The organism is Jannaschia sp. L-14R (assembly GCF_056857695.1).
Map to the genome: position 1 here is coordinate 166,061 of NZ_JBSXNP010000011.1, position 808,940 is coordinate 975,000.

Below are 808,940 nucleotides of genomic sequence, written 5' to 3' on the forward strand. Positions count from 1 at the left end.
GTGACCGCGTCACCGACACGGCGGCGGAGTCCGTGCAAGACGCCGACCTGGTCGTGCTCTGCGTGCCTGTCGGCGCAATGGAGGATGTCGCCCGCGAGATCGGCCCGCACCTGAAACCGGGCGCGACCGTCAGCGATGTCGGCTCAGTCAAGCGCGCCGTGACCGAGGCGATTGGTCCACACCTGCCGGACGGTGTCGATTTCATTCCGGCACACCCGCTGGCCGGCACTGAACATTCCGGCCCGGAATCGGGCTTCCCGGAGCTGTTCGACAACCGTTGGTGCCTGCTGACGCCGGTGACTGACTCGCCCGACGCGGTGGAACGTCTGACCCGATTCTGGCGCGCCATGGGCTCGAACGTCGAGACGATGGACGCCGATCACCATGACCTCGTGTTGGCCGTCACCAGCCACGCGCCGCATCTGATCGCCTATACGATGGTTGGCGTGGCCGACGATCTGCGCCGAGTGACCGACAGCGAAGTCATCAAATATTCCGCCGCCGGTTTTCGCGATTTCACCCGCATCGCGGCCAGCGACCCGGTGATGTGGCGCGATGTTTTTCTGAACAACAAGGACGCGACGCTGGAAATTCTCGGGCGCTTCACCGAAGAGCTGTTTTCGCTTCAGCGTGCCATTCGCAAGGGCGACGGCGAGATGCTGCACGAGTATTTTACCCGCACCCGTGCCATCCGGCGCGGCGTCATCGAAGCGGGTCAGGACACCGACAAGCCGGATTTCGGACGGGGGACAAAACCATGAAATGGATCGTATTCGCCGCTGCCATTCTCGCTTCCGGAGCGCAGGCCGACATTCATCCGACGCCGCGACCTGCGCCACAGGATGACGTCGTGTCGTCGCGGGGAGCGACCGCGATCCAGACTTCGACACGCCCGGTCGAACGGATGATGCCGCAGGACCGGCAGGCCGTGACAAGCACCGAGGCCAGCCGCACGCAAGTGCCGCGCAACGACAGCGGCGGCACCGTACAGATGTCGGACCGGCCGCGATTCCGGCCCGATACGTTGATCCCTGCCGCCAGCCGCACGCCGCGCCGGTCACGCGACGGCGGTGGCGGACTATGCGGGCGCAGTTCGATTCAGGGAACGGCAATAGCGCCGGTTACCGGCCCGGGTGCCTGCGGCATCCCGGACGCTGTGAGCGTCAGCCGCGTTTCGGGTGTCCAGTTGACCCGGCCTGCCCGGATGGATTGCGACACCGCGACTGCACTGGACGATTGGGTGCGAACGGGCCTGCTGCCGACCATCGGGCGCACCGGCGGTGGGGCGGTCGGGCTGCAGGTCGCGGCGGGGTATGCCTGTCGGTCACGGAACAGCCAGGCAGGGGCCAGGGTCAGCGAACACGCCAAGGGCCGCGCCATCGACATCTCGGCGATCCAGCTTGCGAACGGGTCGCGGATCACCGTGCTGACCGATTGGAACCGGGGCGCCAATGGTCGGATGCTACGGACTCTTTGGCGGGCGGCCTGCGGTCCGTTCGGCACGGTACTGGGGCCGGATTCGGACCGATATCACCTCGATCATTTCCACCTGGATACCGCCGACTATCGTTCGGGCAGTTACTGTCGCTAACGCTCGGTCAGCTTCATTTCGATACGCCGGTTGCGGGCGCGGGCCGCCTCTGTATTCGCGGGATCGACGGGCCGGAACTCACCGAATCCGGTGGGGGCCAGCCGCTTGGGCGGCACGCCCAGTTCTTCGATCATGAACAACGCGACCGACAAAGCGCGCGCCTGACTCAACTCCCAGTTGTTGGCGTATTTTCCAAAACCAGACAGCGGCACGTTGTCGGTATGACCATCGACGCGCAGCACCCAGTCAATGCCTTCGGGAATCTGGTCAGCGACGTCGAGGATCACTTCCGCGACTTGCTCGATCTGGCGGCGACCCTCTGCCCCAAGGTCCGCCTGACCTTGCGCGAACAGGACTTCGGACGAAAAGACAAAGCGGTCACCGACGATCTCGACTCCCTCGCGCCCTGCCAGTACATCGCGCAACTGACCGAAAAATTCAGACCGGAATTTCTCGAGGTTCTCGGCCTCGGCCGCCAGACGTTCGGCGCGGGCCCGTTCTTCTGCCGCGACCTTGGCCAGCGCGGCATTCAGACGATTGCCCAGACTGTCGAGCTGGACGCGGGCTTCGGCTTCGCTTGCCTCCGACGCGTTGAGAAGACCCTGCAAGCCGCTCAGTTGAGTCCGAAGCTCCGCGACCTGCTGGTTCAGCGCTGCTGCTTCACGCTGGGCGGCAATCCTGTCGTCTTCCACGGCGGCCAGTTCTGTTCGCGCCTGATCCAGCAGGACGGCCATCCGGTCCGCGTCGGTCATCGCGTCTTGCGCGGCGTCTTCGGCGGCCAGACGGTTGGCAAGCGCTATGGCCAGCTTGTCCTGCACCTCGGCCTCGGACGCGCGGGCCGCATCCTGCGCTGCAAGGGCCTCGGTCAGGCGGCGCTCCAGCTCGGCACGACGGACTTCAGCTTCGGCCACCGTGTCGCCCCGTGCTTGCAGCTCCGCCTGCAGCCGGGCCAACTGGGCCTGTAAATCTGCTTCAGACGTGTCGCGAAGTTCAAGCGCGGCCAGCGCCGCCGCAAGCCGGTCCTCCATCGTCGTCGTCGCATCCTGACTTGCGCTCAGATCGGCGACGGCCTGCGCCAGACGGGCGGTCAGGTCGTCGCGCGTCGCCTCGGTGGCGGCCAGCAGCGTCAGCGTATCCTCGGCCTTCTGCCGCTGTTCTTCCAACGCAAGCGTCATTGCGGTCAGTTCGGCATCGGAATTGGCAAGGCGTTCGCGCAGGGCTTCGGCCGCGGCCTGTTCCGCCAGACGCGCGGCTTCGGCATCCGTCAGCGTCGTTTCTGCATCCGCAAGTCGCGCGCGCAGTGCTTCGGCAGCGGCCAGTTCGGCCAGCCGCGCGGCCTCCTCCGCATCCAGGTCGGCCTGCAAATCCGTGATCTGTGTTTGAAGGGTTTCCACAGTGGCCTGCTGTCCCTCCAGCGCCGCGAGCGTCTGGGCCAGCGTCGCCGCCTGCGTTTCCGATTGTGCGCGCAGATCGGCCAGAAGCTCCTCCACCGCCTCACGCTGGGCGGCGGCCAATCGCGCAGCCTCGACGCCTTCGTCGATTTCCTCCCGGGCAGAGGCCAGTGCAAGTTGCAACGCCTCGCGTTCGTCGATGATGCGTGTCAATTCACCCTGCGTCGTCTCCAGCTGACCGGCCAGCGCGCTGCGTTCGCCTTCGGTTGTCTCAAGTGCGGTCGTCAGACGATTGCGCGTCGCGATCAGGGAGGCGACCTGCTCCTCGAAGCTGCTGACACGGGCGGTCAGATCGTCACGCTGCGCCGACAATGTAGCGATCAGCGCGGCCTGCGTGTCGCGCTCCGCTCCAAGGCTTGCGACCTGATTTTCAAGGTTGGCGGCGCGCTGATTTTCAAGCCCCAGCGCCTGCGCCAGCGATGCCAGTTGCTCGCCCAGAGCATCCAGTTCCTGACCCTGCCCCTCGATCGTTTCGGACAGGACGAACTGGACGATCATGAAGATCGACAACACGAACATCAGAACCAGCAGAAGCGCCGTCATCGCGTCGACGAAACCGGGCCAGACGTTGGCCGTGAACCGTTGACCGCTGCGCCGCTGGAATGCCATGTCAGCTGTCCCCTTCGGACGCCTGATCCTGTCCCTGCGATGCCTGCACCTGACGGTTCAACTGCCGCAGGGTGCGGGTCAGGGACCCGATATCGCCGCGCAGGTCGTCAATGGCGGCCTGACGCCCCTGCTGCAACTCTTCGAACACCTTCAGAAGCTGCACGTCGATCGACCTGATCCGCATCCGGCTTTCGGCATCCAGACCGTCATTTACCCCCGACGATCCGCGCAGAACCTCGACGATGTTTTCCTGACCCTCGGCCACGCGGTTCAGCGCATCGGTAGTACCGCCGCCGCTGTCCATTCTATGTGCCATGACGGCGACTGCATCGGCCAGACCGCCCATCTTGGCGTCGGCGGCCAGACGTCCCGCCTCAGCCTTCTGGAACATGTCCTGAAGGCTCTCCATCTGATAATTCATGTGGTCCAGAACGGCGGCCAGCGAATATTGGTCGATGGTTTCCTCGCCCGAGTCGCCGACCAGGCCGACGCGGGTAATCGACGACAGCCAGTTCTCCATCTCCCGGTAAAACCGGTTCTGGCCGTGGCCCGCGAACAACTCCAGCAAGCCGACGACCAGCGATCCGGCCAAGCCAAGCAGCGACGAGGCGAAGGCCGTGCCCATGCCGGCAAGCTGCGATTCCAGACCGCCGATCAGGCGCCCGAAGACTGCGACACCGCCCTCGCCGTTTTCAGGATTCAGGTTACGGATCGTATCGACCACCGCCGGAACGGTCGTGGCCAGGCCCCAGAAAGTGCCCAGAAGACCAAGAAATATCAGCGTATTGACGATATAACGCGTAATGTCCCGCGCCTCCTCCATCCGGGCGCCGACCGAATCGAGGATCGAGCGCGAGGAAGAGGCAGAAATCTGGCTTCGCGGGGACCGCGACCGCAGTAACGACGCCAAAGGGGCCAGCAGGCCGGGCGGACGCGAGATGTCGTGACCAAGTCGGGTTTCGGCAAAACCCTCGATCCACGACACCGAGGAGAACAGTTGGAACACCTGCGCGAAACAGGCCAGCACGCCAAGGAAGAACACGAGGATGATCGTGCCGTTCAGCCAGGGGTTCGTGACGAAGATCGGCGCGACCTGCGGATAGGCAAGAAACACGCCCACACCGACAGCCCCGAGGACCGCCAGCATCTGCACGATCTGCCGGATCGGCTGCGAAAATTGCGTGCCGTGCTCTAGCGGTTCGCGTGCCATCTGCCCCCGGCCCTTTTCGGGCCCCTGTGTATCCGCGGAGCCTAGCTTTCGCCCGACCCGTCCACAAGCGCCGCGCAGGCGCCTTCCCTGATCTGTTGCACCCGCGTGACCAACCAGTCCAGATCTGCATCCCCGATCTCCAGATCGTGAAGTCCGGCGGCCGTCCGGGTCAGATATTCATGGTTCGGTCCGCGCCCGCCGATGGCCCGCGCTATGACCTCGGCCTGGCGTTCCAGCGGCAACTCGCCCGTGTACTGCGCGTGGTCGGTGCGAATAACGTAGGTCGTTGCCCGGATCGCCAGGTCATCTTCACCCAGCAAGGTAACATTTTCCTCGACGTAAGCCGCCGATACCAGTTCCCGTTCGCGCAGGGTCTCGAGTGCTGCAGCCGGGTCGGCGGCCCGGATGGCAAGGCCGGAACAGGTCGCACCCGCCGCCGGTTCCAGGGCCAGAACCAGACCGGGGTTCTCTTCCGAACCGCGATGATGGATCGACCACATGCAGAACCGGCGGCGGAAATCGACCAGAGTGGCGCGACGCGTCTCGGCTACGTCGATGCCGGGATTCCAGACGAGGGAGCCATAGGCAAAGACCCAGAGCTCGTCGTCACCGCCGATCACGTTCGCCATGCGTCCTTGTCCTTTCGCGTTCCCTCTCTCCCGGATAGAGGGAGTGGAACGGATCGGAAAGAGGCGCGACATGGTGAAATGGCTGACGATTCTGGTTCTTGTGGCCGCCACCCTGTGGGGCGGATGGTGGTTTGTCGGCGCGTCCGCGGTGGACAGGGGCGCTCGAACGGCCATCGACAGCGCGCGGGCGCAGGGCTGGGGCATCGAGTACGGCGACCTGACAGTAGCAGGATTTCCGAACCGGTTCGACGTGACGCTGGACGCGCCGCGGGTGATGTCCCCGGACGGTGTGATGCGGTGGTCGGCCCCCTTCGTGCAGGTCCTGGCGCTGTCCTATCGTCTGAACCACGTCATCGCCGTCGCACCGCGCGAGATGACGATCGAAGTGCCGGGCGAAACGATCGACATCACATCGACCGACTTGCGGGCTTCGGCGGTGGTGACCCCGTCACGGCAGCCCGACCTTCGGCGCGCGACCATCACGGCCAGCGACCTGACGATCCGCGCCACCGATCTGGGGGCGACCTTCGCCACCGCAGTTCTGGCCGCGCGACAGAACGGGTCGGACGCGATCTACGATGTCGCAATCGCCCTGACCGGCGTATCGGCCAGCGATGGACTGCGTGCCAAGCTGGACCCGACCGGCACATTGCCGGAGGTGATCGACACGCTGGATATCGACACGATGATGGTCCTGTCCGACCCCATCGGCATAACCCGTGATCCGGTCTTGTCAGAGCTGACGATCCGGCGCGCGACGGTGAATTGGGGAGACGCGCGGGTAATCCTGTCGGGCGACCTAACCGTGGCTGCGGATGGCACACCAGACGGCGACCTGACGTTGCGCGCGCGCGGGTGGTATGACCTGTTAGCTTTCGTCGTGGCGCAGGAATGGCTTACCGCCGCGCAGGCATCGCTGATCGGCAGCGGACTGTCCGGGTTGGAGGACGCAGAGGGGTTCGCGGAAATTCCGGTATCGCTGTCGGGCGGTCAAATCATCGTCATGGGCCTGCCTGTCGGCCCCGCTCCCCGGCTCTGACGTCAGTGACTTCGCTCCGACAGAGGCGTGCGAAGGCGGGAACGGAATTTTCACCCTTGGCGCAGTGCAATAACCTGCATCCAGGCGAACCATGCCCCGGATGGCGGGCCAACCCTTTATGAACGCCAGGACAGCACCAGTCTGGTTTAGCCGTCGAGGCGAATCCGTGCGTTGGTGGGGTCGTAGGGGCTGTCCTCGGTGACCTCCGCATCCCAAAGCTGACGCTGCATCCGCACACGCAGCCTGGTTCCCGGCTGCGCCAGATCGGGCCGAACATAACCCATGCCGATCGACTTTTCGAATGCCACCGAATAGCCACCAGATGTCAGTCGTCCGACCTTGTCGTCTCCTACATACAGCGCCTCGCGCCCCCAGGGATCGGCATCTGACGGCCCGTCAATCAGCACAGTCACGCATTTCGAACGGATACCCTGCGCCTGCATCGCGTCCTTACCGTGGAAGTCCTTCGACAGATCGACGAAGCGGTCCAGCCCGGCCTCCAGCGGCGTGGCATCGCGACCCAATTCAGTGCCGAAAGCGCGATAGGACTTTTCCTGCCGGAGCCAGTTCTGCGCCCGCGCGCCGACCAGTTTCAGCCCGTGACCTTCGCCCGCATCCATCAGCCTGTCGAACAGATAGTTCTGCATTTCCATCGGATGATGCAATTCCCACCCCAATTCGCCGGTATAAGCCACGCGGATCGCATTCGTCGGGCACATCAGCAACTCAAGCCGCCGGGCCGTCAGCCACGGAAAGCGCTTGTTTGACAGCACTGTCGCAGGATCGGCATCGCGCACGATCCCGGACAGGATGGCGCGCGAATTCGGCCCGGCCAATGCGAAGACACCGTGCTGGCCGGTGCAATCATCCAGACACATCGGGCCAAAACGGTCCATGTTGTCTTTGACCGCCTGCACCAGAAAGTCGCTGTCGTAGCTTTGCCATGCGCCCGCCGACACGAGGTAGAACGTATCTTCGGCCAGCCGGACGATGGTGTATTCCGTGCGCGTGGTCCCTGCCTCGGTCAGCGCATAGGTCAGGTTGATCCGCCCGACCTTCGGCAGCTTATTGGTCGTGAACCAATCGAGGAATCCCGCCGCGCCCGGTCCGCGCAACTTGTGCTTGGTAAAGGCGGTCGCATCAATCAGGCCCGCCGTCTCGCGGATGGCCCTGGCTTCCTCGACCGCGTGCGCCCACCACGCACCCCGCCGGAAACTGCGGCTGTCGTGATCGAAGCTGTCGGGCGCATCCAGCGGTCCGAAATAGTTGGGGCGTTCCCACCCGTTGACGCAACCGAACTGTGCGCCGCGTGCTTTCATGCGGTCGTAACACGGCGCGGTTTTCAGCGGGCGGCAGGCGGGGCGTTCTTCGTCAGGGTGATGCAGGATGAAGACGTGATCGTAGGCTTCCTCGTTCTTGCGGGCGGCATATTCCGTCGTCATCCAGTGCCCGAAACGTCGCGGATCGAGCGAGGCCATGTCGATCTCGGCTTCGCCCTCGACCATCATCTGGGCAAGGTAATGCCCGACGCCACCCGCCGCCGTGATGCCAAAGCTGAACCCTTCGGCCAGCCACATGTTGCGCAGGCCCGGCACAGGCCCGACCAGCGGGTTGCCGTCGGGCGTATAACAGATCGGGCCGTTGTAATCGTCCTTGAGACCCGCGGTTTCCGACGATGGAATCCGGTGGATGAACGACATGTATTCCTCCTCGATCCGCTCCAGATCGAGGGGGAACAGATCGGCGCGGAAACTGTCGGGCACGCCATATTCAAATCGCGCAGGCGCGTTCTTTTCATATGGCCCGAGGATCCAGCCGCCCCGCTCCTCACGCACATACCATTTGGCATCGGCGTCGCGCAGGACGGGGTGCTGCGGGTTGGTCTTGCGATATTCGACCAGCACCGGGTCAGGCTCGGTCACGATATACTGGTGTTCGACTACCACGGCCGGAATTTTGATGCCCAGCAATTGCGCTGTGCGTTGCGCATGGTTGCCGGTGGCTGTGACAACGTGTTCGGCGTGGATCACGACCTGTTCGTCCGATGCGATCAGATTGCCGCCCTTTTCGACCATCCTGGTCGCGGTGACATCCCAATGCTCGCCGGTCCATTTGTATTCATCCACCTGCCAGCGCCGTTCGATCCTGACACCCCGGTCGCGGGCGCCCTTGGCCATCGCCATCGTGACGTCGGCGGGGTTGATATAGCCGTCGGTCGGATGGAAAATCGCGCCCTCAAGGTCTTCTGTCCGCACCAGCGGCCAACGCTCCCTGATCTGTTTGGGCGTCATCCACTCGTACGGAATGCCGACTGTCTCTGCGATGGAAGCATACAGTTCGTACTCATCCATCCGCGCCTGCGTCTGCGCCATACGCAGATTGCCCACGACCGAGAAGCCGGGGTTCAGCCCGGTTTCCTCCTCCAGCTGTTTGTACATTTTGACGGAGTGGTCGTGAATATGGCTGGTGGCGTATCCCATGTTGAACAATGGCAGAAGTCCCGCCGCATGCCACGTCGACCCCGCCGTCAGCTCGTCTCGTTCCAGCAGAACGATGTCCTGCCAGCCGGCCTTTGACAGCGCATAGGCAATTCCAGTCCCCACGGCTCCGCCGCCGACGATCAATGCTTTGACATGGGTTTTCATCGGACGTCCCCTCGCTACGCATGGGCCTTTCTGCCTGACTTCGGGGGACGGGGTAAATCAGGCGCGACGATCCCCACGCCGATTGCGACTTCGTGTCCTATCGGCGTGGCGGGACATCACTGCTGGATCGAGATCAGATATGCCGCAAGCGCGATCAGGTCGGATGGAATCGGCGTGCCGATGCCCTCCTCCTCCTCGACCACGACCGCCGGACCCAGATCGCCTGCCCCGAATTCGGGCATGACCGCGTCCGGGTCGCCGTGACGACCTAATCCGTCGATCTGCGCCAGTATCCGGTCGCGCGGAAAGGACCCTCCGTTCCGCTTCGACAGCGTCGTCAGATCGGGGGCGAGTCCGGGCGTGCCCATCGCGTTGGCCCCATGACAGTCGGCGCAGCTCTGCTGGAACAGGCTGGCACCATAGGCCGCTTCGGTGCGCAGTTCGGGCATCGGATTGCAGGCGGTCAGCAACGCGGGCAGCGCCACAACCAGCAGTGCATGACAGGAGATGTGGGCGGGCATCGGAATCTCCGGCTCGGGAATATCGCTGGCATCTGCCTAAGGGACCGGCGCGGACACTGGCTTGACCTGCATCAATCGCTTTCGACCTTTGGAGCGTATGCCGACCGGTCTGCGGCACGGCACGATTGGGCGACTCAGACAGGGCGGCAATCGTGGGACGTGCAGGCGATCTGGTCGCAGGGCGAGTGGTCTAAAGGACGCCGATTTCCGCCAAAGCAACCGACAGTTCGGTCGGCAGCCGCGCCTCAGACGCCCGTGCGGGGTCCATATCCATCGGCGCATCCTCGGACGGCAGATACCGCCATCCCTGAAACGGACGGCGCGGCGTCGGAATGACCGGAATCAATCCGGGCTTCAGCACGATTCCGCACCGCCGGATGCCATCGGCGCGCACCACCTCGTCAAGTCGCAGGATCGGCTGACGACATAGCAAAACGCCCTTCACGACCCAGTAAATCGATCCACCGTTCAGCAATTCCGCTTCGCGCCGGGGCCACATCCGGGTAACATGACGGGGCTGGCCATCCGGCCCCTTGGCGCGCGCGCTTGTCTGCCATCTGGTCATCGACTCGATCGACTCGGACCCGACGCTGAGCTTGATAAGGTTGATGGACATGACGTGACTCGCCCCCGGAAAGTAGGGTATATCTAGACCTCCCGCGCGCGCGCGCAACCATCCCTAGCGAAACGTGACCGCCATGCCCGATACCGCGACCGATTCGTCCTCGTCCTTCGCCGCCCCCATCGCGCGGCAGATCTGGGACATGAAATACCGGCTCAAGGCCGCTGACGGCACGCCATTGGACGCCGATATCGACGCGACATGGGACCGCATCGCATCCGCGCTGGCCGCACCCGAGGCAGATCCGGCGCACTGGACGCCCAGGTTTCGGTCCGCCCTGCAGGATTTTCGCTTCCTGCCCGCCGGTCGCATCATCGCGGGTGCCGGCACCGACCGCAGCGTCACGCTGTTCAACTGCTTCGTCATGGGCACCATCGAAGACAGTATGTCGGGTATCTTCTCCGCCCTGCGCGAAGCGGCCCTGACCCTGCAACAGGGGGGCGGCATCGGCTATGACTTCTCGACCATCCGGCCCCGGGGCGCGAGCGTGACCGGCGTGGCCGCCGATGCCTCCGGCCCGCTGTCGTTCATGGACGTGTGGGACGCCATGTGCCGCACGATCATGTCCGCCGGGTCGCGGCGCGGCGCGATGATGGCGACCCTGCGCTGCGATCATCCCGACGTGCTGGATTTCGTGGCGGCGAAATCCGACCCGACCCGGTTGCGGATGTTCAACCTGTCGGTGCTGGTGACCGACCCGTTCATGGAAGCGGTGGATGCCGACGGCGACTGGCCGCTGGTGTTCGGCGGCGTGACCTATCGCACCCTGCGTGCCCGCGATTTATGGAACGCGATCATGCAGGCGACGTATGACTATGCCGAACCGGGCGTGATCTTCATCGACCGCATCAACGCCGCCAATAACCTGTCCTACGTAGAAACCATTGCCGCGACCAACCCCTGCGGCGAGCAGCCCTTGCCGCCCTATGGTGCCTGCCTTCTGGGGTCGGTCAATCTGGCGCAACTTGTGGACAATCCGTTCACCGACCGGGCCAGTGTGAACCTCGATGCACTGGCCGACCTGACGGCCACGGCCATTCGCATGATGGACAATGTCGTCGACGCCAGCCGCTTTCCCCTGCCCGCGCAGGCGGACGAAGCCCGCGCCAAGCGCCGCATAGGGCTGGGCGTGACCGGGCTGGCCGATGCCCTGGCGATGTGCGGGCTGCGCTATGGCGCGCCCGAAGCGGTTGACGCCACGGCCAATTGGCTGAGCACGATTGCGAACAGGGCCTATCTGACCTCGGCCGAACTGGCGGCGGAAAAGGGCACCTTCCCGCTTTATGACCGCGAAGCGATCCTTGCGGCCCCCATGGTCCAACGGCTCGATACGGATACGCGCGACGCGATCGCCGAACATGGCCTGCGGAACGCGCTGCTGACCTCCATCGCACCGACCGGCACGATCAGCCTGCTGGCGGGGAACGTGTCCTCGGGAATCGAGCCGATCTTCGCGCAGGAATACACCCGCAAGGTGCTGCAACCCGACGGCACCCGCACCGAAGAGACGGTCGCGGATTTCGCCGTCGCCAAGTGGCGCGAACTGCATGGGGATACACCCCTGCCCGACCATATGGTCAGCGTCGCGGACCTGACGCCCGGCGATCACATCGCCATGCAGGCCGCCGCGCAGCTATGGACCGACAGTAGCATTTCCAAGACGATCAACGTGCCCGCCGACATAACGTTCGATGCTTTCAAGGACGTCTATCTTCAAGCATGGGCGACTGGCTGCAAGGGTTGCACGACCTATAGACCGAACGCGATCACCGGATCGGTCCTTTCGACAGAGATGCCCGCAGCGCCCATCGCGGAAACCCCCAAGATCGTCCACCTGTTCGCGCCGCTGGACCGGCCTCAACGGCTGACCGGCGAGACCTACAAGATCAAATGGCCCGCGTCGGAACATGCGCTCTATATCACGATCAACGATATCGACATTGACGGTCAGAAACGCCCTTTCGAGATCTTCGTGAACTCCAAGAACATGGAGCATTTCGCCTGGACCGTCGCGCTGACCCGGATGATTTCGGCGGTGTTCCGGCGCGGCGGCGATGTGTCTTTCGTGGTCGAGGAGCTGAAGGCCGTCTTCGATCCGCGCGGCGGGGCCTGGGTGCAGGGCAAATACGTGCCCTCGATCCTTGCGGCCATCGGCGGCGTGATCGAACGGCATATGATCGCCACCGGATTTCTGGCCGGAGAAGGCTTGGGCCTCAAGGTCGACCCTGCCCATCGCGATACCGCGCCCGCGCCCCCCGGACCCGCTTGCCCGAATTGCGGCAGCTTCGCCGTTCACATGGCTGAAGGATGCGCGACCTGCGCCAACTGCGGATTTTCGAAATGCAGTTGATCGCATAGAAAAAAGCCGCCCTGAGTCAGGACGGGCGTAGTTAGGTGTTAAGTCCACGCGATTACAATGAATACGAGGGCGAGAGCGGCGAGGTATCTGGCCGCCAACCGGTCGTATCTGCTGGCGATCCGTCGCCAGTTCCTGAGTTTGCAGAACATGCCTTCGATGACGTTGCGCCGACGGTGGGCTTCACGATCCAGCGGATAGGGGTGCGACGGCTGGCGGTGGAAGGGGTGACTGCCTTGATCTGTCGGTTGCACAACCAGTTACGCAGGTTGTCCGCGTCGCAGGCCTTGCCCGCAAGCAGCCGCCGGGGCGACATCCGCCAGCAAGAGTAGCGCCATCGAGATGCCGACGATGTTTCCAGGCATCAGGGCATAGGCGACAGCCAAGGGGGGGGACGTTAAGCAATTGATGCAATCGATGGCGCAGGAGCTGGCCTGTGAGAAAATACGCGTCAACGCCATCGTCCCGGGGGCCATTAAAACGCCCAAAGCCCGTGCGCGTTGGCAATGCTGCGGCGGATCGCCGCGACGCATCGGGGAGACGACCCGCATCGCCAAAAGGAAGCCTATCATGAGCAAGACGTTTCACGTCCTGAGGAGAAACCATGATCAAACGGGCAGGGAAAGCCTTATGGAATCCGCACAGTGGGCGACTTCCTCTAATAGATGATGCCTGCTGCGCTGCATTGTTCCGCAGTCACCTGTGAAAAGTCCGGCGCCTCCCCGTCCTCATCTCCGGAAGCAAGTTGGTCGACTGAAATCCCAAGTTTCTCAACGGAAAATGACGCAGGCCCAATGTCCGTTTCGCGCCTGTCTTCCTCGTCTCTTTCCACCCCAAAAACACGCGTAGCTTCTGCTTTCTCGGCGTCCGCCTGTAACCCAACGCAATGCTCTATGATAGCAGCCATGACGCTGCGGTCGTCAGTGCTGTATTCTTCCTCGCCAAGATAAAGCGGTTCCGCCCCCGCCGTCTTCGTGAGGCACAAACCCAGTATCAGACCTATCGTCGCGGCATTGAAAGAGTGGGTTTGGCTCATCGGATTACCTTCAATATTCTTCGGCAAGATATTCGCGCATCTCGGCCACCGCTTCCGCCGAAACCGCGCCGCTCCGGCGGTCTCCGGTATTGCGCAGGAAGGTCAGCAGGTCAGCGATCTGCGTATCGGTGAGTTTCCAAGCGAAGGGTGGCATTGCCAGCATGCTGGGGACCGTCTCGGTCGGCTGGGCGCGGGCGCCGCCGAGGATGATGCGGATCACGGTCGACGGATCCTTGGCGTGCAGCTTGTTCGACGTGCCAAGTGGTGCGAAGAAATAGGGCACGCCCGAAGCATCGGTCGCATGGCAGGCGGCGCAGTTGTCGAAATAAATCCCCTCGCCCGCCTCAAGCCGAGCTGTTTCGGGCGCTTCTTCCGGCTCGCGCGACGTATCGTCGAGGCTCTTGAGATAGGTGGCGACGGCCCGCAGGTCCTCCTCTTGCAGGAACTGGGTGGAAATCGCAACGACCTCGCCCATGCGCTGCATTGGCGCGCTATGCTCAGCCCGGCCGTATTTCAGAAATTCGAAAATATCGTCCTCGTCCCAATGAGCAATACCGCCATTCTCACCGCCGCGGATATTAGGCGCGAACCAGTTCTGTAGCGTTCCCCCGCGCAGGTACTCGTCATCCTTGCTGGCGCCGAGCAGGTTCTTGCCCGAGTGGCAGGCGCCGCAGTGCAAAGGCCCGTCCACAAGAAAACGGCCACGGTTCCATTCCTCAGAGCGATCCGGATTGATCACGAATTCCTCGTCATCGAAGAACAACAGCTTCCAGCCGCTCACTGACATGCGGATGTTGAGGGGGAACGGCAGATCGTTCTCCTGTTCCTCCACTTGCACCGGCTCGAGCGACTGTAGATAGGCAAAGATCGCATCGGTCTGCTGCCGCGTCATCAGGGTGAAATAGGGATAGGGCATCGCCGGGTAGAGGTGGCGGCCCTCGTCATCGATACCCTCGTTCAGTGCATTGTAGAAATCTTCGCGCGTCCAGCGGCCCAGTCCAGTCTCGTCATCGGGGGTGAGGTTGGCCGAATAAATCGTGCCAAAAGGCGTCATCAGCGCCCGCCCCCCGGCGAATGGAATGCCGTCGTTCTCAATATCAGTGTGGCAGGCTTTGCAATCGCCGGCCTGCGTCAGATAGCGGCCGCGCTCAACTTCTGAGGAGGAGAGCTCCTGCGCCTGTCCTTCACCAAGGGCAAAGCTCGCGCCGCAGAAGGCGGTTATCAGGGCCAGCCGTCTCACGCCTGCACCAGCGAGCCGGGATCGGCCATATATTGATCGATGATCGCCGCGACCGTCCAATAGGCCAGCGCCGCAACGGTTCCGGTCGGGTTGTAGCCCGCGTTTTGAGGAAAAAGCCCTGCCCCGGCTACGAAGAGATTATGCAGATCCCAGCTTTGACAATAGCGGTTGCAGACACTTGTCTGCGGGTCGTTCCCCATGATCGTGCCGCCGGTGTTATGGGTTGTCTGGTACGGCATCGAGTCATAGGACCCCTTGCGCTCGGCCACATTGACCTCGCGTCCCCCCATGCCCCGGGCAATCTCTTCGGCAACGGGGGTGATATGAGCAGTCAGGCGACGGTCGTTGAGAGTGAAATCATAGGTCATGCGCAAGAGCGGCCGACCGTGTCGGTCTGTATATGTCGGATCCAGGTCAAGGTAATTGCTGCGATGCGCCATCGAAGCGCCGTGCACGCCAACCGTGGTGGTCTTGAGGAAATTTGCCCGGACCGACTGTTTCCATTCGCTCCCCCACCCCGGCACGCCGTCTGGCACCGGATGGCTTTCGATCGGGCGGGCGTTGGTAGTGTAGCAGGCGATATACCCGCCCCCGATAAAGCCCAGCCCGGAATGGTCGAAGTTATCACCGTTATATTCATCCACCGCCATGCCGAGCGCGCCCGCGCCGACAAAGCCGTTGGTATATTCTTCGTCGAAGAAAACCGTCGCGCCGGACATTACCTGATAGCAGTAGTTCTTGCCCACTACCCCCTCGCCGGTCTGCGGATCATAGGGCGTGCCGATCTCGGACAAGAGCATCAGCCGCGTGTTCTCCAGAGGGTAAGCACAGAGCACCACCACTTCGGCGGGCTGGAAGAAGCGTTCGCCACTGGTATCCACGTAAGTGACGCCCGTGGCCCGCGTGCCGTCGGCGGATTTCTCGACCGAAAGCACTTCGGAATCCGTGCGCAGAGTGAAATTCGGCCGTTGCATCAAGACCGGAATGATCGTGGTCTGCGGCGAGGATTTGGCATAATTGCCGCAGCCATATTTCTCGCAAAAGCCGCAATAGGTGCAGGGGGCCAACTGCAGCCCAAGCGGATTGACATAGGCGCGCGACATATTTGCCGAGGGCACCGGGAAGGGGTTCAAACCCATTTCTCGCGCTGCGGCCTCGAAACGGTCCTGCGAGAAAGTCATCTCCATCGGCGGATTGGGGTATTCGTCGCTGCGCGGACCCTCAAAAGGATTGCCGCCCTTTTGGATATCGCCGCGCAGGTTGCCCGCCGTGCCGCAGATGCCGCAGATTTTCTCGAAATAGTCAAAATGCGGCTCCAACTCCTCGTAGGTGACGCCGTAGTCTTGGATCGTCATGTTCTCAGGCAGCGGGCCATAGCGTTCCGCGTTATGGCTCTTGGCCACGAAATCCGAAGGTAGAAAGCGGTAGGTCTGGCCGTTCCAATGCACGCCCGATCCGCCTACGCCATTGCCGGGCAGGAAGGACCCCCAGTGCCGCATCGGCAAAGCCGTCTGCGCGCCGTTGTTGCGAAACGTGACGGTGGACTGCGATGTCTCCTGGAACATTCCGTGGCGCCAGTAATAGCGCAACTCGTCCTGCGCGAATGTAGTCGCGAAATCTTTGGGCGTATCGCGCCACGGCCCGCGTTCCAGCGCCAGCACCTCCATCCCGGCGGCGGTCAGCTTCTCGGCGTAGATCGCCCCGGTCCAGCCAAAACCGACCAGAACCACGTCAACCTTTGGAAGATGATTCGTCATGCGTTCACCTCGTGTTTCACTCAAGGCTGTTCCATCCGGGGCGGCCCATCAGGCTGACCGGCGGCAGATCAATACGCGCCCCATTGTGCTTCACGAAATCGCGGTAATCATAGCGGGTGCCTGGAAATCTCACATATTGCCAAGCCACCATGTCGCGGTTGCCGCCATAGATCGGATCGGCGAAATAGCCCTCGATTGTGTTCTTCAGGATCAGATCGAAAAACGCCTTGGCCGAGACCCCTTCGAAAGTGATCTCTTCTTCGTCCATTCCTTTCAGGATCTCGTCCTGCTGCGCCTCTGACAAACCGGCAAAAGCGGCGTCATGCCGGTCGCGGCAGTAGTTGTCCAATTCGGCAAGCGCATAGCGGTAAAGCTGCGCGGGAGGGTGTTCGCTCTGGTAGCCTTGGGTTGCCGTGCCTTCAGCAAAGGGGCCCTCCATATACCAATGCTGCCCGCGGCCATAGAATCCGGCCATCTGCCGATCAAGAAAGGAGATGACATCCGCCTCGGTCGCGCCCGGTCCGTCCTCATCCGACGGAATCAACCGCGCGCAGATCACCGCAGTGGTCGCCCGTTCTTCGGCTGTGAAAAAGTTGTCCTCTTGTGTGCCGTAATAGGGCGGCTGGCCTTTCATTGGCTCCCACGGCATCCCTTCGCCCCGGCCATAAAGCGCGCCGAACACGGCTGAAGGGGCGGCCATGGCGGAGCCGCCCAACAGCAGGGATTTCAGAATTTTGCGACGCGTCGGAAAAGACAAGTGACCCCTCCAAATGTTGCTTGTGACCGGGCGCGCAATGCGCCGTCTGGTAAAAAGCTGGATCGGTTTAGTTGCGGGTCAAGAAAATTGATCGCGGAATTGATCGACGGTATGAAAACCAACCGTGTCTCATTTCGTGTGGAACGAACCACGCGCGCGCGGCGTTCCAGTAAGGGAACGACGGATGGGAAAAGAAGGCCTTGCTCAGCGATTCTTGGATCCGAACCTATTGTGGACCGGCACCGGGGCCGGAGGATTTTTGGGTTCGCTGGAACTTCGATCCGCTCCTTCTGACCGCATTGCTCCTGCTCTCCATGATCGTCATATGCGCCCGCAGCCACCAGGGGATGTTAGCCGTGGGCGTTCTGGTTCTGGCTTTCGTTTCACCGCTCTGCGCGCTCTCCTCGGCCCTGTTCTCGGCGCGGGTGGTGCATCATGTGCTACTGGTCGCCGTCGCCGCGCCGCTGCTGGCCTGCGCATGGCCCGCACGGCGGGCCGGTGGGGCGATGGGGGCCTTCGTGGTCTCTACGGCTGTGCTCTGGGGTTGGCATCTTCCAGCGGCCTATGATCTCGCGCTTTCGCACGTTGGCGTTTACTGGCTCATGCAGGTCACGCTCTTGGGGTCCTTCCTGTGGTTCTGGCGTGCCGTCCTTGCGCCCTGGCGCACGCCGGTGGAAGGCATCATGCTGCTTGTCGCCGGTTTTGCGCAGATGGGGATGCTGGGCGCGATACTGACTTTCGCGCCAGAGGCGCTTTACGCCGCACATGCCATAGCCCCCTTCGACTGGGGATTTACGCCGCTGACGGACCAGCAGCTTGGCGGCATCCTGATGTGGGTGCCCGCGGGCCTGCCCTATGCGGTCGTCGCAGGGGCCGTGGCCCGGCGCGGATGGTCGACGCTGCGGGTCGGCACCAAGTGAACGGCTGGTTGCCGGTACTGATCACACTCTTCAAGGGGGTGCATATTGCCGCGCTCATCCTGTGGTGCGCCGGTCTGCTGGCCCTGCCGCTGATGCTGTCGCGCCATGATCCTGACGCCACGTCGGAAGACTACGGCCGCATCCGCCGGGCCACCCATATGACCTATGCCATCCTCACCACCCCCGCGGCCATTGTCGCGGTGGTGGCGGGCACTTGGCTTATTTTCTTTCGCGAAGTCTTTGTCCCCTGGCTCTATGCCAAGCTGCTTTTTGTCGCGGCCCTTGCCGCCGCTCATGCCTGGATCGGGCATCTGGTGGTGCAGGTGGCCGAGAAGCCTGAAAAATACCGCCCGCCCCGGTCCTACCTTCCGGTCACCGCCGTGGGCATTCCCGTCATCGCCATCCTCATGCTGGTCCTCGGAAAGCCCGAACTGGGAGAGATCCCTCTACCCGACTGGCTGCGGGAGCCGCGCGGCGGTCAGTTGCCCTTCGACGTGCCCAAACGATAGTCAAAGACCAGTTTGCCCCCATGCCAACCCGTAAACCCCACCATCATCGCACCGAGCCCCGACAGGAGGATGCCATAGGGCAGCACCCCCGCCTCGTAGCCATAAAGCCTGTGGCCCCAGTTCGCCCCCAACACTGCCAGCAGGGTGACGGCGATGATCGCATGTGTCCATGCCGCAGCACGAGAGCGGATGCCGGTCACCAGCAAAAGCTCGGCGGTGCCGGAAACCCCTGCCAGCACGCCAAGGAAGAAGGCGGTACCCGCCGCCCAGAGTGCAGCGCGTGCCCAGAAGGCATCGCCGGTCCACCAATAGAACAGATCCGCACCCAGGAGACAGAAGGACAGCGCGATGGGAAAGGCCACGCTCATGGCATGGATCGGGTGCCCCTCGAGCGCGACGCGGGTCTCGGTCTCTTGGTAGCCGGGTTGGGAAGCGATCGGGTCGGTCAGCCGCTCCTCGGCCGTTTCGCTATTCTGCTCGCTCATCGGGGCAGGCTCCTTCGCGGGATGATTGCAGGGACAACGTTGAGCCTATTGATTGGTTGCAGCGGCGATCTGTCGGTGGTCGATCCGGCGGGCCCAGCGGCGCGCGTCATCGCAACGCTCTGGTGGGTGATGTTCATCGGTGCCGGGCTGATCCTTGCACTGGTGGTTGCACTGGTGATCGGCGCCTTCAGGGTACGCCGGACCGAAGGGGACGCAGCGCGGGATGAAAAGGTCTGGATCATCGGTCTGGGCCTGTGTTTTTCCATTGCGGTCCTCACAGCCCTGTTGGCCTATGGTCTGGTCGCCGGCGAGCGGCTGATGCCCCGCGTCGCGGCGGATGTCGTGCGGGTCCAGGCCGAGGCCCGGCAATGGGCCTGGCGTTTTTCCTATGACGACCGCCCCGGCTATATCACCGAGAACCTGCTGCACATCCCCGCCGGGCGGCCTATCGATGTTGCGATCACCAGCCGGGATGTGGTGCACAGTTTCTGGGTGCCGCGGCTGGCTGGAAAGCTGGACGCCATTCCCGGCCATGTGAATGTGCTACGGATCGAGGCCGATGCTCCCGGGACCTACCGTGGCCTTACCGCCGAGTACAACGGCGAAGGCTATCGCCGGCACGTCTTCTCGGTCAAGGCCCATGACCCGGCCGGCTGGGCCGCCTTTGTCGCGGAGGGGACACCATGAACGCGCTGCGCCGTCACCGTAAACTGCAGGCGATCTGGGCTTCCGATCCGGGCTGGAAAGGCTGGACCAGCAGCGTGAACCATTCCGACCTTGGTCGGATGTTCCTCTTTACCGCCTTCTTCTTCTTCCTTGTCGGCGGCGTGTTGGCCATGCTGATCCGCGCCCAACTGGCCACGCCCGACTCCGCCTTTGTCGATGCCGGTGCCTTTGCACAGTTCTTTACGATGCATGGCACGATCATGATGTTCCTCTTTGCCATTCCCGCCTTCGAGGGGCTGGCAATCTACTTGCTGCCGAAAATGCTGGGCACCCGCGATCTCGCCTTTCCGCGGCTCACCGCCTATGGCTACTGGTGTTATGCTTTCGGCGGTGCATTGCTGCTGGTGGCGATGTTGTTCGGCATCGCACCAAATGGCGGCTGGTTCATGTATCCGCCGCTTACCGGGCCGTTGTATTCGCCAGGGATTAACACTGATGTCTGGCTGATCGGCATCACCTTTGTCGAAATCTCGGCGATCTGCGCGGCGGTGGAATTCACCGTCTCGATCCTGAAATACCGCGCGCCGGGCATGTCGCTGGACAAGATGCCGATCTTTGCATGGTACGCGCTGGTCACCTCGCTGATGATCCTCACAGGTTTCCCGCCGCTCATCCTCGGCTCGGTGTTGCTGGAGGTTGAACGCGCCTTCGGCCTGCCGTTTTTTCAGGCCGATTTGGGGGGTGACAGCCTTCTCTGGCAGCACCTGTTCTGGCTTTTCGGACATCCTGAGGTCTATATCATCTTCCTGCCCGCCGCCGGAGTAATTTCGACCGTGATCCCGGTGATGGCCCGTACCACGCTGCTGGGCTACGGCTGGATCGTCGCCTCGATTATGGCACTGGCGTTCCTCAGCTTCGGGCTTTGGGTGCACCACATGTTCACCACCGGCATCCCGCTTATGGGGTTGGCGTTCTTCTCTGCTGCCTCGACACTGGTGGCGGTGCCGACCGGCGTGCAGATCTTTGCCTGGATCGGCACAATGTGGAAGGGTCGGCCAGAGTTGCACATGCCGATGCTGCACATCCTCGGCTTCTTCGTAACCTTTGTGATCGGCGGACTGACCGGCGTGATGGTTGCCGTGGTGCCTTTCGACTGGCAGGCCCATGACACCGCTTTCATCACCGCCCATCTTCACTACGTTCTGTTCGGTGGTTTTGTTTTCCCCATGCTGGCCGGTATCTATTACTGGTTACCGCTGGTGAGTGGGCGCAAACGCCTTTTCCGGCTGGGCGAATTGGCCTTCGCGCTGATTTTCCTCGGCTTTCACAGCACCTTTCTGGCGATGCATTGGGTCGGCCTGCTGGGCCAGCGCCGGAGGATTGAGACCTATGATGCCGAGTCCGGCTGGGGGACGATCAACTTCATCTCCTCCGTCAGCAGTTTCGTCATGGCGATCGGCCTCGCGTTGGTGCTGGTCGATATCATTATCCATGCCTTCGTAGCCGAGCGCAGCAGGCGCAACCCGTGGCAGGCCGGCACGCTGGAATGGGCCGGCATGTCGCCGCCAGCATCCTATAATTTCGCCAGCCTGCCCGAGGTGAGCGACCGCACCCCGCTCTATAACACCCCGGACCTGGCCAACCGGCTGGCCATGGGCGACGGCTATCTGGGCGCGCCCAAGGCGGCCCGACGCGAGACCTTGATGGTCGATGCTGCCAGCGGCCGCCCCGAGGCGCTTGTCATCTACCCCGGCAATACCCGGCTGCCGATCCTGATGGCGGCGATGACGGGCGGATTCTTCCTGTCGATCCTGCTCAAGCTCTTCTGGTTCACACCGCTGGCACTTGCGGGTGTTGCAGCGCTGGCGTTGGTCTGGGTCTGGCAATTGGGCGCGCGGGCCGATCAGGGGCTACAAGAGGCGGGGCGCGGCGAGCCACTGCCGCTGGCGAGCGAAGGCGACAGATCGCCGGGCTGGTGGGGCTCGATCTTCCTACTGGTGGCCAATGCCACCTTCTTCGGCTCCCTGCTCTTTGGCTATGCTTTCCTCTGGACGGTCGCGCCGGGCTGGCCGCCTGCCCAATGGTTTGTTCCCTCCTGGGCCGAACTTGGCCTCGGCACCGGTGCAGCGCTCACAGGCGCCATAGCCCAGCACCTGAGCGCCCGCCGCAACCGCGCGGGTGCCGCCCTTATGACCGCCCTCGTTCCGGCGCTGCTGGCAACAGCGGCCACGGTTGTGGTTTTCGGCCTGATGCTGTTCCGCCTGCCGCCCCCGGACGGCCATGCCTATGCCGCGACCCTGCTGATCCTCGGCGCTTACGGGCTGGCCCATGCCCTGCTCGTCATGCTGATGCAAAGCTTTTTGATCCTGCAAGTCCGGCGTGGCTACACCTCACCCCGGCGTCGAGCGGCATTCGCAGTGGTGGCGCTCTGGACTGACTATCTGGCGGCGATCACGGTGCTGATCCTGCTCGCGGTCCATCTGCCGGGGATGATCATGTGAAAGAGTTGCTGCGCGTCCTGTTGCCCCTGTTGGTCTGGCTGGCCAGTTTCAGCGCGATCTATGGGCTGCATGGTCTCGGCTGCGCCTCAGGCTGGACCGAAGTGGCCTTGCCCGTCATGTCCCTTTTTCGCTGGGTGCTGTTTCTGGCTTGGTCCGCTACCATCTTTTTCCAACTGCTCTTGTTGCTCGCACTGCGCACACAACGCTTCGACACAACTTCAAGCTTCATTCGCAGGTTGAGTATTACCAACTCCTGGACAGCTCTAATTGCGACGTTCTGGACTTTATACCCAATCGCTGTCTCCTCGACCTGCGGGTAAATCAGGGTAATTCCGGAGGTGTTCGATCCCAAGGTTTGCTTCGCCGCGATCTCCGGCACGGTCTTGTCACCACGTAGCGCTTCCAACGCCACCTTGGCAGACTGATCTGTGAAATTCCGGCGCCTCGCCATTCTCGTATCCTCCAAAGGTCTGGGACGCACCGCAAGACGGCCTTTCATCACTGTGCCGCCTGACCGTGCGTCAGGCGAACTTGCGGATTTCTCCCGAGTCGAGGCGCGCCATGTAGCTGTTCAGCTCGCGTTTGACGATCGGCATCAGCAGATAGAGACCGATGATGTTCACGATCGCCATCGAGAAGATCGCCGCATCCGAGAAGTCGATCACCGGCCCAAGACTGGCCGCCGCGCCGATCACGATGAAGACGCAGAACAGCAGCTTGAACACCAGCTCCGTCGTCTGTCCTTCGCCGAACAGGAAGGTCCAGGCCTTGAGACCATAGTAGGACCAGCTGATCATCGTCGAGAAGGCGAACAGGATCACGGCAACCGCCAGGACGTATTGGAACCCTCCGAAGGATGCCGAGAAGGCCGCCGACGTCAGCGCCACGCCCTTGTTGCCGTCGACCGTCTGAATGGTGCTCGCACCCTCATCCAGCAGGTAACGCCCCGTTTCGGCATCGACCACCAATTGCCCGGTGATGATAATGACCAGCGCCGTCATGGTGCAGATGATCACCGTATCGATCAGCGGCTCCAACAGCGAGACGAAGCCTTCGGTGATCGGCTCTTTGGTGCGCACCGCCGAGTGGGCGATGGCCGCCGAACCGACCCCTGCTTCGTTGGAAAATGCCGCCCGCTTGAAGCCCTGGATCAGCGCGCCAACCGCACCGCCCGCGATGCCCGTATTGGTGAACGCCCCGTCGAATATCTCGCCGAAGGCCCAGCCGATACGATCATAGTTCATCAACAGTATGATCAGCGCGGTCACGACATAAAGGATGCCCATGAACGGCACGATCTTCTCCGTGACCGAGGCGATGGACTTCAGTCCGCCGACGATCACCGAAAACACGATCACCGCGAAGACGATCCCAGTGATCCAGCCCGGATAATCACCGACCACGTTCGTGATCTGCGCATGTGCCTGGTTGGCCTGAAACATGTTGCCGCCGCCGAAGGCACCGAGAATACAGAAGATCGAGAACAGGACCGCAAGGATCTTGCCCATGGGCAGACCACGCTCCTCGAATCCCTTGGTGAGATAATACATCGGCCCGCCCGAGACGGTCCCGTCCGGATATTCGTTCCGGTATTTCACACCCAACGTGCATTCGGTGAATTTCGATGCCATCCCCAGAAGCCCAGCAAGGATCAACCAGAAGGTCGCCCCCGGACCGCCGATGCCGATGGCAACCGCAACACCGGCGATATTGCCAAGGCCCACCGTGCCCGACAGCGCTGTCGCCAGCGCCTGGAAGTGGCTGACCTCGCCCGCGTCGTCGGGGTCGGAATAATCGCCTTTCACCAGTGCGATGGCATGACCGAAGGCGCGAAACTGAATGAACCCGAAATAAATGGTAAAGATGGTCGCCGCGACGACCAGCCAACCGACGATCCAAGGGAAACTGGTTCCGGGAAACGACGAGAAGATCAGGTTCACGAACCATCCGGTCGAAGATGCGAAGACCGCATTGACCTGTTCGTCGATGCTCTGCGCCATGACCGGCACTGCCGAGACCGCCGCGCCAAGTGCCGCCAGTCCCAGTATCTTGACTTGGGTATTCATGATGTCACTCCTTCGGGGATTACGGAACGATCGTGACGGCGACCGGCGCCGCCTGTGCCAGCGAACCGGCAACCGATCCGAACAGTCGCGACGTCAGCCCGGAATGACCGGTTCGACCGACGATGATCTGTTCTGCTTTCTGGTCCCTTGCGATCTTGGCGAGGACTTCTGCGATGTTTCCGAACCGCGAAACGGTCTCGACGGTAACCCCCTTGGCGCCCAGGCCCGTTACGGCAGGCTTCAGAATCGCCTCCTCCGCGCGGGCGAGTTCCATATTGCGCCGGGCATGCCGTTCCTCAATCTCTTCCTTGGTCAGGAATGTATAGGGCGACCACTCGAGTACATGGGCCACGATCAGCCCGCTGCCGTTCGCGAGGGCGGCATCCAGCGCGAAGTCGAGCGCGCGTTTGGCGCTCGGACTCGCGTCGTAGCCAACCACGATTTTTCCCGTCATCAGTGTCTCCTCGTTCAGAACAGCGCGTCGCGTTGTTTGAAAAAGTCCAAATCCGACCCCATGCCGCGACGTCATTCACATTATCGTTATACCCCATGCCATCGACAGGGCGACAAATTATTAGACGCGCACTTAACCCACTGAATGTAATACTATTATATGGATAACCCTGCTTTTCCTGCTCGGCCTTAATCTTCCAGAACGGGCCAGCGGGTCGACCAGTCCTTCAGGAAGGCCAGAAATGTCTGAACCTTGGCCGTGCGGTGCAGGTCGACGTGGGTGACCAGCCACAACTGGCTGTTCCATTCAGGGCGCGGCGGGAAGATCATCTCTGTCTCGCCACAGTCGCGCTCGGCCCAGGTCGTCGAGAAGCCGATGCCCAGACCGGCCAGAACGGCAGGCCGCGCCGCCGTGATCTGATTGACGCGATAGCCGATGTTCCGCTCGGGGATGTGCTTTTTGAGCCATGCAAAGAAAGGCGCGCGCGGCACATCCTCGGCCGACCCGATAAACATGTGATCGCCAACCTCTTCCAACGTATCCGGGCGACCGTGCTTGGCAATGTAGTCCTTCGACGCATAAAGCGCGAAACCCTGATGATAGAACTTCTGGACTACGTTATCGGGCTGATCGGGCGGGTTTCCCGCGCGGATCGCGACATGCGCCTCGCCGTATTCCAGTCGGAACACACGTTCGTCCGTCAGGAACTTGATCGTCAGTTCAGGATGTTCCTCGCGGAAGGCAGCCAGCGCAGGCGACAGCAGCGGTGCCAGGATGGCCAGCGACGTGATGATCAATTCGCCCGTCATTTCGTTGCCGCGCCCCCGGATGCGGTTGGCCAGCTGCGCCAACTGATCGTCGGTCGACTGCGCCACAGTCAGCAGGTCCAGCCCCGCCTCGGTTGGGGTGTAACCACGGGCGTGCCGTTGAAACAGCTTGGCCCCCAGTTTACCCTCAAGACTGTCGATATGACGGATCACCGTCGCATGATGGACCCCCAGCACCTGTGCCGCGCCCGATACCGTGCCCAGCCGCGCCACCTGAAAAGCCGTGCGGACCTCGTCCCAGTCATTGAATGCCATCCGTGCGGTTCTCCACCATTCGACGCGATCCCGGTTCGGTCACAGTAACAGGCGCGTTTGGCCCTGTCGGTAAGGAACAAGGCAGATCCATGCCGTCCTTATCCATCATCCTATGCGATAAGCGCAATAACGCACAGTCAATCTGCGGCGATGCCTGTTTAATTGCCCGTTCGCACAGATATCTGTGACGCAAGACCAAAGCATCGCCAACACCTCCTCCATCCACTTCGCAAGGAACATTTTCATGAATATTCTACGTATCGACAGCTCCGCCAAGGCCTCCGGTTCGACCACCCAAGCCCTGCTCGACCGGATCGAGGAAAAAGTCGGTCGTGCCACTACGCGCCGCGACCTGGGGGCCAAGGCCGTACCGCAGATCGACGGAACCTGGGTTTCTGCGAACTTCACGGAAGCGCAGGCCCGCGACGATGCACAGAAATCCGCGCTTTCCCTGTCGGATGAGCTCGTCTCCGAACTTCAGGATGCTGATCTCATCCTGATCGCGCTGCCGATCTATAACTTCACCGTGCCCGGCGCGCTCAAGGCATGGATCGACCTCGTCTGTCGCGCAGGCGTGACGTTCAAATACACGGAGACCGGTCCGGTCGGCCTTTTGGAAGGCAAGCGCGCCATCGTGGCCGTCGCCTCCGGCGGCACGCCAGTCGGGTCCGAGATCGACTTCGCCACCGGATACATGCGCCACATCCTCGGCTTCATCGGCATCACGGACGTGTCTTTCGTTTCCGCCGATCAGCAAGGGTCGAAAGGTGAGGCCGCCGTGAACGAGGCGCAGCAGGAAATCGACGCGCTGGCCGCCTGATCCGCAGGTCTCTGAGCGTTTGTAAAAAAGGGCGTCGGCAGGTTTCTGCACGGCGCCCTTATTATACGGAACCGTCCCGACTGTCTGCGGCGTTGGACTGTGCATTTGCCCTCCAACATGAGGATAGCCCCATGACCCCCAACTTTCAGAAACTGTCCGCTTTATACTTTCTGCCCGTCGCAATGCTGGCCGAGGTTTCGGCGCATGCCGCGTCGCTCTGGGCGCATAACATCTCTGCAATCCTTGATGGAACCGGCCAGGATGATGTCGAACGCGTCGCCCTGTCCGTTCCGTACGACACTGCGCTTGAGGTGAACCAGATCGCCGGTCCTGTCGGCACTCTGCCCGGCTGATCCTTTGGCGTTGACCTAACACCGCTGCCTCTGCCTGCCTTGACAGGCGGGGGCACCCCGCGTATCCGCCCGCCAACCCGGAAGCGTTCAGACTTCCGGTCCCCGTGATCATGGGGATCGACCTCCGCCAGCGTTGTACGCCCGCGGGGGCGTTTGTGCATTTCGCCGGGGCTTCCCACATGTGGGAGGACCCAAATAGGAGAGAGCGATGTTCGAGAGCCTGTCAGACCGCCTTGGCGGCGTCTTCGACCGCCTGACGAAACAGGGCGCACTGTCCGAGGATGACGTCCGCACCGCGATGCGCGAAGTCCGCGTGGCCCTGCTGGAAGCCGACGTCTCGCTGCCCGTGGCCCGCGATTTCGTCAAGCGCGTCACCGCCAAGGCCACCGGCGCCGCCGTCACCAAGTCGATCACACCCGGCCAGCAGGTCGTGAAGATCGTCCATGACGAATTGCAACAGGTGCTTGCGGGCGAAGACGGCATCCCGCCCCTGAAAATCGACAACCCGCCCGCGCCGATCCTGATGGTCGGCCTGCAGGGCTCGGGCAAGACCACCACCACCGGCAAGCTGGCCAAGCGGCTCAAGGATCGCGATGGCAAACGTGTGCTGATGGCGTCCCTCGACGTGAACCGACCGGCGGCCATGGAGCAACTTGCCATCCTCGGCGGCCAGATCGGCGTCGATACCCTGCCGATCGTGCCGGGCCAGACCCCCGTCGACATCGCCAGACGCGCCAAGCAGCAGGCCGCGCTTGGCGGCTACGACGTCTACATGCTCGACACCGCCGGTCGCCTTCAGATCGACCAGGTGCTGATGGACGAGGTGGCCGCCGTCCACGCCGCTGTCCAGCCGCGCGAAACCCTGCTGGTCGTTGATGGCCTGACCGGTCAGGTCGCCGTCGAGGTGGCGCAGGAATTCGACGCCAAGGTCGGCGTCACCGGCGTCGTCCTGACCCGGATGGATGGCGACGGGCGCGGTGGCGCGGCGCTCTCGATGCGCGCCGTCACCGGCAAGCCGATCCGCTTCGTCGGCATGGGCGAGAAGATGGACGCGCTGGAAACCTTCGAGCCCTCGCGCATCGCCGGTCGCATCCTCGGCATGGGCGACATCGTGGCCCTGGTCGAAAAGGCCCAGGAAGTCATGGAGGTCGAGGCCCAGGAACGCATGATGAAGCGCTTCCAGAAGGGTCTGTTCAACATGAACGATCTCAAGGGCCAGCTGACCCAGATGCAGAAAATGGGCGGTATGGAAGGCGTGATGGGCATGATGCCCGGCATGGGCAAGATGGCCAAGCAGATGGACAAGGCGGGCCTGGACGACAACGTGCTCAAGCGTCAGATCGCGCTGATCGATTCCATGACGAAGAAGGAACGCGCCAACCCCGCATTGTTGCAGGCCAGCCGCAAGAAGCGCATCGCCAAGGGCGCGGGGCTGGAAGTGCCCGAGCTGAACCAGCTTCTCAAGATGCACCGTCAGATGGCGGACATGATGAAGAAAATGGGCAAGGGCGGCATGCTGAAGAAGGCAATGGGCATGATGGGCAAAGGCGGCGGCGCGCCCGACCCGTCGCAGATGGACCCGGCCGCCATGCAGGCTGCCGCCAAGCAGTTGGGTAACATGCCCGGACAAAACCCTTTTGGCGGTGGCGGACTGCCCGGCGGCGGTATGTTGCCCCCCGGACTGTCGGGCTTCGGCAAGAAGAAGTGACCCCACGTCCCGCCGATACCCCGGCGCTCGCGGCCGAGCGCCTGACCCTCCATCCGCCACAGGTGGTGGACTGGTCGGCCTGCGCTGATTTCATGCAGACCGATGCCGCAGGCTTCTTTGCGGGCCACGGCAATCCGACCGCCGCATGGCGCAGCTTCGGGTCGCTCATCTGGAACTGGCGCCATCCTGCCGCGAAAATCGCCGCATGATAACTCCGCTCACCATTCCCGTCACACCGCCCGCCGCTGCCCGCGCCTCTGCGCTCGAGGCCATCGTGCCGGTCCTGCATACGTCGCGCTGCACGCTGCGCGCGCCGCATCTGGCGGACTACGATGTGCTGCATTCCATTACCGGAAGCGACCGTGCCGTCTTCGAAGGCGGGCCATCGTCGCCGTCGGAAAGCTGGGCCGATTTCTGTGCGATGACGGCCACATGGCTTCTGCGTGGCCATGGCATGTGGACGATTGAACTGGCTGACCGGGCCATTGCAGGGTTCATCCTCATCGGAACCGAGCCGGGCGATGAGGAACACGAACTGGGCTGGCTTCTGACTGCCGAACACGAAGGTCGCGGCCTGGCATACGAAGCCGCGCGCATCGTTCACGAGTTCGCGTGGACCGCGCTCGGGCTGCCATCGCTGGTCAGCTACATCGCCCCTGGAAACACGCGGTCGGAAAATCTCGCCCGCCGATTGGGGGCCTATCCCGACGGCCTGTTGCTCAATGGCCAGGTCACCGTCTGGCGACACCAGCGGGGCACCGCATGATCACCTGTACCGTCATCTACGACTGCACCTTCACCCGCCCCGTCCTCGACGGCGCGTCCGATGTGGATCTCGGGCTATGATCATTGGCGCACCGCTCCACCAATCGCGCGTCGCGACCGTGCGCCAGCAAGGTATGACACGTATAATACCCGCGTATGCACTGCCGTATGCACGTCCCGCACAACAGATCGGAAGGCCAATATGACCGATGCTACAACCCGCGCCGCTGCCATTCTGGCGGATCACCGCGCCAGCATCGACCGTCTGGATGCGGTGCTGGTCTACACTCTCGCCGAGCGCTTCGCCCACACGCAGGCGGTCGGTGTCCTCAAGGCCGAACACGCCCTTCCGCCGTCCGATCCGGAACGGGAGGCCACACAGATCGCCCGGCTTGAAAAGCTGGCGTCAGAGGCGGGGTTGGACCCCGACTTCGCCAAGAAATTCCTTGCTTTCATTATCGAGGAAGTCATCCACCACCATCAGAAACATCAATCGTAAATTACGGAAAACAAGGAACAATATCATGGCAATGAAGATCCGGCTCGCCCGCGGCGGCTCCAAGAAGCGCCCGCATTACTCCATCGTCGCAGCCGACAGCCGCATGGCCCGTGACGGCCGCTTCATCGAGAAGCTGGGCACTTACAATCCGCTGCTCTCCAAGGACTCGGAAGACCGCATCAAGATGAACATGGAGCGGGTGCAGTACTGGCTCGGCGAAGGCGCCCAGCCCACCGATCGCGTGTCCCGCTTCCTCGAGGCCGCCGACGTGCTGCCGAAGAAAGAGCGTGCGAACCTCAAGAAGGGCGAGCCCGGCAAGCAGGCCGTCGCCCGCGCCGAGGAAAAGGCCGCGAAAGCCACCGCTGCCGAGGCCGCCGCTGAAGAGGCAAAAAACGCGCCCGCAGAAGAAGTTGCGGAGGAAGCCCCGGCTGATGAGGCTCCCGAAGCCGCCGCTGAAGAAAAGTCCGAGTAACCGGGCAAACGGGGCGTGGGCCACGTGCCTGCGCCCCATCCTCGGGCGAACGGAATTGACTCGCCCGGCGCTCACCCCGAAAGTCCGGTCCAATCGCATGGCACATTGGCATTTCAGTATCTCGATCCTGATGCCCGAAGCGACCGCTGGCATCGTCCCGCTTCATTTCCTGCGGGTCGCGGCGTCATCCGGCGCATCCGGGCCGCACTCTTGACCGTTGATGCATTGACAACCGGCTTCGCGGGACTGTCGCCCAGGCTCTAAGGATACACTATCCATGAAAGATCACGTCTGCCTCGGGGCCGTCATGGGCAGCTACGGTGTGCGCGGCGAATGCCGTGTCAAAAGCTTTTGCTCCGATCCCAGCGCCATCGGCGACTATGGTCCCCTGACTCTCGACAACGGGACGACATCCAAACTGACCGTGATCCGACCGATCAAGGGCGGCTATGCCGTTCACCTGTCCGGGATATCCCAGAAAGAAGCCGCCGATGCTCTCAAGGGGCAGCGTTTATGGGCTCATCGCGACGCCCTGCCCGAATTACCCGACGACGAATATTACTACTCCGACCTGATCGGACTGACCGCCTTCGATACCGGCGGAGTCGAGATGGGAAAGATTCACGCGGTCCACGACCACGGCGCGGGCGACCTTCTGGAATTACGCCCCAAAGGCGGCGCGACGGTGCTGCTTCCCTTTACACGGGCCGTCGCGCCGACCGTCGATCTGGCGTCGGGCCGAATTGTTCTTGATCCGCCGAAGGGTCTTATGCCCGGCGATGACGAAGATGCAGACAGCGACACCACCGATTGACGGTCGGCCAGTCCCCGCACGATGCTCTCCTGCCCGGTGGGCGGGTCGCGCCCCTGGCCAGTGCCGATAAACCGCGAGTTGTTTGGGGCGCGCACCCACTTCCGATGTCTTTGATGCGCATGGCTTGGGAACCACCTAGCCCCACTGCACGTTAGCAATGACATTTATTAACATCAGGAGACCGCTATGCTCGGTTGGATTCTCGCACTTCTCGCCATCGCCGCAATCGCGGCATTTCTCGGCATGGGCCGCGTTTCGGGGGCCGCTCTGACTGGAGCGAAAATCCTGATCGTCGTTGCGCTGATTATCTTCCTGCTGGCTGCGCTCGGCATTTTCGCCATCGCCTGATGCTTCCTCATGCCCCATCCCTTCGCTAAGGGACGGGGCATGACCTTTCCAACCCGATCCCACGGCCAGAAATCGATTCGCGCGTCTCGTGAGCCGCGTGACCTGATGGCCGAAACTCCGGTTCGCCCGAACAGTTGGCGTGCCAGTGTCGTGACATTGTTCCCCGAAGCCTTTCCCGGTGTGCTGGGCCACAGCCTGACCGGCACCGCATTGAAAAGCGGTATCTGGTCGCTGCGCACCGTCGATCTGCGCCGCTTCGGCCTGACCAGACATCGCAACGTCGATGACGCGCCTGCTGGGGGTGGTGCAGGGCTTGTATTGCGGCCTGACGTCGTGGGCGCCGCACTGGCCGAGACCAGGGGCTCCGATGGCAAGGGCGGCCCAATGATCTACCTCAGCCCGCGCGGTCGTCCGTTTACACAGGCCATGGCGCGCGATCTGGCGGCTGGTCCGGGTGTGACGCTGCTGTGTGGGAGATTTGAAGGTGTCGATGAACGAGTCATCGAACATTTCGACATGATCGAAGTCAGTATCGGTGATTTCGTCCTGACCGGCGGCGAGATTGCGGCGCAGGCCCTGCTGGATGCGACCGTGCGTCTGCTGCCTGGCGTGCTGGGAAATTCAGCATCGACCGAGGAGGAGAGCTTCTCCCACGGCCTTCTTGAACATCCGCAATATACCAAGCCGAATGAATGGATGGGCCGTAAAATACCCGAAGTCCTGACCTCGGGCCACCACGGCAATGTGGCAGACTGGCGGCGCGAACAATCCGAGCGTTTGACGCAGGACCGCCGTCCCGATCTCTGGGCGAAGTATCTGGAGAAGGACTGACCCACGCTTTCTGCTCAGAAACTGTTCCAGCGAACGCGAGGGAAGCCCCCCGCTCGCCGTCTGCAGCAGGCCCCGAGACCTCTTGCACCACCTCCGGCTCCGATGTAGGACGCGCGGACGTATCGCCCCGGTCTGCCGGGACGCTCTGCGTGCGCCGGACCGCCATGCGGCCGGAGAACAAAAAACAGCCGCGTCGCAAAGACGCAGGACATCATCCGCGGGCAAACCGCGTCGTAACCATAGGAGGGTCCGATGGACCTGATTGCACAGATCGAAGCGGAACAAGTCGCCGCGCTCGGACACGAGCTTCCCGACTTCAAGGCCGGCGACACCGTTCGCGTCGGCTTCAAGGTGACCGAAGGCACGCGTACGCGTGTGCAGAATTACGAAGGCGTCTGCATCAGCCGCAAGAATGGCAAGGGCATCGCCGGGTCGTTCACGGTTCGCAAGATCAGCTTTGGCGAAGGCGTCGAGCGGGTCTTCCCGCTGCATTCGACCAATATCGACAGCATCACCGTGGTTCGCCGTGGTCGCGTGCGTCGGTCCAAGCTGTATTACCTGCGCACCCGTCGCGGCAAATCGGCCCGTATCGTCGAGCAGACGAACTACCGCGCCCCCAAAGCCAGCTAAGGAGAGACGTGATGAAAAAGGATCTGCATCCCGAATACCACGTCATCGACGTGAAGATGGTCGACGGTTCGGTCGTCCAGATGAAATCGACCTGGGGCAAGGAAGGCGACCAGATGTCGCTGGATATCGACCCCAGCGTGCACCCGGCCTGGACCGGCGGCAACTCGCGCCTGCTGGATACCGGTGGTCGCGTGTCCAAGTTCAAGAACAAATACGCTGGTCTCGGCTTCTAAGCCTTCTGCAGCGACAATCGGAAACGCCGTCCTTCGGGGCGGCGTTTCACGTTTCCGGCGACGCGATGCGCAAATTCGCGCTGTTTTTGCCATCCCTGTGGATTTTCATTGGCCCACCGATTCGCTGATTCTGGGCATCCACGGTTTCTGCCCTTAAGGAAGGTCGGGACACAGAGTGGGGCAGCGGCCAATGGCGCACATCATCGTCTTCGGCAACGAAAAGGGTGGATCGGGAAAATCGACCACCTGCATGCACACCGCGACCGCGCTGGTCCGGTCCGGCCTGCGGGTCGGTGCGCTGGATCTGGACCTGCGGCAGCGGACGTTCACCCGCTATCTGGAAAACCGGATCGAATACGGCGCGCGCCATGACACGACGCTGCCGACACCTGTTGTCATGGGTTTGCCCAAGGTCGATCGCACCGATCTGGCCGAAGGCGAGAACCCGTTCGATAAATCCCTCGGCCTCGCCGTCGCTGAACTGGAGGAGACCTGTGATTTCATCGTCATCGACTGCCCCGGCAGCCACACCCGGCTGAGCCAGGTCGCGCACAGCCTGGCCGATACGCTGGTCACACCCCTGAACGACAGCTTCGTGGACTTTGACCTGCTGGCCCGCGTCGACGCCGATACCGGCAAGATCATCGGGCCATCGGTCTATTCCGAAATGGTCTGGCATGCGCGGCAGCTGCGGGCCAAGGCGGGCTTGAAGCCGATTGACTGGATCGTCCTGCGGAACCGTCTTGGCGCGCAGGAAATGCACAACAAGCGCAAGATGGGTCAGGCACTGGAAGACCTGTCGAAACGCATCGGCTTCCGCGTTGCCCCCGGTTTTACCGAACGGGTGATCTTCCGCGAACTGTTCCCTCGCGGAATGACGCTTCTGGACCTCAAGGACATCGGAATCGCCAACCTGAATTTGTCGAATATTGCTGCCCGTCAAGAGGTTCGCGATCTGATCCGGGCACTGAACCTGCCGGACGTGGATGTCGCAATCTGACCAGGTGCGTCGTAAAAGCTGGTTGACCTCCACCGCTGCGCTTGCAACCTTCTCTGCCAGACCCGTTCAGCGTAAATCCGGGTTTGCATTGCGCGACCCATACTCTGGGTCAGCCCCGTCGACTGGGTAGTCGATGGAATAATCTTACCACTGGGAGATGTGGATATATGAAGAAGTTTCTTATCACGACGGCCTTTGCCGCTGCGTCCGTCGGCGCTTTCGGCGGCGCTTTCGGCGGTGCCGCTGCCGCTCAGGAAGCCTGCGAAGGCGAGATCGTCATCACCGAGATGAACTGGGCCTCGGCTGCTGTCGTCACCGGCGTCGCCACGTTCCTGATGGAACAGGGCTACGGCTGCGACGTCAAGGTCATCCCGTCCTCGACCACGCCGGCGCTGGCCTCGGTCGCCGAGACCGGCAAGCCCGACATCGTGACCGAACTCTGGATCAACGGCACGCCCGCCTACGGCAAGCTGTCCGAAGCCGGTACGATCACCACGTTGACCGACGTGTTGTTGCCCGGCGGTGTGGAGGGCTGGTGGATCCCCACCTATCTGGCCGAAGAATATCCGGAACTGACCACCATTGAAGGCCTGCTGGCCAACCCCGAACTGGTCGGCGGTCGTTTCAATCAGTGCCCGGAAGGCTGGGGCTGCAAGAACACCAACGCGGGCATCATCCGCGCTCTTGATCTGGAAGGTAACGGCTTCGAGGTGTTCCAGCACGGTTCCGGCGAGACGATGGCAACCTCCATCGCCTCTGCCTACGAGAACAAGGAGCCTTGGCTCGGTTACTACTGGGGTCCGACGAGCATCCTTGGCAAGTATGACATGACGCAGGTCGATCTCGGGCCATACAACGAGAAGAACCATATGTGTAATGCCGACCCGGACTGCCTCGACGTAGGCATGTCCTCCTATCCGGTTGGGCCGGTAAAGACGGTCGTCACGACCGACTTCGAAGGGAAGTATCCCGCCATTGCGGAAATGCTGACCAACCTGACTTTCACCAACGATCAGATGAACGAGGTTCTGGCCTGGCAGGAGAGCAACAACGCCTCCGGCGAGGAAACCACGGTCTATTTCCTGACGAACTACTCCGACGTCTGGAGCGACTGGGTCAGCGATGCAGCCCGCGAGAAGCTTGCAGGCTTTATCCAGTAAGATGACATCCGGATCGAGCCCTTCGGGGCTCGATCCATTTCCGGCGAACGGCGACAGACCATAGCCGAAACAACAAGACGACGGGGAACTTCATGGCTGTATACGATGGATTGTTCAGGGTCACCGGCCTTGAAGGCTGGTGCAGCTCAGGCGGCCCGAACGAAGGCCCGCTGACCATGGCCGAGTTGATAGCACGCGCCAATGGTACACAGGTCGAAGGCGCACCCGTCCCGTCGGTACCTTTGATGGAAACGCCGTTTCCCTCGCTCGACACGCTCAACAAGTCCTGCAGTTCGATCCCCCGTTCCCGCGATATGACCCAGGCGGTCGAGGAAGGCTTCCTTGCCATCAAGGACCCGCTCAAGGTGATTCTGGACCCCTTGACGCAGCCACTCAGCTGGATGCTGGACTGGTCGCTGGACGGTTTTCAGGCGACGCCCTGGTTCATCATGATCCCGCTGCTGGTGGTCATCGCATGGTTCTCGACAAGAAAAATTGGCGTCACCGTCCTGGTGGCTTTGTCATTCCTGTTCATGGCCTTCATCGATTTCTACGACGACGCGATCAGCACCCTGTCGATCATCTTCGTGTGCACGATCATATCGGTGCTTCTGGGCGTGCCCATCGGCATCGCCATGTCACGGTCAGACACCATGCAGCGCATGACGATTCCGGTTCTGGACATGCTTCAGACCCTGCCGACCTTCGTCTATCTGATCCCGCTGATCTTCCTGTTCTCGGTCACCGAATCCAAGCTCTACGGCATCGCGATTATCCTTTATGCCATCGTGCCGGTGATCCGCCTGACCGATCTGGGCATACGACTTGTCGACAAGGATGTGATCGAGGCGGCAGACGCCTTCGGCATGTCAAATCGGCAGAAACTCTGGGGCGTTCAGGTGCCACTGGCGCTGCCCAACATCATGGCCGGCATCAACCAGACCATCATGATGTCGCTGGCCATGGTCGTGATCGCCTCGCTGGTATCGGCACCGGGTCTGGGTGTGAAAGTCCTGGCCGGTATCCGGAACCTTGAACTGGGCGTCGGCCTCGTCGCGGGTTTCTCCATCGTTCTTCTCGCGGTTATTCTGGACCGCTCCACCAAGGCCGCGCTTGGCCGCATCGACTCGAGTGTGCGCCAATGACCGACGATACAGACATCAAGATTTCGATCCGAAATCTCTACAAGATCTTCGGAACCAATCCGCAGGCAATGATGGAACATGTCCGGAACGGCATAGGCAAACCCGATCTGTTGGATGAGTACGGCCATGTGCTGGGCCTGCAGAATATCAATGTAGATATCCGGGCCGGTCAGATCACCGTCATCATGGGATTGTCCGGGTCAGGTAAATCCACTCTCATCCGCCATCTCAACCGTCTGATCGACCCTACGGCGGGCGAGGTCATCGTGAACGGCGAGGATGTGCTAGCCTATGGCGAGGCGCGTCTGGCTGAACTGCGGCAGAATACAATGTCGATGGTGTTCCAGAAGTTTGCTTTGTTCCCGCATCACACTGTCCTGAACAATGCGGGCATGTCCCGGCGCGTTCGGGGCGAGTCGGCCCAGATCGCCGACCGCGAGGGTCAGAAGTGGCTCGAACGGGTCGGTCTGGCCGGTTACGAAGAACATTATCCCGGTCAGCTTTCGGGTGGCATGCAGCAGCGCGTCGGCATCGCACGCGCCCTGTCGTCGGATTCGGAAATCATGCTGATGGACGAAGCTTTCAGCGCGCTTGACCCGCTGATCCGGACCGACATGCAAGATCTGCTTCTGGAGTTGCAGCGCGAGTTGCACAAGACCATCGTCTTCATCACTCATGATCTGGACGAGGCGCTCAAGCTGGCGGACCACCTGGTCATCCTGAAGGACGGTGCCGTCATCCAGCAGGGTGAGCCGCAGGACATCCTGCTGCATCCGAACGACGACTACATCATCGACTTCATTTCCGATATCAACCGCGCCCGCGTCCTGCGCGTAGGATCGGTCATGGAGAAAACCGACCGGCCTGGCGATGGACTGTCGGGCGAAGTCGATGTGGCGCAAAATCTGGAATCGGTTATCGCCGTTTCAGGCGGCGATACAAATCTGCACTATCGCGTCATGCAGGATGGCCAGCAGGTGGGCCTGCTGCATATGCGGGACCTGGTCCGCGCGTTGGTTCCCGTAGAAGCCGCAGACCCGGCACGCCGCGTCGCCTGATAGTCAGTGTCAAAAGGACCGACCTCTATTTATGGACTTTGCCTAGCTTCCGCTCCAATTTGCGCAATCCGAGCGACAACAGGATCGTCATCGTCAGATAGATCAGCGCAACGACATTGTAGGTCTCGAAATATCGAAAGTTTCCTGCGGCCGTCAGCTTTCCCAGCTGCGCGATGTCAAGAACGCCGACCACCGACACCAGCGACGAATCCTTGACCATTGCCACGAAGTCGTTGCCCAGAGGCGGCAGGATCGTACGGATCGCCTGCGGCAGCACGATATGGCGAAAGACGCGAAACCTTTTCAGGCCCAATGCTCTGGCGGCCTCGATCTGACCTTTGTCGACCGATTGCAGCCCGGCGCGAAAAACCTCGGCAATGAATGCGGAATAGGCAATCACAAGCGCCAGAACCGCGCGCCAGAGTAACGGAAAATCCCGCGTTCGCGCATCTGGCAGGCCCATCCAGTTCCACAATGCGACCAATCCGGGTGCCAGCACGAACGCGACATAGAGCAACATCACCAGGATCGGGATTCCGCGAATTATCTCAACATAAAAGCGCGCGGCCTGCCGCGCGACCAACGACCCAGATAGCAACATCAGGGCAAGCCCCAGACCAACCAGCGATGCTGCGGAAAACCCGGTAACGGTTACGAGGATCGTGATCCAGATGCCTTTGCGCAAGGTCAGCAGAACCTGCCGCGTCGCATCGTCCGTCAATACCATGACATAGGCCGCCCCGAGCAGGACAACCACGGCCAGAAGCCACCACGGAAAATCGCGGTCAGGGTCAGGGCGCGCGCGCAAAAGCCTGCTACAACGGAGTTTGCGGTGGGTTTCGAGACAAACCCGTCATTCGCCCAGCTTGAAATCGAGGAACCATTTCCTGTTCAGCGCCTCGATGGTTCCATCCGCCTTCATGTCCGCAATGGCTGCGTTCATCGATTCGACGAGATCCGAACCCTTGGGGAAGATGAAGCCGAAATCCTCGGTCCCCAGAGTCTCGCCGACGATCTTCAACCCGCCGTCCGACGCAGCGACATAACCGTTCCCGGCAGTGCCATCCGTCAGCACCAGATCAACATCGCCCGCACGCAGGGCCTGAACCGTTGCGCCGAAAGTCTCGAACAGTTTGATGCGGGTATTCGCCTCGTCGCCGTCGAGCACGTCATAGACACCGACGTAGAACGGAGTCGTGCCCGGCTGTGCGGCCATCAAAAGATCTTCATCGGCGGCGAATCCGGCGGCATCGGCGAACCGGTCCTCGTCGCCGCGGACCATCATCACCATCTCGGATCGCATGTAGGGATCGGAAAAATCGACGGTCTCCTTGCGATCGTCGCGGATCGTGATGCCCGTCATACCCATGTCCATCTGACCTTCGGATACGGCGGGGATCATCGCGTCCCAACTGATTTTTTCGTAGTCGGGCGTAAAATTGAGGCGTTCTGCGATTTCCGCCATCGCATCGTATTCCCAGCCGATGGCATCCCCGGACGCGGGGTCCTTGAACTGCAACGGAGGATAGGCATCTTCGGTCGCGATCGCGACGGTGCGTCCGCCCAGATCGGGCAGATGCCCGTCAGCCAGCGCAGGAGAGGCAACGGCCAGGGCGGCAAGAACAGCGAGGGTTTTCATGGGGAATCCTCCTGGGATTAGGACAAGGTGCGCTGCGATGATGCAGTACGGGCGCCGCGGAACCAAGAGCTCAGATACTGCCGCAGGTGGGGCAATCCGGTCGTTTGGCAACCGAAATACGCCGAGCGTCCGCGTCCAGCCCGTCCCAAAGCAGCAGAATTCCACGCAGCGTAGTGCCGGCACCGGTGATTTCCTTGATCGTTTCCAGCGCCATGATCGATCCGATGATGCCGGGAAGCGCGCCGATTACCCCCGCTTCGGCACAGGACGGCGCGAGTCCGGCGGCAGGGGCCTTGGGGAACAGACAGGTCAGGCAGGGCGCACCGGCGGCGGGATCATAGATTGTAACCTGTCCTTCCCACTGGGTGATCGCCCCTGCTATCAAAGGCTTGCTGGCAGCTACAGCAGCGTCATTCACCATCTGGCGGGTGACAAACGTGTCCGTGCCATCAACGACCAGGTCGTAGTCAGCGAAAATCTCGGGCGCGATTTCGGGCGTCAGGCGCTGATTGTAGGCGCGCACCGAGACATGCGGATTGATCGCCCGGATGCGCTTGGCTGCACTGTGGACCTTGGGACTGCCGAAATCGGCATCGGCATGGATGATCTGCCGTTGCAGGTTCGAGGTGGAGACCGTGTCGTCGTCGATCACCCCAATCGTCCCGACGCCCGCCGCCCCAAGATACAGAAGAACCGGCGCGCCAAGGCCCCCGGCCCCGACCACCAGAACCTTTGCATCCTTCAGGCGCTTCTGGCCGGGACCACCGACCTCGCGCAGGACGATGTGGCGCGCATAGCGTTCCAGTTCGTCATCGCTGAAGGGGCCTGTCCGACTGGCGGTGTCGTCGGCCCGATCTGCCTCGAGCACCCGTGCGCGGGCGCGCATGCGGGTCAATCCGGCGCGATACACTGCGATCAGCGCGACGAGACCACCCAGAACCAGCCAGGACCCCAACCCGCCCCCCAGCATCTGACGCAAGGGATGACCGTCAGGCAGGATCAAGTGAGCAAACAGGACCGCCACATAAAGCAGCCCAAGCATCAGAAAACGCGCCTTGACGGGCGTCTTCATCACTATGCCAAGCCCCCAGATCACGGCCCCGAGGATCAGGACCAGCGTCATGTCCCGGTTGACCCGAAGCCATTGCTCCCGCGGTTCGTGCGATCCAGTTCGGGCGCAAGATCATAGCGCGCCTGCACCACCGGAGCGACCACCGCCTGTGCGATCCGCATACCGTGCGTCACATCGAACGGGGCATCGCCCAGATTGATCAGGATCACGCCCAACGGCCCTCTGTAATCGCTGTCGACCGTGCCCGGAGCGTTAGCCAGCGTAACTCCGTGTTTGAGGGCAAGGCCGGATCGGGGACGGATCTGCATCTCGAATCCCTTGGGGATTGCGACCTGCAGGCCGGTGCCGATCAGCGACCGACCACCGGGCGAAAGCGTGATCGTCTGTCCTCCCGTATCGGCGCGCAGGTCCGCACCGGCAGCCCCCGGCGTCTCATAGCTGGGCAGGGGCAGATCGGGGTCCGAGCCGTCCGTGCGGGTGACGTGGATCTGAACGCTCATGTCAGGTGCCGAGCGATGCGGTCCGCCAACCGGCGCGCGGTTTCGGTTTTGGTCAGTCGGGGCCAGTCTTCGGCACCAGTGTCAGTAATCAGGGTCACGGCATTTTCGGTGCCGCCCATGATGCCGGTGCCGGGAGAGACGTCGTTGGCGACGATCCAGTCGCAGCCTTTGCGCAGGCGCTTGGCGGTCGCATTGGCAATTACGTCGTCGGTTTCTGCGGCAAATCCGACGACCAGCTTCGGGCGGGTCGCAGCCTTGGATACCGTCGCCAGAATGTCGGGATTTTCGGCGAAGGTCAGCGCCGGGGCAGTCGCGCTGCCGTCCTTTTTCATCTTGCGGTCTCCGGCATTCTCAACCCGCCAATCGGCAACCGCGGCGGCCATGACCGCGACGTCGGCCGGCAGGGCAGCAGTGACGGCATTCAGCATCTGCTGCGCCGTTTCGACCCGCACGACATCGATTCCGGCGGGCGGCGATGTGTCGGCGGGACCGGTGACAAATGTAACCCGCGCCCCCAAATCGCGCAGGGCTGCGGCGATGGCCGTTCCCTGGGTGCCTGATGACCGGTTGGCGATGTAGCGCACCGGGTCGATGGGTTCATGCGTCGGGCCGGATGTAACAAGGGCATGCCTGCCCTTCAGCGGCCCGTCGCTGAAATGCGCATCAATCGCACCGATGATATCCGGCACTTCCGTCAGACGGCCGGGGCCGAACTCACCGCAGGCCATCGCGCCGTTGACCGGACCGACGACCGCGATGCCGTCTCCTGTCAGGGTCGCCAGATTGCGCTGCGTTGCCGGATGCTGCCACATGCGGACATTCATCGCGGGAACGATCATCACCGGCGTGTCGGTTGCCAGCAGAAGGGTCGTCGCCAGATCGTCGGCAAGGCCCTGCGCCATCCGGGCCATCAGGTTGGCCGTGGCGGGACAGACAACAATAAGATCGGCGGCGCGGCTGAGTTCGATGTGGCCCATCTCGGCCTCGTCGGTCAGATCGAACAGATCGCGGTAGACTTTCGAAGCCGCGAGAGCCGAGACCGAAAGCGGCGTGACGAAATGTTCCGCTGCCGGTGTCAGAACCGGTGTGACGGATGCCCCCCGCTCGCGCAGTCTGCGCATCAGGTCGAGCGACCGGAAGGCCGCGATGCCGCCGCCGATGATGAGCAGGATTTTCTTGTCCGTCAGCATATCGCGCCTTCCCTGAATTCCACCCTGTCTAGGACAGGCCCGTCGCCAGCGGAAGGCCACGCTGGGATCGTCGCTGGGGCACCATTGTCTGTAGGGTGATGCTGCCGCGCCGGGTATTGCTGCCTTATACCGCATCATCGAAATGACATGCCGCTGCGGCCCGGTCGGTTCGGGCATTGCCGGTCAGGTGTTCGAAACGATTGGGGGTGCGCACTGAAACGCGTCTGCGTGATGAGAGGCACGGGATTGTAGAAATCTGTGCCCAAAATCCAGACACCAACCGGTGGCAATGTCTGCGCGCCGGCCGACGTAGCAAGCGTCGGACAGAAATCGCGTCTTACCCGAGGAAGCCGAGAACCTCCTGATTTTCCGCTTCAAGGGATTTACGCATCTTCGCGAAAGCCGCCGCTTCCAGTTGGCGGACACGTTCCTTGGACAACGACAATTCATTGCCGAGCGATTCCAGCGTCCTGGGATCTTCCCGCAGTTTGCGTTCCCGGACAATGAACCGTTCGCGATCGTTCAGCGACGAAAGGGCCAGCAGGAGCCATTCGCGAAGCATGTCATTGTCATGCCTGAGGGCCACGGTCTCATCGGCCTGGGCGCTGTCGTCTTCCAGTGCGTCAATCCATTCGCGACCTTCCTCGTCCGACGACTGGGTCGCGTTTAGGCTGAAGTCGGAACCGCCGAGACGACCCTCCATCATCTCGACATCGCGCAAGGGCACACCAACATCGGTCGCGATCCTTTCGCGCATTGTCTGACGGTCCAGAACGATACCCTCTGCGGCAGCCTCCCGCTCCAGCCGGGCCTGAACGCGGCGCAGATTGAAGAAAAGCGATTTCTGACTGCTGGTCGATCCGGTGCGAACCATCGACCAGTTGCGCATGACATAATCTTGGATCGACGCCTTGATCCACCACACGGCATAGGTTGAAAATCGAACACCGCGATCGGGGTCGAACTTTTCGGCCGCCTTCATCAGGCCCAATCCAGCCTCTTGGATAAGATCGTTCATAGGCGCGCCATAGCGGCGGAATTTAGATGCCATCGATATGGCGAGACGCATGTAAGCGGTGATCAGGCGATGCAGGCTCGCCTCACAACGATCGTCGCGCCACGCGTAAGCCAGGCGCAGTTCCGTCTCGGCATCCAGAAGCTCGGCCTTCATGGCGCGCCGGGACAGGGACGTGTCGCTGTTGAAATCGAGTGCCATTTGAATATCCCCCGAGGATAACATAGCCGCAAACCGGACACCCGGTTTCTGAAATATAACTCCGGGTGAAATACTCTTTTGCATGGCAGAAAGTTCCATCACGTGTCGGGAATCATGAACACCACGCTCGCTCTGGGTCACGCGGCATCCGGCAAATCAAACTGGGCTGAAACCGAAATCATGCAGTTGGAGGGACGCGCGGTCTATGTCGCTACGGCACGCGTTCTGGACGGAGAGATGCGCGCCAAAGTCGAACTGCATGCTACGCGACGAGGGGCTGAATGGTCGTTGATCGAGGAAGCGCTGGATCTGCCCGGGGTCTGCGCGGACCGGCGGAGAGGTGAGGTCGTCCTCATTGACTGTGCGACAATGTGGCTCACAAATCTGATGCTGGACGGTATGGACTGGGAAGAGCCGACCGAGGCATGGATCTCGGCCATGAAGTCGTCGCCAGCGCATTTCATAGTCGTATCGAACGATGTGGGTGGAGGCATCACGCCCGACAATGCCACGGCGCGGCAATTCCAAAGGGATCAGGGCGCGCTGAACCAGCGGTTGGCCGCAGCCCTGGATCGGGTGGTGCTGGTAACGGCGGGCATGCCGCAGCGTTTGAAATGACGCGGCTCTGGCTGATCCGTCATGGGCCGACCCACAGCCGCAGAATGGTCGGCTGGACGGATCTGCCCGCCGACCTTTCGGATACTGCGGCATTGGCGCGCTTGTCGGCAGCTTTGCCACAGGCCCCAGTTGTCAGCAGCGATTTGATCCGCGCCGTTGATACGGCGACCGCAATTCTGGGCGAGAGGCCGCGCCTGCCGCACGATCCGGCCTTGCGGGAGTTCGATTACGGCGCGTGGGACAACCAGCCTTTCGACGCGATAGACAGTCCCGAACTGCGATGTTTCTTCGATACCCCCGGCACCCCGAGCGCGCCGGGCGGCGAGTCCTGGAACGACCTGTCACACCGTGTCGAAACGGCCATGAACCGGCTGGTCGCCGATACGAACCCAAGTGACCTTATTGTCGTCGCGCATATGGGTGTCATTCTGACTCTCTGGGCGCGCGCGGCGGATCTGAGACCGTTCGACGCCCTGAGGCAGAAGATCGATAATCTCAGCCTGACACGCATCAATCTGACCCCGGCAGGTCCGGTGGCCATATCCGCCAATCACAAACCGTAATGCTGCCATCAGGGATTGCTGTTATGCCGAACTGAAAAGGCGATGCTAGGCAAGCGATATGACCTATGACCTTTTGATCGGCGACCGATCCTATTCTTCGTGGAGCTTACGCGGCTGGCTCCTGTTTGCGGCTTTCGATCTGCCGGTGCGTGTCCATATGAACGAGATGTATTGCAGCAGCTTCATATCGACTCTCGAAGACTGGGCACCTGCGCGCACCGTGCCCGTGGCGCGCGCCCAGGATGGGGCGCAATGGTCCGACACCATAGCCATAGCCGAAGGGCTGGCGGAGCGGCACCCCGAGGCTGGCCTCTGGCCTGACGACCCGAAGGCCCGTGCGCTGGCGCGGTCACTGGTAGCGGAAATGCATTGCGGCTTCAGCGCAGTGCGTGAGGCATGCCCGATGAACCTGCGTGTGAAATGGGAAAACTTTGTTCCATCGGACGGCGTTCGGGCTGACCTCTCGCGACTGGACAGGGTCTGGTCCGCCGCGCGGGGTATAGCCGGAGATGGTCCATGGCTGTTCGGCGTGTATTCCGCCGCGGACGCGTTCTTCGCGCCGGTCGCCATGCGGATCGCAGGTTACGGCCTGCCGGTCTCCGACCTGGTGCAGACCTATGTCGATGCGCATCTGAACCATGACCTCTTGCAGATCTGGCGGGCCGAGGGTGAGGCGCGGAATCGAACGCTGGCAAATTATGACATGGGCCTGCCGACATCGCCTTTTCCGATGGCCAAACCGCATTAACCATTCTTAAACCACTCGCCCGTTAACCTTTTCTCAAAGATGAGGAACGGACATGCTGGCACGCACCACCACGGTCGCCTTCGAGGGGCTGGAGGCGCGTCCCGTTGACGTCCAGTGCGCCGTCTCGCCGGGCTTGCCGGGCTTTTCGATTGTCGGTCTGCCCGACAAGGCCGTGTCCGAGGCCAGGGACCGCATCCGCACCGCCCTGTCGGAACTTGGCATCGCGCTGCCATCCAAGAAAGTCACCATCAACCTGTCCCCAGCCGACGTACCAAAGGAGGGCGCGCATTTCGACCTGCCGATTGCACTGGCCGTGCTGGCAGCGCTGGAACTGGTGCCGCTGGACAAGGTCGCCCGGTCCCTCAGTATCGGTGAGATGTCTCTTGATGGCGGATTGATCGCCGTAGCGGGCGCCTTGCCCGCGGCGATGACGGCGGCCGCGCTGGATGCCGTGCTGTTCTGTCCCGAAGCCTGCGGACCCGAGGCGGCCTGGGTTGGCGCGGCGGCGGTCTATGCGGCGCCTTCGATCAAGGCCCTGATGGACCATCTGACCGGTGCGTCCCCTTTGCCGGAGGCGACGGCAGGACACGTCCCGACGCCCTCCGGCGGCCCCTGCCTGCGCGACGTTCGGGGACAGGAACGCGCCAAGCGAGCGCTGGAAATTGCTGCTGCCGGACGGCACCACCTGTTCATGGTCGGCCCCCCGGGTGCTGGGAAATCGATGCTTGCGGCGCGCCTCCCCGGCCTCTTGCCGCCGCTTTCGGCGATGGAGTCGCTGGAAACCTCGATGATCCATTCACTGGCCGGAACTCTGGACGAAGGCGGCATCCTGTACAGACGCCCCTTTCAGGAACCGCATCATACCGCCTCGGTCGCGGCTATCGCAGGGGGCGGCAAACGGGCCGGGCCGGGTCAGATCAGCCTTGCGCACAACGGCGTTCTATTCATGGACGAGTTTCCCGAGTTTCCGCGTGCCGTCCTCGAAACCCTGCGTCAACCGATCGAAACGGGCGAAGTCACCATCGCGCGCGCAAATGCCCACGTCCGCTATCCCTGCCGATTCCTTCTGGTCGCCGCCGCCAATCCCTGTCGCTGCGGAATGCTGTTCGACCCCGGACTGGCCTGCTCCCGTGCGCCCAATTGCGGCGAGGATTACATGGGCAAGATCAGTGGCCCCCTGATGGACCGCTTCGATCTGAGACTGGAAATACCGGCGGTTGAAGTTTCGGACCTGGCCCAGCCGCCCGCGGGCGATACATCGAAAGAGGTCGCCCTGCGCGTCGCTGCCGCGCGCAATGTTCAGGCTGCGCGCTACGCCGATCGCGATGAAATCACGGTCAACGCGGACGTGTCGGGCGACCTTTTGATGGAAGTGGCCACAACCGATCCAGAAGGACAGGACATCCTGCTGAAAGCCACCGATCGTTTCCGCCTGTCGGCGCGCGGATACCACCGCGTGCTGAAAGTCGCACGAACGATTGCCGATCTCGATGGATCGGAACTCGTGCGGCGCGTGCATATCGCAGAAGCATTGTCTTATAGACTGGTGTCGGGTGCCTAGGATCGGGACTCACCGATCAGCAATCAATTGCCTGGAACCAGTGCCGACAACATGGAGCGTCATATAAGCTGTATGGGGGTCAGATGCCCCACCTTCGCCCCGTCAGTCTTCATCCTGCTTTCTGTCTTACTTGGCCTTAAGGGACATGGTAGGGTCAATCAGCGCCGTTTTTCGATCGCTTCCCAGATCAGTGCGCTGGCATTGATGCCATCAAACTTCTCCAATTCCTGCAGACCAGTCGGAGACGTTACGTTGATTTCGGTCAGCCAATCGCCGATCACGTCTATCCCGACGAAAATCTGGCCAGCATCGCGCAGACGCGGCCCGATCGCCGCGCAGATCTCGAGATCGCGTTCGGTCAGATCGTCTTTTTCCGGGCGTCCCCCGACATGCATGTTCGACCGGACTTCACCCTTCGCCGGCACGCGGTTGATTGCGCCAACGGGTTCGCCATCGATCAGGATGACCCGCTTGTCTCCCTTTGAGACGGCAGGCAGGAATTTCTGCATGATCAGCGGCTCACTGTTGATCGAACTGAAAAGCTCGTGCAGCGAAGCGAGATTCCGGTCCTCGGCGGTCAGGCGGAACACGCCCGCGCCACCATTCCCGTAGAGCGGCTTGAGAACGACGTCGCCGTGCCGGGCTTTGAACGTCTTCAGTGTCTCCAGGTCGCGGGCGACCACAGTGGGCGGTGTCAGGTCCGGAAAGTCCAGCACCATCAGTTTTTCAGGCCAGCCGCGCACCCAGGTCGGATCGTTGACCACCAGAGTATCCGGGTGGACGCGGTCCAGAAGATGCGTCGTCGTGATATATCCCATGTCGAAGGGCGGATCCTGCCGCAGCCAGACGACATCCAGATCGGCAAGATTGTAGTCCCGCAGCTCGCCCAATGTAACGTGGTTGCCTTTTTCGCGCCGGACTTCCATCGATTGACCGCGCGCGATGACCCGGCCTTCGATGTACGCCAGACGCTGCGGCGTCCAATAGATCAGGGAATGGCCCCGCGCCTGCGCCTCGAGGGCAATGCGAAATGTGCTGTCGGCGTCGATGTTGACGCCTTCCATCGGATCCATCTGGAAGCCGACCCTGAGCGATTTTGCAGTTGGCATGACGACATCCCCGAACATCTGAAGTTGCCCTTAGATGGCGCAGCTATCCGCCCCTGACAATGCGCCGCGGCGCAGATTGCGCCTGCCTTTCGGGCCGCATCAGGCGGCCAGAGCATTTTCGATGATTTCGATACGCCCGGCGGCATCAACAAGCGCCACATCGAAGCGAACCGAACTGAGCATGCCGTCCGGCAATCCGCCCATATATTCGCCCGCGCAATCGAACAGGCGGCGGACCTGACGGTCGCTTACCCGCAACGCGGCAGCGGCGTGGCTGTCGCTTTTCTTGACCTCGATGAAGATCGTATCGCCGCCGAACTGCGCGATGACATCAATTTCGCCACCCTTGCCACGCCAGCGACGTTCGACGACGCGGTGCCCGCTGCGGCTGTAATGGCGCGCGACACTGTCTTCGGCGGCAAGGCCCGCGTGGTAGGAAACCGATCCACTCATGTCTCGTCCTTTATAGCCAATGCCATCTGATACGCCATGTTACGGGCAATCCCGTAAGAATCGGAAACATCCTTTGCAGCGGATTTTAACGATCCTTCGCGAAGTGCGATCCGCAGGGCTGCGCGAATCGTGTCTTCGTCGATCGCTTGGGTCGCGGCGCGATCAATCAGGACGACGATTTCCCCTTTGGGGTCATTCGCAGCATAGCTTTCGGCAAGTGCATCCAGCGGTGCCTTGCGGACCTCCTCGAATTTTTTGGTCAATTCGCGACAGACGGCGGCATCCCGTGGACCCAGAACCTCGGCCGCATCGCGCAGCATCGCCTGCAGCCGTTTAGGCGATTCGTAGAAGATCAATGTGCCAGGCACTGTCGACAGGTCGCGCAGCGCAGCCTTGCGCGCCACAGATTTGGGCGGAAGGAAGCCGTTGAAGAAGAAGCGGTCCGTTGGCAATCCGGCGACGCAGAGCGCGGCAAGGACGGCGCTGGCCCCCGGCGCGGCGCGCACGGGCAGGCCGGCCGCGCGCACCTCGACGCCCAGTTGGAACCCCGGATCGGCAATCAGCGGCGTGCCTGCCTCGGATGCATAGGCAACCGACTTGCCCTGGCGCAGTGCCGCCATCAGACGGGGGCGCGCCGTCGGTCCATTGTGGTCGTGATAGGGGATGAGCGGGCGATCGCCCAGGGCGATGCCGTGAATATCCATCAATCGACGCAGAGACCGGGTATCTTCGGCAGCCAGAACATCCGCGACCGTCAATACATCCAGTGCCCGCAACGTAATGTCGCGCGCCGCGCCGATCGGAACGGCGATCAGATGCAATCCCCCCTCGATCCTGCCGATCTCTGCCATTTCGCGCCTCCTGTGGTTCAGTCGTTTACTCGCCCGACATGGCATATTAACCGTTGTGGGAAATCACGTGGCCGTGAAGGCCGACGCTGGGGAGATCGAGATCATGTTCATGCAATGGCCAACAGGGCCTTTCGTTTCATTCGCGCGCGCGACGCGCAAGCTCGCTGCGCTTGCGGCCGTCACTGTTGGACTTGCAGCCTGTAACGTCACAGGCGCCGGACCGAATTTGGAAACCGGATCCGGCGGGGGCGGCGTGAGCGGCAGCGGGCCGATGGTCGTGGCCCTTCTGGTCCCATATGGATCGTCGCGCGGAACCGATGCAGCCGTTGCCAAAGGCCTTGAAAATGCGGCCCGTCTTGCCGCCAGCGATCTTGGCGAAGGCGCCGTGAAGATAAACGTCTACCCGACGCAAGGCACCACCGGGGGGGCCTCCGCCGCCGCGACGCAGGCCATTGCGGCGGGTGCCCAGGTTATTCTCGGGCCGCTCTATGCAGACAATGCCGCCGCGGCAGGTGTCGCCGCTTCCGGGTCGGGCATTCCGGTGCTGAGCTTCTCGAACAACACTTCGGTCGCAGGTGGGAACGTCTGGGTTCTGGGTAATACCTTCGAAAACACCGCCCGCCGGGTGCTGGGCTTTGCCGCCGCACAGGGCCGCAATCGGGTTCTGGTAACGCATTCCAACGATGCCAGCGGCCAGATCGCCAATGCCGCCATCACCCGTGCTGCTTCTGAAACCCGCGCTCAGATCACCGGGTCGGTCCCTTACGAGTTGAACCAACAGGGCATCATGAACGCAGTGCCGGGAATCGCGGCGAAAGCCCGCTCGACGAATTCGAACGCAATCTTTCTGACCGGCAATACATCGGGCGATCTGCCGGTGATTTCGCAGTTTCTGACCGAGGCCGGTATCGGCGGAGAGGACTTTCGTTTTCTGGGGCTGACCCGATGGGATATCCCGTCCGAAGCGTTGCAGCTTCCCGGACTTCAGGGCGGCTATTTTACCTTGCCGGACCCCGGACCGCTATCACAGTTCCGCAGCCGATATGCCGCCGCCTATGGAGCTCAGCCTCACCCCCTGGCCAGCCTTGGTTATGACGGGATGGCTGCAATCGGCGCGATCGCCCGCAACGGCAAGACCGTCGGACGCGCTACATTGACGACACGGGCTGGATTTGCCGGCACGGGCGGGGTATTCCGCCTGCGTGGCGACGGCACCAACGACAGGGCGCTGGCCGTCGCGCAAATCGTGAACCGTCAGATACAGGTGGTCAGCCCTGCCCCCAACAGCTTCGGCGGCGCCGGGTCGTAAGACTCCGGCCCCGGTCTTCACCGCAAACGACCTGCCCGCCGCTACCGGCGCGCCGCTTATCGCCACGCCGGTCGAAATCTTCGACGAGGTGGCGACGGTCGGCGCGCTGCTGGCGGAAATCGACGGCACGTCCGACGCGATGGCGATCCGGCGCGCAACGGTGGACGTCCTGTCGACGGCGCAGGATCGGGGTCGCGCCGCGATCCGGTTGGGGTTCGAAGCCGATCCGACGCGTGCCCGACGGGTCACGAAGTCCTATGCCCATCTGACGGACCGGCTGGTCCAATGCGCGTGGCTGGTTGCCACCCGCATCCTGCATCCCTGCCCCAACCCGACCGAAGGCGAGCATTTCGCCGTCCTGGGAGTCGGCGGTTATGGCCGGGGCGAGATGGCGCCGCATTCCGATGTGGACCTGTTGTTTCTGACCCCGTGGAAGGTCACGCCATGGGTCGAAAGCGTCGTGGAATCGATGCTCTATATCCTTTGGGATCTGAAGCTGAAGGTGGGGCATTCCACACGCACCGTGAAAGACTGCATCCGACTGGGGGCCGAAGATTTCACCATCCGCACCGCCTTGCTGGAGCGTCGCCTGATCTGCGGCGAACAGACCCTGGCCGATACGCTGCAAAAGCGACTCTGGGAGGATCTGTTCCGCAAGACCGTCGCCGATTTCATCGAGGCGAAATTGGCAGAACGGTCCGAGCGTCATCGCAAGCAGGGCGGACAGCGTTATATCCTGGAGCCGAACGTCAAGGAGGCGAAGGGTGGTCTGCGCGACCTTCAGGCCCTGTATTGGATCGCCAAGTATCGCTACCGGGTTCATGACACCGCCGAGCTGGTGCCACTGGGTGTCTTTACCGAAGCCGAGTTCGACGCCTTCGAATCGGCCGAACGGTTCCTCTGGTGTGTGCGCTGTCACCTGCACCTTATTGCGGGACGTGCCGCAGACCATCTGACTTTCGACATGCAGGTCGATGTGGCTAATGCGATGGGATATCGCGATCATGCCGGGCGTCGGGCGGTCGAGCACTTCATGCAGGATTACTTTCGCCACGCCACACGCGTCGGCGAGCTGACCCGGATTCTTCTGGTCGCGCTGGAGGCCGACAATACCAAGCAGGAACCGGCTCTTCTGGGACTTTTCAAACGCCGCCGTCGGGTCCGCGCGCCTTATACCGAGCGTCAGGGTCGTCTGGACGTTGCCAACGAGGACGCGTTTCTCGGGACGCCGCTGAACCTGCTGGGCATCTTCGAGGAAGCCCTGCGGACGGGTCTGCTGCTGCATCCGCATGCGATGCGCCTTCTGGCGGCGAACCGGCACCTGATCGACCGCAATCTGCGCGAAAACCCCGAGGCGGCGAAACTGTTCATGGGTCTGCTGCTGAAACACGGCAACCCCGAAAGGGCGCTGCGGCGCATGAACGAGCTGGAAGTCCTGTCCGCCTTCATTCCCGAATTCGCACCCATCGTCGCGATGATGCAGTTCAACATGTATCATTCCTACACTGTCGATGAGCATACGATTCAGGTCATCTCCCATCTCGCCCAGATCGAACGGGGGGAGCTTGTCGAGGAGTTGCCTCTGGCCTCCGCCATCCTGCGGAAAGGCATCAACCGGCGTGTCCTCTATGTCGCGTTGCTGCTCCACGATATCGGCAAGGGGCGTCCCGAGGATCATTCGGTTCTGGGCGCGCGCATCGCCCGCGTCGTCGCCCCGCGCCTAGGCCTGAAACCCAAGGACGCCGAGACCGTAGAATGGCTGGTGCGGCATCATCTTCTGATGTCGGACATGGCGCAGAAGCGCGATATTTCCGATCCGCGCACGGTCCGCGATTTCGCCAAGGCAGTAAAAACGCGCGAACGGCTGGACATGCTGACCCTGGTGACGGTCTGCGATATTCGAGGCGTGGGACCGAACGTCTGGAACAACTGGAAGGCGCAGATGTTTCGTGCCCTGCACCGCGCAACCGCCGCCGCGCTGGAAAACGGGCTGGAGGACGTAAACCGGGAGACGCGTGAAAAACGGGCCAAGCAACTGTTCCGCGATGCGATGGCCGACTGGCCCGAGGGTCAGTTGCGGGCCGAAATGGCGCGGCATTACGGCCCCTATTGGCAAGGCATTCCGACGGCGGCGCACGTGCGGTTTGCGCATATGGTGCGCGACCTGCCGGAAGGCGATGTGCGCGTCGAATTGCAGGCGGATGAAGACCGCGACGCAACCCGCGCCATGATGGCCTGTCAGGATCACCCCGGTATCTTCTCGCGTCTGGCCGGTGCGCTCAGCCTTGTTGGGGCGAATATCGTCGATGCGCGGACCTACACATCGAAAGACGGATTCGCGACCAGCGTGTTCTGGCTTCAGGACGGCGAGGGCCACCCCTACGAACCGTCCCGCCTGCCCCGGCTGCAGACCATGATCGAGAAGATCCTGCGCGGCGAAGTGGCCACCCGGCGCGCGCTGGAAGGCCACGAAATCAAGAAGCGCGAGCGCCGGTTTCAGGTGCCGACGAATATCAGTTTCGATAACGACGGATCGGACATCTATACCATTATCGAGGTCGATACCCGCGACCGCCCCGGCCTGCTGTATGACCTGACGCAGGTGATGTCGCAGTCGAACATATATATCTCGCATGCCGTCATCGCGACCTATGGCGCGCAGGTCGTGGACGTCTTCTACGTCAAGGACCTGTTCGGCCTGAAGCTGTGGTCGAAACCCAAGCAGGATGCACTGGCGGCCAAGCTGCGCGAAGCTGTCAGCCGCGCGGCGGCACGGGCCGGAGCCTGACATGCCCACCCGTCTGATCAAGGGATTTCTGACCGTCGGCGGTTGGACCCTCCTGTCCCGCATCCTGGGCTTCGTCCGCGACATTCTGATTGCACGGTTCCTTGGCACCGGGGCGGCCGCCGAAGCGTTTTTCGTAGCCTTCAGCCTGCCCAACATGTTCCGACGGTTCTTTGCCGAAGGCGCGTTCAATATGGCGTTTGTCCCGCTCTATGCCAAAAAGCTCGAGGCCGGGGGACCCGATGAGGCCGATGCCTTCGCGCGCGATGCCGTGGCGGGGATGGTGATTATACTGACGCTGTTTTCGGTTCTGGGAATCCTGTTCATGCCGGGCCTTGTGCTGGCGATGGCGAGCGGCTTTGCCGAAGACGAACGGTTCACGCTGGCCGTAATATACGGGCGGATCGCTTTCCCCTACATCCTGTTGATCTCGCTGGCCGCGCTGGTGTCGGGCGTCCTCAATTCCAACGGCAGATTCCTTGCCGCCGCCGCAGCGCCCGTGCTTCTGAATGTCGTATTCATCGCGGCGATGACTGTGGTCTGGGTGCGCCCCGACCTCTGGGACTGGCTGGAGGCACCGACGCAGGCCCGTTTGGTCGGACAGACGCTCACATGGTCGGTGCCCCTCGGCGGGCTGGTGCAACTGGGCCTGGTCTGGGGGGCCGCCGCGCGGGCCGGGCATCGCCTGTGGCCCCGCCATCGTCCGCGCATGACACCGGACCTGAAACGCCTTCTGGTAATCGCCGCGCCCGCGGCACTCGCCGGGGGCGTGGTGCAGGTCAACCTGCTGGTGGGACGGCAGGTGGCCTCCTATTTCGACGGAGCCGTGGCATGGCTGAACTATGCGGATCGGCTGTATCAATTGCCGCTGGGGGTGGTCGGCATTGCCATTGGCGTCGTCCTGCTGCCCGATCTGGCGCGCCGGGTTCGCGCCGACGACCGCGCCGGGCAACGGGACGCCTATTCCCGCGCGTTCGAGTTCAGCTGGCTGCTGACGATTCCGTCGGCAGTCGCTTTGCTCGTGGTGCCAAGCCTGCTCGTATACGTCCTGTTCGAGCGGGGCGCCTTCGACGCCGATGACACCGCTCGCACAGCCATCGCCCTGATGATCTATGCGTTGGGCCTGCCCGCCTTCGTGCTGCAGAAAGTGTTGCAACCGCTGTATTTCGCGCGTGAAGACACGCGTCGCCCGCTGAACTATGCGATGGTGTCTCTTGTGGTGAACGCCGTGGCCGCCGTGGGTCTGGCACCGGTTATCGGCTGGCCGGCGGCAGCGCTGGGCACGACCTTTGCGGCCTGGGCAATGGTTGTCCTGCTGTGGCGCGGTGCCAGAACCTTGGGCGACGTGGCAAAGCTGGATCCGCGTGCGCGCAGCCGGGGATGGCGGATCATCCTGGCCGCCGTATTGATGGGTGCCGTGCTGTGGATCACCGCGCAGATCCTGAACCCGATGTTCGGCGGCAGCTGGCGCGGCCTGGCACTGGCGCTTCTGGTCGGAACGGGAATGCTCAGCTACTTCGGGTTCGCGCAGATGCTGGGCGCAGTGAAGATGTCGGAACTGCGGGGCGCACTTCGCCGTCAGCGTTGACGCATTCGGTCGCGTAACCGCGCGAGAGCACCGGGAAACATCAGTGCGGCCAGACCGTAGCCGGATGCGGCACCCCCCAGATCGGCGGACCAGTCCGGCAGCCATGCAAGGTTGCGCATCGTGATCAGGCCGAAGACCGGCTGGATCGCCAGCAGAAACCCGATCAGAAGAAAGGCGTTTTTGGGATCGCCGCGCGTCAGGCCTCGCTGCGTCAGATAGGTGAACGCGCCGATCAGACCATAGACCGCAGGATAGCCGCCCAGGAGCGGCGCCTGAGTATCGAAAACAATCAGATAGACAAATGCGCCGCCAATGGCCGCGCCGAAGAACAGCACCAGAATGCGCAGGTTCGGATACACGGGTGCCACGGCATTCCCCAGCGCCAGCGTGAAGACCGCGACGAAGGCCGCGTGGGTGAAACTGCCATGAAGAAACGGATAGGCGATGATGCGTGCGACCTGGCGCAGGGGCCATTCACCGCGGTCGATCATCCAGGCCCAGACGGACTCCGCCACAGCCCAGTCGCGCAGCGCACCAAGCCGCCAGCCCACTGCCTCTCGTCCACCGATCAAACCTGCGGTTCCGGCCTGAAACATCAATTCGATGCCGATGATTACGACGGCCAGTGCCACGACGACGGGTGGCAAGCTGTGAAAAGGACTTTGGTTGCGGGGGTCAAGCATGGCGGCCTCGTTGACGGGGTGTGTCCCGGTGGCTAAGCGATGACCCCATCCAAGGCCACCCCTGCCGGAGCGTTTCGATGCCTGAGACCAAGAACCAGTTCACCCCCCGCGTGTTTTCAGGAATTCAGCCGTCGGGTGGGCTGACGCTGGGCAACTATCTGGGTGCCATCACAAAATTCACAGACTGGCAGAACCGGGGCACGCATCAGACGGTGTTCTGCATGGTCGACCTGCATGCCATTACCGTCCCGCAAGCGCCCGAGACGTTGCGCCACAATACGCGCGAATTATGTGCGGGTTTCCTGGCATCGGGGATCGACCCGGAGCGGAGCATCCTGATCAATCAGAGCCAGGTGCCTGAACATGCGCAACTGGCGTGGATCTTCAACTGTGTCGCCCGCATGGGGTGGATGGGTCGGATGACGCAGTGGAAGGACAAATCCGGCAAGAACGCCGAAGCCGCGTCGCTGGGGCTTTTTGCCTATCCGGCACTGATGGCAGCAGACATCCTGATCTATCATGCGACGCATGTGCCGGTGGGTGAGGATCAGAAGCAACACATTGAATTGACGCGGGATATCGCGGCCAAGTTCAACCATGATTATGGCGTGGATTTCTTCCCGATGACCGAGCCGGTGATCGAGGGGGCGGCAACGCGGATCATGTCGTTGAAGGACGGCACGAAAAAGATGTCGAAGTCCGATCCGGTGGAGGCGAGCCGGATCAATCTGACGGACGATGCCGATGCGATTGCGAAGAAGATAAAGAAGGCCAAGACCGATCCCGCCCCCCTGCCCGGCACCGTCGAAGGGCTGGAAGGACGGCCGGATGCGCGGAACCTGGTGAATATTTATGCTGCCTTGTCAGAGAGTTCCGTGGCTGACGTGCTGGCCGCGAATGACGGCAAGATGTTCGGATACTTCAAACAGGACCTGGCGGATCTGGCGGTGACAAAGCTGGCGCCGGTGTCGTCGGAAATGGCGCGGCTGATGCAGGACCCGGCAGAGATCGACCGTATCCTGGCGCGAGGAGCGGAGCGGGCGCGGGAAATCACGGTGCCGATCCTGGAGCGGACCTATGACATTGTCGGGATGGTGCGCTGAGGGCCGGATTTCGGATTTTCCTGCCGTATTGCGGGTCGGGGGGCGACGGCACCCTGCCCTTATTTTCCGGCATATAACGGGTGTCACCCCCCGTGCACCCCCTGTGCACCCCCCGTTCATACCATCTTGCAGTCGCTTGCGAACGGTCGGGTCGACATGCGCAACACGCTGCGTTCCGGTTTACGCGCAAGGGGATTCGGATGCCGGACGAGAAGCCGCTTGACGGCCATTCCCCGACCCGACTAGAGCCGCGTCCTTCGGTGCGGTTCAGAGGGGACCGAACATGGCACGATACAGCCCCGCCCTGGGTGTCGATTTCGGCACATCCAATTCGGCCGCCGGGTATCTTCACGACGGTAAGCCCCGGCTGATCGAGATGGGGTCCGGCCAGGCCAGCCTGCCGACCACGTTCTTCTTCGACTTCGAGACCCGGCAGACCCTGACCGGGGAGGCGGCAAACCGCGCGCTGCTGGAGGGGGCCGAGGGGCGGTTCATGCGGGCGCTCAAGCGTGTGCTGGGCACCGCGCTGATGCACGAAAAACGCCAGATCCTGAACGAGCGTGTCACCTTCGTCGAGATCATCGCGCGGTTCCTGAACCAGATCAAAACCCGCGCCGAGACTGACACCGGGTTGACCTTCGACCGCGTTCTATCGGGCCGTCCGGTGGTTTTTCACGGAACGGGCGATGCGCGCGAGGCACAGGCCGAGGCGGACCTGCGGGCCTGTTATCTGGCGGCGGGGTTCACATCGGTGGACTTCATGTTCGAACCTGTTGCCGCGGCCATTGCCAGCGGCGCGACCGAGCAATCGGGCGAGGTCGGGCTGATCGTCGATATCGGTGGTGGCACGTCGGATTTCTCGCTGTTCCGGTCGGGTGGGGCGGATGTCGAAATTCTGGCGAGCCATGGCGTTCGCATCGGCGGCACCGATTTCGATCGTGCCATCAGCATCGAGCGGGTGATGCCACTTCTGGGCAAGGGAACGCAGCTGCGCAAGGTGATCGGTCCGGGCCTGCTGACCGCGCCCAACGCGATCTTCAATGATCTGGCAACATGGGAGAAAATACCCTTCCTCTATAACGCGCAGACCCGTCGCGCCGTCGATGAGATGACGCGCCTGTCAGAGGAGCCGGAGAAGCTGGACCGTCTGATTGCCGTTCTCAGGGATGAGCTGGGGCACGATCTGGCCTTCGCGGTGGAACGCGGCAAGATCGACGCGAATGGCGGGATGCAACAGGCGGGTATTGCGCTGGATCAGATCGAACGGGGGCTTGGGGCACCATTGTCGGCGGATACATTGAGTAAAATTCTGACACCCTGTGCCAGTGAGCTTTGGGCCGGCGCGCAGGAGACGCTGCAACTGGCCGGTCTGGACCCGTCGAGAGTCGACCGGGTGATCTATGTCGGCGGGTCCAGCCTGATGTCGATCGTGTCGGACACGATGAAAGCGCTGTTCCCGAACGCATCGCATTCGTTCAGCGATGTGTTTACCGCCGTGACAGACGGCCTTGCGCGGGCGGCCGGGCGTCCCTGATCGACAGGCCTGCGTCCGCCTCAGAGTTTCAGATGACGCGCCCTTGCACCGCGTTCGATGGCGGCGGCATGAAGCGGGTCGATCTCGAACTCGTAGCGAATTTCGCGCAAAAGCTCCAACTCGGTCTGGAATACCGTGCCGTCGGCGGCCGCGACGTCGCAGGCCAGTGCATATGCCGTCTCGAAGTGGGTGTCGGGCAGGGCGTCGCGGATCAGGCCGAAGATCGCGTCGAGGCCATCTTCCTCTTCCAGCAGATCGAAAACGGTTTGCGCGATGGCTTCCATCCGGTCCTCATCGAAGCCCGCGAAAATCGGCAGATGGTTGACGATGGATTGAATCGTCAGAAGCTCGGACGTGCGGATCGTCGCATCGGACGCGGAGACCGTGATCATCAGCGCCACCAAGGCATCCTGACCGGACATGGAGGGTGAAGATGTGTCTTGAGCGGGCATTGGCGTCTCCTTCCTCCAAGGATTTATTGACGACGCCGCACTGCCGCAATAGGTCGGATCGGCTTAAACCCATAGGATGACCCCATGACACGCCTGCGCGACGCCGCAATGACATCGAAGGCCTGGCCATTCGAAGAGGCCCGCAAGCTGGTCAAACGGTATGAAAAAGCCCCTCCCGACAAGGGATATGTCTTGTTCGAGACCGGCTATGGCCCGTCGGGCCTGCCGCATATCGGAACCTTCGGCGAGGTCGCACGCACGACGATGGTGCGGCGTGCGTTCGAGATGATTTCGGACATTCCGACGCGACTGATCTGTTTTTCGGACGATCTGGATGGAATGCGCAAGGTGCCCGAGAACGTGCCGGACCCCAAGGCGCTGGCCGGGTATCTGCAGATGCCGCTGACGAAAGTGCCCGATCCGTTCGGAACGCACGACAGTTTCGGCGGGCACAACAACGCGATGCTGCGGCGGTTTCTGGACACCTTCGGCTTTCAGTATGACTTCATCAGCGCGACGGAATTCTATGGCAGCGGGCAGTTCGACGCCGTGCTGTTGCGCGCGGCGGAGCGGTATGACGACGTGATGGCGATCATGCTGAAGTCGCTGCGTGAGGAGCGGCGGCAGACCTATTCGATCTTTCTGCCGATCCATCCCGAGACCGGACGGGTGTTGTATGTGCCGATGAAGCATGTGGACGCTGCAAACGGCACGGTGACGTTCGATGACGAGGACGGGCGGGAATGGACGCTGCCGGTCACCGGCGGGAAGGTGAAGTTTCAATGGAAGCCGGATTTCGGGGCGCGCTGGGCGGCCCTGGGCGTCGATTTCGAGATGTATGGCAAGGATCACGCCGCGAACACGCCGATCTATGGCGGCATCTGTCGGGCGCTGGGGGGCCGCGCGCCCGAGAACTTCACCTATGAGCTGTTCCTCGACGCGGAGGGGCACAAGATTTCGAAGTCGTCCGGCAACGGTCTGAGCATCGATGAATGGCTGACCTATGCGGCGACGGAGTCGCTGTCGTATTTCATGTACCAGAAGCCGAAGACCGCCAAGCGGATGCATTTCGACGTGATCCCCAAGGCGGTCGATGAATACCATCAGCAATTGCGCGCCTATCCGGGACAGGACCTGGTGCAGCAGCTGAACAATCCGGTGTTTCACCTCCACGGCGGGCAGGTGCCCGCGTCGGATATGATCGTGCCGTTTTCGATGTTGCTGAACCTGGCATCGGTTGCCGGGGCGGAAGACAAGGACGCACTATGGGGGTTCATCCGGCGGTATGCGCCCGATGCCGACCCCCAGACACATCCGCAGATGGATCGCGCCGCCGAAGGAGCGGTGCGGTATTACAACGATTTCGTGGCACCTGCGAAGGTATACCGCCTGCCGACCGATGCCGAACGCGCGGCATTGGAAGAGCTGCGCGACAAGTTGCGGGCCTGGGACGGGGCGGTGGACGATGAGGCGTTGCAGGGGGCGGTTTATGACGTCGGGCGCGAGCGGTTCGATCCGATGCGCGACTGGTTCAAGGCGCTGTATCAGGTGCTTCTGGGGGCCGACCAGGGACCGCGCTTTGGCGGGTTCATCGCGCTGTATGGCGTGGCGGAAACGGCCGATCTGATTGACCGCGCGCTGGCCGGAGAACTTGTCGGAAACTAATCCCGCGATTGATTCGTGCCTTCCGTGGTCTAGTTTCAGACATGCAATTCGGGAGGATACGGCGTGAAGGGATTGATTGCAGCAGTGTTGCTGGCAGCCGGTATGGCGCAAGCCGACGAGGGTGCGATCCGGGGCGCGATCGGCGGCCAGATCGAGGCGTTCAAGGCCGACGACTTCGACACAGCCTTTACCTTCGCCGCGCCGAACATCCGGGGCATGTTCGGGAATGCGGACAATTTCGGCCTGATGGTCCGGCAGGGCTATCCGATGGTCTGGCAACCCGGAACGGTCGAGTTTCTGGGCAGCGAGGACAATGGCGGCGTCTGGACGCAGGAAATCCTGATCACCGACGGGTTCGGGCGTCTGCACAGACTGGAATACACGATGGTCGAGACGCCTGACGGCTGGAAAATCGCCGGCGTCCAGATTCTGACGGCCCCGGAAGTCGGCGCCTGACACAAATCAGAACAGAGGCACGTGCGTTAACTCTTCTTTAACCGTTCGTCGTCAGTTTGGCCGTTGTTGAACCGGCTGAAATCGTGTTTGGCACGGAAAACCCTTCTTTTTCGAAGGCCGCTTTCCAGGGTGAAGGGCGACTTTCATCACATTACTCACAGATGAGGACTGTCCCGGCTGAACGCCGCTGGGGCGGTCCTTTTTCATTTTGCGCGACCTGCGGAAGGGGACAGGAATGAACAAGTCGATCACCGAGGGGCTCGTCCTCGCGCCCCCGGCCTTTGCGGCAGGGCTGAATGTCTGGTCCCGGCAGGACGGGCTGTCCGGATCGGATACCTATGACAATTCAGGCAACGCTGTGCTTGTGGCGGCCGATCAGGATTTCGGCGGCTGCCTGGAAATGGTCAAGACCGACAGCGTGCAGAAGCTGCGCTGGATGGGCAATACGCCGATCTTTCCGGGATGTTATTACCGGGTCACGATCCGGGTGAAGGCCATCTCGGGCAATCTGGCCCGCGTCCGTGCCGCCGCCACGCCGGTCAAGGCGAATGGCGACCTGGTGTTTGGCGCGACGACCGCAGGCCCCGAGGTGGCGCTGAGCGCCTATGGCCGGGTCGAAACCGTCAGCGTCATCCTGGGCACGGGTAACCGGGGCGGCGTGAACCTGACGTTTGGCCAGGACGTGGCCTTTACCCATGTCGGCCTTGACCTGGTCGGGCCCAACGGCGGCACGGTGCGTATCGACGACATCGAGGTCGAGGACATCACCAGCGCCTTCCTGCGGACGATGATGGACTGGGTCGACGTGCGCGATTATGGCGCGAAGGGCGATGGCGTGACCGACGATTCCTCGGCCTTCGAGCGGGCGGACGCCGATGCGAACGGACGGGCGGTTCTGGTGTCGTCGGGCACCTATCTGCTGAACAATCACGTGACGTTCAATAGCCCGGTGCGGTTCGAGGGCCGGTGCGAGATGCCCCGATCGAAGCGGCTGAGCCTTGTGCGGAACTTCGAGATCAACAGCTATATCGACGCCTTCGACGATGAGGAGGAGGGTTTTCGCCGGGCCATCCAGGCGCTCTTCAACTTCACCGACCACGACACGCTGGATCTGATGGGTCGCCGTATCGAGCTGACCGAACCGTTGGATGTGCAGGCGGCGGTCTATGACAAGACAACCTACGCCAATCAGCGGTCGATCAAGAACGGTCAGATCGACGTGCAGAACACCGCCAGTTTCGACACGACGACAGTAACAGCGAGCGGTGACTTCGACCCGTCCAGCCCGCGCGAATTGACCAATGTGCCGAACATTTCGTCCATCGCGGTCGGATCGCTGGTGCAGGGCCCCGTCGGGGTCGGGCGCGAAGTCTATGTCAAATCGACGAACGTCTCGACCGGGGTCATCACGCTGAGCGCCGCGCTCTGGGGCGCGCCGTCGCAGCAGGCCTACACCTTCAGGCGCTTCAAATATGCGCTGGACTTCAGTGGCTTCGACCAGTTGCAACGCTTTGTTCTGGAGGATGTAGAGTTGCTGATGGCGGGACGGTCGTCCGGTATCCTGTTGCCGCCCGCAGGTCTGATTTTCCACATCAAGGATTGTTTCATCAACGGGCCGCGCGACCGTGGCGTGACCAGTCATGGGCTGGGATGTCAGGGCATGCTGATCGACCGCTGCCAGTTCCTGTCGACCGAACAACAGAAGGACGTGTCGGCCCGGCAGACCATCGGTTTCAACGTCAATGCCAACGATACCAAGATCCGCAACAACAGGGCCGTCAAATTCCGCCACTTCGCTGTGCTGGGGGGATCGGGGCACATCGTGACCGGCAACCACTTCTTCCAGGGCGACAACGATACCCTGGGCGAACGCACCGCCGGGATCGTCTTTGCCGACGCACAGGCCAAGACGGTCTTCGTCGGAAATTATGTCGACAACGCCTATCTGGAGTGGACGAACGAGCATGACGGCGCGCCCGATTTCCAGTCCGAATTCTCGTTCGGGGGGCTGCAAATTCTGGGCAACATCATTTTCTCGTCAAACGTGCCCAGCAGTTATCGTCCGATCCACATCAAGCCGTTCGGTCAGGGTCACTACATCAACGGGATGACGGTCACCGGCAATAACTTCAAGACGATCCGGGGGCAGTCTCTGGAGCGGGTGGATATGGTCGATACCACCTATGCCGAACTGGACTATGGCCGGTTCACCGATGTGAACGTCCATTCCAACACCTTTCAGGCGGTCGCCAAGCAGTTCCAGAATCCGGTCACGGTGCCTGTGGTCGTAAACACGGCGGCGGCGACATGGGAAACCGACCTTGCGGATTACATGCCCTTCAAGGGTCGGGCCAAGGTGGTAACGGCGGTCCTTCCCGACGGGGCGATCCGCACCGGCAGTAACGCTGCGGTCTGGACGATGCCCTATGCCAGCGGCAGCATCGGCGCAAACGGTCAGTCGGCGCGGGTCGTCTGGTCCGAAGCGGTGAAGGGAAAGGTCTTCGTCACCGCCCGGTGCGACGCGCCCACCTGACGGCACGAAAGACGGAGACCGGCGTGGCGGCGACCTCTCTCAGGGTTGACGTCACGCTGCGTTTCAGCGTGGCGGTTCCGCGAATACCCGAAGGTTCGGCTTGCAGGCCCAGAAGCCCTGCAATCATCAGCGCGCGCGGCAGATGCCAGCGGTTGGACACGATCAGGACCGTGACGTCGTCCGGAAGCAGAGCCTTGGCGAACGCAATATTCTCGAACGTATTGGTGGACCGGTCTTCGACCAGGATCGCCCTTTGCGGCAGGCCGAGCGCCAGCGCGACATTGTGGGCCACTTGGCCTTCGGGCGGACCGAAACGGCCGCGTCCGCCGGTGGTGCAGATTGCGGATACGCGCCCCGTCCGCCACAGGTCTACAGCGCGTCGAATGCGCAGATCGAAGGTCGGCGACGGGGTGCCGTCGGACGACACGGCCGCCCCGAGGATCAGGGCGACGGTCTTGGGCGCCACAGGATGCGGCGGGCCATCGGGGGCAGGTCGGAATGGTGTCATTGGTCCTTCATGTCGGCAAGCTTTGCATCTGCGCAAGGGTCGCTGGACGCGGTGATGCCGCACCCCTATCGTCGATGCGACCAAGGGTACGATACAGACTGGGAATGACATGGCTTTCGGCAAGGTGATCCGCACGTATTTCGATGGCACATGGCATGACGGCGATGTCCCGGTGATGCGGGCCGCCGATCATGGCATGTGGCAGGGATCGTCGGTCTTCGACGGCGCCCGCAGGTTCGAAGGCGTGACCCCCGATCTGGACCGTCACTGCGCCCGCGTGAACCGCTCCGCCGAGGCGCTGATGCTGACCCCGACGCAGACGCAGGACGCGATGGTCGAGGCGATCCGCGAAGGGCTGGAGGGTTTCGCCCCCGATGCCGCGATTTACATTCGTCCGATGTACTGGGGCATCCACGGAAGCGAGCTGGGGCTGGTGCCGTCGGGCGAGGAAACCGGTTTCGCCATCTGTCTGGAGGAAGTGCCGATGCACGCGCCCGACAGGACCACGACCCTGACCACGACGCGTTTTCGCCGTCCGGTGCTGGAGGATGCGGTCTGCGATGCCAAAGCGGGGTGTCTGTATCCCAACAACGCCCGCATGCTGGCCGAAGCGCAGCGCGCCGGGTTCGGCAACGCGCTGGTCGCGGATGCGCTGGGCAACGTGGCGGAATCGGCCACGTCGAACGTCTTCATGGTGCGCGACGGCGAAGTTTTCACCCCCATCGCCAACGGCACGTTCCTTGCCGGGATCACCCGCGCACGTCACATCGCCAATCTGGCCCGCGACGGGGTCACCGTGCATGAAGACGTGCTGACCTTCGACGACATCCGGAACGCGGATGAAGTGTTCCTGTCTGGGAACCTGACCAAGGTCACGCCGGTCACGGCCTTCGATGACTGCCAGTATCAGGTCGGCCCCGTCACGCGTCGGGTGCGGGACATGTATTGGGACTGGGCGCTCTCGGCGGCATGATCCTGCGATTGCTCCGTGTGTTGCCGTTGATCGTTACGGTGACGGCAACTGTCTGGGCGCTTTCGACAAATCCGCTGGCACGGCCTTTCGTGGATCGGACCGCAAACGACCTGCGCATCGCGTTGGAGCGAAAGGTCAGTCGCGCGGCAACGTCGGATTGGATCGAGGGCGCGCTGGCCGATGCCGTTACGACCCGAGACGTCGACCGGGCACGGATGCTGATGGATCTGAGTGCCGATCTGAACCGGCCCGTCGATACCCGTTCGGCCGAAGCCATGATCGACGCACGTTCGGGTTGGATCACCATGGCCGCCGATTGCGCGGCCTGTATGGCGGACGTATCGACCTGTCCCACACTGACCCAGGTCGCCGCATGCGCCGTCCCGTTCGAGATGTCGCCGCTGGGCGATCTGAATGCGCTGCGTCGCGCCGGCGTCGCATGGGTTGGCGACAGGCCGGTGGACGAGTTGGATGCGGGTCTGGCGCTGGTCGGCCTGGCGGCGACGGGGGCCATTGTGGTTTCCGGCGGATCGTCGGTCACGATCAAGGCGGGCACAGGCCTTTTGCGACTGGCGCGCCGAATGGGATCGGTCACACCGGATCTTGCCCGGATGCTGCGGCTGCCCGTTCGCTGGTCGCGGGTGGACGAGGTGATGACGGGCGTCGCCCGCCTGGAGGACGCGATTGACGCGCCTGCACTGGCGCGTATCCAGTCGCTGGCGGGCGATCTGGGCCGGGTGGCCACCGCCACATCGCCCGCCGAAGCGTTGCGTCTGGCGCGCTTCGTGGACACGCCGGAAGATGCGGCGAAACTGGCCCGCGTGGCCGAGGCCGCCGGCCCCCGCACCACGCGCAGTTTTGCGGTATTGGGCAAGACCCGCGTATTTCGCGCGACCGTCAGGCTTGGCCGGATGGCGGCGGGAACGTTGCTTCTGATCTGGCTGACGGCCGCGCAGATCGCGGTCATCATCGGCACGCGGCTCAGCGGTATTGTCCTTCGGGGCCTGTTGCGCCCTGTGATTGTCGCACCAACCCGGTGGACAGAACCGCCCGCGCAAGGCAATGCTGAAAGCCATTGAAACGACGACCGGGGCACCCATGCGCAAGTTTCTCGTCATCCTGGATGACAGTCGAGAATGTCTGAACGCGATGCGTTTCGCATCGCTGCGGGCAGAACATACTAGCGGCGGCATCGAGGTCCTTTCGGTGATCCCGCCGGACGAATTCAACCACTGGATCGGCGTCGGCGACATCATGCGCGAGGAAGCCCGCGAACGCATCGTCGCCCACTTCGAGGTTTTCGCAAAGTGGATGCGCGACAAGCACGGGCTGGAACCTCATCTGGTGATCCGCGAGGGGGAACCGGTGACCGAAATTCTGGCACAGGTCACGGAAGATCCGGAGATTGGCGTGCTGGTTCTGGGCGCGTCAGCGGAAGGCAAGGGTCCGGGCCCACTTGTGACGCAACTTGCACGATCGGCGGGCAGTCTTCCGGTACCGATCACCATCGTGCCAGGCACATTGTCCAAGGAGCAGCTGGAAGATATCGCGTGACAGCCCGCCCGAGACCCTGATGCTTCGCTGATCCAGTTTAGAACGGTTCCAGATCGTTGACATCGGGGGATCGGAGGCTCACATTAGAGTCCAACCCGGAGGCACCCTCATGTTCATCCAGACCGAAACCACACCGAACCCCGCAACCCTGAAATTCCTGCCGGGTCAATCCGTGCTGGACTCGGGCACTGCCGATTTCCCGACCGCCGAAGCCGGGGAAAAGTCGCCGCTTGCACGTCGCATTTTCGCCATCGGCGGTGTGACCGGCGTGTTCTTCGGCAATGATTTCGTCACCGTGACCAAGGACGACGGAACCGAATGGGACCATGTGAAGCCTTCCATTCTGGGCGCCATCATGGAGCATTTCCAGTCGGGTGATCCGATCATGGAGGGCGAGGCCGAGGCTGCGCACGGTGCCAATCACGCCGAAGAAGACAGCGCCATCGTCGGCCAGATCACCGAGCTGCTGGACACCCGCGTCCGTCCCGCCGTGGCCCAGGATGGGGGTGACATCACCTTCCACGGGTTCGAGCGGGGGGTGGTCTATCTGCAGATGAAGGGGGCCTGCGCGGGTTGCCCTTCGTCGACCATGACCCTGAAGATGGGGATCGAGAACCTGCTGCGGCACTATATTCCCGAAGTGCTGGAGGTTCGCCCCGTTGGTCTGTGACCATGGCGAGCGTTGACCGGCTGACCCTGGGGTTCGATACTTCGGCCGCGCATTGCGCGGCCGCTTTGGTGTCGGGCGACAGGGTTCTGGCGCATCGGATCGAGGAAATGCGCAAGGGTCAGGCGGAACGCCTTATGGTCCTTCTGCAAGAGGTTCTGGCCGAGGCAGGTGTCGACTGGGCCGAACTCGCAGCGTTGGGTGTCGGTACCGGGCCGGGCAATTTCACCGGAACGCGGATTTCGGTTGCCGCCGGGCGTGGCCTTTCGCTGGGGCTGGATATTCCCTGTGAGGGGGTGAGCCTGCCGGATGCTTATGCCGACGGGCGCGACGTGGTCGTCTGCCTGCCTGCGCCGCGCGATCTGGTCCATCTGGCATATCGCGGAGAGGTCATCGTCATGCCGCCCACGGGCCTTCCGGCCGATTGGTTGGCTCCGCTGACCGGACCGGCTGCGGAAAGGGTGGCGACGGCGACCGGACGCGCTGTCCTCCCTACACCCGACCTTGCCCCGCAGATCGCACGCCTTGCCGCTTGCCGCGCCGGGCGGGACCGTCCGCGCGCCGCACCGGTCTATCTGCGACCCGCCGATGCCGCGCCCGCGTCCGACCTGCCGCCGGTCATCCTGCCGTGACGCCAAAGAAGATGGCCGCCCTGCACGCGCAGGCCTTCGACGGGTCGGCGCGCTGGTCCGCCGAAAGCTTCACCGCGATGCTCGACAGGTCCGACACGATCATCGTGAGCGGGAACGATGGCTTCGCGCTGGGCCGTGTCGTGGCCGATGAGGCGGAGCTTCTGACGATCGTGGTCGCATTGGCACAACGGGGTCAGGGCACCGCCCGCACCCTGTTGAGTGGTTTCGATCGCGAGGCGCGCAAACTGGGGGCGACGCAGGCGTTTCTGGAAGTCGCCGCCGACAATGCCCCCGCCCGCGCGCTTTATGCCGCGACCGGCTGGATACAGGTCGGCTTGCGGCCCGGTTATTATAACGGCACAGACGCCCATCTGCTGCGCAAGACCCTTTGACCACAGGTCATAGCCGCCAGACTCAGGTTGACCTTCCGCCGTCCCTGCGGCCTTATCCCATGCATCAATGGTGACGTGGCCCCTTCGGGGTGCAAACAATAACGTCCGTTCGACGGGAGAGACCAATGACCATCAACAAGACCCTCATGGGTGCCGTGGCAACCATAGCGCTGACGGCCGGAACGGCCTTCGCCGAGCCCGGCCTGATCATCGACCTTGGCGGCAAGTTCGATAAATCTTTCAATGAATCCGCTTACAACGGCGCACAACGCTGGGTCGAGGAGACCGGGGGCGACTACTCCGAGACCGAACTGGCCAACGAAGCCCAGCGCGAACAGACCATGCGCCGCATGGCCGAACGCGGTGCGAACCCCGTCGTCGTTCTGGGCTTCGCCAATGCCTCGACCCTCGAAGTCGTCGCGCCCGACTATCCGGACACCGAGTTCGTGATCGTTGATATGGTCGTCGATCAGCCCAACGTGAAATCGGTCGTCTTTGCCGAACATCAGGGCAGCTATCTGGTCGGCATGATGGCCGCCATGGCGTCCGAGACGGGCACCGTGTCCTTCATCGGCGGCATGGACGTCCCCCTGATTTCCAAGTTTGCCTGTGGCTATGCCCAGGGTGCCAAGGCCGCAGACCCGGATGCCAATGTCATCGTCAATATGACCGGCACGACACCCACCGCATGGAATGACCCGGTCAAGGGTGCCGAACTGACCCGCAGCCAGATCAGCCAGGGTTCCGACGTGGTGTTCGCCGCCGCCGGTGGCACCGGGATCGGTGTGCTTCAGGCCGCTGCAGATGCCGGTATCCTTTCGATCGGTGTCGACAGCAACCAGAACTACCTGCACCCGGGCCAGGTTCTGACATCGATGGTCAAGCGCGTGGACAACGCCGTCTATGACGCCTTCACCAAGGGCGCCGCGGGTGAGCTGGAGACCGGCATTTCGGTCATGGGACTCGATAACAACGGCGTTGGCTTCGCGATGGACGACAACAACGCGGATCTGGTCACCCCGGAAATGGTCGCGGCCGTCGAAGAGGCCAAGGCCAAGATCATCGCAGGCGAAATCGAAGTCCACGACTTCACAACGGACGGCAGCTGCCCCGCCTACTGAGGCAGCGACACCGACAAGACCGGACGGGGCCCTTCGGGGCCTCGTTCCCGTATCACGACCGGCCGGGGGATGGGCATGGACGAGACACTTGCGATCGAACTGCGCGGCATTTCCAAGGCGTTCGGGCCGGTGCAGGCGAACAAGGACATCTCAATCCAGGTCAAACGCGGAACCATTCATGGCATCATCGGCGAGAATGGCGCGGGCAAGTCGACGCTCATGTCGATCCTTTACGGATTTTACAGGGCCGACTCGGGTGAGGTATTCATCGGCGGCAAGAAAACCGAAATTCCCGATAGTCAGGCCGCCATCGACGCTGGCATCGGCATGGTGTTCCAGCATTTCAAATTGGTCGAGAACTTCACCGTTCTGGAGAATGTCATTCTGGGCGCCGAAGACGGCAGGCTGCTGAAGCCGTCGCTGGCGAAGGCCCGCAAGCTGCTGAAGAAGCTGGCAGACGATTACGAGATGGACGTCGACCCCGACGCCATCATCGAGGACCTGGGCGTCGGTCAGCAGCAGCGCGTCGAGATCCTGAAGGCGCTGTATCGCGAAGCCGATATTCTGATCCTGGATGAACCGACGGGTGTGCTGACTCCCGCTGAAGCCGACCACCTGTTCCGTATTCTGAAAGGTCTGCGCGACGAGGGGAAAACGATCATCCTGATCACCCACAAACTACGCGAGATCATGGAGATCACCGACACCGTGTCCGTGATGCGGCGCGGCGAGATGACCGCGACCGTCAAGACCGCCGAGACCTCGCCCGAACAGCTGGCCGAGCTGATGGTCGGCCGCAAGGTCTTGCTGCGGGTGGACAAGACGCCTGCCACACCCGGCGCTGTCGTGCTGGAGGTCGAGAACCTGCGGGTGGTCGACGACCGAAACGTCGAGCGTCTGCGCGGCATCGACCTGACCATCCGGGCGGGCGAAGTGCTGGGCATCGCGGGCGTATCCGGCAACGGACAGTCGGAATTGCTGGAGATTCTGGGCGGCTATGCCAAGGGCACCGGCGTGATCCGTGTGAACGGCCAGCAGATCGACATCACCGGGTCCGCGTCCGACGCGCGCACCCGTCGCGCGCGTGGCATCGCCCATGTGCCCGAAGATCGGCAGCGCGAAGGTCTGATCATGGATTACCGGGCGTGGGAAAATATCGGCTTCGGGTATCATGATGACCCGAAATTCAACTCGGGCCTGCTGATGGATAATTCGGCGCTCAAGGCCGACTGTGTCGACAAGATGGAGCGGTTCGACGTCCGCCCGCCGGACCCGAATCTTGCCGCCAAGAACTTCTCGGGCGGCAATCAACAGAAGATCGTGCTGGCCCGCGAAATCGAGCGAAACCCCGACCTGCTGCTGATCGGCCAGCCCACCCGCGGCGTCGATATCGGCGCCATCGAGTTCATCCACCAGCAGATCGTCGCCCTGCGCGATCAGGGCAAGGCGATCCTTCTGGTCAGCGTTGAACTGGACGAGATCATGGCTCTGTCCGACCGCATCGCCGTCATGTTCGACGGCCGGATCATGGGAGAACGTCTGCCGTCCGAGACAAATCAGGGCGAGCTTGGACTGTTGATGGCGGGCATCACGGAGGATGCGGCATGAACGACGCCATGCCGAAATGGGCCGACATCGTCCTGATCCCACTTATCAATCTGGCTCTGGCACTGCTCGTTTCGGGGCTTGTCGTGGCGCTGATCGGCAAGAACCCGTTCGAGGCATTGTATATCCTCGTGAACGGGTCGGTCGGATCGGCCTATGGCTGGGGTTACACGCTGTTCTATGCCACCAATTTCATTTTTACCGGCCTGAGCGTCGCGGTCGCGTTCCACGCGCGTCTGTTCAATATCGGCGGCGAAGGTCAGGCGGCATTGGGCGGGCTGGGCGTGGCCCTGGTCGCGCTCTCCATCGACTGGCCGCACTGGGCAGTGGCCCTGCCCGCCGCCGTGATCGGGGGAATGATCTTCGGCGCGCTCTGGGCTGCCGTACCAGCCTACCTTCAGGTCCGGCGGGGCAGCCACATCGTCATTACGACGATCATGTTCAACTACATCGCCGCCGCGCTGATGGTCTATCTGCTGGCCAATGTGCTGAAAGTGCCGGGCAGCGCCTCGCCCGAAACCGCGCGTTTCATCGAAGGCGCGCGCCTTCCCAATGCGGCGGATATTCTGCCGTGGGTCGGCTTTTCCAGGTCAACGCCGCTGAACGTCAGCTTTCTGGTCGCGGTTCTGGCCTGTATCGGGGTCTATTTCCTGATCTGGCGGACCCGCCTGGGCTATGAAATCCGCGCTTTCGGCCATTCGGAACCCGCTGCGCTCTATGCCGGTATCTCTCCTGTCAGGATCACCATGCTCGCGATGCTTATTTCGGGCGGTCTGAGCGGGTTGATGGCGATCAATGCCGTCATGGGCGAGGCGGAACGTCTGGTGCTGGACCCGGTTCAGGGCGCGGGATTCGTCGGCATTGCGGTCGCGCTGATGGGTCGGTCGCATCCACTGGGCGTGTTCATCGCGGCGCTGCTGTTCGGGGCGTTGTATCAGGGAGGAGCCGAACTGACGTTCGAGATGAACGGCATGACGCGCGAAATGATCCTGGTGATTCAGGCGCTCGTGATCCTGTTTACCGGCGCGCTGGATAACATGGTGCGATCGCCGGTTGAACGAATGTTCCTGTCGCGGAGACGTCAGCCCGAGGCGCCGCTGCCGACCACACCGTTGCAACCGGGCGGCCATCCAGACGATGCGAAGATCGAGCCATGAGCGGCCCTTTGCACGTCCTTTCCGGTTTGCTGCCGCATCCAGGCATGCACCAACCATCTGCGGCCTTCCGCCTCGCCACCGACAGGAGCTGACATGGACTTCCTCGGCGTCATTCAACTGCTCGACTCCTCGCTGCGTCTTGCGACACCGCTTCTTCTGGCCTGTCTGGCAGGCCTGTTCAGTGAGCGGGCAGGAATTTTCGACATCGGGTTGGAAGGCAAGATGCTGGCCTCGGCGTTCTTTTCGGCGGCGGTCGCCAGTTATACCGGCAGCGTCTGGATCGGTCTGATGGCGGGTATCGGCGCGTCATTGGTGCTGGCGGCGATCCACGGTGTTGCGTCCATAACTTTCCGCGGCAACCAACTGATTTCGGGCGTGGCGATCAACTTTCTGGCGTCCGGCCTGACCGTCGTGATCGGCGAAGCATGGTTTTCGCTGGGCGGACGGACCCCGCAACTGGAAGGCGCGGCACGGTTCCAGGAAATCACCCTGCCCTTTGCCAATGCGGTTCGCGATGTCCCCTATCTGGGGCCGATCTACGCGGACTTTCTGTCGGGCCATTCGATCCTCGTCTATGTCGCGCTGGCCCTTGTCCCGATCACTTGGTGGGTATTGTTCCGCACCCGGTTCGGCCTGCGCCTGCGCGCGGTTGGCGAAAATCCTGCAGCGGTGGATACTGCGGGCGTCAGCGTCGTGGGCTTGCGATATGCCGCGGTGATGATCTGCGGTGTGCTCACCGGCATCGCCGGGGCCTATCTGGCGACCGCCCTGTCGGCAGGCTTCGTCAAGGAGATGTCGGCCGGACGCGGGTTCATCGCGCTGGCCGCGCTGATCTTTGCCAAGTGGCGGCCCTGGTATGCTTTGGGGGCGACGCTGCTGTTCGGCTTGCTGGAGGCCCTGGGCAACCGGTTCCAGTCGCTGGACCTGTTCGGCATCCCGATCCCGACGCAGTTCATGCAGGCCCTGCCCTATATTCTTACTGTCGTGATCCTGGCCGGGTTCGTCGGTCGGGCCATCCCGCCGCGCGCCGGGGGGGAGCCCTATGTCAAGGAACGCTGAAACCCTGACCACCCTGATCCGCGACCGGGCCGGGGTCGAGGCACCGCGTCTGGGTCTGATCCTCGGGTCCGGCCTGGGTCATCTGGCGGAGCAGGTCGAGGGCGTCGCCATCGACTATGCCGACCTGCCCGGTTTCCCGCATGCGGGCGTCTCGGGGCACAATCCCAGGCTGGTGATCGGCGATCTGGGCGGGACGCGCGTTGCCGTCTTCGGCGGGCGGACGCATTATTACGAACAGGGACGTGCCGATGCGATGCGCCTGCCGCTGGAGGTCCTGGCAAAATTGGGCGCCGAGGGTATGATCGCCACCAACGCCGCAGGCAGTCTGCGCCCGGACATGCCGACCGGATCTCTGATGCTTCTGTCGGACCACATCAATTTTTCGGGACTGAACCCCCTGATCGGAGAGCCGACCGATCGCAGGTTTGTCCCGATGGGCGATGCCCACGATCCTGCCTTGCGTGCCGCGCTGCGCAATGCGGCACAGGCCGAAGCGGTCGAGATGCACGAAGGAGTCTATGCCTGGTATTCCGGCCCGTCTTTCGAGACGCCCGCCGAAATTCGCGCGATCCGCGTTCTGGGTGCCGATGCCGTGGGCATGTCCACGGTGCCGGAAATCATACTGGCCCGGTTCCTGGGGATGAAGGCAGCTGCGATCTCGACCATCACCAACATGGCGGCGGGACTGAGCGACGAAGCGATCAGCCACGACCACACCAAGGCCATGGCCCCTATCGGAGCGGCCAAGCTGGAGCGGGTGCTTCATCGGTTTCTGAGTGAACCGGACTAGCCGGACAATGTGGCCAGTCGCACCTTTGGCTTAGGTCCAGAAGGGGAAGTTTACGCCGTCTCGGGGTTTTCAATCCGGCAGGGGGTTTGACCGCCTGCCCCCAATCTTGTTTAGGGGTGATATCCACCGCATGAGGTGCCCCTTGCAGATATATCTTCCGATTGCCGAAGTTTCGGTCAATGCCTTCCTTCTTTTAGGATTGGGTGGACTGGTAGGCATCTTGTCCGGCATGTTCGGCGTGGGTGGCGGTTTTCTGATGACGCCACTCCTTTTCATGATCGGCATCCCCCCCGCCGTCGCCGTCGCGACCGAGGCGAACCAGATTGTCGCCTCGTCCTTTTCCGGCGTTCTGGCGCATTTCAAGCGAAAGACGGTGGATTTCCGAATGGGGCTGGTCCTGCTCGTCGGGGGTCTGATCGGGGCCGCGGTCGGCGTTCAGGTCTTCGCCATACTGCGCGAACTCGGGCAGGTCGATCTGCTGGTCAAGCTGTCCTACGTGCTCTTTCTGGGTGTGATCGGCGGACTGATGTTCCTCGAGTCCCTGAACTCCATTCGCAGGGCCCGCAGCGCAGGCCCTGCGCCCAGAACGGTGCGCCGTCAGCGAAGCTGGATTCACGCACTTCCGTTCAAGATGAAGTTTCGCACGTCCGGCCTTTATATCAGCGTGATCCCCCCGGTTATCGTCGGCTTGCTGGTCGGTGTTCTGGCCGCGATCATGGGCGTCGGCGGAGGGTTCATCATGGTGCCCGCGATGATCTATCTGCTGGGAATGCCCACCAAGGTCGTCGTCGGCACATCGTTGTTCCAGATCATTTTCGTCACCGCTTTCGCGACGATGCTGCATGCCACGACCAACTATACCGTCGATATGGTGCTGGCCGTCCTGCTGCTGCTGGGCGGCGTCGTGGGTGCACAGATCGGAACGCGAATCGGCGTCAAAATGAAAGCCGAGCAGCTTCGCATCCTGCTGGCTATCCTGGTTCTGGTGGTCTCCGGCAAGCTGGCGCTGGACCTTCTGATCGAGCCGGCCGAACTGTATTCGGTCGGTTTCGGAGGTCAGGAATGATCCGCCTTCTGCTGATCCTGCTGGTCGCGGGCCTGCCGCTTCGCGCCGAAGAAATCGTGGCTGACCTGAGTCAGGATCGCATTTCGATATCGACCAACTTCGATGGCTCCGAAATTCTCGTGTTCGGCGCCATCAAGCGCAATGCGCCACAGCCGGTCGGGACCGACATGGCCGTCATCATTACCGTAACCGGCCCGCGCGAGAACATCACGGTCCGACGCAAGGCGCGGCGGTTCGGCATCTGGGTCAACACAGACTCGCGCGAAGTGAATGGTGCACCGAGCTTCTATTCCGTGTCGTCGTCGATTCCGCTGTCCCGTGCGCTGACCCCCGCGGAAGATGACCGCTGGCGCATCACCACGGCCAGCGCCCTGACCGCGCCGGACATGACCACGATGACGGATAACGACCCGGAATTCCTCGAGGCGCTGATCCGTGTCAACACGGCGGCGGGCACCTATGGAACCGCCGAAGAATCGGTGCAGGTCCGGGACTCGACGCTCTTTTCCGCGGATATCGCACTGCCTGCGGACCTGACCGAAGGCAATTACAACACCCGCATCTTTCTGACCCGCAACGGCGAGGTCGTGGACAGCTATGCGACGTCGATCTACGTCCAGAAGGTCGGGCTGGAACGCTGGATCTATGCGCTCGCCAATGAAGAACCGATCCTCTATGGGCTTCTGTCGCTGTTCATCGCCATCGTCGCCGGCTGGGGGGCCAGCGCGGTCTTCCGCCTGTTCAAGAACTAGCACACGTCAGCCGCGCCCGGCCCCATAGGGCGTCGCGCTCGCCACGATCGTCATGGTCAGCACGTTCGTTTCTTCGGGCACCGACGCCATGTGCAGGACGGCCAGAAAGAGTTTCGTCGTGGCCGCCCCGATGCCCGATGATGCACCGGTGATGAGGATGCTTTTCAGGCGTCGTCGCTTTGCCGTTCCAGGGTCAGGGCCACAGGCTCCACCCGCAGGTCCGATGTATCCAGCGGCACCCTGGGCATCGCCAGCGCGTAACGTTTCACCCAGATCAACCGGGTGACTGCGCGGGTGATGGCGACATAGGCCAGACGTTTCCAGAGCTGCTGCCCCGCCTCCATCCGACCGGCCCGGCTCGCGGCATAAAGATCGGGCGCGAAAACCTGCACGCTGTCCCACTGGGACCCCTGCGCCTTGTGGGTCGTGACGGCCGCCCCGTGCAGAAACGCCGCTCCCATGCGAGCGGCAAAGGGCAGGAAAGGCTCTTCTTCGTCGGGGTGTTCGATCTTGACGATACTGCTGACCGAAATTTCCGGGTCGGGCGCGCCGACAACGTGCAGTTTGGAAAACCCCGGCTTGCGACCCGGCCCCAGATAGACGACCTGCGCCCCCTTGATCAGGCCCCGCGCTTCAAGGTCGATCCGGCGCTTGCGATGTTTCAGGGGCAGTTCCAAACCGTCGCAGATCAACGGCTCACCCGGCAGCAAGTGGGTATCGTCGGCCCCGTGCGCCTGCCGGAAAGCGCGGATCAGGCGGATGCGGGTTGCATTGCGCCAGACCAGAACAGGCGACCGCGCCATCAGATCACTGTCGACCCGGCCTGCGACGACGACGCGATCGTCCCTGGCCGCCGCCGCTTCTATCATCTGTTCGAAGCTGTGGAAATCGAGAGCCGGGTCGCCCAGCGCGTGTGCCAGGTCGAGGATCGGGTTGTCGGCCTCTTGTCGATGCACCCGCTCCAGATGCAGATGATCGGTGCCTGAAAAGCGGTCGAAGACCATCCGCCCGGACTGGTTCACCGGGGCCAGCTGCGCCGGGTCGCCGAACAGCACGAGGGTCGGGAATATCTCTTTCAGATCTTCGTACTGCTTGTCGTCCAGCATCGAGGATTCGTCGACAAATCCGATGTCCAGCGGGGCTTCGCGGCGTTTCCAGCCGGTTATGAAATCCGACCCGCGCAACCCGGCGGAGGCCAGAGCACCGGGCACCGATGACGTCTCGTCATAGACCCGTTTGGCGCGGTCGAGCATTTCGTCGCTGATTCCCTCGACCTCGGGCCGGTCGGCGTCGCCCGCCAGCCACTCGGCGATCCGCTCGTACTGTGGGTCATAGACCGGGGTATAGAGGATGCGATGGATCGTCGTGGCGGGCACACCCCGCGTGCGCAGGACTGACGCCGCCTTGTTGGTGGGGGCCAACACCGCCAGCGTGCGCTTGTCCTTGCGCTTGCGTTCATAGTCACCCGACACCAGATCAAGGCCCGCTTCGCGCATCGACTTGACCAATTCGGCAAGCAGCAGCGTCTTGCCCGACCCGGCCCGACCCGTCACCGCCAAAACGCGGCTGTCTTCATCGGGCCGCTCCGATGCCCAGCCGTCGGCCAGGGAAATACCGCTGTCGGACAGTATGTCGGCAATGCGGTCCCAGGCTTCGGCCTGATCGCTGGAGAGTTGGGGGGCGGGATCGCTCATCGCCCCCTTCTATAGCCTCAGGCGCGGACGGGAAGGGGCAGGACGTCGCCCAGTTGCGCCTCGTACCAATCGCGCGAGGCCCGCGCGGAAATGCCGGTCGCCCCGCAAAGCATGTCGTGCGTCTGATCCGAGAACGTCCATATCCCGGCGGAGATGCCATCGGCACTTCTCAAGACTTCGGGCGGCCAGCCAAGGCGTCGATAGATGCGCACCATCGGAAAGTCGAAAACGCCGACGGCATGGGACAACCCCATGCCCAGCCCCAGTTCGCTCGCCGCCAGCAAGAGCCGTCGCGCCACGGTGCCATCAGAGCTGGGCGACAAGCAGAAGCGGGTGCATTCCCAGATCAGCCGGTCGCGGATCGCCCGCCCGCCGGTCAGATGCGGAAATACGTCGCGCAGCATCGTCGGACCTGTTGTCGGCAGAAACCGCAGCGACCCGGCATGGCCGCCCGTGGCGTCTTCGGCGATGACATACAGCGGATCGAGGGCGTCGAATTCATCCGTTTCCCAGCCCAGCGGGTCGACAATGACATCCCAACCCATTCGATCGCGAAACTGGGCCGTCCTGTCGCGGAACATCGCGGATGACAGATCGCAGTGCTCGTCCAGTTGCGAGCCAAAGAGATAACGGATCATCGTGCGGTCCTTCCGGTCGTTGATGACGGAAGGGATTCAGCCCGAGCAGGTTAAAAGACGGTAAGCGGTCGGCAGCTCGGATAATACGGAACGGCCCCGCGTACGGTATCACGGGTCACAGGCCGATCAGGCCGCGCGACAGGGCACTGGCGACAGCATGCGTGGTATTGAGCGCGCCCAGTTTGAACCGGGCGCTTTCGATATAGACCCGCAAGGTATGTTCGCTGATCTTCAGGCGCTCCGCCGCCTGTGCGCGCGATCGCCCGGCGGCCAGAAGGGTCAACGCATCGGTTTCGCGTGGCGACAGCGACTGATGGGGGGCATGACCCTCGCCCTCCAGCGCCAGCGCGCGTTCGTTGATGTAATGTGCGGCCAGCAACAGGTCGTGCATGTTCTGGCGGATGAACCGCGCCCAACTGTCATCCCCGGCCTTGTGATTGACGGTAAACAGCGCGAACTGCCCCGACGGCCCCCGTATGGGCAGACTGACCCCCTGATTTCCAAGGCCGTTCGCCAACCCTTCGCCCAGAAGCGTCCGGGCCGGGCGACCCGACCAGTCGAGAGTCTTCCAGTCGATCGGCCTGAACCCGCGAAAGCAGGACAGGACGACGGGGTCTATGGTCTGGAAATTCTCGGCGACATAGGTATCGACCCATTCGGGCGCATAGGTCAGTGCGGCCCACTGCGCACCGCTGGATTTTACCGAATGGTAGACGAGATGTTCGACCTCATAGGCGTCGCGCAGGTCGAAAACGGTTTTTTGAAGATCGCAAAGACTGGTGGTTTTACCCAACCGCTCCAGCATGTCGTCCAGTTTCCGCGCCATCCGGCCCCGCCTGCGTTCCGGGCGACGGAGCGATTTCGAGGGCGGCCACGACGAGCGCCTCCTCCAGCTGATCTGCCAGAACAGGCATGGCATTGGCCCGAGCGAAACCGCGAAGATCGCCCAATACGTCGATGATCCATTCCTTCGACATCCGACATTCCTTTCACGGAGGTTAATGAATGATTAACCACAGCTTAGTCGGGGCAGATGACGTGGGGATATTCGCGGATTCCTCCTCCCCCGATCTGGTGGGGTGCCGGAGTGCAACACTCTGACCCTGCAAGCGCTCCGGAACGAAATGCGAACATTTTGGACCTTGTCATGGTGGTATCCGACAGAATCGGTTCGGTCAGTTGGACGGGCCTGCCTCGATCACGTCTTCCAGGGTTCGCAAACCTGTCACCGGAGCCTGAACCAGCACCGCCATGTTGCCGGGCTTATGCTCGTTGCGCCGCATTTTCATGTGAGCCTCGGGCAAATCCGACCATTCGAAACATTCGGACATGCAAGGGTCCAGCCGACGCTCCACCATCAGCTTGTTGGCCGCCGCCGCCTGTTTCAGGTGTGCGAAATGGCTGCCCTGTAACCGCTTCTGGTGCATCCACATGTAACGGACATCGAACGTCAGGTTATATCCGGTCGTCCCGGCGCAGATCACGACCATTCCGCCTTTCTTGCAGACGAACGTCGATACCGGGAACGTCGCCTCACCGGGATGTTCGAACACCATATCGACGTTGTTGCCCTTGCCGGTGATGTCCCAGATCGCCTTACCGAACTTTCGCGCCTCGGTGAACCAGGTGTTGTATTCGGGCGTATTGACAGTGGGCATCTGGCCCCAGCAACTGAAATCGTTGCGGTTCAGCACGCCCTTGGCACCCAGTCCCATGACGAAATCGCGCTTGCCCTCGTCGCTGATGACACCGATGGCATTGGCCCCGGCGGTATTGATCAGCTGAATGGCATAGCTGCCAAGCCCGCCCGACGCGCCCCAGACCAGAACGTTCTGGCCGGGCTTCAGGTCATGCGGTTCGTGCCCGAACAGCATCCGGTACGCGGTGGCCAGCGTCAGGGTGTAACAGGCCGATTCCTCCCACGTCAGGTGTTTGGGACGGGGCATGAGCTGCTGAGACTGGACGCGGGTGAACTGGCTGAAGCTGCCGTCCGGCGTCTCGTATCCCCAGATCCGCTGCGAGGTCGAGAACATCGGGTCACCGCCGTTGCATTCCTCGTCGTCGCCGTCGTCCTGATTGCAGTGAACGACGACCTCGTCCCCGACCTTCCAGCGTTTCACTTTGTCACCGACCGCCCAGACGATGCCCGATGCGTCGGACCCGGCGATATGATAAGGGGCCTTGTGGCCATCAAACGGACTGATCGGGACACCGAGCGCGGCCCAGACACCGTTGTAATTCACGCCCGCAGCCATCACGAGGACCAGCACATCGTGGCTGTCCAAGGCGGGAACGTCCACGATTTCCTGTTGCATCGCCGTGTCGGGTTCGCCGTGACGTTCCTTGCGAATGGCCCAAGCATACATCTGCCTTGGCACATGGCCCATAGGGGGCATCTCGCCCATTTCGTAAAGATCCTTGGCCACCGCGTCATAGGTCGGCGGTGTGGGGTATGTATCCAGAGCCATTTCGGTCATCTCCATCATGCCGCGGCGCGGAATTCTTCGCGCTGCATTGCAGTGAAAATAACAAGGTGCGCGTAACTTTCCAACCCCGAAAAGTTCATACACGTAATTTTATGTCTCGTCAGATTTCTGCGTCGGCAAAGTATTCGCATAGTAGGCAATCACCGGCAGCCAGTCCTCGGCGACGACAATCCGATCCCCATCGAGTCGCAAAGCCTTTCTAACCCCGAGCATTCGCAGCGCTACCATTGCCGTATCGCGGGCCTCGCGTTGGGCATAGTAGACGGCGCGGCCTTCTTCGCGCCAGTCTTCTGCCCGCGTCTCCAGGTGCGCGGCCACCACGGCAACATCGCGGGCCCCTTTGTTCAATGCCTCGCAGACCAAGGCCATCGGAAGCACCGGCAAAACTTCCCCGATCCGGTCAATCAGCGCATTGCCCAGGGCCGCAGCCGGGTCGGCGTGGCCCTGCCAAAGAAAGCGGTGCAACGAGAGCGGCCGCCCGAAGACGACGGCAGCATAGCCGAACCGCGTGAAACGCCCCGTCAGGCGCAACTGCAGATGCCGCCACAGGTAACGCGCCACCATCCACCAACGCAGGCGGAAACTGTGCGCCGTCTCGCCTCCGGCCACAATCAGGACGCGGTCTTCCAGAACACGTTCGTAGTTCACCGCAACCGGAACGAAGACGACATCCCGCGTATCTTGCGGATCATGATCCGCAAGGATGTAGCTGAGAATGCCCAGTTTCGGCGCCTGCAACGCCCCGTCCCGCGACAATCGACCTTCCGGGAAAACCGCCTGCGTCACGCCGTTGGCCGTGGCAAGCTGGACATACCGAGCCAGAACGCGACGATAGAGCGGGTTCAGATTGCGCCGCCGCACGAAATACCCCCCCATTGCACGGATCAGCGGGCCCAGGGGCCAGCGTCGGGCCCATTCGCCAACGGCGTAGGCCAGTGCGGCCTGGTGCGCGGCAAGCCATGTGACCAGCACATAATCCATGTTGGACCGATGGTTCAGGACATAGATGACCGTCGCTTTCGGATCGATGCCCGCCAAGGCTTCGGCCTCGCCCGTGACACGCACGCGGTAGAGTGACCGGGACAACCATCGGGCCAATCGGGTTGCCACGCCGAAATACAGCAGCGCCGAAAATCCCGGCACGATCTCGCGCGCATAGCGGCGCGCGGTTTCATAGGCGACGTCTTCGGGCATGTCCTGTTCGCGGGCGTGATCGACGATCGCTTGCGCGACCTCGGGGTCATGGATGAGCCGGTTGATCGTATCCATCCGCCGCGCCAGCTTGAACGGCTGAATCGGGCGATTCAACTTGGTGTTCAACTGCGCGATCAGACGTTCCGCCCGCTTGCGGAAGTACCATCGGACAGATGGAAACAGGAAATGGGATGCGAAAGTTACGGCCGCGAAGATGACCAGAAGGATGACGGTCCACAGTGGCAGCTCGACGGTGCGAAACATATGCGAACGGTCAGCCGAAACAGAAAATAATGGCGATCATATCACGGTGCATACCATGGTATTACCCGGGTCATACAGATTTGCGCACATAATATTGCCGCAGCGCGGCGAATTGACACTTGTCTGATCTTCCCCATAATCGACCTGACAAGAAATAATATTACCCATGAGGTCGCCGTGTCGCAGAAAGATCGCCCCTGGCTGTTCCGTACCTATGCAGGTCATTCAACGGCGGAAAAATCGAACGCGCTGTACCGGTCGAACCTCGCACGCGGGCAGACCGGATTGTCGGTGGCTTTCGATCTGCCCACGCAGACCGGATATGACAGCGACCATATTCTGGCGCGGGGCGAAGTCGGCAAGGTCGGCGTTCCGGTCGGTCATCTGGGCGACATGCGAGCGCTGTTCGCGGATATTCCGCTGGAACAGATGAATACCTCGATGACGATCAACGCGACGGCTCCTTGGTTGCTGGCGCTGTATGTCGCGGTGGCCGAGGAACAGGGCGCGGATATCGCCACGTTGCAGGGAACGGTCCAGAACGACATCGTTAAGGAATACCTGTCGCGGGGCACTTACGTCTTGCCGCCAAAACCCTCGATGAAATTGATCTCGGACGTTGCGGAATATTGTTATTCCGAAATTCCGAAATGGAATCCGATGAATGTCTGTTCCTATCACCTGCAGGAAGCAGGGGCGACTCCGCAGCAGGAACTGGCTTTCGCACTTGCGACGGCGACGGCGGTTCTGGATGAATTGCAGGGCAAGGTTCCGGCCGAGGATTTCCCGAGACTGGTCGGGCGCATTTCATTCTTCGTGAATGCCGGCATCCGGTTTGTGACCGAGATGTGCAAGATGCGCGCCTTCGTCGAATTGTGGGACGAGATTTGTCGCGAGCGTTACGGAGTCGAGGACGCGAGATACCGGCGGTTCCGCTATGGCGTTCAGGTCAATTCGCTGGGCCTGACGGAACAGCAACCGGAAAACAACGTTTATCGCATCCTGTTGGAAATGCTTGCCGTCACGCTATCGAAATCGGCACGGGCCCGCGCCGTTCAATTGCCCGCATGGAACGAAGCGCTGGGATTGCCGCGTCCCTGGGATCAGCAGTGGTCGCTGCGAATGCAGCAGGTTCTGGCCTATGAAACGGATCTTCTGGAATACGGAGACCTGTTCGACGGATCACCGGTCGTGGCGGCAAAGGTCGAAGCCCTGAAAACCGAGGCGCGGGCGGAATTGGCCATTCTGGATGGAATGGGCGGTGCGGTCGCGGCCATCGAATACATGAAATCGCGGCTGGTGGAATCGAATGCCGCGCGTCTGGGCGGCATCGAACGCGGCGAAACCACCGTGGTCGGCGTCAACGCCTGGACCGAAGGCGAGCCATCGCCGCTGGTGGGGGAGGACGGCGGCATCATGACCGTCGACCCGGCGGTCGAGGCCGATCAGATCGGGCGGCTGGACGCCTGGCGCGAGGCACGCGATGCCCATGCAGTCGAGGAGGCATTGGTCGCCCTGAGACAGGCTGCGCGGGACGGCACGAACATCATGCCGCCATCGGTCGCGGCGGCGAAGGCGGGCGTGACGACCGGCGAATGGGCGGGCGTGATGCGCGCCGTTCATGGTGAATACAGGGGGCCAACGGGCGTATCGGCGTCGCCATCGAATGCGGTCGAAGGACTGGACGAGTTGCGCGCGGCGGTCGATGCGGTCTCGGACCGGCTGGGCCGGCGTTTGACCTTCATGATGGGAAAACCGGGTTTGGATGGTCATTCCAACGGTGCCGAACAGATTGCCGTGCGAGCCCGCGATTGTGGAATGGAGATCCGCTATGAAGGCATTCGCCTGACGCCCGAAGCAATTGTCAGCGCAGCAATCGATAATGGTGCGCATGTCGTCGGATTATCGATCCTGTCGGGAAGCCATCTGCCGCTGGTCGAGGAATTAATGACACGAATGCGGGATGCCGACCTGGCCCACGTTCCCGTCATAGTGGGAGGCATCATTCCCGAGGAAGATGCAGATCGATTGCGCAGCCTTGGCGTATCCGCCGTCTATACCCCCAAGGATTTCGAGTTGAACCGGATCATGGCCGATATCGTCGCACTGGCAGACCCGTCGGGAATGGCGGCCGAATAGCAGTCATTGCAAATGAAATTGACAGCGGCTATTGCGGATTGGTGTCTGTGATAAAAAGGGGGAAATCATGAAGCTCGACAACATGAGCCGCGAAGAACTGCAGAGTCTTCAGAAGCAGGTTACTTTGGCGCTCAAGAATTATGACGAACGCAAGAAGCGGGAAGCCCAGTCCAAGCTGGAGGCGATGGCCAAGGAAATGGGCTATTCGCTGAACGACTTCGCTGGCGGGAAAAAGGGCAAGTCCGGGGGAGCCGCTCCGAAATACGTCCATCCGGAAAATCCGGGAAAGACCTGGTCGGGCCGCGGGCGTCAGCCGCAGTGGTTCAAGGATGCGCTTTCTAGCGGCAAGTCCGCCGAAGATATGGCGATCTAGACTTTCACTTCGGAATTCTGGGAAAAGGGACGCCGATCCGCGTCCCTTTTTCATATCCGAGGCCCCGTCATGACCCCCCACATTCGCGCCGGACGCGGACAGATTGCCGAAACCGTACTGATGCCGGGAGACCCGCTGCGCGCCAAATGGGCAGCGGAGACGTTTCTGGATGGTCCCGAACTGGTTAACGACGTGCGTGGGATGTTGGGGTTCACGGGGATGTGGCGCGGCAACAGGGTCACGATCCACGGCTCCGGGATGGGAATGCCCAGCCTGTCGATTTATGCCAATGAGCTGATCACGAAATACGGGGCCAGAACGCTGATCCGGATCGGGTCGGCCGGCGCGATGCAGCCATATGTCAAGATCCGCGATGTCGTGCTGGCGCAGACCGCCAGCAGCCTCTCGACCCCGTCGCGCGGCATCCTGCGCGATATCAACTTTGCCCCCTGTGCCGACTTCGGCCTGCTGATGGCAGCGTATGCGGCAGCGCAGACCAAGGCGAACGATGTTCACGTGGGTGGCATCTATTCGTCGGACGTCTTTTATGACGAGCGGCCGGATCTGAACGAACAGATGACGCGACACGGTATTCTGGCCGTCGAGATGGAAGCGGCGGAACTGTATACTCTTGCGGCCCGGCATGGATGCCGCGCCCTGGCCGTTCTAACGGTCAGCGATCACCTGCTCACGCAGGAGGCCCTGCCCGCGTCGGACCGCCAGTCATCCTTCGGAGACATGGTGGAGATCGCCCTGGAAGCGGCATTTGCCTGAACGGATCTGCGAAGCGGGTTGAAGATGGCCTCGGGCCAGTCGCGGGTCGCGGGGGACCATGGCGGCGGTGTGCAGGCGATGCGCACAGACATGCAGGACAGTGCAGACGTGAAAATGCCCCCGCCGGGACAGGCAGGGGCATATGACGGTCCGATACGATGGCCTGCCTCAGATGACGATCTGATCCAGCGGCGGGAAGCCGTTGAAGCCGACAGACGAATAGGTCGTCGTGTAGGCGCCGCAGTTGCGGATGATGATCTTGTCCCCTGCTCTGAGGGTCACGGGCAACTGTATCGGGCGCTTTTCATAGAGCACGTCGGCGCTGTCGCAGGACGGGCCGGCCAGAACGCAGGCGCCGGTCTCGTCGCCATCGCGGGATGTGACGAACTGATAGCGGATCGCTTCGTCCATGGTTTCGGCCAGACCCGAGAACTTGCCGATGTCCAGATAGACCCAGCGGTGCAGGTCGTCCTCGGACTTCTTCGACACAAGGATGACTTCGGCGGCAATGGCACCGCAATCGGCGACCATGCTGCGGCCCGGCTCGGCCATGATCTGGGGGACGTCGCCGAAGCGGTCGGCAATCAGACCCATCACCTCGGCGGCATAGGAAGTGGGGTGCTGGATATCTTCGCCATAGAAGGCAGGAAAACCGCCGCCGATGTTCAGCAGTTGCAGGCCAAAACCGGCCTCATTGGCGCGGTGCCAGATGGCGGCGACCTGATCGAGCGTGCCGGTCCACATGCGGGCCTGTCGGGTCTGCGATCCGACGTGGAACGACAGGCCGAAGGGGATCAGGCCCAGGTCGCGGGCGCGGCCCAGCAGCGTCATGACCTTGTCGGCGGCGCAACCGAACTTGCGCGACAGCGGCCAGTCCGCCTCGTCGTTGTCGACGATGACGCGGATGTAGACACGGGTGCCGGGCGCATTTTCGGCGATCTTGTCCAGCTCTTCCTCGGCATCGGCGGCGAACAGGGTGACGCCGGCGTGATGGGCGAAACGGATGTCAGACGCCTTCTTGATGGTATTGCCGAAGGAGACGTGATCGACGTCGGCACCCTGACCCAGAACCAGCTCGATCTCGCCACGGGAGGCGGCATCGAAGCCCGAGCCAAGCCCGACCAGACGCTCGATGATGGCGGGATGGGGATTGGCCTTGACGGCGTAATGGATGTGGGCACGACCGGTGCGGGTCATCAGGCCGTCAGAGAGAGCGTTGAACTGACGCTCGACCGCATCGACGTCCATGACCAGCGTCGGATGCGCGAAATCATGGGCGGCAATGTAGGACGCGACGCGCGAGGAGGCGAATTCGACGGCGGGTGTCGCGACGAAGGGCGGACGGCCAAAGCCGGTTACTGCGTTCATGGTCATCTCCAATAGACCCGGCCATTTTGGGGATTCCCCAACTAAGACCGCTCACTTCCAAGGAGACGTTACCGTCGCTACGTAACCGTGCGTTAAGCCGTGCCAGAGGCGCGTGCGTTGGCGTCTATGCGGGCCATGTGGGGCCAAACCGGATTCGGGTCAATACGGAAAATTCAGAAAATACGCTCTGTGCTTCCGCGATATCCTGCCTCACCGCGAAGATGCGGAACATTCGACCCAACCGCGAGGTTTACCCGAAGACTGAAACGGAGAAAGACCCTATGTCCAGGACCGTGAAGCTGAGCCTTGCCCTTCCCTTGATGGCACTGGTTGCAGGTTGCCAGACCGCTGCCAACAACCGCGTCGACACCACCGCCGAAATCGAAGCGACGACCGATACCGCCATTTCGGGCGGTACGGTCACAAGCTCGACCGGGGCACAGGTTCAACCGTAAATTCCCTGAGCTTGTCGAAAGGGCCCCGGTCATCCGAGGCCCCGTTCGGGGCGGGTCAGGCCGTGCCGCGCGCCGGATAGTCATTGTCGACGATGAAGCCGACCCCGGAGATCAGGTCGCCCATGCCCGGTCGGGCAAAGGGCACGGATTGCTGCCAATGGGCAAAGACGCTGCCGTCGGCACGCACCAGCGTCATGCCGGGTTCGCAGAAAATCTCGGGTTCGGTGCTGCCATTGCGGGCGCTGGAAATATATAGCCCCCATTCGCGCGCCGTGGCTTCCGTCAGGGCGTATCCTACGCGCAGGTCACCGAAATTCCACTCCGCTTCCTGCTTGCGGGCGCGCTCCTCCTCGTCCATCGAAACTGCGACGACATCTACGCCCTTTTCAGCCAGTGCTTTCAGGTTCGGGACTACATCCGTTTCGATCTGCTTGCGGCAAATCGGGCAGTGCAGACCGCGATAGAAAATCACCAAGGTGAAGTTTTCGGGCGTTTCCCCGGTGAGGTTGAACCTGTCGCCGGTCAGCAGCGGAAAACCAAGGGCGGGTGCCGGGGCGTTGATCCTGAGCATAGGGGGGCCTTTCAATTGTGTTCCTGATCTCGTTTGTTCAGGCAATAGAGCGCCGCCGCCCATCCTTCACTCCCGCATACCGGCCAAGGGGAGGCTTCGCAGATGCACGCAGATCACGGAACAGTCAGACACCAGAATGGCCCGGCTTGCGCCGGGAGCCGTTTCAGTGCGGTTCAGGTTCAGAGCTGTCGCTCGACCATCATCTTCTTGATGTTCTGGATCGCGCGCGCCGGGTTCAGACCCTTGGGGCAGGTCTTGGCGCAGTTCATGATTGTATGGCAGCGATACAGTTTGAACGGATCTTCCAGATCGTCCAGCCGCTCCCCGGTGGCCTCGTCGCGACTGTCGATGATCCAGCGATAGGCATGCAGAAGCGCTGCCGGTCCCAGATAGCGATCGCCGTTCCACCAATAAGACGGACAGGCGGTCGAACAGGATGCGCACATGATGCATTCATACAGCCCGTCCAGCTTTTCACGATCTTCGATGGATTGGCGCCATTCCTTGGCAGGTGCATTCGACTTGGTTTCCAACCACGGCATGACGCTGGCATGCTGCGCATAGAAATGCGTCAGGTCGGGAATAAGGTCCTTGATGACCGGCAGGTGCGGCAGCGGATAGATTTTCACGTCGCCCTTCACCTCGTCGATGCCCCAGGTGCAGGCGAGGGTGTTCACGCCGTCGATATTCATCGCGCAGGACCCGCAGATGCCTTCGCGGCAGGAGCGGCGGAAGGTCAGCGTCGGATCGACCTCGTTCTTGATCTTGATCAGCGCGTCCAGAACCATCGGTCCGCAGGTATCAAGGTCCACCCAATAGGTGTCGAGCCGCGGGTTTTTCCCATCCTCCGGGTTCCAGCGATAGATCTGGAACCTGCGCAGGTTGTCCGCGCCTTCGGGCTTGGGCCAGGTCTTGCCGACGGTGATCTTCGAGTTCTTGGGAAGGGTGAATTGGACCATGTCTCGGACCTCCTAGAGGGTGTTCAGCAACACCGGCAGACCTTCGGTCGCGATGCACCGGATCGTGTCGGGACGCTGGGCGATATCCAGCACGATGCGCGTGGCGGCGTCATTCGCGCCTGAACCGGCCAGGGTCGCCAGTTGCACGATTTCACCGGCCGAGGCGTTGTCGATAATGCAGTTCGTCGCCGGTTCCAGCGGAATGCCGGGAAAGCGCGCCGCGATCACGGGGTTCACCGCAGATTTGGCCGCATCCCGCGCCAACGTATCGGCGATGGGCGACGTGCAGGCCGCCAAGAGCAAGGGAAGCGTCAGAAGCAGGTCAGGCCGCATTGCGAACCTCCGTTAGCCAGTTGGTCGGATGGGTTTCATAACCGAGGGTCATCAGTGCGTCACCGTGCCGCGCGGCATAGGCCTGTGCCACGTCGCCCGGCAGCGCGTCGCGCCAGCCGGAACCGGAACCCCCGGTGACATGTGCCTTGACCCGGTCGGCCCGCGCCTCGGGTGCGGCCAGCCCGCCGAACAGGGCGCTGTCCCAGAAAATACGCGCGCCTTGGGCCACCTCGACCTCGGGAAGACCCAGATTGCGCAGATGATCGCTGAAGCCACGGGTGTCATGGTCCTGCATCAGATCCTCGAACCGGGCTTCGATCGTATTGTCACGGGCGTAGTCCCACGCGGTCATCGCGGTCAGGGTCTCCGCATGTTTTTCGCCCATCTCGAACATCAGGCGGGCGCTGTCGTGGGGCAGTGCGTTCAGATGCTGCTGATAGGTCAATCCGTCCAGATCGGCGCGGGGGGTATGCAGGAATTCCTCGCCGCCCGCAGGCGCGGTGCGATGATATCGCATGCCGGACAACAGCACGTCGCGCGGGTCGCGGATCACATGCAGGATGCGCGCGTCGGGGCGGTCGAGGATGACCGGCGGAAATGCCGACGACCACTGGAACAGAAACACCCGGTCGGCGGCAGGGACCATGCCGTCACCACTGCCCGCAAAGACCTGATGCGACTCGATACCCAGCGCCTGCGCCAGTTTGCGGAACACGGTCCGCATCCACAGCGTCCCGGTCTTGTGGTGCGTGCCGATGCACAGGACGCGGGGGGCGATAAGGTCCATCAGCGACCTGCCCTGTCGGCGGTGCAGGTCAGCAGCGCCTCGATCTCGGCATCGCTCATGTCGGCGTCGGGGTCGGCGGCAACATCGGAACGCCCGATGGCCGTCAGGCAGGATGCCAGCCCGGGCTGGACCGACCCGTCGGCCACGGTGACCGGAGCTCCGCCCGTCGCGGCGTTACAGCCGGTCAAAACGATGCCGACCAGAAGGATCGCGGCGCGCGTCATGTCCGGCCTCCGATGGAAACGCCGAAAGTCGTCGGCTCCGGGCGGCCTTCCATACGGCGGGCGATGCAGTCGGCGACGAACTCGGCTTCGGTCTGCGGGTTGAAGACACGGTTGGTGATCGTGATCGAACCAGTCCCGAAGGACCCCCGGTTGCTGACCCCCGCGCCCACGCTGCCCGAGATGCCGTCGGCCTGCGAAGCCTCGGCGCGGCACTGGCGGGCAGCCCGTTCCGGCGTCATCGGAACCGGTGCACAGGCTGTCGCGACCAGAGGCAGAAGAAAGAGCATGTGCCGGATCATCGGGGCAACGCCTCGCAGGCATCCAACCGCGATAGATCCGCGCTGGACGTGCGGATCGTATCGTTCTCCACGACCAACCCCTGATCGCGGGCGCAGTCGAGATAAGCCGCGCGCCTCGCCTCGGGCGTGTTGGGGACGCAGGCTGCAACGCTGGTCAAAGCGAAGGCCGCCGCGATGTGCCCTACGGTTGCCAATGGGCTTCGATCAATAAACACGGGCTTTCGGCGCGATCTTCTTGAGGTCGATGCCGCCGTCGTTGTGACTGGTGAGTGGGTTTACGTGGACACCGCGATATCCCAGATCGGCCTTCATCGCGTCGCCCCTGAACCAGGTCAGCGAGTGCTTCCGCCAGTTTTCATCGTCGCGATCGGGGAAATCCTCGTGCGCGTGGGCACCCCGGCTTTCCTTGCGGGCTTCGGCGGCGACCACGGTGGCCACGGCATTGGGCATCAGGTTGGCCAGTTCCAGTGTCTCCATCAGGTCGGAGTTCCAGATCAGCGTGTTGTCCGTGACGGCGACATCCGACAGTTTGCCTGCGATATCCTCCATCTTGTCCTTGCCCTGGGCCAGGGTTTCGGAGGTGCGGAAGACGGCGGCGTCGTCCTGCATCGTCTTCTGCATTTCCAGACGCAGCTCGGCGGTGGCGACCTGACCGCGCGCGTGGCGCAGACCGTCGAAGCGGGCCAGTGCCATCTCGACCGAGCGCATGTTCGGCTCGGGAACGCGGGTCGATGGGTCGACGATTTCGCCAGCCCGGATCGCGGCGGCGCGGCCGAAGACCACGAGGTCAATCAGGGAGTTCGAACCCAGACGGTTCGCACCGTGAACGGAGGCACAGCCCGCCTCGCCCACTGCCATCAGACCGGGCGCTACGTTATCGTCCTTGCCGTCAGACGGGGCCAGCACTTCGCCCCAGTAATTCGTCGGGATGCCACCCATATTGTAGTGGACCGTAGGCAGAACCGGCACAGGTTCCTTGGTGACATCGACGCCGGCGAAGATGCGCGCGCTCTCCGAAATGCCCGGCAGCCGCAAGGCCAGCGTTTCCGGCGGCAGGTGGCTGAGGTTCAGGTGAATATGGTCGCTGTCCTTGCCGACACCGCGCCCCTCGCGGATTTCCAGCGTCATGCAGCGCGATACCACGTCGCGCGACGCCAGATCCTTGTAGGTCGGGGCATAGCGTTCCATGAACCGCTCGCCCTCGGAATTGGTCAGGTATCCCCCCTCGCCGCGCGCGCCCTCGGTAATCAGGCAACCGGCGCCGTAAATGCCGGTCGGGTGGAACTGCACGAACTCCATGTCCTGCAACGGCAGGCCCGCACGCGCGACCATACCTCCGCCGTCGCCGGTGCAGGTATGGGCCGAGGTGGCCGAGAAATAGGCACGGCCATAACCGCCGGTTGCCAGCACCGTCATCTTGGCGCTGAACAGGTGCAGGGTGCCGTCGTCCAGCTTCCAGCAAAGCACGCCCTGACAGGTGCCGTCCTCCGACATGATCAGGTCGATCGCGAAATATTCGATGAAAAACTCGGCCTTCTGCTTCAGGCTTTGACCGTAGAGCGTGTGCAGGATCGCGTGGCCGGTACGGTCGGCGGCGGCGCAGGTGCGCTGCACCGGGGGGCCTTCGCCGAATTCGGTGGTGTGGCCGCCGAAGGGACGCTGGTAGATCTTGCCCTCTTCGGTGCGGGAGAACGGCACGCCGTAATGTTCCAGCTCATAAACCGCCTTGGGCGCTTCGCGGGCGAGGTATTCCATCGCATCGGTATCGCCCAGCCAGTCCGACCCCTTGACGGTGTCATACATGTGCCATTGCCAACTGTCGGGGCCCATGTTGCCAAGGCTGGCCGCGATGCCGCCCTGCGCGGCAACGGTGTGCGACCGGGTCGGGAATACCTTGGTCACGCAGGCGGTGCGCAGGCCCTGTTCGGCCATGCCGAGCGTCGCGCGCAGGCCGGCACCGCCGGCCCCCACCACGACCACATCATATTCATGCGTCTCGTATTCGTAAGCAGCCATCTGTCGTTCTCCTTACAGCGCCAGGCGGGCGATGGCGTAAACGCCCGCCAGCGCAGCAGCATAGCTGACACAGTTGGTCGCGACGATCATGAACTTGCGGGTCGAACCGGACACATAGTCCTCGATCAGAACCTGAACACCCTTGGCGAAGTGAACCCAACCCACAACCAGCGTCAACAGCGCAATCAATGCCGGAACGGGGCGGGAGTAATAAGCGACAATCTCTTCGTAGGTGCCGCCAAGAACCGTGCCGAACGTGAAAATGAACAAGGGGATCAGAACGACCAGCGCGATGGAAAGGATCGTCTGCTGCCAGTGATGCGTCGTGCCGGAGCCTGCGGCGCCAAGACCTTCGACGCGCTTGCGATCGGTGAGATATGACATGTGTGCAGGCCCCTTACAGGATAGCGATGGTGATGAGTGTCAGCAGGATCGACCCGCCGACCATGCCCCATCCCATCATTTCAGCGGTCGCAACGTCCAGCGCGCGGCCGGTGTCCCAGATCAGATGGCGGATCCCGCCCAGCAGATGATACCAGATCGCCCAGATAGAGCCGATGAACACCAGTTTACCGAACCACGACGTGACGAAGGCGTCGGCGGTCGCAAAGGCATCCGGCCCTGCGGCGGCAGCCACGAACCACCATGTGATCATCAGGGCCGCCACGATCAGCGCATTCCCCGATATCCGCATGAGGATCGAGGATATCGACGTCATCTGCGGGCGATAGATTTGCAGGTGCGGACTGAGCGGGCGATTGCCCCGGTTCACGTCGGCCATCGCGGACCTCCTTGGCTGCTGCGACCGGGACCGATGGAGTCGCCCAAGTCGTCGGATTGTTCTCGTTCGCCGTAGTCCTAGCGGATTTCACGGCGGAGTCACGGGGGCGCACGGTCGCAGACGCCGGAAATATCCCGAATACCTGCAATCCGTGATCACAGGTTGGTTGCCGTGATCACAAGAATTGCCGGAACCGTGGTCCGGATGCGCAGGTTTGAAGCCTGAAGGTGCAAAACCGGGGAAAGTCATGTCGAAGTCACGCGAAACCGTCTGGGACGAATGGAGAGATCTGGTCAACATAGCCCCGAAGGAGCTGGAAGACTGGCTGGAAACGGAAGAAAGCAAATCGGTCGGTGCCGGCGAAGGCGAGTCCAAAGGTCACCGCTCGGGTCGTCGCATCGTCGAGATCCGACGCGCCACCAAGGACGACCTGACCGACGCCGACTGGGATCACATGGCCAAGGTCGTGGGCTTTATCAAACGGCATCTGGCACAGGGCGGCCCCGATAGCGGTGTCCGGACATCAGCATGGCGTTATTCGCTGATGAACTGGGGACATGACCCGCTGAAATCCTGACGCTGGGGTCCGGCGCATCGGTTCCGTCAGTCACGTTTCCGACTTTTGTCCGGCGTCTGTTACCACGGTCAGCGCAGGGCATCCCGACGCAGCCCGGTGACCAGTTCGGCACAGATAACGATTCGATCATCGTACTGATAATAATAGGCATTGTCCTCTCCGCAGTTTTCGATGGTTACCGGCGTTGGACGCGGCAGTGCGATCTCCTTGTTCAGACGCGCGATGTCCGGGGCCAGCAGGCGCAGCGCCTTGCCGGTGGCGGCAACCCGCAGGCTGACGCCGCCTGTCCCGTCGGGTCGAAGATCATCAAGGATCGGTGTCCACGCGGAGCGCAGGGCGCGGGCATTCTCGATGCAGGCCCACTCTTCCTGGGGGGGCATTCCCAATGCGCGGGCATGATCGCCGCGCTCCGTCGGTTTCAGGCCGAACCACAGACAGATCGCGCGCGACATCCGCTGTGCGCCGGGCATGTATTCGGACCAGGGGTCGAATATTTCCCGCGCCGCCTCGGTCCGGCCAAGACGCGTCATATCGGTGATGATCTCGCGCATCTCGGTTTCGGAGTGCAGGCGGTCGGCGACCATCAGGCCAAAGCCGTCCGCCGCCGTCTCCCCGGACCCGAACAGCGGCACACGCATCTGGTCTATCACGGCATGCCCGACCTCGTGATACAGTGTGAACCGCAGGTTGCTCAGCACGAAATCCGCTGCGGCGGGCGTGGCGGCCATCAGGCCCAGAAGCAGGGCAGCCGCTCGGATCATACGACGATCAGACCGCATTTCGCCCCGTCGAACAAGCCTCAGGCCGGTATCAGTGCCCAATAGTCGAGGTCCAGCAGGACGTCGGGCAGATATTTGCCGTCCTCGCCCCGCAATGCGAACGCCGCCCCCCGCGTCGCCACCAGCCGCAGGCGCAGCGCCGCAATGCCGGGCGCGACCTGAGCCCGGTCCAGCACCTCGGACCAGGCCCGCACGGTGTCGCCCGCAAAGCACGGGTTCGCATGAGAGCCGCCGTTGATCGCCGCGATCATCTGCGCGTTGGCCAACCCGTTGAACGACAGGGCACGCGCAAGACTGATGATATGGCCGCCATAGATCAGACGCCTGCCATCCTCGCGATGCGTGGCATCGAAATGCACCTTGGCCGTGTTCTGCCACAGGCGCGTGGCGAACATATGCTCCGCCTCCTCGATGGTAACGCCGTCGACGTGGTCGATGCGCTCGCCGATCTCGTAATCGGCAGCGCGATGCGGCTCTCCGGCCAAGGCGAAATCGTAGCTGTCGAAGGTCAGCCCCTCGGGCACGATCAGGGCCTCGGGCGGAACGACGTCGGCCAGATCCGGGATCACCGTCTCCGGCGCGGGGGCATCCACGTCGCGCTTGCGGACCATGACCCAGCGCACATAGCTCAGCACCGGCTCATCCGACTGGTTCAGACCGGTGGTTCGAACCCAGACCACTCCGGATTTGCCGTTCGAATTCTGCTTGAGCCCGATCACCTCGGATTCCGACCGCAGCGTATCGCCCGGAAACACGGATTGCAGGAACCGGCCTTCGGCGTATCCAAGATTGGCCACGGCGTTCAGCGAAATGTCGGGGACGGTCTTGCCGAAAACCGTGTGGAACGTAATCAGATCGTCCATCGGACTGCCGTCCAGCCCGCACTCCAGCGCGAAGGCGTCCGACGACGCGACGGCGAATCGCTGAGGATAGAGCGCGGTGTATAGCGCCCGTTCCCCTTCCGCGACGGTCCGGGGGACGGCGTGACGAATGGTCTGGCCGATCGTGTAGTCTTCGAAGAAGCGGCCCGGATTGGTCTTGGTCATTGCGCTCCCAGCTTCATGTCGGGTGTGTACTCCGCATCGATGTTCTTGGTCACCGCCTGCGCGCACCGCATGACGTTCGTCGCCGGGTCGAAAGCATAGCAGGGGGATCCATGCAGAACCCATCCCTTGGCCAGTGCATCCGTGATCTTGTGACAGAATGCCGATGAATCCTCGGCAGTCAGCAGACGGTAGAGCGTGGACATATCAGCCTCCGAACGGGTTGACGCCAAGCCAGATATGGATGGCGATGGCGATGGACATGACAATCAGACCGATCACGAGAGCTTTCGCATCGCCCTTGATCGACACGTCGGCAGGACGGACCCATGTGGTGGTTCGGTTCAGCACGATCACTTCGGCAATTGCCCAGACGAGCAGCCCGCCAAACAGGACGATGGCCGACAGATCGCCGTTCACCAGCAGGTGCGCGACGGCCCAGACAATCACGGCAGACAGTTGCGGATGGCGCAGCCAGCCTGCGGTCGTGCCCTTGGCCGCGCCGACACCGAACAGGTAGAATGCCACCACCATCAAAAGGTAGTTGAGATGCCGCATGCCCGCTGGCGGTTCCCAGATCACAACGAAATCGGTCGCCCGGTATCCCATCACCATCAGCACGATGGCCAGGACGGACAGCGCCGCCACCAGCGCCTTGCCCGAAGCGCTCATCTTTGCGCGGACGGCAGGGGCCAGGCGTTTGAAGAAATGGGCCCCGGCCCAAAGGGCAAGTCCGAGAATCAGAAGATACATGGTTCAGCTCTCCAATGCGGCAATCGCGGCCAGCTTTGCCAGTGTCCGGCGGGCCGTGTCCACATGAAGGTTCTCGATAATGCGCCCATCCAGCACGGCAACGCCCTTCCCTTCGGCGATCGCGGCGTCAAAAGCTGCGATCTGGCGCCAGGCCAGTTCGGCCTCGGCATCGGTCGGACCGAAGGCGGCATTGGCGATGGCGATCTGTGCGGGGTGAATCAGCGTCTTGCCGTCCATCCCCAGGTCGCGGCCCTGTTCGCATTCGGTGCGCAGACCGTCGTCATCCCTGAACGCGTTGAAGACGCCGTCGACGCAGGGGATCCCCGTCGCCCGCGCCGCCAGCAGACAGGTCTGAAGCGCCGTCATCAGGGGCAGACGATCCGCCCGATCCCGGCAATTCAGGTCCTTGGCCAGGTCGTTCGTGCCCATCACGAATCCCCCCATGCGCGGTGCACGGGCAATGGCGGCGGCGTTCAGAATACCCTCCGGTGTCTCCATCATCGCCCAGATTAGCGTCTCGCCGGTCAACTCTTTCGCAGCCGCAGCAACGTCCTCGGACGTGTTCACCTTGGGCAGCAGGATCGCGTCGGGTGCCAGTGGCGCGAACATCGCCAGGTCGTCGGCACCCCATTGGGTATCGGTCCCGTTAATGCGCACGATGCACTGACGCGGCGCGAAACCACCTGCTTTCAGGGCATCCGCCAAAGTATTGCGGGCGCTTACCTTTTCGTCCGGTGCGACGGCGTCCTCCAGATCGAAAATGATTGCATCGACCGGCAGCGTGCGGGCCTTTTCCAGCGCCCGCAGCTTGGAGCCGGGAATATAAAGGACGGAGCGGACAGGACGGTCTGATTGGCGCATGACAAGGCCTCCTTGGCGTCGCTTCGAAGCACCATGCGCAACGAATGGCAAGAGTTTTTGCCCCCAGCCGCACGAATCGTTCGCCTGTGCCTGCTGCTTCGCGGCGTGGCGGGGCGTCCGATCGTTAACCGTTTATTCGCAGGTTTCAGGCAGCTTCCCTGACATCACTTCGGGCCAAACGACCTGGCTGCCAACGGATGAGACGGCCCAGCAGCTTTCTCGTTCCTGTCGCGGCCGGTCATCGCCACGAAAGGAATGCGATATGACGAAGACCCAGTTGATGATGTCCCTCTACGCCACACTGATCGGCGCGGCCCTGGCCCTGTTCGCCCTGCCCGCGCATGCCCAACAGGCCGCCTGCGGGCCGCGCGGTGATATGGTCGCGAAACTCTCCAGTCAGTTCGGTGAAACCCGTCGCGGCATCGGCATCGGGAAGAAAAACCGCGTCCTCGAGGTTTTCGCGTCCGAGGCGACGGGCACGTGGACGATCACCGTGACACTGCCCGACGGGCGCATGTGCCTTGTCGCGTCCGGTCAGGCCTGGGAAGACCGGATGGACGATCTGGCATATCTGGCCGACGCCGAAACCTGATCGCGGGCGCACAGACCCCTGGCCTGACCGGCAAGCGTCGGGCCGTTCGCCGCCGCGCCAACATGTCAGCGGTGATCACAACATCCGCACACCCTTGCGCTTGGGGGCGCGCATCCGCTACGCCTCCGCCGGATTCATGCGGACATATCGGAGACAGACATGGCCCGACCCAAGATCGCTCTCATCGGCGCCGGACAGATCGGCGGCACGCTCGCCCATCTGGTCGCCCTCAAGGAACTGGGGGACGTCGTCCTCTTCGACATCAGCGAAGGCACGCCGCAGGGCAAGGCCCTCGACCTCGCCGAGTCCGGCCCGGTCGAGAAGTTCGACGTCAAACTGCGCGGCACCAACGATTATGCCGATATCGCGGGTGCAGACGTCTGCATCGTCACCGCTGGCGTGCCTCGCAAGCCGGGCATGTCGCGCGACGACCTGCTGGGCATCAACCTCAAGGTCATGAAGGCCGTGGGTGAAGGCATCCGCGACAACGCCCCCGACGCCTTCGTCATCTGCATCACCAACCCGCTCGACGCGATGGTCTGGGCGTTGCGCGAATTCTCCGGACTGCCGCATGAAAAGGTGGTCGGCATGGCCGGGGTCCTCGATTCGGCCCGTTTCCGTCACTTCCTGGCGGAAGAATTCGACGTCTCGATGCGTGATGTCACCGCCTTCGTTCTGGGCGGACATGGCGACACGATGGTGCCGCTGGCGCGCTATTCCACGGTCGGCGGCATTCCCCTGCCCGATCTGGTCGAGATGGGCTGGACGAGCCAGGAGAAACTCGACGCCATCATTCAGCGCACCCGTGACGGCGGCGCGGAAATCGTCGGTCTGCTCAAGACCGGCTCGGCGTTCTATGCCCCGGCGTCCTCCGCAATCGAGATGGCAGAAGCCTATCTCAAGGATCAGAAGCGCCTGTTGCCCTGTGCGGCCTATGTCGATGGCGCGCTCGGGTTGAACGGCATGTACGTCGGCGTTCCGACGGTCATCGGGGCCGGTGGAATCGAGCGCGTCGTCGATATCAAGATGACCCGCGACGAGCAGGCGATGTTCGACAAATCGGTAGATGCCGTGCGGGGTCTGGTCGAGGCCTGCAAGGCAATAGACCCCAGCCTGACCTGAAGGTTTCATACCGTGTAGAACAAAGGGCGACGTCGAAAGGCGTCGCCCTTATTCGTTTGCCGATCGCCATACCTGACTGCGGCAGAACTGGGGGCAGCGGATGCAGAACAGACCGTCGATGCTGTGAAAATCGCAGGATGAAGTCGGACTCAGCTTCTTGTGATCACAGACCCTTATCATGTGATCACAAATGTACATTATGCGGCTGAAATCCGCACAATTGCCGATATACCCGTTTTATTGCCAACCGGGGCATGGCAAGGCGATGCCCAAGCTTCATTGACCCAGCGGGGGCGCATCCCATGAATATCCACGAATATCAGGCCAAGGCGCTGCTGCGCGAATACGGGGCCCCCGTCAGCGAAGGTGTGCCGGTCACCAAGGCGGCGGATGCCAAGGACGCGGCAAGTCAGCTCGATGGGCCGCTCTGGGTTGTGAAGGCGCAGATCCATGCCGGTGGACGCGGCAAGGGCAAGTTCAAGGAGGCCGATGCCGGCGAGAAAGGCGGCGTTCGCCTGACCAGATCCGTTCAGGAAGCCGCCGAGGAAGCCAAGAAAATGCTGGGCCGCACCCTGGTCACTCATCAGACCGGCCCGGCAGGCAAGCAGGTCAACCGCATCTATATCGAAGACGGGTCCGACATCGCGCGCGAACTGTATCTGGCGCTGCTGGTCGATCGTCAGACCAGCCGAATCGGTTTCGTCTGTTCCACCGAGGGTGGCATGGATATCGAGGAAGTCGCCGCCAACACGCCTGACAAGATCGTCAGCTTCAGCGTCGATCCGGCCACCGGCTATCAGCCCTTTCACGGCCGTCGTATCGCCTTTTCGCTGGGGCTGGAGGGCGCGCAGGTCAAGCAGTGCGTGCAGTTGATGGGCAACCTCTACAAAGCCTTCACCGAGAAGGACATGGAGATGCTGGAGATCAACCCGTTGATCGTGACCGACACCGGCACGCTCAAGGTGCTGGACGCCAAGGTCAGCTTCGACGGCAACGCGATGTACCGTCACAAGGACATCGCCGAGTTGCGCGATGAAACCGAGGAGGACCCCAAGGAACTCGCCGCCTCCAAATACGACCTGAACTATATCGCGCTGGACGGTGAAATCGGTTGCATGGTCAATGGTGCAGGCCTTGCCATGGCGACGATGGACATCATCAAGCTGTATGGCGCGGAGCCCGCCAACTTTCTCGACGTGGGCGGCGGCGCGACCAAGGAAAAGGTGACCGAGGCGTTCAAGATCATCACCTCCGATCCGCAGGTGAAGGGCATTCTGGTCAATATCTTCGGCGGCATCATGCGCTGCGACGTCATCGCCGAAGGCGTGGTCGCCGCCGTCAAGGAAGTCGGCCTCAAGGTGCCGCTGGTCGTCCGGCTGGAAGGCACCAACGTCAAGGAAGGCAAGGCGATCATCAACGAGTCCGGTCTGGACGTCGTGGCCGCCGACGACCTGAAGAACGGGGCCCAGAAGATCGTGAAGGCGGTCAAGGGTTAGGAAAGACCGGGTGCCGCTCCTCCGCTCCCTCGTGGTTGCCACTATGATGGCTGCGCCCGTTACAGCTTCTGCGCAGGCTGGTGACGATACGATATTCGCCGCCTTCGCAGCGAACTGTCTGTCGCCTTATCTGACAGCGGATCAGGCCGTCGACAGGATTGGCAGGACCGGTGCGCGCCTCGATTACTACGACCGCGCGCCCGCTTCGGACGTCGCCCCGTCGCAAGTCGCGCGCGGCACCGATCAACGCCCCGTCACCCCCGGCACCGACCGCCGCTGTGACGTCGCATTCGATGGCGACCATGGCATGGCGGCGGCAGAGGCGGCGATCCGAACACTGGCGTCCGAGGGCATCCGGACGCTGGCCCCCCTGCCCGAAACCCATGCGGCCGCCGCGCTGCCCGGCACGACCCTGCTGGCGGCCCGCGCCCTTAACCCGGCGCGCGTCGCGGTCGTCCACACCGGCACGCGCCCCGGCCCCACCGGTCCCGAGACGTTCCTGTCGGTCGAACGCCTGACCCCGGACGCCAGCCGCGAGGCGATGAAATGAAACGCGCGCTGCTTCTCCTGCTGACATTGGCCGGGTGCGCTTCCACGGGGCCGAACGGCTTCGGTCCCGGCGTGTCTGACATCGCGGCACAGCGCGTGCGCTTCGCCGCCGAAGCCGTCTGTCTGAACAACCGGACCCTCCGCACGCAGGACGCTGCGGCGCGGGCGCTGAATTTTCCGGTCCGCGAACGCGACGGCGACTCCATCGTCTATGCCAACCCCGGAACGCTGACGTTCATCCGCATCGGCCCGGCACCGGATCAGAGCTTTACCGACGATCAGGGCCAGCGCCAGATCGTGAGCGGCACCGGCTGTTCCGTCGGGTCGCCCGCCGTCGGCACCGCGACAGCCAATCGTCTGGCCGGGGAAATACTGGCGCCGCGCCTGGTCGACGGCAGCGACACCTTGCTGGCCCCGCGCGGGGCGGGCCGCAATCCGGACGGCGGCGTCGGATTCTTCTTCGATAACCTGTCGGTGACCCTGCCGCTTGCGCGCACCACGTTTGTCGACCCCGAAACGGGCGAAGGCGTCGCCTTCGACCACCCCGTCATCCTTATCGTTCATAACTGACCAGCCGGAGGCCCCATGGCCATTCTCATCGACAAAGACACCAAGGTGATCTGCCAGGGCCTGACCGGCTCGCAGGGGACATTCCACACCGAACAGGCAATTGCCTATGGCACGAAAATGGTCGGCGGCGTGACACCCGGCAAAGGGGGGCAGACGCATCTGGGCCTGCCGGTCTTCGACAGCTCCCACGAAGCGGTCGCCCGCACCGGCGCGACGGCCAGCGTGATCTACGTCCCGCCCCCCTTCGCCGCCGATTCCATCCTCGAGGCCATCGACGCCGAAATTCCGCTGGTCGTCTGCATCACCGAAGGCATTCCGGTGCTAGACATGACGCGCGTCAAACGCGCGCTGGACGGCTCGAAAACCCGGCTGATCGGGCCGAACTGCCCCGGTGTCATCACGCCCGGCGAATGCAAGATCGGCATCATGCCGGGTCACATCCACAAACGCGGGTCGGTCGGGGTCGTATCCCGCTCCGGCACGCTGACCTATGAGGCAGTCAAACAGACGACCGACATGGGGCTGGGCCAGTCGACCGCCGTGGGCATCGGTGGCGACCCGATCAAGGGGACCGAGCACATCGATGTGCTGGAAATGTTCCTCGCTGATCCAGAAACGCACTCGATCATCATGATCGGCGAGATCGGCGGAACGGCGGAAGAGGAAGCCGCGCAGTTTCTGGCCGACGAACGCAGGGCCGGCCGCTGGAAGCCGACCGCCGGTTTCATCGCCGGGCGCACCGCCCCTCCGGGTCGCCGCATGGGCCACGCCGGCGCCATCGTCGCGGGCGGCAAGGGTGACGCGGAATCGAAGATCGAGGCCATGAAATCGGCTGGCATCGTCGTCGCCGACAGCCCGGCGACGCTGGGCGAAGCGGTGAAGGACGCGATCGGGTGACGTGATCCATCGACCCCGACTGGAGTGACGGCATGAGAACCGCCGAACAAAGCGAAAAAGGCTGCGCGCGCCCCGGCGGGATCGTTCGGACCCGGCGCAATGGCGGGCATCGTGCGATCGCGTTCGGCGTCTTCGCTTCGATGCTTTTCATCACGCCCGCTGCCGCCGACATCGCGACGGCCTGCGCCGGGACGAGCACATTCCCCGACGCCGTCACCCAGCTTGAATCCGAGGGCTGGACCGTCCTGACCCGCGATTCCGACCTGACAGAGGCGCAGGTCGATGCCCTCGCCTGGACCCTGATGACCGGCTATCTGGCCGGGGATGACGGTGGCGAGGACATTGCCACCCTGCTCGATCTGCAACGCCGGTCCGCGCCCGGCCTGCTGGCCCGGCGGGATACCGATACGACGAAATCTCGCGTTCTGACCGACGACGATGGCGTCCTGACCATCGTCCAGACCCGCACCCTCCCCGGACGGGTCGAGCGGATCTGCCGATTTGCCACGACAGGGAACGCGGCTGCGGATGCGCCCGTTGGTCTGACGATAATCAACACCACCGAGGTCGACGGCGCGCCCGAAACCCTTGCCGAAATCACAACCGTCCTCACCGAGGAAACGAAGCCATGACCGACCAATCCGACAACGACGTCTTCCGCTCCACCAGTTTCATGCAGGGGCATAACGCGGAATACCTCGAACAGATGTATGCCCGCTACGCCAATGATCCGACCGCCGTGGACGAGACGTGGAAGCAGTTCTTCGCCGCCATGGGCGACGAGGGCAAGGTCGCGCAGGCCGAGGCCGCCGGGCCAAGCTGGGCGCGCACCGACTGGCCGCCGGTGCCGGGCGACGATCTGACCGCGGCGCTGACCGGCGAATGGCCGGCGGAACCAGAGGGCAAGGCGGCTGGCGACAAGATCAAGGCCAAGGCGGCGCAGGCCGGCGCGGCCCCCTCCGACGATCAGATCAAGCGCGCCGTGCTGGACTCCATCCGCGCCATCATGCTGATCCGGGCCTATCGCATTCGTGGCCATCTGGCCGCCGACCTGGACCCGCTGGGCATGCGCAACGACGTGCCCCACCCCGAACTGGACCCACGGTCCTACGGCTTCACCGATGCCGACATGGACCGCCCGATCTTCATCGACAACGTGTTGGGGCTGGAGGTCGCGACCCTCAACCAGATCATCGCGATCCTGAAGCGGACGTATTGTGGCACCTTCGCGCTGCAATACATGCACATTTCCGACCCCGAACAGTCCGGTTGGCTGAAGGAACGCATTGAGGGTCTGGGCAAGGAGATCGAGTTCACCCAGAACGGCAGGCGCGCCATCCTCAACAAGCTGGTCGAGGCCGAGGGCTTCGAGAAATACCTGCACGTCAAATACATGGGAACCAAGCGCTTCGGCCTGGACGGGGGCGAGGCACTGATCCCCGCGATGGAACAGATCATCAAGCGCGGTGGGCAATTGGGCCTGTCGGATATCGTGATCGGAATGCCGCACCGGGGTCGCCTGTCGGTCCTCGCGAACGTGATGAACAAGCCCTACAAGGCGATCTTCAACGAGTTTCAGGGCGGCAGCTTCAAACCCGAGGACGTCGACGGATCGGGCGACGTGAAATACCACCTCGGCGCGTCGTCGGACCGCGAATTCGACGGCAATACCGTGCATCTGTCGCTGACCGCGAACCCCTCCCACCTCGAAGCGGTCAACCCTGTCGTTCTGGGCAAGGTCCGCGCCAAACAGGATCAGATCGGAGACACCAGCCGCAAGAAGGTCGCGGGCCTTTTGCTGCACGGCGATGCGGCCTTTGCCGGTCAGGGCGTGGTGGCGGAATGTTTCGCTCTCTCGGGCGTGCGTGGTCATCGGACCGGCGGCACCATCCATATCGTCGTGAACAACCAGATCGGGTTCACGACCGCGCCGCACTTCTCGCGCTCCAGTCCCTATCCCACCGACAACGCGCTGGTGGTCGAGGCGCCGATCTTCCACGTCAACGGCGACGATCCCGAAGCCGTGGTTCACGCCGCCCGCGTCGCCATCGAGTTCCGGCAGAAGTTCGGCAAGGACGTCGTGCTCGACATCTTCTGCTATCGCCGCTTCGGCCATAACGAGGGGGACGAGCCGATGTTCACCAACCCCCTGATGTACAAGCAGATCAAACAGCAGAAAACGACGCTGACGCTCTATACCGAGCGGCTGGTCAAGGACGGACTGATCCCCGAGGGCGAAATCGAGGACATGAAATCCGCCTTCCAGGACAAGCTGGCCGAGGAATTCGAGGCCGGGCGCGACTACAAGCCCAACAAGGCCGACTGGCTGGACGGGCGCTGGTCGCATCTGGATCGCCGGAAAGAGGACGATTACATCCGCGGTGAAACCGCGATCCCAGAAGCGACCTACACGGAGGTCGGTGCGGCCGTGTCGGCGGCACCCGATGGCTTTCCGCTGCACAGGACCATCGGTCGCCTGCTGGATGCCAAGGCCGAGATGTTCAAGACCGGCGCGAACTTCGACTGGGCTACCGCCGAAGCGCTGGCGTTCGGGTCGCTGCTGACCGAGGGCTACAGGGTTCGTCTGTCGGGGCAGGACAGCACGCGCGGCACCTTCAGCCAGCGTCATTCGTCCTTCGTCAACCAGCAGACCGAGGAACGCTATTACCCCCTCAACCACATCCGCGAAGGGCAGGCGCACTTCGAAGTCATCGATTCCGCCCTGTCGGAATACGCGGTGCTGGGGTTTGAGTATGGCTACTCGCTGGCCGAACCCAACGCCCTGACCATGTGGGAAGCGCAGTTCGGCGACTTCGCCAACGGTGCGCAGATCATGTTCGATCAGTTCATCAGTTCCGGCGAGTCCAAATGGCTCCGCATGTCGGGCCTCGTCTGCCTTCTGCCGCACGGCTACGAAGGTCAGGGGCCGGAGCATTCGTCGGCGCGCCTGGAACGCTTCCTGCAGCAATGCGGCTCCGACAACTGGATCGTGGCAAACTGCACCACGCCCGCCAACTACTTCCACATCCTGCGTCGTCAGCTGCACCGCGACTTCCGCAAGCCGCTGATCCTGATGACCCCGAAATCGCTGTTGCGCCACAAGATGGCGGTCTCGAAGAAGGAGGAATTCACCCTCGGCTCCTCCTTCCACCGCGTCCTCTGGGACGATGCGCAGCACGGCAATTCGGACACGGAACTGGTCGCCGACGACAAGATCAAGCGCGTCATCGTCTGTTCGGGCAAGGTCTACTTCGACCTGCTGGAAGAGCGCGATGCGCGTGGCATCACCGATGTCTATATCCTGCGGCTGGAGCAGTTCTATCCGTTCCCGGCCCTGTCGATGGTCAACGAGCTGCAACGCTTCCTGAAGGCCGAAATCGTCTGGTGTCAGGAAGAGCCCAAGAACCAGGGCGGCTGGACATTCGTCGAGCCGAACATCGAATGGGTGCTGACCCGTATCGGCGCCAGCCATACCCGCCCCCGTTATGTCGGTCGCGCCGCCAGCGCGTCGCCCGCAACGGGCCTCGCCAGTCAGCATAAATCCCAACAGGCAGCGCTCGTCGACGAAGCGCTGAGCACGGAGTAACCCGCCATGACCATCGAAGTTAAAGTCCCCACCCTGGGAGAATCCGTGAGCGAGGCCACCGTGGCCACCTGGTTCAAGCAGCCCGGCGATACCGTCGCCGTCGACGAAATGCTCTGCGAGCTGGAGACCGACAAGGTCACCGTCGAAGTGCCATCGCCCGCCGCCGGAACGCTGGGCGAGATCGTCGCCGCCGAGGGCGAGACCGTCGGCGTCGACGCCCTGCTGGCGACCATATCGGAAGGTGAAGGCGAAGCCCCGGCACCCAAGGCCGAAAAGTCCGCCCCCAAGGCCGAGCCAGTCGAAAAGGCCGAACCGGTCGAGGTCAAACCCGACGTCAATACCGACCCCGGCAATGCCCCCGCCGATACCGGCGGCGAGGCGATCGACATCATGGTGCCTGCCCTGGGCGAGAGCGTGACCGAGGCCACCGTCGCCACCTGGTTCAAGCAACCGGGCGAGACCGTCTCCGTCGACGAAATGCTCTGCGAGCTGGAGACCGACAAGGTCTCGGTCGAGGTGCCCAGCCCTGCCGCAGGCACCCTGACCGAAATCCTGGCGCAGGAGGGCGAGACCGTCGCCGCCGGCAGCAAGCTGGCCCTTCTGACCACCGGGGCCGGGGCGATCGCCACGCCAAAGCCTGCCAGTCCTGAACCCGGCTCCGATGCGGGCAAGCCCGAAGCCAAGGCCGGTGACGCGGCCAGGGGCGACGTCGAGAACGCGCCCTCGGCCAAGAAGATGATGGCTGAAATGGGCCTGTCCGACGCGCAGGTCAAAGGCACCGGCCGCGACGGTCGGGTGATGAAGGAAGACGTGCTCAAGGCCGGCTCCGCCGCGAAATCGACCGCGCCTGACGCGAAACAGGCCCCGCGCGCGCCCACCCCCGCCGGGGACGATGCGCGGGAGGAGCGGGTGAAGATGACCCGCTTGCGCCAGACCATCGCCAAGCGTCTGAAAGACAGCCAGAACACCGCCGCCATGCTGACCACCTATAACGAGGTGGACATGGGCGCAGTCATGGACTTACGAAGCGAATACAAGGACCTGTTCCAGAAGAAGCACGGCGTGAAGCTGGGTTTCATGTCCTTCTTCACCAAGGCCTGCGTCCACGCCCTGCGCGAAGTGCCCGAAGTTAATGCCGAGATCGATGGCACCGACGTCGTCTACAAGCACTTCGTCCACATGGGCATCGCGGCAGGCACGCCGCAGGGCCTCGTCGTCCCGGTGATCCACGACGCCGACCAGATGTCGTTTGCCGAAATCGAGAAGGCCATCGCCGAAAAGGGCGCCGCCGCGCGCGACGGTAAACTGTCCATGGCCGACATGCAGGGCGGCACCTTCACCATCTCGAACGGCGGCGTCTACGGCTCGCTCATGTCCTCGCCCATCCTGAACCCGCCGCAATCGGGCATCCTCGGCATGCACAAGATCCAGGACCGGCCCATGGTCGTCGGCGGCGAAATCGTCATCCGCCCGATGATGTATCTGGCGCTGAGCTACGACCACCGGATTGTTGATGGGAAGGGGGCGGTGACGTTCCTCGTGCGGGTGAAAGAAGCGCTGGAAGATCCACGACGGTTGTTGATGGATTTGTAAATGATTGACAATTGAAGGCATAAAAGAGTGGCAAAACCAAAGCTAATGTTTGATCGGCTTTATTCTGGTGATGTAAGCTTCGATGATATCCTATCGGAGCTAAGCGATCGAGACCATGCTTTTTGGAACAGCATCGAAGAAGAAAGTGATCGCGGATTTGCTATTTGCGCCTCATGTCACTTCGAGAATCTTCTGGAACGATGCCTTTCGTGCTACTTTCGAGACAGGAAGAGGTCAAAAGATATTTTGGGAGGGGTTGCGACAGCAGCGACGGCGCGAGCAAAACTGTCTAATGTTCTAGGCATCCTAGATGATTTTCATTACTCGCAGATGATAAGGTTATTTGAGATAAGAAACGCTTTCGCTCACGATATCATGACGGATTTCCTAAACCCCAAAATAGCAGGGCTGGTTGATCGATTTGTCAGTTTAAGGTTCGAAGGAAATACGGATTTTATATTAGAAATGCCTACCGAAAATCCACAAAGCGCGCATCGTCAAAAATTCTCATTTATATGCATGACCATGTCAATTGAGCTTCAGTGGCGAGAGATCGACGTACTTAAATATTCCCAAAACCTTGAATCTTTACAGGACGATGGAGGCACCATTCCGTTTCTTGACTATAATGAGAACGCCTCTAGCTAAAACAAATAGTTTTTGGCTAATTCGGAGCCACCCCATGAACCTCCTCACCCACCACACCCCCGCCTCCTACGACGCCTGGAAACAGGACTTCGATGCCCATGCCGAAACCCGCCGCAACGCGGGCCTGACCCTCCTGCAACTCTGGCGCAACGTGGACGGCAACGGCGTCACCGCCCTCTTCGAAGTCAACGACCGCAAGAAGGCGCAAGCCTGGGTCGACCGCGAAGACCAGACCAACGGCCCCGTCACCGCCCGCTTCATGCGCACCGCATGACCCCCGAACTCACTGTTCTCGCCCTTGCCGCCCTGCTGCAGGCCGCGCAATTCATCGCCTTCGCGATTCCCGCCAACCGGGAGATCGGGCCGGGCTACACCATGTCGGCCCGCGACCGTCCACCCAGCCGCGCCATGTCGCAGCGCACGCTGCGCCTGCAGCGCGCATTGAACAACCATGTCGAATGGCTGCTGTTCTTCACCATAGCCGTTGTCGTCGTCACCCTGTCAGATCAGGCCTCGGCCTTCACCGCGCTCTGCGCCTGGGTCTATCTGGGCGCACGCGTTCTGTATGTCCCGGCCTATGCCTTGGGCTGGCGGCCGGGTCGGTCGATCATCTGGGCCGTGGGGTTCACGGCGACCGTTCTGATGGTTATCTCAACCCTTATCTGATTTCCGATCCACGTCCGACGCAGATCACCCGTGGATCACCCGTTCATCACCCACGCCCCGGAGGCACCATGGCCCAATACGACGTCATCATCATCGGCAGCGGCCCCGGCGGCTATGTCTGCGCCATCCGCTGCGCACAGCTCGGTCTGAAAACCGCTGTGGTCGAGGGCCGCGACACGCTGGGCGGTACCTGCCTGAACATCGGCTGCATCCCGTCCAAAGCCATGTTGCACGCGTCGCACATGCTGCACGAAGCCGAGCATAATTTCGGCAAGATGGGCCTGAAGGGCAAGTCACCCTCGGTCGATTGGAATGGAATGCTGGACTACAAGCAGAGCACTGTCGACCAAAACACCAAGGGCATCGAGTTCCTGTTCAAGAAGAACAAGATAGACTGGATCAAAGGCTGGGGTTCGATCCCCGAGGCAGGCAAGGTCAAGGTCGGCGACGACACCCACGACGCCAAACATATCATCATCGCGTCCGGCTCTGAATCGGCCAACGTGCCGGGCGCGGACGTCGAGATCGACGAGAAGGTCATCGTCACCTCCACCGGCGCGCTGGAATTGTCGTCCATCCCGAAAACCATGGTCGTGGTCGGCGGCGGTGTCATCGGACTGGAGCTGGGGTCGGTCTATGCCCGCCTCGGCGCCGAAGTGACGGTTGTGGAATACCTCGACGCCATCACCCCCGGACAGGACGCCGAAGTTGCCAAGGCATTCCAACGGCTTCTGCAAAAGCAGGGTCTGAAATTCATCACCGGCGCAGGTGTGTCGAAGGTCGAGGTCAAGGGCGGCAAGGCGCATGTATCCTATGCGCTGCGCAAGGACGACAGCGCGCATGAGTTGAAAGCCGATGTCGTCCTGGTCGCCACGGGCCGCAAACCCTATGTCGAGGGGCTTGGCCTTGACGCGCTGAACATGAAGATGACGAAGCGCGGGCAGATCGCAGTCGACGACGGATATGCGACCAGCGTCAAAGGGATATACGCCATCGGCGACGTGATCGAAGGTCCGATGCTGGCCCATAAGGCCGAGGACGAGGGCATGGCGATTGCCGAGATCCTGGCCGGTCAGGCGGGTCACGTGAATTACGACGTCATTCCCGGCGTGATCTACACCCATCCCGAAGTGGCCAGCGTCGGCATGACCGAGGAGCAGCTGAAGGAGGAGGGCCGCGCTTACAAGGTCGGCAAATTCAGCTTCATGGGCAACGCACGGGCCAAGGCCAACTTCTCGGGTGACGGCTTCGTAAAAATGCTGGCGGACGCCAAGACCGACCGAATTCTGGGTTGCCACGTCATCGGCCCGATGGCTGGCGATCTGATACACGAAGTCTGCGTCGCGATGGAATTCGGAGCGGCCGCCGAAGATCTGGCGCGTACCTGCCATGCGCACCCCACCTACAGCGAAGCGATGCGAGAGGCCGCCCTTGCCTGTGGCGACGGCGCGATCCATTCCTGACCCGCGTTTCGACAAAGGGGACAAGAAAGGCACATTCAGAAACAGCGGACACAATTGAGCCGAAGGGTATCAAAGTTCTGCCGCGTTCCAATGATTTAAGGGTGTTAACTATTCTGCCCTTGGTGTCTGCTAATGCCTCGCTCTCTTGCCCGCTTTCCGCGGCTTCTAACCGGATTCGCCTTCCCTCAAACCGCCATTGCGGGCGAGGGCTGGCATACCTCTTTTCTGGGTCCGCTTTCCGAACCCATTTGGCGCTGGCTGGACAGTCCGGCGATGCTGCCTGCGATCGCGATTGCAGTGGCCGTCATCGGGCTGTGCGTTTTGGTCGCCGGGAATTTGCGGATGCGACGTCGTCATGCCCGGCTGGCGATTTCCGGCTTGCGGAACGGCGCGCGGTTCCGCGTCGTCGACGCGATGTGCCACGCCGTCTGGGACGGTCGCACGATCAACACGGTTCGTGTAAAACGCGCATTGCAGATCGCGCGCGATACCACCGGGATGGATTTCACATCGAGTCATATACAGGAAATGGCTCAGCGCGCCGATCGCATTATCATTCCGACAAATTTCAATTGGATGCGCGAAGACCTGAACCGCGAAGAAAAGCTGCTGATTTTCAATGCCACGCTGTCCGTGCTGCTGGCGGACGGACCCATGGGTCGATCGGATCGCGTGTTTTTGCGGACGCTGGCGCGGGGGCTGCGACTGGGACGTACGGATTTACGCGCCCTTGCCCGATTGATCACCACGTCCTGAAGAAGGCGGAATGCCGGTCGGTCTGGTCAAGCCCTGCCTGAACGGCGACAGTGGGTGCGGAAACAGCCGCAGCGAAAGACCCGCCATGCAGATTGACCTTCTTTACGGACGCGATGGCCTGACGCTGGATATGCCCGACGGGGCCGAAACGCATCTGATCGAAAAGCCCGCCTTTCCGGCCTGCGATCCGCCCGCCAAACAGATCGCCCGCGCCCTGCGTGACCCGCACGGCGCCGCCCCCTTGGCCGAATTATGTCATGGCAAATCCTCGGCCTGCATCCTGATCTGCGACATCACCCGACCCGTACCCAACTACCTGTTCCTGCGCCCGATGATTGAGATCATGACCGCGGGCGGCATCCCCCTCGACCGCATCACGGTCCTCATCGCGACGGGTCTGCACCGCCCGAATGAAGGCGCGGAGATGGATGAGCTGGTCGGCGACCCCTGGGTGCTGGAGAACGTGCGGGTCGAGAACCATTTTGCCCTGAATGACGCGGATCACGTCGATCTGGGCGTGACCGAGGGACGCGGCGTTCCGATCAAGCTGGATCGTCGTTTTGTCGAAGCCGAGTTAAAGATCGCGACCGGACTGGTGGAACCGCATTTCATGGCCGGATTTTCGGGCGGGCGCAAAGTCGTGGCCCCCGGCGTAGCCCATCACGAAACGATCCGCACCTTCCATTCCGCCCGCTTCATGGAAGACCCCGCCGCGCGCGAATGCAACCTGACCGGCAACCCCCTGCACGAGGAACAGTTGGAGATCGTGCGGCGACTGGGTGACGTCTACGCCCTGAATACGGTGATCGACGACAAGCGAAATCTGGTGTTCTGCAGCTTCGGCGAAATCATCGAAAGCCATCTGTCCGCCGTCGATTTCGTGCGCGGCTATACCGAAATCCCTGTGGGGCGGAAATTCCGCACGGTCGTCACATCATCGGCGGGCTATCCGCTGGACCAGACGTATTATCAGACGGTCAAGGGCATGGTGACGCCTCTGGACATTCTGGAAGACGGCGGCACCTTGATCGTCGCATCGCAATGCGCCGAGGGCATCGGGTCTGATCATTTCCGCGCCGCACAGGAACGGCTGGTGCGGCTGGGGCCGAAGGCGTTTCTGAAGACGCTGCTGGCCAAGGACTTTGCCGACGTCGATGAATGGCAGACCGAGATGCAGCTCAAACCGATGCGCGTGGGGCGCATTCAGCTCTATTCCGGCACTCTGTCGGATTCTGATCATGCCGTGACGGGGGTGGACCGCATTACCGACCTGCACGACGCCATTGCCGCCAGTATCGCACATCACGGCGATGCTGCGGTCGCGGTCATTCCCGAAGGGCCGTATGTCGTGCCCAAAGCCGCCGCCGGGCCAGGCTGATCCATGGCAAAACATCTGCATCTGGACGTGACGGGCGGGATTGCGGGCGACATGTTCCTGTCGGCCATGCTGTCGGCCTGTCCCGAATTGCGCGGGGCGATGCTTGACGATCTGCGCGCCGCCGGAGTTCTGGAGCATGTCACGCTGTCCATTGATACGGTGCGCGAAAAGGGTTTCGCGGCAGTGCGGGTCAAGGTCACCACGGCGTCCGACGCGCCACCGACATCGCAGTGGCGCGATATTCGCGCGTTCATCGACGGCAGCGGGCTGGACGCACCGGTGAAGGCCCGTGCCTTGGCAATTTTCGCCTTGCTGGCAGAGGCCGAGGCAAACTGCCACGGGGTCGCCCCGGACGACGTGCATTTCCACGAGATCGCGGACTGGGACTCGCTGGCCGACATCATCGGCGCGGCTTCGGTCATTGATCGGGCCGGGGTCGAAGGGTGGTCGGTCAGCGCCCTGCCGGTGGGCAGTGGTCGCGTGAAGACAAGGCATGGCATCGTTCCGGTACCGGCCCCCGCGACCGCCGAGTTGCTGATCGGGTTCGAAATGTTCACCGACGCGGGTAAGGGAGAGCGGATCACCCCGACCGGGGCAGCAATCCTGCGGCACCTCGCCCCCGTCCAACATCTTGTCGGGCCTCGCGGTCGCCTGAGCGCGACCGGCACAGGGGCGGGGCAACGACAGATGGAGGGAATCGCGAATATACTGAGGGTTCTGGTCTTCGAGGATGGCACGCGCGCACCGGAAACCGTCAGCCTGATCCGGTTCGAGGTGGACGATATGACGCCCGAGGAAATCGCCGTCTCACTCGACCGGCTGCGCTTGACCGATGGTGTCCTTGACGCCGGATACGCGACCGCATTCGGCAAAAAGGGTCGGGCGCAGTTTGCCGTGACGATCACAGTGCGAACCGATGCAACGGCCGCTCTGATCGAAGCCTGTTTCGCGGAAACCAGCACAATTGGGTTGCGGGTTCAGACTGTCGCGCGACACGTTCTGCCGCGTCGGGCGGACGTCGGACTGACCCGCACCAAGACGGTCGAACGCCCCAAGGGCGCGACGCGCAAAGCCGAAAGCGACGACCTGACAGGCGTCCCGACCCTTCAGGCCCGTCGAAATCTTGCCCGTGCCGCCGAGGCCGAGCATGACTGATCCCCTCGCCCGATTGCAGGCGGAGTTGCAGCGCCTGCCGAAACTGGCCGTTGCCGTCAGCGGTGGCGTCGACAGCCTGACGCTTGCCCATGTCGCATCGGGCATCGTGCCGGATTTCCACGCCATTCACGCCATATCTCCTGCCGTGCCGCCCGCCGCGACCGATCGGGTGCGGCAGCAGGCCAAAGCGCACGGCTGGAGGTTGCGCCTTGTGGACAGCGGCGAATTCGCGGACCCGCACTATCGCGCGAACCCGCACAACCGATGCTATTTCTGCAAGTCCAATCTCTATGGCACGATGCGGCGGGTGTTCGACGGGCCGATTGCCGTAGGAACCAATACGGACGATCTTGGCGAATATCGCCCTGGCCTGGTCGCCGCCGATGACTACGATGTCCTGCATCCCTACGTCGCGGCCGATATTGCCAAGGATGACATCCGGGCCATCGCGCGGGCCTGCGGCCTGGATGAAATCGCCGACCTGCCCGCGCAGCCCTGCCTGGCCAGCCGCGTCACCACCGGCATTGCCATCCGTCGCGACGATCTGGATTTCATCGACATGGTCGAGACGCTCGTGCGGGCGGACACTCCGGGAATAGATATCCGTTGCCGCATCACCGGGGACGGCGTCGTGCTGGAGACCGGCACCCCGATGCCTGATGCCATCGTGGCATCCGTCGCCGACCTGTGCCGTCGGGCGAACCGGCCCTTCGCAGGCAGCCGCACCTATGTGCGCGGCAGTGCTTTCGTCATTCCCGGGGATTGAGCGTTGGAGCGGCACACGATCTTCGACTGGTCCCGCAAGGCGCGGACGGGCATCCCCGAGGCGGTATTCGCTGAAGGCAAGGCGCTGTCGCATCTGCATGATGTGATCCGTGAGCACATCGACCGAAATGCGCCACTGTTGATTACGCGTTTGACCCCGGCGCAGATCGACGGGCTGCGTGACCTGCCATTGTCGGTTGACGATCTGGCGCGCACTGCCACCCTGGACGCCCCGGAACCGGATCATGACGCGCCCGTAGTCGCCATCGTCACGGCGGGCACCTCCGACCTGTCCGTCGCGCGCGAGGCCGAAGTCGCGGCAAATTTCATGGGATTGCGAACCGAATTGATCGCTGACGTCGGTGTCGCAGGTCTCTGGCGGCTGGAAGCGCATTTGCCGGCGCTGACCGCGCACCGCCTGATCATCGCCGTCGCCGGAATGGAAGGCGCGTTGTTCTCGGTGCTGGCCGGGCTTGTCACCGCGCCGATCATCGCTGTTCCGACATCGGTGGGATATGGCGTGGCGAAGGACGGGTCGGTGGCCTTGGGATCGGCGTTGGGCGGCTGTGCGCCGGGCGTGGTCTGTGTGAATATCGACAACGGATTCGGTGCAGCCGCCGCAGCGGCCAAGATTTTGAACATCGCTCAGGCGCTATAAATATTAACTTTTTCAATTACCTGAACGCCAGAAATTCTGAATTCCTGAAAAAGATTGACGTTCATCATTCTAGCGACGATCTAGGCGCAGGAGAGAGATATGCCGCGACCGACGATTCATGATGTGGCCGATGCAGCACGGCTCAGCCTTGCGACTGTGGATCGCGTCCTGAACAACAGGGGCGGCGTTGCCGAAAAATCGGTTCGCAAGGTGACCAAGGCCGTGGCCGAAACTGGCTATGTCCGGGATATCGCGGCGGCCAACCTGTCCCGCAAAAGGCGGTATCGCTTTGCTTTCATCCTGCCTGGCATCGCGACCGGATTTGTCGCTTTGCTGCGCGCCGAACTGGCAAAAGAGCAGATTCGCCTGCGCCCGGACAAGATCGAGCTGGAGATCATCGAAACCGCCCCTTTCGATACCCCGTCGCAGCTGGCCGCATTGCGCAGCTTGTCTGGCGACACAACGAACGGGGTTGCCGTTTTTGCCACTGAGGCGCCAGAAATACATGACGAAATTGCGCGTCTGGCCCATCAGGACGTTCACGTCCTGACCCTGGTTTCTGATTTACCCCGGTCGCAGCGGGACGCCTATGTCGGCCCTGACAATGTCGCCGCCGGGCGGACGGCTGCGGCCTTCATGGGGCGATTCAGCGCGGGCCGGTCTGGCACGATCCTGATGGTTACCGGAAGCTTTGCGTCGCGCGATCACATGGAGCGGGTCATGGGGTTTCGCATGGTTATGGCCGAACGGTTTCCCAATCTGACGTTGCTGCCTGCCGCGCAGGGGTTCGATAGCGCGGAGACCGTCCGCAAGCTGATCTCAGATACGCTGAAGACCACGCCATTGGCCGGAATTTATGCCGTAGGTGCTGGCAATCGCGGACTGCTGGAAGGTCTGCGCGACACCTCCCCGCGCCCGGTGACGATCGTACATGAATTAACCGATATTTCGCGCGCGGCGCTGCTGTCCGGCGAGATCGACCTGGTGATCGACCAGAACCCCGTCGCAGAGGTGCGGGCGGCGATATCCATCATGCGTGACCTGAGCGATAATCGCGATGTGACCACCGCTCGGGGTGCGATCCCCCTCAACATTTTCATCCGGGAGAACATCTAGGTGTCTCAATATTTTGCCGACCTCCAGCCTATCACTTTCGAAGGCAGGGACAGCACGAACCCACTGGCCTTTCGTCATTATGACGCCACCGCGATGCTGGGCGACAGGACGATGGCCGAACATCTGCGCTTTGCAGTCTGTTACTGGCATAATTTCGTCTGGGACGGCAGCGACCCGTTCGGCGGGCAGACCTTTGACCGCCCATGGTTTCCGGCGGATACAATGGATCAGGCGCGTCAGAAGGCCGACGCCGCGTTCGAGATGTTCCGCATTCTGGGCGTGCCGTATTTCTGCTTCCACGACCATGACGTCAGGCCCGAGGGCGATACGCTCGCCGAAAGCCACGATCGTCTGAACGAGATCGCCGATTACTTCGAGCAGAAGATGGAAGACGGAGGACAAAAGCTGCTCTGGGGCACGGCCAACATGTTCTCGAACCGGCGGTATATGTCGGGTGCAGCGACGAACCCCGACCCGGATGTGTTCGCATATTGTGCGTCTACCGTGAAAGCCTGCATGGATGTGACGCACCGATTGCAAGGGGAAAACTATGTTCTCTGGGGCGGACGCGAAGGCTACGAGTCCCTTCTGAACACTGATCTGGACCGCGAGTTGGAGCAGATGGGCCGATTTCTGTCGATGGTGGTCGAGTACAAGCACAAGATCGGTTTCAAGGGTGCCATCCTGATCGAACCGAAGCCGCAGGAACCGACCAAGCATCAGTACGATTACGATGTTGCGACCGTTTATGGCTTCCTCAAGCGGTTTGGGCTGGAGGATGAGGTCAAGGTCAATGTCGAGCAGGGGCACGCCATTCTTGCCGGTCATTCCTTCGAGCATGAACTGGCGATGGCGCGCACGCTGGGCATCTTCGGGTCCATCGACATGAACCGGAACGATTACCAGTCAGGGTGGGATACCGACCAGTTTCCGAACTCGCCCGGTGAGGCGGCGCTGGCCTATTACGAAGTGCTGCGCGCGGGCGGGTTCACCACCGGCGGCACCAATTTCGATGCCAAGCTGCGGCGGCAATCGCTGGATGCTGAGGACCTGATCGCCGCGCACGTCGGAGGTATGGATATCTGCGCGCGCGGCCTGATCTCGGCCCACGCCATGATCGAGGACGACGCGCTGGAAGGGCCGCGCCGTGTCCGTTACGCCGGTTGGGAGGGCGAGGCCGCACAGGCGATGCTGGCCAAAGGTGCTACGCTGGACGGAATTGCGGCGGACGCCGAGGCGCGCGATGTGAACCCGCAGCCGGTGTCGGGCGCGCAGGAGAAGCTGGAGAATATCGTCAACCGCTATCTCTGAGGGGGGTAGACGGTCGGGCCCCATCCGGCCCGACAACTCACCATGGTTCTGCCGCGGTGACACCCCTTCTGACCCTATGCTGCTGGCCGGAAAGGCGGTGCCTTCCGGTCAGTTGGCCTGTCAGGCCATCCCGCGCGCAGGCCGGTCGTGGGCGATGTTGAACTTCATGCCATCCAGCAGTTCGACCAGATCGGGCCGCGCCGCAGGGCCGTTGGACAGACACGCAATCTGAATGATGCCATCGGGACGGACGCAGAATACGGCGGGTTCGGCAAAACGGCGGTCGGTTTCCTGCGGGGACAGCGGGTCCGAGATATAGACGCCCAAATCGCGCATCTGCGCCTCCGACAGGTCGTAGCCTATCGGGAACCGCCAGCCATATTCGTCCAGATCGGCCTGCGCCTTTTCCAGCGGGTCCGCAGACACGGTCACGATATCGAAGCCTGCGGCTTCCCAATCGCCCGCCATGCCATCAAGCGATGTCAGGTATTTCTTGCAACGCCCGCAGTGCTTTCCGCGGTAGACAACCAGCAGCATATGACGTCCCCGTGCGCCGCCAATATCGATGGTGCCACCACCCAGCTTCGGGAGGGATATGAGGGGCAGTGGCATGCCGACGGCTGGTTTAGAATGGGTCATTAGGATCCTTTACGAGGTCGGCTTCGCAGCCCGCACTCACCACAATTTATATGTTGTATGATGAATAATGAGTTGCTAGCAAGCAAGGCATAATGTTGGAAGCGGAGTGTGAAAGATGGGAGGGAGCAATGGCATTCGCGCCCTCGGTGTGCGTCCGAAACTGAGCGAGAATGTCGCGACGCAGCTTCGTGAGTTGATCCAGCAAGGCGATCTGGAGCCCGGTGCCCAGTTGCCGACCGAAAGTGCCATGGTCGAACAATTCGGGGTCAGCCGCACGGTCATCCGCGAAGCCGTATCCGCCCTCAGCGTTGATGGCTTGGTCAACGCACAGCAGGGCCGCGGCGTATTCGTGTCCGACGACCCGAGCCAGCAGCCCTTCCGTTTGGGCCGTAACGGATTGAGTGAAGCCGATCACATCGTGCAGATGATGGAATTGCGCCTGAGCCTTGAAGTCGAGAGCGCGAGCCTTGCCGCCGTACGCCGCGATCAATCCGATTTGCGGGCGATCAATGTGGCCTGGCAGAACCATTCCGATGCAATGATGGCGGGCCAGACCGGGCACAAGGAAGACTTCGGCCTGCATCTGGCCATCGCCGAGGCGACCAAGAATGCCTACATTGCCGGATTCCTGCGTTACCTCGGCCCATTCATCATTCCGCGTCCCGCGATGACGCAATTCACCGGCGAGGAGCGCGCCACCTATCAGCGCGTACTGGAACACGAGCATCGCGACATCCTGACCGCGATCACTGACCGAGATGCGTTGTCCGCCGCCGATCTGATGCGGGGGCACCTTGCCCGCGGCCTCGACCTGAACCGACGTCTGCTGCGCCAAGGCGACGCGACCTGACCCACCCAGCAAAGCGAACTGATGGATATCCGACAATCCTGCAGCCCCGGCGAAACACGCGGCTTCGACACCACACAACTGCGCACGAATTACCTGATCGAGGATCTGTTCCGCGCGGGCGAAGTTTCGATGACCTACAGCCATCTGGACCGCACCGTCGTGGGAGGCGTGGTGCCGCAGGTGCAGCCGCTTTTGCTGAAGTCGGAAAAGCAGATCGGCTCGCCCGGCTTTCTGGACCGCCGCGAGATTGGCGTCGTCAATATCGGCGGCGAAGGGCGGGTAACGGCGGACGGCACAGATTACGATCTGGCGTGGACGGACGCGCTCTACCTGCCCATGGGCACGGCGGATGTAGCGTTTAGCAGCACCGATGCGGCCAACCCGGCGCGGTTCTATTTCGTCTCGACCCCCGCCCACGCCACGCACAAGGCGCAGAAGATCACCGCCGACGATGCCATTCTGTTAGACTTGGGCACCCAGTCCGACGCCAACGTCCGCAAACTGCGCCAGTACATCCATCCCGAGGTCTGTGCGTCTTGCCAACTGGTCATGGGCGTCACCCTGATCGAGGACGGCAGCGTCTGGAATACCATGCCCTGCCACACCCATGACCGCCGATCCGAAGCCTATCTGTATTTCGACATGCAGCCCAAGACGCGAGTCATCCACCTGATGGGCGAGCCGCAGGAAACGCGGCATCTGGTCGTCGGCAATGAACAGGCCATCCTGTCGCCGGGCTGGTCGATCCATTCGGGCTGCGGCACCGGGCGGTACGGGTTCGTCTGGTCGATGGCGGGGGACAATCAGGATTTCACCGATATGGACTTCGTCGACATGGGCGACCTGCGATGACCTTGTTCGACCTTACCGGCAAAACGGCCATCGTGACCGGCGCGAATACCGGCCTTGGTCAAGCGTTCGCCATCGATCTGGCGCGTGCCGGGGTGCGGGTCGCCTGCGTCGGACGGTCGTCGATGAACGATACGCTGGCGAAGATCGGCGACCCGGATCGTGCGCTGGCGGTTCAAGCCGACATCGGATCGCTTGAACCGATCGGGCGGATCGTTTCGGAGGTGACGGAGTGGGCCGGGGACATCGATATTCTGGTGAACAACGCCGGTATCATCCGTCGGGCCGACGCGCTGGATTTCACCGAGGACGACTGGGATGCGGTGATGGACGTGAACCTGAAATCTCTGTTTTTCCTGAGCCAGGCCGTTGCGCGCCAGATGGTGCCGCGCGGATCGGGCAAGATCATCAACATCGCTTCGTTGCTGTCGTTTCAAGGCGGCATCCGCATTCCGTCCTATACCGCCAGCAAAAGCGGCGTGGCCGGTCTGACCAAGCTGCTGGCCTGCGAATGGGGTCCGAGGGGCGTCAATGTCAACGCGGTCGCCCCCGGATATATCGAGACCAACAACACCCAGGCGCTGCGCGATGATCCCGCGCGGAACAAGGCCATTCTCGACCGGATACCGGCGGGACACTGGGGGCAGCCATCCGATATTTCGGGTGCGGTGATGTTTCTGGCCTCCAAAGCGTCGGACTACGTGCACGGTATCACATTGCCGGTCGACGGAGGATGGCTTGCCCGATGAGGGGCACACGGAATGGCAAATATGCGATTCCGCACGAATTAGACTTCACGCCGGAAACTGGTATGCTAGTATACTTACCGACACGTTCCGGGAGAAGAGTGTGTCGAACGACACTTTATGGGAGGACGAAAATGAACATGATCTTGAAAACCGCTCGGACGACAGCCATTGGTGCTGCGCTGGGTGCCAGCCTTCTGGCCACCACGGTCAGCGCGCAGGAATTGCGTGGCTGGAACATTCACGTCGAGGATTACCCCGTCTCCATCGGGATGGAGAGCTTCGTAGCCGAGGTTTCGGAAAAAACCGACGGTCGCGTGACCGGCAAGGTTTTCCATAACGGCGTGCTGGGCGATCAGCCCGATGCCATCGAACAGGCCCGACTTGGCGCGATCGATTTCGGTGTCTTCAGCCTTGGGCCGATGGGCCAGGTGGTGCCGGAAACGAACGTCGTCTCGCTGCCGTTTATCTTCAAATCCACTGATCAGATGTACCGCCTGATGGACGGTGACGTCGGCGATGAAATCGGCAAGGGTCTTGAAGCCAAGGGGCTGGTCGCACTTGGCTGGTATGACGCGGGCGCCCGATCCTTTTATAACTCGATCAAACCGATCAACACGCCGGAAGATGTTGTCGGCATGAAGGTCCGCGTGATGAACAACGACCTGTTTGTCGGCATGGTCGAGAGCATGGGCGGCAACGCCACTCCGATGGCATTTGGCGAAGTCTATCAGTCGCTGCGCACGGGCGTCGTGGACGGGGCCGAGAACAACCCGCCGTCGTATGAATCGACCAATCACTATGAGGTCGCCAAATACTACTCCCTGTCCGAGCACCTGATAATCCCGGAGTGCCTGTGCATGTCCAAAGCCACGTGGGACCGTTTCTCCCCCGAAGATAAGGAGATCGTCATGGCCGCAGGTCGCGCCAGTGCCGATCTGCAACGTGGTCTGTGGCAGGAACGCGAAGCCGCGTCGATGGCCAAGGTCGAAGCGGCCGGTACCATCGTCAACAGGGTCGAGAACAAGGTCCCGTTCCAGGAAGCGATGGCGGGTGTCTATGCCAGTTTCCTTGAGGACAACCCGGACCTTGAAGGTCTGGTGAAGATGATTCGCGACGCCGAGTGACGCGTCCCGTGGTGTGACACGACCCTGGGGCTCGACCGGATCATCCGGTCGGGTCCCATTCCATCCAGCGCCGTCAGAGCGTTTGTCCGGGGACAGCCATGACCGAACTCTTCGCCCGTCTTGACCGCCTGTCCGGCTGGGTCAGGACGCTCCTCATTCTCGTATGCAGCCTGATGATGGTGACGCTGATCGTTATCTTCGGATGGCTTGTCTTTGGGCGATATGTCCTGAACGCGACGCCGACCTGGGTCGAGCAGCTGGCGCTTCTGCTGGTGGTCTATATCTCGTTTCTCGGTGCGGCGGCGGGTGTCTATGAAGACACGCATCTGGGCGTGACCTTCATCCGGGAGTCGATGCCGAGCAAAATTCGCCGTCCCCTGCGCCTTCTGTCCGATCTGGGTCTGTCGGCATTCGGTCTGGCGATGGCCTTCTACGGGGCCAAGCTGGTGCAATTCGGCTGGGATACGAACCTAGCGATGCTCAACATTCCCGAAGGTGTCCGCACTCTGGCTGCTGCCGTCAGTGGCGGACTGATCTTCCTGTTCGCGGGACTGCGGTTCCTGTCGCGAACGCATGAATACTACTTCAACGGGTCGGGCCGGCAGGGGGCACTCTGATATGGGTCTCGCACTTCTTCTGGGCGTCTTCGCCATCGCCGTCGCCATCGGCATGCCCGTGGCCTTCGCCATGGGTGTCGCATCGGTCATCGTTTTCTTCTACGAAGGTTTCCCCCTTCTGATCCCGTTCCAGCGGATCATCTCCGGCATGTCGATCTTTTCGCTGATGGCGATCCCGTTCTTCATCTTCGCGGGCGAGATCATGTTGCACGGGGGTATCGCCATCCGCCTCGTCCGCTTCGCTTCGTCTGTGGTGGGTCATGTCCGGGGCGGGTTGGCATCGGTCAACATCTTCTCGTCGATGCTGTTCGGCGGCATCTCCGGGTCGGCCATCGCCGACATCTCGGCACTCGGCTCCATCCTGATCCCGGTGATGAAGGAAAAGGGCTATGACGGCGATTATGCTGTCAATGTCACGGTCACGTCGTCCATCGCGGGCGTCGTCATTCCGCCCAGCCATAACATGATCATCTTCGCCATCGCGGCGGGGGGCGGCATTTCGATCTCCAAGCTATTTCTTGCGGGCGTCGTGCCAGGCATCCTGATGTGCATCTGTCTGGCCATCGCCGCCTATGTCATTGCCATCAAGAAGAACTACCCATCCGAGCCATTCCCGGGCATTCGCGTCGTCATGCTGACTGCGGCGCAGGCTCTGCCGGGGTTCGTCACGGCCGTGATCATTGTCGGCGGCGTATTGTCCGGCGTATTCACGGTGACCGAATCCGGTGCGTTCGGTGCAATCTATGCGGTGCTGCTGACCGCTTTCGTCTATCGTTCGCTCAGCTGGGAGGGGTTCAAGCTCTCGGTCACCAATTCGGTTCGCACGACATCCATGGTGATGATCCTGATCGGCTGCGCAGGGGCCTTCGGGTATCTGCTGGCCTTCTACCAGGTGCCGGGCCTGCTCAGCACGTTCCTTCTGGCGATCTCGGATAATCCGATCATGATCCTGCTCATGATCAACGTGATGCTGCTGCTTCTGGGCATGATCATGGACATGGCAGCCCTGATCCTGATCTGCACACCGATCTTCCTGCCCATCGCGCGCGACATCGGGATGGATCCGACGCAATTCGGCATCATGCTTCTGATGAACCTTGGGCTGGGCCTTTGCACGCCGCCGGTCGGGTCCTGCCTCTTCGTGGGCTGTGCCGTGGGCAAGGTGCCGATCGAACAGGCCATTCGTACGATCTGGCCGTTCTATCTGGCCATTCTGGCGGCCTTGCTGCTGGTAACTTTCGTGCCGGCGGTATCGCTGACGTTGCCCGCCTTGCTGGAGTAAGGGCGCGCGGTCCTGCGCCCCGAACAGGAGGGCCGGATCAGTCCTGAAAGTACTCGCTGTGGGATCGGTGGATCGCTTCGATCGTCGGGCTCAACCGATCCAGATGCCGCCGGATCGACCGGTCCAGCTTGGTACCGTCACCCGCGCGCAAAGCGGCAAGGATATCGGTATGGTCGCCGTAGAGCGCCTCCATCCCGTCCTTGCCGGTCAGGCTCAGGATGCACAGCCGGTCGACCTGCGCCTTGTTGGCAGCGATGGTCTCGAATGCAAAGTCAGCCCCGGCGGATTCGCACAGCAGACGGTGGAAATCATAATCGATCCTGTGGAAGCTTTCCGGATCGTTCGCATCTATCGCAATCCGCTGTTCGGCCAGGTTGTCGTCCAGCGCGTCGTCGAAGTCGCCGGTCCAGTTCAGGCAGGCACGGCGCAAAACCTCGACTTCGACGGCTGTGCGAATAAAGCGCGCATTCTGGATGCCTTGCAGGGAAAAATGGCGAACGACCGTCGCCTTCTGCGGGCGGATCACAAGCAGGCCAAGGTTGCCCAAGCGGCTGAATGCGTCGCGCACCGGCTGTCGCGATACGCCGAAACGCTTGGCGACTTCGACCTCGGACATCTTGGCACCTGGCAACAGGTCCAGCGCGACGATTTCCTCGAACAGACTTTCGAAGACCACATCGGCGCTTGTACGGCGTTCGTTGATTTCGTGTACGAAGACCATGTCGGCTTCCCTCTGTTCTGGATCATGGTATACTAGAATACCAATAGTTGCCAACCAGAGCCGGATGATGCGTCTGGACCCGTCATATGTTTGGTCAAGACGGTTCAGGCAAAGGACGAAATATAACGGACCGTCTACATATGACTGAATCGAAAATCGGACAATGGGTCGTCATCGGAGAAGGGGCGCGTCGCAAGGTTCTGTCTGATGCGCCCGATCTGATGATCGTGGAGTTCGCGTTCGACAAGGGGGCTGTCGGTGCAATGCATAATCATCCGCACATTCAGGGCACTTATGTCGCATCGGGCCGCTTCGCGTTCACCATGGATGACGAGACGTTTGAAATCGGACCGGGCGACAGCATGGTCATCCCGAAGATGGTGATGCACGGCTGCACCGCGCTGGAATCCGGCAGCCTGATCGACAGCTTTACTCCCCGTCGCGATGATTTCCTGTAACGCCACATCCTATCTGCGCAGCATCATGCGATCATCACCAAGCCGATGCGGTGTCGCATGGCCATCCTCCAAGCTGCGTTGCGGGCAACTGGATGACCTGTCCAGAATTTCCGGCAACCGGATTTCGATATGTCGCGTTTTTATGCCGCCCCCGGTGCCGACGGAATGATTAACGACAATCTTCAGACGTAGGCCAAGGCGCCCTGCAATTGCCGCGAGATCCCGATGACTGGCCGGGCTATCAGTCCTTGGGGTCGTTCTGGCTGGAGGTGATGAAATCATATGCCAAAAGCGCCATGGTGATCAGGATCACGATCACCAGGTCCGGGCTCGGCACCTCGAAGGCGAGGATGCCGACGAAGATCGCGAAGACGACGAAGGCAAAGAGGGCGAGGAAGCGGTTCATGCGGTGTCCTTTCGAGACATCATTGGTCGGCCCATTCATAAAGCCAGCGCGCCGTGCGCAGCAGTCGCGCGTCGTTGCCATCTGCGCCCACCAGCTGCACGCCCATGGGCATCCCGTTGGAAGCCGTCAGCAAGGGCAGCGTGATGGCCGGCAGGCCGCAGAACGTCCAGAGGCCGTTGAAGACCGGATCGCCGGTGGTCTGGACGTCGCGAGGCGCGGGTCCGGGTGCCGCAGGACAGAGGATCGCATCGCAACGCTCGAAGATTTCCTCCAATGCAGCGTTCAGGACGGGTTTCCAGTCCAGTGCGGCAAGGTAATCGCGGGCGAGAACGGCCTCGCCCTCTGCCATCGCCTCGCGCACTTCGGGGCCCAGCGTATCGGCGGCATCGCGCCCGTATCGGAAGTAATACCGCGCCATCTCTGCGAAATTGATGCGCTTGCGCTCATGTGCGGCGGCCTCGAAGGGGGCGGGCAGGTCGAGCTCCACCACCTTGTCTCCCAACGCCGCGACCAGTTCGTGCAGCGCATCCCTGGTGTCGGGCTCTGCCTCCTCCCAGCCCGGCAGACGGAGGAAAACGAAATCGGGCTTCACTGGCGGTTTCGACAGCGCGGTCTGCGACAGGCGCGGAAAGGGCGCGGGGGTGGTTGCCGGATCAGAGGCGTCATGGCCGAAAAGCACCTCGGCCAGAAGTGCCGTACCGGTCGGGTCGGCGGCGAAGACGCCGATGGTATCGAGGCTAGGCGACTGCATCAGAACGCCGCGCCGGGGAATCGCGCCGAATGTCGGCTTGAACCCCGTCACGCCACAGAAGGCGGCGGGCCGGATCACCGAGCCGCCCGTCTGCGTGCCCACTGCGAGCGGGATCATTCCGGCGGCCACGGCGGCGGCGGATCCGGCGGAGGACCCGCCCGCAGTGTGCGCGGGGTCATGCGGGTTGCGCGTCTTCGATGGGCGCATGTAGGCCAGCTCGGTGCTGACCGTCTTGCCCATGATGATGGCACCCGCCGCTTTCAGGCGCTCGACGACATAAGCGTCCTTTTTCGGCACCCGGCCCCGGTCTAGCTCGCAGCCATATTCAGTGGGTATCTTCGCCGTGTCGATGATATCCTTGAGGCCAACCGGCAAGCCGTGCAGCGGACCGATGGGACGCCCGGTGACGCGCAGCGCGTCCAGCGCGCGCGCCTGCTCCAGCGCGTAATCACTTTCGAACCAGGCCCAAGCCTGCACCTCCGGTTCGCGCGCCGCGATGCGGGCGATGCAGGCCTGCACCAGTTCGACCGCCGACAAGGCGCCCGAAGCCAGTCTGTCCCGCAACTCAAGAACCGGAAGCGCCAGAATGGCCTCTGCCCGTTTCATGTCAGCGCCCATAGAACAATTCCGGCAGATAGAAGACGATTTGCGGGAAGGTGTACATCAGCACCATTGACACGATCACGCAGAACAGGAACGGCATGACACCCGAAAAGATCTGCGTCAGGCGAATTTCCGGCGGCGCGATCCCCTTGAGATAATAGGCCGACATCGCCATCGGCGGGGTCAGGAAACTGGTCTGCAGGTTCAGCGCCACCAGGATGCCGAAGAACAGCGGGTCGATCTCGAAGATCGCCAGCAGTGGCAGGAAGATTGGCACGAAGATGATGATGATCTCGGACCATTCCAGCGGCCAGCCCAGCAGGAAGATGATGAGCTGTGCAAGGATCAGGAACATGATTGGCGACAGATCAAGCGATTGCACGAACTCCGAGATCACTTGTTCACCGCCGAGGTAGGAGAAGACCGCAGAGAAAGTATAGGAGCCGACGAAGAGCCAGCTGACCATCGCTGTGGTGCGCACGGTCAGGTAGACGCTTTCGCGCATCCGCTGCCAGGTCATCGCGCGGTAGACGAAGGCCAGAAGTATGCCGCCCAATGCGCCGATCGAGGCGGCCTCGGTCGGGGTTGCCAGCCCAAAAAGAATCGACCCCAGGACCGCGAGGATCAGGAAAGCCAGCGGCAGGAAAGATGTCAGGATCATCATGAACAGCTTGGACTTCGATACATCCGGCACCTCGTCCGGGCCGGGCCGTGGGGCCGAGGACGGCTGCAGGATCGAGCGCCCGATGATGTAGACGAGATACAGCCCCACCAGCGTCAGCCCTGGAAAGAGCGCCGCCGCGTACAACCGCACGATGGAGACGTTCGTGGCCGCCGCATAGACGATCAGCATGATCGACGGCGGGATCAGGATACCCAGCGTACCGCCCGCACAGATGATGCCGGAGGCGAAGGACGGGTTGTAGCGTGCCTTGAGCATCGCGGGCAGGGCCAGCAGACCCATAAGTGTCACGACCGCGCCGACGATTCCGGTCGCGGTTGCAAAGAGTGCGCAGGTAATGAGCGCGGCGACACCCATCGAGCCGGGAATGTTCTTCGACGCAATATTGAGCGTGACAAACAGCCGGTCGACGATATTCGACCGCTCCACGATGTATCCCATGAACAGAAACAGCGGCACGGCCGTCAGCACTTCGTTCGACATCACTGTGAAGGTCTGGTTGATGAAGAGATCGAAGATGCGGTTGTTGTAGAACCCCTCGAACCAGAGAGACCAACTCTCCCAATTGCCGACGGTCTCGTCCAGCCGATTAAAGCCGCGCCATTGTCGGTTCGGGTCGAAATAAGCATAGTAGCCGAAGCCGATACCCATGGCCATCAGGGTGAAGGCAATGGGAAAGCCGAGGAAGACGAAGATGATAAAAAGCCCCAGCATCATCAGGGCGACTTGAGGGTCCGTCATGGATGGGCGTCCTTTTCGGCCTTGTTGGCCTGTTGCATCATCAGGTCTTCGGTTTCAAAGACATCCTCGCGCGCGGGCACCCACCTGTTGGTGCGCATCGCGATGATGCAGCGACAGACCTGGGCGATGCCCTGAATGAACAGCAGGATGCCCGCGGCGACGATGACCATCTTGAATTGATAGATCGGCACGCCCGCGGGCGAATTTACCGACACCTCGCCGTACCCCCAGGAGCGCGAGGCGTATTTCCACCCCGACAGGATCAGGGCGGTAACGCCGGGAAAGTAGAAGATGAGGTAGAGTACGAAGTCGACCTTGGCCTGCGTGCGCGGTTGCCAGAGCCGGTAGAGGAAGTCCCCGCGCACATGCCCTCCGCGCGACAGGGTATAGGCACCGCCCATCATGAAGAGCGTGCCGTACATGATGAAGGATACGTCGAGCGCCCATGCGGTCGGGCTGTTGAGCACGTATCGGACAAATACTTCGTAACCTGTGCCAATCGCCATGAGTACGATCAGCCAGGCAAAAGCCTTGCCGAACCAAGCCGACAGGTTGTCGGCGAAATGGATAAATCCAAGCATCGTTTCCCACCTCCCTATAAGAGCCCCCCGGCACGTATCGTGCCGGGGGGCGCCATTCAGGCCGCAATACGGCCGGTCGTCAGAGAGACAGCTTGCCGGGGAAATAATGCTCGAACGCGAGTGCGTAGTCCGGCGAGTTCATCAGTTCGTAATAGCTGACCCGCTCCACCCATTCACGCTGGCTGTCGAGGGTTTTTTTCATGAAATCGTCCGCTTCCAGTTCCGGGATAAGCTCGTCCCAGGCGCCCAGCTGTGCTTGCAGGATCTCGGACGAGGTGCGGCGCACCGTCACGCCGTCTTCGTTGGCCAGCGTTTGCAGGTCAGCCGAGTAACGGTCCATCGCCTTGGCGGTGTTTGCCGTCGATACGGCTTCGACACCGTATTTCAGGATCGCCTGAAGATCAGGATCGAGGTCCTCGAGGAACGACTTGGAGAACAGGAACTCGAAGCTTTCTGATGCCTGGTGGTAGGACGACAGGTAGTAGTTCTTGGCCACGTCCTGTGCGCCAAAGTCGCGATCCGACGAGGGGTTATTGAATTCGAACGCATCGATCACACCGCGCTCCATCGCCGGCACGATCTCGCCGCCCGGAAGCTGTGCGACGGACATGCCGAGCTTGGCCATAAGGTCGGCCGCAAGTCCCACCGTCCGGTATTTGAAGCCCTGAAGGTCGGCGACAGTGTTAACCTCTTCCTTAAACCAGCCGAAAGGCTGCGCGAACATCGGGAAACCCAAATAGCCCTGAATATCCAGGCCCATGATATTCTGAGTCAACTCGTCATACAGCGCCTGCCCTCCGCCGGCATAGAACCAGCTGAGCATGGTTGTGGCGGAACCGCCAAAGACCGGGCCGGTTCCGAAGAGCGAGGCGGCCTTGTTCTTACCATACCAGTAGACTGGCACCGAGTGGGCCGCATCGAGCACACCGTCATTGACGGCATCAAGCACCTGAAACGCCGCGACGACGGCGCCCGCCGGCAGCACGTCGACCTGAAGGCGGCCCCCGGACATCTCGCCTACGCGAGTGGCGTAATCCTTGGCGAATTCGTCCCAGATATTGGCCGCTCCCCACGACGTCTGCATCTTGATGACGATGGGCGCCTGCGCCAGTACGGCCGGCGCCGCAAGGGCTCCACCCGCAAGCGCACCTCCTGCAAGGGCCGATTTGCGCAGAAAGGATCTACGGTCGATAGTTTGTTTGACAGTCATTAATCTTGGCCTCCCAGTGCGCTCAGTTCAGAGCGTTTCATGCGCCGACACTTGAGCCTCCCGCTCTGCCGACCTGCCGAGCCTTGTGAAGAGGCACGACACTGCACAAAATCCTAGCAGGCCTGCGGAAGAACGCAAACACAGTTCAAGGCGGCTCAAGCGGAGTACCTTTCTGGATCAAATCACTGACGCCGTTAGACGGTTTGGGATGGATGGCAGGCAGGCATGAGCGCGTCCGATCTGTGTCGGAAGCACGGGATTTGGCCTGCTGCTGTGTCGCTGGCAACGCCCTTCCGAACTGTCCCATCGCTATTGCGATTGTAGCCACTTAATTACAGAAGCGCGCTTTGCTTCCATATGCTTGAGCAGAGTGATAGCAAGTTGCTTACCATCCCGTGCGACAAGGTACTGCAGAATTTTCTCGTGTTCCTGTACGGCATCGAACCAACGGCCATCCGTCATATTTGCCAGGTAACGTGCGCGTTGCATGCGCAAGGACAGCGCCTGACAGGAGGTGGCCAATGTCCCGTTGCGCGCCGCGGTCAGGATGGCCCGGTGGATCTTTTGGTTGATGCTGAAATAGGCATCCAGGTCCCGGCGTTCATAGCTTTCGATCATATCCGCGTGCAATGCGCGAACCTCTTCAATTTCGGCGTCCGTAATGTGTTTGCACGCCAATTCACCAGACAAGGCTTCAAGCGCGCCAAGCACGGGAAAAACCTCTTCCACTTCCTCCTCGGTGACCTGCGTGACCCACGCCCCGCGGTTCGGTTCCAGCCGAACCAATCCATCCGATGCAAGCACTTTCAATGCTTCGCGCAGCGGCGTACGTGACACACCAAACTGATCACACAGTTCCTTTTCCGGCACTCTGCCACCGGGTTTCAGTTCTGAATTGATGATCAAGGTCTGCAACCTGTCCACCAGCTCGTGATGCAGAGATTTCCGAATGATCGTTTGTGAAGTGTGAAGGGTCATCGCGTTGCCTTATTGCTTCAAAGCACGTTCAAGCAGACGCGCAATATGGATAGGTTTCCGATCGGTCAGGTCGGCAATTTGATGACGGCAAGACGTGCCATCCGCAACAATGATTGTGTCCTGTGCCGCATCACGCACCGCCGGGACAAGATCAATCTCAGCCATCTTGCGTGATACGTCGTGCGTTTCCACGCCATAGCCAAAGGCACCCGCCATGCCGCAACAACTCGTCTCCACCACCTCGACTTCAGTGTCGGGCAGGCGCGCAAGGGTCTTTTCGATTGAGGACATCACGCCCATCGCCTTTTGGTGGCAATGGCCATGCAGCAGCACTTTGGGCGCCGGTGAGGTCAGGGGGAGCGCAAAATCAGGATTGTCGCCCTGGTCAGCAATGAATTCTTCCAGCATCCGGGCATGTTTGGCCAAGAGTTTCGTATCCTCGCCGGGCAAGAGGTCCGGAATTTCATCGCGCAGGGTCAGCAGGCAGCTGGGCTCCAGACCGATGACAGGGATGCCTTGTTCGGCAAAAGGCAACAGTGCATCGACAAGGCGTTGAGCCTCTTGCTTTGCCTCATCCACCAGACCGGCGGACAGAAATGTGCGGCCGCAGCACAGGGGTCGTTCGCCCTTGGGGGCCGATGCCACTTGCACGGCAACATCAGCGGCAGCCAACACATTTGCTGCAGCGCGTAGATTCTCCGGCTCAAAATGGCGGCTGAACGTGTCCGCAAACAGAACCGCTTCGGGCGTCCGTGTCGCCGCAACCTCGGTATCCTTAAAGGGCCGCGCATGCCACTTGGGTAGATCGCGGGTCGCCGTGAAGCCGGTCAATCTTTCCGTCAGCTTGGCAAGACCCGGCAAGCTGTTGCGCAGGTTCATCAGGAACCGTACCCGCGCAGCCCAGAAAGCATAGCGCGGCAGATAAGCGACCAGACGGTCATGTCGGCTGAGCCCGTCCTTCCTGATGCGTGCGGATTGCACTTCGATCTTCATCCGGGCCATATCAACCCCTGTGGGACATTCCCGCTTGCAGCCCTTGCAGGACACACAGAGCTTCATAGTCTCGGCCATCTGATCCGCTGTGAGCGCCTCTGGTCCAAGCTGCCCCGAGATCGCCAGGCGCAACGTGTTTGCGCGGCCCCTCGTCAGATCCTGTTCCTTGCGCGTCACCCGGAAGGAGGGGCACATCACGCCGCCCTTCAGCTTTCGGCACGCCCCGTTGTTGTTGCACATCTCAACAGCGCCCTGAAATCCGCCGCCGCTGCCGGTCCATTCGGACCAGTCAAACTCGGTCTGAAATTCTGGCACCTTGTAGTCTGGCCCATAGCGAAAGAGGGATCGGTCATCCATCTTGGGTGCATCTACAATCTTGCCGGGGTTGAAGAGGCCATTGGGGTCAAACCGCCGCTTAACTTCGGCGAAATTTGCAACCATCCGGGGGCCGAACATCTTCTCGTGAAACTCCGACCGGACCAGCCCATCACCATGCTCACCCGAATGCGAGCCCTTGTAGCGCGCAACCAGATCGAAACATTCCTCCGCGATCGCGCGCATCTTTTTGACGTCCTGATCCAGTTTCAGGTTCAAAACGGGGCGTACATGCAGACACCCAACCGAGGCATGGGCGTACCAGGTGCCCCGCGTGCCGTGTTTTTCGAAAATCTCGGTCAGGCCCGCCGTATAATCAGCAAGGTCCGGCAACTCCACCGCGCAATCCTCGACAAAGGATACCGGTTTACCGTCCGTTTTCATCGACATCATGATGTTCAGACCAGAGCTTCGCAGGTCTGCTATGCGGGCTTGCATCCTGGGGTCTGCAACTGCGGTGACTCCGCCCCGGTTCTTGCCGCTCTTGTCCCAGGAAAAACCAAGATCGCCCATGACCTCTTCAAGCTCTTTCAGCTTTTTGGGATGCTTGCTGGTGTCTTCCTCCGCAAACTCCACCAGCAGCAAGGCATCTGGTTTGCCGGTCACGAACTCTTCGATGGTATCGCGGAACATGGGAATGTCGCGGGCCAGTGCGATCATTGTGGCGTCGACAAGTTCGACCCCCTGCGGGTTCAGTTTGACCAGATGCTGTGCGGCGTCCATAGCCTGATGGAAGGTGGGGAAATGACAGACACCCAGCACCTTTTCCGACAGGATCGGCCAGAGTTTCAGTTCAACCGCCATTGAATAAGCGAGTGTTCCTTCCGAGCCGACCAGAAGATGGGCAAGATTGTTGGGCGTGTCCTTAGGCACCAGCGCGTCGATGTTATAGCCGCCCACCCGGCGCATCACATTGGGGAATCGGGCGTCAATCTCAGCGGCTTCGCGTGCGCCCAGCCTCAACAGATCGTCGCGCAACGCGACGAAATTAGCTGCGCCGTTATTACCGACAGGACCAAAGCGGTGCTTGCTGCCATCCGCCAAAAGCCCTTCTATCGACAAGACATTGTCGCGCATCATGCCATAGCGCAACGACTTGCCTCCGCAGGAATTGTTGCCGGACATCCCGCCAATGGTCGCACGGGACGCAGTCGAGACATCGACCGGGAACCACAGGCCATGGGGCTTCAGCGCGCGGTTCAATTCGTCAAGTACGATGCCGGGGCGCACGACACAGCGCATGCCCTCCACGTCCATTTCAATAATATCGTTGAAATACTGTGTGTTATCCAGAACCAAAGCGTTGCTTACAGTCTGCCCACATTGTGAGGTTCCGCCGCCACGGGCAAGGACGGGAACGCCTTGTTCACGCGCAATGTCGATGGCTGCACATATGTCATCTTCGGATTTCGGAGACATGACCCCATGTGGCATCATCTGATAGAACGACGCATCCGTCGCATACCGCCCGCGCGAAAATCTGTCGAACATCACATCACCCTCCACACGGTTTCTCAGGGCGTCGGCGAGCTGCGGCATGATGTGTCCACTGTGGTTGGAAGTTTCTTTTTGTTTGACATAATTATGAATTCAAAATTACGCTGATACAACAAAATTCAAATCTTCCGGGCGAAGGTGCTGCGCCGAACCCACATAAACACCCGATTGTGAGACCTCCCATCATGAGAAAAGCCGGCCGCCATTTTCTGCAGATCCCTGGGCCAAGCGCCGTGCCGGATCGGATCCTAAGTGCCATCGGCCAACAGACCATCGACCATCGCGGTCCCGATTTTGCCAAGGTAGGTTTGCGCGCACTCGACGGCATGAAATCGATTTTCAAGACCGAAGAGCATGTATTCATCTACCCCGCGTCAGGCACTGGGGCCTGGGAGGCTGCACTGGTTAATACCTTGTCGCCCGGTGAACGGGTCCTGATGTTCGAAACCGGCCACTTTGCGACCTTATGGAAGAAACTGGCCGAGAAATTGGGGTTAAAAGCCGAGTTCATCGAAGGCGACTGGCGCGGCGGGGCTGATCCTGAACAGATCGAAGCCTATCTCGCCGAAGACAAGACCCATGAGATCAAGGCGGTCTGTGTTGTGCATAACGAGACCTCAACCGGATCAGTCTCTCCGATTGCCGAGGTGCGCAAGGCAATTGACCGTGCGGGGCATCCGGCGTTGTTCATGGTTGATACTATTTCCGGCCTGGCCTCGATCGACTACCGCCATGACGAATGGGGTGTGGATGTTACGGTATCGGGTTCGCAGAAAGGGCTGATGTTGCCGCCGGGTCTATCGTTCAATGCGGCGAGTGCCAGGGCGATGGCAGCCAACAATACCGCCAAACTGCAGCGTTCCTACTGGGACTGGGAGGATATGGTTGGGCCGAACAAGGCAGGGTATTTCCCCTACACGCCGGGAACAAACTTGCTTTACGGCCTGAATGAAGCCATCGACATGCTGCACGAAGAGGGATTGGACAATGTCTTTGCCCGCCATGCACGCCACGGCGCTGCGACACGTGCGGCTGTGCGCAGATGGGGGCTTGAGGTACTCTGTGCCACGCAAGGTCAGGAAAGCGGCGTTCTTACAGCCGTTAAATTGCCGGAAGGCCATAGCGCGGATGCCTTCCGTGCCACCACGCTTGAGCACTACGACATTTCCCTGGGCAATGGTCTGTCCAAGGTCGCCGACAAAGTATTCCGCATCGGACATCTTGGGGACTTTAACGATCTGATGCTGATTGCGACCCTTGCCGGGGTCGAAATGGGGCTGAAACAAGCCAATGTCCCGCATGCGACAGGCGGTGTGCAGGAAGCCATGGCCCACCTCAGCTAATTCAATCGCCCGAAAAAATTGGGCCAAGACCAAAAAACATGAACTGAAGCTCTCTGGGAGGAGAATATCATGAAAGTAATCTTTAGAATCCTCGCTGCAACCACAGCGATTGGCATGGCCACGGGCGCCTTTGCTCAGAACGTAACAATGAAATTCGGCCATGTCGGCAATCCCGGCTCATTGTTCGAGGCCACGGTCGACAACTTTGCCGCATGTGTGAATGATTCCATGGGCGACAAGGTCGAAGTCCAGACTTTCGGGTCATCGCAGTTGGGCAAAGACAAGGAACTGCTGCAAAAGCTCAAACTGGGCCAGGTCGATTTCGCTCTGCCTTCTTCTGTGATGTCCTCTGTGGACGACACATTTGGTATCTTTGAAATGCCCTACATCATCTCTGATCGCGATCACATGCGTCGCGTGCAGGCCGAATTGATGGATGTGTTCCAAAGTGCGGCCAACGACAATGGATATCAGATCGTGGGTCTGGCCGAAAACGGGTTCCGCAACATCACCAACAACACGCGTCCCATCAATGTGCCTGCTGACCTTGAAGGGATCAAACTGCGCACACCGAACGGTGTCTGGCGTCTCAAGATGTTCCAGGAATATGGTGCCAACCCGACGCCGATGGCATTCTCTGACGTGTTCACCGCATTGCAAACCGGCGTCATCGACGGTCAGGAAAACCCCTATGCGCAGATTGCATCGGCCAAATTCCAGGAAGTGCAGAAATACCTGTCGATAACAGAGCACGTTTACACGCCCGCATATATTCTAATGTCCAAAAAGAAATTCGACAGCCTGGATGCGGATATTCAGGCAGGCCTGACCGATTGTGCGAACAAGACGCAGGATTTCACCTATGAAAAAGCGGCTGAGCTGGAAACCAGCCTGTTGAAGGTGATCGAAGATGCGGGTGTTGAGGTGAACACCGCCGACAAGGCAGCGTTCATCGAGGCCTCTGCGCCGATCTATCAACAGTTCGCGGATGAAGTCGAAGGCGGTCAGGCCATGATCGACAAGGTTCTCGGCCTCGGCACTCCGGGCTGATCCACCTGCGTACGGCAGTATACATCTGCCGCACGACTTACGGCCATATGCACGCAGCTCTTTCGCCTGCAGCAAGCGGGCGAAAGAGATTTGATGGACTTCCAACAGGTTTGCCGGCATGGAAAATGAAGCTTACCCAACCTTGTCGCGGTTAAATCGGGCGCTCAGCAAGGTTTTGGAGTGGGCGACGATCGGCCTGATGATCCTGCTGACCCTCGTCGTCTCCGCCGCGGTTCTGGCGCGCCTGATGGGGCAGAGCTTTTCCTGGTATGACGAAGTTGCCGCAATCATGTTGGCATGGATTACTTACTACGGGTCGGCCCTTGCTGCCTTGCACCGTCGCCACATCGGCTTTGATACGGTGCTTTTGAGTCTGCCGCAGAACCTGCGAATTGCAACTGTTCTGATTGGCGAAGCTATTGTTCTGATTTTCTTTTTCCTGATGGCGCGCGCCGGACTGCAAGTGCTTGAGGTGCTCGCAGGCGACACTTTGATTTCGCTGACATGGATGCCCATCCAGTTCACGCAATCGGTCATTCCGATTGGGGCGATCCTCTTCATGCTCTGCCAGCTGTTGAGCCTGCCGGGTTACATGCGGCTCACGGCTGCCGGCATCTCGCTCGAACATGCGGAAATCGAGGAAGAGGTCGAAACCGAACTCGAAAAGAACAAGGATCGCTTCTGATGTTGATGGCCGGTATTTTCATAGCGATGCTGATCATGATTTGCATCAATATTCCCATCGCCGTGGCATTGGCCATGAGCGGAGTACTTGGACTATTGCTGACTGAAGGCACGGACAGCCTGGTGACCATCGCGCTGGATATGTACGATGGGTCCACCAAGTTTTCGCTGATCGCCATCCCGATGTTCGTACTCGCGGGCGCCATTATGAATGCAGGCGGGATCACGGATCGGTTGATTAATTTCGTCGGTGCCATCATCGGCTTTATTCGTGGCGGCCTTGCCATGGTCAACATTGGCGTGTCGTTGTTTTTTGCCGAAATTTCAGGCTCGGCGGTGGCAGACGTGGCAGCTATGGGCTCCATCCTGATCCCGCAGATGAAAAAGCGCGGCTACAGCAAGGAATTTTCCGCGGCTGTCACTTCATCTTCGGCATCCCTTGCCATCATCATCCCGCCGTCGATCCCGATGATCCTTTATGCCGCGTCTGCCAACACATCGGTTGAGCAATTGTTTGTCGCGGGCATCGTGCCGGGCCTTTTGGGGGCTGGAGGCCTGATGACCGTCGCCTACATTTTCGCCAAACGCTACAACTTTCCGACCGAGGATGCCTTTCGGCTCTCGCGCCTGCGGGCGACTTTCATCGACGCGCTGCCTGCCTTCACCCTGCCGGTGATCATTCTGGGCGGCATCTTTGGCGGCTATGTCACCGCAACCGAGGCCGCCGGGCTGGCGGTTCTGGCCGCACTTGTGGTCTCTGCCTGGTATGGCAGCCTTGACCTCTTGCACCTGCGCCGCGCGATGCTGGATGGGGGCATTCAGACCGCCGTGGTGATGCTGCTGGTCGCGGCTTCCGTACTTATGGGCGGGTTCCTCACACGCGCACAAATCCCGCAACAACTTGCCGAGGGCATCCTGTCCATCACCGAACAGCAATGGGCGATTCTGCTGATCCTGAACTTCTTTTTCCTGATTGTGGGGTTCTTCCTGCACTCTGCCGCCGCGATCATTCTGGTGATCCCGATTGTCATTCCGCTGATCACCGCTGCGGGCATTGATCCGGTCCATTTCGGGCTGGTGGTCACACTGAACCTTGCCATCGGACAACAAACCCCGCCGGTTGCCTCGGTACTGGTCACCGCCTGTTCGGTGGCGCGGGCCAACATCTGGGAAGTTTCCAAGGTCAACATCTGGTTCATTGGCGTTCTGCTGTTTGTTCTGATGCTCAGCACCTATGTCCCCTCGGTTCCAATGTTTCTTGTGGAGTATTTTTACAGATGAGCGCGGAAATCACCGATGAGCTGTGCGATGGGATCCTCTGGGTGACATTCAACCGGCCACAGGCGCGCAATGCGCTGACCTTTGAGATGTACAAACGGCTGGCAGAGTTGTGCAGGCAGATGCCCACCGATGGCTCCGTTCGGGCCATGGTCCTTTCAGGGGCGGGCGGCAAGGCCTTTGCCGCCGGGACCGATATGACCCAGTTTCGCGCCTTTGAAACCCCCCATGATGCGCTGAACTATGAACAGCAGATTGATGACGTGCTGGAGGCCGTGGAACGCTGCCCCGTACCCACCATCGCCGCAATTCATGGTGCCTGCACCGGCGGTGGTGGATCCATCGCAGCGGCGTGCGATATACGAATTGCGTCGGAAAGCCTGAAGTTCGGCTTTCCCATTGCCCGTACCCTGGGCAATTGCCTGGCAGCAGGCAACCTTGCGCGCCTGTCTGAGCTGATCGGCGCAGGGCGGGTGCGGGAGATCATCTTTACCGCCCGACTGATCGAAGCGCAGGAAGCCTTGCAAACGGGGCTGGTCAGTGAACTTCTGCCCGACGAGACCGCATTATTGTCCCGTGCATCAGAGCTTGCGGACAAGGTTGGCGGCATGGCACCGCTCACGCTGCGCGCCACCAAGGAGGCGCTGCGCCGCAACCGCGCCGCCTTGCAGGTAGACGATTCCGATCTCATCGTCTCATGCTACATGAGCGATGATTTCCGCACTGGAATGGAAGCTTTCCTCGCCAAGAAGAAACCCGAATGGAAAGGCAGATGAGCGCTAGGACCGGCCCGTTGAGCGGTATGCGCGTAATTGAGCTGGCGCATATCATGGCCGGGCCTGTCTGTGGATTGATGCTGGCGGACATGGGGGCTGACGTCATCAAGGTTGAAAAGCCAACCGGCGATGACAGCCGTCGTTTCGTGCCACCCGATATTGGTGGCGAGGCGGCGGCCTATATGATGATGAACCGCAACAAGCGCGGTATATCGTTAAATCTCAAGGATCAGGGGGCGGTCGAAGTCTTGCGCAAGCTGCTGGCCGAAGCGGACGTGGTGGTTGAGAACTATCGCTTGGGCACGATGGAGAAACTGGGTCTGTCCTATGAAGATCTTGCGGCGGCAAACCCCCGCTTGATCTATTGCGAGATATCCGGCTTTGGCCGCACGGGTCCTTACGCCGAACGCGGTGGGTTCGACCTGATCGCACAAGGCATTTCAGGCCTGATGTCGATTACCGGCGAGGGGCCGGGCCGACCGCCGGTGAAAGTGGCCGCCCCAATCTCGGACATCAACGCGGGTATCCTGGGGGCGATGGGCGTATCGGCGGCCTATGCGAACATGTTGCAAACGGGGAAGGGCCAAAAGGTAGATACATCCCTGTTTGAAGCTGCCATCGTGCAAACCTACTGGCAGTCGGCGATTGCCTTTGCGACGGGGATGAAACCGGAACCGCTCGGCTCAGCGCATCCGCTCAACGCGCCCTATCAAGCTTTCCGGACAAGCGATGGCTGGATCAATGTTGGTGCTGCGAACCAAAGCAACTGGTTGCGGTTTCTTGATGTCATATCGGCGCCAGAACTGGACGAGGACCCACGGTTTAATTCAAACGCCGCCCGCATTCAGAACCTTCCAGCCCTGATCGAGATTTTGAACGGCTATCTGGCGCGGGACACTACTGAAAACTGGCTGGCGCGCATGGAAAAGGCACAGCTTCCCGCCGGGCCCGTCAACGATATTCTGCAAATGCACAATGACCCCCAGGCGATTGCGCGCGATATGATTATTGACGTGGATCATGCCTCGGTCGGCATGGTCAGAACCATCGGGCATCCGGTCAAATTCAGCCGCACACCTGCGAAAGTTGATCATGCAGCCCCTGTATTGGGCCAGCACAGTCGAGAAGTTCTGGCCGAGATCGGATATGAGACCGAGAAGATTGACGCATTGATCAGGTCGAATGCCGTGATCGCCGCATAAACCATAAATTTTCTTAATTTCCACTTTAATATCAAAGTGTCATTTGTAGAAACCGGACCTGCGAAAGGAAACCACCGTGCCACTGACGCTGAAACAGGCTCAAAGTATCATCAACGATTGTCTGGAATGGCGCACGGCGAACGGCCTGAAGCCTCTCACCGTCGCAGTGCTGGACAGCGCGGGGTGCCTTTTGGCATTGGCGCGCGAGGATGGTGCCAGCAACCTGCGACCAGAGATTGCACAAGGGAAGGCGCGCGGTGCCATTGGCATGGGTTTGGGTTCAAGGGCCCTGTTCGAGAGAGCAAAGGTTGAACCATTCTTCATTCAGGCGATGAACGCCTTGGCGGAAGGCTCGCTTGTTCCGGTTGCGGGCGGGGTTCTGATCAAGCAAAAAGGTGCGATCATAGGCGCTGTCGGTATCACGGGTGACAGTTCCGACAATGACGAGGCTTGTGCAATCGCAGCAATCGAGAAGGCCGGCTTTGTCGCCGAAGGGGGATAGCCGTCAGGTCATCTGAAGGTCTAACATCCATTGATTGGCTCTTCCTGGCAACTTGCAAGGCGGGGTTATTCCGGAATGTCGGGAATCCCGTATAGAACTGCAGGATTATCCACCAGGATCTGCTTGCACAGTGGCGCGCCGCACCCCCAATCGCCCATCAGATCGAGCCATGCACCATCGTTTGGCATAAAGGCGGGATGACGGACATGGGGCCAGTCCGATCCCTAAATCAAGCGGAACGGTTTGCACCCATCAATGCGTGCGCCATGCCAGCAATGTCGGGATAGGGCGGCCCGTCGATGTTACTGATCCGGTAAGGGCCAGTCAATTTTACCCAAGCCTGACCTCCTTTGAAGGCCCAACCGGCCCGAACGTGCATATATCGACGTCTTGGTGACCGTTTTGTGAAGGGGTCCCTGATGCGCAGAGATGCATGGCGACGTTTTCGGCTGTCAATTTGAACCCGCGTGCGCCGGCGACACTTTGTCTGAACGTTTACCGCATCGCTCCGGCAGGAAACGGGGTTTCCCGACCACGCACAAGTTGTGGGTCTGCAAATTGGCTGCTACGATTTGATCGAATCCGTTGGGGTGCCCTTTCCGGGGCTGAGAGGCGAAAGCCAACCCATCGAACCTGATCCGGGCAATACCGGCGTAGGAAACGGAGTGCGATCTGGCGGGGCTGAAGTTTGCCGCCTTGTCTTCCTCCTTCCTTGGCCGGGGAGAGGAAGCGATGACGCCGCACCCATCCGCACTAACGATAGCTGGCTCCGACAGTGGCGGAGGTGCGGGCATCCAGGCCGATCTGAAGACGTTCTCGGCGCTCGGGGTCTACGGCACCAGCGCGATCACAGCGATCACCGCACAGAACACGCGCGGCGTACTGGCCGTAGAGACGGTTTCGCCCGGCGTGGTCTCTGCGCAGATCGCTGCCGTGCTCGACGACATCACGCCGCAGGCAATCAAGATCGGGATGCTGGCCTCGCCAGAGATCGTCGCCGCGGTCGCCGAGGCGATCAAGGGCTATCGTGGTCCCGTCGTTCTCGATCCGGTGATGGTTGCGAAGTCAGGGGACAGGTTGCTGACCGAAGCGGCCGAGGTGGCGCTGATCCAGAGGCTGCTGCCCTTTGCCGACGTCCTAACTCCGAACCTGCCCGAGGCCGCGCGCCTGCTGGGCCGCGGCGAGGCCTGCAACGCTGAGGAGACCGTGGCGCAGGGCCAGGCGCTGCTGGCGCTTGGTGCCCGAGCGGTGGTGATGAAGGGCGGCCACGCGGAAGGGGCGATCTGTATCGACCGGCTGGTGACGCCCTCCGCCGTAACGGCGATGGAGCAGCCGCGGCTGACAACCCGCAACACCCACGGGACGGGATGCAGTCTTTCCTCGGCGATCGCGGCTGAACTGGCCAAGGGAGCCGGGTTTGAGGCTGCGGTTCGCCGGGCGCAGGCTTGGCTACACGGCGCGATCCGTGCGGCGGACGGGCTGGGCGTCGGCAGCGGTCATGGTCCGGTTCATCATTTTCACGAGGTGTGGCGATGAGGCGGGCGACCGTCATGGGGGGCGGCGTCGCCGGGCTTTGCGTGGCGACCGAACTGGTCGCGCGGGGCTGCGAGGTAACGGTCTTCGACCCCGCAGCCCGGCCAGGCCCGCACAGCTGCTCGTGGTGGGCCGGTGGGATGCTGGCGCCGTTCTGCGAGGGCGAGACGGCAGAGGAACCGGTCGTCCGGCTGGGCAAGGAGGCGGCCGACTGGTGGGCGCAGCAAGGCGTTGCAGTCGCGCATCGGGGAACGATCGTGGTGACGCTCGGTCGCGACCGGCGGGAACTGGATCGCTTCGCACGACGCACCGATGGACATGAAACGCTTGACGCCGCGGCGCTTGCCCGGCTGGAGCCGGATCTTGGCAGCCGCTTCGACCGCGCCCTGCACGTTTCTGCCGAAGGCCATCTCGACCCACGCGCGGCGCTGATCCACCTGCGCGAAAGGCTGGACCGGGCCGGTGTCGCTTTCGTCGCGGAGCCCGGCCGTCCCGATGGCCTGACCTTCGACTGCCGGGGGCTTGTGGCACGCGACAAACTGCCGGATCTGCGCGGCGTGAAAGGAGAGATGGCGGTGCTGCACTGTCCCGACATCCGCCTGAGCCGACCCGTGCGCCTCCTTCATCCGCGGTTTCCGCTTTACGTCGTCCCGCGCGCGGGCGGTTTGTTCATGCTGGGCGCGACGCAGATCGAAAGCGATGACCGCAGGCCCAGCGTCCGTTCCGTCCTCGAACTGCTCTCCGCGGCCTACGCGTTGAATCCTGCCTTCGGCGAAGCGGAGCTGGTGGAAATCGGTGTCGACGCGCGACCCGCCTTCCCCGACAACCTGCCCCGCCTGCGACGGCAGGGCAACACGATCCACGTCAACGGCCTGTTCCGCCACGGCTTCCTGCTCGCGCCGTCGCTGGCGCGGATGGCGGTGGAGGCGGCCTGCGACGGCACCAAACCGGAGTTTTGGCATGAAGATCACGATTAACGGTACTTCGACAGATGTGCAGGCCGACACGCTCGCGATGGTTCTCGAAGAACTTGGCTATGGCGCGGCGAAGGTCGCCACCGCCGTCAACGAAAGTTTCGTGCCGATGGCCCTGCGCGGCCTGACGGCGCTCGCCCACGGCGACCGGATCGAGATCGTCACCCCCCGGCAAGGAGGCTGAGATGCGGTTTTACGGAACCGAGATCGACTCGCGCCTGATGCTTGGCACGGCGCAGTATCCGTCGCCGCGCGTGCTGGCAGATGCCTTTCGCCGCTCCGGCGCGGGCATTGCGACAGTCTCCGTCCGCCGCGAGGCGGGGGGCGAGCGGGCCGGTTCGGCCTTCTGGGATATCGTCAGCGACCTCGGCGTGGCAGTTCTGCCCAACACCGCAGGCTGCCACTCCGTCCGCGAGGCCGTAACCACAGCGCAGATGGCGCGAGAGCTTTTTGACACGAATTGGATCAAGCTCGAGGTCATAGGCCATGCCGATACGCTCCAGCCGGACCCCTTCGGGCTGGTGGAGGCCGCGCGCTACCTGACTGAGGACGGCTTCAAGGTCTTTCCCTACACGACCGAAGATGTGGTGCTTGCGGGCCGCCTTCTGGATGCGGGCTGCGAAGTGCTGATGCCCTGGGGGGCACCGATCGGCACCGGGCTCGGGCTGACCAACATCTACGGATTGCGCACGCTACGCGCCCAGTTTCCCGATGTGCCGATGGTCGTGGATGCCGGGCTTGGCCTGCCCAGCCAGGCGGCGATGGCGATGGAAATGGGGTATGATGCCGTCCTGCTCAACACCGCCGTCGCCAGGGCAGGCGATCCGGCGGCGATGGCCGAGGGGTTCGCTCGAGCGGTCGAAGCGGGGCGACTGGCGTTCGAGGCCGACCCGATGGAGCCGCGCGATATGGCCGCGCCATCGACCCCCGTCATTGGCAAGGCGTTCCTGACATGAGCCTCGACCGTTTCTATCCGATCTTCGGCGGGCCGGATTGGCTGAAGCGGATGCTGCCGCTGGGGGTGAAGCTGGTGCAGCTGCGCATGAAGGATCTGCCCGAGGACGGCCTGCGACAGTTCATCGCGCAGGCACAGGCGCTGTGCCGGGCATATGGCGCGGTGCTGGTGGTGAACGACCACTGGCGCATCGCAATTGACGCGGAATGTGACTGGGTGCATCTAGGGCAGGAGGATCTGGACACCGCCGACCTGCCCGCGATCCGCCGCGCCGGTCTGAAACTCGGCATCAGCACCCACGACCACGCCGAGCTTGACCGGGCGCTGTCGATTTCCCCGGATTACGTGGCGCTTGGCCCGGTCTATCCGACGATCCTCAAGAAGATGAAGTGGAAGCGGCAGGGCCTCGATCGCGTGACCGAGTGGAAGCGGCTGGTGGGCGACATGCCCCTTGTCGCCATCGGCGGGATGAGTGTCGAACGGGCGGAGGGCGCGCTCGAAGCCGGGGCTGATATCGTCTCTGCCGTGACCGACATTACCCTGAACGACGACCCCGAGGATCGCGTGCGCCAGTGGATCGAGGTGACGCGATGAGCCGTTACGCCCGTCAGATCGCCGTCCCCGAACTCGGGCTGGATCGTCAGGCGCGCCTACGGGACGCACATGTGCTGCTCGTGGGCGCGGGTGGGCTTGCCGCTCCGGTGTTGCAATATCTTGGCGGCGCGGGCGTCGGCCGCATCCGGCTGGTCGATCCCGACCGGGTGGAGGTGACGAACCTGCACCGCCAGACGCTCTTTCGCGAGACTGACATCGGCGTCCACAAGGCCGAGGCGGCCGCCGCCGCCGTCACCGCTCTCAACCCGGACTGCCACGTCGCACCTGTCATCGCGGCCCTCGATCCAGCCAATGTCAAGGCGCTCTGCGAGGGTGTGGATCTGGTGCTCGACTGCGCCGACAGTTTCGCGGCGAGTTACATCCTGTCCGATACCTGTCACTCAGTCCGCAGGCCGCTGGTCAGCGCCTCAGTAATTGGAATGGAGGGATATGCCGGTGCCTTCTGCGGCGGTATGCCAAGTCTGCGGGCCGTCTTTCCGGACCTGCCACAACGTGCGGGGTCCTGCGCCGATGACGGGGTCCTGGGGCCGGTCGTGGGCGTGGTCGGGGCGCTACAGGCGCAGATGGCGGTGGCACTGCTGGCGGTAATGGACCCGTCGCCGCTGGGCCAGCTCGTCACTTTCGATGGGCGAGGTTTCCGCTTCGGAGGCTTCCGATTCATCGATGCGCCAGAGCCTCCTCGACAGCACCGATTTCTTGCACCGTCGGACATCGCAGACACAGATTTCATCGTGGACCTTCGGACCGAGCAGGAGGCACCGTTAGTGCGTCCCACCGCCCGCCGCCTCCCCGTTGCGGCCATCGGCCCCGGCGAACCCGTCCCCGCCCCCGGCCAGCGCGCTGTGCTCTGCTGCCGCTCGGGCCTGCGCTCGTGGCAAGCCGCCGAACGGCTCGCCACCATCTGGGACGGAGATATTTACCTCGTCGCTCTCGGCAACCCAAAAGGAGAAACCTGATGATCGCAAGACTGACCGCCTTCGCCCTTCTCGCAGCTACGCCCGCCGCAGCACAGGACGCGATGACCGTCGTGCTCGACTGGTTCGTGAACCCCGATCATGGTCCCATCATCATCGCGCAGGAGCAGGGCTACTTCGCTGACGCTGGGCTGGAGGTTGAGGTGATCGCCCCCGCCGACCCCGCCGATCCGCCCAAGATGGCCGCCGCGGGGCGCGCCGATCTTGCAATCTCCTACCAGCCGCAGCTGCATCTTCAGGTGGCCGAAGGGATGCCGCTCATTCGCGTGGGCACACTGGTCGCGACGCCGCTCAACTGCTTGCTGGTGCTGAAAGACGGCCCCATTGAGGAGATTGCGGATCTCGCTGGCCTCAAGGTCGGCTTTTCCGTGGCGGGGGTCGAAGAGGCTTTGCTGTCTGCGATGCTTGAGACCAACGGCCTTACCATGGACGAGATCGAACTCGTCAACGTCAACTGGTCGCTCTCGCCCGCGCTCATGTCGGGACAGGTCGATGCGGTTATCGGGGCCTTCCGCAACTTCGAGCTCAACCAGATGGAGATCGAAGGTCTCCCGGGCCGGTGCTTTTACCCCGAGGAGGAAGGTGTTCCGACCTATGACGAGCTGATCTACGTCGCCAATCCCGAGACGATGAACGGCGATATGATCCGCCGCTTCCTTGCCGCGACGGAGAAGGCAACGCAGTTCATCGTCAACTACCCACAGGAAAGCTGGAAGATCTTCTCAGACACCTCGACCGAATTGCAGGACGAACTGAATGAACAGGCCTGGGCCGACACGATCCCACGCTTTGCCCTGCGCCCCGAGGCGCTGGACCAGGGCCGCTACGCCCGTTTCGAGCTTTTCCTGAGCGAAGCCGGACTGATCGAGGGGGTTCGCCCCGTCTCTGACCTCGCCGTCGACCTGGGGACACAATGAGTTACGGTACCACATTCGCGCTATGGCGTATCGCGGCGGGCGGCATCTGGCGGGACTACACCCACCATGCCTTCGTCGAGGGCATGCGGGACGGCACTCTCCCGCGCGACGCCTTTCTGCGCTATCTGGTGCAGGATTACCTCTTCCTCGTCCACTTCTCTCGCGCCTGGGCACTGGCCGTGACCAAGGCTGAGACTCTTGAGGAGATGCGGGTCTGCGCCGCCACGGTTCATGCGCTGCTGAACGAGGAAATGCGCCTGCATGTGGAGACCTGCGCCGCTGAGGGCATTTCCGAGGCGGAGCTGTTTGCGGCGCGCGAGGCTTCGCAGAACCTTGCCTACACCCGCTATGTCCTCGACGCCGGTCATTCCGGCGACTTCCTCGACCTGATGGCCGCCCTCGCCCCCTGCGTGCTGGGCTACGGCGAAATCGGCGCACGACTGGCGAGCGAGGCCGAGCAGACCCCATACGCAGAATGGATCGCGACGTACTCCGGCGCGGACTACCAGCGCAGCTGCCGCGAGGTGGGCGCGCTGATCGACGCGGCGGTCGTCCGCCGTCTGGGCGCAGCTTCCGAAGACAGCCCCCGCTGGCCCGGTCTTTGCGCCCGCTTCCAGACGGCGACGCGGCTCGAGGTGGACTTCTGGAGCATGGGCCTGTCCGGATGAACGCCGTGCCTGCCCTGCACTTGTCGGGGCGTGCGACCATTGACGGCGTGTCGATCTTCGGTCCCCTCTCCCTCAACGCTCCGGCCGGGAAATGGACCTGCCTGCTCGGCCCCTCAGGCGTGGGCAAGTCGACGATCCTGCGTCTGCTCGCAGGCCTTGGCGACGAGATCGTCTTCGACGGCGGGGTGGCGACGGGCGACGGCGCGTCCCTTGACGGACGCGTGGCCCTGATGGCGCAAAGCGACCTGCTGATGCCCTGGCTGGATGTGAACGCCAACGTTACCCTTGGCGCGCGCCTTCGGGGCGAGGTGCCGGACCGGGACCGGGCGCGTGCGATGCTGGAACGTGTTGGCCTTACCGAGCATGCCACAAAACGGCCGCATGCCCTGTCGGGCGGGCAACGGCAACGGGCGGCGCTGGCCAGGACACTGGTGGAAGACCGGCCGGTCGTGCTGCTGGACGAACCCTTTTCTGCCCTCGACGCGAGATCGCGGGCGCTCATGCAGGATCTGGCGGCCGAGTTGCTGGCCGGGTGCACCGTCCTGCACGTAACCCATGACGCCGCCGAGGCCGCGCGGTTGGGCGACAAGGTGCTGCTGATGAGGCGGGATCGCATCACCGCCGTCACCCCGCCCGAGGGGCCGACGCCTCGTGTCTACGATGCGTCCGACACGCTCGCCTTCCAGGGTCGCCTGCTGCGACTGCTCATGGCGGCCCAATGAGACGAGACTTTCACATCGCCGCGGTCGCGTTTCTGGGTCTTCTGGTCTGGCAAGCGATCATCACCCTCGCCGACCTGCCCCGTTTTATCCTGCCCGGCCCGTATCTGGTCTTCGCGACCCTTTGGAATAGCCGAATGCTTATAGCCGAGCACGCGCTGGTTACCGGCGTCGAGGTCCTGCTCGGTCTCATCCTAGGCGCGGCCTTGGGCTTCACCTCGGCGATCCTGATGGTCGCTTCTGCGCTGGCGCGCTCTGTGCTGCGCCCCATGCTCGTCTTCAGCCAGGCGGTCCCGGTCTTCGCCCTGGCACCGATCCTGACGCTCTGGCTGGGCTACGGGCTCTGGTCCAAGGTCGCGATGGCGCTTCTGATCATCTACTTCCCGGTGACCTCCGCCTTCTTCGACGCCCTGATGCGCACCCCGTCGGGCTGGCTGGAACTCTCCCGGGTGATGGCCGGGACGCCGCTCCGCGTTATGTGGCGCATCCGCGTTCCGGCCGCGATGCCCGGCTTCGCCTCGGGACTGCGGCTTGCCGCCGTCTACGCCCCGATCGGCGCGATCATCGGCGAATGGGTCGGGGCGTCACGGGGACTCGGCTACCTCATGCTTCTGGCGAACGGCCGCGCGAAAATCGACCTGATGTTCGCCGCTCTGATCGTTCTGGCCGTCCTGACGCTCATCCTCCATACTGCCGTCGACGCGCTCTGTCGGCGGCTTTGGGAGACCTGACGTTCCTCCATGCAGGTCTATTTCCCTGACGCCGCACGCAACAGTGGTGAATGCGCAAGGTCGGGATGGTCATCGGAAAGGGTGCGTCACGCGATCATAGCGTGATTCTGCCACGAGGCGTCCGCCGGAGCCAGAATCAATAAAGCCTCTGGGTCGCTGGAAGACTCGTCAAACGATGAGGTGGCGTTGATGTAAACCGGACGTAAGCGTCCGGTCTGACCGCCCTACGGGGTAGTTTTCATGGCAGCAGATCGTCAACGCGGTTGATCTTGTAGTCTGAGATGCAGGCGAGTGTGTCGGCCAGCCAGGCTTGCGGATCGACGCCGTTCAGTTTGGCGGTTTCGATCAGGGTGTAGGCGATGGCGGCAGCCTTGCCGCCGGTCTGTGATCCAACGAACTGTTAGTTCTTGCGCCCGACGGCGACGGACCGTATCGCTTTTTCTGATGTGTTATTATCAACTCCAAGATGCCGTCGTCGAGGGACGGCCTGGGCCGTGACATGCGCGTCAGGGCATAACGTATTGCTCACTCCAGCGGCGATTTACCGGTGATACTGGGGAGTTGGGCGTGCAACCGGCTTCCAGATCAGCAAAGATTGGCTTTGCCTTTTTCTGTAGGAGTTCGACCCGCCGATCTGGTGGCGCCTCTCGCGCGTCCATATCGTGGATCACGCAGCCATTTTAGATCATGTTCGCGTTCATTGCGTAATGACGTGCAACCTGTGCCAGAAACGTCCGGAGCCGTCGTCTGAAAAGCAGCACCGGGAAGCCAAGGGTCTCTCGCAGGAGCAGCTTGCGTTTTGAGGCCGACCTGCACCGCACATATGTCAGCGGCGTTGAGCGCGGTATACGAAACCCAACAGTCCTCATCGTCGCTAAGCTCGCGAACGCGCTGGGCGTCGAGCCGTCGAAACTACTGGAATTAAATGATTAATTTGAGAAGAATGGTGCCGGTGATAGGACTCGAACCTACGACCCCATCATTACGAATGATGTGCTCTACCAGCTGAGCTACACCGGCATCCTTCTCTTGTTCGGCCCTACTATGGCCCTACCAGAACCTCAACCCACCGTCTAACCCGCTGGCCTCAAACGTCAATTGCGGGTGGACACGCGCATTACGAAGGACCTGCTCTATCAGCTGAGCTATTGAGACAAGCGACGGCCCGTTTAAACGCAACGAGCGGCCCGTTCAAGCCAGATTCAGAACGGAATGTCAGCGTCAGTCGGAGCGTCACTCTCCGCAGTCTGCGATGAAGAACCAATCACCACGGTCACGGTTCATCTTCCGTGGGATGGCGCAAGATTCCAAGGCACATGCAATCCGCAGATAACCTGCTCGCCCGCCTTGTTCTTGCCAACGAGCTGCACGATATGATCGACCTCGTGCGGTAGCTTTGTAGCCGAAAAACATAGTTCGGTTTTCGAGATGGGTAGTTTTCTGGTAGCCAAGTGCGAGTGCAATCGCGCGATCAGCATGATGGCCCTTGCCCCTGCCCTCGAGGATCAGATTACCAGCAGACGTCGAGGTCAGCTCAAAAGACCCGATTTCTCGATCTAGCAAGGCCCGGTCGGGTAGGTCTGACGCGATGGTCAGGTCGCCTGTCTCAAGGCCCGGTGCCAAATTCTCCAGAAGCACGTTCTTGGAGCAGTTGACTGCCTTGCCGTTGATGTTGATCGAAGACCCGGCAGTCATCGTTACGGCCCAGTGATCAACACCGGCCTGAGACAACGTGCTGCTGAAAGGCCCGCCAGGGGCAAAAACGCGGCCAGAGTCGAGACGATGCCTAGCGTCGCCGCAGATTGAGCCATTCGGGCGATAAGCTGGGTTGGTAATGGCGACGCGTTGGATCAAAGAAATTGCGTCACCATTGCTGACACATATCGTTGTATCTTGAAACAGTCTTGAAAACACCGGCGCAATGGCAGTCGCCTGAAAGCAACCGATTGCTCTACCAGCTGAGCTACAGCGGCACCGTAGCGCGGTCCTAGCAGGGGTCCGGGGCCGTTTCCAGCCCCGAAATGATGCTAGATCCGGGGCGACGAAACCGTCTCGTCCTGATCGCGCGTGGTCCCGACAACGGCGGGATTCACGACATGTGGGGGCGTCGGTTCGACCTCAGAAGAAGACGGTGGAACCTCTTCCGCCTCTGGCACGTCTTCGTCGGCAGGGACGGAGGGCACAGGATCGCTCGATTCCACATCTGGCACAGCGGGGCCCATCAGCAGAGGCAGCATATCCGAAGACACCGCCGCCGGTGTGCCGCCGGTCGGTGGCTCTTTCCATGACAGGCTGTCGAAGGCTTCGCAATTCGTGCAGACCGGAAGCCAGTCAGCATGGATCGTGCCACAGGTGTCACAAACCCATTGCGCGCCGCGCGGTGCACTCAACGCCTTTGCCAGCCAGCCGCGGACTACCGCCTCGGATCCGCCTTCGCCGCGTTCTATGGCCGCCATAAGGGACAGGGATCGCGACGTGGGATGCGTTTCGTACAGCTTGCCAAGAACACGACGTGCGCCGGGAAAATCCTCGGCGGCCAGATACAGTTCGGCCTCCAGCATCTTGGTCTCGGGCGCATCGGGCGCAACTTTAAGGAAGGGCTGGAAGCGTTTGATGCGCGCTTCAGGCGTCTCGTCAGGCTCGATCTCAGCGAAAGCGGCGGCCAGATCGGGATGCGCTGTCTTGGCGCGCGCGATCTTCAGAACCTTGGCGGCGCGCCGCTTTTCTCCCGCTTCGATATGAGCACGCGCCGCAAGGACGGCTGCGGGTACCAGTTCAGGCGACAACCGGTTCGCTTCGAGCATTTCAGCACGGGCCTTGTCGACATTGCCACGCCGCAACTGATCGCGCGCGTCGGCCAGCGACAGAACCGCCTCGCGGCGCTTGTACACATCCTTGGGCAACGACCCGGATTTCAACTTGGCAGACAAGACACGACGCGCCCCGTCCCAGTTTTCGTCCCGCGCCTGCAAGCGCAACAGGGTATCTTGCGTCTCGACATGCCGCGGCTTCAGCGCAAAGGCCTTTTCGGCCAGCTTCATCGCCGTTTCCGTATCGCCTTCTTCCAGTTTCTGACGCATCAGACCACGCACACCGACGAACCGGGTCTTGTCGTGCGCCACAAGGGTTTTCCAAGCCTCGGTCGCCCGCTGCGTCTCGCCCGCTGCTTCGGCAGCCTGCGCCACGACCAACGTCGTGACTTCGGGACGCTGAAGATACTTTTCGGCCTTCTGCGCTTTGGCAGCCGCTTCCCGCGGCTCGCCCGAGGCAAGTGCGATCAGGCTGTCGGACAGGGCGGCATAACCCTTACGTTCCCGGTTACGATCGAAATATGCGCCCAGCGCGGTATCGTCGCCATTGATGAACCGCAACGTGGCAATCAACAGGCCGGCCAGCTTGAAAACGACCCAGAGCACCAACATCAGAACAAGGATACCCAGCACAACCACCAGCGGCGGCAACAGGTATTCCGACCCGTTGAACGTTATCAGCACCTCGCCCGAGACGGCCAGGAGCCACTGAACACCAAACGCCAGAGCCGCGACCAGCGCGACGAAGAGGAGGATCTTGAAAAGCGACCAGAGCATCTAAATCCTCATCCGTCCTGAAGGTAATCGTCGGCTGCGGCCAATGCCGCAGCACGGGCACGGGCGCGTGTCGTCCAGTCTTGCAGGACAGCCTGAACCTCGGCTGGCAGCGCCTCGATCTCGGTCAGCGCTGTTTCCAGGTCGCCCTCGCGAACGGCGGCCTCGGCGCGGCTGAGAACGGCATCGGGGTCGCTACCCTGCTGCGGTTCAAGACTGCGCGGGTTGAAAGCGTTGCGGAACAACGAACCCACACCCGCCGCCTCGGTCGTACGCGCGGTGCGCAAGGCGGCGCGCGACAGATCGGGGAATTCGGCGATCAGATCAGATTGCGACGGCACGCCGGTTTCGGCATTCTCGGCCAATGCGGCGGGCGGATCGCCCAGCACGGCCAGCGGCTCGGCAAAGGGTGCGCCTGACTGCAGGGCCAGCCTGATCTGGTTGCGCGCCGCTTCGCGGGCCAGCGCGCTGGCCTGGTCCTCAACAGATGCGGCAAGGCTATTGGCTTCGGCCAATCCTGCTTCGACGGCGGCGATGCGCGGCTCCAGACCGGTGCGAAGCGCCTCGACGTCGCCGCGCAGCGTTTGGATATCCTCGCCAAGGGCCTGATTTGTGCCGGTCAACTGGCCGATCTCTGCACGCAGCGCGTCAATTTCGGCTGTCGACGCATCGACTGCCTCGTCCGGGGCAACAGCAACCGTGGAAGGATCGCGCGTTTCAAGACTGTCGAGACGTGCCGTCAGCGTGTCGAGTCGCGCAGTCAAATCGTCCTGCGCCCTCTCGATGGGTGTAAGGTCGGTGATCGGCGGGGCATCAGCAGCCTTGAGGGCTTCCACTTCGGCAGCCAGCGCATCAATGCGTTCGGTCTCCAGGATTGGCGGGCCGGATGCGGGCACCAGAAAAAAAGCGGCTGCGAATCCGATGGCCCCGGCCAAGACACCTCCCAGCAACAGCGGGACAAATCCCGACCCCCGTACGGTTTCGGGCGCCGGAACGACGGCGATAGCGGTTTCGGCCTCCGTGTCCTGCGGCGTCTCGATCCGCGATGTAGCGCTGGCGTCGGATGTTCCGTCATCGCCATTGGTTTCCGTATCGGTCACCGGCGGAATTGTGCCCTCGGGCTCAATGTCGTGCGGGGTCTCAGTGTCTTTCGCGGATACATCTTGGGGCTTCTCTCCATCAGCCGAGGCGTCATTGCCCGTCGCAGAATCATTGCCGAGGATGATTGCATCTTCGACCTTCGCTGCTTTGGCTGTCGCGCGTTTGGCCGTCTCGGCCCCCTTGGCGGAGGCCCCTTCGGTCGTATCCGTCACGTCTGCGGCAGCCGGGGTATCTTCGGCTGTGACATCGGTCACCTGCGTCTCGGACGGTGAGGCGTCCTTTGATTTTCTCGTGCTGCGCGCCAAGACATCCCCTCCGGCTGGCTTAGCAAGTCATTGAGTCACTTCTACCTGCTAACGTGCATACCTAGTCCGTCCGACTGGACCTCTCAACCGTCCATCGTCGTGAAATATCGAAGCACTGCCCGCAACATGGCCGAACCATCGGGTGTTTCCGCCTGTTCAACGGGTGGAACCGGGCTGGCGGAGGCCACTGCGGGGCTAAGCGCAATGATCCGCAGGTTTCCATATGCGGTATGGGGGCAGGCCTGAAAGAACAATTCAGCACTGCGGGGGGAATACAACGGCACCACCACGGGACCAGTCCGCAACAGGTCGGCTGCGGCAGCGGTCAGGGCGATACCATCCTGCCGGTAGATGACGGCCTCGTCTGCCGTAAGGCCCCTTGCCCGCAATGCCACGGCCAGATCACCGCGCGCCACGGCACCGCGCAGATGCATTAAAGGCGGTGCGGTTTCGGGGATCGCCTGCCCCAAAGCCTCGGCATCCGGGGCGGTGCCTTGAACGTCCAGCCCTGCGGCACGGGCGCGATCCGCCGTGCGCGGCCCAACAGTCCATGTCGGCAGACCTTTTGGCCCCTTCAGTTCAACGTAGGTATCGACGGCATTGCCCGACGTCAAAATTATGCCGCCCGGCAATTCGGGCAGCGGCCCGGTCGCGACAATCCGCATGAGCGGCGACACTTCGATACGTTGTACGCCTGCTGCACGCAGCTCATCGGCAAGGCGCAGGGCATCGGCGCGCGGGCGGGTCAGCAGGACGGGCAGCGTGCGCATTGTTCCCCCTCGGCGCAGGCGATAGACGGGGCCTGAGACTGGACCCGGACCCACCATGGCACAAGAGCAGACGATACTGGGCTTGGAAAGCTCCTGCGACGACACTGCCGCTGCCGTGGTCCGCCGCTCCGCCGACCGGGGCACGATCCTGTCGAACGTTGTCATGCGACAGGATGATCTGCACGCGGCTTTCGGCGGCGTCGTTCCCGAAATCGCCGCCCGCGCCCATGCCGAAAAGATCGACCTGGCCGTCGAAGCGGCGCTGGACCGCGCGGGCCTGACGCTTCGCGAGATCGACGGCATTGCCGTGACCGCAGGTCCGGGCCTGATCGGCGGCGTGCTGGCGGGCGTGATGTGCGCCAAGGGGCTGTCGGCTGCGACGGGTTTGCCGCTGATCGGGGTGAACCATCTCGCCGGCCATGCCCTGACACCGCGCCTGACCGACGGTCTGGCCTTTCCATACCTTATGTTGCTGGTATCGGGCGGTCATTGCCTGTTTCTGCGGGTCGACGGGGCCGACACCTTTACCCGTCTGGGTGGCACGATCGACGATGCGCCGGGCGAGGCCTTCGACAAGGTTGCCCGTTTGCTGGGCCTGCCTCAACCCGGTGGCCCGGCGGTGGAAATCTGCGCTCAAGGGGTCACGCCGACGATTGCCCTGCCCCGCCCCCTGCTCGACCGCCCGGACTGCGACGTGTCGTTTTCGGGTCTCAAGACCGCCGTCCTGCGCGCGCGGGATGCAGCGGTGGCCGACCATGGTGGGCTGCCGGAAGGAATACGCGCCGACATCTGCGCCAGTTTTCAGGCCGCCGTACGCGCCGTTCTTGCCGAAAAGTCGCGTCGCGCGCTGGCGCTTGGGCCAGTCAGCGCCTTTGCCGTTGCCGGTGGCGTCGCTGCGAACACTGCGCTGCGGGTTGCGTTGCAGGATGTCGCGGCGCAGGCGGATGTGCCCTTCGTCGCGCCTCCGCAGGCTTTGTGCACCGACAATGCCGCGATGATCGCCTGGGCCGGGGCCGAGCGTCTTGCCCTGGGCCTGACCGACGGTTTGTCGCTGGCCGCCCGACCACGCTGGCCTCTGGATGAAGGCGCGGCGCCGATGCTCGGGTCCGGCAAACGCGGGGCCAAGGCATGATTGGCGTTCTGGGTGCCGGAGCCTTCGGCACAGCGCTTGCCATCACGCTGGCCCAGACCGGTCGCCTTGTCTGCCTCTGGGGCCGCGACAAGGACATGATGGAACGGATTGCTGCCTTCCGGACATCGCCCCGTCTGCCCGGTGTCACCCTTCCGGACAGCATCGCGCCGACCGGCGATGCGGCCATGCTTGCAGATTGTGAAACCCTGATCCTGGCTGTGCCGATGCAACAGCTTGCGGCGGCGCTGGCCGATTTGGCGCTGTCCCCGCGCCATGCTGTCGCCGCCTGCAAAGGCGTGGATCTGATCACCCTGCACGGCCCGACCGCGATCATCGAATGCGCTTTGCCGATGGCGCAGGCCTCCATCCTGTCGGGCCCCAGCTTTGCCGCCGACATCGCGCGGGGCCTGCCGACGGCCCTCTCGCTGGGGTGCGCCGACGATGCGGTTGGCGTAACTCTGCAGGATCAACTGTCGACCGCGACCCTGCGGATTTACCGGACGACCGATGTCGTCGGCGTCGAATTGGGCGGGGCGTTGAAGAACGTCATCGCCATTGCCTGCGGCGCGGCCATCGGTGCGGGCCTTGGCGATTCGGCCGGTGCGGCGCTGATGACACGCGGCATGGCCGAAATGTTGCGCCTTGCCACCGCCATGGGTGCCCGGCCCGAGACATTGATGGGCCTGTCCGGGCTGGGTGACCTGGCGTTGACATGCGCCTCACCGCAGTCACGCAACTTTGCCCTGGGCCACGCCATCGGGGCTGGAACAGATGCCCCGACTGCCCTCAGCGAAGGCGCGGCAACGGCGCAGGCAGCACTTGCACTGGCCAACGACAGGGGTGTCGATTTACCGATTACCCGTGTGACGGCGGCCCTTGTTAAGGGCGATCTGACCGTCAAGGATGCAATGCGCGACCTTCTGGACCGCGATCTGACCAAGGAATGACCATGCTCCACGCCCTTATCTGCACCGACAAGCCCGGCCACCTCGAGGTCCGCAAGGCAAACCGCGAAGCGCATCTTGCCCACCTGAGGTCAGATGCGACCGTCGTGCAGGCCGGGCCTTTCGTGAATGCCGCTGGTGAAATGAGCGGCTCGCTCATCGTTTTCGACACAGACAGCCGGGAACACGTCGAAGCTTTCGCCGCCGCCGACCCCTATGCCAGGGCCGGTCTGTTCGAGGATGTGCGCATCGAAGGCTGGAACCGCGTCATCGACGCCTGACAGGAGGCAGCGCCATGAAATACTGGCTGTTCAAATCCGAACCTTCCACATGGTCGTGGGACGATCAGGTCGCCAGGGGCGATGCGGGCGAGGAATGGGACGGGGTGCGCAACTACCAGGCGCGCAACTTCATGCGGGACATGGCTATCGGCGACCGCGCCTTCTTCTATCACAGCCAATCGGAAAAGGCGGTTGTCGGAACTGTCGAAATCTGCGCCGCCGCACACCCCGATTCCACGACCGATGACGACCGGTGGGAATGTGTGGATATCCGCGCCCTGATACCGCTCAAGACACCTGTGTCTCTGGCTGATATCAAGGCCCGGTCGGACTTGGCCGACATGGCACTGGTGCGCAGTTCCCGCCTTTCGGTTCAACCGGTGACGCCGACGGAATGGTCGATTGTCTGTCGTATGGGTGGGATTGACCCGTAACATCAGCGCGCCACCACCCGAGCCCTTGCAGCACAGGCCGACCCAAAGCTCCGATCTGGACAGAGCGCGTGTCGTCGCCTAGGCCCCGAACCGACCGAATAAATGACAGGCCTGCCCCATGTCCGATGACCGCCTTATCGTCGCCCTTGACCTGCCCGACGCGCTGAGCGGGTTGCAGATGGCCGAACGGCTGGGCGATGCGGTGTCGTTTTACAAGATCGGTCTGGGCATGTTGACCGGCGGTGGTCTGGCCTTGGCCAATGAGCTGAAATGCGAACATGGCAAACGCATCTTCCTCGACATGAAGCTTTTCGATATCGGCGCGACAGTCGAAGCGGCGGTTCGCGGCCTGGCGCAGTTCGATCTGGACTTCCTGACGGTCCATGGCGATCCGCATGTCGTCCGCGCTGCGGCGCAGGCCAAGGGTGATATGAAAATCCTCGCCGTCACGATCCTGACCTCGCTCGACCGTGCCGATCTGGACGCGGGGCTGATCGTTCCCGGCAATATCGCCGATCTGGTTCAGACGCGGGCCGCCCGCGCCTTTGAGGCCGGGGCCGATGGCGTCATCGCCTCGCCACAGGAAGCCGCGTTGATCCGCGCGCTGCCCGAAGCGCACGGAAAGCTGATCGTGACACCTGGCGTCCGGCCCGCTGGCGCGGCGCTTGGCGATCAGAAGCGGGTTGCGACACCGGGTCAGGCAATCGCCGCCGGGGCGGATCATATCGTCGTCGGTCGTCCGATCCACACAGCTGACGATCCCCGCGCTATGGCGCAGGCGATATTGTCACAATTGGCTTGATTCAGGTCGACGTGGCGGCGGGGTCAGGTTCGTCGAATATGACCTTCTCTCCGCTCTGAATCTTGATATTTTCGGTGCCGAATGAACCCCGCCCGAAATGCCCCGGTTCCACCCTCAGTCGTTGATATCTTTCTCGAAGGTCTGGACGGTGCCTCCGGGCTTGCCGAAAACTGCCCTCAGCACCAACCATGCGATCAGCGACAGGATGGCAAAGGTCACGATAAGCCATGCAACCCCATAGGCAGTCGCGGCCATTCCGCCCAGAAGGCCGGTCAACAGGCCTAGGGACACAATGCCCGCGCCAATGGCGAAACCCAGCAGAATATAGGTCGGGGCGACCACCTCAAGAATGGCAAGCACCAGTCCCGCCAGCGCCCAGACCCACCATGCTGTGAACATCAGCCGCGTCCTTTCAGCATCTTGAAGGCTTCGCCAAACGCATCCATCGCCGAGGCGGGAACGACGATCGTCTGCGTGCCACCGCCTTTACCAAGGCTCGACAATGCCTCCACCTGCTTTAGGGCGACCTGGTATTGCGCGGCCTCCAGCCCGTTTTCCGCAATGGCCTGCGCCACAACGCCTGTGGCATACGCTTCGGCGTCGGCGGCGATACGGCGGGCCTTGGCGGTCTGCTCGGCAGCATACAGTTCCGCATCGGCGGCCAGTTCGACAGCGCGGCGCTTGCCTTCGGCCTCGGTCACCTGCGCACGACGGGCGCGTTCGGCATTCAGTTGCTGCATCATCGCTTCGCGGGTCTGCGCATCCAGATCGACATCCAGAATTTCGGCGCGCGTCACCTCGATGCCCCAGTCGTTCACGGCATCCGCCACTTGTGACTTGATCTTGGCGATCACTTCGGATCGGTTGGACTGCACTTCATCCAGTTCCATCATGCCAATCTCGGCGCGGACGATGCCAGCCACGGTCGTCGAGATTGCGGCATCGACATCGCGAATCCGGTAAACCGTCTTTTCAGGCTGAAGAATGCGATAAAAGACGCTTGTTTCGATCTGCACCAGTACGTTGTCGCGGGTGATGGCATCCTGATTGGCATTGGGAAGCTGGCGCTCCAAAATGCTGATCTTATGAGCCACCTTGTCCAGAAACGGGACAATGAGGTTGATGCCCGGCCCCAGCACGCTGCGCAAACGACCAAACCGTTCGACGACGAATTTCTCCGACTGCGGCACGATCCGGACACCCAGCAGGATGGATACGATTACAAACAGGGCGACCGCGATGATGACGGCGTTCTCGCCCGCGAAGGTCAGCAGTTCTTGTTGAATGTCCATGGACCAGATCTCCGGTAGTTCCAGATCCAGCTATAGAGAAGTCTGTCGGACCACCGATGTCTCATCGTCAAATTGAATGAACATGTGGCCCACATGCCGCATTGCAGAACGCGAAAAGGGGTACCCGGCTGGGCACCCCCTTCAACTCTTTGCGACGGGACTTTTGATCAGTTGCCGGTCGCGGCCTCATTTGTCGCGTCGGCTGCGCCTTCAGCGGCATCGCCGATTGCGCCAGTAGCACCTTCGACCGCGGTTCCAACGGCTGCCGCACCTTCTGCCGCGTCGTTGTCGTTGGACACATCCGCCCCTCCGGCGAAAATGAAGAACAATACGAGTGCCACCAGTACCCCGCCCAAGATCAGCCAAAGCGCGGAATTGCCGCCGCCCGATCTTGCAGTTTCGACGTGCGTGACGGTGCTTTTGGGAGTTTCCGTCGTAGTCGTATGATTAGGGTCTGCCATATTGTCCTCCGAGTGTGGTTGCGTGTGGTCCTGCCAAACACCGCGTCACAGCACCCGGTTCCATAATCACATCAGAATAAGTAGAATTCCGCTCATGCCATCGATGTGCCGCCAATGCCTGACCACCTTTGACGACGGGGCACGTTGCCCTGCGTGCCGGTCTCCGCGCATCACGTCCCACCCGGAACTGTTCGATCTGTCCATCGCACACATGGATTGCGACGCCTTCTACGCCAGCGTCGAAAAGCGGGATCGCCCGGAGTTGGCTGAAAAGCCGGTTATCATCGGCGGCGGGCGACGCGGTGTTGTATCGACTGCGTGCTATGTTGCACGTATTCGCGGCGTCCGGTCCGCGATGCCAATGTTCAGGGCGTTGCAACTTTGCCCCGATGCCGTTGTCCTGAAAGGCCGGATGGGCCTGTATGTAGACGTCAGCCGACAGATCCGCGCAATGATGACGGATCTGACACCCGCTATCGAACCCCTGTCATTGGACGAGGCATTTCTGGACCTGTCCGGCACAACGCGACTGCACGGCGCGCCTCCCGCTGTGATGCTGGCGCGGCTGACGCAGCGAATGCAGTCCGAAATCGGCATCACTGGCTCTATCGGTCTGTCGCACAACAAGTTTCTCGCCAAGATCGCCTCGGACCTTGACAAGCCGCGCGGCTTTTCGGTGATCGGCCGGGCCGAAACCGAGGCGTTCCTCGCGCCCAAACCCGTTGGCATAATCTCCGGTATCGGCCTTGTCGGGCAAGAGACGCTGAAGAAAGCCGGCATCAACACTATCGCCGATCTGAAACGCTGGGACAGGCATGACCTGATACGGCGGTTCGGAACGATGGGCGAACGCCTTTGGCATCTGGCGCGGGGCGAAGATACGCGAAGGGTCAAACCTGAACGCGCCGTCAAGTCGATCTCCAAGGAGACCACGTTCCACGACAATACCGATGATACCGACATCCTGGACGGTCATCTCTGGCGGCTGTCGGAACAGGTGTCCGCCCGCGCCAAGGCCCGCGATCTGGCCGGACGGGTCGTGACGATGAAGGTCAAGCGCGCCGATTTCAAAACGCTGACGCGCCGCCACGCCCTGTCCGATCCGACACAGATGGCCGACCGCATTTACCGCGAGGCGCGGGCATTGCTCGACGCGACCGACCGCTTGGGGTCGGTCCGGTTGATCGGCGTCGGCATCTCGGATCTGGTGTCAGGCGACGGGGCTGACCGGGGTGGCGATTTGCTGGACCCCGGCGCGACCCGACGGATGAACGCGGAACGGGCGACTGACGCGATCCGCGCGCGGTATGGACAGGACGCCATCCGCAAGGGGCGTGCCCTGCGCTGAGGTTATTCTGCGGCGAGGTTCCGGGCCGGGCGTGCGCAGTCGCAGAACCGGGAAACCGCCTCGGTGATCGTGTTCTGAAGTACATCGAACTGCGTATTCGGGCGGATCGAACCCTCGTCCAGATAGAGCGATCGATCGATTTCGATCTGGATCGCGTGCCAGCCGCGCTCGGGGTGGCCATAGGCCTGCGTGATATAAGCACCGGCAAATGGCGCGTTGCGCGCAACCCGAAAGCCGAGATCGGTCAGGGTTTCCTCCAGAATGTCGACCAGAACGGCATTGGCGGACGACCCGAACCTGTCGCCCAGCACAATCTGCGCAGGCGCACCGCTTACGACGGTGCCCTCGATCGCCTCATGCGGCATGGAATGGAAATCCAGCAGGATCGCCTGTCCGAACCGGTCCCGCGCATTCGACATCAGGACATCCAGCTGCCGGTGATAGGGGCGCCAGAAGGTGTCGATGCGATGTTGCGCCTCGGCATGGGATATCTTGCCGCTATAGATCGCGCGGCCCTGCGCCACGACACGGGGAATCACACCCAATCCCGAGGCGACACGCGGGTTCATCGCCCCACGCGGCACATCGTCTATGACTGCCGGGTCCAACTCCTCGGGCGCGCGGTTCAGATCAAGGAAGGCGCGCGGCATCTGCGCTGAAAGCACCGGCACGCCCAGGGTCGGGATCCGGTCCAGCAGCACGTCGACATAGGCGTCCTCGGACGACCGAATCCTGGCGGCATCAAGAACCGTGGACGCCATGAAATCCGCATCGTAGATACGGCCAGAGTGGGGGCTGGCCACCACCACCGGGCTTTCAATCGCCGCAGGCAGCATCAGCTTGAACGGGGGTCGGGACATGGAAACGGACGCTCCTTCAAGAGCAAGATAGGGGTTCGTCGAAACTCTAGAAAGCCCCCTTGCACGCCATCGTGAAAGACACTATCCACCGCCCACCAATCGACGGAGGAACGGTTTTGTTCCGCTTCTTCGAAGAGACGGGTGATTAGCTCAGCGGTAGAGCACTTCGTTGACATCGAAGGGGTCACTGGTTCGATCCCAGTATCGCCCACCATTCACCGTTCCCCATATCCGGGAACACGCACGCAACCCCGGGGTGTCGCCCCGCAGGCATCAGGAGAGCTTACCCATGAAGGTTCGCAATTCCCTCCGGTCGCTGAAGAACCGTCACCGCGACTGCCGTGTGGTGCGCCGCAAAGGCCGGGTCTACGTGATCAACAAGACGCAGCGCCGGTTCAAGGCCCGCCAGGGCTGAAGACTGCCGCGCCGTCACGATATGACAAGGCCGTGCCGCTTGGCGCGGCCTTTTCCTTTGGCGATAGGTCACACATCCTTCATCCACCCAGATACCTGAAAAAGTGGCTGGATCGTCAACGTGTTGACCTTCCGTAAGGCTGACAACGTGAAAGCCGCCCGTGCGGCGCGCACGGGCGGCTTGTCTTTCTTGTTCGAAGATGTGCCATTTGGGCGCGTGGTCGAGACACTGCTCGACCGGCTGGGTTAGGCCGAAGGGTCCTTGGTCATACGCAGATAGGGGAAGTGCGTCTTGAAGTCGCCGAACTTTGCCTTGGCATCCGCATCGGAAACCGTAGCGGGAATGACGACGTCGCGCCCCTGTTCCCAGTTCGCTGGCAAGGCAACGCCATGTTTCGCTGCGGTTTGCAGCGCATCGACGGCGCGCAGGATCTCGGCGAAGTTGCGGCCGACGTTCATCGGGTAGGTCATTGACAGCTTCAACTGCTTGTCCGGCCCGATGATATAGACCGACCGCACCGTCGCCGTGTCGTTCGGTGTGCGCCCATCGGGGAGGTAGGCATCTGCGGGAAGCATGTCGTAGGCCTTTGATATATCAAGGCTTTCGTCTGCGATAATCGGAAAATTCGCCTCGGTCCCCGCGAAAGTGCCGATGTCGCCCTTCCATTTCCGGTGATCCTCGACCCCGTCGACCGAGATGCCGATGACCTTGACGCCGCGTTTCTTCCACTCGGCGTCCAACTGTGCAACGGCACCGAACTCGGTCGTGCAAACGGGCGTGAAGTCCTTGGGATGGCTGAATAAAACTGTCCAGCTATCACCGATCCAATCATGGAAGCTGATCGGGCCTTCGCTGGTGTCGGCCTTGAAATCAGGGACGGTCTGGTTGATGCGCAGGCTCATGATGGCTCTCCTTTTCGAGAATATAAACGAAACATAGGTGCGCCCGGCAAACGATACCAGAGACCGGGATCGGGGTATGAATCTGACGTATTGCGACGGTGCATACCAGGGTATTACGCCGGTATGACGTTCCTCAGAAGGGGCAGGACGCTTCCAGTCGCATCATCTGCCCCGAAACCGGGTGTTCGAATTTCAGCCCTTCGGCGTGCAGCATCATCCGGGGAAACGCTTCGGCATCGTCGGAATAGAAAGGGTCGCCAAGGATCGGGTGGCCCAGCGACAGCATATGAACGCGCAACTGATGGCTACGCCCGGTGCGCGGCATCAGGCGCATTCGGGTGGCGCCGTCCGCGACCCCGATCCGTTGCCAGTCAGTCACGGCTTTCTTGCCAGTCTCGTGGTTCACATGCTGCAAGGGGCGGTTCGGCCAGTCGACGATCAGCGGCAGGTCGATCACGCCCGTCGGCTCTGACACCTCTCCGTGAACCTGTGCGATGTAGCGTTTCTTGACCCGTTTGACTTCGAACATGCGGCCCATCTTGCGCTGTCCTTCCTTGGTCAGCGCAAAGACCATGATGCCGGAGGTATCGCGGTCCAGCCGGTGGCAGAGCAGAACCTCGGGATGCGTCTCGGCCAGCCGCGACAGCAGGCAATCGGCCAGATGAGGTCCGCGACCTGGCACCGACAGCAGGCCCTCGGGCTTGTCGACCACCAGAAGATGTTCGTCCTGGTGGATTACAGGGATCGGGCCGGAAGGCGGATCGTAAGGAGTCGAGGGACCGGACATGCCCCGCGATTAACGTGACCGCCCGCCCAAGGCCAGCCGCATCATATCGTCATCAGGATCACCACAGTCACGACACCGCAGACCACAAGCGCGGCTGTCAGCCCCAGCCAGAGCAGACGCCGGAAGCGGGTCAACGGATCGCGGAGATAGCTTTCCATGGCGTTGGTCCCGACGTCCGCCGCAGAACCGGTTTCGCGCCGCGAAATGGCCCGCAGGGCCATGCCGATCAGGATGGCGAGAGACAGAACGACCCAAGCTGCAAAGATCACGCTTTGCAGACCGAAGAATATCAAAAGGGCAGGTTCAATCATGGGCGGATCATCGGCAACCCGCCCCGGTTTCGCAAGTCAGACAAGATAAAAGTCAGGCAAGATAGACGCGGAACCAGGCGATCGTCTTTTCCCACGCGGCTTCGGCAGCCTCCGCATCGTAGCGGGGCGTGGTGTCGTTGTGGAAACCGTGGTTCACATCGGGCCAGATTTCCGCCTGATAGACCTTGTCGTTCTCCTCCAGCGCCTTCTGCATCGCGGGCCAGCCTGCATTGATACGGTTATCGAGCGCAGCGTAGTGGAACAGCAGCGGCGTTTCGATCCTGGGCACATCTTCCACCGCGGCCTGCCTGCCGTAGAACGGCACGCCCGCCGACAACTCGGGATAGGCGACCGCAAGTGCGTTCACCACGCCGCCACCGTAACAGAAGCCGGTCGCCCCGACCTTGCCGTTGATGCCGTCCAGCGCGGCCAGGTATTCGTAGCCCGCGAAAAAGTCGTTCATCAGTTTTTCGCCGTCGACGCCACGCTGCAATTCGCGCCCTTCGTCGTCGTTGCCGGGGTAGCCGCCGACGCTGCTCAGCCCGTCGGGGGCCAGGGCGATGAATCCGGCCTTGGCGACCCGGCGCGCAACATCGCGGATATAGGGATTCAGGCCCCTGTTTTCGTGGACGACCAATACGGCGGCAGGCGGGGTTTCGGTTGTCGCGGGTCGCACGAGGTAGCCGTTGACGCCGCCGTGACCGTTCGGACTGTCGTAAGTGATGTCTTTGCCCGAGATGTCCGGGTCATCCTCGGCCACTTGCTGCGCCAGTGCATAGTTCGGCGACAGTGTCGTCAGGATGGCCGCGGCGGTCAGTCCGCCGACGGCCCATTTTCCGGCGCGGTCCAGAAACTCGCGCTTGGTGATCTTGCCATGGGCGTAGAAGTCATAGAGGTCCAGCAAGTCCTGATCGAAGTCCTTGGCCGTCATGCGTGTCATGATCGTCTCTCCGTATTGGCATCTGCGTTATATCACGTGGCGGCATGATAGCGTGTCCCGGCGATCGTGTAACGGAACGAAATCGCGGTCCGGAACGTTCGCACAGATGATACGAACAAGCTTTGCCGCACTGGCCTCCGCCCTGATCCTGACCCCCGCCGCCACAACCGCCCAGCAAGTCGGCGAGGTCGGCGTCGATTGGGTCGGGAACGACATTATAATCGAAGCCATTCCGGACCCGAAAGTCCAAGGCGTGACCTGCCACATCGCCTATTTCGACCGCTCGCTGATCGACCGCCTGTCGAATGGCAACTGGTTCGAGGACCCGTCGAATGCCTCGATCGCCTGTCGCCAGACCGGGCCGATCAGCGTCGGCGACATCGACCTGTCGGAAGACGGCGAGGACGTGTTTCGTGAAAGCCGGTCGATCATCCTTAAATCGCTGCGAATCAAGCGTATTTTCGACGAGGCGAACCAGACCCTGATCTATCTGGCGCATGCGCAGGAACTGACGGAAGGGTCGGCGAAGATGTCGATCTCGACCGTGCCGCTTTATGGTGCGACGCTGACGGCTGACGAATAACGCCTGCGCATTTCGGACCGAACGCGAGGTCGCCGCGGATCATCGTCACCGGCCTGATCATGGCACATATCGGGCCATGGTCCGTCGCGCCCAGGGACTTCAAATTTACGTATTGCCCTGTTGCCCTGATCGTTTTTCGTGTCATGTCCATGACCAGAAAACGGGATGCGCAACCGCTCGCATCGCGCACCGGTCGCTGACATGCAGACCCAAGAAACGACGAGCAGGATACCGTTTGCCTTTTCCAAATTCGACGACCCCGCCCCGGCGCATTGCCGTCATCGGCGGCGGTATCAGCGGACTGGCTGCCGCGCATGCGCTGGCCCCGAACCATGCCGTTACCCTGATCGAAGCCGCGCCGCGTCTGGGCGGTCATGCCCGCACCGTTCTGGCGGGCAGGCGCGGGGATCAGCCGGTGGATACCGGCTTCATCGTCTATAACAAGGTGAACTATCCCAACCTTGTCCGGCTGTTCGACGATCTGGATGTGCCGATTGCCGACAGCGACATGTCTTTCGCGGCTTCGCTGGAGGGCGGGCGGATCGAGTATTCGCTTCAGTCGCCCGATACGGTCTTCGCCCAGCGCCGCAACCTGCTGTCGCCGCGCTTCGTGCGAATGGTACGCGACATCTTCCGGTTCAACGCCCGCGCCGCCGAGGCCGCCATCGACCCGACTTTGCCGTTGCGTGATTTTCTGGACCGGCTCGGTATGGGGCAGACCTTCCGGGACTGGTATCTGGGGCCGATTTCCGGCGCGATCTGGTCGACGCCCAGCCGGAACGTGATGGACTTTCCGGCGCAGGCGATGATCCAGTTCTTCCAGAACCACAACCTGCTGAGCCACACGGGCCAGCACAAATGGTATACGGTTCAGGGCGGGTCGATTGAATACGTCCGCCGGTTGCAGGCGCATCTGCAACGGCAACATGTGACTTTGCGCATGGGTGCGCCGGTGCAGGGCATCCGCCGCATACCGGGCGGAGCCGAAGTGCGGACACATGGCGGAGAATGGGAGGTGTTCGACGATGTGATCCTTGCGACCCATTCCGATGACAGCCTTGCCCTTCTGTCCGATGCCACACCCGGTGAGATCGCCATGTTATCGCGCATCCGGTATCACGATAACGACGCGGTCCTGCATGCCGATGCATCCGTCATGCCGAAACGCCGGAAGGTCTGGGCCTCGTGGAATTATGCCGAGCAGGCCAAGCGCCCCGACCGCATCGGCCTGACCTACTGGATGAACCGCCTGCAGCCCATTCCGCAGGACGATCCGATGTTTTCCACCCTGAATTCCCAGCAGGAAATTCGCGAGGAACTGATCTACGACCGCACCACTTTCCGCCATCCGATCTATGATCTGGCGATGATGAAAGCGGTCGAAGGTATCCGCGCCCGCAACGGCACCGACCACACGTGGTTTTGCGGTGCATGGATGAAGAACGGCTTCCACGAGGACGGTTTCGCAAGCGCGCTCGACGTTGTGGAAGCCATGGGACGGCGGCAACGTCCGGCCATCGCGGCCGCGTGAGACGGGTTCTCGACCATATTCCAGGCATGACCTTTCACGGTCGCAATGCCGAGGGGGTCGAGAACCGCTTCAGCTACGGTGTCGATTATATTCTGCTGGACCCGACCGACGATGGCCCCCTGCCCGGTCTGTTTTCACGCAAGCGCCGCACCTTCGCGCAAATCCGCGACCGCGATCACGGCGGTCCGCCGGGGCAGGGACGCGGTGTCGGATGGGTGCGCGACGTGCTGGCCGATGCCCTGCCCGAACTGACGATCGGGCGTATCCTGCTTCTGGCACAACCCCGCGTGCTGGGGCATGTCTTCAACCCGGTCAGTTTCTGGCTGATCGAGGGGGCGGAGGGCGAATTGCGGGCCGTTATCTCCGAAGTGACGAATACCTATGGCGACCGTCATTCGTATCTGTCGCACGCTGACGATCTGGCCCCGATCACGCCGGACATGAAGCTGTCGTCGGTCAAGGTGCTGCACGTCTCGCCGTTTCAGCCTGTCGCGGGTGGATACACGTTCAACTTCGACATCCAGCCGGAGCGGATTTCGATCCGCATCGATTACCGGCAGGGTAACGGGCGTCTTCTGGCAACGCTGACCGGCCCGCGCCAGCCGCTGACCAATCGCGCGTTGATCCGCGCGGCGCTGCGCCGGCCGTTCGGCACGCGGCGGGTTCTGGGACTGATCCACTGGCAGGCGCTGAAGCTGTGGTGGAAAGGCGGAACGTTCCGGGGCCGCCCGACGCCGCCTTCGCCTGAGGTTTCGCGGCCCGCATCCCGATCCGAAACGCATTCATGACGCCTGGTCGCGGGCTTGTCCGCTATGCCGGTTTTGCCGCAGTGCTGTCCGCGGCGGGGCTGCCGATTTATATTCACGCGCCCAAGTTCTACGTCGACACACAAGGCGTCACCCTGGCACAACTGTCCATCGCTCTGTTCGCTCTGCGGCTGTTCGACGTGGTGCAGGACCCGCTATTGGGCCGTTTGTCCGAGCGGACGCGGGAGTTTCGCGGGTCGATGGTCGCGGGGGCAGGCGCAATCATGGCCACAGCGATGGCGATGCTGTTTGCAATTCCACCGATGCTGCCACCGATCTGGTGGTTCGCCCTGTCGCTGGCCCTGCTGTTCTCGGCGTTCTCGTTCCTGACGATCTGTTTCTATGCCCAGGGTGTCGCCCGCGCCGCGGGAACCGATGGCAACCATGTGCGTCTGGCCGCCTGGCGTGAGACCGGCGCGTTGATCGGTGTCTGCATAGCTGCCGTATTGCCCACGGTGCTGACGGGAACCGGTGCGCCGTTCCTGTGGTATGCACTCGCATTTGCTGCCGCGACCGCGCTGGCCCTGCTGCTGATGGCCCCCGAATGGTCATCGCGCGGCACAGCGCCCACGTCCACGGGCCTGCGAGCCGTCCTGTCCGATGCTGTTGCGCGACGCCTGTTGCTGATCGCGCTGGTGAACGCGGCTCCGGTGGCGGTCACATCCACCCTGTTCCTGTTCTTCGTTGCCGACCGCCTTGGGGCGGCCGGACAGGAAGGCTGGCTTTTGCTGCTGTTCTTTCTGTCAGCGGCGGCCGCCGTCCCGGCCTGGGGCAAGGCGGCGGCGCGGTTCGGCGCGCGACATACCCTGATGGCCGCAATGACCCTGGCCATCGTGGCGTTTGCCTTCGCCCTGCCGCTGGGAACGGGAGACCTTTGGGCCTTCGCCGCTGTCTGCATCGCATCGGGCGCAGCCGTGGGTGCGGACCTGAGCCTTCTTCCGGCGCTGTTCGCGCGGCGAATGGCCGTGATCGCGCCATCCGCGGCGGACGGATTCGGGCTGTGGTCCTTTGTGAACAAGGCGACCCTGGCCCTTGCCGCGATCGCATTGTTTCCTGTTCTTAAAGCCTCGGGCTTCGTTTCGGGGGAACTGAACGGGGGTCTCGCGCTTTGGTCTCTGACACTGCTTTATGCGGGCGTACCGCTTGGCTTGAAAGCGTTGGCGCTGGCCCTGCTGGCACGAACCGGGAAAGGTATTGATGTATGACCGCATTCATCTTGGGCATCGTGATCGGTCTACTGCTGATCTGGGCGATGCGCCACTTCACCGGGTTCACGTCGCAGAAGGCCGATGAATATGTAGGAAACCTGCCGACTTTTGATATGCATCGGCATCTGACCGGAGAGCTTCTGTGCGAGGGGATGATCTTCGGCCCGACCGGACGCGTCACCTCGCGGTTTCGCGCCACGATGAAAATGCAGTGGGAAGGGCCACGCGGCACGATGGACGAACACTTCATCTACGATGACGGCAGCACGCAGGACCGGGAATGGCGGCTTACGCTGGACGACGATGGCACTGTCCGGGCCGAAGCCGACGACGTGGTCGGTACAGGTCGCGGCACTCTGGCGGGCAATACATTGGGTCTGCGATATCGCATCCGTCTGCCTGAATCGAATGGCGGGCATGTGCTGGATGCCGTCGACTGGATGTATGTTCAGCCCGATGGCGTCATCCTGAACCGCAGTCAGTTCCGCAAGTTCGGGATCAAGGTGGCGGAGCTGTTCTGCACGATCCGCCCGATGGGTGCACAGCATGCGTGAGTGGCGCGGCAAACGGTACTGGCTGATCGGCGCATCCGAAGGTCTGGGCGCGGCACTGGCCGAGACGCTGTCACGTGCCGGGGCCGAAGTGATCCTGTCGGCCCGTTCGGAAGACAAACTGCAGACGCTTGCCGATCGGCTGCCCGGCAAATCGCGGGTGATTGTCTGCGACGTGTCCGACCGCACATCGGTCGAAGCGGCGGCGGCGAAGGCCGGACATATCGACGGGCTGGTCTTTCTGGCCGGGGTCTATTGGCCGCAAAAAGCGCAGGAATGGAACCCCGAACAGGTTGAGGCGATGTGCGATGTAAACTTCACCGGTGCGGCCCGTGCGGTCGGCGCGGTGATCGGCGACATGGTCGCACGCGACGCCGGACATATCGTGCTGACCGGGTCTTTATCGGGGTTTCGCGGGCTGCCCGGTGCCACCGGATACGGCGCGTCCAAGGCGGGGGTGATGTGGCTGGCCGAGGGGTTGCATGCCGATCTGCGAAAGACCGGTGTGACGGTGCAGGTCGCCAATCCGGGCTTCATCAAGACGCGCCTGACCGAGAAGAACGATTTCGACATGCCTTTCCTGATGGAGCCGGAAGACGCCGCCCGCCAGATGTTCGAGCTGATGTGCACCGACGATTTCAAGAAGAGCTTCCCGAGGGTCTTTTCGTGGATGTTTCGCGGCGGGCAGTTTTTGCCCGACTGGCTCTGGTACGGATTGTTTGCGCACAACCGCTGAGGCGGGGGCGAGGGGCCAGCCCCTCGCGCTCCCCGGAATATTTTTTCCAAGAGGAAGACACAGGTTCACGATCGGAAACCGGCATCGTCGTTTCAGGGGGACACGGTGTCGTGCATGGGCTTTCGGGTTTGGCGCGGCGCTTCTAGGGTTGGCCCCGAGGGAGGGCCGCGCCCATGTCCAACACCATTCGCTTCACGCTTGACGGTCAGCCGGTCGAGGCCGTTCCCGGTGATACCATCTGGGAGGTGGCGCATGGGCGGGGACTTGTGATCCCGCATTTGTGCCACAAGCCTGCACCGGGCTATCGACCTGACGGCAACTGCCGCGCCTGCATGGTCGAGATCGAGGGCGAGCGGGTCCTGGCGGCGTCCTGTATACGCGAACCGTCCGAGGGCATGGTGGTGGTGACCGACAGTGCGCGGGCCAGGGGAGCACGCAGGATGGTCGTCGAGATGCTGCTGGCCGATCAGCCGGAACAGGAAGTGGCGCACGACAGGTCCTCGCATCTGTGGGACGTGGCCGATGCGCAGGGCCTGCAGGAGAGCCGTCTGCCGACGATGGAAGTCGAGCGCATTCCCCTGCTCGACGACAGCCACGTCGCGATGCGCGTCAATCTGGACGCCTGTATCCAGTGTGGTTTGTGTGTGCGGGCCTGCCGCGAAGTGCAGGTGAACGACGTGATCGGCATGGCCGGGCGCGGGCACGACACCTGGCCGGTGTTCGATTTCGACGATCCGATGGGGGACAGTACCTGCGTGGCCTGCGGCGAATGCGTCCAGGCCTGTCCGACCGGGGCGCTGATGCCCGCGACGATGGTGGCGACGGATCAGGTCGGCGACAGTCGCGATTTCGATACGGAAACCAAGTCGATCTGTCCGTTCTGCGGTGTCGGCTGCCAGGTCTCGCTGAAGGCCAGGGCGGGCCGCATCGTCAAGGTCGACGGCATCAATGGCCCCGCCAATGAAGGGCGGCTCTGCGTCAAGGGACGGTTCGGCTTCGACTATATCCATCACGAACATCGACTGACCAAACCGCTGATCCGCCGCGACGACGCGCCGGCCAAGGGTCTGAACGTCGATCCGGGCGATTTCGGCGCGGTATTCCGCGAGGCGACCTGGGAGGAGGCGCTGGACGTCGCAGCGAACGGTCTTAAGGGGCGCGGGCGCGAAGTCGCGGGCTTCGGCTCGGCCAAGTGTTCGAACGAGGAAGCCTATCTGTTCCAGAAATTCATCCGCCAGGGCTTCGGCCATAACAACGTCGATCACTGCACCCGGCTGTGCCACGCGTCCTCCGTCGCCGCCCTGATAGAGAATGTCGGGTCGGGCGCCGTCACCGCCACCTTCAACGAGATCGAGAACGCCGACGTCGCCATCGTCATCGGCGCCAACCCGGTCGAGAACCATCCGGTTGCTGCGACCTATTTCAAGCAGTTCGCCAAGCGCGGTGGCAAGCTGATCGTGATGGACCCGCGGGGTGTGGGCCTGCGACGTCACGCATCGCACATGCTGCAATTCCGTCCGGGTGCGGATGTGGCGCTGCTCAATTCGATCATGCACGTCATCGCCGAAGAAGGATTGGTGGATCGCCAGTATATCGAGGCGATGACCGAGGGCTGGGACGCGGAGCGGGAGCATCTGAAAGGCTTCGCGCCCGAGAAGATGGCCGACCTGACCGGCATCGATGCGGACATGATCCGCGAGGTGGCGCGCATATTCGCGGGCGCAAAGTCGGCGATGATCTTCTGGGGCATGGGCATCAGCCAGCACATCCACGGAACCGATAATTCGCGCTGCCTGATTTCGCTGGCCCTGATGTGCGGCCAGATCGGGCGACCGGGCGCGGGGCTGCATCCGCTGCGCGGGCAGAACAACGTGCAGGGCGCGTCGGACGCGGGCCTGATTCCGATGTTCCTGCCGGACTACGCCAGCGTGTTGTCCGACGATGTGCGGGCAAAATATGCGGCGCTCTGGGGCGATGACGGCGGCTTTGGCGGCGAGATCCTTGCCGAAAAGGGTCTGACCGTCACCGAGATCCTCGATGCGGTCCACGCGGGCGATATCAGGGCGATGTATATTCTGGGCGAAAACCCGGCAATGTCCGACCCCGACGTGGCCCATGCGCGCGACGCGCTGGCGGCGCTGGATTGTCTTGTGGTGCAGGACATCTTCATGACCGAGACGGCAAATTATGCCGACGTCATCCTGCCCGCTGCGGCCTTTGCCGAAAAGACCGGCACCGTCACCAACACCAACCGGCAGGTCCAGATGGGGCGTCCCGCAGTCTCTCCACCGGGTTCGGCAAAGGAAGATTGGTGGATCACGACCGAGCTGGCGCGGCGCTGCGGGCTGGATTGGCACTATAGCCATCCGTCCGAGGTTTTCGCCGAGATGGGTCAGGTCATGGATTCGCTTTCGAACATCACATGGGACCGGCTGGAGACCGAAGGGGCCGTCACATATCCGTCGCTCTCGCCCACTGATCCCGGACAGGCGATCGTGTTTGGCGACGGCTTCCCGCGCCCCGAGGGACGGGCAAAATTCACACCCGCGTCTGTCATTCCGCCCGACGAGGTGCCGGATGCGGACTACCCGATGATCCTGACGACGGGACGGCAACTGGAGCATTGGCACACCGGCTCGATGACGCGCCGGTCGAAGGTTCTGGACGCGGTGGAGCCTGAGGCGAATTGCTCGCTGCATCCGTCCACCCTGCGCAGACTGGGCATCGTGCCCGGTGGCCAGATCCGTCTGACGACCCGTCGCGGCACGGTTACCCTTCTGGCCCGCGCCGACCGGGCCATCGCCCCCGACATGGTCTTCCTGCCCTTCGCCTTCGTCGAAGCCGCCGCCAACCTCCTGACCAACCCGGCGCTTGATCCGTTCGGCAAGATCCCGGAGTTCAAGTTCTCGGCGGTGAAGGTCGAAGCGGTTGATGTGGTAGCCGCCGAATGACCCTGTCAGTGCGTCAGAACGAGACCGCGAAAGAAAAGTTCACCACGCCATCCACGTCATCGCCATAAGGCAGAACGCTCAGGCGGTATTCGACGTTGCGGATGCGGTAGGCCCCGGTGACCGCAGCGACCGGAAGGAACCCACCGACACTCGGGAAGTCGTATTTGGCTTCGAGAACCTCCGACAGCTCCTTGTAATAGGCCATTCCGACGCTCGCCCCGAGCCGCAGGTCGCCCGGTCCGATCCGGGCGACGCGGGTCGATACGCCAGCGACGACGATGGGCGAGACTTCGCGGTAGCTGTTGTAGAAGACACCGCCTTCGACGTGGACTTCTGTGCCGTTGGTCCCGACGCCCCAGCGTCGCCCGTAGGTCAGGCCCGGATTGAAGTCATTGTATTCGTCGCTGCCGATGTGCTGGGAGCCGACGAAGACGCCGATGTAGCGATCCTCCTCCGCCCGGCCGGGTCCGGCAAGGGCACAGACCAGGGCCAGACTGGTCGGCAGAGCATTGCGGATCATGGCTGAACCTTTCGTGTCAACTGACGGCGCGCAGGGACATTACTCCGCCGCGAGCCGGGTGATCAGCACCGTGACTTCGGGCCGCTTGCCGATCTCGTCCTGTGCGACCTTGCGGATGCCTTTGACGATCAGGTCTTCCAGCTTCTCGTCGTCGCCCGCTGTCCGGGTGTCGACGCGGGCCAGCTTACCGGCAAGATGCTCCTCCATCATTTCAGCCAGAGGGGCAGAGCCGCGGACCACTTCGGGCAGGCCACGAATGTCGACCCAGGTGTCTTCGAGAATCTGGTTGTCGTCATCGACCATCACGGCGACCACGACATGGCCGTTCAGCGCCATGCGGATCCGGTCCCGGACCACGCCATCGAACTGGCCCACAAGAGCCGAGCCATCCAGATAGACACGCCCGGTTTCGACGTGATCGACGACTTTGGGTGCGTTGCCCGAAAGCTCCAGCATGGTGCCATTGGGGACGACGACGCCAACCCGTCCCAAGGCATTGGCAACCTTGGCATGCTCACGCAGGTGACGGTGTTCCCCGTGCATCGGGATGACAATCTGCGGATCTGTGATCGCGTGGACCGTTTCCAGATCCGGGCGGTTGGCGTGACCGGAGACGTGATACAATCCGTCGTCGTCCGTCACCACGTCAACGCCCATTTCGGACAGGTTGTTCATGATGTGGGCAACTTCTTTTTCGTTCCCCGGAATGGTCTTGGAACTGAACAGGAAGGTGTCGCCGTCTTTCAGCTCCATCCCGAAGTACTTGCCACGTGACAGTTGCGCGGACGCGGCCCGGCGCTCGCCCTGCGACCCGGTTACGATCAGCATCAGGCTTTCGCGCGGCACGTTCGCCGCATCCTCGGGCGAGATCGTCTTGGGGAAATCCGTCAGGATGCCCTCTTCGCGCGCGGCTTCGGTCATGCGGCGCATGGCCCGGCCCATCAGACAGATCGACCGACCGGCAGCTTCGCCTGCGATGGCCAGCGATTGCAGGCGGGCGACGTTGGACGCAAACGTCGTCGCGACGAACATGCCCTTGGCGGCGGCCACGAGGGGTTTCAGGTTCGGGGCCACTTCGGCCTCGGACCGGCCGGGATGCTTGGAAAACACGTTGGTGGAATCGCAGACCAGCGCGCGGATGCCCGGCTTCGCAGCTTCGGCCCAGAGCGCATCGTCGAACGGCTCCCCGACGACGGGGGTTCGGTCGATCTTGAAATCGCCGGTGTGGATGATGCGCCCGCCGGGTGTGTCGATGACCAGCGCGTTCGATTCCGGAATCGAGTGCGACACCGGCAGGAAGCCGACTTTGAACGGTCCGGCCTCGACCATCGCGGGGTAAGGCGCGGCGGTTTCGACGACAGAGGGGTCCTGCCCCTTTTCCTGCAATTTGCGGCGCGCAAGGTTCGCCGTGAACTTGCGGGCATGAACCGGTTTCTGAAGTTGCGGATACAGGTGGCCGATCCCGCCGACGTGATCTTCGTGACCGTGGGTGATGAACACCGCTTCCAGCCGGTCCAGACGCTCGGACAGCCAGCTTATGTCGGCCAGAATGATGTCCACGCCGGGGGTGCTGGCCATATCCGGGAAAGCGATTCCGATATCGACGAGGATCAGGCGTTCCTTGCCCGGTTTTCCGTAGCCGTAGACATAGGCGTTCATGCCGATTTCGCCTGCCCCGCCGAGGGGTAGGTAGATAAGACGGTCTCTGCCGCTCATGGATTTTCCTTGTTGTAGCTGTGGATGACGGTCAGGCCGTGCATCGTCAAATCGTCTTCGTAAGTGTCGAAGAGGTCTTCCGCTTGCTGAAATAAGGGCGCAAGCCCCCCGGTCGCGATGACTTTCATCGGGCGATCGCGCTCAGCCCTGATTCTTGCGGTAATTTCCTTGATGAGGCCGACATAGCCCCAGAAGACGCCCGATTGCATGCAGGCGACGGTGTTGGTGCCCACTACGCGCTGTGGCTGGGTAATGTCCACATGCGGCAGCGCGGCAGCGGCCATGTGCAGCGCCTCCAGCGACAGGTTCACGCCGGGCGCGATGACACCGCCGATATAGGCGCCGTCGGTATCGGCCACGTCGAAGGTGGTGGCGGTGCCGAAATCGACGATGATCAGGTCGCCGCCGTGGCGATCGAACCCGGCCACGGTATTGACCAGACGGTCCGGCCCGACCTGTGTTCCCGCATCGACGCGGACGCCAACGGGAAGTTTCGTTTCAGGTTTGCCTACGACGTAGGGGCGGGTGCTGAAGTAGCGGTCACAGAGAACGCGCAGGTTGAAGACGACACGCGGCACGGTCGACGAAATGATGACATCGGTGATCGCCACATCGATGCTGTTCAGGTTCATCAACGTGCGAAGCCACGTATAATATTCATCCGCCGTCCGCTGATGCTGCGTCGCGCAACGCCAGTTTGCCACGAAGGTCCGGCCGTCCCAGATGGCGAAGGCCGTGTTGGTGTTGCCGCAGTCGATTGTCAGAAGCATCTCAGCCCCCTCCGAAGAAAACGTCGCCTGCGGTGATCCGGCGCAGGCCATCCGGCGTCTTCAACACCAGATGGCCGTCGTCGTCCACGTCGGTGAAGGTGCCGGTGATCGTGTCACCCGGCAGTTTGACGGTGATCTGCTGGCCCTTGCGGGCGGCGTATTTCATCCATTCAGTGCGGATCGGCGCAAAGCCCCATGTGGTCAGCTGTGCCTCGCGCGCGGCGAAGGCCGGGGCCAGTGCGTCCAGCATCGTTTGCGGCTCGACCCGAAGGCCGGTTGCTGCCAGCAAGGACACCGGCGGAACAGCTCCGGGTTCCAGCGTGGCGGGGTCCGGGGTTGCGATCAGGTTGATACCGATGCCCAGCACCAGAAGCCCGGGGGTCGGGTTTTCCAGCAAGATACCCGCCAGCTTGCCATCGTTCAGCAGGACGTCGTTTGGCCACTTGAGCGACATCCCCTTGACCCCCAAACCGCGCAAGACGTCGTGCAGGGCCAGCGAGGCGGTAAAGCTGCGCAGCCCCATGGACGCCGGGTCAACGCCGGGGCGCCATGCGAAAGAGGCGGCGAAATTGCCCTCGGGCATGGACCAGGCCCGGCCACGGCGACCGCGCGCGGCGGTCTGACGATGCGCCATGATCCAGGTCGGTACGGTCGGCGCGCGGCGCGTGGCTTCGGCAGATGTGCTGTCGACATCCGCCAGAACGACGCGGTCGACCCCCGGGGGCCAGGGGCCTGACGTCACTTACCTGACCAGCGATTCGGCGGCGATGGCGGCCAGGGGTTCAAGACCCAGAAGTTCGGGCAAAAGCGCCAGCATCAGAACGGCGGCACCCACCAGCGCAACCATCTGAACCATCGGTACATCGGGGGCGAAAGGTTCGTCCGCCTCGCCGAAGTAGATGTAGAACACGATCCGCAGATAGTAGAAGGCGCCGATCACCGATGCGACGACGCCCAGCACCGCCAGCCAGACCAGGTCCGCTTCGACTGCGGCCAGCAACACACCGTATTTGGCGAAAAATCCCAGCGTCGGCGGAATTCCGGCAAGGCTGAACATCAGGACCAGCAGGGCGAGCGACGCGCCGGGGCGTGTCCTGGACAGCAACTGGAGCGAGGCGATATCGGTTACGTCACGCCCATCCCGCTGCATCGACAGGAGGAAGGCGAAGGTGCCGATGTTCATCACCACATAGATCGCCATGTAGAGCAGCATGCCACTGACACCTGCGGCGGTCCCGGCAGCCAGACCCATGAGTGCATAGCCCATATGGGCGATCGACGAATACGCCATCAGTCGCTTGATATCGCGTTGCCCGATCGCGGCGATGGACCCCCAGAACATGGATAACACAGACAACAGCGCGACGATCTGTTGCCAATCGTTCAGCACACCACCGAAAGCGTCGAAGACGACGCGCGCAAACATGCCCATCGCGGCCATCTTGGGTGCGGTGGCGAAGAACGCGGTGACCGGCGTGGGCGAGCCTTCATAGACATCCGGCGTCCACATGTGGAACGGCGCGGCCGAGACCTTGAATGCCATACCGGAAATCATGAACACGAGACCGAACAGCAAGCCCAACGGTGCTTCGCCCCGTGCGACTTCGACCACGCCTGCGAAGTCCAGCGTTCCGGCATAGCCGTAGGTCAGCGAGATGCCGTAGAGCAGCAGACCAGACGATAAAGCGCCCAGAACGAAGTATTTGAGGCCCGCTTCGGTCGACTTCAGGTTGTCGCGCCGCATCGAAGCCACGACATAGAGCGCCAGCGACTGAAGCTCCAGCCCCATGTAGATTGTCAGAAGGTTGCCCGACGAGACCATGACCATCATGCCGATCACAGACAGGACAATCAGCAGCGGATACTCGAATTTGAGCATCTGGGTTCGGGCCATGTAATCCTGACCGATCACCAGAACGACCGCAGCCGACAGAAGGATCGTGACCTGCGCGAACCGGGCGAACGCGTCCTTGACGATCATGCCGTTGAAGGCATGGGTGCTGCCCGACGACAGGGCGACCCAAAGAGCCACAACGGCCAGAACCGCAGCGGTCAGCCAGATCAGCGGACGGGCCAGCGCATCCTTGCCGGTATAGACCGCCACGATCAATGCGCCCATGGCATAGATGGCCAGGATGATCTCGGGCAGGATGGTGTTCAGATCAGCGCTCATGGCGACCTCTCAGTTGTCGGACACTGCGACATCGCGCGTCAGCACGAGATCGGTAGTGGCGACGTCATAATTCTCGACAAGATTGGCCACGGACGGCCCGATAATGTCGGTGATGAGGCTCGGATAAACCCCCAGAAGGATCGTGGCGAAGACCAAGGGTGCGAAGATCGCCTTCTCTCGTCCGGTCATGTCGCCGATGGTCCTCAGGCTTTCCTTGATCAGGTCGCCGAACACAACCCGACGATAAAGCCAGAGCGCATAGCCGGCTGACAGGATCACGCCGGTCGTGGCGACCACGGCAACCCCGATGTTGACCTGGAACACGCCAACCAGTGTCAGGAACTCTCCCACGAACCCTGACGTTCCGGGAAGGCCGACATTCGCCATCGTGAACAACATGAAGATCAGCGCGTAAACGGGCATCCGGTTCACCAGACCGCCATAGGCATCGATGTCGCGGGTGTGCATCCGGTCATAGATGACGCCGACTGACAGGAACAGCGCGCTCGAGATGAAACCATGGCTGATCATCTGGAAGATCGCGCCGTCGATGCCTTGTTGATTCGCGGCAAAGATGCCCATGGTGACGAACCCCATGTGCGCGACGGACGAATAGGCGATCAGCTTTTTCATGTCCTGCTGCATCATCGCGACCAGCGAGGTGTAGACAATGGCGATGGCCGACAACCAGAGCACCAATGGCCCCATCACGTCGGACCCCACCGGGAACATCGGCAAACTGAACCTAAGGAAGCCGTAGCCCCCCATCTTGAGCAGGATTGCCGCAAGCACGACCGATCCGGCCGTGGGGGCCTGAACGTGCGCATCCGGTAGCCATGTGTGGACCGGCCACATCGGAATCTTGACGGCGAAGGACGCGAAAAACGCCAGCCAGAGCATGGTCTGGAGGCCGCCGACGACATTGAAACCCAGCACCTTGATCGCAGAATAGCTGAACTGATGGTTCAGAAGCGTCGGGATATCGGTCGTGCCCGCATCGCGATACATCACGATCATCGCCACCAGCATCAGCACGGATCCCAGCAGCGTATAGAGGAAGAACTTGAACGACGCATAGATGCGGCTTGCCCCGCCCCAGATGCCGATAATCAGGAACATCGGGATCAGACCGGCCTCGAAGAACAGGTAGAACAGGATCAGGTCCAGAGCACTGAACACGCCCAGCATCAGCGCCTCCAGCACCAGAAGCGCGACCATATAGTCTTTCACGCGGGTCTCGACGTTCCAGCAGGACGCGATCACCAAGGGCATCAGAAAAGTCGTAAGCATGATGAACAGCACGGAAATGCCATCGACGCCCATCTTGTATTGCAGGCCGAAGATCCAGGTCCGTTCTTCGACGAACTGGAAGTCGGTATTCGAGGCATCGAACCCGACCAGCACGAAAATCGACACGAGGAATGTGAACCCCGTCGCCCCCAGCGCCAGCCACTTGGCATTGCGTTGGGCCGCGGCATCGTCGCCCCGCAAAAACAGCGCCAGAATCGCGGCGGCGACCATGGGTGTGAAGGTGACGATCGAAAGCAGGTTGTCCATGTCTCAGTTCCCTGCTCTCAATTTCCGAACGCGATGGTTGTCCAGGTAATCAGGATCACGATCCCGATGACCATCGCGAACGCGTAGGTGAAGATGTATCCCGACTGCGCCCGGTTCAGCCACTTGGTCGCAAAGGGGACGATGCCCATGGCGATGCCGTTGATAGAGCCGTCGATGACAGTGCCGTCGCCACGCTTCCACAGGAATGTACCGAGGCGCTTGGCGGGACGGACGAAGATCGCGTCGTAGATTTCATCGAAATACCACTTGTTGAGCAGCAACCGGTACAACGGGTCCAGCGTGTCTGCCCATTTTCGGGGCAGCGAGGGCTGTCGAATATAGGCCAGCCACGCCACAGCGAAACCCAGCAGCATCGCGATAAAGGGCGACAACCTGACCCAGACAGGCACTTCGTGCGCCTGTTCGATGACATCGTTTTCCGGACCGATGAAGATCGCGCCTTCGCCGGGTGTCTGTGGCGCGCGTTCGATCAGCGCCTCGCCCTCTTCCGGTGTCTCGCCCTCTTCGGCTGCAGTAATCACGGAAATCTGTTCGTCCTGAATCGGGGCCTCGGCACGCACCTCGCCTTTGGGGATGCCGAAGAACTTGTCGATCTTTTCCTGGCCGCCGAAAAACGGACCGTAGAACGCCATCCCGGCCAGGACCGAGCCAACGGCGAGCACGCCCAGCGGTATGGTCATGGTGGCCGGGCTTTCGTGCGCATGTTCGTGGGTATGCCTGTCACCGCGCGGCGCGCCGTAGAACGTCAGGAACATCAGGCGCCAGCTGTAGAAGCTGGTGAATGCCGCCGCGATGACCAGCGCCCAGAAGGCCCCGGCGTTGCCCACGTATGCCACCTCGATGATCGCATCCTTGGAGACGAACCCGGCGAACCCGACCGGAAAACCGACATACAGAAGCGGAATGCCGACGCCGGTGATGGCCAGTGTACCGATCATCATCGACCAGAAGGTATAAGGGATCTTCTTTCGCAGGCCGCCATAATTTCGCATGTCCTGTTCATGGTGCATCGCGTTGATAACCGACCCCGCGCCAAGGAACAGAAGTGCCTTGAAGAAGGCATGCGTCAGCAGATGGAACATGGCCACCGAATAGGCCCCCAGACCGGCGGCGACGAACATGTAACCCAGCTGCGACATGGTGGAATAGGCAATGACGCGCTTGATATCGTTCTGCACCAGACCGATGGTGGCCCCTACAAAGGCGGTTGCCGCGCCGATGACGACTACAAAGGCCATGGTGTCCGGTGCATATTCCATCAGCGGCGACATGCGGGCGACAAGGAATACACCCGCCGTCACCATCGTCGCGGCATGGATCAGCGCCGAGACCGGGGTCGGGCCTTCCATCGCGTCGGGCAGCCATGTGTGCAGGCCAAGCTGCGCCGATTTTCCCATTGCGCCGACGAACAGCAGGAACGCCAGCAGGTTCGCCGCATTCCAGTCGGTCCAGAGGAAGCGGATTGTCGTTTCCGCCAGGTCCGGCGTGGCAGCAAACACGTCCGAGAAGTTAATGCTGTCGGTCATGAAGAACAGGCCGAAAATGCCGAGCGCGAAGCCGAAGTCGCCGACGCGGTTGACGATGAACGCCTTCATGGCGGCAGCGCTGGCCGACGGTTTGCGCCAGTAGAACCCGATCAGAAGATAGGACGCGACGCCCACGCCTTCCCAGCCGAAGAACATCTGCAAGAGGTTGTCCGAAGTCACCAGCGCCAGCATCGCGAAGGTGAAGAATGACAGATAGGCAAAGAAGCGGGGTTTATAGACCTCGCCCTCGCGCCACTGCGGATCGTTGTCCATGTAACCGAAGGAATACAGGTGGACGAGCGATGAGACGGTCGTCACCACGATCAGCATGATCGTCGTCAGACGGTCCAGGCGGATCGACCAGTCGGTCAGCAGGCTGCCGCTCTCGATCCAACGGAACAACTGGATGATATCGGTCTGGCCGTCATACGCCAGGAACACGATCCAAGACAGCAACGCGGCGAGGAACAGCAGACCGGTCGACGTGATGAGCGCGGCCTTCTCGCCAATGAATTTCCAGCCAAATCCGCAGATCAGCGCACCCAGAAGCGGAGCAAACAGGATGATCGTTGCCATGTGCGTCAGCCCTTCATCACATTGACGTCTTCGACGTCGATGGTACCCCGGTTGCGGAAGAAGCAGACCAGTATGGCCAGCCCGATGGCGGCCTCGGCGGCGGCGACGGTCAGCACGAAGAGCGTGAACACCTGCCCCGTCAGATCGCCGAGGAAGCCCGAGAAGGCGACGAAGTTGATGTTGACCGCAAGCAGCATCAGTTCGATCGACATCAGAATGACGATCACGTTTTTCCGGTTCAGGAAAATGCCGAAAATGCCGATCACGAACAGCGCGGCAGCCACGGTCAAGTAGTGTTCAAGTCCGATCATCTCGTCCCTCTCCGGAGCACTTGCGGCCCCGTTCGTCGTCTTTTCAGTCGTCCGTTTAAAGGAACGAATAGCCACCCAGCAGAATGATCAGCAGAATGATGATGATGATGATGGTTGTTCTCGACATAGCCTAAAGTCCCTGTCCTGGTTTCACATCCGTCACGTTCATCGCCTTGGCCGGATCGCGCCACATCTGGTGCAGCACGTTCTGGCGCTTGACGTCGCGCTTGTGGCGCAACGTCAGGGCAATGGCTCCGATCATCGCGACCAGCAGGATCAGACCCGAAAGCTGGAACATGATGAAATATTCATCGTATAGAATCAGGCCAAGCGCCGTCGTATTCAGCACCGGCGGCGTGTCGATGGATGACAGACCGGCCGCGACCTCAACCCCGTCGGCGACTTCCCAGACGCCGTAGGCGATGGCCAGCTGCATCAACAGGACGATACCGATGAGTCCGGCCAGTGGCACATATTTCGCCATCTCGGCCTTCAATTCGGCAAAGTCGACGTCCAGCATCATGACCACGAACAGGAAAAGCACCGCGACCGCACCCACATAGACGATGATCAGCAGCATCGCGACGAATTCGGCCCCCAACAGGACGAACAGGCCCGCCGTCGACAGGAAACACAGGATCAGCCAGAGCACCGAATGCACCGGGTTGCGCGACACGACGACGAACAAGCCGGCCGTCACCGTGATGATCGCGAACAGATAGAAGACGAAATCAAGAACCGTCATTCATCGTCCTCCAGAACCGCGTTGGCCAGTTCCATCGCCTTGTTCATCGCGGGCAGTCCGCCGAACAGGCCCATCAGGCCGATGGTTTCGGCGATCTCCTGCTTGGTGGCACCCTGCTCGGCGGCCTGACGTACCGTGATCCGCACCTGCGCTTCAGCCTGCGCGCCCAGCACGGTCAGACCGGCCAGAGTCAGCAACATCTTGGTCTTCGCATCCAGACCTTCGGGGTTCATCCCCTTGCCCATGAACTGTTCCATCACCTCTTTGGGCATTGTGGGCCACAGCTTTTCAAACCCCTGCGGCGTGAAATTCTCAAGCGCCGGGTTCATCGACTTGGCCATGCCCTGCATGTGCGACATCCAGGCGGTGAAGGGGTTTGAGTCGGTCATCGGTAGGGTGCATCCATCTCGAGGTTCTTGGCGATCACCGCTTCCCAGCGTTCGCCATTGTCCAGCAGCTTTTCCTTATCATAGAAAAGCTCCTCCCGCGTTTCGGTGGCATATTCGAAGTTCGGACCTTCGACGATGGCATCCACCGGGCAGGCTTCCTGACAGAAACCGCAATAGATGCACTTGGTCATGTCGATGTCATAACGCGTGGTCCGGCGGCTGCCATCTTCACGCGGTTCGGCGTCGATGGTGATGGCCTGCGCCGGGCACACCGCTTCGCACAGCTTGCAGGCGATGCATCGTTCTTCACCATTGGGATACCGGCGCAGCGCATGTTCCCCGCGAAAACGCGGGCTTTGCGGACCCTTTTCGTGTGGATAGTTCAGCGTGGCCTTGGGCGCGAAGAAATACTTCAGACCCAACTTCATGCCAGTCCACATGTCGGCCAGCAGGAAATATTTGACGGAACGGTTCCAGTCGATCTGCTGTGTCATCAGGCGTCTTCCTTCTCGAAACGGGTCGTGCCCGCCATATCCGATCCTTGCCACTTCACTTCGTAGTCGCTTTGCAGGGCATAGGTCGGGGGGTGCGAATCCTCGGTCTTCTCGATTTCGTAATACAGATAAGTCCGGCCGGTGCCGATCTTGCCTTTCATACGCAGCCGCCTGCCTGTCGCTGCGGGGTCGCGGAAGGGCTGCTCCCCGACTTTGCCGCCCGGTATCTTGGGCATCGCCCGGCAATCGTGCACCACGCAGTTGCAGGCCCGGCTCCAGAACGTCCAGACCAATTCGGGGTTGAACTGATACATTCCGTGCCCCGGCCAGCCGTTCATGCCGTTCGCCGACACGAAACGTCCGCCGGGCTTAAGCATACTATACACCGTCTCCAGCGCCTGCGGCACGTTGAAAACATGCTCGATCGTGCCTCCGTCGAAGATGAAGTCGAACTGGTTCTCCAATTCGGGCGCAGGCGGCTTGTTCAGATCGTGCAGAATCGTGGCCCCTTCGAAGCCGGAAAAATCCATTGCTTCCATCGGGCCGAAGCCCAGTTTCTCCATCAGGGTCTCGCAATATGCGTCGTCTTGCAGGTAGTCAAAACGGCGCCCCTCGATGCCGTTGCGCTTCAGGGAAGCCTCGTAATCCTTCGCGAACTGCGTCTGGATTTTGAACGCATGCCGACCGAGCATTAACGTCCGGCCTCCCTTGGAGGGCTGCCAGCGCGTCGAAAGCTCGACCAGCTTGTCGAAGAGGACGTAGTCCACCCCCATGCGATCAGACCCCCGTCACCCAACGGGCCCAGAACCCGCCGAGCACTTCGTACCGTGCCAGAAAGGCCACCAGAACAACCCAGGCCAGCGAGAACGGAAGGAAAACCTTCCACCCCAGACGCATCAACTGATCGTAGCGGTAGCGCGGCACGATAGCCTTCACCATCGCGAACAGGAAGAAGAAGAACGCCATCTTGGCGACCATCCACAGGGGCGAGTCGGGGATGAACGGGATCGGCGACAACCAGCCGCCGAAGAACAGAAGCGTGATCAGGGCGCACATCAGGAAGATGGCGATGTACTCGCCCGCCATGAAAAGAAGGAACGGCGTGGACGAATATTCGACCTGATAACCCGCGACCAACTCCGATTCCGCTTCCGGCAAATCGAATGGCGGGCGGTTGGTTTCGGCCAGCGCCGAGATGAAGAACAGGAAGACCATCGGCAGGTGCGGCAGCCAGTACCAGCCGAAGAAGCCCCAGCCGGTGTCCTGCGCGCGCACGATATCGCCGAAGTTGAGCGATCCGGTCGACAGGATCACACCGATGATGATCAGGCCGATGCTGACTTCGTAGGAGATCATCTGCGCGGCGGACCTGAGCGAACCGAGGAACGGATATTTCGAGTTCGACGCCCAGCCGCCCATGATGACGCCATAGACCTCGAGCGAGGAAATCGCGAAGACATACAGGATCGCCACATTGATGTCCGACAGGACCCAGGTATCGCTGAACGGGATGACCGCCCATGCAACTATGGCCAGAACAAAGGAAATGAGCGGCGCCATCATGAAGACGGTGCGGTCTGCTCCGGCCGGAATGACAATTTCCTTGACCACGTATTTCAATGCATCGGCGACTGACTGAAACACGCCCCACGGACCGACGACATTGGGACCGCGCCGCATCTGAACGGCGGCCCAGATCTTGCGATCGCCATAAACCAGGAACAGCAGCGAAATCATCACGAAGGCCACGACCGCAAGGGCCTGTGCCAGAATCGTCAGGGCAATACCCAAGCCCGATGCCAGAAAGTCCGCCATGTCACATCCTCATACGGTCGGGATGCCCTTCGCGCGGCAGTCGTCCACCGCCACCTCGGCATCGATCGTCCTCAGTCCACGGGGGACCCCAGCCGAGACGGTGTAAACCGCATCTCCGCGCCAAAGACCACCCTCTTCCATCACGTTTGTCCGCACCTGTCGCGCGAACCCGAACCCCCGGATCAACGCATATTGTGCCGCAGCGCACTGCGCGTAATCCAGCACGTCCCGCCGGTCCCGCGCCCCGGTCATAGACACGAGGAAGTTGACCAGATCACCCTCCAGAAGCCGTGTTTCGACCCCTTTGTAGTCGGGGCGGAACACGTCGGCGACCGGCTGCTCTTCAGTTTGGCAGGCCGCCAGACCCAGAAACAGACCCAGAAGCGGCCCGATGCGGGCGCGCACGGTCACTCTGCCGCGATAGGCTGCGCTTCGCGGGCACGGGCCAGTTGCGACAGCTCCGCCATCAGTTCGCTGGCGCGCGCCACCGGGTTGGTCAGGTAGAAATCGTCGATCGGCAGCCCGAAATCGCCATCGCCCAGCTTCGACAGCTTGCCCAGCGGCTCCGGTTTGTTGACTGCGACTTCATCCAGTTCCGCCAGATGCGGAGCGATCTCGACCATGGCAGAACGCAGTTGCGCCAGACTGTCGAAAGGCAGCTGGAAGCCGACTTCGGCGCTCAGCGCGCGCAGGATGGCCCAGTTCTCCTTGGCCTGGCCCGGTGCGAACCCGGATCGCAAGGCCAGTTGCGGGCGGCCTTCGGTATTGACGAACAACCCCTGTTCCTCGGTCCAGGCAGCCCCCGGAAGGATCACATCGGCGCGGTGTGCACCCCGATCGCCATGACTGCCCTGATAGATGACGAAGGGGCCGTCCGGCACGTCGATCTCGTCCGCACCCAGGTTATAGATGACCTCGGCCGAAAACACGGTTTCGATACCGCCGTCGGCATACGCGCCGACATCCATCGCGCCGACCCGACCCGCAGCCGTGTGCAGGATCAGCAAGCCGGAGTTTGAATTTTCCGCCACCTGCCGGGCATGGGCCAGCACTTCGGCCCCATCCGCACCGGTCAGGGCACCATTGCCGACAATGACAATGGACGGCCCGTCCTGCGTTTCCTGACTGACCTCCTGTCCGGACACTTGCGCCAGCGCGGACCGGTCGGTGCCGACATGCGCGTAATCATAGGTCAGATCGACACCTTTGCCGACCAGCCCGACGTTCGCGCCACGCAGCCATGCCTTGCGGATACGCGCATTCAGCACCGGGGCTTCGCGCGCCGGGTCGGTCCCGATCAGCATGATATGGTCGGCGGTGTCGATGTCTTCGATGGTGGCCGTTCCGGCATAACCGGCCCGATTCGCAGGCAGTTTCGCCCCGTCGGTCCGGCATTCGGTCACGCCGTCCATCGAGGCCATCAGCCGGGTCAGGGCAAAGGCAGCTTCTGTCGGGACCAGATCACCAACGATCCCGGCCACTTTTTTGCCCTTCATGGCCGTTGCCGCTGCCGACAGGGCCTCGGGCCACGTTGCGGGCCTGAGCTTGCCGTCCACGCGGACATAGGGTTGATCCAACCGCTGACGCCGCAGCCCGTCCCACACGAAACGGGTCTTGTCGCTGATCCATTCCTCGTTGGTGCCGTCGTGATTGCGCGGCAAAATGCGCATTACTTCGCGGCCCTTGGTATCGATGCGGATGCTGCTCCCGAGGGCGTCCATCACGTCGATCGTCTCGGTCTTGGTCAGTTCCCACGGGCGGGCGGTGAAGGCATAGGGCTTGGACACCAGCGCGCCAACGGGACAAAGATCGATGATATTACCCTGCAGGTTCGATTTCAGCGTCTCGCCCAGATAGGACGTGATCTCGCTGTCCTCGCCACGGCCGGTCTGACCCATCTGGGTGATGCCCGCGACTTCAGTGGTGAAACGCACGCAGCGGGTGCAGGAAATGCAGCGCGTCAAGTGGGTTTCGACCAGCGGCCCCAGATCCAGATCGACGGCAGCCCGCTTGGGTTCGCGGAAGCGGCTGAAATCGACGCCATAGGCCATTGCCTGATCCTGCAGGTCGCACTCGCCGCCCTGATCGCAGATCGGGCAATCCAGCGGGTGGTTGATCAGCAGGAACTCCATCACCCCCTCGCGCGCTTTCTTGACCATCGGGCTGTTGGTCCTGACCTGCGGCGGCTCGCCGTCCTTGCCGGGACGCAGATCCTTGACCTGCATGGCACAGCTTGCGGCGGGCTTGGGCGGGCCACCAACCACTTCGACAAGACACATCCGGCAGTTGCCCGCGATCGTCAGGCGCTCGTGATAACAGAAGCGGGGAATTTCGATGCCGGCCAGTTCGCAGGCCTGGATCAGGGTCATCTCCCCCGGTGCCTCGACTTCGATTCCGTCGATCAGGATTTTCTTGAGGTCGGCCATGCCCATCGCTCCGGTCAGCTAAAACAGCGCGTATCGATGGGGTTCTAGCCCGCCCGAACGGCGGAGGCCAGTCATTGCCCCCGCCAAAACGCGCGACCGTTCAGCGCGGGTTCAGAAGCCGCCCGACCTGCGTGTCCTGCGCGACCTGCGCACGTCCGACGGCGCAATGCGCCGCCACGTCGCCCTTGCGCGCTCCCAGTGCGGCCAGACGCTGGCGCGCGATGACTTCCAGCCTGTCCTTTTCGACGTCATCATCGATATAGGCGTCAATCTCGTCGGAAGAATATCCAAGGTCGCTGGCCGCCGATTTCAGCGCCAGCAGATATCGCAACCCGCGTATTTTACGCGCGTTGATATCGGGGCACACTTCCGAAATTTCATAGGCGATACCCACCGTAATCAACCCCTCGCTGATCCGTCGTTCGTCCTTCAGATCGGCAAAGGCAGGGGCGGACGTCAGCAGGGCGGCAAGCGTCAGGCAAAGGGGGCGCAGGGTCATATGGCTCGACTTTCGATAAGGTTCGCTGGTGGTGAACCTTGGCATCTATCGTCGGCTATTCAATATCTGCGGGTCTGTCAGGCGATGGCATGCCGGATCAGGTGCCCGAGGGATCAGCGCGAAATGCAGGTTCCTGTCAGCACCAGGTCGCCGCCTTCACCGATGGCGATCTGCTCGATTGGCCGGTCGGGTCCCTGCGACCACAGAATTTCCGACCCTCCGAACTGGCGCAGGCAGTATTCCACCGCCTGAACCTGACCGGCCTCGACTGCCCCAGTCAGGCTGCGGCCTGCATTCCGTGTCACGGTCGTGAAGTCGCGGCGGTTTTCCTTGCTGGACTGGACACGGGTGCGGAACCGCACGCCGTCGATCTCAGTACCTTTGCCGCGTAGCCCACCGCCGCTGAATGGACCCGAAGCCCCCGACGCCAAGCTTCCGATCGCGCCGCAGCCTGACAGCGCGAATGCGCCGACCAACAGAACCGTGAACTTCATCTTTCGACCTCCAGAAGCAGGGCGCCGATCTCGGTCCCCTCGGTGATTTCCCGGCGTCCCGCCGCGCAGACCGTCGTTTCGGTCGCGCCATCGGTCAACCCGTGCTTTTCCATGAACGCCTGTTGCAACACGGCAATCCGGTCGCCGGGGTCCTGCATCCGCGTGGTCAGATTCTCGGGCGTGAACCCGTCCTCGGCCAGCGCGGCGAGCGTGGCATCGGTGCTTTGCGTCATCGCAGCCGGGTTCACCGAAAGCGTGCCGCAATTCACCGCCACGATCTGCGCCGTGGACGTCGCCATGGCGGAGGTGACGAAATATTCCGGTGCAGGAACGGTGTCCTGTGCCATTGCGGGCGTCGCGGCCAGAAAGAGGATCGCCAGACGCATCACAGCGCGCAGGCTCCGACAGCCAGCCTTGCCCAACCATCTGAAACAGCCAGCGCGTATGGGCTATGGGCCATCGCATCAGTCATTCGGCAGCCACCGCCGACACGCGACCCGTCCGCTTGTGTTTGATGCGATCCTCGATTTCGTCGCGGAAATGACGGATCAGACCCTGGATCGGCCAGGCCGCCGCATCGCCCAGAGCACAGATCGTATGCCCTTCGACCTGCTTGGTGACATCCAGCAACATGTCGATCTCTTCGACTTCCGCGTCACCCTTCACCAGCCGGTCCATCACCCGCATCATCCAGCCCGTGCCTTCGCGACAGGGCGTGCACTGGCCGCAGCTTTCGTGCTTGTAGAATGCAGACAGCCGCCAGATCGCCTTGATAACGTCGGTGGAGTTATCCATCACGATTACCGCCGCCGTGCCCAGGCCGGATTTCTGTTCTTTCAGATAGTCGAAATCCATGATCGCTTCGCGCATGTCGCGACCGGGGATCATCGGCACCGACGACCCGCCGGGTATCACGGCCTTCAGATTGTCCCAGCCGCCGCGGATACCGCCGCAATGGGTCTCGATAAGCTCTTCGAAGGAAATCGACATGGCCTCTTCGACAACGCAGGGCCGATTTACATGACCCGATATCGCGAACAGCTTGGTGCCAGCATTGTTCGCCCGCCCGAAGCCCGCGAACCATTCCGCACCACGTCGCAGGATCGTCGGCACAACGGCAATCGACTCGACGTTGTTCACCGTCGTCGGACAGCCATACAGACCCGCACCCGCCGGGAACGGCGGCTTCATGCGCGGCATCCCCTTCTTGCCCTCGAGGCTTTCCAGAAGCGCGGTTTCCTCGCCGCAGATATAGGCCCCCGCGCCGTGGTGCAGATACAGATCGAAGTCCCAGCCGGATTTCGCGGCATCCTTTCCCAGCAGACCGGCCTCATAGGCCTCGTCGATGGCGTTTTGCAGCGCCTCTTTCTCGCGGATATACTCGCCGCGGATATAGATGTAGCAGGCGTGCGCGTTCATCGCGAAAGACGCGATCAGCGCGCCTTCGATCAGGGTGTGGGGATCATGGCGCATGATCTCCCGGTCCTTGCAGGTGCCCGGCTCGGATTCGTCGGCATTGATCACCAGATAGGAAGGACGCCCGTCGCTTTCCTTGGGCATGAACGACCATTTCAGACCGGTCGGGAAGCCAGCGCCGCCACGACCGCGCAGACCGGAAGATTTCATGATTTCGACGATCTTGTCGCGGCCAAGTCCGATCAGGTCCCTGGTGCCGTCCCACTGCCCCCGCGACTGCGCGCCCTTCAGGCTGCGGTCGGCCATGCCATAGATATTGGTGAAGATCCGGTCCCGGTCTTGCAGCATGTCGTCACTCCTTCTCGCGGCGCATCCGCCAGATCATAGCCGTCTCATAGATCGCCCAGCCCATCCCGACCAGCGCAACCGCATCCCCCAGACCCATGACACGGCGCGACAGCTCCAACTGCACGCCCAGGAATTGCAGCAGACCCCAACCCGCGAACACGGCAAGGATCAGGATGGCCACCCTGCCGGAGCGTTTGGCGATCGCCGTGTCTAGGTCAGAAGGTCCGGTCATTTCGGGCCCTGTTGAACAGGTCGCGACAGGTGTCGTCAAGCGGCCAGAGGGTCGCGGCCCGGCCCGATGACTGGATCAGCGCTCCTTGCTGGCCTTGCGGGAAAACGCCGTCTCGCCTCCCGATGCCAGGGTCTTGGCCTGACTGACCCAATCGTCGCGCTGCACCCGGCCCTTGAAACCTTCCAGATTATCATCGACCCAAGCCACCTCGCGTTCGGACCACCCTGCGATCTGGTCATAGTGCCAAAAGCCCATACGGTTGCACATCGCCTCCAGCTTCGGCCCCACACCCTTGATTTTCTTCAGATCGTCCGCACCGGTCCCGCGCGGGGCATCCAGGGTTTCGGGCTTGGTGCCGATGACACCGCCGGATGGCACCGCGCTGGTCGGAGCGGCGGCCGACGTTTTCACGGGCGCGCTGTCGTGTGTGGCTGATGCGGCTGCGGCGTCCGCGTCGGTTCTGGCCGAAGCTGCGTCGGCACCTTCGCCGATCGACGTTCCGGTTGCGGCGGGCGATGTGCCGCCAGCGGCGCCGCCCCCGGCGGCGGCGCCTCCCCCGGCAACCGAGGGGGGAACCGTGCTGCCGCCAGCATCCGCGCCGACATGACCGGCGGGCCGCGCGGTCTCGGAGGCGGATGCGGGCGGATCACCCTGCATCGCAGTTCCGGAGGTTCCCGTCGCGCTTGCGCTGTCGTCACCGATCATTCCCAGAACGACCAGCAGGATCGCGAATATGACGACCCCGCCGATCAGAGCCCAGAAGAACCCCCAGCCCATGGCAAGCCAGAACAGCAGAAAAAAAATCACGCCGCTGCCGGCAGCGATAGGCATCCGATTGCGGTGAACAGTAGTTCCGGTGTCGTCCATGATATATCTCCCCAGACTGGCGGGGGATCAGATCCTGGATCGGCCCCCTAGTTCGTGCGGGTCGGAAACTCCGTCTTCTGCCCGCCTTCCGTCAACACCTTAGCCTGTTTGACCCATTCGTCACGCGTCACGCGCCCCTTGAACCCTTCAAGGTGCGAATCGACCCAGGCGATTTCGTCCGCAGACCAGGATGCAATCTGGTCAAAATGCCAGAACCCCATGGAATTACATATTTTTTCCAACTTCGGCCCGATTCCCCTGATGGACTGCAGGTCGTCGGCCTTACCGTCGCGCGGGGCGCTCAGACCCGCTGGCCTGGCCACATCGGAAGGCGTTTCAGGCGATTCGGATGCATCCGGTTCCAGCACTACTTCGGATTCTGCGCGGAAATCGGCCCCTGCACCCGATTTTGTCGCTGGTGCAACTTCGCCGCTATCGGGCCTGCCCTTGGTCTGGGCATCCGATCCGCGCACTTCGGCCACGCCGTCGCTTGCATCGCCCCGCCTGCGGTTCGCATCGGACTGTCCGCGAACACGTCCGGCCTGTTTTCCATCCGGCCCGCTGGGCGGCAACATCGGGTCGCGCGCGGCAACGTCCGCATCGGGATCGGCCTGTTCGGCTTTCCGCCACGGCGCGCGCAGAGGCACTTCCGTGCCGTCGATCCGCTTGATCGTGTCACCCAGTTCGGTCGCAATGGCGACGCTGGCGTTCTGATCGTGGTCTTTGCTGCCTGCTGCATCGGTCAGCGTTGTCGCGCCGCCCAAAGGTTCAGACGCGAAGCGCCCGTTCTGCGGACCTGGCACCGGCACCTTGCCCGCACGGAACTCGTCCAGCATTTCGCTGAACCGCTCGACGGTCAGGTCTTCGTAGTAGTCCTTGCCGATCTGGGCCATCGGCGCGTTGGAACAGGCCCCCAAACACTCGACCTCTTCCCAGGACAACTGACCGTCTTCGCTGATGTCATGCGGTCGCGCGGCGATCTTCTCACGGCAGACAGCGATCAGATCCTCTGCCCCGCAGATCATGCAGGATGTCGTGCCGCAAATCTGGATATGCGCTGTCTTGCCGACAGGTTGTAGCTGGAACATGAAGTAGAACGTCGCCACTTCCAGCGCCCGGATATAGGCGAGGCCCAGCATTTCCGCGATATGTTCGATAGCGGGCCGCGTCAGCCACCCCTCCTGCTCCTGCGCGCGCCACAAAAGCGGGATGATCGCGGAAGCTTGCCGCCCTTCGGGGTATTTCGTCATCTGCGCCTCGGCCCAGGCCTGATTGGCGGGCAGGAAGGCGAAGGTCTCGGGCTGGTCTTTATGGAGGCGGCGGAGCATTTCGGTTCCTTCGGTAAGGCGCAGGCTATCTGGAACAAAGCGGATCGACCCACAAGCGGTCGGACCCTAGCGCTTGCAGTTTGTACGGGTCAGCGTGGCACCATCGACTGTCACAACGCCACGGGCGTCCAATTCACGGATGGCACGGGTAAGCCGGGCATAATGTGGCCCGTTTTTCGCAACCAGTTCCGCGGCAGGAACGCCGATATGAATCGACATTTGCCGGGCAAACGCCAGGCGATCTTCAGGCGTGGACGCATCGAACGAACAGTTCCGCAGACTCAACGCGTCAAGAATTCCTGCCTCGTATTCCGCAGCAGTCTGGGCGGTGGCAATCGTCCCGAGAAACATGACTGCAAGGCCTGTGATCGCGAAATTCCTCACCGGTCGATCTCTCCGAACACGACATCCAGCGTCCCGATGATCGCCGCCACATCGGCCAGCTGATGCCCGCGCGCGATATGATCCATCGCCTGCAGGTGAAGGTATCCAGGCGCCCGCAGCTTGGCGCGGTACGGCTTGTTCGACCCGTCAGACACCATATAGACACCGAACTCGCCCTTCGGGGCCTCGACGGCGGCATAGACCTCACCGGCAGGCACGTGGAAGCCTTCGGTATAAAGCTTGAAGTGATGGATCAGGCTTTCCATCGACGTTTTCATGTCGGCGCGCAACGGCGGCGTCATCTTGCCGCGCACCAGCACGTCGCCCTGGCCCTCGGGTTCCCGCAGCTTGGCGATGGCCTGCTTCATGATGCGGAGCGACTGTCGCATCTCTTCGATCCGCACGAGGAAACGGTCGTAGCAGTCACCGTTATTGCCCGTCGGAATCAGGAAATCGAATTCATCATAACATTCATAGGGTTGAGCACGCCGCAAATCCCACGCCAGACCCGACCCGCGCGCCATGACGCCTGAAAAGCCCCAGTCCATGACCTCCTGCTCGGAGACGATGGCGATATCGACGTTGCGCTGCTTGAAGATGCGGTTCTCGGTCAGCAACTCGTCAATATCGGCCAGCGCGTTCGGGAAGGTTTCGCACCACGCCTCGATATCGTCGATCAGATCGGGCGTCAGATCCTGGTGCACGCCACCGGGCCGGAAATACGCAGCGTGCAGACGTGCACCGGATGCGCGTTCATAGAACACCATCAGCTTCTCGCGCTCCTCGAAGCCCCAGAGCGGAGGCGTAAGCGCGCCAACATCAAGCGCCTGTGTCGTCACGTTCAACAGGTGCGACAGGATACGTCCGATCTCGCTGAACAACACCCGGATCAGGGACGCGCGGCGCGGCACCGGCGTGCCGGTCAGTCGCTCGATCGCCATACACCAGGCATGTTCCTGGTTCATCGGTGCCACGTAATCCAGCCGGTCCATATAGGGCAGGTTCTGCAGATACGTCCGGCTTTCCATCAGCTTTTCGGTGCCACGGTGCAGCAGGCCGATATGCGGATCGCAGCGGTCCACAATTTCTCCGTCCAACTCCAGCACCAGCCGCAGCACGCCGTGCGCCGCCGGATGCTGTGGCCCGAAGTTGATGTTGAAATTGCGGATCTTCTGCTCGCCGGTCAGAGCGTCTTGATACCCGCGCGGATTGGTCAGATCGCCGTCCATCATGCTGCATTCCTCGGTTTCGGTTCACTGAACGCAAGAATCCAGATCAGAACCAAGGCTCCGAGCGGGATAATTGCGACAAGCGAAATCCATGACGAATATCCGAATTTGGGCAGGAGCTTCCAGAATGGCACGACCAGCAGCACAGCCATGACGAGCATCACCAGAACACCAGAAAACCCTGTTCCATACATCATCTCGTCATCTCCTCAACCTTCGAGTGCCGGACCGCTCATGGTCCGGAACACCTTGGTGATAAGTTTCCATTGCCCATCTACGCGGATGAAGCCCAGATGATCCTCGAACCGCCGTGGCGGCACATCGACCCACAGATGGACGCGCGCCGTTTCGTCCCCTGCCACATCCACGCTGAGAATCTCGTAGGAAGGCTCACCCGGAAACGGCTCCCGTCCGCTGACACGCTCCAGGTAAGCCGCCTTGTCCCAGAACTGTGCGCCGCCTGACCCGGTGACTGCGGTCATGATAAAGCGGTCGTGACACATGGTCTCGAAAATTTCGGTCCGCGAATGGTGAATGCCGTTACAATAGGCGACGGCAAGCTCGCGCACAACGTCCAGAGACGGGACGGAAGCGTCCATCACTTCGCCTCCCCTGTCTTCTTTTCGTCACCGGGCAGCACGTATTCCGCACCCTCCCAGGGCGACATGAAATCGAACTGCCGATATTCCTGCGTCAGCGACACCGGCTCATAGACGACACGCTTCTGCACTTCGTCATACCGCACCTCGGTATAGCCCGTGGTCGGGAAGTCCTTGCGCAGCGGATAGCCGCGAAATCCGTAATCCGTCAGAATGCGCCGCAGGTCCGGATGATCCGAGAAAAGGATGCCGAACATGTCGAAGACCTCCCGCTCGAACCAGTTGGCCGAGGGGTGGATGCCGGTGATGGATGGCACGATCTCTTCTTCGCGGACGCGAACCTTCACGCGGATGCGGTGGTTCAGATACATCGACAGGAAGTGATAGACGACGCAGAATCGTCGTTCGTTACCCGGATAGTCGATCGCCGTGATGTCGACCAAAGACGCGAAACGGCACTGTTCGTCGGACTTGAGGAACTCCACCAGCGCGGGAATGTCCGATGCGGTCGCTTCCAGCGTCAGCTCGCCCAGCGTGATCGAATGCGACGATACCAGATCGGCCTGCCGCAACTCGATATGCGTGGCCAGTTCTTCCAGTTGGTCAATCTGAACCTGAGTTTCCATCAGCGCACCAAAGTCCCCGTGCGGCGGATCTTCCGCTGCAGTTGCAACAAACCGTAGAGCAACGCTTCCGCTGTCGGCGGGCAGCCCGGCACATACAGATCGACCGGCACGATCCGGTCACACCCGCGCACCACGCTGTAGCTATAGTGATAATAACCGCCGCCGTTCGCACAGGACCCCATCGACAGCACATACCGGGGCTCGGGCATCTGGTCATAGACCTTGCGCAGAGCGGGTGCCATCTTGTTGGTCAGCGTGCCCGCCACGATCATCAGGTCCGACTGGCGGGGGGACGCGCGGGGCGCGGTGCCGAAACGCTCCATGTCATACCGCGGCATGGCGGTGTGCATCATCTCGACCGCGCAGCAGGCCAGCCCGAAGGTCATCCAGTGCAGCGACCCGGTGCGCGCCCAGTTGATCATGTCCTCGGTCGAGGTCAGCAGGAACCCCTTGTCCTGCAACTCCCGGTTCAGAAGTTGCGTGCCGTGTTCCTTGTCGCCACCTGCGGTGTTCAATCCGGTCTGCACGCCCATGATGCCGCTCCTTCGGGAATCTCGCGGGGGCACGAAGCCCCCGGTCGCGTTGCGGTGTATCCCGCGCCCCATGAAGGGTCAACGCGGACACCTTTATGATATCGGTCCGATCGCGCGACTTTCCAGCCATCGCCAGGTCGCCGCATCGTCGGCCTGGGCCATTCGCTGCCGCGAGCCGCGCCCAAGACGATTCATCCCTTTCGGTCAAGGCTGGCCCGAAGCGATCTGCAACAATACTTTCGCCGTCTGATTGCCGTCTTCACGATACGGACTGACCGCCTGCCCGCCACGAAACCCTGAGGACGGGTCTGCGGGTAATTCCAGCGAGGGGGGGCATCGCCGGACAGGGCGACCTGATTTACAATCATACATCGGTCCAGAACGGGTAATCCGCCGCTTGGAGCAATTGCCAGAGGCGCGGCGTCACACTCCCGGCATTCGCCAGCGACGTCAGTGAACGCCCGCGCTCAATCCCACTCCATCGCGCCCTTTTTCCACTCGTAGGCAAACCCGACCGTCAGGACGACCAGGAACACGATCATCGACCAGAAGGCCGCGTCTGTCAGCCCGGCGAACGACACCGCCCAGGGGAACAGGAAGGCCATTTCCAGATCGAAGATGATGAACAGAATCGCAACCAGATAGAACCGCACGTCGAATTTCATCCGCGCATCATCGAAGGCATTGAACCCGCATTCGTAAGCCGAGACCTTTTCCGGGTCCGGCGCGCGCACGGCGATGATGGCGGCCGCCATGATCAGCATGAGGCCCAGCGCGATGGCCACGCCAAGGAAGATCATGATAGGCAGGTATTCACGCAGCATCTCGTCCATCGGGACCTCCGGAGGTATCTGTCACTTTGCTGTTAAGCCTGGCGCGACATGGCGTCAACGCAGGGTATCAGAACCCCCGCGTGCCCATCAGCGTCATCTTGACCCAGGCCAGCCCGACGCCGGGTGTTTCAACCCTGCACCAGCTCTGCCCCGGCGCGCAGATATCCAGATATCCCCCCTCGCCCGGCTGCAACTGTCCGATGATCTCGTTGTCAGTCCCCGGTCCGGCGCGAAGATTCACATACCCATCCGTGACGTTATAGAACGGCGCATCGGTCGCGAAGATTAGCGGTATGTCGGCGCCCGGTACGATCAGGCCGGCCACGTCCCGACGGGGCCAGACCGGCTCGACGGGGTCCGGCTCGGACAGAACCGGGTTTGCAGCGTCCGGAAGGGTCCGGACAGTATCTGTGTCGTCCGGAAGGGTCTGGACAGTATCCGTGTCGTCCGGAAGGGTCTGAATGGCCTGGATCGGATCGGTCCCGCCCGGCAGGGGACGGACCGGCGCAATCTGTCCGGGCGATTCGTCTTCCGGCTCTGGCTGAAATCTCGTGCTGCCACTTCCGACGGAGGCACGGGGTTCTGCCGTCGGGGCCTCTGGCAACGGTTCGACGAAAACCGGATTGATCGGAACAGGGCCGACTGTCAGCGGATCGGCGGTCACTGTCTGGTCAGGCTCGGGCACAACTATCGCCTGTGTCGCCCGCAGGATGGAGGTGTTGATCCATCCGACCTTCTGATCCGTCGACATCAGGCACCACAATCCACGCAGGTCACAGCGTCCCCGCTCGGCCACTTCACCCGGATCAAGCTGGTCCAGCACGGCGAATCCGACCCCCGGCCCGCCCCGCATGTTGACCGGATAGGTGTTCGCATTCCGCATCGGTTCCGCGACCGCGAACGACGGACTCACCAGCATGAGAAGGGCAAGAACGGCTGATTTCATGGCAAGCTCCCGTTGTCAGGTCCGGTCGACGACATCGGGCTGATATCCGACCTGACCCTATATGCAATGCTTTGCCCGCAATGGCAGACAGGCTGCGGTTTGTGCAAGAACCCGACCGGCCCATGCGGAAGTTATTGAATAACCTCGCCCATCGCCGCCCGCAACTCGCTCGCCGTATTCCGACTCCGGCCCTGACGGTTTTATAAGTCGCGCAGTGTCGTGGCTACCCGCCCCGCTGCCGACAGTCTGGCTGCCCCCGCCGCGAATCGCGCCGAAAGATATGGAAGCTGCGACATCGCCAAGAAACAGCGCGCGTTTCCGCATGCAATCCCGACCCCGCGCGCCAGAGCAGCCTGTCTCCAACACGGTCAGAGACAGGCTGCCGGAACCCGAACGCCTAGATCGCGTTCAGCAAAGCCAGGGACGGATCGCCCGTCACCGCCATCCCGCGTGACTGCTGATACGCGGAGATGGCGGCCCGGCTTTTCGGTCCGATCACACCATCGTTGCCGTCGGTATCGAACCCGGCGGCGGTCAGTTTGCGCTGCAATGCCTTCCGCTGGTCGATGGTCATGCCAAAGCGGTCGGGCCCGAATGCCTGTCGCAGCGGACCACCGCCAGCGATCCGATCCGCCAGATGTCCGACACCCAGCGCATAGCTGTCAGAATTGTTGTAGCGCTTGATGACACGGAAATTCGGTCCGGTGCGGAACGACGGGCCGCCCGCGTCGGGCGTCAGATTGCCATCCGCGTCCTCGACCGCCCAGCTTGCCCCGCGCTTCCAGCCCGCGCCCGAAAGATAGGATGCCGTCGAGGCCAGCGCATCGGCCGGGTCATCACCCCAGATATCGCGTCGCCCGTCGCCGGTGAAATCGACGGCGGATTGCAGATAAGACGTCGGAATGAACTGTGTGTGCCCCATCGCCCCCGCCCAGCTTCCGACCATGCGCGCGGGCGTCACGTCTCCGGCCTGGAGGATTTGCAGCGCAGCGATCAACTGCCCTTCGAAAAACGCGCCGCGACGTCCGTCATAGGCAAGCGTCGACAGGGCCGATATGGTCGGGATATCGCCGCGCCGCACGCCGTAATTGCTCTCGACGCCCCAGATCGCGCAGACGATCTGTGCGGGCACTCCGTATCGGCTCTCGATGGCATTCAAGGTGTTGCGATTGCGGGCAAAGGCCGCGCGCCCGGCCTGAACCTTCGACTCGGGGGCGACGATGGCGATGTAGTCCTCGAAACTGCGCTTGAATTCGGTCTGGTTGCGGTCGCGCGCGACCACGCCGGGCAGGTATCCTGCCCCCCGAAACGCCCTGTCGGTCACGTCCGCCCGGATGCCCTTGGCAGCGGCCCGTCCCTTGAAACCTGCGACCCAGTCGTTCCAGCCCGGATTCGGCTGCGGAAGCAGGGCCGGATCGATGGTCCGGGCGCTGGACCCCGCTGAAATCACGGGGTCGGCGGCGCAGGCCGACAAGGGGACTGCGGCAAGCAGCAGGGTGAATGTGCGACGGGTAAACATGCCTGTTGATCCTTCTGACGAGGGGTTTTCGGCAGCCTATCGTGCGCCCGCAGTCGGACCAAGGGGCCATTGCAGAATCCGGTGGAATCCCGCCGCTTACTTCGCCCATTTCGGTTTGCGCTTATCGAAGAACGCACCGACCCCCTCGACCGCCTCGTCGCCCTTCCACCGTGCGGCCAATGCGTCGATGGTCGCGGCAATCACCGTCTCGTCAATGACCGGGCCCAGGCTGCGCGCCAGGCGTTTGGCATCCGCCACCGCACCGGGCGCGCAGGCCAGATAGGGAATGACTTCCGCTTCCACGGCCGCATCCAGATCGTCGACGGCAACGGCGCGGGCCAGAATGCCCAGATCGACCGCTTCGGACGCATCGAACCGCCGCGCATTCATGAACACCCGGCGCGCCCGTCCCTCGCCCATCCGCGCGATGACATAAGGTCCGATTGTCGCAGGGATCAGGCCCAGCCGCGTTTCGGTCAGGCCGAACAGCGCCGTGTCTGCCCCGATCGCCACATCGGCCACACAACACAGGCCCACGCCACCGCCAAAGGCGTTACCCTGCACCCGGACCACCAACGGCTTGGGCATCGTGTTCAGCGCCTGCAACATGCCTGCCAGCCGCTTGCCCTCGCGGGCACGACCGGCGGCATCGGCATCGAATTGCGCCCGCATCCAGCGCAGATCGCCCCCGGCGCAAAACGACTTTCCGGTCCCGGTCAGCACGACGACCCGGCTCTCGTCCCCGCCCAGAACACCCGCCACCGCTGTCAGTTCGTCCATCATCTGCGCCGAAAGCGCGTTGTGCGTCTCCGGCAGGGTCAGGCGCACCGTCACGACGCCCCGGCCATCGCGGCTCACGTCCAGCGTGTCGTAGGTCATCCCCGCATCTCCTTCGCCATCGCCGCGGCCTGCGCGACGATTTCCGGGTTCAGCCCGGTCTCGAACCCCGCCGCCGCGACATGGGTCATCACCGCCTCGGTCGCCACGTTGCCGGCCGAGCCGGGCGCATAGGGACATCCCCCCAGCCCGCCCACGGCGGCATCGAACACCCGCAATCCGCGCGCCAGCGCGACATCCACGTTGGCCAGTGCGCGCCCCGCCGTGTCGTGGAAATGTCCGGCCAGCTGATCCGCCCCGATCTCGTCCAGAACGGCATTCAGCATCGCGTCCACCGCCTCGGGTGTGCCGCGTCCGACGGTATCGCCCAGACTGACCTCGTAACAGCCGAACGCCTGCATCGCCGCGACCACCGCCGCGACATCGCCGGGCGCGGTCGGCCCGTCGAACGGGCAGTCCGTGACGCAGGACACATAGCCCCGCACCGGCACATCGTCGGCCCTGGCCGCAGCGACGACGGGGCTGAACCGTTCCAGGCTTTCAATGATAGTCGCGTTCAGATTTGCCTTGGAGAACCCTTCCGAGGCGCTGACGAAAATCGCCACCTCGTCCGCGCGGGCCGCGCGCGCTCTCTCGTATCCTTTGATGTTGGGTGTCAGCGCGGCATAGGACACGCCCGGCGCACGTGCGAGACCGGCCAGCACCTCGGCGCCATCGGCCATCTGCGGAACCCACTTGGGGGACACGAAACTCGCCACTTCGATGCGGCGGAAACCGGCGCGCGACAAAAGGTCGATCAGGGCGATTTTCTCGGACGCGGGAATCATCCGCTTTTCATTCTGCAAACCGTCGCGCGGGCCGACCTCGAAGATTTCGATCTGTTCAGACATCCGGCACCTCATAGAAGTCCCTGTCGTAGAATCCCTTGGCCTCGCTGGCCCTGCGCCAACCGTCCCGCGCCTCGATCCGATCGATCCAACCGGCCATCCGCGGGCGATCCCCCACCCGGTGGAACCGCCGCGCCATCATCGCCGCCTGGCCGACCGCCACGTCCGCCGCCGAAAACGACGACAGCAGCCAATCGCCCGCCAGCCGCGCCTCGATGGCATCGAAGCATTTGCCGATCCGCGCCGACTCCAGCTTCATCACGACAGGGGAGCGCATCGATGCCTCGCGCAGCATCAGATGCTGTTGCGTGCAGGTCGCCGCATGCTGGGAAATCGTCTCGGCGAAATGCACCCAGATCAGCCAGTCCACACGCTCCGCATCGCCGGGCGGACGGCCCAGGCGTCCCGTCCGTTCGCAAAGTATCTCGATGAGTGCGCCCGTCTCCCAGATCGACCGTCCATCGAGTTCCAATGCGGGCACCCGTCCCGCCGGATTCAGCGCCAGAAACTCCGCGCTCCGCAGCGTCTTGTCGAAGGGCCAGACCCGAACGTCAAAATCCAGTTCCAACTCGTGAAGCAACCACAAAACCCGCTGCGAGCGGCTGCCGGGAACGTGATGCAGGATGATCTCGCTCATGCGTCCTCTTCCATCCGCACCAGCGCGGCCCCGGCCTCGACCTGATCGCCTGCTGCCACCAGCACCTCGCCCACGATGCCGTCGCGTGGCGCGACCATCGCGTGTTCCATTTTCATCGCTTCCAGCACCGCCAGCCGCGCGCCCGCGACGACACTGTCGCCCGGCGCGACGTGAATCGACTTCACCAGCCCCGGCATCGGCGCTTCGATCACACCGGAGCCCGCGCCCCCCGCCGCATCCACCGCCAGCGGATCGGGCACGGCGAAGGAATAGACGTTGCCCCAGAAGACATGGACCATCCCCGGCCCATCCCCCACTTCGGCCGACACCGCCACGTCATCGACCCGCCATCCGCCGCCGCGCGTCACGATATGGCTCACCCCGTCCAGCGTCACCCGATACCGATCCCCGCCCAGCCCTTCGACGCGCGCGGCAATCGCCTCGTCGCCCCAGACCAGATGTGCCGTCCAGACCATCGGGACCCACAGGTGCAGCGCCTCGGCCCCCTGCCCCCGGTGCAGCCCCAGTGCCGCCAGTGCCGCAATCGCGCGCGCCCGCGAACATGGGTTGGGTCTTGCGGACAGCACCTCGACATCGCGGTCGATCAGCCCGGTATCGACGTCGCCCGCGCGAAATGCATCATGTTGCGACAGCTTTCGCAGGAACGACAAATTCGTCACCGTCCCGGCCACCTGTGTCCCCGCCAGCGCCCGTTCCAGCGACAGCAACGCCGTCGCCCGCGTCGGCCCGTGAACCACGATCTTGGCAATCATCGGATCGTACCATGGCGAAATCGCATCGTCAGGACGCACCCCGGTTTCGGCCCGCGCGCCGTCGGGAAACCGCAGATGAGTCAGCGTCCCGGTCTGTGGCAGGAAGCCGTTCGCGGTATCCTCGGCATAGAGCCGCGCCTCGAAAGCATGCCCGTTGATCGACAACTGGTGCTGCGACATCGGCAACCCCTCACCACTGGCCACGCGCAACTGCCATTCCACCAGATCGACGCCGGTGATCGCCTCGGTCACGGGGTGTTCGACCTGCAACCGCGTGTTCATCTCCATGAACCAGAATCCATCCGCGCGCAGGCCGTCCGAGGCATCGACGATGAATTCCACGGTCCCCGCCCCGGAATATCCGATGGCTTCGGCGGCACGCACGGCGGCGTCTCCCATGGCCTCCCGCATTTCTACCGTCATCCCCGGCGCGGGGGCCTCCTCGATCACTTTCTGATGGCGACGCTGCAACGAACAATCACGTTCGAACAGATGCACGGCCTTCTCGCCATCCCCGAAGACTTGCACCTCGATGTGGCGCGGCGTGGTGATCCACTTTTCGATCAGGACATGCGCGTTGCCAAAGGCTTTCCTGGCCTCCGACTGCGCTGATTCCAGCGCGTCCGCGAATCCGCCCGGCACATCGACCTTGCGCATCCCCTTGCCGCCGCCGCCCGCGACCGCCTTGATCAGCACCGGATACCCGATGTTGTCGGCCTCCGCCGCCAGATCCGCCGGGACCTGCCCTTGGCCCTGATACCCCGGCACCACGGGTACGCCCGCCTGCGCCATCAGATCCTTGGCCGCGTCCTTCAGCCCCATCGCCCGGATCGCACTGGCCGACGGCCCGATAAACACAAGTCCTGCCGCCTCCACAGCCTCGACGAACTCCGGATTCTCGGACAGGAAACCATATCCGGGATGGATGGCCTGCGCCCCTGTGGCCCGTGCCGCGTCGATGATCGCATCGCCCCGCAGATAGCTTTCCGCCGGTGCCGCCCCGCCCAAAGACACCGCCTGATCCGCCATCGCCACGTGCCGGGCGCGCGCGTCCACGTCGGAATGCACCGCGACCGTCTGGACGCCCAGACGACGGCAGGTGTCGATCACCCGACAGGCGATCTCGCCCCGGTTGGCGATCAGGATCCTGGTGAACATCAGGATTTCCCTTCCGCATAATCCTCGACCACGCGGAAACGCTCGCACATGATCTTCATGTCCTCCGACCAACCGCCCGTTCGCTCGAAATACGGACGGTAAACCTCGCGCCAATGGTCCAGATCGCGGAATTCGCCCTGAGCCGCGACGAATTCCGCGTCCATTTCCGACCAGCGCCGCGTCGAGACCTCGACCGTCTCGATCATCACGGCGGGCATGCCGTCCCATTCCAGCGCCACGTCCTGCCGCCCCACCTCGGGCCAGGTGTCACCCTTCGGGCCATAGTGCCGGGCGGCCTCGCAGGTCGCGGTCTTGGTGCCCGCCCGCACCAGCGCCAGAATTTCATCGCAAAGCGCCTTGCTGTCTCCGAAACGGAACGTCTCCGCCTCCGGGTTGGCGTCGATGATCTCCTGCAAGGTCCGGCTCATCGCGCGCTCCCTCCGTCTTTGCACTGCAAATATTCCCGCCGGAGGCCACGCGACGCGGCCTTCCACGACACGGCCTTCCACCCGGCAGCCTGCGTCTGCACGGGGGGTGTACCGGGGGTGCACGGGGGGTGCATCGGCATCAGCGCACCCATCACATGCGGAACACGCCGAAGCGTGTATCCTCGATCGGTGCGTTGAGCGCGGCCCGCAGGCTCAGGCTGAGCACATCGCGGGACTTGCGCGGGTCGATGATGCCGTCGTCCCAAAGCCGTGCCGAGGCATAGAGCGGGTGCGATTGCCGCGCGAACATCTCTTCCGTCGGACGTTTGAATGCGGCCTCCGCCTCGGTCGACCACTCCTCCCCGGCACGCTCCATGGCGTCGCGTTTGACGGTCGCCAGAACTCCCGCCGCCTGCGGCCCGCCCATCACCGAGATGCGCGAATTCGGCCAGGTCCACAGGAAGTTCGGCTGATACGCGCGGCCCGCCATGCCGTAATTGCCGGCGCCGAAACTGCCGCCGACGATCATGGTAATCTTGGGCACATTGGTGGTGGCGACGGCGGTGACCATCTTGGCCCCGTGCCGCGCGATACCTTCGTTTTCGTACTTTCGCCCGACCATGAAGCCGGTGATATTCTGCAGGAAGACCAACGGGATATTCCGCTGACTGCACAGTTCGATGAAATGCGCACCCTTCGACGCGGCCTCGGAGAACAACACGCCGTTGTTGGCGACAAGCCCCACCGGCATACCTTCGACATGGGCGAATCCGGTCACCAGCGTTTCGCCGAAACGCGCCTTGAACTCGTCGAAGCGGCTGCCATCGACCAGGCGCATGATGACCTCGCGGATGTCATAGGGCGTGCGCAGGTCGGCAGGCACGACGTCGAGCAATTCCTCCGGGTCATAGGCCGGCGGTTCGAACCCCGCAGCAACGGCCAGACCCGGTTGCCGGTTCAGGTTTCCCACCGCCTGACGCGCCAGGGCCAGCGCGTGGGCGTCGCTTTCGGCAAGGTAATCCGCGACGCCGGACAGCCGGGTGTGCACGTCGCCGCCGCCAAGGTCTTCGGCTGTGACGACTTCGCCCGTCGCGGCTTTCACCAGCGGTGGACCGGCCAGAAAGATCGTCCCCTGATCCCGCACGATGATCGAAACGTCAGACATTGCAGGCACATAGGCCCCGCCCGCCGTGCAGGACCCCATGACGACGGCGATCTGGGCGATGCCCTTGGCCGACATCCGCGCCTGATTGTAGAAGATGCGCCCGAAGTGGTCGCGGTCGGGGAATACTTCGTCCTGATTGGGCAGGTTCGCCCCGCCCGAGTCGACCAGATAGACGCAGGGCAGACGGCATTCCTCGGCGATTTCCTGTGCGCGCAGGTGCTTCTTGACGGTGATCGGATAATACGTGCCGCCCTTCACGGTGGCATCGTTGCAGACGACCATGACATCGCGGCCGTGCACCCGGCCCACGCCCGCAATCGCGCCGCCGCCGGGGGAGGCATCGTCGTACATGCCGTGACCCGCGAAGACGCCGATTTCGAGAAACGGAGAGCCCGGGTCCAGCAGGCCCGCCACCCGGTCGCGGGGCAGCATCTTGCCGCGCGACAGATGCCGGTCGCGGGATGTCCCGCCACCGCCTGCCGCCGCGCGTTCGGCGGCCTCGCGAACCTCGGTCAGCGCGGCAAGATGGGCCGCGCGGTTGGCTTTCGCCTGTTCGGAGGCAGTGATGAGGGTCGAGGCAAGTTTCATGTTCGCCCCTCAAATCGCGATTCCATAAATAGCGTCCGGTCGCTATTCAGGCACTTCGCCCCGACTGCCCCCTGCCCGGTCCCGCTCCCCCATTGCGCGCGTTCCCGGTCACAGGTTGCGTCGCGATAGGCGATCCATGTCCGTTGTATGTCCCCCAGGTTCAACTGGCCCCCGAAGACGTTCTCGGTATCCTCTGCGCGATGCAGCGCGGCACCGGATGTAGAGAGCAGCGCAGGAACAACGGTGAGACGGATCATCACACCCGATGTTCCGGGTTGGGCAAGCTGGGGTCGCAGCCTTCGGCCTGCCAGACGCGACGATCGTTGCCGTGGTTCGAGATACCGTCGCGCAACAGGTGCGCCATGTGCATCAGGTTCCACGCCATGATCGTCGCGTTGCGGGCGGTGAAGTCGTTGTCGAAACCCACCTTGGTGCCGTCCTCCTTGGGGTCGCCATAGGACGGCCCCGGCCCCGCTTCGCCGATCCAGCCGCAATCGGCCTGCGGCGGGATGGTGTAGCCCAGATGCGAGAGGGCGTAGCCGATGGTCATGGCGGCGTGTTTGATGCCATCCTCGTTGCCGGTCACGACGCTGCCACCGACGCGACCGTAGTAGCTGGACTGGCCCTTGTCGTTGAGTTCCCCTGACATGCCATACAACCGCTCGATCAGTACCCGGCAGACAGACGATTCCTCGCCCAGCCAAAGCGGTGTGCCGACGACAAGGATATTGGCCGGTTTGATCCGCTGCCAAAGGGCGGGCCAGTCATCGCGGTCTTCCCCGTGTTCGGTCATATCGGGTTGCACCCCATAGGCGACATGGTGGTCGCGCATGTGGATGTTGTCGACCGATACCCCGGCCCGCGTCATCAGTGTGGCGATCTGTTCAAGCAGGATCGCGGTGTGACTGTCACCGTTCGCGGCCTTCAGCGACGTATTGACGAAAACAGCCTTGAGCCCGCTGTAATCGGGGGCGTCGCGGTTGTCGGGACCGCAGGTGGCCTCGGCCTTGGGATGCAGGGTCATGGTCAGTATCCTTCGGTTATTTGGCGTAAGGCGATGACCCGGTCCGCCGTCATATCCGCCATGCAGGCGGAGGCTGCGATGTTGCGCATCGAACCGGAACCCCAAGAGGCATAAGCCAGCGCGCATTCCGCGTCGCGGAAAGCGATCCAGGCGCGCTGCGCCGTCAGAAGCGTTTCGGCGCGGTTGGTGAACCGGCCGTCGAAATACGGTCGCTCCGCATCGTCTCCGGCCTTGGCCCACGTCCGATGTTTCGGCCAGTCGGCATTCAGCAGATCGTCCCAGAGCGCCGCTTCCACCTGGTTGCAGCTGGTGATGCCCAGCGTCGTCTGGCCACCCTCGATCTCTGCCTGGCAGAGATTTGCTGCGAGGTTTTTGCAACTGGCGAGACCGGACGCGGTATCAGCGCCCGACACGCATGCGTCGAACCGGGCGCGGAACATATCCGGCTCGGCGAACTGCGCAGCAGCAGGCGTGGCCAGCAGAAACAGGAAAACGAACGTGCGGATCATGTCTTGAGCTCCTTTTTTACCTGCTCCAGCTCCCGGTCGAGAAAGAAGGAGACCAGCGAGCGGATCACCACGAGCAGGCCGAGGAACACAAGGTCCGCCATCGCGAGGCTGAGCGCGGTGAGAATGATATCGGAGACGATCAACAATTCCAGACCGGCGAGGATATACCGACCAAGCTCCACCCGCTCCCTGTTGACACCTTTGACGCGGGTGTCAGCATCGCGGCTGAATTCGGCTTTCACGAAGCCCCAGATGAACCGAATCGCGCCGAGCAGCAGGATCAGAGAGGCGAAAATGTCGATGGCCGTTGCGGCCCATTCCAGGACGTAGACAAGCCAATAGATCTCGTCTTGCAGAATGGCGTCTTCGCGGACGTAGTCGAAAAAAGAGGAGGAGTTCTGTTCCATGTGTTTACCGTAGGATTATCGGTATCATGAAACAAACCGGGGCTGTCGGCATTATTTTCACCTCATCGCCTCCATCAGTTCCCGTCCGATCAGCATGCGACGGATTTCACTGGTCCCAGCCCCGATCTCCATCAGTTTGGCATCGCGAAAGATGCGACTGACGGGGCTGTCGTTCATGAAACCCGCACCGCCCATCGCCTGCACCGCCTGATGGGCCTGCTTCATGGCTTCCTCCGACGCATAGAGAACGCAGGCCGCTGCGTCCTGCCGCGTGACCTGACCCCGGTCGCAGGCCTTGGCGACTTCGTAGACGTAGGCCCGTGCGGAGTTCATCGCTGTATACATATCGGCAATCTTGCCTTGCATGAGCTGGAACGACCCGATGGGTTTGCCGAATTGCTTGCGCTCGGCCAGATAGGGCATCACCTCGTCGAGACAGGCGGCCATGATGCCGGTGCCGATGCCCGACAGAACCACGCGTTCGTAATCGAGGCCGGACATCAAGACGCGCACGCCGCCGCCTTCCTCGCCCAGGATGTTGTCAAAGGGGACTTCGACGTCTTCGAACACAAGTTCCGCCGTGTTCGATCCGCGCATCCCCAGCTTGTCGAAATGCGGGCTGGTGCTGAACCCCGTCATCGACTTTTCGATCAGGAAGGCCGTCATGCCCCTGGAACCGGCGTCGGGGTCGGTCTTGGCGTAGACGACCAGCGTGGTGGCGTCGGGACCGTTGGTGATCCAGTATTTCGTGCCGTTCAGGCGGAAATGGTCGTTCCGTTTTTCAGCGCGCAATTTCATCGACACGACGTCGGACCCTGCCCCGGCCTCGGACATGGCAAGCGCACCGACATGTTCGCCCGAGATCAGCCCCGGCAGGTATTTCGCCTTCTGCTCCGCCGTGCCGTTCAGCGCGATCTGGTTGACGCAAAGGTTGCTGTGGGCACCGTAGGAAAGCGAGACGGAGGCACTGGCGCGGGCAATTTCCTCGACCGCGATTACATGGGCGAGGTATCCCATGTCAGCTCCGCCATCCGCCTCGGGCACGGTAATGCCCAGCAATCCCAGATCACCCATTTCAGTCCAGAGGTCGGCGGGAAAAGTGTTGGTCGCGTCGATTTCACCCGCGAGCGGCTTGATGCGCTCCTGCGCCCAGCGATGCACCAATTCGCGCAGGGCGTTCACGTCTTCCCCAAGATCAAACTGCATCGTGGCGGTGAACATCAGGCTTCCTCCCCAGGAATTGAACGCTTGTTCAGTTCATAGTGCGGCAGTTGTCTTGCGTCTACCATCGCTTTCAGGATCGGACCAATGGCCCGGTTAGTCGACAGTGATGACCTGCCCCGTGGCGGTGCCCTCCACACTGAAGGCGAAGGCCTGCGCGACACGGTCCGATGCGACCGGGACATGGCCGGGGAACCATGCGCCATAGCGCGGGACCGACACCTCCAGAAGACCGGGGCTGACGACATTGATGCGCAGGCCGCGTGGCATTTCGCCCGCCGCACCGCGCACGAAACCGCCCAGAGCGCCGTTGGCCATCGCCGCGGCGGACCCCATCGGAATCGGCACGCGGTCGAGGATGCCGCTGGTCAGCGTGAACGACCCGCCATCCGCCACCACGTCCAGCCCGGCGAGGACAAGATTGACCTGTCCGATCACCTTCTGTTGCAGGCTGTCCAGAAAGGTCTGCGCGGTTTGCTGTGACACGGGCGCGAAATGCACGTCGCCGGTGGTCGAAATGACGGCATCGGGCGGCCCGATCTTGGCATACATCGCCGCAACCGATGCCGCATCGGCCAGGTCGACCTGCACGTCGCCGCTGCTCCGCCCGGCGCGGATCAGGTCATGCCGCTGACCCAGCTCATCGCAGACGACCTGTCCGATGTCGCCCGCGGCCCCGACCACCAGAATCCTCATGACGTTTCCTTCCGCGATGCCGCCTTGTCGACAGATCATACCGGCGCGACCGGGCCTCCGGTCAAGGCGGACCTTCAGGTTTACCCTTATTTTACGTACAGCTGATCTGCACGCAGCCTGCCGCCATTGCCCGAAGGAGAATTACGATGCGGTATTACGTCGCCTTCTATCGCGGCCGAGGTCGCCGAGAAATTGGGTCCGCCCTATGAACTCTGGTCGATGGTTCTGAGCCAGTTGTTCAACTTTCGCCGCAATTCGCGGGGGCGTTGGTATTGCTCGGAACTGATTGCCTATGCACTGGGCCTGTCGATGCCACACGCCAAATCGCCGGGCGATCTGTTGCGGGCGATCCGGGACCATGTCACGACCTTGGACAATGCGCAGGCGCTGCTCCGTTTGATCGTGCTGGACGACGAAGCCGAAATGGGCGGGGCGCTGGGCTGACCGCCCGTGGTGTCAGGCGTTTGGGAAAACCGGAACACCGCGCCCTTCGATCATGCCCAGAACCGTGGCTTTGCGCAGAATCGTCCAATAGGCGGCACTGACCGTATCCGGGTGGATGTCGACCTGCAGCAGGGTCAGAACGTCATCGAAATCACGATCCGGCAGGGTGTCGCAGGCGTCCCACAGCGATACCAGTGTCATACTGCCGCGCATCCAGGGCAGGCTGGGCAGGGCTGAGAGACGTTGGCCAAGCGGATCGAATAGACCCGGACCCGTGGCCACCAGCAGCGCGGGACCGGGGCGCAGACCACCAAGTCGGCTGGCGATCCGGCAATTCGATGCAATGCGGTTCGGGGCTTTGAAAAATGAAGCGGTCTTGCTCTGAGTCACGATTTGCATCTGCCTCCGTCGGTGAGATGACGAAAGGGGCGACTTGCGCCGCCCCCTGTTGATCCGACCCTGACATTCGTCAGTCTGGACGGGCCGAATTCGCCTCAGAAGCCAACGACCAGCGACAGGCCGACGGTGTTGTCGGTGGACTTCAGGCCGGGCAGCGGGTTCGACGTATAGTCGGTACGATAGCTGACGCGGGTCGACAGGGTGTCGGTCATCCTGAAGTTCACGCCGAAGTCGTTGGTCACCACGGTATCCGCCGACGACGACAGGATGTCGGTGTCATTGGTCAGCGATACGACGTCGTTGAAGCCATAATAGAAGCGCGACGAGGCGATGCCTGCGCCTTCGGTTTCATCGTTGCCCGCCTGATCGGCGATATAGCGAATGCCGGGTCCGGCCTGAACGCGCCAGGCCATCTGGCGGGTATTTACGATGCGATAGCCCAGACCGCCGCCGATGAACGCGTCACGCTCGTTGGTGTCGAAGCCGTCGTATTCGAAACGGCCGGTGCCGAAGGCATAGACCTGCGGCGTGAAATAGCGGCTGCCTTCGTAGATCGCAAAAAATTCTTCTTCGTTCTTGATACCGTTGGCTTCGCCATATTCACCGGCAAAACCGATCAGGTGGCTCCATTCGCCAAGGCCATAGGACAAGCGACCGGCGAACGACAGCTCGCCCGTGTCGGTGTTGCCCGACGCGCCGGATGCGGTCAGTGCGGCCGAGCCGCGGAAGCCCTGTATGACGCCATTGGGGCTGAAGCGCTCGTCATCTTCGCCACGATCCAGATCGTCCTGGGCGGCTTCGGTGATGTCGTCGATGCGGTCATCAAGACGCGAAACACCTGTCAGGTTGTCCTGCGCGAAGGCAGGGATGGAGACGGTCAGCACGAGCACAGTCGTGGCAGCGAGTGTAACGATCGTTTTCATCGTGAAATCCCTTTCAAGGAAAGTCAGGTCCGACGGCAAAACCGGCGGAGGCCCTTCGGCTTGAGGGACAGATAGGCGCTGAGCACACCTAAGGAAAATTCATAATATTCGATGATGTCGTGAGTTTACCGCATAGTTAGCGCAGGCTTTCGGCTGCCTCTTCTGCCACGATCCGTGCGATAATGGCGCAGTCGGCCAGATCGAACGTCAGCGGCACGCGCATATCCAGAAGCCGGGCAAGCACGGCATCGGTTTGCGGCAGGCTCTGCGCTTCGACATAGGCCCAGTGGTGGTGCGACGAGGTAAAGCCCTGCGCCGTCGCATGGCCGAACCATTTCCAATCGACGCCGCGCGCCGCACAGCCCGCAATGAAACCGGGGATCTTTTCGGGGTCGTCCGCCAGCAGCTGGATCGACGATCCGACATAGCCCTCGGACGCGGGCCGGTCGATGACGTGCAGGCCGGGCAGGTTGCGAAACCCCGTCTCCAGCGCGCGGTAGCGTTCGTTCCAGCGCGCGACCTGTGCCGGAAGGTCGGCCAGTTGCGGGCGCAGGATCGCTGCGCGCAACTCATCCATACGGCCCGATATGTTGGGCATCGCGCCCTTGTGCCGTGCGAATACCTCCTCGGACGGCGCCGTGCCATTGCGCGCATAAAGCATGTAACTGCCCGACAGCAGGATCATCTTCGCCGCCAGATCGGCGTCGTCGGTGACGATCAGCCCGCCCTCGCCCGAATTGACATGCTTGTAGGTCTGGCAGGAATAGCAGCCGATCGCGCCCCAGCGCCCTGATGGATGGCCGTCCCAGTCGGCGCCCATGGTATGCGCACAATCCTCGATCACGGCTATGTCGTGGGCATCGCAGATTGCCATCAGACGGGGCATGTCGGCGATATGTCCGCGCATGTGCGACAGCATAAGGACGTTTGCCTGCGGGGCTTTCGCTTCCAGATCATCCAGGTCGATGCACAGATCTCGCCCGACCTCGACCAGCACGGGGCGCGCGCCGACGGCGGCGATGGCACCCGGCACCGGGGCCAGCGTCCAGCCATTGGTCAGCACTGGATCGCCCGGACCCACCCCCAGCGCGCGCAGGGCACAGCCCATCGCATATCCGCCCGATGCCACTGCCAGTGCATGCGCCGCGCCGGTCTGGGCGGCGAATTCGATCTCCAGTGCCGCGACCTGCGACGGCTCCGCGCCATAACGGTGCAGCGCGCCGGAGCGCATGACCTCGACCGCGGCCGCGATCGCTGACTCGGGGATCGGCTCTTGGCGGATGAACGGTTTGGTGAAAACCTCGGTCATGTCAGCAACCTTTCCAGAATACCGTCCAGATCGGCATAATCGTCCAGCAATGCCTCGGGCAAAAGCTCCGCCACCGATTGACCTGCGGGCGCGAAGGTCACCAGCACGCAAGGCACCGCCGCCGCCGCCGCCGTGTTGCGATCGGTATCAGAGTCACCGATCAGCACCGTGCGCGCCGGGTCGCCGCCGGCCCGACGTATGGTTTCCCGCAGGTGTTCCGGGTCCGGCTTGCACACCGGAAGCGTATCGGCCCCGACCAGCGCATCGAACAGGTCACTTGCGCCGAGTTGCGCCATCAGCTTGATCGCCAGCGCTTCAGGCTTGTTGGTGCAGATCGCCACGGCATCGCCGCGCGCGCGCAGACGCCGCACCGCATCCAGAGCACCGGGATAGAACGCCGTATGAACCGCAATGGACCCGTCATAAGCATCCAGCAGGGGCTGATATCCGGCGTCGACCTGGCCTTCATCCACATCCCCTGACCGCGAGAACCCGAGACGCAGCATTGACCGCCCGCCCTTCAAAGCCGCCGCCCGGTCCTGCGCCGCCATCGGGTCCAGCCGGATATCGTGCCCCAGATGCGCGAATGCCGCGTTGGCAGCGGCCAGCAGATCGCCGGATGTGTCGCACAACGTTCCGTCCAGATCGAAGATCACGCATCGTTTCATTGTCGGCACCCTTTCGCTATCCTGATCCCATGGCGGGTTGCAGCATATCGACCCTCGGTTAGAACGGCCTGTGACTCAGGGAAAGATATTTAATGCCGACAGCGTTGATCGTTCTGGCCGCCGGACAGGGCAGCCGCATGCAATCCGACCTGCCGAAGGTCCTGCACCGCGTGGCGCAAGCGCCGCTTCTGGTCCATGCATTGCGGTCGGGCGAAAGTCTGTCACCGGACCGCACTGTCATCGTCGCGGGCCACGGCGGCGACCGGGTGGCGGCGATGGTTCGCATTCATGACGCAGACGCCGTCGTCGTGCGTCAGACCGAACAACTGGGCACTGCGCATGCGGTGGCGCAGGCCCGCGCTGCACTGGACGGGTTCGATGGCGATGTTATCGTGCTTTACGGCGATACGCCATTCATCCGCCCGGAAACGCTGGAGGCGATGCAGGCCGCCCGGCGCGATGGCGCGGATATCGTGGTTCTCGGATTCCGCGCCACTGAACCCGGTCGGTATGGGCGTCTGGTCGCGAACGGCGACCGGCTGGAAAAGATCGTCGAGGCCAAGGACGCCACGCCCGAAGAACTGGCGATTACCCTGTGCAACTCCGGCGTGATCGCGGCTGATGCCAACACCCTTTTCGATCTGATCGACCATGTGGGCAACGACAACGCGGCGGGTGAATATTACCTGACCGACATCGTCAGTCTGGCGCGGGCGGCGCGCATGTCGGCACGGGTCGTGACCTGCCCCGAGGTCGAGACGATGGGCGTCAACACGCGCGCCGATCTTGCCGCTGCGGAAGCCGCCTTTCAGGACAAGGCGCGGGCCCAGGCGATGGACAACGGTGCCACGCTGACGGCACCCGAGACGGTTTTTCTGGCCTATGACACGGTAATCGGGCGCGACGTCGTGATCGAACCGCACGTGGTCTTCGGTCCCGATGTCACCATCGAATCCGGTGCCACGATCCGTGCCTTCAGCCACCTGGAAGGCTGCCATGTTGCGGACGAATGCGTCGTTGGGCCCTACGCCCGCCTGCGTCCCGGCGCGGAGCTGGACCGGGGTGTGCGCGTCGGCAACTTCGTCGAGGTCAAGAATGCGCAAGTGGCCGAAGGCGCGAAGCTGAACCACCTGTCCTATATCGGCGACGCCGACGTGGGGGCGCGGGCCAACGTCGGCGCGGGCACGATCACCTGCAATTACGACGGCGTATTCAAGCATCGCACGGTGATCGGTGCGAATGCCTTCATCGGGTCGAACACCGCGCTGGTGGCCCCGGTCCGCGTGGGGGACGATGCGATGACGGCCTCCGGCTCGGTCGTGACAATGGACGTCCCGGACGGTGCGCTGGCGCTGGGCCGGGCAAGACAGGTCAACAAGGACGGCTTCGCGCGTCGGTTGATGGCAAAGCTGCGCGCCGCAAAGGAGACAAGCTGATGTGTGGTATCATCGGAATACTGGGCAAACACCAGGCCGCGCCGATCATGGTCGAGGCACTGAAACGGCTGGAATATCGCGGCTATGACAGCGCCGGGATCGCCACCGTCGAAGATGGCGTGCTGGATCGTCGCCGCGCGGTCGGCAAGCTGGTGAACCTTGCCGATCTTCTGGTGACGGACCCCCTGTCGGGTTTCGCCGGCATCGGACATACGCGCTGGGCGACCCATGGCGCGCCCTCCGTCGCCAACGCTCACCCGCACCGCGCGGACCGCGTCGCCGTCGTCCATAATGGCATCATCGAAAACTTCCGCGAGTTGCGCCGCGAAGCCTCCGGCCCCTACGAAAGCGAGACCGACACCGAGGTCATCGTTCGCCTTTGCGAATTGTTTCTCGAAGACGGAATGGAGCCGCAGGATGCGGCGTTTGCGACCATCGACAGGCTGGAAGGGGCTTATGCCCTGTGTTTCCTGTTCGACGGCGAACCTGACCTGTTGATTGCCGCGCGCGTCGGATCGCCCTTGGCCATCGGCCATGGCGACAACGAAATGTTCGTAGGCTCCGACGCAATCGCGCTCGGCCCGCTGACCGACCGCCTGACCTATCTGGAGGAGGGCGACCGCGCCGTGGTGACCCGTGCCGGTGTTCGCATCTTCGACGCCGATGGCCGCCAGACCAACCGGGAAATGAAGCGCATTCATGTCGATGCCACGCGGATCGAAAAGGCCGGTCACCGGCATTTCATGGGCAAGGAAATTCACGAACAGCCGCAAACCCTGTCGGGTGTGCTTTCCCGCTACATCGAGGGTGATCGGATCGTTCTGCCCACCGATTACGATTTCTCCGCGACCGACCGCATACAGATGGTCGCCTGCGGCACGGCGCAGATCGCCTGTTCGGTCGCCAAATACTGGTTCGAGGCCCTGGCCCGCCTGCCTGCCGAAGTCGATATCGCATCGGAATATCGTTACCGTGAAGGGCCGGTAGGCGTTGATACCACAGCACTTTTTGTCAGCCAGTCGGGCGAAACTGCCGACACTTTGGCGGCCTTGCGGTATGCTAGGGGAAAAGCGCGGGCGATTCTGTCGGTGGTGAACGTTGTCGAAAGCAGCATCGCGCGCGACAGCGACATCATTTACCCGATCCATGCCGGGGTCGAGGTCGGCGTGGCTTCGACCAAAGCCTTCGTCAATCAACTCGCGGTGCTTCTGTGTCTTGCCATCGCGGCAGGGGTGCAGCGCGGCGAGATCGACGCCCAGCGCGAGGCGGAACTGGTTGCGGGATTGAAGCTCCTGCCGGGGTTGATGTCGCAAGGTCTTACCATCGAGGAACGCTGCGAGGCTTTGGCTTCACGCCTGTCGGAGGCGTCGGACATCCTGTTCCTCGGCCGGGGCCCGATGTACCCACTGGCCCATGAAGGCGCGCTGAAACTAAAGGAAATCAGCTATATACATGCCGAAGCCTATGCCAGCGGTGAATTGAAGCACGGCCCCATCGCGCTGGTCGACCGGACGCTGCCCGTGGTTGTTTTCGCGCCGATGGATCCGCTTTTCGAGAAGACCGTCAGCAACATGCAGGAGGTCATGGCCCGTGAAGGTCAGGTTCTGCTGGTGACCGATGCCGATGGGGCAAAACAGGCCTCCGACGGGGTCTGGGAGGTGTTGGTGATGCCAAGGATCGACCCGGTTTTCGCCCCGATCCTCTATGCCCTTCCGGCGCAGTTGCTGGCTTATCACACGGCGGTCCACAAAGGCACCGACGTGGATCAGCCGCGTAATCTGGCGAAGTCGGTGACGGTCGAATGACGGGCCTGCGGGACGTACATACGACAGTGCATACGAAGGTATTATCCAGATCATACCTGATTTTCGCACCGAGCATTGGCTCTTCATCGGCAACGGTGCGGTGCGCCGCGTCCACGGACGGACGGTTGCCGACATGACGGATGAGACATCTGCCACGTCCCCCGCACATGACACCGGCTTGACGGCGAAAGTGGCTGAGGCGCTGGCGCAATTGCACACTCTTGGCGACGCGGGTCGCGCGGCGCGGGACAAGGCGGCCAACAGGACGATGCGCAAGACGTTGGGGGTGCCTGCTTCTGCCCTCGGGGACTTGGCCAGAACGCTGCGCGAGAAGCTGTCGGTGGATCACCGGGTCATCCTTGCAGACGCGCTATGGCAGGACGGCACTTTCGACGCCCGGCTTCTGGCGCTGCGACTTCTGACGCAGGCGCGCATCCGGCCCGACGACGGGGTCTGGGCGCGGCTGACGGAATGGGTGGTGCAATTCGACTGCCGGGCCATTGCCGACGCAGGGGCCGGTGCGATTTCCCGCCGCCTGATGGCGGACCCGGCGCGGCTGGATGTGGTCGCGGACTGGATGCAGGCGGCCAACGTCTGGACCCGGCGCACGGCAATTGCAGCGACCGCGCCCTGGGCCAAGATGAATCATCCGTCAGAGGCAGACCTTGCCGCGCGGGAGCGGGTGCTGGGCTGGCTGGCCGGAATGGCCGGAGACGACCGTCCCGTGATCCGGCAGGCGGTGGAAGGGTGGCTGCGGGATCTGGCGAAGCGGGATCCGGCGCGGGTCGCGGCGTTTCTGAGGACTTAGATCGCTTCGCGCGCAGCGACCGCTTCGCAGGACTTTATGGACCCTGACCTTGGTCGCTTGCAGGTCTGCTATGAGGTCGATGTCAAAAGGGCGTCCCTCATGCCCGTGGCCAATGCGGATGATAATCGTCGATCACGATCGGGTGGCTATGCGTAAGCCGACCCGCGAGATGGGGATGATCCGGTGGTAGATCATCATGATTATGCGGAAGCGACGCATCCTGCTGATGTGGCCAAAACAGCATCCCTCCCAATAGCCCAGTGCCTGCCACCAGTGCCAGGACGATAAATCCGACGACGGCCCCGAACGCCGTGATCAGCCACCCTGCCAACGGATAGGTCAGCAGCCAGCAGGCATGCGATAGTGCAAATTGGGCGGCGTAGACCGCAGGTCGATCCTCAGGGTGGGCGGACCTTTTCAGAAGCCGGCCCGAGGGCGTCAGCACAACGGAATAGCCAACGCCGATTGCGAGCCAGCCGATGAGCAGGACACTCCAAACAGGTCCAGCGACGGCGACCCACAAGCCCGATGCCAGCAGCACGACGACCAGACTTAGCGCACCCGCAATCATCACAGGTCGATCTGGCCGACTGTCAAGAAGACGGGGAAGGCCCAGTGCCGCCAGCATGGAGCCGCCACCGAAGGCACCAAGCGCCATGGCAACCTGCGTATCGCCAAGGCCCAGATCGGATTTCACCAAAATGACGGTGTTCACGAGAACCATCGCCCCGGCAGAAGCCGCCGCGAGGTTCAGTGATAGAAGTCCACGCAGCCTTGGCGTTGCCAGATAGATACGCAGCCCGCGCGTGGTTCGGTCATAGATGCCGCGCGGGGCCATGGGTTGCGGACTTGGCAACACCACCGAGACGACCAGCAGAGCGGAGGTGATAAACCCGATGACGGTCCCATAGAACAGCACTTGGTAGCTGACGAAAGCCAGCAGGATCGCGGCCAGTGCCGGACTGATCAGGTTCTCCAGATCGTAGGCCAGCCGCGAGAGCGAAAGGGCCCGGGTGTAGCGGTTCTCTTCCGGCAGAACGTCGGGGATCGTGGCCTGAAACGTCGGTATGAAAGCCGCCGAGGCGGATTGAAGCATGAAGATCAGGATGTAGACCTGCCAGATTTCGGTCACGAACGGCAGGCTCAGCGCGACGACGGCACGTATCAGATCAAGACTTACCAGCATAGCGCGTCGGGGCCAGCGGTTTGCAAAGGCCCCAGCAATGGGCGCGATGCCGACGTAGGCGATCATCTTGATCGTGAACACCGTGCCCAGAACAAGCGCCGCGCGGTCGCCCGCCAGATCGTAGGCCAGCAGCCCGAGTGCTATGGTTGCCATCCCGGTGCCCAACAGCGCGACGATCTGTGCCAGGAACAGGTGTCGATAGGTGCGGTCTGCAAGGATGGAAAACATCGCATGAGCCTTGATGGCAAGAGTGACCAGTCAGACGTAACTCTCTATTTGCTCTGAGGAAAGCTGCCATTCGCTGCGCCTCAGAAAGTTGCTAATTGGGTCAAAGAGCTCATCAGATATTCGTGCGACGTGGTTCATCCCCCACGCCCACCTTGCCCCCGACGTCCCCCGCGCCGAACACGCCCCGGACCAATCACCGGGGGCCGCCATGCCGCGACTCGTCATGAGATTCGACGGCACCTCCGTCGCCAACCTCGACCGCATCCGGCGCGTGACGGCGGGCGCCGCGACCGGGTCAGACCTGAACCCCGACTTCCCGTCAGCCGGTCTGACGCACCCGCGCGTCGCGCGGCATTCGGAACGTGAAAACCGTTATCCGGTCGTCGGATGAGGCGTCCAGCGTTCCATCATGCCCCTTGGCAATCTCGGAGGCGATGAACAGGCCCAGTCCCAGACCTTCCCGGCTGGGCCGGTCCACACCGCGCTCATAGGGCATGAACAGCGTTTCGATCTGTTCGCCCGCGATGGGCGTGCCTGAATTGGCGACCGACAGGACGAAGTCGTCGTCCTGGATGACCGCTCTGACAACGATCGGTTGGTTCGAGGTCCCGTGGGTGACCGCATTGGATACCAGGTTCGAGAAAAGCTGCGCGATACGCGCACTGTCGCAATACACGGTGCCGGGGATGTCGATCTCTATGTCCATGATCCGTTCCGGGGCGGTGGCCTGAAACTCCGACAGGATCTGACGGAGTGCCGCCTCCAGTGTCGTCTCCGGATTATGCTCGATGATGATCGCGCCGCCGTCCCGACTGCGGGCCTGGTCCAGCAGGTTCTCGATCAGCAGAGACATGCGTTGCACGGACCCCTTCATCAAACCGATGAGCTGACTTGACCTGGGGTTGGGTTTGTCCCTTTCGAGCAGTCGGAAACCGGCAGACAAGGCACTGATCGGGTTGCGCAGGTCGTGGGCCAGGATCGCGATGAACTTCTCCTGCACGTCGGTCAGGTTGCGTTCGCGCTTCAGATCGTCGCGATTCTGCGCCAGGACCGCCTCGGTATCGAGGCTTTCGCCGATCAGACGCGCAAACAGCCGGAACATCGAGACGACGGCATCCCGTTTCAGGCTGCGTGGTTCGGGGTCGATGGCACAGATGGTCCCGAAGAACGAACCGTCGGCCCTGTAGATCGGAAGCGAGATGTAGCTGCGAAACTGATACCGGACGGGGCAATGATGATCGCGATAGACCGGATCGCCCTCCACATCGTCGATGACGATTTCCTGATCGAACTGGCGAACTTCGTGGCAGAGCGTCGTCTCGACCGGCAATTCGTCGCCCGGAGTCAGTCCGAAGGAAATGTTGTCCACTGCCTGACAGGTGACCCAGCGGGATTCTGTTACGCGGGCGACGGCGGCAAAACCCATGCCCGTGGCCAGAAGAGCCGTCTCCAGCAGAGTCGGGACAATCTTGTTTATGCCTATGGATTCGATGTCTTCTGAAAAATCTTCTGATACATTCACTGGTGTTGCCCTGATGCCAATTCGCGCCCGAATAACGAGCAACGTAATGCAGTTATCACAAGTCGTCACCCCGGCGCGCCCTGATTCGACGGCGACTTATTGCGGACGATTAGGGATCGGGTTCGTATTTATCCCGACGCCGCGACGACTTGCCCCCGACGCCCCCCTCGCCTAACAGGCCCCGGACCAATCACCGGGGGCCGCCATGCCGCGACTCGTCATGAAATTCGGCGGGACCTCCGTCGCCAATCTCGACCGCATCCGCCGCGTGGCCAAGCGCGTGGGCGTCGAGGTGGCCAAGGGCTACGAGGTGATCGTGGTGGTGTCGGCCATGTCGGGCAAGACGAACGAACTGGTGGGCTGGGTGAACGAGACCTCGCCGCTTTTTGATGCGCGCGAATACGATGCGGTGGTGTCGTCGGGCGAGAACGTGACGGCCGGGTTGCTGGCGCTGATCCTGCAGGAAAACGGCGTCGATGCGCGGTCGTGGCAAGGGTGGCAGGTGCCGGTGAAGACCTCCTCGGCGCATTCCACGGCGCGGATCATGGATATTCCGACTGCCAATTTCGATGCCAAGTTCGCCGAGGGCATGAAGGTCGCCGTGGTCGCGGGGTTCCAGGGCGTATCGGCGGAAGGCCGGATCACGACTCTGGGGCGCGGAGGCAGCGACACGACGGCTGTGGCCTTCGCGGCGGCCCATCAGGCGGAGCGCTGCGATATCTATACCGACGTCGACGGCGTCTATACGACCGACCCGCGGATCACGTCGAAGGCCCGCAAGCTGGACCGGATCGCCTTCGAGGAGATGCTGGAACTGGCATCCCTGGGGGCCAAGGTGTTGCAGACGCGGTCGGTCGAACTGGCGATGCGTTACAAGGTGCGCCTGCGGGTGCTGTCGAGTTTCGAAGATATGGGCGATGATGCGGGCACGCTGGTCTGCGCCGAGGAGGACATCATGGAAAGCAACGTGGTCGCCGGAGTCGCCTTTGTGCGCGACGAGGCCAAGATGACGCTGATCTCGGTCGCGGACAGGCCCGGCGTGTCGGCGGCGATCTTCGGACCGCTGGCCGAGGCGGGCGTGAACGTCGACATGATCGTTCAGAACATCGCCGAAGACGGGCGGACCGACATGACCTTCAGCCTGCCGGTCGATCAGGTCGCGCGGGCCGAAAAGGCGGTGCGGGAGGCGATGGCGCGCGAGGAGATCAATTTCCATGATCTGATCGCGGACACTGATGTCAGCAAGGTCTCGGTCGTCGGCATCGGTATGCGCAGCCACGCGGGCGTTGCGGCCAGGATGTTCGGCGCACTCTCGGCGGAGGGCATCAACATCAAGGTCATCACCACCTCCGAGATCAAGATCAGCGTTCTTATCGACCGCAAATACATGGAGCTGGCCGTCCAGGCGCTTCATGACGTGTTCGGACTGGAGAAAGCGTAGCCGCACATCGCGCTTACGCGGCATTCTGAGACCGACCGCAAGTGCATGACACCGTACGTTCAGACGCTACAGGAGGTGTCAGGGCCGAGAAAAACCGGGGTCTGGCGCGTGCCTGTCTGTTGGGCAATGTCGTGATCCCGTTACACTGTAGGGCCATTGGGGCGACGTCGCCCCTCCCCTTTCGGCATCCGCTCGCGTAGGGTCGGTCGCAACAGGCAAGCCGGGGCAAGAAATGTCAGCGCCAAAAGACAGTGACAGCCGCAAACTTCTGCGGCGGCTTCAGGCCGTCATGGCAGAAGCAGCTGCGGGGCAGGAACGGCTCGACCGGATCGTGACGCTTGTCGCCTCGTCGATGGCGACCGAGGTCTGTTCCATTTATCTTCATCGCGACGACCAGACGCTGGAATTATGCGCGACGCGGGGGTTGAACCCCGACGCTGTCCACGTCACCCGGATGCGCGTGGGCGAAGGTCTGGTCGGAAGCGTCGCCCGCAGACGGGCACCGATCAATACCGCCGATGCTCCATCCACCAAGGGTTTCCGATACATGCCGGAAACGGGCGAGGAGGTATATTCCAGCTTTCTCGGCGTGCCGTTACAGCGTCTGGGCGAACGGCTGGGGGTTCTGGTGGTGCAGTCCAAGGACGCGCGGGAGTTTTCCGACGACGAAGTCTATGCGTTGGAGGTCGTGGCGATGGTTCTGGCCGAAATGACCGAACTGGGCGCGTTTACCGGCGAGGGCGAGGCCCTGAAGCCGCGGCACCGTCAGCAGGTGCTGTTTCGCGGTGTCACCGGGCAGGAAGGCGCCACCGAGGGTGTCGTGCATCTGCACGATCCGCGTGTCGTGATTTCCAATCCGGTCAGCGATGACCCCGAGGGCGAAAAGGTTCGCCTGAATGAAGCCGTCGACAAGCTGCGGCTGTCGGTCGACCGGATGCTGACGCAGGCCTCGGGCGACCGCGAACAGGAGGAGGTGATCGAAGCCTTTCGCATGTTCGCCTATTCCCGGTCCTGGCTGCGCCGCATGGAAGAAGACATCAACGCCGGCCTGACCGCCGAGGCCGCCGTTGAAAAGGAACAGACCGTCGCCCGCGCGCGCATGGCGCGGGCCGATCCGTATCTGCGCGACCGGCTGGCGGATCTGGACGACCTGTCGAACCGGCTGTTGCGGATGCTGACGGGACAGGGGCGCGACCGGGGCACGCTGCCCGACAACGCTGTGCTTGTGGCGCGCAACATCGGGCCGGGCGAGTTGCTGGAATACGGGCGCACGCTGCGCGGTGTGGTGCTGGAGGACGGATCGGTCGGCAGTCATGCCGCTGTCGTGGCCCGTGCATGGGCCATACCGCTGGTCATCCAGGCGCGGGGCATCGTCACCGAGGCGCTGTCGGGCGACAGAATCCTGGTCGACGGGGATCAGGGTATCGTACATCTGCGGCCCGACAACATGGTGCGGTCAGCCTTCGGCGAGAAGCTGGCGATGGCCGAACGGGCGCAGCAGCGCTATGCTTCGATCCGCGATACCGACTGCGTGACGGAAGACGGTCACCGGATCGAGTTGATGATGAACGCCGGGCTTATGGCGGATCTTCCGTCCCTGCCCACATCGGGGGCGCAGGGCGTGGGCCTGTTCCGCACCGAGCTTCAGTTCCTGACCCGCAACAAGGTGCCCAAACGCGGTGAGTTGGCGACGCTGTATTCGGGTGTGATGGATGCGGCGGGCGACAAGCCGGTGGTGTTCCGCACGCTGGATATCGGCTCGGACAAGGTGCTGCCCTACATGAAGGCCACCGAGGAGCCGAATCCGGCACTGGGCTGGCGCGCGATCCGTGTCGGACTGGACAAGAAGGGCGTGATGCGGATGCAGTTGCAGGCGCTGTTGCGCGCCGCCAACGGTCGTCCCTTACGGGTCATGTTCCCATTCGTCGCACAAATGGAAGAGTTTCTCGAGGCGCGGGCGCATCTTTTGAACGAAGTTCATCGCGAGAAATCGCTGGGTCACGCTTTACCCGAAAGCCTGAGCGTCGGCTCGATGCTGGAAACGCCGTCGATGGCCTTCGCTCCGCGCAAGTTTTTCGAGGAGGCGGATTTCATCTCGATCGGTGGCAATGACCTGAAGCAATTCTTCTTCGCCGCCGACCGCGAGAACGAGCGGGTGCGCCGTCGCTATGACACGCTCAATGTCAGCTATCTGTCCCTGCTGGACAAGATCGTGAGCCGCTGCGCCGAAACGAAGACCCCGGTGTCGTTCTGCGGCGAGGATGCCGGTCGCCCGGTCGAGGCGCTGTGCTTTGCAGCGATGGGTCTGCGGTGCCTGTCGATGCGGCCCGCCTCCATCGGCCCGGTCAAGAACATGTTGCTGAAGGCCGATCTGGGTGAAGTGCGCCGGGTCATAGAAACAGCGCGCGAGGCGGGGGATCAGACCGTCCGGCCCGCAGTGATGGACTATCTGCGCGCGCGGTGATGTGGCCGGTGTGACGTGGCCGGTGATGGGGATCTGGTCGCCGTTGCCTAGCGCCCGACCTCCTGCTGCAACCGCAGCTTCGCCACGCCCTCGTGCCGGTCGGCTTCCTTCTGGTCGGCCAAGCTGCCGCGGACATAGTTCAAATGTGCCTCGATCGCCTGTTTCGCAGCCTCGGGATCGCGCGCCTGCAAGGCCAAGTTGATCGTCCGGTGCTGATCCAGCAGGGTGTCGCGCGTCGTGCGTTGCCGGAACATGACGGAGCGATTGTAGAACACGCCTTCGCGCAGCAGGTCCATCATGGAGCGCATCATGTGCAGCATGATGACGTTGTGCGACGCCTCGACAATGGCCATGTGAAAATCAGCGTCCAGTGCCGCCTCGTCGGTCGGGTCGCGCTTGTCGTGGGCGGCTTCCATCTTGCGAAAGATCGTGTCGACCAGCGCCAGATCGGTATCGCTGCCATGTGTGGCGGCGCGGGCGGCGGCCAACCCCTCCATGTCACGACGAAAGGCAATATAGTCGAAGAGCGCGTCTTCGTGGCTGGCGAACAGGCGGGTCAGCGCGGGCGAGAAGGCGTTGCCCAGAACATCGGCGACATAGATCCCGGCCCCGGCGCGGGTTGCCAGCAATCCACGGTCCTGCAACTCCGCCACTGCCTCACGCAGGGAGGGGCGCGACACGCCCATCCTGTCCGACAGCTCGCGCTCCGGCGGCAGACGATCACCCGGACGCAGGATGCCCCGCAGGATCAACTGTTCGATCTGCCGGGTCACGGCAGAGGCCAGCTTTTCGGACGTGATCTTCTGGAATGGCACGGGGACGCTCCGGGAATTGGTCAGAAGATATGACCACGCAGAAGGAACGCAACCGGAAACTGCGTTCCCTGCCCGGTTGCCGGGAATGGCGGAGCGGAGGGCGGCAAAAGTTATTCCAGCATTGAAGCATTACAGAAACTACGGTTCCCCCAATGCAACAGGCCCCCGGCGATGAACCGGAGGCCTGCGACTGATTGATCGGATCGGATCAGCGGGTGGGTGTGATGATGACCTCGACCCGGCGGTTCTGACGACGTCCTTCGGCAGTATTGTTGGACGCGACGGGCTGCGATTCGCCCCGACCGATCGGGATCACACGATTGCCCGGCACACCCTGCTGCAGCAGGATATTGGTGACGGCGCGGGCACGACGTTCCGAAAGATCCTGGTTGTAGGCGGCAGAACCCTGGCTGTCGGTATGGCCGATGACCTGTACGCGGGTGTTCGGATACTGGTTCAGGTTGCGACCCAGGGCACGAATGTCAGCCTGAAGGTCAGCCCGCAGCGCGGCGCTGTCGGTGTCGAACAGGATATCCTGAGGCAGAGTCACGATGAGTTCGTTGCCGGTGTTGGTGATCAGGATGCGATCATCGCCCAACTGGCGGCGCAAATCGGCGGCCTGACGGTCCAAGTTGGCACCGATTGCCCCACCGGCGAGTCCACCGACCGCGGCGCCGATCAGGATTTCGTCACGGCGGCTGCCTTCGCCGGTGATGGCACCGGCTGCGGCACCGATACCGGCACCGATCAGGGCACCGTTGCGGGTGCGGTTCGGTTCGCCCGTCGTGACATCCACACATCCCGCGAGGGTCAGCGTGCCGCCAAGGGCAATTACGAGGGGGGTCTTGAATAGGGTCATGTCCGTCTTTCCGGTTTTTCGGTTATGCCGTGGCACAACGCACGATTGCGATAACCCGTTCCATCGTCACGGTCGGATTCTGACCTGGTGCGCGGGCGTCCGCCGCAGCAGGTGCGCGCGGATCGCCAGATAGGCAATAACAGTCGTCGGTCATCCGGTCGCGTCCAGTCGTGCACCCTCCCATGCCAGCATGGCGCGCTTGACCGGCAGACCCCAGTGATACCCGCCAAGTCCACCGGATTTGCGCAGCGCCCGGTGACAGGGAATCAGCCAGCTGACCGGATTTCTGCCGACAGCCGTCCCTACGGCGCGCACCGCCCTGGGGTTGCCGACCGCATTCGCGATCTCGCCATACGTGGTGACGTGGCCCGAGGGGATGCGCATCAACGCCTCCCACACCTTGATCTGGAACGGCGCGCCGATCAGGTGCAGATGCGCCTCGCCGCGCAAATCCGTCAGGGCCTGCGCCTGTGGGGCCAGCGCTGCGGCGTCTTCCACGAAGGTCGCGGCGTGCCAGCGGCTGGACATGTCGGCGTATGCTCCGTCGCGCCCGGTCTCGGACGAGAAGGCCAGCCCGCAGATGCCCCGGTCGGTCGCCATCACCAGCATCTCGCCGAAAGGTCCGTCGAACCAGCCGTGGCGAATCGTCAGACCCGCGCCACCGCGCGCATATTCGCCGGGCGACATCGCTTCCCAGCGCAGAAACAGATCATGCAGGCGTCCGGTGCCCGACAGGCCGGTGCTCAGGGCCGTATCCAGCAGGGTGAACCGCTCCGATAAAAGCACCTTGGCATGGCCCAGCGTCAGATATTGCCGGAACCGCTTCGGGCTGACCCCGGCCCAGGCGCTGAAGACCCGCTGGAAATGCGCGGGGCTGAGATTCATCTGGCGGGCCAGATCGTCCAGCGACTGCGGCGAATCGGCCTGCGCGTCGATCAGGTCGATGGCACGCCGCATCAATGCGTAGTGATAGCGACTGTCGGTGTCAGGTCGGGTGTGGGGCGCAAGATCGGTCATGAGGCTGTCTCCTGATCCGCAACCTACGCCCGGCGCGCCCGTCCCGCGACCCGGAACCTGCGGAAACCTTGCCCCCTGCGCCCGCGCTTGCCATACCCCGCCCGATGGCCAAACAGCTTCCCTACCCCGCAATGCGCGAGATCTTCGCCCGCTTCCAGACCGCCGAGGCGGAACCGAAGGGCGAATTGGAGCATGTGAATGCCTTTACCCTTGTCGTCGCGGTGGCCCTGTCGGCGCAGGCGACGGACGCCGGCGTCAACAAGGCCACACGTGGATTGTTCGCAGTGGCCGATACGCCGCAGAAGATGCTGGCACTGGGACTGGACGGCGTGACCGAACATATCAAGACCATCGGGTTATTCAGACAGAAGGCAAAAAACATCATCAAGCTGAGCCAGATGATCGTCGACGATTACGGCGGCGAAGTCCCATCGTCGCGCGCCGCCCTGACCCGCCTGCCGGGCGTCGGTCGCAAGACGGCAAACGTCGTGCTGAACATGTGGTTCGGTCATCCGGCGCAGGCCGTCGACACCCATATATTCCGCGTCGGCAACCGCAGCGGCATTGCACCGGGCAAGGACGTCGATGCCGTCGAACGTGCCATCGAGGATAACGTGCCTGCCGAATATCAGCACCACGCGCACCATTGGCTGATCCTGCATGGGCGTTACATCTGCGTGGCGCGAAAACCGAAATGCGGTGCTTGCCTGATCCGGGATCTGTGCCAGTTCGAGGACAAGACCGAACCGGCCTGACGCATCACTTCATTCAAATATCTCAACCGTGCGGCGGCAGAACGCCCGCCCGGACGCTATCATCAAGGACGCCTCCATGAACCAGACCTACGACGTCATCGGCATCGGCAACGCCATCGTCGACGTGATCTCGCCCGCGCCGGACACATTCCTCGACCAGATGGGCATCGAAAAGGGCATCATGCAGCTGATCGAGCGGGAGCGTGCGGAACTTCTCTATGCCTCCATGTCCGAACGGGTCGAAGCGCCCGGCGGATCGGTCGCCAATACGCTGGCCGGAATCGGTGCGCTGGGCCTGTCGACGGCGTTCATCGGCAAGGTGAAAGACGACGCGCTGGGGCGGTTTTACGCGCAGACGATGGAAGCGTCCGGCACGGCCTTTCCGTATCCGCCGCAGGCCGTGGACCTGCCAACGTCGCGGTCGATGATCTTCGTCTCGCCCGACGGGGAGAGGTCGATGAACACCTATCTGGGGGCGGGTGCCGATATCTCGTCGTCGGAAGTGCCCGACATGTTCGACGGCGGAGGGCTGCTCTTCCTTGAAGGTTACCTGTTCGACAAGCCCGAGGGAAAAACCGCCTTCGCCGAGGCCGCCGCCAAAATGAAAGCCGCAGGCGGGCGATCCGCCATCACCCTCAGCGACCCGTTCTGTGCCGACCGCCACCGCGACGATTTCCTGCGCCTGATCGCCGACGGTATGGACATCGCCATCGGCAACGCCGCCGAATGGACGACGCTGTATGAAACCGACGATCTGGACCGCGCCATCGGCAAGGCGGCCGAGGTTTGTGATGTCGTCGTCTGCACGCGCAGCGGAGAAGACGTCTGGGTCCGGTCGGGCGATACCCGCTTGACCGCGCCCGTCACGCCGACGCAGGTCGTCGACGCCACCGGCGCGGGCGATCAGTTCGCCGCCGGTTTCCTGTATGGCGTGGCATCGGGCCGCGACCTGGAAACGGCGGCGCGCATGGGCGTGGTCTGCGCGCATGAAGTCATCGGCCACTTCGGTCCCCGCCCGCAGGAAAATGTGGCCGCGTTATTCGCCGCACATGGGCTGACCTGACGATCTGCGATCCGGCGGGGCTGGCACAGGGCCGCCCCGTCGCCTAGCGTGACGATATATCTGGCGGAAGGAACGGCCATGCACATTCTCATCACAGGCGCGTCCGGCATGATCGGTCGCAAATTGACGGCAGCCCTGGTGGCGAAAGGCAGCTTGCAGGACCAGCCGATCACCGGACTGACCCTGGTGGATATCACGGCTCCGGTGCTGCCCGACGGGGTGCCCGGCGCGGCCCTGGCCGCCGACCTGTCGGACGCCGCCGCCGCCCCCGCCCTGATCGACGCGCGACCGGACGTGATCTTCCACCTGGCCGCTATCGTCTCGGGCGAGGCGGAAGCCGATCTGCACAAGGGATACGCCGTCAACCTGCACGGCACGCTGGCGCTTTGCGACGCAATCACCCGGCAGGAGGATTATCGCCCGCGCTTTGTTTTCGCGTCGTCCATCGCGGTTTTCGGGGCACCTCTGCCCGATGTCATCCCCGACGATCAGCCGACCTTGCCACTGACCAGTTACGGCACGCAGAAGGCGATGGGAGAGATGCTGATCTCCGACCTGTCCCGGCGCGGCGCGCTGGACGGGATCGCCCTGCGCCTGCCGACGATCTGCATCCGGCCGGGCAAGCCGAACGCGGCTGCCTCGGGCTTCTATTCCTCGATCCTGCGGGAGCCTCTGGTGGGCGATCCGGCGGTTCTGCCGGTGCCCGATACAACACGACACTGGTTTGCCTCACCCCGCGCCGCCGTGGGGTTTCTAATCCATGCCGCCGAGATGGATCTGACGCCGCTTGGGCAGAACCGCGCCCTGTCGCTGCCCGGCGTCGATGCCACAGTGGGCGATGAGATCGCGGCGCTGGAGCGGATCGCGGGACCGAAAGCCGTCGCGCTGATCCGGCGCGAACCGGACGCGACGATCGCAAAGATCGTGGCGGGCTGGCCGCAGGCCTTCGACCCGGCCCGTGCCCGCGCCCTGGGGTTCGAGGCCGAGCCGGACATGGATGCCATCATCCGCGCACATATCGAGGACGAACTGGACGGGCGCATCCCGGTCGCCGACTGACCGGCACCGCAGCAGGCCAGAGACGCCTCCGCCTGAGGCTCGGGGCTTGCCAACCTGCGACCCGTCCCTCGACTGTGCCAGCGTAACGCGGTGGGTTCGTCGATCAGCGCGGCCCTACCAATGCGGCGGGCGCTGATCGGCCAGCGGGATGGAAGCCCCGCCTGAGGCCTCCGCAGTGGCGGCGCGTTCCATAAGGCGCAACACGCGGCGTTGCAGGGTCGTGATCTCGTCGGCCTGACGCGCGACGACATCGGACAGGTCCTCGACCTGCCGGGTCAGATGAGCGATGCGTTCTTCGAGGTCTTGCATGAAGGTGTCCTCAGGTTGCGCGCGCAGGGCGCTGGACGTATGCACGCGGGCGATTGACGGGATCGGAAGCGACATGGCCAAAAAAGACAAGATCCGCCGCCCCCGGGCCGAAACGCCCAAGGGGTTCCGCGACTATTTCGGCGCTGAAGTGACCGAACGCAAGGCCATGCTGGACAAGATCGCCGAGGTCTACCACCTCTATGGGTTCGAGGCTCTGGAAAGCGCCGCCGTCGAAACCGTCGAGAGCCTGGGCAAGTTCCTGCCCGACGTCGACCGCCCGAACGCAGGCGTCTTCGCGTGGCAGGAAGCGGGCGAGGATGACGGCGACTGGATGGCCCTGCGCTATGACCTGACCGCCCCGCTTGCCCGCGTCTATGCCCAGCATCGCAACGATCTGCCGACGCCCTACCGCCGCTATGCGATGGGCCCCGTCTGGCGCAACGAGAAGCCGGGACCGGGGCGGTTTCGGCAGTTCTACCAGTGTGATGCGGATACGGTGGGCACGGCGAGCGTGGCGGCGGATGCGGAGATCTGCGCGATGCTGGCGGATACGCTGGAGGCCGTTGGGATCGAGCGCGGGGACTACGTGATCCGGGTGAACAACCGGAAGGTGCTGAATGGGGTCATGGAGGTTGCCGGGCTGGCCGGGGACGACAAGGAGGCCGAACGCGGCATCGTGCTTCGAGCCATCGACAAGCTGGACCGGCTGGGATCGGCAGGCGTGCGCGCGCTTTTGGGCGAAGGGCGGAAGGATGAGAGCGGGGACTTTACAGACGGAGCAGGGCTGTCGGACTACCAAACCAGCATCGTCATGGGCTTCGTCGATGCTCGGAAAACGATAGAAAGCCGCATTGCGTTCGAAAACGCGAACCCTGACCAGAAATCAATTGGCTATGCCGATCTGCCGAGCGCGATATTGGGGAGTGATGATCCTTACGCTATCGAGGCCGCTGAGCATTTAGAGGGATGGAACAGGCAGGTTATCAATCACCTTGGCGGACTGGTTGAAGAATCTCCGGTTGGGCAAGAAGGCGTCGCTGAACTCAAGCAGATTGCCGCTCTCCTCGGCGCCCAAGGCTACGGCCCCGACCGGATCGTCATCGACCCCTCCGTCGTGCGCGGGCTCGGCTACTACACCGGCCCGGTCTACGAGGCCGAACTGACCTTCGAGATCAAGGACGAGAAGGGCCGCCCACGGCAATTCGGCTCCGTTGCCGGCGGCGGGCGCTACGACGATCTGGTCACGCGCTTCACCGGACAGGCCGTGCCCGCCACCGGCGTTTCCATCGGCGTCGACCGTTTGCTGGCCGCCCTGACCGCCAAGGGGCGCATCGACAGAACGCCGCAGGGCCCGGTCATCGTGACCGTGATGGACCGCGACCGGATGGCCGATTACCAGTCGATCTGCGCCACGCTGCGGCAGGCGGGCATCCGGGCGGAGGTCTACCTGGGCAACCCGAAGAACTTCGGCAACCAGTTGAAATACGCCGACAAACGCGGCTCCCCGGCGGCCATCATCCAGGGCACGGACGAGGCCGCGCGCGGTGTCGTGCAGGTCAAGGACCTGATCCTCGGCGCGAAACTGGCGCAGGACGCGACGGTCGAGGAATGGAAGGAAAACCCCTCCCAGACCGAAGTGAAACTGGCCGACCTCGTGCCATTCATCCAGTCGCTTCTGGCATGATCCGCACCGCCGACCGCCAACGGGCCGCGGCCCTTCTGCAAGGTTTCCTCGACGCGGGCGCGACCCTTGTCGAGACCGAAATCCTGCAACCGGCGGGCACCCTGCTGGATCTGTATGGCGAAGATATCCGCGCCCGCGCCTTCACCACCCATGACCCGCTGACGGGCGAGGCGATGCTGCGCCCGGACTTCACGGTGCCCGTCGTTCAGGCGCACATGAACAACGGGGCGGACGTCGCACGGTACTGTTATGCGGGCGAAGTCTTCCGGCGTCAGGAGGTCGACGAGGGTCGCCCGCGCGAATACCTGCAAGTCGGGTTCGAAGTCTTCGACGGCACCGATCCCGCCGCCGCCGATGCGGAGGTCTTCGACCTGATCGCCACGGCCCTCGCCCCTTGGTCGACCCATCCGGTGACCGGCGATCTGGGCATCCTGACCGCCGCCGTCGATGGTTTGACCACGTCCGAGCCGCGTCGTGCCGCGCTGCGCCGTCACATCTGGCGGCCCAGCCGCTTCCGCCGCTTGATGGACCGGTTCACCGGCAAGGCCGCGGTGCCCGCCACGCGCACCGCCTTGCTGGCACAGGTTGCCGGGACCTCGGTCGAAGCGCTGATCGACGCGGCAGGCCCCGCCGTCGGATTGCGCAGCGCGGACGAGATCGCGGCACGTGTCAGGGCACTGACGGAAGACGCCGCCCTGCCGCCGGTTTCGCACACCGAGGCCGAAGTGATCGGCATGCTTCTTGCGTTGGATTGCCCGATGGCGCAGGCGATCTCGCCGTTGCGGGATATGGCCGTCGACCTGCCCAGCCTGATCCCGGCCATCGACCGGCTGGAAGCGCGGGCCGCAGCGTTGGCCCGTCGGGGTCACACGCCCGACACCCTGCCGTTCGCACCCGCACGGGGCCGCACGGCGATGGAATATTATGACGGGTTCACCTTCACGTTTACCGCGCCGGGCCGTCTCGATCTGGCGCCCCTGGCGACCGGCGGACGCTACGATGCGCTGACATCCGTTCTGGGCCGCGGACGCGGCGTACCCGCCGTCGGTGGCGTGATCCGCCCCGGCCTGCTGGGAGATCTTGCATGATCCGGCTTGGCGTGCCGTCCAAGGGGCGGTTGATGGAAAAGACCTTCGACTGGTTCGGGAAGCACGGCCTGACCCTGTCGCGCACCGGGTCCGACCGCGAATACGCGGGCCGGGTGGACGGTGCCGATATCGCGCTGGTCCTGCTTTCGGCGGGCGAAGTGCCGCGCGAACTGGCCGAGGGACGCCTTCATCTGGGCGTCACCGGCAGCGATCTGGTGCGCGAAAAACTGACCCGCTGGAACAGCAAGGTCGAGACCCTTGCCAGGATGGACTTCGGTCACGCCGATCTGATCCTTGCCGTGCCGAAGGTCTGGATCGACGTGGACACGCTGGACGATCTGGACGCCGCCGCGGCGCAATTCCGGGCGCGGCACGGGCACCGCCTGCGGATCGCGACGAAATATCACCGGCAGGTGCGCGAATTCCTTCAGGATAACGGCGTGGCTGACTATCAACTTGTTGACAGTCAGGGCGCAACCGAAGGCACCGTCCTGAACCATACCGCCGAGATGATCGCCGATATCACCTCGACCGGCGAGACCCTGCGCGCGAACCATCTGAAGGTGCTGTCCGACGGCATGATCCATGCCAGTCAGGCGACCTTGTTCCGGTCGCGGACGGCGAAGTGGACCAAATCGCAGAAGACGGACCTGGACGATCTGCGCTTGCGGTTGGGCGTCTAAAGCCCCGAAACCATGGGCGCTCGTGCAAGAATCATCAGATTGTTCGCGGGCATTTCGACAAGTTCGACGGACAGGTCGAGTGCGGTCAGAACGGATTGGATCGCCTCGATCTCCTTGTAGCCGATGGCCGCGTCCTGCGCCCGCAAGCTGGCATCGAACGCACGGTCGCCGTCGCTGGTCGTCTGGCCGCCCCGCAGAAACGGTCCATAGATCGACAGCAGACCATCCGGGGCAAGGATCCGCCGCACCTCGTCCAGCAGAATCGATAGTTCGCCATCTGAAATCAGGTGCAGCAGGTTGACGATCAACACCATATCCATTGCCGCTTCGATCGCCCATCCGGGTTGGCAGGCATCCAGATCGCCCGCTTGCGCGACATTTGGCAAACCCGTGCAATAGGCATCGATGGACACCCGGCGCACCGGGTCGGGATCGCTGGGATGGAACGACAGATCGGGCCGGTGCGCCGCCAGCGCGGCGATATGCTGGCCGGTGCCGGACGCGATTTCCAGCACATCGCCCTGACGCGGCAGACGGGGAAGCAGGACGCCCAGAATGGCCTCGCGGTTGCGGGCGGCGGCAGCGGCGGTCAGCCGTCCATCCTTGTCGGGCAGCGGCGCATCCGGCAATTGAAGGCGGCGCATCATCGAAGCCGCCCCGGATCAAGCGCCGCAACCGTCGCCGTATCGAGTTCGGACGCGCGCCCCGCAATCAGGTCGGCCAGCAGACGTGCGGCGGCAGGGGCCGTCTGGAACCCATAGCCGCCCTGCCCGGCGCACCACCAGAACCCCTCGACCTCGGATGCGCCAAGCGCCAGACAGCGATCCGGTGTGAACGTCCGCAGACCGGCCCAGGTCGAGATCGGGCGCGTCACCTCGGGCGTCACCGCCGCCTGATAGCGGGCCATGCCTTCCGCCAGGGTCATGTCGTCGGCGAAGGCATCCCCCGGGTCGGACGGCGCTTCCTCTGCCGGGGATACGATCAGCGCGCCCGCATCGGGCTTTGCGTACCATGTCTCGCCTGCTCCCATCAGCATCGGCCAGCGGGCGACGTCGTGACCGCCGGGTGCCCTGATCCGCGCCATCGATCGGCGCAGGGGCGTCAGGCCCAGCGGGCGCACCCCGGCCAGGGCGGCAATCCTGTCGGCCCAGGGTCCGGCGGCGTTCACGATCTGCCGCGCGGTCACTTCATTCGGTCCGGCCTGCACGCGCCAGCCGCCCGCAATGCCTGTGATCGCGGTCACCCGCCGCCCGGCCCGCGCTTGCCCGACAGCCCTCAGTCCGGTCTGGATCATCGCGTCCGTATCGAGATCGAAGGCCTCGACATGCAGCGCGGCGCGTGTGACCTCCGGCGACAGGATCGGGACCATCGCGCGAGCCTCGTCCAGCGACAGCGGTTCCATCGCCATATGCGTCAGGTCATGATCGAAGGTGTCTTCCTGTCCCGCCACAGCCAGCAGCATCAACCCGCGCGGCGTCATCCAGCCATTCGCTGCGTGATCCGCCCGCGAGGCCCGGTTCAGCGCGACGACCGGCGGCAGGCCATAGCTCTCCTCGAACAGGGCGGCGGACCGGCCGGACGCGTGATAGCCGAAGACGTCCTCCGCCTCCCACAAGGCGACAGAGCCATGCTCAGCCAGCGCCGCGCCGACAGATGCCCCGGCGATGCCCCCGCCGATAATCAGAAAATCCCATTCCACGGGCGGAACACTGTCACATCAGGGCAGACTCCCTCAAGCGGCACGACAGGAACGCCCTGTTTTTCACACCGATCAGTCTGCCCCTTGCGTCAGTCCAGGTGCACGACGATCTCGGACCGGACGGAGTTGGCGATGAAACAGGCCGCATGCGCCGCGTCGTGCAACGCGCGCAATGCCGCCGCGTCCGGGCTATCGCCCACCCAATCCGTCACCGGATGCAGATCGACCTTCGCGACCCAGAACGCACCCTCGCCGGTTCGTCCCATCGTGCCGGTCGCCGCATCTGCGTAGCGGTCGACAGTGAACCCGCCGCGCCGCGCCAGGTCCAGAAACCACAGCATGTGACACGACGACAGGGCAGCGACGAATGCCTCCTCGGGATCGACGGCACTGGCATCGGACATCGGCACCGGCACGACATGTGGCGAGGAGGAGGCCGCGATTACCGCGCCGCCGTCGAACGTCCAGTGGTGCCGCCGGGCATAGGCGTTATCCGCGAAATCGGCCCCGTCGCGAGCCCATTCGATGGTAGCAACGTGGACAGATGCCACGCCCTAGACCTCTTCCAGCCGATCGGTCGCGGGGGCGGGCGTCGGTGTCAACGCGGTCAGCCGTGCCATCAGATCGGGGTCCAGCGTCACGTCCGACGCGGCCAATGACGGGGCCAGCTGTTGGGCGTTGCGCGCGCTGATGATCGGCGCGGTGACCGCCGGGTGCGACGCGACCCATGCGACGGCCAGTGTCGCAGGGTGCAGACCGACCTCGGACGCCAGTTCCGACAGCCCGCGCGCCGCGGCATGCATCCAGTCCGGTGCATAGCGCGCGGCGTAGCGGTCGTCTTCCGTCAGCCGTCCCGTGCCGCCCTGCGCGTATTTGCCGGACAGCAGCCCCCCGCCCAGCGGAGAGTAGGGCGCGACCGCAATACCCTGATCGGCGGCCATCGGCAGGATCTCGACCTCCGCCTGTCGCTTGACCAGGGAATACATCGGCTGGATCATGTCGATGCGGGTGTCGAAGGTCGCGGCCACACCCTGTGCCTTGACCACCTGCCAGGCGGCGAAGTTGCTGACGGCGATATGGCGGATCGTGCCGTTCGATTGCAGACCGGCCAGCGTCTCGAAGCTTTCCTCCAGCGGCGTATCACCGTCCCAGCGGTGCAGATACAGGATGTCGATCACGTCCATCTTCATCCGTTTGCGGCTGGTCTCCAGACTGTCGAGAATGTTCCTGCGTCCTGCGCCCTCACCATAGGCCGCCTTGGTCGCGATGATCAGACTCTCGCGCTCGGCCGCCGCAAACTCCCCCAGCAGGGTCTCGGATGCGCCGTCGGTATAGACATGGGCGGTGTCGAAGAATGTCACCCCCGCCGCGCGACAGGCGTCGAACATTGCCCGGCTGTCTGCTGCGTCGGCCTTGCCGCCGAACTGCATCGTGCCGAAACAAAGGGGCGAAAGGGCGGTGCCGTTCAGGCTTGTGATTTCAGTCATGGATTGATCCTAGCCCAGGCCAGCCCCGTCGCCAAGCGTGCACCTTTCAAATGTTCTCTTTTTGTTCCAGACTTGCTTGAGCCCCCGAATCTGCAGGCAGAACCATGGAAATCCGCGTCTCCACCCTTTTCTTCGATATGAACTCCTACTTTGCCTCGGTCTGTCAGGCAGAGGAGCCGGTGCTGATGGGCCGACCCCTTGGCGTGGTGACGACGGATGCGCCCGGCGCCGCCCTGATCGCCGCCAGCCGCGAGGCCAAGATGCGCGGCATCGGCATGGGCACCCGTGTGGCCGAGGCGCGCACACTTTGCCCCGGCATCGTCTTTCGGGCGGCGAAACACGACGTCTTCGTCGAGTATCACCACCGTATCCGGGCGGCGGTCGACACCGTTCTGCCGATCGACCGGACGCATTCCGTGGATGAATTCTCCTGCCGGTTGACCGGGGCGCAGCAGGTCCTGCCCCGCGCCTTGCAGATCGGGGCAGCGGTGCAGCGCGCGATCCTGACGCAGGTGCATCCGGCGCTGACATCTTCGGTTGGGGTCGCGCCCAACAAGCTTCTGGCCAAGATCGCGGCGGAACTGCACAAGCCCGCGGGCCTTGACTGGCTGACGGTTGACGTGCTGCCGGGCAAGATCGCGCATCTTCAGTTGCGGGACCTGCCCGGCATCTCGCGCGGGGTCGGGGCCCGTCTGGCGCGTGCGGAAATCGACACCGTGGCCCAGCTTTTCGCGATGACCCCCGCGCGGGCCCGGCACCTTTGGGGCAGCGTCGAGGGAGAGCGCTTCCTGCGCCAGCTGCACGGCGAAACCGTAGTTTATCCCGCCACGCGGCGTCATTCGCTGGGCCACGGGCAGCGCCTGACCCCCCTGAACCGGACGCCCGAGGGCGCGCGGGCGGTGGCGCGCAGACTGCTGATCAAATCAGCCTCCCGCCTGCGCCGCGAGGGGCTGTTCGCCCGGTCGCTGCATATCGGTCTGGAATGTGCGCAGCACGGACGGCAATCGCACGACGGGGAAATCACGGCGACGCAGGATACCTTCGCCCTGTCGCAGGCCTTCGGTCGCTACTGGGCGCGCTTGACCTGTGCACGTCCCCTTTCGGTATCGATCATGCTGGGCGGCCTGCAGGACCGGCAGGCCCATGTCGCCGACCTTTTCGAAGACCGTGCGGCGGGGCAGCAGACGGCGCGCGAACGGCTCTGCACCCAGATCGACGCGCTCAATGCCCGGTTCGGTCAGGACACCATCCGCTTCGGTGAATTGCCGCCGCACAAGGTGCCCTATACCGGCGCGAAGATCGCCTTCGGTCGAATTCCCGATCAGGCGGAGTTCGACGAATAGGCGGATATCGCGGGAACCTCGTGCGCCTGCGCACCTTTGCCTGCGCCGATCCGCTCCTATGTCGCAGGTGAACCGATTACTTCTGGAGCCAGACAATGACCGACACGCCTGCCCACGCCTCGCTGTTCACGCCGCTCGATATCGGGCCGATCACGCTCGACAACCGGATCGTGATGGCTCCGCTGACCCGCTCGCGCTCCAGAGTGCCCGGTCATGTCCAGACGCCGCTGCATGCTTTGTATTATGCGCAACGGGCCGGTGCCGGCCTCATCGTCGGCGAAGCGACGCAGATCAGCCGCGAAGGTCAGGGCTACGCCTGGACGCCAGGGATCCATACCGATGAGCAGGTCGAGGGCTGGAAGCTGGTCACCGACGCCGTGCACAATGCGGGCGGGCGCATCTTCTGTCAGCTTTGGCACGTCGGCGCGATTTCGCACAATTGCTTTCAGGAAAACAACGCGGCACCGGTATCGTCATCGGTCTGGACGCCCGAGGGAGAGGCCTTTGTCGGTGACTATCACCCCGATGGCCCGACCCTTCCGCACCCCGAAGCCCGCGCGCTCGACACCGACGAGATCCCCCGCCTGATCGCCGACTATCGCCATGCGGCCCGCTGCGCGCTGGCCGCCGGGTTTGACGGAGTGGAGCTGCATGCCGCCAACGGCTACCTGATGGACCAGTTCATCCGCTCGTCGGTCAATACGCGCGACGACAAGTACGGCGGTCCGGTCGAAAATCGCATCCGCATCGTCGGCGAGGTGCTCGACGCCTTGGCCGAAGAGATGGAGCCGGGCCGCATCGGCATCCGCCTGTCGCCCTCGGGCGGTGCGGGCGGAAGTTCCGACGCCGACCCCAAGGGCACCTATACGGCGGTGGCGAAACTCTGCGCCGGGCGCGGGCTGGCCTATCTGCACGTCGTCCGCCCCAACAGCCACGGCGGCGGTGACGCAGCCGCGGCAGGCGAGATCGTCGCATCGATGCGTGCGGCCTTCGACGGCCCGCTGATCGTCAATGGCGGCTTCGACCCCGCGGAAGGCGCGAGATGGCTGGCCGAGGACCGGGCCGACGCCATCTGCTACGGTCGTCTGTTCCTTGCCAACCCCGACCTGCCCGCCCGCATCGCCGCCGACGGGCCATACAACGACCCGGATCCGAATACGTTCTACGGCGGCGGGGCCGAGGGATATGTGGACTATCCGACGCTGAAACGGAAGGATGTCGCGGCCTGAGGCGGCAAACCATGAAGGCCGGGAAAGATAGATAAGCTTCCGTGGTCGACAAGAAACGCCCGGCAGATCACTCCGCCGGGCGCTTCAATCTTATCTGACCCGAAAATCAGTTCGGGATATCGCCCGAAATACCCTCGACGTAGAAATCCATGCCCGCCAGCGTGCCATCATCGGCCACTTCGCCGTCAGCCAGCCAGGGCGTGCCGTCCTGTTTGTTGATCGGGCCGGTGAACGGATGGTATTCGCCCGCCGTGATCGCCGCGATCATCTCTTCTGCGGCGGCCTTCGCCTCGGCGGGCACCGCATCGGTGATCTCACCGATGACGACCTCGCCTTCGGGCATGCCGCCCCAGGATGCCTGCTGCTCCCATGTGCCGTCAATGACGGCACCCACACGTTCGATGTAGTAGGGGGCCCAGTCGTCGATGATGGATGCGACCCGCGGGCTCGGTTTGAACTGTGCCATGTCGGACGCCTGACCGAAGGTGAACACCCGGCCCCCGTTCTCGTTGGCTTCCTGCGCGGCGGCCTGCGGCGCGGTCGAATCGGTATGCTGCAGAATCACGTCGACGCCCTGATCGATCATTGCGCGCGCGGCATCGGCCTCTTTCGCGGGGTCGAACCAGGTATAGGCCCAGGTCACGACCATCTCGACGTCCGGGTTGATCTTCTTGGCGTGCAGATAACTGGCGTTGATGCCCTGGATCACCTCGGGGATCGGAAACGACCCGATATAGCCGATCTTGTTCGTCTCGGTCAGATAACCCGCCAGTGTGCCGGTGACGGCACGGCCTTCGTAGAAGCGCGCATCATAGGTCGACACGTTCGGATACTCGCGCATGAAACCTGTCGCGTGTTCGAATTTCACATCCGGGAACTTGGCCGCGACAGCATTCGTCGCTTCTCCGTATCCAAAGGATGTGGTGAAGATGATGTCCGCCCCGCCCAGCGCCATTTGCGTGATCGCGCGTTCGGCGTCGGCCCCTTCGGGCACGGATTCCTGGAACACGGTCTCGACCTTGTCGCCGTATTCCGCTTCCACGGCCAGACGACCCTGATCGTGCTGATAGGTCCAGCCGCCGTCGCCGATCGGCCCGACATAGATGAAGCCGACCTTCACCGGGTCATGGGCGTCGGCAAGGACTGGCGTGGACAGGCCAAGCGCCATCGCGCCCGCCAGAAGTGTAGTCAATTTCATTGTAGTCTCCCCTTTGGTGACCCGCGTCGCTCAGGTGGACGCGTGGAACGGTTTGCCCAGATCGGCAGGTGTGTCTCCGCCCCGTCCGGCACGTCCGGAAATAAGCACGAGGACGATGATGGTGACAAGGTATGGGGCCGCCGACAGCAACTCCACCGGAACCTTCGCCCCGGCCGTCTGCAAGTTAAGCTGCAACACGACGATACCGCCGAAAAGATAGGCGCCAATCAGAACCCGGCCCGCCCGCCATGACGCGAAAACGACGATGGCCAGTGCGATCCATCCCGCGCCCGCCGTCATCCCCTCGGTCCATTGCGGAACCCGGACCAGCGACAGATACGCGCCGCCCAGGCCCGCGCAGGCCCCGCCAAAGGCAATCGCCATCATCCGTACCCGGCGCACGTGATAGCCCAGCGCATGCGCCGCATCGTGCGACTCGCCCACCGCCCGCAGGACCAGCCCGGCGCGGGTGAATTTCAGGAACGCCCAGACGGCGAAAACCAGAAGAAGGCTCAGATAGACGATGGGATCATGACCGAAGACGACACGCCCGAAAAACGGCAGATCGGACAGAAACCCCATGTCGAGCCGTTTCAAGGAGTTCGCCTTGATGCCCACGTATCCCTGTCCGAACAGGCTCGACAGCCCCAACCCGAACAGTGTCAGCGCCAGTCCGGTCGCCACCTGATTGGACAATAACACCTGCGTCAGCACCCCGAACAGCAACGCCATGGCCGCCCCGCCGATGGCCGCGACGAAAAAGCCCAGCCACGGCGACCCGGTCTCGACGCCCGCGATGAAGCCGCTGATCGCACCCATGATCATCATCCCCTCGACCCCGAGGTTCAGGACACCTGCTTTTTCGACGACCATTTCGCCGAGGGCGGCCAGCAGAATCGGGGTGGCCGCAACCATCAGGGACGCGATGAGAAGGGTGGGGGAGATACTGCTCAGGTCCATAATATCCTCGGCAATCGGCTACTGACCGCGCTGTATAGAATACAGGGCAGCCCCCGGCCACGGGTGGGGGCCGTCGGGGGCTGCCCGATGGTGCCCATCGAGCAGACCCTTTGTGCGGCAGTCGTCACGCCACCACCCCCCGGCCAACCCGCACCCGGAAATTCGACAGCACGTCCACGGCCAGCAGGAAGAAGAGCAGCATCCCCTGAAATGCCGAGATCGCCGCGCCGGGCAGGCCCAGATTGGCCGCCGCCGCCTCGCCGCCCACATAGGTCAGCGCCATCAGCAGGCCCGCCGCGACGATACCCAGCGGGTTCAACCGGCCCAGAAACGCCACGATGATCGCCGTAAAACCATAGCCGGATGCAAAGTCGATGCTGATCTGACCCGCAGGCCCCGCCACCTCGAACAGCCCGGCCAGGCCCGCCAGCATCCCCGAAAGACCAAGGCAGAATATCACCAGCCGCGCGGTGTTGACGCCACCGAAGCGCGCCGCGCGCGGGGCCGCTCCGGCCAGCCGGATCTGGAACCCCATCAGGTGCCGCGTCATCATGATCTGCGCGAAGATCACCGCGATCACGGCAGCGACCACACCCCAATGCGCACCGGTGCCCGCGATCAGTTCAGGGTTCGACGCCGCCTCCCAACGGCCCAGATTGCGCGAGCCCGGAAAGCCCACCGCGTCCGGGTTCCTGAGCCAGTTCACCGCAGCCGAGGCCAGCAGGTTCTCGGCCACATAGACCAGCATCAGCGACACCAGAATCTCGTTCGTACCGAAGCGCAGTTTCAGCAGCGCCGGGATCATCGCCCAAAGGAACCCGCCCAAGGCCCCCGCGATCACCATCAGCGGAAAGATCAGCCACGATTCGGACGGATAGAACGCCAGACCGGCGGCAGCCCCGCAGATCGCGCCGACGATGTATTGCCCCTCGGCCCCGATGTTCCAGATGCCCGCCCGGAATCCCATCGCCAGCCCGACCGCGATCAGGATCAGCGGCGCGGCCTTGACCAGAAGCTGGCCGCGGAAGTACCAGGCGAACTCGCCGAACACCGGGTCCCAGAAGATCGTGCGGATCGCCTCGAACGGGTCCTTGCCCAGGGCCGCGAACATCAATCCGCCCGCCACCATCGTCAGCGCCACTGCCACCAGGGGCGAGGCGGCGGCCCAGACGCGGGACGGGGTCGGGCGACGTTCCAGCCGGATCACGACATCGCCCCGCAAAAGGGTAATACCGACGTAATACCTGTATATACACGGCGGTATGCACGTCCGTTACACATGCGCTTCCTCCAGGTCGTGCGCCCCGCCCAGCATCAGTCCGATCTGTTCCATCGTCAGGCTGGAGGTCGGCACCGCCTCGCCCAGAGCCCCGCCGTTGAGAGCCGCGAACCTGTCGGAAATCTCAAGCAATTCATCCAGATCCTGCGAGATGACGACGATTCCGGCCCCCTCGGCGGCAAGGTCCAGAAGTGCCTGCCGGATGGCCGCGGCGGCACTTGCATCGACCCCCCAGGTCGGCTGATTGACCACCAGCACACGGGGTCCCTGCAATACCTCGCGCCCGATCACGAACTTCTGCAGGTTCCCCCCCGACAAGCTCCGCGCCGCCACCCCCGGGCCGGGTGTGCGCACGTCGAATTGGGCGATGATATCCTTCGCGAAGCTGCGGGCGCGGGACCAGCTGAGGAAACCGTTTCGCAACAGTCCCATGCGCGCAGTACCTGTCAGAACCGCGTTTTCCGTCAATGACATATCCGGTGCGGCCGCATGGCCCAAACGCTCCTCCGGGGCGGTCAGAAGACCTGCCGCGCGCCGGGCGGATGGGGGCATGCGCGACACGTCGGTGCCCTCCAGAAGCACCGTTTCCCGCGACGTCCGACGTTCCCCGGACAGGGCCGACAGCAGCTCGTCCTGACCGTTGCCGGCGACCCCGCCGATACCCAGAACCTCGCCAGCCCGCACGGCCAGCGAGACGTTCTTCAACGGCGTGCCGAACTGTGACGCCGGTGGCATCGACAGACGCGACACCTGCAAGATGATCTCGCCGACGGCCCCGGCACGGGCCTTTGGCGGCGTCAGTTTCGTGCCCACCATCTGTTCCGCCAGTTCCGCCGCCGATGCCTTGCGTGGATTGGCTTCGCCCACCACCTTGCCGCCCCGCAGGATCGTCGCCGCATCACACAGTGCACGGATTTCCTCAAGCTTGTGCGATATATACAGGATCGACGTCCCCTCCAGCGCCAGCTTGCGCAACGTCGCGAACAGAATTCCCACTTCCTGCGGAGTCAGCACACTGGTCGGCTCATCCATGATCAGCAGGCTGGGATCCTGCAACAGGCACCGCACGATCTCGACCCGTTGCCGCTCTCCTGCCGATAGGTCGCCAACGCGGCGCGTCGGGTCGAGCGGCAGGCCATAAGCCTCCGACACCTCACGGATACGACGGCTGAGGTCGCGCATCGGCGGCGGGGTTTCCATGCCCAAGGCGACGTTTTCAGCAACTGACAAGGCCTCGAACAGGCTGAAGTGCTGAAATACCATCGCCACGCCCGCCGCCCGCGCATCGCGCGGCTCGGACGGGGTATACGGCTTGCCGTTCAGACGCATCGAACCGCTGTCGGGCTTGACCAGGCCATAGATCGTCTTGACCAGCGTCGACTTACCAGCACCGTTCTCGCCCAGCAGGGCATGCACGCCGCCCCGCGCGATGGAAAACGAGACGTCCGAATTGGCGACCACGCCGGGGTAGGCCTTTGTCAGACCGGAAAGCTCCAGAAGTGTGGTCAAGCGGGCGTCCCTTCCGTCGTCTCTGCGGACAACTCTGGCGAGAGTAGCGCGGCGGCGACACCAACGGCAATGGCTTGTGGATGCTTGCCCAGCGCGGGGTTCCCGATCGGACAGGTGATGCGGTCGATCGCCTGTTTTTCATGCCCCAGCGCCAGCAGACGCGACCGGAACCGCGCCCACTTGGTGGCCGATCCGATCAGCCCGCAGGTTCGGAAACCCCGGCTAAGCGCCCCGTGACACAGCGCCAGGTCGATTTCATGGGAATATGTCAGGATAAGGTGGTCGACGTCACCGGGCGCGAAGGCCATGGCCCGCGGCATGTCGGCGGCCACAAGTCGCTCTACCTCGTCGGGCATAGTTACCGGGAAGCGCGCCGCCGCATCGTCCACCCAGACAATATCGCGGAGCGGTGCCAGCGTTGCGACCAGTGCGCGCCCCACATGCCCGGCGCCCCAGATCCAGAGTGGGGCCGACGACCCGGTGCCGTCTTCTTCGAGTAACCCGAACCCCGCGATTTCACGACGCCAGGGTATCGGCGGCACCGCGTCCAGCCGTTCGAAAACCAACGTGACGGCCCCGCCACAGCACTGACCCAGCCCGGGACCAAGCGGTATTCGCTCGACCCGCGTTGCACCGGTCTGCAGAACCTCGCGCGCAATCCGGAGTGCCCGCCATTCCAGCGCACCGCCGCCGATCGTGCCGTGAAACCCGTCTGCCCAGACCAGCATCTCGGCCCCGGCCTCGCGCGGTGCCGATCCCCGCACATCAGCCACCACGACACGGACCAGCGTCCCCCGCGCGGCCAACATGGCGCGCAGACGGCGGACATTGATGCTCATTTCAGGGCCCTCACCGCGGCCAGCACCCGTTCTGCCGTGGCGGGGGCGTTCAGCGCGGGATACGTGGCACCGCAAGCCGCAACGGCATCCGACAGCGCCATCAATACGCTGTTTCCGTGCATCAACGGCGGCTCGCCTACGGCCTTGGATCTGTAAATCGTATCCTCCGGATTGGGAGCGTCCCAAAGCGCGACATTGAAGATGGCCGGAATGTCAGACGCGCAGGGGATTTTGTAGGTAGACGGCGCGTGCGTCCGCAGACGGCCTGCGTCATCCCAGACCAGCTCCTCCGTGGTCAGCCACCCGGCACCCTGCACGAAACCGCCTTCGATCTGACCAATGTCCAGCGCCGGATTCAGGGACGCCCCTGCATCGTGCAGGATATCGGTACGCAGGATGCGGTTCTCGCCCGTCAATGTGTCGATCACGACTTCCGAACAGGCTGCGCCATACGCGAAATAGAAGAACGGGCGACCCTGCCCCGCCTCCCGGTCCCAACTGATTTCCGGGGTGGCGTAGAAGCCCGTGGACGACAGCGAAACCCGACCCGCAAAGGCCATCGCGGCGACTTTCTCGAAGGAATAGGTCGCACCACCGACCTGCACGGCATCATCGGCAAAGACCACCGACGAGGCGTCGGCCTGGTGTTCCGCGGCCAGCCAATCCGCGATGCGTGCCCGGATCGTATCGCAGGCCGCCTTGACCGCCATACCGTTCAGATCCGCGCCCGACGACGCCGCCGTCGCCGACGTATTCGGCACCTTGGCGGTATCCGTTGCCGTCACCTTCACCCGCGCCAGATCGCATCCGAACCGGTCCGCCGCGACCTGTGCGACTTTCGAATGCAGACCCTGCCCCATCTCGGTGCCACCGTGGTTCAGGTGGATCGACCCGTCGGCATAGACATGCACCAGAGCGCCCGCCTGGTTAAGATGTGTCAGGGTGAACGAAATCCCGAATTTCACCGGCGTCAGGGCGATCCCCCGTTTCAGCACCGGATTCACCGCATTCCAGTCCGCCACCCGCGCCCGCCGCGCGTCGTAGTCGCAGCTTGCGGCCAACCGGTCGGTCATCGCACCCAGACAGAAGTCAGTGACCGCCTGCCCGTAGTGCGTCCGCCCCGTCTTTGCTCCGGAAATATTCCCGCCGGAGGCAGCAACTTCGCATCCTGCATCATCGTAGAAATTCAATCGCCGCACCTGCAACGGATCGCGTTCCAGGACATGGGCAACATGGTCCATCACCCGCTCGATCCCGAGCATGCCCTGCGGCCCACCGAAACCGCGAAAGGCGGTGGCGGATTGTGTATTGGTCCGCAGCCGCCAGCTTTCGATTGCCATGACCGGGATGTCATAGGCGTTGTCGGCGTGTAGCATCGCCCGGTCGGCGACCGGCAATGACAGGTCCTGCGACCAACCGCAGCGTGTCCAGTGTCGGAACCGAACGGCCAGCACACGACCTTCGGCGTCATGACCCACATCATAGGCCACGCGGAAATCGTGGCGTTTTCCGGTGACAGTGAAATCGTCGTCTCGGTCATAGCGCATCCGGCAGGCCTTGCCGGTCAGGCGCGCGGCAACGGCACAGGCGATTGCCAAAGCATTGCCCTGGCTTTCCTTACCGCCGAAGCCGCCGCCCATGCGTCGCACTTCCGACCGGACGGCATGCATCGGGACGCCCAGAGCATCCGCCACCTTGTGCTGGATTTCGGTAGGGTGCTGGGTCGAGGTGAAGACATGCATCTCCCCGGCCTCGGATGGTTGGGCAAGTGCTGCGTGGCCTTCCAGGTAGAAATGCTCCTGACCGCCCATCTCGATCTGCCCGGACAGGTGATGAGGGGCGCTTTCCAACGCCGCGTCGACGTCGCCGTCGGTCCAGATGCGGGGGCCGCCGTCGAACCACGATTCTGCTGAAAGCGCCTCTTCGATGGTCAGGATCGGCTTATGTTCGGTGACCCCCGCACTGTGCAGCCGGGCTGCGCGACGGGCGTTCAGATGACTATCGGCAATCACCAGATACAGCGGTTGACCGGCATAGTGGATCGTCCCGGTGCAAAGCAGAGGCTCGTCCCGGTTCGACGGGGAACAATCGGGCATCGGATCCAGATCGTCCGCCGTCATTACGGCGACGACGCCGGGTGCGGCGCGGACGGCGTCCAGATCGAGGGTATCGAGCGATGCGGAGGCGACCTCGGACAAGCCGAAGGCCAGATGCAGGCATCCGGAGGGGGCCGGAATATCGTCGGTGTAGCGCGCAGTGCCGGTCACATGCAGGCGCGCGCTTTCATGCGGCAGAGGTTTGGCAACGCTCATGGCTGCACCGCCAGCAGGTCGGGCGCGTCCAGGGCCAGACGCAGCAGCATCCCCTGCGCGGCTGCCAGACGATAGGTCGCGCTGGCGCGCATGTCGGACATCGGTGTGAAATCCTGCGCAAGGATTTTGGCCGCCTCCGCCAGCGTTGCCTGGGTCAGGGGCTGACCTTGCAGCGCCGCTTCGGTCCGGGCTGCGCGTTTCGGTATGCCGGCCATGCCGCCGAATGCCACACGGGGGTTGGTCATGACGCCATTTTCGACGCCCATATTGAAAGCCGCGCAGACGGCGGAAATGTCCTGATCGAAGCGTTTGGACAGCTTGTGACAGGTCAGCGTGTCGGGCTGACGCGGGATCGTCACACGCTCGACGAATTCGCCGGGCTGCCGGTCCTGCTTGCCGTAGTCGATAAAGAACTCCTCCAGCGGCATCGATCGCCGGGCGCCCCCGCGCCGCAGATGCAGGGTCGCGCCCAGCGCGATCAGCGGCGGAGGGCTGTCGCCGATGGGCGAGCCGTTGGCGATGTTCCCGCCGATCGTCGCCGCATTGCGGACCTGCACACTGCCATACCGGCGCAGAAGTTCGGCAAAGGACGGATGGTGCGGCGCGATGGCGTGTCTCAGGGTTTCCATGTCCGTCATCGCGCCGATTTCGATTGCACCGTCGGTCACGGTGACGCCGCGCAGGTCGTCGCACCCGGCAAGGAAGGCCAGCCTGCCGAGGGGGCGAAACTGCTTGGTGACCCACAGGCCGACGTCCGTCGCGCCCGCAACCAGAGTGGCGTCGGGGTTATCGAGATACCATTGCGCCAGATCGTCGGCGTCCCGCGGATGATGATGACCCGAGTTGGATATTCGGGAACCGGGGGCGGGGGCTTCGCGCATGTGTTGCGGCACAGGTGCGGTCACGACGGCGCGCGCCGCGCGCAGGATCGGGGCGTAGCCGGTGCAACGGCACAGGTTTCCGGCAATCTGGTCGGTATGATCGGTCGCCCCCACCGTATGGGCCGCCGCCATCGTCGTGACAAAACCCGGCGTGCAAAACCCGCATTGCGACCCGTGATGATCGACCATCGCCTGCTGAACCGGGTGCAGCGTGCCATCCGGGGCGGCCAGCCCTTCGACGGTGCGAACGGTCTTGCCGACCAGTTGCGGCAGAAACAGGATGCAGGCGTTCAGGGCCCTGGGCGTGCCATCCGCCCCGGTCACGATCACAGAACATGCCCCGCAATCGCCCTCGTTGCAGCCCTCCTTGGTGCCGGTCAGGCCCCGCGTCTCGCGCAGCCAGTCCAGCAGGGTCGCGGTCGGGTCGGAGGTCGCGGCGGTGACGTCCTCGCCATTCAAGCGGAAAGGGATGTCCATGCAGGGTCTTTCGCCGCGATACCAATTGGCTCAGCTCGCTGCCCCTCGATGCGGCGTAGAGGGTGCCGTTACAGAAAACCCGCCCCGGCCACGTTTTGCAAGGGGTCCATGCCCCGAAGCCCTTCGCCCGGTGTCACCGAGACCATGGCGCTGACCGATACGATTCCACGACGTGACCAAATACCTGGGGGGACGGCCTCTGTCGGGACACGCTGACGGCGGTCAATGATGGCGGTCAATGCCGTTTATCCGGCGCTGGGCGGCGGACGGACCTTTCGGCGCGTGCGCGGCATTGCTAAATGCCGTGCATGAGCAGTCCCCGATTCATCCACCTGCGCCTGCACACCGAATATTCGCTGCTGGAAGGCGCGATCCGACTGAAGGGCCTGCCCGATCTGGTGGCGCGCGCGCAGATGCCGGCCGTTGCGGTGACCGATACCAACAACATGTTCGCCGCGCTGGAAGCGGCCAGCAGTCTGGCGGCACGTGGCATCCAGCCGATCATGGGTTGCCAGATCGACGTCATGCACGACCCTGCCGCGCCGGGGGAAAAACCGCGCAAGCCCGCACCCGTTGTCCTGTTGGCGCAGACCGAGGTCGGGTACGAAAACCTCATGAAGCTGAACTCCTGCCTGTATCTGAACCGTCCGGAGATGGCGCCGCAGGTAACGATGGAGGAATTGGCGGAATATGCCGAGGGACTGATTTGTCTGACCGGCGGACCGGACGGTGCCGTCGGGCGATTGGTCGCGGACGGCCAGGAGCCCAAGGCCGAAGCGGTGCTGGGACGGTTGCACGGCATCTTCGCCGACCGGCTGTATGTCGAATTGCAGCGCCATCGAAGCCCTGAGCCGACCGAGCGGTTTCACGTCGAACAGGCTTATGCCCGTGGGTTGCCGCTGGTGGCGACCAACGATGTCTATTTTCCCGATCCGAAAATGCACGAAGCCCACGACGCCTTCCTGTGCATCGCCGAGGGGGCCTATGTCGATCAGCAGGCTCCACGCCGACAGGTCACCCCGCGCCACCATTTCGCCACGCAGGGCGAGATGGAAGTATTGTTCGCCGATCTGCCCGAGGCGCTGGAAAACACCTTGGAGATCGCGCGGCGCTGCGCCTTCAAGGCATATGGCCGCGACCCGATCCTGCCGAAGTTCGCGGATGACGAGGTGGCCGAACTGCGTCGCCAATCGCAGGAGGGGCTGAAGGCGCGGCTTGCCGTCATCCCGCATGCGGCATCGGTCGAGGAGTACGAGAAACGGCTCGACTACGAGCTGGGCGTGATCGAAGGGATGGGCTTTCCGGGCTACTTCCTGATCGTCGCGGATTTCATCAAATGGGCCAAGGATCAGGACATCCCGGTCGGGCCGGGGCGCGGGTCGGGTGCCGGGTCGCTGGTGGCCTATGCGCTGACGATCACTGACCTTGATCCGCTGCGCTACGGTCTGCTGTTCGAGCGGTTTCTGAACCCCGAACGGGTGTCGATGCCGGACTTCGACATCGACTTCTGCATGGACCGCCGGGAAGAGGTCATCACCTACGTTCAGGGCAAGTACGGCCGTGACCGCGTGGGCCAGATCATCACATTCGGCGCGCTTCTGTCCAAGGCCGCGGTGCGCGATGTAGGCCGTGTGTTGGGCATGTCGTATTTTCAATGCGACCAGCTGTCGAAGATGATCCCGGTCGAGGGGGTAAAGCCGGTCAGCATCACCAAGGCGCTCGCCGACGAGCCGCGCCTGCGCGAAGCCGCGCGCGAGAGCGAGCAGGATCGACGCGACGGTCGCACGAACCCCGTCAAGCGCCTGCTGGATTATGCCGAGAAACTGGAGGGGTTGCTGCGAAATGCCTCGACCCATGCCGCAGGTGTGGTGATCGGGGACCGTCCGCTTGACGCGCTGGTGCCACTTTATAAAGACCCGCGGTCGGATATGCCGGCGACGCAGTTCAACATGAAATGGGTCGAAAAGGCCGGTCTGGTGAAGTTCGACTTCCTGGGCCTGAAAACGCTGACGCAGGTCGCCGATGCGGTGCGCCTGATCCGCGAACAGGGACGGGACATTCACTTTGCCGCCGACGGCCGTCAATTGTATGAACCGGCACCTGGGACAGTGAACGACATCAATGCGATCCCGCTGGACGACAAGGCCAGCTACGAATTGTACTCCGCCGCCCGCGCGGTCGCCGTCTTCCAGGTGGAATCGACCGGAATGATGGATGCGCTGCGGCGCATGAAACCGACCTGCATCGAGGATATCGTTGCGCTGGTGGCGCTCTACCGTCCCGGCCCGATGGAGAACATTCCGAAATATTGCGAGGTCAAGAACGGTCTGTCCAAGCGTGACGCGCTGCACCCGTCGATCGACCACATTCTGGACGAGACGCAGGGCATCATCGTCTATCAGGAACAGGTGATGCAGATCGCGCAGGAAATGGCGGGATACTCGCTTGGCGGGGCTGACCTTCTGCGCCGCGCGATGGGCAAGAAGATCCAGGCCGAGATGGACGCCCAGCGACCGCTTTTCCTGGAAGGGGCCGCGAAGAACGGTGTCGACAAGGCCAAGGCGATGGAAGTCTGGAACCTGCTCGACAAGTTCGCCAACTACGGTTTCAACAAGTCGCACGCCGCCGCCTATGCCGTCGTCAGCTATCAGACGGCATGGCTCAAGGCGAACCACCCGGTCGAGTTCATGGCCGGGATCATGAACAGCGACATCCATCTGACCGACAAGCTGGCCGTCTATGCCGAGGAGGTTCGCAAGTCGCAGGATCGCGGCGGACTGGGGCTGGAGATCGTGCCGCCCTGCGTCAACCGCTCCGCCGCCCGGTTCACGGTTGCCGATGGTGCACTGGTCTACGGTCTGGGCGCGCTCAAGAACGTGGGCGTCGAAGCGATGGGTTTGGTGATCGCCGGGCGCGACGGCAAGCCGTTCGCCACCCTCTACGACTTCGCGCGCCGTGTGGACCTCAAGCGTGTCGGCAAGCGACCCCTGGAAATGCTCGCCCGCGCTGGGGCCTTCGACCAGATCGACGGCAACCGCGCCCGCGTCCTTGACGCGCTGGACGCGCTGGTCGGCTATTCCGCCGCGATCCACGATCAGCGCGCCAGCAATCAGGTCAGCCTGTTCGGCGAGGCGGGCGATGACCTGCCCGAACCCCGTCTGCCGTTCCGCGACGACTGGCTGCCGGCCGAGCGGCTGGGCGAAGAGTTCAAGGCCATCGGTTTCTATCTGTCCGGCCATCCGCTGGACGACTACATGGTCGCGCTGAAGCGTCAGAAGGTCCTGACGCTGGCCGATGTGCAGGCGCAGACGCGCAATGGCCCGATGGCAGCCAAGATCGCGGGCATCGTGTCGTCGCGGCAGGAACGCAAATCGGCGCGCGGCAACCGCTTCGCCTTCGTGCAGGCCAGCGATCCGACCGGCGCCTATGAGGTGATGGTGTTCTCCGACACGCTGGATGCGTCGCGCGAATACCTGGAGGCCGGGTCCCGCGTCATCCTGCACGTCGAGGCGACACAGGAAGCGGATCAGCTCAAACTGCTGGCCCGGTCCGTCGTGCCGATGGACGACGCCGTGGATGCCGCGCCGCAGGTCGGTTTGCGCATCTTCCTCGACGATGCGGGCGCGGTCGGTCCCCTGCAGGGCCTGCTCGCGCGGTTGACGGGCGAGTCCGGCGCACGTGGACGCGGCCCGATGCACCTGTGCCTGCTGGGCGACGACCTGCCCGGCGAAGTGGAGTTGCGCCTGCCCGACCTGTACCCGGTCAATCCTCAGGTTAAGGGCGCGCTGAGATCGCTGCCCGGTGTCGCTCTGGTCGAGGACGTCTGAGGGATGCCCGCTGGGGATTCTCCTTCATCCCATTGATCCGTTAGGGTTTTCTTAACGTATTAACCCGGTTTGTGTTGATCGGATCCCTGCATCCGGCGCATCTGAGGGCCTGACCCTGGTCCCCGAACTGTGCTGACTGGAACCGCCATGCCCGTCGTAACCGACCAAACTGCCCTGCTTGCCTATCTGGATACTCCGTTCTTCCGGTGGAATACGTCGTTCAGCACGGGAACGCCCGTCATCGTCACCTACAGTTATCTGGAAGGTAGCGACGTGCCATCGGTCGAGACGGTTCGGGCCTCCGGCTACGATGTCGATTCGACGTCGACGTTCAGCGCGCATCAGCGCGAGCAATTCGAAGTCGCCATCGCCCTGTTCGAGGCCGCGGCGGGCATCGTCATGGTCGAAATTACCGGCGGCGACGCAATGATAAATACCTATAATGCGAACGGTATTCCGGGCGTTGCCGGATATGCAAATTACGCCGCGGCGGCGGATTTCTATACAGGGTCGGGCATCCTCGCCATAGACGGCCTCGGAAGCTGGCGCCCCGGCACCTTCAATTTCGAGGTCGTGCTGCACGAATTGGGCCATGCCATGGGACTGAAGCACCCGCATGAGGGTGGTACCACTCTGGACGGTCAGGTCGATTCCACGCTGGCCACAGTGATGAGCTACGATCAGCGCACCCCGCGTGCCGAAACCTTGCGGACCCTGGACGAACAGGCGCTGCAACATCTTTACGGTGGCACCGTCGACACCTCCGGCTGGACCACCGCCTGGAATGCGACGACCGAAGTGCTGACCCTCACGATGGCGGATGGCGACGACACGATCCTGACGCCCGGCGGCACGGTGCGCGTGATGGCCGGAGGCGGAAACGACCGCATCCTGTCGCGCCAGGGGGCCGATTACATCGACGGGCAGGCCGGTGACGACCGGCTGGAGGGCGGATACGGCAACGACACGCTGAAGGGCAGCGACGGGCGCGACACGATCTATGGCGGTCTGGGCGACGACGTTCTGGGCGGGGGGCGGCACAACGACCGCCTTCTGGGCGGTAACGGTGCCGATACGCTCTATGGCTGGAAGGGAAGCGACACCCTGCTGGGGGGCGACGGCGATGACCTTCTGCAAGGCCACAGCGGCAATGACACGCTGCTGGGCGGCTCGGGGCGGGACAATCTGGCCGGAGCCGAGGGGGCCGATTTCCTGAAGGGTCAGGACGGCGACGACAGCCTGCACGGCGGATCCGGAAACGACAAGCTGGAGGGCGGACAGGGCAATGACACGCTCAAGGGCGGAAATGGCGATGACGACCTGCGCGGCCATTCCGAGGCAGACAACCTGTTCGGCCACGCAGGCAATGACCGGCTGCGCGGCGACCACGGCAACGACATTCTTTATGGCGGCACCGGCGACGATACCCTGCTGGGTGGTTCGGGCGCGGATCGGCTGGACGGCGGGACGGGCCGTGATGTGCTGATCGGCGGTGATGGCAATGACACGTTGACCGGCGGCACGGAGGAGGACCGGTTCGTCTTCAGCGGCGGCTACGACGTCGTGACAGACTGGGCGCAGGACCTGCTGATCCTCGACCGGGCAGCCCTGGGGCTGACAGTGTCGACGACGGTCGCCGACGTATTGGGCGACGCACTGGTCTATTCGAACGCGGTCGAATTGACTTTCGATGCCAGCTCGGTCGTGTTGCAGGGGGTGACCCAGCTGAGCGTGATCGAGGATTATGTCGACTTCGTCTGACCCGTCTGCCGACCGGTTCTTGTCGGATTTGAACGAATTGCGCGCCATCGGGGCGCGGGGCACGGGCGTGGTGCGGCGGGCTTTCGATACGGACGACGTGCGCGCCCGACTGTGGCTAACGGATAGGTTCGCGGACGCCGGGCTGACGCCTCGAATCGACCCCGCAGGCAACGTCTGGGGCCTGCGCGGTCGACTTCTGATGGGCAGCCACACTGATACGCAGCCCGAGGGTGGATGGCTCGACGGGGCCTTCGGCGTGATTGCAGCGTTGCAGGTGGCGCGGGAAAACCCCAACGTCTCGGTCGTGAGTTTTCAGGACGAGGAGGGACGGTTCGGCGCAACGACCGGATCTGAGATATGGTCTGGCGCGATGACGCCGGATCAGGCCGACGCGCTGAAAGATCTGGATGGCGTTGCTTTCGGCACAGCCCGCCAGGCCCTGCCAGCCACTGGCGGATTCCCTGACCCGACGCGGTTCGACGCCTATATCGAACCGCATATCGAACAGGGTCCGGTGCTGGATACCACAGGTCAGGTCGCGGGTATCGTGACCGCCATCGTCGGCCTGCGACAGGTGGAGGTCACGCTGGGCGGACAGCAGAACCATGCGGGCACGACGCCGATGGATATGCGCACCGATGCGCTGCGGGGCCTTTCGGACGCCGATTACGCGATACGCGACGCGCTGCGTGCCATCGTCACGCCGCGATCTGTCTGGACGATCGGTCATGTCGCGGTGCATCCGAATGCGCCCTCCGCCGTACCGGGCCGGGTCCGGTTCACGGTGCAGTGGCGCGACGCCGACACCCCTCGTCTGGACCGGATGGAGAAGGCGATCCGCACCGCCCTCGCGCAGATCGCGGCGGCAACTGGACTGTCGCTGACGATTTCCGCCACTGCCAGGTTGCCGCCCGCCGATATGGATGCGGGCCTGCGCTCCGCTCTTGCCGCCGCCGCCGAAACCCATGCGCCCGGACGTTGGTGTAACATGCCGTCGGGTGCCCTGCACGACGCCACGAACGTCAGCCGACTGATGCCGGCCGGCATGTTGTTCGCCCCGTCGATCGGCGGCATCAGCCACGATTTCGCCGAAGACACCTCCGCCGACGATCTCGTCACCTGCCTGCACATCCTGAAAACCGCCGCCGCCACACTGACCTCCCGCCCCGTCAGATCGGCAGGGCGGTCGTGTCCTTGATGTCCTCCATCACGAAACTGGCCGAGATATCGGCCATCTGCACCCGCGAGATCAGCGCCTTGTAGAACCGGTCGTAGTCGGCGACGTCGCGCACCCGGACGCGCAGCACGTAATCCAGATCGCCGGTCATGCGGTGCGCGCCCTGAATTTCGGGCATGGCGGCCACAACCGTCTGAAACTTCGCCAGCCAGCTTGGATCATGCGCGCCGACCCGGATCAGGATCAGGACCGAGAGTCCCAGTCCCAGCCGCGCCGCGTCCAGATGTGCGACCCGTTCCCGGATCACACCCGCCTCCTCCAGCCGCCGTATGCGTCGCCAGCATGCATTGCGGGACAGGCTGACCCGTTCCGCAAGGGCGTCGAGACTTGGCGTCGTGTCAGTTTGCAACTGTCGAAGAATACGGCGATCAGTTTCGTCTATATTATGATCCATACGTGGGATTATTTTCTAAATTTCCCGCATCCTGCAAGGCAATCTTGGATAATTTCACGCCGTGAACCATTCATATTGCACGGAATCGGTTCAGTTTCGGAGGCCACCATGACCCAAATCGCCCTTTTCATCCGCGGATTTCAGGATCATCCGGCCTCGGTCAACGAAAGCTATTTCGGGCACATGCGCTTTGCGCTCTGGTTCGCCGGAACGCTGTTTCTGGCCGGGGCGGCGGCACTGATCCATGCCTTCGTGCCGCCGCTGTGCGAAACGACGGCCAGCCGCAAGATCAAGGCGCTGCATGCCCGCATCGAGGCTCGTCACTGAACTCCGGACGGAAGTCGGCAACCCCGCCCGTCAGCCCCAGACCACGTCACCCAGGAAAATATACCCGGCCCCATAGATTGTCTTGATCAGCGCCGGGTTTTTCGGGTCTTCGCCCAACTTGGCGCGCAGGCGCGAAATGCGGACATCCATCGCACGGTCGAAACTGTCACCCGCCGCCCCTCCCAGCGCTTCCTGCATCTCGGCACGTGACAGAAGACGGCGCGGGCGGTCGAGGAAGAGCCGCAGAATTTCCGCCTCGGCCTGACTGAACGCCGCCTCGCCGCCCTCGACCAGATCGGTCGGCCCGGTCAGTGTGAACCGGTCGAAATCTGCCGTGAAACCACCAAACCGCGCCATGCGGCGGCTGGGCGGCGACGGCGGCTTCCGCAGACGGGCGCGGATACGGGCGATGATCTCGGCCGGCTCGAAGGGTTTGACGACATAATCGTCGGCCCCCAGCTCCAATCCGGTGATCCGATCCTGCACCTGCGCCCGACCGGAGATGATGATGATCGCCGCGCCGCCTTCCAGCGCCAGTCGCGACACGACCGCCAGTCCGTCACGGTCCGGCAGGCCCAGGTCGACAAGGCAGACGTCCGGGCCATGGCCCGGTGGCGCGTTGCGCAAGGCGGCTTCGAAGGCCTCGGCGCGGGCATAGGTGGCGGGCTGCATTCCCGCGGCTTCGACCGCATCGGCCAACAGGGTGCGGATTGCAGGATCGTCATCCAGAATGGCAATGCGCGCGGTCACGGAAGCGCCGCCGCAAGCTGATCGATCGAGAACGGTTTGCGCAGAACAGGCCAACCGGCGGCGGCTTCGCGATAGAGCGGCGCATCGACCGGCAGCGAGGTCATCAGGGCCGTCGCAAGCCCTCTCGCCCGCGCGGCGCGCGCCAGGTCGAGGCCCGTATCGCGTGATTTCAGCATGATGTCCGACAGCACGAGACCTATGCCGTCGATGTCCAGCAACCCCCGCGCCTCGTCCACGGTCGCGGCTTCCAGCACCGAATGACCGGCCGCCACCAGTTGATCGCGCACGGCTTCGCGGATGTGCGGCGCGTCCTCGACCAGCAGAACGACCATCGGGGCAGGTCCGGCAGGCGGATGCCGCAGGGGCAGGCGCAAGGTGACCTGCGCGCCACCGCCGGGCGCGGCTCCAAGCCGCGTGTGTCCACCCGCCAGCTTCACCACGTCATAAACCATCGACAGGCCAAGGCCGGTGCCATCCTCGCCCTTTTCGGTAAAGAACGGCTGCAATCCCTGGTCCAGCGCCTGCGGGCTGAACCCCGGTCCGGTATCGGTCACCGTGACCTCGATCCAGATATCGCGCAGGGCACGGGCGGTCAGGGTGATCGTACCGGCGCCGGGTGCGATAGCATCGCGGGCATTCAGGATCAGGTTCAACGCCGCATCGCGCAACGCCTCAGGGTCCAGAAGGACCGGGGCGTCCAGACCGATGACCGACCAATCCAGCGTCACGCCATCCGGCAGGGATGCGCCGCCCAGCACCGCAACCTCGGCCAGAAACGCATGCAGGTCGGTGGCGCGGGGTCTCAGGTCACGGGGACCGGACAGTCCCGCGATCTGACGCGTCAGCACGCCGCCGCGGGTGGCGGCCACGCCGATGGCAGCAACGGATTGCTGCGCGGCCGGGGGCAGGTCCATATGGCTCAGCTTGTCCTTCAGGCCCAGAATTACCGTCAGAAGGTTGGCAAAATCATGCGCCATGCCGCTGGTGAGTTGCGCGGCGACCTGACGGCCCGCAGCCTGCGACAGCGCGGCGCGGGCTTGCGCCTCCTCGGTGATATCGACCGACAGGGCATAGACTCCGGTCACGGTATCGTCCTCGACATCGGGGGTGAAACTGATGCGGATACGGCGGGACGATGGCGCATGGGTGACTTCGAACACCGATGCTTCGCCGGACAGGGCGCGGGTCAGATGCGGCTCGACCGTGGCATAGGTCGACGGGCACAGCGCCTCGTCCATCCGCAACCCGATGATGTCGGACCGCGAACCGGGCATCACCGCACCCAGCCGCCGGTTTGAAAAGGTATAGCGCAGATTGCGGTCCAGTCGCGCGATATGGGCGGGCAGCATTTCAGTCGTCAGCTGGATGCGGGCGGCCATCTCGGTCGCCTCGCGCCGCGCTTCGGTCAGGGCGGCGTTGGTGGCGGCAAGCTGGCGGTTGGCCTGCGCCAGTTCCTCGTGCCGGGTGATCAACTGATCCGACAACACCTCGGACCGGGCACGCAGCAGGCGCTCCTGCGCACGGGCGGCGGTAATGTCGGTATAGACGGTGACCCACCCGCCCTGCGGCAAGGGCGAGCCTTCGACCGCGATCACCTGCCCGTTGGGCCGCGCACGCTCCATGTAATGCGGCTCGAACGCGCGGGCCTGCGCGATTCGCTCGGCCAGCATCGCTTCCAGATCGGGCGTCGGGCCGTATTCGCCGCGCTCCAGAAGAAACCGGATCGTGTCGGCAAAATCCGCGCCGGGCCGGGTCAATTCCTCGGGCAGATCGAACATCGTCGCGAACATGCGGTTGCAGACCGCAAGCCGCAGATCGGCATCATAGATCGACAGGGCCTGCCCGATCAGGTTCAGCCCCGCTTGCGTCAGGCGCGTGGTGGTGGCTTTGCGGTCGGTCATGGGCACCCTCTGATCGCGACGGTATCACGGGGGCCGGACACGGCAAGTCCGCACGCGACGACAGGCCCATGTCGTTACAATTCGTTAGAATCGGGAAACACCATGGAAGGAATCACCGTGGATGGTGGCATCGGAGGCCGCGTTTCGTCAGGACCGCGGAGGGAGGACGACCGACATGACCGACCTGCACACGATTCCGGAGTTTCTGGACCGGAACGCGACGGCCTTTGCCGATGCGCCCGCCTATCGCGAGAAAGAATTCGGCATCTGGCAGCAGTGGACCTGGGATCAGGCCCGCACCGAGATCGAAGAGATGGCGCTTGGCCTGATCTCCCTCGGTCTGGAGATCGGCGAGCATGTCGCCGTCATCGGACGCAACCGTCCGCAGCTTTATATGTCGATGGTCGCCGTTCAATGCGCCGGGGCGATCCCGGTGCCGCTCTATCAGGACGCAGTGGGCGAGGAGATCGCCTATGTGCTGGGTCATTGCAGCGCCAAGTTCGTCATCGCCGCCGATCAGGAGCAGGTCGACAAGGTCGAAGAGGTCCGCGACCGGATCGAGGGGCTGCGCCACATCCTGTATCTGGACGGTCGCGGATTGCGGAAATACGACCACAGCGTCATGTCGTCCATCGCCACCCTGCGCGACGCCGGGCGCACTGCCGACCGCGCCGAAATGGACCGTCGCCGGGCACAGCAGACCGGCGCCACGACCTGCGTGATGCTCTATACCTCCGGAACGACGGGCAAACCCAAGGGTGTCGTGCTGAGCCACGACAATATCGTGTCGACCGCCCTCGCCTCCAGCGGGTTTGACCACCTGCGCCAGACCGACGACGTGCTGGCCTATCTGCCGATGGCCTGGGTCGGGGATTTCATCTTTTCCATCGGGCAGGCGATGGTCACCGGGTTCTGCGTCAACTGCCCCGAGAGCGCCGACACCACGATGCAGGACCTGCGCGAAATCGGCCCGACCTATTACTTCGCCCCGCCCCGCGTATTCGAAACGCAGCTGACCAACGTGATGATCCGGATGGAGGACGCATCGCGCATCAAGAAAGCGATGTTCGACCACTTCATGACCCACGCCAAACCGATCGGTCCCCGCCTGTTGGACGGCGAAGACGTCGGCCTGTTCGACCGGCTGAAATATCGTCTGGGTGAATTGCTGGTGTTCGGGCCGCTCAAGAACACGCTGGGCCTGAGCCGGGTGCGTGTCGGCTATACCGCAGGCGAAGCGATCGGGCCGGAACTGTTCGATTTCTATCGCTCGATCGGGATCAATCTGAAACAGCTTTACGGCCAGACCGAAGCAAGCGTGTTCATCACCCAGCAGAAGGACCACGAAGTCCGCTCCGACACGGTCGGCACGCCGACACCCGGCGTCGAGTTGAAGATCGCGGAAAGCGGCGAGGTCTTCTACCGCTCGCCGGGCAGCTTCGTCGAATACTACAACAACCCCGAAAGCACCGCCTCCACCAAGGACGCCGAAGGCTGGGTCGCGACCGGCGATGCGGGCTTCATCGAACCGGACACCGGCCACCTGCGGATCATCGATCGCGCCAAGGATGTCGGCAAGATGGCGGACGGCGCGCTGTTCGCGCCCAAATTCGTCGAGAACAAGCTGAAGTTCTATCCCGACATCTACGAGGCGGTGGTCTTCGGCAACACCCGCGACCGCTGCGTCGCCTTCATCAACATCGACCTGACCGCCGTCGGCAACTGGGCGGAGCGTAACAACATCGCCTATGCCTCCTATCAGGAACTGGCGCAGCACCCCCGCGTGCTGGCCACGATCACCGCCCACGTCGAGGCGGTGAACAAATCGGTGGCCCAGGACGACATGCTGGCAGGCTGCCAGATCCACCGCTTCCTGGTCCTGCACAAACAGCTGGACGCCGACGACGACGAGATGACGCGCACCCAGAAGGTCCGCCGTCGGATCATCGAGGAGAAATACGCCGACCTGATCGACGGCCTCTATGGTGATGTGGGCGAGGTCTACACCGAGACCGACGTGACCTACGAGGACGGTCGCAAGGGCAAGATCAAGGCGACCGTGAAGATGTGCGACGCGGCGGTCGTGCCTGTGACGGGCAAGGCGTTGGAGGCGGCGGAGTGAAAGGAACTTCACAAGAGATGCCGCTGCAACCGAACTTGTCGAATTGTTCGAGAGAGATTGGGCAAGGCTGGATTCTCGATCACAATGCGGAAAGCCTCGTCGGTCGAATGGTCTTGGCGAAGAAGCGCGGCGAACAACCCCTCCAGAAAAAGGTCGGTCTGATAGGGTCGTGCCATGGGATTGATGCTCCATCAGAAATGAAGCCTCCCATTGATACGATGTTTTTAGCCCAGGCCATGCACAAGAATTCTGCGCCTATCGAGGGAACGGCCTGATGCTAGACACCGACACCTTCACCACCCCCGACGGGCGCACCATCGGTGCCACCGTCATGGACCTGCGCAACATCACGCTGCGCTTCGGCGGAGTGGAGGCGATCAAGGATATCTCCTTTGACATCCGCGAAGGGGAAATTCGGGCGATCATCGGGCCGAACGGGGCGGGCAAATCGTCGATGCTCAATGTCATCTCGGGCTTCTACGTCCCTCAGGAAGGCGAGGTCTGGTATCGCGGCAAGCTGCGTCCGAAGATGAAGCCTTACGAGGTCGCGCAGCAGGGCATCGCGCGGACATTCCAGAACATCGCCCTGTTCGAAGGCATGTCGGTGCTCGACAACGTGATGTGCGGGCGGCTGGGCCACATGAAGACCAACATGCTGAGTCAGGCGATCTGGTGGGGTCGCGCGGCGAAGGAAGAAACCGAGAACCGGGCAACTGTTGAAAGGGTCATCGACTTCCTCGAAATTCAGGCCATCCGCAAGACGCCCGTGGGTCGCCTGCCCTATGGTCTGAAGAAGCGCGTCGAACTGGCCCGCGCGCTGGCCGCCGAACCCAGCCTGCTGCTGCTGGACGAACCGATGGCCGGCATGAACGTCGAGGAGAAGGAGGACATGTCCCGTTTCATCCTCGACGTGAACGACGAATTCGGCACCACGATTGCCCTGATCGAACATGACATGGGCGTCGTCATGGATCTGTCGGACCGGGTGGTCGTGATGGACTACGGCCGCAAGATCGGTGACGGCACGCCCGACGAAGTGCGCAACAATCAGGCCGTGATCGACGCCTATCTGGGGGTCGCGCATGACTGAGCGATGTGCCGCGCGCGGCGGCAAACTCCGCGCCCTGTTTCTTGCATCTGATCCCGATCTGGAAAGCTGAGGAAAACCATGCCCGACCAACTGCTCTTCGGAATGGAAGTCGCCCTGAACGGCCTGATGGCGGGCGTGATGTATGCGCTTGTCGCCCTCGGATTCGTGCTGATCTTCAAGGCGTCCGGTATCTTCAACTACGCTCAGGGCGTCATGGCTCTGTTTGCCGCGATGACGCTGGTGGGCATCCAGAACGGACAGGTACCGTTCAGCTATCTGATCAACGCGATCTTCGGCACCGATATCCAGTATTTCGGATGGCAGGCCCCGGCCCTGCTGGCGATCCTGCTGACCGTTGTGGTGATGGCGGGTTTCGCGTGGCTGGTGAACCGCTACATCTTTTCGCATCTCGTGAACCAGGAGCCGATCATCCTGTTCATGGCGACCATTGGCCTCGCGTATTTCCTCGAAGGCGTCGCCGACCTGATGTGGGGGTCCGAAATCAAGAAGCTGGACGTCGGCCTGCCGCAGGGCATCAACGACTGGATCGACCAGACCACGTTCGAGGCCTTCGGCTACGGCTTCTTCATCGACAATCTGGACATCGTGGCAACGATCATCGCGGCGCTGCTGGTCGTGGGTCTGGTTCTGTTCAGCCAATACACCAAGCAGGGCCGCGCCTTGCGGGCGGTGGCCGACGATCACCAGGCCGCACTCAGCGTGGGCATTTCGCTAAACTTCATCTGGGTGCTGGTCTGGTCAATCGCGGGCTTCGTGGCACTGGTCGCGGGCATCATGTGGGGCGCGAAATCCGGTGTGCAGTTCTCGCTGTCGCTGATCGCGCTCAAGGCGCTTCCAGTGCTGATGCTGGGCGGGTTCACCTCGATCCCCGGTGCCATTGTCGGCGGGTTGATCATCGGTGTCGGCGAGAAGCTGTTCGAGTTCCTGATCGGCGCCCCCTACCTCGGAGGCGCGACCGAGAACTGGTTCGCCTATGTGCTGGCGCTGGTTTTCCTGGTGTTCCGTCCGCAGGGCCTGTTCGGGGAGAAGATCATTGAGAGGGTTTGAGGCGGTGGGTCCTATCGACACGACGGACAAAACGACAATTGCAGAATGGGTGACGCCCATCGATGGGGGATGCCATGCTCTACCGTGAAGCCGGAGACTTCAAAACCTCCTACCCTGCCGACAATCAGACCTTCCCGATTAAGTTCGACCGTTGGGGTTACTGGGTCATTCTGGCGTTTGCCATCTTCGTCGTCCCCTTTCTGGTCAACGACTACTGGGCCAGCTCGCTGCTGGTGCCGTTCCTGATCTATGCCATCGCCGCGCTCGGCCTGAACATCTTGGTCGGTTACTGCGGGCAGGTGTCGCTGGGGACCGGCGGGTTCATGGCCGTCGGGGCTTATTCGTCCTACAAATTCATGACCGCGTTTCCGTGGATGGATATGTTCACCGTCACGCTGCTGTCGGGCCTCGTCACTGCCGCCGTCGGCGCGCTGTTCGGCCTGCCGTCCCTGCGGATCAAGGGGTTCTACCTCGCCGTCGCCACGCTGGCCGCGCAGTTCTTCCTCGTCTGGCTCTTCAACAAGGTGCCGTGGTTCTACAACTACTCCGCCTCCGGACAGATCAGCGCGCCGGAGCGCAGCGTCTTCGGCATTACCGTCACCGGACCGAACACCGAGGCCTGGGCGCAATATGCCTTCTCCCTCGTGTTCGTGATCGTCCTTGCATGGGTCGCGCGCAATCTGACGCGCGGCACGATGGGGCGCAAATGGATGGCGATCCGCGACATGGACATCGCCGCCGAAATCATCGGAGTGAATCCGCTGCGCGCCAAACTGTCGGCCTTCGCGGTGTCGTCGTTCTTCATCGGCGTGTCGGGCGCGCTGTTCTTCACGATCTATCTGGGTGCGGTCGAGGTGGGTGAGGCTTTCGGCATCCAGAAATCGTTCCTCGTGCTGTTCATGGTCATCATCGGCGGGCTTGGCTCTATCTTCGGCAGTTTCGCGGGCGCTGCGTTTCTCGTGCTGTTGCCGGTCGTGCTCAAGCTGGTCGGCGTCGATCTGCTGGGCTGGCCCACCGACATCGTGGCACATCTGAATCTGGTGATCGTCGGCGCGCTGATCGTGTTCTTCCTGATCGTGGAGCCGCACGGGCTGGCGCAGATATGGCGCGTGACGAAGGAAAAACTGAGATTGTGGCCCTTCCCGCATTGACGGGCCGGGTCATTGAGAAGGCGGGCTAGATCCCGCCCGTGAATATCGGAACCTTAGGGAGGATACACCGATGAAACTTTTGACTTTGACCGTTGCGGCCATGATGGCCGCGACCCCGGTGATGGCGCAACTCGTGTTTCCGTCGCTCAGCTATCGCACCGGCCCCTATGCGGCGGGCGGCATCCCGTTCGCGGATGGCTATGCCGACTACTTCACTTTGCTGAACGAACGCGATGGTGGCATCGGCGGCGTGCCGACGCGGGTCATCGAATGCGAAACCGGCTACAACACCGAAAAAGGTGTGGAATGCTACGAGTCGACCAAGGGCGAAGGCGCGCTTGTCTATCAGCCGCTGTCGACCGGCATCACCTATCAGCTGATCCCCAAGACCGCCGCCGACGGCATCCCGATGCACACGATGGGATATGGCCGCACCTCGGCCGCGAACGGCGAAGTGTTCAACAACATCTTCAACTATCCGGCCAACTACTGGGACGGCGCGTCGATCGCGATCAACTACCTGTTGTCCGAAAATGACGGCAGCCTGGAAGGCAAGAAGATCGCGCTGCTCTACCACAACTCCGCCTATGGCAAGGAGCCGATCCGGACGTTGCAGGAGCTCTCGGTCAAACATGGGTTCGAACTGACCGAATTGCCCGTCGACCACCCCGGTCAGGAGCAGAAGTCCCAGTGGCTGCAAATCCGTCGCGAACAGCCCGATTACGTCATCATGTGGGGCTGGGGCGTCATGAACCAGGTCGCCATCCAGGAAGCCGCGAACATCCGTTATCCGATGGATCAGTTCATCGGCAACTGGTGGGCCGGGTCCGAAAACGACGTGCTGCCGGTGGGCGACGCCGCCGATGGCTACAAGGCGCTGGCGATGCACAATGTCGGCACAGATTTTCCGATCTTCGCCGATCTGGAGCAATATGTGACCGGCGCGGGCAAGGCGGCGGGCAACGGCGATCAGGTCGGAACGGTCCTGTACAACCGGGGCTTCTACGCCGCGATGCTGGCCGCCGAGGCGGTGAAGAAAGCGCAGGAAATCCATGGCGAACCGAACATTACTCCCGCCATGATGCGCGACGGGATGGAGGCGCTGGTCATCGACGAGGCGCTGATGGAAAGCCTGGGCATGCCGAACTTCGGGCCTGCGTTCACGGTGTCCTGCCAGGACCACGGCGGATCGGGTCAGGGCAAGGTGCAGCAATGGGATGCATCGGCCAAGGAATGGAAGATCATTACCGATTGGATCGAATCCGACGCATCGGTGATCGACCCGCTGATTGCCGAAGATTCCGCCGCCTATGCCGCGGAAAACAACGTCGACCTGGCCTGCCAGTAATGTGACCTGTCCCGGCCCGGTGTTCGCATCGGGCCGGGGCCTGGACTGAAACCATCGCCTTGTTCCCCAGACCCCGTGCGGGCCCCGGCAATGACGCGAGGGAGACCTTTGATGCCCGATACCCGACTCGATGCAAAACCCGACCCGGCAACCGAACCGGCCGCCGAAGACGCGCTGCTGGAGGTCAACAACATCGAGGTGATCTACAACCACGTGATCCTCGTGCTGAAGGGCGTGTCGCTTTCTGTTCCCAAGGGCGGCATCACCGCGCTTCTGGGCGGCAACGGCGCGGGCAAGACGACGACGCTCAAGGCGATATCCAACCTTCTGCGGTCAGAACGCGGCGACGTCACCAAGGGCTCGATCCTCTACAAGGGCGATCGCATCCAGGGTCTGTCGCCCGCCGATCTGGTCGAGCGGGGCGTCATTCAGGTGATGGAGGGCCGCCATTGCTTCGAGCATCTGACGATCGAGGAAAATCTGCTGACCGGGGCTTACACCCGGCGCGATGGCGGCAAGGCGACCGCCGACGACTTGGACATGGTCTACGACTATTTCCCCCGTCTGCGCGAACGCCGCAAATCGCAGGCCGGCTATACCTCGGGCGGCGAGCAGCAGATGTGCGCCATCGGTCGCGCCATGATGGCACGCCCCGAAATGATCCTGCTGGACGAGCCGTCGATGGGCCTTGCCCCGCAGCTGGTGGAACAGATCTTCGGCATCGTGAAACGCCTGAACGAAGAACAGGGCGTGACTTTTCTGCTGGCCGAACAGAACACCAATGTCGCGCTACGGTTCGCGCATTACGGCTATATTCTGGAATCGGGCCGCATTGTCATGGACGGCCCTGCGGCAGACCTGCGCGAGAATCCGGACGTCAAGGAATTCTACCTCGGCATGTCGGACGAGGGGCGCAAAAGTTTCCGCGATGTGCGCTCCTACCGCCGTCGCAAACGGTGGCTGTCATGAGCATGAGGGCTTTCGTCGGCCTCTCGGTGCCCACCGAATGGATCGGGCCACTGGTCACCGCGCAGGGCCGGGTGCGCGGCGGCAACCGGGTCGCGCCCGACGATCTGCACGTGACACTGGCCTTTCTGGACGACCAGCCCGAGCAACGGCTGGAGGCGCTGAGCGATGCTCTGTCGGCAAAGCGGCTGGCTGCCGCAACCCTGCGCCCGTTGGCCTTTGCCGCGCTGGGGGCGCGCAAACCGCGTGCGGTCGTGCTGGACCTGACGCCCGGTGCCGATCTGACCGCCCTGCGCGAGAGCGTCCGCAGTGCCGCCCGCAGCGCCGGAATCGACCTGCCGCGCGAACGCTTCCGCCCGCATGTGACGCTGGTGCGCTTTCCCAATTCGGCTCCGTCCGAGACGTCCGACCTGCCCGCGACGATATCCCGCCTCGGCGTGCCGTCCATGCCGCAGGCCCCTGTGACGGGTGCCATGCTCTGGTCGTCCGTTTTGACACCACGGGGCCCGATCTATGAACCGCTCGCGGCCTACCCGCTGAGGGCGGCATGACGCACGATTGCATTGGACCCTTCTGCCGCCGCAAGCCGTTGACCTTCGGAACATATCGGAGGTCCACTTGCTGAAACCGCTTGCCCGACGCGCTGCCCGTCTTGTCGAATCCGGCCTTGAGCGGATCGGCGACCGCGACGATTCCGAACCTGTCCTCGAACCCTATCTCGGCTATGCCACGCCCGAAGGCGTCGTGCTGCGCGGTCGGGTTCTGAGCCATCTGCGGCGGAGCGAGCCGGATGCGGAGCAATCCAGGTGGACCAACCTGCGCCAGATGGTGAATCTGTTCGTCACCGACGAAGTGGCTGACGTCCCTGTCACCGGCGCCGGCGTCACCGCGACATCGGATGCCGAAGGTTATGTCCGGCTGATCGTGCAGGGCGACTTCGCCCCAGGCTGGGTCGATGTGCCGCTGGCCATCGCGGGCCAGCCTCCGGTCCCGTTTCCCGCCCGCATCCCCGCGCCCGATGCCGACTACATGATCCTCTCGGATATCGACGACACGATGATCCAGACCGGCGCGCATTCACTGGCCCGAAACCTCTGGACGACCTTCACCGGTTCCGCCCTGACGCGACAGGTGCATGATGACGCCCTCGCGCTGATGACCACTCTGGTCGATGGGGGGCGCAACCCGGTGTTCTACGTCTCATCCAGCCCCTGGAACCTGCATGATTTTCTCGACAGTCTGTTCGCGCGCGAAGGCGTGCCCAAGGGTCCGATGTTCCTGCGCGACCTGGGCCTGACGGACGAGGGTGTCGGTGCAAGCCACCTGACGCACAAGGGCGCGGCGATCGACACATTGCTGGCTGTGAACCCGGACCTTCCCGCCTATCTGATGGGCGATTCCGGGCAACAGGACGCCATCGTCTACCGCGATGTGATCGCCCGCCATCCGGGTCGCATCCGCGGCGTGGCATTGCGCGAACCGGCACCGGGCGTAGGTGCCGACGATATGGCCGCCTTCGCGGCGATCGAAGCGGCGGGTGTGCCGTGCTTTCACGCGCCCAGCTTCGACGGAGCATTGCGGTATTGGGGGGTGGAATGAGCCATTACGACGATCTGGAAACCCGTTCGACGGACGCGCGACACGCCGCCCAGCTGAACGCCTTGAGGACACAGTTGGACCGGGTGGCAAGGATACCCGGAAGCCACCTGTCGGATATGGATATCCGGGACCTGTCGGACCTGTCCAGACTGCCCGTCCTGCGCAAAGCGCAATTGTCCGGATGGCAGGCCGGACAGCCCCCGTTCGGCGGTCTGCACGTCGGCGACGTGGCGCATGTGTTCCAGTCGCCCGGCCCGATCTACGAACCCGGCGGCATCACCCACGACTGGTGGCGCATGGGTCGCTTCCTGCACGCCTGCGGCATCGGGCCCTCCGACACCGTGCAGAACTGCTTCGGCTATCATCTGACCCCCGCCGGAATGATCTTCGAAAGCGGCGCGCGCGCCGTCGGGGCGCGGGTCCTGCCCGCCGGCACCGGCCAGACCGACCTTCAGGTCAGGGCCGCGAAGGACATCGGCTGCACCGCCTATGCGGGCACGCCGGACTACCTGAAGGTGATCCTCGACCGGGCGGATGAGATGGGCGAGACGCTCGCCTTCACGCGCGCCGCGGTCGGCGGAGGGGCGCTGTTCCCGTCGCTCCGACAGGAATATGCCGACCGGGGCATCGCCTGCCTGCAATGCTATGCCACCGCCGATCTGGGCAATATCGCCTATGAAAGCCATGCCATGGACGGCATGATCGTCGATGAAGGCGTTATCCTCGAAATTGTCCGCCCCGGCACCGGCGATCCCGTCGCGCCCGGCGAGGTCGGCGAAGTCGTCGTCACCACGCTGAACCCCGATTATCCGCTGATCCGCTTCGCCACCGGCGATCTGAGCGCGATGATGGACGGCACCTCCCCCTGCGGGCGCACGAATGTCCGCATCAAGGGCTGGATGGGCCGCGCCGATCAGACTGCCAAGATCAAGGGCATGTTCGTTCGCCCCGAACAGGTCGCCGAACTGGTCGCCCGCCATCCCGAGATCCGCGCCGCCCGCGTCACCGTTACCCGCGAGGGCGAGATGGATGCGATGGATATCGCCATCGAGGCCGATGACGGGGACCCGCGCGCATGGGGCGAAAGCGTGGCCCAGACCCTGAAGCTGAAGGGCCGTATCAGCCGCGTCGACACGCTGCCGAACGACGGAAAAGTCATTGACGACAAACGGGAATATGGCTGACGCGCCGACGCCGCCCTGCACATGCTGCTTTCCTTTGTCCGTTACTCGGATAGATGTAGCCGCTATGGACACATAGTCCGATCAAGGGGATGGCGGTGTCCAAGCCAAAAGAACTGATTGTCGTCGGCTGGATGGAGAGGGTCGGTCTGCCGAAACTCGGTCTGCCCGACATCGCGGCCAAGATCGACACCGGCGCACGGACTTCTGCGCTTCATGCCGACCGGATCGAACCTTTCGAGCGCGACGGCCAGCCCTGGGTCCGGTTTCGCGTGCGCCATGCCCGTGCGAAAATCGGCGCAACGCTGGAACACCCGATTCACGACACGCGCGATATCAAGAATACCAGCGGCGTGCCCGAAACCCGCTATGTCATCCGCACCGACCTTCTGATCGCGGGTCACACCTGGCGGATCGACCTGTCTCTGACCGACCGGTCCAACATGCGCAGCGCGATGATCGTCGGACGCACCGCGCTGAATGCCCATAATGTGGCCGTGCACACCCGCCGGACCCGATTGAAGACAGATCCAAACCTTGCGCCCAGGCGGCGCGGAAAGGCAGTCCAATGAAAATCGCCATGATGGCTCGTAACGCCAATCTCTTTTCCCACCAGCGCCTGAAGGAAGCCGCCGAGAAACGCGGCCACGAATTGCACATCATCAACACGCTGCGCTGCTACATGAACATCGCCAGCCGCCGCCCCGAGATGTATTACAACGGCGAGAAACTCGAAGGCTTCGACGCCGTTATCCCGCGGATCGGCGCGTCGATCACGTTCTACGGTCTCGCCGTTCTGCGCCAGTTCGAGATGATGGGCGTCTATCCCCTCAACGAATCCGTCGCCATCGGGCGCTCGCGCGACAAGCTCCGCTCGATGCAGCTACTGGCGCGGGATGGCATCGGCCTTCCGGTGACGACCTTCGCCCACGACCCGAAACAGACCGAGGAGGTGCTGGCCCTTGCCGGCGGGGCGCCACTGGTCATCAAGCTGCTGGAAGGCACCCAAGGCCTCGGCGTCGTTCTGGCCGACACCGACCGCTCCGCCAAATCCGTGATCGAGGCGTTCCGCGCCACCAATACCAACATCCTGATCCAGGAGTTCATCAAGGAAGCGGGCGGCACCGACATCCGCGCCCTCGTCGTCGGCGGCAAGGTCATCGCGGCGATGAAGCGGACCGGTGCCGAAGGCGAATTCCGCTCCAACCTGCACCGTGGCGGGTCGGCCGCCGTCATCAAGCTGACGCCCGAGGAACGCTCAACCGCGATCCGCTCGGCCAAGTCCATGGGGCTGCAGGTCTGCGGCGTCGACATGCTGCGCGCCAACCACGGCGCGGTCGTGATGGAGGTCAATTCCTCTCCCGGCCTCGAAGGCGTCGAAAACGCCACCGGCATCGATATCGCGGGCAAGATCATCGAACATCTGGAAAAGGTCGCCAAGCCCGGTGCCACCAAGACCAGGGGCAAGGGCTGACATGCCGCGCGCGCCTTTCGCCATCGGCGAACACTCCGTCGCACCGGGCGGGCGCGCCACGATCGACCTGCCCGTCAGCCACCTGTCGGACCACACGCCGGTTTCGATGTCGGTCCATGTCATTCACGGCAAGTCCGAAGGACCGGTCGTCTTCGTCAGCGCGGGTATCCACGGCGACGAGGTTATCGGGGTGGAAATCGTGCGCCGCCTGTTGCGTGCGACGGCACGCAAGGCCGTCAAGGGCACGCTGATCGTCATTCCCATCGTCAATGCTTTCGGTTTCATGAACCACTCGCGCTATCTGCCCGACCGCCGCGACCTGAACCGCAGCTTTCCCGGCAGTCCCGCAGGCTCGCTCGCCTCGCGGCTGGCGCATCTGTTCCTGACCGAGATCGTCGCGCGGTCGGACTTCGGCATCGACCTGCACTCGGCGGCTGTCCATCGCACCAACCTGCCGCAGATCCGCATTTCACCCGACAATCCGGTGACCATGGATCTGGCGCAGGTCTTCGGCGCGCCGGTCATCCTGCAATCGCCCCTGCGCGACGGGTCCCTGCGCGGCGCGGCGAAGACGATGGGCAAGGATATCCTGTTGTATGAAGCGGGCGAGGGATTACGCTTTGACGAACACTGCGTCCGCGTGGGTGTCGCGGGCATCCTGCGCATCCTGCGCTATCGCGGCATGATCGGCGGACGGGGCATCGCGGCGGCGCAGGGCACGCCGCAGGTCTGCACCTCGTCCAAATGGCTGCGCGCGCCCTCGGGCGGGCTGCTCCGGACGTTCCGGGCCGACGGCGACGTGGTGGAAAAAGGCGCCGTCCTCGCCGCCGTCTCCGACCCCTTCGGCGAGGAGGAGCAGGAGATCACCGCCCCCTTCGACGGCATCATCGTCGGTCGTGCCGTCATGCCCGTGGTCAACGAAGGCGACGCTGTCTTCCACCTGGGGCGCGTCGCATCCTTGTCGCGGGCCGAGACGACAATGGATGATGTCACGACGCAGATGGCCGACGACCCGCTGTTTGACGAAGACGAGATTCTCTGACCCGCGGCTTCGAGCCAGACTGCCCCCGCAGGAGTCTGTCCTTGTTTCAAGTCGGCCATCGGGTACTCTTTGACCCGGTAGGTGAGAGATGGTCGATACCGCTGATTTCGAGAAGATGGAGCGCGATGGCTGGGGCAACCCATCGATCGCGAAAGGCTATGCCGACGGCTTCGGGACAGCGACACGGCTTGTGGCGCGAAGGCTGGCAGATGCTGTCGAGGCGGCGCCCGGCACCCGAGTTCTGGATCTCTGCACCGGGCACGGCGTCGTTGCGGCAGAGCTTGTGGCACGGGGCGCCGTTGTTACCGGGCTCGACTTTTCGGATTCGATGATAGCGCTAGCCCGGTCGGCCGTACCGGAGGCCCGCTTCGTGTACGGCGATGCCATGGCGATGGAGTTTCCCGACCGAAGCTTCGACGCAGTTACGATTGGCTTCGGCGTCCCGCATTTTCCGGACCCGGACCAAGGTTTGGCGGAGGCCTGTCGGGTGCTCAAACCGGGCGGACGGATCGCGTTTTCCATTTGGCGGGGCAAAGGGTCGAGCGGTTCATTCGGCTGGCTTTTCGATGCCGTCGGCCGCTTGGCCGATCCGTCGATCACCCTGCCCGAAGGCCCCGACGCCCATGCCTTCGTTGATCGCGCCCAGGCCCGGCCTGTGGTCGAAGCTGCGGGATTTGTCGACATGAACTCTCACGATGTCGCATCCGAGCTGAGCCTCTCCCGCCCCACAGCCCTGTTCGATCTGTTCGACGCAGCTGCCGTGCGTGCGGCTTCGCTGCTCAGCCGGCAAAAGGAGACCAGACGCAACGCCATTCGGGACGATCTGGCCCGGCGCGTCACGGCCGACGGAACGCGGACACCGCAGGGCTATCTCGTCCCGGCCCCTTCGGTCGTGATCGTGGCAAGACGCGCCTGATGGCCGGGGGTTTCGGTAACCCTCTCAGATGGCGCAGTCCTACCCTCTCAGCTCACCGCCCGTGGCCTTCACTACCTTCTCGACGATCTTCGCGCTGACCGCTTCGATCTCCTTGTCGGTCAGGGTCGCATCGGTCGGTTGCAGGCGCACCGTCAGGGCCAGCGACTTGCGCCCCTCGCCCAGACTGCCGCCGACGAATTCGTCGAACACGCGCACGTCCGAAATCAGCGCCTTGTCGGCCCCCTGCGCCGCGTTCACCAGCGCCTGAACCTCGACCTGTGCATCCACGACGAAGGCAAAGTCCCGCTCCACCGCCTGCAAATCCGACAGCACCAGCGGCGCGCGGGCCGTGCCGCCAGCCTTGGGCATCGGCACCTCGCCCGGCCATATGGAGAAGCCCACCGCCGGACCTTTCACGTCCATCGCCCTGAGCACCTTCGGGTGGATTTCGCCGAACACCGCCAGCGTCTTCTTCGGCCCCAGACAGATGCGCCCCGACCGCCCCGGATGCCACCACTCTGCCGCGCCGCGCAGGATCTGCGCGCGTGCGGGCGCACCGATGGCCGACAGCACCGCCTCGGCATCCGCCTTGGCATCGAAGACATCGACGGGTCGGCGGTCACCATGCACCGACTTCGGCCCGGTATGCCCGATCAGAAGACCCGAAATCATCTGATGCTGCTCCCCCGGTGCGCCGCCATGAAACGCCGTGCCCAGCTCGAACAGCGCCATGTCGGCGATGCCGCGCGCCTGATTGCGCGCCGCCGCCTGCAACAGACCGGGCAGCAAAGCGGGCCGCATGTGGCTCATGTCGCTGCTGATCGGGTTGTCCAGCCGCGTCGCGTTAGAGCCCCCCCCGAACAGCGCAGCCGACGCCTGATCGATGAACGAATAGGTCACGCATTCATTATACCCAAGCGATGCCGCCGTCCGCCGCGCCATCCGTTCGCGTTGCTGCGCGACCGTCAGAACGGGCCGCAGGATGCCGGGCGCGCGCATCATCGGGCGTCCCTCCAGCCTGGTCAGCGACGCGATCCGCGCGACCTCCTCGACCAGATCGGCCTCGCCCTGAACATCCGGTCGCCACGACGGCACATGCGCCATGTCGCCGTCCAGCCGGAAACCGAGCGCGGTCAGTGACGCGCGCTGCTCGTCGCCGGGGATCGACATGCCGACAAGGCTCTCGATCCGCGCCGTGTCCAGCGTATAGGCCCGGTCCACATCCGGCACCGCGCCCGCGACGACCATTTCCGACGCCTCGCCCCCCGCGTTGTCCAGAATCATCCGCGTCGCGAAGTCCAGCCCCTCGGGCGTGAACGCCGGGTCGACGCCCCGCTCGAACCGATACCGCGCGTCCGAATTGATCTTCAGCGCCCGGCCCGTCAGGGCGATCTGTACCGGGTCCCAATAGGCGCTTTCGACCAGCACGTTCACCGTCGCCCCGGTCACGCCCGAATGTGCGCCCCCCATGATCCCGGCGATGCTTTCGACGCCCGCGTCATCCGAAATCACCATCGCGCCCGCAGGCAGCGTATACGCCTTGTCGTCCAGCGCCGTGATCGTCTCGCCCCCGGCGGCACGATGCACACGCAGGTCGCCCTTGACGATATCGGCATCGAATACGTGCAAAGGCCGGTTCAGGTCATAGGTGAACCAGTTCGTCACATCCACGAGGAAGCTGATCGGCCGCAACCCGATGGCCCGCAACTGATCCTGCAACCACTCGGGCGACGGCCCGTTCCGGACGCCCCGGATCAGGCGCAAGGCAAAAACCGGGCATCCGTCGCGGGTATCGTCGTCGATGGTCACATCGACCGGGCAATCGAATCCGGCGTCGATCTTGGGCGTCTCCAATGGCTTCAACACGCCCAGGCCCCGCGCCGCCAGATCGCGGGCAATGCCGCGCACGCCCAGCGCGTCCGGCCGGTTCGGCGTAATCGCGATCTCGATCACCGGATCGACCTTGGCCGGGTCATTCTCGGCCAGCCAGTCGGTGAACCGCTGCCCGACCGCGCCCGAGGGCAGTTCGATGATCCCGTCGTGTTCCTCCGACAGCTCCAGCTCGCGCTCGGAGGCCATCATTCCGAAACTCTCGATCCCGCGGATCTTGCCGACTCCGATGGTCGTGTCGATGCCGGGGACATAGACGCCCGGCTTGGCGATGACGACGGTGATCCCCTCGCGCGCGTTGGGCGCACCGCAGATGATCTGCTGGACACCTTCGTCGGTCTCGACCTGACAGACCTTGAGCCGGTCGGCATCCGGGTGCTTCTCGGCCGACACCACCTTGCCGATGGTGAAATCGCGCAGCCGCGCCGCACGGTCCTCGATGCCTTCGACCTCCAGACCCAGATCGGTCAGCGTCTCGGCGATCTCGTCGACCGAAGCCTGCGTGTCGAGATGGCGTTTCAGCCAGGAGAGGGTGAATTTCATGGTCGTGCATCCCGTAGATTTCCCGCCCGACTACCGCATCCCGCCGGGGGTTTGAAGATGGGGCGAACGGCGCGCGATCATCCTCTGGCCGGATCCGGGGCATTCCCGACGGATGGCCTTCGTCTCAAGGCCGGGAACGACAGTTCAACTGCAAAGATCGAACCCGATCCGCCGGGCCTTCACCACATGACCCACCATGATATCGTCCACCGGCCCCTCGTCCACGCCGCCCTGCGCCAGATAAAAGGCCAGCGCGCGCGGGTTCGACTCCAGCACCGTCAGATAGGCACGGACGAACCCGGCCTCCCGCAGCGCGACCTTCATCGCCGCCAACAATTTCCCGCCCGTTCCGCCGCCGCGCAACTCGGGCCGGACGTGCAGGTTGTCGATCAACGGCGGATCGCGGTCGGTCAACGCGCAGGCGAACCCGGTCATCTCCGTATCGGTATAGGCCACCAGGGTCAGTTCCGGTGCGCCGAATGTCCGCGCGGACCACTTCTCATCCATGGCGGCGGGCAGTGTGTCGCGCAGATAGTCCGCCGATAATTCCGCACCATAACTGTCGCGCCACGAGGCCAGATGCAGATCGCGGATGGCCGTCCGGTCGGCTGATGTGGCCGGACGGATCATTGCGCCGCCAGCGGCGCCACCGCATCGCCCAGGGCGATTTCACCTGGGGTCACCACCGAGGCGCACCAGCCGCCATGGTGCCGCACGGCGGAATAACCGCCCTGCCCCAGCGTCTCCTCCATCCGGCTGCACGGCGCGCAGGGTCCGTTGATCCGCAACACGACCTCGCCCAGACGCACCTCCCGTCCGCGCAACGCGGCAAGGTTCACGCCCGACACCACCAGATTGCGTCGCAGGTTACCGGGCGTTGCCTCGCCCTCGCACAGCGCCGCGATCACCGGCAGATGCTCCGCCTGGATCAACGTCACTGCCCGCTTGCCCGGTCGCCCATGATCGCCCTCCAGTCCGGCCCCGGACACCACGGCCCGGTCGACAGACGTCAGATCCGCCCGGCGTTCCGGCCGCAGACCGATCCAGTCCAGGGTCCCGGCCCGCGCATGGGTCGCCATCAGATCGCGCAGCGTCTTCACTGCGCGAAAACCGAATCCAGCATCGCCGACATTTCCGTTGCGTCCTCGGACGTGAAGGCACCCGCCCGGTTGCTGTCGATATCGAACACCGCGATCAGCGCTCCGGTGCGGTCGAACACCGGCAACACGATTTCCGACCGGGTGGACGACGCGCAGGCGATGTGTCCCGGAAAGGCATCGACGTCGGGCACAAGCTGCACCTCGCCCGTGGTCGCGCAGGCTCCGCAGACGCCCCGGTCGAACGGGATCGTCAGGCACCCGTGGCCGCCCTGATACGGCCCGATCTTGAGCATCCCCGGCGCGGTCACGCGATAGAACCCGGTCCAGTCGAAACGGTCGTCGGCGTGATGCACCTCGCAGGCGACCGTGGCCATCAGCGCGACCGTATCGTCCTCGCCTTCGGTCAGGCTGGCGATGGTCTTGTGCAGGGTCGGATAATGGATCATCGCGGCTGTCCACCCCTCATGACGTCCGACGCATATCCGACACGGATCACCCGTTCTTCACCCATGAAATCCCACCCTCAATCCCGCTCCAGCGCGATTGCCGTCCCCTCACCGCCCCCGATGCAGATTGCGGCGATTCCACGCTTCAATCCGCGCGACTCGAGGGCGTGCAAAAGCGTCACCATGATCCGCGCACCCGATGCGCCGATCGGGTGGCCCAAGGCACAGGCGCCGCCATTTATGTTAACAATATCAACGTCTAAACCCATTTCATGCAGGAAGGCCATCGGCACGACGGCAAAGGCTTCGTTCACCTCCCACAGATCGACATCGCCGACCGACCAGTTCAGCTTTTTCAACAGCTTGCGGGCCGCAGGCACGGGTGCTGTCGTGAACAGACCAGGCTCCTGCGCATGGCTCGCGTGGCCCATGATCCTGGCCCGGACCGGAACACCTTCCCGGTCCGCAAAATCTCTTGAAACCAATACCATAGCGGCAGCCCCATCGCTGATCGACGATGAATTCGCCGCCGTCACCGTGCCGTCCCTGCGGAACGCGGGCTTCAGCGTCGGGATCTTGTCGGGCCGCGCCGTGCCGGGTTGTTCGTCTTGCGCGACAACCGTCTGGCCCTTGCGCGTAACTATCTGAAACGGTGCGACTTCGCGGTCGAAGCCGCCCGACGAAATCGCCACCTGCGCCCGGCTCAGGGATCGCAGCGCATATTCATCCTGCGCCTCGCGGGTGAATTGATAGGCCTCGGCACAATCCTCCGCGAAGGTGCCCATCAATCGGCCCTTATCATAGGCATCCTCCAACCCGTCCAGAAACATGTGATCGACCGTCACGCCATGCCCCAGCCGCGCCCCGCCCCGCATGCCGGGCAACAGATAGGGGGCGTTCGTCATGCTCTCCATTCCGCCCGCGATCATGACATGCGCCTGACCCGCAAGTATCTGATCATGCGCTATCATCGCGGCTTTCATACCGCTGCCGCACATCTTGTTGAGCGTCGTTGCGGGCACGTCCTTGGGCAGTCCGCCATGGAACCCCGCCTGGCGCGCCGGGGCCTGGCCCTGACCTGCGGAAAGCACGCATCCCATCAGCAGTTCCCCGACCTGTTCCGGGGCGATTCCGGCATCGGTCAGAGCCGCCGAAATGGACGCGCCGCCAAGCTCCGACGCAGAAACCTGCGACAATGCCCCCTGAAACCCACCCATCGGAGTCCGCTTGGCCCCGGAAATCACGACTTGCTGCATCTTGTTCCGATTCACGTTCTGGTAAGACCTGCGTCCTAATCTGACAGTCAAAGGCGCGGGATTCCAGTGGCCGCACGGCACGGCCGGTCATCTGTCATGCGAGGTATGCAATGAAAATTGAAAGACGGATCGCGGATGACCTGCTGATTCTGACGTTGCAGGACACGCGGATCGACGCCGCCGGCGCCGTGCCTTTCAAGGAAGCGGTCCGGCAGATGGTTCAGGACTTCGACGATCGCGTGATGATCGACATGACCCGGATCGAGTTTCTGGACAGCAGCGGACTGGGCGCGCTCGTCGCGATCATGAAGATGCTGGGCGGGGCGCGACGATTGGAACTGGCGAACTGCGGCACCATCGTACGCAAGGTCCTGACCCTGACCCGAATGGACAGCGTGTTCATCCTGCATGATGCGGCCCCCACCGCCGGACGGTCGGCCGCATGACTGCGTCGCGCGCAGCAGCGATGCCATCGCCACAGTGTGCCGTGCTTCGCAGCAGGTTTCCGGCGACTGCGAACGATGTCAGCATACAGCTTGCCCGGCTGCACCGCGCCTTCGACGCAACAGGTCTGCGACTTTCGTTGCAGCATGATGTGACGATTGTTCTGGGCGAAGTGCTCAACAACATCGTGGAGCATGCCATGACCGATATCGGGGCCGCCTGGGTCATGCTGGAGGTGACCCGAGAAGACGGCCGTCTGCATGTCGAAACGACAGACAGGGGACGCCCTTTGCCACCCGCCCTCTTGGCCTCGGTCGACCTGCCTGAGGCGAAACTCCCGATCGACGACCTGCCGGAAGGCGGTTTCGGCTGGTTCATCATCCACACCCTTACCGAGGATATGGTCTACGAACGCCAGAACGGCATCAACCGGCTGAGTTTCTCGTTTCTGGAACAGGCAGACGAGGGATAGGCAACGCGCCGTCCCGCATGGCACTGACCCCAAACCGCCGGTGTTTCCAATCCAGGGCCCCCTTGCCAGATTGGCAGAATTGTCGCGAAATACATCATTATGGATCGTTTTGCTGCCGTAGTTGGGTCCCATCCCGGCCCTGAAGCGAAGCGACAATCGACCCGTAGCTCCACATAGCTTCCCTCGACGGCAGGATGACAGCCCCCGAAGCAAGTCATCTCCGTCGAGGTCATGCCCCTGCCCCGCGACGGCACCCGGAATGGGCCTTGGCACCCTTGCATCGCCATCATAGCCTCCGCCGAAACTTGCCGCACCAAGGGGCCAATATGCGTTATTTTCAACTTCCCGGTCGATCCCCGGTGCTTGCCACGAACGGCATGTGCGCGACCTCGCATCCGCTGGCCGCAAAAATTGCCATCGACACGTTGGCGCGCGGTGGAAACGCAGTGGACGCAGCAATCGCGGGTGCCGTCATTCTGGGACTGTGCGAACCGCAGATGACCGGCCTGGGTGGAGACGCTTTCGCCCTGATCAAACCCGCTGGCGGGGAAGATATCCTCGCTCTCAACGGCTCGGGCCGGGCGGCACAGGGATCGTCCGCGCAAAAACTCCGGGCACAGGGGCTCAAGACTGTGCCGGTCAATTCCGCCCATGCAGTCACGGTGCCGGGGGCGGTCGACGCGTTCTGCACGCTGTCCGACCGACTCGGCAAGCTGGGCATGGCCGACATCCTCGGACCGTTGATCCCCTATTTCGAGAGCGGCGTCCCCATCGCCCCGCGGGTCGCCTTCGACTGGGCTTTGGCCAAGGAGAGCCTGCAAGGCAGCGCACGGGACGTCTATCTAGCGCAAGGCAAGCCTCTGAAAACCGGCCATCAGTTTGCCCTGCCCGGTCAAGCCGAAGTATTGCGCCGGATCGCCGACAAGGGCCGCGACGGGTTCTATGTCGGCGAGGTGGCCGAAGACATGGTGGCAACGCTGAAAGCCGCTGGCGGCGCTCACGTCGTGTCCGATTTCGCGGCCACCGCCTGCGATTGGACCGACCCGATCAGCGGCACCTACAAGGGCATCGATCTGGTCGAGCATCCACCGAACGGACAGGGCGCGACCGCTATCCTGATGGCCAATATTCTGAAACATTTCGATATCACGGCGTTGGACCCAATGGGGTCGAAACGCGCGCATATCGAAGCCGAAGCCGCAAAACTGGCCTATGACGCCCGCAACCGCCTGCTGGCCGACCATGATCATACGGTGCGACTGATGCATATGCTGGATGCAGGCACGGCAGAAAAACTGGCCGCTCTCATCAATCCGAAACGCGCGATGGCCGCAGCAGCCCCTCTGACCGAGGCGATCCACAAGGACACCGTCTATATCACCGTGGTTGACCGGGACCGCATGGCCGTATCGTTGATCTGCTCCATCTTCCATTCCTTCGGGACCGGACTCGCATCCGAAAAATTCGGCATCCTGATGCAGAACCGGGGCGCGGGGTTTACGCTGGACCGTTGGCATCCGAACGAATTGGGGCCGGGCAAGCGACCGATGCATACGATCATTCCGGGCATGTTGCGGCAGAACGGCCGCGTCACGATGCCCTTCGGTGTCATGGGCGGCGCATATCAGCCCGCCGGACATCTGCGGTTTCTGTCGAACATGGTGGATTTCGGGATGGACGCGCAAAGCGCAATCGACGCACCCCGTGCATTTTCAGACAACGGTGTGATGAGTGTCGAACTCGGCTATTCCGATACGGTCAGGGCCGAGCTTTATGCGATGGGCCACAATGTTCGGATTCCCGAAGGACCGATCGGAGGTGCCCAATCCATTCGCATCGACGATAGCGGGTATCTCGAAGGGGCAAGCGACCCTCGAAAAGACGGCTGTGCCCTGGGATACTAGCTGTTAAGTCCCGGCATCTGATGGTTTGGATCGAATTTGAATCTTTCCGGCTCGGTTGTCCAGATTTTGCAGATGTATTGGTATGGAGTGAGTCCGCCGAGTATCTTCAGGCGTCGCGCAAAATTGTATGCCGCGAAGAAGTCGTTGAGATCTGCGCGCAACTGCTCATCGCTGTCGTAGTGGAACCGTTTAACCGTGACTGACCGTTAGGTTCATGCGCCCGATCTGCACGTGCGTCCAGGGATGACGCATCTTGGTCAGCCGGTGCTCAATCCCGTTCGCCTCGCAGATCATGTCGAAGCGCATCGGCCGGGAGATGGTCATGTTTCGGTTCCTCGACTGCTCTGCGAACTGGAAGCCGTTATCGGGGCGGGCAACATTCGCCGCCTGTCAGCCGATGATCACTTTCTGCAACGGCTTGTCCCTCTCGCCAAACCGTGGACCGCCGCCGTCCTGCGGGCAAGCGGCGCTTTCGAAGGGGCTTCAAAAGAGGTTTCAAGCGATCCTTTCACGGCCTTTGATCACGTTAAGGAACATCGGTCGGGCCGCCCGTCCCGCATTGATCAGACACTTCCCGCTTTATCCCGGATCAAACCAAGTGAAATGGCCCACCAGATCAGGTGAAACGCGTCACACTTATCAAGCGAAGACGCGTTTGGAAAAGCGGGGCGTTGTATCCACGCCCCGGCCTGTCAGGTCGGCCCGATCAGACGTTGAAACGCAGCGGCGAGACATTCTGGAAGAGGCCAGTCGCCCGTAGCTTGTCCAGAACGTCAGCATCCGGCTGATCGTCCAGATAGAGCAGCGCGATGGCATCCTTGCCCCGATCCGACCGGCCCAATGTGAAGTTTGCGATGTTTACGCCGTTCTCACCCATGGTCACGCCCAGGGTTCCGATGATGCCCGGTTCGTCATGATTGGTGGTATAGAGCATGTGCGCCCCGACTTCGGCGTCGATGTTGATGCCCTTGATCTGAATGAACCGCGGCTTGCCGTCGCTGAACACCGTGCCCGCGATCGACCGTTCGCGTGTCGCCGTCTTGACCACCAGCTTGATATAGCCGTCGAAAGCACCGGATTTGTCCTGATGCGTTGTGCTGATCTCGACGCCGCGTTCGCGGGCGACAACGGGGGCAGACACCATGTTCACGTCCGGGTTGGTCGCCTTCATGACACCCGCAATGGCCGAACAGTTCAGCGCCTCGAGGTTCATCGACGCGACCGATCCGTTGTAAATGATCTCGATCGCTTTCAGCGGTTCGTTCGTCATCTGGCCGACGAAGGCCCCCAGATGCTCGGCGACCTTGACCCATGGGCCCATGACCTTGGCTTCTTCCGCAGTGACCGACGGCATGTTGAGTGCGTTGGTAACGGCACCGGTCAGCAGGTAGTCCGACATCTGCTCGGCCACTTGCAGGGCGACGTTTTCCTGCGCCTCGGTGGTGGCGGCACCGAGGTGAGGGGTGACGACGACATTCGGCAGGTTGAACAGCGGGCTGTTTGTTGCCGGTTCATCGGCGAAGACGTCGAAAGCCGCCCCCGCGACATGGCCGGATTTCAAGGCCTCCGCCAACGCCGCTTCGTCCACCAGACCACCCCGCGCGCAGTTGATGATGCGAACGCCGGGCTTGGTCTTGGCGATGCTTTCGGCAGACAGGATGTTCTTCGTCTGCTCGGTCAGCGGGACGTGCAGCGTGATGAAATCGGCACGCGCCAGCAGATCGTCCAGCTCGACCTTCTCGACGCCCAGCTTGGTGGCGCGATCTTCGGACAGGAACGGATCATAGGCGACGACCTTCATGCGCAGCGCCCGCGCCCGGTCACAGACGATGCCGCCGATGTTGCCGGCCCCGATCACGCCGAGCGTCTTGCCGGACAGTTCGACACCCATGAATCTGGATTTTTCCCACTTTCCTGCATGGGTCGACGTATTCGCCTCGGGGATCTGGCGGGCGACTGCGAACATCATGGCGATGGCATGTTCGGCGGTGGTGATCATATTGCCGAAGGGTGTGTTCATGACGATGACACCGCGACGCGAGGCGGCGTCCTTGTCGATGTTGTCGGTGCCGATACCGGCGCGACCGACGACCTTCAGATTGGTCGCACGGTCCAGCAGTTTTTCGGTGACTTTCGTGGCGGACCGGATGGCGAGGCCATCGTATTGGCCGATGACGTCCGCCAGACGGTCCTTGTCCTTGCCGAGGCCCGGCTCGAAGGTGACATCGATGCCGCGATCGCGGAAGATTTGGACGGCGGCGTCCGACAAGCTGTCGGAGATGAGAACTTTGGGGGCCATCAGAGGCTCCTTTTTGAAAAAATCTGGGGTGTCGGCCGCGCGAAACCGCGCGCCCGAAGGGCCGGGTCAGGCGGCGAGTTCGGCGCGATAGGCCCATTCGATCCACGGCATCAATGCCGCAACGTCATCGGGTTCGACCGTCGATCCGCACCAGATCCGAAGGCCTGCGGGTGCATCGCGATAGCTGGCGATGTCGAATGCCACGCCTTCCACATCCAGCCGTTTGGCGACGCGCTTGGCAAAGTCGGCGGGCAAATTCGGATCGGTGAACTTCAGGCAGACCGATGTGGTGGACCTTGTGGCCGGATCGTCGGCCAGATTGGCAATCCAGTCGCGGCTTTCGCAGAAGTCCCAGACATGCTGCGCACTGGCGTCGGCGCGGGAGATCAGGCCGGACAGGCCCAGAGTTTCGGCCCAGTCCAGTGCGACGAGATAATCTTCGACCGCCATCATGGATGGGGTGTTGATCGTCTCGCCCCGGAATATCCCGTCGATGAGTTTTCCACCCTTGGTCAGGCGGAATATCTTGGGCAGGGGCCAAGCGGGCGTATAGCTTTCCAGCCGCTCGACCGCGCGGGGCGACAGGATCAGGATACCATGCGCACCCTCGCCACCCAGCACCTTTTGCCAGCTGAACGTCGCCACATCGAGCTTGTCCCACGGCAAGTCCATCGCGAATGCGGCGCTGGTGGCATCGCAGAGCGTCAGGCCGGTGCGGTCATCGTCGATCCAGTCGGCGTTCGCAACACGGACACCCGAGGTAGTGCCGTTCCAGGTGAAACAGATGTCGCGGTCCGGATCGATGTCCAGCGAAGGCAGCGCGCCATAGTCGGCTGTCCGCACATCGGCGTCCAGCTTCAACTGTTTGACCACGTCGGTGACCCATCCTGCGCCGAAGCTCTCCCACGCCAGCATGGTGACGGGGCGCGCGCCCAGCATCGTCCACATGGCCATTTCGTAGGCCCCGGTGTCGGAGGCGGGCACGATGCCGATGCGGTAATCGTCGGGCACGCCAAGAATGGCGCGGGTCCGGTCGATGGCGGCGGCGAGTTTCGCCTTGCCCGGCGCGGCGCGGTGGCTGCGGCCCAGGGGTGCATTGCTCAGATCGGAAAGGGAAAAGCCCGGATGCTTGGCGCAGGGGCCGGACGAAAAACGCGGATTGGACGGTTTTGTCACGGGCCGCGCGCCCGCGTTCAGAGTATCAGTCATAACTATCCTTGCAGATAAATGCCCCTCGTTGGGGAGGGGTGTCCCGCCGATGTCGCTATTCCCCGCGAAGGGGTCGCGCAAGGCCGATTATCGGGCTAAGGCGCGACAAATAGCGGGGCGGCAGCGTTCTGCGTTCACGATAGGAAACCGCCGCGATGCATACCGTTGTCCTGATCTCTTCGCCCGATGCGCCCGTCGTGGACCTTTCTTTGGTGGAAGCGCTGCGCAACGGATGGGGCGGTGGTGTCGCACGCTGGCTGAACCCTGGCATCGCGGCGGAGTTCGACCTGGATCGCCTACCCGACACGCTGGACGCGACGCGGGACCAGATGGACGCGATGGGTGTCGACCTGAACGTCGTGCCGATGGAAGGGCGCAGGAAGCGCCTGCTGCTGGCCGATATGGATTCGACCATGATCCAGCAGGAGTGCATCGACGAACTGGCCACTGAGGCGGGCGTGGGCGAACGGGTGGCGGCAATCACGGTGCGCGCGATGAATGGCGAAGTCGACTTCGAGGGGGCGTTGCACGAACGCGTTGGATTGCTGGCCGGACTGGATGCGTCGGTCATCGACCGGGTGCTGGCCGACCGCATCACACTGATGCCAGGCGGGGAGACCTTGCTGGCAACGATGAAGGCGCAGGGGGCTAAGGCGGCATTGGTGTCAGGCGGGTTCACGGCCTTTACGTCAGCCATAGCGGCGCGGCTAGGGTTCGACTGGAACCGGGCGAATACTCTATTGCTGGAGGGCGGCAAACTGACCGGCCAGCCCGGCCTGCCGATTCTGGGACGGCAGGCCAAGGTCGATGCGCTGGAGGAACTTACCGCCGAAATGGCGATCGGCGAAACCGATGTCATCGCCGTGGGGGACGGGGCGAACGATCTGGACATGTTGCGGCGGGCGGGAATGGGCGTGGCGCTGCATGCGAAACCCGCCGTGCAGGCCGGGGCCGGTTTGCGCGTAAATCACGGCGACCTGACGGCACTGCTCTATCTACAGGGCTATCACCGGGACGACTTCGTTACGTGATGTCGCGCTGACCGCTTGGCGGGCAAAGGATGCGGGTCAGATCATCGGCGCGCGACTTGCAGCCTGTCGGCGCGCGCGGATCATCAAACCCTTGCTGGTGATCGTCACCTCCGCCATTGCGGTCCGCATGATGTGGGACTGGTTCCAGCTGTCATCGGGCTGTCACTGACTGGGACTATGCGGCAGACAGACCCCTTACCCCAAGGACAGTCCAATGGTTGAAATCGACCCGATCCGCTTCGTCCTGTCGGTGTTTCTGCCGCGCCCGCGTAAACGGTAACGTCCTGCGCCTGTCTAGAGACCCGCTTCGGCGGCGATCTGGGCACGGCTTTTCCGCTGCCGTTCGGTCGCTGATTTCAACTGACCGCAGGCGGCCATGATATCCTCGCCCCGCGGTGTACGGATGGGCGAGGCATAGCCCGCTTCCATCAAAATCTTCGCGAAGGCATGAATGCGGTTATTGCTGGACCGGGTATAGGGCGCGCCGGGCCATTCGTTGAACGGGATCAGGTTCACCTTGGCCGGAATCCCCTGAAGCAGCGCGACCAGGCGATGGGCGTCGTCATCGCTGTCATTGACGCCGTGCAGCATGACATACTCGAAGGTAATCCGCTCGGAATTGGAAACTTTGGGGTATTCGCGCAGCGCGTCCAGCAGCACCGCGATATTCCACCGCTTGTTGATCGGGACCAGCGTATCGCGCACCTCGTCCGTCGTAGCGTGGAAGCTGACGGCCAGAAGGCAGCCGATTTCCTGCGCGGTCCGGGCAATTTCAGGGACGACACCGGATGTCGACAGGGTGATGCGGCGACGGCCCAGCGCGATGCCCTCGCCGTCCATCACGATCTTCATGGCGTCGCGGACATTCTCGAAATTATAGAGCGGCTCGCCCATGCCCATCAGAACGATGTTCGACAGCAGCCGCGCGGTCGGGTCGTTCGGCGCGCCCTTTTCCGGCCATTCGCCCAGATCGTCCCGCGCCAGCATGACCTGCCCGACGATTTCGCCCGGTGTCAGGTTGCGAACCAGCTTTTGCGTGCCGGTATGGCAGAATGAACAGGTCAGGGTGCATCCCACCTGACTGGAAACACACAGTGTGCCGCGCCCGTCTTCAGGGATATAGACAACTTCGACCTCGTGCCCGCCGGCGATCCGCACAAGATATTTGCGGGTGCCGTCCTCGGATACCTGCCGGGTCATCACTTCAGGCAATTCGATGGTAAAGTTCTTGGCCAGAGTGGCGCGGAAATCCTTGGCCAGATTGGTCATCAGCGCGAAGTCCCGCACGCCCCAATGATACAGCCACTGCCACAGCTGATTGGTCCGCATCCGGGCCTGCTTTTCCGGCGTGCCAACGGCAATCAACGCTGCGCGCAACGCGTCGCGGGTCAGACCGATCAGATTCAGGCGGTCGCTTTCGGGCAATTTGCGCGGGATGGTGTGTACATCCTGCGTGATGGGAACTTGCATGACAGATATCCGAAAGGTCAGATCGCGACTGGGCGGGATCAATGGAAACAGGCGCCCCATATAGGGACGCCTGCCGAAAATCGCAAATGCCCGATGTCGCGCCCGGCTCAGCCGCCGCAGCGTTTCTCGGCGTCGGTGACGGCCGCTGTGAAGCCCATCAGGCTGAACGAATCCTCGGTTCGGGTGCCGCGTCCGGACTGCCCCTTCACGACCGCGTTCGCGCCGCGCTTCATGGCCGCGATAAGCCGCTCGTCATCCGTCGGCGATGCGGCCCAGGCCAGTTCGCCATCGGTGAACATCTCGAAACTTTCGGTCCCGATCTCGACCGTCACGGTCGAGCCGCTGGCATAAGGATAGCCGCCGGTCGCCGAGACCTCGCCCTTCTTGTCGCTACCGGGCCAGTAGCTGACGAAGAGGCGGATATCGCCACGCTGCGCCGCGACCTCACGCCCGTCGCGGGTGTTTCGGATCGACTTGGGGGCCGACACGATCCAGCACTGGGTCGGGTTGTCTTCGACAAAGACGGACCAGTCAGTCTCCGTATTCACCCTGTTGGAGCTGTCCTGTGCAAAGCCTGGCATCGTCAATGCGGTGGTCAGAAGTGCGGCCGAGATCGTGGCCCCAATCGCCTTGAATTTCATGTTCGTCCTTGCCTCTCGTCGGCGGCCCCGGCTGCCCGGTTTTGTCCGGCCTTCGAACCCGGTGCACGCGGTTCCCAATACTGCATGCCGATGATAGCGCAGGGGGGACCACCGGGGAAAGCCCGGCAAGCAAAATTTCGCGCATGGAGAGAGCGGCATGACCGAAGTCAACGAAGGAGCCATCGATCTGGTCGAGGTGATCCGGGGCGACCGGGTCGAATCGGTGCATCGCGGTCACATTGTCGTGTGCGACGGCGCAGGCGAAATCGTCGAAGCCTGGGGGGACCCGTCGGCGGTGATCTACCCCCGGTCGGCCTGCAAGATGGTTCAGGCGCTGCCGCTTCTGGAATCGGGTGCGGGGGCACATTTGACATCGGCGCAACTGGCGCTGGCCAGCGCCTCGCATGAAGGCGCGGCGGTGCATGTCGCGGGCGTAAACGCCTGGCTGCGCGACCTCGCGATGTCGGAACAGGACCTGCGGTGCGGCACGCATATGCCATACTCCGACGATGCCAGGGCCGACCTGATCCGCGCGGGCGACAGGCCCTGCCAGTTGCACAACAATTGCTCGGGCAAGCATGCCGGGTTTCTGGCGCTGTCGAAACATCTGGGCGCAGGTCCCGAATACGTCGAGCCGGATCACCCGGTTCAACTGGCGGTGCGCCGCGCCTTTGAGGAGGTGACCGGGATGGACAGCCCCGGCTATGGTATCGACGGCTGCTCCGCCCCGAATTTCGCCACGCGTCTGGATGCCTTCGGACGTGCAATGGGCCTATTCGCCGGGGCGCGCGACGGCGGCGGCCTGCGTCAGGACGCCATGGTACGGCTGACCCGTGCAATGGGGGCGGAACCCATGCTGGTTGCGGGTGAAGGCCGGGCATGCACCGATCTGATGCGCGCCATGGGGGGGCGCGTGGCGGTCAAGACCGGGGCCGAGGCCGTGTTCATCGCCATCATACCGGAGCTGAATCGCGGCATCGCGCTCAAGATAGTCGACGGCACGACGCGCGCGGCAGAAGCGGTGATTGCCGCGATGCTGGTTCGTCTGGGCGTGCTGGACGCAGGTGCGCCGGTCGCGAAACGGCTGACCCATGGGCCGATCACGAATTGCCGGGACAAGGTGACGGGCCACTATAACGTCCGCTTGCGCTAGGGTCTGTCCAACGCCGTGGTCAAAGCCTCCAGCAGCAGGTTTTTCTTCAATGGTTTTGTCAGATACGCCATGAACCCCGCGGCCTCCAGCCGCTCCGCCATATCGTCGCCGACATGCGCGGTCAGGGCCAGCAGAGGGGACGGCGTGCCGCCGCGCTCCGCTTCCAGCGTCTGAATGGCTGCGGCGGCACCGAACCCGTCGAGGCCCGGCATGGATATGTCGAGGATGACGGCATCGGGCCGGTCGCGTGCATAGGCATCGACGGCCTGAACGCCGTCGGCTACCAGATCCAGCTTATAGGGCTGGTCGCGCAGCATCCGGTCCAGCAACAGGCGGTTCGTGGCATTGTCGTCCGCCAGAAGCAGGCGGGGGGGGCGGGTCGTAGGCGATATCGCGAATGCCGCTGCCAGCGCGGCCCCCGTGACCAAGCGCGGCAGGACCGCATCGGCGCGGTCGGCAACCGCCGGATCGGCCTCCTCCCGGCGGCCCAGCAGAACGACCTGCGTCCCGTCGGCGGCTTGCGACAGGGCGGCGCGCTGATCTTCATGCGACAGCGCCAGTGGCAGCAGGATTGGCGTATCGGCCTCCGGCGAGTCGCGAAGAACGAGGCATCCCGCCTGTCCAAGCCGCGCAGCGATCAGGTCACCGGACGGACCTGCGTGAACTGCAACCTTGTCCGGCAGGGGGGGCATCGCATCGGCTTCCCCGTCGCCGACCAGCGGCAGCGACAGCGTGAACGTCGATCCGGTGCCTGGCTGGCTGGACAGCGTCAGCGTCCCGCCCATTCGTTCCGCCAGACCACGCGAAATGGTCAGGCCCAGCCCCGTGCCTTCGGTCGATGACCCATCGGGGTCGTCGACCTGGCCAAACGCCTCGAACACTTGCGCGGATTTGTCTTCCGGAATGCCGGGCCCCGTATCCTCGACCGCAATCCGGTTCAGATCGTCGCCCGGCGTCACGCGGACGATGACATGACCGGCTTGCGTGAACTTCAGCGCATTGCCCAACAGGTTCATGACGATCTGCCGGATCCGCCCCTCGTCGCCAAGGAACCGGGTTCGCGCGCCGATCGGATAGGTCAGATCGACCCGAACACCCGCATGTTTCGCCACCGCCGCCAGCCGCAGGCAATCTATCAGCAACGACTCGAGGTCCAGCGGGCCATGCCGCAACTCGACCTTGCCCGCTTCCAGCTTGGAGACGTCGAGCGTGTCGTTGACGATGACCAGCAATGCCTCGGCCGAATCGTGGATCGTGCGGGCGAACAATTCCATTTCCGGGTCGTCCGCCTGCTCGGCAAGCATCTGCGACAGGCCGATCACGCCATTCATCGGTGTCCTGATCTCGTGGCTCATCCGGGCGAGAAAGTCAGCCTTGGCCCGCGCTGTCAGTTCGGCTGCATCACGGGCGGCGGCCAGCGAAGCCTCGCGCGCCCGGTGTTCGGTGATGTCGAGGACCAGCGACACGACATCGCCGTCCGGGGCGCGCCGGTCCTGAAATTGCAGAATGCGGCCATCATAGTGTTGCAGCGTCAGGGGCGCGATCACCTCTGCGTCCCAGCGGGCGATCTGCGCCTGCGCCCATGCGGCGGGGCGCAGGTCGCCGATGTCGAAGGCTCCTTCATCCGCCGCCAACATGAAAACCTCGGAAACATGGCATCCGGGGGCGAGTTCGGACGCCGCATCGAACAGGTCGAGATAGACGTGGTTGGCCGCGATCAACCGCCCCTGCATGTCGAACAGGGCGAACCCGTCGCGCATCGTCTCCAGCGCGTGCCACAACCGGCGTCGCGCCCGGTCTGCCCGCTCTGCCGCTTCCTTGCGCTGTTGCAGGACGGCCTGCTGCCGTTCCGTCATTTTCAGGTTCTGATCGCGTTCTGAAAGATACTGCCGCGACAGTCTGTCGGCATTGGCCACCAGGGCAGAATGGGTCCGCGCAAGTTCCCTCCGGGTGTGGTCGAGCGTCCGCTCCGCCGCCAGACGACGGCGGCGTTCCTCCAGAAACAGGGTGTCGGGGACAGATCCGTCCATGCCGATCGACATCTCCGCCCTCGGGACGGGGCTTCGTGTCGGACCTGCCAGCAAATGGTGAAGATGGACTTAAGCCGTGACGCGATGGCCCCTGTTCACCGCCGGTCCCCAGGGTCTGACCTGTGCGGCGAGTGGTCCATATACCCTGGGCAGTGGCCCTGTAATCTCGCGTTCATAACCCGACGGATGTGTGCCGGGGCGCGGGTCTGGACCCTGACCCAGTTGCGCCGGGAAAGCCTGTCCAGGAGTGACGATATCTAGTTCAGGTCGAAATGCAGCGGATATTGCCGCCCGTCGAAAGCACCGAACAGATCGCCGATATCGGGGTGCGTCACCGGCTCACCCGTACGGTCGAGCATCAAGTTCTGCTCGGACACATAGGCGACGTAGTAACTTTCGTCGTTTTCGGCCAGCAGGTGATAGAACGGCTGATCCCGCCTTGGACGCGAGTCCTGCGGGATGGCATCGTACCATTCCTCGCTGTTGGAAAATTCCGCGTCGACATCGAAGATTACCCCGCGAAACGGGTGCTTCTTGTGCCGGACGACCTCGCCCAGTGCGTATTTCGCTTCGTTGTGCAGCATGATCTTGCCCTTTCGCCTTTCCAATCCTACGCCTTGGCCCCGCAACTTGTAAATCGGCGCAGGTGCGAATCGGCGGAAACAGAGTGTGACTCTGGCCTATACAGTCCTGCAGATCGTGGCCCCGTATTCATCCTGGCCAGCATCATTTTCGCCTGGATTACACTGAAATACGCCTATGACACCGCCCGGTGGCCGGTCTTTCCGTTCTGAAGGTCTTCGTCTGTACCGGGTTCGCCTTCGCCGTGGGCATGGCGTTCGGTTGGACCGCCACACTGGGGTTCTTATCGTGCAGATGGCGCTGCCAGTGGCGGTCACATCGTATCTTTTGGCGACGAAATACGGGACCGAAGCGCAGCCGGTCGCCGGTCTGGCCGTCGTCTCGACGTTGATGGCTGTGGTCGCTCTGCCGCTGATCCTCGCGGTCTTCGTCTGATGTGATTGGCAGGATGGGCAGAATCGGGTATGGATTTTCAAAATCGGTAAAAACAAAATGACCGGGCAGTAAAGACATGATGAAATACATGCAGATGAGCCTTCTGCTGATTCTGACCGCATGCGGTGGAATCCGTGGGGATGGTCGTGCGCCGCGCGATCTGGATAACGCTTGTTCAATTCTGGACCAAAGGCCGGGTTATCTGCGTGCCTTCAAGGCGGCCGAACGCAAGTGGGGCGTGCCGGTGCACGTGCAAATGGCCACGATCTATCAGGAATCCAAGTTCATTTCCGACGCGCGCACGCCGCTTCGCTTTTCGCTGGGCGTGATCCCCGTGGGCCGTCAGAGCAGTGCTTTCGGATATTCCCAGGCGCTGGATGCCACCTGGAAGGAATACCAGCAGAAGGAAGGCGGCCGCCGCTCGCGCCGCGACAGCATCCGGGATGCGACTGATTTCATGGGATGGTACATGGCCGAGACGAACCGGACACTCGGTATTTCCCTGGCCGATGCCCGCAATCAATATCTTGCCTATCACGACGGACGAACCGGCTATCGGCGCGGCACGTACCTCAGCAAACCATGGCTCGTCCGCATTTCGAGCGAGATCGAATCACGCGCTGCAATGTATCAGCGCCAACTTCCCCGCTGTTCCTGATGAGGTCTTATCCGGCGATATTTCGTCGGGTTTGATTGATACGGGCGATGCCCGGATGCCCGGCGCGGTCAGGCCCCCGCGCCTTTCGCCATAGAGCGATAGATGGCCTCCGCCAGCCCGGTCTGACCGCTTTGTGCAACGGCATCGGCCTGGGCCTGCCGCAGAAAGCTGTCGAATTGCGTGTCGCCACCGCCCGACGGCGACGGGGCCCCAGTGCCCGAAGCCCGCAGAAGCTCCGTAAACAGGAAAGCCTCCAGCTGTTGCGCCTGTGCCCGCAATTCCGCCTCACGCTGACCGGCCGAATCCGGGGACGTGGTCGAATGCGGAGACATCGGTCCCGATATCATATCCATTTGCGGCTCCTCCGACTCTTGTCCTTCGGTCAGATCATATCCGGGTAAAGGATTTCGTAACGCCAGCCGCATAGACAGCTCGGACGAGATGATTCTCTGATGACGGAGGGGCCATGACACCTGAACTTTCGATGCGCCCTCACAATGGGTCGGCACCCGGTGGCTCCGCCCCGATAGGCCTTGCCTCGCCCGAAGGCGGCGTCGGTGAATTTCAAGCCATTCTGCAGCATGCGCCCCGAGATACCGGTCGGACCAGCCGCACCGGGGAAAACCGTCCTTCTACGCCTGACGGCCGGACTGAGCGCGAATCCCCCCCGGATCTTTCAAGGTTCACTGCCGGGGTCGAGGATGGTGCCCTTCGCGATCTGCCCGAGTGGCTTCGCGTGGCGCTTTCGTCAAATCATGCCGACAGTGCGGCGGAGTTTTCGGAAATCACCCCCGACATCGGCACTGCGGCAGCCCCGGCGAAACCGCCGCCCGATCCTGCCGGTCTTCCGGCAACCGCGCCGGACCATATACCTTCGTCATCGAATCAAACCGCCAGTCGCCTGGACGGGCGCGGCGTGAACTGGCCGGAACCGACCCCTCCGGTTGATGCGATGCGCCGCCTGCCCACCGCACACCCTGTTTCGTCCGATCGGACAGCGGTAATTTCCGATGCCCAGGGCATCCGGCCAAACGTCGCCGGCCCTCCGCAGGGCAAGGTCATCGGGCCAATGGAACCGCCCTCGGATGCGACCGTCCGATCCGATCAGCGGCCTGGGGCACCAATCCTGAACGATCGCGCACATACCAAGCGACCTTCGCCGGATCTGGACATGCCCGGATCAGTCAGCAGATCCGCGACCCCGGACGATATGCGGCCCGTTCAGGATGTCCCCCGCCGCATCGAGGTCAGCCCTGCGCCGGTGACATCGGCACTGAAACCCGCTTTCGACCCGATCCGACCCGGAACCACCGCGTTTCCAGAGGCCAGCTCTGTCAAAATCGATATAAGCCGGATCCAGTCCGCCGCGCCAACACCTGCCCAGGGGTTTTCGGCCCCGCCCTTCGACGCCCCGACGGCTCCGACAGCGCCGACAGTTTCGCTCTCGGCGACCGAAGCCGCCGCAATGAGCATTCCGGCAACTGCGCTGGTGACCCCGGTCGACTTACGTGCCGTCTCTCCCGTGGCGCTGACACAGTTGCCCGAGGCACTCTCGACGCAGGTAAAGGCGTTCGGGAGCGGCGCGCCGACGCCCGGTACGCTACGTGCGGCCGATGGCACCCTCTCGACCGAGATGGAGCTTGCGCCCGCCGATCTGGGACGTCTGCGCGTCAGCCTTCAGACAACGGAACGGGGCCTGCACCTTGCCATCACCGTAGAGCGACCCGAGGCGCTCCTCGCCGTCCGGCAGCATCTGGATACCTTTCACCGATCCCTGATCACGGATGGGGTGACGCTGGACAGTATCGACATCGGCACAGGCGATCGGAGTGGCGGTTTCGAACGACATCTCCCGCGCGCGCCAGGGCGACGCGGGACCGGGGCCAGACAGGATGCCTCTCCTGACACTGATGTTTCGATCAGTCACGACACCCCAGGACGGCGGGCCGAACCCGGCCGCCTCGACCTGAGCTTCTAGGAGAATTCGATGGATATATCCTCGTCCACGACCAGTCTGGCCACCAGCAATACAACGGCAAGCGCTGCCAGCACGTCGCCCACATCCGATTTCGACACGTTCCTGCGCTTGCTCACGGCGCAAATCCGAAATCAGGACCCTCTGGAACCGGCGGATTCCACCGCCTACACCGCACAACTGGCAACCTTCTCCAATGTCGAACAATCGGTAAAGACCAACGACCTGCTGGCGCAGATGATCCAGCGGCTGGACACTCAGCAGATCAGCGGCGCATCGGACTGGATCGGGATGGAGGTTCGGTCTTCCGGACCCATTGCGCATCAGGGCGGAGAAACCGAACTGCACACCCGGATCAACCCGGTCGCCGACCGGGCCGATCTTGTCGCTTTGGACGCGCAGGGTGCGGAGGTGGCGCGGCAGGCCATCGATCCCGACGGCGAAACGTTGCGCTGGCCCGGCATGGGCCTTGGCAACACCGTACCCGACGGAATTTACACATTGCAGGTCGAGGCATGGGCGGGCGAGCGTCAACTCGACACCACAGCGGTGGACCATTATGCGCAGGTCACCGAGGTTGTGCTGGGCGCTTCAGGGACGGACTTGGTCCTGAACGGCGGCATTCGTCTGCCGGCCGATCAGTTGCAATCGATCCGGCGTCCGGTCGAATAGCGATGCCGACGCCCCCTGCGGCACACGAAAGGCGCCAAGCCTTCAGGTCATCAGGGACAACGCCCAAACCAGTGCGACCGTCGTTCCCCCGGTGACAAACAGCATCGCCGCGGGCCAGCGCGATTGGCGCGCCGCTTCCTCCCTCGATCGTTCGGGACGGCGCAGTGCATCCTCGACCGCGCGCGGCAAATGCGGACCGAACCGGGCCAGAACGCGGGCCGTCCGGGCCAGATCGCGTGCAAACGCCCGTGGTCCGAGGTTTTCGCGAATATAGCGTTCGACCTCGGGGCCCGCTGCCTGCCAAATGTTCATATGCGGGTTCAACGTGCGGGCCACGCCTTCGACCACGACCATGGTGCGTTGCAGCAAGATCAGCTCGGTCCGGGTTTCCATTCCGAACCGCTCCGTCACTTCGAACAGATAGGCAAGCAGCCGACCCATCGAGATACGCGAGGCGTCCATACCGAAGATCGGCTCCCCCACTGCGCGCAGGGCCTGGGCGAACATGTCGATATCCTGGTCGGCGGGCACGTATCCGGCCTCGAAATGCACTTCGGCGACGCGGCGGTAATCCTTGCGGATAAACCCCATCAGAATCTCGGCATAGACACGGCGGGTGTATTCATCCAGCCGTCCCATGATGCCGAAATCCAGCGCGATGATATCCCCGGACGGCGCAACCTTCAGGTTTCCCTGATGCATGTCGGCGTGAAAATATCCGTCGCGCAACGCATGGCGCAGGAACATCTGCATCACCCGATTGGCCAGCACCGCACGGTCATGGCCCGCTGCGTCAATGGCGTCGATGTCCGCCATCTGGATGCCTTCGGCCCAGTCCAGCGTCAGCACCGCGCGCCCCGACAAGGCCCATTCGACGCCCGGCACCTCGAATCCTTCGTCGCGGGCGATATTGGCCGCGAATTCTCCGGCCGCCGCCGCCTCTGTCCGCAGGTCAAGTTCCTGCCGGACGGTGGCCTCGAAATGCGCGATCACATCCATCGGGCGCAGACGGCGCGCAGACGGCGACAGCCATTCGATCATCCGCGCCGCCATGTAGAAGGCGTCGATATCTCGGGCGAAGGCGCGCGCGATGCCAGGCCGCAAGACCTTGACCGCAACCTTGCGGCCATCCCCCACCAACCGCGCCTGATGCACCTGCGCGATGGATGCGGCGGCAACCGGCCCGGTAAATTCGGTGAACATCGCGTCGACCGGCATCTCCAGATCCCGCTCGATCATGTCGCGGGCAATCTCGGTCGGGAACGGCGGCAGCTTGTCCTGCAACACCCGCAGTTGCAGCGCCAGATCGCCGCCGACGAAGTCGGGTCGCGTCGACAGGATCTGCCCCAGCTTGATGTAACTCGGTCCCAATGCCGTGATCGCCCGCAGCACGGGGGGCAACGTCGGATCGCCGGAGTAGCCCAGCCATTTGAACGGCCATCCCAGAATGCGCGCGGCAATCCGCAATTCGCGCGGCGCGCGCATCTGGTCCAGCACGACATCCATCGCGCCCGTCTTCTCGAATGTTCCGGCGGTGCGGATCAGCCGCCAGATGTTATGCGGTCCCCTCACCTCAGATCTTCCAGCCCGAATGCAGCGCCGCGATACCGAACGACAGGTTGCGATACTTCACGTTTCCGAACCCCGCATCTACGATCATCCCGGCGAACCGGTCCTGATCCGGAAACTGGCGGATCGACTCGACCAGATACTGATAGCTGTCCCGATCCCCCGCGATGGCCTGTCCCAGCGGCGGTATCACATTGAATGAATAGAGATCATAGGCTTTCTGCATCAACGGGTTGGGCAGTTGGCTGAATTCCAGCACCATCAACCGACCGCCGGGCCGCAACACGCGGTATGCCTCGCGCAGGGCATCCGAAATCCGCGTCACGTTCCGGATGCCAAAGCTGATGGTATAGGCGTCGAAGGTGCCGCTTTCGAACGGCAGGGCCATCGCGTCGTCCACCACCCATTCCAGACGGTCGGCCATGTTCGCGGCCTCGGCCCGTTGCCGTCCTGCGACCAGCATGCCTTCGGTCATGTCGCAGACCACCGCCTCGGCCCCGGGTGCGCGTTCCAGAAACCGAAAGGCGATGTCGCCGGTGCCGCCCGCCACGTCCAACAGGCGCTGACCGGGCCGCGGGGCCAGCCAGTCCAGCATCGCATCCTTCCAGATGCGGTGGACGCCAAGCGACATCGCATCGTTCATCACATCGTATTTCGACGCCACATTGGTAAAGACCCCGTGAACACGACCGGCTTTCTCCGCCTCGGGTACGGTCTCGAAGCCGAAATGCGTGGTGCGCCCAGAACTCCGGCTGTCGGTCTCTTGCGTCATGACGCATGGCTCCTCATCTGTGTTGGTCTGACTTATAGGGCGCATACGCCCGCCTGCAACGGACGCCGCCCATGCCAGAACTTCCCGAAGTCGAAACGGTGCGCCGGGGTCTGGCCCCCGCGCTGGACGGCGCGCGCCTTGCCCGCGTGGATGTGAACCGTCCCGATCTGCGCTGGCCGTTCCCCGATCGCATGGCGGATCGCCTGCGGGGTGCGACGATCCGCGCATTGGGTCGGCGGTCGAAATTCCTGTTGCTGCATCTTGATACGGGCGAGACGCTGATCGTGCATCTGGGCATGTCGGGGCGGATGGTGGTCGACGACCTCTCGGCACCGACCGGGATTCAGCCGGGCACGTTCCGCCGCGATGCAGGCTGGCACCCGCAGCACGACCACGTAGTTTTCCACACCGACCGCCACCGGGTCACCTTCAACGATGCCCGTCGCTTTGGTGCGATGGACCTGTGGCCGACGGATGACCTGGAAAACCACCGGCTGATCGCGAAACTGGGGCCGGAACCCCTGGGCAATACCTTCAACGATGCGCACCTGATCGCCGCCTTCCGGGGTCGCAACACGCCGGTGAAATCTGCGCTGCTGGATCAGCGGATCGTGGCGGGCCTGGGCAATATCTACGTGTCCGAGGCGCTGCACCGGGCGGGCATCGCACCGAAGCGCAGGGCCGGACGAATTGCCGCGCCCCGCGTCGCCGCTCTGGTCCCGATCATCCGCGACGTTCTGGACGAGGCGATCCGGGCCGGAGGCTCTTCGCTGCGCGATCACAGACAGGCGGACGGCACCCTCGGCTATTTCCAGCACAGCTTCCGGGTCTATGACCGCGAAGGTCTCCCCTGCCCCACACCGGGCTGCGATGGCGCGATCCGCCGCATCGTTCAATCGGGGCGATCGAGCTTCTTCTGCGGAGTTTGTCAACGATGAGGGACCACTGTTGACTTGAATCGCCGCCGTCTTCGGGGCAGGCCTGATGTCTTGGAACCTGCGGAGCGACAAATGGGCTACGAAACACTGAACGTCGATGTCGGCAATCACGTGGCGGTTATCCGGCTGGACCGGCCGGATGCGATGAACGCTCTCAACTCCACCCTGCTGGAGGAACTGGCCAAGGCGCTCCGGTCCGCGCAGGACAATGAAAAGGTCCGCTGCATCGTTCTGACCGGGTCGGAAAAGGCCTTCGCCGCCGGCGCGGATATCAGCGAGATGAGCGAAAAGACCTTCATCGACGTCTATATGGGCGATCTGTTCAGCAAGGAGGTCGGCGCGATTCTGCGGGTTCGCAAGCCGATCATCGCCGCGGTCGCAGGCTATGCGCTGGGGGGCGGGTGCGAATTGGCGATGATGTGCGACATCGTCATCGCGGCAGATACCGCCAAGTTCGGTCAGCCCGAAATCAATCTCGGCGTTATCGCGGGTCTTGGCGGCACGCAGCGCCTGACCCATGCGGTCGGCAAGGCCAAATCGATGGACATGCACCTGACGGGTCGCTTCATGGATGCCACCGAGGCCGAGCGCTCCGGTCTGGTCAGCCGTGTCGTGCCCGCCAAGAAACTGATGGATGAAGCGATGGCCGCCGCAGGCAAGATTGCCGAGAAGTCTATGGTCACCACCACCGCCGTCAAGGAAGCCGTGAACTACAGCCAGGACGCCGGACTGACCGATGGCCTGCTGTTCGAACGCCGGTTGTTCAACGCGCTGTTCGCGACCGAAGACCAGACCGAGGGCATGAAGGCGTTCCTCGAAAAGCGCGAGCCGCAGTTTCGCGATCGCTGAATCGGCGGCGTGGGGTGCGCAACGAACGTCGGACGTATATCCGACGCGGATCACCCGTGGATCACCCCTCGGTTTGCGGTGCCTGTTCGCGGTCGCTTGACGCGGATGCCCCCCGCGTCTAGACGACGCCGATCATGCGTGTGAGGCCCGCTTTGGCCGGAATTGCCCGACCCCGTTTATCACGGCGTCAGATGGGTGGCCCTTGGGCGCAGTCAATATATGAACTGAACTGCAAGGACCGAACACCATGGCCAATTCACCCCAAGCCAAAAAACGTGCCCGCCAGAACGAGCGTCGATTCGCCGTGAACAAGGCCCGCCGCTCGCGCATTCGCACCTATCTGCGCAAAGTCGAAGAAGCGATCGAATCCGGCGATCAGACCGCCGCCGCAGCCGCGCTGAAGGCCGCCCAGCCCGAGTTGATGCGTGGCGTGACCAAGGGCGTTTTCCATAAGAACACCGCATCCCGGAAGGTCTCGCGCCTTGCGTCGCGCGTGAAGTCTATCGGAGCCTGACAACCGATTCTATCTGGACGACCCAATCGGTTTGTCACAGGTCAAGAGATTTGTAAGCCCGCCATCAGGTGGGCTTTTTTCTTGCCTGTTTTCCGCGCGTTGATTGCTCAAAGACAGATTCTTTGCGGTCATCCGCCGAGTCAAGAAAGAAGAGTCATTGCCGCTCCAAGGCAGCGAACGGTATCTCATGTCTCAGCGAGTCAGATCGCTGAGTGGGGACATAGATGAAATCGGATGCAGGTCCGCAAATCTCCGAGGTGGGGCCTCGGGAGGCGTGGGAAATCTTGTCGAATGACGCCGCATCCGTTCTCGTGGATGTCAGGACCGCCGCCGAGTGGAGCTTCGTCGGCACGTCCGACCTGTCGCAGCTTGGCAAGGACGTCATTCTTCTTGAATGGAAGTCCTGGCCGGATATGTCCCCGAACCCGGCTTTCGTCGGGGCGTTGATGCAAGAGGTCGGGGGACTGCCATCCCGTTTCCTGTTCATCTGTCGCTCCGGCGTACGCTCGATGCAGGCGGCCCGTGCCGTCGCCGATGCCCTCTCTGTCAAGGGGACACCGGTTGAATGCATCAACGTGGCCGAAGGGTTTGAAGGTGATCTGAACGAGCATGCACACCGGGGGGGCCTTAATGGATGGAAGGCCCACGGACTGGATTGGCACCAGTCCTGATGACAACATTCTAGGGGCGAGTAGGGCCGTATTAATGACGAATGACGCATGGAATCTTGCCAAGGGCGGGATTCGAAAGGACATCGGCGCACATAATTACACGACGTGGATCGAACCACTGTCGTTCCGGTCGATGGAGGAGGGCACATTGTCGCTCGCTTCGCCGACTGAGTTCATCGGCAAATGGGTGATGCAGAACTTTCGCGACGTAATCCTGCGTCACGTCTCGGACAACGGTGATTCTGCGGCCCGTCTTGTTTGCAGTGCATCTTCGCATGGGGCCTCCAGATCTGCCGCCACGGCCCAGACCCGCACATCCGACGAATCGACCCAGCGGTCGCGCGCCGGTCAGGAAAATACGCTGGACAAGCGGTTCACTTTCGATGGCTTCATCGTCGGCAAATCGAACGAACTGGCCCATGCCGCCGCCCGCCGTGTCGCCACAGGTGGCCCGGTCAGTTTCAACCCGCTGTTTCTGCATGGCCGCGTGGGTCTCGGAAAGACGCACCTGATGCAGGCCATCGCCTGGGAAATGCAGGAGCAGAACCCCGACAAGCGGGTGATGTACCTGTCCGCCGAACAGTTCATGTATCGCTTCGTTCAGGCCCTGCGCGAAAAGGCCACGATGGATTTCAAGCATCTGTTTCGTACCGTCGACGTCCTTCTGGTCGATGACGTGCAATTCATTGCCGGCAAGGAATCCACCCAAGAGGAATTCTTCCACACGTTCAACGCGCTGGTCGACCAGGGAAAGCAGGTGGTGATTTCCGCCGACCGCAGCCCCGCCGATATTTCCGATCTGGAAGAACGCATTACCTCGCGCTTGCAATCGGGTCTGGTCGTTGACCTGCACCCTGCCGACTACGAATTGCGACTGGGCGTATTGCAACACCGCGTCGACAGTTTCGCCGCCCATAACCCCGATTTTCAACTGGAAGATGGCGTGTTGGAATTTCTCGCCAGCCGCATCACCGCCTCGATCCGAGTGCTGGAAGGGGCCGTAATGCGCCTGTTCGCCTATGCCGATCTCGTCAAGCAGAGCGTTACGATGGAGCAGACGCAGGATGTTCTGGGCGACCTGCTGCGCGTCTCGGAACGCAAACTGACGATCGACGAGATCATGAAAGTCACGTGCGAACATTACTCTCTGCGGATGTCGGACATGACCTCTGCCCGTCGGTCGCGCACTGTCGCCCGGCCCCGGCAGATGGCGATGTATCTGGCCAAGAAGCTGACACCACGGTCCTATCCCGAGATTGGCCGCAAGTTTGGCGGCCGCGATCATACGACGGTTCTATATGCCGTTCGCAAGATCGAGGAGTTGATGATCGCCGACGATCAGATCGCCGAGGATGCGCAGCTTTTGCAACGCAAACTGGAAAGCTGAGCCGCCCGTTTCGGAAAGGTCTGATGGCCGGTTGCGCCGACGTGTTCCGCCGCTATTCTGCCGATCCGATCATCCGAGGTTTGAGCCATGAAATTTTCCATCGAGCGTGCCGCCCTTCTTGACGCCGTCAGTCAGGCGCAAGCCGTCGTCGAACGGCGCAACACCATTCCGATCCTCGCGAACGTGCTGATGGAAGCGGATGGCGACGGCGTCAGTTTCAAGGCCACCGATCTGGATATCGAAGTGATCGACAGGGCCATAGCGCAGGTCGAACGGCCCGGCGGCACTACCGTTTCGGCGGTACTCTTCCATGAAATCGTGCGGAAACTGCCCGATGGCGCGCTGGTCCAGATTGTCGAAGACCAAGCGCAAGGCCGGCTGGAAGTCACTGCAGGACGGTCGCATTTTTCACTGGCGACGCTGGCGAAGGAAGACTTCCCGGTTATGGCGACATCGGACTATGACGCGAATTTCTCCTGCGAGGCCAAGGTGCTGCGGCGCTTGTTCGACAAGACCCGCTTCGCCATCTCGACCGAGGAGACACGGTATTACCTAAACGGCGTCTACTTGCATGTGGCCAATGGCGATGATGGCAAGGCCCTGCGCGCAGTCGCCACGGACGGTCACCGTCTGGCCCGCGTCGATGCCGCCCTGCCGGACGGCGCTGCGGACATGCCCGGCGTCATCGTACCCCGCAAGACGGTCGATCAGGTGCGCAAACTGCTCTCGGACGATGATGCGCAGATCGCTGTCTCGGTGTCGGAAACCAAGATCCGCTTCGCAACGCCCGACATCACACTGACATCCAAGGTCATCGACGGCACCTTCCCCGATTACGCCCGCGTCATTCCGGTGGGCAACACACGTGAATTGAAGGTTGACGCCAAGGATTTTGCCAGGGCCGTCGACCGCGTCGCCACCGTGTCTTCGGAACGCTCGCGCGCGGTCAAGCTGATCTTGGATGAAGATCGCCTGACCCTCTCGGTCAACGCGCCAGATTCTGGTGCTGCGGAAGAAGAACTGGCCGTTGCCTATAATGACGAAAAACTGGAAATCGGCTTCAATGCCAAATACATGCAGGAAATCGCCGCGCAGGTCGATTTCGAGATGGCGACGTTCTTGTTCAACAACGCGGGCGATCCGGCCCTGATGCGCGAAGGCGACGACCTGTCGGCGATCTACGTCGTCATGCCGATGCGCGTGTGATGGCGCGTGTCTGAAGGCGCGGGCTGCGTCACGACGCTGGCCCTGTCGCATTTCCGGTCACATAGATACACACGGCTGGTGTTCGATGACCGTCCCGTCGCGATCCACGGGCCGAACGGAGCAGGCAAAACGAACCTGCTGGAAGCCATCTCTCTGCTGTCGCCCGGTCGCGGCATGCGCCGTGCCGCCGCCGGGGAGATTATTCGCCGTCCCGAGGCCATTGGCTGGAAGGTGACTGCCGACTTGTCAGGGCACGGGGTCGAACTGCGTGCCGAGCCGGGGCAGCCACGGACCACCCGGATCGACGGCAAAACCGTCCCGCAGATTGCGCTGGCCCGACTGGCGCGTGTGTTGTGGCTGGTCCCGTCGATGGATCGACTCTGGCTGGAGGGGGCCGAGGGACGACGGCGGTTTCTGGATCGCATGACGCTGAGCTTCCTGCCCGATCATGGTGAGGCTGTGCTGGCATATGAAAGGGCCATGCGGGATCGCAACCGTCTGCTGAAGGACGGGGTGCGCGATGACCTGTGGTACGACGCGCTGGAGATGCAGATGGCGCGCCACGGAGCCGCAATTCACGCCCGGCGCCTGGACGCACTGGATCGGCTGGCCAGCGCGCAACAGTCGAATGACCCTTTTCCAGCCGCCAATCTGGCGTTGACGCACCCCGATGACGACGCCCCCCTGACCCAGGATGCGCTGCGCGACGCGCTCGGGCGGTCTCGGCCCCGCGACATGGCAGCAGGACGCGCCCTGGTCGGGCCGCATCGCGCCGATCTGTCGGCTATATACGCCGCAAAGGACATGGCGGCGCGGCTTTGTTCGACGGGAGAACAGAAGGCGCTGCTGATTTCGCTGATCCTTGCGAACGCACGGGCTCTCAAGTCCGGGACAGGGCAGGCCCCGATCCTTTTGCTGGACGAAGTGGCCGCGCATCTGGACGCTGACCGTCGGGCCGCGCTTTATGCCGAGCTTCTGAGCTTGGGCGGACAGGTATTTCTGACCGGCACCGGCCCCGAACTCTTTGTCGATATGGGACGGGATGCCCTTCATCTGCGTGTCGCGGACGACGCGGGCTGCAGTCGAACGGAGGATATCACGCTTTGATTGTCGGTCGCCGCTGACGCCACAAAATATGGTGCGATTGCCGTGACAATGCCCCCTTGAAACCGTATATGTGGGGGGAAAAGACGGGAAGAAAACCACATGTCAGACCAAGCCCCCAAGCCGCAGGAATATGGCGCGGATTCCATCAAGGTTCTCAAGGGATTGGAGGCGGTTCGCAAGCGTCCCGGCATGTATATCGGCGATACCGACGACGGGTCGGGTCTGCATCACATGGTCTATGAGGTCGTGGACAACGGCATCGACGAGGCACTGGCCGGTCATGCCACCGAAGTTTCGGTCAAAATTCACGCGGATTCGAGTGTATCGGTGCGCGACAACGGACGCGGAATTCCGGTCGGAATTCACGAAGAAGAGGGCGTCTCGGCGGCCGAGGTTATCATGACCCAGCTGCACGCGGGCGGGAAGTTCGACCAGAACAGCTATAAGGTGTCGGGCGGCCTGCACGGTGTTGGCGTGTCGGTCGTGAACGCCTTGTCGGATTGGCTGGAGTTGCGCATCTGGCGGGACGGCAAGGAACACGTTGCGCGATTTGAGGGCGGATTTACAACCGAACACCTGTCCGTCGTCGGCCCCTCGGACAAGACCGGAACTGAAGTGCGGTTCATGGCCTCGACCGGAACGTTCTCGAACCTCGATTATGTGTTCAAGACACTTGAAAACCGGTTAAGGGAACTGGCGTTCCTGAATTCGGGCGTGAAGATTGTACTGCAAGACGAACGCCCGGCCGAAGCGCTTCGGAGCGAGCTGTTCTATGAGGGCGGCGTCCGGGAATTCGTTCGCTATATCGACCGCAGCAAGACCGCCGTCATGCCCGACCCGATCTATATGATCGGGGAACGTGACGGCATCGGGGTCGAAGTGGCGATGTGGTGGAACGACAGCTATAACGAGATGGTCCTGCCGTTCACCAATAATATTCCGCAACGCGACGGTGGCACTCATCTGGCGGGTCTGCGTGGCGCGCTGACGCGGACGATCAACCTGTATGCGCAGTCCAGCGGGATCGCGAAGAAGGAAAAAGTCAGCTTTACGGGTGACGATGCCCGCGAAGGGCTGACTTGCGTGCTATCGGTCAAGGTGCCGGACCCGAAGTTTTCAAGCCAGACGAAAGACAAGCTGGTGTCGTCCGAAGTACGGCCCGCCGTGGAAAACCTCGTGAACGAAAAGTTGGCTGAGTGGTTCGAGGAAAATCCGCAGATCGCCAAACAGGTCGTAGGTAAAATCATCGAAGCCGCCTTTGCCCGCGAAGCTGCCCGCAAGGCGCGCGAATTGACGCGCCGCAAGACGGCGATGGACGTCGCCTCCCTGCCCGGCAAACTGGCCGATTGTCAGGAAAAGGATCCCTCCAAGGCCGAATTGTTCCTGGTAGAGGGCGACAGCGCCGGAGGGTCGGCCAAACAGGGCCGGTCCCGTCAGAACCAGGCTGTATTGCCTCTGCGCGGCAAGATCCTGAACGTCGAGCGGGCGCGCTTCGACCGGATGCTGGGGTCGCAGGAAATCGGCACGTTGATTACCGCGATGGGCACCGGCATCGGGCGCGACGAATTCAATGTCGGCAAGCTGCGGTATCACAAGATCATCATCATGACGGACGCCGATGTCGACGGCGCGCATATTCGGACGCTGCTGCTAACGTTCTTCTATCGACAGATGCCGCAGATCATCGAGAACGGGCACCTGTATATTGCCCAGCCGCCGCTATTCAAAGTCGGGCGCGGCCGGTCCGAAGTTTACCTGAAGGATCAGACCGCACTGGAAGATTACCTTGTTCAGCAAGGCACCGAAGGTGCGACGCTGCGGCTTCCATCTGGTGAGGAAATTGCAGGCAACGATCTGGATCGCGTCATTCAGGGCGCACGGAATTTCAAGCGCATCCTCGATGCCTTCCCGACGCATTATCCGCGCCATATTCTGGAGCAGGCCGCATTGGCTGGCGCGTTCGAAGCCGGTCAGGCGGATGCCGATCTTCAGGGTGTCGCGGATTCCGTATCACAGCGGCTTGATCAGGTCGCCGAGGAATATGAACGCGGCTGGCAGGGGCGCATCACGCAGGATCACGGTATCAAGCTGGCCCGTGTTCTGCGTGGCGTCGAGGAAGTCCGGACACTGGATGGCGCGGTGTTGCGCTCCGGCGAGGCGCGTAAACTGGCACAGGTGTCGAGCGAGACGCGGGATGTCTATCGCAACCCTGCTCGTCTTATCCGCAAGGACCGGGAAATCATCGTGCATGGTCCCACCGACCTGCTGAACGCGATTCTAGCTGAAGGGGAAAAGGGCCTGTCGCTGCAGCGGTACAAGGGATTGGGTGAAATGAACCCAGGTCAATTGTGGGAAACGACGCTGGACCCTGATGCGCGAACTCTTTTGCAGGTCAAGATCGAGGATATTGCCGAAGCCAATGATGTATTCACCAAGCTGATGGGGGATGTGGTCGAACCACGGCGGGAGTTCATTCAGGATAATGCCCTGTCTGTGGAAAACCTCGATTTCTGATAATGTCGTCGAACCTGTATTTCTTAATACAGAATTGCGCACCAACCTGATTAGTCATTCTTGCGATATTCGGAATTAGTTTAATCGCAATTGCAGTGGTTAAACATCTGCCGTTTATATCCGGCATGGCATTCCATGCCGGATATATCTTGCCGAAAGTCTAATGGGCGTGAGTTTCGCCGAAAAGCTTCAACTTACCCCTTTTTTCCATACCAGTCATGCCGCCAGTCGATCATCTTACCGACCTCTTGGCACTGAGCGTCAATGATCTGCCGCGCCATGGTCTTGATATCTTCATTTGTGCTTTGCTTAAGCGCCACTGCCGCCATTTCGATAGCAGAGGCGTGATGAGGCAATTGCGAATCGATGAATGCCCTGTCGAATGGCGTCTTCTGGGCAAGCTCGCTGGAGCTGTCCATACCATGCATACTGCGTTCATGAGGATGGGGTTCAGTAGCGACCTTTTTCGACCCGTCGATATCATCGAGGATCGATTGTAACTTTTCGATCTCTTTTTTCTGATCTTCGATCATACTCTTGGCGAACTTTACAAGTTCCTGATGCTCGCCCTTGTCTACAGCGACTTCTGCCATGGAAATGGCCATTGAATGGTGCGCAGCCATCATGTCGATAAAGCGAAAATCGGAGTATTCTCCGTTATGGATAAGGTTGGCGGGTGCTTGATTTTGGGAAGTCATCATATTTCTCCGGCTTTAGGGGATGTAAACTTCGAAAACCGGTCGTGGGTTCCTGAGGCGATTGCATCAAACCCCATCACACTGAACTGCATCCATTATACTGATCGCGGCAGCTGCTACCGCATGCATGGCCAACGAATACCTTACGTCGGCATGGGTTGGGATGCTGATGTACGGCTCAATTGTCGGAATTTTCTGGCACCGAGCCAAGGTTGAAACTTCAAACCCGCACCCATCTGGTGAGGCTTATGCGGAACGCGACAGCAGGCCGGAGGGCGGCCTTTGGATACGCCAATCGCTGTCATGACCTGCATATCGCAGACACTCAGCTTTACAGTGGTTGAGTGGTTTAACTGCGGGTCTCATGTCCCTCCCGGGGAAATCATCGAAACGTTTTATTCGGCCAGACAAGTCTCGAAAGAAAGGGACATGTTTCGAAGCAATGTCGGATAAAGCTCTTTCCCGGGTTTGATAATTGCGCCCAACGGATCGAGGGTACCAGCGCGCACTGACGTCCCTTCCATCAGGGTCTTGACGATGCCGGAATTGAACTGAGGTTCCGAAAACACGCAAACAGCCCGAAGGGCGACGATCGCGCTGCGGAGTGCTGCTACCTGCGCCGCAGAAGGGGGCGCTGCGTCCCCGACAGAAATCGCCCCGACCGACTTCAGTCCGAAACGATCTTCGAACGGGCCGTAAGCGTCATGAAAGACCACGAAGCCGCGATCTTTAACGCCATTCAACCGGGTCTGGATTTCCATTGCCAGAGCATCCAGCTCTGCCTGACCGGCTTCTGCATTGGCAGCATATATGATGGCGTTCTCTGGGTCGGCCTTGGCCAGGACATCGGCTATCGCAGCAAGCCAGATCTTGCCGTTAGCAGGGTCGAGCCATGCATGGGCTTCTCTTTCACGCAGGTCAGGGTCGCCGGCGGCGCCGTTTTCATCGCCCTGACCGACCTTGGAGGCATCTGCCGCCTTCGGCAGGATATCAAGAAGTTCGACCGTGATGGCATCATCGGCCAGCGTTTCGATTGCATCGCCCAGCCAAGGCGTCAGCACGTCGCCAGCCCAAAAGACAATCTCCGCCCTGTCTAGCGCATCTGCTTCGGACGGGCGCATGGAATACCCATGCGGCGTCACACCGGGCGGCAGCATAAGGCCCGGAGTTCCGACGCCATCCATTACCCGGGCGACCATCGAATGCACAGGACCGATATCGGCCAGAACGGCAGGAGGTGCCGCCAATGCGGGGAAAGTGATGCACGACAGAACGGCGGCAAGACGGACGGTCATTATGGTCTCCTGACTGAATACAGCATTGCTAGATTGTATGTTATAACATATCAAGTCTTCATGACACCCATCGGATTTGAAAAACATGACCATGCCGACTGTATTGATGCCGCAATCGCGGCAATCGATGTGCAATGCAATATCAACGACCTGCATCTGACTCCGGTCCGTCGGAGGGTTATGGAAATACTGCTCAAGGAGCACCGGGCCGTCGGGGCCTATGATATCCTCGATGTTTTGCGGACTGACGGGATGAGGGCGCAACCGCCCGTGGCATATCGTGCGCTCGACTTTCTGGTGGGGCATGGTTTTGCACATCGGGTCGAGCGTCTGAATGCCTTCGTTGCCTGTACCGCGCCCGGTCAGCCTCATGCTCCGGTCCTTCTGATCTGCCGGAACTGCAACGCCGTGGCAGAAGCCCATGCCGACGCAGGCGCAGCCTTTGGCCAAGCCACGACGGGTGCGGATTTCACAGTCGAACGCGCCGTGATGGAGGCGGAAGGCCTGTGCCCCGTTTGCCGGGGCAGCGCATCGTGAGCCTGATCTCCGTCGAAGGTCTTGAGATACGTCAGGGAGGCCGCCAGATCCTGCATGATGTCACGCTGGCCGTTCGCAAAGGTGAAATCGTGACTATCGTCGGGCCAAACGGGTCGGGCAAATCCACTCTGCTGCGTGCCATGATCGGGGCGATCAGGCCCAGTGCAGGTCGGGTTGTCCGGCAGGAAGGGTTACGGATCGGCTATGTCCCGCAAAGCCTGCCGGTGGATCGCAATCTGCCGCTGACTGTGCGTCGGTTTCTGAGCTTGCCCAAACCTGTAAGCGACAGCGCGGCAAAATCTGCACTGGACCGTGCCGGTCTTCCGCAAGTGGCACGCGCACAGCTTGGCGCGCTATCGGGGGGGCAGATGCAACGGGTTCTTCTGGCCCGCGCCCTGTTGAACGATCCACAGGTTCTGATTCTGGACGAGCCGACGCAGGGCCTGGATCAACAGGGGTCCGCGGCCTTCTACCGCCAGATCGAAGCGATCCGCAGCGAAACCGGCTGCGCCGTCCTGATGGTCAGTCACGAACTGCACGTCGTTATGGCCGCATCAGACCGGGTTATTTGCCTGAACGGTCACATCTGTTGCGAGGGTCACCCCGAACAGGTCGCATCCGCCCCCGAATACCGCGCCCTGTTCGGGACCGGCACCCAAGGCGCACTGGCGCTGTATCGACACGAACACACCCACGATCATCATCATCATCATCACGATCATTCGGACGAGGTTGCGGAGTGATCCTGTTCGACAGCTTCCTGGCGCGGGCAGCCATAGCAGGCGCGGGCGTGGCCATCGCAGCTGCACCGCTGGGATGTTTCGTCGTCTGGCGACGCATGGCGTATTTCTCCGACGCGACAGCGCATGCGTCCATCCTCGGGGTGGCCCTGGCCCTGACTTTCGATGCGCCTGTCTTCGCAGGCGCCATGGTCGTCGCTTTGCTGATGGCACTGCTGATCTCGACGTTGAGCGGTCGGGGGATGGCATCGGACACCGCGCTTGGTGTCGCTGCCCATTCTGCGCTTGCCGTCGGACTGGTCGCCGTCTCGCTGCTTCCCGACGTGAGAATCGATATCGTCGCTTACCTGTTCGGTGACATTCTGGCCGTCGGACACGGCGATATCGCGATCATCTGGGGCGGAGCCACAATAGTGCTGGGATTGCTGTCATGGCGCTGGTCGGCGTTGCTGACCGCGACGCTGGGATCTGATCTGGCCCATGCATCGGGCGTAGATCCACGTCGGGAACAGCTGATCCTGACGCTTGCCCTCGCCATCGTCGTAGCGGTGGCGATCAAGGTTGTCGGCGCATTGCTGATCGGAGCGCTTCTTCTGATACCGGCTGCGAGCGCGCGACGCTTTGCGGCAACGCCCGAAGCGATGGCGCTCATCGCATCCGGAATCGGTATCGGATCTGCGGCTCTAGGAGTCTGGATCTCGTGGATTTTCGACACGCCGACGGGACCGACCATCGTCTGTGTCGCCGCCGCCGCGTTCATTGTGTCGTCAGCCGTCAAGCGGGCTTAGACCACTGGCAAAGGATTTACCGCCAAGACCGCAAAGTTCCTGCGTGTGCATGACGGAGACGAATATTTCAGAACACCTCTAGGGAAAAAATGAAAGGATGATGCGGTCACCGTCCTGCATAACGTAGTCGACACCTTCGTTGTTTTCGACACCGTTGACCTTCATGTTCAGTTTGCTGCCATAGTCGTCGAAGGACTTGCCCCAAGTCGCGAAAAACGTTCCCAGACTGATGTCTTCTTGCCTGACCGTGCCCGAAGCTTCGACGTGAACGGTGCCGTCCGGATCATGGGTGTGCAGCCCGGCCATCCCTGAGCGACGGTTAAAGTTGGGGGCGCCGACAAAGGCCGGGCCGACCCCGATATTGGGCGAGACTTCCCTGCGAACGCCGTTCACATACAGCTCGACTGTCGAGTGCCAGTGCAGCCCGTTCTCGGAAATGATATCAGGATCGTTGTCCTCAGGCGGCAAGGCCATCCAATAGATCGCAGCAACGGCCGCAATTCCCACGGCACCGGCAATAGGTATGAACTTGTTCATTTCAGTGTCCTTCGATTGTTTTCAAGTTTTTTGATTTTGGTCGCTGCACTCGGCCTCTGCATACCATCCTGATCTATCGCCACGTTCCGACCGGTGGCACATGATCCAGCAATGATCATCCAAATTTTCCAAAAGTGAAAATATTGCTGCAATCCAAAAAGGTTATAGATAAAGCTGTCCGATCATTCCGGTGAAGACCATCAAAACCGTAACACTGCCAGAAATCCTTTAGAGGATGTATCCTGACTTTCCAATGCGACGGATCCATACTGCGACAGCTTCGGCAGGAAGCGCCGCGTGCCATGTGTGACGTCTGTTCTGTCTGCTCCGAGTCCAACATGATGGCCCCGCGGAACAGGACACAAAGCCAGACACCAAAAGCGTGGCGCAGGGCGACAGGGGAGATCCCTGCCACGGGATGTCCCATCCCGAATAATCCACAGTTGCGACCTCTCCCAGGAGATGTACGGACCGGAAAAGGTGCCGTCAGGTTCGCTCAGAAGGAAAATCGGAAGATGGGTCTTTGAGCGACTGAAGCACAACTCCATCGAGCCGAAGTTCTCTTGGGGATTCTGCACGGAAACAGCGGCGGATCGGGGACAGAACTTCCAACGCTCTGTTTGAAGCTCCTGGCGACATCTGCGACCTCTTCGATGCACAGGAATGCTGGAACTCCGTCAAGGCTGCTGGATATGCCTCAGGTTAAAAGCAAAATGCTTTAGGCAGGTGAAATAATCTGGCGCGGATCAGGTATCCGTTGTGCAAACGAAAATACTGGCATACTAGTATGCATTATGAGGCGAAGACGATCCACCGTAGAGCGGTCCATTCACCAGAACTGCTGGCAGCAGACGTGGTCAAAAGGCGCCATCCCGATCGATGGTCCGGGACACGCCTGCAACCTGTATTGCACCGATAACGAAGAACGCGCCCGCCGCGTCGTCGCCCCATGACATTCGACGGCGGATCTTAAGATCCGCGTCTGTGACTACTAACAACAAGGATTCCAAAGATGACACTCAGCGGCAAGACAGCAATCGTAACAGGCGGCGGACGCGACATCGGGAAGGCCTGCGTGATGGCTCTGGCAGCCGAGGGTGCGAATGTGGTGATCAACTATCACTCCAGTTCCGTCGGGGCCGACAGCGCCGTGAAGGAGATCCAAGCGGCGGGCGGCAAGGCGTTGGCCCTCAAGGGCAACCTGACCGATCAAAAGGATGTCGACGCCCTGATTGCCAGAACGGTCTAGACCTTTGGTGCGGTCGATGTTCTGGTCAACAACACCGGCGGCCTGGTAGCCCGCAAAACCATCGCTGAAATGGACCTGGCTCATTGGAATGCGGTTATGGACCTGAACCTGACGTCGGCCTTTCTGATGATCAAAGCCTGTCTGCCGCATATGTCGGCGGGCAGCGCCATCGTGAACCTTGCAAGTCAGGCAGGACGCGATGGAGGCGGACCGGGTGCGGTGGCCTATGCCACGTCGAAGGGCGCGATGATGACCTTCACACGCGGTCTGGCCAAGGAACTGGGGCCAGATATTCGGGTCAATGCGATCAATCCAGGCATGATCGACACCGACTTCCACAATATATTTACCAAGGATGCGGTGCGCGCCAACGTCGCCAACGCCACCCCGCTGAAGCGCGAGGGGCGGCCCCAGGAAATCGGTGATCTGGTGGTATTTCTGGCGTCGGACAAGTCCAGCTTCATGACCGGCACCAGTATCGATATAAACGGCGGGCTTTTGATGTCCTGACCCTCAGATCGGCTGAGGATGTCTCGACCGTCTCTCGATATTGGGGGACGGTCTTGACTACATTGGCGGACATCGCCGCCAGTACCGCATCCGGGAGCCCTCCGGTACTGACGGTGCCTTGCGTATCGAAAACTATCCGTCCTCGCCGAAGCTGCCGACGAAACGGCGAGGTCGAGGCCATGTCCTATGACAGCAAGCTCTGTGACGTGGTCGTCGATCCTGCTACACGCCTCAACAGGATATCGTCATCGGATAACTCCATTGCTGCTGAATCAGGATCGCGATCGCGCGCACCAAGGCGCCTGCGACGGCCAGCAAGCGCCAATCGATGAACCTCTTAGCGCTTGATCCATTAAAGGTGACATTTGACGATCATGGTCGATTTCGCCATCGACAAGGACGTGGAAATGGCGACCTTGAAATGCTTCGGAGATGAGACAACTTCAGGGTTCAGCGGACCGCAAACGGCACAATTCTGATGGAACCCATCCGCGTCCATTTGAATATTGGCGATGATGAGCGGTCCGGTCTTTCAGCGTATGGTCGAAGAATTTCCCGGCTGACGAGTTTCGTCAGGCACAAATTGAGAGGGCGATATGAAGAATGCTCGGCGTAAGGACTGCGTGATCGTCGGCGGCGGGCCAGCCGGTCTGACGGCGGCAGTCTACCTGGCGCGGTTTTTGCGTGACACAGAGGTGATAGATGCGGGTGCCGGTCGCGCGGCGCTGATTCCGAGAACCCACAACGTCTCGCCTTTTCCGGATGGCATATCGGGGACGGAGCTTCTGGAGCGGATGCGGCGTAGCGCCCAATCCTATGGTGCTACTCTCACGCAAGGAACCGTTCGGAGCGTGACGGCCGTGCCGGATGGATTTCGGGTTGGAACCGATCAGGGCGATATAGCAGCCCGCACCGTGATTCTGGCCTGCGGCGTGGTCAACCATCGACCGCCAATCGCAGAGGAAGAGCACGACGATGCGGTAGCGCGCGGTCTGATCCGTTATTGTCCGATCTGCGATGCCTACGAGGTGCGCGGCAAGGCCATAGGCGTTCTGGGCGACAGGGATCACGGGGCCGCCGAGGCCGATTTTCTGCGCACCTATTCCGAAAATGTCACCCTGATCCAGCCCTCAGGAACCAGCGCGGCGGTCCACAAATTGCCGAGTTCGCCGACGTCGCCGCTGGCCACACTGACAACCGACGACGACCGTATCGTCACAACGCTGGAAGATGGAAGCGTTCACCGTTTCGACACTCTCTACGCCGCCTTGGGAACCGCGCCCCGCAACGACATCGCCAAGGCGCTCGGGCTGCGACTGAGCAAGGCAGGCTGCATCGAGGTAGATGCGCATCAGCGAAGCTCGCATCCCGGAATCTTCGCCATCGGCGACGTGATCGCTGGGCTCGATCAGATTGCATTCGCGATGGGCCAGGCTGCGGTTGCTGCGACCACTGTGCACAACCAGTTGGCCGGACGAAGCGGAACGTCGAAAAACGCTTGAGTCGATCCTTTGGTCGGCGTCACCGCCGCCGCAGGCAGCGCCCGAAATCCTGCTGTCCGGTACGATCGGTCAGGTGGCAAAGGCGATGTCGACAGTTGCGTATGACTACGCCTCGGTCAGTTTGCTGGCGGACACCGAACAGTCCGACCTCGCCCGTGAACATTCGGAACTGATCGCACGACGGGACAGACAACTGCATGAACTTGGCGGCGACACTCGTCGACTGAGGCACGTATGGCAAAGATAATGATGATCGTGGTGGAGCCTAGGGGAGTCGAACCCCTGACCTCTTGCATGCCATGCAAGCGCTCTACCAACTGAGCTAAGGCCCCTGACCGGTCTGCGATCTACGGCAGGCCCATGGGCGGCGCAAGCAGAAATGTCGCATGCATCGCCCCGGTTTTAAACGACCCGATCAGTCGTCGTCGTCCGAACTGACATCAGCGATTTCGTCCAGCGAGACAGTGTCGTCATCATCGTCGTCTGCCAGAACATCTTCTGCGTCATCTTCCGAATCATCATCGTCCAGATCGACATCGTCGTCGTCCAGCAGCAGATCGTCTTCGGTGGCTTTCTTCTTGGCGTCCACATCGTCCTTGTCGGCGGCAAGGATTCGGGTCTTGGTCCCAGTGTCCACATTCACGGCTTCACCCGTGTAGGGGCTGACGACGGGCGAGCGGTTCATGTCGTAGAAGCGCTTGCCGGTCGTCGGGCAGACTCGCTTGACGCCCCATTCTTCCTTGGGCATGTCGGTTCCTTCATCTCGTCCGGCCAAAAGCGGCCCGGGTGCAGCGAATTGGGGTCGGATGCCACAGGGGGCAAGGGCTGGCAAGCCCCCTGATCGGGGCCTGATTACAGATGGGGGATTTGCTTTGAGCGACACGCTTTGTGTACCGGGAATGCCAGAACTTCTGGTGCATCTTCGCCGTTCTGGCCGATCCCGCCGCATGTCGCTGCGGGTGGGTCGGTCCGACGGGCGTGTGACGCTGTCGATGCCCAAGACCATGCCGTTGGCCGAAGCCCGCGCCTTCATAGATGCCCAGGCCGACTGGATCGCGCGCAACGTCGCCGCCGCCCCGCCTCCCAGGCATGTCATCGTCGGCAGTGCGCTGCCGCTGTTCGGGCGTGAAGTGCCGGTCGTGAAGGGACCAGGCCGATCGGCCCGGTTTACCGGCGATGTCATCGCGGTGCCCGAGGATGACCGCGCAGGGCCGCGCGTAAAGGCATTGATGCAGACCCTTGCGCGTACGCATCTTGCGTCATCCGTCGATCGGTATGCCGACGCTCTGGGACGGGCGCCGACGAAACTGACGTTCCGGGATACCCGGTCCCGCTGGGGTTCCTGTTCGTCGCGCGGAGAGCTGATGTTCAGTTGGCGTCTGATCATGGCACCGACCGACGTGCAGGATTATGTCGTCGCCCACGAAGTCGCCCACCTGGCCCATATGGACCATTCCGCGCGATTCTGGCGACAGGTCGAAGAACTGATGCCCGATTACGGCCCGCGCCGCGCATGGTTGAAACGTGAAGGCGCGGCGCTGCACGCTGTGGATTTCGGCGGGACTTAGGGGCAAGGTCGGCGCATGTTGCTCAATCCGCTTTCCGACGGCACCGGCGCCGCGCACGATCGTCTTTATCGGTCGCTTCGCAGTCGGATCATGCATGGCGAGCTGGACCCCGGCGTATCGCTGACCCTGCGCGGCGTTGGCCGCGACTACGGCGTGTCAATGACCCCCGTGCGCGAGGCGTTGCGCCGTCTGGTCGCCGAAGGCGCGCTGTCGCTGTCGGCTTCGGGCCGCATCACCACGCCCGCCCTTTCGAACGAGCGGATCGAGGAACTTGCCGCCCTGCGGTCACTGCTGGAGCCGGAGCTCGCCCTGCGCGCCCTGCCTCGTGCCCATCTTGCCCTGATCGACCGGATGGAGGCGATCAATACCACCATTGCCGAACAGATCGCCAAACACGATGCTTCAGGCTACATCCGCACAAATCTTGAATTCCATCGCACGCTGTATCTGCGGGCGCAGGCCCCGGCGATGCTGGCCATGGTAGAGACGGTCTGGCTGCAACTGGGGCCGACGATGCGCGCACTCTATGGTCGGCTGAACCGCACCGAACTGCCGATGAACCATCGCCTGATTGTCGCCGCCCTGCGCGCGGGGGACGAACCGGGATTGCGGCTGGCGGTGCGCGCCGATGTCACCAAGGGGCTGCGCCTGCTGGTAAACTGATTGGGAGTGCGTGCAGTTAACTCAGATCAGGAACAGCGTGATCGCCGGAAATGCCACGAGGATCGCTACGCGCAGGATGTCTGACCCGACAAAATACAGTACCGCACGATAGGTCTGCAACATCGGCGTCGCCTTATCCATCGCATTGATAACGAACAGGTTCATACCTACGGGCGGGGTAATCAACCCGACCTCCACCACGATCAGGGTCAAGATGCCAAACCAGATCGCCACCTGTTCGGGGGTCATGCCGAAGTCCAGAACCATGATGACAGGAAAGAAGATCGGGATCGTCAGCAGGATCATCGACAGGCTGTCCATCACGCAACCCAGAAGCAGATAGAAAATCAGGATCACGATCAGCACCGTCACCGGTGCGAACCCCTGATCCACGACCCAGGCCGACATTTCCTGCGGCACCTGCGTCAGCGCCAGGAAGCCGTTGTAGATCGCGGCGCCCAGAACGATGAAGAAGATCATCGCGCTGGATTTTGCGGTCACCATAAAGCTCTCGATCAGGGTCCGACCGGTCAGCCCACCGTTGACCAACGCGATCAGTCCTGTGCCGAGCGCGCCGACCGCCGCCCCTTCTGTCGGCGTGAAGATACCGCCGTAGATGCCACCCACAACGGCGACGAAGACCAGAAGCACTGGCCAGACCGCGCCAAGTTGCCGGAAGCGCTGCGCCATCGGAATGGCCTCGCGGACGCCTGCGGATGTCGGGTTGAGCCGCACATAGATCGAGATGGCGATGACGTAGCCCACCGCCGCAATCACACCGGGCAGGACGGCCGCAAGAAACAGCTTGGCTATATTCTGCTCGGTCAGGATGGCATAGATCACCAGCACGACCGACGGCGGGATCAGGATGCCCAATGTGCCCCCCGCCGCCAAGGTGGCGGTCGAGAAGCCTCCGTCATAACCATAGCGCCGCAATTCCGGCAGGGCGACCCGGCCCATTGTGGCGGCCGTCGCCAGCGACGATCCACAGATCGCGCCAAAGCCTGCACAGGCCCCGATCGCGGCCATTGCCACGCCCCCCTTTCGATGGCCCAGAAATCCCTCGGCGGCTCGGAACAGGGCCTGACTCATGCCACCCAAGGTAGCGAAATGCCCCATCAGCAGGAACATCGGCACAATCGAGAGCGAGTAGGAAGAGAAGGTCGAATAGGTTTCGTTTTTCAATCGGCTGAGTGCGACGGTATTGCCATCGGTCACGTAATACAGGCCAACCAGCCCCGTCACGAACATCGCCAATCCAATCGGCACGCGCAGGAAAATCAGCGCCAGCAGACCTGGAAAGGACCACAGGCCTATTTCGAGGTTACTCACTGCTCCGCACCGTCGGACGCGATAATCGGCGTGCCGGTCGCCAGTTCTGTCAGTCGGACCAGCGCGACATAGGTCCCCACCAGGGCGGACAAGACCGCCCCGACCAATGCCGCTGCATAGGCCCACCAGATCGGAAACTGGATCAGGTAGGTCGTTTCGCCATAGCGCATTTTGGCCTGTGTCCCCTGCCACAACTGCCAGGCAATCAGGATCAGAACGGCGGCAAACAACGTTGCCCACAGAACCGACAGAACCCGGTTCACCCCCTCGCCCAGCATGTTGGTGAAGATATCGACCGCGGCATGGCCGTCGCGCAACTGCGTGATCGGCAGGAACGCAAAAATCGTAAAGGCCATCCCTGCCTCGATCAGTTCGAAGTCGCCGTTGATCGGCCCGATCCCCAGCGACAGAAGCCATATCGCCAGACCGGTCCCGTCCAGCAGGTCCGAATGCAGGACCCCGTTCAGGAAACGCCCGAAGATCGACAGGCACGTCATCACGATCAACGCCGTCAGCACCAGACCACCCAGGGTGGCCATGACGCGGGCAAGCGCCTCCATGATCCGTCGCAGCATTCCCGCCCCTTTGAAAAAGTAACGGGGCGGCATCCGGTCGGACGCAGCCCCATGAATATCTGGCCAGTATCAGCCCTCGTATTCGTCCATCAGCCTACGGGCTTCGTCGATCAATGCCTGACCGTCAATGCCCTTCGCCTCCATCTCAGCGATCCATGCGTCATAAACCGGCTGCGACGCCAGGACCCAGGCCTGTGCTTCCGCTTCGGAAAGAGTGACAATCTGGTTGCCGTTGTCGACAGCAGCCTGACGGGCAGGGCCGTCGCTGTCGGCCTGCGTGCCCCCAGCGAAAATCGAGAATTCCAGCCCGGAATTATCGTCGATCACTTTTTTCAGGTCGTCAGGCAGGCTCTGATACCTGGCCTTGTTCATCGCCAGAACGAAAGTCACGTCATAAAGCATCCGGCCTTCGAATTCGGTATGGTAATTCACCAACTCCGGCACCTTCAGCGCGCCCGTCACCTCCCACGGGATGGTCGTGCCGTCGATAACGCCCTTGGACAGCGCCTCGGGGATGGAAGGCACGGGCATGCCGACCGGCGTGGCCCCCAGCGTTTCCAGCAGGGTATTCACCTGACGGGTCGCACCGCGGATCTTGAGACCCTGCATATCGGCAGGTGTGCGGATCTGTTTATTGGCATGGATTACGCCCGGTCCATGGACCCAAGTGCCCAGTACCTTAACGTCCGCAAATTCGTCCTGCATGCGGCTTTCATACATCTGCCAATAGGCCGATGACGCGGCGCGTGCATCGCTGATCATGAACGGAAGTTCGAACACTTCTGTCGATGGAAAGCGGCCCGGTGTATATCCGGCAACCGTCCAGACGATGTCGGCGACTCCATCGGCGACCTGATCCATCAACTGCGGCGGTGTCCCGCCAAGCTGCATGGACGGATAACGGTCGATCCTGATGCGACCGTCCGAGTCGGCCTCGACCTTGTCGGCCCAGACATCGAGGATCAGTTTCGGAACGTTCGCCTGCGCGGGCAGAAACTGATGCAGCTTCAGCGTTACCTCCTGCGCCAAGGCGGGCAAGGCAGTCAGCGCCATTGCAGCACCGCTCAGAAGACCGGCCAGCCATCTGCGATTGATCATGTCGTTCATCCTTCCTGGAATGAATTCGGCCTGAATGGCTCTTGGCCATGCGTATGCCGCGAACATCAACATCAAACGAATTGAAATGTAAAAAACCAAATTCGTACAAACGGCCGGTCTTGCAGACCCGAGCAGCTACCCACGGTTCCCCGTCCAATCTTCTCAGCTACGGCCTTCGCGCAGCCAGGCCCATGTCGCCAGACCCGCGGCAAGCAGAAGGAAAAGCCACGCGGGAACAAGGGACAGGATGCGTACATCCGCCGTCAGATAAGCATTGCGCGGGGTCCAGCCGATCCAGCCGCGACCGGCTGCCCGGCGACCTTCACGCACGGACCGAAGGTTCGGCGATCCGTCCTGCAAGGCAATCGCGCCGCCTTGTCGTGCATCAATCGCAGGGGCCAGAATCGTGTCCGTCGCAATCGTTTCGACGAATTCACGCGGTGCTGCGGGGCCAAGCCCGATAACGGCCGTCCGCTCGCCTTCGGTCATGCGATACAGGCCCTGTTCGGCCCCGACGATGCGTCCGACGAAGCGCCCCGGCGCTTGCATGGTCAATTCAAGCTGCGACTCGGTGCCATCGGGCGCGGTAACGGTGACGGCACCGGGCGCATCGCCCAGCGTCCGACGTGTCACAGTGATTTCCTGCCCCAGTGCGGCGGCGGTCAGCGCCTCCTCCTCCAGTTCCGGTTCCTGCATCAGCCAGTGGGCCAGACGGCGCAGCAATTCGGCCTGTGGGCCGCCACCTTCGAAGCCCCGGTCCCAAAGCCACACGTGATCCGACCCCAACAGCGCCACCCGCCCCGCCTTGACGCGGTCAAGGATCAGAAGCGGCTCGTCATCTACACCAGTCATTACCGTTTCCGCATCCGGCAGCGCCTCGACCTGAACCTGCCGGAACCAGCGCCCCCAGGGCGCACCATCCAGCCCGAACCCCGTGGGCAACCCTTCGGTCACGGGGTGTTTCTGTCCGGTTTCAGAGACCGTTGGCAGGAAGCCTTCGTTCAACACGATAGCCGTCGGCGCGGCTGGCAGGATCGGCGCAAGCGGCGAGCGAAAGATGCTGTCCGCGCTGGCAAAATCAGGCCCGGCGGCAACCAGAAGGGCACCACCCTGTTCGACGTAACTGCGCACATTATCCAGATAGACTGACGGCAGGATGCCGCGCCGCTGATAACGGTCGAAGATGATCAGATCGAATTCGTCGATCTTCTCGCTGAACAGCTCCCGTGTCGGAAAGGCGATCAGCGAAAGTTCGGTGACCGGCACCCCGTCCTGCTTGCCGGGTGGCCGCAGGATGGTGAAATGCACCAGATCGACGGCCGAATCCGCCTTCAGCAGGTTGCGCCACGTCCGCTGACCGGGATGCGGCTCGCCCGAGACAAGCAGCACCCGCAACCTGTCGCGGACGCCGTTGATCTGGATGACGGCTGCATTGTTGCGGTCTGTCAACTCGCCCTCGGCTTCGGGCACGGAAAACTCGATCACGTTCAGTCCGCCGTGTGGCAGGATGACCGGAAGCTGGATATCCTCGCCGACCGGCATCCGGTAGGCGCGGGGCTGACCGCCATCGATGGCCAACACGATATCGGCTTCGGTCCCGGCATCGGCGGGCACATCACCCTGATCCTCGATCCGCAGGGTGATGGTGAATTCCTCGTCCAGAATCGCGAAGCTGGGCGCGTTCGACACGATCAGTCGCCGATCCCAGTCACCGTCCCGCCCGGTCCGCAACAAATGCAGCGGCGCGGGCAATTCCGGCAGTTGCGCCGCATCATGCACCTGTCCATCCGAAATGATGACTGCCCCGGCCACCCGGTCGCGTGGCACCTCGGCCAGCAATTCACCAAGCGCGCCCATCATCAGCGTACCCTCGTCGCCATCGCCGTCGGCAACCCGGGTGACACGGGTATCGAGGCCATCGCCCGCTGCCTCCTCAAGCAAGTCGGCCAAGGCCGCTTCGGTCTGGTCGCGGCGATCCGACAGGCCCTGGCTGGCACTTTCGTCGACGGCGATCAGCAGGATGTCCGACAGCGGCTCCCGGTCTTCGGTCTGCAGGCTGGGGTCGAGCAGGGCCAATGCCACCGTCCCGACGGCCAATGCGCGCAGCCACCAGCCGGGCAGGCCACGAACCGCCGCCAGCACGCAGACGGCCAGAGCCACCCCGGCAAGCGCGGCGATCAGCCAGAGTGGCAACATCGGATCGAAGATGATCTGGCGCGTCATGTCAGTTTCCCAGCCGGTCGAGCAGCGCGGGCACATGTACCTGATCGGATTTGTAGTTGCCCGACAGCACATGCATCACGAGATTTACGCCGAACCGCAGCGCAATCTCGCGCTGTCGTTCGCCCGCGAAACCAGACCCGATCGGCAACAGCGCACGCCCCTGTTCATCCACAGCCCAGGCGGCGGCCCAGTCGTTCGCGCCAATCACAACGGGGGTTACCCCGTCATTCAGGTTGCGGAACGGCATGCCTTCAACCTGTTCGACATTCGGACTGGCTTCGACCCAGACGTCGCGCGAATTATAGCGGCCCGGATAGTCCTGCAGCAGATAGAAGCTGCGTGTCATGACGTGGTCGTCGGGCAAAGGCTCCAGCGGAGGAATATCCAGCGGCGCGGCCAGATCGCGCAGGCGGACCGAGGCAGGCGACGACGACCCGAAGCCGCCGATATCGGCATCGCGGGTATCGAAAACGATCATGCCGCCGCCGCGCAGATATCGGTTCAACCGCGCGTAGGCGTCGGAGGACGGAATCGGCTGCGCCGGATCGACCGGCCAGTAGAGCAGTGGGAAAAAAGCCAGTTCGTCCGTCTCCAGATCGACGCCGCGCGGGGCTTCCGGCTCGACCGAGGTGCGTTGCGCCAGCACAGCGGACAGGCCCCTGAGGCCCGCTTCGGATATTTCGTCAATCCGCGCATTGCCGGTGCGGACATAGGCCAGCGCCACTTCGCCCGGAACATCAATCTCCTGCGCCTGCGCGTCCGGTGCTACCATTATCAGTGCTGCCATCACGGCGGTCGCCAGCCCACGCCGCAGCCGCCCGCCAAGCCAGAGCGAAGCGATCGCATCTATTGTCAGAAATATCAGCGCCGCCGCCAGAAGCCACGGCATGAGGTTGGTCTGTGTCGCCCGGGTCAGTCCGTCGATAACAGTGCCCGCTGGCCAACGCGCCGCCACAAGCTCGGCATCCGCAGTGAGGACGTTGAGCGCAAGGCTCTGCCCAGGCCCTTCGTAAAGCCCGGCAGGCAAATCGGCGGAAGACTTCGGGTCGATCAGGTCTTCGCCCGGCACACCGGCCATCGCACCTGCATCGCGCGGCACACCGAATCCATCAAGGACGATGCGCGGCACCCACGTCGTGCCTTCCAGCGCCTCGGGTTCCAGAGCGGCGGGACGGGTCGACACGGCAAGGCGTTCCAACATCTGAACAAACAGACCCGACAGCGGCAGCGTCGACCATTCGGCATTGGCGGTGACATGAAACAGCACGATCTGACCCTGTCCCACTGGCTTGCGCGTCACCAGCGGCGTGCCATCGGCCAAGGCGGCGATGGTGCGGTCTGCCAGTGTCGGATCGGGTTGCGCGACGATCTGACTGGTCACCGATACCTCATCGGTCAGGGTAAAGCCAAAAAAGGGCGAGGTTTCGTCGAAAGGTCGCAGCGTTTTCGGCTCCCCCCACGACAGCGCGCCTCCGACCGTGCGCCCGCCGGATCGCAGACGAACCGGCAGAAGCGGGTCTTCGTCCTCGCGGCTGATATCGGATGCGGCGAGGGTCGGGCCGGCAAAGCGCAAAAGCAGCCCGCCGTTCTCGACCCATTCCGTCACCTGATCGGTCTCACTAGGCGACAGGCGCGCGACATCCGCCATCACCAGAACGTCCGGAGTGGCGGGCAGAAGGGTTTCCAGATCACCTTCGATCAGGTCGGCGGTCGGGGCCAGCGCGTTGCGCAGATAGTAGAGCGGCGACAACAGATCCTGCGACTCGTCCCCGGCCTGCGTCAAAAGTGCGACTTCGCGCCGCGACAGGCTGTCATCGGTCAGGGACACCGCCCCGGCGCTGCGCTCACCGGTGATCTCGAACCGCTGCACGCGATTGCGCAATTCGGGCGGCAGGGTCAGGGACACCTCGGCCTCGGATGCGCCGGCAGCGAAATTGGCGGGGGCCACGCCCAGCTGCGTCAAGGCGCCGTTCGGGCCGGGGCCAACTGCGCGCAATTCGACAGACCGTTCGGTCCCGTCGCCCAGACGCAGGGCGCGCAGGTTGATCACGCCGTCCTCATAGCGGGCGGGCGTAAGGCCCAGAATCGGACGGTCGCTTTCGATCACGCGGGCAGACAGGACGTCACGTCCTTCACGCGCCAACCCGTCGGACATCCAGACGATCTCGGCGCCCTCCAGCGGCAAATCGGTCAGGCCCTGATATTCAGGCTCCCATGCACGCGGCTGAACCGAGGGCAGACGTTCGACCCAGGCAGCAGCGGATTGCCACGGGATCTCTTCGGGCAATGGGTCGGTAAGGGGTAAAACCGCGGCAAGGCGACCGGCGCGGGCCGCGTCCCGCAACATCTCGTCGACCTTGGCCACGCGAGCGGGCCAATCGCGCGCCGACGCCCAGCTTGCATCCATCAGCACCAGCAGCGGTCCGGTGGCTGTGCCGACCGTCCGCGGGTTCAGGATCGGACCGGCAAAGCCCACGATTACAGCAGCCAGCGCCAGCATCCGCAGCAGCAGCAACCACCACGGTGTCGTGGCCGTCTGGCTCTCGTCGTCTTTCAGACCCAGCAGCAGAACGATGCCGGGGAACCGCCGTCGGATCGGCGCGGGCGGCACGGCACGCAGTAGCCACCACAGGATCGGCAGCACGATCAGGGCCACCAGAAGCAGCGGCGCAGTAAAGGCGATCGCGCTCATTTGCGACGCTCCAGCGCGGTATAAAGCGGCAGCAACGCAGCCTCCGCCGATCCGTCAGTGTGGTGCAATTGATACCGCCAGCCGGTTCGCGCGCACAGATCGCGCAACGCGGCGCGGCGTGCCGTCAGTCGCGCCAGATAATCGTCCCGCAATTGTCCGGCCTTCAATGTCTCGAACCGGACGGCCCCCGACATGCTTTCGAACAGGGTGCGCCCGTCATAGGGAAAGGCTTCCTCTTCCGGGTCGAGAATTTGCAGCAAGACCCCCTGGACGCCCCGGTCGGCAGCGGCAGTCAGGGCGTCCGTCACCGCTTCGACCGGCCCGAGGAAGTCCGACAGAAACACTGCGCGCGACCCAAATGGCATGACGCGAGGCCGGGGCGCGCCATAGTCGGGAACCTCACCGCCCTCCATCAAGGCACTGGCCATTCGGATCAGTTGCGCCGAGCCAGCGCGCGGCGGTTCGGCCATACTGGCCAGTCCCGTGCGTTCGCCCGCGCGCACCGCAAGAACCGCCAGCGCCAGTCCCAGCGTCTGAGCCCGGCGCAGCTTGGACGGACGATCCACCCCCGAACCGGCAAACCGCATCGATGCCGCATCATCGACCCAAAGCATCAGCGACTGGGCCGCCTGCCATTCGGTTTCACGTAGAAAATGGCCATCCCCGCGTGCCGACTGCCGCCAGTCAATGGACTTGCGCGGATCGCCCGGCTGGGCCGCTCGGAACTGCCAGAAGGCATCGCCGGATCCGGCCCGCTTGCGTCCGTGATCGCCCAGAAGGATCGTCGCAGCCAGGCGTTCGGCGGACATCAGAAGTCCGGGAAGCCCAGCCGCCGCGCTCTCAGACCTGGCACGAAGCGACGCGGCCGTATGAAGGGCTTCTTTCAAGCCGCCTGCTCGACCCGCCCGACACGGGCAGCGACTTCGTCGATAACATTTTCCAGCATCACACCTTCGGCCCGCGCTGCGAACGACAGCGCCATGCGGTGACCCAGAACGGGTCGCGCCAGCCGGGTGACGTCGCTTTGGTCAGGGGCCAGACGCCCTTCCAGCAATGCCTGCGCGCGAACCAGAAGCATCAGGGCCTGCGCCGCGCGTGGGCCCGGCCCCCAGGCAACATGCTTGCGGACGGAATCGGGTGCATCGGGGTTATCGGGGCGGCAGGCGCGGACAAGATCGAGGATAAGGTCCACCACTCCATTGCCAACCGGCATCCGCCGCACCACAGCCTGTGCCGCCATCATGCTTTCGGGGTCGAAAACGGCCCGCGCCTCGGCCTCGGCCCCGCCGGTGGTGGCCAGTACGATGGCGCGCTCGGTCTCGCGGTCGGGATAATCGACGTCGATCTTGACAAGAAAGCGGTCCAGCTGCGCCTCGGGCAGGGGATATGTCCCTTCCTGCTCGATCGGGTTCTGCGTCGCCAACACATGGAACGGCGCAGGCAGCTTGCGGGTCTGGCCGGCGACAGTGACCTCGCGCTCCTGCATGGCCTGCAACAGGGCGGATTGGGTGCGTGGGCTGGCGCGGTTGATCTCATCTGCCATCAGAAGCTGGGCGAAGATCGGCCCTTCGACATAGCGGAAGGCCCGGCTTCCGTCCGGCGCGGTTTCCAGCACTTCCGATCCCAGAATGTCCGACGGCATCAGGTCTGGCGTGAACTGGATACGGTTGCCCGACAGGCCCATGACGGTTGCCAGGGTTTCAACCAGCCGCGTCTTGCCCAGTCCGGGCAGACCCAGCAACAACGCATGTCCACCCGACAACATCGCCGCCAGCGAAAGCTCCACCACACGGTCCTGCCCGATGATGCGGGTGGCGATCGCGGTACGTGCATCGGTCAACCGGGCGCCCAGCGCCTCGATCTCGTCGAGAAGGTCATCGGACATTGCATTTCTCCCGCGCGGCTTATCTGATGTCATAAGTATGGCTGACGGATGCGAGGGCAAAGGGCAATGGCCGGACAAGAACACGTTACCCCGTCGGCGACGTCTTTCCTGAAATCCGCCCAGGTCGCCGCGAAGCAAGACAAACGCGGCATGCCGCCGGTGCATCTGTGGGACCCACCCTATTGTGGCGAAATCGACATCACCATCAAGCGTGACGGCACATGGATACACGAAGGCACGCCAATCGGACGACCCGGACTGGTGCGTCTTTTCGCGTCGATCCTGAAGAAAGAGGGTGGGCAGCATTTTCTCGTCACCCCGGTCGAAAAGGTCGGAATCGTGGTCGAGGACGCGCCTTTCGTCGCCGTGGATTTCGAATCCGAGGATGGCAAGATTACCTTCGAGACGAATGTCGGCGATCTGGTCACTGCTGGTTCCGACAACCCGATCCGGGTGACGTTTGCCGAGGACGGTGAGCCATCGCCCTATGTCGAGGTGCGCCGGGGGCTGGAGGCATTGATCGATCGCAAGTCGTTCTATCGGCTGGTTGAAATCGGAACGGAGCGGGATGGGCAGTTCGGGCTGATGTCGAACGGTATATTCTTTCCTCTGATCGAGGCCGCCGCCCTGCGCGGATAGTCGCATTGCATCATAGGACGCGCCAGTCCCCCGGTGCCAGCCCCTCCAGCGTCCAGTCCCCGACCTGCCAGCGGATCAATCGCAACACCGGCAACCCGACATGGGCACACATCCGCCGCACCTGACGATTGCGCCCTTCGGTAATCGTCAGGCGCAGCCACGCATCAGGCACCGTCTTGCGGACCCGCACCGGCGGAACGCGGGGCCAGAGCCACTCCGGAGCGGGCACCTTGTCCACCATAGCCGGGCGCGTCGGCCCGTCTTTCAGCGTAACGCCCTGACGCAGCGCCTCCAGCGCGTCATCCTGCGGTGTCCCTTCGATCATGGCGAAATAGGTCTTCGGCATCGCGTTTTTCGGCGAGGTGATACGCGCCTGCGCCTTGCCGTTATCAGTCAGGATCAGCAGCCCCTCGCTGTCCCGATCCAGCCGCCCGGCTGCATATACGTCCGGCACGTCGATATGATGCTTCAGGCCGGGCCACTGACCCTCGTCGGTGAACTGGCTGAGGACGTTCATCGGTTTATTGAAGGCGATCAGCATGTTTCGGACGCCCTGCGTGCCATCAATGCGCCTCGGCCCAATTCACACCCTGCCCCGCATCGACCGTCAGCGCGACCGACAGGTCGACAACCGGCAGATGCGCACCCTCCATCACCTCGCGAGCGCGGGTTATCAGGGCGTCGACATCGGCTTCGGCAACTTCGAACAGCAATTCATCGTGCACCTGCAATAGCATCCTGGCGTCCAGATCGGTGATAGCCGCGTCCATCCGCACCATCGCGCGGCGGATCACATCGGCGGCGGTGCCCTGGATCGGGGCGTTGATCGCGGCGCGTTTGGCGAAGCCCGCGCCGGGACCCTTTGCATTGATTTCGGGCGTGTGAATGCGACGACCGAACAGCGTCTCGACACGACCATGTTCCTTGGCGAATTTCACCGTGTCGTCCATGTAGTCGCGGATGCCGGGGAAGCGCTCGAAATAGGTGTCGATGAAGGCCTGTGCTTCGGCCCGTGGAATTCGCAGGTTGCGGGCCAGCCCAAAGCCCGAGATGCCGTAGATGACCCCGAAGTTGATTGCCTTGGCCTGACGGCGAACGTCGGGCGTCATGTCTTCCAGCGGTACGCCGAACATCTGGCTGGCGGTGATCGCATGAATGTCCTGACCGTCCCTGAACGCCTGCTTCAGTTCATTGATTCCGGCGATATGGGCCAGAATCCGCAGCTCGATCTGGCTGTAGTCCAGCGCCACCAGAACACGCCCCTCGGGCGCGACGAAAGCCTCGCGGATGCGGCGACCCTCCTCGGTGCGGATCGGGATGTTCTGCAAGTTCGGATCGGTCGAGGCCAGACGCCCGGTGCTGGCCCCGGCGATGGAATAGGACGTGTGAACGCGACCCGTTTCGGGGTGAATGTGATCCTGTAAGGCATCGGTATAGGTCGATTTCAACTTGGACAATTGCCGCCAGTCCAGAAGAAGACGCGGCAATTCGTGTTCGGTCGCAAGGTCTTCCAGAATGTCAGCCCCTGTCGAATAGGCCCCAGTCTTGCCTTTCTTGCCGCCGGGCAGGCCCAGTTCGTCGAACAGGATCTCGCCGATCTGCTTCGGCGATCCGACGTTGAACGGCCGGCCTGCTCTGGCATGGATGTCCTCCTCCAGCCCGGCCATTTTCTGCGCGAATTTGCCGGACATGCGCGACAGCACGTCCCGGTCAACCTTGACGCCCGCCATTTCCATCCGCGCCAGAACCGACACAAGGGGGCGCTCCAATGTCTCATAAACCTTGGTGACCTTGGCGGAATGCAGCCGCGGCTTCAAAAGACGGTGCAGGCGCAAAGTCACGTCGGCATCTTCAGCCGCATAGGGCGCGGCGCGGTCGACCTCGACGCGGTCGAAGGTAACCTGCGATTTTCCGGTGCCGATCAGATCTTTTATCGGGATGCATTGGTGGTTCAGATAACGGTCCGCCAGCGTGTCCATGCCGTGCCCGTGCAGACCTGCATGTTGTGCATAGGACAGCAACATCGTGTCATCGATCGGCGACACAGCGATGCCCTGACGGGCAAAAATCTTGAGGTCGTATTTCATGTTCTGCCCGACCTTCAGGATGCTCGCATCCTCCAGCATCGGTTTGAGCATCTCCAGCGCGCGGTTCAGCGGTATTTGCCCTTCGGCCAGCGCGTCGGTGTCGAACAGATCGCCGCCGCCGGTGCGATGCGTCAGCGGCACATAGCAGGCGACGCCCGGTTCGGTAGCCAGCGACACGCCGACCAGATCGGCGCGCATTTCGTCAAGCGATGTGGTCTCCGTATCGACCGCGACCGTACCCGCCCTGGCGATCCGGTCCAGCCAGACCTGCAACGCAGCCTCGTCGCGCACGACCTCATATGTCGAATGGTCGATGGGCGCATCTTCTACTGCTTCGGGCGCGTCGACCACGGATGCGGTCTCGATCATGGCAGGCGGTTCCTTGCCAAAGCGGTCGGCGATGCGACGGGTCAGGCTGCGAAACTCCATGCGGTTCAGAAAATCGAGAAGCTTGTCCGGCTCCGCATCCCGGATTTCCAGGTCGTCCAACGTGAACGGCAGGTCCATCTCGCAATCCAATTGCACCAGACGTTTGGACAATTCGATCTGCGCGCGGTGGTCGATCAGGGTCTGGCGGCGCTTGGGCTGCTTGATCTCATCGGCGCGGTCCAGAAGCTCCTCCAGCGATCCGTATTCCTGGATCAACTGCGCGGCGGTCTTGATACCGATGCCCGGCGCGCCCGGCACGTTATCCACCGAATCCCCCGCCAGCGCCTGCACATCCACGACCCGGTTCGGCGCGACACCAAACCTTTCAAACACGCCGTCGTCGTCGATGCGCTTGTTCTTCATCGGGTCCAGCATTTCGACGCCGCTGCCGACCAGCTGCATCAGGTCCTTGTCCGACGACAGGATCGTGACGCGCCCGCCCGCGTCCCGCGCCTGATGCGCAAGCGTGGCGATGATGTCGTCCGCTTCGAACCCGGCAAGTTCTTCGCAGGCGATGTTGAAGGCCAGTGTCGCTTCGCGCGTCAAAGGGATTTGCGGGCGTAAATCCTCGGGCATTTCGGATCGGTTCGCCTTGTACTGATCGTACATATCGTTGCGAAACGTATGGCTGCCCTTGTCGAAGATCACTGCCACATGCGTCGCGGCGTCGGGTCCGGCGTTATTCTCGACGTAGCGATTCAGCATGTTGCAAAAGCCAGACACGGCACCGATGGGCAGCCCGTCCGACTTGCGGGTCAAAGGCGGCAGTGCATGGAACGCCCGAAAGATATAGGCCGATCCGTCGATCAGGTGCAGGTGGCAGCCCTTGCCGAAACTCATCGCTTGTCCCTCCGGAAATCTTCGGGGTCTCATGCCATGAACCGGGACAAGGTGCCACTGGCACAGACGGTGACTTCGGGGACGTTCGCCGGAAACGCCCGCGGTTTATCAGGCGATCCGCGTGCCGACCATATGCCACATGATTGCGACGAAATAGACAACCGACGCGGCTACAACAAATCCGTGCCAGATCGCATTGTGAAAGCGCATCTTTTCCAGCATCAGAAACGGAGTGCCCAGCGAATACAGCACGCCCCCCGCCAGCATCAGCCCGAACACAGGCCAGGATGTCGTGGCGATTACCTCGCCGCCGCCGATCAGTACGGCCCAACCCATCGCCAGGCCGATGCCCACCGACAGGACGGTCGACCGCCGCCGTCGCAGGAAGGCCGTCGCAGTGGCAACGATGGCGGCCGTCCACATCGCGATCAGAAACGTCGATCCTGTGCCCGACAACAGGGCGAACGGTGTCACTGTCCCAGCGATCTTGAGATAGATCGCAGACAGATCCAGCCGTCGCAGACGGTCATTCCATTCCGGCACCGGCACATGATTGTAGGCCAGCGAAGCCGACAGCATCCCGATCAACGTGGCACCATAGACGGAGACAGCAGCGATCCCCATGGCATCGCCCCGCAGTATGGCGGTCATCGTGATCAGCACGGGCACTGCTACGACGGCAAGCGCCAGCCCGGCCAGATGGACCACGGCGTCGCTGAGACGCTCGGCCCGATCATAGGGTCGGCACATCGTGGGGATGGTGTCGGAACGTGTCATACGCCGAGTATAGCGCCCAATTGTTTATAGTCAGGTAACGACACGGATGCCGTTCCGTAACTTCACGTGAACGTCACGGGTTAGCGCGTCGCGATCCGACTGCCTGACCCCGGTCACGGTTCAGGACATCGCCCCAAACGGCAACGACAGGCGATCCCGGCACGATCGGCACCCGGCGCGCGCCTTTCAGTGGCCGTCGTCGCCCTCCAGCACGAACCGCTTGTCGCAATAGCCACATTCAACCCACCCCAGCACCGGATCGATCGACAGCCACACCAGCGGATGCCCCCCGGCCCCGCCATCGCAGGCGACACGGGCGGTGTGAACGATCTCGGTTTCGGGCGCATCGCCTTTGACGGCGTGGTGCGGATTGGGATTGGCAGTCGGCATATCTTGGCCTCGGGGCTGTCGCTGGGAGCATAAAGTCAGTTGCGTTGTTATGGCGTATCGGTCGGGCACCTTGCAAGCGACCTGCACAGATCGGCAAACGCGCACAGGTTCGAGGCAGAGCCAGCAGTTGCCTTGCGGGGATCCGTCTTCTACGTCCCGAACGACAGATACCCAGCCGGAGGCATCATGACCAACGCCATCGAGATCGAAGGATTGCGCAAGGTTTACGCGGGCGACGGGAAATCCCCCCCGAAGGAGGCGTTGAAAGGTCTGGACCTGACCATCCCGACCGGTAGCATCTTCGGCCTTCTGGGACCGAATGGCGCGGGCAAGTCCACGACGATCAACATCATGGCCGGCTTGGTTCGAAAAACGGCAGGCAAGGTGCGTATCTGGGGCTTCGATCAGGATGTGAACCCGCGCCAGTCGCGCGCCGCCATCGGCGTGATGCCGCAGGAGTTGAACCTTGATCCTTTCTTCTCTCCCGCCGATGCGCTGGAGGTTCAGGCCGGTCTGTATGGTGTGCCCAAATCACAGCGAAGGACGTCTGAAATTCTTGAACTTGTCGGGCTTTCTGAACAGGCGAATGCCTACGCGCGAACCCTGTCCGGCGGCATGCGGCGGCGGCTTCTGCTGGCCAAGGCGCTGGTGCATCATCCGCAGGTCCTTGTGCTCGACGAACCGACGGCGGGCGTGGATATCGAGCTGCGACAGATGCTTTGGCGCAATGTCCGGCGCCTGAATCAGGAACGCGGCACAACGATCATCCTGACCACGCATTATCTCGAAGAAGCGCAGGAAATGTGCGGCGAAATCGCCATCGTTGCGAATGGCGAACTGGTCATCCGCGACAAGACCGTGAACCTTTTGAGCCGGCTGGATGCCAAGACCATGGTCATCACGCCCGAAACGCCACCCGGCGACCTTGACTTGCCCGCAGGTGTTGATCTGGAACGGCGTGCCGACGGGTCACTGGCCTTCAGCTATGCCCGGGCCAAGACCTCGGCCGAACAGTTGCTGAGCTTCATCCGTGAAGCAGGTATCTCGATCCGGGATGTGCGCACCGAGGAAGCCGATCTGGAAGACGTCTTCGTTTCGCTGACCCACACCGAGGGATCGCAGGCTCTAGCTTCGGCGAAATAACATGTCACGTGCCGCCAATATCGCGCCGCCTGTGATCAGGACGCTCGCCAGACCGATCAGCCATGTCGCCTCTGCCTGTCCGGCCGCGATCAGGACGATAGTCGACAAGAGAGGGGCGGCATAGCTGGCCGCACCCAGCACCGGCAGATCGCCGCGCTTCACACCGATGTCCCAGAGGAAAAACGCCAGGCCGACGGGTCCGGTCCCCAGCCCGACCACGGCCATCCACTCGGTCCCGCTGGGCCAGACGGTCTGTTCCAGCGCCAGATGCGCCACGGTCGCCAGGGCTGCCGTCGCCAGACAGAACCCCGTGACCACATCGGTCGGGACCTGTGCGAAGCGGCGCGACAGAACGGAATAACCGGCCCAGAAGACCGCGGCGACCAGCGCGGTGGCATATCCGATCGCATATTCGCCCGACAGCGCGATACCCTGTCCGCCCGTCACGATCAGAGCCGCCCCAGCCAGCCCTATCAACGCACCAATCAGATGATGCGCCCGCAGGCCGGTCCCCAGCGAAGCTAGCAGAACAATCATCAGCGGCCACAGATAGGCAATCAGGCTGGCCTGAACGGCAGGGGCCCAGCGCAGCGCCAGAACATAGAGCAGGTGATAGCCGAACAACCCGCCGACCCCCAACGCCCAGACCGGCCAGGGTTGTCGCCAACTGCGCCATCCCCGGCGGCGCGCGCCCGCGATCAGACCCAGCGTACCACCGATGGCGAAAGACATTGCCAGCAGTTGCAGCGGCGGCACTGCACCCGATAGCGTGGTGAACAGCGCCAGCGTTGCCCACAGCACGACAGCACCGAAGCCCGCCAATGTTGCCATGTTCCTGGTCATACCGGATGCGATGCCGTCTTGTGCACGCGGGCGCAAGCTGTAGCATTTGTGCAAACGGGGAATGCACGATGGCCGACAAAATTGTAATCGTGGGCGGGGCCATCATGGGCTCTTCGCTTGCGTGGTGGCTGACCGAGCTAGGCCACCCTGCCTCGGCGATCACTGTGGTCGAACGTGATCCAAGTTACGCTGCCAGCGGCACCGCCTTTACCAACAGCTGCATCCGGCAGCAGTTCGGTAATCCGCTGAACGTCGCCATCAGCCGGTTTGGTGTGGAATTCATCAAGACGTTCCAGTCGCGCATGGACGATGCGCGCGTGGCACCGATCCACTTCCATCCCTTCGGATACCTTTATCTGGCAGGTAATGCATCGGAGGCCGATCGCCTGACCCGTGCGCATGCCGTGCAGATCGCCGCCGGGTCTGCGACGCGGTTGATGACACCGGAGGAGATGGCAGCGAAATGGCCGTTCTACGATCTGGACGGGATCGTGCTGGGGTCGCACGGAACCGAGGACGAAGGCTATTTCGACGGCACCACGATGTTCGACTGGTGGCGGCGCATCGCACAGGGCCGGGGCGTTACATATCTGGCGGATGAGGTGACGGAAATCGACACCACCGGTGGCCGCATCAGGGGCGTGACGCTGGCATCAGGTGCGGCACTGGGCGCGGATATCGTCGTGAACGTCGCCGGGACACGCGGCGCACAGGTCGCCCGCATGGCCGGGCTGGACCTGCCGGTCGAGGCCCGCAAGCGCTACACGTGGGTATTCGAGGCGGCGCGACCGCTGGAAAAGGATCTGCCTCTGACCATCGATCCGTCGGGCGTGCATGTGCGCACGGACGGCGCGATCTATATGGCAGGGGCTACGCCCGATGTGGACCCGGCGGTCGACCCGGAGGATTTCGCGGGCGACTGGGCAATGTGGGAAGACAAGGTCTGGCCCGCGCTGGCGAGCCGCATTCCTGCATTCGAGGAGATCCGCGTCAAGCAAAGCTGGGTCGGACACTACGATCTGAACATCTTCGACCGGAATGCCATCGTCGGGCATCATTCGGATTTACCCGGATTTTTCGTCCTGAACGGATTTTCCGGTCACGGACTGCAGCAATCCCCTGCTCTCGGACGCGGGTTGGCCGAGCGGATCGTTCATGGCCGATATGTCAGCCTGGACCTTGCACCATTCGGCCCGGATCGTGTTGCGGCCGGGATACCCTTTCCCGAAGACGCCGTCATTTGACGAAATTTTAATCCTCTATCGCCCTATTCTGGTCCAGATCGCCCGGCAGACCGGCCATATGAAACATATGTCCTCCGTTCTGGCCGCGCTCTCGGCTGTTTTTCTCTCTGGCCCCGCAATTGCGGCCGTCATCGGGTCGTACACTTACGATTATACCTCGACAGGCAACCGGGACGGTCAGGGCTTCGCGCAAAGTGCAGCGGGCGTCCAGATCGTCGACAACGGTACGATTTTCACCGACAGTTTCGAGTTCGGCGGGCTTTCAGGCGCGACAATCGATTCCTTCGAGTTGACCTTCGCATTCAGTGGAGCAGGGCCGACGAGCTTTTTCGGATTGTTCCCGATCGAGCAATGGAACGCCTCGGTCGGCACGACAAATCCTCTGGATACGAGTTCTTTCCTTCTGGGCACTCTGGTTGACGACAATTCGCCTGCAACCGGGTTCGTCGTCAGTGGATCGACCGGCGACGAGGCCGATGTTTTCAACGCCGCGCTGGCCAACCTAGGGCTGAGCTTTTCGTTTGCAGAGAACGGCATCTTCAACGGCGTAGCAGCCTTCGACCTTGCCAGCGTCTCGCTGACGGTAAACGGGACGGCGGCCAGTGCCGTCGTGCCGCTGCCTGCGCCTGGCTTTCTGTTGCTGGCCGCCCTGGGCGGCCTGGGTCTGATGCGCCGCAAATCACGAACCCCCGCCTCGGTGTGATCCGGGCGAAAATACCCGGAGCCGGTGTGCGCCCGCCTTTCTTTGGTCCAGATTGTCAACGATAGCAGGACAATGAAACAGCTTTTCCGCATCGTACTGACGCTGCTCGCTTTGATGATGAGCGCCCCTGTTTCCGCGGCGGTCATCGGAACGTATCTGCAGGATTACGGTCGCAGCCCAGGCCGGATCGATCCGCAGGGGGCCGACCGGCTGGGCGGGCAATTCGTGCGCGTGCAGGAAAATCGCCCGGTCGCGGACCTGTTCTACGCTTCGTTCAACTTTTCGAATCTGGCCGGTGCCGTGATCGACAGCATCGCCCTGACCCTGACCTATGACAGCGCCGGTCCGGCCAGAAACTCGGCCGAGATCTGGCAGGTGAACATCCTCGGGTCGCAACCGGGCAACATCAACAGCGACTATAACGGAATCCTTTTCGACAGCGCCTCACCCCAGACATGGACGCTGAGCGCGGCGACCGACAGCCTGACCAACGACGCGTTCTCTGCCGCATTGTCGAACCTGTCGCTGGGCTTCACTTTCGACGAGATCGGTACACAGGGCACTGACAATTTCCGGCTTTATTCGGCGCAGCTGGTGGTCAATGGCACCGCCGCCGTTGCCGTCGTCCCTCTACCGGCTCCGGGCTTCCTGTTGCTGGGGGCGTTGGGCGGTCTTGGACTGATGCGCCGCTTCAAAAGCGGTCGTGCCACGGCCTGAACCCTCGCGGCATCAGAGATCCTTTAGGACACCATAAGCTCTGACGTATTGGCGGTGCTTTACCGCATAGGCCTCGGTCAACGCCGGGTCCGGATCGACGCTGCGTGCGATTGCAGGCGGGGTTGCGATTTCAGCACCCGCACCCGTGGCCGCCATCCGGCCCAGACGTGCGGCGCCCAGGGCGGCACCGAACTCTCCGGCAAGGGGGACGTCCAGCGGGAACTCCAGCGTCGTGGCCAGCACCTTCAGCCAGTACTCCGACCGCGACCCGCCGCCCATCGCCAGCGCGCGCTCGATGGTCGTGCCGGTCGCGGCCAGCGCATCCCGGCTGTCGGCGAAAGCAAAAGCGACGCCCTCCATCACCGCGCGGGCCGCAACACGGGCATCGGTCGCGTGATCCAGATGCAGGAACTGCCCCCGCATCGCGGCGTCGTTGTGGGGCGTCCGCTCCCCCCCCAGATAGGGCAGGAAAAGCGGTTTGCCGGGCGCGCGCAATGGCTCCGGCTCGGTTGTCAGATGGGCGGCGGACTGCCCGGTCAGTCGCGCCAGCCATTCCAGCGCATCTGTCGCGGCCAGAATGACGCCCATCTGATGCCAGGTGCCGGGAACGGCATGACAGAAACTGTGGACGGCCGTGGCCGGATCGGGGCGATAGCCATCGGTCGCGGCGAACAGCACGCCCGATGTGCCCAGCGACAGGAAGGCACTGCCGTCCTGCACGACGCCCGCACCAATGGCGGCGGCGGCATTGTCGCTTGCGCCGCCCGCGACAGGCACAACGGGCAGGCCAATGTCGGTGGCAAGGTCGCGACGCAGATACCCGCTGACGTCAGAGCCTTCGACGAGGGATGGCATGTGATCGCGGGTCAGGTGACAGGCGGACAGCAGGTCATCCGACCAGTCGCGCGCGCCGGTATCGAGCCATGCGGTCCCGGCGGCGTCCGACATGTCGGACGCATATCCGCCGGTCAGGTAAAGACGCAGAAAATCCTTGGGCAGCAGGATTTTGGCGGTCTTGGCGAAGACCTGCGGTTCGTTCCTGCGAACCCATTCGACCTTGGGCGCCGTGAAGCCGGGAAAGACGATATTGCCGGTGATGGCGCGGAATTGCGGGGCCGCGTCCATCGTGGCGGCCTCGGTATGCGCGCGCGTGTCGTTCCACAGCATGCAGGGCCGCAAGGCATGTCCATCGGCATCCACGAAGGTCGCGCCGTGCATGTGCCCGGCCAGGCCGATGCCCTGCAGACCACTGCAATCATGGGCCGCCGCCAGTCCCCTCAGGGCATCGCGCGCGGCGTCGCACCAGCTATCGGGATGTTGTTCGGACCAGCCGTCGTGGGGCCGCTGGACCGAGAGGCGGACGGAGTGTTCGGCCAGAACCCGGTCGTTTTCGTCGATCAGGATAGCCTTGAGCGACGAGGTGCCAAGATCCAGTCCGATGAACATCAGGCGGCTGCTTTGGGGTTCTTGCCCATGATGATCATCGACAGGATGTCGTCTTCGGTCACGTCTTCGACCCGCTCTGTCCCGATCAGCTGACCGTTCTTCATGACCGACACCCGATCACACAGATCCATCATCTCTCGGGTGTCGTGGCTGATCAGGAAGATTCCGAGGCCCTGGGCCTTCAGCTCCTGGATCAGGTCGGCGACCATCTTGGTCTCGTGCACGCCCAGCGCTGCGGTCGGTTCGTCCATGATCAGGATCTTGGCGTTGAAATACACCGCGCGCGCGATGGCGACGGATTGGCGCTGACCGCCTGACAAGGCCGACACCGGGTCGTTTATCTTGCGAAAGTTGGGGTTGAGGCGCGCCATGATCTTGCGCGTCTCGGCCTCCATCCTCGCATCGTCCACCAGACCGAACGGCGTCGTCAATTCACGCCCCAGAAACAGGTTCGCGGGCGCGTCGAGGTTATCGGCAAGGGCAAGCGTCTGGTAAATCGTCTCGATATTATAGCGCCGCGCATCGGCCGGGCTGCGAATATCGGCGTCCTTCCCGTCGATGCGGATCGTGCCGGAGTCGCGCTGATAGGCACCGGACAGGATCTTGATCAGCGTCGACTTGCCCGCGCCGTTGTGGCCCAGAAGGCCGACGACTTCGCCCGGATACAGGTCCAGCGACACATCGTCGACGGCACGCACGCCGCCGAAGGAGATCGAGATATTCTTGAGTTCGACAAGCGGGGTTCCGGTGCGGTCCATCAGTCTTTTGCCCCCGTACGCTTGCGGTAAACGATGTCGATCCAGACGGCGAGGACAAGAACGCCACCCACCACGATGTTCTGCAGCGGCGCATCGACGCCGACCATCGCCATGCCCGATTGCAGCGACTGCATGATCAGCGCGCCGATGATGGCCCCATGGATCGTGCCGATGCCGCCCTTGAGCGCGGTGCCCCCGATGACGGCGGCGGCGATGACGCGAAGTTCGTCAAGGATACCGATGTCGTTCGAATGGTTGGCCAGACGGGCCGATGCCACGACCGCCGAAATGGCGCACAGCACACCCATCAGGGCGAAGATCTTGACCGTCAGCATCCGCGTATTGATGCCCGACAGTTCCGCCGCATCCGGGTTGCCCCCGGTGGCGAAAATATATCGCCCGAACCGCGTTCGCCTGGCGATGACCGTCATCACGATGGCGACGGTGATCAGCAGGACGATGGAGATCGGCACACCGTAACCCTGGGTGAACCCCTCGGGCATCACTTCGCCGCGCGCTGCAAAGTCACGCTGCAACACTCGGGACGGGACGGAATAGGCATTCAGCAGGGCGACGAAGCCTAGGATCGCGCCGATGGCGATGGCAGCGACGGTGATTTCGGCCCACATCGGCTTGACCGGAAATTCATGGCTGATCTTGTTGCGCCGCGCCGCAAGCAATGCCCAGAGCGTTGCCGCAGATGCCGCCAATCCAAGGATCCAGCTTCCGGTGACGCCCAGTGTTCCGTTGATCCCGCCAAAAAGCTGGAATGTCTCGTCCAGCGGGCCGATGGTCTGACCGCTGGTCAGGTACCAGGCCACGTTGCGCCAGACCAGAAGGCCACCCAGCGTCACGATGAATGCCGGGATGGCCAGATAGCCGACCAGATAGCCGTGGAACGCGCCGATCGCCGCGCCGGTTATGATTCCGAACAGGATCGCGACCCAGGCCGTCAGCGGATGGCCGAGGCCGAGACCGAGCACGTCTGGCATCAGCGACGTCTGCGTCATCGCCATTACGGCGGAAGTCGTGGCGAGGATCGATCCGACCGACAGGTCGATGTGGCGGGTGACGATGATGAACACCATGCCGGTGGCCATGATGGCGACACTGGCGGTCTGGATCGTCAGGTTGAACAGGTTGCGCGGAGTGATGAACCGGCCACCCGACGCGATGTCGAAGGCGATGGCGATCACGATGAAGGCCCCGATCATGCCCAGCAGACGGGTATCGAGGTCCAGCGCCTTCCAGCCCCTAAGGGGTCTTGCGGCTGGGGTGGTTACATCAGTCATGGGGCCTCCCGTCGGCGTGGGTCCGATCCGCGTCCGCGCGGGAATGGCGCGGGGGTCTCGGGAAACGCTTCTGTCTGGTGGGCCCGCCCCCGGAGGGACGAGCCGTCTGTCGGATCAGTCGACCCGGATCAGTTGCAAGGGGCCGAACCGCCTGTGACACCCTGGCACAGCGCATCGACCTCGATCCAGCCGGCGTCCGTCACCACGGACAGGTTGTCCTTGGTGACCGGCACGGGGGCAAGGAAGATGGCGGTCATCTCGGTGCCCGCTGGCGATGTCCATGCCTCCGCGCCCTCAATGTCGGACGGAGCTGTGCCATTGGCCAGAGCCACCGCTATCTCGGCCGCGGATTTGCCCAGTTCGCGCGCATCTTTCCAGACCGATACCGTCTGCGTACCGTTGGCGACGCGGTTCAGCGCGGCGTGATCGCCGTCCTGACCGGACACCGGAATGCCTTCCATGCCCTGCGCGGTCAGCGCGGCGACAACGCCACCGGCGGTGCCGTCGTTGGACGCCACGACTGCATCGACGTTGTTGTCGTTGGCGGTCAGGATCTGCTCCATATTACGCTGGGCGTTCGCAGGCAGCCAGCCATCGGTATAGGCCTCGCCCACGATGGTGATCTTGCCGGAATCGATGGCCTCCTGCAGGATTTCCTGCTGACCGCCGCGCAGGAAATCCGCGTTGGGATCGGTGCCGGAGCCCTTGATCATGACATAGTTGCCCTCGGGTGCGGCCTCCAGAACGGCGCGGGCCTGCATGCGGCCGACTTCGACGTTGTCGAACGTCAGATAGAACGCATAGGGGTCTTCGATCAGGCGGTCATATCCGACGACCGGGATGCCTTCGTTCGATGCGGCGGTAATTGCCGGACCGATAGCCTGGCTGTCCTGTGCCAGGATAATAAGCGCATCGGCGCCCTGAGAGATCAGTGATTCGACGTCCGACAACTGCTTGGACGAGGACGATTGCGCGTCAGCCGAAATATAGGTCGCGCCAGCAGCGTCCAGCGCGGCCTTGATGGCTGCTTCATCGGTTTTCCAGCGTTCTTCCTGAAAATTGGACCAGCTTACGCCGACGACGGGCGCATGGGCGTCCGCAAAGGCAGCGGTGCCAGCAAATGTCATAGAAGCGACCGCAGCCGCCGTCATTAGAGTCTTCATGGTATCCTCCCAATGGATCACCGGCCCCGCACATTGGCGGAGCCTGATTGGACCAAGGAACCAAGTTTATATTCGATTGTCAAAATTAATTTGACGTCGCGGTGGAACAATCGTTCACTAAACCCCTGCGCAACGCGCCTTGATGCCGATCCACTGCCTGCAGTCCGGGCATGTGTTGGATTTTATATTGTGGGGTCGAACTAATGGGACTTGACGCCCCACAGCGCACGAAGCGACGGACGCAGGGGGCCGCTGCAACTCAGCTTGCCGGGGCCGACGCGCCCGGATGCGGCCCCCTTCGCGGCGCGCGCCAGCAAGGCACTCTGTCCCTGCGGCAGCAGATTTACGAGCAGGTCCGTTCGGCTGGGCGAATCAGCCGGGCGGTTCTGGCCAAGGAACTCGAAGTCTCGCCCGGATCGGTCACGCCGCTGGTATCGGACCTGTTGGCCGCCGATCTTCTGCGTGAACTGGAGGACGAGACACAGCATGTCGGGCGCGGACGACCCCCTGTCACTTTGGGTGTGAATCCGGAGCGGGGCCTGGTCGCGGGCCTGAAGATCAGCGACCACGAATATTCCGCGATTCTGGTCGATCTGGCAGGGCAGCCCGTTGCCCAGGCGACGCTTCCCCGCGCCGCCGATATCCGCTCGATCAAAAGCCTTCTGGACGAGCTATCCGTCCTTTATGCCCGGTTGCTAGACAGCGCAGGTCCCGATGCGCCACCCGTTCTGGGTGTAGGCCTGGGCTTGCCGGGCATGGTCGAACACGCCTCCGGCCTGTTGCGCTGGTCCCCGATCCTTGACGCGCGCAACGTCGATCTGGCCCGCGCCGTCTCGGATCGTCTGGGCCTGCCGGTGTCGGTCGACAATGACGCCAACCTGCTGACCATGGCCGAGCTGTGGTTCGGCAAAGGCAGGTCCCTGTCGGATTTCGCGGTCGTCACCATCGAATACGGCGTCGGTCTGGGGCTGGTCGTGGACCATGCGCCTTACCGCGGCGCGCACGGGTTCGGGATGGAGCTGGGCCATACCAAGGTGCAACTGGACGGCGCGTTGTGTCGCTGCGGACAACGGGGCTGCCTGGAAGCCTATGTTGCCGATTTCGCGCTGGTCCGCGAGGCGCCGATCGCGCTGGACGGCGCGCTGCCGCCGCGGGGTGAAGTGCTGGAAGCCCTCTACAATCAGGCCAAGGACGGGAACGAGGCGGCGCGCGCGATTTTTGATCGCGCCGGTCGATATCTGGCGCTCGGGCTGGCGAATGTCGCCAACCTGTTCGACCCACGCCGCATCATCCTGTCGGGCAGCCGGATGCGGTATGACTATCTTTATGCCGAGGAAATGCTGGCCGAGGTCTCGGGTCTGACGCTGAACACGCCGCCGCCCATCGAAGTGAACGCCTGGGACGATCTGGTCTGGGCGCGCGGAGCCGCCGCCCTCGCCCTCTCGGACCTGACCCCGAGGCTGATGGGATGAAGTGGCTGCTGTTGCTTCTGGCCACGCCAGTCGTCGCCGAGCCGGTGTTCGAGCCGGTGACCATACCGTCCCATGTCTATGACGGCGGGTGGGAACATTTCGTAGGTGGCGGCATCGCGGCCTTCGATTGCGACGGCGATGCCCTGCCCGAACTGGTCGCGGCGGGTGGCACCAATCCTGTCATGCTTTTGCGCAACCGGGGCGACATGGTGTTCGAGGCCGGGGCGTTTCCGGCAATCACCGGGGCCAGCGGGGTCTATGCACTGGATCTGGACGGCGACGCGGTGGACGACCTGGTCATATTGCGTGTCGGCGAAAACGTGACCTTGAAAGGCGACGGCGCCTGCGGATTTGCGGTCCACGATTTCGGTGTGCCAGGCGGCGACAGATGGACAACGGCCTTTTCGGCCACGTGGGAGGCGGGGCGCGACCGCCCGACGCTCGCCTTCGGGAATTACGTCGATCGCGACGACCCCGATGGTCCGTTTCGCGCCTGCGACGACAACCTGCTGCTGCGCCCCGAGTCCCAAGGCTATCGGGCGACAGTGCTGACGCCGGGGTTCTGTGCATTGTCGATCTTGTTCTCGGACGAAAACCGCGATGGCGCGGCAACCCTGCGGCTGTCGAATGACCGGCACTATTATGTCTCGGGCGGGACGGAGCAGATGTGGTCGCTGACCGAGGGGCGGTTCCTGGGACCGGATGACGGTTTCGACGGGCCATCAATCTGGGGCATGGGCATCGCGTCCCGCGATATCACCGGCGACGGGCGGCCCGACCTGATGCTGACCTCGATGGGCGATCAGTTGACGATGCTGTCCACGGCCACCGGTCTGACGATGGCACCCTTCGATATCGGCACCTTCGCGCAGCGGCCGCATGTCGGCGATGACGGGCGACCCTCGACCGGGTGGCACGCGGCCTGGGGCGATGTGGACAATGACGGCGATGCGGACCTTTTCATCGCCAAGGGTAACGTCGATCAGATGCCGGACATGGCGATCGAGGACCCGAATAACCTGCTGCTGAACGAGGACGGACGATTCCGGGAAGTGTCCGAGGCCGCCGGGGTCGCATCGACCTATCGGGGTCGCGGTGCGGTGCTGGCCGATCTGGATGGCGACGGGCGGCTGGATCTGGCGGTGGTCAACCGGCGCGCGCCGCTGGAAGTCTGGAGGAACGTGTCGGATGCGGGGAATGCCCTATCGATCACGCTGGAGCAGCCCGGAGGGAACCGCGCAGGTGTCGGCGCCTGGGTCGAAGTGCGGACGGGCACGACCGTCCAGACGCAGGAACTGACGGTCGGCGGCGGTCACGCAGGGGGATCGGTCCTGCCGCTGCACTTCGGGATCGGGGATGCGGATTCGGCGGAAGCACGGGTGATCTGGCCCGACGGGGACGTGAGCGACTGGGTGACCGTTACACCCGGTCCGGTCCGGTTGATCCGCTAGGGCCGATCCACCGGAAGACCCGATGGCACGGTTTCGGGTATACCGAGCCGGCCGGCCAGGGCGGTCTCGTCCCGCAGCGTTTCCAGGAAGGCCATCAGGGCCGTGACCTCCGTTTCCGTAAGCACCCTGTCAGGGCCGCGAACGGCAGTGGCGAGCGCCGTTACCTCCGCCGCATCGTCCATGAACGTCCAGTCGGTCGCGGCGATCTCCGGCCCGGCGTCGGGCAATGTCACGTCGCGGGCATATTCCGACAATGCGGCGCGGGGTGCGGCATGGGCAGCGATGAAATCGCGCAGATCTGCATAGGCCCCGGCATGACCCCAGGGGCCGGTCTCGGTCACATTGCGCAAGGACGGCGTGCGAAAGGCAAAACGGTCGGCCGCGTCTCCGGTCACGCGGGCACGGCCTTCGTCGCGGGCGTGCCGTTCGAACCGCGCGCGTTTGCCCGGCCCAAGCTGCGGCTGCCCGGTTACATGAAAATCCTGGTCGGTCTGGAACGGGCCGCTGTGACAGGATGCGCAGCCTTGGGTGAAATAGAACAGCTCCGCCCCCTGTAACGCGCGGGCCGACAGATCGTCCTCGCCCCGCAACCACAGGTCGAAAGGGGCCGTGTCGCTGCGCCATTCAAACTCGACGAATTGTCCGATCGCATCCGATATATCGGTGAAATCCAGTGTATCGTCGCCCGGAAACGCCGTCTCCCACATCGTAATGTATTCGGGGATTGCACGGACCCGTGCCGACAGCTTTTCCCACGCCCCGTCCGGCCCGGTGATCAGGCCCTGCCGCACCGCCTGCGCGACCTCGTTCTCCGAGTAGTGCCCGGCCATCTCGTCACCCGACAACACCGGAAACATGGTCTGCGCCGACAGCAACGTGTCGAACCCTTCGACCATTTCCGGCCCCATCGGAGTGCGCAACACGCCGTCCCGGTCTTCGATCCGCCCATCGTGAAACAGTGCGGTGAATTCCTTCGCGCCAAGGTTCCACAGGCCTGGCGCGTTTCGGGGGATACGCTGTTCGGGCGGGTTCGCCGGATCGGGCACACGGGCCGTTCCCAGCCCGATGCCACCTTCCCCCAGACCCAGGCTGAGACCATCGCCGGTGCCGAACTGCGGTTGGTGGCAGGTGCCGCAGCTTATGTTGCGGTTGCCCGACAGGATCGGGTCCCAGAACAGCAGCCGCCCCAGCGCAACCTTGGCCGGGTCGGTCGCGCGATAGGCATCGTCTGTCACCGGAGGCGGAAACCCCTCGGCCCGAGCGGACACGGAAAGAGCGGATAGGATCAAAAGGGCGCGCAACATAGGCGTGACGTAATCACAGCGACGCAGGCTGCGGAAGTGGGGCAGAAGGCTGCACCGCAGCATAAACGCTGGCCTTCCCCTTCGATTGGCGGTAACGCGCCCGCAACCCCCTATTCGAGGCACGAGTTTCATGGACCTTCGCAACATTGCGATTATCGCGCACGTCGACCACGGCAAAACAACGCTGGTGGACGAACTGCTCAAGCAATCCGGCACCTATCGTGAAAACCAGGCCACGACCGAACGGGCCATGGACAGCAACGATCTGGAACGCGAGCGCGGCATTACTATCCTTGCCAAGGCCACGTCGGTCGAATGGAAGGGTATCCGCATCAATATCGTCGACACGCCCGGCCACGCTGATTTCGGCGGCGAAGTCGAACGCATCCTGTCGATGGTCGACGGTGTGGTCCTTCTGGTGGACGCCGCCGAAGGACCGATGCCGCAGACGAAGTTCGTGACCTCCAAGGCACTGGCACTGGGCTTGCGGCCGATTGTCGTGCTGAACAAGGTCGATAAGCCAGATGCGGAGCCGGACCGTGCGCTGGACGAATGTTTCGACCTGTTCGCCAACCTTGGCGCCGACGACGATCAGCTGGACTTCCCTGTCCTCTATGCGTCGGGCCGCAATGGCTGGGCCGATACCGAACTGGATGGCCCGCGCGAAAACCTCGATGCGCTGTTCGATCTGGTGGTCAAGCACGTCCCCGCCCCCAAGCAGATCGCCGACCGTGACAAGCCGTTCCGCATGCTGGCAACTACACTGGGGGCCGATCCCTTCATCGGTCGCATCCTGACGGGCCGGGTCGAATCGGGCACGCTGAAGGCTGGTCAGACGGTTCAGGCCCTGTCGCGGGATGGCGAGAAGATCGAGCAGTTCCGCGCGACCAAGATCCTCGCCTTCCGCGGCCTGTCCCAGCAGCCCATTGATCTGGCCGAGGCCGGTGACATCGTAACCATCGCGGGCATGGCCAAGGCCACCGTGGCCGACACGATCTGCGACACCTCCGTGACCGAAGCGATTCCGGCGCAACCGATCGATCCGCCGACCATCACCGTGACCTTCGGTATCAACGACAGCCCGCTGGCCGGCCGGGATGGCAAGAAGGTGCAGTCCCGCGTCATCCGCGAGCGTCTGATGAAGGAAGCCGAGACCAACGTCGCCATCAAGGTGACCGACACCCCCGGCGGCGAAGCTTTCGAGGTTGCCGGTCGTGGCGAATTGCAGATGGGCGTATTGATCGAGAACATGCGCCGCGAAGGGTTCGAGCTGTCGATCAGTCGCCCGCAGGTCCTGTTTCAGGACATCGATGGCGTCCAGCACGAACCGATCGAGGAGGTCACCATCGACGTCGACGATGATTATTCCGGCGTGGTAATCGAAAAGCTGACCAGCACGCGCAAGGGCGACCTGGCCGAGATGAAGCCTGCGGGCGCGGGCAAGACCCGCATCATCGCCTATGTGCCGTCGCGCGGATTGATCGGCTACCACGGTGAGTTCCTGACGGACACGCGCGGCACCGGCGTGATGAATCGCGTGTTCCACGAATGGGCGCCGTTCAAGGGTCCGATTCCGGGCCGTCGCGCAGGCGTTCTGATCTCGATGGAATCGGGTGTGTCCGTGGCCTATGCGCTTTGGAAACTGGAAGATCGCGGCAAGTTCTTCATCGGCGCGCAGGAGCAGGTCTATCAGGGCATGATCCTGGGCGAACATTCGCGTGAAAACGATCTGGAAATCAACCCGCTCAAGGGCAAGCAGCTGACCAACGTGCGCGCGTCCGGCACCGACGAAGCGGTGCGCCTGACCACGCCGATCACCCTCTCGCTGGAGCAGGCCATCGCCTATATCGACAACGATGAACTTGTCGAAGTGACGCCCAGCGCGATCCGTATGCGCAAGCGTTTTCTCGACCCGCACGAGCGCAAGCGGGCTTCTCGCGCCGCCGGCTAGACCGCGAACCGACACAGTGAAAACAGGCGGCCGGACTGAAATCCGGTCGCTTTTTTCGGATATGCCTAATACGGCGCATGTCGAAACCTGGTATCGGGTAATCCGTCTGGACTGCACGTGGCTTCAGCAGTTTCGCCCTTGCACCACCATGGGAATATTGGTCACGTCGGTGCGACAACCGCTCGCTTGCCCTCCCGCGCAGGAAGTCCAGCATACGGCCCGTCTCGATACGCCCCCGGAGGAAGTCCACTTGAAATCCACCAGTCCAAGGTCCCTGACCGCGCAGCTTTCTGCGAAATCCGCACCGAAGCACCCGGAAGGGAAGCGTCCGGAAATCACGGTTTCATCCGGAATTTCCGCATGAAGGTCGCGACCTTGACCGTAATCGGAGTCGTCGTGCTGGCAGGACTGGGCGGCGCAGTGATCGCACTCTGGCCCGGCACGACAAACATAACCGGTTTGCGTGAAAATCTGGCGCCTCTGGACGCTACGGTGGACGTTGCCGCGGGAGAAGCGATTTATACTGCGCAATGTGCCTCTTGCCACGGCGCAAACCTCGAAGGTGCCCCGGATTGGCGGTCGCCCGGACCCGACGGCAAGTATCCGCCCCCGCCGCATGACGAATCCGGACATACCTGGCATCACGACGATGCGACGCTGTTCAACTATACCAAGCTTGGCGGAGATGCGGCGATGGCTGCACTCGGCTTGGAGAATGCGAACAGCGGCATGCCCGCATTTGCGGATATCCTGACGGACGCAGAAATCCGTGACGTGCTGGGCTATATCAAATCCACCTGGCCGGAACGTGTGCGCGCGGCACAGGCCGCGCGCTCAGGCGGTTAGGCGGCGCGCACCTCGTAGCCTTCCGCGCGGATGGCACCCATCAGGGTCTCGGCATCGGCTTCGCTTTCGATATCCACGGTCCGGCCCGGCAGGTCGACAGTGACGCTGGCGGCGGGATCGACGGACGCGATGGCTTTTTCGACAGAGGCGCGGCAGTGACCGCAGGTCATGTTTTCGACATTCAGGCGCATGGAAATCTCCTCGGGCTTGCGTCCGGTGCAAGTGGGATGTTCCCCCGCTGGAAGGTCAAGCCGGGCCAGAATATTTTCGAAGTCCCTTGACCTTCCAGTCTTGGGAACCTTCATTAGGGGGAATGAATCGAATCCGGAGACGACGATGACCCAGACTTTCGAAATCGAGGGGCTGTCCTGTGCGTCCTGCGTCGGACGCGCCGAGAAAGCGCTTGCCAGCGTGCCGGGCGTGACGAGTGCGCAGGTCAACCTTGCGACTGGGCGTGCTACGGTCGACGGGGCACCGGAGATGACCGAACTTGCCGCCGCGCTGGAGCGGGCGGGCTATCCGGCGACGACGGATACCATCACGCTGGATGTTTCCGGCATGTCTTGTGCGTCCTGCGTGGGTCGCGTGGAGAAGGCCCTGAAAGCGGTTCCCGGCGTGACCGGGGCCGAGGCGAATTTCGGGACGGGGCGCGCAATTGTCACAACGCTTGCAGGCACGGCGACACCTGCCGAACTGGCCCGCGCATCGACCGAGGCCGGCTATGACGCCAGTCCGCATGGCGACAGCACACAGAGCGGTCGCAGCCATGACGATATCGCGGGAGAGTTGCTCAAGCGGCTGGTCATCGCCGCAATCCTGACCCTTCCGGTCTTCGTGATCGAAATGGGCGGCCACTTCATTCCCGGTTTCCGCGACGCGTTCGAAGGTGCCGTCGGACGCATGACGTCCTGGTGGTTCCAGTTCGTGGTGACAACAGTGATCCTTGCCTGGCCGGGACGCAGCTTTTTCACCAAGGGCATCCCCGCGCTGTTGCGTGGTGCGCCCGAAATGAACAGCCTCGTGGCGATCGGGACGTTTGCGGCCTGGGCATATTCGACTGTGGCACTTCTCATACCCGGAATTTTCCCCGAAGGCACGCGCGCCATCTATTTCGAAGCGGCTGCGGTCATCACCACGCTGATCCTGCTGGGTCGCTGGCTGGAAGCACGGGCGCGGGGCCGTACCGGCGCCGCCATTGCCCGGCTGGTCGGGTTGCGACCCGCCACCGCGCAAGTAATCCGCGACGGAGCAGTCATTGAGGTTCCGCTCGCTGAGGTGGTGAGCGGTGATCTGGTCGAGGTCCGGCCGGGCGAGCGACTGCCGGTGGATGGCACCGTGACGGATGGCGCGTCATGGGTCGATGAAAGCATGGTGACGGGTGAACCGGACGCCGTGCGCAAGGTCGCGGGCGACACGCTGACCGGCGGCACGGTCAATGGCGCGGGCGCGCTGACGATGCGGGCCGGAGCCGTGGGCGAAGATACAGTCCTGTCGCAGATCATCCGCATGGTCGAGGCGGCGCAGGGCGCGAAACTGCCGATTCAGGCGATGGTCGACCGGGTGACGAGCGTCTTCGTCCCCGTGGTCATGGTATTGGCGGCGCTGACGGTCGCGGTGTGGCTGCTGGTCGATCCGGCGCTGGCACTGGTGGCAGGCGTTTCGGTCCTGATCATCGCCTGCCCCTGTGCGATGGGTCTGGCCACTCCGACTTCGATCATGGTTGGCACGGGACGGGCGGCAGAGTTGGGTGTGCTATTCCGCAAGGGCGACGCATTGCAGGCGTTGCAGGGTGCGAAGGTGGTGGCACTGGACAAGACCGGAACGCTTACTGCGGGGCGCCCCGCACTGACGGCGCTGTCCGTTGCGACCGGCCATGACCGCGCCACTGCCCTGACTTTTGCAGCGGCAGTCGAGACGAAGTCGGAACACCCGATCGCCCGTGCCATCCTGCGCGCCGCCGAGGAGGACGGACTGGACGTGCCCGAAGCGCAGGACTTCGAGAGCCACACCGGCCTTGGCGTCACCGCCACGGTCGAAGGCCGCGCCGTGCTGATCGGGGCCGAACGGTTCCTGGTGCAGCGCGGCATCGACCCCGCCCCCCTACGTGCCGAGGCTGATCGTATTGCCAGCGAAGGCCGCACACCGCTGTGGCTCGCCGTCGACGGGGCAGTGGCGGCTGCGATCGGCGTCGATGATCCGGTCAAGGCTTCGACCCCCGCCGCGATCCGTGCGTTTCACGATCTGGGGCTGGAGGTCGCGATGATCACGGGCGACGCGGCGACCACCGCACGTGCCGTTGCCGATCGACTGGGCATTGATCACGTCGTGGCCGAAGTGATGCCCGCAGGCAAAGTCGATGCACTGCATCAGCTGCGCGCCGACCACGGCGCAATCGCCTTCGTCGGGGATGGCATCAACGATGCGCCGGCGCTGGCCGAAGCCGATGTCGGCATCGCCATCGGCACCGGCACCGATGTCGCCATCGAGGCGGCGGACGTGGTATTGATGGCGGGCGAGCTGGATGCCGTCGTCCGTGCGTTGGCCATCAGCAAGGCAACCATCCGGAACATCCGTCAGAACCTGTTCTGGGCCTTTGCCTACAACGTAGCGCTGATCCCCGTAGCGGCAGGCGTGCTCTATCCCTTCACGGGCACCCTGCTGTCGCCAATGCTGGCGGCAGGGGCAATGGCGTTGTCGTCGGTCTTCGTTCTGACCAATGCGCTGCGGTTGCGCCGGGCCGCGACACCCGCCGCAGACCCCACGCCTGCGGCAATGCCCATGGAGGTTCCGGCATGAATATTTCGGCTGCGGCAGAGCGGTCCGGCGTACCGCCAAAGACGATCCGCTATTACGAAGAGATCGGGCTTGTCCGACCCCTGCGCGAAGACAACGGCTACAGGTCGTTCCAAGATAGTGACGTGCACAAGCTGACGTTCCTTGGGAAAGCGCGGGCATTGGGTTTTGGGATCGACGATTGCAGAGCGCTTCTGGCACTGTGGGAAGACGAGGCCCGCACTTCGGCAGAGGTAAAACGCATCGCCAATGGGCATCTGTCCGAAATCGACACCAAGATCGCGGGACTGCTTGCCATGCGTGCAACGCTGGCTGAACTTATCGAGCATTGCCGTGGCGACAGCAGACCGGATTGCCCGATCATAAAATCTTTGGAACCCTGAGGGAACTATCCTGCACTGGAAGGTTGTTTGATGTGGTAATCAGAGGAGAATACCATGTCATATTGGCGCTTTTTAGGCATGATCGTCACATCCACGATCGTGATGTACGGTCTGATGTACGCAAATTCCTATGCCTGGGAGCACCTTTATTACAGCGAAAGCCGCGTTTACATGGCTTTCTATATGGGAGCGACGATGGCGGTGATCATGTTGCTTTTCATGCTGAGCATGTACACCGACAAGTTGATCAATATGGCCATCTTCGGAGGCAGTGCGATAGTCTTCGCAGGCGCGTTATATCTGTTCCGCAGCCAGGATACGATCGGAGATCAGGCCTGGATGAAGGCGATGATTCCGCACCACTCGATCGCGATCCTGACCTCGCGGCGGGCCGAAATCACCGATCCCCGCGTGGCGAAACTGGCCGAGGAGATCGTGGTAGCCCAAAACCGCGAAATTTCCGAGATGCGCTGGATGATCGAGGATATCGACCGCAACGGTGAAGCCGGTGCAGACGCTCCCCTTGGGCAATCCGATGCCGAAGCCCCTGTCGAAACTCTCGCCGAAGCGCTGGCCACTCCCGTGATCGCCGGTATCCGGCCGGACCCCATGACCGAAGAGGAAATTACCCGCGCCCTGGGCACCGATGCAACCTGCCGTTTCGAACGCGCCGTTGACGCCGATCCGATTTTTGCAACCGTGGACGGACGTGGCGTTGCCAAGATTTCCGGATCGCTGATCCTGCTTGAAGGCGATGCCGCGACGATGGAGGCCGAAGGCATCCGCATGACCCTGACTCCCCCGGATTCGGACGCGGGTGAAGGTGCGGACCTGATCTTCGACCTCATGACGGAACCGGCACTGCGGGTTGGCTTCGATGGATATCTGACCTGTAGCTGAGAGGGGAGCATCAATGCCCAAGGATACCCAGGCGAAGACTGCTGTCCTGTACAGGATGGCGATGGACGAACACACCTGTCCTTATGGTCTCAAATCCAAGGATCTGCTTGAGCGCGAGGGTTTCGAGGTGGAGGACCACCAACTCACCTCGCGCGAGCAAACCGAAGCCTTCATGCGCAAGCATGATGTCAAGACGACGCCTCAGGCCTTCATCGACGGAAAGCGGGTCGGTGGCTACGAAGACCTTCAGGTCCATTTCGGCAAGAATGTGCGAAATCCCGATGACACAACCTACCAGCCGGTCATCGCGTTGTTCTCGGTCGCGGCCCTGCTGGCTCTGGCTTTCGCCTGGGTTGCACTGCCCTCGATCTTCGCCTGGCAGACATTGGGCTGGTTCATCTCGATCTCGATGGTGCTTCTGGGCCTCCAGAAACTCAAGGACATCGAAAGCTTTTCGACGATGTTCCTCAACTACGATCTTCTGGCGAAACGATGGGTCCGCTATGGCTACGTATATCCTTTCGTCGAGACGATTGCAGGTCTTCTGATGACGGCAATGATCCTGCCGTGGTTGTCTGTTCCCGGTGCTCTTTTCATCGGTACCATCGGCGCGGTATCGGTTTTCAAGGCTGTCTACATCGACAAGCGAGAACTGAAGTGCGCCTGCGTCGGCGGTGACAGCAAAGTGCCTCTGGGCTTCGTGTCGCTGACCGAGAATCTGATGATGGTCGGCATGGCAGTGGCGATGATCGTCGCGGTCTTTGCATAGTGCCGATTTTTACACCTTGGCGTAACGGCCAACCCGGATTGGGATCATGATGATAACGGCAATCGTGCTGGTGGCGGTCCTGATCGCCGCCTGCACCGCAGTCCACTATGTCGCGTTGCGCTTTGCTGCCCAGTTCGTGTCACCCGCCCGCCATCCTTCACACTGCGTTGCCATAGCGGTTACGGTGATCGCGATTGCCCACTCAATCGAAGCATTGTTGTATGCAGGCGGGTTCTGGTTTGCCGTGCACAGCCTTCAGATCGGCGATCTTGCGTCATCTCCACCTGATGAGGAAAAAGTCCTGAACTTCATGGACTACTACTATTTCTCAATGGTCAATTTCGCGACGCTCGGACGAGGCGACCTTATCCCGAGCGGACATCTTCGTTTCATGACAGCAATGGAAGCCTTCCAGGGTTTTCTGCTGATCACGACTTCTGGTGCTTTCCTTTTGCAAATCATGGGCGGAAAAGACCCGTTCAAGCGATAAAATGGAGTGGCTTTCAACCTTCCCTGTCGACAAATGCGGTAGAATTTCAGTCTCTTGCGCAGCCCAGGTGTCGGTCACGGTTGAGATTCAAGGCGGCACACGGGCATGGATAGTAAAGTGGCTGGACGGTCCGCTCCGCGGATTACCAGTCCACAATACCCATCCACGGTCCGGCACGAAACGTGTTCAGGTGGCTCGACCGAACCCGGCCTGCACTGCCCGCTCATGCACATTGGTATCGCCGCTCGCATAGCCTCCCTGAAAATTTCCGCAGTGTCGGTGTAGCAATCCGTTTCCCCTAAATGACTGGTTTTCGCACTTTATTTCCGTATCTCATTAGTCATCTCAGCCTTTGTGATTCGTTTCATTTGCTTCGGAGATATGATAACCAGCATTAATCCCGTTTTTTGGAGAACTTGATGACTGCAGTCGAGCATTGTGCTGTCAACATCACTGGATCAGGCGAAACGGCTATCGTTTTCCTGCATGGCTATGGCTGCGACAGTGGCATGTGGTGCAAGGTGGCCCCTGCATTCGAGAAGGATTTTCGTGTCGTCACCTATGATTTGATGGGCTATGGAAAATCTGCGACGGAACATTATGACCTTGTCCGTTATGCCTCCCTGGACGGCCATGTGGATGACCTGATCGCAATCCTGGACGAACTTGGGCTGAAGGACGTGATCGCGGTCGGCCATTCTGTCAGCGCGATGACGATCGGGCTGGCCGCCCAGCGCCGCCCTGACCTTATCGGCCGGCTCGTTATGATCTGCCCGTCGCCCAGCTATGCCAACGACGGAGACTATGTTGGCGGGTTTGAGAAGCAAGATCTTCTTGGTCTGCTGGATATCCTCGATGTAAATTATCTGGGTTGGGCGCGCGATATGGCACCGCAGATCATGGGCGTGCCCGATCGTCCGGAGCTTGGCGAAGAGTTGACTGAAAGTTTCTGCCAAACAGATCCCGACATTGCCCGGCATTTTGCAAAAGTCACGTTCTTGTTTGATCATCGTGAGGACGTGAAGATGATCACGCAGCCTACGCTGGTGCTACAGTGCCGGGACGATGCCCTGGTGCCTCCCACTGTCTGGGCATGGTTGATGGACAATATGCAGAATGCCGACCATGTGATTTTGGACGCGACCGGCCATTGTCCACACGTCAGCTACCCCGAAGCCACAACAGAAGCGTTGGTCGAGTTTGTTCGTCCGCGGGTCGTTGCATGACCGAGGCGACTGCCTTCGGAATCGATCCGGACCTATGGCCCTGCGGGCTTGTTGTCATGAATGAAACTGGCCAAATAGAACTTACCAACGCTACGCTGAGGGAGTGGTTGGGGATAGACCCATCCGATCAGTGCCAAAGCCTTCGCTTTGTCGATGTCCTGTCGCGGGCGGGTCGTATTTATTTCGAAACCCATCTTCGCCCTCTTCTGCTCATGAATGGCCATTTTGCAGAAATTTCCATGGATATTGAACGTAGCGATGGTACGCGGTTTGGCGTTTTTATGAATGGCCGTGCAACATTGAGCAACGGGCGCATGATAAATGCGCATTTTTGCGTTTTCAAGAATGAACAACGCCGCTCGTTCGAGCGGGAACTTGTAGCAAAGCGGCGTGAAAGCGACGAATTCCGAAGCCTGGTACGATCATCGCCTCAAGCCATCGTGTCGGTCGATATGGACCTGATCATTCACGCCTGGAATCCCGCTGCGGAGGATCTGTTCGGTTACACCGAAGCCGAAGCGATTGGGGAACGGTTCGATTCACTTTTGGTTACACCGGAAGACCAGGAAGCGGTGGCAGACGATCTTTTGCACATCGCTACTGGAGAAACCCTGAGAAGCGAAGCTGTGCAGCTTCACAAGGATGGCCGTCGGCTTCATGTCGAAAAAAGCATCGCTCCCATAAATGACAAAACGAAGGAATATTCAGGCTTCGTGGCGATCTTCAGTGACATCAGCGCACGAAAGACATCCGAAGCCAAAATCCAAGTCTTGTTAGAGGAAATCAACCACAGATCGAAGAATTTGCTATCGGTCGTTCAGGTAATCGCACGACAGACGTGGCGTATCTACAAGGGTGCAGATTTCTTTTCTGCATTTAACAACCGTATAGCCAGTCTTACCTCGAACCAGGATATGTTGATCAGCAGTAAGGGGAGTAATGTAGACTTGGAATCGCTTGCGCATGCTCAGTTTGCGCACCTGATAGACCCGGAGGACCCTCAGGTTGTAATCAGCGGCCCGGCTGTTCACCTCAGCAAATCGGTGACACAGGCCATTGGCATGGCGATATTCGAGCTGGTCACCAATGCCGCCAAATACGGTGCGCTATCAAAAGAAGCTGGCGCAGGCGCAGTTACATTGTCCTGGAAGATCAATGATATGCCAAGTCCGATGTTGGAAATGTCATGGATAGAAACAGACGGCCCGCCGGTCATTGTACCGACGCGCAAGGGTTTTGGTTATCAGGTAACCGGCCCTCTCCTTGAAGGCGTAACATCGGGACAGACAAGCCGCGAATACGCGACGGAGGGCTTTCGCTGGACGTTGAAAGCACCTCTTGACCGGTTAACGCAATAGAAAGATTAGCCGAACGCCATAAGGCGCATGGTCCCCTGGCGTGTCGTAACGTGCCAAGATCAGGTTCAGCCGACGCTTTCCGACAGGACGCCCCTCGGTCCCGTGCCATGCGCACCGTATGGCGCCTGAACCCTTCGACAGGTCAGGTGGCGGGCCCAGAAGGATTCGAACCCTCGACCTGCCGATTAGAAGTCGGCTGCTCTATCCAGCTGAGCTATGGGCCCGCAGGGACGCGCCCTTCCGATACCGAGAAGTTCGACCGGGCGACCTGACACTGCGATGACTGCCCGGATTTCTCATCCGAGTAAAGATCGATACCCTATCAATGCGTCCAGACGCCACGCCGGTTGGTGGCGAAATTTTCGCCATAGCCACCTGCACGCAGGTTGGCGCGGCGGCTGTGCGGACGCAGGACGGTATATTCGATGCCCCTGTCACGGGCATATTCCTCGGCCTCCTTCTGCGTCTCGAACCTCAGCGTGACCTGAGCCTGCATGTCGCGCGATCCGGTCCAGCCGGTCAGCGGATCGATTTCGCGCGGGGTCTCGTTGATGAATTCCAGCAGCCATTCATGCGTATTGGCCGTGCCCGACGACATGGCAGTCCGGGCGGGCTTGTAGATGCGTGCGCGCATGGGAAATCTCCGGCGTAGGTCGGTCGCGATTTGAAGGTCGTGAACCGGAATAGCCGCCTGCGAGCCGGTCATGCAAGGGATCATCAGAGGCCGCCCATGTCAGGAGCATGCGCCGGCAGCCTTGCGACAGGCGGGATGCGCAATAGATACTGGTATTGTCCGACGCTCCAGAGGCACGCATGGCCCACAACAATACCAACCGCCCCAAGGGCGAAATCCTGACCCTGCCCGACAGGCCGGACATTGATGTGCCGATGACCTCCCGCGCACCTGCCGCCCGACCCAAGCTGGAGGGCGGGCGCATCTTTCGCATGGCCACCACGTTCAAGCCTGCGGGCGATCAGCCGACCGCCATCGCGGAGCTGGTCGGAGGTGTGAACGAGGGCGAGCGCGATCAGGTTCTGCTGGGCGCGACCGGCACCGGCAAGACCTTCACCATGGCCAAGATCATCGAAGAGACGCAGCGCCCCGCGATCATCCTCGCCCCCAACAAGACCCTCGCGGCGCAGCTCTACGGCGAGTTCAAGGGGTTCTTCCCCGACAATGCGGTCGAATACTTCGTCAGCTACTACGACTATTATCAGCCCGAAGCCTACGTCGCCCGCTCCGACACCTTCATCGAGAAGGAATCGCAGATCAACGAACAGATCGACCGGATGCGCCACTCGGCCACCCGCGCGCTTCTGGAACGCGACGACGTGATCATCGTCGCCTCGGTCTCGTGCATTTACGGCATCGGGTCGGTCGAAACCTACGGTGCCATGACGCAAGACCTGATTGCCGGCAACGATTACGATCAGCGCAAGGTCATGGCCGACCTGGTGGCGCAGCAATACCGCCGCAACGACGTGGCCTTCGCGCGCGGCAGCTTCCGCGTGCGCGGCGACTCGGTCGAGGTCTGGCCCGCCCACCTCGACGACAGGGCCTGGCGGTTGTCATTCTTCGGCAACGAGCTGGAGTCGATCACCGAATTCGATCCGCTGACCGGCGAAAAGACCGGCACGTTCGACAAGATCCGCATATACGCCAACAGCCATTACGTCACGCCGCGTCCGACGATGCAGCAGGCCATCAAGGGCATTAAACAGGAATTACACGTTCGCCTGAAACAACTGGTGGATGATGGCAAGTTGCTTGAATCTCAACGGCTTGAACAACGCACCAACTTCGATCTCGAAATGCTTGAGGCGACGGGCGTCTGCAACGGGATCGAGAACTATTCCCGCTATCTGACCGGCCGCGCCCCGGGCGAGCCGCCCCCCACGCTGTTCGAATACATCCCCGACAACGCCATCGTCTTCGCCGACGAGAGCCACGTCTCCGTGCCGCAGATCGGCGGCATGTATCGAGGTGACTTCCGGCGCAAGATGACGCTGGCCGAACACGGGTTCCGCCTGCCGTCCTGCATGGACAACCGCCCGCTGAAGTTCGAAGAATGGGACGCCATGCGTCCGCAATCCGTCTTCGTCTCCGCCACCCCGGCGGCATGGGAGCTGGAGCAGACCGGCGGCGTCTTCACCGAACAGGTGATCCGTCCCACCGGCCTTCTGGACCCGGAAATCGAAATCCGCCCGGTTGGCACGCAGGTCGACGATCTGCTGGACGAAATTCGTCTTGTGACCGCCGACGGAATGCGCACGCTGGTCACCACGCTGACCAAGCGCATGGCCGAGGATCTGACCGAATACCTGCACGAACAGGGCATCAAGGTCCGCTACATGCACTCCGATATCGACACGCTGGAACGCATCGAAATCCTGCGTGACCTGCGGCTGGGGGCCTTCGACGTGCTGATCGGCATCAACCTGCTGCGCGAGGGGCTGGATATCCCCGAATGTGGCCTCGTCGCCATCCTCGACGCCGACAAGGAGGGCTTCCTGCGCTCCGAGACGTCGCTGGTGCAGACCGTCGGGCGCGCCGCACGCAACGAAAAGGGTCGCGTCATCATGTATGCCGACCGCGTGACAGGGTCGATGGAGCGCGCCATAGGCGAAACCAACCGCCGCCGGGCCCGGCAAATGGCTTATAACGTGGAACACGGCATCACGCCCGAAACCGTGAAGAAGAACGTCGAGGATATTCTGGCCGGTCTCTATCAGGGCGACGTCGACATGAACCGGGTCACCGCCAGGATCGAAAAGCCGCTGGCGGGCGCGAACCTGATGGCCCATCTCGACGGGTTGCGCGACCAGATGCGCAAGGCCGCCGAGAATCTGGAGTTCGAGGAGGCCGCGCGTCTGCGAGACGAGGTCAAGCGGCTGGAAACGGTGGACCTGATGGTCTCGAACGATCCGCTGACGCGGCAATCGGCGGTGGAACAGGCCGTCGAAGACGCGCGCAAGGCCGAAGGCCGGTCAACGGCCGGGCGTCCGGGACAGAGGGGCGGGAATGTGCAGCGGCGAAAGAAGCGGTAATCACCCTTATGCCGGTCGCGGCAGCTCATGGGACTGCGGGCAACGGATCAGACTATTTCCTGTCTGGTTGATATCCGGAAACCTGGCTTTCCGAAGGCTGGTACTCAGATCAACCAAGTGCCAGCCTCGCTCTACCTGTACAAAGTCTGTCCCTTACTTTCGGCCACTAACCGCCCGCACCAAACCCACGACGACTGCCGCGCCGATGGCCCCCACGATCACCACCAGCAGCACACCGCCCGCCGCCAATACCGTGATGCCCAGCGCCGCCAGCAGGAACGGCGTCGCAATCGCGGCGAGCGCGCCGATCAGGGCGTAGAGCGCCACGCTCCGGCCCGTCAGCTTGCCCGCGACCGCGCCGACGACGAGGCCGATAAGCGCCAGCAGCACGAAGACGACTGTGCCGAGGCCCTGCAGAAACTCTTCCATGTGATCTCTCCCTGTATGTCCCGCGCCCAAGTCCGCGCAGCTTCGCACCGTTCCGCGCCCCATTCACCCTTTTCGTGCGATCCGATACGGGTGACCCATATCCGACGCGGGTCACCCGTGTATCACCCCTGAAATCTCAGGGTTGATCGGGTTTATCCTGAACCTCCACATCCACGTCGAGATTGGGCTGGATGACGTCCAGAACCTGCGTCGCCCAATCACCTATGACCGGTATGAAATTGATCTGGGCCAGCGACCAGACCAGCACCGACAGCACCACTGTGGCCCCCAGAACCGAACCCAAGCCGAACGCCAGACCGCGATAAAGTTGAAACAGGATCAGCCGCGGCACCGAGTTGTGAATCTGAATGAAGCGGTGACGATTCAGGCGGGCCAACTCACGGCGCAGGCTGGCGACTTCTTCCTGGAGAGCGTTCTGATCCATCCCGAAACCCTATTGAGCGCGCGCGGCATTCACAAGATGCCGCGCAATGCCTGATATGACGCCGCCGTCGCGGCGTTGGCCAGATTCAGCGAACGGATGTGCGGCGACCGCATCGGCAGCTTGACCAGACGATCTTCATGTCCGGACAGCTCCGCCTTGCCCAGACCGAGGGTTTCCTGTCCGAAGACAAGATGGAAGTCCGGTGTATAATCAACGTTATAAAAGCTGCGCGCGCCATACTCCTCGAACAGGAACATGGCCTCCGGGCGCGGCGCACGGCGGATCAGGAAGTCGTCCCAGCTGTCGTATTCATACAGACGAACGTGTTTCCAGTAATCCAGCCCCGCGCGACGCACATTGCGGTCCGTGATCTCGAATCCATAGGGGCGGATCAGGCACAGATCCAGGTCCAGCGCCACGCAGGTTCGCCCGACCGATCCGGTGTTGCCCGCGATTTCCGGTCGCACAAGCACGATTGCAGGTCGCGATGCCGTCACTGGTGAACCATTGCCCAGCGTTCGATCAGGTCGAATTGCAGCGACCGCGACCGGCGGCTCCAGGCGGACCCGCCCGCCGGACGATCCCGCTGATCGATCGACAGACCAGCGCGGCGGTCGATATCCGCGCAGAATGTCGCAAAGGCCAGTTGGCGGCCGGACCGGGCATTGAAATAACCGGCCAGTCCCGACACGAAATTCAGGGAGCCTGTCTTTGCCCGCACCGGCTGACGCGGCGGACCATCCAGCGTCAACTCCTTCATCAACGGCTGCAACCGCGCCTGCGCGCCTGGCGCAGTCAGCAGTTGCACCATGTCGGACGCCGAAATCCGTGTGGTACCGTTCAAACCCGAATGATCGTCGAAATCCGGGCGGCGGGCCCTCGTGCGCTGCATCACCCAGTTGGACATCGTATCCGCCGATGCGCCCAGGTTGCGGGGCGGACCCGCATTGCGCGCGGTGGCGGTCAGGCCCAGAACCTCAGCCACGAGGTTGGTGGAGAATCGCAGCAGGGAGTTCACGATCCGATCCAGAGACGCGCTTTGGGTCAGGCCAATAACCGTGCCCTGCCCGCGACCGCGTTGCGCGGCGGGCACGACGATCCCGTTCGTGCGCAACATCGTGCGAAGCACATCCCCGGCATAAAGATCGGGGTTGCGGACCGGCAGCCAGCGCGATCCTGTTTTACCTAGCTGGCCGCGTGCAACCGACCAGACATCTACATCGCCCACACGGTCATAGGTATAGACCGGCAGCGACCGGTCCACGACGCGCATGGTCGACGTGTTAACGGCGGGGCGGAATCGCTCGGTCCGTCCGGCCATCGCGGTGGTGTAGGAGTTGCCCGTGCGGGTCCACGAAAAATGCACCCGGTTGAAATTGAGGTTCAGACCGCCGATCGCGGGGTTATAGCCGACCGTATCGGACTGGGTCCGGTCGATGCGGTCGATGGACGGCAGGGCCGAGCTGTCAACCAGAAGTCTGCCGGTCACTTCACGCACGCCAGCAGCCTTCGCCTGCGCGGCCAGGTCATACAGCCCGTCGCTATCGAGCGACGGGTCGCCACCGCCCACCAGAACCAGATCGCCGTTCAGCCGACCGTTTCTGATCGGACCGGTCGCGATCAGCCGCGTCTCGAACCGGAACCCTGCGCCCAGCGTCTCGAGCGCGTAAAGGGAGGTCGCTGCCTTGGCAACGGACGCGGGCGGCAACGGACGCAGCGGATTGTAGGTTTCCAGGACCTCACCCGAGTTTGCATCGGACAGGACGAATCCGACCTTGCCGCCCAGCCCCGCCTCCTCGATCAGACGGTCGGCACCGGGAGCGGACCGGATCAGGGCATCCGCCGGTCTGGCAGTCGGGCGCGAAGAGTAATCCGGCGCATTCGCACAGGCCGGAAGCGCCACGGTCGTCAGCGCACCCGTCAGAAAGAACCGTCTTTGCATCCCGATCACCTCATCTCCCAAGTTAAATTATTGATGCATGGGGATTGGGGGGTTGTGAAGTGCGGATCGCACACTGGGCAGCATCCGGGCCAGATGATAGCGACGCCCCATGAACCGCGAGACGCTTGGATCAGTGGCGCTGATGTTTGTCGCCATGTCGCTGATTCCGCTGGGGGATACGGCGGGCAAGCTGTTGACCGGCGAGCACGGCGTCTCGGCGTTCTTCGTGGCCTTCAGCCGCTTTGCCGTCGGGGCGATGATGATTGCGCTGATTTTGGGTGGCCGGGTGCAATGGACGCTGTATCGCGACTGGCGCGTCTGGCTGCGCGCAGGGCTGATCGCGGCAGGGATCGCCAGCATACTGACCGCGCTTCGGACCGAGGATATCGCAACCGTATTCGGCGCGTTCTTCGTCGGTCCGATCTTCAGCTATGTCCTGTCGGTCCGACTGCTGGGTGAACGGGTCACGCGGCTGCAATCCGTGTTGTTGGCGTTGGGATTCTGCGGCGTATTGCTGGTGGTGCGACCGGGGTTCGGCATGACGCCAGGCCTGGGGTTCGCGCTGTTGGCGGGGCTTTTCTACGGTGCTTTTTTGACCGCCTCGCGGTGGTTGGTGCATCTTGCGCCACCGCGCCAGATGATGCTGTCGCAGACGGTGTTGGGAACGGTCCTGCTGACCCCGCCCGGCCTGGTCGATGTGCCGGCCCTGACCGCCCCGATCCTCTGGTTGACGCTTCTGTCGGGGGTTGCATCGGCGTCGGGTAACCTGCTGCTGGTGATTGCGTACCGGCGGACGGGGGCGACGGTTCTGGCACCTTTCGTGTATTTCCAACTGATCTCGGCCACTGTGCTGGGCCTTGCAGTCTTCGGCACCTTTCCCGACCGCCTCGCCCTTGCCGGTCTGGCCGTTCTGGTAGTCGCAGGGTTGGGAACGGTTGCGATGCGGCGTTAGGCCCGGCTCCTGTCCTGCACCGCCCTGAAACACGAAATTACGGGGCCTCTGTCCAGGATGCGCCTGCCGCCCGAACCCGTTTCGCGATGCGCGACAGGATGGGTTTGGGCGTAACATCCCCCTTCGCCTGCGCCCAGGTCAGGAATGCACCGATACGGCGGTCGACTTTTTGTGCATGATTTCCGGCAATATCCTCGATCCGATGATCCAGAAAGGGGTTGGCGAACCGCTGGATCGTTGTTTCGACATAGGCACGCGCGGTATCGCCCATGCCTGCGGCATCGAAGGCCGGCAGCACCTCGCCCTTATAAAGTCGTCGCAACGTCGCCTCGCGCCGGGCGACGAACAGGCGGACCAGATCGGGCGTGAACTCCGGGTCCTGCAACCACTGATCGGCCATCCAGGTGTGCGCCAGGTTCAGGATGAACAACTTCAGCGCTTGGACGTCCTTCAGGTCGGGCAAGATTCGGACGGAGGGGTGGACGCAGGGCGAAATCAGGTCCGGCTGATCCTCGATCGCCCAGAGCGCATAGGGCTCCGTGACCGCGCCCGCCGGTTGCAGGGGTTGCGAGACGATGCGGTCGACCAGTGAATTCACCCAGATCACGTGGACGCTCAGCCAGTCGCGGAAGGTACGGTCTTTCGCCAAGGCCAGAACCCGGTCGCGCAATACGGTGCCGTTGTCAGCTACCAGTTCCATCGGCATGATCTGGAGCGGCCCCCCGCCCGCATCGAACCGGGCGCGCAACAACCGTGTCAGCTTGGCCGGATAGGAGAGGCTTTGGACCCGCGTGGTTTCATCGGTGTCGCCGGGACGCGGGGCAAAACCGTCGTCACCGGTATTCGACAGAACGATCCGCGCTTCGTCGACGAACACGCGCGTGACCTCGGGCCAATCGCTCGCCGTCGACAAAGTGCGCGCGATGCTGGTGACCCGCGCGATACGTTGCATGGGGAGACCGCTTTCCAGCCCTTCGATCCGAACGTCATAGCCTTGCGTCAACGCGGCAAGACGGTTGGTGCGCGCAGGGTCGCCGCTGGATTGAACGACGGTGATCGGGCCGACGTCCTGACCCGCCGTTCGCGCTTCGGACACGAAAAGGTCCGCGTGGGCCTGTAGGAACCGGCTGGTCCCGAATTGCAGGATGGGTGTCTGGGTCATGACCCCTCCTCGGACTGGAACTTCAGCTTGTGATCGGCCCATACAGGACCCGTCAAGCATCATCGGGGCAGGACTATGGATCGGATCGACGCACATCAGCATTTCTGGCGGGTCGAACGGGGCGATTATCACTGGATGGACGACAGCGTCGCGCCGATCCGTCGGGATATTCTGCCCGAAGATATTTTGCCTCTGCTGGTGCGCCATGGCATCGACGGCAGCGTGGTTGTTCAGGCTGCCGCGACAGAAGCCGAGACACGGTTTCTTCTGGCGCTGGCGAAGGATGCGCCCTTCGTCCGGGGCGTCGTCGGCTGGGTCGATCTGGAGTCCGCAGACGTGGCAAACCGGCTGGAGGATCTGGCGAGCGATCCAAAGCTGAAGGGCGTCCGGCCGATGCTGCAGGATATCGACGACACCGACTGGATCGCGCGACCCGCCGTCGTGCAAGGGCTGCGAGCCGTCGCCGAGCGGGGCCTGCGGCTGGATGCACTGGTCCAGCCCCGGCATCTGCGGATTTTGACGCAGGTGGCCGAGGGCATCCCGGAACTGCCAATTGTCATCGACCATTGCGCCAAGCCATTGATCGCGGGCGGGGTCGATCCCGGCGATGGCTGGCGGGCCGACATGGCGCGGCTGGCGGCCCTGCCACAGGTAATGTGCAAACTGTCCGGGCTGGCAAACGAGGCCGGACAGGACTGGTCCGCAGAAGGGCTGCGACCCGTCGCCGACCATGTATTGCAGGTATTCGGACCCGAGCGCGTGATGTGGGGCAGCGACTGGCCGGTGCTGGAAATGGTTGGCATATACGATGGCTGGGTCAGCGCCACGGAAACGCTGCTGTCTGGACTTACGCCGAACCAGCGCGCGCAAGTTCTGGGCGGCACGGCGACACAATTCTACGGCCTAGAAGCGGTATAACGGGCGATCCCGCACGGGGTGGCAAGAGGAACTGGGTCGGATATGCTCGGGCTGCGTTGATACGAGGGAACCGCCGATGACGACGACCATAACGCCCGTCATCCTGTGCGGCGGATCGGGCACGCGGCTTTGGCCCCTGTCCCGCAAGAGTTATCCCAAGCAATTCACGGCTTTGATCGGCGACACCAGCCTGTTTCAGCAAACCGCGCTGCGTCTCTCGGGGCCGGGCTTCGCCGCTCCCGTGACCGTGACCAATCAGGCGTTCCGTTTCATCGTCACGCAACAACTGGCCGAAGTCGGGATCGACCCCGGCGCCGTCCTGCTGGAGCCATCGTCCCGCAACACGGCCCCGGCGCTTTTGGCCGCAGCGCTGCGGCTGGCGCAGCACGACCCGGAGGCGTTGATCCTTGCCGCTCCGTCCGATCATCATATGCCTGACGCACATGCCTTTCGCGCCGCTGTGCAGACCGGGGTGGCAACGGCACAGGCGGGCGGTATCGTCACCTTCGGCATCCGCCCGGATCGGGCTGAAACCGCGTATGGATACCTCGAAATCTCGCCCGGCGCTCCCAGTCCATCGCCGCTGCGGCGCTTCGTCGAAAAGCCGGATCGGGCGACGGCGGAGGCGATGATGTCGGACGGCGGCCATCTCTGGAATTCGGGCGTCTTTCTGTTCACCGCGCGCACGATGATCGCCGCCTGCGCACGCCACGCGCCCAGGATGCTGGCCAATATACGCGATGCCATCGGCCGCGCCCGACCGGACCTGGGTTTTTTGCGGCTGGCCGAAGATCCCTGGGCCGCCTGCGATGACGTCTCGATCGACGTCGCCATCATGGAAAAGGCCGACAATCTGTCGGTCGTGGAATACACCGGGCACTGGTCCGATCTGGGGGGCTGGGATGCGGTGTATCGCCATGCTGAAACCGATGGAACGGGCACTGCAACCCATGGTCCGGCATTGGCGATGGATTGTGCGGACACGATGCTGCGGTCGGAAAGCGCGGGGCAGCATATCGTCGGTCTGGGTCTGCGGGACATCGTCGCGATCGCCATGCCGGACGCCGTCCTGATTGCAGACCGAAGCCGATCCGGAGAATTGAGCGGCGTTGTCGCACAACTGCGCGCCATGGGTGCCGCTCAGGCCGATACCTTTCCCAAGGACCACCGGCCCTGGGGGTTCTTCGAGACGCTGATCAAGGGGCACCGCTTTCAAGTCAAACGGATCGTGGTCGATCCGGGCGCGGCGCTGAGCCTGCAAAGCCATGTCCACCGGGCCGAACACTGGGTCGTCGTCGCCGGCACCGCGCGCGTGACGAATGGCGAGGAAATCACGCTGGTGGGCGAGAACGAGTCGGTGTTCATTCCACTGGGCGCGCGGCACCGGCTCGAAAACCCCGGCAAGCTTCCGGTCGAATTGATCGAAGTGCAGACCGGTGCCTATCTGGGCGAAGACGATATCATCCGGTTCGAAGATCCCTATCAACGATAGTCGCGCCTTCGCTTAAAGCCCGAGTCGAATTGCGGCTAAATGCCAGATGTCTGCCGCAATGCCGACAATGGCCAACCGCGAAGCGCCGCCAGAGTATCGGACACATCTTCTGGCAGGGGCTTCCAGATGGAGCAGCTGATATACCGCGCGCAACTGGGGACCAGTCTTGACGCCAATGCCGAACCCACGACCGGGGCGGGCATCGTGGATATGGAGCTGTTCTGGCACAATGGCACGGCGATGCTGTATACGCTCAGCCTGGTGGACGAGGGGATACAGGTCTATGCGCTTGACGGCGACGCGACCGCCGCGACCGTTGAATTTCAGGAGATTCCGGGCTGGATGTCACCCTTTGCCCTGACCGGGCTGGGGTCCCTGTCGCTGAACGGCACGTCCTACGTCTACATTGACGGGACCGGGACCGACGATCTGATTGGCTTCGATTTGCGGACGGGCGGCGATCTGGACCGGACCCGTGTGTTCGATGCCCCCTTGCCGTTCACCGGCAGGCTGCGTCACGCGCTGGAGGTCGAGATGGACGGCACACAGTTCCTGATCACCGCGCAACAGGGTGTCACCGGCCTGCGCGATTACAGGATCGAATCCAATCGTGACCTGACCGAAATGGGCGGCCCGATAAGCGGATCACGCTGGATCGAAGGGGAGGATATTCAGGATCTGGCTTCGGCGGTGGTCGATGGCACGACCTATATCATGGCCGCCGTGGACGGGCTGAACGCCGTTGTCGTCTATCGACTGCGGGGCGATGGCCGTGTCGAGGAAGTGTCGTCCTTCGGTGCAGACAACGGCTTCGGCATCGCCACGCCAACGGCGTTGAAAACGGTCCAGATGTACGACCAGACCTACGTTCTGGTTACCGCATCCGGCAGTTCCACCCTTTCGGTCATGCGTTTGGATGGCGACGGGATCCTGACACCGACGGACCATCTGCTGGACAGCCGCGACACGCGCTTCGATGGGGCCTTGGCCCTTGAAACCGTTACGGTGGACAACCGCACCTATGTGCTTGCGGCGGGCGGCGACGACGGTGTCTCGCTTTTCGTCCTGCTGCCCGACGGTCGCCTGCACCACCTCGACACGGTCGAGGACAGCGAAGGGATCAGCCTGAACAACGTCTCGGCCATCAGCGCGGTTCGCATCGGCGATGAACTCCAGGTTTTCATCAGCAGCCAGAGCGAAGCGAACGTATCGCAGTTCGGCATCTCGCTGGCCGAGGCCGGTGTGACATGGGGCGGACGAGACTATGGTCAGACGATCAATGGCACATCGAAGAACGACATCATCAACGGGGCCGGGGGAAACGACGCCGTTAATGGAGGCGATGGCGACGATATCGTGATGGACGGGTCGGGCACCGACACGCTCTCGGGCGGGGCAGGGCGAGATGTCTTTTCAATGGCGGCCGATGACGAGATGGACCGCATCGCCGATTTCGATGTGATGCAGGACCGACTGGATCTGACCCGGTGGCGGCAATTGCGCGATGTCGGCGATCTGGACATTCAGACGACGCCGACAGGCGCGATAATAACCTATGGCGACGAAGTGCTGGAGATCACATCCAGCGACGGAACCGGCCTTGCGGCGGCCACCCTGCGCGCCACGATCAATCTGTCTTCGGTTCAGCGTCTGGCCTTCGGTTCGGTGGCAATCGGGTCCAGTATCGAGGGAACGAATTCCTCCGAAATTCTGGAAGGGTCGGGCGACGACGACCGGATTGATGGCAAGGGCGGCAACGATTGGATCGTCGGCCATGCCGGTCGGGATTCGTTGTTCGCCGGTGACGGTGACGATCTGATGAACGGCGGCGACGGCAGCGATCGGATGGATGGTGGTGCTGGGGCCGATACGATTCACGCTGAAACGGGCAACGACAGCGTCTGGGGTGGAACCGGCCGCGATCTGATCTTTCTGGACGATGGCAACGACCTGTTCGAGGACGACGATCAGAGCGACATCGAAGGGACCGATACGGTATACGGCGGGCGCGGCAATGATCGCATCGTCGGGGGCGGCGGCAATGACTTGCTGTATGGTGAAGACGGCAACGACACGATCTTCGGAGGCGGTCAGTACGATACAATCATTGCAGGCGAAGGCGATGACTGGGTCGATGCGGGATACGGCAAGGATATCGTTCATCTGGGCCGGGGCAACGATGTCTTCGAGGATTCCGATCAGATGGGGTCCAAGGCGGGCGACACGATTTATGCGGGAGATGGCGACGATACTGTCATTGGCCGCGGCGGCGACGATGTCATAAAGGGCGACGACGGCAACGACCTTCTGTACGGCGGTGAAGGCGACGACCGGATCGAGGGCGGCGGCTATTTCGACACGATCTATGCTGGCGACGGCAATGACTGGGTGTCGGGCGGCGGTGGACGAGATGTCGTATATCTCGGGAATGGAAACGATTATTTCGACGACGACACGCAGACAGGGTCAAAGGCGCGAGATACGATTTATGCGGGTGATGGCGACGACACGATCATGAGCCGGGGCGGGGACGATTTCATCGAGGGCGAAGGTGGCAATGACCTGATCTACGGTGGATCGGGTTACAACCGGATCGACGGCGGCAGCTATTACGACACCATCTATGCCGGGGCGGGCGATGATGAGGTCATCGGGGGCGCGGGGCAGGATCTGGTGTATCTGGACGATGGCAACGATCTGTTCATCGACGACCCGCAATCCAATCGTCATGGTAATGACGAAGTGTATGGCGGTGCCGGAAACGACTCGATCATGGGGGACGGGGGTAATGATCTGTTCCGAGGCGATGAGGGCGACGATCTGGTGATCGGCGGTGCCGGGAATGACACGCTGTCGGGTGATGCGGGGAACGACACCCTGACCGGCGGCACGGGCAACGACCGGTTCGAACATGGAGCCGGAGACGGCGTTGACCGGATCACCGACTTCACGCCTGCCGAAGACATGCTGTCCCTTTCGCGCGATCTGTGGGGGGGCGAGGCGCTGTCGGCGTCCGAAGTCCTGTCGCGCTTTGCCACCGTGTCGAATGGCCGGGTGGAGTTCACCTTCGACGATGGCAGCTTGATCGAGCTGGACGGGGTCGAAGCCGTGGCTGAGATGGAAAATTCGCTCAGCTTCCTTTGATGCCGCTCCGTCAGGTTTGCGCGGGCTGCATCCGGCTGCGGCGCATGTTCTCTCCGTGGACGTCGATGGCCAGGTCCAGATCCTCGAACATGGTCAGCCGACCGCCATCCAGAACCGCACCCATGTCGCAGATGTCGCGCAACATCGAATTGCTGTGCGATACGACAATCGCACCCGCTTCCTGCATGCGGGCCTTGAAGACGGTCTTGCTCTTTTCCTTGAAATTGGCGTCGCCGACCGAGGTGACTTCGTCCACCAGATAGGTATCGAAGCGGATCGCCATGCTGACGCCGAAGGCCAGCCGCGATTTCATCCCCGAGGAATAGCTGCGGACCGGCAGATGAAAATGCTGCCCCAGTTCGGCGAAGTCGCGCACGAAGTGGATCATCTGGGCGGTGTCGGTGTTGTAGATACGGGCGACGAACCGGGTGTTCTGTTCGCCGGTCAGATCTGGGTGGAACGACCCGGCGAAACCCACCGGCCAGGACACGCTGCCATGGCAGATGACACGCCCGGATGTCGGACGGTCGGCCCCGGCGATCATCTTCAGAAGCGTCGATTTTCCCGCCCCGTTTCGACCCAGCAGCGCGACGGATCGCCCGGCAGGAAAGACCGCGTTGATGTTGCTGGCGACATGCCGGACCGCACCGTTCAGCACAAAGCTTTTTCGCAGATTTTCGAGGACGATCACAGGCGCGCCTGACGATCCTTGAGACTGTAATATCCCAACACCAGAAGCGCCCAACCCAGAACCAGGAACAGCGCCAGCAACCCCAGCAACACGACACGACGCGGGTATTCGGCACGTTCCGCAATGGTCGGGCCAAGATACGCGGCCAGATAGCGACTTTGCCGGTTGGCATCGGCAACGGCGGAATCGTAGGTGCTCAGCGCAGAGGTATAGGATTGCTCCGCAAACTCCAGATCGACGATCAGGCCTTCGTATTCGCCCACGATTGTGGCAAAGGCGCTGGCCTCGCCGGTATTGTCGTTAAAACCCAGCGTGTTGCGCTCGTCTTCGATACGCGTGCGGATCACTTCGATCTTGCGCCGCGCCTGCGTCACCCTTGGATCACTGTTGCGGGTTGTCTCGCCCAGCAGGTCCAACTCGATCAGAGCTTCGGCCAGCTGTGCCTGAAGCGTGTTCAGGATGCCGACCTGACCCTGGATCGCCGAATTCGGATCGACCAGCCGGTTGTCGTTGCGAAAGGCAGTCAATGTCGTTCGTGCGTCCTTCAGACGGTCCAGTGCATTTTGCAGGTCTTCCGCAGCATAGCGGGTGGCATCGCTGCGGGCGACGGCGTTCAGGTCGTTTACCGTCTCGGTGCTGATTTCGAACAGCGTCTGATTGATGCGTTGCGCATTTTCGGCGGTGAAGGCCAGCACCCGAACCTCCAGCAGGCCAGTGCCGGAATCGTAGGATACGGTGGTCATGCGACGCCAGTAATGCACCAGATCCTCGATCGTGCCGTCCGGGTCGAAGGCGAATACCGGATCGTTCCGTGGCAGGGACCACATTGCGCGCAGGTCGATCCGGTCGTCGACAGCACGCACGAGTTCCTGCGAAAACAGAAAGTTGTAAAGAATATCGGTGTCGGCGGTCGATGTTCCCGAGATGTCGGTCAAACCACCCAGAATTTCGACGGCGGGCGCGGTCTGGGTGGCTTGCCGCACGGTGAACCCTGCGAAAGACGCGAATTGGTCGGCTGCGCGGGCGGTCAGATACCAGCCCGCGATCACGACCGGCAGACAGACGACCAGCACGAACCCAAGGACCATTGCCCAATGACGGCCACGAACGCGCGCGGGTTCGGCAGGCGGCAGGATGGCGGCTTCGATCTGTTTCTCACGCAGACGTTTCTGCTCCAACGCGCGTTGCCGCTTGCTGCGCGGCTTCTTCAGTGTTGCGGTCGGGCCGTCCGCTTGCGTATTCATTCGGGGGAACCTGCTGAAAACCTTTGTCTCCCTCATGCAACACGCGGGGCGGCATCGCGGCAAGGTACAAGCGGTCGGAGATTTCGCATTCCATGTTTGACGCAACCGACAGGACACAGACGTTAACTTTTCCGGCAGCCCCACGCCGTGCCGGCTTCATCCGGCGGGTCGCCGCGCTGATCCTTCGGGAAATGAGTTCGACTTTCGGACGCTCCCCCGGCGGTTTTCTCTGGACGGTGGCCGAACCGGTGATCGGCATCCTGCTGATGACATATCTGTTCTCGCTGGCGCTGCGCAGCCCGCCCATCGGGTCCAGTTTCGCGCTGTTCTATGCCAGCGGCGTACTGCCTTTCACGATGTTCTTCGATCTGGCGGGCAAGGTCGCACAATCCATCAAGTTCTCGCGCCAGTTGCTGACCTATCCGGTGATGTCCTATCTGGATGCTCTGACGGCTCGGCTGATGCTGAACTTGCTGGTGCAGCTTTTGGTCGCGTCGATCATTCTGACGGGCGTGATCGCATGGACCGGCAGCCGCGCGCCGGTCGATTTCACACAGATTGCCCTGGCCGTCGCCATGCTGGCCGTGCTGGCGTTCGGGCTGGGCACGATGAACTGCTTCCTGTTCAGCATGTTCCCCTTGTGGGAGCGGGTCTGGGCTATCGTTATGCGCCCTATGTTCCTGATTTCTGGAATCTTCTTCTTATTCGATGACGTGCCCGAGCCTTATCAGTCTGTCCTTTGGTTCAACCCGCTGACGCATATCATCGGCACATTGCGGCATGCGCTCTACAGCTTTTATGACGTGGCTTTCGTGTCACCGCTTTATGTCTTCGGCCTGGGAATGGGACTGACCGTCATCGGTCTGATCTTGCTGAATCGCTACACGCTCGACTTCAATAACTAGACCCGGACCCGTCCAGCGTGAATCCATGTCCTTCGGTATCGAGAAAGGCTTTCACTCCGGCTATGGCCAGCGTGATATCCTCCCTGCCGCCCATGCCCCGGTCGTGCAGCCCGCCTTCGACGACGGTCACCTCGATCGTGCCATATGGCAGGGCCGCAGCCACGGCCGCCTTGTCCACCTGATCGGGTAACGGCACCGCGATAGTCACTTCGACCCGCATCGCCGATGGATGTTTATAAGTCCCGAACAGTGTCAGCGACGAATGCCGGATCGCGTCGCTGACCGCGCGCAGGGCGGCCTTGGTCATATCCTGGCCATGCACGTCCGCACCCATGCCCATCTCAAGGATCAGTGCCCGTTCGGTCATGGCGCCCCCTCCGCGCCGTCCGCCTGCACGTCGAAAGACACACTGACGATGGCATTGGCGACAATCACGGTATTGCCGTTCATTTCCAGGTCTGCTCCGCCCTTGACGGCTTCGGCGGAGATGTGTCCGTAGGGTGCCTCGCGCTTCACTGCCTCAAGATCGACGGCCTCCGGGTTACCGATGCCGATACGGATATCGACGATCATCTCGGACTTCGGAAACCCGAAGGCATCCGCGACGGTCAGATAATTTCGGTGCAGCGCATCATGCACCGCGCGCCGGGCCGCCTTGGTATAATCGACCCCCCGCAGATCGGTGCCCATTCCCATCTCGACTGCGAACTGCGTCTTTGCCATGCGGCCTCCATGATATCGCGGCAACCATTGCGGCTGGGGCGGCGATTGCCAAGCGTAATCCGGGGAAACCGGACGCGGTGGTGACCAAGGCATGAGTGCTGCGACGTAACCCTGCCGATACGGAATATTCGGGGCCTGCCACAGGTATCGTCCCGCAGGGCACAAACGTCAGGTCGCAGGCTGGACCGGTTCATGTGAAGATGAATGCATCGCAGTCGTCGTAGAGGAATGCCTCGACCGCGGGGATGGCGTCCGCCTGCGTCGACGTAGGCGCGCCGACCGGCATTCCGGCGTCCGAAAGTTGCGGGTGCACCATCAGTTTCAGGCGCAGGCCATGCGGCACCTGGGTGGCTGTATCCGGCGTCCATTTTGTGGCGATATGACGAAATGACATGGTGCAATTCCTTCTGTTCTGACACCAGAAGAATGACAGCCCGCCATGGCACGGTGAGGGAAAGGTGCGGGCGTGGAACGGGCCGGATTGAGAAGTATTCATTGTCTTGAAACGGAAGGTCGCCATACTGACGTCCATTCTGCGCCATCCTGCCGCGTCCGTGCCTTTGTCTTGTCGAACCTGCCACAAACCCATACAAAAAACGCAAAAGCGCACTTACATTTTTGCGCAGGAGAGCTGCCATGATCCAGACCCCCCGCAAGGGCATTATTCTGGCCGGCGGCTCCGGCACGCGGCTCTATCCGGTGACCGCAGGCGTGTCGAAACAGTTGCTGCCGATCTATGACAAGCCGATGGTCTATTACCCGATCTCGGTCCTGATGCTGACGGGTATCCGCGATATCGCCGTCATCACCACACCGGATGATCGCGCGCAGTTTCAGCGCACGCTGGGGGACGGCAGTCAGTGGGGTATTCGGCTCAGCTATATCGAACAGCCCAGCCCGGATGGATTGGCGCAAGCCTATCTGCTGGCCCGCGACTTTCTGGACGGCGCGGCTTCAGCGATGGTGCTGGGCGACAATGTCTTCTTCGGCCACGGCCTGCCCGAGATTCTGCGCGCCGCCGACGCACGGCAGAGCGGCGGCACCGTCTTCGGCTATCAGGTGTCGGACCCGGAGCGATATGGCGTTGTCGATTTCGATGCCGACGGCAAGGCGCGCCAGATCATCGAGAAACCGGACACGCCGCCGTCGAACTATGCGGTGACGGGGCTGTATTTCCTGGACGGGACCGCCCCCGACCGGGCCGCGACCATCATGCCGTCCACGCGCGGTGAGTTGGAGATCACATCGCTCCTGCAGATGTATCTGGACGATGGCGCGCTGGACGTCGAACGCATGGGACGCGGCTATGCCTGGCTGGATACGGGAACACACGAAAGCCTGCTGGACGCCGGCAATTTCGTTCGCACGCTGGAACGACGCCAAGGCCTGCAAACCGGCTGTCTGGAGGAAATCGCCTTTGACGCCGGCTGGATCGACCGCACCGCGCTGCTGGCGCAGGCCGAGCGCTATGCCAAGAACCGCTATGGCGATTATCTGCGGCGGCTTGCGGGCACCTGATCGTCAGCGCGCCAGACAGGTCAGCACCGCCTGTCGGTCGACGCTGCCGATGATCTTTCCCTCGCGCTGAACCGGGATCGGGCCGTCGCGCATCGCGCAAAGCCGGATAAGTTCCTTGATCGTCATCGTGTGGGGGATCGCTTCACCCTGTCCGCCCGCGCCCGCTGTCATCGCGTCTGCGGCGGTCAACACACCCAGCGGGTTCATGTGGGCAACGAAATCGGCGACATATTCGTTTACCGGATTGGTAAAGATGTCGGCGGGTGTGCCGCATTGGATGATCCGCCCGCCCTCCATGATCGCGATGCGCTGGCCCAGCTTGAAGGCTTCGTCCAGATCGTGGCTGACGAAGACGATGGTGCGCTTCAACCGGGTCTCAAGTTCCAGCAATTCGTCCTGCAACCGGGTGCGGATCAGCGGGTCCAATGCGCTGAACGGTTCGTCCATCAAAAGGATCGGTGCATTCGTGGCGAAAGCGCGGGCCAGACCGACCCGCTGTTGCATACCGCCCGACAATTCGCCGACACGGTGGTCCGCCCAGTCGGTCAGGCCGACCAGATCCAGTTGAAGATCGACAGCCTCGCGCCTTTTGTCAGCGGGCATTCCATCCAGTTCCAGACCCAGCCCGACGTTTTCGCGCACGCGTCGCCACGGCAAAAGGCCGAATTGCTGAAACACCATCGATACGCATTCGCGGCGCAAATGCCGCAGCTCCGACGGGGACGCATCCGGCAGGGTGCAGGACCAGTCGTCGGCGCGCACCGTCACGCTGCCGCGCGCGACCGGGTTCAACCCGTTGACGGCCCGCAGAAGGGTCGATTTGCCGGACCCGGACAGGCCCATCAGGACGAGGATTTCCCCCTCTTCGACTGTCAGTGAACAGTTGTGAACGCCCAGAACCTGCCCCGTCTCGGCCTGAACCTCGGCACGGGAGAGGCCACGGTCCATGGCCGGGAGCGCGCTTTCGGGCCTGTCCCCAAAGACGATCGAGACGTTGTCGAATTCAACGGCAGGTTTGCTCATGTCTCGGCCTCGGTCCGCAGTGAAATCATCGCCCGGTCTGCACGGTCGCCCGCAGGTTGTCGCCGTTCCCTGCCTTGCATGGCAACAACTCTCATTTCCGCTCCATCCGCAGCATCCGGTCCAGCATGATGGCGACGACGACGATGACGAAACCGCTCTCGAACCCGAGCGCCGTGTTCACCTGGTTGAGCGCGCGCACCACCGGCACGCCCAGCCCATCTGCGCCGACCAGCGCGGCGATCACCACCATCGACAGCGACAGCATGATCGTCTGGTTCAATCCGGTCATGATCTGCGGCAGGGCATAGGGCAGTTCGACTTTCCACAGGGTCTGCGAGGGGGTCGCACCAAAGGCTTCGGCGGCTTCGGTCAGCGCGGCTGGAGTGGAGGCAATACCCAGATGCGTCAGGCGGATCGGCGCGGGCAGCACGAAGATCACCGTGGCGATCAGGCCGGGCACCATGCCGATGCCGAAGAACACGATCGCGGGGATCAGATATACAAAGGTCGGCAGGGTCTGCATCAGGTCCAGCACCGGACGCATCCATGAATAGAGGCGCGGCCGATGCGCCGCGGCGATGCCGATGGGCACGCCGACCGCCATGCAGACGACGCAGGCCGACAGGACCAGGGTCAGGCTTTCCGTCGTCTCTTCCCAATAATCCTGATTGAGGATGAACAGGAAACCGACCGCGATCAACGCGCAGATTTTCCACGACCGCTGCAACCACCACGTCAATGCGACGAACAGGGCGATCACGATCAGCGGGTGAAATTCCTGCGGATAAAGATATGCAATTTCTCCGCGCGGCGCGCCCAGCCATCCGGTGTTCGGCGGGTCCTGCAGCAGGGCCAGAATAAACGCGATCATTGTCTCCATCACGCTGGCCAACCCGTCGAAGAACGGCTGCCCAACGTCCTGCAACCAGTCGAAGGCCCCGGCGGCCCACTTGCCGATGGGAATTTTTCTGTCGGTCAGCCAGTTCATGCAGGGTCCCTCGCAATGTGACAGGGCCCCGCGAACATCGCGGAGCCCCATTTGATTGGTCCCGGCTTACTGAAGCGCAGCCTTGACCGCTTCCATCGCGTCGCCGCCATCCAGCGTGGTCACGCCGTCCATCCAGCCGTCCAGCACATCCATGTTGGCCTTGAGCCAGTCCGCCGCGGCGTCTTCCGGATCTGCGCCATCATTCAGGATCGCGCCCATGATCTCGTTCTCCATGGCCAGCGTGAACTCCAGGTTGTTCAGCAATGCGCCGACGTTCTCGCACTCCGATACATATCCTGCCCGCGTGTTGGTATAGACTGTCGCGCCGCCCAGGTCGGGGCCGAAGAAGTCGTCGCCGCCCTCAAGATAGCCCATGTCGAAATTGGCGTTCATCGGGTGCGGCTCCCACCCCAGGAAGACGATCGGCTCGTCGCGCTTGGACAAGCGGTCGACCTGCGCCAGCATGCCCTGCTCCGACGATTCGACGACCTCGAATCCGGACAGGCCGAAGGCATCATCATCAATCATTGACTGGATCAGACGGTTGCCGTCGTTACCCGGTTCGATGCCGTAGATCTTGCCGTCCAGCGCGTCGGCATTTGCGGCGATGTCGGCGAAGTTGGCGATCCCCATGTCCATCGCAGCCTTGTTGACGGCCAGCGTGTATTTCGCACCTTCAAGGTTGGCGCGGACCGTATCGACCGAGCCGGCCTCGCGGTAAGGCGCAATGTCCGCTTCCATCGTCGGCATCCAGTTGCCCAGGAAGATGTCGATGTCGCCCTCGGCCATCGAAGTATAGGTGATCGGAACCGACAGGACTTTGGTGTCGGTCTCATATCCCAGCGCATCCAGCAGGACACTGGTGGCCGCAGTTGTGGCGGTGATGTCGGTCCAGCCGACATCGGCAAAGATCACTTCGCTACAGGCGGCGTGGGCATCGGCGAAGGCCGCGCCAGAGGTCAAAGCCAGGACACTGGCGGCAGTCAGAATACGTTTCATCTCGGATACTCCCGGTTGTTGACGATTGCCCATTCGGGCGTTGTTATTGATTGACGGCTCAATTAAGAACAGACCCGTCCTTGTTTTGCAACTCTACCATCGGAGCCTGCCGTGCCACGCATCGGAATGGAACCCCAGCGACGTGATGCGCTCGTCCGCGCGACGATCAGCGAAATTGCGGTCAGCGGGGCTGCCGATATTACCGTCGCGCGCATTGCCAGGCGGGCGGGCATGTCACCCGCGCTGGCGCACCATTACTTCGGATCGAAGGATAACATGTTGCTGGCCGCGATGCGCCACGTCCTGTTCGTTTTCGCCGCCGAGGTGCGGGGTGCGCTGGTCATGGCCGATACCCCGCGCGAGCGCCTGACGGCCATCGTCCGTGCCTGTTTCGCACCCTCGAACTTTCGCGACGAAGTGGTTGCCGCCTGGCTTAACTTCTACGTCCAGGCCCAGCGCGAGGGGCAGACCCGCCGCCTTCTGCACATCTATCACGCGCGACTTCGCTCCAATCTGATGTACGCGCTGCGCCCGCTCAGCGATGACCCCGAGCGTCTGGCCGAGGGCATTGGCGCGATGATCGACGGGCTGTATGTCCGCCAGGCCCTGCGCCGCGACAACCTGACCAGTGCCGCATCGACCGATCTGGTTCTCGATTACATCGAAAAGGCGCTGACCCGATGACCGATACCGCGAAAACCGGACCGAATATCCTGATCATCATGGTCGATCAGCTGAACGGCACGCTGTTTCCCGACGGCCCCGCAGACTGGCTGCATGCTCCGAACCTGAAGAAACTGGCCACCAAATCGCGCCGGTTCCGCAATTGCTACACCGCGTCTCCGCTGTGCGCGCCGGGCCGGGCCAGCTTCATGTCGGGCCTGCTGCCCAGCCGCACCAAAGTCTATGACAATGCCGCGGAATTCGCCTCCGACATTCCGACCTACGCCCACCACCTGCGCCGCGCGGGGTGGCAGACCTGCCTGTCGGGCAAGATGCACTTCGTCGGCCCCGATCAGATGCACGGGTTCGAGGAACGCCTGACCACCGATATCTACCCTGCCGATTTCGGCTGGACGCCCGATTATCGCAAACCGGGCGAACGTATCGACTGGTGGTATCACAACATGGGGTCGGTCACCGGCTCCGGTGTGGCCGAGATCACCAATCAGATGGAATATGACGACGAGGTTTGCCACCACGCCAAGATGAAGCTGTATCACTACGCGCGCGGCCACGATGCGCGCCCGTGGTGCCTGACGGCCAGCTTCACGCATCCGCACGACCCCTATGTCGCACGCCGCGAATTCTGGGACCTCTACGAAGGGTGCGAGCACCTGATGCCGCCGATCCCCGAGATGGCCTACGACGCGCACGACCCCCATTCCAAGCGTATCCTCGACGCCAACGATCGCGGCAATTTCGACGTGACGGAGGAGGATATCCGCCGGTCCCGCCGCGCCTATTTCGCCAACATCAGCTATCTGGATGGCAAGATCGGCGAAATACTCAAGGTGTTGGACGATACCCGGCAGGAGGCCGTGATCCTGTTCGTATCCGACCACGGCGACATGCTGGGCGAGCGCGGGCTGTGGTACAAGATGTCCTTCCTCGAAGGCTCCGCCCGTGTACCGATGATGATCGCCGCGCCCGGCATCGAACCGGGGCTGGACCTGACCCCGGTCAGCAACATCGACGTCTGTCCGACGCTGTGCGATCTGGCCGGTGTCGACATATCCGAGGTCGCACCCTGGACGACCGGAGAGTCGCTCGTGCCGCTGGGACGGGGCGGCGTCCGCACCTCCCCTGTCGCGATGGAATATGCAGCCGAAGGATCCTACGCGCCACTCGTCGCGCTACGGCAGGGACAGTGGAAATACACGCGCTGCACGCTGGACCCGGAGCAACTGTTCGATCTGGACGCCGACCCGCACGAGCTGACCAATCTGGCGGACGATCCTGCCCATGCTGATACGCTGGCGCAATTCCGAACGGAAGCCGACGCCCGCTGGGATCTGGCCCGTTTCGACGCAGAGGTCCGCGAAAGTCAGGCTCGCCGCTGGATCGTCTACGAAGCTCTGCGACAGGGCGGATATTATCCGTGGGATTACCAGCCCCTGCGCGTCGCGTCCGAGCGCTACATGCGCAACCACATGGATTTGAACGTGCTGGAAGATAACCAGCGCTTCCCGAGGGGGGAATGATGACAGATTTTCCAAACGCCCGACCCACCGCCAGCCACTTCATCGACGGCGCCTATGTCGAGGACACGAGCGGCGCGCCGATCCCGGTGATCTATCCGGCTACGGGCGAGACCATCGCCACCGTCCACGCCGCCACCCCCGAGATCATGGAACGCGCGCTGGCATCGGCGACCCGCGCCCAAAGGGATTGGGCCGCGATGGACGGCACATCGCGCGGTCGCATCCTGCGCCGCGCCGCCGACATCATCCGCGACCGCAATCACGAATTGTCCGTGTTAGAGACGCTCGATACCGGCAAACCCCTGCAAGAAACCCTTGTCGCCGACGCCACGTCAGGGGCCGACGCACTGGAATATTTCGGCGGTCTGGCCGCTGATTTGACCGGGACGTCGATGCAATTCGGCGGCGACTGGGCCTATACCATCCCCCGCCCGCTGGGCGTCTGTGTCGGCATCGGTGCGTGGAACTACCCGACACAGATCGCTTGCTGGAAGGGCGCGCCCGCCTTGGCCACCGGAAACGCGATGATCTTCAAGCCGTCGGAATCGACACCGCTCTGCGCGCTCAAGGTTGCCGAGATCCTGCACGAGGCCGGGCTGCCCGCGGGCCTGTTCAACGTAGTGCAGGGAATGGGCGATGTTGGCGCGGCGCTGACCACCGACGCCCGTGTCGCCAAGGTCTCGCTGACCGGATCGGTGCCGACCGGCAAAAAGGTCGCCGCAGCCGCCTCCGCTCAGATGAAGCAGGTCACGATGGAACTGGGCGGCAAGTCCCCGATCCTGATTTTCGAGGACGCCGATATCGACGACGCCGTGTCGGGCGCGATCAACGGAAACTTCTATTCCTCCGGTCAGGTCTGTTCGAACGGGACACGTGTGTTTGTCCACCAAAGCATCGTTCAGGAATTTCTGGAACGGCTGAAATCGCGGGTCGAGACCGCCGTCATCGGCGACCCGCTGGACGAGGCCACCAACTTCGGTCCCATGACGACACAGGCGCAACTGGATATCGTGCTCCGCCATCTCGACACCGCCAGGGCCGAAGGCGCGACCGTCGTCACCGGCGGCATCCGTATCGACCGCGAAGGTTTCTGGATTGCACCGACCGTTCTGTCCGACCTCACCGACGATATGACCTGCGTGCGCGAGGAGATATTCGGGCCGGTCATGTCCGTCCTGACCTTCACCGACGAAGACGAGGTCATCGCCCGCGCCAACGACACCGAATTCGGCCTCAGCGCCGGTCTGTTTACCCGCGATCTGACCCGCGCGCACCGGGTCGTGGCGAAACTTCAGGCCGGAACCTGTTGGATCAACCAATACAACCTGACACCTCCGGGCATGCCGTTCGGCGGCTCCAGGGCGTCTGGTATCGGGCGGGAAAACGCACGCATGGCGATGGATCATTTCACCGAGGTTCAGACCGTCTACGTCGGCATGTCGCCGGTCGAGGCCGCGTACTGATATGGCCAGCATGATCGCGGATTACGTCATTGTCGGTGCCGGAAGCGCCGGTAGCGCCATCGCTTACCGGCTGGCCGAGGCGGGCAAATCCGTCCTCGTGATCGAATATGGCGGCACCGACATGGGCCCGCTGATCCAGATGCCGGGAGCGCTGTCGTTCCCGATGAACATGAATCGTTACAACTGGGGCTTTGCGTCCGAACCCGAGCCGTATCTGAACGGTCGTGTTCTGGCGACGCCGCGCGGCAAGGTCGTCGGCGGCAGCAGCAGTATAAACGGCATGGTCTACGTGCGCGGACACGCGCTCGACTTCGAGCATTGGCAGGATATGGGCGCGACCGGCTGGGGATACGGCGACGTGCTGCCGTATTTCAAACGGATGGAACACTGGCATTCCGGCGGGCACGGTGGCGATGCCGATATGCGCGGCAGCGATGGCCCGCTGCATGTCACGCGCGGACCGCGACTGAACCCGCTCTACAGTGCCTTCGTCGAGGCCGGGCGGCAGGCGGGGTATCCGATTACCGACGATTATAACGGTTACCAGCAGGAGGGCTTCGGCCCCATGGAGCAGACGGTCTGGCGCGGCCAGCGCTGGTCCGCCGCCAACGCCTATCTCAAACCCGCCCGCGCGACCGGACGGTGTGACGTGGTGCACGGGCTGGCCGAACGGATCGCCTTTACCGACGGGCGCGCAACGGGTGTGCATCTGGCGGGCGGCAGACTGGTCGAAGCACGGGCGGAGGTTATCGTCGCGGCGTCGTCGATCAACTCGCCCAAGCTGCTGATGCTGTCGGGCATCGGCCCCGCCGCACACCTGACCGACCACGCAATCGAGGTGCGGGCGGATCGGGGGGGGGTTGGGCAGAATTTGCAGGACCACCTGGAGATGTATATCCAGATGGCGGCGTCGCAGCCGATTACCCTGTTTCGATACTGGAACCTGCTGGGCAAGGCCTATGTCGGCGCGCGGTGGTTGTTTACCCGGACCGGGCCGGGCGCGACGAACAACTTTGAATCCGCTGGCTTCATCCGGTCGAAGGCAGGGGTGCAATATCCTGATATCCAATACCATTTTCTGCCTCTGGCGGTGCGCTACGATGGTCAGGCCGCCGCCGAGGGGCATGGGTTTCAGGCGCATGTCGGGCCAATGCGCTCGGCCTCGCGCGGGGATATCACGCTGAAATCGGCCGACCCGATGGAGGCACCGCGCATCCGCTTCAACTACATGTCCGACCCGCAGGACTGGACGGACTTTCGAACCTGTATCCGCCTGACCCGCGAGATCTTCGCGCAGGAGGCCTTTGCGCCGTTCCGTCGGCATGAAATCCAGCCCGGTGAGCATGTCCAGACCGATGACGAGTTGGATGCCGCGATCATGGAACACGTTGAATCGGCTTATCATCCCTGCGGCACCTGCAAGATGGGCGCGGCGGACGATCCGATGGCGGTGGTCGATCCGGAGTGCCGGGTGATCGGCGTCGACGGACTGCGCGTGGCGGACAGTTCGATCTTTCCGCGCATCACCAACGGCAATCTGAACGGACCGTCGATCATGGTGGGCGAGAAGGCGTCGGACCATATTCTGGGACGGTCGCTGCCCAAGTCGAACGCGGAGTTCTGGACTCATCCCGGCTGGGCGATTTCGCAGCGCTGACAGGGGGGTGCCCGGCGTACACCCCCTGTGCACCCCCCGTGCAGACGCGGGGCACCGTTCAGAAACGGTTAACCGCTCGCCCCGAGGGTCACCCCCTGATCTGAACGGGAGGTGGCAATGGCGGAACTGGCGAAAGGTGCCCGGCAGCGGGACCATATCAACGACATGGTGCGGACCCTGGAGACGTTCCAGTGGGACATGCATTCGCGCATCACGGCGGTCGGATATTTCCCGCCCCTGTGGCGTGAAATCTGGGAAACGCGCGGCCGGTCCAAGACCCGTGTGACCCTGCGGATCGACGACGACGTATTGCGATTCTTCCGGTCGATGGGAGACGGCTATGGCCCGCGCATGAACGGAATCCTGCGGTCGTTCATGCTGGCGCGTCTGGGTGGTTTGATCGAGGGCGAGGACCTTGCGCCGAAATACCGTCAGTCCTGGATGGGAAAGCCGCGCCCGTCGTTCGAGCAGGCGATGGCGGAGCATCGGGCCGTCATGGGGCGCGATGCGGATGATGGGTGAGCGGTGTGACGGATGCCCGGAAAGCGTCGGGTTGACGGTTTTCGCAAGAACGGGCGATAGCCCGGTGAAGATCCTGCGGCGGGACCTGCGGTTTCGCGGGAAGAAACCGACTTCGGCGGGCCACCGATCAAAAGCGGCCTGAAGGAAGGGTCATGCGGTTGCGGCTTCTCAAAGCTTTTTTGAGAAATAGTGCAGATGTGGGCGCAGCTTGGGCTGGTCCTTGTAGGTCGTCGTTTCTATCGGTTCGTCCAGCTTTGTAAATCCAAGCTTCGGATACAGGTCTCGCATCTCGACGTTCGGCGTGAGCGTATCCGCGACCAGCCGTTTCAACCCCATGCTCCGCGCCGCGGTTTCGCGCGCCTCGATCAGTGCCCGACCGGTGCCGGTTCCCCTCGCCTCTTCGATAACAAAGACCCTTTTCAATTCACCTGTATGTTCATCGAGACGTTTCATCATTCCACATCCCACGATTTGCCCGGTCCCTCTCCGGGCGATGACCAGACAGCCCTTCGGCGGTAAATATTCGTCCGCATTCGCCCAGAACTCTGCAAGCGCACTTTCCGGGGCGGCAGGGTCAATGTCGAAGCCGATGTCCCGCATTCGCTGGACGATAAGCGCGTAATATTGAGCCAGGATCGTATCAAGGTCTTCTCTGGGCGGCAGACTGCGGCACGACTCGATCTCAATGCTATTCACGGGACACCCCCAGATTTGTCCACACTGTTTATCTTCATCCGCAGTTCGTCCTGACACGAACATGCTTCATCCTATGCGACCGCCCTGCCCGCAATCAGGACGCGGCGCGTCCATTTCGACCTGTGCTCACTCAAGGGGCCAACCCTTCGTCGCTCGGTCGCATATTTCTGTCCTCGCCCAAGCCTGCGCCGGGCAGGGTTCCGCAATCCGGGTAGCGGAACACCCCGATCGGGCCGGAACGCACGGCACCTTGAAAGACCGGCGCTCCGGGTCCGGTCACGCGTAGATCGCGTCAGCAGTCGCGACGGCGCGCGGCTTCCATTACCTGCATCGCGAGCGCGATTGCCGGATGGGTCGCCAAGTCTTCCACCGTTTCGATCGAAAGGGCAGATGCCAGCGCTTCCTCGGCGGAGCCGCTGATTTCCGCGATGGCAGAGATCGGGGCGTCCGGTGCGAAGGATGCCGCCCGGGATATACCGAAGCCGGCAAAATCCTCTGGCAAGTCGTCCAGCTCGTCTCGGAACGCGAGGGCGGCAGGATCGGTGATCTTGCGCTTCGCCTTTCGTGCCAACACCAGAAGCTTGAACATCTCGGTGCGCTTGTCCGAGTCGGTCATGCGACGTTTCAGGGTCCGGCGCAATTTACGCATCAGGCAGTCGGCCTTGACGATATCGTTCCGGTTCACCTCCTGCAGGATCTCGTCGATGGCCTCCTCGATCTCGTCCCGGACCCACTCTTTCTGCTTTTCGGAAGTATTGCCGAGCTTCTTGTTCTCGACATGCTCGTTGTCAGTGATCTTCGGCTCGCCTTTTTCGTTCTCGATCTTGCCCTGAACCTCTTCGAGATGGTCGGCGACCTTTTGTTTTGCGTCGTGATTTGCCTTGTCCGTTTCGTCCGACATGGTGTTACTCCTTCTCACTTGTACTGGACTTAACGGGGTCCATCATACATCCGGGCCGCCGATTCCGGAAATCTGCCGTTCGGGCCGCTCGGGCCTGTTGTGACCGGACGTGGCCATCTTCGCGCGACTGCATCCCCTTGCCTCCGTCTGCCAAACGATGTTCCCTTCGCGTATCAGCCCCGGAACAGGGGCGTCTGCCAATAGGAGAGACCCATGCTTCGCACCACTGCGATCCTGACAATTGCCGCGCTGGCCGCCACTGGCGCCTCGGCACAGACCCTGCGCTGGGCGCGCGCGGGCGACAGCCTGACGCTGGACCCACATGCCCAGAACGAAGGGCCGACGCATACGCTGGCGCATCAGATCTATGAGCCACTGATTATCCGGGATGTCACCGGCGCGTTCGAACCGGCGCTGGCCACCGAATGGGCCGTGTCCGAGGATGACCCGAATGTCTGGGTGTTCAAGCTGCGTGAAGGCGTGACATTTGCCGATGGTGCCGATTTCAACGCCGAGGACGTGGTGTTCAGCTTCGGGCGGGCGCAGTCCGAGAATTCGGCGATGAAGGAGCTGCTGACCTCCATCACCGACGTCCGGGCCGTGGACGATTACACCGTGGAATTCGTGACGGACGGGCCGAACCCGATCCTGCCGAACAACTTTACCAACCTGTTCATGATGGACAGCGGATGGGCCGAGGCCAACGACGTGGTGGACGTGCAGAACATGGCCGACGGCGAGACGACCTTCGCCGCCACCAACGCAAACGGCACCGGGCCGTACACCGTCGAATCGCGCGAGCCGGATGTGAAGACGGTTCTGGTCGCCAACCCCGATTACTGGGGCGTGGACGACTTTCCGCTTGGGTTCGACCGGGTGGAATACACGCCGATCCAGAACGCCGCCACGCGGGTTGCCGCGCTGTTGTCGGGCGAGGTCGATTTCATTCAGGACGTCCCGGTTCAGGATCTGGATCGGGTGAAGGGGACCGACGGTCTGGTGGTCAAGACCGCGCCGCAGAACCGCGTGATCTTCCTTGGCCTGAACATCGGGGCCGACGATCTGGAGCGGGATAACATCGAAGGTGCCAACCCGCTTGCCGATGTGCGTGTGCGCCGGGCGATGAACATGGCGATCAACCGCGACGCCATCAAACAGGTGGTGATGCGCGGCCAGTCGCAGCCCGCGGGCATGATCGCACCGCCCTTCGTCGATGGCTGGACCGAGGAGCTGGATGCCGTGCAGCCGCAGGACATCGAGGGCGCGAAGGCCCTGATGGACGAGGCCGGGTACGGGGATGGGTTCACCATTCAGCTGGATTGCCCGAACGACCGCTATGTGAATGACGAGGCGATTTGTCAGGCCGTTGCGGGCATGATGGGTCAGATCGGCATCACGGTGAATCTGAACGCGCAGTCCAAGGCGCTGCACTTCCCGCTGATCCAGAACGGCACCACGGATTTCTATCTGCTGGGCTGGGGCGTGCCGACCTATGACAGCGAGTATATCTTCAACTTCCTGGTGCACAGCAAGGATGGGGAGCGTGGATCGTGGAACCCGACCGGCTTCTCGGACGCGGCGACGGATGCGAAGATCGAGAGCCTTGCGTCGGAGACCGATCTGGAGGCGCGCGCCGCGACGGTGGCGGAGATCTGGAACACCGTGCAGGAGGAGCAGATCTACATTCCGTTGCACCACCAGGTCCTGAACTGGGGCATGACGGATGCCGTCGGCACCGAGGTCAGCCCCGAGGATGACCCGAAGCTGAAGTACTTCACCGCCAACTGAGGCATTGCCAGTGCCCGGATCAGGGGCCCTTCGGGGTCCCTTTTCGTTTGTGCGCGGGGGTCGCGGGACCGTCGCGGATCAGACTTGATTTGACCTGCCGCCTGCATCTGTCACGATGCGGGTCCAGGTATTTCCGGGGGACCATCCGATGAAAACCATTCTGACCGCCGCATTGCTGGCCGTGGCCTTGCCCGCAGGCGCGGCCGAGTTGCGGTTCGCCACCACGTCCGATCCGACGACGCTGGACCCGAATGCCGGGAATTCCGCCCCGGTGTTCAGCCTGTTGATCAACGTCTACGAAGGATTGGTCCGGCGCGACCGCGACATGAAGCTGGAGCCGTCGCTGGCCACCGCATGGGAGCCGATCGGCGCGGGCGAAGGCTGGCGCTTTACCCTGCGCGAAGGCGTGACGTTCCATGGCGGGCAGGATTTCACCGCCGAGGACGTGATTTTCAGCTATGAGCGCGGATCGGCCCCGGAATCCGATACCTCGAGCTGGTTCGCGGGCGTCGAGCGGGTCGAGGCGGTCGATGACTACACCGTCGAATTCTACACCACTGAGCCGAACCCGATCTTCCCCGACAGCATCGCCAACTGGATGATGCTGGACAAAGGCTGGGCCGAGGAGAACGACGCCGCGCTGCCCAGTATCGAACAGGGCAACTTTGCCACGCTGAACACCAACGGCACAGGGCCATACATGGTCACCGAACGCCAGCCGGGTCTGAAAACCACGCTGGTGGCCTTCGACGGCTGGTGGGACGATGACATCGGCAACGTGACCGAGGCGGTCTATCAACCCGTCCAGAACTCCGCCACGGCGGTCGCGGCGCTGCTGTCCGGGGAGCTGGACCTGATCGAGCCGGTCCCGATTCAGGACGCCGCGCGGATCGAGCAGTCAGACGGTGTCGATGTGATCCGTGGGATCGAGGCGCGGGTCATCATGCTGGGCTTTCCGCATGACGCCGAGAGCCTGATCGCGGGCGGTGAGGGCAACCCATTCAAGGACGTCCGCGTCCGTCAGGCCGTCGCTCATGCCATCAACATCCCCGCCATCCTGCAAACCGTGATGCGCGGGTCCGCCGAACAGGCGACGCAGCTGATCGGACCGGGCCTGCGCGGGTATTCCGAAAACATCGCGCCGGGCACCTATGACCCCGATCTGGCGCGGCAACTGCTTGCGGAGGCGGGCTACCCTGACGGGTTCACCTTCTCGCTGAAATGCACCAACGACCGCTATCTGAACGACGAGGCGGTCTGCACCGCGATCAACGCGATGCTGGCGCAGGTGGGTCTGAAACCGCTGTATGAATCCATGCCGGTGGCGAACTACTGGACCACGCTGCGCGCGGAGGATCACGACATGTATCTTCTGGGCTGGTCGCCGGGCACATTCGACGCCGAACATCCGCTGCGCTTCCTCGTTGCCACACCCAACGAGGAAACCAAGATGGGGTCGTGGAATTTCGGCGGCTTCTCGAACGCGCGTATCGACGAATTGATGCCGATGATTCAGTCGGAAATCGACGAGCCAAAGCGGCAGGCGATGCTGGACGAGGCGAACCGGATCATGGCGGACGAGCAGGCCTATGTGCCGCTTTATATCCAGCCGCTGGTCTGGGGCGTGAAGGAAGGCGTCGAGGTCGTGCAGCGGCCCGACAATTTCCTCGTGCTGCGCTGGATGAATGTGCCGGAATAAACCGGAGCTCAGATCCCGGAGGCAACCATGCCGGGGACGCACGCCGCATGATGTCACCGCGTGCATTCCTGGCTGTGACGGTGACGGACGGGGGCACGCGGGCCGTTGCAGGCCGGAATGAATTTTGCTTCGCCCGATACGGCCGTGTGATACCGCGCGGGCATACCGCAAGCAGTCCGGAGCACCTCTGCGCTTGACCCGCCGGGCCCGAGAGGGGACACCCTAACGATGCTGGCCTATATCATCCGTCGTGTCTTTCAGTCCGTCATCGTGCTTCTGGCCGTGGGATTGGTTGCGTTCTCCATGTTCCGCTTCGTCGGCGATCCGATCGAGAACCTGCTGGGGCAGGAACGCACGGTGCAGGACGTCGAACGCCTGCGCGAGGCGCTGGGCCTGAATGACCCGTTCGCGGTGCAATACGCCAGATTTCTGGGCCGCGCCGTCACCGGCGATTTCGGCATCAGCTATCGTCAGTCGCGCCCGGTGTCGCAGATCATCGCGGAACGCGCGCCCGCGACGCTGGAACTGGCCTTCGTGTCCGGCGTTCTGGCGCTGACGGTCGGTATCGGCCTGGGCGTGTTCACGGCGATCCGGCGGGATGGATGGGCGGCGAATATCATCATGTCGGTGTCCCTGATCGGGGTCAGTCTACCGACCTTTTTGATCGGGATTCTGCTGATTTATCTGTTCGGGGTGCAGTTGCGATGGCTGCCGACCTTCGGGCGCGGCGATGTCGTGGACCTTGGGTGGTGGACGACCGGGTTCCTGACGTCCTCGGGCCTGAAATCGCTGATCCTGCCATCAATCACGCTGGGCCTGTTCCAGATGACGCTGATCATGCGGCTGGTCCGGTCCGAGATGCTTGAAGTATTGCGACAGGATTACATCCGCTTTGCCCGTGCCCGCGGATTGTCGGCAAAGTCCGTCAACTTTCGTCACGCGCTGAAGAACACGATGGTGCCCGTGATTACCGTGACGGGTCTGCAACTGGGCGCGATCATCGCCTTCGCGATCATTACCGAGACCGTGTTCCAGTGGCCCGGCGTCGGATTGCTGTTCATCAATGCGGTGCAGTTCGTCGATATTCCGGTCATGGCCGCCTATCTGATGTTGATTTCGGTGATGTTCGTGATGATCAACCTGTTGGTCGATATCCTGTATGTCTGGGTCGACCCGCGCCTGCGCATCGACGGGAGGCACACATGAGCAATCTTCCCGACGCCACCCGACAGGGAGTGGAGCCGCTGGACCGGATGGAGCCGGCGGAGGTGGTGCAGCCGTCCCGCTGGCGGTCGATCTGGGACGCGGATGTCACCTGGTCCTTCCGCCATTCACCCGTGGCCGTCGTCGCGGCAGTGGTCACATTGGCAATGATCCTGTCCGCGATCTTCGCGCCCTGGATCGCCACGACTAATCCCTTCGATCCGGCCAGCCTGAACCTGATGAACGGGTTTTCACGCCCCGGTGTGCCGAATGCGTTCACCGGCGAGTCGTTCTGGCTGGGCACCGACGATCAGGGCCGCGACGTCTGGTCGACGATCCTCTACGGCCTGCGGATCAGCCTGTTCGTGGGCTTCATGGCGGTGCTGTTCGCATTGGTGCTGGGGGTGCTGCTGGGGTTGCTGGCCGGATACGTCGGGGGCTGGGTCGAGACGATCATCATGCGCGTCGCCGACGTGCAATTGACCTTCCCGTCGATCCTTGTGGCGCTGCTGATCTTCGGGGTGGCACGCGGGGTGATCCCCATCGAATACCGCGACCAGATGGCGATCTGGGTGCTGATCGTGGCGATCGGCCTGTCGGACTGGGTGCAGTTCGCCCGCGTCGTGCGGGGTGCCACGCTGGTCGAGAAGAACAAGGAATATGTGCAGGCCGCGCGGCTGATCGGGCGCAAGCCGGGCGCGATCATGCTCAAGCACATCCTGCCCAACGTGCTGTCGCCGGTGCTGGTGATCGCGACGATTTCGCTGGCGCTGGCGATCATCGCCGAGGCCACGCTGTCGTTCCTGGGTGTCGGCGCGCCGCCCACCCAACCGTCGCTCGGAACGCTGATCCGAATTGGTCAGGATTTCCTGTTCTCGGGCGAGTGGTGGATATTGTTCTTCCCGGCCCTGACCCTTCTGGCGCTGGCGCTTTCGGTGAACCTTCTGGGCGACTGGCTGCGGGATGCGCTGAACCCGAGGTTGCGGTGATGGACATGCCGGTTCTGAGCCTTCGCAACCTTACCGTCGATATTCCGACGCGGCACGGCACGCTGCGGCCCGTGGACGATGTGTCGTGGGATATCGCGGCCGGTGAAATCCTCGGCGTCGTCGGCGAATCCGGGGCGGGCAAGTCGATGACCGGCAATGCTGTCATCGGGTTGCTGGACCCTCCGGCGCATATCTCGGCGGGTGAGGTGCTGCTGGAGGGGGAACGGATCGACAATTACACGCTGGCGCAGATGCGGCATGTGCGGGGCAAGCGGATCGGGATGGTGTTCCAGGACCCGCTGACATCGCTCAACCCGCTTCTGACGATTGGCGAGCAACTGTCCGAGACGATCCTGCGGCATCTGGATGTGTCCAGGTCCGAGGCGGATGCGCGGGCCATTCAGGGGCTGGACGAGGTCGGTATTCCATCCGCCAGGAACCGCATGGGCGCCTATCCGCACGAGTTTTCGGGCGGGATGCGGCAAAGGGTGGTCATCGCGCTGGCGCTTTGTGCCGAACCGACGCTTCTGATTGCGGACGAGCCGACGACGGCGCTGGACGTGTCGGTGCAGGCGCAGATTACCGCGCTGCTCAAACGCCTGTGCCGGGAACGCGGCATGGCGGCGATGCTGGTGACGCATGACATGGGCGTCATTGCCGAGACCGCCGACCGTGTGGCGGTGATGTATGCGGGCCGTCTGGCCGAGATCGGGCCGGTCAGCCAGATCGTGGGACAGCCGCGGCATCCCTATACCGACGGGTTGATGGCCTCGACCCCGGCGGCGAGCGCGGGACAGGCCCGGCTGCGCCAGATCCCCGGTGCGATGCCGCGTCTGAACCGGATGCCCGACGGCTGCGCCTTCCATCCCCGGTGTCCGCGCGCGCAGGACAAGTGCCGCGTCAATCCCGGCCCGAAGGTCGGGACGGCGGACGAACGGGCAGCCTGCTGGTTCCCCATCGAACAGGACGAGGCGGCGGCATGAGCCTTGTATCCGTTCAGAACCTGACGCGCGTGTTCGACGTCTCGAAACCGTGGCTGAACCGCGTGATCGAACGGCTGCCCAAACGGATGCTGACTGCCGTATCTGACGTGAGTTTCGAGATACCTGCGCGGACGACCTATGCCCTGGTCGGTGAATCCGGGTCCGGCAAATCGACCATCGGCAAGATGGTGGTGGGTCTGTTGCGTCCGACGGAAGGCCATGTCGAGATCGAGGGCGTTGACCTGGTGACCGAGACGGACGCGGCGGTGATCGACCGCATCCGCAGCGATATACAGATGATCTTCCAGGATCCCTTCGCCTCGCTGAACCCGCGCTGGCGGGTCCGCGATATCATCGTCGAGCCGGTGGCGGCGCGGGGCGGCGACACGGACGGACTGGCCGAGAAGCTGCTGACGCAGGTGGGTCTGTCGCCCGACGACGCCGGGAAATATCCGCACCAGTTTTCCGGCGGGCAGCGGCAGCGCATCTGCGTGGCGCGCGCGCTGGCGTCGGAGCCGAAGCTGATCGTCTGCGACGAGCCGACCTCCGCGCTGGACGTGTCGGTGCAGGCGCAGGTTCTGAACCTGATGAGCGATCTGAAGGACGAACACGGTCTGACCTATCTTTTCATCAGCCACGATCTGACGGTGGTTCGGCACATGGCCGATACCATTGGCGTGCTGTATCTGGGACGTCTGGTCGAGGAGGCCGCGCCGGGAGATCTGTTTACGAAACCGGCGCACCCCTACACCGCCATGCTGATCGAGGCTGCCCCCCGTCTGGATGCCTTCGGTCGCGAGGTGGAGCCGCCGGAGGGTGAAATTCCCGATCCGACCGATCCGCCGTCGGGCTGCGCGTTTCACCCGCGCTGTCCGCTGGCCACTGAAATCTGTTCGGTGGAACGGCCCAGACTGGAGGCCTTCGGGTCCGGCCGGGTTGCCTGCCATCATGCAGGGGAAATCGCATTGAAGGGGGCCGCCTGACGGAAACGGGTCCGTCAGGTCGGGTTCGGTTTTTCGCCCGACACGATGGCTGCCAGTTCACGTGCCGCGGCTTGCAGGTTGGGCAAAAACGACAGCGCCCGCTCCATATCGAGGCGCTGCGTCGGAGCGTGGAACGAGAGCGTCGCGAGGATGCGTCCATTCTCCTCGTTGATCGGAACGGCGACGGCAATCATGTCGGGCATGAATTCGCCCCGGTCCGTTGCATAGCCTTCCGCGCGGATACGGTCGATTTCGGCCTCGAGCTGGACGCGGTCGGTGAAGGTTCCGGGCGCGCGCGCCGTCAGCGGAGTGGAGGACAGGTAACTGTCCAGCGCGCGCCGCGACAGAGACGAGAGATACATCTTGCCCGACGCGGTACAGTAGAACGGCACCCGCGTGCCGGTCGGCAGCTGGATGCGTAACGGCCATTCGGTCTCGACCCGCTCCAGATAAACCATGCTCTCGTTGTCTGGCAGGGCGATGTTGCAGGTTTCGCCGATTTCCGCGCTCAGACGTTTCAGCACGGTCTGGCGTGACGCGCGAATGTGGGACGACGACAGGACGCCACCCGCAAGGCTGCGCAGGCGCGGGCCCGGCAGATAGGCGCGACCCCCGATGTCGCGTTGCAGAAAGCCTTCGTCCAGCAGGGTCGAGAACAGGCGATGGATCGTGGGTTTCGGCAGGCCGAGCGTCAGGTTGATTTCCGTCGGCGTAATCGGCTCGCCGCTGCGCGCGACCTCCTCCAGCAGGAGGAGGAGGCGCAGGTTCGTGGGAATCGGATCGCTGCGTTGACCGTCCATGTTCACCTGCCCGGCAGAAGTAGCGTCGAAAGTTCCGGAACCAGAGAGATCAGGATCCAGACCGAAATCAGCGCCACGAGATATGGCACCGTATAGGGCAGGAGCTGGAAGTATGGAACGCCCGTGACGCCCGACGCGACATAGAGGTTCAGGCCATAGGGCGGCGTGATGAACCCGATCGACGCACCGACCAGGAAAATGACTGCAAACTGGATCGGATCAATGCCGACCTGCGCCGCGATGGGGGCCAGAATCGGGGCCAGAATGATAGTGACCGGAAGGCTTTCCAGCACCATGCCCGACACGAAGACAATGGCCATCGCAGTGAACAGGACGGCGTAATACCCCCCCATGCCGATGACGAAGGCGCTGATGACCTCCTGCGCGCCCATGACCGACAGGATCTGCTGCATCACCACGGAGACGGCGATCAGCGGTGCCAGGATGCCGGTGATCTGCGCCGAGCGCATGGTGATCGACGGCAGTTCCAGCGGGCCGAAGCCGTGCACAACCAGCATTTCGGAATAGCTGCGGTCGGCGATGTCGGGCCGGTCGTCGTCGCGCCCATGGTTGATCATCCTGTACAGCGGCAAGGAAATGAAGCCGACGATGATGCAGAAACCGACGGTGACGCCCGCCGCCTCGGTCGGGCTGAATTTTCCGGTGTAGATGCCCCAGAGGACAAGGCCGATGGCGAAGAAGCCGAGCCATGCGCCGATGGCCGTCTTGACGATACGGCCGAAGGACAGGCCGATCAGGATGCCCCACTTATTCTTCCACGACAGGATGAAGGCTGCCGTCATCATGGCGATGACCATCAGCGTGCCGGGAATGATGCCTGCGACGAACAGGTCGCTGATCGGCAGGTTCAGAAGGAAGCCGTAGACGATGAAGATGATCGACGGCGGGATGATGATACCGACCGTGCCGCCCGCCGCCGCCGTGGCCGCCGAGAAGCGTTCGTCGTAGCCGCCCTTGACCATTTCCGGGTGCAGCATCGAACCGATGGTGGCCGTCGTGGCCGAGTTGGAGCCGGAGATCGCCGCGAACAGGCCGCAGGCCCCGAGCGTCGCCATGGCGAGACCGCCACGTATCCAGCCGAGGCAGGCGTAGGCGAAGTCGGACAGACGCCGCGCTATGCCGGACCGGTTGATCAGGTCACCGGTCAGGATGAACAGCGGCATTGCCAGAAGGGCGAACCCGTCGGTGAAGACATCGGCCAGCGCCGCGCCGATGTTCAGCAGCGGCAGCGCCAGAAGGAACGACATGCCGATGACCCAGTAGCCGATGACCAGAAAGACGGGAACGCCCAGCATGAACAGGATGGTAACGCCGATGGAAATCAGCGTGACGATGGTGCCGTCCGTCATACGTCACCCCCGATCACGGCCTGCTTAATCATCGTGTCGCCGCGACGATAGTTTCGCAGGTCGTCGGCCAGGTTCTGGAACACCCGGCCTGACAGAAGCAGCCAGGCCAGCGGGACGGAAATCAGGAACCACCACTGCATGACGTTGTCGGTGCCGGCCATGAAACGGAAATTTGCGGCTGCACCGATGGTTTCCTGCGTCGATGTGACGATCACGATCCAGGCGAAGCCCAGCCACAGCACGGCATCCAGCAGAAGACAGGCGAACTGCCCGGTGCGGGGCATGATCGTGCGGAACTCGGCAAAGGCCAGATGGGTCCGCAGCTTGACGTTATAGCTGCATCCGACCCAGGTCATGATCAGGAACAGGAAGGGCGGGACTGTCGTGGACCAGGGCGGCTGCCCGTTGAGGAAAAAGCGGTCGATGACGCCTACGAAGATGATGCCGCCGATGGTCAGATAGCTGACCACCATGATCGTCGGTTCGAAATACCTTTCGATGAACGGAACCGCGCGATAGATCGCCATCACGGCCAGCCCACCCAGAACGGTGACAAGAAACCCCAGCGTCCACAGAGCCTGCGGATTCGCCCGCAGTGCGTCGCCCAGTGTCCAGGCGTCGTTTGCAAAAAGGGCGGATATGATCGCGCCCATTCCGTCGAACCATCCCATCGACGTGCCCTCCCAAGCTGTCATGGCCACTCAGGGCCTGTGCGGGTTACGATGACGCGTGCTTCATCATCTGTCCCGTGATCGAACCGGGCACGCATGATGCGCCCGGTCCGTTTTTCTGCGGTCCGTCTGAACTCAGGACTTCCACCAACGGCGCGGCTCGACATTCTCGGGCTTCATATCGGCCGGAACCTGACGCGCGACGTCATAGATCGTCTGGTAGGTGTCCATGCCACCGGCCCAGCCGTTCAGACGCTCGCGCCACTGCGCCCAAGGCTCGGGATTGAACTCGGGGGAGCACATTTCTTCGGCCATCCTGATCTGGTCGTCGGCCAGGAAGGCCACGCGCACATCGTTTTCGGCGAAGATCGTGCCCGGCAGGACCGGATCGCTGAAGCCGACGGTCTTGACGAGTGCGGCCTCGTTGGCGGCCTGCACATGAACCTGCGCCAGGTAAGACGATTCCAGGACCGCATCCTGAAGCTCACCGCCCAGGGCGTCGAACTTGGAGGCGGACATCGACGTATGCTCGGTCCCGCAGAAGAACCTCAGGTCGACCGACTGCGACACGACCGGCGACATGTTGGCGTAGGCCACGGCCGAGGCCCAGGTCTCCGCCCCGTCGATCAGGCCCTGCTTCAGACCGTCGAGCGTTTCTTCCCATGCGACCGGAACCGGGTTCAGGTTCAGAAGCTCCATCGCGATGCGACCCAACTGGGTGCCCGTGACGCGGTTCTTGGTGCCGAACAATTCTTCCAGTTTGGTGACTGTCGGCTTGTCGGCAAAGCTGGAACCCATCTGCATGCCGCGCAGTTCTGCATGCGAAAACAGGAATTTCAGCCCGTGGCGTTTCTCCAGCGGGTCGCGCAGGACGGACACCGATTCGGGCGAATACAGGAAATGATACTGCGAGGCCCGGCCCGGGAACATGTAGGCATAATCCAGCACGTTCAGGTAAGGCGCACCGCCAGCCGAGTTCTGGGTCGAGGCCGCATACATGTCGACGATGCCAGACTGGGTCTTCTCGACACAGGATGTCTGACCACAGATCTGGTTGTCGCCAATGAACTCGACCCTGATTTCGCCGTCGGTGCGGCTTTCAAGATCGCGGGCAAATTCAAGTACACCCGCGCGTTCGATCAAGAGGTTGCGCGCATTGAATCCGGCCGCGCCCAGTTTGAATGTATGCTTCGCTTCCTTGGCGAAGCGCTTTTCATAGGTCGATTCAGCGGCGCGGGCGACGTCTCCCAAAGTCACGGCACCTGTCAGGGCCGAGGCACCCAGAACGACGGATGACAGGCCATATTGGCCCGACAGTTTGAACAGATCACGGCGGGATATCCCGCTCAGAGCGTTGGACGCTTTCATATTAATCCTCCCTTAGATTGCAAATATGATACTTGCAGTCTCATTATTCAGCATTCTAAACTCCGCCTGACAAGCTTTTCTTTCGTGATCGGGCATGCATCCGGTTCAAAATATGAGTTGGGGATTTATCCGATGGCGGAACAGATTGCAGATTATGTCGTCATAGGAGGCGGCTCCGCAGGGTGCGTGCTTGCAAACCGCTTGTCGAAAGATCCGAAGAACAAGGTGATTCTTTTGGAGGCGGGGGGCCGCGACTGGAATCCCTGGATCCACGTGCCGGTCGGATATTTCAAAACGATGAACAATCCCTCGGTGGACTGGTGCTACCACACGGAACCCGACCCCGGCCTGAATGATCGGTCGATCTCCTGGCCGCGCGGCAAGGTTCTGGGCGGGTCGTCGTCGCTGAACGGGTTGCTCTATGTGCGCGGACAGGCCGAGGATTACGATCGCTGGCAACAGATGGGCAACAAGGGCTGGGGCTGGGACAGCGTCCTGCCGCTCTTCAAGCGCTCCGAACATCAGGAGCGGGGGGCCGACGACCATCACGGGTCCGAGGGCGAACTCTGGGTGTCGAACATGCGTCTGCAACGGCCGATCTGCGACGCCTGGGTCGCGGCGGCGCAGAACGAAGGCTATCCCTTCAACCCCGACTACAATGGCGCCTCGCAGGAAGGGGCCGCGTATTTCCAGCTGACCACCAAGAAGGGCCGGCGGTGTTCGGCAGCAGTGGCCTTCCTGAATCCTGTCCGGTCGCGCGACAACCTGACAATCGTCACGAACGCGGCTGCGACGCGGCTGATCCTGGAGGGCAAGCGCTGCACCGGGGTCGTCTATCGGGACCGTTCCGGCAAGGAGCATATCGTAAAGGCGGGACGGGAAGTCGTCGTCTCAGGCGGGTCGATCAACTCGCCGCAACTGCTGATGCTGTCGGGCATCGGCGAGGCCGCGCAGTTGCAGGAACATGGCATCGAGGTGCAGGCCGACCTGCCCGGTGTCGGCAAGAACCTGCAGGACCATCTGCAGGCCCGGCTGGTGTTCAAATGCAACGAGCCGACGCTGAACGACGAGGTTCGGTCGCTGGTCGATCAGGCGAGGATCGCGTTGAAATACGCACTGTTCCGGTCCGGTCCGATGACGATGGCGGCTTCGCTTGCGACCGGGTTCTTCAAAACCGGAGAGCATGTGGCGACGCCAGATATCCAGTTCCACGTGCAACCGTGGTCAGCGGATTCTCCGGGCGAAGGGGTGCATCCCTTTTCAGCGTTCACGATGTCGGTCTGCCAGCTAAGGCCCGAAAGTCGGGGTGAAATCCGGTTGGCCAGCAGCGATGCCGGGGTCTACCCGCGGATCATTCCGAAATACCTGTCCGAGGAAACCGACTGTCGCACGATTGTCGAGGGTGTGAATATCGCCCGACGCATCGCGCGCAATGCGCCGTTGACCGACAAGATATCCGAGGAATTCCGGCCCACGAAAGACCTGTCTCTCGACGATTACGCGGGCACGCTGGACTGGGCGCGCAGCAACTCGGTCTCGATCTATCATCCGACCGGCACCTGCAAGATGGGGTCGGGTCCTGGGGCCGTGGTCGATGACCGTCTGCGGGTGCATGGCATCGCGGGCCTGCGCGTCGCGGATTGTTCGATCATGCCGGAGATCGTGTCGGGCAACACAAATGCGCCCGCGATCATGATCGGAGAAAAGGCCTCGGATCTGATCCTGGAGGACCAGCGGGCCAGTGTCTGAGACCAGCGGATTCGACGGGTGATCCACGGGTGATCCACGTCGGATATATGTCCGACGTTCGGGCGATGTTCAGCGCGCCTCCATCGCGATCAGGGTCGCGTTGCCGCCCGCCGCCGTCGTGTCGGTCGAGACCACGACTTCCTCGACGAAGCGCGTCAGATAGAGCGGACCGCCCGCCTTGGGTCCTGTGCCCGACAATCCGTGGCCACCGAAGGGTTGCGATCCGACGATGGCGCCGATCTGGTTGCGGTTGACATAGACATTGCCCGCCGTCGCCCGCGCCGTCACATGGGCGATGGTCGCGTCGATGCGGGAGTGCAGCCCGAAGGTCAGGCCGAAGCCGGACGCCGCGATTTCGTCCAGCACGCGGTCGATCTGACCGGCCTTCCAGCGTTTGACATGCAGGATCGGACCGAAGATTTCCTGCGTCAGTTTCTCGTCGCGGCCCAATTCGATGATGGTGGGCGGAAGGAACAGACCGTCGGGCGCGTCCCCCTGCCAGATCGGATTGTGCGCGGCGATATGGTCGGTCAGGCGCGACAGGGCGTCGGCGTCGATGATCGGGCCGACGTCGGTGGCCGGATCCATGGGGTCGCCCAGCGTAAGGGTTGCCGCGGCACCCTGGATCATCTCCAGCATCCGGTCGGCGACATCTTCCTGCACATAAAGGATGCGACAGGCCGAGCAGCGCTGCCCGGCAGAGCGGAAGGCCGAGGCCACGACATCGCGTGTCACCTGTTCCGGCAGGGCGGTCGCATCGACGATCATCGCATTCACGCCGCCGGTTTCCGCGATCAGCGGCACGATGGCCCCGTCCCGGTCCGCCAGCGCGCGGTTGATCGCCTTGGCCGTCGCGGTAGAGCCGGTGAAGGCAACGCCGGCCAATGCCGGATGCGTCATCAACGCCTGTCCGACCTCGACCCCGCCGGGGGCAAGGATCAGCGCGTCTTCCGGCACGCCCGCGCGATGCAGCAGGGCCACGGCCTGCGCGGCGATGCGCGGGGTCTGCGGCGCGGGTTTGGCGACGACGGCATTGCCGACCGACAGCGCGGCAGCGGTCTGACCGAGGAAGATGGCAAGCGGGAAGTTCCACGGCGCAACGGTCACGAAGACGCCCCGCCCGCGCGCCTGCCAGCGGTTCGCCTCGCCGGTGGGACCGGGCAGGATGCGGGGGGTGCAGATGGCTTCGGCCTCGTCCGCGTAGTAGCGCAGGAAGTCGACGGCTTCGCGCAATTCGGCCACGCCATCGTCGATGGTCTTGCCCGCTTCGCGCGCCAGGGTCGCCATCAGGGCCGCACGGTTGTCTTCGAGAAGATCGGCGGCGCGGCGCAGGGCGGTGGAGCGGGTCGCGACGGGTGTATCCCGCCAGAGCGGCGCAGCCCTGGCGGCGCGTGACATCACGGCGTCGATCTGCCCGGCAGTCAGAGGCTTCACTTCCGGCGCTTCGGGTGCGTTGCGCATCGCGGTGGCGAGGGCGGTCAGCTCGTCCCGCGCGCCCCATTCCACACCGTCGGAATTACGGCGGCCACCGAACAGCGCTCCGGGCAGCGCGATGCGCGGGTGGCGCGGCGTTTCGGCCAGATCGGTCGGGAATTCCAGAACGTCGTCGACCGGCACATCCTTGTCCCCGGCCATGGCGACGAAGGATGTGCTGGCCCCGTTTTCCAGCAAGCGGCGGACCAGGTAAGCCAGCAGATCGCGGTGTCCACCGACCGGCGCATAGATCCGGCAGGGCACGTCGGTTTCGCGGATGACGGCGGCATAGAGAGATTCGCCCATGCCGTGCAGACGCTGAAACTCGAACCCTGGCCCGGCTTTCGGGGCATCGCCCGCCATGGTCATGATCTGCGCGATGGAGAGCGCGTTGTGAGTGGCGAATTGCGGATAGAGATGCGGGCGCAGCGCCAGCATCCGCTTGGCGCAGGCGAGGTAGTTCAGATCGGTGACCGCCTTGCGGGTGAAAACCGGGTAATCGGCGTGGCCCTCGACCTGAGCGTGTTTGACCTCCGTGTCCCAATAGGCACCCTTGACCAGCCGCACCATCAGGGTCTGGCCGTGGGTCCGGGCCAGTTCGCCCGCCCAGTCGATGACCGCCAGCGCGCGCTTGCCATAGGCCTGGATCGCGAGGCCGAAGCCATTCCAATCGCGGAAGGCATCGTCGGCGAAGGCGGTCTCGATCACGGCGATGGAAAGCTCCAGCCGATCCTGCTCTTCGGCATCGATGGTCAGGTTCAGGTCATGGGCCTTGGCGCGTTTGGCCAGATCGCGCAGCACGGGGACGAGGTCGCGCAGAACGGCGTCCTTGTTGCGCGGCTCGTAGCGGGGGTGCAGCGCGGACAGCTTGACGGAAATGCCGGGCCGAAACGGCAGGGGGCGGTTGCCGGCGGATTTGCCGATCGCCTCGATCGCATCGGCATAGGACCTGGCGTAACGGGTGGCATCGGCGCGGGTGCGGGCCCCCTCGCCCAGCATGTCATAGCTGTAGAGCGCGCCCTTGGCCTCCATTTCGCGGGCGCGCTTGAGGGCGGATTCAATGGTCTCGCCCAGCACGAACTGGTGGCCCATGAAACGCATCGCCTGACGCACGCCGGCGCGGACCGCGGGGGCACCGATGCGCCGGGTCAATCCGCCCAGCACGCCGGGAACGGTATCGCCGGGCCGCAACAGGCGATTGGACAGACCGAGGCCCCAGGTCGCGACCGACACCAGCCAGGCGTCCGAGGGTTCGTGCCCGTCCCAGTCGCCCGCACCGATCTTGTCGGCGATCAACGCGTCCTGGGTGCCTTGGTCGGGCACCCGCAACAGCGCTTCGGCCATCGCCATCAGGGCCAGGCCCTCGCGGGTCGACAGGTCATAGTCGCGCAGAAAGTCCTCCAGCCCCCCGATCCGGGTGCGGGCGCCGCGAATAGCCCCGATCAGATGTTCCGCATGGGCGCGTGTCGTCGGGGCGACCCTGGCGAACGGCATCAAGGATGCGATCAGCGATTCGTCGGCAGGGGCATAGGGGGCGGCGAAGGGCATGGCAGTCTCCGGTTTCCGTGCGATGCCCCCGAATACGCCGCTTCTGGATGCGGTTTTCACCAAAGATCAGGGACAGGCGGGCATTCTTCCGATAGATCGCCTTTGAAACATCAAATACACCGAGAAATCCAATGCAATTCGACCGGCACGACCGCAATATTCTCGAAATCCTGCAGGCCGACGGGCGAATCGCAATGACCGCATTGGCGGACCGGATCGGCCTGTCGCCGAACGCCACGGCAGAACGGATGCGGCGTTTGCAGCGCGACGGTGTGATCGCCGGGTTTCGGGCCGTGCTGTCGCCCGCCGCGTTGGGGCGCGGTCTGACCGCCTTCGTCGAGGTCAAGCTGGATCGCACGTCGTCGGATGTCTTCGACGACTTCGCCAAAGTGATCCGGCGGATGGACGGGGTCGAGGATTGCCATATGGTCGCGGGCGGTTTTGATTACCTGCTCAAGACACGGCATCGCGACATGGCCGCCTATCGCGCGTTCCTGTCCGAGACGCTGCTGGAGCTGCCGGGTGTGCGCGAGACGCGGACCTATGCAGTGATGGAAGTCGTGGTCGAGCATGCCGCGCTGCCGCTGCCCAGAAGTGTCGGGTGAGTTTCATCAAATCTAAGGGAAATCCGACGGATAGAGGCATTGCGCGTTAAGCAGCGGTTAAGGTCGGGTGCCTAGCAGGGTCACAGCCATGAATGGCGACCAAAGGCCGACCGACACGTTCCGGGGGGTCAGGACAGAATGTCGATCAGTTCGCGAAAGCGGATGTAACGGGCCTGCGAAGCAGGCGCATTCAAAGGAATACAGCCATGTCCAGCATTCTGACCAACAACGGCGCGATGGTCGCGCTTCAGACCCTGCAAACCGTCAACAAGAACCTGGGGACGACCCAGTCCGAAATCTCGACCGGCAGAAAGGTCGCGAACGCCAAGGACAACTCGGCCGTGTGGGCCATCTCGAAGCAGATGGAATCAGACGTTCAGGGCTTCAAGTCGATCCAGGAAAGCCTCGCGCTGGGCGAATCCACGGTGTCGGTGGCCCGCAACGCCTCCGAAACGATCACCGACCTGCTGACCGAAATCAAAGGCAAGATCGTCGCCTCGCAGGAAGAGAACGTCGATCGATCCAAGATCCAGACCGATATTGCGGCCCTGCGCGATCAGATCGGATCGGTCGTCGGTGCCGCGCAGTTCAACGGGCTGAACCTGCTGTCCAACAAAAGCAACGAGGCCGGATCGGGCTCCGTTAATATCCTGTCGTCTCTGGACAGGTCGGGCTCCACGGTGAAGTCCAGCGACATTACCGTCGGCAAGCAGGACCTGGGCACGGAAGCCGCTGTTCTGGGCGCGACGGCCGTCGGTGCGGCGAACGACCTGCTGAGCGTCTCGGGCGCATCTGCGGCCGCAGCGGGCGGCAACGTGACCGTGTCCTTCACGGCAGGCGGTGCCCAGGCGGGTGCGAGCTACAGCGTTTCGCTGACTGGCGTCGGTGGGCAGGAGATTGGAACGAGCGCCACCACCTTCTCCTATGTTGCACGTGACGGCGATACCGAAACGGATGTCAGCAACGCGATCTTCGACAAGATGACAGCCTTCGCCACAGAAAACGAACTGGCGGACACGGCCTTCACCCGGAACGCGACAACGGGTGCCATCACCGTCACGAACAATGATGCCACTGCCGCGAATACGATCACCGTGGCACGCGCAGAAACCCTGGACGGCACTGCCGAAGGTGGGCTGGCCGCACTGTCCGATGTGGATGTGACCAGCCAGAACGGCGCGAATTCCGCGTTGAGCAACATCGAGAGCCTGATCCAGACCTCGATCAACGCGGCTGCATCCTTCGGTTCGGCGCAAGGGCGGATCGAAACACAGAAGGATTTCATCTCGAAGCTGTCGGACTCGCTGACGACAGGCATCGGTGCGCTGGTGGATGCCAATCTCGAAGAAGCCTCGGCACGCTTGCAGGCCCTGCAGGTCCAGCAGCAGCTGGCGACCCAGTCCCTTTCGATTGCCAATCAGGCACCGCAGTCGATCCTGTCGCTGTTCCGCTGATCTGAACACGCCCGCTCCGGTATCCTCCGGGACGGGCGCTCGGACCTTGGCGCGAAGCGCCGGACCTTCGTGCGCGGCACTTCCGTGCATCCCACGAAGCTCGCTAAAAGTGAGATACTGTACCCATGGGATATCCCCAATACGCGGCAACCGCCTATGCCGCCCTCGACGCTTCAATCACATCGCCCGGACGGGCCGAGGCCCTGGTCTTCGCCAAGGTCACACGCCGGATGGAACAGGTCTTTGCCGACGAAGCGGCGACCGCCACTGCGCGCGTCTCGGCCCTACACGACAACCGGCGGCTCTGGCAGGCTGCGGCCATCGCCTGCGCGGATGACACGAATATGATGCCCGCAGAACTGCGCGCCAGTCTCATCAGTCTGGCCGGTTTCGTCGATCGCCATACCAGCGAAGTGCTGAACGGGTCCGCCAGGCCTTCCGTTCTGTGCGAGATCAATCGTCGCATTGCTTCTGGCTTGTCGTCGGGGGCCGCTTGATATGGCGGGGCTGATGTTGAAATTCCCGGCCGGCGACCGCATCGTCGTCAACGGAGCGGTGATCGAAAACGTCGGCCGCGGCGCTCGTCTGCGCCTGCTGACACCCGAAACGCAGCTGCTCCGCCTGCGCGATGCCATTGATCCTGCGGCGGCGGTCACGCCGGTCGGGCGGCTGGCTCATTCGGTTCAGATGATGCTGATCGGCGAGTTGTGCCCCGCCGATGCCCTGCCGGATCTGGTCGCGGCGCTCGCGCCTCTGCGCCATGCCTTCGTCGACCCCGAAGATCGCGCCTGCATCGACGCGTTGCGCCAACATCTGCAGGATGGGCAGTTCTATCAAGCCCTTCGGCATCTCGGTCGGTTGCGCCGAAAGGAGGCGGTGCTGCTTGCCGTCGCCAGGACGTGAGTTTTCAACCTTTCGTTCCGACCGGCGGCCTGTCGGGGTGGCGGTTCCTGCAGAACACGATCGAGACGCAGCGGAAGGCCCATGGCGAAGGTGTCGCACTGCAGCGCGACCTTGCCTATTTTCGCGATAACATCGGCAAGATCGATACGGCTGAAGCTCTGGTAGGCGACTACCGCCTTCTGTCGGTGGCGCTGGGCGCCTTCGGCCTGAGCGATGATATCGGCAGCAAATTCCTGATCCGGCGCGTTCTGGAAGAGGGAACGCTTGAGCCTGATGCGCTGGCAAACAAGCTGTCGGACAAACGGTACCGCGATCTTTCCCGTGCCTTCGGGTTCGGCGATTTTCCGGTGCCCAGCACCAAGATATCCACCTTCGCCGACAAGATCGAAGCCCGCTACCGCGATCAGGCGTTCGAGACCGATATGGGCCAGACCAGCGAAACGATGCGCCTCGCGCTTTATGTGCAACGCGAACTTCCTGCGCTCGCCGCGGGCACGGGATCGAACCGCACGAAGTGGTTCACGATCATGGGGATCGCGCCAATCCGTCAGGTCATGGAAACGGCCATGGGGCTGCCGTCGTCCTTTGCCACGTTGTCGCTCGACAAGCAGCTGGAGACATTCCTCGAGCGATCCCGCTCGATTTTCGGCACCGATCAAATCGACGATCTTGCCAGTGACGGAGCCCTGGGACGGGTTCTCGACAGGTTCACCGTACTCGACGAATCGGATACCTCCCTGACGGTATCGTCGCCCGCATTGGTACTGCTGCGCGGGTTCTGACATTCCGTCTTCGATCGCGGGTCAGGTCCGGACGATGCGGCAGATCGGCCAAACGGCCAGCCTCTCTGCGCTTTTTTCCGTTCCTGCGCTTCGGTATCGTGAAATTGCGCTTGATCAAGATGCCGCAGATCGCGCCATGCTGCGTGTCGGTCGAACGGAACATGCGCAGGACCGGCTACCTCGCAAGCCGATGCCAGGATTGGCAGAAACCTTTCCAGAGTTCGCGATACAGCCGCCGCATCGCCCCTTCCCTTTGGTCCGCCATACCCGCACGGCATGCCCGGTTTTCGCGATGCCGCAGGTCAAGGGTCGGTCGTTGTCCCGCGCCCTGCGTGGCAGGCGGTGGATACGGGAGCCAGAAGTTTCGCGGGTCAACGCGGACCGCAGCCGGATGGTGCCAATTCCGATGCGCCAGGACCCAGCCGCCAAGGTCCGCATCTGCATCGCCCTCTGTGCAGGCGAACGATCCGGCAGACCAGTAGAGGAGCCTGCACGCTATCCTTTCTTCGCAGGCCGCCAGCCAACCGTCACACCGTCTGGTATCAGAAAGTCCGGGCTGAAAAATATCGGCCGCTTGGCGTCTTGCGGGACAGCGGACACGGGGGAGTCGAGAACTTATCAATCCTGCCGTCCGTTAGGGCATTCGTTTTCTGCGGGGATCATGATCGTGTCCAGATGTCACAGGTGGGGCCGGTTTCCATCCATTCCTGTCGTTCGTCGGCAGGGGCCTCGGATAAGATATTGCCGTGACGCGCGATGTGCCCGACCGGCAGCCTGAGTGATGTCAGCGACGTTTTCCCGGCCATGCAGTCCGGTCTGACGGCCCCGTTTGCAGTGTTGAAGGGCGTGAACCCGAAACGGGATCGAGATGGGTCAAACCGATTCGCCGTGCTGGCCGTCATCCGCCCGGACCGGCATACGATCGTCCGAGCAATCCGGCGAGCAGGCGAAAGCCGTCGGTCGAGCGGGTCAGACCCTGCGCCGAGAATATGTCGTTCAGACGCGGTATCAGGGCGACGGCACGGTCGATATCGGGACTGGACCCGAGTTCATATAGGCCCGAGCTGACCATCAGATCGCTTCGGTCGTGAACGGCGAGAAGCTGGCGGGTTTCGGCGATCAGTGCGTTTTCTTCGGCATTCGCCGCAGCCGGCAGGCTGCGCGAGATGGACCGAAGGACGTCGATGGCCGGGAACCGCCCCGCCTCCGCGATGTCACGGGACAAAACGACGTGGCCATCCAGCTGTCCGCGCACGATATCGGCGACCGGCTCCTCCATGTCCGAACCGGCGACAAGGACCGAAAAGACCGCCGTGATGTCGCCCTGCACTGCGCTGTCCGGCTGATCTTCCCCCGGTCCGGCCCGTTCGCAGAGCGAAGCCAGAAGCGGTGTCAGACTGGGGGGATGGCCCCGCAGGGACGTCGCCTCGCCTGCGGCACTCGCGACTTCGCGATGGGCTTCGGCCAGGCGGGTCAGGCTGTCGCAAAGAAAAAGGACGTGTCGCCCCCGATCGCGGAAATGTTCGGCCACGGCCAGCGCCGAGAAAGCGCACCGGCGGCGGGTATTGGCGGGCATGTCCGACGTTGCGACCACCACGATGGTGCGGGCCATCCCTTCGGGTCCGAGGACGGTGCGAACGAAATCCGACACCTCCCGCCCGCGTTCGCCAACCAGGGCGAGAACGCAGATATCCGCCTCCATCGTTCGCGCGAGACTTCCCAGAAGGGTCGATTTGCCGACGCCCGACCCGGCAAACAGACCGATCCGCTGCCCTTTTGCGATCGGCAGCATCGTATCGAGAACGGCGAAACCTGTGCACTGCCGGTGCCCCATGCCACGTCGGCGCGCGGGGGCCGGCGGAGCCGCGCGCAGCGGCACGGAGAAGCCGGATGCCAGAGGCATGTCGTCCAGCGGTTGACCGAAGGGATCGACGATTCGTCCGATCCAGCCCTCGTGCGGGTTGATGCGTGGCGTCCCTGACGGTCGCACCGGAAGGCCGATCCGCAAACCGTCGGACGCCGCATAAGGAGTCGCCCAGAGGCTATCGCGGTCCAGCCGCGAGACTTCGGCCCGCCGGAGCGTGCCGCCTGCGTCGTGAAACAGAAGCTCATCGCCCAGGATCGCGTGGTCCGACAGGCCTTCGACGCTGAACCCCGAAGGGTCCAGCCGGGCAATCCTGCCTTGCGGGAAGCTGCGATCCAGGAAGGCAACCTGTGCCCGAAAGGATCCGAACGGATCGCCGTCGGGAGCGTCCTTGGTATGGATCATGGTGCGTCTCCGAAGTGTTGTTGAAACGATTTCTAAAGGAATCAGTCTTAAGGCTTCGTTTCACGGACGACGAAGGAGTTGCCCCTGTGAACGAGATGCCCGCCATTTTCGGCCTTGCCGCCGGTGCCGCCCGGCATGCGGCCAATCGCCAGGCCGTGATCGCCACGAACGTGGCGAACGCCGACACACCGGGCTTTCGCGCCCGCGACATGGCGCCATTTTCGGTCGACGACGGATTTGCACCGCGCCGGACGCGGCCGGATCATATGTCCGGGCCGGGCACCGCGGCGCGATCTTATGAAATGCGCGATGTCGCAGCCGATCCGAACGGCAATTCCGTCGATCTGGAGGATCAGGTCATGCGCGGACTAGAGGCGGCGCGCATGCACGACCGGGCGCTGACCGTATATCGCAGCAGCCTCGACCTGATGCGCGCCGCGCTGAACCGGAGGTAGCCCATGGCCGAATTCTCAGACGCTTTAGGAGTGCTGTCGAGCGGAATGCGCGGTCAGAGCCAACGCCTGCGCCACATCGCCGAAAATATCGCCAACGTCGATACGCCCGGCTATCGCCGCAAGACCGTGGAGTTTCGCGCCGAGGTCGAGCAGGGGCGCCGCACGGGCGGGATTGAAACGGGACCGGTGCAACTCCGCCGTGGAGAATTACCCCGCATCAACGACCCCGCACACCCGATGGCGGACGCGGAGGGCTATTACGAAGGGTCCAACGTGGAGCTGGTCACCGAACTGGCCGACGCCCGCGAAGCCCAGCGAAGTTATGAAGCCAACCTCAAGATGTTCGAACAGGTGCGGCGCATGTCGACGCAACTGATGGATATTCTCAAACGCTGACAGACGCAGACCGAACCACCGAAATCAGGAGGCCAGAATGGACCTTAATCCGATCCTTGCGGGACTGGGCGGAACGCCCGCGCCCAAGACCAATGCCGCGACCGAAGCAATGTCGGGTTTCACCGACATGCTGCGTCAGGCCGAACAGCAGGCGGAAGCCGCCATAACAGGCAGCGCAGACCCCCATGCGCTGGTAACGGCGCTGGCCGAGGGGCAGATGGCCGTCGATACGGTTGTCACGATCCGTGACAAGGTCGTCGAAGCGTATCAGGAAATTCTGCGGATGCCGGTCTAGACCGATGTCCGAGCTTATTTTCTTCGACACCCTGCGCCAGGGCCTCTGGGTCGCAGTCCTGATTTCGGCTCCGATTCTGGGTGTGGCGCTGGTCGTCGGACTGGCCATCGGGCTGTTGCAGGCGCTGACGTCGATACAGGAAATGACTTTGACCTTCGTGCCGAAAATGGCGGCCATCCTTGGTGTTTTCTGGGCGACGATGGGGTTCATGACACTGACGCTGGGCCGCTATTTTACCGACACGCTCGTGCCCATCATACAGGGGTTCTGACATGGCCGACGGTATCTATCCGACGCTCGGTCGACAGGCCGGTCTGCTGCGCGAAATGGACGTGATCGCGCAGAATATCGCGAACGCGAACACCACCGGCTATCGCGCCGAAGGCCTGATCTTTTCGGAGTTCGTGATCGCGGGCGACGGCGCGCCATCGGTGTCCTTCGCCTATGCCAACGGGCGCCAGACCCGGTTCGATCAGGGCGGCCTGGAGCAAACGGGCGGCACCTTCGACCTGGCAATCGAAGGCGAGGGGTATTTCCTCGTCGAAGTCGACGGCACCCCGCATCTGACCCGCGCAGGGGCCTTTCTGTCCGGTCCGGATGGCGGTCTTCGGACAGCCGAAGGCCACCCTGTTCTGGATGCGGGCGGAGCTCCGATATTCATCCCCACGGATGCGCGCGCCATATATGTCGGCGGCGACGGCACCCTGTCCGCCGATGGCCAGCCGATCGGTCAAATCGGCGTCGTCACACCCGAGGATGCCGGTGCGATGACCCGACGTGCTGGCACGATGTTCGCCACCGACGGCTTCCAGCCAGTCGAAAGCCCGGCCGTGAAACAGGGGTTTCTGGAATCGTCCAACGTCAACCCGGTGATCGAGATCGCACGGATGGTCGCCGTGCAGAATGCCTACGAGATGGGACAAGGCTTCATGGACCGCGAACACGAACGGATGCAGTCGATGCTGCGCCTGATGGATCAATAGGGAGGCACCCATGCGTGCACTGAGTATCGCGGCGACCGGCATGGCCGCGCAGCAAACAAGGGTGGAGGTCATTTCCAACAACCTCGCCAACATGAACACCACTGGCTATAACGCCCGCCGGGCCGAGTTTGCGGACCTTCACTATCAGCAGGTTACCCGCGCCGGATCGATAAACTCCGCGACCGGCGCGATCGTGCCTGCAGGTGTGCAGCTGGGTCTGGGCGTTCGCCCGACCGCCGTCACCATGGAGGTGGCGCAGGGCGCGCTGGGTCAGACCGGCGGCGACCTGGATCTCGCCATCGAGGGGCGTGGCTATATCGAGGTCACGCTTCCCTCGGGCTCTGCCGCCTATACCCGCGATGGTGCGCTCAAGCGCACCGGCGATGGGCTTCTGGTCACGTCGGACGGCCACCCGGTCGTGCCGGACATCACGATACCCGACGATACCCGGTCGATTTCAATCAACCCCGAGGGCGAGATATATGCCTATTTCATCGACCGGACCGAGCCGGAACTTCTGGGTCAGCTGACCCTCGTCGGGTTCACCAACGAAAAGGGACTCGAAGCGCTCGGGTCCAATCTCTACTCGGAGACCGGCGCATCGGGCGCTCCGCTGGTCGGCTTTCCGGGCGAAGACGGGCTGGGCTTCTTCCGCCAGGGATATCTGGAGGACAGCTCGGTCGACGCAGTGCGGGAAATCACCGAACTGATCGAAGCACAGCGTGGCTATGAAATGAACGCCAAGGTCATCACGGCGGCGGATCAGATGATGTCGGCAACGACACAGATCCGATGATCCGTATCGCGATCCTGTTGCTGCTGACGGCTGGCCCGGTTGCCGCCGAGTCGGTCATGGCCGTCCGCGCGATCCGCGCGGGGACTGTGCTGACGGCCGACGACCTGGGCTTTGTCGATACCGATGCGCCCGACGGGTTTCTCGACCCACGCGACATCATCGGGTTGGAGGCGCGGGTGAACCTTTATCCGGGCCGCCCGATCCAGACCCGCGATGTCGGTCTGCCGACGGTGGTACAGCGCAACATGATCGTACCGCTCGTGTATCGACGCGGCAGCCTGACCATCACACTCGACGGGCGTGCCCTGTCGCGCGCAGGCACCGGCGAACCGGTGCGCGTAATGAACCTTTCTTCCCGATCGACGGTTACCGGGGTTGCCACCGCAACCGGTTCCGTCGTCGTCAACTGATCTGAGAGCGGAGCCTTTCCATGAAGCCCTTTCTGCCTGTCCTCGCGATATTCGTCTTGCTGTCTGCCTGCGGAAAAATTGCCGACGTGGGCCAGGCACCGGAGTTGACGCCCGCCGTCCAAAGCGCGGAACATCTGGCAATGACAGCACCGCAACCCGTCGACATTCTGGCGCAACGCGATCCGCTGCGGGCGGCGTCGCTCTGGACCGGCGACCGTCAGTCGCTTCTGGGTGACAGGCGGGCGGGCGGGCGTGGCGACATCCTGACCGTCGTGGTCGAGATCGACGAACGCGCCGAGATCGACAATGCCACCAACCGGTCGCGCAGCGGATCGGAGTCGCTGCAGATCCCCGATTTATTTGGCCTGCCACAGGCCGTTCAGGACAGTCTGCCCGATGGATCAAGCCTGGCCAGTGCGGTCGGGACATCGTCGCAAAGCGCGTCGAACGGCTCCGGCGGGGTTCGTCGAAAAGAGCGACTGACCCTGCGCGTCGCCGCGACGGTTGTCGATGTGCAGCCCAATGGCGTGCTGCGGATCGAGGGCCGCCAGGAGGTGCGCGTGAATTTCGAACTTCGCGAGATGCTGGTGACCGGCTACGTCCGACCCGAGGACATTTCGCGCCAGAACGAGATCACATATGACAAGATCGCGGCGGCCCGTATCTCCTATGGGGGACGTGGCCAGATCACCGATGTGCAGCAACCGCGATACGGACAGCAGGTGGCCGACATCCTGCTGCCGTTCTGATGATGGCGAAGATCCTCGCCCTGTTCGCGATCGCCCTGTCGCTTGTCGGGGGGGCGGCTGCAGGTCACTTTCTGAAACCCGTGGCAGACAATGCAGACGAGAGCGAGGCCGTGCCGGAGCAGCCCAAGGCGCTGGACGCCGTGGCGACACTGCGCGAAGCTTTTGTTGTCCCGATCCTGCGCGATGGTCAGGTCTGGAGCCATGTCATCCTGAGCCTGGGCGTGGCATCGGACAACACCGGGCAGGAAGATATCCTGTTGCGCGAACCCGTGCTGCGCGACGGTCTGACCGAGGCCTTGTTTCTTCATGGGAGTCTCGGGGGATTCGATGGAAATTTCACGGACCCCGTCTCGATGCAGCGTCTGCGGTTGCGTCTGGACGATGTTCTGCGTGAGCGTCTGGACGATGAAACTGCCCGCGTCCTGATTTCTTCGGTTACGCGCCAATCAAGCTGATACGGCCAAGCCGACACGGCGCCGCGTAACAATCATCGCGCTGCCGTCATCGCTTTTTGCTGAGCTTCTCGAGGACTGCGTTGCGCGCGGTATTCCGTGCATGCACCTCACGCTGGGGCTGGGCCACGGCCTGGAGGCGCGCCACCTGCATGTTGAGTAAGGTAATCTGCTGGGTCCGCCAGCGATGCCAACGATCCCGCATCACTGCCTCGGTGATGGAAACGGGTGCCGCCGGAGCCGCCCGGCGCAGATCGGCCGCCTTCCCCTCCAACGTGTCGATCAGCGATTGTATACGCGCCAGCCGGGCGGCGGATTTCTCCGCCGTCAGACCGGCCAGCTGACACAGAACCACAAGATCGGTCTTGTCCGTCATGTCTCGTCCCTGCCCGACAGGGCTCGGGCGAACCGGACCGCAGCCGCGACGGCGGCAAAATGTTCGCGATCAATCGCTTCTCCGACCTCAACCGTGGCATGAAGCGCCCGCGCAGTTGGTGGATCGCTGAAGATCGGAATGTCTGCCTGGGCCGCTGCTTCGCGGATGCGCGCAGCGGCGTGGTCGACCCCCTTGGCGAGGCAAACCGGGGGTGAAGGGTCCATGGGCGACCATTTCAGGGCAACGGCATAATGCGTCGGGTTGACGACGATCACCGTAGCATCCGGCACATCCTGAAGCATCTGGTTCAGCGCGATTTCCTGTGCTTTCTGCCGTCGCTGGGCTTTCAACTGCGGATCGCCTTCGGATTGCTTCATCTCGTCCAGAACCTCCTGCCGGGTCATACGGTTCTTGGCCATATGGGTATGGCGTTGCCAGGCATAATCGATGGCGGCGATGGCACCCGACACGATCACGACAACAACGACGAATTTGGCCAGGAGGTCGGTCATCATGGCGGGAATCGCCCGCGGGTCGCCCGCCGCCGCCGCGATGAAACGGTCCGCGTGGCGCAGCAGGAACCAGACCATCAGACTGCCGAACAGGATCATCTTCACGGCGGATTTGAAGAACTCGAACAATCCGCTGGGACCGAATTTGTTCTTGGCATTCGACAGGATGGAAATGCGCGAGAGCTTGGGCGCAAGCTTGGACGGCGCAACGACGATGGCGCGTTGCGCGATCAGAACGACGATGACAAGCGTGACCGAGGGGGAAACGATCAGGCCGATCGCGATCAACCCCTCCAGCATGACGTCGGCGGAGCGACCCGGACCACCGGACGCCAAAGGGGCGGACAGCGCCTCGGCATCCTGCAACAGGCTGCCACCCAGATCCGCCAGTCGCTGACCAACGTCGGGCGCAACCACGATCAGCGCGAGAAGCGCGCCCAGATATCCGGCCCAACTTGCCAGGTCCTGCGATTTGACGAGCTCGCCTTTGCGGCGCGCCTCGTCCAGCTTCTGCGGCGTGGCCTCGTGACTGCGTTCTGCGCCGTCGTCCTTGCTCATGGCATTCCGCCGCCGATGGGATCCGCCAGAACGGCGACCATCGTGGTTTTCCAGACTGTCAGGATCAAGGGTGCGGCCAGAAACAACAGAACCGCGCTGGCCCCGGTGATCGCAGGTGCGCCTACCAGGGCAACCATCAACTGGGGCATCGCCCGATTTATAACACCCATCGCCGCGTTGTAGATCAGGGCGGCCAGGGCAAAGGGAGCGGCCATGGCAAAGGCCAGCCCGAAGGCCTGGGACGCGCGAGTGACGACCCATCCGGCAACATCGTCCCCGGGCATGGCCAGGCCCTGTGGCAGCACGTCATAGCTGCGCATCAGCATCTCGATCAGCATCATCGGCAACCCCGACGCCATCAGGAGAGCCAACCCCGCCATGTTCAGCAGGTTGCCGATGGCCGATGATGGCTCGACGTTTCCGAACAGCTGCGAAAGCGACGTCAATTGCGCCGCCATCATCCCGGCCATGGTCAGGGCGGCAGCGATGAACCGCAGGACCGTTCCGAGAGCGAAGCCCACTGTCAGTTCGACGGCGACAAGGTCGGGCGTGACCGCCGCAGGTACGGGAACAGACGGCGCGATGGCGGCCGACAGGGCGAAGCCCACGACCAACCGGATACGCATGGGGATCAGGCGGTCACCGAAGCCCGGCACGACCAGCATCAGACCACCGACACGCAGGAATACCGCGAACAATTGCGACAGGAGCGGCAGCGCCGCGTCGTGCAGCGCCAGCGCGGCCTCGATCATGCGGCCACTGACCCTAAGATCGCCGGCGTAGTGGCTGGCCCGATTTCCTCATATGCGATGACGGGGTTCGGCAGGCCGCGGGCGGCCATGATGTCATGGACGAAGCGGCGGCGGCGGGCTGATGTGACAATTGCCGCATGATTGCCCTGTTCCGCCGCCTGTCCGATGCTTTGAGCCAGCCCGATGGCCAGCTTCTGAAACATGTCCGGAGGCAGCGCGACGTCGCCGCGACCCGTCGCGCCATCAAGCTGATACCGTTCGAACGCAGCCTCCCAATCCGGGGAAAGCTGGATCAGCGGCAGCGTCCCGTCGGGGCGTTTCATCTCAGCCGTGATCTGTGCCGACAGGCGACGGCGAACGTGTTCTGCGATATCATCGGCTCCGTGCCCCGTCTCTCGCTGCTCGGCGATCGCCTCGATAATGACCGGAAGGTTTCGCACCGAAACGCGTTCGGCCAGCAGAAGGCGCAGAACCGAGAGCAGCAGTTCCGGTGAGACTTTCGACGGTACCAACTCCTCCAGCAGACGCCGGTTCGCGACCGCCTTTTCGGGCGAGGAAACCTTGGTAAAGGCGTCCAGCAGATGCTGCAAACCCTTGAGCCCCAGAAGGCGCGGGAAATTCGACTTGATGACTTCGAGCAGATGCGTGGCGAGAACTTCGCCCGGTGTCACAATGGTTTCGCCGATCAGATCAGTCGCCGCCGACGATGGAATCCACTTGGCCGGAGCACCGTATACCGGTTCTTTCACGGCTCGGCCCGGAACCCGTTCCGGTGTGCCTGCACCAGTCAGCATCAGAACGTGATCGCGCTCCAGCCGGTCACGGGCCGCTTCAACGCCTTGAATCAGAATGACATAGGTGCCTGCCGGCAGACCTTGATCGTCGGTCAGGCGGATTTCCGGCAGGATGATGCCGAACTTCTCGGCGATATGGTTTCGCAGCCCTGTGATCCGCGATTCCAGTCCGTTCGAGGGGTCAAGCGCCAGGTCAACAAGATCGAGCGCGAATTCGACGCGGATCTCATCCAGCGCCAGAACGTCCCCGATCTGCCGTTCGTTCAAGATCGGAGCGATGTCTTCCGGTGGCGGCGCCTCGGGTTTGGCCAAGGTACGAAACCGAATTGCCGCAGTACCCCCCAGAATAACGGCGCCTATGGTGAAAGGCAGAAAGGGCAAGCCGGGAACCAAGGCGAAAACCATCATGATCAGCGCTACAGTCCCAAGCGCGGCGGGATGACGGCCGATCTGTGCGGCGATGTCCTTGTCGACGGCCCCTTTACTGCCGCCACGCGCCAGCAAAAGTCCGGATGCAATCGAAATAATGACGGCTGGGATCTGCGACACCAGTCCGTCACCCACCGTAAGAATCGCATACGTTTCAACAGCCTGACCGATCGGCATGCCATGTGCGATCATTCCGGCGCTTAACCCCACGACAAGGTTGAGCAACGTGATCAGGAGGCCCGCGACGGCATCGCCCTTGACGAATTTCGATGCGCCATCAAGAGATCCGAAGAATGTCGTCTCGGCCAATTCAACCTCGCGGCGTCGCTTGGCTTCCTCATGACCGATGGCCCCTGCGGACATATCGCTGTCGATGGCAAGTTGCTTGCCCGGCATGCCGTCCAGCGCGAACCGCGCGCCCACTTCGGCCATCCGGGTCGCGCCTTTGGTGATGACCATGAAGTTTACGATCAGCAGTACACCGAACACCACAAGTCCCAACGCGACACTGCCACTCATTACGAAAGATGCGAATCCCTCGATCACGGATCCTGCGGCGTCGGTGCCGGTATGCCCCTGCCCGATGATCAGCTTCGTGGAAGAGACGTTGAGCGACAAACGCAACATTAGGGAAGCCAGCAGGATCGTCGGAAAGGCGGAAAAATCCAGCGGACGCTCGATAAACAGCGTCGTCGTGAAGATCAGGATCGCGATCGCGAAGCTGGCGGACAGACCGATATCGAGAACCCAGGACGGCATGGGTAAAATCATCATCAGGATGACGGCCATCAGAGCGAGGGCCATCATAGCCGTTGGTTGGAACATTGATCTCATGCAGTCATCCTGTCGGGCGAACGGCGATTTCCCGCTCTTACGCGCGTCTGGTTAACGCGGGGTTACGGCGACCGGACAAGCCGGGAGACGAGGTCCGAGAGAATGCGGCTTTCCGACAGAACCGCCTCGGCGGCAGCAAGGTCGGCTGGCGGCAAGTCGCTTGCGTTGCGGGATACGATTGCCTGCGCCAACCGGTTCCGATCGGTCCATATTTCGACTGGCGCGGCGGCGAGCATCGCCATATTCCGCGAGAGCCATGGGTCGACATCCGCTAGCGGGAGGATGGCCTCGGTCGGAACAAAGTCCTGTGTGGGTGGATCGTCGTCCGCGAACCGTCGGGCGATCTCGGGCAGGTCGAGATTCGCAAACATGGCCTGGGCCTTCTGCCGCGCGATAGGAAATGCAGTCAGGTGCGGTCGCAGCCGTACGACAAATTCGGCAGCTTGGGAGGGTGAGAGATGTCGCAACGCGAGGTCGAGAATGTCGGAGGCGGATGCATCCCCATTCGCAACCATCGCGACGGCTTCGCCGGGTCTGCGCGCAACCACTAACGTCTCCGCCAGCAAAACATCCAGTTGATCACGCAACGGCCCGTCAGGGATCGATGGGCGGAGCGCCAATGCGTTACCGATCTGCAGATCAGGTGCAGCAATGCCTTTCGTCAGGGCGCGTGCGAGAATTTCGATCGTGGCCTCGATGGCAGCAATGTCTGTACCGGCAGCCCGCACGCTCGGTGTGGATGCGTCGACCGTATCGTCCTGTGCGGGCCCCAGACCTACCAAAACCTGCGATGAGTTCACCTCTCCGAGCGCGGCCTCGAGCCTGTCTCGCAAGTCGCGCCAGCGATCCGTCGGCATGCCATCGAGAAAACCCGTCACGGCGGGCAAATCTGTCCGATCCCAGTCCGAAGGCCCCTCAAGGGACAAAAGCGCGATCACGGCAGTTGCAGGGCCGCACCCTGGGTCGGGAACCGGGCCACCGGGGTTCGGAATACCGTCCAGCGCTGCGGCAATAGTGGAAAGGGCCGTTTGATCGATTGAATTGGTTGATGCGATCTGCAGCGCTTCGGCCCCCCACCCGATGGCAAGGTAAATATGCGACAACCGGATGACCGCGGACCGGTCAAGTACGTCACCGCCGTCGAGCAACAGCCCGATCTGTGCACCAAGCGATTGCAGTGCCTCGGCCGGGTCCTGATGCAGAGTTTCAGCTGCAAGTGCTTCGATCGGGCAGGCCTGGGCGCTCTGGGTGTCGCCCTTCGATTTCGTGTCGATCAGCGTCAGGGGAACGTTTCCGAGGGGATGAAATCGTATTTGTGGCGGACCGGATGTGTCGGCGACCGCAATCTGCGCGTCGGCAACGGTCGGACCCATGGGCTCCGAGAATGTCGGGCCCGTCAAGTTGCGGGGCGGCAGGACCAGCGGCAAAAGTCGCTGACGGGGCTTAGCGGGTAAGACTGCGCGATTCGCTTCCAGGCGGCGATCTCCGGCAGGCAATGGCGGTCCGTCTCCGACGTCGACGACGATATGCCCCGAAGCGATCTGGCTGATGTCGACAGGACACTCGCAGCCAAGAGTCAGGATCAGCTTTCCTGTCGTGAATACAGCTTCCCGCAGTCGGTCGCGGGGGATGAAATCGAAGACCCGAGCCAGGTCGAGATCGGGCGCGCCTTCCGAAAAGATGATTTCCACGCGCGATGGCGTTGGTCTTTCCTGACGCCATGTCCGACCGGGTTTGTCCGGAAAAACCAGCCTGCTGAAGGTTGCGTGTTCACCGGATTGAACCGACGCGGTTTCGGCGGACAGAGGATATGCTCCGCCAAATCCGATCAGGACCATGACGACAATCATACGTATCATGCGGCCCTCCTCGCCTTTATGGCTTCTTCGAGTTCGGAATAGCTGGGCCGCATGTGGGTCGGTGTCGACTGACGCCCGACCTCGATGCAGATGTTGGTCGCGTGGTTATGCAGGTTGGCGACCAGGACATCCTGAATCAGGGAGTAGAAATGAGCGTCCTGCTCGCAGATCGCCTTCAAGCGGATGGCGAAAGGTCCGACGATGCCATATGCGAGGAACACGCCGAGAAATGTGCCGACGAGGGCACCGCCGATCAGTTTTCCCAGAACTTCCGGAGGTTGGTCGATGGATCCCATTGTCTTGATCACGCCCAGCACGGCTGCCACGATGCCGAGGGCCGGAAGGCTGTCTGCCATCGACTGCAAGGCATGGCTGGAGTGCATCGAATGGTAGAGGTTTTCCTCCATCCGGCGACCCAACACGTCTTCGACCTGATGCGGATCATCATAGTTCATCGAAATGGCGCGCAAGGTGTCACAGATCATCGCGATCGCTTCGGCGTCTGCGATAATTCGGGGATACTCCTGAAAGACTGACGATTCGGCGGGATTCTCGATATGCTCTTCGAGGGCAACGGCATTCTGTCGTCCCAGACGAACCAGTTCGTACAGCAGACACAGCAGATCGCGGTAGTCGCCGGGCTTCCATTTGGGCCCCTTGAACACTTTCACGATGTCTTTGAGCGTATGCTTGATCTCGGGAATGCTGTTGCCCACCAGAAAAGCGCCGATGGCGGCCCCGCCGATCATGGTGATTTCATATGGCAAGGTCTTGAGGATGATGGCCATCTTGCCACCCGCCATCAGATAGCCGCCAAAAACCATGACGAAGATGAAGACGATACCTGCGACACCGACCATAGGACTACTCCTTTGCCGCGTTGGCATTGCGCCCGGCCATGATTACGCTGAGCGCATATGCCTTTTCCGGTGACAGGTTCGAAAACAGGGCAGAGGCCGCATCGGCGCTCATCCGGGTCAGAAAGCCTGCGGCAAATGCGGGCTCCATAGCCTCGAACAGGACGGCGGCTTCTTTTGGCTTCATGCCTTCGTAGACGCGGACCAGCTGGTCCACATCAGTATCCGCCGCCGTGCTGGATTGCTGCATCCGCGCGGCGAGCCTCTCTTCGGCTTCTGTCAGGCGGGCGAGCGCGCCTTCGATTTCCTGCCGGGCGACGGCGATATCCTGTTCCCGCAGCGCGACCGTCATCTCGCGGTTGGTAAGATCTTCGCCCCGTTGACCGATCTGGGTGATCAGCATCGATACCTCATCCGATGGCGGGCAGAGCAATGCGTTGCGGTCATAGGGTGCGTCGGTCGGATCAAGAGCTTCGTCGGGCAGACCGGCCAGGCCCGCCGACACAATTCGACTGAGCGCCGAGATCAGCAAAATGACGATCAGCGTTGTGATCGAGAGGCGCTTCACGTTGCGAATGAAGAACGCTTTCATCGGCCCCCCCTTCCGAAATCTATCGTTCTCGCGGCCCGGAAACTTGGCATGGGCTCGATGTCGACAGGCGAAACCGGATCCCGAAGCAGGCGATCCGATGCCTCCTCCTCGAGGTCTTCCAGACTGGCGAGAAGCATTTCCATCCGTCCGATCCGGTCGTCAGCCTTTTCCGTCGCTGCCGACAGAATTCTGGACCTGTCATTGCCCTGCGCCGATGCCGCTGCCGATGCGATCGAGGCCTTCAGGTCGTCGACCTGAAGCGACAGCGCCGCGATCGTTCCGCCCAGACCGGTGTCAATGTCGTTGAACGCCTTCAACCGCTGGCACAGAATGCGGCACCAAAGCGCCATGCCAAGGGTTGCGGCCACCAGGAGCACGTCGGAGATAAAGGTAAGTGTCTGCATCTCAGGTGATCACGAAATCGATGATGAGTAGATCGCTGACGGCATTCGGTCCGGTCAGCAGTTGAACCCGCCGCAGCAGTTGCGCGCGCAGGTGCAGAAGTGCCGTAGGGTCCTCTAGCCGGGCGATGGAAATCGCGCGCAGGTAGGTCGCGAAAATATCCAGGATGCGGGGCTGAAGAGACGCCACATCGGTTCGTCGGTCATCCAGTTGAAGGTAAGCGCGGAACCGGAGTTGGCGGACAGAACCCGCACCGCCGACCGACACCATCAGCGGGTCGAGTTCAAGATAAATGGGCGCATCCGATGTCGCGGTGTCGTAGCCGCCGGCGTCGCCCTGTTCAGGTATCGGCTTTGCCATGTCCTGCCCGCCGCCGACCATTCCGGAAAAAGTCGCGTAGAATCCGCCGCCACCCAGCGCGAGCACAAGAATCAGGGTCGCGATCCACCCCATTTTTCCCATGCCACGGCGTGGCTTGCCGGTCGCCTTGTCGGCAGAATCGTCGGTGTCGCGCATACCAGCATCCTCGTGAGTTCCGCATTTGTCCTACCCGACTGGTGACTAACCGAATGTTAATGGAATTGCGGAATCCTGTGCATCGACGCCCAGAACGGGTGCATCGCATCCCGGAGGATCGCACGTGGAGAATCTGACAACCTTCTGGCAGGGGCAGGACAAGCGTCGGCTTGGCGTGCTTGCCGTCGCGACCCTGCTGGCATTCCTGTCGGTGTTTTTCCTGACCCGTTTGGCCACCGCTCCCCGGATGGAACTGCTTTTCGCACGGCTCGATCCATCTGCCGCGGCGGAAGTGATCGCAAACCTGGATACGAGAGGCGTCGCCTATGAAATCACGGGCGATTCAATCTATGTCGACGGTGCTGAGCGCGATGAGTTACGGATGCAACTGGCGGGCGAAGGCCTGCCGCGCATGGATGGCACCGGCTATGAATTGCTCGACGGGCTCAGTGGGTTCGGAACCACTTCGCAGATGTTCGACGCCGCCTATTGGCGCGCCCGCGAAGGCGAGCTGACGCGAACGATTCTGGCATCGCCGGGGGTCAAGCTGGCACGGGTCCATCTGGCCACAGCCGATTCGTCGCCATTTTCACGTGACCGTACGGCCACCGCCTCGGTCACGGTGCAGATGACATCGGGCGCGGTCGGATCGTCGCTGGCCCGTGCGGTCCAGTCGCTGGTGGCCGGTGCCGTCCGTAACCTGGTGCCCGAGGACGTGACAGTGATCGATGCCGCCAGCCGTCGCGTGGTCGGCGGCGGGACTGTCGACACCGAAGCAGAGGAGCGCGATTCGCGAATTGCGGAGATGCGTGCTGCGGTCGAAAATCTTTTGACTGCACGGGTCGGCGACGGGCGATTCGTTGTCGAAGTCGCGGTCGAGACACGCAAGGACCGGGAGACGATCACCGAACGCGTGCTGGACCCAGACAGCCGCGTGGTAATCAGCACCGATACGGAGGAGCGAACCGCCTCCGACCGGGGCGGAGCGGGCGCGGGCGTTACAGTGGCCAGCAACCTGCCCGAGGGCGACGCCGCCGACGGGGGCGGCAACGAAAGCAGCAACGCCGAGACGCGGGAACGGGTCAACTACGACTTTTCGGCCACTCAGCGACAGATCGAGCGGGCACCCGGTGCAATCGACCGTCTGACCGTGGCCGTCATGGTAGACGGGCTGCGCGAACCGGCCGCCGATGGAACAATTGTGTGGACGCCGCGCACCGGGGAGGAACTGTCGGTCATTCGCGAGCTGGTCGAATCGGCAGTCGGTTTCCGAGCCGATCGTGGCGATGTGGTCACCGTTCGTACCATGCAGTTCGAGCAGCTTGATGAGCTGGGCAATGTGGCTCCGGGTCTGTCCCTGCCATGGCTCAGCGGCGGACAGGTGACGCAGATGGTGACGGCGGGTCTGCTGGCTCTTGTTGCGATTGGAGTTATGGCCTTTGTCGTGCGCCCCGTTCTGAACAGGGTGATGACGCCGCAATTGACCAATCGGAGTGCAGCTGCTTCGACGGCCCTCGGTCCCCCGTCAGCCAATTCGGCAGCCGCCCCGTTGGAACTTTCCGCACCCGGTGCGGTCAAGCCTACACCTCTGTCCGATCTCGGCGACCTGCCGAACATGGGCGACTTGCCCGATCTTTCAGACCTGTCTGCGCTGCAAACCCTGTCCGAAAGGGACAAGGAGGATGTCACGTCGAGTGACGATCCGGTCGATCGCCTGCGGCGTCTGATCACGGATCGCCGGGAGGAAACCATCGAAGTCCTGCGCGGATGGATGGACGACACGCCCGGTGAGGTCCGGTGATGGCCCTGAGGCTAGAAGATTTCGGCGCCTGCGGACAGGCGCCTGGGATGGCCTCCGTCGACCATGCCATCGACCGGTTCGACGATGGCTACAACGCGGGATGGGATGACGCCATGGCTCAGGTCGAAGCGGAGCAATCCCGCGTCGCTGCGCAATTGGCCGAACGTCTGACCGGGTTGGAACGGGATCAGCGCGCGGCTATGACGACTGCGCTGATGACACTGGAGCCTGCTCTCCGCGACGTGTTCGACAAACTTCTGCCCAGCACGGTCGAACGGGCCTTTCTGCCGATCCTGCTGGAGGAGGTGGAGGCCGTTCTCGATGCCGGGACGGAATGTCTTACGCTCGTGGTCGCGCCCGAAGACGCGGCTCCGGTTGCGCGCCTGCTGGAGCGGGGCGGCATCGCGGCAGAACGCGTCACCGTCACGTCAGAGCCTGCCTTGTCGATGTCCCAGGCGTTGATCCGGTGGACGGGTCAGGAGCGTCAGATCGACCTGGAGGGCGTGCTGACCGCGCTGGACGATGCGCTCGAAACCTTTCTTGCAACGATGGACCGGGGGCAGGATGCCGCCGGCCTTAAGGAGGCCCTGAATGGCTGATCCGACCCAAGACACGAAATCCGCCATGTCCCGTGTTCCTGTCGAGATCACAATCTCGGTCGGACGGGCACATCCGACGGTAGCGGAACTTCTGACGCTGAAGCGTGACGCCATCCTGACACTGGACCGCGGGCTGACGGACCCGGTCGAACTGTATGCGGGCGACCGCCTGATCGCCCGCGGCGAACTCCAGGAGATGGACGGCGAACCGTCCGGTCGCCTTGCCGTTCGTCTGACCGAAGTAGCCGAAACGGATGGCATTGCGTGAGATTTCTGTTTGGCCTCGTTCTCACCGCAATGCTGACCCTGTCCGGAACGGCCAACGCGCAGGAACTGGGGATAGAACTTGGCGAAGGCACGCTGACCCTGCGAACGGTCCAGCTGATCGCGCTGCTGACAGTTCTGAGCCTCGCCCCAGGCATTGCGATTACCGTGACCTGTTTTCCGTTCATCGTAACGGTTCTTTCAATCATGCGACAGGCCATCGGGTTGCAGGCGTCACCGCCTAACATGCTGATTGTCAGTCTGGCGATGTTCCTGACCTATTTCGTGATGGAGCCTGTTGCGATGGCCGCCTGGGACGTCGGGGTCGGCCCGTTGACGCGCGGCGAAATGGACGCGAGTGAGGCGATCCCCGCCGCAGTCGAGCCGTTTCGCGTCTTCATGGCAAACCGCGTCGACGCCAATACGCTGGCGCATTTGCAGGATCTCCGCCCCGGAACGGAACCCGGCGCACTTTCCGTTCTGGTGCCATCTTTCCTTTTGTCGGAAGTCAGTCGGGCGTTTCAGATCGGGTTCCTGGTCTTCATGCCTTTTCTGATCATCGATATGGTCGCCGCCGCGATCCTGATGTCGATGGGCATGATGATGGTGCCACCGGCAATCGTTTCACTGCCCTTCAAACTCGCATTCTTCGTTGTGGTGGATGGCTGGACATTGGTGTCCGGCGCGCTGGTGCGAAGCTATCTCTGACAAGGATTTCTCATGCCAAATACTGCCGGTAAACCCGCCGTACCCCTGACCCGAGCTGCCGCCGCGTCGCCCGCCAGCAACGCCGAAAAGGCACACGCACTGATCGCTATGCTTGGCACCGGGGGAACCAATGCGACGTCTATCGCACCCGAGCGCCTGCGTGACTGGGCCCGCGATCTGGTCGAAACCGTCGAAGGACGCGCCGGAATGGCGCAGACCCCGGCGCCCTCACCTGCTGCGCCCAAGACAACACGCGTCTTTACCAAGCCGGCGCCCCGCCTGCGTCTTGACCCGGTGGCACCGACAGCGGATGCGTCAGAACCGGTGCGGCGACCGACCGTCGGGCCGCGCCTGACGCTAACGGCTCCCGAGCCGTATCGGCCTGATCGTCGGGCCGAAACGCCGTTGCAATCCACCATGCTCGCCCCCGACTCCGTACACAGACTGATTACTGAGACGTTCGACACGGCCAGCATGGCACGCGAACATCCGGCGGTGATTGCCATGAGCCTGATGGGCAAGCCATCGCTGGAACAGGCCAGCGACCTGCGCGCATTGCCGGGCGGACAGGTTCGGGCTGTGCATCGCGCCTTGCGTCAGCTTGAACAGGGGGCACGGTAAGGCGCGCAACTGTCCAGCGAACGAGCGCGCGCCCCAGGGGGTATCGGACACACTGACATGCGCCGTTGAATCAACGTGAGAACTTTTTGTATTTGACCCGCGTCGGATTCAGCGATTCCGGTCCCAGACGTCGGGCCTTGTCTTCTTCGTAGGCCTCGAAGTTACCCTCGAACCACTCGACATGCGCATCGCCTTCGAACGCGAGGATGTGCGTGCATAGCCGGTCGAGGAAGAAACGGTCGTGGCTGATGACCACGGCACAGCCCGCGAATTCCGCAATGGCGTCTTCCAGCGCGCGCAGCGTCTCCACGTCCAGATCGTTGGTCGGTTCGTCCAGCAGCAGAACATTTCCGCCGTCTTTCAAGAGCCGTGCCATATGGACGCGATTGCGCTCACCGCCTGACAGGATGCCGACCTTCTTCTGCTGGTCTGCGCCCTTGAAGTTGAATGCCCCGCAATAGGCGCGGGAGGCGATCTCAGCGTCGCCCAGCTTGATCAGTTCGGCCCCGCCGGAAATCGCCTGCCAGACATTCTCGTCCGGGTTAAGATCATCACGCGACTGATCGACGTAGGACAGCTTGACCGTATCACCGAATTCGACAGTTCCGGTGTCGGGCTGCTCCTGCCCCGTCAGCATGCGAAACAAGGTCGATTTACCCGCTCCGTTCGGCCCGATGACTCCGACAATGCCGCCCGGAGGAAGCGAAAACGAAAGGTTTTCAAACAACAGCTTGTCGCCATAGGCCTTGGTCAGATTATCGACCTCGATTACCTTGCTTCCCAGGCGCGGGCCATTCGGAATGATGATCTGGGCCTTGCCGACCAACTCCTTCTCGGAGCGGTCCGCCATTTCGTGATAGGCTGCGATCCGGGCTTTGGACTTCGACTGTCGCGCCTTGGCCCCGGCGCGCATCCATTCCAGTTCCCGCTCCAGCGTCTTGGTACGCGACTTGTCCTCTTTGGCTTCCTGCGCCAATCGCTTGGCTTTCTGTTCGACCCAGGATGAATAGTTGCCTTCGTAGGGAATGCTGCGGCCCCGCTCCAGTTCCAGAATCCAGGTCGTGATGTCATCGAGGAAGTAACGGTCGTGTGTTACGATCAGGATCGTACCCTTGTAGTCGATCAGGTGTCGCTGCAACCAGGCGATCGTCTCGGCGTCCAGGTGGTTCGTCGGCTCGTCCAGCAATAGCATGTCCGGCGCTTCCAGCAGCAGCTTGCACAGCGCAACACGACGGCGTTCGCCACCCGACAGGTTTGCCGGACTCGCATCATCTGGGGGGCAGCGCAGTGCCTCCAGAGCGATGTCGACACGACTGTCCAGATCCCAGAGGTTCTGACTGTCGATGACGTCCTGCAGACTGGCCATCTCCTCGGCGGTTTCATCCGAATAATTCATGGCAAGTTCATTGTAACGGTCGAGGATGGCCTGCTTCTCGGAGACGCCCAGCATGACGTTCTCGCGCACCGTCAGACTGTCGTCGAGGTTCGGCTCCTGCGGCAGGTAACCGACTTTCGCGCCCTCTGCGGCCCATGCCTCGCCCTGGAAGTCCTTGTCCTGTCCGGCCATGATCCGCATCAGGGTCGACTTGCCGGTGCCGTTAACGCCGACGACGCCGATCTTGACGCCGGGCAAGAACGACAAGCGCACGTTTTCGAACACCTTCTTGCCGCCGGGATAGGCCTTGGACACGCCGTCCATGTGATAGACGTATTGATAGCTCGCCATGCTGGAATTCCTCCGGTTTCGGGGTATGGCCGCCATGTATATCGCCACCCGCGCGGGGGCAATGCGCCCGGCGTAACCTGCGGTCGCAGCCGCCATCGGCGGGCGCCAGGCCGTCGCGTGCCGCAGTACCGACGCCGGGAATCGAAGCGGTTGATTGGCCGCTGCCGCCAGATTTCCGGCCTTCAGCGAGCGTGTTCCCCAGACAGCAACGCGCGCACGGGCCAGTTCGGTCGGCGTTTCGCACGATGCGCGACGCTCGGTTATGGGCATGGCGGCGGGAGGTGATGAACGGCATCTGAACCTCGGATGCACTTTGTTCATGACCTCGCGCGCTGAAGAGGCCGACAATCGCGCCCTTGCGCGATGGGTGCGGTAAGGTGTTGATGACGCGATGCGCAACGGCTTTCCCATTGCCCGACCGGGGCAGATAATCGGCCTCTTGGGCGGGTCTTTCGACCCGGCCCATGCCGGTCATGGTCACATCACCCGCGAGGCGATCAAGCGTCTGGGTCTTGACCGGGTATGGTGGCTGGTCAGTCCGGGCAATCCGCTCAAAACGCAGGGCCCGGCATCGCTGGATCGTCGTATGGCGCAGGCACGTAGCGTTATCGACAATCCACGCGTCGTCGTCACCGATCTCGAGGTGCGGCTGGGCACCCGCTATACGGCACACACGATCGCAGCGTTGCAGGCGCGATACCCGGGTGTGCGGTTCGTCTGGTTGATGGGGGCGGACAATCTGGCGCAGTTCCACCATTGGGACCATTGGCGCAGCATTCTTGCTGCCGTGCCCGTCGCTGTATTGGCCCGGCCCGGCGATCGCGCGGCGGCGCTCAGCTCTCCGACCGCGACGATCTATCGAAACGCGCGAATTCCGACCGAGGCGGCGCAAGGGCTAGGGCGGCAAACGCCCCCGGCGTGGACCTTCCTGAATGTGCCGATGAACACCACCTCGTCCAGCGCGATCCGCGCGGAGGGTGGCTGGCGCTAGGCCGTGACCCAGTAACCTTGGGCCATATCGGACGGATGCGGATGCCACAGCGGCGGGGGTGCGACGCGGCGGTTTTTTGAACCTGAGACGACCCGCCTGCCCGGTCCGGATTTCCTAACATCTTCCGACCGTGTTTCGCGGGCGAAGGGTTATTGCGATCTGCCGGACGCTTCATGCCGCGGTCACCACAGGCTGGCATATGCGCTGCGGCACCCCTGCGGTCTGCGACGACTTGGGGCCGTTTCGGACAGGGTTGTCGATCCGGGTCGGGCCTCGGGGACGGCCGCCCAGGTTGGACCTGCCGACAGGAGCCTTGGACAAAGTGCTTTGGTGCGCCCTGTGCACTAGGACCGGGCTTAGGCTATCCGGCTTAGAAGGCTCCGGCACAGGCGCATCCGCGTACGGGTCACGGCCCCAAGGCCTCCGCGCGCCGCATCGGCCAAAAGTACGCGGTTCAGCGCTTGCACTTTCAGGGCAAGACGCCCCGCGTCGGTTCTGTCGTTAAAATGGCGCAGTTGCAGCATCCGGTGTCCCAATGCACGGCGCCGCGCATTCGCTGTGATTCTGTCAACCCCGCTTGTGTCACAGACATAAAGCGGCTGTCTCAGGACTGCAGGCGGGCCCAGACGCAGAAGGCGTAGATACAACTCCCAATCCTGAACCGCCGGCATATCGGGGGCAAAAGGTTCCGCGCGGATCATGTCGGTCCGCACCATGAGGCCGCTGGTTCCGCCGAAGGTATTGCGCGCCGCAATCCCCCGCGTGGCTTGCCGTGGCAACACGAACCGACGACCGGCTTTCGTGCGAAATCCGGTGACCGAAAAGCCCCGTGCACCGGCTTGCATCGCTGTGCGCTGCAGCCGCAATTTGTCCGGCAGGAATACATCGTCGGAGTCGAGAAATGCGACCATGGCCGCACGTGCCGAGGCGACACCGAGATTTCGGGCGGTCGGTGCGCCGCGGCGCATATCGCAACGTATAAGAGTAATCGCGTCGCCGAATATACGGTTAATCCTGTCCGCATCTTCCCCATCGGATGCGTCGTCGACCACGATGACCTCGACCGAAACGCCCTCCTGCGCCAAGGCCGACCGAACGGCAGCGGCGGTCGACGCGACCCGGTTTCGCATCGGGATGACGACCGAAACCTCGGGCCACAGTGTCATGTCAGCCGACGCCGGGCTGCGCGATCATTCGCAGCAGATGCCTGGTGATTTTCTGGATCTCCCGATCCGTTACGATATCTGTGCCGGGGTAATGTTTCGCATCCTGTTCCACCCGTCGCAGGAACAGATCTTCGCGGTCGAAATATGTGCGCGCAATTTCTCGGTTACCGTCCTCCTGCGCCTCCATCAGAGTATAGCGATCCTTGGGGTTAAGGTAATATTTCCCCCGTTTCGGCAGATCCGCAGCAAAGGGGAGCGCAGCCGCCATCGTCAGCCATTCGCGAAGCCTGGTGTTGTGACCACTGGGCTGGTTGGGGAAGTTCATCTGGCGCTTGAACTCCACGAAGGTGCGGTTGAGCGCGACATTCTGATCGCCGGCTGCATCGAATCCGTCGCACCAATCGACGCCGAGCCAATTCAGGAAATATTGCTCCACAGGGGTGTCCATCGATTCACGCTCGAAGGTGCGGACCATGATATTGTCGGCACCGAAAACATCGGCCCAGACCGCAAGGCGCTGGCGATAATCAAGCATCCAGTGGCGTTCCTCGATAAACGAAGCGATCTCATGCTGATAGCCGGTGGACAGGACATGTTCGCCATACATCGATTCGATGAACAGGTCCTGCCTGCGCAGCATCACGACGATCCGCACATCCGCGTCGCCGCAGGCCGCACGGACCTTTTTGGCATAGTGGTAAAGGGCCGGTTCGGGGTCTGTTGCCGGATCGTTCTTTCGCTTGATCATGTGACGAAAGAACGGTTCGGCGCTGATAAGAATGCGGTCATCTTCGCCTGCCAATTCCATCGCCTTGGCGAAGAATGCGGTGGCACAGTCGAAATCCAATTTGTCGTCCCGCCCGGCGATCGCATGGGCGATACGGTGGTGCGCATAATGTCTGGGCGCGCCGACGATGTTCTGCTGAGGATAGAATAGCCCTACCGCGCGCAGTGCCTTGCGATTCTTGGCCAGGAAATGCTGAAGCGTCGTCGTCGCCGTCTTGTGCGTTCCGATATGAAGGTAAAGTGTTTTAGACACCGAAACCCGTCCTTGCCCTGGCGCGGGCGATGAAGAAAACCTCCTGCGCTGCGATGAACCAATAGGTTAGCCAGTCGCGGTTCGCTTTGGCAAAACGGCGGGCGACACGGTAGTGGTGCCGCCGCCATCGCAGCGCATTTTCGGGACCATAGGCATTGAAGATCTGACGGTGCTTACTCCAGATATGGCACCACGATTGCCAGACCTGCATTGCGCCCCGCGCACGATCGTCTTTGTAATATATGCATTGCGGCGCATCGGATTCGATCCGACGAAAGCGGCCGCACTTCTGGACGAACCGAACGAAGAAATCGAGGTCCTGCAGGCGCGGCAAGGCCGTGTCGAAAGGACCAACAGTGCGGAAAGTCTCGGTCGTACCCATCATCAGCCAGAGATAGCCGCCGAAGCGCGCATTCAGCAGCTCCTCCATGTGATGATCGCCTTCCGGTGGCGTCATCAGCTTGGGTGCGTCCTCGCTGGGCCACAGCCAGTGAAAATTGGTGAAGACCAACACTCCGTCGACCGCTTCGGGACCGTTCTCCGCGACCAGACGCTCCAGCATCTGAAACTGCCGGTCCATCATTTCGGGGTATTTCTCATCGTCGGCATCCAGCCAGGTCAGATAGCGGCCCCTTGCCTCGGCGACGAGACGGTTGCGGCTGAACGGTCGGCCCCTATTGCGGTCATTGACCAGCAGGCGGATATTGGGATGCTGCCGTTGCAAACCGGCGATGATCGCCCGTGTTTCGTCCGTCGAACCGTCGTCGCAAAGCAGGATTTCGACCTGCGCGGTTGTCGTCTGGGTGATGATGGACTGAACGCTGCGTGCGATCTCTCCTGCGGAATTATAGACCGGGATGCAGACAGTAATGTCGATCTGGCCACAGGGATCGGGGTGCATCGGGTCAGTCATGCGCCACCTGTACAAGCGACCGGATCAGGTCTTCCCAATGGTCGGCTATGACCTCGGGGTCGAACCGTTCGACCGACTTCGGGGCCGCGGCGGCAAGGCGAGTGCGTAAATAGGCGTCAGTCATCATTTTCTCAAGCTCCACTGCGAAACCGCGCGCCCGTCCGCCGCGGGGGTTGGCCAGCAGTCCGTTGTATCCGTGCTGCACCAGTTCATTCGTGCCTTCGCAGGTCGCGAATCCGACAACCGGCAGACCGACGGACAGCGCCTCGGCGGTCACCAGCCCGAAGCCTTCGTGTCGGGACGGCATGGCAAGAATGCGTGCGGCAGCATATTCAGACATGATCTCGGGCGTTGGCTTGTGGATTTTCAGCCGCTTCACTCCGGCCAAACGGATGCGGCGCGACAAGCTGGACTTCAGCGGACCGTTGCCGAAAATCCGCACTTCCCAATTCGGAAATCGATCCTCCAGCATCGCCCAGGCTTCGATCAGAGACTGATGGTCCTTGGCATCCGCCAACCGTCCGACGGCCAGAATGACATTCGGCTCATCCGGGCTTTCGCGAACGTCCGCCAGTGGCCCTTCATAGCGTTTCACCATATTCGGGATGACGCGTGTTTTCGCGGCCGCCTCCGGGAGCGGCAGCTGACGCACGAAGGACGGCAGCAACACCGTGACCGCATCGGAGAACCGCAGCGAGAGCCGCCGCATCTTCCTGTCCATCCTGTTCTGGTTCCAGCGCTTGGGGTCGGCCCCGAATTCCCGCTTCGGGACATTGTGAACCGACGCGACGGATTTCACCGGTAATCCCAGTACAGCCAGCGACATGTAGGGAAACATCGAGGGCATGAACCCGATCACCACGTCTGGCCTGGTGTCTCGCAGAATGCGGCGCAACCGCAGGACCATCGGCACGAACTGCACCAGCCAGATCGGAATGGAGGCGATCTTGCTGCGCGCGGCGATACCCCGGGCGCGATCCAGGACAGGCGCTTTCCGACGGCGCGAATGGCGGGGGCGGGCATCGACCCGTTCGATCCCGAATCGCAACGGATAAAAGCTGGGTCCGTTGCGTCCCTCGTGTGTGATGACGGTAACCCGGTACCCGCGTTCGTGAATGATGCGGGATACATCGGCCAGAACCCGTTCGGCACCGCCGGACACGCCGTGAAGCGCTTCGATCGCGAAGGCCACGTGCAGCGGGCGTGCGGTCAATTGTCGACGTTTCGGAACCCCCGGCTTAACGTTGCATTCATAGGTTGTGTTCATATCTCGAGCCATGATCGAGTTATCTCCACCTGTCCTTTCAAAAGGGTTAATGGATGAGGCGACAATCGCGTCGCCCATCCGAATGCCATCTAGGCAAGGCGAAAACCTGACGGTCGCCGTGGCGATGGCCACCTTCAACGGCAGTCGGTTTCTCCTGGAACAACTCGAATCATTGGCAACCCAGACGCGTCTGCCCGATCTGTTGCTGGTCAGCGATGATGGCTCGACCGATGACACGCGCGACATCGTGCTGCGGTTTGCCGAAACCGCGCCGTTCGCCGTTCACATGCTTGATGGACCCTGCACGGGTTATGGCGCGAACTTCGCTTCCCTGCTCGAACGGATGCCCGGTCACGTCGACGTCGTTGCCCTGTCGGATCAGGACGACATCTGGTTGCCCGGGAAGATCCGGGCTGCTGTGGATGCGCTTGCGCAGATCACGAAAGGCCCAGCGCTTTATGGCGGACGCTCGGTCGAGACGTCCGAGACGATGGTCCGGCGTCGCCTCTCCCGCGCGCCCGGTATCGAACCGTCATTTCGTCATGCGCTGGCCCGCAACATCGCCGGCGGCAACACGATGGTACTGAACCGTCCGGCCGTCGACCTAATGCGACATGCCGCGTCAAAGTTGCGCGCCGATCCTGTTCACGACTGGTGGATTTATCAGATAGTGACCGGATGCGGCGGTGCCGTCATTTTCGATGACCGTCCGGGCATTCTCTACCGGCAGCACGGCGGCAACCAGATCGGTGCAAACGGCGGTTTTTCGGCGTGTCTCGCGCGCCTTCGTGGCATGATCAACGGACGATACCGCGACTGGACCGATGCGAACCTTGCCAACCTGCATGCGGTCCGGGACAACCTTCGGCCCGACTGCGCCCAACTTCTCGATCAGGTGACCGCGCTCCGGTCGCTTCCCATTTTGACCCGGGTTTTGGCCTTCGCACGAACCGGCATTCACCGCGATGGCAGGCTGGGACAGGCAGGTATGTGGGCCTCGGTCCTGACCGGACGGTTTTAGAACAGCACGCCCCTGGGGGCTTGAACGTCCGCCCCCCTCCGGTCCAAGTAGCCCCGGAGGGACGAGGGGGCACATGGGCGATCTGCTGGCCGGACTGACCGAAGCGTTTCGCATGATCGTGACGCTGGATGCGGAACTGATCGAAATCACACTTCGATCGCTGCGGGTAACGCTGACGGCGCTGGCGATTTCCTGTCTCGTCGGGCTGCCCCTAGGAGGATGGCTGGCGGTGCGTCGCTTCCGTCTGCGGCGGGCGGTCATCGCCACGATGAACGCCCTTATCGGATTACCGCCTGTGGTCGTGGGCCTGGTGGTCTATCTGTTTCTGTCACGGTCCGGGCCGTTGGGGGTTCTGGGCCTTTTGTTCACACCGACGGCGATGATTATTGCGCAGATCATCATCATCACGCCGCTGGTCGCCAGCATCGCCTATCAGGCAATGCGAGATCTCTGGTCCGACTATCACGACCTGCTGATTTCGATGAACGCAACGCGGGGTCAGCGCATCGTCACCTTGCTGATCGACGCCCGCCGCGCCCTTCTGACGGCCGCGCTCGCCGGGTTCGGACGCGCCATCGGCGAGGTCGGCGCGATCATGATCGTCGGTGGCAATATCGACGGTGCGACGCGCGTTCTTACGACGGCCATTGCACTTGAAACCGGGCGCGGCGACTTTGCCCTGGCGTTGGGGTTGGGCATCATCCTGATCGCGCTGGCGCTGATCGTGTCCTGGGGCAGCCACTGGGCGATGCGAACCGAACGGCAGGGCACATGGTAGCGGCGCTCCCCCTGACCCTGACCGGCGCAACCCTGCGACGGCAGGGCAAGACACTGATCGGGCCGGTTGACCTGACGCTCGGACGCATCGGCGTGACAGTCGTGATCGGGCCGAACGGGTCGGGCAAGACGTCGCTGCTTCGGATGATGCACGGATTGCAACGAACTGCGGACGGGCACGTCGGCTGGTCGGTTGCCGACGCGATCGCGCGCGAACGGCAGGCCTACGTGTTCCAGCGCCCCATCGCTCTCCGGCGTTCGGTTCTGGCCAATCTGATGTTTCCCCTGCGTTTGCGGGGTGCGTCCCGCGCGCAGGCCGAAGCACGGGCCCGCGCAATTGCCGATCGTTTCGATCTGACCGCGATGCTGGCGCAGCCCGCGCCGTCGCTGTCGGGAGGTGAAATGCAACGGTTGGCACTGGCCCGCGCCCTGATCACCGAACCCGAAATCCTGTTCGCGGACGAACCCTGTGCGGCGCTCGATGGGCGGGCCACGCGGCAGATCGAGGCGCTGCTGGCCGGGACGGCGGCGGCAGGCACTCGGCTGGTGATGGCCACCCATGACATGGGGCAGGCGCGTCGTCTTGCGTCCGATGTCATATTTCTCTTGCATGGCCGGATACACGAAACAGGGCCTGCCGAGACCTTCTTCGCAGCCCCCGCAACACCCGAGGCCAAAGCCTTCCTGAATGGAGATATCGTCGAATGATCCGTGCACTTCTACTGTCTGTCCTGTTCCTCTCCACCGGCTCCGCTTCGGCGGAAACGATGAGGCTGGCCGTCACGACATCGTTCGAAAATTCCGGTCTGGCCGATATTCTGCTGCCCCAGATCGCGGCGGACACCGGCATAGACATCGAACTGATCGTGGTCGGCACGGGACAGGCCCTGCGCCTGGGCGAAGCGGGGGACGTCGACGCGGTTCTGGTTCATTCCAAAGCTGCAGAGGAGGCCTTCGTCGCCGCTGGCAACGCTACGCACCGGCGCGAGATCATGTATAATGATTTTGTCATCATTGGCCCCGGCGATGATCCTGCCGGTATCGCACAAGCCGGGGACGCGCCTGAGGCATTGGCCCGGATCGCAACCGCGCAAGCTCCATTCGTCAGCCGTGGCGACGACAGCGGCACCCATAAGGCCGAGCTGGCCCTATGGAATGCGGCGGGTATCCCGACCGAAGGCGATTGGTACCGCCCGGTCGGGGCGGGTATGGGGGCCGCGCTGAATACGGCGGTCGGCATGGGGGCTTATGTCCTGTCGGACCGGGCAAGCTGGCTGAAGTTCGGGAACAAGGACGGCATGTCGATCCTGTTCGAAGGCGACCCGGCGATGTTCAATCAATATGCCTATTTGCCCGTAAACCCTGCCCGATACGATCACATCAAGGCTGGGGCCGCCGCCAGACTGGAGGACTGGCTGGTCTCCGAGCGGGCCGAAGTGCTGATCAACGGCTACCGCGTGGCGGATGAGCAATTGTTCACCTTCAACGCCGAACGCTGATCGGCACTACTCCTCGCCGTGAACGGCGACCTGCTCGATCTCGGCCTCGCGTGCGTCGAGAATACGGAACGTCTCTGTCACGCCTGCCTCGCCCAACTGTCGCGCAACGGTCAGGACCCGGTTCGCATCGACACCGTCACACAGGTCGATCATCGCGTCGATTTCCTGAGTCGCAACGGGATAGGCCGCCTCAGGCGAAGGCGCGCCGTGCATCTGGACAAAATGATCGGCAAGGTCGGCGATCAGCGCCTCGCGCTCCGCAGGTTCAATGCGGGTGACGGCGACAAAGGTGACGCGTCCGAAAGTTTCCAGACCCAGCCAGCCGTTTGCGAAGGCCTGCCGTGCCTTGCCCGCCAGATCGCCCTCCGACCAGTTCGAAAATTCGAACCCGCCGGCGATGCACCATTCGCCGGTGCGGGCCGGCACATGATAGACGTTCCGATCGCTGTCGTCGAAATGGATCGCGCGGGCGAGGTTCATGGCGTTTCCAGCAGGTCTGTCAGGGGGTCCATTGTGGTCGCGTCCCCGTCGCGACGCAAGCGACCGAACGATTCGTCCAGCCCTATGAAGGCCGCGTCCTTCGATTCCCGCTCCCAGGAACAGCCCGTCAGGTCGACATGCAGCGATTCCGGCCCGTCGTCCCATTCCGAAAGACGATGCAGCAGGTGCCGGGACCAGGATTCCAACAGGTCTTCCGGCGTGACATCCCCGCCCCCTTCCGACCAGAGCGCGGTGACATCAATGTCGCCATCGACAGGTAGAAATCGAAATATCAGGTGACTGACGATCCAATCCGGCACGGCCTCCGCCTGCCCGGCGGAGGCTATGATCCGCGACCGTCCGGCTTCGGCACCATTCAGAAGAATTCGCCCGTCCCACGTCAGGTGGATCGGCAGTTCGGGTGGACCGATCGCGCCCAGCGCATCACGCAAGGCCATCGCGCTCAGAGGCAACATCTGTATTGCCCGCGACAGTGCCACGTCCGGAGCCAGCACCAGACCAACCTCAAGTGCGTCACCGCCGCGCCAGCAGATCAACCCTCCGTCACACCCCGCGCGTGCCTGTGCGATGGCCGCCGCCCGAGGATCGGGCGCCATGATACCGCGCAACATCGGCGGAAAGGTAAGGTCGCCGATGATCTCAGGCATGACCCATTTCGACCAACTTGCGGGCCAGCACACGATAGGCTTCTGCCTGTGGGCTTTCGGGTTTCGATGCCACCACGGGGGCGCCGCCGTCCGCCGCCACGCGGATTGAAAGATGCAGCGGAATTTCGGCCAGAAGGGGAATACCCAGCTTCTCGGCCTCCTTCGCGACACCGCCGTGGCCGAAGATATGTTCCTCATGTCCGCAGTTCGAACAGATATGCGTCGACATATTCTCGACCATACCGACGACCGGCACGCCCATTTGCTTGAACATGTCGATACCCTTGCGCGCGTCGATCAGGGCGACATCCTGCGGGGTGCTGACGATCACCGCGCCATCGACCGCATACTTTTGTCCCAGCGTCATCTGCACGTCGCCGGTGCCGGGCGGCAAATCGACGATCAGCACATCCAGCGTGCCCCACTGGACCTGAGTCATCATCTGCTGCAATGCGCCCATCAGCATCGGGCCGCGCCAGACGACAGCCTGATCCTCGTTCGTCATCAGGCCCATCGACATCATCGTGACGCCATGGTTGCGCAGCGGCAGGATTGTTTTGCCATCGGGCGATTGCGGCCGCCCGGACACACCCAGCATGCGGGGCTGCGACGGGCCATAGACATCTGCATCCAGCAGACCGACGCGACGGCCCTCGGCAGCCAGCGCGACGGCAAGATTTGCCGACAGAGTCGATTTTCCGACACCACCCTTGCCGCTGGCGATGGCCATAATACGGGCCACACCCGGCACCGACTGTGGCCCCGTAGGTGCAGCGGTGGCGCGAGCGGGCTTCAGGTCGGGCGGGGCCTTGTCGCTGTGTGCGGTCAGCAGAACAGTAGCTTTGACCATGCCGGGCATTGCCGAAAGTGCCGTTTCGGCAGCGTCACGCACCGGGGTCATGACGGTGGCCTGATTGGGCGCGATTTCCATCACGAACCGGGCTTCGCCGCCATCGACCGACAGCGCGCGGACCAGACCGGCAGACACGATGTCGCCACCACCGGGTGCATCAATGGTTTTCAAAACCGCGAGGACATCCTCGCGCGATGGTGCGCTCATTCCGGAGTGCCGGTGATCGTGCCGGTCACGACATGCTCAAGCTCCAGACCGTCGATCGTCAGGACGACTTTTGCATTGAACGGGCCGGAATGGCCGGAGGCGCGCGCGGCCTTTTCTATTTCCTGCTGCGAGGTCACGCCGACCTGCTTGAGGAACTTGCGCATGGACATGTTGAAATCGTCGGACATCGGTATCTCCTAGTTCAGATAATCGTCGCTGGTCCGCGTCTTGGGGCGCGGCTTTGACTGAAACGGGTTGTCGGTGGAATGCGCCATCGCGTTTACGCGACAGGTATCGCACATCCGGATCATCCGGGCCTTTTCCGCGCCGAACATAGGGTGCTTGTCTGCCAGCATTCCGGCGATCCGCTCGATGGTGGAGGCGACGCCGAACGGCTTGCCGCATTCGACACATTCGGCGGGTTCTTCCTGGTTCAGAATTCGCGGTGACAGGGCGTCGGGCGACAGGTTCAACTGCGGCTGCAAGGTGATCGCCGTCTCGGGGCAGAGCGAGGCGCAGAGACCGCATTGCAGGCAGGCGTCTTCCTGAAAGCGCAATTCGGGCCGGTCAGGATTGTCCATCAGCGCGCCCGACGGGCACAGGGACACGCACGACAGGCAGAGCGTGCAGGCGTCGGTATCGACGATCACGGCACCATAGGGTGCGCCCTTGGGCAGGGGCAGGACCGGCGTGTCATCGTGCATCGTCGCCGCCGCGACGCGCGTGACCTGACGGCGCGTACCCAGCGGCAGGATGGTATCGTAATCGACCGGTGAAAATGCTTCGCCTGTCGCGTGTTCCAGCGCATCCGGATCGGCAACCTCCGCCAGCCGTACGGCATCGCGCCCGGCCAGCGCGTTGGCCAACATGATCTGGCCGTTGATCGGGTCGCGTTCCGTTTGAGGTGAAGGCAGGATGTCGACGCGCGCGAAGCCCGCCCCCAGCGCGGCCATCATCTCGGCGTGACCGAAGACAGCGATGGCGGGCAGGTGCAGCGGCACGGCGTGGTCTGGCAGGCCCCCGCCGTGCCGGGCGGACAGGGCGATCATCTCGCGCCCGTAGTCGTCATGCACCAGCAGGGTCGGCGTCACACCATGTTTGCGGAACGTCCGGGCCAGCACCTCGATCCGGCGGAAGATGTCGTCGACGGGCGGCGCGTCATAACTCACCGCACCCGACGGACAGACCGACGAACAGGCCCCGCAGCCGGCGCAGGCCATCGGGTCGATGGTCACGTGGTCGCCGTCGGGCAGGATCGCTCCGGTCGGGCAAAGATCGAGGCAATTCGTGCATCCGGTGATCCCCGCCCGCGAATGGGCGCAGAGCGACGGCTCGGTGCGGACGTGCAGGACTTTCTCGAATGTGCCGACCATCTGGCTGGCTTCCAGCACCGCGTCTGCCACGGCCAACGGGTTCTTCGGGTCGGGGCGAAGATAACCGTCCCGCTTGTGGTGTGCGGGAAACAGCGGCGTGCCGCCGGTCAGATCCAGAATTACATCGCAATGGGATTTTGCGCCATCGCGGGGGGCACCAAACGTGATCTCCGCCCCGGATGGGTCGATCTGCCTCAAGGCGTCCAGCGTTATTTCGAACCCGCCAAGTGCGCCTGACGCGCGACAGATGCGGCCCGAAACGGCATCGAAGCGGCGATCCTGAGGTGCGTCCGCCCCTTCGGGCAGCAGTACGGTCACAGTAAGCGCGTCCTGCAATCGCGTCGCCGCCGCCAGGGCGAGGTCGGCCGGCCCGACAATCAGGCACAGACCTTCGGATACGACATCCAGCACTCGCGGTTCGGGAGGGGTCAGGGCGGCTTCGGCCAGCAATGCGGCCTGCTTGGGCATCGGATCGCCCCCGCCCCAACTAGCCCGGTCGCGAATATCGGTGAATCGGGGGGCCGGGGCACCGACCTCCTGCGCCAGAGCAGTCAGGGCCTCGGCCTCCTGCCCGCAGGCCATGATCGTATCGACGTCGGCAAAGGCACGGGCGACAACATCCGGTGCGGCCAGGCACAAGGCATCGTGAACACGGGAGCAGGTGCGTCCGGTCGCCGTCGACAGGCCATCGGCGTCAAGCGTCTGCGACCCCGCACAACTGCACAGGACAAGGTGTCCGGCCATTCCAATCTCCCTCTGTTCCCGCAGATCAGATGGCCACGGTGCGGGCTGGGTTGCAAGGCGATGCCAGCAAAGAGATCAAGATTCCCCTTTTCATGACCAACCTTTCTGCGTCACCATAGGTGCCATGTCCCAGGCCCCCAAGATCGTGGAAATGCCCGTCGGCGTCGTGATGCGCCGCAGCCCCGGTGTGACCCGCTGGATCGCGCATGTCTGGACCTTGGCAGGCATCGTCCCGCGCGCGCCCGCCGCAGATTGGCGGATGACGCGCACGGATGGGGACGTAATCGAATATCACGCCGCCACCCTGACGTTGCAACTTCATCGCAAGGACACCGACAGTCTGGTGCAAAACCTGACGTCGCAGGTGCCATCGGTGTGGGTCGGGCTGCGCGGAGGCGGGCGGCCCGATCCGGTTCTGGTCACCGCTTCGCCCTTCGAGGCAAGCTTTCATGAGATCGACGCCGAGGACCGGGTCGAGAAGGTCGCGATGCCCGCGGGCATGATCGAATGGGTCGAGGCTTTCGTGGCCCTGCATCACCAAGACGAGCCGTTCATCAAACGCCGCCGCGACAAGCATCGGCAGGGCGATGCGCAGGATGGCATCGGCGATGCGCGCATCATTCAACCCGCCGACGTCTGGCGTACGCCGCAATCGCTGAGGGCGCGGAAATGAGCGATTTCTGGTCCCGTCGAAAGCAAGCGGTCGCAGACGCGCAAAAGGCCGAAACCGCTGCCGCGACTGAGGCCAGGGAATCCGAAATCCTGAAGGTCGAACGCGCCACCCAGGACGGGATGACCGAAGCGGAATTGTTGAAGCACCTGAACCTGCCCGACCCGGACACCATCAAATCCGGAGACGACGTGGCCGCCTTTCTGGCCAAGGTCGTGCCGACCCATATTCGCAATCGTGCGCTGCGCAGTCTCTGGCGGTCGAACCCCGTATTGGCCTGCGTCGACGGTCTGAACGATTATGACGGGGACTTTACCGGAAACGGCTTGAATGGCGGCGCTTTAAAGACATCCTACGAGGTCGGAAAAGGTATGGCCGCTCACGTCAAGCGCGTCGTGACGTCGGTTTCCGACGAAAAGACTCTGGAAAATGAGACTCAGCCCATTGAAAAGAAACTGCTTGCAGAAAAGCCGGTTGCCGTGAAACCCTCGGAATGTGAGGTCGCGGAGGAGGAGTTCGCGACCCTGCCGGTGATGCCATCCCCACGGATGCGCTTCACCTTCGAGGAGGAAAGTGACGCATGAACGCCAGCGCTTCCGCGCGACCGGGGCAGCCGTCCCAGGAGGACCGCCTTCGCGCGGATCTCTATAATTATCTTGGGTTGGTATTGGCGCGTCCGATGGATCGGATGACACTGGACCAGACGGCGGCCCTGCAAGGCGACGATACGCCTCTGGGGCAGGCGATCAACAGGTTGGCGAAAGCCGCCCGTACCGCCGACCCGTCTGCTGTGCGCCATGAATACAACGATCTATTCATCGGCATGGGGCGCGGCGAATTGCTGCCTTACGCCAGTTTCTACCTGACCGGTTTCCTCAATGAAAAGCCACTGGGCGCGCTGCGCCGCGATTTCGCCGCGCTGGGCCTGGCCCGTGCCGACGGCGTGTTCGAACCCGAAGACGGGATCGCTTCACTGATGGAAGTGCTGGGCGCGATCATCGTCGGGCGGTTCGGCAATCCGCTGACCTTGTCGCGTCAGCGCGATTTCTGGGCCAGGCATGTTGCGCCATGGGCAGGTCACTTTTTCGCCGATCTGGCGAAAGCCAAAAAAGCCTCTCTCTACGCCCGCGTGGGCGAAGTGGGGCGTGAATTCATGGAAATCGAACGCGAAGCGTTCCGGCTGGCGGCCGCCTGAGGGCCGCGTCTTTGGAGGACGAGACATGACCGACAAGACCGACGTCAAGACGCAGGATGAAGGCCGCCGTGGCTTTCTGAAACTGGCCGTCGCCGCGCCCGCCGCCGTTGCCGCCACGACCGTAGCCGGCACCGCGAAGGCCGAAGTCGCGACCGGGCCGCAAAAGGGCCTCGCCGATACCGAACATACCCGCGCCTATTTCGCCAGCGCGCGCTTCTGAGGGGGACGACAGAATGCTTCGTAGAAAAACCACGTCCACGCCAGTTGGTCGCAACGGCGGCATCGGCGTCATAGACCGGGCTACAAAATCTGGCGTCGACCGCCGTGCTTTTCTGCGCGGATCTGGCCTGGCCATTGGCGGTCTTGCCGCAATCGGCGCGACTGGCGGCACCGTCGCCCGCGCCGACATGTCGGAATATCCGGCCCTTGCCGGGGCCGAGAAAATTCGCTCGGTCTGCACGCACTGCGCGGTCGGATGTACCGTTATCGCCGAGGTCGAGAACGGCGTCTGGTTCGGCCAGGAGCCGGGCTATGACAGTCCGTTCAACCTGGGCGGCCACTGCGCCAAAGGGGCCGCAGTCCGCGAAACGGCACATGGCGAGCGCCGCCTGAAGTATCCGATGAAGAAGGTCGGCGGCGTCTGGGAACGCATCAGCTGGGATCAGGCCATCGAGGAGATCGGCGACCAGATAACGTCTATCAAGGAAGAAAGCGGGCCGGATTCAGTCTATTGGCTGGGGTCCGCGAAGCACAACAATGAACAGGCCTATCTGTTCCGCAAATTCGCCGCCTACTGGGGCACCAACAACGTCGATCACCAAGCGCGCATCTGCCACTCGACTACTGTTGCCGGCGTGGCCAACACATGGGGCTATGGCGCCATGACGAACAGCTTCAATGACATCCACAATTCCAAGGCAATCTTTCTTATCGGCGGCAACCCGGCAGAGGCGCACCCCGTGTCGCTTCTGCATCTGCTGAAGGCCAAGGAAGAGAATTCCGCCCCGTTGATCGTCTGCGACCCCCGGTACACTCGCACTGCGGCGCATGCCGACGAATATGTGCGCTTCCGGCCAGGCACAGACGTCGCGCTGGTCTGGGGCATTCTGTATCATATCTTCGATAACGGGTGGGAGGATAAGGAATTCATCCGCACCCGCGTCTGGGGCATGGACCAGATCCGTGAAGAAGTGGCCAGGTGGACCCCGGAAGAAGTCGAGCGCGTGACCGGAGCACCCGGTTCGCAACTTCGCCGGGTTGCGCGTCAGCTCTCGGAAAACCGGCCCGGCACGGTCATCTGGTGCATGGGTGGCACTCAGCACACCAACGGCAACAACAACACGCGGGCCTACTGCATTTTGCAACTTGCACTGGGCAACATAGGAATCTCCGGTGGAGGAACCAACATCTTCCGTGGCCATGACAATGTGCAGGGTGCGACCGATCTGGGTGTTCTGGCGGACACGCTGCCGGGATACTACGGCCTGTCGGACGGCAGCTGGGCGCATTGGGCACGGGTGTGGGAAGAAGACCTGGACTGGCTCAAGTCGAACTTCGACGTCATGGAGGGCAAGGGCGCCGACGGGGCCGACCGCATGATGATGAACGAGACGGGCATCCCTGTATCGCGCTGGATCGACGGCGTTCTGGAAGATGCGGAGAATATCGATCAGCCCAACAATACCCGTGCGATGATATTCTGGGGCCATGCGCCCAACAGCCAGACGCGTATGACGGAAATGAAGACGGCGATGGAGAAGTTGGATCTTCTGGTGGTGATCGACCCCTATCCGACCCTGACGGCCGTGATGAATGATCGCGAAGATGGCGTCTATATCCTGCCCGCTTCGACCCAGTATGAAACACGCGGTTCTGTCACAGCCTCCAACCGCTCCCTGCAGTGGCGCGATCGGATCGTGGAGCCGTTGTTCGAATCTTTGCCCGATCATACAATCATGGCCAAATTCGCCACCAAGCTGGGCTTCGCGGATCGCATCTTCCGCAACATCGCGGTCGAAAACGGAGAGCCGAACATCGAAGACATCACCCGCGAGTTCAATCGCGGCATGTGGACCATCGGCTATACGGGCCAGTCGCCCGAACGTCTCAAGACGCACATGGCCAATCAGCACACGTTCGACAAGACAACGCTGCGCGCCGTGGGCGGACCGGCCGACGGGGATTATTATGGTCTGCCATGGCCATCCTGGGGCACACCCGAGATGAACCACCCCGGCACGGCCAACCTTTACGACATGTCCTTGCCGGTGGCCGAAGGCGGCCTGACCTTCCGCGCCCGGTTCGGCGTTGAACGCGATGGCGAGAACCTTCTGGCAGAGGGGGTTTATTCTGTCGGATCGGAAATCGAGGACGGTTATCCCGAATTCACGATGCAGATGCTGCGCGATCTGGGATGGGACAGCGATCTGACGCAGGACGAGGTCGACTCGATTAACCGGGTGGCAGGCTTCCCCGACGGACGTCCCGAGGCGACGACAGCCCCGGCCGAAGGCGCCACCGACGGGGAGGAAGTCGGCGAGAAAACAATGACCGGCGAAATCGAATCCGACTACCAACAGAAGACCGGTGGTGTGAATTGGAAGACCGATCTCTCGGGCGGCATCCAGCGGGTCGCAATCGCCCGCGGATGCGCGCCCTTCGGTAACGCCAAGGCGCGTGCCGTGGTCTGGACTTTCCCCGACCCGGTGCCCCTGCATCGCGAGCCGCTGTATACGCCGCGCCGCGATCTGGTCGCTGAATACGGCACCTATGAAGACAAGAAGTTCTGGCGTTTGCCGACGCGCTATGCCTCGATCCAGGAAAATGACTTTTCGGAAGAATACCCGCTTATCCTGACATCAGGGCGTCTGGTCGAATATGAAGGCGGGGGCGACGAAAGCCGCTCCAACCGCTGGCTGGCCGAACTGCAGCAGGAAATGTTCGTCGAGATGAATCCGCGCGATGCCAATGATCTGGGTGTTCGCGACGGAGATGACGTCTGGGTCGAAGGCCCTGAAAAGGGCAAGGTTCTGGTAAAGGCCATGGTAACACCGCGCGTCGGAGAAGGTGTGGCCTTCATGCCATTCCACTTCGGCGGCATCTTCGAAGGGCGCGACCTGCGGGACAAATATCCCGAAGGGGCCGATCCCTATGTTCTGGGGGAATCGACCAATATTGCCCAGACCTACGGCTATGACTCGGTGACCCAGATGCAGGAAACCAAGTGCACCCTGTGTAAAATCTACACGGCGTAAGGAGAAAGATCATGGGAAGAGCGAAATTTCTCGTCGACGCCGAGCGCTGCATCGAGTGCAACGCCTGCGTCACCGCCTGCAAGAACGAAAACGACGTTCCATGGGGCATCAACCGCCGCAAGGTGGTCACCATCCAGGACGGTCAGCCGGGCGAACGCTCGATATCGGTCGCCTGTATGCACTGCTCCGATCCGCCCTGCATGGCGGTTTGTCCGACCGACGTGTTTTACCAAACCGATGACGGCATTGTCCTGCACTCCAAGGATCTCTGCATCGGATGCGGCTATTGCTTTTACGCCTGTCCGTTCGGCGCGCCACAATATCCGACCGCCGGCAATTTCGGATCGCGCGGCAAGATGGACAAATGCACGTTCTGTGCCGGTGGACCGGAGGAAGATTTCAGCGAGGCGGAGTTCACCAAATACGGTCGTAACCGTATCGCCGAGGGCAAACTTCCGATCTGCGCCGAAATGTGCTCGACCAAGGCCCTGCTGGCCGGGGATTCGAACGAGGTCAGTTCGATATACCGCGAGCGGATCGTGGCGCGTGGATTCGGTTCGGGTGCCTGGGGTTGGTCCACGGCCTATGGTCCCGAAGTCCGCGACGGCTGAAATCATTCCCGATCTGGCTGGCTCCGGCAAATCGGGGCGGGCCGTCCTGGCTTCTGGGGGAACATCCATGATCCGTGCGTTTCTGTTTCTGATCGCATTCACCCTTCCTGCAATGGCGCAGGAAGGCGTATCCGTGGATGTGATTCCACCGGGGGGCAACGCTCCGGACGTTCAGTCGCTTGACCGTTCGGCGACCGGCGGCGCGCCGACGCTGGCCGACATCATGGCCCGACAGCAGGCGCAACGAGAGGGTCAGGATCAGCCTGTCCTCAACGATGCCTCCCGCGCGGCAGACACTGGCGGCATCGGATTGCCGATGACCGATGACCTCGGCACACTGGGTGGTGCATCCGATCCGGAACTCTGGCGCGGCATTCGTTTCAACTCCATCCCGATCACGACACAGCAACGTGGCCCGGCTGCGACCGTATTGATTCAGGATGGTGGTATGACCTGGCTGAAATGGCGCGCGGGGCCGCTGCGAATCTGGGGCGGCATCTTGCTGCTGGTGACCCTGGCACTCCTGGCGCTGTTCTTCGTGATCCGGGGTCGCATCCGGATCGACGGCCCCAAAACCGGGCGCACCCTTTTGCGATTCAAGACCTATGAACGCTTCGGCCACTGGCTGACCGCAGGCAGTTTCATTGCCCTGGCGATCACTGGACTGTTGGTACTGTTCGGGCGGATCGCATTTATTCCGCTGTTTGGGGCCGAAGGCTGGGCGCCGGTCGCCATCGCCTCCAAATGGGTCCACAACAACATCAGCTGGGCCTTCATGATCGGTCTTGTGATGATCTTCTTCATGTGGGTCCTCCAGAATATTCCAAACAAGGACGACCTGATATGGCTGGCGCGCGGCGGCGGCATTTTCGGCAAGGGCCATGTGCCTGCACGCAAGTTCAACGCAGGCCAGAAAATCATTTTCTGGATCGTTATACTTGGCGGCGCATCGCTTTCGGTTTCCGGCCTGTCGATGTTGTTTCCTTTCGAATTGCCGATGTTCGCCTCGACCTTCGGGCTGCTCAATGACTGGGGTTTGCCGCAACTTGTCGGGCTTGGACCGCTGCCCATCGACCTGACTCCGCAGGAAGAGATGCAGTATTCCCAGATCTGGCATGGCATCGTCGCCTTCGGGATGACCGCCGTGATCTTCGCGCATATCTATCTTGGCTCTGTCGGGATGGAAGGGGCCTACGACGCCATGGGTAAGGGCGAGGTCGAGGAGCAATGGGCGGTTGAACACCATTCGATCTGGGCAGAAAAAATCATGGCCGAGCGGGACAGACCCGGCAACGCACCAGCGGAGTAGAGACGATGAAAACCATGTTCGCCGCATTCGCCAGCGCTCTGCTGATCGCCGTGATCGCACAGGTTGCCTATGATAACGCTGGTTTTTCTTCAGCCGAGCGACAGGCCGCTTCCTCCGTCAGACTGAATTGATCCGCCGGCGCGATAGGCGGATTGCTACCGATCGAACGCGCCTGATCACAAGCTGATCAAACTTCGTGCCGCACAATTGAGTCGCCTAAAGGCTCCATCTCCGGTCTGATGAGCGATATATTCCGGAGGTTATTGTTATGTTGAAGATAAGGACGACGCGCCGATTCCTGTTCAGCTCAGTTCCCGCCGCCTTTGCGGCCATGGCACTGGGAGGTCGGGCGATTGCCAGGGATGGCGACGCCTTTCACTTCGAAGTCACGCGGACTGACGAGGAATGGCGCGCGATGCTGACTGAAACCGAATACACGATCATGCGCCTTGGCGGGACCGAAGCCCCGAAATCGGACCCGCTCTGGGACAGTGAGGAGGACGGAACCTACACCTGCAAGGGCTGCGATCTTCCGTTATACGAAGGACGGTTCAAGGTCGTGATCGACAAGGGCTGGCTGTTTTATCGCCATTCCTATCCGAATTCGGTTCTGACCGGGATCGACAAGTCGGTCTATTCCCAGTTCGCCCAAAGAGACGGTGATAAAGACGCGCCAATGTTACCGACCGAGGTCGATATTTCACAGTTTTCCGATGAGGAACGAGATCTCCTTGACCCGCTGCTGTCGCTGGAAGTGCATTGCCGACGCTGTGCCTCGCATCTTGGTCACATTCTGTACGTCGAGAACAAGTTGGTGCATTGCATCAATGGCACTTCACTGAACTTCTCGCCCGAAGCGGCCTGACGGATACGCTGAAATGCTCCGAAGCTCTGATTGCGCGGGCATTATATAGCGGACGCTCGTTCGGCAATCGGTCCAACAGGCCGGGTGTTCTCGATGTGCTGAAACTGGTCGGGCTGAGAGGATTCGAACCTCCGACCCCCTGCTCCCGAAGCAGGTGCGCTACCAGGCTGCGCCACAGCCCGACCGTGCGCGGGGCATATCGGCCCCACCCGTTGGTGGCAAGCGTTATTGCAGCCGCGCACCGCTGCCCGACATGCGTTTCAGTGCCGCTGCGGCATCCTGTGACAGACCGCGAATCTGCTCTCCGATAACTGCGAATCCGCGACCGGCATCCCCCGCCCGCGCCGCTTCGACCGACGCATTGATCGAGATGAAATAGATCTGGCGACTGATCGAGGTCACTTCCTTGGCCGCGATGGTCGAGAGCATTTTTGCCCGCTCCTGCCGTGCCAGAACCTCGTTCAGAAAATCAGCCCTCAGCGCGTCCAGCGTCGACTCGACATGATCGGTGAACGCACCGCACAGATACTCGACATCCAGAAAATTCGTCGCTTCCAGGCCAGCGGGGTCGGGCAGTGCTGCGGCGACCCGATCCAGCAGATTCGCCATGTCATCGAACTTTGATCGCGTGTCGGGGGTCAACTTGATGTCTATCGGGTCGAGATACCTGTGTTGTGCTGCCCGCAGCGCAGAGGCGGCCTCCTGCACCGCGCGAATCAGGTCCGCGCCAGCCGCCTTGGCAGATATGGAATGCCGCAACAGGCCGGGGATCAACGGATACAGGTGTTTTTCGACCCGGACGATGGGATCATTTTGCCAGGTTTCCTTTTGCCGCATGATTGCATCCCACTTGCTTTCACTGTGCGATAGCAGCGCGGCATTAAAGATGCGTTAAGTCTCGTCTTGCGGTACAGCACGATCCTTGGCCGACAGCAGGGGCGAAATGCGCGGTGTCGTTCCCGTCTCGGCGCGGGACCTTGTGCGCAGGACAGGCGCATTTCGCGATCGCCCCCGTCCTTCGCGCAGCACGATATAAAGACCCGACGCGATGATGATGCCCGCACCGACCGCCGTACCCTGGTCGATAGTCTCGTCGAAGAACACCCATCCGTAAAGCGCGGCCCAGAGGATCTGGCTGTATTGCATCGGCGCGACCAGAACCGCATCGGCCCTGCGGTATGCCTGGATCAACGCGAGCGATGCCAGAAATGCGAGGGCAGCCATCATCGCCCACAGCCCCAGATCGCCCAGCGGCATCGGACGATAGACGAAGGGCAGCAACATCCCCATCACCGCAAAATTCGCCACCATCGGATAAAGCAGCAGTACCGCCGAGCGTTCGTCGCGCCCGATCTTGCGCACGATCACCGAAGCCAGCGCACCGGTGAAAGCCGCCGTCAGCGCCGCCGCGTGACCCAGCCCGAGGTTCAGGTCACTGGGTCGCAGAACCACCATGACCCCGATCAGACCGGCCACGACGGCGGCTCCACGATGCAGACCGACCTTTTCGCCCAGAACGGGAATTGCCAGAATTGTGATCAAAAGCGGCGAAGCGAAGATGATGGCATAGACCTGAGCCAGCGGCAGGACCGAGAAGGCGTAGAACGCACAGAATCCGGTGATCACCGCCGAGACCGTTCGCAGCGCGGTCCACCAGGGGTGGCGCGGGATCAGCGTGCCGTTTTCGTTGTCCCGCAGCAGCATGAAGATCACCAGCGGGAAGCTGAGCAGGACGCTGAAGAACACGATCTGGAACACAGCATAACCGCTGCCCAGCATTTTGACCGCGATATCATGCGTCGAAAACAAACCGAAGGCCGCCAGCGACAGAAGAATACCGGGAAGGGGGGAGGACTTGTCGGGCAAGGTCACGCTCCGGAGTTTATATGAGGCCGCGGCACCCTCCTCCCGAAGGAGTGACGCGGATGGTCAAATCAGGCGGCGTCAAGCGCTGCCAGGATTGCATCGCCCATTTCGGTCGTACTGATCGGGGTGCCACCGTCCGGGCCCATCAGGTCCGCCGTGCGTGCGCCATCGGCCAGCACTTTTTCGACCGCGCCTTCCAGCAGGTCGGCATATGCCCCCTCGTCGAAGGAATAGCGCAGGGCCATCGCAAAGCTCAGGATGCAGGCGATCGGGTTGGCCTTGCCTTGTCCGGTGATGTCGGGGGCCGATCCGTGAACCGGCTCATACATCGCCTTGGGACGACCGTTTGCCATCGGCAGGCCGAGGCTGGCGGACGGCAACATGCCCAGGCTCCCGGTCAGCATCGCGGCGCAATCCGACAGCACGTCGCCGAACAGGTTGTCGGTCACGATGACGTCAAACTGCTTGGGTGCGCGGACCAGCTGCATCGCGCCGTTATCGGCATACATGTGTGACAGCTCCACGTCCGGGTATTCGGCATCGTGGATTTCCTGCACCACATCGCGCCACAGGATACCGCTCTCCATCACGTTGGCTTTTTCCATCGAACAGACCTTGTTCGACCGCTTGCGCGCCAGTTCGAACGCCGAGCGGGCCACGCGGGCGATCTCCGATTCAGTATACCGCTGCGTATTGATGCCGACCCGCTCGTTGCCTTCCTTGTGGATGCCGCGCGGTTCGCCGAAATACACGCCGGAGGTCAGCTCGCGGACGATCATGATGTCCAGACCGGCGACGATATCCTTCTTCAACGACGAGAAATCGGCCAGCGCATCGAAACACTGTGCAGGGCGCAGATTGGAAAACAGATCCATTTCCTTGCGCAGGCGCAGCAAGCCACGTTCTGGCTTCACGCTGAAATCGAGGTTGTCGTAGGCCGGACCACCGACAGCGCCCAGCAGGACGGCATCAACCTTCTGCGCGAGGGCCATTGTCTCGTCGGTCAGCGGCGTGCCGTGCTTGTCATAGGCCGCGCCGCCCACAAGGTCTTCGGACACGTCGAAGGTAAGGCCCTTGTTCGCACCGAACCAGTCGATCACGCGGCGGACTTCGGTCATGACTTCGGGACCGATACCGTCGCCCGGCAGGATCAGGAGGGAGGGGTTCGCCATGTGTCTGGGGCCTTTCGTTATCCGGTTGACCGTGGCGTAATCCCTGACCCGGCAAGCGTCAAGGAACCGCCACATCGACCCAGACCAGCCGCGCGGGGCCGGCGGTTTCCGTAATGGCGCGCAAAGGATCGCCCGGCTCGGGCCAGAGGACACCCGCACCGACCACGCTCAGCGCGCGGGGCGGCAGGACGTAATCGACGCGCATCTCACCCGGACCGTCCCAGCGTACAGTCGCCGATGATCCGTCCGGAGCGGTTGGCCGGGCATCCTGCAGTGCGGTCAGGTTCAGCAGATCGAACAGGGCCTCCCGGACACCTTCCCCCCGCTCCGGGTCCTGATTGGCACGGCCCATGACCAACGGAAGGTCGGCATCCCGTGCAAGTTCCGAAACCAGCGCCAGCTCGTCACGATTGCGCAGCCCGTTCCGATCTTCCGGACCATCGAATACCGGGGTGCCCGCCGAAAGGGTGATCAGCGTGATCTCGGTCGCGCCCAGCATCACCGGCACGACCCATTGCGCCGTTGTGGCCAGTGGAACAATCTGACGCGCTTCCGGCGGCAGAAGCTGCGCGGCTTCAGATCTGTCCGACCAGCGCATATCGCTCAGGTCACGTGTCCTGCCCAGCGGATAGCGCGACAACACAACCAGCCCGCTGTCGCCGGTGAACCAGCCGTACCCCAGCGCATCTCGCGCCTCGTGCGTAGTGCCGTCGCCGTCCAGATCGACGCCGGACGGGATGCCGGAATTCGGACGCAGCGACAGTCGATATGGATAGCTCTGACCCAGATCGGCCAGCCGCTCGGCCAATGCATCCAGCCCAAGGCTACCCTGGTCCCAATCGACGTCCATCAACAGGATCACATCAGCCTGACCGGCGGCGATGACAGCCAGCGCGGCCTCGGACTGTTCGTTCCTGGCGGCCCGAAGGTCGCGCAGCATCACACCCGGCCCCTTGCGGCCCAGCCCGGTATCGTAAGTTGCAAAGCGGATGATTTCCGCAGATGCGGCACAGGCCGTCAGCCAGACAGACGCTGCGATGGCCGCGCCAATCGACGTCAGGCGGGCATGAAGGCCGGATCGGGGATCGCGCCATCGGTGCCGAAACGGCGACGTTTCTGCGAGATCATCAGCGCAAGTCGACGCATCGCGATGCCACGCAGGAAAAGAGAAGTAGGCAGAAAGGCCCATAGCGACATCACCCAGACCATCATCAGATCGCTGTTCATCATCGAGATCCCGTAGGAGTTTGCGATGAACATCGCGATCGGCGGGGTCAGATATGGCAGCATAAGCCCTAACAGAATGTTAACGGCGCCGTCGCGATTGAGACGCTTGACGACATCGGCTCCGGCGGTCGGGTCGAAGGTCGGCAGATTGATCCAGACGTTGAAGCTGCCCGTCGGAGAGGGCCAGCCTTTGACACGGATCATGATCGCAAAGATCGTCAACCCCACCAGCGACGTCAGATAGGCAAGACCGGCGGCTGCGCGGACGCTGTGCGCCTCGGACAATGTCGTTCCTTCAGGCAACAACCACAAAATAAGACGGATCGGCGATAGCGGGAAATCCATTGACTGCCCCAGCAGAACGCCCACAGCCATGACCAACCGCGACAGAAGCGAAGCGTCCTGCTTGCCCGACAGCGCAATGGCAATCAGCGTCAGCGTGACGAACAGCGTGATGAAGCGCACGCGGTTGAACGGTGGCGCGCCGCGAAACTCGACCAGACCGGGGTAGGTGGAACCGTATTCCACGATCACGAAAAGGGCGGCAAACAAAGCGATCAGAACCGTCGCATCGCTGATCTGGGAATTCATCTCGGGCAGCATCAGCGATGGGGTCAAGACCATCGACACCATGAGTAGCGCACGGATGCACGCACCGGGAAGCTGCGAAATCACTGCCTGTTCATCCTTGCCGGATGGTCCCTTATGATTTGGGACCTTGTTTGCTCTGCCCTCGTTGGGGCGACTGCCTCATTCTTGCCACCAACGTGCCTTGTTTAACTTCGCCTCGCAACCGGCTGAGACAGAACGTAAAGCCTTGGGCGAATTTGTGTGCCCAGAAAGCCGCAAAACTTCCGGATTTATAGATAAATTTTACATTTTCAGATAGTTAAAGCATGGTGTTAATGTGCTTGACGTCAGACCCAGGGACGCTCTTGGGAAACACGAGATTCGTAAGCGTCGATAGACGACGCCTTCTCCATCGTCAGGCCAATGTCATCCAACCCGTTGAGCAGGCAATGCTTCTTGTGACTATCGACCTCGAACGGATAGGCCGTGCCGTCCGAGCCGGTAACCGTCTGCACGTCGAGGTCGATGGTGATGCGCGCGTTTTCGCCGTTGCGGGCATCGTTCATCAGGGCATCCACCTGATCCTGTGGCAGCACGATTGGCAGGATGCCGTTCTTGAAGCAGTTGTTATAGAAGATATCGGCAAAGCTGGGTGCGATCACGGCGCGAATCCCGAAATCCAGCAGGGCCCATGGCGCATGTTCGCGTGACGATCCGCATCCGAAATTTTCGCCCGCCACAAGGATCTCGGCATTGCGATAGGCGGGTTTGTTCAGCACGAAATCCGGCAGCTCCGCCCCGTCGTCGCCATAACGCATCTCGTCGAACAGGTTCACGCCCAGACCGGATCGCTTGATCGTCTTCAGGAACTGCTTGGGGATGATCATGTCTGTGTCGACGTTGATCAGCGGCAGGGGGGCCGCGACTCCGGTGATGGTCTCGAACTTGTCCATGATGTCCTCCGGGGGAATTGCCCGGACGGTCTACGCCTCGGGCACGGCGAAGGTCAACGCGGCCCAGTGGGTCAGCCAGCCGGCGTCACCCTCGTTGGCGGGTTCCAGTTCTTCGATCTGGACCGAGTCGATCAGATACCTGCGGCCAGGCACCATCGGCAGCGTTGCGCGTCCCTGATCATCGGCTTTGTGTCTCGTGACGATGACCTGGCCTGCGGCATCGCGCTCGAACATCTCGAACTGCGCCTCGGCGATGGGGACACCGTCTAAAAAAACCTGGACCGGCAACCCCCCCGACAGATCGTCGGTATAGGGATTCAGACCGGCCACGATTTCGGTTTTCAGACCGTTCAGCCGATCTTCGCCAGACCCATCCCCGACCGCGATCAGCGCCTTGGCATAACGACGGTAGTTTTCCCTGAAGGTGTCCTGCGACAACCCACGGTCGATATGAGCCTGCTGGGCAAAGGCGAAATCTTTATGATCGGTGAACTTCACCCATTTTTCCCATTCCGTATAGGTGACGCTCTGATCCGTCGTCTCGTGCAGGATCGCAAGCAAACCATCCGGCAGGCCCGCGACGTTGAACGCCGGATTATTGCCGATGCGTGTCGGCACCTCGACCTCCTTGCCGTTCACAACCATGTCGAACCGCGCCGACTGGGCCGGAATATAGCTGAGCGCGGATCCAACCATGTTCTCCCCGTTGCGGAAACTGGCGGTGACCGCTTCACCGCTGGCGACGGTAAAGTCTTCCGCATCGATCCAGAATTCGTGCGCTTGTAGCGGTGCGGCGAACATGCTCAGTGCGATAACGACTATTTTTGAAAGGGTGGGCATGATCATTCTCCTGCAAGTTTCGATTAGGGTGGCTTTGGTGACGTTGCTGTCAATGGCTTTCCCACTCACGGTCGCGGCGCACGAGGTGCAGCCTGCCGTTGCCGATATCGAAATCGGCACCGAGGGTGTGACGATCACGCTGCGCACATCGGTCGAACCCTTGATCGTCGGCGTGAACCTGTCCGAAGTCGCAGATACCGACGAGTCGCCCCTTGCCGATCAGAACGATGCACTGCGCGCGCTTGCCCCCTCCGAACTGGCCTCTGCACTTGATGCTGCATGGCCGGAGATCGCCATGGATATAACCCTCCAGTCCGGCGGGGTCGATCTTCCGCTGACGCTGACGTCGGTTGATATTCCGTCCGTCGGCGACACCCGGATCCGCCGGGACAGCACGCTGATCCTGACGGCCGATCTGCCTGTGGGCAAGGACCCGGTGGTGTTCGGCTGGGACGCAAAGCTGGGCGGGTTGATTATCCGTCAGGTCGCTACGGGCAGCGAAGATGCCTATGAAACCTATCTGACCAACGGTGCCCTGTCTGACCCGATGCCGCGCACCGGCGTGGCGCAGCAATCGCTGGGCGATGTGATCGACCGATATATCGTATCCGGATTCGATCACATCATCCCCAAGGGCATGGACCACATGTTGTTCGTGCTGGGCCTGTTCTTCTATGCGCTCGCCTGGCGCCCGTTGCTCTGGCAGGTCACTGCTTTCACGGCGGCCCATACCGTAACGCTGGCACTGGCATCGCTCGGCATTGTATCCGTTCCCGCCAGCATCGTTGAGCCGTTGATCGCCGCGTCGATCATCTGGGTCGCCATCGAGAACGTCTGGAAAGGCGGCACTCGCGATATCGGATGGCCCCGGATCGCAGTGGTCTTCGGTTTCGGCCTGTTGCACGGGTTGGGGTTCGCCAGTGTCCTGTCTCAATTCGGCCTCGGGAACCAATTTGTCGCTTCGCTGATCTCGTTCAATGTCGGCGTGGAAATCGGGCAACTGACGGTAATCGCCGTTGCGTTCCTGCTGTTGGGTCTGCCCTTCGGGTCCAGACCGTTCTATCGTCGCGCCATCGCCATTCCCGGTTCGCTTATCATTGCGACGATCGCCGCCTACTGGTTTTTGAACCGGGTCGGCGTTCTGGGCGACCTTCCCTACCTAACCTAACAGATCCAGCAGTGCCCGTTCGCTCTGTCGAAGGGCTGGCGGGTGATCGGGTACCGTCACGTCGCGCCAGTTTTCCGCCAGGGCGATTACCTCGGGATGGATGTAGGAGTTGCGCGCGATGGTCGGCGTGTTGTGCAAGGCCTCGGCGGCGGCTTCGGACATCGCCTTGATGGTTACGCCTTCGCCCGCGCGCATCGCCGCTTCCATCGCTGCAACCGATCCGTTCCAGGTGCGGAACGTCTTGGCGGTGGCGTGGTCCAGTCCTGTCGCCTCGCTCAGCCAGTCGTTGACCTGTTCCGCATGCACAGTGCGGCGCTTTCCGTTGTCTATCCATTCGAAGACCGGCGCTCCGGGCAGATCGGCCAGATCGTGCAGGGCGTGCGCAAGTGTCCGATCCGAAATCTGCCGCCGTACACGCTTGCCGCCCTTGGCACGCCAATCCAGTTTTACACCATTATTGTCGACCTTGAGATTTCGGCACCGCAGGGTGGTTGCGCCTTCGGTGCCGTTTTCCGAACGATAGGCCTCGGTTCCCACGCGAATTGAAACGCGGTCAATCAGGCGCAGGACGGCGGCGATTGCGAAATCACGCTCTCCCGCCTCTCCACTAAGCCCGCGGGCAATTGTTCTGCGCAGCGAGGGAAGGGCCGCACCGAAATCGCCCAGTCCGTCGAACTTTTGCAGAGCCCGCCATTTGGACCAATCAGCGTGGTAACGATATTGCTTGCGGGTCCGCGCATCGTATCCCGTGGCCTGAAGATGGCCCCGCTTGCGTGGACTGATCCAGACATCCGCATAGGCCGGGGGAATAGCCAGCGCCGAAATGCGCGTCCGTTCCGCCTCGTCGTCGATGGTTGTGCCGTCCGGCGCGCGATACGACCAGCCACGACCAGCCTTGCGGCGGGTGATGCCGGGACGGTCGTCGGGGTAATAGATCAGATCCGGCGCGCTCATGCAGGGGTAACGCCCAAGCTGGCCGTGTCGGTTCCCCGCCGTCGTGTTGCGACCCCCATTGCACAGACCGTCATCCCATGACACCTTTCGCCATGACGCCTCAGACCCTGCCTTCCTGGCCCGACGCGGCCCCGACCCTCATTGCCATCGCCGCCGGACGCGCGCCCGCCGACACCGTGATCCGGGGCGGCAAGGTCGTTCTTGTCCACACGCGCGAGGTGCTGGAGTGGCAGGTCGCCATCGCGCAGGGCCGCTTCGCCTATGTTGGTCCCGATGCCGGTCACTGCATCGGACCGGATACCGAAATCATCGAAGCGGAGGGGCGTTACGTCATTCCCGGCCTGTGCGACGCACATATGCACGTCGAATCCGGTATGCTGATTCCGGCCGAATTCTGCGCCGCCGTCATCCCGCACGGCACCACGGCGATGTTCACCGACCCGCATGAAATCGCAAACGTCCTCGGCCTGCCCGGTGTGCGCCTGATGCATGACGAGGCGCGGATACAGCCCTGCTCGATGTTCGTGCAGATGCCATCCTGCGCGCCTTCGGCCCCCGGTCTGGAAACCACCGGGCACGAAATCACGCCCGACGACGTGGCCGAGGCAATGACCTGGCCCGGCATCGTCGGTCTGGGCGAGATGATGAATTTTCCGGGCGTGGCGAACGGCGACCCGAAGATGCTGGCCGAGATGGCGGCGACCGCACGGGCCGGCAAGACCATCGGCGGACATTACGCATCGCCCGATCTCGGTCCCGCATTTCACGCCTATGCCGCCGGTGGCCCCGCAGATGACCACGAAGGCACCTGCGAAGCGGATGCCGTGGCCCGAGTGCGGCAGGGGATGCGCTCGATGATGCGGCTGGGATCGGCTTGGTATGACGTGAAAACACAGATTACAGCCGTGACCGAGCGTGGCCTCGATCCGCGCAATTTCATTCTGTGCACCGATGATTGCATGGCCGGGACGCTGGTGAACGATGGCCACATGAATCGCGTTCTTCGTCATGCCATCGCCTGCGGCTGCGATCCGCTGGTGGCGTTGCAGATGTGCACGATCAACACGGCGACGCACTTTGGCCTGGAACGCGAACTCGGCTCGATCGCTCCGGGGCGACGGGCGGATGTCATCCTGACGTCGGACCTCACCACGCTTCCAATCGAACGGGTCATCGCGCTGGGCAGAACGGTCGCCGAGGGCGGCAAGCTGGTCGTCGACTGTCCGCATCTTGATTGGCCCGATGCTGCCCGCAACACCGTCCACATGGGCAAGACCCTGACCGACGCGGACTTCGACATTCCCGCCCCTGCCGGAGCGAACGAAGTCACCGCCAGGGTCATCGGCGTCGTCGAAAATCAGGCCCCGACCAAGGCTCTGAGCCGTCGCCTTCCGGTCCGCGATGGCCGGGTCGAGGCAGAGGGCGACACCTGCCAGATCGCTCTGGTCGAACGGCACCGGGGAACCGGCGGCGTCGTCAACGCATTCGTCGCGGGGTTCGGGTATACCGGCAAGATGGCCATGGCCTCGACCGTGGCGCATGACAGTCACCACATGATCGTCGTCGGCACCGACCGCGCCGCAATGGCGCAGGCCGCCAACCGGCTGGCCGAAGTCGGGGGTGGCGTCACCTTCTGGGCCGAGGGCACGGAACGCGCCTTGGTTGAATTGCCCATAGCCGGCCTGATGTCCGACAGCCCCGCCGCAGACGTCGCCGCCAAGGCCGAAGCGTTGATCCACGCCATGCGTGACGCCGGCTGCACCCTGAACAACGCTTACATGCAACATTCCCTGCTGGCCCTCGTCGTGATTCCGGAATTGCGGATCAGCGACCTGGGGCTGGTGGATGTAACGAAGTTCGAACTCACCGACCTTATCGAGACCCCATGACCCTGAACCGCACCCCGATTTGCAGCCCGGACCCTGCCCCGCACCGCAGCTTTACCGACGCCAAGGCCGCCGTCGCGGAATTGATCCGGCTCTATGCCCAGGGGACGGATTATCTGCGGCAGGCGTTCCAGAAGGCCATCGAAGGCGGGATGCCCGACAGTCGCTTTCGCGCGTTCTATCCCGAAGTGCGGATCACGACGACAAGCTATGGTCGCACCGACAGCCGCCTGTCTTTCGGCCATGTCGCCGAGCCGGGACATTACGCCACCACCATCACCCGGCCCGAACTGTTCCGAAAGTACCTGACGCAGCAGATTGACCTGTTGATGAAATCACACGACGTGCCGGTCACCGTCGGTCTGTCGTCCACGCCGATCCCGGTCCATTTCGCCGTTCTCAACGATTCCGATCTGAATGTGCCGCAGGATGGCGTCCTGCCCTTCCTGATGCGCGACGTGTTCGATGTGCCCGATCTCAACACGACCAACGATGCCACCGTCAACGGCGTCGGTTTCACATACGACGACGGTGCGCGCCCGCTTGCGCCCTTCACGGCACAGCGCATTGATTATTCGCTGGCCCGGCTCGCGCATTATACCGCGACCGATCCGGTCGATTTCCAGAACCATGTCTTGTTCACCAATTACCAGTTCTACGTCGACGAATTCATCGCCTACGGGCGCGAGGCGCTGCGCGACCCGACCTCGGGCTATGTCGCGCTGGTCGGTCCGGCGGGGCAGCGGGTAACGGCGGACGACCCCGATGCGCTGATGATGGACCTGCCCAAGATGCCGCAGATGCCGACCTATCACCTGACGCGCGAAGATGGCGCGGGTATCACTCTGGTGAATATCGGAGTCGGTCCCTCGAATGCCAAGACCGCAACTGACCATATCGCCGTCCTGCGCCCGCATGTCTGGCTGATGGTCGGGCATTGCGCCGGTCTTCGAAATTCGCAGAGTTTAGGCGATTTCGTTCTGGCCCACGCTTATCTGCGCGAAGATCATGTATTGGACGACGACTTGCCGATCTGGGTTCCGATCCCGGCACTGGCCGAAGTGCAGGTCGCGCTGGAAGATGCCGTCGAGCAGGTCACCGCTCTGGAGGGATATGAGCTGAAGCGCATAATGCGCACCGGAACCGTGGCCACCATCGATAACCGGAACTGGGAATTGCGCGAACAGGCCGGTCCTGTGCAGCGCCTGTCGCAAAGCCGCGCCGTCGCGCTGGACATGGAATCGGCGACCATTGCCGCAAACGGATTTCGGTTCCGGGTGCCCTATGGCACGCTGCTGTGCGTATCGGACAAGCCGCTGCATGGCGAGCTGAAGCTGCCGGGGATGGCTTCAGCCTTCTACAAGACCCAGGTCAGCCGCCATCTGATGATCGGAATTCGCGCCATGGAATCGCTTCGCGAAATGCCTCTGGAGCGGCTGCACAGCCGAAAGTTGCGCAGTTTCGAGGAAACAGCCTTCCTTTAAGGTGGATTTCCACCCGTTCTCGTGAATTTCAGACATACAAAATCTTGTGACCCGGTGAATTCACGGGTTAAGGTCCAGCGATTCAAGCAAGTCCCTACGGGGAAAGGGAGAGCCACATGGCCAACAAACCGATGACCAAGACGCAACTTGTCGCCGCTCTGGCCGATAAGATGGATGCGGATAAGAAAACCGCAACCGGCGCGCTGGATGCAATCGTTTCGATCATCACCGAGGAAGTGTCTGCCGGCGGTGCCGTGACCCTGCCCGGTGTTGGCAAGATCATGTGCCGCGAACGTCCCGAGCGGATGGTTCGCAACCCCGCCACGGGCGAGCAGTTCAAGAAGGACGCCGACAAGGTCGTCAAGATGACGATCGCCAAGGCTCTCAAGGATTCTGTCAACGAATAATCGGGTTCACTATCCATCAAACAAGATGAACCAAGGCCTCCTCGCGGGGCCTTTTTTCTTGCCCAGACCGACCGCACCTTGCTCATCCGTATGAAATGGTCAGGGTCTGGCCCGTATATACACCGCTCGGATACGTCATGGACCTGCGCTCTCTTCTTTACGGTCTTCTGTTCGCTCTGATGTGGTCGTCGGCGTTCACCTCGGCCCGCATCATCGTGGCCGAGGCGCCGCCGATCCTGTCGCTGGCCTTGCGGTTCGCCATATCGGGTATGCTGGGCATCGCCATCGCCTATGCCATCGGACAACGAATGCAGCTGACGCGCGGCCAGTGGCGGGCAGTGATCGTCTTCGGCATCTGCCAGAACGCTCTTTATCTGGGTCTGAATTTTGTGGCGATGCAATGGATCGAAGCCTCGCTGGCCGCCATCATCGCATCCTCCCTGCCGCTTCTGGTGGCACTGGCGAACTGGGTGATCTTTTCCGAACGCACACGCCTGCTGGGTGTCGCGGGCCTGCTGGCCGGAACGTTCGGCGTCCTTCTCATCATGGGGACACGGTTGCAGGGCGGGGCCGATCTGACCGGAATTGCCATGGGTCTCTTGGCCGTGATCGCGTTAACCATCGCCACGCTATCGGTGCGCGGCGCATCCGGAGGGGGCAATCTGTTGATGGTGGTCGGCCTCCAGATGCTGGTCGGGGCGTCCGCACTCCTGCCTGTCGGTCTTGTTCTGGAAACCTGGGATGTCATCTGGACCCCCCGTCTGATCGCGGCGTTCGCCTATACCACGCTGATCCCCGGCCTGGCCGCCACCTGGATCTGGTTCCTTCTGGTCGCACGCATCGGCGCAACACCTGCCGCGACGTTCCACTTCCTCAATCCGTTCTTCGGCGTCGTCATCGCCTGGGCTCTTCTGGGCGAACGGCTGGGACCATTAGATATCGTCGGCGTCGTGATCGTGACCTTCGGGATACTGGCGGTACAGCTCAGCCGCCTGAAACGGGCCTAACCGATCACCCCGCCCGCACCGCCGACCTGACCGCGGTGCAGCAGAAAGTGATCCAGCACGACGCAGGCCATCATCGCCTCACCAACCGGCACGGCACGGATACCGACGCAGGGGTCGTGGCGGCCCTTGGTGACGATGGTGGTATCTTCACCGGACTTGGTGATCGTGCGCCGTTCCGACAGGATGGACGAGGTCGGCTTGACCGCGAACCGCACCACAACGTCCTGGCCGGTGCTGATGCCGCCCAGAATTCCGCCCGAATGGTTCGACGAATAAACCGGGCCGTCAGGTCCCATTGAAATCTCGTCGGCGTTGCTCCGTCCGGTCAGGCGGGCGGCGTTCATGCCTTCGCCGATCTCGACGCCCTTGACAGCATTGATCGACATCATCGCGGCGGCCAGATCGGTGTCCAGCTTGCCATAGACCGGCGCACCCAGACCGACAGGCAACCCGCGCGCAACGCATTCGATGACCGCGCCGACCGAATTGTGATCGTCCTTACGCAGCCAATCCAGATGATCCGCGAATTCCTCTGCGGCGACGGGGTCGGGACACCAGAAGTCATTACGCCCGATCGCATCCCAGTCGAAGCGGCTGCGATCGATTTCCAGCTCACCCATCTGGACCATATACCCGGTGATCCGCACGTCCGGCAGCAGATGTCCCAGCGCCGATCGCGCCACGCCCCCGGCCGCGACGCGCGCCGCTGTCTCCCGCGCCGAAGACCGGCCGCCGCCGCGATAGTCGCGAACGCCGTATTTCTGCCAATAGGTGATGTCCGCGTGGCCGGGCCGGAATTTCTCGATGATATCGCCGTAATCCTTGGACCGCTGATCGGTGTTGCGGATCATCAACTGAATCGGAGTGCCGGTGCTGACGCCTTCGAACACGCCCGACAGAATCTCGACTTCATCGGCTTCCTTGCGCTGCGTCGTGTGCTTGGACTGACCCGGTTTGCGCTTGTTCAACCATTGCTGGATGCCATCTGCAGTGACTGGAATACCCGGCGGGCAGCCGTCCACCGTGGCGCCCAGCGCAGGCCCATGGCTCTCGCCCCAAGTCGTGACGCGAAACAGGTGACCGAAGGTGTTCATCGACATGGGTGGACCTCGTAGCTGCAAGATCGCCTAGCTCATGGAGGATGACAGGGCAATCAGCCTGGCGTCTCGAAAAGGCTTCTTGTTGTCCGCTTCGCGGGACTTCTGCGTTTCCGCCAATGACCGGTTGCTGGAGCCGGTGAAATCCGGTCACGAATGTGTTCGCCCGCCCGCTTGCCGCGGAAATTGGCCGTAAGGTGCGATCCGATACGGGCGAAGCAGATCACCCGTGGATCACCCGTGGATCACCCCTGAAATCCTTCACTGGACCCCACAGGGCAAGGGCGCTATCCAGAACCCACCTCGGGGGGCCTTCACCGGCTGAGATGCGCATGCGGACCCGTTGAACCTGAACCGGTTAAGACCGGCGGAGGGAAGGTGCGATTTCTCATGCTCCTACCCCCGTCCGTCGCCATGGGAGTGAGAGATGAAACTGACCACCACCATCGCTGCGGGCCTGAGCCTGTTGACGGCTGCCGCCACTGCGGAACCGCTGACGATCTATGCCCCTGACTACTTTGCCAGCGAGTGGGGCCCCGGCCCAGCTATCAAACAAGCTTTTGAGACCAAGTGCGGCTGCGAAATCGAATATGTTACCGGCGATTTGCTGCCGCGCTTGCGTCTGGAGGGTGATGCGACACGCGCCGACGTCGTGATCGGACTGAATACCGATGACGCCGAACGCGCACGCCAGACCGGGCTGTTCGCGCCGCATAACGTCATGATCGACGGGCTGACCATGCCGGTCGACTGGACGGACGATACGTTCCTTCCTTTCAACTGGGGGCACACCGCCTTCGTTTACGACGCCACGAAAATGGATGCTCCCGCTAGTTTTCAGGCTTTGCTGGACGCCCCGGATACGTTGCGGATTGCTATTCAGGACCCGCGTACCAGCGTTTCCGGACTGGCCCTTGCCCTGTGGATTCACAAGGTGTTCGGCAACGATGCCGAAGCCGCCTGGGCAAGGCTGGCCCCCAAGATCGTGACCGTCACCAAGGGGTGGTCCGAAGCCTATGGCATGTTCACCGAAGGCGAGGTCGACATGGTTCTCAGCTATACGACCAGCCCGGCCTACCATATCATTGCCGAAGGGGATGAAACCAAGAAGGCCGCGATCTTCCCCGAGGGTCACTACGTCATGGTGGAAACCGCCGCGCAACTGGCCATGACCGATCAACCCGATTTGGCGCAGGCTTTCATGGATTTCATCCTGACCGAAGACTTCCAGAGCATCATTCCCGAAGGCAACTGGTCCCTGCCCGCCAAGCTGGACCCGGCCAAGATGCCCGCAGGTTTCGCCAATCTGCCCCTGCCCGACGTCGCCCTGATTTACGATTCCGCCGAGGCCGAAGCTCTGCGCGATATCGTCGTGGCCGAGTTCGAGGCCGGTCTGGGACGCTGATTCAAATGGGCGCCCGCCTCGGATTGATCGCCGCGATCATCGTCGCGGGTGCCCTTTTGCTGCCGCTGAGCGCGGTCGCCTGGCGGGCCGAAGGCTGGGGCGGCCTCGACCCGTCGGACTGGGGCGCGCTGTGGTTTACGTTGTGGCAGGCCGCCTTGTCCGCCGGTATCTCGGTCCTGCTGGCCGTGCCCGTTGCCCGCGCACTGGCGCGTCGTCGCTTTATCGGGCGCGGCATGGTCATCCTGTTGCTGGGCGCACCGTTCATCCTGCCGGTGATTGTCGCAGTCCTGGGACTTATCGCGGTTTTCGGACGATCCGGCATCGTGAACACGGCCTTGGGCTGGATCGGCGTTGAAACAGTCTCTATCTATGGTTGGCAGGGCGTTATCCTGGCCCATGTCTTCTTCAACGTGCCGCTTGCCACCCGCCTGATCCTGCAAGGCTGGCTGTCGATACCGGGCGAGCGGTTGCGGCTGGCCGCATCGCTGGACTTCACGGCTACCGATACGTTCCGCCGTCTGGAATGGCCAATGTTGCGGGCCGTCGTTCCGGGCATCTTCCTCGTGATCTTCCTGATCAGCACGACATCTTTCGCAGTTGCGCTTGCCCTCGGCGGCGGCCCGCGCGCAACGACTGTGGAACTGGCGATCTATCAGGCTTTTCGCTTCGATTTCGACCTGTCCCGCGCTGCCCTCCTGGGTGCCGTGCAGCTGGTCATCGGGGGCACTGCCGCCCTTGTATCGCTCCGCCTGACGCTGCCCTCCGGGTTCGGTGCCGGGTTGGACCGGGCCATCCCCCGCTGGGACAGTCGAGGACTTGGCCTGCGCGCACAGGACATTGCCGTCATCGCTTTGGCCTGCATGTTCCTTCTCGTGCCCATGATCCTGGTTCTGGGCGAAGGGGTGTTGAACCTGACCGGCCTGAGCGCAGGTGTCTGGGCCGCAGCACTGCGGTCCCTGATCGTGGCACTGGTTGCAGCCGCATCGACCCTGACTCTGGCATTTTTCATGTCCAAAGCCATTGTCGACCTGCCTCGGGGGGGGTGGATCGAAGTGGTCGGGACACTTTCCATCGCAGCGTCGCCTCTGGTTCTGGGCACCGGTCTCTATATTCTTCTGCTGCCGTGGATAAACCCAGTGTCATTGGCCTTGCCGGTGACGACCTTCGTGAACACAATTTTCGCCCTGCCATTCGCCCTTCGCGCCCTGATCCCCGCGATGCGGAACCTGCGTGACGATTACGGACGCCTGTCGGAATCGTTGGGAATTGCGGGGCTGACCTGGGTGCGTCTTGTTGCCATCCCGCGCCTGCGGCGGCCTGCGGGCTTTGCCGCTGGGCTGACAGCGGCGCTGGCGGCGGGTGACCTGGGGGTGATCGCTCTGTTTGCTTCGCCCGATCAGGCGACTTTGCCGCTGGTGTTGTATCAACTGATGGGGGCCTATCGGATGGACGACGCCAAGGCGGCCGCCCTCCTTCTTGTGCTGTTGTCTCTCGGATTGTTCTGGCTGTTCGAACGCGGGGGGCGCCGTGCTTAAACTTGACCAGATCCGTCTCGAACAAGGGGAATTTCAGCTTTTTGCGGATACTGTCTTCGACGAAGGCGGCATCACCGCGCTCATGGGTGCAAGCGGATCGGGAAAGTCCACGTTGCTGGCTGCCATCGCCGGATTTCTGCCCCCCGCCTCCGGTCGTATCACGGTCGACGGGAAGGACATCACCGATCTGCCGCCCGGAGAGCGCCCCCTCTCGCTGCTGTTTCAGGATCAGAACCTGTTTCCGCACCTGAGCGTCGCGCAAAACGTCGGGCTGGGCCTGCGTCCGGATCTGCGGCTGACATCCGACCAGAAAATCGCCCGTGATTCGGTTCTGGAGCGTGTCGGCCTGACCGGCATGGGCAACCGTCTGCCCCGCGATCTGTCGGGCGGACAGCAAAGCCGCGCGGCACTGGCCCGTGCCCTGCTGAGAGGTCGGCCCTGGCTTTTGCTGGACGAGCCGTTTTCAGCACTTGGCCCGGCGTTGCGGTCCGAGATGCTGACGCTGCTGCGCGATACGGCAAAGTCCGAAGGACTGTCGGTTCTGATGGTCACCCACGCGCCGGAAGACGCGCGGATGATTGCCGACCGGACAGCCCTGATTTCGGACGGTGTGCTGGAGCCGCCGGTCGCGACCGGAGCATTGTTCGACGACCCTACGCCTGCGTTGCGCGCCTATCTGGGGTAACGGTTACTGATCCGAGAACTGTGCCAGAAACGCATAGAGGTTCAGTGCATCTTCTTCCTTGCGAACCTTGTAGCTCATCTTGGATCGGCCCGAAGTCTCGCCCGTGACTTCCCGGAGATAATTCGTCGGGTCCATGACGTAGGCCATGAAACTGGATTCATCGTAGATCATTCCGGCTTCGCCTGCGGCCACCATCAGGTCGGAGTACCGGAAGTCTTCGACAGACCCGGCCTCGCGTCCCACGACGTCAAACAGATTCGGCCCGGTTTTCGCGGCGCGACCCGCGAGCACTTCGCCATCTGCATTCTGAACCACGTGGCACGACTGGCACTGGCGGAACGCCTTTTCGCCCTCGGCGGCATCGCCGGTCGCGGTAAGATGGGCGTCGGCCAGCGCGGGACCGGCGAAAAGAATCGCTGCGATCATGTAAAGGCTCTGTTTCATTCGGCACTCCCGTGGGTTCTGCGGATATAGTCGTTCACCTAGATGAACACTCAGAGCCGCTGATCGGCAACACAATTCTCTGTCAGATATGGCAGTTCGCCTGTGTCAGATCGTCCCGGCGCGGCCATTCCCAGCCTTTCATGCCCACTTGGTGGAGAAGACTGTCAATGTATGCGAACGGACAAACCGTTATTTTACCACCCACCGCCCTTGTCGACAGACGGCTGACAGAGGTGCTGGGCCTCTGCCCTCAGACCCATTATGCAGGACATCGTGCGCTCTGTCTTCTGGGCCGACGCCCGATGACTCCGATGGGACCAGCCGCAGAGGCCTCATGACTCCTACGACCCTCACTCCGGATGCCGGTGCCCAGACCATGATCCCCGCTTGGGTGAACGGCAAATTGACACCTGTGGAAAAACTGGCGGCGCATCGGCAAGGATTACGCCACAAGGCCGTCTCGGTCTTTGTCGTCGCCAATGGCCATCTGTTGATCCAGCGCCGCGCGGCAGGAAAATACCATACCCCCGGCCTGTGGGCGAACACCTGCTGCACCCATCCGCAATGGAACGAAGCTTCCGCTGCCTGCGCCTCCCGGCGTCTGACCGAGGAGTTGGGGATTACAGGGCTGACCCTGTCTCCACGACCGGCGATTGAATACCGCGCCGATGTGGGGGGCGGCATGATCGAACATGAGGTCGCCGAAATCTTCGTCGCCCGAACCGATCAGGCCCTGACCATCCAGCCGAACCCGGAAGAGGTTCAGGCGACCCGATGGGCCGAACTCTCCAGTCTGACGAGCGAAATCGAGGCCCGCCCGGATATTTTCACGCCATGGCTGCGCATCTATCTGCGTGACCACCACGCCCGGATTTTCGGAAATGCGGACAACGTCGCGACGGCGCGCTGACGTGACGCCTCTGGCATCCTGCGCCTGAGCGTCCCATATCGGGCACGTAACCGACGACGGAGCGAACAAATGGCTGACGACTTCCCCGGCTGGCACGGCACCACGATTATCGGCGTCCGCAAGGCGGGCCGCGTGGTGGTCGCGGGCGACGGACAGGTCAGTCTTGGGCAGACCGTCATCAAAGGCACTGCCCGCAAGGTGCGCCGCCTGTCGCCGGGCGGTCATAGCGTCGTCGCGGGTTTCGCCGGATCGACCGCCGATGCTTTCACCCTGTTGGAGAGGCTGGAAACCAAGCTGGAAGCCACGCCCGGACAACTGGCCCGTGCCAGCGTGGAACTTGCCAAGGACTGGCGCACGGACAAATATCTGCAGAAGCTGGAGGCGATGCTGATCGTCACCGACGGCACCGACCTGTTGATCATCACCGGAGCGGGGGATGTGCTGGAACCGGAAAATGGCGTCGCGGCCATCGGATCGGGCGGTAATTATGCCCTCGCTGCCGCCCGCGCCATGATGGATGGCGATCTGTCGGCCGAGGACGTGGCGCGCAAGGCGATGGCGATCGCGGCGGACATCTGTGTCTATACAAATGGCAACCTGACAGTGGAATCCATCGGCGGAGAGTGATCCACCCTTCGCTGAACGGGACTGCTGCATTAATGGCCGGGTTTGGCCACGCCCTGCGCGACAGACCGATTTCGCGATACCCCACTGCACCACATCGTAAGTGGCGTTGCGTTTCCGTGATGGGTCCTTAACTACATCCTCAACGAAGGAGTGACCGATGACCGACCTGACCCCGCGCGAAATCGTATCCGAACTCGACCGGTTCATCATCGGACAGAAAGATGCCAAGCGGGCCGTGTCTGTGGCGCTCCGCAATCGCTGGCGTCGCAAGCAGCTGGGCGACGATCTGCGTGACGAGGTCTATCCCAAGAACATTCTGATGATCGGCCCCACCGGCGTCGGCAAAACCGAGATCAGTCGCCGGCTTGCCAAGCTGGCGCGCGCGCCGTTCCTGAAAGTCGAAGCCACGAAATTCACCGAGGTCGGCTATGTCGGACGTGACGTGGAGCAGATCATTCGCGATCTGGTGGACGCGGCGCAGCTGATGATCCGTGAACAGATGCGCGAAGATGTGAAGGCAAAGGCGCATACCGCCGCCGAAGATCGCGTCATTTCCGCCCTGGCCGGAACCGATGCCCGCGAAGGCACACGCGAGTCGTTCCGCAAGAAATTGCGATCCGGAGAGCTGGACGACAAGGTGATCGAACTGGAGGTGGCCGATACTTCGAACCCGATGGGGATGGCGATCCCCGGTCAACCGGGCATGGATCAGATGGCGAACCTGGGCGATCTGTTCGGCAAGATGATGCAGCGCACCGTCAAGAAGCGCCTTTCCGTCGCCGCCAGCTATGACCTGCTGATCGACGAGGAGGCGGACAAGTTGCTGGACGCCGAGACAGTCACGCGCGAAGCGATCCGTGCGGTCGAACAATCGGGTATCGTCTTCATCGACGAAATCGACAAGGTCTGTGCCCGCAGCGACCAGCGCGGCGGCGACGTCAGCCGCGAAGGTGTGCAGCGTGACCTGTTGCCGTTGATCGAAGGCACGACCGTCAGCACCAAGCATGGCCCGGTCAAGACTGACCACATCCTGTTCATTGCCTCAGGCGCATTTCACATCGCCAAGCCATCAGACCTTTTGCCGGAATTGCAGGGCCGCCTGCCGATCCGCGTCGAACTCCGTGCACTGACCGAAGGCGATTTCGTGCGCATCCTGACAGAGACCGACAACGCGCTGACGCGGCAATATACCGCCCTGATGGCGACTGAAAAAGTCACAGTAACCTTCACCGACGAAGGCATCGCTGCACTGGCGCAGATCGCAGCACAGGTCAACGAGGCGGTGGAAAACATCGGCGCACGCAGGCTTTATACCGTATTGGAGCGCGTATTCGAAGAGCTGTCGTTCGACGCACCCGACACACCCGGCAAGGAAGTCACGGTCGACGCCGGGTTCGTCGAAGCGCAGTTGGGCGAACTTTCGCGGTCTACGGACCTGTCCCGATACGTGCTGTGACTGGCCCACAATCTTGAAGGGGCCTGCCGCCTACCTGCGCTTCCTGCGCGACAATGCGGCATTCCTGTCGGCCGGCGTCCTGATCTGCTTCACATCCAGCTTCGGGCAGACATACTTCATTTCGTTGTTCGCGGATGGCATCAAAGCGGACTTTGGCCTGACCGACGGCGAATGGGGGTTGGCCTATACGGTCGCCACCACAACTTCGGCGATGGCGATGGTGTTAGCGGGCGGATTGACCGACCGGCTGCGGGTACGACATCTGGCGATGTTTGCGGCGGGCGGTTTGGCACTGTCCTCTCTGGCGATGGCCAATGCGCAAAGCGTGATCGCTTTGATCGCGACGGTGCTGGCATTGCGGTTTTTCGGTCAGGGGCTGATGACTCATATTTCGGCGGTCGCCATGGCGCGGTGGTTCGTCGCGACGCGAGGCAAGGCCCTGTCGGTCGCATCGATGGGGTTTGCGCTGGGCCAAGCCATCCTGCCCATCGTGTTCGTCGCCCTGCTGGCGCTGGGCGACTGGCGCAGACTCTGGCTTGTCGCCGCCGCCCTGGTCCTGCTGGCGATGCCGGTGATCCTGCGGCTTTTGCGGGCCGAACGTACGCCACAATCGCTGGCTGCCGATACGCCAGTCGCGGGCATGGGCGGGCACCATTGGACGCGCGGCAACATGCTGCGGCACTGGCTGTTCTGGGCGCTTATCCCGCTGCTTCTGGGGCCGCCCGCGTTCGGCACGGCGCTGTTCTTTCACCAGGTGCACCTGACAACGGTCAAGGGCTGGGCGCTGGTCGATTACGTCGCCCTGATGCCCCTGTTCATGCTGGTATCGGTCGTAACGACCTTCGCTTCGGGCGCAGCCCTAGATCGAATCGGGACGGGGCGTCTGATGTCGATATACCTTCTGCCGTTCGCATTGGCGTTCCTTGTCCTAGGGCAAAGCGAAAGCCTTGCGGGCGCTGCCCTTGGGCTGATGACTCTGGGCCTTGGCACCGGCGCGCAAGCCACCGTTCCAACGGCATTCTGGGCGGAATACTACGGCACGCGGCATCTGGGTTCGATCAAGGCGATGGCGGTGGCGATCATGGTTCTGGGGTCGGCCATAGGACCGGGGCTGACCGGGGTATTGATTGATGCGGGATACGACTTGCCTGAGCAGATGCCTGCGATCGCTGTTTACTTCGTCATCTCCGCCATCCTTGCCACGCTGGCCGTCCGCCGTGCGAAAGCGTCTCTAACGTCTAAGATAGACATAGTACGCGCCTGATCCACCATGTGATCGATGCGCCTCCGTGACCTGCAGCACCACGTTCGACAGTGGCGCCATTCGCAGCCATTGCGGCACCTGATGCTTCAGCACGCCCAGACGCGTCGGGATCGGACCTTCGCTGGGCTTGGCCTTACCCTTGCCGGTCACAACAATTACCAGCCGCTTGCCATCTGCATGGGCAGACAGGATGAAGCGCATTAATGCCGGGTGCGCCATGTCCAGCGTCATGCCATGCAGGTCCAATTTCCCCTCGGGCCGCAGTTTGCCCGCCCGCATCCGTTTGTGCGCCTTGGCATCCATGCGCAGCGGTGCGCCATTCACCTGATCGGAAAGCGATGGGGCGAGCGCACTGCTCGACGTTTTGGACCGGGCGCGGGTGCCTATCTCGAACGGAGCGATCGGATCGGGCGTTTTCGCCGTGGGCCTGGGCGTGGTCTGCGGTACGGGTGCCTTGTCGCGGCGCACGGGATGCAGCGGATCCGCGGTACGGGAATAACGCGACCAGATGTCCCGGTCTTCCGGAGTCAGGCCCCGCCGTTTCATCGCGGCAGCAACGGAATAAACCGCCCCGGATGGTTCAGCCGTCCCGCCGCCAGCCCCGCCGCATCACCTGTTCCGAAGAACAGATCCGCCCGGCCCGGCCCTATGATCGCCGACCCTGTGTCCTGCGCGATACACAGCCGGGCATGGCTATCGGTCTCGATCCAGACCGGGGTGCCCAGCGGGGTATGCACCGGATCGACGGCAAGACTGCGCAGCGGGGTTACGGGGCAAAGCGTACCCAGCGGTCCCTGCCCTGACGGTGCATCCATCTTGCGGAACATGATGTAGCTGGGGTTTTCATTCATTACCGCCCGACCCCGCGCGGGATCGGCGCGCAGCCAGTCTTTCAAAGCCTCGGCCGTTATGTTCGGGCCGAAGATGCCGCGGTCGCTCAGCAGCTTGCCAACGGACCGATAAGGATGCCCGTTCGATCCGGCATAACCGACCCGCAACGTCCCACCGTCAGGCAGGCGCAACAGGCCCGACCCCTGCACCTGAAGAAAGAACCGGTCCACCTCGTCTCGCAGCCACGCAATTTCGCCGCCCTGTAACATCGGGAGGATCGTTGCGCGGGGTGCAGACGCTCCAGTCGGCGGCATGGCATGGATCGGAACGGGAAATGCGTCCGAAGGAGTCAGCGCAGCATCCAGTTCAGGTTCATAGTAGCCTGTAAAATGTCCGGCGATCGGCTCTCCCGGTTGAAAACGGGTCTCGAAAAAGCTTCTCGCATCGCCATCGACTGTCGCGGGGTTCAGGCGCAACGCCTCCAGTGCATCTTCCAGATCATCCTCGGCCCAACCTGGCAGATCGACAAAGCAAAGCCGCCCCGTTTCGGGGGCGGCCCTGGTCGGGTCGGTCCGGAACACCTCAGTCCCCCGTCGCGACCAGCTTCCAGTTCGGGTCGCCGGTGCCCAGCTTGCGGGCGAAGGTCCAGACGTCGCGCTGTTTCTTGATTTCGTTCGGATTGCCTTCGACGATGGTACCCTCTTCGTCTCGCACGACGCTGGTCAACTCGGCCACGAACCGCAGGGTGATCTGCCCCTCGTTCGTGTCGCGGTCGATCTCCGCAGACCGAACTGAGGTTTCTCGCACACCAATGAAATTGGCCTCGACCTTCAGGCCCTTGTCTTCGCGGTCGGATATACCAGCCAGAAAGGCTTCATAGACATCTTCAGACAGGAACGGCTGCACCTCGGACAGGTCGCCGTTCTCAAATGCCATCAGAATCATTTCATAGGCCTGTCGCGCACCGCTGACGAACTCGGTAACACTGAACCCCGGCTCAACCAGCTTCATCGCGGCCAGCGCCTTGGCGCTGTCGGTGCCGTCGTCGACGTGATCGGTAATGTCGCGATCAGGCCCACCTTCGATAACTTCGAAATCACGGCGCACATCGTTCGACCGCGCCGGATCGATCGCGGTGGGCTTTTCAAAGCCGGTGCGGGTGCCCAGCACGTTCTTCAGACGGATCACCAGAAACAGGGCAATCGCCGCAAGGACAAGAAGTTGTATCACGGCGTCGTTCATCCTTTTCTCCGGCACACACTCGGACTTGGTATCTCGCGCCTTCTACATATGTAAGGCCTCAGGCGGGTCAAGGAAAGCAATCCCCCGAAATGAGAGGCGAAACCATGTGGCTGCTGGCAATTTTTATCGTCGTTCCGATCATCGAGATCGCGCTGTTTATTCAGGTGGGCGGCTGGCTTGGCCTTTGGCCGACCCTCGCCATCGTGGTTCTGACCGCGATTTTGGGCACAACGCTGGTCAAGCGGCAGGGGCTGGCCGCGTTGGCGCAAGTGCAGGCCTCGCTCAACGAATTGACCGATCCGACGCGCGCGCTGGCACATGGTGCCATGATTCTGGCCTCGGGCCTTCTGTTGCTGACACCGGGTTTCTTCACCGACGCGATAGGCTTTGCTCTGCTGATACCGGCCGTGCGGGATTTTGTGATGCGGCAGGTTCGCGCGCGCATCAAAGTGCAGTCCTTTTCCGTCGGCACCGACCTGCACAGCAGGTCGCCCACCGCTGACAATGACGTTGTCGAGGGGGATTATGTCGAAGTTCCCCGCAGGGACGGCCCGTCCGGATGGACCAGAGAATAACAGGAGTGAGTCGGGCAGGCTCCGGTTGTGACGCTCCAGCCCCTCTGGTAGCTGAGGGCAACGCTTCTACACCGAGGATTTCGCCAGATGGCCGACGAAGAAAAGACTACGACCGACGCTGCCGCCCCGACTGACGCGGCCTCCACGAACGGAGCCGCACAGCCCCAGCAAATGCCGCAGATGCAGGTCCTGGGTCAGTTCATCCGGGATTTGTCGTTTGAAAACATCGCCGTCCAGAAGGGTCAGGCGATGGAAGGACAGCCGGACATCAATGTTCAGGTTGGTCTGGAGGCCAAGAAGCGCACCACAGAAGGTCAGTACGAAGTCGCGGTGAAATTGAACGTCACGGCAAAGGTGAAGGGCGGGACCGACCCGATCTTCGCGCTGGAGCTGGATTATGCCGGTGTCTTCCAGATCGCCAATGTGCCCGACAACCAGATGCATCCCTATCTGATGATCGAATGCCCGCGGATGCTGTTCCCTTTTCTGCGCCGGATCGTGTCTGACGTGTCGCGCGATGGGGGGTTTCCGCCGCTCAACCTCGAAAATATCGACTTCGTGGCGCTGTATCGCAACGAATTGACGCGCCGGGTCCAGGCCGAGGCCGCACAGGTCAAACCGTCCTGATCTATCCCCCGGTCTTCCAGATCGCGCCGTCGCCCAGTGTTTCGACAAATGCGGCATGGGCGGCGGCTTCTTCTTCGGTCAGACGCGATGGAAGCGGCTCCGGCCGGGGGCGTGGGGTCCAGTTGCCCTGTGCCGTGGACTGCCCTTCCTGCTGGCTGACCAGCGACATCGTCGGTTGCCGTCCGCCGATCAGTTCCAGATAGACTTCCGCAAGAATTTCGCTGTCGAGCAAAGCGCCGTGTTTTGTGCGTGCCGCATTATCGACCCCGAACCGGCGGCACAAAGCATCCAGAGATGCAGGCGAGCCGGGAAATTTCGACCGTGCGATGGCCAGAGTGTCGATGGCCCGATCATAGGGCAGGCGTGGCAGGCCCATGCCGTCCAGTTCTGCGTTCAGGAATTTCATGTCGAATGCGGCGTTATGAATGACCAGCCTGGCGTCACCGATAAAATCTATGAACGCCTGCCCGACCTGCTTGAAGACGGGAAAATCCTTCAGGAAATCATCCCCCAGCCCATGCACCTGAAACGCGCCGTCGGGCATGGACCGCTCGGGGTTGATATACTGGTGATACTCCTTGCCGGTGCGAACGTGGTTGATCAGCTCGATCGCACCGATTTCAACGATGCGATCACCCGATTCAGGTTCGAACCCGGTGGTTTCGGTGTCGAGGACGATTTCCCTCATGTCAGCTCCGCTACGATATCGGTGACGGCATCGCGTGCCGTCTGCATGTCAGTCGTCGGAATGATGTAATCGGCACGCGCCCTTTTGTCAGCATCCGGCACCTGCCGCGCCAGGATCGCGTCAAATTCTGAAGCCGTCATCGTCCCCCGTTCCAGCACACGAGCGCGCTGTATTTCCGGCGGGACAGTGACCACGGCGATGCGATCAACGGTCGCATCGGCGCCGGTCTCGAACAAGAGCGGGATATCGAGGACAAGCAGCGGTGCCTGGGTCTTCAGGAATTCCGCGCGGTCCTGGGCGACAAGAGGGTGAACAACCGCCTCGATCTTCGTCAGGGCGCCCGTATCGGCGGCGACGATGGCGCGCATCACGGTGCGGTCGATGGCACCGTCACGCAAAGCATCGGGAAACAGGGCCAGGATCGGTTCCACCGCCGCCCCACCCTTTGCATAGAGACGATGCACGGTCGCATCAGCGTCCCATACCGGCACACCAAGATCGCGAAACATCTGCGCCGTCGTGGATTTTCCCATCCCGATGGAGCCGGTCAGGCCAAGGATCACGCCAGCACCGCAGCACGCAACTCGTCATCCACATCTGGCACGACGCCAAACCATTCCGTGAATCCTGGAACGGCCTGGTGCAGCAGCATCCCCAGACCCTCGACCACAGTGGCGCCACGGTCCTGAGCATCTTTCAACAGCGGCGTCATGAGAGGCGTGTAGACGATATCGGACACGGTGGTGTCGGCGTGCAGTGCAGCCAGGTCGAGCACCAAAGGCGGCTGGCCAGTCATTCCCAGGCTGGTGGTGTTTACCAGCAACCCGTGATCCGCCAGCGCCGGGCTGGCCATCTCCCACGGCATGGTCCGCACCCGTCGGTCGAACAAATCCGCCAGCGTTTCTGCCCGCGCGGCCGTCCGGTTTACGATGGTCACCCGCGGCACACCTTCGTTCAGCAGTGCGGCAATGATTCCCCGCGCTGCGCCCCCTGCCCCCAATACCAGTGCAGGCGCATTCACCTGCCACACCGGGGCCTGTTGTCGCAGATTGGCAATGAACCCGATGCCATCGGTATTATCCGCAAGAATGCGCCCGTCACGGAAGGTCAGCGTATTCGCCGCCTCGACCTCACGGGCCCGCTCGGTGACATCGTTGGCCAGGCGAAACACCGCTTCCTTATGGGGAATGGTCACGTTCAACCCCTGAAACCCCAGTTTCGGAAGTGTCTCCAGCGTCTGGCTCAACATGTCGCGCGTTACGTGCAGAGGCACATAATGTCCGTCGATTTCATACCGACGCAACCAATGGCCATGCAGACGAGGCGAGCGGCTTTGAGCAATCGGGTCGCCGATGACCCCGGCCAGACATGTCATGCGTCGAGTTTACCACGTGTGATCAGGAAATCGAGCAGTGGCAGCAGCGGCAATCCCAGCACCGCGAAATAATCACCGTCGACCCGGTGGAACAGCCGCGCTCCTTCACCTTCGAGTGCGTAGCTTCCAGCGGAATTTCGGATCGTGTCCCAGTTTCGCTCGACATAGCCCGTGACATATCCCGGCGTCACCTTTCGCATTGTCATCCTGACAGTGGCGACATGCCGCCAGATCGGCTCGCCATCTTCGACGATCACGGCTGCGGACAAGAGGTTGTGCGTTTTACCTGAAAGCATCGTCAGTTGCGCTTTGGCTTCCTGAGGCGATGCAGGCTTGGACATCAGCGCACCGTCATGGTCCAGAACCTGATCGCAGCCAAGGATGAAGCCCGGCGCGCGAATCCTGAGCGCCTTCATCTCGGCTAGGGCATCGGCAATGTTCCGGGGTGGTTGGCCGTCGGCCAGAAGCGCGTCCTTCACGGCCACCTCATCCACGCGCGGCGGGCGCGACTCGAAAGGAATCGCGGCATTGCGCAGCAGATTCTGACGGGTGCGGGAGGTGGAAGCGAGAATCAGCACGGGGATAGATCCGGGGACAAAGGGGCGGATAAACCTGTCGGTAACCCTGTGACAGGATTGGACCCTGCACTGTCTGAGGACAAGTCGCCGGTTTCTCCGCCACTGTCGAGATCTTTTGCACGCGACCTGTCGGTTGGCCCGAGCTGTGAGGCCCGACGATTCCTCCCCTGCGATGTTCTGGGATCTCCCCAAAACGATACACACCGCCACTCACATGCATGGTTGCAAACTTGACAGCTTATCCACCGGATTGTCTGTCGCCGCAGATCGGAATACCGATCTGTGGACTGTGTTGTGCGGAGAATTTAATCCCCGATATCCACTGCCCCTACATACAACATCATCCTTTTTTCTTTCTTTCTTATTGTTAGGAAGTAAGGCGAAAGGCGGGACCGATGAACGATCTGTATCTGTGGTTGAAGGCGGGGCATGTCATTTCGGTGATCGCCTGGATGGCGGGGATTTTCTATCTACCGAGATTGTTCGTCTATCATGTCGAACAACGGGACGCAGTGCCGCAGATGATCCCGGTGCTGGAGGTGATGGAACGCCGTCTGCTGCAGGCGATAATGACTCCGGCGATGATTGCGACATGGGTCTTCGGCCTGTCCATCGTCGGAATGGGCGGCGTCGATTGGGGCGAGGTCTGGCCCTGGATCAAGGCGATCAGCGTAATCGGGATGACCATATTTCACATGTGGTGTGGGGGGCAGCGCAAGGCGTTGGCGGCGGGGACGGCAGTGGCCACTGGGCGGAGTTATCGGTTGATGAACGAAGTGCCGACGGTTCTGATGATCATCATCGTTATTTCGGTTATCGTACGACCGTTCTGATTGACTTGGGGAGATCAGATGCCTAACTGGCTGCCAACGGTGGACCGTCCTGGTCCGGTTACCGATTTCCCGAAGACCAATACGGCTGCACCCTTTGGGTCGCTATGCCCTTCCGCTGCGGAGCTTTGCCATGCGCGATGACGACATCCTCGACGATACCCGTCCCGAAGACGATAACGACGGACCGCCCGAGCAACTGAACCTGCGTGACCTCAAAGCTATGTCACCCAAGGCGCTGGTCGATATGGCGGAAGAGCTTGAGATTGAAAACGCCTCGACTATGCGCAAGGGTGAGATGATGTTCTCGATCCTGCGGGAACGGGCAGACGAAGGATGGGAAATTTCCGGTGAAGGTGTGCTGGAAGTCTTGCAGGACGGCTTCGGCTTCCTGCGGTCGCCCGAGGCAAATTATCTGTCAGGCCCGGACGATATTTACGTGTCGCCTGACGTAATCCGGAAGCATTCGCTTCGAACCGGCGATACTGTCGATGGCATCATCCAGGCGCCCGACGAGAATGAACGATATTTCGCCCTGACCAAAGTGGTGAAGATCAACTTTGCCGATCCGGAAATGGCCAAGCACAAGGTCAGCTTTGATAACCTGACACCGCTATATCCCGATGAGCGGTTCCAGATGGAAATCGAGGACCCAACCATCAAAGACCGATCCGCCCGGATCATTGACCTGGTTGCGCCTATCGGAAAAGGTCAGCGTTCTCTGATAGTTGCGCCCCCTCGGACAGGTAAGACCGTGCTGTTGCAGAACATCGCAAAGTCGATCGAAACGAACCATCCGGAGTGTTATCTGATGGTTCTGCTGATCGACGAGCGGCCCGAGGAAGTCACAGACATGCAACGGTCGGTGAAGGGGGAAGTTATCTCCTCGACGTTCGACGAACCGGCAACGCGGCATGTCGCGGTCAGTGAAATGGTGATCGAGAAAGCCAAGCGTCTGGTCGAACACAAGCGGGATGTCGTGATTCTGCTGGATTCGATCACTCGGTTGGGCCGGGCCTTCAACACGGTTGTACCATCTTCGGGCAAGGTGTTGACGGGTGGTGTCGATGCGAATGCCCTGCAGCGGCCGAAACGGTTTTTCGGCGCGGCGCGGAACATCGAAGAAGGCGGATCGCTGACGATCATCGCAACGGCGCTGATTGATACAGGCAGCCGGATGGACGAAGTGATCTTCGAAGAATTCAAGGGCACCGGCAACAGCGAGATCGTTCTGGACCGCAAGGTCGCCGACAAGCGTGTTTTCCCGGCGATGGACATCCTGAAATCGGGCACACGAAAAGAAGAGCTGCTGGTCGATCCCAAGAACCTGCAGAAAACCTTCGTGTTGCGGCGGATCCTGAATCCGATGGGCACAACTGATGCGATTGAATTTCTCATCGGAAAATTCAAGCAGACGAAGACCAACGCGGATTTCTTCGACTCTATGAATTCCTGATCCAAGGTGACCGGGGCCGGAGATACAATCTTTGCCCTGGCCACGGCGCAGGGCAAGGCGGGGGTCGCGATTGTTCGGATTTCCGGGCCAGAAAGCTGCGCTGCGCTGACGGCAATGGGCGTGTCACCACCTGTACCAAGGTCTAGCCGCCTCGCTACATTACGAGATTCTGAGGGCGACATTCTGGATCAGGCGCTTGTCCTGTTTTTTGAACGTGGTGCAAGCTTTACCGGCGAAGATGTCATCGAACTGCATCTTCATGGGAGTGTCGCCGTCGTACGCGCGGTTCTGATGGAGTTGGAGCGGATGCCATCGCTTCGCATGGCGGAACCCGGAGAATTCACGCGCCGTGCTCTTATGAATGGAAGGCTGGACCTGACCCAAGTTCAAGGTCTTGCGGATGTCATTGATGCGGAGACGGAAGGGCAGCGACGTCATGCTATGCGTGTTCTGGACGGCGAAGTATCACGTCGGGTCGAAGGGTGGCGACGAGATTTGTTGCGGGCCATCGCTCTGGTTGAAGCGACGATCGACTTTGCTGACGAGGATGTACCTGAGGATGTTTCCCGTGAAGTTTCGATGCTTCTTTCCGGAGTGATTGAGAGCGTTTCAGCCGAACTTGAAACTGTGAGATCGGTGGCGCGATTGAAGACAGGATTCGAGGTGGCATTGGTGGGAGAGCCAAATGCTGGAAAATCGTCACTTTTGAATGCCCTGAGCAATTCAGATGCTGCTATCGTGACTGCAGTAGCCGGAACAACACGTGATATTGTAGAAGTTAGGTGTGATATCAATGGTTTGCCTGTGACGCTGTTAGATACGGCCGGGCTTAGAGAAACATCAGATGAAGTTGAACTGATTGGCGTAAACAGGGCTATCACTCGCGCAAAATCTGCAGATTTGCGCATTTTCCTGTATGAGCAAGCAACTCCACCGACCTGGGATGTACCTGTCTTGGATCAGGACATAGTGATCCGATCCAAGGGTGATCTGAATGGCGATGCCAACGCTATATCTGTCAGTACCGGAGCGGGTATACCGGGGCTGCTTTTGTGCATAGGTACCATACTTTCTGAACGGATTCCTGATGCCGGATTAATATCCCGCGAGCGGGATCGTGCGTCACTCGATGTGGCACTTTCGATCATGGTCGAAGTACAGGCAAAGATGTCTGATGTTGAACCTGAACTGATGTCTTTGTCCTTGCGAGATTCCGCAAGTGCACTATCCGAAATTATCGGCGGGGTTGATATTGACGAAATTTTAGATGAAGTTTTTTCTTCTTTCTGCATCGGTAAATAGGTTTGTTTCACGTGAAACATCAGGACTATGACATCGTCGTCATTGGAGGCGGTCACGCAGGATGCGAGGCTGCATGCGTCGGCGCGCGTATGGGCTGTTCAGTGGCACTGGTGTCTTTCAAAGTTGATGACCTGGGAATAATGTCCTGTAACCCGGCAATTGGTGGGCTGGGTAAGGGTCACCTGGTTCGTGAAATCGACGCTATGGATGGAGTGATGGGACGCGTTGCCGACCGCGCGGCGATCCAATTCCGACTTTTGAATCGTCGCAAGGGTCCCGCGGTGCAAGGTCCGCGGGTCCAGGCGGACCGAGCATTGTATCAAAGTGTCATGCGCAAAGAAATCGAGTCACACCCAAACCTGACACTTGTCGAAGGTGAAGTGACGGCGCTAATATTTGAAGATGGGAAAAAGACGCGTGGGGTCATTTTAGCCAATGGCGCAAGAATAACGTCGGATACAGTGATTCTGACGACCGGCACATTTCTCAAAGGCCTTATCCATATTGGGGATCGTAAGATCATAGGTGGCCGTATGAATGCCAAGGCATCGACGCGCCTTGCGGATCAAATCATTGATCTTGGGATTGAATTGGGCCGTTTGAAAACCGGGACGCCGCCGCGTCTTCGGGGAAGTACAATCCGATGGGATGTGTTGCCACGCCAAGATGGCGATGACGATCCGGAAATGTTTTCTTTTCTGCACGACAAGCCATTTGTGCAGCAGATTTCCTGTGCCATCACTCACACAAACGAGCGAACCCACGATATCATCCGCGATAATCTTGAAAAATCAGCGATGTATGGTGGAATGATCGATGGAACCGGTCCTCGTTATTGTCCATCGATCGAGGATAAAATCGTCCGGTTTTCTGAAAAGTCATCTCATCAGATTTTTCTCGAGCCAGAAGGACTTTCGACAGATCTGGTCTATCCTAACGGAATTTCGACGTCTCTTCCCGAAGATGTTCAGCAAGATTACGTTCATACAATTGAGGGCCTTGAACGAGCGGAGATTTCGCAAGTCGGTTATGCAATTGAATATGATTACGTTGATCCACGTTGCCTGACGTCAGGATTGATGATGCGGTCAATGGATGGGCTTTACCTGGCGGGTCAGATTAATGGAACGACTGGATATGAGGAGGCAGCCGCGCAGGGTCTCGTTGCTGGTCTGAACGCTGCTCTGCAAGCTTCCGGTAAATCTGGTGTAACTTTTTCTCGGTCGGAAAGTTATATCGGTGTCATGATCGATGATCTCACGACAAAAGGCGTATCCGAGCCATATCGGATGTTCACTTCACGTGCAGAATACCGACTCTCGCTGCGTGCTGATAATGCGGATCAACGCCTTACGCCATTTGGTCGTGAGATAGGCTGCATTTCCGATCGCCGCTGGGCGCATTTTTCGCAGAAGCGTGATGCGATAGACCATTGCGCTAATGTACTGAAAGAAAAATCCATTTCCAGTGCAAGATTGTCTGCCGCGGGGTTCAATATTCGATCGGGCGGCCCAGCAAAGTCAGGATACGAAGCTCTGGGGCTTGGTTCTGATCTATTGCCGCTGCTTGAAAATATCGTCCCGGAACTGGATGAGCATAGTTCTAAAACTAAGCTTCAAGTGGCGCGAGATGCGCTTTATGCAAATTATACTGTGCGTCAAAATCGAGAAATTCAAGCTCTGAAGGCTGGAGAAGGCGTTTTGATTCCGTGTGATATGGACTATGCAGCCATCAACGGCCTATCGACAGAACTACTCGGAAAGCTTCTTAACGTGCGACCAGAAACTGTAGCTCAGGCCGGTCGGATCGAAGGGATGACACCTGCGGCCACTGTGGCGATCCTTGCGGCCGTGCGTCGACAAGAACGCCGTTCCGCGTGACGGATCATAGACAGCAAATTGTTTCACGTGAAACACAGGACGTTCTTGAGCAACTTGAAAACCTGGTTCGAAAATGGTCGCCACGCATCAACATAGTCTCCAAAGCAAGTCTGCGCGATCTTCGTAGGCGTCATATTGAAGATTCTCTCGAAATTGCCAACGCACACCGACCCGAGTCGGGACCATGGCTTGACATTGGTAGTGGGGGCGGCTTTCCAGGCCTCGTGGTTGCCGCATGCATGGGGCATCAGATTGATGTCGTCTTGGTTGAAAGCGATGCTCGGAAGTGTGCCTTCCTGAATACTGTCCGGCGAGAGCTGGGCCTCAATGTGAGAATTATCAACGAACGCATCGAGCGGATTCCGCCAATCAATGCTCATGTCATCAGCGCACGCGCGGTGGCATCATTGAGCACACTTTTTAATCTTGCGAAGCCGCATGCACGTGATAGCTGCCATTATCTATTTCCCAAAGGCCGAACATGGCGGGAAGAGGTTCTGGCGGCTCGCGAAGAATGGGTCTATGATTTGGATGTGCTGAATAGTCAGACCGATGAAGAGTCCGTCATTCTGCATGCCCAAAACCTGAATCGAGCATGATATGAAGGCGCGAATCATTAGTATCGCGAACCAGAAGGGTGGTGTCGGCAAGACGACAACTGCGATAAATCTGGGAGCCGCACTCGCTATGCGCGGCCATCGCGTTCTGCTTGTCGACCTTGACCCGCAAGGAAATGCGTCCACTGGGCTAGGCGTTTCAAAGTCGGTTCGTGGACAAAGTACCTATGACCTAATTTTAGGCGAAGCGTCACCTCTCGACATCGCACTTGAGACAAGTGTCGAACATCTATGGATTATTCCAGCAACGATGGATCTGAGCTCCGCCGATACAGAGCTCATGAATAGTGCCAGACGTGTGATGCACCTTCGCAAAGCGCTGCGGCTGCGTGACGCTCCGTACGACTATATTCTCGTCGATTGTCCGCCGTCCCTTAACCTACTTACTTTAAATGCTTTTGTGGCTTCTGACACCGTGCTCGTCCCTTTACAGGCGGAGTTCTTCGCTCTGGAAGGTCTGTCACAGCTATTGCTGACAGTTCGGGAGGTCAGAAGCACAGCAAACGCTGATCTGCGGTTGGAGGGAATAGTTCTGACGATGTTTGACCGTCGCAACAATCTTTGTCTCCAAGTCGAGGAAGATGCGCGACAGAATCTTGGTGATCTGGTTTTCGAGACTAAAATTCCGCGAAATGTTCGTCTGAGTGAGGCGCCTAGCTATGCCATGCCAGTGTTGAACTATGACCCCACAAGTCGTGGCGCAATAGCCTATCGGAGTCTTGCGTCAGAACTTATTAATAAAAATCAAATGGTTGAGGGGCTTGATGTCTGACGCACCACAAAAACGAGCAATGCGGCGTGGCTTGTCGGCATTGATGGCTGACGTTGGCGTTTCGGCTTCGGATATGGCCATGCAAACCATATCGAGCGAAGCTTTCGTCCCGATCGAAAAAATACATCCGAATCCGGATCAGCCTCGGCGCACGTTTGATGAGGAAGATCTGTCTGACCTGGCTGCCTCGATTTCCCAAAAAGGCATTCTTCAACCGCTGATCGTTCGCCCCGATCCTAAAGTGTCCGGCGATTACCAGATTGTTGCGGGAGAGCGACGCTGGCGGGCGGCGCAGCGGGCCGGGCTGCACGAGGTTCCTGTCATCCAGCGGGATCTGGACGACATTGAAGTGCTGGAAATCGCTATCATAGAGAACATTCAGCGGGCCGATCTGAACGCAATCGAGGAGGCGTTAGGCTTTCGGCAGCTAATGGAGAAGTTCGGCCACACGCAGGAACAGCTAGGCACGGTTCTTGGCAAATCGCGCAGTCACATCGCAAATCTGATGCGCCTTCTCAAACTACCGGACGCAGTTCAAGATCTTCTGCGACAAGGTACATTATCCGCTGGGCATGCCCGCGCCCTGATCAACGCGCCGAATCCGGAAGCTTTGGCCCGCCAGGTCGTGAATGGCGGTCTTTCCGTCCGCGAGACCGAACGTCTTGCGCGCGGTGCGTCCGAGCCAAAGGGCAAGCGAGTCGCCGCTGCGTCCCCGACGGAGAAAGACGCGGATACGCGCGCCCTGGAAGGCGATCTTGCTGCTGCGTTGGGTCTCGGCGTGTCCATTGATCATGCGAGTGGTGAAGAGGGCGGACGCCTTTCAATCCGCTATCGGTCCTTGGAGCAACTGGACAGGCTTTGCGCCTTGCTGTCGTCAGGGATCGACCGCGACGATCTTCCGTAAGACGGCGTTCAACAGCAAAGCACCGCTTTCGGTCGTTTTGAGCCATCCGTCGTGCAGCTGCAAATGGCCATCCCCGACCATTTCCGCCAGTCCTGCCGGATCGAGGCGGCCGCCGATGCGGTCCAGATGGGCCAGATCCATACCCTCCCGCGTCCGCAGGCCCATCATCACATATTCATCGGAAATATCGGTCTGCGGAAGGATATTCATCGCTTTGTTGCCGGTCCCGACCATTTCGGATTGCACCAGCCAGGCCTGCGGCATTTTCTCGGCCACGGTCGACCATCTGCCATCGAACAAAGACAGGCGCCCATGTGCGCCTGGCCCGATGCCGACCCAGTCGCCCCCTCGCCAATAGATCAGATTGTGCCGACATTCCCGACCCGGTCGAGAATGATTGGAGGTCTCGTATCTCGGCAAACCGGCGGCACCGCAGAGATCCTGTGTCAGCTCGTATAGATCGACGGAAAGGTCTTCGTCGGGCAATCCAGCAAGCCCCCCGGCGGCATACCGGGCAGAAAAGGCCGTGCCGTCCTCGATCGTCAGCTGATAAAGCGAAAGGTGTTCACCCGCGATCTTCAGGGCAGCGTTCAATTCAGTTTGCCAGTCGGCAAGCGCCTGACCTTGCCGCGCATAGATCAGGTCGAAGGACACGCGGTCGGTCAGGTCGCGGGCAATGTCGAAGGCGCGCCGTCCCTCGGCTACAGTATGGAGGCGGCCCAGAGCGCGCAGGTCATCGTCGTTCAAGGCCTGAAGCCCGACAGAAAAGCGATTTACACCTCCATCCACATAACCCGCAAACCGCGCGGCATCGACAGATGTGGGGTTCGCCTCCAGCGTGATTTCCAGATCGTTCGCAGGGGTCCAATGTCGCCGCGCAGCGTCGATCAGGGCGGCGACTGTATCGGGCGGCATCATTGAGGGCGTTCCACCACCGAAGAAAATCGAGGTCAGGACGCGGCCTTCCGTTTTACCGGCCCAGTGGGCCAGATCCCGGAGCAGCGCGTTGCACCACCTTACCTGGTCAACCATGGTCGTGACATGGCTGTTAAAGTCGCAATAGGGGCACTTCGCCGCGCAGAATGGCCAATGGATATAAAGACCGAACCCGGCCCTTTGCCAGTTTTCGGTCATTCGTCCAGCGATCCAGCTGTGGTGCCCCTGAAACAGCCCGCCATCTTGCGCAAGGCGACAGCCCGGTGGCTGATGGTATTCTTCTTTTCGGCCGACATCTCGCCCAGAGTCTGATCGAGTCCATCGGGCAAAAAGATCGGGTCGTAACCATGGCCTTCCGCGCCGCGCATCGGCCAGACAATTCGCCCGTTCAGGTGGCCTTCGAAGACTTCCTCATGCCCATCTGGCCACATCAACAAGAGCGTGGCGCAAAACCGGGCGTTGCGCGGCTCGGGCGCGGCTTTCGCTTCCAATTCTGTCCAGGCACGGGTCATGGCCAGCTTGAAATCGCGACCAGACCCGGTTTCGGCCCAATCGGCAGTACGTACGCCCGGAGCACCGCCCAGTGCGGCGATCTCGATCCCCGAATCGTCTGCCAATGCGGGCAGGCCGGTCGCATCGACGGCGGCCTTCGCCTTTATGCGCGCATTGCCGACGAAAGTTTCCTCGGTCTCCTCCGGCTCTGGCAGGTTGAAATCTGTGTTCGATCGACAGGCGATGCCCAACGGGGCCAACAGCGTCTGAAACTCCGCCAGTTTGCCTGCGTTGTGAGTCGCAATCAGAAGTTCATTGCCTTCGAACCGTCTCACGCAGTGGCGGCTTTCTGCGCGGCAACCAATTCGGCCACACCCTTGTCGGCAAGGGCCATCAGTTCGCCAAACTGATCCTTGCTGAAGGTTGCGCCCTCGGCACTGGCCTGCAGTTCGATCATCTGACCGTCGCCGGTCATGACAAAATTGCCATCTGTTCCGGCTTCGGAATCCTCAGGGTAGTCGAGGTCCAGAATCGATTGGCCGGCATAGATGCCGCAGCTGACGGCGGCGACGTGATCGATGATCGGATCGGTGACGATATCGCCGGCTTTCATAAGCTTGTTGATCGCCAGACGCAGGGCGACCCATCCGCCGGTGATCGCCGCACACCTTGTCCCGCCATCGGCCTGTATGACGTCGCAATCAATGGTGATCTGTCTCTCGCCAAGGGCATTCCGGTCAATTCCAGCACGCAGTGACCGCCCGATCAGACGCTGAATTTCCTGCGTCCGCCCCGATTGCTTGCCTGTTGTGGCCTCACGCCGCATCCGAGTTGTAGTGGCTCGGGGCAGCATGCCGTATTCTGCAGTCACCCAGCCCTGCCCGGTATTGCGCAGGAAGGGCGGTACGCGTTCTTCCAGTGACGCCGTGCACAGCACATGCGTGTTGCCGCAACGGATCATGCAAGACCCCTCGGCGTGCATGGTGACGTCCGTGTCGATGAAAATATCTCGCATCTGATCGAGGGCTCGTCCCGAGGGTCGCATCATATTTCTCCTGATCTGGGTTGCGTCCGACATGCCTCTGCCTCGGAACAGGTGCAACCCTGCGATTGACCATGGGCCTAGGGTTGCATACATCCCGGACGCCCCTTCAAAGAAAGCGCCATGAATTCCAACGCCCAGACCCTGTCTGAAATGAACGACCGATCACGCGAAGTATTCCGCCGCGTCGTCGAGGGCTATCTGGGCACCGGCGACCCGGTTGGCAGCCGCACCCTGACCCGTGCGATGAGCGAGCAGGTTTCTGCCGCCACGATCCGCAATGTCATGCAGGATCTGGAAATTCTGGGACTGTTGCAGGCCCCGCACATCAGCGCCGGTCGCATTCCTACCCAGGCGGGTCTTCGGATGTTCGTCGATGGCCTGTTGGAGGCGCATCTGGGTGATGACGACCGCGACCGGATCGAAGCGAGTGTCGGGACCTCAGAAGACGACGTGACCGCGATGATGGACCGTGTTGGAAGCGCGCTGTCGGGTATCACCAAAGGCGCATCGCTGGTTCTGGCCCCCAAGCGCGAAGCTCCGATCAAGCATATCGAGTTCGTCTCACTTGCTCCCGACCGTGCACTGGTTGTGCTGGTCTTTGCGGATGGACACGTCGAGAACCGCATTTTTGTGCCGCCCGCCGGGCAGACGCCCAGTTCGATACGCGAGGCAGCGAATCTTTTGAACGCCCTGATCGAGGGGCGCACGATTTCCGATCTGCAAAACCTGATGCAGCGGGAAGTCAACGAGCGGCGCCGTGAAATCGATGTGTTGGCACACGACCTGATTGAAAAGGGCCTGGCTGCCTGGGAGAATGAGGGCGAGCGATCGGAACGTCTGATCGTGCGGGGTCGGTCGCATCTGCTGGAACACGGCGGCGATGACGAGCAGTTGGAACGTATTCGTACCCTGTTCGACGATCTTGAGCGCAAGCGCGACATCACTGAATTTCTGTCTTTGACGGAAGATGGCGAAGGTGTGCGCATTTTCATCGGGTCTGAGAACAAACTCTTCTCACTTTCCGGTTCATCTCTGGTTGTTTCACCCTATATGAACGCGGATCGCAAAATCGTGGGCGCGGTCGGCGTGATCGGCCCAACCCGCCTGAATTACGGTCGGATCGTTCCGATCGTGGACTACACAGCACAGTTGGTCGGACGCATGTTGTCCGGTCCCAAACGATAACTCGCAAGAGGTTTAAGAATGGCCGAGCCGAAGGAAGACGCGTTCCTCGACGATCCCGAAATGATGGAAGAGGAGTTCGATCTCGATGCCGCAATGGAGGAAGAGCCGGAGGCTGCGCCCAAATCGGGTCGCGCCACGGTCGAGGCTATTGTTGCAGAACGGGACGAAATACACGATCGACTGATGCGTGCGCTGGCCGAGGCCGAAAACGTGCGCAAGCGTGCCGCCCGCGACAAGGTCGAGGCCGAACAATACGGCTCCTCCCGTCTGGCACGGGACATGCTGCCGATCTACGACAATCTGCGTCGCGCATTGGATGCCGCCGGAGAAGCGGAGGATGGTGTGATCGAAGGCGTGAAACTGACGCTGAAAGAAGTATTGAATGTGTTCAACAAGCACGGCGTTACCCTGATTGCTCCCGAAGTGGGCGACAAGTTCGACCCGCAAATCCATCAGGCGATGTTCGAGGCACCCCTGCCCGGCACCAAGGCCGGCGAGATCATTCAGATCGCCGCCGAGGGGTTCATGCTACATGATCGCCTGCTCAGGCCAGCGCAGGTCGGAGTGTCATCCACCCCGGTATAGGTCAGCCGTCGGCCAGTCGTTTCAGCTCATACAGAAGATCGAGCGCCTCTTTCGGCGTCAGCTCGTCTGGAAGTACATCGCGCAGCCGGTCCTCGGCCGCGCTTTTCGCTTTCGGTGCGGGTGCGAAGGCAGGTGTCGCGGAAAAGAGCGGCAGATCATCAATCAACGCACGGGGATTCGCTCCCCCTGCCCGCTCCCCCTCCTCCAGTGCCTGCAACACGTCGCGTGCGCGGGCAACGACTGCTTCTGGAAGGCCCGCCAGCTTCGCGACCTGCACACCATAAGACCGGTCCGCGGCCCCGTCCCGCACTTCGTGCAGAAAAATCACTTCGCCGTCCCATTCGCGCACCGCGACGGTGGCATTCTCAACCCCCGACAGCTTGCCCGACAACGCCGTCATCTCGTGGTAATGCGTGGCAAACAAGGCGCGGCAGCGATTCACGTCGTGCAGGTGCTCCATGGTGGCCCAGGCAATGGACAGGCCATCATACGTGGCAGTTCCGCGTCCGATTTCATCCAGAATGACGAAGCTGCGTTCGTCGGCCTGATTCAAGATCGCCGCCGTTTCGACCATCTCGACCATGAACGTGGAGCGCCCCCGCGCCAAATCGTCAGACGCGCCGACACGACTGAACAATTGGCTGACGATACCGATATGTGCTGCGTCTGCGGGCACGAAACTACCCATCTGGGACAGCACTGCGATCAGGGCATTCTGCCGCAGCCACGTCGACTTGCCTGCCATGTTCGGTCCGGTGAGCAGGCGGATTGCTGCGCCGTTCTCGGCGGTCAGGCGTGTGTCATTGGCTACGAACGGTGCGCCATCGCGTTTGAGGGCGCGTTCCACCACAGGGTGGCGACCAGCATCGATATCGAAGGCTTGGCTGCTATCGACCCTCGGGCGTGTCCAGCCTTCGCCCCGCGCCAGATCGGCCAAAGCGGTTGCGACGTCCAGTTCGGCCAATGTACGGGCAACTCCGAAAATCGCGTTGGATGCAGTTAGAACACGCGCACACAATTCGGCGAAGATGCGGTCCTCTATGCTTTGTGCCCGCCCGCCCGCATTCAGAATTTTAGTCTCTAACTCGGACAATTCGACGGTCGTGAACCGCACCTGATTGGCCGTCGTCTGTCTATGGATAAACCGCTCGTCGGCGCGTATCTTGTCGGCATGCGTCGCAGTCGTTTCGATGAAATACCCCAGTACATTATTATGTTTGACCTTGAGCGAGGTGATCCCGGTCGCTTTGGCATACTCCGCCTGCAAGGCGGCAATGACACCGCGCCCTTCGTCGCGCAGCTTCCGGGCTTCGTCCAGATCGGCGTCATATCCGGGGGCGATTACGCCGCCGTCACGCAAAAGCAGCGGCGGTTCGGTGGCCAGCGCGGCACTCAGCAGGGATAGCAGTGCGTCCTGCCCAATCATGTCCGAAATATCGAGTGGCAAATCAGTCTCTGATAAATAGGAAAACAACGCTTCCCCGGCCTCCAAACCACAGCGAACGGCCGCCAGATCGCGCGGCCCGCCTCGATCCAGAGACAGTCGCGACAGGGCGCGATCCATGTCTGGCGCATGTCGCAAGCGGCTACGGATATCGTTTCCCATGGTGTCATTCGTGACCGCCCAGCTCACCGCGTCCAACCGCGCCTTTATAACCGCCTCGACCGTTGAAGGTGCGGATAGGCGCCGTTCCAGCAAACGCCCGCCGCCCGCAGTCACCGTCCGGTCGATAGCCCAGAGAAGCGATCCGTCTCGTCCTCCGCCTGCCCCGCGCGTCAACTCCAGGTTGCGTCGGGTGGCACCATCAATGGCCATCAATTCGGACGTGGCTTCGCGGCGCGGCGGGCGCATCAACGGCAGTTTGCCGCGCTGCGTGAGCTCGACATATTCGACGAGCGCACCCATCGCGCCAAGCTCCGCCCGGCTGAACGTCCCGAAGGCATCCAGTGATCCCACGTCAAACAAGGCTTTCAATCGCCCTTCAGCCGAACCTGAGTCGAATGCGCTGCGCCCCAGCGGTGTGACGGCGGCACCCTGCTCCTCGACTATGCCTTCGACGCCCGAGTTTTCGCCCAGCACCACCTCAGCAACACCCAGCCGCGCCAGATCCGGCCCTAACCGCACGCGCGGACACCCCGCGACATGGAACGCGCCCGTGGAGATATCGGCCCAGGCCAGCGCCCCTTTACCCCGCACTTCGCACCAAGCGGCAAGGTAGTTATGGGCCCGCGCGTCCAGCAGTGTGTCTTCGGTTAACGTTCCGGGTGTGACAAGCCGCACGATGCCGCGCGCGACGATCGACTTGTACCCACGCTTTTTGGCGTCTTCCGGTGATTCGAGCTGTTCAGCAACCGCCACGCGAAAACTCTTTCTGATCAGTGTCATCAGATAATTTTCGGCGGAATGGACGGGTACGCCGCACATCGCGATGTCCTGCCCCAGATGTTGCCCGCGCTTGGTCAGTGCAATATCGAGTGCGGCGGACGCGGCGACTGCGTCATCGAAGAAAAGTTCGTAGAAATCGCCCATACGATAGAACAGTAACGCCTCGGGCGCTTCTGCCTTGATCGCGAGATATTGCGCCATCATCGGCGTGACTGACATGAAGGCCCCCTTGGTCGTCCAGGCAACCTATCTCCCTGCGCCGACCTCCGCTACACCATCTGAACCATGGGGAGGAACATCATGACCGGGCGCACAAAAATCACCGATGAGGAGGCGCTTGCCTACCATCTTGATCCCAGACCGGGAAAGATCGAGATCAATGCATCCACCGCGATGGCGACGCAACGCGATCTGTCGCTGGCTTATTCCCCCGGCGTCGCCGTCCCCTGTGAAGCAATCGCGAAAAGCCCGAGTTTGGCCTACGATTACACCACAAAGGGCAATCTGGTGGCGGTGATTTCCAACGGCACTGCCGTGCTGGGACTGGGCAATCTGGGCGCGCTGGCGTCGAAACCGGTAATGGAAGGCAAGGCGGTGCTGTTCAAACGCTTCGCCGACGTGAACTCGATCGATATCGAACTCGATACCGAAGACGTCGACGCCTTCGTGGCCGCCGTCAAGCTGATGGGCCCGTCGTTCGGCGGCATCAACCTCGAGGACATCAAAGCGCCCGAATGCTTCATGATCGAAAGCCAGCTGAAAGAGGCGATGGATATTCCCGTCTTCCACGACGATCAACATGGCACCGCCGTGATCTGCGCCGCCGGGTTGATCAACGCGTTGCACATTTCCGGCAAGAAAATCGAAGACGTCAAGATTGTCCTGAACGGGGCCGGTGCGGCAGGAATCGCCTGCCTGGAGCTGCTCAAGACGATGGGTGCGCGACATGAGAATTGCGTAATGTGCGACACCAAAGGTGTGATCTGGCAGGGCCGGACCGAAGGAATGAACCAGTGGAAGTCGGCGCATGCGATCAAGACCGACTTACGCACGCTGGATCAGGCGATGAAAGGCGCAGATGTATTTCTGGGCGTTTCGGCCAAAGGTGCGGTTACACCTGAAATGGTCTCTGACATGGCGGAAAACCCTGTGATTTTCGCAATGGCGAACCCCCACCCCGAGATCACGCCCGAAGAGGCACATGCCGTCCGCCCCGACGCCATCGTGGCGACAGGACGCAGCGATTACCCCAACCAGGTCAACAATGTACTGGGCTTTCCCTATCTGTTCCGGGGTGCCTTGGACATCCACGCCCGCGCCATCAACGATGAGATGAAGATCGCATGCGCGGAGGCGCTGGCAGCCCTGGCCCGTGAAGACGTTCCGGATGAGGTTGCGATGGCCTATGGGCGTAAATTGTCCTTTGGCAGAGACTATATCATCCCCACGCCCTTCGATCCGCGATTGATCCATGTGATCCCGCCCGCCGTTGCGCGCGCTGGCATGGACACCGGCGTCGCACGGCGTCCGATTGTCGATATGGAGCGGTATACCCACGATCTGGCCGCACGGATGGACCCGACAGCGACTATCGTTCAGGGTATTTCCGCCCGTGCGCGCCAAGCTCAGGCCCGGATGATCTTTGCCGAGGGCGACGACCCCCGAGTGCTGCGCGCCGCCGTCGCCTATCAACGCAACGGATATGGCAAGGCTTTGATCGTCGGACGCGACGAGGATGTGCGGGCCAAGCTGGAGACGGCGGGCCTAGGAGATGCCGTTCGCGAGCTGGAGGTAATCAATGCGGCCAATACCCGCCACCTCGATCAATACAAGACATACCTCTATAAACGTCTGCAGCGCCAAGGCTTCGATGCGCAGGATATTCATCGTCTGGCCAGCAGGGATCGCCATGTCTTTGCGGCTTTGATGTTGGCGCACGAGCATGGTGACGGACTGGTCACCGGCGCAACCCGAAAATCGGCGCATGCAATTCGCCTTCTGGATCATGTGTTCGATATTCAGAACAACCCTCAGGCGGTTGGCATCACCGCTCTGCTGCATCGGGGCAGGATCGTTCTGATCGGCGATACGCTTGTCCATGAATGGCCCGAGCCTGAAGACCTCGCCACGATCGCCGAGGCGGGCGCGCGCGTTTCTCGTGGGCTTGGAATGGAACCGCGCGTGGCCTTCGTCAGTTTTTCTACTTTCGGATACCCAGTTAGCGAGCGCGCAGAAAAAATGAACCGCGCGCCTGCTGTTCTGGAAGCGCGTGGGGTCGATTTCGAGTTTGAGGGCGAAATGACTGTCGATGTCGCCCTGAACGCCGAAGTCGCGGCCAACTATCCATTTTCGCGTCTCACCGGACCGGCAAACGTCCTGGTGGTTCCGGCACGCCATTCGGCGTCGATTTCCGTCAAGCTGATGCAGGAAATGGCGGGAGCGACGGTCATCGGGCCGATCCTGACCGGAATTGACCGTCCGGTCCAGATCGCATCCACCGGCTCCACTTCGTCGGATATTCTGAACATGGCATTGCTGGCTGCCTGTCGAGTAGGCGGATGACCGGTGTTCATAAGTATTATGCTGCACCTGCACTTGATAATGCTGCATTGCGGCATATTTTTTGGCAGGGACGTCTGCAAAGACAAACACCTGTCAGGAGGCTTCGATGGCAGAGATGAAAACTATACTGGACCTAGTTCGTACTGGCCGTCTCGGGGACGCTACGGACAAGATCCAATCTCTTCTTCGCGGTTCCCCGACCGGAACGTTTCAGGAAGAGATGCCGATGCGGGATGTCACCCCCGTGTCACGCGCACTGCCTGATGGTGCCCCGTCTCCGAAGCCAAAGCGCGGCAAGGCGGTACGACCCAGACGGGTCGTAGCCGATACTGGCATGGTCCGCGAAACAGGACTGCTTCCTTACCGTCTCTTTTCGCCATCCACTCCATCCGACGACGCGCCACTGATCGTCATGCTGCACGGCTGCACCCAGACACCCGAAGATTTTGCCGCAGGTACCCGGATGAATGCCGCCGCCGAAGCCATTGGTGCGCACGTCATCTGGCCCGAGCAATCGCGCGCTGCGAACGCCAATGGCTGCTGGAACTGGTTCGAGCCGTATCATCAGGGTCGTGCCGGAGAGGCTGCGGCGATCGTGTCGGTCGTCGGCGACGTGCTTGCCCGGATCGGTGGAACCCGCAAGGTTCACGTTGCCGGATTGTCAGCCGGGGGCGCGATGGCCGCCATTCTGGGTGCGCATTATCCCGAAGTCTTCGCTTCGGTTGGCATCCACTCCGGTTTGCCGGTCGGGTCTGCGCAGGACGTGATGTCGGCTTTCGGTGCGATGCGATCCGGGGGCGATGCCGTGCTGCCACTGGCCGTTCCCGCCATCGTCTTCCATGGTACGGCAGACAGCACCGTCGCACCTGTCAATGGTGCTTCTTTCCTGCCGCCGGATATGACCGATGCCGACCGCAGCGAGGTCACTGCGAACGGGCGCCGTGTCACCGTCTCGCGCGCAGCCAAACGCGGTCAAACCCTGGCGACCGAGTTATGGCAGGTTGAGGGGTTGGGTCATGCGTGGTCGGGCGGTCACCACTCCGGCAGCTATGCCGACCCCGCCGGACCCGATGCAACGGCGGAGATGGTGCGGTTCTTCCGCGAGGCTTCGATCACCTAGAATATCAAAGAAGAAGGGCACCCTGTTCCAAGGGTGCCCTTCGCCGTATCATATTCGATGGCGCTACTGCGTCATTCCATCCCAGAAGCCTTTGACCTTTCGGAAAAAGCTGTCGCCTTGCGGATTGTTGTCGGCGTCGATCTTGTCAAACTCCTTCAACAGTTCCTTCTGGCGGGACGTCAGGTTGACCGGCGTCTCGATGGCCAGTTCTATCATCATGTCACCCGAGCCGCCGCCCCGCAACGCGGGCATCCCCTTGCTCCGAAGGCGCATCTGTCGCCCGGTCTGCGACCCGGCTGGCACCTTAACCCGGCTGCGTCCGCCATCGATGGTCGGCACCTCTACTTCGCCCCCAAGGGCCGCGGCGGTCATCGAGACCGGGACCGTACAATAGAGGTTCACACCGTCGCGCTGAAAAATCGGATGATCGGCTACGTCGATGAAGATATACAGATCGCCGGTTGGCCCGCCGCGCAACCCCGCCTCGCCCTCGCCGGACAAGCGAATACGGGTGCCGGTTTCGACGCCGGCGGGGATGTTCACCGACAACTGCCGTTCTTTTTCAACGCGTCCACCGCCGCCGCAGACCTTGCACGGGTTCTTGATGATCTGGCCCGCGCCCGAACAGGTCGGGCAGGCGCGCTCGACAGTGAAGAAACCCTGCTGGGCACGCACCTTGCCCATGCCCGAACAGGTCGGACAGGTCGCGGGTTCGGATGCGCCTTCGGTGCCCTTGCCGTTACAGGTGGAACACTGCACGGCGGTCGGAACGGTAATTGTCTTTTGCTGTCCGGCGAAGGCTTCCTCCAACGAAATCCGCATGTTGTATCGCAGATCCGAGCCACGGGTCGCACGCGCCCGACCACCACCACCGCGACCGGGCTGGCCACCCATGAAGTCGCCGAACAGGTCTTCGAACACGTCCGAGAACGCGCTGGCAAAGTCTCCTTGCTGGGCCCCCGCAGGTCCGCGACGCGGTCCACCATGGCCACCACCGCCCATGCCGCCCTCAAATGCGGCATGACCAAAGCGATCATAGGCAGCCTTTTTTTCGGGGTCCTTTAGGACGTCGTAGGCTTCGTTCGCTTCCTTGAACTGCGCTTCGGCGTTCGGGTTGTCGGAATTGCGGTCCGGGTGCAGTTCCTTGGCCTTGGCCCGGAACCCCTTTTTGATTTCGTCCGGCCCGGCCCCCTTCGACACGCCGAGCGTCTCGTAGTAGTCACGTTTCGCCATTACTCAGGTCTCCAACGAAAAGACCGGCCCGCTTGGGGCCGGCCTTGTCTGTCATTCAAAAGACGATCAGGCCCGCTTCTCATCGTCGAGGTCCTCGAAATCGGCATCCAGGATCTCATCCTCGCTCTCGTCGCGGGGACCATCGGCCGGTGCGGCTTCATCCCCTTCTTCGGCAGCAGCCGAGGCTTTGTAGATCGCCTCGCCCAGACGCATCGCGGCTTCGGATACGTTCTGGATACCGGATTTGATCTTGCCGGCATCCTCCGAGTCCATCGACTCTTCCAGCGAAGTGACGGCTAGCTCGATCGCTTCGACGGTGGACGGATCGACCTTGTCGCCATGCTCTTCCAAGGACTTCTTGGTCGAATGGATCAGGCTTTCGGCCTGGTTCCGGGCTTCGACCAACTCACGACGTCCCTTGTCTGCTTCGGCATTCGCCTCAGCATCCTTGACCATCTGTTCGATGTCTTCATCCGACAGACCGCCCGACGCCTGGATTGTAATGTGCTGCTCGCGGCCGGTGCCCTTGTCCTTGGCGCTGACCGACACGATGCCGTTGGCATCGATATCGAAAGTCACTTCGATCTGCGGCAGGCCGCGCGGGGCGGGCGGGATATCGTCGAGGTTGAAGTTTCCGAGCATCTTGTTGTCGGACGCCATCTCGCGCTCACCCTGGAAGACCCGGATTGTGACAGCGTTCTGATTATCCTCGGCGGTCGAGAAGACCTGGGATTTCTTGGTCGGGATCGTCGTGTTGCGGTCGATCAGACGAGTGAACACACCACCCAGAGTCTCGATCCCCAAGCTCAGCGGAGTCACGTCCAGCAGGACCACATCCTTGACGTCGCCTTGCAAGACACCGGCCTGAATGGCGGCACCCAGAGCCACGACTTCATCGGGGTTCACGCCTTTATGCGGCTCTTTCCCGAAGAACTTGGTGACCTCTTCAACAACTTTGGGCATGCGGGTCATACCGCCGACCAGAACGACTTCGTCGATATCCGACGTGGACAGGCCCGCGTCTTTGAGCGCATCCTTGCAGGGTTTGATCGACGCCTTGATCAGATCGCTGACCAACGATTCCAGCTTGGCACGGGTCAGCTTCATGACCATGTGCAGCGGCTGACCATTGGATCCCATCGAGATGAAGGGCTGGTTGATCTCGGTCTGATTGGCCGAAGACAACTCGATCTTGGCCTTCTCCGCCGCCTCTTTCAGGCGCTGAAGGGCCATCTTGTCCTGTGTCAGGTCGGTGCCATGCTCTTTCTTGAACTCCTCGGCGAGGTAATTCACGATCCGCATGTCGAAATCTTCGCCACCCAGGAAGGTGTCGCCGTTGGTCGACTTGACCTCGAACAGGCCGTCATCGATTTCCAGAATGGTTACGTCGAACGTACCGCCGCCAAGGTCATAAACCGCAATGGTGCGCGTTTCTTTCTTGTCGAGACCATAGGCCAGCGCGGCCGCCGTCGGCTCGTTGATGATACGCAGCACTTCCAGACCGGCGATCTTGCCCGCGTCCTTGGTGGCCTGACGCTGGGCGTCGTTGAAATACGCGGGAACCGTGATGACGGCCTGCGTGACGTCTTCGCCCAGATACGATTCGGCCGTTTCCTTCATCTTCTGAAGGATCAGCGCGCTGACCTGAGCGGGGGAATACTTTTCACCGCGCACTTCGACCCAGGCGTCACCATTGCTGGAGACGACGTTAAACGGCAGGTTCTTCTTGTCTTTGTTCAGATGCTCATCGTCGAACCGGCGACCGATCAGACGCTTGATGCCGAAGATGGTATTTTCAGGGTTGGTGACGGCCTGACGTTTGGCGGGCTGGCCCACCAGACGCTCGTTTTCCGTATAGCCGACGATGGACGGCGTAGTGCGGGCCCCTTCCGCGTTTTCGATCACACGGGGTTGCGACCCGTCCATGATGGCGACGCAGGAGTTGGTGGTCCCGAGGTCGATACCGATGACTTTTGCCATTTCGAATAGTCCTCTCTTGGCGATTTGCTCGAACCGGAGCCCTCTCAGGCGCCCCAGCCCTAATCCCAGGTTAAAATCGTTGCGGTCGGAAACTGCCCGCCCGCGGATCAGGGGGTATATAAGGAGGGGGTTTTACGCTCGCAAGGATGTGAAGGGGGCGAATTTGACGGAAACATCAGACAGCCACCCGCGACGCGACGTTCGGGGCGTACAGGTTTTCGATGGCTTTCTGGATGCGGTGGCGCAGGCGGCGATGGTCGCAGACGTACGCGCGATTGCTCGTGCCGCCCCATTCGTGGTGCCTGTGACACGACGGGGCCAGCCATTATCGGTCCGCATGACCTCGGCCGGTTTGTTGGGATGGGTGACAGATCGGCGGGGCTATCGGTACGAGGCACGGCATTCCTCGGGGGTGCCATGGCCCCCAATTCCCGGCAGCGTGCGCGCGGTATGGGATGCTGTGGTGCCCGGTGCACGTCCGCCGGAAAGTTGTCTGGTCAACTGGTATGGCCCCGATGCGCGGATGGGTATGCATCAGGATCGGGACGAAGGCGATTTCAACCAGCCGGTCGTATCGATCTCGCTGGGTGACGACGCGCTGTTTCGCATCGGCAATGTCGAACGCGGCGGCAAGACCGAATCGCTCTGGCTGCGGTCCGGCGATGTGTTGGTTCTCAATGGAGCGGCGCGGTTGCTGCATCATGGGGTGGACCGGGTCGCGCCGGGAACATCGACCTTGTTGGACGCGCCAGGACGAATCAATCTGACGCTGCGGGTGGTGAGTGACGAGACAAGTGTGCCTTCGAGATAACTATCTTACGGCGCGAGCGTGCAGCATCCCGACAGGACCTGCTCGCCGAAGACTGCGTCAAGGGACAGCCGGTTTCGCAGGTTCAGCACATCGTCTGCCGCCACGTCGAACAGGCGGGCCAGACGTCCTGCGTTGCCTGCACGGGGTTGACCTGAAAACCAGCCAGCACCCCGAACAGGATCGGCAGCATAACCCCTCATTTCCCTGCGAACCAGGACAGGGACGCATGACGGCGGGTATAGAATTCACCCATCAGGCCGATCACCAGAAGAACCAAACCGACCTTCAGAGGATACTGCCAGCTGGTGTAATGCGGATTGTAATTGATAAATGTGTATCCCCGCGACTGATCGATGGCGTGGAACAGCGGGTTCCAGTCGAAGAACGCCAACATCTTGGCCGGCAGCATGTTGGCTACGAACATCTTGCCCGAGGCGATCATGTTCACCCTGCTGTAGATAGAATTGACGACCTGGACGAAGTTCGGCGCCCAGGGCTTCAAGGCGAGCAGGACCATGCCGATGGCCACCCCGACAAACCATGCCAACAGGAACATCATTGCCGCGCCGCCAAAATTTTCAATGACAATCGGGTTCCAGGCAACGTGGACACCGAACAGGATCAGGAACATTGACAGCGATTGCACATAAAGCGACCCCAAGGCCGCTGCTGTGATCGATATCACTGTGTTCATCGGCGCATGTTTCATCATTGGCGAAGCCGGGCCCTCGGCCCCGACGACGGCGCCCATCGCCTTGATGTGGGTCATGAACAGAAAGACGCCTGTCATGATGTAAAGAATGAAGTCGCCCCGGATGGCATTGCCGCGCAGTCCGAGAACGCTGAACATCACGACGAAGGCGGCGATGAAGATCACCGATTGCAGAATGCTCATGAACAGCGCCTGAAGGCCACTGGAATGGCCCTTTCGGATCTGCCGGACCGTGGCATGAAAAATCAACTCTGCCAGGGTAAACGCACGAGTCGTCATCGTATCCCGGCGTTCGATCTTGAACATTGACGCTTCCTGCCTGCGCTTGCCCCTTGCCGGGACCTTACCATAAGCCTGCCGTGTCAGCGACAGCGTTTCCAGGGGGATCTAGGCATGGAATTCGACAAAATGATGTTAACGCTTCGCAAACTTGCGTTGCAGGCAGGTGACCGCATCATGGAAATCTATGCTGACCCAAAATTCGAAGTGCGTTCAAAATCAGACGAAAGTCCGGTAACCGAAGCCGATGAAGCCGCTGACACGCTGATTTCCGCTGGCCTGCAGGCGGCTTTCCCCCATGCTGCGTTAATCACCGAAGAACAGTCGGCGACCCATGATCTGGAAGCTGGAAACTTTTTCATCGTTGATCCTCTGGATGGCACGAAAGAGTTCGTGAAACGTCGTGGCGATTTCACCGTCAATATCGCTTGGGTCGAAGATGGCACGCCGGTCCGGGGGGTGGTCTACGCCCCTGCCCGCGACCGCTTGTTCTGGACCCAGGCCGATGGCACGGCAGTCGAGGAAACGGGCCCTTTCAATCAGGACAAGATCGGCATTTGCACCCCTATTTCAGTCTCTAAAGCGGATAATTCGGCCCTTTCGGTCGTGGCCAGCAAGTCGCATCGCGATCAGGCAACAGATGATTACATCGGCAAATATGCGGTCTCGGATCTGAAATCCGCAGGTTCATCCCTCAAGTTCTGCCTGGTCGCCACGGGCGAAGCGGACCTGTATCCGCGACTGGGTCGAACGATGGAATGGGATACCGCAGCAGGGCATGCCGTGCTGTCAGGTGCGGGCGGTCAGGTGGTGCGTTTTGACGATCACACACCGCTGACATATGGCAAGCCGGGCTATGAGAATCCGTTCTTCATCGCGCTCGCTCCGGGGGTCGATCTCAAAAAGCATTGATTGTCAGGCATCCAGCATATTTCTGTGTCACGCGATAAGGAATTCTGAACTTGAGAGAGTGGTCAAATGAAGCGGACAGTCACTAAGGCAATCTTCCCGGTCGCAGGCCTGGGAACGAGATTCCTGCCGGCTACGAAATCGGTTCCGAAGGAAATCATGACGCTCGTGGATCGGCCCCTGATCCAATATGCGATCGACGAAGCGCGTGCGGCCGGCATCAAGGAGTTTATCTTCGTGACATCGCGCGGCAAGTCGGCGCTGGAGGACTATTTCGACGACAGTCCCATCCTGGAGCAGGAACTTCGCAAGAAGAAAAAGCTGGATCTCCTGGAAGAATTGAAGCGCACGACGATGGATTCGGGGCAAATCGCCTATATTCGGCAGCACCGCGCAAAAGGGCTGGGCCATGCCGTGGCCTGCGCGCGCCGTATGATCCACAATGAACCCTTCGCCGTGATCCTGCCCGACGATGTGATCGCCGCCGAAACGTCGTGTCTTGCCCAGATGATCGAGGCTTATGCCGAAACCGGCGGCAGCATGGTCGCCGCAATGGAGGTCGCGCCGGACCGTACCTCATCCTACGGTATCCTGGATGTGGATAGCACGGATAGTCAAACCTCCAGGGTGCGCGGTATGGTGGAAAAGCCCGAAGCCGGGACCGCACCGTCGAACCTGGCCGTGATCGGGCGCTATATCCTCAGTCCGAACGTGATGAAGCACCTGACCGGGCTGGGTGCCGGTGCGGGTGGCGAGATACAGCTGACCGATGCCATCGCCCGAGAGATCGACGGCGACGGCGTCTATGGGTTTCGCTTCGAAGGGCAGCGATATGACTGCGGATCCAAGGCCGGGTTTTTGCAGGCAACGGTCGCCTTCGGGCTGGCCCGGCCCGACCTGCGGGATGAGCTTTCCGCCTTCCTGTCCGATCTGAGCCTGAGCGGAACTTAACCTGGCATGTCGCGTCCTGCTGACCTCTGGCTGGCCTACAAGCTGCGCTGGAGACGTCGGCGGCTGTTGCTTCGGTCGTTTGCGAAGCGACGGCAACTGACACCGCTGCGTGATCGCACCGACGATATTGCGGCAGGCGCAATCCTTTGCTTCGCGACGGTGCGGAACGAAATGGACCGCCTGCCGTATTTTGTGCAACACCACCGCGCGCTTGGTATCGATCACTTTCTGATCGTCGACAATGACAGCGACGACGGGACGGCAGAGTGGCTGGCCGATCAGCCCGATGTGTCGACCTGGACCACGCCGCATGGATACAAGGCGTCACGCTTCGGCGTCGATTGGCTGACCGTGCTGCTTGCACGATACGGGCACGGCCACTGGTGCCTGACGCTGGATGCGGATGAATTGTTCGTTTACGCCCATCATGATCGTCGAAATCTGCGCGCATTGACGGATTGGCTGGACGTGACCAGGCGGCCGACGATGGGCGCGATGATGCTGGACATGTATCCGCGCGGGGCACTGGGATCGGGTGCGTCGGACCCTGAAAAAGACCCTATCGCGGGCATTCCATACTTCGACGCCGGCAATTACGTCATCATCCGCCAGCCCAAACTCCAGAACCTGTGGGTACAGGGCGGGCCGCGTGCGCGCGCGTTCTTTCGCGCCGATCCGCGCCGCGCACCGACCTTGTCCAAAGTGCCGCTGGTGCGATGGAATCGACGATATGCCTATGTCAGCTCTACGCATTCGTTGCTGCCGCGATATCTGAATCATGTCTACGACACGCAGGGGGGCGAAGCTCCGACGGGTATCCTGCTGCACACCAAGTTTCTGCCGACAATTCTGTCAAAATCCGTCGAAGAAATGTCACGTCGCCAACACTTTGAAAATTCAAACCTCTATGACGAGTACTATGACGCTCTGGCCTCGGGCCCAGTTCTCTGGACTGAAGCTTCGACGCGATATCATGGCTGGCAACAGCTTGAAGGCCTCGGTCTGTTGTCGAGGGGCGGGTGGGATTGATGCGTAAACAGTTGCGAAATAGAATCATGCGACAATCTTCGGCAGGTGCCCAGATTGATTTATCAATGGAAACAATGGTCAAAGTCCAATTGGGGAATAATGATGTGTTACGGTGGGGTCTGGCAACGCGATGGGACTGATTTCGTCCTACAGAATGCGATTGCGCCGCCGGTACTGGCGGGTGCGCGCGCTTCGCCGCCGACGTCAGCTTTCGGTCGTCAGCGACCGGACACACGTCATCCGGCCTGATGCGATTCTGTCGTTCACGACGGTTCGCAACGAACGTCTGCGGCTTGCGTATTTTCTGGAGTATTATCGCAAACTGGGCGTCGACCACTTTCTGTTCGTCGACAACGGAAGCGACGACGGGACGCGCGAATATCTGACCGAACAGACGGATGTCTCGGTCTGGTCGACATCCCATAGTTATGCAAAGTCCGCGTTCGGGGTCGACTGGCTGAACTGGCTGCAACGGCAATATGCGCATCGCCATTGGTCACTGACGGTCGATGTGGATGAATTTCTGGTTTACCCGTTCTGCGACACCCGTCCCCTGCGCGCGTTGACCGATTGGCTCGATGCCAGCTCGATACGCAGTTTCGGGGCTATGCTGCTGGATATGTATCCCAAGGGGCCGATTGGCGGACAGACGTATTCCGATGGACAAAATCCCTTCGAAATCGCCACCTGGTTCGACAGCGGCAACTACATGTTCGAGCGTAATTCGACTTATGAGAACCTCTGGATTCAGGGCGGCGTCCGCGCGCGCGCCTTCTTTGCCACGACACCGAAAACGGCCCCGGCGCTCAACAAGGTGCCGCTGGTTAAATGGCACAAGGATTTCGTCTATGTCAGCTCCACCCACGCACTTTTGCCGCGCGGCTTGAACCTGACATACGATGCGAGTGGCGGCGAAAAGACGACGGGTGTGTTGCTGCATGCCAAGTTCATAAGCCTGTTCGTCGAGCGCGCCGCCGAGGAAGCCAAACGGTCGGAACATTATCGCCGTGGCGACGAATACAGGGCCTATTCCGATGGCCTGGATGTATCGGCGGACCTCTGGTGCAAGTGGTCCGAACGCTATGTGAATTGGCGCCAGCTCGAGATTCTCGGGCTGATTTCCAAGGGAAACTGGGCATGACGCTGGGGTTCGTTCTCCTGGTGCACACCGCGTTCGATCGTGCCGAACAGGTCGCGCGCTATTTTGCGGCGAACGATTGCCCGGTCATCATCCATGTCGACGGCAAGGTCAAACCGCGCACGTTCAAGGATTTCCGTGATCGGTTCCAGGGCGAACCGCTGGTCCGGTTTTCCCGGCGGACGCGGGTGGAATGGGGCACATGGTCTCTGGTGCGGGCCACCCAATTCGCGGCCGAGCGCCTGCTCGATAACTTTCCGGATGTGCGGCACGTCTTTCTGGCTTCAGGGTCCTGTCTGCCACTGCGGCCTGTGGCACAACTGAAGGATTATCTGGCAGCCCACCCTGAAACCGATTTCATCGAATCGGTGACGACGCATCAGGTTACATGGACAGTCGATGGGCTGGAGACGGAGCGGTTCACCCTGCGCTTTCCATTTTCGTGGCGAAAGAACCGGCGTGCCTTCGACACCTACGTCCGGCTTCAGCGGCGGTTCGGGTTGCGGCGGCACATCCCCGACGGCATCTCGCCGCATTTGGGCAGCCAGTGGTGGTGTCTGACCCGTCGCACGCTGGAGTCGATTCTCAATGCCCCGGACCGACCCGCTGTCGATAGCTATTTCTCCAAGGTCTGGATTCCTGATGAAAGCTATTTTCAGTCTCTCTCGCGGCGATATTCCGCTGATATCGAAAGCCATTCGCTGACGTTGTCGAAATTCGACGTCCAGGGAAAACCACATGTCTTCTACGACGATCATCAGCCGTTACTGGAGCGGTCGGACTGTTTTGTGGCACGCAAGATCTGGCCCCATGCGGAACGGTTGTATTCCACCTTCCTCGACGATGAGCGGCCGATCAAACGCCATGCGGATCCGAATCCCGGAAAGATCGATCGGGTGTTCTCCAAGGCAAACGAACGGCGGGGCCGCGGTCGTCCGGGGCTGTACAGTCAGGCGCGCTTTCCCGAACCGGGTTTCGAGAACGGCCTGAGCTGTGCTCGCTACAATGTATTCTCGGGGTTCGAACAGGTTTTCCACCAGTTCGAACCCTGGCTCGCCCGTGGGGTGGGGGGGCGCGTCCACGGCCACCTGTATCATCCGGACCAGGTTGAATTTGCCGGCGGAGAAACCGTTATGAACGGTTGCCTGTCTGACAGTCCCGCCTTGCGCGACTATAGGCCCGAACAGTTTTTGACGAACCTTCTGTGGTCCACGCGCGGTGAGCGACAGTCATTCTTCTATGGTCCGGGCGACACCCCCCAGATCGGATCGTTTCTGGCTCGCGATCCGAATGCGACGCTGGCCATCATCTCGGGAGCCTGGGTGGTTCCGCTGCATACATCGAACATGGACTTCGATGAAATCAAGGCCGAGGCCGCACGATTGCAGCGAGCTGAAATAATGTTTCTGCGGACCCTGAGGGCGACAGGCGTAGCAGCGCGCGTGCATCTTTGGACTCTGGCTGAATTCGTGGAACAGCCAATCGAAAAGCTGCAGAATATTCTTGATGAAATCACCGGCCCCGGCCCCCGCCGCCTGACCGATCTGCCCCAGATGCGCGACATCTCCGGTCTGCCTGACTTCCTGTTACAACTTCGGAACGGGGGCATAAAACCGCAGGTTGTGGGCGACTTCGGGTCCCTGCCGACCCGGATCAATCGTGCCGCGCAGGAAAGATCGCAAAATGTCCGCTAGGTTCGACGCATTCGTCATGTTTGCCGAGATGCGGACAGGGTCAAATCACCTGGAAGAATCGCTGAACACCTTGTCCGATGTGACGAGCCACGGGGAGGTCTTCAACCCATCGTTCATCGGAACACACAACGGACTCGAGCTTTTCGGGATCGACATGGCCGCCCGCGAACGCGACCCGCTGCCCCTGCTCGACAGGATTGTCGACCAGCCGGGCCTGACCGGCTTGCGATTTTTCCACGATCACGACCCCCGTGTCCTTGATCGTCTGCTTGACGATCCGAGAATCGGCAAGGTCGTGCTGACGCGTAATCCTCTGGACAGCTATGTCTCGCTGGCGATTGCGTCACAAACAGGCCAATGGCGTCTGACCAACCCGAAGATGGCAAAGTCCGCCAAGGCGACATTCGTCGCGTCGGATTTCGATGCCCTGATCGTACGCCAGCGACAGTTCCGCGATCGGATCCAGCGGCACTTGCAGCTATCGGGGCAGGGAGCGTTCTGGATTGGTTATGACGATATCGGCGATCTCGACGTTCTGAACGGATTGGCCGCGTTTCTGGGGTCGGGTGATCGACTGACCGAGGTGCCGGGCAAGCTGAAGCGACAGAATCCGGGTGAAGTCGAGGACAAGCTGGAGAATCCCGATCAGATGCGCGCGCATCTGGCGACGCTGGACCCGTTCCTGCTGTCGCGATCCGTCAATGCCGAACCTGTGCGCGGCCCTGCCATTCCGACGCTCATGGCGGCGGCGGACAGTCCGTTGCTGGCCCTGCCTCTGCCCGGGGGACCGGGCGATGCGGTCCGGGACTGGCTGACGGCGCTGGATGGTGTGGCCCCGACCGAGGGGATGACGCAGAAGCAATTGCGCCCATGGATGCGCAAGACCAAGAATTTCGTCAGCTTCGCAGTGGTCCGGCATCCGCTCGCCCGTGCCCATGATGCGTTTCGCACCCTGTTAAGCGCCAAGGGACCGCAGGCGAACAATCTGCGCCGGATATTGACCAATAAGCATGCGGTTGATCTGGACGGGTCCGGATCAGATGCGTTTCTGGGGTTTCTGAAGTTTTTGAAGGCCAATCTAAACGGCCAGTCCTCGCTTCCGGTCGCCCGGGAATGGGCCAGTCAATCGGCGCTGCTGGCCGGTCAGGCGCAAACCGTTCTGGCACAACGTATCATCCGCGAAGGCGAGGCGCAGGGGGAGCTGGACCGTCTGGCCGAACTTGCCGAGAAGCCGTCGCCGGTTTTTGCCCTGCCGGACCGGGATCTGCTGACGGACATTTCAACAGAAGAGATCGAGGATGCCTGCGTCGATGCTTATCGTCGCGATTTCCTCGCATTCGGTTTCAAGCGCTGGAAGAATGCCTAGGCGGCGGCGACCGACGCCTGCGCTTCCGTCAAAACGGTATAGAGAATCGCAGGATCGCCATTCGCCCGCAGCTTGGCGCAGACCGACGCCTCCCGGAGGGTCCGGGATACCAGTGCCAGAGCCTTGAGGTGCGCGACACCCGCCCCTTCGGGCGCGAACAGCGAAAAGATCAGATCGACCGGCTTACGATCCGTTGCGTCGAAATCGAGCGGAGTTTCCAGCCGCACGAAAACGCCGTGGACCTGATCGAGCCCCTCCAGCCGTGCGTGGGGCAGGGCGACACCGCCGCCCACACCCGTTGTGCCGAGCGCCTCGCGTTCCTGAAGGGCGCTGAAGGCGGAGTTGTAGTCTACCCCGTGCAAATCCTGCACAATCTCTGCCAGATCGCAGAACAGCCGCTTTTTGCTGGACGCTTTCGGCAATACCTTAACAGCCCCAGGGGCCAGGATTTCGCTTAACTGCATTGCTCATCCTCGTTCGGCCACTTCGGACCAATTCAGGTGCTGGTTGCGGGGTCTATCCATCCGACGTTTCCGTCTTCACGTTTATAGACCACGTTAACGCCACCGCCCTTTTCATTCTTGAACACCAGCACGGGCGCGCCGGTCAATTCCATCTGCATGACCGCCTCTCCAACCGAGAGAGACGGGATTTTTGTCTGCATTTCGGCCACGATCACGGGGGCCAGCGAGTCGGGCTCATCCTCGGACCCTTCGGCGGCGAGGATATAGGAGGACGCTCCCGAAAGTTCAACCGGACGGGACCGGTCCTGATGGTGGTTCTTGAGACGCCGTTTATAACGGCGCAACTGTTTGTCCATCTTCTCGCCGCAGGCGTCGAAGGCGGCATAGATTTCGGTTGCCTTGGCCTTGGCCTGCGCGGTCAGGCCAGTCGACAGATGGACAGTCGATTCGCATATGAATTCGTGCGCGGACTTGGAGAACACCACTATGGCATCGGTCGGTCGCTGCGCATACTTGTCGATCACCGAGCCGAGTTCGGTCTGCACGTGAGTCTGCAAAGCTTCGCCAATGTCGATCTGCTTTCCGGTGATCTGATAGCGCATGATGGCTCCTGTATTGAGTACCGAAGCCACTCGTCCCGTCGACCTTGTCCTGACGGGTCCGCTGCCGTGCCGCAATCTGCGACCGGGGTCTGCACAGGCGTTTCAGCCAGGGGAACAGGTGCAGCGAGAGGGGCTCCATTCGTCGATTGGGCGCTTTTAATCGGGGGTCTGTCAATCTTGAAACGCATGGCAATCGACCCAATAGCATCTTATCGCGAGAATCCCTCGCCCAGATAGACGCGACGCACATTGTCGTTTTGGACGACTTCGTCCGGGCTGCCGGACATCAGAACGCCGCCATCGTGCAGAATATAGGCCCGGTCGACGATTTCCAGCGTTTCCCGGACGTTATGGTCGGTGATCAGCACTCCGATGCCGCGCGATTTCAGTTCGACCACCAGGGCGCGGATGTCACCCACAGCAATCGGATCGACACCCGCGAACGGCTCGTCAAGCAGCAGATAACGGGGATTCGCCGCGAGGCAGCGCGCGATTTCGACCCGACGGCGTTCTCCGCCGGACAGCGCCATCGCCGAGGCCCGGCGAAGGTGTTCGATATGAAATTCGCCCAGCAACTCCTCCAGCCGTTCGCGACGACGGTGAGGTTTGCGTTCGGCGATCTGAAGGATGGCCATGATGTTCTGTTCGACCGTCAGTCCGCGAAAGATCGACATTTCCTGCGGCAAATAGCCGATCCCGGCCTGGGCGCGGCGATACATCGGCAGATAGGTCACATCCGCGCCGTCCAGTGCGACGCGCCCGCCATCCGGCGTCACCAGGCCCGCGATACAATAGAAAGTTGTCGTCTTGCCCGACCCGTTCGGCCCCAGCAGGGCGACGACTTCGCCACGCGCCAGTTCCATCGACACATCGCGGATCACCGGGCGCTTGCGATAGGATTTCCGCAGGTTTCGGATCGACAACCCGCCGTCGCCGGGGGTCACGGACAGCACCGGTTCGATCTGGGTCATATCGCCGGTCACGGTTGCAGCGTGGTTCGCACGCGTCCCGTCACCGTGCCTGCGCCCGAGTTCAGGTTGATCGCCACGCGATCGCCCGCCAGTGTGCCAGCGGCCTGAGTCACAACGACATCGCCGGTCATCAGAATGTCCGACGTGCCAAGGGTATAGACCGCCGTCTGTCCTTCGGCGGCATCCTGACCGGCAACGATCAGAACATCGCCCTCGGCGTTCAGACGCTCGATCGTGCGGTTGCCGTTCGTGGTGGCATAATCGACCGTCACCAGGTTCGCCGACAGCCGCAGGTCGCCCTGCGCGATTACGACATTGCCAGTCAGGGTGGCGCGTCCGGAGGCCTGGTCGACCTCAAGATTGTCTGCCGTGACCTCTACAGGGGCGGACCGGTCGAAATCGCCCTGCCCGAATCCGATCGCTGCCGATTGCGCGGCGGCGGGCAGAGCGGGGAACAGCGCAAGAAGGAGCGGAAGGATCAGGCGCAAGAACATGAGATATCCAATTCAGGTTGGAGGTCTGTATAACAGGTCGACACCGTTCGTGAACACCAGCCGTGCGGTGCCGTCCGCACGTTCCGAAATCTCCATGCTTCCGGCGCGCAGATCGCCCAGTGGACCGGTGCCTGTGATCTTGCCAGGCGATGTGATGGACAGGTCCGCCAGCGACCCCTCCAATCGATCGGTCATCAGGGCGTAGCCGGTCGAGGTTTCGATCCGCACGTCGCCTGTCAGGATCAGGTTACGCTTTCCGGTGTCGATATCGCCCTCGTTGGAGATCACGATGGCCTGACCGCCCAGATCGTCGCGCAGAATCAGGCGCAGGGCTTCGGCGGTCATGTGGCGGGGATCGGCGACATCGGGCCGGGCAAGCAGCGCCGAAAGATCGAAAGCGGTGCTGCCGCTCGATACGCCGGTGAAGCGTGGCATCGTCAGTTGCTGTTCGCGGGCGCGCATCGAGACATCCACGTCGGCGAAAGGAATGGCATCGTCGGGGTTCACCCTGCGCGCCACCAGGAAAAGCGTCGACAACAGCATCAACGCCAATACCGGCAGGAGAAGCGTCGCCAACCGGATAATCCGGCTGCGAACGGGATTCAGGGTGTCACGCATGATCATGGATGTGATGTAGTGCTGTCGCGCCGTATTAGGAATGGGCGAAGATATCCGTCTCGGGATAACCGATCAGGTCAAGCTTCGCACGGGTCGGCAGGAAATCGAAACAAGCCTGCGCGATCTCGGTCCGGCCCTCGCGGGAAAGGCGGTCGTCCAGTGCGGCCTTGAGGCGATGCAGATACAGCACGTCTGACGCGGCATAAGCCATCTGCGCCTCGGTCAGATCCTCCGCCCCCCAGTCCGACGTCTGCTGCATCTTGGAGATATCCTCCTGCAACAGCTCCTGCAGCAGAGCTTTCAAGCCGTGCCGGTCGGTATAGGTGCGGACCAGACGCGATGCGATCTTGGAGCACCAGACCGGCTGCGCCAGCGCGCCGAACGCATGGTACATCGCCGCGATGTCGAAGCGGCCATAGTGAAACAGTTTCAGCACGTCCGGGTCGTTCACCAACCGGGACAGGTTGGGAGCCGCCGTCTGGCCATTGGCAATCTGCACCAGATGCGCTGTTCCGTCACCGGACGACAACTGCACCAGGCAAAGCCGGTCACGATGCGGATTCAGGCCCATGGTTTCGCAGTCGATGGCGACTGACGACCCAAGGTGCATCCCATCGGGCAGATCGTTCTTGTGCAGGGTGATCGTCATGGCATGCGTCCTTCGTCCAGAAACCGGCAGTCTGAAAACACGAACGCCCGGCGGCCCTGGAAGGAGGCGCGCCGGGCGTTTCATGTTCGGTAGACCGTGGTGCCCAGAAGAGGACTCGAACCTCCACTCCCTTGCGAGAACTGGCACCTGAAGCCAGCGCGTCTACCAATTCCGCCATCTGGGCGTCCACGGTGCGGGGTGGGTATATCCGGCTTCAGGTGGTGTCAATCGCCTGCACCGGGAAATTTGGTCGCGACCATTGCCACCCTTGCCCGGACCCGCGCCGGGCGGTATCCGATGCGGCAACACGAAAGGCGCGTCCCATGCAGAAGCTCGTCACAATATTCGGCGGTTCCGGTTTCGTCGGTCGCTATATCGCCCGTCGCCTGGCCAAGCAGGGCTGGCGCGTCCGCGTCGCCATGCGTCGTCCGAACGAAGCGCATTTCGTGCGCATGTACGGGGCCGTCGGTCAGGTGGTGCCGGTTTTCGCCAATATCCGCGATGATGCCTCGGTTGCCGCAGCGTTGTCGGGTGCCGATGCTGTGGTGAACTGCGTCGGCATCCTGTCAGAGTCCGGCAAGAACGGCTTCGATGCGGTGCAGGCCGAAGGGGCGACCCGCATCGCACGTCTTGCCGCTGCGGAAGGTATCGACCGTATGGTCCACGTCAGCGCCATCGGGGCCGACGCGGGCAGCGACAGCGATTATGCCCGCTCCAAGGCCAAGGGAGAGTCGGGTGTGACGCAACATATGCCCGACGCCGTAATTCTGCGCCCTTCGCTGATATTCGGGCCGGAGGACAACTTTTTCAATCGCTTCGCCGGAATGGCGCGTCTGGCTCCTGTCCTGCCCGTCGTCGGCCCTAACACGAAATTTCAGCCGGTTTTCGTCGACGACGTTGCCGCCGCCGCTGCGCTTGCTGTCGAGGGCAGGGCACAGGCAGGTATCTACGAACTGGGCGGCCCGGACGTCGATACCTTCCGCGAACTGATGCAAACCATGCTGCATGTGATCAGACGCCGCGCCCTTTTGCTGACCGTGCCGTTCTTCGTCGCGCGGATCATGGCGTGGGTCCTCGATATGGGTCAGACGATCACCGGGGGACTTTTGCACAATGGCACCCTGACCCGCGATCAGGTCCGCAACCTGGCGAATGATAACATTGTTACCGGCGAGTATCCGGGTTTCGACGCGCTGGGCATCGCACCCACCTCGATGGAGGCGATTCTGCCCGGTTACCTGTGGCGGTTCCGGCCGTCGGGGCAGTATTCAGATATCAAGGACAGCGCCCGGAACATGAAGACCTGACGGACGGCCAAACGGCCCTATGTTCCGGTTCTGCATGTTGGCGTGCCAGACATATCACGCGATCTGACTGAAGCGCGCGCAAGTCACAAAGCCTCATCGAAGTTTTACGATGTTGGGTGGGCGGGTCGGTGCCGGTTTTACCTGCGAGCCCTAGCCATAGGCCCAGATCAGCAGGGTCGTTCCCAGAATCAGGCGATAGATCACATAGGGTGTAAAGCTGACCGAGCGTAGCAGCCGCATCATCAATGACAGCGCAGTCAAAGCGGCGATGAAAGCCATGACCGCTCCGATCGCAGCATCCCGCAACAAGGCTCCGTCGGCCTGCCCGATCACGTCGATCGACAACAATGCACCAGAGGCAAGGATGGTCGGGATCGACATCAGCATCGAAATTCGGGCCGCATCTTCACGTGCATAGCCCAGGGCCCGTGCGCCGGTGATGGCGATGCCGGACCGCGAGGTTCCGGGGATCAGCGCGATGGCCTGCCAAAATCCGAAGATCAGTGCATGCTTCAAGGTCCAGTCGGCAATGGTGCGGGTCTCGCCCCCGCGCCGGTCGAACCACCAGAGCAGCAGACCGAATCCGATTGTCGCCCAGCCGATGACCACGACGGATCGCATGGCATCCGCTGCACCCGTGACCTTGAGGACAAGGCCGATAATGACCACAGGAACCGTGGCGATGGCCAGGCCGGCCGCCAGGCGTTCGTCGGGTCCCCAGCGCCGCCGGAACAGACCGATGGTGCCGGCAAGGGCGCGGGCGACGTCAGCGCGAAAGTACAGGACGACAGCACCCAGGGTGCCGACATGGAGCGCCACATCAAGGGCTACGCCCTGATCCTGAATGTTCAATACGGCAGGCACCAGAATCAGGTGGGCCGAGGAGGAGATGGGCAGGAACTCGGTAACGCCCTGAACCAGCGCCAGAAGGATAAGATGCCAGATGGCCATGCTCGACTCACTTTGTTTTCCCGCACACTGTCGAAGCGGGTAGGCGAAGGAAAGAGGTCTGGTAGGACCGCTTCGGTCCTTTAATGGCGCATTATTTTCGCCTGACAGGTAGATTTCGCAAATAAATCGGAATATAGGTCAACATTGCTGACTTTATATTCCGTAGCGCCTCGGATATTGGGGCTTGAATTTCTCCAGGAGGGACCGATGGCTGTCAGTAAGATGCTTCAGTTCGTGACCGTCGATCGCAAGACGCCCGAGAAGCGCGAAGCCGATGCGCGTCGGCACGATTTTGGCGAAATCTATCGTGAATTTGCCGCCGAACGGGCCGCCGAGCAAGCGGGCCGGTGCAGCCAGTGCGGCGTGCCTTACTGCCAGACCCATTGCCCCCTGCACAACAACATCCCCGACTGGCTGCGCCTGGTCGCTGAAGGACGGTTGCAGGAAGCCTATGAAATCAGTCAGGCGACAAATACCTTTCCGGAAATCTGCGGTCGTATCTGTCCGCAGGACCGGCTTTGCGAAGGCAATTGCGTGATCGAGCAATCCGGCCACGGCACTGTCACCATCGGCGCGGTCGAGAAATACATTACCGATACGGCCTTCGAAATGGGCTGGGTTCCGTCGATCAAGCCGCGCACCGAACGCAAGGAATCGGTTGGAATTATCGGCGGCGGGCCGGGTGGTCTGGCGGCGGCGGACGTGCTGCGCCGGGCGGGTGTGCAGGTGACAGTGTACGATCGCCATGACCGCGCGGGCGGCTTGATGATGTATGGCATCCCCGGCTTCAAGCTTGAGAAGGACGTGGTTCAGCGCCGCAACGATCAGCTTGCCGAGGGCGGCGTGAAGTTTGTGCTGAATACCGCGGTCGGGCGCGACATTACCTTCGACGCCATCCGTGAAAAGCATGATGCGGTGATCATCGCCACCGGGGTCTACAAATCCCGCGAACTGGGCGGTGATAACCATGATGCACAGGGGATTGTGCGCGCCATCGACTATCTGACCGCCTCCAACCGCAAGAGCTTCGGCGATGACGTGCCCGAGTTCGACAGCGGCGAGTTGTCGGCCGAGGGCAAGCGCGTCGTCGTGATCGGCGGCGGCGATACGGCGATGGATTGTGTTCGCACCGCCATCCGGCAGGGGGCCAGGTCGGTCAAGTGTCTGTACCGCCGCGACAGGGCCAATATGCCGGGGTCTCAGCGCGAAGTCGCCAACGCCGAGGAAGAGGGCGTCGATTTCGTCTGGCTGACCGCGCCCACGGGCTTTGAGGCAGGCGCGGGCGATGCCATGGCGGGCGGCGTGGCCGTCGATATGAAAGGTATCGAGCTGGAGGGCGAGGACGTGGCAACGATGCACCGCATCGTCAGCGGCGTCACCGTCCAGCGCATGCGCTTGGGCGAGGCGGATGCGACGGGTCGCCAGGCGCCGGAACTGATCGAAGATGCAGACTACGTCGAGGACGCCGATCTGGTCATCAAGGCGCTGGGTTTCGAGCCCGAAGATCTGCCGACGCTGTGGGATCATCCGGAGCTGGAAGTCACGCGCTGGGGCACTGTCCGGGCCGATTTCCGCACCCACGCGACGCCGCTGGACGGCATCTACGCAGTGGGTGACATCGTACGCGGCGCGTCTCTGGTGGTCTGGGCAATCCGCGACGGACGCGAGGCGGCTGACGCGATTTTGGCGAAATTCTCGGCTTCTGTCGTGCCGGAGATCGCTGCCGAATAACCGGCGCACCCCCCTGTGCACCCCCCGTGCACCCCCTGTACATACACAGGGTGTAATTCGGAAAAGAGAAACGTCAGCCTGGCTGACCCTTTGCGAGGTCTTCACATTTCATGTCATCGACCATCGATACCGTGCTTCAGGACGAGGAGCTGATCTTGCGCTGGCTGCCCGGCAGCACGCGGCGGATGGTCGTCGTCTTCACCGGCCTCAAGGCGGGTTTCGGTGGCGCGCCGCTGGACGAGTTTGCCGGATCGGCCTCGGACAAGGGAAAGAACAACGTGCTGTTCGTGACCGACCGGCGCGCAACCTGGTTCGCGGCGCCCGGTCTGTGGCGGCGCATCGTCAAGCTGATCCGGTATCTGCGAAAGTCCGAGAGGATCGATGAAATCGTGACGCTGGGCAATTCGATGGGCGGCTTTGGCGCGCTGCTGCTGCCGCGTGATGTCCGGGTGCGGCGCGCCATCGCCTTTTCGCCGCAACTGACGATGGATCGCACGCTGATGGATGACACGCGCTGGCCGGATATCAAGGATAAGTTCGGCGATCTGCCCGTCGACAATGTGGGCGGGACCTTCGCCGACACAAAGACGCAGTATTACCTGACGGCGGGAGGTGGGTGCCGCGAGGACGTCGCGCATCTGGATTTCGCGCCCGAGATGAACCGCGTCCATCGCTTCGTTCTGCCGAAGGGACGGCATAACATCGCTGGCGCGCTGAAGGATGCGGGTCTGCTGAGTGATGTGATCGGCGCAATCATCCGGGGCCGCAAGACTCGCGTAGAGAGGCTGTATGCCGAATATGCGGAGGGCGTGGCGTGACGGATATTTCGGTATACCGCCGGTCGGGCAACCTGTCGGGTCGCTGCCTGTTCTTTGCGGAAGCCGATGACTTCCCGCTGATCTCGGAAATCTATATCGACCGCGCGCCCGGTTATGCCCGGCTGGCGGGCGATCACCCCAAAAAAACACGCGCCGAATACGAGGCGCGATCCCTCTTCGTCGAAGGAGATGATCCATGACCCATTATTTTTCCGATTGGGAACGCGATGAGCTGAAGCGCCGTCAGGCGATGGGCGAAATCAGTCTCTATCACGAGGAATCCGAGCATGCGTCCTGTGGCGTCGGTCTTGTTGTCAACGTCAATGGCAAGCGGTCGCGCAAAGTGGTCGAGTCGGGGATCAACGCGCTGAAGGCGATCTGGCACCGGGGCGCGGTCGATGCCGACGGCAAGACCGGCGACGGCGCGGGCATTCACGTGCAGATCCCGGTCGAGTTCTTCAAGGACCAGATCCGGCGCACCGGACACGAGCCGCACGAGGGGCTGCGGATCGCGGTGGGCCAGATCTTCCTGCCGCGCGACAATTTCACCGCGCAGGAAATCTGTCGGACGATCGTGGAAACCGAAGTCCTGCGGATGGGATACTATATTTACGGTTGGCGCCATGTGCCCGTGAACATCGAGGTTCTGGGCGAAAAAGCCAACGCGACGCGCCCCGAGATCGAACAGATTCTGATCTCCAACGTGAAGGGAGTGGACGAGGACACTTTCGAGCGCGAGCTGTATGTCATCCGCCGCCGGATCGAGAAGGCTGCGATTGCCGCCCAGATCAACGGGCTGTATCTGGCGTCGCTGTCGTGCCGGGGCGTGATCTACAAGGGCATGATGCTGGCCGAGCAGGTGGCGGAGTTCTACCCCGACCTGAAGGATGCGCGGTTCGAGAGCGCCTTCGCAATCTATCACCAGCGGTATTCGACGAACACCTTCCCGCAGTGGTGGCTGGCGCAACCGTTCCGGATGCTGGCCCACAACGGCGAGATCAACACGCTGAAGGGCAACGTCAACTGGATGAAAAGCCACGAGATCCGAATGGCCTCGGGCGCATTCGGAGAGATGGCCGAGGACATCAAGCCGATCATTCCGCAAGGCGCGAGCGATTCCGCGGCGCTGGATTCGGTGTTCGAAGTGATGGTGCGGGCCGGGCGGTCGGCGCCGATGGCAAAGACGATGCTGGTGCCTGAATCCTGGTCGCAATCGGCTGTGGAACTGCCTGATACCTGGCGCGACATGTATTCCTACTGCAATGCGGTGATGGAACCATGGGACGGGCCTGCCGCACTGGCGATGACCGACGGGCGCTGGGTCTGTGCCGGGCTGGACCGGAACGGGTTACGGCCGATGCGGTATACGTTGACGGGCGACGGCCTGCTGATCGCCGGGTCCGAGGCGGGGATGGTGCCGGTCGACGAATCCACCGTGGTCGAGAAGGGGGCGCTGGGGCCGGGCCAGATGATCGCCGTCGACATGGAAACGGGCGAGCTGTTTCACGACGCGGAGCTGAAGGACAAGCTGGCAGCCGACCGTCCGTTCGGGGACTGGGTCGAGCGGATCACCAACCTGGGTGAGATGACGCGCAACGTGTCTGAAGTGGCGCTTCACGAGGGGGCCGCGCTGCGTTCGCGCCAGGTTGCGGCGGGATATTCCATCGAGGAGTTGGAGCAGATTCTGGCGCCGATGGCCGAGGACGGAAAAGAAGCATTGGCGTCGATGGGGGATGACACGCCCAGCGCCGTTCTGTCGGAAAAATACCGTCCGCTGAGCCATTTCTTCCGGCAGTCGTTCAGCCAGGTCACGAACCCGCCCATCGATTCCCTGCGCGAATTCCGGGTGATGAGCCTGAAGACGCGGTTCGGGAACCTGAAGAACGTGCTGGACGAGGATTCGTCGCAGACCGAGATTCTGGAATTGCCGTCACCCTTCGTCGGCAACGCCCAGTTTCAGGCCATGTTCGAACATTTCGAGGATTCGGCCATAACGCTTGACTGCACTTTTCCGACCGGCGGAACGGCCGGAGCGTTGCGAACCAACCTCGACCGGATCCGGGCCGAGGCCGAAGACGCCGTGCGTTCCGGTGCGGGGCATATCGTGCTGACCGACCGGATGCAGGACGAGGACAAGGTTGCGATGCCGATGATCCTTGCGACGTCGGCCGTGCATTCCTGGCTGACACGCAAGGGTCTGCGGACCTTCTGTTCGATCAATGTGCGGTCTGCCGAATGTATCGACCCGCATTACTTCGCGGTGCTGATCGGATGCGGCGCGACAACCGTGAACCCCTATCTGGCGCAGGACAGCCTGGCCGACCGGATCGGCAAGGGTTTGCTGGACTGCACGCTGGACCAGGCGGTGGACCGCTATCGCAGTGCCATCGACGCGGGTCTGCTCAAGATCATGGCCAAGATGGGGATTTCGGTGGTCTCCTCGTATCGCGGCGGCCTCAACTTCGAGGCGGTCGGTCTGAGCCGGGCGATGGTTGCCGAGTTCTTCCCCGGCATTCTGTCGCGGATTTCCGGCATCGGCACCAACGGCATTCAGCGCAAGGCCGAGGCGATCCATGCCACGGGCTGGCAGGCGACGTCGAACATCCTGCCGATTGGCGGGTTCTACAAGGCGCGGCGGTCGGGCGAAAAGCACGCATGGGAAGCGCAGACGATGCATATGTTGCAGGCCGCCTGCGATCGCGGATCGTATGAATTGTGGAAGCAGTTCAGCCACGCGATGCAGTCGAACCCGCCGATCCATCTGCGCGATCTGCTGGCGATCAAATCCATGGCCAAGCCGATTCCGATCGAGGAGGTCGAAAGCATCACCTCGATCCGCAAACGGTTCGTGACGCCCGGCATGTCTCTGGGCGCGCTGTCGCCCGAGGCTCACAAGCTGCTGAATGTCGCGATGAACCGGATCGGCGCGAAGTCGGATTCCGGCGAGGGCGGCGAGGACCCGGCGCATTTCGTGCCGGAGCCGAATGGCGACAACCCCTCGGCCAAGATCAAGCAGGTCGCTTCAGGTCGTTTCGGTGTCACCGCCGAATACCTGAACCATTGCGAGGAACTGGAGATCAAGGTCGCACAAGGCGCCAAGCCGGGTGAGGGCGGGCAGTTGCCGGGCATGAAGGTCACGGACCTGATCGCGCGGCTGCGGCATTCGACCAAGGGCGTGACGCTGATTTCACCGCCGCCGCACCACGACATCTATAGCATCGAGGATCTGGCGCAGCTGATCTACGACCTCAAGCAGATCAACCCGCGCTGCAAGGTGACGGTAAAGCTGGTGGCGTCATCCGGGGTCGGAACGATTGCGGCGGGCGTGGCCAAGGCCAAGGCCGATGTGATCCTGATTTCGGGACATAATGGCGGTACCGGGGCCAGCCCGGCGACGTCGATCAAATACGCGGGCCTGCCGTGGGAAATGGGCCTGACCGAAGCGCATCAGGTTCTGGCGATGAACAAGTTGCGCGAACGGGTGACCCTGCGCACGGATGGCGGCCTGCGGACCGGGCGCGATATTGTCATGGCCGCCATGATGGGAGCCGAGGAATACGGCATCGGGACAGCGGCTCTGATCTCGATGGGTTGCATCATGGTGCGGCAGTGCCAGTCGAATACCTGCCCCGTCGGCGTCTGCACGCAGAACCCCGAATTGCGCGCCAAGTTCACCGGCACGGCGGACAAGGTGGTCAACCTGATCACCTTCTACGCGCAGGAAGTGCGGGAAATTCTGGCCGAGATCGGGGCCAGGTCGATAGATGACATCATCGGGCGCGCCGATCTGCTGACCCAGGTGTCGCGGGGGTCGGCGCATCTGGATGACCTCGATCTTAACCCGCTGCTGATCACCGTCGATGGCGCGGATCGGATCAGGTATGACCGCAACAAGCCCCGCAATGCCGTGTTGGATACGCTGGACGCGCAGATCGTGAAGGATGCCGAACGCTTCCTGAACGACGGTGAGAAGATGCAGCTGCAATACGCGGTGCAGAACACGCACCGTACCGTAGGCACGCGGATTTCCAGTCATGTCGTCTCGAAGTTCGGGATGCGCAATTCGCTGCAACCGGATCACCTGACGGTGAAATTGCAGGGCTCTGCCGGGCAATCGCTGGGCGCGTTTCTGGCCCCCGGTCTGAAGCTGGAAGTGTCGGGGGATGCCAACGATTACGTCGGCAAGGGGTTGTCCGGGGGCACGATCGTGGTGCGGCCCGCAATGTCCAGCCCTTTGAAAGCGGACGAGAATACGATCATCGGCAACACGGTCCTGTATGGTGCGACCGATGGCTATCTGTTCGCGGCTGGTCGGGCCGGGGAACGCTTTGCGGTCCGCAATTCGGGCGCATCGGTGGTGATCGAGGGCTGCGGGTCCAACGGCTGCGAATACATGACCGGCGGAGTTGCCGTGATTCTGGGGACGATCGGCGCGAATTTCGGCGCCGGCATGACCGGGGGGATGGCGTATCTGTACGACCCTGCGGGCGCGGCCCCGACGCTGATGAACATGGAAACGCTGGTTACCTGCCCTGTGACCGTAGACCATTGGGACGCGCAGTTGCGTGCCTTGGTGGAGCGGCACGCAAGGGAAACCGGCTCCAAGAAGGCGCAGCGCATCCTGTCGGATTGGGAAAATGAGCGCGGTAACTTCCTGCAGATCTGCCCGAAGGAGATGCTGATCCATCTGAAGGCCCCGCTGAGCGAGGAGGCGGGCGCGATTCCGGCGGAATAGTCCCTTGTTTGTGACTGTATTGCCCCGCCTGACCAGGAATCAGGCAGGGTCTTCCTTGACCCGGACGCGCCGTGCCGGTTGGTGAAGGCGATGGCGCGGAAGAAAACGAAGAAGTCGGCCAAGACAGGCCTGCGACCCCGGATCGGGGAACTGGTCCGTCGTGGCCTGCACCTGCTGTGGCGCGTTGCGCTGTGGAGTGCGGTCGCCGTGGTCATCTGGGTGCTGGCCTATCGCTGGATCGACCCGCCGACGACACCCTATATTCTGGCTGAGGGGCTGCGGCTGGGCGAGGTCGAGCGGCAGTGGGTCGATATCGATGCCATCGCGCCGGTGATGGCCCGATCCGTCGTTGCTGCCGAGGACGCGAATTTCTGTCTTCACTGGGGCTTCGACGTCGCTGCCATTCGCGATGCGATCGAGGCTGGCTCCGGGCGCGGAGCTTCGACGATCAGCCAGCAGGTCGTGAAGAATGTATTTCTGTGGCAGGACCGAAGCTGGCTGCGCAAGGCACTGGAGGCGGGGATGACGCCTTTAATGGAAACACTCTGGCCCAAGCGGCGGATCATCGAAGTTTATCTGAACATGGCCGAATTCGGCGAGGGCGTCTTTGGCGTGCAGGCGGCCGCGCAACTGTATTTCGGGGTCGATGCCGGGGATCTGAGTGCGCCGCAGGCCGCCGCCCTGGCTTCGATCCTGCCGAACCCAAAGGACAGGAATGCGGCCGCGATGACCCCCGCGTTGCAGCGCAAGGCTCGCCGCGTGCAGGATGGAGCAGCGACGATCCGTTCAGATGGGCGCGCGGCGTGCTTCGAGGATTGAAAATCCCGCCGACACAGGGCATCCCGGTCCCATGATTCAGCTTTATCATTTTGCCCTGTCACCGTTCTGCCGGAAGGTCCGCCTTGTCCTGGCCGAGAAGAAACTCGACGTCGAATTGATCGACGAACGCTATTGGGAAGCGTCGTCCGAGTTTCTGCGCCGCAACGCCGCGGGTAAAGTGCCGGTCCTGCGAATCGACGGGCTGACGCTGTCGGATTCGGGGGCGATCTGCGAATACCTGGAGGAGACGAACTCCAGCCCGATGCTGATGCCCAGGGACCCGGCGCATCGCGCCGAGGTGCGGCGGCTGGTGGCCTGGTTCGACGACAAGTTTCATCACGAGGTGACATCGAAGCTGGTCTATGAGCGGGTCAACAAGAAGCTGACGCGCGCGGGCTATCCCGACGGGGCAAACGTCAAGGATGGGGTAAAGGCGATCAAGTTCCACCTCGACTATATGGGGTGGCTGCTGGATCGGTCGCGATGGCTTGCGGGGCCGGACCTGACCGTCGCCGATTTCGCCGCTGCCGCGCATCTGTCGTGCCTGGACTATAGTTCGGACGTTGACTGGGGTCGCAATCAGGCCGTGCGCGACTGGTATTCCAAGATCAAGTCCCGCCCGGCGTTCCGTTCGATCCTGGCGGATGTGGTGCCGGGATTCCGACCGGCGAAACACTACGCCGATCTGGATTTCTGATGTCCTTCCGCGTCCGGCTGGAGGCCGAGGCGCGGGCGGCGGGATTCGTGTCTGTCGGGGTGTGCGCGCCGGACGCCATTCCGCAAGCGCCCGGACAATTGGCTTCGTTTCTGGGCGCGGAATATCATGGTCAGATGACCTGGATGGGCGAGCGTTCGACATGGCGCGGCAATCCGGCGGCACTCTGGCCAGAAGCACGGTCGGTCGTGATGCTGGCGCATTCGTATTCGCCCGGACACGATCCGCTGAATGACCTGAACAGACCCGAACATGGGGCGATTTCGGTCTATGCGCAGGGGCGCGATTATCATGACGTGGTCAAGAAGGCGCTGAAACGCGTCGCGCGCTGGATGGTCGCGGAGGGCGACTGCGAGGTGAAGGTCTTCGTCGACACCGCGCCGGTAATGGAAAAGCCGCTGGCGCAGGCAGCGGGTCTGGGGTGGCAGGGAAAACATACCAACCTTCTGTCGCGCGATTTCGGCAACTGGGTCTTTCTGGGGGCAATCTTCACGACGCTGAACATGGAGCCGGATGCGCCCGAGGCCGAGCATTGCGGATCGTGCCGCAAATGTCTGGACATCTGTCCGACCGATGCTTTTCCCGCGCCGTTTCAATTAGATGCGCGCCGATGCATTTCCTATCTGACAATTGAACATCGCGGTCCGGTGGATGAGGGTCTACGCCCTGCCTTGGGTAACCGCATTTATGGCTGTGACGATTGTCTGGCGGTTTGCCCGTGGAACAAGTTCGCGGTCGAGGCATCGGACCTGCGCTACCATGGCCCGCATCGCGCCCCTGATCTTGGTGAGTTGGCAATGTTGGACGATACTGCATTTCGAGCACGGTTCAGTGGCAGCCCTATCAAGCGGATTGGACGGGATCGAATGGTGCGGAATGTCTGTTACGCGATTGGAAATTCCCGGTCGGATCGCCTGAAATCCGTTGTGCAGGGTCTGTGCGAAGACCCGGATGCCGGCGTCTCGAACGCAGCGCGTTGGGCCGTGGAGCGGTTATGAAGACGTTGTTGAGCTTCGGGCACGGTTACTCGGCCCGTGCGCTGACGCCGCTCCTGCTGGCACAAGGCTGGACGGTCATCGGCACGACGCGGTCTGATGAAAAGGCCGAGGCCTTACGCGCCGAGGGCGTGCAGCCGGTGATCTTCGGTGCGCAGCTTGACAATGCGCTGGCACGGGCGAGCCATGTTCTGATTTCCGCCGGACCGGACGTGACGGGCGATCCGGTCCTGAATGCGTATCTGCCAATGTTAGAGACGCATCTGGGGTCAAAGGCTTGGGTCGGATATCTTTCAACGACGGGTGTTTATGGTGATCATGACGGCGGCTGGGTAGACGAGAACACGCCATTGACCCCCACGACCCGACGCGGGCGTCTTAGGGTAGAGGTGGAGGCGGCATGGCAGGGCCTGGCTGCCAGAACAGGTGCGCCCCTGCATATTTTTCGCCTGGCCGGGATCTATGGGCCCGGTCGTGGGCCGTTCGAAAAGGTTCGCAACGGCAGCGCCCGGCGTATCGTGAAACCGGGTCAGGTTTTCAGCCGCATCCATGTCGATGACATCGCGCAGGTGCTGATGGCCAGTATCGCCCGGCCCGACCCCGGCGCGATCTATAATCTGTGCGACGACGACCCGGCACCACCGCAGGATGTAATCGGCCATGCTGCCGAACTGCTGGGCCTGCCGCTGCCGCCGGAAGTGGATTTTGAAGCAGCCGAGATGAGTCCGATGGCGCGCAGTTTCTATGCCGAATCGAAACGGGTGCGGAACGATCGCATCAAGGCGGACCTGGGCGTGACCCTGCGCTTCCCCGATTACCGCAGCGGTCTGGCGAACCTGTTGCAGCGCGACCGCGATTCGGGGATCGTGCAAACATGAGGCGTTCCTTGCTGTGCCAAATTGCTGTAAGACATGCCTTATAGATGCAACGCAGAGTGCAGGTAGGCAGGCAGATATGAATAATTATACACGTCGGGGCGCGCTGGCACTGGGTCTCGGTTCGACCGCCCTTCTGGCGGGATGCGGCAGCAAGTTCATTTCCTATGACGGGCCTGAGGTCACGCGAGTCGTGATCCAGAAATCATCGCGCCAGCTGGCGCTGTTCAACGGCAACACGATGCTGGAACAATACAAGATCCAGCTTGGCTTTGCCCCCGTCGGACCCAAGCAGTTCGAAGGCGACGGCAAGACGCCCGAAGGCCGTTACACCGTCGACAAGCGTAACCCCAATTCAGCGTATTTTCTGTCGGTCGGCATTGATTATCCGAACGAGGCCGATCGCGCCTATGCTGCGGAAATGGGGAAGGAGCCGGGAGGCGAAATTTTCGTTCACGGGTGGGGCGACAAGCGGCGCGCCAACAGCGGCGACTGGACGGCCGGATGCGTTGCGGTCACCAATCGGGAGATCAAGGTGATCTATGCGTCGGTGCGCGATGGCACGCCGGTGGATATCTACGCCTGAATCACATTCCGAAGTTCTGACAAAAAAACGGGGCCGCAGGGCCCCGTTCGCGATTCGAATATTTCGTGCCGATCAGGTGCCGACGTTCAGCGTGTACCAGATTTTGCCGTTGGATTCCTGGAAATAGCCAAATCCCATGCGACGTCCGTTCGGATCCAGCAGAACGCGGCGCGGTCCGGGTTCCTGCAACCAGGCAGCCACTGTCTCCAATTCGGTCTCATAGGTTTCCGAGATCGCCTCTCCCAGAAGGCGACCATCGAAGCCGACCCGGCGCGCTCGATCGATGGGAGACGAGCCGTCGGAGCCGAAATGCCACGGGCGGTTCTGCAACGACATATCGCGCGAATGGGTTTCGGCAGCGGCCGTCAGCTTGGCATCCAGGGTCAGCGGTGGTGCCCCGGACGCCTGACGCAGCGCATTCACGGCATCCAGCGCGCGGAACGGCAGTCGGCGGCCGTCGGTATCGGAAATGCGGTAAAGCTTGGGCAGCGGCTTGCCGTTGGGGCCGAGCGCGGGCGGCGTCGGCGTCGGCGCACAGGCGGCCAGCGCGGTGGAAGCGAGCAGGATCAATGCAGTGCGGCGGTTCATCGGCGTCCCCAGGTCTTTCGTGTCACGTCGGAGTATATCGGAGCGTCCGGTGAGGCAAATGCCATGATCGCGTCTCTGGAAGGCGAAACATCGCGCCTGTGACGGGATTTTGCCTTTGGAAGAATATGTCCAATCCTGACAGGAGTCTCGATCACATGGCCCGGTTGGCCTTCGGTCAGCGGGTTCGACGTGACACCCGTCGGGAGTCCGTAGAGACCAGCGCAGGAAGAAATGCCCTTAACCATCCTGGCTTTGTCGATTCGTATGACGGGGGATATCAATTGGATACGCTTTGCGTCGGAGGCCGGAACACAGGTGTTGCCAATTTGACAAGACCCGAACGAAAGCGATCGCACGCGCGCTGTCCGGGCGTTGCAAAGGTTTGGCATAGCTGCTTAACGAGTCTTACGAGGTACAGTCTTGGGTGCCTTAAGATTTGGCAAATTCGCCTCATCATTGGCGTATCTTGGAGGATACTATGAAGAAACTCGCTCTCGCTGCCGCTCTGTCGGTTGCTTCCACCACCGCCTTCGCCGGCGGTATCGCTCCGGTGACTCCGGTCGAGCCCGTCGTCATTGTCGAGGACACCTCGTCCTCGTCCGCCGGCATCATCGTTCCGATCCTGGCCATCATTCTGCTGGCCGCTGCCGCTGCGTCGGACTGATTTCGACGGCCCTCACGGGCCATCGGAACCAGAAGGTTCTCTGGAAAGCGCGTCCCTTCGGGGGCGCGCTTTTCGTTATATGCTCTGAAGTTCGCCTGTTTTCCGGTGCATTAAAAAAACCCCTGAACCCGACAAGCGGGAACAGGGGCAAGTTGCGTTCCCCGGACATTGGGCAGGGAACGCAGGCGGTAACTCGGTCGCAACGTCAGTCGGGCTTGATCATCTCGTCGCGAATCTGTTGGCGCAGAATGTCGATCGAGACCGATTTCCCCTCGCGCTTGAAGTGCCAGTAGGTCCATCCATTGCAGCTGGGCGCGCCTTCGTATGCCGCGCCGACCTGATGGATCGACCCTTTGATATTTTCACCGGCCAGCGTGCCGTCGGCTCTGATCTTGGCGCGATGTCGGCCATTGCCGGATTGGAGTTCTTCGCCCGGACGCAACATTCCACGTTCGACAAGTTGCCCGAACGGCACGCGCGGTTCGGTGCGCCTGGACGTCGAAACCTCCAGTGCTGCGGGCGGAAGACTGCGGACACGCGCGATGCGTTCGGCGGCGATCTGGCGGTATTCTTCTTCGCGCTCGATGCCGATGAAATGGCGACCCAACATCGTGGCCACCGCGCCGGTCGTGCCGGTTCCGAAGAACGGGTCAAGCACCACGTCGCCGGGGTTGGTCGAGCCGATCAGCAGGCGATGCAGCAACGATTCGGGCTTCTGCGTCGGATGAGCCTTTTCGCCCCGCGCATTTTTCAGACGTTCGTGCCCGGTGCAGATCGGGAAGGTCCAGTCGGAGCGCATCTGCACGCCTTCGTTCAGGGCCTTCATCGCTTCATAGTTGAAGGTGTATTTCGACCCTTCGGACTTTGACGCCCAGATCATCGTCTCATGCGCATTCGTCAGGCGTTTGCCGCGAAAGTTCGGCATCGGGTTGGTCTTGCGCCAGACGACGTCGTTCAAGATCCAGAATCCCTGATCCTGCAGCGTTGCGCCGACGCGATAAATGTTGTGATAGCTCCCGATCACCCAGATCGCGCCATCGGGTTTCAACACCCGTCGGGCCGCCTTGAGCCAGCCACGCGTGAAGGCATCATAGGCCTTCAGGCTTTCGAACTGATCCCAGTGATCGTCGACGGCATCGACGCGGGAATTGTCCGGACGGTGCAGATCGCCACGCAGTTGCAGATTGTAGGGGGGGTCTGCGAAAATCAGGTCGACCGAGTTTTCGGGAAGCGAATTCATCGCTGCCACGCAGTCACCGGACATGATGGTATCGAGCGGAAGCACGGGGGCTTCCGGTGTGGGTTTTGCCATTGTCTGTCGCCTCGAACGGCACCCTCATTGACGGGGCGCCTTGTTGTTGTCCGGCCAGAATGGCGGGCGGTTGGTTCACCGTCCAGCGGGCAAGAAAGGCAAGATTAAGGCAGGGTCAGGAACACAACATCTTGCGTATGGGAGCAAAGGAGCGCCGATGATGTTGTGTGACGCCATGTTTGGCCAGTCCGTCCTGATGGGCTTTGGTGCCGTATCCTGCGTTGCTGTCCCATCCATAACCGGGATGCTGTTGCGCCAGCGCCACCATGCCTTGATCCCGCCGTGTTTTGGCAAGCACCGATGCGGCCGCGATTGATGGCGAAAGTCCGTCGCCGCCGATGATCAGGTCGAAGGGGCAGGCGACCCAGGCGGGGCAATCATTGCCGTCGATCAACAGGTGATCGGGTAGTGTTGGCAGGGCCTCCACCGCCCGGTGCATGGCCAGATGCGTGGCTTGCCGGATGTTAAGGGCGTCGATTTCGGCCACCGTCGCCTCGCCGAAGCCGACATCGCAGCAGGCCAGCAAAAACGGCACCAAAGCCTCCCGCCGCTTCGCGGTCAGCTTCTTGCTGTCGTTCAATCCGGCTGGCGCAGGTCCGATCAGGCGGGCAGCGCAGGCGACAACGGGTCCGGCCCAGGGACCGCGCCCGACTTCGTCCAGGCCGACAACGAAACGCGCGCCCCGGTCAAAGGCCGCGCGTTCATGAAGGTAGTCCAGGGGCAGGATCGACATGAAGCCGACCCTGCCCCCGCTCCGGCGGTGGGTCAACGCGATTGCGTCAACGCCGTGCGGTGCGGGAGGTCCAGCCGTCGCGGCTCATGCATCGCGCAGTGTACAGGTTGCGCGCACCCCGGTCGGTGCGAACCTGACGGATGCATTGCGGTGGCAAGATAGCAGGCCGGGCGACCGCATTCTGCATGCAGCGCGCGCCATAGCCTGAAACTGTGCCGCGATCAGTGCGAAACGTTCTATAGCAGCTTTCCGGTAAAATCTTGGCGTTCCGCTGATTGCGCCCGCGATCGTTATCATCATGGTGGTCACGGTCACGGTCACGGTCACGGTCATGGTCACGACCCAGCAAGACTCGGTCATTTCGTTCGTTACGGTTATCGCGGCGGACGGTGGCGGCGCGACGGGCGGCTTCCTTCTCCTCGCGGCGATCGGCGGCGCGCTTGAGCAGCAACAGAGCGGCAAGGCCACCTACGACACCGATGGCGACGTTTCTGTTCTGGTTATCGTGACTATGCGCATAGCTGCGCTGATCGGCAGCGGCGGGGACAGCGATCATAGACAATGACAGGGCCATGGACAGAATGGCGGCTAGTGTTGTGCGAAACATGACAGACCTCCAGTTGGTTGATGGACAGACCGTTATCCTTGATGCTCTGACGCTCAATGACGGTGCGGTGTCATGGGATAACGGAACGACCGTCATTGCTTGCCAAGCGTCTATGCCCCATCAAGGACTCCATGAAACGCGCACTTTTGATCTTGATGGCTTTCGTGCTTGCAGGTCCCGCCTCTGCAGCGTGTTATGCCGACTACAAGGCCAAGCAGGACGATCCCCTGCGGCTGCATTACGGTGTCGTCGAATTGCCCGATGATGCCTGCGATACCTCATCCGCTGCCGCCACATTGCGCGACAGGCTGGACGATGGTTGGCAGCTGTTGCAGGTGATCTCTGTCTTCGACGACGAAGATGGCCTTGAGAAAAGGAAAGCAAGTGCCGGCGAATTCTTCCTCCGTTACTGAAACGCGCGCGGCGTCGAACAAGGTCATCGGGTTGGGAATCGCCGCCATCGTCGCGATCCTGCTGGCGGCGGCAATCTTTCTGTTTGCGACATTGCCGAACGCGAACGCGTTCAACCTGCGGGTCGAGCAGCTTTTCATCGAATCGGACCTGACCACCCGCGCCGAGATCGGCCTTCTGGAGGTGCTGGCCCAGTCGGGCACAGCGTTTTCCGAGGTTCTGACCAGCTACCGGGTGATCATCTTCGTTCTGCTGGTGTTCGCAACGGCCCTTCTTATCGCCTGCGTCGTGTTATTGCTTGCGATCGTCACGCTGAATCGTCGCATGGGCGAGATCGAGCGGTCAGGAATTCAGGTCACGTCGCTAGTTCTGGCCCGCGCCGAGAACGCCGTTATGCTGAACGATATCGAGTTGAAGCTGACCGATGCGGCGATGGAAACGCTGGCCGTTCTGGCCGAGGCGCGGTTGGACGGGGACATGCTGACCGGTGCCCAGATCGAGGCGGTCATCACCGGTAAATCCGAGAGCGATTGCGAGGAAGCGGCGGGCGCGACCCGGATCAAGCGGTTGCGCGACACGCTGGGCAACCAGATCGTGACGCACCTTCTGATCCGCAATATCACGCGGCAGGGGTATGTGCTGGCGCTGGACCCCAAGGTCATCCGGATGTTGTGACGGACTGCGCCGTCCACACAGAAATACGCTCAGCTTTCGCCAGCTTTTTTCGCCGCCGCCCGCGCCTTGTTCTTCTTGCTGTTGGGCTTGCCGACCGGGGTGCCGCCGGTGCCTGGCTTGCCACCCGGTTTGCCCTTGAACGGCTTGCCGCCGGGTTTGCCGCCTGGCTTGCCCTGCCACGGTTTCGCGCCGGGTTTATTGCCTGGCTTCGATGGCCGCTTGAAATCTTCGACAACGCCCTCGGGCCGTTCCGCATGAGGTTTGCGGGGCTTGGCGTTCGGATGCTCCGGCTTTGGCTTGCGCGTGCGGGGGGCCGGGTCGTCGTTCCATTCGACCGGCTTGGTCGTGCCTTGGGGTTTGCCCTGATACGGCTTGCTGCCCGGCCTGGGGCCGCGATCGTAAGACGGCTTTCCCTGTGCAGGAGGCGCTTCGGAGCGGCGGATCGTCAGGCCATCTTCGCCGATCATGTCGGGGCCGAGCGCCTTCTCGAAGGCCGAGGCTTTGACATCGGCAATCTGGAAATAGCTCTCCTCGTCCCGAATCCGGATCGCGCCGATATCGTCGCGGGTCAGACCACCGACCTTGCACAGCATCGGCAAAAGGCGACGCGGGTCCTGATGCGCGCTGCGCCCGCCCTGAATGGCGAACCACACCGAGGGGCCGAATTCCGGACGCGGGTCAGGCGTATGCTTTGATGACACTGTGGACAGGTCTTCGGGCGCGGTCTGACGTTCGGCCTTCAGGCGCAGATACCCGGCGGCAAGCTGCTGCGGGGTGAACCGCGTGGCCAGGTCGTTGACGGCCTGCTCCTCGTCCTCGCTGATCTCCTCGTGCCAGGCCGGGTCGGCCAGCATGCGCTCGCGGTCCTTGTCACGAACGGCATCGGCGGAGGGCGCAACGCCCCATGTCGCCGACAATTTGGCCCAGCCCAGCAGGCGCTGCGCCTTTTTCTTGGCCGACGGCGGCACGATCAGGGCACTGACGCCCTTGCGTCCAGCGCGGCCCGTCCGGCCAGACCGGTGCAACAACGTGTCCGACCCGGTCGGCAGTTCAGCGTGGATCACCAGATCGAGGTTCGGCAGGTCGATGCCCCGCGCGGCTACATCTGTCGCCACGCAGACCCGCGCACGTCCGTCGCGCATGGCTTGCAGGGCGTGTGTGCGCTCTGCCTGCGACAATTCGCCAGACAGCGCTACGACGGAAAAGCCCCGGTTCGACAGGCGCGTCGTCAGGCGGTTCACCATGGCGCGAGTGTTGCAGAAGACGATGGCGTTCGGGGCCTCGTGAAATCGCAGCACGTTGATAATTGCGTTTTCGGCATCGCGCGGCGACACGTCCAGCGCGTGGTATTCGATGTCGGCGTGTTGTTCACGCGCGCTGACCGTGGCGACCCGCACGGCTTCTTGCTGATAGCTTTGTGCGAGCTTCGCGATGGCGGCAGGCACAGTGGCAGAAAACAGCAGGGTCTGCCGTGCTTCGGGGCATTCGCCCAGAATGAATTCCAGATCCTCGCGGAAGCCCAGATCCAGCATCTCGTCCGCTTCGTCCAGAACGACAGCCCGGATTTCCGTCAGATCGATGGACCCCCGCGTGATGTGATCGCGCAGACGGCCCGGCGTGGCGACGACGACATGCGCGCCGCGGGCCAGCGTACGCCGTTCGTCGCGCATATCCATGCCACCGACGGTCGAGGCCATGACAGCCCCTGCCTTGTCATAGAGCCAGTCAAGCTCGCGTTTCACCTGCATCGCCAGTTCGCGGGTCGGCGCGATGATCAGGGCCAGCGGCGCGCCGGCGTCTGGGAAGTGTTCGGCGGTGCCCAGCAACGTGGGCGCGATGGCCAGACCGAAGCCCAGTGTTTTACCCGAGCCGGTTTGCGCGGATACCAGCATGTCGACGCCGTCGAGTTCGGGTTCCAGCACGGCCTGCTGAACAGGGGTGAGCGTGTCGTAACCACGCGCCTCGAGCGCATCGGCGAGGGCTTTTTTCATGGGGATGGCCTTTCGATTGCCCTGCGGTCAGGGCGGCAAGCGCCGGTCCCTACGCCCATTACGCCCAGAAGTATAGGGCAGCGTTCAGGGGGTGACGGCACGTCGAACGACCTGAGACATCTCGTGCAGATGATCGGCCAGCGGCGTGGTCTTGCGCCAAATCATGCCCACGGTTCGATTGGGCTGCGCCTCGGCAAACCGTCCAATGGCGACCGGGGCCGAGCGGGTTTCGACCGGCACCGCCATATCCGGGATCAGCGTGACGCCCAGCCCGGCGCCGACCATCTGCACCAAAGTGGACAGCGACGATCCGTCCAGCCCGTGCCGTGTGCGCGCGGTGGGTATTTTGCAGAACGACAGTGCCTGATCCCGGAAGCAATGGCCTTCTTCCAGCAGCAACAGGCGCATATGCTGTAATTGATCCGGGGCGGGCATCGGGCGGTCTCCGTCAGCCTCGGGGCGGACGAGAACGAAATCTTCGGTGAACAGCGTGACCTCGGTCAGCGAAGGCTCAGACACCGGCAGAGCGACAATGGCCGCATCCAGATGGCCGTCCGCTATATCGTCGATCAGACGCGGGGTGATCGTTTCGCGGATATCGAGATCGAGGTCGGGATAGGTCGCGGTCAGGCTGCGCACGAGGGTCGGCAGCAGGTAAGGAGCAATGGTGGGAATCACCCCGATCCGCAGCCGTCCCGATAACGCACCTTTCGATACGCGGGCCAGATCGCCCAATTCATCCACGCTGCGCAAGATATCGCGGACCCGGTCGCGGAACCGGATGCCGAAGGACGTCAACCGGACCTGCCGGGGGTTGCGCTCGAACAACTGCGTTCCCAGCGTCGCCTCCAGATCCTTGATCTGGCTGGACAAGGCCGGCTGGGAGATGGCCGAGGCCTCTGCCGCATGTCCGAAGTGCGTGTGACGGGCCAATGCCTCGAAATAGCGCAACTGTTTGAGGGTAATGTTCGCCATAAGTTAAAGTTATTGATGGCATAGGAAAATGCAACTTATATCAATCGAAAGTTGCTGTTAGATGCGGGGCAGATGGGGCGGATAACGCTCGCCCAGACCTTAAACATACAGCAGGAGAGTATCATGGACGGTTCCGACAGCGCAGGCGGCAAGTGCCCGGTCATTCACGGCGTCTCGATGCACGCCACCAACAAGTCCCGCAGCAATCGCGACTGGTGGCCGAACCAGCTGAAGCTGAGCATTCTGCATCAAAACACGCCCGCGTCCGACCCGCTGGGGCCGGACTTCGATTATGCCGCTGAGTTCGCCAAACTGGATCTGGCCGCCGTCAAGGCCGACCTGACCGCGCTGATGACCGACAGTCAGGACTGGTGGCCAGCCGATTATGGCCATTATGGTCCGTTCTTCGTTCGCATGGCGTGGCACAGTGCGGGCACCTATCGCACGGCAGACGGGCGGGGTGGATCGACTTCGGGCAGTCAGCGGTTCGCGCCGCTGAATTCGTGGCCCGACAACGGCAACCTGGATAAGGCGCGGCGTCTGCTGTGGCCGATCAAGCAGAAGTACGGCAACAGGATCAGCTGGGCCGATCTGTTCATCCTGACCGGAAATGTCGCAATGGAATCGATGGGTTTCAAGACGTTCGGGTTCGGCGGCGGTCGAGTCGATATCTATGAGCCCGAGGAAGACATCTACTGGGGCACCGAAGACGAGTGGCTGGGCGACAAGGATGTTCGCTATGATAAGGGCGAGGACGGGTTGGGGCGGTTCCTGGAGAACCCGCTGGCCGCCGTGCAGATGGGTCTGATCTACGTCAACCCGGAAGGCCCAAACGGCAACCCGGACCCCCTGAAGTCGGCCTATGACATCCGCGACACCTTTGCCCGCATGGCGATGAATGACGAGGAAACCGTCGCACTGGTCGCAGGTGGCCACACCTTCGGCAAGGCGCATGGCGCAGGCGACGCGGGCCTTGTCGGCGCAGAACCGGAAGCAGGTAGCATGGAGGACATGGGTTTCGGCTGGAAAAACGCCTTCGAGACCGGACACGGTGCGCATACCACGACATCGGGCATCGAAGGTGCGTGGACGGCTACGCCGATTACCTGGGACATGTCGTATTTCGACACCCTTCTGGGCAACGAGTGGGAGCTGACGAAATCGCCTGCCGGGGCGCATCAGTGGAAACCTGCGGGCGGGGCCATGGCCGATGCCGTGCCGGACGCGCATCTGGATGGGGTCAAGCACCCGCCAATGATGACCACAGCCGATATGGCGTTGAAGATGGACCCGGAGTATCTTAGGATTTCAACTCATTACCATCAGAACCCCGACGTATTTGCCGATGCGTATGCCCGTGCCTGGTTCAAGCTGACGCACCGCGATATGGGGCCAAAGGTTCGGTATCTGGGGCCGGAAGTCCCGCAGGAGGATCTAATCTGGCAAGATCCGATTCCCGCCGCCGATCATGCGCCGATCGGTGCGGATGATGTCACGGACCTCAAGGCCCGAATCCTCGCGTCGGGTCTGACCACATCCGAACTGGTCGGCGTGGCATGGGCCTCGGCCTCGACGTTCCGTGGCTCGGACAAACGGGGCGGGGCCAATGGCGCGCGCATCCGTCTTGCGCCGCAGAAGGATTGGGAGGTCAACCAGCCTGACACGCTGGCCAAGGTACTGGACGTGCTGAACAGCATCCGCAGCGATTTCGGCAAGCCGGTGTCACTGGCCGATATGATCGTGCTGGGCGGAACTGCGGCGGTCGAGAAGGCCGCGCGCGATGCAGGTCACGACGTTGATGTGCCCTTCACGCCGGGCCGCACCGACGCCAGCGCCGAGCAGACCGATGCCGAGAGCTTCGAACCTCTGGAGCCGAAAGCCGACGGTTTCCGCAACTATCAGGAACAGACATTCAAGGTCTCACCCGAGGAAATGCTGATCGACCGGGCACAACTTCTGACCTTGTCGGCACCGGAAATGACGGTTCTGGTCGGTGGCTTGCGAGCGCTTGGCGCGAACTACGGTGGTACATCGCACGGTGTGCTGACGGATCGTCCGGGTCAGTTGACTAACGACTTCTTCGTCAACCTGATGGATATGGCGACCGAGTGGAAACCCGCGTCCGACGATGCGCAGGTTTTCGAAGGTCGGGATCGCAAGACGGGCGAAGCTCGCTGGACAGGGACGCGCTGCGATCTGGTGTTCGGGTCGAATTCGCAACTGCGGGCACTGTCCGAGGTCTATGCCCAGTCCGACGCGGGCGACAAATTCGTCCACGATTTCGTCGCCGCCTGGACCAGGGTGATGGAATTGGATCGCTTCGACCTGCACTGATCTGCGGATCAAAGCCTTTCGCGCCGGACGGACCCAAGCGGTTCGTCCGGCGTTTTCATATCAGGTGGCAACGATCATTACTTCGAACGTCACACAGACCGGCGCGCGGCCTTTCGTCAGAAGGCCCGCGTATTGCCCGTTGTCCGGGTCGACACATTCCATCGGCAGATGCAGCGCGCCATTCCAGATCGCGCCCGGCGGGATCAACACTTCGGATATGGGCGACGTCATCGGCGGTGCGCCGTCGAACACTGCACCGATCAAGCTGCCGATGCCGTGGATTTTCGCGCGGGCGAACCCGGCGCCGTGGATCAGTGTTTCCAGCGCGCTCGAGATATCCTCGTGAGGATTGATTTTGGCAATCACTGCGTTGCCGTCCGCCATCCCGCCCATCGCATGGAAGATCGAGAAGTTGGTTTCGGCGTCGTGCAGCACCTCGAACGCGCCGCCCTTGAAAGCGTGCAAAGTGATCTGCGCGTCTTCAGACAGCTTCACATCGTCGGGCAGCAAATGACCCATTCTGGTCGCGTCACCATCCGTCCAGCGCGCATGGCAATGCAGCCACCAGGCACCGTCGCGCCGTCCGACAATGGCAGTCCCGAAAACGATTTTTCCGGACCCGCCATCACGCGGCGCACTGTACCATGCGGCATGATCGGCGTCGTGCGACGGGCCGGGCATGACATAGCGATAGGGTCCGATCCGCAGGCCATCCAGCACCATCACGCCACTGTCGCATCCGGCGTCGTCCATCGCCTGCGCCACGGCCTGCATCAACACGGAACCCCGCGGTAATGTCACGGTCCGCGTCGTCACGGTGCCGCGGGCGGACAGAATGCGGTCGGAGCGTTTGGGACCGGGGTGACGGATCAGATCGCGGCTGATGGATGGGGTCATTTTGCGGGCAAGACTCCGCGCGCTTCCAATGCTTCGCGCACGAGTTTCTTGGTGATCTTGCCATAGCCGGTCTTCGGCATCTCATCCAGAAAGACATAGTCCTGCGGCAGCTTGTATTTCGCCAGCCTGTCCTTCAGCAGCGCCGTGATTTCGTCGCCGGTCACCGACTTGCCCGTCTCGCAGACGCAGACTGCCAGACCGACTTCGCCCCATTGCTTGTGTGGCACGCCAAGGATCGCGACTTCGGACAGGGCGGGATGGGTCAGCATCAGCTCTTCGATTTCGCGCGGATACACGTTCGATCCGCCCGAGATGTACATGTCCGACGACCGCCCGGTGATGAATAGATAGCCTTCGGCATCCATGTGACCCAGATCGCCAGTCAGGAACCAGCCGTCGCGGAAGGCCTTCGTGTTGGCTGCATCGTCCTTGTAATATCCGGCGCAGACCGCTGGCCCGGCAACGCAGATTTCGCCCGTCTGACCGGGCGGCAAATGTGCGCCGCTGTCATTCTGGATGGTAACGTGCAGGCCGGTCCTCTCAAACCCGCAGGTGCCGACGCGGGCTTCGGGGCCGTCATTGATGTGGTGATCGTGCGGTGGCAGAACAGTGATCGCGCCGGTAACCTCGCCCAGTCCGAAATATTGGACCAGAACGCGACCCAGTTTAGCCAGCGCATGTTTCTGATCCTCGCGGTACATCGGCGCACCCGCATAGATAACATAGCGCAGGCTGGAATGGTCGAACTGATCGACGGAGGGGTGTTCGGTCAGCATCTTCACAATGGTCGGCACGGTGAACATGTTCGTGACACCGTGGTCCTGAACCAGACGCCACGCGACGGCAGGGTCGAAGCGACCGGGCGGCAGCAGGACGGACACGGCACCCGCCGCAATGTTAACGAGTTGGTGCATCCCCGCGCCATGCGACAGTGGTGCAACCACAAGGCTGACGTCACCGGGACCAGTGCCGGGCATCAGGTCGTTCAGGTGGTTGAGCGTTGTGAAGGTCAGCTGGCCGTGGGTCAGAACGACGGCCTTGGGTCGCCCGGTCGAACCGGAGGTGAAGAACAGCCAACAGGGGGCATCGCGGTCCACACCGGCATTACTGACAGGCATGCCATCATGTGCGGCGATCAAGTCATCATAGGGTGTGCCGAAACCCTGCCCGATACAGACGACCTCGGTCAGCTTGTGCGCGGCCTCGACGCATGCAGTCGCGTGGTCGGGGAAATTCTGTTCGCAGAACATCAGCGCGACATCGGATTTTTTGGCCAGATAGGCGACCTCGTCCGGGCGCTGGCGGTAGTTCGAGGGCACCCAGACCGCGCCCATCCGCCAGCAGGCCAGCATCGTCTCGGTGATTTCGCGGTTGTTGGGGGACTGAACCAGAACGCGGTCGCCGGCCTTGATTCCGAACCGGTCGCGCATCGCGGCGGCCAACGCGCTGACGCGGGTGTCCAATTCGGACCAGGTCAGTGTGCCACGGGCATCGATGATCGCGGGACGGTCACCCAGACGACGGGCATTGCGCGTCAGGAAATGCGCGAGGTTCGTGGTGCGGGTCGTCCAGGGCAGGCGAGGATCGCGATTCCCGGTTTCCGTCATTTCACGCGTTCCAGGATCGAGACGTAATTGGCCACGGCAGCGCCGCCCATGTTGAACACACCCGCCAGCGCAGCACCGTCCAATTGCATGTCGCCCGCGTCACCGGCCAGTTGCATTGCGGCCATCACGTGCTGTGAAACGCCGGTCGCGCCCAGCGGATGACCTCGCGATTTCAACCCACCCGACAGGTTCACGGGCAGCTTGCCGTCGCGCGTGGTGATGCCGTCGCGGATCACCCGCCCGCCCTGGCCGCGGGGTGCAAGGCCCATGGCCTCGTATTCCAGCAATTCGGCGATGGTGAAGCAGTCGTGGGTTTCCACGAGGCTCAGGTCGTCCAGCGTCAGCCCCGCCTCATCCAGCGACTTGGCCCAGGCTCCGCGCGCGCCCGCAAATTCGGTCGGGTCCCGCCGTGACAGGGCCAGAACATCGTTGACCTGATTGCGGGCGCGGAAGCCGATGGCACGGCGCATGTCGGCGGCCACGTCCGGGTGCGCCACGACAAGGACGGCGGCCCCGTCGGAAACGAGCGAGCAGTCAGTGCGCCGTAGCGGCCCCGCGACGATCGGATTGCGGTCGCTGACGGTATTGCAGAAGTCGACGCCCAGATCTTTCTGCATGTGGGCGAATGGATTCCGCGCGCCGTTCGTGTGGTTCTTGGCCGCGATCATCGCCAGTTCGCGCGACTGGTCGCCATGCGCTTGGAAATAACGGTTCGCGATCTGGCCGAAGACGCCGGCAAACCCGCCATCGATCTCGCCTTCTTCGGCGCGATAGGCGGCGGTCAGGAGGATGTCGCCGACCTCGACGCCCGGTGTCGCGCTCATCTTTTCGGCACCCACGACCAGCGCGATGCGGCCCCGCCCCGCAGCAATGAAATCCAGTGCGGCATAGAGCGCGGCGGACCCGGTGGCGCAGGCGTTTTCCAGGTGCACCGACGGCACGTATGCCAGTTCGGGCACAGCCATGCCGACCAGCGCGCCCTCGAACGCCTGCCGGGAAAAGCCGTTGTTGTAGACGCCGACGAAGATGCCATCAACGTCGCTTGCGGTGATACCCGCGTGGTCCAGCGCTTCGGGAACGGTGCTTGCGATCAATTGCTCGACATCGCCTTCGGGGGCCTTGCCGAACTTGCTGTGCGCCCAGCCGACGATCTGGGGGGTGGCGGGATTGGTCATGGTAGCTCCTCCGTTGGTCAGACCCTATGCCGGGTCTTCGGGTGCGGCAACGTCCCCTGCGAGCTGTAACGCGGAGTGCGGGACGGTACCGATCAGCATGGCTGACTTGTTGTTGCCGGTGACGACGCCGGAATTCGTGTCGTATCCGGCGGTGAACGCCTATAGATCGGGACCGATTTGATCGACGCGATCTTCTTCTCGGTCCAGTTCCCGGTCGTGGCGGAAGGTCGGCTCAGGGCATCTGGACTTTTTGTGAAATGCGCCCGAACAGGTCATTGCCAAATGCGTCTTCCATCCAGATCTGGACGTCATCGCCGGGTTGCAGGAAGGGTGTGACCGGCGCGCCGGTTTCGATGGTTTCGATCATCCGGTGCTCGGCAATGCAGGAATAGCCGACACCGCCCTGAGTGACGGTTCGCGCCGGCCCGTCATCAAGCTTGTTCGAGACCGTGCCGGAGCCGATCACTGTGCCCGCACGCAGCGGTCGGGTTCTGGCGGCGTGGGCAATCAGTTGCGGGAAGCCAAATGTCATGTCCTGTCCGGCATCGGTTCGCCCGAATGGCATACCGTTCAGATCGACGCACATCGTGGCATGAAGGCGGTCACCGTCCCATCCTGTCACGTCGTCGACACTTCTGGCCAGCGGGGCAAGGGCAGAGGGCGGTTTGGACTGAACGAAGCCGAATCCCTTGGCCAGTTCGTCTGGGATCAGGTTTCGCAGGGAGACGTCGTTCAAAAGCATCACCCACCGGATCGCCTGACGCGCCTCATCCACTGTCGCCCCCATGTCGACGTCGGCCACGATGACCGCCACTTCGGCTTCGAAGTCGATACCCCAAGCCGGATCGCCGACAATCGGGGACATCGGTCCGAGAAAAGGATCGGAACAGCCCTGATACATCAGCGGATCAGTCCAGAACCTAGCGGGCATCGGCGCACCGCGCGCCTTTCGGACAAGTTCGACGTGATTGACGTAGGCCGATCCGTCGAGAAACTGATGCGCGCGGGGCAGGGGGGCGGTGCAACGGGCAATATCGAACGGCTCCGGCGGGCCATCCGGCTCGTCAATACCGTACTCCATCATCTCGATGAAAGAATGCCGCTTCATCCGGGTGCTGGTCTTTCGGTCTGGCGAAACGATCCGTAATTGCCCGTCCCGTCGCATGGGATAGGACGCGAGGATCATTTGACCCCCGGTGTGCCATCGAACTTCTTCTCCAGATCGGCCCAGCAATCGATGTAGTCGTCCTGCAATGGCGCTTCCTGTGCGGCGAAGGGCGTCAGATGCTGTGGAAAGCGTGTCTCGAACATGAAGGACATCGTATTTTCCAGCTTCTCCGCCTTCAGGTCCGCATTCGATGCCCCCTCAAACGCGGCTTTGTCCGGCCCGTGCGGCAGCATCATGTTGTGCAGCGACATGCCGCCGGGGACGAAGCCCCTGGGCTTCGCATCGTATATGCCGAAGATATTGCCCATCAGTTCTGACATGACGTTCTTGTGGTACCATGGCGGGCGGAAGGTATCTTCTGCCACCATCCAGCGGTCGCGAAACAGGACGAAGTCGATATTGGCCGTCCCCTCGATGCCGGATGGCGCGGTCAGCACGGTGAAGATCGACGGGTCCGGGTGGTCGAACAGTACCGCGCCGATCGGGCAATAGGTTCGCAGGTCGTATTTACAGGGCGCATAGTTGCCGTGCCACGCAACGACGTCCAGCGGCGAATGCCCGATCTCCGTTTCATGAAACTGGCCGGCCCATTTTACCGTGACGGTGCTGGGCGCGTCGCAATCCTCGAAGGCCGCAACGGGCGTCTTGAAGTCACGCCGGTTCGCCATGCAGTTGGCGCCGATGGGCCCGCGCCCCGGCAGGGCGAATTTCTGGCCATAGTTTTCGCAGACGAATCCGCGCGCCGGGCCGTCCAGCACTTCGACGCGATAGACCAGACCGCGTGGCAGGATGGCGATTTCCTGCGGCTCCAGGTCGATCACGCCCAACTCTGTGCAGAAGCGAAGGCGTCCTTCCTGCGGTACGACCAGCAGTTCGGAGTCCGCCGAATAGAAATAAGCGTCGACCATCGATTCGGTCACCAGATAAATATGGCTCGCCATGCCGACCTGCGTGTTCACATCGCCAGCCGTCGTCATCGTCCGCATGCCCGTCAGCCAGGTTAGCGGTGTGTCGGCATGGGGCACAGGGTCCCAGCGATATTGCCCCAGACTGACGATATCGGGATCGACCAGAGGGGCGGATTTCCAGTATGGCAGGTCGATCTTGGCAAACCGATGCGTGTGCTTGACCGACGGGCGGATGCGATAGCACCACGTCCGCTCGTTCTGGTGGCTGGGCGCGGTGAAGGCGGTTCCGGACAGTTGTTCTCCGTACAAGCCGTAGTTCGCTTTTTGCGGGCTGTTGCGCCCCTGCGGCAGCGCACCGGGCAGGGCCTCGGTCTCGAAATCGTTGCTGAAGCCGGGCATATAGGAGCGGGTCCTATCGACCGGCCCGGCTCGCAGGGTTCGGGGCTTGGGATATTCGGTCATGATGATCTCCCTTTGCCACAGGGTATTTATTGGTTTTGTAACTGACAACTGTTGGAATCGACTGTGACCCGCCGCCTGATCCTGCGGCGATGGCTTGTCGGCCTTGTCCTGTGACAAACGTGGTCGCGTCTTTGCGGAACAGTCTGCGACACAAAACGTTTGCGCCACTGTATCAATGTCTGATCGGGATTGCCGGTGATGTTCTTGGCAGTCAGGCCGCGCGTCAGTCGGAATAGTAGCCTTTGTCATACTGGCCGTATGCGCCGTATCCGGACCGCTCCATCCGCTTGACATCGACCTGGGTCAGCACAAGCCCAGAAATCCTGGCATTCACCGTTTCGAGCAGGCGCATCCCTTCGCGCACCGCTGTTCGGGGTGTCGAATTCCACTTCACCGCATAGAGAATGGCGTCCGCATGCTGTGCGATGACGCGGCTGTCCGGCACGGCCAGCACGGGGGGCGTGTCGATGATGATGATATCGTAGACAGTGCGCGCGTCCGTCAGGAACGCCCGAAAGGTGTCTGACGAAAATATGTCGACGGGATTCGATGTGCCACTGTCGCCGACCAGAACGTCAACTGCGCCCAACTGAGGATCGCGCTGCACCGCATCTGCCAGCATGACCTCGCCCGACAGGACAGAGAGCAGGCCAATCTCGTCCCTGAACCCCAGTTCCGATCCGAAAACCCGGCGGCGGATGTCGCACTCGATTAGCAGGATCGACTTGCCCATACCTGCGAAGTTTTGCGCCAGCGCCAAGGATTGTGTCGTCTTCCCCTCGTTCGGCAGGGATGAGGTAGACATGATGATCTGCGGCGGTCGATCAAGGTTCGAAAGCATCACAGAAGTGCGCAGGTTGCGAAAAGACTCGGCCAACCGGGAATTCGGTTTCTGTGACAGGTATTCGATCATCTCCCGGCTGGATTTTGTGCCAATCATCGGCAATTGACCCATGACGACGATACCGGTCAGTGCCTCCAGATCGTTGGCCGACTGGACGCCGGTGTTGCGCACCTCGCGCAGCAGAACACCACCGGCACCCGCCATCAGTCCCAGCATTGCAGCAAGCGCCAGAATGACCGGCCTGCGCGGCTCGGACGGCTCGCCTGGCACGACAGCGCGGGACAGAAGACGGGCATCGGCCTGCTGGATGCCCTGCTGCACGGTCGTTTCGCGCAGGCGGTTCTGGAAATATTCAAACAGGACACGGGCCTGCTCCACCTTCCGTTCCAACCCCTGGAATTCGACAAGCCCCTCGGACTGGGCGTTGATCTGCGCCTCCAACTCCGCCAGCGATGTGGTCAGCGCAGCGATCTGGGCCGTTCCGCGCCTTTCGGACCGGGTGGCGATGTTGGCCAGCTGTTCGCCGCGTGCGCGCAATGCCGTAGCCTTGCTGTCATCGTCGGGCAGCGCCAGTAAACGGTCGAGTATGCGGTCCCCGGTCAGGCTGGCCAGCCGGGGCCAGTCTTCCGCCGCCAGCGCGTCAGCCAGCATATCGGCCCGGCCGACGTCGGTGTCGATCTGGGCGCGCGTCGAGGCAAGTCGGGATCGTATGTCCGAAATCTGTCGATTCAGGCCCGCGACTTCGGCTGGGGTGACAAGGTCGGCGCTGGCCGTGAAGGCCTGCAGATCCGATTGCGCCACTTGCAATTCCAGGCCCAGATCGGCCACCCGTTGCCCCAGCCATAGGGTGGCCTGCGCAGTGGCGTCGAACTTTACCTCGATCTGATCCCGAATATAGATCTCGGCCAACAGGTTCGCGATCTGTGCTGATTTCACCGCGTTTTCGGTCCGGGCAGTGACCTGAAATACGAGACTATTGCGCAGGTTTGTCACTGATGTTGCTGCCAGTACGGCGTTGATCGCCCGGTCGAGAATCTGTTGGTCAGTTGCAATGGCGGGAGAACGCTCGGACCCCGCCCCGGCAAGGTCCGCGAGCCAGTCGCGCAGTGAAAATGTGGGCGGGCGCAGGGCGCGGTTGAACTCGGGGTCGGCTGTCAGGTTCAGATCGCGCACCAGTTTCCCGATCAGGTCGCGCGATCGCATGACTTCGATCTCGGTATTGATCGTGGAGATATCCGACGAGAGGCCGGACACGACGCTTTCGAACTCGATGACATTGCCTTCGCGACTGTCCAGAGCGACGGTGGAGGAGGCAGTGTAGACCGGGACCGCAATCCAAAACGCATAGATCGCACCGAGGGACAGCGAGATCGTGGTCGCCCCGACGATCCACCACCGCCCCCGCCAGAGCAGTTTCAGGATACTTACCAAATCGACCTCATCGTCCCGCGATGGCAGAGTAGCGGTGGAAATCGGGGTCTGAGCTGTCATGGAAGTGCATCGTCCTGCAGGATGGCGTCGGTCAGGCATGGCACAGCATCCCTTGCGCATCAACGCGCGGTGCTTGCATTCTCTTGCCGGATTGCCCGAGCATCAGAGTGCAGTGCAGGGGACATAGATGATCGTCAGGTATCTTATTGACCGACTTGCGGTGCGTCGCAGGGGACCGCAATTCTCTGCGCCATTACAGCCCGATGTCCGCGTTTACGCCGTGGGCGATATTCACGGTCGGCACGATCTGCTGATGTCGGCACTGGCCCGGATCGACGGCGATCTGGCTGGATATGATGGGCCCTCGGCCCTGGTGTTTCTGGGCGATTACGTAGACCGAGGCGCGCAGTCGGCCCAGGTTCTTGAAAAGCTCAGAGCTTTGCAGGAGACCAGCCCGACCCCGGTCGTCACGCTGATGGGAAATCACGAACGGATGATGCTGGATTTTCTTGCCGATCCGGTATCCTGCGGACGTCTCTGGTTGCACAATGGCGGCCTGACGACGATGGCCAGTTTCGGCATCGAAGATACCGACATATCCGATCCTGACGCTCTGGGATCTGCAGCAGCAGACCTGCGCGCCGCGCTGCCCGCGGGTCTGGAGATCTGGCTGTCGAACCTGCCGTTGCTGTGGCGGTCAGGTAATCTGGTTTGCGTTCATGCCGCACTGGACCCGCGCCTGGCCGTGTCCGGGCAGGCGGACACAACGATGATCTGGGGCCATCCCGACTTCAGAACCACACCACGGCGCGATGGCATCTGGGTGGCGCACGGACATACGGTCGTCGACGTTCCGGAAATAGCCGACGGGCGCATCGCGCTTGATACCGGCGCGCATTTTTCGGGTCTTCTGACCGTAGGTGTTCTGGAAGAAGGGACCTTCAGGACCCTGACCTGACGTATTACACGCCGTGGTAGTCGCGATACCAAGCGACGAATTTCGCTATACCGGCGCGAACGGGCGTGTCGGGACGATAACCAGTCAGACTCTCCAACAAATCCGAACTGGCCCAGGTTCCGGGAACATCGCCCTTCTGCATTTCCATCATGTTCTTCCTGATCTCGAAGCCCAGCTCGGCTTCCAGTGCGGTGATGAATTCCATCAGTTGCACCTGTTCGCCGTTGCCGATGTTTACGACGCGGTAAGGCGCCACCGGGCTGAGCGTATCGCCCGGCGCGATGTCGGACGGGTCGGCGGGCTCCACCGGCGGCGTATCGATCAGCAGACGGATGCCACGAACCAGATCGTCGATATAGGTGAAGTCGCGCGACATGCGGCCGTGGTTGTAGACGTCGATCGCCTCTCCGGCAAAGGCCGCCTTCGCGAATTTATAAAGCGCCAGATCGGGCCTGCCCCAGGGACCGTAGACAGTGAAGAAGCGGAACATCGTCGTCGGAATTTTCCACAGGTGCGCATATGAATGCGCCATGTGCTCGTTCGCTTTCTTGGTCGCGGCATAAAGTGTCAGGGGCGCATCGGTCTTCTGGTCTTCGGTGAACGGCATCTGCGTGTTCGCCCCGTAGACCGAAGAGGTGGAGGCCATCAGCAAATGATCGACCGCCAGTTCGCGGGCGCATTCCATCACGTTGAATGTGCCGACCAGATTGGCTTCGACATAGGACCGGGGATTTTCCAGGCTGTAGCGGACGCCCGCCTGCGCGGCCAAGTGAACGATAACGTCGGGCGCGGCCTCGGTCATGGTGCGCTTCAGCAGGTCGAAATCCTCCAGCCGCCCCTCGACGGCACGAAAGCCCGGAGTCTGGAGCAGCATCTGATGGCGGCGACGTTTAAGAGCGACGTCGTAGTAATCGGTCATCCCGTCGAAGCCGACCACAGTGAAACCTTCGTCCAGCAGGTGCCGTGCAAGATGGAAACCGATGAACCCGGCGGTGCCGGTCACAAAAATGGTGCGGGGGTCTTTGTCGGTCATGGGTCGGCCTCGGGCTGGCTGTCGATCCCGAGTTTCCTAAGCGATGACCCCGGTAAACCCAATGCTTGATGGCTCCGGGGAGCGATGAAGTGTGACTGTATTCTCCTTTGCCGGAGAGATGGACTTGCGATGCCGTTGAAGTTCAACGACCTTCATGCAAGGCGATGTCGGTGTCGCATCGGGTGCGGGTCGATCCGCAGTCGCTCCGATTGACGAAGGAGAGAGGTCCACACGGTGCGACGGTTTCTGGGTGCCTGCCGAAGTGCGAAAGCGCCGAGCCGCTGGTTTGGCGCGCGCGCAGACCTGTGAAGCGTCCCGGCATACTCTATCTGACGCGCACCGGGCTGGCGGATCCGTTGGGTCAGAGTCAGGTCATGAGCTATCTGCGCGGGCTGTCGCGTAACCATGATATCACGCTTCTGACTGCCGAAAAGATCGACGATGCCGATGATGCATCCCACATGGCCGCACTGCGGGCCGATTGCGCGGCGCATGGCATCGACTGGCGACCGCAGAGGTTCCGGGCAGGCAGGATTGGCGCGGCCCGAAATTTCGCGACGATGTTCAAAGTTGCGATGAGGATCATGCGGCAGAAGCCTATCGCCCTGATCCACGCCCGGTCCTATATTCCTGCGGCCATTGCCCGGGCCCTGTGGCGGCGGACCCGCGTTCCGTTCGTATTCGACATGCGCGCGCTCTGGCTGGACGAGATGATCGAAGCGGGTCGCCTGACGGCCGGGTCGCCGATGGAACGGGTTCTGCGACGTATGGAACGGCTGTGCCTTCGCGATGCCGCGGGCGTGGTATCCCTGACCGACGCGGCAGTTTCACACCTGCAAGGCATCTATCCGTCCGAGCTTGCCCGCCAACGCATTGTCGTGATCCCGACATGTGCCGATCTGGACAGGTTCCCGATGCGCCCGCCACCCGACGCGCCGATGGTGTTCGGTTGCGTCGGGTCGGTCACGTCCGGCTGGTTTCGTCTGGATTGGCTCGATGCGCTGTTCGCGGCAGCGGCGTCCGATGACCCCACTGCCCTATTCGAGGTCGTAACTCGCGACGACTCCGATGTCGTTCGCGCAGGCCTGCCCAATGTACCGACCGCGCGACTGACAATCGTGTCGGTGCCGCCGGAAGACGTGGCGGCGCGGATCGCTGGCCACCACGCCTCGGCGATGTTCTACGCCACCGGACCGGCCAGACTGGGGTCTTCTCCTACGCGATTGGCGGAAATCCTCGCCACGGGCCGCCCGGTGATTGCGAACGCGGGCGTCGGCAATGTCGCGGACATCGTAACCGGTCATCGTGTCGGCGTGCTGATGGCGGATTGTACCATGGATGCGGCGCGCGCCGCGCTGTCCGATCTGTCGGCCCTGCGCCATGACCCCGACCTGCCCGACCGCGCCCGTGCCACGGCCGAGACGCTGTTCTCGCTGGAGGATGGGACGCGGGCCTACGCAAGTCTTTACGATACGATTCTGGGGTCTGCATCGTGAAGCTCGTGATCCTGTCGCGATACGACGCCGTCGCCGCGTCATCGCGATTGCGAACCGCTCAATACGTCCCGTTTCTCGAAGCCGAAGGGTTTCAGGTTTCGACCCGCCCGTTCTTCGATGCAACCTATATTTCGGCTCTCTATGGCGGTGGGTCGCGCAAAGCGCATCTGGGTCGATATATCCGAACCCGTCTGGCGGATTTGCGCGCCGCTGGCTCTGCCGATGTGATCTGGCTGGAAAAAGAGGCTTTGCCTTGGCTTCCATGGCTTTTGGAGCGTCCGGCATGGCCGCGGGATGTGCCGGTAGTATCGGACCATGACGATGCCGTCTTTCACCGCTATGACCGCCATCGCCGCGCGTCTGTGCGTGGGCTTCTGGGTGGCAAGATCGACGGGGTGATGGCTGCATCGCGCATCGTCATGGCGGGCAATCCCTATATCGCTGACCGCGCAAGGACCGCCGGGGCAGGTCGGGTCGAGGTCGTGCCGACAGTCGCCGATTTGTCGCGCTATCCGGCCAGCCCATTGCCCCCGCCGGACGGTGGCCTGCGCGTGGGCTGGGTCGGGACGCCGATGACATGGGCAGATCATGCCGCGCCGATGCAACGTCTGATCGTGGACGTCGTGATCCCGCGTGGCGGCCTGTTCCGGGCCATCGGGGCGCGCGGCACGTCAGAGATCGAGGACGGCATCGAGTATCTGCCGTGGTCCGAAGATACGGAGGTCGAGGCGATCCGCGGCATGGATGTGGGCATCATGCCGCTGGACGACAGCCCGTGGTCGCGCGGGAAATGCGGGTACAAGCTGATCCAGTACATGGCTTGCGGACGACCGGTCGTGGCATCGCCCACGGGCGTGAACACCGAGATCGTCGAACATGGGGTGAACGGCTTCCTGGCCAGGACCGCAAAGGACTGGCGCGACGCATTGACCACGCTGCTGGACGATCCGGCCCTGCGTGCGCGGATGGGGGCCGCGGGGCGCGCCAAGGTGGAGCGTTCCTATTCCCTGCAGGTCTGGGCACCCCGGGTCGCGGCGCTGCTGCGCGGGGCGGCAGGGTGATTGTCTATCTTTTGCCTTTTGTGGCCTTGATGCTGCTGCGCTGGGGGATTGCGCCGTATCACCGGCTGCGCGATCAGCTCTATTGGATCATCATGGCGGCGATGTTCCTGTTCGTGGCGTTCCGCTTCGAAGTCGGTTGCGACTGGTCCGGATACCTCAACCATTTCGAGATTGTCGGCAGCCCCTCCTATGATCGGTCTATCGTTCGGCGGGATCCGGGTTGGTGGCTGATGATCGAGGCGATCGGGGCGGCCGGCCTGCCCTACCCGTTCGTCAACGTCGCCACCGCGATCATCTTCTTTGCCGGCGTTCACGCGCTGGCCAGACGGCAACCCGATCCGTTCGCCTTTCTTGCATTCCTGTACCCGGTCCTCGTGGTGAATATGTCGATGGGCGCGCTGCGACAGGCCATCGCGATCGGTCTGGTCTGCGTTGCATTCACGGCGATGATGGACCGCAGGGTCGTCCGCTTCGGCATCTGGGTCGGACTGGCCAGCCTGTTCCACCAAAGCGCCCTGATCTTCGCGCTTCTTCTGCCGTTGGTCGGGGGCCGTTACAATTGGACAAGACTGGCAATGGCGGCACTGCTGGCCATTCCCGGCATCGTTTTCCTGTGGTCCGGCGAAGCAGTCGCGATCGCGACCGCGCGCTATGTCGATACGGACCTTGTGGCACAGGGTGCGATCTTCCGCGTCATGTTCATCGTTCTGTCTGGGCTGGCCTTTCGCCTGTTCCTGCGCTCGGCGTGGAAGCGGGCCTGGCCGAAGGATTACGACTTGGTCCTGATCGGAAGTCTCGGGATGATGGCAATGGTCGCGATCCTTCCCGTCTCGACGGTTATCGCGGATCGGCTCGCCTATTATCTGGTTCCGGTCCAGGCTGTGATCTTTGCGCGCATTCCGTATCTTCCGATCCGCGACAGCCGCAGGGTTCTGGCGACCGTGCCCTGGGTCGCGCTGCTCGCGCTTTTCGTCGTCTGGATGGCGACCTCCGATCACTTCGAACAATGTTTCGTCCCCTATCAGACCTGGATCGGGGGATATCCCGATGTTCAGAGGTTTCCGTTGTGACCGACCCGACCCACCGTAGCCCTTCTTGCGGACCGCGCGGCCCCCTGCGGATCGTGCTGACCGCAAATACGGGCTTCAATCTTGTGAACTTCCGCGCCGGTTTGATCGCGGCCCTGCTGGCCGACGGGCACGAGCTTGTCGCGCTGGTTCCGCCGTCGATCCATGACGGCGAAATTGCCGCCATGGGATGCAGGGTCGTGCCGCTGAAGATGGACGCCAGGGGTCTGAATCCCCTGTCGGAGATTGCGCTGATCTGGCGAATGCGGCTGGCATTTCGGCGGCTGGCCCCGGACGTGGTGCTCAGCTGGACGATCAAGAACAACCTCTATGGGGCGCTGGCGGCCCGCCCGTTGGGAATTCCCGTTGTTCCGAATGTAACAGGACTGGGAACCGCCTTTGCCAGACAGGGGTCAATGCTGGGCTGGGTGGCGGGAAGGCTCTATAAAAGGGGTTTGAAGGGTGTCGCTCCGGTTTTTGTGCAGAATGCGAACGATGCGGAACTTCTGCTCGACGGGGGCTTTTTGACCGCGGGACAGATCAAGTCGCTTCCCGGATCGGGTGTCGATCTGGTCAGGTTTGCGCAGGCTCCGTTCGCGCCATCGCGTGCGCAGGTTCGCTTTCTCATGATCGCGCGGTTGCTGCGCGACAAGGGCGTTGCCGATCTGGTGGAAGCAGTGCGGATCATGCGGCGCTGGGACGTTGAAGCGCATGTCACGGTTCTGGGCGCATTCGACGACCGCGATGCGGGAATGGTCGCCGCGCGGGATCTGGAAAGCTGGCGCAGGATAGATGGGCTGGAGTTTATCGCCCATGTTGCGGACGTGCGGCCCTACCTTGCGGATGCGGATTGCATTGTCCTTCCCAGCTACTATGCCGAGGGCCTGCCCCGCAGCCTGCTTGAAGCGGCGGCGATCGGGCGTCCGATCATCACGACGGACCATCCCGGATGTCGCGACGCGATCGTGCCGGGCCAAACCGGGCTTCTCTGCCGGGTGCGCGATCCGAACGACCTGGCGCGCGCTATGACCGAGATGATCGGCATCGGTCCTCCGGCGCGTATCGATATGGGAAATGCCGCGCGTCGCCGGGCGGAGCAGTTCTTTGACGAAAGGCTGGTAATTGCCGCCTATCGCCGCGAACTCGCCGATCTGTCAGAGGATTGAGGCAAGCCCGGGACAGGGGCGCTGCCGTTACGGCAAGTCGTTGTTAACGATCCCTTAACCGTCATTACCTAAATCTTGTCGAATGTTCGACACACCGCCCCTTTCTCCCTGGATAGATCTTGCCCGTCATGGTGATTCCCGTGGGCAGCTTACTGTCGCCGAGGGTCTGGCCCTGCCATTCGAGATCAAGCGGCTCTACTGGCTGCACGGCTTTTCGGGCGCGCCGCGCGGGGGGCATGCGCACCGCACTCTCTGGCAGGTATTCGTCCCTCTTGCGGGTGCTCTGACCCTGACACTCGAGACGGCGCGAGGCGCGCGGTCTTATCGTCTCGATAATCCGGCGCGGGCCTTGCTCGTCGGTCCGATGACATGGCGCGATCTTACGGATTTCGCACCGGAGACTGTTTGCCTGGTCATGGCATCCGCAGCCTATGAAGAAGCCGACTACATTCGCGATCACGCTGCCTTCCGTGTCGCCGTGCGTCATGTCACCTTCAGTCCGACAAACGCATGACACCCCCAGAGGGCGAGATATTGGCCCTGACGGGATTGCGCGCAGTGGCTGCTGTCTGGGTCTTCGGCTTTCACCTGCATATCCGGGCACCGATTGTCGACGGACCGCTGGCGGCAATTTTTCAGGCGGGCGCGGCCGGTATGACGGTATTCTTCGTACTGTCGGGGTTCGTACTGACGCTTGCCTGTCGTGACGGTCCGGATTTGCGCAGGTTTGCGCGGGCCCGGATGGCCCGGATTTATCCGCTCTATGCACTGGCCGCCGTGATGGCGCTGCCGTGGCTTCTGTCGTCGGACCAAAGTCCACTTGCGATCGCGACCACGGTGCTGATTTCGGGGCTTATGCTTCAGGCATGGTTTCCAAATCTTTTCAATATCTGGAACCACGCCAGCAGTTGGTCCCTGTCGGTCGAAGCCGCATTATATACCGCATTTCCGGCGGTGCGGCATGTGCTGCACCCGCTGCCGGAACAGACGCTGATATGGGTCATACTGACGACGATGATCCTCTCGGGGATGATTGCCGGAACCTATTATATCTTTCCGAACGGGCCGGGGTTCGCCTTTCAGTATGCCACCCCGATCTTTCGTTTGCCGGAGTTTATGGCCGGTGTCGCCTTCGGCCACCTGGCCCTGCGCGGCGTGCAGGTGCCCGGGTGGTTGCCGATACTCGGCGTTCTTGCGTTCGCGACGTTGATGATCGGTGTCGAAGGGCAGGGGTTGCCGACGATGTGGGCACCGCTGCTGATCCCGGTCGTCGGGATGGCGGTCCTGCATCTGACACATACCCCAAACGGCCTGCTTTCGGCGCGTCCCGTGGTCTGGTTCGGCCGCATCTCCTACGCGTTCTACCTGTTCCAGTTTCATGTGATCCTCGGTCTGCCGCGCCTCGTCGATCTGTCCGCGCCGTCGTACTGGCTGGTCACGATTGTGCTGACGCTGATCATCGCCACAGCGGCCCATTACCTGGTCGAACGTCCGGCCCGACTTTGGTTGCTGCGCACGCGCCCTCTGCCGAGGGGGCGACCAGCGTGAACACCCTTTATGCGAGACTTCCCATGACGCTTTCGGGGCCGGTCGTGTCCTTGCGCAGCATCACGCCCGGCGATGCAGCCTTCGTCCACGGTCTGCGCAGCGATCCGGTATTGGCGCGCCACCTGCATCCGGTCACGGGCGGCATAGAGGGACAGGTCCGGTGGCTGAAAAAGGCCGAAATTCGTGGTTACTACGTTATTGCAGGCCCGACCGGCGATTGCGGTCTCTTGCGGTTGTCGAATCTTTGCGACGCAGGCTTCACCTGGGGCAGCTGGCTTTTGCATCCGGCAATGAAGCCGCGGCGCGCAGCCCTCGCCTCGGCCTTGATGGTCTATCGTATCGGGTTCGACCTGTTGGGCCTGCCGAAGGCCACCTTTGACGTGCGCCGCGCGAACACTGCGGCGCTGGCCTTCCACGACAGGTTCGGCGCGACCCGGATCGGTGCGACCGAAACCGATATCCTGTATCGCCTGACCGCATCGGACTGGAACCGTGCAGCTCCCGGTCTGCTCGCCGCGCAGGAGAGGATTGCCGTGTGACCGCGACCCTGAAGCGCAGCATACCGTTTCTCGATCTTGCCGCCGCAAGCCGCGAACTGGCCCCCCGGATCGAGGCGGCGCTTTTGCGTGTCGCCCGGTCGGGGCAGTATATCGGCGGTCCCGAAGTCGCCATGTTCGAGACGGATTGGGCCGCGTATTGCGGTGCGAAGCATGCGGTCGGCTGCGGTAACGGACTGGATGCCGTGACACTTGCGCTGCGCGCCTGCGGCGTGGGACCCGGCGATGGCGTCATCGTCCCAGCGCATACTTTTGTCGCCACCTGGCACGCCATCGCGGCCCTGGGTGCACGGGTGCAGCCGGTCGCCGTCGATCCGGTCACAATGGTGATGGACCCGAAGGCCGCCGCCGCCGCCATCGACGCCACGACCCGCGTGATCTTGCCCGTTCATCTCTATGGTCAGCCTGCCCCGATGGATCGGCTTCTGGCCCTTGCGCGCGACACCGGTCTGAAGGTGGTCGAAGATGCGGCGCAGGCGCATGGCACCCGGTTTCGTGACCGCCCCATTGGGGCGCATGGCGATGCCGTCGCCTGGAGCTTCTATCCCGCCAAGACGCTGGGCGCGTTGGGCGACGGGGGCGCGGTCACGACCGACGACCCGAAGATCGCCGATCGTATTCGCCGCCTGACCAATTATGGTGCGACGGCAAAGTACGACGCGGTAGAGCTTGGTATAAACTCTCGCCTCGATCCGCTTCAGGCGGCGGTTCTGGCCGTCAAGCTGCGGCATCTGACGACCTGGGTCGCGCGGCGGGCCCGCATTGCCGGGATCTATGCCGAGGAGTTGGCCGGAACCGGGCTGGTCCTGCCTGTGACGCTACCCGGTACCGACCCGTCCTGGCACCTCTATGTCGTGCGTCATGCGCATCGGGACCGACTGGCGGCACGATTGGCAGACGCTGGAATAGGCACCGGGATACATTATCCGATTCCCTGTTATCGCCAGGGCGCGCACCGGGGGATTGGTATCAACAGACAGGCTCTGACACAGGCGGATCGCATTTCGGAAACGGTTCTCAGCCTGCCGATGGGACCGCATCTGCCCGAAGAGGATGCCAGGCGCGTAGCAGATGTTTTGCGGGCTGCGCTATGACCTCCCTGCGCCCTCTGTTGGCCGCTTTCGCCGTTACCGGATCGGCGCAGGTCGCGATCCTGCTGATGGGACTGGTACGATTCAAACTGGTATCGCTGTGGCTGGGACCGGCCGGGCTGGGCGTGCTTGGCCTGATGCTGGCGTTACAGGCCTTCGGATCGCAGATAGCTGGGCTTGGCCTTGGCCCTGCGACGGTCCGCATGATTGCCGCACGCCCGCACCGTCTGACGCGCGCGACGCTGCTCTTGCCGCGCGCGGCTATCGTTCAGGGCGGCATCGCCGCCGTGGTGGTCTTCGTCTTTCGAGTGCCGCTGGCAGGCTGGCTTCTGGACGATCCGACACGCGGGGCCGAAGTCGCGTTTGTGGGTCTGGGCATACCTGTCGCGCTTCTGGCCGGGGCCGGCACCGCCCTTTTGCAGGGACAACGGCGCATACACACCCTTGCCCGCGTCCAGGTGACCGCCGCCGCCGCTGGCACCGTCCTGGCATTGGCCGCGATCGCGAAATGGGGCGCGGCTGCCTTGCCTGCACTGGTTCTTGTGCCGCCTGCCGTGCTGGCCTGCCTGGTCTGGGTGGTTCCGGCGCGGCCTGCGGCGACAGGTGCCCGGCCCGGTCCGGCGCTCTGGCCCCGGCTGGTGCGACTGGGCATGGCGACAGTAGCCGGAACAGCTTTTTCAGCCATGGTCCTGCTAGTCCTGCGGGCGCAGATCGCCTCCAGATTGGGGCTGGATGCGGTCGGTCTGTTCACTGCGGCATGGGCGTTGGCGGTAACGCAGGCCGGATTTGTCCTGGCCGCGTTATCCGCCGATTTCTATCCCCGTTTGACGGCCCTGGTGTCGCGCCCTGCCGAGGCACGGGCGCTGATCGACACGCAAATCCGCCTCATACTGGCGTTGGGCGCGCCGGTCCTGGTCGTATTGGCGGGGCAGGCGGATCTGGTACTGACCCTATTCTATTCCGAAGCGTTTCTACCGGCGGCACCGCTTCTGGGCTGGATGGTGCTTGGCACGATCCTGCGACTGCCTGCCTGGGCCATGGGCTTCGCCATGCTGGCGCGGGGGGCGGGGGGCATGTTCTTCTTGGCCGAACTTGGCTTCGCGATGCTGTGCCTCGGGCTATCGCTGATCCTGATGCCGATATTGGGTCTGACCGCCGTCGGCGTCGGATTTGCGCTCGCCTATGGGGCCTACCTGGCGGCGGGGCTGATCTGGGGAGCTGCACACGCGATGTCGCCAGGTCCGGTCCCGTTGATCCTGACAGCGACTGCCCTGTTGCTGGCGACGCTCTCTCTCAATGTGCCTGCGCTGACCTGGCTGCTGGCCATAATACAGGCGGCCCTGGGTATTTTGGCCCTGCAACCCGCCGCGTTTTTTCGGAGGCATCCCGCATGATCGACCCGCCTCGGGTCACGATCGTCGTGCCCGCTTACAATCACGCCGATCACGTGGCCGATTGCATCGAGAGTCTCTGGGCTCAGGATTATCCTAACCTTGAAATCGTGGCTTGCGACGATGCTTCCCCCGACGGCACGCTGGCGATCCTTCACGATATGGCAGATCGCTCTCCGGTGCCGATGATCCTGCTGGAAAATGTCTCGAACAAGGGCGTTTGTGCCAGTCTGAACCGCTGTATCGCGGCTGCCGACGGCGATTGGATCGGCATGATCGCCTCCGACGACATGTATCTGCCGACTTTCGTATCCCGCAACATGGCTGCCGTTGTGACCGAGGCGACCGATATGGTCTGCATGCAAAGCGCGGCCATCCGGTTGCGCAGGGATGGCGTCCGTATTCGGCATCGCCCACCCTTCGGAAAACCGCTCGATGGCTGGGTCATGGAGGATATTGCCCTGGGGCGCGGCTGGATCAACGCCCCATCGTTTTTCGCCAGTCGCAGTCTCTTCGATGCGGTCGGCCCATTCGATGAGTCGTTGACCTACGAGGACCTGGATTTCTACTTGCGTGCGTCGCGGATCGCGCCTTTCCGCTTTCTGGACACTCCGCTGATCATCAAGCGAGACAGCGCCGGTGGGCTTGGGCATGTGATCACGCAGCGGTTCGAAGACGGGTTTCGGATTCTCGACAAGAATCTCAGGGCCGAGTTTCCGGAACTCTGGCTCCGCGCCACCGACCTGCGCGAGCGACGGCTTGCGCGGGGGTTCGGTCGGCAAGGGGATCTGACATCGTTACGGCGGTTAATCGGGCGCGACCGGGAGCGGCGGAGAACCTATCCATGGAGCCTGTGGATCGCGGCAATGCTTGGGGCCATGACCGGTATCGGTGTCGCTATAGTGGGCAGAGGGACTATCGGGCATGTCCTTCATCGGCTGCGTCGGCTGGCCCGGCCCGCGCGATCTCAAAGAAGGTGCAAGACGTCGACATGAATGATTTCGAAGGCGGCCTGGCGATGACGTCCGAATTCTGCGGCCCGTCCAGCGCGTTCATTGATGCGATCTACGGTCAACGAGGCGTTCTTTTTGCGCGCCCTGTGAAAGTCGCCGTATCCATAAAACCGGAAGCGCATTTTCCAGGTGCCAAACGCGCTTTTGACCTTGTCGTTTCCCTGGCCCTGCTTCCGATACTGGGGCTTTGCGCGGTCGGACTTGCCATTGTAAACCGATCCTCGAACGCCGGGCCTCTGATCTTTCATCAGAAGCGGATGGGAAAGGATTGCAAGCCGATCCGGGTTATCAAGTTCCGCAGCATGACATCGACCCGCCGTATAAATCGCCGCGCCCATGACCCGCTGGAAAACAACCGGATTACGACAGTCGGGCGGTTCATCCGTCGAACCCGCATCGACGAACTGCCGCAGATCATCAACGTCCTGCGCGGTGAGATGAGTTTGATCGGACCGCGACCCGACTACCTGCCGCATGCGCTGCACTATCTTCGAACGATTCCGGGCTATCACGAGCGTCATGCGGTCAAGCCTGGTATAACGGGTCTGGCACAGGTCGACCTCGGTTATGCGGAGGGGGCCGACGCGACACGCGCCAAAGTCGCCGCAGACCTGACCTATGTCCGCAGGCGCGGGTATGTGATGGACACCCGGATCGCGCTGAAGACGCTTCGGGTCGTGGCAAGCGGCGGTGGTCGCTGATCGCGAAAACGAGGTCGCGCCCGGTCGGCTCAGTTTGCGGCGTTCCCGGCTGCGATGACCTGCGGCACAAGTTGACTGATCGACCTGTTCCACCGCGTGATCGGCTGCTCTGCGACGAAAATCACATCACCGGGCCGCATCTGCATCCGGGTCGCGACTGTGAACATCACTGCATTCCGAGCATCGAGATGCCATGCGATCACTGCTCCCGGCTCGGCGGAATCGGCAGCCGCGCGCAATACGTAAATTTGACCGGGGTTTGCGGTTTTCGACTCGAACCCGCCGCTTTCGAACAGGGCGTCGGCCAGTGTGGCCTGTCGTCCGAAAGGCAGGGGAAACCGGCTGGGCATCCGCACTTCGCCGGTCAGATAGACATAATCGCGCTCGACCGCATCCAGCGCGATCCGGTCCTGGAAGTTGCCCCGCGTTTCATCCAGTGCCGCGCGCCGCAGGCCGACCTCGGTGGTCAACTCGGCCAGCGCTTGACTGTGCTGAGCGGCTTGTAGACCGGCGCGCTGGATCTGCTCCGAGAAATAGGCCTGCGCCCGATCCAGATCAAACTCCTCGCCGACGAAGACACTGTCGCCCGCGATCAGAACCGTTTTCTGGAGGGCTGGCCGGGACAGGTAATCCGCAATTGGAATGCGGTACAGCCGACCATCTCGATAGATGCGGATCAGCGCGAAATCGAGGTTGCCCGTTGATACGCCGCCGGCACCAGCCAGAGCCGCATCCAATGTCAATTCGGTCAGAGCGACCGGAACGACCGTCGGGTTGGCGACCGCGCCACCGACTGACACGCGCCCGGAGTTGAACTCCGCCACTTCAAGACTGAACGTCGGGTCGATGTTGTTGGCAACAAGGGCCTGGAACAATGCGTCTTCGGCTCCCTCGAGGGTCAGTCCGGCAACCGGAACCCGCCCGATGTCGGGAATGGCGATCGCACCGTCGCTGCGGACCGTATAGCCCTGACGCCGGTTTGCGGCGGCCAGCAGGCCCGAAAGTTCTGCGGCGGTTGAACCGTCGGAGCGGGTGGCCAGCAACAGGACGTCCCCGATGCCGATTGCATAGGGCCCGGATTGCACCGCTGGCGGGGCGTCCAAAGTCAGCGGCCCGGGGCGCACCGGGCGCGACAATGCGGCGGGCGGCACCGCACCAGGCGCGCCCAGGCCTGATCCGGCCCCGGCATTGGCCTCGAAAACCGCAGGCAGGGCACGGGGGACATAGGGTGTGGTGTTGGCGGTCAACACCGAGTCCGCCGTCAGCGACAGCACGCGGACACCCGGTGCATCGCGCGGCACAGATGACGACGAGTAGACTGCGCCGCATCCCGTCAGGGCAAGACATGCCAGCCCGGTGATCAGGGTCCTGATCATGTTGTCATTCCGGTCGGCGACGCGAGCCGATGTGCAGCAGCCATACAGCGCGCCCGATCAAGCAGCATCCAAGGGTCAACAAGAATATGCACGACCTGCGAAACGGTTTATCTTCAATTTCATAAGTGTATCCCACACCGCCCAAGGGCATTTCGGACCTGCCGTATGGTTCTCGCGTAATAGTTAAAATTTGGTTTAATTTGGAGAACTGACCTCGGGCCGCTTGGCCCCGTTGGTTTACCGGGACGATCCATGCAGGCCGCCCCGGTGATTTCCAGTCAGACCGACAGATCCAACCCATTCAAACCCGCTCTCCAGGCATCCGCGATCAGCTGGCGACCGGCCGTGTTCGGATGGATGCCATCGCCTGTATCGAAATCCGCCGCCAAAGCGCCCGTCCCGTCGTCCATCGCGGCGACATGCGTGGTGATGCGGGCGTCGACTCCCGTGACGGGAGTTGTCCCCTGACCCGCAATGGCGGCATTTATTGCCAGCCACTTATCCTGAGCTGCCGGTTCCTGTGCCCCGTAGATATCCAGAAGACGCTGCCGTGCAGGCGTCATCTGGGTAATCAGCACGGGAGCGGACCCGATATCTGCACGTACGGTATCGACCAGCATCTGAAGCCGGCCAATGGCGGAATTCGCTGTCTCGGACGGGTCGAGGTCGTTCAATCCAAGCTGGATCAGGACGAAACCGTCAAGCGCCTGCGTCACATTCGCCGAGGTCCAGGCTGCCATCTGTTGCGCAATGGTCTGTCCTGGTGCCGCCAGATCCTGCATGGCTCGATCGCCGTCAAGAAGGCCGAGAACCGGGGGAAGCCCCGCATAGGATGCGATGGAACTGTCGCCCAGGATCCATGCCGTTCCCGCTGCGGGTAATTCCTGTCCTAAGCGGGCCGAGATTTTTGCCAGCTCAACTCCGGACAGACCGCGATCGATGGCCAGACCGCCGTGAAACAGGATCGACGACTTCAGGACATTCGACCCGGAATAGCATAGCAGCGGCTGATCGCCCTTTACCCATGTGGCGGTCTGGACGTCGCGCCCGACTTCCCTGCCATCCCGCAAGAGAACGCGGTTGGACCCGTCCCAGACATAGGCCATGGACGTCACCTGCCCGAGCGTCAGCGCGTCCGCGGCAATCAGGGTGACCGGGTTGTGTCCGGAGATACCAAAGCGCGGTTTGCGCCCGCCACCATTGCCGAACCCTGCGCTTAGCCCACTCGACAGCGATTGATCCCCCAGGATCATCGGGTAGTAGCCATTCGCCGTCAGGGCCACGATACCGACGAAGCTCGTGGCGGTCTGCGACAAGGCAGTCTGCGGCACGGTCATCTCGTCATCCGTACCGTCGAACTCCAGCCAGCCCCTGATGCCATCGGTCCGCCACAGCGGCCGCCGTTCGGCAATCGTCTGCAACGCGTCGTGGCCCTTGCCGCTCTGGTCGACCATGCGACCAACAGGGTCGCCATCTGCCACGACCGGAAGGGTTCCGGCGGCATCCTGAAACAGTGAAGTGACGACTGACGGATCATAGGTGAAACCCGTATCGCCCTCAGTGAACAGCGCGCGGGACCAATGCCCTGCGCGCCGCACTCTTCCCCGGAGCATGTCCGATGTGGAAGTAATTGCGAAATCGAACCTCATGCGATGAACAGTGCATGGATGCCGGTGGCGGTCGTGCCGGTTGCGCGGACGCAGCGGGCTCGCACCGGCAGGACCGACAGGTCGCCGACGATAATTGTGCGAATCTCGTTCGATGCGGTCACGATGGACAGGGCACCGCCCGTTTCTATGTAAAGCGCCGCAGCGACCTGCGGCAGGTCGGTCTCGTCCGCAGGCAGGACCGGAAGAATGTCCGAAGCGGGGCCCGTCGCTTCCGGAATGCGGTTCTTGAAAGGATCGTACATGAGGATGCCTCGTCAGCTGCCCCCGCGCCCGAAAGACCGGACGGCGGCGCGCAACCGAGGGCGAATGGGGCGCGCTACGATCGGGACACTCTGAAGGAGCAGTAAACGAAACCTTAATGCCAGCAGATGATCGTGTCTCGGTGACCAGCCGTTGGAGGCCTCACGATTTGAATGCCACCGGACCGGATATGGACAGCCTGACGGTCGCAAAGCCCAGGAATGGGTCGGTCAGAGAGACTTGACGCCGGTCCAACGCTCGGGTTCGCCTAGAGCATCTTCTTTTCAATCCTTAACCAGTGGGAGGTAGCTGTCTCAGGTGACTAATGCCTTGAATGTCCTCCTGCCGGAATTGAAGGCATATGCCGGGTCTCTTTGCGGCGATCCTGCGGAGGCGGAGGATCTTGTTCAGGATGCCATCGAACGTAGCCTGAGGGCGAATAGTGCCCCTGCCGAGATGTCACAGCTTCGTCCATGGATGTTCCGGGTTATCAGGAACCTTCATTATGACGAATTGCGAAAACGGCGAGTCAGAAGGGAATACTTTGCGTCCGAGAAACGTCTATCGAATGGACTCGTCGGGGTCGATGTCGCACGCGATACGCTCGTTCGAATGGCGTTCGAACGACTCCCACCGGCGATGCGGGAAATCGTATTCCTCGTCGATGTGATGGGCTTGAGTTACGCGGAGGCGGCAACGGTTATTGACGTACCGCATGGCACCGTCATGAGCAGGGTCAGCCGGGCCCGCAGGGCGCTGCTGGCCAGGATCGAGGACCCGGCGGAGACGCCGAGAGCAAGGACGCAGAAGACATGACCATCGAGGATAGCGATTGGGAGCTGGCGAGCGCCTATCATGACCGGGAGCTTCCCGAGAGGGACGCTCGTGCCTTCGAAGGCCGACTGAAGCATGAGCCGACGCTGGTCGCCACGTTGGAGGAGATTCGTTCTCTCTCTTCCTCTCTCGCCATGCTGCACCCCGGTGCCAACCGTCCCATGGTGCCCGGCCCGGAGCGGCGGTGGCCGGTCCGAACCGGGCTGGCGGCTGCGATCGCGGCAGGGCTTGTGGGCCTGGCATTGCTGATGGAATGGCCGACGCAGACCCCTAGACCGCTTGAGGTGCATGCGGGCTTTGCGACGATGACCGAGGCTCGGCCAGCCGCCGTCGTGCCCGTTGCGGTAAGCATCGCTGCTGACTGGCCCGACCTTGAATCGGCGAACCTGACCACTGTCGCCGTCCGGGACCTGCCCGATGGTGCCGCCGCATACTACGTCGGTCAGAACGGGTGTCGCCTGTCTTATTTCCGGATGCGCAAGGCGGGCGCCTTGCCGACGCAAGACGGCATACAGGCGACCGCATGGTCCACGTCCGACGGTACGTACCACCTTGTTGTCGCCACGGGCATGGACGCCGGGAAATTCGAGGCCATAGGGACGTATCTGCGACAGATCGCCCTGCGCATGTCGGCCCCTTCCGTGGTAGCCGCCGTCCGGAGCGCTGCCCAGGCGGCCGGCCCCTGCATCGGGTGAGTTGTGCTCAGTTCATCGGAGCAGGAAAATTCGGCCGGTCGACGCCGTAATGCTCCGAGAGGTAGTCGACGATGACAGTGTAGTCCGGCTCCTCGATTTCCTGCATGCCCTGCTCCTCGACCATCCAGTCGAGCATATCAACCCATTTATCCCGGCTAAGGCCCTGCTGCGCGACGATCCGTTCGGAATGACAAGCGGTACAGGTGTAGAAGGTTTCTTCCACGCCGGGGGCTATGAACAGCGCCCCGAATTCCGGGTCTTCGCCCGCGCCGACCACCGCAGGGGTGAACGTCATGGCGAACAGGATCGGCCACAATATATTGATTTTCATTAATGTCTCCAGATTCTTATCAGTGGGGCGACGCATTTGCCGCCCCGCTGCAGATGCTCAGCTGACCCGAATTCCGACGCGGTGCATCGTGTTGTTGAGATAGCCCTTGGGATTCCAGTCGATCGCATGCGGCTGCATCTCGCCGGTATTGTCCGTGGCCCGGGCCCAGACTTCGTAATAACCGGCCTGCGGGAAGGAAATATCGGCTCGCCAGTTCTGCCAGGCACCTTCATTGACAGCCGGGTCCAGATCCGTCGGCTGCCAGGTCGCGCCGAAGTCGATGGAGACCTCGACGGCATCCACGCTCCGATCGCCGGACCACGCATGGCCGCGCACTTCCGTCTCCATGCCGATCTCTGCACCGTTGGCCGGGAACGTCACAAGCGACTTCACCGGCATCCGCTCGATGATGACGAAGTCCTCCGTCGCAACCTCCTCGCCCGGGGCAATGGGGCGGTTCGGGACACGGTAGGACGTGCCGGTCATCTTCGCGCCGTCATGGACCTGGTCTCTCAGCTGGATTCGCGTCAGCCATTTCTGCGCAGTCGATGCGGGCCATCCCGGCACAACCAGACGCAGCGGTGCACCGTTCATCGGATGCAGGGGGCCGCCGTTCATCTCGAACGCTATCAGAACGTTGTCGGTCATCGCCTTGGCGATCGGAACCCCGCGCGAAAGCGGCTGCTTGTCGGGGTCTCCAGACAGGTGATAATCAGCTCCGTAATGGGCGGTATAGATGACATTCGACTGTACACCCGCCGCCTCCAGTACGTCGCGCAGTCGCACGCCCGTCCATTCCGCACAGCCGACCGCGCCGTATGTCCACTGATTGCCGCTCGCCGGCGGATCGAAGGCGCTTCGCCCGTTTCCGCCGCATTCCAGTGTCAGGGCCATGGTCACAACCTCGAACCGCTCACGCAGATCTGCGATCGTCAGTTCCATCGGTGTATCCACGAAACCGTCTATCGTCAGCGTCCAGGTGGCGGGGTCCATGTTATCCGGAACGATGCCGTTGTTGCGGATGAAGTGCCGCGCTGTGGGCGTGATTGCATCGTCGAGCAGGTGGGGCGGCGTCTCGGCATTCACGGGACGATCGTTAAGAAGCGTCAACCCGTCCTTGCCCATCAGGACGTTCTCCTGAGCCAGGGCGGCAGGGATCAGTCCTGCGGGCATATTGCGATGGAACGGGATTACCCCACCCACCATCGCACCCATGGTCGCGAGTCCAGCCTTTCTCAGAAATCCCCTGCGATCCCCGTGCGTCACGCGCCCGAAGAAGGCGCGGTCCGCTGCCTCCGGATCGTCGGCGAAGAAGCCACCTACATGCGGGGCGTCAGTGTCCTTGGGTGCCATATTGTCCTCCCTACGGCTGATTATCGCCCGAAGCCTCCACTGCGAGCGTCATGTAACAGACGTCTCAGGGCGGAGGTTTATTCCCCGGACAAATCTTACTGATCCTTGTTGCGGGACCGCCCCGGCCCACCGGCACATTCCACGCAGAGGAAACTGGGAAATCCAAACGGGCCCAAGTCTTGCCCATACCTTCGTAATGTCATCTCAGGTCGGAAGAGGCAGGCGCGAAAACGATCTGCAGTGCAGAAGCGATCATATGGTCCTGTAAATCATCGAACCGTCAGTGCCTGAACCGCTTCGGATGAATTTCGATGCATCTTATCCTGGATATCAGCCAAATTACGGACTCAGCGCCTTGCCGAGTTATTTTGAACGTCGGATGCGATGTACATATCTGGCAAAACGCACCTGACTGATGTGAGTTGGAACCAGAAATTACAGTTGGTGATCCCGGCAGGAGTCGAACCTGCAACCTATCCCTTAGGAGGGGATTGCTCTATCCAGTTGAGCTACGGGACCCAAGTCCGCGTGATAGCGCTGCCTGCCGCGTCTTGTCCACCGCCCCCGGCACGGGCTATCGTCCGTCGACCCGGTACCCGGAGACCGATGTGACCCGCAAAAACACCCGACACCAACATCTTACATTGCGCGACGTCTCCGAAGCGTCCGGTGTCAGCGAGATGACTGTCAGCCGGGTTCTCCGAAACCGCGGCGACGTCAGCGACAAGACACGCGCAAAGGTGATCGAAGCGGCCAAGAAATTGGGCTACGTGCCCAACAAGATTGCCGGTGCGCTGGCGTCGAACCGGGTCAATCTGGTTGCGGTGATCGTTCCCAGCCTGTCGAATCTGGTGTTTCCCGAAATGATGGCCGGTGTGGACGAGATATTGGGCGACACGCCGCTCCAACCGGTGATCGGAACCACCAATTACGACCCTGCGAAAGAGGAAAAGACCCTTTTCGAAATGCTGTCATGGCGTCCGTCGGGCGTCATCATCGCTGGTCTGGAACATACCGATGCCAGTCGCGCAATGCTGGCAAATTGCGGCGTTCCCGTGGTCGAGGTGATGGATGTCGACGGCGATCCTGTGGATGCTGCGGTGGGCATCAGTCACTGGCGCGCGGGTTATCAGGTCGGCACGGAAATCGTCGCGCGGGGTTATCGTCGGGTCGGTGTTCTGGGCACCAAGGTCGACGGTGATCATCGTGCCCGCAAGCGGCTTGAAGGGCTGGAGCGTGCGCTGGCCGAAGCGGGTGTGACCGTCGCGGACCATATGGCCTATTCCGGCTGGTCCGGCTTCGCCAAGGGGCGAGAGATGACCAAAGCCATGCTCGAGCGCACGCCAGATCTGGATTTCCTGTTTTACACCAACGACCTGACTGGTGCGGGCGGGTTGTTGTATGCGCTGGAAATGGGGCTTGATGTTGGCGACACGCTGGGGCTGGCCGGGTTCAATGCCTTCACTTTGCTGGATGGGTTGCCGCGCAAACTGGCCACAGTCGACAGCCGACGTCGCGAGGCCGGGCAGGTCGCCGCCCGCATCGTCGCGGGAACTCACGTCTTCGACAGCGAGGATCGGCGCATCGAACTCGTTCCGACCTTCATTCCCGGCGATACCCTGCGTCCGGTCCGGATCGATTGACCTGAAAATAGAAACAATCTTCGGATATGTGCCTATTTTCGCCTCATTTCGATGGCAAGCGACTGATGACGCCGCCATGACCTCGCGAGAGCACGAGCGACAATATCAATGCGCGATCGAATATGGCGGGCCCGGCCATCCCGTTTGATCCGCAAGACCGAGACCGATGGTATCCGCGCTCTCAACCGATGACGCGGGCACCATGCAAGCCGAAGGACGTCTGACCCATGAACATGCAAATCGAAGCCAATACATTCAACTTCCAGCACACCCGGAGAGAGGGTGTGTTCAGAACCTGGTTTCGGGGCGAACATACCAACTTCAATCCCGACTTCGAAAAGATGGCCGAGGCAGACTCAGCCCTGAGCTGGGTCACCCAGGGGTGGGAGCCATCGGAGCGGATCGTCAAACCGGACACCAAGATCACTGCATTCGGATCTTGTTTTGCGGCCAATATCTCGAACTGGCTGGCATCGCGGAATTACGACATCCTGACGCGCGACGAAGGGTCGAACGCCTATGTCGTGAAATGCGGCGAAGGCATGGTGAACAGCTTCGTCATCCGTCAGCAGTTCGAATGGGCCTTCGAGGGCAAGAAATTCGAGGAGGCGCTGTGGCATGGTTACGAGGCCGAAAGCTATGGATACGACGAGGAGATCCGCAAACAGACCCTCGACATCTTCTCCAAGACCGACCTGTTCATCCTGACCTTCGGCCTGTCGGAAGTCTGGTATGACGAGGTGACGGGCGGCGTCTTCTGGCGGTCCATCCCGCAGGAGGCCTACGATCCCGCGCGCCACAAGTTCCGCGTCACGACGGTCGAGGAAAACAAGGACAATATCCGCGCGATCTATGATCTGATCCGCAAGCACCGTCCCGACGCAAAGATAATCACCACGCTGTCGCCGGTGCCGCTGATCGCGACGTTCCGACCGGTATCCTGCATTTCCGCCAATTCGGTCAGCAAGGCGGTGCTGCGCGTTGCCCTGGACGAATTGATGCGTGAATTGGGCGACGACGGCTATCTACACTACTGGCCCAGCTACGAGATCATCACCGACGTCTTCCATTCGCCGTTCAAACAGGACCGGCGGCATCTGCCCAAGGCGGTTCTGGACTTCATCATGATGCTGTTCGAACAGGTCTGGTGCGACAAGCAACCCACCGATGAGGAAATGCTGAAACACTGGATTGCCGCGCTCTCGTCCGCCGGATTGATTTCCGACCGGTTGGAGGCCGTCGTGCGCGATGACAATCTCAGGGCACTCAAACGGATCATGGGCAAGCGCAAGGTTGCCCGGCATCCCGAGGCGGAGGAGGCGGTCCGCGCACAGCTGGACCGTCTTGAAGCGTTGCTGTCTGCGTGAACGCATCCGACGTGTCCGAGATTGATGAAACCCCCGTCCGCGACAATGCCCTCACCGCGATCGAAAGTCTTCCCAAAGGCGCGCGCGGGGCAGAGGTCGGAACTCATCTGGGCCGGACGGCGCGTGCGCTGGTCGAAATCGCTGCGCCCCGCACGCTCACGCTGATCGACCCGTGGAGAGAGGACGAAGGACAGGACGCGCGCCCCTTCGCCTATACTGCCCCGCAAGCGGACCGGGATGCGCAATACGCCGCCGTCACGACCGCCTTCCCCGACGCTACAATCCTGCGGCAGACCTCTGTCGAGGCGCTGTGCGCGATGCGGGATGCCACGCTCGACTGGATCTGGCTGGATGGAAACAAGCAATATGATATGATCCTTGCCGATCTGGAGCAGGCCGTTCGCATAGTGCGACCCGGCGGTGTGATCGCGGGGGGAGGTTGGCATTGGGGCGCCGAAATGGGACGCCCTGTGCGTGAAGCGGTCGGCGACATTGCCGCCCGTCTGGATGACGCGGAGGTGCAGCAGGCCGGACAGTTCTGGTCCCTGACCTTGCCCGAAACCGTAGTCCTGCGCGCCAGGCCGACGGACGAGCGGTTTTTGATCATTTCGACCATGAAGAACGAGTCACCCTACGTTCTCGAATGGATCGCGCATCACCGCGCCATCGGATTCACCGATTTCCTGATCTTCACCAACGATTGCGACGACACCACTGATCCGATTCTAGACCGATTGGAGGAGACGGGCGCGGCCGGCGGTGTGCTGACACATCAGGTCAATACCGTGCTGCAGCGCGGCCCGCACAAGTCGGCATTGAAATGGGCGCGCGATCACGTGCTGCGCCACAAGGCCAGCTGGATACTGATCGCGGACGTTGACGAGTTCATCAATATCCGATGTACGGACGGCACGATTCAGGGTCTGATGCGCGTGTTAGGGCCTGAAACGGATGTGGTCAGCTTCCCGTGGAAGATCTTCGCCAATGGAGGAGTGGAGGCCTTCAAGGACAAGCCGCTGACTGCCCAGTTCCACATCTGCGAGCCTGTGCCAAAGCGCGGCGGTCGCAAGATGCGCGATGTGAAGACCATGTTTCGCAAGCCCGAGGCGATGTATCATTTCGGTTTGCACCGCCCCCGTGTGAAAGACGACTGGCAGGATAGGATTGTCTGGAAGTCACCTACCGGCGAGGACATCTCGGGTCGGATGAACAAGGGCAAGACCTGGACAATGAAATGGGACGGCTGCCAGGACGCGGCCTACATGCATCATTATCCGTTGCGATCAATGGAGAGCTATATTCTCAAGAAGAACCGGGGCCGGGCGAACCATATCAACGAAGATCTTGGTCTCGAATATTGGGACAAGTGGAATCTGATCGGCGGGCGCGACAAATCGCTGATATCAGGTGCGCCGGGTTTCGCGCAGATGCTGGCCGACCTTCGATCTGACCGTAAAATCCGACAGTTGCACAAGAAAGGGGTCCAGTGGCACCGGGATCAATTCGCGGAGTTGGTGGAAGAACCGCGCTATCGCGCCCTCTGGGATGAAATGAAGGCGCGCGAGGCGGCCTCGAAAAAGCCCAGGGCCGAAGCCACGGACGCATAGACCGGACCGGGTGTCATCAGCACTCGGGCAGGTTCACGGCCAAACCACCCTGACTGGTTTCCTTATATTTCTCGGACATATCGCGTCCGGTCTGGCGCATCGCCTCGATGCAATTGTCCAGCGGCATGAAATGCGTGCCGTCACCGCGCAGCGACAGCGAGGCCGCAGAAACCGCCTTGATCGCACCCAAACCGTTGCGTTCGATGCAGGGCACCTGCACCAGGCCGCCCGCCGGATCGCAGGTCATGCCCAGATGATGTTCCAGCGCGATTTCTGCGGCATTCTCGATCTGCATGCTGGTGCCTCCAAGTGCTGCACACAGCCCCGCAGCCGCCATTGCCGAGGCCGAGCCGACTTCACCCTGACAGCCGACCTCCGCCCCGGAAATCGAAGCGTTGTGTTTGATAAGACCGCCGATCGCGGCAGCGGTCAGCAGGAAGGTCCGGATGCCGTCGTCGGTCGCGCCGACGCAGTGATCGCGGTAATATCGGATCGTCGCGGGCACGACGCCCGCCGCGCCGTTGGTGGGCGAGGTGACGACCTTGCCACCCGCCGCATTTTCTTCGTTGACGGCCATGGCATAGACCGACAGCCAGTCATTGACGACATGCGGATGGGCCAGGTTCTTGCCCGCTTCGTCCTGCAATTGCGCATGGATCGCCTTAGCCCGACGCTTGACCGACAGCCCGCCGGGCAAGATGCCGTCCTGCCGCAATCCCCGGTCTATGCAGCCGTTCATCGCAGTCCATATGGCATCGACCCTGGCGCCCAGATCCCGCTCCGGTGTAATCGTGCATTCGTTTTGCCATTTCATCTGCGCGATGGTCAGCCCGGACCTGGCCGCCATCGCCAGCATCTCGGCTGCCGACCCGAAGGGATGGGGATACCCGGCCTCGGCCTTGGCGGCATGCAGATCGGGTGGATCGGACAGTTCACGCTCAGTCACGACGAAGCCGCCGCCGACGGAATAATACGTCTCCTCCATCCGCAGGTTTCCGGCGACATCGAAGGCCCGCAGGACGATGCCGTTCGCATGGCCGGGCAGGGGCGGGCCCCAGTCGAAGATGACGTCGGCTTCAGGATCGAAGCGCATCGCCGGCAGGTCAGCGGGCATCACTTCGCCAGTGCTTCGCAATTCGGCCAGTGCCGTCTCGGCGGCGTCCATGTCGACAGTCGCAGGCTCGAACCCCAGAAGACCCAACATGACAGCGCGATCGGTTGCGTGACCCTTGCCCGTCCAGGCCAGCGAGCCATGCAGTGTCGCGGTCAGATGTGCCGGTTGTCCTGCCCCCGGCTCGGGTTCGGCGCCACCACGCAGGGCCGAAAGAAAGCGCGCGGCGGCGACCATCGGTCCCATCGTATGCGATGAGGAGGGGCCGATGCCGGGTTTGAAGATATCGAAGATGCTCAGGAACATGACAGGTCGCCTTTCGGGGATCAGCTTCGCTTAATCTTCCATCGCCGATGCAGCCAGTGCCATTGCGACGGATGGCGTGTCACCCACGACGACAGCCTGTCATTGAACATCTGCATCATCGTCTCGGCATCGGTATGGGGGATCGGATCTTCGAAGATGACGTGCAACTGACCGTCCACCTCGGGCGCGAAGGCCGGCACAAGAGGCAGGTCATAGCGCAAGGCCAGTTCCGCCGCCGCCAGCGACGTCTTGGCGTCATGATCCAGAAACGGCAGGGGCGCGCCGTCGCCGATATGCTGATCCGGCAGGAGCGCCATAAAGCCGCCGGACCGGATATGCTTGATCATCTGCCGATACCCGTTGCGCCCCTTGGGAATGATCGGTTGTCCACCAAGGTCGATGCCGGCGCGGAAAATCGGCTCGTAATAGGGGTTGTTGTTGGGCCGATAAATCGCCCCGGCCTCCAGCCCCTCGCGTTTCATAACATGGCGGATGGCCTCCCATTGACCGAAATGGCCGGACACGATGATCGCGCCGCGCCCCTCGGCCCGTGCGGTTCGCAGCACGTCGAGGCCCGAACCTTCGGGACGCAGGTTTGCCACCTCGCGGGCGAAATCCGCGTTGAACCAGATACCGGTCAGACTGCGACCGGCATTACGCGCGGCGGCGTGTACGATGGCAGTCCGGTCTTCCGCCGGACGATCCGGCCAGACCAATGCAAGGTTGCGGTCGGCACGCCGATGCAGAGGCGTCAGGCGGACCAGCCATTCCGTCACGAAGCCCAGCACCTTCCGCCGCCGATCCAGCGACAGTGGCGCGACCAACAGCAACAGAAGCCGCAGCATCGCGCCCTGCGCCCAGTAAGATAACGTTCTCATGGTGCCGGGTTGACGCATGGCGGCCCGTGTTTCAAGCGCGGAGGTTTGCCGATGGTCCGTTCCGGGACTCCAATCCGGGAAAACGATGGGGTATTGCGCGGAAAACCACGAGGCTAGCCAATGTTCCGTCTGCTTATTCCGCTGCTGTTTGTCCTTGCCGCCTGTGCTTCCACGCCCGAACCGGAAGTCGCTGTTGCACCACAACCTGCGCTCTATCCCGGCGAAACGCCCGCGGTGCGGTCTCTTATCGAGAAGTGGGCGGATTATTACGATATGCCCGCCAGCCTGATCCACAAGGTCGTGCAGCGGGAAAGCGACTATCGCGCCCGCGCCCGCAACGGCCCGTATTACGGTATGATGCAGATCCTGCCTGCGACCGCGCGCAACATGGGCATGGTCGGCAAGCCATCGCAGCTTCTGGATGCGGACACCGGCCTGAAATACTCGATCCGCTATCTGCGCGGTGCATGGATGGTCAGCGATGGCAGCGAATACGAGGCGATGATGTGGTATGCAAAGGGCTACTATTTCGAAGCCAAGCGCCGGGGTCTGTTGCGCGAGACCGGGCTGCGCGGAGAACTTTGGCAACGCTACGACGCAGGCATGACCGAAATGCCACCGATTGATGCACAGGGGCGCATTCTGGCCAAGGCCCCGGAGCCCGAATGCCGAACGGCGACAGGCTTTGCGGGACTCGTCGGGGCCGAGACCTGTTCCTGACCGGAGCTGGTCGCTAGGGTCGGCGTCATGCCGGCGAAACCGTCCATTCTGACCCGTATCTCCGCCAGCGCCGTCGCTGGCGGGATCGAGGTTTTTGCCCGCCTCGTCACCGCCGTCCGTGCCGATTGGCGGGGGGTTGAACCTTTGCCGGGGACGCGCGTCTATTACGCTAATCACGCCAGCAATGGCGATTTCGTCCTGATCTGGGCGGTACTGCCACCGCGTCTGCGTGATCGCGTGAGGCCAGTAGCAGGAGCCGATTACTGGCTGTCGACGCCCATCAAACGGTTCGTCGGGCAGCATGTGTTCAACGCCCTGCTGATCGACCGGATCGGCGCAGGCCCCCGCGAAGCACCTGTCGAACAGATGTCGGAGGCGCTTGATGGGGGTAGCTCTCTGATCCTGTTTCCCGAAGGCACGCGCAACCTGACCGCAGAGAAATTGCTGCCCTTCAAAACCGGGCTGTTCCATCTGGCCACGGCTCGACCGGAGGTTGATCTGGTCCCGGTCTGGATCGAGAACCTGAATCGCGTCATGCCCAAAGGGGAGGTCGTGCCGATCCCTCTGCTGTGCCGCGTCCGTTTCGGCGCGCCGGTTCGCCTGAAACCCCACGAATCGAAGGATGCCTTCCTGACCCGCAGCCGCGATGCCTTGCTGGCCTTGTCGGAGGACGCGTCATGATCCCCGACCTGATTACGCTTTTACTTTGGGTCGGCGGCCTGCTGATCGTCGCCAGCGCCGTCGGATATGTGCTGCAACGTCGCCTGTCCCCGGAGGGACAGAACGAAGGTGTCGAAAACCTTGTCGCGCGTATCCGGGCCTGGTGGGTCATGGCCATCCTGATCGCGGTCGCGTTCCTTGCCGGCCGGACCGGCGTGGTGATCCTGTTTGCGCTCTGCAGTTTCGCCGCCCTGCGCGAATTCGTGACGTTGACCAATGCGCGGCGTGCCGATCACTGGACGCTGGCCATCAGTTTCTTCGTAGTAATACCTCTGCAGTATTGGCTGGTCTGGGCAGGGGAATACGGTATTTATTCGATCTATATTCCTGTCTATGCCTTTCTTCTCGGTCCGATCATCAGCGCTTTGCGGGGCGAGACCGATAACTTCCTGATCCGGGTCGCGGAAATTCAATGGGGGCTGATGATCGCGGTTTTCGCGGTCAGCCATGTGCCTGCCCTGCTGACGCTGGAAATCCCCGGCTACGAAGGGCGCGGCGTGTTGCTCATCGCCTTCCTGATCGTAGTCGTGCAGATGTCGGACGTGTTGCAATACGTCTGGGGCAAGCTGCTGGGGCGCCGCAAGATCGCCCCCCGCCTGTCACCGGGCAAGACAGTCGAGGGCTTTTTCGGCGGCGTCCTGTCGGCGACGGCGATCGGCCTGATGCTCTATTGGATCACGCCGTTCACGCCGTTGCAGGCCGGGCTGATGGCTTTCACCATCGCGATCATGGGATTTTGCGGCGGACTGGTCATGTCGGCCATCAAGCGCGACCGGGGCGTCAAGGATTGGGGTCACACGATCGAAGGGCACGGCGGCTTCATCGACCGCCTCGATTCGGTGGTGTTTTCCGCGCCGATCTTCTTTCATTTGACACGGTATTGGTGGACGTGAGCGACAGCGCTGCACATGGCATGGGCCTTTGCCACCATGGACTGCCGTACATCAACCGGGGCCGCAGCCGATGAAAATGAAAAGATGACCGAGACGAAGAACCGCCGCCCCCTGACCAGCCGCAACACCGGCTGGGCACAAGGTATCACACGCGCGCTTGCGAAAACGCCGATCACACCCAATCAGGTTTCGGCGTTCAGCGTCATGGCCGCGCTTCTGGCAGGGCTGTGGTTCGCCGCCGTGGCGTGGACGGACGGATGGGGCCAGGTCGCGGTTCTGCTAGTGGCGGGGCTGTTCGTTCAGCTTCGCCTTCTGTGCAACCTGTTCGACGGCATGCTGGCGCTCGAGGCCGGGCGCGGCGGCCCAACCGGTGCATTCTGGAACGAGGTGCCGGATCGCGTGGCCGATATCGCGATCCTGGTCGGTGTCGGCCTCGGTGCGGGCGAGCCATCGCTGGGTTGGGCCGCAACCGCACTGGCTATTCTTGTGGCGTATCTGCGCGCCTTCGGGGGATCGCTGGGGCAGGACGCTGATTACAGTGGTCCGATGGCCAAACAGCACCGCATGGCGGCGATCACGCTGGCTGCGGCGCTCGGCATCGTGCTGTCACCGTGGATCGCGCCCGGAACGGTTCTGGCATTTGCGCTTTGGGTCATCGTGTTGTGTTGTGTCGCCACGGTCGCGCGACGCGGAATGCGCATTCACGAACGTCTGGCGAAATCAGGATAAAATGGTGAGCCGACAGGGGCTCGAACCCTGGACCTACTGATTAAAAGTCAGTTGCTCTACCAACTGAGCTATCGGCTCTCCGGGGGCGGACCTATCGCCGCCGATTGATGCCGTCAAGCGGGGGGTCTTTCAAAACTGGCCTGTCGGGCGTATCTGCCCGCTGATGGTGACTTCTGGCACAGATGGCCTGCCGTTCATGAAGATGCACGGGCTGGGCAACGACTTCGTCGTGGTGGACGGGCGCGCGGGCGTCACGGTCGATGCCGCGACGGCCATCGCCATGGGTGACCGGCACTTCGGCGTGGGCTTCGACCAGCTTGCCCTGATCGAGGACGGGACCAATGCCGATGTCGCGCTGACCTTCTACAATTCGGACGGAAGCACTGCCGGTGCCTGCGGCAATGCGACCCGCTGCGTTGCGGCCTGGGAAATGGCGCGGCGTGGCGTCGACGCCCTGACCCTGCGGACCGAACGCGATATCCTGCATGCCCGTCGCAGCGGGGACGGCGTGTCGGTCAATATGGGCGCGCCGCTGCTCGACTGGCGGGACGTTCCATTGGCGAGGGATGTCGACACCCTGCACCTGCCGATCGACGGCGATCCGGTGGCCACCGGAATGGGCAACCCACATTGCACCTTTTTCGTGGACGATGCCACTGCGGTCGATCTGCCTGCCCTCGGACGCACCAACGAACATCACCCGCTCTTTCCCGAACGCACCAACGTGCAGGTCGCCCATCTGATCGGTCCTGACCATCTGCGGATGCGGGTCTGGGAAAGGGGCGTCGGCGTCACGCTGGCCAGCGGCTCGTCGTCCTGCGCAGTGGCCGTGGCCGCGGCGCGGCGCGGGCTGACCGGACGAACGGTTCGCATCGACCTGGATGGCGGCACACTGCTGATCGACTGGCGCGACGATGGCGTCTGGATGACCGGGCCGACGGCGCATGTCTTCGATGGTGTCTGGCATGGCTGAAGCACCGATCCTGTCAAACCACGGCTGCCGCCTGAACGCCTATGAGGTCGAGGCGATGCGAGATCTGGCTACTACGGCGGGCCTCTCCAACGCGGTGATCGTCAACACCTGCGCCGTCACCGCCGAAGCGGTCCGCAAAGGCCGACAGGACATCCGCCGCCTGCGCCGTGAAAACCCCGAAGCGCGGATCGTCGTCACCGGATGCGCGGCCCAGACCGACCCCGACAGCTTTGCGGCCATGCCCGAGGTCGACACCGTGATCGGCAACACCGAAAAGATGCAGGCTGCGACATGGGCGGGTCTGGCGACCGGTAACACCGAGCCGGTACAGGTCGACGATATCATGTCCGTGACCGAAACAGCAGGCCATCTGATTGACGGGTTCGGCACGCGCAGCCGCGCCTATGTGCAGGTTCAGAACGGCTGCGACCACCGCTGCACCTTCTGCATCATCCCCTATGGGCGCGGCAATTCGCGGTCTGTGCCCGCGGGCGTCGTGGTCGAACAGATCACGCGGCTGGTGGACCGGGGTTTCAACGAGATCGTGCTGACCGGTGTGGACCTCACATCCTGGGGCGCGGATCTGCCGGGCGCGCCGCGACTGGGCGATCTGGTGGCGCGCATCCTCAAGCTGACGACTGTGCCACGCCTGCGGATCAGCAGCATCGACAGTATCGAGGTGGATGACGCCCTGATGCGTTGCATTGCCGACGAAGAACGCCTGATGCCGCATCTGCACCTGTCGCTGCAACATGGGGCCGATCTGATTCTGAAACGGATGAAGCGGCGGCACCTGCGCGGCGACGCCATCGCCTTTGTCGAGCAGGCCCGCAAACTGCGCCCCGATATGACCTTCGGCGCGGATATCATCGCCGGATTCCCGACCGAGACCGAGGCGCATTTCGCCGACTCCCTGCGGCTGGTCGAGGACTGCGACCTGACGTGGCTGCACGTCTTCCCGTATTCGGCCCGCACAGGCACCCCGGCGGCCAGGATGCCTGCGGTCGACGGTCGACTGATCAAACAGCGCGCTGCGCGGCTGCGAGCGGCGGGCGATGCGGCGGTGGAACGCCATCTGACCGCTCAGATCGGGCGGCACCACAATGTGCTGATGGAAACCCCTCGCATGGGCCGCACGGCGCAGTTCGCCGAAGTCACCTTCGATAGCGATCAACCCGAGGGTGCGATCGTCCAGTCGCAGATCACCGGGCGCGCAGACCGCTGCCTACTGGCCGTCCCGTCATCGCCGTCATAAGTCCGGCGATCGCGATCAGTCCGATTCCGACCCAGCCCCATGCCCCCGGCAAACGCGAGAAGATCGCGAAATCCAGGATCACGGCAAAGACCAACCCGGCATAATCGAACGGGGCCAGCGTCGAGACCGGCGCCCTCGCGACCGATGCCGTAGCAGAGATATGCGTCGCAGCGCCCAACACTCCCGCCCCACCCATCCAGGCCCACAGGATCGGGGTCATCGGCACCCATCCCGTCACCATCACCGCGACCACGCCTATGGCGCTGGTGACGACGGCGAAAGATAGCGCGATCGAGATCGTCGTCTCGGTCGCCGTCATCGCCTTGATGTGGACGCGCACCACCGCCATCACACCTGCCGACGTTATGCCCGCGATCATGCCCGACAGCTCGGCCCAGCCCCAGCCCGGGCGCGAGACAGAGGTGTAGAGCATCGCGATCATCCCCGCGAAGCCGAATGCCACGGCCAGAACCGTGCGGGTCGACAACCGCTCGCCCAGCAAGATCACCGCAGCCGGGATCGACAGCACCGGGGCGAGATATGACAGCGCCTGCGCATGAGTCACCGGCAATTGCCCCAGGGCGTAGAAATTCAGGATCATCGAAAGCCCGCCCATCACCCCCCGGATCACGTGCTTGCCGGGTGCCTTGGGTCGCCAATCGGCGGGTCTTGAGGTCAGAGCGGCCCAGAGCAGCAATACCGGGATCGACAGTGTGGCGCGCAGGAACACGATCTGGCCTGTGGCGGCATAGGCCGCTGCGCCATGGACGCAAAACCCCAGACCCGTGGCGAACCCCGCCGCCATAAGACGCAGGGATATGGCGGATCGCAGGCTATGCGATGCAGCGGTGGAAACGGGAGTGGCGACCATTGCCGCACCTTGCGCGCGGCGATCCGGCGCGGCAACCATGACGGCACCCGCATAGATGGAAACCCGCCCATGCACCCCAATTCCGCCTTTCGGCAGACACCGGATGCGCGCAGCCTGGCCTTCGCGCGCAAGCGTGCGTTCGGTGCGCTTTGCATCTGCGCGGACGTCTGACGCGGCTGCCGGACGATGTGTTGCGCGATCATCTCGACCGGCTCAGCGCCGATCAGGAGCGACGCCTGCTGCCAAAGATGCCGTGGACCGTCCCAAAGATGACACCCGATGCGCGGGACCGGCTGATGCGGCAGATCGTGCCTTTGCGGACGACGATGACCAAGTCCACCGCCACGTGGAAGCTGGGACAGAACAAACCGGGCAAGGTGCGGGCGCGCGCCGCAGAAGCGGTCACCGGCGCGCCTTCGGGGCAGGAGGTCGCGGCGCTGTCTGGCCTGATGCGCGATCCGCCCCGATGACCGGTCGCTGATATTTATTTCATCCGATTTGAAACCTATCCCCAATGTTCTCCGTAACTGAGCATGACCGGACAGAAAGACGCCGGACCATTGTTCCAACCTCGGAGAGACCCATGTTCTTCCTACGTACCCTGACCCTTGCCACTGTTCTTGCCGGAGGAACCGCTGGCGTTGTTCTGGCCGATGCCCACTCTGCCCCGAACCCCGAAGTCGGCGGCGCAGCGATGTTCGCGCAAAAGAACATCATCGAAAATGCCGTGAATTCGCCGATCCACACGACACTGGTCGCCGCCGTCAAGGCCGCCGGCCTGGTCGAGACGCTGTCCGGCACCGGTCCGTTCACCGTCTTCGCCCCCACGGACGAAGCCTTTGCCGCGCTGCCCGCAGGCACCGTCGAGACGCTTCTGAAGCCGGAAAACAAGGCTGCACTGACCAGGGTTCTGGCCTGCCATGTGGTTGCCGATTCCGCGATGTCGGACGCAATCCAGGGCATGATCGCCAGTGAGGATGGACGCTATCCCGTGTCGACAGTTGGAGGCTGCACGTTGCAGGCCTTTATGGACGGCGATCAGATCAAGCTGGAAGACGAGACGGGCGGGGTCGCAACTGTCACCGTCGCCGACGTGGTCCAGTCGAATGGCGTCATTCACGTAATCGACGCGGTCCTGTTGCCGGGCGCTGAAGCTGCGCCTGCCGATACGACCCCTGCCGCTGCCGATGCCATGGCCAACCCGACCGTCGGCGGCGCTGCGATGTTCGCCCAGAAGAACATCATCGAAAATGCCGTGAATTCGCCGATCCACACGACACTGGTCGCCGCCGTCAAGCCCGCCGGCCTGGTCGAGACGCTGTCCGGCCCCGGTCCGTTCACCGTCTTCGCCCCCACGGACGAAGCCTTTGCCGCGCTGCCCGCAGGCACCGTCGAGACGCTTCTCAAGCCGGAAAACAAGGATACCCTGACCAAGGTCCTGACGGCGCATGTCGTGGCCGGTCAGATGACAGCCGCAGACCTGACCGCCGGGCTTGCCCCCGGCGAGTTCAAGAACCTGCAGACCGTCTCCGGCGACGCGCTGTCGGTTCAGATGACGTCATCCGGTTCGGTTTATATCTTTGACGAATCCGGCAATGCATATCAGGTTTCGACCGCGGACGTGATGCAGTCGAACGGCGTGATCCACGTGGTCGAGGGCGTGCTGCTGCCAAAGTAGGCCCAACCGCCACCGCACCTGCGCCGCCCCTTGTCTCCGGGGGCGGCGTTTGTGAATCCGGGTTCCACCGCTAGATTGTGTTCGGACCATTACCCCCGGAGATCATATATGCAGCTTCTCAGTTCCCCCGCCTCTCCCTTCGCACGTAAATGCCGCGTTCTGCTGATCGAGACCGCGCAGGACGATATCGAGGTGCGGGACGTGACCGCCAGTCCGATGGGCGGGGATGCCGCTCTGAATGCGGCAAATCCGTCCGGCAAGATCCCGGCCCTGGTCCGCGACGAAGGTCCGGCGATCTATGACAGCCGGGTGATCTGCCGGTTTCTGGATCATCGCGCCCAATCCGGTTTGTATCCCGAGAATCGCCTGTGGGAAGTTCTGTCGCTCGAAGCGAATTGCGATGCTGTTTTGGAATCCGCTCTGGCCATCACCTACGAAAAACGTCTTCGGCCTGAAAACCTGTGGTGGCCTGAATGGTTCGATGCGCAATGGACCAAGATCGCCCGGTCGCTTGATGCACTCGAATCGCGGTCGATGCCGATGCTGCAAGGTCCGCTGACCATGGGTCAGATCGCCGTCGGCTGCGCCCTGGAATACCTCGACCTGCGCCATGGTGACCGCGACTGGCGCGCGGGACGCGATGCCCTGGCCGGTTGGCAAGCCGCCTTCTCCGCCCGCCCGGCGATGCTGGCAACGGCTCCGTCATGAAGCTGCCCACCGGTCAGGTCATCGGCGAAGTGACCGACCTGCGTGCGCCGCTTGCCGTGCGTGCCGAGGTCTTCATTGCCGAACAGCGCGTCGCCCCCGCCGAGGACGTGGACGGCAGGGATGCCGATTGCCTGCACTGGCTGGTGACCGACGCCGAAGGCTCCGTCGCCACGCTGCGGGTTCTGCCCCAGGGCGAGGTCGCCAAGATCCAACGGGTCGCCGTGCTGAAACGCGCGCGCGGCACGGGCCTTGGCACTGCACTGATGCGTCATGTCATGGACCGGTTGGCCGAGCGTGGTTTCACCCGTGCCACCCTTGGGGCGCAGATCGACGCGCTCGGGTTTTATGAACGTCTGGGCTTCCAGGCACATGGCCCGGTCTACGATGATGCAGGCATTCCACACCGCGATATGGACCGCGACCTGTAAAACGTACCCCTGCGCGCGTTTGTCCGCTGGAACTCGCCCCCCGGCATGCGCTAAGGGAGGCAGGACGCGGGTTTGGGAGTGATCCCTGGCTCCGCTCGTGCGTTCTAGGACCGGCCCTGCGCAAGGCCGATATCAAACCGGGAGATGGCTTCGTGTCACACGCAGACGATCACGCGGGCACCCGCCGCGATTTCCTCTACTATGCCACCGCTGCCACGGGGGCCGTCCTTACAGGGGCCGCAGTCTGGCCGCTGGTAAACCAGATGAACCCTGCGGCGGATGTGCAGGCGCTGGCCTCAATCGACGTGGACGTGTCCGGCGTCGAGGTCGGCACACAGCTTACCGTCAAGTTTCTGGGCAAGCCCGTCTTCATCCGCAGGCGATCCGCTGACGAGATTGCGGCCGCCCGCGCCACGCCGTTGGAGGATCTTCCCGATCCGGTCGACTATTTGTACGAAAATCCGAATCAGCTGGCGGACTCTCCCGCCCTGGACCAGAACCGGGCAATGGACGAGGCCGGCGAATGGCTGGTCATGATCGGTGTATGCACCCATCTGGGTTGCGTTCCGATCGGTGGCGAATCGGGTGATTTCGGCGGCTGGTTCTGCCCCTGCCACGGGTCGCATTACGATACGTCCGGACGCATCCGCAAAGGTCCCGCACCGCGCAACCTGGATATTCCGTTGGCATCGTTTACCAACGAAACAACCCTGAGACTGGGCTGAGGAGGCACAAATGGCTGGCATTCCCCACGACCATTACAAACCGAATTCTCCGGCGGAGCGCTGGATCGAACGTCGTCTTCCGATCATCGGCCTGATATACGATACGATGATGATCCCCACGCCCAAGAATCTGAACTGGATGTGGATATGGGGCATCGTGCTGACCTTCACGCTGGTGCTTCAGATCGTGACCGGGATCGTTCTGGCGATGCACTACACGCCGCAGATTGATCTTGCCTTCGCGTCGGTTGAACACATCATGCGAAACGTCAATGGCGGCTGGGCGCTGCGCTATCTCCACTCGAACGGTGCCTCGCTGTTCTTCGTGGCGGTCTATGCGCATATTTTCCGCAGTCTCTACTACGGCTCCTACAAGGCCCCGCGCGAGGTTACGTGGATCATCGGCATCGTGATCTATCTGCTGATGATGGGTACGGCCTTCATGGGTTACGTCCTTCCCTGGGGTCAGATGTCCTTCTGGGGGGCCACGGTCATCACCGGCCTGTTCGGCGCGATCCCGTGGATCGGCGAATCGATCCAGACCTGGCTGCTGGGCGGACCGGCCGTCGGAAACCCGACGCTGAATCGCTTCTTCTCGCTGCACTATCTGATGCCGTTCCTGATTCTCGGCCTGACGATCGTGCATATCTGGTCGTTCCACACGACCGGGAACAACAACCCCACCGGGGTCGAGGTGCGTCGCACGTCCAAGGAAGAAGCCAAGAAGGACACTCTGCCGTTCTGGCCCTACTTCGTCATCAAGGATCTGTTCGCGCTGGCCGTTATCCTGCTGGTGTTCTTCGCCATTGTCGGCTTCATGCCCAACTATCTGGGCCATCCCGACAACTACATCGAGGCAAACCCGCTTATAACACCGGCTGAAATCGTGCCCGAATGGTATTTCCTGCCGTTCTACGCGATTTTGCGGGCCTTCACGGCGGATGTCTGGGTCGTGATCGCGGCGGACTGGATCACCGGCGGCATCGTCGACGCCAAGTTCTTCGGTGTGATTGCCATGTTCGGCTCGATCATCGTGATGGCGCTGGCCCCGTGGCTTGACACATCGTCGATCCGGTCGGGCCGGTATCGCCCGATGTTCAAGTGGTGGTTCGGCCTGCTCGCGCTCGATTTCCTGGTGCTGATGTGGGTCGGGTCCATGCCGACCGTGTCACCCTACGACTGGATCTCGCTTATCGCCGCAGCTTATTGGTTCGCCTACTTTCTGGTGATCCTGCCGTTGCTTGGCGTGATCGAAAAGCCGCTGGCCCGCCCTGCGACGATCGAGGAAGATTTCGCAGCCCACTATGGGGAAACCGGCAGTGCGACCGGAATGCGGTTGCCCGGTGAAAAATCCGGCACGCCCGCCGAATAAGGAGAGGGACAGATGTTCTCGACCATCATGCGCGCCCTTGTGGCACTTGTCGTCACGACTTCGGCAGTCTTTGCGGCTGACCATTACAAGCAGGATATCACCGATTACGACTTCTCGTTCGAGGGGCCGTTCGGCACGTTCGATCAGAACCAGCTGCAACGCGGTCTCAAGGTCTATACCCAGGTCTGTGCCTCGTGCCATGGTCTGAAATTCGTGCCGATCCGTACGCTGGGCGACTCCGGGGGACCGGGCTTCTCGGAAGATCAGGTCAAGGCCTACGCGGGCGAGATCGAGGTTTTCGACAGGACACTGGCCGATGGCGAAGGCGATTACCGCACGGCCACGCCGCCGGATCTTTTCCCGGTGAACAATTCCGTCGGGGCCCCGGATCTGTCCCTCATGGCCAAGGCCCGCGCCGGTTTCCATGGACCTCTGAATCTAGGGATCAAACAGCTACTGAAGGGCAGCGGCGGACCGGAATATATTGCCTCGCTCCTGACCGGCTACACCGGCGAGGAAAGAGAGGAAGCAGGCTCGATCCTCTACGGGAACAAGGCCTTCAAGGGCGGCTGGATCAGCATGGCTCCCCCTCTGGGCGACGATTATGTCGAATTCGACGACGGTGCCCCGGCCGATCTGGAAAGTGCGGCGCAGGACGTCGCTGCCTTCCTGATGTGGACCGCTGAACCCAAACTTGCGGCACGCAAGCAGATGGGTCTGACAGCCATCATCATGCTGGCTGTGTTCTCGGTGCTGCTCTACCTGACCAACAAGCGCATCTGGGCCCCGGTCAAAGGCACGAAAGACGTCTGATCGCGCCATGTCGGTCGGCAAAAATCGGGCTGACCCTTCGGGGTCGGCCTTTTTCGTTGGGCAAGGCGCGTCGCAAGCGGCAGTGTCGAGGCAGAAAACGGGGATCACATGAGCGACTTCAAGAAAACGTATCCGCTGGGCCGCAGTATATCCGTGCTGTTCTCCAACATTGGCTGGGGGCTGGCCGCGATCGGTCTTCTGCTTGCCATTGCAGGGTTTGCCCTTGGTGCGACGCCCGGCAGCGGTGGCGCTACCGGCGAGGTGTCGCTGACTGCACGGATCGCGGCGTCGGCCCTGGGCCTGGGTATTATCGCCTTTGGCCTGATGTCGCTGCTCTTGGCGGTGCAAAGCCGTGCGGCGATGGATACCGCCGATATGACCCGCGAAATGCTGATGTTGGCGCGCAGGCGGCCAGAGCGGAAGGCCCTGTCCCGACCGCAAGCCGGGACTGCGGATATCGAGCGCGATACACCCGACGAACCGGTCGCCCCGATTCGTCAGCCTGGATCAGGGGCGGTGCAGGACGATGCCCTGAAGGCGGTTCCGGTCGACGATGTGCCGCCGATGCCTGTGCATCTCAAGGCCCGCCTCTCCGCGCCGACCCCGACCCTGGCAGCCGCGCCGCGCCTTTCGCAACCGGGTCCGAAATCCGTGTCGCGTACGGAACCAGGCTTCGCGGCCAAACCCGAGGGCGCCGCGCGCCGCGCGCATCCGATCTTCAGCGCCAAACCGCCGCGATAAAACACCCCGACATGTGAAAAGGGGCCCCGAGAGGGACCCCTTTCCACACAGATCCGGCAAGCCGGCAGATCACTCCAGCGAGCGTTCGATTTCCTCGCGCGTGAAGATCTCGATGACATCGCCCTTGCGGATATCCTCGTAGCGCTCGAAGGCCATACCGCATTCCTGACCGGACTGGACCTCTTTGACCTCGTCCTTGAAGCGCTTGAGGGTCTTCAGTGTGCCTTCGTGGATCACGACGTCGTCGCGCAACAGACGCACGCCTGCCGACCGGCGGGCCACGCCCTCGGTCACCAGACAGCCCGCGACGTTGCCGACGCCCGTCACCTTGAAGACTTCGCGGATCTCGGCGTAACCGATGAAGGTCTCCTTGATCTCGGCAGACAGCAGGCCCGAGGCGGCATCCTTGATGTCGTCCACCAGGTCGTAGATCACCGAGTAGTATCGGATTTCCACGCCCTTCTGGTTCGCGGCGGCCCGTGCGGGCGCATTGGCCCGGACGTTGAAGCCGATGACCGGCGCACCCGAGGCTTCGGCCAGCGTGATGTCCGATTCGGTGATGGCGCCGACACCCGAATGCAGGATCCGCACGCGGACCTCGTCGTTACCGATCTTCTCCATCGCCTGCACGATAGCCTCGGCCGAGCCCTGAACGTCGGCTTTGACCAACAGCGGCAGTTCCGACACGCCCTGATCTTCCTTGGCCTTGGCCATCATCTGATCCAGCGTCGTCGCGGCACCGGCGGCGGCGCGTTTGTCCTTGGCGGCCTTCTCGCGGTATTCAGCGATCTCGCGCGCCTGTGCTTCGGTCTCGACCACGTTCAGCACGTCACCGGCACCGGGTGTGCCATTCAGACCCAGCACTTCGACCGGAACCGAAGGTCCGGCCTCGTCGATGCGCTTGCCCTGATCGTCGACCAGTGCGCGAACCTTGCCCCACTGCTCGCCGACGACGAAGATGTCGCCTTTGCGCAATGTGCCGTTCTGAACCAGAACGGTCGCGACGGGGCCACGACCCACGTCGAGCTGCGCTTCGATCACCGCACCTTGGGCAGCGCGGTTCGGGTTGGCTTTCAACTCGAGGATTTCGGCCTGAAGCACGATGGCGTCCAGCAGTTGATCCAGACCTGCGCCAGTATGGGCGGAGACCTCGACATCCTGAACCTCGCCGGACATCGCCTCGACGATCACCTCGTGCTGCAACAGGTCCGTGCGGACCTTCTGCGGATCGGCACCGGGACGGTCCATCTTGTTGATGGCGATGATCATCGGCACGTTCGCGGCTTTGGCATGCGCAATCGCCTCGACCGTTTGCGGCATGACCTGATCGTCCGCTGCGACGACCAGAACGACGATATCCGTCACCTGCGCGCCACGGGCCCGCATCGACGTAAAGGCCGCGTGACCCGGCGTGTCGAGGAACGACAGCGTCTTGCCGTTCACATCGACCTGATAGGCCCCGATATGCTGGGTGATGCCACCGGCCTCGCCCGACACGACCTTGGTCTTGCGAATCGCATCCAGCAGCGACGTCTTGCCGTGGTCGACGTGGCCCATGATCGTGATGACCGGCGCGCGGTCGATCAGGTCTTCGGGCTTGTCCTCGGTGATCTCGATGACCTGCTCGACGTCTGAATCAGACACCCGGACGACCTTGTGGCCGAATTCCTCGATGATCAGCTCGGCGGTATCGGCGTCCAGAACCTCGTTCTGGGTGACCATCATGCCGCTTGTCATCAAGGATTTCACGACCGCGGCGACGCGCTCGGACATGCGGTTGGCCAGTTCCGACACCACGATGGTCTCGGGCAGGCGCACTTCGCGCATCACCTTTTCCTGGGTGACGTTGCCGCCGCCCTTGCGCTGACGCTCCTGCTTGCGGCGCATCGAGGCCAGCGAACGTGTCCGCCCGCCTTCGCCACCGCGCAGGGCCTGATTGACGGTCAGCTTGCCGGACCGGCGATCGCCGTCGCCCTTGGGCTTGCCGGTTTCCTCTTCACGCTTGCGCGGTCCATCGTTGCGTCCGGGGCGCGCATCGGGGCCCAGGTTGCGCTGACGCGGCGAAGTGTCGGGCGAGGGCTCCGCGGCGACAGGCTCGGACGGACGGGCCTTGGCTTCGCGCGCCTCCTCCTGACGACGGGCGTCCTCTTCGGCACGCTTTCGGGCCAGTTCTTCGCGCTCTTTCTCTTCGCGCTCCTTGGTCTCGATCTCGGCGCGGCGACGGTTGCGTTCATCCTCGCGCTTCTGCTCTTCCTGCTGACGGCGCTCCGTGTCCTCGGCCTCGCGGGCCTTGGCCATCTGCAGCGCCTTCAGGCGACGATCCATTTCAGCGTCGGTGGTGCTGGTCTGCTTACCACCCTGCGCGTTTACCGCGGCCGCGGACTGGCCACTGGGTTTGGGGACCGAAACGCGCTTGCGCTTGGTCTCCACCACAACATTGTTGGTACGTCCACGGGCAAAGCTTTGCTTTACGGTGCCGCTACGCGCGCCACCAGAAAGTCCGAGGGGTTTCTTGCCGTCCTGATCGCTCATGCGTTCCCAGTATCCTTCTCGGCAGCCGGAGTGCTGCCATTCACTTGTCTGATGCCCTGAAGCCTTGCGGCTTCCTCTACAATACGTTTGGCCAAGGTTCCAGCAGACACCGCCGCATGGATCACCCGGTCTCGTCCGAAGGCCAAACCTAACTCATCTGCCGTCAGGAAACCGATCCATTTGCCGTTCCCAGGCGTCGACAGCTTTCCCTTGCCGCGCTCCGATCCGTCCGAGGCCTGCAACAGAACGCGCGCCTCTTCCCGGATCAGCATAACCTTCACCTTCTCATAGCCGGTGATCGCCTTGCCGGCCTTGCGAGCCATGCCGAGCAGGTCCTGAAGGCGTTTGAGAAGCAGCGATTCGACGAGGTCCGGCAATCCGTCGGGAATCCGGACCTGTTTCTTCGCACCCTTGGAGAACATGCGCTTCGCAATGGCCTTTTCCAAGACCTCACGTGATGCCGTCACATATATTCCCCGTCCGGGCAGCTTGTTCGCCACATCCGGATAGATCGTATCGTCAGGTCCGACGACAAAACGGATCAGCCCCGACTTGGAGCCGGTCTCGCCGGTTACGATGCAGCGACGATCAGGCTCGTCGCGATTTTTGTCTCTGCCGCCGCGCGTCAGGGGAACGATCCGGGGCGATCACGCCCCGGCCTCCTCTGGTTCGGTGGCCTCGGTATCGCCTTCCGGCGATCCGACCACATCCTCGGGGCTGACCCAGCCCAGCATCACGCGGGCGGTCATGATCATGTCCTGCGCTTCCTCCAGCGAGACGTCGAAAGGCTCCAGCAGGCCGTCGTCCTTGATTCGCTCACCCTTTTCGACGGTCCAGCCACCGGCCAGTTCCCAGTCGGCACAGGTCGCGAAGTCTTCCAGCGTCTTGATGCCATCGGCGGTCAGCGCCTGCAGCATCTGCGGCGTCAAACCCTCGAAATTGGCCAGATCGTCGGCCAGACCGGCCTCGCGGGCGGCATCCATCGCGGCCTTGTTCTGTGCCTCGATGTAGTCGCGGGCACGGGCCTGCAATTCGCCCGCCGTGCCTTCGTCGACACCGTCGATGACCAGCAGTTCGTCGACCTCGACGTAGGCGACTTCCTCAAGGTTCGTGAACCCTTCGGAGACCAGAAGCTGGGCGAAGAACTCATCCAGATCCAGCGCCTCCATGAACAGCTTGGTGCGCTGCTCGAACTCGGCCTGGCGGCGCTTGCTCTCTTCTTCCTCGGTCAGGATGTCGATATCCAGTCCGGTCAGTTGCGACGCCAGCCGCACGTTCTGACCGCGACGTCCGATGGCCAGCGACAGCTGCTCCTCCGGCACCACGACTTCGATCCGCTCGGCGTCCTCGTCGATCACGACTTTCGTGACCTCGGCGGGCTGCAGAGCATTCACCAGGAACGTGGCCGCGTCATCGGTCCAGGGGATGATGTCGATCTTTTCACCCTGAAGCTCGTTGACGACGGCCTGAACGCGCGATCCGCGCATACCGACGCAGGCGCCGACCGGGTCGATGCTGCTGTCATAGCTGATCACGGCGATCTTGGCGCGCGATCCCGGATCGCGGGCACAGGCCTTGATCTCGATCACGCCGTCATAAATCTCGGGCACTTCCATGCGGAACAGCTCGACCATGAACTCGGGCGCGGTGCGCGACAGGAAAATCTGCGGCCCGCGCTCCTCGCGGCGGACGTCCTTGATGTAGACGCGGATCCGGTCGCCGGGGCGGTAGCTTTCGCGCCCGATCTTGTCGTTACGGCGCAACGACGCTTCGCCCGCGCCGATATCGACGATGACGTTGCCATATTCCTCGCGCTTGACGACACCGTTGATGATCGTCCCGGCGCGGTCCTTGAACTCTTCGTACTGACGCTCGCGCTCGGCCTCACGCACCTTCTGGATGATGACCTGCTTGGCCGACTGCGCGGCGATCCGGCCCATGTCGACAGGCGGCACTTCTTCCACGAACGTATCGCCGATCTTGGGGTCGTCCAGATACGGCTTGGCCTGCTCGACGGTGAACTCGGCCTTTTCGTTCTCCAGCAACTCGTCCTCGACCACGGTGCGGACGCGGGTGAAAGTGGCACGGCCCGACTTGCGGTCGATGGACACGCGGATGTCCATTTCGCTGCCGTAGCGCGACTTGGCGGCACGGGCGAGCGATTCCTCCATCGCCTCGATCACGAGGCCGGGGTCGATCATCTTCTCGCGGGCGACCGCGTCGGCGATCTGGAGAAGTTCCAGCTGGTTGGCGGATGTGATGGCCATGGGTTAGTCTTCCTCGCCGTCCATGAGAGTTTCTACTTCGTCGAACTGGGTCTCGTCGATCTGACCCTTGTCCTTGCGGTTTTTCAGCACCTCACGGATGAGATCATCCGTCAGGATCAGCTTGGCATCCGACAGCCAGTCGAACTGCAATCCGATCGTCGGCGTCTCGGTGCCCTGTTCGATCTCGATCAGGACTTCGCCGTTTTCCGTGCCGCGCAGCCAGCCCTTGAACCGGCGCTGGCCGTCGATCAGGTTTTCCGTCTCGATCCGCGCCTCATAGCCGTCCCAGACGTCGAAATCCTTCAGCCGTGTCAAGGGGCGGTCGATGCCGGGGCTGCTGACTTCCAGCGTATATTCCTCGGAAATCGGGTCCTCGACATCCAGAACGGCGGAGACATCCGTGCTGATCTTCGCTAACTCGTCGACCTCGATGCCGCCCTCGGGCCGATCGGCCATGATCTGCAACGTCGCCGTCTTGCCCGACATCAGACGCAGACGCACCAACTCGAACCCCATGTCCTCGATGACGGGGGTGACGATCTCGGCGATGCGCTTGTCCTGCGCGGTCTTGGCGATCAGATCGGACATGATTCCCTGGACGTTGGGTGAAGGCACAAAAAAACGGGCGCGCGGCCCGTTGACTTATCCGGTGGGGCCAGTTGGCCGCCGCTGTTGAGGGGCATATAAGGAAGGGGTGGGGAACATGCAAGCGGTCTGCGCATTTGTATTGGCAGACAGATTGTTCCGCCGGAAACCGGAGACACCCATGACCCAGATCGACATCGCCCTGGCCGATATTCCCGAAGGTGTGCCGCATCAGCCCGACGGGGCAAAGGTCATCCTGATCCGCACCGGCGACGACGTGACCGCGCTGGCGCATCTCTGTCCGCATTATGGCCTGCCGCTGGCCAAGGGCGTGGTGCGCGACGGCACGCTGATATGCGCTTTTCATCATGCGTGTTTCAACGCCCGCACGGGTCGGCAAATCCAGCCGCCCGGCCATGCGGACCTGCGTCAATATACCGTCACGCAGAAGGACGGGCGGGTGATTGTCGATATCACCGACACCGATCTGCACATGGCACCGGATCATGCGCGTCTGGGCCTGAACCCGGAGCGCATCGTGATAGTCGGTGCCGGGGCGGCGGGGAATACCTGTGCGAAAACCCTGCGGGAGATGGGCTTCGAAGGGATCATCCAGATGATTTCTCCCGATGGCCTGCCGCTGGACCGCACGATGCTGTCGAAGGCCGTCCTGTCCGGTAGCAGAACTCCCGACGACGCGATCCTGACGGATGCCGATACGCTGGCCGACCTGGACGTGACGCTGGTGTCTGGCAAGGCTGTCGCCATCGGACCGGGCCAGGTGGTCATGGCCGATGGCGGTCGCCATGCCTTCGACAAGCTGCTCATCGCCCCCGGTGGGCGCCCGAATCGCCCGGACTTGCCGGGTGTCGATCTGCCGGGTGTGCATACGCTCCGCTCCGGCGCCGACGCCGCCGCGATTTCACAGGCGGCCGAGACGACCGGATCCGCCGTTCTGATCGGGGGCGGTTTCATCGGGCTGGAAGGGGCCTTGTCGCTGGCCAAGCGCGGTTTGTCGGTTACTGTCGCAATGCGCGAGGAGGTGCCGCTGGCCCGTATTCTGGGCGAACGTCTCGGGCGCATCATTCAGGACGAGCATGAAGCGAAGGGCATCACATTCGTCACCGGTGCATCCCTGACCTCAGTCACCGGCAAGGACAATGCAACGGGCGTGACGCTGGAAACCGGCGAAACGATCGACGCCGATCTTGTCCTTTTGGCGATGGGTGTGACCCCCGCCACAGATGCAATCGACGGATTGCCCACACAGGACGACGGCGGCGTGATGACCGGCCCCGGCCTGTCGGTTCCCGGCCTGTCCGGCGTTTATGTCGCCGGCGACTGCGCAGTCGCGCCGACGCCTTTCGGGACGACCCGGATCGAACACTGGCGGGTCGCCTGTCAGCATGGTCGCAATGCAGCACTGGCAATGCTGGGGCAGGGGGTGCCGCTGGACATTCCGTTCTTCTGGACGGCACTGGGCCGCCAGTATCGCTATCTCGGTTACGCCGAAGACTGGGACGAGATCGAATTCGACGGGGATCCCACCGGCCCGTTTCTCGCGCGGTATATCAAGGACGGGCAGGTCAGGGCAGCGGTGACCGCCGGACGGGACGCGGACCTTGCGGCGCTCCATCTCGAAATGCTGGCGGCAGGCGGGCCGATCCCGGCCTGAGCCATCCGCCGTCGCGTCCGACGCGGATCACCCGCAGATCACCCGTCGGTCCGACGTTCGTTTCGGATCAGAAATCCCTGATCCGCACCGGGACAGGGCGCCGCGTCTTGCCCCGCAGCCGCGTCTGCTTCACCCTGCTCCGAAACAGGAGAATCCCATGCGCACCAAAGCCGCCGTCGCCGTTCAGGCCGGAAAACCCCTTGAAGTCATGGATGTAAATCTCGACGGCCCCCGCGCGGGCGAGGTGCTGGTCGAAATGAAAGCCACAGGCATCTGCCACACCGATGAATTCACCCTGTCGGGCGCTGATCCGGAAGGACTGTTTCCCGCGATTCTGGGCCACGAAGGTGCTGGAATCGTTCTGGAAGTCGGGGAAGGCGTCACCACCCTGAAGCCCGGCGATCACGTTATTCCGCTCTACACGCCCGAATGCCGTGAATGCGAGTATTGCCTGAACCCCAAGACGAACCTGTGCCAGAAGATCCGCACGACGCAAGGTCAGGGCCTGATGCCCGACGGCACATCGCGGTTCACGACCCTCGATGGCGATCCGATCCTGCATTACATGGGCTGCTCGACCTTCGCGAACCACTCCGTCCTGCCTGAAATCGCGCTTGCCAAGGTCCGCGAAGATGCTCCGTTCGACAAGATCTGCTACATCGGCTGCGGCGTCACGACGGGCATAGGGGCCGTCATAAATACCGCCAAGGTCGAGATCGGTTCGACCGCTATCGTGTTTGGACTGGGCGGTATCGGACTTAATGTAATTCAAGGACTTAGGCTGGCCGGTGCGGATCAGATCGTGGGGGTCGACCTGAACCCCGACAAAATCCCGATGGCGACCCGGTTCGGCATGACCGATTTCGTGAATCCGTCCGAAATCGACGGCGATCTGGTTGCCTATCTCGTGGCCCTGACCAGGGGTGGCGCGGATTATACCTTCGATGCGACCGGCAATGTCGGCGTTATGCGAACGGCGCTGGAGTCGGCGCACAAGGGCTGGGGCGAGAGCGTCATCATCGGCGTGGCCCCCGCGGGCGCGGAAATCTCGACGCGACCTTTCCAGCTTGTCACCGGGCGGGTCTGGCGCGGCACGGCCTTTGGCGGCGCGCGGGGCCGGACCGACGTCCCGAAGATCGTCGACTGGTACATGGATGGCAAGATCGAGATCGACCCGATGATTACACACACGATGCCCTTGTCTGACATCAACAAGGGTTTCGACCTGATGCACGCGGGCGAAAGCATCCGGAGCGTGGTCATCTACTGACCTTTTCGGGTTTCCCTCAGCCCAGCATTCCCAGGTCGCCGTCGATGGCAATGGCCTGACCCGAAATCGTGCGTCCGCGCGGACTGGCCAGCAGAAGAATCTGATCGGCCAGTTGCCGGGCCGTGACAAACTCGCGGATAGACACGCGATCGAAGGCTTCGGCCTCGATTTCGGGTATAGTCTTGCCACGGGACTGGGCGCGCGCTTCCATCACGCGGCGCTGACGATCGCCCGCGACCAGCCCCGGGAGGATCGCATTGGCACGGATACCGACCGGCCCAAGTTCCAACGCCAGTGATTTGGTGAATCCGACTACCCCCCATTTCGCCGCCGCATATGGCGTGCGCCGCGCGAACCCCAGCCGACCCGCAGCCGAGGACATGTTGGTGATCGACGCGTTGTCGCTGTTGCGCAGGGCCGCAATGGCGGCGCGGGTGCAATTGAACTGCCCGGTCAGGCAGACGTTCAGCGTGCGCGCCCAGTCGTGGGGGTCGATGTCCTCGACCGCCGCCGTCGGCCCGGCAATGCCCGCGTTGTTCACCAGTGTATCTAGCCCGCCCAGATGTGCGATGGCGTCGGCGACGAACACGGCAGCGGCGGCCGGGTCCGATACGTCGCAGATAGCGGCGTGGATGCCGGGCAGGTCGTCGCGCAGCGCCTCCAGCGCGGCCTCGTCGATATCGCAGGTTGCAATGCGCGCGCCTTCGTCGTGGAAGGCCTGCACAATCTCGCGCCCGATGCCCGAAGCGCCTGCGGTAACGATGACCCGCGCATCTTTCAGTTGCATGTCCATGCCGAACCCTCCCAAGCTGTCAACAAACCGGAGGATGCGATGCCCCGCAAGGTCATGATCACCTGCGCCGTTACCGGCGCAATCCACACACCGACGATGTCTCCGCATCTTCCAGTCACGCCCTCCGAGATCGCAGAGGCCGCCATCGGAGCGGCAGAGGCAGGTGCGGCCCTCGTCCATGTCCATGCGCGCAACCCCCGGACCGGTCAGCCCGACCAGTCGCCCGAAGCCTTTGCGCCGATCCTTGGCGTGATCCGTCAGGGGTGCGACGCGGTCGTCAATATCACGACCGGCGGCGCCCCCACGATGCTGGTCGAGGAACGGGTCAAACCGGCGGCGCATTTCGCGCCCGAGGTGGCTTCGCTGAACATGGGTTCGATGAATTTCGGCCTCTACCCGATGCTCGACCGCCATCCGGAGTTCATTCACGATTGGGAAAAACCATATCTGGAAGGGTCGAAGGATCGCATTTTCCGCAATACCTTTGCGGATATCGAATATATCCTCACGACATGCGCCGAAAACGGAACCCGGTTCGAAATCGAGTGCTATGATATCGGGCATCTCTATACGCTGGCGCATTTCGTGGACCGGGGTCTCGTGACGGCACCGTTTTTCGTGCAATCTGTCTTTGGACTTCTGGGGGGCATCGGCGGCCACCCGGAAGACGTTCTGCACATGAAGCGCACGGCGGATCGCCTTTTCGGGGATGACCTCGAATGGTCGGTGCTGGGCGCCGGGCGAAAGCAGATGGCGATTGCGCTGCAGTCAGTGACCCTTGGCGGCCATGTCCGTGTCGGACTGGAGGATAATCTGTGGATCGGGCCGGGCGAGCTGGCGCGGACCAACGCGGACCAGGTGACGAAAGCGCGACAGATGATCGAGGCGCTGGGGCTGGAGGTCGCCACACCCGCCGAGGCGCGTCAGATGCTGGCGCTCAAAGGCGGCGACCGGGTCGGATTCTGAGTGGCGTCCGCCGCAATGGACGGCGGCGACCGGCTTCGCTAGGCACGTCGAAAAGGAGCTTGCCTTGGCCAACCGCGACCGTCCTCTCCTCGCCGTCCTGATCGACGCCGATAATATTCCCGCCAAATTCGCCGAGGCGATCCTGAAAGAGATAACCAGTCTCGGGGAACCGGCGTTGCGGCGGGTCTATGGCGACTGGTCGTCGGGGCAATTGCGCGGCTGGGCCGACAAGGTGTTGGAGCTGGGGCTGGTCGCGCATCAGGAAACCGCCAATACGAAGGGCAAGAACGCCAGCGACATCGGGCTGGTGATCGACGCGATGGACATCCTGAACGGCGGGCGCTTCGACGGTTTCGTTCTGGTCAGCTCCGACAGCGATTTCACCCGGCTGGCGTCGCGGATTCGCGAGGATGGGCTGGACGTGTTCGGCATCGGCGAAGGCAAGGCCCCCGAAAGTCTGCGCAACGTCTGCAACCGCTTCATCCTGATCGAAAACCTGATCGACGAACCTGCCGCGCCGCAAGATGCCACCGTTGCCGCCACCAAGCGGAAGCCCCAGGACGCGCTGCCCATGATCCTGCGCGCCATGGAGCAGATGAACCAGGAAGACGACTGGGTTGCACTGGGAGCATTGGGCAGCACGATCATGGCCGCGGTGCCCGACTTCGACACCCGGACCTATGGCAAGCGCAAGCTGAGCGAGCTGATTGGCGACATTCGGCGGCTGGAGACCCGGAAAGAGGGCAATCAGCTGATGGTGCGACGACGGGACTGACGATCCGCCGCCTGAGGGTTATTCGACGTCGGGCGCGCCGAACCGCTGTCGGATTTCGCGCAGCACGGGAATGGCGGCGCGGGTCCGGCCTTCGCCGATTTCGCGCACCGCCTGCGCCATGATCGGGCGGATCGCGGCAAGCGCCGCTTCGCGCGCGGCAATGCCGGACGGGCTTATGGCGACACGCTTGCGCCGCGCATCGTCCCAGTCGGGTCGAACGTGGATATGCCCCGCCCATTCCAGTTTCGCCAGCGTATTGGTCACCGCTCCGCGCGTCAGGTGGAAGGTGCGGGCCAGTTCCGTCGGGCTACGTTCCACCGGGGTCTGCGCCAGGTGGTTGAGCACGATGAAATGCGACAACTCCATTCCCTTGGGCAGGGCGCGGGTCAGACGTGCGCGCACAAGCTGATCTGCGGTCAGCATTTCGCTGAACAGCGCCACGGCCAGCCTGTCGGCGTCGTCGTCTGCGGCCTCGGTCATGGTCCTTCCCATCTTTGATCCGCGGTCAGCGAAGGCACACGCGACCGGGCCCCGGTCACCGCGTCGGGGTCGACGTCCACGACATAGGCCCCGGGTTCGGTCCCGGCGTCCAGCAAAACCTCGCCCCAGGGGGCAACGACCATGGAGTGACCATGCGTCTGGATCGTCCGGTCCGGCGTGACGGCGTGCGATCCGGTCTGTCCGGGGGCGAGGACGAAGCACCCCGTCTCGATCGCGCGGGCGCGCAACAGCACCTCCCAATGGGCGGCCCCGGTAACGGCAGTGAAGGCGGCGGGAATAGTCAGAAAAGACGCGCCGGCCTGCGCCAGTTTGCGATAGAGCATTGGGAAGCGGACATCATAGCAAACCGTCATTCCCAGCTTGCCCCAGGGCGTATCGGCCAAGGTGGCCTGGGTGCCCGGGCGATAAGCGGACGACTCGCGATAGCTTTCGGTCGCGCTCACGTCGACGTCGAACATGTGGATTTTATCATAGCGCGCGACAATCGTGCCCGCCGGGTTGATCAGGAACGAGCGGTTGGCAAAGCGTCCCTCCGGGTCGGCCGTGCGCAGGGCGAGGCTGCCGATCAGCAACCAGATACCATGCGCCTTCGCTGCGTCTCTCAGGCCCGCCAGCGTGGGGTCGCGAACCTCGGGGCGCAGGATGTCGCGTTGATAGCTGCGGTTGAAGGACAGGCAGTTCGTGACCTCGGGCGTCAGAACGATCTCCGCGCCCTGCGCAGCCGCATCGGCCATGAGTGCCAGCGTCTCGGCCAGATTTTCCGTCGGATCGTCCGAGACGTTGAGCTGAAGAAGACCCGCCCGCATCAGGCTTGCAACAGCGCGTCGAGCTTGCCCGCATCCTGTAATGCGAACAGCTCGTCGCAGCCGCCGACATGGGTGTCGCCGATGAAGATCTGGGGTGTACTGCTGCGACCCTTGGCGCGCTGCATCATTTCGGCACGCTTGCCGGGCATCCGGCTGACGTCGAATTCGGTCACCGGCGCGCCTTTTTTGGCCAGCAGGCGTAATGCGGCGGTGCAGAACCCGCAGCGCGGCTGGGTATAGATTTCAACGGGTTTCATGGCTCACGCTCCTTCAGAGGTCAGCCCTGCATATAGACGGTCAGCGGTCCTTCGCAACGCGCGCAAGTACCAGCACGCTGATGCGGGACGCCCCGCCCTGCCGCAGCGCATCGGCACAGGCAGCCAGTGTCGCGCCCGAGGTCATCACGTCGTCGACCAATGCGACGTGCCGCCCGGCGACCGTCGCGCCCGCCGTACAGCGGATCGAACCGGCGATATTGGCGAAACGGTCGGGGACGGACCTGTGATCCTGACTCAATGTTGCGCGGTGGCGAGTCAGAGCCATCATCGCACAAGTCCCGCCCGTCAGCCGGGCCAGTTGCCGGGCCAGTAAAGCGGCCTGATTGTAGCGGCGGCGCAGCAGCCGCCAGCGATGGACGGGCACGGGAATCAGAAGTGTCTCCGGCGTCAGAATATCGCGGGCACTGCGGTGCATCCAGCGCGCGGCGCCCTTGGCCAGTTCGGTGCGGTCGCCATGCTTCAGCGCCAGCACAAGCCGCCGTGCGCAACCGCCATATGCCAGCGCCGCGCGCCCCTCGTCCCATGGACGCGCAAACGTCAGGCAATCGTCGCAACGCGCCACGCCGTCATCCTGCCCCGGCAGGCCGGTGCCGCACATGTCGCAACAGGCCCCCGTCAGGAACGGCGTATCGGTCCAACATGCGGGGCAGAGCGCGCCATCTTCCTGCACGCGTTCGTCGCACATCATACAGGTCGTCGGGTACAGCGCCTCGCGCAGCACCGCAGCACTCCGCCGTGCCACCCTTTGCAACGTGATCGCCATGTCCTAAGTCCCCGATATGCCTCAACCGCCCCTGACCGATCGTTCAAGCCTTGCCCTGCACCGCGCCCGCGCGGACGGGTCGGCATGGTTCCTGCACGCCGCCGCCATCGAGGAAGTTCAGGAAAGACTGAAAGACGTTAACAGAACCTTTACATCGCCCGTGATCGTTACCGCTCATCCGGACGTCTGGGCCAAGGCCGTGCCCGGTGCCGCATTGGTGGCCGAGGGCGATGTGCTGGACCTGACGCCCGACGCGCATGATCTGGTCATTCACGCGATGTGCCTGCATTGGGCCGATGATCCGGTGGGACAGCTGATCCAATGTCGCCGCGCCCTGCGCGAGGATGGTCTGCTTCTGGTCGCGACCTTGGGGGGCGAGACACTGACCGAATTACGGGCCGCGCTGGCGCAGGCCGAGACGGAGATTCTGGGCGGACTTAGCCCACGTGTCGCACCGATGGGCGAAATCCGCGATCTGGGCGCATTGCTGGGCCGGGCGGGACTGGCGCTGCCGGTGGCGGATGCGATCACGCTGACGGTGCGGTATCGTGATCTGGCACAACTGGCCCACGACCTGCGCGCCATGGGCGAAACCAATGCCCTGGCTGCGCGTCATCGCCGCACCCCGCCGCGCGCCCTGTTCGACCGGGCGGCACGGATCTATGCTGATGCTTTCCCCGAGGGCGATGGCATCAAGGCTACGTTCCAGACGGTCTTCCTGACGGGCTGGGCCCCGTCCGACACGCAACAGAAACCGCTCCGCCCCGGATCGGCGCAGGCCCGACTGGCCGATGCGCTGGGGGTTCCGGAACTTGGATCAGGCGAATGAATGACATGACCTATACGCCGCTGCCGCATGCCCCAGTCGATCATCCGAAGGTGCGGATGGGAAAGATCGGTGTGCTTGTCGCGAACCTGGGCACACCGGACGGATACGATTACTGGTCGATGCGCCGCTATCTGAACGAATTTCTGTCAGATCGCCGCGTCATCGATTATTCGCCGTTCCTGTGGCAGCCCCTGTTGCAGGGCATCATCCTGACGTCGCGGCCGTTCCGGTCTGGTGCGAATTACAAGTCGATCTGGAATCACGAGGCCGGGGAAAGCCCGCTGGCCACGATCACCAAGGCGCAAACAGCCAAGATCGCCGCGCGGATGCAGGCCCGGCATGGGGATCGGGTGATGGTTGATTATGCAATGCGCTACGGCAAGCCGTCGACCATCGACAAGGTGCGCGCGCTGCAGGAGGCCGGGTGCGACCGCATCGTGTTCTTTCCGCTGTATCCGCAATATGCGGGCGCGACCTCGGCCACCGCGAACGATCAGTTCTTCCGCGCGCTGATGAAACTGAAGTGGCAGCCCAGCAGCCGCACGGTGCCCGCCTATTTCGAAGACCCTCGGTATATCGAGGCCCTGGCGCAATCGGTTGAGCGTGCCTATGCCGCCGCCACGGACAAGCCCGACATTCTGGTCTGTTCCTACCACGGGGTGCCGAAACGGTATCTGATGGAGGGCGACCCCTATCATTGCCAATGCCAGAAAACGACGCGCCTGCTGCGCGAACGGCTGGGTTGGGATGCGGCGGCGATCACCACGACCTTCCAATCGAAGTTCGGCCCCGAGGAGTGGTTGAAGCCCTATACGGTAGAAGAAGTCGCGCGCCTGGCCAAGGCAGGTAATAAAAAGATCGCCGTGATCGCGCCTGCATTTTCCGCCGACTGCATCGAAACGCTGGAAGAGATCAACGAAGAGATCAAGGAAAGCTTCGAAGATGCAGGCGGTGAAAGCTTCACCTACATTCCGTGCCTGAACGACGACGACGCGCATATTGACGCACTGTCGGACATTATCGACGACAATCTGTCAGGCTGGCTTTGATGCCTTGTGACATGACCCCGATCTGCAAATCGCGGAACGGGGTCATGCGGACGGATCAACCGCTGATAAGACGCCCGGTAAAAATCTGGGTGCCGACACGAACCTGACACAGGCCGTCCTTCAACATTTGAACGAGTTGACCCTGAATCGACAGGTGATTTCCGATCACGATAGTCTTGAGCATGCGGTTTCCCCCTTTGGAGCGCGAACTGGGACGATCTTATGTCATAAAATAGACAAAGGAAGACAAATTATGGCAATTTCTTGCTCAAATCATGAACTGTTGAAGGCAAGTTACAGCCAATCCCGCAAAATTGCGATTAGCGGAATGTCGGCAGCAGGCATCGGATAATCCCGTAAATCGTTTGGCCGCACCCATTTTAGAGCCTGACCTTCCTGTGCCTGTGGCTGTCCCAGCCAACGGCGACAGGCAAACAGCGGCATCAGCAGATGAAAGTCGTCATATCCGTGTGACGCGAACGTCAGGGGTGCCAGACAACTGGCCCATGTGTCGATTCCAAGCTCTTCCTGCAACTCGCGAATCAGGGCGGCTTCGGGGGTTTCGCCCGGCTCGACCTTACCACCCGGAAACTCCCACAGGCCCGCCATCGGCTTGCCCTCCGGTCGCTGTGCCAGAAGTACGCGCCCGTCGACGTCAATCAGCGCGACAGCCGAAACCAGTACGGTTTTCATCCGCGGAGCCGGATCAAGACCGATAGTCCGCGTTGATCTCGATGTAGCGATAGGTCAGATCGCAGGTCCACATCGTGTCTTCGGCCTGACCCATACCCATCTCGACTGTCAGCAAGATACGGTCGCGTTTCATATATTCCGCGCCCGCATCTTCGGTGTAACCGGGGCTGACCTGCCCGTTCTCGGCGACCAGAATATCACCGAAACTGATGCGCAGCTTGTCGCGGTCGGCCTGCGCGCCGGACTTGCCGACGGCCATGACGACGCGGCCCCAGTTCGGGTCCTCGCCCGCGATGGCGGTCTTCACCAGTGGCGAATTGGCGATGGCCGAGGCGACGCGACGGGCATCCAATGCATTGGCGGCACCCTTCACGCGGACTTCGACCAGTTTGGTCGCGCCCTCGCCGTCCTTGACAAGTTGCAACGCCAGATCGTGCAGCACCTGATGCAGCGCCTCCTTGAAGTCGCGCCCCGCCCTGGTCCGCGCCGAGGTGATCGGCTCGTTCCCGGCGTGGCCGGTGGCCACCAATATCAATGTGTCAGATGTAGATGTATCGCTGTCCACCGTCACGGCATTGAACGTCTGTTTCGTCAGGTCCGACAGCATGGTCTGCAAGGCGCGGTCCTGCACGGCGGCGTCGGTGAAAACATAGGCCAGCATCGTCGCCATGTCGGGGGCGATCATGCCCGATCCCTTGGCGATACCGGCGATGGTCACGGTCTTGCCGCCGACATCGACCGTGCGGCTCGATCCTTTGGGGAAGGTGTCCGTCGTCATGATCGCGCGGGCCGCCGTGCCCATCTCGCCTGCGTCCAGCCTGGTCGCCAGCTTGTCCAGCACCGCAGTGATCCGGTCGTGCGGCAAGGGTTGACCGATCACGCCGGTCGAAGCGGTCAACACCCGCGACGCGGGCAGGCCAAGCGCATGGCTGACCCCTGTGCTGATGGCCTGAACCGACTGATCGCCCGCCGCCCCGGTGAAGGCATTGGAATTGCCCGAATTCACCAGAATCGCCCAACCGCCGGACGCGGCCTTTCTCTTCAACTTGTCCTGACAGTCGCGCACGGCGGCCGATCTCGTGGCCGACGTGGTGAAGACGCCCGCGACCGACGATCCGGCGGCGATTTCGGCCAGCATCACGTCGGTGCGGTTCTTGTATTTGACGCCCGCCTGTGCCGTGGCAAAGCGGACGCCATCAATGGCGGGCAATTCGGGAAATTCGGGCGCCAGGGGCGAGGTCAGCGGTCCCTTGGGACCATTCACCTGCGCCTCCAGCTGGGCGATCCGGGCGATCAGGTCCTTTTTTTTCGGACCCTTCGCCGTATTGGAAGCCTTCTTTTTCCCGTCTTTGCCCATCGAACTATTCCTCCAGCAGATCAGTCTGGCGGATCAGTGCAGGATCGATTTCGACTTCGCTCCGGCTGATATCGGCTTCGCCGGTCAGGCGATCTACTTCGGCTTCCACGGCGGCATTGCGGACCATTGCTTCAAGTTCGGCTTTGACCTCGTCCAACTCGGGGACGTCCTGATCGCGGGTCTCGTTCAGCTTGATGACATGCCAGCCGAACTGCGTCTGCACCGGAGCTGAAACTTCACCCGGTTCCATTCCGGCAACGGCATTTTCGAATTCCGGAACCATCATGCCGGGGCCGAACCAGCCCAGCTGACCTCCGTTGGGACCGGACGGGCCAGTGGATTTCTCCTGCGCCAGTTCGGCGAAGTCGGCACCGTCGTCCAGGGCTTCGATCAGGGCCTGCGCCTCTTCCTCGGTCTCGACCAGGATGTGGCTGGCATTGAACTCCGGCTGGGCCTCCATGTTTCCGTATTCCGCGTCATAGGCCGCCTGCAGGGCTTCGTCGCTGACCGGTTCTGACGACAGCCTGTCGATTTCGCGGCTGGCGAGATAGGCGCGCACCTCGTTCTCCTTGCCGATTTCGGTGGCTTTCGACGGGGTCGCGGCATCAGCCAGTACTTGCTGCTGAATCACCTGATCGAGCATGCCCTGATACAGGGTAGCATCATCCAATTGCTGGAATTGCGCGGGCAGGCGTTCGCGCAGTGCAATCACGTGGCCCAGCGTGACATCGGTGCCATTGACGGTCGCCAGAACCGTATCTGCGTCGACGGTCGTGTCGCTATCGGCGAAAACGGGCGTGGTGAGGCTAAGCGCGGCTGCGCCGATCAGGAGATATTTCATATGTGATCCTTTCAGGCCATCAGGCCAGTGTTCGGTTGTGTCCCAATGGGCGTTCGTTGACACCCGTGGGGGCGGGTCTTAAGTGCGACGAGGACTTATTTTTACCGCGCCCGCCCATGATTTGCCCCTGTGATATGGGGCCTTTTCACGGTCGGCAAGGGCGCGAGAGGCGGGACGACTGATGCTTGGACTTGGTGCAATTGCAAAGAAGGTGTTCGGCACACCCAACGACCGCAAGGTCAAAGGCACGCTGAAGTTGGTCGAACGGATCAATGCGCTGGAGCCGGAGTTCCAGAAACTTTCCGATGACGAGATCAAGGCGAAGACCGAAACTCTCAAGGAACGCGCGCAAAAAGGCGAGTCGCTGGACGACCTGTTGCCCGAAGCGTTTGCCAACTGCCGCGAGGCGGCTCGCCGCGCATTGGGCCTGCGGGCCTTCGATACGCAGTTGATGGGCGGCATCTTCCTGCATCAGGGTAACATTTCCGAGATGAAAACGGGCGAGGGAAAGACGCTCGTTGCAACCTTTCCGGCTTATCTGAACGCGCTGTCTGGCAAGGGTGTGCATGTCGTCACGGTCAATGACTATCTGGCGCGCCGTGACGCGGACTGGATGTCCAAGGTCTATGGCGCGTTGGGCCTGACCACCGGCGTCGTCGTCCCACAGCAACCCGACGACGAGAAGCGCGCGGCCTATGCCGCCGACATCACCTACGCCACAAACAACGAGCTTGGGTTCGACTACCTGCGCGACAATATGCGCTCCTCCAAGGCCGAGATGGCGCAGCGTGGGCATAACTTCGCCATCGTGGACGAAGTCGACTCGATCCTGATCGACGAAGCGCGGACACCGCTGATCATCTCGGGCCCGTCCGAAGACCGCAGCGACCTTTATACGCGCGTCGATCAGCTGATCCCCGAGATCACCGAGGAGCACTTCAAAAAGGACGAGAAGCAACGCTCCGTCACCTTCACCGACGAGGGCAACGAATGGCTGGAGGAGCGCTTGCTGTCTGCGGGTATCCTGCCGCAAGGCCAGTCGCTTTATGACCCGGAATCGACCACCATCGTCCACCACGTCAACCAGGGTCTGCGCGCGCACAAGTTGTTCGCCAAGGATCAGCAATATATCGTTCGCGACGATCAGGTCGTCCTGATCGACGAATTCACGGGCCGCATGATGGCCGGTCGTCGCCTGTCCGACGGTCTGCATCAGGCGATCGAGGCCAAGGAAGGGGTGCCGATCCAGCCGGAGAACGTGACCCTCGCCTCGGTGACGTTCCAGAACTATTTCCGGCTTTATTCCAAGCTGGCGGGCATGACCGGCACGGCGGCGACCGAGGCAGAGGAATTTGGATCGATCTATGGTCTGGGCGTGGTCGAGGTTCCGACCAACCGCCCGATCGCACGTGCCGACGAACACGATCAGGTCTATCGCACCGCGCAGGAGAAGTTTTCCGCCGTGGTCGCCGAGATCAAGACCGCCCACACCAAGGGTCAGCCGGTGCTGGTCGGCACCACGTCCATCGAAAAGTCCGAAATGCTGGCGCAGTTGCTTGAAGCCGAAGGTCTGCCCCACAACGTCCTGAACGCCCGTCAGCACGAGCAGGAGGCGCAGATCATCGCCGATGCGGGCAAGGTGGGCGCGATCACGATTGCCACCAACATGGCCGGGCGCGGGACCGATATCCAATTGGGCGGCAACGTCGAGATGAAGGTGCTGGAGGCGCTGGCCGCCGATCCCGAAGCGCACCCTGACGAAATCCGCACCCGGATCGAGGCGGAACACGCCGACGAAAAAAAGCAGGTGCTGGAAGCCGGGGGGCTGTTTGTTCTGGCCACCGAGCGCCACGAAAGCCGTCGCATCGATAACCAGTTGCGCGGACGCTCCGGTCGTCAGGGCGACCCGGGCCGGTCGGTATTCTTCCTGTCGCTGGACGACGATCTGATGCGGATCTTCGGATCGGAACGTCTGGAAAAGGTGCTGAATACGCTGGGCATGAAGGAAGGCGAGGCGATTATTCACCCATGGGTGAACAAGTCGCTGGAGCGGGCGCAGGCGAAGGTCGAGGGACGCAACTTCGACATCCGCAAGCAATTGCTGAAGTTCGACGACGTGATGAACGATCAGCGCAAGGCGGTGTTCGAGCAGCGGCTGGAAATCATGGAAGCCGAAGACATCGCCGAGATCGCGCAGGACATGCGCCAGCAGGTGATCGACGATCTGGTGGACGAATACTTGCCGCCCAAGTCCTATGCCGATCAGTGGGACGCCAAGGGTCTGTATGCTGCGGTTATCGAAATCCTGGCCGTCGAGGCTCCGGTGATCGAATGGGCTGACGAGGACGGCGTCGATCAGGAGATCGTGCGCGAACGCCTGTATGAGGCGACCGACAAGCTGATGGCCGAAAAGGCCGAGGCCTTCGGGGATGAACAGATGCGGCAGATCGAAAAGCAGTTCCTGCTGCAGACCATCGACGGCAAATGGCGTGAGCATCTGTTGACCCTGGAACATTTGCGCTCGGTCGTGGGCTTCCGCGGGTATGCGCAGCGCGATCCGCTGAACGAATACAAGACCGAAGGATTCCAGCTGTTCGAAACGATGCTCGACAGCCTGCGTGTCGAGGTGACCAAGAAGCTGGCCCGCGTGCGCCCCCTGTCGGAGGAGGAGCGCAAGGCGATGATCGAACAGATGATCGCCCAGCAACGTGCCGCCGCCGGACAGGCCGCACCTGCCGCCGCCGAGGCAGAATCGACCTCCGCCCCCGGTGCGGATGAGTCCGAAGCCACGCCCGGCTTCCTTGAGGACGATCCGACCACATGGGGCAATCCGGGCCGCAACGATCCCTGCCCCTGCGGATCGGGCAAGAAATTCAAACACTGCCACGGAGCGTATTGAGGCTCGGGTAGGGACAATAGTCGGGAAATCAGCGCGACTGCTCCGTAGAATCGCCTGATTCCGCTGTCATCACCAAGGAAACGCCATGTTTCCGAGGATCAATGTGATGACACAGGAAGAATTCGACGCGCTGGAAGATGACGCCCCGGAGCAGCCTACGGTGTCCGCATCAAGCGATAAGCAGACGGACACGTCGTCCAGGTCTTCCATCGTGGGCACGGCTTTTGCCGCCGTCCGGTCGCAAAGCCCGGTGCGGCTTGCCGCGTTTGGCATTGCGGTCCTTGGTGCAGCGATCGTCCTGACGATGATGCCTGGGCCGGATGACACGAACACGCGTGCCTCCGCGCTGGCTACGGAGGTTCAACCCGTGTCCGCCGTACTCCAGCAGACCGCAGTCACGTCCACGCAGGACAGCGCACAGCCGGATCCCTCCGCAACCACCGTAACCGCGGCGACCAACGGTTTGCCATCGCTGCCTGCCGACCCCGATACCTATGCCACACTGGCTCCGGCCCCGATCCGCAAGATCGAAACCGTGCGACCGACACAGGCCGCCGTTGCAACGCCCGATTGCACTGTGATCGTCGATGCGAAACCGCAGGCCGGCGCGATCGTCGGGCTGTATATCTCTGCCCCCTGCGACGGAACTGCCCGTGCCGATATCCTGCAGGGCGATTTGCAGATCGCCGTCGCACTGGATGAGAATGGTATGGCGCAGGTCGCGATGCCGGCTCTTTCCGCCATGGCGGTCATCGCCGTGGCCGTCGCCGACCGCGACCCGGTCAGCCAGATCACAACCATTGCGGATATGGACGATTACGCCCGTACGGTTCTGTACTGGCAGAACGACGTCGGGCTGGAACTGCACGCCTTCGAGGATGACGCCGACTATGGCACCGATGGCCATATCGCGCCCGAGACGCCGCGCAACATCGCCCGCATCCTGTCGGGCAATGGTGGTTATCTGACGACACTGGGCGACGCGACGCTCGACGACGCGCGCGTAGCCCTCGTCTACACAGCCCCGGCCAGTCAGGCCGTCGCGATCAGCATCGAGGCCCCCGTTCTGGCAAGCAACTGCGGCCAGCAGATCGTTGCCGGAACCATACAGGCCACGCCGGGCATTGCCACCATTACGCAGAATCTGACGTTCCGTATGCCGGGCTGCGAGGCAGAAGGCGAATACGTGATGCTGGGCGATCTGGTGGCCCCGGTCGCGCAGGTCGATGTCGCCTCGAACTGACAGACATTACCGGGCTGAAAAAAGGGCGGTCCCATCGGGCCGCCCGTTATCTTTTTTCAAGCTCGCTTTCGCGTCACATCATCTCGCGCACGTCGGTCAGGTGGCCGGTAACTGCCGCAGCCGCTGCCATCGCGGGCGACATCAGATGTGTGCGTCCGCCGCGGCCCTGACGCCCCTCGAAGTTGCGGTTCGACGTGGCAGCGCAGCGTTCACCCGGCGACAGTTGATCGGGGTTCATGGCCAGGCACATCGAACAGCCGGCAAGCCGCCATTCGAACCCTGCGTCGATGAACACCTGCGCCAGCCCTTCCTCTTCGGCCTGCGCGCGCACAAGGCCAGACCCCGGCACGACCATGGCGCGCAATCCGTCCTTGATCTTCTTGCCACGCAAGATCGCGGCGGCGGCGCGCAGATCCTCGATCCGGCCATTGGTGCAGGAGCCGATGAATACCGTGTCAATGGCGACCTCGGACAATGGCGTGCCCGGTGTCAGGCCCATGTAATCCAGCGACCGCTGCGCCGCGTCCACCTTGCCGCCGGCAAAATCCGAAGCCGCGGGGACCGATGCGGTGATCGGCAGCACATCCTCGGGCGACGTGCCCCATGTGACAACCGGCGCGATATCTTCGGCGGCGATGGTCACCACCATATCCCACTGCGCGTCATCGTCGGAATAGAGCGTCTTCCACCATGCCAGCGCGGCCTCCCATTGCGCACCTTTCGGGGCGTGGGGGCGACCCATGCAATATTCGTAGGTCTTCTCGTCCGGCGCGATAAGACCGGCGCGTGCGCCGCCTTCGATGGCCATGTTGCAAACGGTCATGCGGCCTTCCATCGACAGATCACGAATCGCTTCGCCGCAATATTCGATGACGTATCCTGTGCCGCCCGCGGTGCCGGTCTTGCCGATGACGGATAAAGTGATGTCCTTGGCCGTGACGCCGGGGCGCAGCTTGCCCGTGATCTCGACCTTCATGTTCTTGCCCTTGCGCTGGATCAGGGTCTGGGTCGCAAGAACATGCTCTACCTCCGACGTGCCGATCCCATGCGCCAGCGCACCGAAGGCGCCGTGGGTTGCCGTATGGCTGTCGCCGCAGACGACGGTCATGCCGGGCAGGGTCCAGCCCTGTTCCGGCCCGACGATATGCACGATGCCCTGACGGACATCCGACACGGGGTAGTAGTGGATGCCGAAATCCTTGGCGTTCTTGTCCAGCGCCTCGACCTGGATGCGGCTGTCTTCGGTCATGGTGGCCGCGTTGGCGCGGTCCAGCGTGGTCGGGACGTTGTGGTCCGGCACGGCGATGGTCTTGTCGGGCGCACGCACGGTGCGGCCCGTCATCCGCAGCCCTTCGAAGGCCTGCGGGCTGGTCACTTCGTGGACCAGGTGCCGGTCGATATACAGCAGGCAGGTGCCGTCTTCGGCTTCGTGCGCCAGATGTGCGTCCCAGATCTTGTCATAGAGCGTGCGGGCTTTGGTGGTGTGGCCGGTCATGTGCGAAATCCTCGCGGGTGTGTCTGTCTGAAATGGGCGAAAGGGACGCAATCAGCGCCGCGCCGTCACCCCGTGGGCGCGGCCGAAAAACCGCCAGGGCAGGAAATCGTGGTCGCTCAGATCGTGGACGCGTTTCATGGACGGTCAGATACGCGGGCGACATGTCCCCTGCAAGGCTTGCCGCGGTTATGAGCGATCCAGGATTTCGGTTGATGACAGTGCGAGGCCCACATGACCGAGCCTTTCGGAACGCCGCAGCCGTCCCATACGCCGGTGACCGTTCAAGGCCAAACAGCATGAGAAATAGCGCAGGCGCTGTCGGCATTGTTGCTCCGCACGTCCAAACTGCCGCATAGAGAAGGATGGAAGAAGATATTCTGAAAACGATCCCCCTCAGGGATGAATTGCTGACCGGCTGGTCGACGGCCACTACCTTCCTTTCAGGCCTGTTGCAGGGTGATTGGAAGCTCTGGCAGATCCTGATCATTCTGGGGGTTATGTTGCTGTCCTGGCTGCTGCGCCGCTGGGCTGGCGAGCGCATGACCGAATGGATGCGCACACAGACGGGACGGCCGAAATGGCAACTCCGTTGGCTGGTCATCTTCCGAAACCGGCTTGGCCTCGTGATCTTCGCCGCCCTCGCCTGGGTCGCGTATCTTACGATGCAACAGATGTTTCGATGGCCGTCCTACAGCTATCTTGTCGGGCTGGCCGCGACTATCGGCACGGCCTGGATGGTCGTCAGCTTCGTCGCGCGTCTGGTCCGCAACCCGTTCCTGCGCAAGATCGTGAACTGGGCTCTTCTGGTATACGTGACGCTGTTCTATCTGGGTGCGCTGGACACGGCGCGACAGATCACGGACGGCCTTGCCATACAGCTCGGAGAGTTCCGCATTTCGCTGCTGGGGTTAATCACCGCACTTGTGGTGATCGGCATCCTGTTCACGGTGGCGCGGTTTCTGGCACACGCCACGTCCGCCAGGATCTCGAAAAACGAAGATATCAGTCCCTCTATGCGGGTGCTGGTCGTCAAGCTTTTGCAGATCGTCCTCTATGTCGGAGCATTCTTCCTGGGACTCAAGGCCATCGGGGTCGACCTGACCGGGCTTGCGGTGTTGTCGGGCGCCATCGGTGTCGGTCTGGGTTTCGGATTGCAAAAGGTCGTCTCGAACCTCGTGTCCGGGGTCATCATCCTGCTGGACAAGTCAATCAAACCCGGTGACGTCATCACCATCGGCGATACCTTCGGATGGATCAATGCACTGACCGCCCGTTACGTGTCGATCACCACGCGGGACGGGCGCGAATATCTGGTTCCGAACGAGGATCTGATTACCGGCCTCGTGATCAACTGGTCCCATTCCAACGCACTGGTCCGACTCGATATCTTTTTCGGCACGGCCTACGGCGACGATCCCCATCTGGTCCGCAAGGTCGCCATCGACGCGGCCAGCGACACCAAGCGGGTGCTGAAATCCAAGCCGCCGGTCTGTCATATCGTGGGGTTCGGGGATTCCTCGGTCGACTATATCCTGCGGTTCTGGATTTCCGACCCGACCGACGGGCTGACAAATATTCGCGGCAACGTCTATCTGGCGCTGTGGGACGCGTTCCGGGAAAACGATATCTCGATACCGTTCCCGCAGCGCGAGGTTCGGATGCTGTCTGACGACGCGTCCGACACGCCGCACGACGGATCGCTCGAAGGACCGGATGACAGTGCGATCCTCGGTGCCGACTGACCCGTCCGCGCTGGACTTGCTGTCGGCGATGCGCGCCGGGCGGCTGTCGCCCCGCGACCTGATGGCAGACACCCTGGACCGGATCGCGGCCAGCGACGTGAATGCCGTCGTCTCGCTGCGCGGTCGCGACAGCCTGCTGGCCGAAGCATCGGACCCGCGTCCCGGCCCGCTGTCGGGCCTGCCGATGGCGATCAAGGATCTGGCCGATACTGCCGGTATCCGCACGACCTATGGCCACCCGGCCTTCGCCGATCACGTCCCGCATGCCGATGGCCCGATGGCGGCGAGGTTGCGCGCGGCGGGGGCTATCGTCATCGGCAAGACCAACACGCCGGAGTTCGGCCTTGGATCGCACAGCTACAATCCTGTCCACGGAACCACGCTGAACCCGTGGGACAAGACGCGCAGCGCTGGCGGCAGTTCGGGCGGCGCGGGCGCGGCCCTTGCCGCGCGGCTGGTGGCACTGGCCGACGGGTCCGATATGATGGGATCCCTGCGCAATCCGGCGGCCTGGAACAATGTCTTCGGTTTGCGCCCGACCCAGGGCACCGTGCGCGGCGCGCCGGTGGGCGATCCGATCCTGCATCCGCTGGCCACCGATGGCCCGATGGCGCGCGCACCCGACGATCTGGAATTGCTTCTGTCGATCATGGTCCCGACCTATCGCACCGTCGCCCCCCGACCGTTGCGGGTCGGATGGCTGGGCGACTGGGACGGGGGCTTTCCCTGCGACGACGGGGTTCTGTCACTCTGCGAAGTGGCATTGGACGGGTTGGCTGAAACCCTCGACCCGCCGATGGATGCGGATGACCTGTGGCAATCATGGACGGTGCTGCGCGCGTTTTCCATCGCGCAGAAGATGGCTCCACTCTGGACCGATGCCTTCGCCGCACAGTCCAAACCCGAAATGCACTGGGAGGTCGCCAAAGGTCGCGCCCTGACCCTCTGCGACGTCACTGACGCCAGCGCCATTCGCGCCGAATGGGCTCGACGTATGGATGCGCTGGAGGTTGACGTGATCGCGCTGCCGTCGGCGCAGTGCTTCCCCTTCGACGCCACGCTCGACTGGCCCAAGGCCATTTCCGGGCGGTCGATGGACACCTATCACCGATGGATGGCCGTGGTGATCCCGGCATCCCTGATCGGGCTGCCTGCGATTTCGGTTCCGGTCGGGTTTCAGGACGGCCTGCCGATGGGCGTTCAACTGATCGGACGGCGCGGCGCGGATGCTGATCTGATCGGACTGGCCCGGCGGATGCACGCGCGGATGCCATGGGCCGCAAAGCGTCCGGTCCAAACGGTCGATTGAACTGTCCGCCTATCGGGGCCATATGGCGGGCTGCGATTGTCGGGACGGCGTTCCGATGCTACGTCATGGCTGACCGCGCTTAATGCGCCCGCCCTTATATCCCCGGAGGATCGGACCCTGCCCGCCGACACCCATGCTCCCCGCCCCACGGCGGACAAAACCACCAGCGACGAGACGCTCGCCCTTATCCTGACCGCTCTGGACGAGGAAAAGGCCGAAGATATCGTTCAGATCGACCTCGCCGGTAAATCCTCCGTTGCGGACCATATGGTCGTCTGCTCGGGCCGCTCGACCCGCCAGGTCGGCGCGCTGGCCGAAAAATTGTCCGAGCGGCTGAAGACCCGTCTGGGCCGCAGCGCCCGTACCGAAGGCAAAAGTCAGGGCGACTGGGTTCTGCTGGATGCAGGCGATGTGATCGTCCACATTTTCCGTCCCGAAGTGCGCGAGTTCTATCAACTCGAAAAGATGTGGCTCGATCCGGCGGCCGAGCCGAGCCGCGAAGCCTGAGGTGAAGCTGCATCTGATCGCCGTCGGGCGCCTGCGAAAGGGGCCTGAACTGGCGATGGTGGAGGATTATCTGGATCGCTTCGCCAAGGTCGGGCGCGGACTGGGCCTGCCGTCCGTCACCGTCGTCGAGCTGGATGCCAGAGGTGCGGGGATGGCCGCCGAGGGTGACTTGATTACCCGTGCCATTCCGCCCGGCGCGGCGCTGGTGATTTTTGACGAACGCGGTGAGCAACCGACCTCTCCCGATTTTGCCGCCCGCCTGGCTGCCTGGCGCGACAGCGCGCGAGATGTGGCCATCGTGATCGGCGGGGCGGACGGCATCGCCCCCGACATCCGCGACCGTGCCGATCTGGCGATCAGCTTCGGGCGGATGGTCTGGCCGCATATGCTGGTCCGCGTGATGGTCGCGGAACAGTTGTATCGTGCAGCTTCCATCATGGCAGGCGCACCCTATCATAGGGTCTGAGGCCCGGATCGTTTCGGACAAGGGAAAGACACATGCAGAAAAAACCCGTCATCCTGTGCATTCTCGACGGCTGGGGCATCTCGGATCGGCCGGAACAATCCGCGCCCGACCGTGCCCACACTCCGAACTTCGATCGTCTTATGGAAACCTGCCCGCATGCAAGGCTGACCACGTTCGGCCCTGCCGTCGGCCTGCCGGAAGGTCAGATGGGCAATTCCGAAGTCGGTCACATGAATATCGGCGCAGGCCGCGTCGTCTGGATGGACCTCGGCCTGATCAACAAGGCGCTGGCCGAGGGGACCTTTTCCGATGAAGCCGCCCTGACGGGTTGGATCGCCTCGCTGAAGGCTTCGGGCGGCACGGCACATCTGATGGGTGTGATCTCGGACGGCGGCGTACATGGACACATCGATCATTTGCTGGCCGCCGCGCATGCGGTTTCCGATGCGGGTGTTCCGGTCGTCATCCACGCCATTACCGACGGGCGCGACGTGGCACCTGGATCGGCAGAGGGTTTCGTTGATCAACTCCTCGACGGGCTGCCCGATGGCGCGACGGTCGGTACGATAACGGGACGCTATTTCGCGATGGATCGCGACAACCGCTGGGACCGGGTGCAGTGGGCCTGGGCCGCGATGGTCTGGGCCGAGGGCGATCACGCCGCAGACGCGCGCGATGCTCTGGCTGCCGGCAAGGCGCGGGGCGAAACGGACGAGTTCCTGCGCGCCACCCCGCTGGACGGATATGACGGCATGCACGACGGCGATGGTGTCTTCTGCCTGAACTTCCGTGCCGACCGTGTGCGCGAAATCCTGTCTGCGCTGGCCGACCCCGACTTCGACGGCTTTACGACCAACAACCGCCCCAAGCTGCAGTTGCTGGGCATGGTCAATTATTCCGAGGGGCATGACGCCTACATGACGACGGTGTTTCCCAAGCAGACGGTGTCGAACACGCTGGGACATTGGGTTTCCAGCAAGGGCAAGACGCAGTTCCATCTGGCCGAAACCGAAAAATACCCGCATGTCACCTTCTTCCTGAACGGCGGGATCGAGGCGCCGGAGAAGGGCGAGGATCGCTTCATGCCCAAATCGCCGGATGTCGCCACCTATGATCTGCAACCCGAGATGTCGTCGGTCGAGGTCACGGACCATTTCGTGGCTGCCATCGAAAAGGGCTACGATCTGATCGTCGTGAATTATGCCAATCCGGACATGGTGGGTCACACCGGCGATCTGGATGCAGCGACAAAAGCTTGCGAGGCAGTGGACCGGGGACTTGGTCGCGTGCTGGAGGCGCTGGACGGCACTGATGGCGCGATGATCGTCTGCGCAGACCATGGCAATTGCGAAACCATGATTGATGCCATCACCGGCGAGCGTCATACTGCCCACACAATGAATCCTGTTCCTGTAATCCTGTACGGTGGCCCAGATGGCACACTGCTGCGCGATGGCAAGCTGGGCGATCTGGCCCCGACGCTACTGGCGTTGATGGGGATCGAGCCGCCGGAGGAAATGACCGGCAAAAACCTGCTGGAATGATTTCGCGCGTCCTTCTTCTTTTGCTGCTGGTTGCGGGGCCGGTTCAGGCGCAGACCGCAGCCGATACCGCACGGCAGGCGGCGGCGCAGTTGACCGAAGCGGCCATCGGACTGGAGCAGGCGCTGACCGCGCGCGACCGGGTCGAGGCCCTGACCGCCGTGATCAGGGCCTATGAGGGCGGGTTGTCGGCCCTGCGCGACGGGTTGCGCCAGGTGGCGATCCGCGAACGCGCGCTGACCGCAGACCTGCGGGCCCGCGAGGCCGAGGTGGCGCATCTGATCGCCACGCTGCAGTCGATGGAACGCGAACCGGGGCCGCTTCTTCTGCTGCACCCGTCAGGTCCGCTGGGCACGGCGCGGTCGTCCATGATCCTGAGCGATTTTGTCCCCGCGCTGACAGCCCGCGCAGAAGCGCTGCGCCGCGACCTGTCGGACCTGCGCGATCTGCGCGCGCTGGAGCAGAGCGCCGCCGACAGCCTGGTCCAGGGGCTGGGCGGCGTTCAAGACGCGCGTGTCGCCCTGTCGGAGGCAATCGCCGATCGTACCGATCCCCCGCCCCGCATGGCCGAGGATGCGGCCCGCATTGCCGCGCTTCTGGGGCGTATCGACACACTGGAGGCCTTTTCCGAAGGTCTGGGCGTGCTGCCACCCGTGGAAACGGTGGCAGATCTGTCGCTGCCGTTGCCTTTCCCGGTTGCCGGTCGCCTGCTCCGCGCCGCCGGCGAACCGGATGCCGCGGGCATCGCACGCCCCGGACTGGTACTGGCGACCGACCCTGCGGCCATCGTTACGGCGCCTGCTTCTGGCACGGTGCGCTATGCCGGGCCGTTGCTGGATTACGGCAACGTGATCATTCTGGAGCCCCGACCCGGCACGTTGCTGGTTTTCGCCGGGCTGTCACAGGTCTACGCTCGTCTCTCAGAGATCGTGACGCAGGGGGCGCCCTTGGGGCTGATGGGCGGCGGATCGCCGGGAAATGCGGATTTCCTTCAAGATTCCGTTGCGGGCGGTGGCGCATCGCGCTCCGAAACGCTTTATATCGAAGTCAGACAGGGCGGTATGCCCACAGATCCGGCGACCTGGTTCGCCACCGATTAGGGAAACGACATGAACAAGTTCGCAATGGCCGCAGGAAGCGGCGTTCTGGCAGGTATCCTGGCCACAACGCAGATAGCCGGTCCGCTTCTGGCGCAGGAGGCCGAAAAGGCCACCGTATATGAACAGCTCGACCTTTTCGGAATCGTGTTCGAACGCATCCGTAACCAGTACGTCGAGGAGGTAGACGAAGGCGAGCTGATCGAGGCGGCGATCAACGGCATGCTGACCTCGCTCGACCCGCATAGCTCCTATCTGCCGCCGCGCGACTTCGAGGATATGCAGGCCGATACGCGAGGTGAATTCGGCGGCCTTGGGATCGAGGTCACGCAGGAGGAGGGCTACGTCAAGGTCATTACGCCGATGGACGGCACACCTGCCTTCGAAGCGGGCATTGAGGCAGGCGATTTCATCACCGCCGTCGACGGCGAGAATATCCTGGGCTTCACCCTGGAAGAGGCAGTCGACCTGATGCGCGGCCCGGTCGGGTCCGACATCGTGGTGACCATCGTGCGGGACGGTCTGGAAGAACCCATCGACATCACCATCACCCGCGATACCATCAAGCTGACGGCCGCAAAGGTCCGCAAGGAAGGCGATACCGTCATCATCCGCGCCTCGACCTTCAACGACCAGACCCTGCCGAATGTCATCGACGGGTTCGAGACGACGGTCGAGGAGATGGGCGGCATCGAGAACGTGAACGGCATCATCCTCGACCTGCGCAACAACCCCGGTGGCCTGCTGACGGCGGGCGTCGATCTGGCGGATGCCTTCCTGGAGCAGGGTGAAATCGTCTCGACCCGGTCGCGGGAAAGCGCGGGTGGCGACCGCTTCAACGCCAAGCCGGGCGATATCATAGACGGCCTGCCGATGGTCGTGCTGATCAACGGCGGCTCGGCCAGCGCGTCCGAAATCGTCGCGGGTGCCTTGCAGGATCATCGTCGTGCCGTGGTCGTCGGCACCAAGTCCTTCGGCAAGGGGTCGGTGCAGACCATCATGCCGGTGCAGGGCGATGGCGCGATCCGGTTGACCACGGCGCGGTATTACACGCCGTCAGGCCGGTCGATCCAGGCATTGGGCATTTCGCCCGATATCGTGGTCGTCCAGCCGCGTCGTGACCCGGCCACCCCGGAGGAGACCGCCGACGAAACCGCCCGTCCGACCCGCACTGAATCGAGTCTGCGCGGATCGTTGTCCAACGACAGTCTCTCCGATGACGAGCAGGAGCAGATCCGCAAGGAACAGGTCGCCGCAGAGGAGGCCGCGAAACTGCGCGAGGAAGATTACCAGATGGCCTATGCCATCGACATCCTGAAGGGCCTGACCGCCATCGAAGCGCGCTGATTCAATAGTCGGCAGATCAACAAGGGGGCGGCTGTCTGGTCGCCCCTTTTTCGCAAGGACCCGTAACATGACGCCTCGCCTGACCTCTGACGACATCGCGAAACTGCCCTATCGCCCCTGTGCCGGTGTCTGTCTGACCAATCCGGATGACCTGATCTGGGTCGGGGAGCGGCTGGATTATCCGGGTGCCTGGCAGATGCCGCAGGGCGGGATCGACAGCGGCGAAGCCCCCCGCGCCGCCGCCCTGCGCGAATTGCGGGAAGAGACGGGCATCGCACCCGATGCCGTGCGGGTGATCGACGAATTGAGCGATCCGCTGCCCTATGACCTGCCGCTCGATCTGGTCCCCAAACTCTGGAAGGGGCAGTATCGCGGGCAAACCCAGCACTGGTTCCGCATGTCCTACGCGGGACCGGACGATGCGGTGGACCTTGATTATCACGAACGCGAATTCAAGCGGTGGCAGTGGATGCCCGCCGCCGATGTCCTGACTTCGATCGTGCCGTTCAAGCGCGATCTCTATGCTCATGTTTTGGCCAGGTTCGGCCTGTTATAGTCGGCGTTATTGCCTATCGCCCATACCGCTCTCATCCTTCGATCAGACGTTATTTCCCCGGAGACCGAACATGACCAGACTCCTTTTCGCCGCCGCCCTGATGTCGACCGCCATCGCCAGTGAAGCCTCGGCCCTGTCCTGTATTACCCCTACGGTTCAGGGCAGCTTCAAACAGGCCGACGCGTCGGAGGCGCAGTACGTCATGGCCGTGGGGCGGATACAATTGCTGCCGGGCGAAACGGTGCCTTCCACCGGAGATGATCCGAACAATCGCCAGGGCTATTCCGTCAAGACTCGGTTCGACGGAAAACTGGCCAGCGCGACCGGTTTCGACCAGGACGCCAGCTTTCCGTTGACAGTCGAAGTAGGTTGCATCGGGGCGTGGTGCGGGGGCGTGCCGCTCGACCGGATGCTGGTCTTCGTCGAACGGCGCGACGGCGAGAACGTATTGGTCGAAGGTCCGTGTCCCCTGTTCGCTCTGAAGGCCACGCCCGCGGTGGTAACAGACGCCGAGGGCTGCCTGACGGGCAATTGCGAAGTTCCGGTCGACTGATCCTTCGGGGCGCGGGTTTCGGCCCGCGTCCCGGCGTCGTCACTCCCCGATGGCGATGCCTTCGCGGCGCGGGTCCGCCCCGCCGCTCAGACCGTTCTCGTCCAGTGCAATCGCGTGTAACCCGGAATTCAGGTCGCGGGCATTCACCTCGTACCCCAGTGCGGTCAGCGGTTCGGTCAGGCCTTCGGCACTGGTTCCCGCCTCAACGTCGTAGGTTCCGAAGCGGTTGACCAGATGCGGCATTGCGACGGCCGCCTGCACATCCATGCCCCAGTCCATATACGCCACGATGGTCTTGGCGACATAACCGATGATGCGGCTGCCACCAGGCGATCCGACGACCAGAATCGGTGCGCCGTCGCGCAGCACGATGGTCGGTGCCATCGAGGACCGGGGGCGTTTGCCCGGTTCCACACGGTTGGCGATTGGCACGCCGTCGTCCTGGGTGGCGAAGCTGAAGTCGGTCAACTCGTTGTTGAGAAGGAAGCCGCCTGGCGCCATGACGCGACTGCCGAAACCGTTCTCGATGGTAGTGGTCATCGAGAGCGCATTGCCTGCCGCATCGACGATCGAGATCTGCGAGGTCGAGGGCAGTTCGATGCTGCGATCATCCGCCAGCAGCATGGCGTGATCCCATGGCGGAGTGCCTGCGCTGACTTCAGGCAGGCTGTCATCGCCTTGCAGCAACGTGGCGCGCTCGGCCAGATAGGCCGGGTTCAGCAGACCGGCTGTCGGAACGGGAACGAAATCGCTGTCGGCCATGTAGCGGCCGCGATCCGCAAAGGCGAGGCGCGAGGCATCGCCGATCAGCCGCCAGGCTTCAGCCGAATCGGGACCCATGGCGGCGATGTCATAGGGCTCCAGCATTCCTAGGATCTGACCGACTGTCAGGCCGCCCGATGACGGTGGCCCCATGCCGCAGACTTCGGCCCCGCGATAGGGTGCGCAAACGGCATCGCGTTCCTTTACCTGATATGCGCTCAGATCATCCAGCGAGAGCAAGCCGGGCAGCGCCGCATCACGTACGGCGGCGACGATCCCTTCGGCGATCTCACCGGAATAGAACGCCGCTGCACCATCCGCTGCCATGGCACGCAGGGTATCGGCATAGGCCGGATTGCGCAGGGTCGCGCCCTTTTGCAGAGGTTGACCGTTCGGCAGGAAATAGGCCGCTGTCGCATCTGATGTAGCCAGTCGTTCAGCGTCTTCCGCTACAAGCATCGCAAGACGGAGAGAGGTTGGAAATCCTTCGTCCGCCAGTGTGATCGCCGCATCGAACAGACCGGACCAGTTGGCCGTGCCCCAGCGGCGGTGCGCTTCCTCCAGCAGCATGGGTGTGCCGGGTGTGCCGACGGACAAGCCGCCGACGACGGCATCGAAGAAGCCCAGCGGCGCGCCGGTTTCATCCTGGAACAGGGTCGGGGTCGCTGCCATCGGCGCGGTTTCGCGCCCGTCCAGCGTGGTGATTTCACCGCTCGCGGCATCGTACCAGACGAGGAAAGCGCCCCCGCCAAGGCCGGAGGACTGAGGCTCCACCAGACCCAGAACGGCCTGCACGGCAATCATCGCATCGGCGGCGGACCCGCCGGCGCGCAGTACGTCGGCCCCCGCCTCAACCGCCAACGGATTAGCTGCGGCGACCATCCACGTGTCGGATGTTACGGGGGCCGTAGCTTCGGTCGCGAGGCCGGTTGCGCCTTCGGGGGCGACGGCCTCGGTGGCGGTCTGTGCATAGGCTGGAAGCGCCAGTAAAAACGAAAGTGTCAGGGCAATACGCATCTGTTCTCTCCTCTCGATGATGGGGACAGAATGACGCGTCTTGCCGCAAGGGCAAGTCTTCAGACTTCGCGCAGTTTCAGCGGCACTTCGCGAATTGGCAGATGCACGATTGCCGACAACAATCCGACGCCCACGCCGATCCACCAGACCGTCACATAGCTGCCGGTCGAATCGTAAAGTGTGCCGCCCAGCCAGACGCCGAGAAAGCTGCCCAATTGATGCGAGAAGAACACCAGCCCATAGAGCGTGCCCATGTAGCGCAGCCCGTAGATATGGGCGACGAGGCCGCTAGTCAGGGGCACCGTCGCCAGCCAGAGTGACCCCATGCCGATGGAAAAGGTGACTACCGTAAGGGGCGTGATCGGGAAGGCGATGAAAGCGGCGGCGATGAGGGTGCGGCCCATGTAGATGCCCGCCAGCAGGTATTTGCGGGAATACCGCTTGCCGAGGTAGCCCGCGTAGAGCGTGCCCGCGATATTGGCCAGTCCGATGAGCGAAATCGACACCGCGCCCAGGGCAGCGGTCGTGGTGATACCCATGGTGTGAAGGATCGATCCGGGAAGGATGGGGCCGCTCATCTCGGTCACCAGGGCCGGGAAATGCGCGGTCACGAAGGCCAGTTGGTAGCCGCAGGAGAAGAAGCCCACGAAGATCAGGCCATAGGACGGATCGCGGAAAGCCTTGCCCAGTATCTCTGAGAAGGTCTCCTCCAGCTCGGCCTTGGTGGCCACGGGCGCGCGCATCATCGGCAGGGCGAAGAGGGCAAGGCCGACGATGCCGGCGAAGATCAGGAATACCTCCTGCCACGAATAGAAACCCAGAAGAAATTCGGCGGCGGGTGCGCCGAACACCTGACCCAAGCTGCCTGCGGCGGTCGCGATGCCCAGCGTCATGGAGCGGTTTTCGTCCGATGCGGCGCGGCCGACGACGGCGAGGATGACGCCGAAGCCCATGCCCGCGATGCCGAACCCGACAAGGATTTCCAGCAGTTGGTGCGCACCGGGTGTGGTTGCGAAGGACGACAGGACCAGACCGGCGGCATAGCAGATCACGCCCATCACGATGGCCTTGCGGTCGCCGAACCTGTCGGCAATCGCACCGAAGATCGGCTGGCCGATACCCCAGGCGAGGTTCTGGATGGCGATGGCGAGCGAGAAATCCGCCCTTGGCCAGCCGAATTCGTTGGCAATGGGAAGCTGGAACACGCCGAAGCTGGCGCGGATCGAGAAACCGACCATCAGGATGATACAGCCCGAAATCAGGACAGGGGTTAACAAACGGTTAACAACAGGAAGGGTGCGGGCGGTCATCCGAAGAGGTTTTTACGGAATGATCGATGTGGTCAATTCAGATGTTCTGATGCGACTATGAAAATTCCTGATGCTGCACAGCATTTTATCGGTTCGAACGGTTGAGGAACCGTTCATCGCAAGGCTAGACCGGCGCATGACCCTGACCGAACTCTATGCGGCCCGCGTGGCCGAGGGCTGTCTGACCGCCGACCCCGCGCAGGAAGCGGCGCTGGTGCCGTTGGAAAAGATCCGCACGAAACTGGCTGCGCCGGTAAAGAAGGGCTTTCTCGGGTTCGGGACACAGCCCGCCGAGGGGCCGATGGGCGTCTATCTTTGGGGCGGAGTCGGGCGCGGCAAATCGATGCTGATGGACCTGTTCCACGAAGCCTCGCCGGTGCCGTCGCGGCGGGTGCATTTCCACGCCTTCATGCAGGAAGCGCACGAGGCGATGCACGAGGCCCGCGCCGCCGAGACGCGTGACGCGCTGGAGCCCTTCGCGCGGTCGGTGATCGCCCAGACGCGCGTGCTGTGTTTCGACGAGATGCAGATCACAGACATCACCGACGCCATGATCGTAGGCCGCCTGTTCGAGAAGCTTTTCGCCGCAGGTGTGCATGTGGTCACGACGTCGAACCGGGTGCCGGACGATCTTTATGAAAACGGGCTAAACCGGGCACTTTTCGTGCCGTTTATCAATATGGTGAAGGAACGGATGATCGTTCATGAGTTGGTCGCCGCGCGCGATTATCGGCAGGACAGACTGGGCGATGAGCAGACGTATTTCATCGGCGGCGGCGCATTGGATGAGGTCTGGGAGCGGCTGACCGATGGCGTGTCGGAAGGCCTGACACTCCGGGTGAAGGGGCGCGACCTGCGGCTGGAGGATTTCCGGTCCGGCGTGGCGCGGGCGTCGTTCGCGGACCTGTGTGGCAAGCCTCTGGGCGCGGCGGATTACCTGGCTTTGGCGCGGGCCGTTCGGGTCCTGATCCTGACGAATGTGCCGAAGTTGAGCCGGGCTCACGGCAACGAGGCGCGGCGGTTCGTCACGCTGATCGATGCGCTGTATGAAGCCCGCGTCAGATTGATCATGTCGGCGGAAGCGGAACCCGAGGATCTGTCGCCCGGAGACGTGTTCGAGTTCGAACGAACGGCCAGCCGATTGCGGGAAATGCAGGCGGCGGATTGGGGCGCGGGTCAAGAATAACTTGTGTGAACCCTGGATGTGATGCGCGGGTGATCCACGGGTGATCCGCGTCGGACGTCGGGGATGATATCCGGCCGTCAGCCGAAAATGCGGCCCGAGATTGACAGCGACGACATCGGCACCGGGCCACAGGGATCTTCGGCATTGGGCGAGATCGAAAGCGGTGTATCGGGGGCGACTCCGGATTCTTCGATGAACACGCCGTCGACGCAGATGTCCTGCGCCCGGTTGCCGCCGTTGAAGCCGAAGCCGGGGATGCCGCAGTCGTTGGCGAAACCGTTCGCGTTCCATTCCTGATAGGTGCCGTCCTCGATATAGCCGCCCATCGGGAAGGACAGTGTGCGGGTGTCGAAGCGCAGCGTCCAGGAGGTGTCGGGCGTGAGATCCTTCATCGACCAGCGGCCCAGATAGGTGTCGCCGCGCCAGCCGGTGATGCCGAAGCCGGTGATGGTATTTTCCGTCACGATCCGGCCTTCTGCGGTATCGGGATAGGAGATATACCCTTCGATCCGGTAGTCGTTCGCGCCCTGCCAGCAGAACCCGTAGGTCGCGGCGCTGGCGGGGGCTGCGAGGGCCGAGAGGATCAGGGCGGCGAGGGTTGCGGCGATCTTGTCGAAGGCGGCAAGGAACTGGGTTTCCGGGTCGGCGGACGGGGTGCCGTCGGGCGCGCTGCCGGTCAGGCCGATCAGGAAAAGGTGGCTGTGCGACGCAATGGCGGGCGACAGGGCGAGGGCATTGGCCGCGGCTTCCGACCCCGGCGGGAAGACGGCGCGGGCCACGTCAGCCGTTCTCGCGCAGGACGTTTCCCGCAAGGTAGAGTGAGCCGCAGATCAGGATGCGGGCGTCAGGGGTGGTCGCCTTGATCGTGGCGATGGCGTTCGCGACCGAAAGGGCAGTGCTGGCAGGTATCCCCGCGCGTTTGGCGGCAGCGGCTGTGTCGGCGGCGGGCAGGGTATTCGCCTCGCCGGGGATGGAAACAGCATGGAGATGTTTGGCAAGGGGTGCGAGCGGAGTCATGTAGCCGGTCGCGTCCTTGGTGTTCAGCATGCCGCAGATCAGGTGCAGGGGGCGGGGCGGCAGGCGGGTCAGGGCTTCGGCAAGCGCGTGGCCCGCGGCGGGGTTATGGCCGCCGTCGAGCCAGAGATCGGCGACGCCCGCCAGATCGACCAGCGGGCCGGTGCGCAGGCGCTGCATCCGGGCGGGCCAGTCCGCGTCGGTCATGGCGGCATCGGCACCGGCGGTGCGTTTCAGGGCGCGCAGGGCGGCTATGGCCATGCCCGCGTTGTCGACCTGATGACGCCCGATCAGGCGTGGCAGGGGCAGGTCCATCAGCCCGTCCTCGTCCTGAAAGATCAGATGACCGCCTTCTTCGGTGACGTGCCAGTGCTGACCCTGAACGTGCAGCGGGGCGTTCAGACGGGCGGCGCGGTATTCGATGACCTCCAGCGCCCGTTCGTCCTGCGGACCGACGATGCAGGGAACGCCGGATTTCAGAATACCCGCCTTTTCGCCTGCAATAGCTTCGATCGTGTCGCCCAGAAAGGCCTCGTGATCCATTGAAATCGGGGTGATGACGGTCAGCGCCGGATGGATCACGTTCGTCGCATCCAGACGCCCGCCGAGGCCGACCTCCAACAGGGTCCAGTCGGCGGAAGTGCGGGCGAAGGCAAGGAAAGCGGCGCAGGTCGTGATCTCGAAAAAGGTAATCTGTTCGCCGCCGTTGGCAGCTTCGCATTCCGCAAGCAGTCGAGCCAAATCGTCTTCTTCGATCAACGTGCCCGCGACGCGGATACGTTCGTGAAAGCGGGCCAGATGCGGCGAGGTATAGGCGTGGACGACATCCCCCGCAGCTTCCAGCCCGGCGCGAATCATCGCCTGGGTCGAGCCCTTGCCGTTCGTGCCCGCGATGTGGATCACGGGCGGAATGCGGCGTTCGGGATGATCGAGGGCGGAGAGCAGGCGATGCACCCGGTCGAGAACGAGGTCGATGACCTTGGGGTGCAGGGTCATCAGCCGTTCAAGGACGACATCGGATCCATCGTTCACCGGGCCTCGGCCTTTTTGGCCTCGACCTTCCGGGCCTGCTTGCCGGAGGTGTTTTCGGCGGCGGCCTTCTCAGTGGCCGGGGCGGGTGCCGCGGGCTCGGCGATTTCGGCCGGCGGAGCGATGGTGTCGGGGGCAGGCAGGTCGCCGTGGACGATAGGGCTCTGGCCGGTCAGCATCCGCAGGATCGTGGCAAGTTCGCCCTTGAGCTTGCCGCGCGGGGTCACGCGATCCAGCATGCCGTGATCCAGCAGGTATTCGGCGCGCTGGAACCCTTCGGGCAGGGTCTCGCGGATGGTCTGTTCTATGACGCGGGGACCGGCGAAACAGATCAGGGCATTCGGTTCGGCGATGTGAACGTCGCCCAGCATCGCATAGCTGGCGGTGACGCCGCCCGTGGTCGGATGGGTCAGGACGACGATATAGGGCAGGCCCGCTTCCTTGAGCATTTCCACGGCGACGGTGGTGCGGGGCATCTGCATCAGCGACAGGATGCCTTCCTGCATGCGCGCCCCGCCGGCGGCGGAAAACAGGATCAGCGGACGCTGCAGGGCAACGGCGCGTTCGGCGGCGGCGATGATTGCATTGCCGACATACATGCCCATCGACCCGGCCATGAAGCCGAAGTCCTGTGCCGCCATGACGACCGGGGTGCGGTGGATTTCGCCCTCGGCGACCAGCATCGCCTCGGCTTCGTTCGCGGCTTTCTGCGCCGCCTTGAGGCGGTCGGGATACCGCTTCTGGTCGCGAAACTTGAGAGGGTCTTCGATGGGATGGGGCACCGACACTTCGACAAAGACGCCACCGTCGAACATCGCCGCGAAGCGGTCGCGCGGCGATATGTACATATGGTGGTCGCAGTTGGTGCAGACGTTAAGGTTGTCCTTGAGTTCGCGGTGGAACAGCATGGTCCCGCATTGGTCGCACTTGGTCCACAGGTTTTCGGGCACCTCGCGCCGTGAGAACAGCGAGTTGATCTTGGGACGGACGTAGTTCGAGATCCAGTTCATGGCGTATTCCCCGCGTGGTCCCGCCGGAGATAGCGACGGCAGGCGGGGAATGCAATTCGCGCCGGAGGGGCGGAGGGTCGGCGGTCAGGCCGGTCGAACTGCGCCTCGAACTGCGCTGCAGCCTTTGTTTTCAGGCCTTTGCCATCAGTCGGCGCGGATGCAGCGGAGCAGGCCGTCTTTGCCGGTATCCGGCAGCACGGACGACTGCATCCGTGCGGCGAATGAATGAAATTGAACGAGATCAGGCTGGGGAGACGGAGCGGCACATGGGTGTTCCGCAAGGACGGGGCGGAATGTTCCGGACACACTCCAGCCCGCGTTTCGATATGCCGACTCAGGCGTCCCTCATCCCGGACCGGGCGAGTTTTCGTGGCTGCGACCGGCATCCTGACTGTCGTCCCGATTGCCGCCCGACGTGCCGCCCCCCGAGATCGCCCCGCCCCGCGCCAGCCAGAGCCGGATGCTGGCCCAGACGATGACCGTGATCAACATCTCCTGCCAGACCAGCGGGTTGGACAGCGACAGCGCCTCGACGCCGAAGGGCGTGCGATAGAGGGCAAGGCCCGACAGGTTGCCATCCAGCGACAGGATCAGAATGGCCGAGGCGTTGTTCGTGAAATGCAGCCCCCAGCCGGCCCCGATGGATCCGGTCACGCGGGTCAGGTCGGCGGCGATCAGGCCAAACAGCGTCGGCGGCAGCATCAGCCAGAGCTTGTCGACCCCACCGAACGGATCAGAATGCAGACTTCCGAAAAACACCGCGGGGATCAGCATCCAGATCAGCGGATTGCGGAACCGCGCGGCGAGTTGCTGTTGCATGTAGCCACGGAAGACCACCTCCTCGGCGAAGGTCTGGATGCCGATCGCGATCACGGCGAGCGGCAGGAAGCTGAGGAACAGCGACATCGGGACGTTCGGCACCGGGTCGAACGGCATCGGCAGAACCAGTGTCGCGCCGACGAAGACCAGCGCGGCAATTGCGGCGGCGGTGAAGAAATCGCGCAGGAGGCCGGGGCCGAACACCGTCGTGACGGAGCGCCGGTGCAGCATGCGCACGACGACGATCGCGCCCAGCAGTGGCCAGATGAACATCGCAAGCATCATCACCACCAGCGTCGGCGTCCCGCCGGTCGAGAGCGATGACAGATAGGCGTTCGCCTCGGCCTGGCCGAACACGGCCCGCAACCCGATGGAGACGATGATAAAGGCGAGGAACATGATCGCGCCGATCAGCAAGACCCCGAGGATCAGTCGCCAGAGTTGCGGTCTGGCACGAGCCGGAGCCACGAAACGCTCGAAACGGGGGGTCCACATGCCTGATGCCCTCTGGAATGTCTGCCTATGGTCTCCCGTTTGCCGGGTTATTTTCCCAAGACTAGACGCGCAGGGAGGTCTGGACAACTGGCCATGTGCCCTTGGCGACCGTCTTGTTTCGCTGCAGGCCGCGCGTCGCGTCGGGACAAGCCCGCTTGTCCCACCGGCATGCCGGGTCTATCCCATGCGCAAAGGGATATGGAGACGACCAAGATGACGAAGACCCCCACCGACAAGACCAATCTGCCCAGCCGCCACGTCACGGAGGGCCCGTCGCGCGCGCCGCACCGGTCGTATTTCTATGCCATGGGGATGGGCGACGAGGATATTCATCAGCCCTTCGTCGGGGTCGCGACCTGCTGGAACGAGGCTGCGCCCTGCAACATTGCGCTGAACCGTCAGGCACAATCGGTGAAGCTGGGCGTCAAGGAAGCGCATGGCACGCCGCGCGAATTCACCACGATCACCGTCACCGACGGCATCGCCATGGGGCACGAGGGGATGCGGTCGTCGCTGGCATCCCGCGAGGCAATTGCCGACACGGTCGAGCTGACGATGCGGGGGCATTGCTACGATGCCATCGTCGGTCTGGCGGGCTGCGACAAATCGCTGCCGGGGATGATGATGGCGATGGTGCGGCTGAACACGCCGTCGGTCTTTATCTATGGCGGGTCGATCCTGCCGGGCCGGGTGCCCGCCGGGTCGGACGTTCCTGCCGAATATGCGGGTCGGGACCTGACGGTTCAGGACATGTTCGAGGCTGTGGGTCGGCATCAGGCCGGTGATCTGAGCGATGCGGCGCTGGAAATCCTGGAGCGGGTCGCCTGCCCTTCGGCGGGTGCCTGTGGTGGACAGTTCACGGCAAACACCATGGCCTGCGTGTCCGAGGCCATCGGTCTGGCGCTGCCCAATTCGTCGGGCGCGCCCGCCCCGTACGAGAGCCGCGACCAATACTGCATTGCCTCGGGCGTGGCCGTCATGAACCTGATCGAAAAGAATATCCGGGCGCGGGACATCGTGACCCGTAAGTCGCTGGAAAACGCGGCGCGGGTCGTGGCCTGCACCGGGGGGTCGACCAATGCCGGTCTGCACCTGCCCGCCATCGCGCACGAGGCGGGGATCGACTTCAACCTGCAGGACGTCTGCGACATCTTCCGCGACACGCCGTATTTCGTCGATCTGAAACCGGGCGGCGCTTATGTCGCCAAGGATCTTTACGAAGCGGGCGGCGTGCCTGTCGTCATGAAGGAGCTGCGCAAGGCCGGTCTGATCCACGAGGATTGCATCACCGTCACCGGCCGCAGCATCGGCGAGGAGATCGACGAAGTGTCGTTGGAGGCCGATGGGCGCGTCATCTATCCGGTCGAAACGCCGATCACCAAGACCGGCGGCGTGATCGGTCTGATGGGTAACCTGGCCCCCGAAGGCGCCATCGTGAAGGTCGCGGGCATGGAAGCGCAGCATCAGTTGTTCACCGGCCCGGCGCGGGTGTTCGAATGCGAGGAAGACGCGTTCGCCGCGGTCAAGGCGCGGGAGTACGAAGAAGGTGACGTGTTCGTCATCCGCAACGAAGGCCCCGCAGGCGGGCCGGGCATGCGCGAGATGCTGGCGACGACGGCGGCGCTGTCCGGGCAGGGCATGGGCAAGAAGGTCGCACTGATCACCGACGGGCGTTTTTCGGGTGCGACGCGGGGGTTCTGCGTCGGTCATGTCGGGCCTGAGGCCGCGCATGGCGGGCCGATCGCGTTTGTTCGCGATGGCGACGTCATTACCCTGAACGCGATCGAAGGCACGATTTCGGTCAATGTGAGCGACGACGAGATGGAGACACGGCGGGCCGACTGGGCCGGGCCGCGCAAGACGTTTTATGCATCGGGCGCGCTTTGGAAATATGCGCAACTGGTCGGGTCGGCGCAGTCCGGAGCCTGCACGCACCCGGGCGCGGCTGCCGAAGCCCACGTCTACATGGACCTCTGAGGGGTCGGGCGGCGTGGTGTTTCCCCTTCCCAATCTTCTGGAGAGCCTGCGGTCGCGGCGCGCCATGCGCCGTTGGCATCAGGCTGCCGAAGACGGTGAGGCGGCGGATGCCGTGACCTTGGCCCGCCTGGCAACGCAGGCCCGCGAGATCGCGCATCACGCCCGCCTGCTGGCGCAGGTCGCGGATCGGCGTCTGGCGGGGGCGCAGGCGATCATCGGTCAGATCGACCGCCCGCCGCAATGTGACTGGGCCTGGCGGCCCTCGCCCTGGGCGCAGGCAATGTACCCGGCGTCGGTCGCGGGTGCAGTCGGCGGAACGCGGCTGGCTGACGGCGTGATGCTGTTCCACGACTGCCCGCTGGCCGAGATTACCGTGCATCAGACCCGGACCCCGGATAGCGACGCCAGGGCACCCTTCGTTCTGTCGGTGGATGCGCTGGGGTTTCGCGGGTCGTTCCTGTCTCTGGCGATGGACCTGCCGGTCGAGGCCGCGCGCAGTCTGCGCCGGTCTCACATTCTTGGTGTTTCGACCCTGTTCGACAGTGAGCGTCCGATCGAGATGTTCGTGCGCCTCAACATCCGGCAGGGACCGAACACCGAACAACTGGTCAGCGAGTTGCGGCCAGGCGATCGTGCGGGAAGCCCGGTGATCGCCGAATTCGACCTTGGCTTCCATGAGATCAATCCGGCCAAACTGGAAAATGCGTGGATCGATCTGATTTTCGAAAGGCCCGAAATGAGCCGCGTGCGAATTCGCGACCTGACCCTGACCCGTCGTCCGCGCGCCGATATCTGACCCATTCCCGGCACGCCGATATCAAGACAGAAAGGCCCGCGACCCATGTCCGACACCTGGATCCTGAACCGCACCTCGATCACCGGAGGGATATATCGCGGATTGCTTGTCGGTGCTGGCGAGCCGCCTGCCCTGGAAATGACGATGGAGGGAGAAAGCCTCGGCCATCTGACACCGGCTGCCGCCGAGGGCGGCTATCACGTCGAGGGAGAGCTGGGGACCGCGTTGCTGACCGACGGGGTTCATACGGTCGTGGTCCGCGCGCCCGACGGAACGGCGCTGGACAGTATCACTATCGTCACAGGTCTGGGTGCGCCCGAGGATATTCGCGCCGAGATGGGCGCCCTGCGCGACGAGCTGCGGGTGCTGAAGGCGGCGTTCCGTCGCCACATTAACGAAAGCTGATTTCAGTTAATACTTGGTTTACAATACGTTAATGTGGCGGCTTTGGCGTTTCCTGCCCCGCTTTAATCCCGAATTGATCCCGGCATTGACCCACGTGTGGCACTGTCCTGCCGCAATCGGATGACAGTTCTAGGAGCAAGTTCAATTACTCCCAGGATGCTGCCGCATGGATCGACTGTCTGAAATGGAAGCCTTCGCCACGGTCGTCGACCAGGGCGGGTTTACCGATGCCGCCAAGAAGCTTGGCATCTCGAAATCGGCGGTGTCCAAGCACGTCTCTTCGCTGGAAACGCGCCTCGGTGCGCGCCTGCTGAACCGCACGACGCGCCGCGTGTCGCCGACCGAAATCGGCCTTGCCTATTACGACCGCGCCCGCCGCGTTCTGAATGACGCAGGCGAAGCCGACGCCCTGGTCACATCCATGCAATCGGCACCGTCGGGAATGCTGCGGGTATCTGTCGCGACGGATTTCGGGGTGAATCACCTCTCGCCTATATTGGGCGGGTTCCTGCATGAATATCCCGATATCACGGTGAACATGGTCCTCGACAATCGCTACGTCGAGCTGATCTCGGAAGGTTTCGATCTGGCAGTGCGCATCGGCGACCTGGAAGACAGCAGCCTGCGCGCCCGCAAGCTGGCCGAGACACATCGTCAGATGATCGCCTCGCCGGAATATCTTGAGGAATATGGCCGCCCGCAGCGGATCGACGACCTGAACGAACACAAGCTGCTGCATTATTCGAACCAGGCAAACGGTTCGGTCTGGAAGCTGACCGCGCCGTCGGGTGAAAAGCGGCAGGTCCGGTCCGCCGGATGGCTGACGGTGAACGACGGGCAGTCGCTGCTCAACGCCGCTGTGAACGGGCTGGGCATCGCGTTTTTGCCAGACTTTCTCTATGCCGAGGCAATGAAAGAGGGCAAACTTGTTCCCGCGATCGAGGGGATGTCGCCCGAGACTCAGGGCATCTATGCCGTTTATCCGCCGGGCCGTTATACCCAGCCGAAGGTTCGCGCCTTCATTGATTTCCTTGTCGACAGCTTCCGCGACAGCGGGCCGGGCGACTGGTAACCCCCTCTGCACCGCCAGCACATGCAACGGATCGCCTGTTTCAGGCGGTCCGTTTTGCGTTTGAGGGACCTAATCGGTTGAGGTGATGACGACTTCGACCCGTCGGTTGGTACGACGACCCGCTTCGGTGTCATTGCGTGCGATCGGGGCGTAAAAGCCGACGCCCTGCGTTTCGATCCGGCCGGGTGCGATGCCATAGCGCCCGGTCAACAAGGTACGCGCGCTTTCGGCCCGCCTGCGGGAAATGGCGATGTTGCCGGCAGCGCTGCCGACGGCGTCGGTATGGCCGACCAGCGCGATGGTGGTTGACGGGTTATCCCTGAGAAACGCTGCCAGCGACTCGAGCGAGGAATAGCTGTCCTGGGTCAGATCGGATGACCCGGTGGCAAACGCCAGATCCGACAAGACCGCGTGACCTTCGGCCACCAGAGCCTGAGCGACATCGGACGTCGTGGTCAGCGGGGCAATCGGCGGGATGCTGGGCGGAGATGCGGCGTTTGATGTGCTTTTCGCAGGTTCGACCGTGCCATCCGGGTCGACAGTCGTCGCCTGAACATAGCCGAGATCGCCCGAGCGGCTGACCAGCAGAGTGGTCCATGCATCGGACTTCTGAACCGCCAGATAGCTGAAGTCGGCCAGATCGACAAACATCTGCGGGGCCGGAGTCACGTCGATTTCGAACCGGAAGTCGAAGCCGCCGCAAACCCGAGTGGAACATGCAAAGACCTGGGTCCAGCCGTCGTCCCTCAGTTGTTCGCGCAGGGGAGCAAGGATTTGCAGCGTCGTCTCGGCGCCGGTCAGCTGCCAGATTTGCCGGGTGATCGTGCCCTCGGCCGTGACGGACGGCAGGGTTTCATCAAACGGACCGATCGCGATGCGGTGACTGCCCAGGGTGCGGGTTTCGGTGAAAGTGATGGTGGCCGGGAACGGCATGGTGAGGCCGGCGGCCTGAACCCCGAGCGGAAAGATCAGCAGAAGCAGGCCGAGTCGCAGTATCACGTCCCTGAACCACGCGTCTGACCATGATATTCGGGATTTGGTGCCATTGCGATGGCCGAGGCGACGCGGTTGGTCATGTTGAAGAAGCCCGCCACGCCCGCCAGATCGAAGATATCGCGGTCGGTCAGATCATAGTCGCGCAGGACGGCGCGGTCGGATTCTTCGATGGTGGCAGAGGCTTTGGTCATCTTGACGGCGAAATCCAGAATCGCGCGGACGCGGGCGTCGATGGGCGCGACGCGGTAGTTCATCGCGATCATCTCGCCCAGTGTCGGGTCGCCGGACAATGCCCGCACCGCCGCGCCGTGGGCAACAAGACAGTAGAAACAGCGGTTCTCGGCGCTGACGGCAACGGCGATCATCTCGCGTTCCAGTTTCGACAGGCCCGACGGCGCGAGCATCAGGTCGTTGTACATCGCCGTGAAGGCGTTGAGCTTGTCGATATCGAAGGCATAGGCCCGCAGGACATTGGGCACGAAGCCCAGCTTTTCAGTGCAGATGTCGAAATAGCGCTGCGTCTCGACGGGCAGCGGATCGACTTGCGGCAGGTCGAGTGCGGTGGGATTCATGACAGCTCCGGTGCGCGGCGGTAGTGATAACCTGCGACGATTTCCATGCCATGACCAGCATAGGTCGCAGTGGCAGGCAGGTTTGCGCGCTCCGCCACCAGCGCAATGCGTGTGCAGCCGCGGTCGCGCGCCCAATGGGCGGCGGCCCGCAGGATATTGCCCGCGACACCCTTTCGGCGGTGGCGGGCCAGCACGTGGATGGCCGAGAGCATGGCCGTATCGTCACCCGCCGCGACGAAGCCCACGCCTGCCGCGCGATCGTCGACACGCGCCAGGATGCCGCCGGGTTGCGCGGCCCGAGCCATGACCGCCTGACGGACCGGAGTGACGTGCCCGCCTTCAGCCCAGATGTCGCGCATGATCTGGAGCGGCGGCCAGATGGTGAAGGCAGTGGCATGGGGCAGCGGCATCTGAGTCAGGGGGCCTAGATCCATCGCCCAGATGTTTACGGCGTCTTCGATGACGTAGCCACGCGCGTCCAGCGCGTCGTCCAGGGTGTCCTGGCCCTGGTGGATTATGAAACTGGGACGCTGGCCCTGCGCGCGTGCGGTATCTTCGGCCAGGGTCAAATCGTCCGGTGCGTCGCCCGAAATCGAGTTCACGCGCCCGCCGGCACCCGGCGTGATTCGCAGGGTCCATGGCCCCACGGGCAGCATCCGTTCGGCTGGCCAGCAGAGATCGATGATCCTCTGCCAATCGTACGGGTCGGTTCCGGTCATCCCAGCAGGGTCGCCAGTCTGGCGGTGGCTTCCTCAAGACGGGCACGGTCCTGCCCCCGGATCACGATGTTTGACCCGAACTTGCCGTCTTTCTGAAACGGATAGCTGCCGACCGACAGGTCCGCATAGTCCTGTGCCAGTATGCCCAAGGGCCCGGCGATATCGCCTTCGCCCCGGTCGATACGCGTCGAGGTCGACAGCATCGGTTCGCCCCCGGTCAATGTCGGCAGGACGGTCGCGACCATCGCCTGAAACACGCTGGGGACGCCTGCCATGACGTGGACATTTCCGATGCTGAAGCCGGGCGCGATGGAGACCGGGTTGTCGATCAGGGTCGCGCCATCGGGAATGCGCGCCATGCGCAGGCGGGCGGCATTCAGTTCCGCCCCCGTCCTGGCGTAATGCGCGGCCAGCAGGGCGCGGGCATCGTCGCGCACGTCGATATGCGCGTCGAAGGCGTCCGCCACCGCATCCGCCGTGATGTCGTCATGCGTCGGCCCGATGCCGCCGGACGTGAACACCGTATCCCATGCGTCGCGCAGGTCGTTCAGGGCGCGGACGATGGCGTCGTGATCGTCGCTGACCACCCGGACCTCGGCCAGCGTGATGCCCGCTTCGGTCAGTTGCCCGGCCAGGTGGTGCATGTTGGCGTCGCGGGTGCGGCCCGACAGGATTTCGTCCCCGATGACGAGCATGGCGGCAGTGGGATTTGGCATCATGGTCTCCTGTGTCGGGTCACGGTATAGGGCGGCCCCATGCGCTTCGCCACTCCGCTTATCCCCGCCACGCTGGTCCGTCGGTACAAACGGTTTCTGGCCGATGCCGTTCTGGACGACGGGACGGAAGTGACCGCGCATTGCCCCAACCCCGGTGCCATGACCGGGCAGGCCGCGCCGGGTGCGCGCATCTGGCTGGAGCCGAATGACGATCCGAAGAGAAAGCTAAAGTATGCATGGCGATTGGCCGATCTGCCGGGGGGTCATCGCGTTGTCGTGGATACCGGCCTGCCCAACCGGGTTCTGGGGGAGGCGTTGCGCGCTCGGGCGGTGCCGGGGCTGGATGGCTATGATACAGTGCGGGCAGAGGTCGGGTATGGCGCGAAGTCCCGCGTCGATTTTCTGCTGACCGGGCCGGAGCGGGATATCTATGTCGAGGTGAAGGCCGTCACCCTGCGCCGCACTGGCGATCTGGCGGAATTTCCCGATTGTGTGACCCTGCGCGGGGCCAGACACATGGGGGAATTGGCCGAAATGGTCCGGCAGGGGCATCGTGCGGTCGTTCTGTTCGCCCTGCAACGGACGGATTGCGATCGCATTGGCGTCGCGTCGGACATCGACCCCGGTTACGGGCGCGCCTTCGATGCGGCGCGCGCGGCGGGGGTCGAAGTCATCGCGCTGGACTCGCGGATCACGGTCGGGGGGGTCTGGGCGCAAGGCGCCTTGCCGTTCACGGGAACCGTCACTGGTGGATAATTCCCGTCAGGCGCATTATGTGGCCCGCGACGGAACCGGAGGCAGACCCTTGGACGAACATCGCGGCAGACTGACACGGGACGGCATTCGCATCCACGAGGACGCGGATTTTGCGGGCATGCACAGGGCGGGCAGGCTGGCGGCAGAGATCCTTGACCGAATTGCAGAACATGTGGTGCCGGGGGCGACGACCGGCGCGCTGGACCAGATGATCACCGATTGGGTGACCGAGGCGGGCGCGACCTCGGCCACCATCGGCTACAAGGGGTATGCCCATGCCAGTTGCATCAGCGTGAACCACGTCGTCTGCCACGGGATTCCCGGCGACAAGGTGCTGAAGGACGGCGATATCCTGAACATCGACGTTACGGTGATCGTCGATGGCTGGTTTGGCGATACCTCGCGGATGTATGTCGCGGGGCGGTTGAGCCGGAAGGCCGAGCGGTTGATCCAGATCACCCACGACGCCCTGATGAAGGGGATCGAAGCGGTGAAGCCGGGAAATACCTTCGGCGACATCGGCCATGCCATTCAGGCCTATGCCGAGGGGCACCGCACGGGCGTGGTGCGCGATTTCTGCGGCCACGGTCTGGGGCGGGTGTTTCATGCGCCGCCCAACGTGCTGCACTATGGCCGATCCGGAACGGGTCCGGTGCTGGAGGAGGGGATGTTCTTCACCATCGAGCCGATGATCAATCTGGGACGGCCCGAAACCAAGGTGCTGGCCGACGATTGGACCGCCGTGACCCGCGACAAGTCGCTGTCGGCGCAGTTTGAGCATTCGATCGGGGTGACGGCGACGGGGGCGGAAATTTTCACGCTTTCGCCCGGTGGGATGTTCCACCCGACATATGGTGCGGCTTCAAACGGTTAACCATGCCTTAACCATTGCGGACGAGAGTTCGGGACATGACCAGTCTCGACACCGATTCGCCTGATAGCCAGCCCGGCAGCTTCAATGAGGCACCCGTGAAAGACCTGTTCGCAGGCGGCATGGCAATGCCGAAGACAATTCCCGTTCCATCCTCCCTGCTGGAACCCGACCCTCGCCTTGCCCATCGTGTCCGCCTGCGGCGGCGCTTCATGGAGGGGGGTGCCGCGGCGATGCCCGATTGCGAATTGCTGGAGTTGATCCTGTTTCGTGCTTTGCCGCGGGGTGACGTCAAACCGCTGACCAAGCGCCTGCTGCATCGCTTCGGCGACCTGAATCGTGTGATGGCCGCCCCGGCGGACCAGTTGGCCGACGTGCAGGGCGTAGGTCAGGCGGTCATCGAAAACCTCAAGATCATGGAGGCGACGGGGCACCGCATGGTGCGCTCTAAAGTGATCGAGCAGCCGGTCCTGTCATCCTGGGACACATTGCTTGGCTACCTTCGGACTGCATTGTCGCATCAGGTGACCGAACGATTTCGCGTGTTGTACCTGGACCGCAGGAACGTGCTGATCGCGGATGAGGAACTGGCCGAGGGCACGGTCGACCATGTGCCGGTCTATCCACGCGAAGTGGTGAAGCGGGCGCTGGCGCTGAATGCGTCGGGCCTGATCCTTGTCCACAACCATCCGTCCGGCGACGCGGCCCCATCGAAGGCGAATGTGAGCATGACCTATGCGATCCGCGACGCCGCGCAGGTTCTGGGCATCGCGCTGCACGACCATCTGATCATCGGCAAGGCGACCGAGGTGTCGTTCCGGGCCGAAAGCCTGCTTTGAGACGGGCCGTCGAAGCCTAGCCGACAGTATCCAGAATATATCGCGCCGTCATCAGATCGAGATGCGCGCCGCCGCCGTTCTTGAACAGGGTAATCTGATCGTCCGACCTGCGCCGCATCGCGTTCCCGTCGTAGTAGTCCGCCACTACGTCCGACGCATCAATCACGCCCTCGGCCAATGGAATTTTCAGTTCGCCTATGTGGTCCATCGTGGTCGCACGACTGTCAACGAAGATCGTGGCACGGCGCAGGGCATCGTCCCCGGCTTCGCGCATGTCGGGGCGATAGGCGCCGATCAGGTCGATGTGCTGACCGGGGCGCAGCCAGTCGCCGCGCAGGATGGGATCGGTCGTCATCGTGGCGCAGGTGACGATATCGGCTTGCGGCACGGCGTCGGCCAGATCGGGGGCGTGGTCGATGCCAAGCCTGTCGGCCAATGTTCGCGCCGTGGCCGCGGTGCGCGACCATACCGCGAAACGCGCATCGGGGAAGGCCGCCGAATACGCGGCGTGCAGCGACCGGGCGACGGTACCGCTGCCGACGATCAGAATGCGCGCGGCGTCGGGTCGGGCCAGTCGGGTCGCGGCCAGAAGGCTGTCGCCGGCCGTTTTCCATTTCGTGACCAGCGCGAAATCCAGCATTGCGGCCAGAGTCCCGTCGGTGTCGGAGAACAGCGATACGGCGCCGTTGACGGTCGGCTTGTCCATGGCGGGATTGTCCGGAAAGATCGTCGCCGTTTTCACCAGCGCGCCCAGCCCGTCGATCCATGCCGCCCGGCTGAGGATGGTGTCGTCGCCACGATAAAGGAAGCTGTCCTTCGTCTCGGCGCGCGGCAGATCGTGGCCTGCCGCCAGCGCATGCGTCAGGTCCAGCCAGTCCAGCCTGGCTTCCGCCGCGAAGGGAATGAACGGCGGGTTCATGCGGCCTCGGCCGCGGTGAGCAGGCCTTCGGACACCAATCGGTCGGCCCAGCCCTGCGGATGTTCGAACAGATGCGCATTCCAGCCGCGCGCGTCCGCTGCCGCGACGTTTGCAGGGCGGTCATCCGCGAACAGCAGCGCGTCGCCGGGCAGGTTCAGCGTGTCCTCGACCATGCGATAGATCTGCGGATCGGGTTTGATGACCTTCATGTGGCCGGACACGAAGGCGGTATCGAAGGTGTGCAGGAAATCGAAGTGCCCCTTCGCCAGTTCGTAGCTTTCGATGCCGAAATTGGTCAGGGCGTGAACCGGCACACCCTTGGCGCGCAGGGCATGCAGCAGGCGAACCGAATGGTCGATCACGGGGTTCGCCAGTTCCAGCCAATGGTCGTGCCACATGCGAATTTCCGTGCGGAAAGCCGGGTTCGCCTCAGCGGTTTCGTAGATGATGTCGCGGAAGCCTTCGCCCAGATCGACACGGTCGTTCATGCCGTGCAGGTTTACGGCGGCGAACATCTCCCGGCGGCGCGCCTCACCTACGGTGCGGTCGTAAAACCGCTCGGGCTGCCACTCGATCAGGACGTTTCCGATGTCGAAGATAACGGCGCGGATCGTCATGCCAGATGCTCCGCATGGAAGGCGACGTGGTCCGGCGCGAAGGTCGAGACGAAGAAATAGCTGTGGTCGTAGCCACGCCGCAGGTTCAGCGTGGCTTCCGATTTCGTCTCTGCCAGCGCCGCCGCGAAGGCCGCCGTCCCCAGCTTGTCGTAGAACTGGTCCGAGGTGCCGGTGTCGATCAGGGCGGGGGGGAGGTGCGCCCCGTCGGTCAGCAGGACGGTGGCGTCGTGGGATGTCGGACGCCCGGTATAGGCGGTTAGTTGTGGCGTGCCCCAGTCGCTGGCCGACGGGTTGCAGATCGGCGCGAGGGCCGAGACGGAGCGATAGCGCGTGGGTTCCTTCAGCGCGAGCGTCAGAGCGCCATGGCCCCCCATCGAGTGCCCGGTGATGCCCTGCCGCGTGTCGTCCAGATCGAAGGCGGTGAAGACCACTTCGGGCAGATCCTTGGTGATATAGCTTTCCATCTGGAAATGCCGTGCCCATTCGCCTTGGGACGCGTCGACGTAGAAACCCGCGCCCTGTCCCATGGCGTAATCGTCGTCGTCGGGAACACTTTCGCCGCGCGGCGACGTATCGGGAAACACCAGCGAAAGACCGGCGTTCGCGGCCCAGCCCTGCAACCCGGCCTTGATCATCGCGTTTTCGTGGGTGCAGGTCAGGCCCGACAGATACCACAGCACCGCGCCGGTGGCGTGTTCGGGTTTGAACAGGCCGAACGTCATCTGTGTTCCGGTCGCGTCGGAGGTGTGGGAATACACGCCCTGCGTGCCGCCGAAGCAGCGGTTTTCCGATAAGGTCTTCACGTCAGATACCCCCAGTAAGCAGCCCGATGACGACTGAGACGGTTACGATGGAGACCGCCGTCGAGACAAGGATCGCGGCAGAGACCCGTTGCGGCGCGACCCCGTAATGTTGCGCCAGCATGTAGACGTTGCCCGCGACCGGCAAGGCGGCTGCGGAAATCATCACCGTAGCGGCGAACGGATCGGCGACCGGAAAGATCACCAGCGCCGCCAGCGCGACTGCCGCCGGGTGCAGCACCAGCTTGCAGAATGTCAGCCAGCCCGCGACCGAAATACGCTCCGCCGTCTTGCCGGCCAGCGATGCGCCGATGGCGAAGAGTGCGCCGGGCGTCGCAGCGGCGCCCAGAATGGCGAGGAATTCATTGACCGGCTGCCAGAGTTCGCGTCCCGTGGATGACCATGCGATGCCCAGCACGATCGACACGATCATCGGGTTCTTCACCAGTCCCAACCCTACGGTGTGCAGAGTTTTGACCGACACCCGGCCTTCGCGCGATCCGGTGATCAGGATCACGATCAGCGAGGAGAATATGATCAGGTCAGTCGCCAGCACCATCAGCATCGGGCCTGCCGACTCTGGCCCCAGCAACAGCACGAACATCGGGATGCCAAGGAAACCGACGTTTCCGATAACGGCGCATTGCGCCTCGACGGCGGATTCGGCGATGGGCAGGCGGCGGAGGATTCCGACGGCTGTCGCGATCAGGTAGACGGTGACAGTGCCCCACAGATAGGCGGTGATGAACCGCCAGTCGAGTATTTCGGCCAGCGTCAGATTGGCCGCGAAGTTGAACAGCATCGCCGACAGGGCGAACCAGAAGACGAACTTGGTCAGATATGCGGTTGCTTCGGACGTGAAGAACTTCGTGCGCCCGGCGGCATACCCCAAGGCAATCAACGCGAAGAAGGGCACGGTTTTCAGGAAGATCGCCAACATGGGGTGATCGCTAGCGGGGCTGGCAGGGGCTGTCGAGAGGTGGCATCACCGTTGTTCCGTCCGGGTCCGTTCCAGCAGAGTATCCGACAGCAGCCAGAGCGAGGCACCCAGGGCCACTGCAATCACAGCTCGCAAGGCAAGGCGCCGCAGCGTTTCGCGGTTCATCCGGTGCCGATCAGGATGCCTGCCGCCAGAACCAGGCCGCCGCCGACGACGACTTGCAGGGTGGCGCGCCAGAACGGGGTGTCCATGAACCGGTTCTGGATCCAGGCGATGGCCCAGAGTTCGACGAAGACCACGGCGATGGCGATGCCGGTGGCCAGCCCGAATTGCGGGATCAGGTAGGGTAGGGCATGGCCCAGACCGCCCAGTGTCGTCATCAGCCCGGAGGCGATCCCCCGCTTCCAGGGCGCGCCCCGGCCCGAGAGTTGACCGTCGTCGCTGGCGGCCTCTGTGAACCCCATCGAAATACCCGCGCCGACCGATGCGGCGAGGCCCACGAGGAAGGTCGTCCATGTGTCCTGAGTGGCGAAGGCGACCGCGAAGATCGGCGCGAGGGTCGAGACAGAGCCGTCCATCAGGCCGGCCAGACCGGGCTGCACCCAGGTCAGGACGAACTGCCGATGCGCGTGCTGGTCTTCGGCATCGCGGACGCCTGCGGTCAGGCCTGTCTCCGTCAGCTCTTCCGCGCGCGTCTCGTGCCCCGCTTCGGCGGCGGCCAGATCGCCCAGCAATTTGCGCGTCGCCGCGTCGGAGGTGCGCTGTGCGGCGCGGGTATAGAAGGCATGCGCCTCATGCTCCATCGCGCTGGCTTCGGACCTTATCCGATCAAGTCCGAGATTCTCGATCAGCCAGACCGGGCGGCGGGCATAAAAGCCCGCGACGTGTTCGCGGCGGATCAGGGGGATGACGTCGCCGAAACGCGAGGCGTGCAGGTCGATCAGGCGACGGCGATGCTCGCTCTCCTCCTCGGCCATGGCGTCGAAGATGGCGGCACTGTCGGGATATTCGGCCCGCAGGCGTTCGGCATAGAGCCGATAGATGCTGGCGTCGTCTTCCTCGGACGAAATCGCCAAAGCCAGAATTTCCTGTTCGGAGAGGTCGCGGAAGCGACGGCGATTTGACAAGCCCGGTATCATGATTGTGAAGATACGCCCGGCCACGTTCAGCGCAACCCTGCGCGGACCTTGGCCGATGGCAAAGTTTCGCGAATTGCACCGTCTGCGCCGCGGGCGCAAACTGTTCACACGTGACAGCAGGCCGGAACCCAACCCGGTCGGCGAACACGTCGCCCGTTTCTATCCCCTCGGGCGGCGGCACCCTGCGACGGACCCCGGCGAGTGGTTCTGTCGCGGGGTGGTTTCTCGGCTCGCAGATCGAGATGAACCGATTAGTTTATTTTCTGCTGGCGGGGCGAAACCAAACATATCACGTGCATGTGTACCGAACTGTTCAGTTCCAGTGAAAGGGAACAAACAGATGTCAAGGATTTATTAGCAACCTGCTTGAGCGCCTCGATTGCATTTCCTGCCATGGCCCAGACGATCGACATCGTCGATGATGATCGTCTGTCGTCGGACAGGTCACGCTATCAAAATCGGCGGTGACGGATGGGGCTATGTCGATCCAACCGCTGCTCAGTCCAGCCGCCAAGTCTGAGCTTCGGGAGGATGCACTATGCTGGAGCGCTCTGCCGGTGTAAAAGAATCGGACTGTGGAACCTTATCGCTTAACGAAGTGATCAGAAATCTGTCGGATGACGATGAAGACTGATCAACGGTCCCGTCCGCTTTTCCATTTAGCGCGCGTGGCATATCGAGGCCGTCGCACTGACGGCAAACCTGCGAAATTCACTTGGCCGAAGTTTTTTGCGTGGCCACTTTTAAGGAGTTTCTAGCATGATACGTCTGTTCCTGATGTTCTTACTGTTGTTTTCTGCTACCGCTCGACCCGCCATGACAGCGGGGTGGGGGGCTAATTTGCCTTATTTGACTTTTCCGCCTTCCGCTGACGCACCGCCCGCATCACCGCCGGTACCTGTTCAACCAACCCAGGACAGCAAGCGCTGATCGGTTCCGCACCCTGACAGTCCGCGCCGTTGTGCTTGTGCACTTGCGGTTGCGGAGTATATTTCGACAGGAAGGGTGCGGAAAAATCATGAACGATGTGTCGCCGATCAAAAAGGGTCGTAAGTTCGATCAGGTGCTGGAAGGCGCGCGTGCTGTTTTCATGGCTGATGGCTATGAAGGGAGCAGCGTCGATGCGATCGCCAAGGCAGCGGGCGTATCGAAAGCCACCCTGTACAGCTACTTCGCGGACAAGCGCCTGTTGTTCATGGAAGTGGCCAAGGCCGAATGCTGCCTGCAGATCGAGGAAGCGGACGCAATTCTGTGCGACGAATGTGACCCGCGCAGGGTTCTCTGCGTCGCGGCAGAGCGAATGCTGGAGTTTTTCCTGTCGGATTTTGGCCAGTCGATTTTTCGCATGTGCGTGGCCGAGTCGGACCGCTTTCCCGAGCTGGGCCGCGAATTCTATGAAACGGGCCCCAAGCTGTTTCGCCAACGGATGGTCGACTACATGCGCGATGCGGTTGAGGACGGGCATCTGGTGATCGACGATCTGGAGCTTGCCGCCGACCAGTTCGCCGAGCTGTGCAAGTCGCATCTGTTTTCCGAACTTATGTTCGGCATCCGCAAGACCACCACCGAAGCAGAGCGTCAGCGCGTCATCGATGGGGCGGTCGACACGTTTCTGGCGCGTTACGGTGCGAAACAGGCCTAGTCAGGGCGCACGCTGGCCGTGACGTAGTTCACCGACAGATCCCGCTCCGACAGGTGCCAGGTCCAGGTCACGGGATTGAACACGAACCCCATGCGATCTTCGGGGCGAAGCCCGGCGCGCGTCAGCAGGTCGAACAATTCATCGGGTGTGATGAACTTCGACCAGTCATGTGTGCCTTTGGGCAGCCAGCGTATTATCCACTCGGCCCCGATGATACCCATGACGAAAGACTTTGGATTGCGGTTCAGGGTCGAGCAGATCATCAGCCCGCCCGGCCGCATCAGATCGTGACACGCGGTAAGATAGGTCAGCGGGTCCGATACATGCTCGACCACCTCCATGTTCAGGACCACTTCGAAGGGCGGCTCGCCCGCGGCAATCAGGTCTTCGGCGGAAGTGTGGCGATAGTCGATCTCCAGACCGGATTGCATGGCATGGGCCTGTGCCACGGGAATATTGCGGGCTGCCGCATCGACCCCCACGACCGTCGCGCCCAACCGGGCCATCGGCTCCGACAGCAGACCGCCGCCGCATCCGATATCGAGCAGGCGAAGACCCGCAAACGGCCGATCGCCCGTCAGATCGCGGTCGAATTCTGCCGCGATCTGCGTGGTGATGTAATCCAACCGACAGGGGTTCAGCATGTGCAGCGGTTTGAACTTTCCGTTCGGATCCCACCATTCGGCGGCCATCGCCTGAAACTTCTCGATCTCGGCGGCGTCGATAGTGGTGGTCATGGCGTCCTCTTTTTTCACATCGTTCCCGATGGCGTCCGGGGTGTCGCACTCTATATAGGCCAGAGAATGGACAGGAACACGCCCCAGACCAGCGCCCGCGCACTCTATGCTCCGATCGATCCTTTCGATCAGCGCGTCGTGGACGTGGGCGAGGGACACAGCCTTTATGTCGAGCAATGCGGAAACCCCGAAGGTTTGCCGGTCGTCGTGCTGCATGGGGGTCCCGGCGGCGGGTGCAGCCCGATGATGCGACGGTTTTTCGATCCTTCGATCTGGCGCATCATCCTGTTCGATCAGCGTGGCTGTGGCCGGTCGCGCCCGCACGCCAGCGTCGCCAACAACACGACATGGCATCTGGTTGGCGATATCGAACGCATCAGGACCTTGCTCAATATCGACCGCTGGGCTGTCTTCGGCGGCAGTTGGGGTGCGACGTTGTCGTTGGTCTATGCCATCACCCATCCCGACCGCGCGGCGCATCTGTTTCTGCGCGGCGTGTTCCTGATGGAACAACGCGAGTTGAACTGGTTCTATGGTGGCGGGGCCGGGGCATTCTGGCCGGATCAATGGTCGCGGTTTGTCGGCATGGTGCCCGAAGACGAACGCGGCGATCTGATTGCGGCCTACAACCGCCGCCTTTTCGATACGCCACCGCACGAACAGACCCGTTTCGCCCGGGCATGGGCGGCATGGGAAAATGCACTGGCCTCGGTCCAGTCACAGGGCCGCTCCGGCGAGCCGGGGGGCGAATATGCACGGGCATTCGCGCGACTGGAAAACCATTATTTCACACACAAGGGTTTTTTGGATCACGATGGCTGGATCCGGAAGAACCTGTCGAAACTGGCAGGCATCGGCGGGCATATCGTGCAGGGTCGTTATGACATGATCTGCCCACCGCTGTCGGCGCATCTTTTGGCTGAGGGTTGGTCGGACGTCAGCCTCGACATTGCGCCGTTCGCCGGGCACGCGCTGTCGGAATCCGGTATTTCGGACCGTCTGGTCGCAGCGACGGACGGGCTTGGGCGGCATCACGCGGCACAGTTGCGCTTCTGACCCCACCTCCGGTAGCTGGAGAAAAGCAGGGGGGCGTCATGCAGGTCGATGATACCGGGATCGAAGGGCTGAAGGTTCTGACGCCACGCCGCTTTGGTGATGCGCGGGGGTTTTTCGCCGAAACCTGGAACGCACGCACTTTTGCGGATCTGGGGATCGACGCCGTTTTCGTGCAGGATAATCATTCACTGTCTGGCGCGCCCGGCACGATCAGAGGATTGCATTTTCAAACTCCGTCGCAGGCACAGGCCAAGATGGTGCGCTGCGGACGTGGTCGCCTGTTCGATGTGGCCGTCGATATCCGCCGCGGGTCGCCGACTTATTGTCAGTGGTTCGGTGTGGAGTTGAGCGCCGAGAACGGGCGCATGCTCTGGCTCCCCGAGGGCTTTGCCCATGGGTTCCAGACGCGGGAGCCTGCGACCGAGATTGTCTATAAATGCACAGCATTCTATGCCCCCGAAGCCGAGGGGATAATCCGTTGGGACAGTTGCGGCATCGACTGGCCGCAGGCAGGTGACCCGATCCTGTCCGATAAGGACGCCCTCGCGCCGCCGCTGGCCGATCTGGACAGCCCGTTCATATTCGAGGCAGCGACATGAAACTTCTGGTTACAGGCGGTGCAGGGTTCATCGGGTCCGCGGTCGTGCGACAGGCGGTCGGCGAAGGGATGGAGGTCGTGAACCTCGACGCGCTGACCTATGCCGCCAACCTGGCGAACGTCTCCGCGGTCGCCGATGCGCCGAATTATGCGTTTGTGAAGGCCGATATCACCGACCGTTCCGCACTGGATGCTGTGTTTTCCGATCACGCTCCGGATGCCGTCATGCATCTTGCCGCCGAAAGCCACGTTGACCGATCCATCGACGGACCGGATGCGTTCATGACTACCAACGTGATGGGTACATTTCACCTGTTGGAGGCGGCGCGCGCGCATTGGCAGGCGATGGGCAGGCCGGAGGGGTTCCGCTTCCATCACGTCTCGACCGACGAGGTGTTCGGATCGCTTGGCGCAGAGGGCATGTTCACAGAAGACACATCCTACGATCCGCGCAGCCCCTACTCGGCCAGCAAGGCCGGCAGCGACCATCTGGTACGGGCCTGGGGCGAGACCTATGGATTGCCGGTCATTCTTTCGAATTGCTCGAACAACTACGGACCGTATCATTTTCCCGAAAAACTGATCCCTGTGGTTATCATGAACGCGCTGCACACTCGGCCCATCCCGGTTTACGGTGCAGGCGAAAATGTGCGCGATTGGCTGTATGTGGAAGATCATGCCGATGCCCTGCTGACGGTGGTGCGCAAGGGTCAGGTCGGGCGCAGCTACAACATCGGCGGTGAGAACGAGGTGCGCAATATCGACCTGGTCCGGAGCATCTGCGCGATATTGGACCGGTTGCGGCCCGACGGTGCGCCCCATGTCGATCTGATCGAACATGTTACCGACCGGCCCGGTCACGATGCCCGTTATGCCATCGATCCATCCCGCATCAGGACGGAGCTGGGATGGCGTCCTTCAGTCACATTGGAGGAGGGATTGGAGAAAACCGTGCGGTGGTATCTGGGAAACGAGGCATGGTGGCGCCCCTTGCTGACGCGCGAGGGAGTCGGGGCGCGGTTGGGCACGGGTCTGGGCAACCGGGCATGATCCTGGTGTTCGGCAAAACCGGCCAGGTCGCGCGGGAGTTGGCCACGCTCTCCGGCGACGTGACCTGTCTCGACCGGGCGCAGGCCGATCTGAGCGTTCCGGGGGCCTGCGACGCTGCAATCCGGGCCGCGCGCCCTGATGCAGTCATCAACGCCGGTGCGTTCACCGATGTCGATGGGGCCGAGACGCAGGTGGCGCTGGCCACCCGGATCAATGGCGCTGCGCCGGGCGAGATGGGCCGCGCCTGCGCCGATCTGGACATTCCGCTGGTCCAGATATCCACGGACTACGTTTTCGACGGCAGCGGCCATGCGCCCCGCCTGCCGAAAGACCCGACCGGACCGCTTGGGGTTTACGGAGCATCCAAGCTGGAAGGCGAAACGGCTGTCTCGGATTCCGGGTGTCGGCATGCGATTCTGCGGACCAGCTGGGTATTTTCGGCCCATGGCGAAAATTTCGTGAAAACGATGCTGCGGCTGGGTGCGGAACGCGAGCTTCTGAAGGTCGTGGCCGACCAGATCGGCGGCCCGACACCTGCGTCCGTCATTGCTGCGGCCTGCGTGACGATGGCCCAGGGTCTGAGCGTCGGTGCGCCGTCCGGTATCCATCATCTTTCTGGCAGGCCGGACATCAGCTGGGCCGATTTCGCGCGCGCTGTGTTCGGCGTGGCCGGATTGGACTGCAAGGTCGAGGATATCACCACCGCCGATTGGCCCACGCCTGCGATGCGCCCGGCGAATTCCCGACTGGATTGCACATCGCTTATGGCTACTTTTGGAATTGCCCGTCCCGACTGGCGGGACGGACTGTGTGCAGTGATAAAATCCTGAGACCGGGCGTCCGCCTGATGATCAGGCATCAGGCGGGTGGGATCATATCCAGTTGCAACGACGTGTAGATATATTGCGTCGCCGAAAGTATGCCGCGCGGTTTCAGATACAGCAGAACATGCCCGTCTTGTGGTATCGCGGTATTTGCAAACCGTTCGTCCAGCTTGTTCCAGCCATCCTGAAGGGGCTGGTTATCGGCGCTGAACAAAACCGTCCGTGTCGTTCCGGCATCGTCGGACCATCCCGCCGCCCAGTCGCCATATTGGAAGGTCAACCGCATGTCATAGCCGGTGATCTGCGGACTGCCGGGACGCAGCGATCCGATCAAACGGGTGATGCGGGTTCCGGCTTCCACCCTGAGGCCGATGTGGCTCCAGTTCACATCGGGTTCGGTACCCGTGCCTCCGTCCTGATCATGATTTCCCGAGCTGACACCATAGGATGCGGAATATGTGACCCAACGCAAATCCGAGTAGCAATACCAGCGTCCGCCAATCTGCGCCCGGGTCAGCGCGGCGGCGCCCGACGGAAAGGTCACCCGACCGGAGGCCGGATCGACGGTCATCGCGTTCGAGAAGGTGGTGCCATCGGCGCTGACCTTTATCGAGAACCCATCTTCCCCGGCGCATCCCATTTCGGCCCGGCCCGAATAGCCGGTCTGAAATAAAAGGCTGCCTGTATCGCCCGTCGTCGCCTTGTTGATTTTCAGCTGATGATCGCCCGCAGCGTCATGCGTCAGAAGCGTCGCATCGGATGCGACCGCCAGACGATTCGTCGTATCGGCCGCGGCGTTGATTCCCAGAAGTCCGATTTCGGGCGTGCCCCAAGTCGTGCCGTCGAAAACGACATCGGCACCCAACGCGATTACATGGACGCGCCAGCCTTGACGCGGAGAGATGAATGCCCAGGCATCGCCCTGACGCACCGCGATCGAGCCATCCTGTCCGACCCAATCGCCGGTTGCGCCGGTCGCTACAATGTGGCGGTCGCCTTCGTTCGGAGTAATGGGCGGCGCAGTGCGGACGACGTCGGTCACGACCGGTTGCACCAGCGTATCCAGGCGGCGGATCGCCTCGTTATGAGTGATGTGCTTTTGTGCCTGTCCGCCCTGGATCAGTGGCAGGGACAGGATTGTGGTATTTTCCGACATGGATGCCGCGCCTCCGGTGATGTGAAGGATCGGACTCTGTGAGCGAGCGGTTAACGGTCTGTTAATGGCTCTTGCAGCGTCAATTGGTAACGCTTCTGGCCGGTCTAAAGTCCTATGACCCCACCAGACCCGAGATGGGGCTGTATTGCCGCCTGAGGGGTCCCGGTAACATAATCAGATCTTTCAAAACCGCGCCGGGTTGCTGCTTATGAGAGAACTCTTGAGGTCTGTTATTTACGGTATGTTAATCCAGCCGGTCTATCGCTGAAACCTGATCATAACCCATCGGGCAAGGCATGTGAGCCAATTTCTCGACAGGTTCTTCGACAAGAGACGGACGGTGATGAAGGTTTCGGAACAGGATGACAACACGGCGGTTCTGACATTCAGGAGGGATATCGACAGTTATATCGGCGTGCTTCTGACAGACCTTGGATTTGTCGTGATGTCGCTGCTGATCGCGCTTTCGTCGACCGTGGCGGACCGGAACCTGTCAGAAGTACCGACGGTCCCGGACTGGGCGTTTGCTGGATTTGTGATGTTGTCCGCGACCATCATGGTTGCTTTCGGATTGCCCCGCTCTGGGGCATCTGACGCCGACGGGCGGATCATCCTGCGGACGGCGGTCACAACTGTCAGCCTAGCACTGATGGCCGTCATGACGGGTGCATTATCCGGACTGACCTTGCCTTTGGCGGTGCCGATGATCTTCTCCGCCTGCCTGTTCATCATGATGACAGTATCGCGGGCAATTTTCGCCCGGCTGAATTCAAGGCAGCTTCCTGACAGACGGCCAACAATCGATCCCGTGGACAAGATGCCGACCGCAGACGTGTTCCTTGGACGGACAGAGACCGGAGAGGATACGCTCGACGGTCTTTACGGTCTCGACACTTATGTCGGAAAGTCGGTGCTGGTGTCTGGCGCAGGCGGATCCATCGGCTCCGAGCTCTGTCGGCAACTGATCCATCTCCGGCCTGGCCGGTTGATCCTTTTCGACCTCAGCGAGGTCGCGCTGTTTGACGTGCACCGGACATTGCTTCAAACCGCATCCGCTGCCCAGGTCGAACTGGTCCCGGTCCTGGGCTCCGTCACCGATGGGATACTGGTTGCACAGGTTCTAGCACAGCAGTCGGTCGATATCGTGCTGCACGCCGCCGCCTACAAACATGTCTCCCTCGTTCAGCGAAACCCTCTCGTCGGCCTGTCGAACAATGCGCTCGGAACGCATGTTCTGACCACGGCTGCCGTGCAGGCGAGTGTTGAACGTTTCATCCTGGTTTCGTCGGATAAGGCCATGCGTCCAAGTGGTGTCATGGGAGTATCCAAACGACTGGCGGAGCTGATCGTTCAGGATATCGCGCATCGCATGGGGGACGATGGCCCGATCCTGTCGATCGTACGCTTCGGCAACGTCCTCGGATCTTCCGGATCTGTCGTTCCGATCTTTCAGGATCAGATCAGCCGGGGCGGGCCGGTCACGGTCACTGACCCGCACGCCACCCGATATTTCATGACAGTGTCCGAGGCGGGGCGGCTGGTCCTTTATGCCGGAGCCATGTCCAGGGGAGGAGAGATATTCGTCCTCGACATGGGGAAACCGGTCCGCATTCTGGATCTTGCACTGCAGGCTATCGTGGCGGCGGGTCGGACGATCCGGTCGCCGAAGGTTCCAAATGGCGAGATTGCTGTGGAAATCGTGGGCCTTTGCGAAGGAGAGAACCGCCACGAACAGGCACTTTGCGACGGAACCGAAAAGGCAACAGCCCATCACCGGATTTTTTGCCTTGAAGATGCAGGCCTGTCCGAATTCGAGGTCGCCGAGATTTTGCGTGCCCTGCGCAATGCTATCGCCAGTGGCCAGCCGGAGGAGGCATTTTCCGCGCTCGCACGCCGCATCCCCGGCTTCCGAAATCCGACCGATCCTGAAGAAACCCTGCCAATTGCGCATATTTCCTGATCGGGGACAGTCAGGTCAGACTATCCCTTAAATGTTTGGATATGGTCTTCCGCATGAATGGGCTGCGATCGCCGACACTTATCGATGGTCCCACGCCGGATACTGGCAACCTGTCCGTCATACCGATGGACAGGTTCCGTACCGATACGCGGGTTTCCCCGATGACGTCACGCGACTTTCAACATATCACGTTTCACAAAATCCCGTGTCGTCAGCGGTTGCTCCCTGTCTTGGCCGCTTGGTCCTGCGCCGAATTCCCTCGCGTCCAAAGCACCACAGAAAATCCAGACCAGTCTGATCCGGATCGAAGCGACGACCGGGCCCCTCCCTTCCCATCGCACCATGCCATGCCTGAAAGGAGACATCGGCACGCATAGTCCGATAAAGAACCGTGCCCATACCAGACGTTGCGCTGCACCTGCATTGCCGCGGTTTCCGATCCACGGCATCGACGATCCCTATCCGGTCGAGCATGTACTCTATGGAGGGTGCGTCCTGTTGCTGGGCTATCGATAGAGCATATAGCGTCGGCGCAGGTGACACAGGACCACTGTCACGTCTGATCGGATGAAAGCGCGCCAAGCTGGATCGCGGCGGGCAAGACAGTCTTTCCCGACATCGCGTAGCCGTTGTGTCTGGTCGCAGCACTCCGACGGCGGTTCAGTCACGTTACCGAAGACAACTGACGCCTCGGCGACGCTCTGTCCGTATCCATGTCACCTGACGCAGCCCGACGCGGATCTTCTGGCCCCTGTGCTGACGCTTGCAAGCGGTGCGAAATATCCGGGTTTTGGCGACGTCGCAGCTTTTGCAACGCCACCCTCACGAGGGTCGGGTCCTTCATAGCTGGACACCGCCAGCCACCAGACGTTGACGCACGGCCTTTGGCGGCGGCAGTCCCAGCCCCCCCCGCAGAATCGCTTCGGCGGCACGGGGATCACGGCGGATCATCATCTGCAGCGACTTGGCGAGGGTAAAGGCAAATGCCCCGTACAGAGAGGCCCGGCGATGACGACGCACGAAGATCATCCGGGCGCGATGCTTGAACCATTCGCTGAATGGCGAAGCATACTGTCCGGGTTTTTGCGATCCGATGGCGGTGCCGGCTCGGTGTTCGACTATGGCTGTAGGGCAGTGCATCAAAGGCAGGTCGCGGGCGGACATCGCCCAGTCAACCTCCTCGTAATATAGGAAATAGTTCTCTGGCATCAGGCCCGCACGGCTGATGAACGTGCGACTGGCGACAAGGCTTGCGCCGGTTATGAAATCCACGGAATCGGGATCGGGTGGCGGCGCGTCGGAAGGTGCCCCCTGATTGAGGTTGCGTGTCTGTCCTGTTCGCCAGTCGACGATCCCGCCGTCGATCTGCACATTGCCTGGCGGATCGGCATAGACGACGCGACCACCGATCATAGCGAACGGCTGCCCGGCGGCATGAGTGGCAAATGCGGCCGCCGTGCCCTGCGGCACCAGAGTGTCCGGGTTCAGCACCCAGAACCGATCCAATCCCGGATCGGCCAGAAGATGGATCAGACCATGATTGACGCCAGCCGCGAAGCCGCCGTTCCGACCGGTCGGAAGCCACATCATTGTATGAGGAGGCGCTGCGCTGCGCTGCGCGACGACCTGCGCCGTGTCATCGGTCGAGGCGTTATCGACGATCACGACAGTCAGCGACACGCCGGTCGACGCCAGCAATGTGTCGAGGCAGTCGCCGATCACGTCGGCGGACCCGTGAGTCACGATCACGACGCCGAGGCATGGCAGATCGTTCATCTGGATTGGCCCGCAACAGGTATTGTCTGTCGTCCGGGGCGGGGGGCGAAGCGGCTGTAGGCCGTCTGACCCGAAGAATGTCGAGCGCTGCGGGTGGCGGGCTGTGGCGTGCCATCGTCCCTGTCGGACCCTTTCCTGGCCAGGGCATCCGGTTGCAAAAGCCAGCCGGTCGCTCCCACCATGAACATGACGAAGGAGAACACATTGCCCCAGACGTGCACTGTGGCCAGCGTGAAACTGAGACCGAGGAAGGTGAAGACGCAGGCCCGCCGGATATACAGAAGCGGATGGTCCGGACCCAGCTTCAGCCGCATCAGAGAGCCAACCTGAACCACCCAGCCCAGGGCGATCAGGGCGAAGCCGGGCACACCATACCGCACGCCCATGACCAGCCAGAAATTATCCATCGATCCAGAATACATATAGCTGGGCCGCACCCAGTCGTTCAGGCCGATACCGAACAGAACGCTGGCCGGGATTTCGTTCTCGACACTCCCGAAAATGTTCATGACACCCCATTCGAAAATGATGCTGCGCCAATAGGCATTGTGCGGCGAGAATGTCGCATAACTCATGAACACCTTGAACGGACTACGGTTGGACAACAGGTCGACTGCGACCCAGGCCAAGGCAAATAGTCCGATCAATAGCCACCAACGGTTGTCCAATCGTTTGAACATCCAGGCCCAGCCGATCAGTGCGACCTGAAGTGCAACCGCCAGCAATGCGCCCGACGACAGGGCGGTGAATCCGGCGAGGGCGATCATCGCCGAGACGATGTAGCGCCGCGTCGTGCCTATCCTGCCGCGCAGGGCGACAAACGCCAGCGAGAAGGTTACCGAGCAGAAAAGGCCGAAGTGGATCGGATGCGCGAAAGTCGACTGCACCCGCGCCAGGCCGAGGCGGGGATCATCGCGCGTCACATCGACCGACGTGATGCCGGGAAGGGCGCGGATGGCCCTGAGGATCAAGGGATTGCCGGTCTGGGTTTCCAGCAATGCGAATGGCAGCAGTATCAGAACGATCAAGACCAGAAACCGGCAGAGGGCGATGAACTGTTCCCGCGACCGGATCGTGGCGCGGCCCAGAACATAGCCCCCCAGAAACTCGATGCCGACAGAAGGAGCCTGCTGAATCACACGGTCGGGATTGTTGATCGCCAGCGCCAGCGTCAACCACAACGCATGCCCCAGAAATAACCAGTCTGTCGCCAGAACGCGCCCGTACCGGCCTGTCAGGAGCGACACCAGCATGGGAATCGTCACCATAAGCAGAAGAATGCGAAGCGCTGTCAAATAGAGCGATCCGACGTTTATCGCCGCGGGTAAAACCACGGTCAGCAAGTAGATGACGGTCAGCAGGGGCAGGCGGTTGCTAATCTCCTGCGCGCCGGTCGTAGGATGCAGGGCACGTGCCGTCACCGACGATATCCAGTATCGAGAAGCGCACTGGGGTCGGGCGGATCGGTGCGAACCTCGAATTCCTCGATCCGGCCGTCGAAGCTGAGTTTCTTGCCGAACGGGTTGCCGAACGACAGGCCCCAGTCCTGCATCGGTCTCAGCCGCCCGCTCAGGGGGCGTTCGCCGATGAGTTCGTCACCGGACATGATCCGCAGGCTACCGACGGGTCCATCGTAAGAGATCGTCAGGTCCAGTTCGCCGTCGCGATACAGCCGTGTGGGGCGTGATTTCAGACGCGCCACGCCGCCGATATCGGTCAGCACTTCGACTTCGACGATACCACGCCCGGTCACATTCACACGGAAGGATTCGTGAAGTCGCAGGACTTCACCCGCGCCCCGGTAATCCCCGTCCGGCTTTAGCCGCATCTTGATAGTGAACCGCGACGCATCGAACAGGGCCGATGTCATTTCGCGCGATAAAACGGTAGGAGTCAGCGTGTCGCCGACCATGATCGCAGGTCCGCCAAGAGCGTATTCCAGTGGAGGAGCACCGCGTCCGCCATCGGCTCGAATAACATTCAGATCGGGGTAGAGGCGAATGATCCCGCTGAGCGTGTCTGTCGGGGGTGTCGTATCGCGCAGCGTATCCGGTCCGGGCAACGCCGCCATTTCGGACAGCGCAATCAGCCGTGGCGCGCCGATATCACGACCGCCCAACAGCCCGTCTGGTCTGGCGGCGAAATCCTCGATCCGGGCCGGGCGGGTCGGGTCGACGCTCCGGAATACCCTGTCGTAATGGTTGGATTGCCCCGGCACACGATCCTGCACTACGGCATTGCCAGCCACGACCCAATCGGGTTGCCAGCCGACCTGGGGTTCGGCATGGCTCACGTTCCCGAGGACCAGAACATCGCGCGACCGATCGTCGATGTTGATGCGTGGTGTCCAACGGCCTGGATTTAGCTCCGGACCTTGCGAAACGGCATTGCGGACAACGGTATTGCGGTTGATCGTCAGGCCTGACGTGGCACCGACGGTAATGCCGTGCAACTGGGCGTTGATGATCACGTTTCCTTCGATCACCACGTCGCGGTAGTACATGCTTTCGCCCGCACGGTTCGAGTCCACCTCTTCGTTGCGCATGAAGATCGACTGGGTAAATCGCCCTTCGCCCGAGGTCAGCAGGTTGTTGCGTATGATGATGCCGTCGCTGGGCGTCTTGGTTCCACGGGTCCAGAACTGAATCATGTCAGAATGATCGCTCGACCCGATGGCGCGCGCAAAATCGCGGATCTCGTTGTCCTCGATCAGAACATCGCGGACCTGCACGAAATTCATCCCGTCTTCGCGCATGCCGTGGATCAGGTTGTCGGATACGCTCAGCTGCTCCGTCCGGGCCGCGACCAGTCCGCGCGCGAAACCTCGCAGTTCGCTGCCTGTCAGAGAGATATCTATGCTGTCGGTGATGTTCAGCCCAATGCCCCAGGGCCGTGCGATCCCCTCTGCGTCTGGCCGCTCCGCGCCGTCGAACAGAAGGTCGCGAAGGATAATGCCCCGCGCATCCTGAATGCGGAAACTCTTCTCTCGCGTATCGGCCCGCGGGATCAGATCGAAGGTCAGGTCAGTCAGGGAAATATACTGCGCCCCGACAATCAGGAGTTCGGGGAAAACGGGACGATTGTCCGGGTCGGCGGCACGCATCTTCAGCGGGTTCAGCATTGCCCCGCCCTGCCGCAGGGCAAGCGGGGGATATTGTCCGGGCGCGAGAGTCAGCACGTCGCCCGGTCCGGCAGTGGCCAACACATCGTTCAGCGTTGCGGGGGTGACAAGAAGATCGCGCTCGGCGATGGCCACCGGCGCGAACATCGTCGCCGCGATCAGGGCCAAAACTCCCGCCTGCGCCAAACGGGCGCGGAAGAATGCGTGCAAGATCATTGCCTGCTCCGGTCCGGCACGCTGGCCGGTTTGCTGCTCGTGACCCTCTGCTGGGGTCGATTGCGGATAGGCTAGCGTGCGCTGGCCCATGCACAAAAGGATAAACACCGGACGGGACGATTGTTTGGCGTCGCTGTGTCCTTGCTACGTCGTCTGCCGGGCGGAGCGCAGTTCGAACAGCAGGGGCATCAGCGCGGCCAGCGCCGCCAACAGCAGATACGGTATCACCAGTGCTGCCGCCGCACTGACGATCCCGAAGGCACCCAATGCGATCTGATCAGCGGACCATCGCAATCCGGTGCGGTACGTTACCAATGCAGTGGAAAGGACGAACCCTGCCGTTTCGCCAGCAACGCCAAGCCAGATCAGGGCAGGCAGGCCGTATCCCTGGTACAGGGCCGCCACGCCTGCAACCAGGGCAGCGATGCGCGGCAAATTCGACAGGGCGGCGTTTCCTGTCAGGCCAACCGAAAGCGCGACAACGGTGCTACCGGATTTGGCGATGCGGATGCCTTGCATCACTGCCAGCGGCCCGATCAACTGTGGCAGCGCGGCATAACCGGTCGCGGTGATCCATGGCGCGATTGTCCAACCGAGAAGAATTCCGGCGCAGGCCAGTGCAAGACCTGCCACCATCGACGCCGTCAGCGCCACACCCGCCAGCCCGGCGAAACCCGACGTATCCACCATGCCGGACAGTCGCGGCAGCAGCGCCGTCTGGATCGTCTTGGCCGCGACCAGCGACGGTGTGAGTGTCAGCGTGACGGCCATTGCAAAGACCCCGAGGGACGTCATCCCCAGAATGCGCCCGACCGCCAGCTTGTCGGCCTGAAACACCAGGAACAGGATCACAGCGTTCAGAAGGATCGGCCACCCGAAACGCAGCGTTCGCGACCAGAACACGCGGTCCACCGCGGCGCGCCAGGGACGTTCGGCCACCAGGTGGGACAAGATCGCGCCGGTGGCCGCCTGGAACAGGATGGCACCCAGCATCACGCGCCAGTCCCCGACCCAGATCGCCAGCGGCCAGACCACGGCCAGTGACAGCATCGCTGGAACGGCGTTAACGGCGATTAATGGCCCGAAGCGCGCGTTGCGGTTCAGGCGATGGATGTCGAAATGTTGCAGCGCGTTCAACAGGGGCACGAGCGCCAGGACGCGATAGGCCCATGTCACTTCGGGGATGCCCAGAAACATCGCCAAGGGCCCTGCCAGGGCAAAGAGCGCGATCGCCGATAGCACGCCGCGGAGCAGTTGAAAGCCCGTCAGTGCGTCCTGCAATCGTGGGTCGTCGCCGTCACGAGCCTGCACAATCTGTTGTTGAAGACCGAAGGACGAGGCCATCTCGACCGCCGCCATCGCCAGTGCGAATGTCGCGGCGATGCCGTAGTCTGCAACCGGCACCAGGGCCGCGACGGCAAGGTTCCGCACGAAGAGAAACCCCGATGCTGCGGCGTTGCCCGAAAGAATCAGAAGTGCGGGACGAAGCATCGACAGTGCCTCTCACGGGCAAAAAGGGTTGCGGCGTTGTGCGTGTCTTGCCATGCTCGGGTCAAGCCGCAAGCCCGACAGAAGGCAAACCGCGGCAGGCAGAGCAGACGTTGAAGACCATCAGACCCCCCCTCGCGGGCGACGCCTCTGGCGCGTCCCAGGCTTTGTCCGTCGTAAATCGCGGCGATCTCTGCGCGGGCTGCGGGGGCTGCGCGGCCATGTTCCCGCATGCGCTCGCGATGGGGATGGAGGAGCCGGGCTTTCTTCGTCCAAGACAGATTTCGGCCCTTCCTGTGGGGGCGGACGAGGCGATTGCCGCTGTCTGTCCTGGTCTGGGTGTTACGGTCGAAGCCGGGTCGCGCACCGACGACACCATGTGGGGGCCGTATCGGCGCGCCTGGACCGGGTGGTCGATGGATGCCAGCCAACGCCATCGTGGTGCATCCGGTGGCGCGCTGACGGCAGTTCTGACTCATCTGCTCCGTTCGGGTGTGGTGCAGGCAGTGGTTCAGAACGCGCCCGATCCAAACGATCCGATGGGCAACCGGACGGTGCTGTCCGCCGACCCGGCGACATTCGGGACGACCGCAGGGTCGCGTTATGCGCCGTCCGCGCCACTTGATGCCCTGCCTGACATTCTGGCCGATGGACGCCGCGTTGCCTTTGTCGGTAAGCCCTGCGATGCCGCTGCACTGGCCGCGATCCGGTCGCGTGATCCGGTCGTGGCGCGCGCTGTTCCGGTGATCCTGTCGTTCTTTTGCGCGGGCGTGCCGTCGACCACGGGCGCGCGTGGCATCCTGGCAGCTCTGGACGTGGCCGAGACAGAGGTCACGGCCTTCCGCTATCGTGGAAATGGTTGGCCCGGTCAGGCGACCGCGACGTTGGCGGATGGGTCCAGCCGGTCGATGAGCTATCACGACAGTTGGGGGGGCATCCTGTCGCGTCACGTTCAGCATCGCTGCAAGATTTGCGCGGATGGCTCCGGCATGGCCGCCGATCTGGTCTGCGCCGATGCCTGGGAGGTTGACGAGAAGGGATATCCCTTGTTCGAGGAGCGGGAGGGCGTCAGCCTTGTCCTCGCGCGGACGGTTCTGGGCGAACAGATCGCCGAAGGCGCGCGGGCCGCCGGTCGTCTGGATCTGGCGCCTTTCGACATGGCTCGCCTGATGGATATTCAGCCGGGCCAGCGCGAGCGTCGCCGTGCGCTTGTCGCCCGTCTGGCAGCGCTGCGTGTGTTGGGGCGTCCGATCCCGGCCTACCGCGGACTGCATCTGGCCACCTTGTCACGGCAGCTCGGCTTGCTGAAAACAGTCCGCAACTTTCTCGGGATGTTGCGCCGGGGCTTGCGCAAGTGACCCGCCCGCTGCGCGTTCTGTTGCTGATGCATTCGACACGCTCGCATAACCTGGGGGTCGGCGCGCTCAGCGTGGCGCAGGTCGCCATCCTGCGGGACATTGCCGTCAGGCTGAACCGGACGATCGCGATCACCATCGCCGACTATCCCGATGCAAGGGAGCCGTATATCCACGGCGACGATATCCGCATCGTGCCGCTGTCGGGGAAATGGATCAAGCGCCGGTCTGGTTACTGGGCTGAACTGAGACGTCAGGATGCGGTGATCGACATCGGCGGTGGCGACAGTTTCGCTGATATCTACGGGCCCAAGCGACTGCGTCTGATGCTGGCGCTCAAAGCGCTGGCGCACTTGGCAGGCAAGCCCTTCGTCTTCGCGCCGCAGACGGTGGGGCCTTTCACCAAGCCCACATCGCGCATTGCGGCGCGAATACATCTGAATCGCTGTGCGTTGGTGGCTGTGCGGGATGAGCCGTCCCGAATCCACATGGGTGAGCTTGGCATCAAGGCCGCCCCGATCCTGGCTTCGGATGTGGCATTGCGGATGCCATCCGGACCGAAGCCCGATCTGGGGCAGGGGCCGCATGTCGGGCTGAATGTCTCTGGCCTGCTGATGGGTGGTGGTTATACCGGCAAGAATGAATTCGGATTGGGCTTGGACTATCCTGCATTGATCGATGATCTGATCCGCTGGTTTCAGGCTCAGGGCGCAACGGTCCACCTTATCCCGCATGTGATCGTGCCGGACGGGCCGATGGCGGGCGAGGATGATCTGCGGGCCTGCGCTGCGCTGGCGGATCGGCACCGGGAAACTGTGCTGGCCCCATCCTTCGCCTCCCCGCCCGACGCCAAGGGGTATATTTCAGCGATGGATTTCTTTCTGGGTGCGCGGATGCATGCCTGCATTGCCGCCTTTTCGACCGGCGTGCCGGTCGTTCCGATGGCCTACAGCCGCAAGTTTGCGGGTCTGTTCGGATCGCTGGGTTTTGACCGGACAGTCGACTGCACCCGTGACGATGCGGCGACGATCCGCAGCGCGGTCGAGACGGCCTGGATCGATCGAAAGTCCGTCGCTGAAGAAACCAAGACGGCTCACGCTGCTGGACTGGTGCGGTTGGCAAGATATGAGGCGGCGCTATCCGACCTGCTGGCCACGCTGTGAGACATCGGCACAAGCGCGCCGTCGTCATCATCCCGCATAAGGACGATCCTGTGCGGCTGGATCGGTGTCTTGCCGCGCTGTTGCCCACACTGCCGGATGAAGTTGCGGTTGCAGTTGTCGACAACGGCTCCGAGGGGGACATCGCGGATGTATTGTCGCGTTATCCGGGCGTCGATCTGCTGCACGAACCGCTTGCGGGGGCTGCGAATGCTCGCAACCGCGGCGTGGCCGAGACCGATGCACCTCTGCTGTTGTTTCTGGATGCGGATTGCCTGCCGGACGCGAATTGGGTTGAAACTGCGCTGGCCGTCGCCGATCAGGGCGATCTGGTCACGGGCGAGGTTTACGTCTTTCACGAAACCGAAGGGCTGCACAGTGGCGCACAGGCGTTCGAACAGGTGTTCGCCTTCGACTTTCGCACCTACGTCGCGCGTGATGGTTTTGCAGGCACCGGTAATCTGGTGACCACGCGCAAGGTATTCAACAAAGTGGGTCCGTTCCGGGCAGGCATGTCCGAGGACAAGGATTGGTGCCTGCGGGCGACGGCGTTGGGCTTTAAGCTGACTTACGTGCACGAATTGCGCGTCGGGCACCCGTCTCGAAAGGACTGGCCGGCCCTGTCACGAAAGTGGCGTCGCCTGACCGAGGAGGCGCGAGAGCTGCATCGCGTAGATGGCAAATCGAATGCCGCCTGGGTTCTGCGCGCGCTTGCCATGCCCGTATCGGTCCTTATCCATGCGCCCAGGGTGCTGCGCGCATCCGGTCTGACAGGGATCGAAAAGGTCCGTGCCATGATGACGCTGGCCCGGATCAGATTGGCAAGAATGGTCTGGATGCTGCATCGTTAGGCTGCGGGCTCAACCCCATAGCCATAGTTATAGCCATAACGCTGCCCGTCGCCGGGATGCGCGCATTTGTTCAGCACAACCCCCAGAACGCTGGTCTGGGCAGCAAGTTCTTTTTCGCAGATATCGACCTGGCTTAGCGTGCTTTGCTCAGCGGCGGTGATCATCAGGGCGCAATCAGTGTTTGGCAGAAAGGCGATGGCGTCGTCGCTGACCATGATAGGGGGCAGATCGAACAGGATCACATCGGGGGCGAATTCCTCTTCCAGCCGGGACAAGAGATCGCCGATGCGCCGACCTTGCAGAAGTTCGGCGGGGTCGTGAACCGGGGTGCGCGTTGTCGCGAAGGCAAGGTTATCGCTGACGCGGACGATCTGCGAAGCAGGTGTCGCCGTGCCTCTGATCGCAGCAGTGACCTCGTGCCGTGCCTCCAACCCCAGAAGCGTGGCCAACATCGGGCGGCGCAGATCCAGGTCGATGACAAGAGTACGGATGTCGGGCTGGCGGGCCAGCGAAAAGGCAAGGTTCATTGTGACCGTGCTTTTGCCGCAGCCCGGTCCGGGTGAAGTGACTGCCAACCGCTTCCAGCCCTGCATGGACATCTGCTGAAGAGCGCGGGTGCGCAGCACGTCGAACGGCGCACTTTTCGCTCCACTGTCGCGGGTAACGATCCGATTTTCTGTCAGATGGTCCGTGTCCGGTTCAAACCGGGTCAGCGCTTGCCAGTTATCTTTCGGCAGCGAGACTGCTTGCTCCGGGGTTGTGGCAGGGACACCGGCCTGAGTGGAAAGGACGGCTTGGCGAGCGGCGCGGGCCTGCGCGATAGCGGCTTGTAGTCGGTCCATTGTGCAGATCCTTCCGTATGGATGGCGTCAGATGAAATTGATGCGATCAATGCGCGCCGCGATTTCCGTGGGTCCGGGCAAATGGCCCGACAGCATTGCACCGATGACAGCCACCAAGACGATCGCGGCGGCGGCAATGGCCAGTTTTCGTTGCAGGCTGCGGCCCATGTGGGCAGGTGCATCGCCCAACTCCGAGATGAACGGCAAGGTCGCGATTGGCGTGATGCCCAGCCGACGCTGGAGATCGACCGGACGGCGCAGGAATCCCAAGCGCAATTCCAGCCCGACGACGATCAGAAGGCCCAGCAACACGCCGCCGACAAGGCCTGCGATAGCGACGATCTTGCGGTTTGGACGATCCGGCACGCGAGGGATCGAAGCCTGTTCGATGATGCCGATCCGTTGCCCCTTGGACAGAGCTTCGATGGCATCGCCGGTTTCGGCGACAGCTTTGGATGCAAGTGCCTGATCGTAGAGCTGGCGCAGATTTTCGTGATCCCGCTCGAGGCTTGCAAGTTCAGCAGCCTTCACCGGGGCGACGGCCAGACCGATCCGGAGCCGTTCCAGTTCGTCAATCAGTTCGATGCGGCGCGCATCATTGTCGTCGACCTGGGCATCGATGTCGTCGCGGCGCCGTTGAAATGCGGTGCGGTTGCCGGTGCCCGTACCCTGAGCTTCGATCCGACGGGTCAGGGCGGCAATGCGCTGTGCGATGTCGGCGGCACCGGGGTCGCCCGATGGCAGATTGTCCAGGGTTTCACGCAGCGCGGCGACTTGGCGCATTTCATAACCTGCGTCCGGAGTGCCTTCGCGGCGGCGCACCGACTCGTTCAGGCGGGTCAGACGCTCACGTTCGCGGCGCAAATCGTCCGTATCCCGCTCAAGCTGCATCAACTCCATTTCGATAGCGGAGGTACGCGATTGCCGCAGTTCACGGGTCTGGGGCAGGACATCCTGGTTCTCCTGCTGGAACGACAGAAGGGTTGCGCCGCTCTGGCTCAACTGTTGCTGAAGGCGCGAAACTTCCTGGTCGAAGAATTCCAGCGTCTGGCGGGCCACAGTCGTCCGCATGTCGACGTCTTCGGCCATGACGCGGGTCACCAATTCATTGGCAACGGCGGCGGACATGACGGCCGTTTCGGCCTCGAACCCGAGGATCAGCATCGTTGCCTTGACCGGATCGCGAGGTCGCGGTTGCCCACCTTCGATCTTGTATGTGATCCTCTTGCGAAGGTCTTCCACGATCTGGTCGGGCGCGGGGCGGACATCGCCGTAGATCGCCAGCCGGTTGGACATATCCAGCAGAGCTTCGCGGGAAAGGATGCGCTGTTCGATGATCTCCAGATGTTCGAAGGCCTGAGTCTGAACGGTAGACGCGGCCAACTCGTCCGGGATCTTTTCGGATTCGACCACCAGACGGGCTTTGGCGGCAAAAACCGGCGGCAGGCTTACGGCGACGGTGACGCCAGTGCCGGTGCTCAGAAACAGCGCCAGCAGGAACCACCCCAGCCGACGACGGAACAGGGATGCATAAAAACGAATTTCAGCCATCATGCCGGTTACCCCGCCGCCAGTCGAAGTCGGCTTTCGCGCGGCGTGGATGGGGCCGGGACGGGTGGCAAGGGCGACAGGAACAACCCGTCTTCCAGAACCTGCGTTATGGCTTCGGGCCCGATCTTGTCGCCGCCGCCGGTCATGGCATAGACCAGCGCCAGTTCGCATAACTGGTTGATAGGGCGCGGCAATCCACCGGTTGCAGCATGGATCATATCCAGCGCTTCGGGTTCAAACAGGTCTTCGGGGCCGCCTGCCGAAGCAAGACGCATGCCGACATATCCGTCGAGCGTGGCACGATCCAGTTCGGCCAAATGCCCCCATGCGGCGACCCGCTGAGCCAGGCCTGCCATTTCTGGCGCACGAAGATGATCGCGCAATGTCGGTTGACCGCACAACACTATCTGCACCAGTTGATCCTGCGCGGTGTTGATATTCGACAGCACGCGCAGTTCGTCCAATGCATCGGTGGACAGGTTTTGCGCTTCGTCCAGAATCAGGACGACGCGACAACCAGCGGCGTATTCGCCGATCAAATGGTTCTGAACCCGGCTGTGCAGCTCCGTTTCGGCCTCATCGCCGGTAATATCCTCGCCGAGCGACTGAAGAATCCACGGCAGAACAGATCCGGTGCCGCGGCGCAGACCCGAAACCATGGCGATCTTCAGATCGTCGGTCGCGGTCTCGATCATGTTCAAAAGCAGCGAGGTCTTTCCCGATCCGGCGGCACCGGTCAGCACGACGAAGGCCGCCGCCGACAACAGACCGTATTCCAATGCCGCCTGTGCCCGGATGTGCGCCTTGCCCCACCATATACCGGAACCATCGGCCAGCCCGCTGAACGGGCGTCCGGTCATTCCGAAGTGATCCTTGTAGAGGCTCTGAAGCTGACTCATCACTAGGTTCCAAACAGTCCATTGTTTTTTGGTGCCATTGTTTCCGGTTACATGCCGGGACACAAAACTATTCCCCTTTTATTGTTGTAAAATTGGACAGGACTAAGGCGGGGACAGGAACAATCAGCGGCAGGTCGCGGCACCTTCAAGGCAGCGCCGCAATCCGTCCTGAAATGACACCGGACCCGCCATGATTCAGGGTTAATCGGCCATAAACCGAACAATCGGGGGCGTCACATTCATTCTTAACGCGGGCCAGAGATGGCCCCGACAGGAATGAACGGAGACGCCGCGATGACCATGCAGTTCGACCCCAAGGCGATCATGATCGGCGCAACTGCTGTAGCGCCCGCGTCTCCGGTGTCTTCCGTCAGCTATCGTCGATACGTCAAGCGCGCCCTGGACATCCTGCTGGTCCTCATGGCGATGCCGGTCGTCTTGCCACTGATCGCGGTATTCGCCTTGCTGGTTGTCCTGGATGGCGGCCCGGCATTCTACTGTCAGGATCGCATCGGTTTTGGCGGGCGGCGTTTCCGGATGTGGAAACTACGCTCTATGGTCATTGATGCCGATGCAGCGCTTGCAGCATATCTTGACGCCAATCCGTCCGCCCGCGCCGAATGGGATCGCGACCAAAAGCTGACACGCGATCCGCGCATCACATGGCTGGGCCGGTTCATTCGCAAGATATCGCTCGACGAGCTGCCGCAGCTTGTGAATGTTCTGACCGGCGATATGAGTCTTGTCGGCCCGCGCCCGATGTTGCCCGAACAGCGCGAAATGTATTCCGGACAGGCTTATTTCCGTCTGCGCCCCGGTCTGACAGGACCGTGGCAGGTCTCCGACCGCAACAGTTCGTCCTTTGCCGCGCGTGCAGAATTCGACCGTGCCTACGATGCCGCGCTGTCTCTGAGGACCGATGTGGCAATCATTGCAGCGACGTTTGCTGTTATCCTGCGCGCCACAGGTCGATGACTTATCCACACCCTCGCGACCTCACAGTTTGCTGCAGACCGCGTCATCGGTCATCCTGGTCGCATAATAAGAACCGAGCAGAACGGGTTCACATAAAATGAATATCAGGCGTCCCTTCAGGGTTTGCGCTGCGGCATTGGCTGTGGCGGTTTTGGTATCGGGCTGCAAGTCCGATGCGGATAGGTTGTCAGAATATCGCAGCAGCGGGCTGGAATACGCCGCCAACGGCGACCAGGCGCGCGCGATCATCCAGTATCGGAACGCGTTGAAAATAGATTCTGACGATGCGGAAACCCGTGCGGCCATCGCACAGGCCTTTCTTGCGCAGGGAACCATCCGCGAGGCCGAGCAGGAGTTCACCCTGCTGTCAGAGCGATTCCCCGACACATTGGAATTCCGCAGCAAGCTGGGCGAGATCGCTTTGATGCGCGCCGACTGGGACGCGTTGGAACGGCAGGCGGAAGCAGCCGATCAGATTGATGCCGAAGCACTTGAGACGCAGGCTCTGCGCCTGGCGGTCCGATATCGAAATGCCCGGCGTGAAGGCAATCGTCCCCGGCAGAACGAAATATCGGCCTCAGCGCAGGCCTTGCTCGAGCAGCGGCCCGCGCAGCCGGTCCTGTTGCGCATCGCGATAGAGAACATAGCCACAAGCGACGACCCGACTGCGGCGCTACCTGTTCTGGATGCAGCCCTTGCCGCCGACCCTCGTTTGCCCGAGTTGCAGTTGCTGCGAATTTCCCTGCTTGCCGACGCCGACCAGATGGATGTGGCACAGGACCGGCTACTGGATCTGGCCCGGCTCTATCCAGACGATCCCCGGATCGCCGGGCTTCTAGTGGCCCGCTATATGTCCAGGGGCCGGGTCGACGACGCGGAAGCCGTGTTGCGCGCGCTGGCGGACGGCTCGCCGATCAGCGACGTGTCGATGCGGACGATGCTGGTCCGATTCCTGAAATCGACGCGCGGCTCCGACGCTGCGTTGATCGAACTGTCACGATTGATCGACGAAGCGGACGATTCTCCGGCAGCGGTGATCTATGCCGCCATGGACCGTTCGATCCGCTTCGACATGGGCGACCGGGATGGCGCAATTGAAGGACTGCGCCGGATGCTGGACGATCTGGGCAACGCACCCGAAGCGCGCATTGTTCAGGTGCTGCTGGCACGCATGCATGACCGGCTGGGCGACAGGCCGGCGGCACGTATCCTGGTCAATGCCGCGCTGGAGATGGACCCCGGCGAGATCGAGGCGCTGAAACTGCGTGCGACATGGGCCATCGACGAGGAACGTCCGAAGGACGCGATCGTGGACTTGCGAAACGCCTTGGCACAGCGCCCGCGGGACACCGAACTGATGACGCTACTGGCCGCAGCCCATGCGCAGGACGGCACGCGGGGTCTGGCACTGGAACAACTGGCCGCTGCCGCCGAAGTCTCGGGCAACGCGGCGCGCGAATCTGAACGCTACGCCCGCGCATTGGTGACTGAGGGACGTGAATTCGTTGCAACACGGGTATTGGACGTCGCGCATTCCGCGGCTCCTGGCGACATAGGAATCGCCGTCCTGCTGGCCGATCTTCGGATGGCCCAATCTGATTGGGCCGGAGTGACGAATCTTCTGTCCAGCCTGCGCCGCATTGATGATCCCGAAGCCATATCTGCCCGCGCCACCATCGAAGCGGCGCTCCTGCTGAGCCAGGGTCGGGAGGCCGGGACCGTTGTCGACGGTATGCTGAGCGCCGATCCGGGGCGTCAGGTGGCCTTCACGCGCCTGATTTCGGGGCTTGTCGCGCGTGGCGATCTGGATGTCGCACGGGCGCAGATGGATCGCGCGACGGCGCGGCGTCCGGGCGACGTGGCGCTGCGCCTTCTGGATGGTGACCTATATGCGGCCGAAGGCGACCCCATCGGCGCGGAGGATATATATCGCGCGCTGCTGGATGAGCCTGCGGCAGGCGATACCCCGGCCCTGCGTCTCTTCTCGCTACTTGCCGGTCAGGGACGCCGCGACGATGCGGACGCCCTGCTGGCAAACGCGCTCGCCGCATATCCTGCCTCGCGCCCGCTCCGCCTGATCGAATCGAACCGGCTGGATGTAATCGGCGAAACTGCAGGGGCGATCGCACTTCTGGAAACCCTGTACGCCGAAAACGCGTCGGACCCGGTCGTTGCCAACAACCTTGCCACTCTGCTGTCCGCCGAAGGTGCGGACCCGGCGCAACTTGAACGGGCGGCCCGTATCGTCGCGCCGTTGCAGGGCAATGCCGATCCCGCCGTTTCCGACACCATTGGCTGGATCGCGTTCCAGCGTGGCGATGCAACCGGTGCTTTGCCATTGATGCGCCGCGCCGCACGGGGTCTGCCGCAAGACCCGCAGGTGCAACTGCGGCTGGGGCAGGTGCTTGTGACTTTGGGTGAAACGGACGAGGCACGCTCGTCGTTCGAAACGGTTCTGACACTTGCGGCAGAAGATCATCCCGTTGCACGGGCCGCGCAAGCCAAGCTCCAGGCGCTGGGAGGATAACGCGATGACGTTCGCCGACCCCCTTGCCATGATGCGGCAACGCCTTGCGCTTGCACCCTTCGTCCTGCTGGGCGCGACGCTGGCGGTGATACCTCTGTTCTGGTCCGGGTTCGTGTCCCTGGGACAGGCCTGGTCCACGCCCGAATACAGCCACGGACCCCTGATACCGCTGATTTCGCTGTTTCTGTTCCTGCGCGAAATGCGCGACCACCCAACTGGCGTCGACCGCGCACCCCTCCGCTGGCCCGGCCTGTTGCTGGGTGCTGCGGCGCTGGCCCTTGCCCTGGCAGGCGCGCGCACCTCGATCCCCGATCTGGTGACATACGGGATGATCCTATGGGTCATGGCCGTCGTCCTGATTGCGATGGGATGGGCGCGCGGGCGCAGGCATTGGGCCTCGGTCTTTCACCTGATCTTCATGCTGCCCCTGCCGCAGGTCCTGTACTGGAAGGTCTCGACCGCGTTGCAGGGCCTGTCGGCGCAGATCGGTGTGGCACTGGTGGATGCGGCGGGCATCCCGGTTTTCCTGGACGGACAGATCATCGATCTGGGCGTCTGGCAGCTTCAGGTGGCCGAGGCCTGCTCGGGCCTGCGATACCTGTTCCCGATCCTCAGTTTCTCCTATCTGACGGCGATCCTGTACCGCGGGCCGATGGCGCATCGCGTGATCCTGTTCGCAATGGCCGCGCCGCTGGCGATCATCCTGAACGCTGTCCGCGTCGGAATCATCGGCATTCTGGTCGACCGCTATGGCATCGCCCAGGCGCAAGGGTTTCTGCATATCTTTCAGGGCTGGGTGGTCTTTGCGCTGTGCATCGCAATTCTTCTGATCGTTGCGGCGTTTCTGGCACGACGTCGACCCGTCGGCGGCCCGATGCTGGATCTGGACACATCTGGCCTTGTCGGACAGGCCGCGCGGCTGGGTAGCATCGGCGGCACGCGCGTTCTTGTGATGTTGACGGTTCTGACGCTGGGCATCACGGCGCTGCACCTGACGATAAACGACACCGGGCCGGAGCCACGGGCGCGTTTGTCGGCCTACCCGATGCAACTGGACGACTGGATCGGTCGACGCGGGATACTGGCCCCGGATGTCGCGCGCGTGCTGGGGGCAAGCGACTATCTGGTCGCCGATTACGTGGCACCGGGCGAGACGTCAGGCGTCGGGTTGTTCGTCGCGTGGTACGCGCGGCAGGCCGATGGCACCGGCATCCATTCGCCCGAGGTTTGCCTGCCCGGCGCCGGGTGGGAGATCGCCTCACTGGATCGTTCGACCCTGACGGCGGGGGGCGCGAACTTCGGCGTGAACCGGGCCATCATCCAGAAGGGTCTGGACCGGCAGATGGTGATCTATTGGTTCGAACAACGCGGCAAACGCATGACCAGCGATTGGCAGGCCAAGTTTTCGGCTGTGCGGGACGGGCTGGTGACGGGGCGCAGCGACGGGATGATAGTGCGGTTCACAACCCCTATCGGTCCAGATGAAGCCGATGACGTGGCCGAGGCGCGACTCCAGAAAATCGCGCGAGCGGCTCTGCCGAAGCTGGCACCATTGGTGCCGGACTAATCCTTGGAGAACACCCGCTCATAGGCCGCCAGAAGCTGCGGCACCGAGTGGTCCCAGCTCAGTCTGTCCAGCACTCTTTCACGCCCTCGCCGTCCCATGACGCGCGCGTCATCGGGGTTGTCCATCAGCCATGCGATCCGGTCGGCAAGATCGCGGGGGTCATTGGCCCGCGCATACAGCGACGCATCCCCGGCGGACGCCCGTCCTTCTGTCAGGTCGAACTGCACCACGGGCTTTTCCAGCGTCATGTATTCCATGACCTTGTTCATGGTGCTGATATCATTCATCGCGTTCTTCGGATCAGGCGCCACACCGATGTCGATAACATTCAGTGCGCCCAGCATCGCCTCACCATAAAGCGCGCCGGTGAAAGTGAAATGGTCCGTCAGCCCGGCCCGTGCGACCTCTGCCTCGATCACCGGCTGGTGCGGGCCGAAACCGATGATCAGGACATGAACGTCGATCTTGCCCATGTCGCGCAGATGGCGAACGGCCTCGACCAGAAGCTCCAGCCCCTCCTGCTGACCGATGATGCCGATCCAGCCCAGCATCGTGCCTGACTTGCGATATTCCGGGTCGCCCGCTCCGGGCAGAAATTTCTCGATGCGCGGGGCAGAGCGGACGACGAACACGTCTTCGGGGGCCATGCCACCGCGATCACGTGCGATGCGGGCGAAGCTTTCATTGGTGGCGATGCTGACATGGGCACAGGCGAATGTCATCCGTTCCCACAGGCGCATCACCCCGTAGAGCAGGCCGCGCTTGCCGAACTTCGCTTCGAACAATTCGGGACAGACGTCATGGTGGTCGAACAGGTATCGCACCCCGGCCAAGCGGTAACGCAGCGCCAGCAGGAAAACGAGATCGGGTGGATTACAGCCATGGATCACGTCGAACCCGCGCTCCTGCCGGATGACACGCGCCAACCGAAACCAGTGCCGGATCGCATGGGCATATTCGCGGGCATAGGCGATTGCGCCGGAATGCGCTTCGGGCGGGGCAGGGTGGCGGTGGATGTGAATGCCGTCGATCAATTCATAGGTCTTGTTCCAGCCGCGCCCCATGGGACAGATCACCGACACCTCGTATCCTGCCGCCGTCAGCGACGTCGCCTCCAGCCAGACGCGACGGTCCAGAGGAACGGGAAGGTTTTCGACCACGATCAGAACGCGCCGGATGGCGCTATCGGGGTAGGGGCGACTGCTCATGCGGGACCTCTTGGCGGGTCGGAGTGACGGACAAGGGACAGGGGGCGGGCAATAATTGCAAGATCGACAGGGGATTTCGCGCTGCCGGATGGCCCTGCCGCCACAACCTTGCCATGATGGATCGCGACAAGCCGGTTTGGGCAGAAGACAATTCGAAGGATTTCACATGCGTATCGCCATGATCGGCACGGGCTATGTCGGCCTCGTGTCCGGTGTCTGCTTTTCCGACTTCGGCCACGACGTCATCTGCGTCGACAAGGACCCCAGGAAGATCGAGATGCTGGAGGGCGGCACCGTTCCCATCTTCGAACCAGGCCTCGATGATCTGATGAATCGCAACGTCACCGCCGGGCGGCTGTCATTCACGACTGACCTGAAAGCCGCTGTCGATGGCGCGGATGCAGTATTTATCGCAGTGGGCACACCGACCCGCCGGGGCGATGGTCACGCCGATCTGACCTATGTGATGGCCGCCGCCGCCGAAATCGGGCAGGCGCTGACCGGTCATGCCGTGATCGTCACCAAATCCACCGTTCCTGTCGGCACCAACCGCAAGATCGCGGAAGCCGTCCGTGCAGCAGCACCCGACGCCGACTTCGATGTCGCCTCCAACCCGGAATTCCTGCGTGAAGGCGCGGCCATCGACGACTTCATGCGCCCCGACCGCGTTGTCGTGGGCGTGGAATCCGAGCGGGCAGAAAAGATCATGTCCGACATATATCGACCGCTGTATCTGCGGGATTTTCCCATCATGGTCACCGACCTGGAATCCGCAGAGATGATCAAATACGCGGCCAATGCTTTCCTCGCGACCAAGATCACTTTCATCAACGAAATCGCGGCCCTGTGTGAAAAGGTCGGCGCGGACGTCAAGAAGGTGTCCAAAGGGATGGGGATGGACGGTCGCATCGGCAACAAGTTCCTGCATGCCGGACCCGGCTATGGGGGCTCCTGTTTTCCCAAGGACACTGCCGCTTTGGCCCGGATCGGACAGGAACATGCCGTCCCGATGCAGATCACAGAAGCGGTGATACGCGTCAACGAAGGGGTCAAGACCCGAATGCTCGAAAAACTCCGCGACCTGTGCGACGGCAGTTTCAACGGCAAGACCGTTGTCGTTCTGGGCGTAACGTTCAAGCCGAACACCGACGACATGCGCGCGGCCCCCAGCCTGACGATCGTGCCCACGCTGGTCGGCAGCGGGGCGCGAGTTCGGGTCGTCGATCCCGAAGGGTTCCGCGAGGGCGAGGCGTTGCTGCCCGGCGTGGCCTGGATCACCGATCCCTATACCGCCGCCGATGGTGCCGATCTGATCGTAATCCTGACCGAATGGAACGAGTTCCGCGCGCTCGACCTGTCGCGCCTGTCTGCGGCGATGGCTGTCCCGCGTCTGGCGGATCTGCGGAACGTGTATAACCGTGCCGACGCGCTGGCTGCCGGGTTCGAGGCTTACGACGCCGTGGGACGCTGAGGCGGTCGCGATGAAGATCCTGTTCGTCCACCAGAACATGCCGGGCCAATACCGTGAAATGCTGGATTGGCTGGTCGCACAAGGCACGCACGAACTGGTATTCCTGACGCAACGCCGAAACCTTCCCGACATGCCGGGCGTGCGAAAGGTGGTCTACAAACCTCACCACACCCCGGCCAAGAACGCCTATGGTCTGTCCAAGACATGGGAGGAGGCGGTGGGCTATGGATACGCCGCCGCGCAGGCGACCGCCGTTCTGCGGGACGAGGGTTTCGTGCCCGATATCATCCTTGGACACACCGGATGGGGCGAGTTGCTGTTCCTGAAACACGTCCTTCCGGATGTGCCGATCCTGGGGTTTTTCGAGTATTACTACCTGTCCGATGGCGGTCCCGTCGGCTTTGACCCCGATGATCCGCCCGGCGCGGCTTCGTCCTATCTGCTGCAGGCACGGAACGCCGTTCCCAACAGTAATATCCACGCCGTTGATCAGGGGCTGGCACCGACCCGGTGGCAACGCGATACGTTTCCGCAATCGTTCCACGACAAGCTTTACGTCTGCCACGATGGCATCCGCACCGACCGCCTGTTGCCCGACGCGGATGTCACGCTGAACCTTGGCCGCGCGGGGCGTATTACCCGCGACGACGAGGTATTTACCTATCTGGCCCGCAATATGGAGCGCACGCGCGGCTTCCACACCTTCATGCGCGCGCTGCCCGCAATTCAGAAGGCCCGCCCGAAGGCCCGTGCCCTGATCGTCGGCGGATCGGGCACCAGTTACGGAAAGGCCAGTCAGGCCGAGGGGGGGTTCCGGGCGGAACTGGAGCGCGAGGTGGGCCATCTGGTCGACTGGTCCCGCGTGCATTTTCTGGGGCAGGTGCCCTATGCCGACTTTCAGCGCGTCGTGCAGATCAGCCGGTGCCACATCTATCTGACGATGCCTTTCGTGCTGTCGTGGTCTTTGCTGGAATCGATGGCGATGCAGGCAACTGTCGTAGCGTCCGACGTGGCCCCGGTGCGCGAGGCGATCACACATGGCCAGACGGGGCTGCTGGTCGACTTCCTGTCGCCCGACGCGCTGGCCGCACAGGTGAGCGAAGTGTTGGGCGATCCGGACCGTTTCGCCCATCTGGGTCCGGCAGCGCGCGAACACGTGGTGGCGGAGTATGATTTCCTGACCAAGTGCCTGCCCGAGCATGTCGCCCGTATCAACGCGATGGTGCACCCGGACCGACACCTGCAACTCTAGTTGCGTGACCGCCGCCCCCGGCCTATCTGCAAGCGCATGAGCGATGCGACTGATACCGGCCGAGAGGTCTTGCAAACCGAGGCCGCGGCATTATCCGTGTTGGCCGATAACCTTCCCCCCGATTTCGATGCCGTGGTCGACCTTATCGCGACACTGCCGGGTCGGGTCATTGTTACGGGCATTGGAAAATCCGGCCACATCGCCCGCAAGATCGCGGCCACGCTGGCATCCACCGGCACGCCCGCGCTGTTCGTGCATCCGGCCGAGGCCAGTCACGGCGATATGGGTATGATCAGCGGCGACGACGCTGTTCTCATGCTCTCGAATTCCGGCGAGGCGGTTGAGCTGCGGGACATCATTGAACACACGCGCCGCTTCGGCGTGCCGCTGATCGGGCTCTCGTCCAGGCCTTTGTCTACCCTGATGCGCGCCGCCGACCATCATCTGACCATTCCGGCCCTGCCCGAAGCCTGCGGCATCGGCATGGTCCCGACAACATCGACAACGCTGACGCTGGCTCTGGGCGATGCGCTCGCCGTGGCTCTGTTGCGGCGTCGCAAATTCCGCCCCGAGGATTTTGGCGTTTTCCATCCCGGCGGCAAACTGGGTGCACAGATGGCGCGGGTCGAAAAGCTGATGCATACCAAGGTGCCGACCGTGTCCCCCGATACGCCGATGCCGGACGCGCTGCTGACAATGACGGCGGGCGGATTCGGCATCGGGGCTGTCGTCGCCGATGGCGTGTTGCGCGGTATCATCACTGACGGCGACTTGCGGCGCAACATGGCGAACCTGATGGACCGGACGGCTGGCGATGTTGCCACGCGCGACCCGCTGACGGTGCCGCCTGACATGCTGGCTGCCAAGGCGCTTGCGATCCTGAATGAACGAAAGATCAGCGTCCTGATTGTCTGTGACGGTGATGTGCCGGTCGGCATCCTCCATATCCATGATCTTTTGCGGGCAGGTGTCGCATGAAGACCGTTCTGATGATCCCGGCGCGTTATGCCTCGACCCGGTATCCGGGCAAACCGCTGGCCGAACTTCGCCAGAAGGACGGAACGGTAAAGTCCCTGATCCAGATGACCTGGGAAGCGGCATTGCAGGTTGGCGGTATCGATGCCGTTCATGTCGTGACCGACGATGACCGCATCCGCAACGCGGCGGAAGGTTTCGGCGCGTCCGTTCTGATGACGTCGTCCGAGGCCACCAACGGCACCGAACGCTGTGCCGAGGCGTTGGCGCAGGTTGACGCCGACCTGATCGTTAACCTGCAAGGCGATGCGCCGCTGACGCCGCCCTGGTTCGTCGAAGCGCTGATCGACCGAATGAAAGACGATACAACGGCGCAGGTCGCCACTCCGGTCCTGCGTTGTGACCGGCAGACCTACGATATGTTCATAGAGGACCGCAAAGCCGGTCGCGTCGGCGGCACAACGGCGGTGTTCGACACCAATCTGCATGGGCTGTATTTCAGCAAGGAAGTCATTCCCTATATCGCGCCCGGCAAGATCCCCGATCCGGTGCCGGTGTTCCACCACGTCGGCGTCTATGCCTATCGCCCCGACGCCCTGCGCGCCTATATGTCGTGGCCCGAGGGTCCGTTGGAAGCTCGCGAAGGGCTGGAACAGTTGCGGTTCCTGGAAAACGGCGCGACCGTCGCCTGCGTCGAAGTCGACGCCAGGGGTCGCCTGTTCTGGGAATTGAACAACCCCGAAGACATCGCGCGTATCGAATCCGTCCTTGCAGGAGCCTGAGCCATGGATCCCATCGCCTCGAAGGTCATCGACGTCTCCGGCATTCCGGTCGGTGGGTCGCATCCCTTTGCCCTGATCACCGGCCCCTGCCAGTTGGAGTCGCTTGACCACGCCCGCATGATGGCCGAACGGATCGCTGCCGCCTGCGCACCGACGGGCACGCGGTTCATCTTCAAGGCCAGCTATGACAAGGCCAACCGATCCTCGATCGGAACGCAGCGCGGTCTGGGGATGGAGGAGGGCTTGCGCATCCTCGACCAGATAAAGGCCGAGTTCGGCTGCCCCGTTCTGACCGACGTGCATCTTCCCGACCATTGCGCCCCCGCTGCGCAGGTCTGCGACGTGCTTCAAATCCCTGCGTTTCTGTCGCGGCAGACCGATCTTCTGCTGGCGGCGGGCGAAACCGGCCGTGCCATCAATATCAAGAAGGGTCAGTTTCTTGCCCCGTGGGATATGGAGAACGTCGCGGCCAAGGTCGCCTCGACCGGCAATGAAAAGATCATGCTCTGTGACCGTGGCACCAGCTTCGGCTATAATACGCTGATCAGCGATTTCCGTGGCCTGCCGGTGATGGAGCGCACGGGATACCCGGTCGTCTTCGACGCGACGCATTCGGTGCAGCAACCCGGCGGACAGGGCACGACGTCGGGCGGGCAGCGTGAATTCGCGCCGGTGTTGGCGCGGGCGGCTTGCGCAGTGGGGATCTCGGCGTTGTTCATCGAAACCCATCAGGACCCGGACAGTGCTCCTTCAGACGGACCGAACATGATCCCGGTGGACCAGATGGATGCCTTGATCGGCGAACTCCGGTCCTTCGACAATCTGCGCAAGGGCAACTGAAACGCGTCTTGCCGCGTTGGGGTCGAACGTTGAGGGACCTTGCTAATGTTTGAATGGATCGCCGCCGCCATGTCGCAGGGCGGATACCTTGGCGTCGCGTTTTTGATGTTTATCGAGAACGTATTTCCCCCGATTCCGTCCGAAGTTGTCATGCCGCTGGCCGGATTTCTGGCCGCGCGGGGGCAATTCATGCTGCCGATCGTTATCCTGGTTGGCACGTTCGGATCGGTTCTGGGCGCGACATTCTGGTATTGGGTCGGGTTCAGGATCGGTCCGGTCCGTTTGCGCAACTTTGCCGAACGTCACGGTCGCTGGCTCACGATGTCGGCCAGTGACGTGGATGCCGCCACCCTGTGGTTCCAGCGTCACGGAGGACTGGCCGTCCTGATCGGACGCTTCCTGCCGGGTGTCCGCACCCTGATTTCTGTGCCCGCAGGGGTCGCGCGGATGCCTCTGGGTCGGTTTCTGGTTTATACGACGCTGGGCAGCCTTGTCTGGATCGGCGGTCTGGCTGCGCTGGGATACGTGCTGCAATCGCAATACGAAAAGGTATCGGGTTGGATTGATCCGGTCGGAACCGCCGTCCTGATAGGGGCGGTTGGCATCTATCTGTGGCGATTCATCCGACAGTCGGGCACCTAGCGCGGCAGCGGGTTCGTCGCCGCTTTGTAGGCCGACCAGTCTTCGATATCGGGATAGTACTGCCGTCGCCACGCCCGGACCCTGGGGTTCATCATCCGACGCCAGAGCGGCGGTATCATCGCTGCCGCTGTCATCACCGGATAACCGGCAGGCAATTGCGGGGCCTCGTCTTCCGAATAGGTCTGCAACAGGGGAAACGGTCGATCCGGTTTATAATGGTGGTCGGAATGGCGCTGCAGATTGATCAGCAGCCAGTTCGATGCCTTCTGTGCAGAATTCCAGCTGTGGTGCGGGCGCACAGGCTCGTATTTGCCGCCGCCAAGATGGCGCCGGGTCAGGCCATAGTGCTCGATGTAATTCACCAGCTCCAACTGCCAGATCGCCGTTGCCGCCTGCACGAGGAACAGAACAATCCCGACCCAACCGCCCAGCAGAATGGCCAGCAGAAGCATCCCGCCCTGCAACGCAGCGTAGCGCCAGAACGGGTTCGACAGATCCCATGCCGGAAGCGACTTGCGTGCCAGCATCGCCGCCTCGGCTTTCCAGGCGGACACAAGCGATTGACGCAGCACACGGGGAAAGAAGCGGTGAAAGCCTTCGTTATATCGCGCCGTGACCGGGTCGCGCGGCGTGGCGACATAGCGATGATGGACCAGCAGGTGTTCGGAGCGGAAGTGGGAATACAGAACCATCGCCAACAGGATATCGCCTAGCCAGCGGTCCAGCCTGGGTCTCTGGTGCATCAATTCGTGGCTGTAGTTTATGCCGATCGTGCCCGACACGACGCCCATCCCGAAGAACAGCGCCCACATCTCCAATGCGGACAAATGATCGGCGCGGGTAACGTACCAGATCAGACCGAACAGCTTGACGAACTGCACCGGCGCCCAGATCAGCGTAATCGCACGGTACCAGCCCAGCCGCGACCGATCCATGTCCGGGTCGGCATTGCCCTCCTCCAACCCGGCAATCATGTCGAGGATTGTATAGACCACCCAGGCATAGATCGGCATCGCCACGACCCAGACGCCGCCTTGCACCGCACCGACCCAGATGATCGGCACCATGGTCAGCGACATCCAGAAAGGCAGTGCCGCCAAGGGGCGCGCCATTCGCGCCGGGGGGATTGTCGTAATGGTCATCGGTCGCGACAGCTCCGGGCTGTGGTAGCCCCTGAATTCCTGCAAATTTACGCTTCCGGGCGCTTTGGCTCAAGCGTGAGAAGGGAAACGCTACGTCACCAGTTTGTGCGCCTTGGCGAACAGCGTCGGTAGGGCGTCGGGGTCCAGCGCTTCGAACCTGCCCCGGTCCGGGTTGCCGGGGGCCATCGTGGTCAGCACTTTCAGCGTCAGGTGGAAATGCGTGAACGTGTGCCGCACCTCACCGCGTTCCTGCCAATGGGCGTCGAACGGCGCGGCGGGGATCGGCCTGTCGGACCAGTCCGAGGTCGGAAATGCCAGCATTCCACCCAAGAGGCCCTTGGGCGCGCGCGTCTCCACCAGCCAGGTCTTGCCGCGCCGCGCCAGATAGACATAGCCGCGCCGCTCGGGTTTCGCGGCCTTGGGCATCTTGCGCGGCAGGCACTCGGCGATGTCCAGCTTGCGCGCCGCACAATCGTCGCGCAGCGGGCACAGAAAGCAAGCGGGCGATTTCGGTGTGCAGATCGTTGCACCCAGGTCCATCACCGCCTGGGCATGGTCGCCGGGGCGTTCGTCAGGCGTCAGTAGATCGGCCAACACCCGGATCTGGGGTTTGGCCGCGGGCAAGGGCGTCTCGATGGCACCCAGCCGGGCCATTACCCGTTCCACATTGCCGTCGACGACAACGGCACGGGTCTGAAAGGCAATGCTCGCAATCGCCGCCGCCGTATAAGGCCCGATGCCGGGCAGGGTCAGCAGGTCGGTCTCGGATTCCGGGAACTGCCCGTCATGGTCCGCCACCACGGCCCGCGCGCATTTCAACAGGTTCCTGGCACGCGCATAGTATCCAAGACCGGCCCAGGCCGCCATCACATCGGTATCCTCGGCTGCGGCAAGGTCGCGCACCGTGGGCCAAAGCGTCGTGAAGCGGGCGAAATACGCCTTCACGGCAGCTACGGTGGTCTGTTGCAGCATGACCTCGGACAGCCAGATGCGATAGGGGTCCGGAACGGTGTCCGACCCCGGAGGCACACGCCAAGGCAGGTCGCGTGCCTGCGTCGCATACCAATCGCGCAAGGCGTCCGTCCGTCGATCATACATCGTAGAGGTTGTTCCTGTTCCTGATCCTGCCGCTGATGTAGGATGCCGCGACCACAGGAGGAACCCCGCAGCCATGACCCGCTTTCGCAAATCCGCGCGCCGTGTCTCGACACTGGTCGAGCGCGACATCAAGCGCATGGGCGAAAAGCGCGGGTTTTCGGAAACGCGCCTGCTGACGCATTGGGCGGAAATCGCCGGGGCCGATACGGCCACGATCTGCCGACCCGTCAAAGTGGGCTTTCCACGGGGCGGTTTCGGCGCGGTGTTGACCCTGCTGACGACCGGGGCGCAGGCTCCGATGCTTCAGATGCGTCTGCCGCAGATCATCGAACGGGTGAATGCCTGTTACGGCTACCGCGCCATCAGCCGCATCGACATCACTCAGACCGCGCCCACCGGCTTTGCCGAGGGGCAGGCGGAATTCGCGCCAAAGCCCAAACCGCGCGTTCTACCCAGCGAACAGGCCCGAACCCTTGCGCGCGAACAGGCGCAGGGCGTGGGCGACGAAGGATTGCGCCGGTCCCTTGAACAACTGGCGGCCAATATCATATCGAAACAAGGGCTTTGACTGCGCCATCGCAGGCCCGCACGAGGAGACGGACATGATCACACGGCGCAACATTCTGGCGTTGACCGGCATGGGCCTTGTGGCCGGAGGCAGTGTCTTCAATCTGTTGCGGGGCGGGCAGACCGCCCTTTCGGGACTTGTGGGAATTGGTGCGGCCAATGCGCAGGGCACGGCGGTCCAGATCGAGGACATCACTCTCGGTGACGAAAATGCGCCGGTGAAAGTCATTGAATACGCCAGCTTCACCTGCCCGCACTGCGCCAATTTCCACAACGATACCTACAAGGATTTCAAGCGCGATTACATTGATACCGGCAAGGTGCACTTCACCTACCGCGAAGTGTTTTTCGACCGCTATGGCCTCTGGGCGGCGATGGTCGCGCGGTGTGCGGGACCAGATCGCTACATGAGCGTGGCCGACATCCTTTACCGGACACAGCGCGAATGGGCGCGTCAGGGTGATGCCGCCGCCGTCGCAGACAGTCTGAAACGCATTGGCGTGCAGGCCGGTCTGTCGCAGGAGGAGGTGGACGCCTGCCTGAACAATGCCGATCTGGCCCAGAGCCTTGTGTCCTGGTATGAGGCAAACGCAGACGCCGACAATATCCGGTCTACGCCGTCATTCCTGATCAATGGGGAATTGTCCGCAGGCAACATGAGTCTGACGCAGATCGGTACTTTGATCGACGCCGCTGCCAGCTAAACTCCGATCTTTGTGACGCCCAGGGCCGTTCGTTTTTGTAGTCTGCTATTCGTCAAAGGCCGACCTGGTGCAGTGCGGTGTCGAACGGCATCCAGTCCTCCAACACCAACCGGACCGGAACCGTCATCACCCTGCCACGCAGCGCAGCGGGCAGCCGCACGGCGTCCTTTTCCGTCGTCACCGGCTGCGCCGACAGCCTGGCCGCCCGATCTCCCAGACGTTTCAGCAAGGCAGGGCCAAGGGGCTGATGATCGGCCAGCGACGCCGTGCCGCGAATATCGGCCCCCAGATCGCGCAGCGTCTCGAAGAACTTCTCCGGCCGACCGATGCCAGCGAAGGCAAACACCGGCTGGTCCCGCCAGTCCATTCCGGTTGCCAATGGCTCCAGATGCCCACGCAGACGCGGCGGCGGGTCGGGCAGGGCCACATCGCCACGCCCGATGGTCAGCGTCAGATCGGCCCGCGCCAGTCCCGTCGCAATGGGTTCGCGCAACGGTCCCGCAGGAATTACATGCCCGTTGCCGAACCCGACACCGGCATCGACCACCACGATCGAGATATCCTTGACGATGGATGGGTTCTGGAACCCATCGTCCAGAATGATGGCCTGCGCCCCGGCCGCGGCGGCGGCGCGCGCCCCCACTGCTCTGTCTCGGGCCACCCATGTCGGCGCGAAGGCCGCCAGCAACAACGGTTCGTCCCCAGTATCGGCGGCTTCGTGGCGGGTCGGATCGACCTGCACCGGGCCAGTCAGCCGCCCGCCGTATCCGCGCGACACGATGTGCGCCGCTATGCCGCGGGCCGCCAACCGCTCGGCAACCGCGATCACCGTGGGCGTTTTGCCCGTGCCGCCCGCCGTCAGGTTGCCGACGCAGATCACCGGGACGCCGACGGTCACGCCATCTTGCGCCACCCGTCGGGCCGTTCCGGCAGCATAAAGCGCACCCAGCGGCGACAGCAGCATCGCAGCCAGACCGGCAGGGCGCCACCAGAAGCGCGGCGCGCGCATCAATCGACCTCGTCGAGCATTGCCATCAGCAGGTCCATCGCCTTTTCCGTGACCTCCGCGCCTTCGGAACAGACCGCCCATGCGGCATGCGCCATCTTCGCGGCTTCGTCCGGTTCGAGTATCCGTGCTACGGTCTCGCCCAGCGATTGTTCGGACACGACGACCGCGGCCTTTGCACTGGACAGCCTAGCGTAAATGTCGGCGAAATTCTCGACACTGGACCCGTGCAGGATGGCGCTACCCAGGGCCGCCGGTTCGAACGGGTTATGTCCTCCGATCGGCACCAGTGATCCGCCGACGAAGCTGACGGGACAGAGGCGATACCAAAGTCCCATCTCGCCCATCGTGTCCGCGACATAGATCTGGGTGTCCGGTAAAATCGGCTCGTCCGCCGACCGCTGTGCGACCTTCCAGCCGCCCGACCGCAGACCAGCGACGATACCGATGCCCCGTTCGGGGTGGCGCGGCGCGATCACCAGCAGCAGTTTATGCCAGGACCGCAGGGCCAGCTTGTTGGCGGTGGCGGCCATCGCCTCCTCGCCCTCGTGGGTGGAGGCAGCCAACCAGCAGGGACGGCCCGCGATGGCGGCGGCCAAGTGCACCCGCTCCGTCTCATTATGCGGCAGTGCGGCAGAGCCTTCCTTGAGCGTGCCCGTTACCTCGATCCGCGTTTCCGGCAGGCCCAGCGACACAAGGCGGTTCGCGGTTACCTGATCCTGTGCCTGAACGTGACGGATCTGCGCCATCATCTGCCGGGCCGCTTGCCGTGCCATGCGCCAGCGCCCATGCGCGCGATGTGTCATCCGAGCGTTGATCATGACGACGGGAATGTTGCGCTTGCCGCTCTCCAGCAGCAGCGTAGGCCAGATTTCTCCTTCGGCCAGAACGACCAGATCGGGGGTCCAGTGATCCAGAAACCGGCGCACCCACGGACCAATATCCAGCGGCACGAACTGATGCACGGAACGTGCCGGGATCCGGCCGATCAGAACCTGCGCCGACGTCGTGGTGCCGGTCGTGATAAGAAACGACAGGTCGGGCCGTTCCTCGCCCAGGCGGCGGATCATTTCCAGCAGAGACACGCTTTCACCGACACTCGCCGCGTGCAGCCACATCAATGGCCCATCGGGGCGGGGCAGCGACGCAATCCCGCGACGTTCGTCCAGACGAGAGGCATTTTCCTTACCTCTCGCAAGGCGCCTGCGAAGAATGCGCTCGCCGAAAGAGGCGCGACCCGTCAGCATGAGATACGCGCCCAGAAGAACGGATCGTGACATGGTGTCAGCCCGGTTCCTCGGTCGCCGATACGGCAGATTCCTCGTCCTGCAGACGATGGATATGGGCGATGAAATACCGGGCATGGGCGTCGTCCACGGTGCGTTGCGCCGCGCCCTTCCAGGCATCATAGGCGCTGGCGTAATCGGGGAACAGGCCGACGATGTCGATGTTGTCCATGTCCGCGAATTGCGTCGAACTGGGGTTTACCAGCTCACCACCGAAAACAAGATGCAGGCGTTGGACCATATCGGCCTCCTCAAGGTATTGCTTTGTCCTGATCTAGCGTGTCCGCCGGGCAGGGGAAACAGGGACAAGCCGGTTCAGCAGGGCATCCGCAACGACGGGCGTTCCAGCCACGATGCCATCCAATTGGGGATGCGGGTTGTTGAACCGCAGTGGGAGGCCCCGTCTGTCCGCGACCCGCCCCCCCCCTTCGGTCACGATCAGGCCACCGGCGGCGATGTCCCATTCCCAGGTTGGACGCAGGGCGATCATCGCATCGTATTGCCCTTCGGCCACCAGAGCCATGCGGTAAGCCAGCGACGACACGAACCGTTGCAGAACCGGGGGGCGTCCACCGGTCCAATGGGTGTCGTGAAAGTTGTGCTTGCTGCCCAGCACGGTTGCATCGTCCAGACCGGCTCGGCCAGACATCCGGATTGCAACACCGTTCAGCGTCGCACCCTGGCCAGACGCGGCCAGATACAACCGGTTTTTCATCGGAACAAAGATCGCCGCGACGATCGGCACCCCGTTCTCGACCACAGCCAAAGCATGGCTGAAATCGCGGGAGCCGTCGATGAATGCGCGCGTTCCGTCGATGGGATCGACGATGAACAGTCGCGTGGCATCCAGGCGTTCCGGTCCATCGGCGGTTTCTTCGGACATCCAGCCGTAACCAGGTCGCGCGGCCAGCAGGTCGTGACGCAGCATGGTGTCGATTTCCAGATCGGCCTCGGTCACCGGGCCCTGGCCATCGCCCTTGTCCCATGTCTCGGGACCATTGCCGAAATGCCTGCGCGCGATCCGTCCGGCAGCGCGGGCGGCATCGGCCAGAAGCGACAGGTCCGCGCCGAGCGCGGCATCAGCCACCGGCAATCGTCAGCCCTTCGACCAGCAAGGACGGGACCTGTCGTCCGACGTGCCGCCGCGCATCGTTCGCCGGGATCAGCGTCATCAGCATATCGCGCAGATTGCCAGCCACGGTGCATTCGTTCACGGGCCGCACGATCCGGCCATTCTCGACCCAGAAGCCACTGGCCCCGCGCGAATAATCTCCGGTGGTGGCATTGATCGACGACCCGATCATCGAGGTGATCAGAAGACCCGCCCCCATCTGCCCCAGCAAATCCTCGCGCGTGGCATCGCCCGGAGTCAGCCGAACATTGGTGACCGACGGAGCGGGCGGGTTCGATGTGCCGCGCGCGGCATTGCCGGTGCTGGCCATGCCCAGCTTGCGCCCGGTCGCCAGATCCAGCGTCCAGCCCGTCAGCATGCCGTCCGCCACGATATCGCGTGCTGTGACCGGCAGGCCTTCGCCGTCGAACGGTCGGCTGCCCGACATGCGCGGCAAGGTCGGGTCTTCGATCAATGACAGGTGCGCGGGCAGGATCTGCTGTCCCAGGGCATCGCGCAGGAATGTCGCGCCCCGCGCCACCGAAGCGCCGTTCACCGCCGACAACAGATGCCCGATCAACTGACCCGCGACCCGCTCATCATAAATTACGGGAAACGCGCCAGTGGGCGGCTTGGTCGACCCGGCCCGCGCGACCGTGCGTTCGCCCGCGATACGGCCCACGTCTTCGGGGCTGTCCAGATCGGCGCGGTGGATACGGCTGTCACCGTAGTAATCCCGCTCCATCTTCGCGCCCTCACCAGTGATCGCGACGCAGGACAGCGATGTGCCCGTTCGACGATAGCCACCTGCGAATCCGTTCGTTGCCGCCAGATGCACACGCCTGTCGCCATATCCCGCGCCCGCTGCCGACACCTGGCTGACACCGCTCACGGCCAGCGCCGCGGCCTCGGCCCGTGCGGCCATATCCTGCAGATCGGCAGGCGACAGCGCCGGGCTGTCGTCGACCAGATCAAGCCGGGCGACATCCCAATTGCGCACCAGCATATCGGGGTCCGCCAGCCCGATATTGGGGTCTTCCGGCGCTTCGCGGGCCATGGCGACGGCGCGTTCGGCCATCATTTCCAGCGTCGCGGTGCTGATGTCCGAAGCCGAAACGCAGGCCTGCCGCTTGCCGATCAAAACGCGCAGCCCGATCTCAATGCCCTCGGACCGCTCCGCGTGTTCCAGCTTGCCGCGCAGCACATCGACCGAAACCGAGGTGCCGTCCACCGCAAGCGCATCCGCCGCCTCGGCCCCGGCCTTGCGGGCGGCGTGCAGAAGGGCTTCGGTCAGATGGGAGAGATCGGTCATGGCGCAGCCTTCATGGTTGTCCCTCAGGTAGCCTTGCCACCGCCTGCGAACAAGGCCACCGCGCCACATGCAAAACGCCCCGCGTTGCCACGGAGCGCCTGCCTGTCGTCTGATCGACGTTACTTCAGCGGCAGACCATTGGCGCTGATGCCCCCGCCCGGAAGGAACTCGATCGTCGATTCCAGTTGGTCGTCGCCCACGGGTTTCGCGACCGCACCGGCCATGCCCTTGACGAAGGCGGCCTGCTGGACAGGAATGAATCCCAGCGCCACGATCTTGTCGATCAGGGCGAAACCGCCATCCAGTGCCAGGTCGATTTTGCCTACCGGTTCGGGTATGGGGGTCGACGTCGGGAAATCCAGACTGCCCGATCCGCGCAGGCTGGCCCCGGCCAGGGTCAACAGGATCTGGTTGATCGCCAGCGTCTTCAATTCGCCCGGCGGACCTTGCAGGTTCGCCATCGCATCGGGGTTACCGAACAGGTCCACGGACATCAGCGCCGTGCCGTCCAGATCGAGGATCAGCGTGGCGGGGTCGCGCGGCAATTGTCCCGTGGGGTCGAACAGCCCCCAGAGCATATCGTCCACCATGAGATCGCGCAGGGTGACGGTCATGCCGAAGGGCTGCTCCTCGCCGGGCGCGCCGACCGGAATCTGGAAGCCACTGGCAAGTTCGGCCATCGAGATGTTCACCGGAACCGGAAATCCTGGCACCTGGACGACCATATCGCCGCCGGTCGATGTCAGGGAATACGTCAGCGCATCTGCTCCGAGGTCCAGCGTGAGCGTGCCCGCCTCCGACGTGCCATCAAGACGGAACGGGCCATCGGGACCGTCGCCCGCAACCGACAGGGTGCTGCCGCTGTGTGTCATGTCACCGCCATAGGTGACCCCCATATCCGAAAGACCCAGGATGGGACCGGTCGGCGCGTCACCGTAATTTCCGGCAAGATCCGATGTGATTCCGGTCATGCCATAGCTGACGTCGACAGTGCCGCCGGTGTCGTCTTCCATCGCGGCCTGGACCGTCATCGTATCGGCCGCCAGCGTCTGCGAAAAGGCACCGTCTGCGTCCACGTCCGAGCGATAGACCGAGGCGACATTCGACATCGCCACCGTCACGACACCCGGAGAAATACTCTCTTCATCCGCCTGGGCTTCGGTGTCGATCTCGACAGTGATGCTGTCCGCCGCCATGTCGTAGGTCCGGGTGCCATCCTCTTCGCGCGCCACCACAGTCAGGCCATCCTGGATCATGCGCATGGTCTGCTCGATGGACACGCCATCCGTTTCCGTCACGCTGGTGGTTTCGACTGTCGCCGGAATCTCGATCACGACGCTGCCGTCGTCCTGCTCGACCAATGTCAGGGTGCCATAGCCTGCCGTGTTGGTGACCTCGCCCATGACGGTTTCGTATGTCACATCCGTCAGGGTCAGCGTGCCGCCGGAATACTCCTCCGATGCGGCCGTCAGCGTGCCTCCGAACCGGCTGTAGACGTCCTGCCAATCGGACCAGAGGGTCTGGGCATCCAGCGCCCAAGCCTGTGGGGCCGTCGCGAGCAATAACGCGGCCGCACCCGGAATGGTGTATTTCAGCATGCTCAAGGTTCCTCTATCAATGTCACAGATACCAAATCCGACCCCGAAGGCGGGGTCAACAGGGGGAAACCATGCCTGACCTTTCCGCGAAGACCGTTCTGATAACCGGCGCATCGCGTGGCATCGGGGCCGCCGCTGCGCGCGCTTTCGCCGCCAAGGGTGCCAACGTCGCCCTTCTGTCGCGCAGCACCGGGGCCATCGCCGACCTTGCAGGCGAAATCGGCAAGACCGCGCTGGCGATCCCCTGCGATGTCGCCAGCTGGTCGGAAATGGCGCGCGCTACCGACGCCGCGGTCGAGGCCTTCGGCTCGCTGGACGTGGTGATCGGCAACGCCGGTGTCATCGATCCTATCGGCCCCTTGATGGACACCGACCCCGACGACTGGAGTGCGGCGATCGATGTAAACCTCAAGGGGGTCTATCACGGGATGCGTGCCGCCCTGCCGATCATGATGGCGGAAGGGGCAGGCACGATCATCACTATCAGTTCGGGGGCCGCACACCGTGCGTTGGCGGGCTGGTCGGCCTATTGCTCATCCAAGGCGGGCGCAAAGATGCTGACCGAGGCATGTCACGTCGAACACGGCGAAACCCTGCGCGTCATGGGCCTGTCACCGGGTACCGTCGCCACGCAGATGCAGCGCGAGATCAAGGCCTCGGGCGTGGGGCCTGTGGCCGAACTGGACTGGTCCGATCACATCCCGCCCGAATGGGTGGCGCAGGCACTGGTCTGGATGTGTGGCCCCGATGCGGACGAATTTCGCGGCACCGAGCTGTCGCTGCGCGACGAAGGCCTGCGCGCCCGGATCGGCCTGTTGTGATCCGCGCCGACTGCGACGCCGATGTTCTGACCCTGACGCTGGATCGCCCGGACAGGGCCAATTCCCTGACCGCCGCGATGCTGTCGGCCCTGATCGGCCATGTCCGCGACGCCACCGACCTGCGCCTGCTGATCCTGACCGGAACGGGCGCGAAAGTATTCAGCGCCGGGGCCGATCTGGAAGAGGCCCGCGCAGGCCTTGCCACTTCGCCGCTTTGGGAAGACCTGTCATCGGCCATCGCGGCATTGCCATGCCTGACCGTTGCCGCGCTGAACGGCACATTGGCAGGCGGAGCCTTCGGCATGGCACTGGCCTGCGACATCCGACTTTCGGTGCCACAGGCGACGTTCTTCTATCCGGTCGCCAGGCTGGGCTATCTTCCGCAACCCTCGGACCCTGCCCGCATGGCGCGACTGATCGGTCCGGCCCGCACCAAGCTGATCCTTGCGGGCGGCGCGCGCCTCGACGCATCCGAGGCGCTGGCCTTCGGGCTGATCGACCGCATCACGCCCGACCCGGTGGCGGCGGCGCACGACCTGGCTGCCGGAGAGGCTGCGCATATCACGGCCATAAAGGGCATGGTGCCCTGAGCGGGTCGCTAGCGGTCCCGGAGTTTGGCAAAGACCTCCTCCGCCGCCTCCAGCGCACCTTCCACCAGGCCACCGAACTGCGTCGCGATTTCAGTCGATCCCAGGAACAATGCTCCATCCCACAGGTCGGCAAGCGGGCGCGGTAATCCATAGGTCGGATGATGCGTCAATGGCGTCTGATCCAGCGTCGTCGCGGTCAGGGGGTCATTCGCCCAGTCCGTGATCGCAAGGCTCAGCGGCGTCGCGGCCTCCGCCCCGAACAACCGCCCCAATTGCGCCAACGTCGCGTCCCGCAGCGCCGCCTGGTCCCTGCGCGCCGATGCCGGAATACCCATGAATCCGAAAATCGCGCCCGCTCCGCCCTCTTCCGATGCATCGTGGATCTCGACCATCGGACCGCGGCGGCTGTGGGCATCCCCGGACAGTCCTGCCGCCCGCCAGAACGGTTGATCGTATCTTGCCAGCGCCTTGGCATGCCCTGCCATCCACGTGGGAATTGCCTGCATCGCCGTAAGCTCCGCGGTCGATAACTGCGGCGTATAGGTCAAACTTGCGGCCAGCCGGGGCGGAATGGCCAGAACGACCTGATCCGCATGGATCGTCGCCCCGTCGGTCACGATTGAAATGCCCCGCTCGTCCCGCATCAGGCCAGTCGCGTGCACGCCAACCCGCAAGACACCGTCCGGCAGATTTTCGGCCAGCGTTCGGGTCACGGCACCCAGCCCCCCGGCCACTCGCAACGCGCCGCGCATCGACGGCTGGCCCGGCCCGCGATGAGCCGATCCCTGCGCGTCTTCGAACAGCAGATCACCCTGCCAGTGCTGCTCGAATACCTTCAGGCCCAGACGTCCGGTCAGGGCGGCAATGCGCGGCTGCCCCGGCCAGATCCAGGCCGGACCCAGATCGAAGCCGTTCGGCGAATAAATGCGCCCGCCGACCCGTTTCCGACTTTCGATCAGGGTAACGTCGCGCCCGGCCCCGACCAGATGCGTGGCCAGTGCAAGACCGGACAATCCCGCGCCCACGATAAGAATACTGTTCTCCGGCATGCTCTCTCCGGGTTTGTCAGCCCCTGACATGCCCGCGACGCAACGAAATTGCCACCACTGCCTTGCCCCGCCCGGTCACATGCCCGACCCTGCGCCGACCGATGCAGGGAGGCACCGATGACCCTTTACCCTAATCTTCTCGCGCCACTGGACCTTGGCCATGTGACCTTGAAGAACCGCGTGTTGATGGGCTCGATGCATACCAATCTGGAGGAGACGAAGGACTGGAACCGAGTGGCCGAATTCTATGCCGAACGCGCGCGTGGCGGAGTGTCGCTGATGGTCACCGGCGGCATGGCCCCCAGCCGCGAAGGGGGCGTGTTTCCAGGTGCTGCGGGTCTGTTCAACGACACCGATATCGCAAATCACCGTATCGTCACCGACCGCGTGCATGACGCGGGCGGCTTGATCGCGATGCAGATCCTGCACGCGGGGCGCTATGCCTACGGTCCCGAGTGCGTCGGCGCGTCGGACATCAAATCCCCGATCTCTCCCTTCCCGCCCAAGGCGCTGGACGAGGACGGCATCGAAAAGCAGATACAGGATTTCGTCACTGCCACCCTGCGCGCCCGCGAGGCCGGATATGACGGCGTCGAAATCATGGGGTCAGAAGGGTATTTCCTGAACCAGTTCCTCGTGACGCACACCAACAACCGCACAGACCGCTGGGGCGGATCTTACGAAAACCGGATGCGCCTGCCCATCGAAGTCGTGCGCCGGTGTCGTGACGCAATCGGCCCCGATTTCATCATCATCTACCGCCTGTCGATGATCGATCTTATCCCCAACGGGTCCACCCACGCCGAAGTCGTGCAACTGGCCCGGGCGGTCGAGGCGGCGGGCGCGACGATGCTCAACACCGGCATCGGCTGGCACGAGGCACGCATCCCGACCATCGCCACCTCCGTGCCGCGCGCGGCGTTTTCCTGGGTCACAAGGAAACTGATGGGCAAGGTCGGCATCCCTCTGATCACGTCGAACCGCATCAACACGCCCGACGTCGCCGAAGACGTGCTGGCCACCGGCTGCGCCGACATGGTGTCGATGGCGCGTCCGTTTCTGGCCGACCCGGATTTCGTCGCCAAGGCGGCGGCGGGTAAATCAGCGCAGATCGCGCCCTGCATCGCCTGCAACCAGGCCTGCCTCGACCACACGTTCCAGGGCAAAATCAGCACCTGTCTGGTGAACCCCCGTGCCTGTCACGAGACCGAGCTGGTGGTGACCCCCACCGCCACGCCCAAGACCATCGCCATCGTGGGCGCGGGGCCTGCGGGCCTGTCGACCGCGATTACTGCGGCGGAACGCGGCCACACCGTCACCCTCTTCGACCGGGCCGACCGGGTGGGCGGGCAACTCAACATGGCAAAGGTCGTGCCCGGCAAGGAGGAGTTCATCGGCTTCGTCGAATGGTACGAAACCATGCTGGACACCCTCGCCATCGACGTCCGGCTGAATACCGAAGTCACCGCCGACATGCTGGCCGGTTTCGACGAAGTCATCATCGCCACCGGCGTCGTGCCCCGCGATCCGGGCATTCCGGGGCAGGACGACGCGAAAGTCGTCAGCTATATCGACGTGCTGCGGGGCGGGGCCAGGGTGGGCGAAAAGGTCGCCGTGATCGGCGCGGGCGGCATCGGCTTCGACGTGTCCGACTTTCTGGTCCACGACGGTCATTCCGCAACGGAAAACCTGCCCGAATGGCTGACCGACTGGGGCGTCACCGACCCGGCCGAACATCGCGGTGGCCTGTCGCCCGAAGGTCCGCAACCCTCGCCCCCGGCGCGTCAGGTCACGCTGTTGCAGCGCAAGGCCGAGGCTCCGGGCAAGCGGCTTGGCAAGACGACCGGCTGGATTCATCGCATGGGTCTGCGGATGAAGAACGTGAAAATGCTGAGCGGCGTGAACTACGAACGCGTCACCTACGAGGGCCTGATGATCAGCCACGGCGAAGCACGGGAAAATCCGACCGTCATCGAAGCCGACACGATTGTCCTGTGTGCCGGTCAACTGCCCGACCGGACGCTGGTGGATGCACTGGAAGCGCAGGGCGTCAACTGTCACATCATCGGCGGCGCCGACGTGGCTGCCGAGCTGGACGCCAAGCGCGCCATTGATCAGGGGACGCGTCTGGCGGCGACGCTCTGAAGCGCTCCGCCGAATTTCCATCCCGCCGGTCCTGATGACCATTAGGCCGGAATGATGCCGCCGCCCGAAGGCGACGGCGGAGCCTGTCTGAAACCCCGCAGGCGGGTGACAGGATCAAGGCAAGGTTCAGGCCAGTGCCGCCACCAGTTGTTCGCCGACCTTCTCGGCCGACTGCGGGTTCTGGCCGGTGACCAGACGCCCGTCGGTGACAGCAAACGCGGCCCAGTCGTCCTTGCCCTCGAACTTGCCGCCCAATTCACGCAGACGCGATTCCAACAGATATGGAACCTGATCCGTCAGACCGACCGTATTTTCCTCGCTATCGGTAAAGCCGTTGACCCGCAGGCCCGCGACCAGAGGTGTGCCGTCCGGCTTCGTGGCACCCAACAAACCGGCCGGCCCGTGGCAGACCGCGCCGACGACGCCGTCCTTGGCATAAATGCCGCTGACCAGACGCGCGATGTCGTCATTCTTGGCAAAATCCCACATCGTGCCGTGCCCGCCGGGCAGGAAAACGGCATCGTAATCCGCAACGTCCAGCGTCGCGACGGCAGGTGTGTTCTCAAGCTTGGCGCTGGCCGTCGCGTCATCGAGGAAGCGCGTCACCGGGGCGGGCCGCTTGGCCGGATCATCGTCCAGGGAATTCGGGTCGATCGGGGGCTTGCCGCCCTTGACGGACGCGATGGTGATGTCGTGCCCGGCGTCGGTCAACGCCCAGTAGGGGGCAGCCATCTCGTCGATGTAAAAACCGGTGGGGTTGCCCGTGTCGCCCAGTTTGTCGTGCGATGTCAGGATGAAAAGAACATTGGCCATGAAAGTCTCCTATAGCGTGTGTGTGCCCCAACGCTCAGATAGGTCTTCAGGTCCGTTTTCCCAAACGGAAGGAACCGACACCGGGTATCGGTTGGGCAAATGCGTCCCCCGCCCGGATCGGGCCGATGTCGCCCTGTGGCGAGGCGGGGGAAGACGCGCCCGTCAGTTCGACAACCCGCGCCGCTGCATTTCAAGCGGAATGTTGAACAGGCTGCTCCCCAGCGACACGCCCGTCTGCATATCACCCAGGATGACTGTCGTCTGCGATCCGGCATCGTCGGTAATGACCCATTGGCGCAGGGTGACGGGGTTCGGCGTGAAGATCAGCTGGATATTGCCGTATTCGGGATTCGCCGGGTCCTGCAACGTCACGGCGGTCTGTGTGCTGTCGCCGCCGTGCGCGACAACCATGCCCGACCGCCCGAAATTTACATTGTCGGCCAGGATCAGGCTCAGCGGTGTCTGGCTCAGAGGGTATTGCTCGGGCGGTGTGTTGGACACCGGGTCGAAGATCGCGACCTGTCCACCGCCCGCGATGACCAGACCCTTGTTGGGCGCATCATAGTCGAACCGCGCACGCCCCGGCCGCCGGATCGACAGATCCCCGGTCGAGATCGAACCGTCGCCGTTTATCTGCGTGAAGGCCGATTTCGCGGTTGTGAAACTGTTCAGGTAACCGCTGATCTGGTTCACCGGAATTTCCGCCCAAGCGGGCAGGGCAAGCGAAGCGAGCGTGGCGGCAAGAGCAAGGAGGCGCATGTGCGGATCTTTCGGTCGTTGGTGTATGATCGGGCTGACTGAACATATAGGTATCCGCTAACCGAAATCCCGCCGATATCCGATGACGCCCGCGCGATATGCGGATCGCCTATGGCAAAAGTCCGCCGGATCGAAGGGGTTCACCCTGCGCAAATCGGGTATGACGCAGGTAATACCGCTGTAATACGCCTGTCTTACGCCCGGTTTGCGCCGTATCAGGCGTTCGGATCGGGCAGCAGGATATCGCGTTTGCCGACATGGTTGGCCGCCGTGACCGCGCCATTGTCCTCCATCTGCTCCACCAGACGCGCGGCCTTGTTGTAGCCGATGCCGAGTTTGCGCTGAATATACGACGTCGAGCACTTGCGATCCCGCGCGACGATGCCGATCGCCTGATCATACAGCGCATCTTCGTTGCCCGTATTGCCGCCCGTCAGGCCCAGCACCGCATCGATATCCGATGCCGCCCCGTCCTCGGGGCCATCCAGCACGCTGGACGCATAGTCGGGAGGTCCGAAGCTTTTGAGATGGTTGACGATTTCCTCGACTTCTTCGTCGGAACAGAAGGGGCCGTGGATACGTGTGATCTTGGACCCGCCCGCCATGTAGAGCATGTCGCCCATGCCCAGAAGCTGTTCGGCGCCCATTTCGCCGAGAATGGTGCGCGAGTCGATCTTGGACGTCACATGGAAGGAAATCCGTGTCGGGAAGTTCGCCTTGATTGTGCCGGTAATGACGTCGACCGAAGGGCGCTGCGTGGCCATCACAAGGTGAATGCCCGATGCCCGCGCCATCTGCGCAAGCCGTTGGATACAAGCTTCGATTTCCTTGCCGGCGACCATCATCAGGTCCGCCATCTCGTCGACGATGACGACGATATATGGCAGCTTCTCGGGCACCGTTTCCTCGGTTTCGAAGATCGGCTCGCCCGTATTGTCGTCGAAGCCTGTCTGCACGGTCCGGCTGAACATCTCGCCCTTGTCGAGCGCATCTTTCACGCGCCCGTTGTAGCCCTCGATATTACGAACGCCCATCTTCGACATCTTGCGATAGCGCTCCTCCATCTCGCCCACGGTCCACTTCAGGGCGACCACCGCCTTTTTCGGGTCGGTGACGACAGGCGACAGCAGATGCGGAATGCCGTCATAGACCGACAGTTCCAGCATCTTGGGGTCAATCATGATCATCCGGCAGTCTTCCGGCGGCAGCTTGTAGAGCAGCGACAGGATCATCGTATTGATGGCGACGGACTTGCCAGATCCCGTGGTGCCCGCGATCAGAAGGTGGGGCATCTTGGCAAGGTTGGCGACGATCGGCGCGCCGCCGATATCCTTGCCCAGTGCCAGCGGCAGGGCCATGGATGAATCGCCGAAGTCGCGGGCTGACAGGATCTCGCGCAGGACGACCTTCTCGCGGCGCTCGTTGGGCAGTTCGATGCCGATGACGGTGCGGCCGGGCACGGTCGAGACACGCGCCGACAGGGCCGACATCGACCGCGCGATGTCGTCGGCCAGCCCGATCACGCGGGACGCTTTGAGACCCGCCGCAGGTTCCAGTTCATACATCGTGACCACGGGTCCTGGGCGCACCGACACGATTTCACCCTTGACGCCGTAGTCATCCAGGACCGTCTCCAGCATGCGGGCATTTTCTTCCAGCGCCTCGTCCGACAGATGATGGCGTTCTACCGTGGACGGGTCCGCCAACAGGTTCAGCGGAGGCATTTCGTAGGTTGCGGCCTTCTCCTCGAATTGCAGGGCAGGCTGTGCTTCGGCGCGGGCCTGCCTGGACGGCGACGCGGGCCTGGCGGGGGCCTGCACTACCGTCCGAGACGGAACCTGCCGGGCCGATATGTTGGTCGATTGCTGCACGGTCGCTTCGATCAGCGCATCTTCGGACAGATCCGGTGCTTGCGTGAAATAATCTCCTCCGATCGCCGAGGGCTGCGCGGGCGCCGCTCCGGTCAATGTCGGTTCGACCCGCTTGCCACCCTCCGGCGACTGGTCGCGCGCGGCAAGTGCATGGCCGGAGTTCAGGGCCTGCGAAATGTTAGCGCGGCGCACACGGGTGCGGACGGCATTGGCGATGCGGGCACGGACGCGGTCGTCCTCGGGGCCGTCGTCCTGGCCGATATCATCGTCGCCGTCGTCCATCGGGTCGGCCATGGTGCGCTGTGGCAACCACGACATCAGGCTGCGACGGGGCGCAGGAGCGACATCATCATAGACATCTTCGTCTTCATATCCGGTCTCCGCGCGGGCGGCGCGGGCCTGGCGCAGGGCAGTGGCCCCTTTGAGGGTGCCGACGGCGGCCCCGCGCGCGGCGGTGCCCGTGATGATCTTGATCAGATGGATCGCGTTGCCCAGACCGTTGAGGAAAAATATACCCGCCTTCGTGATATCTTCCCGTGTGCAGCCCAGCACCCAGGCGCCGGACACAAGGGACCCGGCGGCTAGGATCAGCGACAGCACCTTCAACCCGATACTGGCCGTGATTGGCAGGATCGACAGCAGCGCACCCAATGCCGTATCGCCGAACAAGCCTCCCAATCCGAAATCATGTGTCCACCCCGGCCCCGGCACCAGCGATGCACTGTAGAGCGACAGGATCGGAACCCAGCCCATGACAAACAACCCGCGCGGCAACGCACGTTCCGACCCGGCGTGCAGGGCAAAGCGCAGGCCCCAGACGATCAGACCGCCTGACAGGCCTAGCGCGCCATACCCAAGGATCAGGTAGAGCGGGGCCGCCAGCGACGCCCCGAACACGCCCAGCCAGTTGCGCGGCGGTGCGTCGGTCGCGGCCAGCCAGTTCGGATCTTCCGGGTTATAGGTCAGCAGAATCACCGCCAACAGCACTCCAAACAGCACCATCAGAACGCCCAGCCCCTCGCGTCCGCGCCGCGCCAGCGTGATCTGCATGTTCTGGTCCAGAAGAGGGTCGCGTTGCCGCACCTGATACGCCATGGGGCCTCCTTAACCGTAAAGACAGTCGCGCAGCCGGGTCAGGCCGTCGATCGTCTCGTCCAGCGGGCCGACAAGGGCCGCGCGAATGAATGATGTGCCGGGGTTTCCGGCAGGTGTGTCACGGGCCAGATAGGCACCCGGCAGGACCTTGACGCCCGTCCCGGCCCACAATTTCAGCGTGGCCTGCTCGCCATCGTCAACAGGCAGCCACAGGAAGAACCCGGCGTCGGGGATATCCATGCCGGGCAGGATCGCCTTGGCCGCCTCGAACTTGGCGGCATACAACGTGCGGTTTTCCTCGACGTGCTCTTCTTCCGACCATGCCCGCGCGGCGGCCATCTGCAAGGGCAGGGGCAGGGGCGCACCGGCATAGGTGCGAAGCTGTTTCATCCGGGCGATATTCTTCGGCCCCGATACCGCGAAGCCCGACCGCAATCCGGCCAGGTTCGACCGCTTGGACAGCGAGTGGAACGCCACGACCCGTTCCGGATCGGCCCCGGTGATGCGGACCGCTTCCAGAATGCCGACAGGCGGCTGACCGCGATAGATTTCGGCATAGCATTCGTCGGCGAAGATCATGAAATCGTGTTTGTCCGCCAGACGCAGCAGGTTCGACCAGTATTCCAGCGAAGCGGTCGCCCCCTGCGGGTTCGCGGGCGAACAGATGTAGACCACCGCCGTCCGGTCCAGCAGGCCTGCGTCCAGTGCGTCATAATCGGGAAGATGGCCGGTTTCCGCTGTGGCGTTGATGTAAACCGGCTCCGCGCCGACCGACAAGGACGCTACAGCGTAGACCTGATAGAATGGATTCGGCGTCAGGATCGCAGGGGTCAGGCCGTTCTTTGTTTCGGGACACAGTGCCATCGCGGCATTGTACAACCCTTCGCGCGTGCCGTTCAGGGCAAGAATTTCGCGTTCCGGATCAGCTTTATATCCATATCGCCGCTTCAGCCACGACGCGCAGGCCGACAATAATTCGGGCGCGCCGTCGTTTGGCGGATAAGACATGAACAGCGGAGCATATTCGGCAATGACCTCGCCCACGAAGGCGGGCGGCGCATGGCGCGGGTCGCCGATGGTCATTTGAACAGGGGCATTGCTGCCGGGCGACAGGTCGCCAAGCAACGTCCGCAAGCGCGGAAACGCATATTCGGGCAGTTCGGAGAACCGCTGCGGATAATTCATGCCTGTAGCCTCGTGACGGATGCTCTGACGGCCCCGTTTGAATCAGGATAGCAAAGGGATGCGTCCAGGGTCCAACGAAAACCAATCGCGGTGTCTCGGGTGTGGCATTCGAGCCAGCGCAAAGGTCCGCGTCAGGCGAGGGCTGCCTCCATTGCCGCACCCAGACGCAGCAGGCGCTCCTCCTGCATCGGGGGGCATAGCGCCATGACCCCGCACATCGGAACGCCGGTCGGCAAGGTCAGGCCACACAGGCCCAGCACGTTGCCAACGCGCGTGTTTCGAAGGGCCATCAGGTTTTCGGCGACGTAGTAGTCTTCGTCTGTCAACAGACGCTCGCGGTTGGGTGGCAGGATCGCGGCGGTCGGCAGGATTACGGCGTCGTACCCGGCGGTCGCAGTCAGATATTCGGCTTCGGCGGCCTGCCGCTTGCGCCGGGCGTCCAGTACATCGGCGGCGGTCACATCGCGCCCTTGCCGGAACCGTTCGAGGATTCGGTCGAACATCAGATGCGGGCTGGCCTCGATCACGTCGCGCCAGATGGCATAGCCTTCGGGCGCGAACAGCAATGGCGTCAGGTCCATGGCTTTGCCGACAGCCGCGATTTCGGCCCGTTCGATAATCGCTCCGGCTGCTTTAAAATGTTCGACCGCATGCTTGAAGGCAGCGCGGGGCGCATCGCGGCTGGTGTCGGCATAATCCGCCAGCACCAGCAGGCGTTTGCCCACCAGCGTCGCACCGTTCAGGTCGGCGGCAACTCCGCCCTCGATCAGCGCCAATGCCAGCGCCGCGTCCTCGACTGTGCGGGCCAGCGGGCCGATGGTGTCCATCGATTCGACCAGCGGCACCGCGCCCTTGACCGGCACGCGCCCCAATGTGGTCTTCAGGCCGACCAGATCGTTCCAAGCAGCCGGATTGCGCACCGATCCGCCGGTGTCCGACCCGATCGCGACGGAGGCCAGTCCGAAGGCTACCGAAGTGGCGGCCCCGGATGACGATCCACCGGGCACCAATGCGGCATCGTGCCGGTTCGGCGGCGTCGCGGTGACCGGGTTCAGGCCCAGACCGGAGAAGGCCAGTTCGCTCATGTGGGTTTTGCCAAGGCACACGGCGCCACCATGCGTCGCATTTGCCAGTGCCACCGCATCGTCCTGCGGAACACGTCCCTTCAGAAGTGCAGTCCCGGCTTCAGTTGCCGTGCCAGCGCTGTCGAACAGGTCCTTCCAACTGATCGGGACACCGTCCAGGGGGCCGCGCCGTAACCCGTTGCGCGCGCGCGTCGCGGCGGCCCCAGCCTCGGACCGCGCGCGGTCTTCGGTCAGGCGGGCATAGATCGTGTCGCGGTTCGTGTCGCCCGAGATGGCAGTCAGATAGGCGTCGCAGAGCGCCTCGGGGTCAATGTCACCCGACGCGATGCCGCGCCCCAAATCGGCGGCGCTTGCCCACAACCAGTCCTGCATTCCTGTCTCCGTCATATCGTCGCGGACCACGCTAAAGACGTGGTCCGGGTTGGACAATGGCGCCTGACTGATCATATCTGAAGTCATGAACGCAGATGCCCTTATCGTGGGCGGCGGGCTGACCGGCCCCCTGACCGCGCTTGCCCTGTCTCGTGCCGGGATCACCAGTCTCGTGCTGGACGCCCGACCACGTGCAGATTTCGACGATGCCGCTTTCGATGGGCGGTCCTATGCGATGGCGCTGGGATCGGTGCGGTTGATGCGAAATCTAGGGCTGTGGGACGGGCTTGCCGCCGACGCTCAACCCATCATCGGCATCCGGGCCAGTGACGGTCGCGCAGGCGAAGGCGCGTCGCCGCTGCATCTGGCGTTCGACGCGGCCGAAATCGGCGAGCCGTTCATGGGTCAGATGGTTGAGGACCGGCACCTTCGCCCCTCCCTTCTGGCGGCCTGCGACGCTGATCCGCGGGTCGAGATGCGTTTTGGTGTCACTGTCACGGACCAGACTGCCGAAGGCGCGACTGTCCGGGTGCAGACGGATGAGCCGCTGACCGGACGTATCCTGCTGGGGTGTGACGGACGGATGGGCGGGACGGCGAAACGTGCGGGCATCGGGCGAACGGGCAAGGGGTATGGTCAGACGGCGCTGGTTTGCGCGGTCGAACATGACCTGCCGCATGGAGGTATCGCGCATCAGTTCTTCATGCCGCCCGGCCCACTGGCGATTTTGCCGCTGACCGGCAATCGCTCCAGCGTCGTCTGGACCGAAACCGATGCCAATGCCTCCGATCTGAACGCGCTGCCCGATGCTGAATACCTCGACATCCTGCGGCCCCGTTTCGGCAGCTTTCTAGGCGATCTGCGTCTGGCCGGGGGGCGGTATACCTATCCACTGGCGCTGAGTCTGGCCAACTCCTTCACGGCCAATCGCGTGGCGCTGGTGGGCGACGCTGCCCATGGCATCCATCCGATCGCGGGGCAGGGCCTGAACCTTGGTATCAGGGATGTCGCCGCTTTGTCAGACGTGCTGGGCCGCGCGCGCGCGCGGGGCGAAGATATCGGTGCAACAGATGTATTGGCACGATATCAACGGTGGAGGCGGTTCGATACGTCGATGATGGGGTTTGCCACAGACGCGGTGAACCGGCTGTTTTCGAACGACAATCCGATCCTGCGGCTGGGCCGCGATCTTGGCATGGGGGCGATTTCCGCGATGCCCCCGGTGCGCCGGCGGTTCATCCGCGAAGCGGCAGGGATCAGCGGCGATTTGCCCATGTTGATGCAGGGCTGAACCGGCGCATCCGCAAATCGCATCAATCCAGAACGCGTGCCTCGTCCACCAGCATGATCGGAATGCCGCCGCGGATCGGATAGGCCAGCCGCGCGGATTTCGACACCAGCTCCTGCGCATCGGCATCATAAGTCAGCGGACCTTGCGTCTGCGGGCAGACCAGCGCCTCCAGCATACGGCGGTCGTGGGTCGGGGCTGTCGGGGTCATTGCAGGATCTCCTCGCCCGCGCCGCCACCGCGCAGTGCGAACTCCATCAGCGTCACGACCGTTTCACGACGCGTGGCCAGAGATGGCGCTTCCAGAAGGGCTTGCTTCTCCTCCTGTTCGAACGGGCAAAGCATGGACAGGGAATTTATCAAAAGCTCCTCGTCTGCATCTTTCAGACTGTCCCAATCGGTCGACAGATCCTGCGCCTCGAAATAGCGATGCAGCAGTTTCAGAAACTGTGGACGGTCGAACTTCTGGTCCACCTCGGGCTTGCCAAGATCGCGCTCGAATCCGTCCCAGCTGACGTCGGCCTGAAGGTAGGGCTGGAAGCCGCTGACTTCGCGCATGATGCGATAGCGGGACACCCCCGCCAACGTGATCATATAGCGCCGGTCTTCGGTTTCGGACATTTGCGTCAGGCGTCCAGCGCATCCGATCGACTGCAATTCGCGACCATCCCCGGACTTCTGGGCGCGGGGTTGGACCATGCCGATCAGGCGATGTTCGGTCTTGAGGCAATCGTCGATCATCTGAAGATACCGCGGCTCGAAAATGTGCAGGGGCAGGCGCGACCGGGGCAGCATCAGAGCACCGGGCAAGGGAAAGACGGGAATCGTCCGGGGCAGGTCCGAGGCGCGATACAACATCATCATTATCAGATAGGGCGCAGGGAGGTTGTGAAAACCCTCACGCGAAGATCATCGACGACAAGCGACGGCGTCCCTTCAGGACTATGGGATCGGTCGGCTTGAGCGCATCGAAAATCGTGAAAAGCTGAGTCCGCGCGGCACCATCGTTCCACTCTCGATCACGACGGAACAAGTCCAGCAATTGGTCGACGGCAGCCTCGGTCTCGCCGTTGGCAAGCAGAGCCGCGGCAAGATCGAAACGCGTCTGGTGATCGTCGGGTGCGGCTTCGACCGCTGCCATCAATTCTGCGACGGGACCTGCATTCATAGCCTGACGGGCCAGAACCAGTTGCGCCTGCGCCGCTTCCACTTCGGCGGATGCGGCGATCGCGGCAGGGGCGTCGTCAATCAGCACTTCGGCCTGATCCAGTTCGCCCAAGGCCAGATGCGCCCGGATCAGACCACCATAGGCTGCGACATTCTCGGGCTCCTCGCCCAGAACGGCGGCAAAGGTCTGGGCCGCGTCGACGGCCTCGCCATTTTCGAGCATTTCTTCTGCGGCGGTGACCGCCTCGGCCAGACCATCGTCTTCCGCGCCACCGCCCAACGCCGCCGTGCGTTTGACGAACTCGGCGACTTCGTTGGCAGAAACTGCACCCTGGAAGCCGTCGACAGGTTTGCCCTGCCAAAAGGCATAGACTGTCGGGATCGACTGGATTTGCAGTTGCGCCGCGATCTGCTGGTTCCGATCGACATCGACCTTGGCCATTTTGACCGCACCCTTTCCGGCGGTAACGGCCTGTTCAAGTTGCGGGCCCAGCGTCTTGCACGGACCGCACCATGGCGCCCAGAAATCCACGATGACCGGCGTTGTCATCGAGGCTTCCACGACTTCTGCCATGAAGGTTGTTTCTTCCACGTCGCGGATCAGGTCGGTGGGGGCATCGGTCTTTTGCGGCTGGCCGAATTCGAGCATGGGGCGCACTCCTCAGGTTTAATGGCTATATGCGCGGTGTGGCGCACCTTTCCAAGGTCTAGAGGTCGAAGGTCGCCAACACCGGTGCATGGTCTGACGGCTGAGTCCACCCGCGGACGTCGCGCAGAATACGGGATGAATGCGCGGCATTGCTGATATCGGGCGTGGCCCAGACATGATCCAGCCGCCGTCCCTTGTCCGCCGCATCCCAGTCAGATGCTCGATAGGACCACCAGCTGTAGAGGTTGCCATCGGGAATGTCGGCGCGGGTGACGTCGACCCAGTTGCCTGCGTCCTGCGCCTGGGCCAGAGCCTCTACTTCGATGGGGGTGTGGCTGACTATTTTCAGCAGTTTCTTATGATCCCAGACGTCGTCTTCGCGTGGGGCGATGTTCAGATCACCCACCAGAATCGACTTTTGCGGGACAGCGCTGTGAAAGGCGTCGCGCATATCCGACAGGTAATCCAGCTTCTGCCCGAACTTCTCGTTGATGAGGCGATCCGGCTTGTCACCGCCCGCAGGGACATAGAAATTGTGGATCGTGACGCCGTTTTCCAGTCGCCCGGCGATGTGCCGCGCGTGGCCCAGATTCGCATGATCTTCCGCGCCCGCTTCCTCGATCGGCAGCTTCGACAGGATCGCTACGCCGTTGTAGCCCTTCTGCCCGCGCGCAACCATGTGGCGATAACCCAGCGCTGTGAACGCCTCGCGCGGGATCTTTTCGACCGGACTTTTGCATTCCTGCAGGCACAGGATATCGGGTTGGTAATCAGACAGAAACCGCAGGACGAGAGGTTCGCGAAGGCGAACCGAATTGATGTTCCAGGTGGCAAGGGTGAAGGGCATGACGGTGTCCTTTGGCTGAATATTACGGTTATGCCGGGCGGCAAGCCAAGGGACCACCCCCGGATCGTGTGTTTGCAAACCGGCTTTTATTACGGTTTTTCCCGCAATTCTCACGTGTCGGCGAGGCCGGGACCGGGCAAACGCCGAAGCCGAATGACCCCCTGACATCGGGCGCCTTCCGTCCCGGAGCGCATCCGGTTAGACGCGACGCATCCCCTGTCCCCGCTTGCTCACAGCATCACCCCCCGTCGGGTCGCCCGCGATGGCGATTGCAGCTCTCTGTGGGGTTGCCTTCCTGCTCGGCTCGGCCGAAGTGCTGCGCGACAACGCGGCCCAGACCGTATTGCCGGCAGTGATCGCACGAGAAGACCTGGAATCCGCCAATGGTCAGATGTGGTCGATCGAGACAGTCGCGGGACATTTCATTGGTCCGCCCTTGGCCGGTGTGCTGATCGCCCTGGCTTCTGGGTCTGGGGTCGGTGGGATATGGCCTGCTTCTGACGGCGGAGGCGTTCGGCGGCGTGACCGGGGGTATTGTGGCGCCGCGTCTGGCCCGGTGGTTGGGCGGAACAGTCAGTCTGCGACCCAAAAGAAACCCGGGCATAAAGCCCGGGCGAGTCCAACAGGGAGGTTGCATCTGAAGTCCCGCAGATGCGCCGGTATCTCTAAATCTTAATGCCTACTCAAAGTTAACGTAAGGTTAATTTCCCAATTGGAAACAGTCCGCAACTTCCTGTGGCATCCCCATCACGCCATAAGCCTGTATCCGCCGCTTTCCGTCACCAGCAAACGGGCATTTGAGGGATCGGGCTCGATCTTCTGACGCAGGCGATAGATATGCGTCTCCAGCGTGTGGGTCGTGACGCCAGCATTGTATCCCCAGACCTCATGCAGCAGCACGTCGCGCGCCACCGTGCCGTCGCCGGCGCGATACAGGAACTTGAGTATATTGGTTTCCTTCTCGGTCAGACGAATCTTCTTCTCGTCCTCGGTCAGGAGCAGTTTCATCGACGGCTTGAAGGTATACGGGCCAAGCGTGAATACGGCATCTTCGGATTGTTCGTGTGTCCGAAGTTGCGCGCGGATGCGGGCCAGAAGGACGGGAAACTTGAACGGCTTGGCAATATAGTCGTTCGCGCCCGCATCCAGACCCAGAATGGTGTCGGCATCGGTATCATGCCCGGTCAGCATGACGACCGGACACTTGATGCCCTGCTTTCGCATCAACCGGCACAATTCGCGCCCGTCGGCGTCGGGCAGACCCACGTCCAGCACAATCAGATCGTAGAGCTGTTCCTTGGCGCGGGCCATGCCCGTCGCCCCCGAATCCGCCTCGAACACGTCGAAGTCTTCGGTCATCACCAGTTGTTCCGCCAGCGCGTCGCGCAGATCGTCATCGTCGTCGACCAGCAGGATTTTCTTCAGATTGGCCATCGGTGCCTCCGTCATTCCGTTGCGTCATTGGTGCCTGCGGATTGCGCCGCAGGGAAGTCCGGCCTGCACGTCTCACGCCGACGTGTCGCCAACGGGCGAAATGTTTCATATGTGCAAAAGGACCGGCGATCAGCCGACCCAATTGTTACAGGAACTCACGCGCGATGCTCTCGCCCACACCGTCCGAAATTCTCGCCCGTGCCCGCGCCGACCTGCGAACCGGCCTGCCGGTGGCCATCGGCGGTGTGCTTCTGGCTTCGGTCGAAACTGTATCGACCGAACGTCTGGCAGCAATGCGGGCGGCGGGGAAACTGATCCTGACGATCTCGGGGCGTCGGGCCGAAACGTTGAAGGCGCGCGCCTACGATGGCGATGTCGCACGCGTGGCGGTGCCCGAGGAGGCCGACGCCGCGTGGCTGCGGGCCGTCGCCGATCCGGCGAACGACCTGCGATCACCGATGAAAGGCCCCTTGCGCACCCTGCGCGATGGCGACCCGGTGCCATGGCGGGCGGGGGTGACGCTGGCCAAGGCCGCGCATCTGCTGCCCGCCGTGGTGGGAATCGTCGCACCACCGCCACCGGGCATCACGCAAGTGCCGCCGAATATGACGCTGACCGCGACAATGACCGAAGTCGCCGCCGCGCGCGTTCCGCTTGCCATCGAACGGGCCAGCCGGGTCCATGTCTTCCGCGAAGGTAGTGGCGGCGAAGAACATTATGCCGTCGAGATCGGCAAGGTCGATCGGTCCGCCCCGGTACTTGTCCGTCTGCATTCCGCATGTTTCACGGGCGATGTCCTGGGGTCGGTCAAATGCGACTGCGGTCCGCAACTGCATGCTGCGATGAACGCAATGGCGGCGGCGGGCGGCGGCGTCCTGCTCTACCTCAATCAGGAAGGACGGGGCATCGGGCTGGCCAACAAGATGCGCGCCTACGACCTGCAGGATCAGGGGTTCGATACCGTCGAAGCCAATCACCGTCTGGGATTCGAGGATGACGAACGGGATTTCCGGCTGGGGGCAGGCTTGCTCAAGCGGATGGGCATCGGGTCGGTGCGTCTGATGACGAACAATCCGCGCAAGCTTGCGATGATGATGGCGCAGGATATCCATGTCGCCGAGCGGGTTCCGCTGCACGTCGGGCGAACATCGGAAAACGCAGGCTATCTGGACGTGAAACGCGCGAAGTCGGGGCATCTGGAGTGATGGGGCCGGCACGGGCCTCCGGCGGGAATATTTCGGGAGCAACGACCGGCGACCTGGTGCTGAGGCCGACGGGCTTGCGGTTTCTCGGGCGACGGTTTCCCTGCACCATCGGGCGCGGCGGCGTTGTCGCCGACAAGCGCGAGGGGGATGGCGGCACACCCGTCGGGGCGCATCAGATTATCGGTATGCTGTATCGACCTGACCGGATGGCGCCCCCGGTGCCCTGGGCCAGGCCCATCGGCCCGCGCGACCTGTGGTGCGATGATCCGGCGCACCCGGAGTATAACCACGGGGTGCATGCACCCTTTGGCGCGTCTGCCGAGGCGCTTCGCCGGGCCGATCCCCTGTACGATCTGGTGATCCTGACGGATTGGAACTGGCCCGTCGCCCGTCCGGGGCGCGGGTCGGCCATCTTCCTGCATCGCTGGCGCAGGCCGGGTTATCCGACCGAGGGCTGCGTCGCCTTCGACCCCGCGCACCTGCGCTGGATCGCTGCGCGCATCACGCCCCAGACCCGGCTGATCGTGCGTTAGCCCGCGACCCGCTCGCCAAAGATCGCTGACCCCACCCGCACATGCGTCGCGCCCAGTGCAATCGCCTGTTCGAAGTCGGCAGACATGCCCATCGACAGGCCCGACAGGCCGTTGCGCGCCGCGATCCTGGCCAGCAGCGCGAAATGCAGCGACGGGGTTTCGTCGGCAGGCGGGATGCACATCAGGCCCAGCACCGGCACGTCGAGGCCGCGCACTTCGCGGATGAAGGCGTCGGCCTCTGACGGGGACACGCCCGCCTTCTGGTCTTCCGCGCCGGTGTTGACCTGCAGGAACAGGCCGGGACACCGCCCCATCTCCTGCGCCATGTCGGCGATGCGGCGGGCCAGTTTGATGCGGTCGATGGAGTGGATCGTGTCGAACAATTCCATCGCCGGGCGGACCTTGTTCGATTGCAGCGGTCCCAGCAGATGCAGTTCGACCCCGTCATAGGCATCTTTCCACGCGGGCCACTTGCCCTGCGCTTCCTGCACCCGGTTTTCGCCAAAGATACGATGCCCGGCGTCCAGCACGGCCTCGACCCGTTCGGGGGGCTGCACCTTGCTGACGGCGACCAGCGAGACTTCGGCGGGGGAGCGGTCAGCACGGGCGCAGGCGGCGCGGATACGGGCGATGATCTCGGGCAGGGACATGGGGGTCAGGCTTTCGGCTTGGATGAACCCATGTGCCAAAAAGAAAAGAGCGGGCGCAAGGCCCGCTCTCTCCTGTAACCCTGATCCGGTTGGATCAGAAGTTCATGCGAACGCCGAAGGAAACGGTGTCGACGGTATCGAGGCCCGGTTGGCCCAGATCGCTGTAGTCGGAACGACCGTAGCCGAACTGAACGGCAGCACCGCCACCGAGGTCATAACCAACCGTCAGGCCGTAGCCATCGATCTTGCCCTCGAAGACGCCGTTGTTATCGAGGTCATATTGACCGTAGTTCAGGCTGGCCGAGATGGCACCTGCGGAGTAGCCGACGCCAACACCGACGTGCTCAACATCAGCGCCCGGGGTCACGATGCGGCCACCCTGAGCAGTGTTAGGACCACCAAACATGGTGGTGTCATCGAGTGCCCCGGTGAAGGCACCGTCAGCAATCGCGTTCGGGATCTGATTGTCGTAGGAAACATACGACAGGCCAGCCTGGAAGCCGCCGCCGAACGAACCGTTAACCGAGAGACCCCAGGTATCGACATCGACGTTGTTGACCGCTGCTGTCTGATAACCAAGACCCAGACCGATTTCGCTGCCGCCCAGATCGAGCTGATACTTGAAACCGATGCCGAAGACATCGTCGTCGCCGGTATTGCCGGCATCTTCGGCCAATTCAGCGGACAGAGCCACGCCGAAGTCGCCGAAGGAATAATCGTAACGAACGATCTGACCGTCATACAGACCGTCGAGGCCGTTGTTGCCGTTGAAACCGGCGTGGACGGTTTCGTCGTCACTCAGCGAACCGGAGTTGAAGGCAACCTCGGTCAGGGCCCAGTCCAGTGCACCGTCGGTGTCACCGGCGGTCAGGGTGCCGAAGGCGCCCGAAAGGAAGATGGTCTCGCCACCCTGGGTCCCGGCCGACTCGAAAGGCTGGCCGTTGCCGCTTTCGTCCAGGTCGATGCTCGCACCGAAGGTCAGGCCGCCGTCGGTTTCGCCCGACATGGTGAAGGTGACGTCGATGTCGGTGAAGAAACTGGTCTCACCGTTGGTCGTCTCGACTGCAGTAGTTGCGGCATTGGCGCCAATGTTGTCATTGTTGAAGATACCCATTTCCGCGAAGCCGGAGAGCGTGACTTCGGCCGAAGCGGCGCCAGCGAAGGCGACCAGGGCGGTCGAAGCGAAGAGAACGTTTTTCATTTGTTTTCCCTCGTGTTTCAGATCGTCCCCACCACGAGAATCGCGTTGGGCGTATTCGTCATTTCAACTATCGGGCCGTCCCTCGCAAGAAAGGCACGGTGGATAGCCCGGTTTTCGCAAAATCCATGGTGCTTTCGTGCCACAGTGCTGCCACGGGTGCCCAGATCGTGCCTCAGTCTGCCGGAAGGTGTGGCCCGGTTGCGCCGGGATGCCTTGTTCGGGCGCCCTCAGATGGGTTAGGCAGGTCGCAATCGTAAACAGGACCAACGCACACGGGGGCGGACATGGGCGGCAAGAGAATGCTGCGGGGGATTTCGGTACTGACCGTTCTTTCGCTTCTGGCAGGATGCGGCGGCGCAATTTTCGGGGGCGAAGGCGCCCGCGAAAGTGCCGCGCGACAGGAAAACGGGCGCACCATCGCGCGGGCCAAGCGCAGTAATGCGCTGCAATCTTCGGTGTTCGACCTGTTCAGCAACGCCGATGATCCCAATGTCACGCTGGAGGTGAACCGCTATCTCTGGGCGGCGTCGCTGGATGTGCTGTCGTTCCTGCCGGTGCAGAACGCCGATCCGTTCTCGGGTGTGATCCAGTTCGGCTATGGCACTCCTCCGGGCGGTGGTCGTGCTTATCAGGCAACCGTGCTGATCCAGGACCCGGCGCTGGACGCGCGCAGTCTGAACGTCGCGTTGCGCACGCGGGGCGGGGCGGTCAGCCGCGAAACCCAGCGATCCATCGAAGACGCGATCCTGACCCGTGCCCGCCAGCTTCGCGTTCGCGACAGCGGTCTGTAGATCAGGCACGACAAACTGCAACGATGTGACCGGCGCGTCGGCCCGCGGGCCCGTGCTGGCCCAGGGGACCGATCCATGACTGCTGAAATATCCGAATACGATACCGCCAGGATCGAGGCGAAGTGGCAGGCCGCCTGGGATCAGGCCGACCTGTTCCGCGCCACCCGCAGCGCCGCCCCCAAATACTACGTGCTGGAGATGTTCCCCTATCCGTCGGGCCGCATCCACATCGGGCACGTCCGGAACTATACCATGGGCGACGTCATCGCGCGGTATAAGATGTCGTCCGGTTTCAACGTGCTGCATCCGATGGGCTGGGACGCCTTCGGAATGCCTGCCGAGAATGCCGCGATGGCGTCAGGCGGCCATCCGAAAGACTGGACCTACCAGAACATCGACGTGATGCGCGGGCAGATGAAGCCGCTTGGCCTCAGCATCGACTGGTCCCGCGAATTCGCCACCTGCGACCCGGAATACTACGGTCAGCAACAGGCGCTGTTCCTCGACATGCTGGACGCCGGGTTGGTCTATCGCAAGAACGCCACCGTCAACTGGGACCCGGTCGACATGACCGTTCTGGCCAACGAACAGGTGGAGAACGGACGTGGCTGGCGGTCCGGCGCCGAGGTCGAGCGGCGCGAACTGACGCAATGGTTCTTCAAGATCAGCGACATGGCCGAGGACTTGCTGGACGGGCTGACCAGCCTGACGGACTGGCCCGAAAAAGTCCGTCTGATGCAGGAAAACTGGATCGGCAAGTCGCGTGGGTTGCAGATGACTTTCCCGATGACGACGCCGGTCCATGGGCAGGATGGCATCGAAGTCTACACCACCCGTCCCGATACCCTGCGCGGCGCGTCCTTCATTGCCATTGCTCCCGAACACCCGCTGGCGAAAGCGCTGGCCGAGGACAACGCGGATCTGGCTGCCTTCGCCGCCGATGTCCGTAAGGGTGGGACAACCGAGGAAGCGCTTGAAAAGGCGGAAAAGCGCGGCTTCGACACCGGGCTGACCGTCGATAACCCGTTGGGCGGCACCCTGCCTGTCTGGATCGCGAACTTCGTCCTGATGGACTATGGCACCGGCGCGATCTTCGGCTGCCCGGCACACGATCAACGCGACCTGGACTTTGCCCGCAAGTACGACCTGCCCGTCATCGACACGTTCGTCGCCGTTCAGGACGGCCACCCCGTCACGACCGAGGCGTTCACTCCGCCCAAGACCGAGGCGGTGCGTTGGCTCGACCATCCGACCGGCCTGGATATTACCACCGGGCAGGCTGCCATCGCTGCGACAATCGACTGGGCCGAGGCCAAAGGACTGGGCACAGGCAAGACCCAATACCGTCTGCGCGACTGGGGCCTGTCGCGGCAACGCTACTGGGGATGCCCGATCCCTGTCGTGCATTGCGACGCCTGCGGTGTCGTCCCCGAAAAGAAGGAAAACCTGCCCGTCGTCCTGCCCGACGACGTCACCTTCGACGTGCCCGGAAACCCGCTGGACCGGCACCCCTCATGGCGCGACACGCCTTGCCCGAACTGCGGCAAACCGGCCCGGCGCGAAACAGACACGATGGATACCTTCGTCGATTCATCGTGGTATTATGCCCGCTTCACCGCACCCCGCGCCAAAACGCCGACCGATCTGGATGATGCAGCCTACTGGATGAATGTCGACCAATACATTGGCGGCGTTGAACACGCGATTCTGCACCTGCTCTATTCCCGCTTTTTTGCCCGCGCGATGGGCAAGACCGGCCATTTGCCGCAGGGAACTGAAGAGCCGTTCAACGCTCTGTTCACCCAAGGCATGGTGACGCATGCGATTTTCCAGACCCGCGACGACAAAGGCCGACCGGTCTATCATCTTCCGGAAGACGTTGACCTGGACAGCAAGACCGTCCGAGCCACGGGCGAAACCATCGAAATCATCCCCTCTGCCAAGATGTCCAAGTCCAAGCGCAACGTCGTTGATCCACAGGACATCATCTCCAGCTACGGAGCAGATACGGCCCGCTGGTTCGTCCTGTCCGACTCGCCGCCCGAGCGCGACGTCGAATGGACAGCGTCCGGAGCCGAGGCGACGTTCAAACACCTGCGCCGCGTCCACCGGCTGGCCACCGATATTGCCCGTGCGGATCGTGCTGCGAACGCTGCCGACACCGACCTGGCCCGCGCCACGGCCCGCGCCATCCACGAAGTCACCGAAGGCATCGAAGGCTTCGCCTTCAATAAATCCGTAGCCAAGCTCTACGAATTTACCAACACGCTGCACAAATCCGACGCGGGTGCGCAGGCGCGCCGCGATGCAATGAAGATACTTGCGCAACTGATGGCACCGATGACGCCCCATTTGGCCGAGGAAATCTGGTCGATGATGGGCGGAGAAGGGTTCGTGCTGAACACGCCCTGGCCCAAAGCCGATCCGGGGCTTCTGGTTGAGGATGCGATCCTCCTGCCCATCCAGATCAACGGCAAGAAGAAATCCGAACTCTCGGTGTCCAAAGATATGCCAAATGCAGAAGTCGAGGCGCTTGTGCTGGGCGATACCATCGTTCAGCGCGCGTTGAATGGCGGGCAGCCGAAGAAACTCATCATTGTGCCGGGGCGGATCGTCAATGTCGTTATCTAGGCGCTTTCTCGTCGCTGCGTTGGCGTCTGCCACGCTGTCGGCGTGTGGATTCACCCCGGTCTACGGCCCGTCCGGAGGCGGGTCGGCCCTGCGAAACGCCATCCGCACGACCGAGCCTGATACCGACCTGACCTTTGCCTTCGTCCGTCAGTTCGAAGAACGGCTCGGACGCCCAAGCGCCCCGCGCTGGGATCTGGACTATACTATCCTTACGACGTCCGAAGCGCTGGCCATCGATGGATCGAACAACATCACCCGGTATAATATCGAGGGCACCCTGCAATGGACTCTGACGCCTGTTGGCAGCAACACCGCCGTTTTGACGGGACGTGAAACGGACTTCACCAGTTATTCAGCGACCGGATCGAATGTTTCGACGCTGGAATCAAAACGCGATGCCCAGCGTCGTCTCGCCCGGATACTGGCCGACAGCGTGGTGTCGCGCCTGCTGGCCGAGGCCGCGACCCTCTCGCAATGAAGATTCAGCCATGAACCTGCGGGGGGCCGCCGCGATCAGGTTCTTTGCCAAGCCCGACCCGGGCACGGCCGGAGCACTGATCTATGGTGGCGATGCCATGCGGGTCGCGCTCAAACGTCAGGAATTGATCGCAAACCTGACAGGACCGGGGGCCGAGGAGGAGATGCGCCTGACCCGGATGACCGGAGGCGAGGCGAAATCCGACCCGACCTCGGTTCTGGACGGGTTGAAGGCGGTCGGCATGTTCCCCGGCATCCGCGTCGTATTCGTCGACGGCGCCACCGAACTGCAGGCCGGTCCGATCCTTGCCGCGCTTGACGGCTGGGCGAAGGGGGACGCGGCGCTGGTGGTAACGGCGGGCGCTCTCAAGAAGACATCGAAGCTGCGTAAGGCATTTGAATCCCACCCCAGTGCGGTTGCTGTCGGCCTCTACGACGATCCGATGGGCCAGGAAGAGATTGACGCCGCCCTTGCTGCGGAAGGCCTGACGCTTTCATCCGAGGCGCGCCGCGACATCGACGCGCTGGCCGCCGCCCTCGATCCCGGCGACTTCCGCCAGACACTGACCAAGATCTCTCTTTATGCCGGGACGGATCCTGTGACGCCAGAAGTCATCGCCCTGATGGCCCCTGCCACTATCGACGCCGAAATGGACGAGGTTATTCTTGCCGCAGGGGATGGCGATGCCGGGGCGATCGGGCCGCTGATGCAACGCCTGACGGGACAGGGGGTCGCGCCGGTGACGCTGGCGATCTTCGCGACACGCCACTTTCAACAGTTGCATGGGCTGGCGAACGGCACGGCGCAGGCCTGGGGCCCGAACCGCGATACGTTGCAACGTCAGGCGCGATCCTGGGGCAGTGCCAGGTCCGAACAGGCGCTGGCACTTCTGATGGAGACCGACCTGACCTTGCGTTCCGCGTCCCGCGCCCCTCAGATGGCGGTGATGGAACGGGCGTTGATCCGGCTGGCGATGATGGTGCGCAGCTGAGCGTTATCTCAGAATGCGAAAAGATCGGGTTGGAGTTATCCCAGAATGTACAAACTCTATGGAAATATCCGGACCCGGACGATGCGAACGCTCTGGATACTGGAGGAGCTTGAGCTTCCCTATACTCTGATCCAGGCCGATCCGCGCTCTCCCGAGGTGCGAGCCGTTTCACCGCTGGGTAAGGTTCCGGTTCTGGAAACCTCCGAGGGCATGATCTACGATTCCGTCGCACAGATGACTTATCTGTCCGACAAGCACGGCGGCTTCACGCACCCCGCCGGAACCTATGCCCGCGGTCGACAGGACGGGTTTACCAACACCATAAACGAGACGTTCGACGCGGTGCTCTGGGATTTTGCCAAGCACAGTTTCGTCCTGCCGGAGCAACATCGGGTCGAGGCCGTCAAGCCCAGTCTGAAATGGCAATTTTTACAATACTCCAATGTGATGGCAGATCTTCTCGGAGATCGTCCGTTTCTGATGGGGGACGACCCAGTGGTGCCCGATATCCTGTTGGCGCATTGCTGTAGCTGGGCGTTGGGCCGCGGGTTTGACGTGCATGAAAGACTGCACAGGCACATGAAAACAATGCGGGCTCGGCCTGCATTCAGGAGGGCAATGACGCATGACTAACATTGGAATTTGGGGTCTCGGATCCATGGGGCTCGGCATGGCGCAATCGCTCGTAAAGGCGGGGCTGCCGACGGTTGGGCATGACCCGCGCGGCGTTGTCCTGGATGGCGCGGCAGACCTTGAGACCGGGGAACTTGATATCGCTGTTATCGTTGTCCTTAACGCCGCGCAGACCGAAAGCGTCATCGATGCAATCCTGCCAAGCTTGCGGGCCGGTGCCGTCGTCGTGGCCTGCGCCACGGTGTCACCCGCATTCGCGCGCGACATGGCAAGCCGTTGCAAGGCCAGGGAAGTCCTCTACCTCGACGCGCCCATATCCGGTGGCGCGGCCCGTGCTGCACAGGGCGATCTGAGCATCATGGCCAGCGGCCCGAACGCCGCTTTCGATACCGCGCAGCCGGCTTTGGATGCCATGGCTCGCACCGTCTTCAGGATGGGCGAGGAGGTCGGCGCAGGCTCCGCGATGAAGGCCGTGCATCAGGTTCTGGCAGGCACCCATATTGCCACCATGGCCGAGGCGATGGTCTTCGGCATCACCCAGGGCATTGACCCCGCGCGGTTCATGGAAGTCCTTCCGCAATGCGGCGGCACATCGTGGATGCTGGAAAATCGGGGTCCGCATATCCGCGACGGCGATTACACACCGCATTCCGCCGTCGAGATCTGGATCAAGGATCTGGGCATCATCAACGAAATCGCGACAGATGCCGCCATCGATCTGCCGATGGTTCAGGCCGCATTGGGGGGGTATCGCAAGGCAGTCGAAATGGGATTGGGGCGCGAGGATGACGCCGCCATCGCCAAGGTCTATGCCGCGCAGGCCGGCGTGAAGCTTCCGTGAGCTCCGAGGCACGCCTGCGCGAACAGATGTGCGTCTTGGCGAAATCCCTGTTCGATCGGGGGCTGACACATGGATCGACCGGCAATATCTCGACCCGGACCGAGGACGGCGGGATGCTGGTGTCGCCCACCGGGACCAGCTTCGGGCGGCTGGACCCCGGACGGCTGGCGCGGTTCGATGCAAATGGCAGCCATTTGAACGGTGACCGTCCGACCAAGGAAATGCCTTTGCATTCTGCGTTTTACGATACACGTGGCACGACCGGCGCGGTCGTCCACCTGCATTCCTGCCATTCCGTCGCTCTGTCTATGTTGCACGAACCTGGCGAAGATTTCCTGCCACCGCTGACGCCCTATGCGGTCATGCAACTGGGTCGCGTGACGCTGCTGCCGTTCTTCCTGCCGGGCGATCCGGCAATGGGGCAGGCGGTGCGTGGACTGGCGGGCAAACGCACCGCCGTCATGTTGGCAAACCACGGACCCGTCGTGGCGGGCAGGGACGTCGAAGCCGCCTGCAACGCCATCGAGGAATTGGAGGCCACGGCGCAACTGGCGCTGATGACGCGCGGCCTGAACCCGCGCGGGCTGACCGATGCGCAGGTTCGTGACGTCGTGACCAAATTCGATGTGGAGTGGGATGGATGAAGTTTTCGGCTAACCTCGGCTTTCTGTGGACGGATCGTCCGTTGCCCGACGCCATCCGCGCGGCCCATGCGGCGGGTTTTGTCGCGGTTGAATTCCACTGGCCTTATGACACGCCAGCCGAAGACGTTCGCGCGGCGCTGGACGAGACGGGTCTGACGGCGCTGGGCGTTAACACGATCAGGGGCGAGGGGAACGGGCTGTCCGCCCTGCCGGGCCACGAGGCCGAGGCGCAGGCCGCAATCCAGCAGGCAATCGCCTATGCCCGCGCGATCGGTTCAGGGGCCGTGCATGTCATGGCTGGCTTTGCCGAAGGACCGCAAGCCAATGCCACCTTTGTCGAAAATCTGCGTTTCGCCTGCGATCATGCGCCCGAAATGACGATCTTGATCGAGCCGTTGAACCATCACGATGCCCCCGGATACTTCCTGACGACATCGGCGCAGGCGCGCGACGTGATCGAACGGGTGGATCGGGCGGGCGTCAAACTGATGTTCGACTGCTACCACCTGCAAATCATGGGCGGCGACCTGACGCGGCAGTTGCGCGATTGCCTGCCGGTGATCGGCCACATCCAGTTTGCCAGCGTGCCCGAGCGGGGTGCACCGGATGCGGGGGAACTGTCTTACGATCACGTCTTCGCCGAAATCGCGCGGCTGGGATGGGAAATGCCTTTGGGGGCGGAATACAAGCCCGACGGCGACACCGACGCGACGCTGGGCTGGATGGCACGCTACCGCTGAGATTTGGCGAAATTCGCCGCATGCCGCCCGGCCCAGTGCCCGGTCGCGAGGCAGGCGGTCAGAAGATAGCCGCCGGTCGGGGCTTCCCAATCCAGCATCTCGCCTGCCGCGAATGTGCCGGGACGGGCTTCGATCATCAGCGCGTCATCCATCGCCGACCAGCGCAGGCCGCCCGCAGTGGAAATTGCCTCGTCCAGCGGGCGCGGGCCGCGCAGGGGCACGGGCAGATGCTTGATCAACGGCGAGAGATCGGCGGGCAACGGCCTTCCGAATTCGTGCAACAAAGCGATCTGCACCGGCGTCAGACGCAGCGCCTTTCGCAGGCGGTTCGACAGGCTGTCCTTGCCCGGCGGTTCCAGCCGGTCGCGGACCTGCGCAGGCGTCATGTCCGGCTTCAGGTCAAGCGCCAGCTGCGCGCCGTCACGCAGGGCGGGGGTCAGGGGATACAGGCCACCCCCCTCCAGCCCCTTTGCAGAAATAGTGATTTCTCCTCGATGTGTTTTGCCGCCGACGATCAGTCCTGAGTTTTTCACCGCCGCACCGAAATGGCGGTCCATGTGCGATGACCAGTCGACGCGGAAGCCGACGTTCGACGGGGCGAAAGGAGCAACGTCGTCCAGCAACGCGGCCCATTCGCCGTCCGATCCCAGCCTGCGCCACGATGCGCCGCCAAGCGCAAGGACTGTGGCATCCGGCAAAGCCGTCGTCCCGTCCGAGAAGGTCAGCGCCGCGCCGTCCCACCCCGTCCAGCGCGCGCGACGGTGCAGGGTAACGCCTAACTCATCCAGACGCGCAAGCCAGGCCCGCAACAGGGGCGATGCCTTCATGGCATCGGGAAAAACCCGCCCGGTCGAGCCGACGAAAGAGGCCTGCCCCAAGCCGTCCATCCAGTCGCGAACCTGCGACGGGCCGAACGCCGCGATCATCGGGTTCAGCGGGGGGCAGGCGTAGACGTCGGCGAATTGATCATCGGCCCGCGTGATGTTCAGGCCGGATTTGCCTGCCATCAGGAACTTGCGCGCCGGGCTGGGCATCTGGTCATAGATTGCGACGCTGCATCCCGCCCGAGCCGCCGCTTCGGCCGCCATCAGGCCTGCCGGACCCGCGCCGATCACAGCGACGGTTGCTTTTGGGGCGGCATATTCCATCCTGCGCGGCATGTCAGAAGGCGGCGACATGGAAAAGGTCTGGATTGATTAAATCGACATCTCCTCCTCGAATGGCAGGGCAATGCGTCATGGCCCTCATCACGTCTGACGGAACCCGATGGCGCAGGATGGTCGGTCAGCGCAGGAAGCGGAAGATCAGCGGCGCGCCGACGATTACGATTACGATACGCAGCACATGGTGCAGGATGACATAGGCAACATCCGCCCCGGCAACGATGGCGAGAACGGCCATTTCTGCCTGTCCGCCGGGCGCGAAGGCCAGGATCGCATCCAGAGGCGGGGCCAGGCCCATGATAAGAGCGGCTTCGGCGAAGACGAAGGCCACGCCCCCTAGAATGGCCGCATGGCCCAGGCCTGCCCCCAGGATTCGGCGAACCTCGGTCAGCGTGATACCGGTATATTTCACACCGACGGCGAGACCGATGAAAAACTGTGCCGCCATGATCGCTTCGGCCGGGGGGCGGTGTTCGATCACGCCTGTCAGGGCCAACGCCGCCGTAAGGATCAATGGCCCCAGAATCGATGCGCCGAACATTCCGATCCGGCTGGCGATCTGCCAACCGGCGATACCGGAGACCACCATGATCGCCATTTCGGGCCATGGCAGAGAGGAGGCGGGCGCGCCGGGGGGCAAGGTCAGGTCGATATCCCACGCCAGCCACAGGATCAGCGGCAGGACCGTCACGATCAGCAGGACGCGGGTAGCATGCAACAGCGACATGGCACGGGGGTCGCCGCCCGCCTCCTCGCCGAACAGCAGCATATCCTGCAAGCCGCCGGGCATAGCCGAATAGAATGCGGTCGGGGCATCGAATCCGGCGACCCGGCGCAGGAACGGATAGCCCAGAACGCCACAAACCAGCAGGAACAGCGGAACCAGGGCCAGCGACACAAGCATGTCTCCCATCTGGACGATGACCGCGGGCGTGAAGGATGCGCCGACCGCGACACCCAGGATCGTCCGCATCGCGTTCGTCAGAGGTGCCCAACTGGACAGTTTCAGGCCCGCCAGCGCGGCGACCAGACAGGCCAGCATGGGGCCCAGCAAAAAGGGCAGCGGAAGACCCGCTGCCCTGAATACGATCACGCCGGACACGCCGATGGCGAAGGTCAGCGCGATGCGTCCAAGGTTCACTTCGCGACGCGTTTGTTGCGGTTGGCCACCAATTTCAGGCGCAGCGCATTCAGGTGGATGAACCCCTTGGCGTCGCGTTGATCATAGGCCCCGGCGTCATCTTCGAAGGTGACATGCGCCTCGGAATAGAGGCTGTGATCGGACCAGCGGGCGACGGTGCGGGCGCTGCCCTTGTAGAGCTTCAGGCGGACTGTGCCCGATACATGTTCCTGCGATTTGTCGATCAGCGCCTGCAACATCTCCCGCTCGGGCGAGAACCAGAAGCCGTTGTAGATCAGCTCCGCATAGCGCGGCATGATGCTGTCCTTCAGGTGACCCGCACCGGCATCCAGTGTGATCTGTTCGATACCGCGATGCGCTTCCAGAAGCAGCGTGCCGCCCGGCGTCTCGTAGATGCCACGGGATTTCATGCCGACGAAACGGTTTTCCACCAGATCCAGAATACCGATCCCGTGCTTGCCACCCAACTCGTTCAGTTTGGTCAGGATTGTCGCGGGGGACATCGCCTCGCCGTCTATGGCGACGGCATCGCCGCGTTCAAACGTGACTTCGACCATCTGCGCTTCGTCGGGTGCGTCTTCTGGGCGCGTCGTCCGCTGAAGCACGTAATCGGGGGCCTCTTCGCCGGGGTTTTCCAGAACCTTGCCCTCGGACGAGGTGTGCAGAAGGTTCGCATCAACGCTGAACGGGGCTTCGCCGCGCTTGTCCTTGGCGATCGGGATCTGATGCTTTTCGGCGAAATCGATCAGCTTCGTGCGCGACGACAGGTCCCACAGACGCCACGGCGCGATGACCTTGATGTCCGGGTTGAGAGCATAGGCCGCCAACTCGAACCGGACCTGATCGTTGCCCTTGCCCGTCGCACCATGGGCCACGGCATCGGCGCCTTCATCGGCGGCGATCTCCACCAGCCGTTTGGAGATCAGGGGCCGCGCGATGGATGTGCCCAGCAGATACAGCCCCTCGTACAGCGCGTTGGCCCGGAACATCGGGAAGACGAAATCGCGGACGAATTCCTCGCGCAGGTCTTCGATGTGAATGGCCGAAGCGCCCATCATTTTGGCTTTGGCGCGGGCTGGCTCCAACTCCTCGCCCTGACCCAGGTCGGCAGTGAAGGTTACGACGTCGCAGCCATATTCCGTTTGCAGCCATTTTAGGATGATCGAGGTGTCCAGTCCGCCCGAATAGGCAAGCACGACTTTCTTGGGGGCGTCCATGGGTGTCTCCGATATGTCGCCGACGGCGTAGGACAATCGCCGGGCACCTGCAAGGCGCGCAGGGTGAAGGCAACGCGGCGAACAGACGACATTGACGCCAGCGGGCCCGCAGGCATAGGCCTTGCTCCGAACGACGAGGGAGGTCCGGATGCTCGGCTGGAAATTGTTTCTACGCGCGGTGATGTTGATTATCGACAACCTTGGCGATGCGTTACGGCTGTCGGCGGTTCCCTATCTGCTGGTCGTGGCTGTCACCGTCTGGCTTTCGGTCAGTTATCCAGAATGGATCGGCGCGACAGGTTTCGACCCGGACAACATGCCACCCGCGGGGTTCCTTGGCGGTCAGATGCTCGTGCTTTTGGCCAATATGACCGCGACGATCTGGATTGCCGTGAACTGGCATCGCTATGTGTTGTTGTCCGAAACCTTCGACGGATGGATGCCGGCGTTTCGCGGCCCGGAGATGCTGGGCTATCTGGGACGATCGTTGCTTGTCGGTGTGATCATGCTGCTGGGAATCTTTCTGACGTCGCTCGTTATAAACCTTGTCGTCGGAATGCTGGCCCCGCCCTTGGCCGGGGTGTTGGCGGGAACGGGCGGTTTGTTCGTCGGCATGATCCTGTTCTACCGCCTAGCGCTGGTCCTGCCCGCCGGAGCCATCGGCCAGCCGATAACCCTGAGCCAATCGCTGGAGGAGACCCGAAATCATGTGGGCACGGTGCTGGTGTTGGCGATTTTGACAGTTGGGTTCACCCTGATGCTGCAACTGCCCGCGCTGATCGATGGGGGTGGAGCCGATGCGACGGCGGATGCCGGGCCGGGGATCATCACCGTGATCTATCAACTTGTCATCGGTTGGATCGGCCTGATCCTGGGGGTCGGCACGTTGACGGCACTGTACGGTCATCTGGTCGAAGGCCGTCCGGTTGACTGATTTCGCATCCCGCGCGCAGGCAGCGACTCTGGCCATGCGCGACGTTTTTCCGCCCACGCCTCTGGCCAGAAACGAATATCTGTCGGATCGGTTCGGAGCCGATATCTGGCTCAAGCGGGAAGATCTGACGCCGGTGCGCTCCTACAAACTGCGCGGCGCGTTCAATGCGATGCGAAAGTTGGGAGGGGGGCGCGTGGCCTGTGCCAGCGCGGGAAATCATGCGCAGGGGGTGGCATGGATGTGCCGCCATCTGGGCGTTGATGGAGTGATTTTCATGCCGGTCACGACGCCGGGCCAGAAAATCGACAAGACCCGTCTGTTCGGGGGCGACCATGTGGAAATCCGCCTGATCGGCGATTTCTTCGATGCCACGCTGGCCGCAGCGCAGGCATTCTGCGCGGAGTCGGGGGCGCACTTCCTGTCGCCCTTCGATGACGACGACGTGATCGAAGGCCAGGCCTCCGTCGCGGTCGAAATGCTGGACCAGATGCCCGAGGCGCCCGACCTGGTCATATTGCCGGTGGGCGGCGGCGGATTGTCGGCGGGGATGCTGGCTTATTTCCGAGCCATCGGAACAACGCCGGACATACGATATGTAGAGCCTGTGGGCGGGGCCAGCCTGACCGCGGCGCTTGCGGCCGGTGCGCCGGTCACTTTGCCGACACTGGACAGTTTCGTCGATGGGGCTGCCGTCGCCCGGATCGGCGTACGCCCCTTTGACATTTTGCGACAGGTGCCGCCGCAGCATGTCCTGCGTATCCCGGAAAACAGACTTTGCATTACAATTCAGGAGATGCTGAACACAGAAGGCATCGTGCTGGAGCCAGCGGGAGCGCTGTCGATCGACGCGCTGCGCGACCTGGGACCCGAGATCGAAGGGCGGCGCATCGTATGCGTTGCCACCGGCGGCAACTTCGATTTCGAGCGTTTGCCGGATGTAAAAGAACGCGCAATGCGGTTTGCCGGCCTGAAGAAATACTACGTCCTGCGGATGCCGCAGCGCCCCGGAGCATTGCGGGATTTTCTGGATATTCTCGGGCCGGACGACGACATCGCGCGATTCGAATACCTCAAGAAATCTGCCCGCAACTTCGGCAGTGTCCTGATTGGAATCGAGAGCCGCGAGCCACAGGCTTTCGCGCAGCTGGAAACGCGGATGGCGGAACTGGGCATGGCGGCCCGCGACCTGACCGGTGACCCGCTTCTGAGCGAACTCGTGATCTGATCATTTCTTCCGGTCGGATGGATTACGCAAGACTATCCGTGACCTCCGCCATCGTGTGGTCCAGCACATCGCGAAAGCGATCGGCACAGTCATCGCGGCTGGACGCCGCACGGCAAGTCATTTTCCCCGCCACATCCGCCACGCCGCTGAGCCCGATATTGAGCGCGCCACTGCGCAGGAAATGAACCGCACGCGCGTGATCTTCCTCCGTCAGGCCCGCCGCGATCTGTGCCAGAGTTGCCCGCGCCTCCTCCAGGTAGACCGAGACGATGCAAGACAAGTCTTCCGCGCCAATTTCGGCCTGCAATTCGGCAATGCGCTCAGTGTCGATCATGCGGTCGTCTATCGCAGCGAGGTCATAAGATAACGTTAACTGCCACAGTCCGATTGTTTCGATTTGTTTTCTTCACCTCGCGTTAATGCAGGCGGTGCACATCTGCCGGATGTGAACGATGACGCGGACCGATGATCAGATCTGAACCCGATATGCCGCCTCCAGCGCAGGACAGACTGCGAGTGCTGATCGTGGACGACAGCGAATCGCAGCGGCAGTTGCTGGCCTCCGTTCTGTGCCGAATGGATCTGGACGTCACTATGGTCGCTGACGCGGCCCAGGCGTTGTTCCTGTGCATGACCGATGAAGGGGCAGATATCGGAATGATTCTCAGCGATTGGCAGATGCCGGGCATGGATGGGCCCGACTTCTGCCGCGCATTCAGACAGTTGGCCCGCGATAATTATGCCTATTTTATCCTGATGACCTCCGAAACGGATCGCACGAAAAAGGCCATTGGACTGGAGGCAGGGGCAGACGATTTCGTAACGCGGCCGCTGGATCTGACTGAACTTCGGGCGCGCATCAACACGGGCCGCCGCATCCTGGATATGCAGGAGGCGCTGCTGCACCGAAACCACGAGGTTCATACGACGTTACGCGACCTGACCACTTTGCATGACGCGATGAACCGCGATCTGGCGGAAGCGCGAAAGCTGCAGATGGCGTTCATTCCCGATCGCAACCATCGGTTCCAGGGGTCGGACCTGTCGCTGCGATTGGTCACCTCGGGGCAGATCGGTGGCGACCTTGTCGGCTATTTTCCGATTTCGGACACGCGAATTGGTCTCTACTCCATCGACGTGTCCGGGCACGGTGTCGCGTCGGCCCTTCTGACGGGGCGGCTTGCGGCCTTGTTCTCGTGGAACTCGCGGCGGGCAAACATCGCCTTTCGGTCCAACGGGCGCGATGTCTACAACCCCGAAGTGGTGATGGAGCGTCTGAACAGTTTCATGCTGTCGGAAATGGAATCAGACATCTATTTCACCGCCGTCCTCGCCTATGTCGATACCGTCACGGGGCAGGTGATCTTCTGTCAGGCGGGCCATCCGCATCCGTTGATCCGGCGCGCGGACCGCACGGTCGAACAGGTCGGTGACGGCGGTCCGCCCGTCGGCCTTCTGCCTGGTCTTGCCTTCGACTGCACCACGGTCCAGCTGAATCCAGGCGATGCTTTTCTGACCTATTCGGATGGTCTGACAGAATGCGCCGATACCTGGGGCGACATGCTGGAGGAGGAGGGGCTGATGAACCTGTTGTCGGCTATTCCCGACGGGGCCGAAGCCGCGGTCGACAGTATCGAAGCGGCCTTGCGCAACCATTCGGGCATCAATGATTTCGAAGATGACATTTCCATGCTGCTGTTCCGTTACGAAACCGCTTCGGCGTCGAAACGTGGCTTGGCGGCGGGGTAGCCGTCAGCCAAGCCGATGCATCAGAAGGCGGCGACTTCCATCGCTGGCCAGCCCCGCGATGGCCGCCCGCCATGGCATCCAGACAGCGGAATGGCATGCCTCGCTTGGATGACCCCGCCGCAATCCCGGTCGACCCAGATAGAGGTGGCACAGTTTTGCGGCATGAAACCCATAGTCGCTCATCCATGTGAAATCGCGGAACACGCCCAGCTTACGGGTCAGGATGGCGGAATATCCCGTCTCCTCCCGCAACTCGCGGATCAGTGCGGGCAGGGGCGATTCGCCGGGATCGATCCCGCCACCGGGCAGTTGCAGTTCGTCGATGTCCGCCGTGACCTGCCGCGTCAGAAGCATCTTTCCGTCGCGGATCAGCACCGCATAGGCTCCCGGACGATGTCGATAGACGGTGCCGGGGCGGGGTGCGCGGCCAAAGCGTGGGATCATGGGGTTGGTCCTGCGGTTGCTGTGCCTATATGTTCCTGTCAATGCCAGTCCCGGACGCGCGGTGAAAGCCGTTTGGGCAATCGAAGGACCTCCGTCATGACTGATGCGACGACCCATATCTGGGATGACACCGTGTTGCCGTTCCAGCTCGACTCTTCCGACATCCGCGGGCGGATCGCCCGTCTTGACGGTGTGCTGGAGGATGTGCTGGCGCAGCATGATTACCCCCCCGCGATCGAGGCGCTTGTGGCGGAAATGGCGCTGCTGACCGCGCTGATCGGGCAGACGATCAAGCTGCGCTGGAAGCTGTCGTTGCAGGTGCGTGGCGATGGTCCGGCGCGCCTGCTGGCGACCGATTACTATGGCCCCACCGATGACGGTCAGCCTGCCCGCATCCGCGCCTACGCCAGTTTCGACCGCGATCGGCTGGACGAGATGACTGCGGCAAACGTCCGGCCATTTGATCTGGTCGGCAGCGGATATTTCGCCATCCTGATCGATCAGGGTCCCGATATGGCCCCCTACCAGGGGATTACTCCGCTGTCGGGCGGGTCGCTGTCTGCCTGCGCCGAGACCTATTTTGCGCAGTCCGAACAGATTCCCACGCGGTTCGTACTGGCCTATGGCCGGTCCAGCACGCCGGGCCAGCCCGAGACGTGGCGGGCCGGTGGCATAATGCTGCAACACATGCCCAAGGCCAGCCCCTTCGCCACCGGCGAGGGCGGTTCAGGCGAGGGCGGACTGTTGACCGCTGCCGATATTCTGGATGACGACGCTGGCGAAAACTGGTCGCGTGCAAACATCCTGCTGGACACTACCGATGAGTTGGAGCTGATCGGTCCAACGCTCGCACCCACCGATCTGTTGGTGCGGCTGTTTCACGATGAAGGTCCGCGCGTTTTCGAAAGCCAGCCGATCCGCTTTGGATGCAGTTGTTCTGCCGACAAGGTTCGGCAATCGCTTTCGATCTATTCGGCCAAGGACATCACGCATATGACGACCGACGACGGGCGCGTGACTGCCGATTGTCAGTTCTGCGGCGCACATTATGAATTCGACCCGCAGACGCTGGGCTTCGAGGCCACGAAATCGGCCGATGACGCCTGATGCCCTGATTGCCGCGCTGGCCCGCAACGGCGGCGCGTCGTCGGACTTTGACCTGAACCCGGACGTAATCCTGCCGGGCGGTCGCATCCTGCGGGACGCGGCCGTTCTGGTGCCCTTCGTCGAAACGCCCAAGGGGCTTCGCCTGATGCTCACCAAGCGCAGCTCCAGTCTGCGCCATCACCCCGGTCAGATTTCCTTTCCCGGCGGCAAGATGGAGGCGGGAGAGACCCCCGAACAGGCCGCGTTGCGCGAAGCCAGCGAGGAGATCGGCCTGCCCGAAAGCCACACCCGCATTCTGGGCCGACTGCCCAGCCACGAGACAGTGACCGGCTTCACCGTCACGCCGGTGCTGGCCCGGATCATGGCGTTCGATCCGATACCCGAACCGGGGGAAGTGGCCGAAGTCTTTACCGTGCCTCCGTCCCATGTTCTGAACCCCGCCAGTTTCGTCATCGAGCAACGGCGCTGGCGAGGGGAGTGGCGCAGGTATTATGCCGTGCCCTATGGTCCTTATTACATCTGGGGCGCGACGGCCCGGATTCTGCGGGGGCTGGCAGACCGGATGGGGGCGGAAGAAACGAATGCGGATAACCGATGACTGGCTGACGGCCTCGCGTGCGCAGGCGGTGTTCACTGCGCTGAACGATGCAGGGTATCGGGCACTGGCAGTGGGAGGCTGCGTGCGAAATGCGCTTTTGGGTGTGCCTGTCTCGGATATCGACCTTGCAACGAATGCCACACCAGACCGGGTGATGGACGTGGCCGAGGCGGTCGGGTTCAAGGTGGTTCCGACCGGTATCGATCACGGGACGGTCACGGTCATTTCGGACGGCACCCCGTATGAGATTACGACGTTCCGCCGCGATATCGATACCGACGGACGCTATGCGACGGTCGCATTCTCCGACGATGTGACTGAGGATGCGGCGCGGCGCGATTTCACGATGAACGCGCTCTATGCCGATGCGTCGGGTGTCATCGTGGACCCCTTGGGTGGTCTGGACGACCTGCGCGCGCGTCATGTCCGGTTCATCGGCGACCCGGTGGCGCGCATCACCGAAGATTATCTGCGTATCCTGCGGTTCTTCCGCTTTACGGCCTGGTACGGTGACCCGGCTCTGGGTCTGGACGCAGACGGGTTGGCAGCCTGCGCCGATCACGCCGAAGGATTGACCCGGCTGAGCCGGGAGCGTGTGGGCCATGAAATTCGCAAGCTGCTGGGCGCACCTGACCCGGCACCTGCCCTCGCTGCGATGGCGCAGACCGGCATCCTGCAACGGGTTTTGCCGGGGGCCGATGCCACCGCGCTTCCCGTGCTGATCCATCTGGAGGCCTCGCCCGGCGACTGGACACGGCGACTGGCGCTTTTGGGCGGCGATACCTCGGGTCTGCGTCTGTCGAAAAAGGAGATGCGGGAGGTGCAAAATCTGACTGATGCCGCGCGCAGCGATATCTCCCCCTTCGCCATGGGGGACATCTATGGCCGGGGTTTGGCGCAGGATGCCATGTTCGTGCAGGCCGCTCTGCTTGGCCAGGACATTGATCCAGCGCTGCTGGCCGAGGCACGGGACGGAGCAAAGGCGGACTTCCCGCTGTCCGCATCCGACCTTATGCCCGGCCTGTCCGGCCCGGCGCTGGGCAGCGCACTGGAGGCGGCCCGCAAGCTGTGGCGGTCCACCAGGGGGCGCGCGACACATGCTGAACTGATTGCGGCGGCCCGTGCGGATCGGAAGCCTTGATCGACCCGCTCTACCTATTTGTCTTTTTCGGCCTGTTCACGCCTGGCCCGAACGTCATCCTGCTGACTGCATCGGGCGCGCGCTTTGGGTTTGGCAGAACCATTCCACACGTTTTGGGCGTGGCAATCGGCGTGGGCATCACTTCTGCACTGACTGCTTTGGGTATCGGCGCGCTCCTGCTGGCGATCCCGGTGCTGAAACTGGCGTTACAGGTCGCAGCCGTGACGTGGATTTTCTGGATGGCGTGGAAGTTGTTCCGGTCACGCGGTGTGACCACCGAAGGTCGCGACCGACCCTTCACATTCGTGGAAGCGGTGCTGTTCCAATGGGTCAACCCTAAGATCTGGATTATCGCGCTGGCAGCTGCATCGGGCTATGCCAGCACCTTGCCCGCGGCGCAGGAGGCGTTGCGCATCGGCGGCGCGTTCAGCGGGATCAACCTGTTCGTCTGCCTGTTCTGGACATTCGCCGGAACCCTCTTGGCCTATCTGCTCCGCACCCCGCTGGCCTGGCGCGTATTTACGACCGTAATGGCTCTGGCGCTTGCCGCTTCGGGATTCATGGTCTTCCTCGCGTGACGGGCTATACTCGCTAGGGCACCCCGAAAGCCCATCCGATGTTCCGCTTCTTCGAAACCCTGGTCGACCCCTATGCGCCGCATATGGAGTCCGACACTCCTCCAGCCCGGCTCTGGCCGTTCCTCAAGGATTATTCGCGCCCCTTCAAACGGGTCTTCGCCGTGACCGCCCTGGTTGCCGTGCTGGTCGCGGTGGTCGAAATCTGGCTGCTGGCCTACATGGGGCGGCTGGTCGACAGCCTGACGGAAAGCGCGCCCGCCACCTTCTTCCGCGACAACGGCATGGAACTGGTCGCCGTTGCGCTGTTCATCCTGATTCTGCGGCCCGCGTTGCAGACGCTCAACACACTGCTCCTGAATAACGCGATCCTGCCGAACTACGGCACATTGATGCGCTGGCGGGCGCACAACCATGTGCTGCGCCAGTCGGTCGGCTGGTTCGAGAATGACTTTGCCGGGCGCATCGCCAACCGCATCATGCAGGCTCCTCCGGCTGCGGGCGAGGCGGTGTTTCAGGTGTTCGACGCGATCGCTTTTGCTCTGGCCTATTTCATTGGTGCGGGCATCTTGCTGTTCGACGCCGACCCGCGGCTGGTGATCCCTCTGCTGATCTGGTTCGCGTTGTATGCGGTTCTGGTGCGCTGGACGGTCCGGCGTGTCGGCCCCGCATCCAAGGCCAGCAGCGATGCGCGGTCGATGACGACGGGCCGGGTGGTCGATGCCTATACCAACATCCATTCCGTGAAACTATTCGCACACGAAGGCGAGGAGCTGGCCTATGCCAAGTCCGCCATCGAGACGACACGCGCCACCTTCGCGCGCGAAATGCGGATCTTCACCATCATGGACGTGTCGCTGGTCACGCTGAACGGTCTTCTTATCGTGGGCGTCGTCGGCTGGGGGATCAGTCTCTGGGTCGGGGGCACGGCTTCGGTCGGCGTGATCGCTGCGGCCACCGCACTGGTGCTACGCCTGAACGCGATGACCGGCTGGATCATGTGGGCACTGACCTCTTTCTTCCGCAGCCTCGGCGTCGTCGAGGAGGGCATGGAAACCATCGCGCAACCGATCCACTTGCGCGATTCGCAGGGGGCCGTGCCGCTGGACTTGACGGATGGTGCCATTGGCTTCCACCGCGTCACGCATCATTACGGCGGCGGCAAGGGCGGCGTGACCGACCTGACGCTTCATATCCGTCCGGGCGAAAAGGTCGGATTGATCGGGCGATCGGGCGCGGGCAAATCTACCTTGGTCAAGCTGTTGCTGCGATTCTACGACCCCGAAGCCGGGACGATCACCATCGACGGTCAGGACCTGCGCGATGTTACGCAATCCAGCCTGCGGCACGCTATCGGCATGGTGCAGCAGGACAGCTCGCTTCTGCATCGGTCGGTTGCCGACAACATCCGCTATGGCCGCGCCAATGCGACCGACGCGCAGGTCGAGGCGGCGGCCCGTAAGGCGCAGGCGCATGAGTTCATCCTTGATCTTGCCGATCCCGAGGGGCGAACGGGTTATGATGCGCATGTCGGCGAACGGGGCGTGAAGCTGTCCGGCGGGCAACGGCAGCGGATCGCGCTGGCCCGCGTAATCCTCAAAGACGCGCCGGTTCTGGTTCTGGACGAAGCGACGAGCGCACTCGACAGCGAGGTCGAGGCCGCGATTCAGGACACGCTCTATGGCATGATGGAAGGCAAGACGGTGATCGCCATCGCACACCGTCTGTCGACCATCGCCGCGATGGACCGCATTCTGGTAATCGACGACGGACGCATCATAGAAGAGGATACGCACGACAAGCTGCTGGCTGCCGGCGGGCTGTATTCGCAATTCTGGGCACGCCAGTCGGGCGGTTTCATCGACACGCGAGAGGCCGCGGAATGACTGTCATTCAGCGTCTGTCCCATCTGTTCGATCCTTTCCTGCACGCCGATGGTCCGCCACCGCAGACGTTGGCCGCGTTTATTCGCTGGGGTCTGTCGGGGTCCTGGGGCGTAATGGGGTGGGCCTTTGCAATCAGCGCCGCAGCCGGAGTGTCCGAGGTCATCACCGCTTTCCTGTTGGGTGCCGTGATCGACAGCGCCATGACCGGGCCGGAGGGATATTTCGTCCGCAACGCCGCATTGCTTGGAGGGTTCGCGGCGTTCTACATCATCCTGCGTCCGCTGTTGTTCGGCAGTTCGGCTGCGATGAACGGTATCGCCGTCACGCCGAATATTTACCCTCTGGTCCAGTCGCGTCTGCACCGCTGGACACTGGGCCAGGCGGTCACCTTCTTCGACAACGATTTTGCAGGCCGCATCGCCACCAAGCAGATGCAGACGGCACGTGCCGTCACATCGGTGGCGAACGAGTTCATCAACGTCATCGCCTTTGCACTGGCGTCGATGGTCGGTTCGGCGATCCTGCTGATTTCCATCGACTGGCGTGTGGCGCTGGCTCTGACGATCTGGCTTGGTATCTATTTCGCGCTGATCCGATGGTTCATGCCGCGCATTCGCGGGCGGTCCAAGGCCCGCGCGGCGGCGCGTGCGATGGTCACCGGGCAGGTGGTGGATACGATCACCAACATCAAAACCGTGAAACTGTTCGGCCATGGCGATCACGAGGATCGCACCGCGCTCGATGCGATGGAACGCCTGCGGCTGCGCGCGGTCGAGTTCGGGCATGTTTCGACCGCCTTTCGTTTCGCCCTGATGGCGATCGCGGGTCTGCTGCCCGTATTGCTGATCGGCGGAACGGTTCTTTTGTGGCAGTCGGGCACCGCCACGCCGGGTGACATCGGCGCGGCGGGGGCCATCGCCATCCGGATTGCACAGATGACAGGCTGGGTCAGCTTCACGCTTATGTCGATGTATGCCGACGTGGGCGAGATCGAGGACGGGATGAATACGCTGACGCCGCGCTGGACCCTGCGCGACGGAGACGCCGCGCTGGAGGTTGACCGTGCGGAAGGGCGCATCGCATTCGAAGGCGTAACCTTCAGCTATGGACGAGAGGGTGGCGGACTTGTCGACCTGACCCTGACGCTTGAGCGGGGCGAAAAGCTGGGCGTGGTCGGGGCATCGGGCGCAGGCAAGTCGACGCTCGTGGCCTTGTTGCTGCGGCTTTATGACCCGGAATCCGGACATATCACGCTGGATGGGCGCGACATCCGCGACATTACCCAAGACAGTCTGCGACGGCAGATCGGGATGGTCACGCAGGAAACGGCGATGTTCAACCGGACTGCGCGCGACAACATTCTGTACGGTCGCCCCGATGCGACGCAGGCCGAGGTCGAAGACGCCGCGCGACGGGCCGAGGCGCATGAGTTCATTACCGGCCTGCGCGATCACAAAGGAAACACCGGGTACGATGCGTATCTGGGCGAACGCGGCGTCAAACTGTCGGGAGGGCAGCGCCAGCGGATTGCCCTGGCCCGTGCCATCCTGAAAGACGCGCCGGTTCTGGTTCTGGACGAAGCCACCAGCGCACTCGACAGCGAAGCCGAGGCTGCGATCCAGACCGCCTTGGACCGCGTGATGGAGGACAAGACCGTGATCGCCATTGCCCATCGCCTGTCCACCATCGCCCGCATGGATCGCATCGTCGTGCTGGAGGCCGGGCAAATCGTCGAGGCCGGAACCCACAGTGAGTTGCTGGCTGCAAAAGGCACTTATGCCCGCTATTGGGATCGTCAGTCCGGTGGCTTCATCGGGGTGGAGGACCTTGCGGCGGAGTGACATGAGACAGATGTGCCCCGCTTCGTTTCGCGAAAGACCCGACATGACGTTTTCCATCACCCGCCTTGGCCATCATGGCGACGGCATCGCGTCCGGTCCCGTTGGCCCGGTGTTCGCCGCACGCACCCTGCCGGGCGAGGTTATCGAGGGTGAAGTTACCGGCGACCGGATCATCGCCCCGAAAATCGTCACACCCTCGACCGATCGCGTTACCGCGCCCTGTCCGCATTATCGTCGCTGCGGAGGATGTTCGCTTCAGCACGCATCGGACGCGTTCGTTGAAGGGTGGAAAGCCGGGCTGGTGCGCGACACACTGGCACGGGTCGGGATCGACGCCAGGATTACCGGGGTCCAGACATCGCCGCCGAACAGCCGTCGCCGCGCTGCGCTGTCGGGGCGGCGCACCAAGAAGGGCGCACAGGTCGGGTTTCACGTGGCGGGGGGCACCGACATCGTCGAGGGGCCCGACTGTCGGTTGCTGCACCCCGATCTGATCGCCGCGCTGCCAGCGCTGGATCAGATTACCCGGCTAGCCGCGACGCGCGGGAGCGAGGTTACGTTGCACGTCACGCAGACCGCCACCGGTATCGACCTGTCGGTGGAGCAGGCGAAACCGTTTGACCGCGATGTCATGCTTGCCCTCGCGCCATTGGCCATGGCCTTCGCGCGGATCACCTGGAATGGCGAGACGGCGCTGCAACAGACCCCTCCTGTCGTGACGTTGGGCGCGGCTCGCGTGATGCTGCCGCCGGGGGCCTTCCTGCAGGCCACAGCCGAGGGAGAAGCAGCACTGGTCAATGCCGTGAACGAAAGCCTTGCGGGTGCGCAAAGTGTCGTCGACCTGTTCGCGGGCTGCGGCACATTCACGTTTCCGATTGCAAAAATGGCACCGGTCCATGCTATCGAGGGCGACCGTGCACTGATCGAGGCACTGGCCCACGGTGCACGACACGCGACCGGATTGAAGGCGGTTACCGCGCAGGTGCGTGATCTGTTCCGTAATCCTTTGCTGTCAGAGGAATTGTCGCGCTACGACGCGGCGGTCATTGACCCGCCTCGCGCCGGGGCCGAAGCTCAGGTGGCGCAGCTTGCCGTCTCTGATCTGACGACGATCGCATTCGTCAGCTGCAATCCGGGCACGTTCGCGCGGGATGCCGCGATATTGGTGGGGGCCGGTTGGCGGATGGGACCGGTCACCGTGGTAGACCAGTTCCGCTGGTCGCCGCATGTCGAACTGGTGACCCGGTTCGATCGCGGCTGAAGCGACTGCGCCAGGCCAGGATCTCTCAGACTGGCCTGCCCTTGCGCCGGGGGCGCAGACGATCCGGAAAAAACCTGGCCGTCGTCCAGGAGATCAGTTTGACGTCCAGCCAGAAGCTGCGGTGCCGGTGATACAAAAGGTCGAGTCTGGCCTTTCTGGGAATGCAAATGCCAATATAGACGGCCTCGGTCTGGGTCGGCGTGGTCGTGCGGGCCAGATGGCGATCCTCGTGCGGGGCAAAGATCAGGCTGGCCAAACCGGTGACACCGGGACGGGAGGCCAGGATCCGCGCATACAGATCCGGAAACATCTCGACATAGCGGCGCAGGGGCGGGCGCGGTCCGACGAAACTGATATCTCCACGCAGGATGTTCCAGAGTTGCGGCAATTCATCCAGCCGCCGCTGCCGCAGGGCCTTGCCATAATCCGTAACCCGTGCCGCCTTGTCCCCGCCGGTGACGCCGCTATCGGACGGCACTGGCTGCATGGTGCGATATTTCCAAAGAACGAAGCTTTCGGTCGTGGTCTTCATTCGTTCCGACCCGTGGAAAATCGGACGCCCCTGTCTGCGCCAGACATTCCACGTCACCATCACGAAAACCGGTGCGAGAAACGCCATCAGATACAGCGAAAACAGGATATCGAAGAGACGTTTGCCGGGCGTCATGCGGCCAGACCGCGCCATTCGGCGACGATACGCTCCGGGCTTGCACAACCTTCGGGCAAATCCACAAACCTGCGCAATACCCGCACGTCCAGCGAGACTTTCGCTATGGCATCCACGCCCGCCGGTATACCGAGCCATTGCCGATCTGCAGCACGAAGCAGGTCTGCCATGTCGACAGGGTCCGGGGCCGAGACGTTCAATACCGGAGGCAAAGGGGATGGACAGGCGAACAACCGTGACAGGATCGCAGCCAGAGAGACAGGGCCAAGATAGCTGCGACAAGGGGTGCGACCGTTCGCGAAGACGTCGAGGCTGGGTGTGCACCCATTCAGCTGTCCGAGCAAGGCATCCGCCCCGGCGACATTCCCCAACCGCAAACAGGTGACTTGCGGGCCATCGGGATGGCGTTCCGTCCATTCGGCAGCAGCGGCCTCCATCCGGGCCTTTGCCGCGCCATAGGAGCCAATGGGCGTTGGCGTGCGATCTTCGCTCAGGCGGCCCTTTGCGCGGCCATAGACCGCGGCGGAGGACATCAGGAAAACGCGATCCAGATTTTCGTCACGGGCAGCATCCAGCGCTCCGATGGCGAGTGTGACGTTACTGTCGATGGCCGCCGCATCCCCACAGGTCACCCCGGCCAGCGCCAACAGGGTTCGCCGTCCGTGCAGCATGTCCGGTAATGGTTCGTCCGACCGCGCGAGCCAAGCAATGCCATCGGCCCCACCATTCGACCAAATGCCGCGCAACAGGGTCCCGATCCGTCCGGTTGCGCCTGTAACGGCCAAGCCGTCCAGACCTGTTGACAAAGGGTCGGGCATCATGATCGTCCTGCCAATCCTCGGTTTTTTCGAAGCCTAGTCAGCAAATCATAAAATCTGGTTAACCGCGTCTGTCCCGTCAGGCGCGGCGTTCCAGAACGTCGACCCCTAAAACCGACAGCACACGGCGTTCGATATCGCCTGAATTCAGCCCAGCGTCGGCATACATCTGGTGCGGGCCGGCCTGATCAATAAAGGCATCCGGCAGGACCATCGACCGGAAGCGCAGGCCTGTGTCGAACACGGCGTTTTCGGCCAGCAATTGCGCGACGTGACTGCCGAAACCCCCGACGGCGCCTTCCTCAATGGTGATCAGCGCCTCGTGGTCCCGGGCCAGTTGCAGGATCAGTTCGCGGTCCAATGGTTTGGCGAAACGGGCATCCGCGACGGTCGGCGTAATGCCCCGCGCCATCAGTTTTTCGCGCGCAGCCTCCACTTCGGCCAGACGCGCGCCGAAGGACAGGATCGCAACGCGGGAGCCTTCGTGGATCATCCGTCCCTTGCCGATCTCCAATGGTGCGCCCCGTTCGGGCAGGTCGCAGCCGACGCCTTCGCCGCGCGGGAAGCGGAACGCGATCGGGCCGTCGTCATGGGCCGCGGCGGTCGCCACCATATGCCGCAACTCGGCTTCGTCGGCGGCGGCCATGACGACCATGCCCGGAAGGTTGGACAGATAGGCGATGTCGAAGCTTCCGGCATGGGTCGCACCATCTGCCCCGACCAGACCGGCCCGGTCGATGGCGAAACGCACCGGCAGACGTTGCAGGGCGACGTCGTGGACGATCTGGTCATAACCCCGTTGCAGGAATGTCGAGTAGATCGTGCAGAACGGCTTCATCCCCGATGCGGCCAGACCCGCACAGAATGTCACACCATGCTGTTCAGCGATGCCCACATCGAAGCAACGCGACGAAAAGCGTTCCGCGAAGAGGTTCAGCCCGGTGCCATCCGGCATCGCCGCCGTGACCGCGACGATGCGATCGTCGTCAGCGGCTTCCTGCATCAGGCTTTCGGCAAAGACCTTGGTATAGCTGGGCGCGTTGGACGGGGCCTTGGACTGCGCCCCGGTCGTCACATTGAACCGGGCGGTCGCATGACCTCCGTCGCTTGCGTGTTCGGCGGGGCGGAAGCCCTTGCCCTTCTTGGTGATCGCATGGATCAGGATCGGCCCCGTCGCACGTGTCTTGACGGCACGCAGCACCCCCAGCAACGTCTCCATATCGTGCCCGTCGATAGGTCCGACATAGCTGAAGCCCAGTTCTTCGAACAATGTGCCGCCGACGGTCATGCCCTTGAGCATCTCTTTCGCCCGGCGCGCGCCTTCCTGGAGGGGGCCTGGCAGGAATCCGACGGCACCCTTGGCAGCGGCCTTCAGGTCCTGGAACGGATTTCCCGCATAGAGCCGCGACAGATAGGACGACATCGCGCCCACCGGCGGTGCAATCGACATTTCGTTGTCGTTCAGGATCACGATCAGGCGCTTCTTCAGATGTCCGGCGTGGTTCAGCGCCTCGAATGCCATACCGCCGGTCAACGCGCCGTCGCCTATCACCGCGATGGCGTCGCCATTGCCCGGTGCCCCCAAGTCACGTCCGACGGCAAATCCCAACGCCGCCGAGATCGAGGTCGAGGCATGGGCCGCCCCGAACGGGTCGTAAGGCGATTCCGTGCGTTTGGTGAAGCCGGACAGGCCATCCTTCTGGCGCAGCGTATTCATCTGACTGCGGCGCCCGGTCAGGATTTTGTGCGGGTAACATTGATGCGAGACGTCCCAGATCAATTTGTCGCGGGGCGTGTCGAAGACAGCGTGTAATGCCACGGTCAGTTCGACTACACCCAGCCCGGCCCCCAGATGACCGCCGGTTCGGGATACCGCGTGTATCGTCTCGGACCGAAGTTCGTCGGCGACCTGTCGCAAGTCGCGGTCCGACAGATTGCGCAAGTCAGCGGGCTCGGCGATCCGGTCAAGAAGCGGTGTTTCGGGGGCAGGAGTTTCGGTCATGGCGTCGGCCTCACTTGTCGCGGGTCACGACATAGCGCGCGACCGCGGCAAGGGTATCAGCGCGATCACCGAAGGGCAAAAGGCTGCCTTGTGCAGTTTTAACAAGATTATCGGCACGGGTACGGGCCGCCTCAGCTCCCATTAGCGATACAAATGTTGCCTTGCCGGCGCCCGCATCCTTGCCGACGGCCTTGCCCACGATTTCTGCGTCGCCTTCGACGTCGAGCAAGTCATCGGCGATCTGGAACGCCAGCCCCAGATCAGCGGCATAAGCCAGCAGGGGCGCGGGATTGGCCTGCGCCAGCAAGGCACCGGCGCGACACGGCCATTCCAGCAGACATCCGGTTTTCAGACGCTGCAATTCGATGATCTGATCCAGTGACAGGGCCGTCGCCGCCGTTTCCGCCGCGATATCCAGCGCCTGTCCCCGCACCATGCCCGCCGCGCCTGCGTTCCGGGCCAGTGTCAGCACCAGATCGGCGCGAACGCCGGCGTCGTCATGGGTTGCGGCATCCGCCAGCCATTCGAAAGCTGCGGACTGCAACGCATCCCCGGCCAGAACCGCCGTCGCATCGTCCCATCTGCGGTGGACGGTGGGGTGACCGCGCCGCATGTCGTCGTCATCCATGCAGGGCAGGTCGTCGTGGATCAGGGAATAGGCGTGAACCGCCTCGATCGCCGCCGCCACCCGCAAGGCACGGGGACGGGGCACGTCGAACAGAGCCGAGGTCTCCAGCGCCAGAAACCCGCGCAGACGTTTCCCGCCGGTACAGGCATAGCGCATTGCGTCGCCCACCGGCCCGTCGAAAGCGGCCAGCAAATCGGTCAATGTGTTTTGAATGTCGTCCTGGGCCGTGCGCAGCCGGTCTTGGAAAGTCACATTCCCTCGGCCGGGGTGGTGCCGGTCGGCTGTCCCTTCGCATCGAGGGTTATCTGCGCGACCTTCTCCTCGGCGTCCTTCAGCTTGGCATCGCAATGCGCCTTCAGGGCCGCGCCGCGTTCATAAAGCCTGATGGAATTTTCCAGCGGCACGTCGCCGCTGTCCAATTGGTTCACGACTTTTTCCAGCTCGGCCAAGGCCGTCTCGAAACTCATGTCCCTGATGTCATCAGCCATTTCCCCGCCTCCGCAGAACGTCCACATGGGCCGCGACCGAAGTCGCCAGCGCGTCGAGGTCATAGCCGCCTTCGAGGCATGACACCAGACGACCTTCGGCATGGCGATCCGCCAGATCGCACAGCTGTTCGGTGATCCAGGCGAAATCACCCTCGTCCCATTCCAACTGCGCCAGCGGGTCTTCACGGTGAGCGTCGAATCCGGCCGAGACGATGACCATTTCGGGCGCGAAGGCGTCCAATCGGTCAAGGGCAGGTTTCATCCGGGCTCGAAGCACGCTGCCGTCGCTGCCCGGTGGCAAGGGGACGTTGATGACGTTGTCATGCGCGCCCCTGTCCCCGACCTCGCCAGTTCCGGGCCAGAGCGGTGACTGGTGGGAGGAGACGAATAGCGTTCGCGGCTCGTCCCACAACAAATCCTGCGTGCCATTGCCGTGGTGGACGTCGAAATCGACCACTGCCACCCGGTCAAGTCCATGCACATCCAAAGCATGTTTGGCGGCGATGGCGACGGTGCCGAACAGGCAGAACCCCATCGGCTTGGCCGTTTCGGCATGATGTCCGGGTGGGCGCATGGCGACGAAGGCGTTCGCGTGTTCGCCGCCGATCACCGCGTCCACCGCGCGGATCGCGGCCCCCGCAGCCAGACGCGCAGCGCGGATCGTGCCGGGCGACAGATAGGTGTCAGGGTCAAGTTGCGCCCAGCCTTCGGCGGGCGAGGCGGTCGTCAGCGCATCGACATAATCCTGCGGATGACAGCGGGTCAGATCTGCGTCCGATGCTTCCGACGGTTTCTCGCGCGCCAGAACCATGTCGTCCATTGCACGGCGAACGGCCTGAAGTCGCCTCACCTGTTCGGGGTGGCCGGGCGGATTTTCGTGCGCGTCGGCATCGGGATGGGTCATCAGCAGGGTCATTGGAAGGTCGTTTTCCTTTTGGCGAAAGTATCCCAGGGGGTCTGGGGCTTGACCCCCGGCCACCGCTCAGTCGGGTGCAAGCATGTAACCTTCGCCTCGCACCGTCTGAAGATATCGCGGCTGCTTCGGATCCTGTTCCAACTTGCGGCGAAGGCGGGTGATCTGTACGTCGACCGCGCGTTCGCCCGACGCCTCGCCGTCACGGCCCAGCCTGTCGACCAGCGTGGCGCGGCTGACCGCCTGATGCGGGGTCGCAGCGAGGACACGCATCAACGTCGTCTCGGTTGCGGTCAGGCGCACAGGGTCCTGTCCGCGGAACAATTCGCCGCGGTCCAGATCGTAGCGCGCAGAGCCGAGGTGCAGCGTCTTTGGCATGGCGCCGCCCGAGGCAGGAACACGTCGCAGGATCGCCTTGAGCCGCAGCAGAAGCTCTTTCGGTTCGAACGGTTTGGACAGGTAATCGTCGGCCCCGGCCTCCAGCCCGGTGATCCGGTCCGATGTTTCGCCCTTGGCCGTCAGCAGCAGGATCGGCATGTCCCGCGTCTCGCGGATTTCCGCACAGAGCACGAAGCCATTGTCGCCCGGCATCATCACGTCGAGGATAGCCAGATCGAAATCCAGACCCGCCAGCAGACGCCGCGCATGATCCGCATCGCGGGCTGCGGTGATCAGATAGCCGTTGCGCATCAGGAACTTCTGCAAGAGCCCCCGGATTCGTTCGTCGTCATCCACCAGCAGGACATGAGCCTGATGGCCCGGCAGGGCATCTTCGGTCATCTGTCGCCTTCCTTCGCAACCGCGAAATGGCGGCGCAGTTCCGGGTCCATCATATGCTCAAGGACCTCGCGAAATCCAGCGACGGCAGTCGGGCCCGCTTCTCGGAAGGCGGCGCGCATGCGGGCGCGCTGCGCATCCGACAGCTCCCGCTCCAGCGCATCGCCGCGTTCAGTCAGGTAAAGGTGTCGTTCGCGGCGGTCGCGTTGACCCACGCGGCTGTCGACCAGCCCATCCTCGACCAGGGTTCGCAGGACGCGGTTCAGCGATTGTTTGGTCACGCCCAGGATCGCCAGCAGGTTGTTGACGGTGGTTCCGGGGCTGCGATGGATGAAGTGGATCGCGCGGTGATGGGCACGGCCATAGTTCATTTCGGCCAGAATACGGTCCGGGTCGGCGGTGAAGCCGCGATAGGCGAAGAACATCGCCTCGATTGCGCGACGCAGCTGTTCATCGGTAAGAAACAGAAGATTGTCGCTGTGTCCCTGGGCCATTTTCCCCCCTTGTGCTGGCTGAAACTACGTCAGTCTTGTTGACATTCCAAGACGGGATTGTTAGCGACGGCCAGATTTCACGCAATATTATGTCCGAATGGGGCGTAATTTCGTAACGAATGGAATGGAGAACATCATGGCTGGGTCCTATGCGGAACTCGATGGCAAGATTTGGATGGATGGCACGCTGGTCGACTGGAAGGACGCGAATGTCCACCTGCTGACCCATGCAATGCACTATGCCAGCGCCGTTTTCGAGGGCGAGCGTGCCTATTCCGGCAAGATCTTCGAATCGCGCCGACATTCGGAGCGTCTGATCGCTTCGGGACGGGCGCTCGATATGGAAATCCCCTATTCGATCGACGAGATCGAGGCCGCGAAATACGAAACGATGAAAGCCAACGGGCTGGACGACGCTTATGTTCGTGTTCTGGCATGGCGCGGTGCGGGCGAGGATATGGGCGTCAGTTCAGCACGCAACCCGGTGCGGATGGCTGTCGCGACCTGGGCCTGGGGCAATTACTATGGTGACGCCAAGATGAAAGGCGCGAAGCTGGACATCGCGCGGTGGAAACGTCCCTCGCCCGAAACGGCACCATACACCGCCAAGGCCGCGGGCCTCTACATGATCTGTACGATGTCAAAGCATGCCGCAGAGGCGAAAGGCTGTTCGGATGCGATGATGTTCGACTATCGCGGCTATGTCGCCGAGGCGACGGGCGCGAACATTTTCTTCGTAAAGAACGGCGAGGTACATACGCCTGATCCTGACTGCTTCCTGAATGGAATCACGAGACAAACGGTGCTGGGGATGCTCCGCGACCGCGGAATCAAGGTCCACGAACGCCATATCATGCCCGAGGAGCTGGAGGGGTTCGAGCAGTGCTGGCTGACCGGTACCGCCGCCGAGGTCACGCCGGTGGGTCAGATCGGGGATTATAATTTCGAGGTGGGCGAACTGACCCGCGATATCGCGGAATCCTATGAAAAGCTGGTCCGAACCTGATACGGCGGACTGCATAACAAAAAGCGACCCCGTCCTGAAGGACGGGGTCGTGATGACCGGCAGGCGATTTGTGGAACCTATCTGCCTGTAGCTCCCTGATGCGGCGACTGGGTGGGGGCAATAGTTCGTCGCATCGGGGTGAGCTTTCGCTCCTACATGATCCGTTTTGAGAGTGTCGCGCGGCGGTTTGAGGGTGACGATGCGGTCATGGCCGGGTAATTTCAGGGCAGATATGTGACGAAGTTAACGTCTTCGCGTCCATCCGGCACAACGAAACCTTGCGCCGATGCCCGGCAAGGGCCACGTTTGACGCAATGAATGCGCCGACGCCGATCCATTCTCCGACCCACGACAATGTGCATTTTCAGCGCAGTGAACTGTCGGTGATCCTGTCGTTATACGGTCGGTTCGTCGCGGCGGGCGAATGGCGGGATTACGGCATATCCGCGCTGCGTGACGTGGCTGTCTTTTCGGTTTTTCGCCGCACCGCCGAACAACCGATGTTTCGCATCGAAAAGCGCCCGAAGATGGCGGCCAAGCAGGGTCTTTACTGTGTCATCGGGATGGATGGCCGTATTCTGCGACGCGGGTCGGACCTGAAAACTGTCCTGCGCGTGCTGGAACGCAAGCTGATCCGGTCGGTGAACTGACGAACGGTTCGCCCGACCGCATATCGTCAACTCCGCAATTCGGGCCGTCGTCGCATCACGATATCGCCGGTGCCGGCCTCCGCGCCGTCAGTATTCGCGGCGATCCGGTTGCGGGCCTGCACAAGCGGTTCATAGGCGACCGCCATGTGATGGGCATTGGCGTGCAGAAGGGTATTGGCGTCTGACATCAGACCGACGTGCCCGGACCAGAAGATCAGATCGCCGCGCTGCAATGGCTCCTCGGGGTGAAGTTCGCGCCCGACGCCGCGTTGCTGATCACTGTCGCGTGGACAGTCCAGACCGCAGGCCACGAGCGCCGCCTGCACCAGTCCCGAACAATCGATACCCCATCGCGACGAGCCCCCCCACAGATAGGGCGTGCCCAGAAACATGTCCGCCACGCCGACCGTGTCGGAAAACCGCGCGCGTAGCGGTTGCAGATGGCCGGTCGGAATGAAGTGTCCGGTCGAGATTTTCTTGAAGTCGCCAAGATCGGACGTCACCCGCACCTGGCTGCCGAAAAAGATCGCGACCTCGGGCGGCGCTTTGAGGCGGCCCTTGGGATACAGATGCGTGGCAGGGGCCGCGACCCAATGCGTCGCTGCTTCCTGCCGCGTCAGGGCACCGGAGATGACATAACCGCAATATCCGTCCCGCAGGCTCTGCCCGAAGGCAAAACCGTCACGTTCGTCGATCACCCGGAACGCTTCACCGAACAAAAGCTGACTGGAGCGCTCACCGCGAGGAGCGTCCGACAGGTTGACAAGCGGCTGCTGCACCGTGCGAACCGTACCTTTGACGTAGCGCGTCGCCTGGACCAGACCGCGCAGTTCGTGCGCGGCGGCGTGACCGTTGGCGGGCGTTATGCGGGGATCGTAGGCCGTCACAGCGACAGCACCTTGGGCAGTGCGTCGAAAATCGCCCGCGCGCCCATGCCGACGCCCCCCTTTGGACGTGCCGGGGCGGCCACGGGATTCCAGCCATAGATGTCGAAGTGTGCGAACCGCGGCGTGTTGCGCACGAACCGGTCAAGAAACAATGCCGCCGTGATGCTGCCCGCGAATCCGCCCGAGGGGGCGTTGTCCAGATCGGCGATGGCAGGCTCGATCATGTCGTCATAGGGCCGGTGGAACGGCATCCGCCAGAGCGGGTCGCGCACCCTGTGACCGGCGTGGTTCAGCGCCATCGCGAGCGCATCGTCATCAGTATAGAACGGCGCCAGATCAGGGCCGAGGGCCACCCGCGCCGCGCCCGTCAACGTCGCCATGCAGATCATCAGATCCGGTGGCGTCTCGTCCGCCAGCGCCAATGCATCGGCAAGCACCAGTCGGCCTTCGGCGTCGGTGTTGTTGATCTCGACCGTCAATCCATTGCGCGCGGTCAGCACGTCACCGGGCCGGAAAGCATTGCCTGCGACCGCATTCTCCACGGCCGGGATCAGGACGCGCAGCCGCAGGTTCTGCCCGGTCGCCATGATCATATGCGCCAGGCCCAGAACCGTCGCAGCCCCGCCCATGTCCTTCTTCATCAGTCCCATTGACGTGCCGGGCTTCAGGTTCAGCCCGCCCGTGTCGAAGCACACGCCCTTGCCGACCAGCGTGATCCGTGGACCGTCGTGGCCCCAGGTGATGTCGATCAGACGCGGGGCGCGGGTCGAGGCGCGCCCGACCGCGTGGATCATCGGCAGATTGTCGTCCAGAAGCGCGTCGCCCGTGGTCACCTTGATGTCGGCACCATGGGTCTGTGCCAGATTGCGACAGGCCGCCTCCAACTCGTCCGGGCCCATGTCGCTGGCGGGCGTGTTGATCAGATCGCGGGTCAGGCATTCGCCCGCGGCAATCGCCTCCAGACGGAGGGCGTCGACGCCCTTGGGGGCCTTCAGACGCGCGACTTCGACCTCATCGCCCTTGTAGCGGTCGAAGCTATAGGCGGACAGAAGCCACCCCAGTGCCGCCTCTTCGGTCTGGTTCGCCGTCAGATCGCCGTCCAGCGCATAGGTGCCTGATTTCAACGCCACAGCGGCCTTGGCGAACAGAAACCGGGTGCGCACCCGGTCCTTCGGCCCGCCCCAACCCAGCAGAACGCGGGCGATGGACATATCGGGTGCGGGCAGGCGCAGAATCTGACCCGCGGTTCCGATGAACCCATTGGCCCGGACCCAGTCGCGTACCGGCACATCCTGACTGGCGAGCCAGTCGTCGAAGCCCTGCGTGGTAACGGTGCGAACCGGAATGGCACGGGTATCGGGTGCGGCGAACGTGGGTGTCATGCAATCCTCGGCTGCGCGGTGCGGCGTCGGGCACGATAGCGGAGGCGTCACTCGCTGCAAGGTCTGCGGGAATCAACGGGCGGTGTGTTGTCCGAAAGTCAGGATAGCGATGATGTGTCAGGCGACAGTTGTGGGACAGGTGGCTGATTCAAGGGCCCATCCGGGATTGCCCTGCGGCTGGTTCAGACGTTGCAGGCGATTGATGCAGGCGGCAAAGGTGCGGGCGTCATCGCGGGCAAGGCAGTCCAGCACGGCCTTCGCGGCGCGCGATACCGTCGTCATGCCAATGCTGTCGGCGTAATGCGCCAGTTCAAAGCAGTGATGCGACAGGTCGGCGGTCTTGGCATGATCCCGTGTGATGGCGTCGATCAGGGTTTCCACATCGGCCAGCACCCCGGCGATGAAGCTTTCGGCGCGCGGTCCCATCCGGTCACACAGCGCGGCCAGTTTGCCCTGGTCGAAAGTCACGGCTTCGGTCGGGCGGAGGGTTGCGATGGTTGTTGTCATTGGTCTCGTTCCTTGGTCAGTCGCCCCCACGGCGTCTGTCTTATGGATGCTGGCGAAACCGGGCGAAACCGGGGCGGTCTTTCGGCCATCCGAGGTAGAAATCGCTCGAATTGTACGGGTGGACAGGGTTAGAAGCCTCCAGTCGTCAAGGAGAGAGCCATGCGAAAGACCCGTCCCCTTCCCGGATCGCTTATCCAGCGCTATCACGGCTGGAAGGCCACGACCTTTGCCGAAAACGCCGCGTGGTATCGCCGTCTGGGCACCGAGGGCCAGCGCCCGCGCGTCATGGTCATCAGTTGTTGCGACAGCCGTGTGCATGTCACGTCGATCTTCGGGGCTGAACAGGGCGAGTTCTTCATTCACCGCAATATCGCGAATCTGGTGCCGCCCTACGAACCGGACGGGTTGCGGCACGGCACGTCGGCGGCCATCGAATACGCGGTGACATCGCTCAAGGTGGCGCAGATTATCATATTGGGGCATTCGCAGTGCGGCGGAGTGCAGGGCTGCGAGGCGATGTGTTCCGGCCACGCCCCCGAGTTGGAGGACCCCGCCAGCTTCGTCGGTCGCTGGATGGATCTGCTGCGTCCCGGCTGGGAAGAAGTGCGCGGCATCGCCGATGAACGGGAGCGGCTGGAGGCCTTGGAAAAGCGCGCCGTGCTGACGTCAATCGACAACCTGATGACGTTTCCCTTTGTGTCCGCTGCGGTCGACCGGGGGGATCTGGCGCTGCACGGCCTCTGGAACGATATCGTGGAAGGCACGCTGGAGTACTACGACGCGGCGACCGACCGTTTCATATCGATTTGAAGGGTTTGTCAGGATTGTCAGACACGATTGATTGAACCGCCGTTCAGTATTCGGATCTGATTGTATGAAGTACTCTCCCTTCCTCTCGACGCCAATCTGACGCCGCCCGTCATCTTCCATTTGCGCTTGGCCCGTTCGCGGGGCCGGGCCGTTCCAACCGGTCATTCCCGAAATAGTGGAATAGTGTCGGTCGCCTGTTCGGTGCAGGCTGAAAATATTACGCATTGCTCTATGCGGCTTTCGCCGTGCTCGGGCGGCATATCGGCGCTGTGTTGGTGACCGATTGCGAAGTCTCGCGGGCGGAGCGGTTCTGACGCCGCCCGCAAGTCGAACTCTCCCGTCAGGGCTGCCAGTTCAGCGTTTCGCCTTCCGGCCATTCCAGCGTCACGCCGACAGTGACCTCGACTTCCTCTCTGGCGGGGACGTCCAGATTCCACTGTGCCACCCCTCGTTTGTCCTCGACATTGCGTTCGTCGGGATCTGGGCGGGTGCTGACGTCGACCTGCAGGTCTTCCTCCTCGGAATAGGGCAGGGCGAAACGGGTCTCGACTACTTCTGTCGCGTCCGACAGGTTGCGGACGCGGAACACCATATCCTGCTGACGTGTACCGGAGGTAAAGATAAGCCCCCGATCGCCGGTCTCGTTTTCCAGCCGCACGAACTCCAGCCGCAGGTGCTGTTGAGGTCCGAATGCAAGCTCGACTTCATCGCCCGCAGGCATCAGAGGCAAGAACGATTCTCCAATGCGCGCCCCGTCCCGAAACAGGGCCGCGGGTCCCGGCAAGAGCGGCTCGCCCGTGGTGTTGGTGACCTCGGCCATCAGGAACGCCGTCTCATCGGTCCGCGGGCTGGCGCGGTTGAAGACCCGCGCGTCGAGCGACTGCGTATCCAGCGTCAGCGTCACACTGCCGCCGGTCGAGGGCAGGCTGACCGCTGTGGGATAATCGTAGGTCACCACGGGGCCGTCGAAATTGGCCTTGGCGAAGACAGGTTCCGACGCGGGGGCAGCCATGGAAATCTCTGCGCCAGCGTCCATTTCCTGCGGAGCCGTCTCAAGAGATCGTCTGACCTGCAACTCCGCCTCCAGCTTCGCCAGACTTGCCTGGTTCGGAAACACCTCCTGCGGGGCGGTCTGGGCGAAGGGATCGGCGGTCGAGAGCGACAGCGCGACGTCGACCAGCGGCAGGCCGGTGCCCTGCCAGACCTCGACCTTGCGCTCCAGCGTCACACTATCGTCCGCTTCCAACGTTGCATCGTATCGCGTGCCCCATCCGGCTTGCGGTGTGAAGGTCTCCATCGTCAGGCCAACCGTCCCGGCCTCGGCGACCGTGACCCCGATGACCAGCAACGATATCTTGCCCAGTTGCGCCCCTGTCGCGTCCATGTCGATCCTGGCCTGCGCCAAGATCAGACCGGCATCGCGCACGGCGCGGTCTGCCGCGCGAAGGGCGGCTTGGGCAGCGGCACGCGCGACTTCGGCCTCTTGCACCCGCTCGCCCAGCACATCCAGTGTCGCAAGCATTGCTCCGGCATCCAGCACGTCCAGGCCGCTCCCGGTAATCGAGCGCAGGAAGGCCAGTTGATCCTCTGCCGTCTTCACTGCGGCTGCGGCACGCATGCGGGCGTCCTCGACCAGACCGGCCGCCTCCTGCGCGGTCACCCAGATGTCATAGGCGGCCTGCTGCGGTGGCGTCAGGAACCGGCGACCGTCCGTGATGGCACCGGGCAGCGTCTCGACCGTGCCCAGCGAAGCCCCCGTCAGGTCGATGTTCGGCAGGCCATTGGCGGAGCGCCCGACGGGAACCAGCAAACGGTGTTCGCCCGCAGGCAGGTCGATCTGGCCGGTTCGGACCAGCAAGGCCCCCTGCAGATAAACCTCTGCTTCAGTTACCGGCGCGGGCAGGGGGAACTCCTCGGCCCAGACGGCAAGTGGCAGGGTCAGAAAGGTCGTGATGAATAACGTGCGGCGCATGAAACAGCCCTCGAAATTGAATCCGGGGGCCAGTGTCGCTTGGCGGACTGGAACTGTCAGCCCTAGAAATGCACTCAGTGCTTCCTGAGCATCCGTTGGCCCAGCGTTTCCGCAATCTGAACGGCATTCAACGCGGCACCCTTGCGCAGATTGTCGGACACCACCCACAGGTTCAAGCCGTTGTCGATCGTGCTGTCCTGCCGGATGCGGCTGACAAAAGTGGCGAAATCGCCGACGCATTCGACGGGCGTGACATAGCCCCCGTCCTCGCGCTTGTCGACGACCAGAACGCCGGGGGCATTGCTCAGGATCTCGCGCGCTTCGTCCTCGTCGAGGAAATCCTCGAACTCGATGTTGATCGCCTCCGAATGGCCGACGAACACCGGCACACGGACGCAGGTGGCGGTGACCTTGATCGACTTGTCGATGATCTTCTTGGTCTCGGCGACCATCTTCCATTCTTCCTTGGTCGATCCGTCTTCCATGAAGCTGTCGATATGCGGAATCACGTTGAAGGCGATCTGCTTGGTGAATTTGCTGGCGGGCTTGTTGTCGACCGGATTGTAGATCGACTTGGTCTGATCCCACAGCTCGTCCATGCCATCTTTCCCGGCACCGGAGACGGACTGATACGTCGATACGACAACCCGCTTGATCCGGGCGCGGTCGTGCAGCGGCTTGAGCGCGACGACCATCTGCGCGGTCGAACAATTCGGGTTCGCGATGATGTTCTTCTTGGCGTAGCCGTCCACCGCCTCGGGGTTCACCTCCGGCACGACCAGCGGCACGTCCGCGTCGTAGCGGTAGAGCGAGGAGTTATCGATCACCACGCAACCGGCCTTGGCGGCGCGGGGCGCGTGGATCTTGGTGGCGTCCGACCCGATGGCAAAGAACGCGATGTCCCAGCCGGTGAAGTCGAATTGCTCCAAATCCTTTGTTTTCAAGGTCTTGTCGCCAAAGCTCACATCCGTTCCCATCGACCGGCGCGATGCAAGCACCGTGATCTCGTCTACGGGGAACTGACGCTCGGCCAGGATGTTCAGCATTTCGCGACCCACGTTCCCCGTGGCGCCGGCGACGACGACCTTGTAACCCATCTGATCTGTCCTTTGGTTGACGGGCGGGGCCTATACCCGTGGACCTGTCGCGTAAAGGCAAGGGCGCAATACGATCCGTGATGCGTGGCATTCGGATCGCTCTAGTTCGTGTTGTCCGGTGCAAAGGCATAGACGATGCTCCCTGCCAGCAACGCCAGCGCGAACGCCCCGAACAATGTCTGATATCCGGCCACGCCGCCGCCCGCCGCCGTGAACAGAGGCCCCGTCGCAAACTGCATCACGCCGACGCCGCCAATGGAAAACAGGTTCAGAAGCGTCACGCCGCGCCCCACCAGATGCGGTGGAAAAAAGGCCCGACCATGTGCCACGCAAAGCGCGTAGCTGGACCCAAGGAAGCCGACAGCCGCCAGCAGAGCCGTCGCCGCCACCAACCCTGGAACCGGCATCCACCACAGAACGCCCAGGATCGCGGTTCCGGCCAGATTTCCTGCCAGCACGACGTATTTGCGTGTCCCGAATATCCGGTCGGCGGGGCCATAGGCAAAATTGCCGGCAATCATCGCCAGTCCCATCACCAGCGTCACGCTGCCCACATATCCCGCGCCATAGCTGTCCGCGACATAGGGCCCGGCCCATAACCCGCGAAGGCCGGCCGCCGGGGCATAATTCACCAACAGCATCGGTAGAATCGCCCAGATCGCCGGGATTTTCAGCACGTCCAGCAGCGATCCGCGCTTGCCCCCTTCGACCGTTTCGGGGTCGCGCACCAGTATCAGGCAACCGAGCGCAGTCGCCGCGGTCAAAACGGCCAATATCGTCATCGCGCCGCGCCAGCCTACTATCTCTGCCGCCCAGCTCAGCGGCACAGATGCCGCGATATTGCCCAGCGACCCGACCCCGATCAGCACGCCCGCCAATGTTGCAAAGACCGCGGGCCGAAACGTGCGTGCGAAGATATAGTAGCTGGCCATCAGGACCGGTGCGCAGCCCACACCGATCAGAGCCATTGCAAGATCGATCTGCCACCCGGCACTGGCGACCGCGAACAGGAGCGCGCCGCCGCCACCCGCTACGCCCAGCAACAGGGCCGCTGTCCGGCGTGGTCCGACGTGGTCCAGCGCCCAGCCGATCGGCAGTTGCATCGCGGCGAAGGCCAGAAACCAGATGCCCGATGCGCGGCTCAGATCGGCGGGTGTGACATTCAGATCGGCGGTCAGATCAGGTGCAAGAACGGCAAGGAAAGCGCGATAGAATTGGCTCAGCACATAGGCAAGCGTGAGGATTGCAATGCCAGACTTCATGTAGTGTCCCCCCGTTTTGCCCGCCGTCGCATGTCCGCCCGCTTCAGCGCAAGTGAGATCGCTGTCCAGCCGGTCGCAGATCAATTGCAATAGCCGATGCGCCACATTCCGGAATCTTCAGGGCGGAGACCGGGCCGCGACCTTGCCCGAACACGCGAACGCGCGTTAGGTCGCGCCCTGATCTTCGTCGAAAGGCCCGGCCCTTGCCCTCAACCGTCCATCCTTTCGTCCGCCTGTGGCGAGGTTATCTGCGGCGTCACCTCTGGTGGATCCTGTTCGGTGCCTTGCTGATGACGGTCGAAGGCGGCACGGTCGGTGTTCTGGCATGGATGCTGGAGCCGATGTTCGACCTTGTCTTCGTCGAAGGGCGTGCCAATGCGGTGGTCTGGGTCGGCGTGGCGATCCTTGCCCTGTTCATCGTGCGCGGCATGGCAGGCGTTGCGCAGCGAGTTGTGATGTCCAGGGTCGCCTACCTAGCGTCGTCCCTCATGCAACAGGATCTGCTGCGTCACGTCCTGCGTCTGGATGCGGCATATTTCAGCAGACATTCCCCCGGTCAGCTGATCGAGCGGGTTCAGGGCGACGTGCAGGCCATCCAGACGATGTGGATACAGATGATCACCGGCGTCGGGCGCGATGCCATGGCCCTGATCTCCCTGATGATCGTGGCGATCTCGGTCGATCCGGTCTGGACCGCCGTTGCCATTGTCGGCGCGCCGCTTCTGATTGCGCCAAGTCTGATCCTGCAACGCTATATCCGCCGCAAGGCTTTTCGCCTGCGCGACATCGCCGGGCGGCGCACGACGCGGTTGGACGAGATTTTTCACGGCATTACCCCCATCAGGCTGAATGCCATGGAAAGCTATCAGGAGGAACGATTTCGCCTGGCCACCGAAGATATGGTGCGCGCCGTGATCCGCACGCAGGCCGGGCAGGCGACCGTGCCCGCGCTGGTGGACTTCGCGATCGGGTTCGGATTCTTTGCCGTCCTTCTGTACGGTGGGCCGCAGATCATTGCGGGCGAAAAAACGGTGGGCGAGTTCATGTCGTTCTTCACCGCCATGTCGCTGGCGTTTCAGCCCATGCGTCGCCTGGCGAATACGGCGGGGGCCTGGCAGACGATGAATGCCTCGCTGGAACGGATTTATAGCCTGCACGACACGGTGCCGACGATCATCGACCCGGTGACGCCTGCCGCCGCGCGTCCCGAGACAACCGAGATCGTCTTCGACGGGGTGACGCTGGCCTATGGCGACAACCCTGTCCTGCGCGGCGTGGATTTTACCGTGCCGGAAGGCACGACGACGGCGCTTGTTGGCCTTTCGGGGGCGGGAAAATCTACCATATTCAACGTATTGACCCGTATGGTCGATCCTGAATCCGGGGTGGTCACCATTGGCGGGCACAAGATTCAGGATTATGCCCTGCGCGACCTGCGCGGCCTGTTCTCGGTCGTGTCGCAGGACACGCTGCTGTTCGATGAGACGCTGCGGGAAAACCTTCTGCTGGGGCGCGGCGACCTGTCCGAATCCCGGTTGCAGGATGCGTTGAAGGCGGCACATGTGACGGAATTCGTGTCGGAATTGCCGGCTGGCCTCGATACTCCTGCCGGGCCGCGCGGGTCGAACCTGTCGGGCGGTCAGCGGCAGCGTGTGGCGATCGCGCGGGCGTTGCTGCGCGATACACCGATCCTTTTGCTGGACGAGGCGACGAGTGCGCTGGATACCAAGTCGGAGCGGCTTGTGCAGGATGCGCTGAACCATCTGTCACAGCGCAGGACGACACTGGTGATCGCCCACCGGTTGTCGACGATCCGCGAGGCGGATCAGATACTTGTGCTGGACAAAGGCCGTGTGGCCGAGCGTGGCACGCATGATGAACTGCTGGCGCAGGGGGGGCTGTATACGCAGTTGCATTCCATGCAGTTCGGCACCGATCAGACCTGAAGCGCGCGGGCTTTCATTGCGGTGTAGAATGGCAATGCGGCCTCGAGCAGATCATCGCGGTCGACGGTCGGCAGGGGATCTTCGGGGCCTGCGAACCCTGTCGACGCGTGAGCTGCGTTGTACCAGTGCGAGGCCCAGATTCCGTCGGCGGAATGCCCGCCTCCCGACCAGCTCAGCATAGCGGGATCGAAGGAAATTCCCACTTCGGAACAGAGCTTTGCCAGCATCTTCGCCGGGTCTTCCCGGAGGTCCGCGGTGTCGATGACAAGCCCTCCGACGCGATCGTAAAGCGAGGCCTGGGCGGCGAATGCGATGTCCGATTCCGAGATGTCGTCGCGCTTGGCACCGTAGCTCGCGATGACGCGGGCCGGGTGGCGGATCAGGTGCAGGTGGACGGCTCCCTCGGTCCAGTCGAGGGGGAAATCGGGCAGCATATGGTGGGCCATATGCTTCTGATAGGAATGTATTTTCGGTGGCTTGCGGCACAGGGTGGCAACTGCCGCCGGGTCGGTCGGCTGGCTGGCCAGAATGGCATCGCGCATCGGGTGGTCGAGGCCGGTGGCGGCGAGGTAGGCGGCGTAGAACGGCTCGTCCATGACTTCGAAATCGGGGCGGTTTCCGAAGGCATACATCATCGCGGTAGAGAGGTTCCGGGGCCCGGACCAGGCGAGAATTTTCATGGCGGATCCCGTGGGTGAGGAAGGGGTGATCTGCGGGTGATCCACGTCTGACGTCACTGGGCGCACCGTCAAGGGCAAATTAGGGGAGGACGGTGCGGGAAAAGAATATTCCGTCCGGCCTGTGAGGTGTGAGATGTGATGAAGTGGGGTGCCCGCTGCGCGGACAAAACTGCCGTTCGCGTTCAGCGTCGAAACGGACCAATTGCAAAGGCAAAGGTCAAGAAACCAAGAAGTGCCGCCCCGGGGATCAGGCCCAGCATCCAATTGAATCCGAGAAATGCAAAGGTCATGGCCCCTGCACCAGCACCAACAACCGCCCCTATCAATCCAACGCATAACCTAAAGAACCAATCCTTTAGTTGCCAAACAAACATCTGAACCACCTCGGTTTTGATGTCAGCCTTTGTTGCTCCGCGGTTGTTCAACAGCCACGCCTTCAGTTTGGCGCCGTCAGGGTCGTTGTTGGGTGCCTTGTTTTGTTCCATCATGCCTGATTGAACTTCAAATTAGATGAAAACAAGGCGATCCTTTGTCGTCACAACGGGCTCTGCGCGGACGTCCAAGCTACAACTCTACCCCGCATATCGCGCCGCCGTCAGCCCGTCGAAATCAATCTCGGGCGTCTTGCCCAGAACGACATCCGCCACCGCGCGGCCCGAGCCGCAGGCCATCGTCCAGCCCAATGTGCCGTGTCCGGTGTTCAGGAACAGATTGTCGTATTGCGACGGCCCGAGAACCGGCGTGCCGTCGGGGGTCATCGGGCGCAGGCCGGTCCAGCCCTCCGCCCGGCTGAGATCACCGCCCTTGGGGAAGAGATCGCCGATGACATGGCGCACGGTGTCGGTGGCATGCGGGCCTAGCCGGTTGGAGTAGCCCGCGATCTCGGCGGTGCCCGCGACGCGGATGCGGTCGCCCAGCCGAGTGATCGCGACCTTGTGGGTCTCGTCCATGATGGTGGACTGCGGAGCGAAGGCGTCGTCGGTGACGGGCAGGGTCACGGAGTAGCCCTTGACCGGATAGACGGGGAGCTTCACGCCGATGGGGTTCAGCAGGCGCGGCCCGAAACTGCCCAGCGCGCAGACATAGGCATCGCCGGTGATGCGCCCGGCGATTTCGGTATCGACGCCCGCGATCTTGCCGTTCTCGACCGCAATGGCGCGGATCGATTGGCCGTACTGGAATTCGACGCCCATCTCGGCACATTTTTCGGCCAGCGCGACGGTGAACATCGCGCAATCGCCGGTGCGGTCGGCAGTCAGGCGCAACCCGCCGACGAATTTGTCACGGGTCTCAGACAGGGCCGGTTCGACGGCGATGCAGGCGTCGCGTCCGAGAATTTCGAAGGGGCTGTCGTATTCGGTGAGGATGTCCTGATCGGCCTGGCTGCCGCGCATCTGTTTCGCGGTGCGGAAGAGTTGCAGCGTGCCCTGTTCGCGGCCCTCGTAGTCGATGCCGGTTTCCGCGATCAACTCGGGCATCACGTCGCGGGAATAGTTCGAGATGCGGACCATGCGGCCCTTGTTGATGCGGTAGCTTTCCGCGTTGCAGTTGCGGATCATCTGCCAGCTCCACGACCACATGGTCGGGCTGATCAGCGGCCAGATGAACAGCGGGCGGCGCTTCATGAACATCCATTTGACTGCCTTGACCGGAATGCCCGGCGCGGCCCAGGGCGAGGTCATGCCGTAGCTGAGCTCGCCCGCGTTGGCATAACTCGTCTCCATCCCCGGCCCGGTCTGGCGGTCGAGGACGGTGACCTCCGCGCCGCCCTTGGCGAGGTAGTAGGCGGTCGTGACGCCGATCACGCCCGCACCCATGACGATGACTTTCATGACAGGCTGTCCCCTTGGCCGTGTTTGGGCGCAGCATGGGGGGTGTGGGGCGCGGCGGCAAGGTGGGATGGTGGTGGTTTAGCTTGCAGGTAGGATTGGTGGGTCAGGTCGGTAAGATTTTCCTACAAAGTTCGACCTTGCTGGGCTTGCGCCGAAGACCGCTCTTCTACCGGGCGCAGCGGCGTTGCGGAGAAAATCCGCGCCAGACGTGTTCTTTTGAACGGCCAGTGTGGAGGCCCATCCACGGATCCCGGCGCAAACTCGCGCGCCGGGACGTGCTTCATAGTCGCCTGATTGGACGAATGTTTCAGCCAAGAAGACTGATGGCGTGGAGGACTAGCGCAAGGGCCGCAATTTTATCGGCACGCGAAAAGCTACCCCACCACATGCGCAGTGACTGCATGTCGATTTCCTATCAAATTTTCAGGGGGCGGGGTCTGAGCCCGTGCGTGCTGTATGAGAGCTTTCGACCTCTAAATAGCCATCAACATTGCCGTTTTCAAGACACAAGGTATCCGCGCCGTCATAAAACCTGTTTAAAACCAAAAAGACTTTCTGAAGGTCTTGCTTAAAGTTAACTAGCGGCGATTCGCGGCATTGTTGAATTACCGAAAAATGGGCCCTAATTGGCCGAACGTGGGGCTATCCGACAGGATCACCTTGGCAGCCCTCACGACGTGACAAGCGCCTTGTACAGCCCGCGCAGCCGCTCGGTCACCGGTCCCAGATCGCCCGTCCCGATGACGCGACCGTCGATCATGCCGACGGGGGTTTGCGCGCCGAAGGTGCCGGTCAGGAAGGCCTCGTCGGCGCCGTAGGTGTCCACCAACGAAAAATTGCGCTCCCGCACCGGGATGTCGTTCGCGCGGCACAGGTCGATGACCTTTTGGCGTGTGATGCCGTTCATGCAGTAGTCGCCCGTGCTGGTCCAGACTTCGCCGCGGCGGACGATGAAGAAGTTGCAGGCGTTGGTGGTGTTCACGAAGCCATGCACGTCGAGCATCAGCGCCTCGTCCGCGCCGGCCTTTTCGGCGGCGATGCAGGCGAGGATGCAGTTGAGTTTCGAGTGCGAGTTGAGTTTCGGGTCCTGCGTCATCGGCAGGCCACGGATATGGGGCACGGTGGCCAGCGTGACGGGGCGCGGGATTTTCGGGCGCGAGTGTTCCATGATGATGACCATGGTCGGCCCCTGGGTCGACAGGCGCGGATGCTGGAACGGCAGGCGTTTGACGCCGCGCGTGACCATCAGGCGGGCATGGGCGTCGGTGGTGAAGCCGTTGGCGGCGCGGGTGTCCTCGATTGCCGCGATGACCTGCGTCGGGGTCATGCCGATGTCGAGGTCGATGGCCTTGGCCGCGTCAAACAGGCGGGCGATGTGTTCGTCGATGAACGTCCAGCGCCCGTCGTAGAGGCGCAGCCCCTCCCACACGCCGTCGCCCAGCATGAAGCCGCTGTCGTAGACGCTGACGGTGGCCTCGGCGCGCGGTTTCAGCTTGCCGTTCACCCAGATCAGGATCGCGGCATTGCGGATATCGTCTTCGGCATCGTGGGTGCTGATCTTCGTGTCTGTCATGGGCGAAACGGTGCCGTCACGGGCCTGTGAATTGCAAGGGGGGTAGCGCGCATTGGAAGGTGGTCGTGAACGACGGAGAAAGTCCATGAGTGTGCGACATGAAATTCGACTGACCTTGCTGGCAATCGCGATTCTTGTCGGATTGGCGGTGGAAAAGATGGAACGGCACGACGTCGCGGAATGCCAGGTCTGCGGCGCGCGGATCGAGGCCCTTTAGAAGGCCACCGATCGCGCCGCGTCGCCCAGGATCATCTGCGCGATGATGATGCCGAGGAGAAAGACCAGCGGTGCCAGGTCGAGCGCACCGGTTGCAGGCAGAATGTTGCGGATGCGCGAATAGACCGGTTCGAGAATGCGGTTCAGCCCGTCCCAGAGCTGTCCGACGATGGGCTGATTCATGTTCAGCACGCCGAAATTGATCAGCCATGACATGATTATGTGCGCCACGGCGAACCACCACGCGACGTTCAGCAGCAGCAGCAGGATGTTGATGAGCGTCAGCATTGTGTCGGGCCTTTTCAGTGAAGTGCCCCCGATCTAAGGGCACGGGCCAGTCGGCGCAAGCTGACGCAGGGTTCGGGTTGACGCAAATCGGATCGGGGTAAAGACGGCGGGCATGTATCCGTTTCTCCGCCTCGCCTGGCAAATGGCGCGCGCCCGTCGCGCGACGCCGATGGGCGTGATGGACACGCAGGTGACGCATCATCTGTGCCTGCCGTGGGATCTGGATGGTTTCATGGAGCTGAACAACGGACGCACCCTGACGCTCTATGATCTGGGTCGGTTTACCTCCGGGCAGCGTATCGGCCTTCTGGCGGCTTTGCGGCGGCGGAAGTGGGGGTTGGCGGTTGCAGGAGTGAGCGTGCGTTATCGCCGCCGGGTCACGATGTTCCAGCGGATCGAGATGCGGACGCGGATCGTGGGATGGGACGAACGGTTCTTCTATATCGTTCAGTCGATGTGGGTGGCGGGCGAATGTACGTCGCAGGCTCTGCTGCGGACGGCGGTGGTAGCGAAAGGCCGGTCCGTGCCCACGGGTGACGTTGCGGCGGAATTGAACGTCGACACGGTGTCGCCTGACTTGCCCGCATGGGTCGCAGCCTGGATTGAAGCGGAGGGGACGCGCCCCTGGCCGCCGGAGGGCGTTTTGCCGGAAGGTCACGTGCCGCCGTCGATCTGACCCAAGTGTGCCACACCGCTGTTGCGCCGGTCTGATTTCCCGCCCAAGGTTCGCCGGTCGGCCTTGGGGAGAAGTCATGACAGACATCGCGCTTCGGCGCCGGGTGCGCGGCTGGATGATGTTCGACTTCGCATCGCAGCCCTACAACACCCTGCTGCTGACCTTCATCTTCAGCCCCTATTTCGCAAGCGCCGTGATGGACGATCCGGTCGCCGCGCAATCGGTCTTCGGACTGACGGTCGGGCTGGCGGGCTTTGTCATGGCGATTAGCGCGCCGGTTCTGGGAGCGATGGCCGACGCGTCGGGGCGGCATCTGATGTGGATCAAGATATTCTCGGTCCTGTATGTCGCGGGTGCGGCCAGCCTGTGGTTCGCTGTGCCGGGGGCGGATACGGTCTGGCCCATCCTGCTGGTCTTCGGCATCGGCCTGATCGGGATGGAATTCGCGACGATCTTCACCAACGCCATGCTGCCGACGCTGGGTCCGCGCGATGAGATCGGACGGATATCCGGATCGGGCTGGGCGCTGGGATACGTCGGCGGGGTGATCGCGCTGATCGCGATGCTGACGCTGTTCGCGGAAAATGCGCAGGGCGTGACCCTGATCGGCATCGCGCCGATCTTCGGACTGGACGCCGCCCTGCGTGAAGGCACGCGGTTCGTCGGGCCGTTCACTGCGCTCTGGTACATTGTCTTCATGGTGCCGTTCTTCCTGTGGGTGAAGCCGGTGCGCCGGGTGGCCCCCACGCTTGTGCCGGTCGGTGCGGCCCTGCGTCGGCTGGCGACGACGCTCCGGTCGCTGCCGCAAAGGCCCGGCTTCGCAGCCTATCTGGGATCGTCGATGATGTATCGCGACGCCCTCAACGGGCTTTATACATTCGGCGGCATCTATACCGCCGGGGTGCTGGGCTGGACGGTGGTCGATATCGGGGTCTTCGGCATCCTGGCGGCCGTCACCGGCGCGATCTTCGCATGGCTGGGGGGGCGGGCCGACCGGGCACGGGGGCCGAAGCCGGTGATCGTGACCTGCGTGGCGATCCTGACTCTGGTGTCGCTGTTGGTGATCACTGTGACGCCGGGCACCGTTCTGTTGATCCCGGTGGCCGAGGGTTCGGCGCTGCCCGACATCGCGTTCTATGTTCTGGGCGCGGTGATCGGCGCGGCAGGGGGGGCGTTGCAGGCGTCCAGCCGGACGATGCTGGTGCGGCTGGTGGTCGTGGATCACGTGACCGAGGGGTTTGGATTATATGCGCTGGCGGGCAAGGCGACGGCTTTCATCGCGCCGCTGTCGATCGGATTCGTGACTTATATCTCCGGCAGTCAACAGATCGGAATCCTGCCGATCGTCGGTCTGTTCATAATCGGTCTGGTCCTGCTAATCTGGGTCAAACCCGAAGGAGAGGTCGCGCCATGATACGCCGGTTCCCCGTCACGTTTCTTGCCATCTGTCTGGCCCTTGCCACTGCCCCGGCCGCCCATGCGCAGCTGGCCAAGATGGAATTCAGCGGTGTGCGAGGGCCGTCCTTCCAGTCGCCGGAGCCGTTCGGCGGGTATTCGCGCGGGTGCGCCGCCGGTAATGTCGCCCTGCCCGAGACCGGCGAAAGCTGGCAGGCGATGCGCCTGTCGCGCAACCGCAACTGGGGACAGCCGGAGTTGGTGGACATGGTGCAGGACCTGGGCCGCTACATGAAGCGTATCGGCTGGGGCGGCATCTATGTCGGCGACATGAGCCAGCCGCGCGGCGGCCCGATGCTGTCGGCACACCGCAGTCACCAGATCGGGCTGGATGCGGATATCTGGCTGTATCCGGCGACGGACATGACCCTGTCGCGCCGTCAGCGCGAGAATTTGTCTGCCGTATCCATGCAACGCGCCGGGGGCGCCTTCGTCAATTCGAACTGGTCGCGGGGGCAGCACGAACTGGTCAAGCGCGCGGCGCAGGACCCGCGCACGGCCCGGATTTTCATCTTTCCGGGTGCCAAGGTCCAGATGTGCAACGACGAGACGGGCGACCGGTCATGGCTGCGCAAGGTGCGTCCCTGGTATGGACATCATGAGCATATCCACGTTCGCATAAGTTGTCCCGACGGAGCGCGCGGTTGTGAAAATCAGGCCCCGCCGCCGCCCGGCGATGGCTGTGCCGAGGCGCAGTCCTGGGTGGACGATATTCTGAACCCGTCGCCGCCGGACCCGAATGCCCCTGCCGCGACCCCGCGCCCGGAGTTGAGGCTGGCCGATCTGCCCCGGCAATGTGCCTCGGTCCTGTCGTCACGCTGAACGAAGGGCGGATGCAATCATGAATATTCTGCGTCTTGCAACGCTGTTGGCAGCGATCGCCACTGTACCCGCGTCCGCCGCGACGTTTCTGGGCAATTACGTCTGGAGACCGGACTTCGACGGTGCCGGGGGGTATTCCGCGATCTGGCTGGACCCGGAAGGCCCCGGTGTCCTGCTTTTGTCGGACAGGGGCCATTGGGTGCGCGGCACGGTCACGCGCAACGCGGCGGGCGCGATTTCCGACATGACGATCAGGGATCGCGGGCCGCTTTTGCGATCGACCGGCGACGACCTGAAGGCCGACGAGACGGATGCCGAGGCCGTGGCCTTCGCCGATGGCGCGTTCTACGTCGCCTACGAAGGCATGCACCGCGTCATGCGGCACGACGATATCGCGGCACCGCCGTCGCGAATGGTGCAGGCGGGCGCCTTCGAAGGGTTGCAGACCAATTCGGGGCTGGAGGCATTGGCGGCGGATGCGGCGGGAAACCTCTATGCGATCCCGGAACGGTCCGGGGTGCTGACCCGACCGTTTCCGGTGTTTCGCTTCGACGGCGACGTGTGGACACAACCGTTCGACCTGCGCCGGGATGGTCGGTTTCTGGTGTCGGGTGCCGATGTCGGGCCGGATGGGCGCCTATATGTTCTGGAACGCGACTTCGCGGTGTTGGGCTTTCGCACCCGCGTCCGAAGTTTCGACCTGACAGGTCAGGACGAGCGGCTGGAATTGCAGACCGGCATCGGCACACATGACAATCTGGAGGGCATAGACGTCTGGCGCGATGCCGAGGGGCGAATGCGGGTGACGATGATTTCCGACGACAACCTCAGGCCCCTCATCCAGCGAACGGAGTTCGTCGACTACCTGTTGGACTAGGGGCGATGCCGCCGCTGCGCGGTTCCCCCAGGATCATGTGTAAGGTATTGCCACCCTTCTCGCCTTTGCGAGGATTGGGCGGTCGGTTTTTCGGATCGCCATCCGCAAGCTGGTGACGGGCGCGGGGCCCGGACTATTCAGCGGTGCCATTCGCGGCGGGTGCGGGGGTGGGGCCAGTCCTTCAGCAGCGCGAGCGCGTCCTCGGCGGTATCGACGAAGCGGAACAGCTCCAGATCGTCGGGACCGATGGTGCCTGCCTCCTGCAGCGCGTCCCAGTTTATGATGCTGCGCCAGAAGCTTTCGCCGAACAGCAGGAACGGCACGCGCTCCATCCGTCCGGTCTGGATCAGGGTCAGCGCTTCGAACAATTCGTCCAGCGTGCCGAAGCCTCCGGGAAATACGCAGATCGCGGCAGCGCGCACCAGGAAGTGCATCTTGCGGATCGCGAAATAGTGGAAGTTGAACGACAGGTCGGGCGTGACGAATTCGTTCGGGGCCTGCTCGTGAGGCAGCACGATGTTGAGACCGATGCTGCGCCCGCCGGCATCCATCGCGCCGCGGTTTCCCGCCTCCATCACGCCGGGGCCGCCGCCGGTGACGATGACATTTTCGCGCCCGCCCGATGTCGCCATGGATTGTTCGGTGACCAGCCGGGCGAAAGCACGGGCTTCGTCGTATTGCGCGGTCAGGTCGCGCAGGGTCTGGGTGCGGGCGTCGGCCCGGTTCTCGGGGCGCGGAATGCGCGCACCGCCGAACAGCACGACAGTCGAGGTGATTTCCGCCTCGTCCATCAGGAGCGCGGGCTTGAGCAGTTCAAGTTGCAGGCGGACGGGACGCAATTCTTCTCGGCACAGGAAATCCTCGTCCACGAAGGCCAGACGATAGGCCGGATTGCGGGTCTGGGGCGTGTCGGGGACGGTACGGGCAGTCTGCCGGTCTTCACGTGCATGAGGCAGGGGATGTTGGCGATGGGCGTCGGTCATGGGTCGTCCTTGCATCCGGAGGTTCGGGGCGGTGTAACAGGCCGAACGGGGAGGCGCGACATGGATTGGCAGAGCGAGATCGAAGATGCGCGGAGGCGGATTGCCGGGCATGCGCGCGTGACACCTGTGGCGCGACTGGAACCGGGCGGGTTCGACGTCGCGGTGAAGCTGGAACAGATGCAGCATACCGGCAGCTTCAAGGTGCGGGGCGCGTTCAACACGCTGCTGTCGGTCGATGTGCCGTCCGCCGGGGTCGTGGCGGCGTCGGGCGGCAATCACGGGGCGGCGGTGGCATTCGCGGCGAGGCGATTGGGGCACCCGGCGCATATTTTCGTGCCCGACGTGGCGGGCGCGGCCAAGATCGGGTTGATCGAACGGGCGGGGGCGACATGCCACGTCATCCCCGGTCTGTATGCCGATGCGCTGGAGGCGGCGCAGGCGCATGAAGCTGCGACCGGCGCGATGCAGATTCATGCGTATGACTCCGTTCCGACGGTGGCGGGGCAAGGCACCTGTTTCGCGGAATGGGAGGAGCAGGGGCTGGACGCGGACACCGTGCTGATCGCGGTCGGTGGTGGCGGATTGGTTGCCGGGGCGCTGGCGTGGTTCGGCGGGCGGCGGCGCATCGTGGCGGTGGAGCCGGAACAGTCGCGGGCGCTGAATGCGGCCCTGACAGCGGGCGCGCCGGTCGATGTGGAAGTGTCGGGCGTTGCGGCCAATGCGCTGGGCGCGCGGCGGATCGGAGACATCTGTTTCGATCTGGCGCGGGAAGCCGACAGCGTGACGGTCCCGGATGCGGCCATCACGGAGGCGCAGGCGATGCTTTGGCGCGAGGCACGGCAATGGGTCGAACCGGCGGGGGCCTGTGCGCTGGCGGCGTTGGTCAGCGGGGCTTACACCCCTGAGCCGGGTGAGCGTGTGGCGGTCCTGATCTGTGGCGCGAATCCTGCGCCCGACCCGGTGGACGCCCTCAGAACCGGCTGAGGATCAGGCCGCCCGCGACCATCAGCAGGGCCAGCACCCGCGTCGGCGTGATTGCGTGGACGGGGGCGGCAAAGGCCCCGATCGCGTCGAGAACAAGTGCTGCCGACAATTGTCCCAGCAGGAGTGCCGCGAAGGCCGTCAGGATACCGATGGTGGGCACGGACCACAGCATCGACCACACAACCACCGTGCCCAGCAGCCCGCCGGCCCAGTACATCGGCGACACCGACATGGCCCGCGTAAGCGCGCGCCCCTCGCCCAACACGAAGCTCAGCACCAACAGCGCCGCGAAGCCGACGCCGAAACTGATCGTTGCCGCCGCCACGCCGCCGCCGATGCCCTTACCGAGGGCCGCGTTGAGCGGTGCCTGAATGGCAAAGCCCACACCGGCGACGAAAACCACGAGGATCGGAATGAAAAATGCGGGGGACAGGGTCTGCATCGAAAGCTCCTGGGACGGGGCGGGATTGCCCCGGCAAGGGGTGGGCGATATGCACGCCGCAGTCAATTGATGCCAACTCATGCCGCCAAACCGAAGGGCCCCCCGATGTCGAACGAACACCTCGAGTCCGCGATCGAAGCCGCCTGGGAGGAACGCGACCAGATTACGCCGCAGACAACCGGTGAGACCCGCGATGCGATCGAGGCGACGCTGGATGCGTTGGACAGCGGCAAGCTGCGGGTGGCCGAGAAGCAAGGCGCGGATTGGCACGTCAACCAGTGGGCCAAGAAGGCGGTTCTTCTGGGGTTCCGCCTGAAGGATATGGAATTGCAAACCGGCGGGCCGCAGGGGGGCAGCTGGTGGGACAAGGTCGACAGCAAGTTTAACGGCTGGAACGCCGCCAAGTGGGAATCGGCGGGCTTTCGCGCCGTGCCCAGCTGCATCGTGCGGCGGTCGGCCTATATCGCGCCGGGCGTGGTGCTGATGCCGTCGTTCGTGAACCTTGGGGCCTATGTCGACAGCGGCACGATGGTCGACACCTGGGCCACGGTCGGCTCCTGCGCGCAGATTGGCAAGAACGTACATCTGTCCGGCGGCGTCGGCATCGGGGGCGTGCTGGAGCCGATGCAGGCCGGGCCGACAATCATCGAGGACAATTGCTTCATCGGGGCGCGGTCGGAAGTCGTCGAAGGCTGTATCGTGCGCGAAGGTTCGGTACTGGGAATGGGCGTGTTCATCGGCAAGTCCACCAAGATCGTCGACCGGGAGACGGGCGAGTTCACCTATGGCGAAGTGCCCGCCGGGTCGGTGGTCGTCGCGGGTTCGATGCCATCGAAGAATGGCGTGAACCTGTACTGTGCTGTTATCGTCAAGAAGGTGGATGCGCAGACGCGGTCCAAGACGTCGATCAACGAGCTGTTGCGCGACTGAATAGATCGGGGCGGCATCGGGTCAGGACGGGTCGAGGCCGTCTTTCTTGATGGCCGCCTGTTCCAGCGCGTCCATGTAGGCACGGGCGGAGGATGTCCGGCCGAGGCCTTTCCACAACCCCCTGCGCCAGGCCCTGCGGGCCGAGACCGGCGACCATTGCAGCCGTGCACCCGCCAGCCAGTCGCGCAGTGCGGGCGGCAGGGCGTCGTATTCGGCCATCAGGCGGCGACGGTCGCGGGCCTGAGCCTGCGTGCCAGCGGACGTGGTGGCGGGCGGAATGGCAGGTGGCGGTGTCGGGCGCGGTGACATGGTGCAGAGATGGGTTGCCAGAGGTGACCTGTCAAATAGCCTCGTAAGAGGCGGTCGGGAACCAGTTGGGCGCGGGCGGCGTTTCCTTCTGACGCACACAACCACAAAAAGGGGGCCGTATCATGGGTCTTGGGATTATCGCATCGATCATCGTTGGCGGTCTGGCTGGCTGGATCGCCAGCATGATCATGAAGGCCGATACCGGTCTGTTCATGAATATTATTCTGGGTATCGTCGGGGCCGTGGTCCTGAACTTTATCCTGGGCTTGATGGGCATCTACGCCGCAAACAGCTGGATTCCGCAGTTGTTCGTCGGAATCATCGGTGCCAGCATCCTGATCTACGGGGTCCGCGCCGTCCGAAGCTGACGCCACGTCTGTCATTGTCGAACGCCGTCCCCTGGGGCGGCGTTTTACGTTTCCGGTCCGGTTGACAAGGCCGGTGCCGCGACGGACACCGAACCCCATGTCCGAGAAGAAACCCAAACGCCCGCATTTCGTCTATACCCTGCTGGTCGAGGTCGGTCGCAAGACCGGCGATGGCCTGCCCGACGGTGCCACGGGGGCCGCCCTGATGTGTTACGCCAGTGGCGTGGACGAGGATGAGGCGGTGCGCGAGACGGTTGCCGTACTGAAGACCGCAGACCTGAACGTGCTGGAGGTGACCGGATATGGGTCGCTTGAGGACCGGGAGGGCGAAGGCCACGACATCGAAGTCGACGAGCGCAAGATGATGGCACGTGCCCTGCGCGAGAATTCGGTCGTGGTGGCGCAGACGACGGTGTTCCGCGAGGGCGACGAGAATGATGACGAGGACGAGGACGACGACGCATGATCGACCCCGTTGACCTGACGGCCCGGCTGGTCCGCTGCCCCTCGGTCACGCCCGACGAAGGCGGCGCGCTGGTCCTGCTGCAGACGCTGCTGTCGGATGCCGGGTTTGCCTGCACCCGCGTCGACCGGGGCGAGACTTCCAACCTTTATGCGCGCTGGGGCGACAAGGCGCATGCGCGGACTTTCGGGTTCAACGGTCATACCGACGTCGTGCCGGTCGGTGACCTGGCGGCCTGGACGAAAGACCCGTTCGGGGCCGAAATCGAGGAGGGCTGGCTCTACGGACGCGGCGCGACGGATATGAAATCAGGCGTCGCGGCCTTTGCCGCCGCCGCCGTGGATTTCGTGACCGACACGCCGCCCGACGGGGCCGTCGTTCTGGCCATCACCGGCGACGAGGAGGGCGATGCGACCGACGGGACGGTTGCCCTGCTGGACTGGATGGAGGCCGAGGGCGAGCGGCTGGACGTCTGTTTGGTAGGCGAGCCCACCTGCCCCGACTACATGGGTCAGATGATGAAGATCGGGCGGCGCGGGTCCATGACCGCATGGTTCACGTTTCGCGGCACCCAAGGACATGCCGCCTATCCGCACAAGGCGCTGAACCCGCTGCCCGCGATGGCGCGGCTGATGGCCGATCTTTCCGAACATGAACTGGACAGCGGGACCGGGCATTTCGATGCCTCGACCCTGGCGGTGGTGACGATGGATGTGGGGAACGCGGCCACGAATGTGATCCCGGCGGAGGGTCGCGCGACAGTCAACATCCGCTTCAACGACGCGCATACCGGGACCGGCATCACGAATTGGCTGCGCGCCGAGGCGGACCGGATGGCGCATGAGACCGGCATTGCGATCGACATGCGCGTCAAGATCTCGGGCGAGTCGTTTCTGACACCGCCGGGGCCGCTGTCGGATCTGGTGGCAAAGGCCGTTCAGGTCGAGACCAACCGCACGCCGGAGTTATCGACCACGGGTGGCACATCGGACGCGCGTTTCGTCAAGGATCACTGTCCGGTGGTGGAATTCGGACTGGTCGGCCATCGGATGCACGCCGTCGACGAGCGGGTGCGGGTCGAGCAGATCGAACAGTTGAAGGCGATCTATCTGCGGGTGCTGCAGGATTACTTCGCCTGATGTCGGACGGTGCGGTCGTCGGGCCTCGGGCGGGAATATTTCCGCAGCCAAGACGTATTCAGGCAGCTTTGGCGGCTTGGTCGGGGCGCAGGAAAACCGGTCGGTCCGGGGCCGATCGGTCGGGTTGATAGACATAGCCGCCAGTCGTGAAACCGCGCAGGTCCGCGGGATCGGTCAGGCGGTTGTCGACCACGAAACGCGCCATCGCGCCGCGTGCCTGTTTGGCGAAGAAGCTTATCATCTTCGGGCCGCCGGGTTTGTCTTCAAGGAAGCTGGGCGTGACGACCGGCAACGCAAGGGTTCCAGTCCGGACCGCGCCGAAATATTCCTGACTGGCGCAGTTGAGCAGGTGCGTTGCGCCGCTTTCCGCCGCATCGTCGTTCAGGACAGTAGCGATTCGGTCACCCCAGAAGGCGTAAAGGTCCTTTCCGCGGCGCGTCGCCAGCCGACTGCCCATTTCCAGACGATACGGTTTCAGCGCGTCGAGCGGGCGCAGCAGGCCATACAGGCCGGACAGAATGCGCAGATGCGTCTGGGCGTGGCGCAGGGCGTCGTCCGTCAGGGTTGCGGCGTCAAACCCGGTATAGGTATCGCCGTCAAAGGCGAAGATCGCGGGCTTTTCGGGTGCGATGTCCCAGTCGCGGAAACGGTCGCGGTTCAGACGGGCAAGCTTTTCCGAAATACTCATCAGGTCCTGCAGGTCCCTGATCCCCTTCCGGCGCGCGGTTCGTACCAGACTTGACGTCTCCTCGGGGAACCGCGGCGGCGTCGGGGCGATATCGACCGGATCGAAATCGAGGGATTTAGCGGGGGAGAGGACAGTCAGCATTGGCGGAGTTTAGGCGGCATGGCCGCAGGCTCAACCCCGTTTGCGATGATAGGTCAAAGCGTCGCGGATCAGCAGGCGGAGGGGCGCATCGGGCAGCGCGCTACCGGGGGCGAAGATCACGGCGCGGGTGCCTTCGGTCGTCAGCGTGTCGGGGAAGGTCTGGCGGAAATCGGCGATCAGGCTGGTCTGGCAATGCACGAACAGCGCTGTGCCGCTGGGCTTGGATATACCTAGTCGGACTGCCGTGCCGATACGGGGCGCCGCGGGCAGATAGGCGGGCTGGCCCCATTTCAGCGTTTCAGTCAGCGGGCCGAGGTCGGGGATTTCGGCGGCGGTCGCGAAGATCAACGCTCGAAGACGCAGCAGGTCGACGCAGGCTGCATCGGGAAAGGCACCGAAAACCTGCGCGACCGCGTCGGTCTGAAATGGCGGATCGACGGGTATGGCCATCATCTAGGCTTCCCGCAGGATTTCGAGGAACGCCTCGCCGAACCGCTCGGCGTGGCGATCACCCAGAATGCGGGTGATGTCCGCCGCATCGGCGCGGGCGCGGGCGACTTTGGCCAGTTGCGAGGACGAGCAGGTCATCGGCTTGTCGGTCCCGGTATCGCCACGGGTCAGATCGTTCTGCACCGATAGAAGCTTGTCGTAAATTTCGCCCTCGCCCCGCCCGGCCAGCTTGCGGCGGGCGGGGTGGACGGGGTCAGGGGTTTCGCCGGTCAGGACTGACAGGAATGTCGCGCCGTAGCGCTCGAGTTTGGTCGCACCGACGCCCGAGATTCCGGCCATGGCATCCAGTGTCGCGGGACGCGTTTCGGCCATTTCGATCAGCGTCCTGTCAGTGAAGACGACATAGGCGGGGACGCCCTGCGCTTCGGCCAGCGCGCGGCGCTTGGCCTTGAGCGCCGACAACATGGGGGCGTCCTCATCGGACACCAGTTGCTTGACGGCCGGGCGGCGCTCGGCCCGCGTGATCGTGTCCTTGCGAAGAGTGACGCTGGCCTCGCCGCGCAGAATCGGGCGTGCCGGATCGGTCATCCGCAGCGCGCCGTGGCGTTCGCCATCCGGGCGCACCAGATCAAGGCCCATCATCTGTCGGAAGATCGCCTGCCATTGCGGTTTCGGCGTATCTCGGCCCGCGCCCCATGTCGGCAGGCTGTCGTGGCCGAAACGGCGGGTCTTGTCGGTCTCCGTTCCGGTCAGCACGTCGACCAGATGACCGGTGCCGAAGCGTTCATCGGTCCGCAGCATGGCCGACAGCGCCTTGCGCACCTCGGTCGTGGCGTCGAATAGTTCGGGGGGTTTCTCGCAGAGGTCGCAATTGCCGCAGGGCGCGGGCGTTTCGCCGAAATAGCCCAGCAGGGTCACGCGGCGGCAGATCTGCGCCTCGGCCAGACCCAGAAGCGCATTCAGGCGGGTGTGGTCGGCGGCGCGCATCTCCGGTGGGGCCAGACCTTCGTCGATCTGCTGGCGGCGGTATCGGATGTCGTCGGCCCCGAACAGAGTCAGCGTATCGGCGGGGGCACCATCGCGACCGGCGCGGCCGATCTCCTGATAGTAGCTTTCGATCGACTTCGGCAGGTCGGAGTGGGCGACCCAGCGAATGTCGGGCTTGTCGATGCCCATGCCGAAGGCGACGGTGGCGACGACGATCAGACCGTCTTCCTGTTGAAACCGCCGCTCGACATCGCGCCGGTCATCGGCGTCCATTCCGGCATGGTAGTGGCAGGCGGCATGGCCGTCGTCGCGCAGGGCGCGGGCGATGCCCTCGGTCTTGGACCGCGTGCCACAGTAAACGATGCCTGACTGGCCCTTGCGCGCGGCGGCGAACGACAGGATCTGGCGGCGCGGGCCGTCCTTGGGCTGGAAGGTCAGGGTGATATTGGGCCGGTCGAAGCCATGCAGGAACACCTGCGGTTCGTCCGCAAACAGGCGGCTGGCGATCTCGGCGCGGGTTTCGGCATCGGCGGTTGCCGTGAAGGCGGCAAGAGGCACGTCCAGCGTTTGCCGCAGCGCACCGATGCGCAGGTAATCGGGGCGGAAATCGTGGCCCCACTGGCTGACGCAATGGGCCTCGTCGACGGCGATCAGCGTACAGTTGGCGCGTTTCAGCATCCGTTCCGTACCGCCCGAGGCCAGACGTTCGGGGGCAATGTAGAGGAGCTTGAGCGACCCGTCTTCGATGGCCTGCCAGACGGTTTCGGTCTCCTCCTCGGTGTTGCCCGAGGTCAGGGCACCGGCATTGACGCCCGCCTCCTGCAGGGCCCGCACCTGATCGCGCATCAGGGCGATCAGGGGTGAGATCACGACAGTCAGCCCGTCGCGCACCAGTGCGGGCAATTGGAAGCACAGGGATTTGCCGCCCCCTGTCGGCATGATCGCCAACACATCGCGCCCGGCGACGACGGCATCGACTATCTCCTCCTGACCGGGGCGGAAGGCGTCGAATCCGAAGATGGAGGGCAGAAGGTCCCGGGCGTCGGGCATCGCGGCTTTTCCAGATTGGTTTTTGCCGGACTCCCATATGCCGAATCCGGAAACAAGAGGGCAACGGGAGGATAGTAAGAATCGATGACATGAGAATCGTTCTCAATTTTGCCTTTCGCGGTGCTACAGGCGGTGGTAAGTAAGGGGCCCTGACGCAAAATATGGGGGACCTACGATGTCCATCCTTCGCACTGCCCTGATCGCCCTGACATTCGCCACCCCACTCGCGGCCCCAGCGCTGTCGCAGGAAGTTACGCTGCGGTTCCAGCATTTCGTGAGCCCGAATTCGGCCAATCCGAAGTATTTCATGCAGCCCTGGGCCGATGCCATCGAGGAGCAGTCGAACGGTCGCATCAAGGTCGAGCTATATCCCTTCATGCAGCTGGGCGGGTCGGCTCCGAACATGTATGACCTGATCGCGGACGGCGCGGTCGATGGCGGCTGGGTCATTCCCGGCTACCAGCCCGGTCGGTTCCCCGAGGCCGAGGCACTGGAGCTGCCGTTCATGACGCCCAAATCCGCGGAAACCGCATCGCGAGCGGCCTGGGCCTTCACCGAAAAATACCTGATGGACGATTTCGCCGACGTTCAGATCATCGCGGCGCACATGCACGGACGCGGTCTGGTCCACAAGAAGGGTCCCGCACCTGAATCGGTCGCGGATTTCAGGGGTCTGAACCTGCGTGGCCCGTCCCGGCCAGCCACGCTGTTGCTGGCCAAGCTGGGCGCGAACCCCGTCGGAATGCCCGTCCCGGCCTTTCCAGAGGCGCTGGCCAAGGGCGTGCTGGACGGCGGTGTCATCACATGGGAGCAGGTCCCCTCGCTGAAACTGGACGAGTTGACGGACAGCCACACCGACGTCGCGGGCGACCAGTCGCTGTACAACCTGTATTTCATCTGGGCGATGAACAAGGCCGTCTACGACGGTCTGCCGGACGACCTGAAAGCGGTGATCGACGCGAATTCGGGTCTGATGGCCTCGGCCTGGGCGGGGCGCGCGCACGACCTTGGCGACGCCGAGGGACGTCTGGTGGTCGAGGCGACGGACAACCAGATCGCGACCCTGTCGACCGAAGTCACCGCCGAGATCGTGGCCCTGGGCCAGGAGGTCACGGCTGACTGGATCGTCGAGATGACGGCCAGGGGGCTTGATGGAGCCGGATTGGTGGCGGACGCGCAGGCGATGATGGCGGCGGAGTGATCCGGACGGGACGCGGGGGCCAGCCCCCGCACCCCCCGGGATATTTCGGCCAGGAGGAAGGCGCGGCGGCCTATGGGTTCGCCAGCCCTTTTTGCGATCGGGCCAGGGTGACGAAGGTATCGCCATAACGCCGCTGGTCGATTGGGGTCAGGTCGGAGAGGGTCGGGGGCATCGACTCCTCCCAGACGATGAGGGCGTCTTGGGCCAGCCAGCCGCCGGTCCGCAGTGCCGCGATGGCTGTCTCGCCAAGACGTTGCCCATAGGGTGGATCAAGGAAGATCAGATCGTGGGCCGTGCCGTCGCCCGGCCTGCGCGCATCGCGGGCGATGATACGTGCGTCGGCGCCAAGCAGCGCTATGTTGTCGCGCAGGATCGCCAGCGATTTGCGCCCCTGTTCTATGAAGGTGGCGGACGCGGCCCCCCGGCTGAGCGCCTCCAGCCCCAGTGCGCCGGTGCCGGCGAAGACGTCGAGAACACGTGCGTCGGTCAGCACATCGCCATGGCCGCCGTTGACCAGCAGATTGAAAATGGACTCGCGGACGCGGTCGGTGGTCGGGCGCAGATGGGCTGCCGTATCGCCCTTGCCCACCGCGGTCAGGCGACGGCCGCGCCACGCCCCGCCGATGATCCTCATGCGCGGCTCACATCAGGTCCTTGATCGGGGTCGATCCGTCGGCGACGGCCCCCGCGTCAGGGGAGCGGCCCGACTCGATCAGGCGCTTGCCGACCATATAGGCGCGCGGATCGTTCATCGCGTCGACGGCCAGCAAGGTGTCGCCCTTGAAATACCAGTGCGACCGACCGCCGCCCGTGGGGGTGCCATCGCGAACGATTACGTGATCGAAACCGGTGTTCAGGCCCGCGATCTGCAGTTTGACGTCGTATTGATCGGACCAGAACCACGGTTTGGCGACATAGGCTTCGTCCGCTCCCAGCACGTTACGGGCTACGACCTCCGCCTGATCGATGGCATTGGGGACGGATTCGAGCCGGATGCGCCGCCCGCGCCACGGAAAGGAACAGCAGTCGCCCGCCGCCCAGATGCCGGGAGCGGAGGTGCGCCCGCGGTCATCCACCGCGATTCCGTCATTCACTTCCAGCTTTGCTGCCTTGGCCAAGTCGACATTGGGCGCGACACCGATGCCGCAAACCACGGCATCGACCTTGAAACTGGTCCCATCCGACAGGACCGCGCCGCTGACGTGATCGGACCCGGTGAGACGGGCCAGAGCCGCGTCCTCGATGATTTCGACGCCTTCGGCCCGGTGACGGTCGGCGAACCAGAGCGCCGTATCCTGGCAGGACACCCGGCTGAGAATTCTTTGGGCCGCCTCAAGCAGCGTGACGCGCATGCCGCGTTTGCGGGCGACAGCGGCGGCTTCCAGACCGATATAACCGCCGCCGACGATAAGCAGGTGGCCGTCCGCGCGGATATGCGGCTCCAGCGCGTCGATATCCGCGAGCGTGCGCACGGCGAAGACGCCCGGCAGATCGCCCCCGATGTCGGCGGGCAGGCGGCGCGGCGTCGACCCGGTGGCGAGGATGATGGTATCGCAGGTTTCAGTTCCGCCTGTGTGGGTCAGGGTCATTGCGACGGGGTCCAGCGCGGTGATCCGGATGCCGGTGTGAACCTCCACCCGCTGGTCGTCATAGAAAGATGCGGGCCGCAGATGCAGCCGGTCGCGCGTCATCTCGCCCAGCAGGTAGGCCTTGGACAGCGGCGGGCGCTGATACGGCAGTTCCGCCTCATCCCCCCAAAGAGTCAGGCGTCCGTCGAAGCCCTGCTTGCGCAGCGTCTCGACCAGGGTGGCCCCGGCCTGACCGGCACCGATTACGGCAATGTGCTGCATGTCGTTCCCTCTGGTCGTCTGTTAACGGACAGCTATATCCCGGCTTCAGAAACTTCAAACGCGAGGAACCATCCATGGCCATATCCCAAGGTGACAGATTGCCCGATACGCAGCTGATCCGGATCGGCGACGATGGCCCCGAGACGGTCTCCCTGTCCGAGATCGGACGCGGCAAGACCATCGCCGTCTTCGCCGTGCCGGGCGCCTATACGCCAACCTGTTCGTCGGCCCATGTGCCCAGTTTCATCCGCACCAGGGACGGGTTCGCGGCCAAGGGTGTGGATACCATCGTCTGCGTATCGGTGAATGACCCTTTCGTGATGAAAGCCTGGGGCGAGGCGACGGGCGCGACTGAGGCGGGTTTGCACATGCTGGCCGATGCGGACGGCACGTTCACCAAGGCTATCGGTATGGATTTCACCGCGCCGCCTGCCGGTCTGATCGGTCGGTCGAAGCGCTATGCAATGTTGGTCGACGATGGTGTGGTCAGAACGCTGCACGTTGAAGAAGCCACCGGCGTCTGCGAGATGACGGCCGGAGAGTCGCTTCTGTCCGAGCTCTGATTTCAGGCCCGGCGTGTCGCGAGGTACAGATTGGTTTCCGACCGTGACACGCCGTCGATCAGACGGATACGGTTGAGCGTCGTGTCCAGTGCCTCCAATGTATCGGCACCCAGCTCGGCGATCAGGTCCCAGCGACCATGAGTGGAATGCACAGCTTCGACTTCCGTCATGGCGGCCAGCGTGCGGCTGACGCGAGCCGCACCCTTGCCCTCGATCTCGATCAGGATAATGCCACGCACCGGGCGGTACGCCAGATCGCTCTTGAGAACTGCCCGATAGCCCAGGATTTCGCCGACCTGCGACAACTTCTCCATTCGGGCCCGCACAGTGGCGCGGGTGACGCCCAGCCTTGCGGCAAGTGTCGAAATGCCAGCCCGTCCGTCTTTGGAGAGTTGCACCAGAAGCCGGTGGTCGAGATCGTCCATTATGATTGCTCCGATTGATCATATTGGTCGAAACGTCGACCGATTTGACCTCATATCCCGCTTTCGACTGCCGCTCCAGCAGGATCAACTGGCCCGAACAATCCGGAGCATCCCATGGCCAAGCACATCACCCTTCTCGGCGCGCCCATTCAGACCGGTGCCTGGCGGCGCGGTTGCCTGATGGGGCCGGATGCCCTGCGAACGGCTGATCTTGCCGCGACACTGACGGTGCTGGGGCATGATGTGACGGATGCGGGCGACGTCTCCCCCGAGGTTCTGAGCGTGCCCGCGACCGAAAACCAGACCATCCGCGACCTGGACCTCTGCGCAGGTTGGGTGCGTGCGTTGCAGGCGGCGGCGGGCAAGGTGACCCAGGACACGATTCCAGTTTTCATGGGCGGCGATCATTTGATGGCGGCGGGCACGGTCCCGGCCATGGCCGCCCGTGCCGAAACGGACGGTCGTCCGTTGTTCGTGCTGTGGCTGGATGCGCATTCCGATATCCACGACTTCGACAGCACCGACAGCGGCAACCTGCACGGCACTCCGGTCGCGTATTTTACCGGCCTGTCAGATTTCTCGCCGCAGTTCCCCGTTTTGCCCGCGCGGGTCGATCCGGCGAATATCTGCATGATCGGGCTGCGGTCCGTCGATCCGCATGAAAAGGCGGCACTGGCCCGCACCGAGATTCAGGTGGCCGACATGCGCGCCATCGACGAACACGGCATTGCCGCGCCGCTGCGTGCCTTTCTTGACCGGGTCGAGGCGGCGAACGGACATCTGCACGTCAGCTTCGACGTCGATTTCCTGGAGCCGGACATCGCACCTGCCGTCGGCACAACCGTTCCCGGCGGCGCGACTTTCCGCGAGGCGCATCTGGTGATGGAATGGCTGCACGACAGCGGACTGGTGACATCGCTGGACATCGCGGAGCTGAACCCCTTCATGGACGAGCGCGGCAAGACAGCCCGTCTGATGGTGGATTTCGTCGCCTCGCTGTTCGGTAAATCCGTCCTCGACCGTCCAACGCGGGCGCGAGGATGACGTCCCGCGCCGCCCGTATTTCACGATCACCCCGAAAGGCCACATCATGACCGACCTGAACCCATCCCGCATGGCCATGGTGCCCTTTGTGTCGGTCCACAACATGATGCGCATCGTGAATGGCGATGGCGTGGCCGAGACCATCGCCGCCATCGCCGACCGGATCGAGGCGGATTTCCTGCGCTGGGAAGAGTTCGACAAGACCCCCCGCGTGGCCGCCCATTCCGCCGAAGGGGTAATCGAGTTGATGCCGACCTCGGACGGCGAGCGGTATGGGTTCAAATACGTCAACGGGCACCCGGCGAACATGGGGCGCGGGTTCCAGACCGTGACGGCTTTCGGGGTTCTGGCTCGGGTCGACAACGGTTACCCGATCCTGCTGTCCGAAATGACGATTCTGACGGGGCTGCGCACGGCGGCGGCGTCCGTGGTGGCCGCCCGCCATCTGGCCCCGAAAGACGCAAAGGTCATGGCGATGATCGGCAACGGCGCGCAATGCGAGTTTCAGGCGCTGGCCTTCCATCACGTTCTGGGTATCGAAGAAGTGCGGCTTTACGATATCGACCCGGACGCCACGGCCAAGGCGGTGCGCAATCTGGCGACAACGGGGTTGAAGGTCACGTCCTGCACCACGGCCGAAGACGCTATCGCGGGCGCGCAGATCATCACCACATGCACGGCGGACAAGAAACAAGCGACGATTCTGACCGACAACATGGTGGGCGCGGGCGTCCACCTCAACGCGATCGGCGGCGATTGTCCCGGCAAGACGGAGCTGCATCGCGACATCCTGAAGCGCTCGGATATTTTCGTGGAGTATCCGCCGCAGACGCGCATCGAGGGCGAGATCCAGCAACTTGACGACGATCATCCTGTGACCGAGCTGTGGCGCGTGATTGCGGGAAAGGCAACGGGCCGGACGTCACGCGATCAGATCACCCTGTTCGACAGCGTCGGCTTTGCGACCGAGGATTTCAGCGCGCTGTGCCACATCCACGATGCGGCCCGGCGAACAGGATACTATGTCGATCTGGACATGCTGGCCGATCCGGATGATCCGCGCGACCTGTTCGGGATGCTGGTGCGGGCCGCAGAGACCTGAACCGGACTGCGCGCGATCAGTCTTCCTTGACGATATGCACGGTGCGATTGGGGAATGGGATTTCCACCCCGGCCGCGTCCAGCGCCAGCTTCACCTCGCGGTTCATGTCCTTCCAATAGGCGAAGAATTCCGTCCGTGGCACCCAGGCGCGAACCATGAAATCAACGCTGCTCGCGCCTAACTCGGTGACTTTGACGGTCGGCGGAGGGTCGGCCAGAAATCGCGGGTCGGCGGAGATCGTGTCGCGGATAACTTGTTCGACCGTATCCAGATTGGCGGAGTAGCCAACCCCGAACGTCCACTCCGCCTGCCGCGTATCATAGGCGGAGTAATTGGTAATCGTGTTTCCCCAGACTTCGGAGTTTGGGATGATGATCTGAACGTTGCCGATGCTGGCCAGTTCCGTAAAGTTCAGGTTGATCGCCTTCACCGTTCCGGACTCGCCATTGATCGTGACAAAATCGCCCAGTTTGATGGGCCGGAAGAAAATCAACATCACACCCGCCGCCACGTTCGAAAGCGTGCCTTGCAACGCCAGACCGATGGCCAGACCCGCGGCACCGATGACGGCCACCAAAGACGTCGTCTGAATTCCGAAGGTGTTCAGCACAATCAGGAACGACAGTCCGATGATGGCGTATCGCGCAAGGTTCGCCAGAAAATCGAACAACGTGTCGTCCAGCCGCTTGTGCCTGTGCGACAGCCCCGAAATCCGCCCCGCGACCCATCCCGCGACCATCAGGCCAATGACGAGGACCACAATGGCGGACAGCACATTGCCCAGAATGCCCGCCAGATAGTCGAAGGAAATGAAATCGCCCAGCGTGCGCCCGGCGTAGACTTCGGTCGAGAGGAGTTCGTTCATATCGAAGGGCGTCTTTCAGGTCAGTTTGTCGATAGCACGCGCAAGGTCGATATCCTTTTGCGTCAGGCCGCCCGCATCATGCGTCGTCAGCCGAATGTCCACCCGGTTCCAGACATTGCGCCAGTCAGGGTGATGGTTCGCAGCCTCTGCCAAAAGGGCCACGCGGGTCATGAACCCCCATGCCTGCGAGAAGTTTTCGAACTTGAACTGCCGCGTGATCGCGTCTGCGCCACCGGACCAGCCCTCGGGGATTTCCATATAGGTCATTCCTGTTCCTCCTGCGCGATGCGCCGAAACGGACCATAGCCGGTCAGAACTTCGATGTCCTCCTCCACGGCCTGTGCCTCGGCCTCAAGAAACTGCTCCACGGCGCGACGGAAGCCTTCATTCGGAATATGGTGAAGGCTGTGGCAGGTCACCGGCAGATAGCCGCGCGCAAGCTTGTGATCGCCCTGCGCCCCGGCCTCGACCCGCGACAGGCCGCGTTCGATGGCAAGGTCGATGGCCTGATAATAACACAGCTCGAAATGCAACATCGGGTGATGCTCGACCGCGCCCCAGTAGCGCCCATAGAGCACATCGCGTCCGATGAAATTCAGCGCGCCCGCCACTGGCACGCCATCGCGTTCGGCCAGAACCAGCATGACGTCGTCGCGCATCGTTTCCTGCACCTGATCGAAGAACGCGCGGGTCAGATATGGTGTGCCCCATTTGCGCGCGCCGGTGTCGCGATAGAACCGCCAGAAAGCATCCCAATGCTCGTGCCGCAGCGTATCGCCGGTGTAGGTATTTATTTCGCCGCCGAACCCCTGCGCGACGGCGCGTTCACGGCGGATTGTCTTGCGCTTGCGGGAACTGAGTGCCGCCAGAAACTCATCGAACGCTTCATATCCGTCGTTGAACCAGTGGAACTGCTGGCTTGATCGTTCCATCAGGCCCAGCGCCGCGCCCGCCGCCCTTTCGTCTTCGGTGCAGAACGTGATGTGCAGCGACGACAGCCCGTTTTGCTCCGTCACCTGCACCGCCGCCTGAACCAACGCCTTAAACCCGACGTCCTCGTATCCCGGTCGCAACAGGAACCGCCGCCCGGTTGCAGGGGTAAACGGAACCGCCAGTTGCAGCTTGGGATAATAATCGCCGCCCGCCCGCTCCCAAGCCTGCGCCCAGGCATGGTCGAAGATGTATTCGCCCTGACTGTGCCCTTTGGCATAGAGCGGCGCGCAGGCAATGATGTCCTGTCCTGACTTTGCTATCAGATATTGCGGTTGCCAGCCGGTGCCCGGCCCGACGCTCCCGGATGTTTCCAGCGCGCGCAGGAACCGATGCGTCGTGAACGGGTCATTCGGCGAGCCACCGTCCGCCGTTTCGGGACTGGCACAGGCGTCCCAGTCGGCGGCGTCGATATCGGCCAGCGACGGCACGACATGGATCGCAATTTCGGCTTCGGACTTGAGGACGGATTTGGTCATGGGCAACAGGTGGGGCCGTTACGCATCAGGGCAAGTAGCCTTCGAACGTGACGGCATCGGCGATTTTGCGCGCCTCGGCCTCCTGCGCCGGAGATCGGATCGTCCAGCACAGGATCGCGGCCCCAGCGCGCTTCAACTCGGACACGCGGGGCATATTCAGCGCATCGGCCTGATGGCTTATGAAATCGCACCCCAGTCTGTCGAAATCTGGGATTGCGGCCAAGTGGTCCCGTGTGGACTCCGTCAGTTCGGGCCAATGATCGGCATCAAAGGCGGAAGTCACCAACCCGCGCGACAGATGTGGCGCATCGCGCTGAAAACAGGCGACCGAATGCGGGTTGAACGACATCACCGCGACGTCGCCAACATAACCGTCCAGTGTCGCCATCGCCGCCGCTTCCAGGGGGCCAACATCGGGACCCATCTGCCCATCCTGATCCTTGACCTCGATCAGGACAGGCACACGCCCGGCAATCATCTCAAGCACCGCTTCCAGGGTAGGTATGCCTGCATCTTCGCCTCGCAAGCCGGTCTGGGAGAGAGCCTTTGCCGTGAACGAACCGACTTTGCCATCTCGCACGGTCAGACGAGCCAGATCGTAGTCGTGAAACACCATGGCATGACCGTCGGACGACGGTTGAAGGTCAAGTTCGATGGCGACACCAAGTTCCACCGCGGCGCGGAAGGCCGCCATGGAGTTCTCGGGTCGTCCGACCCCATCGGCCCCGATCCCGTGCAGGCCACGGTGCGCGATATGTCCCTTCAGAAATGCTGCGGGCAGGGTCATTTTATGCGAAAAATTCCTTCAATCTCGACGGCGACACCGAATGGAAGAATGGCACCGACAGCGGATCGCGCATGGCGCCCCGCATCGCCCAGCGCTTCAACCAGAAAGTCCGATGCACCGTTCACGACCTTGGGCTGATCCTCGAACTCGGGCGTGCAGTTGACGAAGGCGGTCAGCTTGACGACCTGCTCCAGCCGTTCGATATCGCCGCCGCAGGCCGCCTTGACCTGTGCCAGCAGGCTGATCGCACAGGCGCGGGCGGCGGCGGCACCGTCCTCGACCGACATATCATCACCCAGCCGTCCCTTGATCAGCCCGTCCGGACCGTTGCTGATCTGGCCCGAGACGAACAGCAGGTCGCCCGAGCGGACGGCAGGCACATAGTTGGCGGCCGGGGCCGGGGCATCGGGCAGGGTTACGCCCAACTTTGCAAGGGTCTCGGTATAGGACATCGGGCAACTCCTGTTATTGTCGCACGATTGCTGACATGCCGAACCGCCGATGCCAAGCAGATGTCCGGACGCGTGGCATTCGAGGGGAGACACATGTCCGCACGAAGACTATTCCCGAAACGCGCGCTTGAAGTAATCCGTCATCGGCTTGACGAGATAGGCCAGCACCCTGCGGTCGCCAGTCCGCAGATAGGCCTCGACCGGCATGCCCGGAAGCAGAACCTGACCGTCGAGCCGCGCGATTTCCCCGGCGTCGGGCTGCACCTCCGCCAGATAATACGTCAGTCCCGTCGCCGGATCAGTCAGGGCATCGGGCGATACGCGACGGATATGGCCAAACAACTCTGGCGTGATCCGTGCGTCGAAGGCAGGCAGGCGCAGGGTCACAGGTTGTCCGGGATACACCTGATCGACATGGATCGGATCGACCTGAGTGATGATTACCAGCGGCCGGTCCTGCGGCACGAGATAGAGAACCGGGTCGGCTGCGCGAATGACGCTGCGCTGGGCAAAGACCTGCATGTCATGGACGATTCCGGCAACCGGAGCGGTGATGTCGAGACGGGACATGCGCGCGCGCACGGCACGGTCACGTTCCGCAATCTCCATCTGACGGGATCGCAGGTCCCGCAATTCCGTGATCGCATCTTCGCGCGTGCGGTTGCCTTGTTTGAGGATTTCCAGATCGATTTCGGTCATGCGGCCCTGCAATTCGGCCACCGAGGCGCTGAATTCGCCCAGTTGCCCCAGCAGTCCGGCTTCGTCCCGTTGTAACGCCAGCACGCGGGAGGATTGAGTCAGGCCGCTTGCCAGAAGGGTCTGCTGGGCCACCAGTTCCTGACGCAGTAGCACCAGCTGACGCCGCAGCGCGGCGGATTGGGCGGCGACCCCGGAAATCTGGTTGGCGATCTGCTCCTTGCGGCGGGTCAGCTGTTCGACCTCGCGACTGCGCGCGGTGCTGCGGGTCGCGAAAAGGTTGCGCTGTCCTGCAATGGTCTCTGCCACGTCGCGGCGGACCTGCCCTGCGGTCAGCAGACCGGCGGGAAAGGTCAGCAGCTGCGCCCCGTCCCTTTCGGCCATCAGGCGCGCTGCGCGTCCCTCGAGTTCGAGGATCTGACTCCTCAGGATATCGGCATCCGATTGCAGCGCAGTCGGGTCAAGCCGGATCAGCACCTGACCGGCTTCGACCATATCGCCGTCGCGTACCAGGATTTCGGTCACGACGCCGCCGTCCGGGTGTTGCACGACCTGCCGGTTCCGGTCGACCGCAATCCGCCCCGAAGTTACGATTGCGCCTGAGATTTCCGCCGTCAGTGCCCATGACCCGAACCCGCCGATCAGCAACAGAAGGGCCAGAATTCCCAGCATCAGTGGCCTTGCAGTGGAATATTGCGCCAGATCAGGGCCAGGGCCAGCGGTGCACATCACGACATAGTCCCCGGTCGCGCGCCACCCGCGATCTGGACGTAGTTTTTTACGCGTTTCTGCAAGACTTCCTCGCGCGGGCCGAAGGCAGCGCGTGCGCCATGCTCCAGCATCAGAAGCAGATCGCATTCCTGAATCGCGGCGGGGCGGTGCGCGATTATGATGACTGCGCCACCCGCATCCTTCATGGCCTTGATCGCGCGGTTCAACGCCATCGTTCCGTCGTTGTCGAGGTTCGAGTTCGGCTCGTCCAGGACCAGAATCTCGGGGTCGCGGAACATTGCGCGGGCCAGACCGATGCGCTGGATCTGCCCTCCCGACAATCGGCCCCCGACGGCAGACACAGGCGTGTCGTAACCTGCTGGTTGCTGAAGGATCATCTCGTGCGCGGCGGCTTTCTTTGCGGCTTTGACGATCAGTGCCGGGTCTGCATCGGATTGAAGGCGGGCGATATTTTCGCCGATGGTGCCGTCGAACAATGTCACCGTCTGCGGCAGATAGCCGATATAACTGCCCAGAACGTCGGGGTCGTATTGTTCCAGCGTCGCGCTGTCCAGTCGCATGCGACCGCCTGCGGTGGGCCATGCTCCGGTAATGGCTTTGGCCAGCGACGTCTTGCCCGCGCCAGACGGTCCGATGACGCCCATCGCCTGACCTGGGGCCAGCACGAAGGACACTGCCCGCAGGCTGGCCTGGGTCGCACCCGGAGGCACCATCGTCACATTCTCGGCGACCAGCCGCGCCCTCGGGCGGGGCAGGGGTGTGCGCACCACTTCGGCGGGGATCGTGTCCAGCAACTCGATCACCGACAAACGCCCGCGTCGCGCCGCATGGATCATCTGCCATTGGCCGATCACCATTTCGATGGGCGACAGCGCGCGCCCCAGAAGGATGGATCCGGCGATCATCGCGCCAGCCGTCATCTCGCCCCGCAAGACCAGCCATGCCCCGAGACCCAGCATTGCCGATTGCAGGAACAGCCGCAGCGTCTTGGTCGTCACGGTAAACAGCCCCGAGCGGTCCGAGAACATCATCGATTGCGTCAGAGACCGGCCTCGCGTCTTCATCCAACGGGCGAAGGCGGCGCCGCGCATGCCCAGAGACTGAACGAGTTCCGCCTCGGATGCGAGTTGCTGTGCCGTCAGTTCGGCGCGCGCAGTGGCCAGATTTGCCTGCGCCATCGGTCCGGATGCCATCAACTGGTTGATCAAGGCCAGCGCGATCAGCGCGACCCCACCGGCAAGGGCAAGAAGCCCCAGCATCGGATGGAACAGAAAGATCGCCGCGATGAACAGCGGCGTCCAGGGGATGTCGAACAGGGCGAGAAAGACAGGTGAGGACATCAGCCGCTGCACAGCCTCGACATCCCGCAGCGGATTGCGCCCGCCCGCCCCACCGGGGGTCAGCGACAAATGGCGCAGATGCGCGGCGAAGACGCGGCCGTCCAACCGGGCCTGAAACTCCGCGCCGACCCGCGCCATGACACGCCCGCGGGCATGATCCAGCACACCCATCATGACAAACAGGAATGTTGCCACGACTGACAGTGCGACAAGCGTTTCTTCGGATCTTGAACCCAGAACCCGGTCGTAGACCTGAAGCATGTAGACCGGGCCGGTCAGCATCAGAAGGTTCACCGCCATCGAGAACACGAAAACCATCCTCATCGAAGCGGCCGACGCCCGGCGGATGGCGGCGACCTCCTCACTGCCCGAGGGGCGCGTGGTTCGGCACGGGGGTGGCATGCGGTGCGGACTCCGTTATCGGGCCGCGTCTTTTAGCGTCAGAGGAATGAACAGACCGTCAATTGCGACGGAAAATTCCACCCAGAACATCCATCAATATCCGCTCCGCCAGATCGGGTTGCGGCTGCTGATGCTGGGGCTGTTGCGGTGCGGGCCGCTGCTGAACGACCTGCGGGGCGGGGGCGGGGCGTGCCTCGGCCTCGGCGTCGATCATCGGCAGGGGCCGGACCGGCAGACCCTCCTGCACACGCACCATCGTCTCGCGCCAGATTTCGGCGGGCAAGCCGCCGCCCGTCACGCCGGTCAGGGGCGAATTGTCGTCATATCCCATCCAGACGCCCGCGACGTAATCCCCAGTGAAGCCGATGAACCATGCGTCGCGATAGCTGCTGGTGGTGCCGGTCTTACCCGCTGCCGGGCGGCCATCGGGCAGCTTGGCGCGCTTGCCGGTGCCCCTCTCGACGCCCTGATACATCATGTAGACAAGCTGTCGCGCGGCGTTTTCCTGAATGACCCGTTCCCCCAGACCGCTTTCGTGATCGACGAGCGGCACGTCGTCGCCACGCAGAGTCAGCGAACTGAGTCCATAGGGTGTGACGCTGGTGCCGCCATTCAGGATACCGGCATAGGCTCCGGTCATTTCCAGCAGGGTGGATTCACTTGCCCCCAGGGCCAGGGCAGGGCCGGCCGCCAGGTCGCTGTTGATCCCGAAATCGGTGGCCACCTTGCGGACCACATCCCGACCGACCTGTTCCGACAGCCGTACGGTCGATGTATTCAGCGACCGCGCCAGCGAATCTGTGAGCGTGACTTCTCCGGCGTAATTGCGGCTGTAGTTCTCGGGCGACCACGCACCCGACCCGGGGATGTTCAGTGTTAACGGTGCATCCAGAATGTAGTCGTCAAACCGCATTCCCAGATCCAGCGCCGCGGCATAGACGAAAGGTTTGAAGCTGGAACCGGTCTGGCGAACTGCCTGGATGGCGCGATTGAATTGCCCGCCGCCCCGCGTGTCGCGCCCGCCGACCATCGCGCGGACCGCGCCGTCGGCGGACATCACGACGATAGCGCCCTGCGCCTCGGACTCCGGACTGACACTGGCCTCGAAAACCGCGGCCAGGGCATCCTCGGCGGCCTTCTGGATACGCTGATCGAGAGTGGTCCGGACCAGAACATCTTCTGTCGTCTCGCCGGTCAGGAAGTCGGGACCGGCCGACATGACCCAATCCGCGAAATACCCGCCAGTGTCCTGCCCTGCGGCGGACGAGAGGGTGGCGGGCTGTTCGAGGGCCTGAGCGAACTCCGCACTGGTCAGATAGCCCTGCTCGCGCATCAGGCGCAGCACAGTTTCGGCCCGGTCCTGCGCACGTTGCAGGTTGTTGGTCGGTGCGTAGTAGCTGGGCGCGGGCAGCAGACCCGAAAGCATAGCCGCCTCGGACGGGTTCAGCCGTGCGACCGATTTGCCGAAATATCGCTGGCTGGCGGCGGCGAAACCCCGCGCACCAGCCCCAAGATAAGCCCTGTTCAGATAGATCGCCAGGATCTCATCCTTGGTGAACTTCGCCTCCAGCGCCAAGGCATAGGGAATTTCCTTCAGCTTGCGCCACACGCTTCCGACGCGGCAGTCGGCCTCGAACTGCGCTTCGGTCATGCCAAGGGTCTGGTCCCAGTCCTGTCCCAGACACAGAAGCTTGGCGACCTGCTGTGTGATGGTCGAGCCACCGCCGCCCGAAAACGGCCCCCGTCCGGCCTGCATATTGCTACGCATGGCACCGACGATGCCGCGGGGGCTGACGCCGAAGTGTTTATAGAATCGCTTATCCTCACTGGCCACGACGGCATTCGACAGTTGAGTCGACACCCCATCCAGCGTGATCAGCCCGGCGAAATTGTCACCGCGCCAGGCAAATGTCTGCCCCTCGCGATCCTGCAATGTGACGGACCCGCGCGCCCGCCCGTCGGACAGCGTGGCCATGTCAGGAATGCGGGCATAATTGTAGATCGTCGCCGCCAGCAGGATGGCAGCCGCGATCGCTGCCCCACGCCACGCCAACGCCCAGCCCAGCCGGATCAGCAAACCGAATGGCAGGAGTAGCCAGCCCAGAAGGCCGCGCGACTTGCGGGCGGTGGGCTTGGCACGCCTTTTGCGGGCCGGTTTCGCGGCGGGTTTTTCGCCCCTGGGCGTTGTCCGCCGTTTGTCGGCGACCAGACGGGTTTTGCCAGATCGTGCCATTGCTGCTCATCCCGTTAGAGGGTTTTCGCCAATATATGGCGATGCGAGTCGATTGTGCACCCCGAACCTCAAATCCTTCGCAGGTGCAGCATATTTGATATGCCTAAATTTTATGCTTTGCCTCGAAAACAGGCGAAAATCCGGGCATCGGGTACGGAGTGAACCTGCCAAGCCTGCCTACACGTTGCGCCTCCCCCTGCGGGTTCGTGATCTGCCGTCGTCCGGTCTGTGGATCGCAATGACAAGGGGAATTGATGTGAAACTCATCATCGCAGCAATCAAGCCGTTCAAGCTGGAGGAGGTCCGAGAGGCACTGACCACCCTCGGCGTGCGCGGCATGATGGTGACGGAGATCAAGGGCTTCGGAAGCCAGTCGGGTCACACCGAAATCTATCGTGGAGCCGAATACGCCGTAAACTTCGTGCCGAAGGTCAAGCTGGAGATCGTGGTGCCCTCCGCCATGGCCGACCAGGTCGTAGAGACCATTGCCGCCACCGCCAAGACCGACAAGATCGGCGACGGCAAAATCTTCGTCCTCGACGTTAGCCAGGCCGTGCGCGTGCGCACCGGCGAGCTGAACGACGACGCGATCTGATCGACATTCAAGGGGACAGGATTGACATGAAACTCCACAACTCACTTCTTCTCGGGGCAATGCTCCTCGCTTTGCCCACGATGGGCACCGCGCAGGACGCGGCCGCACCCGAATTCGCGACTTTCGCGGACACCGCTTATATCTTCAACACGCTGCTGTTTCTTATCGGTGGCTTTCTGGTGTTCTGGATGGCCGCCGGTTTCTCCATGCTGGAAGCCGGTCTCGTCCGGTCCAAGAATGTGACGATGCAGCTGACCAAGAATATCGCTCTCTTTTCCATTGCTGCGCTCATGTATTGGCTGATCGGCTACGGCATAATGTATCCTGGCGACGACTGGACCATCGTGGGCTATCTGGGCAAACTGTTCGCGCCCGCATCGCTGGAGCCTGTGGGTGCCGGTGCGGACGTGGTCGACGTGACCTATGCGTCCGTCGGTTCGGACTTCTTTTTCCAGCTGATGTTCGTCGCCGCCACCGCGTCAATCGTTTCAGGCACTCTGGCCGAGCGCATCAAGCTCTGGCCGTTCCTGATCTTCACGGTGGTGCTGACCGGCGTCATCTATCCGATCGAGGCCTCGTGGCAGTGGGGCGGCGGCTGGTTGTCGGAGGCCGGATTCTCGGACTTTGCCGGTTCGACCCTGGTCCATGCTACCGGAGGGTTCGCCGCACTGGCGGGTGCGATCGTGTTGGGCCCGCGTCTGGGCAAATACACCAAGGAAGGCCGCGTCGTTCCGATGCCCGGCTCGAACCTGGCGCTTGCGACCCTGGGCACGTTCATCCTTTGGATGGGCTGGTTTGGATTCAACGGTGCATCGCAACTGGCCATGGGTTCCATCGGTGACGTGACCGACATCAGCCGTATCTTCGCGAATACCAACATGGCGGCCGCCGCCGGTGCCGTCGCGGCGCTGATCCTGACGCAGGTCCTCTACAAGAAGGTCGATCTGACGATGGTTCTGAACGGTGCGTTGGCGGGCCTCGTGTCCATCACCGCAGGCCCCCTCGATCCGACGCTGTTTGGAGCACTGTGGATCGGTGCGGTCGGCGGCGTGATTGTGGTGTTGGCAGTCCCGGCCCTGGACAAGATGAAAATCGACGATGTTGTCGGTGCCATCCCGGTTCACCTGGTCGCGGGGTTCTGGGGCACAATGGTAGTTCCGGTCTACACGGAGGGCACATCCTTCGCGACCCAGCTTCTGGGCTTCGTGGCGATCGGTGCCTTCGTCTTCATCTTCAGCTTGCTGGTGTGGTTCATCCTCAAGGCGCTGGGCGGTATCCGGGTGTCCGAGGAGGCCGAGATCAGCGGCCTCGACATGGCCGAACTGGGGATGGAAGCCTACCCCGAGTTCGCCCGCGGCTGAGCCCTGATGCAACTACGGGACGAGCCCCCGGTCGCGCACGCGGTCGGGGGCTTTCCATCTCGTAGGCCGACCATGCGGGACAATGCGGACCTTCGCCGCTCAGCAATGTTTCGTGGTGCGGTCGAAACCGGGAGACGGCGAAGTTACTGATCCATCATCGAGCGAATATGAAAAGGAACGTCACGCGCATCCACGATCGCCTCTCGTACCAGCCAGTCAAAGTGGTTTGTCAGTGACTTTACGCGTTCGACTTCACGGAATGCGAGATAGCATTGGCCGACGTAAACAACGGCAAGGTTCGGGCCGAAAACAGTGACCGGTGCGCTAAAGACCCTATGTGCGTCGAACAGGAATATCCGCAGCCGCGGAAACATCTGATCGCACTGATCAGCAAGGAAATTCAGTTGTTCGAACCGGACATCTCTGCTGACGCCCTTGTAATAGGCCGTCCCGGCCGCGCAGGCCTCGATTTCGTGAAGCGGCAGGGCGATCTCGTAGTCGGAAACGCCTGATGACAGCCATTGGAGCTGATTTTGCATGGCGGCGAAGGCTTCGGGAAGCCGCTTCTCGCGAAACGACGCATATTCCCACTGCAACATCCGCTCGGTCTTCAGGATATCGGGTAAAGTCGCCGGAACATGACGTACTTTGTAACCCTCAGCTTCGCGATGCCATTCAAGAAGCTGTTCGTCAGCCGACGTGCGTTCTGCCGGGCTTAGAGACATTGCGGCCGCTACGATGTCGCCCGGAGCTTCTGGCCTGTTCGTCAGGCCCAGCAACCAGTCGGTGCTGACGCTCAGGGCGCCTGCAATATCAGCAGCTAATTGCGCATTTGGCAGACGGGGATAATCGTTTTTGAGAAGCTGACCAATCGTCGACCGATCGACATTGGCGGCTCTGGACAGCGCGCTTCTGGTAACCTTTTTGAGCGACATGGCTTCTTGAAGGCGGGTCCGGAACACGTCAGCACGGATACGCTTGTCCATTTTTACCCCCTTTGTAGATATAAAACACCAAAATCGATTTTACGCAGCAAATTGACCTAATGTCCATTCGTGGGCATCGCAGGTAACCAGCAGGAAGCACCCGACTTTTCGCAGAGAATTCATCAATGGACAGCACGATCCGCCTCGTTACCAAGTCAGCTACATGGCAGGTCGCGGGGTTCATCATGATGACGCTGATCAGTTACCTTTTCACAGGTTCGGTCATGGCAAGCAGCGGCATAGCCATCGTCGGCTCCGTAACCGGTTTCATTTCGTATTTCCTGCATGAAATGGTATGGTCCAGAGTCTCCTGGGGCAGGAAAAACGGCTCTGCCATAGTGGAGATCAAGACCGGCTCATAATCGGATTTCAGTATGGGTTCGGCAGTGGCACTGATCTCCATGCCGGTTTGGAGTGTTCAAACCGGGGCAGATCTGACCGCCTGCTTGACCAGGATCAATGCCAGGTCCGACAATCATCAAGAGGATGCCCCAGACTTCAAAAGGAGGCCGACATGCTCAAGATCACCAAGCGCTCTGCCAATCGTGTGGACATTGACCTCAGTGGCAGCCTCGATGCGGATGCCATGCGGGATGGGTTGGACAAGCTGATCGCGGCGTCCGAAGACGTGAAAAACGGGCGCATGTATTACAGGATCACCGATTTTTCCCTGCCCACTTTGGGGGCAATCGGTGTCGAGATGAGCCGTCTGCCAAAGCTGTTTGGGTTGATCGGAAAATTCGACAGATGCGCCCTTCTCAGCGATTCCGACTGGCTCAGGAAGGCCGCCGAATTCGAAGGCGCGCTCTTTCCCGGCCTCGACATCCGCAGTTTCGAACTCGATGAGCAAGACGAAGCCGAGGCATGGCTTGCCGCTACGCAAACCTGACCGATAGCGATCCGGGCTTTCTCAATGTGGAAACAAGAAGACCCCCGAATGCTGACGCATCCGGGGGTCGGGAAGTTTTCAATAACCGAGAAAATTTAAATCGCGAATTTCAGACAGCGGCGTCGATCCAGTCCTTCAGCGCGGCTTTGGGTGCAGCGCCGATTTTCTGATCTACCGCTTCGCCACCCTTGAACAGGAACAGCGCCGGAATGCCGCGAACGCCCAGGGCCGCCGGGCTGCCGGGGTTTTCGTCGACATTGACCTTCACGATCTTGATCTTGCCGTCGTATTCCGCCGAAAGCTCCTCGAGCGCGGGGCCGATCTGCTTGCAGGGGCCACACCATTCCGCCCAGAAATCAACGACGACCGGGATATCGGACTGCTTGACGACTTCATCGAAAGTAGCGTCGGTGGCGGCGATCGTAGCCATGGTGTTCTCCTGAATATGGACGCCTCGGGGGCGGGTCATACTAGCTAGGCGGGCAGAACCAGAGGGTCAATGCCCGCGTCGAGATCCGTCACGAGATCGTGCGGAAGATCCATCAGACGGGGGACTTTCGTCCACAGGATCGCAACCTGAACCTGCCGGTCGGGCCAGATGCTCTTCGCCGCCAGCCGATACGCCGCCATCTGTCGCAGCAAGCCGTCGGGTGTGCTCTCAGGAGTCGGCGGAATCTCGGTATTTGTTTTGAAATCGACAATATGAACGCAGTCAGGTGTCAGGATCACCCGATCTATCGTGCCGACTATCGCAGGGCGATCCACGGTTGGCGGCAGAGCGAACGGAACCTCGGCCAGCGTTCCCCCGGCAAAGACATGCGCCAGATCGGGGTGGTTCAGGACGGCAGCGGCTTCCGCCAGAAGGTCACCGATCTCATCCTCCTGCACATCGGCATAGGTGGCAAGGATCGCGGGCCCGCGTTCCATCCATGTTTCCTGCCCAAGTCGAGGCAGATGTTCCAGCAAGGCGTGAATCGCGGTGCCGCGTCGCAGGGCCGTCGCCGTATCGACGCCTGCCTCGCCCGGCAGCGCCTTCGCCCCCGGAAGGCCGGACGGTGCGATGCGGGTGGCGGCCTTTGTCGGCGGCGCGATGCTGGTACGCAGCCAGGCCGGTGTCCGAACATCCGCGGTGGGCATATCTGTCCTGTTCGGCGCGACCCCGGACCAGTCGCCAATCTCCAACCGTCGTCCCTGACCAAAGCCGAAGTCGTAATCTTCGGCATCACGGTTCTCCATCGCCGCCGCGATCTTGTTGTACCAACTGTCGTCCGCGTCTTCGCCGACATTTCCGGCGGCCCCGACGATCAGCCAGCTTTCGGCGCGGGTCATCGCGACATACAGCAGACGGTCGCGTTCGGCCCGATCATTGGCCAAGGCCCGGTCGCTCGCGTCGTGCATCGCAGGCGACCAGTTGGCCTTGGCAGGCATCCAGATTGGCAGGCCGTCGGGCAGACGCTGGACCCCGGATATGCCGCGTGGTGCACGCTTCATTGTCTCGGGCAGGATCACCACCGGCGATTCCAGACCCTTGGCGCCGTGCACTGACATCACACGGATCGACCCCTTTCCCGCCTGACGTTTCACATCCACGTCCGCCGAGGCAAGCCAGCCCAGAAATCCGGTCAGGCTGGGTGTCTCGAGTTGTTCATAGGCCAAGGCTTGTGTCAGCAGCGCGTCGATGGCCTCTCCGGCTTCGTCGCCCAGACGCGCCAACAGGCGGCGGCGGCCATCGTGCCGGATCAGGATGCGTTGCAGTACTTCGTAGGGTCGCAGGATATCGGCAATCCGCAGCAAATCCGTCAGCATCGCGATGGCCTCAGGATCGCTGTTCCGGTCGCGCAATACATCCCAGAGCCGACGCCGTTCCCGGCCATGGGCCAGGGCGAACAATTCAGCCTCGTCCATCGTACCAAGCGGGGACCGCAGGACGGTCGCCAGCGCCAGATCATCGTCGGGTGTCGCGGCCCAGGTCAGCGCGGCGATCAGATCCTTGACCGCCATGTCGTCCGACAGTTTCAGCCGGTCGGCCCCCGCCAGGTCGAGGTTCTTGCGTTTGCACGCCCGCACGATGTGATGAAACAGATCCGCCCGTCTTTGCAGCAGGATCAGGATGTCCCCGGCCTGCACCGCGCGCCGATCCTTGTCGCGGCCGATTGGCGTGCCGTCCTTCAGCATCCGGTCAATGGCTTCGGCCACCCGTTCGGCCAGCAGGACATTCGCGTCATTGGCGGCGGGCCGGTCAATGGGGTCGTGCCAGACCCGGTCGGAATGGTCCGCCTTATCCTGATCGATCACCGGCCAGAGGTCGACGCGGCCCGGCATTTCGGCGTGAAACGCGATATGCTCGGGCGCATCGCCGACGCCACCGCCGTCGGCAAAGACCGCATCCACCAGATCGAGAATAACCGGAGAGGAACGGAACGAATGCAGCAACACATGATCGCGGAGTCCGGACATCGCTCCGTCGTCCTGGCGCGACACCATGCCGCCGAAGATCGTCCGCATCTTTTCATAGGCATCCAGATCGGCACCCTGAAACGCATAGATCGACTGTTTGCGATCGCCGACGACGAAGATCGTGCGGGGCACATCCGGGCGTGCGCCCAGGCCCGCCCCGAACTCGGAGGCCAACGCCGTAATCACCTCCCACTGGCCAGGCGAGGTATCCTGCGCCTCGTCGACCAGAATGTGGTCGATCCCGCCGTCCAGTTTGAACAGCACCCATTGCGCCATGTCCGAGGTCGATAACAGACGCTGCGCGCGTGAGATCAGGTCATCGAAATCCAGCCAGCCGCGCGACTGTTTCCGCGCTTCGACCCGCGCGGTGTATTCGGGGGCGAAAGCGTGCAAGGCTTCGGTCTGTGCGAGGGCCTCGAACGCGTTGATCCGGGCATGGGCATCTGCCAACCGGAGGGCGAAGGCCGTCAGGTCGTCGATTGTGTTTTCGGAGATCGCAATCCTGGCGGCGTTGGTCCAGCGGATCGAGCGCGGTTCCATCTTCTGGGTCAGCAGGATCGGCGTCAGCAAGTCCAGGCGGTCGGATGTATCGGCAAGAATAGCCTGAGCCAGCCCGCGATGCAGGTCCGACATCGTTTTGCCGGACAGCGACCGTGCCGCGTCGCGGATCATCTCGAGCAGGTCCAGGTCATCCGCATCAGGCAGGCTGTCGCGCACTGCTTTCGGGCTGTCGTCCGCGATGCCAAGCGCCGCTTTGAGGGCATCGGTCTCAAGGCGACGATCGAATCCGGTTCTGTGTTTTGCGACATCGGACAGGAATGCCGATGGCTCCGCATCTGTCAGTCGCGCCGCAATGCGATCCACCAGCGGTTGCAGCGCCGGATCCGACGCCATGTCATCCAGCACTTCGGACTGAAGACGCGCGGTTGCGGTCTCGTCCATTTCGGAAAATGCGGGCGAAACCCCTGCCTCCAGCGGGAACCGGCGCAGAAGGGATGCGCAGAAGGCGTGGATCGTCTGTATCTTAAGCCCGCCCGGTGTCTCGATGGCGCGGGCAAACAGGGTGCGGGCGCGACGCAGTTGATCGTCGGGAACGGTGCCGCGCGCCGCGCCAAGTCGTGTGATCTCGACCCGCAGAGCCTCGTCAGACAACATTGTCCATTTGCTCAATTGTCTGAACAGGCGGTTCTGCATCTCGCCCGCCGCGGCCTTGGTATAGGTCAGGCACAGGATACGTTCGGGCGCGGCACCATCCAGAAGCAGCCAGGCCACCCGGTCAGTCAGAACGCGGGTCTTTCCCGACCCGGCGTTGGCCGCCAGCCAGACCGACCCGGCCGGGTTCGCGGCGTCGATCTGCGCGCGGGTGGCGGCGTCGGGTATAAAGGCAACTCCGGTCATTCGCCCCCCACCGGAATTGTCGTGGCACCGTCGGTATCGGACCATTCGCCGAACCGTGATAACTGATCGTAATCGCTGGCATAGGTCAGCAAATCGGGAGCCAGACGGGCGCGAAATGGCTGACCGTCAGCATAGGCGCGGATCAGGGTCAGAAGCTCGGTGCGCGTGGCGGCAATCAGATCCGGACCGAAATCATCCGGTGCCGCCTCGGCGTATTTCGCACCGAGGGATAGATAACGAATCTCCTCGACCTGTCGCTGTGGGATGTCGGGAAATGCACCTTCGGTGACCATCAGCGCCTCGAGCAGAAGTTGTTTTGCGAAATGAGTCTGTTGCTTCTTCGATGGCGCCGGACCGGTCTTGTAATCATAGATCGCCACCGTATGGCCCCGGTCGTCGATGCGGTCGGCGCGGGCGGTCAGGGTGAAGGGCGGGTCGTCGAAGCGAAGCGCGCCGCCGCGTTCAACGAAAGTCGGGCGGCCCAAAGTCCGCCGCGTGGTTTCGGCGGCGATCAGATCGGCGGCAATCCGGTCGAATTTGCCCAACCACAACCGGCGCGGTCCGGGCCACGGTGTCCATAATGCGAGCGCCTCCTCCAGCGCCTGGCGCATTTGCGCGGGCGCATCCTCGGGCAGGGGGCCGGGTACAGCTTGGGCAAAGCGTTCCATCGCATCGTGGACGGCTTGTCCGCGGACCCGCGCATCCGGTCCCTGACGCAGCGGCGGAATCGCCTTCAGGTGCAGGATCTGGCGGGCGTATATTGAATAAGGATCGCGGATCAGCGTCTCGATCGCTGTCACGGAGAGCTTGTCCAGCGCCACAGACGGCGGCAGTTGAGGGGCCGGACGGGGAGCGGGTTCGATCCGCTTGGCAGGTTTGTCCAACTGTGCGGCCAGCGATAACCAGCGGTCGCCGCGTGCGCGCATCGCGTTCAATGCGGCATCGCCCTGTGGTCCGATTCCGGTCAGAAGTCCGTCGATACGATTGAGCCAGCGGGACGGGACGGTATCGGCCTCGGACGTGCGGCTTGCACGGGACAGCCAGATTTCCGGCCCTGCGGCGGCCTGCTGGAAATCGTGCGCCGAGAGGCCGATGGATCTATCGGGCAGACGCAATCCTGCGTCTCGGCGCATGGTCCGGTTGAGCCAGGGGTCCGGCGTCGGCTGACCGGGCCAGACGTCGTCGTTCAAACCGCCCAGTATGACCAGATCGGCGGTGCGCACCCGTGCTTCCAGTGCGCCCCAGATCATCACCTCCGGATGCGGGCTGAACGGGTCGCGCACCTCCTCGGCAGACAGAAGCGCGCCCAGGATACGGGCATAATCGCGGGCAGTGATCATTTCGTCGCCGCGTTCGGGTGCAGCCTGCGATAACCGATCCAGAACGCGGCGGACTTCGTGCCCGGCGGTATCCGTCCAAAGCGTGCCGGTGTCGCCGCCAGTACCTTTCGCCAGCATTTCGATCAGCGACAGATGGCTGGCTACATGGGTCGCCAGAGGTGCCAAGGCGGCCTGCGCCGGAATCGCATCGAGCAGATCCGACAACCAGAGCGTCCAGTCGTCATATGCCTGCGGAACCTTGCGATCGGTAAGCCAGTGATCCAGTGCGGCCCGTGTCGGAAAAGCCAGAGGGCGCCCACGCAGAAGTTTGACCTCGAGTTCGCGGGTGCGGATCAGATGGGCGGGCCGGTCACCACCGACATGCGTCAGAGGATGCTTCAGCAATATGGTCAGTGCCTCGGACTCGACCGGCTGGCCGCGCATCTCGGCACTGTGCAGCAGCAGGCGACCGGGCGCGGACTGATTGAGCGGGCGGCCAGCGGAATCGTCCGGCACTATGCCCCAGCGGTCCAGTTGCGCCGCAACCTGTCGGGAGAGCGTCCGGTCGGGTGTGATCAGCGCGGCGGTGCGCCCCTGATCCAGTGCGGCGCGCAGCCCGGTCGCGATGGCGGCGGCCTCGGCACCTGGGGACGGCGCGGTCAGCAGGGTCACGCCTGCGCATGCTTCGGCGATACCGTCCAGATCAGGACCCTCGGCGCGCCAGGCATCGGTCGCGGGAGCCGGGCGCAGCGCGAGCGAGATCAACCGGTTGCGATGCGGCGCGGCTGGCGCGCCATCCCCCCAGCGCGGCGTCTGCGCGCGCGTTTTGGTCAGAGACGTCAGCAAGGCGGCATGCCGGTATTGCGGATGATCCTGTTGGCCCGGCCCGTCGGGATCGGTCAGGGACGCCCAGGCGTCGTCGGGCATATCGGTATCGAGGCCAGGCAGAACGACAGCCCCCTGCGGCAACCCGAGCACAGCCCCGATCAGACGCCGGGTCGGCGCGCGCGATGCCGTGGACCCGGCCACAATTACCGGATCGGCAGGCGGCCGTTCCGTCCAGTGCTGCAACAGCCGGTCCAGAGACAGCGCCTGCGCGCCAGCCGGGGTCAGCGTTCCGTCCTCCGTCAGCCAATCGGTCGCAATCGTCAGGAATTGCAGCGTCCGTTGCCAGTGTATCGACAGATCGCCGGTCTCGACCCGGGTCAGGGCGTCGGCATCCATCCCCTCTTCCTGCATCTCGGCCAGAAGAAGGGTCAGGCTGCTGGCCAGATCGAAGGCGGCGGACGGCGGTGCGAGACTCGGGTCCGAGGTCAGCAGTCGCGCGACCAGCCGGGTCAGACGCAAGCGCAGAGCCAAGGGCGCAATTCCGGCCACGGGTGCATCGCCGGGCGGCAAAAGTGGCGCAAGATCGGACACCAATCCGATGCGGGGCAGCAGGGTCGCCCCGGACGCGGCAAGCGCTGCTTCGATCCGGCGGGCCATGCGCGTCGTGTTGACCAGCAAGGTAACGCGGGCCATTGCCTCTGGCGGTTGTCCGTTCAACCGGGCGCGAAGCCCGGCGGCGAAGGTGGTCGAAAAATCGACACCCATCGGTTCATGAAACAGGCCGCGCATCAGGCGGCCCCGGCCAGCATGGCTTCGGCGGCGGCGATACCATCAGGGGTTCCGACGTCGGCCCAGTGCCCCGGATGTTCCACCCCGAAGAGGCGCCCCCGGTTCATCATGGCCAACCAGAGGTCACGCAACGAAAAAACGTCGTCCCCAAAGGCCGACAGCCCTTCGGTCCGCACGATGCCGGCCCCGGTATAGATCAGGCCGGATGCATCCCGTGCAAGCCGTCCGTCCGGACCGATGGCAAAACTGGCCCGCGACGGGCCGATCGCACGGTCTCGCGGAACCATCAGCAGAAGCCCGTCCATCCGGCTCGGGTCCCATGCCTTCAGCAGGGAGTCACGGGCGCGGGGTCCGGTCCAGCAGGCGTCGGCGTTCATCGTCAGCACCGGGCCGTCGCCCAGATACGGCAGGGCATTGCGCAGTCCGCCGCCAGTTTCCAGAAGCATGGGCGACTCGTGGACCAGCGTGATGTTCCGGCCCGCCAGATAGGTATGCAGGCAATCCGCGAAATGATGGGTATTGATCACGGTCGGGCCGGGACCGGCGACCTGATCCAGCGCATGGTCGATCAGCGGTCGGCCCGCGACCGCGACCATCGCCTTTGGTCGTTCGTTCGTCAGCGGCCGCATTCGTGTGCCCAGTCCGGCGGCAAAGATCATCGTGGCGATCATGGCGCGCCCGCGCGGTCGCGCCCGTAGAGAGTGCCCGCGCGGGCCGCGGTATCGGCCAGCCAGGCAGCGTCGGGTTCGGGCAGAAGGTCGACCAGAAGCGCGCGAACCTCGTCCAGAGCCGGGTGCCGAAGTTCGCGTTGCAGCGCGACCCAAGTGGGCGGGATGAAACGAAGATAGCTCGTTCGCCCGGAATGCAGGCAAAGGCGTGTGAACACCTTTCCGATGATCCTCAGGGACCGCTGCACCGAACAGACGGCAATGCGGGCGTGAAGGATCTCGGGGTCGATATCGGTCGCGTCCAGATAGGCTGTCGTGGCGGCCCGAACAGCGCGGGGCGACACCGCACGACGCGGATCATGGATCAGTGAGGCGAGATCGTATTCTGCCGGTCCCCGCATGGCGTCCTGGAAATCGAGCAACCCGATCCGGGCCGGGCCGGTGCGCTCCGGCAACCAGATCAGGTTTTCGGCGTGGAAATCGCGGTGCACCAGAACCTCGGGGCCGGTCAACGTCGTGTCGATGGCTCGCTGCATTGCCGCCGTCAGATCGTCACGCCGATCCTGCGCCTCGGGGGCATACCAGTCGAAGACAGTTGCGGCCAGCGTGGCCATCTGCGCCGGATAAAGGGGACGGGCCGGCGGCACGTGACGGTGAAGATCGGCCAGCAATCCGGCGGCGGCGGCGTATAGGATCGGCTCGTCTTCCGGATGCGATGCGGCATGCGTCGCAAGAAGATCGTCGCCCAGATCTTCCAGCAACAGAAGACCGTTATCCGGATCGCGGGCGATGATCCTTGGGGAGGAAAGTCCGTGACCGGCCAGCCAGTCTGCGATTTCGATGAACGGGCGCGTATCCTCGCCCGAGTCAGGCGGGGCATCCATCAGGATCGCGCGATCGGTGCCGCGCACAAGCCGCTCGTACCTCCGCAGGGATGCGTCGCCCGCCAGGGGGATGCGGGTGGCAATCCCCCAGCCGGTGGCCTTCAGGAAATCTCGGATCATCGGATCACGGTCGGTCATTCTGGATTTTCCGCAAAGGCCGGTGCAAGACGGGCAATCATCGCACACGGTCCGACCAGGGCAAGGTTGCGGCTGTCGTCCGGGTTGACCGTAAAGATCAGCCGCCCGGCATCGGGAGGTGCGGTAGGGCCGAGACGGTCGGGCCATTCGATGAGGCAGAGAGCTTCGGAAAAGGCTTCGTCCAGCCCCAGCTCCGCAATGCCATCCGGCCCTGTCAGGCGATAGAGGTCGGCGTGCCAGGTCTCGAAAGCGCCGGTGTCATAGGTCTGGACCAGCGTGAACGTCGGTGAGGGCACATCTTCGCGCGGCAGCCCGGCCTGTCTGCGCAAAGCTGTGATCAGGACGCGCGCGAAAGCGGTCTTGCCTGCACCGACCGGGCCGTCCAGCAACAGCACGTCACCGGCCCGAAGCAGGGGAGCCATGGTCCACGCGATTGCGTCGGTGGCGGCCTGCGACGGCAACAGAATGGAGCAGGTCAGGCGGGTCATCCGGCTGCAGTTAGACGCCCGGCACCGGGACACGCAAGGGGGAGGTCAGGCGGAAGCGATCCTTTTTGCCGGCACCTCGGACTGCGCGGGTGTCACGGCGACATCGGGCCGGAATGTCAGTGCTATACGTCCGCCCGGCCGGGCACTGACCCGCAGCCGTAAAGCGGGCCCCTTCGTTTGTCCGATTGTATCGTCCCAATCGGCCCAATCCGCATCGGGACTGCGGATCAGATCGCGCAGTTCGCCCCAGATCGAATGCGGGTGCGACAGCGTCTTCCAGTAGGTGATGCATCCGTCGAGCGTAGCGGGCAGGCCCGCGCTGCCATCCCCCCACAGGGCGGCCGCCGCGGCATTGGCAAGAATTCTGGTGCCGTCGGCTTCGAAGATCGCGATTCCGTCTTCGAGATCTTCCAGAACCGCCATCATCATGTCCTGATCGGCCCGATGCGTGCGGTCTGCGATGACGTCCGCCGATATATCTTCCAGCATGAGCGTTACGGCACCGTCACCCTGCGGACGTCCGGTCACGCGAAATGTCGCGCCGCTGGGCAAGGTCCAGGTTTCGATGTAGACGCCTCGCCCAGCAGTGCGTTCGATGTCCGAAAGGCTGTCGCGCCAGGTCTTGTAATCGCGCGGCTCGGGCAACTTCTGGCGGTCGCGCAGCGCATCGAAGAAATCGGCAAGCAGCGGGCGGCGCGAGAGCCAGGCCCCATCAAGGCCGGTCATATCCATCAGCGCCGGATTGAACAGCGTCAATTGTCCGTTGCGGTCGAAGATGGCCAGGCCGGAGGGCAGAAAGGCAAAACTTTTTGTCAGGGTCTGAATGAACGTGCGGCGAGAATCCTCGGCCTTGATGACGGTATCGAGGGGTATCGCATGCCCATGGCGCAAACCATCCGTATCCGGGGCGGACGTGGTGACTTCAAACCAATGTTCGATACCGGCACGATCCCGGTTCTTGCGGCGTGTCTTGCCGGGCCCGGAGTCGTCCGGCTCGGGAAACAGAACGTGCAAGGGCCAGCCCTGCGCCGCATCCGGTCCGGCGCATTGCGCGACCCGTTCCAGATAGGCCGCGTTGGACCAGACGACCTGCCTGGCGTCGTTTACCGCCCAGCTGAGCGTCGGGCTGGTGTCGCCAACCCGGGCCAGCATCGAAATCTCGCTTTCCATGGCCTTGAGGCTGGACAGGTCGATACGAACAGAACCCTGCCGCTCTTCGGCGGTGGCGATTGTGATGCGGAGGTCTTCGCCGTCGCGCAGGCCGATTATGACGACGCGATCGCGCCCGAAGGGACCTTCCAGCTTGAACGGAAGCCCTGTGTCTCGCAGCGCATCGAAGGCGGTCGGCACATTCTCGTTTATATCCGACAAAGCTTCGATCAGCGAGTCCCACGCCTTGAGATGATCTATTGGAAAAGGCAGCAGGAATCCGACATTGCCGGAGTGGTTCACCAGATAGCCATGGCGAAATTGAAACTGGCGGGGTTCAGACAAGACGTCCGCATCCAGACCCTGCCACGCTTCGCGCTTGCGGGGGGCGAGCCAGAGAACCGCCGATAGGGCCATGATGCCTGCGATCAGACCGCCAAGAACGGGTATCAGAATCATGATGGCGGATGGCATCGAACCCTCGGGGTTGTGACAGGCGAAGTCCTGCACGCCAAGGTGAGCGATTCGGGTTAAGAGGGGGTTAATGACATCCGGTGAAGACCCGTAGGATATGGCTTGGAAAATCAGGGAAAGAGGGGGGTATTCTCGCCCAGGCCGCCGATTTTCGGCACGGCGAGGGACGCGCGCGGCCAGACGACTTCTGCGATTGCTCCGCTGCGGACGGATGGCCTGCGCTGGCCGGGTTTCCTGCCGTTTGCGAAAGACAGAGTCGCGCCGGTACGTTCCAACAGTGTCTTGGCGATGAACAGGCCAAGACCCATCCCTTCATAGCCGTTGCGTCGCCGCGACCGCACGAACGGGTCCCCCAGCCGGTGCAGCATTTCGGGCGGATAGCCGGGCCCGTCGTCGATGATCCGAACCATGATCTCGTCAGCGGACCAACGCCCGTCGATCCAGATTTGCGATTGCGCAAAATCGACCGCGTTCTGGATCAGGTTGCGCAGCCCGTGGATGACCTCGGGTCGCCGTTGAAGGCTGGGCATGCGTTCGTCCGATCCGTCCGCCGCAGCCCAGTCGCAGGTAACGATAATGCCACGTCCTATATGCGGCTCTGCCGCTTCGCGGACCAGCGTTTCGAACAGGGCAGTGCGCATGTGGTGATCTGTCTTGCCCGCCCGCCCCATCGACCGAAGGATGTCGCGACACCGATCAGCCTGAGAGCGGATCAGCAGTACGTCTTCCAGCAGATCGGGCCGCTCCGACAATTCCTCCGCCAATTCCGAAGACACGAGTTTGATGGTCGCCAGAGGCGTACCGAGTTCATGTGCCGTAGCGGCGATGACGCCGCCCAGATCATGCAGCTTCTGTTCCCGGGCGAGCGCGGTTTGCGTGGCCAGAAGCGCATTGGACGTGCGTTCTGTTTCCAGCGTCAGGCGGTAGGCAAACCCGGCGAGGAATATCATGCTGATCAAGATGGCCAGCCAGAATCCCACCAGTTGCAGTTGCGACAGTTCCAGCAGACGGCCATCCGATAACCGCAGCGGCAGGTAATATCCCCCCAGCAATGTAATCAGCGCAGCCCCGATGGCACCCAGCGTCAGCGTCGACCGGAGCGACAGCGCTGTTGCCGAGATCGTCACGGGCGCAAGGAAAAGCATAGAAAACGGATTGTGCAGCCCCCCTGTGAGGAACAGAAGAGCCGACAACTGTATAAGATCGAACAGCAGGAAGCCGAAGGCCGCCCGATCCGAGAGGCGGGTATTGGCGGGGCGCATGGCCTCGGTCATCAGATTCGCGACGGCCGCAGCGCCGATGACCATTGCGCAAAGCCCGAGTTCGAACTGAAGGTCCAGCAGGAGGCTTCCCGTCAAAACTGTGACGGACTGTCCCAGGATTGCAAGCCACCGCAGATTGACCAGCGTGCCGAGGCGCACCTGAGGCGCTCCAGTTTCGGGCGGCAGCAGGCTGCCGGTAGTCTGTGTTGACATGGGGCGGGACGCTCCCGAATTTGACCACGGCAGGATCGCCCCATATCTCCAAGGTGACAAGGCCACCCGGAGAAACGGTATGAGCGACGCCCTAAAGAACATCGGTCCCGATCGGACGCTTTTGCTGGTCGATGATGATGAACCGTTTCTGCGGCGGTTGGAGCGGGCGATGCAAAAGCGCGGCTTCGACGTGCAGGCGGCACAATCCGTCGCTGAAGGACTGGCGTCGGTCAGCGCCCGCCCGGCCGCTTACGCCGTCGTCGACCTGCGGCTTGAGGATGGTAACGGACTGGATGTGGTCGAAAAGTTGCGCGAAAGACGGCCGGACGCGCGTATCGTGGTTCTGACGGGATATGGCGCAATCGCAACGGCGGTCGCTGCGGTCAAGATCGGGGCGACCGACTATTTGTCGAAACCGGCCGATGCAAACGATATCACCGACTCGCTTCTGGCGCAGGGCGAGTCGTTGCCGCCGCCGCCTGATAACCCGATGTCGGCGGACCGGGTCCGGTGGGAGCATATCCAGCGCGTTTTCGAGTTGTGCGACCGCAATGTGTCCGAAACGGCCCGTCGTCTCAACATGCATCGACGGACGCTGCAGCGCATTTTGGCGAAACGGTCGCCCAGATGAGGTCGACTGCCCTGAGCGGACTGCTTCTGGCGGGGCTGGCCGCGTGTCAACCTGTCGTTCCGCCGGTTGCATCGCCCGGTTTGCCTGGTCTGACGCTCGTGCCAGCGTCTGGCGGGCTTCTGGTGAACGGTTCCGGCGGACGGGAGATCGGCTTCGGGCGTGATCAGCCGGGTGCATTGCAGACGGTTGCCCGGATCGAGGGTATGGCCCCGCGTGCGACTTCCTGTGGTTCAGGGCGTCAGGCCTTTGTGACCAAAGGCAATCTGCAGCTAGTGTTCGAAAGTGGCACCTTCGTCGGGTGGACCAGTGGCTCGGATACTGCAGGACGAACCTGCGGTTGAAAGTTTGCAGGATCGGGCCGTCCGTGTGACGGCCAGGCACCGAAAGCAACCGAACCGGAAGCCAGCACCGCCCTCAGGACGTATCGCCATCACCATCGTTCTGTCCCAGCCTCGCGATAGGGATATTTGTGGAATTCACAAACCCCTCAGGCCAGGGTCCCCGGCAGCGCCCCCACACTGCGGCCAGACCTGCCCATCGCGTTTCCGGAGCGGAAAGCGATGCCAGCCTGACCATTCCGGCGATATGAGCGTATAATCTCATCATGCGACCCCATGCCAATGGGAGGTAAAAGCAAGCCGCCCAGATGGCGTTCAAAAAAAGGCTGGATTACCAGCGCCTAACGATTGCGAACATCGTGACCCGCAGCACGAACACTTTGGCTTGCGATGTCCTTTCAAACGCCGGGAAGTGATGTCATCGGGCTATCATAGGCGATAGGTCGTTATCACTTTGTTGACAGTTCTGCCGTCTGGCAGAGTCAGATTCTTCAGGTGGCCTACTGTTTCGAACCCGCGTGACCTGTAATAGGCGAGACCACCGCCGTTGTCGGCATGGATGACGGCATTGATCCGGCGATATCCCAAAGTGCGCGCGGCGGCACAGGTTGCCCTGAACAAGGCCGATCCGATCCCGACACCGTGTTGCCCAAGCGCGACGAAGGTGGCGATGTCGCAGGTGTCGGGTGCCAGGTCGACATGCGGACCTATCCATTGAAATCCACAGATGTCGCCGCCGACTTCGGCGAGGTGCCAGGCCCCGCTCTCGTGCATCCAATCCCGCAGGTCGGCAGATGTGACGGATGTGGTCAAGGCGGTCATGCCACCTGTGGCGATGATGTCGTTCAAAAGGCTGACCATCGCCCCTGCATCAAAGGACTGCGCCTTGCGGACGTCGATCTGCGTCATGGCTCGACCTGTTGCACATGGAGTTTAACCATGATCGAGGGCCGTTATCAAACGGGCATGGCATTCCAGGAAAGCCGCGCGTGCCTCGGCAGGGGGGCGCAGAGTCAGGGACAGGCCGTCCAGAACGCCCGGTGCGGGTTTGCCGAAGAAGCGGTTTGCTTCAGTTGGATCGAAGCCCGCTATCCCCACCGCCTCGAGCCAGGCAGACAGCTTGTCGGCTTTCTTGATACGACGCTTCAGCCGATCTGGCGTGTGGGCCGTCAGACCAAACCGCAGGTGAATCGCGGCCTGTAGCCGACTATCCAAGGCACCGTAGTCAGACCCGACGGCTGCCTTTACCGGCGAGATCATGTCGCCGATCACGTATTCAGGCGCATCGTGCAGCAGGGCCGTCAACCGCTCGCGCGCGGATGCAGCGGGGTGGAGGCGGGTGAATATTTCGACCACCAGCAAAGAGTGTTCGGCCACTGAATAGGGCCAGTCGCCATGGGTCTGACCATTCCATCTGGCCACGAAGGCAAGGCCGTGCGCGATATCCACGACCTCGATATCCATCGGGGTCGGGTCCAGAAGGTCGAGACGGCGTCCCGACAGCATGCGCTGCCATGCGCGGGGTTGAGGGCGTTGGCGGATCATTCAACCGTCGTAGCCGCGCTACGCCGCGATGCAACCAAATCGTGATTCTGGCGTTGTTTCCGCGACGGCAGACGTCAGGTGCGATCAGTCGCGGTATTGATACGGGAGTGCCAAATGAATTCGAAATTCATCCTCGCAACCGCTGTAATTGGATTTTGTACCGGCATAGTCACCCCAGCGCTGGCGCAGGTGGCCGCGAATTGCGCGCCGCGCGCGGAGGTCATTGACCGTCTGTCAGGTTACTATGGCGAAGCGCTTGACGGTGGCGGCCTGCAAAGCGATTCGACATTGTTTGAAGTCTGGGTATCCAGGGCTGACCGAAACTGGACGATCCTGATGACAGATGTGTCCGGCTTGTCCTGCATAATGGCAGCCGGAACTGACTGGTCCGGCGGCACCGACCTTGCACAGATATCCGATGCACCGGTCTGACGGCATCAGCAGCACGGCTCCCACCTGATGCCAACTCGTGCGCGTGTCTGCGCGTTGCTTCCGGTTATTGTGCGGCACTGTTCCTGCTGCTAGGCGGCGACCAACCGGATTTCCGCAGGAGCACGTGTGATGAGCGACTATATCGTCAAGGACATCAAGTTGGCCGCATATGGCCGCAAAGAACTCGACATTGCAGAAACCGAGATGCCAGGACTGATGGCTCTGCGTGAGGAATATGGCGGGTCGCAGCCGCTTGCAGGTGCGCGGATCGTCGGTTCGCTGCACATGACGATTCAGACAGCGGTTCTGATTGAAACGCTGGTCGCCTTGGGCGCTGACGTGCGCTGGGCTTCATGCAACATCTTTTCCACGCAGGATCATGCGGCGGCTGCAATTGCCGAAGGCGGAACACCGGTCTTCGCGATCAAGGGGCAGACCCTGACCGAGCATTGGGACTATCTGGACAGGTCCTTCATGTTCCCCGAAGGCGCGAACATGATTCTGGACGATGGCGGAGACGCGACCCTGTACGTCTTGCTGGGTGCACGGGTCGAGGCCGGTGAAACCGACCTGATCGAAGTACCGACCTCCGAGGAGGAAGAGGCGATCTTTGCGCAGATCAAGAAGCGCATGAAGGAAAGCCCGGGCTGGTTCACCAAGGTCCGGAATGCGATCAAGGGCGTATCCGAGGAAACGACAACCGGCGTGCATCGTCTTTATGACCTTCACAAGAAGGGTCAGTTGCCATTTCCTGCGATCAACGTAAACGACTCGGTCACCAAGTCGAAGTTCGATAATAAATATGGCTGCAAGGAATCGCTTGTTGACGGAATCCGTCGCGCGACCGACACGATGATGGCCGGCAAGGTCGCCGTTGTTTGCGGCTATGGCGACGTCGGCAAGGGTTCGGCGGCATCGTTGTCCGGTGCCGGCGCGCGCGTGAAGGTGACCGAAGTCGATCCGATCTGCGCGTTGCAGGCCGCGATGGACGGATATGAGGTCGTGACGCTGGAAGATGCAATTTCGTCCGCCGATATCTTCATAACGACGACTGGCAACAAGGACGTCATCCGCATCGAGCATATGCGCGAGATGAAGGACATGGCGATCGTCGGGAACATCGGCCACTTCGACAACGAGATCCAGGTCGCCAGCCTGAAGAACCACAAATGGACAAACATCAAGGAACAGGTGGACATGATCGAAATGCCTTCGGGCAATCGCATTATCCTGCTGTCCGAAGGTCGCCTGCTGAACCTTGGCAACGCAACAGGTCATCCGTCTTTCGTTATGTCGGCGTCGTTCACCAATCAGGTGTTGGCGCAGATCGAGTTGTGGACCAAGGGCGAGGAGTATGCGCCGGGCGTCTACATCCTGCCCAAGCATCTGGACGAGAAGGTCGCGCGCCTGCATCTGGACCGTATCGGCGTGAAATTGTCGTCGCTGTCCAAAGAGCAGGCCGAATATATCGGTGTGACGCAGGACGGGCCATTCAAGCCGGAACATTATCGCTACTGATAATAAATGATTGATTATAGAGGCTTAATCCATAGTTTGGATTGGGCCTTTATAATATACCAATAGATTCAACGCATCATTTCACCGGAGATTTCCGCCAGGCAGGCTTTGCCGTAAGGCAATCCGCTCAGGAATGCGTTCTGCGGCAAATGGCTCCCACGGAGACGGCGCGGGTGCTGGGCCGACGCCGCAGAACGACTTTCCGCGAGCTAAGGCGCAATCACTTCGTCGATCGCTCAACGCTCAAGGTCGTAGGCTGCTCGTTGTGGCTGCGCAGCAGCAGACGGCGGATCGGCGCGCAGGTCATGTAGCGCTCACTCCAATGGCTCGTCAGAAAAATCCGAAATGCAGGTTCGCTGCAATCGCGATCAGCGTCAAACCACCGGCCCATGCCAAGCCCATTCTAATGGGTTCATTGCGACGGATGCTCTCCGCAGCGGTGCCGCCCAGATAGGCGACGAGAATGTCCGACGGCAAGGCCGTCAGTGGGACGAGAATGCCGAGGACAAGCAACTGGACCTGTACGTTCAGCGTTCCCGTTCCTCCCGTGCTGGCATCCACAAAGGGCGGCAGGAACAGCGCGAAGAACAAGACGGTCTTGGGATTGAGAACTTCGATCAGAATGCCCTGCCGGACAATTTCAGAAAACGGCCGAACCTCGACCGCTTCAGCCCGCATGACCATGGATGCGCCGCCGCGCGCACCTCGGATCATGTCGACCCCCAGCCACACGAGATAGGCGGATCCCGCAAGGCGCAGGGTCGGTACGATCCAATCAAACGCCGCGAAGAGCGCTGCCAGACCTAGCGCGGTTGCGACCGCCAGCAGTATGCCCCCGAGGCCAAGTCCGATCGCCGAGGCCAAGCCCGCTGCACGGCTCTGCCCGACGCTGCGGGACAGCACGTAGAGCATTGAAGGCCCGGGTGTTGCGCTCAGCGCAAGGCCGGCAAGGGCCACGGTGAGAATCGTATCGACAGGCGGCATGGATCAGTCGTCGCTCCGGTTCAGACGATCCTCGAAGGGATTGGTGACCGCATCCTCCGGATCGCCACGCCGCACCTGATTTCGCAGGTAGGGAAAATCCCGCACCAGCATCCGCTCGAGATGCGCGCCGGCAGTGAAGGGGGCATAGCGTGGAGGGTGGCCCGGCTCAACCAGCTCGGGGAATGGCGCGATGACCGTATCGTGGTTGGTCGCTGTGAAGTACGGCAGCGAAAACCGTTCCGGGCTAAGGTTGAGAACCCGGTGCGGCGTCGAGCGCAGGAGACCGTTTGTCCAGGCCTCCATCATGTCGCCGATGTTCACCACAAGGGCGGATGGATCTACCGGCACATCGATCCAGCGGTCGTCGCGTGTCATCACCTGAAGGCCAGGGTTGCCTGTATGCAAAAGGGTTAGGCACTCGTAGTCAGTGTGCGCGCCCATGTTCACGGATTTCGAACTCGCCACCTGACGGTCCCGGACATAGTGCAGCAAACGCAGCTGCGAGATCGGCTTGCTCATCCGACTGGTCATTGATTCGGGCGGCAGACCCAGGTGCAATTCCAGCAATGCGCATAGTCTTTGTCCAAGATCCGCTACCTGTGCATAGTAGACAGAGATGGCATCCCGAAAACCGGGCTGATCAGGCCAGACGTTCGGTCCCAGCATTCGGTTGCCAACGCAATAGTCAGGGTCGTCCTCCGGCAGGTCCAGACCAAGATCGAATGCCTCGTAGTTACGGCTGACTTCGTCGGGATAATCCCCCTTTTCGGTAAACGGGACATAGCCGCGATGATTTGCGCTCAAGCCGATGTAGAGGCGGCGCTTCTCGATTTCGGGTCGCGCGAAAAATGTGCGCGCAGCGGCATAGGTTGCCTTGATCGTGGCCGCGTCGATACCATGATCACACACGCGGAAAAATCCGACCTCTCGCGCGGCCTGTCCGATCGTATCGGCAAGCCGGGTAACCCGATTAATGTCTTTCGACCCGAGATCGCACAGACTAATGAGCGGAATGACCTCATCAGTCTCCGGTACGCGCGCCGATGCACCTGACATTCTTTCCCCCCTGTCGGACAACACCTCCACAAATCAGGTTAACGATTCGTTAACGTCAGGGTCGATTGCAGGAAAATAAACATCGAATGTCGCACCGCCCATCGGCCCTGACCGGGCGATGATCGAACCGCCGCTTTGCTTTACGAAGCCCTGCACCATGGAGAGGCCAAGACCGGTCCCCTGTCCCACAACTTTTGTGGTGAAGAACGGATCGAATATTCTCTGAAGCGTCTTGGGCGGAATGCCCATGCCTTCGTCGGTCACACTCAGACGGACGTACCGGCCTGGCGCGAGGTCGAGCCCACGTGTCCTGCGCGCGACATCGTCGCAGACAAGGTTTCCTGTTTCGATCCTGATCGTTCCCCGATCCTCCATGGCATCCCTGGCGTTCATCATCAGGTTGACCAGTGCGATCTCTGTCGCGCTCGGATCGACGGCAACTGTCCAGGTTCCCGCCTCGAAGGCCATTTCGACATCACAGCCGAAAGCTTTCTGGTTTCGATCCCATGTCTCTGCGATGAGCGCATTGAGGTCCGTCGGTTGCGGGACAAGTCGCATCTGCTGCGAGAATGCCATCATGTCCCGAATTAGGTTGGCACCCCGGTCGGCTGCGGCACGCGCATCTCCAAGAAACACGCCCACCTCGGGCGGTACGCGATGCTCTCCGACAAGGTCAAGATTTCCGGCGATGACTGTCAGCAGATTATTGAACCCGTGCGCAAAGCCACCTGTAAGGCGACCGATTGCCTCAAGCTTCCGGGCCTCGAAGAGTTGCGCTTCGAGCGCCTTTCGCGTTTCTGTCTCCGCGCTCAGTTGGGCATGCGACTGGACCAGATCGCGATAGCGTTGCTCGGACCGCTCCGTTTCCGCCAGCAGATCGAGCTTCGCGCTCGTCATTGCGGCAATCGTGGAAAGAACCTCCAGTTCAGCCGGGCCGAATGCGCCAGCTTCAGGATGCTCGCTGTCTATCACGCCCAGGACGCGACCGTCCGAGATCAGGGGAACGCAGATCTCAGAGCGGGCAGGCTGGGTGTCGGGAATGTAGTTCTGGTTGGACAGCAGATCCTCAATCACGACGGCTTCTCCGGTTCTCGCCGTCCGACCAGTGATTCCCTCCCCGAACGGGATACGCAACGGGTTGAGAATTGTCCGTCCATAAGGGTTCTTGTCCCCGAGGGCCGCGACCTGCACGAGTTCCTCGGTTGCGGGATCAGCCTCGTAGATAACGCAGTCAACGAAGTTCAACCTGCCCACAACGTTCCGCGCGACATACCAGAACAGGTCCTCGGCGTTGCGTATGGACATAATGTCGATGGCGAACGAGTTGAGAGTCCGGAGCGTGCCGACGCTGCCGGTACCAGACATTTCCGAAATGGCGTTCAGTATGGCTTTCTGCACAACGGTAGCTTGGCCTGTGATCAGCGGTATCGCGTGAATACCTGTACGCGACCATCACACCGGAAAACATTCAGGACAACCGTTTCCGACTCGGAAGTTGAAACCTTCAGCAATTCCGGCGCGGTTATATGCGCCCTGCGCCGCGGGCATATCCCCAAGAATGCTGGGGAAAGACCAAAGCCTTCAGCTGCCGTCATCTGCAAGCGCCGCCGCCTTGGCCGCAGTCCTCCAGGCGGTTCGCCGATATGCTGATCGCCGCGCCAGCATGACCAGTTCGACGGAATCAATCCGTCACGCGCCGATGTCGATCCGTGCGGATATGAATCGGAAGGGGAATTCGAAGGCAGACTCTGAAGATGGGGTGTCAAAGCGCCAGTACCCGAAACCTCGTCTGTCGCGCCGAGCCGGGACAGGCCGGAGAAGGGATATAGGAACAATCCAACTGACCGACCAACTGCCAAATCGAATTGTTCCATTGTAGTAGATCCCGTCTCAGCAAAGCCTTTTTCATTGAGCTGGCCGCACCTAAACAAAAATCTAACGTAAGCGGTCCGACATCAGTTCCCACCACATTTGTTTAACAAGAAAGTTGGAACCGGTCTGACTTCAGAAGGTTTGTCATTATACTGCAAACAGCTGAATGGAGACCCCGATGACCAACCACAGCCTGCTTCTGAGCAGTGTCGCCGCACTGGCACTCGCCGCCACCGCAGCATATTCCGAGAGCCATGTAAGATTGGATGCAAACGGCAATCCGGTCTCCGATGGTGCATCTGTTAGTTCCGATCCCCTTGGCGGTCAGATCGTTGTCGAGCAGGGTGACGCCGAAGTCGATGTCACAGTCCCCGATCCGGTTGTTACGGTTGATCAGGCCCGTCCCGAAGTTCTGGTCGAACAGGCGCAGCCTGAAATCACCGTGACCGTTGCCGAACCGACGGTTACGGTCGAGCAGCAGGCTCCGGTCATCACCATCGAACAAGCGCAGCCCGAAGTGGTCGTGACGATTCCCGAGCCGACTATCACCGTAATTATGCCCGAGCCGGATGTTAACGTCGATACCGCTGAGCCGGAGATCGCCGTTCAACAGCCCGAACCCATCGTTCGGTTTGTCCGTCCCGAGCCCCGCATCACCATCGAGGAATCCGAGCCGCGTGTGGAAGTGACTCAGGCCGAACCGCAAATCCGCTTGAATCGTGCCGAGGCTGCTGAAATCGCTATCGAACAGGCTGATGCCAATGTGAACGTCCAATCGGAAGGCGAGGGTGAAGTTATTCTGTCCGAAGCCGACCCGGTCGTGAACATCGAACAGTCTGGGCAAGCGGACGTAAACGTCGATCAGGCCGAAGCACGTGTTGTAATTGATGGTAATACCGATCCGGCGGTTACTATCGACGGGACTGATGGCGAGCGCACGGAAGCCGTCTCTACGGACGTTCAGCCGCCAGCCGATCCTGCTGCTTCAATGTTTGCTGATGTACGTGTATCCGATCTGGTCGGTATGGATGTTCAGGGCGAAACCGGCAATGAAGTTGGCGAAATCGACAGCATCGTAAAAGGCAACGATGGACTTGTTGCGATTGTTGGAGTCGGTGGTTTCCTCGGACTGGGGGAACATGAGGTTGCCATCGCGCTTGATCGTTTCGAGCGTTCGGACGACGTATTGATCCTGAACGCCCTGACCGAATCCGAACTGGAGGCCATGCCGGCATGGGATAAATCTGGCGAAGTTCAGGCGCTGGATATGATGGTCGGCGATATTAAGTGACGGTTGTCGCAAGGTTATAAGTTAGGCACAGGGTCCCGCTTCGGCGGGGCCTTTTCATTTTGATCGACCGGTCAGGCGGGTCGCCCCTTTTCATCATGAAAGCAGCTAAGCCGGTCAGCCTGATCCAAGCCGACACTGGCTCAGCACTCATGCGATGGCTGAAACACAGGGATGTCCACGGTGTGACAACGGCTGGTGGTCGCCAGTTTGATTTATACAACGGCTATCTGTGATCTGCCCGAAGCAGCGCTCTGACGGGCGGTGCGGGATGACGTATGGGGTTGGTTCTTCACCGTTCTTGACCCGAGCGTAGTGCGTTCCGCTCCGATCGTGTTTATCTTCCGTCGACATTGTGGAGCTTGTGGTGCCGACACATCGCGAAGTTTTTCTTTATTTTTACCCCTGATTTGGCAATTGTTGCGCCGGGGGGCGCACAGGCGTCCAGACCGTAGATCGAGAGGGACACCTGATGAGCAAACGTGATGAACTGATCGGAAAATATGCCGATGAAATCCGCAGCAAGATTGGCGAAGCGCCCGATATGGACCTTCTGCGCAAAGTAACCATCGGGTGCGGCCCCTCGATCTACAACCGCGACAGCTCAACCGTGTCGACCACCTCCAAGGAGGAGATGACTACGGTGAAGAACAACTTCCTCATCAAGAAGCTGGGTCTGTCCGACGGACCGAAGCTGGATGAGGCCATCAGCACAGTGGCCGAAAAGTACGGCAAATCGAACACCAACAAGTATCGCGCCGTATTCTATTACCTGCTGACCAAGCACTTCGGGAAAGCCAGCGTCTACGGCTGACGCCGGACCAGGACCGCTGTTTGATCGGGTGCCTTCCGAAACGAAGGCGCCCGTTTTCCGTTCGCGCTCCATCTTGCGAGCCCTGCTGACGCATCCCATCTTCTGTAACGAGGTCTGCACCCGCACCGCGCCTGGAACAGGGCGGCGCATCCGGCAGGCGCTTTATAGGAGAGACGATATGAACGTGGAGAAGTTCACCGAACGCGCGCGCGGCTTCCTTCAGGCTGCACAGACGATCGCCACGCGTGAAGAGCATCAGCAGTTGATGCCGGAGCATTTGCTAAAGGCGATTTTGGATGACGAACAGGGCATGGCTGCGAACCTGATCGCGGCAGCTGGCGGTGCGCCCGACCGGGTGCGCCAGGCTGTCGACATTTCGGTTTCGAAGCTGCCCAAGGTGTCGGGAGATGCGGGGCAGGTCTATCTGTCGCGCGAACTGACCCGTGTGTTGGATGAGGCCGAAACGGTGGCGAAAAAGGCTGGCGACAGTTTCGTGCCGGTCGAGCGGGTGCTGATGGCGCTGGCGATGGTCAAGTCCAAAGCCAAGGACGCGCTGGATGCAGGTGCGGTCAATGCACAGGCGTTGAACGCCGCGATTAACGACGTACGCAAAGGGCGGACAGCGGATTCGGCGTCCGCGGAGGATACCTATGAAGCGCTTGGCAAATATGCCCGTGACCTGACCGAAGCCGCGCGCGAGGGTAAGATCGATCCGATCATCGGACGTGACGAGGAAATCCGTCGCGCCATGCAGGTGCTGAGCCGCCGCACCAAGAACAACCCTGTTCTGATTGGCGAGCCTGGCACCGGCAAGACGGCCATCGCGGAAGGTCTGGCCTTGCGGATCGTCAATGGCGACGTGCCGGAATCCTTGCGCGACAAGCGACTGATGTCGCTGGATATGGGCGCGCTGATCGCGGGGGCGAAATATCGCGGTGAGTTCGAGGAGCGGTTGAAAGCTGTGCTGTCGGAAGTGACTGCAGCGGCTGGCGAAGTGATACTGTTCATCGATGAGATGCACACGCTGGTCGGCGCAGGCAAATCCGACGGCGCGATGGATGCCGCCAACCTGATCAAGCCGGCACTGGCGCGAGGGGAGTTGCACTGTATCGGCGCGACGACCTTGGATGAGTACCGCAAGTACGTAGAGAAGGACGCAGCCTTGGCGCGTCGTTTCCAGCCCTTGATGGTCGATGAGCCGTCGGTGTCTGACACCATCAGCATCCTGCGCGGTATCAAGGAGAAGTACGAGTTGCACCACGGTGTACGGATCTCGGACGCGGCTCTGGTGGCGGCGGCGACTTTGTCGAACCGCTATATCACGGATCGTTTCCTTCCGGACAAAGCCATTGACCTGGTCGATGAAGCCGCATCGCGGTTGCGGATGGAAGTGGACAGCAAGCCCGAAGAACTGGACGCACTGGATCGCGATATATTGCAAAAGCAAATCGAGGTGGAGGCCCTGCGGCTTGAGGATGATCAGGCATCTAAAGACCGGCTGGAAAATCTGGAGCGGTCGCTCTCCGATCTGCAGGAGCAATCCGCGTCGATGACGGCTGCTTGGCAGGCCGAGCGTGATAAGCTGGACACTGCACGTGACCTTAAGGAGCAGCTGGACCATTCGCGTGTCGAACTGGATCAGGCCAAACGCGAAGGCAATTTCGGTCGCGCCGGTGAGTTGCAGTACGGGCGTATCCCCGAGCTTGAGAAACAGTTGGCCGAAGCCGAGAGTCGCGAAGGCGATATGATGGTCGAAGAAGCCGTGCGCCCAGAACAGATCGCCAGTGTGGTCGAGCGCTGGACTGGCATTCCGATGTCTCGGATGCTGGAAGGCGAGCGCGAAAAGCTGCTGCGGATGGAGGACGAGCTTGGCCGCCGCGTCATTGGTCAGCATACGGCGGTCACGGCGGTTGCGAATGCCGTCCGGCGTGCGCGCGCTGGTCTGAACGACGAAGCGCGCCCTTTGGGCAGCTTCCTGATGTTGGGACCGACCGGCGTGGGCAAGACCGAGTTGACGAAGGCCTTGGCCGAATTTCTGTTCGACGACGATGGGGCGATGGTTCGCATCGACATGTCTGAGTTCATGGAAAAACACGCCGTGTCACGTCTGATCGGCGCGCCGCCGGGATACGTTGGCTATGAAGAAGGTGGTGTCCTGACTGAAGCCGTTCGGCGCAGACCCTACCAAGTTGTGCTGTTCGACGAAGTCGAGAAGGCACATCCGGACGTGTTCAACGTGCTCTTGCAAGTGCTGGACGACGGTATCTTGACCGATGGCCAGGGCCGCAAGGTCGATTTCAAGCAGACACTGATCATCCTGACGTCGAACCTTGGCGCTCAGGCGTTGAGTCAACTGCCGGATGGGGCCGATGCAGCGCAGGCCAAACGGGATGTTATGGATGCGGTTCGCTCCCATTTCCGGCCCGAGTTTTTGAATCGTCTGGACGAGACGATCATTTTCGACCGGCTTGCGCGGGAGGATATGGCCGGAATTGTCGACATTCAGGTCGAGCGGCTGGTCAAACGGTTGGCCGGGCGCAAGATCGAGTTGCATCTGGACGAAGAGGCTAGGGCATGGCTGGCGAACGAGGGGTATGATCCGGTCTTCGGTGCGCGTCCGCTCAAGCGAGTGCTTCAGAGATCACTGCAAAACCCGTTGGCTGAGATGCTGCTGGCCGGGGAGATTGCCGACGACAGTGACATACCGGTAAGCGCTGGTCCCGATGGCTTGATCATTGGTGGCCGGCTGGCATCCTCGGAACGGCATCCGCCCGAGGATGCGGTCGTTCACTGAAATCGTTCCTCAGAAGGGCGGCTCCGAAGGCCGCCCTTCTTGTTGGGTGGAGGGTCACGCCTTGCAGCGCGCGCCATGGACAGGTCGCGGCTCCATCCCAAGTAGAACAACTGATGATTACACATAACGTCACGCCGGTTCACATTGCCGCGTAACAGGGAACCCCTGAGCTATCGGATTGCTTATGTTTATGAGAAGCTGTCCAAGTTTCGAGCATCGAAAGGGAACCCTCTTGTTGATGTCCTTTCAAGCCGACCAAACGAGTATCTAGAATGCACATGTCCAACCTCACCCGCGCAGATGTGACCCCCGAAGCCATCTGGATGAATCGGCGGCAGATCATTGCAGCGATGGGAGCAGGGTCCTTAGCCGGAGGTATCGGATTTGGCGCGCGTGCTCAGAATACTCTGGAACCGCATTCCTGGGAGCAGATCACCGGTTACAACAACTTCTATGAGTTTGGCATCGGCAAGGATGACCCTGCCAAAAATGCTGGCGCAATGAAAACCGAGCCGTGGACTGTCAAGGTCGACGGACTGGTGGACAATCCCGGCGAATTTTCGCTGGCGGATCTGATCGGCGATATCCCGACCGAAGAGCGTATCTATCGATTTCGCTGTGTCGAAGCATGGTCGATGGTAATCCCGTGGAACGGATTTGAGTTGAACAAACTGCTGGCCAAAGTGGGCGTGAAGCCTGAGGCGAAGTTTGTTGCTTTCGAGACGGCGGTTCTGCCGGATGTCATGGATGGGGTAAATTACCCTATCCTTGATTGGCCATATCGCGAAGGCCTGCGGCTGGACGAGGCAATGCATCCTCTGACGATCATGGCGACCGGTTTATACGGCAAGCCGATCCCGAACCAGAACGGCGCGCCGATGCGTCTGGTCGTACCTTGGAAGTATGGTTTCAAGTCCATCAAGTCGATCGTGCGGATGTCGCTGGTGGAAGATCAACCCCATGCGACCTGGCAACAGACCAATCCGAAGGAATATGGATTCTATTCAAACGTGAACCCGGATGTGGACCATCCGAGATGGTCGCAGGCGAGTGAGCGGGTGATCGGTGCCGGTCTGTTCGGGGGGCGGATCGATACCCTGCCTTTCAACGGCTATGCGGATCAAGTTGCATCGCTCTATGATGGAATGGATCTTCGCGAAAACTTCTGACCCGATGACGGCAATCGCGACATTCGGTGCCCGCGTTTCCAACGTGGCACGAAAGGTGCCGACTTGGCCTGTATACCTGGCCGGCATGGTGCCGGGGGCATGGCTGATCTGGCAGACGGTGTTCGGTGGCCGTTATATTGACCCGGTTCGCGCGCTTGAAACGCAGCTTGGCCTGTATTCACTGCAATTCTTGCTTGCGTCGCTGACTATCACACCGCTGTTGCGATTTGCGCGGATCAACATGCTGAAGTTTCGGAAAGTGTTAGGTCTGCTGGCCTTTGG

At 62.5% G+C, this 808,940-nt stretch carries 799 protein-coding genes, 8 tRNA genes, 5 pseudogenes and 2 riboswitches (2 of these 814 running past the window's edge); of the genes and pseudogenes, 422 read left to right on the plus strand and 390 right to left on the minus strand.

Translation table 11 applies throughout. The annotated features are described in order from the left end of the window. Positions 1-761, plus strand: partial view of a prephenate/arogenate dehydrogenase family protein gene (locus tag AC13C2_RS13490; RefSeq protein ID WP_482887113.1) — the 3' portion only. Its footprint begins 160 nt before the window's first position; 761 of the gene's 921 nt are visible here — the last part of the coding sequence; the start codon falls outside the window, past its left edge; it ends in the stop codon at positions 759-761. After that, the gene (locus AC13C2_RS13495; RefSeq protein ID WP_482887114.1) at positions 758-1,591 is read left to right on the plus strand and encodes an extensin-like domain-containing protein; all 834 of its coding nucleotides are present in this window, start codon (positions 758-760) and stop codon (positions 1,589-1,591) included. The genes AC13C2_RS13490 and AC13C2_RS13495 overlap by 4 nt, the downstream gene beginning before the upstream one ends. On the opposite strand, the gene AC13C2_RS13500 is transcribed toward AC13C2_RS13495, so the two are convergent. From AC13C2_RS13500 to AC13C2_RS13510, 3 genes are read right to left on the minus strand one after another with little or no spacing between them, the layout of a single operon-like run. Beyond that, a complete protein-coding gene (locus AC13C2_RS13500; RefSeq protein ID WP_482887115.1) occupies positions 1,588-3,651 on the minus strand; it encodes a peptidoglycan -binding protein in 2,064 nt (687 codons plus the stop codon). The genes AC13C2_RS13495 and AC13C2_RS13500 overlap by 4 nt on opposite strands. Position 3,652: 1 nt before the next feature. Next, positions 3,653-4,861, minus strand: coding sequence for a biopolymer transporter ExbB (locus tag AC13C2_RS13505; protein ID WP_482887116.1), 1,209 nt, complete (start codon positions 4,859-4,861; stop codon positions 3,653-3,655). A gap of 41 nt (positions 4,862-4,902) precedes the next feature. Next, a complete protein-coding gene (locus tag AC13C2_RS13510) occupies positions 4,903-5,490 on the minus strand; it encodes a gamma-glutamylcyclotransferase (RefSeq protein WP_482887117.1) in 588 nt (195 codons plus the stop codon). A 70-nt stretch (positions 5,491-5,560) separates the two neighbouring features. On the opposite strand from AC13C2_RS13510, the gene AC13C2_RS13515 reads away from it, so the two are divergent. After that, positions 5,561-6,529 (plus strand): DUF2125 domain-containing protein, encoded by a 969-nt coding sequence (locus AC13C2_RS13515; protein ID WP_482887118.1) that lies wholly within the window; start codon positions 5,561-5,563, stop codon positions 6,527-6,529. 146 nt (positions 6,530-6,675) lie between these two features. Here the strand turns inward: AC13C2_RS13515 and AC13C2_RS13520 are convergent, their stop codons facing one another. From AC13C2_RS13520 to AC13C2_RS13530, 3 genes are all read right to left on the minus strand, one after another. Next, positions 6,676-9,174, minus strand: a complete 2,499-nt coding sequence (locus tag AC13C2_RS13520) for a GcvT family protein (RefSeq protein ID WP_482887119.1) — start codon at positions 9,172-9,174, stop codon at positions 6,676-6,678. A gap of 116 nt (positions 9,175-9,290) precedes the next feature. Beyond that, positions 9,291-9,695 carry a c-type cytochrome gene (locus AC13C2_RS13525; RefSeq protein WP_092760305.1) on the minus strand — a complete coding sequence of 135 codons (405 nt, stop codon included), beginning with the start codon at positions 9,693-9,695 and terminating at the stop codon, positions 9,291-9,293. A 190-nt stretch (positions 9,696-9,885) separates the two neighbouring features. Beyond that, positions 9,886-10,311 carry a DUF1489 family protein gene (locus AC13C2_RS13530; protein ID WP_424337758.1) on the minus strand — a complete coding sequence of 142 codons (426 nt, stop codon included), beginning with the start codon at positions 10,309-10,311 and terminating at the stop codon, positions 9,886-9,888. 82 nt (positions 10,312-10,393) lie between these two features. Between AC13C2_RS13530 and AC13C2_RS13535 the strand changes: the two genes are divergently transcribed. Next, the gene (locus AC13C2_RS13535; protein ID WP_482887120.1) at positions 10,394-12,667 is read left to right on the plus strand and encodes an adenosylcobalamin-dependent ribonucleoside-diphosphate reductase; all 2,274 of its coding nucleotides are present in this window, start codon (positions 10,394-10,396) and stop codon (positions 12,665-12,667) included. A gap of 47 nt (positions 12,668-12,714) precedes the next feature. Here AC13C2_RS13535 and AC13C2_RS13540 read toward each other — a convergent pair whose 3' ends face one another. Then, complete coding sequence (locus AC13C2_RS13540) at positions 12,715-12,927, minus strand: transposase (protein WP_482887121.1); 213 nt, start codon at positions 12,925-12,927, stop codon at positions 12,715-12,717. Positions 12,928-13,063: 136 nt separating this feature from the next. Here AC13C2_RS13540 and AC13C2_RS13545 point away from each other — a divergent pair. After that, positions 13,064-13,342: pseudogene (locus tag AC13C2_RS13545) on the plus strand (SDR family oxidoreductase); the annotation flags it as partial. Here AC13C2_RS13545 and AC13C2_RS13550 read toward each other — a convergent pair. From AC13C2_RS13550 to AC13C2_RS13565, 4 genes are read right to left on the minus strand one after another with little or no spacing between them, the layout of a single operon-like run. Further along, the gene (locus AC13C2_RS13550) at positions 13,332-13,709 is read right to left on the minus strand and encodes a hypothetical protein (RefSeq protein WP_482887122.1); all 378 of its coding nucleotides are present in this window, start codon (positions 13,707-13,709) and stop codon (positions 13,332-13,334) included. The pseudogene AC13C2_RS13545 and the gene AC13C2_RS13550 overlap by 11 nt on opposite strands. Before the next feature lie 10 nt (positions 13,710-13,719). Further along, on the minus strand, positions 13,720-14,949 hold the full coding sequence (locus AC13C2_RS13555) for a c-type cytochrome (RefSeq protein WP_482887123.1): 1,230 nt from the start codon (positions 14,947-14,949) through the stop codon (positions 13,720-13,722). Beyond that, positions 14,946-16,706, minus strand: coding sequence for a GMC family oxidoreductase (locus AC13C2_RS13560; protein WP_424337756.1), 1,761 nt, complete (start codon positions 16,704-16,706; stop codon positions 14,946-14,948). The genes AC13C2_RS13555 and AC13C2_RS13560 overlap by 4 nt, the downstream gene beginning before the upstream one ends. A 16-nt stretch (positions 16,707-16,722) precedes the next feature. Continuing rightward, on the minus strand, positions 16,723-17,463 hold the full coding sequence (locus tag AC13C2_RS13565; protein WP_092760293.1) for a gluconate 2-dehydrogenase subunit 3 family protein: 741 nt from the start codon (positions 17,461-17,463) through the stop codon (positions 16,723-16,725). Between the two features lie 314 nt (positions 17,464-17,777). Here AC13C2_RS13565 and AC13C2_RS13570 point away from each other — a divergent pair, with 314 nt between their 5' ends. Beyond that, positions 17,778-18,383, plus strand: a complete 606-nt coding sequence (locus AC13C2_RS13570; RefSeq protein ID WP_482887124.1) for a cytochrome c oxidase assembly protein — start codon at positions 17,778-17,780, stop codon at positions 18,381-18,383. Positions 18,384-18,391: 8 nt separating this feature from the next. Further along, positions 18,392-18,892 (plus strand): CopD family protein, encoded by a 501-nt coding sequence (locus AC13C2_RS13575; protein WP_482887125.1) that lies wholly within the window; start codon positions 18,392-18,394, stop codon positions 18,890-18,892. Here AC13C2_RS13575 and AC13C2_RS13580 read toward each other — a convergent pair. Further along, the gene (locus tag AC13C2_RS13580) at positions 18,862-19,377 is read right to left on the minus strand and encodes a DUF2231 domain-containing protein (RefSeq protein ID WP_482887126.1); all 516 of its coding nucleotides are present in this window, start codon (positions 19,375-19,377) and stop codon (positions 18,862-18,864) included. The genes AC13C2_RS13575 and AC13C2_RS13580 overlap by 31 nt on opposite strands. Before the next feature lie 39 nt (positions 19,378-19,416). Here AC13C2_RS13580 and AC13C2_RS13585 point away from each other — a divergent pair, with 39 nt between their 5' ends. The 3 genes from AC13C2_RS13585 to AC13C2_RS13595 are packed head-to-tail and all read left to right on the plus strand — an operon-like array spanning position 19,417 to position 22,864. Next, positions 19,417-20,064, plus strand: a complete 648-nt coding sequence (locus AC13C2_RS13585; RefSeq protein ID WP_339643940.1) for a cytochrome c oxidase subunit II — start codon at positions 19,417-19,419, stop codon at positions 20,062-20,064. Beyond that, positions 20,061-22,544, plus strand: a complete 2,484-nt coding sequence (gene ctaD / locus AC13C2_RS13590) for a cytochrome c oxidase subunit I (protein ID WP_482887127.1) — start codon at positions 20,061-20,063, stop codon at positions 22,542-22,544. The genes AC13C2_RS13585 and ctaD overlap by 4 nt, the downstream gene beginning before the upstream one ends. Continuing rightward, the gene (locus AC13C2_RS13595) at positions 22,541-22,864 is read left to right on the plus strand and encodes a hypothetical protein (RefSeq protein ID WP_092760283.1); all 324 of its coding nucleotides are present in this window, start codon (positions 22,541-22,543) and stop codon (positions 22,862-22,864) included. The genes ctaD and AC13C2_RS13595 overlap by 4 nt, the downstream gene beginning before the upstream one ends. A 201-nt stretch (positions 22,865-23,065) precedes the next feature. Here the strand turns inward: AC13C2_RS13595 and AC13C2_RS13600 are convergent, their stop codons facing one another. From AC13C2_RS13600 to AC13C2_RS13610, 3 genes are all read right to left on the minus strand, one after another. After that, positions 23,066-24,610 (minus strand): alanine/glycine:cation symporter family protein, encoded by a 1,545-nt coding sequence (locus AC13C2_RS13600; protein ID WP_482887128.1) that lies wholly within the window; start codon positions 24,608-24,610, stop codon positions 23,066-23,068. Between the two features lie 19 nt (positions 24,611-24,629). After that, complete coding sequence (locus AC13C2_RS13605) at positions 24,630-25,064, minus strand: universal stress protein (protein ID WP_092761213.1); 435 nt, start codon at positions 25,062-25,064, stop codon at positions 24,630-24,632. Positions 25,065-25,252: 188 nt separating this feature from the next. After that, entirely contained in the window at positions 25,253-26,146 is an 894-nt protein-coding gene (locus tag AC13C2_RS13610) for a LysR family transcriptional regulator (protein WP_482887129.1), read from the minus strand. A gap of 238 nt (positions 26,147-26,384) precedes the next feature. Here AC13C2_RS13610 and AC13C2_RS13615 point away from each other — a divergent pair, with 238 nt between their 5' ends. The 16 genes from AC13C2_RS13615 to AC13C2_RS13690 all read left to right on the plus strand — a co-directional run bounded on the left by AC13C2_RS13615 (position 26,385) and on the right by AC13C2_RS13690 (position 37,982). Next, positions 26,385-26,966, plus strand: coding sequence for an FMN-dependent NADH-azoreductase (locus AC13C2_RS13615; protein ID WP_339643984.1), 582 nt, complete (start codon positions 26,385-26,387; stop codon positions 26,964-26,966). 131 nt (positions 26,967-27,097) lie between these two features. After that, a complete protein-coding gene (locus tag AC13C2_RS13620; protein ID WP_474522480.1) occupies positions 27,098-27,319 on the plus strand; it encodes a hypothetical protein in 222 nt (73 codons plus the stop codon). 208 nt (positions 27,320-27,527) lie between these two features. Next, positions 27,528-29,027 (plus strand): signal recognition particle protein, encoded by a 1,500-nt coding sequence (gene ffh, locus AC13C2_RS13625; RefSeq protein WP_092760275.1) that lies wholly within the window; start codon positions 27,528-27,530, stop codon positions 29,025-29,027. Next, positions 29,024-29,236, plus strand: coding sequence for a hypothetical protein (locus tag AC13C2_RS13630; RefSeq protein ID WP_482887130.1), 213 nt, complete (start codon positions 29,024-29,026; stop codon positions 29,234-29,236). Before ffh ends, AC13C2_RS13630 begins: the two co-directional genes overlap by 4 nt. After that, complete coding sequence (locus tag AC13C2_RS13635; RefSeq protein WP_482887131.1) at positions 29,233-29,793, plus strand: GNAT family N-acetyltransferase; 561 nt, start codon at positions 29,233-29,235, stop codon at positions 29,791-29,793. The genes AC13C2_RS13630 and AC13C2_RS13635 overlap by 4 nt, the downstream gene beginning before the upstream one ends. 201 nt (positions 29,794-29,994) lie before the next feature. Beyond that, entirely contained in the window at positions 29,995-30,291 is a 297-nt protein-coding gene (locus AC13C2_RS13640; protein ID WP_092760269.1) for a chorismate mutase, read from the plus strand. A gap of 25 nt (positions 30,292-30,316) precedes the next feature. After that, positions 30,317-30,763: a 30S ribosomal protein S16 gene (gene rpsP / locus AC13C2_RS13645; protein ID WP_474522483.1), complete on the plus strand. Its 447-nt coding sequence runs from the start codon at positions 30,317-30,319 to the stop codon at positions 30,761-30,763. A 277-nt stretch (positions 30,764-31,040) separates the two neighbouring features. Further along, on the plus strand, positions 31,041-31,577 hold the full coding sequence (gene rimM / locus AC13C2_RS13650; RefSeq protein ID WP_482887132.1) for a ribosome maturation factor RimM: 537 nt from the start codon (positions 31,041-31,043) through the stop codon (positions 31,575-31,577). 186 nt (positions 31,578-31,763) lie between these two features. Then, positions 31,764-31,925 carry a DUF1328 family protein gene (locus AC13C2_RS13655; protein WP_482887133.1) on the plus strand — a complete coding sequence of 54 codons (162 nt, stop codon included), beginning with the start codon at positions 31,764-31,766 and terminating at the stop codon, positions 31,923-31,925. A gap of 39 nt (positions 31,926-31,964) precedes the next feature. Next, the gene (trmD, locus tag AC13C2_RS13660) at positions 31,965-32,756 is read left to right on the plus strand and encodes a tRNA (guanosine(37)-N1)-methyltransferase TrmD (RefSeq protein ID WP_482887134.1); all 792 of its coding nucleotides are present in this window, start codon (positions 31,965-31,967) and stop codon (positions 32,754-32,756) included. A gap of 252 nt (positions 32,757-33,008) precedes the next feature. Continuing rightward, a complete protein-coding gene (gene rplS, locus AC13C2_RS13665; protein WP_092760261.1) occupies positions 33,009-33,386 on the plus strand; it encodes a 50S ribosomal protein L19 in 378 nt (125 codons plus the stop codon). Between the two features lie 11 nt (positions 33,387-33,397). Then, complete coding sequence (gene rpmE, locus AC13C2_RS13670; protein WP_339643976.1) at positions 33,398-33,619, plus strand: 50S ribosomal protein L31; 222 nt, start codon at positions 33,398-33,400, stop codon at positions 33,617-33,619. Positions 33,620-33,809: 190 nt separating this feature from the next. Further along, positions 33,810-34,619 carry a division plane positioning ATPase MipZ gene (locus AC13C2_RS13675; RefSeq protein WP_092760257.1) on the plus strand — a complete coding sequence of 270 codons (810 nt, stop codon included), beginning with the start codon at positions 33,810-33,812 and terminating at the stop codon, positions 34,617-34,619. Between the two features lie 167 nt (positions 34,620-34,786). Continuing rightward, entirely contained in the window at positions 34,787-35,779 is a 993-nt protein-coding gene (locus AC13C2_RS13680) for an ABC transporter substrate-binding protein (RefSeq protein WP_474522484.1), read from the plus strand. A gap of 92 nt (positions 35,780-35,871) precedes the next feature. Next, the gene (locus AC13C2_RS13685; protein WP_482887136.1) at positions 35,872-36,924 is read left to right on the plus strand and encodes an ABC transporter permease; all 1,053 of its coding nucleotides are present in this window, start codon (positions 35,872-35,874) and stop codon (positions 36,922-36,924) included. Beyond that, positions 36,921-37,982, plus strand: a complete 1,062-nt coding sequence (locus AC13C2_RS13690) for a quaternary amine ABC transporter ATP-binding protein (RefSeq protein WP_482887137.1) — start codon at positions 36,921-36,923, stop codon at positions 37,980-37,982. The genes AC13C2_RS13685 and AC13C2_RS13690 overlap by 4 nt, the downstream gene beginning before the upstream one ends. Positions 37,983-38,007: 25 nt before the next feature. Here AC13C2_RS13690 and AC13C2_RS13695 read toward each other — a convergent pair whose 3' ends face one another. The 6 genes from AC13C2_RS13695 to AC13C2_RS13720 form a co-directional block, all read right to left on the minus strand. After that, complete coding sequence (locus AC13C2_RS13695) at positions 38,008-38,790, minus strand: amino acid ABC transporter permease (protein WP_245737495.1); 783 nt, start codon at positions 38,788-38,790, stop codon at positions 38,008-38,010. 45 nt (positions 38,791-38,835) lie between these two features. Beyond that, on the minus strand, positions 38,836-39,621 hold the full coding sequence (locus AC13C2_RS13700) for a transporter substrate-binding domain-containing protein (protein WP_482887138.1): 786 nt from the start codon (positions 39,619-39,621) through the stop codon (positions 38,836-38,838). Between the two features lie 70 nt (positions 39,622-39,691). Further along, positions 39,692-40,744 carry a HesA/MoeB/ThiF family protein gene (locus AC13C2_RS13705; RefSeq protein ID WP_482887139.1) on the minus strand — a complete coding sequence of 351 codons (1,053 nt, stop codon included), beginning with the start codon at positions 40,742-40,744 and terminating at the stop codon, positions 39,692-39,694. After that, the gene (gene dut / locus AC13C2_RS13710) at positions 40,741-41,193 is read right to left on the minus strand and encodes a dUTP diphosphatase (protein ID WP_092760245.1); all 453 of its coding nucleotides are present in this window, start codon (positions 41,191-41,193) and stop codon (positions 40,741-40,743) included. The genes AC13C2_RS13705 and dut overlap by 4 nt, the downstream gene beginning before the upstream one ends. Continuing rightward, positions 41,190-42,383 (minus strand): bifunctional phosphopantothenoylcysteine decarboxylase/phosphopantothenate--cysteine ligase CoaBC, encoded by a 1,194-nt coding sequence (gene coaBC / locus AC13C2_RS13715; RefSeq protein WP_482887141.1) that lies wholly within the window; start codon positions 42,381-42,383, stop codon positions 41,190-41,192. Before coaBC ends, dut begins: the two co-directional genes overlap by 4 nt. Before the next feature lie 337 nt (positions 42,384-42,720). Further along, positions 42,721-43,599, minus strand: coding sequence for an RNA polymerase factor sigma-32 (locus tag AC13C2_RS13720; protein WP_092760241.1), 879 nt, complete (start codon positions 43,597-43,599; stop codon positions 42,721-42,723). A 114-nt stretch (positions 43,600-43,713) separates the two neighbouring features. On the opposite strand from AC13C2_RS13720, the gene cobU reads away from it, so the two are divergent. Genes cobU through AC13C2_RS13740 form a run of 4 tightly spaced genes read left to right on the plus strand, consistent with a single transcriptional unit; the run spans position 43,714 to position 47,089 of the window. Then, positions 43,714-44,217, plus strand: a complete 504-nt coding sequence (cobU, locus tag AC13C2_RS13725) for a bifunctional adenosylcobinamide kinase/adenosylcobinamide-phosphate guanylyltransferase (protein WP_482887142.1) — start codon at positions 43,714-43,716, stop codon at positions 44,215-44,217. Further along, positions 44,214-44,780 (plus strand): histidine phosphatase family protein, encoded by a 567-nt coding sequence (locus tag AC13C2_RS13730; RefSeq protein WP_482887144.1) that lies wholly within the window; start codon positions 44,214-44,216, stop codon positions 44,778-44,780. The genes cobU and AC13C2_RS13730 overlap by 4 nt, the downstream gene beginning before the upstream one ends. A gap of 58 nt (positions 44,781-44,838) precedes the next feature. Then, positions 44,839-45,528, plus strand: coding sequence for a glutathione S-transferase (locus AC13C2_RS13735; protein WP_482887145.1), 690 nt, complete (start codon positions 44,839-44,841; stop codon positions 45,526-45,528). Between the two features lie 52 nt (positions 45,529-45,580). After that, entirely contained in the window at positions 45,581-47,089 is a 1,509-nt protein-coding gene (locus AC13C2_RS13740) for a YifB family Mg chelatase-like AAA ATPase (protein WP_482887147.1), read from the plus strand. Positions 47,090-47,247: 158 nt separating this feature from the next. Here the strand turns inward: AC13C2_RS13740 and gshB are convergent, their stop codons facing one another. The 3 genes from gshB to rsmI all read right to left on the minus strand — a co-directional run bounded on the left by gshB (position 47,248) and on the right by rsmI (position 49,502). Continuing rightward, entirely contained in the window at positions 47,248-48,198 is a 951-nt protein-coding gene (gene gshB / locus AC13C2_RS13745) for a glutathione synthase (protein ID WP_482887149.1), read from the minus strand. 99 nt (positions 48,199-48,297) lie between these two features. After that, a complete protein-coding gene (locus AC13C2_RS13750) occupies positions 48,298-48,651 on the minus strand; it encodes a YraN family protein (protein WP_092760233.1) in 354 nt (117 codons plus the stop codon). Beyond that, the gene (gene rsmI, locus AC13C2_RS13755; RefSeq protein WP_482887151.1) at positions 48,648-49,502 is read right to left on the minus strand and encodes a 16S rRNA (cytidine(1402)-2'-O)-methyltransferase; all 855 of its coding nucleotides are present in this window, start codon (positions 49,500-49,502) and stop codon (positions 48,648-48,650) included. The genes AC13C2_RS13750 and rsmI overlap by 4 nt, the downstream gene beginning before the upstream one ends. Before the next feature lie 226 nt (positions 49,503-49,728). On the opposite strand from rsmI, the gene AC13C2_RS13760 reads away from it, so the two are divergent. From AC13C2_RS13760 to murJ, 3 genes are read left to right on the plus strand one after another with little or no spacing between them, the layout of a single operon-like run. Beyond that, positions 49,729-50,811, plus strand: coding sequence for a penicillin-binding protein activator (locus AC13C2_RS13760; RefSeq protein ID WP_339641600.1), 1,083 nt, complete (start codon positions 49,729-49,731; stop codon positions 50,809-50,811). Continuing rightward, positions 50,777-53,599 (plus strand): [protein-PII] uridylyltransferase, encoded by a 2,823-nt coding sequence (locus tag AC13C2_RS13765; RefSeq protein WP_423787126.1) that lies wholly within the window; start codon positions 50,777-50,779, stop codon positions 53,597-53,599. The genes AC13C2_RS13760 and AC13C2_RS13765 overlap by 35 nt, the downstream gene beginning before the upstream one ends. A 1-nt stretch (position 53,600) precedes the next feature. Further along, positions 53,601-55,184 (plus strand): murein biosynthesis integral membrane protein MurJ, encoded by a 1,584-nt coding sequence (murJ, locus tag AC13C2_RS13770; RefSeq protein ID WP_482887152.1) that lies wholly within the window; start codon positions 53,601-53,603, stop codon positions 55,182-55,184. Here murJ and AC13C2_RS13775 read toward each other — a convergent pair. After that, positions 55,175-55,867, minus strand: coding sequence for a rhomboid family intramembrane serine protease (locus AC13C2_RS13775; protein ID WP_339641606.1), 693 nt, complete (start codon positions 55,865-55,867; stop codon positions 55,175-55,177). The two genes, murJ and AC13C2_RS13775, sit on opposite strands and share 10 nt — an antisense overlap. A gap of 77 nt (positions 55,868-55,944) precedes the next feature. On the opposite strand from AC13C2_RS13775, the gene trpS reads away from it, so the two are divergent. Both trpS and AC13C2_RS13785 read left to right on the plus strand, forming a co-directional pair. Continuing rightward, positions 55,945-56,970: a tryptophan--tRNA ligase gene (gene trpS, locus AC13C2_RS13780; RefSeq protein ID WP_482887153.1), complete on the plus strand. Its 1,026-nt coding sequence runs from the start codon at positions 55,945-55,947 to the stop codon at positions 56,968-56,970. A 283-nt stretch (positions 56,971-57,253) separates the two neighbouring features. After that, positions 57,254-58,504, plus strand: a complete 1,251-nt coding sequence (locus AC13C2_RS13785) for an Hsp70 family protein (protein WP_482887154.1) — start codon at positions 57,254-57,256, stop codon at positions 58,502-58,504. A 20-nt stretch (positions 58,505-58,524) separates the two neighbouring features. Here AC13C2_RS13785 and AC13C2_RS13790 read toward each other — a convergent pair whose 3' ends face one another. Next, positions 58,525-58,956, minus strand: a complete 432-nt coding sequence (locus AC13C2_RS13790; RefSeq protein ID WP_092760219.1) for a tellurite resistance TerB family protein — start codon at positions 58,954-58,956, stop codon at positions 58,525-58,527. Positions 58,957-59,040: 84 nt separating this feature from the next. Here AC13C2_RS13790 and AC13C2_RS13795 point away from each other — a divergent pair, with 84 nt between their 5' ends. From AC13C2_RS13795 to AC13C2_RS13805, 3 genes are all read left to right on the plus strand, one after another. Next, the gene (locus AC13C2_RS13795) at positions 59,041-60,621 is read left to right on the plus strand and encodes a lysine--tRNA ligase (protein ID WP_482887155.1); all 1,581 of its coding nucleotides are present in this window, start codon (positions 59,041-59,043) and stop codon (positions 60,619-60,621) included. 63 nt (positions 60,622-60,684) lie between these two features. Next, a complete protein-coding gene (locus tag AC13C2_RS13800) occupies positions 60,685-61,077 on the plus strand; it encodes a DUF4864 domain-containing protein (protein WP_482887156.1) in 393 nt (130 codons plus the stop codon). Positions 61,078-61,312: 235 nt separating this feature from the next. Further along, positions 61,313-63,610: a glycosyl hydrolase family 28-related protein gene (locus AC13C2_RS13805; RefSeq protein ID WP_482887157.1), complete on the plus strand. Its 2,298-nt coding sequence runs from the start codon at positions 61,313-61,315 to the stop codon at positions 63,608-63,610. On the opposite strand, the gene AC13C2_RS13810 is transcribed toward AC13C2_RS13805, so the two are convergent. Next, a complete protein-coding gene (locus AC13C2_RS13810; RefSeq protein WP_482887158.1) occupies positions 63,582-64,118 on the minus strand; it encodes a YdcF family protein in 537 nt (178 codons plus the stop codon). The genes AC13C2_RS13805 and AC13C2_RS13810 overlap by 29 nt on opposite strands. A gap of 109 nt (positions 64,119-64,227) precedes the next feature. Between AC13C2_RS13810 and AC13C2_RS13815 the strand changes: the two genes are divergently transcribed. From AC13C2_RS13815 to AC13C2_RS13875, 13 genes are all read left to right on the plus strand, one after another. Beyond that, on the plus strand, positions 64,228-65,091 hold the full coding sequence (locus AC13C2_RS13815) for a branched-chain amino acid aminotransferase (RefSeq protein ID WP_482887159.1): 864 nt from the start codon (positions 64,228-64,230) through the stop codon (positions 65,089-65,091). Further along, entirely contained in the window at positions 65,088-66,170 is a 1,083-nt protein-coding gene (locus tag AC13C2_RS13820; protein WP_482887160.1) for a hypothetical protein, read from the plus strand. Before AC13C2_RS13815 ends, AC13C2_RS13820 begins: the two co-directional genes overlap by 4 nt. 19 nt (positions 66,171-66,189) lie before the next feature. Beyond that, entirely contained in the window at positions 66,190-66,645 is a 456-nt protein-coding gene (locus AC13C2_RS13825; protein WP_092761201.1) for a universal stress protein, read from the plus strand. A gap of 109 nt (positions 66,646-66,754) precedes the next feature. Next, positions 66,755-67,315: a NifU family protein gene (locus AC13C2_RS13830; RefSeq protein WP_092760205.1), complete on the plus strand. Its 561-nt coding sequence runs from the start codon at positions 66,755-66,757 to the stop codon at positions 67,313-67,315. Between the two features lie 2 nt (positions 67,316-67,317). Further along, the gene (gene tsaB, locus AC13C2_RS13835) at positions 67,318-67,944 is read left to right on the plus strand and encodes a tRNA (adenosine(37)-N6)-threonylcarbamoyltransferase complex dimerization subunit type 1 TsaB (RefSeq protein ID WP_482887161.1); all 627 of its coding nucleotides are present in this window, start codon (positions 67,318-67,320) and stop codon (positions 67,942-67,944) included. 11 nt (positions 67,945-67,955) lie between these two features. Then, a complete protein-coding gene (locus AC13C2_RS13840) occupies positions 67,956-68,336 on the plus strand; it encodes a GNAT family N-acetyltransferase (RefSeq protein WP_482887162.1) in 381 nt (126 codons plus the stop codon). 125 nt (positions 68,337-68,461) lie between these two features. Continuing rightward, complete coding sequence (locus tag AC13C2_RS13845; RefSeq protein WP_092760199.1) at positions 68,462-69,457, plus strand: BMP family lipoprotein; 996 nt, start codon at positions 68,462-68,464, stop codon at positions 69,455-69,457. A gap of 75 nt (positions 69,458-69,532) precedes the next feature. Further along, the gene (locus AC13C2_RS13850) at positions 69,533-71,065 is read left to right on the plus strand and encodes an ABC transporter ATP-binding protein (protein WP_482887163.1); all 1,533 of its coding nucleotides are present in this window, start codon (positions 69,533-69,535) and stop codon (positions 71,063-71,065) included. Further along, entirely contained in the window at positions 71,062-72,219 is a 1,158-nt protein-coding gene (locus AC13C2_RS13855) for an ABC transporter permease (RefSeq protein ID WP_482887164.1), read from the plus strand. The genes AC13C2_RS13850 and AC13C2_RS13855 overlap by 4 nt, the downstream gene beginning before the upstream one ends. A 93-nt stretch (positions 72,220-72,312) precedes the next feature. After that, on the plus strand, positions 72,313-73,278 hold the full coding sequence (locus AC13C2_RS13860) for an ABC transporter permease (RefSeq protein WP_092760195.1): 966 nt from the start codon (positions 72,313-72,315) through the stop codon (positions 73,276-73,278). After that, entirely contained in the window at positions 73,262-74,068 is an 807-nt protein-coding gene (locus AC13C2_RS13865; protein ID WP_092760193.1) for a purine-nucleoside phosphorylase, read from the plus strand. Before AC13C2_RS13860 ends, AC13C2_RS13865 begins: the two co-directional genes overlap by 17 nt. 142 nt (positions 74,069-74,210) lie before the next feature. Continuing rightward, positions 74,211-75,134: a sulfite exporter TauE/SafE family protein gene (locus tag AC13C2_RS13870; protein WP_092760191.1), complete on the plus strand. Its 924-nt coding sequence runs from the start codon at positions 74,211-74,213 to the stop codon at positions 75,132-75,134. Next, complete coding sequence (locus tag AC13C2_RS13875) at positions 75,131-75,886, plus strand: TIGR02186 family protein (protein ID WP_482887165.1); 756 nt, start codon at positions 75,131-75,133, stop codon at positions 75,884-75,886. The genes AC13C2_RS13870 and AC13C2_RS13875 overlap by 4 nt, the downstream gene beginning before the upstream one ends. 164 nt (positions 75,887-76,050) lie before the next feature. On the opposite strand, the gene AC13C2_RS13880 is transcribed toward AC13C2_RS13875, so the two are convergent. The 6 genes from AC13C2_RS13880 to AC13C2_RS13905 all read right to left on the minus strand — a co-directional run bounded on the left by AC13C2_RS13880 (position 76,051) and on the right by AC13C2_RS13905 (position 82,162). Next, positions 76,051-77,580, minus strand: coding sequence for an ATP-dependent DNA helicase (locus AC13C2_RS13880; RefSeq protein WP_092760187.1), 1,530 nt, complete (start codon positions 77,578-77,580; stop codon positions 76,051-76,053). A gap of 17 nt (positions 77,581-77,597) precedes the next feature. After that, the gene (locus tag AC13C2_RS13885; protein ID WP_482887166.1) at positions 77,598-78,218 is read right to left on the minus strand and encodes an acyl-homoserine-lactone synthase; all 621 of its coding nucleotides are present in this window, start codon (positions 78,216-78,218) and stop codon (positions 77,598-77,600) included. Positions 78,219-78,333: 115 nt separating this feature from the next. Beyond that, complete coding sequence (locus AC13C2_RS13890; protein WP_482887167.1) at positions 78,334-79,044, minus strand: helix-turn-helix transcriptional regulator; 711 nt, start codon at positions 79,042-79,044, stop codon at positions 78,334-78,336. Next, positions 79,004-79,195 (minus strand): hypothetical protein, encoded by a 192-nt coding sequence (locus tag AC13C2_RS13895; protein WP_092760181.1) that lies wholly within the window; start codon positions 79,193-79,195, stop codon positions 79,004-79,006. The genes AC13C2_RS13890 and AC13C2_RS13895 overlap by 41 nt, the downstream gene beginning before the upstream one ends. A gap of 198 nt (positions 79,196-79,393) precedes the next feature. Then, the gene (gene ccrA, locus AC13C2_RS13900; protein WP_482887612.1) at positions 79,394-80,686 is read right to left on the minus strand and encodes a crotonyl-CoA carboxylase/reductase; all 1,293 of its coding nucleotides are present in this window, start codon (positions 80,684-80,686) and stop codon (positions 79,394-79,396) included. Positions 80,687-80,794: 108 nt separating this feature from the next. Beyond that, entirely contained in the window at positions 80,795-82,162 is a 1,368-nt protein-coding gene (locus tag AC13C2_RS13905) for a 1-acyl-sn-glycerol-3-phosphate acyltransferase (RefSeq protein ID WP_482887168.1), read from the minus strand. A 177-nt stretch (positions 82,163-82,339) separates the two neighbouring features. Here AC13C2_RS13905 and AC13C2_RS13910 point away from each other — a divergent pair, with 177 nt between their 5' ends. The 3 genes from AC13C2_RS13910 (at position 82,340) to deoD (ending at position 85,448) form a co-directional block, all read left to right on the plus strand. Continuing rightward, on the plus strand, positions 82,340-84,301 hold the full coding sequence (locus tag AC13C2_RS13910; protein ID WP_482887169.1) for a methylmalonyl-CoA mutase family protein: 1,962 nt from the start codon (positions 82,340-82,342) through the stop codon (positions 84,299-84,301). A gap of 67 nt (positions 84,302-84,368) precedes the next feature. Beyond that, positions 84,369-84,674, plus strand: a complete 306-nt coding sequence (locus tag AC13C2_RS13915; RefSeq protein WP_482887170.1) for an H-NS histone family protein — start codon at positions 84,369-84,371, stop codon at positions 84,672-84,674. Between the two features lie 69 nt (positions 84,675-84,743). Next, positions 84,744-85,448 (plus strand): purine-nucleoside phosphorylase, encoded by a 705-nt coding sequence (gene deoD / locus AC13C2_RS13920; protein WP_482887171.1) that lies wholly within the window; start codon positions 84,744-84,746, stop codon positions 85,446-85,448. Positions 85,449-85,616: 168 nt separating this feature from the next. Here deoD and AC13C2_RS13925 read toward each other — a convergent pair whose 3' ends face one another. Beyond that, positions 85,617-86,822, minus strand: coding sequence for a type III PLP-dependent enzyme (locus AC13C2_RS13925; RefSeq protein WP_482887172.1), 1,206 nt, complete (start codon positions 86,820-86,822; stop codon positions 85,617-85,619). A gap of 275 nt (positions 86,823-87,097) precedes the next feature. On the opposite strand from AC13C2_RS13925, the gene AC13C2_RS13930 reads away from it, so the two are divergent. Next, on the plus strand, positions 87,098-87,271 hold the full coding sequence (locus AC13C2_RS13930; protein WP_482887173.1) for a hypothetical protein: 174 nt from the start codon (positions 87,098-87,100) through the stop codon (positions 87,269-87,271). 55 nt (positions 87,272-87,326) lie between these two features. Here the strand turns inward: AC13C2_RS13930 and AC13C2_RS13935 are convergent, their stop codons facing one another. The 10 genes from AC13C2_RS13935 to sdhC all read right to left on the minus strand — a co-directional run bounded on the left by AC13C2_RS13935 (position 87,327) and on the right by sdhC (position 93,241). After that, positions 87,327-87,842 (minus strand): redoxin family protein, encoded by a 516-nt coding sequence (locus tag AC13C2_RS13935; protein ID WP_482887174.1) that lies wholly within the window; start codon positions 87,840-87,842, stop codon positions 87,327-87,329. A 179-nt stretch (positions 87,843-88,021) separates the two neighbouring features. Next, on the minus strand, positions 88,022-88,801 hold the full coding sequence (locus tag AC13C2_RS13940) for a succinate dehydrogenase iron-sulfur subunit (RefSeq protein WP_339643757.1): 780 nt from the start codon (positions 88,799-88,801) through the stop codon (positions 88,022-88,024). A 12-nt stretch (positions 88,802-88,813) separates the two neighbouring features. Next, on the minus strand, positions 88,814-89,134 hold the full coding sequence (locus AC13C2_RS13945; RefSeq protein WP_339643756.1) for a hypothetical protein: 321 nt from the start codon (positions 89,132-89,134) through the stop codon (positions 88,814-88,816). Further along, positions 89,124-89,921, minus strand: coding sequence for a hypothetical protein (locus AC13C2_RS13950; protein WP_482887175.1), 798 nt, complete (start codon positions 89,919-89,921; stop codon positions 89,124-89,126). Before AC13C2_RS13950 ends, AC13C2_RS13945 begins: the two co-directional genes overlap by 11 nt. After that, positions 89,921-90,145, minus strand: a complete 225-nt coding sequence (locus AC13C2_RS13955) for a hypothetical protein (protein ID WP_482887176.1) — start codon at positions 90,143-90,145, stop codon at positions 89,921-89,923. The genes AC13C2_RS13950 and AC13C2_RS13955 overlap by 1 nt, the downstream gene beginning before the upstream one ends. Beyond that, positions 90,142-90,432, minus strand: a complete 291-nt coding sequence (locus AC13C2_RS13960; RefSeq protein ID WP_092760159.1) for a hypothetical protein — start codon at positions 90,430-90,432, stop codon at positions 90,142-90,144. The genes AC13C2_RS13955 and AC13C2_RS13960 overlap by 4 nt, the downstream gene beginning before the upstream one ends. An 8-nt stretch (positions 90,433-90,440) precedes the next feature. Continuing rightward, entirely contained in the window at positions 90,441-90,602 is a 162-nt protein-coding gene (locus AC13C2_RS13965) for a hypothetical protein (RefSeq protein ID WP_175495767.1), read from the minus strand. 46 nt (positions 90,603-90,648) lie between these two features. After that, positions 90,649-92,460: a succinate dehydrogenase flavoprotein subunit gene (gene sdhA / locus AC13C2_RS13970; RefSeq protein ID WP_092760155.1), complete on the minus strand. Its 1,812-nt coding sequence runs from the start codon at positions 92,458-92,460 to the stop codon at positions 90,649-90,651. Positions 92,461-92,472: 12 nt separating this feature from the next. Beyond that, positions 92,473-92,844 (minus strand): succinate dehydrogenase, hydrophobic membrane anchor protein, encoded by a 372-nt coding sequence (sdhD, locus tag AC13C2_RS13975; RefSeq protein ID WP_482887177.1) that lies wholly within the window; start codon positions 92,842-92,844, stop codon positions 92,473-92,475. A 13-nt stretch (positions 92,845-92,857) separates the two neighbouring features. After that, on the minus strand, positions 92,858-93,241 hold the full coding sequence (gene sdhC, locus AC13C2_RS13980) for a succinate dehydrogenase, cytochrome b556 subunit (protein ID WP_482887178.1): 384 nt from the start codon (positions 93,239-93,241) through the stop codon (positions 92,858-92,860). Between the two features lie 247 nt (positions 93,242-93,488). On the opposite strand from sdhC, the gene AC13C2_RS13985 reads away from it, so the two are divergent. Then, entirely contained in the window at positions 93,489-93,818 is a 330-nt protein-coding gene (locus AC13C2_RS13985) for a DUF3140 domain-containing protein (RefSeq protein WP_482887179.1), read from the plus strand. Positions 93,819-93,886: 68 nt separating this feature from the next. Here AC13C2_RS13985 and AC13C2_RS13990 read toward each other — a convergent pair whose 3' ends face one another. The 5 genes from AC13C2_RS13990 to AC13C2_RS14010 are packed head-to-tail and all read right to left on the minus strand — an operon-like array spanning position 93,887 to position 97,254. Next, positions 93,887-94,579: a DUF4344 domain-containing metallopeptidase gene (locus tag AC13C2_RS13990; protein ID WP_175495766.1), complete on the minus strand. Its 693-nt coding sequence runs from the start codon at positions 94,577-94,579 to the stop codon at positions 93,887-93,889. Positions 94,580-94,617: 38 nt separating this feature from the next. Continuing rightward, positions 94,618-95,643 (minus strand): MaoC family dehydratase, encoded by a 1,026-nt coding sequence (locus AC13C2_RS13995; protein WP_482887180.1) that lies wholly within the window; start codon positions 95,641-95,643, stop codon positions 94,618-94,620. Continuing rightward, entirely contained in the window at positions 95,640-95,846 is a 207-nt protein-coding gene (locus AC13C2_RS14000; protein WP_092760143.1) for a DUF1737 domain-containing protein, read from the minus strand. The genes AC13C2_RS13995 and AC13C2_RS14000 overlap by 4 nt, the downstream gene beginning before the upstream one ends. Before the next feature lies 1 nt (position 95,847). Then, positions 95,848-96,393, minus strand: a complete 546-nt coding sequence (locus tag AC13C2_RS14005; RefSeq protein ID WP_482887181.1) for an NnrU family protein — start codon at positions 96,391-96,393, stop codon at positions 95,848-95,850. Positions 96,394-96,396: 3 nt separating this feature from the next. Further along, on the minus strand, positions 96,397-97,254 hold the full coding sequence (locus AC13C2_RS14010) for an HpcH/HpaI aldolase/citrate lyase family protein (protein ID WP_482887182.1): 858 nt from the start codon (positions 97,252-97,254) through the stop codon (positions 96,397-96,399). A gap of 262 nt (positions 97,255-97,516) precedes the next feature. On the opposite strand from AC13C2_RS14010, the gene AC13C2_RS14015 reads away from it, so the two are divergent. The 20 genes from AC13C2_RS14015 to xylA all read left to right on the plus strand — a co-directional run bounded on the left by AC13C2_RS14015 (position 97,517) and on the right by xylA (position 117,575). Further along, a complete protein-coding gene (locus AC13C2_RS14015) occupies positions 97,517-97,846 on the plus strand; it encodes a hypothetical protein (protein ID WP_482887183.1) in 330 nt (109 codons plus the stop codon). A gap of 159 nt (positions 97,847-98,005) precedes the next feature. Beyond that, a complete protein-coding gene (mdh, locus tag AC13C2_RS14020; RefSeq protein ID WP_339643719.1) occupies positions 98,006-98,968 on the plus strand; it encodes a malate dehydrogenase in 963 nt (320 codons plus the stop codon). A 302-nt stretch (positions 98,969-99,270) separates the two neighbouring features. Further along, a complete protein-coding gene (gene sucC / locus AC13C2_RS14025) occupies positions 99,271-100,464 on the plus strand; it encodes an ADP-forming succinate--CoA ligase subunit beta (RefSeq protein WP_482887184.1) in 1,194 nt (397 codons plus the stop codon). A gap of 10 nt (positions 100,465-100,474) precedes the next feature. Next, positions 100,475-101,014, plus strand: a complete 540-nt coding sequence (locus tag AC13C2_RS14030; RefSeq protein ID WP_139204651.1) for a succinyl-CoA synthetase subunit beta — start codon at positions 100,475-100,477, stop codon at positions 101,012-101,014. Beyond that, positions 101,011-101,583: a hypothetical protein gene (locus tag AC13C2_RS14035; RefSeq protein WP_339640412.1), complete on the plus strand. Its 573-nt coding sequence runs from the start codon at positions 101,011-101,013 to the stop codon at positions 101,581-101,583. The genes AC13C2_RS14030 and AC13C2_RS14035 overlap by 4 nt, the downstream gene beginning before the upstream one ends. 15 nt (positions 101,584-101,598) lie before the next feature. Continuing rightward, a complete protein-coding gene (gene sucD / locus AC13C2_RS14040; protein ID WP_482887185.1) occupies positions 101,599-102,480 on the plus strand; it encodes a succinate--CoA ligase subunit alpha in 882 nt (293 codons plus the stop codon). Between the two features lie 32 nt (positions 102,481-102,512). After that, entirely contained in the window at positions 102,513-103,112 is a 600-nt protein-coding gene (locus AC13C2_RS14045; protein WP_482887186.1) for a hypothetical protein, read from the plus strand. After that, positions 103,109-106,066 (plus strand): 2-oxoglutarate dehydrogenase E1 component, encoded by a 2,958-nt coding sequence (locus AC13C2_RS14050; protein WP_482887187.1) that lies wholly within the window; start codon positions 103,109-103,111, stop codon positions 106,064-106,066. Before AC13C2_RS14045 ends, AC13C2_RS14050 begins: the two co-directional genes overlap by 4 nt. A 6-nt stretch (positions 106,067-106,072) precedes the next feature. Next, complete coding sequence (gene odhB, locus AC13C2_RS14055; protein WP_482887188.1) at positions 106,073-107,659, plus strand: 2-oxoglutarate dehydrogenase complex dihydrolipoyllysine-residue succinyltransferase; 1,587 nt, start codon at positions 106,073-106,075, stop codon at positions 107,657-107,659. Positions 107,660-107,686: 27 nt separating this feature from the next. Continuing rightward, on the plus strand, positions 107,687-108,307 hold the full coding sequence (locus tag AC13C2_RS14060; RefSeq protein WP_482887189.1) for a hypothetical protein: 621 nt from the start codon (positions 107,687-107,689) through the stop codon (positions 108,305-108,307). A gap of 34 nt (positions 108,308-108,341) precedes the next feature. Then, positions 108,342-108,581: a DUF3303 family protein gene (locus AC13C2_RS14065; protein ID WP_482887190.1), complete on the plus strand. Its 240-nt coding sequence runs from the start codon at positions 108,342-108,344 to the stop codon at positions 108,579-108,581. Beyond that, positions 108,578-108,973 (plus strand): MAPEG family protein, encoded by a 396-nt coding sequence (locus tag AC13C2_RS14070; RefSeq protein ID WP_482887191.1) that lies wholly within the window; start codon positions 108,578-108,580, stop codon positions 108,971-108,973. The genes AC13C2_RS14065 and AC13C2_RS14070 overlap by 4 nt, the downstream gene beginning before the upstream one ends. A 68-nt stretch (positions 108,974-109,041) precedes the next feature. Continuing rightward, positions 109,042-110,436: a dihydrolipoyl dehydrogenase gene (gene lpdA, locus AC13C2_RS14075; protein ID WP_482887192.1), complete on the plus strand. Its 1,395-nt coding sequence runs from the start codon at positions 109,042-109,044 to the stop codon at positions 110,434-110,436. Positions 110,437-110,709: 273 nt separating this feature from the next. Then, on the plus strand, positions 110,710-111,192 hold the full coding sequence (locus AC13C2_RS14080) for a hypothetical protein (protein WP_482887193.1): 483 nt from the start codon (positions 110,710-110,712) through the stop codon (positions 111,190-111,192). 85 nt (positions 111,193-111,277) lie between these two features. Next, on the plus strand, positions 111,278-112,570 hold the full coding sequence (locus AC13C2_RS14085) for a nickel-dependent lactate racemase family protein (RefSeq protein ID WP_424337833.1): 1,293 nt from the start codon (positions 111,278-111,280) through the stop codon (positions 112,568-112,570). A 3-nt stretch (positions 112,571-112,573) separates the two neighbouring features. Continuing rightward, a complete protein-coding gene (gene larC / locus AC13C2_RS14090; RefSeq protein WP_482887194.1) occupies positions 112,574-113,725 on the plus strand; it encodes a nickel pincer cofactor biosynthesis protein LarC in 1,152 nt (383 codons plus the stop codon). Beyond that, positions 113,718-114,491, plus strand: coding sequence for an ATP-dependent sacrificial sulfur transferase LarE (gene larE, locus AC13C2_RS14095; RefSeq protein WP_482887195.1), 774 nt, complete (start codon positions 113,718-113,720; stop codon positions 114,489-114,491). Before larC ends, larE begins: the two co-directional genes overlap by 8 nt. Positions 114,492-114,494: 3 nt before the next feature. Then, complete coding sequence (gene larB, locus AC13C2_RS14100; RefSeq protein ID WP_482887196.1) at positions 114,495-115,148, plus strand: nickel pincer cofactor biosynthesis protein LarB; 654 nt, start codon at positions 114,495-114,497, stop codon at positions 115,146-115,148. A gap of 99 nt (positions 115,149-115,247) precedes the next feature. After that, complete coding sequence (locus AC13C2_RS14105; protein WP_482887197.1) at positions 115,248-116,264, plus strand: LacI family DNA-binding transcriptional regulator; 1,017 nt, start codon at positions 115,248-115,250, stop codon at positions 116,262-116,264. Beyond that, positions 116,265-117,575, plus strand: a complete 1,311-nt coding sequence (xylA, locus tag AC13C2_RS14110; RefSeq protein WP_482887198.1) for a xylose isomerase — start codon at positions 116,265-116,267, stop codon at positions 117,573-117,575. It begins immediately after the preceding gene. 120 nt (positions 117,576-117,695) lie between these two features. Here xylA and AC13C2_RS14115 read toward each other — a convergent pair whose 3' ends face one another. Further along, entirely contained in the window at positions 117,696-118,187 is a 492-nt protein-coding gene (locus AC13C2_RS14115; protein WP_482887199.1) for a peroxiredoxin family protein, read from the minus strand. 142 nt (positions 118,188-118,329) lie between these two features. Between AC13C2_RS14115 and AC13C2_RS14120 the strand changes: the two genes are divergently transcribed. From AC13C2_RS14120 to AC13C2_RS14145, 6 genes are all read left to right on the plus strand, one after another. After that, on the plus strand, positions 118,330-119,064 hold the full coding sequence (locus tag AC13C2_RS14120; protein WP_482887200.1) for a FadR/GntR family transcriptional regulator: 735 nt from the start codon (positions 118,330-118,332) through the stop codon (positions 119,062-119,064). A 21-nt stretch (positions 119,065-119,085) separates the two neighbouring features. Beyond that, positions 119,086-119,916: a 5-dehydro-4-deoxy-D-glucuronate isomerase gene (gene kduI, locus AC13C2_RS14125; protein ID WP_482887201.1), complete on the plus strand. Its 831-nt coding sequence runs from the start codon at positions 119,086-119,088 to the stop codon at positions 119,914-119,916. Further along, positions 119,913-120,662 (plus strand): 2-dehydro-3-deoxy-D-gluconate 5-dehydrogenase KduD, encoded by a 750-nt coding sequence (kduD, locus tag AC13C2_RS14130; RefSeq protein ID WP_092760093.1) that lies wholly within the window; start codon positions 119,913-119,915, stop codon positions 120,660-120,662. The genes kduI and kduD overlap by 4 nt, the downstream gene beginning before the upstream one ends. 131 nt (positions 120,663-120,793) lie before the next feature. After that, entirely contained in the window at positions 120,794-121,786 is a 993-nt protein-coding gene (locus AC13C2_RS14135; RefSeq protein ID WP_482887202.1) for a TRAP transporter substrate-binding protein, read from the plus strand. A gap of 98 nt (positions 121,787-121,884) precedes the next feature. Next, positions 121,885-122,403 carry a TRAP transporter small permease gene (locus AC13C2_RS14140; protein ID WP_482887203.1) on the plus strand — a complete coding sequence of 173 codons (519 nt, stop codon included), beginning with the start codon at positions 121,885-121,887 and terminating at the stop codon, positions 122,401-122,403. 1 nt (position 122,404) lies between these two features. Further along, on the plus strand, positions 122,405-123,685 hold the full coding sequence (locus tag AC13C2_RS14145; protein ID WP_482887204.1) for a TRAP transporter large permease: 1,281 nt from the start codon (positions 122,405-122,407) through the stop codon (positions 123,683-123,685). A gap of 37 nt (positions 123,686-123,722) precedes the next feature. Here the strand turns inward: AC13C2_RS14145 and AC13C2_RS14150 are convergent, their stop codons facing one another. Further along, on the minus strand, positions 123,723-124,406 hold the full coding sequence (locus AC13C2_RS14150) for a GntR family transcriptional regulator (RefSeq protein WP_482887205.1): 684 nt from the start codon (positions 124,404-124,406) through the stop codon (positions 123,723-123,725). A 140-nt stretch (positions 124,407-124,546) separates the two neighbouring features. Between AC13C2_RS14150 and AC13C2_RS14155 the strand changes: the two genes are divergently transcribed. Next, positions 124,547-124,864, plus strand: coding sequence for a cupin domain-containing protein (locus tag AC13C2_RS14155; RefSeq protein WP_092760083.1), 318 nt, complete (start codon positions 124,547-124,549; stop codon positions 124,862-124,864). Positions 124,865-125,105: 241 nt separating this feature from the next. Here AC13C2_RS14155 and AC13C2_RS14160 read toward each other — a convergent pair whose 3' ends face one another. The 7 genes from AC13C2_RS14160 to AC13C2_RS14190 form a co-directional block, all read right to left on the minus strand. Then, positions 125,106-125,270 (minus strand): hypothetical protein, encoded by a 165-nt coding sequence (locus tag AC13C2_RS14160; RefSeq protein ID WP_339640387.1) that lies wholly within the window; start codon positions 125,268-125,270, stop codon positions 125,106-125,108. 19 nt (positions 125,271-125,289) lie between these two features. Further along, entirely contained in the window at positions 125,290-126,627 is a 1,338-nt protein-coding gene (locus AC13C2_RS14165) for an amidase (RefSeq protein WP_482887206.1), read from the minus strand. Between the two features lies 1 nt (position 126,628). Beyond that, complete coding sequence (locus AC13C2_RS14170) at positions 126,629-128,047, minus strand: TRAP transporter large permease (RefSeq protein WP_092760079.1); 1,419 nt, start codon at positions 128,045-128,047, stop codon at positions 126,629-126,631. Continuing rightward, positions 128,044-128,628: a TRAP transporter small permease subunit gene (locus AC13C2_RS14175; RefSeq protein WP_092760077.1), complete on the minus strand. Its 585-nt coding sequence runs from the start codon at positions 128,626-128,628 to the stop codon at positions 128,044-128,046. Before AC13C2_RS14175 ends, AC13C2_RS14170 begins: the two co-directional genes overlap by 4 nt. Positions 128,629-128,707: 79 nt before the next feature. Then, positions 128,708-129,838 carry a TRAP transporter substrate-binding protein gene (locus AC13C2_RS14180; RefSeq protein WP_092760075.1) on the minus strand — a complete coding sequence of 377 codons (1,131 nt, stop codon included), beginning with the start codon at positions 129,836-129,838 and terminating at the stop codon, positions 128,708-128,710. A gap of 309 nt (positions 129,839-130,147) precedes the next feature. Next, complete coding sequence (locus tag AC13C2_RS14185; protein ID WP_092760073.1) at positions 130,148-130,816, minus strand: GntR family transcriptional regulator; 669 nt, start codon at positions 130,814-130,816, stop codon at positions 130,148-130,150. Positions 130,817-130,825: 9 nt separating this feature from the next. Then, entirely contained in the window at positions 130,826-133,675 is a 2,850-nt protein-coding gene (locus tag AC13C2_RS14190; protein WP_482887208.1) for an FAD-binding and (Fe-S)-binding domain-containing protein, read from the minus strand. 191 nt (positions 133,676-133,866) lie between these two features. Here AC13C2_RS14190 and AC13C2_RS14195 point away from each other — a divergent pair, with 191 nt between their 5' ends. From AC13C2_RS14195 to AC13C2_RS14225, 7 genes are all read left to right on the plus strand, one after another. After that, complete coding sequence (locus AC13C2_RS14195) at positions 133,867-135,024, plus strand: pyridoxal-phosphate-dependent aminotransferase family protein (protein ID WP_482887209.1); 1,158 nt, start codon at positions 133,867-133,869, stop codon at positions 135,022-135,024. Positions 135,025-135,093: 69 nt separating this feature from the next. Then, complete coding sequence (locus tag AC13C2_RS14200) at positions 135,094-136,074, plus strand: TRAP transporter substrate-binding protein (protein WP_482887210.1); 981 nt, start codon at positions 135,094-135,096, stop codon at positions 136,072-136,074. Positions 136,075-136,192: 118 nt separating this feature from the next. Beyond that, positions 136,193-136,759, plus strand: coding sequence for a TRAP transporter small permease (locus AC13C2_RS14205; RefSeq protein WP_482887212.1), 567 nt, complete (start codon positions 136,193-136,195; stop codon positions 136,757-136,759). Further along, a complete protein-coding gene (locus AC13C2_RS14210) occupies positions 136,759-138,039 on the plus strand; it encodes a TRAP transporter large permease (RefSeq protein ID WP_482887613.1) in 1,281 nt (426 codons plus the stop codon). The genes AC13C2_RS14205 and AC13C2_RS14210 overlap by 1 nt, the downstream gene beginning before the upstream one ends. Beyond that, a complete protein-coding gene (locus AC13C2_RS14215; RefSeq protein WP_092760061.1) occupies positions 138,036-138,812 on the plus strand; it encodes an enoyl-CoA hydratase/isomerase family protein in 777 nt (258 codons plus the stop codon). The genes AC13C2_RS14210 and AC13C2_RS14215 overlap by 4 nt, the downstream gene beginning before the upstream one ends. Next, positions 138,809-140,014: a CaiB/BaiF CoA transferase family protein gene (locus AC13C2_RS14220; protein ID WP_482887214.1), complete on the plus strand. Its 1,206-nt coding sequence runs from the start codon at positions 138,809-138,811 to the stop codon at positions 140,012-140,014. Before AC13C2_RS14215 ends, AC13C2_RS14220 begins: the two co-directional genes overlap by 4 nt. A 76-nt stretch (positions 140,015-140,090) precedes the next feature. Beyond that, positions 140,091-140,516, plus strand: a complete 426-nt coding sequence (locus tag AC13C2_RS14225) for a GlcG/HbpS family heme-binding protein (protein WP_092760059.1) — start codon at positions 140,091-140,093, stop codon at positions 140,514-140,516. Between the two features lie 65 nt (positions 140,517-140,581). On the opposite strand, the pseudogene AC13C2_RS14230 reads toward AC13C2_RS14225, so the two are convergent. After that, a pseudogene (locus AC13C2_RS14230) lies at positions 140,582-140,728 on the minus strand (hypothetical protein); the annotation flags it as partial. A gap of 364 nt (positions 140,729-141,092) precedes the next feature. Further along, a riboswitch (TPP riboswitch) is annotated at positions 141,093-141,193 on the plus strand. Between the two features lie 55 nt (positions 141,194-141,248). Here AC13C2_RS14230 and thiD point away from each other — a divergent pair. Genes thiD through AC13C2_RS14280 form a run of 10 tightly spaced genes read left to right on the plus strand, consistent with a single transcriptional unit; the run spans position 141,249 to position 148,602 of the window. Then, positions 141,249-142,052, plus strand: a complete 804-nt coding sequence (gene thiD, locus AC13C2_RS14235; protein ID WP_482887215.1) for a bifunctional hydroxymethylpyrimidine kinase/phosphomethylpyrimidine kinase — start codon at positions 141,249-141,251, stop codon at positions 142,050-142,052. Continuing rightward, positions 142,049-143,026 carry an FAD-dependent oxidoreductase gene (locus tag AC13C2_RS14240; RefSeq protein ID WP_482887216.1) on the plus strand — a complete coding sequence of 326 codons (978 nt, stop codon included), beginning with the start codon at positions 142,049-142,051 and terminating at the stop codon, positions 143,024-143,026. Before thiD ends, AC13C2_RS14240 begins: the two co-directional genes overlap by 4 nt. Continuing rightward, positions 143,010-143,207, plus strand: coding sequence for a sulfur carrier protein ThiS (gene thiS, locus AC13C2_RS14245; protein ID WP_482887217.1), 198 nt, complete (start codon positions 143,010-143,012; stop codon positions 143,205-143,207). Before AC13C2_RS14240 ends, thiS begins: the two co-directional genes overlap by 17 nt. A gap of 1 nt (position 143,208) precedes the next feature. Beyond that, the gene (locus AC13C2_RS14250; RefSeq protein ID WP_482887218.1) at positions 143,209-143,979 is read left to right on the plus strand and encodes a thiazole synthase; all 771 of its coding nucleotides are present in this window, start codon (positions 143,209-143,211) and stop codon (positions 143,977-143,979) included. Then, positions 143,976-144,572, plus strand: coding sequence for a thiamine phosphate synthase (locus AC13C2_RS14255; protein WP_482887219.1), 597 nt, complete (start codon positions 143,976-143,978; stop codon positions 144,570-144,572). Before AC13C2_RS14250 ends, AC13C2_RS14255 begins: the two co-directional genes overlap by 4 nt. Next, complete coding sequence (locus AC13C2_RS14260; protein ID WP_092760047.1) at positions 144,569-145,549, plus strand: HesA/MoeB/ThiF family protein; 981 nt, start codon at positions 144,569-144,571, stop codon at positions 145,547-145,549. Before AC13C2_RS14255 ends, AC13C2_RS14260 begins: the two co-directional genes overlap by 4 nt. Next, positions 145,549-146,484, plus strand: a complete 936-nt coding sequence (locus AC13C2_RS14265; RefSeq protein ID WP_482887221.1) for an ABC transporter substrate-binding protein — start codon at positions 145,549-145,551, stop codon at positions 146,482-146,484. The genes AC13C2_RS14260 and AC13C2_RS14265 overlap by 1 nt, the downstream gene beginning before the upstream one ends. Then, the gene (gene tenA, locus AC13C2_RS14270) at positions 146,481-147,152 is read left to right on the plus strand and encodes a thiaminase II (protein WP_482887223.1); all 672 of its coding nucleotides are present in this window, start codon (positions 146,481-146,483) and stop codon (positions 147,150-147,152) included. Before AC13C2_RS14265 ends, tenA begins: the two co-directional genes overlap by 4 nt. Continuing rightward, entirely contained in the window at positions 147,149-147,874 is a 726-nt protein-coding gene (locus AC13C2_RS14275; protein WP_482887224.1) for an ABC transporter ATP-binding protein, read from the plus strand. The genes tenA and AC13C2_RS14275 overlap by 4 nt, the downstream gene beginning before the upstream one ends. Next, positions 147,871-148,602: an ABC transporter permease gene (locus tag AC13C2_RS14280; RefSeq protein WP_482887226.1), complete on the plus strand. Its 732-nt coding sequence runs from the start codon at positions 147,871-147,873 to the stop codon at positions 148,600-148,602. The genes AC13C2_RS14275 and AC13C2_RS14280 overlap by 4 nt, the downstream gene beginning before the upstream one ends. Positions 148,603-148,840: 238 nt before the next feature. Here the strand turns inward: AC13C2_RS14280 and AC13C2_RS14285 are convergent, their stop codons facing one another. After that, a complete protein-coding gene (locus AC13C2_RS14285; RefSeq protein WP_482887614.1) occupies positions 148,841-148,963 on the minus strand; it encodes a transposase domain-containing protein in 123 nt (40 codons plus the stop codon). A gap of 431 nt (positions 148,964-149,394) precedes the next feature. Between AC13C2_RS14285 and AC13C2_RS14290 the strand changes: the two genes are divergently transcribed. Then, positions 149,395-149,535, plus strand: a complete 141-nt coding sequence (locus AC13C2_RS14290) for a helix-turn-helix domain-containing protein (RefSeq protein WP_482887227.1) — start codon at positions 149,395-149,397, stop codon at positions 149,533-149,535. An 11-nt stretch (positions 149,536-149,546) separates the two neighbouring features. On the opposite strand, the gene AC13C2_RS14295 is transcribed toward AC13C2_RS14290, so the two are convergent. The 5 genes from AC13C2_RS14295 to AC13C2_RS14315 form a co-directional block, all read right to left on the minus strand. Beyond that, a tRNA-Thr gene (locus AC13C2_RS14295) sits at positions 149,547-149,622 on the minus strand. Positions 149,623-149,835: 213 nt separating this feature from the next. Beyond that, positions 149,836-150,516: a hypothetical protein gene (locus AC13C2_RS14300; protein ID WP_482887229.1), complete on the minus strand. Its 681-nt coding sequence runs from the start codon at positions 150,514-150,516 to the stop codon at positions 149,836-149,838. A gap of 113 nt (positions 150,517-150,629) precedes the next feature. Continuing rightward, a complete protein-coding gene (locus AC13C2_RS14305; RefSeq protein WP_482887231.1) occupies positions 150,630-152,189 on the minus strand; it encodes a heme biosynthesis HemY N-terminal domain-containing protein in 1,560 nt (519 codons plus the stop codon). Positions 152,190-152,197: 8 nt separating this feature from the next. Beyond that, entirely contained in the window at positions 152,198-153,541 is a 1,344-nt protein-coding gene (locus AC13C2_RS14310; RefSeq protein ID WP_482887233.1) for a COG4223 family protein, read from the minus strand. A 134-nt stretch (positions 153,542-153,675) separates the two neighbouring features. Continuing rightward, positions 153,676-154,362: a uroporphyrinogen-III synthase gene (locus AC13C2_RS14315; RefSeq protein WP_482887234.1), complete on the minus strand. Its 687-nt coding sequence runs from the start codon at positions 154,360-154,362 to the stop codon at positions 153,676-153,678. Between the two features lie 55 nt (positions 154,363-154,417). On the opposite strand from AC13C2_RS14315, the gene tsaD reads away from it, so the two are divergent. The 5 genes from tsaD (at position 154,418) to pyrF (ending at position 157,955) form a co-directional block, all read left to right on the plus strand. Then, positions 154,418-155,494, plus strand: coding sequence for a tRNA (adenosine(37)-N6)-threonylcarbamoyltransferase complex transferase subunit TsaD (gene tsaD / locus AC13C2_RS14320; RefSeq protein WP_482887235.1), 1,077 nt, complete (start codon positions 154,418-154,420; stop codon positions 155,492-155,494). Then, the gene (locus AC13C2_RS14325; protein WP_482887237.1) at positions 155,491-156,441 is read left to right on the plus strand and encodes an NAD(P)H-dependent glycerol-3-phosphate dehydrogenase; all 951 of its coding nucleotides are present in this window, start codon (positions 155,491-155,493) and stop codon (positions 156,439-156,441) included. Before tsaD ends, AC13C2_RS14325 begins: the two co-directional genes overlap by 4 nt. A 2-nt stretch (positions 156,442-156,443) precedes the next feature. Further along, positions 156,444-156,719, plus strand: coding sequence for a YciI family protein (locus tag AC13C2_RS14330; RefSeq protein WP_092760029.1), 276 nt, complete (start codon positions 156,444-156,446; stop codon positions 156,717-156,719). A gap of 14 nt (positions 156,720-156,733) precedes the next feature. Next, positions 156,734-157,153, plus strand: a complete 420-nt coding sequence (locus AC13C2_RS14335; protein WP_092760027.1) for an EVE domain-containing protein — start codon at positions 156,734-156,736, stop codon at positions 157,151-157,153. Positions 157,154-157,271: 118 nt separating this feature from the next. After that, positions 157,272-157,955, plus strand: a complete 684-nt coding sequence (pyrF, locus tag AC13C2_RS14340) for an orotidine-5'-phosphate decarboxylase (protein WP_339645088.1) — start codon at positions 157,272-157,274, stop codon at positions 157,953-157,955. A 114-nt stretch (positions 157,956-158,069) separates the two neighbouring features. On the opposite strand, the gene AC13C2_RS14345 is transcribed toward pyrF, so the two are convergent. From AC13C2_RS14345 to AC13C2_RS14355, 3 genes are all read right to left on the minus strand, one after another. Continuing rightward, positions 158,070-158,354 carry an NfeD family protein gene (locus AC13C2_RS14345; protein WP_175495759.1) on the minus strand — a complete coding sequence of 95 codons (285 nt, stop codon included), beginning with the start codon at positions 158,352-158,354 and terminating at the stop codon, positions 158,070-158,072. Continuing rightward, positions 158,354-159,247, minus strand: a complete 894-nt coding sequence (locus tag AC13C2_RS14350; RefSeq protein WP_339645082.1) for an SPFH domain-containing protein — start codon at positions 159,245-159,247, stop codon at positions 158,354-158,356. The genes AC13C2_RS14345 and AC13C2_RS14350 overlap by 1 nt, the downstream gene beginning before the upstream one ends. Before the next feature lie 167 nt (positions 159,248-159,414). Next, positions 159,415-159,708, minus strand: a complete 294-nt coding sequence (locus AC13C2_RS14355) for a hypothetical protein (RefSeq protein ID WP_482887240.1) — start codon at positions 159,706-159,708, stop codon at positions 159,415-159,417. A 94-nt stretch (positions 159,709-159,802) separates the two neighbouring features. Between AC13C2_RS14355 and AC13C2_RS14360 the strand changes: the two genes are divergently transcribed. Continuing rightward, positions 159,803-161,056: a DNA polymerase IV gene (locus AC13C2_RS14360; protein ID WP_482887241.1), complete on the plus strand. Its 1,254-nt coding sequence runs from the start codon at positions 159,803-159,805 to the stop codon at positions 161,054-161,056. Positions 161,057-161,058: 2 nt separating this feature from the next. Here the strand turns inward: AC13C2_RS14360 and AC13C2_RS14365 are convergent, their stop codons facing one another. After that, positions 161,059-161,916: an N-formylglutamate amidohydrolase gene (locus AC13C2_RS14365; protein WP_482887242.1), complete on the minus strand. Its 858-nt coding sequence runs from the start codon at positions 161,914-161,916 to the stop codon at positions 161,059-161,061. Between the two features lie 139 nt (positions 161,917-162,055). Here AC13C2_RS14365 and AC13C2_RS14370 point away from each other — a divergent pair. The 3 genes from AC13C2_RS14370 (at position 162,056) to AC13C2_RS14380 (ending at position 162,580) form a co-directional block, all read left to right on the plus strand. Then, positions 162,056-162,130, plus strand: a tRNA-Val gene (locus AC13C2_RS14370). Positions 162,131-162,205: 75 nt separating this feature from the next. Beyond that, on the plus strand, positions 162,206-162,331 hold the full coding sequence (gene ykgO, locus AC13C2_RS14375) for a type B 50S ribosomal protein L36 (RefSeq protein WP_005850168.1): 126 nt from the start codon (positions 162,206-162,208) through the stop codon (positions 162,329-162,331). Between the two features lie 123 nt (positions 162,332-162,454). Next, entirely contained in the window at positions 162,455-162,580 is a 126-nt protein-coding gene (locus AC13C2_RS14380; RefSeq protein WP_482887243.1) for a hypothetical protein, read from the plus strand. Here the strand turns inward: AC13C2_RS14380 and AC13C2_RS14385 are convergent. The 4 genes from AC13C2_RS14385 to yghX form a co-directional block, all read right to left on the minus strand. Continuing rightward, positions 162,577-163,233, minus strand: coding sequence for a peroxiredoxin (locus AC13C2_RS14385; protein WP_424337860.1), 657 nt, complete (start codon positions 163,231-163,233; stop codon positions 162,577-162,579). The genes AC13C2_RS14380 and AC13C2_RS14385 overlap by 4 nt on opposite strands. Positions 163,234-163,366: 133 nt before the next feature. After that, entirely contained in the window at positions 163,367-164,020 is a 654-nt protein-coding gene (locus tag AC13C2_RS14390) for an RluA family pseudouridine synthase (protein ID WP_339646542.1), read from the minus strand. A 41-nt stretch (positions 164,021-164,061) separates the two neighbouring features. After that, on the minus strand, positions 164,062-164,331 hold the full coding sequence (locus AC13C2_RS14395) for a hypothetical protein (protein WP_092760009.1): 270 nt from the start codon (positions 164,329-164,331) through the stop codon (positions 164,062-164,064). A gap of 52 nt (positions 164,332-164,383) precedes the next feature. Further along, positions 164,384-165,271, minus strand: a complete 888-nt coding sequence (yghX, locus tag AC13C2_RS14400; RefSeq protein ID WP_092760007.1) for a YghX family hydrolase — start codon at positions 165,269-165,271, stop codon at positions 164,384-164,386. 106 nt (positions 165,272-165,377) lie between these two features. Here yghX and AC13C2_RS14405 point away from each other — a divergent pair, with 106 nt between their 5' ends. The 7 genes from AC13C2_RS14405 (at position 165,378) to fdhF (ending at position 173,637) form a co-directional block, all read left to right on the plus strand. After that, positions 165,378-165,854: a CreA family protein gene (locus AC13C2_RS14405; protein ID WP_474521022.1), complete on the plus strand. Its 477-nt coding sequence runs from the start codon at positions 165,378-165,380 to the stop codon at positions 165,852-165,854. Between the two features lie 235 nt (positions 165,855-166,089). Then, on the plus strand, positions 166,090-167,385 hold the full coding sequence (locus AC13C2_RS14410) for an NAD(P)/FAD-dependent oxidoreductase (protein ID WP_482887244.1): 1,296 nt from the start codon (positions 166,090-166,092) through the stop codon (positions 167,383-167,385). A gap of 26 nt (positions 167,386-167,411) precedes the next feature. Further along, on the plus strand, positions 167,412-168,173 hold the full coding sequence (locus tag AC13C2_RS14415) for a DUF1365 domain-containing protein (protein WP_482887245.1): 762 nt from the start codon (positions 167,412-167,414) through the stop codon (positions 168,171-168,173). Continuing rightward, complete coding sequence (locus AC13C2_RS14420; protein WP_482887246.1) at positions 168,170-169,396, plus strand: MFS transporter; 1,227 nt, start codon at positions 168,170-168,172, stop codon at positions 169,394-169,396. Before AC13C2_RS14415 ends, AC13C2_RS14420 begins: the two co-directional genes overlap by 4 nt. After that, positions 169,393-169,953 (plus strand): DUF3833 domain-containing protein, encoded by a 561-nt coding sequence (locus AC13C2_RS14425; RefSeq protein WP_482887247.1) that lies wholly within the window; start codon positions 169,393-169,395, stop codon positions 169,951-169,953. Before AC13C2_RS14420 ends, AC13C2_RS14425 begins: the two co-directional genes overlap by 4 nt. After that, the gene (locus AC13C2_RS14430; RefSeq protein ID WP_482887248.1) at positions 169,946-170,686 is read left to right on the plus strand and encodes an SDR family NAD(P)-dependent oxidoreductase; all 741 of its coding nucleotides are present in this window, start codon (positions 169,946-169,948) and stop codon (positions 170,684-170,686) included. The genes AC13C2_RS14425 and AC13C2_RS14430 overlap by 8 nt, the downstream gene beginning before the upstream one ends. Positions 170,687-170,859: 173 nt before the next feature. Next, positions 170,860-173,637 carry a formate dehydrogenase subunit alpha gene (fdhF, locus tag AC13C2_RS14435; protein ID WP_482887249.1) on the plus strand — a complete coding sequence of 926 codons (2,778 nt, stop codon included), beginning with the start codon at positions 170,860-170,862 and terminating at the stop codon, positions 173,635-173,637. A 13-nt stretch (positions 173,638-173,650) separates the two neighbouring features. On the opposite strand, the gene AC13C2_RS14440 is transcribed toward fdhF, so the two are convergent. From AC13C2_RS14440 to AC13C2_RS14645, 42 genes are all read right to left on the minus strand, one after another. Continuing rightward, the gene (locus tag AC13C2_RS14440) at positions 173,651-174,157 is read right to left on the minus strand and encodes a hypothetical protein (RefSeq protein ID WP_482887250.1); all 507 of its coding nucleotides are present in this window, start codon (positions 174,155-174,157) and stop codon (positions 173,651-173,653) included. A 39-nt stretch (positions 174,158-174,196) separates the two neighbouring features. After that, on the minus strand, positions 174,197-175,873 hold the full coding sequence (locus AC13C2_RS14445; RefSeq protein WP_482887251.1) for a ribonuclease J: 1,677 nt from the start codon (positions 175,871-175,873) through the stop codon (positions 174,197-174,199). Next, the gene (locus AC13C2_RS14450) at positions 175,870-176,643 is read right to left on the minus strand and encodes a type III pantothenate kinase (RefSeq protein WP_339642838.1); all 774 of its coding nucleotides are present in this window, start codon (positions 176,641-176,643) and stop codon (positions 175,870-175,872) included. Before AC13C2_RS14450 ends, AC13C2_RS14445 begins: the two co-directional genes overlap by 4 nt. A 1-nt stretch (position 176,644) precedes the next feature. After that, on the minus strand, positions 176,645-177,385 hold the full coding sequence (locus tag AC13C2_RS14455; RefSeq protein ID WP_482887252.1) for a biotin--[acetyl-CoA-carboxylase] ligase: 741 nt from the start codon (positions 177,383-177,385) through the stop codon (positions 176,645-176,647). Beyond that, positions 177,386-178,816, minus strand: a complete 1,431-nt coding sequence (gene nuoN, locus AC13C2_RS14460) for an NADH-quinone oxidoreductase subunit NuoN (RefSeq protein WP_474521033.1) — start codon at positions 178,814-178,816, stop codon at positions 177,386-177,388. Between the two features lie 9 nt (positions 178,817-178,825). After that, positions 178,826-180,373: an NADH-quinone oxidoreductase subunit M gene (locus tag AC13C2_RS14465; RefSeq protein WP_092759985.1), complete on the minus strand. Its 1,548-nt coding sequence runs from the start codon at positions 180,371-180,373 to the stop codon at positions 178,826-178,828. 17 nt (positions 180,374-180,390) lie between these two features. Beyond that, positions 180,391-182,496, minus strand: a complete 2,106-nt coding sequence (gene nuoL / locus AC13C2_RS14470) for an NADH-quinone oxidoreductase subunit L (RefSeq protein ID WP_482887253.1) — start codon at positions 182,494-182,496, stop codon at positions 180,391-180,393. Positions 182,497-182,501: 5 nt separating this feature from the next. Beyond that, the gene (gene nuoK, locus AC13C2_RS14475; RefSeq protein WP_092759981.1) at positions 182,502-182,807 is read right to left on the minus strand and encodes an NADH-quinone oxidoreductase subunit NuoK; all 306 of its coding nucleotides are present in this window, start codon (positions 182,805-182,807) and stop codon (positions 182,502-182,504) included. 130 nt (positions 182,808-182,937) lie between these two features. Further along, on the minus strand, positions 182,938-183,552 hold the full coding sequence (locus AC13C2_RS14480) for an NADH-quinone oxidoreductase subunit J (protein ID WP_474521035.1): 615 nt from the start codon (positions 183,550-183,552) through the stop codon (positions 182,938-182,940). Next, a complete protein-coding gene (locus tag AC13C2_RS14485) occupies positions 183,549-183,941 on the minus strand; it encodes a carboxymuconolactone decarboxylase family protein (RefSeq protein WP_339642824.1) in 393 nt (130 codons plus the stop codon). The genes AC13C2_RS14480 and AC13C2_RS14485 overlap by 4 nt, the downstream gene beginning before the upstream one ends. Then, positions 183,938-184,435: an NADH-quinone oxidoreductase subunit NuoI gene (gene nuoI, locus AC13C2_RS14490; protein ID WP_092759975.1), complete on the minus strand. Its 498-nt coding sequence runs from the start codon at positions 184,433-184,435 to the stop codon at positions 183,938-183,940. Before nuoI ends, AC13C2_RS14485 begins: the two co-directional genes overlap by 4 nt. Then, positions 184,435-185,202 carry a class I SAM-dependent methyltransferase gene (locus AC13C2_RS14495; RefSeq protein WP_482887255.1) on the minus strand — a complete coding sequence of 256 codons (768 nt, stop codon included), beginning with the start codon at positions 185,200-185,202 and terminating at the stop codon, positions 184,435-184,437. Before AC13C2_RS14495 ends, nuoI begins: the two co-directional genes overlap by 1 nt. Before the next feature lie 10 nt (positions 185,203-185,212). Continuing rightward, on the minus strand, positions 185,213-186,250 hold the full coding sequence (gene nuoH / locus AC13C2_RS14500; protein WP_092759971.1) for an NADH-quinone oxidoreductase subunit NuoH: 1,038 nt from the start codon (positions 186,248-186,250) through the stop codon (positions 185,213-185,215). 9 nt (positions 186,251-186,259) lie between these two features. Further along, positions 186,260-186,661: a hypothetical protein gene (locus AC13C2_RS14505; RefSeq protein ID WP_474521036.1), complete on the minus strand. Its 402-nt coding sequence runs from the start codon at positions 186,659-186,661 to the stop codon at positions 186,260-186,262. Continuing rightward, positions 186,658-188,676, minus strand: coding sequence for an NADH-quinone oxidoreductase subunit NuoG (gene nuoG / locus AC13C2_RS14510; RefSeq protein ID WP_482887256.1), 2,019 nt, complete (start codon positions 188,674-188,676; stop codon positions 186,658-186,660). The genes AC13C2_RS14505 and nuoG overlap by 4 nt, the downstream gene beginning before the upstream one ends. Before the next feature lie 100 nt (positions 188,677-188,776). Further along, on the minus strand, positions 188,777-189,175 hold the full coding sequence (locus AC13C2_RS14515) for a DUF5333 domain-containing protein (protein ID WP_482887257.1): 399 nt from the start codon (positions 189,173-189,175) through the stop codon (positions 188,777-188,779). Positions 189,176-189,288: 113 nt separating this feature from the next. Next, complete coding sequence (locus tag AC13C2_RS14520; protein ID WP_482887258.1) at positions 189,289-189,669, minus strand: hypothetical protein; 381 nt, start codon at positions 189,667-189,669, stop codon at positions 189,289-189,291. Further along, a complete protein-coding gene (locus AC13C2_RS14525) occupies positions 189,666-190,055 on the minus strand; it encodes a DUF5333 family protein (protein WP_339642805.1) in 390 nt (129 codons plus the stop codon). The genes AC13C2_RS14520 and AC13C2_RS14525 overlap by 4 nt, the downstream gene beginning before the upstream one ends. 82 nt (positions 190,056-190,137) lie before the next feature. After that, positions 190,138-191,433 (minus strand): NADH-quinone oxidoreductase subunit NuoF, encoded by a 1,296-nt coding sequence (gene nuoF, locus AC13C2_RS14530; protein WP_339642803.1) that lies wholly within the window; start codon positions 191,431-191,433, stop codon positions 190,138-190,140. A gap of 4 nt (positions 191,434-191,437) precedes the next feature. Next, positions 191,438-191,665 carry a DUF5337 family protein gene (locus AC13C2_RS14535; protein WP_092759959.1) on the minus strand — a complete coding sequence of 76 codons (228 nt, stop codon included), beginning with the start codon at positions 191,663-191,665 and terminating at the stop codon, positions 191,438-191,440. 75 nt (positions 191,666-191,740) lie between these two features. Next, positions 191,741-192,532 carry an NADH-quinone oxidoreductase subunit E gene (locus tag AC13C2_RS14540; RefSeq protein WP_175495757.1) on the minus strand — a complete coding sequence of 264 codons (792 nt, stop codon included), beginning with the start codon at positions 192,530-192,532 and terminating at the stop codon, positions 191,741-191,743. A 47-nt stretch (positions 192,533-192,579) separates the two neighbouring features. After that, positions 192,580-193,860 carry an NADH-quinone oxidoreductase subunit E gene (locus AC13C2_RS14545; protein ID WP_482887259.1) on the minus strand — a complete coding sequence of 427 codons (1,281 nt, stop codon included), beginning with the start codon at positions 193,858-193,860 and terminating at the stop codon, positions 192,580-192,582. 66 nt (positions 193,861-193,926) lie between these two features. After that, positions 193,927-194,244, minus strand: a complete 318-nt coding sequence (locus AC13C2_RS14550) for a hypothetical protein (protein ID WP_339642792.1) — start codon at positions 194,242-194,244, stop codon at positions 193,927-193,929. After that, on the minus strand, positions 194,241-195,476 hold the full coding sequence (locus tag AC13C2_RS14555) for an NADH-quinone oxidoreductase subunit D (protein ID WP_423787133.1): 1,236 nt from the start codon (positions 195,474-195,476) through the stop codon (positions 194,241-194,243). The genes AC13C2_RS14550 and AC13C2_RS14555 overlap by 4 nt, the downstream gene beginning before the upstream one ends. Then, complete coding sequence (locus AC13C2_RS14560) at positions 195,473-195,670, minus strand: hypothetical protein (RefSeq protein ID WP_482887260.1); 198 nt, start codon at positions 195,668-195,670, stop codon at positions 195,473-195,475. Before AC13C2_RS14560 ends, AC13C2_RS14555 begins: the two co-directional genes overlap by 4 nt. A gap of 12 nt (positions 195,671-195,682) precedes the next feature. After that, positions 195,683-196,072, minus strand: a complete 390-nt coding sequence (locus tag AC13C2_RS14565) for a nuclear transport factor 2 family protein (protein ID WP_482887261.1) — start codon at positions 196,070-196,072, stop codon at positions 195,683-195,685. Continuing rightward, positions 196,072-196,698, minus strand: coding sequence for an NADH-quinone oxidoreductase subunit C (locus AC13C2_RS14570; RefSeq protein WP_092759954.1), 627 nt, complete (start codon positions 196,696-196,698; stop codon positions 196,072-196,074). The genes AC13C2_RS14565 and AC13C2_RS14570 overlap by 1 nt, the downstream gene beginning before the upstream one ends. Continuing rightward, positions 196,698-197,231 carry a NuoB/complex I 20 kDa subunit family protein gene (locus AC13C2_RS14575; RefSeq protein ID WP_092759953.1) on the minus strand — a complete coding sequence of 178 codons (534 nt, stop codon included), beginning with the start codon at positions 197,229-197,231 and terminating at the stop codon, positions 196,698-196,700. The genes AC13C2_RS14570 and AC13C2_RS14575 overlap by 1 nt, the downstream gene beginning before the upstream one ends. Before the next feature lie 467 nt (positions 197,232-197,698). After that, positions 197,699-198,064 carry an NADH-quinone oxidoreductase subunit A gene (locus tag AC13C2_RS14580; protein ID WP_092759949.1) on the minus strand — a complete coding sequence of 122 codons (366 nt, stop codon included), beginning with the start codon at positions 198,062-198,064 and terminating at the stop codon, positions 197,699-197,701. A 67-nt stretch (positions 198,065-198,131) separates the two neighbouring features. Next, positions 198,132-199,010: an SH3 domain-containing protein gene (locus tag AC13C2_RS14585; protein WP_482887262.1), complete on the minus strand. Its 879-nt coding sequence runs from the start codon at positions 199,008-199,010 to the stop codon at positions 198,132-198,134. Positions 199,011-199,407: 397 nt separating this feature from the next. Continuing rightward, complete coding sequence (locus tag AC13C2_RS14590; RefSeq protein ID WP_482887263.1) at positions 199,408-200,529, minus strand: lytic murein transglycosylase; 1,122 nt, start codon at positions 200,527-200,529, stop codon at positions 199,408-199,410. A gap of 96 nt (positions 200,530-200,625) precedes the next feature. Further along, complete coding sequence (locus tag AC13C2_RS14595) at positions 200,626-201,408, minus strand: crotonase/enoyl-CoA hydratase family protein (RefSeq protein ID WP_482887264.1); 783 nt, start codon at positions 201,406-201,408, stop codon at positions 200,626-200,628. Next, positions 201,405-202,256 (minus strand): hydroxymethylglutaryl-CoA lyase, encoded by an 852-nt coding sequence (locus AC13C2_RS14600; protein ID WP_482887265.1) that lies wholly within the window; start codon positions 202,254-202,256, stop codon positions 201,405-201,407. Before AC13C2_RS14600 ends, AC13C2_RS14595 begins: the two co-directional genes overlap by 4 nt. Next, the gene (locus AC13C2_RS14605) at positions 202,249-202,890 is read right to left on the minus strand and encodes a glutathione S-transferase family protein (protein WP_482887266.1); all 642 of its coding nucleotides are present in this window, start codon (positions 202,888-202,890) and stop codon (positions 202,249-202,251) included. Before AC13C2_RS14605 ends, AC13C2_RS14600 begins: the two co-directional genes overlap by 8 nt. Further along, positions 202,887-204,821, minus strand: coding sequence for an ATP-binding protein (locus tag AC13C2_RS14610; protein ID WP_482887267.1), 1,935 nt, complete (start codon positions 204,819-204,821; stop codon positions 202,887-202,889). Before AC13C2_RS14610 ends, AC13C2_RS14605 begins: the two co-directional genes overlap by 4 nt. Beyond that, complete coding sequence (locus AC13C2_RS14615; protein WP_092759934.1) at positions 204,821-205,249, minus strand: ASCH domain-containing protein; 429 nt, start codon at positions 205,247-205,249, stop codon at positions 204,821-204,823. The genes AC13C2_RS14610 and AC13C2_RS14615 overlap by 1 nt, the downstream gene beginning before the upstream one ends. 151 nt (positions 205,250-205,400) lie before the next feature. Continuing rightward, a complete protein-coding gene (locus AC13C2_RS14620) occupies positions 205,401-207,002 on the minus strand; it encodes a carboxyl transferase domain-containing protein (protein ID WP_482887268.1) in 1,602 nt (533 codons plus the stop codon). Positions 207,003-207,258: 256 nt separating this feature from the next. After that, a complete protein-coding gene (locus AC13C2_RS14625; RefSeq protein WP_092759928.1) occupies positions 207,259-208,026 on the minus strand; it encodes a flavodoxin family protein in 768 nt (255 codons plus the stop codon). A gap of 2 nt (positions 208,027-208,028) precedes the next feature. Further along, positions 208,029-208,535 (minus strand): lysozyme inhibitor LprI family protein, encoded by a 507-nt coding sequence (locus tag AC13C2_RS14630; RefSeq protein WP_474521052.1) that lies wholly within the window; start codon positions 208,533-208,535, stop codon positions 208,029-208,031. Continuing rightward, positions 208,532-208,942: a DUF1622 domain-containing protein gene (locus AC13C2_RS14635; protein ID WP_092759924.1), complete on the minus strand. Its 411-nt coding sequence runs from the start codon at positions 208,940-208,942 to the stop codon at positions 208,532-208,534. Before AC13C2_RS14635 ends, AC13C2_RS14630 begins: the two co-directional genes overlap by 4 nt. Positions 208,943-208,999: 57 nt before the next feature. Continuing rightward, complete coding sequence (locus tag AC13C2_RS14640) at positions 209,000-210,163, minus strand: isovaleryl-CoA dehydrogenase (protein WP_474521054.1); 1,164 nt, start codon at positions 210,161-210,163, stop codon at positions 209,000-209,002. Between the two features lie 96 nt (positions 210,164-210,259). Continuing rightward, the gene (locus AC13C2_RS14645) at positions 210,260-210,859 is read right to left on the minus strand and encodes a short chain dehydrogenase (RefSeq protein ID WP_092759920.1); all 600 of its coding nucleotides are present in this window, start codon (positions 210,857-210,859) and stop codon (positions 210,260-210,262) included. 126 nt (positions 210,860-210,985) lie between these two features. Between AC13C2_RS14645 and AC13C2_RS14650 the strand changes: the two genes are divergently transcribed. After that, positions 210,986-211,303 (plus strand): hypothetical protein, encoded by a 318-nt coding sequence (locus AC13C2_RS14650; protein ID WP_482887269.1) that lies wholly within the window; start codon positions 210,986-210,988, stop codon positions 211,301-211,303. Between the two features lie 12 nt (positions 211,304-211,315). On the opposite strand, the gene AC13C2_RS14655 is transcribed toward AC13C2_RS14650, so the two are convergent. From AC13C2_RS14655 to AC13C2_RS14670, 4 genes are all read right to left on the minus strand, one after another. Further along, the gene (locus AC13C2_RS14655; RefSeq protein WP_092759916.1) at positions 211,316-211,702 is read right to left on the minus strand and encodes a hypothetical protein; all 387 of its coding nucleotides are present in this window, start codon (positions 211,700-211,702) and stop codon (positions 211,316-211,318) included. A gap of 95 nt (positions 211,703-211,797) precedes the next feature. Continuing rightward, entirely contained in the window at positions 211,798-212,625 is an 828-nt protein-coding gene (locus AC13C2_RS14660) for a DUF481 domain-containing protein (protein WP_424337603.1), read from the minus strand. 136 nt (positions 212,626-212,761) lie between these two features. Beyond that, the gene (locus AC13C2_RS14665) at positions 212,762-213,934 is read right to left on the minus strand and encodes a DegT/DnrJ/EryC1/StrS family aminotransferase (RefSeq protein WP_424337604.1); all 1,173 of its coding nucleotides are present in this window, start codon (positions 213,932-213,934) and stop codon (positions 212,762-212,764) included. After that, positions 213,931-214,602: an HAD-IA family hydrolase gene (locus tag AC13C2_RS14670; protein ID WP_482887270.1), complete on the minus strand. Its 672-nt coding sequence runs from the start codon at positions 214,600-214,602 to the stop codon at positions 213,931-213,933. The genes AC13C2_RS14665 and AC13C2_RS14670 overlap by 4 nt, the downstream gene beginning before the upstream one ends. Before the next feature lie 92 nt (positions 214,603-214,694). Here AC13C2_RS14670 and glmU point away from each other — a divergent pair, with 92 nt between their 5' ends. The 3 genes from glmU (at position 214,695) to AC13C2_RS14685 (ending at position 218,651) form a co-directional block, all read left to right on the plus strand. Beyond that, positions 214,695-216,038, plus strand: a complete 1,344-nt coding sequence (gene glmU / locus AC13C2_RS14675; protein ID WP_424337606.1) for a bifunctional UDP-N-acetylglucosamine diphosphorylase/glucosamine-1-phosphate N-acetyltransferase GlmU — start codon at positions 214,695-214,697, stop codon at positions 216,036-216,038. Beyond that, positions 216,038-217,843, plus strand: a complete 1,806-nt coding sequence (gene glmS, locus AC13C2_RS14680) for a glutamine--fructose-6-phosphate transaminase (isomerizing) (RefSeq protein WP_482887271.1) — start codon at positions 216,038-216,040, stop codon at positions 217,841-217,843. Before glmU ends, glmS begins: the two co-directional genes overlap by 1 nt. Positions 217,844-217,976: 133 nt before the next feature. After that, entirely contained in the window at positions 217,977-218,651 is a 675-nt protein-coding gene (locus AC13C2_RS14685; protein ID WP_482887272.1) for a DNA alkylation repair protein, read from the plus strand. A 97-nt stretch (positions 218,652-218,748) separates the two neighbouring features. Here AC13C2_RS14685 and AC13C2_RS14690 read toward each other — a convergent pair whose 3' ends face one another. Together AC13C2_RS14690 and AC13C2_RS14695 are read right to left on the minus strand one after the other, a co-directional pair. Then, entirely contained in the window at positions 218,749-220,065 is a 1,317-nt protein-coding gene (locus AC13C2_RS14690; protein WP_482887273.1) for an MFS transporter, read from the minus strand. Between the two features lie 319 nt (positions 220,066-220,384). Beyond that, entirely contained in the window at positions 220,385-221,587 is a 1,203-nt protein-coding gene (locus AC13C2_RS14695) for a GAF domain-containing sensor histidine kinase (RefSeq protein ID WP_482887274.1), read from the minus strand. Between the two features lie 205 nt (positions 221,588-221,792). Here AC13C2_RS14695 and AC13C2_RS14700 point away from each other — a divergent pair, with 205 nt between their 5' ends. Next, on the plus strand, positions 221,793-223,028 hold the full coding sequence (locus AC13C2_RS14700; RefSeq protein WP_339641061.1) for an aspartate kinase: 1,236 nt from the start codon (positions 221,793-221,795) through the stop codon (positions 223,026-223,028). A 232-nt stretch (positions 223,029-223,260) separates the two neighbouring features. After that, positions 223,261-225,492 (plus strand): phosphoenolpyruvate--protein phosphotransferase, encoded by a 2,232-nt coding sequence (ptsP, locus tag AC13C2_RS14705; protein WP_482887275.1) that lies wholly within the window; start codon positions 223,261-223,263, stop codon positions 225,490-225,492. Positions 225,493-225,539: 47 nt separating this feature from the next. Here ptsP and AC13C2_RS14710 read toward each other — a convergent pair whose 3' ends face one another. The 3 genes from AC13C2_RS14710 to AC13C2_RS14720 form a co-directional block, all read right to left on the minus strand. Next, positions 225,540-226,307: a FadR/GntR family transcriptional regulator gene (locus AC13C2_RS14710; protein ID WP_092759896.1), complete on the minus strand. Its 768-nt coding sequence runs from the start codon at positions 226,305-226,307 to the stop codon at positions 225,540-225,542. A 208-nt stretch (positions 226,308-226,515) separates the two neighbouring features. Continuing rightward, positions 226,516-227,166 (minus strand): YiaD family glycine zipper/OmpA-like lipoprotein, encoded by a 651-nt coding sequence (locus AC13C2_RS14715; RefSeq protein ID WP_092759894.1) that lies wholly within the window; start codon positions 227,164-227,166, stop codon positions 226,516-226,518. Between the two features lie 150 nt (positions 227,167-227,316). After that, complete coding sequence (locus AC13C2_RS14720; RefSeq protein WP_482887276.1) at positions 227,317-228,183, minus strand: methylated-DNA--[protein]-cysteine S-methyltransferase; 867 nt, start codon at positions 228,181-228,183, stop codon at positions 227,317-227,319. Positions 228,184-228,287: 104 nt separating this feature from the next. Between AC13C2_RS14720 and nth the strand changes: the two genes are divergently transcribed. The 3 genes from nth (at position 228,288) to denD (ending at position 231,060) form a co-directional block, all read left to right on the plus strand. Continuing rightward, positions 228,288-228,938 (plus strand): endonuclease III, encoded by a 651-nt coding sequence (gene nth, locus AC13C2_RS14725; protein ID WP_092761175.1) that lies wholly within the window; start codon positions 228,288-228,290, stop codon positions 228,936-228,938. A 76-nt stretch (positions 228,939-229,014) separates the two neighbouring features. After that, positions 229,015-230,001: an adenosine kinase gene (locus tag AC13C2_RS14730; RefSeq protein ID WP_092759890.1), complete on the plus strand. Its 987-nt coding sequence runs from the start codon at positions 229,015-229,017 to the stop codon at positions 229,999-230,001. 78 nt (positions 230,002-230,079) lie between these two features. Beyond that, positions 230,080-231,060, plus strand: coding sequence for a D-erythronate dehydrogenase (denD, locus tag AC13C2_RS14735; protein ID WP_092759888.1), 981 nt, complete (start codon positions 230,080-230,082; stop codon positions 231,058-231,060). A 114-nt stretch (positions 231,061-231,174) separates the two neighbouring features. On the opposite strand, the gene AC13C2_RS14740 is transcribed toward denD, so the two are convergent. Next, entirely contained in the window at positions 231,175-231,369 is a 195-nt protein-coding gene (locus AC13C2_RS14740; protein WP_482887277.1) for a SlyX family protein, read from the minus strand. A 73-nt stretch (positions 231,370-231,442) separates the two neighbouring features. On the opposite strand from AC13C2_RS14740, the gene hisS reads away from it, so the two are divergent. From hisS to hisG, 3 genes are read left to right on the plus strand one after another with little or no spacing between them, the layout of a single operon-like run. Further along, a complete protein-coding gene (gene hisS, locus AC13C2_RS14745; protein WP_482887278.1) occupies positions 231,443-233,053 on the plus strand; it encodes a histidine--tRNA ligase in 1,611 nt (536 codons plus the stop codon). After that, on the plus strand, positions 233,050-234,141 hold the full coding sequence (locus AC13C2_RS14750) for an ATP phosphoribosyltransferase regulatory subunit (protein ID WP_482887279.1): 1,092 nt from the start codon (positions 233,050-233,052) through the stop codon (positions 234,139-234,141). The genes hisS and AC13C2_RS14750 overlap by 4 nt, the downstream gene beginning before the upstream one ends. After that, positions 234,138-234,824: an ATP phosphoribosyltransferase gene (hisG, locus tag AC13C2_RS14755; RefSeq protein ID WP_092759882.1), complete on the plus strand. Its 687-nt coding sequence runs from the start codon at positions 234,138-234,140 to the stop codon at positions 234,822-234,824. Before AC13C2_RS14750 ends, hisG begins: the two co-directional genes overlap by 4 nt. Here the strand turns inward: hisG and AC13C2_RS14760 are convergent. The 4 genes from AC13C2_RS14760 to AC13C2_RS14775 form a co-directional block, all read right to left on the minus strand. Further along, positions 234,821-235,471, minus strand: a complete 651-nt coding sequence (locus AC13C2_RS14760; protein ID WP_482887280.1) for a DUF938 domain-containing protein — start codon at positions 235,469-235,471, stop codon at positions 234,821-234,823. The two genes, hisG and AC13C2_RS14760, sit on opposite strands and share 4 nt — an antisense overlap. Next, positions 235,468-236,523, minus strand: coding sequence for an NAD(P)/FAD-dependent oxidoreductase (locus AC13C2_RS14765; RefSeq protein ID WP_482887281.1), 1,056 nt, complete (start codon positions 236,521-236,523; stop codon positions 235,468-235,470). The genes AC13C2_RS14760 and AC13C2_RS14765 overlap by 4 nt, the downstream gene beginning before the upstream one ends. 89 nt (positions 236,524-236,612) lie before the next feature. Further along, on the minus strand, positions 236,613-237,074 hold the full coding sequence (locus tag AC13C2_RS14770) for an OsmC family protein (RefSeq protein ID WP_482887282.1): 462 nt from the start codon (positions 237,072-237,074) through the stop codon (positions 236,613-236,615). Positions 237,075-237,077: 3 nt separating this feature from the next. After that, positions 237,078-238,010: an aldo/keto reductase gene (locus AC13C2_RS14775; RefSeq protein WP_482887283.1), complete on the minus strand. Its 933-nt coding sequence runs from the start codon at positions 238,008-238,010 to the stop codon at positions 237,078-237,080. A 104-nt stretch (positions 238,011-238,114) separates the two neighbouring features. Between AC13C2_RS14775 and AC13C2_RS14780 the strand changes: the two genes are divergently transcribed. After that, positions 238,115-239,353: a Y-family DNA polymerase gene (locus AC13C2_RS14780; RefSeq protein ID WP_482887284.1), complete on the plus strand. Its 1,239-nt coding sequence runs from the start codon at positions 238,115-238,117 to the stop codon at positions 239,351-239,353. A 95-nt stretch (positions 239,354-239,448) separates the two neighbouring features. After that, a complete protein-coding gene (locus AC13C2_RS14785; protein WP_482887285.1) occupies positions 239,449-240,582 on the plus strand; it encodes an alkene reductase in 1,134 nt (377 codons plus the stop codon). 106 nt (positions 240,583-240,688) lie between these two features. Here AC13C2_RS14785 and AC13C2_RS14790 read toward each other — a convergent pair whose 3' ends face one another. The 7 genes from AC13C2_RS14790 to xdhA all read right to left on the minus strand — a co-directional run bounded on the left by AC13C2_RS14790 (position 240,689) and on the right by xdhA (position 250,037). After that, positions 240,689-241,780, minus strand: coding sequence for a BMP family ABC transporter substrate-binding protein (locus tag AC13C2_RS14790; protein ID WP_092759868.1), 1,092 nt, complete (start codon positions 241,778-241,780; stop codon positions 240,689-240,691). Positions 241,781-241,810: 30 nt separating this feature from the next. Next, complete coding sequence (locus AC13C2_RS14795; RefSeq protein ID WP_092759866.1) at positions 241,811-242,740, minus strand: ABC transporter permease; 930 nt, start codon at positions 242,738-242,740, stop codon at positions 241,811-241,813. A gap of 124 nt (positions 242,741-242,864) precedes the next feature. After that, positions 242,865-243,947 (minus strand): ABC transporter permease, encoded by a 1,083-nt coding sequence (locus AC13C2_RS14800; RefSeq protein ID WP_092761171.1) that lies wholly within the window; start codon positions 243,945-243,947, stop codon positions 242,865-242,867. 66 nt (positions 243,948-244,013) lie between these two features. Next, positions 244,014-245,528: an ABC transporter ATP-binding protein gene (locus AC13C2_RS14805; RefSeq protein WP_092759864.1), complete on the minus strand. Its 1,515-nt coding sequence runs from the start codon at positions 245,526-245,528 to the stop codon at positions 244,014-244,016. Next, a complete protein-coding gene (gene xdhC, locus AC13C2_RS14810) occupies positions 245,525-246,367 on the minus strand; it encodes a xanthine dehydrogenase accessory protein XdhC (RefSeq protein WP_482887286.1) in 843 nt (280 codons plus the stop codon). The genes AC13C2_RS14805 and xdhC overlap by 4 nt, the downstream gene beginning before the upstream one ends. Next, positions 246,364-248,679 carry a xanthine dehydrogenase molybdopterin binding subunit gene (gene xdhB, locus AC13C2_RS14815; RefSeq protein WP_482887287.1) on the minus strand — a complete coding sequence of 772 codons (2,316 nt, stop codon included), beginning with the start codon at positions 248,677-248,679 and terminating at the stop codon, positions 246,364-246,366. Before xdhB ends, xdhC begins: the two co-directional genes overlap by 4 nt. Beyond that, positions 248,676-250,037 (minus strand): xanthine dehydrogenase small subunit, encoded by a 1,362-nt coding sequence (xdhA, locus tag AC13C2_RS14820; RefSeq protein ID WP_482887288.1) that lies wholly within the window; start codon positions 250,035-250,037, stop codon positions 248,676-248,678. The genes xdhB and xdhA overlap by 4 nt, the downstream gene beginning before the upstream one ends. A 308-nt stretch (positions 250,038-250,345) precedes the next feature. On the opposite strand from xdhA, the gene dnaE reads away from it, so the two are divergent. From dnaE to AC13C2_RS14835, 3 genes are all read left to right on the plus strand, one after another. Continuing rightward, entirely contained in the window at positions 250,346-253,864 is a 3,519-nt protein-coding gene (dnaE, locus tag AC13C2_RS14825; RefSeq protein ID WP_482887289.1) for a DNA polymerase III subunit alpha, read from the plus strand. Positions 253,865-254,011: 147 nt separating this feature from the next. Next, on the plus strand, positions 254,012-255,625 hold the full coding sequence (locus tag AC13C2_RS14830; protein WP_482887290.1) for a hypothetical protein: 1,614 nt from the start codon (positions 254,012-254,014) through the stop codon (positions 255,623-255,625). Further along, the gene (locus AC13C2_RS14835) at positions 255,609-256,823 is read left to right on the plus strand and encodes a hydantoinase/carbamoylase family amidase (protein ID WP_482887291.1); all 1,215 of its coding nucleotides are present in this window, start codon (positions 255,609-255,611) and stop codon (positions 256,821-256,823) included. Before AC13C2_RS14830 ends, AC13C2_RS14835 begins: the two co-directional genes overlap by 17 nt. Here AC13C2_RS14835 and AC13C2_RS14840 read toward each other — a convergent pair. After that, on the minus strand, positions 256,795-257,256 hold the full coding sequence (locus AC13C2_RS14840; RefSeq protein WP_092759854.1) for an Lrp/AsnC family transcriptional regulator: 462 nt from the start codon (positions 257,254-257,256) through the stop codon (positions 256,795-256,797). The genes AC13C2_RS14835 and AC13C2_RS14840 overlap by 29 nt on opposite strands. A 108-nt stretch (positions 257,257-257,364) precedes the next feature. On the opposite strand from AC13C2_RS14840, the gene AC13C2_RS14845 reads away from it, so the two are divergent. Continuing rightward, a complete protein-coding gene (locus AC13C2_RS14845; protein WP_092759852.1) occupies positions 257,365-257,583 on the plus strand; it encodes a DUF6356 family protein in 219 nt (72 codons plus the stop codon). A gap of 30 nt (positions 257,584-257,613) precedes the next feature. On the opposite strand, the gene AC13C2_RS14850 is transcribed toward AC13C2_RS14845, so the two are convergent. Next, complete coding sequence (locus AC13C2_RS14850) at positions 257,614-258,333, minus strand: response regulator transcription factor (RefSeq protein ID WP_092759850.1); 720 nt, start codon at positions 258,331-258,333, stop codon at positions 257,614-257,616. Next, positions 258,330-260,234 (minus strand): hybrid sensor histidine kinase/response regulator, encoded by a 1,905-nt coding sequence (locus tag AC13C2_RS14855; protein ID WP_482887292.1) that lies wholly within the window; start codon positions 260,232-260,234, stop codon positions 258,330-258,332. The genes AC13C2_RS14850 and AC13C2_RS14855 overlap by 4 nt, the downstream gene beginning before the upstream one ends. 175 nt (positions 260,235-260,409) lie before the next feature. Between AC13C2_RS14855 and AC13C2_RS14860 the strand changes: the two genes are divergently transcribed. The 14 genes from AC13C2_RS14860 (at position 260,410) to AC13C2_RS14925 (ending at position 274,191) form a co-directional block, all read left to right on the plus strand. Then, a complete protein-coding gene (locus AC13C2_RS14860) occupies positions 260,410-262,356 on the plus strand; it encodes an AMP-binding protein (protein WP_482887294.1) in 1,947 nt (648 codons plus the stop codon). After that, positions 262,353-262,631 (plus strand): hypothetical protein, encoded by a 279-nt coding sequence (locus AC13C2_RS14865; RefSeq protein WP_482887295.1) that lies wholly within the window; start codon positions 262,353-262,355, stop codon positions 262,629-262,631. Before AC13C2_RS14860 ends, AC13C2_RS14865 begins: the two co-directional genes overlap by 4 nt. Next, a complete protein-coding gene (locus tag AC13C2_RS14870; RefSeq protein ID WP_482887296.1) occupies positions 262,631-263,446 on the plus strand; it encodes an ABC transporter ATP-binding protein in 816 nt (271 codons plus the stop codon). The genes AC13C2_RS14865 and AC13C2_RS14870 overlap by 1 nt, the downstream gene beginning before the upstream one ends. A 78-nt stretch (positions 263,447-263,524) precedes the next feature. Next, a complete protein-coding gene (locus tag AC13C2_RS14875) occupies positions 263,525-264,514 on the plus strand; it encodes a branched-chain amino acid ABC transporter permease (protein WP_474521084.1) in 990 nt (329 codons plus the stop codon). A 74-nt stretch (positions 264,515-264,588) separates the two neighbouring features. Further along, positions 264,589-265,665 carry a branched-chain amino acid ABC transporter permease gene (locus AC13C2_RS14880; RefSeq protein WP_092761165.1) on the plus strand — a complete coding sequence of 359 codons (1,077 nt, stop codon included), beginning with the start codon at positions 264,589-264,591 and terminating at the stop codon, positions 265,663-265,665. A 70-nt stretch (positions 265,666-265,735) separates the two neighbouring features. Continuing rightward, positions 265,736-267,013 (plus strand): ABC transporter substrate-binding protein, encoded by a 1,278-nt coding sequence (locus AC13C2_RS14885; protein ID WP_092759840.1) that lies wholly within the window; start codon positions 265,736-265,738, stop codon positions 267,011-267,013. Between the two features lie 111 nt (positions 267,014-267,124). Continuing rightward, positions 267,125-267,982, plus strand: a complete 858-nt coding sequence (locus tag AC13C2_RS14890; protein ID WP_424337530.1) for an ABC transporter ATP-binding protein — start codon at positions 267,125-267,127, stop codon at positions 267,980-267,982. Then, entirely contained in the window at positions 267,979-268,530 is a 552-nt protein-coding gene (gene thpR / locus AC13C2_RS14895) for an RNA 2',3'-cyclic phosphodiesterase (protein ID WP_482887298.1), read from the plus strand. The genes AC13C2_RS14890 and thpR overlap by 4 nt, the downstream gene beginning before the upstream one ends. Before the next feature lie 67 nt (positions 268,531-268,597). Continuing rightward, the gene (locus AC13C2_RS14900; protein ID WP_139204644.1) at positions 268,598-269,578 is read left to right on the plus strand and encodes a phosphatase domain-containing protein; all 981 of its coding nucleotides are present in this window, start codon (positions 268,598-268,600) and stop codon (positions 269,576-269,578) included. Then, entirely contained in the window at positions 269,575-270,762 is a 1,188-nt protein-coding gene (locus AC13C2_RS14905; RefSeq protein ID WP_482887299.1) for a phenylacetate--CoA ligase family protein, read from the plus strand. The genes AC13C2_RS14900 and AC13C2_RS14905 overlap by 4 nt, the downstream gene beginning before the upstream one ends. Before the next feature lie 89 nt (positions 270,763-270,851). Beyond that, positions 270,852-271,331, plus strand: coding sequence for an ATP-dependent zinc protease family protein (locus tag AC13C2_RS14910; RefSeq protein WP_092759829.1), 480 nt, complete (start codon positions 270,852-270,854; stop codon positions 271,329-271,331). Further along, complete coding sequence (gene rimK, locus AC13C2_RS14915; protein WP_482887300.1) at positions 271,328-272,233, plus strand: 30S ribosomal protein S6--L-glutamate ligase; 906 nt, start codon at positions 271,328-271,330, stop codon at positions 272,231-272,233. The genes AC13C2_RS14910 and rimK overlap by 4 nt, the downstream gene beginning before the upstream one ends. Position 272,234: 1 nt before the next feature. Next, entirely contained in the window at positions 272,235-273,275 is a 1,041-nt protein-coding gene (locus tag AC13C2_RS14920; protein ID WP_482887301.1) for a succinylglutamate desuccinylase/aspartoacylase family protein, read from the plus strand. Positions 273,276-273,363: 88 nt separating this feature from the next. Beyond that, entirely contained in the window at positions 273,364-274,191 is an 828-nt protein-coding gene (locus AC13C2_RS14925; RefSeq protein ID WP_482887302.1) for a methyltransferase domain-containing protein, read from the plus strand. Positions 274,192-274,230: 39 nt separating this feature from the next. Here the strand turns inward: AC13C2_RS14925 and pheT are convergent, their stop codons facing one another. From pheT to AC13C2_RS14950, 5 genes are all read right to left on the minus strand, one after another. Further along, complete coding sequence (gene pheT / locus AC13C2_RS14930) at positions 274,231-276,624, minus strand: phenylalanine--tRNA ligase subunit beta (protein WP_482887303.1); 2,394 nt, start codon at positions 276,622-276,624, stop codon at positions 274,231-274,233. Positions 276,625-276,768: 144 nt separating this feature from the next. Beyond that, positions 276,769-277,254, minus strand: a complete 486-nt coding sequence (locus AC13C2_RS14935; protein WP_092759817.1) for a GNAT family N-acetyltransferase — start codon at positions 277,252-277,254, stop codon at positions 276,769-276,771. Beyond that, positions 277,251-277,724, minus strand: a complete 474-nt coding sequence (locus AC13C2_RS14940) for an MOSC domain-containing protein (RefSeq protein WP_482887304.1) — start codon at positions 277,722-277,724, stop codon at positions 277,251-277,253. Before AC13C2_RS14940 ends, AC13C2_RS14935 begins: the two co-directional genes overlap by 4 nt. Next, positions 277,721-278,170: a GAF domain-containing protein gene (locus AC13C2_RS14945; protein WP_482887305.1), complete on the minus strand. Its 450-nt coding sequence runs from the start codon at positions 278,168-278,170 to the stop codon at positions 277,721-277,723. The genes AC13C2_RS14940 and AC13C2_RS14945 overlap by 4 nt, the downstream gene beginning before the upstream one ends. A gap of 77 nt (positions 278,171-278,247) precedes the next feature. Continuing rightward, positions 278,248-279,426: a thiolase family protein gene (locus tag AC13C2_RS14950; RefSeq protein WP_482887615.1), complete on the minus strand. Its 1,179-nt coding sequence runs from the start codon at positions 279,424-279,426 to the stop codon at positions 278,248-278,250. A gap of 110 nt (positions 279,427-279,536) precedes the next feature. Between AC13C2_RS14950 and AC13C2_RS14955 the strand changes: the two genes are divergently transcribed. The 3 genes from AC13C2_RS14955 (at position 279,537) to AC13C2_RS14965 (ending at position 282,246) form a co-directional block, all read left to right on the plus strand. Beyond that, positions 279,537-279,872: an STAS domain-containing protein gene (locus AC13C2_RS14955; RefSeq protein WP_092759811.1), complete on the plus strand. Its 336-nt coding sequence runs from the start codon at positions 279,537-279,539 to the stop codon at positions 279,870-279,872. After that, positions 279,869-280,342, plus strand: a complete 474-nt coding sequence (locus AC13C2_RS14960) for an ATP-binding protein (RefSeq protein WP_339647061.1) — start codon at positions 279,869-279,871, stop codon at positions 280,340-280,342. The genes AC13C2_RS14955 and AC13C2_RS14960 overlap by 4 nt, the downstream gene beginning before the upstream one ends. Positions 280,343-280,668: 326 nt before the next feature. Next, a complete protein-coding gene (locus AC13C2_RS14965) occupies positions 280,669-282,246 on the plus strand; it encodes a gamma-glutamyltransferase family protein (RefSeq protein WP_482887306.1) in 1,578 nt (525 codons plus the stop codon). Here AC13C2_RS14965 and AC13C2_RS14970 read toward each other — a convergent pair. The 3 genes and pseudogenes from AC13C2_RS14970 to AC13C2_RS14980 form a co-directional block, all read right to left on the minus strand. Beyond that, a pseudogene (locus AC13C2_RS14970) lies at positions 282,243-282,612 on the minus strand (IS481 family transposase); the annotation flags it as partial. The gene AC13C2_RS14965 and the pseudogene AC13C2_RS14970 overlap by 4 nt on opposite strands. Before the next feature lie 340 nt (positions 282,613-282,952). After that, a complete protein-coding gene (serA, locus tag AC13C2_RS14975) occupies positions 282,953-284,545 on the minus strand; it encodes a phosphoglycerate dehydrogenase (RefSeq protein ID WP_482887308.1) in 1,593 nt (530 codons plus the stop codon). Positions 284,546-284,611: 66 nt separating this feature from the next. Further along, a complete protein-coding gene (locus tag AC13C2_RS14980) occupies positions 284,612-285,754 on the minus strand; it encodes a phosphoserine transaminase (RefSeq protein ID WP_482887309.1) in 1,143 nt (380 codons plus the stop codon). A 155-nt stretch (positions 285,755-285,909) separates the two neighbouring features. On the opposite strand from AC13C2_RS14980, the gene serB reads away from it, so the two are divergent. After that, positions 285,910-286,785: a phosphoserine phosphatase SerB gene (gene serB / locus AC13C2_RS14985; protein ID WP_474521095.1), complete on the plus strand. Its 876-nt coding sequence runs from the start codon at positions 285,910-285,912 to the stop codon at positions 286,783-286,785. A 294-nt stretch (positions 286,786-287,079) separates the two neighbouring features. Here the strand turns inward: serB and rlmN are convergent, their stop codons facing one another. Continuing rightward, on the minus strand, positions 287,080-288,255 hold the full coding sequence (gene rlmN, locus AC13C2_RS14990; RefSeq protein WP_482887311.1) for a dual-specificity RNA methyltransferase RlmN: 1,176 nt from the start codon (positions 288,253-288,255) through the stop codon (positions 287,080-287,082). A 107-nt stretch (positions 288,256-288,362) separates the two neighbouring features. Next, positions 288,363-288,836 carry an invasion associated locus B family protein gene (locus AC13C2_RS14995; protein WP_245737526.1) on the minus strand — a complete coding sequence of 158 codons (474 nt, stop codon included), beginning with the start codon at positions 288,834-288,836 and terminating at the stop codon, positions 288,363-288,365. Between the two features lie 217 nt (positions 288,837-289,053). On the opposite strand from AC13C2_RS14995, the gene AC13C2_RS15000 reads away from it, so the two are divergent. Further along, the gene (locus AC13C2_RS15000) at positions 289,054-290,049 is read left to right on the plus strand and encodes an asparaginase (RefSeq protein WP_339642695.1); all 996 of its coding nucleotides are present in this window, start codon (positions 289,054-289,056) and stop codon (positions 290,047-290,049) included. On the opposite strand, the gene AC13C2_RS15005 is transcribed toward AC13C2_RS15000, so the two are convergent. Further along, positions 290,046-292,079: an ATP-binding protein gene (locus AC13C2_RS15005; RefSeq protein WP_482887312.1), complete on the minus strand. Its 2,034-nt coding sequence runs from the start codon at positions 292,077-292,079 to the stop codon at positions 290,046-290,048. The genes AC13C2_RS15000 and AC13C2_RS15005 overlap by 4 nt on opposite strands. A gap of 257 nt (positions 292,080-292,336) precedes the next feature. Continuing rightward, a complete protein-coding gene (gene hspQ / locus AC13C2_RS15010) occupies positions 292,337-292,663 on the minus strand; it encodes a heat shock protein HspQ (RefSeq protein WP_092759789.1) in 327 nt (108 codons plus the stop codon). A 292-nt stretch (positions 292,664-292,955) separates the two neighbouring features. Here hspQ and AC13C2_RS15015 point away from each other — a divergent pair, with 292 nt between their 5' ends. Together AC13C2_RS15015 and AC13C2_RS15020 are read left to right on the plus strand one after the other, a co-directional pair. After that, a complete protein-coding gene (locus AC13C2_RS15015; RefSeq protein ID WP_482887313.1) occupies positions 292,956-293,096 on the plus strand; it encodes a hypothetical protein in 141 nt (46 codons plus the stop codon). A gap of 76 nt (positions 293,097-293,172) precedes the next feature. Continuing rightward, positions 293,173-293,754: a transglycosylase SLT domain-containing protein gene (locus AC13C2_RS15020; RefSeq protein ID WP_092759787.1), complete on the plus strand. Its 582-nt coding sequence runs from the start codon at positions 293,173-293,175 to the stop codon at positions 293,752-293,754. A 68-nt stretch (positions 293,755-293,822) separates the two neighbouring features. Here AC13C2_RS15020 and AC13C2_RS15025 read toward each other — a convergent pair whose 3' ends face one another. After that, a complete protein-coding gene (locus AC13C2_RS15025) occupies positions 293,823-294,107 on the minus strand; it encodes a rod-binding protein (protein ID WP_482887314.1) in 285 nt (94 codons plus the stop codon). Positions 294,108-294,220: 113 nt separating this feature from the next. Here AC13C2_RS15025 and AC13C2_RS15030 point away from each other — a divergent pair, with 113 nt between their 5' ends. Both AC13C2_RS15030 and AC13C2_RS15035 read left to right on the plus strand, forming a co-directional pair. Then, the gene (locus tag AC13C2_RS15030; RefSeq protein ID WP_482887315.1) at positions 294,221-295,732 is read left to right on the plus strand and encodes a flagellar hook-length control protein FliK; all 1,512 of its coding nucleotides are present in this window, start codon (positions 294,221-294,223) and stop codon (positions 295,730-295,732) included. 9 nt (positions 295,733-295,741) lie between these two features. Then, complete coding sequence (locus AC13C2_RS15035; RefSeq protein ID WP_339642679.1) at positions 295,742-296,401, plus strand: flagellar hook capping FlgD N-terminal domain-containing protein; 660 nt, start codon at positions 295,742-295,744, stop codon at positions 296,399-296,401. A gap of 42 nt (positions 296,402-296,443) precedes the next feature. On the opposite strand, the gene ubiB is transcribed toward AC13C2_RS15035, so the two are convergent. Together ubiB and ubiE are read right to left on the minus strand one after the other, a co-directional pair. Further along, positions 296,444-297,973 (minus strand): 2-polyprenylphenol 6-hydroxylase, encoded by a 1,530-nt coding sequence (ubiB, locus tag AC13C2_RS15040; RefSeq protein ID WP_092759782.1) that lies wholly within the window; start codon positions 297,971-297,973, stop codon positions 296,444-296,446. Position 297,974: 1 nt separating this feature from the next. Continuing rightward, a complete protein-coding gene (gene ubiE, locus AC13C2_RS15045) occupies positions 297,975-298,742 on the minus strand; it encodes a bifunctional demethylmenaquinone methyltransferase/2-methoxy-6-polyprenyl-1,4-benzoquinol methylase UbiE (protein WP_482887316.1) in 768 nt (255 codons plus the stop codon). Positions 298,743-298,813: 71 nt separating this feature from the next. On the opposite strand from ubiE, the gene mutM reads away from it, so the two are divergent. From mutM to gyrB, 8 genes are all read left to right on the plus strand, one after another. Then, the gene (gene mutM / locus AC13C2_RS15050; protein WP_092759779.1) at positions 298,814-299,680 is read left to right on the plus strand and encodes a bifunctional DNA-formamidopyrimidine glycosylase/DNA-(apurinic or apyrimidinic site) lyase; all 867 of its coding nucleotides are present in this window, start codon (positions 298,814-298,816) and stop codon (positions 299,678-299,680) included. Between the two features lie 72 nt (positions 299,681-299,752). Then, positions 299,753-300,529 (plus strand): enoyl-CoA hydratase-related protein, encoded by a 777-nt coding sequence (locus AC13C2_RS15055; RefSeq protein ID WP_092759777.1) that lies wholly within the window; start codon positions 299,753-299,755, stop codon positions 300,527-300,529. Between the two features lie 247 nt (positions 300,530-300,776). Beyond that, positions 300,777-301,043: a 30S ribosomal protein S20 gene (gene rpsT / locus AC13C2_RS15060; protein ID WP_092759775.1), complete on the plus strand. Its 267-nt coding sequence runs from the start codon at positions 300,777-300,779 to the stop codon at positions 301,041-301,043. A 224-nt stretch (positions 301,044-301,267) separates the two neighbouring features. Continuing rightward, positions 301,268-301,714 carry a rhodanese-like domain-containing protein gene (locus AC13C2_RS15065; RefSeq protein WP_339642667.1) on the plus strand — a complete coding sequence of 149 codons (447 nt, stop codon included), beginning with the start codon at positions 301,268-301,270 and terminating at the stop codon, positions 301,712-301,714. A gap of 34 nt (positions 301,715-301,748) precedes the next feature. After that, positions 301,749-303,101 carry a chromosomal replication initiator protein DnaA gene (dnaA, locus tag AC13C2_RS15070; RefSeq protein WP_482887318.1) on the plus strand — a complete coding sequence of 451 codons (1,353 nt, stop codon included), beginning with the start codon at positions 301,749-301,751 and terminating at the stop codon, positions 303,099-303,101. 87 nt (positions 303,102-303,188) lie between these two features. Next, a complete protein-coding gene (dnaN, locus tag AC13C2_RS15075) occupies positions 303,189-304,307 on the plus strand; it encodes a DNA polymerase III subunit beta (protein WP_092759769.1) in 1,119 nt (372 codons plus the stop codon). 6 nt (positions 304,308-304,313) lie between these two features. Continuing rightward, positions 304,314-305,414 (plus strand): DNA replication/repair protein RecF, encoded by a 1,101-nt coding sequence (recF, locus tag AC13C2_RS15080; RefSeq protein WP_482887319.1) that lies wholly within the window; start codon positions 304,314-304,316, stop codon positions 305,412-305,414. Between the two features lie 99 nt (positions 305,415-305,513). Next, a complete protein-coding gene (gyrB, locus tag AC13C2_RS15085; protein WP_339642656.1) occupies positions 305,514-307,928 on the plus strand; it encodes a DNA topoisomerase (ATP-hydrolyzing) subunit B in 2,415 nt (804 codons plus the stop codon). 194 nt (positions 307,929-308,122) lie between these two features. Here gyrB and AC13C2_RS15090 read toward each other — a convergent pair whose 3' ends face one another. Both AC13C2_RS15090 and AC13C2_RS15095 read right to left on the minus strand, forming a co-directional pair. Continuing rightward, positions 308,123-308,626, minus strand: coding sequence for a DUF305 domain-containing protein (locus AC13C2_RS15090; protein WP_217638778.1), 504 nt, complete (start codon positions 308,624-308,626; stop codon positions 308,123-308,125). Positions 308,627-309,021: 395 nt separating this feature from the next. Continuing rightward, positions 309,022-309,921, minus strand: a complete 900-nt coding sequence (locus tag AC13C2_RS15095) for a zinc ABC transporter substrate-binding protein (RefSeq protein ID WP_482887320.1) — start codon at positions 309,919-309,921, stop codon at positions 309,022-309,024. Positions 309,922-309,981: 60 nt separating this feature from the next. Here AC13C2_RS15095 and AC13C2_RS15100 point away from each other — a divergent pair, with 60 nt between their 5' ends. Genes AC13C2_RS15100 through AC13C2_RS15110 form a run of 3 tightly spaced genes read left to right on the plus strand, consistent with a single transcriptional unit; the run spans position 309,982 to position 311,986 of the window. Beyond that, a complete protein-coding gene (locus AC13C2_RS15100) occupies positions 309,982-310,458 on the plus strand; it encodes a helix-turn-helix domain-containing protein (protein ID WP_092761159.1) in 477 nt (158 codons plus the stop codon). After that, positions 310,455-311,201 (plus strand): metal ABC transporter ATP-binding protein, encoded by a 747-nt coding sequence (locus AC13C2_RS15105; protein WP_482887321.1) that lies wholly within the window; start codon positions 310,455-310,457, stop codon positions 311,199-311,201. Before AC13C2_RS15100 ends, AC13C2_RS15105 begins: the two co-directional genes overlap by 4 nt. Continuing rightward, positions 311,198-311,986 (plus strand): metal ABC transporter permease, encoded by a 789-nt coding sequence (locus tag AC13C2_RS15110; RefSeq protein ID WP_482887322.1) that lies wholly within the window; start codon positions 311,198-311,200, stop codon positions 311,984-311,986. Before AC13C2_RS15105 ends, AC13C2_RS15110 begins: the two co-directional genes overlap by 4 nt. A 78-nt stretch (positions 311,987-312,064) precedes the next feature. Here the strand turns inward: AC13C2_RS15110 and AC13C2_RS15115 are convergent, their stop codons facing one another. After that, the gene (locus AC13C2_RS15115; RefSeq protein ID WP_139204643.1) at positions 312,065-312,460 is read right to left on the minus strand and encodes a ubiquitin family protein; all 396 of its coding nucleotides are present in this window, start codon (positions 312,458-312,460) and stop codon (positions 312,065-312,067) included. Positions 312,461-313,535: 1,075 nt separating this feature from the next. Between AC13C2_RS15115 and AC13C2_RS15120 the strand changes: the two are divergent. Both AC13C2_RS15120 and AC13C2_RS15125 read left to right on the plus strand, forming a co-directional pair. Then, a pseudogene (locus AC13C2_RS15120) lies at positions 313,536-314,282 on the plus strand (SDR family NAD(P)-dependent oxidoreductase). A gap of 596 nt (positions 314,283-314,878) precedes the next feature. Continuing rightward, complete coding sequence (locus tag AC13C2_RS15125) at positions 314,879-315,784, plus strand: NAD(P)/FAD-dependent oxidoreductase (RefSeq protein WP_424338117.1); 906 nt, start codon at positions 314,879-314,881, stop codon at positions 315,782-315,784. A 256-nt stretch (positions 315,785-316,040) separates the two neighbouring features. Here AC13C2_RS15125 and AC13C2_RS15130 read toward each other — a convergent pair. Then, a tRNA-Ala gene (locus AC13C2_RS15130) sits at positions 316,041-316,116 on the minus strand. A gap of 83 nt (positions 316,117-316,199) precedes the next feature. Continuing rightward, positions 316,200-316,532, minus strand: a complete 333-nt coding sequence (locus tag AC13C2_RS15135) for a TIGR02300 family protein (protein WP_092759753.1) — start codon at positions 316,530-316,532, stop codon at positions 316,200-316,202. A gap of 199 nt (positions 316,533-316,731) precedes the next feature. Between AC13C2_RS15135 and AC13C2_RS15140 the strand changes: the two genes are divergently transcribed. Further along, on the plus strand, positions 316,732-317,352 hold the full coding sequence (locus AC13C2_RS15140) for a M48 family metallopeptidase (protein ID WP_482887324.1): 621 nt from the start codon (positions 316,732-316,734) through the stop codon (positions 317,350-317,352). 15 nt (positions 317,353-317,367) lie between these two features. Next, a complete protein-coding gene (locus AC13C2_RS15145; RefSeq protein ID WP_092759749.1) occupies positions 317,368-318,015 on the plus strand; it encodes a GntR family transcriptional regulator in 648 nt (215 codons plus the stop codon). A 21-nt stretch (positions 318,016-318,036) separates the two neighbouring features. Here the strand turns inward: AC13C2_RS15145 and AC13C2_RS15150 are convergent, their stop codons facing one another. The 7 genes from AC13C2_RS15150 to AC13C2_RS15180 form a co-directional block, all read right to left on the minus strand. Further along, positions 318,037-319,347 (minus strand): TRAP transporter large permease, encoded by a 1,311-nt coding sequence (locus AC13C2_RS15150; RefSeq protein WP_339642176.1) that lies wholly within the window; start codon positions 319,345-319,347, stop codon positions 318,037-318,039. Beyond that, positions 319,344-319,922, minus strand: a complete 579-nt coding sequence (locus AC13C2_RS15155) for a TRAP transporter small permease (protein ID WP_482887326.1) — start codon at positions 319,920-319,922, stop codon at positions 319,344-319,346. The genes AC13C2_RS15150 and AC13C2_RS15155 overlap by 4 nt, the downstream gene beginning before the upstream one ends. A 69-nt stretch (positions 319,923-319,991) precedes the next feature. Further along, positions 319,992-321,020: a TRAP transporter substrate-binding protein gene (locus AC13C2_RS15160; RefSeq protein ID WP_482887327.1), complete on the minus strand. Its 1,029-nt coding sequence runs from the start codon at positions 321,018-321,020 to the stop codon at positions 319,992-319,994. 162 nt (positions 321,021-321,182) lie between these two features. After that, complete coding sequence (locus AC13C2_RS15165; protein WP_482887328.1) at positions 321,183-323,243, minus strand: hypothetical protein; 2,061 nt, start codon at positions 323,241-323,243, stop codon at positions 321,183-321,185. 1 nt (position 323,244) lies between these two features. Then, positions 323,245-325,935, minus strand: coding sequence for a DUF4159 domain-containing protein (locus AC13C2_RS15170; protein ID WP_482887329.1), 2,691 nt, complete (start codon positions 325,933-325,935; stop codon positions 323,245-323,247). After that, positions 325,932-326,744, minus strand: a complete 813-nt coding sequence (locus AC13C2_RS15175; RefSeq protein WP_092759741.1) for a DUF58 domain-containing protein — start codon at positions 326,742-326,744, stop codon at positions 325,932-325,934. The genes AC13C2_RS15170 and AC13C2_RS15175 overlap by 4 nt, the downstream gene beginning before the upstream one ends. A 74-nt stretch (positions 326,745-326,818) precedes the next feature. Beyond that, a complete protein-coding gene (locus AC13C2_RS15180; RefSeq protein ID WP_482887330.1) occupies positions 326,819-327,820 on the minus strand; it encodes an AAA family ATPase in 1,002 nt (333 codons plus the stop codon). 66 nt (positions 327,821-327,886) lie between these two features. Between AC13C2_RS15180 and AC13C2_RS15185 the strand changes: the two genes are divergently transcribed. Next, complete coding sequence (locus AC13C2_RS15185) at positions 327,887-328,459, plus strand: DUF1285 domain-containing protein (protein WP_482887332.1); 573 nt, start codon at positions 327,887-327,889, stop codon at positions 328,457-328,459. Between the two features lie 10 nt (positions 328,460-328,469). Here the strand turns inward: AC13C2_RS15185 and AC13C2_RS15190 are convergent, their stop codons facing one another. The 4 genes from AC13C2_RS15190 to AC13C2_RS15205 form a co-directional block, all read right to left on the minus strand. Continuing rightward, positions 328,470-329,000 carry a pseudouridine synthase gene (locus AC13C2_RS15190; RefSeq protein WP_482887333.1) on the minus strand — a complete coding sequence of 177 codons (531 nt, stop codon included), beginning with the start codon at positions 328,998-329,000 and terminating at the stop codon, positions 328,470-328,472. Positions 329,001-329,022: 22 nt separating this feature from the next. Further along, complete coding sequence (gene polA / locus AC13C2_RS15195) at positions 329,023-331,815, minus strand: DNA polymerase I (protein ID WP_482887334.1); 2,793 nt, start codon at positions 331,813-331,815, stop codon at positions 329,023-329,025. Positions 331,816-331,923: 108 nt separating this feature from the next. Further along, the gene (gene trhA, locus AC13C2_RS15200; protein WP_092759731.1) at positions 331,924-332,592 is read right to left on the minus strand and encodes a PAQR family membrane homeostasis protein TrhA; all 669 of its coding nucleotides are present in this window, start codon (positions 332,590-332,592) and stop codon (positions 331,924-331,926) included. 186 nt (positions 332,593-332,778) lie between these two features. Then, entirely contained in the window at positions 332,779-332,982 is a 204-nt protein-coding gene (locus AC13C2_RS15205) for a zinc-finger domain-containing protein (protein ID WP_092759729.1), read from the minus strand. 186 nt (positions 332,983-333,168) lie between these two features. Between AC13C2_RS15205 and AC13C2_RS15210 the strand changes: the two genes are divergently transcribed. Beyond that, a complete protein-coding gene (locus tag AC13C2_RS15210; RefSeq protein WP_482887335.1) occupies positions 333,169-334,125 on the plus strand; it encodes an ABC transporter ATP-binding protein in 957 nt (318 codons plus the stop codon). Here the strand turns inward: AC13C2_RS15210 and yddG are convergent. Continuing rightward, positions 334,108-334,968, minus strand: a complete 861-nt coding sequence (gene yddG / locus AC13C2_RS15215; protein ID WP_482887337.1) for an aromatic amino acid exporter YddG — start codon at positions 334,966-334,968, stop codon at positions 334,108-334,110. The genes AC13C2_RS15210 and yddG overlap by 18 nt on opposite strands. Positions 334,969-335,036: 68 nt before the next feature. On the opposite strand from yddG, the gene AC13C2_RS15220 reads away from it, so the two are divergent. The 3 genes from AC13C2_RS15220 to AC13C2_RS15230 all read left to right on the plus strand — a co-directional run bounded on the left by AC13C2_RS15220 (position 335,037) and on the right by AC13C2_RS15230 (position 337,632). Then, the gene (locus AC13C2_RS15220) at positions 335,037-336,212 is read left to right on the plus strand and encodes an NAD(P)/FAD-dependent oxidoreductase (RefSeq protein ID WP_482887338.1); all 1,176 of its coding nucleotides are present in this window, start codon (positions 335,037-335,039) and stop codon (positions 336,210-336,212) included. A 58-nt stretch (positions 336,213-336,270) separates the two neighbouring features. Then, positions 336,271-336,915 (plus strand): VPLPA-CTERM sorting domain-containing protein, encoded by a 645-nt coding sequence (locus AC13C2_RS15225; RefSeq protein WP_482887339.1) that lies wholly within the window; start codon positions 336,271-336,273, stop codon positions 336,913-336,915. A gap of 72 nt (positions 336,916-336,987) precedes the next feature. Then, the gene (locus AC13C2_RS15230; protein WP_482887340.1) at positions 336,988-337,632 is read left to right on the plus strand and encodes a VPLPA-CTERM sorting domain-containing protein; all 645 of its coding nucleotides are present in this window, start codon (positions 336,988-336,990) and stop codon (positions 337,630-337,632) included. Between the two features lie 12 nt (positions 337,633-337,644). Here AC13C2_RS15230 and xylB read toward each other — a convergent pair whose 3' ends face one another. The 4 genes from xylB to xylF form a co-directional block, all read right to left on the minus strand. Then, positions 337,645-339,078 (minus strand): xylulokinase, encoded by a 1,434-nt coding sequence (gene xylB, locus AC13C2_RS15235; RefSeq protein WP_482887341.1) that lies wholly within the window; start codon positions 339,076-339,078, stop codon positions 337,645-337,647. Continuing rightward, positions 339,078-339,836 (minus strand): ATP-binding cassette domain-containing protein, encoded by a 759-nt coding sequence (locus tag AC13C2_RS15240; protein ID WP_092759717.1) that lies wholly within the window; start codon positions 339,834-339,836, stop codon positions 339,078-339,080. The genes xylB and AC13C2_RS15240 overlap by 1 nt, the downstream gene beginning before the upstream one ends. Continuing rightward, entirely contained in the window at positions 339,836-341,128 is a 1,293-nt protein-coding gene (locus AC13C2_RS15245; RefSeq protein WP_339642123.1) for a sugar ABC transporter permease, read from the minus strand. The genes AC13C2_RS15240 and AC13C2_RS15245 overlap by 1 nt, the downstream gene beginning before the upstream one ends. A 128-nt stretch (positions 341,129-341,256) precedes the next feature. Beyond that, the gene (gene xylF, locus AC13C2_RS15250) at positions 341,257-342,291 is read right to left on the minus strand and encodes a D-xylose ABC transporter substrate-binding protein (protein WP_482887342.1); all 1,035 of its coding nucleotides are present in this window, start codon (positions 342,289-342,291) and stop codon (positions 341,257-341,259) included. A 203-nt stretch (positions 342,292-342,494) separates the two neighbouring features. Here xylF and AC13C2_RS15255 point away from each other — a divergent pair, with 203 nt between their 5' ends. Together AC13C2_RS15255 and AC13C2_RS15260 are read left to right on the plus strand one after the other, a co-directional pair. Further along, on the plus strand, positions 342,495-343,763 hold the full coding sequence (locus AC13C2_RS15255) for an ROK family protein (RefSeq protein ID WP_482887343.1): 1,269 nt from the start codon (positions 342,495-342,497) through the stop codon (positions 343,761-343,763). Beyond that, positions 343,760-345,214 (plus strand): CRTAC1 family protein, encoded by a 1,455-nt coding sequence (locus AC13C2_RS15260; RefSeq protein ID WP_482887344.1) that lies wholly within the window; start codon positions 343,760-343,762, stop codon positions 345,212-345,214. The genes AC13C2_RS15255 and AC13C2_RS15260 overlap by 4 nt, the downstream gene beginning before the upstream one ends. On the opposite strand, the gene AC13C2_RS15265 is transcribed toward AC13C2_RS15260, so the two are convergent. Continuing rightward, on the minus strand, positions 345,211-346,482 hold the full coding sequence (locus AC13C2_RS15265) for a cytochrome-c peroxidase (RefSeq protein WP_482887345.1): 1,272 nt from the start codon (positions 346,480-346,482) through the stop codon (positions 345,211-345,213). The two genes, AC13C2_RS15260 and AC13C2_RS15265, sit on opposite strands and share 4 nt — an antisense overlap. 166 nt (positions 346,483-346,648) lie before the next feature. Between AC13C2_RS15265 and typA the strand changes: the two genes are divergently transcribed. Together typA and AC13C2_RS15275 are read left to right on the plus strand one after the other, a co-directional pair. Next, positions 346,649-348,469, plus strand: a complete 1,821-nt coding sequence (gene typA, locus AC13C2_RS15270; protein ID WP_092759709.1) for a translational GTPase TypA — start codon at positions 346,649-346,651, stop codon at positions 348,467-348,469. A gap of 360 nt (positions 348,470-348,829) precedes the next feature. Beyond that, a complete protein-coding gene (locus tag AC13C2_RS15275; protein WP_482887346.1) occupies positions 348,830-349,315 on the plus strand; it encodes a c-type cytochrome in 486 nt (161 codons plus the stop codon). On the opposite strand, the gene AC13C2_RS15280 is transcribed toward AC13C2_RS15275, so the two are convergent. Continuing rightward, on the minus strand, positions 349,312-349,506 hold the full coding sequence (locus AC13C2_RS15280) for a heavy-metal-associated domain-containing protein (RefSeq protein ID WP_092761143.1): 195 nt from the start codon (positions 349,504-349,506) through the stop codon (positions 349,312-349,314). The two genes, AC13C2_RS15275 and AC13C2_RS15280, sit on opposite strands and share 4 nt — an antisense overlap. 145 nt (positions 349,507-349,651) lie before the next feature. Here AC13C2_RS15280 and AC13C2_RS15285 point away from each other — a divergent pair, with 145 nt between their 5' ends. From AC13C2_RS15285 to AC13C2_RS15315, 7 genes are all read left to right on the plus strand, one after another. Then, entirely contained in the window at positions 349,652-352,111 is a 2,460-nt protein-coding gene (locus tag AC13C2_RS15285) for a heavy metal translocating P-type ATPase (RefSeq protein WP_482887347.1), read from the plus strand. Further along, positions 352,108-352,491, plus strand: a complete 384-nt coding sequence (gene cueR, locus AC13C2_RS15290; protein ID WP_092759704.1) for a Cu(I)-responsive transcriptional regulator — start codon at positions 352,108-352,110, stop codon at positions 352,489-352,491. Before AC13C2_RS15285 ends, cueR begins: the two co-directional genes overlap by 4 nt. Before the next feature lie 54 nt (positions 352,492-352,545). Continuing rightward, positions 352,546-353,391 carry a DUF305 domain-containing protein gene (locus tag AC13C2_RS15295; RefSeq protein ID WP_482887348.1) on the plus strand — a complete coding sequence of 282 codons (846 nt, stop codon included), beginning with the start codon at positions 352,546-352,548 and terminating at the stop codon, positions 353,389-353,391. Positions 353,392-353,404: 13 nt separating this feature from the next. Further along, positions 353,405-354,160, plus strand: coding sequence for a MauE/DoxX family redox-associated membrane protein (locus AC13C2_RS15300; protein ID WP_474521131.1), 756 nt, complete (start codon positions 353,405-353,407; stop codon positions 354,158-354,160). Between the two features lie 46 nt (positions 354,161-354,206). Next, entirely contained in the window at positions 354,207-354,650 is a 444-nt protein-coding gene (locus tag AC13C2_RS15305; protein WP_482887349.1) for an ion channel, read from the plus strand. Positions 354,651-355,069: 419 nt separating this feature from the next. Next, complete coding sequence (locus AC13C2_RS15310; protein WP_482887350.1) at positions 355,070-355,876, plus strand: alpha/beta fold hydrolase; 807 nt, start codon at positions 355,070-355,072, stop codon at positions 355,874-355,876. Next, on the plus strand, positions 355,873-357,234 hold the full coding sequence (locus AC13C2_RS15315) for a sensor histidine kinase (protein WP_482887351.1): 1,362 nt from the start codon (positions 355,873-355,875) through the stop codon (positions 357,232-357,234). Before AC13C2_RS15310 ends, AC13C2_RS15315 begins: the two co-directional genes overlap by 4 nt. 147 nt (positions 357,235-357,381) lie before the next feature. On the opposite strand, the gene AC13C2_RS15320 is transcribed toward AC13C2_RS15315, so the two are convergent. Continuing rightward, positions 357,382-357,458, minus strand: a tRNA-Arg gene (locus AC13C2_RS15320). 98 nt (positions 357,459-357,556) lie between these two features. After that, on the minus strand, positions 357,557-357,868 hold the full coding sequence (locus AC13C2_RS15325) for an ETC complex I subunit (RefSeq protein WP_482887352.1): 312 nt from the start codon (positions 357,866-357,868) through the stop codon (positions 357,557-357,559). Positions 357,869-358,122: 254 nt separating this feature from the next. On the opposite strand from AC13C2_RS15325, the gene uvrB reads away from it, so the two are divergent. Beyond that, positions 358,123-360,282 carry an excinuclease ABC subunit UvrB gene (gene uvrB / locus AC13C2_RS15330; protein ID WP_092761137.1) on the plus strand — a complete coding sequence of 720 codons (2,160 nt, stop codon included), beginning with the start codon at positions 358,123-358,125 and terminating at the stop codon, positions 360,280-360,282. Positions 360,283-360,435: 153 nt separating this feature from the next. Here the strand turns inward: uvrB and AC13C2_RS15335 are convergent, their stop codons facing one another. The 4 genes from AC13C2_RS15335 to dacB all read right to left on the minus strand — a co-directional run bounded on the left by AC13C2_RS15335 (position 360,436) and on the right by dacB (position 363,098). Further along, the gene (locus tag AC13C2_RS15335) at positions 360,436-360,711 is read right to left on the minus strand and encodes a GlsB/YeaQ/YmgE family stress response membrane protein (protein WP_092759694.1); all 276 of its coding nucleotides are present in this window, start codon (positions 360,709-360,711) and stop codon (positions 360,436-360,438) included. Positions 360,712-360,847: 136 nt separating this feature from the next. Beyond that, a complete protein-coding gene (locus AC13C2_RS15340) occupies positions 360,848-361,156 on the minus strand; it encodes a DUF5665 domain-containing protein (RefSeq protein WP_092759692.1) in 309 nt (102 codons plus the stop codon). 29 nt (positions 361,157-361,185) lie between these two features. Then, positions 361,186-361,653, minus strand: a complete 468-nt coding sequence (locus tag AC13C2_RS15345) for a TrmH family RNA methyltransferase (RefSeq protein WP_092759690.1) — start codon at positions 361,651-361,653, stop codon at positions 361,186-361,188. Continuing rightward, the gene (gene dacB / locus AC13C2_RS15350; RefSeq protein WP_482887353.1) at positions 361,650-363,098 is read right to left on the minus strand and encodes a D-alanyl-D-alanine carboxypeptidase/D-alanyl-D-alanine endopeptidase; all 1,449 of its coding nucleotides are present in this window, start codon (positions 363,096-363,098) and stop codon (positions 361,650-361,652) included. Before dacB ends, AC13C2_RS15345 begins: the two co-directional genes overlap by 4 nt. A 109-nt stretch (positions 363,099-363,207) precedes the next feature. Here dacB and AC13C2_RS15355 point away from each other — a divergent pair, with 109 nt between their 5' ends. Continuing rightward, positions 363,208-364,050, plus strand: a complete 843-nt coding sequence (locus AC13C2_RS15355) for a DMT family transporter (protein WP_482887354.1) — start codon at positions 363,208-363,210, stop codon at positions 364,048-364,050. Positions 364,051-364,087: 37 nt separating this feature from the next. Here the strand turns inward: AC13C2_RS15355 and AC13C2_RS15360 are convergent, their stop codons facing one another. Next, positions 364,088-365,212: a mannitol dehydrogenase family protein gene (locus tag AC13C2_RS15360; RefSeq protein WP_482887355.1), complete on the minus strand. Its 1,125-nt coding sequence runs from the start codon at positions 365,210-365,212 to the stop codon at positions 364,088-364,090. A gap of 75 nt (positions 365,213-365,287) precedes the next feature. Here AC13C2_RS15360 and AC13C2_RS15365 point away from each other — a divergent pair, with 75 nt between their 5' ends. The 3 genes from AC13C2_RS15365 (at position 365,288) to AC13C2_RS15375 (ending at position 370,766) form a co-directional block, all read left to right on the plus strand. Continuing rightward, positions 365,288-366,130 carry an amidohydrolase family protein gene (locus AC13C2_RS15365; RefSeq protein WP_482887356.1) on the plus strand — a complete coding sequence of 281 codons (843 nt, stop codon included), beginning with the start codon at positions 365,288-365,290 and terminating at the stop codon, positions 366,128-366,130. 76 nt (positions 366,131-366,206) lie between these two features. Beyond that, positions 366,207-367,622, plus strand: a complete 1,416-nt coding sequence (locus AC13C2_RS15370) for a mannose-1-phosphate guanylyltransferase/mannose-6-phosphate isomerase (RefSeq protein WP_482887357.1) — start codon at positions 366,207-366,209, stop codon at positions 367,620-367,622. A gap of 126 nt (positions 367,623-367,748) precedes the next feature. Further along, positions 367,749-370,766: a calcium-binding protein gene (locus AC13C2_RS15375; protein WP_482887358.1), complete on the plus strand. Its 3,018-nt coding sequence runs from the start codon at positions 367,749-367,751 to the stop codon at positions 370,764-370,766. Between the two features lie 10 nt (positions 370,767-370,776). Here AC13C2_RS15375 and AC13C2_RS15380 read toward each other — a convergent pair whose 3' ends face one another. Continuing rightward, the gene (locus tag AC13C2_RS15380) at positions 370,777-371,457 is read right to left on the minus strand and encodes an ABC transporter ATP-binding protein (RefSeq protein ID WP_339641680.1); all 681 of its coding nucleotides are present in this window, start codon (positions 371,455-371,457) and stop codon (positions 370,777-370,779) included. Continuing rightward, positions 371,454-372,701 carry a KpsE/RkpR family capsule polysaccharide export protein gene (locus AC13C2_RS15385; protein WP_092759674.1) on the minus strand — a complete coding sequence of 416 codons (1,248 nt, stop codon included), beginning with the start codon at positions 372,699-372,701 and terminating at the stop codon, positions 371,454-371,456. The genes AC13C2_RS15380 and AC13C2_RS15385 overlap by 4 nt, the downstream gene beginning before the upstream one ends. 92 nt (positions 372,702-372,793) lie before the next feature. On the opposite strand from AC13C2_RS15385, the gene AC13C2_RS15390 reads away from it, so the two are divergent. Then, positions 372,794-373,606, plus strand: coding sequence for an ABC transporter permease (locus tag AC13C2_RS15390; protein WP_092759672.1), 813 nt, complete (start codon positions 372,794-372,796; stop codon positions 373,604-373,606). Here AC13C2_RS15390 and AC13C2_RS15395 read toward each other — a convergent pair. The 3 genes from AC13C2_RS15395 to AC13C2_RS15405 all read right to left on the minus strand — a co-directional run bounded on the left by AC13C2_RS15395 (position 373,596) and on the right by AC13C2_RS15405 (position 374,723). Continuing rightward, entirely contained in the window at positions 373,596-373,973 is a 378-nt protein-coding gene (locus AC13C2_RS15395; protein WP_482887359.1) for a Lin0512 family protein, read from the minus strand. The genes AC13C2_RS15390 and AC13C2_RS15395 overlap by 11 nt on opposite strands. Further along, complete coding sequence (locus tag AC13C2_RS15400) at positions 373,970-374,329, minus strand: Lin0512 family protein (RefSeq protein WP_482887360.1); 360 nt, start codon at positions 374,327-374,329, stop codon at positions 373,970-373,972. The genes AC13C2_RS15395 and AC13C2_RS15400 overlap by 4 nt, the downstream gene beginning before the upstream one ends. Positions 374,330-374,519: 190 nt before the next feature. Continuing rightward, positions 374,520-374,723, minus strand: a complete 204-nt coding sequence (locus AC13C2_RS15405; RefSeq protein ID WP_482887361.1) for a hypothetical protein — start codon at positions 374,721-374,723, stop codon at positions 374,520-374,522. 242 nt (positions 374,724-374,965) lie between these two features. Between AC13C2_RS15405 and rfbA the strand changes: the two genes are divergently transcribed. Continuing rightward, on the plus strand, positions 374,966-375,847 hold the full coding sequence (rfbA, locus tag AC13C2_RS15410; protein ID WP_482887362.1) for a glucose-1-phosphate thymidylyltransferase RfbA: 882 nt from the start codon (positions 374,966-374,968) through the stop codon (positions 375,845-375,847). A 3-nt stretch (positions 375,848-375,850) separates the two neighbouring features. On the opposite strand, the gene choV is transcribed toward rfbA, so the two are convergent. From choV to AC13C2_RS15425, 3 genes are all read right to left on the minus strand, one after another. Then, positions 375,851-376,870, minus strand: coding sequence for a choline ABC transporter ATP-binding protein (choV, locus tag AC13C2_RS15415; RefSeq protein ID WP_482887363.1), 1,020 nt, complete (start codon positions 376,868-376,870; stop codon positions 375,851-375,853). 91 nt (positions 376,871-376,961) lie between these two features. Then, a complete protein-coding gene (choW, locus tag AC13C2_RS15420; RefSeq protein ID WP_339641658.1) occupies positions 376,962-377,858 on the minus strand; it encodes a choline ABC transporter permease subunit in 897 nt (298 codons plus the stop codon). 66 nt (positions 377,859-377,924) lie between these two features. Then, positions 377,925-378,857, minus strand: a complete 933-nt coding sequence (locus AC13C2_RS15425) for a choline ABC transporter substrate-binding protein (RefSeq protein WP_339641657.1) — start codon at positions 378,855-378,857, stop codon at positions 377,925-377,927. Between the two features lie 111 nt (positions 378,858-378,968). Between AC13C2_RS15425 and betI the strand changes: the two genes are divergently transcribed. The 5 genes from betI (at position 378,969) to AC13C2_RS15450 (ending at position 384,703) form a co-directional block, all read left to right on the plus strand. Further along, entirely contained in the window at positions 378,969-379,541 is a 573-nt protein-coding gene (gene betI, locus AC13C2_RS15430) for a choline-binding transcriptional repressor BetI (protein WP_217638776.1), read from the plus strand. Then, positions 379,538-381,061 (plus strand): choline-sulfatase, encoded by a 1,524-nt coding sequence (gene betC / locus AC13C2_RS15435; protein ID WP_482887364.1) that lies wholly within the window; start codon positions 379,538-379,540, stop codon positions 381,059-381,061. Before betI ends, betC begins: the two co-directional genes overlap by 4 nt. After that, positions 381,061-382,524: a betaine-aldehyde dehydrogenase gene (betB, locus tag AC13C2_RS15440; RefSeq protein WP_482887365.1), complete on the plus strand. Its 1,464-nt coding sequence runs from the start codon at positions 381,061-381,063 to the stop codon at positions 382,522-382,524. Before betC ends, betB begins: the two co-directional genes overlap by 1 nt. Before the next feature lie 10 nt (positions 382,525-382,534). Next, a complete protein-coding gene (betA, locus tag AC13C2_RS15445) occupies positions 382,535-384,181 on the plus strand; it encodes a choline dehydrogenase (protein WP_482887616.1) in 1,647 nt (548 codons plus the stop codon). A gap of 117 nt (positions 384,182-384,298) precedes the next feature. Next, positions 384,299-384,703, plus strand: a complete 405-nt coding sequence (locus AC13C2_RS15450) for a BrnA antitoxin family protein (RefSeq protein ID WP_424337685.1) — start codon at positions 384,299-384,301, stop codon at positions 384,701-384,703. 168 nt (positions 384,704-384,871) lie between these two features. On the opposite strand, the gene AC13C2_RS15455 is transcribed toward AC13C2_RS15450, so the two are convergent. Next, positions 384,872-385,399, minus strand: coding sequence for a GNAT family N-acetyltransferase (locus AC13C2_RS15455; protein ID WP_482887366.1), 528 nt, complete (start codon positions 385,397-385,399; stop codon positions 384,872-384,874). 292 nt (positions 385,400-385,691) lie between these two features. Then, positions 385,692-386,300: a hypothetical protein gene (locus AC13C2_RS15460; protein WP_482887367.1), complete on the minus strand. Its 609-nt coding sequence runs from the start codon at positions 386,298-386,300 to the stop codon at positions 385,692-385,694. Between the two features lie 213 nt (positions 386,301-386,513). Between AC13C2_RS15460 and AC13C2_RS15465 the strand changes: the two genes are divergently transcribed. The 6 genes from AC13C2_RS15465 (at position 386,514) to AC13C2_RS15490 (ending at position 393,945) form a co-directional block, all read left to right on the plus strand. Beyond that, positions 386,514-388,088: an ABC transporter substrate-binding protein gene (locus AC13C2_RS15465; RefSeq protein ID WP_482887368.1), complete on the plus strand. Its 1,575-nt coding sequence runs from the start codon at positions 386,514-386,516 to the stop codon at positions 388,086-388,088. A 148-nt stretch (positions 388,089-388,236) separates the two neighbouring features. Further along, positions 388,237-389,787 carry an ABC transporter substrate-binding protein gene (locus AC13C2_RS15470; RefSeq protein ID WP_482887369.1) on the plus strand — a complete coding sequence of 517 codons (1,551 nt, stop codon included), beginning with the start codon at positions 388,237-388,239 and terminating at the stop codon, positions 389,785-389,787. 228 nt (positions 389,788-390,015) lie between these two features. Further along, the gene (locus AC13C2_RS15475; RefSeq protein WP_092759646.1) at positions 390,016-390,993 is read left to right on the plus strand and encodes an ABC transporter permease; all 978 of its coding nucleotides are present in this window, start codon (positions 390,016-390,018) and stop codon (positions 390,991-390,993) included. Between the two features lie 47 nt (positions 390,994-391,040). Beyond that, positions 391,041-391,979, plus strand: a complete 939-nt coding sequence (locus AC13C2_RS15480) for an ABC transporter permease (protein WP_092761127.1) — start codon at positions 391,041-391,043, stop codon at positions 391,977-391,979. After that, positions 391,979-392,962 (plus strand): ABC transporter ATP-binding protein, encoded by a 984-nt coding sequence (locus tag AC13C2_RS15485; RefSeq protein WP_482887370.1) that lies wholly within the window; start codon positions 391,979-391,981, stop codon positions 392,960-392,962. Before AC13C2_RS15480 ends, AC13C2_RS15485 begins: the two co-directional genes overlap by 1 nt. Further along, entirely contained in the window at positions 392,959-393,945 is a 987-nt protein-coding gene (locus tag AC13C2_RS15490; protein WP_482887371.1) for an ABC transporter ATP-binding protein, read from the plus strand. Before AC13C2_RS15485 ends, AC13C2_RS15490 begins: the two co-directional genes overlap by 4 nt. Before the next feature lie 14 nt (positions 393,946-393,959). On the opposite strand, the gene AC13C2_RS15495 is transcribed toward AC13C2_RS15490, so the two are convergent. From AC13C2_RS15495 to dctP, 4 genes are all read right to left on the minus strand, one after another. Beyond that, positions 393,960-394,745, minus strand: coding sequence for an IclR family transcriptional regulator (locus AC13C2_RS15495; protein WP_482887372.1), 786 nt, complete (start codon positions 394,743-394,745; stop codon positions 393,960-393,962). 2 nt (positions 394,746-394,747) lie between these two features. After that, positions 394,748-396,115, minus strand: a complete 1,368-nt coding sequence (locus AC13C2_RS15500) for a TRAP transporter large permease (protein ID WP_339647005.1) — start codon at positions 396,113-396,115, stop codon at positions 394,748-394,750. Next, the gene (locus AC13C2_RS15505) at positions 396,112-396,810 is read right to left on the minus strand and encodes a TRAP transporter small permease (protein ID WP_339647002.1); all 699 of its coding nucleotides are present in this window, start codon (positions 396,808-396,810) and stop codon (positions 396,112-396,114) included. Before AC13C2_RS15505 ends, AC13C2_RS15500 begins: the two co-directional genes overlap by 4 nt. Positions 396,811-396,921: 111 nt before the next feature. Further along, entirely contained in the window at positions 396,922-398,154 is a 1,233-nt protein-coding gene (gene dctP, locus AC13C2_RS15510; RefSeq protein ID WP_339647000.1) for a TRAP transporter substrate-binding protein DctP, read from the minus strand. 132 nt (positions 398,155-398,286) lie between these two features. Here dctP and AC13C2_RS15515 point away from each other — a divergent pair, with 132 nt between their 5' ends. Next, positions 398,287-399,903: a GMC family oxidoreductase gene (locus AC13C2_RS15515; protein ID WP_474521154.1), complete on the plus strand. Its 1,617-nt coding sequence runs from the start codon at positions 398,287-398,289 to the stop codon at positions 399,901-399,903. 69 nt (positions 399,904-399,972) lie between these two features. Here AC13C2_RS15515 and AC13C2_RS15520 read toward each other — a convergent pair whose 3' ends face one another. Beyond that, the gene (locus AC13C2_RS15520; protein WP_482887373.1) at positions 399,973-402,924 is read right to left on the minus strand and encodes an L-glutamate gamma-semialdehyde dehydrogenase; all 2,952 of its coding nucleotides are present in this window, start codon (positions 402,922-402,924) and stop codon (positions 399,973-399,975) included. 131 nt (positions 402,925-403,055) lie between these two features. Between AC13C2_RS15520 and AC13C2_RS15525 the strand changes: the two genes are divergently transcribed. The 5 genes from AC13C2_RS15525 (at position 403,056) to AC13C2_RS15545 (ending at position 406,668) form a co-directional block, all read left to right on the plus strand. Next, on the plus strand, positions 403,056-403,529 hold the full coding sequence (locus AC13C2_RS15525) for an Lrp/AsnC ligand binding domain-containing protein (RefSeq protein ID WP_482887374.1): 474 nt from the start codon (positions 403,056-403,058) through the stop codon (positions 403,527-403,529). A 206-nt stretch (positions 403,530-403,735) separates the two neighbouring features. After that, complete coding sequence (locus tag AC13C2_RS15530; RefSeq protein ID WP_482887375.1) at positions 403,736-404,983, plus strand: flagellin N-terminal helical domain-containing protein; 1,248 nt, start codon at positions 403,736-403,738, stop codon at positions 404,981-404,983. A 125-nt stretch (positions 404,984-405,108) separates the two neighbouring features. Further along, positions 405,109-405,480, plus strand: a complete 372-nt coding sequence (flaF, locus tag AC13C2_RS15535) for a flagellar biosynthesis regulator FlaF (protein WP_092759626.1) — start codon at positions 405,109-405,111, stop codon at positions 405,478-405,480. Between the two features lie 13 nt (positions 405,481-405,493). Continuing rightward, the gene (locus tag AC13C2_RS15540; RefSeq protein ID WP_482887376.1) at positions 405,494-405,886 is read left to right on the plus strand and encodes a flagellar biosynthesis repressor FlbT; all 393 of its coding nucleotides are present in this window, start codon (positions 405,494-405,496) and stop codon (positions 405,884-405,886) included. Further along, positions 405,883-406,668: a DUF1217 domain-containing protein gene (locus tag AC13C2_RS15545; RefSeq protein WP_175495748.1), complete on the plus strand. Its 786-nt coding sequence runs from the start codon at positions 405,883-405,885 to the stop codon at positions 406,666-406,668. Before AC13C2_RS15540 ends, AC13C2_RS15545 begins: the two co-directional genes overlap by 4 nt. A gap of 898 nt (positions 406,669-407,566) precedes the next feature. Here the strand turns inward: AC13C2_RS15545 and AC13C2_RS15550 are convergent. Further along, positions 407,567-408,937 carry a FliI/YscN family ATPase gene (locus tag AC13C2_RS15550; RefSeq protein ID WP_482887377.1) on the minus strand — a complete coding sequence of 457 codons (1,371 nt, stop codon included), beginning with the start codon at positions 408,935-408,937 and terminating at the stop codon, positions 407,567-407,569. A 95-nt stretch (positions 408,938-409,032) separates the two neighbouring features. On the opposite strand from AC13C2_RS15550, the gene AC13C2_RS15555 reads away from it, so the two are divergent. Genes AC13C2_RS15555 through AC13C2_RS15595 form a run of 9 tightly spaced genes read left to right on the plus strand, consistent with a single transcriptional unit; the run spans position 409,033 to position 413,476 of the window. Further along, entirely contained in the window at positions 409,033-409,392 is a 360-nt protein-coding gene (locus AC13C2_RS15555) for a flagellar basal body protein (RefSeq protein WP_092761123.1), read from the plus strand. A 3-nt stretch (positions 409,393-409,395) separates the two neighbouring features. Continuing rightward, complete coding sequence (flgC, locus tag AC13C2_RS15560) at positions 409,396-409,788, plus strand: flagellar basal body rod protein FlgC (protein ID WP_092759616.1); 393 nt, start codon at positions 409,396-409,398, stop codon at positions 409,786-409,788. A gap of 37 nt (positions 409,789-409,825) precedes the next feature. Beyond that, positions 409,826-410,083 (plus strand): flagellar hook-basal body complex protein FliE, encoded by a 258-nt coding sequence (fliE, locus tag AC13C2_RS15565; protein ID WP_092759614.1) that lies wholly within the window; start codon positions 409,826-409,828, stop codon positions 410,081-410,083. A 4-nt stretch (positions 410,084-410,087) separates the two neighbouring features. Continuing rightward, positions 410,088-410,354 carry a flagellar biosynthetic protein FliQ gene (locus AC13C2_RS15570; protein ID WP_092759612.1) on the plus strand — a complete coding sequence of 89 codons (267 nt, stop codon included), beginning with the start codon at positions 410,088-410,090 and terminating at the stop codon, positions 410,352-410,354. Between the two features lies 1 nt (position 410,355). Continuing rightward, positions 410,356-411,066 carry a flagellar hook-basal body complex protein gene (locus AC13C2_RS15575; protein ID WP_092759610.1) on the plus strand — a complete coding sequence of 237 codons (711 nt, stop codon included), beginning with the start codon at positions 410,356-410,358 and terminating at the stop codon, positions 411,064-411,066. Positions 411,067-411,076: 10 nt separating this feature from the next. Then, positions 411,077-411,862 carry a flagellar basal-body rod protein FlgG gene (gene flgG, locus AC13C2_RS15580; protein ID WP_092759608.1) on the plus strand — a complete coding sequence of 262 codons (786 nt, stop codon included), beginning with the start codon at positions 411,077-411,079 and terminating at the stop codon, positions 411,860-411,862. Further along, positions 411,859-412,272, plus strand: coding sequence for a flagellar basal body P-ring formation chaperone FlgA (gene flgA / locus AC13C2_RS15585; protein ID WP_092759606.1), 414 nt, complete (start codon positions 411,859-411,861; stop codon positions 412,270-412,272). Before flgG ends, flgA begins: the two co-directional genes overlap by 4 nt. 20 nt (positions 412,273-412,292) lie before the next feature. Then, positions 412,293-413,021, plus strand: a complete 729-nt coding sequence (gene flgH, locus AC13C2_RS15590) for a flagellar basal body L-ring protein FlgH (RefSeq protein ID WP_482887378.1) — start codon at positions 412,293-412,295, stop codon at positions 413,019-413,021. Continuing rightward, positions 413,021-413,476: a hypothetical protein gene (locus AC13C2_RS15595; protein ID WP_092759602.1), complete on the plus strand. Its 456-nt coding sequence runs from the start codon at positions 413,021-413,023 to the stop codon at positions 413,474-413,476. Before flgH ends, AC13C2_RS15595 begins: the two co-directional genes overlap by 1 nt. A 46-nt stretch (positions 413,477-413,522) precedes the next feature. Here the strand turns inward: AC13C2_RS15595 and AC13C2_RS15600 are convergent, their stop codons facing one another. The 9 genes from AC13C2_RS15600 to AC13C2_RS15640 form a co-directional block, all read right to left on the minus strand. Beyond that, a complete protein-coding gene (locus tag AC13C2_RS15600) occupies positions 413,523-413,849 on the minus strand; it encodes a hypothetical protein (RefSeq protein WP_092759600.1) in 327 nt (108 codons plus the stop codon). After that, complete coding sequence (locus AC13C2_RS15605; RefSeq protein WP_092759597.1) at positions 413,846-414,919, minus strand: EscU/YscU/HrcU family type III secretion system export apparatus switch protein; 1,074 nt, start codon at positions 414,917-414,919, stop codon at positions 413,846-413,848. Before AC13C2_RS15605 ends, AC13C2_RS15600 begins: the two co-directional genes overlap by 4 nt. After that, positions 414,916-415,671 (minus strand): flagellar biosynthetic protein FliR, encoded by a 756-nt coding sequence (locus AC13C2_RS15610; protein ID WP_339645130.1) that lies wholly within the window; start codon positions 415,669-415,671, stop codon positions 414,916-414,918. Before AC13C2_RS15610 ends, AC13C2_RS15605 begins: the two co-directional genes overlap by 4 nt. Beyond that, a complete protein-coding gene (locus AC13C2_RS15615) occupies positions 415,668-417,728 on the minus strand; it encodes a flagellar biosynthesis protein FlhA (RefSeq protein ID WP_482887379.1) in 2,061 nt (686 codons plus the stop codon). The genes AC13C2_RS15610 and AC13C2_RS15615 overlap by 4 nt, the downstream gene beginning before the upstream one ends. 62 nt (positions 417,729-417,790) lie before the next feature. Continuing rightward, positions 417,791-419,587 carry a hypothetical protein gene (locus AC13C2_RS15620; protein ID WP_482887380.1) on the minus strand — a complete coding sequence of 599 codons (1,797 nt, stop codon included), beginning with the start codon at positions 419,585-419,587 and terminating at the stop codon, positions 417,791-417,793. Then, a complete protein-coding gene (gene motA / locus AC13C2_RS15625; protein ID WP_482887381.1) occupies positions 419,584-420,447 on the minus strand; it encodes a flagellar motor stator protein MotA in 864 nt (287 codons plus the stop codon). The genes AC13C2_RS15620 and motA overlap by 4 nt, the downstream gene beginning before the upstream one ends. A 4-nt stretch (positions 420,448-420,451) precedes the next feature. Further along, positions 420,452-421,036, minus strand: a complete 585-nt coding sequence (locus AC13C2_RS15630) for a MotE family protein (protein ID WP_474521164.1) — start codon at positions 421,034-421,036, stop codon at positions 420,452-420,454. Continuing rightward, positions 421,033-421,404, minus strand: coding sequence for a hypothetical protein (locus AC13C2_RS15635; protein WP_482887382.1), 372 nt, complete (start codon positions 421,402-421,404; stop codon positions 421,033-421,035). Before AC13C2_RS15635 ends, AC13C2_RS15630 begins: the two co-directional genes overlap by 4 nt. 37 nt (positions 421,405-421,441) lie before the next feature. Further along, a complete protein-coding gene (locus AC13C2_RS15640; RefSeq protein ID WP_482887383.1) occupies positions 421,442-421,954 on the minus strand; it encodes a flagellar basal body-associated FliL family protein in 513 nt (170 codons plus the stop codon). Between the two features lie 124 nt (positions 421,955-422,078). Here AC13C2_RS15640 and fliF point away from each other — a divergent pair, with 124 nt between their 5' ends. Genes fliF through AC13C2_RS15665 form a run of 5 tightly spaced genes read left to right on the plus strand, consistent with a single transcriptional unit; the run spans position 422,079 to position 425,947 of the window. Continuing rightward, on the plus strand, positions 422,079-423,755 hold the full coding sequence (gene fliF, locus AC13C2_RS15645) for a flagellar basal-body MS-ring/collar protein FliF (RefSeq protein WP_482887384.1): 1,677 nt from the start codon (positions 422,079-422,081) through the stop codon (positions 423,753-423,755). Between the two features lie 47 nt (positions 423,756-423,802). Then, entirely contained in the window at positions 423,803-424,354 is a 552-nt protein-coding gene (locus tag AC13C2_RS15650) for a FliH/SctL family protein (RefSeq protein WP_482887385.1), read from the plus strand. Further along, a complete protein-coding gene (locus AC13C2_RS15655) occupies positions 424,347-424,622 on the plus strand; it encodes a FliM/FliN family flagellar motor switch protein (RefSeq protein ID WP_339640530.1) in 276 nt (91 codons plus the stop codon). The genes AC13C2_RS15650 and AC13C2_RS15655 overlap by 8 nt, the downstream gene beginning before the upstream one ends. 29 nt (positions 424,623-424,651) lie before the next feature. Then, positions 424,652-425,326: a flagellar type III secretion system pore protein FliP gene (gene fliP / locus AC13C2_RS15660; RefSeq protein WP_482887617.1), complete on the plus strand. Its 675-nt coding sequence runs from the start codon at positions 424,652-424,654 to the stop codon at positions 425,324-425,326. A gap of 12 nt (positions 425,327-425,338) precedes the next feature. After that, complete coding sequence (locus AC13C2_RS15665; protein ID WP_482887386.1) at positions 425,339-425,947, plus strand: hypothetical protein; 609 nt, start codon at positions 425,339-425,341, stop codon at positions 425,945-425,947. Between the two features lie 70 nt (positions 425,948-426,017). On the opposite strand, the gene ettA is transcribed toward AC13C2_RS15665, so the two are convergent. After that, the gene (gene ettA, locus AC13C2_RS15670) at positions 426,018-427,673 is read right to left on the minus strand and encodes an energy-dependent translational throttle protein EttA (protein ID WP_092761120.1); all 1,656 of its coding nucleotides are present in this window, start codon (positions 427,671-427,673) and stop codon (positions 426,018-426,020) included. Positions 427,674-428,064: 391 nt separating this feature from the next. On the opposite strand from ettA, the gene AC13C2_RS15675 reads away from it, so the two are divergent. Continuing rightward, positions 428,065-428,664 carry a nicotinate-nucleotide adenylyltransferase gene (locus AC13C2_RS15675; RefSeq protein WP_482887387.1) on the plus strand — a complete coding sequence of 200 codons (600 nt, stop codon included), beginning with the start codon at positions 428,065-428,067 and terminating at the stop codon, positions 428,662-428,664. A 356-nt stretch (positions 428,665-429,020) separates the two neighbouring features. Here AC13C2_RS15675 and AC13C2_RS15680 read toward each other — a convergent pair whose 3' ends face one another. Genes AC13C2_RS15680 through AC13C2_RS15695 form a run of 4 tightly spaced genes read right to left on the minus strand, consistent with a single transcriptional unit; the run spans position 429,021 to position 433,049 of the window. Beyond that, a complete protein-coding gene (locus tag AC13C2_RS15680) occupies positions 429,021-429,830 on the minus strand; it encodes a glycosyltransferase family 2 protein (RefSeq protein ID WP_482887388.1) in 810 nt (269 codons plus the stop codon). Position 429,831: 1 nt separating this feature from the next. Continuing rightward, a complete protein-coding gene (locus AC13C2_RS15685) occupies positions 429,832-430,869 on the minus strand; it encodes a hypothetical protein (RefSeq protein WP_482887389.1) in 1,038 nt (345 codons plus the stop codon). Further along, positions 430,862-431,782: a glycosyltransferase family 2 protein gene (locus AC13C2_RS15690; protein WP_482887390.1), complete on the minus strand. Its 921-nt coding sequence runs from the start codon at positions 431,780-431,782 to the stop codon at positions 430,862-430,864. Before AC13C2_RS15690 ends, AC13C2_RS15685 begins: the two co-directional genes overlap by 8 nt. After that, positions 431,775-433,049 (minus strand): glycosyltransferase, encoded by a 1,275-nt coding sequence (locus AC13C2_RS15695; RefSeq protein ID WP_482887391.1) that lies wholly within the window; start codon positions 433,047-433,049, stop codon positions 431,775-431,777. Before AC13C2_RS15695 ends, AC13C2_RS15690 begins: the two co-directional genes overlap by 8 nt. A gap of 82 nt (positions 433,050-433,131) precedes the next feature. On the opposite strand from AC13C2_RS15695, the gene AC13C2_RS15700 reads away from it, so the two are divergent. From AC13C2_RS15700 to AC13C2_RS15715, 4 genes are all read left to right on the plus strand, one after another. Then, positions 433,132-434,070, plus strand: a complete 939-nt coding sequence (locus AC13C2_RS15700) for a glycosyltransferase family 2 protein (RefSeq protein ID WP_482887392.1) — start codon at positions 433,132-433,134, stop codon at positions 434,068-434,070. A 73-nt stretch (positions 434,071-434,143) separates the two neighbouring features. Further along, the gene (locus AC13C2_RS15705; protein ID WP_339640539.1) at positions 434,144-434,848 is read left to right on the plus strand and encodes an ABC transporter permease; all 705 of its coding nucleotides are present in this window, start codon (positions 434,144-434,146) and stop codon (positions 434,846-434,848) included. Continuing rightward, positions 434,842-435,555 (plus strand): ATP-binding cassette domain-containing protein, encoded by a 714-nt coding sequence (locus tag AC13C2_RS15710; RefSeq protein ID WP_482887393.1) that lies wholly within the window; start codon positions 434,842-434,844, stop codon positions 435,553-435,555. Before AC13C2_RS15705 ends, AC13C2_RS15710 begins: the two co-directional genes overlap by 7 nt. Continuing rightward, positions 435,552-436,346, plus strand: a complete 795-nt coding sequence (locus AC13C2_RS15715) for an ABC transporter substrate-binding protein (RefSeq protein WP_482887394.1) — start codon at positions 435,552-435,554, stop codon at positions 436,344-436,346. Before AC13C2_RS15710 ends, AC13C2_RS15715 begins: the two co-directional genes overlap by 4 nt. A 6-nt stretch (positions 436,347-436,352) precedes the next feature. Here AC13C2_RS15715 and AC13C2_RS15720 read toward each other — a convergent pair whose 3' ends face one another. From AC13C2_RS15720 to AC13C2_RS15740, 5 genes are read right to left on the minus strand one after another with little or no spacing between them, the layout of a single operon-like run. Beyond that, a complete protein-coding gene (locus AC13C2_RS15720; protein ID WP_339640542.1) occupies positions 436,353-436,826 on the minus strand; it encodes a DUF6505 family protein in 474 nt (157 codons plus the stop codon). Continuing rightward, positions 436,823-437,494 (minus strand): biotin/lipoate--protein ligase family protein, encoded by a 672-nt coding sequence (locus AC13C2_RS15725; RefSeq protein ID WP_092759555.1) that lies wholly within the window; start codon positions 437,492-437,494, stop codon positions 436,823-436,825. The genes AC13C2_RS15720 and AC13C2_RS15725 overlap by 4 nt, the downstream gene beginning before the upstream one ends. Then, positions 437,487-438,554: an Mrp/NBP35 family ATP-binding protein gene (locus tag AC13C2_RS15730; RefSeq protein ID WP_092759553.1), complete on the minus strand. Its 1,068-nt coding sequence runs from the start codon at positions 438,552-438,554 to the stop codon at positions 437,487-437,489. Before AC13C2_RS15730 ends, AC13C2_RS15725 begins: the two co-directional genes overlap by 8 nt. Then, positions 438,551-438,742 carry a DUF6494 family protein gene (locus tag AC13C2_RS15735; protein ID WP_092759551.1) on the minus strand — a complete coding sequence of 64 codons (192 nt, stop codon included), beginning with the start codon at positions 438,740-438,742 and terminating at the stop codon, positions 438,551-438,553. Before AC13C2_RS15735 ends, AC13C2_RS15730 begins: the two co-directional genes overlap by 4 nt. A 9-nt stretch (positions 438,743-438,751) precedes the next feature. Beyond that, positions 438,752-440,671 carry a 4Fe-4S binding protein gene (locus tag AC13C2_RS15740; protein WP_482887395.1) on the minus strand — a complete coding sequence of 640 codons (1,920 nt, stop codon included), beginning with the start codon at positions 440,669-440,671 and terminating at the stop codon, positions 438,752-438,754. Between the two features lie 124 nt (positions 440,672-440,795). On the opposite strand from AC13C2_RS15740, the gene AC13C2_RS15745 reads away from it, so the two are divergent. The 9 genes from AC13C2_RS15745 to AC13C2_RS15785 all read left to right on the plus strand — a co-directional run bounded on the left by AC13C2_RS15745 (position 440,796) and on the right by AC13C2_RS15785 (position 448,575). Next, positions 440,796-441,344 carry a DUF3305 domain-containing protein gene (locus AC13C2_RS15745; protein WP_424337846.1) on the plus strand — a complete coding sequence of 183 codons (549 nt, stop codon included), beginning with the start codon at positions 440,796-440,798 and terminating at the stop codon, positions 441,342-441,344. Beyond that, entirely contained in the window at positions 441,341-441,925 is a 585-nt protein-coding gene (locus tag AC13C2_RS15750) for a DUF3306 domain-containing protein (protein ID WP_482887396.1), read from the plus strand. Before AC13C2_RS15745 ends, AC13C2_RS15750 begins: the two co-directional genes overlap by 4 nt. Beyond that, positions 441,922-442,536, plus strand: a complete 615-nt coding sequence (locus AC13C2_RS15755) for a TorD/DmsD family molecular chaperone (RefSeq protein WP_092759545.1) — start codon at positions 441,922-441,924, stop codon at positions 442,534-442,536. The genes AC13C2_RS15750 and AC13C2_RS15755 overlap by 4 nt, the downstream gene beginning before the upstream one ends. A gap of 25 nt (positions 442,537-442,561) precedes the next feature. Continuing rightward, positions 442,562-442,756, plus strand: a complete 195-nt coding sequence (locus AC13C2_RS15760; RefSeq protein WP_092759543.1) for a hypothetical protein — start codon at positions 442,562-442,564, stop codon at positions 442,754-442,756. 13 nt (positions 442,757-442,769) lie between these two features. Beyond that, positions 442,770-445,790 carry a formate dehydrogenase subunit alpha gene (locus AC13C2_RS15765; protein ID WP_482887397.1) on the plus strand — a complete coding sequence of 1,007 codons (3,021 nt, stop codon included), beginning with the start codon at positions 442,770-442,772 and terminating at the stop codon, positions 445,788-445,790. Positions 445,791-445,801: 11 nt separating this feature from the next. Next, positions 445,802-446,401: a formate dehydrogenase FDH3 subunit beta gene (gene fdh3B, locus AC13C2_RS15770; RefSeq protein WP_092759539.1), complete on the plus strand. Its 600-nt coding sequence runs from the start codon at positions 445,802-445,804 to the stop codon at positions 446,399-446,401. A 67-nt stretch (positions 446,402-446,468) separates the two neighbouring features. After that, positions 446,469-447,710, plus strand: a complete 1,242-nt coding sequence (locus AC13C2_RS15775; RefSeq protein WP_482887398.1) for a formate dehydrogenase subunit gamma — start codon at positions 446,469-446,471, stop codon at positions 447,708-447,710. Between the two features lie 5 nt (positions 447,711-447,715). Further along, positions 447,716-447,841, plus strand: coding sequence for a hypothetical protein (locus AC13C2_RS15780; RefSeq protein ID WP_281243199.1), 126 nt, complete (start codon positions 447,716-447,718; stop codon positions 447,839-447,841). A gap of 137 nt (positions 447,842-447,978) precedes the next feature. After that, the gene (locus AC13C2_RS15785; RefSeq protein WP_339640550.1) at positions 447,979-448,575 is read left to right on the plus strand and encodes a peptide-methionine (R)-S-oxide reductase; all 597 of its coding nucleotides are present in this window, start codon (positions 447,979-447,981) and stop codon (positions 448,573-448,575) included. 105 nt (positions 448,576-448,680) lie between these two features. On the opposite strand, the gene AC13C2_RS15790 is transcribed toward AC13C2_RS15785, so the two are convergent. The 8 genes from AC13C2_RS15790 to AC13C2_RS15825 form a co-directional block, all read right to left on the minus strand. Continuing rightward, positions 448,681-448,757: transfer RNA gene (locus AC13C2_RS15790), tRNA-Pro, on the minus strand. Between the two features lie 43 nt (positions 448,758-448,800). Next, a complete protein-coding gene (locus tag AC13C2_RS15795; RefSeq protein ID WP_482887399.1) occupies positions 448,801-449,412 on the minus strand; it encodes a methyl-accepting chemotaxis protein in 612 nt (203 codons plus the stop codon). A gap of 54 nt (positions 449,413-449,466) precedes the next feature. Then, on the minus strand, positions 449,467-450,441 hold the full coding sequence (locus AC13C2_RS15800) for a DMT family transporter (RefSeq protein WP_423787114.1): 975 nt from the start codon (positions 450,439-450,441) through the stop codon (positions 449,467-449,469). 68 nt (positions 450,442-450,509) lie between these two features. Next, entirely contained in the window at positions 450,510-451,613 is a 1,104-nt protein-coding gene (gene leuB, locus AC13C2_RS15805; protein WP_482887400.1) for a 3-isopropylmalate dehydrogenase, read from the minus strand. Between the two features lie 58 nt (positions 451,614-451,671). After that, complete coding sequence (locus tag AC13C2_RS15810) at positions 451,672-452,553, minus strand: endonuclease/exonuclease/phosphatase family protein (RefSeq protein ID WP_482887401.1); 882 nt, start codon at positions 452,551-452,553, stop codon at positions 451,672-451,674. A gap of 116 nt (positions 452,554-452,669) precedes the next feature. Next, complete coding sequence (locus AC13C2_RS15815) at positions 452,670-453,515, minus strand: hypothetical protein (RefSeq protein WP_092759528.1); 846 nt, start codon at positions 453,513-453,515, stop codon at positions 452,670-452,672. 242 nt (positions 453,516-453,757) lie between these two features. Continuing rightward, complete coding sequence (leuD, locus tag AC13C2_RS15820; RefSeq protein WP_424337543.1) at positions 453,758-454,363, minus strand: 3-isopropylmalate dehydratase small subunit; 606 nt, start codon at positions 454,361-454,363, stop codon at positions 453,758-453,760. Between the two features lie 30 nt (positions 454,364-454,393). Then, complete coding sequence (locus tag AC13C2_RS15825) at positions 454,394-455,203, minus strand: DUF4198 domain-containing protein (protein WP_482887402.1); 810 nt, start codon at positions 455,201-455,203, stop codon at positions 454,394-454,396. Here AC13C2_RS15825 and AC13C2_RS15830 point away from each other — a divergent pair. Continuing rightward, positions 455,202-456,371 carry a HupE/UreJ family protein gene (locus AC13C2_RS15830; RefSeq protein WP_482887403.1) on the plus strand — a complete coding sequence of 390 codons (1,170 nt, stop codon included), beginning with the start codon at positions 455,202-455,204 and terminating at the stop codon, positions 456,369-456,371. The genes AC13C2_RS15825 and AC13C2_RS15830 overlap by 2 nt on opposite strands. On the opposite strand, the gene AC13C2_RS15835 is transcribed toward AC13C2_RS15830, so the two are convergent. Next, entirely contained in the window at positions 456,363-457,325 is a 963-nt protein-coding gene (locus tag AC13C2_RS15835) for a DNA topoisomerase IB (RefSeq protein ID WP_482887404.1), read from the minus strand. The genes AC13C2_RS15830 and AC13C2_RS15835 overlap by 9 nt on opposite strands. Positions 457,326-457,417: 92 nt before the next feature. Between AC13C2_RS15835 and AC13C2_RS15840 the strand changes: the two genes are divergently transcribed. The 4 genes from AC13C2_RS15840 (at position 457,418) to AC13C2_RS15855 (ending at position 462,109) form a co-directional block, all read left to right on the plus strand. After that, entirely contained in the window at positions 457,418-459,214 is a 1,797-nt protein-coding gene (locus tag AC13C2_RS15840; RefSeq protein WP_482887405.1) for an adenine deaminase, read from the plus strand. Further along, positions 459,211-460,695: an AMP nucleosidase gene (locus tag AC13C2_RS15845; protein ID WP_474521185.1), complete on the plus strand. Its 1,485-nt coding sequence runs from the start codon at positions 459,211-459,213 to the stop codon at positions 460,693-460,695. The genes AC13C2_RS15840 and AC13C2_RS15845 overlap by 4 nt, the downstream gene beginning before the upstream one ends. A gap of 116 nt (positions 460,696-460,811) precedes the next feature. After that, positions 460,812-461,102, plus strand: coding sequence for an HU family DNA-binding protein (locus AC13C2_RS15850; protein ID WP_482887406.1), 291 nt, complete (start codon positions 460,812-460,814; stop codon positions 461,100-461,102). Between the two features lie 137 nt (positions 461,103-461,239). Then, positions 461,240-462,109 carry a DMT family transporter gene (locus AC13C2_RS15855; RefSeq protein ID WP_092759514.1) on the plus strand — a complete coding sequence of 290 codons (870 nt, stop codon included), beginning with the start codon at positions 461,240-461,242 and terminating at the stop codon, positions 462,107-462,109. Here AC13C2_RS15855 and aroC read toward each other — a convergent pair. Continuing rightward, positions 462,106-463,209 (minus strand): chorismate synthase, encoded by a 1,104-nt coding sequence (aroC, locus tag AC13C2_RS15860; protein ID WP_482887407.1) that lies wholly within the window; start codon positions 463,207-463,209, stop codon positions 462,106-462,108. The genes AC13C2_RS15855 and aroC overlap by 4 nt on opposite strands. Positions 463,210-463,500: 291 nt before the next feature. After that, positions 463,501-463,599, plus strand: a riboswitch (TPP riboswitch). Positions 463,600-463,633: 34 nt separating this feature from the next. Here aroC and AC13C2_RS15865 point away from each other — a divergent pair. The 3 genes from AC13C2_RS15865 to AC13C2_RS15875 are packed head-to-tail and all read left to right on the plus strand — an operon-like array spanning position 463,634 to position 466,831. Then, positions 463,634-464,611, plus strand: a complete 978-nt coding sequence (locus tag AC13C2_RS15865) for a thiamine ABC transporter substrate-binding protein (RefSeq protein ID WP_482887408.1) — start codon at positions 463,634-463,636, stop codon at positions 464,609-464,611. A 5-nt stretch (positions 464,612-464,616) separates the two neighbouring features. Continuing rightward, positions 464,617-466,146: a thiamine/thiamine pyrophosphate ABC transporter permease ThiP gene (locus tag AC13C2_RS15870; RefSeq protein WP_482887409.1), complete on the plus strand. Its 1,530-nt coding sequence runs from the start codon at positions 464,617-464,619 to the stop codon at positions 466,144-466,146. Continuing rightward, positions 466,139-466,831 carry a thiamine ABC transporter ATP-binding protein gene (locus AC13C2_RS15875; RefSeq protein WP_482887410.1) on the plus strand — a complete coding sequence of 231 codons (693 nt, stop codon included), beginning with the start codon at positions 466,139-466,141 and terminating at the stop codon, positions 466,829-466,831. The genes AC13C2_RS15870 and AC13C2_RS15875 overlap by 8 nt, the downstream gene beginning before the upstream one ends. 3 nt (positions 466,832-466,834) lie before the next feature. On the opposite strand, the gene AC13C2_RS15880 is transcribed toward AC13C2_RS15875, so the two are convergent. After that, on the minus strand, positions 466,835-467,275 hold the full coding sequence (locus tag AC13C2_RS15880; protein ID WP_092759502.1) for a c-type cytochrome: 441 nt from the start codon (positions 467,273-467,275) through the stop codon (positions 466,835-466,837). Positions 467,276-467,609: 334 nt separating this feature from the next. Here AC13C2_RS15880 and idi point away from each other — a divergent pair, with 334 nt between their 5' ends. From idi to AC13C2_RS15900, 4 genes are all read left to right on the plus strand, one after another. Further along, positions 467,610-468,185: an isopentenyl-diphosphate Delta-isomerase gene (idi, locus tag AC13C2_RS15885; RefSeq protein WP_245737477.1), complete on the plus strand. Its 576-nt coding sequence runs from the start codon at positions 467,610-467,612 to the stop codon at positions 468,183-468,185. A gap of 69 nt (positions 468,186-468,254) precedes the next feature. Then, positions 468,255-468,812 carry an ATP-dependent protease subunit HslV gene (gene hslV / locus AC13C2_RS15890; protein WP_092759498.1) on the plus strand — a complete coding sequence of 186 codons (558 nt, stop codon included), beginning with the start codon at positions 468,255-468,257 and terminating at the stop codon, positions 468,810-468,812. Positions 468,813-468,969: 157 nt separating this feature from the next. Continuing rightward, positions 468,970-470,268 carry an ATP-dependent protease ATPase subunit HslU gene (gene hslU / locus AC13C2_RS15895; RefSeq protein ID WP_092759496.1) on the plus strand — a complete coding sequence of 433 codons (1,299 nt, stop codon included), beginning with the start codon at positions 468,970-468,972 and terminating at the stop codon, positions 470,266-470,268. Positions 470,269-470,281: 13 nt separating this feature from the next. Continuing rightward, the gene (locus tag AC13C2_RS15900) at positions 470,282-471,532 is read left to right on the plus strand and encodes an MFS transporter (protein ID WP_092759494.1); all 1,251 of its coding nucleotides are present in this window, start codon (positions 470,282-470,284) and stop codon (positions 471,530-471,532) included. Here the strand turns inward: AC13C2_RS15900 and AC13C2_RS15905 are convergent. Genes AC13C2_RS15905 through AC13C2_RS15915 form a run of 3 tightly spaced genes read right to left on the minus strand, consistent with a single transcriptional unit; the run spans position 471,500 to position 473,605 of the window. Continuing rightward, positions 471,500-472,078, minus strand: a complete 579-nt coding sequence (locus tag AC13C2_RS15905; protein WP_482887411.1) for a Smr/MutS family protein — start codon at positions 472,076-472,078, stop codon at positions 471,500-471,502. The genes AC13C2_RS15900 and AC13C2_RS15905 overlap by 33 nt on opposite strands. Further along, complete coding sequence (mltA, locus tag AC13C2_RS15910; protein WP_482887412.1) at positions 472,075-472,944, minus strand: murein transglycosylase A; 870 nt, start codon at positions 472,942-472,944, stop codon at positions 472,075-472,077. The genes AC13C2_RS15905 and mltA overlap by 4 nt, the downstream gene beginning before the upstream one ends. Before the next feature lies 1 nt (position 472,945). After that, complete coding sequence (locus AC13C2_RS15915; RefSeq protein ID WP_092759488.1) at positions 472,946-473,605, minus strand: Tim44/TimA family putative adaptor protein; 660 nt, start codon at positions 473,603-473,605, stop codon at positions 472,946-472,948. Between the two features lie 104 nt (positions 473,606-473,709). On the opposite strand from AC13C2_RS15915, the gene AC13C2_RS15920 reads away from it, so the two are divergent. Then, positions 473,710-474,180 (plus strand): FxsA family protein, encoded by a 471-nt coding sequence (locus AC13C2_RS15920; protein ID WP_092759486.1) that lies wholly within the window; start codon positions 473,710-473,712, stop codon positions 474,178-474,180. Positions 474,181-474,267: 87 nt separating this feature from the next. After that, positions 474,268-474,807, plus strand: coding sequence for a protein-export chaperone SecB (gene secB, locus AC13C2_RS15925; protein ID WP_092759484.1), 540 nt, complete (start codon positions 474,268-474,270; stop codon positions 474,805-474,807). Between the two features lies 1 nt (position 474,808). Here the strand turns inward: secB and dnaQ are convergent, their stop codons facing one another. Genes dnaQ through AC13C2_RS15945 form a run of 4 tightly spaced genes read right to left on the minus strand, consistent with a single transcriptional unit; the run spans position 474,809 to position 477,454 of the window. Beyond that, the gene (gene dnaQ / locus AC13C2_RS15930) at positions 474,809-475,495 is read right to left on the minus strand and encodes a DNA polymerase III subunit epsilon (protein ID WP_092759482.1); all 687 of its coding nucleotides are present in this window, start codon (positions 475,493-475,495) and stop codon (positions 474,809-474,811) included. Continuing rightward, positions 475,492-476,058 (minus strand): dephospho-CoA kinase, encoded by a 567-nt coding sequence (gene coaE, locus AC13C2_RS15935; RefSeq protein ID WP_281243198.1) that lies wholly within the window; start codon positions 476,056-476,058, stop codon positions 475,492-475,494. Before coaE ends, dnaQ begins: the two co-directional genes overlap by 4 nt. Continuing rightward, complete coding sequence (locus tag AC13C2_RS15940) at positions 476,055-476,870, minus strand: shikimate dehydrogenase (RefSeq protein ID WP_092759480.1); 816 nt, start codon at positions 476,868-476,870, stop codon at positions 476,055-476,057. The genes coaE and AC13C2_RS15940 overlap by 4 nt, the downstream gene beginning before the upstream one ends. Beyond that, positions 476,867-477,454 (minus strand): Maf family protein, encoded by a 588-nt coding sequence (locus AC13C2_RS15945; RefSeq protein ID WP_092761107.1) that lies wholly within the window; start codon positions 477,452-477,454, stop codon positions 476,867-476,869. Before AC13C2_RS15945 ends, AC13C2_RS15940 begins: the two co-directional genes overlap by 4 nt. Positions 477,455-477,843: 389 nt before the next feature. Between AC13C2_RS15945 and hemJ the strand changes: the two genes are divergently transcribed. The 7 genes from hemJ (at position 477,844) to AC13C2_RS15980 (ending at position 485,209) form a co-directional block, all read left to right on the plus strand. Continuing rightward, positions 477,844-478,281: a protoporphyrinogen oxidase HemJ gene (hemJ, locus tag AC13C2_RS15950; protein ID WP_482887413.1), complete on the plus strand. Its 438-nt coding sequence runs from the start codon at positions 477,844-477,846 to the stop codon at positions 478,279-478,281. 130 nt (positions 478,282-478,411) lie between these two features. Further along, positions 478,412-479,734 carry a transcription termination factor Rho gene (rho, locus tag AC13C2_RS15955; RefSeq protein WP_092759476.1) on the plus strand — a complete coding sequence of 441 codons (1,323 nt, stop codon included), beginning with the start codon at positions 478,412-478,414 and terminating at the stop codon, positions 479,732-479,734. Positions 479,735-479,740: 6 nt separating this feature from the next. Continuing rightward, positions 479,741-481,036: a tRNA uridine-5-carboxymethylaminomethyl(34) synthesis GTPase MnmE gene (gene mnmE / locus AC13C2_RS15960; RefSeq protein WP_482887414.1), complete on the plus strand. Its 1,296-nt coding sequence runs from the start codon at positions 479,741-479,743 to the stop codon at positions 481,034-481,036. An 11-nt stretch (positions 481,037-481,047) separates the two neighbouring features. Continuing rightward, positions 481,048-482,916 (plus strand): tRNA uridine-5-carboxymethylaminomethyl(34) synthesis enzyme MnmG, encoded by a 1,869-nt coding sequence (gene mnmG, locus AC13C2_RS15965; RefSeq protein WP_482887415.1) that lies wholly within the window; start codon positions 481,048-481,050, stop codon positions 482,914-482,916. After that, the gene (rsmG, locus tag AC13C2_RS15970; protein WP_482887416.1) at positions 482,913-483,515 is read left to right on the plus strand and encodes a 16S rRNA (guanine(527)-N(7))-methyltransferase RsmG; all 603 of its coding nucleotides are present in this window, start codon (positions 482,913-482,915) and stop codon (positions 483,513-483,515) included. Before mnmG ends, rsmG begins: the two co-directional genes overlap by 4 nt. 1 nt (position 483,516) lies before the next feature. Next, positions 483,517-484,305, plus strand: coding sequence for a ParA family protein (locus AC13C2_RS15975; RefSeq protein WP_092759470.1), 789 nt, complete (start codon positions 483,517-483,519; stop codon positions 484,303-484,305). Continuing rightward, entirely contained in the window at positions 484,298-485,209 is a 912-nt protein-coding gene (locus tag AC13C2_RS15980) for a ParB/RepB/Spo0J family partition protein (RefSeq protein ID WP_339647165.1), read from the plus strand. The genes AC13C2_RS15975 and AC13C2_RS15980 overlap by 8 nt, the downstream gene beginning before the upstream one ends. Here the strand turns inward: AC13C2_RS15980 and hemW are convergent. From hemW to rph, 3 genes are read right to left on the minus strand one after another with little or no spacing between them, the layout of a single operon-like run. Continuing rightward, on the minus strand, positions 485,180-486,343 hold the full coding sequence (gene hemW, locus AC13C2_RS15985) for a radical SAM family heme chaperone HemW (protein WP_482887417.1): 1,164 nt from the start codon (positions 486,341-486,343) through the stop codon (positions 485,180-485,182). The genes AC13C2_RS15980 and hemW overlap by 30 nt on opposite strands. Further along, entirely contained in the window at positions 486,340-486,972 is a 633-nt protein-coding gene (gene rdgB / locus AC13C2_RS15990; RefSeq protein ID WP_482887418.1) for an RdgB/HAM1 family non-canonical purine NTP pyrophosphatase, read from the minus strand. The genes hemW and rdgB overlap by 4 nt, the downstream gene beginning before the upstream one ends. Beyond that, positions 486,969-487,682 carry a ribonuclease PH gene (rph, locus tag AC13C2_RS15995; protein WP_482887618.1) on the minus strand — a complete coding sequence of 238 codons (714 nt, stop codon included), beginning with the start codon at positions 487,680-487,682 and terminating at the stop codon, positions 486,969-486,971. The genes rdgB and rph overlap by 4 nt, the downstream gene beginning before the upstream one ends. A 120-nt stretch (positions 487,683-487,802) precedes the next feature. On the opposite strand from rph, the gene hrcA reads away from it, so the two are divergent. Continuing rightward, positions 487,803-488,867 (plus strand): heat-inducible transcriptional repressor HrcA, encoded by a 1,065-nt coding sequence (hrcA, locus tag AC13C2_RS16000; protein ID WP_092759460.1) that lies wholly within the window; start codon positions 487,803-487,805, stop codon positions 488,865-488,867. 18 nt (positions 488,868-488,885) lie between these two features. Beyond that, positions 488,886-489,452: a nucleotide exchange factor GrpE gene (locus AC13C2_RS16005; RefSeq protein ID WP_092759458.1), complete on the plus strand. Its 567-nt coding sequence runs from the start codon at positions 488,886-488,888 to the stop codon at positions 489,450-489,452. 1 nt (position 489,453) lies between these two features. Here the strand turns inward: AC13C2_RS16005 and mutS are convergent, their stop codons facing one another. Then, on the minus strand, positions 489,454-492,057 hold the full coding sequence (mutS, locus tag AC13C2_RS16010) for a DNA mismatch repair protein MutS (RefSeq protein WP_482887419.1): 2,604 nt from the start codon (positions 492,055-492,057) through the stop codon (positions 489,454-489,456). Positions 492,058-492,138: 81 nt separating this feature from the next. Between mutS and AC13C2_RS16015 the strand changes: the two genes are divergently transcribed. Both AC13C2_RS16015 and AC13C2_RS16020 read left to right on the plus strand, forming a co-directional pair. Continuing rightward, on the plus strand, positions 492,139-494,400 hold the full coding sequence (locus tag AC13C2_RS16015) for an NADP-dependent malic enzyme (RefSeq protein ID WP_482887420.1): 2,262 nt from the start codon (positions 492,139-492,141) through the stop codon (positions 494,398-494,400). A 334-nt stretch (positions 494,401-494,734) separates the two neighbouring features. Next, a complete protein-coding gene (locus AC13C2_RS16020) occupies positions 494,735-495,520 on the plus strand; it encodes an extracellular catalytic domain type 1 short-chain-length polyhydroxyalkanoate depolymerase (RefSeq protein WP_217638775.1) in 786 nt (261 codons plus the stop codon). A 63-nt stretch (positions 495,521-495,583) separates the two neighbouring features. Here AC13C2_RS16020 and dnaJ read toward each other — a convergent pair whose 3' ends face one another. Both dnaJ and dnaK read right to left on the minus strand, forming a co-directional pair. After that, positions 495,584-496,753, minus strand: coding sequence for a molecular chaperone DnaJ (dnaJ, locus tag AC13C2_RS16025; RefSeq protein WP_092759454.1), 1,170 nt, complete (start codon positions 496,751-496,753; stop codon positions 495,584-495,586). Between the two features lie 66 nt (positions 496,754-496,819). Then, positions 496,820-498,733 carry a molecular chaperone DnaK gene (gene dnaK, locus AC13C2_RS16030; RefSeq protein ID WP_092759452.1) on the minus strand — a complete coding sequence of 638 codons (1,914 nt, stop codon included), beginning with the start codon at positions 498,731-498,733 and terminating at the stop codon, positions 496,820-496,822. A gap of 163 nt (positions 498,734-498,896) precedes the next feature. Between dnaK and AC13C2_RS16035 the strand changes: the two genes are divergently transcribed. Further along, entirely contained in the window at positions 498,897-499,544 is a 648-nt protein-coding gene (locus AC13C2_RS16035; RefSeq protein WP_482887421.1) for an alpha-ketoglutarate-dependent dioxygenase AlkB family protein, read from the plus strand. 5 nt (positions 499,545-499,549) lie between these two features. On the opposite strand, the gene AC13C2_RS16040 is transcribed toward AC13C2_RS16035, so the two are convergent. Continuing rightward, positions 499,550-499,744 carry a hypothetical protein gene (locus AC13C2_RS16040; protein ID WP_482887422.1) on the minus strand — a complete coding sequence of 65 codons (195 nt, stop codon included), beginning with the start codon at positions 499,742-499,744 and terminating at the stop codon, positions 499,550-499,552. Beyond that, positions 499,741-500,562, minus strand: coding sequence for an ABC transporter permease (locus tag AC13C2_RS16045; protein WP_092759448.1), 822 nt, complete (start codon positions 500,560-500,562; stop codon positions 499,741-499,743). Before AC13C2_RS16045 ends, AC13C2_RS16040 begins: the two co-directional genes overlap by 4 nt. A gap of 87 nt (positions 500,563-500,649) precedes the next feature. Here AC13C2_RS16045 and cysQ point away from each other — a divergent pair, with 87 nt between their 5' ends. The 6 genes from cysQ to AC13C2_RS16075 all read left to right on the plus strand — a co-directional run bounded on the left by cysQ (position 500,650) and on the right by AC13C2_RS16075 (position 507,622). Further along, entirely contained in the window at positions 500,650-501,447 is a 798-nt protein-coding gene (cysQ, locus tag AC13C2_RS16050; RefSeq protein ID WP_482887423.1) for a 3'(2'),5'-bisphosphate nucleotidase CysQ, read from the plus strand. 66 nt (positions 501,448-501,513) lie between these two features. After that, positions 501,514-502,395, plus strand: coding sequence for a UTP--glucose-1-phosphate uridylyltransferase GalU (galU, locus tag AC13C2_RS16055; RefSeq protein ID WP_482887424.1), 882 nt, complete (start codon positions 501,514-501,516; stop codon positions 502,393-502,395). A 6-nt stretch (positions 502,396-502,401) separates the two neighbouring features. Next, entirely contained in the window at positions 502,402-503,424 is a 1,023-nt protein-coding gene (locus tag AC13C2_RS16060; RefSeq protein WP_482887425.1) for a glycosyltransferase family 2 protein, read from the plus strand. 154 nt (positions 503,425-503,578) lie between these two features. Beyond that, on the plus strand, positions 503,579-504,565 hold the full coding sequence (locus tag AC13C2_RS16065) for a glycosyltransferase family 2 protein (protein WP_482887426.1): 987 nt from the start codon (positions 503,579-503,581) through the stop codon (positions 504,563-504,565). Continuing rightward, on the plus strand, positions 504,562-506,256 hold the full coding sequence (locus AC13C2_RS16070; RefSeq protein WP_482887427.1) for a DUF5927 domain-containing protein: 1,695 nt from the start codon (positions 504,562-504,564) through the stop codon (positions 506,254-506,256). Before AC13C2_RS16065 ends, AC13C2_RS16070 begins: the two co-directional genes overlap by 4 nt. Further along, entirely contained in the window at positions 506,246-507,622 is a 1,377-nt protein-coding gene (locus tag AC13C2_RS16075) for a nodulation protein NodH (protein WP_482887428.1), read from the plus strand. Before AC13C2_RS16070 ends, AC13C2_RS16075 begins: the two co-directional genes overlap by 11 nt. Here the strand turns inward: AC13C2_RS16075 and AC13C2_RS16080 are convergent. The 7 genes from AC13C2_RS16080 to AC13C2_RS16110 all read right to left on the minus strand — a co-directional run bounded on the left by AC13C2_RS16080 (position 507,619) and on the right by AC13C2_RS16110 (position 511,604). Next, positions 507,619-508,086, minus strand: coding sequence for a PTS sugar transporter subunit IIA (locus AC13C2_RS16080; protein WP_092759434.1), 468 nt, complete (start codon positions 508,084-508,086; stop codon positions 507,619-507,621). The two genes, AC13C2_RS16075 and AC13C2_RS16080, sit on opposite strands and share 4 nt — an antisense overlap. Before the next feature lie 32 nt (positions 508,087-508,118). Beyond that, on the minus strand, positions 508,119-508,688 hold the full coding sequence (gene hpf / locus AC13C2_RS16085; RefSeq protein WP_339643500.1) for a ribosome hibernation-promoting factor, HPF/YfiA family: 570 nt from the start codon (positions 508,686-508,688) through the stop codon (positions 508,119-508,121). A gap of 209 nt (positions 508,689-508,897) precedes the next feature. Continuing rightward, positions 508,898-509,659, minus strand: a complete 762-nt coding sequence (lptB, locus tag AC13C2_RS16090; RefSeq protein ID WP_092761097.1) for an LPS export ABC transporter ATP-binding protein — start codon at positions 509,657-509,659, stop codon at positions 508,898-508,900. A gap of 8 nt (positions 509,660-509,667) precedes the next feature. Next, positions 509,668-510,153, minus strand: coding sequence for a lipopolysaccharide transport periplasmic protein LptA (gene lptA / locus AC13C2_RS16095; RefSeq protein WP_092759430.1), 486 nt, complete (start codon positions 510,151-510,153; stop codon positions 509,668-509,670). A gap of 12 nt (positions 510,154-510,165) precedes the next feature. Next, positions 510,166-510,771 carry a hypothetical protein gene (locus tag AC13C2_RS16100; protein ID WP_482887429.1) on the minus strand — a complete coding sequence of 202 codons (606 nt, stop codon included), beginning with the start codon at positions 510,769-510,771 and terminating at the stop codon, positions 510,166-510,168. Positions 510,772-510,805: 34 nt separating this feature from the next. Then, a complete protein-coding gene (locus tag AC13C2_RS16105; RefSeq protein WP_482887430.1) occupies positions 510,806-511,420 on the minus strand; it encodes a ribonuclease D in 615 nt (204 codons plus the stop codon). Between the two features lie 97 nt (positions 511,421-511,517). Continuing rightward, positions 511,518-511,604 (minus strand) — tRNA-Leu (locus AC13C2_RS16110). 139 nt (positions 511,605-511,743) lie between these two features. Between AC13C2_RS16110 and AC13C2_RS16115 the strand changes: the two genes are divergently transcribed. Continuing rightward, complete coding sequence (locus tag AC13C2_RS16115) at positions 511,744-512,727, plus strand: complex I NDUFA9 subunit family protein (RefSeq protein ID WP_482887431.1); 984 nt, start codon at positions 511,744-511,746, stop codon at positions 512,725-512,727. A 150-nt stretch (positions 512,728-512,877) separates the two neighbouring features. Here the strand turns inward: AC13C2_RS16115 and AC13C2_RS16120 are convergent, their stop codons facing one another. Beyond that, the gene (locus AC13C2_RS16120) at positions 512,878-513,678 is read right to left on the minus strand and encodes an undecaprenyl-diphosphate phosphatase (protein WP_092759422.1); all 801 of its coding nucleotides are present in this window, start codon (positions 513,676-513,678) and stop codon (positions 512,878-512,880) included. A 207-nt stretch (positions 513,679-513,885) separates the two neighbouring features. Between AC13C2_RS16120 and AC13C2_RS16125 the strand changes: the two genes are divergently transcribed. From AC13C2_RS16125 to AC13C2_RS16165, 9 genes are all read left to right on the plus strand, one after another. Then, positions 513,886-515,409: an NAD(P)-dependent oxidoreductase gene (locus AC13C2_RS16125; protein WP_482887432.1), complete on the plus strand. Its 1,524-nt coding sequence runs from the start codon at positions 513,886-513,888 to the stop codon at positions 515,407-515,409. Between the two features lie 110 nt (positions 515,410-515,519). After that, positions 515,520-516,227 carry a hypothetical protein gene (locus AC13C2_RS16130; RefSeq protein ID WP_092759418.1) on the plus strand — a complete coding sequence of 236 codons (708 nt, stop codon included), beginning with the start codon at positions 515,520-515,522 and terminating at the stop codon, positions 516,225-516,227. Further along, complete coding sequence (locus tag AC13C2_RS16135) at positions 516,224-516,427, plus strand: hypothetical protein (protein ID WP_092759416.1); 204 nt, start codon at positions 516,224-516,226, stop codon at positions 516,425-516,427. Before AC13C2_RS16130 ends, AC13C2_RS16135 begins: the two co-directional genes overlap by 4 nt. Then, complete coding sequence (gene gltB / locus AC13C2_RS16140) at positions 516,424-520,962, plus strand: glutamate synthase large subunit (protein ID WP_482887433.1); 4,539 nt, start codon at positions 516,424-516,426, stop codon at positions 520,960-520,962. The genes AC13C2_RS16135 and gltB overlap by 4 nt, the downstream gene beginning before the upstream one ends. A gap of 90 nt (positions 520,963-521,052) precedes the next feature. Beyond that, positions 521,053-521,781, plus strand: coding sequence for a monofunctional biosynthetic peptidoglycan transglycosylase (mtgA, locus tag AC13C2_RS16145; protein ID WP_482887434.1), 729 nt, complete (start codon positions 521,053-521,055; stop codon positions 521,779-521,781). Between the two features lie 31 nt (positions 521,782-521,812). Next, a complete protein-coding gene (gene fzlA / locus AC13C2_RS16150) occupies positions 521,813-522,478 on the plus strand; it encodes an FtsZ-binding protein FzlA (protein WP_092761095.1) in 666 nt (221 codons plus the stop codon). Beyond that, a complete protein-coding gene (gene queG / locus AC13C2_RS16155) occupies positions 522,478-523,494 on the plus strand; it encodes a tRNA epoxyqueuosine(34) reductase QueG (RefSeq protein WP_482887435.1) in 1,017 nt (338 codons plus the stop codon). Before fzlA ends, queG begins: the two co-directional genes overlap by 1 nt. Continuing rightward, entirely contained in the window at positions 523,491-524,369 is an 879-nt protein-coding gene (locus tag AC13C2_RS16160; RefSeq protein ID WP_482887436.1) for an SDR family oxidoreductase, read from the plus strand. The genes queG and AC13C2_RS16160 overlap by 4 nt, the downstream gene beginning before the upstream one ends. A 76-nt stretch (positions 524,370-524,445) precedes the next feature. Continuing rightward, entirely contained in the window at positions 524,446-524,952 is a 507-nt protein-coding gene (locus tag AC13C2_RS16165; protein WP_339646768.1) for a L,D-transpeptidase family protein, read from the plus strand. A gap of 72 nt (positions 524,953-525,024) precedes the next feature. On the opposite strand, the gene dalA is transcribed toward AC13C2_RS16165, so the two are convergent. Beyond that, positions 525,025-525,540: a divisome-associated lipoprotein DalA gene (gene dalA, locus AC13C2_RS16170; protein ID WP_092759404.1), complete on the minus strand. Its 516-nt coding sequence runs from the start codon at positions 525,538-525,540 to the stop codon at positions 525,025-525,027. A 478-nt stretch (positions 525,541-526,018) separates the two neighbouring features. On the opposite strand from dalA, the gene AC13C2_RS16175 reads away from it, so the two are divergent. After that, positions 526,019-526,204, plus strand: coding sequence for a hypothetical protein (locus tag AC13C2_RS16175; RefSeq protein ID WP_092759402.1), 186 nt, complete (start codon positions 526,019-526,021; stop codon positions 526,202-526,204). Between the two features lie 205 nt (positions 526,205-526,409). Here the strand turns inward: AC13C2_RS16175 and AC13C2_RS16180 are convergent, their stop codons facing one another. Next, positions 526,410-527,516 (minus strand): site-specific DNA-methyltransferase, encoded by a 1,107-nt coding sequence (locus tag AC13C2_RS16180; protein ID WP_092759400.1) that lies wholly within the window; start codon positions 527,514-527,516, stop codon positions 526,410-526,412. A 115-nt stretch (positions 527,517-527,631) separates the two neighbouring features. Next, positions 527,632-528,249: a ribonuclease HII gene (locus AC13C2_RS16185; protein ID WP_482887437.1), complete on the minus strand. Its 618-nt coding sequence runs from the start codon at positions 528,247-528,249 to the stop codon at positions 527,632-527,634. Between the two features lie 298 nt (positions 528,250-528,547). Between AC13C2_RS16185 and AC13C2_RS16190 the strand changes: the two genes are divergently transcribed. The 3 genes from AC13C2_RS16190 (at position 528,548) to AC13C2_RS16200 (ending at position 529,942) form a co-directional block, all read left to right on the plus strand. Continuing rightward, on the plus strand, positions 528,548-528,814 hold the full coding sequence (locus tag AC13C2_RS16190; RefSeq protein ID WP_482887438.1) for a hypothetical protein: 267 nt from the start codon (positions 528,548-528,550) through the stop codon (positions 528,812-528,814). A gap of 173 nt (positions 528,815-528,987) precedes the next feature. Next, complete coding sequence (locus tag AC13C2_RS16195; protein ID WP_339645539.1) at positions 528,988-529,269, plus strand: hypothetical protein; 282 nt, start codon at positions 528,988-528,990, stop codon at positions 529,267-529,269. Further along, entirely contained in the window at positions 529,241-529,942 is a 702-nt protein-coding gene (locus AC13C2_RS16200) for a winged helix-turn-helix domain-containing protein (protein ID WP_482887439.1), read from the plus strand. Before AC13C2_RS16195 ends, AC13C2_RS16200 begins: the two co-directional genes overlap by 29 nt. Positions 529,943-529,971: 29 nt before the next feature. Here the strand turns inward: AC13C2_RS16200 and AC13C2_RS16205 are convergent, their stop codons facing one another. Then, positions 529,972-531,933: a DEAD/DEAH box helicase gene (locus tag AC13C2_RS16205; protein WP_482887440.1), complete on the minus strand. Its 1,962-nt coding sequence runs from the start codon at positions 531,931-531,933 to the stop codon at positions 529,972-529,974. 84 nt (positions 531,934-532,017) lie between these two features. Beyond that, complete coding sequence (locus AC13C2_RS16210; protein ID WP_474521224.1) at positions 532,018-532,908, minus strand: hydrogen peroxide-inducible genes activator; 891 nt, start codon at positions 532,906-532,908, stop codon at positions 532,018-532,020. 123 nt (positions 532,909-533,031) lie between these two features. Here AC13C2_RS16210 and katG point away from each other — a divergent pair, with 123 nt between their 5' ends. Then, on the plus strand, positions 533,032-535,242 hold the full coding sequence (gene katG / locus AC13C2_RS16215; protein ID WP_482887441.1) for a catalase/peroxidase HPI: 2,211 nt from the start codon (positions 533,032-533,034) through the stop codon (positions 535,240-535,242). Positions 535,243-535,302: 60 nt separating this feature from the next. Here katG and AC13C2_RS16220 read toward each other — a convergent pair whose 3' ends face one another. The 6 genes from AC13C2_RS16220 to AC13C2_RS16245 all read right to left on the minus strand — a co-directional run bounded on the left by AC13C2_RS16220 (position 535,303) and on the right by AC13C2_RS16245 (position 543,794). After that, positions 535,303-536,139, minus strand: a complete 837-nt coding sequence (locus AC13C2_RS16220; protein WP_092759382.1) for a hypothetical protein — start codon at positions 536,137-536,139, stop codon at positions 535,303-535,305. Next, positions 536,136-537,746 (minus strand): acyl-CoA synthetase, encoded by a 1,611-nt coding sequence (locus AC13C2_RS16225; RefSeq protein ID WP_482887442.1) that lies wholly within the window; start codon positions 537,744-537,746, stop codon positions 536,136-536,138. The genes AC13C2_RS16220 and AC13C2_RS16225 overlap by 4 nt, the downstream gene beginning before the upstream one ends. Further along, positions 537,743-538,921, minus strand: a complete 1,179-nt coding sequence (locus AC13C2_RS16230) for an acetyl-CoA acetyltransferase (protein WP_092759378.1) — start codon at positions 538,919-538,921, stop codon at positions 537,743-537,745. Before AC13C2_RS16230 ends, AC13C2_RS16225 begins: the two co-directional genes overlap by 4 nt. Positions 538,922-539,153: 232 nt before the next feature. Continuing rightward, positions 539,154-540,029 carry a fumarylacetoacetate hydrolase family protein gene (locus tag AC13C2_RS16235; RefSeq protein WP_482887443.1) on the minus strand — a complete coding sequence of 292 codons (876 nt, stop codon included), beginning with the start codon at positions 540,027-540,029 and terminating at the stop codon, positions 539,154-539,156. Between the two features lie 74 nt (positions 540,030-540,103). Further along, positions 540,104-541,459: a homogentisate 1,2-dioxygenase gene (hmgA, locus tag AC13C2_RS16240; RefSeq protein ID WP_482887444.1), complete on the minus strand. Its 1,356-nt coding sequence runs from the start codon at positions 541,457-541,459 to the stop codon at positions 540,104-540,106. A gap of 223 nt (positions 541,460-541,682) precedes the next feature. Beyond that, a complete protein-coding gene (locus tag AC13C2_RS16245; RefSeq protein ID WP_482887445.1) occupies positions 541,683-543,794 on the minus strand; it encodes a GumC family protein in 2,112 nt (703 codons plus the stop codon). A 127-nt stretch (positions 543,795-543,921) separates the two neighbouring features. Between AC13C2_RS16245 and AC13C2_RS16250 the strand changes: the two genes are divergently transcribed. Then, entirely contained in the window at positions 543,922-544,692 is a 771-nt protein-coding gene (locus AC13C2_RS16250; protein WP_482887446.1) for a metallophosphoesterase family protein, read from the plus strand. Between the two features lie 4 nt (positions 544,693-544,696). Here AC13C2_RS16250 and AC13C2_RS16255 read toward each other — a convergent pair whose 3' ends face one another. After that, positions 544,697-545,725, minus strand: coding sequence for an NAD-dependent epimerase/dehydratase family protein (locus tag AC13C2_RS16255; protein ID WP_482887447.1), 1,029 nt, complete (start codon positions 545,723-545,725; stop codon positions 544,697-544,699). Between the two features lie 374 nt (positions 545,726-546,099). Between AC13C2_RS16255 and AC13C2_RS16260 the strand changes: the two genes are divergently transcribed. From AC13C2_RS16260 to AC13C2_RS16310, 11 genes are all read left to right on the plus strand, one after another. After that, entirely contained in the window at positions 546,100-547,221 is a 1,122-nt protein-coding gene (locus tag AC13C2_RS16260; protein WP_482887448.1) for a glycosyltransferase, read from the plus strand. Beyond that, on the plus strand, positions 547,218-548,282 hold the full coding sequence (locus tag AC13C2_RS16265; RefSeq protein WP_482887449.1) for a glycosyltransferase family 4 protein: 1,065 nt from the start codon (positions 547,218-547,220) through the stop codon (positions 548,280-548,282). Before AC13C2_RS16260 ends, AC13C2_RS16265 begins: the two co-directional genes overlap by 4 nt. After that, positions 548,279-549,352, plus strand: coding sequence for an EpsG family protein (locus AC13C2_RS16270; RefSeq protein ID WP_482887450.1), 1,074 nt, complete (start codon positions 548,279-548,281; stop codon positions 549,350-549,352). The genes AC13C2_RS16265 and AC13C2_RS16270 overlap by 4 nt, the downstream gene beginning before the upstream one ends. A gap of 53 nt (positions 549,353-549,405) precedes the next feature. Continuing rightward, entirely contained in the window at positions 549,406-550,515 is a 1,110-nt protein-coding gene (locus AC13C2_RS16275; RefSeq protein ID WP_482887451.1) for a glycosyltransferase family 4 protein, read from the plus strand. Between the two features lie 82 nt (positions 550,516-550,597). Continuing rightward, positions 550,598-551,029: a sugar 3,4-ketoisomerase gene (locus AC13C2_RS16280; protein ID WP_482887452.1), complete on the plus strand. Its 432-nt coding sequence runs from the start codon at positions 550,598-550,600 to the stop codon at positions 551,027-551,029. Further along, the gene (locus AC13C2_RS16285) at positions 551,026-552,063 is read left to right on the plus strand and encodes an acyltransferase family protein (protein ID WP_482887453.1); all 1,038 of its coding nucleotides are present in this window, start codon (positions 551,026-551,028) and stop codon (positions 552,061-552,063) included. Before AC13C2_RS16280 ends, AC13C2_RS16285 begins: the two co-directional genes overlap by 4 nt. Beyond that, positions 552,060-552,602, plus strand: coding sequence for a GNAT family N-acetyltransferase (locus tag AC13C2_RS16290; protein WP_482887454.1), 543 nt, complete (start codon positions 552,060-552,062; stop codon positions 552,600-552,602). Before AC13C2_RS16285 ends, AC13C2_RS16290 begins: the two co-directional genes overlap by 4 nt. Further along, complete coding sequence (locus tag AC13C2_RS16295; RefSeq protein ID WP_482887455.1) at positions 552,599-553,714, plus strand: DegT/DnrJ/EryC1/StrS family aminotransferase; 1,116 nt, start codon at positions 552,599-552,601, stop codon at positions 553,712-553,714. The genes AC13C2_RS16290 and AC13C2_RS16295 overlap by 4 nt, the downstream gene beginning before the upstream one ends. After that, the gene (locus AC13C2_RS16300; protein ID WP_482887456.1) at positions 553,711-555,105 is read left to right on the plus strand and encodes an oligosaccharide flippase family protein; all 1,395 of its coding nucleotides are present in this window, start codon (positions 553,711-553,713) and stop codon (positions 555,103-555,105) included. The genes AC13C2_RS16295 and AC13C2_RS16300 overlap by 4 nt, the downstream gene beginning before the upstream one ends. After that, complete coding sequence (locus AC13C2_RS16305; protein WP_482887457.1) at positions 555,102-556,097, plus strand: glycosyltransferase family 2 protein; 996 nt, start codon at positions 555,102-555,104, stop codon at positions 556,095-556,097. Before AC13C2_RS16300 ends, AC13C2_RS16305 begins: the two co-directional genes overlap by 4 nt. Next, positions 556,094-556,816, plus strand: coding sequence for a sugar transferase (locus tag AC13C2_RS16310; RefSeq protein WP_482887458.1), 723 nt, complete (start codon positions 556,094-556,096; stop codon positions 556,814-556,816). Before AC13C2_RS16305 ends, AC13C2_RS16310 begins: the two co-directional genes overlap by 4 nt. Positions 556,817-556,845: 29 nt before the next feature. Here AC13C2_RS16310 and AC13C2_RS16315 read toward each other — a convergent pair whose 3' ends face one another. The 3 genes from AC13C2_RS16315 to AC13C2_RS16325 form a co-directional block, all read right to left on the minus strand. Continuing rightward, the gene (locus AC13C2_RS16315; RefSeq protein ID WP_482887459.1) at positions 556,846-558,192 is read right to left on the minus strand and encodes a polysaccharide biosynthesis/export family protein; all 1,347 of its coding nucleotides are present in this window, start codon (positions 558,190-558,192) and stop codon (positions 556,846-556,848) included. A gap of 278 nt (positions 558,193-558,470) precedes the next feature. After that, positions 558,471-559,805: a GDSL-type esterase/lipase family protein gene (locus AC13C2_RS16320; protein WP_482887460.1), complete on the minus strand. Its 1,335-nt coding sequence runs from the start codon at positions 559,803-559,805 to the stop codon at positions 558,471-558,473. Between the two features lie 32 nt (positions 559,806-559,837). Then, positions 559,838-560,104 carry a spike base protein, RCAP_Rcc01079 family gene (locus AC13C2_RS16325; protein WP_482887461.1) on the minus strand — a complete coding sequence of 89 codons (267 nt, stop codon included), beginning with the start codon at positions 560,102-560,104 and terminating at the stop codon, positions 559,838-559,840. 328 nt (positions 560,105-560,432) lie between these two features. On the opposite strand from AC13C2_RS16325, the gene AC13C2_RS16330 reads away from it, so the two are divergent. Beyond that, positions 560,433-560,918, plus strand: a complete 486-nt coding sequence (locus AC13C2_RS16330) for an RNA polymerase sigma factor (protein WP_245737474.1) — start codon at positions 560,433-560,435, stop codon at positions 560,916-560,918. Beyond that, complete coding sequence (locus AC13C2_RS16335) at positions 560,915-561,631, plus strand: hypothetical protein (protein ID WP_482887462.1); 717 nt, start codon at positions 560,915-560,917, stop codon at positions 561,629-561,631. Before AC13C2_RS16330 ends, AC13C2_RS16335 begins: the two co-directional genes overlap by 4 nt. Before the next feature lie 7 nt (positions 561,632-561,638). On the opposite strand, the gene AC13C2_RS16340 is transcribed toward AC13C2_RS16335, so the two are convergent. The 3 genes from AC13C2_RS16340 to AC13C2_RS16350 all read right to left on the minus strand — a co-directional run bounded on the left by AC13C2_RS16340 (position 561,639) and on the right by AC13C2_RS16350 (position 563,834). Beyond that, positions 561,639-561,962: an aldehyde dehydrogenase gene (locus AC13C2_RS16340; protein WP_175495740.1), complete on the minus strand. Its 324-nt coding sequence runs from the start codon at positions 561,960-561,962 to the stop codon at positions 561,639-561,641. Positions 561,963-562,019: 57 nt separating this feature from the next. Further along, the gene (locus AC13C2_RS16345; RefSeq protein ID WP_424337511.1) at positions 562,020-563,315 is read right to left on the minus strand and encodes a sulfite oxidase; all 1,296 of its coding nucleotides are present in this window, start codon (positions 563,313-563,315) and stop codon (positions 562,020-562,022) included. A gap of 442 nt (positions 563,316-563,757) precedes the next feature. After that, positions 563,758-563,834, minus strand: a tRNA-Arg gene (locus AC13C2_RS16350). Between the two features lie 89 nt (positions 563,835-563,923). Between AC13C2_RS16350 and AC13C2_RS16355 the strand changes: the two genes are divergently transcribed. The 3 genes from AC13C2_RS16355 to AC13C2_RS16365 all read left to right on the plus strand — a co-directional run bounded on the left by AC13C2_RS16355 (position 563,924) and on the right by AC13C2_RS16365 (position 567,932). Next, positions 563,924-564,958 (plus strand): LacI family DNA-binding transcriptional regulator, encoded by a 1,035-nt coding sequence (locus tag AC13C2_RS16355; RefSeq protein WP_092761087.1) that lies wholly within the window; start codon positions 563,924-563,926, stop codon positions 564,956-564,958. A 227-nt stretch (positions 564,959-565,185) separates the two neighbouring features. Beyond that, complete coding sequence (locus AC13C2_RS16360) at positions 565,186-566,325, plus strand: GSCFA domain-containing protein (protein WP_092759338.1); 1,140 nt, start codon at positions 565,186-565,188, stop codon at positions 566,323-566,325. An 11-nt stretch (positions 566,326-566,336) separates the two neighbouring features. Then, positions 566,337-567,932 carry a glycosyltransferase family 2 protein gene (locus AC13C2_RS16365; RefSeq protein ID WP_482887463.1) on the plus strand — a complete coding sequence of 532 codons (1,596 nt, stop codon included), beginning with the start codon at positions 566,337-566,339 and terminating at the stop codon, positions 567,930-567,932. A 16-nt stretch (positions 567,933-567,948) separates the two neighbouring features. Here the strand turns inward: AC13C2_RS16365 and AC13C2_RS16370 are convergent, their stop codons facing one another. Both AC13C2_RS16370 and AC13C2_RS16375 read right to left on the minus strand, forming a co-directional pair. Beyond that, a complete protein-coding gene (locus AC13C2_RS16370; protein WP_482887464.1) occupies positions 567,949-569,349 on the minus strand; it encodes an L-serine ammonia-lyase in 1,401 nt (466 codons plus the stop codon). Positions 569,350-569,369: 20 nt separating this feature from the next. Beyond that, the gene (locus AC13C2_RS16375; RefSeq protein ID WP_482887465.1) at positions 569,370-570,227 is read right to left on the minus strand and encodes a lysophospholipid acyltransferase family protein; all 858 of its coding nucleotides are present in this window, start codon (positions 570,225-570,227) and stop codon (positions 569,370-569,372) included. A 120-nt stretch (positions 570,228-570,347) separates the two neighbouring features. Between AC13C2_RS16375 and AC13C2_RS16380 the strand changes: the two genes are divergently transcribed. The 4 genes from AC13C2_RS16380 to AC13C2_RS16395 all read left to right on the plus strand — a co-directional run bounded on the left by AC13C2_RS16380 (position 570,348) and on the right by AC13C2_RS16395 (position 573,289). Continuing rightward, complete coding sequence (locus AC13C2_RS16380) at positions 570,348-570,947, plus strand: lytic transglycosylase domain-containing protein (RefSeq protein ID WP_092759329.1); 600 nt, start codon at positions 570,348-570,350, stop codon at positions 570,945-570,947. Positions 570,948-570,974: 27 nt separating this feature from the next. After that, positions 570,975-571,628, plus strand: coding sequence for a lysophospholipid acyltransferase family protein (locus AC13C2_RS16385; protein ID WP_092759327.1), 654 nt, complete (start codon positions 570,975-570,977; stop codon positions 571,626-571,628). Next, the gene (locus tag AC13C2_RS16390) at positions 571,625-572,560 is read left to right on the plus strand and encodes a phosphatidate cytidylyltransferase (protein ID WP_092759325.1); all 936 of its coding nucleotides are present in this window, start codon (positions 571,625-571,627) and stop codon (positions 572,558-572,560) included. Before AC13C2_RS16385 ends, AC13C2_RS16390 begins: the two co-directional genes overlap by 4 nt. 84 nt (positions 572,561-572,644) lie before the next feature. Continuing rightward, positions 572,645-573,289: a CDP-alcohol phosphatidyltransferase family protein gene (locus tag AC13C2_RS16395; protein ID WP_092761085.1), complete on the plus strand. Its 645-nt coding sequence runs from the start codon at positions 572,645-572,647 to the stop codon at positions 573,287-573,289. A gap of 2 nt (positions 573,290-573,291) precedes the next feature. On the opposite strand, the gene AC13C2_RS16400 is transcribed toward AC13C2_RS16395, so the two are convergent. Continuing rightward, positions 573,292-573,367 (minus strand) — tRNA-Lys (locus AC13C2_RS16400). An 85-nt stretch (positions 573,368-573,452) separates the two neighbouring features. On the opposite strand from AC13C2_RS16400, the gene dapF reads away from it, so the two are divergent. Next, positions 573,453-574,262, plus strand: a complete 810-nt coding sequence (gene dapF / locus AC13C2_RS16405; protein ID WP_092759323.1) for a diaminopimelate epimerase — start codon at positions 573,453-573,455, stop codon at positions 574,260-574,262. Continuing rightward, the gene (gene mtaB / locus AC13C2_RS16410; RefSeq protein ID WP_482887466.1) at positions 574,255-575,517 is read left to right on the plus strand and encodes a tRNA (N(6)-L-threonylcarbamoyladenosine(37)-C(2))-methylthiotransferase MtaB; all 1,263 of its coding nucleotides are present in this window, start codon (positions 574,255-574,257) and stop codon (positions 575,515-575,517) included. The genes dapF and mtaB overlap by 8 nt, the downstream gene beginning before the upstream one ends. On the opposite strand, the gene AC13C2_RS16415 is transcribed toward mtaB, so the two are convergent. Then, positions 575,465-576,427, minus strand: coding sequence for a DMT family transporter (locus AC13C2_RS16415; RefSeq protein ID WP_139204633.1), 963 nt, complete (start codon positions 576,425-576,427; stop codon positions 575,465-575,467). The genes mtaB and AC13C2_RS16415 overlap by 53 nt on opposite strands. A 110-nt stretch (positions 576,428-576,537) precedes the next feature. On the opposite strand from AC13C2_RS16415, the gene AC13C2_RS16420 reads away from it, so the two are divergent. From AC13C2_RS16420 to AC13C2_RS16460, 9 genes and pseudogenes are all read left to right on the plus strand, one after another. Next, entirely contained in the window at positions 576,538-576,858 is a 321-nt protein-coding gene (locus AC13C2_RS16420; RefSeq protein WP_424337512.1) for an FMN-binding negative transcriptional regulator, read from the plus strand. Between the two features lie 113 nt (positions 576,859-576,971). Beyond that, positions 576,972-577,532, plus strand: a pseudogene (locus AC13C2_RS16425) (fasciclin domain-containing protein); the annotation flags it as partial. Positions 577,533-577,580: 48 nt separating this feature from the next. Then, entirely contained in the window at positions 577,581-578,066 is a 486-nt protein-coding gene (locus AC13C2_RS16430; protein WP_482887619.1) for a fasciclin domain-containing protein, read from the plus strand. 108 nt (positions 578,067-578,174) lie between these two features. Continuing rightward, on the plus strand, positions 578,175-578,774 hold the full coding sequence (locus AC13C2_RS16435; RefSeq protein ID WP_482887467.1) for a glutathione S-transferase: 600 nt from the start codon (positions 578,175-578,177) through the stop codon (positions 578,772-578,774). After that, complete coding sequence (locus AC13C2_RS16440; RefSeq protein WP_482887468.1) at positions 578,771-579,202, plus strand: GNAT family N-acetyltransferase; 432 nt, start codon at positions 578,771-578,773, stop codon at positions 579,200-579,202. The genes AC13C2_RS16435 and AC13C2_RS16440 overlap by 4 nt, the downstream gene beginning before the upstream one ends. 152 nt (positions 579,203-579,354) lie before the next feature. Beyond that, the gene (petA, locus tag AC13C2_RS16445; protein ID WP_092759311.1) at positions 579,355-579,927 is read left to right on the plus strand and encodes a ubiquinol-cytochrome c reductase iron-sulfur subunit; all 573 of its coding nucleotides are present in this window, start codon (positions 579,355-579,357) and stop codon (positions 579,925-579,927) included. 10 nt (positions 579,928-579,937) lie between these two features. After that, the gene (locus AC13C2_RS16450) at positions 579,938-581,299 is read left to right on the plus strand and encodes a cytochrome b (RefSeq protein WP_482887469.1); all 1,362 of its coding nucleotides are present in this window, start codon (positions 579,938-579,940) and stop codon (positions 581,297-581,299) included. Positions 581,300-581,311: 12 nt separating this feature from the next. Beyond that, complete coding sequence (locus tag AC13C2_RS16455) at positions 581,312-582,112, plus strand: cytochrome c1 (RefSeq protein ID WP_482887470.1); 801 nt, start codon at positions 581,312-581,314, stop codon at positions 582,110-582,112. A 108-nt stretch (positions 582,113-582,220) separates the two neighbouring features. Beyond that, positions 582,221-582,853 carry a hypothetical protein gene (locus AC13C2_RS16460; RefSeq protein WP_482887471.1) on the plus strand — a complete coding sequence of 211 codons (633 nt, stop codon included), beginning with the start codon at positions 582,221-582,223 and terminating at the stop codon, positions 582,851-582,853. Positions 582,854-582,922: 69 nt separating this feature from the next. On the opposite strand, the gene infB is transcribed toward AC13C2_RS16460, so the two are convergent. The 4 genes from infB to rimP are packed head-to-tail and all read right to left on the minus strand — an operon-like array spanning position 582,923 to position 588,240. After that, entirely contained in the window at positions 582,923-585,385 is a 2,463-nt protein-coding gene (gene infB / locus AC13C2_RS16465; RefSeq protein WP_482887472.1) for a translation initiation factor IF-2, read from the minus strand. After that, a complete protein-coding gene (locus tag AC13C2_RS16470; RefSeq protein WP_424337959.1) occupies positions 585,382-586,014 on the minus strand; it encodes an RNA-binding protein in 633 nt (210 codons plus the stop codon). Before AC13C2_RS16470 ends, infB begins: the two co-directional genes overlap by 4 nt. An 18-nt stretch (positions 586,015-586,032) precedes the next feature. Beyond that, positions 586,033-587,652, minus strand: coding sequence for a transcription termination factor NusA (nusA, locus tag AC13C2_RS16475; RefSeq protein ID WP_339642068.1), 1,620 nt, complete (start codon positions 587,650-587,652; stop codon positions 586,033-586,035). A gap of 3 nt (positions 587,653-587,655) precedes the next feature. After that, a complete protein-coding gene (gene rimP / locus AC13C2_RS16480) occupies positions 587,656-588,240 on the minus strand; it encodes a ribosome maturation factor RimP (protein WP_092759297.1) in 585 nt (194 codons plus the stop codon). Between the two features lie 178 nt (positions 588,241-588,418). On the opposite strand from rimP, the gene AC13C2_RS16485 reads away from it, so the two are divergent. Then, entirely contained in the window at positions 588,419-589,912 is a 1,494-nt protein-coding gene (locus AC13C2_RS16485; RefSeq protein WP_482887473.1) for an FAD-dependent oxidoreductase, read from the plus strand. A 157-nt stretch (positions 589,913-590,069) separates the two neighbouring features. Then, a complete protein-coding gene (locus AC13C2_RS16490; protein WP_092759293.1) occupies positions 590,070-591,182 on the plus strand; it encodes an S-(hydroxymethyl)glutathione dehydrogenase/class III alcohol dehydrogenase in 1,113 nt (370 codons plus the stop codon). Between the two features lie 16 nt (positions 591,183-591,198). Here AC13C2_RS16490 and AC13C2_RS16495 read toward each other — a convergent pair whose 3' ends face one another. After that, complete coding sequence (locus AC13C2_RS16495; RefSeq protein WP_339642059.1) at positions 591,199-591,975, minus strand: SDR family oxidoreductase; 777 nt, start codon at positions 591,973-591,975, stop codon at positions 591,199-591,201. Between the two features lie 39 nt (positions 591,976-592,014). Here AC13C2_RS16495 and kce point away from each other — a divergent pair, with 39 nt between their 5' ends. Then, the gene (kce, locus tag AC13C2_RS16500) at positions 592,015-592,941 is read left to right on the plus strand and encodes a 3,5-dioxohexanoate:acetyl-CoA acetone transferase (protein ID WP_339642056.1); all 927 of its coding nucleotides are present in this window, start codon (positions 592,015-592,017) and stop codon (positions 592,939-592,941) included. A 64-nt stretch (positions 592,942-593,005) separates the two neighbouring features. Then, complete coding sequence (locus tag AC13C2_RS16505) at positions 593,006-593,716, plus strand: NYN domain-containing protein (protein WP_092759287.1); 711 nt, start codon at positions 593,006-593,008, stop codon at positions 593,714-593,716. A gap of 18 nt (positions 593,717-593,734) precedes the next feature. On the opposite strand, the gene AC13C2_RS16510 is transcribed toward AC13C2_RS16505, so the two are convergent. From AC13C2_RS16510 to AC13C2_RS16525, 4 genes are read right to left on the minus strand one after another with little or no spacing between them, the layout of a single operon-like run. After that, positions 593,735-594,196: a MarR family winged helix-turn-helix transcriptional regulator gene (locus AC13C2_RS16510; protein WP_092759285.1), complete on the minus strand. Its 462-nt coding sequence runs from the start codon at positions 594,194-594,196 to the stop codon at positions 593,735-593,737. Then, complete coding sequence (locus AC13C2_RS16515; protein ID WP_482887474.1) at positions 594,193-595,023, minus strand: carbon-nitrogen hydrolase family protein; 831 nt, start codon at positions 595,021-595,023, stop codon at positions 594,193-594,195. Before AC13C2_RS16515 ends, AC13C2_RS16510 begins: the two co-directional genes overlap by 4 nt. After that, positions 595,023-595,280 carry a glutaredoxin 3 gene (gene grxC / locus AC13C2_RS16520; RefSeq protein ID WP_339642048.1) on the minus strand — a complete coding sequence of 86 codons (258 nt, stop codon included), beginning with the start codon at positions 595,278-595,280 and terminating at the stop codon, positions 595,023-595,025. Before grxC ends, AC13C2_RS16515 begins: the two co-directional genes overlap by 1 nt. A gap of 40 nt (positions 595,281-595,320) precedes the next feature. Next, on the minus strand, positions 595,321-596,064 hold the full coding sequence (locus AC13C2_RS16525) for a double zinc ribbon domain-containing protein (RefSeq protein ID WP_482887475.1): 744 nt from the start codon (positions 596,062-596,064) through the stop codon (positions 595,321-595,323). A 16-nt stretch (positions 596,065-596,080) separates the two neighbouring features. Here AC13C2_RS16525 and AC13C2_RS16530 point away from each other — a divergent pair, with 16 nt between their 5' ends. Both AC13C2_RS16530 and hemH read left to right on the plus strand, forming a co-directional pair. Then, the gene (locus AC13C2_RS16530) at positions 596,081-596,893 is read left to right on the plus strand and encodes a methyltransferase domain-containing protein (RefSeq protein WP_482887476.1); all 813 of its coding nucleotides are present in this window, start codon (positions 596,081-596,083) and stop codon (positions 596,891-596,893) included. Next, entirely contained in the window at positions 596,890-597,942 is a 1,053-nt protein-coding gene (gene hemH, locus AC13C2_RS16535; protein ID WP_482887477.1) for a ferrochelatase, read from the plus strand. The genes AC13C2_RS16530 and hemH overlap by 4 nt, the downstream gene beginning before the upstream one ends. A gap of 55 nt (positions 597,943-597,997) precedes the next feature. Here the strand turns inward: hemH and AC13C2_RS16540 are convergent, their stop codons facing one another. From AC13C2_RS16540 to AC13C2_RS16555, 4 genes are all read right to left on the minus strand, one after another. After that, a complete protein-coding gene (locus AC13C2_RS16540; protein ID WP_092759273.1) occupies positions 597,998-598,126 on the minus strand; it encodes a hypothetical protein in 129 nt (42 codons plus the stop codon). Positions 598,127-598,236: 110 nt separating this feature from the next. Then, complete coding sequence (gene mutT, locus AC13C2_RS16545; protein ID WP_092759271.1) at positions 598,237-598,635, minus strand: 8-oxo-dGTP diphosphatase MutT; 399 nt, start codon at positions 598,633-598,635, stop codon at positions 598,237-598,239. 13 nt (positions 598,636-598,648) lie between these two features. Next, on the minus strand, positions 598,649-599,992 hold the full coding sequence (gene argJ / locus AC13C2_RS16550) for a bifunctional glutamate N-acetyltransferase/amino-acid acetyltransferase ArgJ (RefSeq protein ID WP_092759269.1): 1,344 nt from the start codon (positions 599,990-599,992) through the stop codon (positions 598,649-598,651). 4 nt (positions 599,993-599,996) lie between these two features. Then, complete coding sequence (locus AC13C2_RS16555; protein WP_482887478.1) at positions 599,997-600,833, minus strand: peptidylprolyl isomerase; 837 nt, start codon at positions 600,831-600,833, stop codon at positions 599,997-599,999. 181 nt (positions 600,834-601,014) lie between these two features. Here AC13C2_RS16555 and secA point away from each other — a divergent pair, with 181 nt between their 5' ends. Together secA and AC13C2_RS16565 are read left to right on the plus strand one after the other, a co-directional pair. Then, positions 601,015-603,732, plus strand: a complete 2,718-nt coding sequence (gene secA, locus AC13C2_RS16560; RefSeq protein ID WP_092759265.1) for a preprotein translocase subunit SecA — start codon at positions 601,015-601,017, stop codon at positions 603,730-603,732. Positions 603,733-603,838: 106 nt separating this feature from the next. After that, complete coding sequence (locus tag AC13C2_RS16565; RefSeq protein ID WP_482887479.1) at positions 603,839-604,975, plus strand: hypothetical protein; 1,137 nt, start codon at positions 603,839-603,841, stop codon at positions 604,973-604,975. Between the two features lie 73 nt (positions 604,976-605,048). Here AC13C2_RS16565 and leuC read toward each other — a convergent pair whose 3' ends face one another. Further along, positions 605,049-606,470: a 3-isopropylmalate dehydratase large subunit gene (gene leuC / locus AC13C2_RS16570; protein ID WP_339642021.1), complete on the minus strand. Its 1,422-nt coding sequence runs from the start codon at positions 606,468-606,470 to the stop codon at positions 605,049-605,051. Positions 606,471-606,832: 362 nt separating this feature from the next. Between leuC and AC13C2_RS16575 the strand changes: the two genes are divergently transcribed. The 9 genes from AC13C2_RS16575 (at position 606,833) to AC13C2_RS16615 (ending at position 615,588) form a co-directional block, all read left to right on the plus strand. After that, positions 606,833-608,212 carry a mechanosensitive ion channel family protein gene (locus AC13C2_RS16575; RefSeq protein ID WP_482887480.1) on the plus strand — a complete coding sequence of 460 codons (1,380 nt, stop codon included), beginning with the start codon at positions 606,833-606,835 and terminating at the stop codon, positions 608,210-608,212. After that, complete coding sequence (locus AC13C2_RS16580; RefSeq protein WP_482887481.1) at positions 608,184-609,521, plus strand: amidase; 1,338 nt, start codon at positions 608,184-608,186, stop codon at positions 609,519-609,521. Before AC13C2_RS16575 ends, AC13C2_RS16580 begins: the two co-directional genes overlap by 29 nt. 36 nt (positions 609,522-609,557) lie before the next feature. After that, complete coding sequence (gene rsfS / locus AC13C2_RS16585) at positions 609,558-610,028, plus strand: ribosome silencing factor (RefSeq protein ID WP_482887482.1); 471 nt, start codon at positions 609,558-609,560, stop codon at positions 610,026-610,028. 1 nt (position 610,029) lies between these two features. Continuing rightward, the gene (gene rlmH, locus AC13C2_RS16590; protein WP_482887483.1) at positions 610,030-610,494 is read left to right on the plus strand and encodes a 23S rRNA (pseudouridine(1915)-N(3))-methyltransferase RlmH; all 465 of its coding nucleotides are present in this window, start codon (positions 610,030-610,032) and stop codon (positions 610,492-610,494) included. 32 nt (positions 610,495-610,526) lie between these two features. Continuing rightward, the gene (gpmI, locus tag AC13C2_RS16595) at positions 610,527-612,038 is read left to right on the plus strand and encodes a 2,3-bisphosphoglycerate-independent phosphoglycerate mutase (RefSeq protein WP_482887484.1); all 1,512 of its coding nucleotides are present in this window, start codon (positions 610,527-610,529) and stop codon (positions 612,036-612,038) included. Further along, complete coding sequence (locus AC13C2_RS16600; protein WP_482887485.1) at positions 612,035-613,135, plus strand: murein hydrolase activator EnvC family protein; 1,101 nt, start codon at positions 612,035-612,037, stop codon at positions 613,133-613,135. The genes gpmI and AC13C2_RS16600 overlap by 4 nt, the downstream gene beginning before the upstream one ends. Before the next feature lie 9 nt (positions 613,136-613,144). Next, complete coding sequence (locus tag AC13C2_RS16605; RefSeq protein ID WP_092759249.1) at positions 613,145-614,479, plus strand: S41 family peptidase; 1,335 nt, start codon at positions 613,145-613,147, stop codon at positions 614,477-614,479. Between the two features lie 67 nt (positions 614,480-614,546). Further along, positions 614,547-615,035 (plus strand): RNA pyrophosphohydrolase, encoded by a 489-nt coding sequence (locus tag AC13C2_RS16610; protein ID WP_245737471.1) that lies wholly within the window; start codon positions 614,547-614,549, stop codon positions 615,033-615,035. 70 nt (positions 615,036-615,105) lie between these two features. Next, positions 615,106-615,588 carry a hypothetical protein gene (locus tag AC13C2_RS16615; protein WP_482887486.1) on the plus strand — a complete coding sequence of 161 codons (483 nt, stop codon included), beginning with the start codon at positions 615,106-615,108 and terminating at the stop codon, positions 615,586-615,588. Positions 615,589-615,627: 39 nt separating this feature from the next. Here AC13C2_RS16615 and ggt read toward each other — a convergent pair whose 3' ends face one another. Together ggt and AC13C2_RS16625 are read right to left on the minus strand one after the other, a co-directional pair. Next, positions 615,628-617,367, minus strand: coding sequence for a gamma-glutamyltransferase (gene ggt, locus AC13C2_RS16620; RefSeq protein ID WP_482887487.1), 1,740 nt, complete (start codon positions 617,365-617,367; stop codon positions 615,628-615,630). A gap of 59 nt (positions 617,368-617,426) precedes the next feature. Next, entirely contained in the window at positions 617,427-618,677 is a 1,251-nt protein-coding gene (locus tag AC13C2_RS16625; protein WP_482887488.1) for an MFS transporter, read from the minus strand. 136 nt (positions 618,678-618,813) lie between these two features. Between AC13C2_RS16625 and zapE the strand changes: the two genes are divergently transcribed. Beyond that, positions 618,814-619,863: a cell division protein ZapE gene (zapE, locus tag AC13C2_RS16630; protein WP_092759241.1), complete on the plus strand. Its 1,050-nt coding sequence runs from the start codon at positions 618,814-618,816 to the stop codon at positions 619,861-619,863. A 77-nt stretch (positions 619,864-619,940) separates the two neighbouring features. Here the strand turns inward: zapE and AC13C2_RS16635 are convergent, their stop codons facing one another. The 4 genes from AC13C2_RS16635 to AC13C2_RS16650 form a co-directional block, all read right to left on the minus strand. After that, complete coding sequence (locus AC13C2_RS16635; RefSeq protein WP_482887489.1) at positions 619,941-620,642, minus strand: RidA family protein; 702 nt, start codon at positions 620,640-620,642, stop codon at positions 619,941-619,943. A gap of 1 nt (position 620,643) precedes the next feature. Beyond that, on the minus strand, positions 620,644-621,873 hold the full coding sequence (locus AC13C2_RS16640; RefSeq protein ID WP_339646247.1) for a bifunctional folylpolyglutamate synthase/dihydrofolate synthase: 1,230 nt from the start codon (positions 621,871-621,873) through the stop codon (positions 620,644-620,646). 32 nt (positions 621,874-621,905) lie between these two features. Beyond that, positions 621,906-622,916 (minus strand): acetyl-CoA carboxylase, carboxyltransferase subunit beta, encoded by a 1,011-nt coding sequence (accD, locus tag AC13C2_RS16645; RefSeq protein WP_092759239.1) that lies wholly within the window; start codon positions 622,914-622,916, stop codon positions 621,906-621,908. Between the two features lie 345 nt (positions 622,917-623,261). Further along, positions 623,262-624,230 (minus strand): CPBP family intramembrane glutamic endopeptidase, encoded by a 969-nt coding sequence (locus tag AC13C2_RS16650; protein WP_339646244.1) that lies wholly within the window; start codon positions 624,228-624,230, stop codon positions 623,262-623,264. A gap of 213 nt (positions 624,231-624,443) precedes the next feature. On the opposite strand from AC13C2_RS16650, the gene ilvD reads away from it, so the two are divergent. From ilvD to AC13C2_RS16670, 4 genes are all read left to right on the plus strand, one after another. After that, the gene (ilvD, locus tag AC13C2_RS16655; protein ID WP_482887490.1) at positions 624,444-626,207 is read left to right on the plus strand and encodes a dihydroxy-acid dehydratase; all 1,764 of its coding nucleotides are present in this window, start codon (positions 624,444-624,446) and stop codon (positions 626,205-626,207) included. Positions 626,208-626,220: 13 nt separating this feature from the next. Further along, positions 626,221-627,003: a DUF6478 family protein gene (locus AC13C2_RS16660; protein ID WP_482887491.1), complete on the plus strand. Its 783-nt coding sequence runs from the start codon at positions 626,221-626,223 to the stop codon at positions 627,001-627,003. A 45-nt stretch (positions 627,004-627,048) separates the two neighbouring features. Further along, on the plus strand, positions 627,049-627,408 hold the full coding sequence (locus tag AC13C2_RS16665) for a hypothetical protein (protein ID WP_092759234.1): 360 nt from the start codon (positions 627,049-627,051) through the stop codon (positions 627,406-627,408). A 166-nt stretch (positions 627,409-627,574) separates the two neighbouring features. Continuing rightward, positions 627,575-628,480, plus strand: a complete 906-nt coding sequence (locus AC13C2_RS16670) for a LysR family transcriptional regulator (protein ID WP_092759232.1) — start codon at positions 627,575-627,577, stop codon at positions 628,478-628,480. Positions 628,481-628,549: 69 nt separating this feature from the next. Here AC13C2_RS16670 and AC13C2_RS16675 read toward each other — a convergent pair whose 3' ends face one another. From AC13C2_RS16675 to AC13C2_RS16690, 4 genes are read right to left on the minus strand one after another with little or no spacing between them, the layout of a single operon-like run. Beyond that, on the minus strand, positions 628,550-629,479 hold the full coding sequence (locus tag AC13C2_RS16675; RefSeq protein WP_482887492.1) for an OmpA family protein: 930 nt from the start codon (positions 629,477-629,479) through the stop codon (positions 628,550-628,552). Continuing rightward, entirely contained in the window at positions 629,476-630,048 is a 573-nt protein-coding gene (locus tag AC13C2_RS16680; protein WP_482887493.1) for a peroxidase-related enzyme, read from the minus strand. The genes AC13C2_RS16675 and AC13C2_RS16680 overlap by 4 nt, the downstream gene beginning before the upstream one ends. Beyond that, complete coding sequence (locus AC13C2_RS16685; RefSeq protein WP_482887494.1) at positions 630,045-630,767, minus strand: GNAT family N-acetyltransferase; 723 nt, start codon at positions 630,765-630,767, stop codon at positions 630,045-630,047. Before AC13C2_RS16685 ends, AC13C2_RS16680 begins: the two co-directional genes overlap by 4 nt. Then, the gene (locus AC13C2_RS16690) at positions 630,764-631,483 is read right to left on the minus strand and encodes a competence/damage-inducible protein A (RefSeq protein WP_482887495.1); all 720 of its coding nucleotides are present in this window, start codon (positions 631,481-631,483) and stop codon (positions 630,764-630,766) included. Before AC13C2_RS16690 ends, AC13C2_RS16685 begins: the two co-directional genes overlap by 4 nt. 39 nt (positions 631,484-631,522) lie before the next feature. On the opposite strand from AC13C2_RS16690, the gene sfsA reads away from it, so the two are divergent. From sfsA to radC, 3 genes are read left to right on the plus strand one after another with little or no spacing between them, the layout of a single operon-like run. Continuing rightward, on the plus strand, positions 631,523-632,239 hold the full coding sequence (gene sfsA, locus AC13C2_RS16695; protein ID WP_482887496.1) for a DNA/RNA nuclease SfsA: 717 nt from the start codon (positions 631,523-631,525) through the stop codon (positions 632,237-632,239). 49 nt (positions 632,240-632,288) lie between these two features. Further along, a complete protein-coding gene (gene map, locus AC13C2_RS16700) occupies positions 632,289-633,113 on the plus strand; it encodes a type I methionyl aminopeptidase (protein ID WP_482887497.1) in 825 nt (274 codons plus the stop codon). A gap of 35 nt (positions 633,114-633,148) precedes the next feature. Next, on the plus strand, positions 633,149-633,949 hold the full coding sequence (radC, locus tag AC13C2_RS16705) for a RadC family protein (RefSeq protein WP_482887498.1): 801 nt from the start codon (positions 633,149-633,151) through the stop codon (positions 633,947-633,949). 16 nt (positions 633,950-633,965) lie between these two features. Here radC and AC13C2_RS16710 read toward each other — a convergent pair whose 3' ends face one another. The 5 genes from AC13C2_RS16710 to mbfA all read right to left on the minus strand — a co-directional run bounded on the left by AC13C2_RS16710 (position 633,966) and on the right by mbfA (position 638,364). After that, entirely contained in the window at positions 633,966-634,868 is a 903-nt protein-coding gene (locus AC13C2_RS16710; RefSeq protein ID WP_482887499.1) for an ornithine cyclodeaminase family protein, read from the minus strand. Beyond that, positions 634,865-635,485 carry an HAD family hydrolase gene (locus tag AC13C2_RS16715; RefSeq protein ID WP_482887500.1) on the minus strand — a complete coding sequence of 207 codons (621 nt, stop codon included), beginning with the start codon at positions 635,483-635,485 and terminating at the stop codon, positions 634,865-634,867. Before AC13C2_RS16715 ends, AC13C2_RS16710 begins: the two co-directional genes overlap by 4 nt. Beyond that, a complete protein-coding gene (gene fghA / locus AC13C2_RS16720; RefSeq protein ID WP_482887501.1) occupies positions 635,482-636,288 on the minus strand; it encodes an S-formylglutathione hydrolase in 807 nt (268 codons plus the stop codon). Before fghA ends, AC13C2_RS16715 begins: the two co-directional genes overlap by 4 nt. 1 nt (position 636,289) lies before the next feature. Then, a complete protein-coding gene (locus AC13C2_RS16725) occupies positions 636,290-637,225 on the minus strand; it encodes an AEC family transporter (RefSeq protein ID WP_482887502.1) in 936 nt (311 codons plus the stop codon). Between the two features lie 161 nt (positions 637,226-637,386). Beyond that, positions 637,387-638,364, minus strand: a complete 978-nt coding sequence (gene mbfA, locus AC13C2_RS16730) for an iron exporter MbfA (protein ID WP_482887503.1) — start codon at positions 638,362-638,364, stop codon at positions 637,387-637,389. A gap of 297 nt (positions 638,365-638,661) precedes the next feature. Between mbfA and AC13C2_RS16735 the strand changes: the two genes are divergently transcribed. Both AC13C2_RS16735 and AC13C2_RS16740 read left to right on the plus strand, forming a co-directional pair. Next, on the plus strand, positions 638,662-638,832 hold the full coding sequence (locus tag AC13C2_RS16735) for a hypothetical protein (RefSeq protein ID WP_482887504.1): 171 nt from the start codon (positions 638,662-638,664) through the stop codon (positions 638,830-638,832). A 550-nt stretch (positions 638,833-639,382) separates the two neighbouring features. Beyond that, positions 639,383-640,006, plus strand: coding sequence for a TetR/AcrR family transcriptional regulator (locus tag AC13C2_RS16740; protein ID WP_092759211.1), 624 nt, complete (start codon positions 639,383-639,385; stop codon positions 640,004-640,006). Here AC13C2_RS16740 and ubiG read toward each other — a convergent pair. Further along, complete coding sequence (gene ubiG, locus AC13C2_RS16745; RefSeq protein ID WP_482887505.1) at positions 640,003-640,743, minus strand: bifunctional 2-polyprenyl-6-hydroxyphenol methylase/3-demethylubiquinol 3-O-methyltransferase UbiG; 741 nt, start codon at positions 640,741-640,743, stop codon at positions 640,003-640,005. The two genes, AC13C2_RS16740 and ubiG, sit on opposite strands and share 4 nt — an antisense overlap. A gap of 66 nt (positions 640,744-640,809) precedes the next feature. Between ubiG and pip the strand changes: the two genes are divergently transcribed. From pip to rfbD, 4 genes are read left to right on the plus strand one after another with little or no spacing between them, the layout of a single operon-like run. Beyond that, positions 640,810-641,799: a prolyl aminopeptidase gene (pip, locus tag AC13C2_RS16750; protein WP_482887506.1), complete on the plus strand. Its 990-nt coding sequence runs from the start codon at positions 640,810-640,812 to the stop codon at positions 641,797-641,799. A gap of 38 nt (positions 641,800-641,837) precedes the next feature. Continuing rightward, complete coding sequence (gene rfbC / locus AC13C2_RS16755; protein WP_482887507.1) at positions 641,838-642,398, plus strand: dTDP-4-dehydrorhamnose 3,5-epimerase; 561 nt, start codon at positions 641,838-641,840, stop codon at positions 642,396-642,398. Beyond that, positions 642,395-643,447: a dTDP-glucose 4,6-dehydratase gene (gene rfbB / locus AC13C2_RS16760; protein ID WP_482887508.1), complete on the plus strand. Its 1,053-nt coding sequence runs from the start codon at positions 642,395-642,397 to the stop codon at positions 643,445-643,447. The genes rfbC and rfbB overlap by 4 nt, the downstream gene beginning before the upstream one ends. Next, a complete protein-coding gene (gene rfbD / locus AC13C2_RS16765) occupies positions 643,444-644,277 on the plus strand; it encodes a dTDP-4-dehydrorhamnose reductase (protein ID WP_482887509.1) in 834 nt (277 codons plus the stop codon). The genes rfbB and rfbD overlap by 4 nt, the downstream gene beginning before the upstream one ends. 28 nt (positions 644,278-644,305) lie before the next feature. On the opposite strand, the gene AC13C2_RS16770 is transcribed toward rfbD, so the two are convergent. Then, entirely contained in the window at positions 644,306-645,427 is a 1,122-nt protein-coding gene (locus AC13C2_RS16770; protein WP_482887510.1) for a DUF2793 domain-containing protein, read from the minus strand. Between the two features lie 298 nt (positions 645,428-645,725). Between AC13C2_RS16770 and AC13C2_RS16775 the strand changes: the two genes are divergently transcribed. After that, entirely contained in the window at positions 645,726-647,387 is a 1,662-nt protein-coding gene (locus AC13C2_RS16775) for a polysaccharide biosynthesis protein (protein ID WP_482887511.1), read from the plus strand. An 840-nt stretch (positions 647,388-648,227) separates the two neighbouring features. On the opposite strand, the gene AC13C2_RS16780 is transcribed toward AC13C2_RS16775, so the two are convergent. From AC13C2_RS16780 to AC13C2_RS16795, 4 genes are all read right to left on the minus strand, one after another. Then, positions 648,228-649,163: a glycosyltransferase family 2 protein gene (locus tag AC13C2_RS16780; protein WP_482887512.1), complete on the minus strand. Its 936-nt coding sequence runs from the start codon at positions 649,161-649,163 to the stop codon at positions 648,228-648,230. Beyond that, on the minus strand, positions 649,160-650,584 hold the full coding sequence (locus AC13C2_RS16785) for an O-antigen ligase family protein (RefSeq protein WP_482887513.1): 1,425 nt from the start codon (positions 650,582-650,584) through the stop codon (positions 649,160-649,162). The genes AC13C2_RS16780 and AC13C2_RS16785 overlap by 4 nt, the downstream gene beginning before the upstream one ends. Then, positions 650,581-652,500: a right-handed parallel beta-helix repeat-containing protein gene (locus AC13C2_RS16790; protein ID WP_482887514.1), complete on the minus strand. Its 1,920-nt coding sequence runs from the start codon at positions 652,498-652,500 to the stop codon at positions 650,581-650,583. Before AC13C2_RS16790 ends, AC13C2_RS16785 begins: the two co-directional genes overlap by 4 nt. Before the next feature lie 144 nt (positions 652,501-652,644). Continuing rightward, positions 652,645-653,991, minus strand: coding sequence for an oligosaccharide flippase family protein (locus AC13C2_RS16795; RefSeq protein WP_482887515.1), 1,347 nt, complete (start codon positions 653,989-653,991; stop codon positions 652,645-652,647). A gap of 218 nt (positions 653,992-654,209) precedes the next feature. Between AC13C2_RS16795 and AC13C2_RS16800 the strand changes: the two genes are divergently transcribed. From AC13C2_RS16800 to AC13C2_RS16810, 3 genes are read left to right on the plus strand one after another with little or no spacing between them, the layout of a single operon-like run. After that, the gene (locus AC13C2_RS16800; protein WP_482887516.1) at positions 654,210-655,346 is read left to right on the plus strand and encodes a Coenzyme F420 hydrogenase/dehydrogenase, beta subunit C-terminal domain; all 1,137 of its coding nucleotides are present in this window, start codon (positions 654,210-654,212) and stop codon (positions 655,344-655,346) included. Continuing rightward, positions 655,343-656,506 (plus strand): polysaccharide pyruvyl transferase family protein, encoded by a 1,164-nt coding sequence (locus tag AC13C2_RS16805; protein WP_482887517.1) that lies wholly within the window; start codon positions 655,343-655,345, stop codon positions 656,504-656,506. The genes AC13C2_RS16800 and AC13C2_RS16805 overlap by 4 nt, the downstream gene beginning before the upstream one ends. Further along, positions 656,503-657,354: a glycosyltransferase family 2 protein gene (locus AC13C2_RS16810; RefSeq protein WP_482887518.1), complete on the plus strand. Its 852-nt coding sequence runs from the start codon at positions 656,503-656,505 to the stop codon at positions 657,352-657,354. Before AC13C2_RS16805 ends, AC13C2_RS16810 begins: the two co-directional genes overlap by 4 nt. On the opposite strand, the gene AC13C2_RS16815 is transcribed toward AC13C2_RS16810, so the two are convergent. From AC13C2_RS16815 to AC13C2_RS16825, 3 genes are read right to left on the minus strand one after another with little or no spacing between them, the layout of a single operon-like run. Further along, positions 657,351-658,196, minus strand: a complete 846-nt coding sequence (locus AC13C2_RS16815) for a CpsD/CapB family tyrosine-protein kinase (protein ID WP_092759185.1) — start codon at positions 658,194-658,196, stop codon at positions 657,351-657,353. The two genes, AC13C2_RS16810 and AC13C2_RS16815, sit on opposite strands and share 4 nt — an antisense overlap. A gap of 27 nt (positions 658,197-658,223) precedes the next feature. Continuing rightward, entirely contained in the window at positions 658,224-659,750 is a 1,527-nt protein-coding gene (locus AC13C2_RS16820) for a GumC family protein (RefSeq protein WP_482887519.1), read from the minus strand. A gap of 5 nt (positions 659,751-659,755) precedes the next feature. Continuing rightward, the gene (locus tag AC13C2_RS16825) at positions 659,756-660,646 is read right to left on the minus strand and encodes an ExeA family protein (protein ID WP_482887520.1); all 891 of its coding nucleotides are present in this window, start codon (positions 660,644-660,646) and stop codon (positions 659,756-659,758) included. Positions 660,647-660,940: 294 nt separating this feature from the next. On the opposite strand from AC13C2_RS16825, the gene AC13C2_RS16830 reads away from it, so the two are divergent. The 3 genes from AC13C2_RS16830 to xrtD all read left to right on the plus strand — a co-directional run bounded on the left by AC13C2_RS16830 (position 660,941) and on the right by xrtD (position 665,715). Further along, positions 660,941-661,621 (plus strand): sugar transferase, encoded by a 681-nt coding sequence (locus AC13C2_RS16830; protein ID WP_482887521.1) that lies wholly within the window; start codon positions 660,941-660,943, stop codon positions 661,619-661,621. Between the two features lie 97 nt (positions 661,622-661,718). After that, the gene (locus tag AC13C2_RS16835; RefSeq protein WP_482887522.1) at positions 661,719-664,148 is read left to right on the plus strand and encodes a tetratricopeptide repeat protein; all 2,430 of its coding nucleotides are present in this window, start codon (positions 661,719-661,721) and stop codon (positions 664,146-664,148) included. A gap of 4 nt (positions 664,149-664,152) precedes the next feature. Then, on the plus strand, positions 664,153-665,715 hold the full coding sequence (gene xrtD, locus AC13C2_RS16840; RefSeq protein ID WP_482887523.1) for a VPLPA-CTERM-specific exosortase XrtD: 1,563 nt from the start codon (positions 664,153-664,155) through the stop codon (positions 665,713-665,715). Here the strand turns inward: xrtD and AC13C2_RS16845 are convergent. Then, on the minus strand, positions 665,712-666,923 hold the full coding sequence (locus AC13C2_RS16845; RefSeq protein ID WP_482887524.1) for a glycosyltransferase family 4 protein: 1,212 nt from the start codon (positions 666,921-666,923) through the stop codon (positions 665,712-665,714). The two genes, xrtD and AC13C2_RS16845, sit on opposite strands and share 4 nt — an antisense overlap. A 166-nt stretch (positions 666,924-667,089) precedes the next feature. Between AC13C2_RS16845 and AC13C2_RS16850 the strand changes: the two genes are divergently transcribed. The 6 genes from AC13C2_RS16850 to AC13C2_RS16875 are packed head-to-tail and all read left to right on the plus strand — an operon-like array spanning position 667,090 to position 672,885. Next, positions 667,090-668,394: a UDP-glucose dehydrogenase family protein gene (locus AC13C2_RS16850; RefSeq protein WP_482887525.1), complete on the plus strand. Its 1,305-nt coding sequence runs from the start codon at positions 667,090-667,092 to the stop codon at positions 668,392-668,394. Positions 668,395-668,404: 10 nt separating this feature from the next. Next, entirely contained in the window at positions 668,405-669,646 is a 1,242-nt protein-coding gene (locus AC13C2_RS16855) for a glycosyltransferase family 4 protein (protein WP_482887526.1), read from the plus strand. Between the two features lie 36 nt (positions 669,647-669,682). Then, positions 669,683-670,624: a KpsF/GutQ family sugar-phosphate isomerase gene (locus AC13C2_RS16860; RefSeq protein ID WP_092759165.1), complete on the plus strand. Its 942-nt coding sequence runs from the start codon at positions 669,683-669,685 to the stop codon at positions 670,622-670,624. Then, positions 670,621-671,403: a 3-deoxy-manno-octulosonate cytidylyltransferase gene (locus tag AC13C2_RS16865; RefSeq protein ID WP_482887527.1), complete on the plus strand. Its 783-nt coding sequence runs from the start codon at positions 670,621-670,623 to the stop codon at positions 671,401-671,403. Before AC13C2_RS16860 ends, AC13C2_RS16865 begins: the two co-directional genes overlap by 4 nt. A gap of 3 nt (positions 671,404-671,406) precedes the next feature. Then, the gene (gene kdsA, locus AC13C2_RS16870; RefSeq protein ID WP_482887528.1) at positions 671,407-672,243 is read left to right on the plus strand and encodes a 3-deoxy-8-phosphooctulonate synthase; all 837 of its coding nucleotides are present in this window, start codon (positions 671,407-671,409) and stop codon (positions 672,241-672,243) included. Positions 672,244-672,288: 45 nt separating this feature from the next. Beyond that, positions 672,289-672,885 (plus strand): DedA family protein, encoded by a 597-nt coding sequence (locus AC13C2_RS16875; RefSeq protein WP_092759159.1) that lies wholly within the window; start codon positions 672,289-672,291, stop codon positions 672,883-672,885. Here the strand turns inward: AC13C2_RS16875 and AC13C2_RS16880 are convergent. Continuing rightward, a complete protein-coding gene (locus tag AC13C2_RS16880) occupies positions 672,882-674,027 on the minus strand; it encodes an alkane 1-monooxygenase (RefSeq protein ID WP_482887529.1) in 1,146 nt (381 codons plus the stop codon). The two genes, AC13C2_RS16875 and AC13C2_RS16880, sit on opposite strands and share 4 nt — an antisense overlap. A gap of 90 nt (positions 674,028-674,117) precedes the next feature. Next, positions 674,118-675,125: an A/G-specific adenine glycosylase gene (locus AC13C2_RS16885; protein ID WP_482887530.1), complete on the minus strand. Its 1,008-nt coding sequence runs from the start codon at positions 675,123-675,125 to the stop codon at positions 674,118-674,120. Between the two features lie 73 nt (positions 675,126-675,198). Between AC13C2_RS16885 and AC13C2_RS16890 the strand changes: the two genes are divergently transcribed. Together AC13C2_RS16890 and AC13C2_RS16895 are read left to right on the plus strand one after the other, a co-directional pair. After that, positions 675,199-675,693: a DUF721 domain-containing protein gene (locus AC13C2_RS16890; RefSeq protein WP_482887531.1), complete on the plus strand. Its 495-nt coding sequence runs from the start codon at positions 675,199-675,201 to the stop codon at positions 675,691-675,693. A gap of 34 nt (positions 675,694-675,727) precedes the next feature. Continuing rightward, a complete protein-coding gene (locus tag AC13C2_RS16895; protein ID WP_482887532.1) occupies positions 675,728-676,396 on the plus strand; it encodes a DsbA family protein in 669 nt (222 codons plus the stop codon). A 52-nt stretch (positions 676,397-676,448) separates the two neighbouring features. On the opposite strand, the gene lpxK is transcribed toward AC13C2_RS16895, so the two are convergent. From lpxK to AC13C2_RS16925, 6 genes are all read right to left on the minus strand, one after another. Next, on the minus strand, positions 676,449-677,405 hold the full coding sequence (gene lpxK / locus AC13C2_RS16900; RefSeq protein ID WP_482887533.1) for a tetraacyldisaccharide 4'-kinase: 957 nt from the start codon (positions 677,403-677,405) through the stop codon (positions 676,449-676,451). Beyond that, positions 677,405-678,682, minus strand: coding sequence for a 3-deoxy-D-manno-octulosonic acid transferase (locus AC13C2_RS16905; RefSeq protein ID WP_482887534.1), 1,278 nt, complete (start codon positions 678,680-678,682; stop codon positions 677,405-677,407). The genes lpxK and AC13C2_RS16905 overlap by 1 nt, the downstream gene beginning before the upstream one ends. Before the next feature lie 4 nt (positions 678,683-678,686). After that, positions 678,687-678,929, minus strand: a complete 243-nt coding sequence (locus AC13C2_RS16910) for a DUF4170 domain-containing protein (protein ID WP_092759147.1) — start codon at positions 678,927-678,929, stop codon at positions 678,687-678,689. 33 nt (positions 678,930-678,962) lie between these two features. Beyond that, positions 678,963-679,775 carry a 3'(2'),5'-bisphosphate nucleotidase CysQ gene (locus AC13C2_RS16915; protein WP_482887535.1) on the minus strand — a complete coding sequence of 271 codons (813 nt, stop codon included), beginning with the start codon at positions 679,773-679,775 and terminating at the stop codon, positions 678,963-678,965. Then, positions 679,768-681,111: a TldD/PmbA family protein gene (locus tag AC13C2_RS16920; protein ID WP_482887536.1), complete on the minus strand. Its 1,344-nt coding sequence runs from the start codon at positions 681,109-681,111 to the stop codon at positions 679,768-679,770. Before AC13C2_RS16920 ends, AC13C2_RS16915 begins: the two co-directional genes overlap by 8 nt. A gap of 119 nt (positions 681,112-681,230) precedes the next feature. Beyond that, on the minus strand, positions 681,231-682,709 hold the full coding sequence (locus tag AC13C2_RS16925) for a hypothetical protein (RefSeq protein ID WP_482887537.1): 1,479 nt from the start codon (positions 682,707-682,709) through the stop codon (positions 681,231-681,233). Positions 682,710-682,780: 71 nt separating this feature from the next. Here AC13C2_RS16925 and AC13C2_RS16930 point away from each other — a divergent pair, with 71 nt between their 5' ends. Both AC13C2_RS16930 and AC13C2_RS16935 read left to right on the plus strand, forming a co-directional pair. Then, positions 682,781-683,530 carry an SDR family oxidoreductase gene (locus tag AC13C2_RS16930; protein WP_482887538.1) on the plus strand — a complete coding sequence of 250 codons (750 nt, stop codon included), beginning with the start codon at positions 682,781-682,783 and terminating at the stop codon, positions 683,528-683,530. Then, positions 683,527-684,120 carry an enoyl-CoA hydratase/isomerase family protein gene (locus tag AC13C2_RS16935; RefSeq protein ID WP_482887539.1) on the plus strand — a complete coding sequence of 198 codons (594 nt, stop codon included), beginning with the start codon at positions 683,527-683,529 and terminating at the stop codon, positions 684,118-684,120. The genes AC13C2_RS16930 and AC13C2_RS16935 overlap by 4 nt, the downstream gene beginning before the upstream one ends. Before the next feature lie 8 nt (positions 684,121-684,128). On the opposite strand, the gene AC13C2_RS16940 is transcribed toward AC13C2_RS16935, so the two are convergent. After that, complete coding sequence (locus AC13C2_RS16940; RefSeq protein WP_482887540.1) at positions 684,129-685,169, minus strand: flavin monoamine oxidase family protein; 1,041 nt, start codon at positions 685,167-685,169, stop codon at positions 684,129-684,131. A 117-nt stretch (positions 685,170-685,286) separates the two neighbouring features. Between AC13C2_RS16940 and AC13C2_RS16945 the strand changes: the two genes are divergently transcribed. Then, positions 685,287-687,314: an FAD-dependent oxidoreductase gene (locus AC13C2_RS16945; protein ID WP_482887541.1), complete on the plus strand. Its 2,028-nt coding sequence runs from the start codon at positions 685,287-685,289 to the stop codon at positions 687,312-687,314. A 126-nt stretch (positions 687,315-687,440) separates the two neighbouring features. On the opposite strand, the gene AC13C2_RS16950 is transcribed toward AC13C2_RS16945, so the two are convergent. From AC13C2_RS16950 to AC13C2_RS16970, 5 genes are all read right to left on the minus strand, one after another. Further along, positions 687,441-688,127, minus strand: coding sequence for a type 1 glutamine amidotransferase domain-containing protein (locus tag AC13C2_RS16950; protein ID WP_092759131.1), 687 nt, complete (start codon positions 688,125-688,127; stop codon positions 687,441-687,443). Between the two features lie 162 nt (positions 688,128-688,289). Further along, entirely contained in the window at positions 688,290-688,886 is a 597-nt protein-coding gene (locus tag AC13C2_RS16955) for a LolA family protein (protein ID WP_339645817.1), read from the minus strand. A 215-nt stretch (positions 688,887-689,101) separates the two neighbouring features. Next, complete coding sequence (locus AC13C2_RS16960; RefSeq protein WP_482887542.1) at positions 689,102-691,852, minus strand: DNA translocase FtsK; 2,751 nt, start codon at positions 691,850-691,852, stop codon at positions 689,102-689,104. A gap of 9 nt (positions 691,853-691,861) precedes the next feature. Further along, a complete protein-coding gene (locus AC13C2_RS16965) occupies positions 691,862-693,037 on the minus strand; it encodes an aminotransferase class I/II-fold pyridoxal phosphate-dependent enzyme (RefSeq protein ID WP_092759125.1) in 1,176 nt (391 codons plus the stop codon). Positions 693,038-693,168: 131 nt separating this feature from the next. Beyond that, complete coding sequence (locus tag AC13C2_RS16970) at positions 693,169-694,494, minus strand: amidase (RefSeq protein ID WP_482887543.1); 1,326 nt, start codon at positions 694,492-694,494, stop codon at positions 693,169-693,171. Positions 694,495-694,579: 85 nt separating this feature from the next. On the opposite strand from AC13C2_RS16970, the gene AC13C2_RS16975 reads away from it, so the two are divergent. Beyond that, positions 694,580-695,785, plus strand: a complete 1,206-nt coding sequence (locus AC13C2_RS16975) for a UbiH/UbiF/VisC/COQ6 family ubiquinone biosynthesis hydroxylase (RefSeq protein WP_482887544.1) — start codon at positions 694,580-694,582, stop codon at positions 695,783-695,785. A 22-nt stretch (positions 695,786-695,807) separates the two neighbouring features. On the opposite strand, the gene AC13C2_RS16980 is transcribed toward AC13C2_RS16975, so the two are convergent. The 5 genes from AC13C2_RS16980 to AC13C2_RS17000 all read right to left on the minus strand — a co-directional run bounded on the left by AC13C2_RS16980 (position 695,808) and on the right by AC13C2_RS17000 (position 699,879). Continuing rightward, a complete protein-coding gene (locus AC13C2_RS16980; protein ID WP_092759121.1) occupies positions 695,808-695,993 on the minus strand; it encodes a Trm112 family protein in 186 nt (61 codons plus the stop codon). Further along, the gene (locus AC13C2_RS16985) at positions 695,990-696,640 is read right to left on the minus strand and encodes an LON peptidase substrate-binding domain-containing protein (protein ID WP_423787149.1); all 651 of its coding nucleotides are present in this window, start codon (positions 696,638-696,640) and stop codon (positions 695,990-695,992) included. The genes AC13C2_RS16980 and AC13C2_RS16985 overlap by 4 nt, the downstream gene beginning before the upstream one ends. Positions 696,641-696,680: 40 nt before the next feature. Then, positions 696,681-697,598 carry a tetratricopeptide repeat protein gene (locus tag AC13C2_RS16990; RefSeq protein ID WP_482887545.1) on the minus strand — a complete coding sequence of 306 codons (918 nt, stop codon included), beginning with the start codon at positions 697,596-697,598 and terminating at the stop codon, positions 696,681-696,683. A gap of 58 nt (positions 697,599-697,656) precedes the next feature. Then, entirely contained in the window at positions 697,657-698,445 is a 789-nt protein-coding gene (locus tag AC13C2_RS16995; protein ID WP_482887546.1) for an exodeoxyribonuclease III, read from the minus strand. A 747-nt stretch (positions 698,446-699,192) separates the two neighbouring features. Next, on the minus strand, positions 699,193-699,879 hold the full coding sequence (locus AC13C2_RS17000; RefSeq protein WP_092759115.1) for a response regulator transcription factor: 687 nt from the start codon (positions 699,877-699,879) through the stop codon (positions 699,193-699,195). 164 nt (positions 699,880-700,043) lie between these two features. Here AC13C2_RS17000 and ribA point away from each other — a divergent pair, with 164 nt between their 5' ends. Next, the gene (ribA, locus tag AC13C2_RS17005) at positions 700,044-701,084 is read left to right on the plus strand and encodes a GTP cyclohydrolase II (protein ID WP_482887547.1); all 1,041 of its coding nucleotides are present in this window, start codon (positions 700,044-700,046) and stop codon (positions 701,082-701,084) included. Further along, a complete protein-coding gene (locus AC13C2_RS17010) occupies positions 701,084-701,617 on the plus strand; it encodes a L,D-transpeptidase family protein (protein ID WP_482887548.1) in 534 nt (177 codons plus the stop codon). Before ribA ends, AC13C2_RS17010 begins: the two co-directional genes overlap by 1 nt. Here the strand turns inward: AC13C2_RS17010 and AC13C2_RS17015 are convergent. Beyond that, positions 701,614-702,267, minus strand: a complete 654-nt coding sequence (locus tag AC13C2_RS17015) for a YggS family pyridoxal phosphate-dependent enzyme (RefSeq protein ID WP_482887549.1) — start codon at positions 702,265-702,267, stop codon at positions 701,614-701,616. The genes AC13C2_RS17010 and AC13C2_RS17015 overlap by 4 nt on opposite strands. A 94-nt stretch (positions 702,268-702,361) precedes the next feature. Then, positions 702,362-703,468: a porin gene (locus tag AC13C2_RS17020; protein WP_482887550.1), complete on the minus strand. Its 1,107-nt coding sequence runs from the start codon at positions 703,466-703,468 to the stop codon at positions 702,362-702,364. A 284-nt stretch (positions 703,469-703,752) separates the two neighbouring features. Here AC13C2_RS17020 and AC13C2_RS17025 point away from each other — a divergent pair, with 284 nt between their 5' ends. The 8 genes from AC13C2_RS17025 to AC13C2_RS17060 all read left to right on the plus strand — a co-directional run bounded on the left by AC13C2_RS17025 (position 703,753) and on the right by AC13C2_RS17060 (position 711,217). After that, positions 703,753-704,259: a DUF3576 domain-containing protein gene (locus AC13C2_RS17025; RefSeq protein ID WP_092759105.1), complete on the plus strand. Its 507-nt coding sequence runs from the start codon at positions 703,753-703,755 to the stop codon at positions 704,257-704,259. Between the two features lie 75 nt (positions 704,260-704,334). Further along, complete coding sequence (gene leuS / locus AC13C2_RS17030; protein ID WP_482887551.1) at positions 704,335-706,890, plus strand: leucine--tRNA ligase; 2,556 nt, start codon at positions 704,335-704,337, stop codon at positions 706,888-706,890. Further along, positions 706,877-707,368: an LPS assembly lipoprotein LptE gene (gene lptE / locus AC13C2_RS17035; RefSeq protein ID WP_175495734.1), complete on the plus strand. Its 492-nt coding sequence runs from the start codon at positions 706,877-706,879 to the stop codon at positions 707,366-707,368. Before leuS ends, lptE begins: the two co-directional genes overlap by 14 nt. Before the next feature lie 10 nt (positions 707,369-707,378). Continuing rightward, positions 707,379-708,359: a DNA polymerase III subunit delta gene (holA, locus tag AC13C2_RS17040; RefSeq protein ID WP_482887552.1), complete on the plus strand. Its 981-nt coding sequence runs from the start codon at positions 707,379-707,381 to the stop codon at positions 708,357-708,359. 45 nt (positions 708,360-708,404) lie between these two features. Further along, positions 708,405-708,992, plus strand: a complete 588-nt coding sequence (locus AC13C2_RS17045) for a glutathione S-transferase family protein (protein ID WP_482887553.1) — start codon at positions 708,405-708,407, stop codon at positions 708,990-708,992. Next, positions 708,985-709,833 (plus strand): NAD(P)-dependent oxidoreductase, encoded by an 849-nt coding sequence (locus tag AC13C2_RS17050; RefSeq protein WP_092759095.1) that lies wholly within the window; start codon positions 708,985-708,987, stop codon positions 709,831-709,833. Before AC13C2_RS17045 ends, AC13C2_RS17050 begins: the two co-directional genes overlap by 8 nt. Beyond that, positions 709,830-710,477: a 3-oxo-tetronate 4-phosphate decarboxylase gene (otnC, locus tag AC13C2_RS17055; RefSeq protein ID WP_482887554.1), complete on the plus strand. Its 648-nt coding sequence runs from the start codon at positions 709,830-709,832 to the stop codon at positions 710,475-710,477. The genes AC13C2_RS17050 and otnC overlap by 4 nt, the downstream gene beginning before the upstream one ends. Further along, complete coding sequence (locus AC13C2_RS17060; RefSeq protein WP_482887555.1) at positions 710,474-711,217, plus strand: hydroxypyruvate isomerase family protein; 744 nt, start codon at positions 710,474-710,476, stop codon at positions 711,215-711,217. The genes otnC and AC13C2_RS17060 overlap by 4 nt, the downstream gene beginning before the upstream one ends. On the opposite strand, the gene AC13C2_RS17065 is transcribed toward AC13C2_RS17060, so the two are convergent. The 3 genes from AC13C2_RS17065 to AC13C2_RS17075 all read right to left on the minus strand — a co-directional run bounded on the left by AC13C2_RS17065 (position 711,208) and on the right by AC13C2_RS17075 (position 714,738). Further along, positions 711,208-712,365, minus strand: a complete 1,158-nt coding sequence (locus AC13C2_RS17065; RefSeq protein WP_482887556.1) for a TIGR03862 family flavoprotein — start codon at positions 712,363-712,365, stop codon at positions 711,208-711,210. The two genes, AC13C2_RS17060 and AC13C2_RS17065, sit on opposite strands and share 10 nt — an antisense overlap. Before the next feature lie 136 nt (positions 712,366-712,501). Beyond that, complete coding sequence (locus AC13C2_RS17070) at positions 712,502-713,521, minus strand: AbrB family transcriptional regulator (RefSeq protein ID WP_482887557.1); 1,020 nt, start codon at positions 713,519-713,521, stop codon at positions 712,502-712,504. Next, the gene (locus AC13C2_RS17075) at positions 713,518-714,738 is read right to left on the minus strand and encodes an argininosuccinate synthase (protein ID WP_482887558.1); all 1,221 of its coding nucleotides are present in this window, start codon (positions 714,736-714,738) and stop codon (positions 713,518-713,520) included. The genes AC13C2_RS17070 and AC13C2_RS17075 overlap by 4 nt, the downstream gene beginning before the upstream one ends. A 148-nt stretch (positions 714,739-714,886) precedes the next feature. Here AC13C2_RS17075 and AC13C2_RS17080 point away from each other — a divergent pair, with 148 nt between their 5' ends. Together AC13C2_RS17080 and ilvA are read left to right on the plus strand one after the other, a co-directional pair. Then, on the plus strand, positions 714,887-715,672 hold the full coding sequence (locus AC13C2_RS17080; RefSeq protein ID WP_339641515.1) for a hypothetical protein: 786 nt from the start codon (positions 714,887-714,889) through the stop codon (positions 715,670-715,672). Further along, positions 715,665-716,897, plus strand: coding sequence for a threonine ammonia-lyase IlvA (gene ilvA, locus AC13C2_RS17085; protein ID WP_482887559.1), 1,233 nt, complete (start codon positions 715,665-715,667; stop codon positions 716,895-716,897). The genes AC13C2_RS17080 and ilvA overlap by 8 nt, the downstream gene beginning before the upstream one ends. Before the next feature lie 22 nt (positions 716,898-716,919). Here ilvA and AC13C2_RS17090 read toward each other — a convergent pair whose 3' ends face one another. Then, positions 716,920-717,231, minus strand: coding sequence for an Hpt domain-containing protein (locus AC13C2_RS17090; RefSeq protein WP_482887560.1), 312 nt, complete (start codon positions 717,229-717,231; stop codon positions 716,920-716,922). Between the two features lie 131 nt (positions 717,232-717,362). Here AC13C2_RS17090 and AC13C2_RS17095 point away from each other — a divergent pair, with 131 nt between their 5' ends. Continuing rightward, positions 717,363-718,646, plus strand: coding sequence for a PP2C family protein-serine/threonine phosphatase (locus tag AC13C2_RS17095; protein WP_482887561.1), 1,284 nt, complete (start codon positions 717,363-717,365; stop codon positions 718,644-718,646). Between the two features lie 3 nt (positions 718,647-718,649). Here the strand turns inward: AC13C2_RS17095 and AC13C2_RS17100 are convergent, their stop codons facing one another. Next, a complete protein-coding gene (locus AC13C2_RS17100; RefSeq protein WP_092759079.1) occupies positions 718,650-719,090 on the minus strand; it encodes an NUDIX domain-containing protein in 441 nt (146 codons plus the stop codon). Between the two features lie 96 nt (positions 719,091-719,186). On the opposite strand from AC13C2_RS17100, the gene hslO reads away from it, so the two are divergent. Genes hslO through AC13C2_RS17135 form a run of 7 tightly spaced genes read left to right on the plus strand, consistent with a single transcriptional unit; the run spans position 719,187 to position 727,499 of the window. Next, a complete protein-coding gene (hslO, locus tag AC13C2_RS17105) occupies positions 719,187-720,197 on the plus strand; it encodes an Hsp33 family molecular chaperone HslO (RefSeq protein ID WP_482887562.1) in 1,011 nt (336 codons plus the stop codon). Continuing rightward, the gene (locus AC13C2_RS17110; protein WP_092759075.1) at positions 720,187-720,795 is read left to right on the plus strand and encodes an NUDIX hydrolase; all 609 of its coding nucleotides are present in this window, start codon (positions 720,187-720,189) and stop codon (positions 720,793-720,795) included. Before hslO ends, AC13C2_RS17110 begins: the two co-directional genes overlap by 11 nt. Continuing rightward, on the plus strand, positions 720,779-721,936 hold the full coding sequence (locus tag AC13C2_RS17115) for a CCA tRNA nucleotidyltransferase (RefSeq protein ID WP_482887563.1): 1,158 nt from the start codon (positions 720,779-720,781) through the stop codon (positions 721,934-721,936). The genes AC13C2_RS17110 and AC13C2_RS17115 overlap by 17 nt, the downstream gene beginning before the upstream one ends. After that, on the plus strand, positions 721,933-722,514 hold the full coding sequence (locus AC13C2_RS17120; protein ID WP_482887564.1) for a LysE family translocator: 582 nt from the start codon (positions 721,933-721,935) through the stop codon (positions 722,512-722,514). Before AC13C2_RS17115 ends, AC13C2_RS17120 begins: the two co-directional genes overlap by 4 nt. Positions 722,515-722,552: 38 nt before the next feature. After that, positions 722,553-724,397 (plus strand): ABC transporter ATP-binding protein, encoded by a 1,845-nt coding sequence (locus AC13C2_RS17125; RefSeq protein WP_482887565.1) that lies wholly within the window; start codon positions 722,553-722,555, stop codon positions 724,395-724,397. Beyond that, entirely contained in the window at positions 724,394-726,238 is a 1,845-nt protein-coding gene (locus tag AC13C2_RS17130) for an ABC transporter ATP-binding protein (protein ID WP_482887566.1), read from the plus strand. The genes AC13C2_RS17125 and AC13C2_RS17130 overlap by 4 nt, the downstream gene beginning before the upstream one ends. A 43-nt stretch (positions 726,239-726,281) precedes the next feature. Continuing rightward, positions 726,282-727,499 carry a class I SAM-dependent RNA methyltransferase gene (locus AC13C2_RS17135; RefSeq protein ID WP_482887567.1) on the plus strand — a complete coding sequence of 406 codons (1,218 nt, stop codon included), beginning with the start codon at positions 726,282-726,284 and terminating at the stop codon, positions 727,497-727,499. A 25-nt stretch (positions 727,500-727,524) separates the two neighbouring features. Here the strand turns inward: AC13C2_RS17135 and AC13C2_RS17140 are convergent, their stop codons facing one another. The 8 genes from AC13C2_RS17140 to AC13C2_RS17175 form a co-directional block, all read right to left on the minus strand. After that, on the minus strand, positions 727,525-728,166 hold the full coding sequence (locus AC13C2_RS17140) for a sugar transferase (RefSeq protein WP_092761058.1): 642 nt from the start codon (positions 728,164-728,166) through the stop codon (positions 727,525-727,527). After that, on the minus strand, positions 728,163-728,984 hold the full coding sequence (locus tag AC13C2_RS17145; protein ID WP_482887568.1) for an NAD-dependent epimerase/dehydratase family protein: 822 nt from the start codon (positions 728,982-728,984) through the stop codon (positions 728,163-728,165). Before AC13C2_RS17145 ends, AC13C2_RS17140 begins: the two co-directional genes overlap by 4 nt. A 79-nt stretch (positions 728,985-729,063) precedes the next feature. Beyond that, the gene (dxs, locus tag AC13C2_RS17150) at positions 729,064-730,986 is read right to left on the minus strand and encodes a 1-deoxy-D-xylulose-5-phosphate synthase (protein ID WP_482887569.1); all 1,923 of its coding nucleotides are present in this window, start codon (positions 730,984-730,986) and stop codon (positions 729,064-729,066) included. 10 nt (positions 730,987-730,996) lie between these two features. Then, on the minus strand, positions 730,997-731,866 hold the full coding sequence (locus AC13C2_RS17155) for a polyprenyl synthetase family protein (protein ID WP_424337707.1): 870 nt from the start codon (positions 731,864-731,866) through the stop codon (positions 730,997-730,999). Beyond that, positions 731,863-732,102 carry an exodeoxyribonuclease VII small subunit gene (locus AC13C2_RS17160; protein ID WP_092759059.1) on the minus strand — a complete coding sequence of 80 codons (240 nt, stop codon included), beginning with the start codon at positions 732,100-732,102 and terminating at the stop codon, positions 731,863-731,865. The genes AC13C2_RS17155 and AC13C2_RS17160 overlap by 4 nt, the downstream gene beginning before the upstream one ends. Next, positions 732,095-733,018 (minus strand): histone deacetylase family protein, encoded by a 924-nt coding sequence (locus AC13C2_RS17165; RefSeq protein ID WP_482887570.1) that lies wholly within the window; start codon positions 733,016-733,018, stop codon positions 732,095-732,097. The genes AC13C2_RS17160 and AC13C2_RS17165 overlap by 8 nt, the downstream gene beginning before the upstream one ends. A 66-nt stretch (positions 733,019-733,084) precedes the next feature. Further along, positions 733,085-733,795, minus strand: a complete 711-nt coding sequence (locus AC13C2_RS17170; RefSeq protein ID WP_092759055.1) for a response regulator — start codon at positions 733,793-733,795, stop codon at positions 733,085-733,087. Next, positions 733,792-734,286: a MarR family winged helix-turn-helix transcriptional regulator gene (locus AC13C2_RS17175; protein ID WP_092759053.1), complete on the minus strand. Its 495-nt coding sequence runs from the start codon at positions 734,284-734,286 to the stop codon at positions 733,792-733,794. The genes AC13C2_RS17170 and AC13C2_RS17175 overlap by 4 nt, the downstream gene beginning before the upstream one ends. A gap of 136 nt (positions 734,287-734,422) precedes the next feature. Between AC13C2_RS17175 and AC13C2_RS17180 the strand changes: the two genes are divergently transcribed. Beyond that, positions 734,423-735,292, plus strand: a complete 870-nt coding sequence (locus AC13C2_RS17180) for a branched-chain amino acid aminotransferase (protein ID WP_092761054.1) — start codon at positions 734,423-734,425, stop codon at positions 735,290-735,292. A 314-nt stretch (positions 735,293-735,606) separates the two neighbouring features. Further along, on the plus strand, positions 735,607-735,942 hold the full coding sequence (locus AC13C2_RS17185) for a DUF2794 domain-containing protein (protein ID WP_092759051.1): 336 nt from the start codon (positions 735,607-735,609) through the stop codon (positions 735,940-735,942). A gap of 26 nt (positions 735,943-735,968) precedes the next feature. Here AC13C2_RS17185 and AC13C2_RS17190 read toward each other — a convergent pair whose 3' ends face one another. From AC13C2_RS17190 to AC13C2_RS17200, 3 genes are all read right to left on the minus strand, one after another. Beyond that, on the minus strand, positions 735,969-736,829 hold the full coding sequence (locus AC13C2_RS17190; protein WP_092759049.1) for a C40 family peptidase: 861 nt from the start codon (positions 736,827-736,829) through the stop codon (positions 735,969-735,971). Further along, the gene (locus tag AC13C2_RS17195; protein ID WP_482887571.1) at positions 736,826-738,211 is read right to left on the minus strand and encodes a leucyl aminopeptidase family protein; all 1,386 of its coding nucleotides are present in this window, start codon (positions 738,209-738,211) and stop codon (positions 736,826-736,828) included. Before AC13C2_RS17195 ends, AC13C2_RS17190 begins: the two co-directional genes overlap by 4 nt. A gap of 117 nt (positions 738,212-738,328) precedes the next feature. Beyond that, on the minus strand, positions 738,329-738,718 hold the full coding sequence (locus AC13C2_RS17200; RefSeq protein ID WP_339641558.1) for a hypothetical protein: 390 nt from the start codon (positions 738,716-738,718) through the stop codon (positions 738,329-738,331). Between the two features lie 159 nt (positions 738,719-738,877). Between AC13C2_RS17200 and AC13C2_RS17205 the strand changes: the two genes are divergently transcribed. Next, positions 738,878-739,528 carry a carbonic anhydrase gene (locus AC13C2_RS17205; protein WP_339641560.1) on the plus strand — a complete coding sequence of 217 codons (651 nt, stop codon included), beginning with the start codon at positions 738,878-738,880 and terminating at the stop codon, positions 739,526-739,528. 340 nt (positions 739,529-739,868) lie between these two features. On the opposite strand, the gene AC13C2_RS17210 is transcribed toward AC13C2_RS17205, so the two are convergent. The 3 genes from AC13C2_RS17210 to AC13C2_RS17220 all read right to left on the minus strand — a co-directional run bounded on the left by AC13C2_RS17210 (position 739,869) and on the right by AC13C2_RS17220 (position 743,859). Next, positions 739,869-741,500 carry a mucoidy inhibitor MuiA family protein gene (locus AC13C2_RS17210; protein WP_482887572.1) on the minus strand — a complete coding sequence of 544 codons (1,632 nt, stop codon included), beginning with the start codon at positions 741,498-741,500 and terminating at the stop codon, positions 739,869-739,871. A 74-nt stretch (positions 741,501-741,574) separates the two neighbouring features. Next, positions 741,575-742,597 (minus strand): aspartate-semialdehyde dehydrogenase, encoded by a 1,023-nt coding sequence (locus AC13C2_RS17215; RefSeq protein WP_482887573.1) that lies wholly within the window; start codon positions 742,595-742,597, stop codon positions 741,575-741,577. A 101-nt stretch (positions 742,598-742,698) separates the two neighbouring features. Continuing rightward, the gene (locus tag AC13C2_RS17220) at positions 742,699-743,859 is read right to left on the minus strand and encodes an MFS transporter (RefSeq protein ID WP_339641566.1); all 1,161 of its coding nucleotides are present in this window, start codon (positions 743,857-743,859) and stop codon (positions 742,699-742,701) included. Positions 743,860-744,062: 203 nt separating this feature from the next. Here AC13C2_RS17220 and AC13C2_RS17225 point away from each other — a divergent pair, with 203 nt between their 5' ends. Beyond that, positions 744,063-745,805: an ABC transporter ATP-binding protein gene (locus AC13C2_RS17225; RefSeq protein WP_482887574.1), complete on the plus strand. Its 1,743-nt coding sequence runs from the start codon at positions 744,063-744,065 to the stop codon at positions 745,803-745,805. On the opposite strand, the gene AC13C2_RS17230 is transcribed toward AC13C2_RS17225, so the two are convergent. The 4 genes from AC13C2_RS17230 to AC13C2_RS17245 form a co-directional block, all read right to left on the minus strand. Further along, the gene (locus tag AC13C2_RS17230; RefSeq protein WP_482887575.1) at positions 745,796-746,485 is read right to left on the minus strand and encodes a sulfotransferase-like domain-containing protein; all 690 of its coding nucleotides are present in this window, start codon (positions 746,483-746,485) and stop codon (positions 745,796-745,798) included. The genes AC13C2_RS17225 and AC13C2_RS17230 overlap by 10 nt on opposite strands. Before the next feature lie 182 nt (positions 746,486-746,667). Then, a complete protein-coding gene (locus AC13C2_RS17235; protein ID WP_482887576.1) occupies positions 746,668-746,973 on the minus strand; it encodes a hypothetical protein in 306 nt (101 codons plus the stop codon). An 84-nt stretch (positions 746,974-747,057) separates the two neighbouring features. Then, the gene (locus AC13C2_RS17240) at positions 747,058-748,317 is read right to left on the minus strand and encodes a D-amino acid dehydrogenase (RefSeq protein WP_482887577.1); all 1,260 of its coding nucleotides are present in this window, start codon (positions 748,315-748,317) and stop codon (positions 747,058-747,060) included. Positions 748,318-748,987: 670 nt separating this feature from the next. After that, entirely contained in the window at positions 748,988-749,890 is a 903-nt protein-coding gene (locus AC13C2_RS17245; RefSeq protein WP_482887578.1) for a D-amino acid aminotransferase, read from the minus strand. 85 nt (positions 749,891-749,975) lie between these two features. Between AC13C2_RS17245 and AC13C2_RS17250 the strand changes: the two genes are divergently transcribed. Beyond that, a complete protein-coding gene (locus tag AC13C2_RS17250; protein ID WP_339646560.1) occupies positions 749,976-750,107 on the plus strand; it encodes a hypothetical protein in 132 nt (43 codons plus the stop codon). Here the strand turns inward: AC13C2_RS17250 and AC13C2_RS17255 are convergent. Continuing rightward, positions 750,104-750,394, minus strand: coding sequence for a YggT family protein (locus tag AC13C2_RS17255; protein ID WP_339646563.1), 291 nt, complete (start codon positions 750,392-750,394; stop codon positions 750,104-750,106). The genes AC13C2_RS17250 and AC13C2_RS17255 overlap by 4 nt on opposite strands. Before the next feature lie 112 nt (positions 750,395-750,506). On the opposite strand from AC13C2_RS17255, the gene AC13C2_RS17260 reads away from it, so the two are divergent. Genes AC13C2_RS17260 through AC13C2_RS17275 form a run of 4 tightly spaced genes read left to right on the plus strand, consistent with a single transcriptional unit; the run spans position 750,507 to position 754,224 of the window. Beyond that, positions 750,507-751,070, plus strand: coding sequence for an acyl-CoA thioesterase (locus tag AC13C2_RS17260; protein WP_092759024.1), 564 nt, complete (start codon positions 750,507-750,509; stop codon positions 751,068-751,070). Between the two features lie 34 nt (positions 751,071-751,104). Then, positions 751,105-752,484: an MFS transporter gene (locus AC13C2_RS17265; RefSeq protein WP_482887620.1), complete on the plus strand. Its 1,380-nt coding sequence runs from the start codon at positions 751,105-751,107 to the stop codon at positions 752,482-752,484. After that, on the plus strand, positions 752,481-753,347 hold the full coding sequence (gene mepA / locus AC13C2_RS17270; protein WP_092759020.1) for a penicillin-insensitive murein endopeptidase: 867 nt from the start codon (positions 752,481-752,483) through the stop codon (positions 753,345-753,347). Before AC13C2_RS17265 ends, mepA begins: the two co-directional genes overlap by 4 nt. Positions 753,348-753,366: 19 nt before the next feature. Beyond that, on the plus strand, positions 753,367-754,224 hold the full coding sequence (locus AC13C2_RS17275; RefSeq protein WP_245737464.1) for an esterase-like activity of phytase family protein: 858 nt from the start codon (positions 753,367-753,369) through the stop codon (positions 754,222-754,224). Between the two features lie 137 nt (positions 754,225-754,361). Here AC13C2_RS17275 and AC13C2_RS17280 read toward each other — a convergent pair whose 3' ends face one another. Further along, a complete protein-coding gene (locus AC13C2_RS17280; RefSeq protein WP_092759018.1) occupies positions 754,362-755,207 on the minus strand; it encodes an LOG family protein in 846 nt (281 codons plus the stop codon). A 60-nt stretch (positions 755,208-755,267) separates the two neighbouring features. Between AC13C2_RS17280 and AC13C2_RS17285 the strand changes: the two genes are divergently transcribed. Then, complete coding sequence (locus tag AC13C2_RS17285) at positions 755,268-756,191, plus strand: threonine/serine dehydratase (RefSeq protein WP_092759016.1); 924 nt, start codon at positions 755,268-755,270, stop codon at positions 756,189-756,191. On the opposite strand, the gene AC13C2_RS17290 is transcribed toward AC13C2_RS17285, so the two are convergent. Next, positions 756,178-756,633, minus strand: coding sequence for a DMT family transporter (locus tag AC13C2_RS17290; protein WP_482887579.1), 456 nt, complete (start codon positions 756,631-756,633; stop codon positions 756,178-756,180). The two genes, AC13C2_RS17285 and AC13C2_RS17290, sit on opposite strands and share 14 nt — an antisense overlap. Positions 756,634-756,738: 105 nt before the next feature. On the opposite strand from AC13C2_RS17290, the gene dapD reads away from it, so the two are divergent. Then, positions 756,739-757,563: a 2,3,4,5-tetrahydropyridine-2,6-dicarboxylate N-succinyltransferase gene (gene dapD, locus AC13C2_RS17295; RefSeq protein ID WP_092759012.1), complete on the plus strand. Its 825-nt coding sequence runs from the start codon at positions 756,739-756,741 to the stop codon at positions 757,561-757,563. 21 nt (positions 757,564-757,584) lie between these two features. Here dapD and AC13C2_RS17300 read toward each other — a convergent pair whose 3' ends face one another. Beyond that, the gene (locus AC13C2_RS17300) at positions 757,585-757,872 is read right to left on the minus strand and encodes a DUF6525 family protein (protein WP_092759010.1); all 288 of its coding nucleotides are present in this window, start codon (positions 757,870-757,872) and stop codon (positions 757,585-757,587) included. A 122-nt stretch (positions 757,873-757,994) separates the two neighbouring features. Between AC13C2_RS17300 and AC13C2_RS17305 the strand changes: the two genes are divergently transcribed. From AC13C2_RS17305 to dapE, 3 genes are all read left to right on the plus strand, one after another. Next, positions 757,995-758,240, plus strand: coding sequence for a GlsB/YeaQ/YmgE family stress response membrane protein (locus tag AC13C2_RS17305; RefSeq protein WP_092759008.1), 246 nt, complete (start codon positions 757,995-757,997; stop codon positions 758,238-758,240). A 97-nt stretch (positions 758,241-758,337) separates the two neighbouring features. Continuing rightward, positions 758,338-758,706 (plus strand): hypothetical protein, encoded by a 369-nt coding sequence (locus AC13C2_RS17310; RefSeq protein WP_424338295.1) that lies wholly within the window; start codon positions 758,338-758,340, stop codon positions 758,704-758,706. Beyond that, a complete protein-coding gene (gene dapE / locus AC13C2_RS17315) occupies positions 758,703-759,842 on the plus strand; it encodes a succinyl-diaminopimelate desuccinylase (RefSeq protein WP_482887580.1) in 1,140 nt (379 codons plus the stop codon). The genes AC13C2_RS17310 and dapE overlap by 4 nt, the downstream gene beginning before the upstream one ends. 58 nt (positions 759,843-759,900) lie before the next feature. On the opposite strand, the gene yaaA is transcribed toward dapE, so the two are convergent. Genes yaaA through recQ form a run of 3 tightly spaced genes read right to left on the minus strand, consistent with a single transcriptional unit; the run spans position 759,901 to position 763,158 of the window. Further along, positions 759,901-760,671: a peroxide stress protein YaaA gene (gene yaaA, locus AC13C2_RS17320; protein WP_424338297.1), complete on the minus strand. Its 771-nt coding sequence runs from the start codon at positions 760,669-760,671 to the stop codon at positions 759,901-759,903. A gap of 30 nt (positions 760,672-760,701) precedes the next feature. Beyond that, a complete protein-coding gene (locus tag AC13C2_RS17325; protein WP_245737463.1) occupies positions 760,702-761,124 on the minus strand; it encodes a DUF1801 domain-containing protein in 423 nt (140 codons plus the stop codon). Further along, positions 761,125-763,158, minus strand: coding sequence for a DNA helicase RecQ (gene recQ / locus AC13C2_RS17330; RefSeq protein ID WP_482887581.1), 2,034 nt, complete (start codon positions 763,156-763,158; stop codon positions 761,125-761,127). It lies immediately after the preceding gene. 175 nt (positions 763,159-763,333) lie between these two features. Here recQ and AC13C2_RS17335 point away from each other — a divergent pair, with 175 nt between their 5' ends. Next, entirely contained in the window at positions 763,334-764,359 is a 1,026-nt protein-coding gene (locus AC13C2_RS17335; protein WP_482887582.1) for a TRAP transporter substrate-binding protein, read from the plus strand. Between the two features lie 70 nt (positions 764,360-764,429). Here the strand turns inward: AC13C2_RS17335 and rsmD are convergent, their stop codons facing one another. Continuing rightward, a complete protein-coding gene (gene rsmD, locus AC13C2_RS17340; protein WP_092758996.1) occupies positions 764,430-764,993 on the minus strand; it encodes a 16S rRNA (guanine(966)-N(2))-methyltransferase RsmD in 564 nt (187 codons plus the stop codon). Between the two features lie 7 nt (positions 764,994-765,000). Beyond that, positions 765,001-766,209 carry an NAD(P)/FAD-dependent oxidoreductase gene (locus tag AC13C2_RS17345; protein ID WP_482887583.1) on the minus strand — a complete coding sequence of 403 codons (1,209 nt, stop codon included), beginning with the start codon at positions 766,207-766,209 and terminating at the stop codon, positions 765,001-765,003. A 74-nt stretch (positions 766,210-766,283) separates the two neighbouring features. Here AC13C2_RS17345 and AC13C2_RS17350 point away from each other — a divergent pair, with 74 nt between their 5' ends. Further along, on the plus strand, positions 766,284-766,772 hold the full coding sequence (locus tag AC13C2_RS17350) for a peroxiredoxin (protein WP_092758992.1): 489 nt from the start codon (positions 766,284-766,286) through the stop codon (positions 766,770-766,772). Positions 766,773-766,774: 2 nt separating this feature from the next. On the opposite strand, the gene AC13C2_RS17355 is transcribed toward AC13C2_RS17350, so the two are convergent. Next, positions 766,775-767,197 (minus strand): Lrp/AsnC family transcriptional regulator, encoded by a 423-nt coding sequence (locus tag AC13C2_RS17355; RefSeq protein ID WP_092758990.1) that lies wholly within the window; start codon positions 767,195-767,197, stop codon positions 766,775-766,777. 114 nt (positions 767,198-767,311) lie between these two features. Between AC13C2_RS17355 and rocF the strand changes: the two genes are divergently transcribed. Beyond that, positions 767,312-768,241, plus strand: coding sequence for an arginase (gene rocF / locus AC13C2_RS17360; protein WP_482887584.1), 930 nt, complete (start codon positions 767,312-767,314; stop codon positions 768,239-768,241). A 46-nt stretch (positions 768,242-768,287) separates the two neighbouring features. Further along, entirely contained in the window at positions 768,288-769,343 is a 1,056-nt protein-coding gene (locus AC13C2_RS17365; protein ID WP_482887585.1) for an ornithine cyclodeaminase, read from the plus strand. 16 nt (positions 769,344-769,359) lie between these two features. On the opposite strand, the gene AC13C2_RS17370 is transcribed toward AC13C2_RS17365, so the two are convergent. From AC13C2_RS17370 to AC13C2_RS17405, 8 genes are all read right to left on the minus strand, one after another. Then, a complete protein-coding gene (locus AC13C2_RS17370) occupies positions 769,360-770,208 on the minus strand; it encodes a mechanosensitive ion channel family protein (RefSeq protein ID WP_482887586.1) in 849 nt (282 codons plus the stop codon). Between the two features lie 15 nt (positions 770,209-770,223). Continuing rightward, complete coding sequence (locus tag AC13C2_RS17375; protein ID WP_092758982.1) at positions 770,224-770,475, minus strand: 4a-hydroxytetrahydrobiopterin dehydratase; 252 nt, start codon at positions 770,473-770,475, stop codon at positions 770,224-770,226. Then, entirely contained in the window at positions 770,472-771,677 is a 1,206-nt protein-coding gene (locus AC13C2_RS17380) for a GNAT family N-acetyltransferase (protein ID WP_092758980.1), read from the minus strand. The genes AC13C2_RS17375 and AC13C2_RS17380 overlap by 4 nt, the downstream gene beginning before the upstream one ends. Before the next feature lie 25 nt (positions 771,678-771,702). Then, positions 771,703-772,464: a glycerophosphodiester phosphodiesterase family protein gene (locus AC13C2_RS17385; protein ID WP_482887587.1), complete on the minus strand. Its 762-nt coding sequence runs from the start codon at positions 772,462-772,464 to the stop codon at positions 771,703-771,705. Next, positions 772,461-772,916 (minus strand): RidA family protein, encoded by a 456-nt coding sequence (locus AC13C2_RS17390; RefSeq protein WP_092758976.1) that lies wholly within the window; start codon positions 772,914-772,916, stop codon positions 772,461-772,463. Before AC13C2_RS17390 ends, AC13C2_RS17385 begins: the two co-directional genes overlap by 4 nt. A 108-nt stretch (positions 772,917-773,024) precedes the next feature. Further along, a complete protein-coding gene (locus tag AC13C2_RS17395) occupies positions 773,025-774,284 on the minus strand; it encodes an HlyD family type I secretion periplasmic adaptor subunit (RefSeq protein WP_482887588.1) in 1,260 nt (419 codons plus the stop codon). A 56-nt stretch (positions 774,285-774,340) separates the two neighbouring features. Further along, positions 774,341-776,086, minus strand: a complete 1,746-nt coding sequence (locus AC13C2_RS17400) for a type I secretion system permease/ATPase (RefSeq protein ID WP_482887589.1) — start codon at positions 776,084-776,086, stop codon at positions 774,341-774,343. 58 nt (positions 776,087-776,144) lie between these two features. Continuing rightward, positions 776,145-778,319 (minus strand): transglycosylase domain-containing protein, encoded by a 2,175-nt coding sequence (locus tag AC13C2_RS17405; protein WP_092758970.1) that lies wholly within the window; start codon positions 778,317-778,319, stop codon positions 776,145-776,147. Positions 778,320-778,575: 256 nt separating this feature from the next. Between AC13C2_RS17405 and AC13C2_RS17410 the strand changes: the two genes are divergently transcribed. Both AC13C2_RS17410 and AC13C2_RS17415 read left to right on the plus strand, forming a co-directional pair. After that, positions 778,576-778,914 (plus strand): P-II family nitrogen regulator, encoded by a 339-nt coding sequence (locus AC13C2_RS17410; protein WP_092758968.1) that lies wholly within the window; start codon positions 778,576-778,578, stop codon positions 778,912-778,914. 26 nt (positions 778,915-778,940) lie between these two features. Then, a complete protein-coding gene (locus AC13C2_RS17415) occupies positions 778,941-780,275 on the plus strand; it encodes an ammonium transporter (protein ID WP_474521381.1) in 1,335 nt (444 codons plus the stop codon). Positions 780,276-780,418: 143 nt separating this feature from the next. Here AC13C2_RS17415 and AC13C2_RS17420 read toward each other — a convergent pair whose 3' ends face one another. Continuing rightward, the gene (locus AC13C2_RS17420) at positions 780,419-781,261 is read right to left on the minus strand and encodes a helix-turn-helix domain-containing protein (RefSeq protein WP_474521382.1); all 843 of its coding nucleotides are present in this window, start codon (positions 781,259-781,261) and stop codon (positions 780,419-780,421) included. Positions 781,262-781,386: 125 nt separating this feature from the next. Here AC13C2_RS17420 and AC13C2_RS17425 point away from each other — a divergent pair, with 125 nt between their 5' ends. Continuing rightward, positions 781,387-781,623, plus strand: coding sequence for a DUF2061 domain-containing protein (locus AC13C2_RS17425; protein ID WP_339642263.1), 237 nt, complete (start codon positions 781,387-781,389; stop codon positions 781,621-781,623). 152 nt (positions 781,624-781,775) lie between these two features. Next, a complete protein-coding gene (locus AC13C2_RS17430) occupies positions 781,776-782,150 on the plus strand; it encodes a SpoIIAA family protein (protein ID WP_482887590.1) in 375 nt (124 codons plus the stop codon). 109 nt (positions 782,151-782,259) lie between these two features. Here the strand turns inward: AC13C2_RS17430 and trxA are convergent, their stop codons facing one another. The 8 genes from trxA to regB form a co-directional block, all read right to left on the minus strand. Continuing rightward, positions 782,260-782,580: a thioredoxin gene (gene trxA, locus AC13C2_RS17435; RefSeq protein ID WP_092758958.1), complete on the minus strand. Its 321-nt coding sequence runs from the start codon at positions 782,578-782,580 to the stop codon at positions 782,260-782,262. A 44-nt stretch (positions 782,581-782,624) separates the two neighbouring features. Further along, positions 782,625-786,005 carry a double-strand break repair helicase AddA gene (gene addA, locus AC13C2_RS17440; protein WP_482887591.1) on the minus strand — a complete coding sequence of 1,127 codons (3,381 nt, stop codon included), beginning with the start codon at positions 786,003-786,005 and terminating at the stop codon, positions 782,625-782,627. Then, complete coding sequence (gene addB / locus AC13C2_RS17445) at positions 786,002-788,941, minus strand: double-strand break repair protein AddB (protein ID WP_482887592.1); 2,940 nt, start codon at positions 788,939-788,941, stop codon at positions 786,002-786,004. The genes addA and addB overlap by 4 nt, the downstream gene beginning before the upstream one ends. Then, positions 788,941-789,612, minus strand: a complete 672-nt coding sequence (locus AC13C2_RS17450) for a nucleotidyltransferase family protein (protein ID WP_482887593.1) — start codon at positions 789,610-789,612, stop codon at positions 788,941-788,943. Before AC13C2_RS17450 ends, addB begins: the two co-directional genes overlap by 1 nt. Continuing rightward, entirely contained in the window at positions 789,609-790,631 is a 1,023-nt protein-coding gene (locus AC13C2_RS17455) for an aminoglycoside phosphotransferase family protein (protein WP_482887594.1), read from the minus strand. The genes AC13C2_RS17450 and AC13C2_RS17455 overlap by 4 nt, the downstream gene beginning before the upstream one ends. After that, positions 790,628-791,119, minus strand: a complete 492-nt coding sequence (gene tsaE / locus AC13C2_RS17460) for a tRNA (adenosine(37)-N6)-threonylcarbamoyltransferase complex ATPase subunit type 1 TsaE (protein WP_482887595.1) — start codon at positions 791,117-791,119, stop codon at positions 790,628-790,630. The genes AC13C2_RS17455 and tsaE overlap by 4 nt, the downstream gene beginning before the upstream one ends. Positions 791,120-791,164: 45 nt before the next feature. Then, complete coding sequence (locus AC13C2_RS17465; RefSeq protein ID WP_482887596.1) at positions 791,165-792,727, minus strand: PAS domain-containing protein; 1,563 nt, start codon at positions 792,725-792,727, stop codon at positions 791,165-791,167. A 125-nt stretch (positions 792,728-792,852) separates the two neighbouring features. After that, complete coding sequence (gene regB / locus AC13C2_RS17470; protein WP_482887597.1) at positions 792,853-794,217, minus strand: sensor histidine kinase RegB; 1,365 nt, start codon at positions 794,215-794,217, stop codon at positions 792,853-792,855. A 79-nt stretch (positions 794,218-794,296) separates the two neighbouring features. Here regB and AC13C2_RS17475 point away from each other — a divergent pair, with 79 nt between their 5' ends. After that, entirely contained in the window at positions 794,297-794,848 is a 552-nt protein-coding gene (locus AC13C2_RS17475) for an ActR/PrrA/RegA family redox response regulator transcription factor (RefSeq protein WP_482887598.1), read from the plus strand. Further along, on the plus strand, positions 794,845-795,189 hold the full coding sequence (locus tag AC13C2_RS17480; protein WP_482887599.1) for a hypothetical protein: 345 nt from the start codon (positions 794,845-794,847) through the stop codon (positions 795,187-795,189). Before AC13C2_RS17475 ends, AC13C2_RS17480 begins: the two co-directional genes overlap by 4 nt. Positions 795,190-795,615: 426 nt before the next feature. Here the strand turns inward: AC13C2_RS17480 and AC13C2_RS17485 are convergent, their stop codons facing one another. Together AC13C2_RS17485 and AC13C2_RS17490 are read right to left on the minus strand one after the other, a co-directional pair. Beyond that, on the minus strand, positions 795,616-796,095 hold the full coding sequence (locus AC13C2_RS17485; RefSeq protein WP_482887600.1) for a GNAT family N-acetyltransferase: 480 nt from the start codon (positions 796,093-796,095) through the stop codon (positions 795,616-795,618). A 24-nt stretch (positions 796,096-796,119) separates the two neighbouring features. Further along, a complete protein-coding gene (locus tag AC13C2_RS17490) occupies positions 796,120-796,731 on the minus strand; it encodes an HD domain-containing protein (protein ID WP_092758936.1) in 612 nt (203 codons plus the stop codon). 114 nt (positions 796,732-796,845) lie between these two features. On the opposite strand from AC13C2_RS17490, the gene AC13C2_RS17495 reads away from it, so the two are divergent. Continuing rightward, a complete protein-coding gene (locus tag AC13C2_RS17495) occupies positions 796,846-797,163 on the plus strand; it encodes a hypothetical protein (RefSeq protein WP_092758934.1) in 318 nt (105 codons plus the stop codon). 126 nt (positions 797,164-797,289) lie between these two features. Then, positions 797,290-798,681, plus strand: a complete 1,392-nt coding sequence (gene ahcY / locus AC13C2_RS17500; RefSeq protein WP_482887601.1) for an adenosylhomocysteinase — start codon at positions 797,290-797,292, stop codon at positions 798,679-798,681. A 330-nt stretch (positions 798,682-799,011) separates the two neighbouring features. On the opposite strand, the gene AC13C2_RS17505 is transcribed toward ahcY, so the two are convergent. From AC13C2_RS17505 to AC13C2_RS17515, 3 genes are read right to left on the minus strand one after another with little or no spacing between them, the layout of a single operon-like run. Further along, the gene (locus tag AC13C2_RS17505; protein WP_092758930.1) at positions 799,012-799,665 is read right to left on the minus strand and encodes a LysE family translocator; all 654 of its coding nucleotides are present in this window, start codon (positions 799,663-799,665) and stop codon (positions 799,012-799,014) included. A 3-nt stretch (positions 799,666-799,668) separates the two neighbouring features. Next, positions 799,669-800,721: an isopenicillin N synthase family dioxygenase gene (locus AC13C2_RS17510; protein WP_092758928.1), complete on the minus strand. Its 1,053-nt coding sequence runs from the start codon at positions 800,719-800,721 to the stop codon at positions 799,669-799,671. Positions 800,722-800,754: 33 nt separating this feature from the next. Further along, positions 800,755-802,119 carry a sensor histidine kinase gene (locus AC13C2_RS17515; RefSeq protein ID WP_139204629.1) on the minus strand — a complete coding sequence of 455 codons (1,365 nt, stop codon included), beginning with the start codon at positions 802,117-802,119 and terminating at the stop codon, positions 800,755-800,757. A 736-nt stretch (positions 802,120-802,855) separates the two neighbouring features. On the opposite strand from AC13C2_RS17515, the gene AC13C2_RS17520 reads away from it, so the two are divergent. The 6 genes from AC13C2_RS17520 to AC13C2_RS17545 form a co-directional block, all read left to right on the plus strand. Then, positions 802,856-803,884 carry a PRC-barrel domain-containing protein gene (locus AC13C2_RS17520; RefSeq protein WP_482887602.1) on the plus strand — a complete coding sequence of 343 codons (1,029 nt, stop codon included), beginning with the start codon at positions 802,856-802,858 and terminating at the stop codon, positions 803,882-803,884. A gap of 95 nt (positions 803,885-803,979) precedes the next feature. Beyond that, positions 803,980-804,117, plus strand: a complete 138-nt coding sequence (locus AC13C2_RS17525; RefSeq protein ID WP_482887603.1) for a hypothetical protein — start codon at positions 803,980-803,982, stop codon at positions 804,115-804,117. Positions 804,118-804,353: 236 nt separating this feature from the next. Next, complete coding sequence (locus AC13C2_RS17530) at positions 804,354-804,695, plus strand: DUF2853 family protein (protein WP_482887604.1); 342 nt, start codon at positions 804,354-804,356, stop codon at positions 804,693-804,695. A gap of 178 nt (positions 804,696-804,873) precedes the next feature. Then, positions 804,874-807,489 carry an ATP-dependent chaperone ClpB gene (gene clpB / locus AC13C2_RS17535; protein WP_482887605.1) on the plus strand — a complete coding sequence of 872 codons (2,616 nt, stop codon included), beginning with the start codon at positions 804,874-804,876 and terminating at the stop codon, positions 807,487-807,489. Between the two features lie 278 nt (positions 807,490-807,767). Continuing rightward, a complete protein-coding gene (gene msrP / locus AC13C2_RS17540) occupies positions 807,768-808,658 on the plus strand; it encodes a protein-methionine-sulfoxide reductase catalytic subunit MsrP (RefSeq protein ID WP_342707722.1) in 891 nt (296 codons plus the stop codon). A 4-nt stretch (positions 808,659-808,662) separates the two neighbouring features. Continuing rightward, positions 808,663-808,940, plus strand: partial view of a protein-methionine-sulfoxide reductase heme-binding subunit MsrQ gene (locus tag AC13C2_RS17545; RefSeq protein WP_092761046.1) — the 5' end (the start) only. 337 nt of this gene lie beyond the right edge of the window; only the first 278 of its 615 coding nucleotides appear in the window; its start codon is at positions 808,663-808,665; its stop codon lies off the right edge, out of view.

Coding starts and splice junctions, on each gene's coding strand:
- AC13C2_RS13495 (WP_482887114.1), top strand. CDS start 758: ATGAAATGGATCGTATTCGCCGCTGCCATTCTCGCTTCCGGAGCGCAG.
- AC13C2_RS13500 (WP_482887115.1), bottom strand. CDS start 3,651: ATGGCATTCCAGCGGCGCAGCGGTCAACGGTTCACGGCCAACGTCTGG.
- AC13C2_RS13505 (WP_482887116.1), bottom strand. CDS start 4,861: ATGGCACGCGAACCGCTAGAGCACGGCACGCAATTTTCGCAGCCGATC.
- AC13C2_RS13510 (WP_482887117.1), bottom strand. CDS start 5,490: ATGGCGAACGTGATCGGCGGTGACGACGAGCTCTGGGTCTTTGCCTAT.
- AC13C2_RS13515 (WP_482887118.1), top strand. CDS start 5,561: ATGGTGAAATGGCTGACGATTCTGGTTCTTGTGGCCGCCACCCTGTGG.
- AC13C2_RS13520 (WP_482887119.1), bottom strand. CDS start 9,174: ATGAAAACCCATGTCAAAGCATTGATCGTCGGCGGCGGAGCCGTGGGG.
- AC13C2_RS13525 (WP_092760305.1), bottom strand. CDS start 9,695: ATGCCCGCCCACATCTCCTGTCATGCACTGCTGGTTGTGGCGCTGCCC.
- AC13C2_RS13530 (WP_424337758.1), bottom strand. CDS start 10,311: ATGTCCATCAACCTTATCAAGCTCAGCGTCGGGTCCGAGTCGATCGAG.
- AC13C2_RS13535 (WP_482887120.1), top strand. CDS start 10,394: ATGCCCGATACCGCGACCGATTCGTCCTCGTCCTTCGCCGCCCCCATC.
- AC13C2_RS13550 (WP_482887122.1), bottom strand. CDS start 13,709: ATGAGCCAAACCCACTCTTTCAATGCCGCGACGATAGGTCTGATACTG.
- AC13C2_RS13560 (WP_424337756.1), bottom strand. CDS start 16,706: ATGACGAATCATCTTCCAAAGGTTGACGTGGTTCTGGTCGGTTTTGGC.
- AC13C2_RS13570 (WP_482887124.1), top strand. CDS start 17,778: ATGATCGTCATATGCGCCCGCAGCCACCAGGGGATGTTAGCCGTGGGC.
- AC13C2_RS13580 (WP_482887126.1), bottom strand. CDS start 19,377: ATGAGCGAGCAGAATAGCGAAACGGCCGAGGAGCGGCTGACCGACCCG.
- ctaD (WP_482887127.1), top strand. CDS start 20,061: ATGAACGCGCTGCGCCGTCACCGTAAACTGCAGGCGATCTGGGCTTCC.
- AC13C2_RS13600 (WP_482887128.1), bottom strand. CDS start 24,610: ATGAATACCCAAGTCAAGATACTGGGACTGGCGGCACTTGGCGCGGCG.
- AC13C2_RS13605 (WP_092761213.1), bottom strand. CDS start 25,064: ATGACGGGAAAAATCGTGGTTGGCTACGACGCGAGTCCGAGCGCCAAA.
- AC13C2_RS13610 (WP_482887129.1), bottom strand. CDS start 26,146: ATGGCATTCAATGACTGGGACGAGGTCCGCACGGCTTTTCAGGTGGCG.
- AC13C2_RS13620 (WP_474522480.1), top strand. CDS start 27,098: ATGACCCCCAACTTTCAGAAACTGTCCGCTTTATACTTTCTGCCCGTC.
- ffh (WP_092760275.1), top strand. CDS start 27,528: ATGTTCGAGAGCCTGTCAGACCGCCTTGGCGGCGTCTTCGACCGCCTG.
- AC13C2_RS13635 (WP_482887131.1), top strand. CDS start 29,233: ATGATAACTCCGCTCACCATTCCCGTCACACCGCCCGCCGCTGCCCGC.
- AC13C2_RS13640 (WP_092760269.1), top strand. CDS start 29,995: ATGACCGATGCTACAACCCGCGCCGCTGCCATTCTGGCGGATCACCGC.
- rpsP (WP_474522483.1), top strand. CDS start 30,317: ATGGCAATGAAGATCCGGCTCGCCCGCGGCGGCTCCAAGAAGCGCCCG.
- rimM (WP_482887132.1), top strand. CDS start 31,041: ATGAAAGATCACGTCTGCCTCGGGGCCGTCATGGGCAGCTACGGTGTG.
- AC13C2_RS13655 (WP_482887133.1), top strand. CDS start 31,764: ATGCTCGGTTGGATTCTCGCACTTCTCGCCATCGCCGCAATCGCGGCA.
- trmD (WP_482887134.1), top strand. CDS start 31,965: ATGACCTTTCCAACCCGATCCCACGGCCAGAAATCGATTCGCGCGTCT.
- rplS (WP_092760261.1), top strand. CDS start 33,009: ATGGACCTGATTGCACAGATCGAAGCGGAACAAGTCGCCGCGCTCGGA.
- rpmE (WP_339643976.1), top strand. CDS start 33,398: ATGAAAAAGGATCTGCATCCCGAATACCACGTCATCGACGTGAAGATG.
- AC13C2_RS13675 (WP_092760257.1), top strand. CDS start 33,810: ATGGCGCACATCATCGTCTTCGGCAACGAAAAGGGTGGATCGGGAAAA.
- AC13C2_RS13680 (WP_474522484.1), top strand. CDS start 34,787: ATGAAGAAGTTTCTTATCACGACGGCCTTTGCCGCTGCGTCCGTCGGC.
- AC13C2_RS13685 (WP_482887136.1), top strand. CDS start 35,872: ATGGCTGTATACGATGGATTGTTCAGGGTCACCGGCCTTGAAGGCTGG.
- AC13C2_RS13690 (WP_482887137.1), top strand. CDS start 36,921: ATGACCGACGATACAGACATCAAGATTTCGATCCGAAATCTCTACAAG.
- AC13C2_RS13700 (WP_482887138.1), bottom strand. CDS start 39,621: ATGAAAACCCTCGCTGTTCTTGCCGCCCTGGCCGTTGCCTCTCCTGCG.
- AC13C2_RS13705 (WP_482887139.1), bottom strand. CDS start 40,744: ATGACGCTGGTCCTGATCCTCGGGGCCGTGATCTGGGGGCTTGGCATA.
- dut (WP_092760245.1), bottom strand. CDS start 41,193: ATGAGCGTTCAGATCCACGTCACCCGCACGGACGGCTCGGACCCCGAT.
- coaBC (WP_482887141.1), bottom strand. CDS start 42,383: ATGCTGACGGACAAGAAAATCCTGCTCATCATCGGCGGCGGCATCGCG.
- AC13C2_RS13720 (WP_092760241.1), bottom strand. CDS start 43,599: ATGGCACTCGATTTCAACAGCGACACGTCCCTGTCCCGGCGCGCCATG.
- cobU (WP_482887142.1), top strand. CDS start 43,714: ATGAACACCACGCTCGCTCTGGGTCACGCGGCATCCGGCAAATCAAAC.
- AC13C2_RS13730 (WP_482887144.1), top strand. CDS start 44,214: ATGACGCGGCTCTGGCTGATCCGTCATGGGCCGACCCACAGCCGCAGA.
- AC13C2_RS13735 (WP_482887145.1), top strand. CDS start 44,839: ATGACCTATGACCTTTTGATCGGCGACCGATCCTATTCTTCGTGGAGC.
- AC13C2_RS13740 (WP_482887147.1), top strand. CDS start 45,581: ATGCTGGCACGCACCACCACGGTCGCCTTCGAGGGGCTGGAGGCGCGT.
- gshB (WP_482887149.1), bottom strand. CDS start 48,198: ATGCCAACTGCAAAATCGCTCAGGGTCGGCTTCCAGATGGATCCGATG.
- AC13C2_RS13750 (WP_092760233.1), bottom strand. CDS start 48,651: ATGAGTGGATCGGTTTCCTACCACGCGGGCCTTGCCGCCGAAGACAGT.
- rsmI (WP_482887151.1), bottom strand. CDS start 49,502: ATGGCAGAGATCGGCAGGATCGAGGGGGGATTGCATCTGATCGCCGTT.
- murJ (WP_482887152.1), top strand. CDS start 53,601: ATGCCCACCCGTCTGATCAAGGGATTTCTGACCGTCGGCGGTTGGACC.
- AC13C2_RS13775 (WP_339641606.1), bottom strand. CDS start 55,867: ATGCTTGACCCCCGCAACCAAAGTCCTTTTCACAGCTTGCCACCCGTC.
- trpS (WP_482887153.1), top strand. CDS start 55,945: ATGCCTGAGACCAAGAACCAGTTCACCCCCCGCGTGTTTTCAGGAATT.
- AC13C2_RS13785 (WP_482887154.1), top strand. CDS start 57,254: ATGGCACGATACAGCCCCGCCCTGGGTGTCGATTTCGGCACATCCAAT.
- AC13C2_RS13790 (WP_092760219.1), bottom strand. CDS start 58,956: ATGCCCGCTCAAGACACATCTTCACCCTCCATGTCCGGTCAGGATGCC.
- AC13C2_RS13795 (WP_482887155.1), top strand. CDS start 59,041: ATGACACGCCTGCGCGACGCCGCAATGACATCGAAGGCCTGGCCATTC.
- AC13C2_RS13805 (WP_482887157.1), top strand. CDS start 61,313: ATGAACAAGTCGATCACCGAGGGGCTCGTCCTCGCGCCCCCGGCCTTT.
- AC13C2_RS13810 (WP_482887158.1), bottom strand. CDS start 64,118: ATGACACCATTCCGACCTGCCCCCGATGGCCCGCCGCATCCTGTGGCG.
- AC13C2_RS13815 (WP_482887159.1), top strand. CDS start 64,228: ATGGCTTTCGGCAAGGTGATCCGCACGTATTTCGATGGCACATGGCAT.
- AC13C2_RS13820 (WP_482887160.1), top strand. CDS start 65,088: ATGATCCTGCGATTGCTCCGTGTGTTGCCGTTGATCGTTACGGTGACG.
- AC13C2_RS13825 (WP_092761201.1), top strand. CDS start 66,190: ATGCGCAAGTTTCTCGTCATCCTGGATGACAGTCGAGAATGTCTGAAC.
- AC13C2_RS13830 (WP_092760205.1), top strand. CDS start 66,755: ATGTTCATCCAGACCGAAACCACACCGAACCCCGCAACCCTGAAATTC.
- tsaB (WP_482887161.1), top strand. CDS start 67,318: ATGGCGAGCGTTGACCGGCTGACCCTGGGGTTCGATACTTCGGCCGCG.
- AC13C2_RS13840 (WP_482887162.1), top strand. CDS start 67,956: ATGGCCGCCCTGCACGCGCAGGCCTTCGACGGGTCGGCGCGCTGGTCC.
- AC13C2_RS13845 (WP_092760199.1), top strand. CDS start 68,462: ATGACCATCAACAAGACCCTCATGGGTGCCGTGGCAACCATAGCGCTG.
- AC13C2_RS13850 (WP_482887163.1), top strand. CDS start 69,533: ATGGACGAGACACTTGCGATCGAACTGCGCGGCATTTCCAAGGCGTTC.
- AC13C2_RS13855 (WP_482887164.1), top strand. CDS start 71,062: ATGAACGACGCCATGCCGAAATGGGCCGACATCGTCCTGATCCCACTT.
- AC13C2_RS13860 (WP_092760195.1), top strand. CDS start 72,313: ATGGACTTCCTCGGCGTCATTCAACTGCTCGACTCCTCGCTGCGTCTT.
- AC13C2_RS13865 (WP_092760193.1), top strand. CDS start 73,262: ATGTCAAGGAACGCTGAAACCCTGACCACCCTGATCCGCGACCGGGCC.
- AC13C2_RS13875 (WP_482887165.1), top strand. CDS start 75,131: ATGATCCGCCTTCTGCTGATCCTGCTGGTCGCGGGCCTGCCGCTTCGC.
- AC13C2_RS13880 (WP_092760187.1), bottom strand. CDS start 77,580: ATGAGCGATCCCGCCCCCCAACTCTCCAGCGATCAGGCCGAAGCCTGG.
- AC13C2_RS13885 (WP_482887166.1), bottom strand. CDS start 78,218: ATGATCCGTTATCTCTTTGGCTCGCAACTGGACGAGCACTGCGATCTG.
- AC13C2_RS13890 (WP_482887167.1), bottom strand. CDS start 79,044: ATGGCGCGGAAACTGGACGACATGCTGGAGCGGTTGGGTAAAACCACC.
- AC13C2_RS13895 (WP_092760181.1), bottom strand. CDS start 79,195: ATGTCGAAGGAATGGATCATCGACGTATTGGGCGATCTTCGCGGTTTC.
- ccrA (WP_482887612.1), bottom strand. CDS start 80,686: ATGGCTCTGGATACATACCCCACACCGCCGACCTATGACGCGGTGGCC.
- AC13C2_RS13905 (WP_482887168.1), bottom strand. CDS start 82,162: ATGTTTCGCACCGTCGAGCTGCCACTGTGGACCGTCATCCTTCTGGTC.
- AC13C2_RS13915 (WP_482887170.1), top strand. CDS start 84,369: ATGAAGCTCGACAACATGAGCCGCGAAGAACTGCAGAGTCTTCAGAAG.
- deoD (WP_482887171.1), top strand. CDS start 84,744: ATGACCCCCCACATTCGCGCCGGACGCGGACAGATTGCCGAAACCGTA.
- AC13C2_RS13925 (WP_482887172.1), bottom strand. CDS start 86,822: ATGACCATGAACGCAGTAACCGGCTTTGGCCGTCCGCCCTTCGTCGCG.
- AC13C2_RS13930 (WP_482887173.1), top strand. CDS start 87,098: ATGTCCAGGACCGTGAAGCTGAGCCTTGCCCTTCCCTTGATGGCACTG.
- AC13C2_RS13935 (WP_482887174.1), bottom strand. CDS start 87,842: ATGCTCAGGATCAACGCCCCGGCACCCGCCCTTGGTTTTCCGCTGCTG.
- AC13C2_RS13940 (WP_339643757.1), bottom strand. CDS start 88,801: ATGGTCCAATTCACCCTTCCCAAGAACTCGAAGATCACCGTCGGCAAG.
- AC13C2_RS13945 (WP_339643756.1), bottom strand. CDS start 89,134: ATGCGGCCTGACCTGCTTCTGACGCTTCCCTTGCTCTTGGCGGCCTGC.
- AC13C2_RS13950 (WP_482887175.1), bottom strand. CDS start 89,921: ATGGACCTTATCGCCCCCCGCGTCCTGTGCATCGGCACGCACCACAAG.
- AC13C2_RS13955 (WP_482887176.1), bottom strand. CDS start 90,145: ATGACGCGCGCCGCGATCCTTCTGGTCGGCATCGTTTTGACCGGCTGT.
- AC13C2_RS13960 (WP_092760159.1), bottom strand. CDS start 90,432: ATGCTCTTTCTTCTGCCTCTGGTCGCGACAGCCTGTGCACCGGTTCCG.
- sdhA (WP_092760155.1), bottom strand. CDS start 92,460: ATGGCTGCTTACGAATACGAGACGCATGAATATGATGTGGTCGTGGTG.
- sdhD (WP_482887177.1), bottom strand. CDS start 92,844: ATGTCATATCTCACCGATCGCAAGCGCGTCGAAGGTCTTGGCGCCGCA.
- sdhC (WP_482887178.1), bottom strand. CDS start 93,241: ATGGCCGACGTGAACCGGGGCAATCGCCCGCTCAGTCCGCACCTGCAA.
- AC13C2_RS13985 (WP_482887179.1), top strand. CDS start 93,489: ATGTCGAAGTCACGCGAAACCGTCTGGGACGAATGGAGAGATCTGGTC.
- AC13C2_RS13990 (WP_175495766.1), bottom strand. CDS start 94,579: ATGATCCGAGCGGCTGCCCTGCTTCTGGGCCTGATGGCCGCCACGCCC.
- AC13C2_RS13995 (WP_482887180.1), bottom strand. CDS start 95,643: ATGACCAAGACCAATCCGGGCCGCTTCTTCGAAGACTACACGATCGGC.
- AC13C2_RS14000 (WP_092760143.1), bottom strand. CDS start 95,846: ATGTCCACGCTCTACCGTCTGCTGACTGCCGAGGATTCATCGGCATTC.
- AC13C2_RS14005 (WP_482887181.1), bottom strand. CDS start 96,393: ATGTATCTTCTGATTCTCGGACTTGCCCTTTGGGCCGGGGCCCATTTC.
- AC13C2_RS14010 (WP_482887182.1), bottom strand. CDS start 97,254: ATGCGCCAATCAGACCGTCCTGTCCGCTCCGTCCTTTATATTCCCGGC.
- AC13C2_RS14015 (WP_482887183.1), top strand. CDS start 97,517: ATGACGAAGACCCAGTTGATGATGTCCCTCTACGCCACACTGATCGGC.
- mdh (WP_339643719.1), top strand. CDS start 98,006: ATGGCCCGACCCAAGATCGCTCTCATCGGCGCCGGACAGATCGGCGGC.
- sucC (WP_482887184.1), top strand. CDS start 99,271: ATGAATATCCACGAATATCAGGCCAAGGCGCTGCTGCGCGAATACGGG.
- AC13C2_RS14035 (WP_339640412.1), top strand. CDS start 101,011: ATGAAACGCGCGCTGCTTCTCCTGCTGACATTGGCCGGGTGCGCTTCC.
- sucD (WP_482887185.1), top strand. CDS start 101,599: ATGGCCATTCTCATCGACAAAGACACCAAGGTGATCTGCCAGGGCCTG.
- AC13C2_RS14045 (WP_482887186.1), top strand. CDS start 102,513: ATGAGAACCGCCGAACAAAGCGAAAAAGGCTGCGCGCGCCCCGGCGGG.
- AC13C2_RS14050 (WP_482887187.1), top strand. CDS start 103,109: ATGACCGACCAATCCGACAACGACGTCTTCCGCTCCACCAGTTTCATG.
- odhB (WP_482887188.1), top strand. CDS start 106,073: ATGACCATCGAAGTTAAAGTCCCCACCCTGGGAGAATCCGTGAGCGAG.
- AC13C2_RS14065 (WP_482887190.1), top strand. CDS start 108,342: ATGAACCTCCTCACCCACCACACCCCCGCCTCCTACGACGCCTGGAAA.
- AC13C2_RS14070 (WP_482887191.1), top strand. CDS start 108,578: ATGACCCCCGAACTCACTGTTCTCGCCCTTGCCGCCCTGCTGCAGGCC.
- lpdA (WP_482887192.1), top strand. CDS start 109,042: ATGGCCCAATACGACGTCATCATCATCGGCAGCGGCCCCGGCGGCTAT.
- AC13C2_RS14080 (WP_482887193.1), top strand. CDS start 110,710: ATGCTGCCTGCGATCGCGATTGCAGTGGCCGTCATCGGGCTGTGCGTT.
- AC13C2_RS14085 (WP_424337833.1), top strand. CDS start 111,278: ATGCAGATTGACCTTCTTTACGGACGCGATGGCCTGACGCTGGATATG.
- larC (WP_482887194.1), top strand. CDS start 112,574: ATGGCAAAACATCTGCATCTGGACGTGACGGGCGGGATTGCGGGCGAC.
- larE (WP_482887195.1), top strand. CDS start 113,718: ATGACTGATCCCCTCGCCCGATTGCAGGCGGAGTTGCAGCGCCTGCCG.
- AC13C2_RS14105 (WP_482887197.1), top strand. CDS start 115,248: ATGCCGCGACCGACGATTCATGATGTGGCCGATGCAGCACGGCTCAGC.
- AC13C2_RS14115 (WP_482887199.1), bottom strand. CDS start 118,187: ATGCCACTGCCCCTCATATCCCTCCCGAAGCTGGGTGGTGGCACCATC.
- AC13C2_RS14120 (WP_482887200.1), top strand. CDS start 118,330: ATGGGAGGGAGCAATGGCATTCGCGCCCTCGGTGTGCGTCCGAAACTG.
- kduI (WP_482887201.1), top strand. CDS start 119,086: ATGGATATCCGACAATCCTGCAGCCCCGGCGAAACACGCGGCTTCGAC.
- kduD (WP_092760093.1), top strand. CDS start 119,913: ATGACCTTGTTCGACCTTACCGGCAAAACGGCCATCGTGACCGGCGCG.
- AC13C2_RS14135 (WP_482887202.1), top strand. CDS start 120,794: ATGAACATGATCTTGAAAACCGCTCGGACGACAGCCATTGGTGCTGCG.
- AC13C2_RS14140 (WP_482887203.1), top strand. CDS start 121,885: ATGACCGAACTCTTCGCCCGTCTTGACCGCCTGTCCGGCTGGGTCAGG.
- AC13C2_RS14145 (WP_482887204.1), top strand. CDS start 122,405: ATGGGTCTCGCACTTCTTCTGGGCGTCTTCGCCATCGCCGTCGCCATC.
- AC13C2_RS14150 (WP_482887205.1), bottom strand. CDS start 124,406: ATGGTCTTCGTACACGAAATCAACGAACGCCGTACAAGCGCCGATGTG.
- AC13C2_RS14155 (WP_092760083.1), top strand. CDS start 124,547: ATGACTGAATCGAAAATCGGACAATGGGTCGTCATCGGAGAAGGGGCG.
- AC13C2_RS14160 (WP_339640387.1), bottom strand. CDS start 125,270: ATGAACCGCTTCCTCGCCCTCTTTGCCTTCGTCGTCTTCGCGATCTTC.
- AC13C2_RS14165 (WP_482887206.1), bottom strand. CDS start 126,627: ATGAAACGGGCAGAGGCCATTCTGGCGCTTCCGGTTCTTGAGTTGCGG.
- AC13C2_RS14170 (WP_092760079.1), bottom strand. CDS start 128,047: ATGACGGACCCTCAAGTCGCCCTGATGATGCTGGGGCTTTTTATCATC.
- AC13C2_RS14175 (WP_092760077.1), bottom strand. CDS start 128,628: ATGCTTGGATTTATCCATTTCGCCGACAACCTGTCGGCTTGGTTCGGC.
- AC13C2_RS14180 (WP_092760075.1), bottom strand. CDS start 129,838: ATGACTGTCAAACAAACTATCGACCGTAGATCCTTTCTGCGCAAATCG.
- AC13C2_RS14185 (WP_092760073.1), bottom strand. CDS start 130,816: ATGACCCTTCACACTTCACAAACGATCATTCGGAAATCTCTGCATCAC.
- AC13C2_RS14190 (WP_482887208.1), bottom strand. CDS start 133,675: ATGTTCGACAGATTTTCGCGCGGGCGGTATGCGACGGATGCGTCGTTC.
- AC13C2_RS14195 (WP_482887209.1), top strand. CDS start 133,867: ATGAGAAAAGCCGGCCGCCATTTTCTGCAGATCCCTGGGCCAAGCGCC.
- AC13C2_RS14200 (WP_482887210.1), top strand. CDS start 135,094: ATGAAAGTAATCTTTAGAATCCTCGCTGCAACCACAGCGATTGGCATG.
- AC13C2_RS14205 (WP_482887212.1), top strand. CDS start 136,193: ATGGAAAATGAAGCTTACCCAACCTTGTCGCGGTTAAATCGGGCGCTC.
- AC13C2_RS14210 (WP_482887613.1), top strand. CDS start 136,759: ATGTTGATGGCCGGTATTTTCATAGCGATGCTGATCATGATTTGCATC.
- AC13C2_RS14215 (WP_092760061.1), top strand. CDS start 138,036: ATGAGCGCGGAAATCACCGATGAGCTGTGCGATGGGATCCTCTGGGTG.
- AC13C2_RS14220 (WP_482887214.1), top strand. CDS start 138,809: ATGAGCGCTAGGACCGGCCCGTTGAGCGGTATGCGCGTAATTGAGCTG.
- thiD (WP_482887215.1), top strand. CDS start 141,249: ATGACGCCGCACCCATCCGCACTAACGATAGCTGGCTCCGACAGTGGC.
- AC13C2_RS14240 (WP_482887216.1), top strand. CDS start 142,049: ATGAGGCGGGCGACCGTCATGGGGGGCGGCGTCGCCGGGCTTTGCGTG.
- thiS (WP_482887217.1), top strand. CDS start 143,010: ATGAAGATCACGATTAACGGTACTTCGACAGATGTGCAGGCCGACACG.
- AC13C2_RS14250 (WP_482887218.1), top strand. CDS start 143,209: ATGCGGTTTTACGGAACCGAGATCGACTCGCGCCTGATGCTTGGCACG.
- AC13C2_RS14255 (WP_482887219.1), top strand. CDS start 143,976: ATGAGCCTCGACCGTTTCTATCCGATCTTCGGCGGGCCGGATTGGCTG.
- AC13C2_RS14260 (WP_092760047.1), top strand. CDS start 144,569: ATGAGCCGTTACGCCCGTCAGATCGCCGTCCCCGAACTCGGGCTGGAT.
- AC13C2_RS14265 (WP_482887221.1), top strand. CDS start 145,549: ATGATCGCAAGACTGACCGCCTTCGCCCTTCTCGCAGCTACGCCCGCC.
- tenA (WP_482887223.1), top strand. CDS start 146,481: ATGAGTTACGGTACCACATTCGCGCTATGGCGTATCGCGGCGGGCGGC.
- AC13C2_RS14275 (WP_482887224.1), top strand. CDS start 147,149: ATGAACGCCGTGCCTGCCCTGCACTTGTCGGGGCGTGCGACCATTGAC.
- AC13C2_RS14280 (WP_482887226.1), top strand. CDS start 147,871: ATGAGACGAGACTTTCACATCGCCGCGGTCGCGTTTCTGGGTCTTCTG.
- AC13C2_RS14305 (WP_482887231.1), bottom strand. CDS start 152,189: ATGCTCTGGTCGCTTTTCAAGATCCTCCTCTTCGTCGCGCTGGTCGCG.
- AC13C2_RS14315 (WP_482887234.1), bottom strand. CDS start 154,362: ATGCGCACGCTGCCCGTCCTGCTGACCCGCCCGCGCGCCGATGCCCTG.
- tsaD (WP_482887235.1), top strand. CDS start 154,418: ATGGCACAAGAGCAGACGATACTGGGCTTGGAAAGCTCCTGCGACGAC.
- AC13C2_RS14325 (WP_482887237.1), top strand. CDS start 155,491: ATGATTGGCGTTCTGGGTGCCGGAGCCTTCGGCACAGCGCTTGCCATC.
- AC13C2_RS14330 (WP_092760029.1), top strand. CDS start 156,444: ATGCTCCACGCCCTTATCTGCACCGACAAGCCCGGCCACCTCGAGGTC.
- AC13C2_RS14335 (WP_092760027.1), top strand. CDS start 156,734: ATGAAATACTGGCTGTTCAAATCCGAACCTTCCACATGGTCGTGGGAC.
- pyrF (WP_339645088.1), top strand. CDS start 157,272: ATGTCCGATGACCGCCTTATCGTCGCCCTTGACCTGCCCGACGCGCTG.
- AC13C2_RS14345 (WP_175495759.1), bottom strand. CDS start 158,354: ATGTTCACAGCATGGTGGGTCTGGGCGCTGGCGGGACTGGTGCTTGCC.
- AC13C2_RS14350 (WP_339645082.1), bottom strand. CDS start 159,247: ATGGACATTCAACAAGAACTGCTGACCTTCGCGGGCGAGAACGCCGTC.
- AC13C2_RS14355 (WP_482887240.1), bottom strand. CDS start 159,708: ATGGCAGACCCTAATCATACGACTACGACGGAAACTCCCAAAAGCACC.
- AC13C2_RS14360 (WP_482887241.1), top strand. CDS start 159,803: ATGCCATCGATGTGCCGCCAATGCCTGACCACCTTTGACGACGGGGCA.
- AC13C2_RS14365 (WP_482887242.1), bottom strand. CDS start 161,916: ATGTCCCGACCCCCGTTCAAGCTGATGCTGCCTGCGGCGATTGAAAGC.
- ykgO (WP_005850168.1), top strand. CDS start 162,206: ATGAAGGTTCGCAATTCCCTCCGGTCGCTGAAGAACCGTCACCGCGAC.
- AC13C2_RS14385 (WP_424337860.1), bottom strand. CDS start 163,233: ATGAGCCTGCGCATCAACCAGACCGTCCCTGATTTCAAGGCCGACACC.
- AC13C2_RS14390 (WP_339646542.1), bottom strand. CDS start 164,020: ATGTCCGGTCCCTCGACTCCTTACGATCCGCCTTCCGGCCCGATCCCT.
- AC13C2_RS14395 (WP_092760009.1), bottom strand. CDS start 164,331: ATGATTGAACCTGCCCTTTTGATATTCTTCGGTCTGCAAAGCGTGATC.
- yghX (WP_092760007.1), bottom strand. CDS start 165,271: ATGACACGCATGACGGCCAAGGACTTCGATCAGGACTTGCTGGACCTC.
- AC13C2_RS14405 (WP_474521022.1), top strand. CDS start 165,378: ATGATACGAACAAGCTTTGCCGCACTGGCCTCCGCCCTGATCCTGACC.
- AC13C2_RS14415 (WP_482887245.1), top strand. CDS start 167,412: ATGACCTTTCACGGTCGCAATGCCGAGGGGGTCGAGAACCGCTTCAGC.
- AC13C2_RS14420 (WP_482887246.1), top strand. CDS start 168,170: ATGACGCCTGGTCGCGGGCTTGTCCGCTATGCCGGTTTTGCCGCAGTG.
- AC13C2_RS14425 (WP_482887247.1), top strand. CDS start 169,393: ATGACCGCATTCATCTTGGGCATCGTGATCGGTCTACTGCTGATCTGG.
- AC13C2_RS14430 (WP_482887248.1), top strand. CDS start 169,946: ATGCGTGAGTGGCGCGGCAAACGGTACTGGCTGATCGGCGCATCCGAA.
- fdhF (WP_482887249.1), top strand. CDS start 170,860: ATGTCCAACACCATTCGCTTCACGCTTGACGGTCAGCCGGTCGAGGCC.
- AC13C2_RS14440 (WP_482887250.1), bottom strand. CDS start 174,157: ATGATCCGCAATGCTCTGCCGACCAGTCTGGCCCTGGTCTGTGCCCTT.
- AC13C2_RS14445 (WP_482887251.1), bottom strand. CDS start 175,873: ATGAGCGGCAGAGACCGTCTTATCTACCTACCCCTCGGCGGGGCAGGC.
- AC13C2_RS14450 (WP_339642838.1), bottom strand. CDS start 176,643: ATGCTTCTGACAATCGACTGCGGCAACACCAACACGGCCTTCGCCATC.
- nuoN (WP_474521033.1), bottom strand. CDS start 178,816: ATGAGCGCTGATCTGAACACCATCCTGCCCGAGATCATCCTGGCCATC.
- AC13C2_RS14465 (WP_092759985.1), bottom strand. CDS start 180,373: ATGGACAACCTGCTTTCGATCGTCACCTTCACACCCATGGTCGCCGCC.
- nuoL (WP_482887253.1), bottom strand. CDS start 182,496: ATGGCAACGATCATCCTGTTTGCTCCGCTTCTGGGTGCGCTGATCTGC.
- nuoK (WP_092759981.1), bottom strand. CDS start 182,807: ATGATCGGACTTGAACACTACTTGACCGTGGCTGCCGCGCTGTTCGTG.
- AC13C2_RS14480 (WP_474521035.1), bottom strand. CDS start 183,552: ATGACGGTTCTTGATTTCGTCTTCTATCTGTTCGCGATCATCACGGTG.
- AC13C2_RS14485 (WP_339642824.1), bottom strand. CDS start 183,941: ATGACCGACTCAAACCCCTTCACCGCCTGGATGTCGCACATGCAGGGC.
- nuoI (WP_092759975.1), bottom strand. CDS start 184,435: ATGACACAGCAGATCGACTGGAACCGTTCCGTCAAATATTTCCTGCTG.
- nuoH (WP_092759971.1), bottom strand. CDS start 186,250: ATGGCGGACTTTCTGGCATCGGGCTTGGGTATTGCCCTGACGATTCTG.
- nuoG (WP_482887256.1), bottom strand. CDS start 188,676: ATGGCCGACCTCAAGAAAATCCTGATCGACGGAATCGAAGTCGAGGCA.
- AC13C2_RS14515 (WP_482887257.1), bottom strand. CDS start 189,175: ATGACCCTGCGCCCCCTTTGCCTGACGCTTGCCGCCCTGCTGACGTCC.
- AC13C2_RS14520 (WP_482887258.1), bottom strand. CDS start 189,669: ATGAAGTTCACGGTTCTGTTGGTCGGCGCATTCGCGCTGTCAGGCTGC.
- AC13C2_RS14525 (WP_339642805.1), bottom strand. CDS start 190,055: ATGCGTCTGGCGATCCTCTTTCTGGCCGCGACGCCCGCAATGGCACAG.
- nuoF (WP_339642803.1), bottom strand. CDS start 191,433: ATGCTGCAAGACCGGGACCGGATCTTCACCAATATCTATGGCATGGCC.
- AC13C2_RS14535 (WP_092759959.1), bottom strand. CDS start 191,665: ATGACCGGACCTTCTGACCTAGACACGGCGATCGCCAAACGCTCCGGC.
- AC13C2_RS14540 (WP_175495757.1), bottom strand. CDS start 192,532: ATGGACGACACCGGAACTACTGTTCACCGCAATCGGATGCCTATCGCT.
- AC13C2_RS14545 (WP_482887259.1), bottom strand. CDS start 193,860: ATGCTCCGCCGCCTCCATAAAGACCAGCCCGAGACCTTCGCCTTCCTG.
- AC13C2_RS14555 (WP_423787133.1), bottom strand. CDS start 195,476: ATGATGGACGGCGATCTGACCAATCCGCGCGGGTATCAAGACGCTCTG.
- AC13C2_RS14560 (WP_482887260.1), bottom strand. CDS start 195,670: ATGATGTATGGAACAGGGTTTTCTGGTGTTCTGGTGATGCTCGTCATG.
- AC13C2_RS14565 (WP_482887261.1), bottom strand. CDS start 196,072: ATGGACGCTTCCGTCCCGTCTCTGGACGTTGTGCGCGAGCTTGCCGTC.
- AC13C2_RS14570 (WP_092759954.1), bottom strand. CDS start 196,698: ATGGAAACTCAGGTTCAGATTGACCAACTGGAAGAACTGGCCACGCAT.
- AC13C2_RS14575 (WP_092759953.1), bottom strand. CDS start 197,231: ATGGGCGTGCAGACCGGATTGAACACCGCAGGTGGCGACAAGGAACAC.
- AC13C2_RS14580 (WP_092759949.1), bottom strand. CDS start 198,064: ATGGACGAGATGCTGCGTGAATACCTGCCTATCATGATCTTCCTTGGC.
- AC13C2_RS14585 (WP_482887262.1), bottom strand. CDS start 199,010: ATGAAATCAGCCGTTCTTGCCCTTCTCATGCTGGTGAGTCCGTCGTTC.
- AC13C2_RS14590 (WP_482887263.1), bottom strand. CDS start 200,529: ATGTTTACCCGTCGCACATTCACCCTGCTGCTTGCCGCAGTCCCCTTG.
- AC13C2_RS14595 (WP_482887264.1), bottom strand. CDS start 201,408: ATGACCTACGACACGCTGGACGTGAGCCGCGATGGCCGGGGCGTCGTG.
- AC13C2_RS14600 (WP_482887265.1), bottom strand. CDS start 202,256: ATGTCTGAACAGATCGAAATCTTCGAGGTCGGCCCGCGCGACGGTTTG.
- AC13C2_RS14605 (WP_482887266.1), bottom strand. CDS start 202,890: ATGAGCGAGATCATCCTGCATCACGTTCCCGGCAGCCGCTCGCAGCGG.
- AC13C2_RS14610 (WP_482887267.1), bottom strand. CDS start 204,821: ATGTTCACCAGGATCCTGATCGCCAACCGGGGCGAGATCGCCTGTCGG.
- AC13C2_RS14615 (WP_092759934.1), bottom strand. CDS start 205,249: ATGAGCCGGACCTTGCAGGAGATCATCGACGCCAACCCGGAGGCGGAG.
- AC13C2_RS14620 (WP_482887268.1), bottom strand. CDS start 207,002: ATGAAACTTGCCTCGACCCTCATCACTGCCTCCGAACAGGCGAAAGCC.
- AC13C2_RS14625 (WP_092759928.1), bottom strand. CDS start 208,026: ATGACCCTGCATCCCAAGGCCGAGGCCACCTGCGGTCCCGACAACCGC.
- AC13C2_RS14630 (WP_474521052.1), bottom strand. CDS start 208,535: ATGATCCGCACGTTCGTTTTCCTGTTTCTGCTGGCCACGCCTGCTGCT.
- AC13C2_RS14635 (WP_092759924.1), bottom strand. CDS start 208,942: ATGGAACAGAACTCCTCCTCTTTTTTCGACTACGTCCGCGAAGACGCC.
- AC13C2_RS14640 (WP_474521054.1), bottom strand. CDS start 210,163: ATGTTCACCGCCACGATGCAGTTTGATCTTGGGGAAGACGTGAACGCC.
- AC13C2_RS14645 (WP_092759920.1), bottom strand. CDS start 210,859: ATGAGGATTCTGGTGGTCGGGGCCGCGGGCGACATCGGACAGGTCGTC.
- AC13C2_RS14655 (WP_092759916.1), bottom strand. CDS start 211,702: ATGCAAATCGTGACTCAGAGCAAGACCGCTTCATTTTTCAAAGCCCCG.
- AC13C2_RS14660 (WP_424337603.1), bottom strand. CDS start 212,625: ATGAAAACGATCGTTACACTCGCTGCCACGACTGTGCTCGTGCTGACC.
- AC13C2_RS14665 (WP_424337604.1), bottom strand. CDS start 213,934: ATGACCGAGGTTTTCACCAAACCGTTCATCCGCCAAGAGCCGATCCCC.
- AC13C2_RS14670 (WP_482887270.1), bottom strand. CDS start 214,602: ATGAAACGATGCGTGATCTTCGATCTGGACGGAACGTTGTGCGACACA.
- glmU (WP_424337606.1), top strand. CDS start 214,695: ATGCCGACAGCGTTGATCGTTCTGGCCGCCGGACAGGGCAGCCGCATG.
- glmS (WP_482887271.1), top strand. CDS start 216,038: ATGTGTGGTATCATCGGAATACTGGGCAAACACCAGGCCGCGCCGATC.
- AC13C2_RS14685 (WP_482887272.1), top strand. CDS start 217,977: ATGACGGATGAGACATCTGCCACGTCCCCCGCACATGACACCGGCTTG.
- AC13C2_RS14690 (WP_482887273.1), bottom strand. CDS start 220,065: ATGTTTTCCATCCTTGCAGACCGCACCTATCGACACCTGTTCCTGGCA.
- AC13C2_RS14700 (WP_339641061.1), top strand. CDS start 221,793: ATGCCGCGACTCGTCATGAAATTCGGCGGGACCTCCGTCGCCAATCTC.
- ptsP (WP_482887275.1), top strand. CDS start 223,261: ATGTCAGCGCCAAAAGACAGTGACAGCCGCAAACTTCTGCGGCGGCTT.
- AC13C2_RS14715 (WP_092759894.1), bottom strand. CDS start 227,166: ATGACCCTATTCAAGACCCCCCTCGTAATTGCCCTTGGCGGCACGCTG.
- AC13C2_RS14720 (WP_482887276.1), bottom strand. CDS start 228,183: ATGACCGATCTTGCGCCCCACACCCGACCTGACACCGACAGTCGCTAT.
- nth (WP_092761175.1), top strand. CDS start 228,288: ATGGCCAAACAGCTTCCCTACCCCGCAATGCGCGAGATCTTCGCCCGC.
- AC13C2_RS14730 (WP_092759890.1), top strand. CDS start 229,015: ATGAACCAGACCTACGACGTCATCGGCATCGGCAACGCCATCGTCGAC.
- denD (WP_092759888.1), top strand. CDS start 230,080: ATGCACATTCTCATCACAGGCGCGTCCGGCATGATCGGTCGCAAATTG.
- AC13C2_RS14740 (WP_482887277.1), bottom strand. CDS start 231,369: ATGCAAGACCTCGAAGAACGCATCGCTCATCTGACCCGGCAGGTCGAG.
- hisS (WP_482887278.1), top strand. CDS start 231,443: ATGGCCAAAAAAGACAAGATCCGCCGCCCCCGGGCCGAAACGCCCAAG.
- AC13C2_RS14750 (WP_482887279.1), top strand. CDS start 233,050: ATGATCCGCACCGCCGACCGCCAACGGGCCGCGGCCCTTCTGCAAGGT.
- hisG (WP_092759882.1), top strand. CDS start 234,138: ATGATCCGGCTTGGCGTGCCGTCCAAGGGGCGGTTGATGGAAAAGACC.
- AC13C2_RS14760 (WP_482887280.1), bottom strand. CDS start 235,471: ATGATGCGCCGCCTTCAATTGCCGGATGCGCCGCTGCCCGACAAGGAT.
- AC13C2_RS14775 (WP_482887283.1), bottom strand. CDS start 238,010: ATGACTGAAATCACAAGCCTGAACGGCACCGCCCTTTCGCCCCTTTGT.
- AC13C2_RS14780 (WP_482887284.1), top strand. CDS start 238,115: ATGGAAATCCGCGTCTCCACCCTTTTCTTCGATATGAACTCCTACTTT.
- AC13C2_RS14785 (WP_482887285.1), top strand. CDS start 239,449: ATGACCGACACGCCTGCCCACGCCTCGCTGTTCACGCCGCTCGATATC.
- AC13C2_RS14790 (WP_092759868.1), bottom strand. CDS start 241,780: ATGAAATTGACTACACTTCTGGCGGGCGCGATGGCGCTTGGCCTGTCC.
- AC13C2_RS14795 (WP_092759866.1), bottom strand. CDS start 242,740: ATGGACCTGAGCAGTATCTCCCCCACCCTTCTCATCGCGTCCCTGATG.
- xdhC (WP_482887286.1), bottom strand. CDS start 246,367: ATGAGCATCAATGTCCGCCGTCTGCGCGCCATGTTGGCCGCGCGGGGG.
- xdhB (WP_482887287.1), bottom strand. CDS start 248,679: ATGAGCGTTGCCAAACCTCTGCCGCATGAAAGCGCGCGCCTGCATGTG.
- xdhA (WP_482887288.1), bottom strand. CDS start 250,037: ATGGACATCCCTTTCCGCTTGAATGGCGAGGACGTCACCGCCGCGACC.
- dnaE (WP_482887289.1), top strand. CDS start 250,346: ATGAGCAGTCCCCGATTCATCCACCTGCGCCTGCACACCGAATATTCG.
- AC13C2_RS14830 (WP_482887290.1), top strand. CDS start 254,012: ATGCCCGTCGTAACCGACCAAACTGCCCTGCTTGCCTATCTGGATACT.
- AC13C2_RS14835 (WP_482887291.1), top strand. CDS start 255,609: ATGTCGACTTCGTCTGACCCGTCTGCCGACCGGTTCTTGTCGGATTTG.
- AC13C2_RS14840 (WP_092759854.1), bottom strand. CDS start 257,256: ATGGATCATAATATAGACGAAACTGATCGCCGTATTCTTCGACAGTTG.
- AC13C2_RS14845 (WP_092759852.1), top strand. CDS start 257,365: ATGACCCAAATCGCCCTTTTCATCCGCGGATTTCAGGATCATCCGGCC.
- AC13C2_RS14855 (WP_482887292.1), bottom strand. CDS start 260,234: ATGACCGACCGCAAAGCCACCACCACGCGCCTGACGCAAGCGGGGCTG.
- AC13C2_RS14860 (WP_482887294.1), top strand. CDS start 260,410: ATGACCGACCTGCACACGATTCCGGAGTTTCTGGACCGGAACGCGACG.
- AC13C2_RS14870 (WP_482887296.1), top strand. CDS start 262,631: ATGCTAGACACCGACACCTTCACCACCCCCGACGGGCGCACCATCGGT.
- AC13C2_RS14875 (WP_474521084.1), top strand. CDS start 263,525: ATGCCCGACCAACTGCTCTTCGGAATGGAAGTCGCCCTGAACGGCCTG.
- AC13C2_RS14880 (WP_092761165.1), top strand. CDS start 264,589: ATGCTCTACCGTGAAGCCGGAGACTTCAAAACCTCCTACCCTGCCGAC.
- AC13C2_RS14885 (WP_092759840.1), top strand. CDS start 265,736: ATGAAACTTTTGACTTTGACCGTTGCGGCCATGATGGCCGCGACCCCG.
- AC13C2_RS14890 (WP_424337530.1), top strand. CDS start 267,125: ATGCCCGATACCCGACTCGATGCAAAACCCGACCCGGCAACCGAACCG.
- thpR (WP_482887298.1), top strand. CDS start 267,979: ATGAGCATGAGGGCTTTCGTCGGCCTCTCGGTGCCCACCGAATGGATC.
- AC13C2_RS14905 (WP_482887299.1), top strand. CDS start 269,575: ATGAGCCATTACGACGATCTGGAAACCCGTTCGACGGACGCGCGACAC.
- AC13C2_RS14910 (WP_092759829.1), top strand. CDS start 270,852: ATGGCGGTGTCCAAGCCAAAAGAACTGATTGTCGTCGGCTGGATGGAG.
- rimK (WP_482887300.1), top strand. CDS start 271,328: ATGAAAATCGCCATGATGGCTCGTAACGCCAATCTCTTTTCCCACCAG.
- AC13C2_RS14920 (WP_482887301.1), top strand. CDS start 272,235: ATGCCGCGCGCGCCTTTCGCCATCGGCGAACACTCCGTCGCACCGGGC.
- AC13C2_RS14925 (WP_482887302.1), top strand. CDS start 273,364: ATGGTCGATACCGCTGATTTCGAGAAGATGGAGCGCGATGGCTGGGGC.
- pheT (WP_482887303.1), bottom strand. CDS start 276,624: ATGAAATTCACCCTCTCCTGGCTGAAACGCCATCTCGACACGCAGGCT.
- AC13C2_RS14935 (WP_092759817.1), bottom strand. CDS start 277,254: ATGATCCGTCCGGCCACATCAGCCGACCGGACGGCCATCCGCGATCTG.
- AC13C2_RS14945 (WP_482887305.1), bottom strand. CDS start 278,170: ATGATCCATTATCCGACCCTGCACAAGACCATCGCCAGCCTGACCGAA.
- AC13C2_RS14950 (WP_482887615.1), bottom strand. CDS start 279,426: ATGCAGCAAGTCGTGATTTCCGGGGCCAAGCGGACTCCGATGGGTGGG.
- AC13C2_RS14955 (WP_092759811.1), top strand. CDS start 279,537: ATGAAAATTGAAAGACGGATCGCGGATGACCTGCTGATTCTGACGTTG.
- AC13C2_RS14960 (WP_339647061.1), top strand. CDS start 279,869: ATGACTGCGTCGCGCGCAGCAGCGATGCCATCGCCACAGTGTGCCGTG.
- AC13C2_RS14965 (WP_482887306.1), top strand. CDS start 280,669: ATGCGTTATTTTCAACTTCCCGGTCGATCCCCGGTGCTTGCCACGAAC.
- serA (WP_482887308.1), bottom strand. CDS start 284,545: ATGGCCCCCAAAGTTCTCATCTCCGACAGCTTGTCGGACGCCGCCGTC.
- AC13C2_RS14980 (WP_482887309.1), bottom strand. CDS start 285,754: ATGACTGATACTCTGAACGCGGGCGCGCGGCCCGTGACAAAACCGTCC.
- serB (WP_474521095.1), top strand. CDS start 285,910: ATGCATACCGTTGTCCTGATCTCTTCGCCCGATGCGCCCGTCGTGGAC.
- rlmN (WP_482887311.1), bottom strand. CDS start 288,255: ATGCAAGTTCCCATCACGCAGGATGTACACACCATCCCGCGCAAATTG.
- AC13C2_RS14995 (WP_245737526.1), bottom strand. CDS start 288,836: ATGCCAGGCTTTGCACAGGACAGCTCCAACAGGGTGAATACGGAGACT.
- AC13C2_RS15000 (WP_339642695.1), top strand. CDS start 289,054: ATGACCGAAGTCAACGAAGGAGCCATCGATCTGGTCGAGGTGATCCGG.
- AC13C2_RS15005 (WP_482887312.1), bottom strand. CDS start 292,079: ATGGACGGATCTGTCCCCGACACCCTGTTTCTGGAGGAACGCCGCCGT.
- hspQ (WP_092759789.1), bottom strand. CDS start 292,663: ATGCTGCACAACGAAGCGAAATACGCACTGGGCGAGGTCGTCCGGCAC.
- AC13C2_RS15015 (WP_482887313.1), top strand. CDS start 292,956: ATGGCGCTGCCAGTGGCGGTCACATCGTATCTTTTGGCGACGAAATAC.
- AC13C2_RS15020 (WP_092759787.1), top strand. CDS start 293,173: ATGATGAAATACATGCAGATGAGCCTTCTGCTGATTCTGACCGCATGC.
- AC13C2_RS15025 (WP_482887314.1), bottom strand. CDS start 294,107: ATGGATATGATATCGGGACCGATGTCTCCGCATTCGACCACGTCCCCG.
- AC13C2_RS15030 (WP_482887315.1), top strand. CDS start 294,221: ATGACACCTGAACTTTCGATGCGCCCTCACAATGGGTCGGCACCCGGT.
- AC13C2_RS15035 (WP_339642679.1), top strand. CDS start 295,742: ATGGATATATCCTCGTCCACGACCAGTCTGGCCACCAGCAATACAACG.
- ubiE (WP_482887316.1), bottom strand. CDS start 298,742: ATGACGCAAGAGACCGACAGCCGGAGTTCTGGGCGCACCACGCATTTC.
- mutM (WP_092759779.1), top strand. CDS start 298,814: ATGCCAGAACTTCCCGAAGTCGAAACGGTGCGCCGGGGTCTGGCCCCC.
- AC13C2_RS15055 (WP_092759777.1), top strand. CDS start 299,753: ATGGGCTACGAAACACTGAACGTCGATGTCGGCAATCACGTGGCGGTT.
- rpsT (WP_092759775.1), top strand. CDS start 300,777: ATGGCCAATTCACCCCAAGCCAAAAAACGTGCCCGCCAGAACGAGCGT.
- AC13C2_RS15065 (WP_339642667.1), top strand. CDS start 301,268: ATGAAATCGGATGCAGGTCCGCAAATCTCCGAGGTGGGGCCTCGGGAG.
- dnaA (WP_482887318.1), top strand. CDS start 301,749: ATGACGAATGACGCATGGAATCTTGCCAAGGGCGGGATTCGAAAGGAC.
- dnaN (WP_092759769.1), top strand. CDS start 303,189: ATGAAATTTTCCATCGAGCGTGCCGCCCTTCTTGACGCCGTCAGTCAG.
- gyrB (WP_339642656.1), top strand. CDS start 305,514: ATGTCAGACCAAGCCCCCAAGCCGCAGGAATATGGCGCGGATTCCATC.
- AC13C2_RS15090 (WP_217638778.1), bottom strand. CDS start 308,626: ATGACTTCCCAAAATCAAGCACCCGCCAACCTTATCCATAACGGAGAA.
- AC13C2_RS15095 (WP_482887320.1), bottom strand. CDS start 309,921: ATGACCGTCCGTCTTGCCGCCGTTCTGTCGTGCATCACTTTCCCCGCA.
- AC13C2_RS15100 (WP_092761159.1), top strand. CDS start 309,982: ATGACACCCATCGGATTTGAAAAACATGACCATGCCGACTGTATTGAT.
- AC13C2_RS15115 (WP_139204643.1), bottom strand. CDS start 312,460: ATGGCCTTGCCGCCTGAGGACAACGATCCTGATATCATTTCCGAGAAC.
- AC13C2_RS15125 (WP_424338117.1), top strand. CDS start 314,879: ATGAAGAATGCTCGGCGTAAGGACTGCGTGATCGTCGGCGGCGGGCCA.
- AC13C2_RS15135 (WP_092759753.1), bottom strand. CDS start 316,532: ATGCCCAAGGAAGAATGGGGCGTCAAGCGAGTCTGCCCGACGACCGGC.
- AC13C2_RS15140 (WP_482887324.1), top strand. CDS start 316,732: ATGTCGCTGCGGGTGGGTCGGTCCGACGGGCGTGTGACGCTGTCGATG.
- AC13C2_RS15145 (WP_092759749.1), top strand. CDS start 317,368: ATGTTGCTCAATCCGCTTTCCGACGGCACCGGCGCCGCGCACGATCGT.
- AC13C2_RS15155 (WP_482887326.1), bottom strand. CDS start 319,922: ATGCTGCGACGGATCATGGAGGCGCTTGCCCGCGTCATGGCCACCCTG.
- AC13C2_RS15160 (WP_482887327.1), bottom strand. CDS start 321,020: ATGATCAATCGCAGATGGCTGGCCGGTCTTCTGAGCGGTGCTGCAATG.
- AC13C2_RS15165 (WP_482887328.1), bottom strand. CDS start 323,243: ATGACGCGCCAGATCATCTTCGATCCGATGTTGCCACTCTGGCTGATC.
- AC13C2_RS15170 (WP_482887329.1), bottom strand. CDS start 325,935: ATGAGCGCGATCGCCTTTACTGCGCCGCTGCTTCTGGTGGCCCTGATC.
- AC13C2_RS15175 (WP_092759741.1), bottom strand. CDS start 326,744: ATGTCCGCCGAACGCCTGGCTGCGACGATCCTTCTGGGCGATCACGGA.
- AC13C2_RS15180 (WP_482887330.1), bottom strand. CDS start 327,820: ATGTCCGATGACCTTCTCGACGAGATCGAGGCGCTGGGCGCCCGGTTG.
- AC13C2_RS15185 (WP_482887332.1), top strand. CDS start 327,887: ATGGCCGGACAAGAACACGTTACCCCGTCGGCGACGTCTTTCCTGAAA.
- AC13C2_RS15190 (WP_482887333.1), bottom strand. CDS start 329,000: ATGCTGATCGCCTTCAATAAACCGATGAACGTCCTCAGCCAGTTCACC.
- polA (WP_482887334.1), bottom strand. CDS start 331,815: ATGAGTTTCGGCAAGGGCTGCCACCTGCACCTGATCGACGGATCGGCC.
- trhA (WP_092759731.1), bottom strand. CDS start 332,592: ATGACACGTTCCGACACCATCCCCACGATGTGCCGACCCTATGATCGG.
- AC13C2_RS15205 (WP_092759729.1), bottom strand. CDS start 332,982: ATGCCGACTGCCAATCCCAATCCGCACCACGCCGTCAAAGGCGATGCG.
- AC13C2_RS15210 (WP_482887335.1), top strand. CDS start 333,169: ATGACCAACGCCATCGAGATCGAAGGATTGCGCAAGGTTTACGCGGGC.
- yddG (WP_482887337.1), bottom strand. CDS start 334,968: ATGACCAGGAACATGGCAACATTGGCGGGCTTCGGTGCTGTCGTGCTG.
- AC13C2_RS15220 (WP_482887338.1), top strand. CDS start 335,037: ATGGCCGACAAAATTGTAATCGTGGGCGGGGCCATCATGGGCTCTTCG.
- AC13C2_RS15225 (WP_482887339.1), top strand. CDS start 336,271: ATGAAACATATGTCCTCCGTTCTGGCCGCGCTCTCGGCTGTTTTTCTC.
- AC13C2_RS15230 (WP_482887340.1), top strand. CDS start 336,988: ATGAAACAGCTTTTCCGCATCGTACTGACGCTGCTCGCTTTGATGATG.
- xylB (WP_482887341.1), bottom strand. CDS start 339,078: ATGTTCATCGGACTGGATCTTGGCACCTCGTCGCTCAAGGCTATCCTG.
- AC13C2_RS15240 (WP_092759717.1), bottom strand. CDS start 339,836: ATGGACCGCACCGGAACCCCGCTTGTCGAACTCAAGAATATCTCGATC.
- AC13C2_RS15245 (WP_339642123.1), bottom strand. CDS start 341,128: ATGACTGATGTAACCACCCCAGCCGCAAGACCCCTTAGGGGCTGGAAG.
- xylF (WP_482887342.1), bottom strand. CDS start 342,291: ATGAAGACTCTAATGACGGCGGCTGCGGTCGCTTCTATGACATTTGCT.
- AC13C2_RS15255 (WP_482887343.1), top strand. CDS start 342,495: ATGGGACTTGACGCCCCACAGCGCACGAAGCGACGGACGCAGGGGGCC.
- AC13C2_RS15260 (WP_482887344.1), top strand. CDS start 343,760: ATGAAGTGGCTGCTGTTGCTTCTGGCCACGCCAGTCGTCGCCGAGCCG.
- typA (WP_092759709.1), top strand. CDS start 346,649: ATGGACCTTCGCAACATTGCGATTATCGCGCACGTCGACCACGGCAAA.
- AC13C2_RS15275 (WP_482887346.1), top strand. CDS start 348,830: ATGAAGGTCGCGACCTTGACCGTAATCGGAGTCGTCGTGCTGGCAGGA.
- AC13C2_RS15280 (WP_092761143.1), bottom strand. CDS start 349,506: ATGCGCCTGAATGTCGAAAACATGACCTGCGGTCACTGCCGCGCCTCT.
- AC13C2_RS15285 (WP_482887347.1), top strand. CDS start 349,652: ATGACCCAGACTTTCGAAATCGAGGGGCTGTCCTGTGCGTCCTGCGTC.
- cueR (WP_092759704.1), top strand. CDS start 352,108: ATGAATATTTCGGCTGCGGCAGAGCGGTCCGGCGTACCGCCAAAGACG.
- AC13C2_RS15295 (WP_482887348.1), top strand. CDS start 352,546: ATGTCATATTGGCGCTTTTTAGGCATGATCGTCACATCCACGATCGTG.
- AC13C2_RS15300 (WP_474521131.1), top strand. CDS start 353,405: ATGCCCAAGGATACCCAGGCGAAGACTGCTGTCCTGTACAGGATGGCG.
- AC13C2_RS15305 (WP_482887349.1), top strand. CDS start 354,207: ATGATGATAACGGCAATCGTGCTGGTGGCGGTCCTGATCGCCGCCTGC.
- AC13C2_RS15310 (WP_482887350.1), top strand. CDS start 355,070: ATGACTGCAGTCGAGCATTGTGCTGTCAACATCACTGGATCAGGCGAA.
- AC13C2_RS15315 (WP_482887351.1), top strand. CDS start 355,873: ATGACCGAGGCGACTGCCTTCGGAATCGATCCGGACCTATGGCCCTGC.
- AC13C2_RS15325 (WP_482887352.1), bottom strand. CDS start 357,868: ATGCGCGCACGCATCTACAAGCCCGCCCGGACTGCCATGTCGTCGGGC.
- uvrB (WP_092761137.1), top strand. CDS start 358,123: ATGACCTCCCGCGCACCTGCCGCCCGACCCAAGCTGGAGGGCGGGCGC.
- AC13C2_RS15335 (WP_092759694.1), bottom strand. CDS start 360,711: ATGGAAGAGTTTCTGCAGGGCCTCGGCACAGTCGTCTTCGTGCTGCTG.
- AC13C2_RS15340 (WP_092759692.1), bottom strand. CDS start 361,156: ATGGATCAGAACGCTCTCCAGGAAGAAGTCGCCAGCCTGCGCCGTGAG.
- dacB (WP_482887353.1), bottom strand. CDS start 363,098: ATGCAAAGACGGTTCTTTCTGACGGGTGCGCTGACGACCGTGGCGCTT.
- AC13C2_RS15355 (WP_482887354.1), top strand. CDS start 363,208: ATGAACCGCGAGACGCTTGGATCAGTGGCGCTGATGTTTGTCGCCATG.
- AC13C2_RS15360 (WP_482887355.1), bottom strand. CDS start 365,212: ATGACCCAGACACCCATCCTGCAATTCGGGACCAGCCGGTTCCTACAG.
- AC13C2_RS15365 (WP_482887356.1), top strand. CDS start 365,288: ATGGATCGGATCGACGCACATCAGCATTTCTGGCGGGTCGAACGGGGC.
- AC13C2_RS15370 (WP_482887357.1), top strand. CDS start 366,207: ATGACGACGACCATAACGCCCGTCATCCTGTGCGGCGGATCGGGCACG.
- AC13C2_RS15375 (WP_482887358.1), top strand. CDS start 367,749: ATGGAGCAGCTGATATACCGCGCGCAACTGGGGACCAGTCTTGACGCC.
- AC13C2_RS15385 (WP_092759674.1), bottom strand. CDS start 372,701: ATGAATACGCAAGCGGACGGCCCGACCGCAACACTGAAGAAGCCGCGC.
- AC13C2_RS15390 (WP_092759672.1), top strand. CDS start 372,794: ATGTTTGACGCAACCGACAGGACACAGACGTTAACTTTTCCGGCAGCC.
- AC13C2_RS15395 (WP_482887359.1), bottom strand. CDS start 373,973: ATGACCGAACGGGCACTGATCCTTGAGATGGGCATGGGTGCGGACGTG.
- AC13C2_RS15400 (WP_482887360.1), bottom strand. CDS start 374,329: ATGGCAAAGACGCAGTTCGCAGTCGAGATGGGAATGGGCACCGATCTG.
- AC13C2_RS15405 (WP_482887361.1), bottom strand. CDS start 374,723: ATGTCATTTCGTCATATCGCCACAAAATGGACGCCGGATACAGCCACC.
- rfbA (WP_482887362.1), top strand. CDS start 374,966: ATGATCCAGACCCCCCGCAAGGGCATTATTCTGGCCGGCGGCTCCGGC.
- choV (WP_482887363.1), bottom strand. CDS start 376,870: ATGAGCAAACCTGCCGTTGAATTCGACAACGTCTCGATCGTCTTTGGG.
- choW (WP_339641658.1), bottom strand. CDS start 377,858: ATGAACTGGCTGACCGACAGAAAAATTCCCATCGGCAAGTGGGCCGCC.
- AC13C2_RS15425 (WP_339641657.1), bottom strand. CDS start 378,857: ATGAAACGTATTCTGACTGCCGCCAGTGTCCTGGCTTTGACCTCTGGC.
- betC (WP_482887364.1), top strand. CDS start 379,538: ATGACCGATACCGCGAAAACCGGACCGAATATCCTGATCATCATGGTC.
- betB (WP_482887365.1), top strand. CDS start 381,061: ATGACAGATTTTCCAAACGCCCGACCCACCGCCAGCCACTTCATCGAC.
- betA (WP_482887616.1), top strand. CDS start 382,535: ATGATCGCGGATTACGTCATTGTCGGTGCCGGAAGCGCCGGTAGCGCC.
- AC13C2_RS15450 (WP_424337685.1), top strand. CDS start 384,299: ATGGCGGAACTGGCGAAAGGTGCCCGGCAGCGGGACCATATCAACGAC.
- AC13C2_RS15460 (WP_482887367.1), bottom strand. CDS start 386,300: ATGTCGGACGAAACGGACAAGGCAAATCACGACGCAAAACAAAAGGTC.
- AC13C2_RS15465 (WP_482887368.1), top strand. CDS start 386,514: ATGCTTCGCACCACTGCGATCCTGACAATTGCCGCGCTGGCCGCCACT.
- AC13C2_RS15470 (WP_482887369.1), top strand. CDS start 388,237: ATGAAAACCATTCTGACCGCCGCATTGCTGGCCGTGGCCTTGCCCGCA.
- AC13C2_RS15475 (WP_092759646.1), top strand. CDS start 390,016: ATGCTGGCCTATATCATCCGTCGTGTCTTTCAGTCCGTCATCGTGCTT.
- AC13C2_RS15480 (WP_092761127.1), top strand. CDS start 391,041: ATGGAGCCGGCGGAGGTGGTGCAGCCGTCCCGCTGGCGGTCGATCTGG.
- AC13C2_RS15485 (WP_482887370.1), top strand. CDS start 391,979: ATGGACATGCCGGTTCTGAGCCTTCGCAACCTTACCGTCGATATTCCG.
- AC13C2_RS15490 (WP_482887371.1), top strand. CDS start 392,959: ATGAGCCTTGTATCCGTTCAGAACCTGACGCGCGTGTTCGACGTCTCG.
- AC13C2_RS15495 (WP_482887372.1), bottom strand. CDS start 394,745: ATGGACGGTCAACGCAGCGATCCGATTCCCACGAACCTGCGCCTCCTC.
- AC13C2_RS15500 (WP_339647005.1), bottom strand. CDS start 396,115: ATGACGGACGGCACCATCGTCACGCTGATTTCCATCGGCGTTACCATC.
- AC13C2_RS15505 (WP_339647002.1), bottom strand. CDS start 396,810: ATGACAGCTTGGGAGGGCACGTCGATGGGATGGTTCGACGGAATGGGC.
- dctP (WP_339647000.1), bottom strand. CDS start 398,154: ATGAAAGCGTCCAACGCTCTGAGCGGGATATCCCGCCGTGATCTGTTC.
- AC13C2_RS15515 (WP_474521154.1), top strand. CDS start 398,287: ATGGCGGAACAGATTGCAGATTATGTCGTCATAGGAGGCGGCTCCGCA.
- AC13C2_RS15520 (WP_482887373.1), bottom strand. CDS start 402,924: ATGCCCTTCGCCGCCCCCTATGCCCCTGCCGACGAATCGCTGATCGCA.
- AC13C2_RS15525 (WP_482887374.1), top strand. CDS start 403,056: ATGCAATTCGACCGGCACGACCGCAATATTCTCGAAATCCTGCAGGCC.
- AC13C2_RS15530 (WP_482887375.1), top strand. CDS start 403,736: ATGTCCAGCATTCTGACCAACAACGGCGCGATGGTCGCGCTTCAGACC.
- flaF (WP_092759626.1), top strand. CDS start 405,109: ATGGGATATCCCCAATACGCGGCAACCGCCTATGCCGCCCTCGACGCT.
- AC13C2_RS15540 (WP_482887376.1), top strand. CDS start 405,494: ATGTTGAAATTCCCGGCCGGCGACCGCATCGTCGTCAACGGAGCGGTG.
- AC13C2_RS15550 (WP_482887377.1), bottom strand. CDS start 408,937: ATGATCCATACCAAGGACGCTCCCGACGGCGATCCGTTCGGATCCTTT.
- AC13C2_RS15555 (WP_092761123.1), top strand. CDS start 409,033: ATGCCCGCCATTTTCGGCCTTGCCGCCGGTGCCGCCCGGCATGCGGCC.
- flgC (WP_092759616.1), top strand. CDS start 409,396: ATGGCCGAATTCTCAGACGCTTTAGGAGTGCTGTCGAGCGGAATGCGC.
- fliE (WP_092759614.1), top strand. CDS start 409,826: ATGGACCTTAATCCGATCCTTGCGGGACTGGGCGGAACGCCCGCGCCC.
- AC13C2_RS15570 (WP_092759612.1), top strand. CDS start 410,088: ATGTCCGAGCTTATTTTCTTCGACACCCTGCGCCAGGGCCTCTGGGTC.
- AC13C2_RS15575 (WP_092759610.1), top strand. CDS start 410,356: ATGGCCGACGGTATCTATCCGACGCTCGGTCGACAGGCCGGTCTGCTG.
- flgG (WP_092759608.1), top strand. CDS start 411,077: ATGCGTGCACTGAGTATCGCGGCGACCGGCATGGCCGCGCAGCAAACA.
- flgA (WP_092759606.1), top strand. CDS start 411,859: ATGATCCGTATCGCGATCCTGTTGCTGCTGACGGCTGGCCCGGTTGCC.
- flgH (WP_482887378.1), top strand. CDS start 412,293: ATGAAGCCCTTTCTGCCTGTCCTCGCGATATTCGTCTTGCTGTCTGCC.
- AC13C2_RS15595 (WP_092759602.1), top strand. CDS start 413,021: ATGATGGCGAAGATCCTCGCCCTGTTCGCGATCGCCCTGTCGCTTGTC.
- AC13C2_RS15600 (WP_092759600.1), bottom strand. CDS start 413,849: ATGACGGACAAGACCGATCTTGTGGTTCTGTGTCAGCTGGCCGGTCTG.
- AC13C2_RS15605 (WP_092759597.1), bottom strand. CDS start 414,919: ATGAGCAAGGACGACGGCGCAGAACGCAGTCACGAGGCCACGCCGCAG.
- AC13C2_RS15610 (WP_339645130.1), bottom strand. CDS start 415,671: ATGATCGAGGCCGCGCTGGCGCTGCACGACGCGGCGCTGCCGCTCCTG.
- AC13C2_RS15615 (WP_482887379.1), bottom strand. CDS start 417,728: ATGAGATCAATGTTCCAACCAACGGCTATGATGGCCCTCGCTCTGATG.
- AC13C2_RS15620 (WP_482887380.1), bottom strand. CDS start 419,587: ATGATACGTATGATTGTCGTCATGGTCCTGATCGGATTTGGCGGAGCA.
- motA (WP_482887381.1), bottom strand. CDS start 420,447: ATGGTCGGTGTCGCAGGTATCGTCTTCATCTTCGTCATGGTTTTTGGC.
- AC13C2_RS15630 (WP_474521164.1), bottom strand. CDS start 421,036: ATGAAAGCGTTCTTCATTCGCAACGTGAAGCGCCTCTCGATCACAACG.
- AC13C2_RS15640 (WP_482887383.1), bottom strand. CDS start 421,954: ATGCGCGACACCGACGATTCTGCCGACAAGGCGACCGGCAAGCCACGC.
- AC13C2_RS15650 (WP_482887385.1), top strand. CDS start 423,803: ATGGCCTCCGTCGACCATGCCATCGACCGGTTCGACGATGGCTACAAC.
- AC13C2_RS15655 (WP_339640530.1), top strand. CDS start 424,347: ATGGCTGATCCGACCCAAGACACGAAATCCGCCATGTCCCGTGTTCCT.
- fliP (WP_482887617.1), top strand. CDS start 424,652: ATGCTGACCCTGTCCGGAACGGCCAACGCGCAGGAACTGGGGATAGAA.
- AC13C2_RS15665 (WP_482887386.1), top strand. CDS start 425,339: ATGCCAAATACTGCCGGTAAACCCGCCGTACCCCTGACCCGAGCTGCC.
- ettA (WP_092761120.1), bottom strand. CDS start 427,673: ATGGCGAGCTATCAATACGTCTATCACATGGACGGCGTGTCCAAGGCC.
- AC13C2_RS15675 (WP_482887387.1), top strand. CDS start 428,065: ATGCGCAACGGCTTTCCCATTGCCCGACCGGGGCAGATAATCGGCCTC.
- AC13C2_RS15680 (WP_482887388.1), bottom strand. CDS start 429,830: ATGACACTGTGGCCCGAGGTTTCGGTCGTCATCCCGATGCGAAACCGG.
- AC13C2_RS15690 (WP_482887390.1), bottom strand. CDS start 431,782: ATGACTGACCCGATGCACCCCGATCCCTGTGGCCAGATCGACATTACT.
- AC13C2_RS15695 (WP_482887391.1), bottom strand. CDS start 433,049: ATGAACACAACCTATGAATGCAACGTTAAGCCGGGGGTTCCGAAACGT.
- AC13C2_RS15700 (WP_482887392.1), top strand. CDS start 433,132: ATGCCATCTAGGCAAGGCGAAAACCTGACGGTCGCCGTGGCGATGGCC.
- AC13C2_RS15705 (WP_339640539.1), top strand. CDS start 434,144: ATGGGCGATCTGCTGGCCGGACTGACCGAAGCGTTTCGCATGATCGTG.
- AC13C2_RS15710 (WP_482887393.1), top strand. CDS start 434,842: ATGGTAGCGGCGCTCCCCCTGACCCTGACCGGCGCAACCCTGCGACGG.
- AC13C2_RS15715 (WP_482887394.1), top strand. CDS start 435,552: ATGATCCGTGCACTTCTACTGTCTGTCCTGTTCCTCTCCACCGGCTCC.
- AC13C2_RS15720 (WP_339640542.1), bottom strand. CDS start 436,826: ATGAACCTCGCCCGCGCGATCCATTTCGACGACAGCGATCGGAACGTC.
- AC13C2_RS15725 (WP_092759555.1), bottom strand. CDS start 437,494: ATGCCTGAGATCATCGGCGACCTTACCTTTCCGCCGATGTTGCGCGGT.
- AC13C2_RS15730 (WP_092759553.1), bottom strand. CDS start 438,554: ATGAGCGCACCATCGCGCGAGGATGTCCTCGCGGTTTTGAAAACCATT.
- AC13C2_RS15735 (WP_092759551.1), bottom strand. CDS start 438,742: ATGTCCGACGATTTCAACATGTCCATGCGCAAGTTCCTCAAGCAGGTC.
- AC13C2_RS15740 (WP_482887395.1), bottom strand. CDS start 440,671: ATGGCCGGACACCTTGTCCTGTGCAGTTGTGCGGGGTCGCAGACGCTT.
- AC13C2_RS15745 (WP_424337846.1), top strand. CDS start 440,796: ATGTCCCAGGCCCCCAAGATCGTGGAAATGCCCGTCGGCGTCGTGATG.
- AC13C2_RS15750 (WP_482887396.1), top strand. CDS start 441,341: ATGAGCGATTTCTGGTCCCGTCGAAAGCAAGCGGTCGCAGACGCGCAA.
- AC13C2_RS15755 (WP_092759545.1), top strand. CDS start 441,922: ATGAACGCCAGCGCTTCCGCGCGACCGGGGCAGCCGTCCCAGGAGGAC.
- AC13C2_RS15760 (WP_092759543.1), top strand. CDS start 442,562: ATGACCGACAAGACCGACGTCAAGACGCAGGATGAAGGCCGCCGTGGC.
- AC13C2_RS15765 (WP_482887397.1), top strand. CDS start 442,770: ATGCTTCGTAGAAAAACCACGTCCACGCCAGTTGGTCGCAACGGCGGC.
- fdh3B (WP_092759539.1), top strand. CDS start 445,802: ATGGGAAGAGCGAAATTTCTCGTCGACGCCGAGCGCTGCATCGAGTGC.
- AC13C2_RS15775 (WP_482887398.1), top strand. CDS start 446,469: ATGATCCGTGCGTTTCTGTTTCTGATCGCATTCACCCTTCCTGCAATG.
- AC13C2_RS15780 (WP_281243199.1), top strand. CDS start 447,716: ATGAAAACCATGTTCGCCGCATTCGCCAGCGCTCTGCTGATCGCCGTG.
- AC13C2_RS15785 (WP_339640550.1), top strand. CDS start 447,979: ATGTTGAAGATAAGGACGACGCGCCGATTCCTGTTCAGCTCAGTTCCC.
- AC13C2_RS15795 (WP_482887399.1), bottom strand. CDS start 449,412: ATGCGGCAAAAGGAAACCTGGCAAAATGATCCCATCGTCCGGGTCGAA.
- leuB (WP_482887400.1), bottom strand. CDS start 451,613: ATGGCGAACCCCTCCCTCCTGATCCTGCCGGGCGACGGTATCGGTCCC.
- AC13C2_RS15810 (WP_482887401.1), bottom strand. CDS start 452,553: ATGCTGCGCGACCTTCGGGCCGCCAGGAACGAACAGTCCGAGGCCGCG.
- leuD (WP_424337543.1), bottom strand. CDS start 454,363: ATGGACAAGTTCGAGACCATCACCGGAGTCGCGGCCCCCCTGCCGCTG.
- AC13C2_RS15830 (WP_482887403.1), top strand. CDS start 455,202: ATGATCATTCTCCTGCAAGTTTCGATTAGGGTGGCTTTGGTGACGTTG.
- AC13C2_RS15825 (WP_482887402.1), bottom strand. CDS start 455,203: ATGCCCACCCTTTCAAAAATAGTCGTTATCGCACTGAGCATGTTCGCC.
- AC13C2_RS15835 (WP_482887404.1), bottom strand. CDS start 457,325: ATGAGCGCGCCGGATCTGATCTATTACCCCGACGACCGTCCCGGCATC.
- AC13C2_RS15840 (WP_482887405.1), top strand. CDS start 457,418: ATGACGCCTCAGACCCTGCCTTCCTGGCCCGACGCGGCCCCGACCCTC.
- AC13C2_RS15845 (WP_474521185.1), top strand. CDS start 459,211: ATGACCCTGAACCGCACCCCGATTTGCAGCCCGGACCCTGCCCCGCAC.
- AC13C2_RS15850 (WP_482887406.1), top strand. CDS start 460,812: ATGGCCAACAAACCGATGACCAAGACGCAACTTGTCGCCGCTCTGGCC.
- AC13C2_RS15855 (WP_092759514.1), top strand. CDS start 461,240: ATGGACCTGCGCTCTCTTCTTTACGGTCTTCTGTTCGCTCTGATGTGG.
- aroC (WP_482887407.1), bottom strand. CDS start 463,209: ATGTCGATGAACACCTTCGGTCACCTGTTTCGCGTCACGACTTGGGGC.
- AC13C2_RS15865 (WP_482887408.1), top strand. CDS start 463,634: ATGAAACTGACCACCACCATCGCTGCGGGCCTGAGCCTGTTGACGGCT.
- AC13C2_RS15870 (WP_482887409.1), top strand. CDS start 464,617: ATGGGCGCCCGCCTCGGATTGATCGCCGCGATCATCGTCGCGGGTGCC.
- AC13C2_RS15880 (WP_092759502.1), bottom strand. CDS start 467,275: ATGAAACAGAGCCTTTACATGATCGCAGCGATTCTTTTCGCCGGTCCC.
- idi (WP_245737477.1), top strand. CDS start 467,610: ATGACTCCTACGACCCTCACTCCGGATGCCGGTGCCCAGACCATGATC.
- hslV (WP_092759498.1), top strand. CDS start 468,255: ATGGCTGACGACTTCCCCGGCTGGCACGGCACCACGATTATCGGCGTC.
- hslU (WP_092759496.1), top strand. CDS start 468,970: ATGACCGACCTGACCCCGCGCGAAATCGTATCCGAACTCGACCGGTTC.
- AC13C2_RS15905 (WP_482887411.1), bottom strand. CDS start 472,078: ATGAAACGGCGGGGCCTGACTCCGGAAGACCGGGACATCTGGTCGCGT.
- AC13C2_RS15915 (WP_092759488.1), bottom strand. CDS start 473,605: ATGAACGACGCCGTGATACAACTTCTTGTCCTTGCGGCGATTGCCCTG.
- AC13C2_RS15920 (WP_092759486.1), top strand. CDS start 473,710: ATGTGGCTGCTGGCAATTTTTATCGTCGTTCCGATCATCGAGATCGCG.
- secB (WP_092759484.1), top strand. CDS start 474,268: ATGGCCGACGAAGAAAAGACTACGACCGACGCTGCCGCCCCGACTGAC.
- dnaQ (WP_092759482.1), bottom strand. CDS start 475,495: ATGAGGGAAATCGTCCTCGACACCGAAACCACCGGGTTCGAACCTGAA.
- AC13C2_RS15940 (WP_092759480.1), bottom strand. CDS start 476,870: ATGACATGTCTGGCCGGGGTCATCGGCGACCCGATTGCTCAAAGCCGC.
- hemJ (WP_482887413.1), top strand. CDS start 477,844: ATGAACGATCTGTATCTGTGGTTGAAGGCGGGGCATGTCATTTCGGTG.
- rho (WP_092759476.1), top strand. CDS start 478,412: ATGCGCGATGACGACATCCTCGACGATACCCGTCCCGAAGACGATAAC.
- AC13C2_RS15975 (WP_092759470.1), top strand. CDS start 483,517: ATGAAGGCGCGAATCATTAGTATCGCGAACCAGAAGGGTGGTGTCGGC.
- AC13C2_RS15980 (WP_339647165.1), top strand. CDS start 484,298: ATGTCTGACGCACCACAAAAACGAGCAATGCGGCGTGGCTTGTCGGCA.
- hemW (WP_482887417.1), bottom strand. CDS start 486,343: ATGACCGAAAACTGGCAAAGGGCCGGGTTCGGTCTTTATATCCATTGG.
- rph (WP_482887618.1), bottom strand. CDS start 487,682: ATGCGACCCTCGGGACGAGCCCTCGATCAGATGCGAGATATTTTCATC.
- hrcA (WP_092759460.1), top strand. CDS start 487,803: ATGAATTCCAACGCCCAGACCCTGTCTGAAATGAACGACCGATCACGC.
- AC13C2_RS16005 (WP_092759458.1), top strand. CDS start 488,886: ATGGCCGAGCCGAAGGAAGACGCGTTCCTCGACGATCCCGAAATGATG.
- mutS (WP_482887419.1), bottom strand. CDS start 492,057: ATGTCAGTCACGCCGATGATGGCGCAATATCTCGCGATCAAGGCAGAA.
- AC13C2_RS16015 (WP_482887420.1), top strand. CDS start 492,139: ATGACCGGGCGCACAAAAATCACCGATGAGGAGGCGCTTGCCTACCAT.
- AC13C2_RS16020 (WP_217638775.1), top strand. CDS start 494,735: ATGGTCCGCGAAACAGGACTGCTTCCTTACCGTCTCTTTTCGCCATCC.
- dnaJ (WP_092759454.1), bottom strand. CDS start 496,753: ATGGCGAAACGTGACTACTACGAGACGCTCGGCGTGTCGAAGGGGGCC.
- dnaK (WP_092759452.1), bottom strand. CDS start 498,733: ATGGCAAAAGTCATCGGTATCGACCTCGGGACCACCAACTCCTGCGTC.
- AC13C2_RS16040 (WP_482887422.1), bottom strand. CDS start 499,744: ATGAGGGGTTATGCTGCCGATCCTGTTCGGGGTGCTGGCTGGTTTTCA.
- AC13C2_RS16045 (WP_092759448.1), bottom strand. CDS start 500,562: ATGTTCAAGATCGAACGCCGGGATACGATGACGACTCGTGCGTTTACC.
- cysQ (WP_482887423.1), top strand. CDS start 500,650: ATGGAATTCGACAAAATGATGTTAACGCTTCGCAAACTTGCGTTGCAG.
- galU (WP_482887424.1), top strand. CDS start 501,514: ATGAAGCGGACAGTCACTAAGGCAATCTTCCCGGTCGCAGGCCTGGGA.
- AC13C2_RS16060 (WP_482887425.1), top strand. CDS start 502,402: ATGTCGCGTCCTGCTGACCTCTGGCTGGCCTACAAGCTGCGCTGGAGA.
- AC13C2_RS16065 (WP_482887426.1), top strand. CDS start 503,579: ATGCGATTGCGCCGCCGGTACTGGCGGGTGCGCGCGCTTCGCCGCCGA.
- AC13C2_RS16070 (WP_482887427.1), top strand. CDS start 504,562: ATGACGCTGGGGTTCGTTCTCCTGGTGCACACCGCGTTCGATCGTGCC.
- AC13C2_RS16075 (WP_482887428.1), top strand. CDS start 506,246: ATGTCCGCTAGGTTCGACGCATTCGTCATGTTTGCCGAGATGCGGACA.
- AC13C2_RS16080 (WP_092759434.1), bottom strand. CDS start 508,086: ATGCAGTTAAGCGAAATCCTGGCCCCTGGGGCTGTTAAGGTATTGCCG.
- hpf (WP_339643500.1), bottom strand. CDS start 508,688: ATGCGCTATCAGATCACCGGAAAGCAGATCGACATTGGCGAAGCTTTG.
- lptB (WP_092761097.1), bottom strand. CDS start 509,659: ATGACCCAGATCGAACCGGTGCTGTCCGTGACCCCCGGCGACGGCGGG.
- lptA (WP_092759430.1), bottom strand. CDS start 510,153: ATGTTCTTGCGCCTGATCCTTCCGCTCCTTCTTGCGCTGTTCCCCGCT.
- AC13C2_RS16100 (WP_482887429.1), bottom strand. CDS start 510,771: ATGCGTGACACCCTGAATCCCGTTCGCAGCCGGATTATCCGGTTGGCG.
- AC13C2_RS16105 (WP_482887430.1), bottom strand. CDS start 511,420: ATGACGATCACCCTGCACAAGAACGATCTGCCCGATGGGATGCACCTT.
- AC13C2_RS16115 (WP_482887431.1), top strand. CDS start 511,744: ATGCAGAAGCTCGTCACAATATTCGGCGGTTCCGGTTTCGTCGGTCGC.
- AC13C2_RS16120 (WP_092759422.1), bottom strand. CDS start 513,678: ATGGCCATCTGGCATCTTATCCTTCTGGCGCTGGTTCAGGGCGTTACC.
- AC13C2_RS16125 (WP_482887432.1), top strand. CDS start 513,886: ATGGCTGTCAGTAAGATGCTTCAGTTCGTGACCGTCGATCGCAAGACG.
- AC13C2_RS16130 (WP_092759418.1), top strand. CDS start 515,520: ATGTCATCGACCATCGATACCGTGCTTCAGGACGAGGAGCTGATCTTG.
- gltB (WP_482887433.1), top strand. CDS start 516,424: ATGACCCATTATTTTTCCGATTGGGAACGCGATGAGCTGAAGCGCCGT.
- mtgA (WP_482887434.1), top strand. CDS start 521,053: ATGGCGCGGAAGAAAACGAAGAAGTCGGCCAAGACAGGCCTGCGACCC.
- fzlA (WP_092761095.1), top strand. CDS start 521,813: ATGATTCAGCTTTATCATTTTGCCCTGTCACCGTTCTGCCGGAAGGTC.
- queG (WP_482887435.1), top strand. CDS start 522,478: ATGTCCTTCCGCGTCCGGCTGGAGGCCGAGGCGCGGGCGGCGGGATTC.
- AC13C2_RS16160 (WP_482887436.1), top strand. CDS start 523,491: ATGAAGACGTTGTTGAGCTTCGGGCACGGTTACTCGGCCCGTGCGCTG.
- AC13C2_RS16165 (WP_339646768.1), top strand. CDS start 524,446: ATGAATAATTATACACGTCGGGGCGCGCTGGCACTGGGTCTCGGTTCG.
- dalA (WP_092759404.1), bottom strand. CDS start 525,540: ATGAACCGCCGCACTGCATTGATCCTGCTCGCTTCCACCGCGCTGGCC.
- AC13C2_RS16175 (WP_092759402.1), top strand. CDS start 526,019: ATGAAGAAACTCGCTCTCGCTGCCGCTCTGTCGGTTGCTTCCACCACC.
- AC13C2_RS16180 (WP_092759400.1), bottom strand. CDS start 527,516: ATGGCAAAACCCACACCGGAAGCCCCCGTGCTTCCGCTCGATACCATC.
- AC13C2_RS16185 (WP_482887437.1), bottom strand. CDS start 528,249: ATGTCGATCCTGCCCCTGGACTACCTTCATGAACGCGCGGCCTTTGAC.
- AC13C2_RS16190 (WP_482887438.1), top strand. CDS start 528,548: ATGGTGGTCACGGTCACGGTCACGGTCACGGTCATGGTCACGACCCAG.
- AC13C2_RS16195 (WP_339645539.1), top strand. CDS start 528,988: ATGAAACGCGCACTTTTGATCTTGATGGCTTTCGTGCTTGCAGGTCCC.
- AC13C2_RS16205 (WP_482887440.1), bottom strand. CDS start 531,933: ATGAAAAAAGCCCTCGCCGATGCGCTCGAGGCGCGTGGTTACGACACG.
- AC13C2_RS16210 (WP_474521224.1), bottom strand. CDS start 532,908: ATGGCGAACATTACCCTCAAACAGTTGCGCTATTTCGAGGCATTGGCC.
- katG (WP_482887441.1), top strand. CDS start 533,032: ATGGACGGTTCCGACAGCGCAGGCGGCAAGTGCCCGGTCATTCACGGC.
- AC13C2_RS16220 (WP_092759382.1), bottom strand. CDS start 536,139: ATGACCCCATCCATCAGCCGCGATCTGATCCGTCACCCCGGTCCCAAA.
- AC13C2_RS16225 (WP_482887442.1), bottom strand. CDS start 537,746: ATGACGGAAACCGGGAATCGCGATCCTCGCCTGCCCTGGACGACCCGC.
- AC13C2_RS16230 (WP_092759378.1), bottom strand. CDS start 538,921: ATGACCAATCCCGCCACCCCCCAGATCGTCGGCTGGGCGCACAGCAAG.
- AC13C2_RS16235 (WP_482887443.1), bottom strand. CDS start 540,029: ATGAAGCGGCATTCTTTCATCGAGATGATGGAGTACGGTATTGACGAG.
- hmgA (WP_482887444.1), bottom strand. CDS start 541,459: ATGACCGAATATCCCAAGCCCCGAACCCTGCGAGCCGGGCCGGTCGAT.
- AC13C2_RS16245 (WP_482887445.1), bottom strand. CDS start 543,794: ATGACAGCTCAGACCCCGATTTCCACCGCTACTCTGCCATCGCGGGAC.
- AC13C2_RS16250 (WP_482887446.1), top strand. CDS start 543,922: ATGATCGTCAGGTATCTTATTGACCGACTTGCGGTGCGTCGCAGGGGA.
- AC13C2_RS16255 (WP_482887447.1), bottom strand. CDS start 545,725: ATGACCGACAAAGACCCCCGCACCATTTTTGTGACCGGCACCGCCGGG.
- AC13C2_RS16260 (WP_482887448.1), top strand. CDS start 546,100: ATGAGCTATCTGCGCGGGCTGTCGCGTAACCATGATATCACGCTTCTG.
- AC13C2_RS16280 (WP_482887452.1), top strand. CDS start 550,598: ATGTTCGACACACCGCCCCTTTCTCCCTGGATAGATCTTGCCCGTCAT.
- AC13C2_RS16285 (WP_482887453.1), top strand. CDS start 551,026: ATGACACCCCCAGAGGGCGAGATATTGGCCCTGACGGGATTGCGCGCA.
- AC13C2_RS16300 (WP_482887456.1), top strand. CDS start 553,711: ATGACCTCCCTGCGCCCTCTGTTGGCCGCTTTCGCCGTTACCGGATCG.
- AC13C2_RS16305 (WP_482887457.1), top strand. CDS start 555,102: ATGATCGACCCGCCTCGGGTCACGATCGTCGTGCCCGCTTACAATCAC.
- AC13C2_RS16310 (WP_482887458.1), top strand. CDS start 556,094: ATGAATGATTTCGAAGGCGGCCTGGCGATGACGTCCGAATTCTGCGGC.
- AC13C2_RS16315 (WP_482887459.1), bottom strand. CDS start 558,192: ATGATCAGGACCCTGATCACCGGGCTGGCATGTCTTGCCCTGACGGGA.
- AC13C2_RS16320 (WP_482887460.1), bottom strand. CDS start 559,805: ATGCTCCGGGGAAGAGTGCGGCGCGCAGGGCATTGGTCCCGCGCGCTG.
- AC13C2_RS16325 (WP_482887461.1), bottom strand. CDS start 560,104: ATGTACGATCCTTTCAAGAACCGCATTCCGGAAGCGACGGGCCCCGCT.
- AC13C2_RS16335 (WP_482887462.1), top strand. CDS start 560,915: ATGACCATCGAGGATAGCGATTGGGAGCTGGCGAGCGCCTATCATGAC.
- AC13C2_RS16340 (WP_175495740.1), bottom strand. CDS start 561,962: ATGAAAATCAATATATTGTGGCCGATCCTGTTCGCCATGACGTTCACC.
- AC13C2_RS16345 (WP_424337511.1), bottom strand. CDS start 563,315: ATGGCACCCAAGGACACTGACGCCCCGCATGTAGGTGGCTTCTTCGCC.
- AC13C2_RS16360 (WP_092759338.1), top strand. CDS start 565,186: ATGAACATGCAAATCGAAGCCAATACATTCAACTTCCAGCACACCCGG.
- AC13C2_RS16370 (WP_482887464.1), bottom strand. CDS start 569,349: ATGTTCCTGAGCATCTTCGATATCTTCAAACCCGGCATCGGCCCCTCC.
- AC13C2_RS16375 (WP_482887465.1), bottom strand. CDS start 570,227: ATGAGAACGTTATCTTACTGGGCGCAGGGCGCGATGCTGCGGCTTCTG.
- AC13C2_RS16380 (WP_092759329.1), top strand. CDS start 570,348: ATGTTCCGTCTGCTTATTCCGCTGCTGTTTGTCCTTGCCGCCTGTGCT.
- AC13C2_RS16385 (WP_092759327.1), top strand. CDS start 570,975: ATGCCGGCGAAACCGTCCATTCTGACCCGTATCTCCGCCAGCGCCGTC.
- AC13C2_RS16390 (WP_092759325.1), top strand. CDS start 571,625: ATGATCCCCGACCTGATTACGCTTTTACTTTGGGTCGGCGGCCTGCTG.
- AC13C2_RS16395 (WP_092761085.1), top strand. CDS start 572,645: ATGACCGAGACGAAGAACCGCCGCCCCCTGACCAGCCGCAACACCGGC.
- dapF (WP_092759323.1), top strand. CDS start 573,453: ATGGTGACTTCTGGCACAGATGGCCTGCCGTTCATGAAGATGCACGGG.
- mtaB (WP_482887466.1), top strand. CDS start 574,255: ATGGCTGAAGCACCGATCCTGTCAAACCACGGCTGCCGCCTGAACGCC.
- AC13C2_RS16415 (WP_139204633.1), bottom strand. CDS start 576,427: ATGGTTGCCGCGCCGGATCGCCGCGCGCAAGGTGCGGCAATGGTCGCC.
- AC13C2_RS16430 (WP_482887619.1), top strand. CDS start 577,581: ATGGCCAACCCGACCGTCGGCGGCGCTGCGATGTTCGCCCAGAAGAAC.
- AC13C2_RS16435 (WP_482887467.1), top strand. CDS start 578,175: ATGCAGCTTCTCAGTTCCCCCGCCTCTCCCTTCGCACGTAAATGCCGC.
- AC13C2_RS16440 (WP_482887468.1), top strand. CDS start 578,771: ATGAAGCTGCCCACCGGTCAGGTCATCGGCGAAGTGACCGACCTGCGT.
- AC13C2_RS16450 (WP_482887469.1), top strand. CDS start 579,938: ATGGCTGGCATTCCCCACGACCATTACAAACCGAATTCTCCGGCGGAG.
- AC13C2_RS16455 (WP_482887470.1), top strand. CDS start 581,312: ATGTTCTCGACCATCATGCGCGCCCTTGTGGCACTTGTCGTCACGACT.
- AC13C2_RS16460 (WP_482887471.1), top strand. CDS start 582,221: ATGAGCGACTTCAAGAAAACGTATCCGCTGGGCCGCAGTATATCCGTG.
- infB (WP_482887472.1), bottom strand. CDS start 585,385: ATGAGCGATCAGGACGGCAAGAAACCCCTCGGACTTTCTGGTGGCGCG.
- nusA (WP_339642068.1), bottom strand. CDS start 587,652: ATGGCCATCACATCCGCCAACCAGCTGGAACTTCTCCAGATCGCCGAC.
- rimP (WP_092759297.1), bottom strand. CDS start 588,240: ATGTCCGATCTGATCGCCAAGACCGCGCAGGACAAGCGCATCGCCGAG.
- AC13C2_RS16485 (WP_482887473.1), top strand. CDS start 588,419: ATGACCCAGATCGACATCGCCCTGGCCGATATTCCCGAAGGTGTGCCG.
- AC13C2_RS16490 (WP_092759293.1), top strand. CDS start 590,070: ATGCGCACCAAAGCCGCCGTCGCCGTTCAGGCCGGAAAACCCCTTGAA.
- AC13C2_RS16495 (WP_339642059.1), bottom strand. CDS start 591,975: ATGGACATGCAACTGAAAGATGCGCGGGTCATCGTTACCGCAGGCGCT.
- kce (WP_339642056.1), top strand. CDS start 592,015: ATGCCCCGCAAGGTCATGATCACCTGCGCCGTTACCGGCGCAATCCAC.
- AC13C2_RS16510 (WP_092759285.1), bottom strand. CDS start 594,196: ATGACCGAGGCCGCAGACGACGACGCCGACAGGCTGGCCGTGGCGCTG.
- AC13C2_RS16515 (WP_482887474.1), bottom strand. CDS start 595,023: ATGCGGGCGGGTCTTCTTCAGCTCAACGTCTCGGACGATCCGACGGAA.
- grxC (WP_339642048.1), bottom strand. CDS start 595,280: ATGAAACCCGTTGAAATCTATACCCAGCCGCGCTGCGGGTTCTGCACC.
- AC13C2_RS16525 (WP_482887475.1), bottom strand. CDS start 596,064: ATGGCGATCACGTTGCAAAGGGTGGCACGGCGGAGTGCTGCGGTGCTG.
- AC13C2_RS16530 (WP_482887476.1), top strand. CDS start 596,081: ATGCCTCAACCGCCCCTGACCGATCGTTCAAGCCTTGCCCTGCACCGC.
- hemH (WP_482887477.1), top strand. CDS start 596,890: ATGAATGACATGACCTATACGCCGCTGCCGCATGCCCCAGTCGATCAT.
- AC13C2_RS16540 (WP_092759273.1), bottom strand. CDS start 598,126: ATGCTCAAGACTATCGTGATCGGAAATCACCTGTCGATTCAGGGTCAA.
- mutT (WP_092759271.1), bottom strand. CDS start 598,635: ATGAAAACCGTACTGGTTTCGGCTGTCGCGCTGATTGACGTCGACGGG.
- argJ (WP_092759269.1), bottom strand. CDS start 599,992: ATGGGCAAAGACGGGAAAAAGAAGGCTTCCAATACGGCGAAGGGTCCG.
- AC13C2_RS16555 (WP_482887478.1), bottom strand. CDS start 600,833: ATGAAATATCTCCTGATCGGCGCAGCCGCGCTTAGCCTCACCACGCCC.
- secA (WP_092759265.1), top strand. CDS start 601,015: ATGCTTGGACTTGGTGCAATTGCAAAGAAGGTGTTCGGCACACCCAAC.
- AC13C2_RS16565 (WP_482887479.1), top strand. CDS start 603,839: ATGACACAGGAAGAATTCGACGCGCTGGAAGATGACGCCCCGGAGCAG.
- leuC (WP_339642021.1), bottom strand. CDS start 606,470: ATGACCGGCCACACCACCAAAGCCCGCACGCTCTATGACAAGATCTGG.
- AC13C2_RS16575 (WP_482887480.1), top strand. CDS start 606,833: ATGGAAGAAGATATTCTGAAAACGATCCCCCTCAGGGATGAATTGCTG.
- AC13C2_RS16580 (WP_482887481.1), top strand. CDS start 608,184: ATGACAGTGCGATCCTCGGTGCCGACTGACCCGTCCGCGCTGGACTTG.
- gpmI (WP_482887484.1), top strand. CDS start 610,527: ATGCAGAAAAAACCCGTCATCCTGTGCATTCTCGACGGCTGGGGCATC.
- AC13C2_RS16600 (WP_482887485.1), top strand. CDS start 612,035: ATGATTTCGCGCGTCCTTCTTCTTTTGCTGCTGGTTGCGGGGCCGGTT.
- AC13C2_RS16605 (WP_092759249.1), top strand. CDS start 613,145: ATGAACAAGTTCGCAATGGCCGCAGGAAGCGGCGTTCTGGCAGGTATC.
- AC13C2_RS16610 (WP_245737471.1), top strand. CDS start 614,547: ATGACGCCTCGCCTGACCTCTGACGACATCGCGAAACTGCCCTATCGC.
- AC13C2_RS16615 (WP_482887486.1), top strand. CDS start 615,106: ATGACCAGACTCCTTTTCGCCGCCGCCCTGATGTCGACCGCCATCGCC.
- ggt (WP_482887487.1), bottom strand. CDS start 617,367: ATGCGTATTGCCCTGACACTTTCGTTTTTACTGGCGCTTCCAGCCTAT.
- AC13C2_RS16625 (WP_482887488.1), bottom strand. CDS start 618,677: ATGACCGCCCGCACCCTTCCTGTTGTTAACCGTTTGTTAACCCCTGTC.
- zapE (WP_092759241.1), top strand. CDS start 618,814: ATGACCCTGACCGAACTCTATGCGGCCCGCGTGGCCGAGGGCTGTCTG.
- AC13C2_RS16640 (WP_339646247.1), bottom strand. CDS start 621,873: ATGACCCTGCACCCCAAGGTCATCGACCTCGTTCTCGACCGGGTGCAT.
- accD (WP_092759239.1), bottom strand. CDS start 622,916: ATGAACTGGATCTCGAACTACGTCCGTCCCAAGATCAACTCGCTGTTC.
- AC13C2_RS16650 (WP_339646244.1), bottom strand. CDS start 624,230: ATGTGGACCCCCCGTTTCGAGCGTTTCGTGGCTCCGGCTCGTGCCAGA.
- ilvD (WP_482887490.1), top strand. CDS start 624,444: ATGACGAAGACCCCCACCGACAAGACCAATCTGCCCAGCCGCCACGTC.
- AC13C2_RS16665 (WP_092759234.1), top strand. CDS start 627,049: ATGTCCGACACCTGGATCCTGAACCGCACCTCGATCACCGGAGGGATA.
- AC13C2_RS16670 (WP_092759232.1), top strand. CDS start 627,575: ATGGATCGACTGTCTGAAATGGAAGCCTTCGCCACGGTCGTCGACCAG.
- AC13C2_RS16680 (WP_482887493.1), bottom strand. CDS start 630,048: ATGAATCCCACCGCACTCGACCTGCCGCAAGTCGATCCGCTGCCCGTC.
- AC13C2_RS16685 (WP_482887494.1), bottom strand. CDS start 630,767: ATGACCGGAACCGACCCGTACGATTGGCAGAGGATCATCGATCTCTGC.
- AC13C2_RS16690 (WP_482887495.1), bottom strand. CDS start 631,483: ATGCCAAATCCCACTGCCGCCATGCTCGTCATCGGGGACGAAATCCTG.
- sfsA (WP_482887496.1), top strand. CDS start 631,523: ATGCGCTTCGCCACTCCGCTTATCCCCGCCACGCTGGTCCGTCGGTAC.
- radC (WP_482887498.1), top strand. CDS start 633,149: ATGACCAGTCTCGACACCGATTCGCCTGATAGCCAGCCCGGCAGCTTC.
- AC13C2_RS16710 (WP_482887499.1), bottom strand. CDS start 634,868: ATGAACCCGCCGTTCATTCCCTTCGCGGCGGAAGCCAGGCTGGACTGG.
- AC13C2_RS16715 (WP_482887500.1), bottom strand. CDS start 635,485: ATGACGATCCGCGCCGTTATCTTCGACATCGGAAACGTCCTGATCGAG.
- AC13C2_RS16725 (WP_482887502.1), bottom strand. CDS start 637,225: ATGTTGGCGATCTTCCTGAAAACCGTGCCCTTCTTCGCGTTGATTGCC.
- mbfA (WP_482887503.1), bottom strand. CDS start 638,364: ATGATACCGGGCTTGTCAAATCGCCGTCGCTTCCGCGACCTCTCCGAA.
- AC13C2_RS16735 (WP_482887504.1), top strand. CDS start 638,662: ATGTGTACCGAACTGTTCAGTTCCAGTGAAAGGGAACAAACAGATGTC.
- AC13C2_RS16740 (WP_092759211.1), top strand. CDS start 639,383: ATGAACGATGTGTCGCCGATCAAAAAGGGTCGTAAGTTCGATCAGGTG.
- ubiG (WP_482887505.1), bottom strand. CDS start 640,743: ATGACCACCACTATCGACGCCGCCGAGATCGAGAAGTTTCAGGCGATG.
- pip (WP_482887506.1), top strand. CDS start 640,810: ATGGACAGGAACACGCCCCAGACCAGCGCCCGCGCACTCTATGCTCCG.
- rfbC (WP_482887507.1), top strand. CDS start 641,838: ATGCAGGTCGATGATACCGGGATCGAAGGGCTGAAGGTTCTGACGCCA.
- rfbB (WP_482887508.1), top strand. CDS start 642,395: ATGAAACTTCTGGTTACAGGCGGTGCAGGGTTCATCGGGTCCGCGGTC.
- rfbD (WP_482887509.1), top strand. CDS start 643,444: ATGATCCTGGTGTTCGGCAAAACCGGCCAGGTCGCGCGGGAGTTGGCC.
- AC13C2_RS16770 (WP_482887510.1), bottom strand. CDS start 645,427: ATGTCGGAAAATACCACAATCCTGTCCCTGCCACTGATCCAGGGCGGA.
- AC13C2_RS16780 (WP_482887512.1), bottom strand. CDS start 649,163: ATGAACGATCTGCCATGCCTCGGCGTCGTGATCGTGACTCACGGGTCC.
- AC13C2_RS16790 (WP_482887514.1), bottom strand. CDS start 652,500: ATGATCTTGCACGCATTCTTCCGCGCCCGTTTGGCGCAGGCGGGAGTT.
- AC13C2_RS16795 (WP_482887515.1), bottom strand. CDS start 653,991: ATGCTTCGTCCCGCACTTCTGATTCTTTCGGGCAACGCCGCAGCATCG.
- AC13C2_RS16800 (WP_482887516.1), top strand. CDS start 654,210: ATGTTCCCGCATGCGCTCGCGATGGGGATGGAGGAGCCGGGCTTTCTT.
- AC13C2_RS16815 (WP_092759185.1), bottom strand. CDS start 658,196: ATGGACCGACTACAAGCCGCTATCGCGCAGGCCCGCGCCGCTCGCCAA.
- AC13C2_RS16820 (WP_482887519.1), bottom strand. CDS start 659,750: ATGATGGCTGAAATTCGTTTTTATGCATCCCTGTTCCGTCGTCGGCTG.
- AC13C2_RS16825 (WP_482887520.1), bottom strand. CDS start 660,646: ATGAGTCAGCTTCAGAGCCTCTACAAGGATCACTTCGGAATGACCGGA.
- AC13C2_RS16830 (WP_482887521.1), top strand. CDS start 660,941: ATGACCATGCAGTTCGACCCCAAGGCGATCATGATCGGCGCAACTGCT.
- AC13C2_RS16835 (WP_482887522.1), top strand. CDS start 661,719: ATGAATATCAGGCGTCCCTTCAGGGTTTGCGCTGCGGCATTGGCTGTG.
- xrtD (WP_482887523.1), top strand. CDS start 664,153: ATGACGTTCGCCGACCCCCTTGCCATGATGCGGCAACGCCTTGCGCTT.
- AC13C2_RS16845 (WP_482887524.1), bottom strand. CDS start 666,923: ATGAGCAGTCGCCCCTACCCCGATAGCGCCATCCGGCGCGTTCTGATC.
- AC13C2_RS16850 (WP_482887525.1), top strand. CDS start 667,090: ATGCGTATCGCCATGATCGGCACGGGCTATGTCGGCCTCGTGTCCGGT.
- AC13C2_RS16855 (WP_482887526.1), top strand. CDS start 668,405: ATGAAGATCCTGTTCGTCCACCAGAACATGCCGGGCCAATACCGTGAA.
- AC13C2_RS16860 (WP_092759165.1), top strand. CDS start 669,683: ATGAGCGATGCGACTGATACCGGCCGAGAGGTCTTGCAAACCGAGGCC.
- AC13C2_RS16865 (WP_482887527.1), top strand. CDS start 670,621: ATGAAGACCGTTCTGATGATCCCGGCGCGTTATGCCTCGACCCGGTAT.
- kdsA (WP_482887528.1), top strand. CDS start 671,407: ATGGATCCCATCGCCTCGAAGGTCATCGACGTCTCCGGCATTCCGGTC.
- AC13C2_RS16875 (WP_092759159.1), top strand. CDS start 672,289: ATGTTTGAATGGATCGCCGCCGCCATGTCGCAGGGCGGATACCTTGGC.
- AC13C2_RS16880 (WP_482887529.1), bottom strand. CDS start 674,027: ATGACCATTACGACAATCCCCCCGGCGCGAATGGCGCGCCCCTTGGCG.
- AC13C2_RS16885 (WP_482887530.1), bottom strand. CDS start 675,125: ATGTATGATCGACGGACGGACGCCTTGCGCGATTGGTATGCGACGCAG.
- AC13C2_RS16890 (WP_482887531.1), top strand. CDS start 675,199: ATGACCCGCTTTCGCAAATCCGCGCGCCGTGTCTCGACACTGGTCGAG.
- AC13C2_RS16895 (WP_482887532.1), top strand. CDS start 675,728: ATGATCACACGGCGCAACATTCTGGCGTTGACCGGCATGGGCCTTGTG.
- lpxK (WP_482887533.1), bottom strand. CDS start 677,405: ATGCGCGCGCCGCGCTTCTGGTGGCGCCCTGCCGGTCTGGCTGCGATG.
- AC13C2_RS16905 (WP_482887534.1), bottom strand. CDS start 678,682: ATGTCACGATCCGTTCTTCTGGGCGCGTATCTCATGCTGACGGGTCGC.
- AC13C2_RS16910 (WP_092759147.1), bottom strand. CDS start 678,929: ATGGTCCAACGCCTGCATCTTGTTTTCGGTGGTGAGCTGGTAAACCCC.
- AC13C2_RS16920 (WP_482887536.1), bottom strand. CDS start 681,111: ATGACCGATCTCTCCCATCTGACCGAAGCCCTTCTGCACGCCGCCCGC.
- AC13C2_RS16925 (WP_482887537.1), bottom strand. CDS start 682,709: ATGCTGAAATACACCATTCCGGGTGCGGCCGCGTTATTGCTCGCGACG.
- AC13C2_RS16930 (WP_482887538.1), top strand. CDS start 682,781: ATGCCTGACCTTTCCGCGAAGACCGTTCTGATAACCGGCGCATCGCGT.
- AC13C2_RS16940 (WP_482887540.1), bottom strand. CDS start 685,169: ATGCCGGAGAACAGTATTCTTATCGTGGGCGCGGGATTGTCCGGTCTT.
- AC13C2_RS16945 (WP_482887541.1), top strand. CDS start 685,287: ATGACCCTTTACCCTAATCTTCTCGCGCCACTGGACCTTGGCCATGTG.
- AC13C2_RS16950 (WP_092759131.1), bottom strand. CDS start 688,127: ATGGCCAATGTTCTTTTCATCCTGACATCGCACGACAAACTGGGCGAC.
- AC13C2_RS16955 (WP_339645817.1), bottom strand. CDS start 688,886: ATGCGCCTCCTTGCTCTTGCCGCCACGCTCGCTTCGCTTGCCCTGCCC.
- AC13C2_RS16960 (WP_482887542.1), bottom strand. CDS start 691,852: ATGGCGTATCAGGTGCGGCAACGCGACCCTCTTCTGGACCAGAACATG.
- AC13C2_RS16965 (WP_092759125.1), bottom strand. CDS start 693,037: ATGAATTATCCGCAGCGGTTCTCCGAACTGCCCGAATATGCGTTTCCG.
- AC13C2_RS16970 (WP_482887543.1), bottom strand. CDS start 694,494: ATGCAGGACTGGTTGTGGGCAAGCGCCGCCGATTTGGGGCGCGGCATC.
- AC13C2_RS16975 (WP_482887544.1), top strand. CDS start 694,580: ATGAACGCAGATGCCCTTATCGTGGGCGGCGGGCTGACCGGCCCCCTG.
- AC13C2_RS16980 (WP_092759121.1), bottom strand. CDS start 695,993: ATGACCCCGACAGCCCCGACCCACGACCGCCGTATGCTGGAGGCGCTG.
- AC13C2_RS16985 (WP_423787149.1), bottom strand. CDS start 696,640: ATGTTGTATCGCGCCTCGGACCTGCCCCGGACGATTCCCGTCTTTCCC.
- AC13C2_RS16990 (WP_482887545.1), bottom strand. CDS start 697,598: ATGCTCGAATTCGGCCAGCCGCAAAAGACCGATGCCCCCACCGACCTG.
- AC13C2_RS16995 (WP_482887546.1), bottom strand. CDS start 698,445: ATGCCCTTCACCCTTGCCACCTGGAACATCAATTCGGTTCGCCTTCGC.
- AC13C2_RS17000 (WP_092759115.1), bottom strand. CDS start 699,879: ATGGCCAATCTGAAGAAAATCCTGCTGGTCGACGACGATGACGATCTG.
- ribA (WP_482887547.1), top strand. CDS start 700,044: ATGCTCTCGCCCACACCGTCCGAAATTCTCGCCCGTGCCCGCGCCGAC.
- AC13C2_RS17010 (WP_482887548.1), top strand. CDS start 701,084: ATGGGGCCGGCACGGGCCTCCGGCGGGAATATTTCGGGAGCAACGACC.
- AC13C2_RS17015 (WP_482887549.1), bottom strand. CDS start 702,267: ATGTCCCTGCCCGAGATCATCGCCCGTATCCGCGCCGCCTGCGCCCGT.
- AC13C2_RS17020 (WP_482887550.1), bottom strand. CDS start 703,468: ATGAAAAACGTTCTCTTCGCTTCGACCGCCCTGGTCGCCTTCGCTGGC.
- AC13C2_RS17025 (WP_092759105.1), top strand. CDS start 703,753: ATGGGCGGCAAGAGAATGCTGCGGGGGATTTCGGTACTGACCGTTCTT.
- leuS (WP_482887551.1), top strand. CDS start 704,335: ATGACTGCTGAAATATCCGAATACGATACCGCCAGGATCGAGGCGAAG.
- lptE (WP_175495734.1), top strand. CDS start 706,877: ATGTCGTTATCTAGGCGCTTTCTCGTCGCTGCGTTGGCGTCTGCCACG.
- holA (WP_482887552.1), top strand. CDS start 707,379: ATGAACCTGCGGGGGGCCGCCGCGATCAGGTTCTTTGCCAAGCCCGAC.
- AC13C2_RS17045 (WP_482887553.1), top strand. CDS start 708,405: ATGTACAAACTCTATGGAAATATCCGGACCCGGACGATGCGAACGCTC.
- AC13C2_RS17050 (WP_092759095.1), top strand. CDS start 708,985: ATGACTAACATTGGAATTTGGGGTCTCGGATCCATGGGGCTCGGCATG.
- AC13C2_RS17060 (WP_482887555.1), top strand. CDS start 710,474: ATGAAGTTTTCGGCTAACCTCGGCTTTCTGTGGACGGATCGTCCGTTG.
- AC13C2_RS17065 (WP_482887556.1), bottom strand. CDS start 712,365: ATGGAATATGCCGCCCCAAAAGCAACCGTCGCTGTGATCGGCGCGGGT.
- AC13C2_RS17075 (WP_482887558.1), bottom strand. CDS start 714,738: ATGGACGCCCCCAAGAAAGTCGTGCTTGCCTATTCGGGCGGACTGGAC.
- AC13C2_RS17080 (WP_339641515.1), top strand. CDS start 714,887: ATGCTCGGCTGGAAATTGTTTCTACGCGCGGTGATGTTGATTATCGAC.
- AC13C2_RS17090 (WP_482887560.1), bottom strand. CDS start 717,231: ATGATCGACACTGAGCGCATTGCCGAATTGCAGGCCGAAATTGGCGCG.
- AC13C2_RS17095 (WP_482887561.1), top strand. CDS start 717,363: ATGATCAGATCTGAACCCGATATGCCGCCTCCAGCGCAGGACAGACTG.
- AC13C2_RS17100 (WP_092759079.1), bottom strand. CDS start 719,090: ATGATCCCACGCTTTGGCCGCGCACCCCGCCCCGGCACCGTCTATCGA.
- hslO (WP_482887562.1), top strand. CDS start 719,187: ATGACTGATGCGACGACCCATATCTGGGATGACACCGTGTTGCCGTTC.
- AC13C2_RS17110 (WP_092759075.1), top strand. CDS start 720,187: ATGACGCCTGATGCCCTGATTGCCGCGCTGGCCCGCAACGGCGGCGCG.
- AC13C2_RS17115 (WP_482887563.1), top strand. CDS start 720,779: ATGCGGATAACCGATGACTGGCTGACGGCCTCGCGTGCGCAGGCGGTG.
- AC13C2_RS17125 (WP_482887565.1), top strand. CDS start 722,553: ATGTTCCGCTTCTTCGAAACCCTGGTCGACCCCTATGCGCCGCATATG.
- AC13C2_RS17130 (WP_482887566.1), top strand. CDS start 724,394: ATGACTGTCATTCAGCGTCTGTCCCATCTGTTCGATCCTTTCCTGCAC.
- AC13C2_RS17135 (WP_482887567.1), top strand. CDS start 726,282: ATGACGTTTTCCATCACCCGCCTTGGCCATCATGGCGACGGCATCGCG.
- AC13C2_RS17140 (WP_092761058.1), bottom strand. CDS start 728,166: ATGACGCCCGGCAAACGTCTCTTCGATATCCTGTTTTCGCTGTATCTG.
- AC13C2_RS17145 (WP_482887568.1), bottom strand. CDS start 728,984: ATGCCCGACCCTTTGTCAACAGGTCTGGACGGCTTGGCCGTTACAGGC.
- dxs (WP_482887569.1), bottom strand. CDS start 730,986: ATGACCGAAACTCCTGCCCCCGAAACACCGCTTCTTGACCGGATCGCC.
- AC13C2_RS17160 (WP_092759059.1), bottom strand. CDS start 732,102: ATGGCTGATGACATCAGGGACATGAGTTTCGAGACGGCCTTGGCCGAG.
- AC13C2_RS17165 (WP_482887570.1), bottom strand. CDS start 733,018: ATGACCCTGCTGATGACCCATCCCGATGCCGACGCGCACGAAAATCCG.
- AC13C2_RS17170 (WP_092759055.1), bottom strand. CDS start 733,795: ATGACCGAAGATGCCCTGCCGGGCCATCAGGCTCATGTCCTGCTGGTG.
- AC13C2_RS17175 (WP_092759053.1), bottom strand. CDS start 734,286: ATGGCCCAGGGACACAGCGACAATCTTCTGTTTCTTACCGATGAACAG.
- AC13C2_RS17180 (WP_092761054.1), top strand. CDS start 734,423: ATGGCTGGGTCCTATGCGGAACTCGATGGCAAGATTTGGATGGATGGC.
- AC13C2_RS17185 (WP_092759051.1), top strand. CDS start 735,607: ATGAATGCGCCGACGCCGATCCATTCTCCGACCCACGACAATGTGCAT.
- AC13C2_RS17195 (WP_482887571.1), bottom strand. CDS start 738,211: ATGACACCCACGTTCGCCGCACCCGATACCCGTGCCATTCCGGTTCGC.
- AC13C2_RS17200 (WP_339641558.1), bottom strand. CDS start 738,718: ATGACAACAACCATCGCAACCCTCCGCCCGACCGAAGCCGTGACTTTC.
- AC13C2_RS17205 (WP_339641560.1), top strand. CDS start 738,878: ATGCGAAAGACCCGTCCCCTTCCCGGATCGCTTATCCAGCGCTATCAC.
- AC13C2_RS17210 (WP_482887572.1), bottom strand. CDS start 741,500: ATGCGCCGCACGTTATTCATCACGACCTTTCTGACCCTGCCACTTGCC.
- AC13C2_RS17215 (WP_482887573.1), bottom strand. CDS start 742,597: ATGGGTTACAAGGTCGTCGTCGCCGGCGCCACGGGGAACGTGGGTCGC.
- AC13C2_RS17220 (WP_339641566.1), bottom strand. CDS start 743,859: ATGAAGTCTGGCATTGCAATCCTCACGCTTGCCTATGTGCTGAGCCAA.
- AC13C2_RS17230 (WP_482887575.1), bottom strand. CDS start 746,485: ATGAAAATTCTCGCCTGGTCCGGGCCCCGGAACCTCTCTACCGCGATG.
- AC13C2_RS17235 (WP_482887576.1), bottom strand. CDS start 746,973: ATGATGGAACAAAACAAGGCACCCAACAACGACCCTGACGGCGCCAAA.
- AC13C2_RS17240 (WP_482887577.1), bottom strand. CDS start 748,317: ATGAAAGTCATCGTCATGGGTGCGGGCGTGATCGGCGTCACGACCGCC.
- AC13C2_RS17245 (WP_482887578.1), bottom strand. CDS start 749,890: ATGACAGACACGAAGATCAGCACCCACGATGCCGAAGACGATATCCGC.
- AC13C2_RS17250 (WP_339646560.1), top strand. CDS start 749,976: ATGAGTGTGCGACATGAAATTCGACTGACCTTGCTGGCAATCGCGATT.
- AC13C2_RS17255 (WP_339646563.1), bottom strand. CDS start 750,394: ATGCTGACGCTCATCAACATCCTGCTGCTGCTGCTGAACGTCGCGTGG.
- AC13C2_RS17260 (WP_092759024.1), top strand. CDS start 750,507: ATGTATCCGTTTCTCCGCCTCGCCTGGCAAATGGCGCGCGCCCGTCGC.
- mepA (WP_092759020.1), top strand. CDS start 752,481: ATGATACGCCGGTTCCCCGTCACGTTTCTTGCCATCTGTCTGGCCCTT.
- AC13C2_RS17275 (WP_245737464.1), top strand. CDS start 753,367: ATGAATATTCTGCGTCTTGCAACGCTGTTGGCAGCGATCGCCACTGTA.
- AC13C2_RS17280 (WP_092759018.1), bottom strand. CDS start 755,207: ATGACCGACGCCCATCGCCAACATCCCCTGCCTCATGCACGTGAAGAC.
- AC13C2_RS17285 (WP_092759016.1), top strand. CDS start 755,268: ATGGATTGGCAGAGCGAGATCGAAGATGCGCGGAGGCGGATTGCCGGG.
- AC13C2_RS17290 (WP_482887579.1), bottom strand. CDS start 756,633: ATGCAGACCCTGTCCCCCGCATTTTTCATTCCGATCCTCGTGGTTTTC.
- dapD (WP_092759012.1), top strand. CDS start 756,739: ATGTCGAACGAACACCTCGAGTCCGCGATCGAAGCCGCCTGGGAGGAA.
- AC13C2_RS17300 (WP_092759010.1), bottom strand. CDS start 757,872: ATGTCACCGCGCCCGACACCGCCACCTGCCATTCCGCCCGCCACCACG.
- AC13C2_RS17305 (WP_092759008.1), top strand. CDS start 757,995: ATGGGTCTTGGGATTATCGCATCGATCATCGTTGGCGGTCTGGCTGGC.
- AC13C2_RS17310 (WP_424338295.1), top strand. CDS start 758,338: ATGTCCGAGAAGAAACCCAAACGCCCGCATTTCGTCTATACCCTGCTG.
- dapE (WP_482887580.1), top strand. CDS start 758,703: ATGATCGACCCCGTTGACCTGACGGCCCGGCTGGTCCGCTGCCCCTCG.
- yaaA (WP_424338297.1), bottom strand. CDS start 760,671: ATGCTGACTGTCCTCTCCCCCGCTAAATCCCTCGATTTCGATCCGGTC.
- AC13C2_RS17325 (WP_245737463.1), bottom strand. CDS start 761,124: ATGATGGCCATACCCGTCGATCCGCCATTTCAGACCGACGCGGTCGCG.
- recQ (WP_482887581.1), bottom strand. CDS start 763,158: ATGCCCGACGCCCGGGACCTTCTGCCCTCCATCTTCGGATTCGACGCC.
- AC13C2_RS17335 (WP_482887582.1), top strand. CDS start 763,334: ATGTCCATCCTTCGCACTGCCCTGATCGCCCTGACATTCGCCACCCCA.
- rsmD (WP_092758996.1), bottom strand. CDS start 764,993: ATGAGGATCATCGGCGGGGCGTGGCGCGGCCGTCGCCTGACCGCGGTG.
- AC13C2_RS17345 (WP_482887583.1), bottom strand. CDS start 766,209: ATGCAGCACATTGCCGTAATCGGTGCCGGTCAGGCCGGGGCCACCCTG.
- AC13C2_RS17350 (WP_092758992.1), top strand. CDS start 766,284: ATGGCCATATCCCAAGGTGACAGATTGCCCGATACGCAGCTGATCCGG.
- AC13C2_RS17355 (WP_092758990.1), bottom strand. CDS start 767,197: ATGGACGATCTCGACCACCGGCTTCTGGTGCAACTCTCCAAAGACGGA.
- rocF (WP_482887584.1), top strand. CDS start 767,312: ATGGCCAAGCACATCACCCTTCTCGGCGCGCCCATTCAGACCGGTGCC.
- AC13C2_RS17365 (WP_482887585.1), top strand. CDS start 768,288: ATGACCGACCTGAACCCATCCCGCATGGCCATGGTGCCCTTTGTGTCG.
- AC13C2_RS17370 (WP_482887586.1), bottom strand. CDS start 770,208: ATGAACGAACTCCTCTCGACCGAAGTCTACGCCGGGCGCACGCTGGGC.
- AC13C2_RS17375 (WP_092758982.1), bottom strand. CDS start 770,475: ATGACCTATATGGAAATCCCCGAGGGCTGGTCCGGTGGCGCAGACGCG.
- AC13C2_RS17380 (WP_092758980.1), bottom strand. CDS start 771,677: ATGACCAAATCCGTCCTCAAGTCCGAAGCCGAAATTGCGATCCATGTC.
- AC13C2_RS17385 (WP_482887587.1), bottom strand. CDS start 772,464: ATGACCCTGCCCGCAGCATTTCTGAAGGGACATATCGCGCACCGTGGC.
- AC13C2_RS17390 (WP_092758976.1), bottom strand. CDS start 772,916: ATGTCCTATACCGAGACCCTTGCAAAGTTGGGCGTAACCCTGCCCGAT.
- AC13C2_RS17395 (WP_482887588.1), bottom strand. CDS start 774,284: ATGCTGGGAATTCTGGCCCTTCTGTTGCTGATCGGCGGGTTCGGGTCA.
- AC13C2_RS17400 (WP_482887589.1), bottom strand. CDS start 776,086: ATGCCACCCCCGTGCCGAACCACGCGCCCCTCGGGCAGTGAGGAGGTC.
- AC13C2_RS17405 (WP_092758970.1), bottom strand. CDS start 778,319: ATGGCACGATCTGGCAAAACCCGTCTGGTCGCCGACAAACGGCGGACA.
- AC13C2_RS17415 (WP_474521381.1), top strand. CDS start 778,941: ATGAAACTCCACAACTCACTTCTTCTCGGGGCAATGCTCCTCGCTTTG.
- AC13C2_RS17420 (WP_474521382.1), bottom strand. CDS start 781,261: ATGGACAAGCGTATCCGTGCTGACGTGTTCCGGACCCGCCTTCAAGAA.
- AC13C2_RS17425 (WP_339642263.1), top strand. CDS start 781,387: ATGGACAGCACGATCCGCCTCGTTACCAAGTCAGCTACATGGCAGGTC.
- AC13C2_RS17430 (WP_482887590.1), top strand. CDS start 781,776: ATGCTCAAGATCACCAAGCGCTCTGCCAATCGTGTGGACATTGACCTC.
- trxA (WP_092758958.1), bottom strand. CDS start 782,580: ATGGCTACGATCGCCGCCACCGACGCTACTTTCGATGAAGTCGTCAAG.
- addA (WP_482887591.1), bottom strand. CDS start 786,005: ATGACCGGAGTTGCCTTTATACCCGACGCCGCCACCCGCGCGCAGATC.
- addB (WP_482887592.1), bottom strand. CDS start 788,941: ATGCGCGGCCTGTTTCATGAACCGATGGGTGTCGATTTTTCGACCACC.
- AC13C2_RS17450 (WP_482887593.1), bottom strand. CDS start 789,612: ATGATCGCCACGATGATCTTTGCCGCCGGACTGGGCACACGAATGCGG.
- AC13C2_RS17455 (WP_482887594.1), bottom strand. CDS start 790,631: ATGACCGACCGTGATCCGATGATCCGAGATTTCCTGAAGGCCACCGGC.
- tsaE (WP_482887595.1), bottom strand. CDS start 791,119: ATGACCCGCCTGACCTGCTCCATTCTGTTGCCGTCGCAGGCCGCCACC.
- AC13C2_RS17465 (WP_482887596.1), bottom strand. CDS start 792,727: ATGATTCTGATACCCGTTCTTGGCGGTCTGATCGCAGGCATCATGGCC.
- regB (WP_482887597.1), bottom strand. CDS start 794,217: ATGTCAACACAGACTACCGGCAGCCTGCTGCCGCCCGAAACTGGAGCG.
- AC13C2_RS17475 (WP_482887598.1), top strand. CDS start 794,297: ATGAGCGACGCCCTAAAGAACATCGGTCCCGATCGGACGCTTTTGCTG.
- AC13C2_RS17480 (WP_482887599.1), top strand. CDS start 794,845: ATGAGGTCGACTGCCCTGAGCGGACTGCTTCTGGCGGGGCTGGCCGCG.
- AC13C2_RS17485 (WP_482887600.1), bottom strand. CDS start 796,095: ATGACGCAGATCGACGTCCGCAAGGCGCAGTCCTTTGATGCAGGGGCG.
- AC13C2_RS17490 (WP_092758936.1), bottom strand. CDS start 796,731: ATGATCCGCCAACGCCCTCAACCCCGCGCATGGCAGCGCATGCTGTCG.
- AC13C2_RS17495 (WP_092758934.1), top strand. CDS start 796,846: ATGAATTCGAAATTCATCCTCGCAACCGCTGTAATTGGATTTTGTACC.
- AC13C2_RS17505 (WP_092758930.1), bottom strand. CDS start 799,665: ATGCCGCCTGTCGATACGATTCTCACCGTGGCCCTTGCCGGCCTTGCG.
- AC13C2_RS17510 (WP_092758928.1), bottom strand. CDS start 800,721: ATGTCAGGTGCATCGGCGCGCGTACCGGAGACTGATGAGGTCATTCCG.
- AC13C2_RS17525 (WP_482887603.1), top strand. CDS start 803,980: ATGAAAGCAGCTAAGCCGGTCAGCCTGATCCAAGCCGACACTGGCTCA.
- AC13C2_RS17530 (WP_482887604.1), top strand. CDS start 804,354: ATGAGCAAACGTGATGAACTGATCGGAAAATATGCCGATGAAATCCGC.
- clpB (WP_482887605.1), top strand. CDS start 804,874: ATGAACGTGGAGAAGTTCACCGAACGCGCGCGCGGCTTCCTTCAGGCT.
- msrP (WP_342707722.1), top strand. CDS start 807,768: ATGTCCAACCTCACCCGCGCAGATGTGACCCCCGAAGCCATCTGGATG.